The organism is Paenibacillus sp. V4I5 (genome assembly GCF_030817255.1).
In the GTDB taxonomy this organism is placed as follows: domain Bacteria; phylum Bacillota; class Bacilli; order Paenibacillales; family NBRC-103111; genus Paenibacillus_E.
Genome location: NZ_JAUSZB010000002.1, coordinates 3460169 through 4267500, shown reverse-complemented (window position 1 = coordinate 4267500; position 807332 = coordinate 3460169). Strand labels below are relative to the sequence as shown.

At 44.2% G+C, this 807332-nt stretch carries 731 protein-coding genes, 20 tRNA genes, 6 rRNA genes, 12 pseudogenes, 5 riboswitches and 3 other annotated features (1 of these 777 cut by a window edge); of the genes and pseudogenes, 559 read left to right on the top strand and 210 right to left on the bottom strand.

Going from position 1 to position 807332, the window contains the following annotated elements; genetic code table 11:
* Nucleotides 1-83: 83 nt before the first annotated feature.
* The 12 genes and pseudogenes from QFZ78_RS21405 (at nucleotide 84) to pssA (ending at nucleotide 12994) form a co-directional block, all read left to right on the top strand.
* Nucleotides 84-160: transfer RNA gene (locus QFZ78_RS21405), tRNA-Ile, on the top strand.
* Between the two features lie 20 nt (nucleotides 161-180).
* Nucleotides 181-256 (top strand) — tRNA-Ala (locus QFZ78_RS21400).
* Nucleotides 257-510: 254 nt separating this feature from the next.
* Nucleotides 511-3428, top strand: a 23S ribosomal RNA gene (locus tag QFZ78_RS21395).
* Nucleotides 3429-3496: 68 nt separating this feature from the next.
* A 5S ribosomal RNA gene (gene rrf, locus QFZ78_RS21390) occupies nucleotides 3497-3613 on the top strand.
* Nucleotides 3614-3841: 228 nt separating this feature from the next.
* Nucleotides 3842-4303 (top strand): CtsR family transcriptional regulator, encoded by a 462-nt coding sequence (locus QFZ78_RS21385; RefSeq protein ID WP_029196492.1) that lies wholly within the window; start codon nucleotides 3842-3844, stop codon nucleotides 4301-4303.
* Nucleotides 4304-4316: 13 nt separating this feature from the next.
* Nucleotides 4317-4829, top strand: a complete 513-nt coding sequence (mcsA, locus tag QFZ78_RS21380; protein WP_029196491.1) for a protein-arginine kinase activator protein McsA — start codon at nucleotides 4317-4319, stop codon at nucleotides 4827-4829.
* 65 nt (nucleotides 4830-4894) lie between these two features.
* Entirely contained in the window at nucleotides 4895-5914 is a 1020-nt protein-coding gene (mcsB, locus tag QFZ78_RS21375; RefSeq protein WP_373460454.1) for a protein-arginine kinase McsB, read from the top strand.
* A 60-nt stretch (nucleotides 5915-5974) separates the two neighbouring features.
* Nucleotides 5975-8416, top strand: coding sequence for an ATP-dependent protease ATP-binding subunit ClpC (clpC, locus tag QFZ78_RS21370; protein ID WP_307550523.1), 2442 nt, complete (start codon nucleotides 5975-5977; stop codon nucleotides 8414-8416).
* A gap of 483 nt (nucleotides 8417-8899) precedes the next feature.
* Entirely contained in the window at nucleotides 8900-10330 is a 1431-nt protein-coding gene (radA, locus tag QFZ78_RS21365) for a DNA repair protein RadA (protein ID WP_047683235.1), read from the top strand.
* 487 nt (nucleotides 10331-10817) lie between these two features.
* Nucleotides 10818-11003 (top strand): annotated as a pseudogene (locus tag QFZ78_RS21360) (DNA repair protein RadA); the annotation flags it as partial.
* Nucleotides 11004-11043: 40 nt separating this feature from the next.
* Nucleotides 11044-12124 (top strand): annotated as a pseudogene (gene disA / locus QFZ78_RS21355) (DNA integrity scanning diadenylate cyclase DisA).
* Nucleotides 12125-12244: 120 nt separating this feature from the next.
* Nucleotides 12245-12994: a CDP-diacylglycerol--serine O-phosphatidyltransferase gene (gene pssA / locus QFZ78_RS21350; protein WP_029196485.1), complete on the top strand. Its 750-nt coding sequence runs from the start codon at nucleotides 12245-12247 to the stop codon at nucleotides 12992-12994.
* A gap of 75 nt (nucleotides 12995-13069) precedes the next feature.
* Here pssA and QFZ78_RS21345 read toward each other — a convergent pair whose 3' ends face one another.
* On the bottom strand, nucleotides 13070-13465 hold the full coding sequence (locus QFZ78_RS21345; protein WP_047683251.1) for a hypothetical protein: 396 nt from the start codon (nucleotides 13463-13465) through the stop codon (nucleotides 13070-13072).
* A 155-nt stretch (nucleotides 13466-13620) separates the two neighbouring features.
* Between QFZ78_RS21345 and QFZ78_RS21340 the strand changes: the two genes are divergently transcribed.
* From QFZ78_RS21340 to QFZ78_RS21030, 63 genes and pseudogenes are all read left to right on the top strand, one after another.
* Entirely contained in the window at nucleotides 13621-14688 is a 1068-nt protein-coding gene (locus QFZ78_RS21340) for a PIN/TRAM domain-containing protein (protein ID WP_373461051.1), read from the top strand.
* Between the two features lie 183 nt (nucleotides 14689-14871).
* Nucleotides 14872-15576 carry a 2-C-methyl-D-erythritol 4-phosphate cytidylyltransferase gene (gene ispD / locus QFZ78_RS21335; RefSeq protein WP_307550521.1) on the top strand — a complete coding sequence of 235 codons (705 nt, stop codon included), beginning with the start codon at nucleotides 14872-14874 and terminating at the stop codon, nucleotides 15574-15576.
* The gene (gene ispF / locus QFZ78_RS21330; RefSeq protein ID WP_171642867.1) at nucleotides 15573-16058 is read left to right on the top strand and encodes a 2-C-methyl-D-erythritol 2,4-cyclodiphosphate synthase; all 486 of its coding nucleotides are present in this window, start codon (nucleotides 15573-15575) and stop codon (nucleotides 16056-16058) included. The genes ispD and ispF overlap by 4 nt, the downstream gene beginning before the upstream one ends.
* 31 nt (nucleotides 16059-16089) lie before the next feature.
* Nucleotides 16090-17544, top strand: coding sequence for a glutamate--tRNA ligase (gltX, locus tag QFZ78_RS21325; protein WP_307550520.1), 1455 nt, complete (start codon nucleotides 16090-16092; stop codon nucleotides 17542-17544).
* 347 nt (nucleotides 17545-17891) lie between these two features.
* A complete protein-coding gene (gene cysE / locus QFZ78_RS21320) occupies nucleotides 17892-18563 on the top strand; it encodes a serine O-acetyltransferase (RefSeq protein ID WP_373460318.1) in 672 nt (223 codons plus the stop codon).
* Nucleotides 18544-19944, top strand: a complete 1401-nt coding sequence (gene cysS, locus QFZ78_RS21315) for a cysteine--tRNA ligase (RefSeq protein WP_307550518.1) — start codon at nucleotides 18544-18546, stop codon at nucleotides 19942-19944. Before cysE ends, cysS begins: the two co-directional genes overlap by 20 nt.
* Nucleotides 19941-20372: a Mini-ribonuclease 3 gene (locus QFZ78_RS21310; protein WP_307550517.1), complete on the top strand. Its 432-nt coding sequence runs from the start codon at nucleotides 19941-19943 to the stop codon at nucleotides 20370-20372. Before cysS ends, QFZ78_RS21310 begins: the two co-directional genes overlap by 4 nt.
* Nucleotides 20373-20413: 41 nt before the next feature.
* A complete protein-coding gene (gene rlmB, locus QFZ78_RS21305; RefSeq protein WP_057304275.1) occupies nucleotides 20414-21154 on the top strand; it encodes a 23S rRNA (guanosine(2251)-2'-O)-methyltransferase RlmB in 741 nt (246 codons plus the stop codon).
* 4 nt (nucleotides 21155-21158) lie between these two features.
* Complete coding sequence (locus tag QFZ78_RS21300) at nucleotides 21159-21671, top strand: NYN domain-containing protein (protein WP_307550516.1); 513 nt, start codon at nucleotides 21159-21161, stop codon at nucleotides 21669-21671.
* 119 nt (nucleotides 21672-21790) lie between these two features.
* Entirely contained in the window at nucleotides 21791-22435 is a 645-nt protein-coding gene (sigH, locus tag QFZ78_RS21295) for an RNA polymerase sporulation sigma factor SigH (protein WP_028557511.1), read from the top strand.
* A 225-nt stretch (nucleotides 22436-22660) separates the two neighbouring features.
* Complete coding sequence (gene rpmG, locus QFZ78_RS21290) at nucleotides 22661-22810, top strand: 50S ribosomal protein L33 (RefSeq protein ID WP_079418041.1); 150 nt, start codon at nucleotides 22661-22663, stop codon at nucleotides 22808-22810.
* Between the two features lie 19 nt (nucleotides 22811-22829).
* Nucleotides 22830-23042, top strand: coding sequence for a preprotein translocase subunit SecE (gene secE, locus QFZ78_RS21285; protein WP_047683213.1), 213 nt, complete (start codon nucleotides 22830-22832; stop codon nucleotides 23040-23042).
* 24 nt (nucleotides 23043-23066) lie between these two features.
* Nucleotides 23067-23600 (top strand): transcription termination/antitermination protein NusG, encoded by a 534-nt coding sequence (gene nusG, locus QFZ78_RS21280; protein WP_057304273.1) that lies wholly within the window; start codon nucleotides 23067-23069, stop codon nucleotides 23598-23600.
* 102 nt (nucleotides 23601-23702) lie between these two features.
* Nucleotides 23703-24128 (top strand): 50S ribosomal protein L11, encoded by a 426-nt coding sequence (rplK, locus tag QFZ78_RS21275; RefSeq protein ID WP_028557508.1) that lies wholly within the window; start codon nucleotides 23703-23705, stop codon nucleotides 24126-24128.
* A 121-nt stretch (nucleotides 24129-24249) separates the two neighbouring features.
* Nucleotides 24250-24942 carry a 50S ribosomal protein L1 gene (rplA, locus tag QFZ78_RS21270; RefSeq protein ID WP_307550515.1) on the top strand — a complete coding sequence of 231 codons (693 nt, stop codon included), beginning with the start codon at nucleotides 24250-24252 and terminating at the stop codon, nucleotides 24940-24942.
* Nucleotides 24943-24996: 54 nt separating this feature from the next.
* Nucleotides 24997-25151, top strand: a sequence feature (ribosomal protein L10 leader region).
* Nucleotides 25152-25217: 66 nt separating this feature from the next.
* Complete coding sequence (rplJ, locus tag QFZ78_RS21265) at nucleotides 25218-25727, top strand: 50S ribosomal protein L10 (protein ID WP_307550514.1); 510 nt, start codon at nucleotides 25218-25220, stop codon at nucleotides 25725-25727.
* Between the two features lie 54 nt (nucleotides 25728-25781).
* Nucleotides 25782-26147, top strand: a complete 366-nt coding sequence (gene rplL / locus QFZ78_RS21260; protein ID WP_029196469.1) for a 50S ribosomal protein L7/L12 — start codon at nucleotides 25782-25784, stop codon at nucleotides 26145-26147.
* Between the two features lie 145 nt (nucleotides 26148-26292).
* Nucleotides 26293-26889, top strand: coding sequence for a class I SAM-dependent methyltransferase (locus QFZ78_RS21255; protein ID WP_307550513.1), 597 nt, complete (start codon nucleotides 26293-26295; stop codon nucleotides 26887-26889).
* 382 nt (nucleotides 26890-27271) lie between these two features.
* Nucleotides 27272-30811, top strand: coding sequence for a DNA-directed RNA polymerase subunit beta (gene rpoB, locus QFZ78_RS21250; protein ID WP_307550512.1), 3540 nt, complete (start codon nucleotides 27272-27274; stop codon nucleotides 30809-30811).
* 69 nt (nucleotides 30812-30880) lie between these two features.
* The gene (gene rpoC, locus QFZ78_RS21245) at nucleotides 30881-34501 is read left to right on the top strand and encodes a DNA-directed RNA polymerase subunit beta' (RefSeq protein ID WP_307550511.1); all 3621 of its coding nucleotides are present in this window, start codon (nucleotides 30881-30883) and stop codon (nucleotides 34499-34501) included.
* A 189-nt stretch (nucleotides 34502-34690) separates the two neighbouring features.
* Nucleotides 34691-34942: a ribosomal L7Ae/L30e/S12e/Gadd45 family protein gene (locus tag QFZ78_RS21240; RefSeq protein WP_307550510.1), complete on the top strand. Its 252-nt coding sequence runs from the start codon at nucleotides 34691-34693 to the stop codon at nucleotides 34940-34942.
* A 161-nt stretch (nucleotides 34943-35103) separates the two neighbouring features.
* Nucleotides 35104-35523: a 30S ribosomal protein S12 gene (gene rpsL, locus QFZ78_RS21235; RefSeq protein WP_028557500.1), complete on the top strand. Its 420-nt coding sequence runs from the start codon at nucleotides 35104-35106 to the stop codon at nucleotides 35521-35523.
* Between the two features lie 44 nt (nucleotides 35524-35567).
* Nucleotides 35568-36038: a 30S ribosomal protein S7 gene (gene rpsG / locus QFZ78_RS21230; RefSeq protein ID WP_028557499.1), complete on the top strand. Its 471-nt coding sequence runs from the start codon at nucleotides 35568-35570 to the stop codon at nucleotides 36036-36038.
* A gap of 38 nt (nucleotides 36039-36076) precedes the next feature.
* Nucleotides 36077-38152, top strand: coding sequence for an elongation factor G (gene fusA, locus QFZ78_RS21225; protein WP_307550509.1), 2076 nt, complete (start codon nucleotides 36077-36079; stop codon nucleotides 38150-38152).
* Between the two features lie 39 nt (nucleotides 38153-38191).
* The gene (gene tuf / locus QFZ78_RS21220) at nucleotides 38192-39382 is read left to right on the top strand and encodes an elongation factor Tu (protein ID WP_047683193.1); all 1191 of its coding nucleotides are present in this window, start codon (nucleotides 38192-38194) and stop codon (nucleotides 39380-39382) included.
* 241 nt (nucleotides 39383-39623) lie between these two features.
* A complete protein-coding gene (gene rpsJ, locus QFZ78_RS21215) occupies nucleotides 39624-39932 on the top strand; it encodes a 30S ribosomal protein S10 (protein ID WP_028557496.1) in 309 nt (102 codons plus the stop codon).
* A gap of 45 nt (nucleotides 39933-39977) precedes the next feature.
* Complete coding sequence (gene rplC / locus QFZ78_RS21210; protein WP_028557495.1) at nucleotides 39978-40601, top strand: 50S ribosomal protein L3; 624 nt, start codon at nucleotides 39978-39980, stop codon at nucleotides 40599-40601.
* Nucleotides 40602-40617: 16 nt separating this feature from the next.
* Nucleotides 40618-41244, top strand: coding sequence for a 50S ribosomal protein L4 (gene rplD, locus QFZ78_RS21205; RefSeq protein WP_307550508.1), 627 nt, complete (start codon nucleotides 40618-40620; stop codon nucleotides 41242-41244).
* Nucleotides 41241-41531: a 50S ribosomal protein L23 gene (rplW, locus tag QFZ78_RS21200; RefSeq protein WP_028557493.1), complete on the top strand. Its 291-nt coding sequence runs from the start codon at nucleotides 41241-41243 to the stop codon at nucleotides 41529-41531. Before rplD ends, rplW begins: the two co-directional genes overlap by 4 nt.
* A gap of 30 nt (nucleotides 41532-41561) precedes the next feature.
* Nucleotides 41562-42392 carry a 50S ribosomal protein L2 gene (gene rplB, locus QFZ78_RS21195; RefSeq protein ID WP_028557492.1) on the top strand — a complete coding sequence of 277 codons (831 nt, stop codon included), beginning with the start codon at nucleotides 41562-41564 and terminating at the stop codon, nucleotides 42390-42392.
* 48 nt (nucleotides 42393-42440) lie between these two features.
* Nucleotides 42441-42719, top strand: coding sequence for a 30S ribosomal protein S19 (gene rpsS / locus QFZ78_RS21190; RefSeq protein ID WP_029196461.1), 279 nt, complete (start codon nucleotides 42441-42443; stop codon nucleotides 42717-42719).
* A gap of 30 nt (nucleotides 42720-42749) precedes the next feature.
* Nucleotides 42750-43083 (top strand): annotated as a pseudogene (gene rplV / locus QFZ78_RS21185) (50S ribosomal protein L22).
* A gap of 13 nt (nucleotides 43084-43096) precedes the next feature.
* Complete coding sequence (rpsC, locus tag QFZ78_RS21180) at nucleotides 43097-43759, top strand: 30S ribosomal protein S3 (protein ID WP_307550507.1); 663 nt, start codon at nucleotides 43097-43099, stop codon at nucleotides 43757-43759.
* 3 nt (nucleotides 43760-43762) lie between these two features.
* Complete coding sequence (rplP, locus tag QFZ78_RS21175) at nucleotides 43763-44197, top strand: 50S ribosomal protein L16 (RefSeq protein ID WP_029196459.1); 435 nt, start codon at nucleotides 43763-43765, stop codon at nucleotides 44195-44197.
* Entirely contained in the window at nucleotides 44187-44384 is a 198-nt protein-coding gene (rpmC, locus tag QFZ78_RS21170; protein WP_028557487.1) for a 50S ribosomal protein L29, read from the top strand. The genes rplP and rpmC overlap by 11 nt, the downstream gene beginning before the upstream one ends.
* 27 nt (nucleotides 44385-44411) lie before the next feature.
* Nucleotides 44412-44675 (top strand): 30S ribosomal protein S17, encoded by a 264-nt coding sequence (gene rpsQ, locus QFZ78_RS21165; RefSeq protein WP_090826701.1) that lies wholly within the window; start codon nucleotides 44412-44414, stop codon nucleotides 44673-44675.
* Between the two features lie 35 nt (nucleotides 44676-44710).
* On the top strand, nucleotides 44711-45079 hold the full coding sequence (gene rplN / locus QFZ78_RS21160; RefSeq protein ID WP_028557485.1) for a 50S ribosomal protein L14: 369 nt from the start codon (nucleotides 44711-44713) through the stop codon (nucleotides 45077-45079).
* 55 nt (nucleotides 45080-45134) lie between these two features.
* Nucleotides 45135-45488 carry a 50S ribosomal protein L24 gene (gene rplX, locus QFZ78_RS21155; protein ID WP_079418006.1) on the top strand — a complete coding sequence of 118 codons (354 nt, stop codon included), beginning with the start codon at nucleotides 45135-45137 and terminating at the stop codon, nucleotides 45486-45488.
* A 33-nt stretch (nucleotides 45489-45521) separates the two neighbouring features.
* Complete coding sequence (gene rplE / locus QFZ78_RS21150) at nucleotides 45522-46064, top strand: 50S ribosomal protein L5 (RefSeq protein WP_307550505.1); 543 nt, start codon at nucleotides 45522-45524, stop codon at nucleotides 46062-46064.
* A 36-nt stretch (nucleotides 46065-46100) separates the two neighbouring features.
* Nucleotides 46101-46286: a type Z 30S ribosomal protein S14 gene (locus QFZ78_RS21145; RefSeq protein ID WP_029196455.1), complete on the top strand. Its 186-nt coding sequence runs from the start codon at nucleotides 46101-46103 to the stop codon at nucleotides 46284-46286.
* A 33-nt stretch (nucleotides 46287-46319) separates the two neighbouring features.
* Nucleotides 46320-46718: a 30S ribosomal protein S8 gene (rpsH, locus tag QFZ78_RS21140; protein WP_029196454.1), complete on the top strand. Its 399-nt coding sequence runs from the start codon at nucleotides 46320-46322 to the stop codon at nucleotides 46716-46718.
* Nucleotides 46719-46747: 29 nt separating this feature from the next.
* On the top strand, nucleotides 46748-47290 hold the full coding sequence (gene rplF, locus QFZ78_RS21135) for a 50S ribosomal protein L6 (RefSeq protein WP_047683181.1): 543 nt from the start codon (nucleotides 46748-46750) through the stop codon (nucleotides 47288-47290).
* A 101-nt stretch (nucleotides 47291-47391) separates the two neighbouring features.
* The gene (gene rplR, locus QFZ78_RS21130) at nucleotides 47392-47760 is read left to right on the top strand and encodes a 50S ribosomal protein L18 (RefSeq protein ID WP_307550503.1); all 369 of its coding nucleotides are present in this window, start codon (nucleotides 47392-47394) and stop codon (nucleotides 47758-47760) included.
* Nucleotides 47761-47788: 28 nt separating this feature from the next.
* Nucleotides 47789-48286 carry a 30S ribosomal protein S5 gene (gene rpsE / locus QFZ78_RS21125; RefSeq protein ID WP_029196451.1) on the top strand — a complete coding sequence of 166 codons (498 nt, stop codon included), beginning with the start codon at nucleotides 47789-47791 and terminating at the stop codon, nucleotides 48284-48286.
* 11 nt (nucleotides 48287-48297) lie between these two features.
* Nucleotides 48298-48486 carry a 50S ribosomal protein L30 gene (gene rpmD, locus QFZ78_RS21120; protein WP_307437864.1) on the top strand — a complete coding sequence of 63 codons (189 nt, stop codon included), beginning with the start codon at nucleotides 48298-48300 and terminating at the stop codon, nucleotides 48484-48486.
* Nucleotides 48487-48522: 36 nt separating this feature from the next.
* Entirely contained in the window at nucleotides 48523-48963 is a 441-nt protein-coding gene (gene rplO, locus QFZ78_RS21115) for a 50S ribosomal protein L15 (protein ID WP_029196449.1), read from the top strand.
* Entirely contained in the window at nucleotides 48963-50267 is a 1305-nt protein-coding gene (gene secY / locus QFZ78_RS21110) for a preprotein translocase subunit SecY (protein ID WP_307550502.1), read from the top strand. The genes rplO and secY overlap by 1 nt, the downstream gene beginning before the upstream one ends.
* An 85-nt stretch (nucleotides 50268-50352) precedes the next feature.
* Nucleotides 50353-51003 (top strand): adenylate kinase, encoded by a 651-nt coding sequence (locus QFZ78_RS21105; protein ID WP_029196447.1) that lies wholly within the window; start codon nucleotides 50353-50355, stop codon nucleotides 51001-51003.
* The gene (gene map / locus QFZ78_RS21100) at nucleotides 51003-51755 is read left to right on the top strand and encodes a type I methionyl aminopeptidase (protein ID WP_047683173.1); all 753 of its coding nucleotides are present in this window, start codon (nucleotides 51003-51005) and stop codon (nucleotides 51753-51755) included. Before QFZ78_RS21105 ends, map begins: the two co-directional genes overlap by 1 nt.
* 10 nt (nucleotides 51756-51765) lie before the next feature.
* A complete protein-coding gene (locus tag QFZ78_RS21095; RefSeq protein WP_307550500.1) occupies nucleotides 51766-52059 on the top strand; it encodes a KOW domain-containing RNA-binding protein in 294 nt (97 codons plus the stop codon).
* 16 nt (nucleotides 52060-52075) lie between these two features.
* Nucleotides 52076-52294, top strand: coding sequence for a translation initiation factor IF-1 (infA, locus tag QFZ78_RS21090; protein ID WP_009676800.1), 219 nt, complete (start codon nucleotides 52076-52078; stop codon nucleotides 52292-52294).
* A 107-nt stretch (nucleotides 52295-52401) separates the two neighbouring features.
* On the top strand, nucleotides 52402-52515 hold the full coding sequence (rpmJ, locus tag QFZ78_RS21085; RefSeq protein ID WP_003333770.1) for a 50S ribosomal protein L36: 114 nt from the start codon (nucleotides 52402-52404) through the stop codon (nucleotides 52513-52515).
* Between the two features lie 19 nt (nucleotides 52516-52534).
* Nucleotides 52535-52903 (top strand): 30S ribosomal protein S13, encoded by a 369-nt coding sequence (gene rpsM / locus QFZ78_RS21080; RefSeq protein WP_028557471.1) that lies wholly within the window; start codon nucleotides 52535-52537, stop codon nucleotides 52901-52903.
* Between the two features lie 18 nt (nucleotides 52904-52921).
* Nucleotides 52922-53317 (top strand): 30S ribosomal protein S11, encoded by a 396-nt coding sequence (gene rpsK / locus QFZ78_RS21075; protein WP_028557470.1) that lies wholly within the window; start codon nucleotides 52922-52924, stop codon nucleotides 53315-53317.
* Nucleotides 53318-53443: 126 nt separating this feature from the next.
* A complete protein-coding gene (locus QFZ78_RS21070; protein ID WP_028557469.1) occupies nucleotides 53444-54388 on the top strand; it encodes a DNA-directed RNA polymerase subunit alpha in 945 nt (314 codons plus the stop codon).
* Nucleotides 54389-54412: 24 nt separating this feature from the next.
* Nucleotides 54413-54778: a 50S ribosomal protein L17 gene (rplQ, locus tag QFZ78_RS21065; RefSeq protein ID WP_029196442.1), complete on the top strand. Its 366-nt coding sequence runs from the start codon at nucleotides 54413-54415 to the stop codon at nucleotides 54776-54778.
* A gap of 138 nt (nucleotides 54779-54916) precedes the next feature.
* Complete coding sequence (truA, locus tag QFZ78_RS21060) at nucleotides 54917-55678, top strand: tRNA pseudouridine(38-40) synthase TruA (RefSeq protein WP_307550499.1); 762 nt, start codon at nucleotides 54917-54919, stop codon at nucleotides 55676-55678.
* 171 nt (nucleotides 55679-55849) lie between these two features.
* Nucleotides 55850-56287, top strand: a complete 438-nt coding sequence (gene rplM, locus QFZ78_RS21055; protein WP_029196440.1) for a 50S ribosomal protein L13 — start codon at nucleotides 55850-55852, stop codon at nucleotides 56285-56287.
* An 18-nt stretch (nucleotides 56288-56305) separates the two neighbouring features.
* Complete coding sequence (gene rpsI / locus QFZ78_RS21050; RefSeq protein ID WP_029196439.1) at nucleotides 56306-56698, top strand: 30S ribosomal protein S9; 393 nt, start codon at nucleotides 56306-56308, stop codon at nucleotides 56696-56698.
* Between the two features lie 222 nt (nucleotides 56699-56920).
* Complete coding sequence (locus QFZ78_RS21045) at nucleotides 56921-57613, top strand: phosphoadenylyl-sulfate reductase (protein WP_307550496.1); 693 nt, start codon at nucleotides 56921-56923, stop codon at nucleotides 57611-57613.
* 34 nt (nucleotides 57614-57647) lie between these two features.
* Nucleotides 57648-58820, top strand: coding sequence for a sulfate adenylyltransferase (gene sat, locus QFZ78_RS21040; protein ID WP_307550494.1), 1173 nt, complete (start codon nucleotides 57648-57650; stop codon nucleotides 58818-58820).
* Nucleotides 58821-58891: 71 nt separating this feature from the next.
* A complete protein-coding gene (gene cwlD / locus QFZ78_RS21035; protein ID WP_307550492.1) occupies nucleotides 58892-59647 on the top strand; it encodes an N-acetylmuramoyl-L-alanine amidase CwlD in 756 nt (251 codons plus the stop codon).
* A gap of 60 nt (nucleotides 59648-59707) precedes the next feature.
* Nucleotides 59708-60796, top strand: a complete 1089-nt coding sequence (locus QFZ78_RS21030; protein ID WP_307550490.1) for an Mrp/NBP35 family ATP-binding protein — start codon at nucleotides 59708-59710, stop codon at nucleotides 60794-60796.
* A gap of 72 nt (nucleotides 60797-60868) precedes the next feature.
* Here the strand turns inward: QFZ78_RS21030 and gerD are convergent, their stop codons facing one another.
* A complete protein-coding gene (gerD, locus tag QFZ78_RS21025; protein WP_307550488.1) occupies nucleotides 60869-61618 on the bottom strand; it encodes a spore germination lipoprotein GerD in 750 nt (249 codons plus the stop codon).
* A gap of 138 nt (nucleotides 61619-61756) precedes the next feature.
* Between gerD and QFZ78_RS21020 the strand changes: the two genes are divergently transcribed.
* Entirely contained in the window at nucleotides 61757-62353 is a 597-nt protein-coding gene (locus QFZ78_RS21020) for a KinB-signaling pathway activation protein (protein WP_307550486.1), read from the top strand.
* Between the two features lie 36 nt (nucleotides 62354-62389).
* Here the strand turns inward: QFZ78_RS21020 and pdaB are convergent, their stop codons facing one another.
* A complete protein-coding gene (gene pdaB, locus QFZ78_RS21015; protein WP_307550483.1) occupies nucleotides 62390-63172 on the bottom strand; it encodes a polysaccharide deacetylase family sporulation protein PdaB in 783 nt (260 codons plus the stop codon).
* A 113-nt stretch (nucleotides 63173-63285) separates the two neighbouring features.
* On the opposite strand from pdaB, the gene QFZ78_RS21010 reads away from it, so the two are divergent.
* From QFZ78_RS21010 to QFZ78_RS20870, 29 genes are all read left to right on the top strand, one after another.
* Nucleotides 63286-63897: a stage II sporulation protein M gene (locus QFZ78_RS21010; RefSeq protein WP_307550481.1), complete on the top strand. Its 612-nt coding sequence runs from the start codon at nucleotides 63286-63288 to the stop codon at nucleotides 63895-63897.
* Nucleotides 63898-64048: 151 nt separating this feature from the next.
* On the top strand, nucleotides 64049-64279 hold the full coding sequence (locus tag QFZ78_RS21005; RefSeq protein WP_029196431.1) for a regulator of G-protein signaling domain-containing protein: 231 nt from the start codon (nucleotides 64049-64051) through the stop codon (nucleotides 64277-64279).
* A gap of 309 nt (nucleotides 64280-64588) precedes the next feature.
* A 16S ribosomal RNA gene (locus tag QFZ78_RS21000) occupies nucleotides 64589-66130 on the top strand.
* Between the two features lie 125 nt (nucleotides 66131-66255).
* Nucleotides 66256-66372, top strand: a 5S ribosomal RNA gene (gene rrf / locus QFZ78_RS20995).
* Between the two features lie 91 nt (nucleotides 66373-66463).
* A tRNA-Ile gene (locus QFZ78_RS20990) sits at nucleotides 66464-66540 on the top strand.
* 20 nt (nucleotides 66541-66560) lie between these two features.
* Nucleotides 66561-66636 (top strand) — tRNA-Ala (locus QFZ78_RS20985).
* A 258-nt stretch (nucleotides 66637-66894) separates the two neighbouring features.
* Nucleotides 66895-69819, top strand: a 23S ribosomal RNA gene (locus QFZ78_RS20980).
* A gap of 68 nt (nucleotides 69820-69887) precedes the next feature.
* A 5S ribosomal RNA gene (rrf, locus tag QFZ78_RS20975) occupies nucleotides 69888-70004 on the top strand.
* Together the 16S, 23S and 5S rRNA genes with 14 tRNA genes alongside form the textbook arrangement of a ribosomal RNA operon.
* A 5-nt stretch (nucleotides 70005-70009) precedes the next feature.
* Nucleotides 70010-70085 (top strand) — tRNA-Asn (locus QFZ78_RS20970).
* Nucleotides 70086-70087: 2 nt separating this feature from the next.
* A tRNA-Thr gene (locus QFZ78_RS20965) sits at nucleotides 70088-70163 on the top strand.
* A 17-nt stretch (nucleotides 70164-70180) separates the two neighbouring features.
* Nucleotides 70181-70255: transfer RNA gene (locus QFZ78_RS20960), tRNA-Glu, on the top strand.
* Nucleotides 70256-70273: 18 nt separating this feature from the next.
* Nucleotides 70274-70349 (top strand) — tRNA-Val (locus QFZ78_RS20955).
* Nucleotides 70350-70361: 12 nt separating this feature from the next.
* Nucleotides 70362-70434 (top strand) — tRNA-Thr (locus tag QFZ78_RS20950).
* A gap of 8 nt (nucleotides 70435-70442) precedes the next feature.
* Nucleotides 70443-70514, top strand: a tRNA-Gln gene (locus tag QFZ78_RS20945).
* A gap of 10 nt (nucleotides 70515-70524) precedes the next feature.
* Nucleotides 70525-70597 (top strand) — tRNA-Lys (locus QFZ78_RS20940).
* A gap of 19 nt (nucleotides 70598-70616) precedes the next feature.
* Nucleotides 70617-70696: transfer RNA gene (locus QFZ78_RS20935), tRNA-Leu, on the top strand.
* A 39-nt stretch (nucleotides 70697-70735) separates the two neighbouring features.
* A tRNA-Gly gene (locus tag QFZ78_RS20930) sits at nucleotides 70736-70810 on the top strand.
* Between the two features lie 9 nt (nucleotides 70811-70819).
* Nucleotides 70820-70896 (top strand) — tRNA-Arg (locus tag QFZ78_RS20925).
* Between the two features lie 23 nt (nucleotides 70897-70919).
* Nucleotides 70920-70993 (top strand) — tRNA-Pro (locus tag QFZ78_RS20920).
* Nucleotides 70994-71000: 7 nt separating this feature from the next.
* Nucleotides 71001-71071 (top strand) — tRNA-Gly (locus QFZ78_RS20915).
* Between the two features lie 289 nt (nucleotides 71072-71360).
* Nucleotides 71361-74147 (top strand): phosphoenolpyruvate carboxylase, encoded by a 2787-nt coding sequence (ppc, locus tag QFZ78_RS20910; protein ID WP_307550479.1) that lies wholly within the window; start codon nucleotides 71361-71363, stop codon nucleotides 74145-74147.
* A 121-nt stretch (nucleotides 74148-74268) separates the two neighbouring features.
* On the top strand, nucleotides 74269-75138 hold the full coding sequence (locus tag QFZ78_RS20905) for a DMT family transporter (RefSeq protein ID WP_307550477.1): 870 nt from the start codon (nucleotides 74269-74271) through the stop codon (nucleotides 75136-75138).
* 92 nt (nucleotides 75139-75230) lie between these two features.
* On the top strand, nucleotides 75231-75827 hold the full coding sequence (gene sigW, locus QFZ78_RS20900) for an RNA polymerase sigma factor SigW (protein WP_307550476.1): 597 nt from the start codon (nucleotides 75231-75233) through the stop codon (nucleotides 75825-75827).
* 69 nt (nucleotides 75828-75896) lie between these two features.
* Nucleotides 75897-76502, top strand: a complete 606-nt coding sequence (locus QFZ78_RS20895; protein ID WP_307550474.1) for a zf-HC2 domain-containing protein — start codon at nucleotides 75897-75899, stop codon at nucleotides 76500-76502.
* A gap of 187 nt (nucleotides 76503-76689) precedes the next feature.
* Nucleotides 76690-77505: a diadenylate cyclase CdaA gene (gene cdaA / locus QFZ78_RS20890; protein ID WP_307550472.1), complete on the top strand. Its 816-nt coding sequence runs from the start codon at nucleotides 76690-76692 to the stop codon at nucleotides 77503-77505.
* Nucleotides 77498-78742: a CdaR family protein gene (locus QFZ78_RS20885; protein ID WP_307550470.1), complete on the top strand. Its 1245-nt coding sequence runs from the start codon at nucleotides 77498-77500 to the stop codon at nucleotides 78740-78742. The genes cdaA and QFZ78_RS20885 overlap by 8 nt, the downstream gene beginning before the upstream one ends.
* A gap of 30 nt (nucleotides 78743-78772) precedes the next feature.
* On the top strand, nucleotides 78773-80113 hold the full coding sequence (glmM, locus tag QFZ78_RS20880) for a phosphoglucosamine mutase (protein ID WP_173193434.1): 1341 nt from the start codon (nucleotides 78773-78775) through the stop codon (nucleotides 80111-80113).
* Between the two features lie 472 nt (nucleotides 80114-80585).
* Nucleotides 80586-82415 (top strand): glutamine--fructose-6-phosphate transaminase (isomerizing), encoded by a 1830-nt coding sequence (glmS, locus tag QFZ78_RS20875; protein ID WP_307550468.1) that lies wholly within the window; start codon nucleotides 80586-80588, stop codon nucleotides 82413-82415.
* 205 nt (nucleotides 82416-82620) lie between these two features.
* Nucleotides 82621-82986, top strand: a complete 366-nt coding sequence (locus QFZ78_RS20870) for a helix-turn-helix domain-containing protein (RefSeq protein ID WP_307550466.1) — start codon at nucleotides 82621-82623, stop codon at nucleotides 82984-82986.
* A 227-nt stretch (nucleotides 82987-83213) separates the two neighbouring features.
* Here the strand turns inward: QFZ78_RS20870 and QFZ78_RS38620 are convergent, their stop codons facing one another.
* Complete coding sequence (locus QFZ78_RS38620) at nucleotides 83214-83330, bottom strand: IS3 family transposase (RefSeq protein ID WP_307437938.1); 117 nt, start codon at nucleotides 83328-83330, stop codon at nucleotides 83214-83216.
* Between the two features lie 164 nt (nucleotides 83331-83494).
* Here QFZ78_RS38620 and QFZ78_RS20865 point away from each other — a divergent pair, with 164 nt between their 5' ends.
* From QFZ78_RS20865 to QFZ78_RS20845, 6 genes are all read left to right on the top strand, one after another.
* Nucleotides 83495-83677, top strand: a complete 183-nt coding sequence (locus tag QFZ78_RS20865; protein ID WP_307550465.1) for a hypothetical protein — start codon at nucleotides 83495-83497, stop codon at nucleotides 83675-83677.
* Nucleotides 83678-83685: 8 nt separating this feature from the next.
* On the top strand, nucleotides 83686-83793 hold the full coding sequence (locus QFZ78_RS38615; RefSeq protein WP_373460320.1) for a hypothetical protein: 108 nt from the start codon (nucleotides 83686-83688) through the stop codon (nucleotides 83791-83793).
* 215 nt (nucleotides 83794-84008) lie between these two features.
* Nucleotides 84009-84890: a LysR family transcriptional regulator gene (locus QFZ78_RS20860; protein ID WP_307550463.1), complete on the top strand. Its 882-nt coding sequence runs from the start codon at nucleotides 84009-84011 to the stop codon at nucleotides 84888-84890.
* A gap of 7 nt (nucleotides 84891-84897) precedes the next feature.
* A complete protein-coding gene (locus QFZ78_RS20855) occupies nucleotides 84898-85242 on the top strand; it encodes a hypothetical protein (protein ID WP_307550461.1) in 345 nt (114 codons plus the stop codon).
* A gap of 144 nt (nucleotides 85243-85386) precedes the next feature.
* Nucleotides 85387-86262, top strand: a complete 876-nt coding sequence (locus tag QFZ78_RS20850) for a LysR family transcriptional regulator (protein ID WP_307550459.1) — start codon at nucleotides 85387-85389, stop codon at nucleotides 86260-86262.
* A gap of 105 nt (nucleotides 86263-86367) precedes the next feature.
* The gene (locus QFZ78_RS20845; protein WP_307550457.1) at nucleotides 86368-86700 is read left to right on the top strand and encodes a hypothetical protein; all 333 of its coding nucleotides are present in this window, start codon (nucleotides 86368-86370) and stop codon (nucleotides 86698-86700) included.
* A gap of 795 nt (nucleotides 86701-87495) precedes the next feature.
* Here QFZ78_RS20845 and QFZ78_RS20840 read toward each other — a convergent pair.
* The 5 genes from QFZ78_RS20840 to QFZ78_RS20820 form a co-directional block, all read right to left on the bottom strand.
* The gene (locus QFZ78_RS20840) at nucleotides 87496-88302 is read right to left on the bottom strand and encodes an SDR family oxidoreductase (RefSeq protein ID WP_307550455.1); all 807 of its coding nucleotides are present in this window, start codon (nucleotides 88300-88302) and stop codon (nucleotides 87496-87498) included.
* A gap of 94 nt (nucleotides 88303-88396) precedes the next feature.
* Nucleotides 88397-89203 carry an SDR family oxidoreductase gene (locus tag QFZ78_RS20835; RefSeq protein ID WP_307550453.1) on the bottom strand — a complete coding sequence of 269 codons (807 nt, stop codon included), beginning with the start codon at nucleotides 89201-89203 and terminating at the stop codon, nucleotides 88397-88399.
* Nucleotides 89204-89258: 55 nt separating this feature from the next.
* Complete coding sequence (locus tag QFZ78_RS20830) at nucleotides 89259-89660, bottom strand: GlcG/HbpS family heme-binding protein (protein WP_307437955.1); 402 nt, start codon at nucleotides 89658-89660, stop codon at nucleotides 89259-89261.
* 421 nt (nucleotides 89661-90081) lie between these two features.
* A complete protein-coding gene (locus tag QFZ78_RS20825; RefSeq protein WP_307550451.1) occupies nucleotides 90082-90471 on the bottom strand; it encodes a hypothetical protein in 390 nt (129 codons plus the stop codon).
* 238 nt (nucleotides 90472-90709) lie between these two features.
* Nucleotides 90710-91342, bottom strand: coding sequence for an acetate uptake transporter family protein (locus QFZ78_RS20820; RefSeq protein ID WP_307437957.1), 633 nt, complete (start codon nucleotides 91340-91342; stop codon nucleotides 90710-90712).
* A gap of 964 nt (nucleotides 91343-92306) precedes the next feature.
* Between QFZ78_RS20820 and QFZ78_RS20815 the strand changes: the two genes are divergently transcribed.
* The 4 genes from QFZ78_RS20815 (at nucleotide 92307) to QFZ78_RS20800 (ending at nucleotide 96596) form a co-directional block, all read left to right on the top strand.
* Nucleotides 92307-93209 (top strand): DMT family transporter, encoded by a 903-nt coding sequence (locus tag QFZ78_RS20815; RefSeq protein ID WP_307550449.1) that lies wholly within the window; start codon nucleotides 92307-92309, stop codon nucleotides 93207-93209.
* A gap of 730 nt (nucleotides 93210-93939) precedes the next feature.
* A complete protein-coding gene (locus QFZ78_RS20810) occupies nucleotides 93940-94488 on the top strand; it encodes an NAD(P)H-dependent oxidoreductase (protein WP_307550447.1) in 549 nt (182 codons plus the stop codon).
* A gap of 39 nt (nucleotides 94489-94527) precedes the next feature.
* Entirely contained in the window at nucleotides 94528-95373 is an 846-nt protein-coding gene (locus tag QFZ78_RS20805) for an oxidoreductase (RefSeq protein WP_307550445.1), read from the top strand.
* A gap of 305 nt (nucleotides 95374-95678) precedes the next feature.
* Nucleotides 95679-96596, top strand: a complete 918-nt coding sequence (locus tag QFZ78_RS20800; protein WP_307550442.1) for an AraC family transcriptional regulator — start codon at nucleotides 95679-95681, stop codon at nucleotides 96594-96596.
* Nucleotides 96597-96865: 269 nt separating this feature from the next.
* Here QFZ78_RS20800 and QFZ78_RS20795 read toward each other — a convergent pair whose 3' ends face one another.
* Both QFZ78_RS20795 and QFZ78_RS20790 read right to left on the bottom strand, forming a co-directional pair.
* The gene (locus tag QFZ78_RS20795) at nucleotides 96866-97561 is read right to left on the bottom strand and encodes a response regulator transcription factor (RefSeq protein ID WP_307550440.1); all 696 of its coding nucleotides are present in this window, start codon (nucleotides 97559-97561) and stop codon (nucleotides 96866-96868) included.
* A 43-nt stretch (nucleotides 97562-97604) separates the two neighbouring features.
* A complete protein-coding gene (locus QFZ78_RS20790) occupies nucleotides 97605-98753 on the bottom strand; it encodes a low temperature requirement protein A (RefSeq protein ID WP_307550439.1) in 1149 nt (382 codons plus the stop codon).
* A gap of 326 nt (nucleotides 98754-99079) precedes the next feature.
* Between QFZ78_RS20790 and QFZ78_RS20785 the strand changes: the two genes are divergently transcribed.
* The 5 genes from QFZ78_RS20785 to QFZ78_RS20765 all read left to right on the top strand — a co-directional run bounded on the left by QFZ78_RS20785 (nucleotide 99080) and on the right by QFZ78_RS20765 (nucleotide 102330).
* Nucleotides 99080-99334, top strand: coding sequence for a hypothetical protein (locus QFZ78_RS20785; RefSeq protein ID WP_307550436.1), 255 nt, complete (start codon nucleotides 99080-99082; stop codon nucleotides 99332-99334).
* 460 nt (nucleotides 99335-99794) lie between these two features.
* Entirely contained in the window at nucleotides 99795-100526 is a 732-nt protein-coding gene (locus tag QFZ78_RS20780) for an AraC family transcriptional regulator (RefSeq protein ID WP_307550434.1), read from the top strand.
* Between the two features lie 185 nt (nucleotides 100527-100711).
* On the top strand, nucleotides 100712-101566 hold the full coding sequence (locus QFZ78_RS20775; protein ID WP_307437980.1) for an oxidoreductase: 855 nt from the start codon (nucleotides 100712-100714) through the stop codon (nucleotides 101564-101566).
* Between the two features lie 287 nt (nucleotides 101567-101853).
* The gene (locus QFZ78_RS20770) at nucleotides 101854-101973 is read left to right on the top strand and encodes a sigma 54-interacting transcriptional regulator (protein WP_307555822.1); all 120 of its coding nucleotides are present in this window, start codon (nucleotides 101854-101856) and stop codon (nucleotides 101971-101973) included.
* A 75-nt stretch (nucleotides 101974-102048) separates the two neighbouring features.
* Entirely contained in the window at nucleotides 102049-102330 is a 282-nt protein-coding gene (locus tag QFZ78_RS20765) for an aspartyl-phosphate phosphatase Spo0E family protein (protein WP_307550432.1), read from the top strand.
* A 4-nt stretch (nucleotides 102331-102334) separates the two neighbouring features.
* Here the strand turns inward: QFZ78_RS20765 and QFZ78_RS20760 are convergent, their stop codons facing one another.
* From QFZ78_RS20760 to QFZ78_RS20745, 4 genes are read right to left on the bottom strand one after another with little or no spacing between them, the layout of a single operon-like run.
* Nucleotides 102335-102538, bottom strand: a complete 204-nt coding sequence (locus QFZ78_RS20760; RefSeq protein WP_307550430.1) for a hypothetical protein — start codon at nucleotides 102536-102538, stop codon at nucleotides 102335-102337.
* Complete coding sequence (locus QFZ78_RS20755; protein ID WP_307550427.1) at nucleotides 102535-103629, bottom strand: GerAB/ArcD/ProY family transporter; 1095 nt, start codon at nucleotides 103627-103629, stop codon at nucleotides 102535-102537. The genes QFZ78_RS20760 and QFZ78_RS20755 overlap by 4 nt, the downstream gene beginning before the upstream one ends.
* Nucleotides 103630-103632: 3 nt before the next feature.
* Nucleotides 103633-104766 carry a Ger(x)C family spore germination protein gene (locus QFZ78_RS20750; RefSeq protein ID WP_307550426.1) on the bottom strand — a complete coding sequence of 378 codons (1134 nt, stop codon included), beginning with the start codon at nucleotides 104764-104766 and terminating at the stop codon, nucleotides 103633-103635.
* Nucleotides 104767-104781: 15 nt separating this feature from the next.
* Nucleotides 104782-106224, bottom strand: coding sequence for a spore germination protein (locus QFZ78_RS20745; protein WP_307550424.1), 1443 nt, complete (start codon nucleotides 106222-106224; stop codon nucleotides 104782-104784).
* 515 nt (nucleotides 106225-106739) lie between these two features.
* Here QFZ78_RS20745 and QFZ78_RS20740 point away from each other — a divergent pair.
* The 4 genes from QFZ78_RS20740 (at nucleotide 106740) to QFZ78_RS20725 (ending at nucleotide 110610) form a co-directional block, all read left to right on the top strand.
* Nucleotides 106740-107189 (top strand): Dps family protein, encoded by a 450-nt coding sequence (locus QFZ78_RS20740; RefSeq protein ID WP_307437992.1) that lies wholly within the window; start codon nucleotides 106740-106742, stop codon nucleotides 107187-107189.
* Nucleotides 107190-107843: 654 nt separating this feature from the next.
* Complete coding sequence (locus tag QFZ78_RS20735; protein ID WP_307550422.1) at nucleotides 107844-108515, top strand: NPP1 family protein; 672 nt, start codon at nucleotides 107844-107846, stop codon at nucleotides 108513-108515.
* Nucleotides 108516-108817: 302 nt separating this feature from the next.
* Complete coding sequence (locus QFZ78_RS20730; protein WP_307550420.1) at nucleotides 108818-109204, top strand: DUF6597 domain-containing transcriptional factor; 387 nt, start codon at nucleotides 108818-108820, stop codon at nucleotides 109202-109204.
* Nucleotides 109205-110136: 932 nt separating this feature from the next.
* Complete coding sequence (locus tag QFZ78_RS20725) at nucleotides 110137-110610, top strand: NUDIX domain-containing protein (protein WP_307550418.1); 474 nt, start codon at nucleotides 110137-110139, stop codon at nucleotides 110608-110610.
* 563 nt (nucleotides 110611-111173) lie between these two features.
* Here QFZ78_RS20725 and QFZ78_RS20720 read toward each other — a convergent pair.
* Nucleotides 111174-112212: pseudogene (locus QFZ78_RS20720) on the bottom strand (DUF3231 family protein).
* A gap of 631 nt (nucleotides 112213-112843) precedes the next feature.
* Between QFZ78_RS20720 and QFZ78_RS20715 the strand changes: the two are divergent.
* The 5 genes from QFZ78_RS20715 (at nucleotide 112844) to QFZ78_RS20695 (ending at nucleotide 117173) form a co-directional block, all read left to right on the top strand.
* A complete protein-coding gene (locus QFZ78_RS20715; RefSeq protein WP_307550416.1) occupies nucleotides 112844-114085 on the top strand; it encodes a TolB family protein in 1242 nt (413 codons plus the stop codon).
* A 142-nt stretch (nucleotides 114086-114227) separates the two neighbouring features.
* Nucleotides 114228-114569, top strand: coding sequence for a hypothetical protein (locus QFZ78_RS20710; RefSeq protein ID WP_307550415.1), 342 nt, complete (start codon nucleotides 114228-114230; stop codon nucleotides 114567-114569).
* Nucleotides 114570-114809: 240 nt separating this feature from the next.
* The gene (locus QFZ78_RS20705) at nucleotides 114810-115382 is read left to right on the top strand and encodes a hypothetical protein (RefSeq protein ID WP_307550413.1); all 573 of its coding nucleotides are present in this window, start codon (nucleotides 114810-114812) and stop codon (nucleotides 115380-115382) included.
* Nucleotides 115383-115657: 275 nt separating this feature from the next.
* A complete protein-coding gene (locus tag QFZ78_RS20700) occupies nucleotides 115658-116188 on the top strand; it encodes a hypothetical protein (protein WP_307550412.1) in 531 nt (176 codons plus the stop codon).
* Between the two features lie 319 nt (nucleotides 116189-116507).
* Nucleotides 116508-117173, top strand: coding sequence for a hypothetical protein (locus QFZ78_RS20695; RefSeq protein ID WP_307550410.1), 666 nt, complete (start codon nucleotides 116508-116510; stop codon nucleotides 117171-117173).
* 23 nt (nucleotides 117174-117196) lie between these two features.
* Here QFZ78_RS20695 and QFZ78_RS20690 read toward each other — a convergent pair whose 3' ends face one another.
* The 3 genes from QFZ78_RS20690 to QFZ78_RS20680 all read right to left on the bottom strand — a co-directional run bounded on the left by QFZ78_RS20690 (nucleotide 117197) and on the right by QFZ78_RS20680 (nucleotide 119682).
* Nucleotides 117197-117487: a hypothetical protein gene (locus QFZ78_RS20690; RefSeq protein ID WP_307550408.1), complete on the bottom strand. Its 291-nt coding sequence runs from the start codon at nucleotides 117485-117487 to the stop codon at nucleotides 117197-117199.
* An 18-nt stretch (nucleotides 117488-117505) separates the two neighbouring features.
* On the bottom strand, nucleotides 117506-118822 hold the full coding sequence (locus tag QFZ78_RS20685) for an ArsB/NhaD family transporter (RefSeq protein ID WP_307555820.1): 1317 nt from the start codon (nucleotides 118820-118822) through the stop codon (nucleotides 117506-117508).
* 287 nt (nucleotides 118823-119109) lie between these two features.
* The gene (locus tag QFZ78_RS20680) at nucleotides 119110-119682 is read right to left on the bottom strand and encodes a GbsR/MarR family transcriptional regulator (RefSeq protein ID WP_307550406.1); all 573 of its coding nucleotides are present in this window, start codon (nucleotides 119680-119682) and stop codon (nucleotides 119110-119112) included.
* 232 nt (nucleotides 119683-119914) lie between these two features.
* Here QFZ78_RS20680 and QFZ78_RS20675 point away from each other — a divergent pair, with 232 nt between their 5' ends.
* The 8 genes from QFZ78_RS20675 to QFZ78_RS20640 all read left to right on the top strand — a co-directional run bounded on the left by QFZ78_RS20675 (nucleotide 119915) and on the right by QFZ78_RS20640 (nucleotide 128102).
* Nucleotides 119915-121138, top strand: coding sequence for a quaternary amine ABC transporter ATP-binding protein (locus QFZ78_RS20675; RefSeq protein ID WP_307550405.1), 1224 nt, complete (start codon nucleotides 119915-119917; stop codon nucleotides 121136-121138).
* Nucleotides 121116-121946, top strand: a complete 831-nt coding sequence (locus tag QFZ78_RS20670; RefSeq protein ID WP_307555818.1) for an ABC transporter permease — start codon at nucleotides 121116-121118, stop codon at nucleotides 121944-121946. Before QFZ78_RS20675 ends, QFZ78_RS20670 begins: the two co-directional genes overlap by 23 nt.
* A 5-nt stretch (nucleotides 121947-121951) precedes the next feature.
* On the top strand, nucleotides 121952-122839 hold the full coding sequence (locus QFZ78_RS20665) for a glycine betaine ABC transporter substrate-binding protein (RefSeq protein ID WP_373461133.1): 888 nt from the start codon (nucleotides 121952-121954) through the stop codon (nucleotides 122837-122839).
* Nucleotides 122840-123096: 257 nt separating this feature from the next.
* Complete coding sequence (locus tag QFZ78_RS20660) at nucleotides 123097-123666, top strand: CBO0543 family protein (RefSeq protein WP_307550404.1); 570 nt, start codon at nucleotides 123097-123099, stop codon at nucleotides 123664-123666.
* A gap of 173 nt (nucleotides 123667-123839) precedes the next feature.
* Entirely contained in the window at nucleotides 123840-125120 is a 1281-nt protein-coding gene (locus QFZ78_RS20655) for an ArsB/NhaD family transporter (RefSeq protein WP_307550403.1), read from the top strand.
* Between the two features lie 20 nt (nucleotides 125121-125140).
* On the top strand, nucleotides 125141-125419 hold the full coding sequence (locus tag QFZ78_RS20650) for a hypothetical protein (protein ID WP_307550402.1): 279 nt from the start codon (nucleotides 125141-125143) through the stop codon (nucleotides 125417-125419).
* Nucleotides 125420-125894: 475 nt separating this feature from the next.
* Nucleotides 125895-127046 (top strand): glycerate kinase, encoded by a 1152-nt coding sequence (locus QFZ78_RS20645; protein WP_307550401.1) that lies wholly within the window; start codon nucleotides 125895-125897, stop codon nucleotides 127044-127046.
* A 78-nt stretch (nucleotides 127047-127124) separates the two neighbouring features.
* Entirely contained in the window at nucleotides 127125-128102 is a 978-nt protein-coding gene (locus tag QFZ78_RS20640; RefSeq protein WP_307550400.1) for a 2-hydroxyacid dehydrogenase, read from the top strand.
* 132 nt (nucleotides 128103-128234) lie between these two features.
* Here QFZ78_RS20640 and QFZ78_RS20635 read toward each other — a convergent pair whose 3' ends face one another.
* The 4 genes from QFZ78_RS20635 to QFZ78_RS38610 form a co-directional block, all read right to left on the bottom strand.
* Nucleotides 128235-129185, bottom strand: a complete 951-nt coding sequence (locus QFZ78_RS20635) for an MBL fold metallo-hydrolase (RefSeq protein ID WP_307550399.1) — start codon at nucleotides 129183-129185, stop codon at nucleotides 128235-128237.
* Nucleotides 129186-129432: 247 nt separating this feature from the next.
* A complete protein-coding gene (locus QFZ78_RS20630) occupies nucleotides 129433-130095 on the bottom strand; it encodes a response regulator (RefSeq protein ID WP_307550398.1) in 663 nt (220 codons plus the stop codon).
* The gene (locus tag QFZ78_RS20625; protein WP_307550397.1) at nucleotides 130092-130970 is read right to left on the bottom strand and encodes a sensor histidine kinase; all 879 of its coding nucleotides are present in this window, start codon (nucleotides 130968-130970) and stop codon (nucleotides 130092-130094) included. Before QFZ78_RS20625 ends, QFZ78_RS20630 begins: the two co-directional genes overlap by 4 nt.
* A 412-nt stretch (nucleotides 130971-131382) precedes the next feature.
* A complete protein-coding gene (locus tag QFZ78_RS38610; RefSeq protein WP_373461132.1) occupies nucleotides 131383-131457 on the bottom strand; it encodes a hypothetical protein in 75 nt (24 codons plus the stop codon).
* A 249-nt stretch (nucleotides 131458-131706) separates the two neighbouring features.
* Between QFZ78_RS38610 and QFZ78_RS20615 the strand changes: the two genes are divergently transcribed.
* From QFZ78_RS20615 to QFZ78_RS20605, 3 genes are all read left to right on the top strand, one after another.
* A complete protein-coding gene (locus QFZ78_RS20615; RefSeq protein ID WP_307550395.1) occupies nucleotides 131707-132552 on the top strand; it encodes a sugar phosphate isomerase/epimerase family protein in 846 nt (281 codons plus the stop codon).
* Nucleotides 132553-132666: 114 nt separating this feature from the next.
* The gene (locus tag QFZ78_RS20610) at nucleotides 132667-133614 is read left to right on the top strand and encodes an acetylxylan esterase (protein WP_307550394.1); all 948 of its coding nucleotides are present in this window, start codon (nucleotides 132667-132669) and stop codon (nucleotides 133612-133614) included.
* Between the two features lie 264 nt (nucleotides 133615-133878).
* Nucleotides 133879-135273: an MFS transporter gene (locus QFZ78_RS20605; protein WP_307550393.1), complete on the top strand. Its 1395-nt coding sequence runs from the start codon at nucleotides 133879-133881 to the stop codon at nucleotides 135271-135273.
* Nucleotides 135274-135320: 47 nt separating this feature from the next.
* On the opposite strand, the gene QFZ78_RS20600 is transcribed toward QFZ78_RS20605, so the two are convergent.
* Complete coding sequence (locus tag QFZ78_RS20600) at nucleotides 135321-136553, bottom strand: MFS transporter (protein WP_307550391.1); 1233 nt, start codon at nucleotides 136551-136553, stop codon at nucleotides 135321-135323.
* A gap of 183 nt (nucleotides 136554-136736) precedes the next feature.
* Here QFZ78_RS20600 and QFZ78_RS20595 point away from each other — a divergent pair, with 183 nt between their 5' ends.
* Entirely contained in the window at nucleotides 136737-138404 is a 1668-nt protein-coding gene (locus tag QFZ78_RS20595; RefSeq protein WP_307550387.1) for a ribonuclease J, read from the top strand.
* A gap of 228 nt (nucleotides 138405-138632) precedes the next feature.
* On the opposite strand, the gene QFZ78_RS20590 is transcribed toward QFZ78_RS20595, so the two are convergent.
* The 5 genes from QFZ78_RS20590 to QFZ78_RS20570 form a co-directional block, all read right to left on the bottom strand.
* Complete coding sequence (locus QFZ78_RS20590; RefSeq protein WP_307550385.1) at nucleotides 138633-139076, bottom strand: DoxX family protein; 444 nt, start codon at nucleotides 139074-139076, stop codon at nucleotides 138633-138635.
* 20 nt (nucleotides 139077-139096) lie between these two features.
* Nucleotides 139097-139699, bottom strand: coding sequence for a TetR/AcrR family transcriptional regulator (locus tag QFZ78_RS20585; RefSeq protein WP_307550383.1), 603 nt, complete (start codon nucleotides 139697-139699; stop codon nucleotides 139097-139099).
* Nucleotides 139700-140086: 387 nt separating this feature from the next.
* Complete coding sequence (locus QFZ78_RS20580; protein WP_307550381.1) at nucleotides 140087-141079, bottom strand: zinc-binding dehydrogenase; 993 nt, start codon at nucleotides 141077-141079, stop codon at nucleotides 140087-140089.
* A 77-nt stretch (nucleotides 141080-141156) separates the two neighbouring features.
* A complete protein-coding gene (locus QFZ78_RS20575) occupies nucleotides 141157-141987 on the bottom strand; it encodes a Ppx/GppA phosphatase family protein (protein WP_307550379.1) in 831 nt (276 codons plus the stop codon).
* A 342-nt stretch (nucleotides 141988-142329) separates the two neighbouring features.
* A complete protein-coding gene (locus tag QFZ78_RS20570; protein WP_307550378.1) occupies nucleotides 142330-143034 on the bottom strand; it encodes a response regulator transcription factor in 705 nt (234 codons plus the stop codon).
* A 270-nt stretch (nucleotides 143035-143304) separates the two neighbouring features.
* Here QFZ78_RS20570 and QFZ78_RS20565 point away from each other — a divergent pair, with 270 nt between their 5' ends.
* The 5 genes from QFZ78_RS20565 (at nucleotide 143305) to QFZ78_RS20545 (ending at nucleotide 149473) form a co-directional block, all read left to right on the top strand.
* Nucleotides 143305-144618 carry a GGDEF/EAL domain-containing response regulator gene (locus QFZ78_RS20565; protein ID WP_307550377.1) on the top strand — a complete coding sequence of 438 codons (1314 nt, stop codon included), beginning with the start codon at nucleotides 143305-143307 and terminating at the stop codon, nucleotides 144616-144618.
* 4 nt (nucleotides 144619-144622) lie between these two features.
* Nucleotides 144623-147889 (top strand): response regulator, encoded by a 3267-nt coding sequence (locus QFZ78_RS20560; RefSeq protein ID WP_307550376.1) that lies wholly within the window; start codon nucleotides 144623-144625, stop codon nucleotides 147887-147889.
* A gap of 83 nt (nucleotides 147890-147972) precedes the next feature.
* A complete protein-coding gene (locus QFZ78_RS20555; protein ID WP_307550374.1) occupies nucleotides 147973-148230 on the top strand; it encodes a hypothetical protein in 258 nt (85 codons plus the stop codon).
* Between the two features lie 20 nt (nucleotides 148231-148250).
* On the top strand, nucleotides 148251-149144 hold the full coding sequence (locus QFZ78_RS20550) for a PhzF family phenazine biosynthesis protein (RefSeq protein ID WP_307550371.1): 894 nt from the start codon (nucleotides 148251-148253) through the stop codon (nucleotides 149142-149144).
* Between the two features lie 131 nt (nucleotides 149145-149275).
* Nucleotides 149276-149473: a hypothetical protein gene (locus tag QFZ78_RS20545; protein ID WP_307550369.1), complete on the top strand. Its 198-nt coding sequence runs from the start codon at nucleotides 149276-149278 to the stop codon at nucleotides 149471-149473.
* A gap of 91 nt (nucleotides 149474-149564) precedes the next feature.
* Here the strand turns inward: QFZ78_RS20545 and QFZ78_RS20540 are convergent, their stop codons facing one another.
* Nucleotides 149565-149909 carry a winged helix-turn-helix transcriptional regulator gene (locus QFZ78_RS20540; protein ID WP_307550367.1) on the bottom strand — a complete coding sequence of 115 codons (345 nt, stop codon included), beginning with the start codon at nucleotides 149907-149909 and terminating at the stop codon, nucleotides 149565-149567.
* Nucleotides 149910-150168: 259 nt separating this feature from the next.
* On the opposite strand from QFZ78_RS20540, the gene QFZ78_RS20535 reads away from it, so the two are divergent.
* Nucleotides 150169-151377, top strand: a complete 1209-nt coding sequence (locus tag QFZ78_RS20535) for a stalk domain-containing protein (protein WP_307550365.1) — start codon at nucleotides 150169-150171, stop codon at nucleotides 151375-151377.
* Nucleotides 151378-151407: 30 nt separating this feature from the next.
* Nucleotides 151408-152280 carry an SDR family oxidoreductase gene (locus QFZ78_RS20530; protein ID WP_307550362.1) on the top strand — a complete coding sequence of 291 codons (873 nt, stop codon included), beginning with the start codon at nucleotides 151408-151410 and terminating at the stop codon, nucleotides 152278-152280.
* A gap of 81 nt (nucleotides 152281-152361) precedes the next feature.
* On the opposite strand, the gene QFZ78_RS20525 is transcribed toward QFZ78_RS20530, so the two are convergent.
* Nucleotides 152362-153114, bottom strand: a complete 753-nt coding sequence (locus QFZ78_RS20525; RefSeq protein ID WP_307550360.1) for an alpha/beta fold hydrolase — start codon at nucleotides 153112-153114, stop codon at nucleotides 152362-152364.
* A gap of 128 nt (nucleotides 153115-153242) precedes the next feature.
* On the opposite strand from QFZ78_RS20525, the gene QFZ78_RS20520 reads away from it, so the two are divergent.
* Entirely contained in the window at nucleotides 153243-154196 is a 954-nt protein-coding gene (locus tag QFZ78_RS20520) for a helix-turn-helix transcriptional regulator (RefSeq protein WP_307550358.1), read from the top strand.
* Here the strand turns inward: QFZ78_RS20520 and QFZ78_RS20515 are convergent.
* From QFZ78_RS20515 to modA, 3 genes are all read right to left on the bottom strand, one after another.
* The gene (locus QFZ78_RS20515) at nucleotides 154193-154525 is read right to left on the bottom strand and encodes a DUF5658 family protein (RefSeq protein ID WP_307550356.1); all 333 of its coding nucleotides are present in this window, start codon (nucleotides 154523-154525) and stop codon (nucleotides 154193-154195) included. The two genes, QFZ78_RS20520 and QFZ78_RS20515, sit on opposite strands and share 4 nt — an antisense overlap.
* Before the next feature lie 116 nt (nucleotides 154526-154641).
* On the bottom strand, nucleotides 154642-155313 hold the full coding sequence (gene modB, locus QFZ78_RS20510; RefSeq protein WP_307555814.1) for a molybdate ABC transporter permease subunit: 672 nt from the start codon (nucleotides 155311-155313) through the stop codon (nucleotides 154642-154644).
* A 2-nt stretch (nucleotides 155314-155315) separates the two neighbouring features.
* Nucleotides 155316-156134 carry a molybdate ABC transporter substrate-binding protein gene (modA, locus tag QFZ78_RS20505; RefSeq protein WP_307550354.1) on the bottom strand — a complete coding sequence of 273 codons (819 nt, stop codon included), beginning with the start codon at nucleotides 156132-156134 and terminating at the stop codon, nucleotides 155316-155318.
* A gap of 167 nt (nucleotides 156135-156301) precedes the next feature.
* On the opposite strand from modA, the gene QFZ78_RS20500 reads away from it, so the two are divergent.
* Nucleotides 156302-157255: a helix-turn-helix transcriptional regulator gene (locus QFZ78_RS20500; protein WP_307550352.1), complete on the top strand. Its 954-nt coding sequence runs from the start codon at nucleotides 156302-156304 to the stop codon at nucleotides 157253-157255.
* A gap of 110 nt (nucleotides 157256-157365) precedes the next feature.
* Here QFZ78_RS20500 and QFZ78_RS20495 read toward each other — a convergent pair whose 3' ends face one another.
* Together QFZ78_RS20495 and QFZ78_RS20490 are read right to left on the bottom strand one after the other, a co-directional pair.
* A complete protein-coding gene (locus tag QFZ78_RS20495) occupies nucleotides 157366-158922 on the bottom strand; it encodes an ABC-F family ATP-binding cassette domain-containing protein (protein ID WP_307550349.1) in 1557 nt (518 codons plus the stop codon).
* Between the two features lie 191 nt (nucleotides 158923-159113).
* Nucleotides 159114-159863, bottom strand: a complete 750-nt coding sequence (locus tag QFZ78_RS20490; RefSeq protein WP_307550347.1) for a spermidine synthase — start codon at nucleotides 159861-159863, stop codon at nucleotides 159114-159116.
* 172 nt (nucleotides 159864-160035) lie between these two features.
* On the opposite strand from QFZ78_RS20490, the gene QFZ78_RS20485 reads away from it, so the two are divergent.
* Entirely contained in the window at nucleotides 160036-160419 is a 384-nt protein-coding gene (locus QFZ78_RS20485; protein ID WP_307550345.1) for a GyrI-like domain-containing protein, read from the top strand.
* Between the two features lie 65 nt (nucleotides 160420-160484).
* Here the strand turns inward: QFZ78_RS20485 and QFZ78_RS20480 are convergent, their stop codons facing one another.
* Together QFZ78_RS20480 and QFZ78_RS20475 are read right to left on the bottom strand one after the other, a co-directional pair.
* Nucleotides 160485-160748, bottom strand: coding sequence for a hypothetical protein (locus QFZ78_RS20480; RefSeq protein WP_307550343.1), 264 nt, complete (start codon nucleotides 160746-160748; stop codon nucleotides 160485-160487).
* Nucleotides 160749-160994: 246 nt separating this feature from the next.
* Nucleotides 160995-161891 carry an AraC family transcriptional regulator gene (locus tag QFZ78_RS20475; protein ID WP_307550341.1) on the bottom strand — a complete coding sequence of 299 codons (897 nt, stop codon included), beginning with the start codon at nucleotides 161889-161891 and terminating at the stop codon, nucleotides 160995-160997.
* 122 nt (nucleotides 161892-162013) lie between these two features.
* On the opposite strand from QFZ78_RS20475, the gene QFZ78_RS20470 reads away from it, so the two are divergent.
* The 9 genes from QFZ78_RS20470 to QFZ78_RS20430 all read left to right on the top strand — a co-directional run bounded on the left by QFZ78_RS20470 (nucleotide 162014) and on the right by QFZ78_RS20430 (nucleotide 172178).
* A complete protein-coding gene (locus tag QFZ78_RS20470) occupies nucleotides 162014-163090 on the top strand; it encodes a Gfo/Idh/MocA family protein (RefSeq protein ID WP_307550340.1) in 1077 nt (358 codons plus the stop codon).
* 22 nt (nucleotides 163091-163112) lie between these two features.
* Nucleotides 163113-163949, top strand: a complete 837-nt coding sequence (locus tag QFZ78_RS20465) for a sugar phosphate isomerase/epimerase family protein (RefSeq protein ID WP_307550338.1) — start codon at nucleotides 163113-163115, stop codon at nucleotides 163947-163949.
* Nucleotides 163950-164038: 89 nt separating this feature from the next.
* Nucleotides 164039-165829 carry a sensor histidine kinase gene (locus tag QFZ78_RS20460; protein ID WP_307550337.1) on the top strand — a complete coding sequence of 597 codons (1791 nt, stop codon included), beginning with the start codon at nucleotides 164039-164041 and terminating at the stop codon, nucleotides 165827-165829.
* Complete coding sequence (locus tag QFZ78_RS20455; protein ID WP_307550336.1) at nucleotides 165822-167372, top strand: response regulator transcription factor; 1551 nt, start codon at nucleotides 165822-165824, stop codon at nucleotides 167370-167372. The genes QFZ78_RS20460 and QFZ78_RS20455 overlap by 8 nt, the downstream gene beginning before the upstream one ends.
* Nucleotides 167373-167518: 146 nt before the next feature.
* Nucleotides 167519-168475, top strand: coding sequence for an ABC transporter permease (locus tag QFZ78_RS20450; protein WP_307550335.1), 957 nt, complete (start codon nucleotides 167519-167521; stop codon nucleotides 168473-168475).
* 75 nt (nucleotides 168476-168550) lie between these two features.
* Complete coding sequence (locus QFZ78_RS20445; RefSeq protein WP_307555812.1) at nucleotides 168551-169390, top strand: carbohydrate ABC transporter permease; 840 nt, start codon at nucleotides 168551-168553, stop codon at nucleotides 169388-169390.
* Between the two features lie 86 nt (nucleotides 169391-169476).
* A complete protein-coding gene (locus QFZ78_RS20440) occupies nucleotides 169477-171159 on the top strand; it encodes an ABC transporter substrate-binding protein (protein ID WP_307550333.1) in 1683 nt (560 codons plus the stop codon).
* A gap of 226 nt (nucleotides 171160-171385) precedes the next feature.
* On the top strand, nucleotides 171386-171868 hold the full coding sequence (locus QFZ78_RS20435; RefSeq protein ID WP_307550331.1) for a hypothetical protein: 483 nt from the start codon (nucleotides 171386-171388) through the stop codon (nucleotides 171866-171868).
* Between the two features lie 25 nt (nucleotides 171869-171893).
* On the top strand, nucleotides 171894-172178 hold the full coding sequence (locus QFZ78_RS20430; RefSeq protein WP_307550329.1) for a hypothetical protein: 285 nt from the start codon (nucleotides 171894-171896) through the stop codon (nucleotides 172176-172178).
* 45 nt (nucleotides 172179-172223) lie between these two features.
* Here the strand turns inward: QFZ78_RS20430 and QFZ78_RS20425 are convergent, their stop codons facing one another.
* Nucleotides 172224-174545: an AraC family transcriptional regulator gene (locus QFZ78_RS20425; protein ID WP_307550328.1), complete on the bottom strand. Its 2322-nt coding sequence runs from the start codon at nucleotides 174543-174545 to the stop codon at nucleotides 172224-172226.
* Nucleotides 174546-174700: 155 nt separating this feature from the next.
* On the opposite strand from QFZ78_RS20425, the gene QFZ78_RS20420 reads away from it, so the two are divergent.
* From QFZ78_RS20420 to QFZ78_RS20395, 6 genes are all read left to right on the top strand, one after another.
* Nucleotides 174701-176224 (top strand): extracellular solute-binding protein, encoded by a 1524-nt coding sequence (locus QFZ78_RS20420; protein WP_307550326.1) that lies wholly within the window; start codon nucleotides 174701-174703, stop codon nucleotides 176222-176224.
* The gene (locus QFZ78_RS20415; RefSeq protein WP_307550325.1) at nucleotides 176208-176363 is read left to right on the top strand and encodes a hypothetical protein; all 156 of its coding nucleotides are present in this window, start codon (nucleotides 176208-176210) and stop codon (nucleotides 176361-176363) included. Before QFZ78_RS20420 ends, QFZ78_RS20415 begins: the two co-directional genes overlap by 17 nt.
* 213 nt (nucleotides 176364-176576) lie before the next feature.
* Nucleotides 176577-178106, top strand: coding sequence for an extracellular solute-binding protein (locus tag QFZ78_RS20410; RefSeq protein WP_307550324.1), 1530 nt, complete (start codon nucleotides 176577-176579; stop codon nucleotides 178104-178106).
* A 103-nt stretch (nucleotides 178107-178209) separates the two neighbouring features.
* On the top strand, nucleotides 178210-179160 hold the full coding sequence (locus QFZ78_RS20405; protein ID WP_307550323.1) for an ABC transporter permease: 951 nt from the start codon (nucleotides 178210-178212) through the stop codon (nucleotides 179158-179160).
* Between the two features lie 23 nt (nucleotides 179161-179183).
* A complete protein-coding gene (locus QFZ78_RS20400) occupies nucleotides 179184-180059 on the top strand; it encodes a carbohydrate ABC transporter permease (RefSeq protein ID WP_307550321.1) in 876 nt (291 codons plus the stop codon).
* A 54-nt stretch (nucleotides 180060-180113) separates the two neighbouring features.
* Nucleotides 180114-181208 (top strand): glycoside hydrolase family 88/105 protein, encoded by a 1095-nt coding sequence (locus QFZ78_RS20395; RefSeq protein WP_307550319.1) that lies wholly within the window; start codon nucleotides 180114-180116, stop codon nucleotides 181206-181208.
* 88 nt (nucleotides 181209-181296) lie between these two features.
* On the opposite strand, the gene QFZ78_RS20390 is transcribed toward QFZ78_RS20395, so the two are convergent.
* Nucleotides 181297-182421 (bottom strand): GerAB/ArcD/ProY family transporter, encoded by a 1125-nt coding sequence (locus QFZ78_RS20390; RefSeq protein WP_307550317.1) that lies wholly within the window; start codon nucleotides 182419-182421, stop codon nucleotides 181297-181299.
* A gap of 171 nt (nucleotides 182422-182592) precedes the next feature.
* On the opposite strand from QFZ78_RS20390, the gene QFZ78_RS20385 reads away from it, so the two are divergent.
* From QFZ78_RS20385 to QFZ78_RS20340, 10 genes are all read left to right on the top strand, one after another.
* The gene (locus QFZ78_RS20385; RefSeq protein WP_307550315.1) at nucleotides 182593-182820 is read left to right on the top strand and encodes a hypothetical protein; all 228 of its coding nucleotides are present in this window, start codon (nucleotides 182593-182595) and stop codon (nucleotides 182818-182820) included.
* A 26-nt stretch (nucleotides 182821-182846) separates the two neighbouring features.
* Nucleotides 182847-184463 (top strand): spore germination protein, encoded by a 1617-nt coding sequence (locus QFZ78_RS20380; protein WP_307550312.1) that lies wholly within the window; start codon nucleotides 182847-182849, stop codon nucleotides 184461-184463.
* A 26-nt stretch (nucleotides 184464-184489) separates the two neighbouring features.
* Nucleotides 184490-185716, top strand: a complete 1227-nt coding sequence (locus QFZ78_RS20375; protein WP_307550310.1) for a Ger(x)C family spore germination protein — start codon at nucleotides 184490-184492, stop codon at nucleotides 185714-185716.
* Nucleotides 185716-185898 (top strand): hypothetical protein, encoded by a 183-nt coding sequence (locus QFZ78_RS20370; RefSeq protein WP_307550308.1) that lies wholly within the window; start codon nucleotides 185716-185718, stop codon nucleotides 185896-185898. The genes QFZ78_RS20375 and QFZ78_RS20370 overlap by 1 nt, the downstream gene beginning before the upstream one ends.
* 215 nt (nucleotides 185899-186113) lie before the next feature.
* Entirely contained in the window at nucleotides 186114-186824 is a 711-nt protein-coding gene (locus tag QFZ78_RS20365) for a metallophosphoesterase family protein (protein ID WP_307550306.1), read from the top strand.
* 99 nt (nucleotides 186825-186923) lie between these two features.
* Nucleotides 186924-187865, top strand: coding sequence for an AraC family transcriptional regulator (locus QFZ78_RS20360; RefSeq protein WP_307550304.1), 942 nt, complete (start codon nucleotides 186924-186926; stop codon nucleotides 187863-187865).
* A 484-nt stretch (nucleotides 187866-188349) separates the two neighbouring features.
* A complete protein-coding gene (locus QFZ78_RS20355) occupies nucleotides 188350-189327 on the top strand; it encodes an ABC transporter permease (RefSeq protein ID WP_373460322.1) in 978 nt (325 codons plus the stop codon).
* 3 nt (nucleotides 189328-189330) lie between these two features.
* Nucleotides 189331-190227, top strand: coding sequence for a carbohydrate ABC transporter permease (locus QFZ78_RS20350; RefSeq protein WP_307550301.1), 897 nt, complete (start codon nucleotides 189331-189333; stop codon nucleotides 190225-190227).
* Between the two features lie 64 nt (nucleotides 190228-190291).
* Nucleotides 190292-191890, top strand: coding sequence for an extracellular solute-binding protein (locus QFZ78_RS20345; protein ID WP_307555807.1), 1599 nt, complete (start codon nucleotides 190292-190294; stop codon nucleotides 191888-191890).
* A gap of 111 nt (nucleotides 191891-192001) precedes the next feature.
* The gene (locus QFZ78_RS20340) at nucleotides 192002-193765 is read left to right on the top strand and encodes a hypothetical protein (protein ID WP_307550299.1); all 1764 of its coding nucleotides are present in this window, start codon (nucleotides 192002-192004) and stop codon (nucleotides 193763-193765) included.
* Between the two features lie 27 nt (nucleotides 193766-193792).
* On the opposite strand, the gene QFZ78_RS20335 is transcribed toward QFZ78_RS20340, so the two are convergent.
* Nucleotides 193793-194860: a glycoside hydrolase family 88/105 protein gene (locus QFZ78_RS20335; protein ID WP_307550297.1), complete on the bottom strand. Its 1068-nt coding sequence runs from the start codon at nucleotides 194858-194860 to the stop codon at nucleotides 193793-193795.
* A gap of 130 nt (nucleotides 194861-194990) precedes the next feature.
* On the opposite strand from QFZ78_RS20335, the gene QFZ78_RS20330 reads away from it, so the two are divergent.
* From QFZ78_RS20330 to QFZ78_RS20315, 4 genes are all read left to right on the top strand, one after another.
* Nucleotides 194991-195917, top strand: coding sequence for an AraC family transcriptional regulator (locus QFZ78_RS20330; RefSeq protein ID WP_307550295.1), 927 nt, complete (start codon nucleotides 194991-194993; stop codon nucleotides 195915-195917).
* Nucleotides 195918-196251: 334 nt separating this feature from the next.
* A complete protein-coding gene (locus tag QFZ78_RS20325; RefSeq protein ID WP_307550293.1) occupies nucleotides 196252-200820 on the top strand; it encodes an Ig-like domain-containing protein in 4569 nt (1522 codons plus the stop codon).
* Nucleotides 200817-203552, top strand: a complete 2736-nt coding sequence (locus QFZ78_RS20320) for a discoidin domain-containing protein (RefSeq protein ID WP_307550291.1) — start codon at nucleotides 200817-200819, stop codon at nucleotides 203550-203552. The genes QFZ78_RS20325 and QFZ78_RS20320 overlap by 4 nt, the downstream gene beginning before the upstream one ends.
* Before the next feature lie 84 nt (nucleotides 203553-203636).
* Nucleotides 203637-205940, top strand: coding sequence for a helix-turn-helix domain-containing protein (locus QFZ78_RS20315; RefSeq protein ID WP_307550289.1), 2304 nt, complete (start codon nucleotides 203637-203639; stop codon nucleotides 205938-205940).
* A gap of 49 nt (nucleotides 205941-205989) precedes the next feature.
* On the opposite strand, the gene QFZ78_RS20310 is transcribed toward QFZ78_RS20315, so the two are convergent.
* Nucleotides 205990-206346, bottom strand: coding sequence for a DoxX family protein (locus QFZ78_RS20310; protein WP_307550287.1), 357 nt, complete (start codon nucleotides 206344-206346; stop codon nucleotides 205990-205992).
* A 1-nt stretch (nucleotide 206347) separates the two neighbouring features.
* Nucleotides 206348-207115, bottom strand: coding sequence for a DODA-type extradiol aromatic ring-opening family dioxygenase (locus tag QFZ78_RS20305; RefSeq protein WP_307550285.1), 768 nt, complete (start codon nucleotides 207113-207115; stop codon nucleotides 206348-206350).
* A 165-nt stretch (nucleotides 207116-207280) separates the two neighbouring features.
* On the opposite strand from QFZ78_RS20305, the gene catR reads away from it, so the two are divergent.
* Complete coding sequence (gene catR, locus QFZ78_RS20300; protein ID WP_307550282.1) at nucleotides 207281-207610, top strand: catDE operon transcriptional regulator CatR; 330 nt, start codon at nucleotides 207281-207283, stop codon at nucleotides 207608-207610.
* Nucleotides 207611-207709: 99 nt separating this feature from the next.
* Here the strand turns inward: catR and QFZ78_RS20295 are convergent, their stop codons facing one another.
* Genes QFZ78_RS20295 through QFZ78_RS20285 form a run of 3 tightly spaced genes read right to left on the bottom strand, consistent with a single transcriptional unit; the run spans nucleotide 207710 to nucleotide 208927 of the window.
* Entirely contained in the window at nucleotides 207710-208090 is a 381-nt protein-coding gene (locus QFZ78_RS20295) for an ArsR/SmtB family transcription factor (protein ID WP_171646032.1), read from the bottom strand.
* Nucleotide 208091: 1 nt separating this feature from the next.
* A complete protein-coding gene (locus QFZ78_RS20290; protein ID WP_307550279.1) occupies nucleotides 208092-208517 on the bottom strand; it encodes an SRPBCC family protein in 426 nt (141 codons plus the stop codon).
* A gap of 29 nt (nucleotides 208518-208546) precedes the next feature.
* Complete coding sequence (locus QFZ78_RS20285; protein WP_307550277.1) at nucleotides 208547-208927, bottom strand: hypothetical protein; 381 nt, start codon at nucleotides 208925-208927, stop codon at nucleotides 208547-208549.
* A 236-nt stretch (nucleotides 208928-209163) separates the two neighbouring features.
* Here QFZ78_RS20285 and QFZ78_RS20280 point away from each other — a divergent pair, with 236 nt between their 5' ends.
* Complete coding sequence (locus tag QFZ78_RS20280) at nucleotides 209164-210165, top strand: Gfo/Idh/MocA family protein (protein ID WP_307550275.1); 1002 nt, start codon at nucleotides 209164-209166, stop codon at nucleotides 210163-210165.
* Between the two features lie 928 nt (nucleotides 210166-211093).
* On the opposite strand, the gene QFZ78_RS20275 is transcribed toward QFZ78_RS20280, so the two are convergent.
* The 4 genes and pseudogenes from QFZ78_RS20275 to QFZ78_RS20260 form a co-directional block, all read right to left on the bottom strand.
* Nucleotides 211094-212749 (bottom strand): GMC oxidoreductase, encoded by a 1656-nt coding sequence (locus QFZ78_RS20275; RefSeq protein ID WP_307550273.1) that lies wholly within the window; start codon nucleotides 212747-212749, stop codon nucleotides 211094-211096.
* A gap of 93 nt (nucleotides 212750-212842) precedes the next feature.
* Nucleotides 212843-213553, bottom strand: coding sequence for a ThuA domain-containing protein (locus tag QFZ78_RS20270; RefSeq protein WP_307550271.1), 711 nt, complete (start codon nucleotides 213551-213553; stop codon nucleotides 212843-212845).
* A gap of 59 nt (nucleotides 213554-213612) precedes the next feature.
* Nucleotides 213613-213708: pseudogene (locus QFZ78_RS20265) on the bottom strand (NAD(P)-dependent oxidoreductase); the annotation flags it as partial.
* A gap of 530 nt (nucleotides 213709-214238) precedes the next feature.
* Nucleotides 214239-215588 (bottom strand): APC family permease, encoded by a 1350-nt coding sequence (locus QFZ78_RS20260; protein ID WP_307550268.1) that lies wholly within the window; start codon nucleotides 215586-215588, stop codon nucleotides 214239-214241.
* An 87-nt stretch (nucleotides 215589-215675) separates the two neighbouring features.
* Nucleotides 215676-215778: riboswitch (guanidine-I (ykkC/yxkD leader) on the bottom strand.
* A 191-nt stretch (nucleotides 215779-215969) separates the two neighbouring features.
* Nucleotides 215970-216068, top strand: a riboswitch (guanidine-I (ykkC/yxkD leader).
* A 72-nt stretch (nucleotides 216069-216140) separates the two neighbouring features.
* Between QFZ78_RS20260 and QFZ78_RS20255 the strand changes: the two genes are divergently transcribed.
* The 5 genes from QFZ78_RS20255 to QFZ78_RS20235 all read left to right on the top strand — a co-directional run bounded on the left by QFZ78_RS20255 (nucleotide 216141) and on the right by QFZ78_RS20235 (nucleotide 224309).
* A complete protein-coding gene (locus QFZ78_RS20255) occupies nucleotides 216141-216863 on the top strand; it encodes an urea amidolyase associated protein UAAP1 (RefSeq protein ID WP_307550266.1) in 723 nt (240 codons plus the stop codon).
* Nucleotides 216864-217517, top strand: coding sequence for an urea amidolyase associated protein UAAP2 (locus QFZ78_RS20250; RefSeq protein ID WP_307550264.1), 654 nt, complete (start codon nucleotides 216864-216866; stop codon nucleotides 217515-217517). It begins immediately after the preceding gene.
* A 57-nt stretch (nucleotides 217518-217574) separates the two neighbouring features.
* Complete coding sequence (gene uca / locus QFZ78_RS20245; protein WP_307555805.1) at nucleotides 217575-221195, top strand: urea carboxylase; 3621 nt, start codon at nucleotides 217575-217577, stop codon at nucleotides 221193-221195.
* 69 nt (nucleotides 221196-221264) lie between these two features.
* Nucleotides 221265-223115: an allophanate hydrolase gene (atzF, locus tag QFZ78_RS20240; RefSeq protein ID WP_307555803.1), complete on the top strand. Its 1851-nt coding sequence runs from the start codon at nucleotides 221265-221267 to the stop codon at nucleotides 223113-223115.
* A 264-nt stretch (nucleotides 223116-223379) separates the two neighbouring features.
* Nucleotides 223380-224309, top strand: a complete 930-nt coding sequence (locus QFZ78_RS20235) for a nucleoside hydrolase (RefSeq protein ID WP_307550262.1) — start codon at nucleotides 223380-223382, stop codon at nucleotides 224307-224309.
* Nucleotides 224310-224375: 66 nt separating this feature from the next.
* Here the strand turns inward: QFZ78_RS20235 and QFZ78_RS20230 are convergent, their stop codons facing one another.
* Both QFZ78_RS20230 and QFZ78_RS20225 read right to left on the bottom strand, forming a co-directional pair.
* Complete coding sequence (locus QFZ78_RS20230; protein ID WP_307550260.1) at nucleotides 224376-225572, bottom strand: MFS transporter; 1197 nt, start codon at nucleotides 225570-225572, stop codon at nucleotides 224376-224378.
* Nucleotides 225573-225703: 131 nt separating this feature from the next.
* A complete protein-coding gene (locus QFZ78_RS20225) occupies nucleotides 225704-225985 on the bottom strand; it encodes an ArsR/SmtB family transcription factor (RefSeq protein ID WP_307438165.1) in 282 nt (93 codons plus the stop codon).
* Nucleotides 225986-226543: 558 nt separating this feature from the next.
* Between QFZ78_RS20225 and QFZ78_RS20220 the strand changes: the two genes are divergently transcribed.
* The 4 genes from QFZ78_RS20220 to QFZ78_RS20205 all read left to right on the top strand — a co-directional run bounded on the left by QFZ78_RS20220 (nucleotide 226544) and on the right by QFZ78_RS20205 (nucleotide 231960).
* A complete protein-coding gene (locus QFZ78_RS20220) occupies nucleotides 226544-229219 on the top strand; it encodes a YhgE/Pip domain-containing protein (protein ID WP_307550258.1) in 2676 nt (891 codons plus the stop codon).
* 131 nt (nucleotides 229220-229350) lie between these two features.
* The gene (locus tag QFZ78_RS20215) at nucleotides 229351-229899 is read left to right on the top strand and encodes a hypothetical protein (protein WP_307550256.1); all 549 of its coding nucleotides are present in this window, start codon (nucleotides 229351-229353) and stop codon (nucleotides 229897-229899) included.
* Between the two features lie 208 nt (nucleotides 229900-230107).
* Entirely contained in the window at nucleotides 230108-230782 is a 675-nt protein-coding gene (locus tag QFZ78_RS20210; RefSeq protein ID WP_307550255.1) for a phosphatase PAP2 family protein, read from the top strand.
* Nucleotides 230779-231960 carry an MGDG synthase family glycosyltransferase gene (locus QFZ78_RS20205; RefSeq protein WP_307550253.1) on the top strand — a complete coding sequence of 394 codons (1182 nt, stop codon included), beginning with the start codon at nucleotides 230779-230781 and terminating at the stop codon, nucleotides 231958-231960. Before QFZ78_RS20210 ends, QFZ78_RS20205 begins: the two co-directional genes overlap by 4 nt.
* A gap of 240 nt (nucleotides 231961-232200) precedes the next feature.
* Here QFZ78_RS20205 and QFZ78_RS20200 read toward each other — a convergent pair whose 3' ends face one another.
* From QFZ78_RS20200 to QFZ78_RS20185, 4 genes and pseudogenes are all read right to left on the bottom strand, one after another.
* Nucleotides 232201-233109: an ArsR/SmtB family transcription factor gene (locus QFZ78_RS20200; protein WP_307550251.1), complete on the bottom strand. Its 909-nt coding sequence runs from the start codon at nucleotides 233107-233109 to the stop codon at nucleotides 232201-232203.
* Nucleotides 233110-233197: 88 nt separating this feature from the next.
* A pseudogene (locus tag QFZ78_RS20195) lies at nucleotides 233198-233632 on the bottom strand (hypothetical protein); the annotation flags it as partial.
* A gap of 123 nt (nucleotides 233633-233755) precedes the next feature.
* A complete protein-coding gene (locus QFZ78_RS20190) occupies nucleotides 233756-234769 on the bottom strand; it encodes a LacI family DNA-binding transcriptional regulator (protein ID WP_307550250.1) in 1014 nt (337 codons plus the stop codon).
* Between the two features lie 127 nt (nucleotides 234770-234896).
* Nucleotides 234897-235487: a P-loop nucleotide/nucleoside kinase family protein gene (locus tag QFZ78_RS20185; RefSeq protein ID WP_307550249.1), complete on the bottom strand. Its 591-nt coding sequence runs from the start codon at nucleotides 235485-235487 to the stop codon at nucleotides 234897-234899.
* Nucleotides 235488-235685: 198 nt separating this feature from the next.
* Between QFZ78_RS20185 and QFZ78_RS20180 the strand changes: the two genes are divergently transcribed.
* On the top strand, nucleotides 235686-236912 hold the full coding sequence (locus tag QFZ78_RS20180) for a serine hydrolase domain-containing protein (protein WP_307550248.1): 1227 nt from the start codon (nucleotides 235686-235688) through the stop codon (nucleotides 236910-236912).
* Between the two features lie 73 nt (nucleotides 236913-236985).
* On the opposite strand, the gene QFZ78_RS20175 is transcribed toward QFZ78_RS20180, so the two are convergent.
* Nucleotides 236986-237729: a GDSL-type esterase/lipase family protein gene (locus QFZ78_RS20175; protein WP_307550247.1), complete on the bottom strand. Its 744-nt coding sequence runs from the start codon at nucleotides 237727-237729 to the stop codon at nucleotides 236986-236988.
* Nucleotides 237730-237875: 146 nt separating this feature from the next.
* Here QFZ78_RS20175 and QFZ78_RS20170 point away from each other — a divergent pair, with 146 nt between their 5' ends.
* From QFZ78_RS20170 to QFZ78_RS20145, 6 genes are all read left to right on the top strand, one after another.
* Complete coding sequence (locus QFZ78_RS20170; protein ID WP_307550246.1) at nucleotides 237876-238157, top strand: DUF3024 domain-containing protein; 282 nt, start codon at nucleotides 237876-237878, stop codon at nucleotides 238155-238157.
* A 55-nt stretch (nucleotides 238158-238212) separates the two neighbouring features.
* The gene (locus QFZ78_RS20165; protein WP_307550245.1) at nucleotides 238213-238665 is read left to right on the top strand and encodes a DUF4362 domain-containing protein; all 453 of its coding nucleotides are present in this window, start codon (nucleotides 238213-238215) and stop codon (nucleotides 238663-238665) included.
* 108 nt (nucleotides 238666-238773) lie between these two features.
* Nucleotides 238774-240219: a DEAD/DEAH box helicase gene (locus QFZ78_RS20160; RefSeq protein ID WP_307550244.1), complete on the top strand. Its 1446-nt coding sequence runs from the start codon at nucleotides 238774-238776 to the stop codon at nucleotides 240217-240219.
* Between the two features lie 564 nt (nucleotides 240220-240783).
* Nucleotides 240784-244356, top strand: a complete 3573-nt coding sequence (locus tag QFZ78_RS20155; RefSeq protein ID WP_307550243.1) for an OmpL47-type beta-barrel domain-containing protein — start codon at nucleotides 240784-240786, stop codon at nucleotides 244354-244356.
* Between the two features lie 619 nt (nucleotides 244357-244975).
* Nucleotides 244976-245140: a hypothetical protein gene (locus tag QFZ78_RS20150; protein ID WP_307550242.1), complete on the top strand. Its 165-nt coding sequence runs from the start codon at nucleotides 244976-244978 to the stop codon at nucleotides 245138-245140.
* 277 nt (nucleotides 245141-245417) lie between these two features.
* Nucleotides 245418-246641 carry a multidrug effflux MFS transporter gene (locus QFZ78_RS20145; RefSeq protein ID WP_307550241.1) on the top strand — a complete coding sequence of 408 codons (1224 nt, stop codon included), beginning with the start codon at nucleotides 245418-245420 and terminating at the stop codon, nucleotides 246639-246641.
* Between the two features lie 121 nt (nucleotides 246642-246762).
* On the opposite strand, the gene QFZ78_RS20140 is transcribed toward QFZ78_RS20145, so the two are convergent.
* Both QFZ78_RS20140 and QFZ78_RS20135 read right to left on the bottom strand, forming a co-directional pair.
* Nucleotides 246763-247389, bottom strand: coding sequence for a DedA family protein (locus tag QFZ78_RS20140; protein WP_307550240.1), 627 nt, complete (start codon nucleotides 247387-247389; stop codon nucleotides 246763-246765).
* 203 nt (nucleotides 247390-247592) lie between these two features.
* Nucleotides 247593-248543: a DNA-3-methyladenine glycosylase family protein gene (locus QFZ78_RS20135; RefSeq protein ID WP_307550239.1), complete on the bottom strand. Its 951-nt coding sequence runs from the start codon at nucleotides 248541-248543 to the stop codon at nucleotides 247593-247595.
* Between the two features lie 155 nt (nucleotides 248544-248698).
* On the opposite strand from QFZ78_RS20135, the gene QFZ78_RS20130 reads away from it, so the two are divergent.
* From QFZ78_RS20130 to QFZ78_RS20120, 3 genes are all read left to right on the top strand, one after another.
* The gene (locus QFZ78_RS20130; protein ID WP_307550238.1) at nucleotides 248699-249241 is read left to right on the top strand and encodes a bifunctional transcriptional activator/DNA repair enzyme AdaA; all 543 of its coding nucleotides are present in this window, start codon (nucleotides 248699-248701) and stop codon (nucleotides 249239-249241) included.
* A gap of 23 nt (nucleotides 249242-249264) precedes the next feature.
* The gene (locus tag QFZ78_RS20125; protein WP_307550237.1) at nucleotides 249265-249945 is read left to right on the top strand and encodes a methylated-DNA--[protein]-cysteine S-methyltransferase; all 681 of its coding nucleotides are present in this window, start codon (nucleotides 249265-249267) and stop codon (nucleotides 249943-249945) included.
* A 111-nt stretch (nucleotides 249946-250056) separates the two neighbouring features.
* Nucleotides 250057-250875, top strand: coding sequence for an SPL family radical SAM protein (locus QFZ78_RS20120; protein WP_307550236.1), 819 nt, complete (start codon nucleotides 250057-250059; stop codon nucleotides 250873-250875).
* Between the two features lie 54 nt (nucleotides 250876-250929).
* Here the strand turns inward: QFZ78_RS20120 and QFZ78_RS20115 are convergent, their stop codons facing one another.
* The gene (locus QFZ78_RS20115; RefSeq protein WP_307550235.1) at nucleotides 250930-251871 is read right to left on the bottom strand and encodes a helix-turn-helix domain-containing protein; all 942 of its coding nucleotides are present in this window, start codon (nucleotides 251869-251871) and stop codon (nucleotides 250930-250932) included.
* 209 nt (nucleotides 251872-252080) lie between these two features.
* On the opposite strand from QFZ78_RS20115, the gene QFZ78_RS20110 reads away from it, so the two are divergent.
* Nucleotides 252081-252818: a ThuA domain-containing protein gene (locus QFZ78_RS20110; RefSeq protein ID WP_047678043.1), complete on the top strand. Its 738-nt coding sequence runs from the start codon at nucleotides 252081-252083 to the stop codon at nucleotides 252816-252818.
* 169 nt (nucleotides 252819-252987) lie between these two features.
* On the opposite strand, the gene QFZ78_RS20105 is transcribed toward QFZ78_RS20110, so the two are convergent.
* Entirely contained in the window at nucleotides 252988-254019 is a 1032-nt protein-coding gene (locus QFZ78_RS20105) for an ATP-binding protein (protein ID WP_307550234.1), read from the bottom strand.
* Nucleotides 254016-254687 carry a response regulator transcription factor gene (locus QFZ78_RS20100; RefSeq protein ID WP_307550233.1) on the bottom strand — a complete coding sequence of 224 codons (672 nt, stop codon included), beginning with the start codon at nucleotides 254685-254687 and terminating at the stop codon, nucleotides 254016-254018. Before QFZ78_RS20100 ends, QFZ78_RS20105 begins: the two co-directional genes overlap by 4 nt.
* A gap of 175 nt (nucleotides 254688-254862) precedes the next feature.
* On the opposite strand from QFZ78_RS20100, the gene QFZ78_RS20095 reads away from it, so the two are divergent.
* Both QFZ78_RS20095 and QFZ78_RS20090 read left to right on the top strand, forming a co-directional pair.
* Nucleotides 254863-255630, top strand: a complete 768-nt coding sequence (locus QFZ78_RS20095; protein WP_307550232.1) for an ABC transporter ATP-binding protein — start codon at nucleotides 254863-254865, stop codon at nucleotides 255628-255630.
* Nucleotides 255617-257542 (top strand): ABC transporter permease, encoded by a 1926-nt coding sequence (locus QFZ78_RS20090; RefSeq protein WP_307550231.1) that lies wholly within the window; start codon nucleotides 255617-255619, stop codon nucleotides 257540-257542. The genes QFZ78_RS20095 and QFZ78_RS20090 overlap by 14 nt, the downstream gene beginning before the upstream one ends.
* Before the next feature lie 68 nt (nucleotides 257543-257610).
* Here QFZ78_RS20090 and QFZ78_RS20085 read toward each other — a convergent pair whose 3' ends face one another.
* From QFZ78_RS20085 to QFZ78_RS20065, 5 genes are all read right to left on the bottom strand, one after another.
* Complete coding sequence (locus QFZ78_RS20085; RefSeq protein ID WP_307556132.1) at nucleotides 257611-257769, bottom strand: hypothetical protein; 159 nt, start codon at nucleotides 257767-257769, stop codon at nucleotides 257611-257613.
* Nucleotides 257770-257824: 55 nt separating this feature from the next.
* On the bottom strand, nucleotides 257825-258157 hold the full coding sequence (locus QFZ78_RS20080; protein ID WP_307438239.1) for a winged helix-turn-helix transcriptional regulator: 333 nt from the start codon (nucleotides 258155-258157) through the stop codon (nucleotides 257825-257827).
* Nucleotides 258158-258378: 221 nt separating this feature from the next.
* Nucleotides 258379-259941 carry a HAMP domain-containing sensor histidine kinase gene (locus QFZ78_RS20075; protein ID WP_307550230.1) on the bottom strand — a complete coding sequence of 521 codons (1563 nt, stop codon included), beginning with the start codon at nucleotides 259939-259941 and terminating at the stop codon, nucleotides 258379-258381.
* Complete coding sequence (locus QFZ78_RS20070) at nucleotides 259938-260633, bottom strand: response regulator transcription factor (RefSeq protein WP_307550229.1); 696 nt, start codon at nucleotides 260631-260633, stop codon at nucleotides 259938-259940. Before QFZ78_RS20070 ends, QFZ78_RS20075 begins: the two co-directional genes overlap by 4 nt.
* Nucleotides 260634-260731: 98 nt before the next feature.
* Nucleotides 260732-261490: a hypothetical protein gene (locus QFZ78_RS20065; RefSeq protein WP_307550228.1), complete on the bottom strand. Its 759-nt coding sequence runs from the start codon at nucleotides 261488-261490 to the stop codon at nucleotides 260732-260734.
* A 183-nt stretch (nucleotides 261491-261673) separates the two neighbouring features.
* Here QFZ78_RS20065 and QFZ78_RS20060 point away from each other — a divergent pair, with 183 nt between their 5' ends.
* A complete protein-coding gene (locus QFZ78_RS20060) occupies nucleotides 261674-261970 on the top strand; it encodes a Rieske (2Fe-2S) protein (protein ID WP_307550227.1) in 297 nt (98 codons plus the stop codon).
* A gap of 7 nt (nucleotides 261971-261977) precedes the next feature.
* Here QFZ78_RS20060 and QFZ78_RS20055 read toward each other — a convergent pair whose 3' ends face one another.
* The gene (locus QFZ78_RS20055) at nucleotides 261978-262319 is read right to left on the bottom strand and encodes a YrdB family protein (RefSeq protein WP_307550226.1); all 342 of its coding nucleotides are present in this window, start codon (nucleotides 262317-262319) and stop codon (nucleotides 261978-261980) included.
* Between the two features lie 401 nt (nucleotides 262320-262720).
* Here QFZ78_RS20055 and QFZ78_RS20050 point away from each other — a divergent pair, with 401 nt between their 5' ends.
* Both QFZ78_RS20050 and QFZ78_RS20045 read left to right on the top strand, forming a co-directional pair.
* The gene (locus tag QFZ78_RS20050; protein WP_307550225.1) at nucleotides 262721-264937 is read left to right on the top strand and encodes an ATP-binding protein; all 2217 of its coding nucleotides are present in this window, start codon (nucleotides 262721-262723) and stop codon (nucleotides 264935-264937) included.
* 2 nt (nucleotides 264938-264939) lie between these two features.
* On the top strand, nucleotides 264940-265635 hold the full coding sequence (locus tag QFZ78_RS20045; protein WP_307550224.1) for a response regulator transcription factor: 696 nt from the start codon (nucleotides 264940-264942) through the stop codon (nucleotides 265633-265635).
* Between the two features lie 775 nt (nucleotides 265636-266410).
* On the opposite strand, the gene QFZ78_RS20040 is transcribed toward QFZ78_RS20045, so the two are convergent.
* The 3 genes from QFZ78_RS20040 to QFZ78_RS20030 form a co-directional block, all read right to left on the bottom strand.
* On the bottom strand, nucleotides 266411-267565 hold the full coding sequence (locus QFZ78_RS20040; RefSeq protein ID WP_307550223.1) for a YncE family protein: 1155 nt from the start codon (nucleotides 267563-267565) through the stop codon (nucleotides 266411-266413).
* Nucleotides 267566-267661: 96 nt separating this feature from the next.
* Entirely contained in the window at nucleotides 267662-269137 is a 1476-nt protein-coding gene (locus tag QFZ78_RS20035) for an S-layer homology domain-containing protein (RefSeq protein ID WP_307550222.1), read from the bottom strand.
* 249 nt (nucleotides 269138-269386) lie between these two features.
* On the bottom strand, nucleotides 269387-269998 hold the full coding sequence (locus QFZ78_RS20030) for a biotin transporter BioY (RefSeq protein ID WP_307550221.1): 612 nt from the start codon (nucleotides 269996-269998) through the stop codon (nucleotides 269387-269389).
* A 117-nt stretch (nucleotides 269999-270115) separates the two neighbouring features.
* Here QFZ78_RS20030 and QFZ78_RS20025 point away from each other — a divergent pair, with 117 nt between their 5' ends.
* From QFZ78_RS20025 to QFZ78_RS20010, 4 genes are all read left to right on the top strand, one after another.
* Nucleotides 270116-270955, top strand: a complete 840-nt coding sequence (locus QFZ78_RS20025) for an ATP-binding cassette domain-containing protein (RefSeq protein WP_307550220.1) — start codon at nucleotides 270116-270118, stop codon at nucleotides 270953-270955.
* On the top strand, nucleotides 270946-272619 hold the full coding sequence (locus QFZ78_RS20020; protein ID WP_307550219.1) for an ATP-binding cassette domain-containing protein: 1674 nt from the start codon (nucleotides 270946-270948) through the stop codon (nucleotides 272617-272619). Before QFZ78_RS20025 ends, QFZ78_RS20020 begins: the two co-directional genes overlap by 10 nt.
* Before the next feature lie 468 nt (nucleotides 272620-273087).
* Nucleotides 273088-273861, top strand: a complete 774-nt coding sequence (locus QFZ78_RS20015; RefSeq protein ID WP_307550218.1) for an EcsC family protein — start codon at nucleotides 273088-273090, stop codon at nucleotides 273859-273861.
* Nucleotides 273862-274025: 164 nt separating this feature from the next.
* Nucleotides 274026-275255 (top strand): NAD(P)/FAD-dependent oxidoreductase, encoded by a 1230-nt coding sequence (locus QFZ78_RS20010; protein ID WP_307550217.1) that lies wholly within the window; start codon nucleotides 274026-274028, stop codon nucleotides 275253-275255.
* A 73-nt stretch (nucleotides 275256-275328) separates the two neighbouring features.
* On the opposite strand, the gene QFZ78_RS20005 is transcribed toward QFZ78_RS20010, so the two are convergent.
* Nucleotides 275329-275868 (bottom strand): NAD(P)H-dependent oxidoreductase, encoded by a 540-nt coding sequence (locus QFZ78_RS20005; RefSeq protein ID WP_307550216.1) that lies wholly within the window; start codon nucleotides 275866-275868, stop codon nucleotides 275329-275331.
* A gap of 252 nt (nucleotides 275869-276120) precedes the next feature.
* On the opposite strand from QFZ78_RS20005, the gene QFZ78_RS20000 reads away from it, so the two are divergent.
* On the top strand, nucleotides 276121-276516 hold the full coding sequence (locus QFZ78_RS20000; protein WP_307550215.1) for a winged helix-turn-helix transcriptional regulator: 396 nt from the start codon (nucleotides 276121-276123) through the stop codon (nucleotides 276514-276516).
* Here QFZ78_RS20000 and QFZ78_RS19995 read toward each other — a convergent pair.
* Nucleotides 276513-276695, bottom strand: a complete 183-nt coding sequence (locus QFZ78_RS19995) for a helix-turn-helix domain-containing protein (RefSeq protein ID WP_307550214.1) — start codon at nucleotides 276693-276695, stop codon at nucleotides 276513-276515. The genes QFZ78_RS20000 and QFZ78_RS19995 overlap by 4 nt on opposite strands.
* Nucleotides 276696-276976: 281 nt before the next feature.
* Here QFZ78_RS19995 and QFZ78_RS19990 point away from each other — a divergent pair, with 281 nt between their 5' ends.
* Entirely contained in the window at nucleotides 276977-277114 is a 138-nt protein-coding gene (locus tag QFZ78_RS19990; RefSeq protein WP_307550213.1) for a hypothetical protein, read from the top strand.
* 66 nt (nucleotides 277115-277180) lie between these two features.
* Here the strand turns inward: QFZ78_RS19990 and QFZ78_RS19985 are convergent, their stop codons facing one another.
* From QFZ78_RS19985 to QFZ78_RS19975, 3 genes are read right to left on the bottom strand one after another with little or no spacing between them, the layout of a single operon-like run.
* Entirely contained in the window at nucleotides 277181-278257 is a 1077-nt protein-coding gene (locus tag QFZ78_RS19985) for a Ger(x)C family spore germination protein (protein ID WP_307550212.1), read from the bottom strand.
* Nucleotides 278254-279333, bottom strand: a complete 1080-nt coding sequence (locus QFZ78_RS19980) for a GerAB/ArcD/ProY family transporter (RefSeq protein ID WP_307550211.1) — start codon at nucleotides 279331-279333, stop codon at nucleotides 278254-278256. Before QFZ78_RS19980 ends, QFZ78_RS19985 begins: the two co-directional genes overlap by 4 nt.
* Complete coding sequence (locus QFZ78_RS19975) at nucleotides 279326-280663, bottom strand: spore germination protein (protein ID WP_307550210.1); 1338 nt, start codon at nucleotides 280661-280663, stop codon at nucleotides 279326-279328. The genes QFZ78_RS19980 and QFZ78_RS19975 overlap by 8 nt, the downstream gene beginning before the upstream one ends.
* A gap of 299 nt (nucleotides 280664-280962) precedes the next feature.
* A riboswitch (cyclic di-AMP (ydaO/yuaA leader) is annotated at nucleotides 280963-281114 on the top strand.
* A gap of 97 nt (nucleotides 281115-281211) precedes the next feature.
* On the opposite strand from QFZ78_RS19975, the gene QFZ78_RS19970 reads away from it, so the two are divergent.
* Genes QFZ78_RS19970 through QFZ78_RS19960 form a run of 3 tightly spaced genes read left to right on the top strand, consistent with a single transcriptional unit; the run spans nucleotide 281212 to nucleotide 283842 of the window.
* Nucleotides 281212-283047 carry an APC family permease gene (locus QFZ78_RS19970; RefSeq protein ID WP_307550209.1) on the top strand — a complete coding sequence of 612 codons (1836 nt, stop codon included), beginning with the start codon at nucleotides 281212-281214 and terminating at the stop codon, nucleotides 283045-283047.
* A gap of 44 nt (nucleotides 283048-283091) precedes the next feature.
* Nucleotides 283092-283352, top strand: a complete 261-nt coding sequence (locus QFZ78_RS19965; RefSeq protein WP_307550207.1) for a YqkE family protein — start codon at nucleotides 283092-283094, stop codon at nucleotides 283350-283352.
* A gap of 13 nt (nucleotides 283353-283365) precedes the next feature.
* Entirely contained in the window at nucleotides 283366-283842 is a 477-nt protein-coding gene (locus QFZ78_RS19960) for a polysaccharide deacetylase family protein (protein ID WP_307550206.1), read from the top strand.
* A gap of 16 nt (nucleotides 283843-283858) precedes the next feature.
* Here the strand turns inward: QFZ78_RS19960 and QFZ78_RS19955 are convergent, their stop codons facing one another.
* Complete coding sequence (locus QFZ78_RS19955) at nucleotides 283859-284074, bottom strand: hypothetical protein (protein ID WP_057304084.1); 216 nt, start codon at nucleotides 284072-284074, stop codon at nucleotides 283859-283861.
* Between the two features lie 148 nt (nucleotides 284075-284222).
* Here QFZ78_RS19955 and QFZ78_RS19950 point away from each other — a divergent pair, with 148 nt between their 5' ends.
* The 3 genes from QFZ78_RS19950 to QFZ78_RS19940 all read left to right on the top strand — a co-directional run bounded on the left by QFZ78_RS19950 (nucleotide 284223) and on the right by QFZ78_RS19940 (nucleotide 286946).
* Nucleotides 284223-285635 (top strand): hypothetical protein, encoded by a 1413-nt coding sequence (locus tag QFZ78_RS19950; RefSeq protein WP_307550205.1) that lies wholly within the window; start codon nucleotides 284223-284225, stop codon nucleotides 285633-285635.
* Nucleotides 285636-285945: 310 nt separating this feature from the next.
* Complete coding sequence (locus tag QFZ78_RS19945) at nucleotides 285946-286518, top strand: NUDIX domain-containing protein (RefSeq protein WP_307550203.1); 573 nt, start codon at nucleotides 285946-285948, stop codon at nucleotides 286516-286518.
* A 56-nt stretch (nucleotides 286519-286574) separates the two neighbouring features.
* The gene (locus QFZ78_RS19940) at nucleotides 286575-286946 is read left to right on the top strand and encodes a DUF1284 domain-containing protein (RefSeq protein WP_307550201.1); all 372 of its coding nucleotides are present in this window, start codon (nucleotides 286575-286577) and stop codon (nucleotides 286944-286946) included.
* A gap of 33 nt (nucleotides 286947-286979) precedes the next feature.
* On the opposite strand, the gene QFZ78_RS19935 is transcribed toward QFZ78_RS19940, so the two are convergent.
* Both QFZ78_RS19935 and QFZ78_RS19930 read right to left on the bottom strand, forming a co-directional pair.
* Nucleotides 286980-287627 carry an SOS response-associated peptidase gene (locus QFZ78_RS19935; protein WP_307550199.1) on the bottom strand — a complete coding sequence of 216 codons (648 nt, stop codon included), beginning with the start codon at nucleotides 287625-287627 and terminating at the stop codon, nucleotides 286980-286982.
* A gap of 341 nt (nucleotides 287628-287968) precedes the next feature.
* Entirely contained in the window at nucleotides 287969-289060 is a 1092-nt protein-coding gene (locus tag QFZ78_RS19930; protein WP_307550197.1) for a GGDEF domain-containing protein, read from the bottom strand.
* 161 nt (nucleotides 289061-289221) lie between these two features.
* Here QFZ78_RS19930 and QFZ78_RS19925 point away from each other — a divergent pair, with 161 nt between their 5' ends.
* The 18 genes from QFZ78_RS19925 (at nucleotide 289222) to QFZ78_RS19840 (ending at nucleotide 313419) form a co-directional block, all read left to right on the top strand.
* The gene (locus tag QFZ78_RS19925) at nucleotides 289222-290604 is read left to right on the top strand and encodes a hypothetical protein (protein WP_307550196.1); all 1383 of its coding nucleotides are present in this window, start codon (nucleotides 289222-289224) and stop codon (nucleotides 290602-290604) included.
* Entirely contained in the window at nucleotides 290564-291445 is an 882-nt protein-coding gene (locus QFZ78_RS19920) for an ATP-binding protein (RefSeq protein WP_307550194.1), read from the top strand. Before QFZ78_RS19925 ends, QFZ78_RS19920 begins: the two co-directional genes overlap by 41 nt.
* 186 nt (nucleotides 291446-291631) lie before the next feature.
* On the top strand, nucleotides 291632-292210 hold the full coding sequence (locus QFZ78_RS19915) for a Pvc16 family protein (protein ID WP_307550192.1): 579 nt from the start codon (nucleotides 291632-291634) through the stop codon (nucleotides 292208-292210).
* Nucleotides 292211-292222: 12 nt separating this feature from the next.
* Nucleotides 292223-293026 carry a beta-sandwich domain-containing protein gene (locus QFZ78_RS19910; RefSeq protein ID WP_307550190.1) on the top strand — a complete coding sequence of 268 codons (804 nt, stop codon included), beginning with the start codon at nucleotides 292223-292225 and terminating at the stop codon, nucleotides 293024-293026.
* A gap of 126 nt (nucleotides 293027-293152) precedes the next feature.
* The gene (locus QFZ78_RS19905; protein WP_307550189.1) at nucleotides 293153-294886 is read left to right on the top strand and encodes a phage tail sheath family protein; all 1734 of its coding nucleotides are present in this window, start codon (nucleotides 293153-293155) and stop codon (nucleotides 294884-294886) included.
* Between the two features lie 42 nt (nucleotides 294887-294928).
* Nucleotides 294929-295363, top strand: a complete 435-nt coding sequence (locus QFZ78_RS19900; RefSeq protein ID WP_057304094.1) for a phage tail protein — start codon at nucleotides 294929-294931, stop codon at nucleotides 295361-295363.
* 123 nt (nucleotides 295364-295486) lie between these two features.
* Nucleotides 295487-295864, top strand: coding sequence for a hypothetical protein (locus QFZ78_RS19895; protein WP_057304095.1), 378 nt, complete (start codon nucleotides 295487-295489; stop codon nucleotides 295862-295864).
* The gene (locus tag QFZ78_RS19890; RefSeq protein ID WP_079410461.1) at nucleotides 295861-296064 is read left to right on the top strand and encodes a DUF6760 family protein; all 204 of its coding nucleotides are present in this window, start codon (nucleotides 295861-295863) and stop codon (nucleotides 296062-296064) included. The genes QFZ78_RS19895 and QFZ78_RS19890 overlap by 4 nt, the downstream gene beginning before the upstream one ends.
* Before the next feature lie 7 nt (nucleotides 296065-296071).
* Nucleotides 296072-296527, top strand: coding sequence for a phage tail protein (locus QFZ78_RS19885; protein ID WP_171642337.1), 456 nt, complete (start codon nucleotides 296072-296074; stop codon nucleotides 296525-296527).
* A gap of 23 nt (nucleotides 296528-296550) precedes the next feature.
* Nucleotides 296551-300954 carry a hypothetical protein gene (locus QFZ78_RS19880; protein WP_307550187.1) on the top strand — a complete coding sequence of 1468 codons (4404 nt, stop codon included), beginning with the start codon at nucleotides 296551-296553 and terminating at the stop codon, nucleotides 300952-300954.
* Nucleotides 300955-301017: 63 nt separating this feature from the next.
* Complete coding sequence (locus tag QFZ78_RS19875) at nucleotides 301018-301644, top strand: CIS tube protein (RefSeq protein WP_307550186.1); 627 nt, start codon at nucleotides 301018-301020, stop codon at nucleotides 301642-301644.
* 4 nt (nucleotides 301645-301648) lie between these two features.
* Nucleotides 301649-302737, top strand: a complete 1089-nt coding sequence (locus QFZ78_RS19870; protein ID WP_307550185.1) for a phage late control D family protein — start codon at nucleotides 301649-301651, stop codon at nucleotides 302735-302737.
* The gene (locus QFZ78_RS19865; protein WP_307550184.1) at nucleotides 302737-303462 is read left to right on the top strand and encodes a phage baseplate assembly protein V; all 726 of its coding nucleotides are present in this window, start codon (nucleotides 302737-302739) and stop codon (nucleotides 303460-303462) included. The genes QFZ78_RS19870 and QFZ78_RS19865 overlap by 1 nt, the downstream gene beginning before the upstream one ends.
* A gap of 18 nt (nucleotides 303463-303480) precedes the next feature.
* A complete protein-coding gene (locus QFZ78_RS19860; protein WP_307550182.1) occupies nucleotides 303481-303882 on the top strand; it encodes a GPW/gp25 family protein in 402 nt (133 codons plus the stop codon).
* Nucleotides 303883-303935: 53 nt separating this feature from the next.
* Nucleotides 303936-307010, top strand: a complete 3075-nt coding sequence (locus QFZ78_RS19855; RefSeq protein WP_307550181.1) for a baseplate J/gp47 family protein — start codon at nucleotides 303936-303938, stop codon at nucleotides 307008-307010.
* A 302-nt stretch (nucleotides 307011-307312) separates the two neighbouring features.
* A complete protein-coding gene (locus QFZ78_RS19850; RefSeq protein WP_307550180.1) occupies nucleotides 307313-309547 on the top strand; it encodes a putative baseplate assembly protein in 2235 nt (744 codons plus the stop codon).
* A 29-nt stretch (nucleotides 309548-309576) separates the two neighbouring features.
* Nucleotides 309577-311694: a phage tail protein gene (locus QFZ78_RS19845; RefSeq protein WP_307550178.1), complete on the top strand. Its 2118-nt coding sequence runs from the start codon at nucleotides 309577-309579 to the stop codon at nucleotides 311692-311694.
* A 33-nt stretch (nucleotides 311695-311727) separates the two neighbouring features.
* Complete coding sequence (locus QFZ78_RS19840) at nucleotides 311728-313419, top strand: hypothetical protein (protein WP_307550177.1); 1692 nt, start codon at nucleotides 311728-311730, stop codon at nucleotides 313417-313419.
* 175 nt (nucleotides 313420-313594) lie between these two features.
* Here the strand turns inward: QFZ78_RS19840 and QFZ78_RS19835 are convergent, their stop codons facing one another.
* The gene (locus QFZ78_RS19835; protein WP_307550176.1) at nucleotides 313595-314473 is read right to left on the bottom strand and encodes a LysR family transcriptional regulator; all 879 of its coding nucleotides are present in this window, start codon (nucleotides 314471-314473) and stop codon (nucleotides 313595-313597) included.
* Between the two features lie 110 nt (nucleotides 314474-314583).
* On the opposite strand from QFZ78_RS19835, the gene QFZ78_RS19830 reads away from it, so the two are divergent.
* Together QFZ78_RS19830 and QFZ78_RS19825 are read left to right on the top strand one after the other, a co-directional pair.
* The gene (locus QFZ78_RS19830; protein ID WP_307550174.1) at nucleotides 314584-314994 is read left to right on the top strand and encodes a tautomerase family protein; all 411 of its coding nucleotides are present in this window, start codon (nucleotides 314584-314586) and stop codon (nucleotides 314992-314994) included.
* A 2-nt stretch (nucleotides 314995-314996) separates the two neighbouring features.
* The gene (locus tag QFZ78_RS19825; protein WP_307550172.1) at nucleotides 314997-315326 is read left to right on the top strand and encodes a carboxymuconolactone decarboxylase family protein; all 330 of its coding nucleotides are present in this window, start codon (nucleotides 314997-314999) and stop codon (nucleotides 315324-315326) included.
* A 265-nt stretch (nucleotides 315327-315591) separates the two neighbouring features.
* On the opposite strand, the gene QFZ78_RS19820 is transcribed toward QFZ78_RS19825, so the two are convergent.
* Nucleotides 315592-316251: a TetR/AcrR family transcriptional regulator gene (locus QFZ78_RS19820; protein WP_373460459.1), complete on the bottom strand. Its 660-nt coding sequence runs from the start codon at nucleotides 316249-316251 to the stop codon at nucleotides 315592-315594.
* A 277-nt stretch (nucleotides 316252-316528) separates the two neighbouring features.
* Here QFZ78_RS19820 and QFZ78_RS19815 point away from each other — a divergent pair, with 277 nt between their 5' ends.
* The 3 genes from QFZ78_RS19815 to QFZ78_RS19805 are packed head-to-tail and all read left to right on the top strand — an operon-like array spanning nucleotide 316529 to nucleotide 319579.
* The gene (locus QFZ78_RS19815; RefSeq protein ID WP_307550168.1) at nucleotides 316529-317380 is read left to right on the top strand and encodes an SDR family NAD(P)-dependent oxidoreductase; all 852 of its coding nucleotides are present in this window, start codon (nucleotides 316529-316531) and stop codon (nucleotides 317378-317380) included.
* On the top strand, nucleotides 317377-318387 hold the full coding sequence (locus tag QFZ78_RS19810; RefSeq protein WP_307550166.1) for a zinc-dependent alcohol dehydrogenase family protein: 1011 nt from the start codon (nucleotides 317377-317379) through the stop codon (nucleotides 318385-318387). Before QFZ78_RS19815 ends, QFZ78_RS19810 begins: the two co-directional genes overlap by 4 nt.
* Nucleotides 318388-318418: 31 nt before the next feature.
* Nucleotides 318419-319579 (top strand): SMP-30/gluconolactonase/LRE family protein, encoded by a 1161-nt coding sequence (locus QFZ78_RS19805; RefSeq protein ID WP_307550164.1) that lies wholly within the window; start codon nucleotides 318419-318421, stop codon nucleotides 319577-319579.
* Between the two features lie 254 nt (nucleotides 319580-319833).
* Here the strand turns inward: QFZ78_RS19805 and QFZ78_RS19800 are convergent, their stop codons facing one another.
* From QFZ78_RS19800 to QFZ78_RS19780, 5 genes are all read right to left on the bottom strand, one after another.
* The gene (locus tag QFZ78_RS19800; RefSeq protein ID WP_307550162.1) at nucleotides 319834-320100 is read right to left on the bottom strand and encodes a hypothetical protein; all 267 of its coding nucleotides are present in this window, start codon (nucleotides 320098-320100) and stop codon (nucleotides 319834-319836) included.
* Between the two features lie 287 nt (nucleotides 320101-320387).
* Nucleotides 320388-321812 carry an MFS transporter gene (locus tag QFZ78_RS19795; RefSeq protein WP_307550160.1) on the bottom strand — a complete coding sequence of 475 codons (1425 nt, stop codon included), beginning with the start codon at nucleotides 321810-321812 and terminating at the stop codon, nucleotides 320388-320390.
* A 65-nt stretch (nucleotides 321813-321877) separates the two neighbouring features.
* Nucleotides 321878-322465: a TetR/AcrR family transcriptional regulator gene (locus tag QFZ78_RS19790; RefSeq protein WP_307550158.1), complete on the bottom strand. Its 588-nt coding sequence runs from the start codon at nucleotides 322463-322465 to the stop codon at nucleotides 321878-321880.
* A 112-nt stretch (nucleotides 322466-322577) separates the two neighbouring features.
* Nucleotides 322578-323429 carry a DMT family transporter gene (locus tag QFZ78_RS19785; RefSeq protein WP_307550156.1) on the bottom strand — a complete coding sequence of 284 codons (852 nt, stop codon included), beginning with the start codon at nucleotides 323427-323429 and terminating at the stop codon, nucleotides 322578-322580.
* Between the two features lie 27 nt (nucleotides 323430-323456).
* Complete coding sequence (locus tag QFZ78_RS19780) at nucleotides 323457-324407, bottom strand: metallophosphoesterase family protein (protein ID WP_307550155.1); 951 nt, start codon at nucleotides 324405-324407, stop codon at nucleotides 323457-323459.
* Nucleotides 324408-324697: 290 nt separating this feature from the next.
* Here QFZ78_RS19780 and QFZ78_RS19775 point away from each other — a divergent pair, with 290 nt between their 5' ends.
* The 7 genes from QFZ78_RS19775 to QFZ78_RS19745 all read left to right on the top strand — a co-directional run bounded on the left by QFZ78_RS19775 (nucleotide 324698) and on the right by QFZ78_RS19745 (nucleotide 334690).
* On the top strand, nucleotides 324698-326353 hold the full coding sequence (locus QFZ78_RS19775; RefSeq protein ID WP_307550153.1) for a DUF4091 domain-containing protein: 1656 nt from the start codon (nucleotides 324698-324700) through the stop codon (nucleotides 326351-326353).
* A gap of 139 nt (nucleotides 326354-326492) precedes the next feature.
* Nucleotides 326493-327263, top strand: coding sequence for a DeoR/GlpR family DNA-binding transcription regulator (locus QFZ78_RS19770; RefSeq protein ID WP_307550151.1), 771 nt, complete (start codon nucleotides 326493-326495; stop codon nucleotides 327261-327263).
* A gap of 240 nt (nucleotides 327264-327503) precedes the next feature.
* Nucleotides 327504-329144 (top strand): type 2 periplasmic-binding domain-containing protein, encoded by a 1641-nt coding sequence (locus QFZ78_RS19765; RefSeq protein ID WP_307550149.1) that lies wholly within the window; start codon nucleotides 327504-327506, stop codon nucleotides 329142-329144.
* A 210-nt stretch (nucleotides 329145-329354) separates the two neighbouring features.
* The gene (locus QFZ78_RS19760) at nucleotides 329355-330272 is read left to right on the top strand and encodes an ABC transporter permease (protein WP_307550148.1); all 918 of its coding nucleotides are present in this window, start codon (nucleotides 329355-329357) and stop codon (nucleotides 330270-330272) included.
* A 12-nt stretch (nucleotides 330273-330284) separates the two neighbouring features.
* On the top strand, nucleotides 330285-331163 hold the full coding sequence (locus tag QFZ78_RS19755) for a carbohydrate ABC transporter permease (protein ID WP_307550147.1): 879 nt from the start codon (nucleotides 330285-330287) through the stop codon (nucleotides 331161-331163).
* A 173-nt stretch (nucleotides 331164-331336) separates the two neighbouring features.
* The gene (locus QFZ78_RS19750) at nucleotides 331337-333616 is read left to right on the top strand and encodes a helix-turn-helix domain-containing protein (RefSeq protein WP_307550145.1); all 2280 of its coding nucleotides are present in this window, start codon (nucleotides 331337-331339) and stop codon (nucleotides 333614-333616) included.
* Nucleotides 333617-333727: 111 nt separating this feature from the next.
* A complete protein-coding gene (locus QFZ78_RS19745) occupies nucleotides 333728-334690 on the top strand; it encodes a stalk domain-containing protein (RefSeq protein WP_307550143.1) in 963 nt (320 codons plus the stop codon).
* A 103-nt stretch (nucleotides 334691-334793) separates the two neighbouring features.
* Here the strand turns inward: QFZ78_RS19745 and QFZ78_RS19740 are convergent, their stop codons facing one another.
* A complete protein-coding gene (locus QFZ78_RS19740) occupies nucleotides 334794-335708 on the bottom strand; it encodes an AraC family transcriptional regulator (protein ID WP_307550142.1) in 915 nt (304 codons plus the stop codon).
* Between the two features lie 162 nt (nucleotides 335709-335870).
* Here QFZ78_RS19740 and QFZ78_RS19735 point away from each other — a divergent pair, with 162 nt between their 5' ends.
* The 3 genes from QFZ78_RS19735 to QFZ78_RS19725 all read left to right on the top strand — a co-directional run bounded on the left by QFZ78_RS19735 (nucleotide 335871) and on the right by QFZ78_RS19725 (nucleotide 339657).
* On the top strand, nucleotides 335871-337631 hold the full coding sequence (locus tag QFZ78_RS19735) for a glycoside hydrolase family 35 protein (protein WP_307550140.1): 1761 nt from the start codon (nucleotides 335871-335873) through the stop codon (nucleotides 337629-337631).
* A gap of 22 nt (nucleotides 337632-337653) precedes the next feature.
* Nucleotides 337654-338493 (top strand): alkaline phosphatase family protein, encoded by an 840-nt coding sequence (locus tag QFZ78_RS19730; protein ID WP_307550138.1) that lies wholly within the window; start codon nucleotides 337654-337656, stop codon nucleotides 338491-338493.
* A gap of 195 nt (nucleotides 338494-338688) precedes the next feature.
* A complete protein-coding gene (locus tag QFZ78_RS19725) occupies nucleotides 338689-339657 on the top strand; it encodes a CapA family protein (protein WP_307555801.1) in 969 nt (322 codons plus the stop codon).
* A 103-nt stretch (nucleotides 339658-339760) separates the two neighbouring features.
* Here QFZ78_RS19725 and QFZ78_RS19720 read toward each other — a convergent pair whose 3' ends face one another.
* From QFZ78_RS19720 to QFZ78_RS19710, 3 genes are read right to left on the bottom strand one after another with little or no spacing between them, the layout of a single operon-like run.
* Nucleotides 339761-340795 (bottom strand): NAD(P)-dependent oxidoreductase, encoded by a 1035-nt coding sequence (locus QFZ78_RS19720; RefSeq protein WP_307550137.1) that lies wholly within the window; start codon nucleotides 340793-340795, stop codon nucleotides 339761-339763.
* 8 nt (nucleotides 340796-340803) lie between these two features.
* Nucleotides 340804-341661: a DUF6807 domain-containing protein gene (locus QFZ78_RS19715; protein ID WP_307550135.1), complete on the bottom strand. Its 858-nt coding sequence runs from the start codon at nucleotides 341659-341661 to the stop codon at nucleotides 340804-340806.
* Nucleotides 341662-341681: 20 nt separating this feature from the next.
* Nucleotides 341682-342785: a Gfo/Idh/MocA family protein gene (locus QFZ78_RS19710; RefSeq protein WP_307550134.1), complete on the bottom strand. Its 1104-nt coding sequence runs from the start codon at nucleotides 342783-342785 to the stop codon at nucleotides 341682-341684.
* 172 nt (nucleotides 342786-342957) lie between these two features.
* Between QFZ78_RS19710 and QFZ78_RS19705 the strand changes: the two genes are divergently transcribed.
* Nucleotides 342958-344172 (top strand): DNA-binding transcriptional regulator, encoded by a 1215-nt coding sequence (locus QFZ78_RS19705; protein ID WP_307550133.1) that lies wholly within the window; start codon nucleotides 342958-342960, stop codon nucleotides 344170-344172.
* Between the two features lie 67 nt (nucleotides 344173-344239).
* Here QFZ78_RS19705 and QFZ78_RS19700 read toward each other — a convergent pair whose 3' ends face one another.
* The 3 genes from QFZ78_RS19700 to QFZ78_RS19690 all read right to left on the bottom strand — a co-directional run bounded on the left by QFZ78_RS19700 (nucleotide 344240) and on the right by QFZ78_RS19690 (nucleotide 347258).
* Complete coding sequence (locus QFZ78_RS19700; protein ID WP_307550131.1) at nucleotides 344240-345289, bottom strand: Gfo/Idh/MocA family protein; 1050 nt, start codon at nucleotides 345287-345289, stop codon at nucleotides 344240-344242.
* Nucleotides 345286-346299: a zinc-binding dehydrogenase gene (locus tag QFZ78_RS19695; protein ID WP_307550128.1), complete on the bottom strand. Its 1014-nt coding sequence runs from the start codon at nucleotides 346297-346299 to the stop codon at nucleotides 345286-345288. The genes QFZ78_RS19700 and QFZ78_RS19695 overlap by 4 nt, the downstream gene beginning before the upstream one ends.
* A gap of 125 nt (nucleotides 346300-346424) precedes the next feature.
* The gene (locus tag QFZ78_RS19690; protein ID WP_307550126.1) at nucleotides 346425-347258 is read right to left on the bottom strand and encodes a helix-turn-helix domain-containing protein; all 834 of its coding nucleotides are present in this window, start codon (nucleotides 347256-347258) and stop codon (nucleotides 346425-346427) included.
* Nucleotides 347259-347448: 190 nt separating this feature from the next.
* Here QFZ78_RS19690 and QFZ78_RS19685 point away from each other — a divergent pair, with 190 nt between their 5' ends.
* Nucleotides 347449-348513 (top strand): zinc-dependent alcohol dehydrogenase, encoded by a 1065-nt coding sequence (locus QFZ78_RS19685; protein WP_307550123.1) that lies wholly within the window; start codon nucleotides 347449-347451, stop codon nucleotides 348511-348513.
* A 316-nt stretch (nucleotides 348514-348829) separates the two neighbouring features.
* A complete protein-coding gene (locus tag QFZ78_RS19680) occupies nucleotides 348830-353188 on the top strand; it encodes a hypothetical protein (RefSeq protein WP_307550121.1) in 4359 nt (1452 codons plus the stop codon).
* Between the two features lie 156 nt (nucleotides 353189-353344).
* Here the strand turns inward: QFZ78_RS19680 and QFZ78_RS19675 are convergent, their stop codons facing one another.
* Nucleotides 353345-354721 (bottom strand): extracellular solute-binding protein, encoded by a 1377-nt coding sequence (locus QFZ78_RS19675; protein WP_307550117.1) that lies wholly within the window; start codon nucleotides 354719-354721, stop codon nucleotides 353345-353347.
* Between the two features lie 229 nt (nucleotides 354722-354950).
* Between QFZ78_RS19675 and QFZ78_RS19670 the strand changes: the two genes are divergently transcribed.
* The 9 genes and pseudogenes from QFZ78_RS19670 to abc-f form a co-directional block, all read left to right on the top strand.
* Entirely contained in the window at nucleotides 354951-355679 is a 729-nt protein-coding gene (locus QFZ78_RS19670) for an amino acid ABC transporter ATP-binding protein (protein ID WP_307550115.1), read from the top strand.
* Nucleotides 355680-355698: 19 nt separating this feature from the next.
* Nucleotides 355699-356571: a glutamate ABC transporter substrate-binding protein gene (locus QFZ78_RS19665; RefSeq protein WP_373460328.1), complete on the top strand. Its 873-nt coding sequence runs from the start codon at nucleotides 355699-355701 to the stop codon at nucleotides 356569-356571.
* 69 nt (nucleotides 356572-356640) lie between these two features.
* Entirely contained in the window at nucleotides 356641-357294 is a 654-nt protein-coding gene (locus QFZ78_RS19660) for an amino acid ABC transporter permease (RefSeq protein WP_307550113.1), read from the top strand.
* Between the two features lie 20 nt (nucleotides 357295-357314).
* On the top strand, nucleotides 357315-357965 hold the full coding sequence (locus tag QFZ78_RS19655; RefSeq protein WP_307550111.1) for an amino acid ABC transporter permease: 651 nt from the start codon (nucleotides 357315-357317) through the stop codon (nucleotides 357963-357965).
* A gap of 32 nt (nucleotides 357966-357997) precedes the next feature.
* Complete coding sequence (locus QFZ78_RS19650; protein ID WP_307550109.1) at nucleotides 357998-358759, top strand: TSUP family transporter; 762 nt, start codon at nucleotides 357998-358000, stop codon at nucleotides 358757-358759.
* Nucleotides 358744-360054 carry a sensor histidine kinase gene (locus QFZ78_RS19645; protein WP_307438398.1) on the top strand — a complete coding sequence of 437 codons (1311 nt, stop codon included), beginning with the start codon at nucleotides 358744-358746 and terminating at the stop codon, nucleotides 360052-360054. The genes QFZ78_RS19650 and QFZ78_RS19645 overlap by 16 nt, the downstream gene beginning before the upstream one ends.
* Before the next feature lie 5 nt (nucleotides 360055-360059).
* Nucleotides 360060-360962 (top strand): response regulator, encoded by a 903-nt coding sequence (locus tag QFZ78_RS19640; protein WP_307550107.1) that lies wholly within the window; start codon nucleotides 360060-360062, stop codon nucleotides 360960-360962.
* A 97-nt stretch (nucleotides 360963-361059) separates the two neighbouring features.
* Nucleotides 361060-361203, top strand: coding sequence for a hypothetical protein (locus QFZ78_RS19635; RefSeq protein WP_307550105.1), 144 nt, complete (start codon nucleotides 361060-361062; stop codon nucleotides 361201-361203).
* Between the two features lie 106 nt (nucleotides 361204-361309).
* A pseudogene (abc-f, locus tag QFZ78_RS19630) lies at nucleotides 361310-362942 on the top strand (ribosomal protection-like ABC-F family protein); the annotation flags it as partial.
* A gap of 309 nt (nucleotides 362943-363251) precedes the next feature.
* On the opposite strand, the gene QFZ78_RS19625 reads toward abc-f, so the two are convergent.
* Complete coding sequence (locus QFZ78_RS19625; protein ID WP_307550103.1) at nucleotides 363252-364190, bottom strand: ArsR/SmtB family transcription factor; 939 nt, start codon at nucleotides 364188-364190, stop codon at nucleotides 363252-363254.
* Between the two features lie 247 nt (nucleotides 364191-364437).
* Here QFZ78_RS19625 and QFZ78_RS19620 point away from each other — a divergent pair, with 247 nt between their 5' ends.
* The 9 genes from QFZ78_RS19620 to rarD all read left to right on the top strand — a co-directional run bounded on the left by QFZ78_RS19620 (nucleotide 364438) and on the right by rarD (nucleotide 373837).
* The gene (locus QFZ78_RS19620; protein WP_307550100.1) at nucleotides 364438-365421 is read left to right on the top strand and encodes a glycoside hydrolase family 43 protein; all 984 of its coding nucleotides are present in this window, start codon (nucleotides 364438-364440) and stop codon (nucleotides 365419-365421) included.
* A gap of 214 nt (nucleotides 365422-365635) precedes the next feature.
* A complete protein-coding gene (locus QFZ78_RS19615; RefSeq protein WP_307550099.1) occupies nucleotides 365636-367027 on the top strand; it encodes an ABC transporter substrate-binding protein in 1392 nt (463 codons plus the stop codon).
* A gap of 108 nt (nucleotides 367028-367135) precedes the next feature.
* Nucleotides 367136-368026: a carbohydrate ABC transporter permease gene (locus tag QFZ78_RS19610; protein ID WP_307550097.1), complete on the top strand. Its 891-nt coding sequence runs from the start codon at nucleotides 367136-367138 to the stop codon at nucleotides 368024-368026.
* 30 nt (nucleotides 368027-368056) lie between these two features.
* On the top strand, nucleotides 368057-368899 hold the full coding sequence (locus QFZ78_RS19605; RefSeq protein WP_307550095.1) for a carbohydrate ABC transporter permease: 843 nt from the start codon (nucleotides 368057-368059) through the stop codon (nucleotides 368897-368899).
* A 47-nt stretch (nucleotides 368900-368946) separates the two neighbouring features.
* Nucleotides 368947-370353, top strand: a complete 1407-nt coding sequence (locus tag QFZ78_RS19600) for an arabinan endo-1,5-alpha-L-arabinosidase (protein WP_307555797.1) — start codon at nucleotides 368947-368949, stop codon at nucleotides 370351-370353.
* Nucleotides 370354-370570: 217 nt separating this feature from the next.
* Nucleotides 370571-371269 carry a pirin family protein gene (locus QFZ78_RS19595; RefSeq protein ID WP_307550094.1) on the top strand — a complete coding sequence of 233 codons (699 nt, stop codon included), beginning with the start codon at nucleotides 370571-370573 and terminating at the stop codon, nucleotides 371267-371269.
* Nucleotides 371270-371294: 25 nt separating this feature from the next.
* On the top strand, nucleotides 371295-371627 hold the full coding sequence (locus QFZ78_RS19590; protein WP_307438416.1) for a hypothetical protein: 333 nt from the start codon (nucleotides 371295-371297) through the stop codon (nucleotides 371625-371627).
* A 72-nt stretch (nucleotides 371628-371699) separates the two neighbouring features.
* Entirely contained in the window at nucleotides 371700-372785 is a 1086-nt protein-coding gene (locus QFZ78_RS19585) for a nitric oxide synthase oxygenase (RefSeq protein WP_307550093.1), read from the top strand.
* Nucleotides 372786-372949: 164 nt separating this feature from the next.
* Nucleotides 372950-373837, top strand: a complete 888-nt coding sequence (rarD, locus tag QFZ78_RS19580) for an EamA family transporter RarD (RefSeq protein ID WP_307550092.1) — start codon at nucleotides 372950-372952, stop codon at nucleotides 373835-373837.
* 423 nt (nucleotides 373838-374260) lie between these two features.
* On the opposite strand, the gene QFZ78_RS19575 is transcribed toward rarD, so the two are convergent.
* Together QFZ78_RS19575 and QFZ78_RS19570 are read right to left on the bottom strand one after the other, a co-directional pair.
* Nucleotides 374261-375925: an MORN repeat-containing protein gene (locus tag QFZ78_RS19575; protein WP_307550091.1), complete on the bottom strand. Its 1665-nt coding sequence runs from the start codon at nucleotides 375923-375925 to the stop codon at nucleotides 374261-374263.
* A gap of 57 nt (nucleotides 375926-375982) precedes the next feature.
* A complete protein-coding gene (locus QFZ78_RS19570) occupies nucleotides 375983-376369 on the bottom strand; it encodes a DUF4280 domain-containing protein (protein WP_060645930.1) in 387 nt (128 codons plus the stop codon).
* A 343-nt stretch (nucleotides 376370-376712) separates the two neighbouring features.
* Here QFZ78_RS19570 and QFZ78_RS19565 point away from each other — a divergent pair, with 343 nt between their 5' ends.
* The 10 genes from QFZ78_RS19565 to QFZ78_RS19520 all read left to right on the top strand — a co-directional run bounded on the left by QFZ78_RS19565 (nucleotide 376713) and on the right by QFZ78_RS19520 (nucleotide 392155).
* On the top strand, nucleotides 376713-380015 hold the full coding sequence (locus QFZ78_RS19565) for a stalk domain-containing protein (protein WP_307550089.1): 3303 nt from the start codon (nucleotides 376713-376715) through the stop codon (nucleotides 380013-380015).
* Between the two features lie 17 nt (nucleotides 380016-380032).
* Nucleotides 380033-382798, top strand: coding sequence for an adenylate/guanylate cyclase domain-containing protein (locus QFZ78_RS19560; RefSeq protein WP_307550086.1), 2766 nt, complete (start codon nucleotides 380033-380035; stop codon nucleotides 382796-382798).
* Nucleotides 382799-382819: 21 nt separating this feature from the next.
* Nucleotides 382820-383314 carry a GNAT family N-acetyltransferase gene (locus QFZ78_RS19555; RefSeq protein WP_307550084.1) on the top strand — a complete coding sequence of 165 codons (495 nt, stop codon included), beginning with the start codon at nucleotides 382820-382822 and terminating at the stop codon, nucleotides 383312-383314.
* Between the two features lie 47 nt (nucleotides 383315-383361).
* Nucleotides 383362-386394 carry a cyclic nucleotide-binding domain-containing protein gene (locus QFZ78_RS19550; protein WP_307550083.1) on the top strand — a complete coding sequence of 1011 codons (3033 nt, stop codon included), beginning with the start codon at nucleotides 383362-383364 and terminating at the stop codon, nucleotides 386392-386394.
* A gap of 74 nt (nucleotides 386395-386468) precedes the next feature.
* Nucleotides 386469-386885, top strand: coding sequence for an ATP-binding protein (locus QFZ78_RS19545; RefSeq protein WP_307550081.1), 417 nt, complete (start codon nucleotides 386469-386471; stop codon nucleotides 386883-386885).
* Complete coding sequence (locus tag QFZ78_RS19540) at nucleotides 386882-387217, top strand: STAS domain-containing protein (RefSeq protein WP_307550079.1); 336 nt, start codon at nucleotides 386882-386884, stop codon at nucleotides 387215-387217. The genes QFZ78_RS19545 and QFZ78_RS19540 overlap by 4 nt, the downstream gene beginning before the upstream one ends.
* 21 nt (nucleotides 387218-387238) lie before the next feature.
* Nucleotides 387239-388687 carry a PP2C family protein-serine/threonine phosphatase gene (locus tag QFZ78_RS19535; RefSeq protein ID WP_307550078.1) on the top strand — a complete coding sequence of 483 codons (1449 nt, stop codon included), beginning with the start codon at nucleotides 387239-387241 and terminating at the stop codon, nucleotides 388685-388687.
* A gap of 133 nt (nucleotides 388688-388820) precedes the next feature.
* A complete protein-coding gene (locus QFZ78_RS19530) occupies nucleotides 388821-389678 on the top strand; it encodes an eCIS core domain-containing protein (protein ID WP_307550076.1) in 858 nt (285 codons plus the stop codon).
* An 84-nt stretch (nucleotides 389679-389762) separates the two neighbouring features.
* Nucleotides 389763-391622 (top strand): hypothetical protein, encoded by a 1860-nt coding sequence (locus QFZ78_RS19525; RefSeq protein WP_307550074.1) that lies wholly within the window; start codon nucleotides 389763-389765, stop codon nucleotides 391620-391622.
* Between the two features lie 14 nt (nucleotides 391623-391636).
* The gene (locus tag QFZ78_RS19520) at nucleotides 391637-392155 is read left to right on the top strand and encodes a YbjN domain-containing protein (protein ID WP_307550072.1); all 519 of its coding nucleotides are present in this window, start codon (nucleotides 391637-391639) and stop codon (nucleotides 392153-392155) included.
* Nucleotides 392156-392214: 59 nt separating this feature from the next.
* Here QFZ78_RS19520 and QFZ78_RS19515 read toward each other — a convergent pair whose 3' ends face one another.
* The gene (locus tag QFZ78_RS19515; protein ID WP_307550070.1) at nucleotides 392215-392853 is read right to left on the bottom strand and encodes a hypothetical protein; all 639 of its coding nucleotides are present in this window, start codon (nucleotides 392851-392853) and stop codon (nucleotides 392215-392217) included.
* A gap of 224 nt (nucleotides 392854-393077) precedes the next feature.
* On the opposite strand from QFZ78_RS19515, the gene QFZ78_RS19510 reads away from it, so the two are divergent.
* A complete protein-coding gene (locus QFZ78_RS19510) occupies nucleotides 393078-393698 on the top strand; it encodes an NUDIX hydrolase (protein ID WP_307550068.1) in 621 nt (206 codons plus the stop codon).
* 49 nt (nucleotides 393699-393747) lie between these two features.
* Here QFZ78_RS19510 and QFZ78_RS19505 read toward each other — a convergent pair whose 3' ends face one another.
* A complete protein-coding gene (locus QFZ78_RS19505; protein ID WP_307550066.1) occupies nucleotides 393748-394719 on the bottom strand; it encodes a bile acid:sodium symporter family protein in 972 nt (323 codons plus the stop codon).
* A 151-nt stretch (nucleotides 394720-394870) separates the two neighbouring features.
* Nucleotides 394871-394969: riboswitch (TPP riboswitch) on the top strand.
* A 351-nt stretch (nucleotides 394970-395320) separates the two neighbouring features.
* Between QFZ78_RS19505 and QFZ78_RS19500 the strand changes: the two genes are divergently transcribed.
* The 9 genes and pseudogenes from QFZ78_RS19500 (at nucleotide 395321) to QFZ78_RS19460 (ending at nucleotide 404133) form a co-directional block, all read left to right on the top strand.
* Nucleotides 395321-395941: a thiamine phosphate synthase gene (locus QFZ78_RS19500; RefSeq protein WP_307550065.1), complete on the top strand. Its 621-nt coding sequence runs from the start codon at nucleotides 395321-395323 to the stop codon at nucleotides 395939-395941.
* On the top strand, nucleotides 395942-397315 hold the full coding sequence (gene thiO, locus QFZ78_RS19495) for a glycine oxidase ThiO (RefSeq protein ID WP_307550064.1): 1374 nt from the start codon (nucleotides 395942-395944) through the stop codon (nucleotides 397313-397315).
* On the top strand, nucleotides 397299-397502 hold the full coding sequence (gene thiS, locus QFZ78_RS19490) for a sulfur carrier protein ThiS (protein ID WP_307550061.1): 204 nt from the start codon (nucleotides 397299-397301) through the stop codon (nucleotides 397500-397502). Before thiO ends, thiS begins: the two co-directional genes overlap by 17 nt.
* 5 nt (nucleotides 397503-397507) lie before the next feature.
* Nucleotides 397508-398275 carry a thiazole synthase gene (locus QFZ78_RS19485; protein ID WP_057304179.1) on the top strand — a complete coding sequence of 256 codons (768 nt, stop codon included), beginning with the start codon at nucleotides 397508-397510 and terminating at the stop codon, nucleotides 398273-398275.
* A 459-nt stretch (nucleotides 398276-398734) separates the two neighbouring features.
* Nucleotides 398735-399523 (top strand): annotated as a pseudogene (gene thiD, locus QFZ78_RS19480) (bifunctional hydroxymethylpyrimidine kinase/phosphomethylpyrimidine kinase); the annotation flags it as partial.
* A gap of 161 nt (nucleotides 399524-399684) precedes the next feature.
* Nucleotides 399685-400329, top strand: coding sequence for a thiamine phosphate synthase (thiE, locus tag QFZ78_RS19475; protein WP_307550059.1), 645 nt, complete (start codon nucleotides 399685-399687; stop codon nucleotides 400327-400329).
* 13 nt (nucleotides 400330-400342) lie between these two features.
* On the top strand, nucleotides 400343-402127 hold the full coding sequence (gene thiC / locus QFZ78_RS19470; protein ID WP_307550057.1) for a phosphomethylpyrimidine synthase ThiC: 1785 nt from the start codon (nucleotides 400343-400345) through the stop codon (nucleotides 402125-402127).
* A gap of 281 nt (nucleotides 402128-402408) precedes the next feature.
* Nucleotides 402409-403014 carry an ArsR/SmtB family transcription factor gene (locus QFZ78_RS19465; protein WP_307550055.1) on the top strand — a complete coding sequence of 202 codons (606 nt, stop codon included), beginning with the start codon at nucleotides 402409-402411 and terminating at the stop codon, nucleotides 403012-403014.
* Between the two features lie 3 nt (nucleotides 403015-403017).
* Nucleotides 403018-404133 (top strand): aminopeptidase, encoded by a 1116-nt coding sequence (locus QFZ78_RS19460; protein WP_307550053.1) that lies wholly within the window; start codon nucleotides 403018-403020, stop codon nucleotides 404131-404133.
* Nucleotides 404134-404449: 316 nt separating this feature from the next.
* Here the strand turns inward: QFZ78_RS19460 and QFZ78_RS19455 are convergent, their stop codons facing one another.
* Nucleotides 404450-405301, bottom strand: coding sequence for an AraC family transcriptional regulator (locus QFZ78_RS19455; RefSeq protein ID WP_307550052.1), 852 nt, complete (start codon nucleotides 405299-405301; stop codon nucleotides 404450-404452).
* Between the two features lie 249 nt (nucleotides 405302-405550).
* Here QFZ78_RS19455 and QFZ78_RS19450 point away from each other — a divergent pair, with 249 nt between their 5' ends.
* From QFZ78_RS19450 to QFZ78_RS19425, 6 genes are all read left to right on the top strand, one after another.
* Nucleotides 405551-406402 carry a sugar phosphate isomerase/epimerase family protein gene (locus QFZ78_RS19450; protein WP_307550050.1) on the top strand — a complete coding sequence of 284 codons (852 nt, stop codon included), beginning with the start codon at nucleotides 405551-405553 and terminating at the stop codon, nucleotides 406400-406402.
* Between the two features lie 141 nt (nucleotides 406403-406543).
* A complete protein-coding gene (locus QFZ78_RS19445; RefSeq protein WP_307550048.1) occupies nucleotides 406544-407209 on the top strand; it encodes a TVP38/TMEM64 family protein in 666 nt (221 codons plus the stop codon).
* 36 nt (nucleotides 407210-407245) lie between these two features.
* Nucleotides 407246-407929, top strand: a complete 684-nt coding sequence (locus QFZ78_RS19440) for a phosphatase PAP2 family protein (RefSeq protein WP_307550046.1) — start codon at nucleotides 407246-407248, stop codon at nucleotides 407927-407929.
* A 558-nt stretch (nucleotides 407930-408487) separates the two neighbouring features.
* Nucleotides 408488-409429 (top strand): aldo/keto reductase, encoded by a 942-nt coding sequence (locus QFZ78_RS19435; RefSeq protein ID WP_307550044.1) that lies wholly within the window; start codon nucleotides 408488-408490, stop codon nucleotides 409427-409429.
* Nucleotides 409426-410181 (top strand): sugar phosphate isomerase/epimerase family protein, encoded by a 756-nt coding sequence (locus QFZ78_RS19430; RefSeq protein WP_307550042.1) that lies wholly within the window; start codon nucleotides 409426-409428, stop codon nucleotides 410179-410181. Before QFZ78_RS19435 ends, QFZ78_RS19430 begins: the two co-directional genes overlap by 4 nt.
* 441 nt (nucleotides 410182-410622) lie before the next feature.
* Nucleotides 410623-411651, top strand: coding sequence for an LLM class flavin-dependent oxidoreductase (locus tag QFZ78_RS19425; RefSeq protein WP_307550040.1), 1029 nt, complete (start codon nucleotides 410623-410625; stop codon nucleotides 411649-411651).
* An 8-nt stretch (nucleotides 411652-411659) separates the two neighbouring features.
* On the opposite strand, the gene QFZ78_RS19420 is transcribed toward QFZ78_RS19425, so the two are convergent.
* Complete coding sequence (locus QFZ78_RS19420; RefSeq protein ID WP_307550038.1) at nucleotides 411660-411968, bottom strand: hypothetical protein; 309 nt, start codon at nucleotides 411966-411968, stop codon at nucleotides 411660-411662.
* Between the two features lie 76 nt (nucleotides 411969-412044).
* Here QFZ78_RS19420 and infC (QFZ78_RS19415) point away from each other — a divergent pair, with 76 nt between their 5' ends.
* The 5 genes from infC (QFZ78_RS19415) (at nucleotide 412045) to hflC (ending at nucleotide 416684) form a co-directional block, all read left to right on the top strand.
* Nucleotides 412045-412530: a translation initiation factor IF-3 gene (infC, locus tag QFZ78_RS19415; protein WP_307550036.1), complete on the top strand. Its 486-nt coding sequence runs from the start codon at nucleotides 412045-412047 to the stop codon at nucleotides 412528-412530.
* A gap of 361 nt (nucleotides 412531-412891) precedes the next feature.
* Nucleotides 412892-413386 carry a hypothetical protein gene (locus QFZ78_RS19410; protein WP_307550034.1) on the top strand — a complete coding sequence of 165 codons (495 nt, stop codon included), beginning with the start codon at nucleotides 412892-412894 and terminating at the stop codon, nucleotides 413384-413386.
* A gap of 71 nt (nucleotides 413387-413457) precedes the next feature.
* Nucleotides 413458-414705 (top strand): M48 family metallopeptidase, encoded by a 1248-nt coding sequence (locus QFZ78_RS19405; RefSeq protein ID WP_307550032.1) that lies wholly within the window; start codon nucleotides 413458-413460, stop codon nucleotides 414703-414705.
* Between the two features lie 108 nt (nucleotides 414706-414813).
* Complete coding sequence (gene hflK, locus QFZ78_RS19400; RefSeq protein WP_307550030.1) at nucleotides 414814-415815, top strand: FtsH protease activity modulator HflK; 1002 nt, start codon at nucleotides 414814-414816, stop codon at nucleotides 415813-415815.
* A complete protein-coding gene (gene hflC / locus QFZ78_RS19395) occupies nucleotides 415812-416684 on the top strand; it encodes a protease modulator HflC (RefSeq protein WP_307550028.1) in 873 nt (290 codons plus the stop codon). The genes hflK and hflC overlap by 4 nt, the downstream gene beginning before the upstream one ends.
* A gap of 203 nt (nucleotides 416685-416887) precedes the next feature.
* On the opposite strand, the gene QFZ78_RS19390 is transcribed toward hflC, so the two are convergent.
* The 4 genes from QFZ78_RS19390 to QFZ78_RS19375 all read right to left on the bottom strand — a co-directional run bounded on the left by QFZ78_RS19390 (nucleotide 416888) and on the right by QFZ78_RS19375 (nucleotide 421814).
* On the bottom strand, nucleotides 416888-418033 hold the full coding sequence (locus tag QFZ78_RS19390; protein ID WP_307550026.1) for a conserved virulence factor C family protein: 1146 nt from the start codon (nucleotides 418031-418033) through the stop codon (nucleotides 416888-416890).
* Nucleotides 418034-418131: 98 nt separating this feature from the next.
* The gene (locus tag QFZ78_RS19385) at nucleotides 418132-418719 is read right to left on the bottom strand and encodes a guanylate kinase (RefSeq protein ID WP_307550024.1); all 588 of its coding nucleotides are present in this window, start codon (nucleotides 418717-418719) and stop codon (nucleotides 418132-418134) included.
* 157 nt (nucleotides 418720-418876) lie between these two features.
* A complete protein-coding gene (locus QFZ78_RS19380; RefSeq protein ID WP_307550022.1) occupies nucleotides 418877-420928 on the bottom strand; it encodes a DEAD/DEAH box helicase in 2052 nt (683 codons plus the stop codon).
* A 199-nt stretch (nucleotides 420929-421127) separates the two neighbouring features.
* Entirely contained in the window at nucleotides 421128-421814 is a 687-nt protein-coding gene (locus QFZ78_RS19375) for a YhcN/YlaJ family sporulation lipoprotein (RefSeq protein ID WP_307550020.1), read from the bottom strand.
* A gap of 277 nt (nucleotides 421815-422091) precedes the next feature.
* Between QFZ78_RS19375 and coxB the strand changes: the two genes are divergently transcribed.
* The 11 genes and pseudogenes from coxB (at nucleotide 422092) to QFZ78_RS19320 (ending at nucleotide 433206) form a co-directional block, all read left to right on the top strand.
* The gene (gene coxB, locus QFZ78_RS19370) at nucleotides 422092-423108 is read left to right on the top strand and encodes a cytochrome c oxidase subunit II (protein ID WP_307550018.1); all 1017 of its coding nucleotides are present in this window, start codon (nucleotides 422092-422094) and stop codon (nucleotides 423106-423108) included.
* A gap of 27 nt (nucleotides 423109-423135) precedes the next feature.
* Complete coding sequence (ctaD, locus tag QFZ78_RS19365) at nucleotides 423136-425007, top strand: cytochrome c oxidase subunit I (protein WP_307550017.1); 1872 nt, start codon at nucleotides 423136-423138, stop codon at nucleotides 425005-425007.
* Nucleotides 425004-425618, top strand: a complete 615-nt coding sequence (locus QFZ78_RS19360; protein WP_307550015.1) for a cytochrome (ubi)quinol oxidase subunit III — start codon at nucleotides 425004-425006, stop codon at nucleotides 425616-425618. The genes ctaD and QFZ78_RS19360 overlap by 4 nt, the downstream gene beginning before the upstream one ends.
* Before the next feature lies 1 nt (nucleotide 425619).
* Nucleotides 425620-425937, top strand: a complete 318-nt coding sequence (locus QFZ78_RS19355; protein WP_307550013.1) for a cytochrome C oxidase subunit IV family protein — start codon at nucleotides 425620-425622, stop codon at nucleotides 425935-425937.
* A 75-nt stretch (nucleotides 425938-426012) separates the two neighbouring features.
* Nucleotides 426013-426870: a cytochrome c oxidase assembly protein gene (locus QFZ78_RS19350; protein WP_307550011.1), complete on the top strand. Its 858-nt coding sequence runs from the start codon at nucleotides 426013-426015 to the stop codon at nucleotides 426868-426870.
* A 9-nt stretch (nucleotides 426871-426879) separates the two neighbouring features.
* A complete protein-coding gene (locus QFZ78_RS19345) occupies nucleotides 426880-427341 on the top strand; it encodes a DUF420 domain-containing protein (protein ID WP_307550009.1) in 462 nt (153 codons plus the stop codon).
* A 122-nt stretch (nucleotides 427342-427463) separates the two neighbouring features.
* Nucleotides 427464-428368, top strand: a pseudogene (locus tag QFZ78_RS19340) (ABC transporter ATP-binding protein).
* The gene (locus QFZ78_RS19335; protein ID WP_307550007.1) at nucleotides 428361-429647 is read left to right on the top strand and encodes an ABC transporter permease; all 1287 of its coding nucleotides are present in this window, start codon (nucleotides 428361-428363) and stop codon (nucleotides 429645-429647) included. Before QFZ78_RS19340 ends, QFZ78_RS19335 begins: the two are co-directional and overlap by 8 nt.
* Nucleotides 429648-430079: 432 nt before the next feature.
* Nucleotides 430080-431672: an ATP-binding protein gene (locus tag QFZ78_RS19330; RefSeq protein WP_307550005.1), complete on the top strand. Its 1593-nt coding sequence runs from the start codon at nucleotides 430080-430082 to the stop codon at nucleotides 431670-431672.
* Between the two features lie 482 nt (nucleotides 431673-432154).
* On the top strand, nucleotides 432155-432334 hold the full coding sequence (locus QFZ78_RS19325; RefSeq protein ID WP_307550004.1) for a hypothetical protein: 180 nt from the start codon (nucleotides 432155-432157) through the stop codon (nucleotides 432332-432334).
* A gap of 425 nt (nucleotides 432335-432759) precedes the next feature.
* Nucleotides 432760-433206, top strand: coding sequence for a hypothetical protein (locus tag QFZ78_RS19320; protein WP_307550002.1), 447 nt, complete (start codon nucleotides 432760-432762; stop codon nucleotides 433204-433206).
* Between the two features lie 179 nt (nucleotides 433207-433385).
* On the opposite strand, the gene QFZ78_RS19315 is transcribed toward QFZ78_RS19320, so the two are convergent.
* The 3 genes from QFZ78_RS19315 to QFZ78_RS19305 form a co-directional block, all read right to left on the bottom strand.
* Entirely contained in the window at nucleotides 433386-433556 is a 171-nt protein-coding gene (locus tag QFZ78_RS19315; protein WP_307550000.1) for a hypothetical protein, read from the bottom strand.
* A 277-nt stretch (nucleotides 433557-433833) separates the two neighbouring features.
* The gene (locus QFZ78_RS19310; RefSeq protein ID WP_307549999.1) at nucleotides 433834-434340 is read right to left on the bottom strand and encodes a hypothetical protein; all 507 of its coding nucleotides are present in this window, start codon (nucleotides 434338-434340) and stop codon (nucleotides 433834-433836) included.
* Entirely contained in the window at nucleotides 434312-434815 is a 504-nt protein-coding gene (locus tag QFZ78_RS19305) for a hypothetical protein (protein WP_307549997.1), read from the bottom strand. The genes QFZ78_RS19310 and QFZ78_RS19305 overlap by 29 nt, the downstream gene beginning before the upstream one ends.
* Nucleotides 434816-434952: 137 nt before the next feature.
* On the opposite strand from QFZ78_RS19305, the gene QFZ78_RS38605 reads away from it, so the two are divergent.
* Complete coding sequence (locus tag QFZ78_RS38605; protein ID WP_373460463.1) at nucleotides 434953-435036, top strand: DUF3502 domain-containing protein; 84 nt, start codon at nucleotides 434953-434955, stop codon at nucleotides 435034-435036.
* Nucleotides 435037-435047: 11 nt separating this feature from the next.
* Here QFZ78_RS38605 and QFZ78_RS19300 read toward each other — a convergent pair whose 3' ends face one another.
* Nucleotides 435048-435938 carry a LysR family transcriptional regulator gene (locus tag QFZ78_RS19300; RefSeq protein ID WP_307549996.1) on the bottom strand — a complete coding sequence of 297 codons (891 nt, stop codon included), beginning with the start codon at nucleotides 435936-435938 and terminating at the stop codon, nucleotides 435048-435050.
* A gap of 174 nt (nucleotides 435939-436112) precedes the next feature.
* Between QFZ78_RS19300 and QFZ78_RS19295 the strand changes: the two genes are divergently transcribed.
* The 5 genes from QFZ78_RS19295 to QFZ78_RS19275 are packed head-to-tail and all read left to right on the top strand — an operon-like array spanning nucleotide 436113 to nucleotide 440905.
* On the top strand, nucleotides 436113-437492 hold the full coding sequence (locus QFZ78_RS19295) for a GntP family permease (protein ID WP_307549994.1): 1380 nt from the start codon (nucleotides 436113-436115) through the stop codon (nucleotides 437490-437492).
* A 24-nt stretch (nucleotides 437493-437516) separates the two neighbouring features.
* Nucleotides 437517-438302, top strand: coding sequence for a 3-hydroxybutyrate dehydrogenase (locus QFZ78_RS19290; protein WP_307549993.1), 786 nt, complete (start codon nucleotides 437517-437519; stop codon nucleotides 438300-438302).
* A gap of 41 nt (nucleotides 438303-438343) precedes the next feature.
* Nucleotides 438344-439051 carry a CoA transferase subunit A gene (locus QFZ78_RS19285; RefSeq protein ID WP_307549991.1) on the top strand — a complete coding sequence of 236 codons (708 nt, stop codon included), beginning with the start codon at nucleotides 438344-438346 and terminating at the stop codon, nucleotides 439049-439051.
* Complete coding sequence (locus QFZ78_RS19280) at nucleotides 439048-439728, top strand: 3-oxoacid CoA-transferase subunit B (protein WP_307549989.1); 681 nt, start codon at nucleotides 439048-439050, stop codon at nucleotides 439726-439728. Before QFZ78_RS19285 ends, QFZ78_RS19280 begins: the two co-directional genes overlap by 4 nt.
* The gene (locus QFZ78_RS19275; RefSeq protein ID WP_307549987.1) at nucleotides 439721-440905 is read left to right on the top strand and encodes an acetyl-CoA C-acetyltransferase; all 1185 of its coding nucleotides are present in this window, start codon (nucleotides 439721-439723) and stop codon (nucleotides 440903-440905) included. The genes QFZ78_RS19280 and QFZ78_RS19275 overlap by 8 nt, the downstream gene beginning before the upstream one ends.
* A gap of 83 nt (nucleotides 440906-440988) precedes the next feature.
* Here QFZ78_RS19275 and QFZ78_RS19270 read toward each other — a convergent pair whose 3' ends face one another.
* The 8 genes from QFZ78_RS19270 to QFZ78_RS19235 all read right to left on the bottom strand — a co-directional run bounded on the left by QFZ78_RS19270 (nucleotide 440989) and on the right by QFZ78_RS19235 (nucleotide 447350).
* Nucleotides 440989-441888 carry a fumarylacetoacetate hydrolase family protein gene (locus QFZ78_RS19270; RefSeq protein WP_307549985.1) on the bottom strand — a complete coding sequence of 300 codons (900 nt, stop codon included), beginning with the start codon at nucleotides 441886-441888 and terminating at the stop codon, nucleotides 440989-440991.
* A 71-nt stretch (nucleotides 441889-441959) separates the two neighbouring features.
* A complete protein-coding gene (locus tag QFZ78_RS19265; RefSeq protein ID WP_307549983.1) occupies nucleotides 441960-442733 on the bottom strand; it encodes an SDR family NAD(P)-dependent oxidoreductase in 774 nt (257 codons plus the stop codon).
* Nucleotides 442734-442747: 14 nt separating this feature from the next.
* Nucleotides 442748-443497: an IclR family transcriptional regulator gene (locus tag QFZ78_RS19260; RefSeq protein WP_307549981.1), complete on the bottom strand. Its 750-nt coding sequence runs from the start codon at nucleotides 443495-443497 to the stop codon at nucleotides 442748-442750.
* Between the two features lie 1263 nt (nucleotides 443498-444760).
* Entirely contained in the window at nucleotides 444761-445441 is a 681-nt protein-coding gene (locus QFZ78_RS19255) for a TIGR00266 family protein (protein WP_307549979.1), read from the bottom strand.
* Nucleotides 445442-445502: 61 nt separating this feature from the next.
* Complete coding sequence (locus QFZ78_RS19250; RefSeq protein WP_307549978.1) at nucleotides 445503-445778, bottom strand: hypothetical protein; 276 nt, start codon at nucleotides 445776-445778, stop codon at nucleotides 445503-445505.
* Complete coding sequence (locus tag QFZ78_RS19245) at nucleotides 445757-446050, bottom strand: MFS transporter (protein ID WP_307549976.1); 294 nt, start codon at nucleotides 446048-446050, stop codon at nucleotides 445757-445759. Before QFZ78_RS19245 ends, QFZ78_RS19250 begins: the two co-directional genes overlap by 22 nt.
* 97 nt (nucleotides 446051-446147) lie before the next feature.
* Complete coding sequence (locus tag QFZ78_RS19240) at nucleotides 446148-446390, bottom strand: hypothetical protein (protein WP_307549974.1); 243 nt, start codon at nucleotides 446388-446390, stop codon at nucleotides 446148-446150.
* A gap of 81 nt (nucleotides 446391-446471) precedes the next feature.
* Complete coding sequence (locus QFZ78_RS19235; protein WP_307549972.1) at nucleotides 446472-447350, bottom strand: helix-turn-helix transcriptional regulator; 879 nt, start codon at nucleotides 447348-447350, stop codon at nucleotides 446472-446474.
* 155 nt (nucleotides 447351-447505) lie between these two features.
* On the opposite strand from QFZ78_RS19235, the gene QFZ78_RS19230 reads away from it, so the two are divergent.
* From QFZ78_RS19230 to QFZ78_RS19220, 4 genes are all read left to right on the top strand, one after another.
* Entirely contained in the window at nucleotides 447506-448900 is a 1395-nt protein-coding gene (locus QFZ78_RS19230) for an MATE family efflux transporter (protein WP_307549971.1), read from the top strand.
* A 59-nt stretch (nucleotides 448901-448959) separates the two neighbouring features.
* The gene (locus QFZ78_RS19225; RefSeq protein WP_307549969.1) at nucleotides 448960-449268 is read left to right on the top strand and encodes an ArsR/SmtB family transcription factor; all 309 of its coding nucleotides are present in this window, start codon (nucleotides 448960-448962) and stop codon (nucleotides 449266-449268) included.
* A gap of 88 nt (nucleotides 449269-449356) precedes the next feature.
* Nucleotides 449357-449701 (top strand): SRPBCC domain-containing protein, encoded by a 345-nt coding sequence (locus QFZ78_RS38600; RefSeq protein ID WP_373461130.1) that lies wholly within the window; start codon nucleotides 449357-449359, stop codon nucleotides 449699-449701.
* A gap of 35 nt (nucleotides 449702-449736) precedes the next feature.
* On the top strand, nucleotides 449737-450171 hold the full coding sequence (locus QFZ78_RS19220) for an SRPBCC family protein (protein ID WP_307555795.1): 435 nt from the start codon (nucleotides 449737-449739) through the stop codon (nucleotides 450169-450171).
* Nucleotides 450172-450349: 178 nt separating this feature from the next.
* Here QFZ78_RS19220 and QFZ78_RS19215 read toward each other — a convergent pair whose 3' ends face one another.
* The gene (locus tag QFZ78_RS19215) at nucleotides 450350-451255 is read right to left on the bottom strand and encodes an ArsR/SmtB family transcription factor (RefSeq protein ID WP_307549967.1); all 906 of its coding nucleotides are present in this window, start codon (nucleotides 451253-451255) and stop codon (nucleotides 450350-450352) included.
* A gap of 164 nt (nucleotides 451256-451419) precedes the next feature.
* On the opposite strand from QFZ78_RS19215, the gene arfA reads away from it, so the two are divergent.
* From arfA to helD, 7 genes are all read left to right on the top strand, one after another.
* The gene (arfA, locus tag QFZ78_RS19210) at nucleotides 451420-452931 is read left to right on the top strand and encodes an arabinosylfuranosidase ArfA (RefSeq protein WP_307549965.1); all 1512 of its coding nucleotides are present in this window, start codon (nucleotides 451420-451422) and stop codon (nucleotides 452929-452931) included.
* 267 nt (nucleotides 452932-453198) lie between these two features.
* Nucleotides 453199-453513 (top strand): c-type cytochrome, encoded by a 315-nt coding sequence (locus tag QFZ78_RS19205; protein ID WP_047687147.1) that lies wholly within the window; start codon nucleotides 453199-453201, stop codon nucleotides 453511-453513.
* 97 nt (nucleotides 453514-453610) lie between these two features.
* Nucleotides 453611-455629: an LTA synthase family protein gene (locus QFZ78_RS19200; RefSeq protein WP_307549962.1), complete on the top strand. Its 2019-nt coding sequence runs from the start codon at nucleotides 453611-453613 to the stop codon at nucleotides 455627-455629.
* Nucleotides 455630-455822: 193 nt separating this feature from the next.
* Entirely contained in the window at nucleotides 455823-456599 is a 777-nt protein-coding gene (locus QFZ78_RS19195; protein ID WP_307549960.1) for an ABC transporter permease, read from the top strand.
* Nucleotides 456596-457387 (top strand): ABC transporter permease, encoded by a 792-nt coding sequence (locus QFZ78_RS19190; protein ID WP_307549959.1) that lies wholly within the window; start codon nucleotides 456596-456598, stop codon nucleotides 457385-457387. Before QFZ78_RS19195 ends, QFZ78_RS19190 begins: the two co-directional genes overlap by 4 nt.
* 34 nt (nucleotides 457388-457421) lie before the next feature.
* Entirely contained in the window at nucleotides 457422-458393 is a 972-nt protein-coding gene (locus QFZ78_RS19185) for an ABC transporter ATP-binding protein (RefSeq protein ID WP_307549958.1), read from the top strand.
* 21 nt (nucleotides 458394-458414) lie between these two features.
* Nucleotides 458415-460715, top strand: coding sequence for an RNA polymerase recycling motor HelD (gene helD, locus QFZ78_RS19180; protein WP_307549957.1), 2301 nt, complete (start codon nucleotides 458415-458417; stop codon nucleotides 460713-460715).
* Between the two features lie 230 nt (nucleotides 460716-460945).
* Here helD and bluB read toward each other — a convergent pair whose 3' ends face one another.
* Nucleotides 460946-461593 (bottom strand): 5,6-dimethylbenzimidazole synthase, encoded by a 648-nt coding sequence (bluB, locus tag QFZ78_RS19175; RefSeq protein ID WP_307549956.1) that lies wholly within the window; start codon nucleotides 461591-461593, stop codon nucleotides 460946-460948.
* A gap of 204 nt (nucleotides 461594-461797) precedes the next feature.
* Here bluB and QFZ78_RS19170 point away from each other — a divergent pair, with 204 nt between their 5' ends.
* The 11 genes from QFZ78_RS19170 (at nucleotide 461798) to QFZ78_RS19120 (ending at nucleotide 473049) form a co-directional block, all read left to right on the top strand.
* Nucleotides 461798-462889: an endospore germination permease gene (locus tag QFZ78_RS19170; RefSeq protein WP_307549953.1), complete on the top strand. Its 1092-nt coding sequence runs from the start codon at nucleotides 461798-461800 to the stop codon at nucleotides 462887-462889.
* A complete protein-coding gene (locus QFZ78_RS19165; RefSeq protein WP_307549952.1) occupies nucleotides 462889-464340 on the top strand; it encodes a spore germination protein in 1452 nt (483 codons plus the stop codon). Before QFZ78_RS19170 ends, QFZ78_RS19165 begins: the two co-directional genes overlap by 1 nt.
* Nucleotides 464337-465500: a Ger(x)C family spore germination protein gene (locus QFZ78_RS19160; protein ID WP_307549951.1), complete on the top strand. Its 1164-nt coding sequence runs from the start codon at nucleotides 464337-464339 to the stop codon at nucleotides 465498-465500. Before QFZ78_RS19165 ends, QFZ78_RS19160 begins: the two co-directional genes overlap by 4 nt.
* A 202-nt stretch (nucleotides 465501-465702) precedes the next feature.
* A complete protein-coding gene (locus QFZ78_RS19155; protein WP_307549950.1) occupies nucleotides 465703-466635 on the top strand; it encodes a hypothetical protein in 933 nt (310 codons plus the stop codon).
* Nucleotides 466636-466702: 67 nt separating this feature from the next.
* Entirely contained in the window at nucleotides 466703-467440 is a 738-nt protein-coding gene (locus QFZ78_RS19150) for an ABC transporter ATP-binding protein (RefSeq protein ID WP_307549948.1), read from the top strand.
* Nucleotides 467433-468182: an ABC transporter permease gene (locus QFZ78_RS19145; RefSeq protein WP_307549946.1), complete on the top strand. Its 750-nt coding sequence runs from the start codon at nucleotides 467433-467435 to the stop codon at nucleotides 468180-468182. The genes QFZ78_RS19150 and QFZ78_RS19145 overlap by 8 nt, the downstream gene beginning before the upstream one ends.
* A gap of 5 nt (nucleotides 468183-468187) precedes the next feature.
* Nucleotides 468188-469663: a sensor histidine kinase gene (locus QFZ78_RS19140; RefSeq protein WP_307549944.1), complete on the top strand. Its 1476-nt coding sequence runs from the start codon at nucleotides 468188-468190 to the stop codon at nucleotides 469661-469663.
* A complete protein-coding gene (locus tag QFZ78_RS19135) occupies nucleotides 469660-470349 on the top strand; it encodes a response regulator transcription factor (protein ID WP_047687167.1) in 690 nt (229 codons plus the stop codon). The genes QFZ78_RS19140 and QFZ78_RS19135 overlap by 4 nt, the downstream gene beginning before the upstream one ends.
* A 241-nt stretch (nucleotides 470350-470590) precedes the next feature.
* On the top strand, nucleotides 470591-471274 hold the full coding sequence (locus QFZ78_RS19130; RefSeq protein WP_373460465.1) for an MgtC/SapB family protein: 684 nt from the start codon (nucleotides 470591-470593) through the stop codon (nucleotides 471272-471274).
* A gap of 195 nt (nucleotides 471275-471469) precedes the next feature.
* On the top strand, nucleotides 471470-472372 hold the full coding sequence (locus QFZ78_RS19125) for a TrmB family transcriptional regulator (protein WP_307549942.1): 903 nt from the start codon (nucleotides 471470-471472) through the stop codon (nucleotides 472370-472372).
* Nucleotides 472369-473049: an HD domain-containing protein gene (locus QFZ78_RS19120; RefSeq protein WP_307549940.1), complete on the top strand. Its 681-nt coding sequence runs from the start codon at nucleotides 472369-472371 to the stop codon at nucleotides 473047-473049. The genes QFZ78_RS19125 and QFZ78_RS19120 overlap by 4 nt, the downstream gene beginning before the upstream one ends.
* 197 nt (nucleotides 473050-473246) lie before the next feature.
* On the opposite strand, the gene QFZ78_RS19115 is transcribed toward QFZ78_RS19120, so the two are convergent.
* On the bottom strand, nucleotides 473247-474074 hold the full coding sequence (locus QFZ78_RS19115; RefSeq protein WP_307549938.1) for a DUF2935 domain-containing protein: 828 nt from the start codon (nucleotides 474072-474074) through the stop codon (nucleotides 473247-473249).
* A gap of 166 nt (nucleotides 474075-474240) precedes the next feature.
* Here QFZ78_RS19115 and QFZ78_RS19110 point away from each other — a divergent pair, with 166 nt between their 5' ends.
* From QFZ78_RS19110 to QFZ78_RS19050, 13 genes are all read left to right on the top strand, one after another.
* On the top strand, nucleotides 474241-475494 hold the full coding sequence (locus QFZ78_RS19110) for a DUF445 domain-containing protein (protein ID WP_307549937.1): 1254 nt from the start codon (nucleotides 474241-474243) through the stop codon (nucleotides 475492-475494).
* Nucleotides 475495-475534: 40 nt separating this feature from the next.
* On the top strand, nucleotides 475535-476374 hold the full coding sequence (locus QFZ78_RS19105) for an ABC transporter ATP-binding protein (RefSeq protein ID WP_047687171.1): 840 nt from the start codon (nucleotides 475535-475537) through the stop codon (nucleotides 476372-476374).
* Nucleotides 476307-477071, top strand: a complete 765-nt coding sequence (locus QFZ78_RS19100) for an ABC transporter permease (protein ID WP_307549935.1) — start codon at nucleotides 476307-476309, stop codon at nucleotides 477069-477071. The genes QFZ78_RS19105 and QFZ78_RS19100 overlap by 68 nt, the downstream gene beginning before the upstream one ends.
* A 19-nt stretch (nucleotides 477072-477090) precedes the next feature.
* A complete protein-coding gene (locus tag QFZ78_RS19095) occupies nucleotides 477091-478116 on the top strand; it encodes an ABC transporter substrate-binding protein (protein WP_307549933.1) in 1026 nt (341 codons plus the stop codon).
* A gap of 374 nt (nucleotides 478117-478490) precedes the next feature.
* The gene (locus tag QFZ78_RS19090) at nucleotides 478491-479351 is read left to right on the top strand and encodes an ABC transporter permease (protein ID WP_373460466.1); all 861 of its coding nucleotides are present in this window, start codon (nucleotides 478491-478493) and stop codon (nucleotides 479349-479351) included.
* 83 nt (nucleotides 479352-479434) lie between these two features.
* On the top strand, nucleotides 479435-481165 hold the full coding sequence (locus tag QFZ78_RS19085; RefSeq protein WP_307549930.1) for an extracellular solute-binding protein: 1731 nt from the start codon (nucleotides 479435-479437) through the stop codon (nucleotides 481163-481165).
* A 77-nt stretch (nucleotides 481166-481242) separates the two neighbouring features.
* Nucleotides 481243-482154 (top strand): carbohydrate ABC transporter permease, encoded by a 912-nt coding sequence (locus QFZ78_RS19080; RefSeq protein WP_307549929.1) that lies wholly within the window; start codon nucleotides 481243-481245, stop codon nucleotides 482152-482154.
* Nucleotides 482155-482177: 23 nt separating this feature from the next.
* On the top strand, nucleotides 482178-483065 hold the full coding sequence (locus tag QFZ78_RS19075; protein WP_307549928.1) for a CehA/McbA family metallohydrolase domain-containing protein: 888 nt from the start codon (nucleotides 482178-482180) through the stop codon (nucleotides 483063-483065).
* Between the two features lie 43 nt (nucleotides 483066-483108).
* Complete coding sequence (locus tag QFZ78_RS19070) at nucleotides 483109-484128, top strand: LacI family DNA-binding transcriptional regulator (RefSeq protein WP_307549926.1); 1020 nt, start codon at nucleotides 483109-483111, stop codon at nucleotides 484126-484128.
* Between the two features lie 31 nt (nucleotides 484129-484159).
* Nucleotides 484160-485116 carry a carbohydrate kinase family protein gene (locus QFZ78_RS19065; protein WP_307549924.1) on the top strand — a complete coding sequence of 319 codons (957 nt, stop codon included), beginning with the start codon at nucleotides 484160-484162 and terminating at the stop codon, nucleotides 485114-485116.
* A 175-nt stretch (nucleotides 485117-485291) separates the two neighbouring features.
* On the top strand, nucleotides 485292-486191 hold the full coding sequence (locus QFZ78_RS19060; RefSeq protein ID WP_307549922.1) for a metallophosphoesterase family protein: 900 nt from the start codon (nucleotides 485292-485294) through the stop codon (nucleotides 486189-486191).
* Nucleotides 486188-486559 (top strand): M17 family peptidase N-terminal domain-containing protein, encoded by a 372-nt coding sequence (locus QFZ78_RS19055; RefSeq protein WP_307549920.1) that lies wholly within the window; start codon nucleotides 486188-486190, stop codon nucleotides 486557-486559. The genes QFZ78_RS19060 and QFZ78_RS19055 overlap by 4 nt, the downstream gene beginning before the upstream one ends.
* 2 nt (nucleotides 486560-486561) lie before the next feature.
* Nucleotides 486562-487611 (top strand): M17 family metallopeptidase, encoded by a 1050-nt coding sequence (locus tag QFZ78_RS19050; protein ID WP_307549919.1) that lies wholly within the window; start codon nucleotides 486562-486564, stop codon nucleotides 487609-487611.
* A gap of 469 nt (nucleotides 487612-488080) precedes the next feature.
* Here QFZ78_RS19050 and QFZ78_RS19045 read toward each other — a convergent pair whose 3' ends face one another.
* Together QFZ78_RS19045 and QFZ78_RS19040 are read right to left on the bottom strand one after the other, a co-directional pair.
* Complete coding sequence (locus QFZ78_RS19045; protein WP_307549917.1) at nucleotides 488081-488446, bottom strand: polymer-forming cytoskeletal protein; 366 nt, start codon at nucleotides 488444-488446, stop codon at nucleotides 488081-488083.
* Between the two features lie 94 nt (nucleotides 488447-488540).
* Nucleotides 488541-489545 (bottom strand): M23 family metallopeptidase, encoded by a 1005-nt coding sequence (locus QFZ78_RS19040; RefSeq protein ID WP_307549914.1) that lies wholly within the window; start codon nucleotides 489543-489545, stop codon nucleotides 488541-488543.
* 255 nt (nucleotides 489546-489800) lie between these two features.
* Between QFZ78_RS19040 and QFZ78_RS19035 the strand changes: the two genes are divergently transcribed.
* On the top strand, nucleotides 489801-490997 hold the full coding sequence (locus QFZ78_RS19035) for a WD40/YVTN/BNR-like repeat-containing protein (RefSeq protein WP_307549912.1): 1197 nt from the start codon (nucleotides 489801-489803) through the stop codon (nucleotides 490995-490997).
* 110 nt (nucleotides 490998-491107) lie between these two features.
* Nucleotides 491108-491308: a C40 family peptidase gene (locus tag QFZ78_RS19030; protein ID WP_307549910.1), complete on the top strand. Its 201-nt coding sequence runs from the start codon at nucleotides 491108-491110 to the stop codon at nucleotides 491306-491308.
* Nucleotides 491309-491327: 19 nt separating this feature from the next.
* On the opposite strand, the gene QFZ78_RS19025 is transcribed toward QFZ78_RS19030, so the two are convergent.
* From QFZ78_RS19025 to QFZ78_RS19000, 6 genes are all read right to left on the bottom strand, one after another.
* Entirely contained in the window at nucleotides 491328-492254 is a 927-nt protein-coding gene (locus tag QFZ78_RS19025) for a polysaccharide deacetylase family protein (protein WP_307549908.1), read from the bottom strand.
* A gap of 49 nt (nucleotides 492255-492303) precedes the next feature.
* Nucleotides 492304-493029 carry a polysaccharide deacetylase family protein gene (locus QFZ78_RS19020; RefSeq protein ID WP_307549907.1) on the bottom strand — a complete coding sequence of 242 codons (726 nt, stop codon included), beginning with the start codon at nucleotides 493027-493029 and terminating at the stop codon, nucleotides 492304-492306.
* 153 nt (nucleotides 493030-493182) lie between these two features.
* Nucleotides 493183-493680 (bottom strand): hypothetical protein, encoded by a 498-nt coding sequence (locus tag QFZ78_RS19015; protein ID WP_307549906.1) that lies wholly within the window; start codon nucleotides 493678-493680, stop codon nucleotides 493183-493185.
* Between the two features lie 25 nt (nucleotides 493681-493705).
* The gene (locus QFZ78_RS19010) at nucleotides 493706-494887 is read right to left on the bottom strand and encodes an MGDG synthase family glycosyltransferase (RefSeq protein WP_307549905.1); all 1182 of its coding nucleotides are present in this window, start codon (nucleotides 494885-494887) and stop codon (nucleotides 493706-493708) included.
* 57 nt (nucleotides 494888-494944) lie between these two features.
* The gene (locus tag QFZ78_RS19005; protein WP_307549903.1) at nucleotides 494945-495520 is read right to left on the bottom strand and encodes a thymidine kinase; all 576 of its coding nucleotides are present in this window, start codon (nucleotides 495518-495520) and stop codon (nucleotides 494945-494947) included.
* A gap of 34 nt (nucleotides 495521-495554) precedes the next feature.
* On the bottom strand, nucleotides 495555-496532 hold the full coding sequence (locus QFZ78_RS19000; RefSeq protein ID WP_307549902.1) for an HD domain-containing protein: 978 nt from the start codon (nucleotides 496530-496532) through the stop codon (nucleotides 495555-495557).
* A gap of 99 nt (nucleotides 496533-496631) precedes the next feature.
* Here QFZ78_RS19000 and QFZ78_RS18995 point away from each other — a divergent pair, with 99 nt between their 5' ends.
* The 3 genes from QFZ78_RS18995 (at nucleotide 496632) to QFZ78_RS18985 (ending at nucleotide 503634) form a co-directional block, all read left to right on the top strand.
* Nucleotides 496632-497234 (top strand): YdcF family protein, encoded by a 603-nt coding sequence (locus QFZ78_RS18995; protein WP_307549900.1) that lies wholly within the window; start codon nucleotides 496632-496634, stop codon nucleotides 497232-497234.
* A gap of 216 nt (nucleotides 497235-497450) precedes the next feature.
* Nucleotides 497451-502043, top strand: a complete 4593-nt coding sequence (gltB, locus tag QFZ78_RS18990; protein WP_307549898.1) for a glutamate synthase large subunit — start codon at nucleotides 497451-497453, stop codon at nucleotides 502041-502043.
* Between the two features lie 106 nt (nucleotides 502044-502149).
* Nucleotides 502150-503634 carry a glutamate synthase subunit beta gene (locus tag QFZ78_RS18985; protein WP_307549896.1) on the top strand — a complete coding sequence of 495 codons (1485 nt, stop codon included), beginning with the start codon at nucleotides 502150-502152 and terminating at the stop codon, nucleotides 503632-503634.
* 193 nt (nucleotides 503635-503827) lie between these two features.
* Here the strand turns inward: QFZ78_RS18985 and QFZ78_RS18980 are convergent, their stop codons facing one another.
* Complete coding sequence (locus QFZ78_RS18980) at nucleotides 503828-504010, bottom strand: hypothetical protein (RefSeq protein ID WP_307549894.1); 183 nt, start codon at nucleotides 504008-504010, stop codon at nucleotides 503828-503830.
* Entirely contained in the window at nucleotides 503988-504266 is a 279-nt protein-coding gene (locus QFZ78_RS18975; RefSeq protein WP_373461048.1) for an MFS transporter, read from the bottom strand. Before QFZ78_RS18975 ends, QFZ78_RS18980 begins: the two co-directional genes overlap by 23 nt.
* Before the next feature lie 125 nt (nucleotides 504267-504391).
* Between QFZ78_RS18975 and QFZ78_RS18970 the strand changes: the two genes are divergently transcribed.
* Complete coding sequence (locus QFZ78_RS18970; protein ID WP_307549891.1) at nucleotides 504392-504850, top strand: hypothetical protein; 459 nt, start codon at nucleotides 504392-504394, stop codon at nucleotides 504848-504850.
* Nucleotides 504851-504919: 69 nt separating this feature from the next.
* On the opposite strand, the gene QFZ78_RS18965 is transcribed toward QFZ78_RS18970, so the two are convergent.
* Both QFZ78_RS18965 and QFZ78_RS18960 read right to left on the bottom strand, forming a co-directional pair.
* Nucleotides 504920-505606: a response regulator gene (locus QFZ78_RS18965; protein ID WP_307549889.1), complete on the bottom strand. Its 687-nt coding sequence runs from the start codon at nucleotides 505604-505606 to the stop codon at nucleotides 504920-504922.
* A gap of 143 nt (nucleotides 505607-505749) precedes the next feature.
* Nucleotides 505750-506949: a sensor histidine kinase gene (locus QFZ78_RS18960; protein WP_307549887.1), complete on the bottom strand. Its 1200-nt coding sequence runs from the start codon at nucleotides 506947-506949 to the stop codon at nucleotides 505750-505752.
* Between the two features lie 203 nt (nucleotides 506950-507152).
* Between QFZ78_RS18960 and QFZ78_RS18955 the strand changes: the two genes are divergently transcribed.
* Together QFZ78_RS18955 and QFZ78_RS18950 are read left to right on the top strand one after the other, a co-directional pair.
* Nucleotides 507153-508088, top strand: coding sequence for an ABC transporter ATP-binding protein (locus QFZ78_RS18955; RefSeq protein ID WP_307549886.1), 936 nt, complete (start codon nucleotides 507153-507155; stop codon nucleotides 508086-508088).
* Complete coding sequence (locus tag QFZ78_RS18950) at nucleotides 508072-509016, top strand: ABC transporter permease (protein ID WP_307549883.1); 945 nt, start codon at nucleotides 508072-508074, stop codon at nucleotides 509014-509016. Before QFZ78_RS18955 ends, QFZ78_RS18950 begins: the two co-directional genes overlap by 17 nt.
* Before the next feature lie 77 nt (nucleotides 509017-509093).
* On the opposite strand, the gene QFZ78_RS18945 is transcribed toward QFZ78_RS18950, so the two are convergent.
* The 3 genes from QFZ78_RS18945 to QFZ78_RS18935 all read right to left on the bottom strand — a co-directional run bounded on the left by QFZ78_RS18945 (nucleotide 509094) and on the right by QFZ78_RS18935 (nucleotide 511397).
* Entirely contained in the window at nucleotides 509094-509828 is a 735-nt protein-coding gene (locus QFZ78_RS18945) for an HAD family hydrolase (RefSeq protein WP_307549882.1), read from the bottom strand.
* 79 nt (nucleotides 509829-509907) lie between these two features.
* Nucleotides 509908-510360 carry a bactofilin family protein gene (locus tag QFZ78_RS18940; RefSeq protein WP_307549880.1) on the bottom strand — a complete coding sequence of 151 codons (453 nt, stop codon included), beginning with the start codon at nucleotides 510358-510360 and terminating at the stop codon, nucleotides 509908-509910.
* 5 nt (nucleotides 510361-510365) lie between these two features.
* Nucleotides 510366-511397, bottom strand: coding sequence for a peptidoglycan DD-metalloendopeptidase family protein (locus QFZ78_RS18935; RefSeq protein ID WP_307549879.1), 1032 nt, complete (start codon nucleotides 511395-511397; stop codon nucleotides 510366-510368).
* Nucleotides 511398-511597: 200 nt separating this feature from the next.
* Here QFZ78_RS18935 and QFZ78_RS18930 point away from each other — a divergent pair, with 200 nt between their 5' ends.
* Nucleotides 511598-512689 (top strand): ParM/StbA family protein, encoded by a 1092-nt coding sequence (locus QFZ78_RS18930; protein WP_307549877.1) that lies wholly within the window; start codon nucleotides 511598-511600, stop codon nucleotides 512687-512689.
* A gap of 55 nt (nucleotides 512690-512744) precedes the next feature.
* Here the strand turns inward: QFZ78_RS18930 and QFZ78_RS18925 are convergent, their stop codons facing one another.
* The 4 genes from QFZ78_RS18925 to QFZ78_RS18910 are packed head-to-tail and all read right to left on the bottom strand — an operon-like array spanning nucleotide 512745 to nucleotide 517203.
* Nucleotides 512745-514115 carry a GerAB/ArcD/ProY family transporter gene (locus QFZ78_RS18925; RefSeq protein ID WP_307549874.1) on the bottom strand — a complete coding sequence of 457 codons (1371 nt, stop codon included), beginning with the start codon at nucleotides 514113-514115 and terminating at the stop codon, nucleotides 512745-512747.
* Between the two features lie 15 nt (nucleotides 514116-514130).
* On the bottom strand, nucleotides 514131-514364 hold the full coding sequence (locus QFZ78_RS18920) for a hypothetical protein (protein WP_307549872.1): 234 nt from the start codon (nucleotides 514362-514364) through the stop codon (nucleotides 514131-514133).
* A 3-nt stretch (nucleotides 514365-514367) separates the two neighbouring features.
* Nucleotides 514368-515540 (bottom strand): Ger(x)C family spore germination protein, encoded by a 1173-nt coding sequence (locus QFZ78_RS18915; protein WP_307549870.1) that lies wholly within the window; start codon nucleotides 515538-515540, stop codon nucleotides 514368-514370.
* Nucleotides 515527-517203 (bottom strand): spore germination protein, encoded by a 1677-nt coding sequence (locus QFZ78_RS18910; protein WP_373460335.1) that lies wholly within the window; start codon nucleotides 517201-517203, stop codon nucleotides 515527-515529. Before QFZ78_RS18910 ends, QFZ78_RS18915 begins: the two co-directional genes overlap by 14 nt.
* A 256-nt stretch (nucleotides 517204-517459) precedes the next feature.
* On the opposite strand from QFZ78_RS18910, the gene cls reads away from it, so the two are divergent.
* Complete coding sequence (cls, locus tag QFZ78_RS18905; RefSeq protein WP_307549868.1) at nucleotides 517460-518887, top strand: cardiolipin synthase; 1428 nt, start codon at nucleotides 517460-517462, stop codon at nucleotides 518885-518887.
* 28 nt (nucleotides 518888-518915) lie between these two features.
* On the opposite strand, the gene ligD is transcribed toward cls, so the two are convergent.
* Nucleotides 518916-519800 carry a non-homologous end-joining DNA ligase gene (gene ligD, locus QFZ78_RS18900; RefSeq protein ID WP_307549866.1) on the bottom strand — a complete coding sequence of 295 codons (885 nt, stop codon included), beginning with the start codon at nucleotides 519798-519800 and terminating at the stop codon, nucleotides 518916-518918.
* Nucleotides 519801-520034: 234 nt separating this feature from the next.
* Here ligD and QFZ78_RS18895 point away from each other — a divergent pair, with 234 nt between their 5' ends.
* The 7 genes from QFZ78_RS18895 (at nucleotide 520035) to mnmH (ending at nucleotide 527863) form a co-directional block, all read left to right on the top strand.
* Nucleotides 520035-520634 carry a nitroreductase family protein gene (locus tag QFZ78_RS18895; RefSeq protein WP_307549865.1) on the top strand — a complete coding sequence of 200 codons (600 nt, stop codon included), beginning with the start codon at nucleotides 520035-520037 and terminating at the stop codon, nucleotides 520632-520634.
* Nucleotides 520635-521420: 786 nt separating this feature from the next.
* Nucleotides 521421-523103, top strand: coding sequence for a hypothetical protein (locus QFZ78_RS18890; RefSeq protein WP_307549863.1), 1683 nt, complete (start codon nucleotides 521421-521423; stop codon nucleotides 523101-523103).
* 180 nt (nucleotides 523104-523283) lie between these two features.
* Nucleotides 523284-523850 carry a sigma-70 family RNA polymerase sigma factor gene (locus QFZ78_RS18885; RefSeq protein WP_057304934.1) on the top strand — a complete coding sequence of 189 codons (567 nt, stop codon included), beginning with the start codon at nucleotides 523284-523286 and terminating at the stop codon, nucleotides 523848-523850.
* A gap of 4 nt (nucleotides 523851-523854) precedes the next feature.
* Entirely contained in the window at nucleotides 523855-524580 is a 726-nt protein-coding gene (locus QFZ78_RS18880) for an anti-sigma factor (RefSeq protein ID WP_307549861.1), read from the top strand.
* An 82-nt stretch (nucleotides 524581-524662) separates the two neighbouring features.
* A complete protein-coding gene (locus QFZ78_RS18875) occupies nucleotides 524663-525631 on the top strand; it encodes a ring-cleaving dioxygenase (RefSeq protein ID WP_307549859.1) in 969 nt (322 codons plus the stop codon).
* Between the two features lie 135 nt (nucleotides 525632-525766).
* The gene (selD, locus tag QFZ78_RS18870) at nucleotides 525767-526816 is read left to right on the top strand and encodes a selenide, water dikinase SelD (RefSeq protein WP_307549857.1); all 1050 of its coding nucleotides are present in this window, start codon (nucleotides 525767-525769) and stop codon (nucleotides 526814-526816) included.
* Between the two features lie 15 nt (nucleotides 526817-526831).
* Nucleotides 526832-527863: a tRNA 2-selenouridine(34) synthase MnmH gene (mnmH, locus tag QFZ78_RS18865; RefSeq protein ID WP_307549856.1), complete on the top strand. Its 1032-nt coding sequence runs from the start codon at nucleotides 526832-526834 to the stop codon at nucleotides 527861-527863.
* Nucleotides 527864-527916: 53 nt separating this feature from the next.
* Here the strand turns inward: mnmH and QFZ78_RS18860 are convergent, their stop codons facing one another.
* On the bottom strand, nucleotides 527917-528801 hold the full coding sequence (locus QFZ78_RS18860; RefSeq protein WP_307549855.1) for a LysR family transcriptional regulator: 885 nt from the start codon (nucleotides 528799-528801) through the stop codon (nucleotides 527917-527919).
* Between the two features lie 126 nt (nucleotides 528802-528927).
* Between QFZ78_RS18860 and QFZ78_RS18855 the strand changes: the two genes are divergently transcribed.
* On the top strand, nucleotides 528928-530205 hold the full coding sequence (locus QFZ78_RS18855) for an adenylosuccinate synthase (RefSeq protein WP_307549853.1): 1278 nt from the start codon (nucleotides 528928-528930) through the stop codon (nucleotides 530203-530205).
* 73 nt (nucleotides 530206-530278) lie between these two features.
* Here the strand turns inward: QFZ78_RS18855 and QFZ78_RS18850 are convergent, their stop codons facing one another.
* Genes QFZ78_RS18850 through QFZ78_RS18830 form a run of 5 tightly spaced genes read right to left on the bottom strand, consistent with a single transcriptional unit; the run spans nucleotide 530279 to nucleotide 533249 of the window.
* Entirely contained in the window at nucleotides 530279-530713 is a 435-nt protein-coding gene (locus QFZ78_RS18850) for a protein-tyrosine phosphatase family protein (protein WP_307549851.1), read from the bottom strand.
* A gap of 13 nt (nucleotides 530714-530726) precedes the next feature.
* Nucleotides 530727-531200 carry an ArsI/CadI family heavy metal resistance metalloenzyme gene (locus QFZ78_RS18845; RefSeq protein ID WP_307549849.1) on the bottom strand — a complete coding sequence of 158 codons (474 nt, stop codon included), beginning with the start codon at nucleotides 531198-531200 and terminating at the stop codon, nucleotides 530727-530729.
* 1 nt (nucleotide 531201) lies between these two features.
* Nucleotides 531202-531624 (bottom strand): arsenate reductase (thioredoxin), encoded by a 423-nt coding sequence (gene arsC, locus QFZ78_RS18840; protein WP_307549847.1) that lies wholly within the window; start codon nucleotides 531622-531624, stop codon nucleotides 531202-531204.
* Between the two features lie 24 nt (nucleotides 531625-531648).
* Nucleotides 531649-532941 carry an arsenic transporter gene (locus QFZ78_RS18835; RefSeq protein ID WP_307549845.1) on the bottom strand — a complete coding sequence of 431 codons (1293 nt, stop codon included), beginning with the start codon at nucleotides 532939-532941 and terminating at the stop codon, nucleotides 531649-531651.
* Between the two features lie 35 nt (nucleotides 532942-532976).
* A complete protein-coding gene (locus tag QFZ78_RS18830) occupies nucleotides 532977-533249 on the bottom strand; it encodes an ArsR/SmtB family transcription factor (RefSeq protein ID WP_373461129.1) in 273 nt (90 codons plus the stop codon).
* A gap of 550 nt (nucleotides 533250-533799) precedes the next feature.
* Here QFZ78_RS18830 and QFZ78_RS18825 point away from each other — a divergent pair.
* A complete protein-coding gene (locus QFZ78_RS18825) occupies nucleotides 533800-534747 on the top strand; it encodes an ATP-dependent DNA ligase (RefSeq protein ID WP_307549841.1) in 948 nt (315 codons plus the stop codon).
* A 77-nt stretch (nucleotides 534748-534824) separates the two neighbouring features.
* Here the strand turns inward: QFZ78_RS18825 and ku are convergent, their stop codons facing one another.
* On the bottom strand, nucleotides 534825-535694 hold the full coding sequence (gene ku / locus QFZ78_RS18820) for a non-homologous end joining protein Ku (protein WP_307549839.1): 870 nt from the start codon (nucleotides 535692-535694) through the stop codon (nucleotides 534825-534827).
* A gap of 160 nt (nucleotides 535695-535854) precedes the next feature.
* Here ku and QFZ78_RS18815 point away from each other — a divergent pair, with 160 nt between their 5' ends.
* The 8 genes from QFZ78_RS18815 to QFZ78_RS18780 all read left to right on the top strand — a co-directional run bounded on the left by QFZ78_RS18815 (nucleotide 535855) and on the right by QFZ78_RS18780 (nucleotide 544428).
* Complete coding sequence (locus tag QFZ78_RS18815; RefSeq protein ID WP_307549837.1) at nucleotides 535855-536040, top strand: hypothetical protein; 186 nt, start codon at nucleotides 535855-535857, stop codon at nucleotides 536038-536040.
* On the top strand, nucleotides 536037-536219 hold the full coding sequence (locus QFZ78_RS18810) for an H-type small acid-soluble spore protein (RefSeq protein WP_307549835.1): 183 nt from the start codon (nucleotides 536037-536039) through the stop codon (nucleotides 536217-536219). The genes QFZ78_RS18815 and QFZ78_RS18810 overlap by 4 nt, the downstream gene beginning before the upstream one ends.
* A gap of 137 nt (nucleotides 536220-536356) precedes the next feature.
* The gene (gene tsaE / locus QFZ78_RS18805; protein WP_307555789.1) at nucleotides 536357-536839 is read left to right on the top strand and encodes a tRNA (adenosine(37)-N6)-threonylcarbamoyltransferase complex ATPase subunit type 1 TsaE; all 483 of its coding nucleotides are present in this window, start codon (nucleotides 536357-536359) and stop codon (nucleotides 536837-536839) included.
* Nucleotides 536836-537657: a tRNA (adenosine(37)-N6)-threonylcarbamoyltransferase complex dimerization subunit type 1 TsaB gene (gene tsaB / locus QFZ78_RS18800; protein WP_307549833.1), complete on the top strand. Its 822-nt coding sequence runs from the start codon at nucleotides 536836-536838 to the stop codon at nucleotides 537655-537657. The genes tsaE and tsaB overlap by 4 nt, the downstream gene beginning before the upstream one ends.
* A complete protein-coding gene (rimI, locus tag QFZ78_RS18795) occupies nucleotides 537657-538163 on the top strand; it encodes a ribosomal protein S18-alanine N-acetyltransferase (protein ID WP_373460336.1) in 507 nt (168 codons plus the stop codon). The genes tsaB and rimI overlap by 1 nt, the downstream gene beginning before the upstream one ends.
* 13 nt (nucleotides 538164-538176) lie before the next feature.
* Nucleotides 538177-539232 (top strand): tRNA (adenosine(37)-N6)-threonylcarbamoyltransferase complex transferase subunit TsaD, encoded by a 1056-nt coding sequence (gene tsaD / locus QFZ78_RS18790; RefSeq protein ID WP_373461047.1) that lies wholly within the window; start codon nucleotides 538177-538179, stop codon nucleotides 539230-539232.
* 74 nt (nucleotides 539233-539306) lie between these two features.
* Nucleotides 539307-539557: a binding site (T-box leader), on the top strand.
* 80 nt (nucleotides 539558-539637) lie between these two features.
* Nucleotides 539638-539909, top strand: a binding site (T-box leader).
* Nucleotides 539910-540155: 246 nt separating this feature from the next.
* Nucleotides 540156-541727 carry a 2-isopropylmalate synthase gene (locus QFZ78_RS18785; RefSeq protein ID WP_307549829.1) on the top strand — a complete coding sequence of 524 codons (1572 nt, stop codon included), beginning with the start codon at nucleotides 540156-540158 and terminating at the stop codon, nucleotides 541725-541727.
* A 367-nt stretch (nucleotides 541728-542094) separates the two neighbouring features.
* A complete protein-coding gene (locus tag QFZ78_RS18780) occupies nucleotides 542095-544428 on the top strand; it encodes a hypothetical protein (RefSeq protein ID WP_307549827.1) in 2334 nt (777 codons plus the stop codon).
* Between the two features lie 232 nt (nucleotides 544429-544660).
* Here the strand turns inward: QFZ78_RS18780 and QFZ78_RS18775 are convergent, their stop codons facing one another.
* Nucleotides 544661-546610: an ABC-F family ATP-binding cassette domain-containing protein gene (locus QFZ78_RS18775; RefSeq protein WP_307549825.1), complete on the bottom strand. Its 1950-nt coding sequence runs from the start codon at nucleotides 546608-546610 to the stop codon at nucleotides 544661-544663.
* A gap of 151 nt (nucleotides 546611-546761) precedes the next feature.
* Between QFZ78_RS18775 and QFZ78_RS18770 the strand changes: the two genes are divergently transcribed.
* The 9 genes from QFZ78_RS18770 to groL all read left to right on the top strand — a co-directional run bounded on the left by QFZ78_RS18770 (nucleotide 546762) and on the right by groL (nucleotide 554364).
* Nucleotides 546762-547601, top strand: a complete 840-nt coding sequence (locus tag QFZ78_RS18770; protein ID WP_307549823.1) for an endonuclease/exonuclease/phosphatase family protein — start codon at nucleotides 546762-546764, stop codon at nucleotides 547599-547601.
* A gap of 65 nt (nucleotides 547602-547666) precedes the next feature.
* A complete protein-coding gene (locus QFZ78_RS18765) occupies nucleotides 547667-548296 on the top strand; it encodes a 5-formyltetrahydrofolate cyclo-ligase (protein ID WP_307549822.1) in 630 nt (209 codons plus the stop codon).
* A gap of 16 nt (nucleotides 548297-548312) precedes the next feature.
* On the top strand, nucleotides 548313-548801 hold the full coding sequence (moaC, locus tag QFZ78_RS18760) for a cyclic pyranopterin monophosphate synthase MoaC (RefSeq protein WP_281365723.1): 489 nt from the start codon (nucleotides 548313-548315) through the stop codon (nucleotides 548799-548801).
* Between the two features lie 111 nt (nucleotides 548802-548912).
* Complete coding sequence (locus tag QFZ78_RS18755) at nucleotides 548913-549404, top strand: MogA/MoaB family molybdenum cofactor biosynthesis protein (RefSeq protein WP_029197035.1); 492 nt, start codon at nucleotides 548913-548915, stop codon at nucleotides 549402-549404.
* A 14-nt stretch (nucleotides 549405-549418) separates the two neighbouring features.
* Complete coding sequence (locus QFZ78_RS18750) at nucleotides 549419-550414, top strand: molybdopterin-binding protein (RefSeq protein ID WP_307555784.1); 996 nt, start codon at nucleotides 549419-549421, stop codon at nucleotides 550412-550414.
* Nucleotides 550415-550693: 279 nt separating this feature from the next.
* A complete protein-coding gene (locus tag QFZ78_RS18745) occupies nucleotides 550694-551302 on the top strand; it encodes a twin-arginine translocase TatA/TatE family subunit (protein ID WP_307549819.1) in 609 nt (202 codons plus the stop codon).
* A gap of 70 nt (nucleotides 551303-551372) precedes the next feature.
* Entirely contained in the window at nucleotides 551373-552131 is a 759-nt protein-coding gene (tatC, locus tag QFZ78_RS18740) for a twin-arginine translocase subunit TatC (RefSeq protein ID WP_307549817.1), read from the top strand.
* Between the two features lie 227 nt (nucleotides 552132-552358).
* Nucleotides 552359-552640, top strand: a complete 282-nt coding sequence (gene groES, locus QFZ78_RS18735; RefSeq protein ID WP_028553854.1) for a co-chaperone GroES — start codon at nucleotides 552359-552361, stop codon at nucleotides 552638-552640.
* A gap of 95 nt (nucleotides 552641-552735) precedes the next feature.
* Complete coding sequence (groL, locus tag QFZ78_RS18730; RefSeq protein ID WP_307549816.1) at nucleotides 552736-554364, top strand: chaperonin GroEL; 1629 nt, start codon at nucleotides 552736-552738, stop codon at nucleotides 554362-554364.
* A 97-nt stretch (nucleotides 554365-554461) separates the two neighbouring features.
* On the opposite strand, the gene QFZ78_RS38595 is transcribed toward groL, so the two are convergent.
* Complete coding sequence (locus QFZ78_RS38595) at nucleotides 554462-554641, bottom strand: diguanylate cyclase domain-containing protein (RefSeq protein WP_373461128.1); 180 nt, start codon at nucleotides 554639-554641, stop codon at nucleotides 554462-554464.
* 403 nt (nucleotides 554642-555044) lie between these two features.
* Between QFZ78_RS38595 and QFZ78_RS18725 the strand changes: the two genes are divergently transcribed.
* Nucleotides 555045-555362, top strand: coding sequence for a hypothetical protein (locus tag QFZ78_RS18725; RefSeq protein ID WP_307549814.1), 318 nt, complete (start codon nucleotides 555045-555047; stop codon nucleotides 555360-555362).
* Nucleotides 555363-555533: 171 nt separating this feature from the next.
* On the opposite strand, the gene QFZ78_RS18720 is transcribed toward QFZ78_RS18725, so the two are convergent.
* The gene (locus QFZ78_RS18720) at nucleotides 555534-558053 is read right to left on the bottom strand and encodes an O-antigen ligase family protein (protein WP_307549812.1); all 2520 of its coding nucleotides are present in this window, start codon (nucleotides 558051-558053) and stop codon (nucleotides 555534-555536) included.
* Nucleotides 558054-558224: 171 nt separating this feature from the next.
* Between QFZ78_RS18720 and rfbA the strand changes: the two genes are divergently transcribed.
* From rfbA to QFZ78_RS18570, 30 genes are all read left to right on the top strand, one after another.
* Nucleotides 558225-559136: a glucose-1-phosphate thymidylyltransferase RfbA gene (gene rfbA / locus QFZ78_RS18715; RefSeq protein ID WP_307549811.1), complete on the top strand. Its 912-nt coding sequence runs from the start codon at nucleotides 558225-558227 to the stop codon at nucleotides 559134-559136.
* Nucleotides 559137-559206: 70 nt separating this feature from the next.
* Nucleotides 559207-559995 (top strand): ABC transporter permease, encoded by a 789-nt coding sequence (locus QFZ78_RS18710; protein WP_307549810.1) that lies wholly within the window; start codon nucleotides 559207-559209, stop codon nucleotides 559993-559995.
* Between the two features lie 12 nt (nucleotides 559996-560007).
* Nucleotides 560008-561348 carry an ABC transporter ATP-binding protein gene (locus QFZ78_RS18705; RefSeq protein ID WP_307549809.1) on the top strand — a complete coding sequence of 447 codons (1341 nt, stop codon included), beginning with the start codon at nucleotides 560008-560010 and terminating at the stop codon, nucleotides 561346-561348.
* 12 nt (nucleotides 561349-561360) lie between these two features.
* Nucleotides 561361-562473: a class I SAM-dependent methyltransferase gene (locus tag QFZ78_RS18700; protein WP_307549808.1), complete on the top strand. Its 1113-nt coding sequence runs from the start codon at nucleotides 561361-561363 to the stop codon at nucleotides 562471-562473.
* Between the two features lies 1 nt (nucleotide 562474).
* Nucleotides 562475-564154, top strand: a complete 1680-nt coding sequence (locus QFZ78_RS18695; RefSeq protein WP_307549807.1) for a glycosyltransferase family 4 protein — start codon at nucleotides 562475-562477, stop codon at nucleotides 564152-564154.
* Nucleotides 564154-566349, top strand: a complete 2196-nt coding sequence (locus QFZ78_RS18690) for a glycosyltransferase (protein WP_307549806.1) — start codon at nucleotides 564154-564156, stop codon at nucleotides 566347-566349. Before QFZ78_RS18695 ends, QFZ78_RS18690 begins: the two co-directional genes overlap by 1 nt.
* A gap of 71 nt (nucleotides 566350-566420) precedes the next feature.
* Nucleotides 566421-567323, top strand: a complete 903-nt coding sequence (locus tag QFZ78_RS18685; protein ID WP_307555782.1) for an NAD-dependent epimerase/dehydratase family protein — start codon at nucleotides 566421-566423, stop codon at nucleotides 567321-567323.
* Nucleotides 567324-567368: 45 nt separating this feature from the next.
* Nucleotides 567369-569519 (top strand): glycosyltransferase family protein, encoded by a 2151-nt coding sequence (locus tag QFZ78_RS18680; protein WP_307549805.1) that lies wholly within the window; start codon nucleotides 567369-567371, stop codon nucleotides 569517-569519.
* A 455-nt stretch (nucleotides 569520-569974) separates the two neighbouring features.
* A complete protein-coding gene (locus QFZ78_RS18675) occupies nucleotides 569975-570382 on the top strand; it encodes a sugar 3,4-ketoisomerase (RefSeq protein WP_307549804.1) in 408 nt (135 codons plus the stop codon).
* Nucleotides 570379-570933, top strand: a complete 555-nt coding sequence (locus tag QFZ78_RS18670) for an acyltransferase (RefSeq protein ID WP_307549803.1) — start codon at nucleotides 570379-570381, stop codon at nucleotides 570931-570933. The genes QFZ78_RS18675 and QFZ78_RS18670 overlap by 4 nt, the downstream gene beginning before the upstream one ends.
* A complete protein-coding gene (locus QFZ78_RS18665; RefSeq protein WP_307549802.1) occupies nucleotides 570930-572021 on the top strand; it encodes a DegT/DnrJ/EryC1/StrS family aminotransferase in 1092 nt (363 codons plus the stop codon). The genes QFZ78_RS18670 and QFZ78_RS18665 overlap by 4 nt, the downstream gene beginning before the upstream one ends.
* Nucleotides 572008-572943, top strand: coding sequence for a glycosyltransferase family 2 protein (locus QFZ78_RS18660; protein ID WP_307549801.1), 936 nt, complete (start codon nucleotides 572008-572010; stop codon nucleotides 572941-572943). The genes QFZ78_RS18665 and QFZ78_RS18660 overlap by 14 nt, the downstream gene beginning before the upstream one ends.
* Nucleotides 572894-573301 carry a GtrA family protein gene (locus QFZ78_RS18655; protein ID WP_307549800.1) on the top strand — a complete coding sequence of 136 codons (408 nt, stop codon included), beginning with the start codon at nucleotides 572894-572896 and terminating at the stop codon, nucleotides 573299-573301. Before QFZ78_RS18660 ends, QFZ78_RS18655 begins: the two co-directional genes overlap by 50 nt.
* A 60-nt stretch (nucleotides 573302-573361) precedes the next feature.
* Nucleotides 573362-573910, top strand: coding sequence for a dTDP-4-dehydrorhamnose 3,5-epimerase (gene rfbC / locus QFZ78_RS18650; protein WP_307549799.1), 549 nt, complete (start codon nucleotides 573362-573364; stop codon nucleotides 573908-573910).
* Nucleotides 573911-573922: 12 nt separating this feature from the next.
* Nucleotides 573923-574939 carry a dTDP-glucose 4,6-dehydratase gene (rfbB, locus tag QFZ78_RS18645; protein WP_307549798.1) on the top strand — a complete coding sequence of 339 codons (1017 nt, stop codon included), beginning with the start codon at nucleotides 573923-573925 and terminating at the stop codon, nucleotides 574937-574939.
* A gap of 242 nt (nucleotides 574940-575181) precedes the next feature.
* The gene (locus tag QFZ78_RS18640) at nucleotides 575182-576102 is read left to right on the top strand and encodes an NAD-dependent epimerase/dehydratase family protein (protein WP_307555780.1); all 921 of its coding nucleotides are present in this window, start codon (nucleotides 575182-575184) and stop codon (nucleotides 576100-576102) included.
* Between the two features lie 315 nt (nucleotides 576103-576417).
* Nucleotides 576418-577281, top strand: coding sequence for a dTDP-4-dehydrorhamnose reductase (gene rfbD / locus QFZ78_RS18635; RefSeq protein ID WP_307549797.1), 864 nt, complete (start codon nucleotides 576418-576420; stop codon nucleotides 577279-577281).
* On the top strand, nucleotides 577268-578218 hold the full coding sequence (locus QFZ78_RS18630; protein WP_307549796.1) for a glycosyltransferase family 2 protein: 951 nt from the start codon (nucleotides 577268-577270) through the stop codon (nucleotides 578216-578218). Before rfbD ends, QFZ78_RS18630 begins: the two co-directional genes overlap by 14 nt.
* 104 nt (nucleotides 578219-578322) lie before the next feature.
* Nucleotides 578323-579189 (top strand): glycosyltransferase family 2 protein, encoded by an 867-nt coding sequence (locus QFZ78_RS18625; RefSeq protein ID WP_307549794.1) that lies wholly within the window; start codon nucleotides 578323-578325, stop codon nucleotides 579187-579189.
* 6 nt (nucleotides 579190-579195) lie between these two features.
* A complete protein-coding gene (locus QFZ78_RS18620) occupies nucleotides 579196-580602 on the top strand; it encodes an undecaprenyl-phosphate glucose phosphotransferase (protein ID WP_307549792.1) in 1407 nt (468 codons plus the stop codon).
* A gap of 82 nt (nucleotides 580603-580684) precedes the next feature.
* A complete protein-coding gene (locus QFZ78_RS18615) occupies nucleotides 580685-580810 on the top strand; it encodes a hypothetical protein (RefSeq protein WP_261302619.1) in 126 nt (41 codons plus the stop codon).
* Nucleotides 580811-580991: 181 nt separating this feature from the next.
* Nucleotides 580992-581537, top strand: a complete 546-nt coding sequence (gene rfbC, locus QFZ78_RS18610) for a dTDP-4-dehydrorhamnose 3,5-epimerase (RefSeq protein ID WP_307549789.1) — start codon at nucleotides 580992-580994, stop codon at nucleotides 581535-581537.
* Nucleotides 581538-581691: 154 nt separating this feature from the next.
* Nucleotides 581692-582879, top strand: coding sequence for a LolA family protein (locus QFZ78_RS18605; RefSeq protein ID WP_307549786.1), 1188 nt, complete (start codon nucleotides 581692-581694; stop codon nucleotides 582877-582879).
* A 116-nt stretch (nucleotides 582880-582995) separates the two neighbouring features.
* Nucleotides 582996-583526, top strand: coding sequence for a DUF6036 family nucleotidyltransferase (locus tag QFZ78_RS18600; RefSeq protein ID WP_307549784.1), 531 nt, complete (start codon nucleotides 582996-582998; stop codon nucleotides 583524-583526).
* 11 nt (nucleotides 583527-583537) lie between these two features.
* A complete protein-coding gene (locus tag QFZ78_RS18595) occupies nucleotides 583538-583996 on the top strand; it encodes a hypothetical protein (protein WP_307549783.1) in 459 nt (152 codons plus the stop codon).
* 86 nt (nucleotides 583997-584082) lie between these two features.
* Nucleotides 584083-585447 (top strand): YecA family protein, encoded by a 1365-nt coding sequence (locus tag QFZ78_RS18590; protein ID WP_307549781.1) that lies wholly within the window; start codon nucleotides 584083-584085, stop codon nucleotides 585445-585447.
* Between the two features lie 81 nt (nucleotides 585448-585528).
* Nucleotides 585529-586719, top strand: coding sequence for an alanine racemase (gene alr / locus QFZ78_RS18585; RefSeq protein WP_307549779.1), 1191 nt, complete (start codon nucleotides 585529-585531; stop codon nucleotides 586717-586719).
* Between the two features lie 206 nt (nucleotides 586720-586925).
* Nucleotides 586926-587207: a CopG family ribbon-helix-helix protein gene (locus QFZ78_RS18580; RefSeq protein WP_028553892.1), complete on the top strand. Its 282-nt coding sequence runs from the start codon at nucleotides 586926-586928 to the stop codon at nucleotides 587205-587207.
* A gap of 3 nt (nucleotides 587208-587210) precedes the next feature.
* Nucleotides 587211-587561, top strand: a complete 351-nt coding sequence (locus QFZ78_RS18575; RefSeq protein ID WP_028553893.1) for a type II toxin-antitoxin system PemK/MazF family toxin — start codon at nucleotides 587211-587213, stop codon at nucleotides 587559-587561.
* A gap of 135 nt (nucleotides 587562-587696) precedes the next feature.
* Nucleotides 587697-589955 carry a Tex family protein gene (locus QFZ78_RS18570; RefSeq protein WP_307555778.1) on the top strand — a complete coding sequence of 753 codons (2259 nt, stop codon included), beginning with the start codon at nucleotides 587697-587699 and terminating at the stop codon, nucleotides 589953-589955.
* Nucleotides 589956-591050: 1095 nt separating this feature from the next.
* On the opposite strand, the gene QFZ78_RS18565 is transcribed toward QFZ78_RS18570, so the two are convergent.
* From QFZ78_RS18565 to QFZ78_RS18555, 3 genes are all read right to left on the bottom strand, one after another.
* The gene (locus QFZ78_RS18565; RefSeq protein WP_307549777.1) at nucleotides 591051-591587 is read right to left on the bottom strand and encodes a hypothetical protein; all 537 of its coding nucleotides are present in this window, start codon (nucleotides 591585-591587) and stop codon (nucleotides 591051-591053) included.
* Between the two features lie 326 nt (nucleotides 591588-591913).
* Complete coding sequence (cmpA, locus tag QFZ78_RS18560; RefSeq protein WP_090818813.1) at nucleotides 591914-592078, bottom strand: cortex morphogenetic protein CmpA; 165 nt, start codon at nucleotides 592076-592078, stop codon at nucleotides 591914-591916.
* Nucleotides 592079-592197: 119 nt separating this feature from the next.
* On the bottom strand, nucleotides 592198-592551 hold the full coding sequence (locus QFZ78_RS18555) for a hydrolase/acyltransferase (RefSeq protein WP_307549775.1): 354 nt from the start codon (nucleotides 592549-592551) through the stop codon (nucleotides 592198-592200).
* A 114-nt stretch (nucleotides 592552-592665) separates the two neighbouring features.
* Between QFZ78_RS18555 and QFZ78_RS18550 the strand changes: the two genes are divergently transcribed.
* The 6 genes from QFZ78_RS18550 to QFZ78_RS18525 all read left to right on the top strand — a co-directional run bounded on the left by QFZ78_RS18550 (nucleotide 592666) and on the right by QFZ78_RS18525 (nucleotide 595558).
* Complete coding sequence (locus tag QFZ78_RS18550) at nucleotides 592666-593139, top strand: SprT family protein (protein WP_307549773.1); 474 nt, start codon at nucleotides 592666-592668, stop codon at nucleotides 593137-593139.
* A 19-nt stretch (nucleotides 593140-593158) separates the two neighbouring features.
* Nucleotides 593159-593234 (top strand) — tRNA-Asn (locus tag QFZ78_RS18545).
* Between the two features lie 7 nt (nucleotides 593235-593241).
* Nucleotides 593242-593330 (top strand) — tRNA-Ser (locus QFZ78_RS18540).
* 153 nt (nucleotides 593331-593483) lie between these two features.
* A complete protein-coding gene (locus tag QFZ78_RS18535; RefSeq protein WP_307549771.1) occupies nucleotides 593484-595226 on the top strand; it encodes a methyl-accepting chemotaxis protein in 1743 nt (580 codons plus the stop codon).
* A 160-nt stretch (nucleotides 595227-595386) separates the two neighbouring features.
* Nucleotides 595387-595458 (top strand) — tRNA-Glu (locus QFZ78_RS18530).
* A gap of 18 nt (nucleotides 595459-595476) precedes the next feature.
* Nucleotides 595477-595558, top strand: a tRNA-Leu gene (locus QFZ78_RS18525).
* 110 nt (nucleotides 595559-595668) lie between these two features.
* Here QFZ78_RS18525 and QFZ78_RS18520 read toward each other — a convergent pair.
* The 5 genes from QFZ78_RS18520 to QFZ78_RS18500 all read right to left on the bottom strand — a co-directional run bounded on the left by QFZ78_RS18520 (nucleotide 595669) and on the right by QFZ78_RS18500 (nucleotide 600172).
* Entirely contained in the window at nucleotides 595669-596838 is a 1170-nt protein-coding gene (locus QFZ78_RS18520) for a tyrosine-type recombinase/integrase (protein WP_307549769.1), read from the bottom strand.
* A 134-nt stretch (nucleotides 596839-596972) separates the two neighbouring features.
* Entirely contained in the window at nucleotides 596973-597491 is a 519-nt protein-coding gene (locus tag QFZ78_RS18515) for a hypothetical protein (protein ID WP_307549767.1), read from the bottom strand.
* A gap of 1 nt (nucleotide 597492) precedes the next feature.
* Entirely contained in the window at nucleotides 597493-598389 is an 897-nt protein-coding gene (locus tag QFZ78_RS18510) for a gamma-glutamylcyclotransferase family protein (RefSeq protein ID WP_307549766.1), read from the bottom strand.
* Nucleotides 598390-598444: 55 nt separating this feature from the next.
* A complete protein-coding gene (locus tag QFZ78_RS18505; protein ID WP_307549765.1) occupies nucleotides 598445-599395 on the bottom strand; it encodes a hypothetical protein in 951 nt (316 codons plus the stop codon).
* An 18-nt stretch (nucleotides 599396-599413) separates the two neighbouring features.
* Nucleotides 599414-600172 carry a hypothetical protein gene (locus QFZ78_RS18500; protein WP_307549764.1) on the bottom strand — a complete coding sequence of 253 codons (759 nt, stop codon included), beginning with the start codon at nucleotides 600170-600172 and terminating at the stop codon, nucleotides 599414-599416.
* 426 nt (nucleotides 600173-600598) lie between these two features.
* Here QFZ78_RS18500 and QFZ78_RS18495 point away from each other — a divergent pair, with 426 nt between their 5' ends.
* From QFZ78_RS18495 to QFZ78_RS18480, 4 genes are all read left to right on the top strand, one after another.
* Nucleotides 600599-601843: a vWA domain-containing protein gene (locus QFZ78_RS18495; protein WP_307549762.1), complete on the top strand. Its 1245-nt coding sequence runs from the start codon at nucleotides 600599-600601 to the stop codon at nucleotides 601841-601843.
* Nucleotides 601844-601923: 80 nt separating this feature from the next.
* Nucleotides 601924-602889, top strand: coding sequence for a helix-turn-helix transcriptional regulator (locus QFZ78_RS18490; protein ID WP_307549761.1), 966 nt, complete (start codon nucleotides 601924-601926; stop codon nucleotides 602887-602889).
* A 16-nt stretch (nucleotides 602890-602905) separates the two neighbouring features.
* Entirely contained in the window at nucleotides 602906-605812 is a 2907-nt protein-coding gene (locus tag QFZ78_RS18485; protein WP_307549760.1) for a PD-(D/E)XK nuclease family protein, read from the top strand.
* Nucleotides 605805-609107 (top strand): UvrD-helicase domain-containing protein, encoded by a 3303-nt coding sequence (locus tag QFZ78_RS18480; protein WP_307549759.1) that lies wholly within the window; start codon nucleotides 605805-605807, stop codon nucleotides 609105-609107. Before QFZ78_RS18485 ends, QFZ78_RS18480 begins: the two co-directional genes overlap by 8 nt.
* 73 nt (nucleotides 609108-609180) lie before the next feature.
* Here QFZ78_RS18480 and QFZ78_RS18475 read toward each other — a convergent pair whose 3' ends face one another.
* Nucleotides 609181-609840, bottom strand: coding sequence for a 3'-5' exonuclease (locus QFZ78_RS18475; protein WP_307549758.1), 660 nt, complete (start codon nucleotides 609838-609840; stop codon nucleotides 609181-609183).
* A gap of 666 nt (nucleotides 609841-610506) precedes the next feature.
* On the opposite strand from QFZ78_RS18475, the gene QFZ78_RS18470 reads away from it, so the two are divergent.
* From QFZ78_RS18470 to QFZ78_RS38775, 19 genes and pseudogenes are all read left to right on the top strand, one after another.
* A complete protein-coding gene (locus QFZ78_RS18470) occupies nucleotides 610507-611100 on the top strand; it encodes a DUF1819 family protein (protein ID WP_307549756.1) in 594 nt (197 codons plus the stop codon).
* 1 nt (nucleotide 611101) lies between these two features.
* Nucleotides 611102-611668 carry a DUF1788 domain-containing protein gene (locus QFZ78_RS18465; protein WP_307549754.1) on the top strand — a complete coding sequence of 189 codons (567 nt, stop codon included), beginning with the start codon at nucleotides 611102-611104 and terminating at the stop codon, nucleotides 611666-611668.
* Between the two features lie 18 nt (nucleotides 611669-611686).
* Nucleotides 611687-615250 (top strand): BREX system P-loop protein BrxC, encoded by a 3564-nt coding sequence (brxC, locus tag QFZ78_RS18460; RefSeq protein WP_307549752.1) that lies wholly within the window; start codon nucleotides 611687-611689, stop codon nucleotides 615248-615250.
* Nucleotides 615251-615331: 81 nt separating this feature from the next.
* Complete coding sequence (pglX, locus tag QFZ78_RS18455; protein WP_307549751.1) at nucleotides 615332-618862, top strand: BREX-1 system adenine-specific DNA-methyltransferase PglX; 3531 nt, start codon at nucleotides 615332-615334, stop codon at nucleotides 618860-618862.
* 84 nt (nucleotides 618863-618946) lie between these two features.
* Nucleotides 618947-621499, top strand: coding sequence for a BREX-1 system phosphatase PglZ type A (gene pglZ, locus QFZ78_RS18450; RefSeq protein ID WP_307555776.1), 2553 nt, complete (start codon nucleotides 618947-618949; stop codon nucleotides 621497-621499).
* Between the two features lie 18 nt (nucleotides 621500-621517).
* On the top strand, nucleotides 621518-623572 hold the full coding sequence (gene brxL, locus QFZ78_RS18445; protein ID WP_307549750.1) for a protease Lon-related BREX system protein BrxL: 2055 nt from the start codon (nucleotides 621518-621520) through the stop codon (nucleotides 623570-623572).
* A 166-nt stretch (nucleotides 623573-623738) separates the two neighbouring features.
* Nucleotides 623739-624977, top strand: a complete 1239-nt coding sequence (locus QFZ78_RS18440; RefSeq protein ID WP_307549748.1) for a hypothetical protein — start codon at nucleotides 623739-623741, stop codon at nucleotides 624975-624977.
* A gap of 222 nt (nucleotides 624978-625199) precedes the next feature.
* Nucleotides 625200-626396 (top strand): exonuclease SbcCD subunit D, encoded by a 1197-nt coding sequence (locus QFZ78_RS18435; RefSeq protein WP_307549747.1) that lies wholly within the window; start codon nucleotides 625200-625202, stop codon nucleotides 626394-626396.
* Nucleotides 626353-629445, top strand: a complete 3093-nt coding sequence (locus QFZ78_RS18430; protein ID WP_307549745.1) for an AAA family ATPase — start codon at nucleotides 626353-626355, stop codon at nucleotides 629443-629445. Before QFZ78_RS18435 ends, QFZ78_RS18430 begins: the two co-directional genes overlap by 44 nt.
* A 133-nt stretch (nucleotides 629446-629578) precedes the next feature.
* Nucleotides 629579-631417: an SIR2 family NAD-dependent protein deacylase gene (locus tag QFZ78_RS18425; RefSeq protein WP_307549743.1), complete on the top strand. Its 1839-nt coding sequence runs from the start codon at nucleotides 629579-629581 to the stop codon at nucleotides 631415-631417.
* An 88-nt stretch (nucleotides 631418-631505) separates the two neighbouring features.
* On the top strand, nucleotides 631506-631853 hold the full coding sequence (locus tag QFZ78_RS18420) for a hypothetical protein (RefSeq protein ID WP_307549741.1): 348 nt from the start codon (nucleotides 631506-631508) through the stop codon (nucleotides 631851-631853).
* A 364-nt stretch (nucleotides 631854-632217) separates the two neighbouring features.
* The gene (locus tag QFZ78_RS18415) at nucleotides 632218-633591 is read left to right on the top strand and encodes a kinetochore Spc7 family protein (protein ID WP_307549739.1); all 1374 of its coding nucleotides are present in this window, start codon (nucleotides 632218-632220) and stop codon (nucleotides 633589-633591) included.
* Nucleotides 633566-635578, top strand: coding sequence for an McrB family protein (locus tag QFZ78_RS18410; RefSeq protein ID WP_307549737.1), 2013 nt, complete (start codon nucleotides 633566-633568; stop codon nucleotides 635576-635578). The genes QFZ78_RS18415 and QFZ78_RS18410 overlap by 26 nt, the downstream gene beginning before the upstream one ends.
* On the top strand, nucleotides 635562-637382 hold the full coding sequence (locus tag QFZ78_RS18405) for a hypothetical protein (RefSeq protein WP_307549735.1): 1821 nt from the start codon (nucleotides 635562-635564) through the stop codon (nucleotides 637380-637382). The genes QFZ78_RS18410 and QFZ78_RS18405 overlap by 17 nt, the downstream gene beginning before the upstream one ends.
* Nucleotides 637383-637402: 20 nt before the next feature.
* Nucleotides 637403-637987 (top strand): hypothetical protein, encoded by a 585-nt coding sequence (locus QFZ78_RS18400; RefSeq protein ID WP_307549733.1) that lies wholly within the window; start codon nucleotides 637403-637405, stop codon nucleotides 637985-637987.
* A gap of 10 nt (nucleotides 637988-637997) precedes the next feature.
* Nucleotides 637998-638558 carry a hypothetical protein gene (locus QFZ78_RS18395; protein ID WP_307549731.1) on the top strand — a complete coding sequence of 187 codons (561 nt, stop codon included), beginning with the start codon at nucleotides 637998-638000 and terminating at the stop codon, nucleotides 638556-638558.
* 10 nt (nucleotides 638559-638568) lie between these two features.
* On the top strand, nucleotides 638569-640236 hold the full coding sequence (locus tag QFZ78_RS18390; protein ID WP_307549729.1) for a hypothetical protein: 1668 nt from the start codon (nucleotides 638569-638571) through the stop codon (nucleotides 640234-640236).
* The gene (locus tag QFZ78_RS18385; protein WP_307549727.1) at nucleotides 640233-641720 is read left to right on the top strand and encodes an Hsp70 family protein; all 1488 of its coding nucleotides are present in this window, start codon (nucleotides 640233-640235) and stop codon (nucleotides 641718-641720) included. The genes QFZ78_RS18390 and QFZ78_RS18385 overlap by 4 nt, the downstream gene beginning before the upstream one ends.
* A 352-nt stretch (nucleotides 641721-642072) precedes the next feature.
* A pseudogene (locus QFZ78_RS38775) lies at nucleotides 642073-643356 on the top strand (IS1182 family transposase); the annotation flags it as partial.
* Between the two features lie 124 nt (nucleotides 643357-643480).
* Here QFZ78_RS38775 and QFZ78_RS18370 read toward each other — a convergent pair.
* The 4 genes from QFZ78_RS18370 to QFZ78_RS18355 all read right to left on the bottom strand — a co-directional run bounded on the left by QFZ78_RS18370 (nucleotide 643481) and on the right by QFZ78_RS18355 (nucleotide 648634).
* On the bottom strand, nucleotides 643481-644419 hold the full coding sequence (locus QFZ78_RS18370; RefSeq protein WP_307549723.1) for a tyrosine-type recombinase/integrase: 939 nt from the start codon (nucleotides 644417-644419) through the stop codon (nucleotides 643481-643483).
* A 13-nt stretch (nucleotides 644420-644432) separates the two neighbouring features.
* Nucleotides 644433-645533 (bottom strand): tyrosine-type recombinase/integrase, encoded by a 1101-nt coding sequence (locus tag QFZ78_RS18365; protein ID WP_307549721.1) that lies wholly within the window; start codon nucleotides 645531-645533, stop codon nucleotides 644433-644435.
* A gap of 3 nt (nucleotides 645534-645536) precedes the next feature.
* On the bottom strand, nucleotides 645537-647069 hold the full coding sequence (locus tag QFZ78_RS18360; protein ID WP_307549719.1) for a tyrosine-type recombinase/integrase: 1533 nt from the start codon (nucleotides 647067-647069) through the stop codon (nucleotides 645537-645539).
* Nucleotides 647070-647248: 179 nt separating this feature from the next.
* The gene (locus QFZ78_RS18355; RefSeq protein WP_307549718.1) at nucleotides 647249-648634 is read right to left on the bottom strand and encodes a hypothetical protein; all 1386 of its coding nucleotides are present in this window, start codon (nucleotides 648632-648634) and stop codon (nucleotides 647249-647251) included.
* A 199-nt stretch (nucleotides 648635-648833) separates the two neighbouring features.
* Here QFZ78_RS18355 and QFZ78_RS18350 point away from each other — a divergent pair, with 199 nt between their 5' ends.
* Both QFZ78_RS18350 and QFZ78_RS18345 read left to right on the top strand, forming a co-directional pair.
* Nucleotides 648834-649715, top strand: coding sequence for a hypothetical protein (locus QFZ78_RS18350; RefSeq protein WP_307549716.1), 882 nt, complete (start codon nucleotides 648834-648836; stop codon nucleotides 649713-649715).
* Between the two features lie 73 nt (nucleotides 649716-649788).
* Nucleotides 649789-649968 (top strand): helix-turn-helix domain-containing protein, encoded by a 180-nt coding sequence (locus QFZ78_RS18345; protein ID WP_307549715.1) that lies wholly within the window; start codon nucleotides 649789-649791, stop codon nucleotides 649966-649968.
* A gap of 108 nt (nucleotides 649969-650076) precedes the next feature.
* On the opposite strand, the gene QFZ78_RS18340 is transcribed toward QFZ78_RS18345, so the two are convergent.
* The 4 genes from QFZ78_RS18340 to QFZ78_RS18325 all read right to left on the bottom strand — a co-directional run bounded on the left by QFZ78_RS18340 (nucleotide 650077) and on the right by QFZ78_RS18325 (nucleotide 657484).
* Nucleotides 650077-650430, bottom strand: a complete 354-nt coding sequence (locus QFZ78_RS18340; protein ID WP_307549713.1) for a hypothetical protein — start codon at nucleotides 650428-650430, stop codon at nucleotides 650077-650079.
* Between the two features lie 191 nt (nucleotides 650431-650621).
* Nucleotides 650622-653003, bottom strand: a complete 2382-nt coding sequence (locus QFZ78_RS18335) for an RNaseH domain-containing protein (RefSeq protein WP_307549711.1) — start codon at nucleotides 653001-653003, stop codon at nucleotides 650622-650624.
* 10 nt (nucleotides 653004-653013) lie between these two features.
* Complete coding sequence (locus tag QFZ78_RS18330) at nucleotides 653014-656337, bottom strand: hypothetical protein (protein ID WP_307549709.1); 3324 nt, start codon at nucleotides 656335-656337, stop codon at nucleotides 653014-653016.
* Complete coding sequence (locus tag QFZ78_RS18325; RefSeq protein WP_307549707.1) at nucleotides 656330-657484, bottom strand: restriction endonuclease-related protein; 1155 nt, start codon at nucleotides 657482-657484, stop codon at nucleotides 656330-656332. Before QFZ78_RS18325 ends, QFZ78_RS18330 begins: the two co-directional genes overlap by 8 nt.
* Before the next feature lie 292 nt (nucleotides 657485-657776).
* Here QFZ78_RS18325 and QFZ78_RS18320 point away from each other — a divergent pair, with 292 nt between their 5' ends.
* From QFZ78_RS18320 to QFZ78_RS18290, 7 genes are all read left to right on the top strand, one after another.
* Nucleotides 657777-658151, top strand: coding sequence for an alpha/beta hydrolase (locus tag QFZ78_RS18320; protein ID WP_307549705.1), 375 nt, complete (start codon nucleotides 657777-657779; stop codon nucleotides 658149-658151).
* Nucleotides 658152-658470: 319 nt separating this feature from the next.
* The gene (locus QFZ78_RS18315; protein ID WP_307549702.1) at nucleotides 658471-658692 is read left to right on the top strand and encodes a hypothetical protein; all 222 of its coding nucleotides are present in this window, start codon (nucleotides 658471-658473) and stop codon (nucleotides 658690-658692) included.
* A 15-nt stretch (nucleotides 658693-658707) separates the two neighbouring features.
* Nucleotides 658708-658923 carry a hypothetical protein gene (locus QFZ78_RS18310; protein ID WP_307549701.1) on the top strand — a complete coding sequence of 72 codons (216 nt, stop codon included), beginning with the start codon at nucleotides 658708-658710 and terminating at the stop codon, nucleotides 658921-658923.
* A gap of 4 nt (nucleotides 658924-658927) precedes the next feature.
* The gene (locus tag QFZ78_RS18305; protein WP_307549699.1) at nucleotides 658928-659092 is read left to right on the top strand and encodes a hypothetical protein; all 165 of its coding nucleotides are present in this window, start codon (nucleotides 658928-658930) and stop codon (nucleotides 659090-659092) included.
* Between the two features lie 11 nt (nucleotides 659093-659103).
* Nucleotides 659104-659331: an HNH endonuclease gene (locus QFZ78_RS18300; RefSeq protein WP_307549696.1), complete on the top strand. Its 228-nt coding sequence runs from the start codon at nucleotides 659104-659106 to the stop codon at nucleotides 659329-659331.
* 446 nt (nucleotides 659332-659777) lie between these two features.
* Nucleotides 659778-661079, top strand: a complete 1302-nt coding sequence (locus QFZ78_RS18295; protein ID WP_307549694.1) for a DUF262 domain-containing protein — start codon at nucleotides 659778-659780, stop codon at nucleotides 661077-661079.
* Between the two features lie 3 nt (nucleotides 661080-661082).
* On the top strand, nucleotides 661083-662870 hold the full coding sequence (locus QFZ78_RS18290) for a DUF262 domain-containing protein (protein WP_307549692.1): 1788 nt from the start codon (nucleotides 661083-661085) through the stop codon (nucleotides 662868-662870).
* A 1226-nt stretch (nucleotides 662871-664096) separates the two neighbouring features.
* On the opposite strand, the gene QFZ78_RS18285 is transcribed toward QFZ78_RS18290, so the two are convergent.
* Together QFZ78_RS18285 and QFZ78_RS38590 are read right to left on the bottom strand one after the other, a co-directional pair.
* Complete coding sequence (locus QFZ78_RS18285) at nucleotides 664097-664282, bottom strand: hypothetical protein (protein ID WP_307549689.1); 186 nt, start codon at nucleotides 664280-664282, stop codon at nucleotides 664097-664099.
* On the bottom strand, nucleotides 664269-664595 hold the full coding sequence (locus QFZ78_RS38590; protein ID WP_373461046.1) for an ATP-binding protein: 327 nt from the start codon (nucleotides 664593-664595) through the stop codon (nucleotides 664269-664271). Before QFZ78_RS38590 ends, QFZ78_RS18285 begins: the two co-directional genes overlap by 14 nt.
* 266 nt (nucleotides 664596-664861) lie before the next feature.
* Between QFZ78_RS38590 and QFZ78_RS18280 the strand changes: the two genes are divergently transcribed.
* The 3 genes from QFZ78_RS18280 to QFZ78_RS18270 are packed head-to-tail and all read left to right on the top strand — an operon-like array spanning nucleotide 664862 to nucleotide 671675.
* Entirely contained in the window at nucleotides 664862-669667 is a 4806-nt protein-coding gene (locus QFZ78_RS18280) for a fibronectin type III domain-containing protein (protein ID WP_307549687.1), read from the top strand.
* A gap of 46 nt (nucleotides 669668-669713) precedes the next feature.
* Entirely contained in the window at nucleotides 669714-671354 is a 1641-nt protein-coding gene (locus QFZ78_RS18275; RefSeq protein ID WP_307549686.1) for an S-layer homology domain-containing protein, read from the top strand.
* 6 nt (nucleotides 671355-671360) lie between these two features.
* Nucleotides 671361-671675 (top strand): hypothetical protein, encoded by a 315-nt coding sequence (locus QFZ78_RS18270; protein WP_307549684.1) that lies wholly within the window; start codon nucleotides 671361-671363, stop codon nucleotides 671673-671675.
* A 71-nt stretch (nucleotides 671676-671746) separates the two neighbouring features.
* Here the strand turns inward: QFZ78_RS18270 and QFZ78_RS18265 are convergent, their stop codons facing one another.
* Entirely contained in the window at nucleotides 671747-672115 is a 369-nt protein-coding gene (locus QFZ78_RS18265) for a YhjD family protein (RefSeq protein WP_483874831.1), read from the bottom strand.
* Nucleotides 672116-674170: 2055 nt separating this feature from the next.
* On the opposite strand from QFZ78_RS18265, the gene QFZ78_RS18260 reads away from it, so the two are divergent.
* The 8 genes from QFZ78_RS18260 to QFZ78_RS18230 all read left to right on the top strand — a co-directional run bounded on the left by QFZ78_RS18260 (nucleotide 674171) and on the right by QFZ78_RS18230 (nucleotide 685852).
* A complete protein-coding gene (locus tag QFZ78_RS18260; protein WP_307549680.1) occupies nucleotides 674171-675997 on the top strand; it encodes an APC family permease in 1827 nt (608 codons plus the stop codon).
* Nucleotides 675998-676224: 227 nt separating this feature from the next.
* Nucleotides 676225-676396, top strand: a riboswitch (cyclic di-AMP (ydaO/yuaA leader).
* A 417-nt stretch (nucleotides 676397-676813) separates the two neighbouring features.
* A complete protein-coding gene (locus tag QFZ78_RS38585) occupies nucleotides 676814-676891 on the top strand; it encodes a potassium-transporting ATPase subunit F (RefSeq protein ID WP_373460468.1) in 78 nt (25 codons plus the stop codon).
* A gap of 47 nt (nucleotides 676892-676938) precedes the next feature.
* Nucleotides 676939-678609, top strand: coding sequence for a potassium-transporting ATPase subunit KdpA (kdpA, locus tag QFZ78_RS18255; RefSeq protein WP_307555774.1), 1671 nt, complete (start codon nucleotides 676939-676941; stop codon nucleotides 678607-678609).
* Between the two features lie 67 nt (nucleotides 678610-678676).
* Nucleotides 678677-680719 (top strand): potassium-transporting ATPase subunit KdpB, encoded by a 2043-nt coding sequence (gene kdpB, locus QFZ78_RS18250; RefSeq protein WP_307549679.1) that lies wholly within the window; start codon nucleotides 678677-678679, stop codon nucleotides 680717-680719.
* Between the two features lie 28 nt (nucleotides 680720-680747).
* Nucleotides 680748-681311 carry a potassium-transporting ATPase subunit KdpC gene (kdpC, locus tag QFZ78_RS18245; protein WP_307549676.1) on the top strand — a complete coding sequence of 188 codons (564 nt, stop codon included), beginning with the start codon at nucleotides 680748-680750 and terminating at the stop codon, nucleotides 681309-681311.
* 9 nt (nucleotides 681312-681320) lie between these two features.
* Complete coding sequence (locus QFZ78_RS18240) at nucleotides 681321-683621, top strand: histidine kinase (RefSeq protein WP_307549674.1); 2301 nt, start codon at nucleotides 681321-681323, stop codon at nucleotides 683619-683621.
* 4 nt (nucleotides 683622-683625) lie between these two features.
* Nucleotides 683626-685188 carry an ATP-binding protein gene (locus QFZ78_RS18235; protein WP_307549672.1) on the top strand — a complete coding sequence of 521 codons (1563 nt, stop codon included), beginning with the start codon at nucleotides 683626-683628 and terminating at the stop codon, nucleotides 685186-685188.
* Nucleotides 685154-685852: a response regulator gene (locus QFZ78_RS18230; RefSeq protein ID WP_307549670.1), complete on the top strand. Its 699-nt coding sequence runs from the start codon at nucleotides 685154-685156 to the stop codon at nucleotides 685850-685852. The genes QFZ78_RS18235 and QFZ78_RS18230 overlap by 35 nt, the downstream gene beginning before the upstream one ends.
* Before the next feature lie 322 nt (nucleotides 685853-686174).
* Here QFZ78_RS18230 and QFZ78_RS18225 read toward each other — a convergent pair whose 3' ends face one another.
* The gene (locus QFZ78_RS18225) at nucleotides 686175-686693 is read right to left on the bottom strand and encodes a collagen-like protein (protein ID WP_307555772.1); all 519 of its coding nucleotides are present in this window, start codon (nucleotides 686691-686693) and stop codon (nucleotides 686175-686177) included.
* Nucleotides 686694-687148: 455 nt separating this feature from the next.
* On the opposite strand from QFZ78_RS18225, the gene QFZ78_RS18220 reads away from it, so the two are divergent.
* From QFZ78_RS18220 to QFZ78_RS18095, 26 genes are all read left to right on the top strand, one after another.
* A complete protein-coding gene (locus tag QFZ78_RS18220) occupies nucleotides 687149-688174 on the top strand; it encodes an HD-GYP domain-containing protein (protein ID WP_307549668.1) in 1026 nt (341 codons plus the stop codon).
* Nucleotides 688175-688222: 48 nt separating this feature from the next.
* Nucleotides 688223-688561, top strand: a complete 339-nt coding sequence (locus QFZ78_RS18215; protein WP_307549666.1) for a response regulator transcription factor — start codon at nucleotides 688223-688225, stop codon at nucleotides 688559-688561.
* A gap of 207 nt (nucleotides 688562-688768) precedes the next feature.
* The gene (locus QFZ78_RS18210; protein ID WP_307549664.1) at nucleotides 688769-689527 is read left to right on the top strand and encodes a YveK family protein; all 759 of its coding nucleotides are present in this window, start codon (nucleotides 688769-688771) and stop codon (nucleotides 689525-689527) included.
* Nucleotides 689511-690176 carry a CpsD/CapB family tyrosine-protein kinase gene (locus QFZ78_RS18205; RefSeq protein WP_307549662.1) on the top strand — a complete coding sequence of 222 codons (666 nt, stop codon included), beginning with the start codon at nucleotides 689511-689513 and terminating at the stop codon, nucleotides 690174-690176. The genes QFZ78_RS18210 and QFZ78_RS18205 overlap by 17 nt, the downstream gene beginning before the upstream one ends.
* Before the next feature lie 45 nt (nucleotides 690177-690221).
* Complete coding sequence (locus tag QFZ78_RS18200; protein ID WP_307549660.1) at nucleotides 690222-691505, top strand: efflux RND transporter periplasmic adaptor subunit; 1284 nt, start codon at nucleotides 690222-690224, stop codon at nucleotides 691503-691505.
* Between the two features lie 22 nt (nucleotides 691506-691527).
* Nucleotides 691528-693249 (top strand): hypothetical protein, encoded by a 1722-nt coding sequence (locus QFZ78_RS18195; protein WP_307549659.1) that lies wholly within the window; start codon nucleotides 691528-691530, stop codon nucleotides 693247-693249.
* A gap of 12 nt (nucleotides 693250-693261) precedes the next feature.
* Nucleotides 693262-693474 (top strand): hypothetical protein, encoded by a 213-nt coding sequence (locus QFZ78_RS18190; RefSeq protein ID WP_307549658.1) that lies wholly within the window; start codon nucleotides 693262-693264, stop codon nucleotides 693472-693474.
* Between the two features lie 70 nt (nucleotides 693475-693544).
* On the top strand, nucleotides 693545-694330 hold the full coding sequence (locus QFZ78_RS18185; RefSeq protein ID WP_307549657.1) for a hypothetical protein: 786 nt from the start codon (nucleotides 693545-693547) through the stop codon (nucleotides 694328-694330).
* Complete coding sequence (locus QFZ78_RS18180; protein ID WP_171641716.1) at nucleotides 694330-694599, top strand: PqqD family protein; 270 nt, start codon at nucleotides 694330-694332, stop codon at nucleotides 694597-694599. Before QFZ78_RS18185 ends, QFZ78_RS18180 begins: the two co-directional genes overlap by 1 nt.
* Nucleotides 694600-694672: 73 nt before the next feature.
* Nucleotides 694673-695041: a signal peptidase I gene (locus QFZ78_RS18175; protein ID WP_307549654.1), complete on the top strand. Its 369-nt coding sequence runs from the start codon at nucleotides 694673-694675 to the stop codon at nucleotides 695039-695041.
* Between the two features lie 20 nt (nucleotides 695042-695061).
* Nucleotides 695062-696885, top strand: a complete 1824-nt coding sequence (locus QFZ78_RS18170; RefSeq protein WP_307549652.1) for an ABC transporter ATP-binding protein — start codon at nucleotides 695062-695064, stop codon at nucleotides 696883-696885.
* Nucleotides 696854-697894 (top strand): nucleotidyltransferase domain-containing protein, encoded by a 1041-nt coding sequence (locus QFZ78_RS18165; RefSeq protein WP_307549650.1) that lies wholly within the window; start codon nucleotides 696854-696856, stop codon nucleotides 697892-697894. The genes QFZ78_RS18170 and QFZ78_RS18165 overlap by 32 nt, the downstream gene beginning before the upstream one ends.
* A gap of 178 nt (nucleotides 697895-698072) precedes the next feature.
* Entirely contained in the window at nucleotides 698073-700013 is a 1941-nt protein-coding gene (locus QFZ78_RS18160) for an asparagine synthase-related protein (protein WP_307549649.1), read from the top strand.
* A gap of 14 nt (nucleotides 700014-700027) precedes the next feature.
* Nucleotides 700028-700165, top strand: coding sequence for a paeninodin family lasso peptide (locus QFZ78_RS18155; RefSeq protein WP_307549646.1), 138 nt, complete (start codon nucleotides 700028-700030; stop codon nucleotides 700163-700165).
* Nucleotides 700166-700269: 104 nt separating this feature from the next.
* Nucleotides 700270-701196: a phosphoenolpyruvate carboxykinase (ATP) gene (locus tag QFZ78_RS18150; RefSeq protein WP_307549644.1), complete on the top strand. Its 927-nt coding sequence runs from the start codon at nucleotides 700270-700272 to the stop codon at nucleotides 701194-701196.
* Entirely contained in the window at nucleotides 701193-701486 is a 294-nt protein-coding gene (locus tag QFZ78_RS18145; RefSeq protein WP_373460469.1) for a lasso peptide biosynthesis PqqD family chaperone, read from the top strand. The genes QFZ78_RS18150 and QFZ78_RS18145 overlap by 4 nt, the downstream gene beginning before the upstream one ends.
* Nucleotides 701487-701528: 42 nt before the next feature.
* A complete protein-coding gene (locus tag QFZ78_RS18140) occupies nucleotides 701529-701990 on the top strand; it encodes a lasso peptide biosynthesis B2 protein (RefSeq protein WP_307549640.1) in 462 nt (153 codons plus the stop codon).
* A gap of 12 nt (nucleotides 701991-702002) precedes the next feature.
* Nucleotides 702003-703190, top strand: coding sequence for a nucleotidyltransferase domain-containing protein (locus tag QFZ78_RS18135; RefSeq protein ID WP_307549639.1), 1188 nt, complete (start codon nucleotides 702003-702005; stop codon nucleotides 703188-703190).
* Between the two features lie 11 nt (nucleotides 703191-703201).
* Nucleotides 703202-705010 (top strand): ABC transporter ATP-binding protein, encoded by a 1809-nt coding sequence (locus tag QFZ78_RS18130; RefSeq protein ID WP_307549638.1) that lies wholly within the window; start codon nucleotides 703202-703204, stop codon nucleotides 705008-705010.
* 175 nt (nucleotides 705011-705185) lie between these two features.
* Nucleotides 705186-705908 carry a glycosyltransferase family 32 protein gene (locus QFZ78_RS18125; RefSeq protein ID WP_307549637.1) on the top strand — a complete coding sequence of 241 codons (723 nt, stop codon included), beginning with the start codon at nucleotides 705186-705188 and terminating at the stop codon, nucleotides 705906-705908.
* Nucleotides 705905-706507, top strand: a complete 603-nt coding sequence (locus QFZ78_RS18120) for an acyltransferase (RefSeq protein ID WP_307549636.1) — start codon at nucleotides 705905-705907, stop codon at nucleotides 706505-706507. Before QFZ78_RS18125 ends, QFZ78_RS18120 begins: the two co-directional genes overlap by 4 nt.
* A complete protein-coding gene (locus tag QFZ78_RS18115; protein ID WP_307549635.1) occupies nucleotides 706500-707699 on the top strand; it encodes a glycosyltransferase in 1200 nt (399 codons plus the stop codon). The genes QFZ78_RS18120 and QFZ78_RS18115 overlap by 8 nt, the downstream gene beginning before the upstream one ends.
* Before the next feature lie 14 nt (nucleotides 707700-707713).
* Nucleotides 707714-708682, top strand: coding sequence for a polysaccharide pyruvyl transferase family protein (locus QFZ78_RS18110; protein ID WP_307549634.1), 969 nt, complete (start codon nucleotides 707714-707716; stop codon nucleotides 708680-708682).
* A gap of 16 nt (nucleotides 708683-708698) precedes the next feature.
* Nucleotides 708699-709967: a peptidase gene (locus QFZ78_RS18105; RefSeq protein ID WP_307549632.1), complete on the top strand. Its 1269-nt coding sequence runs from the start codon at nucleotides 708699-708701 to the stop codon at nucleotides 709965-709967.
* Nucleotides 709968-709977: 10 nt separating this feature from the next.
* Nucleotides 709978-711528: a lipopolysaccharide biosynthesis protein gene (locus tag QFZ78_RS18100; RefSeq protein WP_307549630.1), complete on the top strand. Its 1551-nt coding sequence runs from the start codon at nucleotides 709978-709980 to the stop codon at nucleotides 711526-711528.
* Between the two features lie 79 nt (nucleotides 711529-711607).
* A complete protein-coding gene (locus QFZ78_RS18095; protein ID WP_307549628.1) occupies nucleotides 711608-713689 on the top strand; it encodes a right-handed parallel beta-helix repeat-containing protein in 2082 nt (693 codons plus the stop codon).
* A 157-nt stretch (nucleotides 713690-713846) separates the two neighbouring features.
* On the opposite strand, the gene QFZ78_RS18090 is transcribed toward QFZ78_RS18095, so the two are convergent.
* Nucleotides 713847-716003: a right-handed parallel beta-helix repeat-containing protein gene (locus QFZ78_RS18090; protein ID WP_307549627.1), complete on the bottom strand. Its 2157-nt coding sequence runs from the start codon at nucleotides 716001-716003 to the stop codon at nucleotides 713847-713849.
* 434 nt (nucleotides 716004-716437) lie between these two features.
* Here QFZ78_RS18090 and QFZ78_RS38580 point away from each other — a divergent pair, with 434 nt between their 5' ends.
* The gene (locus tag QFZ78_RS38580; protein WP_373461044.1) at nucleotides 716438-716869 is read left to right on the top strand and encodes an acyltransferase family protein; all 432 of its coding nucleotides are present in this window, start codon (nucleotides 716438-716440) and stop codon (nucleotides 716867-716869) included.
* A 750-nt stretch (nucleotides 716870-717619) separates the two neighbouring features.
* Here the strand turns inward: QFZ78_RS38580 and QFZ78_RS18085 are convergent.
* The 3 genes from QFZ78_RS18085 to QFZ78_RS18075 are packed head-to-tail and all read right to left on the bottom strand — an operon-like array spanning nucleotide 717620 to nucleotide 721059.
* A complete protein-coding gene (locus tag QFZ78_RS18085; RefSeq protein ID WP_307549626.1) occupies nucleotides 717620-718918 on the bottom strand; it encodes a protoporphyrinogen/coproporphyrinogen oxidase in 1299 nt (432 codons plus the stop codon).
* A gap of 7 nt (nucleotides 718919-718925) precedes the next feature.
* A complete protein-coding gene (locus QFZ78_RS18080) occupies nucleotides 718926-720038 on the bottom strand; it encodes a glycosyltransferase family 4 protein (RefSeq protein ID WP_307549624.1) in 1113 nt (370 codons plus the stop codon).
* Between the two features lie 10 nt (nucleotides 720039-720048).
* Nucleotides 720049-721059 carry an MraY family glycosyltransferase gene (locus QFZ78_RS18075; protein WP_307549622.1) on the bottom strand — a complete coding sequence of 337 codons (1011 nt, stop codon included), beginning with the start codon at nucleotides 721057-721059 and terminating at the stop codon, nucleotides 720049-720051.
* Nucleotides 721060-721740: 681 nt separating this feature from the next.
* Here QFZ78_RS18075 and QFZ78_RS18070 point away from each other — a divergent pair.
* The 16 genes from QFZ78_RS18070 (at nucleotide 721741) to QFZ78_RS17995 (ending at nucleotide 736562) form a co-directional block, all read left to right on the top strand.
* Nucleotides 721741-723570, top strand: a complete 1830-nt coding sequence (locus QFZ78_RS18070) for a polysaccharide biosynthesis protein (RefSeq protein WP_307549620.1) — start codon at nucleotides 721741-721743, stop codon at nucleotides 723568-723570.
* A 15-nt stretch (nucleotides 723571-723585) separates the two neighbouring features.
* Nucleotides 723586-724461 (top strand): UTP--glucose-1-phosphate uridylyltransferase GalU, encoded by an 876-nt coding sequence (galU, locus tag QFZ78_RS18065; protein ID WP_307549618.1) that lies wholly within the window; start codon nucleotides 723586-723588, stop codon nucleotides 724459-724461.
* A 9-nt stretch (nucleotides 724462-724470) separates the two neighbouring features.
* Nucleotides 724471-725625 carry a glycosyltransferase family 4 protein gene (locus QFZ78_RS18060; RefSeq protein ID WP_307549615.1) on the top strand — a complete coding sequence of 385 codons (1155 nt, stop codon included), beginning with the start codon at nucleotides 724471-724473 and terminating at the stop codon, nucleotides 725623-725625.
* Entirely contained in the window at nucleotides 725610-726719 is a 1110-nt protein-coding gene (locus QFZ78_RS18055; protein WP_307549614.1) for a glycosyltransferase family 1 protein, read from the top strand. The genes QFZ78_RS18060 and QFZ78_RS18055 overlap by 16 nt, the downstream gene beginning before the upstream one ends.
* Nucleotides 726720-726722: 3 nt before the next feature.
* Nucleotides 726723-727607, top strand: coding sequence for a glycosyltransferase family 2 protein (locus QFZ78_RS18050; protein WP_307549613.1), 885 nt, complete (start codon nucleotides 726723-726725; stop codon nucleotides 727605-727607).
* A 21-nt stretch (nucleotides 727608-727628) separates the two neighbouring features.
* Nucleotides 727629-728702, top strand: coding sequence for an EpsG family protein (locus QFZ78_RS18045; RefSeq protein WP_307549611.1), 1074 nt, complete (start codon nucleotides 727629-727631; stop codon nucleotides 728700-728702).
* A gap of 23 nt (nucleotides 728703-728725) precedes the next feature.
* On the top strand, nucleotides 728726-729772 hold the full coding sequence (gene galE, locus QFZ78_RS18040) for a UDP-glucose 4-epimerase GalE (protein ID WP_307555770.1): 1047 nt from the start codon (nucleotides 728726-728728) through the stop codon (nucleotides 729770-729772).
* Nucleotides 729773-729830: 58 nt separating this feature from the next.
* Nucleotides 729831-730019, top strand: coding sequence for a YwzD family small protein (locus QFZ78_RS18035; protein ID WP_307549610.1), 189 nt, complete (start codon nucleotides 729831-729833; stop codon nucleotides 730017-730019).
* A gap of 13 nt (nucleotides 730020-730032) precedes the next feature.
* Nucleotides 730033-730638, top strand: a complete 606-nt coding sequence (locus QFZ78_RS18030) for a sugar transferase (RefSeq protein WP_307549608.1) — start codon at nucleotides 730033-730035, stop codon at nucleotides 730636-730638.
* Nucleotides 730625-731614 (top strand): ATP-grasp domain-containing protein, encoded by a 990-nt coding sequence (locus QFZ78_RS18025; RefSeq protein WP_307549606.1) that lies wholly within the window; start codon nucleotides 730625-730627, stop codon nucleotides 731612-731614. Before QFZ78_RS18030 ends, QFZ78_RS18025 begins: the two co-directional genes overlap by 14 nt.
* Nucleotides 731604-732296 carry an HAD family hydrolase gene (locus QFZ78_RS18020; RefSeq protein ID WP_307549604.1) on the top strand — a complete coding sequence of 231 codons (693 nt, stop codon included), beginning with the start codon at nucleotides 731604-731606 and terminating at the stop codon, nucleotides 732294-732296. Before QFZ78_RS18025 ends, QFZ78_RS18020 begins: the two co-directional genes overlap by 11 nt.
* 56 nt (nucleotides 732297-732352) lie before the next feature.
* Complete coding sequence (locus QFZ78_RS18015) at nucleotides 732353-733528, top strand: DegT/DnrJ/EryC1/StrS family aminotransferase (protein WP_307549603.1); 1176 nt, start codon at nucleotides 732353-732355, stop codon at nucleotides 733526-733528.
* 15 nt (nucleotides 733529-733543) lie between these two features.
* The gene (gene glmS, locus QFZ78_RS18010; RefSeq protein WP_307549600.1) at nucleotides 733544-735346 is read left to right on the top strand and encodes a glutamine--fructose-6-phosphate transaminase (isomerizing); all 1803 of its coding nucleotides are present in this window, start codon (nucleotides 733544-733546) and stop codon (nucleotides 735344-735346) included.
* On the top strand, nucleotides 735346-735696 hold the full coding sequence (locus QFZ78_RS18005) for a helix-turn-helix domain-containing protein (protein WP_307555768.1): 351 nt from the start codon (nucleotides 735346-735348) through the stop codon (nucleotides 735694-735696). The genes glmS (QFZ78_RS18010) and QFZ78_RS18005 overlap by 1 nt, the downstream gene beginning before the upstream one ends.
* The gene (locus tag QFZ78_RS18000; protein ID WP_307549598.1) at nucleotides 735680-736087 is read left to right on the top strand and encodes a VanZ family protein; all 408 of its coding nucleotides are present in this window, start codon (nucleotides 735680-735682) and stop codon (nucleotides 736085-736087) included. The genes QFZ78_RS18005 and QFZ78_RS18000 overlap by 17 nt, the downstream gene beginning before the upstream one ends.
* A gap of 133 nt (nucleotides 736088-736220) precedes the next feature.
* Nucleotides 736221-736562: a helix-turn-helix domain-containing protein gene (locus tag QFZ78_RS17995; protein ID WP_261302561.1), complete on the top strand. Its 342-nt coding sequence runs from the start codon at nucleotides 736221-736223 to the stop codon at nucleotides 736560-736562.
* 2 nt (nucleotides 736563-736564) lie between these two features.
* On the opposite strand, the gene QFZ78_RS17990 is transcribed toward QFZ78_RS17995, so the two are convergent.
* Nucleotides 736565-736765, bottom strand: a complete 201-nt coding sequence (locus QFZ78_RS17990; protein ID WP_307549594.1) for an anti-repressor SinI family protein — start codon at nucleotides 736763-736765, stop codon at nucleotides 736565-736567.
* 196 nt (nucleotides 736766-736961) lie between these two features.
* Between QFZ78_RS17990 and QFZ78_RS17985 the strand changes: the two genes are divergently transcribed.
* Complete coding sequence (locus tag QFZ78_RS17985; RefSeq protein ID WP_307549592.1) at nucleotides 736962-737828, top strand: metallophosphoesterase; 867 nt, start codon at nucleotides 736962-736964, stop codon at nucleotides 737826-737828.
* 47 nt (nucleotides 737829-737875) lie between these two features.
* Here the strand turns inward: QFZ78_RS17985 and QFZ78_RS17980 are convergent, their stop codons facing one another.
* Nucleotides 737876-738271: a hypothetical protein gene (locus tag QFZ78_RS17980; protein ID WP_307549590.1), complete on the bottom strand. Its 396-nt coding sequence runs from the start codon at nucleotides 738269-738271 to the stop codon at nucleotides 737876-737878.
* 241 nt (nucleotides 738272-738512) lie between these two features.
* Here QFZ78_RS17980 and QFZ78_RS17975 point away from each other — a divergent pair, with 241 nt between their 5' ends.
* The gene (locus QFZ78_RS17975) at nucleotides 738513-739019 is read left to right on the top strand and encodes a tyrosine-type recombinase/integrase (protein ID WP_261302557.1); all 507 of its coding nucleotides are present in this window, start codon (nucleotides 738513-738515) and stop codon (nucleotides 739017-739019) included.
* Between the two features lie 233 nt (nucleotides 739020-739252).
* On the opposite strand, the gene QFZ78_RS17970 is transcribed toward QFZ78_RS17975, so the two are convergent.
* Nucleotides 739253-739621, bottom strand: a complete 369-nt coding sequence (locus QFZ78_RS17970) for a helix-turn-helix domain-containing protein (RefSeq protein ID WP_029196339.1) — start codon at nucleotides 739619-739621, stop codon at nucleotides 739253-739255.
* A 138-nt stretch (nucleotides 739622-739759) separates the two neighbouring features.
* Here QFZ78_RS17970 and QFZ78_RS17965 point away from each other — a divergent pair, with 138 nt between their 5' ends.
* Nucleotides 739760-740188: a hypothetical protein gene (locus QFZ78_RS17965; protein ID WP_307549588.1), complete on the top strand. Its 429-nt coding sequence runs from the start codon at nucleotides 739760-739762 to the stop codon at nucleotides 740186-740188.
* Between the two features lie 550 nt (nucleotides 740189-740738).
* On the opposite strand, the gene QFZ78_RS17960 is transcribed toward QFZ78_RS17965, so the two are convergent.
* On the bottom strand, nucleotides 740739-741167 hold the full coding sequence (locus tag QFZ78_RS17960; protein WP_057305039.1) for a DUF2621 domain-containing protein: 429 nt from the start codon (nucleotides 741165-741167) through the stop codon (nucleotides 740739-740741).
* Nucleotides 741168-741333: 166 nt separating this feature from the next.
* Between QFZ78_RS17960 and QFZ78_RS17955 the strand changes: the two genes are divergently transcribed.
* The 4 genes from QFZ78_RS17955 to ppnP all read left to right on the top strand — a co-directional run bounded on the left by QFZ78_RS17955 (nucleotide 741334) and on the right by ppnP (nucleotide 746027).
* Nucleotides 741334-742461, top strand: coding sequence for a deoxyribonuclease IV (locus QFZ78_RS17955; protein WP_307549586.1), 1128 nt, complete (start codon nucleotides 741334-741336; stop codon nucleotides 742459-742461).
* Between the two features lie 65 nt (nucleotides 742462-742526).
* Nucleotides 742527-743426, top strand: coding sequence for a formyltetrahydrofolate deformylase (purU, locus tag QFZ78_RS17950; RefSeq protein WP_307549585.1), 900 nt, complete (start codon nucleotides 742527-742529; stop codon nucleotides 743424-743426).
* 183 nt (nucleotides 743427-743609) lie between these two features.
* Nucleotides 743610-745631, top strand: coding sequence for a transketolase (gene tkt, locus QFZ78_RS17945; RefSeq protein WP_307549582.1), 2022 nt, complete (start codon nucleotides 743610-743612; stop codon nucleotides 745629-745631).
* Between the two features lie 78 nt (nucleotides 745632-745709).
* Nucleotides 745710-746027: a pyrimidine/purine nucleoside phosphorylase gene (ppnP, locus tag QFZ78_RS17940; RefSeq protein WP_307549580.1), complete on the top strand. Its 318-nt coding sequence runs from the start codon at nucleotides 745710-745712 to the stop codon at nucleotides 746025-746027.
* 89 nt (nucleotides 746028-746116) lie between these two features.
* Here ppnP and QFZ78_RS17935 read toward each other — a convergent pair whose 3' ends face one another.
* The 3 genes from QFZ78_RS17935 to QFZ78_RS17925 form a co-directional block, all read right to left on the bottom strand.
* On the bottom strand, nucleotides 746117-746494 hold the full coding sequence (locus QFZ78_RS17935) for a hypothetical protein (RefSeq protein WP_307549578.1): 378 nt from the start codon (nucleotides 746492-746494) through the stop codon (nucleotides 746117-746119).
* Nucleotides 746487-747002, bottom strand: coding sequence for an ImmA/IrrE family metallo-endopeptidase (locus QFZ78_RS17930; RefSeq protein WP_307549576.1), 516 nt, complete (start codon nucleotides 747000-747002; stop codon nucleotides 746487-746489). Before QFZ78_RS17930 ends, QFZ78_RS17935 begins: the two co-directional genes overlap by 8 nt.
* A 209-nt stretch (nucleotides 747003-747211) precedes the next feature.
* The gene (locus QFZ78_RS17925; protein WP_307549574.1) at nucleotides 747212-747619 is read right to left on the bottom strand and encodes a helix-turn-helix transcriptional regulator; all 408 of its coding nucleotides are present in this window, start codon (nucleotides 747617-747619) and stop codon (nucleotides 747212-747214) included.
* 163 nt (nucleotides 747620-747782) lie between these two features.
* Between QFZ78_RS17925 and QFZ78_RS17920 the strand changes: the two genes are divergently transcribed.
* From QFZ78_RS17920 to QFZ78_RS17905, 4 genes are all read left to right on the top strand, one after another.
* Nucleotides 747783-748202 carry an ArpU family phage packaging/lysis transcriptional regulator gene (locus QFZ78_RS17920; RefSeq protein WP_307549572.1) on the top strand — a complete coding sequence of 140 codons (420 nt, stop codon included), beginning with the start codon at nucleotides 747783-747785 and terminating at the stop codon, nucleotides 748200-748202.
* Between the two features lie 521 nt (nucleotides 748203-748723).
* Nucleotides 748724-749536: a minor capsid protein gene (locus QFZ78_RS17915; RefSeq protein ID WP_307549570.1), complete on the top strand. Its 813-nt coding sequence runs from the start codon at nucleotides 748724-748726 to the stop codon at nucleotides 749534-749536.
* A 182-nt stretch (nucleotides 749537-749718) separates the two neighbouring features.
* Nucleotides 749719-750117, top strand: a complete 399-nt coding sequence (locus tag QFZ78_RS17910) for a phage holin family protein (protein WP_307549569.1) — start codon at nucleotides 749719-749721, stop codon at nucleotides 750115-750117.
* Nucleotides 750114-750695 (top strand): glycoside hydrolase family 73 protein, encoded by a 582-nt coding sequence (locus tag QFZ78_RS17905; RefSeq protein ID WP_307549567.1) that lies wholly within the window; start codon nucleotides 750114-750116, stop codon nucleotides 750693-750695. Before QFZ78_RS17910 ends, QFZ78_RS17905 begins: the two co-directional genes overlap by 4 nt.
* 314 nt (nucleotides 750696-751009) lie before the next feature.
* Here QFZ78_RS17905 and QFZ78_RS17900 read toward each other — a convergent pair whose 3' ends face one another.
* The 4 genes and pseudogenes from QFZ78_RS17900 to QFZ78_RS17885 all read right to left on the bottom strand — a co-directional run.
* Nucleotides 751010-751369: a hypothetical protein gene (locus tag QFZ78_RS17900; protein WP_307549565.1), complete on the bottom strand. Its 360-nt coding sequence runs from the start codon at nucleotides 751367-751369 to the stop codon at nucleotides 751010-751012.
* Complete coding sequence (locus tag QFZ78_RS17895) at nucleotides 751369-751581, bottom strand: hypothetical protein (protein WP_307549563.1); 213 nt, start codon at nucleotides 751579-751581, stop codon at nucleotides 751369-751371. Before QFZ78_RS17895 ends, QFZ78_RS17900 begins: the two co-directional genes overlap by 1 nt.
* A gap of 187 nt (nucleotides 751582-751768) precedes the next feature.
* A complete protein-coding gene (locus tag QFZ78_RS17890; RefSeq protein ID WP_307555765.1) occupies nucleotides 751769-752188 on the bottom strand; it encodes a PilZ domain-containing protein in 420 nt (139 codons plus the stop codon).
* A pseudogene (locus QFZ78_RS17885) lies at nucleotides 752174-753053 on the bottom strand (NAD(P)-dependent oxidoreductase); the annotation flags it as partial. The gene QFZ78_RS17890 and the pseudogene QFZ78_RS17885, both read right to left, overlap by 15 nt.
* Nucleotides 753054-753255: 202 nt before the next feature.
* Between QFZ78_RS17885 and QFZ78_RS17880 the strand changes: the two are divergent.
* The 7 genes from QFZ78_RS17880 to QFZ78_RS17850 all read left to right on the top strand — a co-directional run bounded on the left by QFZ78_RS17880 (nucleotide 753256) and on the right by QFZ78_RS17850 (nucleotide 757679).
* On the top strand, nucleotides 753256-754611 hold the full coding sequence (locus QFZ78_RS17880; RefSeq protein ID WP_057305052.1) for a glucose-6-phosphate isomerase: 1356 nt from the start codon (nucleotides 753256-753258) through the stop codon (nucleotides 754609-754611).
* Between the two features lie 169 nt (nucleotides 754612-754780).
* Nucleotides 754781-755422, top strand: coding sequence for a YigZ family protein (locus QFZ78_RS17875; RefSeq protein ID WP_307549561.1), 642 nt, complete (start codon nucleotides 754781-754783; stop codon nucleotides 755420-755422).
* A 64-nt stretch (nucleotides 755423-755486) separates the two neighbouring features.
* Entirely contained in the window at nucleotides 755487-756143 is a 657-nt protein-coding gene (locus tag QFZ78_RS17870) for a TetR/AcrR family transcriptional regulator (protein WP_307549560.1), read from the top strand.
* A 130-nt stretch (nucleotides 756144-756273) separates the two neighbouring features.
* Nucleotides 756274-756498, top strand: coding sequence for a DUF1128 domain-containing protein (locus QFZ78_RS17865; protein WP_307549558.1), 225 nt, complete (start codon nucleotides 756274-756276; stop codon nucleotides 756496-756498).
* Nucleotides 756499-756689: 191 nt separating this feature from the next.
* Entirely contained in the window at nucleotides 756690-757004 is a 315-nt protein-coding gene (locus QFZ78_RS17860; RefSeq protein WP_307549556.1) for a hypothetical protein, read from the top strand.
* Between the two features lie 151 nt (nucleotides 757005-757155).
* Nucleotides 757156-757398, top strand: a complete 243-nt coding sequence (locus QFZ78_RS17855) for a spore germination protein (RefSeq protein ID WP_307549555.1) — start codon at nucleotides 757156-757158, stop codon at nucleotides 757396-757398.
* 20 nt (nucleotides 757399-757418) lie between these two features.
* Nucleotides 757419-757679: a hypothetical protein gene (locus QFZ78_RS17850; protein ID WP_307549554.1), complete on the top strand. Its 261-nt coding sequence runs from the start codon at nucleotides 757419-757421 to the stop codon at nucleotides 757677-757679.
* Between the two features lie 22 nt (nucleotides 757680-757701).
* On the opposite strand, the gene QFZ78_RS17845 is transcribed toward QFZ78_RS17850, so the two are convergent.
* From QFZ78_RS17845 to QFZ78_RS17815, 7 genes are all read right to left on the bottom strand, one after another.
* Entirely contained in the window at nucleotides 757702-758037 is a 336-nt protein-coding gene (locus QFZ78_RS17845; RefSeq protein WP_307549552.1) for a hypothetical protein, read from the bottom strand.
* Between the two features lie 26 nt (nucleotides 758038-758063).
* Nucleotides 758064-758609, bottom strand: coding sequence for a hypothetical protein (locus QFZ78_RS17840; protein ID WP_307549551.1), 546 nt, complete (start codon nucleotides 758607-758609; stop codon nucleotides 758064-758066).
* Nucleotides 758610-758617: 8 nt separating this feature from the next.
* On the bottom strand, nucleotides 758618-758836 hold the full coding sequence (locus QFZ78_RS17835) for a hypothetical protein (RefSeq protein ID WP_307549550.1): 219 nt from the start codon (nucleotides 758834-758836) through the stop codon (nucleotides 758618-758620).
* Nucleotides 758837-759082: 246 nt separating this feature from the next.
* Nucleotides 759083-759526 carry an Hsp20/alpha crystallin family protein gene (locus QFZ78_RS17830; RefSeq protein WP_307549549.1) on the bottom strand — a complete coding sequence of 148 codons (444 nt, stop codon included), beginning with the start codon at nucleotides 759524-759526 and terminating at the stop codon, nucleotides 759083-759085.
* Nucleotides 759527-759626: 100 nt separating this feature from the next.
* Nucleotides 759627-759920 (bottom strand): alpha/beta-type small acid-soluble spore protein, encoded by a 294-nt coding sequence (locus tag QFZ78_RS17825; RefSeq protein WP_029199178.1) that lies wholly within the window; start codon nucleotides 759918-759920, stop codon nucleotides 759627-759629.
* Between the two features lie 20 nt (nucleotides 759921-759940).
* Nucleotides 759941-760387, bottom strand: coding sequence for a GtrA family protein (locus QFZ78_RS17820; protein WP_307549547.1), 447 nt, complete (start codon nucleotides 760385-760387; stop codon nucleotides 759941-759943).
* Nucleotides 760388-760394: 7 nt separating this feature from the next.
* A complete protein-coding gene (locus QFZ78_RS17815) occupies nucleotides 760395-761417 on the bottom strand; it encodes a glycosyltransferase family 2 protein (RefSeq protein ID WP_307549545.1) in 1023 nt (340 codons plus the stop codon).
* Between the two features lie 205 nt (nucleotides 761418-761622).
* Here QFZ78_RS17815 and QFZ78_RS17810 point away from each other — a divergent pair, with 205 nt between their 5' ends.
* The 3 genes from QFZ78_RS17810 to QFZ78_RS17800 all read left to right on the top strand — a co-directional run bounded on the left by QFZ78_RS17810 (nucleotide 761623) and on the right by QFZ78_RS17800 (nucleotide 763542).
* Nucleotides 761623-762888 (top strand): mannosyltransferase family protein, encoded by a 1266-nt coding sequence (locus QFZ78_RS17810; protein ID WP_307549543.1) that lies wholly within the window; start codon nucleotides 761623-761625, stop codon nucleotides 762886-762888.
* Complete coding sequence (locus QFZ78_RS17805) at nucleotides 762878-763108, top strand: helix-turn-helix domain-containing protein (RefSeq protein ID WP_307549542.1); 231 nt, start codon at nucleotides 762878-762880, stop codon at nucleotides 763106-763108. The genes QFZ78_RS17810 and QFZ78_RS17805 overlap by 11 nt, the downstream gene beginning before the upstream one ends.
* A gap of 71 nt (nucleotides 763109-763179) precedes the next feature.
* Nucleotides 763180-763542, top strand: a complete 363-nt coding sequence (locus QFZ78_RS17800) for a VOC family protein (protein WP_307549539.1) — start codon at nucleotides 763180-763182, stop codon at nucleotides 763540-763542.
* Nucleotides 763543-763619: 77 nt separating this feature from the next.
* Here the strand turns inward: QFZ78_RS17800 and QFZ78_RS17795 are convergent, their stop codons facing one another.
* Nucleotides 763620-764225, bottom strand: coding sequence for a DUF2087 domain-containing protein (locus QFZ78_RS17795; RefSeq protein ID WP_307549537.1), 606 nt, complete (start codon nucleotides 764223-764225; stop codon nucleotides 763620-763622).
* 199 nt (nucleotides 764226-764424) lie between these two features.
* Here QFZ78_RS17795 and QFZ78_RS17790 point away from each other — a divergent pair, with 199 nt between their 5' ends.
* Both QFZ78_RS17790 and QFZ78_RS17785 read left to right on the top strand, forming a co-directional pair.
* The gene (locus QFZ78_RS17790; RefSeq protein ID WP_307549535.1) at nucleotides 764425-765063 is read left to right on the top strand and encodes a futalosine hydrolase; all 639 of its coding nucleotides are present in this window, start codon (nucleotides 764425-764427) and stop codon (nucleotides 765061-765063) included.
* 1 nt (nucleotide 765064) lies between these two features.
* Nucleotides 765065-765940, top strand: coding sequence for a 1,4-dihydroxy-6-naphtoate synthase (locus QFZ78_RS17785; RefSeq protein ID WP_307549533.1), 876 nt, complete (start codon nucleotides 765065-765067; stop codon nucleotides 765938-765940).
* Between the two features lie 221 nt (nucleotides 765941-766161).
* Here QFZ78_RS17785 and QFZ78_RS17780 read toward each other — a convergent pair whose 3' ends face one another.
* From QFZ78_RS17780 to QFZ78_RS17770, 3 genes are all read right to left on the bottom strand, one after another.
* A complete protein-coding gene (locus QFZ78_RS17780) occupies nucleotides 766162-767118 on the bottom strand; it encodes a D-2-hydroxyacid dehydrogenase (protein ID WP_307549532.1) in 957 nt (318 codons plus the stop codon).
* A 22-nt stretch (nucleotides 767119-767140) separates the two neighbouring features.
* A complete protein-coding gene (locus tag QFZ78_RS17775) occupies nucleotides 767141-768151 on the bottom strand; it encodes an RluA family pseudouridine synthase (protein ID WP_373459989.1) in 1011 nt (336 codons plus the stop codon).
* A 141-nt stretch (nucleotides 768152-768292) separates the two neighbouring features.
* Nucleotides 768293-769339 (bottom strand): LacI family DNA-binding transcriptional regulator, encoded by a 1047-nt coding sequence (locus QFZ78_RS17770; protein ID WP_307549530.1) that lies wholly within the window; start codon nucleotides 769337-769339, stop codon nucleotides 768293-768295.
* A gap of 141 nt (nucleotides 769340-769480) precedes the next feature.
* Between QFZ78_RS17770 and QFZ78_RS17765 the strand changes: the two genes are divergently transcribed.
* The 5 genes from QFZ78_RS17765 (at nucleotide 769481) to QFZ78_RS17745 (ending at nucleotide 775241) form a co-directional block, all read left to right on the top strand.
* Nucleotides 769481-770824: an FAD-dependent oxidoreductase gene (locus QFZ78_RS17765; protein WP_307549528.1), complete on the top strand. Its 1344-nt coding sequence runs from the start codon at nucleotides 769481-769483 to the stop codon at nucleotides 770822-770824.
* Nucleotides 770825-770978: 154 nt separating this feature from the next.
* Nucleotides 770979-771203: a hypothetical protein gene (locus tag QFZ78_RS17760; RefSeq protein ID WP_307549526.1), complete on the top strand. Its 225-nt coding sequence runs from the start codon at nucleotides 770979-770981 to the stop codon at nucleotides 771201-771203.
* Nucleotides 771204-771294: 91 nt separating this feature from the next.
* Nucleotides 771295-773058 carry a B12-binding domain-containing radical SAM protein gene (locus tag QFZ78_RS17755; RefSeq protein WP_307549524.1) on the top strand — a complete coding sequence of 588 codons (1764 nt, stop codon included), beginning with the start codon at nucleotides 771295-771297 and terminating at the stop codon, nucleotides 773056-773058.
* Nucleotides 773059-773193: 135 nt separating this feature from the next.
* The gene (locus QFZ78_RS17750; RefSeq protein ID WP_307549521.1) at nucleotides 773194-773412 is read left to right on the top strand and encodes a pyridoxamine 5'-phosphate oxidase family protein; all 219 of its coding nucleotides are present in this window, start codon (nucleotides 773194-773196) and stop codon (nucleotides 773410-773412) included.
* A gap of 326 nt (nucleotides 773413-773738) precedes the next feature.
* Nucleotides 773739-775241: an IMP dehydrogenase gene (locus tag QFZ78_RS17745; protein WP_307549519.1), complete on the top strand. Its 1503-nt coding sequence runs from the start codon at nucleotides 773739-773741 to the stop codon at nucleotides 775239-775241.
* 694 nt (nucleotides 775242-775935) lie between these two features.
* Here QFZ78_RS17745 and QFZ78_RS17740 read toward each other — a convergent pair.
* The 4 genes from QFZ78_RS17740 to mnmL form a co-directional block, all read right to left on the bottom strand.
* Nucleotides 775936-776901 (bottom strand): type I phosphomannose isomerase catalytic subunit, encoded by a 966-nt coding sequence (locus QFZ78_RS17740; protein WP_307549517.1) that lies wholly within the window; start codon nucleotides 776899-776901, stop codon nucleotides 775936-775938.
* Nucleotides 776902-776976: 75 nt separating this feature from the next.
* The gene (gene mnmM / locus QFZ78_RS17735) at nucleotides 776977-777555 is read right to left on the bottom strand and encodes a tRNA 5-(aminomethyl)-2-thiouridylate-methyltransferase MnmM (protein WP_307549515.1); all 579 of its coding nucleotides are present in this window, start codon (nucleotides 777553-777555) and stop codon (nucleotides 776977-776979) included.
* A 31-nt stretch (nucleotides 777556-777586) separates the two neighbouring features.
* Nucleotides 777587-778168, bottom strand: a complete 582-nt coding sequence (locus QFZ78_RS17730) for a c-type cytochrome (protein ID WP_307549513.1) — start codon at nucleotides 778166-778168, stop codon at nucleotides 777587-777589.
* Nucleotides 778169-778257: 89 nt separating this feature from the next.
* On the bottom strand, nucleotides 778258-779223 hold the full coding sequence (gene mnmL / locus QFZ78_RS17725) for a tRNA modification radical SAM protein MnmL/YtqA (protein WP_307549511.1): 966 nt from the start codon (nucleotides 779221-779223) through the stop codon (nucleotides 778258-778260).
* Between the two features lie 149 nt (nucleotides 779224-779372).
* Here mnmL and QFZ78_RS17720 point away from each other — a divergent pair, with 149 nt between their 5' ends.
* The 3 genes from QFZ78_RS17720 to trmB all read left to right on the top strand — a co-directional run bounded on the left by QFZ78_RS17720 (nucleotide 779373) and on the right by trmB (nucleotide 780967).
* Nucleotides 779373-779825: a WGxxGxxG family protein gene (locus tag QFZ78_RS17720; RefSeq protein WP_307549509.1), complete on the top strand. Its 453-nt coding sequence runs from the start codon at nucleotides 779373-779375 to the stop codon at nucleotides 779823-779825.
* Nucleotides 779826-779959: 134 nt separating this feature from the next.
* Nucleotides 779960-780160, top strand: a complete 201-nt coding sequence (locus QFZ78_RS17715) for a hypothetical protein (protein WP_373459990.1) — start codon at nucleotides 779960-779962, stop codon at nucleotides 780158-780160.
* A 75-nt stretch (nucleotides 780161-780235) separates the two neighbouring features.
* Entirely contained in the window at nucleotides 780236-780967 is a 732-nt protein-coding gene (gene trmB, locus QFZ78_RS17710) for a tRNA (guanosine(46)-N7)-methyltransferase TrmB (RefSeq protein ID WP_307549507.1), read from the top strand.
* A gap of 70 nt (nucleotides 780968-781037) precedes the next feature.
* Here trmB and QFZ78_RS17705 read toward each other — a convergent pair whose 3' ends face one another.
* On the bottom strand, nucleotides 781038-782168 hold the full coding sequence (locus tag QFZ78_RS17705) for an MGDG synthase family glycosyltransferase (RefSeq protein WP_307549505.1): 1131 nt from the start codon (nucleotides 782166-782168) through the stop codon (nucleotides 781038-781040).
* Nucleotides 782169-782172: 4 nt separating this feature from the next.
* Nucleotides 782173-782700 carry a phosphatase PAP2 family protein gene (locus tag QFZ78_RS17700; RefSeq protein WP_307549504.1) on the bottom strand — a complete coding sequence of 176 codons (528 nt, stop codon included), beginning with the start codon at nucleotides 782698-782700 and terminating at the stop codon, nucleotides 782173-782175.
* A gap of 197 nt (nucleotides 782701-782897) precedes the next feature.
* Here QFZ78_RS17700 and QFZ78_RS17695 point away from each other — a divergent pair, with 197 nt between their 5' ends.
* The 5 genes from QFZ78_RS17695 (at nucleotide 782898) to rplT (ending at nucleotide 787030) form a co-directional block, all read left to right on the top strand.
* On the top strand, nucleotides 782898-784076 hold the full coding sequence (locus QFZ78_RS17695; RefSeq protein WP_307549503.1) for a glycosyltransferase family 4 protein: 1179 nt from the start codon (nucleotides 782898-782900) through the stop codon (nucleotides 784074-784076).
* A gap of 355 nt (nucleotides 784077-784431) precedes the next feature.
* Nucleotides 784432-785667: a glycosyltransferase family 2 protein gene (locus QFZ78_RS17690; RefSeq protein ID WP_307549501.1), complete on the top strand. Its 1236-nt coding sequence runs from the start codon at nucleotides 784432-784434 to the stop codon at nucleotides 785665-785667.
* Between the two features lie 226 nt (nucleotides 785668-785893).
* Nucleotides 785894-786394, top strand: a complete 501-nt coding sequence (infC, locus tag QFZ78_RS17685) for a translation initiation factor IF-3 (RefSeq protein WP_047681158.1) — start codon at nucleotides 785894-785896, stop codon at nucleotides 786392-786394.
* A gap of 32 nt (nucleotides 786395-786426) precedes the next feature.
* A complete protein-coding gene (rpmI, locus tag QFZ78_RS17680; protein WP_029199203.1) occupies nucleotides 786427-786630 on the top strand; it encodes a 50S ribosomal protein L35 in 204 nt (67 codons plus the stop codon).
* A 40-nt stretch (nucleotides 786631-786670) separates the two neighbouring features.
* Nucleotides 786671-787030, top strand: a complete 360-nt coding sequence (gene rplT, locus QFZ78_RS17675) for a 50S ribosomal protein L20 (RefSeq protein ID WP_028553998.1) — start codon at nucleotides 786671-786673, stop codon at nucleotides 787028-787030.
* A 263-nt stretch (nucleotides 787031-787293) separates the two neighbouring features.
* Here the strand turns inward: rplT and QFZ78_RS17670 are convergent.
* Nucleotides 787294-787952, bottom strand: a pseudogene (locus QFZ78_RS17670) (spore germination protein).
* Between the two features lie 542 nt (nucleotides 787953-788494).
* Here QFZ78_RS17670 and ilvB point away from each other — a divergent pair.
* From ilvB to QFZ78_RS17645, 5 genes are all read left to right on the top strand, one after another.
* Nucleotides 788495-790240, top strand: a complete 1746-nt coding sequence (gene ilvB / locus QFZ78_RS17665; RefSeq protein ID WP_307549498.1) for a biosynthetic-type acetolactate synthase large subunit — start codon at nucleotides 788495-788497, stop codon at nucleotides 790238-790240.
* On the top strand, nucleotides 790237-790725 hold the full coding sequence (gene ilvN, locus QFZ78_RS17660; protein ID WP_057305082.1) for an acetolactate synthase small subunit: 489 nt from the start codon (nucleotides 790237-790239) through the stop codon (nucleotides 790723-790725). Before ilvB ends, ilvN begins: the two co-directional genes overlap by 4 nt.
* A gap of 151 nt (nucleotides 790726-790876) precedes the next feature.
* Complete coding sequence (gene ilvC / locus QFZ78_RS17655) at nucleotides 790877-791869, top strand: ketol-acid reductoisomerase (RefSeq protein ID WP_307549497.1); 993 nt, start codon at nucleotides 790877-790879, stop codon at nucleotides 791867-791869.
* Nucleotides 791870-792192: 323 nt separating this feature from the next.
* Complete coding sequence (locus QFZ78_RS17650; protein ID WP_307555759.1) at nucleotides 792193-793740, top strand: 2-isopropylmalate synthase; 1548 nt, start codon at nucleotides 792193-792195, stop codon at nucleotides 793738-793740.
* 96 nt (nucleotides 793741-793836) lie between these two features.
* Nucleotides 793837-795033, top strand: a complete 1197-nt coding sequence (locus QFZ78_RS17645) for an aminotransferase-like domain-containing protein (RefSeq protein WP_307549496.1) — start codon at nucleotides 793837-793839, stop codon at nucleotides 795031-795033.
* 306 nt (nucleotides 795034-795339) lie between these two features.
* Here QFZ78_RS17645 and QFZ78_RS17640 read toward each other — a convergent pair whose 3' ends face one another.
* The 6 genes from QFZ78_RS17640 to QFZ78_RS17615 form a co-directional block, all read right to left on the bottom strand.
* A complete protein-coding gene (locus QFZ78_RS17640) occupies nucleotides 795340-797862 on the bottom strand; it encodes a beta-mannosidase (protein ID WP_307549494.1) in 2523 nt (840 codons plus the stop codon).
* 28 nt (nucleotides 797863-797890) lie between these two features.
* Nucleotides 797891-799471 (bottom strand): response regulator, encoded by a 1581-nt coding sequence (locus tag QFZ78_RS17635; RefSeq protein ID WP_307549492.1) that lies wholly within the window; start codon nucleotides 799469-799471, stop codon nucleotides 797891-797893.
* A complete protein-coding gene (locus tag QFZ78_RS17630; RefSeq protein WP_307549491.1) occupies nucleotides 799452-801218 on the bottom strand; it encodes a sensor histidine kinase in 1767 nt (588 codons plus the stop codon). The genes QFZ78_RS17635 and QFZ78_RS17630 overlap by 20 nt, the downstream gene beginning before the upstream one ends.
* Nucleotides 801219-801257: 39 nt before the next feature.
* Nucleotides 801258-802136 (bottom strand): carbohydrate ABC transporter permease, encoded by an 879-nt coding sequence (locus tag QFZ78_RS17625; protein WP_307549489.1) that lies wholly within the window; start codon nucleotides 802134-802136, stop codon nucleotides 801258-801260.
* An 18-nt stretch (nucleotides 802137-802154) separates the two neighbouring features.
* Nucleotides 802155-803030: a carbohydrate ABC transporter permease gene (locus tag QFZ78_RS17620; protein ID WP_307549487.1), complete on the bottom strand. Its 876-nt coding sequence runs from the start codon at nucleotides 803028-803030 to the stop codon at nucleotides 802155-802157.
* An 80-nt stretch (nucleotides 803031-803110) separates the two neighbouring features.
* Nucleotides 803111-804442, bottom strand: a complete 1332-nt coding sequence (locus tag QFZ78_RS17615; protein ID WP_307549486.1) for an extracellular solute-binding protein — start codon at nucleotides 804440-804442, stop codon at nucleotides 803111-803113.
* A 161-nt stretch (nucleotides 804443-804603) separates the two neighbouring features.
* Between QFZ78_RS17615 and QFZ78_RS17610 the strand changes: the two genes are divergently transcribed.
* The 3 genes from QFZ78_RS17610 to QFZ78_RS17600 form a co-directional block, all read left to right on the top strand.
* Nucleotides 804604-804873, top strand: a complete 270-nt coding sequence (locus QFZ78_RS17610) for a hypothetical protein (RefSeq protein ID WP_307549484.1) — start codon at nucleotides 804604-804606, stop codon at nucleotides 804871-804873.
* 100 nt (nucleotides 804874-804973) lie between these two features.
* Entirely contained in the window at nucleotides 804974-805798 is an 825-nt protein-coding gene (locus tag QFZ78_RS17605; protein ID WP_307549483.1) for a VanW family protein, read from the top strand.
* A 146-nt stretch (nucleotides 805799-805944) separates the two neighbouring features.
* Nucleotides 805945-807332 carry the 5' portion of a spore germination protein gene (locus QFZ78_RS17600; RefSeq protein WP_307549482.1) on the top strand. Its footprint extends 148 nt past the window's final position, so only the first 1388 of its 1536 coding nucleotides appear in the window; it begins with the start codon at nucleotides 805945-805947; its stop codon lies beyond the right edge, outside the window.

The window sequence follows — 807332 nt, the reverse complement described above, 5'->3', positions numbered from 1 at the left end:
GTCAAGCTTTCGAAGAAAGCTTTCTTCGAAAGCTCGTAGGTGGGTTTTTATTTTGGGAAGTTTCCCGAAAATGTATCATTTATGGGCCCTTAGCTCAGCTGGTTAGAGCGCACCCCTGATAAGGGTGAGGTCGGTGGTTCGAGTCCACTAGGGCCCACCATATAAGTTTAATCCCAATTTGGGGCCATAGCTCAGCTGGGAGAGCGCCTGCCTTGCAAGCAGGAGGTCAGCGGTTCGATCCCGCTTGGCTCCACCAAAACCACATTTTAAGACAGAAATTTCCAAGAAATTTCGACTTGAAATGAAGTAATAAGATGTGATAAGATAACTTTCGCCGCTGAAATAGGGCAAAGATAAACGAATCACAGATATACGTTGTTCCTTGAAAACTAGATAACGAAACAAAACGTAAAGTAAGAACTTAGGTTGTGTTAACCTTCGGGTTACACAAAAATCTTTAACTCTTTCAATAGGAGACACTTTTGCTTAGCGCAAAAGATCCCTATAAATGGTTAAGCTAGAAAGAGCACACGGAGGATGCCTAGGCACTAGGAGCCGAAGAAGGACGTGGCGAACGACGAAATGCCTCGGGGAGCCGTAAGCAGGCTTTGATCCGGGGATGTCCGAATGGGGGAACCCAGCTGTGGTAATGCGCAGTTACTCTATTGTGAATACATAGCAATAGTAGAGGCATACCCAGGGAACTGAAACATCTAAGTACCTGGAGGAAAAGAAAACAAAAGTGATTCCGTCAGTAGCGGCGAGCGAAAGCGGAATAGCCCAAACCAAGGAGCTTGCTCCTTGGGGTTGTAGGACCTCGTTATGGGGTTAGTTCGGTAGGCGAAGTGATCTGGAAAGGTCCGGCATAGAAGGTAAAAGCCCCGTAGCCAAAATCGAACGAAACCCCTAGAGGTATCCTGAGTACGGCGGGTCACGTGAAACCCCGTCGGAATCCGGCAGGACCATCTGCCAAGGCTAAATACTCCCTAGTGACCGATAGTGAAGCAGTACCGTGAGGGAAAGGTGAAAAGCACCGCGGAAGCGGAGTGAAAAAGAACCTGAAACCGTGTGCTTACAAGAAGTCAGAGCCCTCTATATGGGTGATGGCGTGCCTTTTGTAGAATGAACCGGCGAGTTACGTTCCCGTGCGAGGTTAAGTTGAAAAGACGGAGCCGCAGCGAAAGCGAGTCTGAATAGGGCGCTTTAGTACGTGGACGTAGACCCGAAACCGTGTGATCTACCCCTGTCCAGGGTGAAGGTGAGGTAACACTCACTGGAGGCCCGAACCCACGCATGTTGAAAAATGCGGGGATGAGGTGGGGGTAGCGGAGAAATTCCAATCGAACTCGGAGATAGCTGGTTCTCCCCGAAATAGCTTTAGGGCTAGCCTCGGATGTTGAGTTGTGGAGGTAAAGCACTGATTGGGTGCGGGGCCCGCCAAGGGTTACCAAGTCCAGTCAAACTCTGAATGCCACAAACTTAAATCCGGGAGTCAGACAGTGAGTGCTAAGATCCATTGTCAAAAGGGAAACAGCCCAGACCATCAGCTAAGGTCCCCAAGTGTGTGTTAAGTGGGAAAGGATGTGGAGTTGCACAGACAACCAGGATGTTGGCTTAGAAGCAGCCACCATTGAAAGAGTGCGTAATAGCTCACTGGTCGAGTGACTCTGCGCCGAAAATGTAACGGGGCTAAACACGCCACCGAAGCTATGGCTTGCACTTTAGTGCATGGGTAGGGGAGCGTTGTATGTACGTAGAATTCTGACCGTAAGGACAGGTGGAGCGCATACAAGTGAGAATGCCGGTATAAGTAACGAAAAGATCAGTGAGAATCTGATCCGCCGAAAACCTAAGGGTTCCTGAGGAAGGCTCGTCCGCTCAGGGTAAGTCGGGACCTAAGGCGAGGCCGAAAGGCGTAGTCGATGGACAACAGGTGGAAATTCCTGTACCACCGTAGCCGTTATGAGCAATGGAGTGACGCAGAAGGATAGTGACGCGAGCTGATGGATGCTCGTCCAAGCAGTGAGGCTGATGTGTAGGCAAATCCGCACATCGTTAAGGCTGGGCTGTGATGGGGAGGGAAATTTAAGTACCGAAGGTCATGAGTTCACACTGCCAAGAAAAGCTTCTAGCCAGGCGAAGGTGCCCGTACCGCAAACCGACACAGGTGGGTGAGAAGAGAATTCTAAGGCGCGCGGAAGAACTCTCGTTAAGGAACTCGGCAAAATGACCCCGTAACTTCGGGAGAAGGGGTGCCTCGGTAGGGTGAATAGCCCGAGGGGGCCGCAGTGAAAAGGCCCAAGCGACTGTTTAGCAAAAACACAGGTCTGTGCGAAGCCGCAAGGCGAAGTATACGGGCTGACGCCTGCCCGGTGCTGGAAGGTTAAGAGGAGTGGTTAGGGCGCAAGCCCGAAGCTATGAATTGAAGCCCCAGTAAACGGCGGCCGTAACTATAACGGTCCTAAGGTAGCGAAATTCCTTGTCAGGTAAATTCTGACCCGCACGAATGGCGTAACGACTTGGGCGCTGTCTCAACGAGAGATCCGGTGAAATTTTAATACCTGTGAAGATGCAGGTTACCCGCGACAAGACGGAAAGACCCCATGGAGCTTTACTGCAGCTTGATATTGGACTTTGGTACGATCTGTACAGGATAGGTGGGAGCCTTTGAAGCCTGAGCGCCAGCTTGGGTGGAGGCATCGTTGGGATACCACCCTGATCGTATCGGAGTTCTAACCTAGTACCGTGATCCGGTATGGGGACAGTGTCAGGTGGGCAGTTTGACTGGGGCGGTCGCCTCCTAAAATGTAACGGAGGCGTTTAAAGGTTCCCTCAGAATGGTTGGAAATCATTCGCAGAGTGCAAAGGCATAAGGGAGCTTGACTGCGAGACCTACAAGTCGAGCAGGGACGAAAGTCGGACTTAGTGATCCGGTGGTACCGAATGGAAGGGCCATCGCTCAACGGATAAAAGCTACCCTGGGGATAACAGGCTTATCTCCCCCAAGAGTCCACATCGACGGGGAGGTTTGGCACCTCGATGTCGGCTCATCGCATCCTGGGGCTGAAGTAGGTCCCAAGGGTTGGGCTGTTCGCCCATTAAAGCGGTACGCGAGCTGGGTTCAGAACGTCGTGAGACAGTTCGGTCCCTATCTGTCGCGGGCGTAGGAAATTTGAGAGGAGCTGTCCTTAGTACGAGAGGACCGGGATGGACGTACCGCTGGTGTACCAGTTGTCTCGCCAGAGGCATCGCTGGGTAGCTATGTACGGAGGGGATAAGCGCTGAAAGCATCTAAGCGCGAAGCCCCCCTCAAGATGAGATTTCCCAGTATGTAAGACCCCTTGTAGACGACGAGGTTGATAGGTTCGAGGTGGAAGTGCAGCAATGCATGCAGCTGACGAATACTAATCGGTCGAGGGCTTAACCAATAAACCTAAAATTCTAACTTTACGCAAGTTTCGTATCTAGTTTTCAAGGCGCAAACACGCTTTGACTGTTTGGTGATGATGGCGGAGGGGACCCACGCGTTCCCATCTCGAACACGACCGTTAAGCCCTCCAGCGTCGATGGTACTTGAACCGCAGGGTTCTGGGAGAGTAGAACGTTGCCAAGCACAAGATAAAGCCTTTTTGAGAGAAATCTCAAGAAGGCTTTTTTGTTTTTATTTCGAATAAAACTGTAGGTAAGGTCAACAATAGTAAGGTTCACTTTTGGTTGTCGGATCATTAAGGATTGGATTTGAGAGCAGTACTTGTCAAAAAGAAAGGAAATGATTATAATCTAGTTAAGGTCAAAGAAAGTCAAAGTCAATTTACTTCTGGCAATCTGGGAGGACGAATTGATGCGCAACGTATCAGAAATTATTGAACAGTATTTAAAACATGTCCTGCAGCAGAGTTCCGAAGGGGCCATTGAGATTCAACGCAATGATTTAGCTGATCAGTTCCAATGTGTGCCTTCCCAAATCAATTATGTGATCAGTACAAGGTTTACCTTGGAAAAAGGTTACATTGTGGAAAGCAAGCGCGGCGGTGGTGGATACATTCGTATCCAAAAAATCGAGCTCAAGAGTCACGGGTCCATTTTAGACCACATTTTCCGCACGATTCATACACACATTGATCAAGTTACTTCAGAAGGACTAGTATACCAACTGCAGGAAGGCCACTATATTTCAACACGAGAAGCTAACCTGATTCGGGCAGCAATTTCGAGAGATGTGTTGACCTTCAAGCTCCCGCTGCGCGATGAAATTCGGGCCAAGATTCTTAAAGCAATGCTGATATCCTTGCTTAGCAGATGAGGAGGCATATGAAATGATTTGTCAGGAATGCGGTAAACGACCGGCGACTCTTCATTTTACAAAGATTGTGAATGGAGACAAGAACGAGTTCCACATTTGTGAGAATTGCGCTCGTGAGAAGGGTGAAATGATTCCCGGAACTTCCAACGGATTTTCGATTCACAATCTGTTATCAGGATTACTTGATTTCGAACCGTCATCTCTATCCGCTGCAAAGTCTCAGGCGATCCGTTGTGAGAGCTGTGGCCTTACGTATTCTCAATTTAGTAAATTAGGACGTTTTGGTTGCGGATCATGCTATCAAAGCTTTTCAGAAAAATTAGATCCTCTCTTTAAAAGGGTGCATGGAAATATCGTTCACGTTGGGAAAGTGCCTAAGCGAAGTGGCGGCATCATCCAATGTAAGCGGGAAATTGATACGCTCAAGAAGGATATGATGACTTGTATCGAACAAGAAGAGTTCGAACAGGCTGCAAAGATTCGTGATCAAATTCGTGAAATTGAGAAGAAAATTGCGGGTATGTGAGTTTGTAAGGAGGTGTGAATCCAGTGACATTACAGCGGTTTACAGCAGATGCATTGAGCGAGTGGATGAAAGGTGAAGGACCTGAGTCGGATATCGTCATCAGTAGTCGGATCCGCATTGCTCGTAACCTTAGGGACTACCCCTATCCAATGCTAGCGACTAATCAACAATCACAAGAAGTACTGGAACATTTGTCCGGTGTGCTTGAAAATGATGAGTTGGAGACGATAAGCAATTTTTCACTCATTCCTCTATCGGATTTGAATGAGCTTGAGCGAATGGTTCTGGTAGAAAAGCATTTAATTAGTCCTAATTTAGCTAACGAGTCCAGAAATGGCGCCGTTATTTTAAGCGAAAATGAATCCATCAGTATTATGATCAACGAAGAGGATCATCTTCGCATACAATGTTTATGTCCGGGTTTTCAGATTAAAGAAGTATGGGATTTGGCGAACCAAATCGATGATATCTTTGAAACACAGCTGGATTACGGGTATGACGAAAAGAGGGGCTACTTAACAAGCTGCCCTACGAATGTCGGTACCGGGATCCGCGCTTCGGTGATGATGCATTTACCGGCGCTAGTGCTAAGCCAACAAATCAATCGGATTTTATCAGCTGTTACGCAAGTTGGGTTGACGGTTAGAGGATTATACGGGGAAGGCAGCGAAGCATTAGGAAATCTGTTTCAAATATCGAATCAAATTACGCTGGGCCAGTCCGAAGATGAGATTATTGATAATTTACACAGTGTTGCAAGGCAAATTATAGAGCATGAACGTGCTGCGAGACATAAGCTGATTCAAGAGTCCCGAATGCGGATAATAGATCGTGTGAACCGTTCATTAGGTATTCTGTCTTATGCAGGAATCATGGATTCGAAAGAAGCCGCGCAGCGTTTATCAGATGTGAGACTTGGTATTGACCTTGGAATTATCAACAACGTTTCATCGAATGTTTTGAATGAACTGTTGGTGATGACGCAGCCTGGTTTTCTTCAACAATATGCCGGTGAGAAATTAAATGCCGAAGAGCGAGATATACGCAGGGCTGAGTTGATTCGCGAAAGATTTGGTAGGGTTTAAGAAAGATAAGATTCATCCTTTAGGATTTCTATAGATATACTAATTTTGGAGGTGTTCTCTATGATGTTTGGAAGATTTACGGAACGTGCGCAAAAGGTGCTCTCTCTTGCTCAAGAGGAAGCTGTTCGTTTAGGGCATAACAATATTGGTACGGAGCACATTTTACTTGGTCTTATTCGTGAAGGAGAAGGTATTGCCGCTAAAGCGCTCGTTGCTTTGGGCTTAGGTCTTGAGAAAATCCAAGACGAAGTTGAGTCGTTGATTGGCAGAGGACAAGAACAGCCTACCAACATTGCGTATACACCTAGAGCGAAGAAGGTTATTGAACTTTCGATGGATGAAGCGAGAAAATTAGGTCACACGTATGTGGGGACTGAACATATTCTACTCGGGCTTATTCGCGAAGGAGAAGGTGTTGCTGCAAGAGTCCTTAATAACTTAGGTGTCTCTTTGAATAAAGCACGTCAACAAGTCCTTCAATTGCTTGGAAGCAGCGAAACTGTGTCACCAAGCCATGGTAGTAATCCGAATGTGAACACACCTACTTTGGATGGTTTAGCGAGAGATTTGACGGCGTATGCCAAAGAGGGTCATCTGGATCCTGTGATTGGTCGCAGCAAAGAAATTGAGCGTGTCATTCAAGTGTTAAGCCGCAGAACGAAAAACAATCCGGTGCTGATCGGTGAACCAGGCGTTGGTAAAACAGCGATTGCTGAAGGCCTCGCACAGAAAATTATTAACAATGAAATTCCGGAAACGTTGAAGGATAAAAGGGTAATGACGCTCGATATGGGCTCTGTTGTAGCAGGTACCAAATATCGCGGTGAGTTCGAAGATCGTCTCAAAAAGATCATGGACGAAATTCGTCAAGCGGGCAACATCGTACTATTCATTGATGAGCTTCACACCTTGATTGGCGCTGGCGGAGCGGAAGGTGCAATTGATGCCTCCAACATCCTGAAACCGGCGCTTGCTAGAGGCGAGCTGCAATGTATTGGTGCTACAACGTTGGATGAATATCGCAAGTATATTGAAAAAGATGCGGCTTTAGAGCGTCGTTTCCAACCAATCACAGTAGATCAACCATCTCCTGAAGAAGCTATTCAAATCCTTTATGGGTTGCGTGATCGTTATGAAGCTCATCACCGTGTGAAAATTACGGATGCTGCGATCCAAGAAGCTGTAAAACTTTCCGATCGTTACATTACGGACCGTTTCTTACCGGATAAAGCAATCGATTTGATCGATGAGGCAAGCTCCAAAGTAAGACTACGTTCTTACACAACACCGCCTTCATTGAAACAGCTTGAGAGCAAGCTAGATAACATCCGTAAGGAGAAAGATGCAGCGGTTCAAAGTCAAGAATTCGAGAAAGCAGCTGGACTTCGTGATACGGAGCAGAAGCTTCGCGAAGAGCTGGATACAACGAAGAATGATTGGAAAGAGAAGCAAGGTCGTTTGGACACAGAAGTAACGCCAGATGATATCGCACAAATTGTGGCGAGCTGGACAGGAATTCCGGTAAGTAAACTTGCTGAAGAAGAAACAGAGCGTCTGCTCAAAATGGAAGATATTCTTCATGAGCGTGTCATTGGCCAAGAAGAAGCTGTTAAAGCGGTAAGCCGTGCCATTCGCCGCGCTAGAGCAGGTCTGAAAGATCCGAAGCGTCCAATGGGCTCCTTCATATTCCTCGGACCAACGGGTGTTGGTAAAACCGAATTAGCACGCGCATTAGCAGAATCACTATTCGGTGATGATAATGCGGTAGTCCGAATTGATATGTCGGAATACATGGAGAAGCACTCGACTTCTAGATTAGTAGGGGCGCCTCCGGGTTACGTTGGATACGAAGAGGGTGGTCAACTCACGGAGAAAGTACGCCGTAAGCCATACTCGGTTGTACTGCTCGATGAGATCGAGAAAGCACATCCAGAAGTGTTCAATATTCTATTGCAAGTGCTGGAAGATGGTCGATTAACTGATTCCAAAGGACGCACAGTAGATTTCCGTAACACATTGATTATTATGACATCCAATGTTGGCGCGGATATGATTAAGAAAAATTCTTCGCTTGGCTTTACTGCTGCTGTTGATGCAGGTAGAGATTACACCAATATGAAGGATAAAGTAATGGGCGAGCTCAAGAAAAGCTTCCGTCCTGAGTTTCTTAACCGTATTGATGAAATTATCGTGTTCCACTCCTTGGATGAAGCACATATTGCCCAAATTGTCACCCTGATGGCCGATGATCTTCGCAAACGTCTGAAGGAGCAAGAGGTTGATTTCTTGTTAACAGACAAAGCAAAGATGTTCCTTGCCAAAGAAGGATTCGATCCGACTTACGGAGCGAGACCGCTGCGCAGAGCCATCCAGAAGCATATTGAGGATCGCTTATCGGAGGAACTGCTCAGAGGCAACATTGCCAAAGGCGACTCCTTAACCATTGATGAGAAAGATGGCGAACTTGTTGTCCTGAAGGGCGAAGGCGTAACCGTAAAATAATGAAAGCAAAGAAGCATTTTGCTCCATCCTACCTAGGATGTAGCAAAATGCTTTTTATTTATCACAGCCCTCATCAATTGAGCTGTTTGACATTATTCATAAATATTTTGAATCTGATAAGAGACTAAATGGGAAAATATCTTTTACAGAACTTGCCGTTTTGCCAAAGAAGAGCGGTCTATCGACGGCATTGAATATGTAGCAGATAATAGCTCTTTTTCTACTTTGAACGTAATAAAGTTTGTTAAAATAAATAATGTATCTCAAACGGTATTAACCATGTTGATAAATATGTTAGAAATGAATAAAAAAATGTATGATAGAACTTGGATGCAGAAATAAACAAACAGTTATCACCTAGTTGGCTGAGTATAAAAGTAAGAATAAAGAACATAGAGAAAAGAATGAAACCTTTGGAAAAAAATTAATTTATTGGAAGAGTTTATAAAACTATTTGATTAATTGGGGAAGTGAATCTTAACTATGAAAAAGAAAACCATATATAAATGTACCAGTTGTGGTCAAGAGCATCCAAAATGGCAAGGTTCGTGCAGTAGTTGTCGTGAGTGGAATACCCTTGAAGAAGATGATGTTATAAACGCTCCTAGTGGTGGTCAGAAGGGCATAAACAAAAAGAAGAATGTTATCATAAACCGTCTTACAGATACCGTATCCCAAAACAGTGATAGGATTGTTACCAAGTACAATGAATTTAATCGTGTAATGGGAGGGGGAATCGTTAAAGATTCTGTTACGATTATTACGGCTGTTCCAGGTGCTGGAAAATCCACACTCTTATTGCAAATATCAGATGATGTGGCAAAGCAAGGATTGAAAGTGCTGTATGCTTCAGGTGAAGAAAGTGATAGTCAGATAAAGAGAAGAGCAGAACGAGTCTTGCAAGATATTCATAAAAACGTTTGGGTTTATTCTGATAATAGTTTGAATAATGTCTTAGGTTGTATTGACCAAGTAGACCCTGACCTCATTATTATTGATAGTATTCAAACTTTTGTATTAGAAGAATATCCGCAAAGACCTGGTTCACCCACGCAGACGATGGAATGCGCGAATACTCTCTTAAAGGTCGCAAAAGATGCACAAAGACCAAGAGCCATTATAATGGTTGGGCAGATGACCAAAGATAACGAATTAGCTGGATTAAGAGCATTAGAACACTTGGTAGATGCTGTTCTTGTTCTCGAGGGGGAGGAAGGCGAGGAGCTAAAACAGCTATTTTCGACTAAAAATCGCTACGCCAGCACAGGAGAGCTTGGATTTTTCACAATGGGTGAGCAAGGATTGACACCTATTGATAATCCCTCAGAGTTCTTTATGACACAAAGAGACGAGAATGATGTAGTTAGTGGAAGTGCATTGACAGTCGTTAAAGAAGGCACAAGACCTATCATTTTGGAAATAGAAAGTTTGGTATCAACCACGTTCATGCCATACCCAAGCCGGATTGCTGAGTGTTTAAAAAAGGACCATGTGAATACACTTATCAGCATCATGGAGCAAAGAGCCAATATCCCTCTTCATGATAAGAACGTGGTTGTTAAAACGACAGGCGGTATCCGTTTAAAAGAACAATCATCAAATTTAGCCGCGATAATGAGCATTGTATCTTCCTGCAAGAATCAAGGTATACCAAATGATACTGTATTTATCGCAGATATTGGATTAACGGGCGAATTAAAAAAAGTACCTACGTTAGAACTAAGAATTAGAGAACTTGAAAGAATGGGTTTCAAACGTGTCTATGTTGCGCTCAATGGATTGAAAAGCACAACTACGTTTTCTACAATAAAGGTAATCCCATGTAAGACATTGAGCCAAGTCATCCACTCTGTATTTGGCACTTCTTCTAAAGGCAAAGAGGAGAAAGCACCTTGGGATGAGGAAGATAATTAGTCAACGGCTATTGTTGAGCGTAAAAGACTTCAAGTTAAACGGTGAGTGACCTACATAAAGAAGTTACACAATCGACTCCTGCCAATTTGAACCATTAAATTGAATGATAAAGTTTCGAACTGCTATAAACTAAACTGGTTATTGTAAGAAAATTAGAACTATTCTTTCATTATTTACAACTTCTTTTAAAGGAATGAATTTTCCGTTATACTTAGTTGTAAGGATTTAGCAACTGGACTACATCCAGTAGTACAGTTCGGATTAAGAGTGTTAGGTTGGATCAAAGCAGCATGATTTTCGAATGTGAAATGTATTATATATGTAGAGGGATTGTTTTAAGAAGAATATTATAGACGGGACTCATTGGATATACTTCAAATGGTTTATTCAAATGTTATGAGCATTGGTTGGGATGCTGTCTAATCCAATCGTCTATTATATCGTGTAAAAGAATTTTTTTGAGAATTGGGCGTGCAGTCAAGAATCGATTTGGTTGACCGGAGAAGTAAGCGGTGTATCCCGGATTGATCAACGTGTGAAGGAAGCGGAAAAGCTCGGATTCCGTAGATTAATTATGCCGGAGAAAAGTTTGAAAGGATGGACTCATCCGTCCGGTATGGAGATTATCGGAGTGAACACGGTAGCAGAGGCATTGAAAGCGGCGCTGGGTTAACTCGTGGTCATTCAACCTGCAAGCCTTCAGGAGGAAAATGATGAGCAAAGAAGAGATAAAGCGAGACGTCATGAGCCAACTGCTGCAAATGGTAGCACCTGGTACACCGTTCCGTGATGGGTTAGAGAATGTCCTACGCGCCAAGACGGGTGGACTTATTGTTGTTGGATATAGTACAGAAGTAACGGAAATCGTGGATGGCGGTTTTTCCATAGATTGTGATTTTTCCCCCAATTATTTATATGAACTTGCCAAAATGGATGGCGCGATTATCCTCAGTGAGGACATCAAACGCATCCTATATGCGAACACGCAATTAATCCCAGATTCCTCTATCTCATCATCGGAGACGGGAATCAGGCATAGGACAGCCGAACGTGTTGCGAAGCAAACAAATAAGTTGGTTGTTTCGATTTCACAGCGGCGTAATGTCATAACACTTTACCAAGGTAATTTGCGTTACGCGCTGATAAGATATTGGTGTTATCCTGACTAAAGCGAATCAAGCGATCCAGACATTGGAGCGTTACAAAGTCGTACTGGATCAGTCGCTGACCAATCTAAGCGCATCCGAGTTTGAGGAATTGGTTACATTGCACGATGTTACCAATGTCATTGCAAGGTTTGAGATGGTACTGCGCATTAAGGCCGAGATTAATCGATACATTAATGAGTTAGGGAATGAAGGCCGCCTCATTAGCATGCAGCTTGAAGAACTTGTTGGGAATGCGGAACTTGAAGCGCGTTTGATCGTAAAAGATTATGTACGTGATTTATCGGAAGACCGCGTCAAAGAAATGCAAGCAGGCTTAAAGCGTTTATCCTCGGATGAACTGCTGGAGCCGCACCAAATCATCCGATTGCTTGGATATCCGCATACGAATTCTATTGCCGAAGAACCGGTGTCCCCTCGAGGGTTCCGAATTCTAGGGAAAATTCCGCGGCTGCCGTCTATCATTATTGCCAATCTGGTCGAAAAGTTTGGTTATCTGCCTCACATGATGATGGCGACTATTGAAGAATTGGATGAAGTTGACGGAATCGGAGAGGTGAGAGCCCGCGCCATTAAGGAAGGTCTCAAAAGAATTCAGGAACAAGTGTTCATTGACAGACATATTTAAACTAGATACAATCATAAAGTATCATTGTTGAGGTTTTGTTAAGGTGAGGCAGTTTTATGCAGTCGAGGTTTTATTAAGTCGAGATTAGGGTATAGTAAATCCAGAGGTGGACAAAAACATATGTTAACGAAATCAATTCCCAGTCTTTTTACAGTAGGGAACTTATTCCTAGGTGTACTGTCAATTATTCTCGCTTTCAGTGGTGAGCATGGAATTGCAGCAGTACTCGTCATTGTCGCTATGTTGCTTGATGGACTTGACGGACGTGTAGCCAGAGCTTTGAACGCACAAAGTGAGTTTGGTAAAGAGTTAGATTCGCTGTCCGATGTCATTTCGTTCGGTGTAGCACCAGCATTTATCATGTATGTGGTTGCATTTAATGATCCGAATGTGATTAGTCCTGCATTTGCTTGGATTGTTACCGCAATCTTCCCGATTTGTGGAGCTCTTCGTCTAGCTCGTTTCAATGTAGTTGCCGGTACGCCTGGTTATTTCATCGGTTTGCCAATTCCAGCTGCAGGCGGTGTACTTTGTACACTAGCATTGTTCGTGAATGAAATTAACGTGTATGTTCTGTTGGTCAGTACAATTCTATTGTCTTACTTAATGGTAAGTACAGTGAAGTATCCGAACTTCAAAAAAGCTGGAATTCCGAAAGCAGCGATCTGGATTACGCCAATTATCGTTGCTGTAGCTATTTTGATTGCTATCAAATGGCCGGAATCAATTTCTAAAATGATTTTCGTACCTCTATTAGCGTACGCGCTATATGGCCTAAAAAAAAACGTTGATGGGTTCTTCATCCGTCTCCGGAGAAAGAACAAAAGACGCGGCATGGACGACACGAATTCAGTGAAATCGGACGTTTAACACAGGTTTCGAAAATAAAAAGCATTTATTTTCTTCTGATGATTCAGAGAGAAAATAAATGCTTTTTTTTCGTCTTCATGACATGTTGAATAGTCCCAGTGTTGTGCATTTCTTCGATTCGTTCTCAACGACTTGCTCCAAATTAACGTCTAGGATGTTACTAAGTGCGGACATATAGAAGAGATTTCTACCCAGCTCCGTACTTACGACCTCAATGCATTGTTCACATAAGTGACCAGATACATGAGTACCGAGTACATCCTTGGCCTCATCCAAAGTCATCTCTGGATGATACTCTTGCTTGGCTGCATGAACCTGAATACATCCACATTCCGTAATAGATTTGACCACGGAACGATTAGTAGCTGCGCCAGACTGTTGAAACTTGGATAAGACGTCAAGCAGACTTCGGTGACGGAGTAACAATTCGGACACTTGATCCTGAAACTGCTTTAAAGTCAAGGAGCTCATTCCATCCACCTCGGGTGTGTTGGTAACTTCCAATTTCATTATAAAGGAAGCCCTCTAATATTTCAATTTTCCATGTAAAGAAGTGATTAACGTTGGAGAAATTGGAACATAATTGTAATAAGGCTTAAAACAAGTTTGATTTAGGGGGTGAATCTGTGATGAGGAAATGGGTACAAATCATTTTGGCCATCATGGGTGGTAGTTTAGGTTATAGTTGGAGTGATTCAATCCTTCGAAAGACAGCGTTAATGAGTGAAGCAGGACAAGTTATCTGGATTAATAGTTTATGCGCAGTAGGTATGTTCTTCCTTTCGTCATGGGTTGCTAGTCAGGGAATGAAGCTGCTTATGAGAGGCGAAAAGAATGTAGCGGATATCCCGGTATCCGATTTACTCTCAGGTACATTAGGATTAGTCATTGGACTGCTTATATCGGTATTGGTGTTCCCTGTTTTAGAGCAGGTGAAGTGGGCAGGTCCTTTTTTACCGTTCATTGTATCTGCCGTACTAGCTGTAATGGGGTTCCGTATCGGTTACAGCAAGCGGGAAGAGCTGGTTCAGATCATTGCAAAGAGCCGATCCACAGGGCCGGAGAAGCAGACACACCGTCCTTATGAGGAGCATAAGATTCTCGATACTAGTGTCATTATTGATGGCAGGATCGCTGATATTTGCAAAACAGGCTTTATCGAGGGAACCCTCGTTATTCCGGAATTTGTCTTGGAAGAGCTGCAGCACATTGCCGATTCATCGGATTTACTCAAGCGGAATCGCGGTCGACGCGGTCTGGACATTTTGAACAAAATCCAAAAGGAACTTGAAGTGAAAGTGCTCATTTACGAAGGAGATTTCGAGGAAATATCTGAAGTAGATAGCAAGCTAGTCCGGCTTGCAAAAGTACTGCAAGGCAAAGTGATTACGAATGATTTCAATCTAAACAAAGTATGTGAACTGCAAGGTGTTTCGGTGCTCAATATCAACGACCTCGCGAATGCAGTGAAGCCTGTTGTCCTGCCTGGTGAAGAAATCATAGTTCAAGTCATTAAGGATGGCAAGGAGCATGGACAAGGTGTAGCTTATCTGGACGACGGTACGATGATCGTGGTGGAAGGCGGGCGCGAATTCATTGGGATGACGCTCGAAGTGATGGTCACAAGTGTCCTTCAGACATCGGCGGGACGTATGATTTTCGCTAAACCGAAACTATTGGAAAAAGCACAGTAAAACCAGTATGATAAGGAGATGTAACATAGCTCTTACTAGTTGATGGGAAAGTATAAGTTTTATACTTTTGCTTTGCATCAACCTTGACAAACCGCTCGTCCTAAAAGGACGACGGAGTCGTTTATCCTTGGGCCTATGCTTACGAGAAAGCTTTCTATCAGAAAGCACTTAGTTGGAGGTCATATGGGGAAGCTAGGAGTTATCATCGTGGCAGCGGGCAAGGGCTCGCGAATGGGAACGGCTGAAAGTAAACAATACTTACAACTGGGACACAAGCCAATTCTGGTACATACCTTGCAATTATTTCAAAACATACATGAAGTGGATGAAATCATTCTCGTTGTTGGGGGAACTGATGTAGATCGCTGTAGAGGCTTTGTACAGGACCATGCTCTTTCCAAGGTCACTCATGTGCTAGCAGGAGGCGCCGAACGTCAAGATTCCGTTAGACGGGGGCTGGACTCCTTACAGAGGGATACAGCGTGGGTGCTCGTTCATGACGGTGTTAGGCCTTTCGCGAAAAAAGAACATGTGTTCGATTGCCTTGTGAAAGCGCAAGAACAGGATGCAGCTGTGCTGGCTGTTCCTGTTAAGGATACGATCAAAATCGTAGATACCGAGAAACGAATTCAATCTACACCTGATAGACGAAGCTTGTGGGCGATCCAAACGCCGCAAGCTTTTCGGTTTTCCCTTCTACAGGAAGCGCATGAACGGGCTCTTCAGGATGATTTCATGGGGACGGACGATGCGATGTTAGTGGAACGAATAGGAACGACGGTGCATGTGGTCGAAGGGGACTATTATAATATTAAGATTACGACACCGGAAGATTTGCCATGGGCAGAGTGGATACTACACAACGTAAGGGGAGAGGGACAGCTATGATTCGCGTAGGACAAGGATTTGATGTTCATCAGTTGGTGGAAGGCCGCAAGTGCATTATTGGAGGCGTGACAATTCCTTATGAAAAAGGGCTGCTCGGTCATTCCGATGCCGACGTACTGCTGCACGCTATTAGTGATGCTATTCTGGGCGCGCTAGGGTTAGGCGATATCGGAAAGCATTTCCCGGATACGGCTGCAGAGTTCAAGGATGCGGACAGTCTGGAATTGTTGAAGCAGGTTTGGCAGTTGGCTAAGGACAAAGGTTATCACCTTGGGAATACGGACTCTACCATCATTGCACAGAAGCCCAAAATGGCGCCGTACATCCCGCAGATGGTAGAAATTATTGCCGCTGCGCTAGATGCTAAGCCGGATCAAGTCAATGTGAAAGCTACGACGACGGAACAGCTTGGTTTCACGGGTCGAGGCGAAGGTATTGCTGCGCAATCGGTTGTTTGTTTAATTCGAGATGTGCTAGAATAGCAGGTATTATTGGGGAGAAGAGGGTACACACATGAATCAGCCTTTACGTGTGCGTTATGCACCTAGTCCGACTGGACATTTACATATTGGCGGTGCTCGTACAGCACTGTTTGATTATTTATTGGCGCGTCGTCATGGCGGTGCGTTCGTTGTTCGTTTTGAAGATACGGATCAAACGCGTCACAAAGAGTCGGGAATTGAAGATCAGCTGAATGGTCTAAGATGGCTTGGTTTAGAGTGGGATGAGAGCGTTGATATCGGGGGGCCGTACGGTCCTTATCGTCAGATGGAACGACTGGATATTTATAAGACGTATCTCGATCAATTGGTTCAGAGCGGCCATGCTTACCATTGCTATTGCTCGGAAGCGGATTTGGAGCAGGAGCGGGCAGAGCAAGAGGCGCGTGGTGAGATGGGTGGTTACTCTGGCAAATGCCGTAATTTGAGCGCTGAGCAGGTTTCTGCTTATCAAGCTGAGGGACGTATCCCTTCGACTCGTTTCCGTGTTCCGGAAGACCGGATTATCGGCTTTAAGGACAAGGTGCGTGAGTATGTTGAATTTGAATCCAATGGGATTGGCGATTTCATCATTGCGCGTGCCGATGGCATTCCAACCTATAATTTTGCTGTCATTGTCGATGATCATTTGATGAAAATCAATCTGGTTATTCGCGGTGAGGAACATCTGTCCAATACACCAAGACAAATTCTCATGTACGAAGCACTGGGACTTCCTGTACCTGACTTTGCTCATTTGGCGCTTATCTTGAATCCAGATCGCAAAAAAATGAGTAAACGCGATGAGTCCATCATCCAATTTATTGAACAGTACAGGGAGCTAGGCTATTTGCCGGAGGCTGTCGTTAACTTCATTGCCCTGCTCGGTTGGTCTCCTGGCGGCGAAGAAGAAATGTTCACGAAGGAAGAACTTATTGCCCAGTTTGATTTGGATCGAGTATCCAAAAGTCCGGCTGTGTTTGATATGGATAAATTGAATTGGATGAACAATGCTTATTTGAAAAAGGCCCCGCTCTCCCGTGTGGTCGAGCTAAGTGTGCCTCATCTGCAAAAAGCTGGATACATCCAAGGTGATTTGGATGCAGCAGGGCAAGAGTGGGTAACGGCACTCGTAGGCCTCAATCAAGAAAGAATGCGTTTCGCGGCAGAGATCGTCGAGCTATCGAGTATTTTCTTCAAAGAAGAGCTGGTTATCGATAAGGAAGCTTCTGCTGTATTGAAAGAGGAGCATGTGCCTGTTGTGCTAGCTAGCTTCCTGACGCAAGTCGAGCAAGCGGAAGCTTTCACCGTAGAAGCCATCCCTGGTTTGCTGAAACAAGTGCAGAAGGATACGGGCTTCAAAGGGAAACAACTGTTCATGTCGATTCGTTCTGCGCTAACGGGACAAGTACACGGACCAGACTTAAATGTGTCCCTTTACTTACTTGGCAAAGAAAAAGTCGCATCACGTCTAAGGAACTTATTGTAAAACGGGTTTCTTTTCGCTATACTTAGTTCAATATCGAATGCAATGATCAGGAGAGTACGTTTAACTAGGGATTTATCAGAGAGGATAATCGAAGCCGTGAGGCTTTGGCTGTGAGTTATCCAATTCCTGTAATCGGAAATGCACCTAGGAGCTGCCGCGCCGAATACTCACAAGAGTAAGGTAGGCGCAGCCGGAATACCCACGTTACGGGATCTTAAGTTGGGAGACTTCCGAGTCACCAAGCAGAGTGGAACCGCGATAACTACGCCTCTGCAGCCATATGGCTGCAGGGGCTTTTTTTAGTTGATAAGAATACTTGTATGATTTTCTACGAAGAAGGTGAGAACATGTGGGCAACGATCAAATCTGATATATCCGCCGTATTCGATAACGACCCGGCTGCACGCAGCTGGTTTGAGGTTGTTTTTACGTATTCTGGGCTTCATGCGATTTGGTCCCATCGAATCGGCCATTGGTTTTACAAGCGGAGGATGTATACCCTCGCTCGTATCGTTTCGCAGTGGAGCCGATTCATGACAGGGATTGAGATTCATCCGGGTGCAACGATAGGGAAAAGACTGTTTATTGATCATGGCATGGGTGTTGTTATCGGGGAAACCTGTGAGATTGGTGACGATGTCATCTTATACCAAGGCGTAACCTTAGGGGGTACGGGTAAAGAAAAAGGTAAGAGACATCCAACTATTGGCAATAATGTAGTTATTGGCTCGGGTGCCAAAATTCTCGGTTCTTTCCTTGTAGGCGAAAATTCACGTATTGGTTCTAATGCGGTAGTCATTCAGGAAGTTCCTTCAAATAGCACCGTCGTGACTATCCCTGCTAAACTTGTGAAGCGGGACGGGGTTCGTGTCAATCGCTTGGACCACGGGAACTTACCTGATCCCATTGTTGATATATTTCAGGAATTACAGCAGCAGATTAACAATTTAAAACAGCAACTTGAACAAGAACGCCTTAAGAATGGAGAAACGAGAGAACATGACACTCAGAGTGTATAATACGCTAACGCGGAAAAAAGAAGAATTCGTTCCAATTGAACCAGGCAAAGTGAAGATGTACGTTTGCGGGCCTACTGTGTATAACTATATTCATATTGGCAACGGCAGGCCGGTTATTTTCTTCGATGTAGTCCGTCGCTATTTGGAGACTCAGAAATATGAAGTGACCTATATTACGAACTTTACCGATGTGGATGATAAAATGATTCGTAAAGCCGAGGAGTTGGCTGTTACCGTTCCAGAGCTTGCAGAAACATTCATTCAAGCTTTTTTGGACGATGTCAAAACGCTAGGCGTTCACGATGCTACTTTGAATCCGCGTGTGACGGAGAACATCCAGGAAATTATCGATTTCATTGCTGCTCTCGTTGAGAAAGATTTCGCCTACGAGGCCCGCGGTGACGTTTATTATCGAACAAGCAAATTTGCAGAGTATGGCAAGTTATCCAATCAGAATCTGGAAGAGCTCCAATACGGTATTCGTATTGAAGTAGACGATCGTAAAGAGAGTCCTCAGGATTTTGTTCTGTGGAAAGCGGCTAAACCGGGAGAAATCTATTGGGATAGCCCATGGGGTCAAGGCCGTCCAGGCTGGCATATCGAATGCTCCGCCATGGTGCGCAAATATTTGGGTGAAACCATTGATATACACGGTGGGGGCCAAGATTTGACATTCCCGCATCATGAATGTGAAATCGCTCAGACGGAAGCTGTAACGGGGCATCCGATGGCTAATTATTGGCTGCACAATGCCTTCCTAAACATTGACAATGAGAAGATGTCCAAGTCACTTGGCAACGGGATACTTATTCGTGATCTAGTTAAACAAATCAAACCGCAAGTATTCCGTTTCTTCATGTTGTCAGCGCACTATCGCAATCCGCTGAATTTCAGCGATGAGAGTTTGAAACAAGCCTCCAATGCGTTAGAACGTATCCAGAATGCTTATGACAACTTGAAGCATCGACTTGCTACTGCTTCTGCGACTAGTGAAATAGAATCAGTATTAACAGATCGACTAGCTGCGATTGCGAACCAGTTTGATGACAAGATGAACGATGATTTCAATACTCCGGATGCTATTACGGCGGTATTTGACCTTGTTGCTGAAGCGAACCTGTACTTGCAACAGGAGCGGGTAAATGCTGTCGCGCTGCAGCTTTTCTTAGATCAACTGCAAGCGTTCGATCAAACCTTAGGGATTCTTTCGCAGCAAACGGATGAGCTGTTAGATGAAGAGATTGAGCAGCTAATTATCGAACGGACTGAATCGCGTAAGTCGAAGAACTGGGCCCGCGCGGATGAAATTCGTGACCTGCTCACAGAGAAAGGGATATTCCTTGAGGATACACCACAGGGAATACGCTGGCGCCGTAAATGAGCGAGTCCATCCATGATGCTGCCAACCTTTTTATTTTCCCGCCATCTAAAAGTCCCCATTTACTGAATCCGCTTGTATTGGCTTATATAGGGGATGCTGTATATGAAGTGTACATCAGGCAATATGTCATTTCAGGACTTAACCATCGGCCGAACCATTTGCACAAAGCATCGACGGGATACGTCTCAGCTAAAGCGCAATCCAAATTGTTGGAAGCTTTGATGCCGATGCTATCGGAAGAAGAAGTAGACATGGTAAAGCGGGGACGCAATGCCAAATCAGGTACTACAGCCAAAAACGCGGAAGTGCTGGAATACCGGCACAGCACCGCGTTTGAGTGCTTAATTGGATATTTGTACTATAAACAATCATTTGAAAGATTGAAGGAAATATTAGACTTTGCAATTGCTTACAAGCAGAACAAGTAGCTTTAACTAACGAGGATTGTATACTTTTAGGAGGAACAGGAATGGATGAAGAATATATCGGCGGGAAGCACTCCGTTCTGGAGGCGCTTCGTGCAGGTCGGACGATTAATAAAATATGGATCGCAGAGAGTGCTCAGAAGCAATTCGCAGGTCCTATTGTAGCGGAAGCCAAAAATGTAGGCATCATCGTTCAGTTTACGGACAAGCGCAAGCTGGACCAAATGGCTGAAGGACTACAACACCAAGGGGTTGTAGCGCAAGTTGCTGCCTATGAGTATGTCGAAGTAGAAGATATTCTAGCTAAGGCTAAAGAGCTTGGGCAAGAACCCTTTATTCTGATTCTTGATGAGATCGAGGATCCGCATAATCTAGGTTCGATCCTGCGAACAGCAGATTGCACAGGTGTCCATGGCGTCATTATCCCTAAGCGCCGTTCCGTTGGACTTACGGCTACGGTTTCGAAGACTTCAGCTGGCGCCGTTGAATATGTTCCCGTTGCACGAGTGACGAATATTGCGCAGACGATTGAGAAATTGAAAGAGCAAGGAGTTTGGGTCGCTGGAACGGATGTAACTGCTGCTCAAGATGTGTATAAAGCCAACTTTAGTATTCCAATAGCTCTTGTTATCGGGAATGAAGGTAAAGGTGTTGGTCGATTAATTAAAGAGAAATGTGACTTCTTAGTAAAGCTTCCGATGGCGGGACATGTGAATTCTTTGAATGCGTCCGTTGCCGCGGGTGTATTGATGTATGAAGTGGTTAGACAGCGAAATAAGAGTTAAATGCATGGAACAGTTTCTGATTGTTGATGGCTACAATATTATTGGCGCTTGGCCGGAGCTGAGTAAGCTGAAGGACACGGATCTGGAGGGCGCTCGGGATCAGTTGATTCATATGCTGGCGGAATATCAATCCTACTCGGGTATGAAGGTATACCTTGTTTTCGATGCCTATATGGTACCTGGACTTGGTAAGAAGTATGTGCAGAGCAAGCTAACTGTACTTTATACCAAAGAGAAGGAAACGGCAGATGAACGGATCGAACGCCTGGTCACGAATCTGATGGGAAGGCGCAAGCAAATTTACGTAGCCACCTCGGATATGATAGAGCAGCATGTCATTTTCGGTAAAGGAGCTCTTCGAATGCCCGCTGGTGAACTGCTAGTCAAAATCAAACAGAATCGCAAAGAAGTGCGAGAACGTATTCATCCTGAATCTTCATCTAAGCGTAATCCGTTCGAAGGTAAACTGAGCAATGAGCTCAAAGAGCAGTTTGAACGGTGGCGAAGAGGAGAGTGAATCCTCCAAATGCTAGAAATGGTGCGGTTCCCCGTTGACGTTGTGAGTTTTCTTCATGTATACTTAACCTAAACTTTTATTGTGAATCTGGGTAGTCCTGCAGGCCGGAGGGATTGTTGGTGAGTGTCGACCTCAAAGAACTGAGAATGTATGATTATGACCTCAAGCCAGATGAAGACATCGTCGAAGCAGTCCGTGAAGGCAGTAGCGAAGCGTTGGAATACCTTATCAATAAATATAAGAATTTCGTACGTGCCAAAGCACGTTCTTATTTTTTGATAGGTGCAGACCGAGAAGACATTGTGCAGGAAGGTATGATAGGTTTATATAAATCTATTCGCGACTTCCGAGGAGACAAGCTTGCTTCATTCAAAGCCTTTGCTGAACTGTGCATCACGCGACAGATCATCACGGCGATCAAAACAGCAACGCGTCAGAAGCACATTCCTCTTAATTCCTACGTGTCACTGGACAAGCCTATCTATGATGAAGATTCTGATCGTACGCTGCTTGACGTTATTAGCGGTTCCCGGGTTACAGATCCTGAGGAGCTTGTAATCAATCAAGAAGAGTTTACGGGCCTTGAAGATAAAATGGGAGAGATATTAAGTGACCTAGAGCGCAGGGTACTGATGCTCTATCTCGATGGCAGATCGTATCAAGAAATTGCCGTTGATCTCGATCGTCATGTGAAGTCTATTGATAATGCTCTTCAACGTGTTAAACGCAAGCTTGAACGTTATCTAGAAGTCCGAGATTTGTAGGAAGTACCCGCGCCGCTTAAGCTGTGCGGGTGTTTTTCTGTTGGGAGAATGTTTAACAATTGTCTAGAGAGTCTATACTGGTGATACTCTCGTATTTATGAGACTTCTGTCTTGACACCCTATTGCGGGTTGTGATAAAGTATTTCAGGTAGCCCTAAAAGTCGCTTTCTTTTTGACGCGCTTAGAAGGGCTTTAATTAGAAAGTGTCTGTAGGAGGTGTACATCATGCGGGTCATCATCACATTAGCGTGCACAAATTGCAAACAAAGAAACTATGCATCCACTAAAAATAAGCGCAACAATCCCGACCGTATTGAGTTGAAGAAATATTGCAAATTTTGCAATGAACATACTGCTCATCGCGAGACTAGGTAGTTCTTTGGAGGTGTAGTTTGTGGCGTTCTTGGCTAGAATGAGACAAAGCTTCGGATCCACTTTTTCCTTCTTCACCGACAGTTGGTCAGAACTCAAAAAGGTCAAGTGGCCAAGTCGCAAAGAGATGACTACCTATACGCTTGTCGTTATTGGTACCGTAACTTTTGTTGCCATCTATTTTTTTGTGCTGGATCTAGGAATTTCTGAGTTGCTGCGCCTTGTTTTTAAATAAACAGGACTATAGGTGAATTTATTCATGGAAAAAAGATGGTACGTCGTACATACCTATTCAGGGTATGAGAACAAAGTGAAAGCCAACCTAGAGAAACGTGTTGAATCTATGGAAATGACGGACAAGATCTTCCGTGTGCTTGTGCCTATGGAAGAAGAACTGGTAAACAAAGACGGCAAGAAAAAAGTCGTCATGCGTAAAGTTTATCCAGGTTATGTCCTCGTAGAAATGATTCAGACGGATGACTCTTGGTATGTCGTGCGTAATACGCCAGGAGTAACTGGATTCGTAGGTTCTACAGGATCCGGCTCTAAACCGACTGCATTATTACCTGAGGAAGTTGAATCTATCTTGAAGCATATGGGTATGGAAGAACCGAAGGAGAAAATCGACTTCGAACTCAAAGAAACCGTACGCGTCAAGGTGGGGCCTTTCGCAAACTTTGTCGGCTCTGTTGAAGAAATTATTGCTGACAAGGGTAAACTTAAGGTACATGTCAACATGTTTGGTAGAGAAACCCCGCTTGAGCTCGATTTCGACCAAGTGGAAAAGCTATAAAACAAGACAACCAAGGGTTTCTACCAGGTCTATTCCTCGGGATAGACCTTCGTTAGTGGGATGGCAAAGAGATCCCATATTAAAAGCAAGGAGGTGTCTATCATGGCAAAAAAGGTTATTAAAATCGTGAAGCTTCAAGTTCAAGCTGCGAAAGCAAATCCAGCACCACCGATCGGTCCAGCATTGGGTCAAGCAGGTGTGAACATCATGGCTTTCTGTAAAGAGTTTAACGCTCGTACTGCTGATCAAGTTGGTCTTATCATTCCGGTTGAAATCACAGTATTCGAGGATCGCTCTTTTACATTCATCACTAAAACGCCTCCGGCTGCAGTTCTTCTTCGCGTCGTTGCTGGTATCGAAAAAGGATCCGGTGAACCAAACAAAAAGAAAGTTGCAACTGTGAAACGCGCTAAAGTTCGCGAAATCGCTGAACAAAAAATGCCTGACTTAAATGCTGCATCCGTTGAGGCTGCAATGCGTATGGTTGAAGGTACTGCTCGCAGCATGGGAATCGTCATCGAAGATTAATTCCGCAAGGAATGCGGTTAAACGATAAGCGCAAGCTGTCGAAGTGGGTTTTCTTCGAGAAAACTCTTCAGCCGCTCGGTGGGAGGATTATCCGCTAATACCACTAAGGAGGATATTTAAAATGCCTAAACACGGTAAAAAATACCGCGAAGTATCTCAGCTTGTAAATGCTGAAGCTTTGTATGATCCGTCAGAAGCAATCGAGCTTGTTAAGAAAACAGCTACTGCTAAATTTGATGAAACTGTAGATGTTGCAGTTCGTCTGGGTGTTGACCCAAGAAAACAAGATCAGGCTGTTCGTGGTGTCGTTGTACTTCCACACGGAACTGGTAAAACGAAACGTGTACTTGTATTTGCTAAAGGCGAGAAAGCGAAAGAAGCTGAAGCAGCTGGTGCAGATTTTGTTGGTGATGCTGACATGATCAACAAAATTCAACAAGGTTGGTTCGAATTTGACGTTTGCGTAGCTACTCCGGACATGATGAGCGAAGTTGGTAAACTGGGTCGTATCCTCGGGGGTAAAGGTTTAATGCCAAACCCTAAAGCAGGAACAGTTACTTTCGACGTTACCAAAGCTGTTCAAGAGATCAAAGCAGGTAAAATCGAGTACCGTCTTGACAAAGCAGGCCAAATCCATGCTCCACTTGGCAAAGTATCTTTCGATGCTGATAAGTTGAACGAAAACTTCAAAGCATTGGTTGATGCACTTGTAAGAGCGAAACCAGCAGCTGCTAAAGGTGTTTACCTGAAAAACATTGCTGTATCCTCCACAATGGGTCCAAGCGTTCGTGTTAACCTGCAATCCTTTAGATAAGTAAAAGCTTCCAGTTGACTTCGGTTGCTGGGCGTGATACTCTATCAAAGGTCATAAAAATGAATATGCAAACCGTAGACAGTAGGTGCCAACGTGCTTAATTTCCTACCGAGGTGTTATGATATATATAGCGATTTCTTTGTACATCAGGGAAAAAGTGAACACATCATGCCTTCGTAGCGTCTACGAAGGCATTTCTTATTTTAGATAAGGAATGCTGATGCTCCTACTGTTTGCGATCTTGAAAGATAAATGCATAAGAAGTGAGGTGTACTATGGCAAACGCGAAAATTCTTGCACAGAAAGAACAGGCAGTAGCTGAAGTAACTGAAAAGTTTAAAGCTAGTGCTTCTACAATCATAGCAGACTACCGCGGTTTGAACGTAGCTCAAGTAACGCAGCTGCGCAAAACCTTGCGCGAAGCTGGTATTGAATTCGTAGTTCTCAAGAACTCGTTGGCTAGACGCGCATCGGCAAATGCTGATTTAAGCGCATTGGATGAGTACCTAACAGGTCCAACTGCTATTGCTTTCAGCAATGACGATCTAGTCGCTCCAGCGAAAATCTTGACTGAATTTGCGAAAAAGAATGAACAATTGAGCGTAAAAGGCGGCGTGGTCGAAGGCCGCGTAGTTGGATACGATCAAATCAAAGCACTTGCTGAACTTCCATCCAGAGATGGTCTTCTCTCCATGTTGCTTAGCGTTCTTCAAGCTCCAGTTCGTAACTTTGCACTTGCTGTTAAAGCAGTTGCTGAGAAAAAAGAAGCTGAAGGTCAAGCTTAATTTTGTTTTACAACAACAACCACAAAATATATGAATGATAATGGAGGTTTAACCATGAGCAACAATGCAACGATCCTAGAAGCAATCAAAGGCATGACAATCTTGGAATTGAACGACCTGGTTAAAGCAATTGAAGAAGAGTTTGGCGTAACAGCAGCAGCTCCAGTAGCAGCTGGCGGTGGCGCAGCAGTAGCAGTTGAAGAAGCTCAAACTGAGTTTGATGTTATCTTGACTAGCGCTGGCGCATCCAAAATCAACGTAATTAAAGTAGTTCGTGAAATCACAGGTCTTGGCCTGAAAGAAGCGAAAGACTTGGTTGATGGAGCTCCTAAAGCAGTTAAAGAAAAAGTTAGCTCCGAAGAAGCAGAAGCTGTTAAAGCTAAGCTTACTGAAGCTGGCGCTTCCGTAGAAGTTAAGTAATCTTTCAATAGGAAACCTCTTGAAGCTTGACTTCAAGAGGTTTTTTTAACCGTTATAAGTTTAGGTTTTTACCCTTAGGAAAGCCTTAGGAACGCTCTCGTTATTTGATTTTCCTAAAGGTAAAAGTGAAGGAGGAATTCATAACGTGTCAGAGCATTACTATACGGAGCGACCGACGGTTAAAAGAGATGTCCACACTACGCAGGAAGTGCTGCGTGGTAAAACATATACGTTCCTGACGGATGCGGGTGTCTTTTCAAAAAAAGGTGTCGATTATGGTAGTAAGCATTTAATTGAAACTATGGAGCTGCGCGAGGATGCTAAGGTTCTTGATGTAGGGTGTGGGTATGGTCCTATTGGGCTAAGCGCTGCTGTCATGTGTCCAAAAGGGCATGTGACAATGGTCGACATCAATGAGAGAGCAATCGAGCTTTCAGCTGATAATGCGAAGCGTAACGGAATTACGAATGTGACCATCCTCCAAAGTGATCTCTTGGAACAAGTGAAGGGGCAGCGATTTGACGCGATTTTAACCAATCCGCCGATTCGTGCCGGCAAGGAAGTCGTTCATCGCATCTTTACGGATGCTTATGATTGCTTAGTTGACGGCGGGTCTATCTGGGTTGTTATTCAGAAAAAGCAGGGTGCTCCATCGGCTATGAAAAAACTCGAGTCTTTGTACAGTGAAGTTACAGAGGTATCCAAAGATAAAGGGTACAAAATTCTCAAAGCCACGAAGTAATCGAAAGCTTATTGAAGTGGGATGAAGTCTTTGTTGACAATCGAGGGAATTTGTTTGACTTGACATTTCACATGTGGTATTATTAAAAAATGTCAGTATTAAGATGGGACACATGTCTTTAGTTAACAAAAATGTCAAGTGTTTTTTTCTTCCTGGATGAATAAAATTTGAACTTGTAACGTATAATGTTTGAATTTTAGGAAACTCTAACAGGATGGGAAGAAATATTTGGAAAAGTCTTATTGATTACAGGGAAAAACCTTCCTTCATACAGTCGCTTAATTCGGACGGGCTCCACTAACGGAGGCGTCCTGAGTGTACGTCGGTAGAAGTTTTTCTTCTTCTTTTTATTTATTGAGTAGAGTTGAGGGGTGAATGAAAGTTGGCGGGACATCTTGTTCAATTTGGACGACGTAAACGCAGGACTTATGCACGAATTAATGAGGTGCTGGGCATTCCAAACCTGATTGAAATCCAGCAAAAATCGTATGAGTGGTTTTTGGAAGAAGGACTTCGCGAGATGTTTCAGGATATCTCTCCGATCCAGGATTTTACAGGTAACCTAGTACTGGAGTTTATTGACTATAGCTTAGGAGAGCCTAAGTATTCAGTTGATGAATCCAAAGAACGCGACGTAACCTATGCGGCGCCGTTAAGAGTCAAAGTCCGTTTGATTAATAAGGAAACCGGTGAGGTCAAAGAACAAGAAGTGTTCATGGGGGATTTCCCTATCATGACTGACACGGGAACGTTCATTATTAACGGTGCGGAGCGTGTAATCGTCTCCCAGCTCGTTCGTTCACCCAGTGTTTATTATAGCACGAAAGTGGATAAAAACGGCAAAAAAACATATACCGCAACCGTCATTCCGAACCGTGGAGCCTGGTTGGAACTTGAGACTGATGCGAAAGATATCATCTATGTTCGTATCGATCGTACGCGTAAAATTCCAGTAACTGTCCTTCTTCGTTCATTAGGATTTGGTACAGATGCTGAGATTTTGGATTTGCTGGGTGACAATGAATACATCCGTAATACGCTCGATAAAGATAACACGGATTCTACGGAAAAAGCGTTAATCGAAATCTATGAGCGTCTTCGTCCGGGCGAGCCTCCTACACTAGATAATGCTAGAAGCTTGATCGTTGCTCGTTTCTTTGATCCGAAGCGTTACGATTTGGCCAATGTAGGTCGTTACAAAATTAACAAAAAACTTCACATCAAAAACAGATTGTTCAATCAACGTTTGGCTGAAACATTGGTAGACTCCGAGACTGGAGAAATCATTGCTGAAGCAGGGCAATTGCTTGATCGTCGTGTTTTAGATGAAATCCTTCCTTTTATTGAAAAAGGTGCAGGGTATAAAGAATTTACGATTCCTAAAGGTGTAACGGGCGCGGATACGATTCCAGTTCAGTGCATCAACGTTTATTCACCAACAGAAGAGGGCAAGGTCGTTAAAGTTATTTCTAACGGTGTTATTGATAAAACTGTCAAAAACATCACGCCTGCCGATATTATTTCATCCATTAACTATTTCATCAATTTGCTTCACGGTATCGGAAATACGGATGATATTGACCACTTAGGTAACCGTAGACTTCGTTCTGTAGGTGAATTGCTGCAAAATCAATTCCGTATTGGTCTTTCCCGTATGGAACGTGTTGTTCGTGAGCGTATGTCGATTCAAGACGCGAATGTGATAACGCCACAAGCGTTAATCAACATTCGACCTGTTATCGCATCGATCAAAGAGTTCTTCGGTAGCTCACAACTTTCTCAGTTTATGGACCAAACGAATCCACTTGCTGAATTGACGCACAAAAGACGTCTGTCTGCACTCGGACCCGGCGGTTTGACGAGAGAGCGCGCAGGTATGGAAGTTCGTGACGTGCATCACTCTCACTATGGCCGTATGTGTCCAATTGAGACGCCAGAGGGACCGAACATTGGTTTAATCAACTCCTTGTCTACGTTTGCTCGTATTAATGAGTATGGCTTCATTGAGGCGCCATATCGTTGGGTAGATCCGAAGTCAGGACTTGTAACTGACCAAATCGCTTACCTGACAGCAGACGAAGAGGATAACTATGTTATTGCTCAGGCGAATGCACAATTGACGGAAGATAATAGATTCGTTGAAGACGCAATTATCGTTCGTTATAAGGATGACAACTTAACACTTCCGGTTGAACGTGTCGATTACATGGACGTTTCTCCGAAGCAAGTTGTTTCCGTGGCAACGGCGTTAATTCCGTTCCTTGAAAATGATGACTCCAACCGTGCGCTTATGGGTTCAAACATGCAGCGTCAAGCGGTTCCGCTTTTGATCCCGAAAGCACCTCTTGTAGGAACAGGTATGGAGCATAAGGTCGCTAAAGACTCAGGAGTATGTATTGTCTCCAAATTCGATGGAATTATTGAGAAAGCTGCTGCGAATGAAATTTGGCTGCGTCGCCAAGAATTGGTCGATGGCAAGTTAGTTAGCGGCAACATCGTCAAATATAAACTTCACAAATTCATGCGTTCTAACCAAGGAACGTGCATCAATCAACGTCCGATTGTCAAAAAAGGCCAAATGGTTAAAGCGGGCGATATTCTTGCAGACGGACCTTCAACAGAACAAGGTGAATTGGCGCTTGGACGTAACGTTGTCGTAGCCTTCATGACTTGGGAAGGTTACAACTACGAGGATGCGATCTTGCTAAGCCAAAAGCTTGTGAAAGAAGATGTATACACTTCTATTCACATCGAGGAATACGAGTCCGAAGCTCGTGATACGAAGCTGGGACCTGAAGAAATCACACGTGATATCCCGAACGTTGGGGAAGATGCACTGAAAAATCTTGACGAGCGCGGTATTATCCGTGTCGGTGCCGAAATCGGCGCAGGCGATATCCTTGTTGGTAAAGTAACACCTAAAGGTGTAACAGAACTGACGGCGGAAGAAAGATTGCTGCATGCGATCTTCGGTGAGAAGGCTCGTGAGGTTCGTGATACATCCCTTCGCGTACCGCATGGTACAGACGGTATTGTTGTAGATGTGAAAGTATTTACTCGTGAGAATGGCGATGAGCTGCCTCCTGGTGTGAACCAACTCGTTCGTGTCTATATCGCACAAAAACGGAAAATTTCCGAAGGCGATAAAATGGCAGGACGTCACGGTAACAAAGGGGTAGTTGCACGTATTCTTCCGGAAGAAGATATGCCTTTCCTTCCAGATGGTACACCGGTTGAAGTTGTATTGAATCCACTAGGGGTTCCTTCACGGATGAACATCGGTCAAGTGCTTGAAGTTCACTTAGGTATGGCTTCCAAATACCTGGGTATCCATGCTGCAACGCCAGTATTCGATGGAGCGCGTGAGTATGACGTGTTCGATGCGATGGAAGAAGCAGGTATGCAGCGTAGCGGTAAAACGATTCTGTACGATGGTCGTACAGGCGAATCTTTCGAACGCGAAGTTACTGTAGGCGTCATGTACATGATTAAACTGGCGCACATGGTTGATGATAAAATCCATGCCCGTTCAACAGGACCTTACTCCCTTGTTACTCAGCAGCCGCTGGGTGGTAAAGCGCAGTTCGGTGGACAACGTTTCGGGGAGATGGAGGTATGGGCACTCGAGGCTTATGGAGCTGCTTATACACTGCAAGAAATTCTTACAGTGAAGTCCGATGACGTTGTAGGCCGTGTGAAAACATATGAGTCTATCGTTAAAGGCGAGAATGTTCCAGAGCCAGGTGTTCCTGAATCATTCAAAGTTTTGATCAAAGAGCTTCAAAGCTTAGGTATGGATGTTAAAATCCTGTCCGGCGACGAAGAAGAGATCGAAATGAGAGAAGCCGACGATGACGACGAAGTCACTAGCGATAAATTAAACCTAAACTTAGAGGGCTCTGAATTAGGAGTCAACGAATAAAGAATACCACAATAGATCGAGAACGATTCACTGCATAGTGGGTTTAAATTCTTAAAGGAGGGTTGCTCCTTGATGGACGTTAACAACTTCGAGTTTATGAAAATCGGCTTGGCATCACCCGATAAAATTCGCTCTTGGTCCCGTGGGGAAGTAAAGAAGCCGGAAACGATTAACTACAGAACCTTAAAGCCTGAGAAAGAAGGTCTTTTCTGCGAAAAGATCTTCGGGCCTACTAAAGATTGGGAATGTCATTGCGGTAAATACAAACGAGTTCGTTATAAAGGCGTTGTTTGTGACCGTTGTGGCGTTGAAGTAACACGTCAAAAGGTACGTCGTGAGCGCATGGGTCATATTGAACTTGCCGCTCCGGTATCTCACATTTGGTACTTCAAAGGCATTCCAAGCCGTATGGGGCTTGCACTAGATATGTCTCCAAGATCGTTGGAGGAAATTATCTACTTCGCTTCCTATGTGGTAACTGATCCAGGGGATACACCTTTGGAGAAGAAACAACTGCTTTCCGAGAAGGAATACCGGAGCTATCGCGAGAAGTACGGTTATGCTTTCCAAGCGGGTATGGGTGCGGAAGCCGTTAAAAAGCTTCTAATCGACATTGATATCGAGCGTGAAGTAGATACACTCAAAGAAGAACTCAAAACAGCGCAAGGTCAACGTCGTAATCGTGCGATTAAGCGTTTGGAAGTTATGGAAGCTTTCCGTAACTCGAAAAATTTACCGGGTTGGATGGTACTGGATGTACTTCCTGTCATCCCTCCGGAGCTTCGTCCGATGGTACAGCTTGATGGTGGCCGCTTCGCGACTTCTGACTTGAATGATCTGTATCGCCGCGTTATCAACCGTAACAACCGTTTAAAAAGATTGCTCGACCTGGGCGCTCCAGATATCATTGTTCAAAATGAGAAACGGATGCTGCAAGAGGCGGTTGATGCTCTTATCGACAACGGTCGTCGCGGTCGTCCGGTAACAGGCCCTGGTAACCGTCCTTTGAAATCCCTCAGCCACATGCTGAAAGGTAAACAAGGACGTTTTCGTCAAAACTTGCTCGGTAAACGTGTTGACTATTCCGGTCGTTCCGTTATCGTTGTAGGTCCTAACCTGAAGATGTACCAATGTGGTCTTCCGAAGGAAATGGCACTTGAGTTGTTCAAGCCTTTCGTGATGAAAGAGCTTGTAAATAAAGGTTTAGCCCATAACATCAAGAGTGCAAAGCGTAAAGTTGAGCGCGTAAGTCCAGATGTTTGGGATGTTCTTGAAGAAGTAATTAAGGAGCACCCGGTTCTTCTGAACCGTGCCCCTACGCTGCATAGACTTGGTATTCAAGCTTTTGAACCGATTCTGGTTGAAGGCCGCGCTATTAAGCTTCATCCGCTCGTTTGTACAGCTTACAACGCTGACTTCGACGGTGACCAAATGGCCGTTCACGTACCATTGTCTTCTGAAGCTCAAGCCGAAGCTCGCTTGCTCATGCTGGCGTCAGGTAACATCTTGAATCCGAAAGACGGTAAGCCTGTTGTTACGCCTTCACAGGATATGGTTCTGGGGAGCTTCTATTTAACAACAGACAACAAATTCGCTAAAGGTGCTGGTTCTATTATTAGAACAGTGCATGAAGCAGTTTCTTCCTACCAATCGGGCAAAATGGCCTTGCACGCACGGGTTGCTATTCCTGCAAAAGCATTGAACAAAGTTAGTTTCACTGAGAAACAGCAAAATGCAATTTTGATCACGACGATCGGTAAAATCATTATGAATGAGATTTTCCCTAGCGACTTCCCATTCATTAATGAACCAACGAAGACGAACCTATTGAGCGGAATTCCTGATGCTCACTTTGTTTTCGAAAAAGGTGCTGATCTTAGAGCTATTATGTTGGAACGTGAAGAGAACAAAGCGGTAGGTAAAGAATATCTCGGTTCGATCATTGCTGAGTGTTTCCGTAAATACCACACAACTCAAACGTCCATGATCCTTGATAAAATTAAAGAGCTTGGATTCACGTACTCCACCAAAGCGGGTATTACCGTAGCTGTCTCTGACGTTGTCGTTCCTACTGAAAAAGTAGCAATCCTCAAAGAATGTGAAGAGAAAGTACGTGTTGTTACGAACCAATATCGCCGTGGTTTGATTACAGATGAAGAGCGTTATGACCGTGTTATTGCGATCTGGAGTAAAGCGAAGGATGAAATCACAGATATTTTGATGAAATCCCTTGATAAATACAACTCTATTAGCATGATGGTTGAATCCAAAGCCCGGGGTAATAAATCTCAGATTACACAGCTTGGCGGTATGCGTGGTTTGATGGCGAATCCATCCGGTAAAATTATGGAGTTGCCAATTAAATCGAACTTCCGTGAAGGCTTGACAATCTTGGAGTACTTTATTTCCACGCACGGAGCGCGTAAAGGTCTTGCCGATACAGCGCTACGTACAGCTGACTCCGGTTACCTGACTCGTCGTCTCGTTGACGTTGCACAAGATGTTATTGTTCGCGAAGATGATTGTGGAACAGATAAAGGCTTCATGGTTAGCAAAATTCAAGATGGTAAAGAGGTTATTGAAGATCTCTATGACCGTATTGAAGGTCGTTATGCTTATGAAACCCTTCGTCATCCGAAAACTGGTGAAGTCATTGTTCAACGCAATGAACTTATCGAATCGGGTATTGCGGATACAATTATTGAAGCAGGTATCGAGAAACTTCAAATTCGTTCCGTTCTTAGCTGCCGCACCAATCATGGTGTTTGTAAGAAATGTTACGGTCGTAACTTAGCTACTGGCCAGTTTGTTGAGGTTGGTGAAGCAGTTGGTATTATCGCTGCTCAATCCATTGGTGAGCCAGGAACACAGTTGACGATGCGTACGTTCCATACCGGTGGTGTTGCCGGCGATGATATTACGCAAGGTTTGCCGCGTATTCAAGAGCTCTTTGAAGCTCGGAATCCGAAAGGTCAAGCGATCATTTCCGAAATTGATGGTACTGTCAAAGAAATCCGTGAAGCTAAGGACCGTCGTGAGATCGAAGTCCAAGGGGAAGCGGAATCCAAGGTTTATGCGGTTCCTTACGGATCACGTGTCCGTGTCTCACTGAATCAACAAGTCGAGGCTGGAGATGAGCTGACAGACGGATCTATCGATCCGAAAGAAATGCTCCGCATCAAAGGTATTCGCGGCGTGCAGAACTACATTCTGCAAGAAGTACAACGCGTATATCGTAACCAAGGGGTAGAAATTAACGATAAACATATCGAAGTTATGGTTCGCCAAATGTTGCGGAAAATCCGTATCGTTGACGCTGGAGATACAACGCTTCTTCCTGGTTCCTTCGTAGACATTCATGAATATGAAGCAGCCAACAGAGTTGCCTTGTTCGCTGGTAGCGAGCCTGCTGTTGCAAGACCTATCTTGCTCGGTATTACGAAAGCGTCCCTAGAGACTGATTCCTTCCTATCTGCAGCGTCTTTCCAAGAAACGACACGTGTCTTGACGGATGCAGCTATTAAAGGCAAGGTTGACCAATTACTTGGTCTTAAGGAGAACGTTATTATCGGTAAACTTATTCCTGCAGGTACGGGTATGCCTCGTTACCGGAATATCCGTATTACGGATCCGAACGAAGTGCTTGTACAAGATGAAGATCTTGAAAAAGAGACTGTCACTGTTGAATAGATTTGCTATGTAATCATGAGGGATAGCCACTTTATAATAAAGTGTGCTGTCCCTTTTGATATACTTTTACTATTCTAGTAAGAATAATAAAATATTAGAAGTTATTCCTTGACAGCAGAAGTTCAAAGTGCTAATATATCGGAGTGTGCCTAAGTTGATATTCTTTCCTTTCTTTGAAGGGGGTGCCTTATGTCTTATGATAAAGTCAAACAGGCAAAGAATATAAGTGTAGGTACGAAGAAAGTTACAAAAACAGTCGAACAAGGTAAGGCAGTCGAAGTTTTTGTTTCCAAAGATGCAGATCCGCGATTGACGATAAATCTGGTAACTCTCTGTACGCAGAAGGGTGTACCTGTTACCTATGTGGATTCTATGAAAATGCTAGGTAAAGCATGTGGAATTGAAGTTGGAGCTGCGGTAGCAGCTGTTGTAAATGAATAAGCGCTAAAGACGTTTTTGTTAGTGGTTATAGCCTAATCAGTTCTAGTGACTTTTGCAGCTATCCATGGCAAGGACTTTCTCTTTGCTCATTTATGACTCGCCTGGATCTGTGGGCTTGCAAGAAGAACATCATGTTATGAATGTAGGGAGGAGGTGGCGATATGCCAACAATTAACCAACTAGTACGTAAAGGTCGTCAAGCGAAGGTGGATAAGTCTAAATCACCAGCTTTGCAAAAAGGTTTTAACGCTTTGAAAAGAGAAGCAACGGATTTGAGTGCACCTCAAAAACGTGGTGTCTGCACGCGTGTAGGTACTATGACTCCTAAGAAGCCTAACTCCGCACTTCGTAAATATGCACGTGTTCGTTTAACGAACCGCGTAGAGGTGACAGCTTACATTCCAGGTATCGGTCACAACCTGCAAGAACACAGTGTTGTATTGATCCGTGGAGGTAGAATTAAAGATCTTCCAGGGGTACGTTATCACATCGTGCGTGGTGCGCTGGATACTTCCGGTGTTAACAACCGTAAGCAATCCCGTTCCAAATACGGTACTAAACGTCCGAAAGTTAAAAAATAAGAGATAATAATCAGGGATGATTCTTATAAGAAAGGGGGATAACTATGCCTCGTAAAGGTCCAGTTACTCGCAGAGACGTATTGCCAGATCCAATTTATAATAGCAAACTAGTTACTCGTCTTATCAATCGCATTATGGTTGATGGAAAAAGAGGGGTAGCACAAACCATTCTATACAACGCTTTTAACCTCGTGAAAGATCGTACAGGTAAAGAGCCGATGGAAGTGTTTGAAGCTGCTATCAAAAACATTATGCCAGTACTAGAAGTTAAAGCTCGCCGTGTTGGTGGAGCAAACTATCAAGTGCCTATCGAAGTAAGACCTGATCGTCGTTCGACATTAGGCTTGCGTTGGTTGGTTAACTACTCACGTCTACGCGGTGAGAAGACGATGGAAGAAAGATTGGCTTATGAAATCATCGATGCTAGCAACAGCACAGGCTCTTCCGTTAAGAAACGTGAAGATACACACAAAATGGCTGAAGCTAATAAAGCATTCGCTCACTATCGTTGGTAGAATTATAAATCAATTTCAGAAAGGAGACATAACGACCTATGGCTAGAGAGTTCTCCTTAAAAAACACACGTAATATCGGGATCATGGCTCATATCGATGCTGGTAAAACGACAACAACAGAGCGCATTCTGTACTATACAGGTAAAGTTCACAAAATCGGAGAAGTGCACGAAGGTGCAGCTACGATGGACTGGATGGAGCAGGAACAAGAGCGCGGAATCACGATTACTTCCGCCGCTACAACTGCGCAATGGGAAGGTCACCGCATCAATATTATTGATACCCCGGGACACGTTGACTTTACCGTTGAGGTAGAGCGTTCCCTTCGTGTGTTGGATGGAGCAGTTGGTGTATTTAGTGCGAAAGAGGGCGTTGAGCCTCAATCGGAAACAGTTTGGAGACAAGCTGATAAATACAACGTTCCACGTATTGCTTACGTAAACAAAATGGATATCATCGGTGCAGACTTCTTGCAAGTTGTTGAATCCATGCGTCAAAAGCTTGGTGCAAATGCAGTGGCTATTCAACTTCCAATCGGTGCTGAGAATGAATTCAAAGGCATCATCGACTTGGTTGATGAAGTTGCTTATATGTACAAAGACGACCTTGGTAAGGATATCGAGAAAATCGAGATTCCTGCTGAGTTCAAAGATCAAGTTGCAGAACTTCGTTTGGAATTGATTGAGAAAGTTGCTGAGCTCGATGAAGAGCTTACAATGAAGTATCTTGAAGGCGAAGAAATTTCTGTTGACGAAATCAAAGCAGCTCTGCGTAAAGGTGTCTGTGAAGTGAAAATCTTCCCAGTTATCGTAGGGTCTTCATACAGAAACAAAGGTGTTCAATTGATGTTGGATGCGGTAATTAGTTACCTGCCATCACCTCTTGATGTACCTGACATTAAAGGTGTACTTGACGATGGTACTGAAGTGGTTCGTAAGTCTGCTGATGATCAACCTTTCTCAGCGCTTGCATTTAAAATCATGACAGATCCTTTCGTTGGTCGTCTTACGTTCTTCCGTGTTTACTCTGGTACCTTGAACTCCGGTTCCTATGTGTCCAATGCGACTAAAGGAAAACGTGAGCGTGTTGGTCGTATCCTGCAAATGCATGCGAACAGCCGTCAAGAAATCAGCATTGTATACGCTGGTGACATTGCCGCGGCCGTTGGATTGAAAGATACAACGACTGGTGATACACTTTGTGATGAGAAAAATCCAGTTATTCTTGAGAGAATGGTCTTCCCTGAACCGGTTATCCAGCTTGCTGTTGAACCGAAGACGAAAGCCGACCAAGATAAAATGGGTATCGCATTGCAAAAACTTGCTGAAGAAGATCCGACTTTCCGTGCTTCCACAGACGAAGAAACAGGACAAACGATCATCGCAGGTATGGGTGAGCTTCACCTTGAGATCCTCGTTGACCGTATGCTTCGTGAGTTCAAAGTAGAAACCAATGTTGGTAAACCGCAAGTAGCTTATCGTGAAACGTTCCGTGCATCAGCTAAAGTTGAAGGTAAATTCGTTCGTCAATCCGGTGGTCGTGGTCAATACGGACATTGTTGGGTTGAGTTTGAACCTCAAGAAGCTGGTACAGGTTTCATTTTCGAAAGCAAAGTAGTGGGCGGATCTATTCCTAGAGAATATATCGCACCTATTCAAGCTGGTATCGAAGAGTCCATGAAGAATGGTGTAATCGCAGGATTCCCGCTCGTGGATATCAAAGCTACAGTTGTTGATGGATCTTACCATGATGTTGACTCCAATGAAATGGCGTTCAAAATCGCAGGTTCCATGGCACTTAAAGCAGCTAAAGAAAAATGTAAACCGGTTCTTCTTGAGCCAATCATGAAGGTTGAAGTTACTGTACCAGAAGAGTACATGGGCGATGTTATGGGTGACCTTAACTCCCGTCGTGGACGTATTGAAGGTATGGATAACCGTCATGGCGCGCAAATCATCCGTGCTAAGGTGCCTTTGTCCGAAATGTTTGGATATTCCACAACACTTCGTTCGAGAACACAAGGCCGTGGTGTTTACTCCATGGAACTTTCACATTATGAAGAAGTACCTAAGTCCATTGCAGAAGAAATTATTGCAAAAGGCAAAGGCGCTTAATATAAAACTATTAGTCACTCTAAGGAGGAATCGTTTAAAATGGCAAAGGCTAAATTTGAACGTAACAAACCGCATGTTAACATCGGTACTATCGGTCACGTCGATCATGGTAAAACAACTTTGACAGCTGCTATCACTACAGTACTGTCCAAAAGATACGGTGGAGCTGCAGTAGCATTCGACCAAATCGATAAAGCACCAGAAGAGCGCGAGCGCGGTATCACAATCTCCACAGCTCACGTTGAGTACGAAACACCTAACCGTCATTACGCACACGTTGACTGCCCAGGACATGCTGACTATGTTAAAAACATGATCACTGGTGCTGCTCAAATGGACGGAGCGATCCTGGTTGTATCCGCAGCTGACGGCCCTATGCCGCAAACTCGCGAGCACATCCTTCTTTCCCGTCAAGTAGGCGTACCTTACATCGTAGTATTCCTTAACAAATGTGATATGGTTGAAGACGAAGAGTTGCTTGAATTGGTTGAGATGGAAGTTCGCGACCTTCTTAACGAATATGAGTTCCCAGGCGATGATACTCCAATCATCCGTGGTGCAGCTCGTGAAGCTCTTGCTAACCCAGAAGGTCCTTGGGCTGACAAAATCATCGAGTTGTTCGAACAAGTTGATACTTATATCCCAACTCCTGAGCGTCAAACTGACAAGCCTTTCCTTATGCCAGTTGAGGATGTATTCTCAATCACTGGTCGTGGAACAGTTGCAACTGGTCGTGTTGAGCGTGGTACTGTTAAAGTACAAGAAGAAGTTGAAATCGTTGGTATCGCTGAAGAAACTCGTAAATGCATCGTAACTGGTGTAGAGATGTTCCGTAAATTGCTTGATTCCGCTCAAGCTGGTGACAACATTGGAGCTTTGCTTCGTGGTGTAGACCGTAAAGATATCGAGCGTGGACAAGTACTTGCGAAACCAGGTTCAGTTAAACCACACACGAACTTCACAGCACAAATTTACGTTCTAACTAAAGAAGAGGGTGGCCGTCATAAGCCTTTCTTCACAGGTTACCGTCCACAGTTCTACTTCCGTACAACTGACGTAACGGGTATCATCTCCCTTCCAGAAGGTACAGAGATGGTTATGCCTGGTGATAACATCACTGTTACTGTTGAACTGATCAACCCAATCGCAATCGAAGAAGGAACACGCTTCGCGATTCGTGAAGGCGGACGTACAGTTGGTGCGGGCGCGGTTGCAACAATTCAAAAGTAGTACCTATATATAGAAGAAACGTTCATCGTTTAAACGATGAACGTTTTTTTTATGCATATGCCTAAAATTTCGCTTGCTTTTCGTTTTCAAATTTTATATAATATAAAACGTTGGTCTGTGACGTTGCGATGATGCGAAAGGTTGCCGACACACCTGGCCCCTTTGCCATGGGGATGGTTGTTGGAGAATTTTCGCGGAGTATGTCCGATAATAAATTGGGCGATAGAAGGAGGGACTTATCATGGCAAAGCAAAAAATTCGTATCCGTTTGAAAGCTTATGATCACAGAATTATTGATCAATCAGCTGAGAAAATCGTGGAAACTGCCAAGCGTTCCGGTGCAGGTGTATCCGGTCCGATTCCGCTTCCGACAGAGAAGCAAATCATCACGATTCTTCGTGCGGTGCACAAGTACAAGGATTCGCGTGAGCAATTCGAAATGCGTACGCATAAGCGTCTTATCGATATTGTGAATCCAACACCACAAACAGTTGATGCTCTAATGCGTTTAGACTTACCGTCTGGCGTTGATATTGAGATCAAACTGTAAAACAACTATAGAATGAACGTTTAGGAAGGAAATGAGGTGTCAACGATGAAAGGTATCTTAGGAAAAAAACTTGGGATGACACAGTTGTTTACTCCGGAGGGTAATGTAGTTCCGGTAACTGTCATTCAAGCGGGACCATGTGTGGTACTGCAAAAGAAAGATGTGGATAACGACGGATATGAGTCGATCCAAATCGGTTTTGATGATGTTAAAGCTAGCAGAATCATTAAACCAGAGCTTGGCCATGCGAAAAAAGCAGGGGCAACGCCTAAGCGCTACGTTAAAGAAATTCGTGGCATTCAGTTGGGTGACTATGAAGTTGGTCAAGAACTGAAAGCAGATCTGTTTACAGAGGGCGAATTCGTTGATGTAACGGGTACTTCCAAAGGTAAAGGTTTCCAAGGTAACATCAAAAGACATAACCAATCCACAGGCCCTATGGCTCACGGATCACGTTATCACCGCGGACCAGGTTCCATGGGTTCCATTCAAGCAAACCGCGTTCCTAAAGGTAAGAAATTGCCAGGGCACATGGGTAACGAAACAGTAACTTTGCAAAACCTGCAAATCATTAAAGTAGATGCTGAGCGTAACGTGTTGCTAGTTAAAGGTTCCATTCCGGGTCCTAGAAACAGCTACGTTAGCGTGAAGTCTGCTGTGAAAAAGTAAGAAAGGAGGAAGACAGATGCCAAAAGTAGCTTTATATAATGTAACAGGTGCTCAGGTAGGAGAAGTTGAACTGTCTGACGTTGTTTTCGGAATTGAGCCTCACGTTCATGCGATCCACGAAGCTGTTCTTTTGCAACAAGCAGCTGTGCGTCAAGGAACACACAAAACAAAAGGTCGTTCGGAAGTTCGCGGCGGTGGTCGTAAACCTTGGAAACAAAAGGGTACAGGTCGTGCGCGTCAAGGTAGTATTCGTGCTCCACAGTGGAAAGGCGGCGGTACCGTATTCGGACCGACACCTCGTAGCTATGGTTTCAAATTGCCTAGAAAAGTTCGTCGCTTAGCGATCAAATCCGCTTTGTCCTCGAAACTTATCGATAACAACTTGATCGTATTGGATCAGCTTCAAATGAACGCTCCAAAAACGAAAGACTTCGTAGCTATTTTGAACAACCTGAAAGTAGATCGTAAAGTATTAGTTGTAGGCGTTGCTAACGACTCCAATGTTGCTTTATCTGCTCGTAATATCCCAGGTGTGAAATTTGTTGCTGCTGATGGAGTTAATGTTCTTGATGTCATGTTGTATGACAAATTGATCCTTACACAAGAAGCTGTACAGAAAGTTGAGGAGGTGCTTGCACAATGAAAAATCCACGCGACATTATCAAGCGCCCGATCATCACTGAGCGTACAAGCGACCTAATGGCTAACAAAAAGTATGTTTTCGAAGTGGATCTTCGCGCTAACAAAACAGAAATTAAACAAGCTATTGAAGCTATCTTCAAAGTAAAAGTTACAAATGTAAACACATTGAGAATGCCAGCTAAGCCTAAACGTTATGGCAAACACTCCGGTTACACTTCCATCTGGAAGAAAGCTATCGTGTCCCTAAGCGCAGAAAGCAAAGAATTGGAATTCTTTGAATCGGTATAACCCATTTCTTGAAGTAAGGAGGAAATCAGAGTGCCAATTAAAAAATACAAACCAACCTCACCAGCTCGACGTGCGATGTCGGTTTCTACTTTTGAAGAAATCACAACATCAACACCGGAGAAATCATTGCTTGCTCCTCTGTTCAAGCATGCTGGTCGTAACAACCAAGGTAAAATTACGGTTCGTCACCATGGTGGTGGACACAAGCGTAAATACCGTATCATCGATTTCAAACGTACTAAAGATGGAATACCAGGACGCGTTGCTACAGTTGAGTACGATCCTAACCGTTCCGCAAACATCGCATTGATTCATTATGCTGATGGCGAGAAAAAATACATCATCGCTCCTAAAGGTCTTAAAGTGGACGATCGTATCGTTTCTGGACCACAAGCAGATATCAAAGTGGGTAACGCTCTTCCATTGGAAAACATTCCAGTTGGTACAGTTATCCACAACATCGAGTTGAAGCCTGGTAAAGGTGCACAACTAGTGCGCGCTGCCGGTACAGAAGCTCAACTTCTTGGTAAAGAAGAAACTTACGTAACTATTCGTCTTTCATCCGGTGAAGTTCGTAAAGTCCTTAAAGTTTGCCGCGCAACAATCGGTTCTGTAGGTAACGAAGATCACGAGCTCGTGAAAATCGGTAAAGCAGGACGTAATCGTTGGAAAGGCAATCGTCCACAGGTTCGTGGGGTCGTAATGAACCCGAATGATCACCCACACGGTGGTGGTGAAGGACGTGCACCAATCGGACGTAAATCACCTATGTCACCATGGGGTAAACCGACGCTTGGTTTCAAAACTCGTAAAAAAGGTAAAGCATCCGATAAATACATTGTACGTCGCCGTACGAAGTAATCTAGGATATATGAATTTTCTTGAGGTTCAAGGAAGGGAGGAACACCCATGGGTCGCAGCTTAAAGAAGGGTCCATTTATTGATGGATACTTACTGAAAAAAGTAGAAGACTTGAACACTTCCAGCAAAAAACTGGTTATCAAAACGTGGTCCCGTCGTTCTACGATTTACCCGCAATTCGTTGGTCACACTTTCGGAGTATATGATGGAAGAAAACACGTGCCTGTGTATGTAACCGAAGATATGGTTGGACACAAGCTTGGTGAATTTGCACCAACTCGTACTTACAAAGGTCACGATGACGATAAGAAAACCGGAAAACGTTAATTTCATTTTTAACCGAGAGGAGGTACTACCATGCAAGCAAAAGCAATATTGAACCACGCTCGGATTGCTCCTCGTAAAGCAAAGCTAGTTGTTGACTTGATTCGGGGAAAAGCGGTAGGTGAAGCGATTGCGATTCTGCGTCACACGCCTAAAGCAGCTTCTCCAATTCTGGAGAAACTACTGAATTCCGCAATTGCCAATGCAGAGCATAACTATTCATTAGATCCTAATAAACTTGTGGTTTCTGAGACGTTTGTTTAACCAAGGACCTACAATGAAAAGATTCCAACAACGTGCAATGGGCCGCGCTAGCGCGATCAAAAAACGTACCAGCCACATTACAATCGTGGTATCTGAAAAATAAGGAGGGGTAACGTGTGGGTCAGAAGGTAAACCCGGTAGGCTTTAGAATTGGTATTATTCGTGATTGGGAGTCCAAATGGTTCGCAGAGAAAGATTTCGGAACTCTGTTGCTTGAAGACGTCAAAATCCGCGAATACTTAAAAAATAAACTTAAAGATGCTGCAGTTTCCCACATCGAAATCGAGCGCGCGGCTAACCGTGTGAACGTTACGATTCAAACTGCAAAACCAGGAATGGTTATTGGTAAAGGCGGAGCTGAAGTTGAAGTCATTCGCAACTACATCGCTGCTATGTCCAATAAAAAAGTTCACATTAATATTTCTGAAATCAAAAGCCCAGATCTTGATGCAATTCTCGTAGCTGAAGCTATTGCACTTCAATTGGAACGTCGCGTTTCATTCCGTCGTGCTATGAAACAAGCTATGCAAAGAACAATGAGATCCGGCGCTAAAGGTATCAAAGTAGCAACTAGCGGACGTCTTGGCGGTGCTGAGATTGCTCGTACGGAAGGATATAGCGAAGGAACAGTTCCACTTCATACGCTTCGTGCGGATATCGACTATGGTACTGCTGAAGCAGCCACTACTTATGGACGTATCGGTGTAAAAGTATGGATTTATCGTGGAGAAGTGCTTCCGCCAGCTAAGAAAAAGGCTCAGCCGGAAGGAGGAATTTAAATCATGTTAGTACCTAAACGTGTAAAACACCGTAAAGAACACCGCGGTAACATGAAAGGTCGCGCTAAAGGCGGAACGGAAGTTGCTTTTGGCGAATATGGTCTGCAAGCGGTAGAACCGGCTTGGGTATCCAACCGTCAAATCGAAGCAGCACGTATTGCCATGACACGTTACATCAAACGTGGCGGTAAAGTTTGGATTAAAATCTTCCCAGCTAAACCAGTTACACAAAAACCGCTTGAAGTCCGTATGGGTAGTGGTAAAGGTAACGTGGAGAAATGGGTAGCTGTAGTAAAACCGGGTAAAATTTTGTTTGAACTTGCTGGTGTTAGTGAAGAGGTCGCTCGTGAAGCGATGCGTCTTGCTGCTCACAAGCTTCCAATCAAAACGAAATTCGTGAAAAGAGAAGAAGTAGGCGGTGAAGCAAATGAAGGGTAGTGAATTCCGGAACTTAACCACTGCTGAAATTGAGCAAAAAGTTAATGGTTTTAAAGAAGAACTCTTTAACCTCCGTTTTCAACTAGCTACTGGTCAATTGGACAACCCGACTCAAATTCGTGATTTGCGTAAAGAGATCGCTCGTGCCAAGACTATTTTGCGTGAAAGAGAATTGGGGATTGGGTAACCAAATCTAGAAGGGAGGGTTCCTTAGATGGCTGAACGCAACGATCGTAAAGTGCAGGTCGGTAAAGTTGTCAGTGATAAAATGGATAAAACCATTGTTGTTGCTGTTGAAACTTACAAAAAACATGATCTCTATCACAAGAGAATCAAATATACGAAAAAGTTTAAAGCTCATGATGAAAACAACCAAGCTAAAATTGGTGACACTGTAAAAATCAGTGAAACTAGACCGTTATCCAAAGATAAAAGCTGGAGATTGGTTGAAATTATTGAAGTTGCTGTTGTTATCTAATAATCGAGACATGAACCCCGAAAGGAGGGAATACGATGATTCAACCATTTACTCGTTTGGCTGTCGCTGACAACTCAGGTGCGAAACAATTAATGTGTATCCGCGTTTTGGGTGGTACTGGTCGTCGCGTTGGTCACATTGGTGATTTGATCGTCTGTTCAGTAAAAGAAGCAACACCAGGTGGCGTTGTCAAAAAAGGTGACGTTGTTAAAGCAGTTATCGTTCGTACGAAGAGCGGTGCTCGCCGTAAAGACGGATCATATATCTCATTCGATGAGAATGCGGCTGTTATCGTGAAAGAAGATAAAAGTCCACGTGGTACACGTATCTTTGGACCAGTTGCACGCGAACTTCGTGACAGAGACTTCATGAAGATCGTATCCTTGGCTCCAGAAGTTATCTAAGAACAGTTACGATGTTTGTTTTCCTAACGGGAAACCTCAGGAGGTGTAGAAGCTAATGCCAAGATTAAAAAAGAGATTAGAATCTCATAACAATAAACTGCACGTGAAAAAAGACGATACGGTTTTTGTAATCACTGGTAAAGACAAAGGTAAGAAGGGTCGCGTTATCGCTGCTTATCCTCGTCAAAACCGTGTGCTAGTAGAAGGTGTAAACATGGTTAAGAAACATGCGAAACCATCTCAACAAAATCCACAAGGCGGTATCTTGAATCAAGAAGCTGCAATCCACGTTTCTAACGTGATGCTAATTGATCCTAAGAGCGGCAAACCTACTCGCGTAGGATACAAAGTATTGGATAACGGAACGAAAGTTCGTATCGCGAAAAAATCCGGCGAAGTTATCGATTAATACAAACAAGCATGGAAAGGAGGCAAATGAGTCATGACAGTAAGAATGAAAGATCGTTATTTGAACGAAATAACTCCAGCGTTAATTCAAAAGTTTAACTACTCAACAGTCATGCAAGTTCCTAAAGTCGAGAAAATCGTTATCAACATGGGTGTTGGTGAGGCTGTATCGAACTCCAAAGTACTTGACACTGCAGTAGAAGATCTTCAAAAGATCTCTGGTCAAAAACCAGTTGTAACAAAATCCAAAAAAGCGATCGCGGGTTTCAAACTTCGTGAAAATATGCCAATCGGCGTGAAAGTAACTCTTCGCGGCGAGCGCATGTATCATTTCTTGGATAAACTTTTCAACGTATCACTTCCACGTGTACGTGACTTCCGTGGTATTTCCAACAAGGCTTTTGACGGCCGTGGAAACTACACACTTGGTCTGAAAGAACAACTCATTTTCCCAGAAATTGAGTATGATAAAGTTGATAAAGTTCGTGGTATGGATATTGTTATCGTTACAACGGCTAAGTCCGACGAGGAAGCTCGCGAGCTTTTAACACAACTCGGAGCGCCTTTCGTTAAATAGGTTACCAGTCGTACCTATCAGGAGGTGTTATATTAAGTGGCAAAAACTTCGATGAAAGTCAAACAGCAACGTACCCCGAAGTTTAAAGTGCAAGCATACACACGTTGTGAGCGCTGCGGACGTCCGCATTCAGTGCTTCGCAAGTTCAAAATTTGTCGGATTTGTTTCCGCGAATTAGCACACAAAGGTCAGATTCCAGGCGTTAAAAAAGCAAGCTGGTAATCACCCTATTTTCGGGAAGGAGGTTTACACAAAATGGTCATGTCAGATCCAATTGCAGATATGCTAACTCGCATTCGTAATGCGAATATCGTACGTCATGAAACAGTTGAAATTCCTGCATCAAAAGTGAAGAGGGAAATCGCTGAAATCCTTAAAAAAGAGGGATTTATCCGTGATGCTGAGTACGTTGAAGATAGCAAACAAGGTATCATTCGTTTGTTCCTGAAATACGGTTCAAACAATGAGCGTGTTATCTCCGGTTTGAAAAGAATTTCCAAACCAGGTCTACGCGTTTACACTAAATCACAAGAAATCCCTCGTGTATTGGGCGGATTAGGGATTGCCATCATCTCCACATCTAAAGGAGTTATGACGGATAAAGATGCTCGTCAATCCAAAGCTGGCGGAGAGGTTATCTGCTACGTTTGGTAATACAATTGTAATTGAATGGAGGTGCAAACATGTCTCGTATTGGTCGTAAGCCAATCACCATTCCAAGTGGTGTAAATGTAACACTAGACAATACTCAAATCACGGTTAAAGGCCCTAAAGGTTCTTTGTCCCGTGAACTTCATAAAGATATGAAAGTAAATGTTCTAGAAAACGAGATTTCCGTTGAGCGTCCTTCCGATAACAAACTCCACCGTTCCCTGCATGGTACAACACGTAGTGTTGTTGCCAACATGGTAAGTGGCGTAACGGAAGGTTTCACGAAATCTTTGGATCTAGTTGGCGTTGGTTACCGTGCTAACAAGAGCGGCGACAAATTAGTTCTCAACGTTGGGTACTCCCATCCAGTTGAAATCACTCCTGAAAACGGCATTGAGTTCGATGTTCCTACGAACACGAAAATCATCGTTAAAGGTATTGATAAAGAATTAGTAGGCGCTATGGCAGCTAAAGTTCGTTCCGTACGTGAGCCAGAGCCGTATAAAGGTAAAGGTATCAAGTATGAAGGCGAACGTATTCTTCGTAAAGAAGGTAAAGCTGGTAAGAAGAAATAAGATCGTTAGATCGCGGGTAATAGCTAAGAGTTTTCGAATGAAAACTTGCTACGTAAGCATAAGCCTCGCATCATAAGATGATGAAAGGAGTGTAAGTATAGATGATTACTAAAAGCGATAAAAATAAAGCTCGTTTGAAAAGACATCTTCGTGTTCGTAAGAAAATCGAAGGTACAACTGTTCGTCCGCGCTTAAACATTTTCCGCTCTTCCAAACACATGTATGCTCAACTTATCGATGATACAACGGGTATTACAATCGTTGCTGCATCGACTCAAGATAAAGAACTGAAAAGTGAAATTGGTAATGGCGGTAACGTTGAAGCTGCTCGTAAAGTTGGCGCATTAATCGCTCAACGCGCGAAAGAAAAAGGTTTAGACAGAGTGGTATTTGACCGCGGTGGCTACCTTTATCATGGACGTGTTCAAGCATTAGCTGACGCAGCTCGTGAAGCTGGACTTGAATTCTAGGAAAAACATATATAAGGAGGTAAAAGACTTGCGTGTAGATCCTAATACTTTAGAGCTAACAGAAAAAGTTGTTAATATTAATCGCGTAGCTAAAGTAGTAAAAGGCGGACGTCGTTTCAGCTTCAGCGCACTTGTTGTCGTTGGCGATGGCAATGGCTGGGTTGGCGCAGGAATCGGTAAAGCTTCCGAAGTTCCTGATGCAATCCGCAAAGGCATTGAAGATGCGAAAAAGAACTTGATTCATGTTCCTATCGTAGGCACTTCGATTCCTCACCTTGTAACAGGTAAGTTTGGTGCAGGACGCGTTCTGTTAAAACCAGCTTCCCAAGGTACAGGAGTTATCGCTGGAGGACCAGTTCGTGCAGTACTTGAACTTGCTGGTATCGGCGATATCTTGACAAAATCCCTTGGTTCATCGAACTCCATGAACATGGTTAACGCAACGCTTGAAGGCTTAAGCCGCTTGAAAAAAGCGGAAGAAGTTGCAAAGCTTCGTGGTAAAACAGTTCAAGAGCTATTAGGTTAGGAGGGGTAAACATGGCGAAACAATTACAAATTACCCTAAAACGCAGCCTGATTGGCCGCCCTGAAACACAACGCATTACAGTGAAAACACTTGGTCTTCGCAAGATGCACCAAACTGTTCTTCATCAAGATAATGCTGCGATCAGAGGCATGGTTAATCAAGTGAGCCATTTGGTAGAAGTTAAAGAAATCGAAGCATAGTAGCAAGATATTAAGATCTAGAGGAGGTGTGCAACGATGAAGTTACATGAGCTAAGTTCTGCTACTGGTTCTCGTCACACTCGTAAACGTGTTGGCCGTGGTACAAGTAGCGGCATGGGTAAAACATCAACTCGCGGACATAAAGGTCAAAACGCACGTTCTGGTGGAGGCGTTCGTCCTGGATTCGAGGGTGGACAAAACCCGTTATACCGTCGTTTACCTAAACGTGGTTTCACGAATCGTTTCCGTACGGAATACGCAATCGTAAACCTTGAAGATTTGAACAATTTCGCAGCTGGTACCGAAGTTACTCCACAAGTATTAATGGAGACTGGTATTGTTAAAGCTCCTAAAGATGGTATCAAGATTTTAGGAAACGGTGAAATCACAGTAAAATTAACCGTTAAAGCGAATAAGTTCTCTCAATCAGCGATTGAGAAAATCCAAGCTGCCGGCGGTCAAACCGAGGTGATTTAATGTTCAATACCATAGCCAACATCTTCAAAGTAGAAGATTTACGCAGAAGAATTCTATTTACGCTCATCTTGCTAATCGTCTACCGCTTAGGTGCCTTTATTCCGGTACCTAACATTAATACGGATGTTCTGAAACTTCAAGACCAAGCGAATCAGAGTGATGTCTTTGGTTTGCTTAACACGTTTTCTGGCGGTGCGCTTTTCCAATTCTCCATCTTTGCGATGGGAATTATGCCTTACATCACGGCTTCTATCATTGTTCAGCTTTTGTCCATGGATGTAATTCCACGCTTTGCGCAATGGGCAAAAGAAGGCGATGTCGGACGAAAGAAAATGACACAAGTTACTCGTTACGGTACGATTATTCTAGGCGTGATTCAAGCTTTTGGTCTTTCCATTGGGTTTAACCGTTTGTATAGCGGACTCGTGATTGATCCAGGTGTCACAACCTTTGCTCTAATCGCTCTCGTACTGACTGCTGGTACAGCTTTCTTGATGTGGCTCGGTGAGCAAATTACGGAATATGGGATTGGAAACGGTATTTCCATTATCATCTTTGCAGGTATCGTCGCGGCGATTCCTACAACCATTCAACAAATTTACAAATCACTTTTTGCGACCGAAGGAGTTTTGTTCCTTAATATCGTGAAACTGATCATTATTGCTTTGGTTGTTATACTGATTATTGCCGGGGTCATATTCGTACAGCAAGGTGTTCGTAAGATACCTGTACAATATGCGAAACGGGTAGTTGGTCGTAAAATGTATGGTGGGCAAACCACTCACATTCCTCTTAAAGTGAATGCAGCTGGTGTAATCCCTGTAATCTTTGCACTTTCGTTATTGATGTTCCCTCCTACCATTGCTAGTTACTGGAGAGGTAATGTTGTTGCAGAATGGATCATAACTAATCTTAGTTTGAACCAAACCGCACCACTAGCGATTGTACTATACGTACTGCTGATTATTGGATTCACTTACTTTTACACCTTCGTACAAATTAATCCAGTTCAAATGGCTGACCAGATGAAGAAAAATGGTGGCTACATACCTGGTATTAGACCCGGTAAAACAACATCGACTTATCTGACTCGCGTAATGACTAGAATTACTCTTTCTGGAGCACTGTTTCTCTCAGCGATCTCAATTCTTCCAATGTTATTTGGAGGACTTGCCGGTTTGCCTAGTTCGGTTCAGATAGGTGGTACATCTTTACTTATCGTAGTAGGCGTTGGTCTTGAGACGATGAAACAGATCGAGAGCCAATTGATTAAGCGTCATTACAAAGGATTTATCAATAAATAGCTAATAGGTTCTGATGGGGCAATATCTGCGACATCGGCACCTATTGTGCTGTTCGTAATGCCGAGTGCGATGGGAGGTTTTAAGTGTGAACGTAATTTTTATGGGGCCTCCTGGTGCAGGCAAAGGTACGCAAGCTGAAAAGATCGTAAACGAATTTCAAATTCCTCATATATCGACTGGAGATGCTTTTCGTTTGGCGATGAGTCAAGGAACACCGCTTGGTGTTGAGGCCAAAGGTTATGTGGATAAGGGACTTCTGGTTCCTGATGAAATAACGAACGGTATTGTGAGAGAGCGTCTTGCCCAACCGGATTGCGATAAAGGGTTTTTGCTTGACGGGTTCCCTAGAACTGTTGCTCAAGCAGATGCGTTGTCTGAAATCGTAGATTCATTAGGTAAGAAGATTGAAGTAGTTATCAATCTTTCCGTTGATCGCAGTTTCTTGCTTGCAAGACTAACTGGCCGAAGAATTTGTAAATCCTGTGGTTCTACGTATCATGTAATCTTCAACCCACCAAAGCAAGAAGGCGTATGCGATAAATGTTCGGGTGAGTTGTACCAACGATCTGATGATACGGAAGAGAAAGTCGGAACTCGTTTGGATGAATACATCAATAAAACGGCTCCGCTGCTGGATTACTACCAAAAGAGGGAATTATTGCGTGAGGTTAACGGGGAACAAGACATTCATGCGGTAACCGAACAAATTAGCTCACTGCTACGAGGTCTAGCGTAATGATCATTTGTAAGTCCGAGGTTGAACTAGACCTAATGCGAGAAGCTGGTCGTATCGTAGCCGAAACGCACCGCTTATTGGCAAGGGCGATTCGTCCGAACATTACAACGAAAGAACTTGATCAGATCGCAGAGGAATTCATTCGCAGTCAGGGAGCGATTCCATCTTTTAAAGGTTACAACGGTTTTCCTGGAAGCATTTGTGCTTCAGTCAACGAAGAATTAGTTCATGGTATTCCTGGTCCAAGAAAGCTGACTGAGGGCGATATTATCAGTATAGATATTGGTGCTCAGTATAAAGGTTATCATGGAGATTCTGCTTGGACGTATCCTGTCGGTGAAATTTCTGAAACAGCTGGGCGTTTGTTAGCTGTGACAGAACAATCACTGTATCGAGGCATAGCAGAAGCTAAACCGGATGCTAGACTCTACACGTTGTCGCATGCAATCCAAACTTGTATTGAAGACGCAGGCTTCTCCGTGGTTATAGAGTATGTCGGTCACGGTATCGGAACGGATCTTCACGAAGAACCACAAATTCCGAATTATGGTGTACCTGATAAAGGTCCTCGTCTCAAACCAGGCATGGTCCTAGCCATTGAACCGATGGTGGTCGTTGGCGAAAGATTTGTCCAAACACTCGAAGACGATTGGACTGTTGTCACTGCGGATCGTACCCTATGTGCTCATTTTGAACATACGATTGCAATTACGGCAGCTGGTTATGAAATATTAACTTTGCCTAGATCGTAGGTGATGATGAATGGATAGCAAGATTCCAAAGGTGGGTCAAATCGTAAAGGTGCTTCGCGGTCGAGATCCCGGAGAATATGCGGTCGTAATTGGAATTGTCGATCATCGATTTGTCTGGCTTGCCGACGGTGATAATCGCAAATTCGATCAACCGAAGAAGAAGAACCTGAATCATCTTCAGTTACAAGAAACGATTAGCAGTGAAGTGGAGTCAAGCATTAGGGAAACAGGTCGTGTTACTAATGGAAAGTTGCGCTTCGCAATTGCCAAATTCGTTGAACTTATGCAAGATGAAGCACAATAGAGAAAGGAGAATGACTGTGGCCAAAGAAGATGTAATTGAAGTAGAAGGTACAGTGATTGAACCTCTTCCGAATGCAATGTTTAAGGTTGAATTGGAAAATGGTCATAAAATCCTAGCCCATGTATCCGGTAAGATCAGAATGCATTTTATCCGCATTTTGCCTGGAGATAAGGTTACCGTAGAATTATCGCCTTATGATTTAACGAGAGGCCGTATAACCTACCGTTTCAAATAAATGTTCGGCTTACATGTAAGTTACTCTCTCAAGGCGTATGCTTACGAAGCAAGTTTTCTAACAGAAAACGCAACATGGTTGCTTACGATGATAAGGAGGGCTTAAAAATGAAAGTTAGACCGTCGGTTAAACCGATTTGCGAGAAATGCAAAGTTATTCGCCGTAAAGGTAATGTAATGGTTATTTGTGAAAATCCTAAGCACAAACAAAAACAAGGTTAAAAGGAGGTGCAATCTGTAGATGGCACGTTTAGCTGGAGTTGACTTACCTCGTGACAAACGAGTTGTAATCGCGTTAACTTACATTTTCGGTATCGGCACTACAACTGCTCAGAAAATCATTGCTTCCACAGGTATCGACGCTAGTACTCGCGTTCGCGACTTGACTGAAGATGAAGTGAGCAAGATCCGTGATGTAATTGACAAAACCCTTAAAGTAGAAGGCGACCTTCGTCGCGAAATTTCTCTAAACATCAAACGTCTAATCGAAATCGGATCCTACCGTGGTCTTCGTCACCGCCGTGGTCTTCCTGTTCGTGGACAACGTACTAAAACTAATGCTCGTACACGTAAAGGTCCTCGTCGTACGGTAGCTAATAAGAAGAAATAATAAAGGGGGTTAGAGCTAATGGCAAAACCTAAAAAAGTAGTCCGTACGAAACGTCGTGACCGGAAAAATATTGAGAGCGGTGTAGCACACATCCGTTCAACATTTAACAACACGATCGTAACGATCACGGATCCGCATGGTAACGCAATTTCTTGGGCAAGTTCAGGAAACCTTGGATTCAAAGGTTCCCGTAAAAGCACACCTTTTGCGGCGCAAATGGCAGCTGAAAAAGCAGCTAAAGCAGCTATGGAGCATGGCTTGAAAACTGTTGAAGTAATGGTTAAAGGTCCAGGTGCTGGCCGTGAAGCAGCAATTCGTTCTTTGCAAGCAGCAGGTCTTGAAGTAAACCTGATTAAAGACGTGACTCCGGTTCCTCATAATGGCTGCCGTCCTCCAAAACGTCGTCGCGTATAATTCAGGATCACTTTGTAGTATAATTATCCTAAAATCGTGAATAATGGTTTGAAGGATAGGAATACTATGAAATTTTCAGGCGAAGTATCCAGAGGGAAACGACGTATTGAATGGAGGGTACATTTCATGATCGAAATCGAAAAGCCAAAAATAGAAACCGTAGCATTAAGTGAAGATGGCGCTTATGGTAGATTTATCATCGAGCCGTTGGAGCGTGGCTATGGTACAACCTTAGGTAACTCACTACGTCGTATCTTACTGTCCTCTTTACCGGGGGCAGCAGTAACCTCTGTCCAAATCGATGGCGTTTTACATGAGTTTTCAACGATTCCTGGCGTGCTTGAGGATGTAACGGAAATTATTCTCAACTTGAAAGGCCTATCGTTGAAAATTCACTCCGATGAGGAGAAAGTGCTTGAAATTGATGCAGAAGGGGAAGGTAATATTACTGCGGCAGATATTCGTGGTGATAGTGATGTGGAGATTCTTAACCCGGATCTGCATATCGCTACCTTATCTCCTGATGCGCGTCTTCATATGAGGATTCATGCGGGCAGAGGTCGCGGTTACGTCCAATCGGACAAAAATAAGCATGAAGAACAACCAATTGGTGTGATTCCAATTGATTCGATCTACACGCCTATTACCCGAGTAAACTATGCGATTGAGAATACTCGCGTCGGCCAAGTGACTAACTATGATAAGTTGACCCTCGAAGTGTGGACCGATGGAAGTATTCGACCAGAAGAAGCAGTGAGCTTGGGTGCCAAAATCTTAACAGAACATCTGAACTTGTTCGTCGGTTTGACGGATGAAGCGAAAGATGCAGAGATTATGGTAGAGAAAGAAGAAGATAAGAAAGAGAAAGTTCTGGAGATGACTATTGAGGAACTTGATCTATCTGTTCGTTCTTACAACTGTCTCAAGCGTGCAGGGATTAACACCGTACAAGAGCTGATTACCAAAACAGAAGAAGACATGATGAAAGTTCGGAACTTAGGACGCAAATCACTTGAAGAAGTTCAAGAGAAGCTCGAAGAGCTGGGTTTGGGACTACGTACTGAGGAATAATCTTGTCAGAAGGAGGTTAATTCAATGAACTACAGAAAGTTGAACCGCGATTCCAGTAATCGTAAAGCATTATTCCGTGATCTGGTAACAGATCTGTTCATACATGAACGCATCCAAACTACAGAAGCAAAAGCAAAAGAAATTCGTTCCATCGCTGAGAAGTTAATCACTCTTGCGAAGCGCGGAGATCTTCATGCACGCCGTCAGGTTGCTGCTTTTGTTCGTAGAGAAGCTGCAGACGAGAATCAAGATGCGATTCAAAAACTGTTCTCCGATTTGGCTACTCGTTACTCCGAGCGTCCAGGTGGATACACTCGTATCCTTAAACTGGGACCACGCCGCGGTGACGCAGCACCAATGGTTTACCTAGAGCTAGTAGATCGCGCATAAAGACGGTTGGGAAAGGGTGGACGGAATCGCTGATTCTGGTGAAGCCCTTTTTTTGCAGTCTTAGTACGCTCTCTAGAAGTGAATTTAGCTAAAGGCTAATCACTTAGATAGGAAGGATGACTCATGGAGGAACAAGCCTTGAGAAATCTACGCTTTACCATAAGTTATGATGGGACCGCTTATTCAGGTTTTCAGATTCAGCCGAAAGCTGACACGATTCAATACCGTTTAGAGCAGGCTGTTTTCATGTTGACTGGTGAGAAGGTAAAAGTCATCTCATCCGGGCGTACAGATGCCGGTGTACACGCGAAAGCACAAGTTATTAATTTTAGCACGAATTCAAAGATTCCAGTGGAACGTTGGTGTTTAGCTCTAAATGCTAGATTACCCAGAGATATCGTCGCTCATACCGTGGAAGAAGTCCTTCCTTCCTTTCATTCTCGCAAAGCCGCGAAACGCAAAACTTACTGCTTTTCAATTCGCTCGGCGCGCTTCCCTGATGTCTTTCACCGCAACTATGAATACCATCATCCTACGCATTTGAATGTGGAAGCCATGAGAGAGGCGCTCCCTTGCTTGCTAGGTGAGCATGATTTTACTTCGTTTTGTACGGTGAGAACAGATAAGGAAGTAAAGGTGAGAACCCTCTACGAGGTTCGTCTGGAGACGGAAGCTGACGAGTTGTCTACGACGGGGAAAATTGCCCGAATCCGATTAATCGTAACGGGTAATGGATTCCTTTATAACATGGTTAGGATCATCGCAGGAACGCTGATTCAGATTGGAGAAGGTAAGAGACCTAGCAGCGATATGCAGCGAATTCTTGAAGCTAGAGACCGATCTCAGGCAGGTCCTACGGCCGAAGCTATGGGTTTAACGTTATGGAGAGTCGACTATTAAAAAGCTTAAAACACTACTTGCTTCTTATCGATGTTTCGTGTAAAATATAACTTGGCGTTTCGTGATCGGCTACCCCACAGCCCCTGATCACAAATGGCCGTCAACCATCCATCATTTATGTAAATTAACAATAATAATTATGTAATAAGATATATTTTAGGAGGATTAAGCATGCGCACCACATATATGGCTAAGCCAAATGAAGTAGAGCGTAAATGGTACATTGTTGACGCTGCAGGCCAAACACTTGGCCGTCTTGCAAGTGAAGTTGCTAGCATTATCCGCGGTAAGCACAAACCGGAGTTCACTCCACACGTAGATACTGGCGATTTCGTTGTTGTTATCAATGCTTCCCAAATTAAGCTAACTGGTAAGAAAATGCAAAACAAAATGTACTACCGTCACTCTTTATACCAAGGTGGTTTAAAAGTGACTTCTGCTCAGGATTTGCTGAACAGCAAACCTGATCGCATGATCGAGTTTGCCGTACACGGTATGCTTCCTAAGAACCGTCTTGGCGACAGCTTGAAAACTAAGCTTAAAGTCTACGGTGGAGCAGAGCATCCACATCAAGCACAACTACCAGAAGTCTGGAATCTTCGCGGATAATATAAGGAGGACTGTTTCGTGGCACAAGTTCAATATTATGGAACGGGTCGTCGTAAACACTCGGTAGCGCGCGTGCGCTTAGTACCGGGTGAAGGACGCATCATTATCAATAAACGTGATCTAGACGAGTATTTCGGTCTAGAAACTTTGAAGCTGATCGTTAAACAACCTTTGACATTAACTGAGACTGTCGGTAAATACGATGTTCTAGTTCTTGCAAATGGTGGTGGAATCAGCGGACAAGCTGGAGCGATTCGTCACGGGATTTCCCGTGCATTGCTGAAAGCTGATCCGGAATACCGTGGATCCCTGAAAAAAGCAGGTTTCTTAACACGTGATTCCCGTATGAAAGAGCGTAAAAAATATGGATTGAAAGCCGCTCGTCGCGCTCCTCAATTCTCCAAACGTTAAGATTGTGCGCCTTTGGCGCTCAAGAGAAGCCTTTCCTGCATTTTGCTGGAAAGGCTTTTTATTTTTGTGTCATTGCAAGAGTTAGACCAATAAAATATATGGATTTTAACGAAGTTAATACCAAAATGATAAAAAGTAATTGACACAAAGAAGAACTCAGCTATAATTAAATATAAATCATACAATAACAGTCGGGATTATAAACTTTAGGAGGTATTTAATATGAATCTCTTTGAAAAAGAAGCTTTTGTAACGAAAGCCGCTGAAGAATTCGAAAATCAATCACCAGAAGCGATTTTGAAACTTGCCGTTGACACATTCTCAAGCTTAACACTTGCATGCAGTTTTGGTGCAGAAGATGTTGTGCTTGTTGATATGCTGCAAAAAATTAATCCGAATGTTGATATCTTTTACTTGGATACAAACGTTCATTTCGCTGAAACCTATGAGACAAGAGATCGCCTAGAACAGCATTATGGTACTAAATTTGTTCAGGTATTGCCAAAGCTTACACTTGATGAACAAGCTGATAAATTCGGCGATGAGCTATGGAAAAGCGATGCTAACCAATGCTGTAACATTCGAAAAGTTGATCCATTAACGGATATCCTTAAAAATTATGATGCTTGGATCACAGGAATTCGCCGCGACCAAGCCCCTACTCGTGCAAATGCTAAAAAAGTGGAATATGACGTGAAATTTGGATTGATCAAATTTAATCCTCTTGCTGGTTGGACTTCGGAAGATGTGTGGAATTACATTCGTGAAAATGATGTTATCTACAATCCTTTACATGATCGTAACTTCCCGAGTATCGGCTGTACACATTGTACGCGTCCTGTAGCTGAAGGTGAAGACCCACGTGCGGGTCGTTGGGCTAGTATTGAAAAAACAGAATGCGGACTTCATAAATAATAATTAGAAATAGATATTATGGAGGTGCTCCGTAATGACAACGATTAAACCTCATGGTGGGAAGTTAATTAACCGCTTGGTTCCAGCAGAACAAAGAGAAGAGCTTCTGAAACGTGCAGCATTATTGAAACAAATACGTGTCAATTCTTGGACTATTTCTGACCTGGATCTGATTGGGGTAGGTGCATTTTCACCATTAGTTGGATTCCTCGACGAGAAAAACTATACTTCAGTTGTGGAGACAATGCGCCTAACTGATGGAATCGTATGGAGCATTCCAGTTACCTTATCTATTGACCCTGAAGTTGCAGCTTCCATCACTATCGACGAGCAAGTAGCACTTGTTGGTGAAGATGATGATGTGATATATGCTATACTGGATGCGACTAGTATCTATAAAGTTGATCAAAAAAATGAAGCAATTAAGATCTTTAAAACAGATGACATGGCTCACCCTGGTGTAGATAAACTGTTCTCGCGTTCTTCTACGAATATCGGAGGACCTATTCAGCTGCTTAACCGTCCAAAGCCTAAGAAGTTTGAAGAATTTTACTTTGATCCATCTGAAACACGTCGCATTTTTGCGGAAAATGGTTGGAAAACAGTGGTTGGCTTCCAAACACGTAATCCCGTACACCGTGCTCACGAATACATTCAAAAGTCGGCAATGGAAATCGTAGATGCACTCTTCCTCAATCCTCTTGTAGGTGAGACCAAATCCGATGACATCTCTGCAGATGTTCGTATGAAGAGTTATCTGGTGTTGCTTGAAAACTACTTTCCGAAGGATCGTACTTTCTTAGGTGTATACCCAGCTGCTATGCGTTACGCAGGACCTCGTGAGGCGATTCTACACGCAATTGTGCGTAGAAACTATGGATGTACTCATTTCATCGTAGGACGCGATCACGCGGGTGTTGGCGATTACTACGGCACGTATGAAGCACAAGAGATTTTCAGTAATTTTACGGCTGAAGAAATTGGGATTACTCCGTTATTCTTTGAGCACAGCTTCTTCTGTACGAAATGTGGCAATATGGCATCTAGCAAAACTTGTCCGCATGATAAGTCCCACCATATGCACCTCTCCGGCACTAAGGTTCGTGGATTGCTTAGAGACGGTCAATGCCCGCCTCCGGAGTTCACACGTCCTGAGGTTGCCCAGGTTCTTATTGAGGGTCTAAGAGACCCTGAATATCAAGTTTAAGCAAGGTATATTTGTCCACCCTGTCCCATATAGATGTTACAGAGTCTATGGGGAACAGAGGTGGATTTTTTATGCGCAAAAGGAAGAAGAGGCTGGTCGTCTGGCTGACTTTTAACAGTAGTCTTAAGCTTGTTCTCTCGACCTTGCTGGTCGCACTTGTTGTTTTCATCTATGCCTATGAGCTGCCTGTAACGAAGACATGGTCGGATTGGAATTTACCTTTGTCAGGTAAAACAATTGCTCTGGATGCAGGTCATGGTGGACCTGATGGTGGTGCTGAGAGTAAGGAGGGAGTCGTTGAGAAAGATATCAATTTAGCGATTACGCTTCATCTAAGGGATTATTTGCAACAGGCGGGTGCGTTAGTCATTATGACAAGGGAAACGGATACAGATTTGGCTTTACCCGGCACGAAAGGATATAGTAAAAGAAAAACGCAAGATCTCCACAACCGTGCTGATCTCATTGATGAGAACAATGCGGATATGTTCCTTAGTGTGCACTTAAACAGTATACCTTCTCAGAAATGGAGAGGCGCACAAACGTTCTATTATCCCAATAATTTGAATAACTCTAATTTAGCCACGCTCATTCAATTGGAATTAAAGAAAAACTTAGAGAATACCGATCGTGTTGCCAAGCCGGCAGACAAGACCGTTTACTTATTGAAAACGTTGAAAATTCCTAGTGCTCTTGTAGAAGTGGGTTTCCTTTCAAATCCAGAAGAAGCAAGATTGCTTTCGAATGAAAAGTATCAGAAGAAGGTGGCAGCATCTGTCTATCAAGGTATTTTAAGATTTTATGCTGGGGAAAAAGTGGGTTCTTAATCAAAATGTGTTATAATTAAGGCCACAATTACAATGTCCGAATAAAGGTGTGGTGTGGCTATGATAAATAAGGATCAACTATTAGAAGTGTTACAACCTCTTGTGGAACCTCATTACAATAAAAGCGTTGTGGAACTTAATTTAGTTAGAGATGTTATGTTTAAAGAGGATAACGTATCTTTAAGCTTAATTGTCACGACCGAGGATGAGGCATTCAAGGAAAAAGCGAAGGTTTATATTCAGCAAACTTTAGGAAAATTGGGTGTAGCACAAGTACATATTCGTTTCAGACTCATGACTGATTATGAGCGTAATCAGATTAAAGATACGGTTCAACCGGCTGCCGAGAAGCAGACCCAACCCATCCAACCACCGATTCAACAACCTATATTGGGAGAAGCCTCGACAGTTGAGTTTATAGCCGTGGCAAGTGGCAAAGGTGGTGTGGGTAAATCAACTGTAACTGTTAACTTAGCCGTTGCCTTAGCTCGCCAAGGGAAAAAAGTTGGCATTATCGATGCTGATATATACGGCTTCAGTATACCTGATATGATGGGGATCGAAGAGCAACCGAAGCTTGTCGATAATGTTATTATGCCAGTTGAGAAATTTGGTGTAAAAGTAATTTCCATGGGCTTCTTTGTCCAAGATAATGCGCCTGTCGTTTGGCGTGGTCCTATGCTAGGGAAAATGCTGCGCAATTTCTTCAATGAAGTCAATTGGGGAGATGTTGAATACATCCTTCTGGATCTTCCTCCGGGAACAGGAGATGTAGCGCTAGATGTGCATCAGCTTATTCCGCAAAGTAAAGAAGTGATTGTGACAACACCGCATGCCACAGCAGCCTTTGTTGCCGCTAGAGCTGGAGCGATGGCCATTCAAACAAACCATGAAATTCTAGGTATTGTGGAGAACATGTCCTATTATGAATGCAAAGATGGCAGCATAGATTACGTATTCGGTAAGGGTGGTGGCGCTAAACTGGCGGAAGATTTGCACAGTGAATTATTAGCGCAGATTCCACTCGGAGCTCCCGATAATCATGTCTCGGAGATCGACTATTCGCCGTCTGTCTACAATTCAGATTCGAAAACTGGACAAATCTATTTAGACATGGCTGCGAATATCATTACAAAATTGGAAAAATAATAGAAAGGGCATACGGAGTCCGTATGCCTTTTTTCTTTCCTTATAAGATTCAGAGGAGCTGGAGTCATCCTTTTAACTGCCTTCCTTTTCTTCGCCTCCCTCATCTTTCTTTTTCTCTCCGCCGCCTCCCTCATCTTTCTTTTTCTCTCCGCCGCCACCTTCTTCTTTCTTTTTAGCATTCTTTGCCGTAGGCATTTCATCAGGTTTACTTTGTTGTTCTATGGCTGACTTAAGAAGATCAACCATATGTGCACGGAACAATGGACTCTGGATTGATTCTTCCATAACTGTATTCATTTGCTGGCGATAGGCTGCTGTTTTCATGACATCTAGCATCATTTTTTCATATTCCGGGTTTTTCATAACATCAACGAGTGATTTTTGATACTCTGGATCCTTTAGCAACTCTTTGAACATCTGTTTAGTCTCTTTTTGGATAGCCTTAGCAAAATCGCCGGCAAATTTAGGGTCTTTCATCATATCGGTGAGGAACATGTTATTCTCTTTTGCTGTCAGAACATCCTTGACTGCCATCTGCAGCTGCAAAGATTCATTCGCAGACAGAAGCTTGATTTGAGATTGACCAGCCACACCATTTGCCCCTACATCACCAGCCATTATACTGCGGTTTGCAGCACTAATCGCTTTCTTACCATCCTCTGACTTCAGAATATCAAGAATCATAGTCTTTTGCTCTTTATACGTGTTAGCTTGAGATTGACCTTGACCTTGTTGTGAATTATCTGCTCCACACGAGGCGAGAAGCAAAGCGATAGAAATCAGTGGTAGGACTTGCAGCTTTCTGAGCTTAGTTATTAACATAAAAGCATGCTCCCTTCCCTTACTTAATAGTTGTTAGTATGTGTGGTTCGGGATAGATTATAAGGGCCATTCATTGGCTTTTTATCGTAAACGTTGGTACAATTAACAATTAGAGTTGAAGTATGGAGGTAATTGATCTTGACGCTGCGGAAGTGGTTTCACTTATTTTGGACAACACTGTTATTAGGAATGATTGTATCTATAGTAATTGGACTCATCTTACAATATTCCGACAAAGAATTTTCGGTTATGGGGTTATCGGCAGTAGGATTTAATGTAGTAAATATGTTACTTGGTGGTGCGACCATAAGCGTTCTGAGTCAAATGGGCTTTTTTGCTTATCTGATTGTCAGGTTCATTGTTGCAGGTATCATTCGCTCCAAGACGGTATGGGATCTTATACAATTGTCTGTTGTCATTGTTGTCCTATTTGACCTCGTATATCTCAGGATGACTAATTTTGAGGGTACAGGATCCGTTTTAAGCTACTCCGTTTTACCTGCAATCATATTAGTGATTTCCATAGCAATTGCTTATTGGAAGGTAAAGATGACGAATCGGAACGCTTTTATCCCGACATTGTTCTTTATGTGCGCTGTATCTGTTCTTGAAGCCGTACCTGCATTAAAGCTAGATAACGCTGCATCAAGTCTATTTATGTTGGCTCCGTTGCTTGTTTGTAATGCATGGCAAATATTGATTCTACATAAAATATTGGATAACAAAAAGAGCTAATATAATTAGCTCTTTTTTGAATCTGAGCATAGCTCATTAATTAATTTGTTTCATTGCCTGGTCTTCAACTGGCTTCGTCTGCACTTGTGTTTGTTTGATTAGCTCACTAACCGTAACGAATTCGTATCCCTTAGCTCTTAACTGCTCAATGATAACTGGTAAGGCTTCATGTGTCTGCTGAGACGAATCGCTGGCGTGCAGTAACACAATATCTCCTGGATGCGCTTTGGATACTACACGGTTAATAATGGTATCAACACCTTTGTTTAACCAGTCTTGAGAGTCGGTATCCCATTGGATAACCGAATAACCTAAATCATCCGCAATTCGAAGCACGCGTTTGTCGAAGTCACCATTGGGAAGACGGATTAAGTTTGGTTCTTTACCAATCAATTCCGTTAAAATGCCATGTGCTGTAGTAATTTGTTTGCGTATTTCTTCATCACTTAGCGTACTATAATTATCGTGTTTGTTGCCATGGCTGCCAATTTCGAAACCATCCTTCTTGATATGTTCCACAATCTCTGGGTGGCTTTTGCTCCACGGAGAGGATAAGAAGAAGGTTGCATCCTTCACACCTTTTTCCTTAAGAATTTTTAAAATAGGTTCTGCACGCTTCTCGCCCCATGAAATATCAAAGGTCAAGGCAATAACCTTTCTTTCGGTCTGCACGCTATAAATAGCGGAGGGTTCTGCATTGGAAAAGACGGATACATTACTTTGTTCCGAATAAACAATAGCTGCTGCGAAGACGATGGCAAGTGCAATAAATACATATTGTTTGAACTTACGAGCATTTACAACGAAAAAGTAGTTCATGGCTAGCTTGTACCTCCTCTAAGCCTTACATACGGGCAAGGCTTGTATACTCTTTAGTAAATAATGTATGCTCGTACACAGTACTTATGCTTCGGAAATTGGAGGGAACGAAAATGAAATTTCGACCACTGTTCCAACATTTTAAAGAAATGAAACATTACTTCATTGTTGTCGTTTTAGTTTTTGGGTTTAGTTTATATTTAGGTTGGGCGAATTCAGAGCAATTTTCGAATTTCTTAGAAGGGCAGATGCAAGGGCTTAAATCTTTAAGTCAATCGCTTAGTAATAAGGATAATCCCCAACTATGGTTTTTTATTTTCATCTTTTTAAATAATGCTATTAAGTCTGTAGTCATTATCTTTCTTGGTCTTCTACTAGGTATTCTGCCACTCTTTATGTTGATCGCTAATGGGATGATACTCGGATATGTACTTTCCTTACAGACGCATGAAAGCACATTGTCTATTGTACTGAAGGGGATTCTTCCGCATGGTATCATAGAAATTCCGGTCATATTAATTGCCTGTGCATATGGACTTAAATTGGGTTTATTGGTCTGGAAATCCGGAGCACAGCTCTTTGTATCTGATAAAGACAAAACAGCGCGTGCGGAGCTGGTTAAAATACTCCATCTAACAAAGCCATTAATCGTATCCATTATTGTACTTTTACTCGTCGCGGCGGTTATTGAAAGTACACTTACATACTGGTTGGTGCATCTGTAAAATATTTTCAGAACTTCTGTCATAAAAATGGCAAAATCTGAGCATAACAGTAAAACGGTAAGAAGAGCGGGCCGAATAAGGGTCGGCTCTTCTTTCAATCAAACTGTAAGTGCCATAAATCTCTACAGTCGAGAGGGGTTTGGATGGATGTATGCTTGGATTTTTGTTCAATGATCGGGAATGCAGAGAGTTGGATTATGTACTTCGCAAAGAATTAGATGAAATGTTGTTCGATCTCAATGACAAAAGAATTGATCAAGAGATTAAAGGGGCCATAGAATCCAGATATAAAGTGATCTTCCGGATGTATGCTCGCATAGCGACGCCAAAAGAAATATCAAAGTATGCTAGAAATCGTAACTACCAAGCTCAAAAAAAATAGGGGGTAGGTGCTTGACTTACCTCCTCATCCTATGGTATTTTATAACTCGCCCCTTCGAAAAGAAGGACAACAAGTTGATTGAAGAAGATGACTTTTGTAATTCTTTGAAAAAATACTTGCAATCTTCTAGGTCGATGTGGTATATTAAAAAAGTCGCCGCTAAACGGATGGCGAAGAAACAAGAAAGAAATTGATCTTTGAAAACTGAACAACGAGTGAGTAAGCACGAACGAGAAATCGTTCAAAAAAGAGATTGCAAAATCTTGCTAGCAACGCAAATGAGCAATTAAGCTTTCAGATAGTTTTACTATTATGGAGAGTTTGATCCTGGCTCAGGACGAACGCTGGCGGCGTGCCTAATACATGCAAGTCGAGCGGATTTATCCTTCGGGATAAGTTAGCGGCGGACGGGTGAGTAACACGTAGGTAACCTGCCTATAAGATCGGGATAACTATCGGAAACGATAGCTAAGACCGGATAACTGGTTTTCTCGCATGAGAGAATTATGAAACACGGAGCAATCTGTGGCTTATAGATGGGCCTGCGGCGCATTAGCTAGTTGGTAGGGTAACGGCCTACCAAGGCGACGATGCGTAGCCGACCTGAGAGGGTGAACGGCCACACTGGGACTGAGACACGGCCCAGACTCCTACGGGAGGCAGCAGTAGGGAATCTTCCGCAATGGACGCAAGTCTGACGGAGCAACGCCGCGTGAGTGATGAAGGTTTTCGGATCGTAAAGCTCTGTTGCCCTAGACGAACAGCAAGAGGAGTAACTGCCTTTTGTGTGACGGTATAGGAGAAGAAAGCCCCGGCTAACTACGTGCCAGCAGCCGCGGTAATACGTAGGGGGCAAGCGTTGTCCGGAATTATTGGGCGTAAAGCGCGCGCAGGCGGTCAATTAAGTTGGGTGTTTAAGCCCGGGGCTCAACCCCGGTTCGCATCCAAAACTGGTTGACTTGAGTGTAGGAGAGGAAAGTGGAATTCCACGTGTAGCGGTGAAATGCGTAGAGATGTGGAGGAACACCAGTGGCGAAGGCGACTTTCTGGCCTATAACTGACGCTGAGGCGCGAAAGCGTGGGGAGCAAACAGGATTAGATACCCTGGTAGTCCACGCCGTAAACGATGCATACTAGGTGTTGGGGATTCGATTCCTCGGTGCCGAAGTTAACACAGTAAGTATGCCGCCTGGGGAGTACGCTCGCAAGAGTGAAACTCAAAGGAATTGACGGGGACCCGCACAAGCAGTGGAGTATGTGGTTTAATTCGAAGCAACGCGAAGAACCTTACCAGGTCTTGACATCCCGATGTAACGCCTAGAGATAGGCGCCCTCTTCGGAGCATTGGAGACAGGTGGTGCATGGTTGTCGTCAGCTCGTGTCGTGAGATGTTGGGTTAAGTCCCGCAACGAGCGCAACCCTTGATCTTAGTTGCCAGCACTTTGGGTGGGCACTCTAAGATGACTGCCGGTGACAAACCGGAGGAAGGTGGGGATGACGTCAAATCATCATGCCCCTTATGACCTGGGCTACACACGTACTACAATGGTCGGTACAACGGGAAGCGAAGCCGCGAGGTGGAGCCAATCCTTATAAGCCGATCTCAGTTCGGATTGCAGGCTGCAACTCGCCTGCATGAAGTCGGAATTGCTAGTAATCGCGGATCAGCATGCCGCGGTGAATACGTTCCCGGGTCTTGTACACACCGCCCGTCACACCACGAGAGTTTACAACACCCGAAGTCGGTGGGGTAACCCGCAAGGGAGCCAGCCGCCGAAGGTGGGGTAGATGATTGGGGTGAAGTCGTAACAAGGTAGCCGTATCGGAAGGTGCGGCTGGATCACCTCCTTTCTATGGAGACTCGGTCTTGATAAGACCAGTCAAGTGCGAAAGCACACAAATCGCTTACTCACTCGTGTTCAGTTTTGAAAGAGCAAGCCTCTTTCTGCAAGATGGTTAACACCATGTTGCACTCGTTTGGTGATGATGGCGGAGGGGACCCACGCGTTCCCATCTCGAATACGACCGTTAAGCCCTCCAGCGTCGATGGTACTTGAACCGCAGGGTTCTGGGAGAGTAGAACGTTGCCAAGCGAGCCCACGTCAAGCTTTCGAAGAAAGCTTTCTTCGAAAGCTCGTAGGTGGGTTTTTATTTTGGGAAGTTTCCCGAAAATGTATCATTTATGGGCCCTTAGCTCAGCTGGTTAGAGCGCACCCCTGATAAGGGTGAGGTCGGTGGTTCGAGTCCACTAGGGCCCACCATATAAGTTTAATCCCAATTTGGGGCCATAGCTCAGCTGGGAGAGCGCCTGCCTTGCAAGCAGGAGGTCAGCGGTTCGATCCCGCTTGGCTCCACCAAAACCACATTTTAAGACAGAAATTTCCAAGAAATTTCGACTTGAAATGAAGTAATAAGATGTGATAAGATAACTTTCGCCGCTGAAATAGGGCAAAGATAAACGAATCACAACCATACATTTGTTCCTTGAAAACTAGATAACGAAACAAAACGTAAAGTAAGAACTTAGGTTGCTTGATTCTAACGAATCTTGCAAAAATCTTTAACTCTTTCCAAATAGGAGAGACTTTTGCTTAGCGCAAAAGATCCCTATAAATGGTTAAGCTAGAAAGAGCACACGGAGGATGCCTAGGCACTAGGAGCCGAAGAAGGACGTGGCGAACGACGAAATGCCTCGGGGAGCCGTAAGCAGGCTTTGATCCGGGGATGTCCGAATGGGGGAACCCAGCTGTGGTAATGCGCAGTTACTCTATTGTGAATACATAGCAATAGTAGAGGCATACCCAGGGAACTGAAACATCTAAGTACCTGGAGGAAAAGAAAACAAAAGTGATTCCGTCAGTAGCGGCGAGCGAAAGCGGAATAGCCCAAACCAAGGAGCTTGCTCCTTGGGGTTGTAGGACCTCGTTATGGGGTTAGTTCGGTAGGCGAAGTGATCTGGAAAGGTCCGGCATAGAGGGTAAAAGCCCCGTAGCCAAAATCGAACGAAACCCCTAGAGGTATCCTGAGTACGGCGGGTCACGTGAAACCCCGTCGGAATCCGGCAGGACCATCTGCCAAGGCTAAATACTCCCTAGTGACCGATAGTGAAGCAGTACCGTGAGGGAAAGGTGAAAAGCACCGCGGAAGCGGAGTGAAAAAGAACCTGAAACCGTGTGCTTACAAGAAGTCAGAGCCCTCTATATGGGTGATGGCGTGCCTTTTGTAGAATGAACCGGCGAGTTACGTTCCCGTGCGAGGTTAAGTTGAAAAGACGGAGCCGCAGCGAAAGCGAGTCTGAATAGGGCGCTTTAGTACGTGGACGTAGACCCGAAACCGTGTGATCTACCCCTGTCCAGGGTGAAGGTGAGGTAACACTCACTGGAGGCCCGAACCCACGCATGTTGAAAAATGCGGGGATGAGGTGGGGGTAGCGGAGAAATTCCAATCGAACTCGGAGATAGCTGGTTCTCCCCGAAATAGCTTTAGGGCTAGCCTCGGATGTTGAGTTGTGGAGGTAAAGCACTGATTGGGTGCGGGGCCCGCCAAGGGTTACCAAGTCCAGTCAAACTCTGAATGCCACAAACTTAAATCCGGGAGTCAGACAGTGAGTGCTAAGATCCATTGTCAAAAGGGAAACAGCCCAGACCATCAGCTAAGGTCCCCAAGTGTGTGTTAAGTGGGAAAGGATGTGGAGTTGCACAGACAACCAGGATGTTGGCTTAGAAGCAGCCACCATTGAAAGAGTGCGTAATAGCTCACTGGTCGAGTGACTCTGCGCCGAAAATGTAACGGGGCTAAACACGCCACCGAAGCTATGGCTTGTGCAAACTAGATTTGCACTGGGGTAGGGGAGCGTTGTATGTACGTTGAATTCTGACCGTAAGGACAGGTGGAGCGCATACAAGTGAGAATGCCGGTATAAGTAACGAAAAGATCAGTGAGAATCTGATCCGCCGAAAACCTAAGGGTTCCTGAGGAAGGCTCGTCCGCTCAGGGTAAGTCGGGACCTAAGGCGAGGCCGAAAGGCGTAGTCGATGGACAACAGGTGGAAATTCCTGTACCACCGTAGCCGTTATGAGCAATGGAGTGACGCAGAAGGATAGTGACGCGAGCTGATGGATGCTCGTCCAAGCAGTGAGGCTGATGTGTAGGCAAATCCGCACATCGTTAAGGCTGGGCTGTGATGGGGAGGGAAATTTAAGTACCGAAGGTCATGAGTTCACACTGCCAAGAAAAGCTTCTAGCCAGGCGAAGGTGCCCGTACCGCAAACCGACACAGGTGGGTGAGAAGAGAATTCTAAGGCGCGCGGAAGAACTCTCGTTAAGGAACTCGGCAAAATGACCCCGTAACTTCGGGAGAAGGGGTGCCTCGGTAGGGTGAATAGCCCGAGGGGGCCGCAGTGAAAAGGCCCAAGCGACTGTTTAGCAAAAACACAGGTCTGTGCGAAGCCGCAAGGCGAAGTATACGGGCTGACGCCTGCCCGGTGCTGGAAGGTTAAGAGGAGTGGTTAGGGCGCAAGCCCGAAGCTATGAATTGAAGCCCCAGTAAACGGCGGCCGTAACTATAACGGTCCTAAGGTAGCGAAATTCCTTGTCAGGTAAATTCTGACCCGCACGAATGGCGTAACGACTTGGGCGCTGTCTCAACGAGAGATCCGGTGAAATTTTAATACCTGTGAAGATGCAGGTTACCCGCGACAAGACGGAAAGACCCCATGGAGCTTTACTGCAGCTTGATATTGGACTTTGGTACGATCTGTACAGGATAGGTGGGAGCCTTTGAAGCCTGAGCGCCAGCTTGGGTGGAGGCATCGTTGGGATACCACCCTGATCGTATCGGAGTTCTAACCTGGTACCGTGATCCGGTATGGGGACAGTGTCAGGTGGGCAGTTTGACTGGGGCGGTCGCCTCCTAAAATGTAACGGAGGCGTTTAAAGGTTCCCTCAGAATGGTTGGAAATCATTCGCAGAGTGCAAAGGCATAAGGGAGCTTGACTGCGAGACCTACAAGTCGAGCAGGGACGAAAGTCGGACTTAGTGATCCGGTGGTACCGAATGGAAGGGCCATCGCTCAACGGATAAAAGCTACCCTGGGGATAACAGGCTTATCTCCCCCAAGAGTCCACATCGACGGGGAGGTTTGGCACCTCGATGTCGGCTCATCGCATCCTGGGGCTGAAGTAGGTCCCAAGGGTTGGGCTGTTCGCCCATTAAAGCGGTACGCGAGCTGGGTTCAGAACGTCGTGAGACAGTTCGGTCCCTATCTGTCGCGGGCGTAGGAAATTTGAGAGGAGCTGTCCTTAGTACGAGAGGACCGGGATGGACGTACCGCTGGTGTACCAGTTGTCTCGCCAGAGGCATCGCTGGGTAGCTATGTACGGAGGGGATAAGCGCTGAAAGCATCTAAGCGCGAAGCCTCCCTCAAGATGAGATTTCCCAGTATGTAAGACCCCTTGTAGACGACGAGGTTGATAGGTTCGAGGTGGAAGTGCAGCAATGTATGCAGCTGACGAATACTAATCGGTCGAGGGCTTAACCAATAAACCTAAAATTCTAACTTTACGCAAGTTTCGTATCTAGTTTTCAAGGCGCAAACACGCTTTGACTGTTTGGTGATGATGGCGGAGGGGACCCACGCGTTCCCATCTCGAACACGACCGTTAAGCCCTCCAGCGTCGATGGTACTTGAACCGCAGGGTTCTGGGAGAGTAGAACGTTGCCAAGCAGTTTTCCCTGATAGCTCAGTTGGTAGAGCACTCGACTGTTAATCGAGTTGTCACAGGTTCGAGTCCTGTTCGGGGAGCCAATGCTTCCATAGCTCAGTCGGTAGAGTGCATCCATGGTAAGGATGAGGTCACCGGTTCGATTCCGGTTGGAAGCTCCAGTTAATTTTATGATTAAGGCCCGTTGGTCAAGTGGTTAAGACACCTCCCTTTCACGGAGGTAACAGGGGTTCGAGTCCCCTACGGGTCACCAATAATCTTCATATCCCATGGAGGCTTAGCTCAGCTGGGAGAGCATCTGCCTTACAAGCAGAGGGTCGGCGGTTCGATCCCGTCAGCCTCCACCATTAACTTCATACGCCGTTGTAGCTCAACTGGTAGAGCAACTGACTTGTAATCAGTAGGTTGGGGGTTCAAGTCCTCTCGACGGCATGTTCTGATGGGGATTAGCCAAGCGGTAAGGCAACGGACTTTGACTCCGTCATGCCAAGGTTCAAATCCTTGATCCCCAGTTCTTCACTTGAGTCATTAGCTCAGTTGGTAGAGCACCTGACTTTTAATCAGGGTGTCGTAGGTTCGAATCCTACATGACTCACTTGCCTTATTTACAGCATGCGCGTATGGCGGAATTGGCAGACGCACTAGACTTAGGATCTAGCGGGTGACCGTGGGGGTTCAAGTCCCTCTACGCGCATCAAATCCTCAGCAGTATTTATACTCCTGAGGTACCCATGCGGAAGTGGCTCAGCGGTAGAGCATCGCCTTGCCAAGGCGAGGGTCGCGGGTTCGATCCCCGTCTTCCGCTCCATTTAATTAAGCGCCCTTAGCTCAGCTGGATAGAGTATTTGACTACGAATCAAAAGGTCGGGAGTTCGAATCTCTCAGGGCGCGCCATCTTTCATATGTTATTACCTTATCGGGACGTAGCTCAGCTTGGTAGAGCACCTGCTTTGGGAGCAGGGGGTCGCATGTTCAAATCGTGTCGTCCCGATAGACACGCGGGCGTAGTTTAATGGTAGAACTTCAGCCTTCCAAGCTGATCGCGCGGGTTCGATTCCCGCCGCCCGCTTTCAGAAAAAAAGATCACCTTCGGGTGGTCTTTTTTCATTTGAATTGGAATATAAAGAACTCATCGAATTGGAATGAGGAGAACTAACAGGGGCTCGTTCTGTGAATTTGTATAGGTTGCAAATGACGTAATACATAAATTACCACGCTCTAGCGTGGCTTTTTTTTATTTTAATACTATGTGCCGAGGGCGGATTGTGGTAAAATATTCTGAAATGAGTTTTTATAGCATCTGGCTTTTGTAGAGAGAAGCATTAATGCAACATAGTGAATAGATGAGGTGGAGAGTTATGTTAGAGAATGATATTGTCCTTCAGAAGCAAGCAACGAATAACCTGCTGCGCAGGGACGTACGCTTCTTGGGCCACATACTAGGTGAAGTTCTGGTTCATCAAGGCGGGAATGATCTGCTTGATGTTGTCGAGAGAATTCGTGAGATGAGTAAGTCTTTAAGAGCACACTATGTAATTGAGATATATGATGAATTCAAGAAAACGATCTCTTCCTTGGATCCGGAAATTCGTCATCAAGTGATTCGCGCATTCGCTATTTACTTCCAACTTGTTAATATTGCTGAGCAGAACCACCGGATCCGTCGTAAAAGAGATTACGAGCGTTCCTCCGGTGAATCCGTGCAGCCAGGTTCCATAGAGAGTATTGTGCAAGAGTTAAAGAACAATCATATTCCATATGCAGAGGTTCAAGAAATTCTGAAAGCTATCTCTTTGGAACTAGTAATGACAGCACATCCGACAGAAGCTATGCGTAGAGCTGTGCTTGATATTAATCTGCGCATTTCCGAAGATATGATGAAACTCGATAACCCTATGCTGACTTATCGCGAGCGTGAGCAATTGCGTGAGAAGCTTCTTGGAGAGGTTCTTAATCTTTGGCAGACGGACGAGCTTCGTGATCGGAAACCAACGGTTATTGATGAAGTTCGTAATGGTATGTATTATTTTGACGAAACTTTATTTGATGTACTTCCAGAGATCTATCATGAGCTTGAGCGTTGTTTAAATAAATATTACCCACAAGACTCATGGCACGTGCCGTCATTCTTAAAATTCGGCTCATGGATTGGTGGAGACCGTGACGGTAACCCATCGGTCAGAGCGAATGTAACTTGGGAAACACTAGGTTTGCATCGTCAACTGGCTTTGCAGAAGTATGAAGAAGTTCTCAAAGAAACACTTGAGCATATGAGCTTTAGTAAAAGCATTGTGAACGTTAGTGACGATCTAATTGAATCTATTCAATGTGACCGTGAGGCTATGGGAAATATACAGGACGTTTGGCGTAATGAGAAGGAACCATATCGCATTAAGACGACTTATATGATTGAGAAGGTTCATAACACTGGCAATCCGAATGTTCCTACAAGCCAGAAATACAACAGTCCCGAAGAGTTTATTAGTGATTTGAAAATCATCGAGGTTAGCTTGAGGATGCATTTTGCCGACTATGTAGCTGATAAATATATTAAAAAGCTTATTCGTCAGGTTGAGCTGTTCGGCTTCCACTTGGCTGCACTGGATATCAGACAGCACAGTAAAGAACATGAGAACGCGATGACTGAGGTTTTGGCGAAAATGGGCATCACGAGTGATTACAGTAAGCTATCGGAAGAGGAGAAAATCAGTCTCTTAACGGATGTACTGAATGATCCAAGACCAATTACATCTACGTATTTAGATTACTCTGAAAGCACACAAGAGTGTATAGATGTTTATCGTACTGTGGGCAAAGCACAGAAGGAATTCGGTCGCAACTGTATTAATAGTTATCTCATCAGTATGACGCAAGGAGCAAGTGACCTCTTGGAGGTTGTAGTCTTTGCGAAAGAGGCTGGATTATATCGCAAAGAGAGCGATGGCAGCGTGACAAGTACGCTTCAGTCAGTACCTCTTTTTGAGACGATTGATGACCTGCATGCGGCTCCTGGCATTATGAGCACGTTGTTAGCGATCCCTGCTTACAAAGCTAGCCTTGACCCTGTGACACAGCTTCATGAGATTATGCTGGGTTACTCAGACAGTAATAAGGACGGCGGAGTGATTACAGCGAACTGGGAGCTTCGTATGGCGCTCCAGGATATTACGGAAGCTGCTAAACAATATGGCGTGAAGCTGAAGTTTTTCCATGGCCGTGGCGGAGCACTTGGTCGTGGCGGTATGCCGCTTAACCGCAGCATTCTGGCTCAGCCGGTTGAAACCCTTGGTGGCGGCATTAAGATTACGGAGCAAGGCGAAGTATTATCCTCCCGTTATTCCTTGCAAGGTATTGCTTACCGCAGCTTGGAGCAAGCAACTTTTGCCTTAATTACGGCATCCAAATTATCCCGTTCTCCGCAAAGAAATCCACTGGAAGACAAGTGGGAGAACATTATGCGTGGTATTTCGGAACAAGCTCAGACGAAGTATCAGGATCTCATTTTCCGAGACGAAGACTTCTTGACGTTCTTCAAAGAATCCACACCGCTACCAGAGATTGGCGAGCTGAATATCGGTTCACGACCATCCAAACGTAAAAACAGCGATAAATTCGAAGATTTGCGTGCGATTCCTTGGGTATTCTCTTGGACCCAAACTAGGTATTTGCTTCCGGCTTGGTACGCGGCAGGTTCGGGTCTCCAAAGCTTTTATCAAGGAAAAGCGGCGAACTTAGAAACTTTGAAAGAAATGTATGAGAATTGGTCGTTCTTCCAGACGATGATTGATAATTTGCAAATGGCTCTTGCCAAAGCAGACCTTCAAATTGCGAAGGAATACGGCAACCTGGTCAAAGAATCTGCAATCGCAGAGCGTATCTTCAATCTCATTAGGGAAGAATATGAACTGACTTCGTCTATTATTTTACAAATTACGGGTCAGCAAGAGATTTTGGATAATGTTCCTGTTATTCAGGAGTCCATTCGTCTGCGTAATCCCTATGTAGATCCGTTGAGCTATATGCAGGTAGAACTGCTTACTGAACTTCGTGCATTACGTGAGAATAACGAGGATGATGCTATCCTGCTTCGTGAAGTGCTGCTTACGATTAACGGAATAGCCGCTGGGCTTAGAAATACGGGCTGATAAAACTTAGAGCGTAAAAGTAAGATACAGGATGATAAAGTCGGGGGCCACGTATAACGTAGGCAGCTCGACTTTTCCTGTCCTTATACATATTGCCCATAGACGGGGGTTGTACATCAACATGGGGCGATGGTTAGCAATGGTCCTTGTCATTATTGGGGCGTCAAGCTATGGCTTGCTTTCCTCTTTTATCAAGAAGGCATATGATCAAGGATTTACAGAAGGGCAAATTACACCGGCACAAATGACTATGGGTACTTTGTTTGTATGGATGTTGATTCTTTTTCACAAAAAATCGTGGGTCAATCCCTTTAAGGGTCCTTGGATTAAGCTTGGTTTGATAGGTATTTTTGGATTGGCTTTAACGACGGTCTTTTTCAATATTGCTTTAAAAGAGTTGAATGCTTCTTTATCAATTATTCTTCTGTTTCAGTTCACTTGGATGACAATTGCCATGGATTGTATTGTGAAACGAAGGCTTCCAAAAAAGGCAGAAAGCATAGCGATTGTCTTAATTTTGGTGGGTACATTACTCGCCGTAAATGTGTTTGAGACGAACTGGGAACAATTTAGTTTCCTGGGAATTTTGTATGGATTGTTGTCGGCTTTGACGTACAGCATATTCCTCTTTTTTACTGGACAAGTGATTAGTGCCCTGCCTCCTCTTATGAATTCGGCTATTATGCTTACCGCGGCGATGCCTGTGATGTATATCCTGTATCCTCCGACGGTCTTTGTACATGAGAATGGAAGTACGCTGCTGTTATGGGGACTTTTGTTGGGCTTCTTGGGGCAGGTTGTACCTACGGTATCATTTAATATAGGAATTCCGCGAATCGGTAGTACTCTTTCCGCTATGCTTGGATCGGTTGAACTGCCAGTGGCCGTTATTGCTGCTCATCTACTTATAGGAGAGCCGGTAAATGGGTTACAATGGTTAGGGATGGGACTGATCATAGGAGGCATAATTATTTCTGAAAACAAATCATAATTTCTACGTATGTATAGCAGAGAGACTTTAATCCTACGATTAAAGGTCCCTATATTAAGATTCGAATTGTCGAGAAGCCGGAGGAAATAGAATTGAACTTTGTAGAAGCACGTCTGGCTAAGCTGGCCAGGAATGGGGATCGGAATGCTTTTGCAGAGCTTGTGGAGCTCTATAAGGACAAGATCTTTCATTTGGCTTACCGTATGCTGAATAATAAGCAAGAAGCCGAGGATGCTGTGCAGGAGACGTTCTTGCGGGTATATACCAATCTGCACCGATACGATGAGAATCAGAAGTTTTCGACTTGGATTTTCCGTATAGGGACGAATCTGTGTATCGATAAGCTGCGTCGAAGAAAGAACACTTACTCGCTTGATGCGGAGATGCCAGATGGAGAGGGCAATGATTATTATGCCATGCTCCCAAGTCATGAGGATACACCTGAGAAGCAAGTGATTGTGTCCGAAACACAGGAACAGATACGCCAGGCTATTGAAACGTTACCTGAAAAATATAAATCCGTTGTGATTCTGAGATATCTGCACGATATGTCTTTGCAGGAGATAAGCGACGTACTTGATATGCCAGTTACAACGATCAAAACACGTGTACACCGTGGGCGGGAGTACTTGCGTAAAAGGTTAGAGCAGGAGGATCAAGTTGGCTACACAAATCCTGTTCATATGTGAAACATATTTGAAATTCAAACGTATGGTATACCACAACATGCAAAAGTCTAAGAAAGGGGTGGCTGAATCATGAATTGTAAAGAAGCCCTCCCGCTCATACATGAATATCTCGACGGTGATTTGCAAGGATCCGATTCTCAGCGATTGAAGGAGCATTTGATATCCTGCCAAGCATGTCATGCGCTCTTCAGACAATTGGAGAAAACGGATGCGATGGTTAGAATGCTGCCTCCCGTTAGAGTATCTGAAACGTTAACTGCACAAATCATGAGCGGACTGCCTCCAGTGAAGAAGCGCAATTCCTGGATGGACTTCATTCGCAAGCATCCTGCTGTATCGGTAGCTGTTGTTTTCGCTACTGTCATGTTCGGAAGCTTCATGTCCATGTGGAATGATGATACGAATTTGATGGTGAAGGGAAGTAACCTTCAGGACGTTGTGATTGAGGGTAATACAGTTACTGTACCGCAAGGGCATACGGTGAAAGGTGATCTTGTTGTTCAGCGGGGGAAACTGAAAGTTGAAGGCGAAGTAACAGGAAACTTAATCGTTATTGATGGTTCTCTCAATCTAGCGTCAACCGCGCATATCTCTGGGCACGTCACGCAAGTCGATGAAGCATTGGGCTGGGTTTGGTATAAATTAGGCGAGTTCGTGGGAATGCTCTCGCATTAGCTTGAAACGTCTTCCAAATGGCTTTCTGCCAGAGGAGGACTTTTTTTGTCTTCCTATACGAATAAAATGAACCAAACTCGATTTGATAACGTCTTGTGAAGAGAGAAAAATAGAAGTATATCTGGGTTTATGTTATGATTCTATTATAGAGAGATCATTGTGTTCAGTCGCTGGGGGAGAATAATAAATGGACTTACTCACGAGCATCTCGGCTAAGGATATCGTTGATATTCTGATCGTTAGCTATGTGATTTATAAACTAATCCTGTTGGTGCGAGGGACAAGGGCTATTCAACTTATGAAGGGTATCCTTGTTGTCGTCATTACATGGGTATTTAGTATTTGGTTTCAGCTCAGTACGCTGCAATGGATGATGAACCAGACCTTTACGTTCGGGGTTCTTGGGGTCATTATTATTTTTCAACCGGAGCTAAGGCGGGCATTGGAGCAGTTGGGCCGGGGGAAACTATTCAGCCGATCTTCTACGGAAGAAGATCAAGATGTTAATAAGCGGATTAGTGAAGTGATACGTGCTGCGAATTATTTGGCCAAAAGAAAGATAGGGGCCTTGATTGTTTTCGAGAAAGAGACCGGTCTAACTGATTATGTCGAGTCCGGTATTGCGATAGAGAGTAAGATCAGCGCGGAACTGTTGATTAATATTTTCATACCGAATACGCCGCTTCACGATGGCGCTGTAATCATTCGACAAGGCCAATTAATGGCTGCTGGTTGTTATTTACCCTTGTCTGAGAATCCCTTTATCAGTAAAGAGCTTGGTACACGGCATCGTGCGGCCATTGGGATGAGTGAGGTTTCAGATGGGATGTGTATCATTGTTTCGGAAGAGACCGGGCAAATCTCGCTCACAATAAATGGTCATATCGTACGGGACATTAAAGAGGAATCTTTGATTGCCAAATTGTTCGAAGAACTGAAGCCGAAGGCGAAAACAAATGAGAAGAACCCTTTCTTGAAATGGAGGGGGCGTTCGAATGGATAAATGGTTACGCAATACGAATGTGGTGCGGATTGTTGCGCTTGTTATCGGTATTTTGCTATGGGTTGTTGTTCACATGGAAGAAACCAATCTATCCGGAAATTCTCCTCTTCGCGAGCGGGAGGAAACCATAAATAATGTAGCTATTACGACAAAATATGATGAAACTCATTACCACATTTCGTCCATGACTCCTGCCAACGTACAGGTTATTGTGAAAGGGAAGGAATCATCGGTTAAGAAAGTGACGACCAGCAATTCCTATCAAATTGAACTCGATTTGACGCAAGTGGGCAAGGGAGATCATCAAGTTACGCTTAAACCAGTTGGTTTTCCTTCAGACGTGGAAGTTCAAATTGTTCCTAGAACCGTGCATGTGATTATCGAAGAGCTGCAGATGAAAGAAGTGCCAGTCGTCATTAATGTCAAAGGAACACCGGCAGCCGGTCTCAAAGCTGGACAACCGATTATAAAGCCAGCCAAGGTGTATATTACAGCGCAGACTAGCAAGCTAGAGCAGATCGAGAATGTTCGCGGCGAGGTCTCGGTAGATAAGGCCCAGGCAGCAATTACGAAGCAAGTGAGACTGCAAGCTTTTGATAAAGATGGCAAAGAAGTCATACTAAATATCAATCCTTCTGTGGTCGATGTAGAAGTGCCAATCACGAGCCCGTTCCAAACCATACCACTGCAGATGAAGATTAGTGGAGAGCCGCCGAAAGGATTCGCGATAGCGATGGTTACCCAAAATCCGGACAAGGTAACCGTCTACGGTACACAAGATGTTGTAGATCGCCTAGAGTTTTATCAGGGTCCGCAGCTGAGTGTTCAGGATCTCAAGGAAACAAAGGAGTTTGCACTGGACATTCCCTTGAGGAATAAAGTAACTCAACTGGATCCTGCCAAAGTTACAGTTCGCGTGGAAATTGTTCCTTCCATTACGAAGGCTTTGGAAAATGTACCGATCACGATTATTGGTCAAAATGAAAGCTATGATACCAAAGTTACACTGCCGGAGACGGCTCAGCTAAACATTACGGTAGAGGGCGCTCCTGCACTTATTGATCAAATGAAAGTGCAGGATGTACAGGCGATCCTGGATGTTAGTAATTTGCCGCCAGGCAAGCATGAGCTGAAGGTGACATTAAATCTGCCTACCTATGTGAAGCTCGGTATGCCGCAAGAAGTCAAGGCAACTGTAGAAATCAGCGAGAAAGCACCTAAAGTAACAAATCCATAATGGGTTATAGAAAAAGAGGAGAATATAAACATGGGGAAATATTTTGGTACAGATGGTGTGCGAGGAGTCGCTAATGGCGAACTGACACCAGAATTAGCTTATAAAGTAGGCCGCTGTGGCGGATACGTATTAACGAGACAGGCTAAGCATCCGAAGGTCGTTATCGGGAGAGATACACGGATCTCGGGTCCAATGTTGGAAGCTTCACTCGTAGCAGGTTTGCTATCGATTGGCGTTGAGGTTATTCGCATCGGCGTCGTCAGCACACCGGCGGTAGCTTATTTAACGAAAAAGCTTGGAGCAGATGCAGGCGTTATGATTTCGGCTTCGCATAATCCGGTTGAGGATAACGGGATTAAGTTTTTTGGGGGCGACGGCTTCAAACTGCTAGACGAGACGGAGCTTGAAATTGAGCAGCTGCTTGACGCGGCTGTGGATGAATTACCTCGCCCAGTTGGTGGCGAGATTGGTACGGTTTCCGATGAGCCAGATGCGAAGTTCGCCTATCTGGCTTTCTTGAAGGAGACGGTATCCGAGTCTTTCGCCGGGTACAAGGTCGTTTTGGACTGCGCGAACGGCTCAGCCTTCGAGCTGGCTCCTACGGTCTTCCGCGAGCTAGGAGCGGAAGTTATCACCATCGGCGCTGAGCCGAACGGTCGCAATATCAACGATCATTGCGGCTCCACGCATCCTGAGAAGCTTCGCGCAGAAGTGGTGAAACATGGCGCAGCCATTGGTCTTGCTTTTGACGGCGACGCGGATCGTCTGATCGCGATCGATGAGACTGGTGAAGAAGTCGACGGCGACTTCATCCTTAGCATTCTGGGCGATGCGCTGAATCGCACAGGGAAGCTGAACCACGGCACGATTGTGACGACGGTGATGGCGAACATTGGCTTTTTCAAAGGGATTGAAAAAGCGGGTCTTAAAGCTCTGCAAACCGCAGTAGGCGATCGCTACGTGATGGAAGAGATGCGTAAAGGCGGTTATAACTTAGGCGGAGAGCAGTCGGGGCATGTTATCTTCCTCGATTACATCTCGACCGGAGATGGGATTCTGACGGCCTTACAGCTGGTGAACACCATTGTCCAATCGGGGCGCAAGCTTAGTGAGTTAAAAGGAATTATGCGTAAGTTCCCGCAGCTGTTGGTTAATATTCGCGTTGCGGATAAAAGCAAGCTCAAGGACAACGCTGTGATTGAGGAAGCCATTCGAAAAGTGGAGGAAGAACTCGGAGATAACGGCCGCGTGCTGGTGCGACCTTCGGGAACGGAATCGTTAATTCGTGTTATGGCTGAAGGTCCTGACAAAGAGCAAGTTGAAGCTTATGTTCATGATATTGCTAAGGTTATCCAAGAGCAATTAGTATAAAAGGCAGAGACAAGTGGATCCCCCTTTCGTGCTTATTGCTAATTGGGGGATTTTCCAAGAAAAAAGAAGTTGCGCGTTCGCGCTAAAATGAATATGATGTATTTGACTCAAGAAGGAAAGGCAGGATAGAGGTTAATTAAGCAACAAATAGCGCCAGAACTCGCAAGCGGGACGGAAATGTAGTGAGATTGCTACTACTACGCGCAGTGAGTTGACGAGGTGAAGGTGTTCGAAACATTCGGCGGGGACCTTCCGGCATGAGGAGTGCCGTTAAGTTGGAGAGCAAAAACGTTTGGGCGACCAGGCTGACAAGTATCCAACATCTATTTAATTAATAATATGAACGTAATGATCGTCCTATATATGTTTATTTGATTTGCCGTTTTTCTTGTCTAGCTAATTGTTTGTTGAACCAGGATCTTTGAAAAATAGCCCTTTTAGAAGAGGCTTATAAAACTATGGAGGTACTACTATGTGCGGAATTGTTGGTTATATTGGAAAGCGTAATTCTCAAGAAATTTTATTGGAAGGGCTCAAAAAGCTCGAATATAGAGGCTATGACTCTGCAGGTGTAGCTGTGTATACGGCTGATGGTTTACAAATTAAGAAGGCAAAAGGCCGCATCGCTAATCTTGAATCCAAGCTGGATGAGACTCCACTGAACGGAAGCGTTGGAATCGGACATACGCGTTGGGCAACACATGGTAAGCCTTCGGATGTGAACTCTCATCCTCATACGGATAATTCGATGAAATTTTCGGTTGTGCACAACGGCATTATCGAAAATTATATTAGTCTCAAAGAAGAGTTGACTGCGAAAGGTCATCAATTTGTATCTGAAACGGACACAGAAGTTATTTCTCACTTAATCGCTGATTTGTACGAAGGAGATATCCTAAAAGCTGTCCAAAAAGCGGTAAAGCATATGACAGGTGCATTTGCTCTAGGCGTACTGACAGAATATGAACCGGATCGCCTTGTAGCTGTGCGCCAGGCTAGTCCTTTGATCATCGGTATTGGCGAAGGCGAGAATTTCATTGGTTCGGATATCCCTGCTATTCTTGAATATACGCGAAATGTGTTTATTTTAAATGATGGCGAAATGGCGCTCTTGACGCGTGACGGTGTCGAATTAATGACTTTAGAGGGGAATTTTATTTCCAGGGAAATGTTTCATGTCGATTGGGATATTGTAACTGCTGAAAAAGCCGGATTTGATCACTTTATGTTGAAAGAAATCTATGACCAACCTAAAGCTTACCGCGACACAATGGGCAGCCGTATTTCCCCTGATGGTCTTAGCGTGACGTTGAACGAGCTTACGATTACAGCTGATGCGATTCGCAACATTAACCGTGTTCATATTGTTGCTTGTGGTACAGCCTTTCATGCGGGTATGGTTGGTAAGTATGTTATTGAGAAATTGGCGCGCATTCCGGTGGAAACGGATGTTGCCTCTGAATATCGTTATCGTTCACCGATTATTACGAAAGATACGCTTGTCATCGTAGTTAGCCAGTCTGGTGAGACTGCGGATACGCTTGCTGCGCTTCGTGAAGCTAAACGTTGTGGTGCGCATGTTCTGGCTATTACGAATGTGGTAGGAAGCTCAGTAGCACGTGAAGCAGATGATGTGATCACAACTTGGGCGGGACTAGAAATTGCAGTAGCATCTACGAAGGGTTATACATCACAGTTAATTGCTTTCTATTTGCTCGGCTTGCACCTAGCTCAAACGCTAGGAACGCAAACATCTGATGAAATTAAAGAAGCTATCACAGCCTTGAAAGAGCTGCCGGCTCAAGTGGAAGAAATTTTGGCGCAAGCGGAAGCCATTAAAGCAGTCGCTGAGGAGATGGCTAAACATGATAATCTCTTCTTCATCGGAAGAGGCTTGGATTATGCTGTGGCCATGGAAGGATCTTTGAAGCTGAAAGAGATTTCTTACATTCACTCAGAAGCTTATGCAGCAGGTGAATTAAAGCACGGTACACTAGCGCTAATCGAGGATGGTGTTCCGGTGATTGCGTTGGCTACTCAGCATGAGCTGCTTGAGAAAACCGTGAGCAATATCAAAGAAGTGAAAGCGCGCGGCGCTAATGTACTTGGGATTGCCGTAGAAGGTGAGCTGGAGCTGCAGAAGTCTGTAGACAGCACCTTCGTTATTCCGAAGACGCTGGATGTTCTATCACCAGCGTTGGCGGTAATACCGCTACAGCTGCTTTCGTATTACGCTTCGTTGGCGCGTGGTAATGATGTTGATAAGCCTCGTAATTTGGCGAAGAGTGTGACGGTGGAGTAGGTTTAAATTATTTTGAAACTGCTTGTCTGGTGAAATAAAAGTGTGGAACCAGTAACAAAAGTGTGGAACCAGTAACAAAAGTATGGAACTGGTAACAAAAGTGTGGAACCGCAATAATAACTTCTTGTTTAAACTAACAACTTTCATTCAAGTGGCCCGATCAATAAGATGTTCGGGCCACTATTATTTAATTGGATGTGAAATCATGATAAATATTGGTCCCAATATTCGTAGATTACGAAAATTAAATAATATGAATCAAGTGGAGTTTTCGAGTAGAATAGGCATCTCTCAAGGGAATCTAAGTGAGATTGAGCAAGGAAATTGCAATCCATCTTTTGATACCTTATTAGCAATAAAGAAACAATTTAATTGTAATATAGATGATTTAATAATAATTGAGAATGATTTAATTAAATCTAATGTTTCTTCTGTTCTATCAGAAGGAGAGTTAAGCATGATTTCTAACTATAGGTTGTTAGATGGGTTTGATCAAAAAGAAATCGATGAAATCATTAAAATAAAGATTTCTTTAAATAAAGGTAAAATCAGATCTGATATTAAGTCGTGAACACTTAGTTAGTCCCGGTGAGCTATTACAGCCATCGGGACTATTTTTTTTAAGTGTAGAATAACGAACTGTCTTTAAGCTTAACGGGAGACATTAGCTTAATACCAAACTCACGACGGCAGCCGGGCATGAACTGCACCCTCTCAAGTAGACAGTACAAAAAATAAAATCAATTAAGCGGCCTTAGTCCTGTTTTCCATCGGGCTGAGGCCGTTTTTCGCTTGTAATCATTCGTTGTTGTAAAAGCGGATATAGGCCTCAATGTCCCGCTTGAGCTCCTCAAAGGTATGGTACGTGTGTAAATAGTATTTCTCGCATTTTAGGGTCCCCCAGAAAGATTCCATGGACCGTTAGCGATGCACCGCCCAACTAGGGACATGCTCTGAGACAACGAAATGAACAACAAAAATGGACTTTACAACAAAGTAATGACAAGCAGATCGTGGTATCGTTTACGATAGAATCAAAATGATGATATCAAGACAAACTCAGATTGGAATTTGCTCTCTTGTTAAAGGTTATTCAGAGTATTAGCAGGCAACCAGAAACAGCCGAAGCGGCTGAGGAGACGATCTTCCAGCTTAAGCACCAAACTCTGAATTTCATATTGTTCTTCTATTCCGATCATTACGATTTTGAAGAGGTGTCGGTGCATCGTTTCATCATCACTTCCCGGATACGCAATGTATAGGGTACGTAATGGCGGGAGGAATCTCCAAAGAAGGATTTACCGATCGCAGTATCGTTGCCATCGGGCTATCCTCCCTAGATCTGCAATTAAATGTGGCTGTGATCGAGGAAATTTGAACGATTCCGATGCGGTACATGACGTGTTATTTCTTATAATGTTTACAAAGTCCAGCAATCACACGAAAAACAGCGAACCGGCCAAGCTGAGATTTCTTGAATAGGACCGGCCAGCCAGGCGAATATATAGGTGAAGTCAATTCTAAGGGGTGCACATTGCTCTCAATGAGGCAGTATTTTTTGTTTGAAATATCTTTGCAGCGGGGGGATACACTATGGAATTGCGCCAGCTTGAATATTTTATTCAAATATGCAAATCGGGAAGTTTCAGCAAAGCTAAAGAAGAATTAGGTGTGACTCAGCCTACACTAAGTCAGCAAATTCGGGTTTTGGAAGATGAGTATAATATTCCATTGTTTGATCGGGTAAGTAAGGGAGTTGAAGTAACGGAAGCGGGAAAAATTCTCTTGAATAAGGGAAACGCTATTATGAATCTTCTTGAAGAGGCGCGAAATGAAATATATGGCCGAAACAATATATCTGGAGAAACAACTTCTATTGGATGTTGTCCTGCTGAACTTGAATATCTTGCTCCTTATTTCATGAGATTTCGCGAGAAGTACCCGAATATTATATTAAAAATTATCGATGCAAAGGATGCAGAGAATAAAGTTTTGGAGCAAAGGGTAGACATTGGAATCACTGCAAATCCGATTTCTGATGCTTCGGTCATTTCGACTCATTTGTATAGACAAGATATGGCGCTATTGATTCACTCAGAACATCCTTTAGCCGATAAATCTTCGATTCCTTTTCGATCCTTGAAGCAAATGAATTCGGTCATGTTTCGTAAAGAAAACAAATCATTAATTGATATGTATTGTTTCTCTTGTGGGTTTACCTTGAAGTCGATAATAGAAACGTCCTCCACTTCAGCATTGATTCATTGGGTTCGTCATGGACTTGGAGCAGCTCTTATACCAACATCTTTGCTCGAAAGTCTAAGGGACGATTCTTTGCGTATTGTAAGATTAGAAGGCCATGTTCCTTGTTGGGATATATCTCTTGTATATCTTAAATCCGTTACTATGAGGTCTACTGCACGTATATTCATTAAAGAGATGAATTCATATGTCCAAGCGGTGAAATGCGTTTAACGAAGATGTGGCGGCTAAAACGAGGCAGCTGAGCGATTATACGGACGTCCGTCTGCAGTCTCCGCAAGAGATCGGTTTGATGCTGGGCGTTTCTGAGTACACTCGGAAGTATTTAGGCGAATATTTGACCAACTATGAGAAGCTCAAAGTTTCCAGTTTCGTCAACGGCATTAATGGGATAGCTTCTAGCCAGAGCCATGCGATCGCTGTCACCAAATATACGGATAATTATGTCATCTTGAATAATCGGACCGGGAACCTGGATTTTTTCCGATCGGAATTTTTCATGACGGAAGAGCTGCTGAATACGATCATCTCCCGCTTTAACGAAGATCGCAGCGAGCTGGTTTAGGTACATACCGTAAAGGATTTCGATCAAAAGAATCTGTATATCATTCCGCTGCACGCATATTCATTCAAGAGATGAATTCATATGTAAGTACAGGACGATCATATTAAACAGTACGATCTATTGGGAAAAGGAGGTAAATCTTTCGTGTTCAGGCAACTAGAATGTTACGTTCAAATTTGCAAAGAAGGAAGCTTTACTAAGGCTGCAGAAGTTTTAATGATCTCTCAATCTAATTTAAGTCAACAGATTCGATTTTTAGAGAGAGAAGTTGGAACTCCATTGTTCGCGAGAGTTGGTAGAGGGGTAAAGATTACAGCTGCTGGTGAAATACTTTACGAAAAAGCTCTTTTCATGATGAGGCTCATTGAAGAATCGAAGAAAGAAACTTACGAGTTACGCAATGCTCGAACAAATAATCTTTTAATAGGCATCTCGCCTATGGCCTTTTTTTGTTTAATACCCCGTTTTTTGGAATTCCATGAACAGTATCCTGATATCACATTAAATTTTACCAGTGCAGAGGATACATCACAGCAATTATTGAATAGTAGTATCGATATTGGCATTACCGACAAACATGAACCAAACAAAGAAATTCATATGATGCACCTATATAAAGAAGAACAAGCATTGGTCGTTTATGCGGATCACCCATGGGCAGATCGAACCGTTATTTCTTTTCACGAGCTAGAAGATTTAGAATCTGCCTTATTTGTTAATGATATAAGTTTAATCGAGCAACTTCATAAATTAAGCCATAAGATCGCCAAATCTTTGCAATCAAAGTTTAAGTCAACTTCCACGGAAATTCTTCTTTTTATGGTACTGCATAAGATGGGGGTAGCTATTTTACCTGCTTATTTAATTGAAAGCAGCCTTTTTGGTCAGCAATTAAAAATGATCCGACTCGTAGATCCAACGCCTGTTCGTGAGATCAAGCTTATTTTTAAAAAGCATCATTACAATAATCCTTCGGTTCAAACATGTATCGATTTCTTTTTAGAACAATCGAAAAAGTAAGCAGACTATGGCCATCGCAAATAGGGCAATTATGAAGCTTAAACGCTTCTTTCTTCGATTTACCCTTCAACCCATATTGAAAAAAAGACTAACTACTAGCTGTCGATGATCATCGACTGGTCGGGTGACCAATCGCTGGTGCTGTTCGGGCAGCTGGAGCAGCTGGACCTACCTTTACGATCCTGCCGCACGTACGAGGAGCTGCATCAGGCAGCTCTCGATACGTTGGCAGCGCTGGAACACTGGTTCTCCCAAGAGCGCGTGAAGTCGAACAACAGCCTGGCCGAGAATATGCTCTCCTTTATTCATGATAATAATAACAAGGACATCAGCCTGTTCAGCTTAGGCTTGTTCGTCCGCCACTCCGACCTGTTATCGAGCGAATATCAGCAGCGTATGGCAAGACGAGTTGAATGGGTAAATCGCGTTGGCGGTTAATTGAACTAACGTTCTCCGTCGTATTATGAGGTCAACCGGTTTTTACTGGTTGACCATTTTTGTCTTGGTCGTGTATTTCTTAGTAGCCAGGGCCGATCGGATGTTCACCTGAGTCTGTGACCCGTCGTTAAAACTATTAAGTCTCGCATAATAAGCAATGTTGCGGAACTATATGGAAGGCTTAGAGGTTTCGGCTAGTCAATAGGTTTTTATTAGAATTGATCATCTCAAACACAGAATCATTTTGACGTTCGAACATGTTACCGATCAACAACAAAAAACCCCGTAAATAAAATACGGGGCTGTTATTTTCACTTTACATCGGAAAAGCTTTCTTCATAAACACATACGCGGCTACGTCCCTGCTGCTTCAGTGGCAAGCCCGGTCCCCCTGCGTTATATCCGTAGGTATAACCGTGAATGCCTCACCGCCCTACCTAGTCATGCGATGCAATGTACGCGATATTCTAGCAAATTCAAATTTATTCTAAACATAGCACCCACTCGTAATTAGAGAATGGTTAACCGGAGCATAACCTGCTTCGAGACATTACTGCTTGTGTAACCAACGAGCGTCCCTCTTCACGAAACAACCCCCACATCGTTTATCGACAGAAGTCTTGTTTTGTTTCTCGATATCGGAAGAGGAGCGGGACTCGATCGCGATTAGGGCCAGCGCGGTCGCGGTGACGCTCAGTGCGGCGTTGTAGATAACCCTAGTGCAGGTCTTGAGCATGGAAAGCGGCAAGAACGGGCGGCACCCACTTGAGGCACCGCTCGGTGGCTAGGTTGAGATCAGATTCGGTTTTCCCAAGCGGCGAGCTGATGGTCCTTCAGCATGTCCTCGACCACCTGGGGGACGACGTTTCGGAACTTGCCTTCGTCGGCGGGGACGATGTCGATCATGCGATCGATCATCTCCTGCGCATCCATCTTGCCTTCAGGCGTGGCGAAGAAATCGTCGAAACCTTTGCGCAGATCGGCGCGCTTTGTGAAGTTGACCTGGTCGTCGAGCCAGCGGAACGGATTGTCTGCCATCGTCTCGTTATAACCCGTGTAATAGGCGCCCGGATTGATGGTCTGGACCTTGATCCCATACTGGGTCAGCTCTTGTTGCATGGCTTCGGCGAATGCCTCCAGCGCATGCTTGGTCGAAACATAGGTGCCCCAGTTGGCGGGGGTGAACAGGCCGCCCATGGACGAAGTGAAGACGACCTTGCCACGCTTGCCCTCGCGCACCCATTTCTGGACAACGCCCTGGGTGAGGGTCAGTGGCAGGAAGACGTTGACCTCGTAATTCTTGCGGACGAGATCGACGGGGATTTCCCAGACCGGGCCGGCTTCGCCCGTGCCCGCATTGTTCCAGAGTACGTCGAAGTCCCAGGACTGCGCCTGCTTGATATCATAAGGGTCGGTCAGGTCGAGCCGCTCGACGCGCAGGTTGGTAAGGCCGAGGGCTGTGGCTTCCTCGCGCAGAGGGGTCACCTGCGAGGATACGTGGACGGTGGCGATGATGTTGTGGCCATTCTTGGCCATGCCGATGGCCGCTGCCTTGCCGAAGCCCGAGCCAGCGCCGGTGATGAGGATGGTTTTAGTGGTCATGATATATACATTCCTTTCACATTCAGATGGGTTGATGGTTGTGCTTGGGTTGGTGGCACCCACTTGAGGCGCCCGTTCGGTGGCTAGGTTGAGATCAGATCCGGTTTTCCCAGGCGGCGAGCTGATGGTCCTTCAGCATGTCCTCGACCACCTGGGGGACGACGTTTCGGAACTTACCTTCGTCGGCGGGGACGATTTCGATCATGCGATCGATCATCTCCTGCGCATCCATCTTGCCTTCAGGCGTGGCGAAGAAATCGTCGAAACCTTTGCGCAGATCGGCGCGCTTTGTGAAGTTGACCTGGTCGTCGAGCCAGCGGAACGGATTGTCCGCCATCGTCTCGTTATAACCCGTGTAATAGGCGCCCGGATTGATGGTCTGGACCTTGATCCCATACTGGGTCAGCTCTTGTTGCATGGCTTCGGCGAATGCCTCCAGCGCATGCTTGGTCGAAACATAGGTGCCCCAGTTGGCGGGGGTGAACAGGCCGCCCATGGACGAAGTGAAGACGACCTTGCCACGCTTGCCCTCGCGAACCCATTTCTGGACAACACCCTGGGTGAGGGTCAGTGGCAGGAAGACGTTGACCTCGTAATTCTTGCGGACGAGATCGACGGGGATTTCCCAGACCGGGCCGGCTTCGCCCATGCCCGCATTGTTCCAGAGTACGTCGAAGTCCCAGGACTGCGCCTGTTTGATATCATAAGGGTCGGTCAGGTCGAGCCGCTCGACGCGCAGGTTGGTAAGGCCGAGTGCTGCGGCTTCCTCGCGCAGCGGGGTCACCTGCGAGGATACGTGGACGGTGGCGATGATGTTGTGGCCATTCTTGGCCATGCCGATGGCTGCTGCCTTGCCGAAGCCCGAGCCAGCGCCGGTGATGAGGATGGTTTTAGTGGTCATGATATATACATTCCTTTCACATTCAGATGGGTTGATGGTTTGCTTGGGTTAGTGTTCAGTTGCCGAGCGCCGCTGCCGCGGCTTGGGCGATGTCGAGGTCCTGAGCTACTGCGCCACCGGATACGCCGACTGCGCCGATCAGGATGCCGCTGGTGTCTAGCAGGGGGAGACCTCCTGCGAAGACCACCAGACCGCCATTGGTCTGCTCCAGGCCGGGCGAGGTGCCGCCGGGTTTGGAAAATTCACCGATAGCCTCGGTGGGCATGCCGAACAGCGCGGCTGTCCGGGCCTTGCCGAGAGCGATGTCGATGGAGCCCAGAAGGGCACCGTCCATCCGGCCAAAGGCCTTCAGGTTCACGCCAGCGTCCAGGACTGCAATATTGACCGGAACGCCTATTTCTGTGGCCCGCGCCTCGCCGGCGGCGATGATCTTGCGGGCTTGATCTGCTGTAATCATCTGTATTCTCCTACCTTTTAGAGTTTTACGATGGCATTCAAAATAACTAGTTATGAAGCCTCTCGCATGTCTTATAATACTAATACCGAAATATATCGATCAATTCTATATTTTCTATACATTCAATCTGTTTAAGCTATAGGGCCGTTCGACTAAATAATATAAGTACTCCCTATATGTTGTTTGATACTTTGTTTACTAATAGAATTAGTTCAAGGTAGGAGGCATATTTATGTGGCCTATATTTTTTCATTATTACTGAGAATGAAATGTTCAAGTTAGGCTGAATCAATCTTTAGAGAATTCCGAGAATGGGAGGGGTTATCGTGAAAACATTGGTACTCGTCGCTCATCCTAATTTGGACATACTCGAGTGAATAAGGTTTGTTTGAGGAAGTAATAAAAGCCCGTTACGCTGAGCTCAAAGGCGTGGTGATGTCGATGGAGCAGCTTCTTCAGTACCCGATCTACTGTTCTCACGGAACAGCCGGGTCCGGATGCCATCACGGAATTGTTCGAAATCGAGGTCGGCAGCGTCGACCTGTTGATCTAATTCGCGCGCAAGGGCCTCGGCGTTTCGTACGTGACCCGGGAATTCAGCTCCACGCAACATGCCATCGTCCCAGGTAGGATTCATGATCATGGGCAACATGCCGCTCTCCACCACAGCGCATAAGTTTATGGAATTGGTCAAATAGCGATGAGTACGCTGAAAAGGCCCGCGATGCGCAAGGATAATTGCAGAGTTTTCAGCCAAAAGGAGATCTGTCTTGCCGTCAGACGTTTCAAAAGTTTTATTAAGTTTTTGCATAAGCAATTCCTATGGCTGTTATAGAGAAAGCCTTATTACTAGTAAGAATACTGACTTTTAGACTTATAATTTGGGATATAGCTTGTTAAAACAATTGAAAGGATTGAGGAGATGAGTAAGTGAGGTATGGTAAATTATAGAATTTCATCCCAGGGGAGGGCCGCTATGTAAGAACATGTAAATCCGCGACATAGAAGATGAGAGCCCACCAGGAAATGGTGGGCTCGTTGTTTAGGTATTATTTGGGGTCTGCTACTGTTACCGTCTGCATCTTTACCCGTGCTAAGCGTGGCAATGGATAGACTACACGACCATACGCCTGATTTACAACCTGTGCTGAACAGAGGTACACTGCAACAACGCCTGAAGCAAGCAGCGCCCATGCAGAAATTTGTTCAAAGCCTTTTGCCAGCACACCAAGATCAGTCAGTGCAATAAACGGAAGGGCAACATCCAGTAATATTACTATAACAGAGAGCAGGCTGAATGATTTAAAAAATGCAGGCGTCCACAGCAACAATATAATTGCCAACACCGACCATGCATAACCGTCAATCCGAGAATCCAAAGGTATACCTGCTGTTATCGCGTCGTATTTGAGCAACATTTCCAGGCCACCCACCAACATGAAGAACGCACTGAAAAATAGAAATGTATTTCCTCCAGTATCATTTTGTCTCTTTAAATCCAAGATGCCGACGATCAACTGTACTACAAAGCCGCCTAGCAGCCAACAGGCGATAAGAGGCAGCGCAGAAGATTCCACGCGACCGGTCAGCAAAGCGAAAAAACATGCGCAGGCAACTGCCAGTGCCACTAGACCCGCGGGTGTAGGATTTGCCCATTCTTTACTTGTTTGATTATTCAGCATACTTTTTCCTCCTAAAATTAAATTGCAGAGTTTTCAGCCAATAGTAGATCTGTCTTGCCGTCAAACATTCAAAGATCCCAACTTTCCATATTTGATTGAACAGGTCCATAAAAATGGACATTCTGTGCTGCTGTCTCAGTCTAATGAAATTTAACTGTACAAACAATATTCTGTTTTCTATACAATGCTTTAAAAAAAACTATACCCTTTAAAAGTTTTATTAAGTTTTTGCATAAGCAATTCCTATGGCTGTTATAGACAAAGCCATATTGAAAAACTGACTTTTAGACTTATAAATAGGGACATTATTACCTCATATCTACTGGTAGTGCACCCCCTGGAATGGACGTTGGAGTAACCATCCTGGTTTATCCGATGAAATTTTTAATGGGTGCATTTTTCTTTTCTAAAAACGGGTATGAGCTAAATGAACAAATAGATCGGACCTTACAGAAAAGCGAAAAGCCCAAATATACGTTAAAGTTAATACATCCGGAATTCATATATGTACAAGGCAAATACGGAAGGAAGTAAAAATATGAATTCCGAAATAGGAGGGGTAATCGTGAAGACTTTGGTACTAGTCGCTCATCCTAATATGGGCAAATCTCGAGTGAACAAGGCACAAATACAATGCCCCATGTCCCTTTAGCTGAGTTTGGACGCTTAAGTAGACGTAACTTGTCAGTCAGCATACGTTCTCCTAAGTAAAGTATCCCTATGAGCAGTGAGAGATGATAGAACAATATAAAAATAACTAAATTATTAATATCGACTCATTTTCAACTTTATAAAATCAATAATTTCTTCCTGAACGGCAGCCTTTAATTTATTGAAATGCAACAATATGTTGGCCTCTTTTGCATTAATGTCCTTAATTCCAAAAGCCTTGCCTTCTGCACTCTTCATTGGATGGAAAATATATTGCTGACTTTATTCGTTTCGTAAGGGGGACAATTACATCATGAAGAAATCAACAGGTGTCCAAACGGCTTTATTGATCGCATACCTCGTCATCGTCTGGGGAGTCAACTGGCCCTTATCCAAATATGCTTTGGCTTACATGCCGCCAGTGCTGTTTTCCGGTATTCGAACCCTGCTGGGTGGACTATTGCTTTTGGGGGTTGCCATTCCGAGATTCAAGAACCTGCAATTCAGGCGAACTTGGCGCATCTATGCGGTTTCCGCCATCCTCAACGTCGTGCTGTATTACGGCTTGCAAACGATCGGACTAGGGTACCTGCCGTCAGGCTTGTTTTCGGCGATCGTCTTTCTTCAGCCGGTACTGGTCGGTTTGTTCTCGTGGTTGTGGCTGGGCGAATCGATGAACGGGCTAAAAATCATTGGTCTCGTTCTAGGATTTGCCGGTGTTGCCGTCATATGCAGCGGCGCGGGAGGTATCTCCGGCCATATCTCTGTCGCGGGGATATTGCTTGCCTTGGGATCAGCGCTCAGCTGGGCGCTTGGCGTCGTGTTCGTCAAAAAATCTAGCGCCGTCGTGGATCCGATATGGCTCGTGACGCTTCAACTGCTGATCGGGGGGGGATTCATGACGGTGCTCGGTACCTGCGTCGAGAACTGGTCCGACGTGGTTTGGAGCGCCGGCTTCATAGGGAGCCTGTTTTTCATATCTGTCTTCGTCATCGCCTTGGGCTGGCTCGTGTTCTATCGGTTGATTGGCTCCGGAGAGGCGAGCAAAGTAGCGTCGTTTACGTTCCTGATCCCTCTTGTGGCTATCCTCACAGGCTGCCTTATCTTCAGCGAACCGTTTACGGTTTCGCTGTTCGCGGGACTCGTTCTGATCCTGCTCAGCATCTATTTCGTGAGCCGGCAGCCATCTCGGCAAGCAGCCCGTATGGTTGCGTGATAAATGGCGGGGAAACAATAATACATTTGATAAAACGAACGGAAAACAATTAAGACACAACGGCAGCTGACAAAACGATCGGCTGCCGTTTCTCAATTAACGGGCAGATTACGCTGGTCGTGCAATAAACCCAATAACCAAAAGAAAATTGGGAGGGAGTGTGTTTGTTATCGAAGTTCCCCGAGCAAAAGCTTTCGATGTTGCCTACACAACGTTTCTTCAAATGAACTAAATCGTCTGTCTGAAAACCCAATCCCTGGAGGTAAAAAGATTGCTGGATGAAATTCAGCAATCACTCATGGAATATGGTTATTTGGCTTAACAACATCGTGGAGCAATAGGTTTCTCAACTCCCGCGGTATCCCCTTGCATACCTTCAAAACTTGAATGCAAACATAGTATGTTGGTTATTCCGGCTCTAGAAAAAAAGACTTAGCAATTGATTAAAAAAGGCGCATAGGATGAAATGGGAATATAACCTACTAGTAGTGCACCCCCTGGAATGGACGTTGGAGTAACCATCCTGGTTTATCCGATGAAATTCTAGTGGGTGCATTTTTCTTTTCTAAAAACGGGCATGAGCTAAATGAACAAATAGATCGGACCTTACAGAAAAGCGGAAAGCCCAAATATACGTTAAAGTTAATACATCCGGAATTCATAAACAATATGTACAAGGCAAATACTGAAGGAAGTAAAAATACGAATTCCAAGAATAGGAGGGGTAATCGTGAAGACTTTGGTACTAGTCGCTCATCCTAATATGGGCAAATCTCGAGTGAACAAGGCTTGGACGGAGGAAGTAAAGAAGTATTCGGAGAAGATTACCGTGCATGATTTATATGCATCCTATCCGGATTGGTGTATTGATGTTCAAAGAGAACAAGAACTCGCTGAAAAGCATGATCGGATCATTTTCCAGTTTCCGTTCTATTGGTATAGTTCACCTCCGCTTCTTAAGAAGTGGTTGGATGATGTCCTGACTTACGGTTGGGGCTATACGTCGAAAGGAGGAAAGCTGCGAGGGAAGGAACTTGGGTTGGCAATTTCTATGGGTGGCTCGGAAATTGATTATCGGCCTGGAGGCGGTGATCTTTATACGATTCATGAGCTCCTTAGTCCTTTCCATGCTACGAGTAATTTAATCGAAACCGAATTCTTGATGCCTTTCACGATCTTTGATACCGATGATAAAAGCGAGGAAGAATTAGTTTCGAGCTCTCGGCAATATGCAGAATATCTGCTTGCTGATGAGATTATTAGGTTTCCAAGCAGATAACGTACTACAACCAATAAGACAAAGGAAGAAGGCGGCAATATGACAAATCAAAAAGCTTGGTTTATCACCGGGGCAGCAAGAGGCATTGGTTTTGAGATCCTGAAGGCTGTATTGGAAACCGGGGATAATGTTATTGCAACGGTCCGGAGTTCGGCAGAGTCTTTAGCTGATAAATTAGGAAATCCGGAGAATCTTCAAGTTGTTCTTCTGGATATTACCGATGAACAACAGGCGATAGCGGCTGCGAATCAAGCCGTACAGAAATTCGGCAAAATTGATGTCCTTGTCAATAATGCAGGATTTGGATTGTTGAGTGCCGTTGAAGAAGCTACTGCTGAAGAGGTGAGGAGAAACTTCGAAACCAACGTTTTCGGCTTGTTGAATGTGACCCGGGCGGTCTTGCCCCATATGCGTCAAAGACGTTCTGGACATATCATCAATTTCTCGTCAGTTGGCGGATTGAGCGGTTATATCGGATGGGGCGTGTATGGTGCAACGAAGTTCGCTGTTGAAGGATTGACGGAGTCACTTGCATTGGAATTGGCCCCGCTTGGGATTCATGCGACCGTAGTGGCCCCGGGCTTCTTTCGTACGGAATTTCTGGATGCTGCGTCGCTAACGCGGTCAGGTAACATCATTCCGGATTATGCGGAAACGGTAGGAGAAATGAGAAAATTTGCTACCCAAGCAAATAAGAAACAACCGGGCGATCCCGTCAAGTTGGCCAAGGCAATCGTGCAGGTTGCAAACGCGGAGAAGCCGCCGGTCCACTTGCCGCTTGGCAAGGATTCGCTGCAAAGATACCGGGAAAAGACGGCTAATTTTGAAAAAGATATACAGGCATGGCATGACGTTATTACAGGCACAGATCATGATGATGTCTAATTTCTAAGTCGAATACATCCAATTGAACCGGGGGCGTTCGCACTCCGGTTTTTCAATTCCGATCGTTATACGCCGAGCAACTTCACCTGTGGATGATGCTTAAGATTGGTACCTTTCATTCTGCTTTCGCCTAGGGTTTATTCGATAGGTCTTTATTAATATGATCATCCTGGTCACATTTATTATGACTGTTTGTAGAGTGGAATTTTATAAATGCGGAGGCGGTAGGATCAAACTACTCGTAAGTATGGTCCTTGTTCCCATGGAGCTGTTCCTAGCAGTTGAACAATAAGGAGGAAATACAGTTGTTTTTGCGAGCCGAAAAAGTAATAAAGGTTCCTCACGGTCTGGCCAGAGAACCGCTTAATCAAGGGATCTTGAAGATGAAAGGACTTACAGTTGTCGAGTCTTGTACCTTTACAAAAGGTTTAAAGGGAACCATGTTTTTGGAGGATCATCTGCTTTTGTTTGTACTAGAGGGAACCTATAAGGTAATATTCGGCAGTCAGGAATATATCGTACGAAAGAATGAAATGGTTTTACTGCAGAAATCGATCAGGGTTGAATATGAGAAATCGGGAGAAGAAGGTTCTGACTATGTTTTGGACTATATGATGTTCTTTCTTAAAGAAGAGCTCCTCACTGAATTTATCAATATGGCATATCTCGAAAGTAACTATCCATCAGCGTTAGTACCGGTATCTGTCAAAGCGGTCAATGAACGATTAATTAAATATATCTATTCGTTGAAACCGTATTTCAAGGAAACCGATAACATTAGGGAGGGATTAATTAAAGTAAAATTGTTGGAATTATTGTTTGATGTTGCGGATGCTGACGAACAGTTTATATTCCAGTTTTTACAGCTCAAGCGTTCAGAGAGGAAGAGCATAACGGAGGTTGTGGAGCAGAATCTAACCAACCCTGTCTCGCTAAATGATCTTGCTTACTTATCAGGCAGAAGTTTATCAGCTTTTAAACGAGATTTCCAAGCGATCTATTATACAACATCACCTGTACGCTGGATCCGTAATCGCCGGTTGGATATCGCGAAAGAAATGCTGCTTCACACCTCTTTATCTGTTACGGATGTTTGTTTTTCGACAGGATTTGAGAGTGTGGCTCATTTTTCCAAGGTGTTTAAAGAGAGGTTTGGCGTGGCTCCATCCACATGCAAGCCCCCCCTGCAAAAGCCCAATCATAAGTCTCCCCTTAAAATCTGATTCAAATCTTTTTACGAAGAAGGAGCGGATGGCAATCACGGACTATCCGTTCTCCCCACCTTCCAAACTTTCCCACTTGGACAATACATTGTAAGATAATCTTTCGTTCTCCCAAATGAATGTCCCGAAAGATCGAAAGGGCTTAAGCCAACGCGTTCGGGGTGAAATCTAGAACACGTTGGAATCCATGCAAGAAAATTATCAGACCTCACATACATGGCAGAGTTTTGCAAGGATTGTGGGCAATTTTAAGGGTGTAAAGATGCAATTTAAGGTTTCGCAAATCGATAGCCTAGACCCCATACCGTTTGGATATATTTCGGCTTTTTGGGGTCTATCTCGATCCTCCTCCGTAGATTCGTAATATGAACGTCGATGGAACGATCATTAACATGGTAATTAATGCCTCGAATAATCGTAATTAATTCATCGCGTGTAAATACTCGATATGGATGTTCATAAAAAACCTTCAAGAGTTCGAATTCTGAAAATGTTGTCTCAACCATATCACCATTGACTGAGATATACCGACGAACCGGGTCCAATTGCAATTGCAGAAAATGTTCATCTGCGGGAATTTCCGGACTGTTTTCCGTAGAAGGTGGCTGTATTGATTTGCGGATCGCTATCATGATTCTTGCTTTCAATTCCTGCATACTAAAGGGTTTTGTTAAGAAATCGTCAGCCCCTGCAGTAAAAGCCTTGATGATTTCACTTGCTCTGGAATTGATAGAAACAACTATAATAGGTGTTTGCGTTTGCTGTCGCAAAGTTTTACACAACGTAATCTCGTCTACATCCGGAAGCGAGAGGTCGAGCAATACAACATCCGGTACAAAGGAATGAAATGTCCTGAGCCCGTCCCGAGCCGTTGAAGCGGTTTGAACAGTAAAGTCTTCTTCGGCAAGATACATTCGAACCATTTCGGCAAAGATGACATTATTATCAATGATCAAAACCTTCATGATTTGTCTACCCTCCTCCGGCTTTACTATGTAATCTTAGGATTTAATTAGATAATTTTTTGTACTTGTGTTGTTCGATTACAATCATTCCTACTAACACTAAAATCTGAATTGTCATCATTTGTAAAGTTCCCATCCAACTGAAGGCGTTGAACATAAGAATGAATAAAGATAGAGCGGCTGAACCAAGTCGCGTTCCAGCTGGTCCGATGCGAACCAGTCTTCTGAATATTGCGGTTCCGACAAGGTATAAGGCAATGCCGCCATTTAAATACCATGAAAAAGAGTGTACAGATTCGCCGTTAAGTTGTTTAATTGCTACTTCGATACCTGCAGCAGAGATGACAATGCCAGATATCATAATTAAATGAGCATGCCAATAAGCCTGCATAGCTAGTCGAGCACGTTTCTCAGGTGATGCCTGCAACATATAATCTTCAGCCAGTATCGTATCCTTGTCAAAATAGCTCCACCATAAAGTGATGACGATGGCCAATCCTAAAACTATAGACACAAATAGCTTGAAACTGAAATATAAATGGCTGGAACCTAAACCCATGGACAGAATGGTTTCGCCTAGCGCAATGAGCACAATCAAGCTGTGCCTTTCAACAAAATGCCGAGTGTTAATAACAAAAATATCGCCTTGATTTTTAAACGAAGCGGTCAGAATAACCAAGACAGCTGCAACCGTCAACCACCAGCTCCATGTATACCAGGTATTCAATATTCCGGAGGCAAGAACCAAAAGAGCTGCTGAAAGGTTAAAAGGAGCCAAGTATGTAATTGCCTTGATCGATGTTACATGTGGTGAACGTCTGAACAGAAGGATATGAATGACCGTAACCAGTAGAAAAGCGATGCCGAACGGAACTCCACCCGTCCCAAAAATAGATGGGATACTAATGGCCATACTAAGAAAACCGGCCATACCACAAAACATCAGCATCCTATAAAGCAATCGGTCAGTTCCAATATTATTTGCCAGCCAAGCATATCCGCTATACATCCACCAGGTTACGGTCAGAACCATTAAAGCTTTAAACACATCCAATACGGAGTGAGTATCGATGACTAAATGGGTTACCTGAGTAATGGTGAAAACAAATACCAAGTCAAAGAAAAGTTCAAGGTAGGATACTTTGGTTTTCGTATCAGCTTTTTCAGAGTCTCCGCGCCGCAATTGATGCATAGTGAGTCACCATCCGTTATTATTTTTGTTTGTTCCTGTCGATTGATAAGCTTACTATACCGAATTTTTACGGAGTTTACTTTCCCAGAAAGTTCTAACTTATTGTTCATTTAGCCCATGCCTGAAAATTAACATTGCAAAATTGTTGGAAAGTTAAACTAAAGGTATGGAAAACAGAAAAAATCACGGAATTGGCGCTGCGGCTCCTCTGGAAATGAGAAGAAAGGGGATTTAGGTATTTCCGTTTCTGACCGTATCAAATAAATCCTCAATCTGTATTAACTTTACCATTATAATTCTCCATTAGAGCGGTGCAATACCATCGCGTGATGGATTGGAAGACCTTATACGGGAAATCAAAAAGTGGTTACCTGATTAATTTGGTAATAAAATTTTTGAAATGCGATTTCGGCCGCCTGGGCGAGCCTGAAAATATTTCAAGAAAAATAGACGATCCTGATCATCTTTCTCAGGATCGTCTTATTTTATTTGTGGTGTTATTGACGCTTGGGGAAGCCGAATTGCCGCCTTTGGACGATCGAATGCAAGCTCCTTACGAGCAAATGAATGAAACATATTAGCACAGTAAATAAAGTTATAAGTTAACGGGAGGATAGTGGAGAAATATATTAAAATTCGATTTCTGCGGCTCGGCGGTGACGGGTAAATCCATCGCTTTAGGTTATAATGTATGTAAGAGTGTAATCCTTTGAAAAGACTAAGACCCGGATCGCTGGTAACGAATTCAAGGCCGCGTCAATAGTTATCCGTTAATGGGGGCAGCTATTACCGACCTACGGGTATTGATATATCGGTAAAGTATCATGTTTTAGATTTGTTAGAACATTAATTGAAAATCTTAAATAGAAAGGAGGAATCATATTGCTCATAAGGTCCAGTAAGGTTGTAAAGGCGCCTCTGGAATTGACAACTGCCCCATATAATCAAAGTATTTTAAAAATGAACGGGTTATCTGTCATAGAATCGTGTACGCATACGCAAAATAACACAGGAACCATGTTTCTTGAGGACCACTTGTTTTTGTTTGTACTCAAAGGTAAGTACACCGTTCGCTACGGGAACCAGTCATACACTGTAAAGAAGAATGAAATGGTTCTCTTGCAGAGGTCAATCACTGTCGAGTATGAGAAGTCGGGGGAGAAGGAAGAGGAATATTTACTCGACTATATGATGTTTTTTTTAAAGGATGATTTACTTAACGAGTTTGTCAAGATGGCCGATCTCAAGCCCTCCTACCCCGAGGCTCTTGTTCCAGTATCGGTTAAATCAGTAAATGACCGCCTTATTAGTTATATTGAATCTCTAAAGCCTTATTTTAATCAACCTGAGGAAGTAAGAAATGGGCTTATCAAGATTAAACTGCTTGAATTGCTATTTGATGTGGCAGACACCGATGGAAATTTTTTAATTCAGTTTTTGCAACTGAAACGGAAAGAAAGAAAAAGCATTACGGAGGTTATTGAAGAAAACATTTTTAATCCCTTATCTTTAAATGATCTCGCCTATTTGTCTGGGAGAAGCTTATCAACCTTCAAGCGGGAGTTTAAGGAAATTTATAATACTTCTCCTTTACACTACATACGTAATCGAAGATTGGAAAAGGCAAAAGAGCTGCTGACTCATACTTCACTATCTGTAACTGATGTCTGCTTTTCTACGGGATTCGAAAATATAGCTCACTTTTCAAAGGTATTTAAGGAGAGATTTGGTATTTCTCCATCACTGCTTAAAAAACCGCTAAGATTAACATAATAGATTTCTATCAGAGGCTCATGCAATTCGCATGGGCTTATTCTATTGTAACAAAACAAGAAATGAGCTAAATGAACAAATAGTTCGGACTTTGCAGAGAAGTGAAAGCTCCAAAAGTTCAGTATAGTTAACTTATCGGCCGGCAGGACATAATAACAATAATCATCAAAAGGATGGGATTATATATGGCAAAGCAAAAAATTTGGTTCATCACTGGGGCATCCAGAGGTATTGGATTTGAAATCGTAAAGGCAGTGCTGGATACAGGAGATAAAGTCGTTGCGACTGTCCGTAGCTCGGCGGAGTCATTATCTAATAAATTAGGAAACCCCGAGAATCTTAGTGTTGTTCTTTTGGATATCACGAATGAAAAACAGGCGGCTGAAGTCGCTAATCAAGTTGTTCAAAAACTCGGAAGAATCGATGTATTAGTCAATAATGCCGGATTCGGACTTCTGAGTGCAGTTGAGGAAGCCACTGCTGATGACGTGAAAAAGAATTTCGATACCAATGTGTTTGGTTTGCTCAATGTCACCCGGTCGGTACTGCCTTTTATGCGAAAAGAACATTCTGGACATATTATCAATATCTCATCCGTTGGAGGATTAAGCGGTAATATTGGGTGGGGAGTATACGGTTCTACTAAATTTGCTGTCGAAGGATTGACGGAATCTCTTGCATTGGAGTTGGCTCCGATTGGGATTCATGCGACCGTGGTAGCCCCAGGCTTCTTCCGTACGGAATTTCTGGATGCTGCGTCGTTAACGCGGTCAAGTAACATCATTCCGGATTATGCGGAAACAGTAGGAGAAATGAGAAAATTCGCTACTCAAGCGAATAAGAAACAACCGGGCGATCCCATCAAGTTGGCCAAGGCAATCGTGAAGGTTGCGGGCGCGGAGAAGCCGCCGGTTCACTTGCCGCTTGGTAAGGATTCGCTGCAAAGATACCGGGAAAAGACGGCTAATTTTGAAAAAGATATTGAGGCATGGTACGACGTTATTAGAGGTACAGATCATGAGGATGTTAGTGCTCAATAAAAGAGGAAAAGATAAATCTAAGCTTTTAAGGTAAAACCTAGTAACGGCAGATTCATATAATGAATTCTGCCGTTACATCATCTGACGTAAGATTAAATGGATTGCAAAGGCTTGAGTTCCCCCGTTGGCATAATTTTTGCTATGTAAAAAGATAGATCTCTTATTTTTATGTAAGCGCTTTTAGTAATAAGGGGGGGAGAAGAATGGAAGCTTCGCTTTCATTAGTTCAGCAACAAAATTTATCGCTTACTCCGCAGTTAAGACAATATTAGGTAGAAGTAGCGGACATCCGACAGATCGGTGACCTCGATTACGCGCTTCAAGGCAAATTGCTAAGGGTCCTTCAAGAAAATGAGTTTCGCCGGGTTGGCGGCAATGAGATGATCCGAACCAATGCCCCTTGCTAAAGGTGGCCTTGTTTTTTTTGAACAGAATATGAGCTAGATAGATAAATTCCTTGAGCTTATGAGAAAAGTAATATCATGATTCGTCTGGTATATTTAACGCATCGGCCGCTCAGAACAAATCAAATCTACACAGTGAGGAAATTGAAAAAAAGTTTAATAGATAATAGAATGGAAAAACTCATCCAAGAGCACGATTTATTCTTACTAATACAGAGAATAAAAAAAGAACTGGAAAACAAAGTCATTTCCTCTGGCTATGATTTACATCACCCTGAGGTCATATGCATCAGCCAGTGCTTAGATAGATTAATCGTTGAATATATGAAAAAAATAGGAGCTCCGAAAAATCAAACATGAAATCTTATTGCAACTCGTCAATAATCAATGCGATGAGCTTATTCAAATCAAGTGGATGATGTACAATGATGCTTCCCCAAAGAACTCCACCCACTGTTGTCACCCCGATGAAAATAAGTAATTCCTTTCTAATCAACTTTCGTACCCGGTTAAGAACCATCAAACCTCCGATGAGAAATATTGTGTACAGGATTAGCATACTGATCATGCCGTGGTTTCACTCCTCTGTTTGTTCCGCAGCCAGGAACCAATAATTAGAATGGCCGGAACGATGACGGCGTAAAGCATATAGTAGCTAAACAAATACTTTTGAACCCACTCAACGTTCTCTATAACGTTTGCGAATAAGAGGGAGTACGCGGAGATGATCCATACTAACGGATAGGCAACTACAGAGCGTCTGTCCACTTTGAACAGCTGGCATATCGCTGTTACCGCACAATAAAATAACAAACTTAATTTGATACAGACTAACAGGAAAATATTTATAGAAAGAATCGATTCTAAATGTTCTACGAAACCGGAAAACTTCATTTCACGAAAAATGGTGTAAACCGGGTATAGATGATGGGAGCCGCGCTCTAATCCTAAAATACCAATTGTCATATACATAGAAATAGAAAGGATAACCCCGGCTGAGCCGATTCCTAAAAGAAATGAAGTTTTTAAATTGCGTTTTACATATGGAAAAAGCATCATGAACATAACCGTCTCCATATAGGGAAATGCAAGCGCATATTTGGTTTGAAGAATTGTGGTCCAAAGCTGAAAATGATAGGGGTAACTGAACGCCCGCCAGTCCCAAACCTTAAGCATGACCGAGAAGGGAATCCAGAAAGCGACCACAATATACGGCGTAACAAGCTCACAAACCATTGCAATCGACTCAATCCCTTTCACAACAGCATAAGCGCACACGAGCAACACTACGATATTGAAAATAGAAATGGGAGTTCGCGGCATCAGATTGGCATGCATAAAGTCACCTAGATTACGTGTTACCCAAGCTGCAATTTGTATGAAATAAAGGATGTAAAGAGAAGTGACGATTCCTCCGGCCCATTTCCCCAGAACTTGTGTCGCAATTTGTACGATACTTTTCCCAGGGTAACGTTTGGATAAATACAGCCACAACACCGCCAGAACTAACCCGTACAATAACGACCACACACAAACGAGCCAACCGTACTGTTTTGCATCAGCGATAAGTTTTCCCGGTAACAAAAGAAACGTAGTACCGCAGACAAAGCAAAAAGTTAATGTGACCAATTGCCATCCGCTTAGCTGGGCATTTTCCATCTATCAATCACTCTTTTCTACCTTGTATGAAGATCCTGTATTCCCGATCGTTGTGACCTTGGAGTTTACGAGAACCAAGACCTTAAATTGATGCCATGCTGCAGGATCAACGCCTTTATCCTGAATGCCTAGCAGATCCCAGTCTTTGTTTTTACACAATTCATCGAAAGACTTTGCTTTCTGTTTTAGGGATTGATTAAATGCCGTTTCTATATCATGAAGATTCTGAACGGTCATTTCATTTTGTTTATTGCTTAATATCCGAAGATCAGCTCGGACCTGTATAGTAAGACGAGAGGAAGAGCGGTCATATTCCCTATGAACTCGAACATTCTGTGCTTCAACATCGACCTTTTCTCCATTAACTACAATGGGTTCTACAAATTTCTCGAGATTGCCATTCAAGATGTAGAATACCGTTTTTGTTTCCACACCCAAACGGCCAACCATGCGAGCATGGATAAACACAGCTCCATCATCAAAACTCATCGACTCTTTACTTGCATTGATGCTTTCTAATTTATCTGCCTTAGAAGCAGGTTGCTTGCTGCTGTATTCGAGAATGGGGATGATGGTCGGTTGGTGGAAATTGATACCTTTCGCTAAATCGTTTAACCGGCTAGGGAATACACTCATATGAAAATTACGCGCATGAAGTTCAAACAAAGAGCGAATATACCGGCCCGGTACTCTTTCCAGAGAGGTAAAGCTGTTCATGACAACGGATAACGGTGCGTCGGAAACGATAATATCCACATTTGTCCGATGTTCCGGATCTCGCTCCAGAAAATTAATTAAATCTAAAATACCTTGCCGGGCATACCGTTCCGAAACAATATAACACTGTATTTGAGGTGTATAAAACAACCTTGGCATTACCCTGCTTGTCTTATCCGCAAATCTCCCCGAACTATATTCCTTGAAATCATACGTATATACGGCTGCGCCTCCTGAGCCGCCTTTTTTCGTTGAGACACCTGAGGGATTAATGACTTGAAAATAAGCGGTGATCATACCCGTTTTCGGGTCTTTGTCGGCTGCAGCGATGTTGACAATCGCTAATTGATTAATTTCCTTCATATCCCAGCATCCTGAGCAGAACAGCAGAAGAAATAAGGCAAGACATGATTTTCTCACGATTCTCACTCCATTTTATTTCTTTGAATAAAACGCACGCGGAATTCGTTTCATTAAAAACCGGGGGACCCTAACCAAGGTGTCCTTCAAGTCGGAAAGCGCTACGGGAGCTAGTGGAGTCATATATTTGACACCGAACGAACGTATCGACACCAAATGAACCAGTAGAAAAAAAACGCCGGACATGATGCCGAATAATCCCAGTACCCCGGCCAATAGCATAAAAGAAAACTGAATGATTCTTTGAGTAATACCGAAACTGTAGTTAGGAGATGCGAAGTTCGAAATAGCTGTAAGGGATACAACAATAACCATCGCTGCCGAAACGAGCCCGGCTTCCACTGCGGCCTGGCCTAAAACGAGAGCGCCTACGATAGATATGGATTGGCCGGCAATACGCGGCATACGAAGTCCGGCTTCACGTAAGATCTCGAATGTTACCGTCATGATAATCGCTTCAATAAACACAGGAAACGGCACTTCTTCACGTTGAGCCGCCAAACTGATTAGGAGGGAGGTAGGCAATAATTCCTGGTGATAGCTTACCACCGCTATATAAAGAGAGGGTATGAATATGGATAACAAAAAAGCAAGCATACGCAACCAACGCGTAAGAGTGGCAATATCCGCTCGTTGGTAATAGTCTTCTGCCGATGAGAACATTTGAAAAAAAGTGACGGGCCCCAATAGAACGATCGGTGTTCCGTCTGTAATGACCGCGACTTGTCCCTCGAGTAATTTAGCGACAATGATGTCTGGTCGTTCTGAACTAACTAGTTGAGGAAACGGCGAGAATGTTTTATCTTGAATCCATTCTTCAATATATCCACTCTCCAAAATGCTATCGGTTTGAATGGCATGAAGACGACGGCGGAACTCATCAATAACTTGCACGGAGGCTACATTATTGAGATAAGTCAGGTATACTTTAGTCTTTGTTGCTGACCCGATCGTCATGGATTCAAACACTAGATGTTCGTTCTTCAGTCTTTTCCGGATTAAAGCGACATTCCGCGATATATCCTCAACGAAGCCCTCTCTTGGACCACGAACAGAAGCCTCCGATGTGGGTTCCGAAATAGTACGATATTCCCCTTTTGAGACATCATAACTTAGAATTGTATTTCCCCAGGTTGGAATGAGAAGACAATGACCTTCAAGAAGTTCGTTGATACCTTCTATGGATCCTGACAATTCCTTCCGCCCAATAAGCGGGATTCTATTTGTCAACCAGTGAACTGGATGATGTGTAGATGTTTCTATGCTTGGATTTCCTTCAAAAATGGGCTTCAATAGCATTTCATCGATCTGATTCGTCGTTACGATCGATGCAAGATAAATGCAGTAAAGGTTCAATTCTTCGTTGATTACCAGTTCTTTACAAATGAAGTCGGGAGATTGTCCAAGACGTTCCGTGATTTGTTCAACAATGAGACTAGTTGTGTCAGCCCTTAACATGGAAAATCCCCCACTTCCCACTAATACTAGCCATATTGTTTGCTGTGGTGGAATTTTTATACATATGCCAACAATCTGTGGAAAATCAACCTTACAAAATTTTAACCCTTTAATGAATAGAAAAATCAAATCACGGCTTTGGAAAGAAATATTGAAAAGCAACTTGCACGATTGAACTAAATGAACAAATAGTGCGGACTTTACAGCGAAGCGAAAGATCAACAAGTTCGGTATAGTTAACTCATCAGGCGGAAGGAACAAAAAAGTACCGGCTGCGATGATCTGACCTGTTGGAATCATGATGAAATAAGCTCAGATTCTTAACAGAATCGCAAACTATTTTGAAAAGGATGGGATTTAATATGGCAAAGCAAAAAGTTTGGTTCATTACTAGAGCATAGAAGAAGCTTTGGTTTGGAGATCGTAAAGGCAGTACTGGAATCTGGAGATAGAGGAAATATAGTTTATAGCTAAATATTTTATAGAAAAAATAAATTGAATTTTGGAGACGAGATATGATGAGTTCAACTACCGTAACACTGCAAGAAGTGTTGAATAAACAAATAGCAAACTTGAATGTGCTGTATACCAAGCTGCATAACTACCACTGGTATGTGAAAGGACATCAGTTTTTTACGCTTCATCTCAAATTTGAAGAGTTATACAACGAAGTTGCGCTTCACAGTGATGATTTAGCAGAACGGTTACTTGCAATTAAGGGGCTGCCGATGGCGAGAATGGTAGATTATTTAAATTATTCCTCAGTAAAAGAAGCAACCGGGACAGAAAATGCGGATCAAATGGTGAAAACCATCGCTCAAGATTTTGAAATTATGATTGTAGAATTAAGGGGCGGGATGGTATTAGCAGAATCTCTCAACGATGACACAACGGCAGATATGTTGCTGGCTATTCACACATCCTTGGAAAAGCATGTTTGGATGTTAAATTCATTTCTTGAGTAAGCGAAATCTTTGGCTTTATGTTTAATCACTTCTAATTGACGGTAATACAATTACGCAACTCTGTTACCGGACGTCGGTTGTTATATTCATCGACAATAAGTTTTGAAGTAACAATATAGAGTCTTGAAGTAATTAGGCGTTCGCTCTACTGGGTGAATGCTTTTTTTAGCAGGATGCTAGTTAGACGAACGAATCTTTGTCATTAGGTGGGGGATAAATTGATTGAGGGCCACTCCGGCGATTAAGCTAACGGGAGATTAGCTGAACAAATGTATGAAATTATAAAACATTCTGGGAATGATTCAATTTATTCAACATACAAGAGAGAGTAGGAATTTAATATGTTTTTTTACAGTTCAGATCTTAGAAATCTCGGTTTTAGCATCGTGGAGGGTAGTCTATATTATGTTGACAAAATCTCCAACGGGGATTTGCAACTTCTTGGTCTTGCCATCGTGGAGCGTGATGGATCTATAATGAATATCATACCTAAAAAAATGCGAAAATCGTGGCACCTTTTCTGATTTAACGCAGAGAGGCTCAACTAACGGAAACTAAAGTTGAATATACCTCATACCTGAAGCTGCAAGCTTAATCTGCAACTTGAAGTGTTAACAAGAGGATATTGTAATAAAAAATAAGGGGGAGCATCCTATGGATATGCAAACTATTCAGGTTTACGCGCCTTATCTGTACTTTGATAAAAATGAGCCCTTTTTTCCGGTTCGGGTCGGGGTAACGATTTTTGAACAGGAGGGGGTCTCCCCTTCCTTTCGAAGATCGTTTTCATTCAATGATCTACGTTTGAAGCAGATTATTGAATACGCAATTTATTGGGATTATGATATTCAGCATTTGTATGAATTGGAGCATGTATGGGTTTACATAGGCCATGATGGAAATGTCATCGATTGTGAAGCGAGCTTTCACGGCAAGTATTTGAAAGGGCTCCTGAAGGACCGAAGCAATTTGCTCGATGGGACGCATGTGCGGCTGTTTTCGCAGCCTGGGAAGCATGCATTTAGTCCAGTAGCTGAGTTTTTGGAGCTCGTTCCACACTTTATGACTGCAGTAAACGAAGATGCTGGTGTTGATGGTTTGACCATTCCTTATTTTCTGGAAGGAACGATTATGACGAATGAGGAGACGAACAAGCTGGTAGAGACTTATTTGAAATCTTGTGCGTTTACACCTGCCTTGGTATATAAGGAATACCGTTTGGACGAAGAACTTTTTGTGCCTTGGTTTAAGCTGTTAAAGGAGATTCCCGAGAGGATTATGACAAAAATTGCAGATCTAACGGAATTGTATGGGAAAAAGTCATGACTTCCGAGAGGTCAGGAATTTCATAGGACTAACGAGATACGATAGTTCAACACAAAACGGCTGCCGCAGGGCAGCCGTCATTGCGCTAACGACGGGCAGTTATATTCAATAAGTAAGATTTTGGCGTTAAGTTTTATGCAACGTTAGTGTGCTTGGATTGCTTATTTCATACCAATATCTTTGGAATTCCGCCCGTTCATGTCACTTAATATATTTGCATATGTTATATATGTTGACAATTTTTAGTTCGCTCATTAAAATAATGATTTAAAACCAATTGGATATTTGAGGGGGAGCAGGCGATGAATGAGTTCATGACGGATACGACCCATGGTTATGTCCCTTTGCAGCCTGAAATAGAGCGGCATACGGCTGATTATCAAGAATACAAAGCGCATGGCGACGCGCGCCACATCCCCGCTTTATTTTATCAATTTCGCTCCAAAAGCGTGGGATCTCCAGATTTCGTCGCGATTCCGGACGGTCATGTGGACATGTTATTCAGTTGTGACGCTAGTCAGCCTAACATCCAGGTGTACGGCTCCGTGCTTTCCAGACACACGATCACCTTGAAAAGAAATACCGTTTACTTCGGTGTTCGTTTTCTCTCCCTACATGTAACAGGTAGATCGAAGATTGATATGAAGGATTTGATTAATCAATCTTGTCCATTATCAGATTTCGCTTAATCCCTTCATGAAGACGCTCGTTCCATCTGCTACGTTCTTGAGCAAAAGTGTTGTAATCAACAAGTTGGAGACGCTCTAATTCATTTTCCTGTTGAAGAGTATCGTCAACCAACACAACAAACTCTCCACTTCAAAGGATGTAATCATTCCAACTACGGCGTCCTGTCATCCGGCGATGGCGGGTTTTAGTTTGACGAAAAAAGCGTTCATGATCGTTATTCGTTCTTGGGACATGTAAAACTAATTTGAGTTGGCTAATCCTCGGTGAGTCTGTTAAAGAAGAGAATAACGTACATACAATAGATTTGTTTCAAACAGTGATTAATGAAAAAGAACTGAAGTTAATTGAGCTATTCAACAAATTATCGGACAGTGATATGGATGAGATTATGCTTTTTATGGAGTTAAAGATTGGGAGATATCACAAATAACTCTTACTACATAAAGTTGAGTTACTCTAGCCGCTTGTGATTTCAAGTACCAACGAACTAACGCTAACATAATGTTGGCAGACAATAAAGTTTCGAAGCAATTAGGCGTTCACTTTACTGGGTGAACGCTTTTTTTAGCAACAGGAGGAAGTGATTATGCTAGATGAATGGAATCTATTGTTATTAGGATGGGGTTATAATGTGATGGCTCCCCCGGCGATTAAACTAACGGGCAGTTACGCTAATGCGAACGGAGGGATTTATGCTTGACTCTATAGCAATTTGGTGGGTATTATTACAATGTAATGTTGATTAAGGAGAATTGGTGATGTTTAATTTGACCTTAAAACAATCTCATCATCATGAAAAGCGTTAATTCATCCCTCAAAAAATAGGGATGGGTTAACGCTATTCGCGCTTCCCATCCTGCGATAAAAACGCGCAGGACTTAGGGTCTAGCGCGTTTTTTATTTTTGTTACAATAGAAAAGGAGGAATTAAAATGGCAATCATGACAGACTCAAGGGGTAATGTTTTTTTGGATTTTATAAGAATCGAGTATGATAAACTCAATGCAATTATACTGGATGCTCCCTTAACACATGCTCTAATCGTGGTGAGGTGCCAAGGTAAGTACCTTTTCTTGAACAATAAGTGGAGAAAGAACTGGGAACTGCCAGGAGGTGTCATTGAACCGGGAGAGAATGCTCAACAATGTGTAATTAGAGAATTACTTGAAGAAACCAATCAGAATATCAATATGGTTGAGTTCAAAGGTCTAATGAAGTTTAGACTTCAGCCAAGTTTTCATGGCCCTGAACGGACAGAATATGGGGCTTTGTTCATGGGGGAACTATGCCTACTTGAAGATTTTGTTGAAAACGATGAGGCTTCTTCAATTATCCTTTGGGATGGTACATCAGAGATTGGTGATATCGCTGAGATAGATAGAAAGTTAATTGAGTTCATTTTATGATTCAGCTATCGCAGAACGATAGCTGAATAGAATCAATCGGTAGCCAGACAGAACAAACGGCTGTTTTTTGTATTACGCTCCCTCGGCGAACTATAGCTTAATAGACGCGGCTGCCGGTATGAACGGTGGCCGCGTTGTGTTAACGGGCCTGGCTGTCCATAGAATATGCTCTAAACTATCGCAGAAAGGCTTCATGAACAGGGGACAGTTTGCCGTGGATCAACCGAAATTCACAATTAAATATTTGTTACATAATTGAAATCTTATTTTCATGTGGCATTAATCATTCAAGCTTATAATAAAAGTCGACCCCCTTTAAAATATAAACTTAGACCCTCAGCACGTAGCTGTGGGTCACTTTTTATTATTAAGCTAAATTGAAGTTTATCAAGAGGGGGGAATAAAGAGGAAGATGGTTCCTGCAACTGATTCAGACTAAGGATACATACGAGAACATGACCATCATATATAGTGAACTTAATATTGCCACAAATAAAGGGAAATGAAATATACATACTAAGGAACCAAGTCGCGGTTGGTTCTTTTCTCAATTACATTAACGATTATTTTTCAGACGCTAACTTATCTCTATTAACAGCAAAGGGTGGTTGTTCCATCCATCCGTTCTCAATCAAAATTTTCGCTGCATCTTCAACAAATGATGAGATTTTCATTAATGACTTTGCATAGAGGACTCCCATATCATGTCTTCCGTTTACAGCCGCAGAATTTCCAAACGCTCTAATTTTCATTGAAAACATGTCAATCTTATGAAATAACATTAACTTATCTGAAAATGGAGAAAACGTTGATGTTGTAACCAAATGGTCAAGAAATGATGGTGAAGGTAGATTTTCATTATGTAGTTTTTCCATATATTGTTCAATGCTTTTATGAGTCAGATCCTTACCTTCTATAAACAATTTTCGAATCTTTTCCGATTTTACTACTTGGCTAAATGCCATGATTAATGCTTTGCTTGTTGCATTATTTTCAATATTATCATACAAATGGGCAATTTCTAATGCGTGTAAAGGACGTACATGTCCCAAAAAACCATTTAAAAAACCTTGATGAACAAATTCCACTTTATCTGGAACTGGAATAATAGGTGGTTTGATGATTAATCCCTTATTCATTAATATATCGTTGATTTGTTCTATCAAAGCCATTGTGGAATCCATACAATAAATAAAAAACTCTTTTACATCCTTCCTATAAACAAGCGGTACGGCTACGTTATAAATACTCATTCCTGCTTTAGCTGCATATTTCAAGTAATGAACATAGTATTCATCTTCAAATAAACGAGGAGCACCAAGGTTAACGTCTTCTTCTGAAAAACCGTTAGGAATTGGGAAGTTTTTCTTTCTTAAAAATATCTTTCGTTGTTTTCATGAACTCTACGCTTAATTTTAATGCATTCTCTAATAAAGTTTTGATCTCTTCGTCTTCAACGTGTTGAAGGTAATAGCTTAATATACATTTTGACATGCTGTTTCCCATGTATGTTGCCCAAAGTTTACCCATTTCTGCTGATGTTAGTTTTTCACTGATATTCGATTTAGTTGAACCAAGCTGAATGGGTTTAATTATTTCCATGATAAAAACTCCCTAATTAATTTTTGATTAGTATTTTCCTCCATTCGAAATCATATTCCGAACGCAATATTGAGATTGGATTGGAAGTATTGCCTGAGAAAAGAGGCTGCCGAATTACAGGCATGCCTTGTCTTATCTTGCTGTTAACTGATCCGATAAAATAAAAAAGCCACTAAGTTATTTATCTTTATCCCAATGACCTCAAATGCATGCACCCTCTACATTTATACTAAATTGTCGGGTGACAAGAATATCGTCAGATTGCCGACAAAGTCACAAAATAAATATTCGAAGGACATCTAATCCCAATAATTGCTTTAGCAATTGTTCTATTGAGTATGTCAGGTAGAAATAAAAGATGAAGTTCATGTGGAAGGTAGCAACTTTGACACAGTTCAGAATTTCATTCGGTGGATAGACTCTGGCAATCAATGCCTTCGTTACGCTAACGGATAACGTTAGTTCAATAAACATAAGGGAGAAGGCTGCCGACAGCAATGGAACGGCAGCCTTCTCAGCTAACGGACAGCATGTAACTGACTTTATATTTGATTGAACATACTTAGACTGAGTAAATTCCCAAAATAATGGGTAGTGCTAATGGAAAATGATTTCCAGAAGGTGAATGCTTATGTTTTTTCGGAAATTCGTAGTAACGATTGTATTCTTAATTTCGGTATTTCAATTGGCAGATCCAGCTTTTGGTTCGAAGCAGGTGCCGGCGAAAGTTTCTTTTATGAGGGATGGCAACGTGTGGGTATTTGTGAATGGTACGGAGATTCAGGTATCGAAATCGGGAAAGGCGATGGGCCCGGAATGGTCAGTTGATGGAAAGTTACTCTCCTATGTTGAAGAAGATAAAGCGGACCCACCTCAGCAGAGCATTCATATCTATGATGTCACCGCCAAGAATACAATAAAAATTTATAAAAGAGGGTATTTTCCGAAGTGGTCTCCCCGCGGCGACATTCTTGCCTATAAAGATGGTACCACTCTAAATGTTTCTGACCTCAAGCAATTCAATAATGCTGCACTTGGAGTTGATGGATATGTCTGGACTCCTGACGGTAGCGGATTTATTTTATCGAAAAGTGGCGACCTTACGCCTGAGGGATGGACCGGAGCGACGCTTTATAAGAAAGTCCTGCCGCAAAATTGGGCGGAGGCGAGCTATTCGGTGAATGTTGAGAAATTTTTTAGCCTGCCTAATGAGATATCAAGTAACGGCTCAAAGATTATTGCGGTCTATCCAAGTGATTTTTCATACTCGCCGAGCGGCCGCTGGCTTTCTTTCGTTGTATCGCCTACGGCATCTTGGTCAATGGACAGTAATATGGTTTGTACGATCTCCGCGGCCGGCCGTCATTTTGATGTGTTGGATGAGATCATTCTACAAGTCGGAAAGCCCAAATGGGCGCCATCTAAAGACATATTAGCGTATATTGCAGGTGGGGGAAGACTTGTTTTTGGTTTTAAGGATAAAGATTTAAAAACGAAGGAGTTTCCTGCGTTCACAACCTATACGCCTGAGAACTACGCCGACTTGGATTTTGCTTGGAAGGATGACAATACGATCTTTGTCTCCCGAATTAAAGAAGCGGAATGGTCGAATGATTTTTCTAAGCATCCTCTTCCGGCTTTATTTGTTATAGACACCGTCTCGGGTAAACAAACCCAAATTACGAGTCCGCCGGAAGGATATGCCGATTATAGTCCGGATTACATACGTTCGGCCGATAAAATGATTTGGATACAACGAAAATATCATTATCAAGACGCTAATATATGGATTGCCGATCCTGACGGAACTAACGCATATCTATGGCTGAAAAATGCCGATTCACCGGTGATTTATTCTCCGAAGGACTCTTAACGATAGAATCGTTCGACTAACGAGAAACTTTAGCTGCATAGACTCAGACAAACAAAGCAGGCGCCTCCGCGAACTGCTTTGTTTATTATGGGACGGGCAGGATCGCTTAATAAAACGTAAGCTATGATGAAAGGGTGAGTATATGCTTGAACCTAAAAGAATGATGCAATTTACCATTGTTGATATTATTGAAAGGAAAATAAATTTCACAAAAACGAATAACATATTCGATAAATTAGAGTTTCAGTATAATGATGAAGGTGAGCTGCTTGCTTACAATGAAATGCTGGTTGATGTGAAACTAATGGACGAAAACGAATTTGTAAACAAGTATTTAGGCATTATTCGTATGCTGACAGTACAATTCGAAAACAAGGTAATTAGTGATGAAAGGGAAACAGAAAAAATGTCTGGATATAATAATGCAATTGTCTCCATTTTGAGGTGCATAAACCCTATATATGAGTTCGATATAAATGGTTAAAAAGTATTACTCAGGAATTCACACTTTATATTCAACTAACTGGGAACAATAGTTCAATCACGACATGACGGCAGCCGGCACACGATCGGCTGCCGTTGACCGTTGAAGTAACGGGCAGGAAAGTTCCAATATGTGGTAAAATTATAGTGAAGTTGTGATCTGAACCAACGTGGCAACCAATCGCAAATAACTAATTGAGCAAGTAGGAACAGCAAATGGGGGGGATTTAGGCTGAGCAAGTTGATTATTATCATATCTGTCGTCGCCTTAACGTTTCTAGGGGGCTATGAAGGGACAAAAATCGAAAAGCAACAAGCACAAGGAGAGGAGCAGATCGGGTCGAAGTCGGAGGTGACCGAAGGAGATTTTGTATATCGACTCATATCAGGAAAATCAACTTATTCACAAGGTGAGAAGGTGGATCTATACGCAGAATTGGAATACGTAGGTGAAGGTAAGGAAATCGAAATCGCCCACGCAGCTTCTCCGTTTTATTTTCCGATTACAGAAAAGACAAGAGGATTTGAGATCATCTATATGATGAACATGCCTCGCATTGTTACCCTTCTTAAGAAGGGAGAGCCTCTAAGAGAGCGCTACAGGGGTGGAGGCGGTTACAGGTCTGAAGATCCGAAGGAATACGTTGATTTTATTAAAGAAGTAGCTGAGTCTTACCGTGCAAGCGGTTCACTCCCTTGGGGCGAGTATGAAGTCTCCGGAGTAGCCCGGTTCACTCCACTACATGGATCGGCAAAGGAAGAGATGAAGGAAATACAGATAAAAGCAAAGGTTGCATTTAGAGTAGATAAGTGAGGGTCGATTAAACCGAGGGACGAAGAACTATAGTTCAATGAACAACGACAGAAGGCTGCCGATAGCAAATGATCGGCAGCCTTCTGTCAATTCATACAGTGGAATTTCAAGGGAAATGATTAAGAAAAGGTAGTTAACTTATGAAATTTAGTGATTTAATGGAGTTTAAGGGTATCCAGAAAGTATAAGTGACCCCAAGATTTTTTCGGATGAAACGAATAAATTTAGGAACCAGGAATAACACTACAAGAAAAATGATATGGGGTTCAAATGACATGAATGGGATTATTCTCTGGTCTTTACTGATATTACCTTGGGCGTCCTTGTTGTTTTTGAAAATGGATACTGTACGCAGGTATATGCCTGTCGCCTTGTTTATGACCGTCATCCATACCTTGGCTTATCAAGCGGCTTACCATTACGGATGGTGGGAAGAGACAGGTTCCAGTCTGTTCGGGTGGGATAAAGTCATCCCGGTTCCTTGGGTTTATGGAGCATATTTGGCTATTGTTATTTGGGTATTCCGCTTTACTTTCGGGAAATTGTGGTTATATTTGATTGTCAATGTCCTTTTGGATGGGCTATTTATGTACATCGTTTACCCGATATGGCAACGGATGGGGCTTGTTTCGAGTGAATCGACTTTGCCTACAATAGCTGTTATTGCGATGATGGTCGGTTTTGCGTTGATCATTTATCTGTATCAAATGTGGCAAGATGAAGTGTTCAAGGAGCCGAGAGCAAAACACAAAAATGACCAAGAATTGAATTGGCGTCCCCTACATCGGAGAAAGAAAGCGAGGTAACCGGAAACACGAAGATTTAGATTTCCTTTTGAGAAGAATACATCAAACTTAAACGGGTAACTATAGTTGAATGACGAAGCTGCCAGCACAATTGATTAGATCGCTACTAATATCAAGAGTCCTGCTCCGATCCAACCGGATACTTTCATACAAAAAGATATATCTTGTTTAATAAGCGGAACGAATACAATGATTATAGCAATTTAATCACCAACCACTAAAAGGTGACTTTAAAATCTTCGTGTTGATAAATTTAATTTCGCTTTTCCTTGAATAAAATCTCCTGAATAACCAGAAACTGTTGTTAGGAGATGATAGCATGTTTACAAAGATGATTCTAACCTTGTTAGTATCGTTCTCTAGTTTGATACCAATAACAGAGAACACAGAGATATCTAAACGTTCCCAGAGGGTACTTCAGAACATTCGTGCAGAGAGTGAAAATACCTTGCAAGTAAAATGGAATACCGTAACGCAAACGCCCGAATTGCTTTCTGGGAATTTAACCAAGCCCTCAGCTCATTCGCCGGGATGGATTACATACAATTACCTCGATAAGATCAAAACAATGTATGGTCTGAAGCATGTAAATAAAGACTTGAAAATAATATCAGTTGATAAAGGCACTACCTCCATAAAGGTTGTCTTGCAAAGGCAACTCTTCAAGAACTCTGTATGCGGTAATCAGTTAATTGTAGAGTTAGACTCCTCTGGAGTAGTAAAGCGTATAAATGGCACACTTCACGCGGACTTAGAAGAGAAACGCTTGGGTAGGCCTATGTACCCCGCGGTATCTGTCGAGGAGGCGAAACGAATAGCCTTAACCTACGACGATTCTCTTAAGGAAAGTAAATCAGTAAACGTAGAATCATGTTACCTGCCGATTAGAGAAGGTGTTCCTCTTGTTCATGTCCTCACCTACGAGAGAGAAGGGCGCCAAGTATCAATCATGATTCATTCACTTACCGGAAGAGTTATTGAATAGTATGCCATTACAGGAACTCCCTATTATGGGAGTTCCTCTTTCCATTCTACTTTTGTTAATAAACGACATTTCATGAGTTGAAGGATGAAGTCTCCGTAATAATCTTTACGGACAACGACACGATATTCGTGGTCAGAGTAGGTATAGACGAAAACATCGGTAATGACATCGTTCGTTTCAAAAATTTTCTGAATGTGCTTCATTGTAGTGAAGAACGAAGGTGAGAGAACTCGGATAGAGAACTCGATGTCATTCATAATCTCTATCTCCTGGATGTCTATAATATCAGGATTCCACTCATAGACTAATTTCACAGTTCATTCCTCCTGCATTTATATTAAATATCGGAAATAAATGTAGATATTAGCCAATACAACGGAGAGCAGCATAAGTGGAAAACCGTATTTCATAAACGTAACAAATTTAATCGGGTGTCCTTCTTTACCGGACATGCCAGCTACGATTAAGTTTGCGCTTGCCCCGATTAGCGTACCGTTACCGCCAAGACAAGCCCCTAATGCAAGACTCCACCACAGCGGCTCTAGATTCTCAACTCCCATATTCCCCATTTCCTGAATCATAGGGATCATCGTTGCGACAAAAGGTATGTTGTCCAGGAACGCAGACGCGATTGCACTGAGCCATAGAATCAACATGGACGTCGCAACGGGATTCCCGCCCGTAAGTTCAATGGCTTGTGCAGCTAATTTGGAGATGATGCCAGTTTCCACCAGACCGGAGACTAAGACGAACAGCCCGACAAAGAAGAAGATGGTGGTCCATTCGACCTTCGTGAAAGCTTCTTCCATGGCATGCTCGCCAGTCAGAAGCAGCAACAGGAATGCCCCTGCTAAGGCTACCGTTGCCGACTCAAGGTGAAACAGTTGGTGGAGAAAGAACCCGACAATCGTAAGTCCCAGAATGGAGAGGCTTTTGGTTAGCAATTTGCGGTCGGTGATTACTTCTTTCTCATCTATGCGCATAATGCTTTGTTTCAGCTCTGGAGTGGTCTGAATTTGCTTGCGGAATAAAAACACGAAGATCGGTATTGTGACGGCCATAATGACAACGACAACAGGAGCTAGATTGTTGATGAATGCCATAAAAGTCAATTCCTTGACAGCACTTCCGATCATGATGTTTGGCGGATCACCAATTAATGTCGCGGTGCCTCCGATATTAGATGCAATTATTTGAGTGATCAAAAAGGGGATCGGATTTACACGTAATTGCCGCGTAATGCTGAACGTAACAGGCACCATGAGCAGTACGGTTGTCACGTTATCAAGGAAGGCCGAACCAATCGCCGTGATAAGCACGAGTGACACTAGGATTCTGACGGGATCACCTTTTGCCTTTTTTGCCGCAATCAGTGCAATATACTTAAATAACCCGGTTTCAGCTGTAATACTAACAATAATCATCATTCCGATTAAAAGCCCTAAGGTATTAAAGTCAATGTGATGCATAGCCGATTCCTGATCAACAACGCCGAGAACGACCATGAGGACGCCACCGATCATAGCTACGATCGTGCGATGAATTTTTTCGGCGATGATCATGCCGTACGTGAGAAGAAAGATACCAATTGCCAAGATTGCTTGCTGTTCCATAGTTCCTCCTAGATTTTCATCATTTGTTAATACTATTCCCTATAAATGCAAATTGTTGTGTGCTCCTTTCTAGGCATAAAAAAAGAGCCCAACCAAGGGCTCCTATGTCGAAAAAAGAATAAAAGGAGCCCTTGGTGACAGGCTCCTCCAAAACGCAGCAATATTTAGTTAGTTTATTATTATGATCAAGCAAACCACCGTATACACTTGTAACTTAAATTTACAATGATCTTTCATTTATGTCAATACGCGAAGGCATTAAGAAAGAAAGAGCAAAAGCGAATAAAGAAGCTGGACGAGCTTCTGAGTCAACAAACGGAAAACTAGTCGTTGATTTTAGGCGGGTCTTTGGGTACTAAGCTAAAAATGTCGCCCGTTTCAAATGAATCAATGAGTCGGTCCAACCATGTATAATATCGAATAGCTTCATCAATTTTCTCGAGATCAACTTTAAGGACCTCTTGTAGTGAAATTTCATGAGGAAATTGATTGTAGAGATTCAAAAGCTCTACTTTTGATTTGCGAAGAGAACTAAGATTGATCTCTAATGCTTTACGCCACTTTAACCCGAAGTAATCCGCAAAGGTTTGAAACCAGTCCATTTCTACCTCGTAAAGATCTTTTCGTGAACCTTTTTCCCACACTTTATTGACCATCTTCAAATCAACCAGTGTACGCACGCCTGTGCTCATACTGGTTTTACTCATTTCCATGGCCTCTCCCATTTCGTCTAATGTCATTGGACTATTCTGGAAAAAAAGAAGTCCGTATAAATGACCGATTGACTGGGTGATGCCATAAAGATCCATATTTTTACCGATGGATTCAATGACACGTTTTCGAGCTTTTTGTATGATGACTTCTTGTTCTGAATTTATTCCTTGTATATGTTCCATAGCATCTATTCACCCTGCCTTTTTGTTTACATCGCTATTGTAAGAAACAATTTTAATAAAGTAAAGAAAGTCATTAAATAGGATGATAAAGCGTATAGGAGATAAACGACATTTTTGTACAGTTATTTCTGTATAAACGGTATAAACAGAATTTATTGTTGACATAACTGAATTTATTTCTTTACACTATAGAAGATAAAAGGGATTAACTCATACAGAAAGGAGTGAGCGTATGACTATAATTGATGTGCATCAGGTGACAAAAATTTTTGGGCCTGATCCCCATTCTGCTCTTTCGTTACTGACCCAAAAACAGTCAAAGGAGCAGATCTACAGGGAAACGAAGCATACAGTGGGTGTCAACGAAGTCAGCTTTTCGGTACAATCGGGTGAAATATTTGTCATCATGGGGCTGTCAGGCAGCGGGAAATCAACTTTGGTTCGACTGCTGAACAGATTAATTGAACCTACGAAAGGAAGCATATCCATTCATGGCAAAGATATTGTAGGTATGAAGGATGAAGAGCTTCGTCGTGTAAGAAGAGAAAGCATTAGTATGGTGTTCCAGAAATTTGCATTATTCCCGCATAGAACCGTTGCTCAAAATGTGGAATATGGATTAGAAATCCAGGGTATAGGGGTAAAGGAAAGACGTACAAAGGCGATTGAAGCTTTGGGGCTTGTTGGACTGCAGGATTGGGCAGACAGTATGCCTTCTCAATTAAGCGGCGGCATGCAGCAAAGAGTAGGTCTTGCCAGAGCGCTAGCTAATGACCCTGATATTCTCTTAATGGATGAAGCCTTTAGTGCCTTGGATCCACTAATTCGGAAGGATATGCAAGATGAGTTATTGGAACTTCAAGATAAGATGAAAAAAACGATTGTTTTCATCACGCACGATTTAGATGAAGCACTTCGCATTGGTGACCGAATCGCCCTTATGAAAGATGGAAGCATTGTCCAAATTGGGAAGCCGGAAGAGATTATGATGAACCCAGCCAATGAATATGTAGAGAGGTTTGTAGAAGATGTAGACTTGTCCAAAGTATTGACGGCATCCTCGGTCATGCGTAGGCCGGAAACGGTAGGAATTGACAGAGGTCCGAGGGTTGCTCTTCAGCTCATGAGTGAAAACGGTATTTCCAACTTGTTCGTCGTTGATCGCGGAAAAAAATTAATTGGCGTCATAACCGCAGAAGATGCATCTGGAGCCGTGCGATACGGAAAAAATCTGGAGGACATTGTTATCCGAGATGCGCCGACAGTTGCACCAGATCAAATGTTATATGAGTTGTTTGAGATATGTGGGACCTCCAAATACCCGATAGGTGTCGTCGACGAGAATAGGCGAATCTTAGGCGTTATTGTTCGTGGAGCTGTTCTTGGAGCGCTCGCTGGTCAACCGAATGCTAAAGAGGAGGTAAAAACGATTGATCCCAAAGATACCGTTAGATGAATGGGTCGAAAAAGGTGTGGATGTACTTGAATCAAACTGTGCTTTCTTATTTCAAATAATCTCAGATTGCATCGAAGGCAGTGTGAATGCTTTTTCTTCCTTTTTTCACTTTTTTCCAGCCCTTCTGTTTATTACATGGATTACGATATTGGCTAATTACTTGGGTAGGTGGCCGTTTGCCGTATTTTCTGCTACAGGTCTATTATTGGTCGATAACTTAGGCTATTGGAGCCATACAATGGACACACTGGCACTAGTTATGACTTCCTCTCTCATATCCATTCTCATTGGCATCCCACTTGGAGTCTGGTGTGCACAAAGTGAGAAGGTTCGGAATTTCGTTACTCCCTTAATGGACTTCATGCAAACAATGCCGGCATTTGTGTATTTGATCCCAGCAGTCACTTTCTTTGGTTTAGGCGTAGTACCTGGTGTGATCGCATCCGTCATTTTTGCCGTACCACCTACTATTCGACTTACTAACTTGGGGATTAGGCAGGTTTCCGAGGATTTAGTAGAAGCAGCTGATGCATTCGGTTCGACAGCAACTCAGAAATTGTTCAAGCTTCAATTCCCGCTAGCTATGCCTACGATTATGGCTGGAATAAATCAAACCATCATGCTTGCACTTTCAATGGTAGTTATTGCTTCTATGATTGGTGCCCAGGGTATTGGGGCGGATGTATATCGTGCTGTTACTCAAATTAAAACAGGTCAGGGTTTTGAAGCAGGCTTGTCTATTGTCGTATTGGCTATACTGCTTGATAGAATGATGCAGTACATACTGAAGAAAAAATGGAGTGTATAAATATGTTGAAAAATACAGCTAAATCTATCATGCTGGTGATTTTAACCTCACTACTAATCATTACTGGGTGTTCTAAAATAGCATCATCGGATGCTAGTATAGGAAATAAGGTTAAACATGAGATCGTAGGTATTGATCCTGGAGCAGGATTAATGAAGCAAACCGCGCAGGCATTGAATGATTATGACCTCAAGGATTGGAAGCTTGTGGAGGGCTCAAGTGCAGCGATGGCTGCAGCTCTGGACAAGGCTTACAAAGACAAGGAGCCTATTATTGTGACCGGGTGGACACCACACTGGATGTTCGCTAAATATGATCTGAAATATTTAAATGATCCCAAAGGTGTGTTCGGGAAAGACGAGCAAATACATACAATCGTGAGAAATGGCTTGAAAAAGGAAGCCCCTTCAGCATACACCATGCTAGACCGGTTTGAGTGGACACCCGAAGAGATGGCGGTCGTTATGTCGGCTATTATTAAAGGGGAAAGGCCGGAAGAAGCAGCCGGTGGGTGGGTAAAGAATAATGCGACCAAAGTTGATAGTTGGGTGAAGGATCTGCCCCAAGAAAAAGGAAAGAAGCTTAAACTGGCTTATGTCGCGTGGGATTCTGAAATCGCTAGTACCAATGTTGTGAAAGCTGTACTAGAAGAGAAGCTTGGTTACAAAGTTGAGATGCTGCAAGTCGAAGCGGGACCTATGTGGGCAGGAATCTCAGATGGAAGCGCGGATGCCATGGTTGCAGCTTGGCTTCCTACAACACATAAAGATTATTTTGATAAATATGCTGGGAAAATCGAGGATTTGGGAGCTAACTTGAACGGCACCAAATTGGGGCTGGTTGTTCCGAAATATATGAATATCGATTCGATTGAGGACTTGAAAACAAAATAATTAGCTTATATTCTAAAGGATGACCAATACAAATCATATAATACTTATTTCAGGAGGAGCCAGAAAGCTAAGGGCTCTTCTTTTTGTTTTAACTAATTTCAATTATTAAGGATTATCTCTTATTTAGAGGTTTTTTTTGTATATTGCGTATAAACTAAGCATTTTGGGGTATGAGGGAGGTTTTTCTTGGAAATGTCACCGGTCTGGATAAAAATTTTCAATTAGTGGAAATCTACAAAATATAAGGGGTGTTAGTTATGACGGACAAACAACAGGAAGCTCTCAGAGAATTAACGAACAGCATATCAACAGTAACAAATGACTGGACCATGTATTGGAAGACCTATTCAAATATAGGAACATGGCAATTTTGGGTTGTAATGGCGTTTTTTATAGTGCCTTTAATTATCTTAGTTTTGAAAATGGATAGAAAAAAAGCTTTTCGTCTTGGATTTTATGGTCTAGCCATTCATGTTATCGCAATTTATATAGATTCATATGGAACATCTCATAAAATGTGGGAATATCCATTTAAAATTTTTCCTTATCCTCCTGCAAGTTTCGGCTTGGATGCCTCTCTCATACCTGTTACATATATGCTCATGTACCAATGGACATTAAATCGTCATAAGAACTACTATGTATACCTTGGATTATTATCCATTGTATTTGCATTTGTGTTCAAGCCATTAATTTCTTGGTTGGAGTTGTTTCATTTGGTGGAATCAAGTTATGTTCAATTGTTTATTTTTTACGTTGTCGGTGGATTACTTGGTAAATGGCTGACAGACCTATTTCACCTTGCACAACATCGATCGGAAAGATAGGCGGATAGAGATAAAATTCTATTTGTTTAATGGCATATTGTTTACTTCGATATTAAAAACATGTATATTTGATTTTCGGAGGAGCCTGTCATCAAGGGCTCTTTTTGTCTTTTTCTACATAATAAGTACTATTTTGGGTGATTCTTAATTAAGAGAAGTGACTGGGAGGAATTATGGAGCATCAAGCAATCTGGGCAATTGGTATCTTTTTAATTATTTATGGCATTATTATTTCTGAGAAAATTCACCGTACGATCATTGCGATGATTGGTGCAGTCTTGATGATCGTTCTAGGCATTGTTGATCAAGAAACAGCGCTACATCATATTGATTTCAACACACTTGGTTTACTCATTGGCATGATGATTATTGTGGGTATTACGGCTGAAACAGGGCTTTTCAAGTATGTGGCTCTAAAAGCTGCAAAAGTAGCAAAAGGTAACCCAAAAAGGATTATGGTAGCATTAGTGATTATCACAGCTGTTTGCTCTGCATTTTTGGATAATGTAACCACTGTACTTCTCATGGTTCCGGTTACTTTCAGCATTACAAGACAACTACAAGTAAACCCAATCCCTTTCTTGATTACACAAATCATCGCTTCAAATGTAGGTGGCACAGCAACTTTGATTGGTGATCCTCCGAACATTATGATCGGTAGCGCAGTTGAAGAGCTTACGTTTATGGCTTTTATCACTAATTTAGCTCCAATTGCCATCATCATTATGTTGGCATATGTCCCTTTGTTTGTCCTCCTATTTAGGAAGCAGATCAAGTCAACGCCTGAACTGCAGCGAAGTATTATGGATATGGATGAGAGAGCCATGATTACAGATCATAAGCTTCTAAGGAAATGTCTGCTTGTTCTTGGCCTTACAATAATAGGTTTCTTCCTGCATCAGAGCTTACATTTAGAATCTGCTACGGTCGCATTAACAGGCGCTTTTTTGTTACTTCTTTTGACGGGGGAGCATATGCTGGAGCATGCATTCCATAGTATAGAATGGACAACGCTATTCTTCTTTGTAGGATTGTTTGTGCTTGTTTCTGGACTAGTAGAAACCGGAGTCATAGCTAAATTGGCTGCGCAAGCGATAGAATTAACAGGAGGCAATTTGTTGGCAACTTCGATGCTGATCCTATGGCTAAGTGCGATTGCTTCTGCATTTCTTGATAATATCCCTTTCGTTGCTACGATGATTCCAATGATTCATGAGATGGGTATTATGGGAGTAAGTAACTTGGAACCGTTGTGGTGGAGTCTTGCCTTAGGAGCATGTCTTGGTGGCAATGGTACACTGATTGGTGCAAGTGCTAATTTAATCGTTGCGGGATTGGCAGCTAAAGAGGGCTATCCAATTACCTTTATCAAGTACCTCAAAGTCGGGTTTCCTTTAATGATTCTTTCAATCATTCTCTCGAGCTTTTATATTTACTTTAGATATTTGATGTAGGGAAAGGGAAGGTGTTTAGCATGCTAACGTATACGTATAATGATAAAGAATTAGAAATTAGTGAAACAGCAAATGGCCAGGATGTTGAATTTCGCATTCGTGTTATTGGTGATGGGTCTTTAGATAATAGAATTAAGGAAATACAATATGATTTTGAACATAATCACGTTTTAACCGATGTATTATTTTACGCGTTTTTGAATCATGAATATCAATTTATTGTTAGACAAGACTACTACTCGGATTTCATCCTATCTCTCATGAAGCATCGCCTTTTAATTAGTGTGAAATGGACTTAAGCATACGCGAATATGAGAGAAATTGAGTTAACGTTAGAAAATAGGAGTAATTATGCCCATTGTTGATATTTTAAAAGAGAAAGAACTTCATGACGATATGTTGAAAGAGACTTCAGATTCTCGGTCTACATAATATTTCCATCACAAGAGACGACACAACCATGATTTATAAGAGGTAGTTCTTCCAGGATTAAAAGTTGGAGGAACTCCTATTTTTTTACGACGGAACAATTAACTAGTAGGATCTCCTTTCCTTGTTGAATACATAAGGTAAAATATCGAACATAAAAAAGAAGTTTAAAAATATCAGCACAGCGAGGCTTTAAGCTAGCACTGATTCTATTCAAAAAAGAACGTCTAAAAGATTATGAAAACATGCTGCTATGTGTGATGATCTGATTGAAGCTCATGGTGACTGGTTGTCAAAATTTGTGTAAACTAAAAGTAATGTGAACGGAATAGGGGGCCTAGCAAAATGAAGGTGGTCATAGCTATCGATTCTTTTAAGGGCAGCGTTTCATCGATGGAAGGAAGCAGAGAAATCGCTTTAGGCATTAAAGAGGTTTACCCTAATGCGGATATTGTAAGTTTCCCTATAGCCGATGGCGGTGAAGGAACGGTAGAAGCGCTTGTAAATGCAACAGGCGGACAACTTCAATCTGTTAAGGTTACAGGCCCCCTTATGGAGCCGGCTCAGGCAACCTATGGAATAACAGGTAACGGAAAAACCGCCGTGATTGAGGTGGCGGCAGCCTGTGGATTGCCGCTAGTGCCTGAGGCATTCAGGAATCCGATGCTTACGACAACTTATGGAGTCGGTGAGCTCATTGCACATGCGATGGGGCAAGGCTGCCGTGAATTTGTAATTGGTCTCGGCGGAAGTGCCACGAACGATGCGGGTGTGGGGATGCTGCAGGCTTTAGGCTACCGTTTCAAGGACCAAGAGGGCAATGATGTCGGTCCAGGCGGGAATGCCCTAAGCATGATTCGTCGTATTGATTCGAACCATGCCTGTCCAGAATTAAGACAATGTGAGTTTAAGATTGCCTGCGACGTCAACAATCCACTGTACGGACCTAACGGAGCGGCTTATGTGTTTGCCCCTCAAAAAGGAGCAAATCCCGCAATGGTGGAGGAGCTGGATCGTGGCTTATACCTGTTTGCCGGTGTCGCCGAGCGAGAGCTTGGTGTAAATCTTCAAGACATCCCCGGAGCGGGCGCGGCTGGTGGACTTGGAGCGGCATTTGCTGCTTTTTTAAAGGCTGAGATGCAATCTGGTGTTGGGCTGGTGCTGGACAAGATCGGATTAAAGGAAAGCATGGCGGGGGCTGATTTCGTGATAACAGGAGAAGGGAAGCTTGATGGACAAACGTCGATGGGCAAGGCTCCATTGGGAGTTGCTGCGCTTGCACAGGCACAAGGCATTCCGGTTATTGCGTTAGCGGGTGGAGTTACTAAAGAGGCCTCGGTACTGAATGATCTAGGCGTTACTTCTTTTCATTCCATCATCACCGCTCCTATGTCTCTTGAGCAAGCCATGGATCCTATTGAAACGGGATATCATCTAAGAAGTACAACCAAGCAATTATTCAGATTAATTCAAGCAGTGAAAGCTTCTGGAAAATAACGGAAAGTAAAATACCGATCTCTTCTGATCCGTGGAGGGGTTGGTATACTTGCATGATAGGAAGGGAAAAAAACCTTTATGACGAAATTTAAGGTGGTATTAACCAAAGAAACATGGCCTGCTGCCATGGAAAGAATTGAACAGCATTGTGAGGTGAAGTGTTGGAAAGAAGCGGAACCGATTCCACGCACAGTATTACTCGAATGGTTAAAGGATGCGGAGGGTTTATTCAGCACAGGTGATGTAAAGGTAGATGAAGATTTGTTGTCTAATGCTCCTCAATTAAGAGTCGTTGCACAATCATCGGTAGGGTATGACAATATAGATATCGATGCCTGCACGAGGAGGGAAATTCCCTTTGGAAATACACCTGGTGTGCTTGTTGAAACAACGGCAGATTTAACCTTTACCTTATTGCTGAGCGCAGCTCGCCGAATTCATGAATGTTGGGATTTTGTTAAATCAGGCAATTGGGCAAGTAATAACAATATTCCATACGGTGTAGATTTGTTTGGGAAAACTCTCGGTATCGTAGGTATGGGGGATATCGGCTGCGCTGTAGCTAGGAGAGCTAAGGCGTGCGGGCTGAACATTATTTACTATAACCGTACAAGGCGTATGGATGATCATGTACTCGAAGCGAGATATGTTGACTTTAGGGACTTGCTGCATGAGTCCGACTTTATCATTACCCTTGTTCCTTTATCGAATCAAAGCCGGGGCATGTTTGGAGCGGAGGAGTTTGCACAGATGAAGTCTTCAGCTTATTTTATCAATGCGGCACGCGGGTCTATTGTGAATACCGAGGCCCTCTACGAAGCATTGAAAAGTAAACAAATCGCATACGCCGCATTAGATGTAACCGATCCAGAACCGCTTGCGGGAGACCATCCATTACTCAGCCTTCCGAATATCTTAATAACCCCGCATGTAGGTAGTGCAACTTACGAAACGAGAAATCGCATGGCACATTTAGCTGTGGATAATTTATTGGCAGGTCTTGGTAGACTAGCGCTTCCAGCTTGTGTGAATCCAACCGTTAATTATCCGAAGTAAGTCCTTTAAATTTAGTTCTATTGGCTTCGCCCTTAATAAAAGGGCGAAGCTGGTTTGCATTGTTTCCCATGCATAACTAAGGAGAAAGTATGGATAACTGCCATGGCTAAGAGCAAGGCAGCTTTATTCTTGTCAGTCCACCAGTGTTTCCCCATGTTTCAGCAAGTTAAGACGGCTTGAGTCGAGCTCCCTTCTCCGCCAATCGGCCAACAACCGGTCAAGTGCTTCCTGCGGCGTATCATCGGCTAGGCGGAAAGCGCCATAATGCATCGGGATGAACGTCTTGGCCCCTACATCGAGGAACGCCTGAACCGCCTCCTCTGGCGTAACGTGCTGCATACCCATAAACCATTCCGGCTCGTAAGCACCGATCGGCATAAGCGCGTAACGGATACCCGGAAACCTCGCTCCGATGTCGCGGAAGCCTTGGAAATATCCGCTGTCTCCGGCAAAATAAATCGCATCGTTGTTCCCCGCGCCTTCCACTAATAACTCTGCTGATCGGTTGATCACCCAGCCTCCCCAAAGCGACTTGTTCGTATCCGTCAGCGTACGCCGAGTCCAATGCTGCGCTGGAACGAAATGAAACTCCAGCGGCCCGACCGTTGTCTTCCCCCACCAAGGCAGCTCGTGGACCTTATTCAGTCCAAGCCGCCGCATCATCCTGCCAAGTCCTTCAGGCACTAGTGCGACAGGTGAGCCTTTCAACTTGCGCAATGATCCGACGTGCAGGTGATCGTAATGCGAATGAGAGAGCAAGACGATATCAACCGGCGGTATTTCATCGAGTGTAAGCCCTGGCGCCTCTAATCTGCGGGCAAAGCCCATCCGGTTCGCCCATACCGGATCCGTAACAATCGTCAAGCCCGCCACCTGCAACAGGAAAGTTGAATGTCCAATCCAGGTGATCGTTGTTACGCTGCGGTTATTCCAAAGCAGTTCTTGCTGCTTATGCTCCGCTTCACCGATGCGTAAGCTGAGATCCTTGACTTTCCCTTTCCGTTCTTGCTGCCATCGGCGAATTTCCTTCCATGTTTTCACCTTTGCGGTTGGATCCGCATTGCTATAACGTTTTTGTGCCATAAATTGCTATCCCCCTCACAAAACCACCATAAGTCCTTTAAAATATATCTCCATATATATAAAGATGTAGATTCTTATCGGCTTTGTCAATGTTTAGCAGAATGATGGTTTCATTGTTAACATCAGTTGATGAGTGAATATATAGAACGCTTGAAGCATGGAGAAAATATCGGTCCTTACAGGCAGAACGTTTGATCGCTAAAGCATGATTAATCTCATGCTCTATGCCAAAAGTCATGCCTTGTAATTATATTTGATGCCGAACTGAGAATATGGCTGCTTGTGTTCGGTCGCGCAATCCTAGCTTAGCTATGACATTCGAAACGTGATTTTTCACTGTACCTTCCGTGATAACAAGCAAGCCTGCAATTTCTTTATTATTTAATCCTTGGCCCAATAAAGCTAATACCTCTTTCTCTCGTTCGGTCAGAAGCCTGAGCTGGGCAGGCTCATTTATGTGTAAAGGATGGGCGGTATCCGGGTTCCAATCTGACATTTTTTTAAACTCGTTAAGAAGTGTTGCCGTTATATCGGGTTGAAGTACGGTCCCGCCATTGTAAACCGTTTGAATCGCACTTACAATCGCCTCAGAGGGCATATCCTTCAATAAATAGCCATGGACACCTTTTTCCAAAACTTTTAATATTAACTCCGCGTCATCGAAGGTGGTCAGAATCAGTACCTTCGTCTCTGGTAAAGCCCTGAGAATCAATTCCGTTCCATCCACGCCATCCATGCCAGGCATCCGGATATCCATCAACACAACATCCGGCCGCCATTCGAGCGCCTTGGTATAGGCGTCTCTACCATCCACCGCTGTTCCAACGACTTCCATGCCTGATTCTAACCCGATGATGGTCGCAAGTCCCTCTCTCATGAGCCTCTGATCGTCTACTATGAGGATTCTCACTTATTTACACGCTCCATTTCCGTTAACGAATAAGGGAATTGCACTTCAACAGCAAAACCCTCTTGCGGGTCCATGCTAAAATGTACCTCTCCGTTCCACTCCTTGACTCTTTCTTGCAAATTGATTAAACCAAACCCCGGCTTCAGTTGGGCAGGAACCTCCCCGTCATTACGTATGCACAGAGAAAAATCGGTCTCCGAATAAGCTAACAAGATTTTCGCATTTTTCGCATGGCCGTGTTTATGAGCATTCGTCAGAGACTCCTGTACAATACGATAAGCAGTTAATTGGAGATCACCTGGCAGTGGGACAGGTATCCCATGTACTTCAAAAGTGGTTTGAACCTCAGCAAATTTAGTAAACTCCTCAGTTAGCTTCTCAAGGCTATCATTTAAGGAAGTGGACATAACAGGTTCATCCCGAATAGCCCTTACGGAAAGCCGTACCTCTTGCAAAGACGATCTAATTAGATCTTCACATGCCAGATAAGTTTGCTCACTACGTAAAGGATCCAACCTGCTTAGCTTGCGAGCCGCTTGCATTTGAACCAATAATGCCGTCAGTTTATGACCTACCGTATCATGAATTTCTCGTGCAATTCGCACTCTTTCCCTAGTTGCTGCCCACTCCTCCGTTTTGAGAGCATAGTCCTGAAGTCGTTCATGAGATTGCATCAATTGTGCATACAACTGCATCGTATCCCGACGTGCGCGTTGATAAAAATTGATTAGAGCGCTCACAATACCTGCGAAAACAATAAATGAACAAGTAATAAAGTAGCCAATTTCATTGAATCGTTTATATAAATACCATTCAATGCTTCCCATCGTAATAATATATATGACCAGCAGCAGCAAGCATGTAATGATTAGCATTCGGGTGTTCTTTAAAAACATTAAAATCGCTAAGGCTGTAATTCCTATAAATAGATGATTCGGGAAATCTCCGCCTATATATACATAACCATAAGAAGCGGATACCAAGAAATCTAAGATGAGGACGTGAAATAGCCAATTGTGTTTTTTTTGCATCTTTAGATAAAATAAATGAACTAAAAGAAAAACCACCAATGAAAAGACAACAAAACTTAGGCCCCAAAAAATCGTAATTGAATTTTTATAATAAAAAACACCGGTTAAAGCTAAATCAAAAGCAAGCTTTATACCAAAAAACAACCTCCATGAAAGGGGGTTCTTTCTTATTTTATCCGTCTCTTGGAGCATTCTCTTTACTCCCCTCATCTTTTGGTTCCATTCGAAGCTTCGAGCGATTCTGTTGCTCTTCTAATTAAGTTTGATGCCTACGATAGTCACCTGGCGTTACGCCAGCGTGCTTCTTGAACGTTCTATTGAAATGACTAATATGATTATAGCCGTTCGAACTTCGATTTTAAAAGGAAACTGCTCGTCGAGTAACCCTTTGTAGACATAAATCGGATAATCAGACAAATATGACCTCCACTAAATTCGTACGTAACTCATTAGCTAAAGATAATGGTACACAGATTCGGGGAATTGTGCAAAAGAAACGTGGAAAAGGGAAAGTTTCCCTGTAATAATAGAAGAAAATTAAGTTACCCACTAGATCTGGGAGGAAATGGGGAAAAGCAGTATGAAGCAACTGGCATTTAGCACGCTCCCCTGCGATGGCTGGTCTTTGGCTGAAATGATTATGTTTGCCAAGGAATGCGGTTTTAGCGGAGTGGAGCTAAGGGAAGGATCCAACTGGGGCATATCCGCCGAGATGGCGCAGGATGAGCGGAAAGAGGCGCTTCGGAAATTCGAGGAAGCGGGCATTCGAATCACCAATATTGGTTCAGGTGTATGTTTCACAGGCAAAAGAGGGGATGCCGAGCAATTCGATAATTTTAAAAAGGTCGTTTCGCTCGCTCGTGATTTGAAGGCCGGTGGAGTACGGATTTTCCTTGGTTACTTCAATAAACGCAGAGACAATCCGGTTCCTGCTATTCCTTATCCCGAAATTATAACCCAGATTAAGGAGGCTTGCGATTATGCGGCCACTTACGGTGTGCAGGTATGGATTGAGACGCATAATGAATTTGCCACCGGCCGCTCGCTTCGCAAGCTGCTGGATGATGTGGACAGACCGAACTGCGCGGTTATCTATGATATTATCCATCCGTTGGAAGAAGGAGAGCCGCCGGAAGAGACAATTGCGTTACTCGGCTCGCAATGCGTTCATGTACATGTAAAAGACGGCGTCCCTTTTGAAGATCTGCTGGAGTCGAACTGGATGTACACCAAGGTCGGCGAAGGGCAGGTGCCGATTGTTTCAATTGTAGACGAGCTTGAACAATCGGGCTACACCGGCTATTACTCTCTGGAGTGGGAAACCAAATGGCGCAGGGAACTGCAAATTCCCGGTATGGAGCCAGCAACAATTTTTCCTGCTTATGTTAAATTTATGCGTGAATTATTTCAAAGCCTAATGAAATGAGGATTTTGCTCGGCAGAGTTACGTTGGATCAGTACCGCAGGTTGAACCCGTGGTAGAGGTGTCTCGCAGAAAATTGTATAATTAAATAGTCAAATCTAAACGAGGAGTGTAGAGATGAACGCCATAGAAACGCGGATTCATACGTTGAAACAGTATGTGCCGGAATTAACGGCACCAACCGATCTTGCCGATTTTTGGGATCGTGTCTCCCGGGAAGCAGCAGAATCCGTGAGATATACGAGTGAGCCAGTCGTCTCCCCATTCTTACAGGCCAAAGTTTACAAAGTCGTATTGGAGGGTGCAGCTAATACGCAGGTTCACGCTTGGTATTTGCTACCTTCCGTCCAGCTGCGTCATCCACTTCCCTGTATCGTAACCTTTCACGGTTATTCCGGTTCCAAAGGTCAACCGGAGGATCACGCTGCTTGGCTGCTTATGGGGTATGCCGTGCTCGCTATCGATGTTCGGGGACAAGGAGGGGAGACAGGCAACGGGCTGCCGCAAAAATACGGCATGACCAAAGGGTGGATTACACAAGGGATTCTCGATCCTGAGGGCTCCTATTATCGGGCATTAGCTATCGATGGCATGCGTGCTGTACGGTGTGCGATGGCAATGCCGGAGATAGACCCCGAGAGGGTGTTTGTTTTTGGCGGCAGCCAAGGTGGCGGTTTGGCACTTCTTGTATCCGCCTTGGAGCCTAACCTAAGGGCTGTAATCGCACATGTACCGAACATGTGCCACATGGATCTGGGGATACTTCAATCGGTCAGTTCACTCACCGAAGCTGCGGAATTCGTAACTCGCTTCCCGAACCGCCTTGACGAGGTGCTGCGGACGCTTAGCTATTTCGACATCATGAATATGGCGCATCGAATCACGCTGCCCGTGCATGTGACGGTCGGACTGAAGGACACGACCTGCTTACCCGAGGCGATCTTTGCCGCATATAATCGGATCGCGTCTGTGGACAAATCGATCGAGGTTCACCCGTTCATGGGGCATGCGACGCCCCCGGGATTTCACGCAGCGGGACATGCCTTTTTCTCGCAGTGGCTTTAGGGTATGGCTTCCCCGGTTTATAATGTGTTCTTTTTTCATAGATAACACTTTCCTACTACGACTATTCTTTGCCTATCATAGGTATAAGGTAGTTGTTTTTGTCGTTGGAGGCTGTGATTTTTGTTATAGCTTATCTATTAGAAGTTAATTGACACGCGAATGTCGCCATGCTAAACTGTAACGAAATTGATTATAGATAATTCACTTCGGCCTATAGTTAAGTAACCTTCAGATAGATCATCTTGAGTGGGGAGGATTATTCGTATGTCAACCGATTTACCGCAAGCAGAGAAACCATTAGAACCAGAGGTGCCCGGTATTATGCGAGAACGGACGGTCTCCTGGTTACTTTGCACGACCATTATTCTTGTCGTAATGAACACGATGATGTTCAATTTGGCATTGCCCAAAATTGCTGTGCAATTCGCTCTCAGCCCCTCGACCGCGTCATGGATCGTGACGGGCTACTCCATCGTATTTGCCATCTCATCGATTACTTTCAGCCGATTGTCCGATTTCGTACCAATTCGAAGACTCTTCACGGTTGCGCTGCTCTCATTGGGCGGGGCATCCGTGATTGGCATGTTCAGCGACGGATTTGGGCTGCTGCTTATCACGAGGCTTATTCAGGCTGCAGGCGCTGGTGCCATTCCTTCGCTCGCGATCGTGCTAGTCACACGTTACATTCCGGTTTCCCGCAGGGGCATGGCCATGTCATTCATTTTGTCAGCCGCCTCACTTGGCCTAGGGCTTGGTCCTGTCGTCGGCGGATCAATCGTTCAATATCTGGGATGGCATTTCCTATTTGTGATCACCGGCCTAACACTGCTGCTGATCCCGGTTTTCCTGCTAATACTTCCCCGGGAAAAGGCGGCGCGCGGTTCGTTCGATTTCATTGGCGCCGTCCTGATCGGGATGGGGACAACGGGTTTGCTGCTCTTCCTCACATCCAAAAGCACGGCTGCACTCGTTGTGGGCATGATTGCCCTAGCATTGTTCGCGGTGCGCATCCGCAAAGCGACGAATCCATTCGTCCTGCCCGCTCTATTCGGCGACAGACTATATTTAGCCCTTGGTGCTATCGGCATTAGCGCCTACATGATCAGCTTCTCCTTCTTGTTCCTCGCCCCGCAAATGCTGGCCAAAGTCTTCGGTTTAACTCCGGCCGCATCGGGTCTTGTGCTCTTTCCAGGTGCGCTCCTTGCCATGCTGGTATCCAACCGGGTTGGCCGCCTCATCGACCGATACGGTAACGGCGCGCTCCTCCGCTACACGCCTTGGCTGCTGCTGGTTTCGACCGTTTTGCTCGCACTGACTGCCGTCCATTCCTTTTATGGGCTTGCCGCTGTCTATATACTGACAAGCATCAGCATCACTTCTATCTCCAGTGCGGTGTCAAACGAGCTATCACGGCAGTTGACGAAGGAGCGGCTCGGCTCTGGTATGGGCTTATTCCAGCTGCTGCAATTTTTCAGCGGGGCTTTCGCCGTAGCCATCTCGGGGAGTGCACTTGTCTGGCAGAAGTCACTGCCAACTGAGCGCGCGTTCGACAATCTTATCTGGGGCATGGTAGGAATCGCCATACTGACCATCGTCTTCGCCTTTATTTATCGCGGCTACGCCAGAAAGCGAACGAATGCCGCCCCTGCTCGAGCTTAATAAATACAAAGAGGATCCCATGCGGATCCTCTTTGTATTTATTACACCTAAGCTAAAGATTCCTTCTGTGGCAGCTTCTCGTCCTTCTTAGGCTTGATCGCGAATAAGGCGATTACGCTGGCCAAGGCACATATACCTGAAATGGTATAGAACATCGTGGCCGGCGATATTTTCAAAAGGATGGAAGCAAGAGGAGGTCCAATGGCAACCCCGATGAAGCGGGTAGAACTATAAATCGAGGTGATTATACCGCGCTGCTCCTTCTTGATCCCTCTTGTAATCATGACATCCAGACATGGCAACGCTGCGCCAATTCCAATCCCAGCCAAGCCAATCAAAGTAATGAGCCAATAAATCGACGCCACCATACCGCAAAGAAAAATACTTCCGGATAGTAAAATCAACCCCACGAAAATAATCCATTTCATGAGCCTCTCGTCCTTGCCAATTCCTTTACCCGTACCAAAAGAAGAGATACATAAGGCTGCAAGAGGAATCGCAAGAATACATCCTTTTATGACACCAAAAACGTTGAATTTTTCTTCTAATAAGTCTGATAAATAATATAAAGTTCCGAATATGACAAGCATACAGATACATCCGATAGCGAATATCGCATACAGCCAGCGGCCATTGTTTTTGAAAATGTTTCTGATATTGGAAAGGTAGCTTGCAAAAGACACCTTATCCGCTTGTTCCGATTTCTTTTGTGGGGATTTCACCAAAAAGAGCACGAGCAGCATCGAAATCAGACACAGTATGGGAATGAACATAAAGGGCAGGAACCAGATGACCATCGCAAGAGCGGATCCTAGAATGGGGCTGACCACTTTCCCGAATGTATTCGCTGTCTCTACAATGCCAAGACCGCTGCTGACATCACTTTCTTCTTTGAAGATATCACCAACTAATGGAATGACGATGGGAAAAGCTCCCGCCGCACCTATGCCTTGAATGAAGCGGCCAACTAAGATGATTGCATACGATTGATCCAACCACCACGCTGCTAATCCCGCAATCAAACCACCAATACCTGTGATAATTAAGCTGGGTATAATGACGATTTTTCGACCAAAGCGGTCGGATAAATAGCCGGCAACCGGTATTAAGATAATGGCCACAGCCGAGTAAACCGTAATGAGTAAACTTACTTGTAGAGAAGTGATGCCTAGTTTACTCCGAATGGCTGGTAACACAGGAATTAACATGGAATTTCCCAGAGTCATGATAAGTGGTATGGATGCTATAGAGAAAAGCTGCTTTTTATTCTCGATACTCATAGCTTAGTGCACCTTACACCTCTCAATCCATCATTTCATGTACATTAAATTAACCCAACACACGGAGCCCTATCCGCACTAAGCTTCGAATTCAGAAATTGGATATCTAGAGCAAATTGGAGTATAGGTTAACCCTTATGTGGAAAAATTAAAGCGTATATGTAAAAATGGGGGGGCTTTCAGGTGCATAAGACAGAAAATCAGTTATCTGTTTTCTCATTAGGTGGAATTAATGAAATTGGTAAAAATATGTATGTGGTGCAATATGGAGATGATATCATTGTCATTGATTGTGGCTCAAAGTTTCCGGATGAAAGCTTACTCGGCATTGACTTGATCGTGCCGGATATTACCTACTTGCTCGAAAATAGTGACAAAGTCCGCGCACTGATTATTACGCATGGGCATGAAGATCATATCGGGGGCATTCCGTATATACGAAGACAATTGAACATGCCGATTTATGCAACTCGGCTAACGCTCGGGCTAATTGAAGGTAAGCTGAGAGAGGCTGGACTGCTTGCAGATACGAAATTTATTGAAATTGACTCCGATTCGAGCATCGAGCTAGGGCAATTCACAACTACCTTTTTCAAAACAAATCATAGTATCCCTGATTGCTTGGGAGTCGTCTTTCATACACCTGAAGGAACGGTCGTACATACGGGAGATTTCAAATTTGATTTAACCCCAGTCAATAATCAGTATCCCGATATTCATAAGATGGCGGAGATTGGGAAGAATGGGATTCTACTTCTTTTATCGGAAAGCACGAATGCCGAGCGTCCTGGCTATACACCTTCAGAAAGTCTTGTAGGCAAACATATCGAAGATGCCTTTCATAAAGCGAAGCAAAAAGTGTTCATAGCCACCTTTGCCTCTAATGTTCATAGACTTCAGCAAGTCATTGATGCTGCTCAGGCAACGAACCGTAAATTAGCCTTACTTGGCCGTAGTATGGTCAACGTTGTGAGAATTGCTTCCGAACTTGGCTACCTAACAGTTCCTGAAGGGATGCTGGTGGAAGCGGGAGCAGTCAATCGTATGGTTCCAGATCAAATAGCGATCTTATGTACCGGTAGTCAAGGAGAACCGATGGCTGCATTATCGCGATTATCCCGTTCCAATTATCGTCAGGTTGAAATCATGCGTGGAGACACCGTTATTTTATCCTCGTCCCCGATTCCGGGAAATGAACGCAATGTGTCGCGGACTGTCGATCATTTATTTAGTCTAGGGGCTGAAGTCATTTATGGTTCGAGCTCATCTACAGGTATGCACGTATCTGGACACGGGAGCCAAGAAGAACTGAAGTTAATGCTCACGCTGATGAAGCCGAAGTACTTTATTCCGATTCATGGCGAGTTTAGAATGCTGCATCAGCACCGTATTTTGGCTGAAGGCGTCGGCGTGGAACCGGCTAACATCTACATTTTAAATAATGGGGATGTCGTGGATATCAAGAACGAGGTGGCAACTCAGAGCCGCAAAGTGTACGCGGGGAATACCCTTGTCGATGGATTAGGGGATGTTGGCAACATTGTTCTGCGTGACCGTAAACAACTGGCCGAGGATGGTATCTTGATCGTGGTCCTGCTGCTTAGTAAAAGTGACGGTAAAATTTTGTCCGGACCGGATATTATCTCCCGCGGGTTTGTCTATGTGCGAGAATCGGAAGACCTGATGGATCAAGCGAATATTCTTGCAACAGAAACGATAAACAGACTTCAAAAAGAAAACGTGAATCAATGGAATGTGCTTAAAACGAATGTAAAAGAAGTACTAGGAAGACTCTTTTATGAAAAGACGGGCAGAAGACCCGTTATTCTCACCATACTCACGGAAATCTAGCATAAACAAGCAACTCTAGCACACACAAACAGATCTAGTACAAACAAGCGGATCCCTTCGCTTTGAAGGCGACTCCGCTTTTTGCTTTTTAACGATCACTTGCGATGGATGAGAAAATATCTTGGGTGAGGAATCTCATAAGGATGTTTTTCATCCTTATGGCGGGTTTGCTCGGCTGTGGACGCGAGATAGCGGTCCGACCTTACTCTTAAGAAAATGGATTTTAGGTTAGCTAGCACTGCCCGCCAAGAGGACCGCGGCTAGAAACACTAGCTGCAGCAGCGTTCGAGCGAGCAGTTTAGGCGTAGGTCTTCCGCCGATTGTTAATCGCTCCAGGGCTGCCTTCACATTGGCTGGGAACATGGCTATTAGCAGTATCGCCAAGCAGATGGAAGCCACGCGGGAGGTAGCGGGGAGAAGAATGCCGACGGCTCCGGCAATTTCCAGCCAACCAGTGGCAGTAACCAGCAAACTTGGGCTCGGGAATGTGGGCGGAACCATCCGGATCAGGTCTTGTCGTTTTTTACCCCAGTGGGCGGAAGCGGTAACCAGCAGCATGGTGGCTACCGCTATTTGAAGCGGAGTTTGCCAACCGTCTAAATAAGACCAGCCGAACAGACCTAGAACCCTAAATAGCGTAAACGAAACAACAAGCACATAAAAAGGTATCATGGATAACCCTCCGTTAAAGTCTATTGGCTTGAATTGGTTTGTAACATATCTCTCATAAACAACGAATAATCTTGGGTATTAAAAGAAGTCCCAGCTAGTGGAATTGAAGAGCGCAAGCGTAAACCGAGTGAGATCAGAACGAATATCTCCGCTGTCTTATCCGTATCCACTGATTCCGGAATGACCCCATGATCTTGGCCAGTCTGTATCCATTGTTTGGATACAGACACAGACCGTTCATAATACTGCTTGAGCACATCCGCTACGAGAGGCTGATCCTCTTTTCCAAGTAGATACATCAGCACTTTGTTCGTGATGTCCTGACCGTCTTCCAAAGCTGAAAGACTTTCTGTAATCTTCTGCATAGGATTATCGAATGTTGAGCGGCCTTGATCTACTTCGTTCATGAAACGTTTGTTGGTCTCTTCAAGTCGTTCTTGCAATACCCAAGCAAAGATTTCGTCTTTACTCTTCACGTAATGGAAGATAGCCCCCTTTGACAATCCTGATTTCTCCATGATGTCTTTCATTGTGATCGAGTGACACCCTTTTTCCCGTATCAGTTCTTTGGTTGAATCCAGCAGCAGCTTCGTTGTTTGCTGCCTGCGTTCCTCTTGCTTCAAAGTAATCCCTCCGTGTACGTTTGTAACCTAATACGTCGATTATTTATATTTCTATGTATGCATTATACATACCGACCATTGGTTTGTAAATGGGTTAAAATTATTATTGGACGACAGAGGCTGTCGATTCATTGATTATTCCTCCTCATAAAGGGTAGGCATACCCATTTCTTGCGAAATGGCCTGATTAGGGGCTAATTGTTGTACATTATGCAACATCGAGGGGAGAGAGGCGGGATTTAAGCAGCAATTGTTGCATTTTCTACAACAGCATTCAACCGTGAATAAAGATTCATTCACCCATGAATAAATCGACGGTCTCCAACATACAAACAAGCGCATACCGCCTAAATGGCGGTATGCGCTTGTTTGTTATCAATTTCTGTTCTAGACAGGCAGAAGAAGTACTTTGCCTGAGGTCATATTCGCCATATACTGCTGGATGGCATCTACGGTTTGACTCATTGGGAAGTTTTGGCTAATCTCGGTTTGGATCTGTGATCCGATTGATTTTTTCATCGAGCCCTGCAGGGCGAGAAGTTCAAAGATCGATTGTGTTTTCACCCAATCGGATGCCCAGAAACCGGCGATACGTTTCCGGCGAAAAACAAGATCATCGGCGTTGATCGTTGTCGTTTTTCCTCCCAGAAGGCCGTATTGGAAAAGGGTCGCGCCATTAGGAAGCGCCGATAGCACGAGGCCCGTCAAGTCGCCTCCTACGGCATCAAAACACACGGTAGCTCCAAGCTCATGGGACTTCATCTTTAAGTCCTTCTCGAAGGTAGCTGAGCTGCTATTGACGATATGCTGTCCGCCTAATTCTCTCAGCAGCAGTTCTTGTTCTTCCTTGCGAACAATACTAATCACAGGAATGCCATGCTCTTTGCCGAGCTGTACTAGAATTCTGCCAAGTGCGCTAGCACCGGCTGTTTGAACGATCGCTTTGGATTTATGCTGCTTGGCTATCTTCACCATAGCCATGGCACTCGCTGGGTTGACGAAGAAGACAGCACCTTGCTCATCAGATACATGATCTGGGAGCACCATGCAGGTCATAGCACTAGCCTTGGTATAGGGTGCCCAGGAGCCGAAAACTTCGGATACGAAGGCGACACGCTTCCCTTTTAACATGCGTGCGACAAGGCTGCTGCCTGTCGCGATGACGGTTCCGCATCCTTCCATGCCGCCAACCGAAGGCAGTTCTCGTTGTATGCCGTAATGACCATGCAGAAATAATAAGTCGGCGGGATTAATGGAGGCAGCATGTACTTTAATCAGCACCTCGCCGCTATTTATTTCCGGAATGGCAGTCTCACTAAATTCAATACCTGAAATCCCTCCATACTCCTTGATCATAACGGCATTCATTATCTTCGTCATGCGAGTAGACCCACCCCATCTATTTGCGTATAATGTTCTCTACTGATTATATATGACTGCTGCAAAAGTGGGAATATTTATAACTGTCTGATAAATCCATGAGCGATATTGACATCCGACGGCATGAATTTGGTAGCGCCTGATTTGATCAAACCAGCAAGAACGACACAATTAGAGGCAATAGCCCCACGCATCCATTTGGGATCGAAGGGAGAGTTGGCTTCTAAGGTTTGGATGTCCTGCGCTGCCAATTGTCTGGTTAGTTGGGTGAAATCATTTCTATGGCAATACAGATCATCCTCAAGCTCGATCTGGAAATGGCTCAAATACGTTTTCTCGCCGCCCGTATACGCAAACTGCTCTAAGGAAGCCGGTAAACGGCAGGAGAGCCATTTGATACAAGTGGCAATCTGTCTTTGATCTGGAGGTCCAAGCAAGTTGAATTGTTGGTTAAGATCTGAGATGCCGAATGGAATCAGATAAGGAGCTTCACATTCACTTGTAATAATTTGGATGCTGCCTCCCCCGGCATTGATCACATCAAGATCACTGGGGATATCCGATTCGGCTATAGCTTTCTTCAGCAAATCAGCCTCCTCTTTCTGGCTAATGGTTCTGTAAGCAATCCTCAAATTCCTACAAACTTCCTGCATATGTTCGGACAATTGAGGTGATCTTCGCATCGCTTCTGTACCAATAGCTTCGATGTTTCCTTGACCAAGGCCTTCGATAAAGGAGCCCTGCGTAGAAAGCAAAGACTTTAAAGTACCTTCGATAGACGGCAGATCCACCCCGCTCTCCAGAAGCTCCCATGTTAGAACATCCACTTGCTCAATATGATCGTTTGATTTCTTGAACACTTTGGCACTATGACTTCCCAAATCCAAAATTAATTTGTTACTTTGCATAAGATCTCACCCGTTTGTTCCATAGTTTGGTTATCCCCTAGCATGGCTTCAGAAGTCCAATACTAAAGGATCAACGATTTCTATGTCAACCAATTTTTGCTAAAAATTAGTAAAAGTTTGTATAAAGATCTAGTTTCAACAAATTGCCTTGTTTTACGACAAAGAAAGCATCATTGCCGGATGTTTATGAGAAAACCTCTATCCAGGCCATTCAAAGATGAGCGACCGCGTTTAGATGTAGGTTTTATCGCCAATAAGAAAGCGGTTTTCGGGAACCGAAAACTTATACTTTCTTATGTGGTCAAAAAAGATGACCCAATCCTCGAAAGGATTGGGTCATCTTCACATGACAAATTTATAGCCTACGCCCCACACAGTTTTTATGTATTTCGGTTCTTTGGGATTAACTTCAATTTTTCTGCGCAAATTCGTAATATGGACATCAATAGCACGGTCGTTGATGTAGGAATCGAAACCACGCAGTGCATTTATGAGATCTTCTCTGCGGTAAACGCGTTCGGGGTGCTCGTACAGCAGCCGGATAAGCTCAAATTCGGAGAACGTCATTTCGATGGACTCGCCCCGGACGTAGAGCGTTCTTTTTTCCAAATTAATGTTTAAATCCATGGCAGGTACGGTAACTTTATGTTCTACATGAAGTCTTGGAGTCTCGGGAGGGTGTCCCAGTTTGAAACGACGTAAAAGGGCTTGTATTCTGGCTTTCATCTCATGCATGCTGAACGGTTTGCATAAGTAATCGTCAGCACCTACTGTGAATGCTTCAATCTTTTCGCTCACTCTGGAGTCGGATGAAATGATAATAATGGGCACAGGAGTTATGTTCCGAAGTGATGTACACAGCTCAGTTCCTTCAAAGTCAGGAAGATTGAGGTCGAGCAGAATGAGATCCGGTTCGAACTCACGCAATGCTGCAAGGCCTTCCTGACCATTGTGGGACCTTAGGACTAGGAAGTCTTCCTCTTTCAGATACATACAGATCATTTCTCCGATAATATCATCATCCTCAATTAGTAGAACTCTGTCCATTAGAAACTCCCCCAAACTAAGCTAAATTTTCCGATGCAAAATTGTGAAATGAACAGAGGGAATGCATGCGCTAACACTTTACTCATTAATTCTATTATACGGTGTCGAAATTTAAGAGTAAACCGCTATCATTGACATTTTAAGAGAAATTGTTAGTAAAATATTAGCGAAATTAGAAGGGGGAATTCGTACCATTTATGTAAGTAACCTAATATGTGGAAAGTATAATAGAGATAATGCGTAGTTATTGCTTGTAAGGGTGGTGGGGAAATGGGTCTTTTGGACGGGTATGGTGTTCTAATTGTAAGTGAATCAAGTGAATTAAGATCAGAAGTGGGGTCCTTAATCGAGAAGGATACACAGTTCGTAATGACAGGTATGGCGAAGCAAGGAAATACCGTACTTAGCTGCATTTTGGCTAGTAAACCGGATTTGGTCATTATTGATTTAGATATGGTTAACTCAGATGGACTACTTGCGCTTCATCTTATTATGAATCATAGTCCTATTCCTGTCATAGTACTTAGTACGCATACACCCGAAGGTTCTATGAAGACGATTCAAGCGATGCGGCTAGGTGCGGCAGATTATTTTCATAAAGAAATGTTATCCCAGGAATTTAAAAATAAGATTATGACCTCCTATTTTCTAGAACGATGCAAAATGGCCATTCAAAACGGGATTCAAGGCGTCTATGACACTCATTTTTATTCAAAAGGAATGGTAGAAACCGTTATTTCCGCCTCCCTGCCACATAGACAAGATCAGTTCCAAAGGCGCATGGACATCGAGTTTCACCTGCGAAGAGCGATTGACAATCAGGAATTTCATCTCGTTTATCAACCAGTCGTTGATGTATATTCGAATCGAATTGTAGGACTAGAGAGCCTGATTCGTTGGAATAACGCTACTTTGGGTCATGTACCTCCTTCTGATTTTATCCCTATAGCGGAAGAAAGCGGTCTTATTCATGAAATTGGGGAATGGGTACTGAAGGAAGCCTGCATGCAGAACAAGCGGTGGCAGGAGGCTGGCCTTTCCAAAGTGTTCGTGGCAGTTAATCTGTCCAGACGACAGTTTAATGATAGCCGACTTAGCCGGATGATTCAGACTATTTTGGAGGAAACAGGCTTACAGCCCAAGTACTTGGAGCTCGAAATTACCGAAAGCATGAGCATGGAAGTTGAGCTGGCCGCAGACGCACTTCGTCAGCTGAAGAAGCTGGGTGTTCGTGTCGCGATGGATGATTTTGGCACCGGATACAGCTCGCTCGGGTATCTCAGAGATTTTCCCATTGATAAAATGAAAATTGACCAATCCTTTATTAAGGGCTTGAAACATAAACAAGTGAATGCGGTTATCGTAAACACAATGGTTACGATGGCTAGAAATTTGAATCTTATGGTTGTTGCGGAAGGTGTAGAGACAGAGGAGGAGCTTCAAGTACTTCGGGAGTGCGGCTGCAGGCTGGTCCAAGGCTATTATTTCAGCCAGCCGGTCATGGCGAAACGTATCGAGGAAATGCTGCATCTAGAAACAAACAAACAGGATAGCGTGATTATCCTACATTCTAAGTCGATATAGGCTGGTGATTATTCTGTTTCACGCTTTGATTACCAATTTTGCTATTATAACGATTTTTGTATTATTCGTGGAACAGTTTTTCATTACGGCGAAACTAGATCAGAAGCCTACATGGCTCTATAAGATTTCCGTAGGACTTTCTCATGGCGTGTTGGTTGTTGTCCTCATACACTTTGGTGTCAACGTTGATGATCACGTTAGTATTAATTTTCGAGGAGTAGCCTTGCTGCTTGCTACTTATCTAGGAGGATTCACCTCCTTAAGTATTACATTTGCATGCTTATGGGTAGGGCGCTTCTTCCTTGAAGGTCACATTGAAATTTCGCAGCTAATATTTGGAACAGTAGCCGTCACTGGGGTAAGTCTTATATTTGCTAGAACACGTTCGTATTGGCTTAAATGGGTTTATGGAGGAGTCATTTTCTATCCGTCCTATTATGCGATGACGTGGCTTGTTTATCGAACGCCGCTTGATATCATTATCAGCTATATTGGCGTTCAGATGCTCTGTGTGTTTCTTGTTTCTTGTTTTCTGCGATATTTAGTCCGGGCTCGTGAATATAAGCAGCAGGTTTATCAAGTGGAGCAGGAACTTATCGATATGCTGCGGTTTCAAGCAGGGTTTACGTTTAAAATCCATAAACATCTGGATCAATACGTTTACATCTTATTTGAAGGACAGCTGGTCTATCAACTTGGTCTGAGGCCTAGTCAATTCATCGGCAAAGAATTGGACGAAATCCATGGATTAAGTGAAGAGTTTAAACAATTAACTAAGCATTATTATGATAAAGCTTGGCAGGGGGAGCGAGTCACGTTTGAATACGACTGGGGTGGTTATACAATACTTGTTAACCTACAGCCGATATATAAATATGGTTCCGTCAATGAAGTGATTGGATCTGCCGTGGATGTGACCGAGCACCGTGCAGCGCAAATCAAAGCGAGAGTCAGAGATGAGCAGTATCGGACGTTGGTGGAAAATTCGGAGGATTTTATTTTCAGATTTCGACTGGACGGAAGCATCTCCTCTACGAACTACAAAATGCATCAGACCTTTCAGCTAGAGCCAGAGCAAGTAAAGGGACAGCAATTAACGGACCTGGTCCAGATGGATGATCCCGAGAAGTGGGAGCGGACATTCGTACAAACGATTGAGAGAGGGAAAACGCAACAATTTGCAATCAATTTCCTGCTTCCGGATGGCAATCAGCATGCGTATAACGTCACTTTGTCCCCTTTATTCAATGAGGATAAAACAGAAATCACCGGCGTCACCGGCACGGTCCATGATATAACCGACTTGAAGAAGCGGGAAGAAGCAGATGAGTCCAACAGGGCGAAGAGTAAGTTTCTAGCTAGGATGAGTCATGAAATACGCACGCCCCTGAACGGTATTATTGGACTTTCTTTACTTTTACAACGAACCGAATTGACGGCGATTCAGAAGGATTATTTGGACAAAATTGATTGTTCCTCGAATGTCCTGCTTGCAACGATTAACGATATTCTTGATTTTTCGAAAATAGAGGCAGGGAAAATGACCTTAGAGATGGTGGATTTCTCACTAGAACTATCGCTCCAAAAGGTGGCCGATCTGGTCAGCGTATCTATAGGCAAGAAGCGAATCGAGATCATGCTGGATACTCCAGCAGATTTACCAGATATCGTTAGCGGGGATTCATTTCGATTAGAACAAGTGCTCATAAATTTATCTAATAATGCAATTAAATTTACCAAGCAAGGCTATATCCGATTGAAAGTACGGCTCGAGAAATATGTGGACGAAGGAGTCGTTGTTTCTTTTGCGATGGAAGACTCTGGAATTGGTATTTCTAAGGAGCAGCTATCGCAGCTATTCTTACCATTCTCGCAAGCGGATACATCTATAAGCCGCAGGTATGGAGGTACCGGATTAGGACTTGTCATTTGTCAGCATTTGGTGCAGTCTATGGGGGGCGTCTTGCAGGTGGATACAGTACTTGGGGAAGGCAGCCGCTTTTATTTTAGCCTGATGTTTGGTACAAAGGGCAATGTAGGGAAAGCGGCAAATCGGCTTCACAAGCACGTTGGGCTGCCGCAGGGGAATAACCGTGCGCTCTTAGCTGAAGATCATCTCGTTGTTGCGCAGCATATATCTGAGCTCCTAGGTTCCTTTCAGTTTCATGTGGATACGGTTACAACCTCATTCGATCTGTTTGCCTCATTTGAACATGATAGCGCGAACAAGTTGGCAAATGACTATATATTCTTGGATATGCAAATGGATCAAATGCAGCATCCCGCCACTTGGCGCCATGTCTTAGCTTCGATAGATCGCTCACAGACGAGAGTGATTGCGTTTACAACACTTGAAGGCAGAGAGGAAATGTCCGAATTGCCGTCAGAGCTGAAAGCGGATGCAGTTATTGTTAAGCCCGTCAGCAGGCTGACATTGCAGAACTGTTTACACGCTTTGAATCAACGTAGACTGGAGGCATTTCAAGCCTCTGAAAACAATTTCATGGATGTAAATAAATCGACTTCCATGTCCAAAGGCAGTATTTTAGTTGCTGAGGATAATGAAATTAATCAATTGGTGATTATTGGCCTGCTTGAACAATTAGGTTACCAAGCGGTTATTGCGCAGAATGGCTATGAAGTCCTCGAACTTGTTGATCAGCAGGAATGGAAACTGATTCTAATGGATATTCATATGCCTCAGATGGATGGTTATGAGGCAACACAGAGGCTGAGGAAGATCAAGCTGATGAATAGGATCCCGATTATTGCCCTCACGGCAGATGTCATGATGCAGGAACGGTCGGAAGTTCTTAAACTTGGGCTGAATGACATCTTGATTAAACCAGTAGATGAAAAGCAGCTTTCCGATATGCTTGAGAAATGGTTTAATCCGAGTTGGTTATTTGAAATCGAGGGTATAGACACCACACAAATAATGAGAAACATCGATCATAAAATACATATTTTTCAATATATGATGGAGAAATTCAAGCAGGATTACCGTAACTTCTCAGAGCAATTTTACCTACTTATCACCAATCAGGAGAATACGACTGCACGCAGGATGGTTCATACGCTTAAAGGTATTGCTGCCAATTTCTACGCGGAGCCGTTGTTAACGGCGGTTCTGGCTTTGGAAAAAGAGATGGTAAACGAAATAAATTTGGCTGTCTGTCATGAGGGGATTATACGTATTCAGAATGAGATTGATCGGATACTTGGCGTGAAGCAAGATGTCCTGCAAGCAAATTACTGGAGTGTTAGATGACTGGTTGTAAAGTTGGAAGCTGCCGCGGCGGCTTCTTTCTTTTTTTGAGGAAGAGAAAATTGAATGATAATCTGGAAGAGTAAATGAAACTTTTTCCTATTTCTGACGTTTTAGAAGATGTGGTACCTTATAACACTCCAGCATTTATCACCGTTACAATATGGTTCATACAATCTTTAATCGTTGCTCATCTTATTGGTTATTTCGTCAATAAATTATTGAATAGATATAAAATATCGGATATAGATTGGAAATTATCTGTACATCTTACTGTTGCTATTCTTCATATCGTTGTCATCAGTGTTCTGATCATTGTCTTTGCGGGATTTGAAGATTTATAGTGAAAAGGCAGGAGTCCTATATGAGAACAATAAAAGTTTATCATTACGATGCATTCAGTCATATTCCTAATATGGGTAACTCTGCGGGCGTCGTATTGGATGGCGAAACGCTTTCTGACGTTGACAAGCAAAAAATAGCAGAGAAAGTTGGTTTTAATGAAACGGCTTTCCCGCTTAAGTCCGAAATAGCTGATCTCAAGATTCGCTTTTTTACACCTGGTCATGAAATGAACCTCTGTGGCCATGCTACAATGGCAACCCTTTATGCCTTGAAAACTAAAGGGTTGCTTGGGGATCAAACCGATCTGACGATTGAAACAAAAGCAGGCGTGTTATCGATTAGACTTGACTCGCATCTGTATAAAGGGATTTACATAACGATGCAGCAAGCTCCTCCACAATTCCAAGAGTTTAATGGCTCATTAGAACAATTGGCATCTGTTATGGGGATTCAAGAAGAAGATATTGAAACCAATCTTCCAACATTGTATGGAAGCACAGGCATATGGACGTTGTTAGTTCCGATAAAAAACCTTAGTGCTTTCAAAGCAATGAAACCGAATAATAAGTACTTTCCAGAGGTATTAAAAGAAATGCCAAAGGCGTCTGTTCATCCTTTCTGCTTAGAAACATACGATGTATATTCGCACATGCATGCTCGTCATTTTTCATCTCCATTTTCCGGTACGATGGAGGATCCGGTTACTGGAACTGCTTCTGGAGTAATGGGTGCTTATTATGCCAAATATATAAACAAGGAAGCAGACTCTCCACTAAACCTTTTGATTGAGCAAGGTCATGAAATGGGCAGGGATGGCAGAATTCACGTAACAGTAACAACTAGCAACGGTCAGAATGAAATAGCGATTACGGGTACTGCTGTTCTTGTTAAAGATTTCGAGGTTTTCATATAAGCTTATATAGCCTGTTTTTTTATACTTTAACTTGGGGGAGTCCGGTGAAGAAGGGTCCAAGGTTTTGAATGAAATCCACTCCTTTGAGTAACACTAACGTGAAGTGTACTTAAGATAATGGAGGGATTTCTTTGGATCAAAATGAATTGCACAAGAAGCTTGAACGCCCTAGCTGGGCAAAAACCTCGAATCCGGAAGAGAATATGGATAACGTTATCTCGAATAATGTGGAAGATGAGGAAGCTCCGTCTAACTATCAAGCGATGGGTGAAAGCTACAGCGATACGACGAACTTTGAAGTTAATAAAGAGCCCGGCCGATTAAATTAAAATGAAAAAAGAGCCATGTTGAGAGTTTTCAACATGGCTTTCTTAATTAATGTAGATTCGCTCGTTACCTCTCTCTGCAATCTGTCCTTGTTTAAACGGACTCTTTATTTCTTGTATGCTCCATATAATCGACTCCCCAGTCTCCTAACAGCTGCAGGACAGGAATCAGTCTTTGACCGATTGGTGTAAGTGAATATTCGACTTTCGGTGGAACTTGGCGGTAAACCTCGCGATGGACTAATCCGTCGCTTTCTAGATCCCTGAGGGTATTTGTAAGCATCGACTGGGTTACTTCCGGTATCGCTTTATGAATCTCACTGAATCGTCTTGCCGTATCATGCAGCAACCACAGAATAATCACCTTCCATTTCCCTCCGATTAAACTTTGTGCAGTAAACATGGGACATTTTAAAAACTCTTCTCCGTACTTCTTCATTTATATTCCTCCAATACTATGGTTTTTGATAGTATCTATTAAAAATAACAGTACTTGTGATTCTTGTAGGTATCTATTATTCTACTATTGTAGCAAATGCAAAACAACAGTTCATTTTTTAAACTCGTTCCATTCACATGAAAGGGCTCTCGCTTTTAATCTTATTGAAGGGAGCACGTGGTACGAATTAATCTCGGCTTTTTGGCGACACGTTGTAACCAATTGAGTTACATCAAAATTACAAGGAGGATTTTTTACTATGAAAAAACGAATTGCTTCTTGCGTGGTAACCGGACTTTTTCTTATTTCGTCTTCGATGCCGGCTTTTGCTTCTGATGCAAAGGCAGATATCAAAATCATGATTGACGGGCAGCAGGAAACCTATACGGATGCCCCAATGATGCAAAATAATCAAGTGTTGCTGCCGTTAAGAGCGGTTGTAACGAAACTGGGATTTCAAGATGACAATGAACATATTGTTTGGAATGCGGCTGAAAAAAGTGTCACTCTTCATAAAGACAATACCAAAATTTATTTCCGTTTGGGCAGTCAAGAAGCGAATGTCGGCGATAATCTGATAAGCTTGCCGGCAGCATCAGTTTTATCTGAAAATGGAAAAACATACGTTCCTGCCGATTTTTTTAAACAAATCTTAGGTAAACAAGTAACGTGGGACGCGTCCTCCAAATCTGTGTCTATCACAACAAGCAAGAAAGAAAAAGCAACCCTGGTTTTGGAAAGTTTCGAAACCGGAGATCCGGCAGCTATGGAGAAATGGATCAGCCCGGATACATACATTCAGCATAATCTTGCTTTTCCAAGCGGCAGAGAGACTGTGATCGGGGCCATCAAGCAATTGAAAGGAGCCGGTGTGACGTATGATATCAAAAGGGTGATCGAAGACGGAGATTATGTAGCCGCTCATGCCGAGGTTAACCTATTCGGTTCCAAAAAAGCGGTATTCGACATCTTCAGATTTGAAAATGGAAAGATCGTCGAGCATTGGGACAATCTCCAGGATTTAGCCGCGCCCAATCCAAGCGGGCACTCGTTGGTAGACGGTGCGACCGAGGTTGCCGATCTGGATAAGACGGAGGCGAACAAAGCACTTATCAATCAGTTTTATAAGGATGTCTTTATGGGCGAAAATCCAGCGGCATTTCCGACCTACTACAACGGCGATAATTATACCCAGCATAATCCTATGATTGGCGATGGCGTGTCGACCGTGATGAAGGCTTTCGAGGAATTTGCCAAGCAGGGAGTCATTTCTGGTACTTCTACTATGCACAAGCTCATCGGTGAGGGCAACTTTGTTTTGGTCATTAGCGAATCGAATTTCGGCGGAAAGCCATCTGCCGTCTATGACCTTTTTCGGGTGGACAATGGTAAGATCGCAGAGCATTGGGATATTATTGAAGCCATTCCGCCGAAAGATCAATGGAAAAATGAAAACGGGAAGTTTTAAATTTTAAACGAAGGAAGGAAGGAATTTATCATGTCTATTGTAATTACAGGTGCTACAGGTCAACTTGGAGGTCTCGTTATTCAAAATCTTGTGGGCAAAAAGGTGCCCGCGAATCAAATTGTGGCTGTTGTTCGTAATGTGGAAAAAGCCTCCGCTCTTGCGGAACTTGGCATTGAATTGCGTCATGGGGATTATAATGATCAGGCATCGCTCGAAAAAGCATTTGCCGGAGCGTCCAAACTGCTCTTTATCCCGAGTCCGGATGCCCATGATGAAACGTTGCGTATGACTCAACATACCAATGTAGTAAATGCAGCTAAGACTGCACAAGTAGGACATATTTTATATTACGGATTTGCTTTTGGCGAGGAGTCCAAATTAGTTCTTGCTCCAACACATGTATCTACGGAAAATCTCATTCGTACCACGAATATCCCTTATACATTTCTACGCAATTCACTCTATTCAGATGTTTTCATTAACCCGCAGGCGATAGGTGCAGCCGTACAATTTGGAGCAGTGGTTACGAATGCCGGAGATGGAAGAGTCAATACGGTGACTCGCAGCGATCTTGCTTTGGCCGGCGCCGTGGTACTTACACAGGAAGGTCACGAAAATAAATCGTATAATCTTGTTGCGAGTGAAACGTGGAGTTTCGGCGAACTGGCGCAAGTAATCTCGGAGGTATCCGATAAGCAAGTTGTTTACCAGTCCGTTTCGTTTGATGAGCAGAAGGGCATTCTATTACAAGCAGGTCTTCCTGAGCCTTTAGCAATCCTGTTCGCAGGGATTTATCAAGCTATTTCCGAAGGAGAGACATCGAAGACTTCCGATGACCTGAAGAAACTCATTGGGACCCTAACACCTCTTAAAGAAATCGTCAAGCAAGCTTTGCAGGGTTAAGGACGGCACTGTTTTTGAAAGTAATTTAAAAGACGACTCAAATTCATTTCCTGAATTCTAGAGTCGTCTTTTTATTAATTGCTATAAGACTTTTGGAATATCGTTAACTTCCCTATTGGCTAGGAAGTTATGTAATATAAGCTTCAATCCATCCGGATCGCTAAGCATCGGTAAATGCCCGGTATCCAGACTTTGCACCGATTGTGGAGAAAGATTTGAGATCATTTTATTCTGTAAGGAGAGACTGAATTCTTTATCTTTAGTTAATTTCACATAAAGCTTTGGTACAGCCGGAACGGACACATCGATAGGGTCTGTATAAACACGAACGGACTCTGGAACGAATCCTTTTACAATATCCGAAGTCTGCTCCGGTGTAAGGTCATTGCATAATCCGGCTCGGATCGCAGACTCGGGTGGTTTCGTACCCATTTTCCGCAAAATGGTAGACATCAGGATCCTCTTGGGGAATGGCAGAACGGATAAAAATGACCCCCCATTCTTCGGAATTGCCGCTCCAACTGCGACAAAGCCTATCAAACGATCGGATAGTTCTGATGCAAGTCTAAGAGCGAGAACGCCTCCAAGTGAATGGGCAACAATAACAAACTTCGGAGTCTCCCATGCATCTACTTGCCTTTTCAAATGGCTCACATAATCCCCTAGAGTAAGCTCCTTCCTCGATTCAACAGAACCTTTCCTATTAGGGAAATCGATCTGTAAACAGGGATAATCAAGCCCCTCAATAACTTTGTCCCAGACGCCACTTTGCAAGCCTGCTCCATTAATAAATACGAAACCCGTCTTCTTATGTGTAAGTTCTTGTGTATTCATCTTTCATTTCCTCCTCGGATCATTGCTTATGATTGGTTTATAAGATGAGGATATCATATAAATAAGACAATTAATGTCTTATTTATATGATAAAATGAAATAAAATATCTCGAGAGCGGGGGATGCGGTTGCAAAAGTCACAGCGGCTAATCCAACTGATTATGATGGTTAACGCCAGAAAGTCCTTTACTGTTAAAGAGCTGGCTGGTGAATTCGGGTTATCTACTCGAACGATTACACGGGATTTACAGGAACTGAGTGAACTAGGCGTTCCCATCTATTCTATCCAGGGGAGAGGGGGCGGCTATAAGCTGCTGCAGGAGAGATTACTTCCCCCGATTAGCTTCTCCGAAAGCGAAGCGGTCGCCATGTTTTTCGCCTGCCAGTCCTTGGACTACTTCAGCTCCTTACCTTTTGGCGATGGGGCGGGCTCTGCGCTGCATAAGTTTTATCATTACTCACCTTCTGACGTAAGGGAGCAGATAGATCGTTTAAAGAATAGGGTTGCGATCTACAGCCCGTACCGGCTCATGTCTCCGGAAATTCTTCAAACCCTTCTGCAGGCGATTATGATTCGCAGTGTGGTAACGATAGATTACAGTTCTAGCAGCGGCGTGTTGAAACGTAACATTCAGCCTATCGGTTTGTATGCGAGTTCTGGTTATTGGTATTGTCCTGCCTATTGTTTTTTACGTGAAGAAATTAGGCAGTTCAGGGCGGATCGGTTCCTCTCCGCTTCTCTGAACGATTCGATCCCTTGTAGAGAAGACATCGAACAAAAAACCTTGCTGAATAAGCCTGAAAAAGACCATCTGGAACAGAAAGTGCTTCTACTGGAATTGACCAAAAAAGGCGTGTGGCAGCTCGAGTCCAATACTCGGTTTGCCTCTACTATACAACGCAACGAAGACGGTAGCGGGACTGCGGCTGTTCCAATTGCGGCTGAGGACGTGCATTTCTATGCGGATCTTGTCTGGCAACTGGGGGAAGAAGCCAGAATAATGGGGCCAATTGAAGCTATTGCATACATCGAGCAAAAAATTGAATCCATGCGACGATTATATAGCAGATTGAATGATTAGCCATTTGCAACGTAAGTCAATCCATAAGATAACCAGATGAAATGGTAGACATTGACGGCTCCGTAGATCAAGACGGTGAGGGTCAAACAGGGCTGGACCCAGACCCTTTTGGGAATACGGGGATAGATGGCCATTAGGATCAAAGGAAGTATCAGTTTAATAAAATAATATCCACCCACGTGCCACTCGTAAATGTGCCGGATAAGTGGATTTAATTCCTCGATGAATGCCAGTTGCAGGCCAATATCGGTGAAAAACGCATCGCTACAACATAAGAGAAGTAACCAAATAAGTGTTTTACTGATAAAAAATTGACGAAAGACATCCATAGGCGTCCTCACTTTTCAACGGCAAGAATGAAGTGGAAATGATAAGGTTATATACGGATGATACATAATGTAACTTTTGAAAGCAATAGGCCAAGTGTAAATAAAAGGACTTCCAACTAACTCTTGGTTTTGTGGTTAGCGAACAACAACAGTCCGAATGAGATCAGGATTATGGCTGCTGCCCAGCACCATGCGAGGGTTAGATCACCAGATTCAACAGCCATATATATGGCGGTAGGCAATGTTTGGGTTTTGTGAGGGATGTTGCCTGCTATCATAAGTGTTGCACCGAATTCCCCCAGCCCTCGAGCAAAGCCAAGAATGTAAGCTGTCGTAACAGAACGCCATGCCAAAGGTAACGTTATATATCGTAGAACTTGCCACTCGTTTGCTCCCGTTGATCTCCCTGCGTCCTCCAGATCTTTGTTGACCGAGGAAAATCCGGTTTTCATCGTTTGATAGACTAAAGGAAAAGCAACCACGATCGAGGCGATCACCGCAGCCCCCCATGTGAATATGATCGACTGATTGAAGAAGTTTTCCATGAGGTACCCAATCCAACTCCTTTTACCCAGTAAGACCAGCAAGATAAAGCCTACGACTGTCGGAGGCAGCACCAAAGGCAGTAGAAAGGTAGTTTCTAACAATGTTTTTCCGCGAAAGTTCCGCCGCGACATTCCCCATGCTGCTAATCCACCAATCAAAAGAACAAAAATGCTGGATACGACGGCAACCTTTAATGAAAGGATTATAGGATAAGCAAATTCTGCCCAGTTTATCTGTGTCATCATCATTTTGGAATAGAGAAACCGTATTTTACAAACACATCTTGGGCTTCTTTACTTTGAAGATATGTGTAAAAGTCAGCGGTTTCTTTGCTGTGTTTTGTTGCTTTTACAATTCCGGCAGGATATTCAATAGACGTATACGTTGTTGGATCAACACTAAAAGCTGCTTTCACATTTTTTGAAGTCAACGCATCAGTCTTATAAACAAAACCGGCTTCAGCATTCCCGGACTCTACGTAGGTAAGTACTTGGCGAACATCCTTGCCCTGTACGATTTTGGCTTGAAGTGTATCCCAAATTTTCGCGTTAGTCAATGCCTCTTTGGCATAGCTGCCAGCAGGGACAGTCTGCGGTTCTCCGACTGCTAAGTGCTTGATCGTTTCGTTTGTTAAATCTGCTATTTGTTGTACAGTCACTTTACCATCAGCTGGAACAACGAGAACTAATTCATTAATAAGCATGCTTTTTTGCTGTGATGGCTGAATCAATTGCTTATCGACTAGGGTTTTCATATTTTTAGTCGCAGCCGAAAAGAATAAATCTACAGGAGCTCCTTGTTCGATTTGCTGTTGCAGAGCCCCTGAAGCTCCAAAGTTAAAATTGAGTTTAATTTGTTTATTTTTGTTCTCGTAATTCGTTTGAATCTCCTTGAATGCATCGGTTAAGCTTGCGGCTGCGGAAATCGTTAATTCTACTTTCCCAGTGGGTATTGATGTTGAACTTGCAGCAGGTTGCTCCTTCTTGCTCGCACAACCTGTGATAATCATGGCAGTTATAACGAAACATAATGAAACATAACTAAACATTCTTATTTTTAACATCGTAAACCCTCCGAGTTTGAGTTTATATCTATTTGATAATAAATAAAATTGTATAATTAGTGATAATTATATAAAACCATATTTAATTAGTAAACAACGGGATTGAAATACCCTATTTGTCAGCTTATGATAGATGATAATGAAAAACATGCTTTTGGAGGTTTACAATGACAGCTGACATTTCCTATACAACGGAAGAAATATCTAAACTTTTGAAAATCTCCAAACTAACTGTCTATGATCTTATAAAAAAAGGGGATCTGCCTTCCTATCGTGTCGGTAAGCAAATGCGCGTAGACGCATCGGATCTCGAAGCATATAAAACACGTACGAAAGGAGGTATGGCCTCTATCCTCAAAAAGGATCTGGCCGAACCTCCTGCACAGCTGCAATTCCAAGCTGCCTCATCTTCGAAACAGTCTCTTGTTATAACTGGACAAGATGTTAGCTTGGACATTTTAGCCAAACATATCGAGAGACATGTAACCAATTACAGACCGCTTCGTTCTTACGTGGGAAGTCTGGATAGCTTAATTTCGATGTATAAGGGTGAATCTGATATTGTCAGCACTCATTTGCTGGATGGTGACACAGGTGAATATAACATTCCCTATATCCGGAAATTGCTGACGGGTTCTTCCTATCTGGTTATGAATCTCGTTTCTCGATCGGCCGGCTTATATGTTAAGCAAGGAAATCCCAAACAGATTTACGGCTGGGCGGATCTCAAGAAGCCTGGGCTTCAATTGGTCAATCGTGAAAAAGGTTCCGGAGCACGTGTTCTTCTTGATGAACAGCTCCGTCTTCATGGAATTCCTTATCAGCTGCTAAGCGGTTATGAGCAGGAGGAATCGAATCACATGGGTGTGGCTGGTAAAGTCGCCACGGGTGAAGCGGATTTCGGAGTTGGGATTGAAAAAGCAGCCTATATGGTTGGCGGCGTTGAGTTCATTCCGCTTATTCAAGAACGATATGACCTTGTCATGTTAAAAAAACCGGAAAATCTAGCATGGATTGAGAGAGTTAAGAAGGTCTTACAATCCGAATCCTTCCATAATGAGCTGCGTCCTATCCAAGGTTATGATTTATCGCAGACAGGACGCATTCTATTCGAGACTTAACTAGGTGACGCAGGGGAAGATGCCAGTTTGAAATATCATCATGCGACTTATACATGAATATAAAAAGCTTACCTAATCGCAAGCGATTAGGTAAGCTTTTTAGGTACAATTTAAAACACTTTGGTCGTCCAGGATTCACAGTTCCATGTATCAGTCACGATATCACGGTAAAATTCCGGTTCATGGGAAATCAGCAGGATGCTGCCTTTGTACACCTGGAGAGCACGCTTCAGTTCATCCTTCGCATCGACATCCAAGTGGTTCGTCGGCTCATCGAGCACGAGTAGGTTCGTCTCTCGGTTGATCAGCTTGCAAAGCCTAACCTTAGCTTTCTCACCACCGCTGAGTACCACAACTTTACTCTCGATATGCTTCGTTGTGAGACCGCATTTGGCTAACGCCGCGCGTACTTCGAATTGTGAGAATGAGGGGAATTCATTCCATACTTCCTCAATACAGGTGTTGTTATTGGAATCCTTGATCTCCTGTTGGAAGTAACCAATTTGGAGGTTATCTCCCTTTTGTACAGACCCGGATAACGACTTGATTTCACCCAAAATACTGCGCAGCAAGGTCGTTTTACCGATTCCGTTCGCCCCTACAAGCGCGATCTTCTGACCTCGTTCCATGCGAAGGTTGAGCGGTCTGGATAAGGGATCCTCGTAACCGATAACGAGATCGGTCGCTTCAAAAATCAGCTTACCAGCCGTTCTCCCCTCCTTGAAGTTAAACTGAGGCTTCGGTTTTTCTCTGCCCAGCTCGATGACTTCCATCTTGTCCAGCTTCTTTTGCCGGGACATCGCCATATTCCGCGTCGCGACACTCGCTTTGTTACGGGCAACGAAGTCCTTCAATTCAGAAATTTCCTGCTGTTGGCGCTTATACGCGGATTCAAGCTGTGATTTTCTCATTTCGTGAACCTGCTGGAAATGCTCGTAATCGCCAACATAGCGGTTTAAGGCTTGATTTTCCATGTGGTAAATCAGGTTGATAACGCTATTTAGGAACGGAATATCATGTGAGATAAGAATGAAGGCATTCTCATACTCTTGCAGGTAGCGTTTCAACCATTCGATATGCTGTTCATCCAGATAGTTCGTCGGCTCATCGAGGAGCAGAATATCTGGTTTTTCGAGCAGAAGCTTGGCAAGCAATACTTTTGTCCGCTGCCCACCGCTTAAATCATTGACGTCTTTATCCAGTCCAATATCGGTAAGGCCTAGTCCACGGGCGGTTTCTTCGATCTTGGCATCGATCATGTAGAAATCTTGATTCGTCAATGTATCCTGAATCGTTCCAACATCTTCAAGCATTTGCTCAAGCTCTTCTGGCGTTACGTCGCCCATCTTGGCGTACATATCGTTCATTTCCTGTTCCATATCGAACAGATATTGAAAGGCTCCCTTTAAAATGTCGCGGATCGAAAGGCCCTTGTTAAGTACAGCATGTTGATCCAGGTAACCAACACGCATACGCTTGGACCATTCAACCTTGCCGTCATCTGGCTGGAGCTTACCTGTAATGATGTTCATGAAGGTGGACTTCCCTTCACCGTTAGCGCCGATGAGTCCGATGTGCTCGCCCTTGAGTAAGCGGAAGGATACATCGTTGAAGATAGCGCGGTCTCCAAAGCCGTGACTTAGTCGTTCTACGTTTAATATGCTCATGAATGACACCTTTTCTTTTGAACTTTAATCTTATTTTATTATAAACGATAGGTAACGAACAACACCAAAAAAGACCATCAATTTAGAGCAGCTAGAAATCGCTATATTTGTTGTTATGGTTACATATTCCTTCATAGGTTTTACCTGGCATGGCGGTCACTCAACTTTGAATTGCCTCGATAGAGGTTTTCTCACTTTGGGCTGCTATCCCTAATGATATATCCTTGTCCAAGTTCAATCTGGGTGAAACCTGCCATATGGCGTGCTTGAAATCCGATTGGCTTGTTTCTGCCCATGATAATGATATTTAGTATGTCGGCGGCACTCTCAGATGGCAGGGCAAACGATTTGATATAAGCATATTCCTCGCTAAGAGTCGTATGAATGGCGTTAAGGAGCTGATCATTCTCGCCTTTACCCATCAGATTCATGATGATAGACCCTTGGGAATCGAGTTTCTCCCTAGTTATCCTGAAAAATTCCCTGGATGTTAAATGCAGAGGAGTCCCCTTCTCCGTGAAGGCGTCCAAAATAATATAATCGTAGGTCAGCGGTTCCTCACTCCCGAGAATCTGGCGTCCATCACCAACAATCACATTATCCTTGCGGTATCCAAAAAACCTCTTGCTTAACTCCACGACCTTATCATCGAGCTCCGCTACTTTAAATCGTTTCTCCGAATAATGCCCTGCTATCGTTCCAATTCCGTGTCCAATGACAAATGCATCCTCAAATGACGGGGTGTTGAAATCCATTAAATGGATAATAGCCCGCGGATATTCAAATAGGATTCGTTCGGGATTATTTAAATCCATCGCACCTTGTATAGCCTTATTGGAAAACTCCAATACTCGGAAATTCCCTTTCTCACCATACAACTCCGGCGTGTCGTATACAGATATCTCGTGATTATGGTTGACCTCTTTAAACAGTAAATCCAAGTCAAGTAGCTCCTTTTTAAAAAGAAAATGTATGCATGTAAAGATATTATCTCCATTATGATTTAAAAATGAATATATGGTTGCAGTTAAATTTATTTATAAAAGCTGACAGACAGTTGTCACAGTATGAATGTTATATTTTCTATATTAAAACTAGTAGGAGGAAATATACATGCATGCAGCAGTTACTGAAAAACAGATTTTTGGCAAAAGAATAAGAACAAATAATCAAAATACAGATAAAATACTTAGTCTGTGGGAAGAGTTTCTTCGTTTAAACATAAAAGGTGATATATATGCAGTTTATAATAATTATTCAAGTGATTTTACAGGTGATTATGATTTGCATATTGGTACTGAAGAGAAGTTTACGAATGAAAGTAGTGTCATAATTCCAGCAGGAAACTACCATGTTGTAGAAGTAGATAATACGGATCCACAAGGTGTCTATCATACTTGGGTGGAGATCTGGAATAGTGATATTAAAAGAGCATATAAAGCTGATTTTGAATGTTATTCCAAGGATGGCAGTATACAAATATTTCTATCCATTTAATAATGAATAGGAAAGAGAACCACAACCCGTTGTTGTGGTTCTCTTTTTGTCTTTTTAATAACAAATTATCGATTGCGTTGTAACACCAAATATCCGCTAAAACTTGAAGTTTTTTTCTGGAACACCACTTTAAAACCGATGTCATTGTCTAATAAGCAGTTTAATGCATTGATAAGCAATCCATTGGGTACCAACGTAAACCTACAAGGTTGAGCACTGCCAATAACACGAGCAGCTATAATCCTGCGTGCTGAACCAGGATTTAGAGGGTTCCTTGTCCAACTGATCAATACTAAATCAGGCTGTAAAACAGCTTTTGCACGAGCCATTCCGATCACCTCGTTTCTATATTAGATTCAATATATAAAATGCAAAGTAGATTTATAGTGTGCGAAACAAAAGGCGGAGTAATGAACATTGGCATTCATGAAAAAAAGACCTCTCAGCTGCCGATTAGGGCGTGTGAGGTCTGGGTTCAGGGCTGAGAAGGCCGTATCCGACTTCTCAGCGGGTTTTCGCTGATTGTGTCTTCTATTCATGATGGTTTGCGTCTATAAGGAAACCACAGGAGTCGTTTATCCTTGCGTCACTCGCCGACCATACTCGGCTTTGCGATAATCCTTCGGCACAATGCCTTTGCTTTCTCGAAAAATACGGGAAAATGTTTTGTACGAGCCATACCCAACCTCTAAAGCAATCTCCGTCACGCTCATGTCGGTGGATACTAGCAGGCTGCACGCATGGCGCAATCGCAGATCGTGCAGGAAATGAACGAACGTTTGGCCAGTCGTTTGTTTAATGACCTCGCTGATGCGGGATACACTCATCGTGAACCGTGAGGCGAGGTCAGACAAGGCCAGATCCTCCTGATAGTTCCGGTGGATGTAGTGGATGATTGGCCAAACCGAAGGACTCGTTTTCGCCCCTGAGAGCGGCAATATTTCTGCAGCTTCAGCCTGTCCCGCTTGTTTCCAACGATAACGATCGAACCGAACAAGAATTTCCTTCAGTCTCGCTTTCAGCAGCGTCTGCCTGTAGCGTTCGTTCGCGTTGTACTCTTTGTACATATCTTCAATGAGAGCACTCATTTGCTGTTGATCTTGCCCGCTCAGTTGGACGTAGCCTGGCAGGGTATTCGTATCATTAAACAAGCCGGACAAGCCTTGATCGTTCCCTGGCTCCATAAGCAGGTCCATACTGAAAGAGCAGTTAAACAGGACTAGATGCTCCCCCGGATCTGTGAAAATTTCATGCACCTGATAGGGCAGTACGAACGTAAAAGTGCCTGGTGTCATCGTATGTTTCACATCATTTATGGTTTCTGCTCCTCGGCCATTGACGACATAAGAAAACTCTAGGTAATCATGGCGATGTGCCCGAAAGCCTCGGTCGAGCGTATTCCTGCTGAAGTGGAATGGGAAAGATGAGTCCATATTGGGATACGTTTTTAGATAATCGGGAAAGTACGTCATAGTGAGGCTGATCTCCTTCGAAAAAATGGGACGTTTTCCGAAATTACGGTACGACTTCTTGCTGCACTTATTTTACCATAAAAGGAGATCGAACAGGATGTGCATATGAGGAGGAACGAACAGTGGGAAGCGTTAACAAAATTAGAGTAGGTATTATTGGAGCGGGGAATATTGGCGGGGTTCATATTCGTGAGTTTTCAAAGCTAGCCAATTTATGTGAAATTACGGCGATTACGGATGCCTATCTGCCACTCGCAGAAGCACGTGCGCAGGAACACGGTATTCTTTACGTGCCGGCAACCCCTGAAGAACTTATACAAAGTGCGAATGTAGACGCTGTAATTATCGGTGTGCCTAATATGCACCATGCTTCGCTTGCTGTACAAGCGATTGAAGCAGGCAAGCATGTGCTGATTGAGAAGCCAATGGGTATCAATGCGGAAGCGGCCAAACAAATTTACAAAGCCAGTCAAGCATCAGACAAAGTCGTCATGATCGGTCATCAAATGCGTTGGGAATCCGTACCCCTTCAAATCAAGGAGCAGGTGGATGCGGGTGAACTCGGCAAGATTTATACAGCGAAAACAGGTTGGTTCCGCCGCAAGGGTATTCCTGGTTGGGGCACCTGGTTTACGAAGATGGAGGAGTCAGGCGGGGGCCCGCTGATTGATATTGGCGTTCATATGTTGGATCTTGCCCTCTACTTGATGGGGAATCCGAAGCCAGTGTCGGTATCGGGCGCTACGTATGCTGAATTCGGGCCTCGTCGCAAAGGAATCGGAACTTGGGGTACACCGAACTGGAACGGTACGTACGACGTCGAAGATTTGGCCACTGCTTTGATTCGCATGGAAGATGGCAGCACGCTGACGCTGGAAGTGAGCTGGGCCGTGCATATGGATACGGACAATACACCGTTCGTTCACCTGATGGGAACAGAAGGCGGAGCGAGCTATCGCGGAGCTAACGGTAAGCTGTTAACGGAGAAGTTTAACAAAGCGATCGAGACCGATCTGAAGAAACCGGATGATGATGAGGGTGAACGTCTGCGCCTCAGCCTTCATTTCCTAGATTGCATTCGTGAAGGCAAACAACCGATAACATCGGCACTCTCCGGCTATACGAACAATTTAATTCTCGATGCCATTTACGAATCTTCACGAACAGGGAACGAAGTGAAGCTGAACTGGAACGAATAACATCACACTTGGAGGGATAAACATGCTTAGAGGATTAACGGGGGCTGGACTCGGCAAGCTTGAAAGTAATGAACAATTTATAGAGTTAGCGGCAAAATATGGCTTCGAGGCCGTCGATATCGACGCTCTTGGTTTAGTAGAGAGCTACAGTGTAGATGGGGCACGTGAGCTGCTTCATAAACATGGCCTTGTCATTGGTTCCATCGGTCTGCCGGTTGAATGGCGAGGAACGGAAGAGACTTTCCTTGCAGGCTTGCCGAAGTTGACACAAGCAGCAGCCGCTGCTGCAGCACTTGGATGTACGAGCTGCTGCACGTACGTGTTACCTTCAACAGATTTGGGCGCTGCGCATTTCATGGCGTTAGCTACACGCAGACTGCGTACTTGTGCTCAAATCCTAGGCGCCTACGGCATCCGTCTTGGACTAGAATTCGTTGGTCCGCATCATCTGCGTACCCGCTGGAAGCATCCGTTCATCTGGACGCTGGATGAGACGCTGGATTGGATCGACGCCATTGGCGAGAGCAATGTAGGCTTATTGTTCGACGCGTATCATTGGTACACGAACGGGCTAACGGTGACCGATATTGAGAAGCTTCGTGCCGAGCAGATTGTGCATGTCCACATCAACGACGCACCTGACGTTCCCGTGGATCAAGTACTGGATAACGGACGCTTGTATCCAGGTGAAGGCGTAATCGACTTGGCAGGCTTCCTGCAAGGGCTGCAGCGTATTGGTTATAAGGGGGCTATCTCTCAGGAAATATTGACGGCAACGCCGCCGACAGAGTCCCCCGAGAGCTTAGTTCAACGTTCCAAAGCCGGCTTTGATAAAGTGTATGCGGCAGCTGGGATTTGATTTTGTAACATAGAAGGTAATGGTTAAATAAGAGGGGCTCGCCTTGAGTAGGCTGGCCCTCTTTCTTTTTTATAGCATAGGAGGGCAGCATGGGAAATATCGCGCTAATCACAAACAATATTCAAATAAAGAAGAAGCTGATCCTATCTTATTTATTAGTCGTCTTTGTTCCTGTCTTAACGGTAGGGCTTCTGTTGACGGAATCTTTGAAGGACATGGCAATCGAACATGCCGTGCAGCAGTCTATCAACAATGTTGAGAAAATAAAAAAACAAGTGGAGGAGACACTCAAAATACTGACGGACATTTCTAATAAAGTCTACTTCGATAAACAATTAAAAGCTTTAGTAAGTAAAGAATATGAATCGAACCTTGAAGTATTTCGTGCGTATTCCGAGTATACCGATCTAACCGACTACATGCTTTTATACAAAGAGATTTCCGGAATCCGATTCTACACAATGAATGCAACCTTGCTTGAAAATTGGTCTATTTTTCACTTGAGTACGAGCATGCTTAAAGAACCTTGGTATATGGATGCCATTGAAAACCGCGGCAAAATTGGTTGGTACTATATACCTGATCAAACGAAGCAAGGGCTAAATTATGTAAGTCTTGTAAGGCCTATTTATTATAGCAATATGACCCTCTGCGGTATGTTGGTAATTACTATCAACCCGCAGAACTTGCACGCGACTATTAATCAAGAACCTTTCGAGACCATGATTCTTTCTGATCAAGATGAGGTTCTTGCCGCGAAAGACCAAACCCTTGTCGGCAGCTCGCTTAAGCAGCTCCAGCTAGTCGATTCTTTTGGCAGCCAAGCGATTAAAGTTGAGGATTCGAACTACCAAGGTAAACAAGTGAAAATCATTAATCAATCAATATTCCCAGAAAATAGTAATAATAGCCTTCGTATTATTAGTGTGATTCCATTAGAAACCATATTAAAGGAGTCTCAACACATTAGTTACATCGCGTATTGGATCATATTTAGCAGTCTGCTGTTATCCATATTTTTTATTCTCTTTTTTTCAAGTGCTATGACGAAGCGGATTGGTGTTTTGATCCGAGATATTCGAATGGTAGCCAGGGGGGATTTAACACATAGCTCGGTTGTTCAAGGCAAGGACGAGATCGGACAGCTCTCGCATCATTTTAATCATATGGTAACCAGCATTGATGATCTCATGAAACGGGTCGAGGAAGCTCAGCGAGAGCAGCATGCGCTTGAGCTCAAGCAAAGGGAGATTAAATTTAAAATGCTTGTTAACCAAGTGAATCCACATTTTCTGTTTAATGTACTAGAGACGATTCGAATGAAAGCCGTTTGTCAGGAGGAAGAGGAAATTGCCTACTCTGTTAAGGCGCTTGGAAAGCTTCTTCGTCATAATCTGGAAATTGGGCATGAAGCCGTTTCACTGTTATCCGAGATTGAAATGATACACATCTATTTAGAAATTCAGAAATTCCGATTTGGCGATAAGCTCAATTATGAATTGCCTAATCAGACGGAAGCTGGGGGAATTATGATACTTCCCATGCTTTTACAGCCTATTGTAGAGAATGCCATTATTCATGGTATCGAAAATAAGATCGGAAAAGGGACAGTAAGCGTCCAAATCCAATATGAGGGTTCTACGATTAAACTTAGTGTAAGCGATAACGGGATTGGCATAGAGGCGGATAAATGCAAGGAGATTATGGCTACCCTCCATAATCCAGAGGATGAACAAGGTCAGCGGATTGGTTTGCGCAACGTTCATCAGAGGATCAAACACTACTATGGGGCTGAATATGGATTAGATCTAAGCAGCCACCCCAAATTAGGAACGAGGATCAGTATCATCATACCTATTGGAGGGAAAGAAGATGTATAAACTAATCATAATTGATGATGAACCCATGATTCGTCAAGGATTGAGGAAAATTATTGACTGGAAGTCCTTCGATATTGAGATTTGCGGTGAAACGGATAACGGCTTGGATGGACTTCAGCTGTGTAAGGATATCAATCCTGATGTGGTGATCGTTGATATTAGAATGCCCGGTATGGACGGATTACGGCTTATCGAAGAGGCCAGGCTGCATGGACTACAGAGTGATTTCATCATTTTAAGTGGTTACTCCGAATTTTCCTACGCACAAAAAGCTACTGAATATGGTGTCCGTTGTTATTTACTGAAACCGATTGAGGAGACAGAGCTGCTTACTCGCATAAATGATTTATGTGAGATATGGAAAAAGCGGACCAGAGAACAGGAGCAGCTGCAATCTTCTACACAACTTATTATTCAACATAAGCTTCAACACTTGCTGTTCCGGGAGAGCGTTTCTGATGGAAATGATGAAGAACAAACTCTTTTATCGTCGCATCTCGGGCTTCCGTGGAACACCTACCAAATGATTTTGATCGAATCGGAGCTCCAACAATGGGAGCCTGAGGAGATGACATACCTATCTGAGCATTTAAACAGACATATGATCAAACACCATAGAGGTGTCGTTTTTCCCATTGGAAAGTACATGGGGATATTGTGCGAGGAAATAGATCCTTATTTGGAGCTTGATCTTTATTTATCTGAGGCTCAAGAGGCAATGGACTTGGAGCTAGTTGCTGCCATTGGGCCAAACGTGAACCACTTTAACCAGATAGGTAAGTCATATCAATATGCCTACGAATGGATGAAGAAGAAATTCCTTTCTGAGAGAAAGGGCAGCATTCTTACCCCTCTTCCTGTTCAGGTTCCTGTTATAACCATCGATCTCTCAGCTTTTTCAATTGGGAGTTTTGCCGATCATACCTCAAAAGCGATTGTTGCGGGTAATCAAGACCTGCTATTGGATATATTGACGGATGCTGAATCCGCAATGCTGCAGCTTGGATGGTATGAAAAACAAATCAAAGCCAGCTATATCTCCATGTACGTAGAATTGATAAAGCTCCTAACCGACATAGAGGAACGGATGAAAGCCCATTTGCCTACGTTAAATGAGATCGTTAAGTCTATTGATAATCAGAGAACTATGCAAGATTTACGAGCCTTAGTCGAAAAGGAGCTGCTTGGCATTTGCGAGCACTGGGCTAAAGAAAAAAGAAATAACAACTTCAATAGTATTCTCGATTATATCTCTACGCAATATTGCTCGGAGATCAACTTAGAAATGTTGGCGAAATTATTTCATTACAACAGCTCCTATTTAGGCAAATTGTTTAAAAGTCAGACAGGTGAATCGTTCAATACCTACTTGGATCGGATTCGAATGGATAAAGCCAAGCAGCTACTAATTGATGACTATAGAGTGTATGAAGTAGCTGAAATGGTAGGCTATGCGAATGTCGATTACTTTCACTTGAAATTTAAGAAAGCGATTGGAGAATCACCGACGATGTACCGGGAAAAATGGAAAACAAAAACGTGAACCTGTGTGAAGATAACGCGTTGAATTTCCATTCAATATCTAATTATCAAATGATTCATATCTATTTTTTCGGGTGTTGCAAGCGCTTTATTCCCGTTATATTTGTAGATGTAAGTACGAATATATGACTAAAGGAGCGCAATTAGATGGAAACCAGGAGTCAACCTCATATCGCTGCTTCAATTGGAAGGAAGAAATCAAAGTGGAACACCATCATTGAACAGCGGTATCTATTTCTCATGTCGCTGCCGTTTGCTATTTGGCTTTTCATTTTCAATTACGTTCCTATTTGGGGATGGACGATGGCCTTTCAGAAGTACAAACCTGGTAAATCGTTCAGCGAGCAAACCTGGGTTGGATTCGATAACTTTGTGCAGCTTTTTCAAGAGCCGCACTTCTACCTGGTCTTGCGGAATACGCTTGCTATGAGTTCTATGAGTTTGGTCGTAGGATATACGGTTCCCATTGTGTTCGCTATTTTACTTAATGAAATTCGTCTAATGGCGTTTAAGCGAACGATGCAAACGATCTCCTATTTACCGCATTTTGTATCATGGGTCGTTGTGGCTGGCATCGTAACGAAGATGTTATCAACAGACGGCGGTATCGTTAACGAAATTTTGGTTGGTCTTCATATTATCGATAAACCGATTCAGTTTATGGCGCAAGGACATATGTTCTGGGGCATAGTCACGTTGTCTGATCTCTGGAAAGAGATGGGGTGGAATTCAATTATATATTTAGCTGCAATAGCAGGCATTGATCCGGAGCAATATGAAGCCGCCAAGGTAGACGGAGCTGGGAGATTTCGACGTATGTGGCACATTACGCTCCCTGGGATTCGTCCTACCATTATGGTCATGATGGTACTCTCTATCGGGTGGTTAACCAGCATCGGTTTTGAGAAGCAATATTTGCTCGGTAACGCTATTGTACAAGATTACGCAGAAGTTCTTGATCTTTATGTACTGAACTACGGAATCAAGCTTGCGCGCTTTTCATTCGGTACAGCCGTGGGGATTGTCAATACTATCGTCGCGATTACACTGCTTCTGACGTCTAATTGGTTATTCAAGCGTTGGACAAAAGAAAGCGTTATATAGGAGGCGATAGCTTTGAAGGTTGGAACAGGAAATAAATTAGGGGATGTCACTTTCGAACTATGCTTGTATGTATCTATGGTTATGGTCGGTATCGTAACGATCTATCCGTTTTGGAACATTCTTGCGATCTCTTTCAATGAAGCGATGGATAGTGTTCGAGGTGGCATTTATCTTTGGCCTCGCGTATTCACATGGGAAAACTACAAGCAGATATTTATGTACAACAATCTGATTGTTGCTTTCCAGAATTCCGTGCTTCGCACAGTTATAGGAACCGTACTTGGTGTATTTAGCTCAGCGATGGTTGCTTACGTTTTAAGTCGTAAAGATTTTATTGCCAGAAAGCAAATGTCCTTGATCTTTGTACTTACCTTGTATTTCTCTGGGGGCATAATTCCTGTTTACATGTTAATGAGAGATCTGCATTTAATGAATTCGTTCTGGGTTTATATCTTACCGGGACTTGTCAGTGCATGGAATATATTCATCATCCGTTCTTTCATGGACGGGCTGCCGATCAGTTTACAGGAATCGGCAAAGCTAGAAGGTGCGAACGACATGACGATCTTTTTCAAAATCATATTGCCGCTTTGCAAACCTGTACTCGCGACCATAGCTTTATTTATCGCTGTTGGACAGTGGAATTCATGGTTCGATACATTCTTGTACAATAGTAACTCCGAGCACTTATCTACATTGCAATATGAATTAATGAAAATATTGGCGAACACGACAGCAGGTTCCAACAACGCTGATCTTGCACGAAGCTCAAATCCAGGGATCTCCGCTCAGGTATCACCGGAATCTATACGGGCTTCTATTACAATAGTCGCTACGCTGCCAATTTTGATTGTCTATCCGTTTCTCCAAAAATACTTTGTCAAAGGGTTAACTTTGGGGGCCGTTAAGGCGTGAGCTAGGTGTCATATAAGATTTATTCCATTCGGTATGAACAGGTCATTGATCTGTTACTACATAGGTACCAAATAAGGAGGGCTAAAATGAAGAAGAGCAGAAAAATGGTGGCGTTAACTATGGTTGCTGCATTGGCTTTGACAGGCTGTAGTATGATGAGTGAAAATTCAAAAGACACAGAGACAGTGGCGAATTCGGCCACCAAAGATGACAAGTCTCCAATCACAATAACCATGTTTAGTGCAGATCAAAACACGAACTATGAGAACATGCAAAGCCCGGTCGGCAAAAGGATTACAGAATTAACCGGCGTTACCCTCAAAATCGATTATCCGGTTGGGGATCCGAAACAAAAGGTAGCCCTAATGTCGGCAAGCGGGGAATATCCTGATCTGATTTTTGCGAAAAATGATTCAAATATTATCGCAGATGCTGGCGGGTTCGTTGATCTTGCTCCGCTGATTGATAAATATGGCCCCAATCTCAAAAAACTGTATGGCGATTACTTGAAGCGATTGAAGTGGAGTAAGGATGATAAAGCCATTTACTATCTAGGTACATTCGGTGTCAACGAACAGCAATGGGAGCCTAAAGATGGTTTTCAACTGCAGCATCAGGTTGTCAAAGAACTTGGTTATCCTAAACTAAAAACGCTGAACGATTATGAGAATGCCATTAAAGCCTTTAAAGAAAAACACCCTACAATTGATGGGAAACCGACGTTAGGACTATCGTTACTCGCTGATGATTGGCGGATAGCCCAATCGGTTACGAATCCAGCCGTATTCGCAACCGGAGGTTCTGACGACGGGGAATGGTACATCGATGAGAAAACACAAAAACCGGTGCTCCATTTAACGCGCCCTGAAGAAAAAGAATACTTCAAATGGCTCAATCACATGAATGATATTGGTCTTTTGGATCCAGAAAGCTTTGTTCAGAAATACGATCAATATAAAGCGAAAATTGCTTCCGGTCGTGTGCTCGCTATAATCGATTCCAAATGGCAGTATTCAGAGGCAGAAAAATCTTTGAAGCAAGCAGGAAAAAGTGAACTTACGTATGGCATGTATCCCATTACATTAAATGAAAGCTTTAAGAACAAAAACTTCCAAAGTGCAGGTTACTCAGCGGGTTGGGGTGTTGCCATTTCCAAATCTGCTAAAGATCCGGTGCGTATTATCAAATTCTTGGATTGGTTAGCTTCTGATGAAGCTCAAATTTTAAACAACTGGGGAATTGAAGGAGTTAACTACAAAATCGAGAATGGCAAACGAGTCATTCCGAAGGAAGAAATGGATCAACGTGTGAAGGACCCTCAATATGGGAAGAAAACGGGAATTGGCGTATATGGATATCCATTCTCGCAGCACGGGGATGGTGTGAAGGATCCTTCTGGCCAAACGTATACGATTAAAAGTGAGCAGCAAATTATTGACGGTTATACAACGGTAGAGAAAGAGGTCCTTGCCAAGTACAATGCGAAGATGTGGCAGGATCTTTACCCTAAAGCTTCTGAATTCCCAAGTAAACCTTGGGGGGCTGCTTGGCAAATCAATATTCCTCAAGACACTGATGGTGCAATTATCTTCCAAAAAGCTTTGGAGCTGTCTAGAAAGCGAATTCCGGAACTCATTATGGCGAGTCCGAAAAAGTTCGACGAGTTATGGGAATCGTTCCAAAAAGAACTGGAGCAAGCAGGGGTGAAGAAATTGGAAACGCAATTTGATGCTCTCCTCAAAGAGCGTATTAAGATGTGGAACGAATAGCTTGTAGTTATAGGATGAACGGAGGAGGCTGTCGCTATTGTCAAATAGACGACAGTCTTCTTATTTTGCAACAAAAAAGCGGACCAAATGGAGCCCATTTTCCATTCGACAAAGGTTCCTAAAATCCACCCCTATGGAATGACAACCTTTTTATCCATTTTCTTATAGTATTTTCTTGTCCATAGACACAACACATCATGATTTTAAAGGAGATATCAAAGGGGAAATGGAACAAGAAGACTATATCGCAGAGGCAACCTTCCGTGCTAACATTTCATACCTCATTCAAGCTCAAACGAAAAAGCAAGCCTTAGAACAGGTGGCATACGAATTAGACAAAACCAACATCCAGCTTAGTGAAATTACGCTAGAAAATGAATTAGGGGAATCCAACGTTTTTACGGTTCGAGAAATTGAAAAAATGGATTGGTATGATGTGGATCATACAGAGTGCTGTAACCAATTTAGGGTATTTGGGTGTATGCAGCTGCTTATTATCCTACGGAAACAGAGTGACACTATGAAAGATGTCGAACAAGTAACCTACCATATGTCTCAGTCACTTGTATACGGTAAACCAGTTTTGACGATATCAGAAGGCTATAAGCACATATTTTTAACCGTTTCACAACATAAAATGGAGTGGAAAACCAAGCTTCAGGAGACAGAAACGGAAACGGAAACAGTGCTTTTGAGTAAACTTGCCTAAAAAAAATGAAAGAGAGGATACGATCATGCAAATCAAAAAGAAAAACGACATTGGTGAGATTTTGGACAATTTTTCATCGTTTGCCAAATGGGACGCTTCAGGAGAGAAACTATACCTAGTGTTTGCTGACAACAAACGCGGAGGGCAATGGACTTTGATGAACTACTCGGATGATCGTTTCAGCGTTCATGGACTTGGCCAAGACTATGAAGATGAGAAAGAATCGTTCTTTGAAGAACGTAACAGCGTTGTATCGTTTCTATGGGATAATCGTGCTGCACTCAAAGCAGCGGTCAAACCGACAACCTAGCATTTGGTAGCTAGGATTAGGAGACAAGCAAAGAAGGCAAGGAACCTACCCACTAGGTGCCGAGCCTTCTTTCTTTTTGTCCCGATATTGGCCGGGGGTTAATCCTTCTTGCTTGCGGAACGAACGAATGAAGTTTTGCGAATTGTTATAGCGCAGCTTGGAAGAGATATCCTTGATCGGCATATCGGTTTCGGACAGCCATTTCTTAGCCATATTGAACCGGTAGGTCGACAAGTAGTCGCTGAAGGAACAGTTCGTTTCTTTGCGGAAAATACTGCTCAAATAATTCGCGTTATAATGCAGCCGGGAAGCGCACTCCTCAAGCGTCAGGTCGGTGTCGTAATAGTGCTGCACGAGATCAATAATCTTCTCGGAAATGTTGTGGTACTGGGCATCCTGCCGGTCGCGATAAATGCGAATCAGCGGGTGAATGACCTCTGTCCAGAACCAGTCCTCGATTTCGGCTGTCATATGCAAATTCAGGAGCTCCTCGAAGAGGGACCCTTTGTTCGGATGAATCTGATTCAAGCTGATTCCGGATTCCTGCATCACCATAAGCAGGTTGTTGAGCAGCCGTGCCAATGGAATTTGATATTCTTGCGGTGTTAGTGGAGCCGCGAATACCGCTTGCAGGAGCTGCTTCAGCAGCTCTTTGGACTTATCCTTCTCGGCAAGCTTGATCGCATCAATCAATTCATTTTCGATCGGCTTCGGATAGTTTAAATTCAAGTAATGCTTCCCTGAGTTAATATTTTCATATTGAATGATGATGCCCTCACCCAGCTTAATGCGATGCTTCAAAGCCTCCAGACCTTCCCGATAGGCAATCGACATCTGCGAGAAAGCTTGAATCGGGAGGCTCATCCCAATGCTAACGTGGAGATTCAGGAAGCTATAGATATGCTGCTGCATCTGCTCGGTTAGTGCATATACCGTATCGCGAAAGGCAGCTTCTTCGCTATCGGCACTTCCAATCAAGGTGACCACGGTCTGGTCAATAATGATGGGAGCGAGACGCTGGTGCGAAGGAATCAGTTCCTCGATCATATTGTGCACAGCGAAGAGCAGCAGCTCCATATCCCGTTTTTCGTAACGCGTATTGTCGATTGAATCGATCTGCATCGTGATCACAGACATCGTTTTCCACTCTTCAATGTGCTTGTTATAGCCGAACTGTGCCAACTTCTCCAGCAGCTCGCTCTGTTTGATATGCCCTTGAAAAGCCTTGATTAAGAAAAATGTCCGTACCTGGCCGATATGCTGGTGGACTTCTCTTTCCAGTTGGGACTTCGATTGGAACAAGGTATGGACATGCTCGCTGATCATTTGGAACTCGTTGGCCTTCCGCTTCTGATTCACGGTCACAAGCCCTCCGATTTGGTTCAAAAGGAGCTGGATCGGCGAATACATTTTGCGCGAGCCAATCCAAGCCAAGACCATGGAGAGTAGCAGCATCAGGACGCATACATAGATCGTATAGGTTCCGATTTTACTTGATTCCTTTGTCAGACTGTCGATGGAGGTTAAGGATAAATAGGTCCAGTTGTTGAGATTTGAACGCAGGAAGCTGACGGAATAAGGCTTCTCGTTAATATCCGCTGAGAACTGGCCCATTGGCGCCTCTAACTGCTTCAAATCTGTAAGCCCAGCTTCCGTAATGGATTTACCGATGAGGCTTGCATCCGGATGCATGAGAATCCGATTTTGTTCATCCATAATCAGGATGTCATCCAGATGCTCGGTATCATTTTTAATCAGATCCTGCAGGCTGCAGGCAGGAATGTTAGCCAGAGCCAAGCCATATTTCTCCAGGCCGGTGGTGGGCAGCTTTTTAACTAGAGAAATACTGTACTCACAGGTAACGCTTCGCGCATTTTCTTCCGTGAAAAACCACTTGGATGGATTAAGTGTCCATACACTGTTCTCCTGCGTGTTCATCAAGGTCATAAGCTTATCGTGATAAGGGTAGCTGTCATAACGGTACAAGCCCGAATTCTTGATCATCCAGTTTTCCCTGGCATTGATCAAGATGACATCTTCCAGCTTGGTATCAAAAGATTGCATATATCGAATTTCGCTGCGCAGATCATCATACATCATGAAATCGTTTACAGTTAGGGGCATATCCATCGCCTTTTTGAGCACGGTAGAGTTGATGACCTGATTAAGTGTATGGTTGACAGTCGTTAATTTCTGCTCTACATTGGAGTTGATTTGGGTGATCAGCTGCATTTTACCTTCGTTGACATTCTTTTGAATTTCGCTCGACGAGGTGACGAAGGCGAAAGCACCGATGAAGATAACGGGCAGCGTGCTGAGCAGGAACCCAAATATGGTCATTTTGCTAAGGAAACTTAAAGAGCGCATCGCGTCCAACACCTATCTATCTTGAGGATGATCATTCAGACTATCTATGTATTGTAGTCAAGACGGGCGTTAAGAGCAATAATCATCTGGGTGACGGATAATCATTTTCTCTGATTCTGACTACAAAACACTGCTGCTATAAGGGGGAAGCTCTCATGAGAACAAGTTTATATGGCAAGGGTTTCAAACTTTTTGGTCTCTTTTTGATAGGGCTGTTGATGGTTGCTTTGATCAGTGCTTGTCAGAAGAATAGCTCGAAAAAGACAGATGATGTAAACGGCAACCGTCCCGTTATATCAATCATGGCACCGCTTCATTTTCCGCATCCGCCCATCCCTGAACTCGTTCAGGAAATTGAGAGTCGCACACAAACGAAGCTGGAATTGAACTGGGTTCCGGACGGCATATATACCGATAAAATGAACACCGCGCTCACCACAAACTCTTTGAAAAAAGCAACCTATGTAAAATATACGGACTATATGCTGATGAAAAATTCGATCCGTTCCGGCGCGTTCTGGGATATTGGACCTTACTTGGCGGCGTATCCGAATCTGAAACAGCTGAACAAGGAAATTTTGGGACAGGCAGCTGTCGATGGCAAAATCTATGGCTTGTACACCGAGCGGCCCTCCTCTCGTCAGGGCATTATTATTCGTGAGGATTGGCTGAACAATCTGAAGCTGGCTAAGCCGACGAATCTGGATGAGCTGTATCAGGTATTAAAAGCTTTCACGTTCGGCGATCCTGATCTGAATGGCAAGGTAGATACCATCGGTCTGACGGACCGGAATGATTTGGTGTTTGGCGCGTTCAAAACGATCAGCTCTTATTTCGGTACTCCGAATAACTGGGGTACTGATGGCACTGGGAAGCTAGTACCTGAGTTCGAAACCCAGGCCTACGTGGACACGATGAGCTATATGAAGAAACTGTATGATGAGAAGCTGATTAATGCCGATTTCGCAGTCACCAGTAAGGAAGTTCAGCGCGATAAACTCATTCGCGGCATTGCGGGCGTCTATATTGGCAGCATGCAGGACGTGCAGCGTCTTTCAGATGAAGCTCAGCGCATGAATCCGAAGGTGAAACTCACGCTCGTGAACCATATCGAAGGCCCAATGGGTTTTAAAATTTGGTCGATTCCCAATTATAGTGCGCTTTACCTGTTCTCGAAAAAAGCGATTCGTACCGAAGCGGAATTGAAGCAGGTGCTGCAATTTTTCGATCGTTCGATGGATAAAGATGTCGCCAACTTGATGAAGTACGGGCTGGAGGGGCGTCATTACAAAGCCAAAGGGGATCAAGTTCAACTCTCGGAAGAGACCTCGAAACTCCGTGTGAATGAGGTGAATGCGCTATATGCACTCATGATTGCCGATCTGAACAATCCGAAGGTCATGCGCGTTTCGGAGAGCGAGTCTCTGTCACAGCTCGCGGACCGGCTGAGCTTGGACAACGAGAAAAACGTCGTCAAAGACCCGACCGTTGGTCTGGAGTCGAAGACCTACGACGAGCGAGGCGTCGAATTGTACAAAATTGTATCTGACGCTACGTACAATTACATCTTGGGGAAACTGGACAAAGCCGCATTCCAGCAAGAAATTGAGCGCTGGAAGCGAAATGGCGGCGGTCAGATGATAAGAGAGTACAACGAGGCTTATGGTAAGCGAGGTTGAGGTTGGAGTAGATGGGGAAGATGGGAAAACCGCTGGCGCTTGTGCGCGGCGGTTTTTTGCTTTTGGTGAGCTGCTGGAGGAGCAGTGCAGCTATGGGGGGAGGCCCGGGCTAGGCGGAGGCGATGTTTTTCATCGTTAAAGTAGCTTATGAGCGCGTATGAGTCAGTGTAACGATGAAAAAAATCGCTAAAGTAGCAGGAAGAATGCATAATCATCTCCCCGACCGATAATCATCATCTCACATCCCATGCCAAATAAGGTCTAAATGAGTAAATGATTATTTCGGCACCTCCCTGCGGCCGTGTAGTGTGGAATTTGTAGCACACAACAATTTCGCGGAGGTCTAATCAATATGAAGAGAAAATTAGTCTCGATTCCACTTAGCGTTCTGCTCGTTTCCAGCTTTGCGCTGGCTGCTTGCGCAGACGGGGGGAAGTCAACTCCCGCAGCTACGACTGGTGTGGTGGAGTCGCCTAAAGCAACGGCAGACAACAAACCGACGGCGATCACGATTATGGCACCGCTGAACACAGCGCAAACGCCGCCAGATACGATCATTAAAGAACTCGAAAAGTTAACGAACACAAAGTTAACGTATCAGTTTTTTCCGGCGGATACGTATGAGGAGAAGCTGAATACAACGTTTGCTACAGGCGCACTGCCGCAAGTCACTTACCTGAAAAACCAGGCGACATTTATTCAGATGAAATCGGCTATTCGTGACGGACAATTCTGGGAAATTGGTCCTCTGCTGAAGGACTTCCCGAACCTGAGTAAATTGAAATCCACGACCAATGATAATACGAAAGTGGATGGCAAGCTTTACACGCTATATCGCGGTGTAGACATTGCTCGTCAAGGTCTCATCTACCGGAAAGATTGGGCGGATAAGCTGGGACTGAAGCCACCTGCAACAACCGAGGATTTGTATGCCATGATGAAGGCGTTCACTGAAAATGATCCTAACGGAAACGGCAAAAAGGATACTATCGGCTTAACGGATCGTAATGATCTCATTTACGGATCATTCAAAACCGTTGCCACTTGGTTCGGCGTACCGAACAATTGGGGTCTTAAAGATGGCAAGCTGCAGCCTGAGTTCATGTTCCCCGAATATGTAGCGACAATGGATTACTACAAGAAGCTGCGTGATGGTGGACTTATCAACAAAGACTTCGCGGCTACAAGTAAAACGGATCAGCAAAAGCTGTTCACCAATGGTACAGCTGGTATGTACATCGGAGCGATGACGGATGTTTCGTCTCTAAACAAGGATTTAATTAAAAACGTGCCTACAGCAGTGGTAGATGTGCATAGTATGGTCGCTGGGCCAGGCGGTAAATTCGCAGCATGGGCACTTCCCGGATATGCGAACGTCGTTCTGTTCCCGAAATCCGCTACGAAAACAGAAGCTGAGTTAAAGAAGATCCTTGCATACTTTGACAAAATGATGACGCCCGAAGTTGCCAACGTTGCAAACTGGGGCATTAAAGATGCTAACTACAGCGTAATCGACAACAAAGCGAAGAAGCTGGATGAAGAAAAGTGGACACGTGAAGTTAAGCCTTTCACGGACGCGGCTATTGGTGATGAAGATACTTCCGGCAGATACTTGGGTATTCCTACGATTCCAGCTCAAGGTAAGGCAGACGAACTTAAGATTGCCAATTTGAAGTTTGCTGTGCAGGATCCGGTAGCTGCTCTGGATTCGAAAACGAACCAGGAGAAAGGCCCTCAACTGCAAGAAGTGATCAAAGATGCAACGAATAAATATATCTACGGCACGATCGATAAGGCTGGTTTTGATAAGGCTATTGAAGATTGGAAGAGTCGTGGAGGCAGCAAAATTATTGAGGAATACAACGCTGTTTATAAAAAATAATGTGATAGCAGTGAACATGCAGGTTGAAAAGCGGGAAAGGCTGCTGTGTCATCAGTAGCAGTCTTTTCTTTATGAATGAATCACCCGGAAAGGAAGAAGTCGTATGCAGGAAGTGAATGCAGCACAACGTGTGGTGGCTAGGAAACAAAGCAGTGAGATGGGTAGACGTATATGGAAAAATAAATGGATCTATGTCATGCTGCTGCCCGGAGTCTTATATTTTCTCGTTTTTAAATATATCCCTATGTACGGGCTTATCATTTCGTTTCAGAATTATAAACCGTTTAAAGGGATTAGCGGGAGTGAATGGGTAGGTTTCGAACATTTTCAGCGATTATTTACAGAGCCTGATTTCTTGAATATTTTAAGCAATACGTTAATTTTATTCGGCATGAATCTCTTGTTTTATTTCCCAGTTCCGATTCTTTTAGCGCTTATGCTGAATGAGGTCAAAGGGGATCTTTTCAAAAAAACGTTTCAAACGATTGTCTATTTGCCACACTTTATGTCCTGGGTGATTATCGTCTCGATCAGCTTCGTTATGCTGACCATGGACGGCGGTATTATTAATGATATTATTGAGTATTTTGGATTCGAAAAGATTAATTTCTTGTTGGCTCCGGAGTGGTTTAGACCCACTTATATTCTTCAAGTGATCTGGAGAGAAGCAGGCTGGGGTACGATTATTTATCTGGCGGCGATTGCTTCCATTGATCCTGGGCTGTATGAAGCTGCGCGTATGGATGGTGCAGGACGAATTCGACAAATGTGGCATATAACATTGCCTGCTATACGCAGTGTGATCATAGTCTTGTTAATATTGAAAATTGGCGATGTTCTCGAACTCGGTTTTGAACATGTCTACTTGCTGCTTAACTCAATGAACCGAAATGTTGCTGAGATCATTGATACTTATGTATATACGGCAGGGTTAAAACAAGGCCAGTTCAGTTACAGTGCTGCGATCGGATTGTTTAAATCGTTTATCGGACTTGCTTTGGTTATGATTGTTAATCGAATCGCGAAGAAGATGGGCGAGGAAGGCGTTTATTAAGGTAAGAACAGGAGGGAGACACCATGGTTGAAGATAAAACGTTAGGCGGCAGAATGTTTGGCATTATCAATTATTTGTTATTAACGATTATTGGCTTAATTACACTGATCCCTTTTGTCCACGTCGTGGCAGGTTCGTTTACGACAAGTGCGGAAATGGCAGCCAAGAAATTTGTCATCATTCCGACGGACTGGAGCATAGAAGCCTATCGATTTATTTTCTCGACAAACACGATTTTCAAAGCAATGGGCGTATCGATTGGCACCACACTTATGGGAACGATCATCAGTATGTTTATCACCGCTTTGATGGCGTACGGTTTGTCCCGTAAAGATGTGGATGGCAGAAAAGTCATTATGTTTCTGGTTGTATTTACAATGCTGTTTCACGGTGGTTTGGTTCCGACGTTCCTCGTTGTGAAGGAATTGGGCATGATCGACACATATGCTTCGTTGATTCTTCCAACTGCCATTAGTGCATTTAATTTAATCATTTTGAAAAATTTCTTTCAAAACATCCCAGAGGGACTCGAAGAGTCTGCCAAGATCGATGGATGCAGTGATTTTGGTATTTTGTTTCGCATTGTGCTGCCCTTATCAATGCCAGCAATCGCAACGATCTCCTTATTCTACGCCGTCACGTATTGGAACACGTATCTTAGCGCGATTCTTTACTTGAATGAGAGTGCAAAGTGGCCGATTCAGGTCCTCCTCAGACAAATTGTCGTGCTCGCCAGCGGGATGGATGTCAGTGCGGATTTGGATAGTGTCACACCGCCTCCTGCACAATCGATTAAGATGGCTGTTATCGTCGTTGCAACTCTACCGATCTTGTGTGTGTATCCGTTCTTGCAAAAGCACTTTGCTAAAGGGGCTATGATCGGTTCCATTAAGGGATAAGGAAGAATTTCCATTAATACAAAAATCAGTATAGGAATAGAGAGGGAAATTAAAATGACTCGAAATTCAATTAAATCACCGATCGAATGGGCACGAGCTGCCTGCGATTCAATTATGAGTACTTACACCCCTATGGAGCTCCCGCCTGCTGAGCGGTGGCATTACCACCAAGGTGTTTTCTTATGCGGCATGGAAATGTTGTGGGAGGTTGAACAAGATGATCGCTATGACGCCTACATTCAGGCGTATGTCGATGGTTTGATTGACGAAAACGGCAATCTATATTTCGCACGGGATGAGTTGGATGCGGTTCAAGCGGGACTTTTGTTGTTCCGATTGGAAAAGCAGACAGGACACAGCAAATACCGGATTGCTGCGGATAAGCTGAGAAACTTGCTGAACACGCTGAATCTCACCTCGGAGGGCGGTTACTGGCATAAAGATAAATATGCCTACAACATGTGGTTGGACGGTTTATATATGGCAGGTGTCTTCTCATTGAAATATGCGAATGCTTACGGAGATATCGCATTGCGCTCCACGGTGCTGCATCAAGAGAAGCTGATGCGCAAATATATGAAAGACGAAGAAACAGGGCTGCTGTACCATGCCTGGGACGAAAGTCGTAAGATGCCATGGGCGAATGCGGAAACCGGCTGTTCACCGGAATTTTGGGGCCGCTCACTCGGCTGGTATGGCCTAGCGGTTACACAATTCCTTGATGAGCTCCCAGCGGACGAACCAGGGCGCGAAGATCTAGTTAACTCGCTGCGTGATTTCGTTCATGCGTTGATTCGTTATCAGGATGCGGAGAGCGGATTGTGGTATCAAATCGTTGACAAGGGTGATCAGCCCGATAACTGGTTGGAGACATCCTGTACGAATCTGTTCGTATACACGATTGCCAAAGCAATTAAGCACGGGGTTGTCGGCCAAGAGTGTGTGAACGCAGCAGTGAAGGGATATGAAGGACTGATCCGAACCTTACAGTTCGACGAGCAGGAGCGGGTGATATTACCACTCATCTGTATCGGGACATCAGCTGGCGATTATGAGAACTATGTGACTCGTCCGACTAGTGAGAACGACCTGCATGGCGTTGGCGCATTCGTGATGGCGTGTGTAGAAATGGAGTCACTCATGAAGTGAGAATTCTAAAAGCTTAAATTGAGTTTTGTACTAAAAGGCTGGACACATATTTGTGTTCAGCCTTATTTTTAATAATTTTTGTAAATCGTTATTGGCTTTGTCGTAAATTAGGATCTTTGTGCGATATTGACTTTTGGTGAAAGTAAGCTGCTCCCAGTAACAAACTAGGTATTACAAATTGTAAGGGAATATGAACATAGGTCATGTTAAATTTAAAACCTATAGCTAGGTGATCGGCATATGTTTTGGTCATGATATGACCAAGAGGGGCAATAATCGCTGCAATCGGAATAAGAACGTAGCGGTAACTTTTCAAATGAAATAAATGAGCTGTTCCAACTGCGGCACCATAGATGAAAACACCAACTTTGAAAAATCCCCCTGCTACCATTAGCAGAATAACTACGGCATCGATCCGCTCGAGAAAATCAGCCACCGAGGCCATTCGTATCGTTGATAAAAGAGGATAATTTAACATACTGTACAACTGAGGTCCAAGAACGGAGATCATACCTACTATATTAAGGGATAATAAAACGCCTGCTGTCAAAACTGCAACCATCCCCACCTTTTTAAGCTTTGCATGATCTTTTAACGTCGGCCAAATCATCGTGAATACAACTAATTCCCCAAAAGGAAGACTGGTAAGGGCTGGGAATGATTCCTTCCATACGTTTTTTATTCCTGTACCGAGTACAGGTGTAAGCTGTTTCAGGTCAACTACTCCTGAAGCATAAACGATGATCCATGTGCTAAGGGATATGATCAGAACACCGGGAACCACCATTTCTGCCATACGTCCAAACACTTCGAAACCACCGCGGAGCGTATAAATAATTACGGCTACAAAACTGGCAAGAATAAAAATTTCTGGGGTTCCAACTAAAATTGTAGATATCATAAGATCTGAGAAATCTCGACTGATTCTTGCAGCTTGAGATGTGAAATAAATTATATAAGTGATACTGAGCGGATATCCAATGTACTTACCAGAAATTTTTTGAATGATTTGGATCAAGGACTCATTTGGATAATACCCAGATAATTTGGTATAGACGGACATTAAAATAAGCCCCAACACCATGCCTATTAATACGGCGAGCCAAGCATCTTGTTTAGCTTCCGCTCCTAACGCAAAAATGACAGCACTTCCTATTTCAAAAGCTAACATCATAAGAAAGAGTTGTTTGATACCTATTTTCTCTTGATTCATATCGCCCTCACCTTTTACCAAGTCATCCTATTTTGTTTGAATTAGATATCATTATTAGCGTTCGCTTTCTTTTTAAACGAAAGTGTTAGGAATTAGGTATTATTTACCTTCATTTGTCGAAAGATAATAGTTGGAAATTGCAAATAGAACAACTCGCTTGTTAGAGGAGAAATGATGAAGAATATTCGTAATTTATTTTTTCCCGCCGTGCTCATCACTTTTATTGGATGGTGTATGTATTTCTACTTACAGGAAATTACGTCGAAATTATTAGTTCATCTCCATTTGTATAGTTACACTATTTTGGAAATGCTGTTGGCCGCAATGGGAGCTTTCTACATGGTCATTATGATTGTTATGTTGATCGGTTATCTTTTCGTAATGGTGGTGAAAAAATAAAGGCTTAATAGTGAGGGGGATTTAGCATGGGAAAAGGGTCCTTAGGTTGGTTGAAAAGTTTAATGGCTTCTAAACGAATGCCCGCGAACTTTCTCGAACCATCATCTACAATCCTTACGGAACCATTGAAAAGTGATCCACTTAGCACGAATCTTTTACAGAATGTAGGACAATTGAAAACGATCTTTGATCGTTCTTCTGATATTGTGTTTAGGGATTTTCAATTGGGTGAGACGCAACAAGGGACGCTTCTTTTTTTGGACGGCCTTGTCAATATGAAATTGATTGATGATGATGTCATAAAACCTCTATTGGAATACGGGAAAAATAGTTTGACACAACCTATATTTCGTTCTGAGGAAATGGAAAATTTGATTCGGAATCAAGTTATTTCTGCTGCACAGGTAAGCAGCGGGACCAATTTTCAAGATGTGATAGATCATGTGCTGTCCGGGGATACCGCATTGATTATTGACGGTGCAGAACGGGCCTTATTCGTCAGTGCAAGAGAATGGGAGTCCCGTGCGGTTGAAGAACCAGCAACAGAAGCGGTGATCCGCGGTCCTAGGGACGGATTTACAGAAAACCTGCGGACCAATACCAGTCTCATTCGCAGGAGATTGAAAACCCCCCAGCTAAAAATGGAAGCGATGAAAGTAGGACGGTTATCAAGAACGGAGCTCGTCATTACTTACTTGGATCATATTGCTGATGAAGCTCTGGTGGCGGAAGTTCGTGAAAGAATCGGCAGGATTGACATCGATGCGATTCTCGAGAGCGGATATATCGAGGAATTAATTGAAGACACTCCGAGTTCCATTTTCCCTCAGGTGCAGAGTACGGAAAGACCGGATAAAGTCGTTGGAAATTTATTGGAAGGGAAAGTAGCGATTATCATCGATAATACGCCTTTCGCCCTGTATGTTCCGGTTACTTTTTATGAAATGATGCAGGCGAGTGAAGATTATTATGGGCGCTTTATGATTTCTACGGCGATCCGCTGGATACGCTTTTTGTTCTTGGTGATTGCCTTGTTTTTGCCATCTCTCTATATTGCTTTATTAACATTTCATCAGGAATTGGTTCCGTCAACCCTGTTATACAGTGTGGCTTCTTCCCGTGAAACGGTCCCCTTTCCAGCTATTGTCGAAGCCTTGCTAATGGAAGTAGCCTTTGAAGGATTGCGGGAAGCTGGTGTGCGTTTGCCTAGGCCGGTAGGACAGTCGGTGAGTATTGTCGGAGCTTTGGTCATTGGTCAGGCCGCTGTTCAGGCGGGCATTGTTTCCGCACCCATGGTTATTGTCGTATCCATCACCGGTATCGCTTCTTTTATCATTCCCAGCTTCAGCCAGGCGGTCGCGATCAGATTGCTGCGTTTTCCCATGATGTTTTTAGCGGGATCACTGGGATTATATGGCATACTATTAGGCATATTGTTTATCATGAGCCATATGTGCCGCCTTCGCTCATTCGGCATGCCCTATTTGTCACCTTTGGCCCCTTTACATTTTGGTGACTTTAAAGATGTGCTTGTACGGGCGCCTTGGTGGAGTATGACGAATCGACCGGAAGAAGGCGCAAAAAGAAACCCGCAGCGAATGAAAAGGTCCATGCGTCCCGGTCAGCCGAACCGCAAGGAGTAGGATTTTCTACGGAAGGGTAATGTTGGATGAAAACACGAATTTTATTGGGATTGATCCTTTTGACGATGCCGATTCTCTCGGGCTGCTGGAGCCGGATTGAGGTCAATGACCTTGCATTTGTAACCGCGGCAGGAATCGATAAGATGGAGGATGGCAAAATCCGTTTAGCGCTGCAAGTGGCTATTCCGAGAATGTTAGGTGCTGCGGGTCAAGGAGGCTTTGGCGGGGAAAAAGATATAGGAACTAAAGCTGTATGGATTGTTTCAGAAAAGGGAGAAACGATTCTGGATGCCTATCGGAGACTCCAGGAGAAACTGCCGCGCCGAATTTTCTTTTCCCACAGCGGTATTATTATTATTGGCGATCAAATGGCTCGAGGCGGTGTTTCACCGATACTCGATTTTTTTATAAGACAACGGGAAGCGCGTATGCGCAGTTACATCATATTCACAAAAGGGGAATCTTTAAATATTCTCAAGTTTATCCCCAAACTCGAAAAAATACCGGCTGAAATCATGAGAGAACAAGTGAAACAGCACATTGGTGTAAGGATAAATTTGAAGGATTTTGTCCATATGCTGGTGACAGAAGGTGTGGAACCGGTTGCTGCTGAAATGGAACTCGCTTCTTCGAACTTAGCAAATGAAGAGGATTCCAAGGCGCCATCTCCGTCAAATCTGGAAACCAACCTGTCGATCAAAGGATCAGCAATATTCAAGAAAGATAGATTAGTCGGTTGGATGAGTGATTTAGAGACACGAGGAGTTCTTTGGCTTCGCAAGGAAATGAAAACGGGTGTTGTCACCGTAAACATTCCGAAGGAAAAGGGAAATGGAAAAATAAGTGTTTATATATTGAAGGCCGAGACCCAAATCACTCCTATTCTTAGCGATGGTGAATTAAGTATGGAAGTGAAAGTAAGAGCTGAGAACGAACTTTATGAGAATAACTCGAAATTGGATGTCAGTGATCCTAAAGTGATTCATTTTGTGGAAAATGAGTTGGAAGAGGATCTCAAACAAAGAATCCAAATCGTACTCGATATGGCGCAAAAAAAATTCGAATCAGATATTTTCGGATTTGGCATTGAAGTGGAACGGAGATATCCAAAAGAGTGGAAGAATAAGTATAAAGAACATTGGGAAGAAGAATTTCCAAAGCTGAAAGTCAATATCATTGCTAATATGACAGTAAACCGTACAGGTTTAACGAATAAACCTTTAATTTTGAAAGAGAAGGAGTCCGAAAAATAATGAAAGTCATCCTGATTGTAGTTCTTTTTGGACTTCTTGCTTCTCGAGATGTGCCCGGATTGATTAAGAATAAAAAGTATCGTAAAGATCTGGTTGTATACAGTTTTTTGATGATGGTAGGGATGACCTTGAGTTTTCTTGCTGTTTTCCATGTTTACCTTCCGATCTGGCCGCATGGTTAAAAGGAGTATCGTACATCAATAGTAACAAGAAGTGGAAAGCGAGGACGTCCATCAGGACGTCCTTTTCGTGTTTCTTACGTTAGATGAATGATAATTAAGGAATCCCGAATAAACCAAACTATGGTAAAATAAAACCTAAATAATAGAAATACACATAGATTCAGAGTTTGCTAGGGAGCGGATTTGCCGGAGCGCGCCATCAGGAGGTACAGGATATGAAAAGAACGTTAGCCGTAAGCGATATACATGGCTGTGTGGATGAATTCAAGCAATTACTCGATAAAGTAAATTTTAATGCCGTAGAAGATCAGCTCGTGCTGCTTGGTGATTACGTGGATCGAGGGCCGCAAAGTCGGGAAACTGTGGAATTCGTTATGCATTTGGTGCGCGAAAAGGGAGCGATTGCGCTCAAAGGAAATCATGACCAACGTTTCGTGGATGTTCTGGGGGACGTAGATTCACTAACAGAAATGAAGTTTTTTGAGCATGGAGGTATCCAAACTTTTAAAAGCTTCTGCGGGACCGAGGCTCTTGACTTGAAGCAATCGAAAGAACGAATCCGGGCAAAATTTAGCGATCATATTTCATTTCTAAATAATCTTCCGTTCTATTACGAGGACGAGACGCACATTTATGTTCATGCTGGGCTTAACCCCGCATTTTTGGATTGGAAAACTCAGCCAGAAAGGGACTTTATGTGGATTCGAGCTCCTTTTGTCCAGCAGCGAACCGTCGTTAAAAAAACAGTCGTTTTTGGGCATACACCGGCTAAGGATATTCATGGGAAAGCAGATGTTTGGTTCGATCGTGATAAAATTGGCATTGATGGCGGCTGTGCTTACGGCTTGCAAATCAATTGCTTGGAAATCAAGGGCAGGAATCAATACAAGACCTATTCGGTTGCTTCCAAAGGGAGTTGGAGATAATCGATGTGACAGCATCGGGCTAGCCCTTTAGCAAGAAAGATCAAGAACCGTTATTTTAAATAGCTTACACTGTATTTAGAATGCTGGAGGGGGCAACCGATGGACACCGATTACTTTGTGCAGATTCAGAAGACCTTGGATTATATTGAAGATCACCTTTCTGAGCCTTTATCTGTTGCTTGTTTAGCTCAAGTCGCTTGTTTCTCTGAATTCCATTTTCATAGAGTCTTTCAAACCATGGTGGGAGAAGCTGTGATGGAGTATGTTCGGAAAAGAAGATTAGCGAGCGCGGCCTATCAGATCGCACATACGGAGAAGAAGTTAATCGATATTGCCCTCGACAATGGGTTCCAGTCCCACGAGAATTTCACTCGAGCATTTAAAAAAGTTTTTGAACGTACGCCGCTTGCTTACCGTAAACAAGGCATACTGACGCCTGTTTATGCGAAAGTGAATGTGCTGCAAAGAAAATTCAACCCAAAGAGGAGAGACTTTGAGCTACGCTCAAAGATCCCTATATTAGGAGGAATTCGAATGGAATATCAACTGAAGACGAAGCCTGCTTTTAAACTGATTGGCTATGAACTGAAAACGTCCTGCAAAGAGGGAAGAAACCATCGTGAAATCCCTGCATTCTGGGGCTCGTATCTACAAGAGGGCAAGGGGAATCGCATTCCCAATCGTGTACATGCAGATTCACAAGTTGAGTTGGGCATTTGTACGGATTTCAACATGGAGACTGGTGATTTAAGTTATATTATCGGAATGGAGGCCACAGGTTTTGAAGGTGTGTCTGCCGATCTGGTGAGCCGTGAATTTCCGGAGGCAAGGTATGCTGTGTTTACAACACCGAAGGTGACTCAGGATCAATTTTCTGCATCCATTCAGAGCACGTGGAAGTCCATTTTCGAAGAGTGGTTTCCTCACTCCGGCTATGAACATGCAGGTGGCGCGGAGTTCGAACTGTATGATGAGCGCTGTAACCCATCCAAAAATGAGCTCGTCCAAATGGACATTTATATTCCGATCAAGGAAAAATAGAGCAGCATTGCTTGTAACAAATAGGAATCATTTGTAACCAAAATGACATCTGGTTTTCATCTTCCTTTAAGGTTCGGAGCCTATAATGAAATTCGACCCCCTTTTTAAATATATATACTTGAAGACCCGCAGCCCGTTGCTGTGGGTCTCTTTTTTTGCGTTTGGGCTTGTGAGCTTGCGGTGAGTAGAGCGTAGAGTGGTAGCGCGATATCCGAGCCTATGTAGCCGCGACTCGCCCATCACTACGCTCGAACAAGCTCGTTTCCGCCGCCAAGGCACGGAAATCGAGGTAAACCGCCCTCGTTACCGTATTGCTTAGTAGCCGTCACCTTAGGAAAATGAACCTAGTTTAAGTAAGGTGACAGGGTAATTGTTAAGAAAAGACAGCAGAGCAAAACGTGTCTATTTGCAAGCAAGCAGTGGCAGGATACGATGATATCGCCGGCAGAACAGCAGGCTCACATTTGGAAAGGGTGAACACAACATGGAGGAAAGAGTGACCGGCTTAAATAAGAAGCTAAGCCAGCGGAAGCCAATTCCAACCAAGCCGATTCCGTCCACATTCCGAGGCCGCTTGATACGGGATCGACATTTGTATCTGATGCTTCTGCCTGTGATCGGATTTTATCTATTATTTAAATATGCTCCGATGATCGGCGAGATTATTGCCTTCAAGGACTACCGATTCGCCGACGGCATCTTCGGCAGCAAGTGGGTAGGGTTTAAACACTTCACAAGCTTGTTCCAAAGCATCGATTTCTGGAGAGTACTAAGAAATACGTTGCTGCTCAATGTGTACAGCCTTGTTTTTGGATTTCCGGTACCCATTCTACTCGCACTTCTGCTTAATGAGGTACGCAAGGAGTGGTACAAACGGACCGTTCAGAATCTGCTCTACTTACCTCATTTCATCTCATGGGTTGTTCTTGGGGGCATCTTCATTGCTATGCTTTCACCGAGCACGGGGGTTGTCAATTTGGTGCTAACGAAAGTGTTTGGCATCGAGCCTATATACTTCATGGCTAGCTCCAGCTGGTGGCCTGTTGCTTACACCTTATCAGGCATATGGCGGGAAGCGGGCTGGGGCACGATTCTTTATTTGGCTGCAATGGCCTCGATTGATCCGCAGCTGTATGAGGCCGCCAAGATGGACGGTGCTTCGAAACTGCGTCAGATTTGGCATATTACATTGCCCGGCATTCGCAGTACAATCGCTATCCTGCTCGTCCTACGCATGGGGCACATGATGGATGTGGGGCTTGAGCAGACACTGGTACTGCAGAATATGTCTGTCTTGGATGTTGCGGATGTAATTAGTACATACGTGTACCGTGTTGGTTTGCAGAATATGAATTACAGCTATACGACGGCTTTAGGCTTGTTCCAATCTGCAGTTGGGTTGATACTGGTCGTAGGCGTAAACAGATTGACTCGAGCGTTCGGAGAACGGGGGTTATGGTAAGCGATGCAAAGTTTATATAAAAAGCAATCCCTTTTATCCCGCTTTGGGACGTCAGCTAATTATGCGATTCTCGGCTTTCTTTCATTAATTGCCTTATACCCGTTCTGGTATGAGGTTGTATCGTCTTTCAGCAGCAGCAGGGCTATTACAGCGGGTGAGGTGACATTGTGGCCGGTCGAATTCAATACGGAGGCCTATAAGCGACTTTTCCAGGATGGGCAACTCTTTGTAGCGATGGGCAATACGGTGCTGGTAACCATTGTCGGCACCGTACTCAATATGACACTTACCTTACTGGCGGCTTATCCGCTTTCCAGACGAAGACTGATGGGACGTAACGGGCTGCTCATATTCATCACCTTCACCATGTTGTTCGTTTCGGGCGTAATCCCGAATTTTATACTAGTTAAATCATTAGGACTTATGGATACCTATTGGGCGCTTTGGCTTCCCTCATTAATCAGTACGTACAACATGTTTGTGATGAAAACGTTCATGGAAGGTTTACCGGAGGAAGTGGAGGAATCAGCGTCGATCGACGGCGCAGGGGATTGGCGAATTCTGATTCAAATCATTTTACCGCTATGCAAACCGATCATAGCTGCCATTTCACTCTTTTATGCCGTAGGCTGGTGGAACTCTTACTTCAATGTCTTACTGTACATTACCAAAACAACCAAGCAGACCTTGACGCTCAAGCTCTATCAAATGATCCTGCAGGTGGATCAGAATCTACTGGATCAAGGAGCCGGAAGCGAGGGTATTGCAGAGATAACGCTTACTCCCGAAGGGATTAAAGCGGCAGCGATTGTCATTGCAGTCACGCCAATTCTGGTCGTGTACCCGTTCTTGCAGAAGCATTTTGTCAAAGGCGTCTTGATTGGATCGGTCAAAGGCTGATATCTCGGGGCAATTAGTCCTTGATATATACCACACAATATTTAGGGGGATGGAACCATTGAAAATGACTAAACATGCGTGGAAACCAGTTCTTGCAGCAAGCTTGTCATTAGCAGTATTAGCCGCTTGCAGTTCTAATACGACCACAGAGGGTGGCAGTTCAGCAAAGCCTCAAGGAAGTGCAGCTGCGACGGCAACAGCGGCCGGTCCGAAGAAAGAAATCAGCATTTCTGCCTTTGATCGTGGAACAGTAGCCGCAGAGGAAGGCAGCTACGAGAGCAACCGTTGGACAAAGTGGATGAATGAGAATTCACCGGCTAAGGTAACCTGGGTGCCGGTACCTCGTGCGCAGGCTCAACAAAAGCTAAGTACCCTCGTGGCTTCCGGAAGCGCGCCTGATCTCATCTGGGAGTACGACCGCAACTATATTGCGCAATTGGCCAACCAAGGTGCCATACAACCAGTAGACGGTTTTATCGAGAAATATAGTACGACTTTGAAAAAGTATCTGCAGGAGCATCCTGAGCTCAAATCAGCAACGACGATTAACGGCAAAATGTATGCTATTACCAGCAGTCGAAGCATAGAAGGGCTTGCTAATCATGGAATGTGGATTCGTCAAGATTGGCTGGATAAGCTGGGCTTGAAAGCGCCGACGACAACAGAAGAACTGATCGAGGTGGCCAAGAAATTTAAGGAAGCGGACCCGGACGGTAACGGTAAAGCAGATACAGTACCAATTGCGTTTAATGGCAACGGTGTACAAATCATTAGAGCTCTCTTTTTCGTGAATGAGAATCAATGGTATTTGGAGGAGGGCAAGCTCAAGTTTGGCAGAACGTTGGATCGTTATAAGGATTCCGTTGCCTATCAGAAATCGTTGTTCGATCAAGGCTTGTTGGATAAAGAATATATCACGGATAGCAACTTCCAGCGCGCGCGTCAAATGTTGACTACTGGCAAGGCAGGTATTTATTTTGCTGGTTGGGATATTCAGAACGAATTCATGGATCTCAAGAAGAACGTACCGGACGCCAAGATGGTTCCATTGGAACCAGTAGCTAGTAAATATGGAAAAAACGGCTTGTATCAGGAGCTTCCGGCGAATATTCTGGTAGCCTTTAACAGTAAAATGAAAGAGGATAAAATCGAATCAGCCGTTAAATTCCTCGATTGGATGATGGAGAAAGGCGATATGTCGATGAAGTTCGGCGAGGAAAACGTCCATCACAAGCTAGTGGATGGTGTGATTCCGCAAAAAATCGACGCTGATAAATTCCGTAAGGAAGTTGGCTACGCTGCTGAGTATGCGATTGTAACTGATTTCAGCCTGAAAGCCGAGTGGTTCCCGACCATGGCTGCTCAGGATGCGCTCTCCCAGGAATATGCCAAATTGAAAACACAGTCGCTAGGTGTGGCACTCAAAAACAAATATCGCAGAGACATAGCCTTTAGCCCGGATATTCCGGAAGTAAGCCAATTGATCGCCACGTTCCATCCGATTGCTACGCAAATCGAGGTAAAAGCCGTAACTGGAGGCGGTGCATCAACCCCAGAGGCTGCAATGGAAGAGGCACGTAAAGAGTGGAAGCGTCTTGGTGGAGATAATGTTGAGAAGCTTGCACAAGAGTGGTATGAGAAGAATAAAGAGTTCTTGAAATAATCAGTGCACGCCCAATATATATAACTGAATTTGCGGGAAGGCGGCTTGCTTGAAGCGTAGGCTGACCTTCCCGTTGTTATTCAACAAACCCAATGGGAGGGATTGTTCAGCATGAGCGTAAATGAAACTATTCTTGATCACAAAGCACTTTTGATAAAAGCAATCAAAGCCAAAGAAAGTGAGTATGATTCTCAGGTTTGTATGCTTCGTCGTCCTTTTCATAGCTCGGGGTATCATACCACGCTTACGGCGAAGAATCACCCAACGACTCATCCAACTTATCAATCGCTGCTCTATGCGGTTGGCTTGCTAAATACGGAAATGAAGGAATATGAACAAAGGGCCTATGATATCATTGGCCTCCTATTATCCTTGCAGGATCGCAATCCGCTAAGTGATACTTACGGGATATGGCCTTGGTTTTATGAAGAGCCGCTTACACAGATGGCTCCTCCTGATTGGAACTGGGCGGACTTTTGCGGCAAGGAGCTGCTTCTTGCTGTACTGCGTCACGGTCATAAGATGCCTGAAGTGCTGAAAGATCAAATCCGAGAATCGGTAAGCTTTGCATGTGACGCGATTATCAAACGGAATGTAGGACCGCACTATACGAATATTGCGATTATGGGGGCATTTGTGACCTTGATTGCAGGTAGGGTGTATGATCGGAAGGATTATGCAGATTATGGGCTGGAACGATTGGAGAAGCTTCAGCACTATACAGCAAAACTAGGGACCTTTCAAGAATTTAATAGTCCTACCTATTCCGTCATTGCCATTGTGGAGCTTTCTAAAATTCACGAGTATTCCCTCAATTCTCGTGCTAAGGACATAGCCGCCGAATTGTTAGACATGGTCTGGCGAATGTTGGTCGAGCATTATCATCCGGTCACCCAGCAATGGGCTGGTCCGCACAGCCGCAGCTATAGTACCTTATTGACGAATAAGGCTAAGTCTTTCCTGCAAGTGACTACCGATAGTAGGCTGGTTTTCTTTGCCTCTGAGGATTTGGATTATGATGCAGAGTGGTATGGCAGCGGAATCCAATGTCCGAAACAGTACGTTGAGCAATTTGCCCGAGTAGAGGTGCGTGATCTTAGGCAGCCTTATTACCGCAATGAGGAGACCGGATTCGTGAAATGGGCGGAGACTTACATCACGCCGCAGTATGCGATCGGAGTGTTTAGGAAAGAGATCATGTGGAATCAAACAAGAGGGATGGTCGCTTATTTCGATAATGGCGGGCAGCCCACTTATTTGCAAATGCGCTGCTTACATGATGGATATGATTATTGCTCGGCTGTTCTCAGTGTTGCAGCGAGCCGCAACCAACTGCTGTTAGGCGTAAACTTTCTAACGAACGGTGGGGATACACATCCGAATTTGGATCGTATTCAAGGCCGTATAGAGGCGACTGATTTCCGGATTCGCATGGAATTTGGAGGTTGCTTGGAGCGAATGAGCATTGAGCAGGAAGGCGCTGTAGCACAAGTGCAGATCAATGGACTGCCTCTGCGTTTCGAAAGCTTATATGCTGCCTTTGAGGGTGATGGAGAGAACCAACTGGGCTACGGCGACAAAAACGTTTCCTCCGCTACAGCCGATTGGAACTGGGAATGGAGCAAACAGGGAGACATCTATGGACTAGATCTGGTTATTTACGCAGGCGAGCGGCAAATATTAGATTTCCAAGCTATGGACAAAGCTGCTTTTTTATTCACGTTAGCTATAGGTGACTCGGTGAAGGAATTGCCTCTGATTGTCATTGAAGAAGAAGCGGAGCACGTGACAGCAAGGCGAGATGATAATCGTGCGGGCGGTTCGCAGCAACAGCTGTCGATTTCCTTGAAGCCGAATGACAAGCATCCGAACTAGATGAAGCAAAAAAAAGGAGCTCGCCAATTAAATGGCGGTCTCCTTCCTTTTTTCAATCATTTCTGAGAGCAGCATTAGCACTAGCCCCTGTCCATAAAGCGTTGGATAACACGGGATTGTGTTATAAGCTTCAATCGTTGGCATAACAGGTGTTCCGCCTGATACGCCAATTACTTCCCCGTTTGGCAAAACCTTTGATAGAATAGATTCAGCGGCGCGATAGGCTGCCTCTTTGCTGGATGGATCCAGCAAACCGCGTTTCACGGCTAGTAGAATGCCGCAAGCGATACCGGCGCTGCCTGAAGTCTCCGGATAGTAATCAGGTTGATCCATGACAGTGGTCCATAGACCATCTGCTTGTTGATATCGGATAAGCCCATGCATCATAGCGCGGTAACGCTCTAAAGTTTCTTCGGGCACTTCGGTGAGGCCCTCGAGTTCTTGCAGGATCATCGGCGTTGCGATTGCGATCCATGCGTTAGCTCTCGTCCAGCGCGCAGCAGACATATGATCCTGCGCGATGCAGTTCCAACCGTGGAACAGCACACCTGATCTATCGTCCTGAAGCAGTCGTAAGTGGAGGTCAAGCTGATTGACAGCTTCCTGGGCATAGGCGGTTTCACCGGTAAGGCGGGCAAGACGCGCTAGGAATAGATCGGCCATGAAGATCGTGTCTGCCCATACCTGTTCGGGGAAGCTGGCATTTTCGGTGACGGTATGCTCAAACGCGCCTTCCCTTGTACGGGGAGCTTCAGTTAGCATCCACTTCCCGATGCGCTCGGCAGTTTCCAGAAAGACGGGGTCCTTCGTGTGACCGTAAAGAGCAGGGAATATGGCGAAGGGAGCCATGGAGTTAATGACCTTCAGATGCTCCGATTTATGCATGTTTTGGCGTGCCCATGAGGTCAAATGATTCAGGATCTCCTGTTTTTGCGTGCTTTCATAATAGGCTAATATCGATATGACGCCGACGCCGGGAACCCAGTCCCAGTGATGAATATCCAAGCCCCAATTTCCCGAATGATCAGATAGCATGTAATCATAGATCTGGCTCGCGGTTTGTTCGAGATGAGCAGATGTTAGTACAGTTGGCATTGTCGTATTCCTCCATGAAAGTGTAGTATCTACATTCACTATACTATGCAGGATGACCGTGAGGCTTGGCGTATGCTCTTATTGACTTGGGGTATTGTCTACGAAATATAACCGAAGGAAGTGAAGAGCTGTGAGCGGGGTGAAATCGGAAAACTTAGAACGGGTAGAGCAGCCTGATGCCAATGGAGCGGCGGCAATAGACGAGTGGACGAATCTGACACTCTCTGCCTTTCCCGTTCATTGTTTGTATCGAACGACGAGCTTGTACCAGCGCAACTTCCATTCGCACAGCGGATTCGAATTTTATTTATGTATACAAGGCAGCGGCAAATACATTGCTGGTGAACGGATTCATACATTAGGATCAGGAAGCTTCACGGTCGTAAGGCCTATGGCCATGCATAGATCGCGCCCGGATATGGAGGTTCCTTTTCATCGCTATGTCCTTGCCGTCGAGAAAGGCTATCTGGAAGGTTTGTACGAGCGTGATATGCAGATAGCTGCATGGATTGAGCAGTGGTTTCCAGGACCGGGCAGCGACTCCCTTCATGTCCAATTAAATGCCCGCCAATTGCTGGGCTTGCAGGAAACGCTTAGTCAGCTGGAGCGGGAAATCAGGGAACAGCAGCCGGGATATCCCCTTGCTGTGAAAGGGCTCCTGCTGCATATGTTTACTCAGTTAGGCCGTTATCAGACGGATATAAGCCTTGTTCAGCCGGGATCGGGAGAACGAAAGAGGGTTGTCGAAAACATATTGAGCTATATGATAGAGCACTACCAGGAATCTTTGCGTATAGAGGATTTGTGCGGACAGTTTCACCTTTCGCGATCGTATCTTTGTAAAATTTTCAAACAGGATACAGGGGTTTCCGTCAATGAGTTTCTAATTGCCTATCGTATCAACAAAGCAAAGGAGTACTTACAAGGGAGCGATCTGCCCATAACGGAGGTTGCAGCTTCTGTAGGATTTCAGGATATTTCCCACTTTTGTCATACGTTCAAAAGATTGACGGACTTGACGCCGAGTGGTTATCGGAACATGTACCTTTCAATTTAAATTCGTACATCAACTGGCATGCTGGGCAAGAGAGTTCTCTTGTCTCAGCATGCTTTTTTTCCATTCATGGAAGTGACCTAGGGGCGGATCAAGTTACATCTTTTAAGACGTTTTTATTGAGAGAGTTGAATTGCGCACATACAGCGTTGGATCGAAAGAAATGCGACGTCCGACAAAAACTGTCTATTGTGATTTCAACTGCATTTGATAAGGTTAGTCTCATCATACAATCGAACCCAAGATTTGGGTGGAGGTGAGAGGAAGCGTGACGTCATTGTAGGCAATCAAGCGAATATTTAAGTCAGGCTATTCATTAGGAGAAGGGAGTTCTGTAATGTTAAAAAAAATAGGTCCCATCATCTTAGCGATATTATTGTTTATTCAAACCATAGGTATGGCATCGACTGACGCACCTATCGCGCATGCGGCCGAGTCGGATGTGCCAAAGCTGCTAAGTGGTAATACAATAGGCCAGTTGTTTCCGGAAAATACACCGGTCATTGATACTGGAGCCGTATACAATTGGCAGCAGGAAGGGCTTTATGCGACGAATCCTGGGCTTTTGGCTGCAGATCCTGGCGATGCGGACCAAATGACAGACGGTTCTGTAAGCGTTGTCACATCAACCTACAGTCAATCAGGAGCAGCTCACGGAACGCTGGTCTATGACCTGCAAGCCGTATACCGGGTATCCGCCTTGCAGGTTTGGTCCGAATTCTCGGGAACAAGCGGTTTAAAGCAGGTTGAGATTTATGCAAGTTTCGACGGTGTGAATTACAACCGCGTTGCGGTTACTGAAAGTACATACGGGGATTTCGCAGGCATCGTTCCTGTAACCAGCAGCATCAAACCAGCCCCTTATGCCAGATATGTAAAGGTCATCCTGCACAAAAATCCGGCCAAGCTCATGATGAGCATAGGAGAAGTGGCGATATGGGGTGAAACTGCGGAAGCGCCGGCGATTCTAAGCAATAACCAGTTAAAAGCCGGTGGTCACTATGCCACAGGGATGCCAAAGCTGGATACAAAGGCAACCTATAAATGGAGCACCGAACAGCCTTTTGTGACGCAAGCTGGTTTAATGACGAGCGACAATGAAGCCGGCGCTAAGAATGATGGGAGCGTCAGCGGCTTGCCTGATCTAATTGACGGTTCGAGCACGGAGGAAACGGCAGATACGATAGCCAGTATGGCCGCAGGTTCCCAAGGAAAATACGGAACGGTAACTTTTACATTAAATGATATGTATCAGATCGGGAATATCGATGTGTGGTCCAAAGCGGAGAGCGGTAATTTCATGGACGGCTATGAGGTTTTGTTAAGCGTCGATAACGTTAATTATTTCTCAAGCGGATACACTGCGAATCCGAACAGCCGATATGAAAGTGGCATGGTCAATACGCCTTCCTACGGCACCCCCGGCAAGCATGCGAAATATGTAAGAATCGTCATGCATAATGCGAACGACTCCGACCGACTGATTGCGGGGGAGATCGCAATCTGGGGCTGGAAGCTGTATGATGCGACGCTTGCCAAGAAAGACAACCCGGATCAGGTCGAATTCACGACCTATGTGAAAAATTACAACACGCTATATCTGGATTGGTCTGCGTATAATTCCGTAGTCAACAAGGTTAATAAATACAGCATCTACATTCGGAAGAGCGACTTTACGACAACAAACGGACTACCCGCTCATGTGACGGCCGATAACGGATCGGTTGAACAGAAGGGGAGATTTCTGCTTGTTTCATCTTTGGAGCCAGAGACGACTTATTACATCGCAGTAACTCCGACGAGCACCGCCTCGGGCGAACGCAAGGATGTCAGCACGGTCAAAATCACGACACCTAGCGTTCTCGGCGGGGAGAAGGTCGGGGACATCTTCGCTATTAACGATACGCCTTATGGCGGAGGTAATTATGTGCAGCACGGGAGCAAAGAGGATGAGAACATCATCCGCAAGCTTATTCTGACGAGAGGCATCGAAGGGATTAACTTCAACCGTTGGTGGATTCATGATTCTTGGGTCAAAACGTTCTCCAATAAATACGGGGTTGGGTTCCATACGTTCTACCACGGGCCACAAGATGTTCCGATGGAAAACAAACAAGGAACCTGGTCCTTCTCCACGGTTAATGAGCCTGACTTAAAGGGCACAAATCCTTCTGCACTGGCCTTGCAATTTAAGCAAAACCACGAGAGCCTGAAGGCGGTGGATAGCCGAAATTTACTGGTCGAGCCTGCTCTTGGCGGAACTGAACCAGCAAGTATGACTTGGCTTGAGAACTTATATAAATCAGATGGGCAAAATGGGGCTTTAGTGAAAACCTATTTTGACGTGCTTGATGTACACCCCTATGTGAAAAACCATGAAGGCAGCTTGCCTGGACTCATTCCAGGTGCGCCGGAAATGCTGATTAAGAAAATTGAAGACATTCAGGCGCTGAAAGCCAAATATGGCGATCAGGAGAAGCCGATTATCTTCACGGAGCTAGGATGGAGCACCTATACGGGGAGCAGTTACCTTCGTCCGGTGAATCAGATCACACAGCGCAACTATTTGGCTAGAGCTTATATGCATGCGATTGCTGGCGGGATTAAGAGAATGCACTGGTACGATTTCCAAGATGACGGACTCGATGCGACCAATCTAGAGCATAATCTGGGACTCATCGACTGGAACGGCATTCCGAAGCCGAGCTATTATGCTTACTATATGATGTCTAAGGTATTGAAAGACGCCAAATACGTAAGAGCCCAGCCGAATGTCGAGCACCCGTACTATGGATATGAATATTGGCATGAAGGGAAAAATCAGTATATCACATCGCTCTGGGCGGCGGATGAATCTACCAAAACAGCAACCTTCAAAACGAAGGACGCCGGGCTTACCGTTGTGGGTATTGACGGTAGCTATACCTATTTGCCGGTCAGCGATGGTAGCGCAAGCTTAACGATTAATGGCGCACCTGTGTTTATTTACTCCAGCACGGGCGTGGAGATTTCGTCCATTGATGATTCCTTTGTGTTAAAGACTCCATCGGTGGATATTAGACGTGGAGAGGTTATCCACGCTGCGATCAACCGATTCGGGATGGGTGCGGAGCTGGATGGAAGGTTGGAGCTAATTGGTCCATCCGATGAATGGAAGCTGGAAGGTGACGTGAACTTTACAGCGGGAACGACGGCCATTCCGATTGCTATTCCCGTTCCGCTTAACGCGGAAGAGAGAATCCAGGAGCTTACGCTCCAAGTCATCTCGGGCACATCGCTTGTTGCGTCCATGAAATTAAAGGCTAATGTGCTGGAAACAATCAAAGTTCGCATGGTGCCTGAGATTGCTGTACTTGGGCAGTGGGATCAATGGAATGCGGCAATTTATCTGGAGAATGCGACTGAGGACAAAGAGCTTAACGGCACTATAAGCGTTACCGAGGCTGTATATTTGGTCTTAGGACAAAGCGGCCCAATTGCTTTCAATGGTCTCTTGCCCGGGGAAATCAAGAAAATAACGATTCCGATCATCGAGCTCCCGGAGCAAGCGAGAGCCAAGTTAAAGCTCACGGTGGAGCTGGATAGCGGATTTACGAAGCTCGTGGAGAGACCATTTAACTTTATTGCAGCTGTGAACGACCAGACGGCACCGATAATAGATGGCAACCTGTTAGAGGCAAGCTGGCATAATGGCATGCCTATCGTCATTAACCGAGCGGATCAAAATAAGAACATCGCCAATTGGGGCGGTGAGCAGGATTTAAGCGGCAAAGGCTATCTGAAGTGGGACCGCAGCCATCTCTACTTTGGTATGGAGGTAAAAGATAATATCCATCATCAAAAAGGCACTGGCGGCGACATGTGGCAGGGGGATAGCATACAATTCTCCGTGGATACTGGAAGAGTTAACGGCATCGGCAGCGCGGAAAACAACGAGTTCGGTATCGCACTAGGAGAACAAGGACCGATGGTCTGGAGATGGTTATCAGCTAACGGTAAACCGACAGGGGAGATGACGACTGTGCAAGCGGTAGTTAATCGCAGCGACATCGCCACCACCTATGAGCTCGCGATTCCGTGGTCGGAGCTGCTGCCTGAAGGCCAATCGCCACAGGACAAAGACATTTTCGGGTTTTCCATGCTGATTAATGAGAATGACGGCACTACCCGACGCGGTTGGCTTGAATACATGAGCGGGATTGGTTCCAGCAAAAATACGCAGTTGTTTGAAGATTTGATTTTAACCGAAATCGCTGCGCCCGAAGTGCGGGTAACAGGGGTTACGCTGGACCAAATGACGGCATCATTGAATCTGGGAGAAACGACCGTCCTGAATGCGACGCTCCTTCCTGGCGACTCAACTAACAAACAAGTTCGTTTTACATCGAGTGATCCAGCGGTGGCAAGCGTTGTGCAAGGGGTCTATGGTCTGCAAGCAACCGTCATTGGTATGTCAGCGGGTACGGCAACGATTACCGTGACGACAGACGATGGTGGCTATACGGCGAACAGTACGGTGACAATCAAGGCGCCTTCCGACGGCGAAGTGCAAGTAACAGGGGTTGCACTGAACCGCTCGACCGTAACATTGAAAGAGGGTCAAGCGATTGTCCTGAACGCAAAGGTCCAACCTAGCAATTCAAGCAACAAGCAGGTCCGCTTCGCATCGAGCAATCCGGCGGTTGTTAGTGTTACGCAAGAGGTCAACAAGCAGCATGCAATCATTACTGGAGTATCAGCAGGTACGGCAACGATTACCGTGACGACCGACGATGGCAGTTATACGGCGAGCAGTATAGTGACTGTCGAGGCACGTTCAAAAGGTGATGATATGCCTTCTGAAGCGGCCACCGACGAAGCTGTTCCGATCCTGTACGCCACATACCAGAGAGGAGCTTTGCCATGAGATTTATGAAAAAGAGCTGTGCTCTTGTAGTTGCATTGGCCTTTCTGCTCGGCTTGGTTTCCGCTGCTATTCCTTTGGAAAGTCAACCTGTTCAGGCGGCAAACGGCGAGAAGTTACTAAGCGGAAATGTGATCGGTGGGACACTCTTCCCTGAGGGTACAGCGGCTATGACTACAGGAGCGTCCTATACCTGGTTGACAGAAGGGATCCATGCGACGGATCCGGCGCTGATCGCTTCGGATGACATTGGTGGGCCGGATATGTCGGATGGCAGTAACGGCCCTGACGATAACACGGGCAGCACAACGGGGAGCGCGGAAGGCTCTGCCGCATATGGAACGCTTATATACGACTTGAAATCCGTCTATAAGGTATCATCGGTGAAGGTATGGACGGACACGGACAATAACAGTCATATGAGGAATTTCGAGGTGTATGCCAGCTTCGACGGAGTGACTTACAATCAGATTGGGACTGTGGACAATGCGAATCCACCAGGCTCAGGTTTTGCCCCGGTTACGCTTGCCGTCAAGCCTGCCGTTTATGCCCAATATATCAAAGTCATTATGCATAAGGATCCGGCAAAGCAAGTCATGAGGCTAGGAGAAGTGGCCGTATATGGCGATGCTCTGGAGCCGACGGCTATCTTGAGCAATAACCATTTAAGGTCTTCCGGCTATTTTTATAATACGTCCCTTCCTAAGATTGCAACAGGCGCATCCTACGAGTGGTTGACCGATCAACCGTTCGTTACAGATGGAGATTTAATCAAATATGATAACGATAGCTCCAAGAATGACACTGTAGGGGGAGCACCGGACTTAATTGACGGTTCCAGCAAAGAATCCGATGCGGCTTCTACGACCAACTCGATCTGGGGTTCGAAAGGGAAGTTCGGCTCGGTTGTCTTCAACTTGAACGATGTGTATCAAATCGGGAAAATCGATGTATGGACATTGGCATCGGGCGGCAACAAGTTCATGGACGGGTATGAGGTTCTCGTTAGTACTGACGGCGTGAACTATACGTCTCTCGGCTATACGCCTAATGCGAGCAGCCGCACAGCGAACGCCGTCGTGAATACGCCAAGTTACGGCGTTCCAGGCAAGCATGCGAAATATGTCAAAATGATTATGCATAATGCGAATAATTCGGAGATTTTAACGGTCGGAGAAGTGGCGATCTGGGGTTGGAAGCTGTACGACCCTGCGCTTCCGAAGAAGACGACGCCGGATCAAGTTGAGTTTACTGCAGCGCTCAAAAATTACAGCACGCTATATCTGGACTGGTCCAGCTATAACAGCGTCGTCAACAATGTAAACAAATACGGCGTATATATCGAGACCTCTACTTTTGCGAGTACAACAGGTTTGACGCCGAAGTTCGCGGCAGAGGCCAAGTCACTTGAGCAGGTCGGCAAATACTTATCGTATTTTGCCCTGAAGCCAGAGACCACCTATTATGTAGCCGTAACTCCCTTCCATTCAACCGGTGGAGAGAGGAAAGATGTTGAGACATTGAAAATGACTACGCCATCTGTTCTTGGCGGGGAGAAGGTCGGAGATATATTTGCCATCAACGATGCTCCTTACGGTGGAGGAAACTATGTGCACCATGGGGAGACGGAAGATGTGTTCCTGATGTCAAAATTGCGTCTTCTAAGAGATCTTGGAGGAATCAATAAGAACAGATGGTGGGATCACAGCAGCGCGATGAAGACGTTGTACGGCAAAAGCGGACTAAATTTCCACTACTTTTATCATGGTCCGGGCTATGTCCAGTCTGATAATAATGGAGGAGCCTATACGTTCTCTACTTACAATGAACCTGATCTTGCCAAAAGAGATCCGGCTGCTGTAGCGGCCGCTCTCAAGGCAAACCATGACAGTTTGAAAGCGGTCAGCAGCAAGAGCTTGCTTGTAGAGCCTGCTCTCGCCGGCTTGGATCGTTTAAAAGCGGATGAGGGCTTGAACTGGCTGGATGCCTTGTATAATTCTGATGGACAGAATGGCGCCTTGGTGAAAACGTATTTCGACGTCATGGATGTCCATCCTTACGTCAAATATGAATATCCTGCTGTTCCAGGGCTGGAACAAGGCGCACCTGAAAAGCTGCTCCAAACGTTCCAGGAATTGAAAACCGTCATGGCTAGCCATGGTGATGGAGAAAAGCCAATCGTAGTTACCGAGCTTGGCTGGAGCACCTATACAGGCGGAAGCTACTTAAAAACGGTGGATCGATCCACCCAAAGAAATTACTTGGCCAGAGCTTACATGCACGCCATCGCAAACGGAATCCGAACGATGCATTGGTATGATTTTGCTGATGATGGCACGGAGACTAACAATTTGGAGCATAACCTAGGACTGATCGACTGGAACGGTAAACCGAAAGAGAGCTATTACGGCTACTACACGTTGATTAGGGTGCTTAAGGACTCGAAATATCTGGGCGCTGTATCGAATGTGGCTAATCCTTATTATGGGTATCAATTCTGGGACGAGAATAAGAACAAGTACATCATATCTTTATGGGATGCGAGCTGGAAAACGACAAGCAGCACTTCCCGAACGGCCCAAATTGCGACATCTGATCCAGGTGTAACGATTGTTGGAATTGATGGGAGTTACAAATATATGGCTGCAGTATCAGGAGTTGTAAATGTACCTCTGACTGGAGCACCAGTGTTTATCTACTCTCTTGCCGGCGTTACTGTAAATTCCATCAACTGATAGGAAGACCAGATTTTCCCTCCCGGACAGCCGTGTTAATGGTACAATAGAAAACAAAACAATGCGCCGAAGCGGAGGTCCATCATGAGAACCAGCATATCCGGAAAAGCCATGATGATTTATGGTATCGTATTCCTTTTCATCATCGCCCTGACCTTCTGGTTGTCGTATACAGGCACTGTGGGCAGGCTGCAGAAGGACTTGCAGGATGCTAATCTTGCACTATTGAAACAGGTTGATTCCAAGATCGAGGCTGCCTTTCGCCAGACGGAGAAGGATCTGCTCTCCATGGCCGAGGGGCTGGAATTTGTTTATTTTATGAATAACAGCTACAGTGATGACGGACACAGATATAGCATTTACTATACATTGACAAACAGGTTAAGGGAATTCATTTCAAATAATCCAAATTATTCCTCTGTCTTTGCGTACTCTCATATCAGTGGAGACCTAATGACAGAGGAAACCTATTTAAAGCAAGCATCGTCAGAGTTCAATTGGTTGGCCCAGTACCTGGATATGCCTGAATATTTTAAGTGGCTATCGACTCAGAAGGTATGGGATGGCCATGAGACCCAAGATGTGATTACCTTGGTCCGCAGTTTTCCTAGCCTCAGCAGTCCTGGCTTCAGGAAGGGTCTAATGGCTATTAGCATCAAAGAGGCTCAGTTGTTTCAGATGATTAAAGAAATCTACGAGGATGGCCACGCTGGTCAATTTTTCATTCTGGATGCGGAAGGAAATGTCGTCACTCATGATGATAAGAACCAGCTTTACCGCAATATGAAGTCGCTGTCATATATTAAGACGATATTAAGCGATCCAGACAGCGGATCCTTCAACGTGAAGCTGGACGGAATTCAGGAGTCTGTCTTTTACCGGACGAGCGGATACACGGGCTGGAAATTTGTCAGCATAATGCCGGAATCCACCGTATTTGAACCAATCAAGGTTACACGCAACCTGCTGCTCACCTTTGCCGTCGTGATGTTCTTTTTGGCATTGGCTGCCTTATTTTATGTGAACCGCTGGACCTTTAAGCCGCTGGATCGATTGGCGGGTAAGCTGTCCGGCGTGAACAAGCGGAGAGGGCAGGGGGCAGAGAGTATAGGACTCAGAAACCTGGAGCATATTTTCGATGAGATGGTTACGGACCGCGAGCACTTGGAGCAGCATGTCAGGGATTCGAAGCCGATGCTCAAGTGGAAGATCATGATGGATGTATTGAACGGCAACCGTTCCGATTTCCATGCGATGTATCATCATTTAGAATTTTTGGGGATTCACATGTATGCGGAGCGCTTTATCGTGTGTACGGCTGAGATTGGCAAGGAAGGAGAACAGCTTGCTCCGCGGGACGAAACGTTATATACCTATATGTTCTGCAATGTTGCGGAGGAGCTGATTCGAACTGAGCATGCAGGCATGGCCATCGATCTAGGGGGCGGCCGGGCTGCTGTCCTTCTCAGCTTCGCAGAAGGCGATGCGGAGCAGAATCATTTGAGAACATTAGTCATACTTGAACTGATCCTTGATATCATGAAGAGGCAGTTTGGCTTAACGGTAACGGTCGGAGTCGGCAAATGCCGTATGGAGATGAAAGAGATACCGAACTCGTTTGATGAATCGCAGAAGGCGCTTCATTATAAAATGATCTTCGGCAAGCATTCGGTCATATCGGTAGATGACTTGCAGCCGCCGGACCGACAAGATTATTACAAGCTCAGCCGGATGATCGATCCGGTGATGGAAGCCATGAGGCAAACAGATCGCGTTAAGATGCTTACGTACTTATCGGATACATTCCGTGAAGCGGTTGGGAGCAACCTTCCTCCGGAATTGATTAGGCAGTTGTGTTATGACCTTGTGATGAAGTCTCTGCAAACCGTCAAAGCCATTGGGATTGAGCCGGAAATATCGATGGGTCCCCTAAGCAGCTTCTATGACCGGATTGGGAAATGTGAGAACTGGAAGGATGCAGAGCGGCTAGTCGGAGATATTCTCGAGGGCTTGGCTTCACAAATTGAGGAAAAGCGCAATCAACGTGGGAAAAATGAGACGATCGAGCGGATGCTGGACTATATCCGAGAGCATTATCAGGAGTATGATCTGTCCTTGGACCGGTTGGCCGAAATGTTTCATCTTACTCCGCCTTACATCAGCAGACTGTTTAAGGATCACACGGAAAGCAATTTTATCGATTATATGATCGAGATTCGCATTAAAGCGGCAATGGAACTTTTGAAAGATAAGTCCATTAAAGTTAATGACGTTTCGGGAGCGGTCGGATATGCAAATACGAGAAGCTTCCTGCGCACCTTCAAAAAATATACAGGCTTAACGCCAACGGAGTATCGGGAACACATGTCGAAGCCTATTCCGTCGTAAGTCGCAAATAACGGGTATCACCTGCCATTTGGCTGGGATACCCGTTTGTTTATGCACGTTTGGAACGTCTTAGCATAACAATTAATGCTAGGATGAGAAAGATAAGCGGTAATGCCGCGGTGCTCATACCTTGACCTGATCGGACATGGGTGAGCATAGCACCAGCCATTATAATTACAATAATGCCAGCGGAGAAGAAGGTAATACGCGGCTTCCAGAAGCCGATAATTAGCCCGATTCCAGCCAATAATTCAATAGCGCCAACAACATACATGGCATTTAGACCATACCCATAGGTTACTGTAAAAGCTTCCACCTGCATGGGAATAGTGGATAATTTCATAAAGCCAAACATTAAAAACGCGACTGCCAGCAAACCTTGAATGATGCGAGCCGTCCATTTCATGTTAAAAAGAGATCGAAAGATAGCTGAGCGAGCCGACTTCATAGCTGCGATGAATCACTTGAACGGGACGTTCTGGGTCGCCGCTGCCCATTGTAATAAAGAGCGGAATGAAATGCTCTGGTCTTGGCACAGCCATACGAGCATTCGGGGCTAAAGTGGCGTAGTCGAACAGCGCCTCCAGGTTCTGCGTTTGCATGTTCTGGATGAGCCATTCGTCGAACTCAACAGCCCAAGCGTCTGGCTCTTTGGCATCCCAATTGAGAGCTCGTAAGTTATGCACAGTAGCGCCGCTTCCGATAATCAGGATATCCTCCTGATCGAGGCCGCGCAGTGCTTCGCCAATGCGATACTGCTCTGCAGGCGGCAAGTACGGGTTGACGGACACTTGAATGACTGGGCATTCTGGTGTTGGAAACATCCGTAATAGCGGAACCCAAGAGCCGTGGTCAAGCCCGCGTTGGGAATCCAAGTTTACAGGGATGCCTTTCGCCGTGAATCGGTCAGAGATCATGCGAGCCAGCTCCACATCCCCTTTGGCAGGATATTTGATTTGAAACAGTTCATCCGGGAAGCCGCGGAAATCGTAGATGGTGTCATATACGTCATTGGTGGACGAAATAGTGAGTACCTCTGTTTCCCAATGAGCCGTAAAAATAACAATCGCTTTTGGGGAGAGCTGCTTGCCATAGTCGAGGAGGAATTGCGTGCAAGCTGTATCTTGAATAGCCATCATCGGAGATCCGTGTCCTACAAATATGGGCGAAATCACTGATAAAAACACTCCTTTATAAATTACTTAAATTCACTTAGTTACTTTATGTAACTGATATTACGTTAAAATGTTAGTTTCGTCAAGTAACTAAATTACTTTTTGTAACCTTGTATATCCGTGTCGACTTACTCTATAATAAATAGACATATAGAGGTGATAAACATGGAACGAAACCTATTGTGTCCTCGTTTCGAAAAAGCTGTAGAAATCCTCAGCAAGCGCTGGACATCGCTTATCGTTTTTCAATTACTATCAGGCCCGCAGCGGTTCATAAATATCGATCAGGCACTTCCGAATTTGAGCGGCAAGGTATTGTCGGAGCGGCTGAAGGAGCTTGAGCATGAAGGTATCGTTAAGAGGGTAGTATTCCCAGAAAGTCCTGTTCGTATCGAATATTCACTTACGGACAAGGGACTGGCATTGGCTCCGATTTTCGGTGAGATTGCAAAATGGTCACAAGAGTGGCTGCCTGTTCAGGAGCAGGTAGTGTAAAAAAGGTCATCTAACCTGTTGAAAACAGCAGGGTAGATGACCTTTTTTTGTTGAAGAAAAAAGCCGAGGGTTCGAAGAGCCGACGGCTAGTAGTATTTGTTATTCGTGTTTCGTAGGATCGACCAATTCCAAAGCGGATAAAGCATTTCCGCCTTCCTCATCGTCCGATTCCACGAACCGTTTGAGCACATTTAACTTGTTTTCCCAATAGCGTTCATAATAGGATAGCCAACGCTTCAACTCCATAAGCGGTTCCGCCTCCAGCCTGTATCGGGTCTCGCGGCCGACTTTGCGTTCTTTCACCAACCCGGCATCAGCCAAAATGCGAAGATGCTTGGACACCGCGGTGCGGCTCATCGGGAAATGTCCAGAGATAACCGTGACGGGCATCTCTTGCTCACCAAGCAGCTTCAACACCTGACGGCGGGTTGGATCGGCGATCGCTTGAAAAACGTCATGCTTCTGCGAGGGGACAGCCATCTTAAGCCTCGACGTAAGCAGTGAGTGCCTTCACTATGCCACCCCAGCCCATCGACATCGTCTCGCGAACAACCGCATGAGGTTGACCGAATTCCGTAACTTTATCCGCATCCCAACCAGAGTGGACGAGAGTGAACTCCGTTTTGCCTTCTAAATCGTTCAATTGGAAAGTCAGCGACCAATCCTTACCCCATTCGAAAGATAAACGGTTAGGCGGGTCAAGCTCGGTTACTTTACAAGGGGATTTGCCAAAAGGACCTGCTTCCAAGTGAAACTCATAGCCTACCTCTGGCTTGAAATCATTTGGCATGAGCCAAGCCGCGATGCCTTCAGAGGTTGCTACAGCATTCCAAACCTTTTGAATCGGTGCGTTAAAAACTAGTGTTTGCTTGATATCCGGCAATGTGCCTTGAGTCTGATTTTCCATAAATAAGAAGCCTCCAAATAATTAATTTTTTAGGATTTCGTTTTTACTTTACTCTTATGACGCAAGCGCAGGGCCGACCATGTATCGTCCACCGCGACATTGCTTACAAGACGATAGTCTGTTTTCTCATCCATCAACTTCCACAGAATGTCTCGGTTAATGTCGGTTTTCACCTTCGAGCTCTGTTTCGGATAGGTTATCCAGAACACAGCTTCATCGTTCAAATAGGTAATCGCTTTAGGTGCCCATTCAGCCACCTCGGCGGCATTGTTAACAAAAAGCTGAACGAAATTGTAAGTCCCATTCGGCTCCTCATTATCCTCAATGCCAAGCTTGTAGCCTTCCGGTGCCTGAAGAACGAGAGCTCGTCCTTGCTTGTAGCGCAGCTTCTTCAGCAATTCGTCCTGCATCGTAAGTCATTCCTTCCTGTATGTCCTTTTCGTATTGTGTCCAAAATATCAGGTTTTCCAAAGGCATTGCAATACGAAACCAAATGGTTACACAAAGGATTATACGAAACCTTTTGGTTTCATGTCAAGGGGGTTGTTAGATAACAATTCTGACTTAAAGTTTCTGTTCACTTTTTCAACAACTCTGAAATCATGGTATAGTTATGTAAAACAAGAGTGGAATAAAGGAGAACGAAATGATACGTTTTGCTGTTATAGGAACCAACTGGATTACAGAAGAATTCATACATGCTGCCCGCGAGACGGGGGAGTTCGACTTAACTGCCGTATACTCGCGTACGGAGGAAAAAGCTGCGGAATTCGCTCAGAAATTTGAGGTTTCTCATATCTATACAAGCCTAGAAACGTTTGCACAAAGTAAGGAATTTGATGCGGTTTATATCGCGAGTCCGAACTCGCTTCACGCTGAATATGCGATACTCTGTATGAATCATGGCAAGCATGTTATCTGCGAAAAGCCGGCGGCATCCAATACCGCTGAGCTCTCAGCGATGATTAGAGCTGCACAAACGAATAAAGTGGTGTTCATGGAAGCTCTCAAGTCCACGCTGCTTCCTAATTTCAAGGCGATACAAGACAATTTACATAAACTAGGGAAAATTCGTCGTTATTTTGCGAGCTATTGCCAATATTCCTCTAGATATGATGCTTATAAGCAGGGAACGGTACTGAATGCGTTCAATCCCATTTTTTCAAATGGCTCGATTATGGATCTAGGCGTTTATTGTATTTATCCGTTGGCGGTGCTTTTTGGTGCTCCTGAACGCGTACAAGCAAGCGGAGTGCTGCTGGAGTCGGGTGTAGATGGCGAGGGCAGCCTGCTTCTGAGCTATAAAGAGATGGACGCGGTTATCATGCACTCCAAAATATCGAGCTCCTATCTGCCTGCAGAAATTCAGGGTGAGCATGCGACAATGGTCATCGATAAAATCAACACGCCTGAAAAAGTTGAAATCCGTTACCGAGATGGTTCTGTCGAAAACCTGACGCGGGAGCAGGGTATAAGAACGATGCGCTATGAAGCGGAAGAATTTATTCGGCTTATCAAAAGCGGAGCATCGGAGTCACTGACGAACTCACATGCGAATTCCAGCATAGCAATGGCCATTATGGATAAGGCAAGAAAGCAGATGGGGCTTGTTTTCCCTGCGGATCGTAAGGTGGGTCAGTTCGAATAGGCGAAGGTAGTGAAGCGTTCTTGCAAATGAATCAAAGCTTGCCGCACATCATTCCATCAATAAACGAACGGTTTACGCCCGTCCTTTTGGGCAAGAGTAACTAAGGTTGTGTAAGTTCGATACTGGCAGGCGAAGTTGTACTTTGTACAACATTAAGCAAGATAATCGGCGTTATCGCGGCATTTGTTGCAGAAAATACAACATTTTCTCCCGAAAGTAGCTCAATTGGGTGAAATACGGAAAAAAAGTTGTACAATATACAACATCAGCAGCTTGTTGAGAAAAAAACGCCGAAATTGTTGCACGTTGTACAACTTTTGCCCGTTTAAGTCGGGGTATGACTGTCACTTAGAAAACAAAATCACTCACAGGGTGAAAATTTGCTTATTCGTAATCATAGCAATACCGAACCAACATCAGCACTAAAGCTAACACCTAGAACAAACCATTTCCCTACTCGCGGTAGCTTCACTTCTCCCTAATACCATTCTCTTATTTGTTTTGGGGTAAGCGATGCTTACCTTTATTTATTTGAGTGAGGAGAAAGGTCGAAATACCTGAGCTTGAGGGATTTGATTGGATTATATCCAATGATGTCTCATGACATCGGCGGTTGGGGTTAGTTTCATTGGATTTATACAGTGGAATATGTGGATATGGCTCTGAAGAGCTGGTTTTGGAGCATTCTGTTGGATTAACTCCAATGGAAACGTGCAAACAAAGTGAATGAGCTCGATTTGATTGTATTTTATCCAATGGTGTAAAGCATAACGCTGCTGCACCAGCTGATACGGTTGGTACAGGTGGAGCAGGTTTTATCATGTGATGCGGATAAATCGCGGGGAACCGTACCACAAGTAAGGCGAAATATTAGCCACTAAATAATGCTGTCATTACATCTTCGAAATGACTTCGATAGACGGTTTTCTCATAGTTTCTTAATAATGTAATCTGCAGTACGTATGGCAAGGGCTATTGTCGATAATGTCGGATTGGATGCTCCTAGGGGAGGGAGTACACTATTATCGGCCACAAATAAACCGGCCACGCCAAACACCTCTCCATAGCGGTTCGTTGCTCCATCGCGACTGTCATCACTCATCCGACAAGTTCCCGACGCATGATTATCTTGTCCTGGGGGCATCAGACAAAGATCAGACTTGCCGTTCTCAGAAATCAAAGGCGCTTTAATGACTTCGGAAACTTGTTTTACCGCTTGTGCAACTTGATCAATAATTTCTTTATCCTTTTCACTATAAGAGAAATCGATTTGTATCTTCGGCACCCCGTATTCATCCCGGATATTCGGATTCAAATAAACTTGATTTTCAAACCGTGATTCCACGATACCGAAACCCTCAAAACGAACCTCCAATTCCTTCTGCAAAGGCGGTTCTTCATAACTGTACCAAAAATTGTCTCCAGGTCCATAGAGTTGAATTTGAAAGGGCTGGTCGTTCGTTTGAGGGATTAAAATACCTAGCGTCCCTAACAGCTCGGAAAAATCCGCTCTGTCCAGCACTCCATGCGCCATGATAAAAGAATGATTGGTAAGATAATGACCGATTGCTCTTCCTTGAATCCCTGAATGAAGCAGAATTTGTGGAGTATCAAGAGCCCCTGCCGAAAAGACCACGTTCCTGGATTTAAGAAAAAACGATTTCTTGTCAGGGTTCTTCACTTCTACGCCGACAGCTTTCCCATTTTCGTGAAGCACCTTCACTGCTCGGGCATTCACAGCCAAATCAAAAGACCTGCGGTTTAATGAATACGCAAATAAATTCATGGCGCTGAAAAAAACATTGGAATGGATTCGTCCATATTTTGTCTGTGCTAAATCAACCGCTAGCGGAAAACCCGCCGCTTCGTTAAAACCACCTCCACGAAGCCGGTTCACAAGGACTTCCGTGATTGAAGAACCCTTGGTGTATTCCCGACTAACATTCATCACCTCTTCGGCAATATTGTAGTAATAGTTCATCTCTTTCAATGTGAGCGGCCACTTACTCAGCACTGAAGGATGCATTCGAGGAGAGACGCCAGACCAAAACAACGTTCTTCCCCCAAGCGCATAAAACAGCGTTGCCGCCGGAAAGTCCGGGATTCCCTTGCCAATCGGTATCGAAATTTTAGGGTTTGTAAATAATTGTACGTATCGCTTCACATTTAACGTAGGGAGGTTCTGTGCATGCATGGGTAATAAAAGATCGCCCGCTTCAATGATGCCGATCCGTTTGCCGCTCGCTCCCAACTGTTCGCATAGCCTCCAAAGAACGGCACTGCCTCCCGCCCCGGTGCCAATGATCAATACGTCATAATCGGTTTTCTCCATCTCCTCTATTGGAGTAAGTGGAATCCATTGATCCAGATAGTCTGTCGGAGGGGCAGGTGGACAAGTGGGGGGAATATACAATCGGCTCATGCCAGCCACGTTTAACGAGGGGAGCCTCACCGGCTTGCCGCTAATGTTCTGATCAGGCTTCTCAATGTTCGGATTCAGCGCCATAAGCTCAGTGACTGGAATCTGATGTTGATTTGCGATTTTCCGCAGGGTATACCCGTCATTTGCGATGTATATTCTCATGGGATCACTTCCTTTCGAACTGCTTCTATACCGTACGGCCGCTTCAGAGTATCCAGCCTGTTTCGTTTGCCCAATCTTGTCGGATTGGATCATTCATCGGGCAGCCCAAACCATTCCCCGTTTCATCATTGTCAAGACTTCAGGCATTGTTACAATGTTCAAGGAGTGTCCTAAAGCACAATAAAAAATCCGTCCTCTTCCGTATTTTTTTGTCCATACTACAGGCATGACGGTTTCTCTCCATACTTCCGGGGGATGAACCTTAAAAGTGGTGGTTGCAAGTACTTCATTAGCCGGATCAACAAGAAAGTAGTATTGTTCGGTAGTAACCGTAAAATCTCGAATTCCTGCCATTATAGGGTGATCACGATTGCTAATGTGGACTTGATAGGTTACTCCCGCCCCTCCAGGATGAGCGACAAAATGTCCGCCTACCATGAGCTGGTACTCGATTTCACAGCGAAACGCGTCTCCCATACCGCCATGCATCCCAGCCACTCCGGTTCCGTTGTTGACAGCTTCAAGGAAGGAACGCAATTGTTCTTGCGTAATCGTTCCCAGAGTCCAATCGGGAACGATCAAATCCGTCCGCATTAATTTCTCCCGGTCAAGCAACACGTCCAACGTATCCGAAATTTCTACCTCAAAGTTTTCTTGCCGCAATAATTCCGCCAGAATCACTGCAATTTCTTTTGGCCTATGGGGTTGATATCCTCCTTGAATAATTAACGCCTTTTTGTTCTTGCTATAACCATTTCGGGCTGGTTGCGAGTTTATATTTATAATTAAAGAATGATTTTTCATTAGGATTTTTTCCTCCGTCGTACAAAAACAAATTTGCGGTACTTTCACCGTTAGAGTGCTCATTGACTGAAGTACCTGCCGCCGTTTACATGGATCACTTGCCCGACCGCATAGGAGGAATCACTAGATGCCAAGTGTATATAAGCCGGTGTAAGCTACGCAGGCTCTGCACCCCGTTGCTGCAGAGGCTGATATTGCGGCGGTGGAAAATGGGTACTTCGTGGCATTTGGAGTAGCTTCCATATTTAGGTTTCAGTATATACAATCCCCTTTCGGGTGAACTCAATTTTCGTATTTGGAAGTTCGATACCATCAATATATGCCCAATTACATTTTTTGGTGATAGCCCAAGGCATGCAGAAAACCACCCAAAATCTACAGCATCTACGCGCCGTCCGAACACCTATATTGCGCCGTTCATAAGACTGCCGATGAGGCGGATCGCGAGGAATTGGCCGAACTGCTCGAAGACGATGACTGAACAAGTTGCTATCGTCAACTGAATAAAGGGCACCCGAATGGGTGCCCTTAAATTCGCCTTATTGATGTTACGCTGAACCTTACCATAAGTAAGGCAAATTGTTTGCATAAAATTATATCGAAACAAGGATATGAATATAAAATTGCAGGATGCGCGTTAAACCTAAAAAGGACCGTCAGGATGATCTGACGGTTTTTATTTATTCTATTCCAGAGACCCAGAGGGACGGCCGCTGCCCGTGATGATGGGCCTGTTTGAAGCAGTTAGCGTACGTGTGGAACGCTTTCGAATCAAATGATACACAATGCCCGCGAGGAGCCATACGCCTCCCATCCATAGGGCATCTTTGTCGAGCAGTGACAGTAGATAGCCAATGAATCCGGCTCCGATCACCGGGAGAATGAGATAGAGGAACGTCTGTTTCGGCGAGCGCTGCTTATCTCTGATGTATTTTTGAGCAATAACTGAGATGTTTACAAAGAAGAAGGCCGTCAATGCCCCAAAATTCACGAATTTCACCGCATTGTCTAGCGATATAACAAGAGCGAGCAGAGAGACGACGCTGACGATCACGATGTTGGTGACAGGTGTGTTGAACTTAGGATGAAGGGAACCGAACACCCGCTTAGGGAGAACGGAATCGCGCCCCATCACAAAGAGGAGACGAGAAACGCTAGTTACCGATGATAAGCCTTGGGTGAAAATGGCGAGTATAAGTACGGTGATGAACACGGAGCTAAGTGCGGCTCCACCGACGAGCTTCACGATCTCGAACCCAGCCGAGTCGATATGGATGAAGGTTAGCTGTGGATAAACCAACTGTGTCAGAAAAGACGGCACCAAGTAAAGAATACTGGCTGTAATGATGATAATCATGATGGCCCGAGGGATCGTTTTCTCGGAGTTTTTCGTTTCTTCCGACATGGTTGTGACCGTGTCAAAGCCTAGAAAAGAGAAGCAGATCATCGATGCTCCGGCAAGAATGGCGGAGAAGGGGACTTCGGTTTGCAGGAATGGCTGCAGCGGATGAACGTCTCCGGTGATATTTCGGAAAAGGAAAAGACAGAAGACCGCGATAAAAAGGATCTGAATCCAGACGAACAGCTTGCTGAGATTTGCCGAAAACTTAATGCCAATCATATTTACGATACCGAGAACGATATTGAGCCCAATGATCCAGACATACGCCGGAATGGACGGGAATTGTGCGTGAAGATAGATGCCGAAGGTAAGGCAGGCAATGATGGGGGAGAAAAAGTAGTCAAGGAGCAGTACCCAGCCGACCAGGAAGCCTAAGTAGGGATGGATGCTTTTCTTCGTATAAGTGTAAGCAGAACCTGATGTGGGAAAAGATTTGGACATGACACCATAGCTGTACGCGGTGAAAAAGATGGCAACGAAAGCAAGCAGGTAAGCTTGCGTCAGCATGCCATGTGCATTCTCATAAGCAATGCCATAGATGGAGAAATAAATCATAGGTGTCATCCATGCTAACCCCATATAAACGACTTGGGATAGGTTTAAAGATTTGCGTAGTGTGACTTCTGATTTCATGATGTTGACACTCCCTTATATTGTTTTCCCGGTGATCTAACGGAGCGTATATGCAAAAAAGCCAAGGAGATATCTATGAAACAGATATCCTCCCGGGCTTTTATCCCTCCGTGAACACAGGGTTAGCTGTGCGTTTTCTCTTGGTCCAGACCGAGCTGCTTGCACTCGCGGAACCCTAGAAAACCATGTATGTGATGAATCGTTACTTACCTATTAGCGATAATGGCAATTTACTTGCTTATGTTAGATATTGGCTATGTGTGTAAGTTAATATAACACATAGTTTAGCTTGTGAGAAGTATTTTAGATAAAATACGGAATTAATCTAGAAGTTATTGACACACATCATTAACGATGTTATGTTTAGTAACACAAACGAATACGATTGTTTACTAGGGTTCCGCCGGTTATGACCGGGCTGGTCCGAGAGTAAACCGCTCTTGAAGAAGAGCGCCACGGAAGGATAAAAACCTGGGAGATATCACCAAGACATTAGAGTCTTGTGGGATGTCTCCCTTTTTGTTTAACGAAATGGCGAAGGAGATGGGTAGCATGGATAACATTTGGAGCAAGACGATAGGACCGGGCGGCAAGTGGTCAGGAGCGATTGGTAGAGGGAAGTTGATTCGGTTTACGGCGCTGGAGGCCGGCGCAAATGTGTCTATACAAGTGTTCCACGCGAAGGATCTTACGGAGCGCTACAATATGCCGGATACGCTGAAAGCCCAACATACAGCTCATTTGACGCGAGGAAACGTGCTGATGAGTGACAATGGTCGAGCGTTAGTGAGCATCGTGGAGGACAGTATTGGTTGGCATGATCCGCTTAGTGGATACACAAGCCGTGCGGCTACGGATGCCAAGTACGGAACGACGAATTTCCAAGGGCAGCGGAATGATTGGCTGCGGAGCGGACAAGAGAACTTTACGGTAGAGTTGGTACGTAATGGCCTTAGCATGCGCGATATGATGCCGGTTGTGAATCTATTTTCCAAAGTGTTTTGTGATGACAATGGGGATATGCATTTTAGTGATACTCATTGTCCTGCGGGAGCCACGGTTACGCTGCGTACGGAATTAGATTCCTTGCTCATCTTATCGAACACGCCGAACCTGCTTGACCCAAGATCCACTTATCCATCTGTGCCAGTCAAAATTGAGGTGCTGGCTGCTGCTCCTGTGGGTGAAGATGATTATTGCTTGAATTATCGTCCGGAAAATCGCCGAGCTTTTGAAAATACATGGGAATATCACACGCTGTTAGGAGGAATTTAAATGGCTGTTTTTAATCGAGTGGAAAGCCCTCGCCTCGCCCGGGATGCCATCTATAGCGAAGTTATTCAAGCGGGAGACGGTTGGATGCGCGTTTTGAAGCCAGGGCAGGTGCTGCGCATTGTCGATCTGGAGGGGAATCAGGCGGCAGATACGCTGTTTTATGATGCGGAAAATCCAGAAGATCATTATAGTGCAGTCGCAACGATTGCTGGTCAAAGCAATATTTATCTCAGCACAGGCTCTATCCTTCGGGCGGAATCCGGTAAGGAATTGCTCAAAATCGTAGCCGACACCTGCGGGCGCCATGATACGGTCGGGGGTTCGTGCTCAGCTCAAAGCAACACAGTACGCTACGCGCACGATAAGCTGTCCATGCATAATTGTCGGGATACGTTTATGCTCCAGCTTGCTCAGCACGAAAGCGGAGCGTATACGAAGCGGGATTTGGCACCCAATATTAACTTCTTTATGAATGTACCCGTCACACCGGATGGTGGACTGAAGTTCGATGATGGAGTTTCCGCTCCAGGCTGTTATGTAGAGGTCCAGTCGCTAGGCAGCTCTATGGTGCTTATTAGTAACTGTCCGCAGCTTAATAATCCTTGTAATGCCTACAATCCTACACCGATTCAGGTTCTTATCTGGGAGAAGTAAGTTCCTTTGCTTAAGAGGAGATAGATGGTCTACGAAATTCGAAGGGGTGTGGATGCGATGTTTACTAAAGTGCTGATTGCTAATCGTGGCGCTATCGCTGTACGTATTGAGCGTACTTTGCGCAAGCTCGGGGTTGCGTCCGTTGCTGTATACACAGGGGCAGATCAAGATAGTTTACATGTGGATGGTGCGGATGAAGCTGTTCTGATCGGTGAAGGGCCTGCGAAGGAAAGCTATCTGAATACAGAGTTGATTTTGAAAACAGCACTGGAAACCGGTGCGCAAGCGATTCATCCAGGTTATGGCTTTTTAAGTGAAAATGCGGACTTTGCCCGCGCTTGCCGAGAGAATGGCATTGTGTTCATCGGACCTACGCCAGAGCAAATGGAAATGTTCGGACTCAAGCATTCTGCACGGGAAATCGCAGAAAGAGCCGGCGTACCGATGTTGCCGGGAACGCCGCTGATTACAGAGCTGGATGAGGCAATAGTTGAAGCTGCGCGTATTGGTTACCCTGTTATTCTTAAAAGCACAGCAGGCGGCGGCGGCATTGGGATGCGAGTCTGTGCAGATGAGGCAACACTGAGATCCGCTTATGATGGCGTACGTCATTTGGCAGAGACGAATTTCAAAAACGGCGGTATGTTTCTGGAAAAATATATCGCAAGAGCGCGTCACGTTGAGCTACAAATTTTCGGTAATGACTTCGGTGAAGTCGTTACACTAGGTGAGCGCGATTGTTCTATTCAGCGCCGTAACCAGAAGGTCATTGAAGAAAGCCCGGCTCCGAATCTGTCAGATAAAGTGCGTGAGGCGATGTTCGCCTCGGCGAAGCGTCTTGCTGCTGAAGTAGGCTATCGCAGTGCGGGTACGGTGGAGTATCTCTACGATCCGGAGACGTGTGAGTTTTACTTCCTTGAAGTCAATACCAGACTTCAGGTTGAGCATGGGGTAACGGAGGAAGTGTTGGGAGTTGACCTTGTTGAGTGGATGGTGCTTGAAGCAGCGAATGAGCTGAAGGATATTCAGTCTCTCATTCGTAAGCCAATAGGCCACAGCATTCAAGCGCGTATCTATGCGGAGGACTGCCTTCAGCAGTTCCGTCCGAGTGCAGGGCAGCTGGATCGTGCGGTATTTTCGGATAAAGCAAGGAATGAGACGTGGGTTCGGGATGGTCTTACGGTCACAACCCTTTACGATCCGATGCTGGCTAAAATCATTGTCCACGGTATAGATCGTTTGGACGCCATTCGTAAGCTGATCGAAGCGTTGGCGGAAACGCGCATGTACGGGATTACAACGAATCTGCAGTATTTGCAGGCTCTTCTGCAAGAGAAAGATTGCGTAGACGGGAACGTCTTCACGCAATTGTTGAATACGTTCGAGCCTGTGGAACGGGCTCTGGAAGTTGTAGACGGAGGTATCCAAACCACCGTTCAGGACTTCCCTGGACGCATCCGCCACTGGGATGTGGGTGTGCCGCCTTGCGGGCCGATGGATCCGCTATCGTTCCGTATCGGCAACAAGCTGCTTGGCAACGCTGACGATGCCTGCGGATTGGAAATGACGCTGCGCGGAGGTTCTTATAAGTTCCGCAGTGACATGTGGTTCTGCGTCACTGGTGCAGATATGCAAGCGGAGCTGGATAGAACGGCTATTGTAACGTATAAGCCGGTGTTTGCGGCTTGCGGTCAAGTGCTGAGCTTCGGCGAGGCCAAGGAAGGTATGCGTACTTATCTTCTTATCGGCGGCGGCTTGGATATGCCGAAAATTCTTGGCAGCTCCTCCACGTTTACGCTAGGCGGTTTCGGTGGTCATGGCGGTCGAGCGCTGCGTACGGGAGATGTGCTGGGTGTGAATGAAGGTGGAAGTCCCGTTCAAGAGACGGCAGAACTTGCTCTAGAGTATCGTCCTGTAATGACGCGAGAGTGGACGATCGGTGTGATACCTGGACCTCATTGTACAGGTGAGTTTTTACATGCGGAATACTTGGATCAATTGAGGGAAACGAGTTGGGAAGTCCATTTTAACTCCTCGAGGACGGGGGTTCGTTTGAAAGGACCTGCTCCGCTGTGGACACGTGAAGATGGCGGAGAAGCGGGGCTTCATCCATCCAATATTCACGATAATGCGTATGCTGTCGGTACGCTGGATTTGACGGGGGATATGCCTATTCTTCTTGGGCCTGATGGCCCGAGTCTTGGTGGTTTCGTGTGTCCGGTGACGACGGCTTCGGCTGAGTTTTGGAAGCTGGGCCAGCTTCATCCAGGTGATACGATTCGATTCCACTTGCTGACACTTCCGGAAGCAGAAGCCTTGCGCGATCTGCAGGAAAGCAACTTGCGTGCGATTGGTAAGGGGAATTTCGGGCGGCTGGCGCTTGTGCGGCTCCCTGCTGTCAATGAAGTGATTACACCGGAATACCCGCGTCTTTTCCATGAGACTGCTAATCGCAGATTTCCAATCACGATCCGCTGCTGTGGTGATCAGAATTTACTAGTTGAGTATGGTGAGCTTGAGCTGGATTTGCTGCTGCGATTCCAAGTGCAGGCTTTGATGCAAGCGATTGTGGAAAGCGGCTCGATTCCGGTAATGGATTTAACACCAGGGATTCGTTCTTTGCAAATTCACATCGACCCATCAGAAATAACGGTAAGTGAAGCTTGTAAGAAAATTGTTGAGATTGACGCAGCGCTGCCTCCATTAGAAGAGTTCCGCGTACCTTCGCGTATTGTTCGTTTGCCGCTTTCTTGGGATGACCCCGCGACACAGCTGGCGATTCAGCGTTATCAACAAGGGGTGCGTCCAGATGCGCCGTGGTGCCCTAGCAACCTGGAATTCATTCAACGCATGAATGGATTAGATACAATTGATGATGTTAAAAAGATTGTTTATGACGCTAATTATTTGGTGCTTGGATTAGGTGACGTGTATTTGGGGGCTCCAGTAGCCACACCTGTCGACCCGCGTCATCGCCTAGTCACAACGAAATATAACCCAGCACGAACATGGACACCGGAAAATGCTGTTGGCATCGGTGGTGCATATATGTGCGTGTATGGGATGGAAGGCCCGGGAGGTTATCAATTCGTAGGACGTACCATTCAAATGTGGAATCGTCTACGTTCAACGGAAAGTTTTCAGTCGGGTAAACCTTGGTTGTTAAGGTTCTTTGATCAAATCCAATTCTACGAGGTCAGCGCTGAGGAATTGCTTCAACTGCGGGAAGACTTCCCGAGAGGCAGATATGAAGCGGATATTCAAGAAACGACCTTTGATTTAGGTGAATATTTGCAATTTCTAAGCTCCATCGAAGACAGTACGGAAACTTTCCGTAAGCAGCAGCAAATTGCTTTTAAAGAAGAGCGGGAGAGCTGGAAGGCGAAGGGATTGGCTGAGTACGTATCCGAACAGGAGACTGTCAATGAAGGACCAGAGGATGAACTGCCGGCAGGGACTGTTGCTGTACGCGGAATTATGCCGGGAAGTGTGTGGAAACTTCTTGTATCTCAGGGTGAACAAGTGAAGAAGGGCGACCAACTGGCAATTCTCGAAAGTATGAAAATGGAGTTCCCGCAGCATGCACCTTGTGATGGATATGTTTCTATGATTGGGGTGAAGCCTGGAGATCAGGTTCATGCAGGACAGTTGATTCTCGGAATTGCACAATCTGCTTAAGGAGAGAGGTGTCTGTAAATGACTGAGGCTAACAAGGTGGAAAAGATCGAACAGAATGAGAAGAATGGAATGAATGAGAAGAGTGGAAAGATTAAGGTGAGTGAAGTGCCAGAGGAGTTAAGTGTCTCATGGCTCCGGGATAAGTATGAGAAACAAGAATTGACTCCACAAGAAGTGATAGCGGCCATTGTGCAGCGCTCTTCAGATGATGCAGCTATGAATATCTGGATTACTCCGCCTGCGATGGATATCATTCAGCCTTATTTGGATCGACTGGCTGAGATAAACCTTGTGGACGCGCCGCTGTGGGGAATTCCATTTGCGATCAAGGATAACATTGATCTGGCTGGGGTGCCGACGACAGCTGGCTGCGCGGAGTATGCGTATACGCCGACGGAACACTCAGGCGTCGTGGAAAGATTGATTGCCGCAGGAGCGATTCCGGTCGGCAAGACGAACTTGGATCAATTCGCGACAGGGCTTGTCGGCGCGAGAAGTCCTTACGGTGACGCGCATAACGCGCTTCGCCCGGAACTGATCAGCGGCGGCTCGAGCTCCGGCTCAGCCGTCTCGGTAGCCCGCGGCCAAGCGGCGTTCTCGCTTGGCACAGACACGGCAGGCTCGGGCCGCGTGCCTGCTGCACTCAACCGATTGGTTGGCTATAAGCCGAGTCTCGGCGCCTGGCCAACCAAAGGGGTAGTGCCTGCCTGTGCGAGTTTAGACTGTGTAACCGTCTTCGCGCACAGCTTGAATGACGCGCTCGCCGTAGACGGCGTAGTGCGCGGGCATCACGCGGATGACCCTTGGTCACGAAGTGTAACAAGGAAAGCGGCTAAGCTTCCGGCGAAAGTTTTTCTGCCGGAAGGTGAGTTAGGCTTCTATGGTCCTTACGCTTCAGAGTATCGCGCTGCGTGGAATAATGCTGTTGAGAAATTGAAGGGATTAAGTGTTAATTTGAACATCCCCGTTGAATATATCGATGTTACGTTGTTCGCCGAAGCGGCGGCGATTCTGTATGAGGGCCCATGGGTGGCCGAGCGATGGGCGGCCTTGGGCAGCTTTATTGAAGCCAATCCGGGCATTGCATACCCCGTCACGGAAAAGATCCTTCGCTCGGGCTCTGCGGCCGAGTACGATGCTGCATCTGTGTTCCATGCGATGCATAAGCTGCAGCAGTTCAAGCTGGAAGCTCGCAAACTGCTGAAAGATGCCGTGCTTGTCATGCCTACCTGCGGGGGGACATGGATGCGCGAACAAGTTCTTGCTGATCCGATTAGCACGAATCGGGATATGGGGCGCTACACGAATCATTGCAATCTGCTTGATTTGTGCGGAGTTGCTGTGCCGGCGGGCGATGCGGCGCCGCAGACGCCTTTTGGCATCACGTTCTTCGCGCTCGCTGAAGAGGAGAGCTTGATCTGCGGCGCAGCCGAGCTGTTCGTGGCGGGTGCTGTTGACGCCGAACTGGAATCGGCTGCTGAAGCGAATGCGCCACGTATCGCGGGCTCCGCAGCAGATGAGGCTGCCGTGGCAGCTGTGCCGACGACGCTGGTCGCGGTCTGTGGCTTACACATGCGCGGCTACCCGCTGGAGAAGCAAATGCTAGGCTGTGGAGCGCGGTTCATCCGTGAGGATGAGACCGCAGCGAAGTACAGCCTGGTGAAGCTGCCAACCACGCCGGCGAAGCCGGGGCTTGTGAAGCAGCAGCAGGGCGGCGCAGCCATCCTGCTGGAGGTTTGGGAAATGCCGCTGGAGGCATTCGGCGGCTTTGCAGCTGCGATCCCAGCTCCGCTGGGGATCGGGAAGGTTGAGCTTCGGGACGGTACGGAAGTCCCAGGCTTCGTTTGTGAGGCTTACGCGGCCGCAGGCGCGGAAGATGTAACAGCTTTGCGCACTTGGCGCAAAGTGGTTCCTTTATAGGAGGCAGAGTGCGCCTGCCTGCTGGGAAGCTTTTGTTTCAAGTCGGAGAGGCGCAGCCAACGAACCATATCGAAATAAAGAAGACCGGATAAAGCCTTCGCTTATCCGGTCTTCTCTTCGACTATAACGACCCGGAATGACCGACCGCTAATTCGGTTATTTTCCAACCTATTCTTTATGCAAGACCTCCCTACTGTTTATCGTATGATGTAATAACCGCGTTCATAAACATAGAAAGGAGTTATGAATCGAAAGGGGGATGAAATGGTAAATAACGTATTGTTTTTCTCCGACATGGGGATCGATGACGCTATCGCTCTTATGTACGCTAGTTTTACGAAAACAATCAACATTGTCGGAATTGTTTGCAGCTACGGCAATGTTCCAGTCGAGGATGCCGTCCAGAATGCCCACTTTCTTCTCGATTCATTAGGAATGAACGATGTGCCGGTCATCAAAGGAGCGGAACGGCCAATGACGAGTGAATCTCCGACTTATACGACCAAAGCCCACGGGACGCATGGACTCGGTTCGATCGTTCCCCCATTTGCATCGGAGGGGCAAAATTTTGGAATCGTGAAATCTATCCTCGAACGATATGGTGGCGATCTCATCATTGTCGATACCGGGCGACTGACTTCTCTTGCAATGGCAATTATGTTGTATGAGGAATTGCTAAAGAGGGTGAAGGGATATTATATCATGGGTGGTGCCTTTCTTGTTCCTGGCAACGTTACGCCAGTAGCTGAAGCAAATTTTGTTGGCGACCCATTCGCTGCTGATCTTGTCATGAGGCACGGCGGACCCATTGCCTTGTTTCCATTAAATGTGACCTATAAGGCGATTGTAACGCAAAATATGAGTGATTCAATCAATCGGGTAGGAAAAGCACCCCTCTTCAAATCAATGTTTGATTTTTATTACGATTTTTATAAGACTTCCATGCCCCGACTGCAAGGCGCCCCGATGCATGACTTGCTTCCAATGATGGCTCTTGTTAATCGACAAATGTTCCAGTGGAAGAGTCGACCGGTTCGTGTTGTTACCCAGGAAGGAATCGCGAAGGGGCAAAGCATTGCTGATTTCCGACCAAGCGCCACCGTTGAGCCGAACGCGATTAGGCTCGCGCTAGATTTGGATTACGGACAGTTTTATTGGAACTTCATGACTATCATGACAGATAAAAAAGGATAATCCATAACTCCACAAGAGCCGGACTATCCTTTATTTGCTTTTTCCAATGCCGCCTCTAGATATTACTTATGCTCTTTGCAACGGCTCAACGGAAGCTTCAACAGTAGCCTTGCTTCTTGCACTTGATCTTCTGAAAGATAAAATTGTAATGACCATAGCAATCCCAACACCGATCGCTCCGATCCAAGTAACGGACGCCAGAGATATCTGTCCAACTACAACGCCACCAACGCCGGCACCGGCAGCCATAGCAAGCTGCATAACGGAGCTGTTCAGACTGAGCATAATACCTGAAGATTCTGGAGCTAGTGTAACTAAATTATATTGCTGTGTAGGCCCTGACGACCAAGCGGCGAAGGACCACAAGATAAGCAATGGAAATACGACACTGGGTGAGTGTGCAGCTAAAGTTAACAAAATAAGCGTGATTACATGTAACAGCATACCTGAAGTTAGTGTTCGCTTAACTCCCCACCGATCCGTGCTATAGCCTCCGAGCTTGGAGCCGAGAAGGCTTGCTATACCGAATGCAAACAAGGCAGTGCTCAGCATTTTCTCACCCATACCGGTAATCGTTAAAAGATAAGGTGAAATGTACGTATAGGCAATTGAATAGCCACCTAGCCAAAAGAAACTAACCGACAGGGCCATAACCATTTTTGGATTTTTCAACAATGCTAATTGTTTACGCAGCGGTATAGCCGCTTCTCCTTGCAAGGATGGAATGGTTAGTGCGATAACTACGATCGCTACTAAGCCCAGGGCGCCGATTCCGCCAAACACCATTTTCCAATCGTATGAGGCAGCAATCATTCTACCTAGCGGGACCCCGACGATCAAGGAGGCAGTGAAGCCCATGATGACAGTTGCGATCGCACTGGCCTGTCTTCCTTGAGGAGCGATTATAGCTGCGATACTCAATGAGGTAACAACGACGACTCCGGCTCCAAGAGCCATCAAAACTCGAGCACTGACGAACAGTCCGAATCCCGGCATGACAAAAGCCAATCCATTAGCAATAACGAACAAACCAAGTGCATAGAGGAGCAGCTTACGACGATCCCAGCCTGAGGTGAATGCCATGATGATCGGAGTACCGATCGCATAGACGAGCGAGAAAACAGTAATCAGTTGGCCTGCAGCCACTAATGAAATATCCATTGAGCTAGATATTTTATCCAGAATTCCCGCTATGATGAACTCTGATGTTCCGACTAAAAAACTAAGGAGCGCTAAGATGTAAATTTTCCATGTTTTTGACATTTGATAACCTCTTTCGTTTATATTTTTATATTTCTAAATGTATTGGAATACAAAATAAAAATTATGCGTTGCGGCAGATGTATGAATATATTTCTATATTTCTAAATGTGTAGAAATATAAAGCAAAAAAATTAATCAAGCAAATAAGGTACGAATTTTTTGGCGTTTTCCCAATTTACGGTGAAGTATACGAACGTTCCTTTTTTCTGGGAGTCAAGCAGTCCGCAGTCTGTTAATTGTTTCAAATGATGAGACAGTGTGGATAGGGCCACTGATTCCAAGCGGTTTTCAAGTTCTGCGGGGCATAAATTACTTTCTTTGATCAGGATCTCAAAAATTTTGTAACGAGTAGGTTCGCCTAACGCTTTATGAACTTTCACCGCTTGCTTGGCTTCCATACTGACATCAACCATCGTAGTTTGCTCCTTTCTGTTGTTTCTATATTTATCGAAATAAGAATAGCATGCCTCTGCTTAAAAGTAAATACCTGCGCGTGTTGCCTTACAACCAGTGATGTGGACTTATACCACTGCATTCGATGCGATAGGGAAAAATGGGCTGAGAAGTCGTTTTCCAATACTACCGCCATCAAAAACTCATTCGTATAGAAATCCTTGACCGGGATGTCATGCTCCTCACCCTTCAACCTGCTTACTGACCTCTGTTCTTAGTCCCTCTTTTTACGACTCCAAGCTGCATATATTAGACTTATCCACAAATTTACCCACAGTATCAACATGTCCACAGAGCAGGCTGTGTACAATAAATCAGACATTCTATACACATATCCACAGGACAACTTATCCACAGACATGAAGGTTTCTAACAGTGATGAGAACTCCTTCTGATGGATTCCATGGGGGGGATCCTAGATATTATTTTGTATAGTCATCTCTTATATGGCAAATAAGTGTATGGTAACTTAGGTGCAAGGTAACATTAACCATATCGTTGAAAGTTGTGGAGGTATTATGAAGAAAATTTTGGGCATTTATTTAACGGATCTTAGGAACTTGTGGAAAGTGCCCACAGGTCTTTTTCTTATGATTGCACTAGCTATTTTACCGTCTGTGTATGCCTGGATTAATCTAGAAGCGATGTGGGATCCTTATGCCAATACGTCTGGTATCAAAATTGCTGTAACAAGCAATGACCAGGGGGCTGTTGTCGAGGATAAAGCCATTAATATCGGCAATGAAGTTGTGGATAATTTGAAAAATAATCATTCTCTGGGTTGGACGTTTGTGAACGAGCAGGAGGCTCTGGACGGTGTTGAGCGAGGGGATTATTACGCAAGTTTGATTATTCCGGCCGATTTTTCCCGAAAAATAACGAGTATTGTGGATGGATCGATGGTAAAGCCGGAGATTTTATATACGGTAAATGAGAAAATTAATGCGGTCGCTCCCAAAATTACGAGCAAGGGTGCTTCCAATGTGACTGCTCAAATCGGCGAAAATTTTATTAAAACGGTGAGCACGGCTATTTTGACGCGCTTGAAAGAGCTCGGTATCGATTTGGAGAAAGAGTTGCCGACAATTCGGAATATGGAGTCAAGGATCTTTGAGTTGGAAAAGCGCTTGCCGGAGATTACGGCTATGGGAGACAAAGCGCTGGAGATCGAGCAGAAGCTGCCGGACATCAAGGAAAAGGGGCAGAAAATCGTCGAGCTCGAGAAACGGATTCCCGAAATGGATCGGGCCGGTGATACGATTCTAAAGATTGAAGAGCGTTGGCCAAAGATTGAAGCAGCTGCGCAAGAGGTATTGGTTATTCAGCAAAAACTGCCGGAGATTCAGCGGGCCGCTAATCGCATCGCAGAACTGGATCAGAACTTCGGCAAGGTCGAAGAGGCACTAAACACAGCGATTGATAAATCTCGCAAGGCGGATGAAATTGTTACCGCTGCGTTAAATACTCTGCCAAAAGTAGAGGCCATTGCTGCGCAAGGTGGTGCGTTTGCAACCCAGTTGGCCAACTTTTTACAAAATAATGATGCGGCGTTCCAAGCGCTTATCCCTGTCGTGAAACAGAATTTGATATTGCTTCAGCAGACGACGGATGCGGTAACCCAGCTTACTGGCTTGCTCCAGGATGCTAATCTTGACCCGCAGAAAGCTTTGGCTGCTATAGGGCTGCTCACGGATCGCCTTACTGCGGGCATGGCGGTCATTGATCGAACAGTCGACCTGCTTACGCGTTTGAACACCTACTTACCCAATGGCCCGCTGACCGATTCCATTGACCGTTTGAACAGTGTCAAATCAAAGTTCAGTAACCAACTTGAAACGTTAAGTAAGATTCAGTCGGCCATTCAGCGCGGAGAGAAACCGGCGAAAGACCTTGTGGATAATTTGAATGCATTGTCCAAAGAAGCGAGCAGCGCATTAGGCAGTATTTTGTCGCGCTACGACTTGGAAATTGTCCCGAACATCACCAAGGCACTGGGTCAAATGAAGTCTATCGCCCAAAACTCAGCTGCTGATCTGCAGACACTTCAGTCCCAACTGCCGAACATCAAAGAGATCTTAGTGGATGCGCAGAGCGGCATTCATTTCGCGCAAGCTCAGCTCGATATGCTGCAAAAGGATCTGCCGAATATCCGCGCGAAGGTACATGAAGCGTCAACGACCCTTCAGACCAAAATGAACGAGTTCACCAACGCGATCAATGAAGCCGCGCCGTTCGTTCGCAATGATCTTCCCAAAGTCCGGCAAAAGCTGCATGAGGCAGCAGACTTTGTGCGCCATGATTTGCCGGCGGCTGAGGATGAAATTCGTAAATTATCCGACCTGTATCAGACGAAATTTCCAGAGGTAGAGAGTGCCGTTCATCTAGCGGCAAACCTGGTGCGCAATGATTTGCCAGAATTTGAGGCGGCTGTCCGCAAAGCGGCGGATCAAATCCGTAAGGTAGAAGGCGGGGGCAGTATCGAAGAAATTCTCCGACTGCTGCAAAATGATATTCAGAAGCAAAGCGATTTCCTCGCGAATCCTGTGCTGATTAAAGAGGATAGGCGTTTTCCCATTCCGAACTATGGGTCGGCGATGTCGCCCTTTTATACAACGCTATCCCTGTGGGTAGGTGCTATGCTGCTTGTTTCGCTGCTGAGAGTGGATGTAGATAACCCGGACGGCCTGCTAAAGACGCACCATATTTACTTTGGGCGTATGCTCATCTTCCTGACAGTTGGATGTCTCCAAGCCATTATCGTCACAATCGGCGATATGTACCTCTTGGGCACATATGTTGTGGATAAGTTCTGGTTCGTTATTTTTGCGATTCTCATCAGCATAGTGTTCATAACCATCACATACACATTAGTCTCCGTATTCGGGAACATAGGCAAAGGAATTGCGATCATCTTCCTTGTGCTTCAGTTTTCCAGCTCCGGCGGCACTTTTCCGGTTAGCACGGCATCGCCTTTTTTCCAAAAGCTTAACCCGCTCGTGCCGTTCACTTATGCGGTAGGTATCATGCGTGAGACGGTTGGTGGTATGCTGCTCTCCGTGGTGCTTAAAGATGTGTTCTTCCTCTGCTTATTCATTGTGATTTGCTACGTCATTGCTTTAGTGCTCAAAAAGCCGCTCAGCGGCTATACCCAGAAAGTTGCGGAGAAGGCGAAGCAGACGAAGCTAATTACTTGAAGAAGGTGATGTCGCTTGTACTAGGCGTAAGGGGAGGGGGAGTTTTTACTGACCGTTTGTAAAACGGATTTTTGCATAATTTTGCAACAATTACCAAACCAGTCCGTCTTATTTAAAAAGGCGGTGTTGGCATGAATAAACTAATCATGTGGATTGTTCTTCTTGTGTTTCTATTTCCCGCAAATACCTATGTGCTATCCTGTGCGCAAATGCCATCGATTGATCAGGCTTATGAACAATATGATGGTGTCATTATTGGTCTTGTTGAGGCTGTTGTTCGCAAAAAGGAGAGTAATCAAATTCAATTAACTGTCGTAAAAAGCTTTAAAGGTATTGAGGAACGTACAATAAAAGTGGGCGAGGACATCACATGGGGATCACTTAACGGGCCAAGTGAGAAAGGTGTGCATTATCTCCTTTTTCTAAAAAAGAAAGGGGACGAATGGGAAAATCCACTTTGTTCACCTTCTATGAAGTTAGCCGATGCATCCAAAGAGCTCGACTACTTGAAGGATAAAGAGGTCCCGTTGAAAGAGGCAAAAGCTGCAGCAGAATCTTTTACTACTATAGCAGACAATACGTCAAATCTTTGGATTATCATCGCCATCCTTGTTGGCTTGATAGGGGCTATCTTATTTAGAATTCTTCGTTATAAGAAGCGATCTAACAGAAATAAATAAGCATTTACTTACTTCACTAGCCGTTTAGACTTGTGCCTTGGTCACAGGTCTTTTCTCTGTATTTTCCATTTTCGCAAAAATAGAACTTAGACTTTGGTCTAGGTTTTTTCGCGACCTTTGGCTAACGAAAGACAGTACCTTAGTGCGTTAAGAACTTATTAGATCTCTTTTATAATGAAGATAACGTAAAGGAGAGCGAGGAATTAATGTGAAAAAAACTTCGTGGTGGTCGTATTTAATGGCTTGCAGCGGCTTGCTATTGATCCCCCTAGTGGGACTCATCTACATTCATCTAAATCAGGAGGACGGGGTGGCTTACAGCTTAGTTACTGATCTAGATCGGCAAATTCCGTTTATGAAGAGCTTCGTTATACCTTACCTGTCCTGGTATGGATTTCTGTTGGTTGGGTTCTTATATTTGGCTTATAAGGATCGCAGCATGTACTATAAAACACTTTTTCAGTTCATAATGGGTCTGCTCTTGTGCTATGGGGTATATGCTATATATCAGACGACTGTTCCTCGGCCGGAGCTAACCGGAAGCGATTGGCTGCTGCGGATGGTACAGTGGGTGTATCGCTCAGATCAACCGTTTAACTGTTTTCCAAGTACACATGTATTAACTTCGTATTTAATGATGAAAGCCTATTTAAGATCAACAACTATAGTCTGGCCCTATAAAATGGCCGTTACGAGCATGTCATTGCTCATTATTGTATCGACACTGTTCGTAAAACAGCATGTTCTTCTGGATATTGTGGGTGCCGTACTGGTTTCAGAGGGTGTTGTGTATGTCGTGGAACGTTTTAGAATGGGTTTGCTGAAAAATTCGGTGGCTGTGAATACACAGCAGCGAAAGTTCGAAGGGGGACTTAGAAGATGAAACGTAGGGACAAACTATTAATCCTGACAGGCAGCTTAGGGGACGGGCATAATAAAGCAGCGCAAGCGATTTTGGAAGCTGCACGGTTTTATAAGCCGGATGTGGACGTGAAAGTGGTTGATTTCCTGGAGTGGACGCATCCTTATCTGCATTCCGTGGGCAAATACTGCTATATGCAGTGGGTGAAAAGTCTGCCTTCGGTTTACGGGTATTTGTACCGCAAGACGCGAGAGGATAATACATTGTCTCATATGTTTAAAAAGATGAAATCGTTCAGCACTGACAGGATGCTGGAACTGCTTCATGAAGAGGAGCCGACAGAAGTGGTGTGCACCTTCCCGGGAGCGGCCGCGGCGATGTCGTACTTAAAATGTAACGGACTAACTACGGTGCCTACTGTGACAGTGATGACGGATTATACGGATCACAGTTACTGGGTTCATCCCGGTACGGATCGTTATCTCGTTGGCGCCGAGCATGTGAAGCAATCGCTTCTGCGTTACCGGATTCCGGAGCAGCGTATTATGGTGACAGGTATTCCGATTCGAAGGCCTTTCACACAAACGTATGATCGGAACGAGCTTCGTGATAAGCATGGTTTGCACCGTGATATGCCTACCGTACTAGTGATGGGTGGCGGGCATGGCTTGATCGGCAAACAGTTCAAGTCTGTACTGCAATCAGATGATCTGGCGGTGCCGGTGCAGTTTGTATTCGTATGCGGGCGCAATGAGAAGTTGAAGCAGCAGCTAGAGGAGGAGCTGGGCGGCGAGAAAACACGCCATCGCGTGATGGTCACAGGATTCGTGGATCACATCCACGAGCTGATGGCTTTATCCGATCTGATCGTGACGAAGCCGGGAGGACTTACCGTATCCGAGGCGCTCGCACTCGAGTTACCGATGATGCTGTACAAGCCGATACCTGGTCAAGAGCAAGATAATGCGGCATTTCTTGTTGGCCTTGGAGCGGCGATTGAAGTGAAGAATGCGGTGGAGCTGAAAAGACAATTGCTTGAGGTTATCGCCAACCGGTCTTTGCTGGTGAGACTTAAGAAGAATGCCAAGCTTAGTCAGCAGAACCAAGATGCTCTTCACACGCTGAATGCGATATTGGATACTCACCATCATTTCATCCCTGCACTTGATGGCCTGCAGCTAGCCTATGCAAATGTGTGATACGTTGGGTCATCAACATCAAATGTAAAGTTAGTTTTGTTTGGGAGCCCTTTCGTCCCTCTTTTTCCTCTTCAAAAAGCACCGTACTTTGGCTCAAATTGCACAGGTGCTTATTCTGTCAAGTTTGGTGTCAATGTGTGGGGGTTTCCAGATTGTCTCAAAATTAGATTTGTGAATCGGGGATCTGCTTGACATGTTATTATTGTCAACATGAATGAGGAACCCCGTGAAAATACGATCCTATTTATCCTCATGCATCGTAACCACGATGTCTTGCTCATAATTTCCGAATTGCTTGCCGAACAACGTAATTCCGCCGCAGTTTGTGGAATCTTCTAAGGATGCAATTCGAAAATGGATGTCTTTTGCGAAAGAAATATCTAAGTCTTGGATGGTGATGTCGGAAATCTTTGTTCCGTCCAAGAAAGAACCTTGCGGATTGACGGTGATGATTTTCAAAAGACCGTGCTGAGTGAAACCATTTCCCCACCAATCCGGGGATAGCACACCTCTTTGCTTTCCAAAATCACCAGGGCTCGTCCACTGACCTAGGGGAGTTTCGTTGATAAAGAAAGAAATATCGGATGGCCAATTCTCGTTAAACCCCGGGGCCTCGGAACAGATTTCAAAAGAAATTTCCATGGAGCGAAGCTTCTGATTGCTGTGAAAAAAGTTAGGGATTCTATATTCGACATAACCGCTCCCGAACCAGAGGATGCCGGCGTGCACATGCTGGGGATCCGCGAAATATCTGGGGTCATCAATGACGCCAATAATTTGCGTAGGTGAAGCAAGACCGCACGTAGGCCTCACCTCGAAAGATGAGTATTGGCCAACCGGAATTGAAATCGTATTCGTCGGTTGTTCATACGATTTCTTTGCTTTGAACTGAAGCATCGCTTGTTCGAGCTGCAGATAACATACCTTCTGAGTACCGCGAACACCTGTCATACTCTCGGACGTAACAATTCCTGCTTGTTCTAGCTTCTGTATATGCTTAGTCACAATAGCGGATGAAATCTCTAGCCGCTGTGATAATTGCTTGATATTCAAAGGTTCTTCGCCTAGCAGCTCAATGATTTTCACTCGGGTCTCCGAGGAGAAACATTCAAGGAAGTACATATTTTTGGTCGAAACCTCAATTTGCATAGTAAGACCTCATTCTAATGTTTTTATTCATTGTATAACTTGTAGGTTAATTAAACAATGTTAAGACAGAGATAGAATTGGCTGCTAGATTGCGGAGGAGATGAGGTCCGATGACCAATTGCAGCAGCATGCGGCATACCTCGGGCCGGTTCTGGATATCATCGAAGGAGAAATGAATCATTGTCCACCCCATTCCTGTGAGGAACGTATCTCGGTTCAGAGCGTAACTGAATTTCTCGCGATCCATATCTTTGATATGGCTTTGATAGCCGTCGCACTCAATTCCAAAACGACCAAATGGGGTGAGGAACGCGAAGTCGAGGAATTGCGACTTGCGATTCCAGTCGTAGATCTCATATTCCGGATGTAGGTTGTCAAAGTTTCCGAATAGTGGCCACCATACCTGTTGGAGCAGCAGCTTTTCTGCAAAGTTGTGCCCCCTGAGTAAACGTCCCTTTCTTTCACCAGTTCTGCGAGCATGACGGATTTCTATGAACGATTGATGTGCTTGTTCAAATGGCATTTGGCATACGCCTCCTTATAAGAGAATAAAAAAACGCCCTTGCGCCACAGGGCTCAAGGACGTTCTTCGTCTAATAAATATTATAACATTATCCGGTAGACAGAGGAATTCAAATGATTATTTCTATCCTAGCGCTTTACAGGAATCACGCTCGATGAGTTCTCCGTAAATGGAAATCTTCGCAGGACTTCCGCCGAAGTCGATTTTGCGAATGAGAAAATCTACGGCTTCAATGCCGAGCTGTTCACGCTGCACTTTGATCGTCGTTAAGTGAGGAGCGATCATTTGAGCTGCTTCAATGTCGCCAAACCCAACAACAGAGATATCCTTCGGTACCTTGTAGTCTTTGGAAATAAGGATTTGAATGAGGGAAATCGCAATGCGATCATCCGCACAAAACCAGGCTGTCGGCATAGAAGTCATCGCATCGAGATGATCGGTTAACTGGGCGGTGGTGGAATTTAGCGCCTCCAGTGGTGAGGGATTGACGATATTGTGATTCATGTCTATGGCTAGCCCTGCATCAGACATGGCATTTTGGTATCCGGACCAGCGTTCCTTGAAGCTCTTCGTCCTACTAATCGCACCGATAAAACCAATCTGCCGATGACCTTTGTCAATGAGATGAGTGACGATTTTGTAAGCCTCTTCGGCATTCGCTGTCACAATAGCGTCAAGCTGTAAGCTATCGTAATAATGATCCACCGTAACGAGGGGAATTCCCAAATCAACAAGCTTTCGAACATAATTAAGATGAAGGACGCCAACAAGTAATATGCCGTCAAATACAATTTCGTGATAAAGCTCCGGCAGGATGAGTTGATCCTCCATCGCTTGTGTGACACCGCAGATAATGGCGTTGTAGCCATTTTCTTTGGCTCTTTTTTCTATGGACCAGAACACTTCGTAGTAGAAGATTTGATCATTACGAATGTTCTCAGGGATTAAGACGAGCAGGTTGCCGCGTTTCTTTTTTGTCTTAGTATCTGTCCGATAGTTCAACTGATTAGCTGCTTCGAAAATACGAAAGCGCAATTCTTCGCTGACGCCAGCTTTATTATTAAGGGCTAAGGAAACGGCATTCTTGGAAATGCCCAATTTATCGGCGATGTCTTGCATGGAGGTTTTCGAATTCATTTATGTATTGCCCCTTGAGAAGTATGTAGATTCTATATGTATTCTATAATTACAGAAGTCTATTTGTAAAGTAAAATCAATTCACTTGTTACTTTACAAATAAATAATGTCAATGTTGTTGCCTGGATCATTTGCTTCTATAAATGAATTTCTCAAGTTCATATAGCTTTACAGATGAAAACGGTCCTGAATTATCGAAATAGAGAATTGAAGAGGGATCAATTAGCCATTTGATTTCCTTGCGAACGAGCGACTGGCTAAAATGCTTCCAGTTGTCCAGCTTCCAAACATCCAATACGGAGCCTCTAGTCCGTATACGTTCTTGGTAGGCATTCTCGCTTGGTAAATAGACAAAAACAGCCCTAACGCACACATCGCTAATCGTAGCACCAACGTTTGAAAGTTCCTTTTCCAGCCAAAGCGGATCTGCTAGTTCTTTGGTGAAAGGTCCGACAACAATGGCATCCAAGCCAAGCTCGAGATTCTCAAGTGCAGCGTCCATCGTTATGCGGTATCCCAAATCACGACAGTATGTCTTATATGTGGGGGAATCCCGGTCGTTCGGGTCTTGTCCGGCAAGGGTCATGATCGCTTCTGCCGCGGGTCGGAGCAGCGTATCCATGTCCAGAAAAGCTCCGCCGTGCTTGCGTGCCCATGCTTTGGCTAGTGTCGTTTTTCCGGCACCGGCAGGCCCTATAAAAAATATGAGTTTTCGCATGCCTAACCTCCGAATAAAGTTTCCTTTTAAAGGGATTTGTACGAATATTGTAACATATGTGGCGAAAATCATATGAAATTCAGCAAACGTTCAGCTAATATTAAGGTTCTATTAAGGATTAAGTCATATTTAGTTCACACTTATCATGTAAAATTCTTAGCACAGGGGGCTAAAACCATACTGGAAGGAAAGATAGAGATGAAAAACAAAAATAACCCACTTGTCGGAAGTGGAAATGGAACAAAAACCCTTTCTTTGACAGCGACTGGAACCCAAAATAAACAAGTTCATGTTTTGAACAAATCGATCCCTCAAGTGACCATCAATTCTGATAGTATTTCAGCAATAACAGATAATGATTGGCCTACACAAGGTTGGAAAACATCTACGCCAGAGGCGCAAGGGATGAACTCGGCTGGACTAGCCAAGATGCTCGAAGTTTTTCGTGACCAACAGGTACATAGTGCAGCTGTTATCCGTAACGGACATTTGGTTGCTGAAGCTTATAATGAGAGCACCCAAGCTGATTTACCACAAGATGTGAAGTCCGTAACCAAAAGCGTGACGTCAGCATTGATCGGTATTGCTTTATCGGAGCGTAAGCTGATAAGTTTGGATCAGAGGCTTGCTGCGTTTTTTCCCGAGCTAGAAAGTGATCCTTTGAAGTCAAAGATCATGTTAAAGCATTTGCTTAACATGACCTCGGGGCTATCGTGGAACAATGAAAACGAACAATCCTCAACGGAAATGATGTACTCACCGGACTGGGTGCAAAATGTTCTGGAACGCCCAGCTAAGAACCAGCCTGGTACAGTATTTAATTACAGCAATGGTGATGCACATCTTCTGTCTGCTGTCCTGCAAAAGGTAACAGGCGAGTCCATGTTTGACTATGCCAAATCCCGCTTATTCGAGCCGCTTGGTATTACAGATGTAAACTGGAATCATGATCCTGGGGGCTGCACGATTGGGGCTTGGGCTCTGGCATTAACGTTAAGGGACATCGCCAAAATTGGCTATCTGTATCTGAAGGAAGGCGAGTGGGAAGACAAGACCATTATTCCGAAGTCATGGATCCGGGAGTCGGTGACTAAGCGCGTATTCCTCAATTACAGTAACGGCACACAAGGTGGTTATGGCTATTATTGGTGGTCCAAGCCTTTGGCTCAGGGGCTAGTCAGAGGAAGCAAAAAGCAGCATGAAGTTTACTATGCATCTGGTTCAGGAGGAAGGCGCATATTTGTCGTCCCTGATCTACAATTAGTCGTTGCAGCTACAGCGCATTCGGCGGATGTGGACATGCCAGAACAACTGCTGAACCATGTGGTTCAAGCTATTAGATCGGATAAGCCTATTCAAGAGAATTCGGATGCTTTTGATGGATTGGGTCAGGCTATTGAGGCTTTTAAGCTGGGATTAGAGTAGTGGATAAGGATGGACATTGTGTTAAAAATTTTATAGAAAAAGTAAAAGGAGCTGCCGCAGCTCCTTTTACTTTTTAAATGATAATTCCTTTTTCAGACAAAGTTTTACGCAAAACATTTGCCATTATATTATAGCCGAGCACATTTGGATGAAGGGAGTCGTCCGACAATTCCGATCGCAACGTTTTGCCGTCCGGACCCACGAGACTGGCATGATAGTCAACATAGATAACTCCTTCATAATCTGCCATATGTTTGAGTGCTCGGTTTGAGAATGCAAGTAGTTCATTACGGACACCTGTGCTGTTGTTGGGACAACGAATCAACGGTTCGAAGGGGAAGCAAGGAATATCTCTACCAGTAGGCAGGTTCGAACCGACAATTGGTATTATGCCGCTGCTTTTGGACACTCGAACCATCGACGTGATATTGCTTAGAATCTCATGATTGATTTGTTCGGGTGTTCTTCGTTCGCGCATATCTACGGCATCAAGTCTCCATGTATTGTTCGTTCCCCCTAAAATATGTACATATATGGGCTTTAATTGAATAACATCGGCAGGAAAACGTCGAAGCATAATCGGTGTTATGTCTCCCGAAATCCCGCGGTTGACAATGAAATTACTGGATGAACTGAAATAGACTTGTAAATCCCAAAATTGTGTGATGGATTCACCGATGAAAACAAAATTAACTGCGATATGATGAAACAGGATTTGTTCGTTAAAGCCGTCGTAAGCGGCACGCAAACGGTCAGCGGCTGCATTGAATGAAAAGTTGCCTGGCTTGATGAATGGTACTCTTTGTCTAGCGGACAAAAAATCCCCTACTTTCCGAATAATTGATTCAAATTATATGTATAAGAAATTCTTGCATAAAAGAACAGGAACGAGAGAGGTTAAAACAAAATATTTTGATTTTTTGTAAGATGAGGTAGTTCAAGAAGCGCTTGAGTTAGGAATATATGGAGAAGAAAATTCCCAAGCATTTAAACAACCAGATTCGGATGGTGTATAAATTTAGAGGGAACAATGTGACACTCATCGAGGAAAGGGAACCTTTTAGGGGTACGGAATGGACCCAATTAGACATTGCACAGTTCAGATTAGAATCAAATGAATGGAAAGTCTATTGGAGAGACAGTAAGGATAAGTGGCACTGGGTTGATTATATCCATCCAGATAGTAATTTTGAAAAACAATTACAATTAGTTGATCAGGACAATACGGGAGTGTTTTGGGGATAAAGATTTCGAAAGTTTCAAGAACCGCGACAAGGCATATATAGAACCGAGGTAAACCATGAGGAGAATAGTTTGTCTTATTCTTTTTGTATTAGTACTATCAGCTTGTAATTCATACACTCTTCAAGACGCAAAGAATAATGGAGATATTATTGTAGGTCATCTAGGGCCAATGAACTTTGAAAAGATTGATTCTTTTATTACTGATTTTGAAAAGCAGAAAGCATCTAAACTCCGAATTACTAGTTACTCAGTGGAAGGGGATCCAATATTAAGCGATCTCTATTATGATGGGAAGCAAATTAACTATACATTTGATAACTCAAGAGATAAACATGGTGGAAACCAAAAAGGGAAAGATAAAACATCGTGCAATAAAATTGAGAAGAGAAGTGTAACGAGAGAGGACAGTACAAAGGGATTTGAATATATCTTAACGGATTGCAAAGAGATTATTGGTTTTCATTCTCCTGATAAAGATGAAATTTACTTAATGTTTAAAGCTCAGTAATTATTTCTTGGTCTGTATCCCATAAGCCCTCTTTTAGGGGCTTTTTTTTGTTCCCGAGGCAAGATGTAGTAATATAGGAAGAACAGAAAGAAGAAGGGGAGTTTATTCGTGAGTATAAGAAGTTTTACGGATTACAATTTGAGTGAAGATATCGTACGGGCGCTTCAAAGTTTAGGATATGAGCAGCCGACAGATGTGCAGAACGAAGTGATTCCTATCGCGCTGCAGGAGAAGGATCTCACGGTGAAGTCACGTACGGGAAGCGGGAAGACGGCGGCGTTCGGTATACCGATTTGTGAATTGGTGGAGTGGGAAGAGAACAGACCGCAGGCACTGATTTTGACACCGACGAGAGAGCTGGCCGACCAAGTAAAGCAGGATATCACGAATATCGGGAGATTCAAGCGGATTAAAGCGGTGGCTCTGTATGGGAAGCAGCCTTTCGCGAAGCAAAAGATTGAGCTGCACCAGAAGTGCCATGTTGTTGTTGGGACGCCGGGCCGCGTGCTGGATCATATTCAAAAAGGGACGCTGGACCTGGAGCGGCTGAAATATCTAGTCATCGATGAAGCGGATGAGATGCTGCGGATGGGCTTTATTGAGCAGGTAGGGGCGATTATAGATGAGCTGCCAACGGATCGCATGACGATGTTATTTTCGGCAACTCTTCCAAAAGACGTGGAACAATTATGCCATCGATATATGCGTAAACCTATTGATATTGAAATTCAAACGCCGGAGGCTTCCAAGGTTCAGATTGAGCATGCTATCATAACGGTTCGAGAAAACGATAAGTTTAATGTGCTTAAGGATGTCTTCGTGGTGGAGAATCCCGACAATTGCATCATTTTCTGTCGGACGCAAGAACATGTTGACTACTTATATAGACAGTTGGAGCAGCTAGACTATCCATGTGACAAAATCCACGGTGGCATGATACAGGACGATCGATTCCTAGTCATGAATGCTTTTAAAAGAGGGGAATTCCGTTTCTTAATTGCCACGGATGTCGCGGCGCGAGGGATTGATGTGGAGGATATCACACACGTCATTAACTACGATCTTCCGCTTGAAAAAGAAAGCTATGTCCACCGAATCGGAAGAACCGGTCGTGCGGGGAAGACGGGCAAGGCGATTACGTTTGTTACGCCAAATGAGGACAAGTTTCTAGCTGATATTGAAGGCTATCTGGGGTTCGAAATACCGAGAAAAGACGCTCCCACTGCGGAAGAGGTTACACTTGGTCAACCGGCTTTTGATCAGAAAATGCAGGCGACGCCTGTCATTAAGAGGGATAAAAGTGACCAATTGAACAAGGGAATCATGAAGCTCTATTTTAACGGCGGGAAAAAGAAAAAGATTCGGGCGGTAGACTTTGTGGGAACCCTGGCCAAAATTGAAGGTGTGACGGCTGACGATATCGGGATCATTACGATTCAGGACAATGTGTCGTATGTGGACATTTTAAATGGTAAGGGTCCGCTGGTGCTCAAAATGATGAAGAATACGACGATTAAAGGCAAGCTGCTGAAGGTGCATGAAGCGAATAAGTAAGATCAAGGATCCGATCAGCCGCTGAGGCTCATCGGATTTTTTGTTGTTTGAGGGAGAAGGGGGGGATTAGAGGCCAGCCTGACAGTGGAGCGAAAGTTGTACGTTATACAACAATTCAGCCTCGTTTCCTTCAAAAGAGGAGTCAATTAATTGACTTACCTATCCTTCTCCGCCAAGGTAGACTAGAGAAAACACGACATGGGGTGAATTTCATGGCTACCAAAATATATTCACAAGCAGGCACCATCCCCGTACAAGTGAAGCGGAAGCGGTTTAGGGGATGACCTTTCCGGTCTCAACTTGATCTTAGAAAATATTGAAAGCGGATACAAGTGAAGAAATGTGATATTCATGAACAATCCTGCTTGAGTGTTAGTGAAGTTTGCATAGGTAAGTATTTAAGTGATTGTACACTTGCACAAACTTCCTTATCTTTACAAAAAAATATCACTTTTTCTTTTTAAATCATGGTAAAATTTAGGAGCATTATTGGGCTTGTCTGTCCATAAAGCCTCTGCTTATGGAGAAATTTTTTGACTCAGCAAATGCTTAGGAGGAATTGTAATGAGTAGGCTATCGGGATGGAAAGCAAAACTTTTGAAAACAACACTTGCCTTAACAATCGCGTTACCGTTTCAAGTATTGGCCACAAGCAGCTGGCAAGCTGTTATGGCGGAAGGACCGACTGATCCGGCTCCATTCATTGAAGCCAAAGTTGTGAATGAAAATGCTGGCAAAAAGGTGCTTTTCGATAATACACATGAACAAACCGCTGGAGCGGCCGATTGGGTTATTGATGGCGCCTTTTCCGATTTCGCCAACGCTTTAGCGAATAATGGTTATTATGTGAAAGAGCTGCGCAAAACGACACCGATTACTTTGAGTGACTTGAGCGGTTACGATGTGTTCGTCGTTGCGGAGGCAAATGTTCCTTATAAGACAAGCGAGCAGGCTGCCATGGAGCAATACGTGCAGGGAGGCGGTAGTATCTTCTTCATCGGAGATCACTATAATGCAGACCGCAACAAGAACCGTTGGGACGGTTCGGAAGTATTCAATGGTTACCGCAGAGGGGCATGGACGAACCCAGCCAGTGGAATGAATACAGAAGAAATCGCTTCATCGGCGATGCAGGATGTAGCTAGTTCGGATTGGTTGGCTACTCAGTTCGGAGTGCGTTTCCGCTATAACGCATTGGGTGATATTACAGCGAATCAGATTGTAGCGCCAGAGCAAGCTTTTGGGATTACAAGCGGTGTCTCGACAGTGGCTATGCATGCAGGTTCAACACTTGCCATTCTTGACCCGGCAAAGGCGAAGGGGATTGTATACCTGCCTCAAACGAGCGATGCTTGGGCGAATGCAGTGGATCAAGGTGTATATAACGGAGGCGGTATTGCCGAAGGTCCTTATGTGGCTGTTGCCAAAGCGGGTGCAGGCAAGGCTGGATTTATCGGCGACTCCTCACCGGTTGAAGACGTGACACCAAAATATGTGCGTGAAGATACGGGTGCGAAGAAGACGACCTATGACGGCTTTAAAGAGCAGAATGATAGTGTGCTGCTTGTAAATATGGTGAACTGGCTCTCGAAGAAAGAAAGCTATACAGGCTTATCCCAGGTTAGCGGCTTGCAATTGGATCAACCGACGGCGCTGCTGCCTTTTGAAGATCCGGCTGCGTCAACGGAACCACAGCCAGAGCCTTGGGCTGCGCCAAACGCAGGCTACAAATGGTATGACCGCAGTACATTTAAACCGGGCTCATACGGCGGACCTGCAGCAACTGCTAGTGCAGCTTACAGCTTTGTGCATCAAGCAATACTCCCCAATGCAGTGGACTTCCCAGTGCGGGTAGTTGTGGATAACTTGCCGGCGTCTACGACTGTAGCGGGGTTCAGTGTGGGTATTTATTTGGTTAGCGGGGGCACTCAAATAGCCATGATTCAAAATGCAGACGGCACATGGCCTGCTGCATATGGGTACAGCTCTACGTTTAGCGTGACCTCAGATATTAACGGACATGCTACCAAAGATTTGAAAGTGCGAATTAAGCCAGGAACTACGGCTGCGGCCAACTTGAGGCTGCGTCAAAACGGAACAAACTTGAAGACCGAAGCTGTTACACTTGGGAATGTTCCGGCTGAACCGTTACCGGAAGAAGAGAATCCGATTCCGGCGAAGATAACGGTAGCGGAAGCTCGCAGTAAATCAGTGGGTACATTGGTCACTGTGGAAGGCGTTGTTACTACGGAGCCTGGATCTTTTGGCGGGCAATCTTTTTACTTGCAGGATGCTACCGGCGGCATGTACGTGTTCCAGAGCTTGAGTGGATTCCATCTTGGAGATACCGTGAAGGTGACGGCTTCGACAGCGCTATTTAACACAGAGTTCGAGTTGACGGATCCAGTGGAAATTGCCAAAACCGGGGTCGCTGCTGTGCCTGCACCTGTGGTTGTAACAGCAGTAACTTACGAGAATCAAGGTCAACTGGTTGAGCTCAGCAATGTAACTATCAATAATATCATTAGTGCTGCACCGACTGGCTCTTTTGAATTTGATGCGGTTAGCGGAGCGGTAAGCAATCATGTTCGGGTTGATGCACGGACTGGATTAACACAAAGTACGTTCCCGTACCAGGCAGGTCAAACCGTGAATATCAAAGGTGTCGCTGCCATTTTCAAAGGTGTATTCCAACTGAAACCAAGAGGATTGAGCGACTTCACCGTAGTGGCTGATACAGTAGTACCTGTGACGACTGCGGCATTGTCGGGTGCTCCAAATAGCGAGGGCTGGTATAAAGAAGATGTGACGGTTACCTTGACGGCTGTGGATGAATCAGCGGGTGCAGTAGGGACCGAATACAGTATCAATGGTGGGACTGCGGCTGCTTACGCTGCACCCATTGTCATTCAAAACGAAGGAACGAGTACGATCGGATATTTCTCTACAGATGCAGCAGGGAATGTAGAAGCGGCGAAATCTTTGCAGGTGAAATTAGATAAAACAGCACCTGTGGCTGTTTTGACGGAGTCCGGTCACACTGTGGCGGATGTGACAGATGCGGATACACTGAGATTTGATTTGAACAGTACAGATGCACACTCCGGTGTGGCTACGCAGACGTTGACTTTGGATGGCACTGAGATTACTAGCGGTCAAACCATTGCTGCGGGAAGTCTGGCACTAGGTGCACATACGGTGCAATACAGTGTAGTGGATGCAGCAGGCAATTTGGTGCAGTCGACACAAACATTCAACGTGAGTGAGAGTGTTACGTTCAGTCAAGCTACCCTTGCTGCGGACGTGGTGTCTCTGAAACCGGGTGAAACGACGGCTACTCACCTTACTGGTACATTAAGCAACGGAACGCCAGCTGATCTTAGTGGTGCTGTAGTTTCCTACAACACAAGCAATGGAGCGGTAGTTACCGTAGATGCACAAGGTAAAGTTAGCGCTTTGGCAGAAGGTACTGCACAAATTACAGCTGCCGTCACGCTGAATGGAATAACAGTACAAACCAACGCTATAACTATCACGGTTGTAAAGCCGTTATCAGTTGGGGTACCAGGTAAGCCAGTTTTGTCCGATAACAGCGGTCATGCGACTGGATTAAAAGATGGTAACTATACCGTCACGATGAACATGTGGTGGGGGAATAACGGCTTCTTGTTCAAGCTGTACGAAAATGGCGTACTCATTAGTACGCAAAAATTGACAGACGCGTCTCCAGCAGCGCAAGTGGTTAAAGTAGATGTGAAAGGCAAAGCGAACGGTACCTATACGTATACAAGTGAACTTATTAATTCTTTCGGAACGACAACCAGCAACCTACTTGTGGTCAATATTACAGACGCATCGCCAGGTAAACCGGTACTATCTCAAGATAATTGGGATGGAGATGGCAACTACAAGGTGACGATGAACATGTGGTGGGGCACCAACGCTACCGAGTATCGACTATACGAAAATGGTATATTGATCGAAACCAAGAGCTTAAATGCAGCTTCTCCAAGTGCTCAAAGCGCCGTGTCGACGATTGCTGGCAGAGCCATTGGCGTCTATGAATACCGCAGTGAATTGGTCAATGCGGGTGGTGTCACTTCGAGCGAGAAGATCACGGTGAAAGTAACGAAGTAAGTAACAAAGTAAGTAGCTAAGTAAGAGATGAAGTAAGTAACTAAGTTAGAGTTAAAGTAAGTAACGAAGTAAGAGATGACGTTCGGGAAAAAGGGCCTTTAACGACTCCGGTGGAGTTGTTGGAGGCTCTTTTTCGTCTGAGTTTGGTGGACGGGAGAGATTTCTTGATTCGGAGTGGCTCCTCATGTAGGCTGTACGCACTAGGGTGGCTTACCCCACTAGTTCGCAATTTAACGGTCGGCTGGATTTTTGTGTTCTATGTATAAAAATGCATAGAAGGTGGCATCATGGTCGTTATATGATGTATTGAACGGTGGTGTTAATGGGCATGGGAATAGGAATAGGAATAGGAATAGGAATAGGAATAGTAAATACGGTAATATGCTCTTACTGCGATCAACCAGCCACATTTCGAATCGGAAATGTTGCCTATGAACTGCATGCTTGTGACAAACATGAGGATGCCGCGCATAGCAAGTTTGATAGAGTGACTGGTGAAGATTCGTGGAGGATGATTTCAATGGCCTCACATGGCTTTCCTGAGCCTTGAAATTATTCACTGTATGTTCTGCGAAATGTTGGTACATAATATCAATATTATTCTTGAAGGAGGCATAAAATGGATATAGAAATGTTTGAAGAAAATCTAGAAACGACTGTTGAGGCATCGGATATTTTCTCTGTACCAGAAGGAGCAAAAGAGTTTGTCGATATAATTGGTGACGAAAAGCTCGATGGATACGGTAACCCAGCATCAAACTTTGATACACAACAAACTACATAAATCGAACTCCCCATGAAAATGGGGAGTTTTTTTATTAAAAGAAATGCCACTAGCGGGGGCTAGTGATTGGAGTTTCGAGAGGATTTAGATATTAAATAGTTCTATCAGAAAGTAAACTCAATGCCTGTTTAATATGAATGTTCTGCTCTATCTCATCTATTTCGAGCGAGGATGTCGACGTTCTTCGTCCGCACTCCTTTGTAAAAGTTACCTACTAGACAAAACCACATCTCGATGATAGCGTAAATTTACTACGAATGAAAGTTTGTGATACGTGATGTCTAATCCTATTGCTTCCCAAGCGAGACTATCTGTAAGTCGTTCAAACCGTTTATGGATCGTGCTCGTGCTCGGTGCACTGGCTTCTTTCGGCCCGCTCTCGCTCGATATGTACTTACCTGCGCTGCCTGTGCTCGCGAATGATCTTCATACCACCACCTCGCTGGCACAAATGAGTTTAACCGCCTGCATGCTCGGCCTATCGATCGGTCAGCTCATCGCCGGTTCGGTGAGCGATGTGCGCGGAAGGCGAATGCCACTGCTGATCGGACTCGTTATTTATGCGATTTCCTCGGTTCTATGCATGTTCTCGCCAACGATTTGGGTATTTCTGGGTCTGCGTTTCGTTCAAGGCATGGCTGGCGCAGCTGGCATCGTCATCTCCCGTGCGATTGTTCGTGATATGTATGAAGGTGTGGAGCTGACGAAATTTTTTGCACTTTTAATGTTGGTCAATGGGGCCGCACCTATACTTGCTCCAATCGTAGGTGGACAAATTTTGCAGTTCACCTCGTGGCGTGGCGTATTTCTTGTTTTGAGCCTGATCGGCGTGGTTATGCTCTTTGCAACGGTGTTGGGCTTGAAGGAAACGCACCCGCCCGAGCGTCGTTCCAAAGGTGGACTCACCAACACGCTGCGAACGTTCGGCGGCCTGCTCACGGACCGTATGTTCATGGGCTATGCGTTAACACAAGGACTCGTTTTTGCCGGCATGTTTGCCTATATATCGGGTTCCCCGTTCGTACTGCAGGATATTTTCGATGTTTCCCCGCAAATGTTCAGTCTTTGCTTCGCGATTAACGGTCTGGGAGTCATCATTGCCGGTCAAATCACGGGCAAACTGGCAGGCAAAGTAAGCAATCATCGATTGCTAGCTGGTGGACTGGCTATTGCCGCTTTCGGCGGTTTGTTACTTTTCATTTCTACCCTTATCGGGGCAGGGTTATATGCGATTTTGGCTGCTTTTTTCTTCATCGTTTCTAGCGTAGGACCTGTCTCTGTAGCAACCTCCTCCCTAGCTCTTCAAAATCAAGGGAAAACAGCAGGCAGCGCAGCAGCATTGTTAGGTTTGCTATCTTTTATCATAGGAGGCCTAGTTGCTCCACTGGTCGGTATTGGCGGCAGTCAAACCGCGGTTCCGTTAGGCATCATCATAGCTGTGATGGAATTAGGAGCGATCCTATGTTTTATTTTAATCACCCGTACAAAGGCAGCGGCATAATAAAATCAAATAAAGGTTGCCTCTTTCGATCTTACTAAGACCGAAGGGGCAACCTTTTTCGTATACATAGGCGAGTTCTGTTTGATATAAAAGGTGAAATATTACTTTTCTTTAGGCCGTTTCAACGTTGAGGCTTTTGCAGCCCCGTTTTCAAACGACTACGCCATTTGAGAAGGAGAAAAATAGCCACCGCAATGCACAACCCAATCAAGGTGTAAATCAAAAACTTTTCAACCCACAAAAAAATGATAAGCCACTGATCACCGAAAAGGTAACCAATTCCGAAAAATACAACCACCCATAGAGCTGAGCCTATGAAGGCGTATAAAGCAAAAATTCGGTATGGAACGCGGATGATGCCTACAAAATAAAAGATAAATTGTCTGATTCCCGGTATGAAATAACTGAAAAGCAGCAATTTGTTTCCGTACTTCGCGTAATATTCTTTAGATTTCTGCAGATGTGCGGGCTTCAAAAACAGAAGTTTTCCATAACGTTCGATCAGAGGCGTGCCCAGTCTATATCCGATCCAATAGGTAATCGTCATGCCTATCATCGTTCCGATCCAGGCCGCGACCATGGCTAAGAACCAATTAAGCACCCCTTTATAAGATAAAAAACCCGTATACGTCATCGTCGTATTTCCCGGAGGAATCGGAAGCGCAATAGCGTCTAATGGCAGACCGATCAACAATACCCAATAGCCAAATTGTGCAAATAACTGTTCAATTAGTCCCATAAACTTCATGACTTATGCTCTCCTTGTAACAAAAAAACGTATATTTTTTGTAGAAATTTACTTGAATATCTCTAATTTACGCAGGAAAGAACCTTCTTACACAACATTATACCTGTTTCAAGTAAAGCTATGAACCATCAGAAAGTCAAGTTTTGGTCAGGACCTTAGTCTAGTTATCCGTAGGGTAGTCTCATGTAATCGCATCATTTCGGTTAGTATAATTCACGCCATAAATAAAAAGTCGCATACGCTTCCCACCCATTCCATCCTTCAGCAAGCTGTCGAATATGAGGAATTGTCGGTTTCTGCTCTAAGCCAAGCACATGCTTCAGAGCATTGTGCAAGCCAACGTCGGCAAGAGGGAAAGCAGCAGGGTTCCGCAAGCAGCGCATCAGCACATAATTGGCCGTCCACGGACCGATGCCGCGAATACTTAACAACTCTTTCTCTATATCGACAAAATCGTTCCGCCTCAGCAGCTCCTCTTTAACAAGCAGCCCCTCCGCCATCAACTTGGCAACGCCGATTAAGTATTCAGCCTTTTTACCCGTGAACTGTAAGGTAGTCAAGGCATCAGGTGTGAGCTCGGCGATTCGCTCTGGAGTAGGAAATGCCCAGTATGTTCGTCCTTCCCAATCAAGCCGCGTGCCAAAGGCTTCAACAAGACGTCTTTTAAGCGTATAGGCAAAAGTCAGGTTGATTTGCTGTCCGATTATGCCCCAGCTCATCGCCTCGAATAGATCTGGAATCCCCATCAGGCGAAGCCCATAAAAGTTCTGAGTGACTTGCTTCAGCAGAGGATCGCGCTTGGCCAACTCGTAGAACGGCGTAAGCTCGGTGCCAAGGTCAAACCACTCCCACACATAACGAGCCACGTCTTCACGAATGGAGGGGGTGAGGGTACCGTTGAGACTATGGATTAGCTGAATGCTCAGCCGCGAGTTATCCTCACTGTTGACAGCGATTAGGACATGGTTATCCCCAAACGGAAGCAGCTTGTAAATAGCTAAGTTATCCACATGGAATAAGCATTCATTGGTTGATCGGGATAGGTAACCGAGATTTTGTTCATATCGAAAATGATCAGGAAGCGGCAGCGTGAGGGAGCTCGTCTGCTCGCACCATTTTAGGATAGAAGGGTCAAAAGGTTGAAGATGTGGCATGTTAAGTTCTCCTCTTATCTGATGAAGTTTCTTCCTCTATTATCGCTGAAGGCGGCTTTCGTAATCTTGCTTTCTCATTTCCGTTCCCTTACAAGAGCAGCATGGTTTGGGTATACTGAGCTAGTAGGGAAATGGAGCTGAGAGGAGCGGTAGTCATGCAAGAACGGTTTTGGAAAGCGATTGTTGCAAATGATGCGGCTTATGATGGTACGTTTTATTATGCGGTGACGACAACTGGGATCTTCTGCAGGCCGTCTTGCAAATCAAGGCTGCCCAAGAAGGAGAATGTCCGGATTTTTGGGAACCGCCAAGCGGCTTTCTTGGAAAATTATCGTCCCTGCAAAAGGTGCAGACCAGACGGCGTGAGATTGCCTGATGAAGAATGGGTATCGCTTATGGCGGCTCACATCGAAGAACATTATGCCGAGCCGCTGACGCTGACTATCCTGGCAGAACACTTTTATGCGAGCGTTTATCATCTGCAAAGGACTTTCAAACGCCTGCAGGGAATCACGCCTCTAACGTATCTTCAACAAGTTCGCATCGAAGCGGCCAAAAGGCTGTTACTCGAGACGAATGCTCCTGTGAATGCGATTGGTGTTCAAGTGGGGATCCCGAATGCGGCACATTTTGCCACCATGTTTCAAAAAAAGACCGGTTTTTCGCCAACGGAATTCCGTCAAATAAAATCAATCTAAACATAACCGAGGAGGGTTCGAAGATGCAAACTATGCGGGTGGCCGAGGTACAAACTACGCGGGGAATGTCAGAGGCGCAAACCATGCAGGCGAAGCCAGAGATGCAAGCCGAGCGAGCAATGTCAGAATCGCAAACAAAGCGGGCGAAGTCAGAGATGCAAGCCAAACCGACCAAGTCGATCTACTGGGGAGTCGTTCGTTTGCTGGAGAATAACTTTTTGATGGCGGCAACGGATGAGGGGCTTTGCTATTTACAATTTCATGAGGAAAATCCTGCAGGTGGAGTAGATGAGGGTGCGCGGTTGGAATTAGTGAAATGGGCTCGTTCGCAGCTGCCTGAGCCTAACTGGGTAAAGGATGCAGAGAAGCTGCAGCCCTATATCCTTCAATTAGAGGAGTACTTGAAAGGACTACGCACGGCATTTACATTGCCATTGGATCTGCGCGGTACTACGTTTCAACAGTCGGTGTGGCGTGTTCTCCATGAGATTCCGCATGGGGAAACGTTTAGTTATTCACAGGTAGCCCAAGAATTAGATAGAATAAGTGCAGTTAGAGCCGTAGGCACTGCCATTGGGGCTAACCCCGTGCTCATCGTGGTGCCGTGTCATCGTGTTGTCGGGAAGGATGGGTCGCTAACTGGCTACCGCGGTGGACTTCGGAATAAGGAGAAGCTGCTGTTGTTGGAGCGAGCAGGATTATGATCGGATATGGCTGCACATAAATGAGATGAAATGAAATGAAATGAAATAAGATGATACGATATCTTTGTTTACTAGGATATGTTCTAAGAAGGGAAAAGTGGAGGTGAGACTATGAAGGTTGACGTAAACCAGAAGACGGCGAAACAGCTGCTTACGAAAGCGAGCGGCTTTCTTAAGGGGTATACACACACGTTAAACCCCTACACCGGCTGCTCCTTCGCCTGTTCCTACTGTTACGTGCGGCAGATGCCGGTCGCATTATTCCGCAGCGATGCATGGGGCGGTTGGGTCGATGTAAAAGAAAATGCGGCCGCGCTTCTGGCGAAGGAGCTGGCCAAAGCGAAGAGCAAAGGGCCGGTTACGATCTTCATGTCATCGGCCACGGACCCCTACCAGCCGATCGAATACAAGGAGCGAATCACTCGTTCGCTCCTTGAGGTGATGTCCGCAAATCCGCCGGACTTCTTGTTCGTTCAGACCCGCAGCCCGCTTGTGACACGGGATGCGGATATATTAAAGTGGCTCGGCGAACGCGTAAGAGTCAGCATGACGGTCGAGACCGACCGCGAGGATATACGCCGAGCGTTCACGCCGTCCGCGCCGCCGATCCCGGCGCGGTTAAATGCCCTCCGCGAGCTCGCAGCTCACGGCATTCCGGTGCAGGCCACGATAGCGCCAGCGCTGCCGAGCTCGGAGCATTTCGCCGAGCTGCTTGCGGGCATCGTGGATCGGGTGTGCATCGACGATTACTTCATGGGCGATGGCAGTGGGGGCAAGCGCACGGAACGCATCGGCGTGCGCCATATCTATGACGCGCTGGAGCTGCCAGACTGGTACAGTCGGGATGCGTACGAGCGCGTGCGCGAACAGCTCCTGCGGCATTTCCCGCAGGAGCGTGTGTTTGTCAGCCAACAAGGCTTCCTGCCTTGATGGATATAACAAAGCCTCCAGCGGGATTCCCGTGGAGGCTATTTTGCAAGTGCGCTAGTCCGCTTGCGCCAGCAAAGGCGTCAACCCTGATTGACTGCGCATGCGTTGTTTGAATTCTTTGGGAGAGCATTGGTTATGACGCTTAAACAGCTTGTAGAACTGCGCCATATTCAGTATGCCTACTTCAAAGCTTACTTCCATAATGCTGAGGTCGCCTGTTAAAAGGAGACGCTCGGCTTTTTTGATCCGCTTGTAATTAACGTAATCGACGAAGGATATCCCCATCACCTTTTTGAAATACTTAATAAAGTAATGATAGCTCAAATTGAGTACACTGCACATGTCTTCGACCGAAATCCGTTCGCTCAGATGCTCGTCGATAAAGTCGAGCGCCGGACGCACGCGAGAAATGCCGGAGTCCTCGGCAAGAGCCGAGAAATCTCGGTTGTCATTACGCAGCATTAAAAGTAAGAGATTTTTGATCGCTGCACTGATTGCCAACTCGTACCCAATCTTGCGGGATTGCGACTCTTCGTAAATCTGCATGATGAGGTTGTAAGCAGCTTGTTTGACGGCAGCATTGCCTTGAAACAGCTCATTAAATTGCTCAAGTGGATGAGTCAGCTCCGAGAAGCAGTGCAGGTAGGGCATGGTGCTAAGGTCAAAATGCTGCTTTAGATCAATCTGAAAAACGATCTGTCGCAAGGCATCCGCAGAGTGCTTATACGTACGATGCGGCTGGGAAGAGCCTAAGACGATGACATCTCCAGGCGCCATCACCGTATAAACGTGCTTCGTTTGGATGCCGAGTTGCCCTTCTATGACCACAAGAAATTCAACTTGCATATGTGAATGCCAACGCCAAGGAGTAGGAGGCCCGAATTGCGGGGTGTCAGAACTCATTTCCCAAATTTTCAAAAAGAGCAAAGGGTTCTGGTAAATGACTTCTTCATTAATAATTTCGGTGAAGGTGCTAGAGCTATGTAAAGGGTCCATGGATATGTATACCTCACTACTGTGAAAGACATTTTTGAATACGTAAAAAGTGGTGAAATGTAAGGTTTATCAGTAATGAGTATAACATTGTTTGATTGGGAAGGACACTATTGAATAAGAACTAGGCAGGATCTTGCCTTTATTTTCGGCGAGGGAGTGACTATACTCAAAAGTATGAATGAATACGCTACCTTGGAGGGAATAAGAAGATGAGTCAGAAGCTTAGAGTAACGGTTTGGAACGAGTTCCGTCATGAAAAAGAAAATGAAGTCGTACGCGCAGCGTATCCAGATGGTATCCATACGGCAATTGGTGAAGGCTTGAGCGGAGCAGTTGATGTCACGTATGCAACATTAGATGATGCTGAACACGGCTTGTCCGAAGAAGTCTTGAATAACACAGATGTCCTCATCTGGTGGGGACATAAGGCGCATAACGAAGTGCAGGACGAGATCGTAGACCGCGTTCAAAAACGTGTATGGCAAGGCATGGGACTTATCGTGCTGCATTCCGGACACTTCTCCAAAGTGTTCAAAAAGCTGATGGGCACTTCTTGTGACCTCAAGTGGCGTGAAGCTGATGAGAAGGAACGTCTTTGGGTTGTTGCTCCGGGTCATCCAATCGTTGAAGGCATCGGCGAGTACATCGATCTTGAAGCAGAGGAAATGTACGGTGAGCACTTTGATATCCCTCAGCCGGACGAGCTGATCATGGTTTCTTGGTTCGAAGGCGGCGAAGTTTTCCGCAGTGGTTGCACATTCAACCGCGGCAATGGGAAGATTTTCTACTTCCGTCCTGGGCACGAGACTTACCGTACTTACTACAATGAGCAAATCCGCCGCGTTATCAGCAATGCGGTTCACTGGGCGGCTCCATCCACACGTGAGTATCCGAAATACGGTAACCACAAGCCGCTTGAAGAGATCAAAGCAAAAGTCAAAGCTTAAATGTGATGTGATAGGAATGCTCCCAGTTATCGGGGGCATTTTTTTGCTTTGCTATGTTTACACGTATCTACGAGGACTTCCACCATTAGGTGGAGGTCCTTTTTTGGCAGTGTTGTTCTTAACGGAACGACAGTCCGCTAAAGTGGATGAAATATGCCCTATCAGCGTTTCATCGCAAGTCATCATAATTCCGTACCTTCGGAAAATGAATGATTAAAGTCGTCCCTTGGCCCTCCGATGACTGAATGGATAGATCGTGCCCAAGCTTGAGCGCCATCTGCTTAGCCAGATATAGTCCCATCCCCGTGGATTTACTATGGGTTCTTCCTATTGAACCCGTAAATCCCTTATCGAATACGCGCCTAAGATCCGCTGACTTAATACCGATTCCCGTATCTTGGATAAGCAGGCGTTTCTCTTGTTCGTCTTCCTCTGATAGGAAGGTTATGCTGCCTCCATCCTCCGTATAGGTTAAGGAGTTTGCAACGACCTGGTTCACAATGTAGAAGAGCCACTTACTGTCGCTATTCACAGAGTGACTCAGCTCTTCCATATTCGGACGTATGCGTTTATTAATAAACAGCTTGGCAACTTTCTTAACGCTTTCCTTCACGATGATCGGCAGCGGAACGTCAGTAATGAAGTAATCCCTTGAGAACGAATCGATCCGTGAATAGTAGAGGGCTTGCTCGACGGAGCTATCGATTTTGCTAAGTTCGTCCTCAAGCTTATCGACGAGATACTCCGCTGTTTTCCCCGCACGATTCTCCATGATCAGACGGCTTGCTGCTATAGGCAGCTTTACTTCATGAATCCACGATAGAATAAAGTCCTGATGATCCTTGATTTCGCCTTGCAGCTTAAGAGTCCCATTGGATTGTTCGAGATATAGCTGATTCAGCAGATTGAGATAGAGTTCTTGCGTCGTGTTTTGAGGTTCAGGCATAGCGGCGATTGCCCAATCCTCTTGCTTGTTGCCAACTAATTCACTGAGTTCCTTGTAGAAGGACTTTCGGTAGAAGTAGCCAATCGTTACATATAAAGCAGCGAAAAAGAAACAACCTGTATTCGTATACGCGATATCATTGAGGGCATCCTGCCCATTCGCGCTTACGAACATGATCAGGGAGACGAACAGCATCATCACAACGTATACCGCGAAAAAGTATCGTTTATCCTTCAAGTATTGGACAAAGCTCATGGGATGATATACCCTTGCCCTTTCTTGGTTGTAATGAATTCGTCCCTGCCAAGCTCGGCGATCTTTTTACGCAGACGGGTAATATTAACGGTTAATGTATTATCATCGACGAAGCTTTCGTCCTCCCAGAGGCCGCGCATCATCTGTTCGCGACTGACAATCGTTCCTTGGTGCTGCATAAGGATGGTTAAGATTTTGAATTCGTTTCTAGTCAGCTCAGCTTTCCGATCTCCGTAAGCAATGTCTCCATCCTTCAAATTAAGGACAACGCCATCATGTTCCATCACATTAGCGCTAGTCTCCATGTAGGAGTAGGTTCTACGGAGCAGCGCATTGATTTTTGCTACTAGAACATCGGTATAGAACGGCTTCTGGATGAAATCGTCTCCTCCCATATTCATAGACATGACCATATCCATTGGTGTATTGCGGGAAGACAAGAATAGGATGGGTACGTTGGATAATTCCCTGATTTGGCGGCACCAATAGAAGCCGTCGAACGCTGGTAGATTTATATCCATTAATATGAGATGCGGATTTTCCTTGATGAAAAAGGGGAGTACCGTATCGAACTGCTCTACGATGACCGTCTCGAATCCCCACCGGCCCAACGCTTCAGCTACCATATCCCGTATCGTTCTATCGTCTTCTACGATCATGATTTTCACGGACGATTCCTCCAAACCCCTGATGATAGGAACATTTACCAGAAATGTTAGCACAATCGTGACAAAATTGTAAGGTAGCATATTGGAGATGTAAGCTTCTTCGATGGTTGGTCGGAACAAAGCGTAGTAGGATAAGAGTATCAAGATTACATCGCGCTTATTGGAGGAACCCCCTATGAAATTGATAGTTGAAGCGAAGCAAATCAAGAAAGTATATGGAGCCAAAGGAAATGTGTTTACCGCCCTGCAAGAGATCGATCTGACCGTTGTTGAAGGTGAGTTCGTGGGCATTATGGGGCCATCCGGCTCCGGCAAAACCACACTGCTCAATATGCTGGCAACAATCGACAAGCCGACTTCCGGAGATATCGTCGTTGACGGAATAAGCTTGATGAAGATGAATGAGGGACAGCTATCCGCCTTTCGCCGCGAGAAGCTAGGGTTCATCTTTCAGGATTTCAATCTACTGGATACACTTACTGTTAAGGAGAACATTTTGTTGCCACTCGCACTTGCGAAGACGAAAGTTGACGAACTGGAGCGCAGAGTAGACGTGATCAGCAAGAAGTTCGGCATTCATGCGATCGTTGACAAATATCCGTATCAAATCTCCGGTGGACAGAAGCAGCGCACAGCCGCTTGCCGTGCGATCGTATCTAACCCCAGCTTGGTATTGGCCGACGAGCCGACCGGATCGCTTGATTCGAAGTCGGCGACAGAGCTTCTGGAAAGCTTGCAGCAATTGAACGTTCAAGATAAATCCACCATTTTGATGGTTACGCACGATGCCTTCGCGGCCAGCTACTGCACTCGGGTACTCTTCATTAAGGATGGCAAAATGTTTACGGAGCTTGTGAAGGGATCATCTTCGCGAAAGGAGTTTTTCAACAAGGTTATGGATGTGTTATCGGTACTAGGGGGTGGGGCAAGTGACCTTATTTAGCCTAGCCAAAAGAAATGTCCTTGGTAATATTAAAAATTATTTGATTTATTTTATCTCCATGATCTTCAGCGTCGTCATTTACTACACGTTCGTTTCCTTACGGTATAGCGAAGAGATTGCAACTAATGTGCAAAAATGGGAAGGTATGCGTTCGGTATTTTCGCAGGCGTCCATTATTCTGATCTTATTCGCTACCATATTTATTTGGTACTCCAATTCCTTCTTCACCAAAAAACGCAAGAAAGAAGTGGGTTTGTACTCACTGCTAGGCGTGAGGAAAAGAACGATCGGGACCATGCTGTTTTACGAAAATATGTTAATGGGGGCAGGTGCCGTTGCCGTAGGTATCGTCCTTGGAACTTTATTATCCAAACTATTCGCGATGATGTTTCTGAAGCTGCTGGATTCGGCTGTCGAGGTGAGCTTTCGCATTTCTCCAGATGCCATCCTTAACACGGTCATTGTGTTTGCGGTTATTATATTCTTGACGTCCATTCATAGCTATCGCCTGATTTATCGGTTTCAGTTAGTTCAGTTGTTCCAAGCCGAGCAAGAAGGAGAGCACATGCCTAAACCATCAGCATTTACGGCGGTTATTGCTGTCCTACTGCTGGCATTCGGGTACTGGCTTGTGTTCCAACCCATGACAACGGGTACGCAGATGGGGAGAAACTTCTTACTCATACTCGGCAGTATTATCGTAGGCACGTATTTGCTATTCCGCTCTGCTATTGTCTATCTGCTCAAGCTAGTTCAGAAGACCAGGTCCCATTATTACAAGGGCATGAATATCATTAGCACTTCACAATTGCTCTACCGCATCCAAGGAAATACGCGCATGTTCACGATGATTGCCTTATTAAGCGCGCTAACGCTGTGCGCTGTCACCGTAGGTTCAGGCGCCTATTATACGCTTACGAAAGAAGCTGAAGAGGAAGCACCTTTCAGCTTCATGCATATCTCACAAGGTGAAAGCTTCGATAAGCAAATAAGCGAGATCCTTCATAAGGATCTAGAGCATCCTATAACTGAAAAGCTAGATGTTCCAATTATTCGGGTAACGGCGGATTTGACCGACTTCTATTATCATCCATCCAGCTATCAAGCGAACGCGGTCCCTATTAAGCTATTGTCGGCAAACACATATAACCAAACCTCAGAGGCTTTAAACCGAGAGGGTCAGATCCAGCTTAATGACAATGAGATTGCAGTAATTAAGCCTAAGTATGCTAGCTTTTCCGTATCCGATGTGGAAGGGGACCTTATTACTTTTGGGAATGGTGGGGGAAATGTATCATTACCTATTTCGAAGTTAATAGAGGGAAGAGTATTACCATGGGGCTTTCCTGACTTAAGCTTTATTGTCAGTGATAGCTTATATACCAAACTGCTCCAAGGCTCCGAATCCGTGACTTACAAAGCATATAAAGTGAATGATCAACAGACAACCAAAGAAACATCCAAAGCGCTCATAAAGCTGAAAACCGATAAGAACGAGATGTCCACCTACTATTATCAGTATCGTCAGGGTTTGGAATCGGCAGGTATGAATATATTCACGTTAGGATTCCTGGCGCTTGTGTTTCTTGCGGCTACAGGCTGTATGATTTATTTCAAGCAGTTGACCGATGCCCATGCGGACAAAAACCGATACGATATCTTACGCAAAATTGGCGTAAGCAGGAAAGAAATACGGGCTACCGTAGCCAAACAGACGTTATTCGTGTTTATGCTGCCTCTGATCCTCGGAGTTCTACACACTGTAATGATCCTAAAGGCACTAACCACTATCCAGCTGATCGGAGGCAATTTAATCGTTCCCATCCTGACTTCCATTATTGCTTATGCTGCCATCTATCTGAGCTATTATGTTTTGTGCGTTAGCTCCTTTCACAGGATTGTGAATAGGTAATCCATGAAGGCTAGAAACACTAAAAAGAAGACCACCCATTGGATGGTCTTCTTTTGCACCGTTATAAGTTATTTCTTTATAAGATTCAACTTAAGAGCCTGCTCCTCCGTTAAAATAAACACCTCCTGAGGCCATATCTCCTCATCTTTATCTCTCCCGAAGAGACGAAGTATCTCTGACCAGACCCCTTTTTCCATTGCTTCCGAAGCTGAAATCATGATCTTCAAAGCAAACACCTCCCGAGAATAGTTACTTGTAAACCATCTTAGCTCAGTGATCAAACTAATGAGTTAGTATTGGAGCCATATCTTTTTCTTTCATATGATGCTCCCCCCAGGCACACATGGCATCGAGAATGGGTTTAAAAGACCAACCATAATCAGTTAAGGAGTAGACCACTTTTGGTGGCACTTGATCATAACTTGTTCTTTTCACCATTCCGTCTTGTTCCAACTCGCGTAACTGTTGGGTAAGCATCTTCTGTGTAATGTCGGGCATTAACCTTTTTAACTCGCTTGTCCGTTTGTCCCCTTTGTCCAAATGACATAAGATGACGACCTTCCATTTACCACCGATCACATCAAGTGTGGCTTCAACTGGAACATTATAGGCCATAGTAGTAAACCTCCTTTTGAAAATAAGGGTACTTTATAGTACCTATATACCTTAAATGTATCTATACTACTTCAAAGCTCGTACTTATCAAAAAGTTCGTATACAAATATAATAGCACTCAGAGTCGAAATGTTAAAGTGTACGGCCCTTCACTTCAATTATAAACTAGGAGGATATCAGCGAGCAGGAATTGGTTTCCCTGTTGCTTGTGCTTTTTTGCCTCATGAAACTTTGGGAACGGTTGATTTGTTCGCTTGCTTCCCTGGCTCGATATAAAAGGATACGCCATCTCTCTGGTTCGCCGCGCGAACGGTCATGCCGTGATGATCCATAATTTGTTTCACGATGGCGAGGCCAAGTCCGAATTGGCCATCGCCGCCGGAGCGGAACGGCTCGAAAAGGCTGTCCGCGATGGTTTGATCAAGAAGCGGGCCATCATTACTTATGCAAAACTTAGATAAAGAGGGTTGCCCTTTTATCGCATTCGCATTGTCGAGTGACTGTGATTTGACCAGGATGCGAATGCAGCTTTTGGCATAGCGGAGTTGGTTGTCTAGCATGTTTTCCAAGGCTATTTTCCACTGTTCCTGATCACCGATTAGTGTGGTATGTGGAGCGAGATCCATCTCCCACTTGATTTCTGGACGACGATACCGCAGTCGCTCAACCACATCCTCGATGACAACATTGATCTCAAAAGGCTGAAAGGGCTTCTCTCGGGCCGTCAAATAGTTCAGCTTATTCAGCAGCAGCAAGTCGCGAATCCGTTTCTCCAGCCGCTCGCCCTCTTTCATAATAACGCCAACACTTTCATTGAGGGTTCCCTTCGGATAAACGCCGTCTTGTATGGATTGCGCATAGCTGCGAATTACCATCACAGGCGTCTTCAGCTCGTGAGACGTGTGCTGCAGGAAGAACTGCTGCGCCCGATCCTGGCGCACTAACCGCTGCCGCATGGATTCAATCGCTTTGGCCAGCCGGCCAATCTCATCCTTGCGGCTTGTTGTGATAGGCTCGTGCCAATCACGTTCGGCCATCCGCCCAACATGACGCTCCATCTGAACGAGTGGACGTGTGAAGTAGCGAGCTATTCCCAGACAGGGGAGCCAGCTAATGACAATAAGACCTACCATCAGCAGCATGAGCCGGCCAAACATCGTCATCACGAGATCGTTGCGATAGTTTCCCCAAGCATACGAGACGATGAAGTTGGGCTTAGTTAGATCACCTTCTTTGCGAATGACATAGAAGATACTCTTGTTCTCAATATTCCGCGTATATTTTTCTACGGGCAGCTGTTGTGCGAAGGCATCATGCTCCATAGCCTGCATGAATGGCTCGCTAATGGTAGCGCTCGAACCCCATGTTTGATCGCTGGCAGTGCCGCTTATCATGAAATGCTGAATCGCTGGTCCGCTAAATGTCCCTTGAATAGACGCAGTTGCCCGTGTCGCCAGAGATGAATTAGGAAGGATGTTGTTTACTTCATTGTCAATTTTCGGTACAACCAAAATGCGCTTGTCCATAGGTATACCCTGGACAAAACTAGAAACCGGGAGTTGAATGGTTGGCTCAGCAGGGATTGCAAAAGTCGCCGCTTTGCTGCTTTCCACACGAAGACCGCTCTGTGTATCGAGTAAAATATCATACAGCTGCTCAGTGAAAAATCCCTTCAGTGTCCAAGGAAGCAGGATAGCGAGCAGTGTGAAAATCAAAAGTGTTAAAGAGGCAAACGCCCCCCATAGCTTGACCGCAAGAGGCCAATTTCCCAGACGCATTCTCATGCTTTCACCATCCTATATCCGTAACCATACACGGTTTCAAGTCGCAATTCCGGCAGCTTCCGGCGTAATCTTCGCACCAAGTCGTCAACGACGCGATCCGTACCGAAGTAATCGATGCCCCAGACAGCGGTAAGCACCTGCTGACGTTCAAGCACCTGTCCATGGTGATTCACCAGGTAAAGCAGCAGTTCGAATTCCTTCGACGTAAGCTCCGGATTCGTTCCATCGGCGTCGGTCACGATGCGGCCTTGCTCATCGATCAGATAGGGTCCGACGGTCAGTTTCACGCGGCGTTCTTGGGCGGCTGTCAGGGATCCGCCGAGCCGTTCCCCATAGACGCGTTCAAGCAATTTACGTGTGCGAATCACGAGTTCCCGCGGTAAAAAAGGCTTGGCTAGATAATCATCACTTCCTAGCTCCAGTCCAATAATCCTATCAATATCTGCATCCCGTGCGGAGATAAAGATAACAGGCTGCATCGGTTGATACGCCTTGATTTCCCGCATCAATTGATAACCGTCCACGCCGGGCAGCATAATATCGAGGACCCACAAGTCCGGCCGCTCCGAGATTGCTTCTCGGGCTGAGGTTCCGTCAGGGAACGAGCGCACTTGCCACCCCTCTTTCTCTAAATATGCGGCCAGCACGCCTCTTAAATCCTCTTCATCTTCCACTAGATAGATATGATACATTTACAATCTCCTACTTTCCTAACTACATAGGGAAAAAGTGGAGCCGATCCGCTTAAAAATGCGACCGGTTCCACTAGATTCAAATAGCTAAACAATCTTTATTTCTCAGCGGGTGCTGGAATTTCTGTTTTCAATTTCTTCGTCAACTCGCGAAGCTCTTTGGTTTGCTTCACATAATCCTTCAACAATTCCGGCAATAGGCTTTTAATCGCCTCAGCATCATCAGCTTCCACAGCTTCCGTTAATTTCTGCTGGCGTTTGAAAGATTCGGGTAGCTCCGCTTTCATTATATCACCAGCTACAGCACCCTCAAGTGGAAGTGCTTGGGTAACCAGTTGTTTGATCACGATATCTTTGGTAGGCGGCGTTACAACACCATCTGAATTAATAGCAACAGAAGGAAGGGCAGGGGCGGCAGTAACGGAAGCTGGGAGCCCTTCTAATTGAAGCGCATCGTCTTCAGTCAGGACTTTCTCATCTGTTTTACCGGTTTCAGCATCTTTCTTAATGATCACTTTTTTAGAAAAAGTAGGCTTTGGAAACTCACTTTCTACCTGTTTGCGATCTTCTAACGCTTTCTTCCAGTCAGATAGAGTTTCTGGTGCATAGGTACTGGCAAGCAGCTTCCAGTAGTTTCGCTCATGAGTTGGCTGCATCAGTAAACCTGCGCTAGCGCTAGTTGTACGGAACATCATGACTGGTTTGCTGCCTTCAGGTTTTGAGATTTGAATCCCTTGGATCGATTTGGTTTCTTTGGTCGTGTCTGCTGCGGATGCACTTACGGCTCCGAAGGCGATAGTTGCGATTACGGCTAGCAAGCTAGTTTGAGCTGCGCGTTTTTTCCATTGTGTGTTCATTTTAAAAACTCCTCTCGATATATGTAGCTTGTAGGGAATGTTATTCATTTCCCTTACACCCTTACTGTACCGAAAGATTATGGACATCCTATCGTAACATTGTGGGAAATTATGTGTAGAAGCATGCGGATTGCGATAAACTAATAAGACGGTAGTAATCAACATTTTGCTAGGAGGATTAGGATGAAAGAAATTGAACTGGGTCCCGAACAACGTTTCACAGATCTACCCGTAGAAGTTGAGATTGAAAGCCAAAAGTACTGGATTTTGAAAAACGACGAACCTAATAGCTATCGTTTAGTGTCGCGCAAATGTCCGCATGCTGGGGGTTTGGTAGAAGAGGAAGGTGGGGAGCTGGTATGTCCCTTACATGGTTGGGAATTCGATTCTCATACAGGCGTTTGTCTGAACGTGCCTTCGAAAGGTCTAACCGCGTATACCGTTGTTGTAAAAGATGGGCTGCTTGTCGCCAAGATGTAAAGGCTATTTATTGTTCCCAGAGGAACATCAGAATGCGATGAAGGATGTAAAAAAGGGCGAAACAAATAGCGAGAAAATGCTTGCCAGTTACGTAAAGAGCAGTAATGGCAACAGCAAAAATAGCAAGTTCGATGAAAAATTGAAGAGGCTGAGAGACGGTTATTGAAGCTTTCGGGGAAACGAACATGCCCCATAGGATGGCTGCTAGCAGCGGAGTGCCAATGCCCAGAACGCCTTTGAGCAACGCTCCTTTGCCAACATGAAATCCCCAATAGCTAAGAGAAGCAAGGATGCAAAGTTCTAACAAAAAACGTAAGCCTAAATTGGCGGCTTTCATTATGATCATCATGATAACAACACTCCCCTTCAGGTAAAACTAATTATAATAATATATTAACTAATGATATTAGTTTGTGCAATCTTTTTCTACATTTAAAAATACCTCTGCAGAACGTGTTTACGTTCCGAAGTGGTATTTGTTTGATTTTTACTGATTCAAATGCAACTTACGTGTGTTGAGCATACCGTCCAGACCAGTGGGATCTTGACTCACGCTAACAAAAAAGTGACCCACAGCAACGGGCCGTGGGTCTAAGTTATATATTTTAAAGGGGGGTCGAACTTTATTATAGGCTTACTTCATTAAAATCAGATGAATATCAGATTTCATTTTCATTACATTTTTGCTAATGGTAAAATAGCTAATGAACACATCTAAGAATAGTGTTGTTAGAGCGGAGGAACCATGTTTTGAAACATTATTCTATGAGATCGCATTTGACCATAACTTTCGCTATTATGGCGATGATTCCGATTCTAATACTAGGCAGTTTTCAAGTTTCTCAAATTATCCATATTACGCAGGAGTCCAACCAGAATCAGCGGCAGACAACCTACCGACTGGGGGATGCTGTCCAAGATTACATGTACTATCATCGAAATGCGGTTGAAACATTAGCTGCCACAATTACGGCTTCGGACGCCACCTTCCGTACACGCGAAAGCTTAACGCTAAAGCTGCAATCGCTGCAAGAAAATTTGGCGGGCTTCACCGGCATCTACGTTGTAGATCAAAATGGGATCATCAAAGCGACTCATACTGCAGCGAATGCTTCACTTATTGGCGCCGACGTCAAGGAGCGAGATTACACCAAACGTGTGCAAACGGCACAAAAGACCATCATATCCTCGTTATTCCGGGGACCAGAAAGTTTGAATCAGTCGGCAGTCGCGATTGCTGTACCGGTTTATAAGGGAAATAGGCAGGCTGAAGGCTTCGTGCTCGCCGTGCTCGAATTGGCGCCCATTAAGGAACTTGTTACCAAATATGATTATGGCAAAGAAGCGTATCCAGTTGTTCTGGATCATGCGGGTAAACCCATCTATCATCCGAACGCAGCACTGACTGAATCCATGGCGGATTTATCGCAGGAGCCTGTTGCCGTAGATGCCCGAGCCCAGCGACAGGGGGAAGGAACTTACCAATTAAGCACATCGAAACATAAAGAGCTGATTACCTACAAAGCCATCCCCGAAGTCGATTGGATCGTGTGGGTAAGTAAGTCCAAAGCCGCAGTCAATGCTGCTTTCATCGAATCTCTCCGTATCACGATATTGCTGCTGGTTTTCACACTCATTTTGACTGTATTGCTGGGCAGTTTTCTGGCGAAACGGCTGAATGGAACCATTCACGCCTTGGTTGGTTACACGCAGCGTCTTGCTGGAGGCACCTTCGCCAAGCCGGATAACAAAGTCGTTCCTCAGGGTTCACCTTTAGAACTGCAATTGCTGGCAGATCATTTCTTCCGGATGGCTGAGCAAATTAAGGAAAATCAAGGAGCGCTGCTGCAGCTCAACAGCGAGCTTGAGAATCGTGTCGAGGAACGAACTCAGCGGCTGCAGGACGAGCATGCGACCTTGAACGCCGTTCTAGAAAGCATGTCCGATGCGATTGTCCTGATCGACGTAAAGCATAATGTTGTTTACGCTAATCATCGGATGGCCGAAATCTTCGCAATTCCGATGTCGGAGTTAGGGGCAATGAATGAGGCTGCGCTGTTTGAAAGGATTGCTCTTTTGCTGCCCGAACGTCAAGACGAGTTGCAAATGCTTACAGCTGAGCCGAGGGTGCAGGGTGCTTTTACGGTGAAATCCGAGCATGGCAAAGAGCGCTTTATGATGGTTTCGGCGTTTCAGGTGGCTAGAGAAGGGCGAGTTTTTGGTCGCGGCTATGTGTGGCGTGATATGACCAAGGAACATGAAATCGATGCGCTTAAGAATGATCTGATTTCCCTTGCATCCCATGAATTCAAAACACCAATCACTAGTATACGCGGGGGTGTGGAGACACTTCTTCGTGTGGATGCCCAGTGGGAAGAAAGCTTTAAGCAGGAGCTGCTGGAGGGGATTCATGAGGACATCGGGCGCATTCAGGATCTGATCGATGAGTGGTTGGATATCTCGAAGATCGAATCGGGTGCCATGCGGATCAATCCGCAGCCACTTCGGCTGGAAGCAGTTGTGGAAAGCGCCAAGAGAAGGCTGCCGCAGCAAGCGAACTACGAGCATACCCAATTCGAGGTGCATTTGGAGGGCGGTATTCCTTTGGTCTACGCGGACAAGCTGCGCATGGAGCAAGTTCTCGTGAACTTGTTCACGAACGCAGTTCGATATAATGTGCAGCATCCGATCATTCGAATTACCGCTAAAGCGGATGAGCGTTATGTTCATCTGGAAGTTCAAGATAATGGCATAGGGATCTCAGCAGAGCATGCGGATAAAATATTTGACCGCTTCTACCGAGTTGATGTGTCATCAAGCCGTCAAACGGGCGGGACTGGACTCGGTCTTGCGATCTGCAAGGGGATCATGCAAGCGCACGGTGGAGAGATCCGCGTAGCGAGCAAGCTTGGTGAGGGAAGTACATTTATCCTCTCCATACCAAGGTTCCAAGGGAAGGAGAGCTGAAAGTGAACAAGAAGAAGATTATGATCGTCGATGATGAGCCCAAAATCGTGCGTTTCGTTGCAGCGAACCTCAAATCGCTGGATTTCGAAACATTGGCCTGCCAGAGCGGCGCTGAAGCGCTTGAGAAGGTTGAGGGATTTGATCCGGATTTGATTTTACTTGATCTAATGATGCCGGGCATGGACGGATTTGACGTTCTCAAAAGGCTGCGCTCCTACTCCAGCGTTCCAGTCATCATGCTGACTGCGCGGAGTAATGGGGCGGATAAAGTGCAGGGACTCAACCTAGGAGCAGACGATTATTTGACGAAGCCGTTCTCGTTAGATGAGCTATTCGCTCGTGTGAACGCCGTGCTTCGCCGGATGGATGGCCGAATGGCGACGCCAGTCACAACGAGCGAAATCACGCTTGGACCTGTGACGGCAAATCTAGCTCAACGAAGAATATGGCTGGGGGATACTGAGGTTAAGTTTACGGAGACCGAGTATAACTTGTTTGCCTTGCTTTTGCAGCATGCAGGCAAAGTTATGACCCATGAACAGCTCCTGAGTGAAATCTGGGGGAGTGAATACCGCGATGAAGTTGAATATTTGCGGGTCACGATAGCGAGAATTCGCCAAAAGATTAAGAGCCTTGCAGAGGGGCAAGAGATTATTGTCACCTACCCTGGGGTGGGCTACATGGCGAAGCATGAATGAATGCATAAAAGAATGCTGAATAAAATGAATGCAGACCGAGTGAATGCATGTCGAAAGATTGAATGAATGCATACGGCCGTTCGCTAAGCGACTTTCCATAAAGCAAGATCCCATAGAAAAGCCCCTTGCCCTGTTTAATCAGGTAAGGGGCTTTTGGTTTTGCATCACAAGCAAAATAAGCTGAGAGAGCCGAAAAGGACTTCTCATCGCCGGAAAAGTAGCAAAATGTTGCTGAGAAGTCAGAAAAGTACTTCTCAGAGCTAGAAGGATGCCTGTTGACCACAAATGTATGCTGAGAGAGCCGAATTGGACTTCTCATCGCCGGAAAAGTAGCAAAATGTTGCTTAAAAGTCAGAAAAGTACTTCTCCGAGCTAGAAGGATGCTTGTTGACCGAAAAATGTATGCTGAGAGAGCCGAAATGGACTTCTCATCACCGGAAAAGTAGCAAAATGTTGCTTAGAAGTCAGAAAAGTACTTCTCGGAGCTAGAAGGATGCTTGTTGACCGACAAATGTATGCTGAGAGAGCCGAAATGGACTTCTCATCACCGGAAAAGTAGCAAAATGTTGTTGAGAAGTCATAAAAGGACTTCTCGGAGCTAGAGGGATTCCTTTTAACCGACAAATGTATGCTGAGAGAGCCGAATTGGACTTCTCATCGCCGGAAAAGTAGCAAAGTGTTGCTGAGAAGTCTGAAAAGGACTTCTCGGAGCCAGAAGGATGCTTGTTGACTGTCAAATGTACGCTGAGAGAGCTGAAATGGACTTCTCACTGTCTTACCGGCTCAGCAGCTGCACATCCAGAGGGTAATCTGGGATCTCGAAGTCGCGGACTGCGCCAGACTGCAAGTCAACAACGGTCATGCCGTTCCAACCGGTATCAGCATAAGTCACGCCGCCTGTGAGGTAGGCGTAACGACCGTCTGAGCTGCTGGAGACCATTTGGTGCATTCGAGTCAGAGGTATGATTTTCTCGGCATGAGCAGCGATGTCGAGTACTGTTAAGTTAGGCTTGCCGGTTGCGCTGCCGGCAGCGCCGATGCCGACGATGAGCAGCTGCTTGCCGTCAGGTGTGAGGGCAACGCCTTCCTGATGCGTGTTGCCGGTTAGCGGCTTCGTCTCATACTTGCCGCTCACAGGATCAAGAACGACGAGGCCGCGGCCTTGGTATGGCAAGAGTAGACGACCATCGGAACGAACAGCAGCGTAATGGGGCTTCTCGAAGCCGCCGCGACCATATGGCGCAACCTCAAGGGTGCGAGCTTTGTTACTGGCAAGATCGATAGCCGTCACGGAGTAAGAATCGTGATCGATGCTGTAAACTTCACGGCCATCGAGGCTGGTAACGACATCGAACGGTCGGATTCCGACGGAGACACTACCTGTCATGGTGAGATTGTCAGTGTCCATGATTTCTAGTTGGCTTTTGCTGCGACCAGGCAAGTAAACACCCACATAGACGAATCGGCCGTCAGGCGACACAGCGATGCCCATGCCACCGGGACGATATTCGCCAAATTGAGGCTTACCTACATCTGCTTGGTAGGGCACGAGGGCTACGCGTTTGCGCAGCTGGGTATCCACCACAGCGATACCTTCCGCTGTGGATACATAGGCACGATGATTAGGACCTTCCGCAATAGCGAAAGGAGATTGACCGACGATGAGTTTCTCGAGGCTCCCAGAAGCTGGGTTTAAGAAAGATATATAGTCACTCTTGGAATGTGTAACCATCAAAATGGTTTCGGAAGCATCGGGCGGAGAGGTATTTGTTGGTTTTGGACTATTGGCAGGTGTTGTTGAAGGTGCTGAAGGTGCTGACGTTGTAGGGACAGGTGCAGCCGCGTCAGGACGCGACCCGCAGCCTATTAATAGAAGAAGCAGCGTCAGTGGAGTCAATATTGTCAAGAATGAAAGGTTTTTACGTAACATGGGAATTCACCTCGGATTTGTGGGATAGGGATAAATAATAGAACGAGAGCACCTCATTCAAGGTACCCTCGGATCTCTTAGTCTTAAATGTGAAGATTATTTGGTTAAAGTCAAAGTGACGCCTGTTTCCGTAGACCATTTGCCCACTGGAGCAACGGTATAAGAAGTGCCTGGAACGAGCTGAGCGTTATTAAGTAGAGCGAAAGTCCCTACAGCGCCTTTACGTGAAGTTAGCGTGTATTCTGCAGTTAACACAGTACCGTCAGTTGCGGTAAGTGTAACTCGGCGAGAGACGAAAATTTCATCCTTAGGATCTTGCGAAAGTGTGACGGCGATCGTCTTCGTATCAACCGCGGCTGCGGATTGGATAGTAAGCGGTGCGATTTCTTTGGCTGTAAACGTTGGATTCGCGAGAGTAGCCCAGTCGGCCGAAACGGTATATTTGACACCGGCTTTGAACGTTTCGCCGTTAGGTAGAATAAACTTAGGTGCTTGACGGCCATCGGTTGCTTGTGTGAATGGCAAGTAGTTCGCTGTCATTGTCGCGCCACCCTCAGGGGTAATTTGCACTTGACGGCTGCGCATCGACGAAAGAATTTGATATGTTTTACCATTGTAGCTGTTGTTCTCATCAACGATGAATGATCCTGGGCGGCCTTTGCTGTATGCGGCAATGACATAACCGTAATCAGCAACACCATCAGCCAAATGGGATTCAACTTCAAACAAGTCACTCGCTACTTGCGCTGTGGATTTTAATGCAATTTTTTCCGTGCTCGCTGTGAAAGTTCCAGCTGGTTTACCTTTATAAGTTAGTGTGTAAGTTGTCCCGGCTTTTTGGGTAGGAACTGGAACGATGTAGGTGGATTTGGAGCCTGTTTTTAACCGTGGTACATTATTGATCGCTAGGCCATTGTCAAAAACAAAGTTTTTGGACGCTTGATCCAGTTCCAATTCTGCCGCCGGAATCGGTGCCGAGAAAGTAACCTGCAGTGTTATGGCATTCAAAGCTTGAAGCTTAGTCACTTGAATAGGCGCTAATTGCTGCGCTTCAAAAATAAGAAGAGCGGCTTGACCTCGCGTCACTTGACTGCCTGCGATAGATGCAAAGCTTGGCAGCTTTTCAACCGCTGCTTTATCAACTTTTAACACGTTCGCAATCACTTCTGCAAGTTGATCGGAAGAGATGGATTGACCTCCCCGGAATTGTCCGGAATTTTCTTTCATGACGCCTAAAGATTCAAGGGCAACCGCATAGGAATAGAACCAATCACCTTTCGTTACATCGTTAAAATGGTTAGCAGCGGCTGGGTCTACGTTCACATGAAGCGCTAATGCTACCATTTTTGCAATCTCTGCGCGAGTCACAGTCTGATTCGGTTTGAAGGTGTTATTCTCATATCCGGATACAACTTGCTGCTGAGCTAATTGTTCAATCGCTGTTTGAACTTGAGCTGAGTTGGCAGAATCCGTGAAAGGATTAGCTGCTAGTGCATTGAACGGAAGAATTGCTGATAAACCTACGGTTGCTGTGATCGTTAATGCGGCTAATGTTTTTTTACTATTTTTCATATATAACACTCCTATTCGATGATGTTTTGAATGCGCTGTTGTTTGCATCGTGCTGCTGTCTACAAGAACTAGCTTACACGTCAGGGCATTACAATCGAATAAAAATTCCGTGCTGCACATTACAAAATCGTAAAAAATGATATCCCCACTCGAAAAGCCATAAAAAAAACGGCCTTACAGCTGTAAAAGATTTGAGGTATGAAGCTCAGATCTTCTACGGCTGTAAGGCCGTTGTTCGTTATCAGAGTCTTAAATGCTAAGATCTGTAGGACTATTACGTTTAACAACGCTGTGTGAAGAGGAGCCCGTAAGTCTTTGCGGGGGGAATACCTGGCGAATAGGAGCAATGATGAGTGCTGCAACCACAGCTTTAATAGCATCTCCTAGTAAGAATGGATAGCATGCTGCTGCCATGGCTTTGGCGAACGTATAGGTAGGTACCTTGTACATTAACCAAGGAACTCCGGCCAGATATAGAATGAGAGAGCCGAATACTTCAAGGACAAGGAAGGCAGCGATGTAACCCATGATGCCATTCATCCGAATACGAGGTAAAATAAGACCGATAAGCATAGCCGAAATAGGCCAAATCATAATAAAGCCGCCAGTAGGTCCGAGGACGACGCCTAAACCGCCATTCCCATGAAGTAGGGGAAATCCGATGGCTGTGAGGACGACAACGAGTGCCATGCTAAGGAATCCATAGCGAGCTCCCAGGAGTCCGCCAGCTAGCATAACCGCCAGTGTTTGCAATGTAATAGGCACAGGTGTCAAAGGGAGAGAAATTTTCGCAAAGCTGAATAAAACGAGAATAGCGGCAAATAGTGCACTAAAAACAACGCCGCGGAGAGTGAGTTTCATATTGTTCATCGCTCCTGTTTCTGTTATTGTTGATGTATTGTCAACCAACTCGATCGACTTTGGTTGACAATCAGATGATAGCACATCTTTTGTGAAAGTGAAAGGAACATTTTACATATGGCAAACAGAGAGATTTTAGCTTCTTTGGAGAGAGCCTCCGTTATCTATCAAACAGAATCGGGAGAAGGAAGGCAAGTGTGGTCCGATGTCTCTATAGATATTCATCAGGGTGAGTGGATTGTCGTCATAGGACCCAATGGCAGCGGCAAAAGCACACTAGCCAGCGTATTATTGGGCTTAAGTCCGCTCTCCAGTGGGCAGTTCGTTCATAAACAAGACCTGCATGGGCTAACCCGAGGTGTGCTGCAAATACCGGATGCCCAGTTCATTGGAGATACGGTGCAGGAAGAGCTGGACTACCTGCCGAATGGGCAGAATTTAAGCACAGAAGCACGTGAAAAGTGGTACATTGAAACCTTGTCTGCTGTTGGATTGACGATCCCGATACAGCGAGCGCTTAACACGTTATCCGGTGGGCAAAAGCAGTTGGTGAATCTCGCAGCTGCGCTTGCTGCTCAGCCAAAGATTCTTGTATTAGATGAGCCGACCGCGATGCTGGACCCTGCGGCAAGGAAGGAAGTGCGTCAAGCGGTAAGTGAAGCGCATAAGCGTGGGACGACGATCGTGTGGATTACCCATCGTTTGGAAGAGTTGGCGGATGCTACGCGAGTCGTTGGTTTTGGTGAGGGACGGATTACCTTTGATGGGGAGCCGAGAGCGTTTTTTTATGGGGGAGGGGGAGAATTATTGGACATGACACCTTGTATGGAGTTAGGGTTTGATCCGCCTTTTGTGGTCAAGACAGCCATAGGTCTGCTGCAGCAAGGTTGTCAGCTTGATTTCCTCCCGATAGATGTGGAAGAGCTGGCCAAGGCGGTGACAAACATATGCCCATAGTTCTGCAGGACATTCGGGTAGATGCTCCGGATGACCCTAATAATCAACTGCTGAAGGATATCAACTTCAACTTGTCGGATGGATCGCTGACTTTGTTGATTGGTCATACGGGTTCAGGGAAATCAACATTGCTGCAGGTTATGGCGGGAATTCTAGAACCAACCTTAGGAACGATTACCCTTGATGAGCAGCCATTATGGCACAAACGGAAAGTAGACCAAGCCCATCTCCTGCGTCTAGGTTTGATCTTTCAATTCCCTGAGCAGCAGCTGTTCGCGCGCAGTGTACGCCAGGAATTCGCGTACTCCTTGCGTCCTTACCGGCTCGGGCCGGACGAACGCGAGCGCCGCATTCACGCCGCTTGCGCCGACCTCGATCCACGTGGCGTCATCGCCATGGATCGGTCGCCTTTTTCGCTGAGCGGTGGCGAGCAGCGCCGGCTCGCGCTGGCCACAACCTTCGCCACTTCGCCGGATTGGCTCCTCATGGATGAGCCAACTGCCGGCTTAGAGGCGGCAGCCGTCCACGAATTGCTGCGCATCATTCGCGCGCGCGAACGTGGCGGCTTCGTCATCGCCACGCACGACCTGGACACGTTCTTTCCGCTAGCGGACCGTGTCCTCGTTCTAGACCGCGGCGCGCTCGTCTTCGACGGCTCGCCGGCAGAACTTTGCCGCGCGCCGGAGGTGCTCACGCGCGCCGGCGTCGGCCTCCCGAGCTGCGTGGAGGCCGCGGTAGAGCTGGCGCGCTATGGCATTGCCATCGCGCCGGACCGGCTCACGCCAGCGCTTGCCGCGCCGGCGATCGCAGAGGCGCTGCGCGAACGCGCCAGCGCCAGCACTAGGCCGGCGCCGCAAGCGGCAGCGCCGAGCCCACAGGCCACGCGCGAAGCTGGCGTGGCCCCGAAGCCGCCGCAGGCCGTCTGGCTGCGGCTCGACCCGCGCGCGAAGTGGCTGCTCTACCTGCTGCTCGTCATCGGGACGATGCAGCAGCAGCGGTGGAGCGGCCTCGCGGCATCCATGCTGCTCCTCAGCCTCGCGTTTCTCGGCCTCCCGCGCTCCGTCCTTCGCGGCAGCATGAAGATCGCCTTGCCATTCCTGATCTTCATGTTCATTTCGATCCTTCTGGCAGGGCTGGACTGGTCAACCGCCGAAGGGCAGTTTCCGCTTGGTTTCTCGGCGGAGCGCGGCTTAAGCACGGCACTCACGTTGACACGTTTGTTTCTCGTCCTCATGGCTGGCTATTGGCTAGCCGTCACGACGCCTTATGGTCAGCTCGTGCAAGGGCTCAATTGGGCCTTGAAATATTTCCGCAAAGTTAAGCTGCCGGTTGAATCCTTTTCCTTGGCCGTCTCCTTGATTTTCCGCTTCATTCCGCTCATCCTGCGGGAGTGGCAGCGGTTCTCAGCCATTGTAAGAGCCAGAGGCAAAGCATCAATCCGCCCGGGTGCTGTTCGCACACGGGATATCCCGGCGCTGGTCGTCCCCTTGCTGCTCGCTATGTTTCATAAGGCAGAGCAAATGACCATTGCAATGGAACTGAAAAAAATCGACGGCAAACAGCTGCTGCTGAAGAAAAACACTTTACAGTGGCGAGGTATGGACACTATTCTCGTGGTCACGGGCATTCTTTGTTTTTCATTGCTAATGTACATGCAATTATAAATTTCCGGGGGGCTGTCCCAAATGTAGATAAATCTACTTGAGGACAGGCCCTTAAGGCCTATTGACCTTCTGGAACATTCAAATCGGTTTTCAGAACGAAATTCATACTTCCATTGGATTTTTCCAATGGAATCTACTCTGAGGCTTCGAAATTCGTACTTCTATTGGAATAATCCAATGGAATTGACTTTTAGGCCGCCCAATCCCTACTTCCATTGGATAAATCCAATGGAAGTAGCAAGCAGGCTTCGAAATTCACAAAGTGGGAGCTAAATTTTCCAAACATAACTTTGGGAAAGCCCATTGTTCTTTGTGCTCTTGTTTGTGCTCTTCTTTGTGCTCTTCTTTATTCTCTTCATACCACTCTTCCCGCCACTCTCCACATTCTCCTCTTCCCACCACGTCATGTTGAGACCAATCGTTCCGTATACTATACTTAAATGAAGAACAGGGATGGCGGTGACGAGAATGGAAACAGCGTACACAATTTACGAGCAGCAGATGTTAAAAAAGCTGAAACGCTGGGAAATCCGGCAGCAGAAGGCTCCCAACCTAATGGAGAGAGCCTCCAAATCTGTTCAAACCAGCATCAACAACTTGATCCCCGACAAGGTTCATAAGACAATAACCGCAACCGTCAAAGGAATCGTACAAACGACCCTATTCAGTATGAATTACATTCCTAAAAACGACCCGTTATATGGCGTCTCCTTAGCAGATAGCGATGCCAAAGCTGAGGAATTATTGTCCCTATATAAAAAGATTGCCGCAGCAGAAGGAGCAGGTGCGGGAGCGGGTGGGATCCTGCTAGGACTTGCGGATTTCCCAATTCTGATCGGCATTAAGTTGAAATTCCTATTTGAACTGGCGCATGCGTACGGCTACTCGACCAAAGATTATCGAGAGCGGTTATTTATTCTCTATGTGTTTCAGCTAGCCTTTTCCAGTCCGAATAAGAAACCGGATCTTCTTCACACCATTAAGAATTGGCATAGCATTTCGCATTCTTTTCCACCGGCTGAGGACTACATGAACCAAGTGGATTGGCAGCAGCTGCAGCAGGAATACCGGGATACGATTGATTTTCGTAAAATGCTTCAGCTCGTCCCCGGCATAGGGGCGGTCGTGGGCGCTTGGGCGAACTTTGGTTTGCTGGAGGAGCTCGGCGTGGCAGGGATGAACTGTTTTCGCTTACGCAGATTACATGATAAAGCAGAGAGCGACGGATTCGAATCGAAATAAAATCCTTAGCGATCATACAAACTGGTCAAATTTATAGTGATTTTCGATGAGAAATAGCATATGATAAAAGAAAGAGTCGTCAACCGACTCGTCTTGTGAAAGTATGTGATATTTTTCACAAGTATATATGTGATTTATTTCACAAATCGGAGGAGAGGATTTCAATGAGCAAACCGAAAGTCGTTATTCTTGGCGCAGGTTACGGTGGTCTGGTTACAGCCATTAGACTTCAGAAGCAGATGAAAGCAAGTGAGATGGATGTTACCTTGGTGAACAAACATGATTATCACTACATGACGACGCATCTGCATATGCCGGCTGCCGGTACCGATCATCACGATAATGCCCGTGTGGCGATTGCGGATTTGATTGATGAGCGTAAGATTCATTTTGTGAAATCAACGGTAAGTCAGATTTTTCCTGAGGAAAAGAAGGTTGTGCTTGGCGATAGGGACCTCTCCTACGATTATCTGGTTATTGGGCTGGGGAGTGAGACGGAGACATTCGGCATTCCTGGGATGAATGAATATGCGATGTCGATTAAGAGCATTAACAGCGTGCGCTTTATTCGCCAGCATATTGAATATATGTTTGCCAAGTCAAAAATGGAGCCAAAGAGGACAGAATACCTCACCTTTGTGGTTGGGGGCGCAGGCTTCACTGGAACAGAGTTTGTGGGCGAATTGGCGGATCGGATCCCTGTGCTGAGCAGGACCTATGACGTAGACCCGTCCGATGTGAAAATCATCAATATCGAAGCCTCCCCATCGGCGCTGCCTCCCGGTCTACCTGAAGATCTTGTCGAATATGGCATGGAAGTCATGCGCCGCAAGGGTGTTCAGTATAAACTATCTGCACCAATTAAGGAGTGCACGCCAGATGGCGTTATGTTGGGCAATGGCGAGTTCATTCGTGCAGGCACCGTTGTTTGGTCGGGAGGCATTCGCGGAAATTCCTTACTACAGCAAGCGGGATTTGATGTACAGAGGGGGAGGGTCAAAGTGGACGAGTGCTTGCGCTCTTACCAGTATCCCGATGTATTTATTACAGGTGATTGCTCCATTGTGATGAGCCCTCAGGGGACACCTTATCCGGCGAATGCCCAGATTGCCGTTCAGCAAGGCTACAACGTAGCGAGAAATCTCCTATATGCCGTTCGCGGCCGCGAACTTAAGCCGTTCGCATACGATTTCAAAGGGACTGTGGCATCCTTAGGCCGAGGAGAGGCAGTAGGTCTACTCAAAGTGAAGAAAGTCAAAGGCAAATTCGCCGCTCTCCTGAAAAAAGTCATCGATGCTCGCTATCTATACCTCATTGGCGGCATCCCGCTCATATGGAAAAAAATGATTTTCAAACAAAAAACAACAGCCCGCAATTATCATGTGCCGAATTGAATGAAATGATAGGCAACAAACTGGATAGAGAAATCAGAAATGAATCTGAAGTTCTCTATCCAGTTTATTTTATTCAATGAACGAGCACACGCATGGAAGTTTGGATATGATCCGTGTACTTTTTTGCCTCTTGTGCAAGTTGTATATCTGTGGCTTCATTCGCATTATAGGTGACAAAAGCGGGAAGATAGTTGCCGTTGCATCTGGTGATGGTGCTTTGTATTGGTCTTAATAATTCGCTGATCGTGAACCAGTTGTTACCCCCCGAACGGTATCCGCTTTCCGTCCCCCCTGTTGTCGTTGCAACAATGAACTCTTTGCCTTTCAAATGATCACCTCCGGGTCCGAAAGCCCAGCCATACGTTAAAACATCATCGAACCATTTTTTTAAAAGAGGTGGGGAGCTATACCAATAAAAGGGGAACTGGAATACTACCCGGTCATATTGGAGCAGCAATTGTTGTTCCCTCTCTCTATCGATTTTCCAATCGGGGTACTCTTGATAAAGATCTCGGACATCAATGTTGGCGTGTTTCTTCAGCTCAAGTATCCAAGTCTGATTGGCACGGGAGTGATTCAGCTGGGGATGAGCGATAATAACCATTATATTCAAAGTAAACATCCTCTCTCTTTTTGCGTAGATTAGCGAGTTACATCCCCATTATTGTGGGGAATTTCATTTTTGAAAAGTACGCTTTTTATTCATACTATGTCAGCTAAAACGTACCATGGGTGGTACTTGATTCCGACAGATAGTACTAAAAATCGTACTAAGTACGATAAAACATCGTACTATTTTATTTTCGGATACTTTGATAAAGTAACAACTATGAAGGTCATAATCTTGGGATCGGGAGTTGGGAACATGCGGGAGGAAAATCGCGATTTCAATACGAAGCAGGGGATATTGGCTACTCTGCAGGTGATCGGAGGGAAATGGAAGCCGCTCATTTTATTTATTTTGCTGAATGAAGGCACTAAGCGCTTCGGGGAGCTGAGACGTCATCTTCCGAGTGTCACGCAAGGTATGCTCACCAATCAACTTCGTGAGATGGAGCGAGATGGACTCGTGGTACGCCGTGTGTATCAAGAAATTCCGCCCAAGGTTGAGTACTTTTTGTCCGATCACGGAAGAACATTAAGTTCGGTTTTAGCCCATATGTGCGGTTGGGGATTTAGCCATATCGAATTTTTGAAGAATGCAAATGTAAATGGCGGAACAGAGAATAATGATAATCAGGAAGACGTTAATACCGTTTAATAAATCCTCTGGTTCAATAAATCCATCCTATACTGCCTTGGTGTTATCCCTGTCCACTTCTTAAAAGCACTTTGAAAGGCACTTGGCTCTGAGAAGTGAAGAAGGTAAGCGACCTCTCCTATTTTATATTCCGGTTTAGCCAAATAACCAACAGCAAGCTCTTTTCGAGCTCGATTCATGAGTGAAATGCACCTCTTTTAAAGAAATATTTCTGCAGCTTAGCCTTATCATCAAATGATACAAAGAACTAGCCATATCCTCTATGCAGTGTCGGGACGCTTGCTTGTGAGAATGATTGTAGGACAGTCCGATGATAACGTCATTCTCCTCTATTTGCCAATTGATGTTGTATCCACTGCATACGATCACATTATATTTTTGAAAAGCCGCTAAGCCTTGACCGATGGACACACCTTCCTGGTACTACCGATGGGTGTACAAACAAGCAGGGCATCATGTCATGAAGCGTGGGACCTTGCAATTCAGTGGAGTCAATCCCGTCAAGATTACAGAAATAACTCCCGTTAAGTCCTCAACGGATAAGCAGCGTGATAAGTGGCTAGCAGATGTTGAGAAGTTAGGTTTGAAGCGTTCATAGAAATGGAAAAAGACTAAAAAAATGCAGCTTGGAAGCTGTGTTTTTCAGTCGTTTCTGCCCTTATGTTCACGAATCAATCGTATTAAATTTCAAATTCCCACTATTTCTAATTCTTACTTTCACATTTAATGTCACTTTCAGCTGAGGATACCAGTTTTTTCTCCATTCCTTTAATTGCGCATGAGAAAGATCATTACGGAAATATTGTCCATATCCAAACAAATCAGACTGATTTTCCTGCAGTTTGGCAATCATCGCCTTAGCCCGCTTACTCAACAAGTTTTTGAGTTCCTCCTTTATCTGTTCTTTACTGGGATTGCCCTTCGTCTCCAGAAGCATGACAATAACCTTCATTTCCGTTTCCACTTGAGGTGTATTGCTCTTAAAATGATGACGGTGCTTAAAATCAACGTCGACTAGAAGCACGTTGGCATGCTCCATTACTTCTACATTAGCCCCCTGAAAATTACCTTTCATAATGTTGTAGATTAGCGTATCATCCGAAGAAATTGTTCCTACCATGAATCCCCGGCTCATGATGGCGGAACCATCTAACTGAAACATCGTACGCTCTCCAGGTTTAATTATAGGAAGAGCAAAATCTTCCGTATGCGAATAAACCCCTCGAAACGCTTCCCATAAATACACAATAGAAGTAGTGGGTGTCCAACCAGCCAACTTGTTGAAATAATCATAGCTCGCAGTGCCACCTTCCGCTCCGCCTTGCTCTTTTTTGTTTAACATTTCGATAAAATCACCTCTATACACAGAAACCAGCGCTTTAGGTGCAATGTCATGAGACCTAATGGCATATTCAAGCACTTCTTTTATACCAAGCTTAGCGGTTTTTTCATCAATCATCAGAAGTTTGAGATGCAGTAAATCAATACTGCTTTCTACATTTCCTCGCATCCGATCCAAGGCTTCACTGATTGTTGAGGCTTCCCCAGTTATGATTCGTGGCATCATATTCTTGGCATTATTGGGAGGTATTCGAAGCCCTACCTTATACGTTTTTGCATCTGTTAGACTAATAGCCATTGCTACAGGCAGTATCCTTTTATTAATATCCTTATTGTCCCAACAGCCCGATAACAGGGAGATAGTTAGGAGTGCAAAGACTAAACGAAGTATGTATTTCATCCTTGGTTAATTCGCCTCCTTTGCAGCGCGCCAATAATCCCAATTACAACTGGAAAGATAAAGATACTATAAGCTCGGAGCCCAGTATCCAGCCAAATTAATTGTTCAGTTTCAGACCAACCTGGAACCAGTGAACTAAGAAAGTAGGCAATGAGTGTAATAATTACACTTAACCACTTATTGGATAAGGGAAAAACGATGCTCCGAAACATTTCAGCTATGATCCAAATTAAAACCGCACTATAGACAATTAGAAAAGCAATCATAGAAGTTGTGTAAAAAAGGGTCATTCTCTCGAATATGGACCAGCTCATATCGATCGTATCCATTCCTGTGTGAAGAGGAAATTGGAATTGAATGACAGTCTCTTGCCCGAAAATGAGAAGGGGTATATAAACGGATGCCAAATATAGAGGGCTCAAGCCAACAACCAAAAGGATGAATACCTTGCGGCTGCGCGCGACATTTTGAAAAAAAGGGTGAATCATACCCAAAAATAAAAACCCAGAAAAAGCAAAAAAACTGGAATAATAAGCAGGATGCCTCAAAAAATCAAAGGTAGTGTTCCAAATGGGGAAGGCATTACGTATATCGAAATTTGACATGGAGCTGCTGAGTGCTGCAGAAATCCAAGGTATGAACAAAACGGAGATAATGACACTAGTTCTGAGCACTGTTCCAATGCCATGCCAAGCTGCAAACAAGCCCAAAAAGATAAAGCAGAGTAAGGCCCATATCGGCGTTTTTGGTAAAAATACGATGGTCATCATTTCAGAATATACTCTAGAGATTAATACTAGAGTCGCTAGGAAATATAACATGATTGGAATTAGAAGGATTCTTGATAGCCAGGGTCCCAAAGCTTGTTTACAAATCTGAACGATCGTCATATTAGGGAAAGATGACAGGCCTCTCAGATAGATCCACATCACAATTACTTCAAATAGGCAGCCAATCAGTATCGCTTCCCAATGGCCCTTACTTGTCGATTCAAATATTTTCTCAGGATATACAAAAAAAATCAGTCCGAAATGGACAGTAATGAATGTCAGATAGACGGATATTTTATTAACCATCCTGGGGACCTTCCTTTACATTTACATTGATATAAGCGACATCCAATGTCGTGATAGAGGCCATATAGATGGACAGCCAAATGAGTCCGCCAATTGTTCCAAGAACACCAAAAATGGCACTAAGCACGATCAGAACATATTTAGCCATTCGAATAAACAAGCCATTTTGTACACCGTTCAATGTAAAATTCGCTAAAGCGGAAGCGGCCAAAACAATAATGAATAGATTACTTACCAATTTAGCGCTTACAACGGCTTGCCCAAGAATAATTCCACCCACTGTTGTTATCGAGGGACCGATACTCTTGGGAAGGCGAACACTGGCTTCAATCAGCATCTCTAGAATAATTAACATAAATATGACTTCCAAAAAGGCAGGATAGGGTACCCCTTCACGGCTCTGAGCAACAGACAAAGCTAGTTGTATTCTCAAAACCTCTGGATTCACGGAGACCAAAGATACATAGAGAGCAGGTAAGACTAAAGCGATAAACAAGCCGATAATCCGAAGCGTACGCAATGAAATCATTGTGACCTTGGGGAAGTTACGATCTGAGTTCACACACCAGAGATCTGTAATGATAACGGGCATAACAAAAGCAAACGGAAGCCCTTCGATAAACAGGATAACACGACCATTTTTCAGGTGGTCTGCCGCTTCTGCCGGTCGCTCAGAAGTTAAACAAGGGGACATAAGACTGAAATTCCCTTTTCCTAAAACTTTAATAATTTCTTGCAAATGATGAAATTCTTTTGCTTTATTTGCCTCGAGCTTCTTCATTAAGGATGTAAGCAAATTATGATTTACAGAGTCTGATAAATAAGTTACGGTGGTTCTTTTTGGTTGTTTTGTCCCCATAATCAAGGTTTTCATGGTTAGTGTAGGGGATCTTAGCTCGTCGCGGATCAACGCCATATTGGTGTCCAAATCCTCATTAAATGCTACAAAAGAAGAATCAATGACGTTTTCATTTTGTGGAACATTTAGCGTTCTTCTAATCGTTGACGGAACGGGCTTGATAACAAAATTTCTTATAGGGTTATCGAGTAAGTATATAACTAAATTACCTTCCATTAAGCTGCTCATCTGCAAGTCGTAAGAAGCGTTTAATTTGCCATTCAATAGGCTTATTTGTTGCAGCCAATCACTGATTGGACTGGACTCCATCCAAGATAATAATTGATTCGTTTGTGAAAGGTTAACGAAGGGGCGAAAATAACAAAATACAACTTCCTTATCCAAAAGTTGTTTTCGTTCCATAACAAAATCGCTATTTGACTCAAATTGAAGTTTAAGTCTGGCTATATCCGTTGTTTCTGTCAGATTCATGTCATCACCTGAGAATAGGTTTCCTTGGAAAACGGAAATTTATTCCTTACCCACTTGTACAGGAGTTAGAGCTACCATCATAATCCAATATTTCCCTTTACTTTGCTCCAGTAATAACTCAACTCATGATCAAATGTTTAAAAAACCACGATGTAATAAGAAAACAGAAGAAAATCAATGAATCGTATGATTGTAAGCGAATTATTGAGTGAAAGTGGTGGTTGGAGTTATCTTTTTAAGTTTTTTCGATCCTTTACTATGCTGCAAGAAGAGAGTAGTATTCAACTCGTACGTTACAGTTGAATATTTCGCTTAATTTTCTTATTTAGAAAAGCGGGGGAACCATAAGATTCATGGGGTGAGTAAAGGTGCTTCAGTAGGGTACCTTTTAGGGCAGATTCTCGCGGCCCGAACCCGACAGCTAACCTCGTAAGCGACCGTGGGAAGGAGAACATGTGTATAAACACAAGGTCTATCCTTGTGTTTTTTTGCGTCCTAAAACGCAGTTTTCAGTCAGAGACTAGGTTTAATTGGAGGAAATAACACGAATGACAAGCGATTCATTAAAAAAAATTATGTTTGGCAAACCGCTCAAATCCAGCGAAATTGAATCAGAAAAATTGCCGGTTTGGAAAGGACTGCCGATTCTATCCTCGGATGCCTTATCGTCGGTCTCCTACGGGACAGAGCAGATTCTTTTAGAACTCGCGACCGTTGGGATTGCCGCTTTTGCGTTCTCTTTGCCCATTGCGATATCCATTATCGCTTTGATTATGCTTCTTGTTTTGAGCTACCGACAGGTGATTGAGGCGTATCCGCAAGGCGGCGGAGCCTATATGGTTACCAAAGAAAATCTAGGAATGGCATGGGGAAGATTGACAGGAGTTTCGCTGCTTATCGACTACACACTTACCGTTGCCGTTTCAATCTCTGCCGGCGTGCAGGCGATTACGTCAGCTTTTCCATCGGCGGTGCCGTATATTGTTCCGATTACTTTAGTTCTTGTTTGGATCATGGTTTGGCTTAATCTGCGAGGAACTTCGGAATCAGGTACGATTTTCGCTATTCCAACGTACTTTTTTATTCTTTGTATATTACTGCTAGTGGGCAAAGGCATATACGATATGCTGACAGGATCATTGAATACGCATCCCATAGCGTTTGCTCCGAGTTCAATGACGAGCTCATTAACGTTATTCGTCCTTTTAAAAGCATTTTCCTCCGGGTGTTCAGCCGTGACAGGGATCGAGGCCATCTCCGATGCCGTGCCGCACTTCCGCACACCGTCCGTAAAAAACGCGAAGCGTACGTTAGTATCCTTAGGGACACTTTTGGCTATCGTGTTTGGAGGAGTAACGATCTTAGCTTTGGGATATGGCATTGCACCTGATCCTAATGGTCATACATCCGTATTATCGATGGTGACAGAGCATGCTTTTGGTCGTGGGGTGATGTACTACGCAACTCAAATCGGTACCATGCTCATTCTGGTTTTGGCTGCCAATACTAGCTTCAACGGGTTTCCAATCTTAGCATCCATTATGGCACAGGATAAAAACTTCCCGCGTATGTTCTCATTCCGAGGAGACCGACTTTCGTTTCATTATGGTATTATCACACTCGGCGTACTGGCCAGTATTCTTCTTATTGGTTTCAAAGGTAAGACAGATGCACTCATTCCTCTATATGCGATAGGCGTGTTTTTATCTTTTACACTTGCGCAAGGCGGCTTGGTTCGTAAATGGTTGAAAGAGCGTGTGAAAGGCTGGATCGGAAAGCTGCTCATCAATGGTTTAGGCGGGATCGTATCTCTTGCTGTTTTACTCATATTTTCTGTAACTAAATTTTCCGAAGGTGCGTGGATTGTTATTATCATAACCCCACTGCTGCTTTGGTTAATTACGAAAATTAGTCATCACTACGATGATGTAGCGAATCAATTGCGTATTGATATAACGATTGAGCGGGTTTACACGAAGGAACCATTGATTATTGTGCCTGTGGCGGGCATTCATCGGGTTGTAGCACATTCCTTGAGCTATGCGAAATCGTTGTCGCCAAACGTAATTGCCTTCTACGTATCATTCTCAGATGAAGATGAAGAATTGATGCAGGAGAAGTGGGAGAAGTGGGATCCGGGCGTTCGATTGGTTGTTTTTAAATCACGTTATCGGACGATCCTGAAGCCGCTGGCTGAATTTATTGAGAGAATTGACACGCATGTTTCGGAAAAACAAAACATTATGGTCATTTTACCGCAATTTATGCCGAAAAAATGGTGGCATCGACTGCTCCATAACCAATCTGCTGCACGCATTCGTACGAAGCTTCAAGCTGATAAAGATATCGTCGTGGCGACGGTACCGTATCATTTGCACGAGTAGAAGTGTACAATAATAGGGAGAAACTGAACTGAGGTGAACCCGTTATGGCTAAGAAAAAATGGTCGTCTACTCCTGCTGTTACCAGCGTGCAAGATAAACCTGCAACACTTAAGGATTTACTGCGCCCTGAAATACTTGAGGGACTCAAAGCGCAGGCTGATGCCATGAAAGTAGAGGAACAAGCGAAGAAAGATGCAGAGAGAGCGAAGGCGGAAGCTGCTCGCAAAGCAGAAGAAAAGCGGCTTGAGAATGATTTTGGACATCTGCTGAGTAAGAGCAGTCTGGATTGGCGTAAGCACAAATGAGGGAGCGCACGTTGTGCCTCCTTTTCTTTCTTTTTGTAATGACAGCGCTATCATCAGAGACGCTAAACCAAAGAAATGGGGCGAAAATGTCCCTGGTGTTCGGACACATCTAACTACGGAGGAACAAGTGATTGCGCTGACCTTTGACGCATGTGGGGGGAAGGAAGGCAGTGGTTACGATGAGAAGCTGACTGGACGGCGTCCATTATTTTTTCGTTCGGGCACAGCCTATTATATTGATATTGCAGCAGGAGTCGTTCAGGATTTGGGCTTTGAGGTGGCAGGTTACAATGCACTCGGCGATGCTGGAGCGACTTATAACACGGAGCAGGTATACAAAGCGCTTTTAAAAGCCCGAAGCGGTTCTATCGTATTAGCTCATATGAACCACCCGGAGAAAGATACCGCAGAAGGTATCATGAAAGCTATTCCTGAGCTTCAAAAAGCGGGCTACCGCTTCGTTCTTTTAACTTCCTATACATTAAACTAAGCGATAGCCGCAGCAGCTATCGTTTTTTCATTTCAAAAAATTCACAAGCCTCTCGATCATAGTACGTCAAATCACTAACACGAGTTTGTACAACAACCGTTTTTTCACTGAAACGCAATACAACTGCATTCGAATCTACAATGTGATCATCTTTGAAAACACGGACGACAGCCTGTCTTTCAACAGCATCTTGAAAATCCGTATCCGTTACTAAGCGTTGATTTCTAGCCATCCTCGGCATTTCCCCTTACTTGGTTAAAATAGTTCTTCTATTGTACCACAAGGTGTCGCTCAACCCGAATTCACACGAACTCCTCCGCCTAGCCTAGCATACAATGTAGCACCAAATGCTGTATGGGCAGAGAGGATGCGTGATCCCGATGGACATTCAATTATTGCCGATTCATTGGGTCTATTTCGTATTTATCGGTTTTATTCTTACCCTTTTAATCAAGCGTAGAGATACGACGATGATTTGTGTGGTTGGTATTTTCACGCTTGGCTTGCTGGCAACGGAAACGTTGAGCGGATCCGTTTCTGGTATTTTCAACAGCTTCATTTATGCAACCAAAGAGCTGATGGGTACCATCATGATCATCTCCATAATTGTAGCAATGAGCCGCGTGCTCATTCGAACAGGGATTAATGAAACCATGGTCGCACCGCTAACCCGTTTTCTGCGAACGCCTGCTTTAGCTTTCTGGGGCATTGGTATCATTATGATGGTGACGTCATGGTTCTTCTGGCCATCTCCCGGTGTAGCGCTCATTGGTGCTGTTCTTTTGCCGGTTGCCGTCCGCGTTGGTCTGCCAGCGCTAGGTGCAGCTATGGCGATGAATTTATTCGGACATGGGATTGCGCTTTCGGGGGATTACATTATACAGGGAGCTCCTAAATTAACAGCAGATGCAGCTGGATTACCGGTGACTGCCGTCATGGAGGCAAGCATTCCGCTGGTTATCGTGATGGGGCTTGTCACGACGATCACCGCTTTTTGGATGATGCGGAGGGATATGAAGAACGGAACGTGGCGGAATGGCCTCGTGGCGAGTGGTCCTGGGGATAGCGGTTCCCTCATTTCGGCTACTTGGCAGGCCAAGGTCAATTTATCCACGAATTTGAAGAAAACGTTGGCGATTATGATTCCTCTGCTCTTCGCCTTAGACGTAATTGCGATGTTCGTGCTTAATCTGCAAGGGGGAGATGCGACAGCGCTCGTTGGGGGCACCGCCGTATTCATTCTCATTGCGGTGACGCTGCTCGCGCATCGGAATCAAGGACTAGAACAAACGACCTCCTACCTCATCGAAGGATTTGTATTCGGTTTCAAAGTATTCGGCCCCGTGATCCCTATCGCCGCTTTCTTCTATCTAGGCGACTCCGCCTTCACGGAGCTGTTCGGTAAAGTACTTCCGCAAGGTTCGCACGGGATCGTGAACGATCTGGGTGTGGCACTCGCGGGGCAAGTGCCGCTGAACGGAGCGGTTGGTGCTGTGACGCTTACCGTCGTAGGCGCCATAACGGGCCTCGACGGCTCCGGCTTCTCCGGCATCTCCCTCGTGGGCTCGATTGCGCAGCTATTCGCTGCCGCCATTGGCTCCGGCGCGGCTGTGCTCACAGCGCTCGGGCAAGTGGCCGCCATCTGGGTCGGCGGCGGCACGTTGATTCCGTGGGCGCTGATTCCAGCAGCGGCCATCTGCGGCGTGAGTCCGTTCGAGCTGGCGCGACGGAATCTGCTGCCTGTGCTCATCGGCCTCGCGGTGACGACGGTCGTAGCGATGTTTTTGGTGTAGGTGTAACATTTAACCCGTTACCCCCGTGGGAGTCTCAACGGGTGTGGCGGGTTTATATGTTTTGGGAGGGACCCAAACCACCCAAACCACTACAGATGCTATTGGCACAATGTTGGTATTGGTGTTTCGCAGTTTCTAAATTCAGCGATATCGCAAGACAAGTGCAGGAAGTATCTCCAATTTCCCATACAATGAACGGAAAACGCACGGGATCGGAGTTGCCTATTTTCCACCTTAAGCATTAAGCTTACATACAGTGAACTCGAATGGAAGTTGGAATTTAGACTATTGGAAGTTGGAGATGAGAGAGATGGAAGCCAAGTTTTGTATGACCTGCGGAGCCGCTATGGAGTCGCGCGATGTGGATGGCACGATAAGAAGAGCTTGTACGGAGTGCAGCTTCGTTCATTGGGGTAATTATAGCATCGGTGTAGGGGCACTCGTGATGAAGGATGAGAAGATGCTGCTTGTGCGCAGGGCTCAGGAGCCAGGGAAAGGCCGATGGACCAACCCGGGCGGTTATATTGAGCAGCATGAGCTGATCCAAGATACGATTGAGCGCGAAGTGTTGGAGGAAAGCGGAGTCAAAGCAGTTGTCACTGGTCTAGCAGCTGTGCGCGATTTGCCTAGAAGCATACATAATGTATACATTGCTTTTGAAATGGATTACATAAGCGGTGAGCCTCAGCCAGACGGCGTGGAGGTCGATGCAGCAGGATTTTATAGCTTGGCCGAGATGGAAACGATGAATGTGGCGGATTTTACACGCTGGCTCATTGATGTTGCCCTACATTCCAAAACGACGGGTCTCGTAGAAGATAAAGATCCAATCATCAAAATGGATGGATACGGATTGTACCGTGTCCCTAAAATTACGATATGACCAATGCGATTCAGCTGAGGGGACATCACTTACTTTGTCTGTTGGGATACAGAGGAATGGGTTATTCGAAAGAGTTTTGCGAAAACATGACGACTGTCTACGAAGAATTGCGTCAAAAGCCCGAAACGATGATCCGCATAGTCCTTGGACCTGATGATCTATGCGCAGCTTACCCGAAGGATCAAGAAGCGCATTGTGAAAATAGGACGGTTTATCAACGCGATGCAGAAATCGTCACCAAGCTTGGCCTACAAGTGGAGATGGAGCTGAGCTGGTCGGAGATTTGTGGGCAAGTGGCTGACCGTGTGAAACCGGACGACATTGGTCACCTATGTGCCACATGCCGTTGGGAGCCTTACGGTGTTTGTGCGGAAGGCGTACGATTAATCGGGGAAGGTGGCGTCCTGCCGCCTGTCATTACCAAATAAGAGGGCTTGCGTGTAGACGCAGCCCTCTTTTTTTCATACAAAAACACTGATATCCGAACCGCTTTCCAGCTTCTCTTCAGGGGAAGACAATACATTTGCAACCATGAGCAGATCATCTACAGGTCGAAGGATGGATCTGAGAAGTCTGCTGTCTTTCATCTCTGGCTGCAGCCACATCTCGGCCTGATCTTGGTCGAGTATCGCCGGCATTCTGCGTTGATAAGGAGAGACGAGTGAGTTCGCTTCTGTCATCAGCATCATACACGTACGAAGTTCCTCTTCACCAGATGGAGCCCGCCAGACATCATACAGCCCCGCGATGCCGAAGGTACCGCTGCGCATTTTGAACTTAATCCACTCTGTCTCTTTTCCTTCCGTGACACTAATATAAAATCCACTGCAAGGAATGATACAGCGCTGCTTTCTGACGATACGCTCGAAGACGACATTGGTGAAGATCGAATCGCGGTCCCCGCATACGGCATCTTTAGCCCAGAACGGCATCAGACCCCAACGGAATTCATCAAGGATACGTTCTCCCTTTTTGTTCATCATCACAGCGGAAACAGACTCTGTCGGCCGCACCTCATAACGATTGGAGCTATACGATAGCAGCCGATCAATGCGGAATTGTTTAACAAGTTCGTTGACATCAGCAAGAATAGATATGGAATGACACATATGTTTACCACCTCATTTGGTTTTGGTTATTATTTGCCTAATCAACCAAATACATGTATGAGTCATATCGTTTTATTAACCCTGCTTCCTCACCTACACAATCAGCAGCTTCAGCATGGTTTCCTTCAACTTATGTTCATGGAAAGGCTTAGAAAATACCTCTAAGGCTTTGGACCGGATCAACAACGAGAATCTTAGGCTTCATGGTGTCTACCTCCCTGTGTATAGATATGAGTTCGGAAAAGGCGATTCCTTTCATGAGGGTTCGTGATTGGTAAGTAATGACATGGTAATCGGAAGTAAAAAAAACTAGAAGCTTAGGGCTCCTAGCTGAAGAACATCTATTCAGAAATATGAGAATGAATGCGGTTTTTCCCATTTCTTTTGGCGGTATACAAACATTCATCAACAAGCTGGAACCAGGCTTTTTTCATTGTGTTGCGATTATAGCTAGCGAGCCCGATACTCATCGTTAACGGTTGATCCGGCATCTCAGGAATTTCGGTACTCCGGATGATTTCCATTAATTTTTCGCAAATATGTAAAACTTCCTCGTGTGATTTACCTACAAACAGAACCGCGAATTCCTCACCACCATATCGAAAAGACATTTCGTCAGGGCCGAGCACGTCTTTCAGAATGGAGCCGATCGTTTTGAGAACCATGTCACCGACCCAATGCCCGTAAGTATCATTAATCGTTTTGAAATTATCGATATCGATAAGAGCAAGCTCAAGCGACGTATCATGGGGCATATGCGAAATCAGATGATCGGTATGTTCTTGAAAAGAACGATGATTAAATAACTCGGTGAGCGCATCCACTTTGGAAAGTCGATCAATCATCACATTTCGAATAAGGAGATCCTGTTCGCGGACGACCGAATCTTTTAACTCTGTGATGAGAACTAGTCCTTTACTCATGATTGCAAAGCACACAAGTGCCGTTAAGGTGAGGACTGCAATAGACACGACCAGATCAGAGGGGATTAGAGCATGCCCTTGATATACCTGGCAAACTAGTAATGAAATTAAATATACAATGCCTAAACTATAAGCGAAAAAAATATATTTCTTTTGGAAATAGATAGAGGCTAAAATAATAGGGATACTAATTAATTCGTAGCTGCTCATCAGCTCAGGAATACGAATAATAAAGATACTAACCATGGTCATGGTCCATATAATCATGATAAAATCGCTGTATTGTTTCAGAAAGTGAATAGCCAAATAACCGGCTCCCATTAAGATGAGCAGTAGGCAAGCCGTAATGATTTGAACTTGCATGAAGCTGTTAAACCATTGCGGCGGCTGATCATACAAATTATAGAAGAATCCAAAGATAGCAACTATTTCATAGATTAATAGGATCCACCATAAAATATGTATAAGTTTTCGATTCCATATATGATCATTAGCCGGAAGTTGTTCCATGTAGAGGAGGCCACTTTCCTTTCGGGTTAGCAATTATTGGAAAAACATTTTGTGCCTTATCAAATCATTGTAAAGAATAACCACCCGTTTAGGCAAGCTGTTTACTAAGGGGATGGATTGTATTTTTTTGTAAATATAGATCAGGGTTATCAGGAGGGGCTATGGCAGCTCAAGGTTACATACATGCATGGGAACATTATAAGGATGAGCTTACCTTGTTGGATAAAAAGCTTGAGCTTTTATATAAGCGTCGTCAAAAGCTAACGCCCGACCCACAAACGGATTCGTTTCGCGGGATGTTCGTGTCCGAAGACGAGTTCATCCGCCTCATAGGCGGACCAAGTGGAGATGAGGAACATGATGGGGAAGAACTCGAGCTGCTGGCTAGTATTCAGAATTCGGAGGCGTTCATTGCCCTGAGACGTGAAGAAAGCCGTAAGGCAGGCGTTTTCTTGCCTCTGTCGTATGTATCTGCTGTGTTTGGGTTATCGCCCGTAGAAGAGCGGTTCGTTATGCTAGGGCTCGCAGTCGAACTGGATCGTAAATATGAACGCATCTTCGGCTTTTTACAAGATGATCTGACCAGCAAAACACCTAATATTAGTCTGGCACTCCAAATCGCTTGCGGCACCCCAGAGGACATGCGGGCAGCACGAACGACATTCATGGCGCCCGAGGGTAAACTGGCGCGCTATGTGCTTCACCGCGAGGCGCAGGAAAGTAGCGGCCAGACGTTATTGTCTAGGCCGCTGCTTCTGGATAAACGAATCATCTCATTCATGCTGGATTCCGGTGAAATGGACCCGAAGCTGAAACCGGCCGTCCGGATGGTTTATCCGGATGACGAGCTGGCGCCTCTGCTGGTCCATGAGGATTTTCAGCAGCGGCTGCAGGGCTTCATCCAAATAGCGTTCCAGGCACCGGCGGCTGAGCGCAAACGGCTCGCCTTCCACCTCTGGGGGAATGCGGGCGCAGGCAAGAAGCTTCAGGTGGAGCATCTCAGCAGCCACTTCAATAAGCCGCTGCTGCTTGCCGACCTCGCGGATGTGCTTCTGCACGCAGCGAGCTTTGAAGATCAGCTGAGCGCGATTGTTCGCGAAGCGATCCTGCACCAAGCCGTGCTGTGCTTCACACGGCTGGAGGCACTCTATCCGGAGGAGCCGGATCTTGCGGCGCAGCGGCGACTCGGGTGGTTTCACGAGCTGCTGGACGGCTACGGCGGCATGGTGTTTCTGCTGGCCGGGCGGTTCAACCGGCTAACGTGGAAGCCCAAGGAGCGGCTGCTCCTTGAGCACGAACTGCAAGTGCCGGACGAAGGCGGGCGTGAGCGCCTTTGGACGGCATTCGCGCGCGAGCTCGGTGTGAGCGCGGACGTGGACTGGCGGGTGATGAGCGGGAAATTCCGCTTCACCCCCGGGGCAAATTCGCCGCGCGCTGACGCTGGCGCGCGGGTATTCCGCCTGGCAGCGCGAGGCGCAGGCCGCTGTGGAGGGATCCGGCGACGTGGCTGCGCCGTACGCGCTGCGAGCCGATGCGCTCTATAAGGCTTGCTACCAGCAGGTGCAGCACAAGCTCGAGCGCAAGGCGACGCGCATTGAGCCTCGCTATGGGTGGGGGGATGTCATACTCCCGCCTGAGCAGAAGGATCAGCTCCGCAATGCGTGCAATCAAGTGAAATACCGTGGCGTTGTCTACGGCGACTGGGGGTTCGAGAAGAAGCTGGCCTACGGCAAGGGGCTGAGCATGCTGTTCGCCGGTCCACCGGGCACGGGGAAGACGATGTCTGCACAGGTTGTCGCCGGTGAACTCCAGCTGGAGCTATACAAGGTCGACCTCTCGCAGGTGATCAGTAAATATATAGGCGAGACCGAGAAGAATTTGCATGAGATCTTTGAGGAAGCGCAGCTCAGCAATGCGGTATTATTCTTCGATGAAACCGATGCGCTATTCGGAAAACGTTCGGAAGTGAAAGATTCGCATGATAAATATGCGAACATTGAAACGGCCTACCTGCTTCAGAAAATGGAGGAGTATCAAGGAATCACGGTGCTGGCAACGAATCTATTAAATAATATTGATGAAGCCTTCCTGAGGCGAATCAATTACGTCATTAAATTTCCTTTTCCGGATAGTGAATATCGTGAAAAGATTTGGCACGCTATGTTTCCCCCTGCAGCGCCTCTTAGCGATGATGTCGATTTTAAATATCTAGCGCAGCGCTATGAGATAGCCGGTGGGAATATTAAGAACGTAGTCCTTTCTTCGGCCTTCCTAGCTGCTGAGGCTGGCGAACCCATAAGGATGCAGCATATTATCAAATCGATTCGGCATGAGCTGCAGAAATCAGGCAAAATCCTTGCCCGCCAGGAGTGGGAAGAGTACTAAATATAGAAGGTGGGGGCGCGCAGCTGTACTCTTCTTTCGCCCAAATCTTTTTAAAAGCAGAATTACAAATAAATAAATTAATTCCTATAGTCAACCTAGTAAATTGCAATTATAATAGAAAAAGGTACACAATATGACATAATCCTTACCATTTACATTACATAACTAGGTATTTTGAGGCAGGAAGTGATTCCTATTGGCGATTATTCTGTAATTGCAGATGTAAGCGCATCTTTAATCAAGCTTCTCAGAGAAAACATGACTCCTGATCCCATTCCTCAACCAGAGATGATTGGGCTTGCTTCGCCTGTCGATAAAGGGGATTTCTACTTATCTCTTTATTTGTACAACGTCCGCGAAAGCGGCGATAATCGTCGCACTCACATGATTGCTAGAGGGACAAATGAAATTCAGTATCCGCCTATGGTTGTAGATCTTAGCTACATGCTAACGGTACAATCACCAGCAGAGCTGCAGTCCAGAGCGTTGGACGAGCATCGGATACTAGGAAGAGCGATGCAAGTGCTCTACGATCATTCTATACTTCGAGGTTCTATGACCCTCGGAACACTAGCCGAGCAAGATGAAGAAGTTCGCATTGTCATGGATCCTATTACAGGAGACAGCATGCTGAATATGTGGAATTTCGCTGATACCCCTTACAGACTCTCTGTTTGCTATTCAGTTGGGCCTGTAAATATCGATTCAACCCGCATCAAGACAACCAAAAGAGTTTCGGAAACCGATTTTCGTATACAGGGTTAGGGGGCATAGGTTGTGGACCATATTCGCGTATCGCAATTGAAAACCCGCGTATCCTTGGTTGTATGCGTCATTGATGCAATTACCTCAAAAACTCCTCTTGGCAACACCACCACCGTATATCTAGAAGGCACCCGTTCGAAAGCAATTCATAAAACGAATGGTTCCTATATATTCAATGATTTACCGCCCGGTGATTACCGTCTTAAGGTAAGCAATGAGCACTATTTTCAGGAGCAAACTCTCATCACAGTAGGAACCGACAATTTTATAGAGGTTGTTCAGTTAAAGCCGCTTCCTTCTTATCCTTTTTCGCAAGGAACAGGACTTATCCGAGTCATGCTGCAGCATGCAGACGGGGCTCCTTTGAAGGATGCCAAGCTGCAGGCGATGATATTATCGGAGGAGTGTGCCCGTGCTCGAATTATGGTAGACCAAGTCGACAAGGGAGCACTCGAAGTAACACTGGGTTCGTTTACAGGTGTTATTGCAGTTGGAGATTCTTACTTGCTTCGAGGACGAGGTCCTAAATCTGCCGAAGAGCAAATTCGAATTGCCCAGGTATTGGAGCATCAAAAGCGTTTTCGTCTAGAGAAAAAGCTGACTAAAGTATTCACTCGAGGTGCACTGCTGCTGCCCATCCAAGAAAGCCGCGTTACAGAAAAAGGAGAGGCCGTTATTGCTTTTCGCGGCAATCGGATTCCGTCCTTTCAGACAGAGTTGGCTATTACATACGGCGAAGATCGGCGGCATATTATGAAGGAAGTAATAGTAGCAGAAGGAATAACGACGAACCTCGGCGTTATTCGGCTCACGTAACCCTAATTAGTAGAATGGACACGTCCATCTTCTATACAAAAATGACAAGCAGAAAGGAGAGAACTGGTTTCATGTCTGTGGCCGTATTGATTTGCAAGAAGTGCCATCTGACTGAACTGGGGAACAATGGCTGACTATTTATCACCTGGAGTCTATGTGGAAGAGTTTGACAGCGGGGCGCAACCGCTTGAAGGTGCAAGCACAAGTACGGCCGGGTTTATAGGGCTTGCGCAAAGAGGGGAAATTGAAGGTGTCCCTCAACTGGTTACGAGCGTAGCTGATTTCCATCGTTTATTCGGCAGTTACTTGTCCGAGAATGAATTCGGTGAGTATCGTTTCCTTTCTTATGCAGTTGAGCATTTCTATTTAAATGGAGGTTCTCGCTGTTATGTCATGCGCGTAGCGCCAACTGACGCTAAGGTAGCAACGAACAAAGCGGCAACGAACAAAGAATCCGCGATTCTGGAGATTGCTTCCAAGAACCCAGGGACATGGGGGAACCAAGTTCGTATCGTGGTTGTTCCGTCCAGTAAAGCTAAGACGCAAATCTATGAAGTGCTGAGCGAGACCCAATATCGCGTGAAAAATAATGCTGGCTTTAATGTCGGCGATGTAGTTGCCTTCGAAGCCGCTGGCCAGAAGCAGTACAACAAAGTCGTTTCTTCCCAAGACAACATTATTGAGCTTGCTGAAGCGCTTGATGGGGATGTTGTGGATAGCGGTCTGCTTCCATCCAAAGTGTTAACAACTAGCGAATTCACGTTGCATGTATTTTACGGCGATGAAGCAGAGACTTATGAGAAAGTGTCCCTAAACATCTCTGCGGCGAACCACATTGAGAAAATTGTTTCCCGTTCGAACATCATTACGGTGAAAGATTTGACAGATGGTAAGGATCTGGGTGCTGTTGCTCCTTTCGAAGTGCTCTCTGGTGAGAATGAGACGGTGGGCAAATTCCAGATCGCATTGTCTGGCGGAAGCAACGGTTCCATCGCGCAAGTGACTCCTGATATCTTCATGGGTGTAGATCGTGGACCTGGTAAACGTACAGGTATCCAGTCTTTCATCGACAACGATGTTGTGAGCATCATCGCGATTCCGGGTGTAACTGAGCCTACGGTTCAATTATCTCTCGTAGCGCATTGCGAAAACCTGGGCAGCCGTTTTGCCGTTCTCGACATTCCGCGTGAGAAGACAAAAGTAGCCGATGTGATGACGCACCGTAACATCTTTGACAGCAGTTACGCAGCGATGTACAATCCTTGGCTTCAAGTGTTCGATCCATTAGACAAAAGAAATATATACATACCGCCATCTGGCTCTGTTATTGGTATCTACTCCCGTTCCGACCAAACGCGTGGTGTTCAAAAAGCGCCTGCTAATGAAGTCGTTCGTGGCGCAGTGGGTCTTGATTGCCAATATAACAAGGGCGAGCAAGATATCCTGAACCCACAAGGCGTAAACTTGATTCGTGCTTTTGCCGGACAAGGTATTCGTGTATGGGGTGCTCGTACAACGTCGTCGAACGGTTTATGGAAATATGTGAACGTGAGACGTTTGTTCATCTTCATTGAAGAGTCCATCAAGAACGGCACGAACTGGGTCGTATTCGAACCGAATGATGAACAGCTTTGGGCTCGTGTACAACGAACCATTGATGCGTTCTTAACTCGTGTCTGGAGAGACGGTGCCTTAATGGGCGGAAGTCCTTCCGAGGCGTTCTATATCAACATCGGACGCAGCACAATGACGCAGGATGATATCGACAACGGTCGATTGATCTGTGTGATCGGGGTTGCTCCGGTCAAACCTGCCGAGTTTGTAATCTTCCGCATTACTCAGAAAACAAGAGAAGAATAGTCGAAACGTTAGATATTTCTCATATTAGGAAAGGGGTATTATATGGCTGGCGAACGTAGGGATCCATACCGCAATTTTAGATTTAGAATTGAAGTAGAAGGTATTCAGCAAGCTGGTTTCAGCGAAATCTCTGGATTTGACGCATCCTTGTCGGTAATTGAATACCGCGAAGGAAACGAAACCATTACGCCTCGGAAGCTTCCGGGACTTGCTAAATACGGCAACATCTCACTAAAGTGGGGTGTTACTGACTCCATGGACATGTATAACTGGATGTCTGAGTCGATTCAGGGGAAAGTTTCCCGCAAAACGGTCACGATCATCGCAATCAACGAAGAAGGCGCAGACGTAGCGACTTGGCAGGTTATTGAAGCATGGCCGTCCAAGTACTCTGCTCCAAGCTTCAAAGGTACAGGCAATGAAATTGCCATTGAGAGCCTAGAGCTTGCCCACGAAGGCATGACACGCACGAAGTAATGCAGCGCTAGAGTAGGCGCCGGAGCACGAAGTCTCCGGCTCCTAACTCTTCTTTTTTTCAGGCGCTAAGCTAGTTTGCTTACGCAGTAAGTTTTCTTTGATAATGCTAAGAGGGGTAACATCATGGCTTTCAAAACGGAATATGAGTTCGAGTTGCCTAGAGGATATGTGGATGACAACGGTACGCTGCACAAGAGAGGCGTTATGCGGTTAGCAACAGCTGCAGATGAAATCCTACCCATGCGTGACCAGCGCGTCCAGCAAAATCCGGGCTATTTAACGATTATCCTACTTACACGAGTGATTACCAATCTTGGTGATTTGCGTGCAATAGATACCCGAGTGGTAGAGAAGTTCTTCACGGCCGATCTCGCGTTCCTACAAAACTTTTATCGTCAAATCAATGAAATGGAAGTGCCGAGAGTACACACAAGCTGTCCGAAATGTGAGCATGAGTTTGATGTGGACGTGTCTTTTTTGGACGAGATGGCGGGGGCATAACGGGTTATCCCATTGACAAGATCTATGAGGAAGCGGGCTTTATTGCTTACTACTTTCATTGGACGCATGATGAAATCATGTCAATGGAGCACCGGGAGCGCCGAACGTGGTGTGAGGAAATATCCCGCATCAACCGCAATCTGAATGACGATGGTAAAAAGCAGCCTGACAATCCGTTTGATGTGTTCGGTAAGAGGTGAGTAACAAGTGAAACAGTCCAAAAACGAGTCCAAATTGCATAACGTAGGCGGCGCATTCCGGTTCGAGGTAGAGCTTGACGGACTCATTGTCGGCGGTTTTTCTGAAGTAACAGGCATGAAGTCTGAAACGGAAGTTAAGCCCTTGTGGGAAGGCGGCGTGAATACGCACCCCCACTATATGATCGAACATACGAAGTATCCCAATATTGTGCTAAAAAGAGGCATCACCACTTCCAGCGAGCTCTGGGAATGGTACAATGGTGTCGCCCAAGGCAAAATAAAGCGTAAAAATGGCTCCATTATTCTACATAATCAAGCAGGCACGGAGATGTGCCGATGGAATTTTTTTAGTGCTTTTCCGGTGAAATGGAACGGACCTGATTTGAATGCCAGCAGCGGTAATGTAGCTATCGAGTCGATCGAGCTGGTACATGCCGGTTTGAAAACTATTTTCAAAAAATAAGTGTGCTCTTAGGGGGATTGTTTATGAAATCTCGACAATCGCATATACCCCGAGTGAAGAGAACCAAGGGCATATTGCAGATTTCTGCCGCTAGCAGTAGCTCTGCGGGACGTGCAGCCATGCAGTCCAAACAGTTTGCATCTGGCATTATGGGCAAATACGGATTTTGGCGTAATAACTATTTAGGTTTGTTAGCTCTTATTTTTAAACAAAAAGGAATTCTCACGGATAAGGAATTATCAGCCTTAACGGATACGAATGACCAGTCTTGGGTTATCCAGCTGCAACTGCAGCTGCAAAGCTTGCAGCATCCTGAATCCGCACCGCTTATTACGAAAAAGCAAACGATTCGTCAGCTACAGCAGCTGATTGCGAATAGTGGTTACAGGCTTCCTTCAAAGACGACTGTTGATCATTTGTCGAGCCAAACGTCTGTACAATCGTCTCACCAACAGATGCAAGTGCTTGCTGACAAGCAAAGCAAGAAAAAAGGACGAAAAAGCAAAAAGAATGCGGAACTATCCGTAAATCAATTGAATCATCAAGCTGCTGCTCATGAGATTTTGGGTGAGAAGCAGGCGATGCCGCCAAAGAAATCAATTTCATTTAACTACGTTAACAAAGGGAATTCACCGTTAATTCAGCGCTCTATTCGGCAGATTTCGGCTTCAATTGGGATGCTTTCACATGCCCAAATCAGTAACCCGAATCAACACGCGCAATCGGTGAATGGACCTCAACATACGAAATTACATACACAGCGCTCAAACGTGCATAGAGCTGCACCTAAGAATAATCATGTGCAAGTAGTCAAACATGTGGATGCTATCCGGCATACATCGCAATGGATAGAGCAGTTCCAAGAGGGGAAGCCAAGCATTGGTTTGCCTGATGCCAAGGTAGATCATTCTGCTATTGCTCCTTCTGTGGTATCTACATTTGGGATGGAGCCTTCTTACCTGCATGCGGCCAAGCTTTATTTAAATGGTGTGGACCAAACACAAACACTGCAGCAGGGAATACAAAGACTTCCGCAGTTATTGCCAAAGCTTGGTGAGGGGCCCTTCTCGAAATCGGAAGCACCTGCTTCTGTACATTTTATTAGAAGCTTACTTGTCAAAAATATGGCTAATGTCAGTGATGAGGAGAATGTTTCGCCAACTGCCCTATTGTCGCCTATAGGTGAATGGAAGAGCGATGGGAAACTAAATCGCAAGGGAGAAGCTTCAACGGCTAGAGGTTTTCTCGCTGCTAGTCAGCAACCATTAGCTATTAATGCGGCGCGATTGACTTCAACTTTGCCTTTTGCTATGCATGCTTCCATATCAAGGGGAGCCCAGCAAAGTGTGCAACAGGTTTGGCATAAACGGAATGAACAGGTAGAAGGTTTTGGACAAGAGCGACTAACAGCTCAAGTGGTGCATCAAGATGATGCTTTGACTTCGGTGCAAAAACGAGCTCAGGATCAAATACAGAATCAACCGAATCAAGTACAGGATCAGGTACCGAATCGAAATCAAGATCAAGTACTGATTCATGTGCCGCAAGACGAGCATACACACCAACCAGTGCAGCTAGAGATTAACTCTTCTGCCGGTCAAAAGCTTGATATGGGGACTGGGCAGCAGCCGATTTCGGAAGCAACCTCATATGAAAATTGGAAAACTCGTTCAAGCTCGCGTGAAGGTAACAAGAGAAATCGGGGCTCCTCCATGATGGAACGCCTCATCAAGCTAGTTACTAAGCAAGTGACTGAGCAAGGTATTGAAGCATCTCCATATGTAGAGGCTGCTTATCCTTCCCAGATACATAGAAAACCTAGTGTGATGGACAATGGACTAGAATCTGTTGTGAAAATTCAAAGCAACGAGAAATTGCTAAAGCAGCTGGTCCAACGACAAAAACAAAGACAAAATTCTTCTAATGATTCATTTGTTGGGAGTATACATACAGTTCCACAAAATAAATTACAGGTGATCTCCGATCATCTAACCATGACTACTCATATTCCGCGGATTATGCGCAGGGAGAATATTGTGCAAAGTAAAGCTGATAATCCCCTAGCCATCGCAAGATCGGTTGCGAATCCGAATGTGGAATTGATGATGCAGTCACGCTCTGAGGCATTGCTACTACAACCAAATAGGAGTACAAGAGCAGTTGTCAAAGCACAAAGGAAAGAGGGTAGTAAACAACTATCTTTCAACTCTAGCTCCAATAGAGTGACACTCCAACCAGGAATTCCTCGTGAGGGATACCTGGCCAGTCTGCAAGCCAGTTCATTTTTGCGTGATTCACAGCGTGTTTTACGAACGGCTTCGAAACCTGAAGAACAAGATGAAACAAGCTTGAAAATAGGCCGAAATATCCCAACATCTGCGAGGTCGGCGATACTTAGGGACCAAACATCAGATGCGCTGGGTGCTATGAAGCCGCTTGAGGGATATCGAGCTAGCATGCAAGCCAGCTCGCGTATACAGCTGCAAGAGGTAGGGCGTGTATTTCGTAAAGTGGCAGGAACCGAAACAAATAGTGAGTTGAGCAAGCAACAACATGTGTTACAACAAGAAGATAGATCAGCTGCTGCACGAAGCGTACTACCTTCTCAAACTTTAGCTATTGAACTAGCTGCGAAAATGGCCAAATCCAGTGTCATGAAAATAGGAACAAGCCTGAACTTGGCAGCAGAAGTTAAAAGGAACGCTGGTTCTGAGAATCGACTTGATGGTTTTCAAACTAGCCGACAAGCTAGACCTGGATCTCCTAAGCCGGAGGCTCGACGGATTTTTCTTACGCCAGTTGAGTCAGCAGGTTCGAGACAGTTAGAAGAGAGCAGACAACAACGTGCAAGGATGAACGAAGACAGATTTGGGACTAAGTCGCAGGGTGTCATCCCCTCCTCCCAAAGTTTAGCTTCTGAGATAGCTACAAAAGTAGTTGAAAACAGTTTGAAAAAGATTGGTCCTAGTCTTACAGTGGATGCAGATCAAATAGGCGTACAGCGCAGCTTCTCCCGTAATACTGAGCTATCAGAGTCAGCTTCCGTTCGTGCCATTTGGAGGCAAGCTGAAAAAGGGGCGATAGGTGAGACAGCACCGAATATAGAGGCAGTAAGTGGAACCAACCGAGAAAGAGCCAGTGAAAAGGTTGGTAACACAGCTAGCAGCAAACTTAGGAATGACAGTACAAGTAATGAAGTAGTAAACCACCCACTGGAACTTGTTAGAGGCACTATAAATCAGGCACCCGTGGACATGGTAAGAAGAACAGGCGGGCCGACGGGAATCGATCGAGTAAGAGAACAGCAAGCAGTGATACAAAGAAAAATCGATACCGAGGTAATGACATCAATTCGGCCAGAGATTGGCGGGGCTAGACAATCGATGACTCAAACTGGGACGGGTGAAGCAATGACCCGACAGGTGAAGAGTCGAACAAGTCAAGGAGAAGCCGGGCAACCAGCAGATATTCGCACGGGTGCAAGAAAAACCAGTCTAACGATGGATTATCGAGCAGTAAGCGAAGGGATGGCTGGGCAAACGACGAGTCAGACCGGCCAAGCAGTTTGGCGCAGGGCGCAAGTCGAGCATGTTCAGAGACAAGTTATTGTCGATAACAGCGAGCGCGAGCTGCAGGCAGGGAATGGTTCGGAGAATCGACTGGAAGCCGGCGGCTTCCAGTCAGATTCAACGGAGCGAACCATTCGGGCTAGAGTGAGTGCGCTGGAAGAGGAGCGCGCTCAGGGGGTTGAGCTTGCTGCCGCTTCGCTAGCAGCAGGTAATGCCGGCGGCGCGCGTGCTGCGCGTGCGCCGATAGCTCGCCAGCCCGTGAGCATGACACCGCGTGTCATGCCGCTGCTGGCGAGCAGCGCAGGAGCGCTTCGCGCTGCTCCTGCGGGTCTCACCCAGGCGGCTGCCATCGGCAGCGCCGCCTGGGCAACTACAGCTGGCGCTCAGCGCAGCGCCAGCATGACCCACAGCAGCAGCGTAAGCTTGGCTGCTGCTGCAAACAAGCCGCTGCCCACGCAGGTGCAGCGGCAGGCTCTAGCCGGCGGCGTGCCGAGCGTCGGCGCTCCAAACCAAAGCGCGCCGATGAACAGCGGCACGCCAAACGCGAGGCAAGATTACTTAGCCTCGCAGCAGCAACAGCAACCCACGCTGGAGCATAAGCAAACTCCAGCCGCAGAGATCAGCAGCGCGCTAGCGGAAACGCCGCTGGAGATGGACTGGCTGCGCACTAAAGCAAGCGCAGACGAAGCACCAACCCCAGCTGCGCCGGTTCCTCAGACGGCGCCGGAGCTAAGTGCCGAGCAGCTGCAGGAGCTGATGAAACAGCTCCCGCAGCTGGACATAGCCAAAATTGCGGACAAAGTTTACCGCGAAATTGAGAAAAAGATGAAGTTCGAGCGGCAGCGTCGAGGCATCTAATTATTTTCATCATGAATCGTTAATAACGTTAAGTATAGATAAAAGCAGAAAGGACAGACACCTATGGCACTCAAGAAAGCAATGATTATCGTTCACAAGGGAAGCAAAACAGAAAATGTTCAAGTGATGTTCAATCCGGGTGAGTATACCCTGGACACGAATAACAGCTATTCTTGGAAAACAGTGCCGGGTCTGTCCATGCCCATCGCTCAATTCGTTAGCGGAGGGACAACGACGCTGTCCATGGATTTTTTCTTTGATACTTATGAGAAAGGGACGGACGTCCGTCTGCTTACGAAGAAAATCTCAGGCCTCTTGGATGTCGAGAAGGAGATTCATGCACCGCCGCTTTGCCGGTTTGTATGGGGTTCTCTGGACTTCAAGGGAGTAGTTGTGGCGGTTAATCAGCACTTCACGATGTTTCTGGAAACCGGAGTTCCGGTTCGTGCCAAGCTGAAAGTGACCTTTAAATCTACGCTGAGCAAGAAAGACCAGCTTAAGCAGATACCTCGCCATTCGGCCGACAGGACGAAGCTGAAGATGCTGAATCAAGGGGAACAGCTTTGGATGATTGCAGCAACTGAATATGAGGATCCAACCTTATGGCGGGAAATCGCCAAAGCCAACCAGATTGATAATCCAATGAAAGTCGCAACGGGACGCCGCATTTCAGTTCCGAGGCTGGATTAAGCCGATGCCCTTAGAATTAGAAACAAGCTCCTTTCCCTATGACGACTTGGCCAAAAAGTACAAAGATTTTTATGCGCCTTCCTATCTAATTAGCGTAGATGGAACGAAAATATCGGACACGATCGCCATTGATATTCTTCGCGTTGAAACGTCTATCGATGGAACCGCAGACTCCTTTTCATTTCGGATTGCGAATGCGTACGATATTACAAATAATGAGTTCCAGTGGCTGTCTACGTTCTCTTTAGGCAAAGCCATTGAGATCAGTTTAGGGTATGTAGACAAAATGACCGCTGTATTTTCGGGACATATTACATCCGTTGTTGTTGATTTCCCGGAAGAGGGTGCTCCTGGCCTCGTCGTGCGGGGGATGGACATATCTTATCTCATGATGAAAGGTGCCAAATCTCGTTCGTGGAATAAGAAGAAATATAGTGATGTTGTTGAGGAAATCGCCAAAACGTATGGCTTCAAAACACATATTGATGCAACGACGACGGAATTTCCTGCGCTTTCGCAGAGTCAGATTAATGACTATCACTTTATTCAAAATTTAGCTAACTTGGTTAACTATGATTTCTTTGTTGTGGGGAAGAATTTATATTTCCGTAAGCCGCTCACGGCGATGACAGCAGTGATGACGCTGGAAATGGGAAAAACGCTCCGCAGTCTAATGATTGATATGAACTTAGCCGAGCAAATTACGGGTGTAACCGTTCGTGCCTGGGATAATAAAGAGCTGAAAGTAATTGAAGGTAAATCGGCCAGCGTTACGAAGCTCGGTTCCAACAGCAAGACAGGCAAGGATATCTTGGCATCTAAAGGTGATTTCATCGAGCATATGTATACGAATGTGTCCTCTGTGGAAGAAGCGAAAAGCTATGCAAATGCGATTCTGAATCGCCGGGCCATGAAGTTGATTAGCGGTAACGGGGAATGTATCGGGATTCCTGAAATTCGCGCCGGGCGCTATATCAAACTCAGTGGTGTTGGGAAAACATTCGACCAGACTTACTATATTACCGGGGCTATACACATTTTTGACGATGAAGGCTATACAACTCGGTTTCAGCTGGGGGGAAATGCGGTCTAATGTTCAAAACTCCCGATATTACGATAGGTGGCGTGTCCGATTTTGCCAGTCAGAAATTTGGTGGCGTTATGGTTGCCATTGTAACGAATAATACCGATCCTGATAAAATGGGGCGAGTGAAGCTCAAGCTGTCCATGCAGGAAACAGAGACCGAAACGGACTGGGTTCGCATCGCGACGTTAATGGGCGGCAATAATATGGGCAGTCTTTTTATCCCGGAAGTGAATGATGAGGTTTTAGTTGCTTTCCATCTGGGAGAACTCCGCCAGCCCTACGTCATAGGAATGCTGTGGAATCCGAAGAATAAGCCGCCTGCGCCCGCGGAGAAAAATGATCTGCGCATGATTAAAACACGCTCTGGCCATGAATTATCGTTCAATGATAAAAGCGGTGATGAGAGCATTACGATTAAGACGAAAAAGGGCCAAATTATTGAATTGAAGGATAAAGATGATAGTATTTCGATCGCGGATTCAAGTGGGAATAACAAGATTTTGATCAAAGGCGGATCTGCGAATGAAATTTCGGTTGTCAGCCAAACTTCGAAGATCACCTTGAACGCCAAAGGCGAGGTCAGTATGGAGAGCACGAAGGAAATCAAAATCAAATCCACCCAAATTAGCATAGAAGCTTCTGCCACGATGGCTCTGAAGGCTGGGGCAACACTGGATCTGAAGTCCGACGGCATCATTAATATTAAAGGCAGTATGGTCAAAATCAATTAACGAGAGGAGCGTGGCGAGGTGTCGGAGGCATTTTTGGGACGAGGCTGGAAATTCCCCATTCAGGTCGATCCTGCAACAGGTCGAATCCGCATGTCTGAGTATGAGGAAGACATCGCCGAAGCGATCCGCGTTATTCTGGGGACCACACAAGGGGAGCGGGTTATGCGCCCGAGTTTTGGATGCGGAGTTCAGGAATTTATTTTCGGATTAACGGACGATACAACGCTTCATTTGCTTCAAAGCAATATTCAAGAAGCCATTCGGAACTGGGAACCTAGGGTTCACGAAGTTGATGTACAAGCCATTCCGGAAGCAGATGACCCTGCTAAGGTGATGATTCATATTTCTTATTTGGTACGTACGACGAATAACTTATTTAACCAAGTCTATCCGTTTTATTTATTTGAAGGATCGAAATAGAGAGAGGCTGGCTGCGGAAGCGATGACGACACGTACAGAGAGGAGGTGGAGCTGTGCAACCTCCCAAAATTGATTCTAGAGATTTACTCGATTTGATCGCGCAAATGAAGGAAATGGCACCATACTATACGCCCGAGTGGCGGTTTACGCCTGACAATCCGGACCCGGGTTCTGCGTTGTTCTTGATGTTTGCTGATATGTTTCATGACAATATCAAACGGTTGAACCGAGTGCCCACGAAAAATTTGATATCGTTCCTCAATATGTTCGATGTTACGCTGCTTCCAGCACGTCCTGCCCGAAGTTACTTGACGTTTGCGCTGAACGAGGGTACGAAGGAATCCGTGTTCATCTCGGCAGGCACACAAGTTGCCGCTGCAGCAGAGGAAGGCAGCATCCTGTATGAGACCGCTCGTAGCGCGTTATTGACTCCTGCGCTGCTTACGGATGTGTACATGACGAGCCGGAAACAGGATATGATTATTCGTGTATCCGATGAGTTCGTCACGGCATCCCGGCAAGGATACGCAGCGCCGACGGCGCTTTTCCGTTTGCAGGATGGCGACAATTTACAGGAGCATGCCATTTATTTGGAGCACAGCTCTCTTTTCACCGTGTATAATACGGCACGTATCGAAATCGAATTCCGTAACTCGAAGCGGCGTTTTGATGAACTTTCGATGTCCAGCCAACTAGCGGATTCCGAGCTAACCGAGTGGCTGTATGCCACAGAGGAAGGCTGGAGGGCTTTTGACCACGTAGAGGCTAGAGGTAATAGGGTTATTTTATTGAAAGCAGTCGCGGGTGAGATAGCACTCCAAGCAGTGAACGGGGCATCCGGACGCTGGATACAATGCCGTTTAATGCCGCTCGTAAGCGGAGGTAAAACGCTGGCTGACAGCAGGATGTCCATGGACCATATTTCATTTAAAACCGATTATGTCGATACACTGGAAACAGGTGGCGTTCGGCCTGATCAGATGTTTTACAATGATATTGGCGCGGACCCATCGGGGTTTTATCCGTTTGGTGATCAGTTTGCACTTTATGGTTCTTTTTACATCGGAAGTCAGGAAGTATTTTCGAAAAAAGACGGCGATATTAAGCTGGGCTTTGGGCTGCAAGCGATTCAGAATCGGTTTCAGCCGGAGCTGACGGAACAAGTCGATTGGAAAATGGTGATGAAAAAATCCAAGTTCGATAAGCCGCCAGTTACTCACGTCACCGTTCTGGAGGTTGCTTGGGAGTATTGGAATGGAGCAACTTGGTTACGGCTGGATGTGGGGAAGGAAGCAGAGAAGCTGTTTTATTATCCGCAGGAGCAGAAGGTACGCAAAGAAATTCACTTTCGCTGTCCGGATGATCTAGAAGCGACATATGTGAACGGCAACGAAAACCGCTGGATCCGAGCGAGGATTTTACATATTGAGAATGCATATGTGGCACAAGCGATCTATCTTTCACCTTGGGTGGATGATGTATCCTTAACCTATCAGTATGAAGATCGTCTGTATCCAGCCGAACGTTGCTTAGCTCTGAATAATACGGTGTTTGAGGATCGGACTCGGCATAGCCGTCAGTTGGAGGGCGGATTTGAGCTCTTTCAACCATTGGAGGGCCGTCATCCTGCCTTGCATCTTTCTTTTGATACACCGCCTGTAAAAGGCCCGATAGCGATGTTCGTCTCAGTGAAACAACAGCGGTTCTCGGAGCAGGACATGCCATTACTAGAATGGGAGTATTTGCGAGCTAGTTTGATGCCGGGAAGTCTTCCCGAATGGGCTGCACTCAAAGTTATTGATGATACGAACGGTTTGACCCAGAGCGGTACCGTGCAATTCGTAGGTCCATCTGATTTTACTGGAGCGTCATTGTTTGGCAAAGAAGGCTACTGGATTCGTGCTGTTAATCGTGATGATAAATATGATGATAGTTCCGGTCGGATACAAATTCCTACCATTCAGGGTCTGTACATGAATACGGTTCAAGTGCTTCAGCAGGAGACGATTATCGGGGAAATTCCCGATTCCAAAGGGCTTGAAGAAACGGAATACCAGCTCAGCAGAAGCGGGATTGTCTCCGAAGAGGTATGGGTGGATGAGACGGAGTTTGTGACAGAAGAGGAAATCGCTGAGTACGAACGTACGGGAGTGCCTCTTATGGAAATAAGTCGAGATTCCGAAGGAAACTTACTTCAACTTTGGGTTCGTTGGACAGCGGTTCGCCAGATGGCGGATTCCGGCAACCGGGATCGTCATTATATGATCGATCGTACGTTTGGACGCATTCGTGTAGGCGATGGTATCCATGGCATGCGACCGCCAAAGGGTGGGCTGGAGCAGCTGAAGGTAACTTACCAAGTTACGTCCGGACAAATCGGAAACGTAGGGGCTCGGCAAATTAACCAGATGCAGGACTCTATTGCGTTTGTCGGTGAGGTTTTTAACCCAGAACCAGCGTCAGGCGGCTGCCAAGCTGAAAAGCTGGAGTCGGCCTTGCAGCGCGGTCCAGAATTGCTGAAGCATCGGGACCGGGCAGTATCGTCCAAAGATTACGAGTGGCTGGCGCGTGAGGCTTATCCGAACATTGCCAAAGTCACTTGCATCCCGAATCGGAACGCCTATATGCACAAAGAAATCGGGGCTATGACTTTAGTGGTACTGCCAAAAGAAGGGCAGAAGGGAAGCTCCGCGTTTCCAGAGCTGAAGAAGCAGGTGGAGAGGTATATTCTACAACGGGCTTCCAGCCTGATTGCTTTCCCGGAACGATTGCAAGTGATTGAGCCGGTCTATATGGAAATTTCCGTTTCGGCGATCGTGGCCGTTGAGGGAATGGAGGCTGTAGTAGCTACCGAAATTCAGGCGATTGAGAAGCTGAACCGTTTCCTCGATCCGCTAACCGGCAATTTCGACGGCAAAGGCTGGCAAATCGGCCAGCAAATCCACCCCTCCGTGTTCTACGCGTTGTTGAAATCAATTCGAGTGATCAGTCATGTAGAGAAGCTTTACATGACCGTATACAAGATTGAGGACGGCGAGCGTACGGAACTTGACGTGAACCGCCTTCCGGCGCTCCCGCACGGGATCATTGTGAGCGGTAAGCACAAGGTTGTTGTGAACGCGTTGTAGTGAGGAGAGACTCCGTACCCTTACTCCCACCAGCATCAAGTGAGTTAGTCTTGTTGATGAGGGGTTTTCGGCAAATAAGAGTCTTTAAAGACTGCTATTTTTGTTTTTAACCTAGATTTGCTGTAATAGAAGCCTCTAGAGACTCTTATTTCAGCAATATCATATAAAAAGATGGGATTTAACAGAAATAAGGGTCCTTAGAGACTGCTAATCAGTAGCTCCAACGGAAAATAGCGATAATAGGAGCCTTTAGAGACTTCTATTTGGTGGGGGTTAGTAATAATCGAAGGAGGTGAGCACAAGTGCTGCCAATACCTAATTTGGATGATCGTATGTTTGAACAGATGGTGCTGGAGGCTCGGAAGTCGATACCGAAGCTTTTTCCGGAGTGGACGGATGAGAATGAACATGACCCGGGGATTACGCTGCTGGAATTGATGTCATGGATGACGGAGATGCAGCAGTATTACTTAAACCGGGTGACGGAGCGCAGTGAGCGGAAGTTTCTGAAACTGCTTGGGATTAGCCCTCGTGAAGCTGTATCCGCGGTTTGTGAGGTGGCGTTTGCTGGATTACAGCAGCAGCTTGTGCTCCCCAAGGGGACACCGCTACAAGCGATGGACCAGCTGTTCGAGACACTAGACACGGTGAATCTTGTACCTTCCGAGCTTGAAAAAGTGCTGGTCCGTACGGAAACGGCGGCTGGTGATTTTACATCCAATAATCATGCTAAGATTGCTTATTATGCTTTTGGACCTGAAGCGCGTAAGGGCGCGCATTTGTATCTCGGTTTCGATAGAGCGCTGCCTGAGCAAACGGAGATATCAATCTTTTTTAAGTTATTTGACCGCTATCCGGTAACCGTGGGTAACCGTGAAGATGGGACAACGCCGATGATTTCTTCTGCAAAGGTGGCTTGGACGTTCGCGGGGGCTGAGCAGCAGAGGCAAAGCGAAAGCTGGCTGCCGATCGAGCAGATAAGCGACTCAACGGTTCATCTGTCGCAGAGCGGCGAGCTCCGTTTTCGGATCACGTCGGAGATGAAGCCGATTGCTCTTTACCCTGCGGATGATCGCAGCCGGTTCTGGATTTGCTGTACACTCGAGGAGGACGGCTATGAGCTGTCTCCGAAGATTGAGAAGGTTAGCCTCAATGCGGTGAAAGCGGCTGAGCAGGAAACCTTCAGCGAAGTTACTGCTTTCAACAGCTCTGGAGAGCCTGATCAGAGCTTCGAGGTAAGCTCGTACCTCGCTTACAACGGCTTGCACACTGTGCAGGTGCAGGACGAGCAAGGGCACTGGCGCGACTGGCACATCGTCGCGGAGCTTGAGGATTGCGAGCCGGATGATCTCTGCTGCCAGCTGCAGCAGGACTCGGCTCTTCGCATCACCCGTCTGCGCTTTGGCGACGGGGTGAACGGGAGTATCCCGCCTCAGGGTCCGCAGCGGGTACGGCTCATTGCCTATACGGCCGAGTTCGACTATGGCCGTTTTGTCGGGGGCAGCAGAGGTCTGCCCGGGCAGACCTTTGAAATCAGCCGTGGCCGGATGTATAAGCCCAGCAGCATGCTGCTGCAGGTTGGCTATCGGCCACGTGGAGAGACTGACGTCGTTTGGGACGACTGGCAGTCCGTGGATGACTTCGATAATTCGAAGTCCACGGACAGGCATTACGTCTACGACGCTGCGGCAGGGACGATCCGCTTCGGCAATAACGAAGCGGGTCTCACTCCGCCCAAGTCCGTGGAACCGAACATTCGGTTCCTGGCGCTGCAAGCGGGCGGGGGTGTGCGAGGCAACGTGAAGGATGGCCTCGTGACCGGCTTCACGAATACCAAAGGCGTGCGTGTGACGAATCCGTTCCCGGCGCGAGGCGGCCTCGAAGCGGAGACGCTCACGCAGGCGAAGCTTCGCGTGCGGCGTGAGCTCGACACGCCGACGCGGGCCGTGACTGGCGAGGACTACGAGGCGATCACGAAGGCGACGCCGGGTCTGCGTGTCGCGCGTGTGAAGGCAATCCCGTTATACAAGCTAGGCATGCGGGATTATCCGAAGGTCAAAGCGCCCGCTCAGATGACCGTCGTGGTCGTGCCTTACAGCGAGAGCGATAAGCCGAAAGCAGGCAAGGGTTTCTTGCAAACGATCAAGCAGCATCTAGATCGGCATCGTCTTTTGACCACAGAACTACATGTAATTCCCGCCGAATATATTAAAATAACGGTTCACGCTGTTGTGGTGATGGAGCCCAAGCACAAAGATGAACAGCGCCGAATTATGCAAGAGCTCAGACTATTACTACAGCCGATGGATCATGGGCAAGGCTCGGAAGGCTGGCGTTTTGGCCGGACTGTCTATAAAGGCGATATTTATGGCGTTATTTCACGGATTAAAGGGGTTGTCTATGTGCAGGACATTTGGATAGATGCCGAGGGCACAGGCTTCCACAAGGATGGCGCTGGCGACATTCATATTCCGCCTTATGCCTTGGTCTATTCCGGTGATCATGAAGTGGAAACCATTAGCCAGACGGATTTATAATCCTTATTTAGGAAAAGAGGTGTCGAACGATGCAGGATGGACAAACGTTTTTCTCACTTAACAAACCGCTTGACTGGGAACAGGGATATGAAGCCAATATTCATATGCAGAGCGAAGGATTTTCGATTCAACAGACGGAAAAATACAGCATTCATCGCATCGTTCGCACAGATGAGTTGGAAGGCATTCATCCTATTCAAGAGATAACGGTTGGGCCAGGTCGGAAGCTATTTTTGCTAGACGAGGCTTCGAATGTATGGATTTATGATGATGAAAGTCGTCATCGGGAGTCGTTATTTCGCCAGGGTCATCAGTTGTTTAGCCAACAAGCGATGCTGGCTTCTATGTCAGATCTTTTGGTGATAGCAGATGCCCACGTTGAAAGCGAGAGAAGACTTGCGGTTTATTCGATTTCCAATGGACAGACCATGTGGGCTATCCATGATTGGGAGGGGCTTGAATTATTCCCTCTCGCGGTTAATACGAGATTAACAACGGCGAATTGTCTTTACGTGGCGGTCCCTTTGGACATTGCGATTGGTATGAATGGAAGTCCCGAAGTCCCTAAGGGCGGCCGGATTGGCATTATACAGTGGAACGCGGCAGGCGAAGTGGTACATGTGTATGAGCATGAAATACACCGTCTGGAAGAAGCGGCTGAAATTACTGCACTTCGAGGGCGTTATTACACCGCTGCTGCGGGTGGTACATTAGTTCTATTGGATGCACTGCTCAGAACGGTAACGGTATTCCATGAAGATGGTAGGGAGCCGTTTCATTTTAAGCTGGAGCAGGAAGGGCGCTTTGCCGGTATTTCCATTGATACGAATCATAATATCTATATAGGGGACAGCGGATACGCACAGCAAGAAGGAGTAACGGAGCGGTTTATTCTAAAGTTTCGTGGAAATGGTGAGCAGTTTGATAAAGTGACTAGCTTTCGAGGGCGAACGGATAAATTGCTGCACGATGGGCGCAACCGGTTGTATGTCTTTGATCGGATAAGTGGTCAGATTAGCCTGCTTGATCTTCGTGCACGTACGATGCTGCTGGAGGGGACTCAGCTTCCGGAGGCCATCTATTTCTCGGCTGAGCTGGATACAACAGAGACGGAGACACAGTGGCATAAGATTCGTTTAGATGCCGATATTCCGGAGGAAACGCAGGTTCGTTTTTCCTATTTTACATCAGATGAAAGTGAAGGATTCATTGATGGCGAATACGTAAATTATACGGGCTATTTGACGGATCCAGGCATTTCGATTCGAGATAAGCTGGCTGCGACGCGTGACTTATGGTCGGAGTCCATTCTGAATCCGAAGGATGCTCTTCTGATGAATGCCAGAGGCCGTTATCTATGGTTCAAAATCGAGCTGGTAGGCAGCGAGCAAAAATCACCTTACATCCGAAAGCTTCGGGTCTACTTCCCGAGAACGTCACTGATTGCCTATTTGCCGCCGATTTACCAACAGGACGAGGATCATAGCCCTTTTCTGGAAAGATTTCTAGCGATGTTCAGCACGTTCTTTGACGATATGGAGGATAAAATAGACCGTATTTCCTCTCATTTCGATCCGGATGCGGTATCCGGCACTTATCTGGAATGGTTAGGTCGCTGGCTGGCTATCACGGATCATGAGGCATGGGGCGAGACGAAGCTAAGATTGCTGATCAAACAGGCCCCTGAGCTTTACAAATTGCGGGGAACTCGCGAGGGCTTGATGAACATGCTTAAGATTTACACAGGGTCTGAACCGTTTTTGCTGGAATATTTTCAGTTTAAACAAATGCAGGAGACGTCGGAGCTGCGCCAGCTTTTTGCCCAGTTATATGGGGATAATCCTTATTGCTTCTGCATCATGTTGAAGCCTGAATTCGTACAGACAGATGCACAACGGCTAACGATCGAGCAAATCATCGAAGACCAAAAACCAGCCTATACCGAAGGCAAATTAATTGTTCTACAACCGTGGATGTACGCGGACATGCATACCTATCTGGGCATAAATACTTACTTATCAGAGCCAACCTTGTTAACACTCGATCAGCGTTCGTCGATGCCTTACAATACGGTTCTGATTGACGTAGATCGCGATAAACGAATGGACATACATACGCGCTTGGAATTGGATTCCGAAATCGAATAAATGAAATGAGCCTTGGAAGGTGAGGGGATACTTATGAAAAAAACACGCTATTACCCGTTCGAGCGCAATCGGTATTTCTATGGAAAGCTGCTGACGGTAAGGGATTTCGAGTCTGAGCAAAAGTATTTCAACGATAAGCGCAGGATGATGAACCGCTTGCTGCATGGTTCTGGCGTACTTACAGGTCTGCAGGTTGTCGCGGTCGATGAAAAGTCCGTTTCTGTAGAGATGGGAGCTGCGATTGACGCACTTGGCCGGGAAATTGTCGTGCCTTCTCCAATGACATTGAAGCTATCGATGATGGACGGTTTCAGCAATAACCAGTATGCCAAGAACGTATACCTATGTATTGCCTATGACGAAAAGGAAAAAGAACCCGTTCACGCGGTGGCTAATTCTTCTGTTCGTTCTGACGAAATTAATGACTATAATCGCGTTTTGGAAAGCTACCGCCTGTTTATCCGAGAAGATGCACCTGATCCAGCGTCATTGCCTTTGGCAAATCTGTCCGATCAGACGGTCGTACTTTATCAAGATTCTGGGGTGCGCGTGCTTCAAACAACACCTCGTTATGTGAATCCAGGTCAACTTTTCGAAATGAAGCTGCGCTTCGAGAAGACTCTTAATGCTGGCAGACTGTCCTTTCAATATGAGCTGGCTGCTGAGCGCGTAGAGGCGATTGATGGAACAACGATTGTGTTCCAAGAGCCGCAGGATGGGCAAGAGAGCGAATATGAAATGAAGGTGCTTTTACGAGCGGATAGTACAGCTTCCGTGAAGGGCACGATTGGTGTGCAGGTGAGCACGGCTGTTTTGAAGCTGGATGACAGGCAGTTGGAGCTGCAAACTCAAGCTATTGGCGAAGTGCAGATTATTGGCGAGGCCGTGCGGGAACGGTTGATGTCGGATTTCGTGAAACAATCGTTGGAGGCTTCTTTAGAAGCTCCTACCGAGCCTTGTATTTATTTGGCTAAAATATGCCTTGTTCAAGTGGGACCAACCTATGTTATTGAAAGTGTCGAGCAAGTGCCATTTGGCGAATACGTGTACAATTCCTCGGTTATGTACAGGCTTGCTCAAGCGAACGAGTACCGCGAGGAAACATCCGGTCAGTTCGTAACGAAGTCCAAAGTGAAAACCTTGGCGCCAGGACAGCCTCCGGAATTCAAGGTTAACTTCAATAAAGCGATTAGCGAGCTTTCATTTGATTTAAGCATTCCAGCAGGCGGTGGCAGCGGCATTGCGGGTATGCTGAGCGGTGTCGTGGACATTCCGATAGAGCCTTTCACGAAGATTGCTGTGTCCCCATTCGGGAGAGCGACCAAAAGCTTCTTCTCCGGCGAAATCGCACATGGACTTGGCGAGGGCAACGTGCTGATCATCACTAGCTTGGAAGAGAGCAGTGGTGAAGCTTTCTCCGAAATGCTATCCAGCGGTGACCGCGTATACGGCGGAGCCTCCGATGTGTTCAAAGGCAGCGAGTTTGAACCCGATGCACCTGAAGTGAAGATTGGCACGATTGCCTATCCACAAAAAGGCACGTTCCGCATTGGTGTGAAGGTACAGCAAACTTCTGAGCCGGGGAATGTACGTGTACGTTGGTGGGCGTATAGCGCTGAAATGGCAAGTACTGCGAGAAGCGGCGCAAACAGTGGAGTCGATTCACTAGACGAAGCGCTTTCCGCGATGAGAGAAGCGGCCTCTGCGGGCAGCGGGGCTGAGTAGTTCTAGTGTACTCTCTCCTATAGGACAAAGGATGAGTTTTTCGTAATATGAACGATTCGGTCGGCTAAAAGGATCCACAAAAAAACACGCCCAGTGGGGCGTGTTTTTTTGTGTTTGGTGGAGTCTCTGTAGGAAGCGAAACCCGGAGTTTTCCAAAAGCTTAAGATCAATACGCTTAGTTACGCCGCAGTTCTTCTTTTACATATTGCATTAAAAGATTTTTTGATGACGAAGGATACTCAGTGTTACGTAATTGCAGCAGGCCGACCGGGATGGATGAATCCTTCAGTTCGACGTGTATTCCCACGATATTAGGGGGTAACGCCGTGGAACCGAGAACGGCTCCTACGGAAGGAATTCGCTGAACGAACCCGGGAATAGCCGAGATTTGGCTCACTGTATATAGAAAAGGAGTTTCGGTGTAATGGGAATATTGCTTAGATAACCTCAGATAATACAAGCAGGTATTTCCCCCAACGATCATCGGATAGTTAAGTAGTTCTTCAAAGGGGATTATTCCGTTTCTTTCGGCCAAGGGATGGTTGTTCGCTACAATAAAGGAGATATTTTCGCTATATAACGGTTCGAAGTGAAAAGAAGAAAGATCGGCAGGCTCTCCACATATGGCAAAGTCCAATTGATTCTGGAGTACCGCGCGTGACAGGGAGTCGGTGTTTCCATTGACAAAGTGACACGATACTTTTGGTTTATGTTCCCAGAATCGTCGCAGAGAGTTGGGTAGCACATGCTCAATCAACGATTCTAGCCCTCCGACGCGCAGGGAGCCGATCTCCTCTCTTTGCAAAGCTTTCGCCTGCTCAGTTACATGGTTCCAGTGTTGAATGAGCTTCTCAATTTCCGCGGCAAAAATTTGTCCAGAAGCCGTTAACTCTGCATCCCATCCTCGCTTGAATAGCTGGATGCCCAATTCCCTCTCCAGCCGCTGGACTTGATTTGTAATCGTAGACTGAGCGTAATTCAATTTCACTGCCGCTTTGGTGAAATTTCCTTCTTGAATAATGGTTTGAAACGTAGTTAGCTCCTTTAAGTCCATGGCACATCTCTCCATCGAATAAATTGAATTAAAATATGATTTTATTCAATTATACAAATAAAGAAGTGGGAAGTACAATTAGGGTATCTTGCTGAAGGAGTGATATTAAAATGCCATTCATCAGAGTAAGCTATATGGAAAATCAATATGGGACACAGCAACTGCCCTTCATAAGCCAAGCGATTATGAGAGCTCTAATCCAGCATTTCAATGTGCCGGAAGACGATTACTTTCAAGTGTTCCACTCGCACAAAGCAAGCGAGTTTTATTATAGTCGGAATTACTTAAACATAGAGCGAAGTGACAGGCTGCTCTATATTCAAATCACGCTCAAATCCGGAAGAAGCACCGAGCAGAAAATAAGCTTTTACGGAAAGTTAGCCGAACTATTATCAAATACACTTAACATGAGGAAAGAAGACGTATTCGTCGTGCTGGTCGACACGGAATTCGAGGACTGGACATTCGGTAACGGCGCTGCGCAAATGATCGAACGTCCGGACAACAAGGGAGAGGCATAAGAATGAAGCATCGAAAAATTGTATCAAACGCTCGTGACTCGTTTGGGGATATTGCCCCTACTTTCGTGCGCTATTCGGAAGAAGTACTCTTCGAGGACGTTTGGAGAAGAGAACAATTATCGCTTCGGGAACGTAGTCTCCTTACGATATCAGTGCTAGTCACCGGAGGACTTACAGGGCAGCTTCCTTATCATCTTCGCTTAGCAAAAGAGAACGGTTTGACCGAAGAAGAACTGATCGAAGCCTTGACCCATCTCGCGTTTTACGCCGGATGGCCGCGCGCCGCATCTGCGATTCAAGTTGCGAAGGATGTATTCGAGGAGAACTCATAAAGACGGGATAAGGGGTGTGTAACTAACCACTGCGGGAGCTCGCATCACTGGCAGTGATGCGTCAGGAGTTCAGCCCTCGCGGACTGAAGAATGTAACAAGTGAGCTATCACTATAAAATAACTTCTAATACAAAATAGAACTCTGTAAACGTCAAAAAGCCCCTATCTTTTCAAGTTGGGGGCTATTTGACGTTTACGGAGGAGCATGGTATCATGCCATATTTTTGTATAGTGTGAGACTTGTCAACCTGATCAGGATCCCGTATTAAGTGCTGTGACTTGGCAGCAACGAGCTGACTATCATTGATAGCGTTTGCCTGTATACGGAATGGGCCGATTGTACATCTCCCAAATGTCCACCCATGTAAAGATGAATAACGCCATGGAGCGAGGCCCAGACTATTCGTACAACGGATTCCGTGTCGTACTGGCCAGGAATCAGCCCTTGCTCTTTCGCATTGCTGATCACGGTCAATAATTGCCGCATGGCTGTTACGGTGCCTTGCATGCTCTCCTCGTCCGGTTTGAAATTTCCGAAGGCTCCTCCGAACATCAGCTTATAATAACCGGAGTAACGCTGCCCGAATTGCCAAAAGGTTTCACCTAAATTCAGAAAATACTGTACTGGATTAGCTGCTTGCGGTGTCGCCTCGAATTCGTAAGCTAGAAGTTTACACCCTTCTAGATACAACTGCTGAGCCAAACCCTCTTTATTGACAAACAAGCTATAAATGATTTTTGTCGAGCAATCCATTTTCTGCGCTACTTTACGTACGGTAACGGCTTCCGGGCCCTCTTCTTGCAAGAGCGTTGCCGCAGCATCAACAACGAGCTTACGGAGATTTTCATTGTTTTGCAAACGAGCTTCTTGGTAGGTTTTCAACACACGTGTGTTCGCAGTGGAGGAAATATCTTGGTCGCTCATCATCTTCACCTTCGGTTATCGTGTTTTCGTCAGGAAACAAGGTTTCTGACTCTCTTACCAGAAATTTTATATAGTTGTTAGGTGGTTGTCAATGTGACGTTGGATGTTCAAAGATCATATTGACTTTCTAAAAATGTGTGGTTACAATGAATTCAATTAGAAACACTGTTACCGAGACTGAAGATTCTTAACTTTCTTCGGAATTGGGGAATACTTCTAAGCATTCAGTAACATTGTTTCTTAACTAAAACATCGTATCTAAAAGGAGAATAACACTATGACATTTCAAGGGAAATGGTCGCTCGTCACTGGAGCTTCTTCAGGTATTGGAGAGCAATTCGCGAGACAACTAGCCAAACAAGGCAGCCATTTGGTACTCGTGGCCCGATCGAAGAGCAAGCTTGAGAGCTTGGCATCAGAGCTCAGAATGAATTATGGCATCAATGCCGAGGTTATCGCGATGGATCTTGCGAAAGAGGGCTCGCCCAGCGAGTTATATCGGCAATGTCAACTTTTGAAAGTGGATATCGAACTGCTGATTAACAATGCAGGCTTTGCTACACATGGTTTGTTCGAACAAGTGTCAGGTGAGCGTCAGCATGAAGAAGTGATGCTCAATGTCGCCGCTGTTGTAGATATGACCCACTTGTTCTTGCCGGACATGTTGCGCAAAAGCTCAGGTGCAGTTATCAATGTTGCATCAACCGCCGGATTTCAACCACTTCCCTATATGGCCGTATATGGAGCAACGAAAGCTTTCGTCTTGTCGTTTACTCAAGCGTTATGGTGGGAAAATCGAAACCGCGGAGTGAAATTCTTTGCACTTTGTCCAGGTTCGACGGACACCAGTTTCTTTAATGTCGTAGGAACGGAAGAAGCATCCGTCGGAAAGAAAGATACGCCGGAAAGAGTCGTAGAGGTTGCACTTCGCGCGTTGAAGGAAGGAAAAATATACGTCGTTCCGGGTGTGCAGAATTATATCGGGGCGCAGTTATCGCGATTCATAACACGCAAACAAGGTCTTCGTCTTGTTGGAGGCATGCTTCGTCCACGCGGAGGATCCGGCAATAATAATATTTATAAGAATACAGATAATCAATCTGATCTTGCAGGGAGGACAATTCGATGAAAGCTATACAACTGACAAACGGCTTCGGCTTTGAGGAATTAAACTTAACGGAACTCGACATACCAACGCCAGGCCCCCGTGAGGTGCTGATCCGCATGAAGGCAGCTTCTCTCAATTACCGGGATCTAGTGATCCTCAGTGGATTAATGCCAATTGAAATCAAATTCCCCTTCATTCCATTATCAGACGGAGCGGGAGAAATTGTAGCCGTTGGCCAAGAAGTAACAAGGTTTCAGGTCGGACACCGAGTAGCGGGTAATTTGCAACAGCGATTTTTTGCCGGCAACCCAAGACCGGGGGTATTAGAAGACAGTCTGGGAGGTCCGTTGAACGGAGTAGCGGCTGAATATGTCGTTCTACATGAAGACGGAATTGTCCATATTCCCGATCACCTCACTTGGGAGGAGGCTGCCACCTTGCCGATCGCGGCATTAACCGCATGGAGCATGCTAATCGAATACGGTGGTTTGCAAGCGGGGGATACCGTGCTGCTGCAAGGAACAGGCGGGGTTTCTATCTTCGGGCTTCAATTCGCTCTTATGGTTGGAGCACGAGCGATCATCACATCGAGCAGCAACGACAAGCTGGAACGAGCAAAAGCTCTCGGTGCATGGCAAACGATCAATTATTCGGAAGTTCCCGATTGGGATAAAGCAGTGTTAGAACGGACTGGCGGCGTCGATCATGTTCTAGATGTTGGAGGAGCGGCAACGATGTCCAAATCCATAAATGCGCTTCGCATTGGAGGGACCTTGAGTATGGTCGGATTCTTATCGGGCTTGACGATTCCGGAATATGATGTCACGGGCATCTTGCAGAAAGCCACAACGGTTCGCGGCAGTCAAGTCGGCAACCGGGATCACTTTGAAAAGATGAATCGAGCGATTGCCCATCATCGTTTACATCCCGTCGTCGACCGTGTATTCCCTCTGGATCGAATTAGCGAAGCATTCGCGCTCTTGGCTGAAGGAAAGCAATATTTCGGAAAAATCGTAGTCCAAATTTAAATCTCACTTAAAAGACATAGGAGGCACTCTAATGCCAAATCCACAAGTTCGTTCCGTTAAATCTCCAGAGGGCGTGAATCGCCCTAAACGCTCACCACGTAAAGTGCGCAGTTTGGGGCTATCGCTGCTTGCTGTGCTCATTCTTGGAGTCATCGTTTTCTTACTAGTTCCTTCACCTATCGAACCGGTAAAATGGCTGGCACCGACGGCTCCCTCTTTTCAGGAAGCGGGCCCTTGGAAACAGAACAACAAACTCAGCTCTGCTCAGCTTGTTACAGATGCCCCACAATTCCCGGAATTCATTACATTCGATAAAAACGGCCAGTTATATACAGGAGATTCGGACGGAAAAATTTACAAGGTTCCTTTCGATGCAGAGGGCAATCCGCAAAAAGCCCAAGTGTTTGCAGACACCAAAGGAACGCCTAATGGACTTAAATTCGATGCCAAAGGCGATTTGATCGTTACGGATATCAAGAGGGGACTGCTGTCTATTAACCCATCGGGGAGCATAGAGGTATTGGCCAATCAAGTAGACGGCAAGCCGATCTATTTAGCTAACGAGCTTGATATTGCCCGGGACGGCTCCATATATTTTTCCGATACCTCGAACTATGGACGTGTGACATTCAGAGAAATTGCCGAGAACAAGCCGCATGGACGCTTGCTGAAGTACGATCCAATGACCAAACAGACGACCGTCCTGTTAGAAGGCCTCTATTTTGCGAACGGGGTTGCCTTGTCTGCGGATGAAGATTTCGTGCTTGTGGCGGAATCGTATCATTATCAGTTGACCAGATACTGGCTCAAGGGTCCAAAGAAGGGGACATCTGATATTTTTGCGGACAATCTCGCAGGCTTTCCAGATAACATTACGCGTGATGAACAGGGTCATTTCTGGGTCGGGATCTTTACGACTCGCCTTTCTTTTGCAGATCAGATGCATCGCAGCCCGTGGTTGGCTGGTATCATGGCCAAAGTACCAGAGTCGCTGCTTAGCGGCGCAAGTGCACCAGCGAAGCATGGGCTTGCTGCGGAGTTCGGCCCGCAAGGGGAACTTATCGGAAGCTGGCATGATCCGGAAGGCTCATTGTTTGGCGTAACTACGGCTGCAAGCCATAACGGATATTTATATATAGGAACGGCACCTGGAGGCAGTAGAGGCGTTCATCGCGTGCTTTTAACAAAATAATGTTGGAATCCGGGAGGGAACGAATCATTTTACATACTTAGCTGCAAATTTAGTGATTAATAGGGATGGCAGAAATAAAGCTATTATAAAAATAAGCAGCAATACATTAATAAAAGGTGATATCCCTCCATCGAAAAAGAAAGTATATGCCCACTTAAAACCGGTGAACAACAGAAAATATGTGAATAAAAAGAAAATGGTTAATAGGATTTTCCTCATGTTTCTTAAGACCACCCTTTTGTTTGCTGCTTAATTCAAAGCTGTTCCATTTGATAATCAACGGTATTTTCATTTAAGTACATTTCAATTTTTTCGGGCTGGGTATCTAAAGTAATTATGAAAAGTGACTCATTTTTCAAGTACTGCTCGTCAGCGGCCATTTTATCTTTTAAATAGATAGAAAGAGTCCCATCTTTCTCATCAAATTTAATTGTTCTGTAGTCGTAGCTAAGGTCTTTTTTGGAGTAAATAAGGTAACGAATCTTCTCTGTTTGATCCTTATTTTCATTCATTTTTCTCAAATAAATACCATTTTCTTTTGATTTTGATTGCACCTATGTTCGTAGATTTGTATCAAGATCAGAACGTTCAATGTTCTTGGGAGTTATTTGTTCATCTGAACATCCAATCAATAGAAAGAAACAAATGAAGCAGAATATTCTGATCAAAATAGTCATTGTTTCTCCCGTATGTTAGTCATAACTTAACAGTTTTTGCTTTGTGTTCTAGCATATTGTTATACCCAGAATTTGTCAATTAAATCAAGTGGACCCATGCGCAGTTGCATGGGTCCACTTGATTTTGTCGTTTAGTTATAACTACTTGATAAAGCAGCTGCCTCAGACTCCTTCAAGACCACAACCTTCTTTTGCTTCTTTTTGCCAAATGAAAAATAGTAAATCGCTAGAATAACCAGTTGCAATGCGGCTATAACTAAGCAGATATTGCTAAAAATAAAGCCAGATAAATAGCTGTAAAAGGGGTTCCAGTTTGGAATGCTTTGTGATCCAAGATCAACGATTTTACTGTATATGCCGATCGCGATCCCTTGCGAAATGAAATTGACCATTGCCAGCATGCCCATCCCGACACCAACCTGTTCCTTTGGCAAAGTTCTTGAAACTGAGTTGGATAACGCAATGACAATGAAAGATTGCCCGACGTTGCCGAGAACCAGAAAAACAGCAATGAGAAAGGGAGAACCTCCGGTAAAAGTGGAGAGTAACATAAAACAAGCTAGCAGTAAGCTTGAAGCCACATAAACGACAAATGAGTTGCCTTTTACATCCGCGAGTTTACCGCCTCTACGACCAAATACAGCCGAAGCGACTGCTGCAGGAACCATCGCGAAGCCGATCCAAACGGAAGGTAACTTCTGAATATCTGCTAATAGAAGCGGGCTAAGTACATAGAGTGAGCAGCAAGTACCGCTGATGAGGAATGAAATAGTCAGTCCGAGTGTGTACTTTTTATTTCGAAAGAGTTTTGGGGCAATAAAGGGCTCCCCAGCCGTGCAAATTCGAGCAATGAATAACCCTAAAGCGAGTAAGCCACCTAACAAAAGCCAGATTCCCTTCGTAACACTCAGCAGAAATAAGGCTATTGTGATGGCCAACAGACTGCCACCAATCCAGTCAAATTTCCCTGTTGTCCCAGGCTGTTCATTTCCTAAATACTTGCGGTAAAAAGGGAGGTTAGCCAAAATAAGCAAAGGTACAGCGAATAACCAGCGCCAGTGTACCGTGCTAACGATTAAAGCAGCGACAACAGGCCCAAGTGCATTACCGAAAGCTAAACCTACTGCGGTCATGCCAAGAGCTGCGCCTCTTCGCTCTGGAGCGAAATAACGTAAGGGTATGATCATCGCAATCGCGGGAATAACCGCAGCTCCGGATGCTTGCAGACATCTGCCGACTAGCGCCATCCCGAATGTTTGTGAAGTCAGCCCGATAAGAGAACCGGCCGTAAATAATAGGAGTCCGAAGGTTACTAAATTTTTCAGCTTATAGCGGTCTGCCAGCTTTCCGTAGGTGACTGCGCCAATGGCGTAGATCAGAATGTAGGCAGAAGAGAGCCAGCTGACCTGGGCAATTGTAAGGGAGAAGTCTTCACTAATCTTGGGCAAGACGATGTTGAACATGATGCCGCTCATCATGGATATAGTCAGGGTGAACATCAAAATACGCATTAATTTGTCGCCGGCTTGCTGCAGTTCTTGGGTTTGGGTAGTCATACGTTACCACATCCTTCTTTAAAATTTGACTGTCAGTACTGACTGACATACGATCTATAAAAAAACTAGGGTTGTAAGGCCCTAGCAAAAATCTTTACGCTCTCTTGAATAAATGGCTCCAACGAAATGGTTGAATAATTTTTATGGCTATCGAGATCGTTCATGAACGCCCCGAAATTCATCATCATAAAGGAGAAGGCGTGCATCTCCGGATACGTGGGAATCATTTTGCCTTTCTCAGACATCTCGATGAAATAATTCGTTAAAATTTCCAGCAATTGCAGAGGATGCTTATGTGTACGCTCGCGGAATCCGGGCAGTTGGCCTTCTTCTTTGAGACTGATCTGGATCAATTTGCGATTACGGTTCATAATCTCATGATAGGTTTTACTGACCAGAAGCAGATCCTTCTCCAGATCCCACACGAGCTTTTCACTAAACAGCTTCTTCATCTCTTCGGCATAATGATAGCGGTCAAATGCGGCTTCGAGAAGCTTCTGCTTACTGCCGAATTGGCGAAACAATGTCTTCTCACTAAGACCTGCTTCCGTGGCAATTTCAAGGGTGGTTACCCCATTGTAGCCTTTAGCTGCTATCAAATTGAGCGCCGCCAAGAGAAGTCTATCGCTGCTTCCCAGCTTGCTGCTGTCCATGTTATTATCCCTCTTCCGAAAAGATGTCAGTACTCACTGACATTATAATATGCTGGATATGGAATAAAGTCAATGTAGATATATCCTACTTTTTAAAAATTTTCCGGCCTTTTTAGCCAAAAAAACTAATGATCAAAATGCCGATCAAGATAAGAATCGAGCAAATAATTCGTAGTGTGCCTTGCTTTTCTTTAAGCACAACAATGCCCAGAATCGTAGCAAAGACAGTGCCAATCTCACGAATTGGTGAGATATGGCCAACAGGAGCATATTTCATGGCGATCAAAAATAACAAATAAGATCCGGGGTTGAGGATCGCACCCAGTAAAATGATCTTGGCGTTAAGCTTCCATTCGACGCGAAGTTGTTTAGAAGCCAGTACAATGGGCGTCAGTGCAGCCATGAACCCGATATTCGTAACCTCCAATAAAGAGATAGCTGAGACATGCTGAAGGTTGATGCGATCAACAAAAACGTAACATGTCGTACATAGGCCGACACTAAGGGCCATAAGGAATGGCTTAACCGTTCCGGCGGATGCTTGTTTACGGGTGAAAATACCGCTAAGCCAAATGAAACCAAAGACCATGCAGAGCAGACCTATCCAACCGTATATCGATAAGGATTCACGAAGGAACAAGACGCTGCCAATGGGAATGAAGAGCGTGCTGGTGCCTCGCATAATCGGATATACCTGGGAGAGGTCGCCCATATTGTAGGTGCGTGCCAACAACAGGGAGTAGACGCTTTGCAAACACGCAGATAAAAGTAAGAATCCGTAGGCTTGTAGGGATAAAGGGGTAAGCCAGAGTTCTCTGATTAAATATGGAAGAAGTCCGATTGTGGTTACCATCATGATGGACCATAGAAAGACGCTTTTATTCTGGCTTCTTTTGGTGAATAAGCTCCAGACCGCGTGCGTAAGACCTGAAGCTACGACTAGTAAAATTGAAACGATAAACAAGCGATCATCTCCAAACCTTGAGAGAAGTTAAACGTTGGGGTTGTGTTCGGGTTGATCCATGATTACCGTGCCGTCAGCCAGTCGCAGCCAGGATTCGAAAGAACGCTCGCCTTCGCGGAGTCGAATCATCCTGGCACCACGAGGGAAGCCGTCTTTGCCATAGGTATTGTAACCTGTTGCTCTTCCGTAGCAGAGACGTACTCCGTGAAGCTCGCCCCAATAATCGTTGACGTGGTCGTGGCCGCAGAAAGTTCCGATGACATCGCCCATTTCTACCATGGCAGTAAATAGTCCTGAGTTAACGGGGGAGCAGCAGACGTTCTCAAACTTGTCGCCGTAGCAAGTCTCATTGTCCCAAACTTGTTTATACTCCTGAAGCGGGATGTGAAAGAAAGCCAAGGCAGGGTATGCCTGCGATCCGATACTCGATTGGAGCTTTCGCGATTCCTCTCTGTACCAGTCGATCTGATTGCTGCGAATCCAATCATAACCTTGGATATGCGGCAGCACAGAGCGATCCCCGGAATCAAAGAAGTACAAAGCGGCAGCGGTCTGACCATTGGGACCGGAAATGGACAATGTATAGTTGCCAACACCGTTAATTTCTTCTGGTCCACGCTGGGTAACTGTATGGGAATGCTCCAGCACTGTTTTCATGAGCTCATCTCTAGTGATGGTAGTTTCTGTATCGTGGTTACCGAACACAACAGCCCATGGAATACCACGAGATTCGGCCGTGTGAACGGCATCGCGAAACGCTTGGTGCGGATGCTTGCAAACAGATTCACCGGATGCCCCGTACCCTGTGTAAATGACGTCGCCCGTAAATACAACAAGGTCAGGATGCTCAGCGTCTAGCACTTCTTCCATTAGACGACGTGTTTGCTGATCTTCATCCTCACCATTTTCCCAATGTAAATCAGTGAACTGGGCAATCGTAAAAGTGCGATCTTCGCGAAAGGCAAGCTGATGCTGCACAATAAATGTCCCCCTATAAGTTGTATTTTGTAGTAATCATGTTGTTTCTTTATAATATATTGTTGTTTGTTGGCTATTGTATCGCTGGTTTGATATACTGTCAATGAGGAATTTTTTAAATAAAATGAGTGAATGCAAGAATGAAACCGTTTCCGAGAGTATGGATCGTGGGGACGGTTTTTTCTCAAAAAAAAGCGATTAAGCAAAAAATGCCGATATACTGTACGGAGTAACAACCGTATCTTTGTAATCAATAACCATATTAATTGTAAGTAAGAGGAGACTACATCATGTCTGATAAAAAGGTTGAATTACGATGTTTGAATTCTTTGGCTAAAGTAATCGCTCATCATGAACTCGATTCCCGTTATTTCCTTGAACGAGCAACAACATTCAGCAACGAAATTTACTCGTTTCAGGTAGCGTATCGCTCGGAGCAGCTTATTAAAGGCATACGCATCGAAATCGAATCACCACTAGCCGAGTGTATGACGGTACGAAAAGTTGGATTGGCGCCAAGTGAATTAGCATGTTATGGCGATCATGATGATTATATAATCAGTGATCATCCGGGTCTGTATCCCGATCCGTTGATGCCTATGGATGCAAATGGCGAGGTTGCTTTACCTGGGAGCTGGAGCTCTCTATGGATAACGGTGGATCTCAAAAATCAACATCCAGAAGGAGTGTACCCAATTGATGTGATATTGCTATCTACTGATGGCAATCGGATGGGTTCAGAGCGCATCGATTTGCAAGTATTAAGCGGTTCTTTGCCCAAGCAAAGGTTGATTCGAACCGAATGGTTTCATACGGATTGTTTGGCCAATCATTACAATGTGAATGTCTTCAGCGAAGAGCATTGGAGACTTATAGAGCAATATGTTCAAACTGCGGTCAAACAAGGGATCAATATGATTTTAACACCATTATTCACGCCTCCATTGGATACAGAAGTTGGCGGTGAGCGGACTACTGTGCAGTTAGTAGAGGTAGAGCGTGATGAGAATGGGTACCGATTTGATTTTCGCTTACTGGAGAGATGGATAGCACTTGGAGAACGCTGCGGGGTTGAATATTATGAGTTTTCTCATTTATTTACGCAATGGGGGGCACAGTTTGCGCCCAAAATCATGGCTGCGGAAAAGGGGCAGCTGAAGCGAATATTTGGTTGGGAAACAGATGCAACTGGAGAAGAATATGGCCAGTTCCTAGAGGCACTTTTACCTAAATTGGATCAGTTTATCAAAAAGCAGGGCATTCAGGATCGCGTGTTTTTCCACGTTTCGGACGAACCGACCTTGGACAATTTGGAGTCATATCGAGCAGCAAGTAGCCGGTTGAGCCAGTTCCTTCAAGGCTATCCTACGTTCGACGCACTTTCGGACTATGAATTTTACGCACATGGCCTTGTGAACACACCAGTGGTTGCCAACAATCATATTGATTCCTTTATTAGCCGCGGCGTGGATAACCTTTGGACTTATTATTGCTGTGCGCAGTACAAAAAAGTATCAAATCGATTCTTTGTATTTCCTTCGGAGAGAAATCGGATCATTGGATTCCAGTTATATAAATTTGATATACGAGGATTTTTACATTGGGGGTATAACTTCTGGTATTCACAATATGCACGTAAAATGGTGAATCCATTTGTCCAAACGGATGCAGATCGAGCTTTTCCTTCTGGGGATGCCTTCCTTGTATATCCAGGAGAAACGGGACCTATCGAATCCATTCGAATGGTTGTATTTTATGAAGCTTTGCAAGATGTAAGGGCGCTTGAAATGTTAGAAGGTTTGATTGGTCGCGAGAGAACTATTGCCATCATTGAAGAAGATCTTGCTGTGCCATTAACATTCAGCGATTATCCGCATGAACCCGACTGGATTATTAAGAAGCGTGAGCAGATCAATCAACTTATTGCTTCGCTGGCTAAAGGATGAAGCCGATCCGTTGACATCGTAAGCGCCACCTTATAAACTGGATGAAAACAACAGGAAACATCACCATGTGGATATCATCGGTCAATAGCTGATGCTGACGATGCCAGTTTTCCTTACGGAAAACTTTTAGGAGGCCATTATGTCATTAACATACGAAGATCGCAGGATGACCATCCTGAACCATTTGGAGATGGAAGGGAAAGTACAGGTGCATCACCTGTCTGAGATGCTTAACGTCTCGACGGAAACGGTGCGGCGGGACTTAGATCGGCTAGAGAAGGAAGGCAAGCTTCGCAAAGTGTACGGAGGCGCTGTCAAAATGCGCATGGAGCTTGTTGAGCCTCCCTTTCTCAAGAGGACCCAAATGATGAAGTCAGAGAAAACAGCGATCGGCAAGCTGGCTGCCTCTTTAGTCCAAGACGGCGAAACGATCATGCTGGATAACGGCACAACGACGATTGAAATTTTGCCTTACTTGAAGGATCGAACGAATGTAACCTTGATCACCCATTCTGTGCCGATTCTCAATTTGGCCATGGAAACGTTCCGGGGAAGAATTATCTTCGCAGGCGGGGAAGTGAACGTCGAGTATCAAGCTGCAACAGGCTCCCTGACGGATCAGATGCTGGATCAATTTAAAGTGAACAAAGCGTTTATCTCCGTAGGAGGCATCTCACTCGCGGACGGCATTACTGACTTCCATTTAGCTGAAGCCATTATTTCGCGAAAAATGATGCAGCGAGCCGAGGAATCCATTCTGGTAGCGGATCATTCCAAATTCGGTATGTCTACGTTCGCTAGAGTGTCAAAGCTCGAGGAAATCTCGATGCTCATTACCGATTCAGGCTGTTCGAAGGAATGGATCGATACGATTGAGGCGCTCGGCATTGAAGTGCTGATCAGCGACTAACACGCAAATCGCCATAGAACCGGCTCCCATAGCGGTGAAAGGGCGATTTTTTCTTTGCAAATAAGGGAATTCTCAAATAATGAGGATGTTACAAAAAGAAGCGACGTCTATTCCTAAGAAAACAATACGATTGAATAATCGACGATATACGACATGATGAGGCGTGAGATATGCTTCTTCCACAGGGCTAATCCGCTTCACGGCGTTAGTGCCGGACTACGATATAAGGGGAGTGTTTCCATGAAAAGAAGATCTCAACTAAAAGTATTGCCTATTGCGGCAACCATTCTAGCTCTAACGCTTGCAACTGCTTGCGGAAACGCTGGATCTACAAAAGATAAGGGCAGCACAGCGCCAACCGCAACTGCTGATTCTAAAGAACCTGTGAAGGTGACATTATGGACACCGATGAATCCGAATGCGAAAGCAGTCGTCAAAAGCTTAAACGAGCTGCCTATGGTGAAAGAGTGGGCCAAGAAGACAAATGTAACATTTGACTTCCAACATTCATCTGGAAACACACCGCAAGATGATGTTCAGCAATACGGTGTCATGGTTGCTTCTAATAATTTGCCGGATTCGATGCTCTGGAACTGGAACAGTGTACAGGGCGGAACATCCAAAATGTTCAAAGACGGCACGATTATTAAACTGAATGATTTAATTGAAAAGAATGCGCCGAATTTGAAAAAAATTATGGACGCAAATCCTCAAATCGCCAAACAAATCAAGGCGGATAACGGTGATATTTACGCAATGCCTCACCTGAAGGTTGGTCAATACGGCCAGTACAAAACGTTCAGCGGCATGGTCATTCGTCAGGATTGGCTGGATGAGCTCGGATTGAAAACGCCGGAAACGATTGATGAGTGGGAAACGGTGCTAAAAGCGTTTAAAGAGAAGAAAGGCGCTATTCCTTTCACATTGAACAAATCCTACCCGATGTCATTTGCTGACTTCGCAGGCGCATACGGTGTTACGGGCATGTCTACGATTGCCAACGCGAACAGCTTCTATATCGATAATGGAAAAGTGAAATTCGGGCCTGCACAACCAGAGTTCAAGCAATATTTGACGACGATGCAAAAATGGTACAAGGAAGGTCTGATCGATCCAGACTTCGCTTCCAATGACACCAAAACGATGGATGCGAAAGTAACTTCCGGCAAAGCGGGAGCATTCTACGGTTTCATCGGCGGAAGCATCGGTACGTATACGCCAGCGCTGCAGAAGACAGACCCGAAAGCGAAGCTCTCTGCTGTCCAATATCCAGTTTTGAAAAAGGGTGACGAGCCTAAATTTGTGCAAGCGTCATGGGAATACGACAACATCGGAACGGTCATTACAAGTGCGAATAAGCATGCGGCAGAAACGGTAAAAGCCTTGGACTATCTGTATAGCGAAGAAGGCGCGATGCTCAAAAACTTCGGTATCGAAGGTCAAACGTACACGAAAGTAGACGGTCAACCGAAATACACGGACCTGATTTTGAAAAATCCAGACAACCTGCCGATCAGTCAAGCGATGGCTAAATATTTTATTGCCAACTACGGCTTCTCTGGTTTGGATGATGACCGTTACAACGATCAGTATTATCAATTGCCAGCACAAAAAGATGCCGTGAAACTATACGCTAAATATGCGAATAATGCCTATAAAGTGATACTGCCGCCTGTGGTTCTGTCTACGGATGAAGCTAAGGAGTCAGCGAAAATTTTGAACGACGTGAGTACGCTGTTGACGGAGCAAATTACTAAAATTGTAATGGGTGCCGCAAAGGTTGAAGATTACGATAAAACGATAGAACAAGTGAAAAAGATGAATATGGACCGTGCTGTGGAGATCTACCAAGCGGCAACAGATCGTTACAACAAACGCTAAAAAGCTCGTGGGGAGCCAGCCTCCCCTTCTGAATTAATAATTCTGGGGCTCCCCGCAAAGTATTGTATAAACTCTTATCGAAGTAATCCGAAGAAGCTTGACCGCATTAAGCGGAAAGTTTAGACGCCGACCGAGCTAGCACTCGGTGCGGACGGAATAAGCTTCGAAGGTTTCACGTCACTTTGTGGGGGTCCGTAAGGAAGTGAGAACATGGCCAATTCCATTCGGGTTTTACTAGATGACATAAGAAAAAATCGCGCGATCTACCTGATGGTACTGCCGGTTGTGCTGTACTTCTTCATTTTTAAATATTTCCCGATGTATGGCGCAGTTATCGCCTTCAAGGATTTTAGTCCTGCGAAAGGCATTTGGGGCAGCGATTGGGTAGGTTTTCAACATTTCAAAGATTTCTTTCAAAGCTATTATTTTATCCGCGTGCTGCGCAATACGTTTCTGATCAGCTTTTATAACTTGATATTCGGCTTCCCAGCACCGATTATTCTTGCGATCCTTTTGAATGAGCTACGCCAGAAGCTTTTCAAATCAATTGTGCAGACGGTTTCCTACTTGCCGCATTTCATCTCGATTGTGGTCATTTCTGGGTTAATTATTGACTTCACGAACCGCGGAGGTATTGTAAACTCCATCATTATGTTCTTCGGCGGGCAAGATTCTGCCCTCATGAATAATGCAGAGAATTTCCGTACCATTTTCGTCAGCACGTCTGTTTGGCAAGAACTCGGTTGGTCATCCATCATTTATTTGGCCGCGCTTAGCGGGATAAACCCCGAGTTGTACGAAGCTGTTCGCGTTGATGGGGCAGGAAGGTTCCGGCAAATCTGGAGTGTAACGCTTCCGGGACTCATTCCAACGATTATGATTTTGCTCATTCTTCGAATTGGCGGATTGATGGAGGTCGGCTTCGAGAAGGTCGTTCTGCTTTATAATCCAAATACGTATGAAACTGCGGATGTGATTTCGTCCTTTGTTTATCGCGAAGGGCTTGCACAAGGGAATGATTATAGCTATACAACGGCCGTGGGGCTATTTCAATCCATGATCAACTTCATTTTACTTATTAGCGCTAACAGCTTATTCCGCCGATTCTCCGGCAACCGGTTGTGGTAGGAGGAACTCACGATGAAATTAAGCGCAACTGAGCGTCTATTCGATATCGGTAATGCGATTCTGATGATATTGCTTATCGTCTGTACGTTGTACCCGTTCTACTATGTTTTCATGGCTTCCATCAGTGATTCCAATTTGCTAATCCAGCACTCCGGCTTGTTGTTGAAACCACTGGGGTTTAACCTCGACGCTTTTCAGAAAGTGATTGCAAATCCCAACATTTTGACGGGGTATGGGAATACTTTGCTCATCTTGATTGTGGGTACGGCGGTTAATCTGTTTTTTACGACGATCGGAGCGTACGCACTGTCCAGGAAGTTCATGATGCGAAAGTTCTTGATGATCTGTATCGTGTTTACGATGTATTTCAGCGGCGGATTGATTCCGACATATTTGTTAATCAACAACTATCTGCACATGGGAAATAGCTACCTTGCCCTCATCTTACCTGTGGCGATCAGCACGTGGAACTTGATTATTATGCGAACTTCGTTCGAAGCCATCCCAGAGGGCTTGTTGGAATCAGCTAAGATCGACGGGGCAGGCGAATACCGCATTTTGTTTCAGATTGTAGTGCCTCTGTCCATGCCTGTTATTGCCGTAATGGTGCTTTACTATGGCGTAGCCCACTGGAATTCCTGGTTTAATGCCATGCTGTTTCTGCACGATAGGGAGATGTTCCCGCTGCAGCTGATTCTTCGAGAAATTCTGGTGCAAAACAGCACGGATTCGATGACCACTGGAACGGGGAATGCGAACGACACGCAAGCGATTGGGGAAAGTATTAAATACGCAACGATCATGGTGGCTACATTGCCTATTCTGATTGCCTATCCTTTTTTACAGAAATATTTTGTGAAAGGCGTCATGGTTGGAGCGCTCAAAGAATAATGACCAGGCCTGTTCTCTTTTTGGATCTTCAAAAAGAGGGCGGGATATTTGGTTTTTTCCACTTTCTGTGAGGGAATCACTAAAAATGATGATGATACAAAAATCGTAGATGTACTTGAGCTGATGAAGATGGGATAATACTGCATACAGCATGAGTAAGGGAGGACTTCTTTGTGAAGCGAAGCGTATTTTTATTCTGGCTTTACTCGAACTTAACCATTCTATGTATTCCCATCGTCATCACGATGTTGGTTCTTTTTCAGTCGCAGCATTTATTGAACTCGGAGGTCATTCGATCCAACAAAGCGCTGCTTAACCAGGTGAAGCAATCGCTAGACAATCAGTTCAAAGATATTAAGCGAATGGGTCTCCAGCTTTCCCTGGATCCTAAAGTCATTAAGTATGTTAATCAAGCTGATTTCAACAATTCGCAAGTCAAGATTGATACACTGGATCTGATCACTTCGCTTCGTTCGTATGCCGCCTCGAATGGGGATATTAACGATTTATATGTATATATGAAAAAAGATCATTTCGGAGTCACGACATCGACAATGAATCAAGATGAGCTCCTTTTCCAATTGCTTCACGCAAAGAATAAAGGCATCACCATGAAGCAGTGGAGCGACAGTATGGAGAAAATCTACTATGGAAATTTCCTGCAATTCGCTGACAATGACATGGTGTACATGCAGTCACTGCCGATTCAGAATGCCAGCGAAGCGCCGGCAACACTTGTTGTCATGCTGAATGCAGAACGGTTGAAAGCAGCCATCTCGAATATTCAGATTGCCCAAGCTGGCAGTGTGTTAATACTCGATTCCACCAATAAGCTGCTGATGACCGCTGGCGATTCAGATCATGTATCCGATATTGATTTCGAACAGATCCAATCAGCGGAAGGCTCATTTAGTCAAAAATGGGGCAAGGAAGAGGTAACGGTTTCTTACGTTTCTTCCGTTGAAAATGAATGGAAGTATGTATCCATCGTTCCTACGAAAATTTATTCAGCGAAAGTAAGTCAATTGCGAAGCTGGATTTATGCGGGCTTATTTATGTGTATTTTTGTCGGTGGTCCGATGTCCATCTGGCTGACGCGAAGACATTATATGCCGATCCGCCGTATGGTGGATTTGGTTTCTCCGAAGGTGAAGTCCAATCTCGAAGGTATTGGGAATGAATTCTCACTGCTTCAGTCCTTCATGTCGGAGAATGAAGCTTTGCAGGTTACGGCGAACCGAACCATCCAGAAACAGCAAGACGTGCTGCGCAGCCATTTTCTAGCACGACTGCTCAAAGGCAGAGTCGAGAGCGGTTCTGCACTCGCGCAATCGATGGAATCGTTTGACCTGCGGTTCGAGACGAACCGTTTTGCCGTCTTGCTGTTTCATATCGGCGATTATGCGGCTTTGTTTGCTGACAGCGGGACACGAGATGCGGAGTCCAAATTGCAGTATGTTTATTATATCGTGACGAACATTACGGAAGAGCTGATTGGTCGAAAACATACGGTTTTCACGACCGAAGTGGACGGTATGATTGCTTTTCTGGTTAATATTCAGAATGAAGATGAAGTTCGGACGAAACAGGAATTGATTGAGATTGCGCAAGAGGCGCAGACGATTATTCAGGGGAAATTTTATATTCAGCTAACCATAGGAATCAGTGATATCCATCCACTTTTGACCGGAATACCACAAGGATTTGACGAGGCGCTGGAGGCGCTTGAATATAAATTCGTCATTGGACCGAGCCAGATTATACCTTTTGATCGGATCAAACGACCGAAGAATGAGCTGTATTATCCGTTGGATATGGAGCGGCAGTTGATCAATCATATTAGAACGGGACAATACGAGGAGGCCATGGAGGCCGTCAGCGAACTGATCGTAACCAATGTGTCTGATGGCACGCTATCGCTGCAGCTCGGCAAGCTTCTCATGTTTGAACTGATCGGCACGATCTTGAAGGCTATCGAGCATCTGGATCAGGGACCTAATGAACTGGCGGTAGAGAAGCATGAACTCATTAAACAATTGACCCAGTGCGAATCCTTCGTGGAAATTGAAGATGAAATTTATAAGTTTTTGAAAACCGTTTGTGACTACGTCGATTCCAAGAAGAAAAGTCACAACACGAATCTGAAAGATCAAGTGCTGAGCTATATTGATGAGCATTTGGCGGATATGGATTTGAGCCTGACCTCACTGTCTTTGAAGTTTGAAGTCAATGCGCCTTATTTATCACGCTTCATCAAAGAGCAATCTGGTGAAACGTTTATTGATTATGTCAATAAACAGCGTGTCCAGCTGGCTAAGCAGTTGATGTCGGAGACCGATGATACGATTACGGATATTACGCAAAAGGTTGGCTTTTCGAACAGTAATACCTTCATCAGAGTGTTTAAACGCTATGAGGGGATTACACCAGGACAGTTCAGGAAAGGCGAATAGTGCAAAAATGAAAGTCCATTTTGTGTGCTGTGATACAGAATGTTGTCTGTTTGTGAGGTATAATGAGTGAACTAACAAAAAACGACAAATTATTCTGGGAGCGTGTAAAGCATGAAATGGAAACTTAACATTGTGGTTTCGTTAGCAGTTCTGGGTACTTTATTAAGTTCTGCGGCATATGCAGAGCCTAAGCATGATAAAGGTTCGAATCAATCTAGTTCGAGTACAAGTTCGAGTACAAGTACAAGTACAAGTACAAGTACAAGTACAAGTACAAGTACAAGTACAAGTACAAGTTCTAAATCAAGTTCTAACGATCAAGTGGATGTCAAGCTGAAGGAGAAAAAGGAAAAGAAGGAAAAGAAGGTTTCCGGAGAAAAAGAAACGGTGACTTCATCTACCTACGGCTCTCATGGACATAAGGGGTATAAAGGTTTACAGAACGCGTACGAAAATGTCAAAGACCGTCCTGCCGGTGCCATCATTTCCAAATTGTTGGAAAAGTATAATTTGCAGTTAAATGATACGGCAGATATTGGTTCAATTCTCGCGGACTCGGTTATTGAAGCTGAGAATAACGGGGATTTGGACATAGCTGCAGAGATTCAAACAGAAGTGATTAAATCAGATTCAACGAACCTGACTGTATACAAAAAGCTTGGAGCACTGAATAGCAAGAGAGGCAAGCTTGGTGTCAAAGCTTACGTTAATGGCCTTGAACCTAACTTTGAAGTCCCGCCAATGATTAAAGATGGGAACACGTTAGTTCCTTTCCGAGCGATTGCTGAAGCCTTGCAGGCTACCGTTACTTGGAATCCAGAAGATAACTCGGTTACCGTAGTGAAAGATGGTGTCACAGTGAAGCTTGTAATAGGTGTTCGTAAAGCCTTTGTGAATGGACAAGCCGTTGATCTAGAAGTGGCCGGAGAAGTCTATAATGGGTCCACGATGGTGCCAGCTCGCTTCATTAGTGAAGCGCTGAAAGCCGATGTACAGTGGGAACCAGAATCACAAAGCGTCGTGATTAACGAGGTTGAAGAACAAACACCGGACATAGACGCATCACAGGAGTAAAATCGCGAGAACGCCCGTAAACCGGGACACAGGAGTAAAATACGCAAACCACCCGCAAACTTCATAGTTTGTGGGCGTTTTTGTTTGTAATATCGTAGTTCCGCTAAAGTACGAGCGGCTGCTGCGTGGCATGATGCTTCGGCTTGAATTCACTTGGCGACTGGCCGGTCCAGCGCCGGAATTGTCGTGAGAAGTGGCTGGCCGAGTGGAAGCCGAGCTTCTCCGCAATGTCCGTCATTGGCAAATTGGTTGTGACGAGCAGCTCTTTGGCTAGATTCAGCTTTTGCCGGCTGACATACTGACGCGGCGATAGCCCGTACACCTTGGAGAAGAGCTTGCTGCATTGACTGCGGCTCAGGTTCAGTTCTTTCGCAACCCCCGCGACGGACGCCTCCTCACAGAGACCGAGCGATAGCTTCTCTTCAATCGCATGGGCGACATCTGCGGTGAACAAGGAGGCGTCTTTGTCCTTCGTTGGCACATGTCTACTTAGTGAGTCGTGTTCACGTATTAAATTTAGCACGTCATGAATGATGAGCAATGTATATGAGTGCAGCAGCAGCTTATCCTCGAAGCGCAAATAGGGTTGCTGCTCTTGCTTGGCGGTATCCTTCGACTGATTGCGATGCATGACGGCCTCTAGTTCGCTCAAGTAGAACTGAAGCTTGCTTTGCTCTGCATCTTGATGATGGATGTGCCGATAAGGAGTCGTCGATAGCAGGCTGCGTATTTCGGTATCATCTAGATCGAAATGCACATTAAAGTAGCCGTAATCTACGGAAGCCAAATTCGAAGATTGATGCCTGATGCCGGATTTGATCAGCAGCCAGTCTCCTTGCCGCATCGTAATCGATTCGCGGTTCATTTCTTGCACAACTTCACCCTCCGAGCAGTAAAGCAGCTCAAACAAATGATGATGATGCCGAGGGTAGTGCCATCCCGGGGGCTTCAAGCCAAAATGGCATCCTACTACTTGTAAGGTATTGATCATATTCGGAAAACGGTACAAATCTTCCATGAAGGGCTCCCTCCGTATGTCATCGCTGTACGTTCCATCATATCATTGAACTGGCACATTTGGTATAGAAAATGCTCCATTTGGAGATTGAGGATTGACCGACTTTTCAGCGATGATTAGATCATTAATACACTATCGCATTCATTAGTCGGAGGGATAACCGTGGCCATTTTACAAGCCCAAAATAAGCAGTTTCTTTTAGATGGGAAGCCTATTCAACTTATATCTGGAGCCATCCATTATTTTCGCGTCGTGCCTGATTATTGGGAAGATCGTTTATTGAAGCTCAAAGCCTGCGGGTTTAATGCCGTAGAGACGTATATGCCTTGGAATTTGCATGAACCGGAGGAAAATGTTTTTAATTTCGCTGGCATTGCGGACGTGGAGCGATTCATTCGGAAGGCTGGCGAGCTAGGGCTGCATGTGATCTTGCGACCGAGCCCTTATATCTGTGCGGAGTGGGAGTTTGGCGGATTACCGGCATGGCTGTTGAAATATACGGATATGCGGCTTCGCTGCATGGATCGGGCTTATCTGGAAAAAGTAGACCGTTACTATGACACGCTGATCCCTCTATTGGTCCCGCTGCTTAGCACAAATGGTGGACCCATCATCGCGATGCAGATTGAAAATGAATATGGCAGTTACGGCAATGATACGGCGTATTTAACGTATTTGCGGGATGGGTTCATCAAGCGCGGCGTAGATGTTATGCTGTTTACGTCTGACGGTCCAGAGGACGGCATGCTGCAGGGCGGGACAGTTCCAGGTACGCTTGCCACGGTGAACTTCGGTTCTAAACCGGAGGAAGCTTTTGATAAGTTTCGTGAATACCGTGTTGATGAGCCACTCTTTTGCATGGAGTACTGGAACGGTTGGTTTGATCACTGGTTAAAGCCTCACCATACGCGTGATGCGGGCGATGTTGCGGACGTATTCGACCGTATGCTTCGCGCTGGCGCCTCAGTGAATTTCTACATGTTCCACGGCGGGACGAACTTCGGCTTCTACAACGGAGCGAACTATCATGATAAATATGAGGCGACAATCACTAGCTACGACTATGATTCGCCTTTGTCCGAATGCGGAGATGAGACCGAGAAATATAGAGCTGTCCGCAGCGTGATTGCTAGCTATCTAGGAAAAGATGTTAAGGATTTTCCAGAATGGCCTGCACCTATTCAGAAGAAAAGCTATGGTCGTATCGCTTTGACTGAAAAAGCAGATATGCTTGACCATTTGACACAACTCACGAAGCCGGTACTGAGCACCTATCCAGAGCCGATGGAAAAGCTGGGCCAAAGCTATGGATTCATCGTGTATTCCACGCATGTGTCCGGGCCGCGTACGGGTGAAAAGCTGCACCTGCAGGAGGTACATGACCGTGCGCAAGTCTTCTTGGACGGTGTCTACCAAGGCACGGTGGAAAGATGGGACTCGCGTCCACTCCCGATGGATATTCCCGCTCAAGGTGTGAAGCTGGACATTGTGGTCGAGAACATGGGGCGCGTCAACTACGGTCCGAAATTAAAGGACTATAAAGGTATAACAGAGGGTGTACGGATGAACAATCAGTTCTTGTTTGATTGGACAATATATCCACTCCCGCTGGACAATTTGACGACGGTTCCATTTGGACGCTCTGCTGAGGTGAGTGAAAGGAATGATCGTCCTGCCTTTTATCGAGGAGAATTCACCGTGGAAGAAGCGGGGGACACGTTCGTTCGTTTAGATAGCTGGTCGAAAGGCATAGTCTGGATTAATGGGTTTAATTTGGGACGTTACTGGGAGAAAGGGTCGCAGCAAACGTTGTATCTACCGGCGCCATTACTGCGAATTGGACGCAATGAAATTATCGTATTTGAATTACATCATACGGATACGTCGGTCATTGAACTGACGGATACGCCGGATTTGGGATAACTTGTAGTCGGAGGGATTGACAATGGCATCATCAATGGCGGTCAAAAGAGTCATCATTCTTGGTATTGATGGAGCAGGGGCGTTCGTCAGCGAAGCTGATACGCCGTATATCGATGTACTCCTCCTGGGCGGAGCCAAAACGAATCATGCCCAGACCGTATTTCCCTCCAATAGCGGGGAATGCTGGGGTTCTCTGCTGCATGGTGTAGTGCCTGAGAGGCATGAGTCCCATTTGAATATTAAAATGGAACGGAACTACCCAATAGCCTCGGCTGCGCCTTCCTTATTTCAAATCATAAGCGAAGCCAAACCTAACAGCCAAATGGCATCCTTCGTCTCATGGAAACCGATCCAGACCGGAATCATTGAAGAGAACGACGCGGTATATAAATACGCTGCACCGGATGAAGAGTTGGTTCCTGCCATTGCCGCGTATATCCGTAAAAACAATCCGGATTTTGAACTGCTGTTCGTTCAGTTGGATGATGTGGATGCTGCTGGCCATCAGCATGGGTATGGCTCCGAGGAGTACTTAAAGGCAATTTCGCGCGCAGACAGTCAAATTGGTGAGATCAGTAAAGCCATTCTAGAGGCAGGAATGCTGGAAGATAGTCTGATTATCGTAACGACGGACCATGGTGGCGGAGGCTTGGATGCTTTCAATCATGGCAGCGATCATCCGAAAGACATGACGATTTTCTGGGGCTGCCGTGGCCCAGGCGTTCAATCAGAGGCTGATTTGGCTGGCCTGACTATCATGGACACGGCTGCCGTCGTGCTGTCTGCGCTGGGCCTACCAGTCCCGGGTAATTGGGATGCCAAGCTTCCGAACGGGTTGCTGGTGAAAACGGGGCAGCGCTAAGGATTACGCACAGCGGCTGGAGCTAGCCATACGTCGTATGGGCTCAGCACAAGGAGTCAGTCACGAATTTTCGTAAAGGAACCTCCAAATCCACCTGAAGTGGGAATGGAGGTTCTTCTTCCAAAGCTCAGCCTATTTTGCAATCAACACCCCCTTTCATCGAATAATGTGCTCATGAGAGGAGTGAAAGCATTGGTGCAAATAACGATTGCCGCTGTGGGAGATTTGTTGATGAAAAGTGAAATCATTGACTCTGCTAAACAAGGAGACGGATATTCGTTTGACTCTATTTTTGAACCCATTAAACCTTATCTAATGAACCACGATCTTTCGATTGGTAATCTAGAGACGACCTTCTCCGGGAACAGGAAATTAGGCGCGATGGGAATCCGACCCAAATGCAATTGTCCAATGGAACGAAGAAATCCGAGAACAGGGTATCCCGTATTCAATTGCCCGGATGCATTAGCAGCAACGCTAAAAAACGTAGGGTTTCATGTATTAACAACTTCCAATAACCATTGTATGGATGGTGGTGCAGTTGGCTTAAAGCGAACATTGAAGATCCTCGATCAACATGGGCTCAAACATACGGGGACTTCTCGTACCCTTAATGAAGCTAATCAGCATCTGATCATGCGTGTAAAAGGGGTGAATATTGGCATTTTGGCCTATACCAAAGGGACGAATGCCATACCTGTTCCTCATCGATGGATGGTTAATCCATTTGATCGAAAAAAAATGATTGCAGATATCCGCCAATTGAAAAACAAAACCGATTTCATCATAGTATGCTTACATTTTGGGAAAGAGTATCAGACGTACCCGAGCAGAGATCAGAAACAATTGATACAGTTCCTCTTTAAACAAGGCGTTAACGTAATCTTAGGTTCACATCCTCATGTGCTGCACCCGTTAACTCAGACCGTAGTGAAAGACAACGATGGTAAGGTTCGTAATCGAGTCGCTGCTTCCTCCTTAGGCAACTTCGTATCGTCGAAGCTGACGAGAAGTGAGAATACGATTCGGGGAATGATTTTGTCGTTGACTCTAACTAAAAATGAAAGTGGCGTCATAGATGTTATTAAAATTGACCGAATTCCCACGATAGTGGAGAAGAAGAAAGCGGATAAGACTACGTTTACTGTTGTTCCGGCTAGATAACACAATAGGGGGATTTTCCAAAATCCATACGATGGCATATCGAACATAAAAAAGTGCCTCTCTACATGTAATCACATGAGAGGGGCACTTTTGATTTATTTTTTTATTCATATTGTGAAATCGGAAGGAACTGTTCGACTAGTTTTTCGGCCCAACGTTGATTCGCCTGCACAGTTCGTCCAGCGTTATGTGGGGTGTGAACAACATTGTGTCTTCCTAACAGCGAGTCCTGCAATGGTAAGGGCTCGATATCAAATACATCTGCTGCAAGGCTAATCTCATCTTTAAGAACACGCTCACGAATTGCCTGCATATCGCAAATTTCCGCTCTTGTTACCAGTACCACTAAACATCCTTTAGGCAGTGAATGAATATGTTCCGATGTAAGTAGTCCTCTTGTTTGCTCTGTTAATGGCACCATGGGTACGAAAATCTCAGCATCATGGATGAGTTGACTCAAATGCCATTCTTTTCTAGCTCCTGCACGGTGAAATGAAGGTTCCGTAGCGAAGGGATCCCACGCCGCAACGTCTGCCCCAAGCATGCTGACAAAGCTTGCATAACGGGAAGCAATATTGCCTGCCCCAACAATACGGACTCGTTTACCTTCAACGGTTCCATTCGTAAAGTTGGGATCGTCACAAAACTGTTCTCCTCTTTTTTTCGGTGTGCCTACACCATTCTCAGGTTCATAATTCCAGGGCTGCAAGCTTGAAATGATGTCATGATGCGTTTGAGGAATTCTACGTAAACCACATAAGGTTAGCGCCAGACCAAATTCGGATACCGATTGTCCCCAATAACCTTCGCTTGGATGCGTGTACATGTTAACCCCTGCATCTTTCAAAATGGCCATTTGTTCTTCCGTTATAGGACTCCCATAGGAGCAGGTTGTAATAACGGCTTCTTTTAAACTACTGAAAGCATGTAAGCAATCGGATGTTACAGCTACATTTAAAGAAATCAAACGGGTAACGCTGCCGGGTTCGGGAACAAGCTCGCCAAGCGTTTTTAACTCATTAGGGGCCAGTCGAATAAAATCAGTTGATCCTTGGGCTTTCCAAAGTGTGTGAAAGTGGTCCGCGGTCCACGGCCAGGTCGCATCGAAACTAGGATGGACGATAATAACGCTTCTCATAATAGGATTCACTCCTTGTAAATTGATATTTTTGACGCAAAATTTCGCCAGTTGTTATTCACATGGGATGGATCCATATCACCACAAAATACGAGTATCCGATATTGATGGATTTGTGTTTCTCCTTTACCAAGAATCCACTGACCTGCAATACACCGGCTTGGTGAAATACCTAATTGTCCATCAACACGCCATGGCACAGGATGTTCAGCATTGTTCGGATGATCCATAAGCACAAAGCCAGCGTTATCAGTTCGGCCTTCAATCGGCATTCTGCAGGAAACCCAACGGGCACGTTTTCCCTCTGCTTCACCATTTATTTGAACTTCACTATTGAGCGCTTCGCCTCCTAGTTCATGACGATAAGGCATACGAAGGAAAAGACCGCCGTAATCGTAACGTCCGAAAGTTAGCTTGATTTCTGCTCGTAAGGACCATTGGAAATCAAGCTCATATGTACTCCCCAGATCATGCAGACTCCATTGCTGCCGTTCTGTTATCATGTGGTTTCCTTCTGGATCGCGCCACCATGTTTCAATCTCCCATGAAGCATGGTGTAGATTAATAACCGCAGGCTTGAGCGGCAGAGGGTGAAAGCTGCCGTCCTTTGGATGATGATTAATGCCTTCCTCCCAAAATCCAATGCCATTTACATCATTCAAACCGATATAAATGCCATGCTGCCAGGGGTGATGAGGCGGAGCATTTTCAGTTAACACACCATTTCCATCCGGAGCAAGGATGGGGTGAATAAAGGGACGTTGATGTGTTTGTGCATTCTGTACAAGAATCGGATCTGGATGATTACCACGATAAATACGTATGCTTTGTTCATCATTTTCAGCTCTTAAATAAGGAATATCCATGGGGATGACCTCCATATGATTTAACGGAATATTGGCAGCTTCACTTGCGCACCATTGTTCATGGCGGATTCATGTGCGCATATGCCGGCACAAGTCCAATTGGCAGACGTATAGCTATTTGGGAAAGACTCACGCTTCTCAACTATGCTCATGATAAATTCATGTGCCAAATGCGGATGGGAGCCACCATGCCCGTTTCCTTGTTTAAAGGATAAATGTACGTTATCTGCCGAATCGTAGACACCCTGCATCGTATATTTACGTATGCCTTCTGGGAGCAAGTTTGCATAATCTGGAATTGTAACCCGCTGGGCGTTCTCTCCGGTGAAGATAATAGGTTCTTCTCCTTCTAACTGCTGCCATTCAAAGCTCATTTGATCCGCATAAACGTCGAAGCTTTCAACATATTCACGGGATGTTTCAAATAGAGAACGCGTAACCTCCATGGCAAGATTAGAGTCACGAAGTCGGAATAACGCGGATTCGACTGCAAAAGGTGACCCATATTTTGCAGCAAGATTGTCAGCTATTTGTCCAGAACCTAGGCACGAAACGAATTCTGCTTCCTTGTCGGCAAGTGCGAGCAATGGACTTACCGCGTGCGTCGCATAATGCATGGGTGGGAGCCCTTCCCAATATCCAGGCCAGCCTGACATCTCTTGTTGATGAGCTCCGCGCAGGAACTGAATCCTCCCAAGTTGGCCGCTGTCCCGCAATGCTTTCACATATAGAAACTCGCGGGTGTAAACGCAGGTTTCCATCATCATATAATTCTTCCCAGACAGCTGCCCAGCTTCGACTATTCGCCTACAATCTTCAACTGTCGTTGCCATAGGGACTGTACAAGCTACATGCTTGCCTGCCATCAATGCCGCAATGCTTTGCTCGGCATGGTTTGGAATTGGTGAATTAATATGTATGGCATCAATGTTGTCGTCCTTCAGCATGTCATCAAAACTGGAATATCTAACTTGGATACCGAAATGGTCACCTATTTGATTCAATTTATCCGTTGTTCTTTGACAGATGGCGTACATGTCCACATGGGGATGATTTTGATAGATTGGAATAAATTCTGCTCCAAAGCCTAAACCAACAATGGCGACTCGTATTTTTGAAGACACAGGTGGATCCTCCTATCATATTCCGTTTATAAATTGACTTTAGACCAAACAACAAAGGAAGTCGATGAGATTATTTGCTTTTTAAAATGAGATTTTTCACCTGTCTTTTATAGTTGTAAATAGTAGAATATAACCATATATTAGTTAGTAGTGCGTAAAGGGGTGTTTGCGAATGAGTTTATTCACATCAAGATTCAACGAAAACGTATCCATAACGAATCCACAGCAAAAACAGGTTGCTCTTTTAATTGAAACTTCGAATGGGTACGCTCGTGGACTTCTTAGTGGGATAAACACCTATTTGCGCGAAAACCGTCCTTGGTCGATATTTCTCAGTGAATATAGCCGAAATAACACCGATTTGAGTTGGCTTCGTGAGTGGCAGGGTGATGGTATTATCGCCCGTATAGAAAACGAGCAAACCGCGCGGTTTATTAAGGACGCGTGTCTTCCAACAGTGGACCTCAGTGCCTCAAGAATGATTCCGAGCCTTCCTTATGTAGAGACCAATGACCAATCCATTGCTCAATTGGCTGCAGAGCATTTTCTCGAACGAGGTTTTAAACATATAGGATTTTACGGGGACTCTCGTTTTCGATGGTCTAAATTACGATGCACCTATTTGGAGGTCTATCTTGCGGAGAGAGGCTATCATTGCCATGCTTTTGAAGCCTCTGAAAATCTATTAGGTGAAAAATCATGGAAGACAGAAAAAGACAAGCTGGTCCAATGGTTGTATGACCTACCCAAGCCAATAGGGATAATGGCGTGCTATGACATTTGCGGCCAACAGCTTCTCGAGGCTTGTCGCATTGCTCGGATTCCCGTTCCTGATGAAGTGGCTGTCTTGGGTGTGGATAACGATGAGCTCTTGTGCGAATTATCCAATCCCCCCTTATCCAGCATCCAAACGAATGCCGTCAAAACAGGCTACCAAGCAGCGGAGTTACTCGAACGTATGATGTCAGGTGAAGTAATAGGGGGACAAATGCACTTGATTGAACCCTTAAATGTTCAAGTCCGATTGTCAACAGATGTTCTTGCCGTAGAGGATAAAATGGTATCTGATGCCGTGCGATTTATTCGCAATCATGCTTATGATGACATTCAAGTTCAAGATATTCTTGATCAACTTAAGGTTTCGCGTCGTATATTGGAAAGCCGATTTCAGAAAGTATTGGGTCGCACACCACATGATGAAATCATAAATGTAAAACTTAAGCTTGTAAAAAAACTACTTCTTGATACAAAACTTTCATTAGCCGTCATCGCCGAACGCATCGGCTTTAAGCATACAGAATATATGAGTGTAGTCTTTAAGAGAGCGACTGGAATCAGACCTGGGGAGTTTCGTCAGCAGAATAAACATCGAATGCAAGATTTGTAGACAAAAGTGCCACTCTCATTGCAATCGCGTGGGAGGGGCACTTTTTACATTTTATTGTAGAAAAGAATTAGTTAATTACCACCAGCTCCGGAATAACGACGACTTTCTTCAATTGCTGAGATTCCATACCCGCAAGTATGGTCTGAAGTGCTCTGTACCCATCCACTCCGGTAATTTCATGGCCGCTTCCAGACAGAATACCTTCGACAAAATGATGAATAACACCCGAATTATGCTGCTCCCCAGCCTTATTGGTTTGCAATGCCCCGACTTCATGGTAATCCCTCATACCGTCTGAGTATTCAACGATCACTCCGAAACGGTCATCGGTTCCGATTTTTAGTGTACCTTTTTCGCAGTATAAAATAGTGGCGTTTATTTCATTCGCGTAATTGGTCCAACTGGCTGTTAGCGAGCCAACGGTTCCGCTCGCTGTTTTCAATAATATCATCGAGTGATCGTCCACGTTCGTAGGTTTATGCAGCGTCGAGCAAAATGCCGTGACTTCCATGAAACTGTCTTCCAACAGCCAGTGGATCAAATCCGCTTTATGGATGCCTAAATCCCCTAATGCCCCGGAAAAGGCGTGCTCCTGGTTGAAAAACCAGCTGTTTTTGCCATCTATGCTCCAATGTTCGGGTCCAGAATGACCAAATACCGTACTAAAGCTTAACACCTTGCCTAATTTTCCGGATTGTAAAATGTCTTTCGCTTTGCGATGTGCCGGCATAAACCTTTGATTGTGGCCGACCATCAAAAACACATTCTGTTCTTTGGCCGTGCGAATCATAGCTTCCGCTTCTTTCAGAGAGGTGGCCATCGGCTTTTCGACCAGTACGTGAATGCCCAATTCCATGGCTTCAATGGACACCGAGCTGTGAAGATGATTCGGGGTACAGACGGAAACAGCGTCAATGCCGCCACTCTGCAGCAATTGTTGATGTGTTTGGTATGCATTCGGTATACCAAACTGTCTAGCGACTTCTTGTGCGCGTTCCAAATTAGGATCACATACAGCTACAATGACTACATCCTTATGTGCAAGGTACTCAGGCAAATGGCGGCGCTGTAAAATGGCCCCGCATCCAATTAGTCCTACCCTCAATTGTGATTTCACAATTCGCTTCCTCCCATTAATTTCGTCCAATCAAACAGAACGCCCATGGCAGAACTACGGTTTTGCACCAATGAATCGTACACCTGCGGGGCTTCTGATGGCGAATAATGATGGGTAATCAAAGGTAACACGTCCATTCGTCCCTGCGCGATATAACTTAAAAATAAAGCGGCCATTTCGGGATGATTCCAACCGTTGTAATTCATTTGGGCGTGAATGCCCAGAATGGAAACAGAATTGGACACTACATTGCGGCCCATCCCCTGCTCAGAAGGTGTGGCTGTATCTCCCAGCAAAATAACACGTCCCAAAGGCTTGACGAGCCGAGTGGCTTGGGCTAAAACAGCCGGATGTCCAGTAATATCGAAGATAACATCCAGCATCCGACCATCTGTTTTATGCTTGATTTCCTCATGTGCTTTTCCCGCATCCATGGGAAGCAGATGAATGCCCGGTCGTTCTTGAACCAGCTGTAAACGGCTCTCAGCAGGATCGATGGCGAAAATCTCTTTCACCCCAGACAGATATAAATATTGAGTAACCAGCTGTCCGAGAAGTCCGAGACCGATGACGCCTACCGTTTCTCCTAGCTGCAGCTCTGCTCTTCTTACACCAAGTTGTGTTGTTTTGGAAAGATTGATCCATGCGCCTTGCTCGGCGCTGATATTCTGTGGAAGAAGATAGGCATGCTTGGCATCTGTTTTAAAATATTGCGTATGCGAATTCTCGACAAACACGCGATCACCTTTTTGTATCCCCTTAACTTCAGGGCCAACTTCAAGTACTTCAGCCACCATGCAATAACCAGGATAGAAAGGATACTTCACCCAGTCCGACCAGTTGGTATCGGGGTCAAATATACCTCGAAGGCATTGAAGCTCTGTCCCTGTACTAATCAGGGAGCATAGAGCGGCACATAAAATTTCGGTCTGGCCGATTGTAGGATCGAATGTTTCCTTTCGGACCTCAACCTTTTGCTTTTCTGTGAAAACGATACGCAGTGTTTCCATTTCCCTACCTCCTCGAACGGGTTCATTGACCCTCGAGATTAGTGTATAGGTATCGGATTTACAAAAATAGAGCACAACTTTGCTGAAGTTTAACACTTATACAGGTCGTGCAGCTGGAAGCATTTTTAAATATTTTTATCAAACAAACGCTTGTATTGAGCAGGGGAAATGCCCGTGTATTTCTTGAAAAGGCGGGTAAAGGTTTGGAGGTCATTAAATCCGAGGGTACTGCTGATCTCGGTAATGTTCAATTCTTGCATTTCCAAAAGCGATTTCGCTTTTGCGATTTTCATTTCCCGATGCAGAAGGATCGGCGATTTGCCGAACATCGCTTTGAAGTGGTTGCTTACGTAGGTTGGATTCATATGTAATTCCTTGGCTAAATCCGCTAATGAAAGCGAAGCCTCGGGCTGGGTTACAATTTTCAATAAAATGGACAAAAAGCTGTGAGACTGCTGTCTCAAATCCGAGGTATTCATACTTCCCAAAGCGTTGTCCAATAACAAGTAAAGCAATTCAAGAGATTTTGCTTTTTGCAAAATGATGTTAGGGATATGGCCTTCCCTTGTGGTGGATAGTACGAATTCGTCGAATACGGCCTCGAATTTTTTGTGATTTTTCAGCGGATAGATATAAGGGATCTGTAAAAACGGCAGCACATCGATCACATTCTGAATCTTGTAAGTGAAATGCCACCAGAGAAACTCGGTTTCCTCATCACTATCTTTATATTGGTCGTGTTCCAGAAAAGTAGGGATAAAAATGACGGATCCCGGTTCAATCACATAGATGTTGTCCTGAACCTTGAGTTTGGCCGAGCCTTTTCTCACATAGGTCATCATGTAATACTCTTGAAATACACGGTTCCGGTAGTTCATCTCGCGACGGCGATGGATATCAAACTTTAACACTTTTAGCTCGGCTGTTTCCAGCAGAGAAGAGAGCATATCATTCTTCATGCTAGTTCCCCCCCCCCCATCTTAAAGTTGATTATATCATAATCACTGGTTCTTATTTGATTCTTATCTAAATCTATTTGCAGAAGAAAAGGACGAAATGCCTATGAAAAAAGGTTTGACAGTCCTTTTACTATCGCTTAACATGAATTATATGATCCAGATAAATACCAATGACGAAAGGAGGAAAGAGATGAAAGCCGTCATTTCCTTGAAAGGCAAGGTTGAAGTCTTAGACATTGAAGAACCTTCCATTGAAACGAACCATGTACGTGTTGAAACCTGCTACTCTGCAATTAGTTCAGGCACAGAGCTTTTGCTGAAAAACCTGATGACCGATACTCCCATTCAACTTGGTTACAGTGCGATGGGAATCGTGCGGGAAATCGGTGAAGGCGTCTCCCATGTGAAGGTAGGGCAGAGAGTCGCTTGTTACGGTTCTCCTTATGTTAAGCATGCGGAATTCTTAGTGGTGCCTAAGCTTTTGGTTGTTCCGCTTCCGGAGGAATGCAGTTCGAAAGAAGCGTCCTTCGTCGGACTCGGTGCGATCGCTATTCATGCGCTGCGTCAAGCGGATTTGCGTTTTGGAGAATCGGTTGTCGTGGTTGGACTAGGTATTCTGGGACAAATCGTATGTCGGATTACAGACGTTTCCGGCAGTAGGGTAATCGGGCTTGATTTGTTGGCAGAACGCTGCGCCAAGCTTTCGGAAGCCGGTGCCGTACAAGTGTGTGACAATGTACAGGATGTCAACCGTACCATCGATTCACTACATCAGCATGAAGGTGTTGATGCGGTTATCATCTGTGCCAATGGTGCCAATTCCGGCATTATTGATCAGGCTCTACGCTGGATTCGCGACAGGGGGAAAATCGTCATCGTCGGCGATGTGAAGATGGACTTCGATCGGGAGTTGATGTTTGCCAAAGAGGCGCAGGTGCTTATCTCGCGCGCTGGTGGTCCTGGGCGGTATCATGACAGCTACGAAAGCAAGGGCGTTGACTATCCGATCGGTTACGTACGTTGGACAGAAGGTCGCAACATGGCGGAATTTATCCGTTTACTTTCTGAACGACGGATTTCCATCCAAGCACTTATCACGCATGAGATGGCTTTATCATCTATGACAGTGGCTTACGAATTACTTCGCAAATCTCCACGAGACGTATTAGGCGTTCTCATTGATTATGGGAAGGAGCAAGAAGTAGAAGCTGAAAAACAAGTAAGTGCTGTACCTGTATCTTTTGAAATGTTGTAGTTACTGCTATTTGTATACGATCCCCAAAGAAACGCTCAAAGCCAATATTGTACAAGTGTTCAATGCCATTCATTGTTGATGCGTACCTCGTTTTCCTTCATCAAATCCTACCAGTCCATGAGAGTATTATAGATATTTCTAGCCATTTTCATTTAAAAATAGCGTTGTCATGCTCCATGACTGGTCAGGTTACAACTTTTTCTCATTAGTTCGTTTATACACGATATGTAAGCGGTTTCACAAAAGCATTACATCAATCTCGCCTATCACCACACACACTGCCGATCGGGTAGAATTTTGAAAAAGGATGATGAGAATGGCTATATCAATGGTTGGAAGAAGCACGTTATCCAAATGGTTGTTGGGATTGTTGGCTTTACTGTGCTTAGCTTTTTACTTGCCCTCCAACGTACGAGCCGCTGAGGCGGCGGAGATCATTCCGGTGCCCAACTCCGGATTCGAACAAGATTTGGTATCAGGCAAAATTCCGGGCTGGGGTTATTTTTCTGCCGGTATACCTTCAGGGCTCTCTTTGTCAGAAACGATCAAATTCGCAGGCAATAGAAGCTTGAAGATGGAGAGAACTGGGGCAGTGGCAGGGGCGCTTGGAGCGGAAAGCGTAAAGCTGGCTGTAACGTCCGGAAAATCTTTTGAGGCAGCAGTCAAGTTGTATATCGAAAACTTTACAGGAACTCCTGCTCTTTGGATTCGCTGGCACGACGCAGCGGGGAAACCTTTGAACAAACAGGCGACTTATAATCTCACCGCTTCTCCGTTAAACAAATGGCTGGACATTCGAGCCCAAGGTATTGCTCCGGCGGATGCAGCCTTTGCGACGGTCTTCGTGTATGCTTCATCGGGTACTACCATGACGGCATATGTGGACGAGGCCCAGTTTTACCGCGTGGCCGATACGATTGCCGTGCTCAATCCCGGATTTGAAGATCCTGCTTCGGGATCAACTATTCCTGGTTGGGGGTTGTTCACGGGTACGCCTGCGGGCTCTGTGTCGATAAGTAAGACGGAGCAGAACAGCGGGTTGTCTAGTCTTCTCCTTGATGACACCTATACGGATAAATCCGTTGGGCTGAGCACTCAAGCGATCAGTGTGAAAGAAGACGGCATATATGAAGCGAAAGCCAGCGTTTACTTAGTATCCGGAGGAGGCGTAAGCATTTATATCAAATTTTATAATGAATCAGGCAAAGAAATTGGAACATCCTCCGTTTCACATGGCACACCGCTGAATACATGGAAGCAAATCAAAATAGAGGGGATAGCTCCGGATAAAGCAGAAACAGCGAAGGTTTTATTGTATTCCGGGGTAGGGGGGATCAGCAAAGCACACTTTGATGATGTTTCATTTACTTATAAGGGCGACGCGCTTAAATTACCATTTAAGTATGGCAATCCCGTCAACTTGGGCAAAGCAACGCTCACGGCGACAACCATGGGGGGAGCGATAGGGAATGGCGAGCTCTATTTCGTGGCCAACGGCAATCCAGGGACGTTCTATGCCGTTGATGCTGCTTCAGGAAGTATTAACTTCTCGGAGGCAGTCCCTGGTACGACAGAAACTTGGGCGGTGACGGTGGGGGCGGATAAGAACGTCTATTTTGCCGCTACAGCCAATCGTAAGTTCTGGAAATACGATCCGTTACTCCGAAAGATCACAGAAGTAGGGAATAATCCTTCCAATAATTTCGTATGGGATTTGGATGCAAGTTCTAATGGCCTCATATACGGCTCTACGTATCCGAATGCCAAGGTCTTTAGTTACGATACCAACACAGGCTTGTTTGCCGATCTAGGCAGCATGCATCCAGTTGAACAATATGCTCGAGGAGCCGGGGTTACCGATCAGTACTTGTATGTCGGGATCGGCTCCAAAGAGCATTTGATGCGAATCGACCGGGTAAGTGGAGAAAAGATTGAGATTCAAATGCCGTTTACGGGTGTGGATGGTTTCGTGCACAATATTTCTCCTTACAACGGACTTCTTTACCTTGCACGTGGTACATCGCTTGCCATCTTGGATGAACAGACGTTTGAAGTTAAGAAACGATTTGCCTATACAGATCCGGAGGCATTTGATGGCAAAATCTCACCTCCGTCTCCTTATGACGCCAATCTGCTTTATTACCGGAATAAATTTTCGAGCAATCTGTGGACATATAATGTCTCAACCAATACGGTGCAGGCCGTAATGCCGGAGGTTGGACTCCCTGAGACTGGGAGTAGAGCGTTTGATTGGATCACTTTGCCTAATGGCGTTCAAGTGTTGGCTACCTTGTACGAGAACGGCAAGTACACGCTGTATAACCCGTTGGATCATTCGATACAGACTATCCAGGTGCCTATGGCAAGGGATGGTGTCAATATACAAAGCCTCGCAGCAGGGTCGGACGGCAAGCTATATCTCGGTGGTTTCCTGGATGGATTAAGTGTATTTGATCAGTCAACGCAAAAATATGAAGCTCAAATTTCTTCTCCGTTCTCTCCCCATCAAGTTGAGGAGATCGGCTTTTTGAATGGCAAGACCTATTTCGGCGCTTATAGCGGAGCACGCGTTTACCGTTATGATGCAAGCCTGCCCTACAATTACGGATCAACGCCATCGCATAATCCAGGGCTCGTTTACACGGTTCCCGATGCTCAAGATCGGCCTTATGCGTTTGCTTCCGGCGATAACAAGCTGTTTATCGGAACGATTCCTTTCTACGGCAAAATGGGCGGCAGTTTAACCATTTACAATGAAACAACGAATAACTGGACGTCAACCCGTAACGTTGTAGAAGATCAAAGTATCATTGCGCTTGCCTATAAAGATGGCATTGTCTACGGTGGTACCTCCATCGACGGAGGTCTCGGCACAACGACGCCACCCACGGCGGTGGCCAAACTGTTCAAATGGGATGTTGCGACAAGTACCAAGCTGGGTGAGTTTGTACCTGTCATTCCTGGCCTGACGTCCCCTAAATTACTCGGCGGTTTGTCTTTCGGTCCTGACGGACTGTTATGGGGCGGCGCATGGGGGAAGGGTGATCAAGGGGGGGACATTTATGCTATCTATGCGATGGATCCCAGCACTAATGCGGTTGTGAAAAGTAAGCTGATTTACCCGAATGCAAGTGGTGGTAGCCCATGGCGTTCCTTTTATTTACGCTGGGGGCAAGATGGCTTGCTGTATACGACTATTGCTCGCAACGTAACCGTATTCGATCCTGTGACTCTGAAATACCGTAAACTTACGGAAACGCAATCGAATCTGTTGGACTTGGGTGTAGACGGAAGCATTTACTATACTTCGGGACCGACGCTGTTTAAACTACAAGCTCCTTTGGCTCAAGCTTCAATATCAATGGCCAAGGTTACGCTGGATCAGGGGCAAAGTGAGCCGATTATCAGTTCCGGCGTTCTGGAGAACGGACTGCCGGCCATCTTGGCAGGGGGCACGACTTCCTTCACAAGCAGCGACCCGACTGTTCTGTCCGTTGTGTATGGAGAGGTTAAAGCGCTCAAGGCGGGAACGGCGAACGTTTATGCCGATATCACTTTAGGTGAATCGACGATCAGAACGAATACGATCAATGTTACCGTTTATCAAGGCACTTCATTGACTGTTAATACAGTAACGGAAGCCACTTATAGCGATACGGCGACTTTAAGCGCGACGTTGACAGATCTTCAAGACCAGCCACTTGCAAACCGTTCCGTACAATTCTCAGTGAATGGGGGGACGATAGGAAGTGCCTCGACGAATGCACAAGGCGTGGCGGTGTTGTCATATGTAGTGACACAAAGCGTACCGGCCAATATGGAGGAGGCTGTTTATGAAGTGCGGGCTGTCTTCGAGCGGGATGACATCACGCATACTGGAGCGAGCGAAGGAAAAGGCGGCATAACTGTACAGCGTGAAACAGCGTCAGTCGCCTACACAGGCACTACTACCGCTTTGGTTGGGATGGTGAAACTAGCAGCTCAGGTTTCTCAGCAGGAAGATGGAGAATTGGGAGCTATAGCTGGGCTGCCGATCCAATTTACGATTTCACAGATGAATCCGGATGGAACACTCACGGCATATGCCGCTCCGGAGCTACAGGTTGTATATCAGACAGATGTCACAGGAAGTGTTTATTTGAATCAGCAGCTTCCAGCAGGATTATATCAGGTGAAGACAGAGTTGTTGATGAATAGCGGGTATGCGAAAGCGGAGTCGAACGTGACTCTTGCTGTATACGGCTCCAGCGCAGAAGAGGTGGAAGCTGAGGGATGGTTTGCCATTACCGAGGGAAATACGGCGATTGGCAGCAAGGCTAAGAAAGTACACATTGAAGCCGAATGGGAAATGGATGAAAAAGCAAATCTTCCAAAAGGGAAATTGAAGATTCATGCAGAGCCAAAAGGGTTAAAGCTGGAAATGAAAACGTCTCAATGGTTGGTTGTAACATCGAGTAGTGCCTATATACAGGGTCAGGCAACGGACGAGGATGGAGTATCCTATACGGTCAGGCTTATGATGGGAAAACAACAGCAAGTCGTTTCACTGCAAATATGGCAGGGTCTGAATGCTCAAGGTGCTCCGTTCTATCAGGCACTGGGGCAAAATGGTCTGGCAATATCAACTAAGAATGGAGAGCTTTATTATAACCAAACGAGGCTGTCCCAAACGTAAAGATATTCACTTAGGGGCATAGAAAACAAAAAAAAGAGGTGGCAAGGTTATTCTTGCCATCTCATTTTTTTGTTTTTGTTTTCTGTCGATTGCAAGGCAAAAGTCACCCGACCTCTAGTTAGTGGAACGTTGATACGTTATTTTGGGAAATCTCTCTTAAAGGCTATCCTCCAGCCTTCGGCAAACCGTCTCGAAATCGTCGAGCCGTGCCCAGTAAAGCTTGAGAATGTGGCGCATGGTTTCCAGTTCGTGGAAAGTTACATTCATGTCTTTATAGAAACTAAATGTCGGGATGATGTCCCGGTACATGAAGAACCGGGAAGGACGCGCCAACGTTTCTTCCCCGATCCACTCCGCCGCCGTTTTGACACTAGGAATGGTAAGGGTGGTTTTGCGAATATGCAGCTGCGCTTCGTTCGAAACGAGAAAATCGAGCATAGTTTGGGCTGCTTCCTTTTGTTTGCTTGACTTAATGACCGCAAGACCAATGATTAAGAGCTGAGTCTTCGCTACCAACGAATAGGGAAGCGGTGCGATGTCATATGCGAATTCAGCATTACGCAAATGGTTCAAGCTGTAATAGCTGGTCACAATCATGGACGTTTTTTGCTGCAAGAAAAACCGTTCGGCATCAGAGTCATTCTCCGACATATAGACGGTGTCGGGGTTCATTCCTTCAAACAGCCCAAGGCTGGTTTGCATGGCTTTCCGAAAATTATCGTTGTTGAAAATCAGCTTACCATGCTGATCTCGTTCAAAAACGACCTTGTTTTGCAGTAAAAAGAGCGGCCATCGATTGATGGATTGCAGGTGAAACAAGATGCCGATTCGGTCCTGCTTTTGCGTTAAGGCTAGCGCTGCTTTCTGGACATCGTTCCAACTCCAACTGCTATCCGGCTCTGGCAATGCTGCTTCCTTGAAATGATCTCGGTTGTAACACAAGACGATCGGTGAAAAAATAAACGGCTGCACATACAAATGACTGTCTTTGGTGAAAGGTCCTGACAGAAAGGTATACGTGCCATTCTTTCGTTCAAGCGGCTCTAGGATATCCGAGACGGCTCCAGTTTCAGCAACCGTTTCGTAGTTTTGGGTATTTAAAGTGATAAGGTCGAGCGCGTCTCTCTCCATGGCTTCCTTCGTGTTCTGAGAAAAGTACGAATGCGAAAGAGGAATCATTTGGACGACAATATGCGGATGCTGCTGTTGAAACTTTTCGACCAGCTCCAATAAATTAGCTTCAAGGGAAAGAGTGGAGTAATAACCGAATTTCAATGTAAGCTTTTCGTTCCGACCTGTCCCAACAACGCGCGTCCCGATTCGCGGCGCTTTTTCGATCATTTCCTGATCGAGTAGTGCTTCCAGTCCTTTGCGAACCGAATTTTTACTAAGCTGAAACTGTTCAGCAAGTGTTAATTCGGAAGGTAAAAAGTCACCGGGCTGAAGTTTTCCAGTTACGATGTCGCTGCGTAATGTCGTGACCATATCTTCCAGTCGGGTTCGGAAGGTTGATCGTTTGGGTTTACCCGCCATTTATTCTAGAACCTCCGGGCCATTCAATGTTGGTATCTATCTGGGTTATATTATAGTATGCCAAGCTGATTGGACACAAGGTTCGTATCTTGCTGTCATCATTTTTTTTAATTAAATGTCGGATTGCATAAGATTTCATAGTTTTTTCCTTATCATTTAAATACATCAAGTGTTAATTTACATAACAAACAGTTTACATCAATGATGATTCATCGAAGGGGGGGTTCCATTGATCTCATTTCGTCAAGTAGAGAAGCATTACGGCGATTTCCATGTGCTCAAAGGAATTAATCTTCAGATCAAGCAGGGGGAAGTCGTTGTCGTTGTAGGTCCGTCAGGTTCAGGCAAGAGTACGCTGCTAAGGTGTATCAACCGACTGGAAACCATCACAAGCGGTGAGCTTATCGTGAATGAGTTCAAGGTCAGCGATAAGAAGATGGATATGAACAAGCTGCGTCGAGATATCGGCATGGTATTCCAGCATTTCAATCTATATCCACATAAGAAAGTGATCGATAACATTACGCTTGCTCCGATGAAGGTGCATGGTATGGCTAAGAAAGAAGCCGACGAGATCGCGATGTATTTTCTGGATAAGGTTGGTATTCAGGATAAGGCGTACAGTTTTCCTTCACAGTTATCAGGTGGACAGCAGCAGCGTGTGGCCATTGCGAGGGGACTGGCGATGAAGCCGAAAATTATGTTGTTTGATGAGCCCACATCAGCCTTGGATCCGGAGATGGTCGGAGAGGTTCTTGATGTCATGAAGGCGCTTGCAAATGAAGGAATGACGATGGTTGTGGTTACGCACGAGATGGGCTTTGCCCGTGAAGTGGCCGATCGTGTTGTTTTTATGGACAAAGGTCAGATTGTAGAAGAGTCACCTCCCGAGGAATTCTTCGTCAACCCTCGTGAAGAAAGAGCGAAATTATTTCTGAATCGGGTACTTAACCATTAATAAGGAGATGAACAAAACCATGATGTCAAAAAAGTGGAATTTCATGTTTATGTTAATTACGATATTTGCATTGGCGGGGTGTGCCTCTAACGGCACAAAAGGGGGCGCATCAAGCGCTCCGGCTAGCTCTCCGGCAGCAAGCAGCGCTCCAAGCACTGCAAAGCCGGCAGGTGGAGCGACCGTTCTGGATGAGATCAAAAGCAGAGGCAAAGTTGTCGTTGGTGTGAAGTTTGATACCAAGCTATTCGGTTTGAAAAACCCGACTGGCGGCGAAGTTGAAGGCTTCGACATCGACATTGCGAAAGCATTAGCGAAAGAAATTCTCGGCGATGAGAAGAAAATTGAGTTAAAAGAAGTAACGTCCAAGACACGCATTCCGATGCTCGATAACAAAGAGATTGACATGATTGTTGCGACGATGACGATTACCGAAGAGCGGAAGAAACAAGTTGAGTTTTCTGATGTTTATTTTAAAGCAGGACAATCTTTGCTCGTCAAGAAAGGCAGCCCTATTAAGAGTGTAGCGGATGTTAAAAAAGGAACGAAAGTGTTGGCTGTGAAAGGCGCTACTTCCGTTGCGAATATTAAAGCGAAATCCCCAGATGCCACCATACTTGAATTTGATAATTACCAAGATGCTTTCAGCGCCCTGAAAGCGGGTCAAGGGGACACGTTGACTACAGATAATGCCATCCTCTATGGCATGATGGAGCAAGATAAGAACTTCGAAGTGGTTGGCGAACCGTTCACGGATGAGCCTTATGGTATCGCGATTAAAAAAGGTGAAACAACGCTTCAAGCCGCGGTGAATGATGCATTGAAGAAGTTGGAGTCAAGCGGTCAATACACGAAAATCTATGAGAAATGGATTGGCAAAGCGCCAACCAAATAAGAGTAACAAGAATAAAAGAAGAGATGGGTGGCAGCTGCTGCCCATCTTCTGTCTATGAGGGGGGAGCGCATGCCGGATTTCTCGATTTTTACCGATTATTTTGATATCTACATGAAGGGCTTCTTCAACACGATCATTGCCAGCGTTATTGCGTTAATTGGCAGCTTTGTGCTGGGTACGGTCATTGCTATTTTTCGTATCGGATCGGTGAAACCACTGCAATGGATAGGTACGGCCTATGTAGAATTCATTCGAAACATACCGCTCTTGCTTGTTGTTTTCGTGTTCTTCTATGGGCTGCCGTCCATCGGCATTACCCTTAGCGGATTCGTATGCGGGACCTTAGGTCTTACGGTGTACACGGCAGCTTTTATTGCAGAAGCGATCCGTGCTGGTATTATGTCGGTGCCCAAAGGACAGTCTGAAGCGGGACAATCCTCAGGACTGACCTATCTCCAGACGATGTGGCATATCGTCCTTCCGCAAGCAATCAAAATTGTCATACCGCCGCTTAGCAACCAATTTATTAACCTCGTTAAGAACTCGTCCGTACTTGGCGTGTTCGCAGGTTTTGACCTCATGTATTTCGGTGATCAAGTCGCAAGTGAGACTTATGCTACTTTCGATACCTATATCTTCGTTGCAATGCTTTATCTGATACTCACGCTGCCGCTAAGTTACATGGCCTTACGCCTAGAACGTAAATTAGCTCGTACGGACTGACTTTAGGGGGAGGTGAACGAATGGATATCATGCAGGCTTTCACAGCTGATAATGTAAGGTTTGTATTTGAAGGTTTCTATATAACGTTAAAGGTCGCTGCTATTTCTATTGTTTTAAGCTTTATTGTAGGTTGTATCGTCGGTACTATTCGGTATACGAAGCTTCCAGTGTTATCACCTATACTTGCCGTATTGGTCGAACTTATCCGCAATTTACCATTGTTGTTAATCATGTTTTTCTCGAGATTCGCTTTACCAGATATCGGGATTAAACTCGGACCCATGAATGCAACGATCTTGGCATTAACGTTATTTGAAGGTGCGATGATTGCTGAGATTGTGCGAAGCGGCCTGAATTCCATCGATAAAGGACAGATTGAAGCCGCTCGATCTTCAGGACTAGGCTATGTGCAAACCCTTTGGCATATTGTACTACCTCAGGGGCTGCGCCGAATGATGCCGCCACTAGTGAGTCAATTTATTTCCTTGTTAAAAGATACTTCTCTTGCGATTGTTATTTCCTTGCCTGAACTGATGCACCATGCGAAAATAGTAATTGGACAAAACTACAGTTATACCATGCCCATTCTATTTTTAGTGGCTATTCTGTATTTCGCTGTGAATTATGCCTTGTCATTAGCAGCCCGCAGAATGGAATCAAGATTGGTATAGAGGAATTTAACACACAGAAGGAGTATTGCATCATGTTACAAATAAGTTGGGAAATGATGATATTCATCATCATCGGTGGTTTTCTAGCGGCTTATGTAGATTCTGTCGTTGGTGGAGGGGGACTGATCGCTCTTCCGGTTCTGCTGGCAACGGGATTACCTCCGGCTGTTGCGCTAGGAACGAACAAATTGGCGGGGACCATGTCTTCTCTGACGAGTACGATTTCATTCATGCGTTCTGGGAATGTCGATCTGAAAGCAGTACGCGGTTTATTCATTTTGTCTCTCTTAGGAGCAGTATGCGGAACGATGGTGCTGCGGCAAATTCCATCTGATTTCTTAAAGCCGCTGGTTGTCGTTATGCTTATATTGATCACCATCTACACGATTTTTCGCAAAAATTGGGGGGATCTTTCTACCTTTCGCCAATTCTCAACGAAAACAGCGATGTTAATGGGATTTGCTGCATTCGGTTTGGGCTTTTATGATGGTTTCTTCGGACCGGGGACCGGTTCCTTTCTTATTTTCGTTTTTCTGATGTTAGGATTCGATTTCGTCAAAGCGGCCGGTAATGCCAAGGTACTAAATTTCGGTAGCAACGTGGCTAGTTTGGCTACTTTCATGGTTATGGGGTCCATTAATTATGGGATAGGCATTCCGATGGGAATAGCCATGGTTTGTGGATCTTTGCTGGGCTCACGCATGGCGATCCGCAAAGGCTCAGCGTATGTTCGACCGCTATTTCTTACCGTTTGTATAATCCTCATTGGTAAGCAGATATGGGATATCTTGTAGGGGGTGAAAGGCTGGGACGCTTAAAGAACGAAGGGCTGCAAATGATTCTCGTCGCTATTGTGACGGCAATTGCCGGAGAGTTTAAGATCACACCTTTCATTGGGGAAATGTTTCGGATTGGTCTTGGCAGCAGCGCCTTTCTACTCTGTTTGCTTTTGATGAAGCATCTGCCTTATATCTATACAGGTATCGTTACCGGAATCACTGTTCTGCTATTTCGGACGTTGGAAGATGGTATCCTATTACATGGGGCCATGTCTTTCAGCGCGAGCGCGCAAACGCATTTATCAGCCGCATTTTATTATATGGCCTTTGCGATTGCCATGAGCTTCATTAAACGGAATTGGGACCAATTCCACCCTTTTGTTCTTGGGTTGTTCTTATCGGTTATTGATCTTATGTCCAATGAGATTGAATTGTTGGCTCGCAGCTTGATTTTCCATTCACCGCATATGTTTTCAGAGCAGTTAGTGTATATCACAGTTACCGCTGTCGTGCGGAGCTACTTCGTGGTCGGTATCTACAACAGTGTGACCATTAATCAGATGCGAGTCCTGCATAATGAGCAGCAGAAGCGTATGGAACAAATGTTAAATACGAATAGCGGTTTATATGGCGAAGTATTTTACTTACGGAAGTCGATGGATACGATTGAGCAAATAACAGCCAAGAGCCACAATTTATATGAAAAAATTAATGGCGCGGGGTTAAAAAGCTACTCTCGCACCATTTTGGAAATTACCCAGCAAATTCATGAAGTCAAAAAAGATTCGCAACGCATCCTAGCCGGGTTGTTAAAGCTGTTCGATCGCGATTTCGCTTCCGAAATGAGGCTGGCCGAAGTCGTGGAGTTCGCCATCAAGTCCAACCTGGGTTATAGTTCGATGATTGGAAAAAAGATTCAATTCAAAAGCGACATTCAAACGGACTATTGTTCGAATCAATACCTACCCCTTTTAACCGTAATCAATAATCTCGTTTCTAATGCTGTGGAAGCAATTGAAGATCAAGGATCGATTCTCGTAAGTGCTTATGAGCAAGGTGCTGAGACCATCATCATCGTTGCCGACACTGGTGTTGGCATTTCAGAGCAGGATAGAGATATGATTTTTGCACCCGGATTTACGACCAAATTCAATCAAGAGGGCTTTGCCGCGACAGGGATTGGACTCTCTCATGTTCGAGATATTGTTCATTCATTAGGTGGAGACATTCATTTACGCTCTGACGAGCCGGGTTTTCAGACCACTTTTGTGATTACTATATTGACCGATACGTTGAAAAAAGGAGCGTAGAGATCATGCTGTCATTCGGGATTGTTGACGATGATGCGGTAAGTAGACTGATGCTTCAAAAGATCATTGAAAAAGGCGGATTAGGCGAAGTCGTAGGTACGGCTGGCAGCGGGAGCGAAGGAGAAAAAGTTCTTCTGGAAACCACACCGGATGTCGTGGTCATTGATTTATTGATGCCGGACCAGGATGGAATTGAGACCATCATTCGATTGAAGGAGCAAGGTTATCAAGGGAAATACGTGATGATTTCGCAAATTGAAAATAAAGAAATGATTGGCAAAGCTTATCAAGCTGGTGTCGAATTCTATATTCAAAAGCCAATTAATAAAATTGAAGTGGAAGCGGTGCTGTCCAAGGTTAACGAGCAGTGGAACATTAGCCGCTCCTTGCAGGAGATTAAAGAATCATTAACCAAGCTGAGTTTACTGCACACAGGTACTGAGAGTATTCGCAAAAAGCGCGGTGTCCGCGAAATTATGCAGCCTATTCTCATGGATATGGGGATCGTGGGGGACACCGGCAGTCGCGACCTGATGGACATTATGGAACATCTCACTCGTCATCATAAAGCGGAAGGAATTCCGCCGCTCAAGGAGCTTTATGAAACTGTGTCCAGATGTCACAAGGTAAAAGAAGCGGATGTTGAAAAAGAAGGTAAAGCTGTCGAACAGCGGATTCGCCGCACGATAATGACCGCGTTGACCCATATCGCCAGTATTGGCTTGACGGATTACAGCAATCCCAAATTTGAGCATTATGCGCCTCTGTATTTTGAATTCCAGGATGTGCGTATGAAGATGAAAGAAATCGATGAGAACTGTAAGCCGGAGAAGGGCAAGGTCAATATTAAGAAATTTCTCCAAGTTCTCTATCTTGAAGTTACGGATAAGATGCGCAGTGAATATTAAGAATAGGGCGAATGAAATTAGGCCGTTTCTGGTTGCGAATTGACCGGTGGTTATGGTATTATTTTGAATTAGTGATAGAGAAGGAGGTGAAGGTAGGATGAATCGAGAGTTCGTGAACAACCGTGTGAGCCAGTTACCCATCGCGATGGCTGGCATCGTTCATGCAGCAGGCAAAGACGCGAGAAGTCTGTCCATTTATACTCATACGGAATTACAACTCACGAAAAGACACCTACCTTAACCCTCAACGGATCAATCCGAAAGGTCGTAGGAATTTTCCTGCGGCCTTTTTTTGTACGTTGGTTGCGATGGATAGGGTCTTTCATAAACTAGGAGGATCCTTCATTATGTTAATAGTTAATGGTCAAAATATAAAGAAATACCATGGTGCGCAGCTGGTGCTCGAAGATGTTACTTTTGAAATTCATCAGGGAGAACGAATAGGACTTGTGGGACGCAATGGCAGTGGTAAATCGACATTGTTGCGCCTTATATCCAAGATGGAGAAGCCTGTATGAAGGACAATTAACGGTACGAAAAGATACGCGGATCGGCTATTTAGCACAAATCCCAACGGAATGGGAGAGAGGTACGGTGTATGATGTGCTAGCCGCGAGCTTTCAAGAGGTACTTGAATGCCGCGCTAACATGACGGAGCTGGAGCAGCGAATGTCGAGCCCGGACGTCATGAGCGATGAGAAGCAACTAGATCAGCTGCTTAAGCGGTACGCACAGCTGCAAGAACGTTTTGAACGGGAAGGCGGCTACGAGCTGGATGCAAGAATCGACCAAGTAGCGAACGGCCTTCGTATTGCACGGGAGTTTTACGAACGGAGATTTACCTCGTTGTCTGGAGGGGAAAAGACGAAGATTGCTCTCGCTTCCCAGCTGATCGGCAAACCTGACTTGCTGCTGCTGGATGAGCCGACGAATCATCTGGATTTGTTTGGCGTGGAGTGGTTGGAGGAATATCTCACCCATTATGATGGTGCGTGTTTCATTGTTTCTCATGATCGCTACTTTCTGGATCGGGTAGTTACGAAGATCGTTGAACTGGAAGATGGTGAATCCACGACCTATCTGACTTCATACTCGGGATATGTGAAGGAGAAGGAAGTCAGATTACTTCAGCAGTTTGCTGATTATCAGGAGCAGCAGAAGGTCATCAAAAAGATGAAAGAGACGATTAAGCAGCTGACGGAGTGGGGCCGAGTAGGAGGGAATGAGAAATTTTTCCGCCGGGCAGCTTCTATGCAGAAAGCGCTGGATCGGATGGAGAAGCTCAAACGGCCTGTTCTCGATCCGAAGGCAGCTGAATTCGGGTTGAAGCTGGACGACCGCTCAGGTCGGAGAGTGATTCGCTTCGATGATGTGAATAAGCAATACGGAGATAAAGTGCTGCTGAAGCGGGCAAGTGGATTGCTGGAATATGGCGAGAAAGTGATGCTCGTCGGGCATAATGGTTCGGGTAAAACAACCCTTTTGAAGATGATTCTGGGTGAAGAGCAGCCTGACCAAGGGGAGCTCGAGCTTGGAGCGCGGGTCGATATTGGTTATCTGGCTCAACAAGAGTATCCAGAGGATCATAAGAAATCGGTGCTGACTTACTTCTGTGAGGAAGCGAAGCTGGAAGAAGGAGAGGCTAGGGGCCGGCTTGCTGCTTATTTATTTTATGGAGCAGATGTTTTCAAGTCGGTTAGTTCTCTCTCGGGAGGTGAGTGGACCAGATTGCGACTAGCACTGCTTGTGCTGCGTAAGCCAAATTTACTCATTCTTGATGAGCCCACGAATCATATGGATATTGCTTCTAGGGAAGCGTTGGAAGAGGCGCTTGAAGAGTTTCCAGGAACCGTGCTGGCTGTGACGCATGATCGTTATTTTATGAATCGGCTGTCCCGGAAAATATGGGAGCTGGATCAAGGGCGTATTACCGTTTACTTGGGTAACTTTGACGATTATAAAGAGAAGAGCCGGCAGCTGCGCGAAGATCAAATACGTGAAACCATTGTTATTGGGGTGCCAAAGTCGGTTGCTGCACATGCGGCGTCACGGGGAAAGTCTAAATACTCGTCCGTGTTCACTAGGGACAATCTGGAAAAGCAGATTGCTAATGAAGAAGCGCGTCTGAAGAATTTAGACCAACGAATAGAGAACCTGGCGGCAGATGAACTCAGCAAGCTATGGATAGAGAGAGAAGCGGTACAGGACCTATTGGATGGGCTCTATGAGCACTGGATGCAGATGGAGGAGCAAGAATAGAAAGAGGGGGTGCGAAAGCACTCCCTCTTTTCAATTCCCTTTTGTTCCATTTGTATCCTGTGCAGATTTAGAAAAATAGAGCTTGAAGCTTAAATCTTGATTGTAGTTGCCAAAGCCGGACCCGAATAAGGTGACGCCTCCAATATGCTCGGCATCCTCTAAGATGGCAACTCGGAAGGACCAGTGAGGATTACGAATGTCGATTTGGTCAATCGTGACGTCGGACAGCTTCAAGCCGTCCATGAACGTTCCTTCTTTTTTAATAAAGATCCGCTTTAGTAGACCAAATTGATTCACATCTTCAAACCACCATGCAGGATTAAGTCTACCCTTGCCGCCAAAGTCACCTGGGCTAGTCCACATTCCTAGCTTAAGTCCATTGAAGAAGAACGTAATATCAGAAGGCCAGTCGCTGTTTGTTAAAGGGGCTTCAGAAGATATCTCCATCGATATTTCCAATTCCTCTGGTTCCTCGCTGTTCATTAAGAAATTTGGAATCTTATACTCGACATATCCCTGCGCGAACCAAAGAATCTTAGCGTTCAATCGTTCCGGATCAAGGAAATAACGGGGATCATCGAAAATACCGATGACTTTAGACACCGTACAAATACCGCAAGTTGGAATGATGTTTAAATCCGTATAGTGGCCGACAGATACATCGGTTCTTCTTGAATAACGAGGGGTGACATTGCGCTGCGGAAAAGCAATCTCAAGATGATCCATGTGAAGTGAGCACATCTTCTGGGCTGCGCCGCCTTTGCCGGGCATCATTTCGGATCGGATCACATCGGCTTTCTCTAATTTTTTGACATGCATCGTCATAATTGCGCTGCTAAGACCAAGGGCCTCCGCCAATTCACGGATATTCATGGGCTTCTGGGAGAGCAAGTGGACGATTTGAATGCGAACGTTACTTGAAAGTGCTTCAAATAGAGGTAAATTATCTTCCGATAAATCAATTCTCAAACAAATTCCCCCTGTATAATAAAAGATTAATATTTATGTGAATGATTCCTTATATGTAATATACATTTTTCTTAAATCTTTAACAACATTAAAAGTTTAACAAGATGATTCATATAAAACTAAACATTAATATAAATGTGTATTATTAATAAATATATTGACAATAGGATGGGGCTGGCATTACTATTTACTCAATATGAAGTTATTCATATTTGTGAAAATCATTAAAAGGATAGGGGTTTTGAACATGTTGAGTAACGAGAAGGCAATAGAACAGGAATATTCGAATCCCATTATCCCACAGCGCGCAGATCCTTGGGTGTATAAGCATACCGATGGATATTATTACTTTACCGCTTCTGTACCGGAATTTGATCGAATCGAAGTAAGAAGAGCAGTTACGATTCAGGGGCTCGGTTTCGCCGAACCGGTAGTCGTATGGAACAAATATGCGGAAGGCCCGATGAGTGCTAATATTTGGGCACCGGAAATCCATTATTTGAATAACAAATGGTACATCTATTTTGCGGCTGCTCGCACTACTGATACCGTGGAGGGATTGTTTGATCACCGAATGTTTGTTCTGGAGAATGAATCACCGAATCCACTGGAAGGACAATGGGTAGAGAAGGGTCAGATCAAACCGAATTGGGAGTCATTCTCGCTCGATGCAACTACCTTTCAACATGAAGGTAATCTCTATTTAGTATGGGCGCAGAAGGATTTGAACATAGTAGGAAACTCCAATCTGTATATTGCGCTGATGAGCGATCCATGGACAATTAGCGGTCAACAGGTCATGATTGCACAGCCGGACTATGAGTGGGAAAAAATTGGTTTTTTGGTCAATGAAGGTCCAGCCGTATTGAAACGTAATGGGAAAATTTACATTACCTATTCTGCTAGTGCTACAGACTATAATTATTGTATGGGATTATTGACGGCAGATGAGTCGAGTGATCTGTTAAACCCGGATTCATGGAGTAAGACACCTCACCCCGTATTTCAAACTAATGAGACTACTGGTCAATATGGACCTGGTCACAATAGCTTTACGGTTTGTCCGAAAGGTAAGGATGTGATCGTGTACCATTCCCGCAATTACAAATTTATTGAGGGTGACCCTCTATATGATCCAAATCGCCATACACGAGCACAAATATTTGGTTGGCACAGTGACGGGACACCTGATTTTGGCATTCCGGTTGCAGATGCTCTAACTCAGAAATAAAAATGAACTTGAAAAATTGCAAAATAACATAGTGTTGACAGTGAAAGCGCTTTGATTTATTATAAGTTTAACATATATATTAATAATTAATATAAACGCTTACGTTTGTAAGGCAATCGCTTTAAAGGTTGAACTTACATTATTAATTGAATATATGTATGCGGTTCCATTTCATCAGATTTTTTATTATTTACTACAATTAGGAGGGGTTTAAATGAAAAAGAGTCTAGTATCAGTAGCAGCGCTTTCCTTGTCGTTAGTAATTGTACTTGCAGGTTGTGGTGGGAACAACACGGGAAGCGGTAGTGGGGATACGGCGAAAAAAGAAGAAAGCAAAAGCACAGAGGCAGCAAAAACAGAAACAAAAGAACTAACATTTATGTTCCGCGGCGGCCCCGACGAGCAAAAGGCATACGAAAATACGATTAAGAAGTTCGAAACGGAGCACCCGGGTGTTAAAGTTAAAATCATCACAACAACAGCTGACCAATATGCAACAAAAATTAAGGCAGCTATTACAGGTAAAAGCTTACCCGATGTATTCTACTTTGAACCAGGTGATTTGAGAGCTTATGTAAATGGAGGCGTTCTCCTGGATCTGACAGCTAACATTAAAGGTGATAAAAATGTTGATCTGAACAACATCTGGAAATACGGCGTTGACTTTTATCGTTATGACGGTTCCACTGTTGGGAAAGGCAATATTTACGGTCTTCCAAAGGATGTTGGCCCATTTGCACTCGGCTATAACAAAACAATGTTTGAAAAAGCTGGAGTACCACTTCCTGACAAAGATAAGCCTTATACGTGGGATGAATTTATTAAAGTCAACAAACAACTGACCAAAGATAACAACGGTGACGGCAAGATGGATCAGTTCGGTACTGGTTTCAATGTTAACTGGTCCTTGCAATCATTTGTATGGAGCAATGGTGCAGATTGGCTAGATGCAACAAAAACAAAAGTTACGATTGATGAACCTAAATTTGCTGAAGCTTTGCAATATTTTGCTGATATGCAAAATAAGCATAAGATCACTCCATCAATTGAAGATGCGCAAACGTTAGATACTTACCAGCGTTGGATGAAGGGCGAAATGGGCTTCTTCCCGGTAGGACCTTGGGATCTAAGTACCTATGAAAAATTGCCGTTTGAATACGATCTGATTCCTTACCCAGCTGGATCGACAGGTAAATCTGCAACATGGTTAGGTTCCTTGGGAATTGGTGTTTCCAGCAAAACGAAACACCCTCAGGAGGCTACTGCTTTGGTAACTTACTTAACAGCTTCGCGTGAAGGACAGCAAGCCCTGGTAGATGCTAAAGTACAAATCCCGAACTTGATCGATATGGCTGACAAGTGGGCTGCAGACACATCCATTAAACCGGCAAACAAGAAAGAATTTTTGGAAATAGTTAAAGATTACGGCAGAGCTATTCCAAATACGTTGACTTACAATGCAGAATGGCACCAGCTCTTCTTCACGGATATTCAGCCAGTTATTGATGGTAAAGTAACTGCAGCTGATTATGTGAAGGGTCAACAGCCGAAAATGCAAAAGCTTCTTGATAAGGCAATTGAACAAGAACAAAAATCTAAAAAATAACAAGTTAATGAAAGACTATTTTTAGTACAGTTGAAAATGATGTTAGTTGCTGAAGTGTAATAACAAAGAACTAACATCATTTTCTTCTAACTAAATCAGGGGTGAATTATGAAATCCAAATCTAATCTCTATCGGAAAGAGAAATATTACGGGTTTTTATTTATACTTGCACCCGTTCTTGGTCTAATTCTATTTACATTGTACCCAGTTTTATATTCTTTCTACGGTTCCTTCACAGATTGGGATGGATTGGGCCAGATGAGCTTTATCGGGCTGGATAATTATATAGACATATTTCAAGATGAGCAATTTTACAAAGCTATGTACAACACTCTATTTCTAATGCTTGGCATTCCAATTGGTTTGATTTTGGCTTTACTGTTGGCGCTTGGTCTCAATAGAGGAATTTTTGGAACTACTACTTTCCGAGTCATATACTACATTCCGGTCATTTCTTCGTTGGCAGCGATCTCCATTTTGTGGCAATGGGCTTATAACGGTGATTATGGTTTAGTTAACCAGTTTTTGGATCTATTCGGAATTGAAGGACCTAACTGGTTAGCTAATAAAAATACGGTTAAACCTGCAATTATGATTATGGCAATCTGGAAAGGCTTAGGATACTCGATGCTCTTGTATTTGGCGGCGCTGCAAAGCGTATCCAGATCTTATTATGAAGCGGCAGAGATCGATGGGGCAAATGCTTTACAGTCTTTTTGGAATATTACATGGCCAATGGTGAAGCCGGTTACATTCTTTATCGTTGTGACAAGCATCATCGGCGGTTCGCAAATTTTTACCGAGATTAACATTATGACTTCAACAGGTGGTCCTGAGTATAGTTCTGCTTCAGTCGTCTTTTATGTGTGGCAGAAAGCATTCGGCAACCTCCAAATGGGATATGCATCAGCAATGGCTGTTGTGCTGGGTCTGTTTATATTTATCGTTACGCTTATCCAATTTAAAATGAATGAAAAATCATCCTATGATGTGGATTAGTACATCAATCGGGAAGGAGCGGGTAATCCTATGATAATTACCAAACAACAAAAAATAATGAGCATCGTTATTTTTCTCATATTAGCAATCGGCGCTATTGTCATGGTAGCTCCCTTATTGTGGATGGTATCGACTTCCTTCAAAGAAAAGAAGGATGTGTTCGCACTGCCTCCTCAGTGGATACCCGAGACGTTTTTATTTATTAAATACAGTGAAATTTGGGAAAAGGGACCTTTGCTTTCGGGTATTAAAAACAGTGTCTTCATTGCTGTTTCTGTAACAATTATCGGAACCTTTACTTCCAGCTTAGCTGCTTTTTCGTTTGCAAAGCTTAGGTTCCCAGGTAAGGACAAGATTTTTTTACTGCTGCTTTCAGCCTTAATGATTCCTTATCCAGTTGTTATGATACCGCAGTTCATTTTATTCTCAGAGTTGGGCTGGGTAGATACATTGCTGCCGTTAATTGTCCCAGGCTTTTTCGGAAATATTGTGATGATCTTTTTCCTTCGCCAGTATTTAACAAGCGTGCCGAATGCAATAATTGAAGCTGCGAAGATTGATGGAACCTCCTACTTTGGAATTTTCTACAGGATCATATTTCCTCTTATTAAACCTGCAGTAGCTGCACAGCTTATTTTATGGTTTATGGCCATTTGGAACGATTATTTAGCACCAATCATTTACTTGAATTCACCTGAGAAACAAACGCTGCAGCTAGTAATTGCTAACTTCAATGCAACTTATGCCATTCAAACGGACTACCCGTTAATTATGGCAGCATCTGTTATCGCGTTATTACCGATGTTAATCGTTTTTCTCATATTTCAAAAGCAAATCATTGAATCGGTTGCAATTTCAGGTGTTAAAGGATGATCAAATCAACTGGAAGCCTAAGGAGACGAAATGCCTTTGTAAGCATCATGACAGTTGCTGTTCTCCTTCTCGCAGGTTGTTCCATTGGAGGAGGAAGTTTGCAGTCGAAGTTAAAGTATCCAGATGCGCCTCCAAGCTATCCAATGTTTGATACGGATAACCTTCATAACGAATCGGCATGGAATACGAACAATACACATGATCCCGCAATTATAAAAGAAGGCGATACCTATTATGTTTTTTCAACGGATGCTAAAGTCGGCGGTAAGGCTAAGCCTGGTATTATGGTTAGGAAATCAAAGGATCTCATTCAATGGGACTGGGTCGGATACGCTTTTGATGGAGTACCCAAGCAAGCGGCGGAATGGACAGGGGCTCAAGGTTTATGGGCACCTGATGTTAAGAAATTCGGCGATACGTTCTATTTATATTATTCGGCATCGACCTTCGGTTCGAACCAATCATTCATTGGCGTAGCGACAAGTTCTTCCTTAGAGGGACCTTGGACTGACCAAGGAGAAGTAATAAAGACGGGTGTCGGCGATAAGCCGAATGCGATTGATCCGAACATTGTATTGGATGCGTCGGGAGATCCATGGTTTGTATTCGGTTCTTTCTTCGGGGGGATTTATACCTCTCCGCTAGATCCGAAAACAGGCAAGTTGAAAGAGCCTGGTTTTGGTACAAAGATTGCGACCAGGGATCATAAAACGGAATCCGGAGCGGTAGAAGGCCCTTATATTGTTTATCATTCGGAGCTGAAGAAATATTACCTATTTGTTTCCTTTGATTCGTTGTCACAGGATTACAATGTGCGGGTAGGTAGATCGGACTCCATGACAGGTCCATATTTGGATGTGAATGGAAGAGATCTTATGGACGATAAGTATGAAGCCCAGTTTGAGATCGGCAACAAAATATTGGGTGGCTATAAGTTCCAAGAAGGCGATGGATGGATTGCGCCTGGACATAATTCCGTGCTGCAGGATGGGGATCATACTTATATCGTCCATCATGCTCGTCCGCAGCAGGATATGAACTGGATGTATCTCCACGTTAGAAAAATATTGTGGACCCAAGACGGCTGGCCGGTCGTATCACCGGAAAGATATACTGGAGAGACCGTTCAAGATATCCCTAAGGCGAGCATAGCAGGCGATTGGGAACGAATCGTGATGGATAAAATGATCGACGGCCAAGTTGAATCGGACGAGTTAAAGCTTTTAAAAGGCGGGAAAATCAACAATTCTGATTCCAAGGACTACTGGGAATTCGATGGAAAGCATACCCTAACGCTTTATTGGTACGATGGTGAGGAGCTGGCATCTCAGGAAATAGTTATGATGCTGCCGTCATGGGATTGGGAGCTTAATCGTTCAACGCTTGTCTTTACAGGCATGAATAATCGAGGTACGGCTATATGGGGGAAACAGCTTCCACAAGCAGCTAAGTAAGATAAATGATAGTATCCTATCGGCAATTGAATTACTATTTCTGGCCAATGTCCGTTCTGTTCTTGAATGATGGTGAATTCATACATAACCTCTACCTCACTATAAAAGTCGAGATGAGGTTTTTTGTCTTGCTTGCGTATTTCCGCCACCGTTCCGACATAGAAGTCGATAGTCCATATATGATAAGCTATACGTATTAAAAAAGGAGGCGATTGCTGTGATTCAAGTTTTCCCTGCGCATACGCGTAATACAACCGATCTGGGCTGGCTTAAGAGCCATAAGAATTTCTCATTCGGCGATTATTTTGATGAGGATAATGTAGGTTTCGGGGTTATGCGTGTTTGTAATGACGATGATATTGCTGCCGGTCGAGGCTTCGGTCCACACCCCCATAGCGATATGGAGATTGTCAGCATCGTTCTCAGCGGAGCCATTAAACACGAAGATAGCTTGGGGCATGTTGCGGTAACGGGTGTGAATGGCGTGCAGCGAATGTCAGCTGGAAGCGGCGTTATACATGCCGAGTATAATGCGTCGGATACGGAACCAATGAGCCTATTTCAACTTTGGTTCATGCCTTCTAAGCGGGGCTTGGAGCCGTCCTTTGAGAATGTCACTTATGAACCTGAAGCATTGATAAACACGCTGCTGCCGGTAGTTACACCCGAGGGAGGCGAGCATGCAGCCAAGATACACCAAGATATGAGTATTTACCTCAGCAAGTTGGAAGCGGGCAAAGAGCTTGTGTTTAAACAAGGAGAGAATCGCCGTATTTTTCTTATGCTTATCAGCGGGAAGTTATCTGCTAATGATGCTGTATTGGAAACTAAGGATAGCGCGCGTATGGAAGCTGAACAAACGGTTGAGATTCGTGCGATAGAAGATACACATTTCATGCTAATCGATCTGCCATAATGGATGATGAAGGAGGGCTATGCGGATGAAGGAAGTCTTTTTAATTAAACATGCAGTGGGCGGTCGAGCGTTCGTAGATACGGGTAAACATCCGATCCCCTACACATGGGAGCAGGTTGGTGACCAATGGATTTTTACCGTGCAGATAGAGAAGAAGGAAGATATTGCTGAGCTTTTGAAATGGAAAGAGGAACTCAACGTATTCTTATTTCAGGAATATGAAAATGAGCCAACAAAGAAATTATGGTTTTATGTAGGCGATGATTCCGTTCACTATTCCGAGGAAAAAGGCGAGTTAACCATCGTAGCAAAGTCTCAAATCGTATACATTCCTGATCAGTTTAGTGCGCAATTGTAACTCAACATAGGGAGAGCTGTGCAGGTGTCAAATGCTTGTAGGGCTCCCCTTTATCGGATTGGAGCAGCACCTATGAAAGTGCAGGATCAATTGCTAGAGAAAGCAATACCTTTTATCAAGGAATGTTATAGTGAACTAGGCCAAGGCTCGGGCGAAATCGATGCTCGTCTTACTGAAATTACCGAAGCCATTAGGTATAAAGGTTACTACGAACATACCCTTCAAGAGCTTGAGCATGGGGCCAAAATGGCATGGCGCAACAGCAACCGTTGTATCGGGCGATTGTTCTGGGAAACACTGACGGTACACGATGCTCGTTATATAGAAACCGAAGAACAGATGGCTGAGGCACTCTTTCGTCATATAGAAACGGCGACCAATGGCGGCAAAATCCGTCCAGTGATTACGATTTTCCCACCTACGAATGATTCGGCTCAGGGAGCCTTTATTCATAATGACCAACTTGTCCGTTACGCGGGTTATGAAACTGACAATGGGATTCTCGGTGACCCAGCTTCTATTCAAATAACTGCGTTATGCCAATCGCTTGGATGGCAGGGGGCTGGGACGCCTTACGACGTGCTGCCGCTTGTTGTTCAAATGGGAGATCGGAAACCGAAGCTGTTCGATATTCCTACCGATCTCGTCCTGGAAGTGGATATTACACATCCGGACATAGCAGCGTTCGATGATTTGCATCTCAAATGGTATGCCGTACCGATCGTCTCGAATATGTACCTTGAAATCGGAGGGATTCATTTCCCCGCTGCGCCATTCAATGGTTGGTACATGGGCACCGAGATCGGGGCGCGAAACTTTGCAGACCAAGCGAGATATGACATGCTGCCGCGTGTAGCGTCTATCATGGGTCTGGATACTCGGCGCGATGCCTCTCTTTGGAAAGATAGGACGCTTGTTGAGTTAAATGTGGCTGTGCTGCATTCGTTTCAACAGCAGGGAGTAGCTATTGTAGATCATCATATGGCGGCAAGGCAATTTAAGAGTTTTGAAGAGAAAGAGCAGAAGGTCGGTCGTGATGTCACGGGTGATTGGTCGTGGTTGATCCCGCCGCTATCTCCGGCGACAACGCATATTTTCCATCAGCATTATTCAAATGAAGTGAAGCTGCCTAACTTTTTTTATCGGCATGAGGGCTGAGCAATCACATGGTAGAAGGGATTGCGTCTTCGTTAAAGGATAGCACAAACAATCGTGTAGTTTGATCCCCGTATATCGGGGATTTATTTAATTGAAAATTGACCTAGGGACAAATTGCAAGATTCATAGAATTGTGTTACTAGAATTGAAAAGAGGATTTTACTATGAAAAAAGGGCTTTGGTACGCCATTCTTGCCTATACCGCATGGGGCTTGCTGCCTATTTATTGGAGATCTTTTAACTCTTTGCTTGCTGGTGAAATATTGTCTCACCGAGTCATCTGGTCATTTGTTTTCATGGCCATTCTCTTACTGATAGGGAAAAGTGGATGGACTGAATTTCGTAAGATGGTTACGAACGGGAAAATGCTGCTCCAGATCGGAGTCAGCAGCATTTTAATCAGCTCCAATTGGCTGATATTCATTTGGGCCGTCAATAACGGCCATGTCATCGAGACGAGTCTGGGGTATTATATTACTCCCCTAATTAATATCATGCTGGCGGTCCTGTTTTTGCGTGAAAAACCAAGCCGTAGTCAGTGGGTGGCCGTTGCTTTGGCAGGTGCCGGCGTTTTGCTGGCAACCATCGATTATGGCAGATTTCCATGGGTTTCTCTCTCACTAGCGTTTTCCTTCGGTCTGTACAGTCTTGTGAAAAAGAGAGTTTCCTACGATGCCTCTATCGGGTTAGCAGGTGAAACCGTCATTGTCTTCCCCATAGCAGTAGCGTATATTGCCTACTTACACTTTGCGCATCATGATTCCGCATGGACGTTACCGCCTATCTCTTTAGCATTGCTATTATTGTCAGGTGTTGCAACCGCTTTGCCTCTATTATGGTTTGCTAAGGCGGCTGCTCGGCTGCCTCTTTCCATGCTGGGATTCATTCAGTACATTGGTCCTTCCATTACGCTGCTTTTAAGTGTGTTCGTATTTAAAGAGAAATTCTCTCCCGTGCTTCTCATCAGTTTCTCCTTGATCTGGACGGCACTGATCGTTTACGCATTTGCGTCGATGCGGGTGGCGAGAACGAGAACTTCTATAGCGAAGTAGATATACACAGAAAAAACCGTTCGAGCAAATAGCTTCGAACGGTTTTTTAGCATGCTCGTTCCATTAGCGAATAGCGTGCTGCCAATACCACCTATTAGAGGAACGACGATCCGCTATTTGGTGAAATATGTGTTAAAAATGAAAATTGCGGAACGTGAGTGCCTTATTTAATAGAATAAGCACGATTTGGAGGCAAAACAACGAAATAACGTATCGTCGTTCCGTTTGTCCCGGAATTCGAGCTTTTTCACCCAAATAGCAGAACGACGTTCCGTCAAGGGCGGAGAACGCTATTGTCAGGTCTGAGCTTTACGCCTAACTACCCTTTCCGTGTGCAAAAGGAACTCGTTTAGCATACGAAGGACATGAGGCAGCTTCATCTGCAAAAGGAACCCGTAAACACACAAGGGGCAACAGCCCCTCTTATTTGGTAGAGCTGACCTGAAGCAGGTGAGCTTCTTTGGTTTTGTTGAAATGCGTGAAGGTGAAGATGAAATCACCTTTGTAATAGCTGTTCGTGTAAGTGCCAGCCCCGGCACCCACCCCGAGTTCCATGACGATGTAGCCGGCATCACCCAGTTCGCCGCGCTTTTTGATGGTCTCGATGGCTGGCTGCAGCAGCGCCAAAGGCTTCGAGCCCCAAATGCTGAGGGAGGTGACAACGGCCTCCTTCGGGTTGCCCTTGGACGGCTCTACCAGCAGCGACAGCTGGTAGGCCGGATAGTTCAGCAGGAGCTTAACGCCTCCTGCTGATGCCGGATCGGCCGCGCCAGCGTCAGCGGCCGGAGGTTCCACGGCGGCGTCGCCCGCAGCCGCCGTCTCCGCGGAGGCAACCTGCGGTGCCTCCTGGCCCGCGAGCATGACGCTGGCATCCTGCAGCGTCACCTCGTCCGGTTTGCCCAGCAAGTCTTCGACTTTCTTGCTGGACAAACCGATGAAACTCTGCAGGCTGGCCTGGCCGCCTGCAAAGAAGCTCCGCAGCAGCGGCGCGCCGTCTGCGTCAAACAACGTGCCAAGGCCGTCATAGACGCCGGCCTTGAAATCGCCCTTGTAGACGAGTTTACCTAACTCGTCATACGCTTCCCCGGCGCCGCTAAGGACGCCGCTCTGGAACGTGCCTTTGAAGCGCGGCACGCCCTTCTCATCGAAGGCGGTGCCTTCACCGCCATACGCGCCAGCGAGGAATTGGCCTTTATATTTGATCAGGCCATTCGTATAAAACTCGGTGCCATCTCCGGAATAGCTGCCGTTCTTAAAGCCGCCTTCATAAATAAGAAGTCCCTTCGCATCAAAAAACTTACCAGCCCCGTTATATTGACCGGCTGCAAATTCACCCTCATATTGGGCGATACCGCCCGATGAGAACAGCTTTCCAGTCCCATTGTATAGGCCGCCGTTAAACAAGCCTTCATACAAAAGATCTCCGCTTGGCGCGAATAATTTCCCAGCTCCGCCGTATTTTCCATTTTGAAATTCGCCGATATACTGCACGTTCTGCTGGGGATCGTATTGGGTTCCAGCTCCGTTAAAGACATCTCCGGCAAATGCTCCTTTATATTGCAGGGTGCCATTTTCGTCGTACAAGGAGCCGTTGCCTGATTTTTGCCCCTTTTCAAAATCACCTTCATAAGCGGGCTTGCCGTTGCTGTGGAAAAGTTTACCTTTTCCGGCATATTTGCCGTCAACCAGATCCCCCACATAGAGAGAATCCTTCTGGGTACCCACGACTTTGCCATTGCCTGAAAAGCTCGTAAGTTTAGGGGTATCTTTCTGAAGAACAGGAACGCGATTCAACCACTTATTCACGATTGCAGGAGGGCGGATGAAAATAAAAAAGACCAAAACGAGTAGGAACAAAGTGAGGAAAAGAAGCAATCTTTTGGAGATATAATAGGAGCCGATCAAAACGTAGTTTTTCAGCGACGTTTCGCGCGTCTGCAGCATGACCCTAAGGAGCTGTTGAATCTTAATGATCGCTAGTTTGGGCAGCCTTCCGACTGTTAAGATGGCTTTCATGATATGCCCAATGAATGGTGCAACGACAGGCCTTAGCACTTTTTCAAGGGTTTTGACCGGCTGGATCTCCAAATCTTCTCACTCCTAGATGGAATTATTAAATGGTTTTTTTTAAAATGAGTTAAAATTTTAAGGCACCTGAATGGTCATTTGCCCTGGTTGCTGTATTTGAATGACACCGCCCCAGTTGCACATGCATTTGGACGTATTGTTCAGAGCGGGCATGTTCGCGACAAGCACGGTCGGTGACCCAGGAGCCCAGGGTGCAGCTGTTACAGGTACGCAGGGCATGGGAGTCAGAACTCCAAGTGCAGCCGCCGTTGCCGCAGCAACCATCGGATTCGCCATAGAATTACACATCCCAAACGGCATTATGTTCACCATCGGCTTATTATCCATAATGTTGGCAATGGGCATAGCGGTCATCACCATGTTCGCCGGAAGCACCATTAACGTACCAGGCGCTGCACCGAACGAGCACTGCAGCATCGCTCCGCCGCAAACGAGGTTTCCCATGTGAATCTCTCCTTCCTTGTGCAAAACTTGCCGCCGAGCTTCCAGAGATGAACATTTAGCATGTTTTCAGCGTTAAAGTAACGAAATTAGCAGTCATCCTGCGTTTAAGGTTGTTTTATATCGTTAAAGTAGCTTTGAATGGGGGAAATGAGCTGTACCCAATTAGGACTGCGTAATCCCTACAAAAATCCGCTGTTTCCATTACTTTTATACTACTAGATAAGTATATGAGCAGTCTATTACTATATTCGATCGTTTTCACTATTTTTCTCCAAAAGATGGGTGCGGGAGTGGGGGTAGATATTGTACTATAAGAGGAGATGGTTGAGCGGAGGGATTCATAGTGATAGGGGTAAAAGTGAAGTTGGGACTTGTGCTGCTGCTAGGAGCCACGTCGATTGTGGCAGCGGGTTCGGGAGCCGAAGCTGCGACGGTGAAGTCTTTAACCATGCGGGAAGCTATCGATCAGGGTTTGAAAATAAGTCCGCAATTGCGGGATGCCAAGACCGATATTTTGAAGAAAAAGATAGAGCTGGAGCAAGCGCAGCATGCGGTTAAAAATGAGGAAGCTAAGGCTTCCGGACTATTTGCCAAACCTCGCAATTTAGGTCAGGAATTATCGACTCGTTTGAAGGTGCCTGAAGCACGCAAGCAGCTTTATATCGCGCAGGAAACATTGCGGCAGACGACGAATACTGCCCGATTTGATGTGCAAAAAGCTTATTTAGCAGCTTATCAAGATGCAGTGGCAGAAGAAAATGCACGGAAGAAAACGGAAGAAGCTAAGACAGCAGTGGAAACGGTGAAAAAGAAGCGGAAATTCGGTCTTGCAGATAGTACTGAACAAGAGAAGGCAGATAAGGCGCTGGAGAAGTCGCTATCTGAATATAAACAAGCGCAGCTAACGGCCAAATCTAGTCGTCTAGCACTGGGCAAGCTGCTGAATTTAGAAATGGAAAATAAAGTTCAGCTTTCGTTTGAGCCGGATTACGCGGATTTGAATCAGAAGCAACTGCCTGCCTATATCGCAAGGGCTCAAAAGTCAACGCTAAGTTTGCTTAAGGACACGGAGGATCGGCGGTTAGCAGATGAGAAGCTGAATACGACGCGTGATTTGTACAGCTCTAAGTTTGGTTCGGCGCGAATGAAGGTCATGGACGGCATGTATAAAGCCAAAGATGTGGATATGGAGCTGTTCCTAGCTAGTTATGAAACGACACTTTCACAAGTGAAGAAGGATTGGGAAGGCTTTTTCATGCTGCTTGGATTCATTCCTATTCCTAAATCGCTGCTTCAAGGGGAGTTTGACGGGCTGCGCTATTTGGACGATCTCAGGGATGCGCTTCCGATCGCGACTATGGAGCAAAATAAAGCACTGCTTCAGGAGAAGGAAAGCCGGAATGCAGTCATTGCTGCGGTGCGGCAGTCATTTTTGGAAGCAAAAGGGGCCGAAGAAGGCTATGCGCAGGCTTTGCGTGATAAAGACAATGCGGTAGCCAATCTGGATAAAGCGAACCAGAAACTGAAGTTAAGTCTGATGAAAACGGATGAGCTGCAGGCTTATAAGGACACTGTCATTCAAGCTGATCAACAAATTCTATCTGCACAAATGGGTTATAAAATGGCGCTCGGTAAGCTGGATATAGATACCGGAGGAGCGGTCGAAAGAACGTTAAAGAAAGGTATCTTGCCTTATCGTGACCTTGATGATGGACTTGCTGCGGTTAAGCCCCAAAAGCCAAAGGCTCCCTTAGGAACCTGGAAGCTGAAGCCTGCAGTAGGCCCTCTGCTTAGCGACTTCAGTGTCACCGTAAATAAAAAGCTGGGCGCTACGGAGTACGCGGTGTTTACGAAAGAAGGCCGTGCTATTGGGAAGCGGACGAAGATAAATAAGCCTGTACGTAATTTATCGCTGAAGTTTAGTTCAATTGATCAGCTGAAGGTTGTGCTATATCAAAAAGGGAAAAAGATCGATGAACTACCTCTGGAAGGAAAAGGGAATTCAGGGCAATTAGTAGCTGCAACTGCCGATGATGGAACGGCTGGTGACTCAGGCAGCCAATCTGGTGGCGGCACAGGTGAAAATGCCTTAGGTTCAGCTGAAGAAGAAAAAGGGCTGGGAACCGTCATCATCGGTTCCTACAAAGTACAGCTAGACGCGCTAACCCCAGCAGCCTATAACGCAGCAGCAGCCACGATGACGAAGTCGGGGCAAGGGATTTTTTATAAATCGGAGGAACCTGGGGCGGTTTGGATTGGCATGGATAATGCCCTAGACCCTAGCGCGCTAACCGATCCAAGCAGTTCTGCTGTGCTGACGAAGGAAGCAAAGGCTGCTTTGAAGGTTACCGTCGAGATCATGAAGCCGGGAGCTATTGCTTCCTTGGAAACACCCGCACAGCTGCAGCAGCAGATCGATACGCTGAAGAAAGATATCGTGAAGCTGGAAGCGGCCAAAGAAGCGGCCGTAACGGACTTGAAGCTGAACGAGATCGCCGATCTAGCCGTTCAGCTGAAGGATGCAGAGGCCCAGCTCGGGATGCTGGAAGCGCTGCTGAAAGGCGACAGCCAGGCAGCTCTCAAGCAGATGGAGCTGGTGAACAACCCGGATGCGCTGATCGCAGCGCTGTCCGAAGAAGCCGCACCGCCGGTCGAACCGGGCGGTGAAGGCACTCCCGGCGGCGCAGAGCCGGACGCCGGGAACGAGGCCAGCGAGGATCAGCTGGCCGAACAAGCCGAGCTCCAGCAGCAGAAGCTGGAGCAAGCCCTCGCCGCCGGCGAGCCGAAAGCGGCAGCAGCTCAGCTGCAGCCGCTTCTGGCGACGCAGGCGCAGCTCGCGGATGCGCAAACTGGCGCATCCGAAGGCTTGGCTTCGCTCAAAGAAGCGAAGCTGAAGCTCCAAGCTGCGCTTAGCGCAGCGCAGCAGGATCCTGAGCGGGTCGCGACGCTGACCCGCTCACTACAAGCCGTCGACGAAGCGATGCAGTCGCTGCAGAAGGACGCGCTGTTCGCGCAGCTTGACGCTGTGCAGGAGCTGCTGGCAGCGCTGCCGCCAGCTTCAGCCGTGCAGCAGCAGCTGGAACAGCAAATAACCAAGCTGCTGGAGCAGCTCCAGCAGCAAGAGAAAGCCAAATACACGCCAGAGGAGCTGCAAGCTCTGGCTGAAATCTCAACCACCTTGGCTGACATCACAGAGGTAGACACAAGCTCTGGTTCTGACGGTTCAGTTGGTTCTGTGCCGTCTGGATCCGACTCTGACCCAGATTCCAGCCTAGTTCCTGTCACGATTCAACCCATTTCGGCAGAAAACGTACTTTCTCCCAATATTTTCATCAAATTCGACGTTCCGCCTGTTATAATAAACGGGCAGGCCTATTTACCTATAAGATCCGTATCCGAATCGTTCGGTGCGGCCGTTGATTGGGACCAAGAAAGCCTTACCGTAACGGTAAGCACGGAATATGCGACCATCACTAGCCGTATTAATAGTACTACGGCTTACATAGATGGTGAGCCCGCCGAAATCGATGGACCTTCTTTGCTGCTCGCAGGAAGGACCTATGTTCCACTAAGGTTCATTTCCGAGTCCCTAGGACTTCAGGTCGACTGGCATGCACCAACTCAAATCATTCAGATTTCTAATTAAGAGGAGATTAAAGAGCGATGAAGAAATCAATTGCGGCATTGCTGCTCGTACTGCTGCTTCTGGGTGCTGCCGGTACTTATCTTAGTCTAAACCGGGATAGCTTCACGCTATGGCCCTTTAACAAAAGCATGCCCTTTGATGGTTTATCGAAGGCTGTCTCTGATCATCAAAACAATTTGTTCGTGATCGATAATGCCAAAAAAACCATTCACAAGCTGAACAGCCAAGGTGTTCTACAATTCTCCATCACAAGTGAGACGGGGAAGAACGGGGAAGTGTATCGCTTTAATGATATGGCTGTCGATGACCAAGGCTACCTCTATACCATTCGTACACTGCTTGATCCTTACGGCATTGCGGTCAAATCCGAGCAGATTGTTCGTTATAAGCCTAACGGACAGTTTGATCGCAGCTTGTTTACAGAAGAATATGATTCACAAACGAAACGATACAGACTTGGATCCTTACGAAATATCCAGGTTCGTGAAGGTATGGTGTACTTTTTCAACGACGAGGTTCAGCAATTAACCTTATATCAGGCCCCTGTAGGAGAAGCTTCATCCTCAGAGCCCAAGTCCATTTACACGATTAAGCTTCCGGAGAATAAATATGTGTCCGAGGCAGATGGTTATAAGCCTGGAGAGATTTACTATTCAACACGCAGCGGAGAAATTTATCGTGCTTTTACTGATGGACGCTCCGAGTTGGTTTATCCGCTTCCGGGTCTTGATCGAACAAGACGTAATTTTCCAGAGAGCATGCATCTGGATAATCAAGGACGGCTGATTTTTATCGATTTCAACAGCAAATCAATCTCCAGACTTGATCCCAAGCAGCCCTACATCATCGAAGGTCTTGTGAATGAGGATAAAGCCAAAGCTAGCGGCGTGGAGCTTGCCTTCGATGCAACGAATAGCAGTATCGCTCAAGATGGCAGCCTCATTATTGTAGAATCAGCTCAAATTAATCGCCGTCTTTCGGATGGAACCATTACCCCCTCCCTCGTAGAGGCGTTGTATAGCGAATCCACGAAAACAAAGGCCATTATTCTTTGGTCTATCGCTATAGCAGGAATTCTACTTCTGCTGTTTGCAATCAAAATCGTTTTCTTTAACTTGCTGCAGCGTCGTCTCCCTCTCATGATGAAACAAATTTTTATTTTAGTACCGGTTATTGCGGTTTCGATGATTCTTCTCTCTACTGTCATTTACACTAGCTTCTCGAAGAAAATGGAAGAAGAAACCTTCAGTGAGCTTCTCTTACTGGCTAAAAACGGTCAAAACCTGATTGATGGCGATAAGCTAGAGAGTCTTACTTCACCTCTGGATTACAATGGGACTATTTATCAATCGTTCCGTAAAAAGATTCAATCTGTCTTTGACAATAATGAGCAAGATGATAATCAAGGCTTTTACAAAGCGGTTTATAAATACGAGAACGGCGTCATTTATCGTATTTTGGAAGATGATGACGGGATGCATATGTTCAATCCTTTTCTACAAACACCCGAGAATCAGCAGGTCGTGCTTCAAGGGAAGCCAGCCAAAGGCCAATGGCAGGATTTCTCCGGTGAGTGGAGATATGCGATTGCCCCTATTTTTAACTCAGCGGGTAAAATTGTCGGTGTTTTCGAAACAAGTAAAAACTTGGACGGCATCCTCAAGCATCGCCAAACGGTACTCCAATCGATCATTCGCAACATTGCTTTTATTTCGATAGGCTTACTGCTCGTTCTCTTTCTGATGACTTATGTGCTGCTCTCTTCGATTCGTAAGCTTCGCAATAGCGTTGGGGAGATTGCCAAGGGCAACTGGGATGCGGTTGTTACGATAAACACAAGGGACGAAGTGTCAGACCTAGGCGACAGTGTCAATACGATGGCTGCTCGCATTCGGGATTATATCACCAAAGTAGAAAACTTCAGCCAATCCTACTACCGCTTCGTGCCGCAGCAATTTCTGCGTTTTTTGAACAAAGAAAGCATACTGGATGTCGAGCTTGGCGATCAGGTGGAGCAAAATATGTCCATCTTAATTTTCAATATCCGAGGCTTTTATCAACTGTCCAAAAGGCTTTCGCCGGAAGAGAACTTCAACTTTGTGAACTCATTTCTTAAAAGATTCGGACCTTATGTGCGCAATCATCAAGGTCTCATGAATAAGTACTTAGGAGCGGGCTTCATGGCGTTATTCCCGAATCAAGCAGATGAAGCGCTGCGAGCCTCTATTGAGATGCGTAAAGAACTGGACATCTACAATTCTCATCGAGCCAAAGTTGGTTATAAGCCTGTTGATTTCGGCATTGGTTTGCATAAAGGACCGCTTCGACTAGGGATCATTGGTGAGGAGCAGCGTTTGGAAGGCAATGTGATTTCCGACGGGGTTAATTTGGCAACCATGCTGGAGAAAATGACGGAACCGCTAGGGGCATCGATTCTCATTACCGATTATGTGGTTCAATCGTTGGAGCAGCCTGCCGGCTTCCACTATCGCAATTTGGGATTGATTCAGGTTGAAGGGGTGAAAGAGCCGCTTCATCTGTTCGATGTGTACCAGGGTGATCCGGATACGATTCGAGCTCTGAAGGATAAAACCAAAGCTTTGTTCGAGCAAGCCGTAACGTATTACCAGGTAGGCCGTTTCTATGATGCTCGTGAAGCGTTCTTAATGGTTATTAAGCAAAATCGCCAAGATAAAGCAGCACAGCTGTATTTCTATATTTGTGATGAATACTTCCAAAACGGTACAACAGCAGAGTGGAATGGTACATTATCTGTTTCTTAATGTGAAAGAGGCGATCTTGGCATGCATGTACAAGAATTAGTAATGGAAAAGGACGCATTGCGAATTACAGATTTCTATTTGTCTTCGGATTCTTTTGATGACCAGCGGCATACACCGGGAGAGCTTGATCATTTCCGCAATGCTCCCCTGCTAAGCTTAACGCAGCGCAATCATCGTCATTGGTTTATTGAGAACGAATCAGGTGAGATTATTGCGGTTACCAGCTGCAAGGAAAATGAACATCAATCCGGAGGATTTCTGTGGGATTACTTAGCTGTACACCGCGAGTACCGCAGACATGGCTTTGCGAAGATATTATTCCAAGCGTTAGAGACGTTCGCTAGGTCAGCGGAGGGACGATATATACTTACCTATACCTGTGATTTGCCAGAGTATCAACCCATCCAAAAAATGTTTACAGCGAATGGTTTTGAATTAATCGGCACTTATCCGAACTACTATTATGAAGGTGAAGCCAGGCTGGCTTTTTACAAACCACTGTTAAACAACAAATGAAATAATAGATTGGACCTGATGATATGCAAGGAAGCTTAACTAGATGGATGGGACTGCGCACAGAAGATATTCGGAAGCTATGGATGATGCTACCGATCTTTTATTTTAGCGGGATTGCTGAATCCTTGAACTATACCGCGTTCATGGCGCTTTTTAACCAAAGATTCGGTGTGCAGTATTTACCTTATATCTATATCGTAGAAGCGGCAATCATGCCTCTAGAGGGCTGGCTCTTAGCGAAGCTGGCGAATCGTCTGCCCAAGGCCAAAATGATGACTACGCTCTACCTAATCATGATGGGATTGCTGCTCCTCAATGGTGCGGTGCTGCTTGGATTTAAGCTTGGCGGCATTGATTTCAGGTATTACTACCCGATTCTGTTCTTGTCTTCCAACTTTGTCGTGAGGCAGTTGACGCTGCTGCTTTGGAGTACGGCCTTTGATCTATGTCCTACTCAGCAGGCCAAAAGGTTAATGCCGGTGTTCATCGCTTCGACGACGACCGGCGGTATTACGGCAGGCTTGATCGCCCACCAAATTGGTAAACTGCTAGGTACCGAAGCGGTGTATGCGCTTGCTCCAGTGTTGATGGTGTTCGGCTTCATCTTTTTCCGCAAAGCGTTGGCACGGTATTTGGTGCCCTTGACTTTGAAAGAAGACAAACGATTGAAGGACCTTGGAACTTCTGGAGCGGGTGGAGAGGCACAGCAGCCTGCTGGCTATTATGCGAAACAGATGCTGCGCAGCCCGTTCCTGCTTTGCGCCATTGCTTTGATGACACTTATGCCTGCGGTTTATTTTATGATCGAGTATCAGTACTTCACGGTTGCTGAGAGCAAGTTCCCCAAGGAAGGCGATCTAACCTCATTTTATGGATTAATTACCGCTATTCAGTTCACGATCTGCTTGCTTCTACAAACCGTGTCTACCCGCTTAATGAACTGGCTGGGCGCGAGCAATATGCTGCTGGCGATTACGGTTATCTTTCTTGGCGGCTTTGGACTTACTGCTTTGTTTTTAAATCAATCGCTGGGGCTCGTGATGGTATCCGGCTCTTATGCCATTTTTTATATTCTGCTGTATTACATTGCGGAGCCGTGCTATCAGCTCTTTTTTAAAATGATGCCTATCGGAAAACGCGACGGCTATCGTTATTTTGCTCAGGGTGTGGCTGCTTCGGGCGGGATCTTAATCGGTTCGCTGCTATCCTTACTGCATTCGTTTGGTCTCATTCAGCTGTCCCCTCTTGCCTGGGTAGGTGTAGTTGCAGCGGCTATTCTCGTCGTTGTGGCTTGGTACGGAAGGAATCTGTACATACGTGAGTTGGTCAAAAGTGTGCAGTCCTTGCATGCGGATCTATCGGATATTGCTGGCTCCTTTATCGGGGGCATTCGCAGCTCCAAAGCTTTGGCCTCCATGCTCGGCTATCTGAAGCATCCGAATGATTATGTGCGAGAGTTGGCGCTCGAAGTGATTGGTAAAGCGAAAGATTCCGCTTTCCTGCCGCAGTTGATCGGAATGATTGGTGAAGAAAGCTCAAGAATCCGCATTGCTGTGCTGCGGGCGATGAATTTGCAAGGGGCAACGATCCAGGATCTCGTGCAGGTGGCTTCATTCTTGGAGGACGAGGACCCTGAGGTACGTGCTGAGAGTGTGAAGTTGATTTCAAAGGCAACGCATCTCAAAAGCCAATCGCATTTCTTCATTCGTGTTAAGCTGCTAGATAACCATCCGAAGGTTGTACACGAAGGCGTTAAGGCACTTTATGCGCTGGAAAGTGAAGAAAGCTATCAAGCCTGTGACGAGGCGATTATTAAAATGCTCGATAACGGTGGTGAATGGGCCGTTTATGGCTGTCATACCGTCGCTGATCTGAAGCTTGATTCCTATTCAGCATGGGTGTTATCGCTGCTCGACGATCATCGTCCTGCTGTCAAAGTTGCGGCTGCGCACTGTATGGGTAAGCTTCAGCAGGTGGATGCAATTCCCCGCCTCTTGTCGATGGTGCCACTCGCAGATCAAGAGCTGCGCAAGGCCATTCTCGAGGCTTTCGTAGATATGGGGGCTAAGGCCCTGCCAGCATTGCTGAACGGCGTGAATCATGTGAATCCGTTTATATGGAATTCGGCGGTTACAGCGCTTGCTGAGCTGCTGGATGAAAGTAAATTACGTTCAGAGTTAGTTGACCGCTGCGTTAGTCGAATGCTTGCTTCCACGCAGGAACGCGCTCTACCGGCTGCTCTTCAAGAGCTGGGGATGCAGGGGCTTGCTGAGCTTGCTAATCAGCGCTGCGGGGAGCTTCATAATGCGCTGGTAGGCGGTGCGTGGGCTGTAATGGCCAAGTTCGTAGATGAACGTGTGGTGACGACACTCCGCGAAGCGACTCAGGACGAGAGTGATGAGGTTCGTGATAACGCTTTGGAAGTTCTTGCTGAGGGACTCGGCGATCGCAGATTGGCCCTGGCACTGTTGGAATTATTAAAGAAAGAGACTGTGAGAAGCAGTGTAGCAAGAACGGAGCCGCTTCTCATTTTGCAAGAAGCTAAGTTTTGGTCGGATGATTGGCTTCGAGATATTGCTGTTTATGCACTAAGTTCACTGGAGCGTGCCGATATGAAGGAAGATCGTAAGTTTTTAACGATGCTGGATAAAGTTATTTTCTTGAAGCAGGTCTCCCTATTCGCGGACCTGTCCGTGGATGAACTAGGTTTAATTGCAGGGATTGCAACGGAAGAAGTACATGAGGATCTTACTTATTTATTGCGCCGTGGTGAGCGGAATGCAGCCATGTATCTCATTATTGAAGGCAATGTTGAACTGAGCAATGAGACAGGTATTGGGGAGACTGTAACGATTGGTGTACTAGGACCGAAGCAAGCGTTCGGCGAAACGACGGCATTAGACGGATCGCCTTCCTCGATTACAGCGCAAGTGATTTTCGATGAGGTGCGTGTGCTCACTTTGCAAGGGGAAAGCTTGTCTCGGTTAGTGAGATTATATCCAGAGATCGGGATTGGGCTGCTTCATGCTTCTAGTGCCAGAGTGCGGCTGCTCGAAAATATGCTTTTGAAAATGGCTTAAAGCAGTTGGTCGGCTAGTGGCTTCAGTAATCAGCGTCTGAGAGGGTGAATGTCGTGTCATTGGAGTCTATCGTTTTGAGCAATGATCTGAAGGAACTGGAACGGCTAGGTGTATTCTTACGAGACTTGTCGGAGACGATGGGCATGGATGACCATACGCTATACCAAGTGAATTTAGTCTGCGACGAGCTTGTGACGAACATCATTCTCTATGGCTATCCGCCTGGTGAAACCCGTATGCATACGATCCGAATTGATGTGGGGCGTGTCCCTGGTGGTTGGGAGCTTCGAATGACAGACCGCGGAGTGCCATTCAACCCTCTGTTGAAGTCAAGTCCGACTGTGGATCAGAGCTTGGATGATCGAGGGATTGGCGGTCTCGGTATCTACTTTGTGAAGCAGGTTATGGATGATATTGTGTATGAACGCTTGAACGAGGAAAATGTTCTAATGATGAAAAAATGGCGAATCAAGGAGGAGGGAATATCATGATAATAACCGAGCAAATGCAAGGTGAAATCACGCTGCTGAGCTTAAACGGCCGACTGGATGCGAATACATCCGCGAGCTTGGAATCGGCTTTTGCCAAACTAGTCGAGCAGGGGAAGGGCAAGTTCGTGTTTGATCTTCAAGGTCTTGACTATGTCAGCAGTGCAGGGCTCAGAAGCTTACTTTCAGCAGCCAAAATGATTAAGGTAATTCAAGGCAAGCTGGCGCTGGCACGAATGAATGAGCATGTGAAGGATGTTTTCGACATGTCGGGATTTAGCCGTATTTTCTCGATTTATGAGACAGAAGCGGATGCCATCCATGCGATTTCTTAGTTGGAAGGGGAGGCGCGCTAAATGAATATCGTTGTTGGTGTGCTTCTCATCGTTTGTCTTATGGTTATCATTTTGTGGAAGCTGAGTGAGCGGAAACGAAGATTTGCAGAGTTGGAGCTTCAACGGACAATGCAACTATTCGATGTGAGCCTGGAAGTGAATTCGACGATCCGCAAGCAGGATTTGCTTGTGAAAATCATGGAAACCTCTTCCCGGATTATGAATGCCGAGGCTTCATCGGTTATTTTGGTCGATGAGGAAAAAGGGGAGCTGTTCTTTGACCTCGCGCTTGGTGAAAAAGGCGATGAAGTTCGTGAAATTCGCCTCAAAATAGGTGAAGGCATTGCAGGCTGGGTCGCCCAAACCGGCAAATCGGTCAAAATCGACGATGCTGCGAAGGATGAACGCTGGTCGTCAAAGGTGGCCAAACGGGTCGATTACCCGACACGCAGTATGCTCTGTGTCCCTCTTGTTAGCAAAGGGAAAATTATCGGTGTGCTGCAGGTGCTCAACAAACGAGATGACGCTCATTTCACGGATCGCGATTTGCAGCTTCTCGAGTCCATCGCTTCGCCAACAGCTGTTTCTTTGGAAAATGCCATGTTGTATGACGCGCTGGAGAAGTCGATTCATGCATTGAAAATGACGACGGCTGCTAAGGAACGGATGGAGAGCGAGCTGCGCATTGCTACAGACATCCAGATGGGCTTCCTGCCTCACGGGAGTTTGTGTTTAAGCAGTGGCGGCGTTGAGGGTGATATGAGCAGCTCATCTGAAGCGGGAGGTCTTGAAAGTAGTGACGTAGCCGTCGTGGAGACACAGGCCATTATTCGTCCTGCTCGTGAAGTCGGCGGGGACTTCTACGACTACTTCTGTATCGGGGCGGATCGCTTGTTCTTCGTGCTTGGCGATGTATCTGACAAGGGAATACCGGCTGCTTTGTTCATGGCGGTAACCATGACGTTGTTGAAAGGGAAGATGACCTCAGAGATGACTCCTGGAGAGCTGTTGACGGCAGTCAATCAAGAGCTTTATAAGGATGACTCAACGATGTTTGCAACGATTTTCTGCGGTTTACTAGATGTTCGATCAGGGCAGTTAATTTATAGCGATGGTGGGCATTGTCCCCCTTACATCATGCGGGGAAGCGGAAACGTGGAGCAGTTGAAAGGGAAGAAAGGGCTTCCGCTTGGCGTTATGGATGATATGCTTTATATGGATAATGAAATGACATTAGGTCTTGGTGAACGAATTATACTGTATACCGATGGGATTACAGAGGCGGAGGATCTGCTGCAGGAGCAATATGGCTTCTCCCGACTAAGTGAACTATTGAAGAAGGAGCAAGCAAGTAATCAAACGAGCTTGCTTGAGCGGATGGTTGAGGACGTAGATTTCTTCACGAATGGCGCTGTCCAGTCTGATGATATTGCTGTGCTCGTTATAGACAGAAATACAACCAAAATGTAATCTCAAAGCCATATAGTTGTGATATAGTGAATTTATACGACTTTATGCGTTCAGACACGGATAATTAGGGGATGCAAGCCATCAGCGGATGGGAAATAAGACTGGGAAATACCACAATAGGGGGTTCATGCCAATGCAACAGTCACGACTAAACAGGCAACCAGATACTTCTTTGCAAACGAATCAACGTACCAAAAGCAGTACGCAAGGACAGTCTGCGGGAGCAGATCTGATGAATATTCAGCGCACGATTGGCAACAAAGCTGTTGGCAGCATGCTGACTGTTCAGACGAAGCTTACTGTTGGACCCGTGGGTGATTCTTATGAACAAGAGGCCGATCAAGTCGGTAAAGAAGTAGCTGATCATATCGCAGCATCGGAAAGTGGCGGGGCATCTAAGACTGACGTTCAGCGTACGGAGAGTGAAGGTGCAGGTTCGGAAGACGAAGAACTTCAGATGAAGCCAGCGGAGACGATCCAGCGTATGGAGGAAGAGGAAGAGCTGCAAATGAAGCCAGCAACCGAAACGATCCAGCGTATGGAAGAAGAGGAAGAGCTACAAATGAAGCCAGCAGCAGACTCGATCCAGCGTATGGAGGAAGAAGAGGAGCTTCAGATGAAGCCAGAGGCAGACTCGATTCAGCGTATGGAGGAAGAAGAGGAACTGCAGATGAAGCCGTCGGCGGACGGAAGCTTTGATGCAGGGGCTTCTATCGAATCCAAGATCAAATCGCAGCAAGGCAGCGGAAGTAAGATGGATGATAGCATTCAAGCGAAGATGGAATCGGCTTTCAAAGCTGATTTTAGCAACGTTAATATTCATAATAATGCGGAGTCTTCCAAGCTTAATGCGGCGTTGGGAGCGGAAGCATTCGCAACAGGAAATGATATCTTTTTCCGTGAAGGCAGATATAACCCAGAAAGTCATCAAGGTCAAGAACTCCTGGGGCATGAATTAACGCATGTAATCCAGCAACGAGGCGGCAAATAAACTTAAATCTACGGCAACAAGGAATACTTATTCGCTTGTTGCCTTTTTGTATGGATAACATAACGCACAAAGGAGTCAGGCTCTGTGGCAAAAGGTTACCAAATTCAAACCAAGTCGATTGCATCTGTACACCAGAATTCAAATCAATCGCAAACATCTCAGACCAGTAGTAGCGCACCTCAGGCATCTCCACTGGCTCGGGACTTTTTTATGCAAATGCAGCGCACAGCGGGTAATCGGGCAACACAAGCTTATGCGAATCAACTTATTCAGAGAAATCCTACGGCTACCCAGCCGCAAGTGGTTCCTTTGCCAACGGCAACAACAGCGCCATCCGTGGCAACGCCTGCGCCACTTTCCACTGTAGCAACACCAGCTACAACAGTAGCGACCCCGCAGAGTGACGGGACTAAAGAAAGTGCGGACATGGGATCTGGCGTTGTTTCAACATTCAGTGACAGTTTCGGGATGAGATCGGAGGACTTGGATGAGTCCTTCAAAAAATCGAATAATGCGGGTGAAGAAGAACTATCGAATAGCACGGGAGCTGTTGCTTCAACAGCGGATCTCATTGGCGGACCGTTCCAAATTTTGAGTACGATCAGAGAAATGCTAGCCATTTCTGAAGATGACCGAACAAAATTAGACTACACGTCAGCAGGTTTATCCATAACCGAAGCAGGAGCCAAAATGGTCAGTGGATCGGTAGGCTTGATAGATAAATCAGCTAAATCCACAGGTCATGAAGATGGCGTGGGTGCTTCCTCCTCCGTCAGTGACTATTCCGGAACGGTTGCTGAAGCGATAACTTCTGTTAAGAGCGCCATTTTGACGGTTAAGGCGATTTATGATTTGTACAGTAAGCATGCTGAAAATGGCGGTCTGGACAAGGGCGAAAAGTCCAAAGGCGCTATTGAAATTATTAGCAATGCCATTCAGACTGCGCAATCCGGTCTCAAAGTGGCCAAAGGCATCATGAAGCTTATGGAAACAAGCACAGCCAGCTTAACATCCGTAATACCAGGTGTCAGCATTGCTGTAAGCGGTGTGAAGATTGCTATTAAAACAGTTGATGTCATTAAAGCTGGCTTAAATCGCTCAGCCATGACAACGTTGAAACGTGACTTTAAAGGGAAGCACACGGGTGCGGACTTCATTATTGCTAAGCGTTGGTTCCGCAATGCTGGTGTGGATAAAGCAAAGCTTGCAGCGCATAAAGCGGAGCTTGAACGGAAGAAGGCACTAGGAGTTGCAGGTGCCGCAGAGCAGCTTGAAGAAATCGCTGAGTATGAATTAGCGAAAGAAATGAAAAATATTAACGTGAAGCGTACAACACGCGGTGGCTTGCAAATCGGGTTAGAGTTAACTAAAATAGCTGCAGACATTGCAACGTTGACTGGGGTCGGAGCGCAAGTCGGAACGCCGCTCAAAATTGTCGCTTCCGGCGTAAGCGCCGCGATACCGATTGCGAGGAATTTGAAACAAGCGGGCCGCGATCGCGCCTCCAAAGCCGGCGCATGGGGAATTACCAAAGCGGTCTTTGATGCTGATAAGTCGACTGATAAGAAGCGGGAACAACGCGGACGGGATGCGGATTTAATTCTGAATTTGATCAGGAATCTTCCTAAGCTATACGAGCCAGCACCAGCACCGGTGACTGCTGCGCCAACACCAACATCGGCATCAGCACCTGCAACATCAGGACAGGCTCCTGCAACAGCAGCACAGCCACCAGTATCTGCGACACCTGCACCAGCGCCTGCACCGATAGCTATACCTGTAGCAGCAGCTATGCCTACAGATCCAGTTATTCTTGCTCGATATGAGCATGTACGCAGTTATGTAGAAGCGGCAGGAGTAAGTTTACCAGCCCTTAAGACGGTTGAGAACGATCGAACTAAATTGAGAAAAAGCTTGATTGAAGCCATGGCCCAAAGAGAGTAGGAGAGTGTACATACATGTTGCCAGATAAAATACATGCGCGTCATTTGGCGCAACTAGGGCTTCTGAAGGAAATTTTAGATGAGACAGGCCTAGCAACCAATTTATTGGAAAAATCCGAAGCGATTCCGCTTCACGTCCTTATGGCGGGGTTTCAAGAGGACAAAAAAGGCAGGGAACGTTTCCTTCACTTTAGCTTTTTACCGCTGAATGATGATGAAATTGGTGCGATTCAGCTGTTGCAAATTTACAGCACGCTACCTTTTCATCTGCAAGAAGGATCGCGCGATGCCGTGGCTTCTGTCCTGCTGGAAATTAACACAAGATTGCCGATCGGTCATTTTGGCATCAATGAACAGAATGAGCTTCACTATCGGTATGTGTATAGTATTTCAGCGTCCAGCACTTTTGAGAGCGAAGAAGTGTTGGAGATTCTCAGCTTGTTCGTCTACATGTGCGATATGTTTGCTGAGCATGTTGAATTAGTAGCGAGTGGCGAAGCCTCTGCCGTGCAAGTTGTTCAGTCTTTGAGATAATTGAAGTAAACCGAAAAACCGATTCCTTCTTTAGTAGGAGATCGGTTTTTTGGCTGGTACTATTTGATTTTTGTCTGCAGCAGTTCGATAAGCTGCTTACCGGGATCTCTCATTTCGCCGCCAGCAGGACGATTTCCATTGCCATTCTTGCCGCCAGTTCGATCGGGTGCATTGGCGTTTGGTTGTGCGGAAGCATCTGGTTTATTTGCTGTATTTCCAGATTCACCATTTCGATTACCCTTGCCATTGCTGGTGTTTCCGTTATTCCCAGGTCCATTTGCAGCGCCGTTTCCTTGATTGCTCATACGCCCAGCTGAGTCTTCTATAAATTTCTTCTGGGCATCCGTTAGCTTTTCAATCAGCTTGGTCTTGTTTGCATCACTAAGCTCAGCTTTTGTAACGATTTCTTGGGCAACGGGCAGCATAGCTTGAGCTTGTTCCTTCGTAATGGTAAGTCCATCTGCTTTGTCTAGCATGAGCAGCGTCTGAAACGTACTGAACATTTGTCTTTGCGCAGCATTCATGACAGGTCGGTCTTGAGCATTTTGCTTGTCGTCTGCCTGTGATTGTCCATTTTGTTGTTGTTGCGGTTGTGCTGAGCTTGCTGCAGCAGGTTGTGAAGTTGAGGGATTCCCACAAGCGCTTAATAATACCGGGATAAGGATGCATAAGCCCGCTATTTTTGTCATTTTTATCATGCAATGTATCACTCCTATCAATCATCTTCTTCACAATCCTACATGGCAATTATGAAAAATCTGAGAAGAGAAGCTGAATGATACCTAAATGTTAGCTTAATTTGTGCTGAGGGATATCACACAAATGATGTCGTAATCGAAATGATTGCGCCACGACACCCATAGACTAGTGATAAGGGCATCCAGCTAATGGGTGCCCGATTGCAACCGGGGAGGTACTGTTTATGCAGGAGCTTGTTGGGGAATGCAAGGCATGTAAAAAGCCGATTTTCTGCAATGATGGATTTATTAACGGCGTAGTGTTAGACGATAACACCTTAATATGCTTTGAATGCTTCAAAGGAGAGAGCGAAATCGAGAAGTGGCACCGACACTTGGGTGCATATGGAATTTGCTTGCATGAAGGAAGCCTTTTGGTAATCCGAAAGAGTAATGGTCCATATATCGGGAGGTTCGACCTTCCGGGAGGCACAATTGAACCTAACGAAACTTTAGCGGAGGCAGTGCGAAGGGAAATTAAGGAAGAGGCTGGAATAGAGATTCAAATTAAAAAGAATATCGGCGTGTGTGATTTTATTGTTCCATATTTACTTCCTAAGAGAGGAACTTCTCATATTCATCATGTGGCTATATTTTATTCAGTTGAATATATGGGTGGAAATTTATCATCTAATCCTAAAATGTTTGAGGGGCAAGATTCTTTAGGAGCATTATGGGTTCCAGTGAGTGAGTTATATTCAGAAAATTCATCGCCTCTTGTCCTTCAAGCAATTGAATGGTTAAGATCAGGTGAATTGCCGATTAACATTCAGCGTTTGGATGAGTGGGTCGTAAAGAAGCTTTAAAAACTAACAAAAAAGAAGCTGCTCGGGCAGCTCCTCAACTAAACTTGTTTCACACTTTCACGGTTAAGCTGGGAATATCACTTTTCAAAGCGTAGCGTCTGTTCAACAGATAGCCGAAAAGAGAAGCCAGCGATTGCTGGAACAGCATGCCTAGTACAACGGGGATAGCTACCGGAGGCGGGAAGTAGGCAACTGCGAGTACCGCGCCAGCACTAATATTGCGCATTCCACTGTTAAACGTAAGTGCTACGACGACGTCTTGATCCCAACGCATAAGCTTGGCGACAAGCCATCCTAGGATATAACCAAGTGAGGCTATGAAGAGTACAAATGCGGCTAAACCTAGTAATTTAGCATCAAAATCACGTAAATAAGGGGCGATTACGGAACTGTTGATAGCGACAACGATGCCCATAGTTATTTTCGAAAAAGGACCTAGGCGCCCACTCCATTGTTCTTTAATTTTGCCGCGTGTCCATTGATTCAGCAGCATGCCAATGATGGAGGGTAGAACGATCATCAGGAACAGACCTTTCATCATCGCGAAGGTGTCCATCTGCACTTTGGTGCCAATTAAAGCAGATAAAGTGTAGGGTACGACAAAGGGCGAAAGTATGGTGTCCATGAGAATAATCGATAACGTGAGCATGATATTTCCGCGATAAATAGCTACCCAGACGAAGCTTGAAATGCCAGTAGGTATTGCTGCTGCTAAGATGAGCCCAGTTATGGTCATGGGCTCATGGCTGTAAACGACATGCCCGAGAACCAGCGCAATCAGCGGCATCGCGACATGTAGAATTAACAATGTGGTTATAAGTGGAAGAGGCTGAACGACGACTTTGACGAATTCTTTGAAGCTGGAGCTTATGCTGCCCGCGAAAGTCATAAAGGCAAACAACCAAGGGGATAAATAGGTGAATCCGGATAAATGACTGCCTAGCAATACACCGATGAGCACACTGACTGGTGTAATTAGCGGCAAGATTTTTTCTAAATGACGATTCAATTGAGACAGCATTTAGGTGAACATCCTTCCTTTAAACTTCTTAGGCAGCTTTGTCTCCCTATTATATGAGTTGAAAGGGGTGGTGACTAGATTAAGATGCGGAGAAATTTTTTTGTTTCCAAGCAATGGATGACGTGCTATGATATTTAACAATTACATACGAATGAATCCCTAGGGGCGCCGCAAGGCTGAGACAGAGCAATCTGAACCCTTTGAACCTGAACTGGGTCATACCAGCGGAGGAAAGTGGAACGATCATTGGAGCCCCATCTTTGTATATTTATTAGGCGGCGCAACCTACAACCACTTTTCTTTGGAAAAGTGGTTTTTTTCATGCCTGAAATTAAGCTTTTAGGGGAATTGATTTAATTCTTACATATTGGGCGGGTCCTAGGAGTTGCAATTTTATATGGATTATAGTGATGTTTTTGATCGCTAAAGTTGGAATATATGAGTTAAGTGGGTTAGTGATGTTTTTCAGCGTTAAAGTAGCTGGTGCGGTGAAAAACATTCTTAAAACCAGAAGATGAAGCTGAATAAGGAAAATTCTTGTTTTTAGTCTTGTTTGTTTTTTATGAATTAATAAAGCCCAGGAAGGGAGTTGAGCCTCAATATGTCAGCATATGAACTGCATGTCATTTCCAATGGTAAGTTATCTTGGACGGAGTTGGCGGCGATTGCAGCTCAGATTCACCCCCATGTTACAGCCATTCATATACGTGAAAAAACGAAATCATTAGACGAGATCTTCCTAGGTGTGCAGTTTCTGCTCGAAACAGGTGTTCCTGCGAAAAGCCTATATATCAATGGTTACCCATCTATTGTCACGGCTGCAGCTTTAGGTGGTTTACAACTCCAAGGCAGCACCCCGCCGCTTTCAACCCTGAGAGAATTCTGTCAGGGAGTGCAGAGGACTGGCGTATCGATACATAGTGCGGAGGAAGCTAAGCAGCGAGAGCGGGAGGGTGCGGATTATGTGATGTTTGGTCATATCTTTGCTTCGAATTCTAAGGTGGGTATCCCGCCTAGGGGGTTGGGGCCGCTCAGAGATGTGGCAGCCCAGGTGTCAATTCCGATTATTGCGATCGGAGGCATGAGACCTGAACGGGTAAGTTCAGTTTTGGAAGCGGGGGCTTCCGGTATAGCTGTGATGAGTGGGATATGGGAAGCGGAAGATCCGTTGGAGGCTGTGAGATCTTACGCCAAGGAGCTAGAGCGAAAGGAGGCGGGATAAATGAAACATATGAACGATGTGATCATCGTCGGCGGCGGGGTCATTGGCTCCTCAATCGCCTATAACTTGGCAAAGCGAGGCCAGTCCGTCATGCTCCTCGAGCGCGGGAGGCTAGGCATGGAGGCCTCGGCGGCGGCGGCGGGCATGCTCGGAGCACAATCCGAGATGGAGGATACGGGACCGCTTTTCCAGTGGGCCCGGCAAAGCCGAGCGATGTTCCCTCAGCTGAGCGAGGAACTGAAAGCTCTCACGGGCATCGACATCGGTCTCGTCCGTGAAGGGCTGCTGAACGTGGCGCTCAATGACGTTCAAGAGCAAGAGCTGCGCGCGAGGGAGAAGCTCCAACGCGCAGCGGGCGAGCAGGCGGAGTGGCTGAGCGCAGCTGCAGCCGCTAAGCTCGAGCCCGCCTTGAGCATTGCGACGCGCGGAGCCTTATACCTGCCGGGGGATGGGCAGGTAGAGGCTCCGCTGTTGGCGGCGGCGTTCGCGCAGGCAGCCCGAGTACTGGGGGCGAAGGTGCAAGAATTCGCCCAGGTACAAGGGCTGCTGACGGAGCGAGGCCGAGCCGTCGGGGTTATGACGAGCGAAGGTCCGCTCTATAGCGACCACGTCGTTGTGACAGCTGGTACGTGGAGCGGGCAGCTAATGGCAGGTATCGGCGTCGACCTGCCGGTGTATCCCGTGAAGGGCGAGTGCTTCTCTGTCCTTACGACGAAGCCGCTACCCAGGAAGACCCTGTTCACGACAGGGTGTTATATCGTCCCGAAAGCCGGAGGACGACTGCTGGTCGGGGCGACGGTAGTGCCGAACAGCTACGACCGCAAGGTGTCGCTGGCTGGGCTGGCTGAGCTGATGGATCGCGCGAGGCTGCTCATGCCCACGCTTGGCGAAGCAGAGTGGGAGAAAGCTTGGTCGGGTCTGCGACCGCAGACGATAGACGGGCTGCCGTACATCGGCAAAGTGCCGGCGTACGAGGGTTTATATGCCGCTTGCGGGCATTACCGCAATGGGATTTTGCTCAGTCCGATCACCGGCAAGGTGATCGCGGATCTCGTTTTAGGCGGGGGAGAGGACTCCTTCCAGCCTGAGCTTGAGCTGGGATTGGAGATAGGATCAGTGACAACTGAGGCAAGTTCAGGGGCAAGATCAGGGAAAGGATCCGGGATAGGATCTGAGACTGGATCAGAGACTGGATCAGAGACAAGATCCGAGGCAAGAACACAGACAGGAACACTGACCTTTTCGGCTATGGGATCGTTGCTCGATGCTTTTAGTCCTGATCTATCGGGGCAATCCAAGCGGATTGGGCGGCGTGAAGGGAACCTATTTTCAGCCACAGGAAAGGAGTTGTACAGCATTGAAGCTGCACATTAATGGACAAAGCATAGACATTCCAGATTCGATCCGAACCATTGAAGAGCTGCTCGCGCATTTTGAGTTGAGTGAGAAGATGCTCGTCGTGGAACATAATGAAAACATTTTACAAAAAGAAGATCACGTGAAAGTCGAGCTTTCTGAAGGACATAAAATCGAAATCGTTCATTTTGTTGGAGGGGGATAATTCTTATGTTAAAAATCGGTCCTTACGAGTTTCGTTCACGACTATTGCTAGGCACGGGGAAGTTCCCGGATTTCAATATTCAGAAGCAGGCGGTTGAGGTTAGTGAGTCTCAGATTTTGACGTTTGCCGTGCGACGTATGAATATTTTTGAAGCGAGTCAGCCTAATTTCTTGTCGATGCTGGATGTGTCGAATTTCACTTTACTGCCGAATACGGCAGGCGCCAAAACAGCCGAAGAAGCTGTACGCATCGCGAGACTAGCGAAGGCTTCCGGACTTTGCGACATGATCAAAGTGGAAGTTATAGGAGACGAGATGACGCTGCTGCCTGATCCGGTTGAAACGTTGAAAGCCTCGGAAATGCTGCTAGAGGAGGGCTTCATCGTACTGCCATACACATCGGATGATGTACTTTTAGCCAAACGTTTGCAAGCCCTCGGAGTTCATGCCATTATGCCTGGCGCATCGCCAATCGGAACAGGTCAAGGCATCATTAATCCGCTGAACCTGAGCTTCATTATTGAGCAAGCGACCGTACCTGTAATCGTCGATGCTGGCATTGGCGCTCCTTCAGACGCGGCGCTTGCTATGGAGATGGGAGCCGATGGTGTGCTGCTCAACACCGCTGTGTCGGGTGCTAAGGATCCTGTCAAAATGGCTTACGCCATGAAATTGGCAATTGAAGCCGGACGTGCCGGATTCGAAGCGGGTCGTATTCCGAAGAAGCGGTATGCCTCGGCTAGCAGTCCAATGGAGGGCTTTAGTCGAGTTTAGTTGGAGAAGAGCAAAAGCGTGGGTCTGGGAGGTCCAAAACGGACGACTCGGGAGAGGGAACGTAGATAATCCATGGTGAGCGGTCGATAAAGGTCCTCTCGGGTGGTGTGAGTGGGTTGAGAGTAAGAATGTGGGACTGAGAGGGCCCAAATGGACGTCTCGGTAGAGGGATAGTAAATATTTCCTGGTGAGCGGTCGATAAAGGTCTTCTCGGGTGGTGTGAGTGGGTTGAGAGTAAGAATGTGGGACTGAGAGGGCCGAAATGGACGTCTCGGTAGAGGGAACGTAGATATTCCACGATGAGCGGTCGATAAAGATCTTCTCGGTAGAGGGATAGTGAATATTCCACGGTGAGCGGTCAGAAAATGCTTTCTCGGATGTAGATGTTACCGCGCTGAAGCAAGAGTATGGGTCTGAGAGGGCGGACATGTAGAGGTTGAAGCTGAAAGGGGGAGTAAGATGTCTGTTTACAAAGCATTAACGATCGCGGGCTCGGATAGCGGAGGTGGTGCGGGGATTCAAGCAGACTTGAAGACGTTCCAAGAGCTGGGCGTTTATGGGATGTCAGCCATTACCGCTGTGACTGCGCAGAATACGCTTGGTGTTCAAGGGGTTTATCCAATGAGTACCGAGGCGATCGAGCAGCAGTTGGCCTCTATTGGTGAGGATTTAACTCCTAATGCGCTCAAAACAGGGATGTTATTCAGTGGTGAGATTATTCGAATCGTAGCGTCCGCGATACAAACCTACAAGTGGGAGCGGATCGTGGTTGACCCAGTGATGATAGCCAAAGGCGGGGCCTCCTTGCTTCAGCAAGAGGCTGTTGAGGCGATGATTCACTCTCTATTGCCGCTGGCCGATGTGGTTACACCGAACATACCTGAAGCTGAGGTGCTTAGCGGCTTGCAAATAACGGACAGTGAGTCGCGTCAACAGGCTGCGAAGCGGATTCATCTTTACGGCTGCAAAAATGTGATGATTAAAGGCGGACATGAAGTGAATACGGAGTACGCAACTGATTTGCTTTATGACGGGAAGACTTTCACGGAGTTTTCGTCCAGACGCTTGGTTACCAAGCATACGCATGGTACAGGTTGCACGTTTGCTGCTGCGGTCACTTCAGGACTTGCGCAGGGGTTAACGACGAAAGAAGCCATCCAATTGGCAAAAATATTCATCCAAGCTGCAATCGCAGAGCCGTTACACATAGGCAGCGGTCATGGTCCAACGAACCATTGGGCTTATCAACGTGGAGTTAGAGTGAGCAATGCACGTACGGTGGCGAATGAGCTTGATAGGACGTCAGCTGGCAGGCAGCAAAAGAGTGATATGGCTGTGAACGTTGAAGTCAATGCCCCTGACTTAGATGACATTATCGTCAACGAAGATGTTCTCACACGGGGTGTGCGATGAATAGCGAGCAGCTGCGCAAAGCGCTGCGTTTGTATTTGGTCTTGGGCAGCCCTAACTGTGGAGGGGCTGACCCGGCAGCGGTGCTGGAGGCCGCGATTGCCGGCGGCATCACGATGTTTCAGTTCCGCGAGAAGGGCGCCGGAGCCCTGCAGGGGGCGGCGAAGCTCGAGCTGGGAGCGCGGCTGCGCCGCCTGTGCGCGCAGCATGCGATCCCTTTCATCGTCAACGATGATGAAGGGCTCGCTCTAGAGCTTGCGGCCGATGGTATTCACATCGGCCAAGAAGACGCCCCAACCGCCGCCGTGCGGCAGCGGTTGAACAAAATGATCGTAGGCGTCTCCGCCCACGATCTTGGCGAAGCCCAGTCGGCGCTCGCCGAAGGCGCCGACTATCTAGGCGTAGGCCCCCAATACGTCACGCGCACCAAGCTGGATGCGCGTGAGGTCCAGGGGCCAGCCGTCATCCAGCGGATTCGCGCAGGCGGCATCAGGCTGCCGCTCGTTGGCATCGGAGGTATCGATGCCACGAATGCATCCCACGTTATCCGCGCAGGGGCGGATGGCGTAGCCGTAGTCAGCGCGATTGCAAGTGCGCACTCACCACGTGAAGCAGCAGCTGAGCTGCTTAGAAACATCAAATAGAGGAGGAATTCGTATGACAACAACTAATAGTAGTTCCGTTAAAGACGTCCAAATTTCCACATTTCCAGGTAGTAAAAAGGTATATGTACAAGGCTCAAGACCAGATATTCAAGTGCCAATGAGGGAAATATCTTTGGGAACCTCCACAAATATTCAAGGAGAAGAAGTGACGAATGAGCCTGTGCAGGTTTATGACACAAGTGGTGTTTATACCGATACAGAACTGAAAACGGATATCCGTCAAGGTCTTCCCGCTAATCGCTTAACATGGATCGAAGAGCGTGGTGACGTTGAATCTTACGTTGGACGTGAAGTGAAGCCGGAGGATAATGGACTTGTATCTCCTGATGCAAGAGGTGCCGCCGAAATATTCCCAGGCTTACACCGCAGACCGCTCCGAGCTAAGCAAGGCTGTAACGTGACACAGATGCATTATGCACGCCAAGGCATCGTGACACCGGAAATGGAGTACATTGCAATTCGAGAGAATCTCGATGCTGAATTCGTTCGTAAAGAGGTCGCTATTGGCCGTGCCATCATTCCTTCCAATATTAATCATCCCGAAAGCGAGCCGATGATCATCGGACGCAACTTCCTTGTGAAAATTAATGCCAATATCGGAAATTCCGCCGTTGCTTCTTCCATTGAGGAAGAGGTCGAGAAGATGACATGGGCAACCCGTTGGGGTGCTGACACGATTATGGATTTATCGACAGGTAAAAACATACATACAACACGCGAATGGATCATCCGTAACTCCCCTGTTCCTGTAGGAACAGTACCACTGTATCAAGCGCTCGAAAAAGTGAACGGCAAAGCGGAGGACCTCACTTGGGAAGTGTACCGTGATACGCTGATTGAGCAAGCCGAACAGGGTGTAAGTTACTTTACGATCCATGCGGGCGTACTGCTGCGTTACATCCCTATGACAGCTCAGCGCGTAACGGGTATTGTCTCCCGCGGTGGATCCATCATGGCTGCATGGTGCCTAGCTCACCACCAAGAGAACTTTCTCTATACGCATTTCGAAGATATTTGCGAAATTATGAAAGCTTACGACGTCGCCTTCTCCCTCGGTGACGGACTGCGCCCTGGATCGATCGCAGACGCGAACGATGAAGCCCAGTTCGCCGAATTGGAAACACTTGGCGAGTTGACGCAAATCGCTTGGAAGCACGACGTCCAAGTGATGGTTGAAGGACCAGGCCACGTGCCGATGCATCTGGTTAAAGAAAATATGGACCGTCAGCTGGAAGTTTGCCAAGAAGCGCCATTTTACACGCTTGGACCGCTGACGACCGACATTGCGCCAGGCTATGACCATATCACCTCTGCCATTGGGGCAGCGATGATCGGCTGGTTCGGCACGGCGATGCTGTGCTATGTGACGCCGAAGGAGCATCTCGGCCTGCCGAATAAGGAAGACGTACGTGTTGGAGTTATCACGTACAAGATCGCTGCGCACGCCGCCGATCTGGCTAAAGGCCATCCGGGAGCTCAAATTCGCGACAACGCGCTGTCCAAGGCGCGCTTCGAATTTCGCTGGCGAGATCAGTTCAATCTCTCGCTCGATCCGGAACGCGCCATCGAGTACCACGATGAGACGCTGCCGGCCGAAGGCGCGAAGACGGCGCACTTCTGCTCCATGTGTGGACCGAAGTTTTGCAGTATGCGCATTACGCAGGATATAAGGCAGTACGCACACGCACAAGGGCTTGATGAAGAGTCCGCGCGAAACAGCGGCATGGAGGAGAAGTCCAAAGAATTCCGTGAAGCTGGAAGCCATATTTATCGATAATAAATCGAGGGACGTTTCCACCTTTAATGGGTGACAGAAACGTCCCTTTTTGCTACCATAGAGGAAAGCTTAACTTCGTTAATTCGTTAAAGCGTTGAAATGGTCAGAAATGAGGACATTCATGCTTGCCGAGACTGCAATTGACATGAAATCCTTTTCGCATTATGATACGGTTAAAAAGATTTGACCGTCGTTTAATTAATCTCATTAAGAGATTAAGAGTTGACCAAAAACGCATGTTTAAGGGCTAGATTGGTACAATAGAGGGAGGTCGAGTCCATATGAAGCTGCAACCGGTTTATATTATTGAGGAACTTGAGCAATTAAAAACGATAAGTGATCCACTTCGCGCTAAGGTGTTGCTTTATCTTATAGAGAAAGCTTACACCGGTCAGCAATTGGCTAAACTGCTGGGAATGGCACGTGCGAAAGTGCATTATCATTTGAATGAGCTTGAGAAGCATGGCTTGATTTCGGTCGTTCGTACGGAACTAAAGAATGGTATTTTGCAAAAGTTTTATCGTGCAGTAGCCCGCGGCTTCGTCCCTAGTGAAAAACTGCTGCCTTACGTCTCAGAGGTTGAGAATTACTATCGCGAGAGGACGCTTAGCGTACTTGGACGTGCTAGACGCAGAGCGATTAATGCCCCCGAAGAGGCGTTCCAAATTCCATCTCCTGATCGTACACAATGGCCGATTATTATGACGCAGGTCGAAGTCAAAATGAGCAAAGAGAAATATGCAGAATGGCTGAGAAAGTTTCGTGCTCTTATCTTTGAGCTCGATTCGTCACAGGAAGAAAATGGGGAGTGGTTTTATTTGACTACGGTCGGCTTTCAAACGAATGAGCCGTCTTTTGACCCTGTTGAAGAAGAAGAGGAGAGATAAAGTATGCTGGATCCAAGACTAACGAAACTCGCTGATGTCCTTGTGAATTATTCGGTTAAGGCACAGCCTGGCGAAAATATTTTGATAGAAGCGTATGGCATTGATTCTGCTCTTGTAAAAGAGATCGTGAAAAAGGTTCACGCAGCTGGCGCGCATCCTTTCGTCAATGTAAGAGATCATGTGATTATGCGCCAACTCATCATGAATGGTACAGAAGCTCAAATGCAAACATGGGCAGATGCCGATGCTTTCCAAATGAAACAAATGCAAGGATACATAGGTGTACGCGGCGGAGCCAATATTTATGAACTGTCGGATATTCCGGCAGATCGAATGAAGCTGTACAATTCAATTTATTATCAACAGGTTCATTTTGATATCCGCGTGAAGGATACGAGATGGGTCGTTCTTCGTTACCCGACGTCTTCCATGGCGCAGCTTGCCAGCATGAGTACGGATGAGTTCGAGGAGTTCTACTTCAACGTATGTACGATGGATTATGGCAAAATGTCCAAAGCAATGGATGCTTTGAAAGACCTCATGGATCGCACGGATAAAGTGCGCCTAGTCGGTCCAGGCACGGATTTGACATTCTCCATTAAAGGTATCGGCGGCGTTAAATGCGATGGGGAGCTCAACATCCCGGATGGCGAAGTTTACTCCGCACCAGTTCGTGAGTCGGTGAATGGTATCATTTCCTACAATACACCAACGCCTCATGATGGTTTCATTTTCGAGAATATCGTACTTGAATTCGAAAATGGTAAAATCATAAAAGCAACAGCTAACGATACAGACCGAATTAATGAAATTTTTGATATGGATGAAGGTGCGCGTTATGTAGGTGAATTCGCAATTGGTGTGAATCCTTACATTCAAGAGCCGATGAAAGATACGCTTTTCGATGAGAAAATCGACGGCAGCTTCCACTTCACACCAGGAAATTGCTACGATGATGCTTATAACGGCAACAAATCCTCCTTGCACTGGGATATCGTGAATATCCAACGTCCAGAATACGGCGGCGGCGAAATTTGGTTTGACGATGTGCTGATTCGTAAGGACGGTATTTTCGTACTGCCTGAGCTTCTGCAGCTGAATCCGGAAAACTTGAAGTAGAGCAGACATGGTGTTCGGTAATCAGGTAGCTGGTTTTTGAGGTATCTCTTCTAGTACATAGATGTATTTTGTGCAGCAATTTTGGCTCTAAAGCTCCTATAGGCATGAGCTGCCTGTTCTGATTACCCTCCGTAGCTCCAACAAAAAAAAGGTTGTCCAAAGTCAGAAGACTTGGGCGACCTTTTTCTGTTTAACGACCATTTTCAATTGTTGTCTAGCGACCTTTTCAATGGCACTTCTTCATTGCTGTCTAGCGCCTTTCTCAAAGCACTTTTTCATTCCTGTCTACCAACCTGTTTAACTAACAGTTCCACAATCATACCCGCCGCTGCTGGGCCTGGTACTGCCGAGGAGGAAGGCCGACAGCTTTCTTAAACGTTCGGATAAAGTTAGAGTAATCGTTGAAGCCTGCTAGCTGGCACGTATCTGTGACTGTAGAGCCCTCGCGCAGCAGCTGTTTCGCTTTGGCGATGCGCTTGAACAAGATATGCTCATGAATGGTGCTGCCTGTGTGTTTTTTGAACAGTCTGCATAGGTAGGAACGATTCATGAACACGACGTGTTCCAGTACCTCGAGCGACAGATCTTGATCTAAATTTTCATCAATGTAGGTGAATAGGGAGGAAAGCTTGTCGGGAATCATGACCTGTTCTTCTTGTTTGCCTTGATTTTGAAAAATTCGATTGATAAACACGAGCAGCTCGATAAAGGCTGAAACAAACAGAATTTCCGATCCTGGGAGCGCTTGAGGCCGCTTATGCATCTCCATACGTTCATACAGCTTCATAATGTCATCAATTTGCGGTGGAGTCAGCCGCATCCGGTTTTGCTCACCAAATATACGGTTATTGAAGCAATCAAGCAAGTTAAACTGAGGGGAATTAAAGTTCTCCACCAGAGTAGGATTAAAATGGATCACCACGTTCTCATAACGCTGCTTTTTGGATTGGAAATTAGGTCTGTGCAATTCATTACTGTGCATGATCAGCAGATCCCCGTACTGCAGGGGGTAAACCTGTTTTTCGATGAAGTAGTGAACGTCCCCAGTAAGGAAAAAATAAATTTCATATTGGTCCTGGTGCTGATGGAAATCCAATGGAATCGGATCATGGGTCACGGCATGTCTAAAATTGATCATGCGATGTAGATTCTGGTAAAGTTCCTGCATGTGAGGCTCTCCTCTATTTAGCTGGAGTCAATATTAGCAAACTTTTGCCCAATTAATGCAATGAATACGTTTTTATTATACTGCAAAATAAAGAATAGATAAACAATCAACCTGCTCTTGTTTGAGCGGAGAGACTTTAAGCTACGCTCAAAGATCCCTGAGCAGAGAGACTTTGATCTACGCTCAAAGATCCCTATATTATCCCACAAAGTGACGCCAAGCTCTGATGAAATTAGGAGGCATATTCAAATGAAATTATCCGTGTTTACTGTAGCAACACCTGACCTGACCCCAGAAGAACTAGCAAAGGCGGCCATTGCTGCCGGGATTGAAGGCATTGAATGGCGTTTCAAAGATATTCCAGCTGACGCGGTAAATGAGAAGCCATCTTTCTGGAGAAATAATCTTTGTTCCATTGATCCGAATGGTTCAGACGAAGAATTGGAACGTTTCCGACTTGCTGCTGTTAACAATAACTTAGTGAACTTGAGTATCACCCCTTACTTAAATGCTTGTAATGTTGCAGAGACCGAGCATGTTTTCAAAACGGCTCAGAAAATAGGAGCTTCCTTCATTCGTGTTGGTGTTCCTGGCTATGACAAGAGTAAGAATTATAATGACTTATATGCAACGGCTGTGGACTATTTACATCATGTGCAGGAATTTGCTCAGCAGTATGGCATTAAAGCCTTAACTGAAATCCACCATAATACGATCACACCAAGTGCTGGATTGGCACACCGACTGGTTTCCAACTTCAATTCAGATTACATTGGGGTTCTGCATGATGCCGGCAACATGGTGCATGAAGGATACGAGAATTTCCGCATGGGCCTTGAGCTGCTCGGACCTTATCTAGCGCATGTTCATGTTAAAAATGCAAGATGGTTGCCAACCGGCGAAGAGCAAGAGGGTATCAAGCTCTGGAAAAGCGAGTGGGCACCACTAAATGAAGGGATCGTCAATTGGAAGCAGCTGCTGAATGACTTAAAAGAGGTCGGCTACGATGGTTACCTTGGCATTGAAGATTTCAGCGGTCAATATGGCTCGCAAGAGATGCTGAACAATTTTGCATCGAAAGTGAAACAATGGTTGGCATAAATAATGGTATGGTTATAGGAGTCTCACTCGTCTTCAGCGAGTGGGGCTTTTTTCAGTTGAATGCCCATGGTTGATTAGTAGCCCTTGCTTTGTGTAAGATGGAACTCAGGAATACTGGGCATTGCATAAAGGAGGGGAACCATGGCGCGCTCGAAGTCGCTCTGGTTACTATTGTTATGGTTTATAATCGCTGTCGCCGGTCTGCTCGTTTTGAAATGGACTGGTGTATGGGAGCGCTTGGATCTAGATTGGCTGACTGATTGGCTCCGTGACTTAGGTCCACTTGGCGGGCTGCTATATATTATTGTTTACACGCTTCGTCCATTGGTGTTATTTCCGGCGACACCGTTGACCCTATATGGGGGCTATGTGTTTGGCGCTTTCTGGGGAACGATCTATGATATCATTGGGGCTGGCGCTGGGGCGTTGCTTTCTTTCTATATTACGCGCAAATGGGGCCGCAACAGCTTTCAGCGAATTTTGCGAAATAAGAAGCTGCAGTCTTTCGACCAGAAGGCAGAAGAAAAAGGGTTTGTGGTCGTCCTTTATATGCGTCTAATGCCTTTCTTTCCTTTCGATGGCGTAAGTTATGGGGCAGGACTGTCCAAAATTCGTTTTTGGGACTATACGTGGGGAACGTTGATTGGTATAATTCCTGGTGCCGTTGTTTATAACGTTTTTGGTGCATCACTGCAAGACATTGGGTCGGGTAAGTTTTATGCCGCAGTGGGGATGTACATCGCTTTTGCGTTAATACCGCTGCTCTTAAAAAAGACACAGGCTATAAGAACTCGCGACCGGGCATAGCATAAAGAAAAGATCATTGTGGGGGAGAATGGGGTCATGCAGGGGAAATCGTTGTACAAAGATTTATTTTGGGGGTTTGGGGCAGCGTGCGTGTTGTTAATCGGTTTCGTTCTATTTTCTCAAAGCTTGTCATCCAGCTGGTTAAAGGAATTTGACGAGAATATAGGTAGTGCTGTACGTTCACTGAGGAGTGACGCTGTAACACCGGTTGCTTTATTTTTTACGATAATGGGAAAAGCGATAACAGAATTCATTGTATTCGTTGTTGTAGCCCTCATCCTGCTGATCAAATTTAAGCACAAATGGGAGACACTTGTACTGCTCATTGGTGTATTGACAGCATGGGGGTTGAATCAACTTCTTAAAGATCTATTTCAGCGTGACCGCCCTGCGGGAATGCGATTGATTGAGGAAAACAGCTTCAGCTTCCCAAGTGGACATGCGATGGTATCCATCCTGTTCTATGGACTGATCGGCTACTTATTATGGGTCAACGTGCGTAAAATATGGAAGGCAGCCTGGCTAATCCCGGTTGTTACTATTGTTGTTGTCGTATGTATCGGGCTAAGCCGGATTTATCTAGGTGTTCATTATCCAAGTGATGTACTGGCAGGGTTTGCAGCTGGCGGTGCCGGACTCATTGGATGTATCATGGCGATTCACCGTATCAGAACGAGAAAGATACGAAGCATACTTAGATCGGAACAGCTGCGCGGCTGAGTTTAACTCGTTAGAAAGCATACATCGATTGAGGTAAACACAAAAGGCCGTCAGGATTATCCTGACGGCCTTTTTCAACCTTCTCTTCCAACTTGATCTGTACGGAGACATCCTCTAAAGTCAGCACATCTTCGATGAGTGGGTATCTCCCTGAAGATGGGGACGGCATAGAGCAAAAACTTTATGAATAGATGAGATTCGTTAGGTGAAAATTTTAACTGTTTCTAAATGTATACCATTGTCAAAAGAAGATAATCGATTTATACTATGAACCAGAAGCACAGTCAATTTTCTGGTAGCGATACCAGAAAGTGCATTGTTTATTCAAATACAACATGTAACGCTGATTCTGGAATCGATACCAGAAAAGAAGATGAATACTTCGACATAAAAACCATCTGCGACTAATTCTAATAAAAATGGAAGCGCTTCATCAAAGCGTAAAAGTGGCAGATACCTGTTGGCGGTCGATGTGACCCATTTTACGCCAGAGGATTTGAATAGAGCGGCCATACTCACATCTGATTGAAGCGGTTTGAGTTTGAAGGAGGATTCAGGATGAGATATATGAATATCAAGGGCGTAGACAAACCCATTTCCCGGTTGTTCATGGGAACGGGAGATTTAAGAAAATTGGAAGAGCCAGAACGGATGATGCTGGATGGTTACATTCACGCTGGCGGCAATGCCTTCGATACTGCCCATCAATATCGCGGGAAAGAACTAGTTCTCGGCCAATGGCTTGCGGAGCAGATGAACCGGGAAAAGGTAGTCATTCTAACAAAGGGTGCTCATCATGATGACGGCAGTCCGGGTCCACGGGTAAATCCGGAAGCCATCCGTAAGGATTTAACGGAGAGTCTGGAGCGGCTAGGAACGGAGTATGTCGATCTCTATGCGCTGCACCGAGATGATCCGGAGGTAGCGGTCGGACCGATCATCGAAGAGCTGAATGCACACCTTGAAGCCAAGCGAATCCGAGCTATTGGAGCATCTAATTGGTCGTATAAGCGAATTCAGGAAGCGAATGAGTACGCGGATGACCATAAACTCATAGGTTTTTCATTCAGCAGTCCGAATCTTAGTCTTGCTAAGCCAAACGTTCCCCGATGGGAGGGCTGTGTTTCGGCAGATGAGAAGACCTGCGGTTGGCATTCGGTCAATCAGCTGCCATTGTTGGCATGGTCCGCCCAAGCTGGTGGATTTTTCTCAGGAAATTTCACACCAGACAATCGTGCGGATGAGGAAATGGTACGCGTGTACTACAGTGAAAACAACTGGGAACGTTATCGTCGTGCCGCGAAGCTGGCGGAAGAAAAGCAGGTTTCACCGATTCAAATTGCCTTATCATACGTTCTTAATCAGTCATTCCCGACCTGTGCAATCATTGGGCCTCGAAACCCGGAGGAGCTAGATTCCTCTATACAAGCTATGAATCTGCCTTTAACTAAGCAAGAGGTCGAATGGTTGGATTTGAAAAGGGAGGAGATTGCGGAATGATTAAACATAAATTGGCTGCGCAATTATATACCTTGAGAAACGAATTGAAAAAAGATTTCCCAAGCGTGCTGAAAGAGGTCAAAAAGATGGGATGGGCGGCCGTCCAAATCGATGGGTTACATGGAAACCCCGCGAAAGATATTGCTGCGGTTATGAAGGAAATCGGATTGCAAACGGCTGGCATGCATGTCGGTTTGGATCGATTGAAGAACGATATGGACGCCGTATTGGAGGAGGCTCGCCTTTTCGATACGAAGGATCTGATCTGCCATTCCCTCCCGGATGGGCTGCAGAATCCAGAAGGGTATGGTAGTGTGCGTCGCGATTTGCAGCAGGCAGCTTCCAAAGTCAGTGGCTTGGGATACCGCGTAGGTTATCATAATCACGATTTTGAATTTCATACGACAATCGATGGGAAATTTGCTTTGGAATATTTGCTTGATGATCCGGCTATTTATGCAGAGATTGACACCTACTGGGTAAAAAAAGCGGAACAAGATCCGCTATCCTTCATCCAAAATTATGCTTTTCGTATGCCGATCCTCCATCTGAAGGACATTACGGCAGACGAAAGAAAATATTTCGCTGAAATCGGAACTGGATTGATTGATTTCGCACCGATCCTGAAGTGGGGATTGCAAAATGGGGTAGAATGGTTCGCTGTTGAGCAAGATTATTGCCCTGGAAACCCGATGGATAGTTTGGCGTTAAGTTATACCAATTTGCTCAAGATAGAGAAATTGATTCACTGAAATCGATAGGAGGAGAGATTCGATATGTTTTTACAGAATCGAAGCTGGAAGCGAGGGTGCGAGAATTAAGCGAAACCCGGTATCGCGATGAGGTGCCTTTGGAGCGGTTTTCAGCTGCGGAAGACGATCAGTTGCAGTTTGTACAACATCATTCAACCGAGAATAGGGATTCATTCATCCAGCAACCTCATGTGAGCCTATATGATGATGGATTCCGATAACACTCAATTAAAGAAAAAAGTGCATTGAAAAATTATTGTTTGGCAAAAAGACCGGCATAAAATTTCCCCGTAACCATACACTTTTAGTAAGTAAGAGGAATTGAGATGTTAAAATTCACAATCGGGGACAACGCCATTAGGGGTTTGTCCTTTTTCTTTTGTTGGTCGGACGTTGTATAATCAAGATCATCGGCAGATGACTCAGAAAGAAGGGATGACAATGCTGAAGCTAAGTATTCTTGATCAGTCACCGGTATCATCCGGGTTTACGCATAGCGAGGCGTTACAGCAAACAATTGGGTTGGCTCAGGTGGCCGACCGTCTCGGTTACACCCGATTCTGGGTGTCAGAGCATCATAACTCGGCAGGCCTTGCAGGCTCCTCGCCAGAGGTGCTTCTCTCCACACTGGCTGCCCGCACTAGTCGTATTCGACTCGGCTCCGGCGGCGTATTACTGCCCCATTACAGCCCCTACAAGGTCGCTGAGAATTTCCGTATGCTCGAGGCGCTCTACCCGGGGCGCATCGACCTTGGCATCGGGCGTGCGCCCGGAGGCACGCCGCATACGGCCAAAGCGCTGCGAGGCATCAGCGCTGATATGTTCGAAGGACTTGAGCGGTTTCCAGCACAAGTCACAGATCTACTAGGGTTCCTCGCCGACTCGGTGGAACCCGGGCATGTGTTCGAGGGCATCCGCGCCACCCCTTTGGTGGACTCGATGCCCCAGGTGTGGCTGCTCGGCTCCACCGGGCAGAGCGGGGTGTATGCCTCGCAAGCAGGCGCAGCGTTCTGCTTCGCGCACTTCATCAACGGAGCGGGAGGACAGCATGCGGTGCGCAGCTACCGCAGCTCGTTCCGACCGTCCGCGCTGAATGTCGTGCCGCAGGCGACGGTGTGCATCTACGTGCTGTGCGCTGAGACGCAGGCGGAGGCCGAGGGGCTTGCGGCTTCGATTGATTTGCGCATTCTGCAAATGGAAAAAGGCGAATTCACAGGAGTGAAATCGCCCGAAGAAGCGGCTAATTATGTATACTCAGATTGGGACCATACAAGGGTAAGGGACAATCGATCCCGTATGATCATTGGTGATCCGAACCAAGTAAGGGAGCAGGTGCTGAACCTAGCCGAAAGCTACCAAGTTGACGAAGTGATGGTGGTGGCCGGCGGCTATCGTTTTGAGACGAGAATGCAAACAATTAAATTGTTGGCAGAAGCTTTTAATCTTGAGATGAAGCAGCATGCATTTTAAGGAAACGATTAACGGCTTGTACTCGGCCGCTTATCGATTTCTTGTGTGACAATGAAGGCTAGCTCCTCATTGCCGAATAATGATAGTACGCCTAGTACAGTGTCATCAGGGACTTCACCGGCTTCATCTTTGGGAACCGTTAAATCAAGGGCTTGCTGCAGCGATTCGTTATTAGGCTGGTCGGGATAGGCGCTATGATAAAGCGCAGCAGGATCCAAATCATGGTTGATACACCATTGTGCAAAAACGAGGATCATCATATGCTCTTCACGTTTGTAATTCTCGATCATTTGCTCTTCTAATTGTTTATTATTCATATTTGTATAGACATCTCCTTAAACAACCTCTTCCTGTTGATGGGTTCATTATAGCGAAAGATTAGGTGTAATCACAATGATTAAGAATGAGAAAATCAAAGCATCCGAGGTTCATGTTACGGGATTACTTGGCGAAGATTTGGGCGTAATGTCCACGAAGGAAGCATTGCTGCTAGCGAAGCAGCTGAAAGTGGATTTAATCTGTACCTCGCTCATGAGCAGTCCTCCTCCTTGTAAGCTCATTGGTGCTGGGCAAGCGAAGCAAGAAGCACTGCAGGAAAAGCAGCAGGCCCGCAAGCGGGAGCAAGCACCGAAGGTCAAGGAGCTCCGCTTAACACCTCACATCGAAGATCATGACTTGGAGACGAAGAGGCAGCAGGCAGAGCGCATTCTGCATGGCGGTGACGCTGTGCTGCTGGTCGTGAAGATCTCAGGCAAAGAAGGCGCGAAGGCGAAAGAACTGCTTGAGATGCTGACCAAAGATTTGAGCTCGCATGGGCGTAAGCACACAGGCATTCAGCTTAGCGGTAAGCAAGCGGCTGTGCAGCTGGATCCATTATAAGCGGTGGTTGGCGATATCGTGAGCGGTGGGGAAGGTTGTCCAATCATACATTAGGTGCACCGGAGTACAGCAGCAGCAACTCCCCATACAAGAAGTGTGGTTTGCAAGTCGGATCGTCTTGCCAAGGTGTGTTCGAGTAAAATCAAAGGGCCGTCAGGATGAAAAACTTCCATGACGGTTTTTTTGCGAGTTAAAACCAGTGAACTTTGTGATACTCGGATGGCATTAGTTCGTTTTTGGCAAAGATCACACGTATACTGAGGAAATGCAATGCTTGGTGCATGACCATGTGGGGAATAAACTCATATAATACGGTAGAATGATAAACATTAAACCTGATTAATGGATATGAGGGAGACTTATGAATAAAAACGAGGCTGAGAAAAAGGCGATGGAACTAACAGCCATTGACATATTTATAGAGTTGTACAATAGGAATAATAATATATCTTTGCGCATGTTAAGGCAGCAAGAGAAGCCTGATGCTTTGTTGGAGGATATAAGGCAGAATCGTACAGGTCTAGAAGTGACCCATCTGTTCTACGATACCGAAGAGGCACGGCTGATGTTGTCGCGCTCCGAACTTACAAAGCCTGGAGCTGAAGTGTTGGATACATTCATTAATGTCATTAATGACCGAATAAGAAATAAAGAAGAGAAATTCAAGGGGTATTCTCATGAACACCCTTGCATGCTCCTAATTCGTAATGTATCCCTGCTTTTTGGAATGTCAGATGTATTAGGAAAAAAACATAAGCTGGTCCTTCCGCGAGGTCAGTTTACAGATGTTTGGCTGCTATCCAGAGATTTCACGCCTGATTGGCTGTTGATTAATTTATATGAAATCGAGGGGTAAATTCAAGTTGAACCCATATATTAAATAACAAGGAGGATATTAGCAATTAACATAAGGCCTGGAGGAGTTTAATGAAGCGTTTTTACACAATACTCATTATCGTATTTGGTGTGTATGCATGTGCCATGAGTTTATACTTGCTGAAGGGAGACTTGTTTCAAATTCCGCATACACTCACCGGAACAATAGCTGATCCACATACCTTCATGACTAATCAGGAAATCGAAAAGTCCGAGTCCTTGTCACGTATTCGTTCGCTGGCCTTTTTCGTAAGTTCACCTATGCAAATGGGATTGCTAGTTGTTCTACTTGGCAGCGCCGTTCGGATTCGAAATGGGACGGAGAGATGGTTTCACCGCTCTTGGCTGCAAACGATTGCTTTTTTGCTGATTTTTACCTTACTAATGGACGTGCTGTTTCTGCCAATTGATTTCTTTTTATTTCGAGTGGACCATGCTTATGGCATATCGAATGAGACTCTGGCCATGTTCTGGGGCGATCATGGCAAAGATTTTTTGATTAACGGATTAGGAACGATCGTGATGGTTGGGCTATTCAGGTGGGTAATAAGACGCAGTCCAGGAAGTTGGTGGCTCTGGTTTTGGTTGGCTTCCATCCCACTTATTTTGTTTGTTACGTTTATCCAACCCGTCGTGCTTGATCCGCTTTACAATGACTTTAAACCTCTTCAGAATCAAGAACTTAAAGCTCAAATTCTTCATCTCGCAGCCCAGTCGCATATTCCAACTGATCAGGTTTACGAGGTCAACATGTCAGAGCGGACGAATGCCATCAATGCTTATGTGAATGGAATCGGAGGCAACGCGCGAATTGTTCTATGGGATACGATTCTGAAGAAGCTGCAGTCAAGGGAAATTTTGACAGTAATGGCTCACGAAATGGGACATTATATCGAGAAGCATATTTACTGGGGGATCGCTTATGGCGTCTTACTCAGCTTTGTTGGCCTCTGGCTTACTTTTCATGCTTATCGTTTCTTTATCACACGTTGGGGTTCGCTTTGGGGAATCCGCGGAGAACGAGATTTGGCTGCTTTGCCTGTACTGCTTCTGATTGTAACATGGATGAATTTCGCCTCTGCACCTGTGCAGAATGTGTTCTCACGAATTCTTGAACATCGAGCAGACATCTATTCGATGAAAATGACAGGAGACGGCAACTCGGCCATCCAAGCTTTTCAAAAGATTGCCAAAGAAAATTTGAGCCCCGTTACACAACCGAAGCTCGTACAATGGTTTCGAGGTTCACATCCTACCATTATTCAAAGGATTGAGTATTTTAAACAATTTTCAAAATGAACTGGAGAGGTTATCGGAATCAACTGCCTGTGTGTCACATGTTCTTGAAACCCTTCACAGCTAATCCCGTATCACTTAGAAGGACGAAAATTGTAAAGGGGTGTTACTTTGGAAGTTTTTGAAGGTAGAAGTGTACCTAACCGGCCCGGAGGGCTGCCTCCGGGCGTGGTATCGAAGATTGTTGCCGGAATTGTCATCGTCATAGTTTTAATGGTTGGAATGTCTATGTTTTATACCGTCCAGGAACATGAAAAGGCGGCTATTTTAACCTTTGGGAAATATAGTGGTGAAACGGAAGCTGGGCTTCATTTTAAGCTGCCTTATCCGATCCAGCAGGTTATCGTATTGCCGGCGAAGAAGACGCAGCGTATCCAGATTGGCTTTAGAGAAACGAATGGCAAAGTCAATCCCGTTGAAGAAGAATCGTTGATGATCACGGGCGACGAGAACATTTTATCTGCGGATGCGGTGGTGGAGTGGAATATCAGCAATATGCAAAACTATTTATACAATATCGATGAAGCCGAACTGTTCCTGCGTAACTCTGCAAGTGCGGCGATTCGCTCGGTCATCGGCTCGACATCACTTGATTTTGCGATTACGGAAGGAAAAACGGAAGTGCAGGGCAAGGTAAAAGAGCGGCTGATTGAGATGCAGGCCAAATATGAAACAGGGATCCATATACTCGACCTGAAGTTCCAGGATATTGAACCGCCGGCGGGGGATGTTCAGACTGCCTTTAAGGATGTTACAAACGCTCGGGAAGAGAAAAGTACGAAAATTAACGTAGCCATGAAGTACGAGAATGATATCCTTCCGAGGGAGAGAGGGAACGCGCAGGCACTAATTGAAAACGCTGAAGCACAGAAGAAGTCCAGGATTTTGAATGCACAAGGGGATGTTGCAAAGTTTAATGCCATCCATACGGAGTATGTAAATAATAAATCTGTTACTGAAAGCAGACTTGTGATAGAGACTTTAGAGAAGATTTTACCGTCTGCGAAAATTTTTATAAGCGATAGCTCGGGAGAAACAGTAAAATATTTACCGATCAATGAGCTGCTGCGTAATCCTGCGTCCGGACAGACACAAGGGGGGGCGGCGAAATGAGCAAAGAGAGAAAATGGATTTTACCGCTCATTGTGACAGGAGTTATAGCCTTTTTTTCCTTGATTTCGCTCTTTATTGTGAAGGAAGGGGAATATAAGGTGGTTTTAAAGTTCGGAGAAGCGGTTCGCATTAAATCAGAGCCGGGCATTCATATCAAAATTCCTTTTATAGAATCCGTAAAGACGCTTCCGAAATATCAAATGGTATATGACAGCAAACCGACCTCTATTTTGACAAAGGATAAGAAGCCAATCGAGGTGGATAACTATACCGTATGGAGAATTGTCGATGCACAGCAGTTCCTGCGTACCATTCAGTCTATAACGGGCGGTGAAGAGCGCATTGACGCGGCTGTCTATAATACTGTAAGGCGGAAATTATCAGAAATAGATTACAGTAATATTATTAGCGAAAACACACAGCGCGGAAATTTAAACGATGAGATAACTAAGGAAGTATCCGAACTGATGGAACGCGATAACTACGGTATTAAGATTGTCGACGTGCGTATTAAACGTACGGACCTTCCTGAATCTAACAAGATGAGCGTTTACAAGCGAATGATTTCCGATCGCCAATCCATTGCTGCCAAGTACTTGTCCGAAGGGGACGAGGAATCGAAGAAAATCACATCCAAGGCAGACCGACAAGCCCGTGAGCTTATAGCTCAAGCGGAAGCGGACGCGAAAAAAATTGTTGCCGAGGGGGAGCAGCAGGCTGCGCAAATTTATAACGAAGCTTACGGCAAGGATCCCTACTTTTATAATTTTTATCGTACGCTGGATAGCTACTTAGTTTCTTTTAAAGGGGAGCCTGTTATAATGCTGCCGATCGATTCACCGTACACGAAAATTTTGCTTGGTAAATAAAAGAATCATGCACAAAGAAAACCATCAAAAAAGCACAAAAGGGCATCCAATAAATTTGGATACCTTTTTGTGCTTTTTTGACCACATAAGAAAGTATAAGTTTTCGGTTCCCGAAAACCGCTTTCTTATTGGCGATAAAACCTACATCTAAACGCGGTCGCTCATCTTTGAATGGCCTCGATAGAGGTTTTCTCATAAGCCATCTATTCGTTTCTTCTTGTCATTTGCTGCCAAACCGAGCCTTCGGCTGCATGGCCGCCTTCAATGCGCTCCAAAGCGATTTTCACCTGCATGCGGACCTCGAACTCGGAGTCGTCTGCGGCCGCATGCAAAGCGTCCAGTACGGATTGGTCGCCGACTTCGTACAAGAAGCGAGCCGCGCGCCAGCGGACAAGCTTGTTGCGGTCTTTGAGCGCCTTAGCCATGGCCGGGGTAGCGGCAGGGTCGCCGATGTCGGACAGTGTATCGCCTGCAGTCCGCCGAACGGAAGGTGTATCGTCCTCGAGGGCACGATACAGAAAAGGCAGTACCTCGGGTTCCTTGATATCCCCGAGGTATACAGTTGCCAGTCGCCGGATCGACGTGTTCTCGTCCTGCAGGGCATGGACGAGAAGCGGCAGCGTCTCAAGCGACGGCTGGATCTTTTGAAGCGCTGCGTAGCGCAGCTTCCAATCGCTGTGGCGCAGCTGCGCTCGGGCTGCACCGGCGTCTTCAGCCCCTGCGGATTCCTCCGTAGCAAGGATCGAAGTCTCCTGCATCGCGAGGGAGAGCAAGCTTTCGACGCGGGCGTCGTCGTAAGAAGCGTCCAGCTCCTGGACGACTTCGCCCGCGATGTCTCCGAGCTCGCCGTAGCGTACGCCGAGCTCCTCGAGCTTCCGCTCCTTAATCAGGTTCGGCGATGCCGTTCCTGCGCGAACTGCCGCCTGAGTGAAGCGCTCCGGCATTCCTACGCGAACTTCCTCTTCGCCAGCGCGTACCCTCACCTGGAGCGGGATACCGCGAAACATCTGCACGAGGACTTGTGCCTCACCGAATGCGGCTTCAGCCGTGGGCTGCTGTTCCGGAGGCAGGCCTCCGTCTGCAGATGGCTGGGCTTCACCGAAAATCTCACGGGCTCTGGCCAGTATGAACTGCCAGTCCCCCTTAGAGGTCCGGTCTACGGCAATGAAGTCCGCTGCGTGGAACACACTAATCACACCTTGAATAGCCAGCAATTGCCCAATGCTTTCAGGTGCGTGCATGCTGTTTTCTTTTGTATAGGTTTTTCGTACACCAGCAGGAAGAGACTCATCCATATTGAGCTTCATCGAATTGGGGCTGGGTGTAGGTTCAATAGATATAATTTTCAAGTGGACAACTCCTTTATAAAGCATCGTAGCCGCTAACTGTTACGTGAAAAGACCCGGACGAAGTTCCGTCCAGGCCTGTTATAGGCAGTTACTGCCGTTTAATCTAAATCAACTAAATTGCGATTTAAGTACTGATCCAACGTTTTCGTTAAATCAAACACGGTATGCGCTAAATCAACATTCTCAAACACATGATCACATTGATCACGGAAAGCTAATTCATCTTCGTAATAAGAGAGATACTTCGAAATGATTTCCTCAGAGTCTCCACTTTCTTTCATCCGTTTTTCAAGTTTATCACGCCCGGCATGAATGAAGATAAGGACTACGTGATCTCCATAAATCTTTTTGAGGGTTTCGGCGCCAAAGCGGTTCAAGATTAAATAAATGCTGCCGCTAAGCCCGAACATGTGTTCAATATCTGCACTTTTGATGCCGTACAAATGGTCATTAACCGTACTAATCTCAATGAATTCACCGCCAGCTTGCGCTTTAGCAAACTCGGCAGGAGAGATAAAGTGATAATCTTGACCATCTTCTTCGGTAGCCTTCGGAGGTCTGGTGGTGTAAGAGATGACCTGCTTCATGCCCAAAGTAGAGCCTGACATTTCTGCGACCGTCTTACGACCAGCACCGTGAGGACCGGTGAATACAAAAATCATTTCCTTGTCCTTTAATGCGTACATGGAACATACCTCCTTAATGGGAATTGTGGGGGGTAAATCCTACGTGCGTGCAACGGTATGAAACGATTTTTGATGAGTAGGATCACTTGCAGCCGTATTTATATTTTACAACGTTCGGGTTATTCGGTAAAGCCTTGCGTAGAAAGCGCTTCTTTTCTTAGCGCTTTCCGCCACGACCACCACCGCGTGGTGCGCTGCCGCGGGATCCGCCTGATTGCCCACCGCGAGGCGAGCTGGATCTGTCGCCACGCGGCGCTCCGCCGCGTGCTCCAAAGCTGTCACCGCGTGGTGCGCTACTGCGTGCTCCACGCTCGGCACTGTCGCCGCGTCCGCGTGCCTGGCCGCTGCGTTCGCCGCCAGCTTGACCGCCGCGAGGCGCGCTCGGTCTGTCTCCACGCGGCGCTCCACCGCGAGTCCCAAAGCCTTCGCCGCGCGGTGCTCCACCGCGAGCTCCAAAGCCCTCGCCACGAGGCGTTGCTGCACCTCGTGCTCCGCGCTCCGCACTGTCGCCACGGCCTTTGCCGCCGCGAATCGTGCGTGATGCACTTGCAGCGTCGTCACGCCCCGTGCCGGCATACTTGTTATATGGCGAATAAGACTTATCGCCATGTGGAGCAGAACGTCTGCGCTCTGTACCATCACCGCGACCTGCTGTACGAGGCGCGCGTTCGGCTTCTTCTCCGCCACTCCATGACTTGGTGACGCGTGCTTTAGCTGCATTCATGTTGTCGCCGCGACCTGGTCCGGCATTCGTTGCTGCTGGGCGCTCCTTATTCTCAGCACGTCCCCATGTATTCGGATTGCGTTCCGAGTTGACCTTCGCAGGACGTGGGCCAGTACGTGCACTTCCAGGTGCAGCGGTTCGAGCACCGAACTTATCGCCTCTAGAGGATGAACTTTTCGTTCCATACTGAACGTTGTCTCGACCGCCGCGGCTAGCTTCGCGCGCGCCGGATCTTCCACTGCGTCCGCCGCGCTGTTCCGCTGCGCCGTTTCTTTCATTGCGGCCTCCGCGTGATTGCCCACCGCTGCTTCTGCGTGCGGAACCTCTGCCATCCGTGTCAACATATTCCTCAGAGTTGGAACGAACACGTCTTTGCTGTTGTTCCGGACTTCTCAAAGACATACGAATCCCTTTTTCGATCAATTCAATGGTAGGCATATCTCGCTGCGTAGCAAAAGTAACAGCTACACCTGATTCTCCAGCACGGCCAGTTCGGCCAATACGGTGAATGTAGCTCTCGGCATCTTGCGGGACATCATAATTGAAAATATGAGTGACGCCTTCAACATCTAAGCCACGAGCTGCGATATCTGTTGCTACCAAAAGTTCGATTCGCCCGTCTCTGAAACGCTTCATGACCTGTTCGCGCTTCGCTTGAGACAAATCACCATGAAGCTCATCTGACATTAAGCCGATTTCCTGCAAAACCTCATTGAGCGCGATAGCCTTAGCTTTCGTACGACAGAAAATCATCGCTAAATAGGGCTTATATTCTTTAATAGCTGCTATCAATGCATCTTGTTTGTCTCGATCTGTCGTTGGAACTAGGACTTGTTTAATCTCAGTCAAAGTCACTTGTTTACTTTGAATTTTAATTTCCTTAGCTTCTTTCATATAAGCTTTGGATAGGTTTACGACCTGCTCAGGCATAGTTGCAGAGAAGAGCAGCGTTTGACGATAAGGGGATGTTTGGGCAATGATATCCTTCACTTCATGAAGGAAGCCCATATGCAGCATTTGATCGGCTTCATCTAATACAAGTATTTTCAATTTATAGAAGTTGATTGAACCGCGGCGAAGGTGATCGAGCAATCTTCCCGGTGTTCCTACTACTATATGTATGTTACCTTGTAGCTTTCTAAGCTGTTTTTCTACATCTTGCCCGCCATATGCGGCCAAAACCTTTGCTCCTGTAACAGGGACAAGGTTTTTCAGCTCATTGCTTATTTGAATAGCTAATTCACGTGTCGGTGTCAATATAAGTGCTTGGACATCTGGGCTTTCTACATCAATTGTTTCTAATATAGGAAGTACAAAGGCAAGGGTTTTACCTGTACCTGTTTGTGCTTGTGCGATAACATCTGTACCTTTTAATAAAACAGGAATCGCTTCTTTTTGAATGGGGGTCGGATCTACGACTCCTCCAGATTGTAATACGTGTACAAGACTTTCTCTAATACCTAATGAGGCAAATCCATTTGACATGGTTAATTGGCCAGCTCCCTTTTTTCTACTACTTAATATAGGGATCTTTGGTCATAGACCAAAGTCTCTCCTTGTTAAAGACGATCCCCTCATTGTACAGGAATGCCAGACAAATGAAAACAGGAGCCGACCAACAAGGAGTAATTACTACATTATATATAGAAGAAATTTTGCTTAATTCATGAAATGTGCTGCGACATTAGTCTTCAGGCAACACTTGCGCTGTACCGAAAATACGAGTAACTATTTGATTGAAATCAGTTAATAACGGCATGAGCGAATGGCCTTTCCAGCTTTCTTGGGCATAGTTGTTCATTTTATTAAGGAAATCACGGTTTGCCGAAATATATACATCCATGATGTTCGGTTGCAGCGTACGAATTTTCTCGGCCATGGCTTGCTTGAATCGGTGAGAAAGCATATCATGATGCACGGCGGTTTCATAATTATTGTAGCCATTGTTCAGATCGTTGGATGGCAGGTAATCATTGAATGGCGCATTATCATTATAAAAACCTTTGCTAGTACCCTGATTATTCGTCTCTCTGGTGGTACCCTTGGTACCTACAGCACTGCTATCAATCATTAGAGCTACGTAGGCATTCTGATCTGTAGTCATAACGATGGCAGTATTAACCCCATTCATGGCATGTAATTGATTAGAAAGAAATTGACTGTATTCGAGCTTCGTATTGTTGTGTGTAACAGGCCCATAGAGCTGTTGGGTTTGGTAAGATCGCTCTGTTTCCTCCGTTTTTTCGACAGGGGCGCCAAAATTCGTGTGATCGGGACTTTTTCCATATTCTCTTCCTTTCTCTGCACAACCGCTAATTGTCAGCAGGAGGAATATCATTCCACAAATCGGAAAACCTAACTTCCTGAGCATCAAAAGAGACCTCCCATATTCGTTGTAATGTTTATAGGATGGGATGTTTCTGCGCTTTTATTCGTGTTCACAAATAAAGGCTTTTATGCATAAAGAGGCGGGTGTATGGAAATAACCATGGAGGGAAAATATATCGCTACAGTGCGGTTTAAGAACAATTTGTGAACTTCCCTCCAGCGATTGACAAAAACTTTTCACGAATTTATAGTTAATAAAGTGAATTGACATGGGCATGGCCTTCGTGGTAAAAATATTGTTTTAAAGTGGGGTTGATACAATGAGTCGATTGAAAAAGTTATGGCGTCTGGTGCCTCTATTAGCGGCAATGACGTTCTTGCTAACCGGGTGTGGAGACCCAACCTTGTCTGCTTTAGTGCCAAAAGGACCTGTTGCATCCGAGCAGCTTTATTTAATGAAATTAAGTCTCTTTATCATGGTTTTTGTCGTAATTGTCGTATTTGCAATTTATGTGTATGTGTTAATTCGCTTTCGTAAGCGTGAAGGTGATAATAGCGTACCTAAGCAAGTTGAAGGTAGCCATGTGCTTGAGATTATTTGGACAGTCGTTCCGATCCTCCTTCTGTTAGTACTTGCGGTACCAACGGTGACCTACACATTTAAGCATTCAACGAATTACAATAAGGACAAAGAAGCGGTTCATGTCAAAGTAACTGCGCATCAATTCTGGTGGCAGTTTGAATATCCCGATCTAGGCATCGCTACAGCTCAAGAGCTTGTCGTACCTAAGGATAAAATCATTGCATTTGAACTTGTTTCGGCTGACGTAGCTCATGCTTTCTGGGTACCGTCCCTGGGCGGTAAAGTAGATACAAATCCTGGAATCACGAATACGCTTTACTTGCAAGCAGATGAAATCGCTACGTTCCAAGGTAGATGTACAGAGCTTTGCGGAGCCTCGCATGCCTTAATGAACTTTACAGTCGAATCGAAGACGGAAGCTGATTTCAACGCATGGGTAGCGAAAATGAAAGCTCCTGTTACTGTGCCGGCAACTGCACAAAAAGGGGAAGAGCTTTTCAAAGAAAATTGCATGTCTTGTCACGCTGTTAATGCTAATGGTCCTGGAGTTGCTCCTAACCTCAAAGGTTTCGCAGATCGCGATACACTTGCTGGGATTCTGGAACACACGCCAGAAAAAATGGCAGAGTGGATCAAAAATCCGCAAGATCTAAAACCAGGCAACAAAATGCCGGCTTTTGGTAAAGAAGCGAATGGCAAGCTTGATGATGCTCAAATTAATGATATTGTACAGTACTTACAGACTTTGAAATAAGCTTCTCAGGTAAAGGAGGTTAATACGTTGGCTCACTCTCATCCAGTAAAAAAATACAGCGGTTTGATGGATTGGCTCACTACAGTCGATCACAAGAAAATCGGTATTCTGTACTTAATAGCGGGCGGCTTCTTCTTCCTCGTAGGAGGACTTGAGGCCATCTTGATCCGGATTCAACTTGCATATCCTGATCAACAAATTTTTATCGGCGATACATTTAACCAATTAACAACGATGCACGGAACAACGATGATTTTCTTTGCGGCTATGCCGATTATCTTCGCATTCATGAATGCCATCGTTCCTCTACAAATTGGTGCAAGGGACGTTGCGTTCCCTTTCGTTAACTCACTTGGTCTCTGGTTGTTCATAGCAGGTGGCGTCCTAATGAACACGAGTTGGTTCTTGGGTGGCGCACCAGATGCCGGTTGGACAGGATACGCTCCATTGTCCTCGATAACAGATAGCGGTTGGGGAGCAACAATCGAAAACAATTTGCAAGGTACTGATTTCTATGTACTCGGCTTACAAATTGCCGGTATTGGTACACTAATCGGTGGGATTAACTTCCTCGTTACCATCATTAACATGCGTGCACCAGGTATGACGTATATGCGTATGCCGATGTTCACGTGGTCTGCTTTCGTTACTTCTGGGTTGATTGTTCTTGCTTTCCCTGCGATTACGGTTGCCCTTGTGCTACTTATGTTTGACCGCATTTTTGGCGGAGCATTCTTCGATGCAGCCAGAGGCGGTAATAACGTACTATGGGAGCATTTATTCTGGATTTTCGGGCATCCTGAAGTTTACATTTTGATTCTTCCAGCTTTCGGTATCATTTCTGAGATCGTTTCAACTTTCTCGAAGAAACGTCTTTTCGGATATAGCTCCATGGTTTTTGCAACAGTATTAATTGGTTTCCTCGGTTTCATGGTTTGGGTTCACCATATGTTTACATCTGGTTTAGGTCCAGTTGCTAACTCCATTTTCGCGATTGCTACAATGGCGATTGCAGTTCCAACTGGTGTGAAAATCTTTAACTGGTTGTTCACGCTCTGGGGTGGACAAATTCGCTTCACAACAGCGAATATTTTCGCAACAGCTTTTATTCCGACCTTCGTAATGGGTGGAACAACTGGGGTTATGCTTGCCATTCCGGCAGCAGATTTCCAGTATCATGATACGTATTTCGTTGTCGCACACTTTCACTATGTTATCGTCGGTGGTCTAATACTTGGTTTGTTCGCGGGTCTTTACTACTGGTGGCCTAAAATGTTTGGACGTATGTTGAATGAAGGAATGGGTAAACTGCATTTCTGGTTGTTCTTCATCGGCTTCCATTTGACATTCTTCCCGCAGCATTTCTTGGGACTTATGGGAATGCCGCGTCGTGTCTTTACGTACCAACCGGGATATGATCTTGAAGTAGGTAACTTGGTTTCAACCGTAGGTGCCTTCTTGATGGGTATTGGTACATTAGTATTCCTTATCAACATCATTGCAACAGCAAGAAAACCAGTGTCGGCTCCGGCAGATCCATGGGATGGTCGTACATTAGAGTGGGCGATTCCTTCACCTGCACCTGAGTATAACTTCAAACAAACGCCGCTTGTTCGCGGTTTAGACGCACTTTGGAAAGAAAAAATGGCTGGTAATAAAGAGATGACTCCGGCAGAACCTGTAGGTTCGATTCATATGCCTTCCGCATCGATATTACCGCTTGTTATGTCCATTGGGTTATTCATTTCAGGCTTTGGCTTTATGTACAAAAACTATTGGGTAGCTGGCGCAGGTATCGTAGTTACATTTATCGCAATGTTCTTACGTTCGGTATATGACGATCATGGTTGGCATATTGAAAAAGAAGAGCTTGAAGATGACAAGGGGGTAAAGGCATGAGTACTCATCATACGGGCACACTGCCTGCTAATCCGGAAACGGCTACCCTCGAAGGGAAAAATAAAGTCCTAGGTTTTTGGTTATTCCTAGGTGCAGAGGTTGTATTGTTTGGTTGTTTATTCGCAACTTACATTGCGCTTCGGAACTCTGTTCCGGACGGTCCTACTGCGGATGAAATTTTTAACCTGAGTATCGTTGGGTTGTCTACATTCATTCTCTTAACAAGCAGCTTAACGAGTGTATTCGCGATTATCGCCATGCACAAACATAAGCTTGGTCAATTGTTATTCTGGTTAGGAGTTACGGTGTTGTTTGGTCTTGCATTCTTGGGGCTGGAGATCTATGAGTTCGTTGAGTATGTGCACGAAGGTCATAAGTTCACGACAAGTGCTTTTGCAACCTCTTTCTATACGTTAGTTGGGTTCCACGGGGCACACGTAGCATTCGGAATTTGTTGGATTACTCTGTTGATTCTACAGGGATTCAAAAAAGGTCTTACGGTTGTTACTGCACCTAAGTTTTATGTAGCAGCCTTGTATTGGCACTTTATTGACTTGGTCTGGGTATTTATCTTCACAGTCGTTTATCTGATGGGGAAGGTGGGTCACTAAGATGAGCAGCAATTCTCATGATACACACGCACCTAGCAAACGAGTTAAGCATGAATCACCTTTAAACCACTACTTGTCTTACATTATCTCGATTCTTCTCACGATGTTGGCATTCGCGGTTGTTCTTTATGGAGACTTGGATCGTTCCTTTATTTTAATCTTCATCGTTTCCTTGGGTATTGTGCAAGCAGTTATCCAGCTTCTGTTCTGGATGCATGCCAAAGAAAGAGGACACTTATTCCCGCTCATTTTTATCGGGGCAGGAGCGTTTGTAGCTTTAACAGGAGTTGTTACAGCGGTATATTGGATGTGGTGGTAAGAAAGCAGGAAGAGGCAACTTTGTCTAGACAAAGTGCCTCCTCTTTTTTTAGTTGAAAGGAGATAGAGATTAGCTATGAACCAAATTGGTGGATTTTTCGAGTTGTGGAATCCTGTTATACTGTTGGTGGTCGTCGTTGTCGGATATGTGTATAGTCGATTTGTCGCTAAGGGGAATGGGAATTTCGCAGATGCCGAGCCAGTTTCGGATAAACAGAAGCTATATTTCTATATGGGGCTTGCTCTGTTCTACATTGGACAAGGGAGTCCGATTAACTACATCGGTCATCATTATTTGTTTAGTGTGCATATGCTTCAGCAAACTATTCTCTATTTAATAGTTCCTATATTTATTTGGTTAGGAACACCTGCCTGGTTGCTCCGACTTTTCATGAAAAATCCAGTCTTCCGCAGCCTACTTTCCTTTTTCACGCGGCCTTTGATCGCACTGTTTTTGTTCAACATGCTCTTCTCCATCTATCATATGCCTTTTATTATGGACGGTTTGATGAAGAATGATGTGTTACTTTTTGGTTATCATACGATGCTTCTGTTTACTGCGCTCATGATGTGGTTCCCTGTATTTTGTCCACTTCCGGAGCTGAATCGCTTGAATGACCTGAAGAAATTGGCGTATATTTTCGGCAATGGTATGTTGTTGACACCTGCTTGTGCGCTAATCATTTTTGCGGATTCGGTCATTTATGATATGTATTCGAATGTCACTGTGCCTTTCGCACATTTATCACCTCTCGATGATCAGCAGCTCGGTGGTGTTATCATGAAAATCATCCAAGAAATCGTCTATGGAGCTACACTTGCCTATATTTTCTTTAGATGGTACCGTAGAGAGCGTAAAGAAGATGACGATATGGATCGTATTGAGGCACAAGAGAGCATGAATAAACAAGGCGGGAATTGGAATCGCGCTTAGAAAGGATTTATGGAGATGCACATTTTACCAACTATTTCTACGATGTTTATCGTTATCAGTGCCATATTTGTTGGTTTCGGCTGGTATCATATTGTGAGAGGGAATCGAGAAACACATCAAAAGCTGATGGTTCTTGGAGCAATCTTCGCAGTGGCGTTTTTCATCATTTACATGTCCCGTACCTTGTTTGAAGGAAACACGGCATTTGGCGGGCCTGAGAGTTTGAAGCTGCCGTACCATTTATTCTTGTTCTTCCATATTACGCTGGCAACGCTGGGTGGAGTTCTAGGTCTAATCACATTATGGTTTGCTTACAAAAATAAATTTCTAAAACATAAAAAAATCGGACGAGTCGCCGCGATTGTATGGCTGCTTACGGCGCCTACAGGCGTCATGGTATATGTTTTGCTGTATTTGATGTATCCAGGTGGAACAACGAAGCCAATGATTGATGCAATTTTTGGCTTGTAAGGAGAAGCTGAATGTGTGAGTTTTGCTCACATCATTCGGCTTTTTTTGTTCCGTTTTTTTCCAAATATTATGGTAAACTAATTCATGTACAAATCCTGTTTTCTAAGGAAGGTGGTTAATTGGTGACATATCCTTTGATCGTTGATCATGTTACGAAGCAATACGGGGAAAAAGCGGCAGTGAATGACATCCAGCTTCGCGTAAAGCAGGGAGAGATATATGGGTTGCTTGGGGCAAATGGAGCAGGGAAGACAACGACGATGCGGATGGTATTGGGTCTCATATATCCGGATCATGGAAGCATAAAGTGGAATGGTCAAGGCTATCGGGAAGAGCTGAGACAGCTGATGGGCTATTTGCCAGAGGAACGAGGTTTATATCCGAAGGTCAAAGTTAGCGAGCAGATCATCTATTTAGCGGAGCTTCGTGGTCTTTCCCGTAAACAAGCCGATGCAAGTTTGAAGCTGTGGTTGGAGCGATTTGATGTCCCCGAATACTACAACATGAAGGTGGAGGAGCTATCCAAGGGAAACCAACAGAAGATCCAATTCATCGCTGCGGTCATACATAACCCGGAAATACTAATTCTGGATGAAGCCTTTAGTGGACTCGATCCGGTGAATGTGGAGCTGCTGAAAACAACAGTGAAAAGCTTACGTGACGAGGGAAAGACGATTCTCTTTTCCAGTCATCGCATGGATCATGTGGAGGAGCTGTGCGAGCATATTTGCATTCTGCATCGTTCCAATACGCTTGTGCAAGGCAGCTTGAAAGATATCAAAGCAACGTTTCCTAAAGAAAGAATCATACTCGAAACCGAGGAATCGATTGAAGGTTTAGAGCAGCTCCAAGGCGTTACTGCAGTTGAAAAACATCTAACCGGTATGAGATACGCATTAATGATGCTGCTGCGGCGCAGTATATTCTCAGACATGCCATGGCACAGTCAAACGTATATCGGTTTCAGTTGATGGAGCCAACGTTAAATGAAATCTTTATTCAGAAGGTGGGGAGCGCACATGAATAGGATCATGACCGTAATTCAATTCACTTTCATGACCCGTTTTCGGTCCAAATCGTTTCGTGTGATGAGTGTGATTCTGATTGTACTATTATCCATTATGATTCATTTACCTGCACTTATTGATAAACTTTCCTCCCATGAAGCGACGAAGATTGGTGTCTTTGGAGGCAAACAAACAGAGCTTGCTGGTAAGCTAGCGGCATTTTATAAAAATCAACCGAATCCGGATATTGCCATTATTCCACTTCAGGATGCGGGCAATGCTGCAGCGAATGAAGCTTTAGGCAAGCAGCAAATTGCTGATAAGAAGATCAAAGGCTATTTGGAATTTACAGATGCAATTGCAGCTGGTTTTCCGAAAATCGTATATAAATCCGAAGGCACGATGGAATTTTCGTTAAAGGGCAAGCTTCAGACAGCTCTTCAGCTTATTAAAACAGACTCGGCCCTACAAGGAGCAGGTCTCGCGGCTGAACAAAAGGCTAATATTCAAGCGCCGGTTTCCTTAGAGACCGTGCAAATCTCTACGAATGACACGGCATCGTCTGGTAAAACAGAATCCCAAATGGTGATGTCCTACGCGCTTGTATATGCGATGCTATTTATGCTTTACATGGGGGTAATCGGCTTTGGCAACATGGTTGCGATGGAAATTACAGCAGAGAAAAGCTCTCGTGTAATGGAATTGCTTATCACTAGCGTATCACCACTCAAGCAGATGTTCGGTAAAATCATCGGGATCTGTCTGCTGGCTTTATCGCAAGTAGCTCTGCTGATTGCCGTAATAGCTATCAATATAAGTCTCTCTGGCAGCAGTAAACTAATTACGGAGCTGCACCTTAATTGGTCCGATCTACAAATATCGCTGATCGTATATTTCTTAATCTTTTACCTCTTGGGGTTCTTCGTATACGCAACTGTTTTTGCAGCTGTAGGTTCACTTGTTAGCCGTACGGAAGATGTGGGGCAGGCCATTATGCCAGTCACCCTGCTCATCGTGGCAGCCTTCATGATTGCCATGTTTGGACTGAACAACCCGAATGCCGGATTCGTTGTTACGATGTCATTCATACCGTTCTTCTCGCCACTTATCATGTTCCTGCGAATAGGGATGAGTAGTCCCTCTATTTGGCAAATATGGCTCTCCATCGCCATTCAATTGGCATCTATCGGTGCTATGGCTTGGCTTGCTGCTAAGATCTATCGCACAGGCGTGTTGATGTACGGCAAACGTCCTTCGTGGCGAGAGCTGCGGAAGGCGATGCGGGCCTATAAGGTGTAGAGAGATATCGTCTGCAGCAGCAGCAGCAGATTCAGTCAACGAAAAGTAGTTCAGGCGAGAAGTTTTAGCGTAAATTCCGATTCAACAGATTTAAATACATCAGCAAAAGGAACGGTATTTATCAAGGGAGATGAAGGAATTCCTGATCATGTACAGATTGTGCTTTGATTGAGATCGACCCTAATGATTGGGGTGGTGTTGCTTTCTATATCCCTGACAAATGGTATATTTCAAGCATCATAAGAAGTTATCCCGAAAATGAAACGCAATCCATAGTCCATTAGAAGTTGGAAGAGGAAGAGATCGCTATAAATCAACGGGAGGCGGTACAGGAACTGTTGTGATTGACATAGTTTCAGCCCTTCGGAAAACGAGGGGCTTTAGCATGCAAGTCTGCTAAATTCAAGTTGTTATTAAATTGAGGAGAATCATATGAATAAATGGATCGTAAATTCCCGTCAAAGGTGTTTGGAACAGGGGATGGACCCCAAGAAAATACCTAAGCCGGGCTTTAAGTTGTCAACATTACAACTTCATGAAGAGAAGGATAAATATAGGGATATCCTTGCTGTCACCAAATATTTTGCAGAAAAAATATTAGCATTCTTGTCGGGGACGCCTCATCTAATAGTTGTCAGTAATGACACTGGCTACATTTTAGATAACTATGGTGACAAGTCGATGAAGTCGATGATAAATCAATTAGGCATCCAAGATGGCATTAAGTTCGATGAAGAATTTATGGGGACAAACGTGGTAGCTCTGGCACTTCAAGAACAAAAGCCTATTCAAATTATAGGTGCCGAACACTACCATACGATGTTGGAGAATGCAGCTTGTTACTGCGTCCCGTTCCATTTCACAAATTACCACAACCTCTCAGGTGCTATTTCAATCATGACTTCTGTTGAGCATCATAATCATACTTATTTAGCACTGCTTGCAAATATGGTGGACTCTATTGAGCGAGAATTGTCACTACGCCTCACCAATCATAATCAAAACCTCATACAGCAGCTTGTAGTCGATAATATGCGAAATGGTATCATCATGACGGATGAGAGAGGAATCATTACAGAATTTAATGCTTACGCAGAAAAAATAACGGGAAGAAATCGTTTGAGTGTTACAGGGACACCGGTTTTTCCATTTGAACATTTTGGAGGTTATTTCTATCAAGCACTCAAATATCGTAAGCAGTGTGAAAATATCGAGCTCACTTTTCGTTATTCATTAGATCAAGAAAATGTGTGTCTCTTTGATGTGCTGCCAATCTTAAATGAACGTGGTGAATTGCTTGGTGCATTCGCTCAGTTTCGTGACATCACAGATCGAGTAATCTTGGAAAAGCAAATTATTAACTCGGAAAAATTCTCGGCAATAGGGAAAATGGCAGCTGGATTAGCTCATGAGATTCGGAATCCATTAACCTCTATTATTGGTTTCTTCCAACTCTTACAGCAGTCTAATGATCAACAAAAATTTCAGAAATACGTTGATTTAATTAATACGGAACTTCAAAGTATGAAACAGTTGGTCTCCGATTTTGTAGTTATGGCGAAGCCTAGTACTCCAGAGAGAAGAGCAATTGATATGAAAGAATTATTGAAAGACACCATACGCTTTATGGATAGTCAAGCCATTTTAAAAAACACTTCAATTACAGCTATCTATGATGACGAATTAACGATAGCGATGATTGACCCTTCTCAGATTAAACAAGTACTAGTTAACCTTCTTCAGAACGCAATCGAATCCATTGAAAAAAATGGATTTATTAAACTATGTACTGAGTTAGTTCCTGATAATCAAGAATTTAAGATCATCATTGAAGATAATGGCGTGGGAATGACGAAGCAAGAACTTGATCAAATCGTTAATCCATTTTTTACAACAAAAGAAAATGGTGTAGGTCTTGGATTATCTATTTGTTACCGTATCATTGAAAATCATAAGGGAAATATGACAGCTACCTCTCGTAAAGGATATGGAACTCGGTTCGAGGTTACATTACCGCTTGCATAGTAAAGAAAGCAGAGGAGGGGAGCTTTTATTAATCAATGAAATAATATTTCGTTGATTGATTAATCGAATAACGTTTCAAAAGATGACGAACAATTTAGTAGACGGGATCCGTCTTCTTTTTTTGTTTAATTCTAGGCTGCCTCGATATGTACTACGTTGCACGGGATGTGCGGGATGCTAAGGCGAATCTAGCAGCCACTACGTTTGCTTGACCCAGTAAACATTGAGCAAACGCAGAACAATAGCAATTAAATAGTGGAAGCGGCAGTCTAGACACTTTATTTCACTCCTAGCCCGCCGCTGTTTCATTTATCGTCTCAGTCTTTTTGTAGGCTTCTGATTATCTAATTTAAAAAGCCGCGAAGGTTTTACAATTTCAGTCTGGGGTCAGCTAAAACAAATAAATTATTTGCATAAAGGATTGAGATATCGGAATAATAGTATCGTGTTTTTAAACACTAGCAGGTACAAAGGAGTCAAAAATGGAAAAAAGCGGGCACAAAACGGTTATCCATACTAAGGATCGAAACGAAATGAATGGTGATGAAGCAGCGATAATTCTGGATGGACAGGCAACTGAAAAGATTCCAAGTGAGCCAAGTCTAAAGGAACGAACAAAAGAGGTAATGGAGAACATAGGAACCACGATAAACAGTATTTGAGTTGAGGCAGGTCGTTAACGTAAGTTGAATCAATTGGATAACTTTAAAAAGGATTAATAACCCTAAGCACCCGTTGCGGTGCTTTTTCCTTTGCTTAGATTTATGGGCGGCCGTAACGACGTTGGCCTTTTTAAGCTAATAGGCAGTAAAGGGCAGAAATTGAAAAAATCATTCTTCTATTGACCGCATGTTTGATTAAATTTAGATGTAGTTACAAAGGATTGATTTTATGGTAATTGTAAGACTATTGGAACAGCAGGAATCAAAGTTCTCTCATCGCCCGTTTCATTATGCTTTACACAAGTATTCCATGATGACATCCCCCCTAAATAATATATTCCTCTAAACTTAAATTTCAAGGTATAACTTCAGCCTCTTTTATTAATTATATTGAAGGGTACACCCGAATAAAGGAGGCGAATAAATTGGACAACCAAAATAATATTCAAGATAAGACTAAACAAGTCGTTGACGCGGCAGCTCAAGCAGCATCGAATGCTGTAACACAAGCTGCAAACCAAGCATCGTCTTCTATCCAAGCACAAGCTTTAACTTCTCAAGCAACAGCTCAAACCGTAAAAACATTGAACCCTCATCAAACAGCTCAACAAGTTGAGCAACAAGCTCAGCAAACTATTCAACAATCTCAGCAATTGAATCAACAGGTACAACAACAATCTCAGCAAGTGACCCAACAAGCAACCCAAGCCCTTCAAACTGCGGTTCAAGCGGACCAATTGGCACAACAGGCTCATCAGCTCGCTGCAACTAGTGCACAACAACTACAACAAGCAGAACAAACCCTTCAACAAGCACAAAAAACTTTACAGCAAGAACAGTCCACTGCCACAACAATACAAAATCTTCAATAAAAAAGAATTTCCCTTCCTAAACTGGAGGCCACTGAAAAAGTCCCTCTTAAATGCAAAAGGTACAGAACCTCAAATTTTTGAGGTTCTGTACCTTTTTTCTATATAATTAAAGTATCAAATCGATTAGGTGAATGAGATGCTTCAACAACAATCAATGACAGGTGAAAAAAAGTCATTCATTACTCTTGATTCCCATCCGCTTCGGGGTAAAACGCGTGCTCAATATTGTCCATAATACCCTTGACCATTTCACTAATTTTATCTGTTGCTGCAATATTTTCTTGATCGGATGGAGTAGGAATACCTGCTGTCTCAAAAGCTGTTTGTTCAGTAATGTTTTTATCAGTCACGTTGAAACCTCCTTTTGAATTGATTTATCTATCCGTATAGTCCCCATCTATATACAAAATTACACACTGGATACAGACCTTGGTAACTTGGTAATAAATCTCGCATATCCATCCTTACTTTTGAGTAAATTCATACTGTTATACCTGGGCAAGTGCAATAAATCCTCTAGTATAAACGGGTATAGTTCATCCTTAAGTTCATCAAAGTTCTTCTTATCGCAACCTCGGGATGAGCGCTATGCAAGTGTCAACGAATTTTACGAGGACTGGCGGCGAGTTACTTTTTCCGTTCCGGCACGTAACGCTGCACAAAGCGAAATACCAGAAGGTTCAAGGCAAAAATGATCAAATAGATCGGACCCGAGTACCACAGCTTCCAGCCCTTATAGGTAAAGGCGTGAAACCAATAGGTTGAGATTCCTTCGAGCCCAACCGTTAATAGGCTGAATAAGAAAATATATCCGAAGAGACGCCATCCCGCAGGCATCCATTTTTTATAAAAGTGCAGCATGAAAAAAGGTGTAGGCGGATAGGTAAACAGATAGAGAATGATATCGAACCACTCGAATTCTGGCCGATCGCCGAAATCGTAAAGATCGAATGGCTTGACGCCGATGGAAAAATCGGCTGTAAATGCCAGCAATCCGTTAAACAGCCAAATGATAAATATGCTGACGAGAGACAGGCGGTTCGGCAGCAGCAAGAAAATACCCCACGAAAACACGGATATGATCAGGATGAACCATTCGTTTGCATCAAAGCGAATCGGAGGATACAGGATCATCGGACACCTCCTGCCATCGTAAAAATTTTCGCAATAACGCGAGAAACATAATGTAAATGGCAAGTAACGCAACATCTCTGATCCATACGTATTCCCATTTCCATTTAACAAATTGAACGGTGCCGCTTAGATGATACAAATACTGCACGCCCCAAAGGAGAACAACGGTGACTGCCAATGCTATCGCTTTAAGAAAAGGCTTTCCTGATTTGGAAAAGAGCACAAATAAACCAAACAGAATAAGGAGTGGAGCGAGGATAATCTGTTCCAGCTTCAATGCAATAAATTCGAACGGATTGTCACTCACATTCAACAGCCGCAGGTTCACGGTCAGTATGGCATAGGAGAACTGCTCTAGGGAAGCTACTAATAAGCCGCACGACAATATTTCCAGCGGATGCAGCGTCTTCCGTAGAACAGGAATCAATGCGATGCCGATCATGCTGATAAAAAAAGCGATAAGGAGAGTCGGCATTACAGGGTCCCCTTTCAGGTTGCGATTATCTTCTTACCATGCTCCAATTAATGGGGAAATATGTAACTTCGCGGTGTAGAGAGCTCAGGGTGCTTTTGGTTTTTGTAGGTTTTGTCGGGTGACAAGAACATAGTCCGATGAAGTTTAAATCGGCTGGTATGGATAAAGTTATCCAAGAAGCTCAGAAACAGTATAATGAATGGAAGAAGTCGAATAAATAAGGCTAGATACGTCAGGTTTCTGTCTCCGACAGCTCTTGGCTAAACGAAATAAACTCACGCATAGCATATGAGACGTAGTGATCCTTCGGCCAAATAATAACTAGATTCCAGGGAATAGAAGGCTCTGTTAAAGGTAACGTAAGTACTTCGGGACAAGTGATTTTACTGCAAATCGTCTCGGGTATGATGGAGATACCTGCATTCGAAGCAACCATTTCAGCCAAAAGGTCCCACTGCGAGCTTTCGTAGACAACGGAAGGATCGAATCCAACGGATCGACAGGCATGAATGACATGGTTTCGAACGGCATAGCCGCTTGGGAACAGGATAAAGGGTTCATTTCTAAGCTGCAAAAGAGATACGCTGGATTGCTCAGCTAGTGGATGAGAACGATGGATGATGAGCGCTAATTTTTGAAAGAGAAAAGGCAAGGTTTCAAAGTTAGACGTGTCTACAGGCCCAACCACAACTCCGAGATCAAGCTTTCGATTTTGCACAAGGTTTTCTACATTTTTAGCGCCTTCTTCGACAAGTTGGAAATGGATATTCGGATGTTTAATTTGGAACTTTGCGATAACTCGTGTAAAGAAAACGGAACCAACTACTGGGGGCAACCCGATGGTAATGGTTCCTTTTTTTAGGTTGGAGACATCATCTAATAGGTGATGAAGATCTTGGACAGCCTGAACGATGACTTGAATTTGTTGAACGGCGATCTCTCCCGAGTCGGTCAATTGGACATACTTACCTGAACGATCAAATAAAGTAGCGCCTAGTTCTTCTTCTATATTTTTCACCATTTTACTCAGTGTTGGTTGTGTGAGGTGAAGGGCTTCGGCCGCTTTGGTAAAATTCATATGTTTAGCAATTTCAAGCAGATAAGTTAACTGGCGTAAATCCAAAGGATCATCCCTCCCCGACCTATAACATTTTTTCATGATGGTCATTCCAAATATGAATTTTACCTCTTGAGAATCAGCATGTAAACTGAAATTAATCCAAATGTAATTTAAACGGTTTATTCATACCAGACAAGTTGGAAGCGCTTTACAAATGACATTAAAGGAGAACAAAACATGTTTATTGAGATTGTAGCGATTGTGTTATCCTTGGGCCTTCTAATGTTTTTTGCTTACAGAGGCTACCCAGTCATCGTGTTCGCACCTATTTTCACCTTGCTGGCTGTATTGATTTCGGGAATTGCTTTAATGCCAAGCTATACAGAAGTGTATATGGTGAACGCAGCGAATTATGTGAAAAACTTTTTCCCGATTTTCCTATTGGGAGCTGTGTTCGGTAAAGTGATGGAATTGAACGGTGCAGCATCCTCCATTGCGCAATCGTTAGTGAAGGCATTGGGATCCAAAAGAGCGATGCTTTCCGTAGTTCTTGCGTGTGGTATCTTAACGTACGGTGGTGTTTCTTTATTTGTGGTAGCGTTTGCAGTGTATCCTTTCGCTGTTTCGATCTTCCGAGAAGCCAATATTCCAAAAAGATTGATTCCCGGTACGATTGCTTTAGGAGCATTTACTTTTACAATGGATGCGCTTCCAGGTTCACCGCAAATTCAGAATATTATTCCTACAACTTATTTCGGAACGGATTCTTACGCGGCTCCAATCCTTGGTATTATCGGCGGCCTTATCGTATTTGGCTTAGGGCTGTTCTGGTTGGAACGCAGACGTAAACAAGCAGAAGCTGCTGGTGAAGGCTATGGTTTAGGACATAAGAATGAGCCTGAGGGGCTAGAGAATCAGAAGTATCCTAAGCTTTGGGTGTCCATCATTCCGTTAGTACTGGTCTTGGTATTTAACTATTTGCTGAGCAGAGGTTTCTTAACAGTAAACAACTGGTATTCAGCAGAACTTTTGAAAACGTTTAATATTGCCAACGTAAAAACGGTGTCGTCTTCCTGGGCGCTAATTGTGGCCTTATGCATTGGTATCCTGTCTGCGATATGCATTAATGCGCGTGTTGTTCAAAGTAAATTGGCAGCAGGCTTGACTGCTGCAGCAATGGGAGCGCTGCTTGCAATATTCAATACAGCATCAGAGGTTGGTTTCGGTAATGTTGTAAAAACCCTACCCGGATTCAAAGCTATCCAAGGTTGGATTCTAGGCTTAAGTTCTCATCCGCTTATCTCGGAAGCTATTTCTGTTAATGTGTTGGCAGGTGTAACGGGCTCAGCATCAGGAGGTCTATCCATCGCCTTGGAAGTCATGGGGAAACAATATTTGGCGGCAGCAAGCGCAGCAGGAATTAGCCCCGAATTGTTACACCGAATTGCTTCGATGGCTTCAGGAGGGATGGATACGCTCCCTCATAATGGTGCAGTTATCACACTCCTTGCCATTACAGGTCTCACACATCGACAATCGTACAAGGATATCTTCGCAATTACGGTTATCAAAACAGCAGCGGTTCTAGTGCTCGCGATCATTTTATCGATTTTTTAAAAGTTAAAGATGGAGGTATGCGCAATGACTAGGTTCTTGGAAAATAGAGTTGCTTTGATAACGGGAGCTGCAAGCGGTATCGGTCTTGAAATTGCTCGTACTTATGCACGGGAAGGGGCCAAGGTGGTCATTTCCGACATAAATGGAGAACAAGCGAATTTGGCTGCACAGAAGTTGCAGCAAGAAGGCTTTGAAGCTATAGGTGTCAAATGCGATGTAACGCAGGAGCAGCAATTTGTCGAAGCCATTGAAACCGTGGTTCAAACCTATAAGAGACTTGACATCCTCGTTAATAATGCAGGATTACAGCATGTTGCACCCATTGAGGATTTCCCTGTAGAAAAGTTTGAATTCATGATAAAGGTGATGCTGACAGGTGCTTTTATCGGCATCAAGCATGCGTTCCCTATCATGAAGGAACAAGGCTTTGGCCGGATCATTAATATGGCTTCGATCAACGGAGTCATTGGATTTGCAGGCAAAGCTGCCTATAACAGCGCAAAGCATGGGCTGATTGGTTTGACGAAAGTAGCAGCACTCGAAGGTGCTCCCCACGGCATCACAGTGAACGCACTGTGCCCGGGTTATGTAGATACACCGCTCGTTAGAGGGCAGTTACAGGACTTGGCGAAAACGCGCAATGTTCCTTTAGAAAGTGTCCTTGAAGAAGTTATTTACCCTTTGGTTCCACAAAGACGCCTCTTAGCTGTTGAGGAAATTGCTGACTATGCGATGTTAATTGCAAGCGATAAATTACGAGGTGTAACGGGAGCTTCCCTATTAATCGACGGGGGTTACACGGCACAGTAGAGATAGAACAACCTAGGGATAGGAATAGGAGATGAATCATCATGAACAAGATATGTTCTTCCATAGAGGAAGCTGTAGCGGATTTTCGTGACGGAGTTACGTTAATTGTTGGCGGTTTCGGGCTTTGCGGGATTCCTGAAAACTTGATTGCTGCGCTTAAAGCGCAAGGGACCAAGGATTTATGCGTAGTTAGCAATAACTGCGGGGTTGATGATTGTGGACTAGGACTATTGCTGGCCAATAAACAAATCAAGAAAATGATTTCCTCCTATGTGGGAGAAAACAAAACGTTTGAGCAGCAGTTTTTAAGCGGGGAGCTCGAAGTGGAGCTGGTTCCACAAGGAACGCTTGCCGAACGAATTCGCGCAGGCGGAGCCGGCATCCCAGGGTTTTATACAGCTTCAGGCGTAGGCACTTTAGTTGCTGAAGGCAAAGAGCACAAAACGTTTGAAGGACGCACCTATTTGTTGGAAAAAGGGATTGTCGGTGATTTTGCCTTGGTCAAAGCTTGGAAAGCTGACCCGCTGGGCAATCTAGTTTTCCGCAAAACATCGCGTAACTTTAATCCGTTGGCAGCAGCAGCGGGAAAAGTGACGATCGTTGAGGTTGAAGAAATTGTGCAAGTAGGCGAGTTGAGCCCAGACGATATTCATACGCCAGGTATTTATGTGCAGCGGATTGTAAAGGGTGCATCCTATGAAAAACGGATTGAGCGTCTCACCGTTCGAAGTAAGGAGGTATCGGCATGAAAAATGACCGTTTAGCGATTATTAAGTGCGCCGTTGAGGAAATTAAAGAGGGCATGTATGTCAATTTAGGCATTGGCTTGCCTACACTCGTCGCCAATTATATACCACCAGAAATGACGGTTATGCTGCAATCGGAAAATGGGCTTCTGGGCATCGGTGCCTACCCTTACGTAGGGGAAGAAGATCCGGATTTGATTAATGCAGGCAAAGAAACGGTAACCGCTGTGGCGGGCGCTTCTTTTTTTGATAGTGCAGAATCTTTCGCTATGATCCGAGGCGGTCATATTGACTTGGCCATTCTTGGCGGTATGGAGGTAGCGGAGAATGGTGACCTTGCCAATTGGATGATTCCTGGAAAAATGGTGAAAGGGATGGGCGGCGCTATGGATTTGGTCAACGGCGCCAAACGGATCATTGTTATTATGGAACATGTGAATAAAGCAGGTGAGTCAAAGGTTAAAAAGGCATGTACCCTGCCATTGACAGGCAAGAGTGTAGTGAATCGTCTGATCACGGACTTAGCCGTGTTTGATTTTACAGAAGAGGGCATAGTGTTATCCAGCCTACAGCCAGGAGTAACGATGGAAGAGGTTCTCGCCAACACGGAAGCGCGTTTTATAATTAGTCCTCTTCTCCAAAATGTACCTCAGATGAGCAAAGGAGATCATTATGAGTAGAGAGGTCGTTATTGTTAGTGCAGTCCGCACAGCTGTTGGCAGCTTTCAGGGAGCGTTGGCGGATATATCGGCTCCGCAGCTCGGCAGTACAGTTATCCAAGAGGCTCTGAAGAGAGCTAATCTGACTGACAGCCAAGTAGACGAAGTTATCATGGGTAACGTGCTTCAGGCTGGACTTGGGCAAAACCCTGCCCGGCAAGCTTGGCTGAAGGCGGGGTATTCGCATTTCGTTCCAGCGATGACCATTAATAAGGTGTGCGGTTCGGGCCTGAAATCCGTCATGCTGGCGGCACAGTCTGTGAGTCTTGGAGATGCGGATATCGTGGTGGCAGGCGGCATGGAAAATATGACGCAGGCGCCTTATCTGCTGCCCGGGGCTCGTTCGGGCCTGCGGCTCGGTGACAGCACCATGGTGGATTCGATGATTCGGGATGGATTATGGTGTGCGATGTGCGACATCCATATGGGCATCACGGCCGAGAATATAGCGGAGCATCATCGTGTTACACGTGCAGAGCAGGATGAGTTTGCTGCGTGGAGCCAACTGAAGGCGGAGCAAGCGATTGCATCCGGCAGATTCAAGGATGAGATCGTGCCTGTTGCCATCCCGCAAAGAAAAGGCGATCCAGTCTTATTCGCGCAAGATGAGTTTCCTCGGGCAGGTACAACAGCTGAAGTTCTGGGCAAGCTCCGTCCTGCTTTCAAAAAAGAGGGAACAGTTACGGCTGGCAACGCTTCTGGCATTAATGACGGAGCCGCTGCGCTGGTTGTTATGTCTGCGGATAAAGCTAAGGAGCTTGGGCTTGAGCCCTTAGCTCGCATCAAAGGCTATGCGAACGCTGCCTTAGAACCATCCATGATGGGAATGGGGCCCGTTGATGCTGTTCATAAATTGCTCCGTAAAACGGAGATCCGACTCGATAGCGTTGATTTATTTGAGCTGAATGAAGCCTTTGCTTCGCAGTCTTTAGCTGTTGGCCGCGAACTGGGCATCCCACGGGAGAAATTAAATGTCAATGGAGGGTCGATTGCCATTGGACACCCGATTGGTGCAAGCGGAGCCCGCATTCTGGTTACGCTGCTGCATGAGCTGGAGAAGAGAGATGGCAAGCTGGGTGTGGCTGCTTTATGTATTGGCGGCGGACAAGGCGTTGCGATGTTGGTCGAGCGTGGATAAATGGAAGAAGCAAGCCGCTCCTGCGGCTTGCTCTTTTGCTGTAAAGATGAGCTTTTGGATTCCGTTAAAAAAACGAAAGCTAGTTACTCGCTAACCATGCGATTAGTCAGACTGCCTAATTTCTCAATAGAAATAGTCACCACATCACCAGCTTGCAAGTATACCCTCTTATCCACAGGATCCCCGAGCACGACCCCTTCAGGTGTACCTGTTAGAATGATATCTCCCGGATACAGCGTCATATGCTGAGAGATATAGCTGACAATTTCGTCACAGTGGAAAATCATATCCGCCGTGTTTGAGTTTTGACGTACTTTGCCGTTGACTGTGGTGCTAATCTGAAGGTCATTCGGGTTGCCGACTTCATCCGCAGTCACTAGATAAGGACCGAGTGGACTGAAGTCATCGCACGATTTGCCAAGCAGCCATTGCTGGGTCCGCATCTGTAAATCACGCGCAGAAAGGTCATTCACACAGCAATAACCGTATACGTGCTCCAAAGCTTGTTCTTTGGAGATATACTTAGCCTGCTTACCAATTACGATAACTAGCTCGCATTCGTAATCGACCTCCTTGGTTACACGAGGTAGTGCAATGTCATGTCCGTGTCCGGTAAGCGTATTATTAAATTTGTTGAAAAGAATCGGGTATTGCGGGATCGGGGCATTCGTTTCTTCGGCATGCTTGCGATAGTTCAGCCCTACGCAAATGATTTTGTTGGGATGCGTAACGCAAGGGCCGTAAATCATTGTCTCTTCGCTGAGCAACAAGGAAGCACGGTCTTCGCGCTCTAGGACTAGATGAACAAGTTTATGTAACGCATCGTTAGCTGATGCCCCGCCATTAATAGCTTCGTGAACAGTGGTAGGAACTGTGAATGCTGGCGACAGCTGCTTGACAGCTTGAACGACATCCAGCACACCAAATTCGGTTTGGACGCCTAGGTTTAACTCATCATTTTTCTTAAAAGTAAGCAGTTTCATTAGTAAAACCTCCTGAATGAATTGTATGAGTGAATGAATAAATGAATAAATGCAGATTGCGGGCCGTCTACTTAAGCGTTCTTGCCGAAAGTCACGCCTCCGTCAATATATAACGGTGAACCCATCATGAATTTGGAATCGTCTGAAGCGAGGAACAATGCCGCTAGCGCGACGTCTTCCGGACGGCCCATTTCGTTGCTTAACTGCCTGGATTTCAAAGAGGCGATGGCTGCTTCAGGATCGTCGTAGGAAGTGCGTAGATAGTTTTCTACGAACGGTGTTAAAATGGTCCCCGGCAGCAGCGCATTTACCCGGATGCCATAGGCGGCATAATCCACTTGCATGGATTTCGTTAATGCGAGAACAGCGCCTTTGGTTGCTGCGTAAGAAGCCCGGCGGGCCAGACCTATTTCAGCGATACAGGAAGACATGTTAATAATAGAACCGGATTTGCGTTCCATCATATGTGGCACGACATACTTAGAAGGTAAGAATACACCTTTGACATTAACGCTCATGATGCGGTCCCAGGCGTCAGGTTCTAGCTCATGAAGCGCGCCTACACCGCTAATTCCTGCATTGTTGAAAAGTACGTCTATACGGCCATGTGCCCGTATGATTTGCTCTACCATCTGACTGACGGAGTCTGCTTGGGTAACGTCCGCTTGTATATACGCAGCAGCTCCGCCAGACCCGATAATTTCATCCGCCGTCTCCTGCCCTTTGACGATGTCGAGATCGTTCACGATGACTTGCGCACCTTCTTGTCCAAATAAGAGAGCAGTACTTTTGCCGATTCCTGATCCTGCACCTGTGATGAGAATGACTTTGTCTCGTAATCGCATGCGAATTCTCCTTTTTATTCGGATAGTTTATGAGCGAGCTTGCAAATTTCTTCTATACAGGACTGCTTCTTCTGCTCCCATTGAGGCAGCATCATGGAGCAGCTGACAGCGGCGATGACTTTTCCCACGGCATTACGAATCGGAGCAGCTGCGCAGCTAAATCCAAGCACGGCTTCCTCCAAATCAAGCGCATAGCCTTGCTTGCGAATTTGATCCAAGTCCATTATTAAAGCTTGTGAAGAGGTAATGGTATGGACGGTAAGCTGCTGAAACGGTTCTTGGTTAGTTGGATAGAATGAAATTAGTTCATCCTTGCTGAGATCGGCCAGCATCGCCTTACCGAGTGCGGTGGCATGAGCAGGTAATCGCATGCCTGGTTCAGATGCTAATCTAACAGGCGTAAGCGCTTCCTCTTTGGCGATATATAGGACTTCCTTGCCATCTAGAACGGCAAGTTGGAACGATTCGCCCAGCCTCAGCTTGGACAAGGAAGCTTCCTTGTGGAAGGACTCATTCAAGTCTCGCTGCTGCATGGCAGCATGGCCGAAACGAGACAATTCTCTTCCTAACCGGTAGGTTTCTCTGGTTTCCTTTTCGATCCACCCCAAGTTCTCCATGGTTAATAACAATGAGTACATCGAGCTTTTGTTAATAGCGAGCGTTCGTGACAAGTCGATAAGTTTCATCTCACCGGGATGCTGAGAGATTTCTTTGAGAATCAGGTGTGCACGTTCGATGGCCGGAACGCGGTATTTATCATCCAAGTAAGGGCCTCCTTGATCGTAAAGCGATTGTTTAAATACTTGAGTTTTTCACTGTTTGGTTTTGTATATAAAACCAAGTTTATATGATAGAACCATTTTATCATATAAGCAGAAAAAAAACGAGAACCCCCGTGAGGAATTCTCGTTTTTTTTCAGTTGATCCGGGCGCGCGCGAATTCTGGGTGCGCGTGTAGCGTCGTATAGTGGCGGTCAAACCCTCTTACTTCACATCAACCTTGGCAAACGCTCTCATCCGTATAGGACGACGGGGTCGTTTATTCTTGAAAGATATGAATTTATAAGTTTTCTGAGGTATGAGAGATCTCCTGTTGGCAAGGTTCGTCAACGTCAGTATTGGAAAACTACTACAGCAGATCTCTTCATTTGAGCCACTTTAGGAGCCTTCTATTGGAATTTATCCATCAGAAAAGTAGTAAAATTTCTTGTTACGAAATGGTTTCGAGGTGATTCCATTGCACATAATCCAATCTGCACCTCAAAATGATATACCCATTCCTTAGATTACTGCACATTTTCCAATGGGAGTGGATGTAGCCAATTCATGTTCAAATTGTTGCAAAGCGTGCAATAACCTACAGCCAATGCAAAAGCTGTAAAGATATTTTTCATCGTTACAGATGCGAAGGGATGTGAAATCGTGTCTCTAAAGATGTTTTGTATTCTTACAAACGAGAAAAAAGCAGCTTTATGCGTTGAGTGAGGCTGTAAAGATATTTTTCATCATTACAGAAGCGAGGGGATGTGGAATCGTGTCTGTAACGATATATTTCATCTTTACAGACGAGAAGATGGCGGATTGGTATCTAAAACGAGCGAGTGATAGCAAAGAGAAGTTCGTTCCCCATGCTCAAACGTAAGCTGTAGACAAGAACCTGGCCATCGGCCAGGTTTTATTTAGTAGAGAGGGTAGATTAGGTTACTTGAACTGCATGTTGTACAACGTACAACAATTTCCTTCGTTTCATCCCTCCAAGCTGGAGATGTTGTATCTAGTACAACAATTTTGCAGGATTTCCTGCTAAACGGTTACTTTTAGGCAGAATTGTTGTATGTTCTGCAACATTTGGACTGGCTAGCACGGATTTGCTTGCGTAAAGTTGTAGAAAATACAACATTGCCAATGAAGCTGCTCCAAATGAAGGCTCCAAATTGTATTCAAACTATTTAATGTCATTAATGAAGTTACTCCATCACATTTAGCTCGCAAATCACCCACGGTACAGTACCGGGTTCCATCACTACTTATCTGCCGCCTGGAATAAATCGTTTAATCCAACCGCCAAAGCTTTGCGGGTTCCTCGTTTGAATAAGCACGACACCTTCGCCGCGGAATCGGCAGACAACGCCCTCGCCGCTCGTCAAGCTGGATAACCAGCCTTTGGCCGCTTTTTCAATCGTATACTGCGTATAATCCGGCCAAGCAACGAGATGCCCGTTATCAATGATCACTTCTTGCCCTGGAGCTAGATTAATGGCATGAATAGCGCCGTAAGAGGAAAGGAAGACGGTGCCTTTTCCGCTTATCTCAACGATAAAAAAGCCCTCGCCTGACATAAAGCCACTCATCAGGTTTTGCATTTTCGTATTCACCTGAATGCCGGATGTTCCTGCAAGAAAGCCGTCTTTTTGCACATACAGCTTATAGGAGCCGTCTAATTCTACGGCTTCAATGTCACCAATGACAGCAGGTGACAATAATACCTCCCCCGATCCTCTTGTAGGGGTTAATTCTTGGAAGAAGAATTTCTCGCCGCTCAGCATTCTTCCTAAACCCTTCATAATGCCGCCGTCGACGGTTCCCTTGAGTTCGATATTAGGGGACATAGAGACCATGGCTCCAGCTTCCGCCTTGATATTCTCGCCCGCCTGAAGTTCTACCTTCAACATAGGAAATGCGCCTTTATATAAAATTTCGTGTTTCATAGTCATCCTCCAATTTTAAATGAAATGGTTGTGTTAAGCCGTTTTTGAATGATTATGACTGTCAAAGCTGCGATTCGTATAGACGAATCCAGCACAGAGCAGTAAAATGCCCATCGTGACATAGAAGACGGACGTGAAACCGTACGCTGCAGCAAGATGGCTGCCAATAAAAGGACCAATCAAATTGCCTAGGAACGGCGATGAGGAGAAGCATGGTGATGCTAGTGGCGAAAGCCTGCGGGATGAAGGCAAGTGCCGCCATCGATAAGGCGATCACAAGTGTTTTGCGCTGACCGATACGGTCGCCGAGTCTCCCTAAGGATGGAGCACCGAACAAGTTCGCATCCCGAACCCGGTGCGAAGCAGCATGATTTTACGTCCGCGTCGATCCGCAATTGCTCCCCAGAGCGGCTGAGTGAGAAACGATGTGATGAACTGTGCTGCGACAATCCAGCCTGTCCAACGTACAATTTCGCTAAGATCTTGAACTCCGAGTTCTTCGATGTAGAGCGGTAGAAACGGAAGAACGAGTTTCATGCCGCACATAACAGAGAAATTAGCGCCCAATAGTATCCATAGTGACTTTTTCCAATGTAAGGGGGAGGGCATGTTCGTAGACTCCTTATCATTTTTTTCCAGTATAACATAAAAAGAGCTATCCCCAAGCGGTTACGGCCGCATGGAGGATAGCTGTACGGAGAAGGTTTTATTGATTCATATTCGACATCATTGCGCCGAAGAAGAGTACAAAGAAAATAATGTAGAGACCGATTCCGATGAGAGCCCAGATTAAGCTTGCTTTGGCATAATTAGATTTCGTAGGGTTTTCTCCTTTACTGAATGCCCACACGAATAACATCACAATATTCACAAGTGGAATCGCAAGGAGCAGGATGGTAATCATCCAATCTTTTACGCTTAGGACAGGTGCATTTTGTTGTTCTTCCAAATCAAGTCAACTCCCTCATAAGTTATATAAGTTAACTGTATTTTGAAGTTAGCCTATATATGTCTTTGAGTTGTTCGTTCATTACCCACGCGAGAACCGCTGCCTGTACTTGCGAGGAGAGATACCTTCCATTTTGGTGAAGCAGGTGGCAAAATAGGCAGGCTGCTCAAAACCAACCTCTTCCGCTATGTGCGCAACGGGAAGATCGGTTTGAAGCAGCAGCAGCTTAGCCTGCTGGATCCTTAACCGTAGTAGGTATTCCGTCGGGGAACAGCCATATTCCTTTTGCATGCAGCGTGCAATGTAAACAGGGTGGAAGTTAACGTGATCGCCGAGTTCTTTGGCTGAAACAGACGCTTTGTAATGCTGCCTTAAATAGGAGGCCGCTTTTTCCGCGCAGGCCTTGGAAGGTGATGGATGATCGCTGTCCATGGTAGCGGAAAGCTGGCGCAGTAGCTCATGAAAAAGCTGCTGCTGCGCAAAACGGACACTGCTCATATGAGCACTCGGTTGCAGCTGCTGAAGCTGTTCGAACAGGTCATAGGTTTTTTCTGGCTGCAGAAGTGTTGTATATTGAGGGATCCGAATCGTAAAGGGTTCTACAGCAAATGGTTCAATTGGGGTAAGTAAAGGGTCTTCCAGAGGTATAGGTTGGACCGTATGGTCTACCATAGCCCATGGTCCACCTACGTGGAAATGCATCCAATAAGTACCCGTCAGTTCGGAACAGACTTCAGTAGCGAAATGATAGCTGTCCGGCCTTAAAATAACGGCTTGTCCAGCTGCTACCTCGAACCTAGCATCCTCCTCGCCTATATAGAAGCAGCCCGATGTGGTGATTAGTAAATCAAATACTTGGATATTGCGTCTGCTCGGATGTTTGCTGCCTTTGGATATCGTGCTGAAACCGCTTGTAATATAGTGCGGCAGCGGAGGGACAGTCATTTCGATAAAAGACATCGGAGTCACCTTTTCATCTCTTGAGTGGAGGTTGGAATTTTGAAACTTTAAGTTGCAATACTCATACTTGGAATCAACTATAGCATCTATAATTTGAGCAGACAACAAAGTTTCATTTATACAAAAAGAGAGATGATAATCGGATGGTGAAAAACATGGGCAAAGAGAAAAATAAGTTTACTCTATGGCTGCTAGCTTGGCCTATTTTCGTCGAATTGCTTCTGCAATTGCTTTTAGGAGCCGTCGATACCTTAATGGTGAGCCGTGTATCAGATGATGCGGTGGCGGTGGTCGGCTTAGCGAACCAACTGTTCCAAGCGATGATGATCTTATTTATAACGGTTTCGAGTGGCGCCGGGATTTTGATTGCTCAGAAAATAGGAGCCAAGCAGAATGAATCTGCGCGCACCGTGGCCATTATGGCCGTAACCGTCAGCGCAGTGATAGGCAGTGTGCTGAGTGTGATTCTTTATATGGAGGCACGCCCTCTGGCGAGACTGTTCCACTTGGAGGAGCGGCTGCTTCCTATGGCTGAAACCTACATCTCGATTGTGGGGAGCGGGATGGTTTTAACGGCTTTGACGGCGGCGCTTAGCACCGTGATTCGGAATACAGGGAACACCAAGGGGCCGATGATTACGGCTATTGGTATGAATGTTATACACATCGTGTTTAACTATGGATTTATATATGGCGAGCTCGGATTTCCTCAACTGGGTTTAACAGGTGTGGCCATTTCGACACTCGTGAGCCGATTGTTGGCAACGTGTTTGCTGCTGTTTATGTTCGTTTCTGCGTTCGAACGGAGGATGGAGTGGCGGGATCTTATCGTATTCAATCGAAAGCTATTTGGTGATATTTTGAAAATAGGTTGGCCGCTTGGCGTGAACATGTCTTCCTGGGTATTGACCCAGTTGACGATCTACACGTTCCTAGCCACGATGGGAGCTAAGGAATTGGCCGCGAGAACGTATATGAACACGCTCGAGTCGATTTGTTTTATGTTAGGCTATTCCATTGCCTTAGCCGTTCAAATTCAGATTGCTCATCTGTATGGAGCCGGAAATATCAAAGAAGCTTATAAGAGTGGATATCGAGGTACATGGATTGGACTCGGTTTGGTTGGATTCAACAGCATCATTCTCTTTGTCATCGGCAAAAGCTTTCTCGGCTTCTTCACCTCAGATGCGGATATTATCAAGCTGGGACTCTCCTGTTTGGTGCTGACTCTTATCCTGCAGCCAGGGAGAATGCTCAATATGGGCTTCGGTAATGCGCTGAGCGCGGTAGGCGATACCCGTTATAATATGATCATATCACTGTTCTCGATGTGGGGAGTGGCTGCGGGCCTTTCCTATGTATTGGGCTTGCACATGGGCTGGGGGCTGGCGGGTATTTATGTCGCTATGATTTTCGACGAATATTTGCGCGGCATTCTCGTTGTCATCCGTTGGCGCCAGCAGAAGTATTTGCGCCGGGCGGAGGCGCATGATAAGAGTGCTGCTGCTTCAGGGACTGGCGAGGGTGCTGGTATGAGTATGCATGAATAACAGGGGTATGGCGGGTTCCAAACTTGACATGCAGACAAATGGTTGCATAAAATGATGGCATGGATAAAGTATTTAAAGCTCTCGCTGATTCAAGCCGAAGACGACTCCTTGACGAGCTCTTCAAGAAAAATGGCCAGACATTGAATGAACTATGTGATCATCTTGATATGACCCGTCAATCCGTAACGAAACACTTGCTTATATTGGAGGAAGCGAATCTTATTCATATTGATTGGCAAGGCCGAAATAAAATTCATTATCTAAATGTGGAACCCATCGGAGAGATTTATGACCGCTGGATCAGCAAATATGATCGTGATCGCATCGAAGCATTGCGTGATCTTAAAAAACAGCTTGAAGCGGAGTGACCTTGAGCAAGCTCAAAGATCCCTATAGCAGAATTGGGAAGCTTTTACAAGCAGCGATTTTACCGAAAAATACTTCTTCGGAAGCAAAATTCAATCAGACTGGCAGGAAGGCTCTAACGTTACCTATTCGCGGAATGGACAAGTCACCGATCACGGAATCATACTAAAGTGCGAGCCGCATCGTTTACTTTCTTTTACATGGAACATGATAGGAGATGAAACTTCTCGTAAGCAGCCATCACGGGTCACTTTTGAGTTGAAAGCATTAGATTCGACGGTCAAACTGATACTTAAGCACGATAATCTAGCATCGACTGACATCGTGGATAGAGAAGATACGTTTGAGGGATTAAATAATGGATGGCCAGCTATTCTGAGCAACTTGAAGAGTTTACTCGAAACTGGGAACACTTTGCCACCTATTTCTATTTAGCCAATCACAATTACATCGAAAGAGAGTTGAAAAGTATGAACAACCTTACGAAATTTAAAATAGTTAAGCCCGTTAATGAAGTATTTGAGGCACTTATAGATCCTGAGAAAATGTCCAATTATTGGTTTTCTTCAGGTTCTGGAAGATTGGAGCAAGGCGAGACGATTACTTGGAGATATGATGAATATGATGCACAAGTGGATATAAAAGTATTGGAAATCGAGGTAAATAAGAAAATCGTTTTCCAGTGGGATGCAACGGATGAGGGGAATGTTGTTACGATTACGCTGAAAGAGCTCGATGATTCGAGTACCGTTATTGAAGTTAATGAAGAAGGGTTTAACGAAAATGATGAGGACCTAACCAGTCAATTGATAGATAATAAAGAAGGTTGGGTTTATATGTTGACCTGTTTAAAGGGATATTTGGAATTTGGTGTTAATCGATTAAGAGCAGCAATTGTGAGGTAACTTTCCAAGATGATCTCATGTAGGTTAAAAAAGAAGTTCAAAAAGTTCAAAAGAGCCTAGGGGCTCTTTTTTATTTTATCACTTTCTAAATGATGAGGAACGTGAGTACATAGAGAGGCTGACATTCCTAAAATAGTCTTGGGACAGCCCCCTTTCGTGCGTGGACACAAATCGCCCCCTACCTACGGTAGGTGCGAAACAAAATGTCACGGTTGTAGTTGCCAAACCCCTCACCGTATAAGGTCAAACCGCCGACATGCGCAGCGTGGTTCGGCACCTCGAGCCGCAGTGTCCACTCGTTGCGGGACATAGGGATATCCTTGATCAAGACAGCTGAGAGCCGCTGTCCGTCAAGAAATGTTCCCTGCTCCGTGACTCGGATGATCTTCAACCAACCATATTGGTTGATCGTGTCCGGCCACCAGGCAGGGGTGAGTTGGCCGCGGCCTTGCCCCGAATCACCGGGACTCGTCCAATAGCCGAGCAGCGTATCATTGACATAAAAATGAATGTCGGAAGGCCAATTCGCTTCAATTCCTGGTGCTTCGGAGCCAATTTCTAGCGAAATCTCGATTTCCTCAAGTGTCTGACCGGGCAGCACATAGTTCGGAATGCAATACTCCACGAAGCCGCTGCCGAACCAAAGAATCTTCGCATGCATCCGCTCCGGCTCGAAGAAGAAGCGCGGATCATCATACTGACCAATCACATGATCTGCCGTAGCCAAACCGCAGGTTGGATGTACATCGAAACGTGTGTAGTGGCCAACCGGAATCGCAACTTCATCGAACACTCGCTGCTGCTCCGTTAGCTGTGGGAGTCGCATGTCGATGTGAGAGATGGCCAATTTACACATTTTGTGCGTGCCGCCTTGCTTGCGAACTAATGCTGTTTGAATAAGACCTCCAGCTTCGAGCTTTTTTACATGCATAGTTACGATGGCGCTGCTTAATTCGAGCATATGAGCTAATTCCTTGACATTCATCTCTTTCTCAGCAAGCAGCTCCAGTATCTTAAGCCGCACATCGCTTGCCAGCGCTTCATACAGCGGCAGCCATTTGCGGTCTGTTGTCGTTTGGATCATCGGACAATCTCCTCTTAGTAGACTAATTAATGAAAATATGAATTCAAAAGAAGGCAGATAAAAAGCTTGAAATCATCTTCTAATTATTGTTTAATATAGTCAATAGAGTTATAAATATATTAACCGATTCATATTTTTATTAATTATACTACGAGGTGAACGCAATGTCCATGAAAGCAAGTATGATTATCGACAAGGATTTTAAAATCGGAGAAGTAGATTCTCGTATTTATGGCTCATTTATTGAGCATTTGGGACGCGCGGTCTATGGCGGAATTTATGAACCGGGACATCCGCAAGCGGATGAGCAGGGCTTTCGAGCAGACGTATTGGAGCTGGTAAAAGGTTTGGATGTTCCGATTGTTCGTTATCCGGGTGGCAATTTTGTATCCGGTTACAACTGGGAGGATGCCATTGGACCGTTAGAAGAGCGCAAGAAAAGACTTGATCTGGCTTGGCGCACTATTGAACCTAACTTGGTTGGACTGAACGAATTCATGGATTGGTGCCGCAAAGCAAATACAGAAGCAATGATGGCCGTTAATCTGGGGACTCGCGGTCCTGATCAGGCAAGAGATATCATTGAATATTCGAATATCAAAGGCGGTACCTACTGGAGTGATTTACGGATTAGTCATGGGTACAAGGCACCTCATAATATCAAAACCTGGTGTCTAGGCAATGAAATGGATGGCCCTTGGCAAATAGGCAGCAAAACAGCCGCGGAATACGGACGCACAGCCTGTGAAACGGCCAAAGTCATGAAGTGGGTCGATCCGTCGATCGAGCTTGTTGCTTGCGGCAGCTCCAGTCTGACTATGCCGACTTTCCCTGACTGGGAAGCGACTGTACTTGAGCATACGTATGATCACGTTGATTATATTTCCCTGCATCAATATTATGGTAATCGCGATAAGGATTCTGCGAATTTCCTCGCACAATCAATGGGCATGGATCGGTTCATCAATACAGTGATCTCGACGGCGGATTACATTCAAGCCAAAAAGCGTGGAAAGAAGAAAATCAACTTATCCTTCGACGAATGGAATGTCTGGTATCACTCCAACGATGCGGACCGGCGAATTGAGCCTTGGTCCATCGCGCCGCCGCAGCTTGAAGACATCTACAACCATGAAGATGCCTTGTTAGTAGGTTGTATGCTTATCTCCATGTTGAAGCGTGCGGATCGTGTGAAGATGGCTTGTATGGCACAACTCGTTAACGTCATTGCACCGATCATGACAGCGAATGGGGGAGCGGCCTGGAAGCAAACGATCTACTATCCTTACATGCATGCAAGTGTGTTTGGACGCGGGACTGTTCTTGTGCCGCTGATCAAATCACCGAAATACGACGCGAAGGATTATACGGATGTACCTTACTTAGAAGCAGTTGCCGTTCATAACGAAGACAAGTCCGAAGTAACGATCTTCGCAGTCAACCGGCATTTAGAAGAAGCACTCCCGCTGGAGTTGGATCTTCGCAGTTTTGGTGAATGCCGAGTTATTGAGCATATCGTTCTGGAGAACGATGATCTGAAAGCCTCGAATACCATTGATGCCCAGGATCGGGTGAAGCCTCACACAGGAGGTAATGCGGCCATATCGTCAAACAGCCAGATTCAGGCGATACTTGGCAAAGCATCGTGGAATGTCATTCGGTTGAAATTAGCTTAAAGAGACGAGTAGACGATATTACTATATAAATAGGACATGGCCTGGGACTATCGCCCCTACCATGTCTTTTTATTTTACCCAGACCGCATCATCAATTTGCGTTAGGATTTTCCAGATGTCAGATCCGATAAATAGTCTCATTAAATAACATAATAACGGTGAATTGCGCGATAGGTATCACAATTGAATCTGGAGAACTCCTTTATTTTACAATCTATGCTCTGGTATGATGAGAGAAATACAACAGATTGAAGGAGTTTCGTGCGTATGAAATTAAAGCTGTTTGGTGTAATCGTTCTGGCTCTCGGCTTATCTGCCTGTGGAAATAAACAAAATGAAACGCAGTCGGCGGCGGTAAAAGTGGACGTTCCTAAGATTTATCAAAATTTCTGCATCTCGTGTCATGGTAATCAATTACAAGGTGGACAAGGCCCTAATATCCAAAAAGTGGGAGAACGGTTAGATGAAGCGGAGATCATAAAGCGTATTCAAAAGGGTGGTGGCGGGATGCCGCCGTTTCAAGTGGCACTGAAAGAGGAAGAATTGAAGGCGTTGGCGTCATGGTTGGCAGGACTCAAATAATGGATTTTTATGGTAAAACTAAGGTTCCTTTAAGGTTAGCTACATAATTTCTTCACAATTGGTGTTTATAATAGGGGCTAGAGGAGAGTGATGCAATATGCACTTGAATTTGAAGCCCCGGAACCATCTTCCTAAGAAGATGAGACCAAACCGTCTGGGAGCGACGATTTCGCTTTTATTATTTATGATTTGCTTACCTATACTTTCTGTAGCCGGAATGGAACTTCTCGAACGCGGTACTTTGCATGAAACGGCCCAATGGATAACATCTAACCGATCACTTTTTCTATTAAATGTAGGAGTATCCTTCTGTTTATTAGCTTTCATTTATGCTGTTGTAGGATCATTAGCTATTTCCGGATCCATCTCAACCTTATTGCTTGGCCTTATGGCTCTGATCTCTTATATGAAGGTGAAAATGATTGGGGAGCCATTCTTCCCGTGGGATATTTTACTGAACAAAGAAAGTATGGATATAGCTTCGCTTGTAACAGGGAAAGCCGCACTTCTCCGAATCGGAGCTGTGGTCATCGCGGTCATCCTTGTATTTTTATTAAAATGGGTACTCCCGCGTGTATCTTTATCTATTATCAGTCGAATTGGTTTAGGGCTGTTCTCGCTCTATGCCTTGTATGCATTTGCAATCAAAACACCGTTAGCTGGCAAAATTCTTGACCATATAGGTGTAAACGAGATTGTATGGAATCAGAAAGAGAACTATGCGAATAATGGACTAGCGCTAGCTTTTACCCTCAATGTCAAAAATTCGATCGTTCAAAAGCCAGAAACGTATAGTGATCAGAGTATTGCCACCGTTGCAGCTAATCTCCAAGAGGTAGGCATGCAAAAGGCAGGACTGAAAAGGTCCGTAGATGCTGATTCTCTAAAAGGGAAGAAGCCGAACGTGATTTTCATTATGAGTGAAGCTTTTTGGGATCCAACTTTGCTAACGAATGTGAAGTTCAGTGAAGATCCGGTACCCACTCTCCACCGTTTACAGAAGGAGTCGACATCCGGATACCTGTTGTCCCCCCAATTCGGTGGCGGTACCAGCAATGTGGAATTCGAAGTGTTGACGGGGAACTCGATGAGCCTCCTGCCAGGAGGGTCCATTCCGTATCAACAATATATAACGAAACCTGTACCGAGCTTGGCGAGTTATTTTGCCGATCAGGGTTACAAAAGTATGGGTATTCACTCCTATGAAGGCTGGTTCTGGAACCGCAATTCGGTGTATAAGGAATTAGGTTTCGAAAGCTTTAAGAGCAGTGAACATTTCGAGAATCCGGAAATGAAGGGTTACTTTATCTCAGATGCCGAAGTGTCTAGGAGCATTATAGATGAAGTAGATAAAACCGATGATCCGATGTTTATGTACAACGTAACCATGCAAAATCATGGACCTTATGATGAACCTCGGTACGGAGAAAATCAGTTCAAAGCGGAAGGTGACTTGACGCCTGAAGCAAAAACGATTCTTGAGACATACGCGCAGGGTGCGCATGATGCGGATCAAAGCTTACAAATGCTGATCGATCATTTCCAGGAATCGGATGAACCGACGATGATCGTATTCTATGGGGACCATTTGCCGATGCTGGGACTAGATTATCAAGTATATAAAGAAGCAGGTTTCATCCAAACCAGTAACGCGAATGATTGGTCGCTGGAAGAAGTGAAGAAGATGCACAGCATCCCGCTGGTTACTTGGTCGAATTTCGATATGCCGAAGCAGGATATCCCACTGCTTAGTGATTCCTTCCTTGGTGCCCACGTGCTGGATATGCTGCATATGGAGAAACCAGCTAATTTTAAGTTGAATGCCGAATTGGCGGCGCAAGTGCCAGGACTACTGAGTAATCTGGTTGTTGATGCGAACCAAGAACTTCATACTGAAGTCCCCGAATCCGCGCAAGCACTCCGTGATGACTACAGGAATGTGCAGTACGATTTACTATTCGGCAAGCAGTACTTGGCTGAACATATCGATCATGACTATTTGACGAAAACCATTCAGGATAGCTATAACGTAGAATTTGATGAAGAAAATATTCATCCACAATCTCAGGGAGTGAGCAGCAATACGCCCACTGCAAAGCCGGTGAGCGCGCAATAAGAGAAGTCCCCATTTTGTTGCTTTGAGCGACGAGATGGGGACTTTTTTGATTTTGTTGGAGGCGTTATCACTAACTAAAAAATAATCATTGCCATGGTTAGGGGAATTTTGGTAATATAGACTTCCGTCTCTACGCGGCGGCTGCAAAAAAAAGCTAGTTGATAAAGGATCAAAACAGCTCAGGAGGTGTTTTATGCTTTTCGCGGTTTTGGCGCGCAAGGCGTATGCGAGGAATTTGCAGTATCGCGGTTCGCATCTGCTCCACAATGCAGTGAGTGCGGTGTTTGGCTTCATTTATGCGAGCATTTGGACCGGTTTGGGGAGCGACGCGTCACTTGGCGAATACGGTGCGAAAGGGATTGTAGGTTATATAGCTTTTAACCAAGCAATTCTTTGGATTACGCAGTTCACGACGAATGGACTCGGGCTCGAGCAATCGGTGCGCACCGGGCAAATTGCGGTCGATCTCATGCGGCCTGTACACTTATTCTATCAGGCAATGAGCCGAGAATGGGGTCAGGTATATTATCAGTTTCTTTATAAATTTATCCCGATTTATGCCCTCTACTACTTTATTTTCTCCTTACAGCTCCCACATCACGCTTCGGTTTATGGCTGGACAGCGATCGCGCTCGTCCTGGCAGCATATATCTCCATTTGCACGAATTATTTGATAGGCGTTGCAGCTTTGTGGACGACAGAGTCACGCTGGTTTTACTGGGTCAATTATTCGTTCAGTACGCTGCTCTCTGGTTTTTTCATTCCTTTAGAATGGTTGCCGAATTGGCTCCGCACGATTAGCTTTTACACACCATATCCCTATCTACTCTATTATCCCACTCGTATCTACATGCAGCTTGAACAAGGAACTGTTGTGCTCGGCTCTCTCTTATGGGGCATCGGGTTTACTTGTGTCTGTCTGGCGGTTACGCAGGGGGTACGCAGAAAGCTGGAGGTGCAGGGCGGATGATGACGATGAGGCTCTATATGCTGCTGATTAGGGCGAGCTTGCGAAGCCGGATGCAGTATAAGTTTAATTTCTTTTTCTCGACCGTGATGGCTTCTTTTGTACATATCTCAGAATTTCTAATGGTGGCGCTGGTGATGATGCGTTTCGGCAACATCAAAGGCTGGACGCTATATGAGGTTTGCTATTTGTATGGGGTCATGATGATATCCAAAGCGATTTATCGCACGCTGGCTTCCGATGTACATCATCTAGAGAAATATCTCGTTTCCGGTGATCTGGATGCGCTTCTCACACGGCCAGTCCCCGTGCTGCTGGCGCTGATGACACAAAATTCCCGGCTCTTATTTGCCGAAGTTGGGCAAGGCATCATTTTATTGTTTATTGCTATGAAAGCTTTAATGGCTGATGGACAAATCGGATGGTCAGCCGTTCCTTTAACGGTGTTAATTATCCTAACGGGTGCCATTATTTTATTCGCTATCGGTCTAGCGACAGCAGCAGCCGGCTTCTGGCTGACACGGATCGAATCCTTGCAAAATATGACCGAGGACGCTTCCCAAACCGCGGCGCGCTATCCGCTTTCCTTGTATCCAAAGTGGCTGCAGGGTGCGCTATTGGTGCTCGTTCCGGTAGGCTTCGTCAATTACATTCCTACCTTATATTTGCTGAGACATCAAGGTGGCATAGGGATGCTGATAGGCACCATTGCTGTTTCATTCGCTGCGCTCTGGCTGGCTATGCGCTTCTGGAAGCTAGGACTATCTCGCTATCAAAGCACAGGAAGTTAACCGAGGGCTTATACAAGGAGGGAACATAAGAAACATGATAACCGTAACGAATTTGCGCAAAACCTTTCAAACCCCGATAGTCAAAGAAGGCAAGTTCTCAGGTATTCGAACTTTGTTCTCACGAGCCTATAAAGAGAAGGAAGCGGTACGCGATGTAAGCTTCGAGATTGAATCTGGCGAGTTCGTCGGGTATATTGGACCTAATGGAGCGGGAAAGTCGACGACGATCAAAATGCTTACAGGCATTCTTCACCCAACCTCCGGCGAAGTGCTCATACACGGCTATAGTCCTCAGAAGCATCGAAGACGAGTCGTAAAGCAGCTTGGCGTTGTATTCGGTCAGCGCAGCCAGCTGTGGTGGGATCTGCCGGTCAAGGATTCCTATGAGATCCTTACGGCCATGTATCGCGTGGAGGAAAGCACCGCCCGCCGCAGATTAGGCGAATTGACTGAGCTTCTTGAACTGAAGGAGCTGATGGACACGCCTGTCCGGAAGCTTTCCCTTGGGCAGCGGATGCGGGCCGATTTGGCGGCTTCGATGCTGCATGATCCGGATATTTTGTTTCTGGATGAGCCGACCATCGGATTGGATGTTGTCGCCAAGCGGAACATTCGCGGCTTTCTTCAGACATTAAATCGGGATTTCGGTAAGACGATTCTGCTTACTACGCATGATATGGATGATATCGAACAACTGTGTAAACGAGTCATCGTGATCAACCATGGGCAAATCGGCTATGACGGCTCGATTGATGAGCTTCGGGATCGCATTGGCTTACCTACGATGATGAAGGTCACTTATCGAGGTGATATCCAAGTCCCAGCCAGCTGGGAGCTTCCGTTTCGTGTGGTGGAGCAAGAAGCGAATAGGCTCACGATTGCGTGTAACCGCCAAGAGCTGAAAGCGATGGATGTGCTGCGTATCGTCAGCAGCTGGGGCGATATGGACGATGTACATATGGAAGAGCCTGAGTTTGAAGAGGTGATCCACGGGGTATATAAATAGATAGAAGTGGAGTGAGACCGTATGCCTATAGAGAACGAAGAACGGGAGAGGGAGACGCAGCGCGTTGCCTCTGTACGAGCTAATATACAGCAGCGAATTGAAGAGCTGCGCCAAACGGTGGATGAGCGCCGATCGGAAGCGACAGCGATTGGCCGCAGCTTCTGGGATGATATCTCCGTGAATGCGGATAATGCGGATGATTTGATTGAGACGGCAGCGAGTATGGCCCAACAGGAGCATGTGCTGCAGGGCCAAGAACGCAGCTATCGCTTGGCGCAGGATGCGCTGCGTAAGCTGCAGCGTGTCGTCGATGCGCCGTATTTCAGCCGTATTGATTTCAAGGAGCGCGGGGAGCAGGAGCGCGAGAAGATTTACATCGGATTGACATCTTTTATTGATGCCAAGACGGATGAAATTCTTATCTACGACTGGCGTGCGCCCATAGCCAGCTTATTCTATGACTATCCGCCGGGTCCAGCGACGTATCGGACACCGGAGATGGATGTCAGCGGTCAGCTGATGCTCAAGCGCCAGTACATTATCAAAGCCGGCGTGCTGCAGGATGTGTTCGATACGGGGATCTCCATCGGTGACGAGATGCTCCAGCAGATGCTGAGCCGCAGCGCCGACGAGAAGATGCACAGTATCGTCACGACGATCCAGCGCGAGCAGAACCAGATCATCCGCGATGATCGGCACAAGGTGCTGGTTGTGCAAGGGGCGGCCGGCAGCGGCAAAACCTCCGTCGCGCTGCAGCGCATCGCGTATCTGCTCTACAAATATCGGACGACGCTAAGCGCCGATAATATGATTCTATTTTCTCCGAACTCCTTGTTCAGCGACTACGTCTCTCATGTACTGCCGGAGCTAGGTGAAGCTACCATGCAGCAGACGACATTCCAAGACTATTTAACACATAAATTAAGCGACACGGGTCTGACGTTAGAAGATCCCTACGACCAATTGGAGTTCATCCTTACGGGGACGGATCAAGATCCCGCTTACGCAGCGCGGCTGCAAAGCATTCATTACAAAACGTCCGCAGCCTTTCTGAGTGTGATTGAGGCATATGGAGAGAAACTGAAAAATGGCGGAATCCGTTTCCTCGATTTATCGGTAGGTAAGAAAGTGTTGATTACTGCCGATGAGCTTAGCGAACGATTTTACAGCAAATCCTCCATTCTTGCGCTGGGTGAACGGATGGAACAATTATCGGAGTGGATGCTGGAGAAGCTGGATGAGTTTCAAGCGGATGTACAGAAGAGGTTTTATCGCAAAATGGTGCGGGAGCCGAAATATCTCGGCACCGAGCCAGAGATGAAAAAGATGAGCAAGGTCAAAGCGCATAAAGCGATTTCTCCACTTAAGGAGAAGGCGCGCAAGCTCGCTTATGTGGACGTGCTCGGGATGTACCAAGATCTTTATACGGATAGTGAACTGCATCAAGAGCTTATGCACCATTCGGAGCAGCGTCTACCTGCAGCTTGGGATACGATCAGCACGTTCACGGCCGATGCACTTGCTGGTGGAATGCTGCATTACGAAGATGCGACACCTCTTGTCTATTTGAAGGGCCTTGTTGAGGGCCAACTGCGCGTAGGTACCATCCGTTATTGTCTGGTGGATGAGGCGCAGGATTACTCGCCGTTTCACTATGCCTACTTGAAGAAGCTGTTCCCACGTGCTCGGTTTACCCTACTCGGGGACTGGAATCAAGGGATCTTCACGCACGCGAACGCGAGCAGTAGTACGGACAGCGAGGGGCAAAAGAGCGAATACAGCTCCATTAGCGAGCTGATGAAGGAAGAGGAGACGGAGACAATCCGCCTCGTTAAGAGTTACCGCTCGACGCGCGAAATCGTCGACTTCGCTAGTCGCGTGCTGCCTGGCGGCGAGCCGATCGAGCCGTTCAGCCGCAGCGGCGAGACGCCGCGTGTTCTGCGCGCGGCGGACGAGACCGAGCTCAGCCGCCTCGTGGCTGAGGCGGCACTAGCAAGGCGCGACGGCGGCGCAAGCTCCGTCGCGATCATTTGCAAGACCGAGCGCGAGACGCGAGGCGCGCATGCCAGCCTTAAGCCGCTGCTGCCGGGACTCGCACGGATCACCAAAGAGACGCTGCACTATGAGGCAGGCGTCATGATCCTGCCGGCGTACCTCGCCAAAGGGCTCGAGTTCGACGCCGTTATTCTCTACGATGCCGGGGCGGCTGTCTACGCGGAAGCGAAGGAACGCAAGCTGTTTTACACCGCTTGTACCCGTGCACTTCATCACTTAGACGTGTTCTATCTAGGTGAATTAACACCTTTTCTCCAGAACAAATAGACATACGTCCATACCTATCTGCCCTGCCCGACATAGGATATATCGAGCAACAACAAAGAAAAGGTTCAGCAGGCAGAAGGGAGGAATCACCATGTCAGGCGTTGGATATTCTAGCACAGCGATCGTATTGGTACTGTACATTCTGTTGGTCATCATTCTTGCAACATTCTAATATAAAAATAGGATGCAGAAAACCGCCCTCCAATTGATCGGAGGGCGGTTTTCGTTTGTCAACTTTTTGAATGTCCCCAAGTCTCGCTGAATATTAGATTATTCAGGCTCCTGCGTTTTTCCCAATTGGCTGTCTCCAAAATAGGCTTCTCTGGATAATTTTCTGTGAATCCAATAGATAGCAAAGCTACTGGATCAATATGAGGAGGTATCCTTAGTATATCTCGCACATCATTTTTCTTATAGAAGCTTACCCAGCCCATAGCTAATCCCTCTGCACATGCTGCTAACCACATGTTTTGAATCGCACATGCAACGGACATGATATCAGTTTCTGGGATAGAATTTCTGCCTAGCACATGAGAACCGCCGCGTGTTGGGTCACAAGTGACGCAAATCGTGATAGGGGCCTGCTTGATCCCCTCGATCTTGAGATTTAGAAATTCGTCTTGGCGTGTATCTTCATAATGAATGGCTAAAGCACGTCTCTCTTTATCTGCTGCCCATGCCAAACGTTCTTTCACTTTATCCGTAGAAATTAATATAAAATTCCAGGGTTGCATAAATCCTACGGAAGGACCGTGATGCGCGGCATTGAGCAATCTCATTATCGTTTCTTCCGGGACAGGATCCGATAAAAATGTTCGTACATCTCGTCTTGTATAAATGCTCTTGTACAAACCTTGCTTTTCTTCTTCCGTAAACATCCTTTCACCCCGCCCCTTCACCAAGCTCACGTACGATGTAATTATTAATTAAATTTACACCCTCACTTCTCTTTTTGCAATCGATTGAAGACCTAATTTCGTTAGGCGTCTAAATCTAATTTGTCGTACCGCATAAATCCACATGAATAGGAAATCTTAACTTATAAAAAGTTTCCACCTAATACCAATGTGGGAGATTAGCTTATGTCTGGAACCAAGAAAATTACCGCGCTTCAATTATATTTTGTCTTAATCCTCTCCATTGGCATTACGAACCATGTCTTACTAATTCCAGTGCTGCTGCATTGGGGTAAACGTGATTCCTGGTTCGGCGCAGCAGTCGCCCTGATTCCTTTGCTCATATGGGTATGTCTGCTTTATATCGTTGTTAAACGTACGAAACAGCAGTATATGATGGAATGGATCAAACGGAAATTTGGTAAAATAGCCGTTGTTCCATTCAAAGTAGGTCTCATTGCCATTTGTTTTGTGAATGCAATTATAACTATAAAAGATATGGTGACATGGACACATGTAACCTATTTACCTCGGACACCGCCATTCATGATCAGTCTTCTGTTTATGATCTTTTGCTTCTTCGCAGCGAGATCAGGGTTGCGAGCGATTGCGATCACCGCAGGTATTCTTCTGCCGATTGTCGTTTTGCTTGGGTATTTTGTGATGGGAGCTAATTTTCAATATAAAGACTACAGTCTGCTTACACCTTTATTTACACACGGTTATGGACCTACACTTACATCCATCATGCTTACTTGCGGCGCCTCCTTCGAACTGCTAGCTATCGTATTCCTCCAGCATCATGTGGATACGCGAATCCGACTGTCAGCTTTATTAATTCTCGCAGTATGTGTGATTGGACTTACCATAGGGCCGTTAACGGGTTCCATTGCCATATTTGGCCCCTTTGAAGCCGCGGATTTAAGATATCCAGCTTTTGAACAATGGCGTATGGTTACCTTGGGGAAATATATTTCCCACTTGGATTTCTTGTCTATTTTCCAATGGATATCAGGGGCTTGTGTCCGAACGTCGATGCTCATGTTTCTTAGTGTGGATCTTCTTGGTATTCAAAAGAAGCGCACACGGACTCTAATCCTGCTAGGGATTAGCCTGTTGTTCCTGACAGTGAGCTTGTACCCAGTTACAGACAACGAGATGGTGCATCTGATTCAAAATAGATATTATCCCCTTATGTTTGGAATAGGCTTAAGCTTGCTTCTTGTCTTGCTTGTGATGTCTATCCTGCCGGGGAAACGAAAGGAGAAGAATGCCTAATGAATGAGCAGGATTTACGGGATTGGTTTGCGTTGTCTGATGATGTCATCGTGAAATCTTACCGATTATCGGATGCTCATTCGAAGGGGCGAGTGTTGCTCATGTACTGTGAAGGTATGACCAATATGGATCATATTGAGAATCTCGTACTGCCTAAACTTGAAAGTCTATTCAAAAATGAAGTTGATGTTAACGCCTCTAAGCTAGATGTGAATACGATGCTTCAATTGATTGAAATTACGGGTTCTAATGCTATAGAGTCGATGACGGTTTCGTTGTATGCAGGATCGCTGATCTTATTTTTCGAAGAGACGCAATTGCTGTATGCTCTGGATATTTCTTCACCGCCCAACCGCTCACCGGAGGAATCAAGTACAGAGACGTCCATCAAAGGTCCAAGAGATGCCTTTACAGAAAGCATCATTATGAATATTGCACTTGTTCGCAAACGCTTGCTGACACGCAGTCTTTGCTGTGAAAAGATGCAAATCGGTACGAGAAGTAAAACCTCTGTAGCACTTCTTTATATAAACGATGTAATAAATACTAATGTGCTCCAGGAAGCAAAGCAGCGGCTTCAAGCTATTAACGTTGATGCTCTGATTAGCAGCTCGCAATTAGAAGAAGTGATGTGTGGGAGAAAATACCCATTCTTCCCCCTTTTGGATTATACGGGAAGACCTGATTATGTAGCGGACAGCTTGCTGCGAGGACGATTCGCGGTCATGGTCGATGGTTCCCCGATGGTTCTTACTGCGCCAGCGAATCTGATGTATATACTGAAATCTCCCGAAGATGTGCATACCCCCTACTATTATGTAGCATTCGAACGTATTTTGCGCTTGGGCGGGTTGGTCGTTTCATCCTTACTACCTGGCTTTTGGATTTCACTTTCCGCTTTTAATCTAGATCAAATCCCGTATCCGTTAGTAGCCACCATCTCCACCTCTAGGCTGGGATTACCCTTGTCAGGTCCGATGGATTTTATTATCATGCTGCTGCTGTTCGAATTGTTCCGTGAAGCGGGAGCGCGGCTGCCCAAGGTGGTAGGTCAAACCGTCACTGTCGTTGGTGGGCTAATTGTTGGGGACGCCGCGATACGCGCGGGAATCACGAGCCCTACAACATTAGTGGTGACCTCCATTTCGACGATATCGATGTACACCCTAGTGAATCAATCACTTGCGGGAACAATTACCGTGCTGCGGATCATGATTTTGATGATATCCACGATTTTCGGTATTTACGGATTTATGGTATCCCTCATGGGGCTCATTTTGTATTTATCAACACTGGAATCATTCGGTATTCCTTACTTGTCTCCCATGTCGCCGCCTCAGTTCAGGGATATCATACCTTCCTTACTGGCTAAGCCGTGGAACAAAATAAAGCGAAGACCGAAGGCATTAAATACGAAGGATGGCACACGCCAGGGCGGGGAGTCCTCATGATTACGAAAGGTTTAGGACGACTGGTCATCGGAATGCTGCTTCTGGTTAGTCAGACAGGCTGTTGGGATATAAAGACGATCCAAGATACGAATTACATTACTGCGATAGGCTTCGATTATCAAAAAGGTCGCTATGTGGTGTATTGTCAAATGTTGGATTTCTCTAGCGTGGCTAAACAGGAGGGCAGTAAAGGAGGGCAACCCCCGATGATTTGGGTCGGACAAGAGGAAGGGGACACGGTTAATGCTGCTTTCGCCAGTCTGTACAGAACAACGCAGCAACGAGTCTTTTGGGGGCATGTGGGTGCTTATGTTTTTACAAAAGAGGCTTTAAAGCAAGGAGTAGGAAAATTTACTGACAGTTCAGTACGCTACGGTGAAACAAGGTTTACCCCATGGGTTTATAGTACGGATGAGTCGATAGAGACGATTTTTTCGGTCATCCCTTTTTTCAATGTCTCCCCTTTGGCGTCTATTCTTATGCAGCCTGAAGAAAATTACCTACAACGATCTTATATTCGTCCGCTTAAATTGTACAGAGCTGCTGCCCTAGCTAGAGAGCCTGGTAATACGGTGATGATGCCCTCCTTGGCCATTCGTAAGGACGTATGGGTGAAAAATGAAAAGCCAGATCCTAAATTAGAAGTAAGCGGTGTCTATGCGATAGCTAAAAAAAATCATGTGGAATGGTTGTCAGAGGATCAATTCAAAGGTGCGCGTTGGTTAGAAAAAAGCACCGTCCGTACACCTATGATCGTTTATATAAATGGGAAGGCAGAACTATCTGTTGCAATTCAGAAGCCTAAAGCCCGTACTACCCCTCGAATGAAAGGAGATCAACCCCTATTCGATATTCATATCGAAGCCAAGGCCGTCGTTGCCGAATTGCTTGAGAACGTTGATGAAGATACACTGCAAAAACAGATCGTTAAACAAATCGCAGAGGAAATCGAGCAAACGTTTAAGCAGGGAAAAAAGCAAGATACGGATGTTTTTCAGCTCGAACATGCGTTATATAAACAAGCTTTTCCCGAGTGGTCTAAGCTTACATCTAACGGAGAGAAACCGCTGGAAGACTATGAATTAGGGGATATCAAAGTAGATATCCGCCTGTCCCACTCAGGGATGCTTAAGATGAAAGAAAAGGAACAGCAGTATTAGTCAGTAACCCATATTTGAAGCCTTCATCTCCGCAGATATCGCGGTTTTGGAGGCTTTTTTTAATAAAGTTTTAAGAATTGTTTTAGGCACGGTTAATAGGTGATTTAGAGGCAGTTAATGCAGAGGGGATAAGATGAATACATGGAAGCGAGGAACGCGTCCAAATTAGATAAAGCGTATGAATACGCGGAGGAAATAAGATATGAATAAGAAGTTAGCGATGTTGGGATTAGGCGTTGCGGTAGGCAGCATGATGCTAGTGACCTCGGTATATGCAGGTGTGGGAGATGCTCCCGGGTATGAGACATTCAAATCAGCATTCAAACAGACAGCAGCAGTGGAGAATGTGACTCGTCAGGTGAATGTGTCCCTTCAAGACAATGGAGCTTCATTACTCAATGTGAAATCAACGATTAAGAGCACTGGTGTCGATCACGCTGGCAGCGCTGTAGTCACAGTGAAAAGTGGAACGGATGAGCAAACCATTCACTTCTACAGCCAAGATGGGAAGCAAATTGTAAAAACAGAAGATTCCGAGGTGTATAAAGTACTGGAAGGCGACGGCATGCCGGGCAAATTCAAAGGGCATGAACGCGGAAACCATACACCTGACCCACAAGTGATTAGTGAAGTGGAAAATGTGGTCGATGCATTGGTTGGTAACCTGAAAAACTATGTAACTATGAGTGAAGCGCCTGGTAACGTGAAGGACATTCATTTCAAACTGTCCGGAAGTCAGATTTCACCTGTTGTGAACACAATTGGCTCGCTGGTTATTAAACATGGCACTGTAGAGAACAGTCACCGTCCACTACCAGCTAAAGCGGATACCCTTGGTGTAGATGTAACAACACTCAAAAACAGCCTGCCTCAGCTTGTAACGGACATCAAAATGGATGAGGTCGAAGTGAACGCTAGCGTGGATGCGGATAACCACATTACGAATCAAACGGCACAAATTCATATTTCCGGTAAGGATGCTCAGGGTGCAGCGCATGATGTGGTGTTGAGTGTAGATATGACATTATCTAGTCTGAACTCGACAACGCCAGATACGGTTGATCTGAACGGAAAGCAAGTAGAAAATGTGAAATTTGATGAGAATTCCCGCAAAAACTGGGGAGAGAAGCATTAAATAGAAAGACAAGAGGAGGATTCAACGATCGTTGACCTCCTCATTCATCCTGAAAGGCGGCCCGTTCATGAAACCCGTAGTAGAAATTAAGAACCTCACGAAAACTTACAAAAATTTGCGCGGCATCCATCAAGTGAATATGACGGTGCAGCAAGGCGATATCTATGGGTTCTTCGGACCCAATGGAGCCGGTAAAACTTCGGTTATGAAGATCATGACTGGTTTAACTAGAGCACAGCAAGGCGAAGTAAAGCTGTTCGGCCATGATGTGTCTACGCATTATGAGCAGGCAATGGCGAAGGTTGGCGTGTTGATTGAAACAGCGGAAGCGTATACCTATATGAGCGGCAAGCGGAATCTGGAGCTAGCGGCGCGCTTTTATCCTGGGATCGGCAAGCAGCGAGTGGACGAAGTGCTAGAGATCGTCGGACTCACCCCTTTTCAGCACGAAAAGGTTGCGGGCTACTCACTTGGCATGAAGCAGCGGCTCGGACTAGCGGCAGCGATGCTTTCGAAGCCTGAACTGCTAATTCTCGATGAACCGACGAATGGACTCGATATTGAAGGGATGGTTCATATTCGTGAAATCATCATGCACTTAGCGCGTGAAGAGCGAATTACCTTCCTCATCTCCAGCCATCTCATTCATGAAATGGAGCTGATGTGCAATCGCATGGGCATCATTCATCAAGGGCGGCTTGTTCGCGAGGGACTCGTATCTGAATTAGCCAAAGGCAGCGCGACGCTGGAAGAAGCGTACTTGCGCGAAATCAATGAAGTCAGGAGGCTCGCTGCTCATGCATAGCTTAACCGCCAACGTCTGGAACGAAACGATCAAACTCGCATTGAAGAAGAAAACCATTTTCTTCCTAGCTGTTACGCTGCTTCTTCCGGTTATTGCAGGCTTATTGCTTGCACGCTTTCAAAGCGGCATCGGCATCGGAGCCATTGCATCGGGTGACTTCCCTATCGTCATGCTCGGTTTGTTTACGAGTATATTCCTGCCTTTGTTCGTGTTCATGGGAGCCGCGGATGTATTCGCTGGTGAAATGGGTGAACGAACGATGAAGAACACGCTCACGCGGCCGATCACTCGCTTCAAGGTTTTCGCATCCAAGCAAATTGCGCTGGGCGTGTACATTGCACTCTATTTAATCGCTGCTTTGCTGGCTTCGATCCTATCAGCCCTATTTTTTCAAGACTTCGGAGGCGTAAGTACAGTACTTACTTGGTTCCTCGCCTATGGTTCGGCCTTCATTCCTCTGCTTGTGCTCAGTATTGCAGCCGTGCTTCTCGCGCAGTTCTTCTCCAGCAGCAGCTCCGCATTGACCGTTAGCATTCTTCTTTATTTGGCGTTTAAAGTAGCTGCTTTCTTCATTCCGCAAATTGCAACCTACTCGCCAACAGCTTACACAGATTGGCATATGCTCTGGATTGGAAGCTCGATGGCCATTGGTAAGATGAGCAGCATCTTTATGTTTTTGACGGCGTGTAGTATATTGTTTTTTACAGCAGGATTTTATTTGTTTGATAAAAAGGAGATTTGATCCGGATGTCGATTCGTTTACGGCTGGTACTTTCCTATATAGCCATGCTGCTTGTACCGCTTGTGCTCTCCGTGCTAGCCGTGATCTTAATCAGCGTCGCAACGTTTGGGAATCTGAAGTCCGTCTTTCAGGTTGATTTCTCCCAAGGCAACCCGATCAAGCGTGTTGTTGATCAAGAACTAGAAAATGTCGCTTATATGAAAGCGAAGACAGATACGGAACCGGATGCTTTTCTGGATCCTGCATTCGTAAAGGATCTTGAGGAGAAATTCCATAAAATTAATATGGGCATCATTATCCGGAAGGATAAAGAGATTACGTATATATCACCGTATTTAAAGCAAGGAGAGGCGGAGAATACATCTAAATTGCCTTCTTTTGGCACATCCTCGGGTCAATTTCAGCGCAATCATGGTTCCCTGTGGATAACTAGGCAGCAGGACTTTTTATTTTCGGATAAAAGTAAGGGCTCTGTATTTGTTTTTCTGGACGGCGGTCCCTTTCAAAAATATCTTCACCAGTTTTCCAAATCCGTAATTGTTACGTTTATTCTCATTCTCGTATTAACGAATGGTGTACTGACTTACTTCGTTTCTCGCAGTATTATTAAACCTCTTAAAGCACTCAAACGAGCGGCGGTGGAGATCAAAGAGGGCAATCTCGACTTTGAGATTGTACCGCATTCCGATGATGAAATCGGTGAGCTTAGTACGGCATTTGAAGAAATGCGTCGTAAGCTCAAGAAGTCCGTGGAGATTCAGCTTCAATATGAAGAGAACCGTAAGGAGCTTATTTCAAATATTTCCCACGATCTCAAGACGCCGGTTACGGCGATTAAAGGATATGTCGAGGGGATTATGGACGGTGTATCGAATTCCCCAGATAAGCTGGATCGGTACATTCGAACCATCTATAACAAAGCAGCTGATATGGATCGGCTCATTGATGAATTATTTCTGTTCTCCAAGCTGGATTTGGGCAAAGTGCCATTTCAATTCGAGAAGGTTGATCTCGGACAATACGTGTTGGATTGCGCGCAGGAATTGCAGTTTGATATGGAGAAAAAAGGGGTTCAGTTCGCGCTCACCGAGCTGCCGAAGTCACCGCTGTATGTAACAGCAGATCGTGACAAGCTCAGACGTGTCCTGCTGAACATTATCGAAAATGCGATAAAATATAGTGAAGAAGGCAAATGCCACATTACCTTAACGTTGAGAGAGATAGACGGCAATGCCGTCATTCAAATAAAAGATAGAGGTCAAGGCATATCGGAGGAGTCGCTTCCTCATATTTTTGATCGGTTTTACCGGGCAGATCCTTCACGTAACACGGCTACCGGAGGAAGCGGGCTTGGACTGGCAATAGCCAAACAAATTATGGAAGAGCACGGCGGGAGAATCAGCGCATCCAGTATCATTGGACGGGGGACGACCGTGTACATGGCATTACCGCTTAGTCGGCAGGGGGAGAGTGAAGGATGAGTCGAATCTTAATTATTGAAGACGAGCAAAGTATAGCAGAGCTGGAGCGGGATTATTTGGAGATCAGCGGCTATGAAGTTGATATCGAGAATAGCGGGGACAAGGGGCTCCAGCGAGCCCTTTCTACGGACTACGATCTCATTATTCTCGACCTGATGCTGCCGAAGGTGGACGGCTTCGAAATCTGCCGGCGTATTCGCAGTGAGAAGGACATTCCCATCGTGATGGTTTCCGCTAAAAAGGAAGACATCGATAAAATTCGCGGCCTCGGCCTTGGCGCTGACGATTACATGATCAAGCCCTTCAGCCCCAGCGAGCTGGTGGCCAGAGTGAAAGCCCATTTAGCACGCTACGAACGGCTGATGGGACGGCGCGAAACGCGGAATGATGAAGTCCGCATTCGCGGTTTGATGATTGATAAAACAGCGCGCCGTGTGTTTGTAAACGAGAAAGAAGTCGTCTTCACGACGAAAGAATTCGATCTGCTCACTCATTTGGCGATGAATCCGAATCGGGTGTACAGCAAAGAGCAGCTTTTTGACCTTCTATGGGGCATGGACGCCATGGGGGAAATCGCGACAGTGACGGTACATATTCGCAAGCTGCGCGAGAAAATCGAGCAAGATCCGTCCAACCCGCAATACATCGAAACCATCTGGGGAGCGGGATACCGCTTTAGGATTTGATAGGAAAGCCTGGGAAGAGTGCATGACTCTTCTTGGGCTTTTTGTTTTGTGGGGTTGTCTTGCTTCGCTCGGCGAGGGCTCAGAAACGGACTTCTTAGGCTCTATATTCTGGCCACCGTCTGACATAAGCTCACTTTTCCGAGCCAGTATGATGATTTTGTAATTAACAAATGGTCATTTACTCCTATGAAATGTTAAGATATTGTAAAGGTAATTTACACAGAGGAGAATACTTACAATGATGCTATCCGTGGATGTAAACATTTTAATGAGATTAGGGATTTCCGCTATTTTCGGTTTAATTATTGGTTTGGAACGGGAAATCAGGAATAAACCGCTGGGTCTGAAAACTTCTTTAGTCATTTGCTTAAGCAGTTGTTTGTTGACGATTGTTTCAATCGAATCAGCAAATAAATATGCGGTCATGGGACTTCATGTCATGGATCCTATGCGGCTTGCTGCGCAAGTAGTCAGCGGGATTGGTTTCCTCGGGGCCGGGGTGATTCTTCGCAAGCATAATGATGTCATAGTCGGGTTAACGACGGCTGCAATGATATGGGGAGCTGCTGGACTTGGCATCGCGGTTGGGGCAGGTTTCTTTGTAGAAGCCTTTTTTGGACTCGTATTAATCATGATTAGCGTCGTTCTCTTGCCTTATTTTATTAAGAAAATGGGTCCAAGACCGCTGATTATGAAGGACTTGCGCGTGAGGCTCGTCGTCTCCCATGACGGCAACTTAACAACGATTATTAAAGCGATCATTGCCAAAGGCTACAAGATGAAAAGCGTACATATTAAAGAGCTGAATCAGGAGCAGCAAGAGCTGCATTTCATCGTGTATATTGATAGAAAATATGCTTCGGAAGTGTATGATGAGTTGAAAAGTATGGATTACATTGAGATTGCGGAAGTTGAGACCTTGTAGGGGACAAAAGAAGTAATAGGATCGGATTGTGGTTTTTGACGCAATTTGGTCCTTTTTATAATTAGCTCGCATTACCTGATGCAGCTGCGAATCTTGTACCGAGTTCAGCTAAAGTACTAGATAAGGAGCGGAAGTCTATTCAACTTGTAGTGAAAAATCATGTTACAATATTGATCAAGAAATCATAACGGGTTAATGAAAAGGGGAGCTGGCATGGAGGATGTTCATCTGCATTTAAAAAACCTTGGCTTCACGGACCTAGAAGCCAAGTGCCTGCACGTGCTCGCCGAAAGCGGCACACAGACGGGCTACGAAATCGCCAAGCAGCTTGGCGTTTCGCGCTCAAATGTCTACTCCGCGCTGCAGAAGCTCGCGGAGAAGGGGGCTGTGCTCACTAGTCACGGTGAGCCCACGCATTATCAGAGCGTGCCGATCGAAGAGATCGGCGAGCGGATTGAAGCGGAGCTGCAAGCCTCGATCCGCTATGTGAAAGCGCATATGCCGAAGCTGGATGCGCACCGCTCGGAGTACTTCAGCTTGGAGGGAGACGCTAAGGTCATCGAGCGTATACGAACTGAGCTGAAAAAGGCGAAGGAAGAGGCGCTCTGTGAGCTATGGTCGGAAGAAGCGCAGCTGCTGAAAGAAGTTCTTCGGCTAATGCCAGCGCAAGGCGTGCGCTTGCTGGTATCGACGATTGGCGAAGCAGAGCTGCCAAGCGGGGTTCATCAATTCCGGCACGGACGCGAAGAGAGCTGGCAGAAGCGCAATGGGCGGAAATTTACGCTGCTGATCGACCGTAAGCTGGCAATTGTTGGCACGCGAGGCGGCGATGAGCCGGCTCTGGCGATGATGACAGAGCATCCAGCGATGGTGGAGCTGCTGCTGAATAATTTTTTCCGTGATGTGGTGATCCACGAATTGCTGCAGGATATGGGCACGAAGCTGGAGGATAAATACGGCAAGAACTTCAAGAAAATTATCCAGAAGTACACAGAGGCAAAAGAGAAGGATATGATGCCAGCGGGTGTAGGAAAGTCTCTGGAAGGCAAGTTTAATGAAGGAAAGTCTCCCGAAGGAAAGAGGAAGAAGAAGAAATGATGCAGCGTGACGGGGAACATCTGAATACAGAAGAGAAAGAGAGCATCCTACTCGCAGCAGAAGCCCTCGTGAAGGAGAAGCTGGAGCGCGATAGCAGCGGCCACGACTGGTGGCACATTTATCGTGTCGTGCAGACGACGAAGCGCATTGCTGCCCAGGAGGGCGCCGACGGCTTCGTCTGCGAGCTTGCGGCGCTGCTTCACGACGTCGTCGACGAGAAGCTGAACGCCGATCCAGCCGCTGCGCAGCGCGAACTGGAGGCTTGGCTAGCTGCCAGCGGTACGCCAGCGGAGCAAGTGCAGCACGTGCTGGAGATCATCAGCACGATGTCGTTCAAGGGCGGCGCGCGTCCGCCTATGCGTACGCTAGAAGGCCAGGTCGTGCAGGATGCCGACCGTTTGGATGCGATAGGCGCGGTAGGCATCTCGCGCGTATTCGCTTATTCGGGCTGGAAAGGCCGCCCGATTCACGATCCTTCCGTCACGGCGCGTGAGCACATGACGGAGGCGGAGTATCGCGCTGGGAAAGATACCGCGATTAATCACTTCTACGAGAAGCTCCTGAAATTGAAGGAGCTTATGAACACAGACTACGCCCGGCAGCTGGCAGAGGAGCGGCATCGCTTCATGGAGCAGTACCTCGAACAGTTTTATGCGGAGTGGGAAGGCGAGCGATAACAAACGAAAAAGAGCCAATGATGGCTCTTTTTTTGGTGAGATAGGGCGGTCTTTTTCGCTTTTGCAGATAAGATTGTTGTACGCTGTGCAACAATTTGTTCTAATTTGCTTCAAAGATGCCCGATTTGAGAGAAATTCTTGCACTTTGTACAACTCCGGAGTGGATATTTTCGCCCTCAGGGCATTTCCCAAAGCTGTTATTCAAAAGAAGGCTTCGTCAACGGACAATTCGGAAGAGCCAGAATTTCCACATTATAGGCCGCCAGCTTGCGCAGGAAATAGCACGACTCGGGTATATGATGCTCAAGGAACCGCAGTGTCAACCGGCTGAGCAGTTCGGTTTCTTGATAATCGCGAATAACACCCTCGACGACATGGTAAAAACGGATGACGGTTTCGGCCACTTGCCGGGCAAACTTTTGCTGAACGGGGAAATTAGGCGCTGTGAAGCGGAGGAAGCCGCGGATTGCTGTGTTTGTAACGATGTGAGCACTGAATTGTTGAGCGAATAGTTGTGTGGTTTTGATCAGCTCCAATTCCGTAGGGTCCAAATGATTGCCTAGAAGAACAGCATGACCGAGTTGATCCTCCAGCCACATTTCCACCAGCGTAACAAGCGGAAGGGGCTCATAAGGAGTACCGTTCATCCAATAATGTAAAATCCGTATATATTCACCATTTTCCAAAAGGGTTCCATTGAAATAGACGGGAGTTAAGGAGACAACGATTTTATTTTGGATGCGAAGATGCTGCAAATAGCCCTCGAATTGATAATAACCTTGAACAACAGGGTAAATATCTTTAGAGAGCTGAATCATCGTTTCTGAGGAGACAGGCAGTCTTGGATCAGTTTTCAAAATGCGGTTCCGCAGCTCTGTGAAAGCACCAATGTAACGCTTGGCAATCGTAATCCATTGCACCTCTTCATTCGCGAGCGCCTCGTCCACAAAGATGGCATGATCCTGTAAAATTTCGACCCAGAATAAATGCTCCTGCCATGGTGTTATTGTCTCATTTAGGCTCATGAAAAATCTCCTCCTATAACTAAAACTTTACGCCATGCCCATTCATTTATTACGTATCAACGAAGTGTATTCAACAAAAAAAGGTTCGAGAACGGTATTCGTCGCATTTTGTGATAAAATAGAAGGAATGATTAATTAACTTCGAGCAGAAAGAGATGTTATGACAATGAAAAGAGAAGCAAAGTATATAGCGACGGTTTCCTTAGGGGTTATGGGAGCAGGCTTTTTGGCCACGTTGCCCACACCGGTATCTTCAACAATATGGGGAACCTTTTTGCAAGGTGGTTTTGAGGCTGGAGTTGTAGGCGGTTTGGCTGACTGGTTTGCGGTTAGTGCCCTGTTCCGTCACCCTCTGGGCATTCCGATTCCGCATACGGCATTATTGCCGAAAAATCGTGAGAAGATTACGAAAGCGCTTGTCTCGACTGTTGAAAATGAACTGCTTTCCAAAGAAACCATTCGTGTTCGTTTGCAGCAAATTCGTTTCCTAGAACATGGGCTTGAGCTGGCGGAAAGCCATTTGGATAATGTGGCGCTTCACAAGGGTCTCTCGACACTAGCCAAACAGGCTCTAAATGCGATTGATCTGGACAAATTGACGCCGCTTTTAGCGGAGGAAATTCATAAGGCTCTACAAGAAGTAGACACGAGTCGACTCGTTAGTACGATTGTGGACAGCATTGTTGATGGCGGTTATGACGGCAAAACGTTTGATTTTGTTATCGATAAAGTGGAAGCATGGGCCGTTAAGTCGGATACGCGCGATCAGTTGGGTGCAATGGCGCTCAAAGCGTTCGAGGGCCTGCAGTCGAATGGCTTCATGGCATTTGCCGTTAATGCCTTCATCGGTATGGTGAATGAAGAGAAGATCGGGGGCATTATCCAGAACTTCGTTCTTTCCTACATTGAGCAAATGCGAACGAAGAATCATCCGCGCAGGGAAGCGGTTCTTACCTTTATTCGGAATGAACTGAACAAGCTTGAGCGGAATCCACAGCTTTTGGCTGAGCTAGAAGGCTTGAAAGCGAAGCTGCCGGGCCTATTTGATCTCGATGAGAAATTATCGGGGCTGTTAGAGCGGTTGAAGGCGAAGGCAGAGGATTTCGTGGATCAGCCGGATTTTGTGCCTCAGCATGTGGTTCCGGTGGTTCGTAAAATGCTGATTTCAGTGAAAGAAAACGAGGATATGCTGCAGCGCGGCGAGAGCTGGATTCAAGAGCAAATCGCTGCTTATTTGGAGAAAAATCATAGCAAAATCGGTCAACTCGTCAAAGAAAATCTGGATAAGCTGACGAACGATAAGCTGACCCAGTTAATGGAAGATAAGCTCGGCAATGATTTGCAGTGGATTCGTGTCAACGGTGCGATATGCGGTTTTATTATCGGACTTGGCTTGGCAGGATTAAAAATGTTGTTTTAGGTGAAAAACGACGGGGCATGCCCGAGTGGAGGTAGGCATTTTGATCGAGATTAAAGGAGTTAGTAAGACGTTTGTTCAGCGATTAGGCGGCAGCTATCAGGCGCTGGATAATATCACTTTAACGATTGAAAAAGGGGAGTTCGTCTCCCTGCTGGGCCCGTCCGGATGCGGGAAATCGACCGTGTTGAATTTGGTCGCAGGCTTCGATACGCAGAGTGAAGGCGTTATTCAGGTGAATGGGAAAAAGGTGACCGGCGCTGGAGCAGACCGTGTCGTCGTGTTCCAGGAGCATGGTCTATTCCCATGGTTGACGGTGCTGGACAATGTAGCCTTCGGTCTCAAGCAGAAGGGTATTGGTAAAAAAGAGCGTTACGAGCTGGCGATGGAACAGATCAAAGCTGTGCATCTCAGCCGTTTTACGGATCGTTATCCGCATGAGCTTTCGGGCGGGATGAAGCAGCGGGCCGCCATCGCCCGGGCGCTTGCCATGGACCCAGAGATATTGCTGATGGATGAGCCTTTTGCCGCTTTGGATGAGCAAACGCGCCTTATTTTGCATAAAGAACTGGAAGAAATCTGGATGCGTACGCGAAAAACGATCCTCTTCATCACCCATAACATTCGTGAAGCCGTGATCCTCTCGGACCGTGTATTCGTGATGTCCACGCGTCCCGGGACCATTAAGAAGGAGTTCGCCGTGAAAGCGGCGAGACCTCGGGATAGTGCAGACACCGTGCTCCATCATGTGGAGAATTCGATCATGGACGCGTTGGCAGACGAGCTGGAGAAAGTGGTAAGGGAGGAGACTGGCGATGAGTACAGCATCAAGAAGAACGATTTTTCTGGTACTGCTTCTGATAGCTTGGGAGGCGGGATTTAGATTATTCGGATGGGGATGGAAGTTCCCTTCGCCTACCCAAACCTTGCAAGCCTTCTACGATGGGTTGGTGCATGGTGAACTGCTCCAAGCGACATTTGCAAGTATGGCGAGGTTGGTGGTTTCCTTTGCTTTGTCTTTGCTAATAGGCACAACACTTGGGTTCTTATTCGCACGTTACAGAATGCTGGATGATACACTTGGATTTCTGGTGGTTTCTTTGCAGACCATTCCGAGTATTGCTTGGCTGCCTTTTGCTATTATTTGGTTTGGTCTTAACGAATCATCTGTTATTTTCATTACGACACTCGGAGCAACCTGGACGATGGCCTTGGCCAGCCGCACAGGGATCAAAAACATCCCCCCCATTTATTTACGCGCCGCGCAAACGATGGGAACGGGCAATGGGTTTAATTTATTCGTGCAGGTCATGATTCCTGCCGCTTTCCCGCATTTGATCAATGGTGTTCGCACGGCTTGGGCTTTCGCATGGCGCGCGCTTGTTGCCGGTGAGCTTATTGCCAAAGGGGCTGGTCTAGGCCAGCTATTGCAGGACGGAAGAAATCTTGGCGATACATCACTGATGCTGTGTATTGTCATTATTATCGCGGTACTGGGCACGGTATCTGATCACTTCTGCTTTAAGAAACTTGAAGACAAAGTGCTAGAGCGATACGGCCTCGCTGGCTCGAAGTCTTGAGTAGGGGGCGGCGGGTCGGATGAGAAAACGTGCATGGCTGATGCTTCTGCTTCTGGTCGTGGTTGTGATGGTAAGTGCTTGTGGTGAGAAGCTGACTCCTACAGGCAAAGCACAAGTGGTACGAGTCGGTGTATTCAAAAATGTCACACATGCCGCAGCCTATATCGCGCTGGAAAAAGGTTATTTCGTTCGGGAATGGGGCAACGAAGTTAAGATTGAGGTTACAGCCTTCGATAACGGCTCTGACCTATCTATCGCTATGGCGACAGGGGATATCGATATCGGATTCGTTGGTCCTGGACCTGCGACAACTTTCTTTTTGAAAAGTGAGAATTACCGGGTCGTATCCGGTTCGAATAATGGCGGCGCGGTGCTTGTGGCTCGGAATGGCACAGGAATTAATAGCGTTAAAGATTTAGTAGATAAAACAATTGCGATTCCTTCCAAAGGGAACACGAACGAAATCTCACTCCGTCTGCTGCTTGAGCAAGAGGGAGTGGGCTTGGGTCGAGGTGCGGACAACGCCCACCTCATCGTGCGCTCCCCGTCGGATGCGCTGATCTCCTTCCGTCAGAAGGAGATCGATGCGACGCTCGTCCCCGAGCCATGGGGGACACAGATCGAGAAGGCCGGACTTGGCAAAGTCGTCGTCGACTGGAAGGCGATCCCGCCGAACAACGGCGATTATCCGACGGTCATCATGGTCGCGAGCGACAAGTACATTGCGCGGCACCGGGATATGGTGAAAGGCGCGATCAAGGCGAATAGGGATGGCATCGCGTTCATCCAGAACAGTCCGGAGCAAGCCTATGATCTCATCAACAACCAGCTGAAGCAATACAGCGGTAAAGGAATGGACATAGACCTGATCAAAGCCTCACTGAGCCGTTTGAAACTCACCACTGACGTTGACGTCAAGGTGATGGAGGAGATGGCAAAGGTATCCATCGATGCTCTCTATATTAAGGGCATTAACAAAGAGGAGCTCAACCTTAGTAAATTCGTCGATTTGTCGATGCTCGAAGAAGTAAAGAGCGAGAAGTAAGGGAAGAAGCCTGTTTCGATCCGAATCTTGGATGGAGCTGGCTTCTTTTTCATTCCTACAGGATGAAGAATTATTTTACAGAAAATTTAAAAAATATGAACTCAAAAAAGTATTGTCAAACGAAACCACTTTCATTATACTGGAAATAGTTCCAGTATGAAAGCGATTCCATAGAACGCTTACTTGTTTAATTCTTATCTCGATTCTTTTATTTTAGGTAATATGGAATCGATACCAGACAAGTTTGCAGAAACCAATAGGAAGGTGGTTATAACATGGAAACGAATCTGCCGCAAGCAAGAGTTGGCGCTGCGGCGAAGAAGAAAAATGCGGATCTGGGGAAAAGAATTCTTGGGCACAAGCATTTATATCTCATGCTCCTTCCCTGTATTGTATTTTTCGTTATTTTTTCGTATATCCCGATGGGTGGACTCATGCTAGCCTTTAAGAATTACCAGTTTAACAAGGGAATCCTTGGCAGTCCTTGGGTGGGGTTAACGTATTTCAAAGCCTTTTTTAACGATTATCAAAGCGCAAAGTTGATTAAAAACACACTTATTATCAGCAGTATCAAAGTATTTCTGGGGCTGCCTTTTCCGATTCTGCTTGCGCTGATGTTCAATGAGGTCAGAAGCCGAAGATTTCGCGGAATCACACAGAGCATATCCTATTTGCCGCATTTTCTTTCCTGGGTTATCGTCATTGGCCTTATGCAGCGAGTGCTTGCTCCCGAAACAGGGCTGCTGAACGAGGCAATTCGATTCTTCGGCGGAGACGGAAGTACTTTTTTCATGATGGAGAGCAAGTACTTTTATCCACTCATGTTTGGAAGCCATATTTGGCAAAGCATAGGATGGGATTCCATCATTTATTTGGCCGCTATTGCCAGCATTAATCCTGAGCTGCATGAAGCCGCCAAAATTGATGGTGCTAATAAATGGCATGAAATCTGGCACGTTACCTTGCCGGGCATTCGATTAACGATTTCGATCCTGTTTATTTTGTCGCTGGGCAGCATTCTACAGGCGGGATTTGATCAAATTTATCTCATGAGAACACCTGGAAATATGGAGTTAGCCGATATTCTTGACACCTATATCATTCGTGTAGGGCTTCAAAATGGACAATACGGCTATGCGACTGCTGTTGGTTTAATGCAGGGTGTTATTGGACTGATTCTTGTTGTAGCTGCTAATCGTGCTTCCAAAAAGTTTTTTGACGAATCAATATGGTAACGTTACCATGATTCCGCTTTTCAACTGTTGAAGGACGCCTTCGGGTGTTGTTCATAAAAATTGAAAGATAAGGGGAGTATTGTATGAGCAAAAAATGGGTCAAGTGGGTTACCATGCCTTTGGCAGCAAGTTTGCTGCTTGCCGGTTGTGAAAGTTCCAATCAACCAGCAAGTGGAGGGGACAACGCTAGTTCAACACCGTCAACGACAGCCAGCAGCGGCAAGCCCGCAACTTGGATTGCAGACAGAACAATCAAGGGGCTTCTGTTTATTGACAGCGATGATATAACGAAAGACATCAATCCGGAGATTGCCAAGAAGCTGAAAGAAATGACAGGGATTACTTTGCAAATGGAGGGTGTGAACTCGCAGCATGCGATTGACGGTCTGATTGCAGGGCTGGCTTCCAATGATTTACCGGACTTCATCGTTTATTATCTGAATAACAGCGGTCGCCAAGAAATGCCAGTCATTCTGAAAGCAGCCAAAGAAGACATGTTTACAGACCTGACTCCTCTTATAAAAGGAACCAAGGTGTACAGCAAGTACCTGGATGATAAATATTTGCCGCTTGATACGAAGAACGCTGTTATGTTCCGTCCGGAATTTAATGGCTCCAGTTACTTTGTCCATATGAACGTTCAAAGAGAGGGCGGCTACGAAGAGCGCAAGTATGTCGGAGGTCCTTTTATACGTAAAGATATCGCCGAAGCGCTGAAGGTTGATCCTCGAACGATTAAAACAACGGATCAAGTATATGAATTGGCCCAGAAAATCAAAGACGGCAATTTCAAAGATAAAAACGGAAAAGCGGTTACCCCCCTGGGACCTAGATATTGGGGCAATAGCAATCACGAGAATGGACCTCTATTCAATGATATGACCTGGGGAGCGGTTGACCAACGCTTCGAAAAGAACAAGGAAGGTAAAATTGTTCACGAAAGCAAGACGGAATATCCGCTGAAACGCATTGAGTTTGTTCAAAAATTGCTGAAGGAAAAATTAATGGTTCCGGATTATTACGCGATGCAGGAAAACAAAGCAACGGAAGGAGCTATTAACGGCTCATTTGGCATCATCGGCGATATGCATAGTTATTTGGACTTCAATAAAGACATGAGCTATCTTCCGCTCGGACCTATTAATTCTTTGGATGGAAGCTACCGGATGTCGGTTGACTATAAGAGCGGGTATATGGCCTGGTCGATTCCGAAAACAACGAAAAATCCGCAAGATATCGTCAAATTCGCCGATTTCCTGGCCAGTCGTGAAGGCAAGCTGCTCTGGCAGTACGGTCTAGAGGGAAGAGATTTTACGCTAGATGCCAAAGGCAATCCTTTGGTTAAAAAAGAAGTATTAGAGCTGCGGAACAAAGATCCTAAAGCAGCTAAGGAGCTGGGCTTCGAGGGAGTAGGGAACGGCTGGGGAAGCTATCTCGGCAGTACGGATATCAACAGACTGGGCGATTTCGGCGAAATGCAGTATGGCGATGCCATTTCACCGGAAGCCAATGCGACACCGCTGAAAATTGCCGAGTACTGGGGCTATGACGAGAAGAAGAAAAACGCAATCATCAACGATGGCTATCGTCCCCTTTCATTTATTAACGAGCATGCGACAGGCAATGAATTAAAAACAGCCTTAACGAACTACAATGAAAGCGTCATTCGTGCGTTCTATGCAAAGAGTATGGATGAAGCGCAAAAAATTCTAGATGCATCGAAAAAGCAACTGCAGGCAGCTGGCTTGGACAAATTCGAAGAACTGCTTCAGAAGAAAGACAGCGATCCGAAAACGAAGGTTATTCTCAAATAATGAATGGATGAGCAGGGAAGCGGGCGCTCCCCCAGATCATGGCGGGAGCGCACTTCTTAGTACGGGGAGAGATTAACGTGGGAAATGAATTTTATAAGCTCTCAGCAGGTGAAAAAATATTCAAGTTTGTTAATTATGCACTCATTATTCTCCTGTGCCTATCCATCATATTGCCTTTTCTGAATATACTGGCACTTTCCTTTAATGCAGGTAAGGATGCGGAAAGAGGAGGCATCTATTTCTGGCCCCGCGTTTGGACGCTAGAAAATTATCGGGAAGTGTTTACATCGGCTAATATCGGCAAAGCATTTGCCATTTCCATATTTCGTACGGCTCTAGGTACCATTGTAGGCGTGTTTTTATCAGCTATGGCCGCCTATACGCTAAAAAGCAAGACGATGCCGGGCGTGCGATTTTTTACACTTATGGTCTTTTTTACGATGCTGTTCTCTGGCGGTATTATTCCTTATTATATGCTGCTCAAAAGTCTGCATTTGACCAATACGATCTGGGTCTATGTCCTTCCGGGACTATATAGTGCGTGGAACTTGATTATCTTGCGGACGTTTTTCCAGCAAATTAGCATCAGTCTGGAGGAATCGGCGAAGCTGGATGGCTGCAGCGATTTTGGCATTTTTATGCGGATTATCATGCCGCTCAGCAAGCCTGTGCTGGCAACTATATCTTTGTTTACAGCAGTGAGTCATTGGAATGATTGGTTCACAGGTGCATTTTATGTTCGAACCGCTTCGCTCAGACCTTTATCTACCCTGCTGCAGGAGATGTTAACCAAACAGGATGCGATTCGGGATTCACTGATGCAGGCCGCCGGTACGACGCAATTTCAAATGCTTGAACGCATGCAGCTTACGGGAGATTCCCTGAAGATGGCGACGATCATCGTGGTTGTGGCACCGATTATTGCTGCCTACCCCTTTATTCAAAAGTATTTTGCTAAGGGTGCGATGATTGGATCGGTCAAAGAATAGACGCCTAAGAGGAGAGGTTGTAAGTGACAGTAATATCAAATCCCTATGACAGACAAGGTATATGGCTGCGAGGCAGCTTTCATAACCATACGACGGCCAGTGACGGGCATCATCCGCTTTGGGTGGTGTACCGCATGTATCATGATTATGACTTTCTAGGCATATCCGATCATGATCTGATTACCGAGCATGAGGGTGAGCACACGATTGGGACTGTATTTGAAGCCATTGAGGTGAGCAGTTCGCAAACGCACATGCTGCTTGTCCACCCTCCGAGATCTCTCATGGACGGCTACTCCAATGAATTTACCATTGCCAATTATCAGAAGCTTTCCGATATATGTGTAGAGAACGGGGGCCTATCTATACTGGCTCATCCGAACCGTTTTTTCTCCCATTATTGGCGGCATGAGGATATGCTCAGCATGCAGCGGTACAATGGCGTTGAGGTTGTGAATGGGGATGGAAATCCGGAATACGACATCGCTTTCGATAAATGGGATTATCTATTATCTGCAGGACGCAGGGTATGGGGCTTCGGAAATGATGACTCACACGTCTACGGGCAGGAGAAACGAGCCTGGAATATGGTGCTAACAGAAGAAAATACGAATGGAGCTATTCTTACCGCGATTCGTGAGGGCAGCTTTTATGTTTCTACAGGTTATGGATTTGATGGAATTCGGGTAGAAGACGGTCAAATTATTTATGATCTTCGGTCAAGCCCATTGTATGATAAAATGTATAAATATGTGACATTGATCGGTAAAGAAGGCCGAATACTTCATGAGGAAACAGGAAGAATTAAACAGGTGAAGTATAAGGTCAAAGGCGATGAAGGTTATATCCGCATCGCTGTCTACTTGGAAGGTGGATTCGGGGCTTTCTCTCAGCCATTATTTGTCGAATAATAGAGAAAAATGTGCATGCTGCCAGTAAGAAAGGATGATAATCATGGCGCCAAAAATTAAAGATGTAGCCAAGAAAGCGGGAGTATCCGTAACAACAGTTTCCAGAGTGTTAAACGGAGAAAAATACGTGAAGGACGATCTGAAGGCCAAAGTAAAACGAGCGATTGACGAGCTTGGTTATGCGCCGAGCCACATTGCGAGGAGTTTGGTGCGGAAGAAAACGAACCTGATTGGCGTCATTGTTCCCGATCTGACATCCAGCTTCTATTCCACCATATTGAGCAGCATCGAGGAAACGGCGAGCTTGAATGATTATAACCTTCTGGTCTGCAACATTATCGAGGATACGGATAAAGAGCTGAAATATTTGAATGTGTTTAAAGAGATGCGTGTAGACGGCATTATTATTATGCATGAAAAATTAAGCGAGGACATTCGGAGTTTTATTAATAAATTAGATATTCCTGTTATCTTTTCAAGTGTAAGACCTCTAGATCATAAGTTCGTTTCTGTCATTATCGATGATTACGAAGCGGCCTATGATGCGACCCGATATTTAATTGAGCTCGGACATGAGCGAATTGCCTTTATTGGCGGGGATATGAGAGACATCACTTCAGGGCAGAACCGTTATGTAGGCTATCGCAATGCACTCAAAGATCAGGGGGTAAGGATTGTGAATGACTATATCCGGTTCGGAGACTATAAGACGCAGAGCGGATACAATCTGATGAAGGAACTGCTTGCCTGTGAGCCTCGTCCTACGGCTTTATTTGCGGTAAGTGACGATATGGCGGTTGGAGCTATGAACTGCATCCATGACCATCAGCTAAAAGTTCCCGATGACATATCCATTATCGGATTTGATGGAAGCCAACTGACGGAGCTCGTTCGTCCGCGCTTGTCCTCTATGGAGCAGCCTATTGAGGATATGGGGAAAATTACGGTGGATACGCTGATTGAATTAATTTCAGATCCTACATTCAGTCCGAGGGAAGATTTGATATTAGGACATAAGCTTGTCGTGCGCGACAGCTGCAAAGCCTATCAAACTGAAGGATAGACAGAGAACGGAGCGGGAGAGGGAGTGCGGAATGAACAAATTTGATGCGGTTGTCATCGGCGATGCCAATATTGATTTAGTAGTGGTGGGCTGTAATCAGATTCCTCTGCCGGGACAGGAAATTTTTGTTGAAGATATGTTGATGCATGTAGGCGGAGGTGCGGCACTATTTACGATTTCATTAGCCAAGTTAGGGCTGCATGTAGCATTTAACGGTGTTCTTGGAGATGATGGCTATGGCCGTTATATCCGGGAACAATTTGGACAATATGGTATCGATACCAGTCTGATCCTGACTAGCCAAACGAGTCGTACAGGCATAACGATAGCGATTAATCCTGAGCAGGATCGTTCTTTCATTACATATGCAGGATCAAACGCGGAGCTGCAAGTAAGCGATCTGGATTTAACTCATGTAACGTTAGGCAGACATGTCCACGTAACCGGTTATCGAGGACGACGCAACCATGGCGAATTCGTCGCTATGGCCAAGAAGTTGAAAGAGATGGGAGTCACCCTTTCTTGCGATGTAGGGTGGGATGATACCGGAGAATGGTATTCCGGGGTGTTTGAATTGATGCGTTATGTAGATGTCTTTCTGATGAACGAAACCGAGGCGCACCACTATACGGGCTTCGAACACATAGATGACTGCTTGAGCTATATGTCGGGCTTCTGTAAGCATGTTGTAGTCAAGCTCGGCCCCAAAGGAGCCGTAGCGATGAAAGACGGTTTGCAAACGTCTCGCCCCGGATTCTCCGTCAAAGCCTTAGATACGACAGGAGCAGGAGATTCGTTTAATGCGGGTTACATGTATGGGTTCTTAACAGGGCTGAATGTCGAGACTTGCCTGTTATATGGCAACGTTTGCGGAGCCATGTCAGTTGAAGCTTATGGCGGCAGCAACGGTACTCCGGATCGGGAAGGGCTGGAAGCTTTTATCAGGCAAAATAAAGAACAGACATCCGACCATTCTGAGGTCATATAACGAGGATATGTCGATGAAATCTAAGTTTGGAATAGAAGATATGCGAGGCTTATCTTCTATTCAGCTTGATTAGCTATGCATTATGCTGGGCATAACTCCAAAAGATTTTAGAGTCGTTCAGCAGCTTTGCGAGGGTAGATGGGGCAATCGCGGCACAAGAAAGGGGCACTGACAAATGGCTAACGATCTGAGGTTCCGGGAGGACGGAACATTTACCATTGTGCAATTCACGGACTTGCATATTGGAGGCGACAGGGACAATGAAGCGGATTTGCGGACGCTCGCTTTAGTCAGAGCAGTGCTAGCGGCGGAGAAGCCGGATCTCATCGTGTATACGGGCGACCTGATTTCAAGCTATGGCGTATCTGACCCTTCCGCATCCTTTCGTAGAGCTATTGCTCCTGCAGTTGAATCTAGCATACCCTGGACGCACGTATTCGGTAATCACGATGCCGAGGAAAATGTGACTCGTGAGGAACTGATGGCGATTGCGCTGACACATAAGACTTGCTACTCGCAAGCAGGACCAGCCGATCTCAGCGGCGTTGGCAATTACATGCTCACAATTCAAAGCGTGGAATCCGAGAATCCGGCTGCTGTGCTTTATTGTCTCGATTCGGGTGCGATGGCGCCAGAATCGGTCGGTGGTTACGCGTGGATTGCCGCTGATCAGGTGCATTGGTATAAGCAACAATCGCTTGCTCTCCGCGAACGGAGCGGGGCAATACGGCCTGGTCTCGCGTTTTTCCATATCCCGCTTCCTGAATACAACGATGTATGGAAACTGGGGAAAGTGAGCGGTATCAAGCACGAAGAGGTATGTTGTCCCAAACTCAACAGCGGGTTATTTGCTGCAATGGTGGAAATGGGCGATGTGATGGGAACCTTTGTCGGACATGATCATGACAATGATTACTGTGGTACGCTGCATGATATTCGGTTATGTTTTGGCCGCGTAACAGGCTATAACACCTACGGAGGCTTACCTCGGGGCGCTCGCGTCATTCGTCTGCAAGAAGGAAGATATTCCTTTGATACATGGCAGCGTCTAGAAGATGGAGGTGTCTTAAGATGACCTTTACAGTTGGGGGAGAAAATGCGGCCCAGACTCTTATTATTCCCATCTGCTCAGACGACATCGAAGAGATGGGAGCGACTCGCCTTCCTTCGTGGCTGCAAGCCTATTCACTTCTGCCTCATATGGGAGAACGAGGGGAGCTGACTTGGCTTCATGGCCGTATTGGAGAGCGGGACGCGCTGCTGGTAGGTTGTGGAGAGGCCTCGCGCCTAGATACGGAACGAATCCGCGAGGCAGCGGGGAATGCAGGACGAGCGGTTAACAAGCACAAGAAAGAGCGAGCAGCCATTAACTTGGGCGAGCTGCTGAAGCGCTGTGAGCATTCGAGGTATATCGAACGAAACAGACCAAGCATGCGGAAGTAAGCTTGCAGTTTCTCACCGATGCAGACTTCGAAGAGGAAGCAAGCGATACATTGAATGAAGCGGTACGATGGGGACGCCTCTATGCAGAGGGGGCGATTCTAGCCCGCAATCTCGCGAATGAGCCCCCCAATATGCTGCGTCCGAAGACCCTCATCGAGAAGACGATGGTACATTTTGCCTGTACGAAGGTTGAGGCTGTCGTTTATGAAGGGGAGCGTCTGGAGCAGTTAGGGATGGTCGGCTTGATCGCCGTGGGCAAAAGCAGCAAGTATCCTCCAGCGCTTCTGGAGCTGCGCTATTGTACGGATGAGACATTGCCGCTTACAGCACTTATTGGCAAAGGCATTACTTTTGATACAGGCGGTATCAGTCTAAAGAAGGACTTCGATATCAGCGATATGCGAATGGATATGGCTGGGGCGGCAGCCGTGATAGGCGCCCTTGATATTCTTGCTGCTGGGGACGTGCAGGCGAACGTCGTTGTGCTTATTGCTGCTGCCGAAAATATGCCAGACGGGGAGGCATTGCTGCCTGGCGAGCTGCTGCAATATCCGAACGGCGTATCGGTTCAAGTGGGCAATACGGATTCGGAAGGCCGCTTGGTACTAGCCGACACTTTGATTCATGCTCAGCGCCTTGGGGCAGTGGAAGCCGTTGATATTGCGACCTTGACCTATTTTTGCGGAGCCGCACTAGGTTCCAAGTATGCTGGAATCTGGGGGCATGACGCAATGGTGGCGGAGATCGTACAAGCGGGGAAGCAAGTTAGCGAAAAAGTATGGCAGCTCCCGCTTGTCGATGAATATGAGGCTTACCTGCACAGTGATTATGCGGATATATGCAACATCAGCGGGGTAGGAGAAGCTGGGGCTACGACGGCAGCTTTATTTTTGCGTAAGTTCGTCCAGCCATCGCTGCGTTGGGCTCATATCGATATGGCGTCTTTAAAGGATGTCTCGTCTGCTCAAGGCTGGCATTCGGCAGGCGCGACCGGTTACGGAGCCCGTTTGCTCGCGCAATTTGTGCGCAATCGGAATTCCCGGGATGAGTAGCAGAAGGCAATACGCTTGAAACGACTCATCATAGAGATGGCAACCTGGTCCACGGTGAATCTGCAGGCGATCCTGAGGGATCTAACGGAGAGCTGAAACCTACTTCCGTTGGATTAATCCAATGGAAGTAGGGATTTGGTGGCCTGCAAGTCAATTCCATTGGACAATTCCAATGAAAGTATGAATTTCGTTTCCACCCCGCACACCTTTCCATCACCTACTGAATAAATTTGGTAACAGGTCATTTACCCTCAAGTGAAAAGAATTTCTATACACGTGCTTGAAGCAACCATTGCAGTACTCGTGGGAATTCAGTCTGCCGGTTTGGAACTCAGAGTTGCCCTACCCCAAAGAAATGGCCTGTGACCTGCAGTTCCAGTATGGAACGTACAGATTCACAGGCCATGTACATTTTCATTCATGGTGGTGGCCGTTAGGCCATGTTAGTTTGGGGCAGCCTCTTTTGATTTTAGTTCCCGCCAGAGGCAGCCTGTTGCTCATTTTTCTGCTGTTTATGTGCTTTAGCATCGATGACTTTGCCGTTTCCGCTGCCTTTTTCATTCACAGCTGCGAGGTTCATCGCACTGCTTCCTTGAAAAATGCCGCCTTCCTGAATAATGAAGGAGCGGACATCGATATTGCCAACAAGCACGCCGGAGCTGGTCACGATGAGTTTGCCTTTGGTGTGAATATTGCCTTTCACTTTGCCGGCAACGATGACATCGCGTGCCTGGATGTTGGACTGCACAACAGCGTTCTCACCAATGGTGATGTCGCCCGCACACTCAATGTCGCCGTTCATCTGGCCTTCGATGCGTAGGCTGGCTTCGGACATGATTTTACCTTCACAAATGGTACTGCCCCCCAATCAATGTGTCGGTTGTTTTAGTATCAATTTGCTTCGTTCTGGAGCTTCCAAGCATTAGGATTCATTCCTTTCTATTGGCAATAAGATAAGGGGAGGGGTTAATCTGGACGCCGTTCTTATGAACTTCATAATGCAGATGGGAGCCCGTGCTTCGTCCTGTGGAGCCGAGTAGGCCGATCTTTTGGCCTTTCGTTACTGATTCTCCGCGTTTGACGAGGATTTTATTCAGATGCATATACTTGGTTCGAAGCCCGCGGGAATGATCGACAACAACATAATTGCCAAGTTCGTTGTCAAAACCGGCCTCTATGACCTTACCCGCCGCAGTTGCAAATACAGAGTCATTGATCTCTCCGTCGAGGTCCAGCCCTGCATGCATGGTCGGTTTAAGTGTAAAAGGATCTCTACGAATGCCGAATCCCGATGTAATGCTGTGAGTGACCGTTGGCCAGATCGTTGGTGTGATGCTTCGCAGGCGCTCTGCTTCTTTCAGCTTGGCTTCCGACTCATTCAGATTCACAAGTAGGGCGTTAATATCTCCAACTAACGTAGAAAGCCCTTGTTTGGTGCTGCTGACCAGATGAGAAACATCTTCCGATGAAACCGGGATCTCGCTGCCCCCGACGTCAGAGCTGGCATCATCCAGCGGCTCTGGGTTTCGTATAGACAGCTTTTTGCTTGTCCCTTTCGTTCCCTCCGGCTCACTCATTAACTGAATGACATGATCGAGTTTCTTAATTTCTTCTAACTTCACCTTAAATTCATTCGCTTGCTGGGATAAGTCAATCAAATTGGTTTGAAGCTGTTCCAGTTCGCTATTTTTAAGTGTAATTTGATTAACCAGTTGGCGTTCTTGTCCATCGAACGTTTGCTGCATGCTGGTTCTCGTTTGATGGGAGTAGATATTCATTAAGTAAATCGTGACAAAAAATCCAATCAACACGAGCAGGATCAAGCTTGGCACAATATACAGACTACTATGCGGAAGCTTGAATCTTACGGTTCGGTGGTTGGCGCCCGGAATGATCATTAAGGTGAGTTCTTTTTTACCCCAGATGAATTTCAACCGATCCTCTTCCTTTCCGTAACAATGTCCCCCTCCTTGATTCGATTGTATTCGTCAATAGGATGAGTCATGCCTAATTTATTATTTTGCTAGAAAGAGGATGTCGGTCATTCGTATTGCCAACATAAGCACTATATGCTATGGGACATACTAAATTTGCCAATCATCCAATCTGTCTTGATCTCAACTTTTCCAATGAAAGTTACGTCTATAAGGTAGATCGATGAGCGATTAGAAGTGAAGGGAGTTATCATAATGTTGAGAAAAACAATTACGCTTTTGGCAATAACGCTATTTGCACTTACAGGGTGTGAATCATCCGGAACAACAAGCGGGCCAGTGAATACTTCAAATTCACCGACACCTAGTTCAGCTATCACGCCACAACCGACAGCTTCGGCTGAAACGCCAGCTCCTAGTTCGACAGCTGTTCCCAATAAAGGTAATGAAACACCGTCGAAGGTATCGATGAACGGGGTAACAGCGGTAAGGCTGGCTGATGCCAAATCCGGCTGGATCGGCGGCAAAGGTTGGATCGCACGGACAGACGATGGCGGCGTAAAATGGAAGGTTCAATACGAGGGGACAGGCGACATTAAGCAGTTGTTTGCACTGAATAGTCAAGATGCTTGGGCGGTTATCGGTGATGAAGGTAAACTGATAAGTACGAAGGATGGAGGTCAGCACTGGACTTCTGTTGGTAAAGTACCGAACCAGGCATTCCTTCATTTTGTAACGAAGCAGGAAGCATTTAGCGGAAATGCACACACGGTGGATGGAGGCGTGAAATGGACTTCCTTGCAAGTACCCGAGGGCACGAAGGGGGACGCCTATTTCCATGATAAAAATAATGGATGGGCTGTTAGACAAGTTAAAGATCATATAGAAGTCCAGCGAACACAGGATGGCGGCAAGACATGGAATAAGGTGATGTCGCGTGTAAGAGCAGCCTCATTAACCGGTGTCGTTATTCGTTCAGCGGGTGCAAACGATGCGTGGGTTGAGCTAATTGGGGAATCAGGAATGACCCAAACCTCGTATTCGTTGTTTCACACGAAAGACGGAGGGAAGAACTGGCTGACGGTTCTGGCAAACAGCACCGCCGGAGGTGGTCCAGCCCCTGGTTTGCCTGCGGGTGAGACATCGGGGCCGAAGAACACGGGTGCAAGGCCCGGACCTCTCTACGTCGTGAGTCCAGACGTAGCTTTTATGGGGGGCCAGTGCCCGAGCTGCGACAAGCCGAACTCCGTCGGGTGGACCAAGGACGGCGGCAAGACATGGGTGAACGGCAAGGAGTCGTTCACAGGTTATGGTGAGCTGCTGTTGGCTATGGCAGACATCAATCAAGGCTGGCTCATCACGAATGACAATGAGCAGCCAAGCGTGATGTACACCACCGCTAACGGTGGTGTACATTGGAACAAGGTGCATACGTTTGATGCACTGAAATGAAGAAGAAGCCTTTCTGGAAGCAGAGCACTGCTGACAGAAAGGCTTCTTTGCAGTTTTATCACCCATGAAATCCCATCCTCTATACCCCCTGACCTTGTCATCGGCGTAGAATGGTACGTGTAGGTGAGCTCGTGTTTTTCACCACTCCCAAAAGAAAAAATAAAATTGGCATCGACCGTATCGGACATGGTGCGGTGTACTTAGGTAACGGCCTTATGCTGCATACCTTCCGCAAGGGCATTGGAGTCACGATATCTGAATTGAATAGTTCTTGGAAAGAGCGCTTTGTCCAGGCTAAGCGCGTTCTGTAACTCCTTCAAAAGTTCCACGTCATTCTGTCCCGAAGTACTCTTCACCAACTGGAACCCGTTTTGTAGACAATACTTCACTTACAGTCCCTACGTGCAATCCTTTATTCTTGACAGCGGTAATCATGCCATCCAAGGCTGAACTTGCTGATCGAGTAGGATGCATGAGTATTAAGAAACCATTGTCCGCTTTTGTATTTATTTTATGAATAATGGATTGTGGGCTTGGATTTCTCCAATCTATCGTATCTAACGTCCACAACACCGTATTCAGCTTCATACTTTGAGCAACTTCTACAGTCTCTTTATCGAAATCACCCGACGGGGGAGCAAACCATCGGTTTTTTACTTGTAGTTCTTGAGAAAGCAGTTTCTCGGTTTTCGAGATTTCTTGGTAAGCTTGGCTATTGCTTAATTGGCTCATGTTTTTATGAGAATAAGCATGATTGGATAATTCATGACCGCGGTTCAGGATTTGTTTGGCCGTTGTCACATTTTTTTTAAGCCAAGAACCGTCAAGAAAGAAAGTTGTTTTCACATGATGCTTGTCCAGGGTATCGAGAATAACAGGGATATATTCATTTCCCCATGCGACATTGATCATGAAAGAAACCATTGGTTTTTGGGGGTTACCGCGATAAATCGGGGCTGCTCCCAACTGAGTAAGATGAATCTCCGCTGGTATTTCCTTATAAACATAATGAATAGATCTGCCGCCAAGGTTATTCTTGTTCATTTCGTATGTCTTTTGAATATCGACTTCCAGACCATTGTAACCAGGGATAGCACCCTCAACACGATCTATTCTGGCGGAAATAGGTAAGATCCGCTTTTTTGGAGCTTCATTCATAATCTCTGTCATGATGGAATCGCCAGCGGATGCTGTGAATCCGAATAAAACAGGCAGCGTACAAAGGATCAAACAATATCGCAGCTTAACATGTGCCATCGCAAAGCACTCCATTTCATGTCTCTTTTAGGTTTAGGCTTCTCTATGTCTAATCAATTTTTACAGGGACAGCCTTGTTATAGTTTAGAAGTTGCGAAACGGTAACCAGCTGATAACCCCTACTTTTTAATTCCGGCAAGATGATCTTCAAGGCTGCTATGGTCTGTGTAGGACCTTCAATATAGTCATGAAATAATACAATATTTCCGTTTTTCGCATTCTTTAATACGCGATTTACAATTGTGTTGACCCCTGGTGTACTCCAATCCTTTGTATCCAATTGCCAACTCCACATAATCATCTTATAGCCTTCTGCTCGAACAGCAGCGACAAGTCGTTCGTTATAAAACCCTCCAGGTGGACGAAACAATAGGCAACGTCTTCCTGTTGTATCATAGATAAGTTCTTCAGTTTGATTAATTTCTTTTTTGATGTTGTTTTTTTTGCTTAGATAGGCGTGGCTATATGTATGATTAGCTATCTCATGACCCTCACGTAGGGTTTGATTTAGAACGTCAGGAAACCGTTTTACTTTATTACCAACAACGAAAAAAGTGGCTCTAGCCTCGTACTGTTTTAGCAGTTTCAGAATCTGAGCTGTGTACTCAGGATGAGGACCATCGTCGAACGTTAGTGCAATGACTTTTTCATCGGTGGTTATTTCCCAAACGATTTCTCCGCGTGTCTCATAATAAGCTCGATCTTTCTTAGGAGCGGCACTAGCAGTTGGCTGCATCAAAAATAGACAACTACACAAAATAATAAATATTTTCATGGTGTTCTCCTTTATACAAGTGAGTGACAAAATTATAGTCTCCAATTAATCGAATCCAATTCAATATAAATTTGGATTGTTTTAGTTCTTAAGGTGATTTTGAGCAAAAAAAAGACAGGTTGCGGCCGCAACCTGTCTTTTTGCACCATCGTATTAGTTCTTCGGCTGGTCACCGCCATTACTGCTGTTTCCGGAATTGTTCCCATTCCCGTTTCCATTAAAAAATGTAATCGTCAATGCACGAATCTTCTCCATGAATTTCCCGTACCCATATCCGGTAAGAAATGCCACACTGATACGAGCGGCCATCGAGTCCCCGACCTGCAGCAGCAGAATACCGCTCTCGAATAAGACGATGGTAATGATCGCTGATCCAAAGCATAATATCGGGCGCATCAGGTACCAGTACACCCACTGTGTAGTGAGGTCGTGGTAATGCTCATGAAACATGCGCAGTCCATACAGCGCTCCACCTAAAGCTCCCGCAAATCCAAAGCACGCATACTCGTGATACAGATTTACGTCGACACCGAGCAGTTTCCCCTGAACAGAACCGCTGCCCAGCACAGCCATCATCCAGAGGCTGCCGACGAACCAGATAAGCAAATAAGAGAAGATAAACTGCTTGCCGAATCGGTGAAGGGGATCCATAAATAAAACACCGCCCTATACATGGTTAATACCATTGTATGAGCGGTGTTGTTGTTGATGCCTGCATATAGGGACGCTTCTCCGATAACTTTAAGTATTGCATGATGGCTGTGGAGCAGTCTTGCGCCGTATATTTTTGATGGTTGCGGATATCTGTTCTACGTTTCACAAGCTCGGGATACTGTTCAAGCAGTAATTTAAACCAGTGATCTATCATCTCTAGTGAAATGATTTTCTGTCCATAACCCTGTTCCTGAAAATAGTCGCAGTTCTTCTCTTCTTGACCTGGAATTGGACTGTAAAACAGCATCGGAATGCCTTTGGCCATCGCTTCTGTACAAGTCATCCCGCCCGGCTTCGTAATGAGCAGATCGGAGATGTCCATCAGCTTGTTAATCTCGCTTGTATAACCGATTAGATGTACGTTAGGCTGCCGGAACACGTCTTCCTCGAGTAGTTGTTGACGCGCTTTTTCATTCGTTCCTAGGCAGATTAGAAGCTGGATATCCTTGCTCCAACTTGCCAAGTATGTCAGCAGTTCTTCCTTTTCTTCCTTTTTAAATACACCCCAACCGCCGCCCATAACCATAACCGTGGGCATTGCTTTTAGACCAAATTCTTGGCGAATCTGCTCTTTGCTATGTTCCAAACGGAAATTAGGATGCACAGGAATCCCCGTGACTTCAACATGCGATTCCGGCACGCCGCGTCCTATTAAGCGTTCTCTCACCATGGGGGTTGAAACCAAATATTTGTCTACTGCCGGATCAATCCATGTGCCGTGAACGTCGTAATCGGTGATGACGGTGAAGAGTGGAACATCAAGTCCAGCTCTTTTGAGACGAGAGACGATAATGCTCGGAAAAGGATGCGTGCAAACGATGATATCTGGTCTTAGCTGCTTGATGATTGCTTTCGTTTGGGAATAGAAAATACGATGTAGAACAAGCGCCGCAACACGACTTGGCGACTTTTCGTACTGATTACGGTAAAGCATACCATAGAGTTTGGGTTGTGATGTAACCGTGCGGCGGTATGCCGAAAAGATCCAAGGTGCTAAGGTAGGGTGTAAAAAAGCGCCAAGCTCGATCACACGTGTAATAATCTCAGATGAGCTCTGCCTAAGCTCCACTGAAAGCGCGTGAGCCGCTTGCGTATGACCTTTCCCGAAGCCCTCGGATAAGAGCAAAACCCGTTTTTTTCGCAAGGAACTCACCTTTCTTAGTAAACCATTTCTTTGTGACCTATTTATAGGGTATAGCCTTTAAATTTGTGAAGACTTTCGCTTAGATGCATAACATTTACGACACACAGGTACATAGCTTTCATTACCGCCAATTTGAATCTGTTCACCGTGAAAGATCGGCTCCCCGTCTTTGCAGCGCATATTCATAATCGCTTTTTTGTCGCAGTACCAGCAAACGGTTTTGATCTCCTCAATCGTGTCAGCGACAGCTAGTAAGGCATCACTTCCTTCGAATAATTGCCCCATGAAATCAGCCCTGAGCCCATAAGCAATAACGGGAATATCCAATTCGTCCACAATTTCAATTAATTGAGCAACCTGCTCTTTATTCAAAAACTGCGCTTCGTCAACCAAAATGCAGTTTGGGCGTTCTGTACTCGCGAGTGCAATCATATCCAAGTTCTTGTCGACGACGATAGCGACCTTTTGCATGCCGATTCTGGAGACGACTTTGCCAACTCCGAAACGGTCATCTACGACGGGCGTGAGAAGCAGGACTTTCTTTCCTTGTTCTTCATAATTATGTGCAACACGTAAAACTTCAATTGATTTACCACTGTTCATTGTGCCATAACGGAAATACAATTTTGCCAAGCTGGGCCATTCCCCTCTACGGATGTAATAAATGTTATATGGTGAAAAAGTAAGTAGCGGTCATACTATCGAGCTCTGCCAGTTTAACGGCGGATTGAAAGCTTGCTTCTGAGGCGGGCTTATCGCCGATCAGAGGCTGTTTCTTGTAAGGCTTTCGAATTTTGACTTCTATACTGCCTGGAACAGGCTCCCCATTGATTTGAATCCGTTGGGGCTCGTACATCAGCACATGGATGATTTCCCTGGAAGTCGCATTATTACTCTGCAAAAGCTCCTGGATCAATTCGTGATCCATAAGGGAAGGAATGCGTTCCTTCATACCAGGGTTCGACTCGCAGTGATGAGCAGCGGCCTTGGCCAGCAGAGCATCCATCGCAAGAAACTGTGGGTTCAGAAAGAGTCGGTGGTCCTCGACAACCGCATGAACGAGCGCAGCAGCCGTATCTTCGTCAGCTTCCACATAATGACCGCGCAAGCGAAGCCCTTTGACAATCTCAGAGGGTGGACGTACTTGTTGTCCGGCATAATAAGTATCTCTTAGAAAGCTATCCAGATGATCGAGCCCGAGCAGCGTAGTTTTATTCGTAAGAGGGCTATCTTGATGCAAAATATCCACAATCGACGGTGGCGAAATGCCATGCTTGATGAGAATATCAGCAACGACGCCGCGCCTAATCAATTGCTCCGTCTGCTGATGATGATCGTACCCAAGTGTTCTCTCAACCGCATGGGAGAAAGGCAAGTGTCCAATATCATGAAGAAGCGCAGCAATACGCAGATGAGGTTCATCTGGGCAAAAGTGAGCCATCAATGACCAGACGCCTACGGTATGTTCAAAACGGGAATGTGTCATCGGTGAAAAAAGCGCAGATGCCCCGAAGTGATGCAGAAACTTCAGACGGCGAACCGGCTGCGACCGGAAAAGCTCAACTTCAATCGGATGGGCATTCATTTGCCATTGATAGAGAGGCTCCCAGATCGTTCCGGTTGAAAAAGTATGCTGTATACTCAAAACAGAGTTCCTCCTAGGCTGTGGAATCTGGATGTATGTTCATTGCAGCGGTATAAGCTATCATAGCATGAAACATAGAAAGTTTGCTATCATGGTCCTATGAAAAAGAAACTCAAAACTTGGCTTTGGATACTCGTCGCTTTGTTCCTAATCATCCTGTTTTACTTTTCTTTCATGAGTTGGAAAGTTAACTATACTTGGAAACATTCCCATGGAACTCCTAGTGATTGTATCATTATTCTAGGCGCTGCGGTATGGGATGGCAAGCCGAGTCCGGCTTTACGTGAGCGATTGGATATTGCGGTGGAGGCTTACAGCAGCGGATTAGCTCCGAATATTATTGCCAGTGGGGGGATAGGCGGCAGTGAACCCTCTGAAGCTGTAACGATGAAACGTTATTTAATGGAGAAAGGAGTACCGGAGCGGGCCATCCTTTTAGAGGAGAGGTCACGAAGCACCATGGAGAATTTACAGAACAGTCAGGCGATTATGATGGAAAAAGGATATCGGACAGCGGTGATTGTAACGCATGGCTTCCATGCTTATCGGGCATCTCTGATGGCGAGAAGCCTGGGAATGACATCGACGGTCGAGCCGGTTCAGATTCGTCCGCTTTCATTGACGTACTATACGTTAAGGGAGTGTGCAGGCATTGCTATCTTTACACTGGAATCTATTATAATGAAACCCTTTTCATATTAATTATTTTTGAATTGAACTATAGGATATCAAGTGTTAATATAATATAAAAAATATTGAGAATATTTCATCTAATTAATTGGCTTGGTTTAGGTGGAATAGACATTCGCGTGTCATCACTTTTTAGCGCTTTAACGCGTGCGTCCAAGGGTAAACGACTCCATCGTCCAACAAGGACGAAGAGTACAACCAAAAACGAGGGAAGAAAGGTTGCACAACATGACTAAAATTGGATTACCTCCCAAACAGGGATTGTACGATCCGGGGTTTGAGCATGATGCGTGCGGTATTGGCTTTGTTGCCAATATCAAAGGTGTCAAATCACATGAAATCGTCAAGCAGGCGCTTCGTGTCCTTTGTAATTTAGAGCATCGCGGTGGTCAAGGCAGTGAATCGAATACGGGTGACGGGGCAGGTTTATTGATGCAAATCCCGGATACGTATCTTCAGTCCGCTTGTGAAGAGGAGAATATAAAGCTCCCTGCTGCTGGCAGCTATGGTGTCGGTATGGTCTATTTACCTCAGGATTTAGAGGCACGCCAAGCATGTGAGAGTATAATTGAGCGAATTGTTAAACAAGAAGGGCAGCAATTCCTCGGATGGAGAACCGTTCCAACGGACAACAGTTCTTTGGGAGATTCCGCTAAGTCAGCAGAACCGTTTGTACGCCAAGTCTTTATCGGTCAAAGTGAAGATGTTTCGAGCAACTTGGATTTTGAGCGTAAGCTATATATTATTCGTAAGTTATCTGAGAACGCTATCAAATTATCTCATCGTGAATCGCAATTTTACTATTCTAGCTTGTCTAGCAGAACGATTGTATATAAAGGAATGTTAACGCCTGAGCAAGTTGACGCTTATTATATTGAATTGCAAGATGAGAAAGTAGACTCCGCACTCGCACTCGTTCACTCTCGCTTTAGTACGAACACATTCCCGAGCTGGGAACGTGCACATCCGTACCGCTATTTGATTCATAATGGTGAAATTAATACCCTGCGCGGCAATGTGAACTGGATGCATGCCCGTCAGGCTATGTGCGAAACCGAATTATTCGGCGAAGATTTCAAACGCATTCTTCCTGTTATTGATACCGATGGCTCCGATTCACAAATGTTTGATAATACATTAGAATTCCTCATGCTTTCTGGACGTTCGCTGCCGCATGCAGCGATGATGATGGTGCCAGAACCTTGGTCCAAACACGAAACGATGGACGATGAGAAGAAGGCTTTCTATGAGTACCACAGTACACTGATGGAGCCGTGGGATGGTCCAGCAGCCATTGCTTTCACAGATGGCAGTCAAATTGGAGCCATCCTTGACCGTAATGGCTTGCGTCCAGCGCGTTACTATGTAACGACCGATGATTTCATTGTTCTGGCTTCTGAAGTAGGTGTCTTGGATATTGAGCCGGAGCGTATTTTGTACAAAGATCGTCTCAGACCTGGACGTATGCTGCTTGTTGATACGATCGAAGGCCGCATCGTAACCGATGAGGAAATCAAAAGCCGCATCGCTGGCGAACAGCCTTACCGTGATTGGTTGAACGAGCACCTCGTTTCCCTTGAAGACTTAGAAGATGCGCCAATCGTGCTCGGTTCCGACCATGACACGGTACTTCAGCGTCAGCATGCATTTGGTTATACCTTCGAACAACTGCGTAAGACACTGGAGCCAATGGCCAAAACGGGTGTAGACCCCATTGGTTCAATGGGTACGGATGCACCGCTTGCCGTGCTTTCCGATCGACCGCAGCTGCTATATAACTACTTTAAGCAATTGTTTGCGCAGGTTACCAACCCGCCGATCGATGCGAATTTCGAAGAAATTATTACAGCTCAAGGCACTACAATCGGTCCTGAGCGTAACCTGATTAACCCTGAACCCGAGAGCTGTCGACAAATACGTTTGCAATCGCCATTCCTCTCCAATGAAGAGCTGGCGAAGCTGCGTCATATTAAGCGCAATGGCTTCAAAACGGTTACTTTGCCTACGTTATTCGAGGCAGCCGAAGGCACAGAGGGTCTGGAAAGTGCGATGCAAGCCCTTTATGCAGCGGCTGATCAAGCCATTGTGGAAGGCGCTTCGCTGATCATTCTTTCGGACCGTGGTGTAGATAGCCGTAAGGCCCCTATTCCGGCGCTGCTTGCGACTTCGGGTCTCCATCACCATTTGATTCGCCAAGGCACACGGACCAAAGTTAGTTTGCTTGTAGAGTCGGGCGAACCGCGTGAAGTGCACCATTTTGCTTTGCTGCTCGGTTATGGCGCAGGGGCTATTAACCCATATCTCGCGTTGGAAACGTTAGACGACATGATAGGGCGCAAGCAGCTTGTTGGCGTTGATCTTGAGAAAGCAACGTATAACTACATTAAAGCTGTAACGAAGGGCGTTGTTAAAGTCCTGGCGAAAATGGGTATTTCCACGATCCAGAGTTATCGTGGGGCGCAAATTTTCGAAGCGATTGGACTTAGCCAAGAACTCATCGATTCGTATTTTACATGGACCTACACCCCTATTGGCGGGATTGGTATCGATATTGTGGCTAAGGAAGCTTTGATCCGCCACAACCGCGCTTTCTCCGAGCAAGAGGGACGCGATAAGGTGCTCGATACCGGTGGTGATCTGCAATGGCGCAGAGACGGTGAAGACCATCTCTATACACCGGAAACGGTGCATGCCTTACAATCAGCCGTTCGTACGAACAACTACGCGATATATAAGAATTTCTCGAAGCTCATCCAACGTGAGGATGAGAAATATATGGCTTTGCGCGGGCTTCTGAGCTTCAAGGAAGGCCGACAACCGATTCCGATCGAAGAAGTGGAGCCGATCGAGTCGATCTTTAAGCGCTTCAAGACAGGAGCCATGTCCTATGGCTCCATCAGTAAAGAAGCGCATGAAACGATTGCGATTGCGATGAACCGCATCGGCGGCAAGAGCAACACCGGCGAGGGCGGCGAGCATCCTGAGCGCTTCACGCCAGATGCGAACGGCGATCTTCGCCGCAGCGCAATCAAGCAGGTGGCGTCCGGCCGCTTCGGCGTCACAAGCCATTATCTCGTCAATGCGGACGAGATTCAGATCAAGATGGCGCAGGGCGCGAAGCCCGGCGAGGGCGGTCAGCTCCCGGGAACCAAGGTGTACCCTTGGGTTGCCGAGGTTCGCGGTGTTACGCCAGGCGTAGGCTTAATCTCGCCGCCGCCGCATCACGATATTTATTCGATCGAGGATCTAGCTGAGCTGATCCACGATCTCAAGAATGCCAACCCGCGGGCACGGATCAGCGTGAAGCTGGTATCCGAAGTTGGTGTTGGCACCATCGCTGCCGGTGTAGCCAAAGGGAAAGCGGACGTTGTCCTGATCTCCGGCTACGACGGAGGAACAGGCGCGTCGCCGCAGACGAGTATTCGCCATGCGGGACTGCCGTGGGAGCTCGGTCTAGCGGAGACGCATCAGACGCTCGTGCTCAACAACCTGCGCAGCCGTATCGTCGTCGAGACAGACGGCAAGCTGATGACGGGGCGCGACGTTGTCGTAGCTGCCCTGCTCGGGGCTGAGGAGTTCGGCTTCGCTACAACTCCGCTCATTACCATTGGCTGCGTGATGATGCGCGTGTGCCATCTGGATACCTGTCCGGTTGGGGTTGCTACGCAAAATCCGGAGCTTCGCAAGAAATTTGCCGGGGATCCGCAGCATGTGGTCAATTTCATGACCTTCATCGCGCAGGATGTGCGTGAGATGATGGCTGAGCTTGGCTTCCGCACCATTGAAGAGATGGTCGGCCGCACAGATGTGCTTGAGTCTAAGCAAGCTGTCGAGCATTGGAAAGCTAAGGGCGTCGACTTATCGCCGCTTCTGCACCAACCAGAGATGGGCGAGGATGTGGGCCGATTCTGCCAAATGGCGCAGGATCATGGCTTGGATCGCTCACTGGACGTAACGAAGCTGCTTGCTATTTGTGAGCCTGCTATTGAGCGCAAGGAGCATGTGCACGCCATCCTGCCAATTACGAACGTCAACCGTGTTGTCGGAACGATTGTCGGTAGTGAAGTTACACGTCGTCATGGCGTGGACGGCTTGCCGCACGATACGATCCGCCTCCACTTTAATGGTTCTGCTGGTCAAAGCTTCGGTGCTTTCGTACCGAAAGGGATCACGCTTTCGCTGGAAGGCGATGCCAATGATTACGTTGGTAAAGGATTATCAGGTGGTAAACTGGCAATCTTCCCTTCCAGTCAATCGCACTTTGTTCCCGAAGACAACGTGATTATTGGAAATACCGCATTCTATGGCGCAACCGACGGGGATGCTTACATCCGTGGTATTGCAGGCGAGCGTTTCTGCGTAAGAAACAGCGGTGTACGAGCAGTTGTTGAAGGTGTTGGAGACCATGGTTGTGAATACATGACTGGCGGCCGTGTTGTTGTCCTTGGTTCTACGGGCCGCAACTTCGCAGCAGGTATGTCAGGCGGTATCGCGTATGTGCTGGATGAGAAGGGTGACTTCTCAAGTAAGGTGAACAAAGAAATGGTTTACCTAGAACAGTTGGAAGAAACGTATGAAATGAACGAACTGAAAACGATGATACAGCATCATGCCACATTTACGGATAGCAGCGTTGCCCACCAAGTTATTAAGCACTGGGATGAGTACGTTTGGAAGTTCGTGAAGGTTATACCGAAGGACTACAAACGGATGTTTGATGCCATCGAAAAGGTAAAACGCTCTGGACTAAGCCAACAAGAAGCCGTTATGGTTGCTTTCGAGGCGAATATGAGGGATGTTTCACGTGTCGGTGGAAACTAACGAATCAGATCAGATGCTGACGAAGTAAGTTTTGCATAAGCAAAACATGTGATGCTTCCGATGCCAGTTTTTCTGGCGAAAAACTCTTGGGAGGGATTAAACGTAAATGGGTAAACCAACTGGTTTTATAGAACATCGTCGTGAAGTGGCATCTGAAGCTGCTCCCCTAGTCCGGATTGGACATTGGAAGGAGTTTGCGACGCCGCTGACTGAAGATAAATTGCAGACGCAAGGGTCTAGATGTATGGACTGTGGGATTCCATTCTGTCACACAGGGGCGTTGATCAGCGGCATGGCCGCTGGTTGCCCGGTTAATAACCTCATTCCGGAATGGAATGATCTGGTGTATCGCGGTCAATGGAGAGAGGCTCTGGACCGTTTACACAAGACGAACAATTTCCCTGAGTTCACGGGACGCGTTTGTCCGGCGCCATGTGAAGGTTCGTGTACGGTAGGTCTGAAGGATACACCGGTTACAATCAAAAGCATCGAGAAAGCCATTATTGATAAAGGCTTCGATGAAGGCTGGATTACACCTGAGCCTCCGGAAGTGCGCACAGGTAAGAAGGTAGCTGTCGTAGGCTCGGGTCCATCCGGACTCGCTGCAGCAGCGCAGTTGAACAAAGCCGGACACTGGGTTACCGTGTTCGAACGTGCAGACCGCGTGGGCGGACTGCTCATGTACGGCATTCCGAACATGAAGCTGGATAAGAAGTACGTCCAACGTCGTGTGGATCTGCTGGAAGCCGAGGGCATCACGTTCGTTACCGGCGCTCATGTCGGTGTGAACTATCCGATTGAGAAGCTGCAAGAGGAGTTTGATGCCATCGTTCTGTGCGGCGGGGCAACGAAAGGCCGCGATCTTCCGATCGAGGGTCGTGAGCTAGGCGGCGTCCACTTAGCCATGGAATTCCTGAGCAAGAACACGAAGAGCTTGCTGGATTCCGAGCACGCCGACGGCGCGTTTATTTCCGCCGAAGGTAAGGATGTTATCGTCATTGGCGGCGGCGACACGGGAACAGACTGCGTGGGCACATCTTTGCGTCACAAAGCGAAGAGTGTTACGCAATTTGAGATTATGCCCAAGTCGCCGGACACACGTCCTGCGAACAATCCTTGGCCAGAATGGCCAAAAGTCCACAAAGTGGACTACGGTCAACAAGAAGCGGCAGCGGTGCAAGGTGAAGATCCGCGCCAATACTTAATCAACACGAAGAAATTCGTGGGGGATGAGAATGGCAACTTGAAGGAACTGCACACGGTGCTCATCGAGTGGCAGAAGAACGAGAAGGGTCAATTCGTTCCTCTGGAAGTTCCAGGCAGCGAGAAAGTATACCCAGCTCAGCTGGTACTGATCGCGATGGGCTTTACAGGACCGGAGAACACGGTGCTGGATCAACTCGGCGTCGTCAAAGACGAGCGCTCCAACGCGAAAGCGGACTACGGTAAGTTTGCGACGAGCGTGGACGGTGTCTTCGCTGCCGGTGACATGCGTCGTGGGCAAAGCCTCGTAGTTTGGGCAATCAACGAAGGTCGCGCAGCGGCTCGTGAAGTTGATCGTTACTTGATGGGATCGTCGAATTTACCATAATATGCGGAAAAAGGAAGGAACCCTTGGTTTGGGTTTCTTCCTTTTTGTTTGCAAATCTTTTTTTACCGCATTTGGTGGAAATAAAAGCAGTTGTGCCGAGCTTAAAGTATTTGAAAACCGCAACGAGGCTGGAAAAGTAGGTTGAGAAGCCGTTTTCCGAAAGGCAATAGCTGTATGGAAGCTTTTCAAACCGCTACTGAAACCGACGAATAGCCGGTACGCATAGCACACTAGCAACAATGGCGATGCCAATCGAAGCGAATATCGTTATGGTTGTTATCCCGCCAATCCCATCTGCAATTAAGCCAATGAGGAAATAACTCACAGGCAGCAGGGCGAAAGAACCTAATAGATCAAGATATTTTAACGCGATCATAGCGATCGACGATCCAGCCGGAAAAGGGGAGCATGATTACGTAAGGGAGCATATATGCAGCCATTACGATGCCCATCATCGTGGTTGAGCCTGTTAGGGAATAAACAACCATGGGTAAAATAACAGTAGTAACAGAACCGCCGAGCATGGAGATGAGTTGGCTAAGCCACATAGGAAAGGAACGTGATTGTACGAAAGGCATTAGGAAATTATCTAGTACTCGCTGTTTCTTTTTAAGATGGGATTCTATTTGCATGTTTGATTTACTCCTAACTCACAGAATCAAAAGGTGAACAATTCATATACATCATGTACAATAGAGGGAGCAGGTAAACGCGCGATGCTGCGAAAGCCTAGTATGCACGGATTGGAGGGGAGCACATGAAGAAAGAGAATCTCATCACGCCGGCGGAACTGCATGCACTGCTAACTGAGAATGGGGAGGACCTTCAGGAATTTGAAATCGACGAACCCATCGGTACACAGCATCTTCATTCTCTGCAAAAAGCAATTGTGCTCCTCTCCCAGCAGGTTGCGGATCTTCAAACGCAGCTTCATGAGCATTTTATACGCCAGAACAAACAACAAGAACAACTGCTCCGGCAATTTGAATATCAAATTGAACATAAGCTCCATGAACAGTTGGCAAATGGGATCGTGGTACTGCAGCAGCCGACGGACATGGATGTCGAAGTTTTAAATAAGGAGTCCCAACAATTGACGCTCTATTCAGCTGAATTGCCTGACCCGGTTGATGAAGAGCCGACATATTCCAGGGTGAAAAGCTACAGAAAGATTCGGAAACGAAAGAAGTCGTTACTGGAGAAGCTTTTCGGATAGTTGAAAAGACAAAAGACCGCATCTTCCTAATCGAAGAGCGGTCTTTCCGTGTCTTAGTACAGCTGGATGCTATAGCATCCCTTCCTCATGAGCCTTCTTGGATGCTTGCACGCGGTCTCGGACGTCCATTTTCGAGTATATGCTGGAAATATAGTTCTTCACAGTGCCTTCGGACAAGAAAAGCTTTTCGGCAATTTCTCGGTTATTGAGGCCATCTGCGATACAATGCAGTACTTGCAACTCGCGCTCGCTCAGTCCATAAGTGTCGGTTCTAGTCTGCTCTTCTACAGCTTTGACTCCAGCACTCTGCGATGTGTGATCAGAAGCGCCTCTCGCTTCCTGGACGAGCATTCTGGCGATATCTTGCGGGATGAGTGTACCGCCTTGATGCACCCATTTGATACCGGCCGCCAGATCCTTCGGATGAATGGCTTTGAGCAAATAGCCTTCGGCACCCGCTCCTAGGGCATCAACGACATAGCTGATTTCCTGGAAGGTAGTCAGGATGATGACGCGAATCTGAGGCCATGTTGCCTTGATTTGGCGGGTCGCTTCGACGCCATCCATGACAGGCATATGAATGTCCATGAGTACAACGTCAGGCTGCTGTTCTTCGCACTGCTTTAGGGCTATGTGACCATTCTCAGCCAAACCAACGACATGAATATCCGGATCCATATCAAGTACGATGTGCAGGCTTTCTCTAATTAAATCCTGATCATCGACCAGGAGAAGTTTAAGCGGGGTCGTGTTCATGCTTGATCCTCCTCAGAGTTTTTCGCCAGAAAAACTGGCATCGAAAGCGTTACTTGAGTTTTTCGCCAGAAAAACTGGCATCGAAAGCGCTGCTTAAGTGTGTATCCACATTGTACCACCCGGTGCTTCCAACGGGAAAGGATTTAGAATGATGGCAAGCGTTTGGCGGGAATGGAACAATGGACGACAGTACCTTGACCTAATGTGGAACTCACCTGAAGTGTACCTTGCAGAGCAAATATGCGTTCCTGCATGGCGTTGATACCAAAGCCAACTTTCAGCTGCTCCGTACCGATGCCATCGTCCTCAATGCGAATGTCGACTAAATCATCGGAGTAAGTGAGTGTAACTTCTACGGTGGAAGCCCGGCCATGCCGTTTGGCATTGGTTAGTGATTCCTGCAGGCAGCGAATGAGTGAAAGTTTGGTTTGTTTCGGAATGTCGAATTCCTCGCCTACGGTCGTGAATCGGATTTGGGTCCCGGTATGAAGGGCAAATTCGTTGGCCAGTCTCGTCAATTGCTGGGAGAGCAGCATATCGCCCTCGGGGACCATCTGATGAATGCTGCGGCGTACTTCTTCGAGTCCATTGCGGGTTACACTACGCAGGACATCCAGCTTTTCTTTGGCTTTGTCTGGTGCTGTTTCGATCAGGTAGGACACAGCGTCCATCCCCATGATGACGGAAGTAAACGTATGCCCCACTGTATCATGTAATTCACGAGCCATCCGGTTGCGCTCCTCAAGCAGTGTAAGCTGTTCGATTTGGTTGGCGTACTGCTCTAATGCGTTATTTTGCTCATGGATTAAACGATACTGACGTTGGTTCTCGGCTAAAAGCTTTTCGGTCTTCTCATTCGAAGTCACAACCCGTTGTAAGCTAAGGCCAATGGCAAAGAACAGCACAGCATTTAAGATAATGCTAAATAATTGACCAACCCCCATCCCGCTATGCAGGATGAAAAAATACTCTAAAGGCATAGCCACCATAAATATGGGAGCGGTCCACCAAGCATTTTTTCGGTCGGTGAGGAATCCAATAACCATTAATGGGCAATTAATAGTAAGGTACGCATCCTGCTGCATCCATGAAAGATAGATTTGTAGAGGGATACCTGTCAGCAGCACGGCAATCGGATAGAAAGTTGAGTTGATGTAGTTCGGTCTCCAGAATAGAAATGGAACGCCATAGGACAGGAGGATGGCCAATATCGTTTGGATGGTGGCAGTTAGTTCATGCTCATGCATATGGAGAAGCGCATAAAGTAAGCCAAGCAGCGTAGAACCAGTCAAGACGATAAACAGGGACCACTCCACACCGTGCCAAGGTCTTCTTTGAATCATAAAAGGACTCCTTTACACAAGATCTTATAAGATCATTGTACATAAAAACAGGAAAAAGCCATAGTGAGTGCAGTCATATAGGTTAGGTGATGGTTTGTGACCTTACTCTATGACTATACTATTCTTAGGAGGATTACTAGGCAAAGCGGTTCAGGTAGGGTAGCATTGGGTTATATTGGTTAAAAGTTAGGGGAGTGTTAAGGATGACGGCAACAACAGATGCCATTACACCGATAGTAAAAATCGATCAAATTACAAAACGAATCGGTTCTAAGACGATTATTGATAAATTAAGCTTTGAGGTGCCGCGGGGCGAGGTGTTTGGGTTTCTCGGACCGAACGGAGCGGGAAAAACGACAACCATCCGGATGATGGTCGGACTCATGTCGATCACGGAAGGGGATATACGGATTGGCGGGTATTCGATACGTACCCATTTTGAGCAAGCGATTCGTCATGTTGGCGCTATTGTGGAAAATCCGGAAATGTACAAGTTTCTGAGCGGTTATCATAATTTGGTTCATTACGCGAGAATGTTCCCGGGCATTGAGGAAGACCGAATTCATGAGGTCATTGATCTTGTTGGTATGGAAAATAGAATCCATGACAAGGTCAAAACGTACTCCCTCGGTATGCGCCAAAGGCTTGGAATTGCCCAAGCCTTGCTGCATAAGCCGTCGGTACTAATCCTCGACGAGCCTACCAACGGGCTGGATCCAGCTGGTATTCGAGAACTGCGTGATCATTTGCGGAAGCTTACCCGGGAGGATGGAATCTCAGTCATCGTGTCCAGTCACTTACTTTCGGAGATGGAGTTGATGTGCGATCGTGTCGCCATTATTCAGAACGGGAAGCTGGTGGACGTCAGACTGATTAAAGAGTTTGGTCAGGCGGATGGCAAGCAGCAGGTGGCTTTTGAGGTGGCATCGATGGATCAAGCTTTGACATTAGCAGCAGAACACGGAGCACAAGTGAATGTAGCTGGGGATGACCTTATCATGAATCTCGATAAACAAGAAACCGCTGCGTGGAACAAAAGGTTCGTAGAGGCAGGGATTGCGGTCTACGGCATCCGAGCGGCTACCAAATCCCTGGAAGATCAATTTTTAGAGATGACGGGAAGTGATCCGATTGCTTAATCTAATTCGAAATGAACATATGAAAATTTATCGTAGGCTGCGAACTTGGATTCTAGGTGGATTATTGATTGCTATTGTCGTATTAGCTGCGCTGTTTTCACATTCGGGCTATAAAGCAAATGAAGACTGGAAGACCAGAGCAACGGAATCGATTGAGCACAATCAGAAAGAACTGGAAAATCAGGATGTGCCGGCCAAATTTAGAGAGCAGATGAGGGAGGACATAGCACTCCAGCAGTACATGTTGGATCATAATTACCCTCCGACAGATAACACGTTATGGGGTGGCACCTTAAGTGCAGCGGGATTAATCATCATGGTTACATTATTTACCGTAATCATTGCCGGAGATATGGTCGCTGGTGAGTTTACATGGGGGACGATCAAACTGCTGCTCATTCGTCCTGCCAATCGAGCGAAGATTCTCTTATCAAAGTATCTAACAACGCTTCTGTTTGCAGCTACTCTGCTGATTGTGATGTTTATTACTTCTTTGATTGTGAACGGGTTCCTCTACGGATTTCAGAGTCTAAGCCTTCCACACCTAACTGTAAATGCAGCAGGACAAGTTCAGGAAGAGAGTATGCTGGTGTATGTGTTTGCAACCTATGGACTAAAGTTAATCGAACTCGTCATGATCGTGACGATGGCCTTTATGATCTCGACCGTATTTCGCAGCTCTTCCCTAGCCATTGGACTTAGTATTTTCATCATGTTCGCGGGGCAAATTATTACGATATTGCTGCTGAGATACAGCTGGGGCAAATATTTTTTATTCGCCAATACCGATCTCACTCCCTACTTAGTGGGGCAGCCGCTGGCGGAAGGGATGACGCTTGGTTTCTCTATAACCGTGCTGCTCTTCTATTTCTTATTGTTTAATGTACTCTCATGGGAAATATTCCGTAGACGTGATGTAGCCGCCTGATTATCGGGTGGTCCAGAGACTAACGGATACCAAAAAGGACGACTCCTAGGTAATGAACCTTTGGAATCGTCCTTTTCTCATTTTTGAATATACGCGTGGATGGTATCAGGAACTTCCTTCAAGGAGTTCAACTGGTAGAACGCCCCTTTAGGAGTGATGTCAATGGTTCCTGTGTTGTACTCCCAGTCCTGCTGTACAGGAATGTGTATCGAGTGGATACCTGCATGCAGCGCAGGCAGTACATCCGTCTTGATCGAGTTGCCGATCATCCATGTGTGGTTGCGATCAAAACGCTGTTCGTTCATGATTGTTTCCATATATTCTCTTGTCTTATGCACCGTAACAAAGATGCGATCATCAAAATAGGTGTCTAAGCTCAAATCTTTCACTTTTTTCATTTGGATAGATGCATCGCCACCTGTATATAGGAACAGTCGATGTCCGGCTTGCTTAAGATGATCGAGTGTTTCGTTCATAAGCGGATAAGGCTCTGCCGTGTATTCATAAACAGTGTGGCCTAATTGCAACAACCATGATTCTTCTTTTACATTAGTTGGACGGTTATACTGTGAGGCGAACCATTGGTACGTCTCAACAAATGATTTGGGAAAACGATCCGGCATAAAGCCATGAATGTGAATGCCAGCGAGATCGATTTGAAGCTGCTTCTGCTTGATGTCCTGCGCGTTAAGTCCGTGCCCGGAATACCAAGTAAGCATAAGATCGATAAATTGGTCAATCACGAAGTCAAAATATCTATTACAATGCACCAACGTATCATCAAGATCAAAAAGTATCGTCTGTTCTCTCATAGGCCCTATCTCCTGTATCAGTTAGAAATGAATTTCCAACTATTATATCATGCGCCTTGCCCCAAGCCTAGGAATGACCTTACATAGCCACTGTATTCCCCTTAAATGCTCCATTTGCGGATGAGGCAGGTTTATTCCCATTCTCTTGCTCACCGTTTTGCAGAGGAGCAGCTGTTGGTGTTTTCGAGTCCATTTTACTGTTTCCTTGGAATAGACCACCTTCTTCAATGATAAAGGAAGCCGCGCTGATATTGCCTTGAAGGGAACCCGTAGAAGTAATCGTCAGCTTGCCCTTGGTTATGATGTTACCCTGCACACTTCCGGCCAGTACAACGTCTCTTGCAGAAATATTGGATTTTACAACGCCATTTTCTCCTATGATAACATCTCCTGCGCATTCGATATCACCTGTAATGCTGCCTTCGATGCGAATGCTTGCTTCTGACTTGATACGGCCTTCAAAGGTTGTTCCTTCTCCAATCAAAGTATCGGTTGTATTCGGATTCATGAAGTCTTTCTTTTTCTTAAACATGGTGGTTATTCATCCTTTCGAATTGCTTTGAGATAAGGTTTGGGATCGATGCTTTCCCCATTTTTGAGTACTTCATAGTGCAGATGAGGTCCAGTACTGCGTCCCGTGGAGCCGACTAGGCCTATAGAACTACCTTTTTCCACAGAATCTCCCTTATTCACTAAAATTTTATTTAAATGCATGTACCAAGTGCGCAATCCCTTGGAATGCTCGATGACGATATTGTTGCCGTGGAACATATCCTTCCCCGTACTGATGACTTTGCCATCTGCGGTTGCATAGACAGGATCATTCTCACGGGCACCGAAATCAATGCCGGAATGAAAGCTGGGACGATGCGTAAAAGGATCCCTACGGTAACCGAACGTTGATGTGACGACCTTTGTGGTTGTCGGCCACAGGGTTGGGGTAATGCGAAGCAAATGCTGTTTATCGGCAACCTTTTGCTTCGTTGCGGTTAAGTTGGTTTGCAGTTCTTTCACTTCGCTGTTAAGTGCCGTGAAGGAAGCTAATGTCTTCTCACCAAGCTTTATAATGTCTTCCTGGGAAGCTGGATTAGGACTTCCGCCAATGCCGCTATCAAGGGTAGGGAGCTTTGCATCTGCATCCGCAGGTTTATCCTGTTTGCTGGATGACGTGCTGGCAACAGCTGTGCCGGTTGTGTTGGCGTCGATCCCGGCAATCGCTTTGAGATCATTTTCGAATTTCTTCATCTCTTCGACTTGTGTTTTCATTTGTTCGGCTTGCTGAGACAGTTGAATAACCTCATTCTGTAATTGTTCGATGGCCTTGTCCTTGGAATTTAATGCAGCACTCCATTGCTGGTTAGCTCCTGTTAGCTTAGTTTGCAAAGCGCTAGCCTTTTTCAAGGTATTTGCATGCATCACATACGTGATTATAGAAATAAGCAATAGCACCGAAAGGCATGCTGCAGCGATATAAGCGAATAAATGGGGAATACGAAACCTGACGACCGATTGATTGGCATCTGGAATGATGACTAGCGTCAGTTTTTTGGGTTTCCAGTTGAGCTTCATAAAGGCTTAATTGTCTCCTGTCGTGGTTGAATTTGGTAAAGTTCATATTCCTGTACTTCATTCGTCATATTCTGATAAAAACCTTCCTAATACCTGCTGGTCCTATAAAAAATGAGTCGAAAGTAGGAAGGAATACTGTCGGATTTAATCGAATGTACTTAACAAATACAGGAAGTTGTAGATATGGAGTGTAGCCACTAATGATAAAGCTTGCAGGTATCGATATAGGGAACGATAGTATTAAACTGGTGCTGGATGGTTCTAGAGAACCGTTAGTGATCCCGAATATCATTGCGCCGGGATACGAAAGACATATCTTGCAGGAAGAGGATACACCGTTGAAAGCGCTGGACGTGATGATTTACAGCCCATCCCTTTCACAAAGAAATCAACGTTATTTCGTCGGACAACTTGCTTTGGAACACGAAGATAACCTAGAGCTTGAAGACACAGATAATAAGGCGATATCGGATCAATCCCTTATTGTTGCGCTTACTGCATTAGCTTATCAAGGTCTCACCAACCAAGCATTTAATGCTGGGTACGGAAATGCAGACGAAGTCGAATATACGCTTGGAACCGGTTTGCCTGTGCGTGCGTTTGCGAAGTTCAACCAGCAATTCGAGCAGAGACTTCTTGGTGAGCATGAAGTGACATTTCTATCCACTCCACAATTCCAAAATCGCAAGATTAAAGTAGCGGTTCGCAAGGTTGCAGTCTCCATTGAAGGGGCGGCAGCAATGTTCCATTTGGCTACGCACGACAGCTTGCAAGTCAAGGATGAGGAGATTTACAACGGCTGCATCGGCGTTTGCGAAATCGGTGCGCTGACAACTGATTTTCCTGTTATCAAACGGATGGCCATTGACAATCACTTCAGCCATGGCGAGCAAATTGGTATCGCTACCTATTTGGATGCCGTCATTCGCGATGTCGAAGATGCTTACGGCTACGTCTTTCCAAGCCGTGCGAAGCTGGTGCAGCGAGTGAAGAATCGTGAATTTACGATTCAACTCCTTGGCGAAGGGCAGGTCGATATTCGACCGATCGTGGATCAGCATTTCCGCCGCGCGGCTTTGCGTATGATCGAGATGATCAAAAAACGCTGGCGCAAATATCCCGATATTCAATGCTTCTATGTGATTGGTGGAGGGGCATCAGCCCTGAAACCTTATATCCAAGAAGCCGCAGGGTCGTTAAAATTGCGATTCGCGAACGAAAGCGAATATCTAAATATGTATGGCTACTTGAAAGTGGCCAAAAGTCGGTTAAGCCAGTCAGTTCCTGTTTAATCCTCACAAGCACCTGCTAATATGCGGTGCTTTTTTTCGTGCTTTTATGCCAAAGTCATTTGCTGGCTTCTGCTTGCTTCAACAGGCTCACCTCCATGTAAGTTGTCCAGGCTGTCAAGAACAGACAACAGCCAAAGCATATCGCGCAGATCGTTCCAATAATCGGCTTATACGGGCTGAACATGAGTCCGATAAGCACAAAAATAGCCGAGAAGACCATCAGTATATTCCCTCCCCAGAGCCAATGATTATAAGTTAAGCGTTGGCTTACTTTAGACACTTTCCGAGAGGGGTTCATCTCTGGGTCTGTCCCGCCAGAGGAAGGAGAACGGTTGGAAGGATTTTTTCTCTGCTTCCTCCATGCGGCGAAGACAAGAATTCCCATGACCAAAGGTTGATAGCCAAGAACGATAACGGGAGAGCTGTAGTTCGAGAACGATAGAAGTTCTGTTATGCTTTTGAACGATAAGTAGGTGGTCATGGCCATGAGTAGAGCGACTGGCTTGTTAATGGTCGGATAGTTTCGTTCATTACGGAACGAACTGATTCCTAAGAGGAGTGCCAAATAGATCACAACGAATTTGCAAGTGACTGTTGGGAACCAGATCATTAGCATAATGATATCTACTCGATCGAGAAAGTCGGTGACATGAATCGTTTGGACTAAATTGTAAGATGGATATAAGAAATTTCCCGGCATCTTTGGCCCGAGTACGACGAGTATGGAGAAGATGACAAGTGTGAGAAGGAAAACACCAAGCAGTGATCCATGACGAATAGAGGATCGGACTTGATTGGCGTTGTACACCGTATGAAGAAAGGCGCCAAGAATGAAAATATCGCCAACACTCCCGATCGTCAGCAAGTTACTAGCGGCCACATGCTGCAGCGGCGCCGTCAGGACAGGCGTTACGAGACGAAGATAAAATTCGTTAGATAGCAGCAGAGGCATGCTCAGAATGGTAATGACGAAAAGTGGGTAGAACAGATCATTCACGCGAGCAATGACTTCTATGCTGGTTTTTCCGAAGTAAATAAGTAAGAAACAAGTCAGTAAAATTAAAATCTCCACTGGTGTGTAATGAAGAAGAAGTGTAGTACTGAATCGTGAAACGGCAGAAATGTCACGAATAACGATCTGCCAGAAGTGAAACAAGATGAACAGATTGACAACGGTGCCTCCCCACCTGCCAAGTGCCTCTTTGGAAATCTCAAAAATATTTTTCTGGGGATAGATTCTCGTCATGAAACCAAAAAAGCTAGCAATCCCGAATAAATAGAATACAGCTAGTAAGTAACTGAACCAGGCATCCATCTGGCTGATACGGACAAGTACATTTTGCAAGGTGAGGATGCCTCCGCTTGTGATAATAGAAGAAGCTATCCATGAAAGCTGACGCTGGTTAATCACTTGCTTACTATCCATGGTGAGACCACCTTTTCATTTGATACCCAAGACACGGACTAGCCAGGGGGAGACTGTATGAATGAAGAAACGTGAAGGCATCGGTATGTTCCAATGCAAGTGTTTACTGATAAAGAGACCCACGATGAGAAAAGTAATGAGTCCATAGGTCATCTTTACAGCGTTTTTTTCTTGCTTCAGCATCCTACGATCGATAATTAGGGAGACAGCCAGCGTGAAAAGAAAACTGAGCATGAAGATGCCATTCATGGTTTACATCCCTTCTTGAACCACATTTTGGTTGATAAGACCGGTTTCCGGTATGGAGGCATTAACCATAATACGGAATTCCGCATCCTTAAAATAATCCTCCCAGTTGGCTTCAAATCGGGTTTTCCAAGCATGAGGATGTTTTCGCCAAACGATTAAACCGAGTTGGGCGGAATCCGTCCCTTCTTTTTGCATCTGATTAATAGTAGCTAGTATGGACTTCTTAACTTGCACCGAAAACTTCCTTTCAATCTTATGAATTAACTCTGATTTGTTAAGATCAAGCTTGGATAAATCCTCGCGAACCGCTCCAACAGCATCTACAACAAGCTCGAAAACAACCTTGTCATCTTGCAGCTTAGGCTTAATTTTGGTGTGTCCTTCCGTCACTAAAATGGAAATATCTTTACCTGGTTCCATAGGGAAGGTGAGTAGATGCTCCTTTACTTGGTCTCGGAGCCACATAAGTCCATCTGCTTCTTGCTTCGTATAAATGCCAACCAAGCGGTCGCCCTTAAACTGAGCATAGCCAAACGCCTGAATTTCTTGTGAAGGCTCTTTGGCGACTTGTCCCTCTTTAGGTTCGAAATAATTCATGATGGGGTCGCTATTAAAGCTTAAGGCTATGCCAATATCCTTTGTTGAGGTGGCCATAGACTGGCGTGACTTCGTTAGTTCACGAATCGTCTCAGCAGGAAAGCGTTCGAACTTAGGATCCGTGTTTAATAGGTCATAGCCTTTGCCTTTGGTCAAGACAAGGTAGGTGGTCAAACGGCTCTCCGGCGACCGGGGGACAACATCGAATAAAGTATCAATGCCTTTCTTGGCAAACTTCTCACCTATGACAATCGTTCGCCGATGGGAGAGAAATATTCTGCGGGACATGCGCATCTGCAGTTTACTTGTGGCTTCGCGCAGCGTTGATCCTACTTCCGAATCAATGTAATAGCTTTTGCCTCCAGACGTCCCTCCTCCACCGCCGCTGGCACCACCCATTGAACCAGGGAGCGGTAACATATAGGCAATACGATATTTGCCGTTATCCTCCAAATCCACGGATGAGGATAACACAAAAGCAATATCGTTGGTCTCTGTTCGATCCCAACATCCAGTTAGGTATGTCAAGATAAGGGGCATCGTCATCACGAGCTTGAATAGATGCTTATGATGTGCCATTAGGCTTGCCCTCCTCACTTGCTTTATGCTCGTGTTCAATGTTACTGCCGTCTATGCCTCCGTCCTTCTTGATTTGTTGAGGCAGCTTGCTGTCCATACGTTGTGTATCTTGGACACTCATGAATTCGGGACGTTTCTCCATCTGCCACAAAGGAGCGCGAATGAGCACATCCTTCAAATCCGTAGCGGATAAAGGTCCAAGCGGTGATAAGTAAGGAACTCCGAAGGAGCGCAGATTCGCCATATGGCCAATTAAAATCATCAAAGAGAAGAAGATGCCATAGAAGCCGAACAGGGACCCAGCCATGAGAATAGGAAAGCGCATCATACGAACAGCAATAGCTCCGTTAAAACGCGGGATCGTGAAGGACGCAATGCCTGTAATCGATACGACGATAACCATGGGAGCCGAAACGATCCCTGCTTGAACAGCAGCTTGTCCTACGACGAGGGCACCTAAGATAGAGACGGCGGAACCGACAGCCTTGGGTAAGCGGACGCCAGCTTCCCGTAAAGCCTCAAATGTGATCTCCATAATTAAGGCTTCAACAACGGCTGGAAACGGGATTGCCTCTCTGGAGGCAGCAACGCTTAGCATCAAAGCAGTTGGTAGTAGTTCTTGATGGTACGTCGTTATGGCAACGTACAGTGCTGGTGTCGTGAGTGAGAGGAAAAGAAAAACGTAACGGAGCATCCGTAAGAACGCACCGATTTGAAATCGTTCATAATAATCCTCACTCGTTTGCATAACCTGTATGAATACGAAGGGAACGATAAGCACAAAGGGGGTTCCATCAGTGAGGATGGCCACCCGTCCTTGCAGCAAAGCAGCGGCCACGACATCTGGGCGCTCCGTATATTGAATTTGCGGAAAGGGAGAATAGACATTGTCTTGAATCAGCTCCTCGATCATGCCCGATTCCAAAATAGCATCGATCTTGATTTGCTCAATCCGCTTGACTACTTCCTCAATAAGGGAGGGCATTGCCAAGTCGTCGAGATAGCAAATGACAAGAGCAGTATTGCTCTCTTTGCCGACGCTCATGGATTTCATCTTCAATCTGGGCGTCTTTAATTTGCGGCGGATCATAGAGGTGTTCGTGCGAATGCTCTCCACGAACCCTTCTTTCGGTCCGCGTACGACCGTTTCCGTCTCCGGCTCGCCAACGGAGCGCTTCTCTGTACCGCGAATACCAAGCAGAATGGCTTTCGCGTTGCCTTCCACGAGCAGGGCGGTGTCCCCGCCCAAAACAGAAACGAGCAGGTCCCCGTAATTATCGGAGATCTGTGTCTGAGACACCGGCAGTATCGTACCTACGATGCGGTCAATCGCTGTTTGGCCGCCACCCAGAATCATTAACGATTTCATTGTTTCGTTGAGCAGTTGGGTGTTGGTGAGCCCATCCACGAAGAGAAGCATTGCCGGAATGTTCGGCTCAATCTCGAATTCACGGACGACAACATCAGAGCAGTCCTGAAACATGGCTTTAATAAATTTATGATTTTCATGTAATAGAAGTGATATTTTAGTCTGCTTAAGCTCTTCGATGAAGTGATAGTCTAACGAATCACTAAGCTCAGAATGTTCATCATTCTCACCCGTCCTGTCTGATGGGCGTTTACGCAGGATACTTTTCATCAATTGTTTGGATGCTTTAACCATGCGAGGGCCCTCCTGCCGCGATCTGGATGAAGATTATAGGAATGCGTTTCCTATTTTTCTCGAAATGAAAGGATTTTATTACGAAAGTTGGAAAATTTTATTCAGTCGAGCCCAGACTGTTGGAGGGGTATAGATGAGAAGCCCTTGGCAAAAGATATCAGGATAAGAAATTGCGGGGAAATTTTCGCGCAAATATGACGCTCGTTCTTAACGGTGACGTAAATCGTTTATCTTTTTGGTAGAGGAGATGGAGCTTTTGTTGTGGGTTGTCATACTACTACTGCTATTCATCTTTCAGACCGCAACGATTTTGATCGGCGAATATAAACGACCAGCTAAAACAGTAGCCTGGCTGCTCGTTTTGTTTATTTTTCCAATCATCGGATTTATCATGTACTATTTCTTAGCTAAGGAATATACCCAAAGGAAAATGGTTCGGCGCAAAGGACGTCGTAAGATGGATGAAATTAAACATCAATGGATGTATAAGGAATCGGCTGCGATTGCGAACAATGCGGGGAAATATCAGCTGTTCGATGAGCCGCGTCTTTGTGGACTGCTTCATAACATTCCGGGTTCTCCCATTACTCAGAAGAATCGAGTTGAAGTGTTGACCAATGGGGAAGTCACTTACGAGGCCATGATAAAGGCGATTGAACAGGCGAAAAGTCATATACATTTTGAGTTTTATACCATCAAACATGATGAAACCGGTTTGAGATTTCAAGAAGTTCTGATCCGTAAGGCGAAGGATGGTGTCAAGGTTAGAGTTATTTATGATGGGGTAGGGAGCTATACGCTTTCTACGGCTTACATAAATAAGTTTAAGCAAGCTGGGGTTGAAGTGCATCCTTTTTTGCGGCCGCTCATTGCCTTCTTCGATAAACGAATGAACTATCGCAATCATCGGAAAATTATTGTTGTTGACGGCTTGGTGGGGTTCGTTGGCGGTATTAATATTGCCGATGAGTACTTGGGGAAAGATCGAGAGCTAGGTTTCTGGCGGGATACCCATCTGATGCTGCATGGTGATTCGGTGTATTACTTGCAGCAGACTTTTATGACAGACTGGATGTTCGTTAGCGGGGAGCGATTGGCTGAAGAATCGTTATTTCCTGAGCATAATGAACCGCAAGCCTCGTTGGCCCAGGTTATTTCGAGCGGTCCAGATGCCCACTGGGATGCTATTCAGGAGATGTTCTTCGCAGGTATTATAGCAGCTAAGAAGCGAATTTACATGACAACGCCATACTTTATTCCGGATCCCAGTATCACTATGGCACTCAAAACAGCTGTAATCAGCGGTGTCGATGTCCGTATTATTCTCCCTTATAAGTCAGATTCCCAAATTGTTCAGTACGCATCGCGATCCTATCTGCTTGAGCTGATGCAGGCGGGGGTTCAGTTCTATTTATATCGCAAAGGTTTCATGCACGCCAAGGTCATGATTATTGACCACTTAATGTCTACAGTAGGTACGGCGAACGTGGATATGCGCAGCTTTTTCAGCAACTTTGAATTGAATGCCGTGATGTTTAATAAGGATGTTATTGAGCGTTTAGAGACTGACTTTTTAATGGATTTGAAGGACAGTGTTGAATTGAAATTAGCCGAATTTGAGATGAGGTCTCGGATGGAGAAGGGGAAGGAAGTTATTGCCCGTTTGTTATCCCCTTTGTTCTGATAGCGTAATTCTGTCAAAGGCTACTATATTATTTAAGACGCTCTAAGATGGCGTTCAAATTTTGTAGGGGAACCTTCTCAATCAGGTCACCATACGTTCTCAATCGGTTCATCACCGTATGTAGGTTGAAATCACGAATATTAGGACGAAGCTCAACCTCTTTCCATAACAGGGGGGTGGAAACGGAGGCGTCCTTTCTGGCGCGCGGTGTATAAGGTGCGGATAATGTTTTTCCATACCAGTGCTGCAGGTAGTCTACGTAGATTTTATCGCCGCGATTTTTCTTGAACCTTTCGATGGTAAAAAGATTGGGATACTTCTTCACGACAAAGGCGCCAATAAAATGACCGATACGGCGAAGCTGTTCAAATGTGTAGCCATGCTGAATCGGGATGTAGATCTGAACACCTGTAGCGCCTGAGGTTTTGGGAACCGACTGTATATGCAGGGAATCTAACACTTCTCCAATGATGTAGGCAGCCTCCATAATACGCGGCTCTTCCTCTAGTGAAGGATCGATATCGATCACCCATTCTGCTGGCAGCGTCTCGCCAATACGGTGGAAGGATGGATGAAACTCCAAGCAAGCCAAATTGCCCAGCCAAATTAGGGTGGGTAACGAGTCTAGATTGATGTAATTAATGCCATCCAGCGGCGCCAGCTTCACGAAGCTAGGTACCGGATCGGGGGCATTTTTTTGATAAAAGGACTTTTCATTATACCCGTTAGGGAAACGAATGGTTGTTAAGTGGCGATTACGGCAATAGCGCAGCAGGAAAGGAGACAACTCCGTTAATTTAGCGAGATAATCGGCCTTGGTAATGCCCGTTTCAGCCCATAAAAGCTTGTTTGGGTTCGTAATAGTCAGCTCATGCCCTTCCACGAGCAGTGTTCCTTTGGTTGTGACCGCCATGTAAATTCGTCCCTCCTAATATGGATTTACATCCGATTATTCCCTGTGGGGAGGGATCTCAAACTTAAACGGCTTGTTGAAAGGTAATGAAATTATGCTTGACAAAAAGTTGGATTAACATGATAATAATAAAAGTAAATAACATTTAGTAAGTAACGTATGAAGTAGAAGGTAATTCCTATTTGTATATAAAACTTAATTCTATCAGATGATAGAAACGGAGGAGAGATAAATTTGAGTAACTCATTTTTAGCTGCAGTAAAGGAAAGACGTACGTACTATGGACTGAGTAAAGAAGTGGTCGTTTCGAATGAACGCATCCAAGAGATTGTGAACGAGGCTGTGAAACATACACCGTCCTCTTTTAACTCACAAAGCGCAAGAGTTGTTGTCTTATTCGGCGAGCAATCCGATAAATTGTGGAACATTACGAAGGAAACACTGAGAAAGATCGTACCTGCTGACAGCTTCGCGCCAACAGAGGAACGTATCGATAGTTTCAAAAGCGGGTATGGAACTGTATTGTTCTTTGAAGATGAGACGACAGTCGAGAATCTGCAAAAGCAATTTGCTGCTTATGCTGACAATTTCCCGATCTGGTCCAACCAATCCTCAGGCATGCTGCAATTTGTAGTCTGGACGGCACTGGAGCAAGAAGGTCTTGGCGCATCGCTGCAGCACTACAATCCATTGATCAACGAGGAAGTTACACAAACGTGGAACCTTCCAAGCAAGTGGAAGCTGATTGCCCAAATGCCGTTCGGTAAACCAACCTTTACACCGGGAGATAAAGAGTTTCAACCGCTTGAAGACCGCGTGAAATTTTTCCAATAAGAGTAGGTTCAACCATCCTATTCTTTCTTAAAAAGCCATCCCATTCGTCCTTTGACGGTGGGGTGGTTTTTTGCGCAAAAGAACAAAACCTGACAGTTGAGTTTTATATGAGCTTAATATAGTGAGAACCGTGACGAGGTGGGCGTTTGGAGGTTGAGAAGTCCATTTGGGCTCTCTCGGCATACATTTGTGGGGTAAGAAGCATCATTCTGGCTTCGAGAAGTCGTTTTCGGACTTCTCAGCAACACTTAGTTACTTTTGCGACGGTGAGAAGTCCATTTCGGCTCTCTCGGCATACATTTGTGGGGTAAGAAGCATCATTCTGGCTTCGAGAAGTCGTTTTCGGACTTCTCAGCAACACTTAGTTACTTTTGCGACGGTGAGAAGTCCATTTCGGCTCTCTCGGCATACATTTGTAGTTAACAAGCATCCTTCTACCTTCGAGAAGTCATTTTCGGACTTCTCAGCAAAGGTGAGAACTCGAAAACCGAGCTTTCGCTGAGTAGTGACTGACATTGGACTCGGAAAACGTGCCAAAAAGTAGATAGAACGTGGAAGGTTGTCATTTGAAGGTTGAGAAGTCGATATTCGAGCATTCAGCTGAGGTGGAGGGTGTGGCGTAGGTGTGAAAGCTCGAAAACCAAGCCTTCATCACATGCAGCACTTTTCTTGGTACCGTTTTGTCGCTTAAAAATAAATAAATGTCCACCTCTTCACAAACGGTAAAACCGCTTGCAGCTCCTCGTCGTTACCTTAGATAGAAAATTTAAGGAGGAGTAATCGAGCATGGGTAATTTTAAAAAAGTATGGGTATCTTCCCTAGTGTTACTAGGTCTTATGGCGGGAGTGACGGCTCTATCAGCTGTCGCGGCTGAGCCTCTGAAGGTCAAATCCGAAACGGATATAGCTGGGGATATTGGTATCCTCCAAGGAGAGGGCAATGGGTTAACGGCTGATTACTTAAACAAGCCAACTACAAGGCTGCAAGCCGCGGTGATGTCCCTAAGATTAAAAGGATTGGAAGCCGAAGCGTTAGCTTTCACCGGAACGACTAGCTTTAAGGATGCTAGCGGCGTTTCCAAAGAGAACCAAGCAATTCTAGGTTATTTGAAAGCGAATCCAGGGCTAGGCTGGCAAGGAACTGGAGACGATAAATTCGAACCGCTCGCCGGAATTACTGCGCAGCAGTATTATAAGGTGCTGTTGGAATCACTAGGTTACACACAAGGCACGGATTTCGAGTATGCGAACGTATTTACCTTTGCCGGGAAAAATGGCTTATCGAAGATAACTAATGTGAAGCAATTCAAAAACTTACATATCGCTACAGCAACTATCGAAGCACTGAAGGTGCCAATCAAAGGAACTACGAAAACGCTAGGTGCCGATTTGACGGATAAAGGTAAAATCAGTGCGACTAAGCTAGAAGTGCTGGGGAACGCAGAACTCAGCTTGAAGCAAAGCGATACGTTGGGTAGCTATCTAACGGATTCCAAAGGAATGACGCTTTACTATTTTACCAAGGATGCAGCAGATGTTAACTCTTGTGTGGGTCAATGTTTGACCAACTGGCCGATCTTTAACGGCAATAATTTCACGGTTCCTGCTGAGTTTAGCGCAGCGGATTTCAAAGTGTTCGTGCGTGCTGACGGCAAAGAACAACTGACCTATAAGGGTTGGCCTTTATACTACTTCGTCAAGGATCAAAAAGCCGGAGATACCACAGGAGATAACGTTGGTAAGGTCTGGTTCGTTATTAAACCCTCGAACGGCGGGTTGGCGCTAGGCACCAAAACCGATCTTGGCAATTATTTGACAGATGCAAACGGTATGGCACTCTACTACTATGATAAAGATACGAAGGGCGTCAGCAATTGCTCCGGCAAATGCTTGGAGAAATGGCCATTATTCTACGCACCGAATATTGCGCCTCCAACGGGAGTTAATTCTGCAGATTTCGGCACTCTCATTCGTGCAGATGGCAAACTGCAAACAACGTACAAAGGTTTCCCTCTGTACTATTGGGTGGATGATAAGAAAATGGGGGACACGTTAGGTCAGGATGTTGGTAAAGTCTGGTACGTGATTGATCCTGCGAAATTCAGTGGCACCAAGACGGCGAATACATCTGTAAAAACAAGTAAATCGGATGCTCTTGGCACATATTTGGTGGATGCAAATGGTATGGCTTTGTACTTGTTTACGAAAGATAAAGCGGACCCTAACTCTTGTGTAGGCCAATGTTTGGTTAACTGGCCGATCTTCTATGATGCGAACCTTACGGTTTCCTCGGATCTAGCTAGCAGCGATTTCGGTACCCTTACTCGAAACGATGGCACGAAACAAAGCACCTATAAAGGCTGGCCGCTTTACTACTGGATCAAAGATCACAACCCCGGTGAAACAACGGGGCAAAATGTAGGAAAGGTCTGGTTCGTCCTCGATCCAGCTCAAACCACAGCAAGATAACTTTCCTTGTCAACCCTGTAGGTTTATTACGTCGACCCTGTAGGTTTATTGCGCTCCAACATGCTGGCAGATTCAGCGACGTTGGGGCGCTATTTTTCTATAAAGCTATTGCCAAGAAGTCTAGCTGGCGATAAGGTAGAAAGATAATAAACTTCATTTCGACTCGGGGTGTACCGAATTATGCGAAATCGAACAGATGGTGAGCTCATGAAGCTGGTGATGGCTAAGCATCATCCTGCCTTAGAAGAGCTATACGATCGCTATGCGAAGCTGGTGTATTCATTTGCGCTGAAATCCATGAAGGAAGAGCAAGCGGCCAGAGAAATTGTTCAGCTTGTTTTCACACGTCTATGGACCACAGAAAAGGGCTTTGACGCAAGCAAAGGTGCATTCGTCAATTGGGTGATCACGGTTACTCGTAATATCACCATCGATTGCTTGCGCAAGAAGCGCAGACTCGATCAAGTGATCCAATTTGAGCCCAGAGAATGGGAACATACGCTCATTTCGAGCGATCCTGATCCAGAATCGGTTATGTCACGTAAATGGATAGGAGAGCAAATTCAAGAGGCTTATGTGCATTTGTCGGATAGCCAAATTCAATTGATCGACATGATGTACTGGCAGGGCTATTCTCTAAGCGAAATTGCAACTCAAACGAATGAGCCGCTTGGTACGATAAAAAGCCGTTTGCATCAAGGTTTAAAAATACTTCGGAAGCATCTGACATCATTGAGGGAGGGATGACGTAATGAAAGAACAGGAGACTGTGGAATGCAGTTATCTTGTCAATTATTTGACAGGTGACTGCACGGAGTGGGAACGCGCTGCTTTCGAACGGCATCTGCGAACTTGTGTCACATGCCGGGAAGAATTAAGCGAGCTGCAGGAGGTCTGGCAGGCACTTCCTTTTGAGATGGAGGAAGTAGAAGTCCCCTCGGATTTGAAGCAACAGGTTATGCAGTCTATTATCCCAACCCAATTGAAGGCCATCAAGAAAAAGAAGAAGAAACGTTCGTTCAAATGGGTGTATGGCGGGGCTGCTGCCATTATCTTAGGCCTCGTTGTAGGCGTATGGTGGAACAATCAACAACCTAAAAACTTTTCAGCCAACCCCATCTTAAATCAACCTGCGGAAATCGTGCATACGTTTCAATTGAAATCCGTCGAAAGTACAATGCCAACAGCTTCCGGCACAGCTTATGTGCTGCAAAATGGCGATATCCACAATGTGGTCATTAATTTGCAAGGTCTCAAGAAAACCCAAGGGGATTGGGCCTATCAGGTGTGGTATAACCGAAGCGGGAAGCGATACAATTGCGGAACGCTCCGTGTAGACGAGAAGGGTACTGGTGTGCTGACATACAGCATCCCTGTGAAGGTGAAGGATTTCCAAATTGATTCCTTTGGCGTTACGTTAGAACCGGATCCGAATGGTTTGCAGCCGCGCGGGAAGAAGATACTGGGCACTTCGTAGCTCATACTACGAATAGGTTAAGGTTAAACTACCAGTTGTGTTTGATCAGAGGTCTATGCTTTTTTAGAGAGGACGGAAAGATTTGAACGTAAAAGGTATTCATCATGTAACCGCGATGACAGGGAATGCAGCAGCGAATTTTCAGTTCTACACCGAGGTGCTTGGCATGCGGCTTGTCAAGAAAACAGTCAATCAAGATGATACAACGGCTTATCATTTATTTTATGGGGATGAAAAGGGAAATCCGGGAACAGAGCTCACCTTCTTTGATTTTCCGGGAGTTGGGCCTAATGTCTTAGGAGTAGGCAGTATTTCAGGTACATCTCTTCGTGTAGCAAATGACGACGCGCTTTCGTATTGGGTAGAGCGATTCAAGGAACACGGGGTAAAATACTCCCCTGTGGAGGATTTTGCGGGACGTAAAGTCGTTTTTTTCGAGGATCCGGAAGGTCAGCAGCTAGCCATCGTTTCCGATGAAAATAATACTGGTGTTAAAGGCGGAACGCCGTGGGAAAAAAGTCCGGTTCCGGTCTCATACGGTATTACCGGACTAGGCCCAGTGCTGCTGACCGTGCGGAAACCGGAATCCACACTGACAGCGCTTCGATTACTAGGCTTCACAGAGAAAGAACGCATTCCGGCACTGACTAAAGGACAGGAAGATATCATTGTCATGCAAGTAGGCGAAGGTGGGTCAGGGGCCGAAGTCCAAGTCGAGCCGCGCAGCGATTTGCCGGTTACAAGTCAAGGCAGCGGCGGCGTTCATCACGTTGCTTTCCGTATTGAAGACAAGGAAGAACTGCTGGCTTGGGTTGAAATCCTTAACAAAGCTGGATTACCTAACTCTGGCTTTGTAGAACGATTTTACTTCCGTTCTTTGTACTTCCGCGAGCCGAATGGTATTCTCTTTGAACTAGCGACCGATGGTCCGGGCTTTGCTACGGATGAACCCCTTGAGACACTGGGTGAATCGCTTTCCCTTCCGCCATTTTTAGAGAACCAACGTGCGTCTATTGAAGCGAACTTGAAGTCGCTGCATACGAAACGTTGATGGCGAAAAACGAACATTTCTGCTCTGTGATTCAGCTCACGGATTAGAGATGTTCGTTTTTATTTTATGATTGGCGTTAAATCGGTTATCATGGATACATACATAGCGTGAAAATGATGAAGGGATAGATGCCAGATGACAACAGGGGATAAAATCAAACTAACGTCTTACTCCACGAAAGGTGGATGCGGATGCAAAATCGGTCCGGGAGATCTTTCTCAAGTGATAAAATCTTTGCCGACTACAGTTGCCAACCCAAATCTTCTTGTTGGGATAGATACTAGCGATGATGCAGGGGTTTATAAATTAAGTGAAGAGCTTGCACTCGTTCAAACCGTAGATTTCTTCACTCCGATCGTTGACGACCCCTATTCATTCGGACAAGTGGCTGCTGCGAATGCCATCAGTGATATTTATGCGATGGGCGGTAAGCCATTAACGGCATTAAACATTGTTGCTTTTCCGATTAAAACGCTTCCCAAGCAAGTGCTTGCCGATATTTTGCGTGGCGCTGGGGATAAAATGCAGGAAGCAGGAATTACACTAGTAGGTGGTCATTCCATTGATGATAACGAGCCGAAATTTGGACTTGCCGTCACGGGATTAGTGCACCCAGGGAAAATTCGCACCAATGCAGGGGCTAAGCCTGGAGATAAATTGATCTTAACGAAGCCGATTGGCGTTGGCATTCTGACAACCTCGATCAAAAAAGATCGACTGAATGAGGAAGAAATTGAGCGAGTCACGCAGGTGATGGCAACGCTGAATAAGGTCGCAGCGGAAACGATGGAGCCTTATAACGTTCATGCCTGCACAGATGTGACGGGCTTTGGTTTGATGGGACATTCTCTGGAGATGGCCAAAGGCAGCGGCGTAGGTATTCGCATTACTGCGGAAGATGTACCTGTATTGCCGCGAGTGCGAGAGCTTGCCGAAGAAGGATTCGTTCCTGGGGGCACCAAGAATAACTTCGCTCATGTACAGGAATCGATCACATTTGCTGAATCTTTGGATCAAATTAGCCAATGGATTTTATGCGACGCAGTCACCTCAGGCGGACTCCTCATCTCTGTCGATGGAGAGCAGGCGGATGAATTGCTTAGCAAACTGAAGGATGCAGGCGTAGAAGCGAGCTTGATTGGCGATATCACGACAGAACATCCCGGACGCATTGTTGTACGTTAAAGGAGCGAAAATCCATTGTTTCAAGACATCACCATCGAAGAATTACTAACCCTGCAGCATAAAAAAGAGATCACTACGATCGATGTCCGTTCCTCATCCGAATTTGAAGATGGCACGTTCCCCGGCAGCTTGAATATTCCCATATTTGAGGATGCAGAGCGCGCCGAGATAGGTACCCTATATAAGCAAGTGAGCGTACAAGCAGCTAAGGATAGAGGGCTGGAGATCGTTTCTGCGAAGCTGCCCGCTTATGTGAAGACTTTCGAGCAAATCAAGGAACCGAAGGTCGTTTTCTGTTGGCGCGGCGGAATGAGAAGTAGAACAACAGCAACCGTTTTGTCGCTGATGGGCATTCGGGTTTACCGGTTGACCGGAGGTATCCGGGCTTATCGGAAGTGGGTTGTAAGTACACTAGAGCAGCTTGGAGATTTTAAGCCTCCTGCACATGTTATTCTGGGAAACACGGGAACGGGGAAAACAGCTATTTTGCGCAGTCTTCTGGAAGAGGGCTATCCTGTCTTGGATTTTGAAGGGATGGCGGGCCACAGAGGCTCCATTTTTGGAGAAATTGGTTTGAAATCTCATAACCAAAAAACATTCGAATCCTTACTCGTCAGACAACTGCTGAAGCTTGAATCAGCGCCTTACGTTTTAATAGAGGGAGAAAGCAAGCGAATAGGCAAAGTTGTTCTTCCTGAGTTTATCGTTCAAAAAAAAGAAGCTGCCACGCAGATTTTTATAGAAATACCTATCGAAGAACGTGTTCAGCATATTATCGAGGATTATAAACCTTTCGAAAATCAGCCGGATATTCTACATGCGTTTAAGCATATTAAAAACCGCATCCATACACCCATAGCCAAAGAAATTGAGACCAATCTTCAAGAACAGCACTATGAGAACGCCGTCAGGCTGCTTCTGACGCATTACTATGACCCGCGCTATGAGCATGCGATGAAGCGATATGAACAAGACCGAGTCGTTATCAGGGCTGGAAATAGGAAAGAAGCTGTCGAAGCTGTGAAAAACTATTTGTCGGAGCTTTAGCAGTCAGCTATGGCATAAAAAGAAAGTGCTAACTGCAATAAGTTAGCACTTTTTCACATTTGTCTTAAAGTATCATACACATGAGTGGCTGCAGCAGAAAGGGGTGTGCTCTTTAATTTAATAATACCCACTTTTCTGGCTGGGATAGGCGTTGTTAACTGAATTTCATACAATGTTTCGTCCAATAGTTCTTGATTGACAAACTCTTTAATTCCGCAAGCTATACCAAAGCCATTTCTAGCAAATTCGATTAGTAAATCAACACTTCCAAGCTCAATCTCTGGCTTCATGGACAAACCATACCCTTCTGCAAAATGATCTAAGTAGGCACGAGTGCTGCTGCCCTTTTCAAGTAGGATAATCGGATGCTCGAGCAACTTCTGAAGTGAAATGGGGGTTTCTGCAAGCTGCTTGTACGCTGCCCCTGTTAAGAAACAGTCGTGAATGACTATGCTTTCTTGAATTGAAATATGAGGGTCGGAAATAGGGAGATTGACGATACCTAGGTCAATTTTCCCCTCTTTTAGCAGAGTAATCGTCTCAGTTGTGGTTCTGTTTGTTACTTGTATCTTTACTTTAGGGAACGATTCGTGGAACTGTTTAAGATGCGGCAATAGAAAATGTTTACAAAGCGTATCACCGGCTCCAATTTTCACCTCTCCGTGCGTAAGCTGATGCATCTCCGTAATCTTTCTTTCACCATTCAGAATAAAATGATAAGCCTGCTCAATATAGGTGAAAAGCTCGCGGCCCTCCGTTGTTAATGTCACTCCTCGGGATGTGCGGAAAAATAATTGCCCACCCAATTTTGCCTCCAATTGCTTAATCGAATGCGTAACAGCTGGTTGTGTAACAAATAGTTCATCAGCTGCCTTGGACAGACTTCCCGCTTTTGCCGTGATATAGAAGACTTGATATAGTTCCATATTGTGAATCATCGTTCGTTCAACTCCATGACATTAATACTGTTAATATCTAATATTAGTAATATTAATTTTTTTAATATTAATATTGTCATTATACTTAGTTGTATGGAGTTATTTCAATGGGAGGCTGATCTTAAGATGACGATTACAGCTATTGTAGGAGCGAATTGGGGCGACGAAGGCAAGGGGAAGTTAACAGATGTGCTTGCTGTTCATTCCCAGTTTGTAGTTAGATACCAAGGAGGGAGCAATGCGGGGCATACGATCATTAACGACTATGGCAAATTTGCTTTGCATATGCTGCCTTCCGGAGTTTTCTATCCTGGAACCACGAACGTCATTGGACCAGGTGTTGCCTTAAATATGAGTAAGCTCCAAAGTGAATTTCAAGAATTAGTGAAGCGGGGCGTACCTGAGCCAAAGATATGTATTTCTGAACGCGCGCAAGTCGTGCTTCCTTATCACATTCTTTTCGATGAATTAGAGGAGGAACGTTTAGGGGATAGGAAGTTTGGGTCAACCAAGCAAGGGATCTCGCCATTCTATGCGGATAAATATGCGAAGCTGGGCATACAAGTATCCGAATTATTTGATGAAAGTCATTTAAGATCAAAGTTAAATAGGGCATTAGAGTCCAAAAATATACTTCTCACTCATTTATATAAAAAGGCTCCCCTGGATGTAGATCAGCTTGTTGATGAAGTGCAGAAGCAAGCGGCATTCATTGAGCCATTTGTATGCAATACGACAGCATTGCTGCAAGAGGCATTAGCAAAAGGACAATCGGTATTAGTTGAGGGACAATTAGGAGCGTTGCGAGATCCAGACCATGGTATTTATCCTTATACGACATCTTCATCCACATTGGCTGGATACGCTGCTGTTGGCGCAGGAGTTCCTCCATACGCCATCAAGAAAGTTGTCGCTGTAACGAAGGCCTATTCAAGCTGTGTCGGCGAAGGGCCATTTGTATCTGAAATTCACGCAGAGGCCGCTCATGAGTTACGCACGCGTGGCGGGGATGCGGGAGAATTCGGTGCAACAACCGGTAGGCCAAGGCGTGTGGGATGGTTCGATGCTGTTGCGACTAAGTATGGCTGTGGTCTGCAGGGAGCAACCGAGGTCGCCCTAACCAATCTAGATGTGCTGGGCTATCTGGAGGAGATTCCAATATGCAGCGCTTATCGCATTGAAAATGAGATTTGCATGGATTTCCCGCATACCTCACAATTACAGCAAGCAGAGCCAGTCTATGAAAAGCTGCCGGGTTGGAAATGTGACATTTCACATATTCGCACCTTTAGTGATCTCCCTATTGAAGCTCAAAATTATGTAATTCACATTGAGAAAATGATTGGTGTACCTATTCGCTGGGTCTCCATTGGACCGAAACGCGAGCAAATTATTGAAAGATAAACGGCGTTAAGGAATAGCAAAAAACCAGACCTCTAAGCAATTATTAATTGCTCAGGGGTCTGGTTTTTATGGTTTATTTATTAAATATTTTCTCTAGAGCCTCACGTTGAGGGGCCCTAACATTCACGACAGGGCGAATGCTTTGAGCGATTTTCTCCGCTTCTTCGATAGATTGGCTTTTGCCCAGTGTAATCAAAGTCCCAATGGCTACTGCGCCGGTACGGCCTTTGCCGCCGCCACAGTGAAAGCCAACCTTTTTGCCGCTTTTATAAGCTTCTACAACATGATCGATTGCTTGCTGGAAAAGCTGATCCTGTGGTCCTTCTGCGTTGTCTCCAAGGGGTACTTGAATCCATTCGACGTTACCAGCTGGGAAAGCACACTCCGTAGCTTCTCCACGTAGATCAACAATCACTTCAACGTTCTCATTCTTGACCATGTCCTCAACGTCAGAGGCACCGCCAAAGAAGATTTTATCCTCGATTAAGGCTTGATAATTTTTCGGCATAGATAAGCCCTCCTTATTTTTTCTTAAATGGCATGAATTCTATAGTTGCCTTTACAGGTGCGGACGGTGGTGCGCAGCATAATGAGGCATCCAAAGGCTCTCCCGCGGATTCAAATTCGGAATCTTCCTTGGTATAAAAGATTTCCCAAGCGTTGCCGTCGGGATCATATACCCAAACCTTATCTTGAACGGCATAACAGCAGGTCGTGTTCATTTCGTCGGTGAGCAGAAGGCCGCTTTGTCTCAAACGCTCACCCATCTGCAGGACGACTTCCGTGTTATCCACTTGGAATCCCAAATGATTGAGCACGCCGTTTTTCTCGAACGGTCTGACATTCAAAGAGAAGTGAAGAGCGGGACTCTCAAGCTCGAATTTCGCGTAGTTGTCTTTGACTTTCGTCGGTTCAGCGCCGAAGAAAGCACGGTAAAAATCTAACGATTTATGAAGATCGGAACAATTCACCGCGACGTGCATTCGTTTGATCATCTTAGTTACCTTCTTTTACAAACTGCGTAATACGAGCTTTAATGGCATCGCGAACCTCGCGGAATTTGGCTGTAATTTCTTCTTCGGTTCCCGTTGCTTTGGCCGGGTCATCGAAGCCCCAATGCCATCTTTCGGCTTTATCATTACGCACAACAGGGCAGTTGTCATTGGCATGACCGCACAATGTAATGATGTAATCCGCTTGACTCAAAATTTCGGGGTCGATCACATCAGAAGTATGATTAGAGATATCAATGCCGTCCTCTTTCATCGTGGCAATCGCTCTTGGGTTTAGGCCGTGGGCTTCTAGTCCGGCACTCTTCACTTCATATTTGTCGCTGCCCAGAGCTTTCAAATAACCATCTGCGATTTGACTCCGGCAAGAATTTCCCGTGCATAGAAAATATACGATTTTTTTGTCCATCGTGAACATCTCCTTATAGGTTGATTATGATACTACGTTTAACCATAGGTACAGACCAATTAACGTGATTAACAAAGTTGGAATCGTAAGGATGATGCCTATTTTAAAATAGTACCCCCAGGTGATTTTCACACCTTTTTTGGATAGGACATGGAGCCATAATAAAGTCGCCAGCGAGCCGATTGGGGTAATTTTAGGCCCTAAATCGGAACCGATGACATTGGCATAGATGAGAGCTTCACGAATGATTCCCTCTGTTTGAGTGCCCTGGATCGCTAGCGCATCAATCAGAACTGTCGGTAAGTTGTTCATAACCGAGGAAAGGATAGCGGCCAGGAAGCCCATCCCAATAGTGGCTGCAAATAAGCCTTGTCCAGAAATGGTTTCAATCAGTTCTCCAAGAGCATCCGTTAAGCCAGCATTTTTCAATCCATAAACAACCACGTACATGCCGATTGAAAAAATCACGACAGCCCATGGCGCGTCTTTGATGATCTTTTTGGTTTCAATCACTTTGCTTGATCGGGCAATCACTATGAAGTTAAGTGCAGCGGCACCAACAATGATGGAAACGGGGATTTTAATGAATCCACTGATTAAGTAAGCAACCAACAGGATGCCGAGAATCAGCCAAGATAAACGGAATAGCTTAATATCTTTAATCGCTTCGGATGGACGTTTAAGTTGAGTGACATCATAGTTTTGAGGAATGTCTTTTCTAAAATAGAGAAACAGTACAAGCAAACTTGCACCTAATGCGAAAAGACTTGTAACAAACATTCGACTAGTATAAGTGACAAAATCAATACCGAAAAAGTCAGCCGATACGATGTTCACCAAGTTGCTCACAACAAAGGGAAGGGATGTCGTGTCCGCGATAAAACCACTGGCCATAACGAACGGCAGAATCATTTTATCCGGGAATTTCAAGGCGCGAACCATGGCCAGAACGATTGGCGTTAGAATCAGCGCGGCGCCGTCATTGGCGAAAAATGCGGCAACAGCGGCACCGAGCAGGATGACATAGATGAACATGACCTTCCCGTTCCCTTTGGCAATGCGTGCCATATGTAGAGCCGACCATTCGAAGAATCCAATGTTGTCCAAAATGAGAGAGATCAGAATAATCGCGACAAAAGCCAACGTCGCATTCCAAACAATGCCTGTTACAGTGACGACGTCATTCAGAGAAACAACCTGAAAGAGCAGCGCAAGAATGGCACCTGCTGATGCGGACCAGCCAATATTCAGCCCTCTAGGCTGCCAAATGACGAAGGTCAGCGTAAGTAAAAAGATGATAACTGCTAAATAAACCATGGATCCTCCTAAACCTCCTAATTAGTAAACATCTACTAGTCGCAGCATTTGGGCTGCTCGCAAGACATGAGATCTACCTTTTCTTTTTGATAAGGCAAATGTTGAAATAATTCGTGCAAATAAGGCTTATCGTCAATGTTTAACGAGTAATATACCCATTGCCCTCTCTTAGCTTCCTTAACCAAGCCGCCGTCCTTTAATTTCCGCATATGTTGGCTCACATTAGGCTGGCTGGTATGCATGATTTCCACGATTTCGCACACGCAAAGCTCGCGTTCCTTAAGAAGCGAAAGAATCGTGAGCCGCATTTTATCCCCCAACAGCTTGCAAACGTCCGCGATTTTATCTATTTCAACCAAAGATGCACGCTCCTTCGTAAGGCGTAAAGTACAAGAAATTTCATTGTCATTTTCTCAATTACCTATTCATTTGTCAATGCTTATATAATTACCTAATTATATGATGGATGAGGGTTTGCTGTTTATTTGAAGGTAGAAGGATGATTAGGATGCTTGTGAGTCTAGCTTTTATCGGCGTATTAAGAGCGAAAGTTGTACAGTGTACAACCATTTCTTTCGTTTCTTCTCATCAAGCTGTAGATGTTGTATTTTGTACAACAATTCTATAAAGCCATATTCCATGCTATGGGGCTACTTTTAGCAGTAAATGGTGTATTTTATGCAACAATTCTGAGAATAACGCGGATTTGCTTGCTTATTGTTGTACAAAGTACAACATGTTTTTTTAGCGAACTTGGCTTGAAGTAAATATTGATCACCTTGGCAGCTAGTATTTTTGGTTTGTTCTATTTCAATAATGGCAACAATGAAGAGAACATATCAAACATGGGAGAACCACATGGAACTTAAGCCTGTATTTCCTTTCGAGCCGATCAGCACGGAAAAGATTCCAACATCAAGTAGCTGGGTGGCCCAGATAAAATGGGACGGCGTCAGAATGTTAACTTATTATGATGGAAATGAAGTTCGTTTAGTGAATCGCAGATGTAATGACCGTACCAAACAGTACCCCGAGCTGCTAGAAATAAAAACATATTGTTCGGCTTCTTCCGTCATTTTAGACGGGGAAATCATTGCATTTGATCAAAAGAAACCTGCCTTTCATGAGATTATGAAGAGGGAATCTTTACGAAAAAGCCAAAGTATTGATAGAGCCGTCACGCAGACGCCCATTACTTATATGATTTTTGATATCCTCATGTACAATGACAATTGGATCGTGGATAAGCCATTATCAGAGAGACAGAAGATCCTCCATGAAGTGATTACCCCCTTGCCCCAATTTCAACTTACGCAAAACATTGTTGATGGCAACAAACTCTTCGATGTTATGAAGGAGCACGGCATGGAGGGGGTTGTGTGCAAGGATCTCAACAGTGCTTATGCCATTGGGGGAAAAGACAGCCGTTGGATGAAGAAGAAGATTTTTCGCGACCTATTTGCTGTGATTGGCGGGGTAACGACGAGGGCGGGAGTTGTCAATGCGATATTGCTGGGGTTATACGATAAAGAAGGCCGTTTTATTTATATAGGTCACGCCGGTACAGGGAAACTAAGCAGGGAAGATTGGCGTCAATTGACGAAGCTCGTTGAACCGATGACGACGTCACAAAAGCCATTTATAAACGAGCCTGAACGGAGCAAAGAAGCCATTTGGATCCAACCCAAGTTAACGGCAAAAATCCAATTTCTTGAATGGACTCCCCACGGAACGATGAGGCATCCCAGCATTCAAGCTTTCGTTCAAATGGATCTAGCGGATTGCACCTTCGCACAGAATATGTAGATGATACAACAGAACAAAGCAAAAGCGCTAATCCTTGAATATCAAGAATCAGCGCTTTATTTGCGTCCTATTCACATTCACGTTACCGGTTCTTTGACTTTTTTGGCTCTCGGTTTCGCTTTCGGCTTCTTGACCTCAGTGACACTGGCGTCCTCACCTAATGCTACTTTTCCATCCGTCGGTTTCGTGGCGTCGAGACTCGCCTGCAGCGCGGCCATGAGATCAATAACGCTCGTTTTCTGCAGCGTAGGGGCAGCTTGTACTTCTTCTCCAGCCACTTTATGCTCGATTGCTTCCAACAAACGGCCGCGGTACTCATCTTTATACTTTTCAGGTTCAAAAGGTGTCGATAGCTGGCTGATGAGCATCTTTGCCATTTCCATTTCACGCTCGTTCACGGTGACTTTCTCAGGAAGGTTGGGAACTTGAGAAATCGGACGAATCTCATCCGGGTAAAAAATAGTTTCCATAGCGAGGCAATTCTCAATAACCCGAATGGCGGCCAGTGAGCTTTTGGAACGGATCGAGACTTTGGCGATGCCGATTTTGCCGGTTTGACGCATGGAATCCAGCAGCAAATGATAGGCGCCAGCCCCTGTATCTCCAGGCCCTAGATAGTAAGTCTTTTGAAAATAAACCGGATCAATATCTGTCAAGTTGACGAAATCCAGAATCTTGATCTCCTTATTCGCTTCACCCGAGATCGTTTCCAATTCATCCTTCTCAAAAATAACGAAACGTCCTGGTTCATACTCGTATCCTTTGGAAATTTCCTCCCACTCTACTTCCTTCTCACAAGTCTGGCATTTACGTACATAGGAGAGTGGTGTAATACAAGTTTTATGTATATAACGCATGGAGATATCCTTATCTTCCGTAGCCGAAAACATTTTCACAGGCACATGAACAAGTCCGAAGCTAATAGCACCTTTCCAAACCGTATGCATCTCGTGATTCCTCCTGGGTAATCGTGATTGTACTAGTATTCTCTTGATTTAATTCCTTTATACGGTAGGGATTTAAGAGAATGGATTGCCCCCTGAGTGGGTACGTTAAAAGCGAAAGTTGATTACCATGAAGCTAATCTAAGCTAAGGAGGGATTACGGATGGCACAAGATTCAAATGCATCCCAAGATACGATCAGTGAAGGCAAAGATGATCATTTCATGGACATTGATCGCATGATTAATGAAGGCTTGGGAGGCGGTAACGTCACCATGCACAATGGATTGATCGAATCCTCGACAACGGATACGATGGATCATCCGGAATCCGTATTGGATGAGCCATGAACATTCATCGCGCTCAAGAAATTTTAGCCGCAGATGAGAAGATTCACGTTGAGTTAAATGGCCTCCCTGTCTGGATCGACAGTGTGGATTCCGGCAAAGCAGTTGCCAAAGTTCATGCAGAAGAAAACCCGGCAGATTCTCGGGTCGTGGCGGTTCAAGAGTTAGAAGAGGTTCTGTAGTGGATGTGAATGAACAGCAAAGCCTGCTCCGAGTTATCTTGGGGCGGGCTTTTTCAATTACAGAGTTGATGTTCCCTACTAGCGAGGACTATAATAGGAGCAGCACGCGCAAACGGAAAGAAAGGGATGAGATCTACTTGCCTCAATCCACATTTACGTATAACTCCCAGCATGAGGAAGATACCGATAAACTAGGGAGATTGCTGGCCGCCTATTTGCAGCCTGGCACCGTCTTTACACTAGATGGCGATCTGGGTGCGGGAAAAACGAGGTTTTCGCAAGGCTTTGCCAGAGCGATGGGAATTACCGAAACCGTCAACTCGCCTACATTTACCATTATCAAAGAATACGAGGGAGCCGAGCTTCCTTTCTACCATATGGATATGTACCGCATTTCCCAAGAGGAAGCAGATGAACTAGGACTGGGCGATTATTTTTATGGAACCGGTGTTACGCTGATCGAATGGTCAAGCTTAATTGAAGATCTTTTGCCGCTAGAGAGATTAGCGATCACGATTGCCCAGAAGGATGATCAAACCAGAGTATTTCACCTGACTCCGCACGGAGCCCCGTATCAGAGCTGGTGTTTACAAATGAAGGAGAACGGACATTTACAATGACAGAACGGACAATGAATGTAGGACGATGCTTAGCCATCGATACCTCAACATCTGCAATGACAGTTGCTATTTTGGAAAATGGAAACATGTTGGGCGAGGTCAGCTCCTACGCTGAACGGAATCACTCGATCGGGCTTCTTCCCCATATTCAAGAATTGCTTGCGAGTTTACATCTCAAACCCAAGGACCTTCAATCGGTCGCTGTTGGCCAGGGCCCCGGCTCTTATACAGGGGTTCGTATTGCTGTGTCTGTTGCCAAAACTTTCGCATGGTCGTTAAGTCTGGATCTCATTGGTGTGTCCAGCTTAGAAGCAATGGCACTTGGCGGTGCTATGAAAGAGCAGAGCGCGACCGGAAATGGGTCGACTTGGGTGGTTCCGCTCATGGATGGCAGGCGTAAGCAGGCTTTCACAGCCGTCTATGCCTATGAGGGGGCATCTCCGATAACAGCTAGTGGAGAGCTAGGGGCAAGCTGGCAAGAAGTTCTGCCTGATGGCATTCGAATCATTGGAACTTGGACGGAGCAAATCATTCATTTAGCAGCATCTTCGCAAGGACAAAGGCCCCAAGAGATTCTGTTTGTGGGTGAAACCGAGGGCTTCAAGGCAGAGCTTGAACAATTCGCACAGGATTGGGACGGAGTCGTTCGTATACGTTCCTATGGCATTGAGGCCGAATATATCGGGAGACTAGCCTATCCGAGGCTGGCTAAAGGGGAGAAGGCAGATGTACATACGTTTGTCCCTAATTACACCAGACTTCCGGAGGCCGAAGCAAATTTACTTGCCGGGATTAAGACGAAGAAAGGGGATCATTAATGATGGAGCAGCGACAACCGCAAACAACCGAAAACTCGTTGGTGTTCCGTTCCATGCAAATGGAAGACATCCCTTTTATTTGTGAAATCGAGCAAGAAGCGTTCACGACGCCTTGGACAAAAGGTGCTTTTGAGAATGAATTAACGAACAATCAGTTCGCTCATTATATGATTATGGATATCGAAGGTGAGGTCGCCGGGTATGGCGGCATGTGGCTCATCATGGAGGAAGCGCATGTCACGAATGTGGCAGTTCGGAATACGTATAGAGGACGTAAATTGGGGGAACGTTTACTTCGGGAGCTGATGAAAACTGCTGCTTTCTTAGGGGCTATTCGGATGACACTTGAGGTTCGGGCCTCGAACAACGTTGCGCAAAATTTGTACGAAAAAGTCGGATTCCGCTCTGTTGGCGTACGTAGAGGATATTACACGGATAATCGCGAGGATGCTGTCATTATGTGGGCGGACTTGCCTAAGAGAAGAAAGGATAGTCTCGGGGATTGAGGCTTTCGGATAGGTGACGAATTTGACTAGAGAAGTAGGGCAAGAGCAAAAGAGTGAAAAGCCGGTTTATATTTTGGCCATTGAAACGAGCTGTGACGAAACCTCTGTAGCCATTGTCGAAAATGGTAAAATCATTCGGTCCAATGTGATTTCCAGCCAGATCGAAACGCACCAACGCTATGGCGGTGTGGTGCCGGAGGTGGCTTCCCGTAAGCATGTGGAGTCGATCACATGGATGCTGGAGGAAGCCGTCGAGAAAGCGGGCGTAACGCTGCAGGAGCTGTCCGCGATAGCCGTAACCGAAGGACCCGGATTAATCGGGGCCCTGTTAGTGGGCGTCGTTGCGGGCAAAGCGCTAGCCTGTGCCTTAGACCTGCCGCTGATTGGTGTTCACCATATTGCGGGGCATATTTATGCGAATCAACTTGTGCATGAGCTCGAGTATCCGTTGATCTCGCTCGTTGTGTCCGGCGGACACACGGAGTTGATTCTCATGGAGGGGCCGGGCCAATTCCGCATCATCGGGCGAACGCGCGATGATGCGGCTGGCGAGGCCTACGACAAAATCGCGCGGGCGATGGGCCTGCCTTACCCGGGCGGACCGCACGTAGATCGGCTTGCGCAGGAAGCCGAGTCTGAGATTAAGATGCCTCGCTCGTGGCTCGAGGCAGACTCTTACGACTTCAGCTTCAGCGGATTGAAATCCGCTGTGCTGAACGTCGTCAACCAAAGCAAGATGCGCGGCGAGGCCGTTCAAGTCGCACAGATTGCCAAGGGCTTCCAAGCCTCCGTCATCGACGTGCTTGTGGAGAAGGCTGACCGCGCCGTGCGTGAATACGGTGCGAAGCAGCTTTTGCTCGCGGGCGGTGTCGCCGCAAACAAAGGGCTGCGCAGCAGGCTCGCCGAGCGCTGCGAGCAGCTAAATGTGCCGCTGCTCGTGCCACCGCTCGGCCTCTGCACAGACAACGCTGCGATGATAGGCGCAGCCGCTTTCCTCAAGTGGGATAAGCAGGAATTCGACTCCATGGAACTGAAAGCAGAGCCTCAGCTCAAGCTTGAAGAGTGGTAAAGTCAATAAAATAAATTTTCTGACAACTGTATTGACTTTGCCAAAGCTGCATATTATAATCACAATCAATACTTTCAAACGCAACGAACGGGATTAGTAAGGAACAGTAGTTTCGCTCAGAGAGCTGTGCGCTTGGTGAAAGCACAGACGAAACGGTACCTGAACTCGCCCGGGAGCGGTAAGACTGATAAGGATGCCAAGGATCCAGCACCCAAGTAGGTCTTGACGGTTGACCCCCGTGATCAGGTACATGAGTGGTTTCGAGTGTAACAGCTCGGATCAATTAGAGTGGTACCGCGGAAGGTTCAAGCCTGTCGTCTCTTTTATAGAGATGGCAGGCTTTTTTGGTTGTTCTGAAACTTGAAGCGAACATGAACAAATGCGATGAAGGAACATGAACATATAACAAACGCGATGAACAAGAGTAGTAAGGGCTCACTTGTACGGTACAGAAAGCTGCGGGTTGATGCGACGCAGACCGTGAATGCCCCGAACTCGCTTGGAAGCGGTCATCCTGATCAGCCAGTCATAATGCTGTTAGGGATGAACGGATGACCTCCGTGATCTGGTGACATAGAGCAGCAGCTAGCTTTGCTGCACTATGTCTGAGGTGGGCTCCGTTGAATTGGAGCCAACAAGAGTGGTACCGCGCTGGGTGAAGACCCGTCGTCTCTTATGTGGAGATGACGGGTCTTTTTGTTGTTTTTTTGCGGTGGCTTAATAAATTATCTCAGCAAGCCTCTGTAACGATGAAAAACATCGCTAACGTCTCAAGAAAAGCCTTGCCGCTTACATTAGCGATGAAAAACAGCACTAAAGTAACGTGGAGACACATAAGTCAGTCGTAGCACGATTCATTTTCATTTTTAAACCATAAAAGAACATTGCCAGCAGGTCTGGCCTAACCTTGAGGAGGAATAACCATGGAAATCAACAACAATAACACAAATCGACGTATTCGCATTTTTGACACGACACTAAGAGATGGTGAACAGGCGCCAGGAGCCTCACTATATCCGGAAGAAAAGATTCGTATCGCAAGGCAGCTCGCGAAAATGGGTGTGGATACGATCGAGCCGGGCTTCCCGATATCAAGTCCTGGCGATTTTCAGGCGGTGCAGCAAATTTCACGTGAACTGCAGAGCATAGAGATTTGCGGCTTCGCCCGCGCCGTTAAGGCGGATATTGACTCGGCAGTGAAAGCCACACAGGATGCTGCTTCAAGACGCATTCACATGTTCCTCTCCTCATCGGATATCCATCTGGATTTCCAACTTCGCAAATCCCGTCAACAGGTGGTAGAGATGGCTCGCTCCATGGTCGCCTATACGAAGCAATTCGTTGATCGGATCGAATTCTCACCGATGGACGCAACGCGAACAGGGGACGAATTCCTGTTTGAAGTGCTCGAGGCGGTCATTGCTGAGGGAGCAACCATACTTAACATTCCTGACACAGTAGGCTACGCGCTGCCGGAAGAATACGGAGCAATGTTCCGTAGAGTGCGTCAAAGTGTTAGAGGCGGTGACACCGTGGAATACAGCGCGCATTGCCATAATGATTTGGGTCTTGCTGTTGCAAATAGCCTTGCGGCTATTGCTGCAGGAGTCACACATGTGGAAGTAACCGTTAATGGTGTAGGGGAACGCGCAGGCAACTGTTCTCTAGAGGAACTCGTTATGGCCATTGAGACTCGTAAGCAAACCATGGGTGTGGAAACAGGGATCGTATCTAGTGAAATTTTCAACACATCCAAAATGGTCAGCCGCATCATGGGCTTCCCCATTGCGTACAATAAGCCGATTGTCGGCCGTAATGCTTTCCAGCACGAAGCGGGTATCCATCAAGATGGGCTGCTGAAAAATCGCAATACGTACGAAATTATGGATCCGGAAAAGCTGGGCATTCCACGGTCCATGATCATCCTTGGTAAGCATTCAGGACGTCACGCGCTTAAACATCGCGCCCTACAATTTGGCATTGAGCTTACGGGCGAAGAACTGGATACACTGTATACCAGATTCAAAGAAAAAGCAGATGACCAGAAAATGGTGACTGACGATCAACTCATGGAACTTGTAGGCTCAACCGTTGATGGGCAAATGGAGCCATTTACTCTGACACATATGCAAGTCGTTTCCAGCAGTGATCGCAATCGGGTCGCATCCGTGTCGGTAAAGAACAATCAAACAGGTGTTGAAAATGTGTACTCGGGAACAGGTGAAGGACCGATTGAAGCAATCGTACAGTGCCTTCGACAAGCAATTCCGATGGCTGTGGATTTCTCCGATCTGGAGCTTCATTCGTTATCCACAGGTGAAAAAGCAACTGGAGAAGCTGAAGTCACTATCTCAGTGGGCGGCCAAACTTACAAAAATACAGGCATTGACCAGGATGTGCTTGTTGCGGTAGCGAAAGCTTTTATCTCAGCCTGCAACCAAGCCATTCGTATGCAAAATAGCGCAGCGGCTCCAACCGAAGCCACGACGGCGTGATAAACGACTAAACAATATCAAATTGTAAGAAAACTTAGATATATACACAGCTTGTGTGCAAAGTTATTCACATACCCTGTGTACAATGTGCATAACTAGAGCAAACCCACGGTTACCAACGCTTTTAAAAGAATACGGAGAAGAATAACTTTTTCACATTTTTTTTGTGGACAATGTGGATAAGATTGTGGAAAACGAAGGATTAGCGCAGAGGGAGGCGGATTTTGCCTCTCTTTTTTTGTGGATAACGATGTGGATAAGTTATTGGGCGAAAATCATCCCACTTTAAATTATCGGAACAATCCGGCAGTGGATAGCTTTTCACTTGGATGAAAATGCTAAGAGAAAAAACTGTGGGTGAATACACATGAAACTAAAAATAGCAGGCATAGTTGTGGGTATCTTAACGTTATGGTTAGAGTTGTCCACAAGCGCGGAGGGAATACAAGCTGGAATCGACCCATCCATCCACAACGAAGTAAAGTCCAAGCAGGTAACGGTGGTTTCGATACCGGGTTTATCATTTTTGGAGCTCCGGCCAGATCAACTAGTGGAACTGCCCCATTTACGGAAGCTGACGGAGTTAAGTGCAATTGGAGCTATGAATATTCGTACATTGAGCAGAACGATGAGAGACGTATATGTCTCTTTGGGAGCAGGAGCACCTTCCGTAGGAATCGCAGAAGTGCAGGCTTTTGCAGCAAAAGAAACCAGGCAAGGAATTCATTTTTCCGAACTTATGAATCGTTACATAGGCCGCTATGGGGAAGTTAAACCGATTGAGGCTGACGCTGTGCTCGTGCCTGACATCACGATGCTGCAGCGGGCTAATGAGAACCAAGCTTATGAACCAGGCACCCTAGGGGAATTTTTGAAGGAGTATGGTGTTTTTCGTTCCGTGCTGGGGAGCAGTGATTTGGGGAAGAGATCAGGCATTGAAGAAAAGAAATTGCGGCGCTTCAGCCCGCTTATGCTCATGGATTCCAATGGTTTTGTGGACAAAGGTGCAATCGGAGATGACGTGATAACTGTGGTTGTGGATAGGCCGTACGGTGTTAGTACCAATTATGCACAATTGCGTTCTTTGTGGGAAAAAAGGATGCTGCCCGGCATTACACTAATTGAATTAGGTGATTTGTACAGACTTTACATGGATAAAGAGCATTACAACGAGGAACGTTTCACGCAATTGAAAGGGCAAATATTGAGGGAAATGGATCAATGGTTAGGGCAAGTTGCGGCAGGAATGACGGAAGAGGAAAGCTTGTGGATTTTCTCTCCAGAGGTAAATAGTGAGGCGGCTAGAGCTAAAGCCTATTTATCTCCTCTCCTTCATTACACGACCGACAGCAGAGGAGCAATATTAGTTTCGGAATCTACTCGCAGGCAAGGTGTAGTCACGGCGCCAGATTTCACAAGTTCGCTGTTAAAAGAGTTCAACATCCCGGTCCCGAGTGAGCTGATGGGCATTCCTTTATCCTATATGGAGAAAAATGACGTTCTTGCTGGGCTTGTCAGTGAACAGAGCAGTATCCAGATGATTTACCGCAGTAGGCCGCTGCTGCTATACCCGTTTGTTACTTATGAAATGCTCGTTCTGTTAATAAGTTTGATCTATGGCTTATGGATAAAAAGGAGAGCAGCAGACCATGGGTATTTGGAAGGGGCAGTGCCTTGGCGCAGGAGTGTGCGTACGCTGCTTTTCTCGTTGCTCACGGCGCCTGCTGTCATGCTGTTGATGGGCTGGTTGGTTGTTCCTCTGACAACAAGAATAGGGATAGAAGGAACGATGCGGGTGCTGATTGCCTTTTTTATTGTGTCCACGCTGCTTATTTCTGTTGTTATGGAAAAATGCCGCCTATCCACAGCCATGATCTGGCTCGGCCTAGGGAGCGCTTTGATCATAACCCTGGATACCTGTACAGGAGCCTATGCCATGAAGTATTCCATTCTGGGTTATGATCCGATGATCGGCGCCCGCTACTACGGCATCGGGAATGAATACATGGGCGTCTTGATCGGCGCCCTCGTACTTGGCGTGACGGCAGCCTTGCAGCGCCGTCATGGGGGTGGGAAGCCCGCGCTGCTCGCGTGCGGGGCGTTCTTGCTCGTGGCAGGGTGCCTGGCGGCACCGTCACTCGGCGCGAACGCGGGCGGCGCCTTGAGCGCCGCGGTCGCCTTCGGCGTAGCCGGCGCGCATTGCTTCGCCGGCGAACGTTGGCGCGAGCTGCGCCTAGGCAGGGGCGCAGCCCTGCTGTCGGCGCTGCTCGCGCTGGGGCTTGGGGCGCTGTGGCTGCTCAACAGCGCCGATTCTCCCGCGGCATTCGCGCGGGAGAGCCATGTCGGGCGCGCGTTTCACGCGCTGCACGCCGGGCACTTCGATCAGATCGGACAGCTGATCGAGCGCAAGCTGCGGATGAACGTGCACTTGCTTCGTGCATCCGCATGGAGCAAAGTGCTCATCACCAGCCTCTTCGTGATGACTGTACTTGTGCTCCGTCCCCGCGGCCGACTCCGCTTGTGGCAGCACAAATACCCGTACTGGATGTACGGGTTCTCGGCCAATATGATCGGAGCCATCGCAGCGCTGCTGCTTAACGACTCCGGCATTGTTGCAGCAGCGACGTTGATCATTTTCGTCGCTGTACCAATGCAGCTCCTTCGATTGCAGGAGCTGGAAACAGAAAATCCCCGCTCATAGGGACATGAATCCGCTGAGAGGTCGATTTAGATCCTCTCAGGCTGCCTCACGAGCGGAAATGCGTCTGAGAGGTCGAAATCATCGCTCTCAGCTCAGAAAAACCCCGCCACTGAGGCATTGACCAGCTGAGAGGTCGTTTTAGATCCTCTCAGGCTACCTCACGGTCCAAATTCGCACGCTCAGTCCAACAAATTCTCGCTTCCGAGGCATTGATCCACTGAGTGATAACCTATCAAGCCAACAAAAGCTCCCACTCCTCATAACAAGCAGCGAGCGCAATCTTCCGCTCATCAACAGCAGCGGTCTTCTCTTGAACGAGCACGTAGTTGTTATACACAGCTGGATCAGCAAGCTCCGCCTCCAAGGCGGACACTTCATCTTCCAACCGAGCGATGTCGAGCTCGAGCTGTTCCAGCTTGCGCTGGCGGCTGCGTTCTTCGCGCTTCGCAAGCTTGTCTGCTTCATACCCACCGCCACTCACAGGTTCACTTTTCCCAGCCGAACCGCTGCCTCCAGCAGCCTTCTTCTCCGCTTCTTTAGCCAGACGCTTCGCTTCCATCTCGGCGAGCTCGGCCTTTTTCTCCACGTAATCGTCGTAGTTGCCAAGATAGCTCGTTAGCCCATCCTTCTGCAGATCGAGCATGCTCTCAGCCATCTTGTTCAGAAAGTAACGGTCATGAGAGATGAAGAGGAGAGTGCCCTCGTAGTCCATCAATGCCGATTCCAAAACCTCTTTACTGTACAAATCCAAATGGTTGGTAGGCTCATCGAGGATCAAAACATTCGCTTTTTGCAGCATCAGCTTAGCTAGGGCTACGCGGGCCTTTTCCCCGCCGCTTAAGGCAGCAACCTTTTTGAAAACATCTTCGCCGCTAAAAAGAAAGCTCCCGAGCACAGTCCGAATGCGTGCTTCTTCCAGATGCGGATACGTATTCCACACTTCTTCCAGCACATTGTTGGTAGGGGTCAGTCCTGTTTGCTCCTGATCGTAATAGCCAATTGTGACGCCAGCGCCCCACTTGAAGGTGCCTGCGTCTTGTTTGTGCTGACCAATTAATGTTTTGAGCAAGGTGGATTTACCCACACCGTTGGGTCCAATGAGTGCAGCGGTTTCCGAACGACGAAGCTGGAAGGAGACGCCATCGAGCAATCGGTTCTTGCCATCATAGGAAAGCGCCAAACGATCAACCTGCAGCACTTCCTTACCGGAGGTTTGCTCGATTTCAAAAGAAAACGATGCCCGCTTCAAATCCCCCATCGGCTTATCGAGTCGATCCATTTTTTCCAGCTGCTTGCGGCGGCTCTGCGCTCTCTTCGTCGTGGAAGCACGCACAATGTTGCGCTGAACAAAATCCTCCAGCTTCGCAATTTCATCCTGCTGCTTCTCGAACTGCTTCATTTCGATCTCATAATTAGCTTCTTTAATCTCGATGAATCGGGAGTAGTTCCCGGTATATCGTTTGGAAGCATTTCGCTCAATTTCATAAATAGATGTCACCAAAGCATCCAGGAAAAAACGGTCATGAGACACGACCAGAATAGCGCCCGGATAGCCGCGTAAATAACCTTCCAGCCAAGTTAGCGTTGGAATGTCCAAATGGTTCGTCGGCTCATCGAGCATCAGAAGATCGGGTTCTTCGAGCAGCATTTTGGCAAGTGCAAGCCTTGTTTTCTGACCGCCGCTAAGCGTTTTGACTAACGTATCCGGAGGAAACTGACCGAAGCCCATCCCGTGTAAAATGCCGCGGATTTTGGCTTCAATTTCATAGCCCCCATGTTCACGGAACCATTCGGAGCGCAAAGCGTAACGATTCATCGTAGTTTCGTACTTTTTTTCGTCCGAGATCAAATTAGGGTCTGCCATTAACGCTTCAAGCTCACGAAGCTCTCGCTCTGTCTCTAGCAAGGAACTAAACACGCTGAGCAGCTCGTTCCAGATAGACTTGTCCGTTTGCAGTCCGCTGTTTTGCTTCAAATAGCCGATTTTCGTTTCCTTCGCCTTAAATAAGTCACCGCTGTCATAGGACATTTCGCCGGCAATAATTTGGAGCAGCGTCGATTTACCGGCGCCATTCACGCCAACTAAACCGATCCGTTCCCTGTTTTCGATTTGAAGCGTTATATTGGAGAGTACGGAACGTACCCCATAGCTTTTTGAAATGTTAGAAACCTGTAATAGCATCTGCTGCTACCTCCTGCTTATTAATGAAAGGACCTGTCCAAGCCCGCCCTTTCGTTGGCTTATAAATCCCATCAATTCACTAGTATACACCATGAACGAGGGCATCGTATGCTTAATTTTGCATAAATCAGCATGGGTGGGGGATGGGTAAATGGTACTTTTGAGGCATGCTAAGCATATAAGCTATACGTTCTTGCCCCTGCTTCTGTTGATATTTCTATGTCAAGGAGTAACAAGCTCATCAGACATTGGGAGGCAGGTCATATCTGCCGTTCACGCGTCTAGTTCAACCACTTCCCCAGCAGCATTCACGATTATGACGTTTAATATCCACCACGGTGAAGGTTTAGATGGTAGAGTAAATATAAAACGTATTGCTGATCTCATTCAAAATGAAAAAGCCGACGTCGTCGCTTTGCAAGAAGTGGATCGTTACCGCTGGCGCAGCGGGTATGTGGATCAAGCGAAGGAACTGGCCGAGCTTCTTGGGATGGATATGCGTTTTGCACCTAGTTTAACCTATACAGCCGGTCAATATGGCAATGCGATTCTGAGCCGTTATCCGATTGAGGACAGCAGCTATACGCTCCTTCCTGGTCATAAGGAAACTAGAAGTCTGTTAGAGGTAACAATCAAGGTTGATTCTGAACCTGTTCGAATAGCCACCACGCATTTGGGACTGTCCAAAGAGGATCGAAGCCTTCAACTTGCTCGTATTTCAGAAATGGTAACAAACTACGATGACCCACTTGTTGTCGCGGGAGATTTTAATATGGAATTAGACTCCTTTCCGTTCAAAATAGACACAGATCAGCTTACCTATGTGCCATTAGGGGCGGGTGTGAATTCGACATTTGTGGATGGAAAAAGGATCGATCACATCTTCACAAATAGGAACAATGTCCAATCTTCATGGGCGATTCCGACGATATTCTCGGACCATTTTCCCGTAATAACGCGCATTCGACTGGGGTCCCCAGTGCAAGTATAGTTTTTTTCCTTGTTTATGTTAAAATGGGGGAAACCACTCCTCGTTAGGGAAGGGCTGAAGCTAGTATGAACATCCGAGAGCGGAAAATCGAATTACGTAAAGAAATGGAAGAACTGCGCTCCTCCATCATGTCTGAAGAACGTGAAGAGAAGCAGCAACGCATAAATGAGAGATTAAAAAAACTATGCAGCGATAGGCTTCTTGGACATGGACAGAATGAAACGTCCGCTCCGCCTACGATCATGAGTTATATGCCTTTTCGGTCTGAGCCGGATGTTGCCCCTCTGATGGAATGGTGTTGGCAGCAGGGAATTCGTGTGCTTGTGCCGAAGGTTGTAGCAGATACGAAAACAATGAATTTACATGTCATAAGCAGCTATGAAGATGTGGAAAGCGGGGCATGGGGCATCAGAGAACCTCGCGCCGAGGTGCAGATTGAACACGATTTGTCCACCCTATCTATGATCTTAGTGCCAGGGCTTGCTTTTGATTTGGATTTTGGAAGACTGGGCTATGGGGGCGGTTTTTATGATCGCTTCATGCAGTTATTTGCTGCTCGTGGGCTTAAAAGACCATTTGCGCTTGCAGCCGCTTTTGATAATCAATTGATTCCTGCGGTCCCTTCTTCCTGGCATGATTTCCGAGTTGACGGAATCGTCACCGAGAGCAAAATGGTCTTCAAATCAGAAACCTAAAATAGAGGTGAGTGCTTTGCCCGATTCTTCCCCATTAACCCATTTTAATGAGCAGGGACGAGCACGAATGGTCGACATTTCGGACAAAACAGAGACGAAACGTACGGCTACCGCGCGTTCCACATTAATGATGAAGAGCGAGACGCTCGATTTAATTAAGCAGGGTAAAATGAAAAAAGGCGACGTCCTCGCCGTTGCGCAAGTGGCAGGCATCATGGCCGCCAAAAAAACGTCAGACTGGATTCCCATGTGCCATCCAATTGCGCTCACGGGCATTGATATTCAGTTTGCTGATAATGGCAACAATGAACTATACATAGAAGCAACTGTCCGGACGACGGGTCCGACTGGCGTTGAGATGGAGGCTTTAACTGCCGTATCCGCCGCCGCACTAACCGTCTACGATATGTGCAAAGCAGTAGAGAAGGATATGATTATCAGCTCCACGCTGCTTGTCCTCAAAACAGGCGGCAAAAATGGGGATTTTCACAGACAAGATAGTTGACCGTGACGCGACTAGACAGATTAAGCAGTTTTTTTCATAGAAATGAAAGTCGACGATCACTCAGGTTAGTGGGGTTATCTCATTCAGTTAACAAGGGAGAGGTGACGAAGGATGCACTGGAAAGTTGCGATTTTGACAGCCAGTGACCGCGGTTACCGAGGAGAACGAGAAGACACTAGCGCTCAGGTAATCCGCGAGCTGATTGAAGAGGAAATTCAAGGCGAGATCATCGAATACCGGGTCGTTCCGGATGAGATGGATGAAATCATGGCTTCATTAATAGAAATGACGGATTATTATCAGGCAGATTTGATTTTAACGACTGGCGGCACGGGACTAGCTCCCCGAGATGTGACACCGGAAGCAACGCTCAACGTGATTGACCGGGTAGCGCCTGGTTTTGCAGAAGCCATGCGAATGATTTCGATGCAAAAAACACGGAAAGCGATGCTTTCCAGAGCGGTATCCGGCATTCGCGGGCGCACGCTGATCATTAATTTGCCGGGCAGCCCCAAGGGTGTGCAGGAGAATCTGATGGCGATTATCGATCAGCTTCCGCATGCACTGGGGATTCTGACGGGTAAAGAAGGTGACCATGGGTGAGCAAACATGAATCCATGCTGCGCGAGGTTAAAGTCGAAGATGCCATCGGTATGATTTTGCCTCATGATCTGACTCAGATTTTGCCTGGCGAGTTCAAAGGGCGCCTGTTTCGCAAAGGCCATCAGGTGACTGAGGCCGATATTCCTGCGCTTCTGAGCATCGGCAAAGAGCATATTTATGTGATGGAGCTGCAGCCTGGCTACCTGCATGAGGATGAAGCTGCGCTGCGCATGGCAAACGCGATAGCTGGAGAGCTCCTCACGCTGACAGAGCCGCATGAGGGCAAAGTGAACGTGAAATCGGCGATTCACGGCTTGGTCAAGATCGATAAGGCGTTCGTGGACAGTGTGAACGCTATTGATGAGGTCGTGTTGTCGACGATTCGCAGCAACACGGTTGTTCAGGCAGGCGCTTCACTGGTCGGCACGCGGGTGATCCCGCTGATTGTGGACGAAGCGAAGGTTGCAGAGGTCGAGCGCCTAGCTGCCGCTCGACGTGAGGAGGGCTTCACCTTGCTTGAGGTGAAGCCGTTTCGCAAGCTCCGCGTCGGCGTTATTACGACGGGCAGCGAGGTCTTCAAGGGCCGAATCAAGGATAAATTCGGCCCGGTTGTGAAGGAGAAGCTCGCGCAGCTCGGCTCCGAGGTTGTAGACCAGCGCTTCGTGTCGGACGACAGCGAAGCGATTGTGGGTGAGATCCACGCGCTGCTAGCGCTGGGCGTGGATCTGGTCTTGGTCACGGGCGGCATGTCCGTGGACCCGGACGATCGCACACCGGGTGCGATCAAGCAGGCCGGCGCCCGCGTGGTCAGCTACGGCACGCCGATGCTGCCGGGCTCGATGCTGATGATCGCCTATCTGGGCGATGTGCCGATCATGGGCTTGCCGGGTTGCGTGATGCATGACCCGTACACGTCCTTTGATGTGCTGCTCCCGCGGATTTGCGCGGGCGAGACTATCGTGCGCAGCGACATCACGGAGATGGGGTACGGTGGGTTTTATCAGTGTTAGCTAGTGGCTACTGCTAGCGTTAGCAGTAGCTTTTTGCAGTAGTTGATGAGAGCTTGCAAGATATGTATGTTTGATTTTGCTGTGTGAGTTGTTAAAGGGTTACTCTGCTGATTTGTTTTTTTAGCACATTCGGACATTTTGCTGCATTTTGTGCAGGTAATTTGGATGAATTTGTTTCGTATCACCACCCACTAGGAGATTTCGTTGCTGATTTGTGTGTTTGCCCATTTATTTATACGGTTTAGTCGAAGTCGCAACAAAAAAATGGAGATGAAGTCCATGTTCCAAAATATCGGTTTCACCGAGCTCTTATTAATAGCCATTGTTGCTCTTGTCATATTTGGACCGCAGAAGCTGCCCGAAATTGGTCGCGTGCTGGGACGTACGATCAGCGATTTTAAGAAAGGCGCTCACGCTCTGCTGAATGATGAGCCTGAAGAAGCGGCGGCGCAGGTCAAACCAGCTCCGCAGGTTTCGACTCAAGGCGGAGCGGCCACGTCAAACGCTGTCGAAGCAGGTACTCCTTCCGAGAGAGCGGCAGTGGCGTTTGTATCGGCAGCTCCCGCAGTAGTTGAGTCGGCTGTCGAACCGAGTGCAGCCACACCTGAAGTAGCGGAGTCAGTCTCTTCCGCAACTGCAGAACCCAAGATTGTCCATGCGGTTGTCCAGCCCGTTGACGCTTCTTTAGCACAATCGGGTTCGTCTACTGCAACTGAACCATCTGCCTCTCAGACAGCAGTCTCCGCTGTGGAAGCACCGTCGGTCACACCGACAGCACCTGCTCAGACGGAAGCAGCATCTGCCCCCACGGCAGCACCCGCACCGACGAGCGCACCCAAGGCCGCGCCTATCGCGCCGCCAAGCAACACGCGGCGTCTACCGGACTAGCCGCTTTCTTTTCAGCATAACAAGTGCCTCAGCCTTAAAGGTTTGATCCACTAGATCAGGTTGGTGAAATATGACAACGAACGAAGAAATGTCACTCGTAGAGCACCTTGGTGAGCTGCGCAAACGTATCATGTGGGTACTGGTCGTCCTGGTCATAGGGATGGTAGGCGGACTAATCTGTGCGAAGCCGATCATTCGCTACCTCAAAAACATTCCGCCCGCCGACAGCATCGGTTGGAACGTTTTTTCCCCGTGGGATGCCCTGCGCTTGTATATGAATTTTGGTTTGGCCGTAGGTATTCTTATTACCCTGCCGGTTATTCTTTATCATATATGGGCGTTTGTTAAGCCTGGCTTGCGCGAGTCTGAGCAGAAGGCATCGATTATTTATATTCCTTATGCGTTTTTGCTTTTTTTAGGAGGTCTTTCCTTCGGTTATTGGGTTGTTTTTCCAATGGCTTTTTACTTTACTTCCTCCATTAGCCAGAGTCTCGAGATCACGGAGATGTATGGCGCAGCGCAGTATTTTACATTCATGTTCAACATTATTCTTCCACTGGCCATTGTGTTTGAGATGCCGATTGTCGTGATGTTCCTCACGAAGATTCGCCTTTTGAATCCGAATCGTCTGCACAAGTTTAGAAGATATGCGTACATGCTGCTTGTTATTTTGTCTACGGTTATCACGCCGCCGGATGCGATATCGGCTATCTTAGTGGCATTGCCGCTCATTGTTTTGTATGAGTTTAGCGTATTTATGTCGGGATTCATCTATCGTAAACAGTTGGCGAAGGATGCTGAATGGGAGCGGGAGTTCGGTCCTAAATGATAAAACAGTCTGCGTTTCGTGCAGGCTGTTTTTCTTTTTTGAGAGGGAATATTTGTTTTTCATTTGGGTAGAATGAGGGGGGTGTCCGAAAGAATGAAAAATGTGTAAAAGGACTTGCAAATTACTCCCAGAATGAGTATCATAAGAATTGTTGTTAGCACTAAACACATTCGAGTGCTAATAATCGACAAACCCATTACCAATTTTCTAAAGGAGGCTATTTTTCCATGATCAGACCGTTAGGTGATCGAGTAATCATTGAAGCCGTTGCGAAAGAGGAGACTACTGCAAGTGGCATCGTGCTGCCAGATACAGCTAAAGAAAAACCACAAGAAGGTAAAGTTGTAGCCGTAGGCGCAGGCGCGTTGAAAGATGGCGTACGTGTTCCGCTTGAAGTAAGCGAAGGCGACCGCATCATTTTCTCCAAATACGCTGGAACTGAAGTGAAATACGAAGGCCGCGAACTGTTGATCTTGCGCGAAAGCGACATTCTCGCAGTATTAGCCTAATTTTAGCAGGATATAGATCGGCAGTACGTATACTTAGTTTTTACGTTTTACTACTTACTATGTACAGGTTCTAAATTAGAGGAGGTTTCCTATTCATGGCAAAAGAAATTAAGTTCAGTGAAGACGCACGCCGCGCGATGCTTCGTGGGGTAGATGCTTTGGCTAATGCTGTAAAAGTAACCCTCGGTCCTAAAGGCCGTAACGTTGTACTTGAGAAAAAATTTGGCAGTCCGTTGATCACAAATGACGGTGTTACGATTGCAAAAGAAATCGAGCTTGAAGATGCTTTCGAAAACATGGGAGCACAACTTGTTAAAGAAGTTGCTACCAAAACAAACGATGTTGCTGGTGACGGTACAACAACTGCAACGGTTCTAGCACAAGCTATGATCCGTGAAGGTCTGAAAAACGTAACTGCAGGCGCTAACCCAATGGTTATCCGCAAAGGTATCGAGAAAGCTGTTAAAGCAGCTGTTGAAGAGCTTCAAAAAATTGCAAAACCAATCGAAGGCAAACAATCCATCGCACAAGTAGCGGCAATCTCTGCTGCTGACGAAGAAGTAGGCGAATTGATCGCTGAAGCTATGGAAAAAGTAGGTAAAGACGGTGTTATCACTGTTGAAGAATCCAAAGGATTCCTTACTGAGCTAGAAGTTGTAGAAGGTATGCAATTCGACCGTGGTTACACTTCCCCATACATGATCACTGATACGGATAAAATGGAAGCTGTCCTTGACAACCCATACATCCTGATCACTGACAAAAAAATCTCGAACATCCAAGAAATCTTGCCTGTTCTTGAAAAAGTGGTTCAATCCGGCAAACAACTTCTGATCATTGCTGAAGATGTTGAAGGCGAAGCACAAGCAACGCTTGTTGTAAACAGACTTCGTGGCACATTCACTTGCGTAGCTGTTAAAGCTCCAGGTTTCGGTGACCGTCGTAAAGCTATGCTTGGCGATATCGCTGCACTAACTGGTGGTCAAGTGATTACAGAAGAGCTTGGATTGGATCTGAAATCCACGACTCCTGACCAATTGGGTAGCGCGCGTCAAATTCGCGTAACCAAAGAGAACACCATCATCGTTGATGGCGCTGGCGACAAAAAAGACATCGGCGCACGTGTTACTCAAATTCGCGCACAATTGGAAGAAACAACTTCCGATTTCGATAAAGAAAAACTGCAAGAGCGTTTGGCTAAACTTTCTGGCGGCGTAGCTGTTATCAAAGTTGGCGCAGCAACTGAAACTGAGCTGAAAGAGCGCAAGCTTCGTATCGAAGATGCTCTTAACGCAACTCGTGCAGCTGTTGAAGAAGGTATCGTTTCTGGTGGTGGTACAGCCCTAGTTAACGTGTACAACGCAGTAGCTAAAGTAATAGCTGTTGGCGACGAGCAAACAGGCGTAAACATCATCCTGCGCTCCCTAGAAGAGCCAGTTCGCACAATCGCAGCTAACGCTGGTCAAGAAGGCTCCGTAATCGTTGAGCGCCTCAAGAACGAAAAAGTAGGTATCGGCTACAACGCAGCAACTGGCCAATGGGTGAACATGTTCGAAGCAGGTATCGTTGACCCTGCTAAAGTAACTCGTTCCGCACTGCAAAACGCAGCGTCCGTAGCAGCTATGTTCCTAACAACAGAAGCTGTTATCGCTGACAAACCGGAAAAAGACAAACCAGGCATGCCTGACATGGGCGGCATGGGTGGAATGGGCGGCATGATGTAATAAGGGTTAACCCCCTTATGCATCAAGCTTTCCCAGATAGTAACAAAAAAGAGACCCTTCACAAGTTCGCTTGTGAAGGGTCTCTTTTTGCATGATTTCAATTCAAATCCCAAGCCGCAACAACCTTATTCTTCCCCGTCTGCTTCGCAGTAATCTCCGCCGTATCGGCCTGTTCAATCAATTCCTCTATCGAAGTTGGACTACAAAGCTCTAGAGAAGATACGCCCACACTGACGGTGATTTGGTAAGGGCGCCCGAAGGCAAATTCTCTCTCAATTTCGCCTCGCAGCTGATGGGCAATCTATTCCAAAGCTTATGATGAAGATGCATCTCCGAATAATCAGGGGCATGAGAGTATGTTAAATGCCGAAAGTCGGAATTCGTGTTTTGAGTTGTATGATTCATCATTCTCCCTCCTCCTTCTAAGGTATGGGAATTCAAGACGTAGGGGATGGGATGATACCATCAAATCAATGTCATCTCTCAATTGTAACAAATATATGAAGCAAAAGGGAGAGGTATCATGGTGCTAGTAGCCTGCAATTTTCGAGTCTGCTTGGACATTTAACCTGCTTGGCCCATAAAATCCGCCTATTTATTGGATAAATAGGCATTGGTACATTCATTGGACTAGGGATAAACGTATACTAACATAAACCTATAGAGGAGTTGACCCGTCAATGGATCATTACAAACCTAACCAACTCAGCCCGCTTAGTCAACCGTTCCAACCTAGCCAACTCAGCCCACTTAGCCAACCTAGTCAACCTGGCCCAGGCAAGCCATATCAATGTCCACCTACTGACCCGATCATGACAAGTCCAGAAAGAATCGTAAGAGACTTCTACCACCCACAGAAAGTTCAAGTTATTCATCCAATTCAAATCGTTAACCGCCACCACTGTGTTCCAGTCTATGAGCATGTGTACACTTGTTCAGAGGAAGATGAGTATTGCGGCACTCACCCGCATCCCCATCAGGGGATGCTGCGCGACTAGTCGACAAGGAAACCTCCGAAAGGAATCGTTGATTCTTTTCGGGGGTTTCTTTATGTGGGGGACCGTACAAAGGGAATAGATACAAAAGAACATCGATTTTGATCCATGTTAATGGATAGGTTGTTAGTTCTTTGAGTACAAAAAAAGCGCCACATCACTGTGGCACTTCTTTTATTTCGTTGGGAAATTCGTAGCAACAATTGCCTCAATGGCCTGCTTTTCAGTCGGATCTTTGGCAATCAGTTTATCGTAAAGGGCTTGATCTTTGGTACCTTGTTTCTGTAAAACAGCTAAATACCATCTGACCAGAAGCCGATTAACTTGGTCATCTAGATTTTCAGTAATGTGCGGTTGAATGGTGGCAGCTGCACCTGCATAATCACCGCGCATATAGCTTATTTGCCCTGCATTTAAAGCCATGCTCGGTGTTACTACAAATGGTCGGCCTTGCAATTGTTCTTTAGGCAGGTTCTTCAGAGAATCAACGCGCGCAAGTACGTCCTTATAAGTGGCGAGAGCATTATCGAGTCTAGTATTGTATTCTTGCATATTATTCTTTTCTCTAGCTTGATTCGCAAGATCAATGCCTAGAGACATACTCTTTTCATACATTTCAATATACCATGGATAATTAGGAATCTGAGCGTTGGACCAGTCTAGCGCTTCTTGTTTGTTTCCTTTGATGAGAAGCATATTGAGCTGCTGCATCGCCACCATGCGGTTATGCGGTTCTTTTTTCAACAACTGGTTAAGAAGGTCTTGGGCCTGATTGAAAAAAGTTTCGCTTTTCGTAGGATCTTCCTTTTGCATCTGATTGTACACTTGAAGCAGAATTCCGATCCTGCTTACCTGTCCTGTTAACAAATAGTCCGGATGAGCAGGGTGCAGAGAAATCGCTTTGTCCAGTGGAGTTACGATTTGGTTGTAATCCTGACTCTTTTTAACAATCTCAAGTGTCTGCTTATATGAACCATTCGCCGAGACTAGTTGAGCCGAGATATAGAACATTACGATCGACAAGACTGCTAGGACCGCCGGGAACATTTTGTGAAGCGCAAGTGAATCAGACTTTAATCGTATCGGAGCCGATGTACTATTACTCAACATCCCACCTAGTGCAAGGAACAAAATAGCACCTAAATACACATAACTCAAATCAAAGTCAATCATACTGTGAACCAAGAGAGAAATCGTTACAATGAAAAATAGGAAGTGCAGATCTCGTTTTTCTTGTGAACTTTTGATGTAGCTTCGTATATAAAATACCATGACAGCAAGTACGAAACCAATAAAGGCAAGGAATCCGAGTACACCGGTCTCAACCAAGTATTGAAGAGCGAAGTTATGAGCCTGACGACTTGTGTAAGGGTTGTTTTGATACTTTTCATATAAAGAAGCCCAAGCGCCACCACCTGCTCCAATGATCGGATAATCTGACCAGAGCTTCACAGCATCTTTGTAAAAAGTTCCTCGCTCCAAAACGCTGTGCTGTTGGAAGTTAATATTTTCGACACGTGTTTTCACATTGTCTGGAAGAATGTTTTTAAAACCAGTGTCACTTAGGATAAGGATGGCTCCCAGCACACCAACTATAATTGCCGCAACAGGAAGAATGAAAGTAGCAAATTTCTTAGCATCGAAACGAGCCGTTACGCGCTCCAACCAAGGAGCAACGAAGTGTTGAATAACGACAGCTAGGACGGCGAAAACTACAGAAGCAATCAGCAGGATTAACCAACCGTTCCAAGATTCTGATGCACTAGGTTGTTTTTGCAATCCAATCCCTATATTTGTTACTTTCTCTAGAATTGCCAGAGACACTGCGAATGCTAGACCAAATTGTATGAGTGCTAGAATCTGTCTACTAATTGAAAAGAAGAAAAGCATAATTAAGAAAACAACCGGAATTACCACAATCGCACCACGAGAAAGAGTCAACCAAAAAGATATAATGATGGGTACCAACATGATCGCATGAGGCAATACGACGTACCATTTACGTGACTTCACTATGCAGAACAAAGCCCCAAGGGATAACGTAATCAAAAAGGCAGCATACGTATTCGCATATTGGAAAACAGAGGTTAAACGTAAACCGTTAGAGTCTGTCATAATTGCATCGCGGTACAAGTAAGGATTAGCTGCATCCATCAGAGCGAACCATCCTACCAAGTGCCCAGCGAAGTTTCCGTTACCTAACCAGTACAAAAGTCCGAAGAGGACAATGAAATAACCGGAAATAATTAGCAAACTGGCAAGAATCGACGTGCCAAGCTTGTTTTTTGTCAGAAATACACCTAAAATGAAGAAGGTTGCATACAGCATTTGGATGTAAACCATATTCGTTGCCAAATAATGAGAGGCTGCATTCGAGAGCGAGATCACGTAAGTCAGCGGCATCAGCAAGACGAGAATGGTCAATACATCTTTCTGTTCTTTAAGCTTGAATACAAAGAAAGCAAGTATAGCAATTAGTAGCAAGATGATAGAGGACCATACCGAAGCCGAGTAGATTGTTCTCTCAAAATCATAAGTTCCACCATTGAACAACGCCCGTTGAAACGGCGCCCAGAACATAAACAAGCCCGTAAACACAACTAAAATCCAAAAAATAACAGAGCTCTTCTCTGTCGTTATCGTTCCATTCGCTTTTGCACGTGAAGCCGCGTAGGCATTCTTACTTGCACTCATGACAAAACAGTCTCCTTCTTCGCTAAAGTTCGACTTTATTTTAGCATACTGGAAGAGGGTTTCCAAATGGAGATTTACTGAGTTGGGTTGTATCTGATCCTTTATTTAGCATTGAACAAAGATTTGAAAGAAATTGTATTATTCTCGCTTGTTCATATATAGGAGGTAGTTATGAAAGGTATAATTCTAGCAGGGGGTTCAGGTACGAGGTTATACCCTGTGACCAAAGCAACATCAAAACAGATGGTACCTATTTATGATAAACCAATGATTTATTATCCATTATCTGTATTGATGCTTGCAGGTATAAGAGAAGTACTTATTATCTCTACTGAACGTGATTTGTCAGGTTTTAAAGAACTATTAGGTGACGGTTCTGATCTAGGAATGCAATTCGAGTATTTAGTACAATGCGCTCCAAATGGACTAGCAGAGGCATTTATTATCGGAGAGCATTTCATTGGTGAGGACCAAGTGGCCATGGTGCTTGGTGATAATATTTTCTGGGGACATGGATTTACAAATCAATTGAAAATATCAGGATCTTTAATAGATGGAGCATGTGTATTTGGGTATTACGTACAAGACCCAAAGGCTTATGGGGTAGTGGAATTTGATCAAGAAGGTAATGTCCTTTCTATAGAAGAAAAGCCACTACAACCAAAGTCTAACTATGCAATTCCAGGACTATACTTCTATGATAATACAGTGATAGAAAAAGCTAAGAGCTTAGAAATGTCTGCACGTGGAGAAATTGAGATTACTGATTTAAATCGTTTGTACATGAAAGACGGGAATTTAAAGGTTACAATATTAGGTAGAGGTATGGCCTGGCTAGATACAGGAACTCATGATTCAATGTTAGATGCCTCTAATTTTGTTGCGGCAGTACAAAAGCGTCAAGGAACATATATTGCATGTATTGAAGAAATTGCTTATCGCAATGGATGGATTAACAAAGATAAAATGAAAAAGCTTGCACAACCACTATTGAAAACACATTATGGTCAATACCTAATGAGATTGTTACAAGAAAAGAATGAGAATTCATATATGGATTCTTCTCGAGAAGTTGTTAGGTGAGAATCAATAATTAAATAACGCATAAATTAATTGTAAGGTAGTCTTTAACCAATGGACTGATGGAGGAACAATGAGTTTATTCAAAGAGTTGTATCAATTTAAAAATACTATAATTAGTTTAGCGAAAAATGATTTTAAAAATAAATATGCAGGATCATATTTAGGAATTACATGGGCGTTCATCCAGCCACTATTGACGATTGTAATTTATTGGTTTGTATTTCAAGTAGGATTTAAAACGACACCCGTAGACGATGTTCCTTTTATTATTTGGTTTATTTGCGGGATTATTCCTTGGTTTTATTTTTCAGAATCGTTGATTGGGGGGACGATGAGCGTTGTTGAATATAGTTACATAGTTAAAAAAGTAATGTTTAATATAAATATATTGCCCCTAATAAAAATTATTGTATCAACATTCATACATTTGTTTTTTGTTGTATTGGTCTTAATCATTTGTTTTTTAGTGAATTTACCTATAACTATTCATAGTATACAGATCGTTTACTACTCTTTTTGTATATTTATACTAGCACTAGGATTGTCATATTTGACATCGTCGTTAGTACCGTTCTCGAAAGATGTAGGACAAATCGTTACAATTATATTACAATTTGGTTTTTGGTTGACACCGATTGTTTGGAATCAAAATATTTTATCTGCAAAGTGGCTATTTTTCTTTAAAGTGAATCCTTCATATTATATTGTACAAGGCTATAGAGATGCATTAGTAAATAAGATTTGGTTTTGGGAAAGACCGATGAGTACTGTTTATTTCTGGATTGCAACAGGTGTTATCTTCTTTTTAGGGAGGATGATATTTAAAAAATTGAAGCCTCATTTTGCTGATGTATTATAAGAAGGGGGAACTATGAGTAACGAAATTATAAGAGTCAGTAATGTATCCAAAAAATATAAAATGTATAAACATCCTACTGATAGATTAAAAGAAGCATTAAGCTTTAGGAATAAAAGTTATCATAGAGATTTCCGTGCACTTGATAATATTAATTTCTCCATTTCAAGAGGAGAAAATGTTGGTATTATAGGGAAAAATGGGTCAGGAAAATCAACATTATTAAAAATAATTACAGGCATAGTTCAGCCAAGCACAGGAAATGTACAAGTATATGGGAGGGTTTCCGCTATCTTAGAATTAGGAGCGGGGTTTAATCCTGAATATAGTGGTATTGAAAATATTTATACGTATGGCATGATTATGGGAATTACCAAAAGAGAAATGCAAACAAAAATAGATGAAATCATTGAGTTTGCAGATTTGGGGAGTTTCATAAATCAGCCCGTGAAAACTTATTCCAGTGGCATGTACGCAAGGCTTGCTTTTTCAGTTGCAATAAACATAGACCCCGATCTATTGATTGTGGACGAAGCCTTATCTGTGGGGGATATGGGATTTCAACACAAGTGTATGAATAAAATGAAGGAACTGATAGATCGGGGAGTTACTGTCATTTTTGTTAGTCATGATACATTCGCTGTAAAAAGCCTATGTAGTCGTTGTATCTACCTTGAGCATGGAAATATAAAGGCTGATGGAAGTGCGATTGAGGTTACCGATATATATTTAATGGACACAAGAAAAAAAATATATACGGTAGAGTCCAAAGAAATCACATCTATGAATAAGTTAGCTTTACATAATCTTGAAACAGGTGAAATAAGTGGGACTATGGAAGCTGATATTATAAAACAAGAAGAGGAAGCAAAAGAAGACGATACAAATAAATATGAGCAATTGCGTTATGGTACAGGAGATGTTCGTATAAAAAAAGTGTCGATGATAAATGAACAAGGAAAAGTAGCTGACCATTTCGAATTTGGTGAAATGATGAGTATTGAGATTGATTTGCAAGCTTATAAGCAAATTGATAATCTAAATTGCTGTATTCGAATTCGCGATAAAAATGGTATTGACGTAACGGGAACGACTACAATTGAAGAAAACATTACATTTCCGACGATCAATGAAAGAGAAAAGATAAAGGTATTATTCAAGGCTCCGAATTTATTGAAACATGACATGACCTTTAGTTTAGGCGCAACTATAAATGATACGAAAAATATTGCCGATCAAACCATTCTAGATCACGTTGACTTAGCCTATACCTTCAAAAGCGTTTATAATCCAAAACGTCCTGTTTGGTATATGTACTATCAGGAATATGATATTAAATACGATATTTCAAAGTAAGGGGTAAAAAGTATGGGAACGTCGAATTGGCAAAATGTATCTTATTGTATAGAGATGATTAGAAGAATAAAGCCAGAATCGATCCTGGATGTGGGTGTAGGTTTTGGAAGATGGGGAATCATCTGCAGAGAGTTTTTAGACGTATGGAATGGAAAGGTAGAAAGGGGAACATGGGATACAAGAATTGAGGGGATAGAGGCATTTTCAGCAAATATTGATGAATATCATAAGAATTTTTACACAAAAATATGGGAAATAGATGCCAGTGATTATTTTAGTTCATGTAAAGAAAAATACAATTTAATCATTTTTGGAGATGTTTTAGAACACTTCTACAAAGATGAAGGAAATAAGTTGCTAAATATGGCACTGGAAATGTCAGATTATGTGATGATAAATATTCCACTCGGTGAGAACTGGGAACAAGGGGATTTATACGGAAATAAATACGAAGAACATAAAAGCGAATGGTATGTAGAGGATTTCGAAAAATACCCTATTATTCGAAAAAGGCTTTTCAGAGATTATATAGGTCGAGAATTTGCAACCATTCTTCTTTCGAAAAATTCCATAATATCTAATCAATTGTTGAAACAAACCCAAATTGATAATGAGATGCATATGATTCAGCAAGAGATGAATGAGATTACTGAATATTATAATTTATTAAAAAAGAAAAAAACAGAAAGCGAACATACGTTGGAAACTATTTTAACTGAGGGTGAAAATAAGATATTGAATGCAGCCGCTAATGAAAAGGTATTAATAAAAGTGAGAATAGGCAATAATATAAATAAAAATTCTAATGGAAACGAAGTATGGATTTACCATATTACGTCTGATGAGATTCCGGCCATAGATTTGAATAAAATAAAAAGAGATGATAAATGGATAACAAGAATGGATCAAAGCGCACCTACTGGTACTTGTTTAATTGCAAGTGAAATTGGAGCTGAATTACAATTTGAGATTGTCGGAGAAACGCTTAAATTAAAATGCTTATCCCATCCATGGAGCGGCAATATTGAAATCGTAAAAAATGATGAAGTCGTTCTAAAAGTCGATTTATACAGTGCCAATCAAAAAAAAATTGATATTATTATCAATTTAAAGGGTGTAGATTAATGTGAATATATGCTTAGTCTCTAGAGAGTTATATCCCTTTCAAAAAGCGGGCATTGGAGTATATATCTATAACTTAACTAAATCATTTAATATGAACGGCCATAATGTGTATATTATTACCTCAAAAGAAAATGAGATGGAACATATTAGGCGGTTGGATAATAACACAAATGTTACAGTAATAGGCGTAGATTTAGGGGAAGAAGCGCTTTTATTTGAAGATTTTAATTATGCCTATTCATATGGCGTGTACAATAAATTAAAACAACTTGTAAATCATTATGAAATTGATTTAATTGAATTTGCTGATTTCTTTGGAGAAGCCTTTTTTTCAATTTTATATAAAAAAGTACGAGGCGAATTCGCTCACATCCCATTTGTCGTTAAGTTGCATACACCAACTTATGAATGTAATTTGGCGAACCAAATTGAAGAGCCAGAAACAAATTTAACTTTACAAGAAGACTATACAATAATTAATGTAGACTATGTTTGTGCTATTAGTTATTTTATGAAAGATACGATAGCAAATCGATTACAAAGGTCTGACATACACGTTATATATAACATGATCGACAACCCTGATATCAACTCCTCCGAAATAAATGTAAAGCAAATCTTACATAAGAATTACGTACTATATGTTGGGCGATTAGAGGAACGAAAAGGTATAGATTTATTTGTAAAAGCAGCAATTAAATATTTGGAAAATCATAAAAACGATATTTATTTTGTAGTTATAGGACAAGATGTACTTAACCTTAGAAGTAATAAAATGGTGAAGGATGAGTTGATTGAACTAATCCCCAAGGATCTACACGATAATTTTGTGTGGAAGATGCCTATGCTGCAAGAAGACTTATTTCATTATTATCGGCATGCCTATGTGAGTGTTTTTCCTTCCAGATTTGAAGGCTTCGGAAATGTATGCGTGGAAGCCATGACAATGGGGTCTCCCGTAATTGTTAGTAATAATACGGCGATGATGGAAATTATTGATGTTGATGATAATTATGGTATTTCATTCTCTAATGATGATTACTTTGATTTATATATAAAATTGACGGAGTTATTAAATGATGAGCAACAACGGAATCACTTGAGTTCCTTGTCGAAACAACGTGCAGAAGATTTTGCTTTATCCAATATTTATCCAGCTCAAATACAATACTATAAAAGCGTAATAGAGCAATATAAAGCTGGAGACGTAAAAAGACAAGAAGACATATTAGAACATATTTTGCTGAAAAATGTGGATCGCGTTCAATATTTCATCAAAGAAAATAAAAGGTTGACCGAAGAATGGAGTCATTTAGCAAAAATTAATGAACAGCGAAATGACGATATTAATAAGTTTAGTGAAGAAAACAAAAGGATTCTTGGAGAATGGGAATATAGCACTAAGATTAATGAAGAATTGAATAAGCAAATTTATAATTTAAATCTAGAAAATCAGCGTATTTTAAATGAATGGGAAATAATGGTATCGAAACATAGCAAAATACTAGCGCAATTAGAAGAGCAAGACCGTGAAATTAAAAATCTATTTGCTCTAACAGAAGACGGTAAAGGAAAGTTGGAGCAAAAAACAATAGAATTAAAAGAAGTTACTGAACTATTACAGAATAAAAAGTTCCTAGTGAAGCAGTTAATAACTGGGAAGAGAGGGAAGAAAACATAATGAAGATATGGTATTTAACAAGTGAATATCCTCCAGATTTTGGTGGAGGAATTTCTATGTATATAGAGCAAGCGGCTTCAATGTTTTCACATAAAGATCATGAAGTAACAGTTATTGTTAGAGATTCAAAAGGATATACAATGGAATACCCTAAGAAAAATCTTAGAGTTATACGTTTTCTACACATGGTAGGAGCCCAGTATCAATGTTTAGGATATTGGGCTGCATTAGCATATCAATATGCCGAAGAAACGTTGGAATTAATAGATAAAGATGGCGCATCTCCTGATGTAATAGAAGTTCAAGATTATAATGCAATCGGATACTATTTATTACAAAAAAAATACTTAAAGGATCCAAGGCTGGCTAATACAAAAATTGTAGTTCACTTGCATACTCCGACATTTGAATTAGCAAGGATTAATCAATTGCCTAGATATGAATATCCAACTTATTGGATCGGTCAAATGGAAAAATACTGCATAAATGCTGCGGATGCAGTTGTGACACAAAGTGAATTTCTAAAAAATAAAATTCAGCCTTACGCTCCGCAACAAGAAATAAAAGTTATTCCATTACCCTATGTTGTTGTAGAAGCAGTATGGGATTCTAAATATACCCATAAAACGGATGTATTATATTTGGGCAGAAGTGAGTATAGAAAAGGTGTGATTCAATTAATAAAAGGTATGGAGAAATTATGGCTTCAGGGTCATCCTTATACCTTAACTATGCTGGGTGGCGATACCTATTTTCATCCTAGAGCAACTAAGTTGGGTGAATGGTTAAAGAAGAAATATGATCGTTGGATTAAGGAAGGGAAATTAATTTTCAAAGAATCTGTGCCCCCCCAACAATTAAATAATGAAATTAAAAATGCTAGAGTTGCAGTTATCCCATCTTTATATGAGAATTATCCATATAATTGTATCATTGCAATGAGTTCAGGAATTCCCGTTATAGTATCGCGAAGTGGTGGACAGTCTGAAATGATAGAAAACCACGGCGAAAATGGCTACATCTTTGATTGGGAACAGGAAAATGATTTTGAATCGAAAATGTTAGAACTACTACAACGGGGAAATGACGATTTAGAGAAAATAGGACAGCATGGGTTTGAGCGGATTAAGGATTTGTGTAATTTAGAAACTAATTATGAAAAACGTATAAATTTATATTATCAAGTAATTAAACAAGGAAACAAGAACTTATATCCAGTAAGTCACTCAATTCCACCAAAATCACAAGTTATAAAAACAATAAACAGTGAAAAAGGGTTATTATCTATCGTTATTCCTTTCTATAATTTAGCAGATTATATATTAGAAACTCTAAATAGTGGACTTAATACCACTTATAAGAATTATGAAGTTGTTATAATCAATGACGGATCAACTGATCAAAAAGCAATACAAGTATTGAATGAAATTAGGAAATCAGATAATCCTCGAATTCGTATTGTAGACATAGAAAACGGCGGCCTTGCCAATGCAAGAAATGTTGGTGCAACTCATGCAAAAGGAGAGTATGTAGCTTTTTTAGATGCCGATGATCTAATACAACCAGAATTCTACGGAAAAGCAATTGATTTATTAGAAACTTATCCAAATGTATCATTCGTTTATAGCTGGGTAGAATTTTTTGGTGCAAGAACGGGAATATGGCCTACATTTAATACTGAATTTCCATATTTACTCGGTATGAATATGCTGACGGCTTTTGTAGTTGTAAGGAGGGAAGACTTCATTAACTTCGGATGGAACCGGACCGTTATGGAATATGGATTGGAAGACTATGAGGGTTGGTTAACAATGTGCGAAAATGGTTGTTCGGGGATTAGTATTCCAGAAGCGCTAGTACAATATCGAGTGAGACCAGAATCGATGTCGAGACAGTTTAATCGCGAAATGGTTACTTATTTATTAGATCAATTATCCTTACATCATCCCCAATTATACGAGAAGTTTGGTTTGGAGATATATAATTTATTAGTGGCGAATGGACCAGGTTATTTATGGAATAATCCTACATTTTCTCATCCAACAGTAGAATACTCATCAGGTCAGCAACCAGTAGGAGACGTTCATAATGACAATGTAGTTAAATATGAGCTCATGAGGGTTGCAAATTCTAAATGGGGAAATCGATTGATTAAAACTTTTTTCAAGATCAAGCTGAATAAAATATTTAAATAAGGTTGACGTTCCCTTAAAATATTTAGAGGTATTATCAAACTACTTTCAAAAAGAGGGCGAATATATTGAATGTGTTAATTTTAGGGGGAACTGGTTTTATTGGTTCTAATTTGTGCCAAAAGCTTTTGGAGCAAGGATGCAAGGTAAGAATCATGGATCGTACAATGAAGAAGATAGATTTCAATAGTTCGGGAATAGAATTTATTGAAGCTGATTTTACACAAGTACGTGATTTTAAGCCATTTCTGCAAGGCATAGATATTTTGTACCATTTTATTAGTACAACTGTTCCTGCAACTTCTAATGTTAATAAAGTCTTTGATATTAGTTCAAATGTATGTTCTACACTGCGTTTACTTGATGACATCATCCAAACTAACGTGAAAAAAATTATATTTTTATCATCAGGGGGAACTGTTTATGGTCAAACAGAGATGAATCCTATACCTGAAGAATATCCAACGAATCCAATTTGTTCCTATGGAATACAAAAACTTACTATAGAGAAGTATTTATTTTACTATTATCATGAATACGGATTAGACTATCAAATTATAAGGTTAGCTAATCCCTATGGTAGAGGACAAAACGGCAAGAATGGACAAGGGGTTATCCCAATTTTTATTCATAAAATATTGCAAGATGAAGAAATTCATATATGGGGAGATGGTTTAACTACAAGAGATTATATATATATCGATGATGTAATAAATGCTTTATCCTTACTTCCCAAATATTCTGGAAGCAATAAAATACTAAACTTAGGTTCAGGACAAGGCTCCACCTTAATTGACATAGTTAATGTTATCGCTGAAGAGTTAAATAAAAAACCTGAAATTAAATTTTTAGATGCTAGAAGTATTGATGTAAAGACTAATGTGTTAGATATTTCAAAGATCACGCAGGCATTAAGTTGGAGACCTGAAAAAAGCTTGAGAGATGGAATTAAACTAATGTTAGAGCGGGAAGGATAGGTTAATGATGGTGGCAAATTTGTCATTCAATATGGAGGAAATACTGTGTTTTTTAAAAGCCGGGTTAAGGTAATTTTGTTTTTGACAATAATACTATCTTTGTATTCAATGGTCATTTATTTTAGTAATGGTTTTTCTAAGTATATAAAATCAACGGTCGAAGCAGATGTGAAAATAGATCATGCCGATTTTATAAAATTATATTACAGCAAGGACAACAATTTTACGGAAGAAAAATCTTTAAGTCTGCCTGTTGAGTATGAAAAAAAAGAGATGTTACATAATATTTCCATACAAAGTGTATCGGAGAAAAACCCAAGCTCCAAAGGAACCGAGATTTGGATCTTTAGTATAAAGATTGATGATAAAGAAGTTCCATTAAGTCAATTGCAGTTAAAGGGGCAATGGGAGTTAAGAAATTTGGGAAATAATCGCCAAGCTCTAATTTCTTATGCTCAAACAGAATTATCCACAGCCTCAATTGATTTGTTTTATAAGAACAAACTAAACATCACTTTCTTGAAGCACGATTATTCCGGTTTTGTAAATATCGATATGGATGGTCAAGATGAAAAATTTGATTTGTATAACCCAACTTCTGTGCAGTTTAATCAAGAATTCAAACCTAAAATAGCTATAAATCATCCTTATTATTTTTATCTCCCTGAGGAAAAAATCAATTATATAAAAATTGTACCCAATATTGAAATTTCTAATTTAGGGCTATCCACTAATAAAAATATGTATAGAGTGGAAGCAAATAATGATTATTACAAAATTATGGACGAAGAATTTAACTATCGACAAATTTCTAATATACTGGTTAACATGGTAATAAGAATAATCATTTCTGCTTTGATTTGCTTTTTTATTTTCCAAATAATAACCAAAACAAAGCAAGTTAAGATGAGTGATTATGGATTTCTATTTTATCTATTAGTTTTTTTAGGTATTGGTGTCAGGTTTGTTTTTCATCTTGATTTCCCATTTGCCTTTTTCTTTAATGATAGTGGTGGGTATCTTCATACTGCTATGGCTCTCACTAAAGATGCTTTGTTTACAACGAATCTCGAAAGAACACCTGGATACGCACTGTTTATCTACTTAATTAATATTTACTTTCCTTATAAGTCTATTTATTTAGTAATCATACAAAATTTAATAGGGATTTATATTTCAATCCTAGTGTATAATTTAATTCGAAGATTTGTTAATAAATTTTTTGCTTATTTAGGCATGACGCTATTATTATTTTCGCCGCATTTACTAATTTATGAGCATACTGTTCTAACGGAAATTTTGTTTACTTTTGTCTTAATGTTATATGTTAAGGATTTAATAACTTCCGTGGGGAACGACAAAATTGAAATAAAAGATGTTTTCCGTTGGGGGATTTTTGTTGCTCTACTTGTAATGATTAGACCAGCGGGTTATTATTTGATACCAATCTCTTTAATCATTATATGGATAATAAGTAAACTAAATAAAAATTCATTTAAAATGATTTTGAAGAAAGCTTTTATTTATATATCTCCAATTATTTTGATAATTACCTTATGGAATAGTTGGAACTGGTATAAATTTGACTATTTCGGTACTACAGCCATCAATGGTTTAGGATTAGCGTTAACGGCAGGAAATTTAGTCGATTTCACTTCACCGAACTATCAAGAATATAAAGATCTTATTAAAGAACCAGTACAACATGTAAACACTGAATATAATGGCGAATTGATAAGTCTCGCTAAATTTATGGGGTATAGTCCAGATGGAATATTAATGAGAATTGTCAAGCATACCCCGAATTTAAATGTCGGTGAAAGAGATAAGCTTGCTTATGATATTTTTAAAGAGGGCGTATTTTCTCATCCGCTAACGTATGGATATCATTTTTTTCATGAATTTAAGAAAATTTATCTTCATGATATGTCTAATAATTATTATACGGATCTTAGAGGATCTTATGTGAACTATAATCCAGAAAACAACAATATTTTTTTGATCGATAAAAAAACAATCGTCGAAAATTCTTCGATTAGGGCAGAGCACAATTATTTTGGATATCAATCGCTTGACGAAAAAATACGATTTAATAATATTCTTCCTTATTTGCCTAGCACTATTAAATTCTATTTTTTTACTCTGATTGCTATTTTTTGGGGGGATATATATCCCCTTAGCAAACACTTCTCTTAAAAACAAGCTAACAGCTTTTATTTTTATCATTATTAATTTATCACATGTTATTTTCAATAGTTTGGCTAATTTTGCTGTTGATAGATATATGCTCCCTGTCTTACCTTACCTAGTTATATTTGGAATGATAGGTGTCGGTTATCTTTATAAAGATATTAGAGAACTTAACATGCAACATATAAAATCAAGATTAATCATTTATTTAGGTACTCTATCAACAGTAGTTATACTGACAGGGCTATACTATATATTTATATTCAGAAATGTTTCTTTGGGTATATATATCGATAAACCTATCTTAGGGTTATCTGAAGAATGGTTCAAATATCATCAGGATTACACAATACACTGTATTCTTTTATTTTTAATTGTAACTATTTTTTACAGCGTTTCTATATTTATTTGTAGAAAATTATTGTCTTCGAAGAGGCAGATCATATAATTGGAGGATGGTTATGAGAAGTCAAGAAAGTGAGTTAATTAATATCGGTGAATTGGGAGACGAAAGAGGCCTTCTATCTGTTATAGAGTCCAGTAAGACGATCCCTTTTGAAATAAATAGAGTATTTTATATATATGAAACTAAAACTAGTGTAAGAAGGGGATTTCATGCTCATTATAAAACGAGACAAGCATTAATCTGCGTTTCAGGAAATTGTAAGGTATACTTGGATAATTTAATTCGAAAGAAGGATATAACATTAGATTCGCCAACCAAGATTTTACTTTTGGAGCCGAACGATTGGCATGAGATGTATGATTTCTCCCCGGATTGTGTTTTATTAGTATTAGCATCGCATTTATATGACTCGGAGGACTATATCAGAGATTATAAATTATTTGTTGAGGTGTATGGATCATGAGTTACTTTAAGCATCCCAATGCAATAGTAGAGTCATCTAAGATTGGCGAAAACACTAGAATATGGGCATTCTCTCATGTGCTTCCAGAGGCTGTAATAGGCAGTAATTGTAACGTTAATGATCATACATTTATTGAGAACGATGTTCTAATTGGAAACAACGTCACTGTTAAATCAGGAGTTTACATTTGGGATGGAGTTCGGATAGCAGATAATGTTTTTATCGGACCTAATGTGACATTTACTAATGATTTAAAGCCTAGATCTAAACAATATCCAGAAAAATTTGAAAAAACTATAATAGAAGAGTGGGCTTCGATAGGTGCAAATGCAACAATTATTGCTGGACTAACAATAGGAAAATATGCAATGGTTGGTGCAGGTTCAGTTGTAACAAAAGATGTTCCTAATAATACTTTGTGGTTCGGAAATCCTGCGAAATTCAAAAAATATATTTGCAACTGCGGTGAAAATCTAAATGATAAATTAATTTGCATAAAATGCCGGAAACAATATGAAATTATAAATAATATAATAGGTGAAAAATTATGATTCCTTTTCTAGATTTAAAACAAATTAATCTACGTCATGAAAATGAATTGCTCGAAAGTGTACAAAAGGTTCTTAATTCGGGTTGGTACATTTTAGGCAAAGAGGTAGAGGCTTTCGAGAACGAGTTTGCTAATTACTGCGGAACAAAGCATTGTATCGGTACTGCCAATGCATTGGATGCCTTAGAATTAATTATAAGAGGATATGGTATTGGTGAAGGAGATGAAGTTATAGTTCCTTCTAATACTTATATTGCATCTTTATTAGCAATCTCCGCAAATAATGCAACTCCGGTATTAGTTGAACCTGATTTGTTAACTTATAATATTGATCCATCAAAAATTGAAGAGAAAATAAACTCACGAACAAAGGCTATTCTAGTTGTTCATTTATATGGGCAAGCTTGCAACATGGCGCCAATTAACGAAATAGCTCAAAAACATAACCTGAAGGTTATCGAGGATTGCGCTCAATCTCATGGAGCCATATACGCTTCAAGGCGTGTCGGGAATATATCTGATGCCGGAGCTTTTAGTTTTTATCCGGGAAAAAATTTAGGTGCTTTAGGCGACGGTGGAGCAATTACAACTAATGACGATACATTAGCGAATGTCATAAGGGCTCTTAGAAACTATGGTTCTCACAAAAAATATGAAAATTTATATAAAGGTGTTAATAGTCGCTTAGATGAATTACATGCTGCCGTTTTAAGAACTAAGCTTAAATATTTAGACGATGATAACTGTATAAGAAGGAGTATTGCAGAGTATTATTTGGCAAATATTAATAATGAAAAATTGACACTGCCATTTGTTGAGGAAAACGAGTTATCTCATGTTTGGCACGTATTTGTAATTCGTACTAATGAAAGAAATAAGCTTCAACAATATTTATTGGAAAGAGGAATACAAACCTTAATCCATTACCCAATTCCTCCACATAAGCAAGCAGCATATAAAGAATGGGCCAATGAAAGCTATCCACTGTCTGAGAAGATTCACCGAGAAATTTTGAGTATTCCTATAAGCCCGGTTATGCCATTAGTTGATGCTGCAGCTGTCGTGGAGGCGCTAAATGACTTCCGATAAAGAGAAATTTTCAATAGTTGTTCCTGTTTATTACAATGAACTTAATATACCGAATACGATTCCTAGATTACAAAATCTACAAGATATATTACCGGATTTTGAACTTGAATTTATTTTTGTTGATGATGGATCGCGTGATAAATCCTTTGAACTATTATTGCAACATAAGAAAAAAGATTCTAGAATAAAAATAATTAAGTTAAGTAAAAACTTTGGTTCAATGTCAGCTATCCAAGCAGGTTTAACAATCGCTAGTGGGGATTGTATCGGAATAATAGCTTCTGATTTGCAAGATCCTCCTGAACTATTTGTTGAAATGATTGATAAGTGGAAACAAGGGAAGAAAGTAGTCATGGCTACTCGTTCAGACCGTGAAGAGTCAGTTTCCCAAAAGCTATTTTCTAATTTTTACTATTACCTAATGGAAAAATTTGCACTTAAGGATTACCCGAGCGGCGGATTTGATTTTGTTTTACTAGATAAACAAATAGTCGAAGAGTTAACTCAAATACATGAGAAAAACACAAATATTATGAGTTTAATTTTTTGGCTTGGACACGATCGAGAAAGTATTCCTTATGTAAGACAAGAAAGAAAGCTGGGGAAATCAAGATGGACATTATCGAAGAAAATCAAACTTTTTATAGACTCATTTGTTAGTTTCTCCTATGCTCCTATAAGATTTATGTCTTTGATTGGAGTAATAACTGCATTAATGAGCTTTCTTTATGGTATTTTTGTTATAACAAACGCTTTATTTGGGACAATCGAACTGCAAGGTTGGAGTTCGCTAATAGCAATTATTACCTTTTTGTTGGGAATTATAATGATTATGCTGGGGATAATTGGTGAATACTTATGGAGGATTCTAGATGAGAGTAGAAAGAGACCTGCATACATTATTGACGAGATTTTTGAATAAAGAATTTTTAAAATTTTTAATAATTGGCGCTTTGAATTTTCTATTAACCTATATCATATATTTATTAATGTTAATGCATTTTGATTATCTAATTTCCTATGGCTTCGCTTATTTACTAGGTATTATTTTTTCATATTTTATGAATACTTATTATGTTTTTAGTGAAAAAGTATCTATAAAAAAAGCGATGAGCTTCCCTTTTATTTATATTGTTCAGTTTTTAATAAGTGAAGGTGTTTTGTATTTTTTAGTAGAACATATAAATAATAAAATTATATCATTTGCACCAATAATTGTTATTATTTTTACAATACCTATCACATTTCTTCTTAGTAAATATATTATTAAGGGAAAATAACAAATAATCAATAATGGGGGGAAGTTCGTTAAACTGAAGCTTTGAGGGGAGGAAAAATTTGTGGAAATTATGAAAACAAAGTTGGATGGGGTTTTGATTATTAAAACTTCGTTTTCTGAAGACAATCGCGGTTTTTTCATGGAAAGCTATAATGAATCTATATTTCAAAAGTTTAATATCGACAATAAATTTGTGCAAGATAATCATTCCCTCTCTATATCAAAAGGTGTTATACGAGGGTTGCACTACCAGCTTAATCCTAAAGCACAAACAAAGTTGATCAGAGTTATTGCAGGCTCTATTTTTGATGTTGTTGTTGATATTCGAAAAACTTCAGTTACATTCGGTAACTGGGTTGGAACCATACTAAGCAAAGAAAACAAGCATCAACTGTTAGTTCCAAAGGGATTTGCCCATGGCTTCTGTACCCTTGAACCTAATACTGAAGTTTTGTATAAAGTTGACGAATTCTACTCTTCCGAACATGATTATGGTATAAAATGGGATGACCCAGCGATAGGAATTGAATGGCCAACATCTACTCCTCTTTTATCGGACAGAGATAAATTACACCCACTGCTAAAAGATGCAGTAATCCATTTTGACTAAGGAGAAATCAAATTGAAGGTTCTTGTAACTGGCTGCGCAGGATTTATAGGTAGTAACTTTTTATTATATATGGTGGGTAAATATCCCGAATATGAATTTATAAACATCGATGCTTTAACTTATGCGGGTAACTTGGAAAACTTGAAACAAATTGAAGCTGTACCTAACTATCAATTTATTAAAGGTGACATTACTGATAGACCATTAATCGAAAAAGTAGTCTCGGATGACATTGATGCTATAATTAATTTCGCTGCGGAATCCCATGTAGATAGAAGTATCCTGGAGCCGGAAGTTTTTGTAAAGACGAATGTCCTTGGTACACAAGTGTTATTGGATGCCGCTAAAAAGTTTGGCGTTAAAAAGTTTGTTCACGTTTCCACGGATGAAGTTTATGGATCTTTGGGTGAGACTGGTCTATTCACCGAGGAGACGCCCATTGCTCCGAACAGCCCTTATTCCGCAAGTAAAGCAGGTTCCGATCTTCTTGTTCGCGCCTACCATGAGACGTTCGGACTCCCAGTTAACATTACGCGTTGCTCGAATAACTATGGGCCTTATCAGTTTCCTGAAAAACTGATTCCGCTAATTATTGCAAATGCTCTAAATAACAAGCCTCTTCCGATATACGGAGATGGATTGAATATTAGAGACTGGTTGTATGTTGAAGATCACTGTAGCGCAATTGATCTGGTGTTACATAAGGGCGTAAACGGTGAAGTTTACAACATTGGCGGTAACAATGAAAGAACAAACATACACATTGTACAAACGATTCTCCGTGAGCTTGGGAAACCAGAGTCTCTCATTCAGTATGTAAAGGATCGCCCTGGACATGACCGTCGTTACGGTATAGATGCAACGAAGATTAGTACCGAGCTAGGGTGGAAGCCTTTTCATAATTTTGAGACAGGCATTCATGAAACGATACGTTGGTATTTAGATAATCAGGCTTGGTGGAAACGGATCCAATCTGGAGAGTATCAACAATACTTCGCCCAACAATATGGGTCGCGTCTAGGTGTATGAGTATAATTATGTTTTTTGATGGTACTGGTTTTAAGCTTTACAGGAGAGTTAGATAATTAAAAGAACTTAAAGTGAATAATTCAAAATGAGCAGGAGAGCAGTCTCTTAATCACTTTTCGATAGATTATCATCGCATTTTGATGTCATCTCAAGACTAATATCATCTTAAGAACGTTGTTAAGATCTTAGTAATAATATGCCCATTAATTTATAGATTTTACATTGGGGGAACTATATTGAAGGTGCTAGTTACTGGAGGGGCGGGTTTTATTGCTTCCCATATTGTTGATTTATTAATTGAACAAGGAAATCACGTTGCAATATTAGATAATTTCTCCACAGGACGAGAGGAATTTGTTAACTCACAAGCGGTTGTATACAAAGAAGATATTTTGGATGATCAGCTAACTAACATCTTATTAGATTTTAACCCAGAAGTTATCATTCATCATGCTGCTCAAATCGATGTTCAAACCTCCATTAAAAGACCTGCTTTTGATGCACAAATTAATGTTGTTGGAACAATAAAGTTGCTAGAAGCTTGCAAAGCTGCAAGGGTTCGTAAAATTATTTATGCTTCGTCAGCTGCTGTTTATGGTAATCCTATCTATTTACCAGTGGATGAAAGGCATCCCATTGCTCCATTGTCATTTTATGGGGTATCAAAACATACACCTGAGCATTATTTAGAAGTATTTTCTCAACAGTTCGATCTTGACTATACAATACTTAGATATGCAAATGTTTATGGTGTAAGACAAGATCCTAAGGGAGAAGGTGGAGTTGTCTCTATGTTTATTGACAAAATCTTAGGTTTACAGCAGCCAATTATTTATGGTGATGGTAAACAAACGAGAGATTTTATTTACGTCAAAGATGTAGCAAATGCTAATATTGCAGCCCTTAATTCAGGTAGCAAAGGGACTTATAATATTAGCTGTAACCTTCAAACTACAGTCAATGATTTATTACTTACGATTTCATTATTATATAATCACAAAGGCACTCCCATTTATAAAGAGATGAGATCCGCGGATATCATTCACAGTTGCTTGGATAATTCAGCAGCACGCAGGGACTTACGCTGGGAGCCGCTTTATACGTTAAAAGATGGCTTAAAAGAAACATGCGAATATTATTCCCATCATTATGCTAATGGTTGACACAATCATATTTTAATCATAGAACTCTTGCTGTCAGCCATATTCGTTTATATACTAACATAGTTGCTGTTTTTCCTCAGCTTTCAGTCGCCGGTAATAATCGCTTGGGATTGTTCCAGTGTGCTTGCAAAAATAGCATTTAATGGAGCAGTATAATCCAAGAAGGTGAAAATAGTTCTTTATGTTTAGAAACAGGAGCCTTGCGAGTATTAAACTAAAGTACATGGATAATCAAGACTAATAGAAACGAATTTAGACGGGTAAGTATCGAAAATATTTTGCTGAGCAATACGGCTCACGGTTGGGTGCTAAATAATGAGAATCGTAGTGACCGGGGCAAATGGCCTATTTGGGCAAGATATTGTTAAGTTGCTAGGAGCTAAGCACCACGAGGTTCACGGTCTTGGGAGAGAGCAGCTAGATATTACAAATGAAAGTCAATGTCTAGAGGTTCTGAGAGCCTTGAAACCAGATGTTATCATTCATAGTGCTGCGTACACGGCAGTTGATCTTGCTGAGACGGAAGAAGAAATGGCTTATCGTATTAATGCCGATGGAACAAGAAATCTTGCAGTTGTAGCAGAGAATATTGGGGCGAAATTTTGCTACATTAGCACGGATTACGTATTTGATGGTACGGCTACGAGTGCTTACAGAGAAGATGATGAAACCAATCCTCAAAGTGTTTATGGAAAGTCCAAAAGAGCTGGAGAAAAGCATGTCGAATCGCTATCATCTAAACATTTCATTGTGAGAACCTCTTGGGTCTATGGGATTTATGGCGCCAATTTCGTGAAAACTATGTTGAATTTGGCCAAATCTAGAGATTCTTTAAAGGTTGTAAGTGATCAATTCGGTTCACCGACCTATACTGTGGATCTTGCCTTATTTCTTGAAATACTGATACAGACTGAACGTTATGGCATTTATCATGCTTCTAATTCGGGTGTTTGTTCGTGGTATGAATTTGCTTGTGCCATATTTGAAGAAAGTGGTGTAAAGATAAGGGTAGATCCTTGTACGACAGAAGAATTTCCGCGACCTGCTCCAAGACCACGAAATTCTGCTATGGAACATGAAGCAATCCGTGCTAATGGTTTTGAAGATTTACGACCTTGGCGTGAGGGGCTTAGAGCATTTTTGAAGGAGCTAGGAGAGAGTAAGGATGAAAACCGTTAGTGTTCACATTGTTACTTACAATAGTTCTGAACATATCGATAATTGTTTGGAAGCTGTTCTTAGGCAATCCCATCCGATTGAACGGATAGTAATTATTGATAATGCTTCAAAGGACAATACACTAGAGAAATTAGGAAAATGGTCGGAGAAGTGCAGTTTTATTAAGAATTCCATGAACAACGGATTCGCTGGAGGACATAATCAGGCAATACGGATGGCAGACACAGATTATTGTCTTATTCTGAATCCTGATGTAGTTCTTGAGCCAGATTATGTACTTAATACTGTTAAATCATTTAATAATCATACTCAAGCAGGCAGTGCAACAGGAAAACTGCTGTTCAAAACAGATCCTAGTCACATTGATAGTACGGGGCTAGTGATTAACAAGGCACGCAGAGCCTTTGACCGCGGTGCACATCAGACAAGCGAACAGTTCGAGCATGCTGAAGAGGTTTTTGGTGTTTCTGGTGCAGCTGCTATGTACTCGCGTGAAATGATTAATGACATTAGCTTAAATGGCGAATTTTTTGATGAGGATTTTTTTGCGTATAAAGAAGATGTGGATGTGGCTTGGCGGGCGCAGTTACTAGGCTGGAAGGCTTACTATGAGCCATCAGCTATTGCATATCATGAACGAGGTTGGAAGGAAGGCGCTAGGAGCAGTAAGCCGCTTTTTATCAGGAGATTATCGTACATTAATCGATACAAAATGATGGTGAAGAATGATCGTACCACGATGATTCTAAAGCATATCATTCCTCTTGTTGTATATGAGTGCCTTAGCATTGTTTACGCTATTGTACGGGAACCGAAGCTGTTAGGGGCTTGGGGTGATTTTTTTCGTAAGTATTCAGAGCTAAGGAGAAAGAGAAGCATCATTCAAAGTAAGCAAAAAGTAGCGACTTTTGAAATCAACAGATGGTTTATAAAATAACCTAAGTGAGATTAGCTAAATGAAGCTAGTCTTTTTTTTAATCTAAAATTTATAAACCCATGTTATAATCAAAGTAACGAAATCAATAAAAATGAGGTTTTCAAGTGGATTTAAGTATTATTGTACTAAATTATAAAACACGCGACCTGACGTTAGCTTGTTTACAATCTGTTTTTTCGTCAGCTACACATTACAATTATGAGGTTATCTTAATCGACAATGCTTCAAATGACGGCATCATCCCTGCGGCAACTGAGCAATTCCCGCAAGTCATCTGCATCGCAAACACCAACAACGTTGGCTTCTCCAAAGCCAATAACCAAGGTATCGGCATCGCCCAAGGACGTTATGTTCTACTTTTGAACTCCGACACCATCGTTCAATCTGATACATTGGATGTCATGCTCCGTTTCATGGACGAGAACACTAACGTGGGAACCAGTGGCTGCAAAATCGTGCTTCCAGACGGTTCACTCGACAAAGCCTGTAAGCGGGGCTTTCCAACGCCTTCAGCGTCCTTTTACTATGCGTTTGGTTTTTCGAAGTTATTCCCTAAGATCCCGCGCTTCAACCAATATCAGTTAGGATACTTAAGTCCTGATGATGAATATCCCATCGACTCGCTCGTCGGTGCCTTCATGTTAATCCGCCGCGAGGCTATCGAGCAAGTGGGGATGCTTGATGAGGAATTTTTTATGTATGGTGAGGATATAGATTGGTGTTATAGAATTAAGGAAGCGGGCTGGGTAAATTATTATTACCCTCGCACTCAAATTGTCCATCACAAAGGCGCAAGCAGTCGTAGGAAGCCTTTTAAGATCATATATGAGTTCCACAGGGCTATGATTTTGTTTCATAATAAGCATTATCGTAAGAAGTATTCCTGGTTAACGAACGCGATGGTATATGCAGGTGTAAGCTTGAAATTCATACTCTCCTTAGTAAGAAATAAACTACGTCCAGCGAGGTGATTTACATTGATTCGACAGAGTCAGGGGTTCCTAACACAACTTTATGCACTGGCCGACTTCATATGTATTCAGCTTGTTTTCTTACTATCATGGTGGCTGAAATTTAGAAGCGGTTGGATTCCATTCGATTCTCCTCTTCCATTCAAGCATTACATAATGTGGAGTGTCTGTTATGCAATAATAGCAATTATACTCAGTTATATGATGAACTTTTATACACCTAAGCGAAGGAAGCAATTCTCTTATGAGGTATTTAAAATTATTCAAGTTCATTCATTTAGTTTGTTGCTGTTGTTAAGCGTCTTGTTCATTTTAAAAGAAGTCGACGTCTCACGTTCTTATCTCTTATTATTCTTAGTCAACAATATCCTTTTCATCAGTTTTTATCGTTATATGATTAAAATCTCGCTAAAGCGAGTCCGGCAAAAGGGTTATAATAAGCAGTTCATTTTAATTCTCGGTGCAGGCACACTAGGTCGCCAGTTCTACACGAAGCTGAGACAACACCCAGAGCTAGGGTATGAAGTAGTTGGTTTCCTTGATGATTATCAAGAGAAACACGAAATCACATACCAGAGCTATAAGCCAATTATCGGGAAGATAGACGATCTGGAGTCAATTCTGAACGACCTCATCATTGATGAAGTTATCATCGCACTACCACTAGATGCACATAGAAAGTTCGGCAGTATTATCAATGTCTGTGAAAAAATTGGCGTCAAAACACTTATTATACCGGACTTTTATGATTTCTTGCCTTCCCGTCCTTATTTCGATAATTTTGCTGATATGCCGCTGATTAACGTTCGTGATATCCCGCTGGATGAGTTCCGGAATCGACTTTTCAAGCGAGCTTTCGATATTGTTTTCGCCAGTGTGGCTATTCTTATTACGTTGCCCGTTATGATTGCATCCGTAATTGCCATTAAGTTAACTTCTCCAGGTCCGATCATTTTCAAGCAAGAGCGCGTAGGTCTGAACCGTAGAAGGTTTATGATGTATAAGTTCCGCAGTATGAATGTTTTGGCAGAGAGTGCCTCAAATACGGAGTGGACGGTTGAAAATGATCCGCGGCGAACGAAGGTCGGAACCTTTCTCCGCAAAACGAGTCTTGATGAGCTGCCTCAGTTTTTTAATGTGCTTTTTGGGCATATGAGTGTCGTCGGTCCAAGGCCGGAGCGTCCTTATTTCGTGGAACAATTCAAGGAAGAAGTTCCAAAGTATATGGTGAAGCATCATATCCGTCCTGGTATTACTGGCTGGGCACAGAGCAATGGTTTACGAGGCGATACCTCTATCGAGGAACGCATCAAGCACGACATTTTCTACATTGAAAATTGGACTTTTCTATTCGATATTAAAATTATTTGGAGAACGATTATTAACGGTTTTATTAATAAAAATGCATACTAAAAATTTTTTCACATTAACCGCATGATTCGTCAACATCTTCCCCATACTATGCATATACTTAGTATGCGGGGAGGTTATTTTTATGATCGATCATGAAGACGCTTACCAGGATGATCATTTGTCAGTTGGCAAAGGATTAATTGTTGGTGTTGTGTTCGGCTCCCTGATCTGGGCGGCCATTATTGCCGGTGTAGTGTATATGTGGTAGACGTATCTCATAAATGAAGAGACTGCTGAGGCTAATAATAGCTCAAAGCAGTCTCTTTTTTTGTTTTGAAAATGTCGGAACCTGGAGGATAAAGAGGCTGCAGGCGCATATCCATTGATGGCAAGAGCAGAGACAATTCCAAATAATCATGCATACGTTAGTTACAGAGGTGATCTAGCTGATGAATGTTATTGCCACAAAACTGCCAGGATTATTTATTATTGAACCTGATGTCTATGAGGATCATCGGGGCTTTTTTATGGAGAGTTATCATCGTGCGAAATTGGCGGAGCATGGAATAGATATTCCTTTTGTTCAAGACAATCATTCTCTATCCGTAGAAATTGGAGTTTTGCGGGGGCTTCATTATCAGTTGAATCCAAAAGCACAAACGAAGCTTGTTAGGGTTGTTTCAGGTGCTATTTATGATGTGGCAGTTGATATACGTAAAAACTCGTCTACTTTCGGTGAATGGGTAGGCGTTACGCTCAGTGCGGCTAATAAGCGCCAGCTTCTTGTTCCTCAAGGATTTGCTCATGGGTTTTGTACGACGGAGCCCCAAACTCAAGTGTTATACAAGGTGGATGAGTATTACTCTCCTATACATGACAGGGGAATATTATGGAGCGACCCGGCTATTGGCATTGATTGGCCGACAGCTAATCCCATTTTATCGGATAAGGATCAGAAGCACCCGTCGCTTAAAGATGCGGAGATCAATTTTTAGCAGCATTCAAAATAGTTCATTAATGGCTATTCCATTTGGAGTGGCCATTTTTTTTGCTTTATTTAGCCAAGCCCCAACTCGTCTGCATAATCGGCCAAGTCCCCTCATATGCATGTACTATGTTGATGTTAATCATGAGTGAGGGGATGATCGAATGCGCCGGGTCACATGGGTAGTAGCAGTGGTGATGTGCTTAGCATTGGTTCTCGCAGGATGCGGGATGGGCAAAAAGGATGCAGGATCTATTGTAAAGGATTTGGATCATGTGATCAGCAAGTCGGGCAGCTATCAGGCTTCAGGAAGCATGATTTTGAACACAGGGCAGCAGCCGCAGGAGTATCAGGTGGAGGTGGCTTACTCGCCGGATCATTTCTATCGTATTTCGCTTACGAATGCGGGGAAGGACGTGACGCAGATTGTGCTGCGTAATGAGGAGGGCGTGTTCGTGCTGACGCCGCATCTCAAGAAGAGCTTCCGCTTCCAAAGCGATTGGCCGGAGAATCAGGGGCAGGTGTACTTGTTCCAGTCTCTTGCGAAGAGCATAATTGCCGATAAGGATCGCCAATTTACGACGGATAATGATGCGTATGTGTTCGATGTTGCAGCCAATTATCAAAATGAGCAGCTGTCACGCCAGAAAATTTGGCTGAATAAGAAGACACTGGCGCCTAAGCAGGTTCAGGTGTCGGATGTGAATAAGAATGTGTTGGTTCAGGTGAATTTTACGAATTTTGAATTCGATGCTAAGTTCGACAAGGACTATTTCCAAATGGAGCGCAATATGACCAGCTGGAATTTGCAGACACTCCCTACAATGGCTGACGTTAGCGTGACAGATGCCGATCACCCAGCAACGGGTGGTAAGTCTGTAACAGATAAGAATCTGTCTGCAACAGGCGGACAATCCGATCAAACGGCAGGCCAAGCCCAAAGTGGGCAAAAGGCTACAGCGACTAAATCAGGTTTGGATACGACGAAGTCGACTGCCGCGGCAAGCAAAGCGCAGAGTATCGGTATCATCGAGCCATCCTACCTGCCGAAAGATGTGGTGAAGCAGGATATCACGGATATGAAGCTTGGTGAGGACGCAGCAGTTCTTTTGAGATACAAAGGGAAGTACAACTTCAGTCTCATCGAGGTAAGACCACAGGCTAAATCAGTTTCCTTGCAACCAGGCGACATTGTGGACCTTGGATTCACGATCGGCGTGCTCACGGGGGATGAGAAAAAGACGCTCACTTGGACGAATGACGGCGTAGAGTTCAGATTGTCGACTGGCGATTTGCCTACGAATGAAATGATCAAAGTCGCTATGGCGACTGAGGGGCAGTCTGGTAAATAAGAATGAATTTATAAAATGCGAAAAAAGGGAAGCCCTGCGTGATATAGGCAGGTGTCTTTCCTTATTTTCATTACCATTTTTGTCGGGTATAATGAGTATCAAGAGGTGATGGTAGAATGGACTTAATCAATCTATTTGACAAGGATGATGGTCTAACGAAAGAGGATATTTTGAGCAGATTAGAGATGTTTGCCAAAGAACTTCATCAAGGTACGACCATCATTGTTATTGGCGCTGCTTCCATTCTTCTCACAATCGATTCCGAAAGGAAAACTACGGATGTCGATATTTTAAATACCACTCGGGTGGCGAGTTACTCAAAGTACGATATTCAAATTGTTAATGAAGGTATACTTTTTCTCTGTGAAGATTATCGAGATCGGTTGATATTAAAAGCGGATTTTAATGGTATTCTAGTGTACACGTTAGGGTTGTTGGATGTTGCCTTAGTTAAGCTTGGTCGAGGTTTAGATAAGGATGTCGAGGATATAAAAGAAATATTAAAATCGGGTGCTGTCTCAATAGAACAGTTTAAATCCAAATATAAAGAGTTTCGTTACGGTTATGGGGGCAGCTTTGAAATTTTAGATAATAATTATTGGGCAGTTGTTGGTGAGCAATACATATCGAATGATAGGATGTTTTGAGGAGGCTAACCATGGATGAATTGGTATATTTGGATTATCTTCGTCAATATCTGAGCAGCTATGTGAAACGAATGTTTGACATGGAGCTATCCATAGAGAACCTAGATAAACTCTTTGATTTCAAGGGAAATGAACGTCATCAATATCCATTATATTTCATTTGGATGTTGCCTGAGTATACGGATTGGTACATACAGCATGATAAACACTCTTACATACTGTTAGGCGACAATTTTGCTAAACATATGAAGGATTTATTTCCATATAATTCGTTTGTTTTGACGGACTTATTGAAAATAGTACGATTTCCGGAACAAATTCGTTCCGAACAAAAACTGCTTCAAGCCAAGCAATCATTAGGTTCAAAAGTCGTACATATTCTGGAAGGAAGTCAGAAATTCCTTTGGAGTTTTATCTCTAAGTTAGAAGCTGTTAAAAATGAAATAGGTGCAACATTAGCAAATTCTTGAACAAGAAGATTTAACCAACTCCCCCGAAAGGGAGTTTTTTTTGGTATAATGCAACTTTGGAGTAAATAGATAATGGAGTGTCTTTGATGAAAACAACTGGTGAGTTAACAATGGAAGATCGACAACAATACTGGGAAAATGAGATTGTCTTGTTCGGTAAGTATCTTACGGAGGAAGGCAAATTAAAAACAGAGACCGTAGCAAAGTATGTTTATAGCATACGATTTGTGACGACGGAGTATTTTGTTCGTTACGGGTTGGATTATGAACAGCTGCAGGGCGAAACGATAGTTGATTTTCTAGGTTATTTCTATATTAGCAAGATGCTGAATAGTTCGAAGTCTGATATCGATTTGTATCTTCCGGCGATCATCAAGTGGACGCAATATCTTCTGCAAACAGGCAAGATTTTGTCTCTGCAGGGTATTCAGGTATTAGCTGTGTGTCATTATAAGGAGTTTTTTGCTGACCGGTTTGATCAATATGCGAATGCGAAAAGTGATAAAGCCATGGAGAAGTGGTTTTACTCCAATGATATCGAAGTTTACTTGGCTCAGCAAAAGCCTAAATCTGCATCTGTAAAACTGAATGCTATTGTGGTTGATAACAATCTGCTTGAACAATGGATGGATGAAAAGACAGCTGTACCTCAAATCGTTGCAGATTTTCAAATGTTTCTGGCTTCCTTGCAGGATGCCAAGAATATTAAATTGACCCCGGCCAGACAGCATTTGCCACGGAAGTTTTGGAAAGAGCTCGACGAGAAGCTGCAATGGAATCTTTTTCGCAAACCGACATTGAACCAGGATCAAGAACCCTTGTTTCAGTTCTTTTTCTATTCAGCGGAAGCATTAGGGTTGATAGCAGAGCGCAAGCAGCAGTGTGAAGTTACGAATCAGGCCGTAAGATTTCTCGCTTTATCAGATAAGGAACAGGCAGTCGTCCTATTAGATGCGCTCTGGAATAAAGTTGAATGGGGAAATTTGCAGGAATTGGGCGAAGGCGGTTATCCTGAAGCGATCCAGGTCTTAAGAGAGCCAATTGCGAGTGTGCTAGCAAGTTGGGTTGTTGGTCACGAGCATGATGTGCAAAGAGAATGGAAGAAGAATAGGCAATCTGGGAAGCTGCTTGACACGAGTGCAGATGTTTTTCTTCATTCGGTTGTATCTGTATTGATACGTTTTGATCTGGTCAGTGCGCAGTATTTGCCGGAGTCTGAAATCAAGTATGCTTTTCAAAGAACGCCACGTATTATGACGGTAAAAGATTCGGGTATGCGCGTTTTCCGCTATTTTGCTAATGAAAATGTTCAACCTAAGTTGAAGCCGGAGGTAGTGCGTGTCATCCATTCTACGAATGATCTAAAGGCTGTTTCTGGTAAAAGTAAAATCGGACGCAATGATCCTTGCCTATGCGGGAGCGGGAAGAAATATAAAAAATGTTGTTTGTAGGCCTGCAAAAGTAAGGTTGACAGTTTTTCGTGATTAGGATTAACATAGGTTTACTGCAATGGATAAAAGAGGTGAGCACTGGTGGATGCTTTTTATCGTCCCACGTGGGTAGAAATTTCGTTAGATGCACTGCGAAGCAACATTGAAGGTTTTCAGAAGGTACTGCCGGCAGGAATGAAACAAATGGCAGTCGTTAAAGCTGATGCGTACGGACACGGGGCTGTTGAAGTATCCAAAGAGGCTCTCGCCGCGGGTGTGGATTACTTGGGTGTGGCGTTTTTTGATGAAGCGTTGGAGCTAAGGAATGCAGGGATCACCGCACCTATTCTGGTACTTGGCTATACGCCTCCAGAAGGGGTTGATAGAGCGCGTGAACTCGATGTGACGATTGCTGTCTATAGTAGAGATGTTCTCGAAAAGCTTTGTTTTCAGGGGCAGATGAAAGATGGGGCGCTTCAAAAGAAGCTAAAGATCCATATCAAGCTGGATACTGGCATGGGGCGACTTGGTTTGCACACGGAAGAGGATGCTATTCCATTTATTGAAGAAGCTCTGACGCTGCCGAATGTGGAAGTTGAGGGTTTATTCACGCATTACGCGAATGCAGACGAAGTAGATAAGAGCTATACGATGGAGCAGTATCACCGTTTTGAGCGAATTGTGAGCTATTTTACGGATAAAGGTGTTAAGTTTCCATATATACATGCAGGCAATAGCGCGGCGGCCATAGATTTGCCAGGTTTGACGTATTCAATGGTACGGTTGGGGATTTCGATGTATGGCTTGTATCCTTCCGAGGATGTAGATCAAGCGAAAATAGAGTTAAAGCCGGTACTAAGTCTCAAAACAGGGATTGTTCATCTTAAAACGCTGCCTCCAGGCTCTGGAGTTAGCTATGGCACGATTTATCACACTAAGGGCCACGAACAAATTGGGACACTGCCGATTGGGTATGCGGATGGGTATTCTCGGATGCTATCGGGTAAAGCTGAGGTTCTTGTTCGGGGCAAAAGAGTGCCGATCGTCGGTAAAATCTGTATGGATCAATGTATGATCAATGTATCGGATGTACCAGATGTTCAGTCTCTGGACGAGGTTGTGGTGATCGGAGAGCAAGACGGAGAGCACATTACGGCTGAAGATGTAGCTCGTCAGTTAGGTACTGTTAACTATGAAATTATTTGTATGATTTCACATCGTGTTGCGCGTGTGTATGTGCGTGACGGCAAACGTATAGATGCAATTAATCCTCTCATGCGGCATCGCTACTAAAAGTAACAGATTAATTTACCATTTATTTTTGTGCTAGATGGAGAGGATTTTCCGAATAGGCTATCGAATACTATGTAAGTAGGAATCTTATATCCAAGTGTGTAACATATTTGATATACTGAATGCATATATCTATTGTATAAATTGGTTTTTGGAAAGACATACTGGTAATATTGTCTTTGTATCGTTTCTGGGGGTGCGAGAGTGTGAGCAATGCGCATAATACGAAAAGGATCATGATTAGCTTGCCTGACAATCTGTTGCAAGAAGTGGACGGTATTGTCGAGAAGGAGAATTCCAATCGCAGCGAATTTATTCGCCAGGCAATGAAGCTGTATTTAATTGAACGTAAAAAGCGCAGTCTACGCGAATCCATGCAGCGTGGGTATATGGAGATGGCGAAAATAAATCTCAGCATGGCATCTGAAGCTTTTCAAGCGGAGGAAGAAGCGGACGGTACGCTTGATCGCTTAGTAAGCGGGGTGTAAGCAGTGATTGTCAAACGTGGTGATGTTTTTTTCGCAGATCTTTCGCCGGTTGTAGGGTCGGAGCAGGGAGGGGTTCGTCCTGTTCTAGTGATCCAAAATGATATCGGCAACCGCTTTAGCCCAACCGTGATTGTTGCAGCGATTACAGCTCAAATCCAGAAGGCGAAGCTTCCCACGCATGTGGAAATCGATGCGGAAACGCATGGTTTCGACAGAGATTCGGTGATTCTGCTTGAACAAATCAGAACAATCGATAAGCAACGGCTTACGGACAAAATTACGCATTTGGATGAAGAAACGATGCGCAAAGTTGACGATGCTTTGCAAATTAGTGTGGGACTGATAGAGTTTTGAATAGGATCAGGAACGGACGAGGGTGCAAGGTTCCCTCGTTTTTTGGTTTGTATACATACATTGGAATAGAAATGAATAGAAGTGGGGGAACTGGTTGTGGCAAATGCGGAAGAGCTGAAAATTAAGGCTAGTGAAATGGAAGAGCAAAAGTTGAGCGAGACAGAGGGAAAGAAGACAAAGGCTAGTGAGTATGAAGAGCCAAGGGAGAAAGTACAGATCTCCGAAGAAAAGAAAGCAGAGATCCAGGAGCGTATCCTGAAACAGATCTCTGCTGAATTGCAGCTGCCGGCTGGCAAAGTGAAGACAACGATGGGGCTGCTTGATGAGGGCAACACGATTCCGTTCATCGCACGTTACCGCAAAGAGATGACAGGCGAGCTGGATGAGAACCAGCTGCGAGATATCGAGGATCGGTTGCAGTACTTGCGCAACCTTGAGGATCGTAAGATCGAGGTTGTTCGTTTAATTGATGAGCAGGGCAAACTAACCGATGAGCTGCGCAAGTCGATTGAAGGCGCTGCGAAGCTGCAGGAAATCGAGGATTTGTACAGACCGTTCCGTCAAAAGCGCAAGACGAGAGCAAGCGTTGCTAAAGAGCGCGGTCTGGAGCCGCTAGCGGAATGGATTTGGAAGCAGCCTCGTCAAGGCTCGCTGGAACAAGAAGCAGCGCGTTATGTGAACGCGGACAAGCAGGTAGGAAGCGCCGCTGATGCGATTCAAGGCGCAATGGATATTCTTGCAGAGAATATCGCGGACGATGCTAAGATTCGAGCTTGGGTGCGTAGATATACGCATGATCAGGGGATTTTGCGTACGGAGGCCAAAGATGCAAAGGCTGAATCCGTCTATGAGATGTACTATGCCTATCAAGAGCCTGTTAAACGCTTGCCGCCTCACCGTATTCTCGCAATTAATCGTGGGGAGCGGGAGGACATCCTAAAGGTTGGCTTGGATGTTGCCGTTGATAAAATTCACGATTATATGGTTAGACAAGTCGTGAAAGGTGATTCCGTTGTTCGCGACGTGCTTCGCTCCGTTGTAGAGGATGCTTATAAAAGATTACTTGCGCCTTCTATTGAGCGCGAAGTGCGCGGTGAAATGACTGAGATGGGCGAGGAGCAAGCGATTAAGATTTTCGCGGAAAATCTACGGAATCTGCTGCTCCAAGCCCCAGTCAAAGGGCACGTGGTGCTGGGTGTCGATCCAGCTTACCGAACAGGCTGTAAGCTGGCCGTCATTGACGACACCGGTAAAATGCTTGAAATCGCCGTCACCTACCCGACGCCACCGAATAATAAGGTGGCGGAAGCGAAGGCGAAGTTCAAGCAGTTGATCAGCAAGCACGGCGTCGAGCTGATCGTTATCGGTAATGGGACGGCTTCCCGTGAAACGGAGCAGTTTGTTGCGGAGCTGATTGCCGAGATCAAGGAGCAGAAGCTCAAGTACTTGATCGTAAGCGAAGCAGGGGCGAGCGTGTACTCCGCGTCAAAGCTGGCGCAGACGGAGTTCCCGGAGCTCGACGTAGCCGAGCGCAGCGCGATCTCGATCGCGCGGAGGCTGCAGGACCCGCTCGCGGAGCTTGTGAAGATCGAGCCGAAGGCTATCGGCGTCGGGCAGTACCAGCATGACGTATCGCAGAAACGTCTGGACGAGAACTTGAAGGCCGTCGTAGAGTCGGCCGTTAACCATGTCGGCGTGGATTTGAACACGGCGTCCCCGTCCCTGCTCTCGTACGTGTCGGGCGTGAACGCGACACTGGCAAAGAACATCGTCAAGTATCGCGAGGAGAACGGCAAGTTCAGCTCCCGACAGGAGCTGTCGAAGGTTCCGCGCCTTGGCGCGAAAACCTTCGAGCAGTGTGTCGGGTTCATGCGGATTCCGGGCGGCCGGAACCCGCTCGACAACACCCCGATCCATCCGGAGTCTTACGACGTGGTGGATCGGCTGTTCAAGGAGCTGCGCCTGGAGTTGGCGCAGCTTGGCTCACAGCAGCTGCTAGCGCTGCTGCAGACGCTGGAGCCAGAGGAACTGGCTCCTAAGCTGGGCGTGGGTGTCCCGACGATGCGGGACATCCTAGACAGCCTGCAGCGGCCTGGGCGAGATCCGCGGGACGAAGTCCCTGCGCCGATCTTCCGCACCGATGTGCTGCAGCTTGAAGACCTTGTGCCGGGCATGGAATTGACCGGCACGGTGCGCAACGTTATCGACTTCGGTGCCTTCGTCGATATCGGCATTAAGAACGATGGGCTGGTGCACATCTCCCAGCTCAAGAACGGCTTCGTGAAACACCCTATGGATGTGGTGTCCGTTGGGGACATCGTCCAAGTATGGGTGCTTAACGTAGACGAGAAAAAAGGTCGCGTCGGCTTGACCATGAAAAAGCCTCAGCAATAGATTGATTAAGCAGTTGGCAGCGTTATGCTCCCAGCTGCTTTTTTTGTAGGCTGATCGCTGGCTAATTAGAGCCTCCAAAGGCTGCTATTCTTCCTATGTTATGCCATATTCGATAAATAGAAGCTCCTAGGGACTCTTATTCTGATATAAATAAGAATTTTAATAATGAAATTTACAAATAAGAGCCTGTAGAGACTTCTATTTCAATATTTTTGGCCGAAATTGCTCAAATAACAGCCTTTAGGGACTCCTAATTTAGGACACGGTGGCTGAGAGTATATCCAACCAAGATAGCTACATAGCTACCTGAGATCCATTAAACTCCTTAAGTTACTCGTACGCCCAACCAAGAGGCGTTACCGACATCAGCCAACCTCCACATCATCCTTCCTTAAGTTACTTGTACGCCCACCCAAGAGGCGATACCGAGATCAGCCAATCCCCACATCATCCTTCCTTAAGTTACTTGTACGCCAAACCAAGAGGCGTTACCAACATCAATCAATCTCCACATCATCCTTCCTTAACGTAATCGTACGCTCAACCAAAAGGCGTTACCAACATCAGCCAAACTCCACATTATCCTTCCTTAAGGTACTCGTACGCCCAACCAAAAGGCGATACCGACATCAGCCAAAATGCACATCATCCTTCCTTAAGTTACTCGTACGCCCACCCAAGAGGCGATACCGACATCAGCCAAGCTCTACATCATCCTTCCTTAAGTTACTCGTTACGCCAAACCAAGAGGCGATACCGACATCAGCCAACCTCCACATCATCCTTCCTTAAGTTACTCGTACGCCCACCCAAGAGGCGATACCGACATCAGCCAAGCTCTACATCATCCTTCCTTAAGTTACTCGTTACGCCCGACCAAGAGACGTTACCGTCATCAACCAAACTCCACATCATCCTTCCTTTAGTTACTCGTACTCCTAACTAAGAGGCGTTACCGTCATAAACCAGTCTCCACATCCTCCTCCCCAAAGTTACTCTAAACGCCCACCTGCGAGCGTCATCTCCATCACCTACCCGACATCATCCTCTCCAACAAGTATAATCAATACTCCCCAGCATGGGAGGTTAGTGGGTCTATTTATGAACGGGCCCCACTTCCTTCAAAGAGTAAACCATTACATTCCGCTGACCAGCGACAAGAGAGATCATCCCTTCCAGGGATAAGCGTTTTAGCCATTCTGCAGCGATACGAATATTTACATTGCATTCTGCAGCGACATCCCGCAGTCTAACTTTGCCACTGCGTCGCTTGGCAATTTGAATGACAAGCTGCTTCCTTAACTCCCACTTATCGATTTCTAGGCTGGCGATGGGGGAGAGAGGCGATATTTGAGTAGTTGACTTCCTAGGAATCAGAACATAAACATTATTTTTCTGAACTACACTCATCTTGCCTTGTACTAGTCCTTTTTGCTCATGAAAAGCATTCATCTTGCCCTGCACAAATTTTGGTTTCTCTTGAGCTGAATTTCTCTCACCGAAACTCTCCAGCCCCTGCCCAAAACCACGCTGAGCCATCAATTCAGCGCCACTCATCCAACCAACAAACCCATGCCTCCCCAATCCAAGTTCACGCATTTTTCTTAACCAACCTCTTGTTTTACGTGGCATAATAATCGACTCCCCTTTTTTATGTACGAAAAAAAGCACACCCGAACCGCAGAATCATTCTGCAAGATCGAGTGTGCTTCACTCCGATAATCTATTACATTTATTTACAGTATAGAGGGCACATTTCAGATATGCAACCTTTTTTTTAACAAATGTTTACTTTTCTCTGCAAGTAGTAAGTTGCTTTGCTCTTTTCTCTGCAACTAGTAAGTTCCTTTGGTTTAAATTCACTTTTCTCCGCATGCCGTACTTTGCTCTGATTTCACTATGTAAATCTGCATGGCAAAAAAGCCAGCACCCGCTCCGCGCAAGTACTAGCTCTTTTATCAAAATTTACGCTTGCCCGGTCCGTCTGTCGATTGGGTATCAGGCCACTCCTCTTGTGAGCGGCGGGTGCGGTAAAAGTACCAGCTATCATTCAGCAATCGGATTTGTCTGCGGTTTTTGTTCTGGAAGGCCCGCATTAATTGATTACAGAGCCATTGCGGCATATGCCCATCCCCTTCTTCGCCATGTAATAATAGCATATGAAGGATTGCTTCGATGGGTGCAGGTCCTTTTGATTTACGTTACTTTTTTGCTAAGTGTTTTTTAATCGATCTCATTAAAATTAACCCTCAAATTCCTCTTCATACCACTGTTCCAGTTGGGCTTGAAGCGCGCGAATTTCAGTCAATAAAGAAATAAGCGGATACGACTTTTCCTGGATGCCAGCGAAGGTCTTTTCCAAACGATTGATGTAATCTAAACCTTGAATTAGGGTATGTGCTGTGCCAATCAACTCTAAGTCGTCGCATTCTGCAATAACCCGTGGAAGTTGAGGGACTTGATCAGCGGTCAATTTCTCTAATTCTTTGTGCAATCTTTGATTCAGAGCTGTCAATTGATAAGAGTAGGAAGATGGCATTTCAACGAATTCTAATTGTTGTTCGAACTTAAGAATGACATATCGCATTTGTGGCATAAGGGTTGTTCAAATCCTTTCTTTAGAAAGCTTTCGATCTTCTTTTCTACTTGACAGTATAGCCGTACATACGGTACAAATTCAAGTGAGAACTTGTCAAAGGAGCGAATGGGGATGGAGGATCGGGAGCTGCAGCAATGGATCGAGCAGATCTCTATGGCATCGTTTGGGAGGCCTTTTGTACATCAGGCGCGATTTAACCGGAGGTTAAGGTCGACGGGCGGGCGCTATTTTACCAAATCCCATGATATCGAAATTAGTTGGATGCAGTGGGAGACATTTGGACGAGATGAGATTGAGAAAATCATTAAGCACGAACTTTGTCATTATCATTTGCATATATTAAAGCGTGGCTACCAGCACCGCGACAATGATTTCAAAACCTTGCTGGCTGAGGTCGGAGGTACCCGGTTCTGTCGTTCGCTGCCGCGGGCTTCCCAGAAACAGTCCTATAAATACAGGTTGGAATGCGTTAATTGCAAAACCGAATACTTCCGCAAACGCAAAATGGACGTCAGGAAATATGCATGTGGAAAATGTAGGGGAAAATTGAAATCGTATACACTTGACTTAGGGGCGCCTTCATAATAAAATAATAGTTGTTCATTCCCTGATAGCTCAGTTGGTAGAGCACTCGACTGTTAATCGAGTTGTCACAGGTTCGAGTCCTGTTCGGGGAGCCAGATATTTGGAGAGGTACCCAAGTGGCTATAAGGGGACCCTCTGCTAAGGGGTTAGACTGCGTAAGCGGTGCGAGGGTTCGAATCCCTCTCTCTCCGTATAAGAATTAGCTGGAAATAAGCTCAATGGCGTTCATGCCGTTGGGCTTATTTTGTTAGCTAATTACATTCATTTTTAACAGTTTTCTAACATCTATTAAACGATTTTCCGTTATAGTGATCAAAAATAGATCAATGACGGGGGTAAATTTTGTGGCAAAATTATTATCTATTCGTGTAAGACTCCTTTTATTGCTATTAGTTCCTTCCATGCTGTATCTAGGCACAAGTGTTTTTTTACTGCAGCAAAGTAAGTCCAATACGGAAGTATTAGCTTCATCCCTTTATGAAACCACGAATAAAAGCACTTCGCTTATCTTGAATGCCGATCGTGATATGTATCAGGCGTTGACGGCTTACCAGCTGTTGGTTTCGGGAACGTTGACTGCGGAAGAGAAGACAAAGCAGCTTAAAGCTTTGAAAGACAACATCGATCAAACGAATACAAGGGTTGGACAAGCAGCTGATATTATAAATACTAAACAGTTGTTACAAACAGCGCATACAGAGACAAAGCTGTCCATTGAGCAGAACGTGGCTAATTTCCATACGTCTTTTGACCAATGGGCGAAAGAAGCGAATGCTGTTGTTCAGTCCTCGAATACAGGAAAAGGGATTATTAATGACGCTAAATTATTAGCAACGTTCGAAAAAGGCCGCGAGGGTATGAATCAAATCGGTGAAATTTTGGATGCCTATGCGAAAACAAGTATTGAAGAGATCAAGGCACAAAATGATAAAACGGCAAAAACGATCTACATATCTGTTGCAACTATTATCATTTTGCTCATGACAGCAGGATGGATGGTTATTAGTAAAATAATGAAAACGGTCAGTAGAATCGTGAAGGTTACCGGACAAGTAGCTGCAGGAGATCTTACTCACGAGCCTCAGCAAACGTACGCCAAAGACGAGCTTGGCAAAATTACAGAATCAGTAGATATTATGGTTTCGAAAATTAAAAGTTTGATCGGTACGATCGCTCACAATACGCAGTTCGTGCATGATGCTTCTATTGAGCTTTCAGATAGTTCCAAGGAATCGGCAACGGCCTCTGAGCATGTCGCTATCAGTATTCAAGACATGACGCAGGACGTCGAGGTGCAGGTAAGAAGCAGCGTAGAAACAAGTAGAGCGATTGAAGAAATGGCGATTGGGATTCAAAGAGTGGCTGAAAATTCTGGCGTTATGGCAGAGCATTCTTCCCTAACTTCTCAACATGCCGAACTTGGCAATGTCTTGCTTGGGAAGCTGCAGCAGCAAATCGTGAACATGTTGAAATCGGTCGAGCAGCTCTCACAAACCGTACAATCCTTAACACGTAAATCCGATGAGATTGGTCTTATTGCATCGAGCATTACAACGTTTGCGAATCAAACGAATCTGTTGTCGCTGAATGCTTCCATCGAGGCGGCTAGAGCGGGTGAGCACGGCAAAGGGTTTAACGTTGTTGCAAATGAAATTCGTAAGCTTGCCTCGCAATCTATCGAGTCAGCCGAGGGAATTAATCAGTTAATTCATGAGACGAGAGTTGAGATCGCCAGTGTTTCTAATTCCATGAATGCAACCAAGCAGGAAGCTAGTGCGGGATCGAGCATGATGCAGGAAGTGAACCAAAGCTTTCATACCATCATGCAATCGGTGACACACATTGTGACTCAAATACATGAGACTTCAGCAATTACCCAGCAAATGTCGGCAAGCTCCGAGGAGATTTCTGCGACAATGGACCAATCAGCATCGAGTTCAACGCATATTTTGAACAAATCCCAAGGGGTTGCTGCGGCAACTGAGGAGCAGTTAGCGATGATGCAGAATATTGCGGCTGCCTCCGAACAGCTTAGGTCCGTAGTAGATACTTTGAATGAATCTGTCTCTTATTTTAAAATAAAGTAGTGTTAGTTGTAAAAGGCACCCCTGTGATTGGTTTACAGTGGAGTGCCTTTTTGTCTTAAACCTCGTTAATTATTCCATAATTTTTGCTTGTCAACTTGAATGGAATCCTTTATAATAACATTTATCGTCCTAAAGGACTTTAATGTTTTATGACGATTATGGCCCGTTGGTCAAGTGGTTAAGACACCTCCCTTTCACGGAGGTAACAGGGGTTCGAGTCCCCTACGGGTCATTCTTTCTTTTATACCTCGCGGTCGTGGTGGAACGGCAGACACACCATCTTGAGGGGGTGGCGCTCACAAGGCGTGAGGGTTCAAATCCCTCCGACCGCATCCCTAGAAAAACCCTTGATAATCAAGGGTTTTTCTTAATTTTCATTTGCTTATCCTGATTTTTTCATGTGTTGTATTTAAGCGCTTGGGGACGATTTGGGGACGAAATTTCATATTATTATTGATGGGTTCAGGCTATCGAATTTATTAGCAGCTTCGCGGCTGATTTTCCGAGTAACATGAGTGTAGATATTTGCGGTCGTTGTGAAATTAGCATGGCGGAGTCGTTCTTGAATTGTTTTCATATCCGTTTGTTTCTCGAGCAAAATGGTTGCTGTTGTATGTCTTAAACCATGGAGCGAAATCCGTTTTAGATTATGTCTTTCAGTAAACCTTCGCCACCATTCGGAGGGATACGTAAAATACAATGGTTTGCCAAAACCTCCGTGAAACAGATAGCTATGTCCTGCTCCGATCCATAAATCATTTACAGCTCTTTTATTTTCCTCCCATTCAATTTGATAAAGCTTCAATAAATCCATAAACCATTTTGGCATATCCACTTTCCCAATAGAACTTTTGCTCTTGGGTTCTCCCAGGATGGCTTGACCATTCTCTGTAAGTGAAATGCTCTTGTTTATCCAGATTGATGCATCCTCAAAATTAACATCAGACCATTCTAGAGCAACCAATTCACCTCTTCTGAAACCTCCGATTAAAGCAGCAGTGCAATACACTCTCCACATTATTGATTCCTGGCTTAATGCCCTAATGACCTCTTGTGCTTCTGCTTCTGAATAGTATTCAATATCACTCGAAACGACCTTAGGTTTTTTAATACCTGCCATTGGGTGTGTTTTTAATAGTTTCCATTGGGTTGCCTGATTGAATATATTTTTGATTACTCTGTATATGTATTGAATTGTTCCGCTTGATAAGAATTGACCTCTACCATCTTTCCGTGCACCCGTTTTTCCGAGATCTTCAAGTAAGGACAGAATGTGCATTGGTTGAATCTGATCTATTTGTTTATGGCCAAGGACAGGCAGAATGTGATTCTTCAAGTGAACGGAATAATTTTTTAATGTTTTAGGTGCAAGTTCCTTCGAAGCGTATTTGATCTTCCATTCTTCTACAAAGTAACCAAAAGACATTTTCTGTGGTGCGATGTATTCACCGATTTCAATCTCAGTGACAAACTTGGCGAGCGCTTTTTCAGCTTCACGTTTTGTCATATTAGAAACAGTTTTCCTTTTTCTTATTCGTTTACCGTTTGTATCAAAACCAAGTTCGACTGTAAGTCTCCATGAATCCGGCCCTCGTTTTTCTAAAGTTGCCAATACAAACCCTCCATATTTTTTAGTTGGGTGTTAGTATTAACATTTAATTTGAAATAAAGACTACATGATTCCAAATAATTCCTATTTTATTAAATGTAAAGAGGCCCTCATCGGGTAGATGAGGGTTCTTAAGTTTATTCATTTAATGTACCGGCAGAAACCATCGTTTGTGTCCAAACATTCCAATTTCGGTTATAGGTCGGTATGCAAACCTCTACCTCAAAGGGATAACGGAGTAGAACATCCAATTGTCGCTTAATACTTGAACCTTTCAAAACAGTAATGACAAGTTTCCTACCCTGGAGAATAGAACGGCACCTCTCGTGTAGCCGATACCGATCCTGATCGGAAATCACACTCTCAGTCAGCATTTCCACTTGGTTAACGGGCTGTTGAAACGCCTTATCTGCAAACTGCAGCAGCATTTCATCCTTCCATACATGTAAACCTAGAAGCAGTAGACCGTCTTCGAGCATCGTTTCCGGGTCAGGAATCCAACTATGACATGAGAATTGTTCCGCATGCCCCCAGGGAATCAACGACCATCGAGCTACTCCATTCTCAGATAGTAACAACGTACCTTCTAGATTAACGAGACCTCCTTCATATGGATGGCTTTGTCCAATAAGGATCTGAGTAGTAATAGCTCCCATCTTACATGCCCCCTTTCAAAGAGGCAGTAACCGAAGCGGTATTCTGCAACTCCTCTATGTGTTTCTGTAAGATCTCAGCGTACTTGAGCGATAGCACCTTTGCGCCTTCCATAATGATATCCGCATAATCGCGATGCGGCGGGACCTCCTGTGCCAACTTGTTGGTCACCTCATAGGTGATCGCTGGGAAGAACAATCCATCGCACACAATGGGGACGGGAATTCGCCGATAACATAATGGCGCACCCTCCCTCTGGTCAAGTGTTTCCATCTGATCCTGAGGAATTAAGTAAAGAATTCCCTCAGCAACTTCACGAATCGCTGGGATCAAATCGGCTACACCACCAGACCGACTATTGGAATATCGGGTGAAGGCAACACGATAGCCCGGAATTTCCACCCGGCCAACAATCTGATACCCTGCTACCGTATTGGCGAAGGAAGCCTCACTCATGCAGCTACCATATGCAACGTAAGGCACTCGATCTTGACCGGAGCCCTGTGGCCATAGGCCCGCAGGTAATAACTCGTCTAGCGACAGTTCTTCTTTTCGCCCATTCGGAAACCGGTACATTTCACACGAGGCAGATTCACCATCCATGGTAACCGCCATTGTAGTGATCCGTTCATACAAGCCAGACGTGGGCCTCGCATGATTTACTCCCTCTAACTGGTCCATTGACTGGAACGCGTCTTCTTCAAATTCCGGAAGAAATTCCACAAGCTCTCCGTATACCCAACCGCAACCTTCCACAACTCCAGGGTATGGCCCCATGTTATAAAGCCACCCGCGAACCGCCGCCGGGGTCACACTTGCAATGTACGGCTCAATTAGTTGATGGTTGCTTTGGCCCCTTTTTAACGTACCGTAAACAAACACGAATCTCTTCTGTACCATTGTCGTTTCCTCCTCAGTATTTGATAGCGAATCAACACTATCAGGATACCAAAGGTCATCTGACACGATCTGACTCTTTCCATTGAAGATCCAAGTCATGTTCCAAGCTTTCAGGGGAGAGTAGGCAATACGTCGTACCAGGAGCTAGGGAATACCTTACAAAGGACAGAGCTTTGGCTGAAAGCAATTTGCGCAACCTGCCGAAATATTGATCGATTCGACTCCGGGGGGTACGCTCTCCCTGGGGGAATTTCTCCCCATATCTGGCTAAATAAATATTTGCAATGCTGCATTCCGAGCCTTTCAGTATCATCATTGCCAGTACGTTCGCGTCAACTCGATTCAACTCTGTCAGTTTTCCAAACAAATAATATTGTTCCTGCACGAAGTCAATAAAAATGTCATATTGCTCCGGCCTGTGCCTCTGTCTCCAAAGTAGTTCTTGCCGGCCGCTAAGAAATGATTGACGGTGTCTTCTTTCGGAAGTAAAAGCGATCAATTCAGTCGCGTCGTTATCAACATTCTCATCGACATTTTCTTCTTCATAAATTGCGGTAAGGTCAACTTGTTCCTGGAGCTGCTTGGCAGTCGGATCGGTGCTGGCAATTAAGCGTTCAAACAGCGGTTGGAATTCTTTGTGTCTAATGAAATCCAAAAAGTAAGCCAAAATGTATCCGCAAGAACGATCCCGAATATAATCTTCCACATCCGCAGAACGAATTAGTTCCATAAAGATTGGATGCGCCTCAGACTTCCTGCGGAGCGCATATAACAGCACAGCTTTTCGATACCGCTGCAAAGGCCTCAACTCTGCAACACGTTCCAGTAAGGTCAATTTATGAAAGGCATTATCCCTCAGATGCATAAAACGTTTCTCATGTTCGACCTGCTGATCTGTCCATCGAATGAGAGCGGCTAGATCATCTTCTTCCCTAGATTCGTCATACTTTTTTTGCAATGCGTGGTAATGATTATAAAACTCTTCCTCAGAAACCCCGAAAAACATACCGTATCACCACCCCAATTAATCGCTGTTGTAATCCTTCCACCGTTTGGTAGCATCACTATGTATGAAGCGTCCGGTTCTATCAAAACTTGAATTGACTGAATGCTGTCTGACCGGTGATTTCCTGGTAACTGCTTTAGTATCCCTTTCGATCATCTTCGATTTGGGTAATTTTATCTGTGGCTTGGCCGGTTTAGGTTGATTCGAACCTGTTATTGATATTGTTGTTTTGACTGGGATTATATAAGTTTTATATTTGTTTTTGATCGTTGTGTATGAATCTTTCGTCAGAAACCATTTGGAGCATGCAGAACAAAAAAATGCCCGCGTTCTTTCTTCCAATTCCCTTTGACCATCATAGTTTTTTATCATAAATATAATTTTTTTCTTTAAAAGCCCCCTATTGCAGGTTATGCATTCAGCACCTTTAGAAAGAATGCCCTGAATCTCATGTACCACAATCCGGTTATCATTTGGGATTTTCGGGGCAAGTATAGCAGCAGGGGATGGGGGCTTAATAACCTTAGCAGGGGCAGCAGGCTCAAGAGCAATCCATAGTTTCCCGTGCTGGTCTGTCGTTATCCTGAAAGCTTCCAAAAGATAACCCCGAGAACACCTTTCGCAAAACAACACATCCGTCAAAAGGTTTGTGGTAATTTTGCTGTTATCTATATTTCGGTAAGTGGCATCTAGTTTGTAGGCTTTTAAAGGAAAAGAGCAGTCGGTACATGATGAGATTATATTTTTGATAAAATGAATTTTCTGTATTTTCATCATAATCCTTCTCCCTCAGGTATTCTTAGCTATGACTTGTGTCCTAATCTATTTCGACTAATTCTTTTTTCTTCCTGCACTATTTATCAGGTTACTACCTTAAAATGGTAATGGGAACGTAAGGTCTGATAAATCGAAAGTAATTCCAATTCCATTTTGATGTATCATTCTTTAAGCGCGAGGGATTGCGGCGGTGATACATATCACAATTAATGGCGTTGGTTTAAAGAACTTATGGCCTTCTTCAAGGATATTAACGAGCTACAATTACTAAAAGGTAAAATGAATACAGGGTACTATCGTAACAAGGAGACGTGTGACTTTTTCGGTCCACGTCTTTTGTAATGCGAACGAATATTCTCTGACATCATGTTGACCAAAGCATATGCTACATTCTTATCAGAAACTAGACGAGAGAGGATGTTGCACGTGAGTTCACCAATTCAAATGACCCATGCATGGAATAACGAGTTTTGGCCAATGGGAGGAGCAGAAAAAGCATTCTTGGTCCTCGAGTTAAAAGGGAATGCTGGCTCTCGCTCTGACCGAGCGCCAATGAATATATCGCTTGTGATGGATCGCAGCGGTTCTATGTCTGGGGCACCTCTTGCGTATAGTAAGAAGGCTTGCCAGTTCGTAACCGATCAAATGGGACCAGAGGATCAACTGAGTATGGTTGCTTTTGATAATGAGGTAACTACTGTGTTTGCACCACAGAATCTGACTCACAAGGATGTTATGAAACAAAAGATAGAGATTATTCAAGATGGTGGAAGTACCAATTTGAGCGGGGGAATGCTGCAGGGGATTCAGTATGTGGTGCAGGGAAAAGTAGACGGTAGTGTTAACAGGGTTCTATTATTGTCCGACGGACATGCGAATGAAGGCATCATAGATAAGGCGAAGCTGCAGTCTATTGCGAAGGAATTCCATAGCATGGGAATCGGCGTAACAACAATGGGGGTTGGAGATGGTTTCGATGAAGAACTTATGGAAGGCATTGCGGACCATGGCGGCGGAAACTTCTATTTTATTGAGAAGCCAGAAGACATACCAGATATATTCTCCAAAGAGCTGGATGGTCTATTATCTGTTGTAGCCCAAAATGTACAGTTGACGATACAACCTTCAGAAACAACAAGCATTATCCGTATCTATGGTTATAAAGTTGAAGATGACAATACTGGACTGAGGCTGTCTATGGGGGATATTTTCGACCAAGAGGTTAAGTCTATCTTGCTAGAAATCTTGTTCTTCCCTCATACCGCTGGTAAACAAGAAGTTCTTAATATCCAATGGGACTACGTAGATGTGACGAAAGGCGCAAAGTTGTGCACGATCCAATACAAGATCGAAGCCAATTTTACGAACGATCTTAATTTGATCATGAATTCGTCTAACCCTCATGTTGAAAAACAGGTTAAAATCACGGAATCGGCCGTGGCTATTGAACATGCGATAATCGCTTTCGACCAAGGTGATGAGGAAATGGGAAAAATGCTTCTACAACAACAAGCGGATGAGATGTTGGTAGCTGCTGTTAAATCGGAAGATGCAGAGCTCCGTGAGGAAGCACAATTGCTATACAGTCAGTTAGAAAATTTCACTTTTTCAAACAAAACAAGAAAGACACTACACGAGCAGAAGTACAGGCAGATGAAAAGAAAAAAATAGGCAGGACTCTCCTAACCATAGGTCGAATTTACTATATCTAGTAGGTTGGAACTGAAGCATCATAGGGGAGAGAAATCAACGTGAAAGAGCGCTTAATTCGACTAATGCGAATGATTAATTTGATACAATCCAAACCGGGCATTTTGGCAAGGGAGTTAGCAGATCGCTGCGAAACAACGGAAAGGACCATATATCGCGATCTTGAAGCGCTTCATGCGATGAATATCCCAATTTCGAATTACGGACATGGCAAAGGCTATGCATTTATCAGTAATTTCTCCATGTATCCATTAGATTGGACAGAGCAGGAAGCATTGTCATTCTCGATGTTACCATCTGTACTGGAACAAATGAAGTCATTACTGCCGGAAGGCTTTGACTCTGCCTTAGAAAAGGTCATGGGCGTTCATAAGAAAGAGAAATCGAAGCGAGCCGATATTTTGCAGCATGTGACGGATGTTATTCAAATGGGTACACCCGCTTATCGCGAGGAGGATGGGAGTGCTTCTTTCCTTTACGATATTATTCAAGCCAGGTTATCACAGCAAACGATAAGAACAGTATATTACACACAGAGTCGCAACGAAGAGTCTCAAAGAGACATTGATCCTTATTATTTAGTTCCTCGAGACCACCGTTTTTATTTAATTGGTTATTGTCATTCTGCAGGCGATATTCGTACATTTCGGATCAGTCGGTTTCGGGATGTGAAGCTGCTTAGTGATACCTTCGATAAAGGTGATTTTAATTTGAAAACCTATATGAAGAACACATGGTCCATTGAGCGAGGTGCAGACCAAATTCGTTTTAAAGTAAAATTCCATGCCAATATCGCTCGGTATGTGAAGGAAGAAGAACTTTTTGTGAAACCGAAATTGACACCTCAGAAGGATGGAAGTTTACTTTTTGAAGTGACGGTGAATCACGAACGTGAATTTATGAATTGGTTAAGTCAATATGGTCCGGAAGCAGAGATACTAGAGCCTAAGGCGTATCGGGATGTCATGAAGCACAAATTAGATCGATGGAGAAGTCTATACGAGTAAAAAGGAGCGGAATGGCATGGTATCAGCTTTTATTCGTAACTTACATGAGAGCTTTCAGACATTTCCTTTAACTAAAAAAGTGCTTATTGCACCTCGGTTCGCTGATGGACAGATGTGGCTGCATCAAGTATGTCGAACCTATGGACACGTTTTGAATGTTGAGGTACAAACGATAGAAAGTCTGGCTATGAAACAGGCTGCGTTTAAGCTTTTTCAGGAAAAGAAAACAGTTATACGCCCCCAGCAATCATTCTGGATCATTCAGCAGATCATGATGGAACTGGCCAAAGGTGGAGATTCCTATCTATCCGAGGCAATGATCACACCAGGTATGGTTTCTTGTTTTCATCGATCTTTAGAAGACTTACGGCAAGCCTTTGTCCATGCCAAAGACTTAGAACTGTCTCAGTTTATTGACCATCGAAAGGGAGGATATTTACGGGAAGTTCTTCTGCGATACGAGAAGGTACTGCACGCGCATAATTTCGTGGATCTATTGCTGCTATCCCAACTAGTATATGTTGAACTGGATGGTACGATGTTTATCATGCCTGAGAATAGTTTACTTACCAAAGTACAGCAAACGATCCTTCAGACGATAACTGGAGAGCGCTTAGTGAAGCCGATGTTTGGCTTGCCGTTTACAGCAACCGAATCTGATTTTCCTGCTGACAAGGCTCAATTGTTCCATGCAACGGGTACATTGGCTGAGGTTCGCGAAGTAATGAGAAGGGTATTACTCAATGAGAATCCACTTGATCAGGTGGAAGTCATTGCATCGAACTATGTGGCATACGCAAGTGCGATTCATACTCTGAGCGCTGAGTTGGATATATCTTGTACGTATGGGGGCGGGTTGCCGCTTCAATACGCTAGAATGGGACGCACCTTACTGAAGCTGCTTCATTGGCTCGAAAATGAATTTCCCATTGCTGATTTCATTGCTTTGCTGCGTGATGGAGGATTATCGTTTCGGAATGTGGATGAAAGCATTCGATCATCGGAGTGGATCCGTTCATTAGAGAATCTCCATATTGGTTGGGGCAAAGAACGGTATGTAGATTTACTCGAATCGATTGAAGAGGGGGTACCTCCAGAAGAGAAGCCTCTGCTAGTCAATCTTAGAAAAGTATTTCAGGGTATATTCGCAAAATGGCCGAGCGACGATGCGTGGAGTCCTACTTTTATCATGACATGGTTACAGCAGATCATTACAAAGTACGGAGCGATTCAGAACGAAGACGATGCGCTAATTGTCAAAGAAATGGATGAGCTGGTGGCCTCATTAACTTCTGTGAATGCGATTTCATCATCAGGCATGAAAAAAGAAGTTGCTCTGCAATATGTCGCGCAGCTTCTATCAGGAATTCGCGTGAAAGTTGCTTCAACTCCCTCCCCTGGTGCTATTCACATTTCTTCCCTGCCGGGTGGTGGCTTAACGGGAAGGCCATTTACCTATCTGGTCGGCATGGATGAGCATAACTGGTCTGTATCGCCTCGTCAGGATCCGATTCTGCTGGATGAAGAAAGGCAAAGCATTAGTGCTAATCTTACACTGACATCAGAGCGCGGCAGAAACTTGAAAATAGATCAACATAGAAGGTTAGGGAGCATTACAGGGAATTTGACGTTAAGCTATTCCTCTTATCAATTAGCAGAAGGAAAGCAAGCTAGTCCTGCTTTTGAACTTCTGCAGATATTCCGAAACAAGCATCAATTGTCGAATGCAGATTACAGTGTTATGGGAGATGCGCTAGGCATGCCTGTCAGTTATTTATCCCATAAGGCGGTTCATGAGGAGGATTTACTCCCGGTGGATAGATCCGATCTATGGATGGTCGCGTTGAAGGATGAGCAAGGTCGCTTGCGTGACGGACGAGTTAAGTTGAGTGTGGAATACCCTCATATGAAAAAGGGAAGTCAAGCTGTATTGAATCGCATTTCAAACACGATTACTGCGCATGATGGGTTTATACAATCAGACACGTTAGTCGCTGAATTAGGGCAGCGCGCTTTTAGTGCAAGTCAGCTGGAACGCTATGCCGAATGTCCAATGAGGTTCTACTTCGGTTATGTATTAGGGATATGGTCAAAAGATGAATCTGTCTATAACCGAAAGCGTTGGTTAGAACCCATGGATCGCGGGAACTTATTACATCTTATTTTCTATGAATATCTTAAACAAATTACGGCAGGTGGCTCATTGCCAGCGAATCATGACAGAAGCATTATGCAGTCCATAACAGAAGAGCAATTGGTTGCATACATGCGGTTGGTTCCCGCACCGAGTCAGCATATCCTGCAAAAAGAATCTGACGAGATCCGTCAAGATGTGGAATGGTTCTATCACGAAGAATTGACAAAGTCTTCAAGGCCTGTCTATTTTGAGCAAGAGCTTACGATTGATGGTGAACCTATGCAGTTAAAGCTGACAGACGGTTCCATTCTTACAATAAAAGGATTTATTGACCGTATAGATCAAATTGAACCGCATTGTTACCGAATCATCGACTATAAGACGGGGGGGCCGGGGAAATATCGGGACAATGCGTATTTTGCAGGTGGAACACAGCTTCAACATGCGCTATATGCGCTAGCGGCGGAGCAGTGGTTGAAGAATACAGGCAGAGATAGGGATGCTCAAGTTACGGAGTCAGCTTACTATTTCCCGACAGCGAGAGGTGTCGGTCGGGAAGTAGTGCGGTTGCAAGATAAGCGTGAGTTGCTGACTGGAGTTGTGAGAAGTCTGCTGACCTCTATGGAACAGGGTGTGTACATACCGACAGAGGATGCGAAGCGTTGCCGATATTGTGATTATGCGACTGTTTGTTTAAATCATGCTTCCTTTATGGGGGATAAAAAGGGAGATCCAGACAATGCGGTGAAGCTGAAAGTGCTCTTGGAGGTGGAATTCGTTGACTAGACCAAACGATTGGGTAGCTAGAAATCGTATAGAAGATGATCTACAGACCAACTTATTAGTTGAAGCAGGAGCGGGTTCTGGCAAAACCACGAGTCTCGTAGGTAGAATGATCTCTCTGATTCGAACAGGGAACGCACAGGTTAAGAGCATTGTAGCGATTACTTTTACGAATAAAGCGGCAGATGAACTTCGGGAGCGTTTCAGGTTAGCTTTGGAAAAGTCGCTGAGTAACGCACTAGATCCGGGGGAAAAGCAACGTTATGCTGCAGCGATGGAGGGGCTCGATCAAATTTTCATAGGTACGATCCATGCTTTTTGTGGCATGCTGCTGCGTGAACGCCCGGTTGAGGCGGGATTGGACCCTGCCTTCAAGGAGTTAGATGAGCAAGCGAGTGAGGAATTCCAAAATCGCTGTTGGGATGATTATTTGCTGCAGCTTGAAGAGATTGGACGGGTAAACGAGTTGGAGGAGCTTCAGGGGTATGGCATCAATGTGAACACACTGAAAGCTGTGTATGATCGTGTTTCTCTGTTTAGTGATGTGCAAATCGAAGTTCCTGAAGTGCCGCGTCCTGATTTCGACTTGATTCGATTATCTTTGCCACGGTTGATAGCAGAGGCATGGCCTTATTTGCCGACATATGAGCCTGAGAGAGGTTGGGATACGCTGCAAAGGGTTCTACGCTTAATTAAACAAAAGGAGCGTAACTGGAGCTGGGAGAACGATTTTCATGTGTTGTCCATGGCGATGGAGTTCGATAAGAAGTTGGAGGTAACGCAAAATCGCTGGACGGAGAAGGCAAAGGCGAAGGAAATACGGGATCGATTCCAAGACTGGCAGATAACCGTTCTTGTTCCCTTCATTAGAGCTTGGCGAGAGTATTTGTATCCGAAGTTCATTCATTTTGTCATGCCAGCCGTTGCCTATACGCAGCAGAAAAGAACGGAGTCAGGAGTTGTCAGCTTTCAGGATTTACTCGAGAAGGCAACAACTATGCTGCGGGAATCCTCCGCTGTTCGGGGCTATTTTGCTGACAGGTTCCAGCGGTTGTTGGTTGACGAATTCCAAGATACCGATCCGATTCAAGCGGAGATGATGTTTCTTTTGACTGGAACGGGAGAGCACGAAGGGGAAAAAGATTGGCGTAAGCTGCAACCGCGTTCGGGTTCCTTATTCATCGTTGGTGATCCGAAACAATCGATTTATCGTTTCCGTCGTGCAGATATTTCCATTTATAATGAAGTTAAGCGCAGAATCACAGAGACTGGCGATGTGCTGCAGCTTCATGCTAATTTCAGATCTGTGCAGGCGATTGGTGACTACGTGAACTATCAGTTTGATTCGAAATTTCCGAAGGTAGCAAGTGAGGAGCAGGCTGCTTTCGTACAGATGCAGACGCAGTCTCCGAATCCTTACGCGAAGAAAAAGGCCACGTATGGCATCCACACCTTGACGTATCCGAAAATTCCAGGGGGCAAGGCGGCCGTTGCAAACGAAGATGCCAGACAAGTATCGGCTTATATCGCATGGGCTTGTGGCAAGAATGGGCTGAACATCCAGGAGCGAGATACGAATGGAGAATATCAGGTGCGAAGAGCCGTGCCGAATGATTTTCTAATTTTGCTTAAAACAAGAGAATTCATCAGTCTGTATGCGGAAGCACTGGATCGCTGCGGAATTCCAGCAGATACGGCTGGCAGCGCGGCTATTTATCCGGAAATGTTAAGTTTGGCGCAGTTAGTTGTCAGTTTAGCAGATCCTTCGAATAAAATTGCACTTCTATCCGTGCTGAGAGGCGAGTTGTTCGGAATCAGTGATCAGGAGCTGTATGACTATAAAAAGGCGGGCCATTCCTACCACTATCTAGCTATACCCGATGATGGCGTAGAAATACCGGAAGCAACGCCTGTATATGTTGTGCTGGAGAAACTGCGCATCTACTATGCTTGGACACGTAAGCTGCCTGCAGTTACCGCGCTAACTCGTATCATGGAGGATATGGGTTTGCTCGTCCATGCCTCACAGAAAGAAGCAGGATCGACACGCGCGGGGACGCTGATCAAGCTATTACAGCAGTTACAGGATGAAATCAACAGCGCGGCGGGTTGGGGGGCATTGACCGACACACTCGCGGAATGGTGCCAGGGTAGAGGTGTAGAAACTTCCAGCTTATACGCGGGACGGAACCAGTCCGTGCGTATTATGAATCTACATAAGGCTAAAGGGCTAGAAGCACCTGTTGTCTTCCTCGCTTGCCCTTGCGGCGAATCGGATCACGATGCAACAGAATATATCGACCGGACCGTTGATCCAGCAGTTGGCTATTTTACCATCTCGCAGCAAAAGTCTGAGTTTGTGAAAGAAACCTTGGCCTGGCCCGCAGGTTGGGAGGCGATGAACCTCAGAGAGCGAGAGTTTATGAACGCTGAAAAAAATCGTTTGTTATATGTGGCGGCTACACGCGCGAAGCAAATGCTAGTCATAAGTCAGTATCCGGAGCAGCCAGCCAAAAGTCCTTGGAGCCCACTCTTACTGGGGATGCAGATAGTTCCGGAGCTTGAGGTGCCTGCCTTTGAGGCAGAGGAACGTGCGGAGTATAGAGGGCAGCTAGATGTGACTGCGTTCATGGCAGAACGCACTCAGAAAGTGGTGCAGCTGGGACAGTCTACTTATGCGCGAACATCTGTCACTGGTCTTACCAAGAGTTCGGGGGGAATACCAGAATGGTCTTCAGAGGGCCGCGGCATGGCTTATGGAAGCCTTGTGCATATGGGCATTGAAGCGGTTGGGAAAGGCAAGGAAGGTGAGCAGCTTACGGCCTATGTGGAAATGCTGGCAGATCAGCTCGAGGTGAAGGATGATTTCGTAGCAGAAGCCGTTTTTGCCGTGGTTGCTTTCACAAACAGTGAGCTCTGGCAGCGAGCGCTTCGAGCGAAAACACGTCTGCATGAAGTCAGGCTTTTATTTATGAAGAGTTCCGAGGAGGTAGCTGGTGATGCCGTGTCCGCCCCTGAAGTGGCGGTTTCAATTGAAGAAGGGACATCAGCAGACACTGTGCGTGCTGTCTATGTCGAGGGCGTTATCGACTTCTTGTTTGAAGAAGAGGACGGTTGGGTGATCGTTGATTTTAAGACGGACCACTTCGAGGATGGTAAAGAAGAAGCGTTTGTTCGCTTCTATCGGCCGCAGGTGATGACCTATGCGCGGGAGTGGCAGCAGACTTTTGGGTATAGGGTGAAGGAAGCGGGGCTTTATTTTGTTGGGCTTGAGAAGTATGTAGATTTGAATAAATAATAAAATGATGAAGTGAACTTCGATACCTTAAAAACCAAGGACTGCATTCAGACGGCAGTCCTTGGTTTTATTTTCATATAGCCATACCCAGCAATTCAGCTAGTTGGCAAAACGGCTTACTCATCTCATCACCGGTTGAATAAACAACCGATGTAGAATAACGCAGCTCATTAGCAGCATTATTCTCCTCAAGTGATAGTTGAGGGAATATCATTTTAAAAAGCTTTGCAGTATTAAATGCATCATCTAATGCGTTATGTTGACTGCCGAGGAATTCAATCTCTGTAGCAGTTAGTGCCTTTTTGAGTCCATATCGCTGACCGTGGTCACCACCTTGCAATCGAGTGAACATGAGTTGTATATCGTTATAATTTTGTATCCATTCTAATTCAACCTTATGTAATGCACAGTGCCTTACCAATTGTTGCTTGTCATCCGGTCCCCATGCACACATGTAATAGGGGGAGTCTCCTAGCCAACACTTGAAATTCGATACAACCTCTTTGAAAGTAGGTGCGCTGTTCACCTGTTCTTGAGTGATCCCCGTAAAATCTGTAGTTTGGTTAGTGATCGTTTTGTAATTATTCGGACGGACATATGTGTGAAAAAGATCAATCATGGAAAGATGACCGCCTTCATCAATTAACTTAATAGCACCAATTTCTAAAATATCAGCCATGTACTGATTTTTCCGCAGAACAGTAAATTCCATATCGAAAATGATGTAACTCATGAAAACTTCACCCTTTCGTCTGCTAATAATTATAGAGTAGCATAGGAGTCTGACACTTTATTGTCATGGAACGTATGTTTCTGTTTTGAAAGAAAATGTAATGTTTTAGTAACCGTAGGGGATGGAAGGAAAAATAGGTCCTTTTGTCGAATTTATCATACCTTGGACCTAAATGGATTTAGCTGGAGGATATCAATGAAAGTAATCCCCTTATCACAAAATCTACAAGAGAAAATACTACAAGGCGGGCACCTTTGGAGCACTTAAGGCTTAAGGCTTAATTTGTAGGCAATATGCGAACAACAAGGGTTGAAGCCAAATAAATTAGAGTTTTGTGAAAAAGGAAACCGTATGTATTTGTTGGGTAATGGCTTGCTTTTTAAGTTATTCCTGCTCATTTATAACAAACTAGATGAGAAAGTAGTTAAACAAATCAGTTATGGCATATTTAATAAACGCAAAAAATAGTCAGAACAAGCGTTTCCTGACATGTTGGTGTCTTTAAGTTATGGTACGCTTCTTTTGCAGTGCAGAATTATTAATTGCAGATGAAGAGCATTTAACTTTGACTTACAAAAAAATGCCTCCTATTATGCTACAATTAGGATTATAAGTGATTGTTTGTTATTTAAATTGACAATCCTTTACCTAAGGGGGTTATTTCAGATGCAACAAGAATATTCTGCAACTCTAACCGGTGCAGCATTTATGTTATATGAATTAAAACAAGTATTAAAAATTAAATGGGCTGGTTTCAATGATGAAGAGATTAGAGAAAAAGTTTTAAATGATAATTTATTTCAGTACCAAATTAAGTCGAGTTTACAACGAGGTTTACCTTCTATATTGCGTAGAGTTAATGTTCTCGATGATACTTTAGGAAGCACGTTATTAGAGCAATCACTCGAATCCGCTAAAATTATTAACCTTTATGCGATTATGAAAACGGACAGACTATTTTTTGAGTTCATGAATGAAGTTATTCGTGAGAAACTCGAATCGAATAATTCTTTTTTGGAGAAGAAGGATATTAATCTATATTTTGCTTCAAAAGCGGAACAAGACCAAGGTGTAGCAGGATGGACAGAACAAACCGTAACGAAGCTAAAAAATGTCATCAAACGGATTTTACTTGAGTCAGGCATATTGAAGGACAAGAAAACAGGTGAGCTAAGTCGAATCCTGATGGATGACCATTTAAAGCAATATTTGATTCAAATCGGAGACATTGCTTACGTACGGGCAATGGGTGAGGTATAGTATGGCGAATTTGAATAGTAGACTCGATAAGATCATACCTAAGATCAAGGAAGATAAGTTTATTGAGGGCAGAGGTCTGGGAAACGAAATCAGCTTCTATGTGTTCGATTATGAGCCTGAGAATGAACTGGTGGTGCGGGACTACATCCCGCATATTTTTAAGGAATTCAGTCATGAGGGTTCAGGTCGTCGGCTCATTGAATTTGATTTGTACAAAATGCTCATCGAAATTGCTAAAGAGAAACGCATCTTTGATCGTATACCTCAGATGGAGGAGAAGCAGGGAAAAGATGCCTTGTTTAAAGCCATGGCTAACTTTGCGAAGCCTGAAATATTTCTTCAGAAGATCAAAGAGAAACTGGGAGATCATAATGTCGTATTAATTACAGGAGTAGGCAAAGTATATCCTTTTGTGCGTTCCCATAACATCTTGAACAATCTTCAAGAAGTATTGGATAAAACACCTGTCATTATGTTCTTTCCAGGTAAGTACGATGGATTATCATTACGCTTATTTGATCGTTTCAAGGATGACAACTATTATAGAGCATTTCGTTTAGTGGATTAACTCTGAGGGGGAAAACTTGTGCTAATCAAAGACATGTTTATAAAAGATATTGAACGTAGCATTAAAGGCGTAATCAAGGTCGCTCAGACCGATGAGGATAACATTTATCAGGAGCTTGATGAATATGTCGTGACAAGAGAATTGAATAAGCACTTATCTAAATTTTACGAGAACTACCAGCAGGGTATTGATGGGAAAACCGATAAAATGGGCGTTTGGATCTCAGGCTTTTTTGGATCAGGTAAATCTCACTTTTTGAAGATCCTTGCCTATTTGCTTGAAAACAAGAAAGCGAAGGATAAACGAGCTGTTGATTTCTTCGCTGGCAAAATTCAAGATCCAATAGTTCTCGCCAACATGAAGAGAACATCCAACGTAGATACCGAAGTTATCCTATTTAATATTGATTCGAAAAGCTCTTTGGACAACAAGTCTAAAGAAGATGCCATCCTTCGAGTATTCACCAAAGTCTTCTACGAGCACCAGGGCTTCTATGGCGACATACCTGGTGTTGCTGAGATGGAGAAGTATCTGACTAAAGAAGGCGTGTATGAGGACTTTAAACGTGAGTTTAGAGCGGCGGCAGGAGAAGACTGGGTTGACCGCAGAAACACGTTCTATTTTGATGCCGATTATGTTATTGGAGCTTTGACGAAAGTTACATCGATGTCCGAGGAAACGGCAAGAAACTGGTTCGAAAACGGTGTTAATAACTTTGAAATCAGTATTGAGAAGTTCTCGAAAGATGTAAAGGAGTACATCGCTCAAAAAGGTAATAACTTTCATCTCATATTTTTGGTCGATGAGATTGGGCAATACATAGGTGACAGCCGTCAATTAATGCTTAACCTGCAAACGCTAGCCGAAGATCTCGGGACACATTGTTCAGGAAAAGTATGGATTATGGTCACTTCGCAGGAAAGTATCGATAGTATTGTGAAAGTAAAAGGCGATGACTTTTCTCGAATCCAAGGAAGATTCGACACGAGATTATCCCTATCTTCCATATCGGTTGATGAGGTTATTAAGAAGCGGATCCTTGAAAAGAAAGAACATGTTACCGATAAATTGAAACTCCTCCACCATGAGAAGAGTGCAACGCTCAAAAACCTGATGAGTTTTAAGGATAGCACTGCGGATCTAAGAGGGTATGAGAACGATCTGGAGTTTGCGGACGTGTATCCGTTTCTTCCTTATCAATTCAAACTCTTACAAAACGTGTTTGAACAAGTTCGTAAACACGGTAGTTCTGGTAAGCACTTATCAGAAGGCGAGCGTTCCATGCTTTCTGCATTCAAAGAAGCTGGATTGCGTTACAAGGATACGGAAGAAGGTACATTAATTCCTTTTTATGCATTCTACGATACAATTAAAGAGTTCTTAACCCCTTCCATTGCAAGGGTAATTGAGGGTGCATATGAGAATCCAGCATTACGTGATGATGAATTCAATTTGGAATTGCTTAAAGTGCTATTCATGATCAAGTACATCAAAGAGCTTCCAGCGAATGTAGACAATATTGCTACGCTTATGGTCACACAGATCGATGAAGATAAATTGGCGTTGAAGGAAAAAATCAAGGTTTCACTTCGGAAGCTGATTTCACAAACGCTGATTCAGAAGAACGGTGAATTCTACCTTTTCTTGACGGATGACGAGCAGGATATTAACCGTGAGATCAAGGCTATGAAGATTGAAGAGGATGTCATTAAGCGTGAGCTTGCTAACTACATCTATCAAGACCTGTATGATGATAAGAGATACCGTTATTCTGGACAATACCAATTCCCATACAATCAAAAAATGGATGAGAAGAACATAGGTAATCAAACATCGAGTATCGGAATCAATATTCTCTCGCCGCTGTCTGATCACTACACTAAATCTGACCAAGAGTTAATGCTCATGTCTTCAGGTACAGGGGAGATGTTACTAAAACTTGGTGCGAATGAGGCTTATGTAGATGAGATGGAAGAGGTTCTCAAGATTGAGGAGTATCGAAAGAAGAAAAATCCGACCCAACAACCAGAGAACATACAAAACATCTTGAATAATAAGCAAGCTGAGGCAAGGGATCGTAAACGTCGAGTACGGGATATGCTGGAAGAAGCCATTAAAGGTGGCACATTCTTTATCAACGGGAATAAGGCGGAAATTAAAGGTGCGACAGTTAAAGAAAGAATCAATGCGGGATTCCTTTCATTGGTTGAGAATGTGTATACGAAACTTGGTTATGTGAAGACCTTCCTGGAATCGGAAAATGATTTAAGAGCCATTTTAAGAAGAAGCACCGAGCAATTGACCATTGATGGAATTTCGAAAATTGCAAACGAGTTGGCTGTAAAGGAAGTCATGGATTTCATTACCTTGCAGGATAGCATTCAAAAGCAAGTACGAGTAAAAATGTTATTGGATCGCTACAAGGATAAGCCCTATGGCTGGAAAGACCTCGACATATCAGGTTTGATTGCGGAGTTAATGAAGGAACAACGAATTCGACTGCGGATTAACTCTGAACATTTGGAACCTGAAGATGGTAATACCGTTAATGCATTGACCAAGGCAAGTGAGGTCGAAAAAGCTATTGTTGTAAAACGGGTTATCGTTGACGAATCCTTATTGAAAGTCGCCAAAAACATATGTAAGCAAGTATTCAATAAAACAGATGTAGCAGACGACGAGGATGGTCTGATTAAGGATGTTCGTCATCTTATCGATCAGCAAGTGGTCGAGATTAAAGCTCTCAAAAACCGCTACGAAGGCAGGAAATATCCAGGTGGCAGTCTATTGGATAAAGGTCTTGAATATTTCGGGGAATTTACGAAGGGATTAGATAACGTCTCGTTCTTTACGAAACTTCGTGATCTGGAGGATAACCTGTTAGATTGGGAAGAAGATGTTACGTATGTAAAGAGCTTCTTCGCATCTCAAAAAGACATCTTTGATAAAGGGCTACGTGCAATTGAGAAGTTCAAAGAGAACGATGTTTATTTATCGGGCAATGAAGTTAAAAATTCTGCTGAAAAGCTACAAGAGATTTTAACAGAAGTACAGCCGTATCGAAGAATCAAAGACATTCCTGAGCTTGTGAATAAAATTGATGAGCAAATTCAGGGTGTACTCGAAGAGAAGAAGATAGTGGCAAAGAGTGTTATTCAATTGGATCTTGATCATCTTACATTACGTGCTAATGAGGATGGTGTTTCCGAGGAGACAAAACAGCGTACTAAAGTCCATTACCTGAACTTATTTAGTAACATGAATGACCTTAACGATATATTTAAGGTGGATGCAACAATAAATCAAAGCACAACTTTTAGAGAAAAGCAAGAAATCATTATTAATCGTGAGATACATGAGTTTGAGAATAAACCTGTGGATCCGCCAGTTATAGTAGGCGGGAGAGACAACCCAACAGTAATAGTAAAGCCCGTTCCTCAGAGAGAACAAGTTAGGGTGAAAAACTTACTTGCCACTAAAACTTTGCGTACAGAAGAAGAAGTAGATATGTTGATGAACACGTTGTCGGCAAAATTGAAGCAGATTATAAAGAGTAACAAACAAATCGAGTTTATTGATTAAACAAAAGTGCCGTGGCTCTTTGGCTACGGCACTCTGTCTATTGTATGAACAAATTCCAGTATGGGTTGGTGAACAGCACGCATGAATAAGACAGCGTTGAAAAACTTTGCGACGAATGCCCGTAAACAGATAATTGAGAAGGTTAAAGCGAAGGCTTTTAGAATAGGGATTACTGAAGAGAGCATTAAGAAAGCTCAATTTGAAAGCTCGGATGCAATCTATATTGATGGTAAACAGCTTTCTGCAACGGAGAGGAATCAACGAGAGAAGCTTATCTCCCGAATTAAAGAGATAGGGTATAAGCAGGTTGTAGAGGAAGTAGCCTATACTTGGTTTAATCGTTTTACTGCACTGCGCTACATGGAGGTAAATAACTATCTCCCTACAAAGGTAAGGGTACTTTCCTCCAGCAACTCCGACAGCTCTGAGCCTGATATTATCAAAGAGGCTTTGACGATTGATTTGGATATTGATAAAGAACTGGTTTATGAACTGAAGTTAAACAATAAAACAGAAGAACTACTCAAGTATTTAGTCATCAAGCAGTGTAACGACTTGAATAAAGCTCTTCCCTTTATGTTTGAGACTATTGATGATTATAAAGAAATTCTTTTTCCTGAAGGACTACTGGCAAAGGAATCCTTTCTTCGTGAAATGATCGATGTGGCCATTATTCCAGAATCCGACTGGGAACAAGTTGAGATCATCGGTTGGCTTTATCAATATTATATTTCCGACGAAAAGGATAGGGTTTTTAAAGATAAGGCGAAGTTCAAAGCTGAAGAAATCCCCTATGCAACACAACTCTTTACACCTGATTGGATTGTCCGTTATATGGTTCAAAATTCTCTTGGACGTTATTGGATTGAGGCACATTCTGAACATAAGAGTTTAACAAAAAATTGGGAATTGTATCTTGAAGACCAAAATCGAGAATCTAATTTTGAGGAGAAACTCGCTCCATACATCAACAAAGAATTAAATGTTGAAGACATTAAATGTTTCGATCCTGCAATGGGAAGTGGACACATTCTTGTTTATATGTTTGATGTGCTATTCGAGATTTATAGTAAATGTGGTTATATGGAGCGTGAAATACCAAAGCTTATTATTGAAAACAACTTGTATGGACTCGATATAGATGATCGAGCGTATCAACTGGCATGTTTTTCGGTTGTTATGAAGGCAATGGAATATAACAAGCGTTTCTTTAGAAGTATTGAAAAAGAAGGATTAAAGCTCAATTTAGCTTCAATTCAAGAATCAAATAAGTTAACTGACGAACATATTGCCTATATTGCTGGAAACAGTGTAGGAACGGATTTTGAAACAATTAAAGGATTCTGTGAGCAATTTAAAGAAGCCAAGACTATTGGTTCTCTGATAAAGGTGGAAACGTTTCCGCAAGTTTTTTTAGAGAAGAAATTAGAAGTCATCAAGGAACAGGCAGTTGATGACTTGTTTAAAATAGATACAAGAGAGAAATCAATTAGTCTCTTATTACAACTAATTAGACAAGCAAAAATCATGCATAATCAATATGATGTTCTTGTTACGAACCCTCCATATATGGGATCTAAAAATATGAACTCAGTATTGAATAATTTTTTAGGCAAGTATTACCCTGATTCGAAAGGAGATCTCTTTGCATCTTTTATGGAGATTGACCATTATTTAAAATCATACAGTTATTATGGATGTATTAATCAACATTCATGGATGTTTTTATCAAGTTATGAGAATCTTAGGCTGAAGATAATTAGTAATAAATTGATAGACTCGATGTTACATTTAGGATCAAGAACATTTGAGGAAATAGGAGGAGAGGTGGTTCAATCTTCAGCATTTATAATAAGAAATGAATTCGTTCCGAATCGAAAAGGTATTTATATACGACTTATCGATGAAAATACAGCAAAAGAAAAGAAAGATAAAACATTGGATGCTGTCCAGAACCCAAATGTTTTATATCGTTACATGTTTGATCAAAAACGTTTTGTGGATATTCCTGGGGGGCCGATTGCGTATTGGGTGAGTGAAGAATTGGTTGAGAATTTCAATAAAGGAGAGCCTATTAGTGAGATTGCAAGTCCAAGAATAGGACTTCAAACAAGTGATAATAATCGATTTACTCGGTTCTGGTATGAAGTATGTATTGACAAATTGTTATTTGATGCAGAAAATATTACCTCTGCAAAGGAGTCAAATAAAAAATGGTTTCCATTTAGTAAAGGTGGCGAGTACAGAAAATGGTATGGGAATAATGATTTTGTTGTAAATTGGGAGAATGATGGAGAAGAGATTAAATCGTATGCGGCAAGTCTATATAAAAACTATACTCGAACTGTTAAGAACATTAAATATTATTTTAAGAATGCAATAACGTGGTCAAAAATATCCACTGGAGATATAGCATTTAGATATAAACCAAATGGACACATATTCGCCGATGCAGGACCCAGTATTTTCTCCGATGACTATTTGGATTATTTGCATGGATTTTGTAATAGTATTGTTGCTTTAAAAATTGCGAATACATTGTCGCCAACTCTTAATTATGAAGTTGGTCATATAGCCAGTTTTCCGATATTAAGATCTACAATAAAAAAAGAGTTAATAGAATCAATAGTTAAGATGAATATTGATATTTCAAAAATAGACTGGAATTTTTCTGAAATATCATGGGATTTTGATCGTCATCCGTTTCTTACCTTTTCTTCACCAACCATAAAAACAGCATTTAATAAATTTGAATGCTTTACTAATTCACAATTTGAGAAACTTCGGAGAAATGAAGAAGAACTTAACAGCATCTTTATTGAAATTTATGGACTACAGAATGAAATTTCACCAATAGTTAACGACAATAACGTTACGATTCGAAAAGCAAATTTAATTTATGATATCAAATCTTTTATTTCCTATGCATTAGGTTGTTCTTTGGGTCGTTATTCTTTAGATGAAAATGGTCTAATCAATGCTGGCGGAGAATTTTCTCCTACAAGATACAAAATGTTTCCTGCGGTGGAGGATAATATTATTCCAATTCTGTCCGATGTTTATTTTGAGGATGATATTGTCACAGGATTCGTCGAATTTATTAAGATAACTTTTGGTCAAGAAACAATGAGGGAAAATTTGGAGTTTATAGCTGGGGCTATTGGTCGTAAAGATAATGAAACAGCTATTGATACAATACGCCGTTATTTCATGAATGATTTTTATAAGGACCATTTGCAGATCTATAAAAAACGTCCTATTTACTGGTTGTTCACATCAGGCAAACAAAAAGCATTTAACTGCTTAATTTACATGCACCGTTACGATAAATCCACTTTGTCAAGAATCAGAACGGATTACCTGCATGAACTCCAGATTCGGATGGATGCAGAGAAGAAAACTCTGCTTGATGTTATTAATGGAGATGGAATTGCTAAGGAAATAGCCAATGCAAAAAAAGAGTTGAAGTCACTTGATCTGAAGATTGAAGAGCTGCGTGCATACGATGAAAAGCTCCATCACATGGCAGATATGCAGATTGAGATTGATCTGGATGATGGTGTCGCTGTGAACTATGCCAAATTCGAAGGGTTGCTCGCTCCAATCAAATAAATTGGGTACAATGGGGATATGCCAGTTAATGTTGGTGTATCCCTGTTTTTAGCCAGATTGTAAAGGTGTTGATAAATCGTGAATATGGATGAAGTTACAAAAGCACTACAAGAAGCCTTTTTGCAACCACTCAATGAAGGTGAGCAACGGAAGGTAATCTTCTGGTTCGATAAGGACCAGGAATTTGCTGATTACATACATGAGATTTCTATTGAGAAAGTCAAAGTACATAAATTGACAGAGGTCAACAGCTTTTTTACCAAGTATCTTCTCGAAGAAGAGGATCAAGCCTCTCACTACTTAATCTATTCTAATTCGGGAATGCGCATGGAAGACAACTGGCTGTTAGATACGATTCTGTACTCAAAGACGTTCTATGCGGATAAATTATCTCTTATCATGAATGAGCTGAATATTGATCCATCTCTCCGAAGTTCGGTGAAGAAGTACGAGAAGTTTTTTGGGAGTAAAGACAGGGTTAGGAAGTTTAAAGGGTTTGAGGTTTTGAATTTCACTCAAGAAACTCTCGAACTCGTCATGATGAGTACGTTGTGCAATCTCAAAATGCCTGATTTCGAGGATGTCCTGAAAGTCGTTATTATGGATACACTTGATGACAGCCAGAACAAATACTTGGATCAGATTGCAAAGTACATTGGGATAGAAGTGTTTTGGAATGCAATTGCCGATCGGTATGCCTTTAATCAAACCTCCAAGTCGCTCAAGACATTGTTCATCCATTTGACTGTTAATGCACTGAGTCATACGGTTAATGAAGAACGTCTTTCACTGGTCAAGAACTACATTGCTACTCGAAACAAGTCTAATTCTTTGGTGTTTATCGATCATTGGATGCATCATAAAACAGATTATCCTATCTATGATCAATATGCTGAAATCGCCGAAAGAGAAATTAAATTATCGGATATTGTGAACCCACTCCCTGTTGAAGAGTTCAAGGAGTCAGATACGTTCCCCTATTTCGATAAAGCCATCATTATCTATATCGCAAACAGTCTGGAAGAGCGGCTGGAGGATTATGAAACATATACGAAGTTGATTAACCTGCGTAGAGCAAAGCATTACTATGAGCGGTATCAATCTATATATGAAGCCCTCTACTACACCGTTAAGATGTTTGAATTCCATAAAAAATACAGCATGGGCATTCCTAAGACACAAGCGGTGGATATGTACCGAGCATATGTAAATGACTATCACCAAATCGACATGTTCTATCGAAAGTTCTATGTCGCATATGACAATGACTCCAATAGTGAAATATTGAAAAAGCTCAAAGTGATGGTCGAAAACCTGTATACCAATTGGTATATGAGCGAATTAAGTTCGAACTGGTCTGCCGCTGTGCAAGATGAGATGAAATCAGGCTGGGTACTCCCAGGTATCCAAAGTCAGAAGGACTTTTATAGAAGTTTTGTTGCCTCAAAAATCAATAATGGTGATCGGGTATTCGTAATCATTTCTGATGCACTACGTTATGAGATAGCGGCGGAGTTAACGGACAAGCTTAACTCGGAAACGAGAGGAGCCTGTGATATTCAGCCATTATTAGGGGTCGTTCCTTCCGTTACGAAAATGGGGATGGCTTCACTTTTACCGCATAAAGAGTTGGAAATTGACCTAAGCGGTAAAGTGTGGGTTAACGGTAAATCCTCAAGCGGGATGGACAATCGAATCAATATATTGCAAGCCGTAGTACCCGATAGCACGGCGGTTCATTTTCAAGATTTGAAAAATATGAATAAGGCTGGTCGCAGAGAAGCCTTCAAAGGTAAGAAGCTGGTTTACATCTACCATGACAGCATCGATGCCACAGGTGACAAAGCATCAACAGAGATCTATACGTTCACAGCGGCGGAAAGAGCAATCGATGAATTATACGACATCGTAAAGATCATTAGAGATGATCTGAGCGGTACGAATATCTTTATTACTGCTGACCACGGCTTCGTTTATCAGCGTGATGCATTAGAAGAGAGCGACAAGATTGAAAAAGAGGGCATTCAAGTCTTAGAGATCAAGCGTAGACACCTTCTTTCACAGGAAAAAGGAGAGCGTATCGGACTTCTAAATATAAACATGGACAGCCTGATCAAGAATGAACATCGCATCACGACATATGTTCCGAAGGCAACGATTCGCTTCAAAATACAGGGAGCTGGGGCTAACTTCGTGCATGGTGGAGCCAGCCTTCAGGAGATTGTCGTTCCGCTCATTCAATTTAAGAATATCCGAAGTGGGCAAAAGAACAGCCGTGAGATCGAGAAAGTCGATATAAAGCTAACGAATACTACCAGGAAAATTACGAACAGCCTGTTCCACCTTAACTTCTTTCAAACGGAAAAGGTGGAGGATAAGCGGGTTCCACGGACAGTGAAGATCTATATGGTAGATGATGCAGAAAACGTAATTAGCAATGAGGAAATGCTGATCTGTGACCGTACCTCAGAAAAACCCGATGAGCGTACATTTAAGCTTCGCTTTGCGTTAAAATCGATTCCGTATGACAAGAATAGTAACTATTATCTCGTTTCGAAAGATGTTGAAACGAATATCGTTGTCGAGAAAACACCATTCAATATAAATTTGGGGATCGTAAGTGATTTTGATTTTTAGGGGAGGGGAGGAAGCCGAATGGAGCAAATAAGTGAAGATCAGACACTCGATTTAGATCGCAAGCTGAACGATGTATTTTCCGGCAGGGTCGTTCGGAAAGATCTAACGAAATTGATGAAAGAAGGAGCCAATGTCCCTGTATACGTTCTTGAATACCTGCTGGGGATGTACGCAGCGACAGATGATGAGGATAACATCCGAGAAGGAATCGAGCGTGTTAAGAAGATCCTCTCAGAGAACTTTGTAAGACCTGATGAAGCGGAAAAGGTCAAATCGAGAATTCGGGAGCTGGGTCAGTATTCGGTAATCGATAAGATCACGGTGACACTTAATGAGAAAATTGATACATATGTAGCGGAATTTTCAAATTTGGGACTAAAGGGTGTTCCTATCTCGCCGAGCTATGTCAAAGAGTTCGACAAACTCCTTGCTGGCGGGATCTGGTGCATGCTCAAGATGGAGTATTTCTTCGATGAAGAAGTGAAGAACAGTAATCCATTTAGTATCAGTAGCTTGAAGCCGATTCAAATGCCGAATATGGATCTGAACGAGGTGTTTGAGGGCAGGAAGAGTTTCACGAAAGAGGAATGGATTGATGTACTCATACGCTCGACAGGTATGGAGCCGACACAGCTAAAGGATCGGGTAAAGTGGCATCTTTTGCTGAGACTTGTACCGCTTGTTGAAAATAACTATAACATGTGTGAACTTGGTCCAAGAGGCACGGGTAAGTCGCATGTTTACAAGGAGATCTCACCAAACTCGATCTTAGTCTCAGGTGGCCAATCTACTGTAGCCAATCTCTTTTATAATATGTCTTCGAAGAAAGTCGGGCTTGTGGGATTATGGGACACAGTGGCTTTCGACGAGGTGGCTGGCATAACGTTCAAGGATAAAGATGGAATTCAGATCATGAAGGACTATATGGCTTCAGGGTCGTTTGCAAGAGGGAGAGAAGAGAAGGCCGCATCTGCTTCTATGGTTTTCGTTGGTAATATCAATCAGAGCCTCGATTCGCTCATAAAGACTTCGCATCTGTTTGCGCCGTTTCCAGAAGCAATGGCTAATGATTCTGCATTCTTTGATCGGATGCACTATTATCTGCCTGGCTGGGAAGTACCGAAGATGCGTCCTGACTTCTTTACGGATAAGTACGGCTTCATCGTTGATTACATGGCTGAATACTTTAGGGAAATGCGGAAACGTTCGTTTGCGGATGCCCTTGATAAATATTTTAAGCTTGGTAACAACCTGAACCAGCGTGATGTTATTGCTGTCCGAAAAACCGTTTCTGGATTCATCAAGCTCCTTTACCCGAATGGAGAGTTTACACGGGAAGACGTAGAAGAGATCCTGAAATACGCCCTAGAAGGTAGAAGAAGGGTAAAGGAACAGCTTAAAAAGATTGGCGGCATGGAGTTTTACGATGTTCATTTCTCCTATATTGACAGGGAGACGTTAAGTGAAGAGTATGTATCCGTGCCAGAGCAAGGTGGCGGCAAGCTAATTCCTGAAGGTCTGGGGAAGCCAGGTCATGTGTATACGGTTGGTCATGGCGATTCGGGAATGATCGGGGTTTTCAAGCTGGAAAACCAGGTCGTTTCAGGGACAGGAAAGTTTGAGAAGTCGGGTGTTGGAACTAATCGAGGTGCAAAAGAGAGCTTGGATACAGCATTTCGATACTTTACATCAAATAGCAAAAGTATCAGTGGCTCAATAAGCACCAAGACGAAGGACTATCTCATGCATATTAGCGATTTGCAAGGGATAGGTTTGACGGACGAACTCGCTATCGCTGAGCTGATTGGATTATGTTCAGGGGCATTGGAAAGACCTGTTCAAGAGAGTATGGTTGTGCTTGGAAACATGACGGTTGGTGGTACAATTGCAAAGGTTGAAGAGTTTGCTAATACCCTTCAAGTTTGTGTTGACGCTGGAGCTAAGAAAGTTTTGATACCGGCTGCATCTGTTGTGGATTTTCAGACAGTTCCGCCAGATTTGCTGATAAAGGTACAGCCCGTATTCTATTCTGATCCAACTGATGCCGTATATAAGGCATTGGGAGTTAGCTGAAGAAAGAGTGATTTTTGACGACTATCTGTTGATGGTCGTCTTTATTTTGCACAATTACATAGTTCTAAAGAAATATTTAACATGCTTCCAAATTATGACAACATATTTAACTAAATAAATTTAAAGTAACGATATGTAAGAATTGCGGTAGTTGGGAGGAATAAATGTGCATACAACCTTTGGTAGCCTAAATTCAAACATGATGGGTTCACTTATTCAAAATGCAAAGAAAAGGATTGTTTATTTGGCTCCAAGCATATCAAAAGATTTAGCAGAAGCAATTGTTGCAAGAAAGTCTAATGTTGCAGTAATTGAAGTAATAATCGATTCTGATCCTGAGGTTTTTCGATTGGGCTATGGTGAGATTGAAGGTATTGAAACGCTCGTAAAAGGTGGTATGACTATAAGAAAAACATCACCATTGCGGATAGGGATATTGATTGTTGACTATCAAGCTTGGATATTTTCCTCTACTGCGTTGATAATTGAAGAAGCACCAAAGGAAAATACGCTAAACTCAATAGCTGTTAATCCTTCTCAGGTTCAAGCATTAATAAATTCAGTCCTATCAGAGAATAAAAGAGACGACTTTATTCAACTTTCTATACTCGAAGATGAACCAGAAATATCTCAGGAAAAATTTACAACACAGGATTTATTCAAAACTAAGAAAGACCTAAATAATCGTCCAGCGAAGCAATTTGATAAAGAACGGGAAGTGCGTGTGTATAGTAGTTATTTTCAATTTGTAGAACTAAAAGTGAGCGGAATTCAAATAAACCGAAGAACTGTAAAAATACCAACAAAGTTAATTAATGCTCAAAATAATAAAGCCATTGAAGATAAATTGAGAACGACTTATCGTTTGATTGATCAGGATAGTAAACTTCCAAGTGGAAAAATTGAAGATAGAATCAAAGAATTAAGGAAAAAATACATAAAGTCATTGGGAGACGGACAAGGGACAATAATATTGATGAATTTGAAACAGGAGTTTCAAGAGGAAGTTGATAAATTGAAGAAAGAGATAGAAAAGCTTATGAAAGAATCAAAGAACAAGTTAGGCAAATATCTTGAGAAAACTAAAAAAGATTTAATTGAATTGTTATTACCAACAGTAATTAGTAGCCCTCCAGAGGATCTGCGAACGGGAATTACAACTAGAAAGCCTACTAAGGAGCAAGCGAAAAAGTATTTGGATGATGAGCTTGATTATGTAATCCCAAACGTAGAGGAATTCTTAGAGGAAATGGATATTCAATGTGACTTTAAGGATGTAACTTATGAGATGTTAAACAATACAGATTTTCAAAATAAACTAAAAGCACTGTACCCTTATGTTGACTGGCCAAAACCTTATAGTGAGATCAATACAATTCAGGAGAAAGTATTTTCAAGAAAATAAAAAGAAAATTGAGTAGAAAAGCAATTCAATTCCGAATTAAACTATGCCCCGAACAGAAGTTCCCTGACAATCTAATGTCAGGGAACTTCTTCTATAATTTAGGTATGACTCAATACGGCATCTCATTGCATTCATTGACTTACATAATAAGCCATAGTATTAAGAGTGACCTGAGAATTGTCCAAGGATTATTATTTTTTCGAGAGGGGATTGATGTGAAAAATGAAATTTTTCCACACAGCCGACTGGCACCTAGGAAAATTAGTTCAAGGCGTTTACATGACAGAAGACCAGCAATACGTTCTCAATCAATTCATTAAAGACATAGAAAAGGAGAAGCCGGATGCCGTCATTATTGCCGGTGATCTATACGACCGCGCGGTCCCACCTACCGAAGCGGTACAATTGCTTGACAATGTACTAGAAACTATCGTTCTTAAATTACAAATTCCTGTATTGGCTCTCGCGGGTAATCACGACAGTCCCAGCCGCCTCGACTTCGCAAGCAGCATCATGAAATCAGCTGGGTTCCATATCGCAGGTGAACTTACATATCCATTTGAACCAGTTGTTTTACATGATGAGCACGGTGAAGTTCATTTTCATCTGATCCCTTATGCCGAACCAGGGAAGGTTCGACATTTGCTAAGTGATGACGAGATCAAAACGCATAATGACGCTATGGTGAAATTAACAGAAACCATTAAGTCAACCATGGATCCCAATGCACGACACGTGATTGTTGGTCATGCTTTTGTTACACCTGGGGGAGAAGCACTGGACAATACTAGCGACTCGGAACGGCCGCTATCTATCGGCGGGGCTGAGCATGTAAGCGCCAAACTATTTGACGGATTCGCCTATACGGCTCTCGGACATTTACATCAGGCGCACAACGTTGGAAACGAGGTGGTTAGATATGCGGGCTCTCCGCTCAAATATTCCATTTCGGAGGAACATCATAAAAAAGGCTATTTAGTTGTGGAGTTAGATCAACATGGAAAGGTCACAATCGAGAAAAGAGAACTGACTCCAATCCGTGACATGCGAACTGTGGAAGGACTTATGGCTGACATAGAGCGGCATTCGATTAATGAAGACTACGTATTTGTTCGTTTACTTGACGAAGCACCAGTACTGTCACCAATGGAACGGGTTCGGTCGGTTTATCCGAATGCCATGCACGTTGAACGGAAGTCGTTAATACCCAAGTTGACGGGTGAATCTACCGCAATCGACGGGCGGGCTAAGATGGACGATCTTTCGTTATTTAAAGCATTTTATAAAGAAGTGAGAGGGACGGAGCTTTCGCAGGAAACAGAAAAGTTGTTTATTGAAACACTGCAGGAGATCAGTAAGGAAGAAGGTGAGCGCCATGAGACCGTTGAAGCTAACGATGACGGCATTCGGGCCGTATAAGGATCAAGAAGTCATTGATTTCTCCGAGCTAAAGGGCAACCGTTTGTTTGTCGTGTCAGGAAATACGGGAGCTGGGAAGACTTCTATTTTTGACGCTATTTGTTTTGCTTTGTATGGTGAAGCAAGTGGGGAAGACCGCAACGATAGCAAGATGCTCCGCAGTCATTTTGCTGATGATCATATATACACTTCGGTAGATTTTGAATTCGAGTTGAAAGGTCGCGTATACCGTGTCTTCAGGCAGTTGGCGCATATTAAGGCTGGTAACAAAGGCACATCTGGTGATAGGTATGAGCTGTATGGAGTGGCTAATGGAGCGGAAAAGCCTCTAACGGACCGGTTTATTGTATCTCAGGTTGATCAGAAGCTCCAGGAAATCCTCGGTCTCACGAAAGAGCAGTTCAGCCAGATTGTTATGCTGCCGCAAGGGGAGTTTCGGAAGTTGTTGACCTCTGAGACCGAAAACAAAGAGGAGATTCTTCGACGTATTTTTAAGACTAGCTTATATAAAACTGTGGCTGATCACTTAAATGAAAAACGGAAGCAAGTACAGCGGATTTGCGAGGCTCATGAGAGCGTTCGGATCATACATATTAATAATGTCATGTCCTCCTTAGCTGGGCGCGAAGGCTCTGACCTTTATAACGTTTTTGGGCAGGAGCATTATAATACTTACCAAGTCCTTGAGGCGTTGGATAAAGAGTTGGACTATTATAGTGAGCAAATCAAGCAATTAAGAGATTCACAGCAAGTTGAAACGGTGAAATTTCAAGAGAAAACGGCGATTTTTCATCAGGCACTCAGTGTGAATGAACAATTTGAACTCCTGGACCAAAAAGTTGCTATCCAACAACAGCTAGTGAGTCAAGAGCAGGAATTTAAGGAGAAAACGAGGCAGTTTACTCTGGCTGAACAAGCCGTCCATCTCCAAGTTTACGAACGACATGAGAATGAGATGTTGGAAGAGCTCACTCGTAAGACGAAGATTCTTGAGGGAGCCCTTTCCGAATATCTGCAAGCAGAGACGGCTTTGCATCAAGCTAAGGTACATTATGAGATAGAAGAAAGCAAAGCGGAGATAAGAGAGCAGACGGTGCGCGATTTAGAGCGGCTGCAAGGCTTTTTGCCGACCGTAATGGACATGGATAGGAAACAGAAGTTGGTGAAAGAACTGGAGACAGATGTCGCGGCTTTTTCAAAGCAATTACAGGATGTTGAGGCGGAACTCGTTAGCAAGCAATCCGAACGTGTGTCGAAAGCGGCTCATGTTAAAGAGCTGGAAGGGAAAGATGGCCAGTTGGCGGAGTTAACAGAAAAGCTTAACCTTCAAAGGCAACAGGCTGTACTACTTCAAGATTATTTTAGACTAGTGAAAAAGTCTGAAGAAGAACAGTTGGAAGAAACACAGCATAGAGAGGCATTCGAGAAAGGAGATAAGTCTTATACACAACTAGAGAATCGCTGGTTTGAAGGGCAGGCCGGTGTACTTGCTAGTCAATTGCACGATGGTGATTCTTGCCCAGTGTGCGGAGGTGTCGATCATCCGAAGAAGGCAGCGATGACAGATGACATCCCATCAAAAGAAGAGATTGACCGATTGAGAGTAGAGAAGTCCGCACTAGAAAAGAAATATCACCAAGCGAAGGCAACGCTCGAAGCAACAGGACACCAGATACAAGAAAAGCAGCGACAAGTGGTTGATCAGGAATTTTCCATTGAAGGAATTCAAGAAATTTACCAGACATTGGTGGAAGATGGAAAAGAGCTAGCTAAAGAGGTAAAGCGGTTAAAGGATGATCATTCTACGCTTATAAAGCTCAAGCAGGAGTTAGATCTACTGGATATAAAGCTGGAAAAGGATCGCTATCAAAAGGAAGAATCGACCAGCCAACTTAACGGCAAGAAAACGGCCTATGCAACGGAGACAGCGCTTTTCGAACAATCGATATCGGTTATTCCCGAAGATGTAAGAGATCTTGAGAAGTTGAAACAACAGATCAGCGTAATAGAAGAATATAAGAAACAATTGGATAGAGAATGGAAGAATGCACAGAGGCAATATCAGGATGGGAACGAAAGAAACGTGAAAGCAGTGGCTGGCCGCGACAATGCACAGGGTCAAGAGAAAGAGGCAATGGACAATAAGGAGAAGGCACGCCAAAACTTTATCGAGGCATTGGAGCAAGCTGGATTTGAGAATGAAGAAGCCTATAAAAATGCGAAGATGAACGATGCGGTACGGGCGGCTCTAAAAAAACAAATTGATGATTACCATACGTCCCTAACAACATTGAGTCATCAAATCAAAGAGTTGTCTGCGAAGCTGGAGGGTAAAGAACGTCTGGATCTGGCCAATCTGAAACAAGAACTAAATGAATTGGAGCTTCAGATCGAGACTATTCGGAACCTATGTATCAAGGTCCAGAATAACTTTGATAAAGGAAGCGAAAGCAGAGTGAATATTCTTGAAGCTGAGGAAAATTGCAATGAGGCCGAACGGCAGTTTCAGCTTGTCAAAGATTTGTATGATGTCGTAAAAGGGGATAACGTTAAAAAGATGTCTTTTGAGCGATATCTGCAAATTGAATTTCTTGAAAAGATCATTCACACAGCGAATCAGCGTCTTCAGCTTATGTCGAACGGGCAATATTATCTGATTCGAAGTGAACGTCTGGAGAAGCGGGGCAAGCAGAGCGGTCTCGGGTTTGATGTCTATGACAATTATACCGGTCAATTGAGGGACGTAAAGACCTTGTCAGGCGGTGAAAAGTTTAACGCCTCACTCTGCTTGGCGCTTGGGATGGCGGATGTTATTCAATCCTATGAAGGCGGCATTTCACTAGAAACCATGTTTATTGATGAGGGCTTCGGCTCTCTTGACGAGGAATCGTTGAACAAAGCGATTGAAACGTTGATCGATTTGCAGCAATCTGGTCGAATGATCGGAGTTATCTCGCATGTTCAAGAATTGAAGCAAGCAATTCCGGCTATTTTGGAAGTGAAGAAATCCAAAGAGGGGCATAGTTATACCAATTTCTGTGTAAGTTAACTTTCAATGATATGAGATGAAGTTCATGATGAAGCCTCAAGCAATCAAATGATTACTTGGGGCTTTTTTGAGGTCGAGAAAAAATATAACAATATTTAGTATCATGGCCGCACTTAATATTGGAGGTGGTTGAATGGAGACGATCCTAAAGGTTGGAGCAGAAGGTGGGAGTCTTACACTTTTGGGAGAGAGGACTAATGATGAGAAATGGATATTTTATCATGAGACTCAGGAACACGCACTGGCTGAATTAATTAATGATGATGATGAGGATAGCGATCTTCTAGCTTTGTTAAATCAGAAATCTAAACTAATTGAATCGGACATAAAGGAAGCCTTAAAAAGATTGGGACAGAATTGGAGTAAACTGTATCCAGTGGAAGTACACTCGGATTTCGCATGGCTTATCTATAAACAAGTTCTAGAGGATTCTGTATCAGTTAGTAATAGAAACCTTCATCATTGGCAGAGATTATGTTTAGAGCAATATCCTTTATTCGAACTGGCTCAAAGGTTGTATTCTTCCAACTATACTGTTGTGCTTAGCGGGGCAGGGATGAGTACGGAATCTGGACTTCCAGATTTTCGATCCAAAGATGGTTGGTGGAGAAAAATCGATCCCCATCTAGTTGCAAACATAGAGACACTAGAGGACAACTACGAGCTATTCAGAGAATTTTATACGTACCGAATAGAGACTGTTGAACAATATTCTCCCCATATTGGTCACCAAGTTCTTTCCAAGTGGGAAAAGGAAGGCTTACTTCATGGTATTGCAACACAAAATGTTGACGGATTTCATATGGCTGCAGGGAATAGACATGTTTCAGAACTTCATGGAAATCTCCGCTCCATTAGATGCAATCAATGTGGCCGTGAGGCGGAAGTCTCTAGATTCTTATCCAAAGAGAGTTGCATGGTCTGTCAGGGGAAATTAAGACCAAACATTGTCCTTTTCGGTGAAAGACTTCCTGAAGTTGCATTGGCCCAAGCTATGGAGTGGTTTAAAACCGCGGAGCTCGTTATTGTCATTGGTACTAGTCTTCAAGTTGCTCCAGCAAATCAGTTACCTCATCTTACTTCAGGAAGAATCGCATATATTAACATGGAAGTATCTAACGAATTAATCGGGTTTGATATAACTATCCAAGGCAAAGCCCAAAAGTTGCTGGTGCAACTGGATGAAATGACCCAATACATCAGCACACAGGAGAGAGGTCGCTCCACACAAGGGGAAAGACATATGTACAAAAAGAGTGAGATTATTAAAGAAATTGGATTTCAGGTCGAAAATATAAATCAAATGTATAAAAGTGGGCACTTAAATTATATTGGCAAAACCGGCGATACCAAGGAATTATTTACGGAGGTAATTTCCTGCGAATTATTACGGCTACAAATAAAAAATAGGCTGAATAGCATACCTGAAGTTGTCAGAGCAAGAGGATACCGGATCGCAACACATAATGGGGAAGTTACTACTAATTACTCCGAAATAGCCTCCAACCGAGGGGAAGAAAGATTTGCCATAGACCTTTTTAATTTAAGCAAAAACGGCAAAGATTTTGAGCATATTGGAAAGATATTGGATTATCAGATCCCACTTAAAAATAGTAAACAAGATAAAGGGTTAGGCAAGATCGACTTAATCTCTGTGAAAGATGATAAAATTTTTCTTATTGAATTAAAGATTAAGGAAAACAAAGAAAACATATTAAGAGGCATACTTGAAATAGCAACGTATTACCAAGTTTTGTCGAAGTCTAAGTTTTTAGAAAGCTATCATGAATTTGAACACTTTACCACAAAGAGTATACAAAAAGCGATAATGATTGTTAAGGGCTCAAGGCAGCACCAGGAGATGATAGAACTTCGAAACGGCGAAAGGCAAGCGCTAAAAAAGCTTATGAATGAGCTGGAAGCGCAAGTATATTGTATAGATCCTGAAAGTATGGATGTTCAAAAATTATAAAATCAATATTATTGTAAGTTAATTCATGTAAGCTTGTCCTAAAATGACACTCTCAGCATATATATGTAACATAGAGGAGCGTGAACTAATGGACAAGAAATTGAAACGATACTATCAACTAAAACAAAAGCAAAAAGAGATAGAGCAAGAATTGACAGAGTTGCGTAATGATATTATAACTTATCTATCAGAGCAAAACGTTACTGAGCTTGAGATCGGTCGTCACAAGGCGAAAATCATTCTTCAAGATCGAAAGGAATATGACGACAACAAGCTCTATGAAGCACTCCCCGATGCGGGAGTATGGCGGATGCTTTCTAAATCGGATTCGTCCAAGATTACGAGTTTGCTTAAACTGAATGTTATTTCTGAGGAAAAGATTAAAGATACGTATTCAGTAAAAACTGTGTCTTTGCTTCAGGTAGACAAAAAATGAATATTATATTATTAGCCCCGCAAGCCTTGCGGGGTTATTTTTTTATTAATTGCTGATGAATTTATTGAAGGTATACTTACTTTAAAGATAGTTCTATATTAATTGTACAATTAGAACGTATGTTGCTGGTAACCGTGTGTCAATTGAATAAGATATATTTCGAAATAACACAACCAAAAGGAGCAATATATACTGAAATCAATTGAGTTAACTGGTCTATAATCGTATCAAGATAAACTTTAATGAAGGAACAATCTAATCAATGTCGAATTTTGTATGTATAGGAAAAATACCCTAACATGTAGATTCTATAGAAGTAAATTCCTTTAAATAGCATATAGTAAAATCAAGTAAGGAGTCCTAGATGAGAACAAAACAAAAAGAGAAGCCTGATCAAACCGTAGAACTTCTAGAAACCGAGTCGTCATTAATTGTTGTGTTAAAGAAATACTGTCAAATTATATTTGGAACGTTTACGGATCAAGAATTATTCAACATAGCACAAATATTAAAACCAAAAATAGATGGTTTTGGACCAAAGACACTTAGTAAGGCACCTAAGCAGATACTACGTAAAAAAACAATTGAAAAGCTGAATGTAATGACTGATTTTGAAAAATTTATTAGAACGTTTTATTCACCTTATCTCTCTAAGTATAAAGATGTAAAAGATACAACAGAGATGATCTGGAAAATGACTTTAGATCAAGTTCCCAACGCAGGTAAATTTGTTGTTTTAGCGGAACATGAACCTGAGTTTTTTTTAGCTCATCAATCGATGATTAGCGAAAATATCAATAAAAATATTGATCCTTTTGAAGGCATAGTTAAAAAACCAGCATTTTCAAAAGCAGCTGAAATGGTATTTAGTCCTCACTTCGATGAAGAGCTTCTCAATAAAATGAAAATAGCGTTCCATGATCTATATGAAAACGAAAAGGATTTATTTGAGGAGTTTCAATCTGGTAAAAGAGTTCTACTTGATTTTTTGATTGGAAATCTAAACATTATTAATGAAACAGGAAAGTATTTGCTTCTTGCATCAACGACTGTAAATCAATGGCAAATGTGGGATGTAGAAAGTAAATTAGCCCTTCTAGGCTTAGTTCATTATGATGCGATCAAACTTATTATGGAGCAATCAAACGAAGTAAATAACTTGCGAATTTTATTAACTAAAAATGAAAAAACGATTCAAAAGATTAGTGAACAACGAGATAAAGATAAGAGCGGATGGGATAAACAGGAAGAGGAATTCCAAAAAGAGATTAAAGATCTTCAAAACATATCTAATCAGCTAAAAATATTTGAAGATATAAACAAAGAATTGAAACTAGAGATCGAACAAAAAAGCCAACAGGTAATTCATTTTGAAAAGAATAAGAATATTAGTATGGTTAATGAGACTTTAATTAATGATGATAATATTAGGATTGTTACCTTTCAGAAATCTCGCGGCTTCGAAAAATATGTTCCTTTAGAACATATTCATTATATACAAAATGATGAGGATTTTAATAAATTATTGCTGAGCTATGGAGAACTGAAGAATAATATTCTTTGGTTTGTAGATTTAGAAGGATGTCCTACTAAAGATTCTTTCAAATTTGAGGATACACTTCGAAAACATCAAGCAGTATATCGAATTGTTAGTGGAGATACTACAAAATTGATTAGAAAAATAATATATTACATCGAAGGAGAAATGGAATATGAAACTCATACAAGAAATAGATAAGATGACAGAAGCTAAATTAAAAAAAGCTGTATTTGTAGGAAGACTTGTAACAGAGGATGAACTAGCTAATACCTTAATCGAATCACCCGTAATGTTTCAAGATGAATCTAATGAATTTATTATATTTAATATTAGATGTTTGTCGGATTTACCTGACGATTTATCGAAATACTTCTTATATCATAATAAAATCTTTCGTGGTAGCACACGAAGTCATGTTAATATGCAAAAAATTAAATCACTAATTCCTAATTTTGAGCGACTACTTCCAATTGATCGAAAGAAGCGATTAGGTGAAATACTTGAAAATAAAATTGTTATGTTCAGCTTAAGCCAAATGAACATGTATGTTTATTTAGATATTGTAAAAATTGAAAATATTGAACCCAAGGAAAGTTACTATCTTATTCCTCAACCAAATCTTCCTATGAATCAATCAAGGGAGGATTTAGAAAAAAGGATTATTGAAGGTCAACCTATTTCTTTGGATCTTTATCCAAACATATTTCAAGATCCTGAATTTATATATTTTGACGGCTATCTGTACTCGAATATTAGTTTTAAACATGCAAATGTACCAACGACATATTATGTTAGTAATCCTGAAGCGGTTCGACGGATTCAAGTATCACATACTTTTTTTGAGAATATAGATTCACGGATCGATAGTAATTTACTTATTGCTGATGGAAGGCAGATACTTGATTTGCGAGATGAATTAGAAGAAGAGGGACGTAATCTATGGGACGTTTTTCAGACTGAGAAGGAACAAGCTTTAAGTAAATCTAAAAATTCAACTCCTATTGAGGAAGTAAAGCCTTTAAAAAATCATGTGGAACAATCAGTTAAAGAATATGGTTTTCATGAAAATGAAATATTTTTTTTGGAACAACTAGAGCAGAATGCACAAACACGAGGTTTATACTATGACTCTAACGATTTGTACAATTTTCATATAAGTACCAAAACAAATCTTCTAACTATAATAGGAGGGATGACAGGAACTGGGAAGTCACAGCTAGCACGATTATTTGGGGAAACGCTAGGACTTACATTAGGGAAGAATATGATTATGATACCAATATCACCAGCTTACCATGAACCAAATGATATTCTAGGCTATTTAAACACGACAAATGGTGTATATCATGAGAGTGAGACGGGGCTAGTAAGTCTCTTAATCGAAGCAAGTAAAAATCCGAATGATATATACATGGTCATTTTTGATGAAATGAACTTATCCCAAGTGGAACACTGGTTTAGTCCATTCATTTCCTTACTTGAAGTAGAAAGTAATAAACGAGAACTTTCTTTGTATAACTCAAGTAGCTATTGTGTAAATGAAAAATACAAGTCTTCTGTTCATGTTGGAGACAATATAATCTTTGTTGGAACAGTCAATTTTGATGAAACGACAAAAAGCTTCTCAGATCGTCTATTGGATCGAGCTAATATTATTGTGCCGCGAAAGCTTTCATTTAAAGAAGTTCGTGAACGTCAAGTGATAAACGATATAACTATTCCCATACAACCATTTACGATCGATACTCTTACCTTCCGAGAGGAATGGATCATAACAAAGCAAGGTGAACTTGAACATCTAACTTTGCCTGAGATTGATCTTTTGGATATGATTCATGACTTAATGCAGATACATGATCCACAAAGAGGAATATCCTTCCGTGTCGCTCGGAATATTGCAAAATTTGTGGCTAACATACCTATACAGAATAATGGGAAGGCAATAATACCCCGAGAGACAGCATTTGATTTACAACTTAAGCAGAGAATATTAACAAAAATTTCTGGTTCTGAAACCGTTCTTAGTGGACTGGTGGGGAGTTATTTGGGAGATCAGTATCAAGCAGGAGAGATAGTAAATGTACTCCAGTCAGCTGAGGCTCAGCAGGTTTCAAACTTTAAGCATTCGATTGAGACAATCAAACAAAAAGCAAAAGAGCTGATGGCACATGGATATACAAACTAATATTATCGATGAGAGATTTTCTCTAAATGTTTGTGTTGGTGAAGGTGCGAATTATTATAAAGTTCCCCTTCTTAACTTTGTTAACGGAACTTACGAGATAAGAAATAAAGTGCTCATTACAGAACATCAAAATATCATTGTCGAGCTTGTAACGTCAGACCCAATGCTACAAGTGGAACTTATTTGGGAGAACATATTACTAATGGATGAAGAAAGTAACTACGAGCCCTGTGTACTTACATCTTCTACTCCCCAATCGGTAGTTTACAAATGTGGTGAAGGTAAAGATTATCCTTGGAGATGTGGTAACTATCAGTATGAAGTTAGAATAGATAGTCGCTCTTATTTCGGTTCCTATCAAATTTCGCCTAAAAACGTTTCAGAAGAAGGCCTCCAGTATATACACGAGCTTATTAATGAGCATGTTCAAGGACTTATGCATGATTATACTGCATCCAAACGTAACGGTGGGGACGATACTGAACTTGAACAAATTGTTTATTGGCAGTATTTCACTTGGTATAAAAAGTATGAGAAGCAGCTACTAAGTGCAATTAGTTATATTGAAAATGATCATGAACAATCATTAAGAGAGATCTATATTGTAGAAACTCAACCGAGACGACAAACATTACGAAGTATCCAATGGGCGCATAGTTCCCGGGGGGTGATTTATAAGAATACCCATTACCTCAATCGGCGAATGGAGCCAGAGGATGATACAGCAGTTAATCAAATTGTAAAGTGGCGCTTACAACAAATGCTACTTCAGATGCAACAGGCAATGACTTCACTTCGTGGTGTATATGCAAGCTATGAATTTGTTCAGGACCGATTATCACATGAGGTTACTGAGCTAAAAGAGAGATTGATCCAAATTGAAAAACAAAAGACTGTCGCTAGGCAAGATAAAGACAATTTACTGACTACTCTAAAAATAAAACAGTCAGATAAATTGAAATTTGATGGCCGAATCCGATCGCTTCAACAGTTAGAAGAACAATATACTAAACATCAAGTATCCCTTCAAAAAGTGATTCAATCTTCGTTTTGGAGTCGAGTAAAAAGTCGACTCTCTAAGAAGTTTACAGCTGGTTCAAATTGGGGATATAAGGCTATTGATAGAATTTGGTTGGAATCAAAAGAATGGAGAAGCAAGCCTCGTGATTTTAATAAACATGCAGTTCCTGTAATGCGTCCTACTCCTGTATTATATGAATACTATGTTTTTTTTAAGACAATCGAAACATTAATGGATATTGGATATTGTATTATTGAAGATTCAATTTATTCTAAAATTGATAAGTTGGTAACTTTGGAAGGACTAGAAGAAGGTGCTTATGTTCTATTAAGTAAAAATTTTAGTCATATTAAAGTTACATATGATGAATTAATAGAATCTCATGCAACAAGCGCTAAACAAAAAAATACGAATTTTTACAGTAGCGAAGTTAAACGTAAGCCAGATGTAAGATTGGATCATTACGAGAGTACAGGGAAGTATGTGAGTTCGATAATCTTAGAGGTGAAATATCGTCCATTTCAAAACATATACAATGAGATGGGGAATACAGAAGCAATGATCCAAATGGGTAAATATTGGGCCATTGGATATGTAGACAAAAATGGTAGATATACACGTAATCCAATAAAACAAGTAGTATGTATTTATCCGGGCGATGAACAAAAAAATGTTATCGAAGAGGCACAACAAGGGCTGTTTTTACAACTTTATCCGGAAAGTAATCAGGAAACTATTGGTGGCAAGGAGCTTCTTTTAATTATCGATGATTGGCTTAAGTAATTTCCTAGGAGGAATTTGTTTTGGGCATATTTATGGATACAATAGAGGATAATTTTGAAAGGATAGGCATTTATTCTGATAAAAATTGGGAGTGGAATGGCACTCAAATAATCTCTCGATTGCATTATTGTCCTATATGTAGTGCAGCATGTGCTAGCGAGTTTGAAGTACAAGACCATATGTTTCGTAATCACCGGCATTACCAGGCTTACGTTAAAGTAAACGGCAAAGTAATAACAAAAGATTCATTTATCAACGAACCGATAAATCGAATCGAAATTCACTATGTTGGATTGCAATATATTGAAGGTAGCTGGAAAAATGGTGAAACAAAAGGTTCATTTATTGCAAAAAGTGATGAGCCTTTTCTCCTTTATCCGTCTCAAAAGCTTCCTGTTATTTCAGATGTAATCGAGATTACTCTGGGTCAGGGGAGGCAAAATATGATATTTTCCATTGTTCAAACACATAATTCTAGTTTGCAATATGAACAAATGGAATATTTGTTTTTTGAATATCAAGATACGTATTTAAGAAGTCGTGATAAGTTTTTATGGTCATCATTTCGAAATGCATTCCAACATTTGAGCAAAAATTCCATATGAGCTGCAGTATATGTCAGGCTTGTTTGATTACTTATTTGGTATCCATATGGAGGAGCAAGATCCTAGTAATAAGCAGTCGTTAAAGTTTCTTGAACGCGCCTATACCCAACTTGCTCCATTTCCGACTATCCTGGCTCATACGGTTAAAACTACATTATCTTTCAAGTTAAATTGGTTTAGTCGTTTGAGGAACCTGCCTGAACAATCAATCTTTTATCAGCTAGGTTATTTTCTGAATAACTATTACGAGGATAATGCAACGAGGAACTTTGCTAGGGGATCATTTGCAGGCCCTCTTTATGGTGTCTATGTCGACGATTTTCACTTTTTGTATCATGAAGCGGTTATTTTATTATTCGCTAAAGAAGCGGAAGAACTAGGCAAGAAATTGAGTGCTATTCGAGGTGTATACAACAAAAAAAGTGTAACTAACAAAGAAAAACTTGAGCTTCTGGAAGGTCGCTATTACCAGCTGATAGGAGATAATAAAAGAGCAGTCATGGCATATGGTTCGATGAGTTATCATCCTATTTTCTCAAAAGAAGTAGATTTAATAAAAATGAAGATGTAGGGGGAGCTTTATGAGCGAGAATGGAAGTTCATCGATTAATCCGCCGCGAGTTGAAGGAGCTATAAGAATTAGCCAAATAAATATAGACTCTAATAAAAACGGAGCGGAAGATACAAAGTTAGATCAATCAAAAAAGAATAAACAACAGCAAGAGAATAAACAGCAAAAAAGTAATAATAAAGGGTATAAACAACAGCAAGAAATTAAAAAAGATGTCAATAATCAAATGTGGAATAAGCAACCAGGTAATAAACAACAAGTAAATAAACAGCAATGGAATAAACATCAAGATAATATAAATAAACCACAAATGATTACACAAGAAAAGGCTAAGCAAGATGAGAAAAAACAGCAAGTGACCGTAGAAGAAGAGCGCAAACAAGAAGAGAAAAAGCAGCAAGTGATTGTAGAAGAAGAGGACAAGCAAGAAGAGAAAGAAAAGCAATTGATTGTTGGAGAAGAGGGGAAGCGAGAAGAAAAAAAACAACTGGTGAGTTTAGAAGAAGAAACTAAACTACAAGTGATTGCACAAGAAGGGAGAAAGAAACAAGAGAAAAAACAATCAAAGAACATACAAAAAGAGAGTAAACAACAAGAAAAAATAATAATTAATACTTCTTCTCAACTTTTTGATAAATTGGATGAGCTACTAAAACAAAATTCATATCTTAAGGTTAAACAAGTTTACGCTTTATTAGTTAGTCCGTATGTATTTCAAATAACTAATGATGACACTTTAAGATTAAAAGGGATGCTTAAACGCCTTACATTAGAAGAGAAATCTCGACTACTTATCGATTTTAAAGTATTTACTATAACTAAAGGTACAACTCAAAGATATATTCAAGATATTACGGATGCACTGGATACAAATCAACGATTATCTTTTAATGAGGATCTTATTAACGATCACATGGGTCAAAAATTTTATGATTGGCTTGAAAATTTCTATTTCTCTCTATATTCTATTGAGCCTCCAAAATCGGATGATCTGTTTATTTTTTCCCGAAATGTGTTAGCGCAGCTCATTGATCCTGTTTATGCACCGTACTTTTCGAATGCTTGTGTGCAGTTAATGCATTTTGTTTCTAAGTGCTATCATGCAGCTAAAGAAGGGAAATTACCTGCAAATAAAGGTAAGAGACAGTTAGCGGATACGGGAGAGCATCAAAAAAATAGTGCAAAACTAATGAAAGAATTACTCGAATCAAAATCGGAAATTGGTCCCATTCAGGAAATTCTAAGTCTTATTCGCACATACGAAGGTCAAGCTTCCATTCATACTCAAAATAAGAATGAACTAAACAAGCAAATAGATATACTGCACGAACAATTGACGGATGTAAGGCAACTTCAAACCAAAACTCAGATGGAACTTTATGACCAAAAACAACGAGTATCTGAATTAAGTATATTAATGAATGAAAAGGATCGAAAAATGAAAGAGATCGATTCCCAATTACAATCGGAATTGATTCGTAACCAACAAAAGGAACAATTTTTAGAGGTCCGACTCAATAATGAGAAATCAGGTACATTGTCTAAGATGAAGAGTAAAATTGCTTTTGAACTTAGTGAGATGCAAGAGGTGCTAAGTAATTCAAAAGATGAAGATAACAAGAAATTCCTAGAATATTTTATTGGAAATATCAAGAAAATATTAGAGAAGGCTGAGTGAGTGAAGTGCGAAAAAACGTATTCGGTATTGATTTCGGAACAACGAACTCTGTAGTAGCTGTTTATGATTTGTATAATAAAGAGATCCAACCAATGCTATACGAAGATCTTCCTCATCCATCAATAGTTTGGTACAACGGGGAAGATGTTGTAGTAGGTCGTGAAGCCAAAAGAAATTACAATAAATATATAGATCAGGCAGGGCATTCCTTTATAACTTCAATTAAGAGTAAACTAGGTCATGATGATGAGCTTGTGGTTCTTGGAGAAGCAATACCTGCTTATGAGGTTGCTTCTAAAATTTTTTATCATTTAAAACAGCATACAGAGAAAAATTTACCAGCAGGTGGAATGTTAGATGAAGCAGTAGTAACAGTACCGGTTAAATTTGATGGCCTGCAAAGAGCGGATATTCGTAGAGCAGCTCAAATGGCAGGTATCCATGTGAAAACATTTGTTCATGAACCTTTTGCGGGAATTGTTGGATATTTATTTGGAGAAGAAAATCAGAACTCGCATAAGCTCGAGGGGAAAAACATCTTGGTATTTGACTGGGGTGGCGGGACATTAGATATAACAGTTGTACGATATGAAGAAGGGAAATTATTTGAAATGGGTACAGGTGGTATTTCAAATAAAGCAGGGGACTATTTTGATAAGCTCATTGAAAATCGTATAACTGATAAATTCATCTCAAACATGGGTTTAAATCCATTGGCTGTCCAGATACAACCTCGAATCAAAGACCGTTTGATGGAGCGCTCCGAATCAAACAAAATCGAATTATCAGATAGTGAAGAAGTATCCTTTAGTGTACCTTATTTTTTTGAGTTTGACGGAGAAGTTTTTCATTTACAAGAAGATATGAAAAGAAATGAGTTCAGACATTTGATCGATCCCACAGTATCTGAAGCTTTACGTGAAATTGATCTTACTTTAGAACAAGCTGGGTTAAGCTATGATCAAATAGGGCTGGCGTTGTTAATTGGTGGAACTTCTAAAGTGCCATTCGTTGTTCAAGAAATTGAGAAGCTATTTGGCTCAAGGACGTACGAAGTTGAAAACTCGAACACTATCATTGCTGAAGGTGCGTCCATCATTGCAAAAAATGAATGGAAACCATATTTGGTCCATCCTATTTGTATTCAACTATCCGACAATTCGTATTATACCGTGTTTGAGAAAGGTACTTTATTAATATCTGGCGGAACCAAAAAAGAAGTTACATTCTTTATTACGGATAACCGTGGAGGTGAAGGATTTCTTGTTATTACGGAAAAACGTAATGGAAATCAGCAAGTAGTCAAAGAATTACTTAGTATTCCAATATCTGAAAAATTAGATAAACATTTAGTCGAAAGAGTAACAGTTAATTTTTGGATTGACCATGATTTGGTGCTAAATATTCAAGCTTTTGGTCAAGTGAAAAACGTAAAAGTAAAGACTTTTATTCATGATATATGCTATGGGTTACGTATTGAATAACAGGAAGGTGGAACATGGGAACATGGGATCAAATCTTCAAATACAATCTAATCTAATGATAACGGATGTTATCAAAGGGGAAACACTGTATCGAAACTTTTTCCCGGGTGATTACTTCGGAGTTCTTTTACCCGAGTATGCAGACGAACGAAATATTGATCGATATATGACATTGAAACAAAAAGCTGAATATCATCAGTATAAGGTATGCCGTCTTTGCCGGCGGGCATGCGCTGGAACTTGTACTACAAACAAAACGTAGTCACTTTAATTGCATCATATATTTGTAGTAAACTTAAATAAGAACGAGTGATCCCTGACAAATTGCTGTCAGGGAATTATTTTATAATTAGATGTCTTGTTCGTATGGATTGCCGGCAGACAACGCCCAGACTTCCGTACTATCAATCGCTTTCGTTCCGAACGGATGAAAGATGTGATGGAGACCGACTTACGGGCGTACTTTAATTTATTGCCGAGGAAAAGTATGTGAAACTCGAACATTACTTCGTTGACAGCACGAAGATCAAAGCAAACGCCAATCGGTACACATTTGTTTGGGGCAAGGCAGTCGTGAAACAGAAGGCGAAATTGCAAGAGAAAGTACAGATGCTGTTTGCAACCATCGAAGAGGCCGAGAAGCAAGAACAACGCAAGGGAGCAGACCAAGACCTTTCTGAGCTCGGTGAAATGTCTGCTCTAACCACTGAAAAGCTAGATATGCTGTCGCTCAGCAATTGGAAGCAAAACTGCAATCGCAGGCCAAGAATAAATCTTTGAAATAAAGCGGTATGTGCGCTGCGTAAAGATTTGATCCCTCACGTAAAAAATACGAGATCAAGCAAGAGATTCTGGCAGATCGGAACAGTTTTAGTAAGACCGATCCCGAAGCTACATTCATGTGGATGAATGAAGAGCACATGCGTAACGGTCAACTCAAGCCTAGTTACAATGTGCAAATCGGAACGGAAAATCAATTTATTATCGGCTACAGTTTACATAAACGTCCAGCAGATACTTGCTGCCTTAAATCTCATTTGGAGAAGGTCAAGGCCGCTCTCGGAAAACTGCCCCATACTGTAATCGCGGACGCAGGATACGGTTGGGGAAGAGAATTACGTGTACTTGGAAGAAGAGCAACTTGAAGCATTGGTGAAATACAACACGTACCACACGGAAAAGTCGAAAAAGTGGCAGCAAGATATCGTTAAGCTGGACAAATGGTAGTAAGACGAGGCTGATACATGGACATGTACGGCTGGACATAGACTGCTGTTTCGCTATGAAAGTAAGGAAACAATGGAAAGCGGATATGAAATACTGAAGCGACACTAGCGAAGTGAAGGCTGCGAAGGTTGTCCGCTCAGAGAAGCCTATACAAAAGCTACAGGTCGCGAAATCAGCGTGAGTATGAAGTACTTGCGTTACAAGCAGCAAGCGCGTGAAAAGGCTCAGAAGCAAGGAAGGATACGCGCTGTCGGTTCGAAGAATGATTGAACTGGAGAGTGTATTCGGTCAAATGAAGAACAATCGAGGATTCAGTCGTATTCTACTTCGAGGCTTGCCGAAAGTGAGCTTAGAGGTCGGGTGGCTTTCACTCGCCCACAATTTGCTCAAGAAGGCGGCAATTGACCAAAGCCAGAAAAGGCGGTGCAAGGATAACCTCCCTTGCACCGCTTTTTCAATTTTTGACACCAAATTTCACCTGGGCGAACTACTTTTGGGCAGCCCCCTTGATAATATTATTGTGCTACCTTTTTTCATTTAATTTCTGTATCCATCAAAATTCTTGCTAACTCGCCAAGAGGTGGAACGTATCTCAATGTTGTGGACAGTATTTTATGACCAAGTTGCCGTTGAATTTCAACGATATGCATGCCGCTTGTTTGCATCAGGTATCCAGCTGTACGTCTAAGATCATGAGGGGTAACTGTACGTGATAATCCAGCTTCGATGCATAATTGTTTTATTTTTTGTCGCAGTTGAATAGCCGACAAGGGCTTATTCTTATGGAAGAATAAAGTTGGGTTTTCATTATTTTTAGTCCAGGACTCATATAGGGGGTGCCCAATATAACGTTGCAATTCAACGGCTAATGCTTCCGTAATACCTGTAGAACGTGCTGTACCTTTCTGTCCTCGATTGAGGATAACCATTCTTGTACTTAAATTGATGTTCTCATACGGAAGAAGTCTTACTTCTGAATTTCTAACACCTGTTACAAGCATAAACCAAACCAATATGAAATCTTGCCGGAAGAATGGATCCTTCTTCATGGCTGCATAAAGCAAGGCAAGACATTCATCTATGGACAAAGCGGTGTTTTTTACTGGTCGATGATAAAACGGATTTCTATAGTTTTCCATAGGGTTTGTTTCGATCAGCTCCATCTCATAAAGAAATCGGAAAAAATTCTTCAAAGAGGTGATTGCGTTATATAGTACGTATTTCGAAGAATTTTTTTCTGTTTTAAGATACTCAACAAACTTGTCAATGAATTTTTCTTGAATAGGTAAAAACACATTTGAACGACGCAGGCTGCCATGAAAACGGTTGAAATCGAGTTCGCCTTCATACCCCATAACATGCAAGAATTCATCGAATTTCTTCAATTCTTGAATAACATGCTGTTTAGATGTTAATTCGACGTGTTTAAACCATGTTTGGAAATACTTCGAATTTAGCAAAATTCTTTCCATTTTTTCGCCTCCATTAGAAGAAGTCATTTGGATTCAAATTGCCGAGAGGATGTTGATTAATAGCCTTCAATAACATGTCGTCAAAAAGCTTGAGATACACATTTGTGGAACTTAGCCACTCGTGCCCTAGCATATCTTTAATGGCATATATATTTACGCCGGACTGTAACAAATATAATGCAAAGGAATGACGCAGTGAGTGCACTGATAGCTGATACTTCCGTTTGTCATCCTCTGAGATCGTTTGTGCCTCTTTTATAATATTTCCAAACGTTTTTTGTATTGTGCTTTTATGAAGAGGTGTTATACCCTTATCATCAGAAAAAATGTATCTCTCACGATAATCATTTTGATTCTGCAAAGAACCATATCTAAATTTAATATATTTGGATAACACACTCAATGAGAATGTAGTGATTTTACGTGCAACTTTGTTCTCTTTATTACCTTTTGCACGAACCGATATTTCCTGTAACTGCGGCTTTACATCCTCAATTTGAAGAGAACACAGTTCGCTTAATCGAATTCCAGTCCCCAAAAAAACCCACAAGATCGTGAAATAACGAAGAGGTTCATGACCTAGCCGTACTAAATTGGTGATTTCCTCTATTTGTTCACTTGTAAATGCACGGGGCAGACGATTTTTGTCAATTTTAACACGTAGTGTACTTTTCAACGAATCAATTTTCTGATCAAAAAACTCTCCGAAAGTTGCTTTAAAAAAACTACGAAGAAATGCACTCTTCTTACTTATTGTGGCTGGCTTCTTTTTCAAAGAATCTAAATACTCTTTCAAAAAAAGGGCCGTAGATACATCCTTTAGGAGAGGCTCTGCTCCTTTCAGTTTGCAACAGTGATTCAAATACAGATTGGTTTCATAGCGATATGCTTGTTGGGACGATGGTTTCAGTTTATTAAAGTCATCACAATTGTAATAAAAAGCAATTGCTTCGCTAAGGAGGACATTTTTTCTTACTGTTTTTTGTTCCTCCTCATTTAAGAGCTCCATACGCCTTAATACCCGTTGAAATTCAAGAAAACCATGTTTCTCCATTAATGATTCTAGTTCACCGTCTAGGCAGTCAAAATCCCATTCTTCATGTTTGAGAGCCATAATTTAGTTAACCTCCTTCGTATAGTTCAGCTTATTTATCTCCTTATTTAACCAAGTGCTTTGGTGATTGATATGCGTATAAAGACTAACGGTATCCAGTCTTTCTACTCGCGACAATTCTTTCAAGGCCTGAGGGAGGACGTTTTGTTTGGACAGGTTGGTAATAAATAGATGGCGGAATAAATGAAGCGCGCCCTTAAACTCCCACCCAGCAATTAAACAATACAACTTATAGTTATCTTGGAGACTTTTCAAATTCTTATTAATGCTGTTTCCAAGTAGATACATTGAAGGGTTTTGGGACTGTTGATCTATCATTTTGAGATCTTCATAAAGTTGTCCCACGAGAGGCAGGAAATCATAACGATTCCCTTTGCCATGGATACGAATGGTTTTGATTCCTAAGTTGATATCATTCCATGATAAGCGAGCAACTTCGATGGATCGAAGCCCGAGGGAAAACATCAACCGAAAAGCAGCACGTTCTAATGCGGGATGATCAGAGTACTGATTGATCACTTTTAGAAAGTATGTGATTTGCTCGTTGGTAGGTAGATCCCTATATTTATAACGCGGTGCTTTAATAGACTTCAACTTACTAGCGGGGTTAGGAAATCCATATTTTTTGTTTAAAAATTGGAAGAATTGAATCACGGAATATAAGCATTCAGCTACGGTTACTCGTGCGTATTCTCCGTGTTTCACCTTTTTTAACAAATATGAACGAAATTCTTGAAGGTGCATTTCTTTTATTCTTAATATTGGAATTGTGTGTGTTACATAGCACTTAAGATCCTCCAGATTTTGTGAAAGCCAGGGAAGTAACATATTCATATGTCTTAAAAAGTTGCGTTGGGTACCGACGGCTTTCCCCTCCTGTTCCATCCATGTTAAAAATTCAATCACTTTAGGATGCAAGTTCTTATATTTAGCTTTTCTATCAGATCTGTTACCGAGGGAATTAATAGATACATGATCCTGGGGAATAATTTGTTGCGCTTTTTTATAAAGAGTTGTAACCAATTTTTTTTTCTGTATATTTTCAGAAAAAGTTTCTTGTAAGAATTCCAAAGTTGGTTCATCAAATATTTCTACATCGCTAACCTCTTCGATGGGGATCTGTCGAAATATCGCTACTTGTTGTGACAGTTCAGAAACGAGTTTATAATGACGATAGAAGTTCATGGCATCTATTTTTTTCTTGCCATGAAGGTAGGACTTTAGGAATGTTGATGGAATATCGGTCATCACTTTGTTCTTCCAAATCCATTCAACAATACCTTTCTTGCCAATAGTTATAAACTCTTGCGGTGTTTCTATTGACTGTACATCAGCAGTTACAATCATATTCTCAACCTTCTTTCGGTCAATTGTCCTAATATCATGTTCGACATTTAAGGTTGAGAATAAACGCTCATTTTGAAGATTTTTTTCGTCAAAAGAAGCATTCTGTCGAAAAAAATCGTCTGCACCCATTTCAGTATTTAATTGTGTTTGTGGTTTATTTTTTTGTTTTGAAGTATCAGTTTGAGTCATTAATGAAGCCTCCTTATTTCAATATTGGTACTAATTTGAACAACAAAGAGGTAATTTAACGCAAATACATTTTTTTGTATCCTTTTGTGAGTTAAACCAGTTGAAAATCAAGAAAAAAATTTAATCTATACGATTTAAATACAAAAAAATGTAGCTTAAGAATAATCAAAAGCCCTTGCTCACAATGTTGTGGGCAAGGGCTTATTTAAATTCGTTTTTTCAATTTTTTTTCGTGCTGTTGCTAATTCGTAAATTGAATCTTGAGAATCATACGGATACCAATATTGTGTAGCATATCGTGGGTTCTTATCGATATTATACATTTCAAAAATTATTTTTGTAAGCGAAGTTAGACTATACAGTTCATCGTCTTTTTCCCAGCAAACTTTGACCATCGAATTATCAATGAAAATATGAGCTACGAAATCATCAGAAACATTCAGCTCGTTTTCGATTTTGAGAATAATTTTATCGTAATGTTTAAGATATCCGCGTATAACAAGGAAAGTCAGTGAGTTTAGTTTAAGATCCTGTTTCAGGTTCGGATCTATCTGATAAATCTTTGTGACTATTTGATTAGTTGGTTGATTTATTTCTGGTTTGATAAAATTCGCATCGTTTGACTGAAAAAAATACTTGTTTATATTATAGATTGCTGTATCCGAAATAGCGTTTATATTCTTTACACGTTCTCGGAAGTTTGAAGTAAGTTCCGGTATTCTAATTACTTTTTCGGTGAATATCGAATTCCAACTGAATAGGATAGATTCCTCATTTTCACTATGTAAAGTTAAATGTGGATGATGGCATGAAAAAAAATTGGATGAGATATCATCCAGTATAGAAATTAGCAACCGGGGTTTCTTCGCACTCGAAATAAGTTTTTTCGCGAAAAGCCATATACTTACGATATCATCATATTTCTTCTTTCCAGAGCCAAAACTCTTATTTGATAGATGTTTCTTGAAAAAACGGATTGTACCTCGGAATACTTCTTCATTATCATAAATGAATAATAAATTACAGATCCAGTCATGATCCGTATCTAATTTAATACGGTCATAGTTAGCTGAAGAAATGGTTTCCCATTTTACATTCCATTTCTCATGTTTTTGCAGGATATTGAGCAAGCTTTGAATCAAAAAAGGCAATTGTTCCTTCTCTGATTCTTCCATATCATTATCATGTAACTCTTCTGTACTTTTATCTAGAAATTCTAATACTTCTCCAAGGTCAGATACACGATAAGACTGTATAATATTTTGTTCTAACTCCTTATCCACAATCCCCATAATTTCTTTTTCTGCTTTTTCCGTCATTAAAACCCAAGGAGGAACCCCAAGTAAGTCACCATAATCTCGTAACTTTGAATACTTATGTTTAGTAGCTTTGCTTCCTCTTGCAATGCCCCGATCTTCATCATCACCCATAATTTTTATTAAATCTGCTTGTCTTAATCTAGTTTTCTCAATAAGTGATGAGAGTAATTGTTTATCCCAACTTATGGTTTGATCCTGCAGCTCTGAATTCCAATTCTCTGGGTTGTTACTGAGCTTAATATTCATTTTTACTCCTTCACACTAAAATGCTATTTTTACACACTGTTTTTTTTGAAGAGGTATGATATTTTTGTTTTGTATCTTTTTTAAGAATATATGATCTAACTATTTGAAACAAGATGGCAGTTTTAAAAAGTTGATACAAAAAAATGTGGTCGGAACATGAGTTTGAATCTTTATGCTACGCTAAAGTAGGTGATGTTTAATGAGGGATCAGGAAGAAGATAAAGAAACTAGATATGACTTTGAGTTATGGCTCAATCATTGGAGTGATATTCCATGGGTAAGAAATAAAAACCATAATTTATATGAAAAACTATTTTATGATTTCAAATTAATAAATAATTATATTGAATTAGATAAGTTTATTAATACACATGGTTGGAAAATAGAAGATTGGGAGGAAGCCGCGTATTTAATACGTGACATCGAGTTTTTAGATGCGTTACTTTTAATTCTTCCATTCAAGGTTCGAAGAAGCCTCTTGGCGGCTATTCATCATTATAGTAAAAAGGAATTAGCAAAACTAATGGGTTGTGCTGAAAGTTTGATGACAATAATTTTCGATTACCAAAAAATCAATGATTCGAAGGAAGATAAATTATTACAACTAGCAAAATTGTTGGATGTACCTTATTGGCAACTAAAACTGGATTACAGTAGTGAAATTACAGATAATTTTGTGGAATTTTATGATGTTAAATCTATAACCTTAACAGAATTTAAAAAACAAGTGAAGTTTGTACCTGAGACTAGAAAATATTTAAAGGTTAATGTAGACCAAAAATATTATATTAAAAATAAATTTATCTATACCCAAGTCATTCATTATAAAGATTTTAGTATTATTGAAACTATGCGACTTCAATATGAGACGGATGAAATTTATGATTTTAGTAATTATTGTTTTAGTGCTAATGTGCGATACATTATTGTAACTCCAGCCATACTTCGGAGAGATAAAAAAGTAATCTATTTGTTAATACATACCAATGCAGAGTCTAAAGAAGTAATAACTTATATATCAAAAATGAAAAAAAGAAAATTCACCAAGATCATTGAATTGAATAATGGAAGTTATCTATAAAAGTCTTGAATGGGATATTTGTTTTATTATAATTTCTAATAGTTCTCGAATTTGTTTGTAGGGAGGTTTTGTCGTGAAGATTACACTCTCTGTTAGTGAACTTTCGGAAATGTTGGGTGTGTCATCTGATTCTATTTACGCATTAGTTCGCGAAGGACAGATACCCTACATTAGGATAAGAAGAAGAATTTTATTTCATAAAGAAACAATTGATGAATGGTTAATCCAGAAAAGCCTTAAATCTAAAAATTAACGATTAAAACTTAACTTTACGATTCCATTGTTATGTTGTTAACTTCAAGATGTAGCCTCATCAAGGGGATTTCTCTACAGATATATCGTCCGCGGGTTTGATTTAGTTTTATAACTGAAACAAAATGCCACTGCAATCGATATTTATTTGATAGTGGAAGTGTTTATCGACTTGATAAAGATCAGTTAAACTCCATCTTTTTTGTAATTCGAATGGTTCAATCCGTAGAAGAAGAGAACTCAAGTACCTTGATGTGAGGTTTATATTGTCTGGAAAACTAATAGCTCTTCCCGCTTTTCTCCAACGCTTGGCAGACTCTTTTAGACGTTGGATTCCAATTACGTTTACATTACCCGTTAGCTTCAAAGCTTTCTCTAGTGAGCTTCCTGCCATATATTGATCGATGAACAACTGCATAAATTCATCCGCATAGGTTATTGCTTTATCGCTAATTCTGATCACGTATTTATTCTTCGATAAGCTTATTTAGTCTTTTTCGCTAAAGATTTTCTTAGACATGATGTAATCCCCTCCGGCGTTTACTCTATATACAAAAAAAGTACCCGTAGTCTGAACACTTTTTCAAAGTGTCCAGACTACGGGTACCAGTGTATTGCTTATCTAGCAAGAGGTGAGTCTTATTTTATTGAAAATTAATTATATGCATCTAGTGTTTCCTGCAAATATCTAGAAAGATGAATAGGATAAGGGTGATTTGTCGCAGGATCGAAGGTAAGTGTTATATGACGCATTAAGTGAATTACATAAGCTAAAGTGTCTCGTTCATGTTCGTTCTCGATTCCGTGAAATTGTATTTCGAAAGTAGCACGTCTTCTGTATTGCTCATTTTTTTCATCCCTAGTACCGAGGGAAGGCGTTTTTGCTATGCGGGTTCCAATCGAATAATATGTACCACAATGCTCAAAGAGTAAATTCCCCGCGGAGGGTCCTTTAGTGCGCTTACTTATTTTATAGGCGATCGGTACCTTATCTGAACCCACAGTGTAAGATATTAGCCGATAGCTTTCTAGATTTCTTACTTCCCATAAATATTCTGATGGGGTCAGTATCAATCCATTGGCTTCTATACTAGAGCGAATTAATCCACCTAAACCATCTCGCGAAGGCTTGGATATCTTGCGAAGAACGGATTCTTTTCCGAGTAAAAGTACTGCTTCGTGAAGATCCATCCAGCCTTCACCTGGTAATGAAACTTTTATAAATCCATTTTTAAAAGCAACAAGAGTAGGTATATATTCTTTTTTGTGCTTTTGAGGGTATAAATAGAACGGTAAATAAATAGGTTCATTCGGCCATATTTCACTAAATTCGTTGGCTAAATGGCCTGTTGCACCAACCCTAACAAATAAATCATATAATGATTTTAATAATCTGTTGTGGAACGCACCATTTTCTTCTTTATGAAAACATTGAGTATGGTATCCGATAGAACGTAGGCAGGATACAATGGTGGATTTCGGGTCTCTTGCTTTTTCATCGTTTTTCTTCGATTCATGCCAAGGGTCAATTTCAATAAGTGCGAACCCATCACTGGTCGTTTGAAATGAATTGAGTATCTGTTGTTTCCTCTCATATATGCTCTTTTCTATTGTGCTAGAGGATGTAGGCAAGATTCCAAACAATTCTTCTTTCCACTCTTTTATTTTAAATTCCACCGAGAAATGAAGTATTCCATCTTCATCAATATATTGATATGAATTTGGGGAAGATTCAAAAATCGTGTATTTAGGATAGCTATAGGGCATTTTTTGTGTATATTTTTCGGGTGGTACGGTATCGTGGATTACGTCACGTAAAAAAGAAGCTATGGATTCATTTCTTGAAAAGACTTCAATGATCATTTTTGGGATTGTAACGGTATTGAATACTGGATACTGAACCCCATCTCCTCCAAGTGACTCTTTCTTTTTAATGGAAGATTGAGGTTCAACTATTTTAAGATTAGTTACTCTAACTAGTTCCTCATATTCGTCCATGTAAGTTTTATAAATATCTAGTTCTTCATATGACACGCCGTTTTTTAGTACATGTTCTCTTCTTGTAGCATCTTCAGGCAAATAAGGTATTACAGCCAGTAGATTTGAACGATTAGGATAAAATAAAGATGGATCCTCTAAAATTTTGTCTACCGGAATTGAAATGTCGATTTCCTCTAAGTTTTTCAAAATGTTACTTTGTACAATTCTTGATTTATTAGTCGAACCTTTAATTTTCTCAATTGTAACAGCGAAAAAGCGCTCAGTTATTGGTGAATATATCCAGAGACTTCTATTGTTTTGACGTGGGAATGCGTTATAAACGAATTCATTTTTATCAATATTTAGTAATGGACTAAGGATATAGCGAGAATAGGATGGGGATACAAGCAGGGTCTCCCGATCAGTTTCATAAAAATTAATGTACAACGAGCCATGCTGATTAGAGTAGATGTCTCCTTTACCATTAAATGTACTCGGTACCATTGGGATTTGCATTGTTTTGTACATAGAGTCAGTACCACATCCACGTACCCAAATTGACTTATTATTCCCTTCCTGGGACTTCTCGTTCAACTTTTGTGAGAAAGAGTAGGCATAATAAGCTGAAAGTAGCCCTCTGAGCTTCCGACTCTCCCATAAAGTGGTTTGCTCAATCTTTAATGATTCCGAGTCAAAATCTGGAAGTATCAAATTCAAGCCTTCGCCAGCAAAAAAAGCAAACTTGCGAATGAAGACTTCTTTTATATAATTTGGTAACCCGGGTGAAAAATAAGCGAATGGCCGTGTACCAAGTAGAGAGTCCCGAGCGAAGGAAATAAAAATAACATCTGAATAACATGCTTCTGTAAGAAGTCTGAAATCAGCCAACGTTTTAAACCAAGGTCCATTAACTGAAACAATAGGGTTTAAAACAGCGATTAACCAGTCAGGAAGATAGATCGCTTCAAGAATAATTTCTTCCATTTTATCTGGATTTAGAGCATATTCCATTAATATTGGTGTATCCGAACTTTTTGTTTTTACATCAGATATCATGAACGGCCTCCTATAAAATTAAAGCATTTGTTGGTTGTGGAACTAAAGACTTATGAAAATCATTAAAGAATGTCCCATACAAAGTATCAGAAATACTATCATTTGGGAAAAGCTTCAACCATTCAGCTAATAAACAACTGGAGGATACTTTTCCATTAAGTTCATCTTCTTCTGTATTAAATAGAAAACGAGCATCCATGTAATGAATACGAGCATTTGCTTCACCGCGGAGTAAGCGTCCAATCATTTGCCATATATTAATAAATGTATACCAAGCTATCTCTTTTTTTAGATCCGGGTCGAGATTAGCCCAACCATTTTCGGCCATTAATATATCACGGAATATAGTGTTTGCCTTTTTACGGATCGCTTTATATCCATCGCCAAACTTACTTATAGTGCCATCAGTAATTTCACGTTTAAAACGCGCACGTAACGCATTTACAGCAATTAGAGCATATTCAGTGTCATTTACAGATTGGAACGGGCGAATCATTAGCATTATACTCCCAAACAAAGCATCGTTTGTTTGAGGTCTTATTATATTATATCCGCGATTCATAACAGTCCAAGGAGCAATAAATATTCGTGCATTCCCTGCTAGTCTAGTCATAGTCGAAATTGTAACGCTCCCATCTTCATTCCCCTTCTTACTTAAATATTTAATTTTATCATGGAAATAAGGACGGAGTATGTTGTATACAATTTTAGCTTGTTGATAACTATTAACAGAAATAATAATACCTCGGGGATGTAATTCATTTTTTGAAGAAGCATCATTCTCCCAATATAACAGTTCTCGTTGAATAAGTGGTACAGCAGAACGGGATAATTGTTCTAATCGTTGCTCTTTATAATCCTCGGGAGCACCTGAAACAGAAATATATTTTCCGAATTGATCTGTAATACAATGGCTGAAATGTTGAATAGTTTGATGATCTGAATTATCTAAATGCATTGTCCAATATCTTGCGTATTCCATATTCAGATGGTAGTATGCAGAACCTGGTGCATAACTTGTGCCTGATAGCATTATAACAGCAGGCCCAATCTCTCCTACATGCTGAAACAATTTGTGATAGTTAACAAGAACATCTCTTCCAGAAGCTTGATGAACAATCCTGAAAAATGAACCTATTTTTCCTTTTTTGTGGCTGTTTTCGTCTATTTGGTATTTATAAAAACGTTCTCTGCCTGTAAGTGGTGGTGCTAAGAATGGTAATAATAATTTGGCTCCAGAGGTTCGGTGATTATCCGCGGTGTCGTTGTAAATACCGTGTAGACTATCTACAATCGCAGGTTCCAAATTTTCAGCAGTCAATAAATGTTTTTGGAATAATGCCAAATAAATATAAGACACGAATCGGTGGAAAACCCCTAAGTAACGTTCCTCCTCTTTTTTGTTTTTGGGCATCCATAGTTCTGAGCCCATAGAAACTGATATTTGATCAACTAATTGTTTAAAAATTTTTAATTCTTCACTAAATGATTTATCAGGTTCAATCGAATAGGTACTACGGCTTTTCAGTTCACGAACAGACCTTACGGCCGTTAATATTGCATCAGTCTCAGGGGTATCATCAAATTGGTCTTCAGATATGTAATAAAGAGTCCGGAACCATTTTTCCTCTTCTTGATGTTCTAATGAAGGCCATAATCTATACATAAGATTTTTGAGTTCTTGAGATAAAGAAAAAGTACTATACCTTTTATAGTGGCTTCTCAAAATATCGCTAGATAATAATAAATCCCGTAACCACATTTGATATTCACTAGCTTGATCAAGTTCTTTTTTCATTTGATATACTACAACGGGGTAATGTCCTTCGGATTGGCGAATACTTTTGTTAAATTCCTGAGTGATTTGTTCAAACCGCCCAAACTCATTAAATAATAAAGGTTCATCAAGTAGAAATTGTTTGTCTAACTGGTTCTGCAAAGCATCAACTTCATCAAAAAATACGACATCAGCCCAGCCATAAATCCATTCTGCATAGCTCTTATTTTCTGGGTCAGTATGAATACTTAGCTTTACACTCATGAAGGCGGGAATTGTAAGGAGCACGACCTCAGCATCATGGAGTTCTTTCTCAACAGTAAACTGACCACAATTAGAAGAAAGAGGGCATAGAAGTAAAGAACCTTGATCATCAAAAGAACGGATATTCGTACATGGATGTTCACCTTTATGATCCCGATCGTTTACTACTTCAATAATGCAATCACCTCGGTATTGAGGTAATACATGATCATCTTTGGCCAAGGCGAACATATCTTGGTCTGTATAGTCGGCTGTATTCGACAGATCACTAAAATGCTGTGCTTCATGTTCTTCTTCTTTTCCACGCCCCCGTATAGAAACTGCTTTTACACCGAGGGAATTAAAAGTATTTGCTAAGTCACGAGATTCTGTAGTCTTAGAAGTTATGATAACAACTCTCTTTTTTTGGTCTCTTGCAAGACGAAGTGTTTCCAAAATAACAAATGTTGATTTACCTTTTCCAAGCATACCGTAAATAACATTTGGTTCATCAAACTGTAAAGATTCTATCGAATGATTATGTGATTGAAAGGTGAGCTTACTCCATTGAGTAGAATAGTAAGTTGTTTTAAGTTTTTGATCAATTTCTTTAGCTAGTATTCCATACTGATCATGGTTAAAAGGTATAAAAAAGTTGGTTTGATTTCTGTCACTAGGGGCTGGCTGTTTTATTGTTCCTTCAGTTAAAAAATTTGGGAATTGACCGTTGGGGGTAACCTTGGCCATTTCCTTTTTATTGTTATCGTTTATTTGATGATAAAAATAAAAAGATGATGAATTTTCTCCTGCATATTTAGATGTCATCATTTTTCTTTGGGCATTTTTAGGGTTAAGGATCTCTGTAATATGGGCTATACGTTGGCTTAGGAACGGCGAGATATTTTCTGGAGATTTACGCGTAAATGCATCTTTTTCGGTTACTCTACTATACATTTTATAATCATCGATTACCTGATCATAGAACCTTATTCTGGAGCGGAAATGGGAGTTCTTTTTACGGTTTTCAAAGAGGATGCGTAGTGTTTGTAGTAGTGAAGGAGTAGAGATAGGATCAAGTAATTCATCCATGTTTATCATAATGGAGAACAAGTTCTCATACGTCTTAGGCTCTAGAGGGAACAGTGTATCAAAAGTATACAAAATACACTCTGTTTCAAGAACTACTTGTGTAGCATGTTCAGGAGCTAAAAGTAGATTCCTTTCCTTCTCAGGGTAATTGGCGAGAAGTTGCTCATATACCTTTTTCTCTTTGCTTCGTTGTGTTCTGCTTGCTTCTGCAAAACTTTTACGCATAATTTTGTTCCTCCGAAGAGATCGTATTTGGATTTGACATTCGTTCTATTAAATAGCTATTCAGGTTTTTTTCTAGAACTATACTGATTTCTCCGGTAAATGGAAAGTATTGATGAAGTTTTTCAATGTAATATTTATTATTAGCAATACGAGAAGGCACCACTATGATTTGTTTACTTAGAATTAGATTATCTCGATTATCATTTAACCACTCAGCCAATTTTCTTGGAGTTCTATAACTTTTTACGTCGATGTAGAATGTCTGATTACGTTTTATTACTTCTATGTCTCCCTTAGACTCAACCCCTGGATATAATCGAACTTTATATCCGTATTTTTCGAGTTTCTCAAATAAGTTACGTTCATCGAACGAAGTTAATGAAACATAGTATTGAATACCCGGCTTGGTTCGTAGTTTTCCTGTTTTTACTACAGTTTTAAGTTTGGCTTGGTTATTTTCCTTGCAATAGGGATTTACACATTGAACTTTTCTGCCATTTAGTAGGCGGGCTCCCCATCCACATCCCTTGCCAGGGCATACAACAAAGTTGCCTGTTGGAAATTCTTCGTAAGCATTACGTAGAAGAGGACCAAGTGCAGGGATGATCTGGGAAATGGATTTTACTTGTTCATTTAATAACGACTCATCAACAATGGGATTCTTAGAAAAAAACTGTCTGAATTTAGAATAGAGATCTGTAGCAATCTGTTCACTTAAGAAGCGGGAGCGAACGGCTTGACGGAAGTGATGTAGAGCATGTTCTAATACTTTGGTATCTAGTTCCTCGATATTACCCATCTCATATATCCATTCTTGTGCTAAATTGCTAAGACCCGAATGTTCTTCGAGTAAGACTAAATCACTAAATCCATTCTCATCGAGATACTGGATGCTTTCTTCGTCTATAATGCTCCATTGGTTTAAGGGTTTGTACAATAATTGCAAAAAATAGTAGTTGTTTATTGGAATGTTTTGATTTGTGAGAGGTTGATTATTGGATATATTGGTAAACCACAGTTGTACTAACTTTTTTCGAAATGCCTCAACTTCGTGATTGAAGAAAAAGACATTCATATCACCTTTTTTTATGGCATGCTCTAGTGTTTGAGCGATGAATAAGATTTGTCTTAATAGGTTGGTTAGCAATCTTTTCTCTCCTTATAAAAACAATGTGTTTTTAAAATAAATTGCTTTTCTTTCAGTGAATGGAAATCGTAATAATATGGTACTATTTTAATAAAGCGAGGAAAATATTACAAAAATTTATGTTTAGACGACTTTTAGTATCTATATACTCGTATACTAGATAAGAGGGGCGTAGTAGATTGTGATTCAGTATTTCCAGCAGAGAAAAGGTAAGAAACTAGTGTTATGTTACATGGGTTTATTGGCAGTACTGAAACATGGCAAAATGTAAATGGAGGATCATTACCCGGAAATGCTAGTAAGTGATCCAGATATAGGTGCTCAGTTTGATGTTGCGTACTTTAATTATACGACAAAATTGGTGGATTTTTCCCCGAAAAAGAAGATGTTTTTCACAAAAATTATTTTGCGGTTAGGAAGAAAAATTGAAAAAAATATAGATATTGGAGATATAGCTAAGATCCTAGAAACTGATATTGAAGTACAGTGTTCATATTATGAGAATATAACTATTATTGCTCATAGCATGGGAGGACTTATTGATAAAGCTTATATACTAAGAAAGTTAAAAAAAGATAAAGAACTGAGGGTGAAGCTGTTTATATCTCTTGCTGTTCCGCATCTATCCAGGAATTCCCAATACGGTATATTTTGTTGGAATGAATGATGATATTGTAGAGCGCCCTAGTGCAGTAGGAAATCAATGGAGCTCATCTAGTTTATCAAAATTTCTCGAAGTTACAAACTTTTCAAACTTATTTCTATCGGGGACAGGGGCTCGACTCCCCTCGGGAAATCGAACCCTTGTCCATACAGAACCACAACTGTTAATGCTGGACAGGGGTTCATCATAGTTTCATTTTCTTTTGCAGTCCGTTATTGACGTGATGAAACCATAGTTTACTATTCGGTAAAAATTGTGGTAAAATATGTTATCAACATTGTTGATTTTCAAGTCACCACCTTAGTTCAATGGAGGGCTAATCATGGATATTATTAAATTCAAAATATTACAAGATGGGGATTCAGTGGAACGTGTTGAAAACAACGAGGTTCATGTGAGAAGGAAAAACGGTGACTATGTAGTATATAAGCTGAAGACTGAAGAGAATGAAATAGTCATGTATAGTTTTGATGCTCTCATCATTACTAAAGGACATGGAATATTTAAGGTTATTCAGGATGCAGATCTTGACGACCTTAAGTAATGAGTGGGGGCTATTATGAGTAACTTACCAAATCAGCAGAACAACAACGAAGTTGTTAAGAGAGAGCGGCAAATACACGGTGGATTAGTATATAGAAACCTGTCAGATGAAGAAGCAGCAAAGCTTGATGAGATTGCTGAAAAGGTTGGAGAAGAGAATAATTTACTGGTAAATATTTTTACTAAGAAAACATTTATTAAGGGGAAAAATCAGAAAGAGTTAGAGGAGTAATATTATGCCAAAGGACAAATTTGTAAACTATATAGGATCGGAGAAAAAGGTAAAGGCCGCAATGGAGCAAATCCAAGAAAAGGCATTGAAAGAGATTGGAAAATTACCTAGCCAGGAGAATTTAAAAATGAATCCAGATAAGAGAAAGAGTCTTAAGGAAGGTAGCTAGGGGGTATTAAGTTGGCTAATCGTCCTTCAGAGCATCAACGAGCAATAAGGCATGCAAAAGAACGGGAAAATCATACTTGCCAGCTTTGCGGAAGCAAAGAAAATGTTCAAGGACATCACCTTATTGATTATGGTTTTGGTGGTGAGGCCTCTCCTGATAATATTGTTGCAGTCTGTGGTGATTGCCACGGGAAGATACATCGAGGAGAAATAACTGTTAAAGTACATGACTATCGGTAATGGTTAAGCTACCTCCCCAAACAACCTAAGCATAACGCGGCGGCGAATTGTGGATTTATACAACCACGGCTCACCTCCATAGTGCAAATCCACAACCTTGAGGTTGTGGATTTTACTTTTCCTCGACGTTTTAGATTCAGAATAAGCTCCAAATGCTCCTTATAGATGATTACCTGATGTTTCGGTCCATTACATGGTCTTAAAAGCAACTATAAGCTGTTTCAAGGAATGCTCAGAAAAATCACCGTTAGCGCTTTGCACTGATACATAATAATTTGTTTTATGAACGATGTGACACCTTCTACTAAGATAGTTAAAACCCTTTCGACAGTGCTAAACTTGAATACATGAGTGCTAATGAGGTATCCGGCTATCTGCGAATAAGTAAACGCAGATGGATTTATTCTAGTATAATAGAGTTAATAGGGAACATGAGGGGAAGAATAATGGCACTAATTCAAGATGAATTAAAAATAACTAAATTAAAAGACTTGCTTGATATAAATTTAGCCTTACCATCATATCAGCGACCATATAGCTGGAGCGTGAAATCAACCAATACCTTATTTATTGATACATATGAGGCGTTCAAAGATGGAATCAACGAATATCGTCTTGGATCGGTAATCTTACACAAAGAACGCTCTGGGAAATATAATATTGTTGATGGGCAACAAAGGCTTACTACATTATCAATTCTGCTTTATTGTTTAGGCGATGACAAACAAAGTCTATTGAAAGAAAAATACAGTAAACTATCGAATGATAGTATTGTCACGAATTTTGGTGTCCTTTCTAAAAGAGCTAACGAACTAACATATGATGAACGGAAAAAATATAAAAATTATCTCTTGAATCAATGCACGACGGTTCAAATTGTCACAGACAGTGAGCAAGAGGCATTTCAATTCTTCGATTCACAAAATTCTCGTGGTAAAGAGTTAGCGCCACATGATTTGTTGAAATCATACCATTTGCGAGAAATGAATAGTGAAGATGAAAACCAAAAAGTTAAAATCATAAATCATTGGGAAAACATGAATCAAGACGATCTAGACGATTTATTTAAAAGCTACTTGTACCCACTGACTCAATGGTATAAAAGAAAAGAAGGTTTAGGTTATTCTTTAAGTAAAATTGATTCTTTCAAAGGAATTAAGGGAACAACTATCTACAATTATGCAATTTACCATAAAGCTAGTAATTTGTATATAGAACAATTCAATGCTAATGGTAGTAATGAATTGCTTGCCACAAAATCTTTGAATCAATTCCAATTGACTCAACCCTTGATAGCCGGGAAAAGATTCTTTAATTACACCCTTCATTACGGAAAATTATTAGAAAAAATACAAAGTCAAATTAATCGCTTTCACGACCAAGATAAAGTTCCAAGCAAGCGTTCTGGCGATATTTATATTAAGCAGTTGTATGAATGCTCGTTATTATTTTTTGCCGATAGGTTTGGTTTTGAGAGCTTAACCCAATCTGTAATGCAGCAACTTTATTCATGGAGTTATTCATTGCGATTGACAATGAATGCGGTGTATCCGCAGACCATCAATAAGTATGCAAAAGGTCAGCATGAGCGAGCAAATTATGGAATCGATATGTTTTCTGCAATTAGCGAAATGGCGGATCCAGAAGGATTGAAGTTACTTGTGCTTAAACAGCCAGATATTGATGACAATAATAAAGAAAAATACAAAGCAGTGTATGAATTGCTTTGTGAGTGGAATAGGTGGTAGGAGATGACTAATGATTTAAAAATAATACGGGTATCAGATGTTTTTGCTAACATCAATTACCTAGTACCGATTTATCAACGTAATTATGCTTGGAGTGAAACGCAAATAGAACAATTGATTGAAGATATTGAAAGCTCTATTGACGGTACTAATAAATTATACTTTTTAGGAAATTTGATTGTTAATCAAACGGATAACAATGTTTACGAAGTGATTGATGGGCAGCAGCGATTAACGACTTTATATCTTCTTGAGAAGTATTTAGGGATTGTATTTGCGAAAGAAGCGTTGCGTTTTGAGGCTCGTGAAAAATCAAATCGCACCCTTTCTTATGTCTGCGATAGTAGTAATCAGGAATTAATTGAAGAATTATCATCACCTGAAATCTTGAATGGTTTTCAAATCGTTGATAACTACTTCAAGAATAAAAATATCGACAAAAGCAGCTTAGTTCAAAAGTTGAAACGAGTTTTTCTTATTCGAGTTCAAGTTCCGCAGAATATTGATTTAAACCATTACTTCGAAATTATGAATACCCGTGGAGAACAATTGGAACTTCATGAAATTGCTAAAGCTAAGTTGTTAGAAGTGCTTGAAAGCGACCACGACAAAAATATAGCAGCGCTGATTTGGGAAAAATGTTCTGATATGAATTCGTATGTTCAGATGAGTTTTGATGTGAAATCCCGAAGAAGTATCTTTACGGAGAACTGGAGCAGTCTATGTCAATCAATTACGGATTTTGATTCAATAAAAAGTAAAATCTCGACATCGAATGAATCAATAGATAAAAAAACTTTGATTGATATTTTGAGAGATAATAAAATGCTTAATGTGTCAACCACTCAATCCGATGATGAGAATGAACGTTTTGAATCAACTATTTCATTTCCAAACTTCTTATTGCAAGTTAATGCTGTCATGAGAAAACTAGGAGAAGAAGATGTAAGCCTTGATGATAAATACTTCCTTAATAATCTATGTTGGGCATGGTCAACACCTGATAAAGCAAAGGATTTCTTATTCCATCTATTGAAGTGTCGAGTGCTATTTGACAAGTATGTGTTAAAACGTGAATTTGCTAGAGATTACAAAGAAACGGGTAAATGGTCCCTGCAACGGTTAGAAAAATATCGAGATAGCAAGAATAATAGCGATAAACCTAAATACGTTGGTACATTCGGTGATGAAGGTAATGATAATAAGAAGCTAAGAACACTTCAATCTTGTTTACGTATTACTTATACATCGCCAAAAACTATGCACTGGATTTCGGTGATTTTATCTAACTTGTTAGAAAACGAGGCAACTGACATTATTCTCTTGTTAGAAAACTATTGTAAGAAGAAGGTTGTAGATTCCGATTACCAAAACAGGAATGGTTTTGGAGTTGAACGAATTGTATTTTCTTATCTTGATTACTTAATTTATCGAGATGGTTATTCATATGATGGAAAAGAAATCATATCAAGATTTCAAGATGATTGGCACTTCCAGTTTAGAAGTTCCATCGAGCATTTCCAACCACAACATCCGGTCGAAGGAGAATGTTGGGAGCAAGACGACTTGAACGGATTCGGTAATCTAGCTTTAATAACGGTTTCGGGGAACTCTAAGTTTTCTAACTTGCCACCTGCTGGAAAAATCAATTCATATCCAAGTATCATCGATCAAAGTTTAAAATTAAAAATCATGAATAAAATGACAAGCCTTGGCGATGGGAAGTGGACAGAAGAAAAGGCAAGTAAACATAAAGATGAAATGTTCGAAATTTTGAAAAATAAAGGGTAGGGCACTTCAAATCATTAGATATAATAGATTTCCCCCTATTTTTTAAGAATTATACTGACATCAAGGGGATAATAGGGGTGGAATTTAGAATTATTGAAATATTTCGACAGGCGTGCACATTGTATCATTGATAGTAGAGTAGCCATGAATAACCCGACTGCATGAGGTCGGTTTTTATCGCTTGCGTCTTGGTGGCGCTTTTGACGTACTAATGCTTTCTTTGGTTGTTACAGGTAAGATCCATTTTTTATCGATGTCATCGTTATTGATTGATTTATTGGAGGCATTTGTTCTTAAGCCCATTGTGGATTCAGCGGACTATAAAAGTCTCAATAAAACTACGAGACAATGCAAGTAAGCGGCGATTTCATCGCCGCGGCACAATAATCCTTGATAATTCAAGGTTTTTCAAATCTTTTAATCAAAACCTCAACCAGATCAAGTTCCAACTTCGATCTCATTTTGGATGTTCCTCAATTGTTTTGCCCAATCACTTCCCTACATTAACCTAGATCTTTTGTCATTAACGACACTTCACAGATTATGGGAATAGCAATGCTGCAAAAATTTGTTTCAATAATGGATGCTGTGCGATTTGTAGCAAGAGTGTAATGATTGAGTAAAAGGTGAAATGTGGATTTGAGGGTTGTTTTAGCAGGAATTATTAAGTAAAAGCATTGGGGACGTATTGGGGACGAAATTCATCATAAGACATCATAAACACTCAGAAAAGAACGGAACTCGAACTCTTGAAATCTTTATAAATCAAGGGTTAAACGGATTCCACCAGTCTTTATCATAAAGCACACACCATCTTGAGGGGGTGGCGCTCACAAGGCGTGAGGGTTCAAATCCCTCCGACCGCATCCCAGCTTTACAAGCATGAAACCCTTGTTGTATAAGGGTTTTTTCTGTTTTATAACAGTCAAAGAAAATGCAGTAGTACAGCTTCATAAATTACCCTTGTTGACGAACTGTTGACGAATTATTTAAACGAGGGTTGAGTTTCTCTAATTTATCCGCGGCTGCTCTACTTACTGATTGGGCGACATGAGCGTATAGGTCGGCAGTGGTTTAGTTATATTTAAAATACAACACCAGATGTGATCACAAATTTATAATATGGAGGGATTTCAGTAAAATGTTATTTGTAAATATGTGTACACATGACTGATTGTATTTAAAATAATAAAGGAACTGAGGAGAACCTCAGTTCCTTTATTATTTTAAATGAGTAAGCTTTTCTGCGTGACTCTCTGCGTTGTGCCAGCCAATACAAAGACGGATCGGCGTAAGGTGGAGAAGACGGTTGAAGCGGTATGACAGCCAACGTATTCTGTAGCAGAAATAACGGAGGCCACCGGCGTAACGAAGGCAATCTTTTGTTGTTTAAAATATTCACGAAAATTCACCCTCTATCACATGGAAGCTTTTTGTCGTTGGATGGTTTATATGGTTCCATGATCTGCTGGCAATTGAACCGCGTCCGTTACACTTTAAATATACAAACTTCCACCTGGTCCTATGCAATTCTTGGCATATAGATAAACCAAGACCAGTTCTATCCTCTTTTGTGCTATAGAAAGGTTGAAATTTTTTAGCCTGTTCAATTAATGATATTCCTTGGCCGGTTTCCTCTATTTCAATAACGGCGATCTCATCTTCCCTTTTAGCCCGAATGTAAATAAATAATCCCTTTACAAAAACAATTTTGTAAACAGTCAATAATACTTTAAATGTAGATACATATGGAATCTACGTGTGATACAATACGTATCAAAAGTGTTTGAGGAGGGTTATAAATGAAATTCTATTATTAATTGATGCGGAGCAATACTTAAGGTGTAACAAACAAATAAATATTTGGTAAACCAACCAAACTCCTGACAAAATCGCAATAAAGCCTTAATAAGCCAGGGGAACGGCTAAGTACAACGCCAGAATAGAGCCACAAAAACGGCCGAGCGAGATCCGAATTAGGAGGAATTACAATGCGAAGGCAAAGATTTCATTTAAGCCTACTTGCAAGTATATTATCGGTATCTATCTTTATTGCGAATTGTCTCGTGTATAATGCGGCGGAAGCAGTCGCCTCTAATGGTGAGTCTCCGGGAGGTGTGTCCTCTATGGATCCAAGTATGACGGGAAAACCCTATGTCGTTAGTACGAGGACCGATAGCGGACCGGGAAGCCTCAGACAGGCCATTTTGGATGCAAATGGCCATCCTGGAAAGGATATCATTGTTTTTGCGTTAGATCCGGGTTCGGTCATTACGTTGTCATCGGAGCTACAGATTATGGATGACGTAGTCATTGTAGGGGATCGCGACGCTAATTCGGCAACACGGGACATCACTATCAGCGGTGGAGATTCGACACGTATTTTTAACATCGCTTCCTATGTCTCTGTTACTCTGAATAATTTGATTCTTTCGCATGGGCGAGCAGTAGGTGAAAAAGGACCTGCAGGCGCGGCAGGAAAACAGGGAGCGACCCTATCATATGAGGACGACGATGGCGGATCGGGTGGAGCAGGGGGAGCAGGGGGCCGAGGCTCTGACGGAAAAGGCGGAGGAATCCTGAATGCCGGTAATTTATATCTCGACTATTGTACTCTTTCTTCTAATATAGCCCAAGGCGGTCCGGGCGGCGATGGAGGAGTTGGCGGCGGCGGCGCTGCCGGATTAAGTGATATTTATAACCGACATGATCCTGTTGTGTGGCCGGGAGCGAATGGCGGAAACGGTGGACAAGGGGCAGACGGCTTCGGGGGAGCTATTTATAATAGCGGTTCCGTCAACACCAATGATACCCTCTTCGAGAACAATTCCGCATTGCCGGGTATAGGCGGAAACGGTGGAGGCGGAGGCGGAGGCGGAGGCGGAGCTCCTCTTGGTTCAAGTGCTCCAGCTGAAAATGGACATTCCGGGAGCGGCATGACCGGTGGTACAGGAGGGAAAGCCAGCGACTATGGAACGAACCCTTATCGGAACTTAGGTGGCGACGGGGGGAACGGCGGTAATGGGGGAGCTGGGGCAACTGCCGTCCAACCGGTTGCGTCAGGATCCAGTGGCAGTCCTGGGCAAAGCGGAATTTATAGTGGGTTTCGATATAATTACGATGGCGGCACGGGAGGAAATGGGGGTAATGGCGGCTCATTGGGAGGTTCCTCCTATCCCGATGTCGAAACGTCAACGGGGACTTTCGATACGAATTATGCCGGTGAGCTTTCTTTGCATCTCAGACCAAGATTAATCGGCATGGAGGATTCCGGCGTCCCGGCTGCTGATATTCTGATCCAAAATACAAATTTAACCTATTCCTTTACTGGGAGTGGGGAACAAGGAAGTACGATTAACCTTTACTTAGGTTCGACATTTATTGGTTCGACACAGCCCGACAATTCCGGGGTCTGGACCTTCACATCGTCGAGTCTGATTCCTGAAGGTTCATTCTTTCTCACAGCGGTAGGTACGGACAGGAACCGCCATATCAATAGTATTTCGGTTGTAAAATCGATTGAAGTCGATCATACGGCTCCAAGTGCTCCGGCCAATCTAAATGTCACATCATCGACAGATATCCGAGTCAATCTTACTTGGCGAGCATCCACGGATAACATAGGGGTCACGGAGTATGGCGTTTACCGTGACGGCACCCAGGTGGGTACCACGACAACTACAGCTTTTTCAGATAACGGAGTGGTGAAAGGAACGACTTATTCCTACGCGGTAAAGGCGAAAGATGCGGCAGGAAATATGTCTGATCCCAGCAACAGCACGAGCGTTACCGTTGGCGTACTTTTATATGGGTTATTGGATCGACAGGGCTGGACAGCAGCAGCTTCCTCCAGTTATCCGCAATCCGAGCCAGATAAGACAATCGATGGGAAATCTTCAACATACTGGAAATATAATTATGACGATTATTATCCCTGGATAAGTATTGATTTGGGATGGGTACAAATGGCCAGCAGGATTCAAATAACAAGTAATTATTTCTCGACGAGTAGTTATATATCTCTTGATTATTCACCGGATGGATCAAATTGGTCTCGCAACACTTTGTTTCCAACAAACAACAGCGGCACGAACGTTCAATCTCTAACGGTGGATTTTCCGGCGAAATCCGTCAGATATCTGTATCTGCGGATTTCTTTGTCAAATTATTCTTATAATACTTCAGCCATCAGTGAGATTAACGTTTACAATTTGGCGCCACCAACCAATCTCAACGCTTCAACAATAACGGATACCTCAGTTTCGTTTTCTTGGACTACTCCTGTAGGGACGGGTTTGGTGGGCTACGATATTTATCGGGGGAAGGATAAAATTGGATCTTCAACCGATACCTTTTATACCGATAGCAATTTGATGATGGGAACGGCTTACAGCTATACCGTTAGAGCTAAAGATTCACACGGGAATACCTCTCTTGACAGCGGCAGCTTAAATGTAAAAACAAAGGATACCCAAGCCCCTTCTGTCCCGACGAATCTTACGGTATCTTCCAAAACGGATACGACGGTAACACTTGCGTGGACAGCCGCGACCGATAACGTTGGTGTGACAGGCTATTATGTATTCCGCGATGCGAAGGTAGTCGCAACCGTCACCAATAAAACCTATACGGACAAAGGTCTGACTCAGGGGACAAATTATTCCTATACCGTATCGGCCTTCGACGCGGCGGGGAATGAATCGAATCCAAGCCCCGATGTAAGTGTATTGACGGTAGATACGGAGGCCCCAATGTCGCCGGCTAATCTCAAGATCATCCAAACCTCGGATTTCACGACATTGCTCAAATGGGATGCGTCCACAGACAATGTTGGTGTGGCCGGTTATCATATTTACAGTAACCTGAAGAAAATAGCAACGGTTACGGGAACGACGTCTTATACGGTGTCCAATGCGAACAATGGCGCAACTTCCCTTTATAACGTAACCGCTTTTGATGAGGCCGGTAACGAATCTCCATTAAGCGGCAATGCGGATCATGCGCCTGACGGGAGCGGAACGATAACGGTGTCCACGGGATCCGTCATCACGGATCAGCTGTCCACGATCGTATTCCGTTACACGGCGCCCTCAGGCGGACTTCATAACGGTTCTGTTTCCATCGATGTGCCTGCAGGCTGGACCGTGCCGAATGCCGTTTATGGAAGCAGGGGGTATGCAACAGCCAGCACCGGGGTTTTATCCATATCCGGGCAGACCCTGACGGTAACAGGAATTACGCTGCCTGATGGAGGCGAAATGACCATAACTTACAGCGATGTAACGTCACCCGGTACATCAGGTACTTATACTTTCAATGCCAAAAGCAAAATGACGGTTAGCGGAACCTTGACGGGGATCGCGGCATCGCCGCAGGTAATGGTTGCGTCGGATTCAACGCAGCCAACCTGGGACGCAAATGGGGTCTTATCATTTTCTAACCTGTCTACCAATGGCCTTACGGTTTCTTGGCCTGCGGCGTCCGATCAAATCGGTATAACCAAATATGAAATATGGCGTAACGGATATCTTCTCTCTACAGTAACGGGAAATGTGTATTCGTATCATGACGGCGGACTTTCTGCAGGAGAGCTTTACACGTACCTTTTAAAGGCTTATGACGCGGCAGGAAATGCAGCCGACGGTCCTAGCACTGGTGTGAATACCAATACTTGGATGACCATAAATGCCGGCAGCATCCCCTCCGGAACAAGAGGTATTCCTTATAAAACTTCCTTATCTGCCGCTGGGGGGACATCCCCTTATACTTGGAGTGTGATTGGATTGCCATCAGGGCTCACCTTTGATTCATCAAAAGGGGTGATTGCCGGAATCCCCTTGTCGGAAGGAATAAGCAGTGTAACGGCAAGTGTGTATGATCGTTTGGGTCAAAGGATCGGCCTGAGCTTCGATATTACGGTAAATCCGCCGGCCATGAACATTGTTTCAACAAGCCTTGCTACAGGAACTCTCGGAATGCCATATCAGGAATTGCTTACGGCAAGCGGGGGCAGCTCCGACTATACTTGGAATGTGGAAGGATTGCCTGCAGGCATTATTCTGGACACGAGCACCGGTAAGCTTAGCGGAGTGCCTTCTGCCGCGGGAACCTATCTGCTCAATGTTTCCGTGTCAGACCGCTCTAGCCCTGGATTGCATGCAAGCCATTCTTTGTCGCTGGTGATCAATTATCAAGTTCTCTCCATTACAACCACTGTCCTGCCCATCGGCATAACTGGTACAGCTTATAGCGCGGCGCTGGCAACTACAGGCGGTACACCGCTTCACGTTTGGAATGCAGCGGGGCTCCCAGCAGGGCTTTCCATCAATTCGGCTACCGGGGTGATTAGCGGCATCCCTGCAGCTGCCGGCGTATACAGTGTGACCGTTACTTTAACGGACAACAATGGTTCAAATGCTAATGTCGGCCTTTCGTTATTGGTAAACCCGGCATCAAGCACAGGCAAGTACACGGTTACCCCGCAAACTGATCCGTCGTATACCGTGGGAGCAACCGCGGATGGTATCGCTGTAATGACGGTCAACAATGGTGTTTCAGGCTTTACTTACTTTACGGTTAACATAAGCCCTGTAGAGGCCCACTCCGGAAATGAAACGGCAGTGTTTGTACTTATACGAAACGGAGTCCAATTAAGCATTAACGCGACAGAGGCGGATTTTGATAGCGTGAACCGTGGACGAGCGGGCTTTAATGTCCAGGTGGGGGATGTTGTCAAATCGTTTCTTGTAGACAACCTGAGCAATTCTCCCGGATTCAACCCAACACTGCTGAAATAGCCCATGAGAATAATTGATCGGTCAATTGAGAAAAAGGGAGCTTACTATGAAAAAACGGTGGATTATTGCTGTAATTGCGGTTGTTACTACCGCATTGGTCTTGCCAGTTCGGGGATCTGCGTCAGCGATGACGCTGGTTCCCAGCTCAAGCCATGCTTCACCGGGTGACATGATCACGTTGACAGGCAGTGCAGGCTCGAATGCTTGGGTAACGATTAGAACATTGGATAATTATGGAAACATTGTTTTTTTCGATGCAGTAAAAGCCGATGCATTGGGAGCCTATACAGATTCGTTTAAAGTACCTGATACGAAGTCGGGAATTCTTTATTTCACAGCCGGTAACGGGAGTAACCTTGCGGTCAAAAATGTATCCGTATATTCGGATGGGGCTACTTATCGGAAGCCTACGCCTGTAGTCTCCGCTACGGTTGCGGTGGCAACCGACGGGTCCAATAAGTCTCTGGGCATAACAACCGAGACCTTGGCTGTATCCGCTCCGATTTCCATTGATGTTCCAGGTAATATAACTGACGCTACCTTAAACGTATCGGAGCTGCTAAGCGCCCCTATCGCAGGAACGCTTACAACAGGTATTCTTCCTACCATCTCTGTATCTGCGGTAACATCCATCAGTACCAAACCGGTGCTTTTGTCGATGCCTAATGGATTAACAATTAGCGCGCCGACTTCTGGAAACTGGGACGGAACCGTCAATGTGCCGACAGTCAAGTCCGCAAATACGGTCACTTTAACTTCGGATGTCGGCACTACGGCTTCTGTCAGTACGGTCATTGAAGTAGGCTTCGGGGACGTTCCTCTAACGCTAAATAAAGCGGTAAGGCTGCTCATCCCTAATCAGGCAGGCAAGCAAGCAGCTTATTACAGAGGCACCACATTTCATAAGATAACCGCAAAATTAAATGAAGACACACAGAATGCGGCGGATCAGCAGCTGAACGCCGGAGCAGATGCCTTCATCGAGGTTGGGCAAGACTTAGTTATTTGGACCAAGCATTTCACAAGGTTTGTTACTTACACGCAGACGGTAATATCAAATGACAGCAATTCATCCACAGGAGGCACGGGTCAGACTTCAGCACCACCACAAACACCAACACCAACGGCTACACCATCACCATCGTCGTCATCCGCTAGTCCATCCGTGCACCTTAATGATATTCAAGAGCACTGGGCTAAAGGCAGTATAAGCAAGCTGGTGGATCTAGGAGCGATTGATGGATATCCGGACAGCAGCTTCAAGCCAGATCGCCCTATCACTCGAGCCGAGTTCACAACTGTCCTGGTAAAGGCATTTAAGCTCGCTCCACACAAAGGAAAAATATTTAAAGATACTGCGGGATATTGGGCGGAAAGCTACATTATGACGGCATCCAACTACGGGATTGTCGACGGGTACAGCGATGGGAGCTTTGATCCGGATGCCTCGATTACCAGAGAACAGATGACCGTTATGACCGTGAGAGCGGCCAAGTTAAGTTCAGCTCCACGTGAAATCCCTTTTACGGATAGTCTGGAAATATCCGAATGGGCTAAAGATGCGGTAGCCAACGCCGTTAAAAACGGGATTGTCAATGGATTGCCTGGAAACGTGTTTAAACCGAGGGGTATAGCATCAAGAGCGGAAGCAGTCACTGTGATTGCGAAGTCATTAAATCTGCAGTAACAATGGGTGGAACAAATAGCTGCAGAGGATAAGCTAGCTGATATAGTCCTTATTTTTATCGTTTCAGGAATTATATTTGCACCATGGGTCACTGTAAGCTTTGCGGAACACAGAGCTATAAACACGTTTGAGGGACAATGGAAAAACGTATCGGATGGATGTGGTTTCAACTGCGAAGATTGTGGTGTTAAAACCTCAGAAAAAGTTCTGTTCGGTCGGAAAGTGGTTATAGAGTATGCATGTGGTTTGTTACCTTTTGATTCCCCTGAATTTCATCAGAAGAAAGAACTGTTTGTATCATTTTTAGGAACTGTTCATTAAACTCCCTCGGTACGATTCAGAATTAATCGCCTAATGTTTAGGCGGTTTTTCTTTTGGTCAGAAATCAATAATCAAGGATTACAGAGCCTTTTCATTAACTCCACTCCCACGTTCCGTATATAACCTGATAACCACTCACCAATTTCCTTCCTGGCGTCATCCTTCGTGAGTTCAACGTTACCAATTTGGCCGCTGAAGATAACATGGTAAGCCACGCTTGTTTCGTTAACACTTTCGCGATCCACACGAATGTACTCAGAAGAAAGCGCAGTGTTAATAGATTGGATGTCCGCTTTAATCCGCTGAATAATCACCTTCACGCAGCCAACGTATAGCTCACTGAGTGGCCTGTTAACCAACGGTTTATTCCCATAGAGCTCCTGCAATCCTCGTTCAGCAAACGTTAATACTGACGGTAACAATATAGATTTCCGGATCAACCTCCGATTTTTTCGAATGTATGTTCGTATTATACAGAGGAAAGAAGGCTGGCGCAAGCGGTATGGCGCCTAAGATTTTTGAACTCGGGCGCTAATTCTACGAGTATAGGAATAGGATTCAGGCTTTACCTCGGTCATAGCCGAGCGAGAATTTTACTATATAGGATTGGCTAATCCACTTGTTTCAGCGACTATAAACGAAAAATCACTGTCTACATCAATGACTAAATCAGCACCAAACTGTCTGATGTTTATTCTAAATATGGCAGAATCACCAAAAGTGGCCATTGTCACCACTGCGATAGTGGGAACAAAACCTTGGGGAGTTACTGTTATTACCGGAGGATTTTTAAATGTACCCTTCGGAAATGTTATTTCATAATGGCCGACATTAAGTTTTAGAACTGTATATTCAGTTCCTGTAAATGGAATCCCGGGGCCTTGAGTTCCAGCAGCACCAGTGTCGCCCTTAGGCCCTTGAGGGCCTTGCGCTCCAACAGCACCAGTTTCGCCTTTAAGCCAAATGTTTTTACAGGTATGTATTGCATTCGATCAGCGGACATTCAAAATGGATATTTAGATCTTAATTCAACTTTACAGGTTGATATTGAAACATTCAACCAACGTAATGTGAGACATATTTCGTCTTATAATGATATTGTTTTTACAAGAGAAGGAGGCAGGTTGGGTAATTGTGCGAGAGTGCCACATGACGTAAATATTTGTCTTGGTCAAAGAATTATGCTTTTTACAGTTGACTGTAACATTGCAACAAGTGAATTTCTTTGGGAACTTTGAATACAAGTTCGCTACAACGATGCATAAATAATTTAGCAGGCGGTGGAGCGGCACCACGAGTAAACATAAAGGATCTTATAAATATTAAATGTTTTTGTCCACCACTCCCACTCCAAAACAAATTCGCAGCGATAGTAAGAAAAGTTGAATCTATCAAAGCAAAATATACCCAAAGTCTCACTGAACTAGAAAACCTATACGGTTCGCTCAGTCAACGGGCATTTAAGGGGGAATTGGATTTGAACAAGGTCATGGTAAAAACAGAAAACGAAATTTTAGAATTTCATTTAGGAAGTGAAGGAGTTTTGTTAAGTTAGTAAGAGCGCCTGATTCAGGCGCTCTTTATTATCACCCCTCCAAGCTGATAGTCTGTGTCGTGGTGTTGACGGATTGTTGACAAACTCCGTCAACAAGTGACTAACTCCAGCCAAATAGAACAATATGCGAACGGTTAAAGCCTTTTTAAATCAAGGTTTTAACCCACTATAACAGAACCTAACAAACACATCCCATCACTTTGAGGGGGTGGCGCTCACAAGGCGTGAGGGTTCAAATCCCTCCGACCGCATCCCAGTTTTTCAAGCAGGAAACCCTTACTAGTTAAGGGTTTTTTTGTTTTAATCGCGAAATAAAAAAGCCCCGAAGGGCTTACGTTAACTGAATGCAGTCATATTCATGCTGCCATGACTTCTACTCATGAATCACATACCATGTGCCGTGAAGCCGGATGTACCCCGTTACATTCACTGGCTTCGGTCTTTTGAACCAACAGATAATCCATTTCAAGGCTGCACAACCTTTCGTGTGAGCGCTATGCGCTCTAGTCTGTTAATGGCCCAGTCTATTAAGTGATGAGCTAAGAACGCATCCCAAGGGAGTTGCTGTTTTAAAAATTTATCTAATCAAATAAAGTGATACGACGCCCAGTATTGGAACCACAAAGAGCATGATCCCGAGTCGAATTGAAATTAAATCTTCGTGTGAGTACACAGAGCCACGACCTTTCTTTGTATAGTAAGATATTTATTCAATTTGAGTCTTGTCGAATCCTTTGATGAAAAAACACTACTTTTGTCGGTTAACCAACCTACCAATCATTACTTGGGCAGAAGTATCCCATGTGGATTTACTGCTCGTTAACTACTCGAAGTGACGGCGGTCGCGGGAAGACGTTGAAAGCCCCTTATTTATGATTCCTTTTTAACAAAATTGGGTAAAATGAAATGAACCTTAATAAAACCATGGCGGGTGTAAATCATGTTTTCTGTCATTAAACGATTTTTAATCGGTCAGCCATTAAAGTCAAACGAACTAGGGGAACAAAAGCTTAATAAAAAGAAAGCTTTAGCTATCCTCTCTTCCGACGCTTTATCATCCGTTGCCTATGGGCCTGAGCAGATTCTACTAGTATTGATTACCGTAAGTGCTGCAGCTTATTGGTACACAATCCCTATAGCCATAGGCGTTCTGTTTCTTCTATTAGCACTTATTTTGTCATATCAACAAATCATATATGCCTATCCACATGGTGGCGGGGCCTATGTCGTATCGAAGGAAAATCTCGGGATGAACGCGGGTTTATTTGCAGGAGGATCCCTTTTAGTTGATTACATACTAACGGTGGCGGTCAGTATCTCTGCAGGTACGGATGCCATTACTTCTGCTTTTCCGCACTTACATCCTTATAATGTAGTTATTGCCATCCTACTAGTTATTTTCATTACGATTTTAAATCTCAGGGGTATAACGGAGTCGGCTTCTATTTTAGCTTATCCTGTGTATCTATTTGTGCTGGCTTTGTTTATCTTAATTGGAGTCGGATTATTCAACATTGTAACTGGGAATGTCTCAGCTGAATTGCATGCTCCAATTGGCACGCCCGTTGCAGGTATTTCCTTCTTTTTATTACTAAGAGCATTTTCATCGGGGAGTTCTGCTTTAACAGGGGTAGAAGCGATCTCTAATGCAATCCCAAACTTCAAGGATCCAGCTCCAAAAAATGCATCCAAAACACTGATGGCTATGGGCTTATTACTTGCCATTTTATTTGCGGGAGTCGTTTATCTAGCGTATTACTATGGGATATCACCCAAAGAAGAGGAAACGGTTGTCTCACAAATAGCTGCTGAAACGTTCGGTAGAAATTTCATGTATTACGTCATCCAAGGTACAACCGCTATGATTCTAGTTCTCGCTGCGAATACGGGATATTCGGCTTTCCCCTTACTGGCTGTTAATTTGGCCAAGGATAAATTTATAGCAAGGATGTTTACGATTAGAGGAGATCGATTAGGGTATTCAAACGGAATCATTTTCCTGGCGGTTACATCGATCTTGTTAATCCTTCTTTTCAAAGGGCAAACGGAGCAATTAATTCCTCTGTATGCAGTCGGAGTATTCATTCCATTTACCTTAGCTCAGACAGGGATGTTGGTGAAATGGTTTCGTGAGAAACCGAAAGGCTGGATGGTTAAATTAACGATTAATTTAGTTGGAGCATTCATGAGCTTTACGGTCATGATGATCTTCTTTATTACTAAGTTTGGGCAGGTATGGTCTGTTCTCATCTTTTTGCCACTAATTGTTTTTATTTTTCACCAAATCAAGAAACACTATGAGGCCGTAGGCGAACAATTAAGAATAACAACTTGCGAACCAGCGATTCCTATTGAAGGAAATGTGATCATTGTGCCTGTGGCGGGCATTACGCATGTGGTAGAGAACTCCTTGAATTATGCCAAATCCCTTTCGCCAAATCAGATCATCGCCGTTTATGTGGCTTTCGAAAGAGACGTCGAGAAACAATTTGAGGAGAAATGGAATACGTGGCAGCCCGAGATAAGGCTGGTAACTTTACATTCCCAATATCGGAGCATTGTTCAACCATTGATGAAATTTATTGATACGGTCGAGCATAAGGCAGCTGAATCAAATTTTCGGGTAACCGTCCTAATCCCACAGTTTATTCCTAAGAAAAGCTGGCAGAATATTCTCCATAACCAATCCAGTCTACTTATCCGTGCTTTCTTGCTGTATAGAAGAGACCTTATCGTAACGACAGTGCCGTATCATTTAAAAAAATAAGTAGGGTGGCCTTACTTCATTGTAAGGCTGCCTTTTTTTATAGTCCATTTGCGACAAAATGACAATAACGGTAGAAAAACGAAGCATTTCTATCGATAATGAACGTGTTATCAATTTGGATGCGCTTTTATTTGCCTAATATGCCCTAAATTACGGGATAGCGTCTCTCCACAGCGTTTTACAATAATGGCTAAGAGGCGTAGCATTCTTTTCAACAACTTCACAACAAGTTTCAAACGCTGAGTCCCCGCAAGGGGAGCGGGGGAACCAGCCAGAAGCCGAATGTATGTAAATTGCGGTTTCTCGGGGTGAATCCAAAACAAGCGCAGCTTGCCAAGGTAGGGCACTTCCAAGCCCGAATCCGACAGCTAACCTCGTAAGCGTATTGGGAGAGAACCACTTTCTATCGTGCTTTCACAGCCCGTTTATTAACGCTGCTAAGAAGCCCGAGAGTAGAGATTCTCTGCTCTTAGGCTTCTTTTTGTTGTTCGAAATTTGGAGGAGAGTGAATCTATTATCGTATTTGTTTGAGCATTCTGGGGATCTCTTTCAAGACAAGATTTTTATGCTTTTTTTATACGGATGCTATAGATTCTTTACCTCATTTTTATACGGTTCGGCGTTACACTATTTCAAGAAAGCATTAGAGTCGGTTAAATTACAGGAGGTGTGTTATGTACAACGACGTAACGATGATCTTATTAATGGCCGTAACATTCTTAGGATTTTGGGCTTTTTTAAAATATTGTGAAAAAGCATGAGCTTAAGCTTAGCTTTCGATAAGCGTTTTGGAAAAAACTTGTAGGAGGCACTCATATGATTGTTATCGGTGTTATTGGATTTGCCATTATGGTGTATCTCGGTTTTGTTTTAGTGAAGCCGGAGAAATTTTAATTGTAGAATAAGAACTTAAGTAAGCAAGGGGAGAACCTACTATGGGTATGGGATTGTTACAGGTAGTCATCACACTGGGTATTATTATTCTTTTAGTGAAGCCTGTGGGTAGTTACTTGGTGAAAGTTTTTGGGTATGAAAAGAGTGGACTTGATCGTGTATTTGCTCCTTTTGAGCGGGTCTCCTATCGCATTATGGGTGTTAATGAAGATGAAGCGATGGGGTGGAAAAAGTATTTAGGGTCCGTACTATTAGTTAATTTTGTCATGATGCTTCTGATTTATGCGGTATTTCGGCTTCAAAAATATCTACCATTGAATCCTGACGATATTGGTAATATGCCTCCGGCATTAGCTTTTAACACGGCTGTTTCATTTATTACTAATACGAACTGGCAAGCATACAGCGGTGAAAATACACTTTCGTATTTCTCTCAAATGGTAGCCATTACGTTCCCGATGTTTACATCGGCTGCAACAGGTTTCGCTGTGGCGGTAGCTTTTATACGCGGTTTAGTTGGCCGTCAAGATAATCTCGGTAACTTTTACGTGGATATGACCAGAGCGATTACACGCGTATTTTTACCACTGAGCTTCATTGTTGCTTTAGTTTTAGTTTTTCAGGGTATTCCGCAAACACTACTGGGAGCTGTGCAAGCTACAACAATTGAAGGGGCCACACAAACGATTACTCGCGGGTTAGTGGCTTCACTGGAATCGATTAAACATATCGGTACAAACGGTGGCGGGTGGTTCGGTACGAATGCAGCGCATCCTTTTGAAAATCCGACACCGGTGTCCAATTTGATCCATATTATTTGTATGATGCTGCTGCCTACATCTCTGGTGTATGCATTCGGTCTGATGATTAAGAACAAAAAGCAAGGTTGGACCATCTTTGCTGCTATGGGGATCATCTTTATCGTGATGTTGTGGGCGGTATTCTACGCCGAGTATCGAGGCATAACTGCCGTAGATGCATTAGGTGTACATGGCAACATGGAAGGCAAGGAAGTAAGGTTCGGGATTGCTGAAACTGCTCTATTCACAGCGGTAACTACAGCTGCCACTACAGGTAGCGTAAACGCAATGCATGAATCGCTCACACCGCTCGGAAGTATCGTTCCTTTCGCGGAAATGATGCTGAACAATGTGTTCGGCGGTAAAGGGGTCGGCTTGTTAAACGGCTTGCTCTACCTCATTTTGTCGGTGTTCATCTGTGGACTTATGGTTGGTCGTACGCCAGAGTTTTTAGGTAAAAAAATTGAGGGCAAAGAGGTGAAGTTGGCGGCCATCGCCATTCTGATCCATCCGCTTATCATTTTGGCACCGACAGCTTGGGCACTTATTCGTCCTGAATCCATTACCTCGATATCCAATCAGGGGATGCATGGGTTGGCTGAAGTGCTGTATGCTTTCACGTCAGGTGCTGCTAATAACGGCTCCGCTTTTGGTGGACTAAGCGCCAATACGAACTTTTACAACTTGAGTATCGGTATGGTCATGCTGTTTGGGCGTTTCGTTTCCATGATCGCGATGTTAGCTATTGCCGGCTCTCTGGCTACGAAGCGTGTCGTTCCTGTTACGACAGGCACACTACGTACAAATACACCTTTATTTATGGGGATTTTAATCATGATTATTCTAGTTATCGGTGCTCTAACGTTCTTCCCGGCGCTGGCATTGGGGCCGATTGCTGAACATTTGGCGGTGCGTTAAGGGTAGTCTCTGAGCGGAGAGACTTTGAGCTACGCCCAAAGATCCCTATATTAGGAGGACAACATATATGGCTGTGGAACGTAAAAAAACAATGACAAAAGAAATCATGAATCAAGCTATCGTTGATTCATTTAAAAAATTAAATCCTTGGGTGATGATCAAAAATCCGGTTATGTTTGTAGTTGAGATCGGTACGGTCATTACGCTCCTGCTTTCACTCGCACCAGATCTTTTTGGTACCACAGAAGTAGGGCGGGGTTATAACATCGCTGTGTTTTTGATCCTGCTTTTCACCTTGCTTTTCGCTAACTTCGCTGAAGCTTTGGCCGAAGGGCGGGGCAAGGCACAGGCGGATTCCCTACGGAAGACGAAATCCGATACGAAGGCTCGTCTGGTTCAAAAGGATGGCTCTTATAAGGAAGTGTCTTCAACTTCTCTCCATAAAGGAGATGTGGTCCGCATTGAAATCGGGGAGATTATCCCATCCGACGGCGAGATCATTGAAGGATTAGCTTCGATTGATGAGTCAGCTATTACAGGTGAATCGGCTCCTGTTATTAAGGAAGCTGGAGGCGACTTCTCATCGGTTACAGGTGGTACACGGGTAGCTTCCGACTATATTGTTGTCAAAGTGACGACCGATCCGGGCGAATCGTTCTTGGATCGCATGATTGCACTGGTGGAAGGCGCCAAACGGCAGAAAACGCCGAATGAAATTGCCTTAACGACACTGCTTGCCGTATTGACACTTATTTTCTTAATTGTCATTATGACCATGGTTCCGATGGCGCAGTATTTGGATGTGAATTTGAAGATTTCCACATTGATTGCTCTGCTGGTCTGTCTCATTCCGACGACAATCGGCGGACTCTTGTCAGCTATCGGTATCGCCGGTATGGACCGCGTGACCCAGTTTAACGTGCTTGCCATGTCAGGCAAGGCGGTAGAGGCAGCTGGAGACATCGATACAATGATTCTTGATAAAACGGGGACGATCACCTTCGGGAATCGGATGGCTTCGGAGTTTGTACCTGTGAGTGGCGTACTTGCTAAAGACATCATCCTTACTGCCCTGCAAGCATCTGTGAAAGACGAAACACCAGAAGGACGCTCCATTGTGGAGCTTGCGTATAAGCTTGGGGAGACTTGGCAAGCAGATAGCTATCAAGGTGCAGAAGTGGTAGAGTTTACCGCTGAAACACGGATGTCGGGACTTAATTTAGCTGATGGTAAACAAGTCCGTAAGGGCGCCGTTGACGCGATTAAGAAATATGTAGCAGCTATGGGCGGAAAAATTCCTAGTGATTTAGAAGCAATTACGAACCGAATCGCCAAAGCCGGGGGCACTCCGCTGGCAGTCGCGGTTAACGAGCGGATTTATGGCGTTATTTACCTTAAGGACACGGTAAAACCGGGCTTGAAGGAACGATTTGCAGAGCTACGCGCAATGGGCATCAAAACAGTAATGTGTACAGGGGATAATCCCCTTACAGCTGCGACGATTGCGCTTGAAGCCGGAGTAGATGAATTTATTGCTGAGGCGAAGCCGGAAGATAAAATTGCCGCGATTAAAAAAGAGCAGCAAGAAGGCAAGCTGGTAGCGATGACAGGGGACGGAACGAATGACGCTCCTGCGCTTGCTCAGGCCGATGTAGGTCTTGCGATGAATTCAGGCACAATGGCTGCGAAAGAAGCTGCTAACATGATCGATCTTGATTCGGATCCGACGAAGCTGCTTTCGGTGATTTCCATTGGTAAACAACTGCTGATCACTCGTGGAGCCTTAACGACGTTCTCTATTGCCAACGATATTGCTAAATATTTTGCGATCATTCCAGCGATGTTTATTCTCGCCATGCCACAGCTGCAGGGGTTGAATATCATGAATCTGGCTTCGCCGGAATCGGCTATTTTATCGGCATTAATATTCAATGCCATCATCATTCCCCTGCTGATTCCAATTGCGATGAAGGGTGTTAAGTATCGGGCGATGTCGGCAGATAAATTGTTGTCACGTAATATTTTGCTGTACGGTATCGGCGGTGTGATAGTCCCTTTCATTGGTATTAAAATCATTGATATGGTGCTTCATGGATTAAACATCGTTTAAAGAGAAAGAGAAACGAGGAGATAGCGTTATGAAATCGGTTTTGATAGCTGTTCGTGTGTCTTTATTGTTCATGATCGTCTGTGGGCTCATCTATCCACTCGCAACGACAGGTGTGGCGCAGGTCCTATTCCCTAAACAAGCGAATGGAAGTCTTATTGAATCGAATGGTGTCGTGATTGGATCGGAATTGCTAGCTCAAAGTTTCGAGTTACCGAGGCTCTTCCATCCAAGAGCATCGGCAGCCCAATATGATCCGACCGCTTCATCTGGCTCCAATATGGCGGTAGCTTCAAGCGATTATGCTGCAGCCATGGCAGAGAAGATCGACGCCTTGAAAAAGGAAAATCCCAATTTAACGGATATCCCGGCGGATTTAGTAACCGTATCAGGCTCCGGTTTCGATCCGGATTTATCACCGGAAGGAGCCAAAGCTCAAGTGCCGAGAATCAGCAAGGAAACAGGGATCTCTGAGAAAAGTCTCAATGACCTCGTTGACCAGCTTACAAAAACGCGCCAACTCGGAATTTTCGGTGAGCCTAGGGTCAATGTGATCGAATTAAATATGGAACTGCTAAAGCAAGTGAAGGGATAATGATGCCATTTGGAAGGCTTCAAAAGAAAAACACCGGAAGAAATCCTATTATCCATCTCTAAACTGCACCGCGGCAGTTTTAAAATATATATCGGCGCAGTCAGCGGCTCTGGGAAAACCTATCACATGCTGCGTGAAGGGCAGAATCTTAAGCAGCAAGGGATTGATGTGGTCATTTGCGCCGTATCGACGCTCCAAAGACCGGAAACCGTGGAACAATTGGGGGATTTGGAAAGGGTCCCGAGCATTCATTGGATCAAGGACGGTGTCGAGCAAAAAGATCTTAATTTGGATGCGTTACTCGAAAGAAACCCGGAGGTCGTCCTTGTAGACGGGTTAGCCCACTGTAATCGAGCAGATGCTTGCTTTCCATCTCGGTTAGATGATATTAAGTTTTTACTTTCAAATGACATTAGTGTTATTACCACGGTGAATGTATATGAGCTGGAAGAGGCGATGGAGGTTGCTCATAAACTAACAGGTGTTGAGGTGGGGCACTGTGTTCCTTCCGATACCTTAGAACTCGCTGATGAGGTTCGATTAATCGACGCGACGCCGGAAACGATATTAAATCGATTAGAAGAAGGGCATTTAAAGGGAAATAAAGATACATCGTTATTCAAACGCGGTAATTTGGGCGTGCTGCGTGAACTGGCTCTTCGACTTGTTGCTGAGGATGTTAACGATTCTCTGGAAGAACATCGCGAACAAATGGGGTTTCTGGGTCCATCAGGAGCGACAGAGCGCATACTCGTAACGACACAGTATCATTGGAACGGTTCTATCTATGTCCGCAGAGGACAACAGATTGCTAAGCGTTTGAATGGTGATCTTCATGTGGTTACGCTGCGTAATTTCAATAAACCGCTCATCAAAGAAGCGGCCACTTTTCGCAGGTCCATTATGAAGCTTGTCCAAAAAGTAGGCGGCAAATTTGAAGAACTGCCTCTTCGGAACCGTCGCAGCATCCCTCAGATATTGGTGGACTATGCGATCTCCCATAACGTTACACGTATTGTATTGGGTCATTCTAGGCAAACCAAATGGCAAACTTTCATACAAGGCTCCGTCATCAATGGTGTATTAAAAAGAACTAAAAATATCGATGTGTTCTTGATTGCTGATCGTGCTTCACACGAGGGTGAGCGCATTCTCCCTGCCCATATCCATTCGCTGAAGGAGCCCTACAAATATAAACGTTTGAGCAAACAAGAAGTAGAGGCGAAAATCGGACAAATCAAACGCGGGAGATTTAAAGTCTATATTGGAGCAGCCCCTGGAGTTGGTAAAACGTATACGATGCTGCGGGAAGGTAACAATTTGCTCAAAAAGGGGATTGATGTGAAGATTGGATTACTCGAAACCCATGGAAGAAAAGAGACCATTGCACAGATTGGCGAACTTGACATCATACCGCGGGCAGAAATTCAGTATCAAGGTGTAAAGCTGGAGGAGATGGATACAGAAAGTATCATACGACTGGGACCTGAAGTGGTTTTGGTTGATGAATTAGCTCATTCGAATGTACCCCGCACTAAGAATAAAAAACGGTATGAAGATGTGCTAGAAATTCTAGAAGCGGGCATATCGGTCATAGCTACCGTTAATGTGCAGCACTTGGAAAGCTTAAATGATGCCGTGGAACAAATTACAGGTATTCGGGTTCGGGAAACGGTTCCAGATCATATTCTTCGCATGGCGGATGAAGTGCAGTTAATCGACGTTGCCCCTGGGGCCTTACAGCTTCGCATGAGAGAAGGTAAGATTTATGCGATGGTAAAGGTAGATCAAGCGTTGAACAATTTCTTTAAAACGGGAAATCTGATCGCTTTACGAGAACTCGCGCTTCGCGAAATCGCTGATGATGTAGATGAACGTTTAGAATCTATGGAGCGTAAGAGCTCACTTCGTGGCCCATGGCGAAGAAGAGAAGTCATTTACGTGTGTGTCACGGAAATCTCACAAGCCGATCGCTTAATTCGTCGCGGTTTTCGGATTGCGTATCGACTTAAAGCAACTTGGCATGTAAGCTTTATTGCGATGGGAAGCGCAGAGGAGTGGAAGCAGAAGCTAGAGTCATTAGAGAGGCTGACCATTAGGTTCGGAGGCGAGTTTTCGTATCAAGAGGTGGCTAACCGTAACCAAATCCCGCAGGTGTTTGCTTCCAAAGCAAGTGAGGCGGGAGCGACTCAAATTATTGTGTGGAAAGACGCCATTGTCAAAAAGCTTCTGCCGCTTGCTAGTACAATGGATGTCCTGATTGTTGCCGACTATGATACGTGGCAAACTTGGGGAAATAAGGTAAAATGAAAACATGGTGAAAAAAACAAATGATTTTATAAACTGGAAATCTTACTTTATAATCGCAATTTATATTACAGTATCGACCATATTTCTAAGAGTTTTTGGTCTTTTTCTAGATTTAGTTAACATTGCGCTTCTCTATTTATTTCCTGTTCTTTTTAGTGCTGTGAGATGGGGAAGGGGACCTTCCTTTTTTACAGCGGGAATGGGGGTTTTGGCGTTTGATTTCTTTTTTGTGCCTCCCGTTTTTAGTCTTACGGTTGCAGATTTGCGTTATTTAATCTCTTTTATCGTATTCTTATCTGTTGCAGCTCTTACAGCAAATTTGGCTTCTAAACTGCGTAGTCAAATTCATCAAGCGCAGCAAAGAGAAGCAAGTACGGCTGCTCTGTACGCATTAAGTCATAAGATTACCGCCATTTCAGACTTAGATATACTACTGAATCAGATTGTTCAGCATGTTTCCGATACGCTAGATGCTAAGGCTGCTATCATTCTGCCAAATCAGTTGGGTGAACAGCAGTTGGAAGCCTACTCCAAGGATGGAGGAGATTGGGCCCGTGATGAATCCCATCTGTCTATCGCAGCATGGGTGAATAATCATAATTCCATCGCGGGTCGAGGGACTCTTACTTTGGGGGAATCATCGGATCTGCATGTCCCTTTAGCTACGGATCAGCAGGTACATGGCGTGCTTGCTGTTCATGTGGGTGATAGAAATATGTCAGATATGCCGGAACTTATTCGGATTATCGAAGCGCTATCTGATCTTGTAGCCGTTGCGATATCTCGCGTTAAACTCGCGAATGATGCCAAGGTGGCGCAATTGACGGCAGAATCGGAGAAGCTGCGGACCGCGCTGCTGGACTCGCTTTCACATGAATTGCGAACACCTCTGGCAACCATCATCGGTTCCGTAACCGGACTTCTAGAAGGGGAAGACGTCTTCGGTCCTGAAGATCGACGAGAGTTATTATTAACGACTCGTGAGGGAGCTACCCGGATGAACAGGTTAGTAGGCAATTTACTGGGTATGGTTCGGATTGAGAGCGGCATGCTGCGTTTAAATAAACAGTGGTGCGGGGTAGAGGATATTGTAGGCGTTGCGCTTACGCAATTGAACGACGCTTTGCTTCACAGAAAAGTTAACATACGTCTTACACCAGATCTTCCGTCGGTACCTCTTGACGAAGTTCTTATTGAACAGGTGTTGATTAATGTGATTAGTAATGCCATTAAGTATTCGCCTGATGGAAGCAAGATTGTGATTGAAGCAGATCACAACCAAGACATGCTTGATTTGACCATCAAAGATGAGGGTGAGGGCATTGCTTCAGCTGATATGGAGCGGGTGTTTGAGAAATTTTATAGAGGCCATTTAACCAAACATATCCCAGGAACAGGGCTAGGGCTTGCGATCTGTAAAAGTATTGTGGAAGCACATGGCGGCCATATTGCAGCGATGATGAATGGGAATCGAGGAACGGCTATTCGGATAAGCTTGCCTTTACAATTCGCTGAGAAAGACGGGGATGGGAATGACAACCACAGGGGCGAAGATCTTAATCATTGATGATGAACCACAAATACGGAAATTATTGCTCGTGACTCTAACCGCACACGGCTTTGAAGCAGCCGAAGCTTCTACCGGTCAAGAAGGCTTGCTGCAGGCAACAATGGTTCGTCCAGATCTTATTGTCTTAGATCTTGGATTGCCTGATATGACAGGCATGGAAGTGCTGGCGCATATCCGTGAGTGGTCGCAGGTGCCTATCATTATTCTTACGGCTCAAGACCAGGAACAAGATAAAGTTGCTGCTTTGGATCGCGGCGCTGACGATTATGTAACGAAGCCGTTTGGCATGGGCGAATTTATGGCCCGTATGCGAGTTGCCTTACGGCATATCGCCAAGACGCAAGATGAACCCGTGTTGAAACTGGGTCATTTAGTTATTGATATATCGCAACGTAGTGTAGAGCTAAATGAGGAGAAACTCAAACTAACACCGACCGAATACGATTTGTTGAAAGTACTTGCTTTAAATGCCGGACGAGTGATGACACATAAACAATTGCTTAAACAAGTTTGGGGCGGTCAGCAGTATGAATCTGACAGCCAATATCTCAGAGTATACGTTGGTCATTTGAGGAAAAAGATTGAAGTGGACCCGACAAGACCGAAGTATATCCTTACGGAGCCTGGGATCGGATACCGCTTTGCTTGGCAGGAGGGTTGAAAAGAAAGAAGGCTGTTATTCTCTTGATGAGAATGACAGCCTTTTTCACAGATAAAAATTTATATTATTTGGGGTTAGGGGTAAGCAATTTATCCTTTTTATAGGCTATAAAGCTACTTTAGACTGAAAGTGTTGTATTTTTTGCAACATTCGGTTGGATTACGCGGATTAGCTTGCTTAAAGTTGTACAACGTACAACTTTACACGGATAAGTGTGCGAATGTTTCAGCATTACGTCACTTGGGCGTAGATTGCTTTGCTGCAACCTTTTTAAACTCTCAACCCAGGACGGCGCAAGCCGTTTTTTTATTATCCCATTATTCTAACAAGTAAATGAGTCAATGAAGCGCAAATCGATACCGAAATACATCCAAGAGTACCCAGTCCAACGGAAGCCTGCGATCGAATTACGTCCTACAAAAATAGGGTAATACCAGAACTGTTGACCGTTGCTGAGCCAGACATAAGTGAAATGAAACAAGCAGCGGGAAATACCACCCGGGTCTACGGCATAAGCAGAGGCACCTGCCGCTTTAAACGGCTTTTGCGGTGTATAAGCTGGCGGTGCAGATGTGGGAGGTTGCTGTCCGCCTCCTTGCGGTGGGAAGCCAGGCTGCCCAGGGAAGCCAGGCTGCCCAGGGAAGCCGGGTTGCCCAGGAAAGCCGGGTTGCCCAGGGAAGCCGGGTTGCCCAGGGAAGCCGGGTTGCCCAGGAAAGCCAGGTTGCCCGGGAAAGCCGGGTTGCCCAGGGAAGCCGGGTTGCCCAGGAAAGCCGGGTTGCCCAGGAAAGCCAGGTTGCCCCGGACTTCCGGGTTGCCCAGGGAAACCCGGAAGTCCGAACAAGCCGCCTAAGCCCCGCGGATCGTAAGCGGGCACCCAAGCATAAGCTTGCGGTACAGCATAGCTGTACGGATAAGGAACGGTTTGAGGATATGAAGTAGGATAAGGATAGGACTGTTCTGTAGTTTCAGGCTGTAATAATTCAGTTTCCAATTCACGAAGCTCTTGTTTGTTGTTGTTGTTGTCTGAAGCCATTGCGTAATTTCCTCCTTAGGTAGAAGCGGATTAGTCGATACTTACTCTATGCAGCAGGGTAGACGGATGTCACGATGTGGATTAACTTCAATTGAAGGCAATAAGCAGACCAATAGTCCTACTTTTGACGGTTTCAAGAAATGACATAGGTTATTTAACCTACATTTTCCAAAAAAATACGGGATTCTGACCCATAGATTGTAGTAATTTTGTCGTATATAATTGAAATTGGTTATATTTTGAAATAATTGGAGCGAGCTTTATTGAGAGAACTATTGGGTAAGATGTTGAAATACGATGTGACAACAAGCCATGGACTTGTGTTAGTACCAAGTCAATCGGTTCTCAATCAAGAGCATTTGGATTTGTTTCGGCAGCATCGCATTGACTTTATGGGTATCATTACGACAACCATGCATGAGCGTAAGCTTGATTCGGTATCCCCACCAGATTCTTCAGAGCTTCTTGTCCAAAAAGCTTCTCAATATGCCAAGGACTTATTCGAGCGTATTCAATCGCGGAAGAAGATTCCGCTGCTGGAAATCAAGAATGATTTGATTCCTATCGTTCAGCAGGCTGCTGAGAACCCCGATTTATTTCAATTGTTTCAAGCTGTTAAAGCGAAAGATGAGTATACCCATCAGCACAATATTGGTGTAGGCATACTCTCAACGCTGATTGGTAAATGGTTAAATTTGGCCGACAGTGAAGTGGCGTTATTATCGCTGGCCGCTACGATGCATGATGTTGGTAAGATCAAGATTTCACAAGAGATTCTATCGAAGCCGGGGAAATTAACGACAGAAGAGTACGACGAAATAAAGCGACATACAATTCTAGGCTATAATATGCTTAAGGAAACGGTTGGGATTAACTACCGAGTAGCTCTAGTTGCCTTGCAGCATCATGAGCGGGCAGATGGCACTGGATACCCATTGCAATTAAAGGATAGCCAGTTGGATCGAATGAGCCGAATTGTTGCCGTTGCCGATGTCTTTCACACGATGTCATCGAAGAGGCCTTATCACGAAATGATGCCCTTTTATGAGGTTGTACGTCGGATGAGGAAGGGCTTTTTTGGAGAATTGGACCCCCACATTGTGTCCGTATTTATTACCAATATTATACAGAATTTGATTGGCAGGACAGTAAAGCTAACCGATGGACGCTGGGGAGAGGTCGTTTATATTAATCCTACGGATGATACGAACCCGCTTGTTAAGATTGAACAGACATTTCTAGATCTAAGTCGGGAAAGAAATATCCATATAAGTGAAGTTGTTATATGAGAGATCGTTTGACAATCAATTAGATATATATATAAAGGAAGTTATCGGATGATAAATAGGTTGATTACGGAACATGAAAGTTGCGTAAATGTAGAGCAAACCAAGGAACCAGAGCTGGTTTTCCATCAGTTTTTTGCGAATTACGGCCTTACACAGCGTGAATCGGAAATTCTTTCTCTACTTGTAACCCATGGATATACCAACCGTGAGATTGCTGAAAGTTGTTACATCAGTGAGAAAACGGTGAAAATACATCTGGCTAATATTATGAGCAAAATTGGTATAGGCTCGATGCGAAAGCTGCTTGCGATGCTTCTGCAGCAGGCTTTAACACTTTCAAATCGAACGAGTGAATCCAGTAGAATAACGACAATAGGGATGAGCTAAGACCCAAGAGAAGACTCCTAAAACAGGGATTCTTCTCTTTTTTTATGAGGATTTTCCTTGATACAATTTGGAACCTAAATAGCAATAATTATATTGACATGATACAAAAAGTATCTTAAAGTAATACTTAACATTATGATACAAATAGTATCAAAGGATGCGTTATTTTCTACCAAATGTAAAGTAGACTTTCTACGGAGGGGAATCATGGAAATCAATTTTAAAGAATATCTACTGATTATAAAGAAACGCTTGTGGCTCATCATTTTTTGCGTACTGGTGACAACCATTTTAACAGCGTGGTATACCTCATCCAATTATCAGCCTATTTACCAAGCTTCGACCAAGTTGATCGTCAATAAAACCTTTGAACAGGATCAATCAGGCACGGAACAAATCGATTATGGGGCGATCGGTGTGAATATGGCCCTCATTAATACCTATAAAGAAATCATCAGGACCCCAGCTATTATGGATAAAGTCGTTCAACGATACCCCGATTTAAATGTATCCACAGACCAACTAATTTCAATCGTCAATGTTTCCAATCTCAATGAAACACAAGTCATGTCGATCGTTGCACGGCATTTTTCCCATGAAAGAGCAGTGAGAATCGCGAACGCCGTTTCGGATGTCTTTCAATCCGAAATCCCCAAGATTATGAAAGTTGATAATATAACCATTTTAAATAGAGCCAAAGTACAGGACAATCCCATACCCATTAATAAAAAATCTAATCAATACATCATTTTAAGCTTTGTAGCCTCCCTAGCAGTAATGGTCGGTCTTACCTTCCTGCTAGATGCATTAGACGATACGTTAAAAACAGATGAAGATATTCGCGAGGTATTTGAAGTATCGACAATAGGGTACATACCTAAAGTGAAAAACAAAGAATTGCGAACCAAGCAAAAAAATAAATTTAGAAAAAAAGCAGGGGAACCGTCATATGCCAAAACCATCTAATAATTCTACAATTATGATGCAAGTTCATCCGGATTCCTCCACCTCCGAAGCTTATCGTTCTTTAAGATTTAATATTGAATGCTCCGTCTTCGGACGTGAGGCGAAGACGATTACGATTACTTCATCTGGGCGAGGTGAAGGGAAAACGACGACAGCCGTTAATTTGGCAGTGGCTTATGCTCAGATCGGAAAAAAAGTGATTCTGCTTGATGCGGATTTGCGTAATCCTTCTATCCATCTTGCATTTGGTGAAGATAATGGCATTGGATTGACGAATTATTTGGTACATCAGAACGCATTGGATGGGATCATACGAGAAACAATCATTGAAAATCTGTCTATTTTGACCACAGGACCTGTGCAACAGAATCCGTCCAGTTTATTGGCATCGAAATCTATGGATGACCTCTTGGTAGAACTAAGAGCGAAATACGACATGGTTATTGTGGATACAACATCGGTCTTAACATTAACTGACGCCAAAATAATGGCGAGTAAATGCGATGGGGTGCTTCTCATTGTGGAATATGGCAAGGTGAAGCGTGGCGCAGCCAAGAAGGTGAAAGAGGAGCTAATGCTCGCGAAAGCCAAGTTGATTGGGGTGGTTATGAACGAAATAAAAGACCATCATGCGGCAACTTATCTGTAAGCTTTGTCTGAAAAAATTGTAGTAAGGGGAGCGAGTTTATAGCTAATGAGACAAAAAAGACGAAAGCCGCATCGGCGAGCCGTGAGAACCGCCTGTATCCTGACGCTGAGCTTTGGCATTCTGGCCGGATGCTCAGATACAGCCCCGTTAAATCCGGATGCTAATTCTGTCTATCAGGAGCAAGCGTTAAAAAGTGTTAAAGTATTTAAGGTCATAAATCAAAAAATTGGAGATCCGCTCGAACGTGCAGCGGAAGTTCATTCCTCCGTTCAATTTGATGTTACAGCCAAGGTTGCTGGGGACATTGACCAAATCCTGAAAAAGCGCGGGGATATGCTTCAAGAAGGAGACGTCATCGTCAAATTGAAGTCAAGCGAGGCCTCAGCCCAGCGAGAAGCAGCGGATGCGGCTGTCAAAACGGCCCAGGAAGCCATAGAAAAAGCGAAAATTAGAGCAAAAAAAGAAATGGAAAGCCAGAAGTTGGAAATGAGCAACACCATTCAAAAAATGGAGTTAGGCATGACGACCTTACTGCGGAATTACAATAAAATGAAAAACGACTATGATATTGGTCTGGTTACGAAAGCCCAGCTGTATCAGATGGAAAACCAAATGATGAATGCCCGCATGGATCTGGATCAGCTCAAACATAAACTAAGCATTTTGGAACCGATTGATGCTACTTCCGAATTGGAAGATCAGCTCAAAAATGCCCGAATTACTTTGCAGCAGATAGACCAATCCATGAAAAGCCTTGAAGTGAAAGCCCCTGTGAGTGGCCTATTGACGGAGATGCCGCTCGAAGGTTGGATGTCCTTGCAACCGGGTGCTACGATCGGTGTTATTCAGAGACTGGATCCGATTAAAATTAAAGCGCAGCTAACGGAAGAAGAAACGAAACGCTTAAGTGACAAGACAGAGCTGTCCTACTTCATAGCAGGAACCAAACAGAAGTACAAAGGGAGGATCAGTTATCTCTCCAAGGTTATCGATCCGGAAACGAAAGCCTATGAAATCAACCTAGAAGTGCCTAACAAAGATTTGGCCTTGAAGCCTGGCATGAAGCTAAGGATTCAAATGACAGAAGAGAAAGACCAAATCGTTCCCACAGTGCCAACGTATAGTATCGTTAAAGAGGGTGATGATGCCTTCGTATTCGTACTTACGGGAGATATTGTCGAGAAGCGCAGCGTACAGCTTGGAAGACTAAATGAACCTAACCAAGAAGTGCTTTCCGGTGTCAAAGAAGGGGAATTGGTTGTGAAATCCAATCCTAATCAGTTAAGAGACAAAGAAAAAGTCCAGATGACAGCAATTGAAGAGCAATAATGAAAAAATGGAGTGACTTGAATTGAAAATAAATTGGAAACAAACGATGGTCATGTTCATCTTATCCGTCTCCCTAGTGATTCCATCCGCGTCTTTTCATGCTTCAGCAGATGAGAAATATACGCAGTCATCTAGTCTGACTAGCTATCAGCTTACCGATGCGATCAAGGTGGAAGTTAAAAGCATTTTAAATGAATCAACCTCTGAAGGAACTAGAATTGCCGCTGTTGTACGTATCTATAACAATGGAGATCGCTTGACTGGGGTCCCGGAATATGAGGTTCGTGTCAAGACGCAAGAAGGCTTGGAATATATCATGCGTCCGAGTCAAGCTAATGTCAAAAATATTCAACCTAGAGAGACTGCTGAGCTTAGTTATATGAATGTAGTGGATCGTTATGATAATTTTTCATTGACCGAACTTTCTTGGCTGGATGTGGATGAATTCGTCTATCCCAAACAAGAAAAGAGAATCATATCCATCCCAGTATCAGCCATAGAATGGAAAGGGGAGAAGGCTGTCCTTTCTGATCCCGCTGTGATGAAGAAATGGGAAGATACGTTTACGATTCCAGTGTTATCAAGCACGGTAGAATACAAACCGATTAGCCTTAATGAACAGAATACACCAGATGGCCCCATGACGATTGTTGGTTTGCTTGCAACGAATAAGGGGGATAAGAAAACAACGATACCCGATTTTCGAATAAATGGAGTATCCGACAAAAAGGTATATACCGGCAAAAGGCTGGAACAAGATAAGCTGTTACTCGACCCAGGCGAGCAGCATTATGTCCACTATGCCATTCCAGTTAGGGATAGGATGGAGCTGAAGAGCTTATCTATCCTGACGCCCGAAGACTTCGCGGTTGACGACAAAACGCATAACAATTATTTAATAGGCAGATTGATGATTACACTGCCAGGTGCTGATAGTAATCTGCGGTTTTTAAATCAACTAGTACAGTATGAATGGAATAAGCCTATTAAGTTTGATCCGTTATACAAGTTGATAAGACCTGAAGTGGATGTTTCCATGGTGGATTTACAATTGCATGAAAGCGCCGGCGGGGGCTTTAAAGCAGCAGTTGCTAAGTTCAAGCTGCTCAATCATAGCGCAAATCCGTTGCAGGTTCCTCATTTCCAGGCGGAGCTGTCGAGCGTTAGCGGTAATAAATACTTAGGCACCAGACAAAGTACGCTAGTAGAAACGCTTATTCCGAATATAAGCTATGTGATCTACTATTCATTCATCATACCGAGCACGGAAACTGGTGAGCAGCTGGCCATGCAGATTTTGGATACTAAAAGCGTTGAGCCTTACAGCATTCCGCTCGCTGCTTTCAAGACAAAGGTAATGGAAGAAACAAGCGATAAGTCGCTTGCCTTCTACCCCTTTCAAGTTACTTTGAATGATTGGTCGACAGGGGCCAACTATAATATGGCATCGGGAAGTTTACCTTACTCGTATAAGCTGAATTTGGATTTTAATATCAAGCTGCAGGACGAAGTCGTCGTCGATCAAAGCTTCTCCAAGATGAGGCTCGAATTGGCCGATGCCAAAAACAGAATTATGGTAACGAAGGTTCTTTCGTTTACTGGCGAGAACAAGTTGGTTAGCGGGACTCAGACCATCAATTTTGATTTAGATCGATTTGAAACAACGGTATATCTTCGTATATACGAAATTATTGATACACCCTTCGGGGAAGCAAGACGACTTATCCAAACTTTGAAACGATAGGAGAGTGAAACAATGGAAGAAAATGCGAAGAGGGAACAAAAATTGTATGCGCGGCCCATGGTTTTAAGTCAACAACCGGTTCGTTTTGAGACAGCTCAAAGCTGGAATAAAGGCCACGGTAACCTGAATCACCCGGGTACAGGGAATGGCGGCATTCATTATCCGAACCCTCCGTACACCGGACCGCATAACGGTAACGGAGGCGGCAACGGTAACGGTAAGTAAGTTTGTCCAAGGAGGTCAATGGTGATAGGCTATTGACCTCGAATTTCAATTCGACCCCAGGGGATGAAGCATGGAACTCTTTTATACACAAATTGGTGAGCATGTCATTCATTTGATTTGTCAATCTGAAGCATTAATGGGCATCATACGTAAGAACTTCCAAGCTGCGGATCCGATCGTAAGTAAACCCGATCTCGTTATTTATATCAAAGGGGGATATGGGATTCCCTTTGTTGATTATTACGTCGAAATTACCAAAGAAGTCGATAGCATCTCCTTCCGCAGGGCTGATTATTTGATCGAAGCAGAATTGGACTATCGTTACGCTGTTATTTCCGTAAACAATGAATTGGCTTTAAAGCATGCCTTAATGAATATGTACAGCTCCTATGTGGTTCATCACAAGTGGGGACTGTTAATTCATTCTTCCTGCGTCATGGATAAGGGAAGAGCGTATCTGTTTGCAGGCCATTCCGGTGCTGGTAAATCTACCGCAGCTAAACTGTCAATGCCTCGTAACCTTCTTTCCGATGAAGCAACTGTTGTCAAAATTACGCCGGATAAGGTGACCATCTTTAACTCCCCATTTCGAAGTGAGCTGGACAGAACAACAGGCGCTGAAGAAAATAGTCCGCTAGCCGGGATTTATTTATTGAATCAGGCCGTCGATAATCACATCGTTCCGCTTAGCAAGTCGAGTGGATTCCTTCATCTCATGGATAAAGTGTTTTATTGGTCTCACAGCCCTGAAGAAATCAGGGATATCCTTCAATTGTTGCAGCAATTGGTCAACTCGGTCTCGATTTGCGAGCTGCATTTTCAAAAAAACGATACATTTTGGGAGTTGATTTCGTAATGACCCAGTACCTTCGGATGAATGATTATGAGTCTATTCAACTGGATATGGAATGGATTATTTTGAACACAGATGAGTATAACTTAACGAAGTTAAATGGAGTGGGCGGATTTTGCTGGTCATTGCTTGGTGCAGCTCAGACGGTAAGCTCCCTCAGCGAAGCAATTCGGAAGGAGTATGAATCCGTCGACGAAACGGTTGAAGAAGATATTGAAGCGTTCTTGAACGATATGATTGGACGCGGCTTGGTTCAATATGCAGTTTCGTAAGGAATTCCTACAGCTTATTACTCATGTAATGGAAAAGAGAGGATGGATCGAGCTTCCGGCTCGAGGAACGAGTATGTATCCTTTTATCAAGAAGGGGGATATTTGCCGTTTTGTATCCACTGAGGCTGCAAACATAAAGAAAGGCGATATCATCTTATTTCATACACCTCATGGTAACTTAGTCGCCCATCGTTTTTGCCGATTGGTAACTAGGAACGAGCGGTTGCATTACCTTTGTAAGGGAGATACCAACTTAGCGCATGATGAGGCTATTGCATTGGATCAGCTGATTGGCAAGATGATCTGGATTAGGCGAAATGAGCGGATCATCCATGTAACGAATCTAGCCGCTTATGTTTGGGGCCAAACCGTCCTCTCATTCCCCGTGATATCGCTAATGTTAAGAGTTTATTTAAATCGAAGAGAAAGCACGCAAGTGTAGACTTTCTGTGGAGTGTCCATATGACAGGAATAATTCGAAGGTACCTACTTGCCGTTAGAGAATATATAACTTTCAAAGACATTAAGAAAACTTACACCTTACTGACTCCATATATGCTGCAGCATTGGAAGGCGTATGCAATTCTCTTTTTCTTGTTATTCGTTGATATCACCCTAACGTTGGCCTATTCGTGGTTCTTTGGAAACCTAACGGACGCTGCTATTCAAAGTAACTTCGCACGTATGAAATGGTTAATTCCCATTGGAGTTAGCTTTGTTATCCTTAGTATTTCTTCGACTTATCTGAATACTGTTTTTGAAACCATTGCAACAAATGCTGTGAAGAGGGATTTTTCCGTACACTTATTTAAACATATATTGCTTTTATCTGGAAAGGATATTTCCAACCACCATTCTGGTGAGCTCATGTCTCACTTTTCCAATGATATTCATAGCATTAACGGTGTTATTGGCAGAAGCCTAATTGACCTTATAAGACTCCCCTTTATTTATCTAGCTGTTTTGATTTATTTGATGCAAATTAGTTGGAAATTAGCGCTCATATGCGTACTAGTCGCTCCGATTGCTATGCTATTTAGTGTTATCTTTGGTTTATTACTCCGTAACAATGGCAGATTGGTTCATAACCTGATAGGACATATTAGTTCCCTTCTAAATGAAACATTTCATGGGTTGCAAGTCATTCGATCTTTTACCATGGAGAAATCAATATTTGCGAAATATGTTAGTAAAAATCAAGAACTCTATACCCTAGAGTTAAGGAATGCAAAACTGCGTGGATGGTTTTATGTAGGTGGTCACGCTGTTTCTACGATAACTTTTCTTGTAAGCCTCTGCATGGGTTCGTATTACGTCTCATTAGGTTTAATATCAGTAGGTTCCTTGCTAATTTTTGTTAATCTGGTTAACCATTTGGTTTATCCAATGACAGAGCTCGCTGGGCAATGGGCAGGCTTTCAAAGATCTGCTTCAGCTATGGAAAGAATACTCAAAATCTTGGAGCAGCCAACAGAATCAACTGATTTACCGTTAGCCGTCCAGTCTAGGCCATTGGTGAAGTCTATTCAGTTTCAGGACATAACGTTTAGCTATGATGGACATACCAACATTTTTGACCATTTAAATTTGCAGATTCCGGCCGGAAAGGTCGTTGCCATAGTCGGTTTGAGCGGGGCAGGGAAAACGACATTATTTAATCTGCTCTTAGCATTCTACAAACCGCAATTAGGTAAGATCTTCATTGATGATCGTTCTAGTGAAGCATTCTCGCCTTCCGAATTAAGGAGTTTATTTGCCCATGTTTCTCAAGAAACCTTTCTATTTGGCGGTACGATAAGGGAAAACCTGCTATTAGCTCGAGAGGGTATTACGGATGCAGAGATGATGCAGGCTGCAACGATTGCCAACATCCATCCTTACATCATATCTCTTCCTCATGGCTATGACACTGAAATTGGGGAGAGAGGGGTAAGGCTGTCCGGTGGACAAAAACAGCGCATGGCTATTGCCCGCGCAGTGTTAAAAAATGCTCCGATCCTCTTGCTGGATGAGGCTACCTCCGCCTTGGACAATGAGACTGAGCATCAAGTAAAGGAGGCCCTGCATCGATTAATGGTTGGCCGAACAACGCTTATCATTGCCCATCGATTATCGACTGTTCAGAACGCTGATTTAATCATTGTCATGGACAAAGGGAAAATCGTCCAAACAGGACGTCATAACGATTTATTGCTGGAGAATGGACTGTATAACAGTTTATATCGGAAGGGATTTCAGAAAGGGGGAGAGATCGTTGATCATTACTATGATACAAGCGTTATATGATCCACGAATTTCTATGCCCCAGGAGATGGAGTTCTATGAAAAAGCACTTGAGGATATTGAATTTTTTGATATATCCCCGCAGATTTATTGGTTATTAAATCAGCGGGGACAATTGGTGCAAATGCCGTCGTTTTTTCAGGAAAGGTTAAAACAAAAATATAATGGTGCCTTATATCAAAATATGTTTATCCGAAGTCAAACGAAAATAATATTAGAAAAACTTGAAGACGCTGGGATTCAGACTATCCCCCTTAAAGGTACAATATTTGCTGAAAAGTATTTTGGACACTTAGGAGCTAGATGTACGTCCGATATAGATCTTTTAGTGCATCCTTTTGAACTGGAAAGAGCCGTAAGTTGTGTGAAATCACTGGGGTATATAGAGCAGGAACGGATCCCTTCTCATTTCCACTGGAGCTTCAGTAAGGAAATACCTAGCAGCGCTGTTCCTCTGACCATTGAGCTTCACTGGGATTTACTGAAGGAAAAAACATCGGATTTAAATATTGATGAGTTCTGGGAGCAAGCCACAGCCATGGGATCATACCGGTATATCAAGGAATTATCAGATTACCATACGTTTTATATGATTTGTTTGCATGGTTGGAGGCATAATTTATGTTCTCTTAAATATTTTTTGGATATCATCCAGTTGATACATATCCTGCAGGACAATATTGACTACACCCGTTTACTGAAGGACGCTGCTGCCCACAAAACCCTGAGAAGGACCGTCAGGACATTAGCGATTGTCTACCATCATTTTCCTCATCTAGCAGAAAGTAAAGAGCTGCCAGGTGAATGGAAGGTTCGTCTATGGTGGGAGTACAGCTCTTTTAGAGTTAATAAGAGGTCTTTTAAGAGTTATGTGAATTGGATTTATTATCATATTTTTGATTTTGACACGGTCAGACATACTTTGACAGCACTATTTGATTTTACCTATAGCGTAACGAATAGGACGTATTCGGGTAAAATTAAAAAGATGCAAGAGGCAGTTGACAGTTAAGATATTAGATGATATTCTGAGGTTGTTCTCGATAAAGAACGAAGTCGGAGAATGTAAATGAAGTGTTTACATGAGGATGTAAATAAATAGTAGTAAATTAATGAATATTAACGTTCTTTAATGAGAACAGTAAAAGGGTGAGATTCCCTTTTATCAGATAGAAATGTGGAGGAAACGTATGAGTGCAATAGCCGGAATCTTTCACCTAGATCAAGAGCCTGTGCATGCTGAACATGGCCATATATTGATGCAAGGATTTGCAAAGTATCCTTCAGATGATGTTCAGACATGGCAGCAAGGCAAAGTTTTCCTGGGCTGCTATGCACAGTGGATTACACCCGAATCGGTCGGTGAACGAAATCCTTATTATGATTCTGAAAGACGGCTGGCCATTACAGCAGACGCTATCATCGATAATCGTGATGAATTGTTCCAGCTGCTTCAAATAGATCGAGACCAGAAAGTAACGATCAAGGATAGTGAGTTGATTTTACTTGCTTATGTGAAATGGGGAGTGGATGCCCCGAAGTATCTAATAGGTGACTTCGCCTTTATGATTTGGGATGAACGTAAGCAGTCACTTTTTGGAGCTAGGGACTTTTCAGGAACTAGAACGTTATATTTTCACAAATCAGCAGATCGATTTGCCTTTAGCACAATTATTGAGCCCTTACTTGCTTTGCCTGAAATCGCAAAAAAACTCAATGAAGATTGGATTGCACAGTTTCTGGCCATTCCTTTGACAGTTGATGCGATAGATTGCTCAGCAACTGTATATGAAAATATAGAGCAAGTACCGCCATCTCATTCAATATCTGTAATAGATGGAAGGGTAACGTTCTCTAAGTACAACACATCTGTTGCAGGGGAGACTTTGAAGCTTAAATCAAACGAAGAGTACGAAGAAGCATTTCGTGATGTTTTTCAAAAAGCAGTAACGTCTAGACTGCGTACTCATCGACAGGTGGGTGCTCATCTAAGTGGGGGGCTTGATTCTGGTTCTGTTGCAAGCTTTGCCGCTAAAGCCCTGCGGAATGAGAATAAATTATTACATACCTACAGTTATATACCTGTTGACGATTTTAAGGATGATTGGACACCTAGGAGTAGATTTGCTGATGAAAGACCTTATATTCGCTCTACGGTTGAACATGTCGGCAATATCAAGGATAACTATCTGGATTTCAAAGGACTTAGTCCCTTATCGGAAATTGATAACTGGCTTGAAACGATGGAGATGCCCTATAAATTTTTTGAGAATTCCTTTTGGCTAAAGGGGATCTATGAGAAAGCCCAGGAGCAGGGTATTGGTGTTCTTTTAAATGGTCAGAGAGGGAATTGGACCATATCTTGGGGACCGGCCATAGACTATCAAGCTATTCTAATGAAAAAGTTGAAATGGATCCAACTGTACAAAGAAGTAAAGCATTTTAGTGTGAATATGGGTGTAGGTAGGAAAAGAATTCTATCCCTAGTAGGAAAGAAAGCATTCCCAAATTTAATGCGAAATTCTCCTTCCAAGGACAATGAAGTATTTCCAAAGTTAATTAACCCCCAATTTGCCAAAAAGACAAATATTGATGAATTGATAGAGAAGCATGGGTTTAATCGGACCGATTACTCAAGCCAAAGCGCCTATGATATAAGAAATAATCAGTTCGAGCAGCTTTACTATTGGGGTTTAAACGGTACCATAGGAACCAAATTATCATTACGTTATTCCTTATGGGAACGTGACCCAACCAATGATTTAAGAGTTGCTCGCTTCTGCTTGTCTGTGCCAGACGAACAATTTGTTCAAAACGGCGTAGACAGATCTTTAATAAGAAGGGCAACAGTTAACCATTTACCCGATAAGGTTAGATTAAATCAACAATCCAGAGGTGTTCAAGGCGCTGATGGTGTTCACCGGATGGCTCCTTCATGGCCTGCTTTTATTCATGAAATCGAGCAGAATATCAAGGACCCAAGGATAGCGGAATACCTGAATATGGAAGAGATCAAGTCAGCGCTTTCCAAAATTAAGGAAGCTGCGAAACCGGAGTATGTTTACGAATTTGGTTTTAGAATATTAATGCGCAGCATCATTTTTTCTCGCTTTATAAAAAACTTTAATTGAGAGGGGGTGAGAAAATGCAAAATCAAGCTAAAAAAGAATGGAATATCCCGACTTTAGAAGTACTTGATGTGAAAATGACTATGGCTGGACCAGGAATTGCAATTCCGGATGGCGTTCAACCGGACCCGACAGAGGTAATTCATCACAGCTAGTTTTTACATAATTTAGTACTGCCTACCTACTGCCCTTATACTGTTACAGGTATAAGGGCTTTCATTAGAATTATTCATGTATCTCAGTATATGGAGTGAAAATAATGACTCAAACAATAAATAGGGTTATATACCGAGCTTTCGGTTTAAATATTGTTAGTGAATTTAAACTGTCGGAATTAACGATAAATAACAATCAGAATGAGTGTATAGATGTTGTAATAAATAAAGCAGACTTATCAGAGCGATGGAATCAACTGGCGAAAGCCGATGATCTGTATGTGACTAGTAAAAATTTATTTATGTTCCATATCAAAGATACAGCCATTTTCTGTGTGCAAGATGGGGGAATCATAACGGTTTCACCTGTGCATGGTGCAGATGAGGCTAAGATTCGCTTATTTGTACTGGGTACATGTATGGGCAGCCTATTAATGCAGCGAAAGGTACTTCCTCTGCATGGCAGCGCTATTGCTATTGATGGGAAAGTTTATGCTTTCGTAGGTCATTCCGGAGCAGGGAAATCGACTCTTGCTTCAGCCTTCATTGGCCAAGATTATCGACTGCTTAGCGATGATGTCATTGCTGTAACGTTCTCTCCAGATCATATACCTATGGTGATGCCTGCCTATCCACAACAAAAGCTGTGGCAGGAAAGCTTAACGGAATTCGGAATGGAGACAAGCCGCTACCGATCCATATTCGACAGAGAAACAAAGTACCTTGTTCCGGTTTCTGATCATTTCGTAACGAAGCCGTTGCCTCTAGCAGGCGTGTTCGAACTAAGTAAGACGGATGGCAGCGATACCGAGATTGTACCAATGAAAGGTCTTGCGCGGCTGCATGCTTTATTTTGCCATACATTCCGGAGTTCTCTTCTAGGGAGATTTGAATTAATGGATTGGCACTTTAAAACAACGGTGAGCATTTCGGATCAGATTGAGATGTATCAATTACGTCGGCCGAGCTCTGGGTTTACGGCTCCCCAGCTAGTGTCCCTGGTTCTGAATACTTTAAAAAAGGAGAAATAATCATGTTAAAGAATACCATTCCGTTAGATGTACAGATTGTTCAAGGCGAAGGAAACATTGTTAGTGATATGGACGGGGAAAAAGTCATGCTGAACATTGCCAACGGGAAGTACTACAATCTTGGTCAGATTGGTGGTTATATATGGGAGTTAATGAGTGCTCCTATCTCGGTGGAGCAATTGGTGACAGCTTTAATGAAAGAATTTGATGTCGAACAAGATGTGTGTGAAGAACAGACCAAGTTATTCTTAAATCATTTATTAGATGAGAAGATCATTCATCTCTGTTAAGTACTTTAGTTGCGGGTTCAAGCTTTGAGTCGTGGGAGGATAGTGAGTGCCATGAATAAGTTGAAAGTTTTTTTCTCATTAGATATAAGAACCATATTGTTACTAGCAGAGGCTTTGTTCTTCTTAGGATGGGCACGTATTCTTGTCTATCTGCCATTCTCTAAAGTGGCTCCCTCGTTAGGAATTCCCATGCAAGAAACCTCCATTACGGAAGTAGAGAGGAATCGGATAGTTCTCAAGCATATAGCAAGTGCGATTGATATTATGAGTAGACATACGCTCTGGGAAAGCAAATGCCTAGTTAGGGCGATAGCTGGTATGAAGATGCTCAAACGACGTGATATCGAGAGTACGTTGTATCTGGGAACCTCTAAGGATAAGTTGACCAAAATGATTGCACACGCATGGCTACGTAGTGGCCATTTTTATGTTACAGGGAAGGAAGGGATGGATCGATTTACCGTTGTTGCCAAATTCGCCAAACAAATAAACGCCAATAGATAAGGGAGTTAAGCAATGAACAAAGAACTAAGCTTAGATGCAACCGTCTTGCCCAAGGAATTGAATATAATCCTGTCGTTCATCAAAAGCGAGAGTGAAGGAAGCTTATGTTCTTTTGATGCTGACGTTTTTACCGGAATAAATTGGAGTTTATTCTTGGAATTAATTCGACATCACCGGATAAATCCATACATCTATAAACAAATAAAACGAATAGATAAAGCCTATATTCCAGTCTATGTATCAGAAGAATTACGACGCGATTATCAACAAAATACATTTCGTATGCTGCGCTTAAGTGCAGAGATGGAGCAGCTTAGTAAATTACTTTCAAATCACAATATCGAAGTACTGTTCTTGAAAGGACCTGCACTTGCTGCAGACCTTTATGGTGATATATCGAAGCGTACCTGCAGTGATTTAGATATTCTTATATCTATAGATAACTTAGATAGAGCCCATGATCTCTTAGTTGCACTTGATTATGTCAAAGATGATTATTTCTCAACCGTATTGAATGACTGGAAATGGAGACATCACCATGTCACATACATGCATTCTCAGAAAAATACAAAAATCGAAATACATTGGAAACTGAACCCAGGCCTTTCTTACGAGCCAACTTTTGCAGAATTGTGGGAGAGAAGAAAGAAGAGCTCAATAGCCAGCTTTCCCGTGTACATGTTAGGATATGAGGATTTGTTTATGTTTCTAGCTTCCCATGGTGCGCGTCACGGCTGGTCAAGACTACGCTGGCTAGTAGATATCGACCGTATCGTAAGGCATCCTATGAACTGGGAGAAGGAAATCGTTTGCTTAAAAAAATATCAAATGGCCCACGTTGGGGGGCAAGCTCTTGTCTTAGCCTCTAATTTATTAGCTACTCCATTGACCAAAGAAATGAATACACTGATCGAGGGGAAGCGCCCTGTTCATTTAGCACATGCAGCGTTATTTTATATGAAACAAATGATTCACTTGCACAGAGAGCCTCTACCTGATGATGTAGCAAGGTATCACAAACGTCACTTATTTTCCTTAATGTCTAATCAGCTAAAAGTGTTACATATATTAAGCTTTCTGTATCCTTACCCCATGGATGTAGAGTTACTACCCTTACCAAAGAACCTCCATTTCTTGTATTTTCCCTTAAGGCCTTTTATGTGGCTTTGGAGAAAAACTAGGAGGCACTCATGGTCATAGGAGGAATTTAAATGGAGCAAATTCTGCACTTTACTAAAAAGCTATATGCTTTTTCGGGGAAAATATTGGTTGTTAACATTCTTGGCATGGTATTTATTAGTTTAATTGAAGGTGTGGGCGTTCTTTTAGTACTTCCGATCCTTAGCGTAAGCGGCATTGCTAATTTTGAGACAGGAATTCCACTGGTTTCGGTGATGATTAAGTATCTTCAAGATTTACCAAAGGCACTAAGCTTACCGCTCGTTCTATGTTTATTCGTTATTTTAGCAATAGGTCAAAACTGGCTGCTGCGAACTTTAACGATTCGAGATACCATCATCCAACAGAAATTCGTTCGACACTTACGACTGGAAACCTATACGAATTTGCTGCAGTCAAATTGGAGTTTTTTCGTAAACCATAGAAAATCAGATCTCATTAATTTACTAACTTCCGAACTAACAAGAGTGGGTTTTGGAACAACCTTAGTGCTGCAACTAGTAGCCTCTCTGATTTTCACGCTAATCCAGATAGGTATAGCATTCTGGCTATCCCCAGTCATGACAACTTTTGTATTAACGTTTGGCATCATTCTAACTTTGTTTTCACGTAAATTTATTAAAAGAGCGAAATCGCTTGGCGGCCAAACCTCACAGTTATCCCAAAACTTTCTTGCGGGTATATCCGATCAAATGGCCGGTATGAAAGATATTAAAAGTAATTCATTGGAAGAATCATGGCTGCGTTGGTATCGATCGTTAACCCAAAATTTAGTGAACGAACAAGTCGAATACATCAAGCTAAGGTCATCTTCCCAGCTTTTTTATAAAGTTGCTTCTTCAGTATTAATCGCTGTTTTTGTTTATCTTTCCGTCACCATCTTTCAGAGTAAAGTGGAGCAGCTGTTACTAATCTTCGTTATATTTTCCCGATTGTGGCCTCGCTTTACAGGCATACAGACGCACATGGAGCAAATCGCTTCAACCATTCCTGCCTTTAAGGCAATCATCAAATTGCAGCAAGAATGCGTACGTCTGAAGGAATTTTATACGGAGAACAATCAAGAGAACAAGACCTATCAACCGATTGAAATTAAAACGCACATTGAGTGCAGGAACGTATCCTTTCGATATAATCAAAATGAACAGAACTATGCACTTAAAGACATAAATATCCATATACCATCTAGGAAGATGACAGCAATAGTGGGGCGTTCTGGAGCAGGGAAAAGCACATTAATTGATGTTATTATGGGTCTTATTGAACCCCAAAAGGGTCAGATTTGTATTGATGGGCAGCCTATTTCAAACGAAAAGGTATATGCACTAAGGCAATCCATTAGTTATGTACCACAAGATCCATTTCTTTTCAATGGCAGTATAAAAGATAACCTTCTGATGATTGATCCTAACGCAACCGAGGAACAAATCTGGGAAGCCCTGGAGTTTGCCGCATCCGCGGAATTCGTTAGCAAGCTGCCTGAGGGCCTCGACACATTGATTGGTGATAGAGGAATCCGGTTATCTGGTGGAGAACGGCAGCGTCTCGTGTTGGCCCGAGCCATATTGCGTAAACCATCTATCCTCATATTGGATGAGGCGACGAGCGCACTAGATAGGGAGAATGAAGCGAAAATCCAAGAGGCGTTGGAGCGATTGCAGGGTAGGTTGACCATGATCGTCATTGCCCATCGCATGTCGACCATTCGCAAGGCTGACCAAGTCATTGTCATCGATCAAGGGCAGATTATTCAAAAGGGAGAATATGACCAGTTAGCTGAAGAGCGCGAGGGACTATTTTCTAATTTGTTAGGCAATCAAATAGGTGCTGTAAATTCATAGTATCTGAAGCTGGTGTGGTGTAAAAGGATATGGATTGTGTAAACGTTCTCTATTGACGCACAATCATGTTGACATGTTCTTTATAAAGAACTATTATTAAGGATAGATAGATGTTCTTAATAAAGAATTTTGAATTTATTTGAGATGTGCGTCATCGGGCGAGGGAGATCATGAAATGAAAATTCCTAAGATCATTCACTATTGCTGGTTTGGCGGGAAAGAAAAGCCCGACATCGTGAAGCGATGTATAGCAAGCTGGCATAACCATCTAACTGGCTATCAATTCATAGAGTGGAATGAAAACAACTTTGATATCAGCAGTAATTCATATGTAAAAGAGGCGTACGGAGCGGGCAAATTTGCGTTCGTCAGCGACTATGCGAGAGTGTACGCGCTCTATCACTATGGTGGTATTTATTTAGACACCGATGTGGAAGTGTTCAAAGCCTTTGATGATTTGTTACATCACGAATCATTCTGGGGATTTGAGCAAGAGAACTATATCGCGACCAGTACGATCGGAGCCGCGAAAGAAAATAAGCTGATCAAGGTATTTATGGATTCCTATCATACAAAGAGCTTCATCCTTGCTGATGGAACTTTTGATTCGCTAACCAATGTTGCGATGATAACGAAGATATTAGGCGATTGGGGGGTTACCCCCAATGGCAGCTATCAAGACATAGAGGGTGTTGGAACCTTTTATCCGCAAACGTATTTCTCCCCTTATGACTACATTAACTGCCGAACATTTAGGACAGAAAATACGTATGCTATGCATCATTTTTATAAGAGTTGGTTGCCACCTAAGGCGCGATGGAAAGGGCAGATGAAGTTGCTGCTGGCAAGGGTCATTGGTGGACATAATATAGCAAGAATAAGAGGGTTCTTGAGATGAAACTATTAAGAAAAGTCATGTCTACGCTTATTGCGGAAAGCCGCGGCAGGGGAATCTATCATACGATAATTATGAATATTTCACATGTAATAGGAATCATGAGAGCTTGTATGAATAAGCTTATTTACTTTAATAATATTGAATCCTCGATCTTCTTTCTTCAAGCAAACAGCAGAATAGAAGCATTTAATAAGCATGCCAAAATCCATATTGGGAAGTTTGTGTTTATCAGGAAAAATGCGAGTATTAGAGTCGATCATTACGGCAAACTCCATATTGGCGATAAAGTGTTTATAAATGATAACTGTAACATTAATTGTGTACATAAGATTTCTATTGGTAAATACACCAAAATAGCTCCGAATGTAAGCATCAATGACCATGATCATAATTTCAAGCATTCAACAGATGATCACCTTATTAAGGGAGAAGTCATGATAGGGGAAAATGTGTGGATCGGCTCTAATGTTGTCATTTTAAGAGATACGTTCATCGGGGATAACGCTGTAATCGCAGCAGGAAGCGTTGTGAAGGGGAATGTTCCCGCTAATACTTTATTCTTAAATAAAAGGGAAAAGAGCTATATTCAATATGCATAAAAATAAAATCTTGATTACGGTTTTCGATATGGAAATTGGCGGGATTGAAAGAAGCTTAATCAACATGCTCGAGAGTTTCGACTATGATAAATATGATGTAGATTTATTCATTTGTCATCATTCTGGTGACTTCTTAAGCTTAATCCCTGAGAAAGTTAACCTTCTTCCACAAATACCTGCGTATACCGTATTCCGTAAATCCATGCGCCAATGTTTACAGGAAGGGCAAGTCTCAGCAGTCTTGATTCGAATATTGGCTAAAGTCATTTCCCGTGTGAAGGCGAAATCAAGACAACTGAAAGAGGGATCGGGCTATATCCAAATGCAGCTTGTGCCTAAATACATGTCGTATGTGTTGCCGAACTGGGAGAAGAAGTACGATTTAGCAATCAGTTATGCGTGGCCGCATGATCTTGTAGCGAGTAAAGTGAGCGCGCGTAAGAAGATCGCTTGGATTCATACCGATTACAGCGAATTAGAGATTGATAATGAGATCGACTTGGCTGTCTGGAAAAAGTATGATGTGATCGCCTCGATTTCTGATGCAGTAACGGATGCCTTTATCCAAACGTATCCCACCCTAGCAAACAAGATCCAGCTCATCGAGAATATTACTTCGCCGGCGTTCATTCGAAAAATGGCAAACAATGATATTCAGATAAATGAAAGATATCAGGATGCCTTTACCATTGTGTCTGTTGGAAGACTGTCTTATGTTAAGGGTTTTGATATGGCTGTCAAGGCGTTGAGGTTGTTACATAATAAAGGATTCACCCAAATAAAGTGGTTAGTCGTAGGATATGGCGGTTACGAGGATGAACTTAAACAGTTAATTACAGATAACAAGTTAGAAGACAGCTTTATTTTACTAGGTAAAAAGATAAATCCATATCCTTATATAAAGGCATGCGACTTATATGTCCAGCCCTCTAGGTATGAAGGCAAAGCAGTTACAGTAACAGAGGCGAAAATATTAGGTAAGCCGATATTAATTACCAATTATCCAACTGCGAGCAGTCAGATTGAAGATGGGATTGAGGGTTTAATTTGCGGATTGAGTGTTGAAGGCATAGCAGATGGGATAGAGAGGTTCTATAAGAATTCTGAGCTTAGGGAAGAGTTGGCAGTTACCTGTGATAATACAGACTATAACAACAGTTATGAATTAACCAAATTATATAGGATTATATAGGAGGAATTATATTTATGGAAAATGTATTGCTGCTAGACACATCGGTAGGATCTCTGAATAAGGGTGATGAAATCATCATGAAGTGCGCACGACGTCAGTTATCAGAAATAAATAAAAACAACTTTGTTATGACTTTACCGACACATGTTCCCGCTTTTCATTGGTATCAAGTTGTTAGAAGATCATATGCTCAAAATTTTTATAAAGATGCTAAGTATAAATTTGTTTGTGGTACTAATTTGTTGACAATGGACATGTTTAATCGTTTCCCTCAGTGGAATATCAATTTATTTAACTGTGAGCCTTTACGTAATAGTATTTTGGTTGGCGTTGGTGCGGGTAGAGGAGAGCAGATTAGTAATTATACGAAGAAGCTTTACAAAAAAGTTTTATCCCATAAGTATATTCATAGTGTTAGAGATGAAAGAACAAAACGATTCATGGAAGATATGGGCTTCAAAGTACTCAACACAGGCTGTCCGACAATGTGGTCTTTGACACCAGAATTGTGCAAAGAAATTCCAACAGGAAAATCAGAGTCAGTAATATTTACACTTACAGACTATTCAAGGGATATTGAAAGGGATCAAAAGTTAATCAATATTCTTAACGCAAATTATAAAAATGTTTATTTCTGGCTGCAAGGCTCTGGAGACTATAAATATTTCAAGACCTTAGACAACATTCAAAGAATTAATATCATACCTCCTTCAGTAGAAGCGTATGAAAATATGTTATCAATGGATATTGATTACGTGGGAACACGCTTGCACGCTGGTATATTCGCGATGGGACATAAGAAACGTTCAATCATTATTTCAATCGATGAAAGGGCACGCGGGATGGACGAAACTTACAACTTGAATGTATTAGAAAGAAAAGATATTAATAAACTTGAAGAAATGATCCACTCTAAAATTATTACTAATGTAAATGTGAATTATGAAGTCGTTAATAAGTGGTTGGCACAATTTCAAGTTTGAAATGGGGGTTAAACAAATGAAAAAGATAATCCTTAATAAAATTGTCGTAAATCAAAATAGAGTAGACTACTTCTTTACCATCGAGGGGAATCTTCAGAAATATTTTAACAGAAAAAATCATATGTTTCTTGAATACAATTATGATATATCAGAGATTCCAAATGCCATCTTAACCATTCCATTTGTTGCAAATGTTATGCCCCTAATGTGGATTACAGATTCAACATTAATTGTAGACCATTTGGACAAGTCATTTTATGTTTGTTTAATCGATGTGAAAGATGCTTATCAAAAGATGTTCCCGAATATAGCACTCAAAGGTCAACTGATTGTAGATAAAATTGAGGAACATATCTACACTCCAGTGCGTGAAGCTGCTTCACTATTTAGTGGAGGACTTGACGCTGTAACTACTTTTATACGTATAAAAGATAAAAAACCGTTATTAATTACTGAGTACGGTTGGCATGGTGATGAGATACAAGAAAGCGAAGTTTGGAATGCTGACAAAGAAAATGCAATTTCTTTTGCAGAACAATATGGATTGGAAAACATTCTTATTCAATCCAATTATGGAACATTTATTCATGCACAAGCAATTGATTATGACTATCATAAAAGATTGGGAGACAGCTGGTGGCATGGGTTACACCATGGCTTGGCCATAATTTCTGCTGGAATTCCCATAGCCTTTAAACTTAAAATTGAATGCATTTACATAGCAAGTTCAAATTCTCCACTGTTCCAAGTTGCTTGTGCATCAGATCCTACTGTCGATAACCAAATAAGATATGCCTCCGGGAAGGTTAACCATGATGGTTATGAACTGACTAGGCAGGATAAGGTTAAGGTTTTGGTTGATTATTATTATGCAGCTAAAGAACCTGTCCAAATAAGGGTCTGTTTTAAAAATAAAGAAAATTGCTGTAGTTGTGAGAAATGCCTAAGAACCATTTTAAGTATAGTGGCTGAAGGCAAAGATCCCAATGACTTTGGATTTAATGTACCAGATAATTTATCTGTACATGTTAAATCATTCTTGGAAAAAGAAGTTAAATATTTTACACATACTATTATTACGATTTATTGGAAAATCATCCAAAATACAATGAGAGAAAATAAAAACAGAATTGAACATAAGGATCTGCTGGATTGGTTCATGGATTACGATTTTGCAACAGAACGTAAGAAAGCTTTATTAAGATATCGGTTAACCCAATTTGTGCCCATAATTAACCGGAGAATTTCAACAAAAATTAATCGAATTTTTGCAAAAACAAATTGAAAGAGAACTTATGAGAATAAAAAACTCCCTGAGAAATATGATATTTGGTCTTTCGGGCCAGATCATTAGCGCCATTATGGGCTTCGTTGTAAGGACAGTCTTTATTTCAACACTTGGAATCGAATATTTGGGTGTTAACGGTCTTTTCACAAATATATTACTTCTTCTTTCAGTTGCAAATTTGGGATTTGATACAGCAATCATCTATAACCTTTATAAACCGTTGGCAGAAGGAGATCAACGAAAAATTCAAGGTTTCATGAATTTGTACGAAAAGGCTTATAGAATAATAGGTTTAGTTATTTTAGTAGTAGGTTTATCTTTGATGCCCTTTCTTCCTTATTTAATGAACGGGGACACGACCATCCGTGAAATTAATCTTATATATATCTTATTCTTATTAAACTCAGTTTCATCTTATTTTCTAGTATACAAGCATTCTATTATCGTTGCTGATCAGCATAATCATATTATTTCGAAAATCCATACTAGCTTTACTATAATATCTAATCTTGCTCAATTACTTTTATTAGTGTCTACAAAAAACTTTATTTTGGTACTTTGCACACAAATTATAATCGGTATTTTGAAAAATATTTACATTGCTCGTAAAGCCAATCAATTATATCCCTATATCAGAACAAAAAATAACGTGAAGTTAACTGTTGAAGAAAAACAAAGTTTTTTTAAGAATATTTATTCTCTAATGTTATACAAAATTAGCGGTGTAGTGATAAATGGTACGGATAATGTCATTATCTCTACATTATTTGGGATATATTGGGTTGGTGTTTATTCCAATTATTTGCTAATTATAGCTACGATTAATACTTTTTTGAACCACATATTCTATTCTCTTACGGCAAGTGTAGGTAATTTAGTAGTAAAAGAAAATGAGGAACGAAAATACTTCATTTTCCGTGTCATGCAATTTTCGAATTTTTGGATATATGGTTTCTGTTCAATTTGCCTATGGAATTTGATTAACCCTACTATAATGTTGTGGCTGGGCGAACAGTTTGTAATGAATAAATTAATTGTTTTTGCAATCCTATTGGATTTTTATACAAGCGGGATGCAAAATACGACCACAACGTTCAGAGAAACAACTGGCTTATTTCAGAAAGGGAAATACCGTCCGGTTTTTGCGGCCATTATTAACATTGTAGTTTCAATCTTTCTGGCAAATAAAATTGGGATTGCCGGTGTTTTATTAGGTACAGTAATTAGTAGGTTGTGTACATATTTCTGGTATGACCCTTTTGTTATATTTAAATATGCATTTCACAAGCCATTGAAAATTTACTTTATAAGATATTGTGGTTTTGGGATCCTAGTATTAAGTATTGGATTTGTTATCAATTATATTGGTAATATAATGGAGGTTTATGGGCAAATTCACTTGATAATTAGGGTGATATTATGCCTTCTGGTTCCTAATATTTTATTCTTCTTCTTGTTTAGAAAGTTAGAAGAATTTGAGTATTTGTTTAAAATAGCTAACTCATTTTCGATTAGATTGCCTAACAAGCGATCTCAAAAGGAAGTAGGGCCTCAATAATAAAAATTCAAAAGCGAATAAAGAGTACAATCAATTCTATCTTATTTACATAGTATGTAAATAGTAGGAGGTGGGATTGATGGCAGGTTATGTTTTGGAATTAAGTCGATGGAATGTGAAAAACAATGGTACAGATGCAATAAATACTTCAAAGGGTATCAACGCAGCTATCATTTGGGCATCTCAACAAGGGTATGCAGAGATTGTGCTGCCTGGTGGGATCTATTTGATAGATGAGAATAATCCGGTCCAACCTCAAAGTTTTATGACGTTGAATTTGGGAGGCTCTACATTAAGAATTCAGGATAATGGTTTACAGAAATATTCGATCGTGAGTTATCAAAGTAATCAACAGTACTCTAAACTTACTAATGGCAAGATTGTAGGTGATAAGGATACACATGATTATACAACTATCCCCGGAACACATGAGGGAGGGTATGGAGTTGGAGTAGGAAGTTTTACACCAAAGGGTGGCGGCAGTAACATCCAATATATTTCTATGGATCATCTAGAAATTTTTAATTGTACTGGCGATGGCATCATTTTTGCAAGTACCTTTGGGCAAATTTCCCCAGTCCCTTTACAGTTCGCGGCTTCATTTGAACAAGGGGGAATTAATACTTCTAATGGTACTTTCACAGTAGATAGTAAAAGAATTCGATCTACTTTAAAGATCGATTTGGGGCAGTCTTTAATTAAGAAATACGGATATTTCGGGTTATATGGTAATGGTTACGGAGCGCTAGGATCTGAAATTACTACTAATCATTATGATGTCATTTTCTATAGAAGTGATAATACATTTCTGTATGCAGCAAATACAGTTCAATTTTTTGATGAGGTGGACGTACCTGTGGGAGCAGCTTATGCCAGGGTAGTTCTCCATCAAAGCGCAGTACCTTCTAGTAATGGAGTTTCCATAAATCTAAGAGTCCCGGAGTTTCCGAAGCATTGCCGTGTAGAACAATGCCAGATTCATCATTGTAGAAGACAGGGCATATCTATTTGTGGAGGTAAGCATCTCTATATCAACGAATGTGAAATCCATCATATTGCTGGTACGGATCCGCAAGGTGGAATTGACATTGAAGATGGATATGATTTAAACCAATTCATTCATATTGATGGAAATGATTTTCATGACAATACGGGTTATGATGTTGTAGTCGTTAATGGGAAATATATTTATATAACTAACAATCGAATAAATACGACTACAAAATATGCCTCACTTGGGCTGAACAGGGGAGTAGATAAGGCTATAGTAACAGGGAATACGATTTATAATGCTTTAGTTAGTCTTGAAGGAGAAGTGTTATTTACCAACAATCAATTATATGGTTCTCATTTGAGACTTGCAGGAGACACACAGTTACCTAGAGAGCTCAATGTTAGCCAGTGTATGTTTAATAATTGTTTGTTGACACTTGATAAAAGTACTCCATATCAAATCAAAATTGATGGCTGCAATTTCTTTAACGATATTCAAAAGACTAATTCATTTTATAATGCCAAATGGTGCAGTGTAACTTTCAGAAATCAGCCCCAGATTTTCTCTAATTGCGAATTTAGCGGGGATGATTATTACTATTTAAATTATATTATTAATGGTACTAACGGTGGCTGGATCTACGACAATGTTACATTCAAAAATATAAGTAAGCCTTTGAGTTTGCCTGGGGGAACTTATACGAACTGCAAATTTTATGGTAGCGGAGCTTTGTCACTAAATGGATCAAGTGTAAGTAGCTGGGAATACACCTTCAAGGAGTGTATGTTTAACGCTAACGTCACAGTGAATAATGTCAAAACCTTCAAACTATTGAATTGCTTTCTACAACAACAAGCTGGGACGGCAGTAAAGATTCAAAATGTCTCTGATCATGCGATTGTTAAAGGAAATATAATAAATTATCTGAATGCTACAACAGTAAATTCCATGATAAAAATAGAAGCCACGTTTACAGGTAGTTGGGTCGTAATTGAAGATAATATTATTTCATCCTTCATTAACCAAACGGGTATTGAGAATTTACTTTCTAGTAGCCAGCAAACTCAAATCATTATCAGAAATAACACATTGAAACATGCAATTCTTAAACTTAATGGCAGTGAACTTAATCGCTTTAACGTTATTGACGGAGTAATGAATCCATGAGATTGACCCCAAAAGCTATCTTTTGGGGTCAATTGTTTTATATGGTTGTAGTCCGCTCACAGAGTCGCGAGCGTTTTTTTGTTGCGTGTAAGTGGTTCCCAGCCCCTGCTGTGAGAAGGACTTAAGGTCATTGCAGCCGATAACTCGGTTTTTATTATTACTGCGTTAATTCTTTATTATCTATATTAATATCGTTAGACTTTAACTTTAATTTTGCTACTACGAGAATATTGTTGGAAATCGTATAGGCAGGTGCACCTGTTCCTGCGTCAATGGAGTGAATTCCATCTAAATCTTTATTTGTTTTTATTGTGCTATTTTTGATTGTAAAGGATTTAACTTGGGCTGGTTTGGTTGAGCCTCCAGGTGGTCCTATTTTGATAAATGGTTTACTTTTTAGTGTAAGATTGTTAGCAGTGAAGGTGCTGTTTAGAAATGATAACTGTTTTGCTCCTTGGATATAAATTGCAGCTGCGTAACCAATATCTTTTGAAATAGTAAAGTTAGAATTGTTGAAATTTGCATCTGGTTCTCCATACAAACTATCTAGTGTAAATATCTTACTTAAAGCATTAAAAGCGCAATTATTAAAAGTATATTTACCTGGTTGATTAAATACTAACCCAACAGTTTCAGTTGTTGTGGATGAAAAATTGCAATTATTATAAGTTCCTGCGGGGAATACTGTTCCATTGTAAGCATTAAAATCTTGAACAATTAAGTTATCATATATATTTTTATCATTTCCTTTGCCTCCAAGTGTCGAGAGTTTTGTCAATCCTTTTATTGTAATATTTGAGAGGTGAACAGGATTTTGGCCAACATTCAAAGATCTGTAAGAAGTTGTGTTGGTGTTGGTAATTGTAATATTGTCTACTTTTGATCCGAATGGCTCAGTGTTGTTCAAATTTAAAGTGCTATTAACTAAAGCCGCATTTGTGAATGTGTTACTTGTTGCACTCAGATCAACTTGCGAGTTACTGAATTTGTTCTGATCTGCAACTCCTGTTCCACCCATAGTAAAGTCAGCATTTTTAAATGTATTATATTTAATCGTTGTATTTGGGAATGCCTTCCAGATATGAAAACCCCTTTTACTTTCAAATAAATTATCAGTAATTGAAGCAGTGTCTCCATCAGCAAAAACGATATCTCCACCTGTATTATTGTAAAAGTGATTATTTTTTATAATAAGATTATTATTGGGGTAAAATCCTGCAGCTTCTGAGTCAATTCCAAATTGGGGAGCAGTCCCTTTGATATCATGAAATTTACTATTGCTAATTTCGATTCCATCTACTCCAAAAATTGAAATTCCTTGCCTTCTATTGAATGCTGATTCTGAGTTTTTTATTATTACGTTTCTAGATACATCATTACTAAAAAATTTAACGAAAAAATTATTAAGGTCATTAGAACTAAAAACAGGGTAAAATGTGTCAGCGCCTACTGGGATTTGAACTAGGTCAACTCCAAATCTGACTTGTTTAACTGAAGACAAATATTTACCATTACTATAATAATAAACATCATATTTATTACTATTAACACCTAGTGGTTGCTCAAAAGCAAAGTATTTTCGTCCTTCAAATTTTGGACTTGTAAAGTCTAGGGCAATCTTACTTCTAACTTTTGATGTGGAATTAATAAAGTTGCCCATATTATCGATATCTCCATAAACATAGCTTTTACCATCGAAGTTAGCTATTCCACGGTTAGAGCCACTAATTGTAATGCCATCTCCAGTGAAATCGACTGTTCTAACGCCATCTATCGTTAAATTGTATGCACCCTCTGAGATTATTCCCATACCGAATTCATGGGTTCCATAGCTATAAGATTGGTCTTTCCCACTGAAATTATGTGATTGTTTATCCCCTTGATAAGTTCCACCTTTTAGAGTTACATTATTTACTCCATAGCCAATGTAAATTGTATGATAACCCTCAAACCCATTAGTTTCTTTTTGAATAATCGTTGATTCATCAAGTAAGAATGTCATATTGCTTACCATGTTTATTTGCGCTTGAGGATCATTTGGTCTATTTCCTTTACTAATTAAATATTTGCCAGTAGGCACTTTAAAGATTCGATATCCTTGACTATGAGCCCATTGCAATGCTTTGTTTATTCCATTTGTCGTTTCGATTGGATGTGTTCCGTCACTATAAATATTCCAGCGAGAAAGTTCTAAGTTGTAAGTTGTGGGCACTGCTGTTTGTGTTGAAGCTTCTTCAGAGGGAGCTGCCCCAACATGTAAAGATTGAAAAGTAAGTATGAAAAATATTAGTATTCCGAATGCTTTTGAAGTCATTTTCTTACCATCCTTTTGGCAGTTATTTATATTCTTGTAACATTGTACACTAAAAATAGGGAAATATATTGAAAGAAGTCATAAAATGGATTATAAAAAATATTGATATTCTATTTCTTGAATGTTTTAAAAAGAGAAGGGTAGATTTGTCTATAAAATAGGCGATTAAAGCCTATGATAATTCACGAATAAGTTCTTTAACTCTCCACACGAGGCGAGTGCTTATTTTATAGCCCATCAAACCGCATTTAAAGGGTGAAATGACCCTTTGCGCAGAGGTTGAGGAAACAGGGGGGGGGGGAGACCTGATGGTCTGTCCTTATCGTTTCACTTTTTAAGTGCGGTTTAAAACTCTCCATGAGTGATTCCATTGAACAAACCTAAACGCGAGAAGAAGCCCAAGCAGCTCCGTGCAGCAGAGAAGGCAATATTCGTTGTTCTTTATACGAAAAACTTTGTTCTTGAGTAAACTATCCTTAAACTTAGTTAAGAATGATAGTCAGGCATCGCGGGTTTTAGATTTATTAAGATTTTTGTCTGACCTAATTGTATTCCTTTTCCACTTCTATGTTCCTTTACCCGGTTCTCAAGCTGTTATGGTATTCTTTGTATTAAGTGGGTACTTTATTTCTTCGAGTATTTTAAAAGCAATTTCAGAAAACAGGTGGAGCTGGTCTGACTATTTATTAAGAAGAGTAACAAGACTATGGATAGTTCTTTTACCAGCCCTGCTACTCACATATGTCATTGCAAAAATACAACTTGGACTATTCGGAGAAGAATTAAGTCCGCCAAACCTAAAGATTTCTAACTTTATAAACCCGGAGTTGTTTTTTGGAATTTTTTTTTTATGCAAGGAATTTTAGTGAAAGTACCATTTGGTTTAAATGGACCACTTTGGAGTTTAACGTATGAATTTTGGTACTACATGTTATTCCCTTGTCTAGTTTTAATATTTCGTTCGAGAAAAAAAGCAAAAAAATAATTTATCTTCTTTTATCAATCGCCATTTCAATGGCTTCCTCCTTTAATGTGTTCCACGCACCTTCATTCCTATAACCTTCGTTTCTGCTAATCTAAATTGCCCAAAAGATGACGGTATTGACTGCCCCAAGATTGCCAGATATAATGACCGAGACGTTATGTCTAAGAAAGGTGAGATCCATTGCAAGCAGCTTTCGGCGTAAAACACACAGGCTAAAAAGTAACGTAGCAGGCTGGCTGAACAGAGCTGTCCGCCTCATCATCAATGTAAACCTTTGGATGACAGACCCGTTCTGCATTCATGACTGCGATCATCTGAAATACGAGTCGGGACAGAGGAATACCAAAATCTATGTGAGCAAACAGGGATATCCGAGCGCACTTTGCGCAGCTACCTGGCTCATTATAGTAAAGGACAATTTAGTACATAAAATTTGAAAGTATCAAATTTTACTAACTGGGATATATTCTTAGGCAATTATTTTTTTGAAAGGTATATTGACAGAAAAACGCCTGTTTGAGCAAATGCCCAAGCAGGCTGCTAAATTTATTATCACGATTCAACATCCACCCAATCATCCATTCAACAAAGCTGTTCAAGCTCGCTTAATATGAGGTCTTTCAGCCACCACTCAGTTTACTTTTGCGACTAAGGATTGCGACAATTCTCTTGTATTAGTTAAGTCACGCAAATTTAGTTTATTTGCTAAATCCCATGCCTGCTGCATATCCTCATGTTGGCTTGACCAATGCCAGCTCCCATATCTTCCAATACTATAGATTCCAACGCTCTCTAAATAATGATGAATTATTGTAGTCTTTGAAGTATCAGGAAGGCAATAATTTTGATCAAGATAAATGACTTTACTAGTCACTATCTCATCTGTATTACGGATAAATCCTATGTCAATGAGTTCCTTAATTACTTTGGGCACTATTGCTAATGCTTCCTCTTTATTACTAAAAAATAATGGTGAGCACTCAACATACATAGAACAATATCCCATAGGTGCTAGGGAAGGTTCAACATTACTATAGAAACCCACACGATAAAAATGTAAATTTGTATCGGGAAAATAAACCCAACTCTTATCACCTTGCAGTTGAGTTTTTTTAACCCCAAGATTCAAAATCATACCTTTGCTAGTTTTTAATTGTTGCGATAAGTCTAAAATATTGTCATCTGCATCAGTAATGATGCCAATTAATGAAGTTAATGGCATGGTTGACACAATGGTGTCCCATGAATTTTCTTCATTATTAATGATCATAGTCTTATTTTTTAAATTGATAGAATTGACCTTTTTTTTATAGTTAATTTTTAAATTATCAGCTAAAAAAGCTGGAATGCCCCTCGCGCCTATATCTCCCTTGGGATATAGAAAATCACCGTTATACCCAGTGATGTTTGTAGAGGTTCGAACATTACGGATTGTTTCAAATTTTCCAACACCAATCTCAGATAGATCGTTGACACCGTACATTTTTGAATTGTAATTTTTAAAGAATGATTGATATAATGTCAAACCATAGGAATGCAGCATTTCATCGTAGTTGTTGTATTCATGGTAAAAATTTACATTCTGAAGTTCCTGTTTTACATTATTTACGAATTTTTTATCGGAGTGCCCAATATAACTCTGCTGAATAGGGAATTCGAAAAAATGTTCGTGTAAGTAAACAAACGCCTTACGAGTATGCGCTTGTACCTCTAGACCTTTTAAGATGCTTAAAACTGCAGGTGTACTTTTATAATGGAACCAGTGACCACCTATATCAAATCCAAAAGTTCCAACGTTTGTTTCCACTTTATAAGATAGAGCCTTCCCTCCCAGACTCTCGCATGATTCAAGTATGTTTACTTCTTCACTGAATGCCTTTGCAAATGATAATCCAGTCACTCCTGCTCCAATAACATGAATAGTCATCATTCCCACCCTATTCTAAGCCTATATTTTTTTTGATGAAATGGTTTACCTTGCGGACATCGTATTTTCTAACAGCGATTTCTCGACTCTTTATTCCCATAATCGGAATAATACTAGGGTTAATAATAAATTTCTCCATTGCCATAGCAAGTGCTTCACAATCTTTTGCAGGAATCAAAAAACCATTTACGTTATTTTGAACCGTTTCCCTACAACCTGGGCAATCAGTAGTGACGACCGGTAATCCCATTGCCATTGCTTCTAATGTGGATTTAGGTGTGCCTTCACGATAAGAGGGTAAAACAAACACACTTGAATCAGCAATAAATGGACGCACATCTGTTGTTTCACCCAGATATTCTATTACTCCTTGATTTACCCATTCATGTATGATTTCTTTTTTTATTGAACTTGGATTTTTAACAAATGGACCGAGAATTTTAAATTTAATTTGAGGATATTTTTGCTTAAGTATCTTAGCAGCTTCTATAAATTCAAGGATCCCCTTGTCAAATATAATCCTTGAAATAACTAGGAATGATATCGGATTTACTTTAGGGGGCGAGTATGTAAATTTATTTATATCTACGCCAGACCCATTTACAATTACTGCTTCATTTTCCTTGCCAAGTAATCGAAGGGATTTAAATAAAGATAGGTCATCAGGGTTTTCAAAAAATACTTTGTTACTATATTTTAATGAAAACTTGTATAGTATTTTCACAATAGTTAGAAGAATTTTATGTAAAAACGTATTCCCAATAAAAACGTACCCTATTCCTGTTACGAACGAGAACGTACTTTTTACTTTTGCCAACCGTGAGGCATATGTCCCATAAAGGATGGGCTTTAATGAGTAACACATGACTAAATGAGGTTCTATACTCTTTAGTCTTTTAACCAACATGTATAAAGAGTAAATATCATAAAATATATTTAACCCAGTGTTATTGAGCGGGGTTTTTATTAATTTGACTCCAATAGCAGCAAGTTCCTCATGAAAACTATCATCCGGCGCTAAAGCTGTTATTTCATTACCTTCATTTATTAAGCTTTTTAGTAGGTCCCAACTAAAATTAATATAGTACTTAGAATATGGAACAATAAATACAATTTTGGCCATAATTCCTCCACTAAGAATGTTGTGTGTCGGTAATATCAACTTTACTTAAGATCCATCCGATCAGGGTTAAAATTACAGTAATTAGAAAGAAACAATACAGTATGGGGCTGCGTGAATAAAAGAAGATCAACGAAATAGATCCTAGAAACACACAAAATAAGTAGGTTAAAATTACCGTACTCTTTACCGAGAAACCTAATTTAACTAACCGCAGTGCGAAATGATCTTTAGTGCCTTTCCATGGTGGAATCCCAGACTTTATACGTAATAAAGATATGAATATCGTCTCAAAGATTGGTATTCCAAGAATAATAACTGGAAGTACTTCCAGACTATATTCTTTGTATTGGAACATTTGTGTTGTTGAACATGCGATTAAGAATCCTAAAAATAAACTTCCGGTGTCCCCCATAAAAATCTGAGCAGGATTAAAGTTGAATTTTAGAAAGCCGAAACATGCTCCCGCTATAGATAAAAGCAACAAACCATTCATTATATCTCCTAGTTCTAGACAGATTAATGAAAGAAAAAAGGATGAAATAGCAGCCACACCGGAGGCCAAGCCGTCCATAATATCAATCAGATTAAAAGCATTAGAAAGGCTCACTATCCATGTAATCGTTAAAATAATATCAAGCTGTTCTAACCCGGTTAGGGTGATTCTAATTCCTGCTGTCCATGCCAAAGAAGCTGCTATGATTTGAAAGGATATTTTAGTTAGAGGGCGGAGTTTATAAATATCATCAGTGAAACCGAGTGCAATTATAATAAAACACGAAGTAAGTAATCCGTATACGACAAAAGGAATCATAATCTTATACAGAAAAATGATGAAGGTTGATGCAATCAAAACAGAAACAAAGATGGATAACCCACCTAAATAGGGTGTATTTATTTTATGTGTTTTTAGGTTTGTGTTTGATACATCAAGTATCATAAATCTTAAAGCAATATTTTTCGCGATTGGAGTAAATAATAGACTCAATAAAAAAGAAGTCAATAAAGAAGCAACAATAAACATATTTTTCTTGTCCTCCAGAACACTAGTAATTAAACCTTATTGATACATATCGTATCATCACTATTGTGTTAAGTAAATTGTTTAATTTCTAAAGATTTTTCCGTAATAGCCCCTCTTAAGCGCAAAATGCCGAGTTACTCGCATTGTGATGTTGATGTTCGAAGTCATCGGGTTATACGATATTTGAAAGAATACCAGAGTTAACCTTTTACGATTAGAACAGGAGACTTAGGAGACTTAGATGATAATTCCATATTGACCATTACTGGAAGACTAGGCAAATCAACCAATAATTTTGTGTTGACACGTTCTTTATAAAGAACTACAATGAAATAAACCACTACGAACTAGAGAACGGATATTTTTTTACATTTAATGTTCTTTATAAAGAATTAAAATACAACATATGTTCTTTATAATAGGTTTATTACCGAACTTTATAGTCTTGTTCTTTATAAAGAACGACGAAGAAGGTTCCTAAATACGCTCCGGTGATGCCTCCTTACCGTTATCAATGGAAGCACTCGACCATGCTGTGGGTTGAATAGACCTTAGACGCGAGTCGTCAAAAGTGTGGTGCGAGGAAGGGTTAGATGCCCTAGAAAGTATTAAAGGATTTAATTATATGGTCTTTCTCCAAAGGCCTTATACTTAAGAACTTTAGTGAGAGGGTGGATTTATTTGTCATACCGACAAAGGTTTTCGTTATTATTTTTCATAGACTCTTTTATTGTATTAACTTCCATTTTTTTTAGCCGATTTTTATTGAGTGCGGATCTAAACGTCATAACGTTGCCTTTGGTCGTTAGTTCAATTACGTTGCTGCTTAGTCATCATGCATTTTCCTTTATGTATAAGCTTTATAAGAAAGCGTGGGAACATGCGAATATCGATGAATTATTATTTATTGTAAAGGCTATAACGTTTTCTATTGTTACTGTGGCGTTTGTTCAACAAGTCTTTGTTCAGGATATTTACTTCCGATTACTTGCTGTGACATGGATGCTACATATCTTGTTGATAGGAGGCTCGCGATTCTGCTGGCGACTCCTTCGGAATAGGTATATCAAGAATCCAGTGAATAAGAAACGTACACTGATCGTTGGTGCTGGTTCGGCAGGGATGATGGTTGCCAGGCAATTGATTAACAATAATGATGCAGAATTAGAGCCTATTGCATTTATTGATGATAACTCAAAAATACATAATTTAGATATTTTAGGAATACCCGTCGTTGGCGGCGTTAATCGCATGGAAATGACGGTTAAAGAACTACAAATCGACAATATTATCATTGCTATTCCTTCCCTAGGTAAAAAGGACCTCAACGTCATATTCCAAGAATGTGTGAAGACGACTGCGAAAACCCAAACATTGCCTAAGCTAGAGGATCTAGTAACGGGTAAGCTTTCAGTTAATCAATTCTTGGACGTTCAGGTTGAAGATTTATTAGGACGCGAACCGATAGAACTCGATATTGAAAGTATTTCCGAATTTATTACGGACAAAGTGGTACTGGTAACTGGTGCTGGAGGCTCAATTGGTTCGGAAATTTGTCGTCAGGTCACGAAGTTTCATCCTCAAAAGCTCATTCTCTTAGGACATGGGGAGAACAGTATTTATTCGATTGAAATGGAATTAAAGGACATTTGTGTACATACAGAGATTGAATTCATTACGGAAATTGCCGATATTCAGGACTCCTGGAAGATGATGTCGATCATGAACAGACATCGGCCGGATGTTGTGTACCACGCAGCTGCCCATAAACATGTACCACTCATGGAGCGAAACCCGGAAGAAGCGTTAAAGAACAATGTAATCGGCACGATGAATGTTGCCAAAGCGGCTAGCAAGTTCGAAGTAGGAACATTTGTCATGATATCAACGGATAAAGCGGTGAATCCAACCAGCGTCATGGGGGCCACCAAAAGAATGGCTGAGATGATTATTCAGGATATGGATAGAAACAGCAATACCAAATTCGTTGCCGTTCGTTTCGGTAATGTATTAGGGAGCAGGGGGAGTGTTATTCCCAGGTTCAAGCATCAGATTGAAAAAGGCGGGCCGGTTTCAGTCACTCACCCCGACATGATTCGCTACTTTATGACGATTCCCGAAGCATCCAGATTGGTCATCCAAGCCGGAGCATTAGCGAAAGGCGGAGAAATCTTTATCCTAGATATGGGAGAGCCTGTGAAAATCGTGGATCTGGCGAAAAACCTCATTAAGCTATCCGGCAACTCGCTCGAAGACATCGGCATTGAATTTACCGGAATGAGACCGGGTGAGAAGCTTTATGAAGAGCTGCTGAAAGCTGACGAAATCGACGAACAGCAAGTATATCCAAAGATTTATATAGGTAAAACGGCGGATCTTTACGTGGAAGAAATTAAAGAGATGATTTCCATTTACGCCTCTCTTGATAAAGAGAGCTTAAGGGAATATCTCGTAAATTTAGGGAATAGCAATATAATTCCGTTACCTAAGAAACTAGTCTCAATTGGCTAAAAGGAGCAAACATCTATGAAAGTAAGAAAAGCCATTATTCCGGCCGCTGGCTTGGGTACAAGATTCCTACCCGCAACCAAAGCTATGCCCAAAGAAATGCTACCCATTGTCGATAAACCAACTATTCAATATATCGTCGAAGAGGCTGTAGAGTCTGGGATTGAAGATATTATTATCGTGACGGGTAAAGGGAAAAGGGCGATCGAGGATCATTTCGATAATTCCTTTGAGCTTGAGCAAAATTTATTGGAAAAGCAAAAGTTCGACTTATTAACCGAAGTCCAGAAGTCGTCCAAAGTAGAAATTCATTATATTCGCCAGAAGGAACCCAATGGTCTGGGACATGCCATTTGGTGTGCTCGCAAGTTCATTGGGAATGAACCCTTCGCTGTGCTGCTAGGTGATGACATCGTTCGGGCGGATACGCCTTGTCTGAAGCAGATGATGGATCAATATGAATCTAGCTTTGCTTCCATCATTGGAGTGAAGCACGTGTCTGATGAAGAAGTGTCCAGGTATGGAATTGTTGACGGTAATGAAATTGAGAAGCGTTTATATAGCATCAATCATCTAGTGGAAAAGCCTAAGAAAGAGGAAGCGCCGTCGAATCTTGCGATTATGGGCCGCTATATCCTAACTCCAAGGATTTTCGATATTCTCAATAACCAAAAGCCAGGAGCCGGAGGGGAAATTCAACTTACCGATGCCATTGCGGAATTGAATCTAATCGAATCAGTGTATGCTTACGAATTTGAAGGACAGCGATTCGATGTAGGCGAGAAGTTAGGTTTTATACAAACGACGATTGATTTCGCGCTGCAGCGTGAGGATTTAAGATACGAATTGCTAAAATATCTTTCTTCCATCTTGGAGAAGGAATTAATTAAGTAGGGGATGCAGATGCCTAAGAAAGTGCTATTATGTGCTACGGTTGATTATCACTTCAAAGCTTTTCATTTGCCCTACATGAAGTGGTTTAAAGAGCAGGGGTGGGAGGTCCATATTGCCGCTAACGGGGATATGGACCTTCCTTATGTCGACGCGAAGTTTAACATTCCGATCCAAAGGTCACCTTTTAAACTAATCAACATGAAGGCTTATACGGAGTTAAAGTCAATTATTGACGAAAATAAATATGATATTATCCACTGTCATACCCCAATGGGGGGCGTATTGGCTCGTTTAGCAGCGCGGGATGCACGTAAGAGTGGGACTAAGGTCATATATACCGCACATGGTTTTCACTTTTGCCAAGGAGCACCGATCGTTCCTTGGTTGGTTTATTATCCTCTAGAGAAAATTCTTTCCTATTTCACGGATTGTTTGATTACCATCAATGAGGAAGACTACCAACTAGCCGTTAAGCGTCGATTCAGAGCAAGTCGAATTGAGCACGTACATGGCGTAGGTGTGAATACAGAAAGATTCAGACCCGCCTACGATTCGCATAAGCGTGAATTAAAGCTGACAACCGGCTATCACCCGGATGATATCCTCTTGTTCTATGCAGCTGAATTTAATCAGAACAAAAATCAGCAATTGCTCCTGCACGCACTAGCTTCTGTCAAAGATGGCGTTCCTAATGTCAAACTCCTGCTTGCTGGTGAGGGGCCGTTGAAAGAACAATGTCAAGATTTAGCCAAGAAGCTGGGTATAGAGGATCAGGTTGATTTTCTGGGTTATCGAAATGACATAGATCGCTTATTACCGATGTGTGATATCGCCGTTGCCTCCAGTCTTCGTGAAGGGCTGCCTGTGAATATCATGGAAGCTATGGCTTGTGGCCTTCCCATCATTGCTAGTGAGAACAGAGGGCACAGAGAATTGGTTCAGAATGAACATAATGGTTGGATTACAGCGCCTAATGATCGTGAAGCAATGGCGGAGAAGATCAAGCTTTTAGTTCAGAACAAGGAATTAAGAGAGAGGCTTGGCACGTGTGGCAGAGAGATAGTTGAAAGAAGATACGCCATCCAGCAGGTATTAAATGAGAAGAGTACGATATATTCATTATATATGGGAGAAAAGGTGGAGGTCATGTGGGCGATCCAATAAGAATTTTACACGTAGTAGTCAATATGAATCGAGGTGGAGCGGAAACTCTCCTCATGAATTTATATCGCAATGTGGATTGTTCCAAGGTTCAATTCGACTTTCTTACGAGTAAAGCGGGAGCCTTTGATGCCGAGATTATGGAAATGGGCGGAACCATCCATCGGATCCCCTATGTATCGGAAATTGGTCATACCAAATACATCCAAGCTTTGGATCAATTCTTTATGGAAAATCCGAATTACAAAATTGTGCATGCTCATATGGATAAAATGAGTGGATTCGTATTGCGTTCTGCAAAAAAAGCGGGAGCACCCATACGAATTGCACACAGTCATAACACGAGCAGTGAGGGCGGAATTGCGGCCAAAACATATAAGTGGGTAGCCGGAACATTTATAACATCCTGTGCAACTCACTTTTTGGCATGCTCGAGTAAAGCAGCCCAGTGGTTATTTGCAAACAAGGGAAGTAAAGTCGTGATTTTAAAGAATGGGATTGAAAGTGATAAATTTGCGTTCTCACCCGAGGTCAGAGAGCAAGTAAGGCAGGAGCTGAAGCTCTCACCTGAATGCTATGTCGTAGGGCATGTGGGGAGATTTGCTCATCAGAAGAATCATTCCTTTCTCATTGATATTTTTGCGCAATTGAACCGAGATCAGCCGGATACGGTGCTTGTCTTAGCAGGGGATGGACCGCTGCGTCCAGAGATTGAGAAGAAAGTGAAAGCTCTGCAGCTACAAAGTAAGGTAAGGTTCCTTGGCGTCAGGAGTGACATTACGCGACTGCTTCAAGCTTTTGATATGTTCGTATTTCCCTCCTTACATGAAGGACTGCCTGTTACGCTAATAGAGGCACAGGGTGCTGGACTGCCTTGTCTCATATCAGATGAAATTACCCAAGAAGTGGATATGGATATTCATTTAGTAGAGCGGTTATCGCTCGGTGACAAACAGGTTTGGGTAGACCGGATGAAGCATGTAATTGCAAGAAATTCGCCAAGGTATATTCCGGCGTTCTCTTTATCGAACAAGGGCTACGATATCAAGAATACAGCGGCATGGACAGAGGGTTTTTATTTAGGTATATCGAGGTGAACTATGAAGAAGCTTACTGTATTTACACCGACTTATAATAGAGCTTATTGTCTTCACGTTTGTTACGAGAGTTTGAAGCGGCAAACATCCAGAGATTTCATTTGGTTAATTATAGATGATGGCTCTACGGACGAAACTGGTGAATTGGTTGCTGGCTGGATGGCAGAGAATGAAATCCCTATACGTTATCATCGGCAGGACAATCAGGGTATGCATGGAGCTCATAATACGGCTTACAGGCTAATCGATACGGAATTGAATGTATGTATTGACTCTGACGACTATATGCCGGATGGCGCCGTGGAACAAATAAATGCCTTTTGGGAATTACACGGCAGCGAACATGTAAGTGGCATCATCGGTCTTGATGCTTTTACAGATGGCCGCATCATTGGCTCAAGGTTGCCAGAAGATCTTAGGAGTTCAACACTTTTTGAGTTGTATAGTAAACATCGTGTGACTGGTGATAAAAAGCTGGTTTATCGAACAGAATTAACCCGACGGTATCCTTACCCCATTTTCGAAAATGAAAAGTATGTAGGTCTGGCCTACAAGTACTACATGCTGGATCAGCAGTATGAAATGCTGCTCATGAATGAAGTGCTTTGCTGTGTGGAATATTTACCGGATGGTTCCTCGATGAACATGCTGAAACAGTACCGCAAGAATCCGAACGGCTTTGCCTTTTACCGTAAAGAGCTTATGAAACTACCCTTTGCTAGCTTATTTTTTAAATTCAGACAATCAATCCATTATGTATCCAGCAGCATGACATCAGGTAATCGTGAGTTTATGCGGGAAACACCTGCCAAAATCCTCACTTTTCTCGCTATTCCTCTTGGAATCATGCTCTATTGGTATGTAATTAGAAAAACAAGAATCTCTTAGGTACTCGAAAGGAAATCAAAAATGGCCATACTATGGGTTAATCTGGTTGTCGTCTATATCGCATCAATATTCTCAAGGTATTTGGCCACACCAGTGACAATCGGTCCTGGTCCTCTCTCGTTTAAGCCCAATAAATGGATGACTGCAATCGTGATGGCAACATTCGTATTAATAGCCGGTCTTCGTAAAAATATTGGTGATACCTTCTTTTATATGCATGCCTACACGATAAGTGATTTTACGTGGGAAGAGGTTAAAGCTGAGAAGGATATTGGCTTCGGAATCTTACAAATGATATTGAAATCTTTCACCGATGATCCACAGTTATTGATATTTTTAACGGCGTTAGTGACCAATGTGCTTATCGTCTATGTGTTATACAAGTATTCGAGATTGTTTGAAATGAGCATCTATGTCTACATAACGTCAGGGCTATACATTGTCTCGATGAACGGCGTCAGGCAATTTTTGGCTTCAGCAATTGTCTTCGCTGCGACCAAATACTTATTTGAAGGTAAATGGCTTAAGTATTTTCTCGTAGTTGCCTTCGCCTCAACATTTCATGGGAGTGCCCTTATCCTCATTCCTATTTATTTCATTGTGAGAAGGAAGGCGTGGACGTCATCCACTTTTGTTCTTCTATTTCTTGCAGTGATGTTGATTCTGGGATATAACGTAATATCTGATGCAATCTTCGCAGCTATCGCGGATACGCACTATAGCGAATATAAGGAATTCCAAGAAGGCGGAGCTAATATCATTAGGGTAGCTATTGGGGCAGTTCCTTTGGTATTTGCTTACCTGGGAAGAAACAAACTTAGGGAGATATTTCCTCACGGTGACTACGTAGTAAACATGTCGATATTGAATTTTATTGTCATGGCCGTCGCAACACAGAATTGGATTTTTGCCAGGTTTACAATCTATTTTGGTTTATATAATGTCATTCTCATGTCATGGGTCATCAGTTTATTCGTAAAAAAACAGCAGAAATTCATTTACTACGCAATCCTGGGTTTTTATTTGATTTATTTTTACTACGAAAACATGGTTATCTTAAACATTATTTATAGAAGTGATTACTTGAAATTCTGACCAACATTTAGGGGGTATAAATGATGGCAATCCTCGTAACGGGTGGAGCTGGTTATATCGGAAGTCACACCTGCGTGGAATTATTAAATGCCGGATATGAGATTGTAGTTGTTGATAATCTTGCCACCAGCAGCTCGGAATCGTTAAGAAGGGTAAGAGAATTATCAGGTAAAGACTTCAAATTCTATCAGATTGATCTGTTAAATCGGGAGGATTTAGAGATCGTTTTTAAGCAAAATAAGATTGAAGCGGTGATTCATTTCGCAGGGCTCAAAGCCGTAGGTGAGTCTGTTCGTTTACCGCTTCGCTATTACCATAATAATATCACGGGGACGCTCGTGCTCTGTGAGCTTATGCAGGAATACGGGGTAAAAAGAATCGTATTCAGTTCATCAGCAACTGTATATGGCATATCCGAGCATGTACCTATCTCCGAAGATGCTCCACTTGGCGCTACGAACGCCTATGGGCGTACGAAGCTAATGATTGAAGAAATCATGCAGGATATGTATGTTTCCGATCCAATATGGAGCATCGCGATCCTGCGTTATTTCAACCCTATTGGTGCCCATAGTAGTGGAAGAATAGGCGAAGATCCGAACGGCATACCTAATAATCTGATGCCCTATATCACGCAGGTGGCGGCAGGGGGATTAAAGGAACTTCAGATTTATGGGAATGACTATCCGACCTTGGATGGCACAGGTGTGAGGGACTATATCCATGTAGTGGATTTAGCTCAAGGGCACTTGAAGGCGCTGGAGAAGGTTATGTCGACTACAGGTGTGGAAGCTTACAACCTTGGGACGGGACAGGGATACAGCGTTGTGGAGATGGTTGCTGCTTTCGAAAGGGTAACCGGCAGGCGCATTCCGTATAAAATGACGGATCGGAGACCTGGGGACATTGGGATTTGCTATTCGAACCCGACCAAGGCTGAACGGGAGCTGGGATGGATCGCCGAGAAAGGCATTGATGAGATGTGTCTGGATGCATGGAGATGGCAATCGAATAATCCGCACGGCTTTCAAGAAGAGGATAATTTGCTAGTTGAATCTAACATTTCATAACACGTGTGCACGCACAACGTAAATAACCAATAACTAATTGTATAATGAGGTCTTATTCATGGATATATCGGCATTGACGGAGCAACAAATGAAGAATATTGTGTTTCATGCTTACAAAGTAGGGAATGAGTCGGAACATCTCAAGGCAAAAGAACTGATTGAAGAAATTAAACAACAGATCATTTCCGTCCTGAGAGGGAATGAGTTTGACGTATTAAATCAAAGCTTTTTCAGCCCAGAACAATAGGAGTAGATCATTCATGAAACGACTTTGTGACTTGTTGATATCCATTCCCTTATTCATACTATTTCTTCCGATTATGGGGATTGTCGCTGTATTGGTTAGGTTAAAGTTAGGATCTCCCGTCATATTTATGCAGCAAAGGCCGGGATTACATGGGAAACCTATCCAAATTTATAAATTTCGGACCATGACGGAAGCTAGAGACTATGAAGGAAATTTATTGCCCGATTCGATAAGATTAACCCCATTTGGTATGTTTCTTAGAAAATATAGCCTAGATGAATTGCTGCAATTGGTTAATGTCATCCAGGGAGTTTTAAGTTTAGTCGGGCCTAGGCCTCTGTTAATGGATTATTTGGCTTTATACACTGAAGAACAGGCTAAACGTCATCAAGTTCGACCCGGAATTACTGGATGGGCTCAAGTCAACGGCAGGAATGCAATCTCATGGGAAGATAAATTCAAATTGGATATCTGGTACGTGGAAAATCAAAACTTACTCCTTGATATTAAGATTTTAGCTTTAACTTTTATTAAAGTGTTGAAACCGCAAGGGATCCAAAATGGCAATCATGCAACAATGCCAATATTTGAAGGGAGTATGAAAAATGTTGAACAGTAAGATAAATATTTTGTTTACTAGCTCCGGTAGGAGATTGTCTTTATTGCAGCAATTTAGGAAAGTGCTCGTTCAACATAACCTAAACGGGAGTATTATGACCGCGGATTTAAAACAAACTGCACCCACTGCTTTTTTTAGCGATAAGCATTTTATTGTACCGAGAGTAACGGATCCTAATTACATACCGAAATTACTTCAAATATGTCAAAAGGAAAAGATTGATATTATCATCCCGCTTATCGATACGGAATTGGTTATTCTTTCAGAAAATCGACATGCTTTTGAAGAAATTGGTGTGAAATTATTAGTTTCAAGTAATGAATTAAACGAAATCTCATGTGATAAAACCAAAGCATATAAATATTTCCAAGATAGGAATATCTCTACTCCAAAAGTATTTAGCGATGATGAAATTAATAATAAACAGTATCAATTTCCGCTATTGATCAAGCCTCTTAACGGAAGCTCAAGTGTAGGGGTTACCAAAATCAACAATGAAAAAGAATTGTACTTTTTTAAGGATTACATCCCCAATGCTATGGTTCAGGAATTTGTTACAGGTACAGAATATACGGTTGATGTGATGGTTGACTTTAATGGAAATATAAAAACAGTCGTTCCAAGATTAAGGTTAGAAACCAGGGCAGGAGAAGTCAGTAAAGGGGTTACTAAGAAAGATAGTGATATCATTACTGCAGTAAAACAAGTGGTCAAATCTTTGCCTGGTCCAGTTGGGTGTATCACATTGCAATGCTTTAAAAAAGAAAATGGAGAGATTACTTTCATTGAAATTAACCCGCGCTTTGGCGGAGGAATTCCGCTTTCCATTGAAGCAGGTGCAGATTTTCCATTGTGGGTCCTCCAAATGTGCAGTGGCGAATCCTTCTCCGAAGAGGATTATAATTGGCGTGAAAATCTAACGATGCTTAGATATGATGAGGCAGTCTTTACAGAGAGTATCCAACATGACCATTAATGCTTTGGTTTTCGATATGGATGATACCTTATACCAAGAAAAGGATTATGTGCAAAGCGGCTTTAAAGCGATTGATCGTTGGATGAACAAAGAGTTCAAGATCACGGGTTTTTATGAAACAGCACTAGATCTATTTCTCTCAGGAAAAACAAAGCTTATATTCAATGAAACGCTCGAGAAACTAAATATTTTTTATGATAATACGATGATTAAGAATATGGTCGATTATTATCGATCTCATGAACCTGATATTCATTTGTTAGAGGATGCCAAGTGGATTCTTGAGAATTTAAGGGATACTGTTAAAATTGGTTTAATATCGGATGGATATTTAGTTGCTCAGGAAAAGAAAGTTAATGCATTAAAACTTCAAGAAAAATTTCACTCAGTTATTCTCACAGACAGATTGGGCAGAGAGCATTGGAAACCCAGTCATGTTCCCTATGAACAAGCAAGTCGGGAATTACAGCTTCCGCATGATCAGTGTGTTTATATCGGAGATAATATTAATAAAGATTTTATAACAGCCAAGAGACTTGGGTGGATAACAATCCAAATAGATCGAAAAGATGGGTTATACTCAGGGATTGCAGCTGATCAAGAATATAAGGCTCATTTTTCAATCGATAATTTGAGGGATCTATCTGATTTACCTATGCTAAAACATATGTTTGTCTATTAGCGCCGAATGGCGCTTTTTGTGTTTAATTAATCTTGGAAAGGCTGTGAAGGCGGCGAATGACTACACCTAACAAAAGAATTTATCTTTCCCCTCCACATATGAGCGGGAATGAAATGAGCTATATCCAGGATGCCTTTGATACGAATTGGATCGCCCCTCTAGGTCCGCATGTGGATGCATTTGAGAAAGAGCTTGCGTCTTTTGTTGGATCTAATGCCGCTGCGGCAGTTAGCTCGGGGACCGCGGCAATCCATCTGGCATTGCGGCTGATAGGTGTCAATGAAGGGGACAGCGTATTCTGCTCAAGTCTTACCTTCGTGGCCAGCGCAAATCCGATTGTTTATTGTGGAGCGAGGCCGGTATTTATTGATTCTGAGCCCGAGACATGGAACATGTCCCCTAGGGCATTGGAATTCGCTTTGCAAGATGCTGCTCTAGAGGGGAAATTGCCTAAGGCCGTTATTGTTGTAAATCTCTATGGTCAAAGTGCAAAAATGGACGAAATTATGTCGTTATGTGAATCCTATGATGTCCCCGTCATTGAGGACGCAGCGGAATCGCTCGGATCTATGTATAAAGGAAGAGCAAGCGGGTCATTCGGCAAGTATGGCGTATATTCATTCAATGGGAATAAGATTATATCTACTTCAGGCGGGGGAATGCTGGTTTCCGATGATGTAGAGGCATTAAAGCAAGCTCGTTTCTTAGCTACACAAGCACGGGATCAAGCCGTCCATTATCAACATAGTCAATTAGGATTCAATTATCGAATGAGCAATGTGTTAGCTGGAATAGGCAGAGCGCAGCTTGAGGTTTTGAAAGAGCGAGTCAATGCGAGAAGAGCTGTTTTTAACCGTTATGATGAAGCCTTATCCCATTTGCCAGGCATTCAATTCATGCCAGAACTAGCAAATACGCGCTCGAATCGGTGGCTCACCGTATTAACGATAGAGGAGAAAGAAGCTGGGGTAACCGCTCAGGAAGTGTTAGAAGCATTGACAGAATTAAACATCGAAGCCCGTCCAGTCTGGAAACCGCTGCATCTGCAGCCGCTTTTTGAAGGAGCTCGGTACTATCCACATAGCAATAACGAGAGTGTATCAGAACGATTGTTTCAAACAGGAATTTGCTTACCGTCGGGGTCACAATTAGAGGAAGATGAACAACAGAGTGTGATCACTTGTATCAAGAAAGCTGTTATGCAAACTATGCCATTCAAGGTCGTTATTTAAAAGGAGGAAGTAATCATGTGTGGAATTGTCGGTTACATCGGAAATCAGGAAGCGAAGGATATCCTGATCAAAGGATTAGAAAAACTAGAATACAGAGGGTATGATTCTTCCGGAATAGCCTTATTAAATGACAGAGGCGTGCATGTTTATAAAGAGCAGGGCCGGATTGCAGAGCTTCGCGAAGTCATTAACCACGAGGAAATGGCGAGGGTTGGAATTGGTCACACGAGATGGGCTACACATGGCAAGCCAAGCCGCAGGAATGCGCATCCTCATCAAAGTAACAATGGTCGGTTCACGATTGTACATAACGGGGTTATAGAGAACTTCGAAGAAATGAAGCATCAATATTTGCTTGAAGTATCCTTCACCAGCGACACGGATACGGAAGTCATCGTACAGATGATGGAGAAATTAGTGGAAAGCGGGTTGCAGGTGGAGGAAGCTTTCCGACAATTGCTTATGACAATCAAAGGTTCTTATGCCGTAGCGTTATTAGATAATCAGGATCTGGAAACGATTTATGTTGGCAAAAATAAGAGTCCCTTACTCATCGGGCTCGGAGATGATTTTCATGTGATCGCAAGCGATGCTATGGCGATGCTGCAGCTTACGAGTCAGTTCGTTGAGTTGATGGATGAGGAGATGGTCATACTTCGCCAAAAGACCAAAACCATTAAAAACCTGAGCGGAAACCTTATTCAGCGGCGGCCATTTCAAGTTAAACTGGATGCCAGAGATATTGAGAAGGGACCCTATCCGCATTATATGCTGAAAGAAATTGATGAACAGCCCGTCGTCATCCGCAAAGTCATTTCCAAGTATCAAGCCGGTAATGGGGACTTGATGATAGACGATAACATTCGTGAGAGCATGAAGCAAGCAGATCGCATCTACATCATTGCATGCGGTACAAGTTATCACGCCGGATTAGTCGGAAAGCATTTGCTTGAAAAGATTGCGGACATCCCGGTTGAAACACATATCGCAAGTGAATTTTTGTATAACAGACCCATTCTGTCCCGTAACCCCTTATTTATCTGTATTTCTCAAAGTGGGGAGACAGCAGATAGCAGGGGGGTATTGGTAGCCGTCAAACAAATGGGCTATTCAGCATTGACAATTACCAACGTTCCAGGTTCAACCTTATCCCGTGAATCGGACTATACCTTATACACGCATGCCGGACCAGAAATTGCTGTAGCATCAACGAAAGCCTATACGGCACAAATTGCGGTGTTAGCGATACTTGCGTTCGATAGTGCAAGAAATAAGGGCAAATTAGGCGATGTGAATCCTATTCATGAATTAAGTATAGCGGCCAATGCGATGGAAATTATGATTAACAAAAAAGAAATGATGGAAGAAATGGTGTGGAAGTATTTAAATGCTTCACGTAATTGCTTCTTTATTGGTCGTGGTGTGGACTATTACGCATGTTTGGAAGGCGCATTAAAGCTTAAGGAAATTTCTTATATTCAAGCGGAAGGATTCGCTGGCGGGGAATTAAAGCATGGAACGATTGCATTAATTGAGGAAGGAACGCCTGTTATCGCGCTTCTCACACAACCTCATATTAGAGCAAATATTCGAAGCAATGTGCAAGAGGTTATAGCACGTGGCGCTAATGTGTGTATGATTAGCATTGAAGGGATAGAGGAGAAGAACGATCAAATCGTTTTACCTGCGGTTCATGAGTTTCTTACTCCGCTTGTTTCCGTCATTCCGTTACAATTAATAGCGTATTATGCAGCTGTATATCGAGGTTGCGATGTAGACAAACCAAGAAATCTAGCCAAAAGTGTCACTGTGGAGTGATGATAACGATGATCGGTCAAAACATATCAAGTATCCGGAAACAAAGGGGGTATACGTTGTCCGAGCTGTCAGAGCGGACCGGTATTTCCAAGTCCTATTTAAGTAACATAGAACGAAATCTCAAACAGAACCCTTCGATTCATGTCATGGAAAAAATAGCTTTGGTTCTTAAAGTAGACTTGAAAATGCTGTTAAAAATTGCTGCTGATGTGGAAACAAGCCAACAGCTTGATCAGGAGTGGATGGATTTTATTAATGATTTGAAGCAGTCCGGCATAGATAAGGAACGTATTCATGAATTAAAAATTTTGATTGAGTTTATGAAGTGGAACAATGATAAAATTAAGTAGAATGAAGCAGTTGTTATGCTTGATCGTATTGACTATAATCATTGGAACTATATTTGTTTTCACTGCTCTTCAGACCTTTACCGGTGAGAATACCAAAGAGCAAATCCAGCAAATAACAGGTATGAATGAACATAATGCTTATGTAACCAATGCGATTATTCGTAAATCCGCACATGTCCTTATGTTTGGCTTGCTCAGTATCTTTTTCTACATAGTGATTCGTAGGCAGTCGATATGGTTCGCTTGGGTTTGCACGACCTTGATGGCCATTGTTGATGAATGGCATCAGTCATATGTACCGGGAAGGTCCGCATTAGTCCAGGATGTGCTGCTGGATTCACTAGCAGCGCTGATATTTCTTAGAATTATTATTTATATAAGAAAACGATAATAGTGAAGTAACTCAAAATAGCCCCTTCTTGGGGCTTTATTGTTCGTTATATGAAACAAATTTGTTCGTTAGAAGAAATTCTGATATAATAACATCAAGAGCAACATTACTTCATTATAAGGGAAGATCCGAAATGATTGGAAAACGAGTTCAACAATTGAGGAAAGAAAAGGGTCTGTCTCTTACAGAACTGGCGGAACGTGCAGGGGTTGCTAAATCTTATATTAGCAGCTTGGAGCGGGACATTCAGAAGAACCCTTCGATTCAGTTTCTTGAGAAAATTGCAGCTGTTCTGAAAGTGCCTGTCGATAGGCTAATTGATGACCAAGAAGAGATGGCTGCTAATGACCGTGAGCTCGATCCGGAATGGTATGAGATCATTAAAGAAGCCATGACTTCTGGGGTTGACAAGCAGCAGTTTCGAGAGTTTCTGGATTTCAATAAATGGAGAATGAAACGTCCAAACGACGAATAGTTCTAGGACGATTGTTGAATGAATCCCTTTGAGGACATGAAGCGATCGTTTTCCGTTGAAAGTGAAATTGTCGTGGGTTGGAAGGGGCTTCTTAGGAATGCGCGGATATCTTCCATCGTAAGACCCATCTTACGCGCGCTCATAATAAGATTGACCCACTCCTTATCAAACTCTTCGGTATCCACCTGGTTTATCTGATTCACAAACGACCCCTCCAAATCATCTATCGCGATACAATTTGTATCTGTTGATTTATTATCGCACGTTTTTTCTGTGAAATCAATCCCGATTACATTAAAATTATACAAATTGTATCGCTGTTCAAGTGGGTTCCCTCGACATAAATCGCGTAAATATGCAGTCGGCTCAAAACATAAGGAGAGGGTAGGGAAACCTAAAGTGAAGAATATTCGCCTAAATCGCAGGACGTTTCTCAAAAAAAGTCTGATTGCGGTTGAATCCTTAGCCATATTAACGGGAGTTAGTGGATTATATGGCATCTTCGGAGAGCGGTATTGGATTCAGTCGACAACGGTTCGTCTTTCGTACCGTCGGTATCCTGCATCGTTTGCGGGCGTGCGTATTGTCCAATTCAGTGATACGCATATCGGCAAGTATTACAGTCTAGAACAGATGAACAAAGTGGTTGATCTGCTGCAGCGGCAAGAGCCTGACATCATCTGTTTTACAGGAGATTTATTTGATTCCAGATTCGGTGAAGTAAGTGACGAAGTGATTCCGATCTTATCGCGACTCCAAGCAGGAATGGGCAAATTCGCTGTGCTCGGTAATCATGATATGCGGCTAAATTCCAGTCGTGTAAGGGATGTACTTGAGCGATCCGGCTTTACCGTCTTAGTCAACGAAAGCCGATCTATTGAACGTGGGAATGGACGACTACAGGTCGTTGGTATAGATGAAATGCTCCACGGTAAACCGGATTTGCCATTCGCCTTGCAAGGTGTAAAGCAGGATGATTTCGTGCTTCTACTTGCGCATGAGCCAGATATCGCAGACACGTCGCTAAACTATCCAGTCGATCTGCAGCTCTCTGGACACAGCCATGGCGGACAGATTAGGATTCCATTGTACGGCAGTATATTTACGCCGGAACTAGGACAAAAGTACCCTATTGGCTTGTACACCTTTGAAGGAAGCGAGTTTCACGTCTACACGAACCGTGGAATTGGTACGACTTTGTTCCCGATTCGGTTCAATTGTAGGCCTGAAATAACAGTGTTTGTCCTAGAAACGAAGCTGTCATAAGCACATAAAAACTCCGTTAGCCGAAGCCAACGGAGTATATGTATTCATCAGTAGCAAAACCACTTTTTCCAAATATCAAAGGAATCCATACTATCAATATCATCCCATTTGATATCGTCCCAGTCTTTGTCGTCCCATTTAATGTCGTTCCAGTGATGGTTATTGTTATTGTTATTGTTATTGTTATGGTTATGGTTATTATTATTATTATTATTATTATTATTATTATTATTATTATTATTATTATTGCTGTTGTTGTTATTTTTACTATTATTGCTGTTATTACTATTCCAATTATTATCTGAAAAAATTGAAGCAAACTTAGAAAGAATGCTGTTTTTCTGAGAACTTCCTGATTCGTTACCTGAAGCTGAAGCATATGCAGGGAAGATGATTGCACTAAAGAGTAAAATCAGACAAGATATTCGAACGATTTTTAACACTGTACATAACCTCCAATCCTAAGAATTGCTGCACGCAATCGTTCTTTATTAAGAATTATACAGCAATAATTAGGTTTTGAGAACTATAAAAGGCATAGATCATTTATTAAATTTATGATACAATATGTAACATAATATAAGTAGGGGGAATGATAGAGTAAAATAAGAGTTTTCTTGCTGTAATAAGATACAATTCGTAACATACAAACGGAACTGATTAAATTCATGCGAGGTGCAACTCATGCAGGTTGTTCAACCTATTAGAGAACAAGAGAAAATTGAACAGATACAGGCTGTTTTGAAAGAACAGTCGATTCGAGACTGGCTTCTTTTCACCATTGGGATTAATTCGGGACTTCATCTAAGCGATCTATTGTCTTTGAAAGTGAGCGATGTGAAGGATCGAAGTGTAGTCAGCATCAAGGAAGAGAAAACGGGGAAAGCAAAGACGTTTCAACTTTCTCCACAGCTTAAAACTTATATTGAAGAATATATCCAATATATGGATGGAGATGCCTATTTATTCCCATCCCAACGAACGGGCAATCCGATCAAAAGAATCCGAGTTTATCGTATTTTAAATGAAGCAGCCAAGCAAGTTGGACTAAACGACATAGGTACACACACACTTCGAAAAACATACGGCTATCATTATTACCTAAGAACGAAAAATGTTTCGGTCCTCAGAGACTTATTTAATCAATCGGCTCCATCAGTGACATTAAAGTATATTGGCGTGAAGGAATAGAAAATCAACTTAAGTTGATTTTTGTTGAAAGTAGTGGCTCGGGATAGATACATAATGTATCATGGCGATTAGTAATATTGTAATTCTTTTTAAAGTTAATAGCTGAGCGTTGGGAGTGGAGTTTCTTATGAAACAAGAAGAAAAGATTTCAGTAGAAATTCATCATGTTCTTCAGCAGTTAGGGATCGACCAGCAGAAGTTTCAGAATCAAGTTATGATGTCTTCCTCACAAGCTACTCCAAGGAACGCTCAGCTCTTACAAAAGCGATGAATCGTTTTGCTTCCTCTGGGGTCAGAACTCGACCATCCACGGTTAATGAAAACTTTTTCAAAATGCTCTCATCCGTTAAATCGAGATGCTCTACGAACTCTCTAACATCATGATCTAGAACCGTTTGTGGCTGATCAGTCCGGCCAAGTAAATAATCAACGGTAACATTAAAAAAATTGGCGATCTTATTAATGGTTTCGTAGTCCGGCTCACGTCGATTTGTTTCGTAATGAGAAAGAGCGGCTCTAGATATTCCAATTTTATTAGAAAGTTCCTCTTGAGTTAATCCTCTTTTTTCGCGTAAAAGGGCAATGCGATCTCCATATTTCAGCGTGATCATTCCTCACTGTTTAATTATTCTTTAACATTATAACCACTGTTTTTCTCGCTATATACCAGAGAACTATTATAACAAAGCAAAGATTCATTGACTAGATACAAGATGTAACAAAAAGGAGGGATGAGGCAAATGGCGTTGGAGAAAAAAAGTAAATTATCATTAGTCGTACCACTGGATGGAAAGTTGAATATTATTCGAATTCGAAATCAACTCATTAATAGCAAACATGCACTAATCGAAATTATAGCACTTGAAAAGTCCCAATTCACATTTGCTAGTCCCTTATGTTTGCCAACCAGCCATCAAGTCACCTATGGTTTTGAATTTACAATTTTCGGTCAATTATTTCAAGTTAATGGTAGCATAGAACTAGAAAGTAATAACGATAATGAATACATCTATAAAGCGGTTATTCAATCTGAAGACCATGTTGTTTCCGAAATGCTCTATGCCATCAATCAACTTGCGGTCACACAGAATACGGAATACGTTAAGCTTTCAAAAAGCTACACGCCAGAACATTCATCAGCTGTTAGTACAGTTGATTTGATATGTTGAGTGAGAAATAAAGCCGCTCAGCTTGTGCTAATCCGTTTGTTGCTCTCATAAGGTTAGTATAAAAACCAATGAATGTCGAATTAAAATGTTCGAATACATAATTTCTATATCCATACACGGAAAAATGAATCCAGCCCCTTGCAATGTTACAAAACGTATCTTATAATCAAGATATATACAGAATGTAACAACATACGACATTTTGAGCATTCAAAGGGGAGAAATATCATGAATTCGGATATTGTCTATTGTATTCAATGTAGTTCGATTATAGGTAGAGGTCATTCAGATCAGATATTTAAGACGGGTTTCTATCATACAACGATTCCACTTTGTCTCTGCAAAACGTGCGTTTCCACGGAGGAGAATAGGTTAAGTATAGAAATTATAAGCAATTCCCATAAGTGCTATTCCGATTTTGCTTTGCCCTTGTCTATCTAGCGGGAGGGTGGTGTAAGACCGGTTTTTTTCGTTATATTGGTAAGCGCTTTCAAAACATAGGAAAGAAAAGCCTTCCTCTTACGTAAAAAGCGGAATGGCTTTTTTTATTTTATTGGAGTAAATGCTTATGCGCACTATAGTCAATCTGCTGCTTTTCGAGGAAGCTAGTCAAGCTTTTATAGTCGCGCCGTGGTGTTGCGAGAATGTAACCTTGAATACAGTGGTCACGCGTTACTTCACTTGCATGCGCCTCCAAGGCAACCTGTCCAATGCGTGCTGCGATGGAATGCTTGGCAATATCTCTAAAAGCTGTCGGCACAGGTGATACCAATTGATCGAGAAATGTTTTGGAGTCTTCTGTCCATAAGTGCCGCGAGCTATCCACGTAGTGATTTTGCCAATCCAGTTTCGACTTACCGTCTTCTTTGGGCAGCACCTTGAGGAACTTCCGAAACATGAAATACCCGCCAATAGACATGAACAAAAGCAGGACACATACCCAGAAAATGATGAACCACATGAAAAAATCATTAGCCATTTATTTGTCACCTCACTAGCCTACATCAATATATCTTAAGAATTATACCTTATTTCTAGATTTCTTGCGACAATCCTAGTAAAATAGGAAGGTAGTAGACGTAACTACTTTGGTCTTCCATACCTAAGTAGTTGCGTAGTAGACACACAAAAAGGAGTTAACCATTATGCCCAAAATTGGCTCACACGTTTCGTTCTCAGATAAAGGCTTGTTAAATGCAGCAGAAGAGGCAGTCACATACGGTTCTTCCACATTTATGATATACACGGGTGCCCCACAAAATACGCGCCGTAAACCGATTGAGGATCAATTTGTCGAAGAAGGTAAAGCAGTCATGGAGAAGCATGCGATGAACGAAATTGTCGTACACGCTCCCTACATTATTAATCTAGGTTCTTATAAAGAAGATACCTTTGAGTTAGCCGTGCGTTTCCTTCAGGAAGAAATTCGTCGGACAGACTACATTGGCGTTCGCAATATCGTTCTTCATCCCGGGGCTTACACGGACAAGGATGCGGAGTATGGCATTGCCAGAATAGCGGAAGGTCTGAACGAAGTACTTGCAGGGGTTAAAGATACGAATGTGAACATCGCACTGGAAACAATGGCTGGCAAAGGGACGGAAATTGGCCGCAGCTTTGAGGAATTAGCTGAAATTATGGAGCAAGTAGAGTTTAATAACAAATTATCCGTTTGTTTGGACACTTGCCATATTCATGACGCTGGGTATGATATTGTGAACGACCTCGATGGCGTTCTGCATCATTTTGACAAAGTAATCGGTCTAGAAAAGCTTGGTGTTATTCACTTGAATGATAGTAAGAATCCTCGCGGAGCCAGCAAGGACCGCCACGCGCCGCTTGGTTCAGGTTGGATTGGCTTTGAAGCTATGAATAATGTTGCCAACCATGAGAAGCTGCAGCATTTGCCGATGATTCTTGAAACTCCTTGGATTGGTAAAGAAGATAAAACGCAGCGTCCGATGTACGAAGCAGAAATCGCGCTGCTCTCTGGTAACCTCAGTGGACGTTTTGGCGGCGAATTCTTGGATCATGTAGAGCGAATTGACTTTTTGTTAGGCAAAAAAGAGATTCATTTCCGTGATTTCGTTCTGAATACATGGGAACTATTGAAAAATGATGCCAAGGCTAAGAAAGCGGACGGACGTGAGCCGCTGGAGCGTTTGTATGATATTCTACATGAAGAAAATCTTTTCTCTGACCTTAGCGAGGAGCAGATTAATCAACGATTAATTGTTTGGCTCGCAGGTAAAGAGATACTTAAGAAAGTTTAAAATAGATTTCAGCAAACTAAAAAGAAAGCTTTCTTACAGAAAGTTAAAGCTATTAGGGGGATAACATGGAACAGGGAAGTATGAGTAACTCATTGCGCAGGGAAAGCGTAATGGTGAATAGGGCAAGAATGTTGATCTCTTGTCCAGATCAGCCGGGAATCGTCGCGGCGGTTTCACAATTTTTGTTTGAATATGGCGCGAATATCGTGCAATCCGATCAATACACAATGGATCCTGAGGGCGGCATGTTTTTCATCCGGATCGAGTTCGATTTAATAGAGCTTGGGAGTCGGGTTAACCAGTTGAGAAAAGATTTCTCTGTCGTTGCGGACAAGTTCTCCATGGATTGGAGCCTTTCTCTTGCCAGTCAGAAAAAGCGCATCGCTATCTTCGTATCGAAGGAAGATCATGCACTGCTTGAGCTGCTTTGGCACTGGCGCGCGGGTGATCTTAACGCAGATATCGCGATGGTCATTAGTAACCACCCGGACATGCAGTCGCTCGTCGAACCTTTTGGAATTCCGTATCACCATATTCCGGTTACCGCGGATACGAAGGCAGAAGCCGAGCGTCGTCAGCTTGAAGTCGTTGGAGACAATGTTGATGCGATCGTATTGGCTCGCTATATGCAGATCGTTTCGCCTTCTTTTATTAAACACTACGCTAACCGTATTATTAATATCCATCATTCCTTCTTGCCTGCCTTTGTCGGCGGAAAGCCTTATGCGCAAGCCCATAACCGTGGGGTGAAAATTATTGGCGCTACTGCACATTATGTGACGGATGAACTGGATGGTGGACCTATTATTGAGCAGGACGTTCAAAGGGTAAGTCACCGTGATAACGTCGAAGATTTGAAAAGAATCGGTCGACATATTGAACGGATCGTCCTTGCTAGAGCGGTAGCTTGGCATGTAGAAGATCGAATTATTGTGCATAATAACAAGACAGTTGTATTTAATTAAGCTAGATTAGGCTGTGTCCATTGCTGGATGCAGTCTTTTTGCTAGTGAAGGTAGATGATGTTTTAGCGGCTTATTGTGGCAAAGCATTAAAGCAAATGGTACAATAATGCAAGCGAGAAAAGTCACTTGTATGTACAAGTCATTGATTGACGAAAATACAGAAATATAGGAGGGAATTTTCGAATGACAGTAACAAAAAAAACAATTGAACAATTAGCGGTTGACACGATCCGTACTTTGGGTATCGATGCCGTTGAGAAAGCCAAATCAGGTCACCCAGGTATGGTCATGGGGGCTGCGCCAATGGCTTATGTGCTGTGGAAACAGCATATGAAGCACAATCCATCTAATCCAAAATGGGTCAATCGTGATCGTTTCGTGCTTTCTGCGGGCCATGGGTCCATGCTGCTATACAGCCTACTTCACCTTTGTGGATACGATTTGCCAATGGAAGAGATCAAAAACTTCCGCCAATGGGGAAGCAAAACGCCAGGACATCCGGAATACGGTCATACAGCAGGTGTTGACGCAACGACGGGTCCACTTGGACAAGGTATTGGTATGGCAGTTGGTATGGCTATGGCTGAAGCTCATTTGAGAGAGACTTACAATAAAGAGAATTTCCCTGTAATCGACCACTATACATACGCAATCTGTGGTGATGGCGACATGATGGAAGGCGTTTCATCTGAAGCGGTTTCCTTGGCAGCTCACCTAAAATTGGGCAAATTAATCATGTTGTACGATTCCAATGATATCTCGCTGGATGGCGAGCTTAATATGGCATTTTCCGAGAACGTTGAGAAGCGTTTTGAAGCTTACGGTTGGCAAGTGCTGCGTGTAGAAGAGCAAAATGATCTTGCGGCGATTTCCAAAGCAATTGCTGAAGCAAAAGCTGATACAACGCGCCCAACTCTGATTGAAGTGAAAACGACAATCGGTTTCGGCAGCCCGAACAAAGGCGGCAAAGGCGGCCACGTTGGACCACATGGATCTCCGCTAGGCGGCGATGAAGTGAAGCTGACGAAGCAAGCTTACGGCTGGCCGGAAGAGCCGGACTTCTTAGTTCCGGACGAAGTTAGAGCGCACTATGCAGAAATTCAAAAAGAAGGCGCTGCAGCTGAACAAGCTTGGAGCAACCTGTTGAATGACTACATTAAGGCATATCCAGAACTCGGCAACCAGTTCAGTGCGGCAGTGAGCGATGAATTGCCAGCAGGCTGGGACGCAGATCTTCCGGTTTACAGCACATCAGACAAGCCTATGGCTACTCGTGTTGCTTCCGGTAATGCGATTAATGCGATTGCACCTAAGTTGCCGCAATTGATCGGTGGTTCCGCGGATCTGGCTAGCTCTAACAACACCATGATCAAAGGCGAATCCAACTACAGCGCAAGCAACTATGCAGGCCGCAATGTATGGTTTGGTGTTCGTGAATTCGGTATGGGTACAGCAATGAACGGTATGGCTCTGCATGGTGGCGTTAAGATATACGGGGCTACATTCTTTGTATTCTCTGATTACCTGCGTGCATCGATTCGTCTGGCGGCTCTTATGCAGCTTCCAGTTATCTACGTTCTAACACATGACAGTATTGCTGTTGGTGAAGATGGACCGACGCATGAACCAGTTGAACAATTGCCAGCGCTTCGTGTCATTCCGGGCATCACCGTTATTCGCCCAGCTGATGGTAACGAAACATCTGAAGCATGGCGCTATGCGATTTCCCAAGCTAAGGGGCCAGTTGCACTCGTATTGACTCGCCAAAACCTGCCGATCCTTGAAGGAACAGTCCAAGGCGCGAAAGAAAACCTAAGCAAAGGCGGATACGTGGTATCCGATGCTACAAATGGCAAGCCAGTTGCTCAAATTCTGGCAACAGGCTCTGAAGTACAATTGGCTGTCGCGGCGCAAAAGCTTCTTGAAGCCGAAGGCATTAACGTTCGTGTCGTCAGCTTGCCAAGCTTGGAGCTGTTCGAGAAACAGTCCAAAGAATATAAAGACTCTGTCATTCTGCCAGAAGTGAAGAAGCGTCTAGCCGTTGAGATGGCTTACCCGCTTGGTTGGGAACGTTACGTTGGCGACCAAGGATCCATCCTCGGTATCTCTACATTTGGAGCATCCGCACCAGGAGATTTGGTTCTCAAAGAATACGGATTCTACCCAGAGAACGTAGCAGCTAGAGTGAAAGCTCTATTGTCTTAATTAGTTGAAAGCAGCCATAGCCCACCCCGCGTGGGCTTGGCATCATTTTTAGTCATTTTAAAGGGGGAACCAATCACCATGTCTAGCTTTGAAAATGTAACGGTATTAACAAAAGCCAACGTTTATTTCGACGGTAAAGTAACTAGCCGCACCGTTCAATTCGCCGATGGAACCAAAAAAACACTCGGCATTTTACTCCCGGGTGAGTACGAATTCGGAACAGATGTTAAAGAAATCATGGAAATTCAAGCTGGTGAGCTGAACGTATTGCTTCCAGGCAGCAGCGAATGGATTACCATCAGTGGCCAAGGTGAATTCACAGTTCCCGCCAATGCAAAATTCAAGCTCGAAGTGAAAACAGTAAGCGATTATATTTGCTCTTATATTAATGAGTAATTAAATAGGGAAGAGACATCCCTTCAGATCCCATACTTCATCGGACAAATTGCCCGAAGATGTATGGGATCTTTTTGTCTTGAGAGGATTTAATTGGAAGACCAAGGGTAGAGGGAGCGGGTATCCATCTGCAGTACTTCTTCGATGTCGCTCATGCGTATCCATAGCTGTTGGATGCTTTGTAGAGCATCAGGTGAAAGCGCCATATGTCGCTGTTTAATCCTGGAGAGGCTGACGCCGATGCATTGGGGGTGTCCTGGATTAATGACGAGGTCATCCAGCAGGACGGTTATTCCTGCCTCTAAGTCTGGGATTTCTTCCATCTTTAGCTGCTGAAACGGAGCAATTAATGGCACGTACATCGAAGTTTTGTTCCAATCTAGCTCGTGTTGCCGAAAACGCAGCGCCATGAGAAAGGGCTGGATGCGCTCTTCATGGAAGTCATAAAAAACAGTCAGCTTAGCCATCAGAGGGCTCCCCTTTTTGCTTCAGATGCTCCAGCTTGTCCATGATGAGGCGAGTTGCATCGGACCAATTGGCTGGATTGTATTTGCTAGCTTGGCTATGTGTAAATAGCTGGTATTCATGATCCATAATGCCTTGCAGGACACGTCGCTGAATTTGCTCTATGCGTGCTGCTGCAAGCCGATGGGTTACTTGAAATTCTTCGGAGAGAAGGGCAATCATTTCGTTCTTTTGCTCGGGCAGCGGCAATTTCTTAAGCATGGATATCGGTATTGCCGCGTAGAGCTGGAAGGCTGATGCATCCTGCTCCTGCCAATCGACATAGCGATCAGGCATGATCATTTGGTTGCCGGAATGGCGAAGCACATGACAAAGCTCGTGAAGGAAGTCTTCCCACTGCTCTTTGGCAGATAATCGACGGTCAACGTTGATGCTGAATTGCCCGTTATTTTCAACAGCCATGCTGTTCATATCCATCGCATAAACCCAAATATCCAGTTTAGCAGCCAAATGGGTCATGCTAAGCTGAGCAGGCTCTGTGATATCATGTTGGAGATATAAAGCTTCGACCCATTGTTCCAGAGGGGTGGTTTGGTAGTGAGTGAACAGGACAAACACCTCGCTATAGGAATGTATGTTCGTTTATTTAGGGTAAAGAAAAGCCCGTTTGGGCTTGGCTTTATTGTAATAAGTTTATCAAGATGGCGCTTAAGCCACTGTTACTGCTGGCTATCTGGTTTGCGGGTCATCTGCTGCTCTTTGATGAAGTTCCAGAAGCGGAGCATTTCGTCTCGCTTTTCTTTAGGAGCATTCTGGAAATCTTTAAAAAATAAGCTAACCTCGGGGTCATCGATTTCTGTAGCTTGGATCGGGTCAGAGGGGCTTTCGAGGGCCTCTTCTTCTGTCGGAGCAAACCCGGCAAGCAGTAGAAGTTCATCCTTCTCCGAGCTGGTAAGTGCATCGGCTAAGGCGATAACCGTTTCTCTGGATGGATTGAAGCGGTTATTTTCTATGGAGTTTATAAATGAATAACTGACACCGGATCGTTCCCCCAGCTCTCTAAGTGAGAAATGGTTCATCTTGCGCAGATCCCGAATTCGAATGCCAAATTGCACCATATCTTTCATCGCTTCATCACCTTTCCCTATTGTAAATGGTTGTGGATATAAAAAACAAGAGGAACAAATAAAATTGTTTAGAATTTAAAAACATTTGTGTTGAATTTTAAAACAAAAAAGGCTATGATTTGTTTAGAATTTCAAAACACTAACTTTTAGGAGATGATAACAGATGGTGGAACGTATTTTACACATAGAGCAAGAACAAATTGATCGGCGGGCAACGCGCAAGCGGGTGGAAGATGTGCTCGAAACGGTTCGTATGTACCGGTTGATCGGGTATGTGCGGAGAGAGAGGGGAGCGATTTCGGACTCGAATCAGGTATTCAAGGTGGAGGAGCAGGCAGCTGTGTACCTGGTAGATACAGAGGAACAACTGGTTGTTTTATGCGCTGAGGTAGAGCAGGCGTTGTTGCTGCTTGATGAACTTGAACAGGAAATGATCAACAAACGTTATTTACAAAGGGACAAGTTGTTCGATTTCTTACTGTTCCATGAGCTGAATTTGAGTGAGCGCACGTACCGCCGGGTGAAGGCTAAGGCGATAGCTAAGCTGGCTTACATGCTGCGGCTAGAGGTGATTCTTTCTTAAGGAGCAATGTTTGTATGACGTTTGGGCGATAGGAGGTACAGTTATATAAAAGACATATAACCGGCTAGGGCAGTATGACCGTAAGTTGGCCGCCTGTTGGCAGTTCGTTAGATTGGCACCGTGGTAAGATCGTTGTGTAGAGTAGTGAGGGAGGTGATTAGGCTGAACAGGACGCAAGTGATAATGTCCAGATCCAGCAGATATGTGAGGGCTGCTTACGGGACGAATGGAAGGAGTGAAACGAGTGATAGTAGGGTCATTTAGGCAGTGACTGTTTTGAAAAGAAAAAAATGTTTTGAATTTCAAAACATTCGACACAAACACTCGATTGTTAACACTTTGTGGTAAGGGAGAACGGTTGGAGTGAAGTGCTGTAACGATGTTTTGGATCGTTACAGAGGGCCTCAGCGGTGAGAATGTCACTGAGACGATGTAAAACATGCTTACAGATGAGACAAAGAGGCGGAAACAGATGGTGTGCTGTAACGATGTTTTACACAGAAAGGAGGTGAGAGAAGCGAATGATTAACATGGCAATTCAACTAGCGCTATATCTTCAATGCAAAAGTATGGGAGCACTCGGGAGAGACATGTTCGTGGACGGTGTTCCACAGACCCCCAATGAGGCCATCTGGCTCAGCCACGTTGGTGGCAGCGCAGAGTTCAAGCTGGACGCGCCGGATAGCTGGCGCAAGCTGAGTTTGAACGTGAGAAGCACAACGCCGGCGGGGGCGCAGGATCGTATTTGGAGCGCTATTAAGAAGCTGCTCGATCCTGATGACGGTGTCATCAAGGTGGACGGGCAATCCTACACGGTGCAAATTACTGCGTTGCCTGCTATGCAGGACAAGGATGCTGCAGGCAGATGCCTCATAAAATCTGTCCTGATCCTTCGGCAAGTAAAGCCTGTACTAGAAACTTGGCTGAAAGCTATATCCGTATTTACGGAAGCTGCTTTAGGCTCGCAGTGGCGCGTATACCGTGGATTCAACGGTACGTGTCGACCTAGCGTCTCATGGCATTGTTTGAGCGTACTGAGTTCGTCAGCGTTAAGAGGTACTAGCCAGCTTACAAAACAATTCGTTGGGCAGATTGCTGCGAGGTCAGCAAATGAGTATCAGTTGGCCGTACAATTATTACTGCTGGAACTAGCTGAACAAGCTAAATTGCCAATGGGAGGCGTTGGAGGCAGGTGGTTAACGGTGATTAATTCCAGCGCAACGATGCGCTCAGGGGATTTGTCCACGGGGATTTTGACCGTTACTGTAACGGTCGCCGCTGCAGCTCCACAAGGCACGTTACCTCTCATCGCTGGCGTTCAGACAGCAACATAAATTCATAATTAAGGTTAATCGAAACAGGCATCAATAGAGTGATGGCTAAGCCAGTGAAGGCGAACTATCAGTACGGAAAATATCGCATTCATAACATGGTGAGTGGGTTCGAAAGATTGTCAAGAAGCCAAAAATCCCGACAGCCTCCCCCAACCAATCTCAACAGAAAGGAGCAAAAACGAATGAACCAAATCGGTTTTAACCTGATTTCTGCCATGTTCGGCGGGTTCGCAACCTATGCCTTCGGTGGGTGGAACGAGCTACTTAGCCTATTTCTCATGGCGATACTAGTCGATTATGTAACTGGCATTGCCGCCTCGATGAGGGAGCAGCGTGGCCTTAATAGCCAAGTCGGCTATTGGGGGCTTACCCGCAAAGGGCTGATGTTGCTCGTGATTATGCTAGCTCATCGCATGGATATTCTGATGGATACAGATCTGATGATGACAGGAGCGATTTATTTTTACTTGGCGAATGAGTTTATTTCCATTACTGAAAATTACGGACGATTAGGGCTGCCACTGCCAAGCTTTTTGAAGCAGATGATTCAAGTGCTGCGAGGCAAGGAGGAAGGGTTATGAGCAAAGAAAGCTTTATTGATCAATTAGCTCCAGCGGTACAAGCGGATATACGGGAGTTTGGTATTTTAGCTAGTGTCACGATCGCTCAGGCTATTTTGGAAAGTGGCTGGGGTCGCTCAGCTCCTGGTAACAATTTGTTTGGAATCAAAGGGAGCGGGCAGCAGCTAGTTACGCAGGAGTTCATAAATGGCAAGTGGATGCAAATTGTAGATGGCTTTCGAGTATACGACAGCTGGTCCGATAGTGTTCGTGATCATTCGCTGTTGCTTGCTCACAATCCCAGATACGCGAATGTGTTACTTGAAAGTGACTACAGGTGTGCTAGTCAGGAGCTGCAGCGCGCAGGATATGCAACAGATCCGCAGTATGCGGACAAGCTGATTCGGATAATTGAAGGGAGCGAGCTAACTCGATGTGATCAGATAGAGAAGGAAAGGGGGAATATGATGAGTTCTGATGATGAGAATAAGATTATTAACTTCTTATCCACTGCTTTGATAAGCACAGAGGATGTAGACGCTAGAGTGGAGTTTCACCGTTTGGCTGATGAGCTTCGGAAAGCATCTGGACAACAGTAAGCTGCTGATTTCTCAACAACGATCCGAAAATCATCAGGCTGTCGGCGTAACGCTAGTAATTCTTCAGCTCGAACCTAAATAAGAGTCTCTAGGGACTCTTATTTAGGCATTTACTCTGAACTTAAGGTAAATAGAAGCCTCCAAAGACTCTTATTTGCACAGATATTCCAACTTGGTGCATCTTTTTTAACAAATAGAAGTCTCTAGAAGCTTCTATTTTCAACTTAAACCCATGGATTGGCATAAATAGAAGCCTCTAAAGGCTTCTATTTTGAGGTACGAGCTATTTTGGCCATCACTGCCTCTATATAAGCCTAAACAAACAAGTTTCTTCCCTTTGGATCCAGAATGTAAGAGCGAATTCTCTGTTCCCCACTGGCCGGCTTTACTATCCCTTTCCTGTGCAGGCTGTGAAGCCACTTTCGTGCGTGCTCAACTCGAATGCCAAGATGGTCAGCTACTATATTCGGTTTAAGCGGATCTATGGTACTTGCTGCCAACCGGGCGATTTCTTTTTCTCGATGTGTGAGTGATATAAGTTGAGTTTGATCGCCATACCATCGCGCCATGATGTTGAGGACGACTTGTTGACAACGTCGTGGATGCTGGGTGATATCATCGAGTGAGAACCGAAAAACCTTCCATTCGTCCAAAACCAACTGATTCTGCCGCATCAGGTTATCCCCGAAACGAGAGCGGTCAACATCTCGAGCATGCGGACCGTAACCGTCGATCTCGAAACAAATCCGATGTGGCGGACGGAGATATACAAAGTCGACAAATCTGGTGTTGTCCTGAAAATCCCTGACTTCATATTCCGGATGAAGATGGCGAAAATGCCCAATGAGCGGTCACCAGATTTGCTGCATAAATTGTTTTTCAGCAAAACCATGTCCCTCCTTTAACCGGCGCAGTCGCTCTCCTGTCCGTCGATCTTCATGGTATCTAACAAAATTTTCGTGTTCTCTAAGAAAATCCATTAGCCAACCTCCCTGGAAATAAAAACTACCGCCTCTCCCAAAAGGGAAAGACGGCATGTTCTTCACGCGTCGTTTTATGTAAATTAATATGCCCTACATAGCATACGCAATATGATCCTCAATGTACTGCTCCAACTTGATCCGCACATAAGGCGGCAAGGCGGAGAGCATGCAGCCATAACGGAAGTTGCGGCCGTCAGGCTCGATGCGAATCACGCGAGCGGTGATTGGCGGCAGCTCCGCTTCCTGCGGGAAGTGGATGACGATGAACATGTCCGGCGCAAGCGGGGCGGCAGATGTAATCTGCAGTCCGCTCTCGGACAAGTCGAAGAGGGTGCCGTCGATGTTTTGGCCGGAGAAGGAACCCTCCTGCTCCCATTGGTAAATGGATAGCTTCAGGCTGATGTCCAGCTTCACGCGCGTGTTCCGGCGGCGTTCACGGCCAGAAAGCGGGGATGCCGGTTCCTCTGCAGCAACGACAGGCTCGCTATGTCTGACAACCTGCTGCCCCATCCATTCTTCATAACACTGAATGACGGAGCTCAAATCTTCCTCACCTAGGCCTTTACTTAGGCCGATTTGGAATAAGTTGGTAGCTGACTGCAGCATAGGCGTCGGCAGCTGGAACTTGCCCGTAATCTCCTGTGCAAGCTGCAAATCCTTCAGCATCAGCTTCAGAGAGAATTGATTGCTGAAATCGCGATCGATAATCTTATCGCCTTTCAGCTCCACCATCTTGCTGTTCGCTCCGCCGGAGCGAACAATCTCTAAAAATTGAGCAGGCTTCACCCCTGCCTTAACCGCTATGGATAAACCTTCGGCTAAGCCGGCTAAATTAATGCCCACCATCGTGTTGTGGGCAAGCTTCGCGTAAGAGCCGGAGCCGCTCGGCCCGAGGTAAAGTGCTTTAGTGCCAAGTGCGAGGAATACATCGTGCTGCTCGTCGAACACTTCTTGGTTGCCGCCGACCATGAAAGTAAGCGTTCCTGCTTCGGCAGCAGGTTTACTGCCAGTGACAGGCGCGTCGAGGAAGTCAACGAAATGCGCTGCGAGTTCCTCAGCCAGCTTTTGACTTGTTTGCGGGGAAACGGTACTGGAGTCTATAATCGTGAGTGCCGGATGAACGCCACTTAGAATGCCCTGCTCACTGTAGAATGTTTCTAATAGTGATGCATCATTGCTAAGCATTGTAATCAGAACATCCGAACTGCGAGTTACTTCAGCAGGGGTCAAACCCACCTCAGCACCAAGATGGGCCAGCTCGTCCGCTTTTTCAGCAGTTCGATTATATACAGTTACCATTAAAACCTTTTTGAATAAGGTTAGCTGCCATGGGTTTGCCCATAGTGCCAAGTCCAATAAAGCCGATACGTTTCATGATCCTTCACCTCTAGATTCATTTTATCATGGTAATTATAACCTGTGAATTTTTTTATAGGGATCTTTGGTCGGAGACCAAAGTCTCTCCACTTAAGCGATCACTCATTGAATGTCATTCAATATATGATCGCTTACTTGCTTTTGGACAGGCAAATAAGTATGCTAGGAAAAGGAAAAAAATAGAGATGGAGGCGAGCATAGTGAGTAAGAAACTACAATTTGATTACAGTAAAGCACTATCCTTTTTATCCCAGCATGAGGTTGATTATTTGGCGGCTCAAGTAGAGCTAGCACATGAACAGCTGCATAACAAAACGGGTGCAGGTTCCGATTATTTAGGATGGGTTGATCTTCCTGAGAATTATAATCGTGAGGAATTTGCTCGTATTCAGGCTTCCGCTAAACAAATTCAATCCGACTCCGAGGCGCTTGTTGTAATCGGTATTGGTGGTTCCTATTTAGGCGCACGCGCGGCGCTAGAGATGTTGTCTCATTCTTTCTATAATATTTTGCCAAAAGATAAACGTAAGACACCTGAGATTTATTTCGTAGGAAATAACATCAGCTCTACATATGTTACGCATTTGCTTCAACTGCTTGAAGGCAAAGATTTCTCTGTGAACGTGATCTCGAAGTCCGGTACGACAACAGAGCCGGCGATTGCTTTCCGTATTTTCCGTGAGTTGTTAGAGAAGAAATATGGTAAAGAAGCTGCGCGCAAACGTATTTATGCTACAACGGATCAAGAGAAGGGTGCGCTCAAAACACTCGCTACAGCAGAAGGTTACGAAACCTTTGTCATTCCAGATGATGTAGGCGGACGATATTCGGTATTAACAGCTGTAGGTTTATTGCCAATCGCGACAGCGGGCATTGATGTGGAAGCGATTATGAAAGGCGCGGCAGATGCGCAGCATGAGTTCTCCAATCCGAAGCTGAGTGAAAATCAAGCTTATCAATACGCTGCTGTTCGAAATTCACTGTACCGTAAAGGGAAAACGATCGAAATTCTCGTCAACTACGAGCCTTCCCTGCATTTCGTTTCGGAATGGTGGAAGCAGCTGTTTGGTGAAAGTGAAGGAAAAGATTACAAAGGTATTTATCCAGCATCGGTAGACTTTTCGACGGATTTGCACTCCATGGGTCAGTTCGTTCAAGATGGCAACCGGATTCTGTTTGAAACGGTCATTCAAGTTGATCAAGTGGCTGACCATATTACAATTGGCACAGATCCCGATGATTTGGACGGACTCAACTTCCTTAGCGGGAAAACGATGGATTTCGTGAATAAGAAAGCTTTCCAAGGCACGATGCTTGCTCACACGGACGGTAACGTACCGAACCTGATCGTAACGCTTCCGGATATGACGCCTTACTCCTTCGGATATATGGTGTATTTCTTCGAAAAAGCATGCGGTATCAGTGGTTATCTGATGGGTGTAAATCCTTTTGACCAACCAGGCGTTGAAGCGTATAAAAAGAATATGTTTGCCCTCTTAGGCAAACCGGGTTATGAGAAGGAAAAAGCCGAGTTGGAAGCACGCTTGCAGAATTAATTCATGAATGCCAAGCAGAGAAACGATCAATCCTATCGGATTGGTCGTTTTTTCCATTGAATAATTACCATTATTTATGTGGTAAATTTTCTTTCTATATTGTCGAAGTCAAAGGATGTGTGTAGAATATAATGAAACAGATGTTTCCTTCTACCAAGAAAGGTCGGCTATGCTAGCACATTTCAAAACTATCCAATCGCACGGATCGTCGGAAATCATCATCAAGAAGTCGCGTTTCATCGGTCATGCCAAACCGGTAGAGTCTGAAGAAGAAGCTATCCTATTTATTGAAGCTATCAAGAAGGAACACAGGTCGGCCACACATAACTGCAGCGCCTATGTCATCGGAGAAAGGGATCAGATTCAGAAGCAATCTGATGATGGGGAACCGAGTGGTACAGCAGGAAAGCCGATTCTGGAAGTGATTAAGCATCAAGGACTTAAGAATATCGTTATCGTCGTTACCCGTTATTTCGGCGGCATCATGCTTGGCGCGGGCGGACTCATTCGGGCTTATACGGATGGAGCCGTGGTAGGTATTGAAGCAGGACAGCCAATTTATAAAGTCAATCATCAGCAAGTGCTGATTGAGGTGGATTATACGTGGTATGGCAAACTCGAGAACGAGCTGAGAAGTCAGGGGATGCTCCTAGGGGATATTCAGTTTACGGATAAAGTGACTGTAGCCTGTTATCCTTTGGCAGCTGCAGCGGAAGCTTTTATCAACTGGGCAACAGATTTTACACAAGGTCAAAGCGTTGTTATCGCAGGAGAGAACGAATACATGGTGCATAATAGCTTGCCGGAATAGGCAGGCTCGGGACTTTGAGAGGCACAACTAATTTCATAGAAGCTAAGGATGCGGAGGGATAGGAATGGCTAGGAAAGCAGTCGCGCAAGAGCTTAGCAGAGAACGAATACTTGCAGAAGCGCGGGAATTATTCGCTACTTTCGGCTATCGCGCTTTAACGATGCGCAGCATCGCTAAAGCAATGGGGTACAGCCATGGTGCGCTATATTACCATTTTAACGAGAAAGCTGAACTGTTTTATGCGTTAATTAAGGAAGATTTCTCCGAATTAGTACAGCGTCAGCGGGAAATGATAGTTCGTGAGCAAGGGTTTAGCGTGAATCTGCTTCAAAAGCTGATGATGGAGTTCGTTAGGTTTGGTTTGAATAATCCGCATCATTACGAAATGATGTTCATGATTAACGAGCCAGAACTGCAGCAATATTCGCGTACCGAGCAAGCACAATCCTTGGAAATGTTTGCTATTGTTATCCGTAAAGTAATGGCCGATCAACCGGGAGCCGAGAGCAGGAAGTTTACACTTCCGTGGAATTTGTTTATGTCCTTACATGGCCTCATCTCCTACTGCATTCAGTTCAAACAATCCTATGAGGATGCGCGAAAACTGGCTGAAGAGCATATCCGTCTCATCTGTGTTAGCTTGGATTTGGATTCCTATGAACTGCAGCGTCCGCTTGTTAAAATGGTTAGCCCGAATCTACCAAAATCGATTGTCATATAGAAGGAATCAAGGAAGTGAGACGAGGGTCTTTCTTCCCTTTTTTTTTGTTAGCGACAAGCTTGTATTTTACATTAACCAGCCTGTGCTTTAGAATAATGAAAAGAGAAGCAAGGAAGGATGAACAGTTCACATGGATTTGAACAATTGGTCGGAAGAAAACGTGGAATTTATGTTTGAAGAAATTAAGAGAAAGCTGCGCATGGCTACCGGTGGGTCGATTAAAGCCTCGAACGTCAAGCAGGAAGTATACGAGGACTTGAAGGACTTATACGATTTGGTCGTCAGCAAAAATAATTTCAGCATTAGCGAAATCGATGCGATTACCACAGAGCTCGGTAAGATTCGTAAAGCATAAGCATTTTTTTATCAAAAAAATTGTCGTATTCTTGGCCTTAAGGCTGGAGATACGGCATTTTTTTGCGTTGAACGGAGCGGGGACAACCGCGTATTTTTACCGAAGAATGGACAGCTATCCAAGCGATGTTACCTACACAGCCGTACACTGTAGAGCAATGTATCTCTGGTAGCTGAAGGAGGTGGACGTTCGTGGCATCCAAAATTCGTAAAGACGACGTTCGGAAATTGGTCGGGAAAAATATCGTGGCTCTTAAGAAAGACGGAACTCAAGTAACTGGTAAATTGGTGCGGATCAGCGGTAACACATTGATTGTTGCTCCACAAAACGGCAAAAAGGTTCAAGTAAAAGCCATTATTCCTTTGGTTTTGTTTGATCTGTTAGCGATTGGTACAGCACCTTATGCTTATGGTGGTGGATTTGGCTATGGCGGTGGCTTTGGTGGTTACCCATATGGCGGTAACTTCTATGGCGGCGGCTTCGGTGGTCCAGGATTCTTCTGGTAAAGGAGGACTCTTTCCCAATTAGGGAAAGGGCCTTTTTTTTTTGGTACCATTTCGGCTCTGGATGAATAGGCTAACATACAAGTCTCCGGCCAAAGTCCCTCAAGCTGGGCAGAAGAAGCTGGAAGTTAGCCAAGTATAGGGAGTGAGCAGTGTGCCGAGTTCCATCGTTTTTAACATGATTAATATTAATAATCAAAATACGAATGCAACCATCGGGATCGGTGAGAATGCGCAATCCAGCTGGGATTCTCACAGCAAAAACAATTACGGAACCGGTGAATTTATCGGCAATTCCGTCTCCGCCAATATCGTTAATTTCATCTATGACAACGACTTTATCGACTCGCCGATTAATGATCAGGATTTTAAACCAGCTGTCAATAACCAAGCCTAGTTGAATGGTGGGTGAAAGCCATGCTGAAATTACCGTGTCCACAAGAGCCGCCGCTCATTGAATTTGATGCTATCCATGTGAATTCCATAACCGATGGATCCGGTATTTTTATTGGCACCAATACACAAGTGAATTGGTCTACAAGTGGGAAAGGGAACAATGGCCTTGGAGAAATAAACGGTGACCATAATTACGTGCTTTATAATATCAATACGGTTTACGATAATGACATCATCGATGCGCCTTATACCAAAGGGGACTTGATCATTGGCCGTGTATAAAAAAGCATGCTCCGCAGCTGCTTCAATCAGCAGTTTGCGGAGCATTTGTTGTTTGTTCAGCCTGTGAGTTGGTGGGAGCAGGGGTAAAGCCGGAAGTCTGAGCCTGATTGGCAATCATGTCATGCAGCCATTCGGGCGTTTCGTTATCGCCGATATTGAGCATATCAAGGAAATCAGAGTCGTTGAGCATCGAACGAGTTCCAACTAGCTGATTGTTGTCGCCTTCAACAGCGCCAAAGCCTTGGACCGTTTTCTGATTGCTTTGAAAATCGGTCGGCCAATTGTTGCCCATATTGATGCAGGATGCGCTTTCTACCGATCCGATGCGGATTGAGCCGATAATAAACGTTGGGGACATGAAGGAGGACACCTTATATCACCTCTTTACGATTTGGAATGTGGTGGTGTGTATTTATAACCGGTAGAGGTTCGCTCTGTTTTGGATGCGGCAGCAGCTTGAGAATCAACGTCTACACCTTCACCAGTTGTACGAGAGCCGGCGGCCTTGCTTTCTTTTGACACATGAGCACGTTTAAAAGCTTCATCAACGGGTACACTTTTCTCACTTGGCTTGGCACCGAAATTGTTACCTAAATTCAAAGAACCGCTCAGTTCCTTGATATCGAGTTGATCCAGCCGAAAGGTTAAGTTTTCTAAGACAGGTTGGTGGATATGCAGGGTATCTATATGTATCTTCGGGTGTTTGGCAGTAAGATCAGCTAATTCTTCTTCCAATTTACGTAGACGCCGTTCTAATTGCTGAACATGTTGGTCGTGAATGGGAGACATGGCTCCAGTTTTAAATTCCGATCTAGCTTCAGAACGAATTCCAGAACTAGCTGGGGGTGACACTTTAGCTTTAGCCGTTGATGTTGTTGTCGTTGGCTGCGTTTTGAGTGGGGACGATTTCTTCTTTTTTTGAAACCACATGGGCAATCTCAGCTCTTTCGTATAGATGGTTTAACATCAAAGGTGTCGCCATCTTGGACAACATGCTTGCCACCCATAATAACATTTTGCTCCCCGCTTATCTCCCCTAGCCCCTGATTAACCTTCAAGGAATGGCGCCTTCCGATGATCCGATTCGAGCCCTTATTCACACTGGATGTTTCTGCGATTCCATCAATATGAATAGATTGAAATTGTATGCGTACCATAATAATCCCTCCAATCCTGCATTTCCGAACGATCTCTTTTATTTATATGGGGACAAAGGGAGATTCATTTCTCTTTTTGGTAAAGATTCATTTTTGGATATGAAAAAGATTACCAACCAATCGGCCAAAAAGGCCGGTTAGAAGGTAATCTTTATTTGGTTCGTTCACCATCAACCTTGATGAATGTGGCTTAACTTTGAAGGATTGCGGAGTCATTTATCAAACGGCTACTCCAGAGTTGGTTCATTACGTGAACTGTATAGGGATAACCTTCTCTCCATCCGGAGGAGCAAGCGGGATTCGAATGATGAGTAAACCGTTGTGATACTGCGCCCGCATTTGGTCGGTCATAGCGTTACCGGGTAGGCGGAAAACTCTCTCGAATGCACCAAAAAATCGCTCGGACAACCGCATTTGCTCATCGAGTACTTGGTAGGGCCGAACGAGCATCCCACGCATAAGCAGCGATTGGTCACGGAAAGAAAGCTGAATCTGCTCGGGCGAAGACAATCCGGGAACTTCAGCCACAACAACGAGTTCCTGTGGTGTCTCATACATATCGACTCTTGGCCCGGTTAGCGGGATGATACTGGCAATGTCCTGCCAGAATTCGGGGCCCAGCACATCGCCAGCTTGCGCCGACAGCCCTTTCCAATCGGGCTTAGGCGTTCGGTTGCCTGGGGGATTCATCGGCCATCATCACCTGACTTCTACATAGAAAGTAGCGCTGCGAGCAGCTTGCTACTAGTTTATGTTCACCAGCGGCGGAATATGGCTGTCTGTCATGAACCTATCGCTGCGGTGGCCGCTGATTCGCGAGCTGCTGCTGCGCCATGCGCACAAGCTCACGCACCATGGCCCCACCAATCGGACCGCCGACCTTGCCCGCGTCTTCCGAGCTAAGCTGCCCGTTGTAGCCCTGTTGAAGGGGGACGCCAAGCGTTCGGGCTACTTCATATTTTACGAGATCAGGTCGTTCTGGGTTGACATTATACCCCTGATTCTTCATGACCTGCGCCTTGAGAAGTCCCAAGCCGTGTTCCGATCCGGGCACGATGGCCCGGTTGCTTCTTCTTCGTGCCATTAGGCATCACCTCTTGGTGATTAGGATGCCCTGGGGTTGTCCATACCATGAGTACGGAATGTAAAATATTTATGTCCCAAATAATTTCCAATCGTATACAAGCCATTCCCAATCAAAATGGCAGCATTGTGCAGCCAATCTGTCCGTACGGATGGCATGACCGAGCTTGCTGCTTCTGCAAGAAGCCAACTTAAGCCATAAGAGACGCCATAACAGCTCAAAATAACAACAGCAAATTTCCACCAACTGCTGCCGACGCTGACATTGGAACGAAACGTAAATGTACGATTCAACGTGTAGCTAACTATAGCGCCTAGGGTATTTCCTGCGAAAGTGGATATCCAATAATTCAGGTGCAGCAGATTAAAGAAAGCAAAGCTGGCTGACAGGCCAACCAACGTATTAAACAGTCCGACAAGTAAGAAGCGAGCGAAGCTGCTAGTCAACAAAGCTTTTATCCAGTTCATCGTAGGATCACCGTGTGGAACTTACTTGAGTGGATGGAGGATGGACCGTTTCCTGTTCTTGTCCAGTGGCTGTCAAATCTTTCTCAATGACGAAAAGCGGTCGCTGCTTCACTTCTTTATATATTTTACCTATGTATTCACCAATTAAGCCGAGAGCGAGAAGCTGAACGCCCCCAATAAACCAAACCGAAAGAATAAGCGATGTCCAACCGGTAACGTTCGCTCCGAGGATTTTGCCTACAATTGCGTATAAACCGGCAACGACACTCAACGCGAATAAGAGGAAACCCATCAAGGTGACGAAGCGAATAGGAGTTACACTGAACGACGTGATGCCATCCAAGGCGAATGCGAGCATTTTGCGAAGCGGATATTTGGATTCTCCGGCAAAGCGTTCTTTACGGTCGTAATAGACCTGAGTGGATGGGAAGCCGAGCAAAGGCACCATGCCGCGAAGAAATAAATTGACCTCTTGAAACTTCTCCAAATTTTCGAGAGTACGCTTGCTCATTAAGCGGAAATCTGCGTGATTATAATGAATTTTCACACCAAGCGATGTCATTAGCTTATAAAAGCCTTGGGCCGTGGCTCTCTTGAAGAACGTATCCGCTGAGCGATCCTGTCGGATCCCGTAAACGATATCGTATCCTTCGTGAAATTTGACGATAAATTCGCGAATGACATTCGTATCATCTTGCAGATCAGCATCGATGGAAACGACGCAGTCCGAATAGGTCTTGGCTTTCATAAGCCCGGCAAGCAAAGCGCTTTGATGGCCGGCATTTTTCGCAAGCTTAAGCCCAGTCATAAAGGGACTGGAAGCGTGGAAGCGTTCAATAAGCGTCCAAGTTGCATCCTTGCTGCCATCATCGACAAACAGTACTGAGCTTGTTGTGGCAATTAGCTTATCAGAGATGAGAGTTTGTAACACATTAGTAAGTTGGAATACCGTTTCAGGAAGTACTTCTTCTTCGTTATAGCAGGGGACCACAATGGTCAAAACGGGATAAACCACAATTCTCGTCTCCATTCTGAAAAGGGGATTAAAGGATGATATATGGCTTTCATTATATCGTAATGTATGTAAAATATTAATTTTTAACGAAAATTAAACATTTTTAACAAATGAACGTCCTTATTAATAGGCTCTTTACGAATCCTTAACTTGGTAAAAGAGGAGGAATCAGGTAAATTTACAGAAAAGATAAATGATGCTTGGATAGGAGAGATGGAGGATGGAACAACGGATAGAGAAAGTGCCAAAAAGAGGGAAGGCCAATGTGATACTGTCGATTGTCTTGCTTGTGATTATTTCTCGTGCACTCCTGTTATTTACTGGATATATCGGGATGAATTTGTTCAGTAAATCTTCTCAGGTACCGGTTTATATGCAGAATGTACCAGGTACCTTGTCCAAGTGGACGCTGAAGCTTCCTGGAGAACTAGCTTCTACGGAAAAGCTGAAATTAGAGGATTTTATCAAGTTTGACACGTATTCCTATTTAAAAATAGCGACACAAGGTTATGATAAATTTCGGATGGACGAACCACATACAGCAGCAAATTGGGTTTTCTTTCCATTATTCCCGCTGCTGATTTTCTTACTTGGTAAAATATTTTGGTTCGAGCCTGCGATAGTCGGTATGATCGTTTCGAATCTATGTTTGCTTGGAGCTCTTATTTATATCTATTTTATTGCCTTGCAGCGGGGACTCAGTGAACGTCAGGCGGGAACCGTACTATTACTAATTGTGATATACCCATCGTCGCTTTACTATACCCTACCGTATACAGAGAGTCTATTTCTGCTGCTCTCGGCAGCCTCCATCTATTATGCAGGCAGCAAAAAGTATGCACTCGCTTTTATAGCTGCTAGCTTATCCACTGTAACAAGGGTGCCTGGGTTTATCAACCTTGCTTTTGTCATGGGTACCGTGTTTATGGACGAAGGGTTCAAATGGACCTGGCGTTACCTGAAATGGTCGTTGTACAGCATTTTATCCCTTATCCCAATGGGTATTTATCTCCTACATATGAAAATCGTCACCGGTGATTTCTTGGCACCTTTCCATGAACAGAGCTTGCACTGGTTCCGGTATACTACCGCCCCGTTTGTCAATTATTTTGGTTATTTGAAAAAGCCTTACTTCTCCACGCCTGATGGCTGGGATAACGGCTTCATTGCTTTTACCGTATCGACGGCTGTGTTACTTGTTTTCTTAAGTTATTTGATAGTCCATGTAAAAAAGCTGCTGATAAATAAGCACGAGCTGCTATTTTTCGTTTATGGCTTGCTGTTAATCGTCATCCCATTTTCAAGTCAACCCTTATTTCTCGTAAGCGTCGTACGCTATATGATGGTGAGTATACCGCTTTATTTCTACTTAGTGAGGTTAACCGAAAAGTGGGAAAATGCCCGGATTTTCTATATGATGCTGTTTATGATTCTACAGGTTTTCGTGACGATTGGCTTTTTTAATGGGTATTATTTTGTTATCTAAAACAGGGTTGAATGACGAAAAGCGGCCGGAACATGAATCATTGCCCCAGCCGCTTATGCATACCTGTATGACGGAATATGGCTACTATGATTATGCGCACTTCTCCAAAGATTTCAAGAAATCTCTAGGCATAACACCAGCTGAATACAAAAAGTGGATACTGCGTGCTTTCGAGCAAAGGAAGCAATCGAAGAATGTCGTATTTTTACAAGACGAATAAGAAACATTAATGCTATGATTCCAACTGAGACAAGCGTTAAATCAACGAACACAAACAGGGAGGAATCATTCATGATTCAGAAAATAGCAACAGTTGGCATTTATGTGGAAGATCAGCAAAAGGCCAAAACGTTTTGGACCGAAAAAGTTGGATTTGAAGTCGTTCGTGAAACGCCAATGGGTCCTAATTCTTTCTGGTTAGAGGTAGCGCCGCAAGGAGCGGAGTCCGCACTAGTCATTTATCCGAAAAGCATGATGCCAAATTATGCCGAACTTAAGCCTTCTGTGGTCTTTGTTACGGATGATATTCAGACGACCTACGCGAACATGAAGTCCAAAGGCGTTGAATTCGAAGGGGAACTATCCAAGATGCAGTGGGGAACTTTTGCCACATTTAAGGATGAGGATGGTAATACGTTTCTTTTAAAAGGGTAAGGATATGAAGGCAAGGACGAGTTCTTAGGTCGTGTAATCGACTGGGAACCGTCCTTTTTTTATGAATCCAATCTGAATTAGGATAAATTCTCCCATTTGGCCCACATCTCCACGGGATTGAGTTCATAGATCTCGTTCTCGCGAAACATGAACTGGTGCATAATGAATTCTCGTCGAATCGTTGCGAAATCAGGGTGGTAGTTCTTAATAAATGCATTCAGTTCCTTCTCTGTGTAGGTGCGTCCTTTTTCAAGCTGTTCTACAAGATGTTCTAGGACGATAAGCTTTTTCTTGAGCTGAGCAGGGATATGCTTGAGTTTGCCATCTAAGGTTATAAAGTTTCGAATGACAGATTGCTTGAGATTCTGATTACGATCTTCATCCTTCATAGATTCTGTACCTCCTTTCTTATTTTTGAAAATGAGATCAGCCGTCGCGGCGGCATTACTGTGAATGAAATATTCATTTAAAGTGAAGTAAATGGTGTTCTTGTCTCTACGCTCATTGATGAGGCTGGCCTCGCGAAGCTTGGCTGCGTGATGGGTAATAGTTGCTGGGGTAACACCCAATTTCTCGGCAAGTACTTGACCATTCAGCTCTCCATCGGCTAGTAAAATGAGCATGCGAATTCGAGTTGCATCGGCTAGAGCCTTGTGATAGGTAATGATTTTATCTAATTGCATGGCGGTTGCACCTCCTTAAACGAGTATCTAATTTGACTAGTATCTAATTAGATAATAATTAAATTAGATGAAATTGTCAACACAATGGAATCGATCGAGAAGTTGGGCATTCCTCGAAAAGTTTCCTATTTGATCATGGTCATGTAAAATAATCGTATATAAGAATGGTTATTGATCATAAAAGGGGATTGGAACAACGATGCGTGTACTTGTAATGACAGCTGTAGCTCCTGAAAGAGATGCAGTCCAGCGCGGCCTTGGCCATGACAGCAGGTTTGAATTTGCACTAGCTGGCGTTGGACTTGCTGCGGCAGCAGTGAACGGAGCGATAGAGCTTGCGAAAGCTGAATATGACTTGGTTGTAATCGCCGGTATTGCCGGCGGATTTGTAGGTCAAGCGGAGATAGGCTCGCTTGTTGTGGCGAGCGAGATCATCGCCGCGGACCTTGGCGTGGAGCTGCTGGATGGCTTCAGCAGCTTGGATGAACTTGGCTTCGGCTCGACGCGCGTTGGTGTTCCCGCGGATGTGGCCGAGCGATTGACAGCGGCGTTGTTAGCCGCTGGTCTGCAGGCGCAAATGGCGCCAGTACTCACGGTGGCAACAGCCACCGGGACGGCAGCAACAGCAGCTGCGCTGGCTGCGCGCGTGCCTGGAGCCGCTGCCGAAGCCATGGAAGGCTTCGGCATTGCGACAGCTGCGCAGCAGCGCGGCGTGCCTGTGCTGGAGATCCGCGCGATCTCCAATGCGGTTGGTCCTCGTGACCGAGACGCTTGGCGTATCGGTGATGCCTTTAAGGCTTTAGAAGCAGCAAGTTCAGTCCTAGCGGAGGTGCTTTAATATGAAGATTGCGTATTCACCTTGTCCAAATGATACATTTGTTTTCCATGCTTGGGCGCATGGGTTAATCCCAGGTGCCCCCGAGCTGGATGTCTTATATGCTGACATCGACATTACGAACAAGCTAGCTGCTGAAGGCAGCGGGCCGGATGTCCTCAAGATTTCTTACGCAGCACTGCCTTGGGTGCTGAAGGACTATGCTCTGCTGCCTTGCGGCGGCGCCTTGGGCAGAGGTTGCGGACCGCTGGTGCTGATGAAGCACAGCGGCATAGCTGGAGCAGCGGGGAAAACGGGAACAGCGGGAACAGTGCCAGACCCGGCCATGCTCAGCGGCCGCCGGGTCGCTGTGCCGAGCGAGCGCTCGACCGCGTACTTACTGTTCCGCCTCTGGGCGGCACAGAACGTTCCGGGCGGCGTTGGCGAAATCGTGGTCATGCCGTTCCACGAGATCATGCCCGCCGTGCGGGACGGCCTCATCGATGCCGGCCTTGTCATTCATGAAGCGCGCTTCACTTACCCGTCGTACGGGTTAGCGCTTCTCACAGATCTGGGCAGTTGGTGGGAGTCGGACACCAACCTGCCGATCCCGCTGGGCGCCATCATTGCGCGGCGCTCCATGGATCTTGAGGCGCTTGCGGGCTGGGCCCGCGCCTCGGTCGAATACGCGTGGGCGCATCCGGAAGCATCGCGCGACTACGTCATGGAGCACGCGCAGGAGATGGACCCTCAGGTCGCAGGGGCGCACATCGACCTGTATGTGAATGAGTTTACCGCTGATCTGGGTGAGAGCGGCTATGGCGCCGTCTTGACCTTGCTCCAGCGGGCAGCAGAGGAAGGGCTTGTGCCGCAGATGGATTATGCAGCATTGTTGAAATAACAACAAAAAACCGCTTAAGTGCGCGAACACTTAAGCGGTCTAAATAACGAGGCTATGCATACCCGCAGCCCGCATGGTTTTGTACATAGAGAAGACCACCGTTTAGGGAGCGAACCCTATCATGGTGGTTTTTTCGTCCCTATGGCTGATTTCGTTCATGTCTGCGGGGCAAGAGAGCAGGCTAGATCAGCTGGTTGGATTACCTATTCAAGTCTTCGTAGCTACCCAACCACATTCACCGGACGCCCATCTAGATAAGCACGTACATTACCAATCGCCGTGTTCATCAGTCTAGCTCGTGCTTCTCTTGTTGCCCACGCGATATGCGGGGTAATGATCACATTTTTCGCATGCAGCAAGGGATTGTCTGGCCGAGGCGGTTCTACGGTCAGCACATCGAGACCGGCTCCTGCCAATCTGCCTTCGTTGAGCGCATGAGCGACATCCTCCTCATTGAGAAGGCTGCCTCGTGCTGTATTAATTAAAATAGCCGTCGGTTTCATCTGAGCTATCCGTTTAGCATCTATCAGTTGATTCGTTGCCGGTGTCAACGGACAGTGGAGACTAATGACATCAGAGCGCTGCAGCAGCTCGTCGAGCAGCACCCACTCGATACCCTCAACAGGTTGAGGGACATTTCTTCCGCTGCCAGTCGCGATAACTTTCATCCCCATCGCCTGTGCGATCAACGCGGTTTGTTTGCCGATTTGCCCTAAGCCAATCAGTCCCATGGTTTGACCGCTTAACTCCACGAGCGTAGATCGGCTGTAGCAGAAATCAATAGACCCAGACCAATCCCCATTAAGCACGCTGTCACTATGCTGCTGCACCCGATGGCAAAACTCCAATAACAAAGCAAAGACCAGTTGAGCAACAGAATGCGAGCTGTAAGCAGGAACGTTAGTGACAATAATGCCATTCTCCTTTGCAGCTTGAATATCAACGATATTGTACCCGGTCGCAAGTACGCCGATATAGCGAAGCTTGGGCAGCTGCTGAAGCATTTGAGCGGAAAGCGGCGTTTTATTCGTCAGCACAATCTCCGCGTGAGCAGCGCGCTCAACGATCTGCGATTCAGCAGTTCGATCATAGACAACAAGCTCACCAAGGGAATCTAATCCGCTCCAGTTCAGATCACCAGGATTTAGTGTGTAGCCATCAAGCACAACGATTTGCATCTCTTATCGCTCCCCAAGCCATTTATTTCTTCGCAGGTAACTCTTTAAACGGATTCAAAAACAGCTTCGGAATATGCGTCTCAAATCGCAGTAGCTGACCCGTTGTCGGATGCAAAAATGCAAGCACACGCGCATGCAGTCCAAGGCGGCCGATTTCCTTCGTTTTTGAACCGTATTTCTTATCGCCAACAACGGGGTGGCCGATGTCCTGCATATGAACGCGGATTTGATTTTTGCGGCCGGTTTCGAGATTTACCTCTAACAGTGAAAAGCTCCGGTTCGCTTGTAACGTTTTAAAATGAGTAACTGCGTGCTGTCCATCATTTGGATACGGTGTCGAAAACATTTTAAGCGACTTCGTATGCTCTTTGAGCCATGAGGAAATGGTCCCTTCAGGCTTCTTCACCATACCTTCAACCAGGGCAACGTACGTGCGTTCTTTGACACTCTCCTGCCAAGTGTTCTGTAGGTGCTGCTGAGCCTCCTCGTTTTTGGCAAACATCATCACGCCGGATGTATCTCGATCCAGTCTATGTACAACGAAAATCCGAGCCTTCGGATCGTGGTTCCGAACATGTGCCGTGAGCTGCCGATAGGCTGTAATCTCATTTTCTTTCGTATTTGTAGCGATCGATAATAGCCCGGCATCCTTTTGAATGACAATCACATCTTCATCTTCATGCAAAATCGTCATGCCAGCAAGCGGGATATCTTCGACGATTTTATCCTTGTTAATGGTCACCGTTTGCTCTGGCTGCAATGGATAATTGTAAGCTGTTACGGCTTTTCCATTTACGGCGACTTGTCCACGGGCAAGTATGGCTTTAACCGAATTTCGGCCCAAGCTCGAAAGCTTTTCTATTAAAAAAGGCAGAAGCTCAGAGGACTCCTTGACGGTGTACTGGCGAGTGCTCATCTCTTGGTTACCTTTAGACGGAGTAGGATTCTGGCTCTGACTCTTATTTTGCTTGAATTTGGGATTCTGGTTCTGGTTTTTGTTTGGACTTTGAAACTTACCTTGCTTCTTTTGCATACAAAAGACCTCCTATTGCGATCGCTTACCTTCCGGTCAGATCATTCACCTTACAATATACCACGTTCGCAAAAGCAAAAGAAACGCTATGAGGGAAGATCCTATATAGCGCGCGACTTACATGGTACATGTCACGGGAATTTACTTATCTGCTACCTGTCCCGCCAGCTTCTGAATCGTGCTTCCCGCGAAAAAGTCTCCCTGTAACCGCACATGTTCAAACGGTAAATGAGGATTCGCAATTCGCCAAAGCATCCGATCCGCTGCGCGATAGCCGGTTTCTCGAATCGGCAGCTGCGGGCGCGAGCACAGGGGAAGCGTGTCACTTTGTTCATTGAGCAGTGCGACTAACGAGCATTGCTGCGGAACAGCAACCCCTAGGCGGCGCAGCGTGTGATACACAGGCGCAGCTTCCTCATCGATACCGCAAATAACGGCCGTGGGCTTATGCGTCCTATAGAGCACTCCGAAATTCTGCAGCCATCGATCTGTGCCGTCTCGCTCCGTTGCATGTTCTTGCGGATCCACCGAAAACCCGGCTTCTTTCATCGCCTCGCGAAAGGCCTGCCACCGGATAACGAAGCCACGTTGATCCAACGCATCTCCGACGTACATAATCTTCCGATGCCCCATTCGCACAAGTCTTCGAACCGCTTGGAAAACAGCCTCGTATACATCCCAGATCACACTGTCCACCTTAGTTTCCGGTGGTGGGAAGTTCAGCAGAATGCGAGGGAGCGGAAGCTCCAACAATTTCAGCTCCAGAAGATCCAAATTCATCCGCGGTGCTATGAACACACCTTCCGCATACATCAGCTCTTGCTCATCCGCCCATGCTTCAAATTGTGAGGGCTTTAGCTGTGGAGGGATGAGGAGAGGCTGTACCGTGTGGCCGAATTCCATGAATCTTTCGTGCAGTCCTTGCAGTAATAGTCGATTGAAGTTTAAAGACTGTTTATTTTGGACCAGCACAAACCGGCGCTTTACAACAGGGTAGGGTGAAATATGATCCAGCTGCAGCGTTTGTTTCTGATCTTTGGTCATATAGCCAAGCTCGCGTGCCAGCCGGAACACTTCACTTCGTGTTTGTTCGGACATGCCGGGGAGTCCACGCAGCGCTTTAGACACCGTTTGTATCGTAAGACCGAGCTCAGCGGCCAAATCGTGAAGCGTAATTCGTTTGCGCATATGTCGGTGAATTCCCCTTTTCAATGAAATGAATGAACTGTAATTTTAAACTAAATTTAAACTAAAAAGAAGGTTAAATTTAAACTACACTAAGAAGAAAGCAAGTAAGTAAGATAACATAAAAAAAGGGAGCGAGTACAGATGAACAAAATCATAGAAGCAGATATCGTCGTTGTAGGGGGAGGTCCAGCTGGTGTGAACGCGGCCATTGCGGCAGGACGAAGTGGGGCCAAGACGGTTTTAATAGAGAAATACGGTTTTATTGGCGGGATGTCAACCGCTGCGCTTGTTTATCCATGGATGACCTTTCATACTACTGATGGCAAGCAAGTCATTAAAGGACTTGCGCAAGAGATCATCGACCGCCTCATGGCAATGAATGCATCCCCCGGCCATCTTCGGGACACCGTAGGCTTTGTGAATACAATTACGCCATACCACCCTGAGATTTATAAAGTGCTTGCTGTTGATATGTTGAAAGAAGCGGGTGTTAAGCTGCTATTCCATAGCTTTGTTGATCATGTAGAGACCGTAAACAACCGAATCCAGTCCGTACAACTAACGTCCAAGTCGGGTAGAATTGATGTGAAGGGCAAAGTATTTATCGATACAACAGGAGATGCGGATCTTGCTTATTTATCTGGGGCGCCTTGCTTGCAGGGGCGTGACGGAGATAAACTCACACAACCAATGACGATGAAGTTCCGGATGCGCGGTGTGGATTTGGCCGTTGTCAAACAGTACATGATTGACAATCCAGATGAATTTTATAAAAAGACACCGATTGATGAGCTTGCTGATCTGCCTTTGTCTGGTGTTTTGGGTTATTACAAGCACTGGAAGGAAGCGAACCTGCCGATTAATCGAGATCAAGTGCTCTTCTTCACAGGTCCTGAAGCCGACGAAGTACTGGTCAACACTACGCGTGTACAAGGGCTTGATGGTACCGATGTAGAAGATTTGACGGAGGCCGAGGAGCTAGGTCGTAAGCAGGTGCTGATGGTAGCAGAGTTCATGAAAAATAATCTTCCAGGCTTTGAAAAAGCCTCGATTTCATCGGTAGGCGCTCAAATCGGTATCCGCGAAACGCGCCGTATTGATGGCCAGTATGCGCTGCAGGTTGCCGATGTCGTGCAAGGACGCCATTTTGAAGATGTTATCGCACGCAGCGGTTACCCGATCGACATTCACGATCCATCCGGCAAAGGTGTGACCGCTGCTTGGGTCGAAGGTGACGGAGCTTACGACATCCCATACCGCTGCCTGCTGCCGCAAAAAATCGAGAACCTGCTGACCGCAGGGCGCTGTATCTCAACGACGCACGAAGCACTCGCGACAACGCGTCTCACTCCAAGCTGTATGGCAACAGGGCAAGCAGCCGGATCAGCAGCAGGACTTGCAGTTAAGCATGGAATTCAACCTGCGAAAATTGATATTGCGGAGCTTCAAGCTGTCCTTGTACGAGATGGAGCAGTGTTGAAGTAGCAAAATGCTTCTCAGCGAAAGCCCAGTAGCCTCCCCGCCGAATAGGGGCGGAAAGGGCGCTTAAAAGCCAACATCTGTATGCCCACCTCCAAATAAGGGAACACTTCTACTTACATGCTGCAACACTAAGTATGAGAAAAGGTGGGAATTCCTTATGCTTTTATATCAGTTAACGCAATGGTTCGAAGAGCGCACCACCCTGCAAAAGGCTTTGTACAGTGGCCCCGCTGAAAATACCGGTGAATTGCAACAAAGAATGCAAGAAGTCGAAGATCAGCTGTATTCCCATGCCGAACGCTGGAAAAATGCGATTCAGGAAGCCTCCTATTTGCAGTTCCCTTATGAGAATCCTCAGTTGGATGACGATATGGTTCTTTAGCTTCTTTGGGAGGGCTTACCTTTGTATTTCCTCGGTTTTCGTGTAGAATTAGATTGTACGATAAACGAGAACAGAACGAGGTTTTTTGATAATGAAAGTACTTGTATCCACACTTAATGCTAAATTCATTCATACCTCCTTGGCTTTACGCTATCTGAAAGCGTTCTGCGAGAAGGATTTTGACGTTGAAATTACAGAATATACGATTAAAGACCCCGTCATGAACGTCGTTTCGGACATTTACCAAAAGGCCCCGGATGTATTGGGTTTTTCTTGTTATATTTGGAACATTGAAGAAACGATAACAATTATTAAAATGATCAAAAAGATTCGGCCAGATCTCCTGATCATGCTTGGCGGCCCTGAAGTCTCCTATGATACCGAGTACTGGATGAATCGCATTCCTGAGGTCGATTTCATTGTGATGGGCGAAGGGGAAGAGACCTTTCACCAACTGCTGACGGAAATTTCAACGACTCGCAAATATCATTTTGTTTATGGACTGGCTTATCGCAAAGGTGAGGAAATCGTACTAATGCCGGGCAGACCTAAGCTGAAACTGGATGATATCCCGTCACCGCACCGTTTTGCAGAAGATGTGCCGAGTCTGGCTAATCGTGTTGTGTATTTTGAGACGAGCCGTGGCTGCCCTTTCTCCTGCCAATTCTGCTTGTCGAGTATTGAGGTCGGTGTGCGGTATTTTGATATGGAACGTACCAAGTCAGACCTGCTGTACTTAATCGACTCCGGCGCGAAGCTAATCAAGTTCGTGGATCGGACATTTAATATTAAGCGTGATTATGCGATGGAGATCTTTGAATTCCTCATTGCGAACCATCGCGGCACCGTGTTCCAATTTGAGATTACTGCGGATATCATGCGCCCAGAGGTACTCGATTACCTAGCAGAGAATGCCCCTCCGGGTACATTCCGCTTCGAGATCGGGGTTCAATCTACGAATGACACAACGAATGATTTGGTGCAGCGCAGGCAGAACTTCTTCAAGCTGAGTCGTACCGTATCTAAGGTGAAAAATAGCTTGAAAATCGATCAGCATCTCGATCTTATTGCCGGCTTGCCAGAAGAGGATTATAACTCGTTCCGCAAAACGTTTAACGATGTCTTTGAACTAGGTCCGGAAGAGCTGCAGCTCGGATTCCTGAAAATGCTGCGCGGTACAGGTATGCGCAATGACGCGCATAAATACGGCTACATCTACATGGATCATGCGCCATATGAGATTCTCGGAAATGACATTCTGCCGTTCACTGATTTGATTCGCATCAAACGGGTGGAGGATGTGTTGGAGAAATATTGGAACGCGCACCGTATGGATCATACGGTCAAATATTTAATCGCCAAAGAATTCGCCTCTGCGTTTGATTTCTTTCAAGAGTTCGGCGATTTCTGGGAAGGCCGTGGTTGGCAGAAAATTGGGCATCAGCTCGAGGATCTGTTTACCCGTTTGCGCGACTTCCTGATACATCGTGAAACGAAAAACATGCACGTCATTGAAGGCTTGATGAAGTTGGATTATTTCCTGGGCCATAAATATAAGCCGCGTAAAATCTGGTGGGAATTCACCTTGGAGAAGTCTGAGCAGAACGCGTACCTGAGGCTTCTGGCTGAGCAGCCTGAGCTCGTCAGCGGGGACTTCCGGAGCCTCCGCATCAATGAAAAAGATCTCCACAAGCACGCGATGCTTGAGGTGCTCCCTTTCGCTTTGCAGACGTATCTGCAGAGCGGAGAGATCGACGAAAGCAGCAAAGAGCTGCTTGTTGTGCACTTCCCGCCGGATGCGCAGCAGCCGGCTAGCTACTACACTATGCCGCTGCAGCAAGTGGCAGCCGTATAATCGAAGCCTCGCTCCCCATGCGAATAGGGAGTGGGGCTTTTTTTTAGCCCAGATAATATGATTTAATCAGGTCTTTTCAGGGTAATCTATGGTAGTTGAAACACCTGCCAATTGATACTTGAGAGAGAGCAACACATGATTGAAACCAAGAATAAGCAGCTGGAAGAACAGATCGAGAAGGTACTGCATGCTAACCAGATATGCTCCTTTGCTACAGTAGACAACGGCAAGCCCAAAGTGCGTTACATGGCCTTGTTCCACGATGGATTGACCATTAACCTTGCGACGAACAAAAAGACGGATAAAGTGGACGAGCTAAAGGACAATCCATATACACATTCTAGTAGGCTATGACGGCAAGACTTCCTCCGAAATTTTGCAGGTCCAAGCAACGGCTACTATTACTGCAAATAATGCGCTTCGTGAGAAGTTATGGAACGACTCCATGAAGCAATGGTTCAATGGACCCGCATGATCCGAACTACGTGGTGCTCGAAACTACGCCTTCCTATATCGAATATATGAATGGAAATTCCGAACCTCAGGTTTGGACGAAATAGCTTCATAAACCTTTTTACATCCCATAAAAGAATTTCCCTGAAAAACCCATTGACCACAGGTAAGGTTAAGTGATAAGATTGAAAAAATTTACCTATGGATACAAAGGAGGAAATCGTAAAGTGGCTACGTATTACTTAGAACCATCCCGTACGTTTAGTGAGTTTTTGTTGATTCCTAATCTTACAACGAAGGAATGTACACCGGCGAATGTGAAGCTTAAGACACCGTTAGTTAAATTCAATAAAGGCGAGGAGCCTGCGATCTCGCTCAATATCCCGTTTTCATCTGCTGTCATGCAGGCCGTATCCGATCATGGAATGGCGATTGCTTTGGCGCGGAGTGGCGGGATTTCGTTTATTTTTGGCTCGCAATCCATTGAAGAAGAAGCTTTGATGGTGCGTAAAGTAAAAGGGTACAAGGCAGGATTTGTAGTTAGCCGTTCCAACTTAACTCCCCAGCATACACTAAGTGATGTATTGGCGTTGAAAGAAGAAACAGGTCATTCTACGGTTGCCATTACCGACGATGGTACAGCGAATGGCAAATTGCTTGGTATTGTAACGGGGCGTGATTACCGGACAAGTCGTGACCCTCTGGATCGCCAAATCCAGCATTTTATGACGCCTTTCGATAAATTGATTTACGGCAAATCAGGAATTACTTTATCGGAAGCAAACAATTTAATTTGGGATCACAAGCTGAATTGTTTACCGATTGTGGATGAGCATCAGAAACTCGATACCCTCGTTTTCCGTAAGGATTATGATGAGCATAAAGAAAATCCGATGGAGCTGTTGGACGCTAACAAAAGCTATATTGTTGGTGCGGGGATTAATACGAAGGATTACAAAGAGAGAGTGCCTGCGCTTGTTGAAGCGGGAGTAGACATTCTAGTCATCGATTCTTCAGATGGTTACAGTGAATGGCAGCGGGAAACGGTTCAGTATGTGAAAGAGAATTTCAATGTGAAGATCGGTGCAGGTAACGTTGTAGACCGTGAAGGGTTCCTTTATCTGGTGGAATCAGGAGCGGATTTCATTAAAGTCGGCATCGGCGGCGGGTCTATCTGTATCACTCGGGAGCAAAAAGGGATTGGTCGCGGACAAGCCTCTTCCATCATGGAAGTTGTTGAAGCCAGAGATCAATACTTCAAAGAAACAGGTACCTACATTCCAATCTGTTCCGATGGTGGTATCGTACATGACTACCATATTACATTAGCCTTAGCCATGGGCGCTGATTTTGTTATGTTGGGCCGATATTTCGCGCGTTTCGATGAGAGCCCGACCAGAAAGCTGAAAGTTGGCAACAACTTCGTGAAAGAATACTGGGGAGAAGGCTCCAATCGTGCCCGCAACTGGCAGCGTTATGATACGGGTGGCAAAAACAAGCTCTTGTTTGAGGAAGGCGTCGATTCGTATGTTCCATATGCTGGAGGCCTGCAGGAGAACCTGGACAAGACGCTTGGTAAAATAAAGTCCACGATGTGCAACTGTGGATCATTAAGCTTGGACGAGCTGAAAAGCAAAGCGAGAATTGCGCTCGTTTCCGCAACCAGCCTTGTTGAAGGCGGAGCGCACGACGTTATTTTAAAAGAAAGCAGCTTATCGGAAGAATCTTAGCTGGGAATAGAACTAGACAGTGCTTCTAAATGAAATAAGCCTCCAAAACCACGGTGAAAGTGGTTTTGGAGGCTTATTTTCATTTCGAGCATGGTTTTCAGCTTTGCTAAGAAATGCTTAATTAACTTAACTTTGCTATGCGAGACTACTGTGACTTAACTGAGCTAAGAAAAACTTCACTATAGCTCAACTTTACTGAGAGATAATTCATAGTAACTCAACTTACTGAAAGAGACTTAGTATTTATTTCGAATTCTGAGTTGTACATTTTACAACATTATCCCGTCCTAAACCGATAAAATCGCAGTAAAGTTGCATTTTGTACAACAGTTTCGACTGATTTCCTTGGAAATCAACATATTTAAGAGGAATTGTTGTACTTTTTACAACACTCCCTACTCACAAGTAAATATTTAGCTCCAATTGTTGTATTTTTTACAACAATTGGAGCTAAAGGGGCGAGGGCAAGGGCAAGGGCAAGGGAGGGGCAAAGTTAAAGCGGAGTCAGAGTCAAAGCAAAGTTAAAGTCAAAGCAAAAGCAAAGCAGAGTCAGAGCAAAGTCAAAGTAAAAGTAAAAAGTAAAAGTAAAAGTAAAAGTAAAAGTAAAAGTAGGTAAAGGTAAAAAAGACAAACTCAAAATCAAACTCAAAAGTGCATTGCTTATGAGCAATAGTGATTATCGCAATAATTACAATTAAGGCAAGTAGCTGCGAATAACCGTCATGCTGCCTTCTAGTGCATAGCTGCCAAGATTGGCAGGAAGCAGGAAGCAGTCGCCTGGCTTCGTGGAGATGCTGCCATCTGCCCACTGGAGGGTTCCGTTCCCGTCTGCAATAACGAGGATGACGAAGCTTTCAGGAGAAGTGCTTAGCTCCCATTTCGGTCCTACTAGGCCTTTTTCTACGGTGAAGAAAGGGGACTCGGCAAGCGTTAACCAAGTACCGGCTTCATTCAAATCTGTTTTCATCCGAGTGGAACCGGAGCCTTCATACGCGATAACGTTGAGAGAATCTTCTATATGAAGATCACGTGGTTTACCATCCAATCCAGGACGATTATAATCGTACAAACGATAGGTCGTATCGGAATTTTGCTGAATCTCGGCAACTAGAACGCCAGCACCAAGGGCATGGACCGTTCCTGCTGGGATGTAGAAGGAATCACCGGCTTCAACAGGCACTTCCTGCAAGCAGTCCAAAATGCGGTTCTCTGCTATGGCTTGAGCTAAGCTTTCACGTGTAACGCCTTCTTGCATGCCATATATAATTTTGGCGCCGGGCTTGGCATCAAGGATGTACCACATCTCTGTTTTGCCGAGCTCGCCGGCAGCCAAATTCTTGTAATGATCGTTCGGATGTACTTGTACGGAAAGGTCGTCTTCGCAATCCAATAACTTGATGAGTAGTGGGAAACGGCCGTTTTTCTCGGAAAATCCTTTGGTGCCGAATAATGTTTTGCCGTAATTCTCGCGAATTTCGTCTAGACCAAGGCCTGCTAATTCGCCATTAATAACCTTCGTCGTTCCATTCGGGTGATCGCCAATCATCCAGCCTTCGCCAATGGCGCCTTCTGGAAGCTGAAAACCAAACTTTTCTAGGGCTCTTCCACCCCAGACACGTTCTTTCATTTCAGGTTGAAATTGAAGCGGGTATGATTTCACAAACTATCCCTACTTTCTTCTCTAATTTCTCCTACAAAAGAATGCTATTGCACTCTCTAGCATTATATCATGCGTCTATCTTTTTTCTAGAGCTAGGAGATAGGGAGCATGCGGGCTGGTATTCATGAATTGGTAACGCAGCACCTGAAAGGCTGCGAGCGGAAGGCGCTGGGCCCAGCTTTCGACGGCTGCAGCTTCTTCCGAGCCTCCATCGTGCCCGCTATAGAGCACGATGGTCGCGATACCGCCTTTGCGGAGAAGGCGGAGGGCAGCCTCGAGAGCAGGAATCGTGGATTCCTGCTTCGTAATCGTTGCCGGATCGGCGCCGGGCAGGTAGCCGAGATTGAACGTGACCGCAGCGACCTTGCCGTGGCGGTCCTGCGGCACAGCCGCCTCCATGAGCGCATGACTGCATAGGCTCATGTGTACACATGAAGATGCGTCTGGAAGTTCTTTCTCCAGACGCATCTTTGTTTGATCCAGCGCTTGCTGCTGGATATCGAAGCCGTAAACGCTGCCGCGGGTGCCAACCAGCTTCGCTAAGAACACAGCATCCACGCCATTGCCAAGGGTCCCGTCGATGACGGTATCGCCCGGCTGAGCCCGCTGATTAATTAGTTGATGAGCAAAACTTAGTACCGAAACAAAACCCATGCGATGAAAGCCCTCCATGCTGCTTATACGATCATTTTTTGTCTGCTAGCCATGCGGCTAGCACTTCGATTTCTTCGGATTTCAGTGCGCTTTTGAAAGGTGGCATATCGCCTTTACCTCCGAGGATTTGCGCAGCGATCTCATCCTTGGTTTTGTGCGAACCGACCTTCGTCAGGTTCGGACCGAAGTCGCCTGCAAGCCCTGCCCCGTGGCAGGACATGCAGTTGTCCTTGTACAGCACCTGCGCCTGCGCTGCGGTACTCGTGCCGCCATCCGCAGGCTTAGCGGATGGGGATGGCGCCGCGCTTGCAGGTGCTGGCGTTGCAGTCGGCGTCGGCTTCGCCGCAGCCGCTTCTTTCACTGCTGGCGTCGCGGCCGCAGCTGTCGGCTTCGCTGTCGCTGCTGCGCTCGGCTGCGGAGTACTGCTTGCCGCTGGCTGCACCGTAGCGGCTGCGGGTGCTGCCGTCGCTACAGCAACCGGCGACGCACTTACTACCGCCGTCGGTGACGTTGACGGCGCCACGGTACTCACTGGTGTCGCCGGCTCACTTCCACATCCAGAAACAACTAGCATCATTCCAATTATGGCTGCTTGAGCCCGTTTTATCATCATGATCATCCATCTCCTTTAGTCGTTCTACCTATATAAAGGAAACGGATAATAATCTATTTTGGTTTTATGTGTTTATGTTTTCGTTAGATTTATCCTTGGTCGACTTTACCCTTCCAAAGTTTACCCTGCCAAGTATTTCTTTCTTTCAAAAGGGTGTCAAAAGCATTCAGCACTTCCCACTTTTTAAGGCTCCACATCGGGCCAATCAGTAGATCGCGGGGCGCATCTCCAGTAAGGCGATGGACAATCATTTCCGGTGGCAGAAATTCGAGCGTATCTACGATAAGCTTCACGTACTCGTCTTTTTCCAGGAACTGAAGCAAGCCAGCTTCGTATTGTTTCACCATAGGCGTTTTACGCATTAAATGAAGTAAATGGATTTTAATGCCCTGAACATCCATCTGAGCGACGGCTCGTCCGGTGTCCAGCATCATTTCGTGGGTCTCCCCAGGTAATCCATAAATAATGTGTGCACAGGAACGGATATTATGCTTTCGAAGCTTGGCAACCGCATCCAAATAGCATTGTGTGTCATGAGCACGATTGATGAGTTCAGAGGTTGATTCGTGTACGGTTTGAAGACCCATTTCGACCCATAGGTAGGTTCGTTCATTCAACTCCGCCAAGTATTCGATCACATCATCTGGTAAACAATCCGGTCTGGTCGCAATGGATAAACCAACGACGCCTGGCTGCTTTAAAATAACTTCATAATATTCCCGCAGCTCCTCAACGGGTGCATACGTATTCGTATAGGCCTGAAAGTAGCCGATGTATTGGGCATCCGGCCATTTCTGATGTTGGAGATCACGAATCTTATTAAATTGGGTAACCAGATCATCGCGGCGGCTTCCCGCAAAATCACCTGATCCCCGTGCGCTGCAAAATGTGCAGCCGCCAGTTGCAATATTGCCATCACGATTGGGACAAGTAAAACCTGCATCCAGCATGACTTTAAAAACCTTCCCGCCGAAAGCTTCACGCATTTCATAATTCCATGTATGGAAACGTTTGTCCCCCCATAGTTGAGGCGACTCCTGAGTAATTATAGACATATGGTTGCTCCTTTCTTTCCAACCTATTGTAGCGAAATTGAAGCATGAAAGCGACCCCTGCCTTTCCAAGATGTTCCCCGTTAAAAAGGAGCGATACGGAGCATGCTAACTTTGCATAACTATTACATGCCGAAAGGGGATTTGAACAAGTGAAAAAGTTTCGTACAATTACTTTGGCGGTAGCTTTGACAACGGCATTAAGTTTTGGGGCAACTGGTGCACTGGCTACTGGAACTACAGGAACTACTGGAACTACTGGAACAACGGGGACAGGAACTACGACAACATCGGGATATACAGGAAGTAATTATGACGCTACTGTAGGTACTGGTACTACAGGTACTACAACTACAGGTACTACAGGTACTACTACTGGTGGTACTGGCACCGACGTTATGGGTCAAATCAATGGTTACGGCACAAATATGATGGACCGAATGAATACTACAGGTATGAACAATAATTATGACACTTCGTCCTATCGTGCCACTGCGACTACTGGGGCAGACGATGATATGGACTGGGGATGGCTTGGTCTGGTAGGTTTGTTGGGCTTAGTTGGTCTTAGAGGAAGAGATAAACGAAGAGATGAAATTAGGTAAATAGATACTATCTAGAATGCGCCCTCCAATTGGAGGGCGTTTTTCTATGTCGTTAGAATGATCTGCCATTCATAAAGAACATCATCATAACGAAAGCTATCATTAATGAAACAAAAGGAAAGCAGGTGAATGAGTTGGTTAAGATGCCCCCAGCTATCGATACGTTATCCGTCGAGTTGACCATTAAAGAAGCATTCGCTTTGAGCAGTGGCGTGAAATACGCTGCAGACCCGAGCATATCGAAGGACGCAAGACGAAAAATACTGCGGTCTTTGGATCAAAAACTGTTTCCAGCCACATCGAATACCATTGATTATCATGCCCTGGAAGTGTAATTCCCTTTGATTTTTTTCCTCGAATCGTCTATGATTTGTATTCGATAGCTTGTACGTGTAGGAGGCAAAAAGTAGATGCGTTTACGGGGAAGAAAAGGAATTCGAGAAGATATAGAACGTCAAAAGGAACTCGTTGTTTTAAATGCCAAGGAATATAAAGGCAAATGGGCCGAGTTATTCGGTAACAACAACCCGATTCATGCCGAGCTTGGGATGGGCAAAGGGCGCTTCATTAGTGAAATGAGTAAGAAATATCCGAACATTAATTTCATTGGTGTTGATATGTATGACGAATTGATTCGCAAAGCAAGTGAGAAAGCAAAGAATGCTCATGAAATCAAGACGGATGATGAGGCGGAGTCTGCGCTAAGCATACCGAACTTGAAGCTAATGCTTTTCAATATCGAACATATTGAGGAAGCTTTTGCTGAAGGTGAATTAGAGCGGGTTTATTTGAATTTCAGTGATCCATGGCCGAAGAAAAAGCATGCTCGTAGACGTTTAACGCATCCGGGCTTTGTTGAGAAATATCAGCAAATATTAAATGCGAACGGCGAGATTCACTTGAAAACCGATTCGCAATCATTGTTCGAATTCTCCCTCAATTCTTTTGCAGATATGGGACTGAGAATGCGAAATATTTCCTTAAACCTGCATGTGGATGGGATTCATCCTAACCATGTTATGACTGAATACGAAACGAAGTTCGCCGGGCAAGGTATGAACATTCATCGCTGTGAAGTGGTTATTGGCGAAAAAGTGCTTGCTTCTCATCTGGAGCAGTTGAACAAAGCCAAATCGGAATAGGTTTATACACAAAAAAAGCTAATCTTCTACTGCATAAACTGCGGTAAGAGATTAGCTTTTTTTACTTGAATCACCCAAGCAATTGCATAATGACCTCTGAACAATCAGTTGAGGGAAGATACATCTTCTTTTTATGATAATTAGAAGCGCGCTTAGCCTCTACATCCGTATACCTGCTAGCCAACATCGATAACCAGTTCGCAATTGTATCTGCAGATCGGATCGGTTCGCCAAAGCCAAGCTGTGTAAAATAGTGGACATTCTCTTCTTCCTGACCCGGTATCGGATCATAAAAAAGCATGGGGATCGACTTTGCAAGCCCTTCTGAGCAGGTCATACCCCCGGGCTTCGTTACAAGCAAATCGGAAGCTTCCATTAACTTGCCGATTTCTTGGGTAAACCCAAGCAAATGGATATTGGGATGCTGATATCGGGCGTCCATCGCCAGCTTTGCTAATGCTTTCTCATTATTGCCTAAGCAAAATATGAATTGGATTCGATCTCTCCATGTTATCAAGTGCTCACTGAGTGAATCGCCGCCGATTAATCCCCAGCCACCTCCCATAACTAGTACGGTAGGCAGAGATGCCAGCTGGAATTGCTGTCGAATCAGGGCTTTATCGTGGGCAACACGAAAGCTTGGATGAACGGGAATTCCTGTGATTTCGACTTGGGCTGCCGTGATACCGCGGCCCAGCAGTTTATTTTTGACGTCTTCTGTCGAAACCATATATTTATTTACTTCTCTACTGACCCAAGTCCCATGGACATCGTAGTCTGTAATGACCGTACATAGCGGGATGTCTAATCCAGCTCTTTTCAGTCTAGATACGACAACACTGGGAAAAGGGTGTGTGCAGACAATAGCTTGAGGAGCCCACTGCTGGATAATCGCCGCTGTCTGTGCATAAAAAATGCGATGTAAGGCTAATTGCGTCAAGCGGTTGAGCGATTTCTTGTATTGAGAGCGGTACAATCGGCCGTACAGCTTGGGCTGAGAGGTTAGTGTCTTTTTGTAAGCATGGATGATCCAAGGTGCTAAGGTCGGGTGCAGGAATGAGCCTAATTCTAATACACGTGTCTCGATTGTAGAACAACGCTGTTCTAAGTTTACGGCAAGTGCATAAGCCGCTTGCGTATGTCCGGCTCCGAAGCCTTCAGAAAGAATGAGAACCCGTTTTTTACCATGCAAGACATCCATTCGTTTACCCCCAGAAAGCTACTGTCACTAGAGAAGCCGTCGTTCCAATTAAACATCCAACGATACAATCGGAAGGATAGTGCAGCCCTAGGTAGATACGTGATAGACCAACGATTAATGCGAGCGGTATGAGAATAAGTCCAAGTATAGGCACGGCTGTAACAAAAGGGAAAATGATTGAGAAGATAGCGGTTGTATGCCCGGAAGGAAAGGAATGATCCGTCAGCGGGTTTTTATAAGTAATGGTTTGAGGGTGTACCAGGTAAGGTCTAAGTCTTGGGTATTTCTTTTTGATAAAAGCAACTGGGATATGACTGATGGTTAAGGCAAGAAGAGCTTGAATGCCTGCTGTACGCAGTGGGCCTTGACCGAACAATGCAAAGCATAAGGATATCGCAATGGAGGCTGTGGCCCCGCCTAAATGTGTGATTTTATTAAAGAAATGATCAAGGAAGAAGTGCTGGATACGTTGATTCACAAAGTGGAATACGCGTGTTTCATGATGCTGAAGCCAGTGTACGACCCTGCTCATGAGTAGTAGCCTCCTTCGCTGCTGGGGTTACTTTCTTAAGTCTTATTGTAAAGAACATTTATTAAAGGAAGATTAACGCAGTAATAAATTTTAAGAAATTCAATTTAACGTTCATCTGATCTCCCGAAAACAATCCTGTGCTAGCATGATGTGAAATAAGGGGATTGAAGGTAAATAGTAAAAAGGGGCTGATGAGGTTGAGAGTTGCCTTATTTACAGATACATTCCTGCCAGATGTAAATGGAGTTGCCAAGACACTTGGCAGATGGACGCGGTTTTTGGAATCCAAAGATGTGGCTTGCAAAGTGTTTGCTCCTACTAGTATGACAGAAGGTGACAACGATCCGTTCCGTGTAGAACGTTTTTACAGTATTCCCTTTTTATTGTACCCCGAATGTCGCTTAGCTATCCCAAATCCTCTCAATGTTCGCAAATCCCTCCATGCCTTTCAGCCTACACTCATTCATTGTGCAACCCCTTTCAATTTGGGACTTTTTGGTTTGCACCATGCTCGCAAACACAAAACGCCATTAGTTGCGTCCTACCATACTCACTTCGACCAATACTTGAGTCATTATAAAATACCTTGGGTGGAGACTACGCTGTGGAAATACATGCAATGGTTTCACCAAAGCTGTCAGAAGGTGTATGTGCCTTCGATGTCTACCTTGCAGCATCTGCAAGCCAAAGGGTTAAGTCATTTAGAGATTTGGAGCCGCGGTGTCGATGCGGAACGTTTCCAGCCGATTGTCGACCGAAAGTCAGTACTCGGGACATATGGCGTAGATCCTGCAAAGTTCGTTATGCTTTATGTCGGGCGTTTAGCCCCTGAGAAAAGTGTAGAGGTCGCACTAGACAGTTTTACTGCACTGCCTGCTGCGATCAGAGATGATAGTCATCTAATTATTGCTGGTGACGGACCGTCTGCCGCAGTGTTGCGCGAATGTTATGGAGGGGCTCCAGGAGTTACTTTTACCGGATTCGTTCAGGGGACACAGCTCGCTGAGCTTTATGCAGCTGCAGATGTGTTTCTTTTTCCTTCAGCTACAGAGACTTTCGGCAATGTTGTTCTGGAGTCCATGGCTTCTGGGACAACGGTGATTGGAGCTGCTGCTGGCGGGGTACAGGATAATATTGAGCATGAAGTAACGGGTTTACTCTGTCCATCTGGCGAGGTTGCTGCTTTCACACAAGCAATCATAAGATTGTATGAATCACAAGAGACTCGTCACAGACTTGCCATTGCGGGTAGGGAGTTTGCCCTGCGCCAATCTTGGGATCACATCTTTAACCAATTGTTGGCCAGCTATGAGGAAGTGGCCTATAGGACAGCTGTAAATCAGTCCCACTTACATTCAAAACGTATGATTCAATAATAGGGGCAGCCAAGCAAAAGTTGTCAGGGAGAGCTTAGGTGAATTATAATAAACCCCGTATCACATGGGGGCGGCTTGATCGTGTTCGTCTAAATGGTGAACTTTTGGTACACAATAAAATGAAAAACGTTGAAAACAGGACTTTAACGATCTGATTTCAAGCACATGCTGCATAGACTGTGCGCGTTCCGCTCAAATCTCAGAGAAATGGCTTATTTACGTCATTGTGAACTTTGACAAATGAGTGGAAAGAGAGGAAAATCAAGAACGGTTATTCACATGGTACATAAAACTGCGCATACGCGTATAAAAAGATAGCTTGTGTGCATAAACAAAAAAAGGGGGACTTTGCTTCATGCTAGACAAGATTATGCTTACCTTTCAAATTGGCTTAGCCTTGGTCGGTGCGTATCAGTTATTTTTAACTTTCTTCGGATGGTACCGTCCCAGAAACAAACAGAAATTTGCTCCGCAGAAATCGTTTGCTGTTTTGGTTGCTGCTCATAATGAGGAGCAAGTCGTTGGCGCATTGATCGAGAATCTGAAGGCCTTGGATTACCCCAAAGAGCTCTATGACATCTTCGTGATTTGTGATAACTGTACAGACAATACAGCGGATATTGCACGCAGTCATGGTGTTAACGCCATGGAACGCCATAACCCGAACCTGAGAGGGAAAGGTTACGCGATCGAATGGATGCTGAAAGAGCTTTGGAAGCGGGAGCGTCAGTACGACGCCGTTGTCATGTTTGATGCCGACAATCTTTCCAGTCCGGATTACTTAATACACATGAACAATGATCTTTGCTCCGGTTCCAGAGTTATTCAAGCCTACCTAGACAGCAAGAACCCAAACGATTCCTGGGTTACTGGCTCCTACGCAATCTCGTATTACTTTGCAAACCGCTTCTGGCAAATGCCCCGTACAAACTTAGGGCTTGCTAACTACTTGGGAGGTACAGGAATGTGCTTTGAATCCAAGCTGCTTAAACAGATCGGATGGGGAGCAACCAGCCTTGTTGAAGATTTGGAGTTCTCCATGCGCTGCATTAAGCTCGGTATTCGACCTACTTACAACTACGAGGCGATTGTTTATGATGAGAAGCCACTGACGTTTAAAGTATCCGCCAAACAGCGCTTGCGCTGGATGCAAGGACACTTTGATGTGGCCAAGCGTTATTTCTTCCCCCTATTGTGGCAAGGTATCAAAGAGGGCAGCTGGACGAAGATTGACGCGGCTATCTACTCGGCTAACGTATATAACTTCTTTTTCGGCGCGATTATCACTGTATTGCTATGGATTAAATCCTTCACTCCGGGTTGGTCGGACGCGCCAATGCTTGCTGATATCAATCCCGTGTTCTTTAACTCAGTCAGCTTAGCCATTTACGTGCTTCTGCCAATCTCCATGTTCATTGAGAAGGCTCCTGGCAAAGTATATAAATATTTAATTCTATATCCGATATTTATGCTTTCTTGGTGGCCGATTACGTTCTATGCGTTCTTCACGCAAAACAACAAACAATGGAGCCATACGGAGCATACACGTGTTATTCGTCTAGACGAAATGAAAAGTAAACAAGTGAGTTGACTTTCTCTGCCTGAGATGATATTATATTTCAAGTAAAAGCAGAAGCGCCCGCTTCTCACCTGACCGACACAGTTGGCTGGTTTGAATGAATCGTCATGAATGTACAATAGGTTTGCATGAACCTGTTATTGATGAAGATGTGGGCCACTGCGCCCGCATCTTTTTTATATTGTTAGAGAGAGCGTTACATACTTTTTGGAGGTGGAATACTATTAGCAAAGACCATATGATTAATGACGAGATTCGTGTGAAGGAAGTACGCCTGATTGGGGCGGACGGAGAACAACTCGGCATCACGCCGATTCGCGAAGCTCTTCAAATCGCACTTGACGCGAATTTGGATTTGGTAAATGTGGCACCGACGGCTAAGCCGCCAGTATGCCGCATTATGGATTACGGTAAATTCCGTTATGAAACACAGAAGAAAGAAAAAGAAGCTCGTAAGAACCAGAAGATTGTGGACATCAAAGAAATTCGCTTAAGCGCGACAATCGATGAACACGACTTCCAAACAAAGCTTCGCAATGCCGTTAAGTTTCTTGGCGAAGGCGATAAAGTGAAAGCCAGCGTCCGATTCCGTGGTCGTGAAATAGCGCACTCGGAGATTGGCCGTAGAGTACTTGAACGTTTAGCTACTGAAACAGCTGACATTTCCTCACAGGAGCGCGCTCCTAAGCTTGAGGGAAGAAGCATGATCATGATCTTAACGCCGAAAGTCACTACCTAGGCGTTATACTAAATTAGGAGGAACAAAACACCATGCCGAAAATGAAAACACACAGCAGCTTGAAAGGCCGTTTCAAAATTACTGGCACAGGCAAAGTGATGAGATACAAACAAGGTAAAAATCACTTGCTTTCCGGTAAATCTTCACGTACTAAACGTGTTCTTGCAACAAACCCAGTTATGGCTCCAGGCGATGTACGTCGTCTGAAACAACAACTTTCTAACATTAAAGGTTAATATTCGAACATTATTTATACATCCCAGGAGGTAGTTAACAATGGCAAGAGTCAAGGGCGGATTTATTCGCGCTCACCGTCGTAAGAAAATTTTGAAACTAGCAAAAGGTTATTTCGGTTCCAAACATCGCTTATTTAAAACAGCTAAAGAACAAGTAATGAAATCTTTAGTGTATGCATACCGTGACCGTCGTCAAACGAAACGTAACTTCCGCAGACTGTGGATTACACGTATCAATGCAGGCGCTCGTCAAAACGGCCTTAGCTACAGCAAATTGATGCATGGCCTGAAATTGGCTGGTATCGAAGTTAACCGTAAAATCTTGGCTGATCTAGCTGTGAATGATTCCAAAGCGTTCAACGATTTGGCAACAGCTGCAAAAGCAAAAGTAAACGCGTAATAGCGTTCTTAGAAGCCTGTCCCCTTAAGGGAGCAGGCTTCTTTTTGCATAAAATGGACGAAGTTTAAACGTTGGATGGTGTTTCTGATCGATGATGGTTTCGAAAAAGTACAACCAAGTACATCAACAGGGGAATAACGACTTGAAAGATAGGGAAAAACTTCAAACTAACATTCAAGCCAAGCCACACGTGATAAGTATAGTTCGGTTCTATAAAAGATGTCGTGAATATAATAAAACCCACATAGAAAATCCACAGGTGCCTACTTGTTGCACGCGATAATTGGGTACATGCATAGACGGCTCCCCAGAAGAAAGCAGTCATTTTCACAAATAAACCCAGAAATAAAAGCAAGGTGACCATCACGTCGGACGAAAGTAGCAATATCAAAGCGTTGAAAATAATCTTCACTCGATTGTAGAAATCTAAAAAAGGTTACTGGAGCAAGCAGGGCGAAAGGAGTTCCATCGACGATTATGCCAACTTGTCCTTCAAGAAGGCCGGCTGCAACGGCATCTGGCCTCTCTGAGTTCATAATGGTAGGAAATGGGGTATAGGTTCTATCTCGATGAATTCTTCAATGTACCCGCTCTCTAGGATGCTGTCGACGTCAATCCTGTCTAGGCGACTCTTGACTTCTTGAACGACGTGATCCTCAGCAATCCCATCCAAATAGGTGATGACGACTTCGGTTTGCGTATATCGACCTATTCGCAGGCTAATAAACCGAAGATCGGGTGATTTAATTTTCCTCCGCAGCAGGGAGGTATTCGTTCGCAAGTCTTCTGTAAAGCTTTCTTTCGGACCTCTTACAACCGTTTGTGTTTGAGGCTCCTCTATGGCACGCTTGTCCCACCCTGTTGTACCGGCAATTAATGCTTCATGGTAGCCGTTAGCAAGAATGGCAGTGTTACCGTCCAAGAGAGCTCGGCAGGGACGATTTCATTACTAGCCCCCTAAATTTCCTGGATTGGTATTATCTTCTCTCGCTTGATTTTGTTTTATTCAGTTTGACTATTGACTATTCTTCAGGGGATGCATATAATAATCTCTAAATCATATTATATATGGTGATCTACACTAACGAATCGGCTATGAAGAGGAAGAAGTAATAAGGGCACTTATGCGCAGAGAGCGTTGGACTTGCTGAAACCATCGCCTTAATCCCTTACGTACGAAGTCACCTCGGAGCTGTTTTCCTGAAACTTGCGGCACAGCCGTAGGCAATAGGGGAAATCGGAAGAGCACACGTTATCGTGCTGAGGGTATTGTTCTTCATGAGCATACCTGCTAAGGCTATGTGCTGTGAGGCGCGTAGCAAACTTGGGTGGTACCACGGAAGCTTGAACCCCTTTCGTCCCGTTTACACGTTACGTGCGTGTATGGGATGAATAGGGGTTTTTCTTATTGTCTAAGAAAGCTCGATGATTCACATGAACTTACTTTTTGAGAGGAGGATCACAATGAATGTTCAAACTGAACCAAAGAGGTCAAAAGAAGAATTAATTGAGAAGCTTATGAAGCCGGACCTGATTACAGGCTCCGAAATTCTGCTAAGAAGCTTATTGCTGGAGGGTGTGGACTGCGTCTTTGGATATCCGGGCGGCGCTGTTTTGTACATCTACGATGCGATGCATGGTTTTGATGATTTTAACCACTTATTGACTAGACATGAGCAAGGCGCCATTCACGCAGCTGATGGATACGCACGTTCCACAGGTAAAGTTGGCGTATGTATCGCAACTTCCGGACCGGGGGCAACGAACCTCGTCACAGGAATTGCTACAGCATATATGGATTCCGTTCCGTTAGTCGTCATTACAGGAAACGTGGCTACAAACTTCATTGGTACGGATGCTTTCCAAGAGGCTGATATTACCGGTATTACAATGCCGATTACGAAGCACAGCTACTTGGTTAGAGACGTAAACGATCTACCACGCATCATTCATGAAGCGTTCCATATTGCGAACTCAGGTCGTAAAGGTCCGGTTCTCATTGACATACCAAAGGATGTCTCCGCTCATAAAGCGATATTTAAACCCGTGTCGGATGTAAGCATCCGCGGTTATAACCCAACGGTGCAACCGAACAAACTGCAAGTGGATAAGCTGATCAAAGCTATCGAAGAAGCAGAACGTCCAGTCATTATTGCAGGCGGCGGTGTTGTATACGCAGACGCATCCAATGAATTAATCGAGTTTGTTAATAAAACACAGATTCCGGTTGCAACGACCTTGCTCGGATTAAGCGGCTTCCCAAGCGCGCATGAGCTATGGCTCGGAATGCCTGGGATGCACGGGACGTTTACAGCGAACACAGCCATTCAGAATGCGGATCTTTTGATTTCTATCGGTTCCCGATTCGATGACCGCGTAACGATGAATTTGAACGGTTTTGCTCCAAAAGTGAAGAAAATCGCTCACATTGACGTTGATCCTGCAGAAATCGGCAAGAACGTGAAGACCGATATCCCATGTGTTGGCGATGTGAAAGCTGTTCTGGAATATGCGAACACCAAAGCAAAGCCTGCGAAGAGCGGAGCGTGGATTGCTGAGCTTCAGGAAAGCAAAGAGAAGTTCCCTCTGAAATACGGCAATACCGAGACGGAATTGAAACCACAATTCGTTATCGAAATGATTAGTGAGACGACGAAAGGCGAAGCGATCATAACGACAGACGTTGGACAGCATCAGATGTGGGCTGCTCAATTCTATCGCTTCAAAAACCCGCGTTCCTTGGTTACATCCGGTGGTCTTGGCACGATGGGCTTCGGATTCCCATCAGCGATTGGTGCTCAAATGGGTAACCCGGATAAACTCGTTGTATCCATTAATGGTGACGGCGGCGTTCAAATGTGTGCGCAAGAGCTTGCGATCTGTGCGATTAACAACATTCCGGTGAAGGTTGTTATTATTAACAACCAAGTGCTTGGCATGGTTCGTCAATGGCAGGAGATCATTTATGATAACCGCTATAGCCACATTGACCTGGCTGGCAGCCCTGATTTCGTGAAACTGGCAGAAGCTTACGGCGTAAAAGGCTTGCGTGCCACGACGAAAGAAGAAGCAAGAAGAGCATGGCAGGAAGCACTCGATACACCGGGTCCTGTCGTTATTGATTTCGTCGTGCCAAAAGGAGAGAATGTGTTCCCAATGGTTAAAGCAGGCGATACAATTAGTGACATGTTAATGGGGGATTCGGAATGACAACAAAACATACAGTTTCCGTACTCGTAAACAATCAGCCTGGTGTCCTGCAGCGTGTATCCGGTTTGTTCGGACGCAGAGGCTTCAATATTGAAAGCATCACCGTAGGGGAGTCCGAAGAACTCGGACTTTCCCGAATGGTTATCGTTACCACAGGGGACGACAACACGCTTGAGCAAATTTCCAAGCAATTGTACAAGTTGATTGATGTTATTAAAGTCATCGACCTAAGCTCGAATCCAATGGTTGCCAGAGAACTGGCACTCATTAAAGTAAATGCAGAACCGATTATGCGTCCGGAAATACTCGGTATTGTAGAGACATTCCGCGCCGCAGTTGTAGATATTGGGCCAGCCTCAATTATCGTGCAAGTTGTTGGAGATTCAGATAAAATAGATGCTATGGTCGAATTACTTCGTCCTTATGGCATCCGCGAGCTTTCCCGCACGGGAGTCACAGCGATGATTCGCGGTTCAGTTAAATAAGTAATAAGGCAGTTTGGGTAAAGAGGTAAAGCCTCCTTGAGTGGGGCTTTCAGCGGTGTACTCTTTAGCGCTTGAAAAGGGTAAATCGTTGAAACACCCACTCAAGGGGTAGACAATACGGATTCATCATATCAAAGGAGGATTTATTCGAATGGCAGTTACTACTTACTATGAAAAAGATGCAGACTTAGCGGTACTTAAAGGTAAAACGATTGCAGTTGTTGGTTATGGTTCCCAAGGGCACGCACAAGCACAAAACTTGCGTGACAGCGGATTGAACGTTATTATCGGACTTCGTGAAGGTCGTTCATGGAACTCTGCAAAAAATGATGGTTTCGAAGTTGTATCCGTTGAAGAAGCAGCAAGACGCGCTGACGTGATCCAAATCTTGATGCCGGATGAAACACAAGCTCGCGTTTACCGTGAGTCCATTCAACCGAACATGAAAAAAGGCGCAGCAATCATGTTCTCCCATGGTTTCAACATCCATTTCGGACAAATCGTAGCTCCTGAAGGTACAGATGTATTCTTAGTAGCTCCTAAATCCCCAGGCCACATGGTACGTCGTACTTATGTTGAAGGCTTTGGCGTTCCTGGCTTGATCGCAATCGAGAAAGACGCTACTGGCAACGCAAAAGCAATCGGTCTTGCTTATGCAAAAGGTATCGGCTGTACACGTGCGGGCGTTATCGAAACTTCTTTCCGTGAAGAAACAGAAACTGATTTGTTCGGTGAGCAAGCTGTTCTTTGTGGCGGTGCTTCTGAATTGGTTAAAGCAGGTTTCGAAACATTGGTTGAAGCTGGTTATGCACCAGAAATGGCTTACTTCGAGTGTCTGCACGAGCTGAAGTTGATCGTTGATATGATGTATGAAGGCGGACTTGCTTCCATGCGCAGCTCCATCTCCAACACAGCTGAATACGGTGACTATGTAACTGGACCTCGTATTATCACAGCTGAAACGAAAAAAGCAATGAAAGCTGTTCTTACTGATATTCAACAAGGTAAATTCGCTCGCGACTTCATCTTGGAAAACCAATCCAACTTTGCTTTCATGAACGCAACTCGCCGCAATGAAGCACAGCACCCAATCGAAGTGGTTGGTAAAGAACTGCGCGAAATGATGCACTGGATCAAAAAGTAATTATAAGTACTAATTTATAGCAATACCTTCCACAGGGAGTGATTGAGGAGAATTTCCCAATCACTCCCTGTGAATACTATAAAGACGAGTAAAAATTTATATCTAAATCTTTAAATCCTTCTTCGAAATGCCCAGTGGAGGGCTCAGTGTTTGTCGGAGAAGCGTAGCGTTCGTATTTGAAAACGTGTCCCTACCTTTTGTTTATTCAGATGAGGGGGACACGTTTTCAAGAAACGATCGGAGACAAATGCTGAAGAACGGAACGGTCAGCAGTTAGAATTAGGTTTAATCAATTTAATAGAAATCTCTTAGGAGGTGACATGGTGCGCAAAATCTACATCTTTGATACAACGCTTAGAGACGGAGAGCAATCGCCAGGTGTGAACCTGAACACGCAGGAGAAAGTCGAGATCGCGCTGCAGCTAGAGAAGCTTGGCGTTGATCGTATGGAGGCTGGTTTCCCAGCCGCATCGCCTGGTGACTTGGCCGGCGTGAATGCCGTAGCTAGAGCCGTCAAGAATGCCTCTGTCATCGGTTTGTCCCGTTCGAGGGAGAATGATATCGAGGCTGTCCGTGAAGCGCTCCAGGGCGCTCAGGACCCGTGTATTCATCTATTCCTAGCGACGTCCCCGATTCATCGGCAGCATAAGCTGCGGATGGAGAAGCATCAAGTGCTGGAAACAGCCGAAGCAGCGATTAAATATGCGAAGAAGTATTTCAGCAAAATCGAGTTTTCACTCGAAGATGCAGGGCGTACTGAGCTGGATTTCATCGCGGAAGTAACAGCAATGGCTATTCGCGCTGGCGCTTCCGTCGTGAATATTCCGGATACAGTCGGCTTTATGACACCGTACGACTACGGCAATATTTTCAAAATGCTGAAGGAGACCGTGCCAGGCATTGAGAAGATTCAACTGAGCGCGCACTGCCATGACGACCTCGGAATGGCTACGGCTAACGCGCTAGCTGCTGTACTAAATGGTGCTGATCAAATCGAAGGCACCATCAACGGGATCGGCGAGCGAGCAGGCAACACCTCGATCGAGGAAGTTGTGATGGCGCTCGAGACGCGCCAGGACTTCTACCAAGCGAAAACTTCGCTTGTGCTGAAAGAGATTTATCGCACCAGCCGTTTGGTCAGCAAGCTGACCGGCATGGTGGTGCCAGGCAATAAGGCGATCGTCGGGGCTAACGCGTTCGCCCATGAGTCCGGCATCCATCAGGATGGGATGCTCAAAGAAAAAACGACGTACGAGATTATTTCCCCTGAGACCATCGGGGTCAAGGAAAGTAAGCTCGTGATGGGTAAACACTCCGGACGCCATGCGTTCCGTGAGAAGCTCATTGATCTTGGGTATGACCTCGGAGACGAGCAAGTGAATACGGCTTTCGCCAAGTTCAAAGATTTGGCAGATCGCAAGAAGCAGGTTGAAGACGAAGATATCCGTGCACTGATCGAAGAGAAACTGATCGAGACGCCGGAAATTTTTGCGCTAGGCACGCTTCAGGTTGCTTATGGCAACCAGATGACACCAACGGCAACGGTTCATGTTCGCTTCCAGGACGGCACCGAAGTGGCGGAAAGCGCAGTCGGGAACGGCTCGGTTGATGCGATATATAATGCGATTGATAAAGCAACGAAGGAAGATGTCGAACTTGACGACTACTCCATCAAATCCGTATCCCACGGAAAAGATGCATTAGGCGAAGTTCACGTTGTTCTTAAACAGAACGATGTATCCGTTCAAGGCCGCGGTATTTCTACGGATATTCTGGAAGCAAGCGCCAAAGCGTATTTGGACGCTGTGAACAGGCTCATTGAAAAACGCAAAACCCCAACAAGCAACAGAAGCAACGTCACGTTGATTTAAGAACCTTGAGTCCACGGCACCACCCAGATAAGCACCTCACCTCCAAGCATCGCGAGGAGGGGTGTTTTCTACAAATGCGAAAGGATGCGTCCATTTATGAAATATCGATTTTCTAAATCGCTTGAAGGTTTCTCATCCTCGGCGGTAAGAGAAATTCTCAAGCTGACACAAGGCAGTTCGATTATTTCTTTTGCCGGCGGATTGCCTGCTGAAGAGTTTTTTCCTTTGGACGCGGTTGCTGATGCGTTTCAAAGAGTGATCGGCGGCGGGAAGTCAGCGCTGCAATATGGTTTGACCGAGGGCTACAAGCCACTTCGTGAATCCTTATGCAAACGGATGGCTGCTAAGAATATGCAAGTAACACCTGATGAGATGCTGCTGACGACGGGTTCTCAGCAAGCGATTGATCTTCTTACGCGTGTTTATATTGATGAAGGCGATGTCATTCTTGTTGAAAGCCCAACGTATTTGGCGGCGATTCAAGTATTTCAAGCCAAAGGCGCTAAGATTTATTCGGTTGATAGCGATAATAACGGTATGATTCTTGAAGATCTATCGGCCAAAATTGCGAAGCACAATCCGAAGATGGTTTATGTCATTCCGACCTTCTCCAACCCGGCAGGCCGTGCATGGAGCTTGGAACGCCGTCAAGGCTTACTGGATATTTGCCGCGGCGCGGAAGTGCTTATTCTGGAAGATGATCCGTATGGAGAAATCCAATTTGACGAAAGCGAAACCTACCCATCCATCTTCTCTTTGGGAGGGAAAGCCGAAGGAGGGAATGTTGTTTACACCAGCACCTTCTCCAAAACCGTCGCGCCTGCCTTCCGAGCAGGATGGGTAATGGGCGACGAAACCATTATTCGCCAAATTGCCCGTTTTAAGCAATCTGCGGATCTGCACTCCAGCACGATTGATCAGCAAACGCTGTATCATTTGCTTGAGCACTTTGATCTCGACGCACATATCTCCTTAATTCGTGAGCAATATCTGGATCGGATGAAATTCATGTCAGGCCTATTGAAAGATTTAAACTGGCCTGGACTGAAGTGGGAAGAACCGAAGGGCGGCATGTTCATCTGGGTGGAGCTGCCAGCGCATATTCGTGCAGAGGATCTGCTGAAAATCGCGGTAAAAGAAGGCGTAGCCTTTGTTCCAGGATCTACATTTTACGCTGAAAATCCACAATACAACACGATGCGCCTGAATTACACACATACGGATCGTGCGAACACGATTCTCGGTATGCAGAAATTAGCTAAGGCTATGGAATCATATCTACAAAATGCATAGAAGATAGCGCACCCTCATGCAAATTGGTCGTCCAAGACCATTAGCATGAGGGTACTTTTTTTGAGTGCCATATTGGAAATACAGAATAGAAAGAGCCGCCTAACCCCAGGATCTTCAACTGGTATTTGGCGGCTTATCTTATTTGTTTAACAAGTATGGAAGGTAATGTTGTTGTATAAAATGCAAGATTTTATCTAGGTTTTTTCTATAATTTGTTAAATGTTGTATCACATCACACGCCACAGGATAGAGTTCCTTAGAAGTAGTAGCACAGAGTAGAGTTCCATAGAAGTGGCACCTACCAGCCTACAAGTTCATTGCACTCACGTTCAGCTCTTTCAATGATACTTTACTTCCAGCGGAATCACTAATGTGCACGGTGACTTGTTCACCAGCCAGCAAGTCGAAGAAATTATCGCTGAAGCGGATATTGCCTTGTGGTAGATCGATCTTCACCATTCGCGCGTGGGCGCCGGATGCAGTGATTTGAACGGTTTGCGCAGCTTCATCCACATTCACGCTTAACGTGGTAGTAGGGAGCTTGAGATCCTTTTGGTCGCGCAGGTAGATTAGGTTGTCCGGTGCATCCCAGTCGGTTGTGCTAAGCTTCACAACGACCTGATTCGGCGAAGCGCCCTGCAAAATATTCGTTTCATCCAAGCTTCCAAGAAGCAATGCTGCATTCGGCCTCACCTGAGCATCGAAAGCATGGCTGAACAGCAGCTCACCTGAGAAGTTAAACACAGACAGCAATACTTGCCCTTGCAGAGAGCTCAGCGTATCGTTCACTGCCCAGACATGCAGCGGCTGGCCCGGTTCATGATCGATGGAAAGCAGCAGCGGATGATAGAACTTTTTCGCATAGTAAAAGGATGCTTTCGGAAGCAGTTCATAGTCGATCAGTGACCAACTGGTTCCTGGCCAGCTATCATTGAGCTGCCAAACGAGCGATCCGCTTGTGCGGTGCTTATTGCGGCGATAATGCTCAATACCATACTTCAAGCCCTCGGCTTGGGTCAGCATAGAGAAGTTCATGTACTCTTCAATGTTGGCCGGAATGCCGGTATAGCCTTCCATGAGCAGGATGCCCTTCTGATGGTTCGTATCCTTATTGCGGTATGCCATCTCTACACTATTCCAGTAAAATTGGCCGTCAGGGATATTTTTCTCGAGTGTATAGCGATTGGCCGAAGCATGCATACCGAATTCGCTGCTGAACAGGGTGAAGTCTTTTTTGTAATTTTTGAATGTGACGCCTTCGATGCTGTAATCTAACAAAGGCTTATCGCCGAATTGGCGAGGGTACACGGAGCCGTGCCACACCTGCCAGTTATGGCGGTCGCCGACATCCGGATCGTTCGCGTCACTGCCGCCGAAGGGGGAAGAAGGCCAGTAAGCTCGACTGTCGTCGAGGAGCTCAAGTGCTTCTGGAATGAGTTCATGGTAGATGACTTCACCGTAGAACGGGCATGTAATATCGCCACCGGCGGATTTCATATCATACAGCCAGTCGATTTCGTTGTTTCCGCACCACAAGGCAAGGGATGTATAATTCCGTAAACGCTTAATGTTATAAATGACTTCCTTGCGAACATTATCCATAAAATCTCGGTTAAAATCAGGGAAGAGTGCATTGGCGAAGGCAAAGTCCTGCCAGACGAGCACACCGCGCTTGTCGCATTCCTCGAAAAACACATCTTTCTCATAAATACCGCCAGCCCAAATGCGCAGCATGTTCATATTCGAGTTGACGGAGAGATCAATCAGATCGCGATATCGCTGATCAGGAATGCTTCCGATGAAGTGATCGGCCGGAATCCAGTTGGCACCTTTGGCAAATATTTTGACGCCATTTAGAATAAAAGCAAACGCATGTTGACCGTGTTCATCTTTGAGTTCGAGCTCAATCGTCCTTATGCCAAATGGCTTCTTATAGAGATCGACAAGCTCTCCATCCGCATACAGAAGCACTTCTAATTCGTACAAATAAGGCTTGCCCAAGTCATGCGTCCACCATAGTTGAGGGTTCGCTACATCCATTGTAAATATGCTTGTTGTCGATCTGCCTGTTTGCTCATTTACCATCCCATGTAAGGAAGTAACGACAAGGCCATCTTCCGCTTTTAAACGTACTTCGCACTCAAGCTCTACATTTTTTCGGAAAGCAATGACATCGACATCGAGCTTAATGGAAGCAGCAGTCTCATTAACAGCTGCCGTCCTTGCAAAGACACTATCCAGCTTAGCGAGGCGCTTACGCTCAATATAAACCTTTCCCCAGATGCCAACCGTAACCATCCGTGGGCCCCAGTCCCAGCCAAAATTCATTGCGGCTTTACGCAGCCAAGGGCGCTCCTTGGTATAGGAAGACCATTGGAACAGCTCTTTATCCCGATTGTGCAAATAAAGCGGATCAAATTTGACCGCTATCGTATTTTTCCCATCGACAAGGACTCGGGTGATATCGAACGTGTGGCCCATTAGCATATTGTTGGTGGTGCCAATTTCCTTACCATTGACATAGATGGTGGCGAATGTATCGAGGCCATCAAAGGTCAACTCATGCTTCACTTCAGGTTCTTCATCCAGAGCATAATTGAACGCGTAGCGATACCACCATTCCTTCTGCTCGATCCAGCGGCTTTTCGCGTCATTATGACCGAAATAGGGATTATCGATGAGGCCTCGCTCTATTAAAGCTGAATGCACGTCACCAGGCACTTGTGCAGTAATCCAGAATCGGTCGTCAAGTCCAGCAGCCGCTACTTCCAGCGGTCTGGCCTGCCCAACCTCGAATTGTTGAAGTCTCCATAAACCTGATAGTTCCATTTAATTCTCTCCCTTGGCTTCATGCACCTTACGGTTTCGGTATCTGTCCCAGATGCTGGGCAGCTTCTTCTCTGAACTCGCTTGGTGTTTTTCCTGTGAATTTCTTGAATACTTGACTGAAATATTTAATATCCTCAAAACCGACTACACCTGCGATTTCAGCAATTTTGGCAGGGGAAACGGTGAGGATTTCCATGGCACGGCCTATTTTCTGTCTCGTCACATAATCACCGAATGTCATACCGGCTTCTTTTTTAAATACTTCACTTAAATGATTAGGATGCAGGTGGACGAATTTCGCCACTTGCTGCAAGCCCACGTCATTGCCTAGATTTTGCTGAATATAAGCCATGGCTTTCTGGGTATGTGTAGCTTGGCCTCCCGCAAGGCGATGGTGGTAAAGTTCCATGAGGGCAAGCAAATGCTGAAACAACACATCCTTAAGTACAGCGCCGCGGTTGATGACCAGCGGACTGAGCTGTTCGTCGATATTTCCGGCACGGCCTGTAGCGGTTAACACGCGTTCCAGCCATCGATGGGCAGAGAGCGCGGCCGAGCGAATCATTGACTCCAACGATTCAATCGTCATCTGGGGATCATCGAGCTCAGGCTGCATATATCTTTGAACCCAGCCTTTCAACGCAATAGAATCATCCTCGAGTAAGATAGCAGAGAGCTCTCGTTCTTCTTCATGCGTACAAACCGTTTTGCCGCCTTTGCGTAGGGCGATATCCGAGTAATGAAGTATCGATTGCTCCAATATAGGTTTATAGCTAAAGGCATAATCAGCTGTGGCATACGATTTATGCAAGTCTTCTCCCTGATGAACAAGCTCTCCGAGGGACAACCAAACTTTGCATTTCAGTAATTGTTCAATTTTGTTTAGAGCTGTGGAAGGATATATGTCGAGCTCGGCACCTTGTTCTTTGCGTGTAGCAACGACAATTCGTTGTTTATAAATCAATGTCTCACACTTTAGGAGTTCATGAAGCATGTTATCCACAGCGAATAAAAGAAGAGACGTCGTAGAAGTTGATTCACCCCAACCTTCAGCGGCGATAACGTAAATTTGAAGCTTAATTTCACCAGCATTCTTTGGAGGAAACAAGAGAGGCAAGTACTCGGTCAGTAAGGCAGAATCAACGGCGGTGGTTTCACCTTCAATAATCCATTGTTCAAATAGACGGTTGCGAATCTCTTTATTTTTGTACTGATCTTGATTGTGATGTTTCCACTTTTCTTCGATTCTTTGCTTGACCTGCAGGACTGTCTTCATAATTTCTTCGGGACGGCTTGTTTTCAACAAATAATCACGGACCCCTTGTCGGATCGCCTGCTGCATAAAGACGAAATCATCATATCCCGAGAGAATGATGGTTTCGATTTCAGGTATGATTTCTTTGGCCTTCTCCGCAAGCTGCAGGCCGTTCATATGCTTCATGCGAATGTCCGTCAACAAAATATGAGGATGCTCTTCCGGTAAACGCCGAAGTGCTTCTTCCGCAGAAGCTGCCGGTTGAAGAAGTTCGATGCCAATTTCTTTCCACTTGATGACTTTCGCCAAACCCGTACGAATAATGACTTCATCGTCAACGATCATGATTCTCATGGAAATCCTCCAATATTGGAATGGAAAAAGAAACACAAGTGCCAGCATATAACCGGCTCTCGATGATAAGCCCAGATTCCGGTCCGTAATGCAGCTGCAGCCGTTCATGTACATTGCGCATGCCGTAGCTGGCATCGGAGGCAGGTAGGCCCTTCTGAGGATTTAAACTTTCCCTCACCGTTTTTAGTTGATCCTCGGACATGCCGATTCCATCATCCATGACCTTGAAGCTCATTAAACTGCCTTTTTGCTCGGCATAGATAGAGATGATGCCTTTCGCTTCTTTTTTCTGTATGCCATGAATCATCGCATTCTCAACAAGGGGTTGGAGTAATAGCTTCAGCATATACGTGTCATTCAACCTTTCATCGATCGTAAAGTCGACTTCGAATTCATCGGGGAAACGAATGGCTTGGACCTGCACATAGTTACGGATATGCGCGAGTTCTTGAGAGACGGTGCAATATTCCTTGCCTTTGTTTAAACTGAAACGAAGGAAATCACTCAGGGCACCGACCATTTCGGCGATGCGATTTTCTTCGGTCAGAAGTGCAATCCAATGAATGGATGAAAGTGTGTTGTACAGGAAATGTGGATTAATTTGAGCTTGCAGCGCCCGCATGTCGGCTTCTTTCTTACGTGTTTCATCATGAATGAGCTGTGTTTTGAGTGCCTCGATATGCGTGCCCAACATGTTGTAGCTTTGAGCCAGTCGACCAATTTCATCCCTAGAATCAGCCGGATATTGCGGCAAGGGCTCACTTGGATTGATTTTGGTTAGCAGACGGGCTAAAGCACGAAGCGGATTGGTAACCCTTTGGATCACAAACAAGGTAAGTACAATGTTAGTTAGCACAGCTAGTACAACAGCTACGCCAGTTAATTGCAGAATGTACCGATTCTGAGCACTATATAATTCCGAGGGGATAACACCGATTAAGGTCCAGCCGGTCGAAGGCTCCCGATAGTAAAGAATATTCTGCTTATCGTTCCCCTTACCAAAGGTCCATTCGCCAGAAGTTCCGGTTTTGATGTGCTCATTCACGCTTGGAAACAACGTTTCAATAGGCCCAGTGAGCCAGCTTTTATCCGTGGCTGACATAATCTCATTCCGACTATTCAACAGGGCAACTTGTCCATGTCCCTCGGCTAGCTGCGGTTCGGACCATATTCGGGAAAGTACTTGTTCATCTAATGTAATCGAAAGCCAGCCGAGTGTCTGATAGTTATTGTAGCTTCGCAAAGGGCGTATGAAGGAAAAGACTTGCCGATCACCCAAATAAGTTTCGATGTGATAGAGGTTTGTCCACATTTTATCCGTAATCTGTTCAATATCTATTTGCTGGCTGAAATCCGTTTTATAGATGGTTGATGTGGCCAGAGGTTCGCTGGCACTCGCATTTTTTGGAAATATCGTAATATTGGAAATGTAATCTTTGGAGTAAACAAGATTGGTCATGAGGCCGAGAATTTGGGCTCGTGTCTCATCGGGTTTCTTCATATAAGCTTGAACATCACTTTGCCCAATTAAAAAGAGGGAGATATTCTCAACGTCTCTCAAAATAAAACGGAATTTGGCATCCATCTGAGCGAGTGTGTCCAGACCTGCCTGTTGGGCTTTCTCTTCCGTAATGTTGGAAGAAATGGTGAAGGCGAACGTACCAAGAAACAACAAGGGGATTAATGTCGTAACGAGCATAATCACAGATAGCTTGCGCCTTAATGAGTAGCCAAACCATTTGATCATCTCAAGATCTCCCCCTTCGTTGTCTTCTTAGTCGTAAGATTAACCTTTCACAGCTCCGGCTGTCATGCCCTTCATAACTTGTTCTTGGAAGGCCAAGTACACAGCAATGGTAGGGATAACGGCAATGGTCATGGCAGCTAAGGTTAAACCGTAATCCGTTTGATAGCCGTCAGCAAAGTTCGCGATACTGAGAGGCAATGTTTTTAAGCTGCTTTTGCTAATAAAAACAAGGGCGAACGAGAAATCGTTCCAGAAGTGCAGAAAGCTTAGAATAATGACGGTCGATAAGGCGGGTAAGGAAATTGGCAGCATAATACGCCAAAACACACCCCAAAGCCGTGTACCATCTATATAAGCAGCTTCCTCAATTTCTTTGGGTACAGAAGCCAAGTAGGCTGTCAGTACGAAAATGGCCGTCGGCAAAGCAAAGGCTGTGTAAGGCAGAATGAGTGCCCAATACGAGTTCAGTAGGCCCACTTGCTTCATAAGTATGAATAGGGGAACCAAAGTGCTGTGGATAGGGATCAGCATGCCGATGACGAAGAACGTTAATATAATAGCTTTGAAACGAAACTTAATTCTGGCCAGCACATAGGCGGCTAGTGAGCTAACGAATAGCGTAAGAGCGAGTGAAACCAAGGAAACGATAACAGAGTTAAGGAAGGCAGTCCCCATTTTGGAAGATTTCCAAGCGGTAACGTAGTTTGAGAATTGCCAAGAAGCTGGCAGTCCGAACGGGCTGTTGAAGAATTCAGCGTTCGTTTTGAATGAGGATAACACCAACCAGAACAGCGGATATAACGTTAAAATAGCATAAAGTGTCAAGAACGTCCAAAGTACGCCTTGTTTCCATGCTCCAAATGAAAAGTTTCGTCTAGATGATCTTGCTTGTGTCGGTTGTGCAGCAAGGGGTTGCATGCTCACATTCCTCCCTTCTTATGCTTTCGTTTTACGACTGGTGATCCACTGGCTTAAACCAATAAAGATGAGACTGATCAGGACGATGGAAGTCGAAATGGCACTCCCGAATCCGTAACGGTAAGAGGAGAAGGTCGAGTTATACATATACGTAGCGAGTAATTCGGTTCCATGCGCCGGGCCGCCCTTCGTCATGACATAGACCAAATCAAAGGATTTCAAGCTGCCGGAAATACATAAAATGATCGCGATTTGCACCGTCGTCCAGATCATCGGAAGTGTAATGGAGATGAGCTTACGCGTACCTTCTGCGCCATCAATCTGGGCGGCATCGTGAATCTCGCCGGGAATATTTTGAAAGGCTGAAATGAAAATAATGAGATACAGACCTACGAAGCTCCAGATCAGTGGAGGCGCAAGTGCGAAGATGGCAATTTTCGTATCGGATAACCATTGCAGTTTCCAGCTTTCTAGACCAAGCTTATCGAGTAGGAAATTAAGAATCCCGATCTGCGGATGATAAATATATTGCCAGATCATCCCGATGACGACGGAAGACAGCACCATAGGAACAAACACGGCTGAGCGGATGAATCGTTGAAGCGCATTACTTTTATGAAGCAGGATGGCGAGCACGAGAGCGATTGGTAGTTGACCGAATACGGAAACAACCAAGAAAATAAGGTTGTTCTTCATGGCTCTCCAAAAGATGGTGTCATGGATAATCTCCACATAATTTTTCAGACCAATATATTTTGCTGCGCCGATCCCTTTCCAATCAAAGAAACTGTAGTACGTAGACCAGATGACAGGTACAAAAACAAATAAAGCATAGACCAGAATAGCAGGCAGAAGACTTAGTACAACGAACCTGCGGACATAAGATGCATTCATTATTCTCACTTCCTTTACTAGTGAAAGTATCTAGCCCTGCCACACATGTGGAGGGCTGGATACAGGTATTGTAGGATGTCTTATTTGCCGAGTGAGGCTGCTTGTGCATCTTGAAGCTTTTTGGCAATAGCCTCTGGATTTCCGCCCATGAGCAGTTCTTGCAGGCCGTTGTTAATAACCTCTACAGCTGCGGAGCTTAATTTGGCATCGTACACTGGCGTGATTTTCGTTTTCTTCATCAAATCATTCAATTCAACGAAGAGCGGATGCGCTTTGCTTGGATCGAGATCAATTTTGTAACTAACTAATGTAGAACTGTTAAGCGTTGCTTGTTGACCTTCAGGTCCGGATAAAGCGTACAATAATTTGAGTGCAGCTTCTTTCTTCGCACCTGTTACTTTTTTGCTAACGCCAAGGCCGGTTCCAACAACGCCGGATGTGGATTGAGCTTCGCCTTTACCGCCTGCAACGGGAGGCAGCAGCGTTACGTGCGTGTTAGCCAAGACGTCTTTTGGTGTATTTTGAACAACGTCAGCCATCGCCCAACCGCCGTCAATAAACATCGCTGCTTTACCTTGGAAATAGAGCTGTCTCATTTGGTTTTGATCAATGCTGTTAAATCCATCTTGGAAAGCTTTGGCATCACCAAGAGCCTTTAATGTTTTCAAAGATTGAATAAATTCAGGATCTGTGAACTTCGCTCCATTTTGACTCGCAGCCTTGAGGAACCATTCGCTCCCTGTTGTCCGATCAGCAATCGCACTGAACATGGTGGACTGTACAGCCCAGTTTGCTTTATTACCGAGAGCAATGGGGATGATTTTATTATCGTTAAACGTTTTGATCGCCGCGTTCAGCTCGTCCCACGTTTTGGGAACTTGTACGTTATGTTGATCAAAAAGAGCCTTGTTGTAATAAATGAAGGAAGTCGGCGATAAGTTCATAGGTACGGAATAGATTTTTCCGTCAACTGTATAGCCATCGAGCGCGTTCGGAATGAAATTGCCTTTCCACTCAGGCTTGCTGTCTAGAAATTCATTGATCGGTTGCAAAAGGTCGCCGCTAACAAATTCCTTCGTCATCGCATCTGGCCACATGACGAACAAATCCGGCATTTCATTGGCCGCGGCTACGGTCTTCAACCGTGTTTTGAGGCCGTCTGTTGGAAGCCCTTCAATTTCAAGCTCGATATCAGCGTTTTGTGCTTTGAAATCATCGAGAATTTTACGCATAGCTAGTGCTTTAGCGTCTTGTCCTGACCAGTTGTGCCAGATAGCGAGCTTAACTTTTTCCTTGGAGCCGTTTGCTGCTGTTGCATCTGGCTTATCTGCTGGTTTTTCACCACCGCCACATCCGGCTAGCAGCACTGTACTTGCTAATAATACAGTAGAAATTTGAGTGAATTTTTTCATGATAGACCTCCTGATTGTGTATCTATTATATATTTTACGGATTTTGATTGATTTAGTAAGGTGAACAGGATAAGGAACAGGGTAGAAAATCATCGGATCATTGACGTGGAATATATTTCAAATTATGATAAAAGGAGGACAATGAAAGGATTGGTGACTTCATGTTGATACAGATTTCCAATTATTTGTTCATGGGTTCTTTATTATTGCTTATTGTAACTTGTATTGCAAAAGGTGCATTGAGCCAGGGATTTACTAGTGTAACTGGTTTGGGTGGCAATAGCGGATCAGTCACTGATTTGAATATGGAACATAATCAAAAGAAGCATTTTCAATTTCAAGATTCATTGATTGGCAGGATCGTAAAGTCTTATTTCTTTTGGATTTCAGTTTCTGGTATTATCATTTCCATGGTTATTTCAAAGCTCTAAGATTATAAAAAGCCGCCAAGTCAGTGAGCTACTACTGGCATTGGCGGCTTATTGCTTAAAATGATCGAAGAAACTGTCTGTTGTTGAAGGAGGCTTTTCTTTGCTTAAACCAATCCACCGAAGCCGAGCAAGAATATTTGTTGGTAAAAAAGTGTATCGACTTAAAAGGTATCTTCAGTGGTATTTGGATGCTAAGACATATGCCACGGCGAAGCAAGCGGAGCCTCTCCCTTATCTCCTATTTTCACATAAAACTCCACTCCTTAGGCAGCTAAAGGATGTAGATATGTGGCTTCAACATAATAAAGTGGTTAATCTAAGGATCGCAGCCAAGCAGTTAAACGGTGTCATTGTGAAGCCAGGTGAAACATTCTCCTATTGGCGGTTAATTGGCAGCACGACACGGCGTAAGGGCTATCTGGACGGCATGGTGCTTTTTCATGGGCAAGTACAGGCGGGCGTCGGAGGCGGGTTATGTCAGCTTTCGAATTTAATCTACTGGATGACACTGCATACATCACTTTCCGTAACGGAAAGGTATCGGCACAGCTATGACGTATTTCCGGATGCAGGTAGAAGTCAGCCTTTTGGAAGCGGAGCAACTTGTTTCTATAATTATTTAGACTTGCAAATTCTTAATGAGACGACGGAGGAATTTCAACTCGTTATCCGAGTCACGGATACGCATTTGGTTGGGGAGTGGCGTGCTGTTAGGCCAGCAATGCATACCTATGAAATATATGAGAGCAAGCATTGGATTACGCGTGAATACTGGGGCGGCTATGTCAGACATAATGAAATTTACCGAAGGGTACTGAACGTGGAACGGGAAGTATTGCGTGATGAATGGGTGACAGAGAATCATGCGATTATGATGTATGAGCCATTGTTGACAGAAGGAACTACTGTAGAAGGAAAAATTTGATGAGAACTTGGAGTAGGCCCTGTAGCCATCTGGATGATAGATCCAGATGGCTTTTTTTCATTTGTTTGAATGACGTTGCTTTGCGAATAATTTTACCTAAATGTGGGAAACTTTTGATTACATGATTTAGGAACGGTGGTGCAGGGATGGGGACGATCCGGAGATGGTTAAATGGCATAAGATCAGCGCCAATCAAGGATTTATCTGATGAACTTAATCAACCGATTTCAAGGACCCTGAATAATAACTTAATTACTCTAAACTCAATATTCAGCCACGCTCCAGATCTTGTTATTCGTCATTTTCAATTAAGAACAGGGGACAATGCTGTACTTGTGTATTTGGAAGGGCTCATTGATAAATCAGCGATTAATAATAACATCTTAAAACCGCTCATGTATGAAATCAATTCGGTTAACGATTTTTGGGACTCTTCTACGACGATTGCAAAAACAGAAGTTGTAACCTTATGGTCCCATATTGAAAAAGCAATTTTCCAAGGCCAAAGCATCCTCTTTATTGATGGGCAAGATCGTTCGCTTGTTTTATGTACGCAAGGCTGGCCTCAGAGAGCGATTAAAGAGCCACAAATCGAATCGACGCTAAAGGGATCACATCAAGGATTTGTCGAGACATCGGGGCAGAATATTGCCTTGATCAGGCGCTATCTTCCTAATCGTGAACTGAAAATAAAAGAATTTAACGTCGGCTCTCGGGGAAATACGAGGGTTTCTATCATGTATCTCGATGACGTTATAAATCCAGATTTCGTGAAAGAAATGGAAGACCGACTGCTGCAAATTAATGTGGATGCCATTTTAAACACGGGAGAATTGGCAGAGTTTATTGAAGATCATCCAATAAGTCTGTTTCCACAGTTAATCATGACGGAACGTCCGGATTCTGCTGCTGCCCATATATTGCAAGGGAGAATCGTCGTCGTTGTCGACCATTCTCCCAGTGTGATTGTTGCACCTGTAACCTTTTCGGCATTCTTTCAGAGTGTGGATGATTACAGCAATCGCTGGATCATAGCCACTTTTCTACGATTATTACGCTATCTAGCCTTAATTACGACGATCTCTTTATCGGCTGTATATATAGCTATTGTTTCGTTTCATTATGAAGTACTTCCTTTGGATTTATTGGTATCGATTGGGGAATCCAGAGAAAAGGTACCGTTTCCCCCGATCGTAGAGGCATTTCTAATGGAGATAGCCCTAGAGATGTTAAGGGAAGCCGGTTTACGTCTTCCCGGTCCTATTGGACAAACAATAGGTGTCGTAGGGGGTATTGTCATCGGCCAGGCGGCCGTGCAAGCAGGAATTGTGAGTAACATTATGGTTATTATCGTTGCCATCACGGCAATTTCCTCTTTTATTATCCCTGATTATGATATGTCCTCCTCGCTGCGGTTGCTTCGCTTTCCAATGATGCTTCTCGCTGCTGTGTTCGGTATGGTAGGCATTGTGATTGGGCTGATGATTATTGGAGCTCACATGATATCCATGGAATCGTTTGGAATATCCTATGG

What these genes read in the sequence shown, in the direction of transcription:
- QFZ78_RS19465 (WP_307550055.1), top strand. Translation starts at nt 402,409, where the DNA reads ATGAAGCTGCAACCGGTTTATATTATTGAGGAACTTGAGCAATTAAAA.
- QFZ78_RS17700 (WP_307549504.1), bottom strand. Translation starts at nt 782,700, where the DNA reads ATGAGCAGGGTCGTACACTGGCTTCAGCATCATGAAACACGCGTATTC.
- QFZ78_RS19135 (WP_047687167.1), top strand. Translation starts at nt 469,660, where the DNA reads ATGAGTCGAATCTTAATTATTGAAGACGAGCAAAGTATAGCAGAGCTG.
- QFZ78_RS18770 (WP_307549823.1), top strand. Translation starts at nt 546,762, where the DNA reads ATGGTACTTTTGAGGCATGCTAAGCATATAAGCTATACGTTCTTGCCC.
- QFZ78_RS19825 (WP_307550172.1), top strand. Translation starts at nt 314,997, where the DNA reads ATGAAGCATCGAAAAATTGTATCAAACGCTCGTGACTCGTTTGGGGAT.
- QFZ78_RS20310 (WP_307550287.1), bottom strand. Translation starts at nt 206,346, where the DNA reads ATGAAATGGACGGCTCGCATCATTCAAGGTTTGCTGGCAGTCGCGTTT.
- QFZ78_RS19810 (WP_307550166.1), top strand. Translation starts at nt 317,377, where the DNA reads ATGAAAGCTATACAACTGACAAACGGCTTCGGCTTTGAGGAATTAAAC.
- QFZ78_RS20765 (WP_307550432.1), top strand. Translation starts at nt 102,049, where the DNA reads ATGATTCGTCTGGTATATTTAACGCATCGGCCGCTCAGAACAAATCAA.
- QFZ78_RS17995 (WP_261302561.1), top strand. Translation starts at nt 736,221, where the DNA reads ATGATTGGAAAACGAGTTCAACAATTGAGGAAAGAAAAGGGTCTGTCT.
- QFZ78_RS18080 (WP_307549624.1), bottom strand. Translation starts at nt 720,038, where the DNA reads ATGGCCAAAATTGTATTTATTGTTCCATATTCTAAGTACTATATTAAT.
- QFZ78_RS18590 (WP_307549781.1), top strand. Translation starts at nt 584,083, where the DNA reads ATGAAAACAACTGGTGAGTTAACAATGGAAGATCGACAACAATACTGG.
- QFZ78_RS18975 (WP_373461048.1), bottom strand. Translation starts at nt 504,266, where the DNA reads ATGCAAATAGAATCCCATCTTAAAAAGAAACAGCGAGTACTAGATAAT.
- glmM (WP_173193434.1), top strand. Translation starts at nt 78,773, where the DNA reads ATGGGGAAATATTTTGGTACAGATGGTGTGCGAGGAGTCGCTAATGGC.
- QFZ78_RS20285 (WP_307550277.1), bottom strand. Translation starts at nt 208,927, where the DNA reads ATGCAGGACGAATTGCTGAAGAAGCTGCGCTACAAGCAAGGACGAGCT.
- QFZ78_RS20190 (WP_307550250.1), bottom strand. Translation starts at nt 234,769, where the DNA reads ATGAATTCGAAAACCTCCATGCAAGACATCGCCGATAAATTGGGCATT.
- QFZ78_RS18390 (WP_307549729.1), top strand. Translation starts at nt 638,569, where the DNA reads ATGAGCGAGAATGGAAGTTCATCGATTAATCCGCCGCGAGTTGAAGGA.
- QFZ78_RS18605 (WP_307549786.1), top strand. Translation starts at nt 581,692, where the DNA reads ATGCGCCGGGTCACATGGGTAGTAGCAGTGGTGATGTGCTTAGCATTG.
- QFZ78_RS18205 (WP_307549662.1), top strand. Translation starts at nt 689,511, where the DNA reads ATGCCAAAACCATCTAATAATTCTACAATTATGATGCAAGTTCATCCG.
- QFZ78_RS20345 (WP_307555807.1), top strand. Translation starts at nt 190,292, where the DNA reads ATGACTAAACATGCGTGGAAACCAGTTCTTGCAGCAAGCTTGTCATTA.
- rplT (WP_028553998.1), top strand. Translation starts at nt 786,671, where the DNA reads ATGGCAAGAGTCAAGGGCGGATTTATTCGCGCTCACCGTCGTAAGAAA.
- galE (WP_307555770.1), top strand. Translation starts at nt 728,726, where the DNA reads ATGGCAATCCTCGTAACGGGTGGAGCTGGTTATATCGGAAGTCACACC.
- QFZ78_RS19535 (WP_307550078.1), top strand. Translation starts at nt 387,239, where the DNA reads ATGAATATCGTTGTTGGTGTGCTTCTCATCGTTTGTCTTATGGTTATC.
- QFZ78_RS20155 (WP_307550243.1), top strand. Translation starts at nt 240,784, where the DNA reads ATGAGTAGGCTATCGGGATGGAAAGCAAAACTTTTGAAAACAACACTT.
- QFZ78_RS18090 (WP_307549627.1), bottom strand. Translation starts at nt 716,003, where the DNA reads ATGACTTCAAAAGCATTCGGAATACTAATATTTTTCATACTTACTTTT.
- QFZ78_RS20105 (WP_307550234.1), bottom strand. Translation starts at nt 254,019, where the DNA reads ATGAGCTTTGTCCAATACTTGAAGGATAAACGATACTTTTTCGCGGTA.
- QFZ78_RS19420 (WP_307550038.1), bottom strand. Translation starts at nt 411,968, where the DNA reads ATGAATAATAAACAATTAGAAGAGCAAATGATCGAGAATTACAAACGT.
- QFZ78_RS19900 (WP_057304094.1), top strand. Translation starts at nt 294,929, where the DNA reads ATGGCTGGCGAACGTAGGGATCCATACCGCAATTTTAGATTTAGAATT.
- QFZ78_RS17925 (WP_307549574.1), bottom strand. Translation starts at nt 747,619, where the DNA reads ATGAAAGATATGGTGCAATTTGGCATTCGAATTCGGGATCTGCGCAAG.
- QFZ78_RS17820 (WP_307549547.1), bottom strand. Translation starts at nt 760,387, where the DNA reads ATGAACTGGATAAAAGCTTTGTTGACTAGCAGCTTCGCTCGCTTCTTA.
- rplJ (WP_307550514.1), top strand. Translation starts at nt 25,218, where the DNA reads ATGGCAAACGCGAAAATTCTTGCACAGAAAGAACAGGCAGTAGCTGAA.
- QFZ78_RS20570 (WP_307550378.1), bottom strand. Translation starts at nt 143,034, where the DNA reads ATGGACAGAGTTCTACTAATTGAGGATGATGATATTATCGGAGAAATG.
- QFZ78_RS20645 (WP_307550401.1), top strand. Translation starts at nt 125,895, where the DNA reads ATGAAGGTGGTCATAGCTATCGATTCTTTTAAGGGCAGCGTTTCATCG.
- QFZ78_RS18100 (WP_307549630.1), top strand. Translation starts at nt 709,978, where the DNA reads ATGAGAATAAAAAACTCCCTGAGAAATATGATATTTGGTCTTTCGGGC.
- QFZ78_RS21010 (WP_307550481.1), top strand. Translation starts at nt 63,286, where the DNA reads ATGAAATTTCGACCACTGTTCCAACATTTTAAAGAAATGAAACATTAC.
- QFZ78_RS19715 (WP_307550135.1), bottom strand. Translation starts at nt 341,661, where the DNA reads ATGGATATTCCTTATTTAAGAGCTGAAAATGATGAACAAAGCATACGT.
- rplO (WP_029196449.1), top strand. Translation starts at nt 48,523, where the DNA reads ATGAAGTTACATGAGCTAAGTTCTGCTACTGGTTCTCGTCACACTCGT.
- QFZ78_RS18020 (WP_307549604.1), top strand. Translation starts at nt 731,604, where the DNA reads ATGACCATTAATGCTTTGGTTTTCGATATGGATGATACCTTATACCAA.
- QFZ78_RS19925 (WP_307550196.1), top strand. Translation starts at nt 289,222, where the DNA reads ATGGCAGCTCAAGGTTACATACATGCATGGGAACATTATAAGGATGAG.
- bluB (WP_307549956.1), bottom strand. Translation starts at nt 461,593, where the DNA reads ATGTTTACGGAAGAAGAAAAGCAAGGTTTGTACAAGAGCATTTATACA.
- rpmI (WP_029199203.1), top strand. Translation starts at nt 786,427, where the DNA reads ATGCCGAAAATGAAAACACACAGCAGCTTGAAAGGCCGTTTCAAAATT.
- rplF (WP_047683181.1), top strand. Translation starts at nt 46,748, where the DNA reads ATGTCTCGTATTGGTCGTAAGCCAATCACCATTCCAAGTGGTGTAAAT.
- QFZ78_RS20010 (WP_307550217.1), top strand. Translation starts at nt 274,026, where the DNA reads ATGAGCAAACCGAAAGTCGTTATTCTTGGCGCAGGTTACGGTGGTCTG.
- QFZ78_RS19165 (WP_307549952.1), top strand. Translation starts at nt 462,889, where the DNA reads ATGAATGAGCAGGATTTACGGGATTGGTTTGCGTTGTCTGATGATGTC.
- QFZ78_RS17905 (WP_307549567.1), top strand. Translation starts at nt 750,114, where the DNA reads ATGAGCAAAGAAAGCTTTATTGATCAATTAGCTCCAGCGGTACAAGCG.
- QFZ78_RS20220 (WP_307550258.1), top strand. Translation starts at nt 226,544, where the DNA reads ATGAAGAAAATTTTGGGCATTTATTTAACGGATCTTAGGAACTTGTGG.
- QFZ78_RS18600 (WP_307549784.1), top strand. Translation starts at nt 582,996, where the DNA reads ATGGACTTAATCAATCTATTTGACAAGGATGATGGTCTAACGAAAGAG.
- thiE (WP_307550059.1), top strand. Translation starts at nt 399,685, where the DNA reads ATGAATAGCGAGCAGCTGCGCAAAGCGCTGCGTTTGTATTTGGTCTTG.
- QFZ78_RS19150 (WP_307549948.1), top strand. Translation starts at nt 466,703, where the DNA reads ATGAAACCCGTAGTAGAAATTAAGAACCTCACGAAAACTTACAAAAAT.
- QFZ78_RS19055 (WP_307549920.1), top strand. Translation starts at nt 486,188, where the DNA reads ATGACCTTTACAGTTGGGGGAGAAAATGCGGCCCAGACTCTTATTATT.
- rplW (WP_028557493.1), top strand. Translation starts at nt 41,241, where the DNA reads ATGAAAAATCCACGCGACATTATCAAGCGCCCGATCATCACTGAGCGT.
- QFZ78_RS19990 (WP_307550213.1), top strand. Translation starts at nt 276,977, where the DNA reads ATGAAGCGTGGGACCTTGCAATTCAGTGGAGTCAATCCCGTCAAGATT.
- rplQ (WP_029196442.1), top strand. Translation starts at nt 54,413, where the DNA reads ATGAACTACAGAAAGTTGAACCGCGATTCCAGTAATCGTAAAGCATTA.
- QFZ78_RS20260 (WP_307550268.1), bottom strand. Translation starts at nt 215,588, where the DNA reads ATGAAATCAGAAGTCACACTACGCAAATCTTTAAACCTATCCCAAGTC.
- kdpB (WP_307549679.1), top strand. Translation starts at nt 678,677, where the DNA reads ATGGCTGTGGAACGTAAAAAAACAATGACAAAAGAAATCATGAATCAA.
- QFZ78_RS18655 (WP_307549800.1), top strand. Translation starts at nt 572,894, where the DNA reads ATGAGAGTAGAAAGAGACCTGCATACATTATTGACGAGATTTTTGAAT.
- QFZ78_RS20200 (WP_307550251.1), bottom strand. Translation starts at nt 233,109, where the DNA reads ATGCAAATTGAGGTTTCGACCAAAAATATGTACTTCCTTGAATGTTTC.
- QFZ78_RS19985 (WP_307550212.1), bottom strand. Translation starts at nt 278,257, where the DNA reads ATGAAATACATACTTCGTTTAGTCTTTGCACTCCTAACTATCTCCCTG.
- QFZ78_RS19025 (WP_307549908.1), bottom strand. Translation starts at nt 492,254, where the DNA reads ATGGCACATGTTAAGCTGCGATATTGTTTGATCCTTTGTACGCTGCCT.
- QFZ78_RS19375 (WP_307550020.1), bottom strand. Translation starts at nt 421,814, where the DNA reads ATGCTCAGGAAGTTAGGTTTTCCGATTTGTGGAATGATATTCCTCCTG.
- QFZ78_RS20065 (WP_307550228.1), bottom strand. Translation starts at nt 261,490, where the DNA reads ATGAACACACAATGGAAAAAACGCGCAGCTCAAACTAGCTTGCTAGCC.
- QFZ78_RS19845 (WP_307550178.1), top strand. Translation starts at nt 309,577, where the DNA reads ATGCAGGATGGACAAACGTTTTTCTCACTTAACAAACCGCTTGACTGG.
- QFZ78_RS18855 (WP_307549853.1), top strand. Translation starts at nt 528,928, where the DNA reads ATGACGATTACAGCTATTGTAGGAGCGAATTGGGGCGACGAAGGCAAG.
- QFZ78_RS19600 (WP_307555797.1), top strand. Translation starts at nt 368,947, where the DNA reads ATGACAGTTGCTGTTCTCCTTCTCGCAGGTTGTTCCATTGGAGGAGGA.
- QFZ78_RS18960 (WP_307549887.1), bottom strand. Translation starts at nt 506,949, where the DNA reads ATGATTCAAAGAAGACCTTGGCACGGTGTGGAGTGGTCCCTGTTTATC.
- QFZ78_RS19840 (WP_307550177.1), top strand. Translation starts at nt 311,728, where the DNA reads ATGAAAAAAACACGCTATTACCCGTTCGAGCGCAATCGGTATTTCTAT.
- nusG (WP_057304273.1), top strand. Translation starts at nt 23,067, where the DNA reads ATGGAAAAAAGATGGTACGTCGTACATACCTATTCAGGGTATGAGAAC.
- QFZ78_RS20555 (WP_307550374.1), top strand. Translation starts at nt 147,973, where the DNA reads ATGAAACTTTTTCCTATTTCTGACGTTTTAGAAGATGTGGTACCTTAT.
- QFZ78_RS18745 (WP_307549819.1), top strand. Translation starts at nt 550,694, where the DNA reads ATGTTCCAAAATATCGGTTTCACCGAGCTCTTATTAATAGCCATTGTT.
- QFZ78_RS18835 (WP_307549845.1), bottom strand. Translation starts at nt 532,941, where the DNA reads ATGGTTTATTTAGCAGTTATCATCTTTTTACTTACGCTGACCTTCGTC.
- QFZ78_RS18765 (WP_307549822.1), top strand. Translation starts at nt 547,667, where the DNA reads ATGAACATCCGAGAGCGGAAAATCGAATTACGTAAAGAAATGGAAGAA.
- QFZ78_RS17770 (WP_307549530.1), bottom strand. Translation starts at nt 769,339, where the DNA reads ATGCGCAAACGAATTACGCTTCACGATTTGGCCGCTGAGCTCGGTCTT.
- QFZ78_RS20525 (WP_307550360.1), bottom strand. Translation starts at nt 153,114, where the DNA reads ATGAATACACAAGAACTTACACATAAGAAGACGGGTTTCGTATTTATT.
- QFZ78_RS18710 (WP_307549810.1), top strand. Translation starts at nt 559,207, where the DNA reads ATGAGTTTATTCAAAGAGTTGTATCAATTTAAAAATACTATAATTAGT.
- QFZ78_RS19215 (WP_307549967.1), bottom strand. Translation starts at nt 451,255, where the DNA reads ATGATCCAAACGACAACAGACCGCAAATGGCTGCCGCTGTATGAAGCG.
- QFZ78_RS17840 (WP_307549551.1), bottom strand. Translation starts at nt 758,609, where the DNA reads ATGTGGTTTCAAAAAAAGAAGAAATCGTCCCCACTCAAAACGCAGCCA.
- QFZ78_RS20290 (WP_307550279.1), bottom strand. Translation starts at nt 208,517, where the DNA reads ATGGAAAATCAGACTCAAGGCACATTGCCGGATATCAAGCAAACACTA.
- QFZ78_RS19505 (WP_307550066.1), bottom strand. Translation starts at nt 394,719, where the DNA reads ATGCTGTCTCAATTGAATCGTCATTTAGAAAAAATCTTGCCGCTAATT.
- QFZ78_RS19235 (WP_307549972.1), bottom strand. Translation starts at nt 447,350, where the DNA reads ATGTCTTTTATCGAAATGACTGTCCCTCCGCTGCCGCACTATATTACA.
- QFZ78_RS17965 (WP_307549588.1), top strand. Translation starts at nt 739,760, where the DNA reads ATGGCGTTGGAGAAAAAAAGTAAATTATCATTAGTCGTACCACTGGAT.
- brxL (WP_307549750.1), top strand. Translation starts at nt 621,518, where the DNA reads ATGGAGCAAATAAGTGAAGATCAGACACTCGATTTAGATCGCAAGCTG.
- QFZ78_RS19995 (WP_307550214.1), bottom strand. Translation starts at nt 276,695, where the DNA reads ATGAATCGAGCTCGAAAAGAGCTTGCTGTTGGTTATTTGGCTAAACCG.
- QFZ78_RS17630 (WP_307549491.1), bottom strand. Translation starts at nt 801,218, where the DNA reads ATGATCAAATGGTTTGGCTACTCATTAAGGCGCAAGCTATCTGTGATT.
- QFZ78_RS18755 (WP_029197035.1), top strand. Translation starts at nt 548,913, where the DNA reads ATGCACTGGAAAGTTGCGATTTTGACAGCCAGTGACCGCGGTTACCGA.
- QFZ78_RS21345 (WP_047683251.1), bottom strand. Translation starts at nt 13,465, where the DNA reads ATGAGCTCCTTGACTTTAAAGCAGTTTCAGGATCAAGTGTCCGAATTG.
- QFZ78_RS20025 (WP_307550220.1), top strand. Translation starts at nt 270,116, where the DNA reads ATGGCAAACAGAGAGATTTTAGCTTCTTTGGAGAGAGCCTCCGTTATC.
- QFZ78_RS19680 (WP_307550121.1), top strand. Translation starts at nt 348,830, where the DNA reads ATGGCTATATCAATGGTTGGAAGAAGCACGTTATCCAAATGGTTGTTG.
- rpsL (WP_028557500.1), top strand. Translation starts at nt 35,104, where the DNA reads ATGCCAACAATTAACCAACTAGTACGTAAAGGTCGTCAAGCGAAGGTG.
- QFZ78_RS18515 (WP_307549767.1), bottom strand. Translation starts at nt 597,491, where the DNA reads ATGGGAGCTATTACTACTCAGATCCTTATTGGACAAAGCCATCCATAT.
- pglX (WP_307549751.1), top strand. Translation starts at nt 615,332, where the DNA reads ATGAATAAGACAGCGTTGAAAAACTTTGCGACGAATGCCCGTAAACAG.
- QFZ78_RS19940 (WP_307550201.1), top strand. Translation starts at nt 286,575, where the DNA reads ATGGGTTATTCGAAAGAGTTTTGCGAAAACATGACGACTGTCTACGAA.
- QFZ78_RS20400 (WP_307550321.1), top strand. Translation starts at nt 179,184, where the DNA reads ATGGTTGAAGATAAAACGTTAGGCGGCAGAATGTTTGGCATTATCAAT.
- QFZ78_RS19205 (WP_047687147.1), top strand. Translation starts at nt 453,199, where the DNA reads ATGAAATTAAAGCTGTTTGGTGTAATCGTTCTGGCTCTCGGCTTATCT.
- QFZ78_RS17755 (WP_307549524.1), top strand. Translation starts at nt 771,295, where the DNA reads ATGAAAGTACTTGTATCCACACTTAATGCTAAATTCATTCATACCTCC.
- QFZ78_RS18085 (WP_307549626.1), bottom strand. Translation starts at nt 718,918, where the DNA reads ATGATGACTATTCATGTTATTGGAGCAGGAGTGACTGGATTATCATTT.
- QFZ78_RS18125 (WP_307549637.1), top strand. Translation starts at nt 705,186, where the DNA reads ATGAAAATTCCTAAGATCATTCACTATTGCTGGTTTGGCGGGAAAGAA.
- QFZ78_RS19220 (WP_307555795.1), top strand. Translation starts at nt 449,737, where the DNA reads ATGAACAACCTTACGAAATTTAAAATAGTTAAGCCCGTTAATGAAGTA.
- QFZ78_RS18940 (WP_307549880.1), bottom strand. Translation starts at nt 510,360, where the DNA reads ATGTTTAAGAAAAAGAAAGACTTCATGAATCCGAATACAACCGATACT.
- QFZ78_RS19945 (WP_307550203.1), top strand. Translation starts at nt 285,946, where the DNA reads ATGGAAGCCAAGTTTTGTATGACCTGCGGAGCCGCTATGGAGTCGCGC.
- QFZ78_RS18215 (WP_307549666.1), top strand. Translation starts at nt 688,223, where the DNA reads ATGATAAATAGGTTGATTACGGAACATGAAAGTTGCGTAAATGTAGAG.
- QFZ78_RS18365 (WP_307549721.1), bottom strand. Translation starts at nt 645,533, where the DNA reads ATGGCTCTCAAACATGAAGAATGGGATTTTGACTGCCTAGACGGTGAA.
- QFZ78_RS19435 (WP_307550044.1), top strand. Translation starts at nt 408,488, where the DNA reads ATGAGATATATGAATATCAAGGGCGTAGACAAACCCATTTCCCGGTTG.
- QFZ78_RS19140 (WP_307549944.1), top strand. Translation starts at nt 468,188, where the DNA reads ATGTCGATTCGTTTACGGCTGGTACTTTCCTATATAGCCATGCTGCTT.
- QFZ78_RS19045 (WP_307549917.1), bottom strand. Translation starts at nt 488,446, where the DNA reads ATGTCCGAAGCCAGCCTACGCATCGAAGGCCAGATGAACGGCGACATT.
- secY (WP_307550502.1), top strand. Translation starts at nt 48,963, where the DNA reads ATGTTCAATACCATAGCCAACATCTTCAAAGTAGAAGATTTACGCAGA.
- QFZ78_RS20250 (WP_307550264.1), top strand. Translation starts at nt 216,864, where the DNA reads ATGGCTGTTTTTAATCGAGTGGAAAGCCCTCGCCTCGCCCGGGATGCC.
- QFZ78_RS19880 (WP_307550187.1), top strand. Translation starts at nt 296,551, where the DNA reads ATGAAATCTCGACAATCGCATATACCCCGAGTGAAGAGAACCAAGGGC.
- QFZ78_RS18025 (WP_307549606.1), top strand. Translation starts at nt 730,625, where the DNA reads ATGTTGAACAGTAAGATAAATATTTTGTTTACTAGCTCCGGTAGGAGA.
- QFZ78_RS18320 (WP_307549705.1), top strand. Translation starts at nt 657,777, where the DNA reads ATGCTAGTAAGTGATCCAGATATAGGTGCTCAGTTTGATGTTGCGTAC.
- QFZ78_RS19230 (WP_307549971.1), top strand. Translation starts at nt 447,506, where the DNA reads ATGGGCAAAGAGAAAAATAAGTTTACTCTATGGCTGCTAGCTTGGCCT.
- QFZ78_RS17825 (WP_029199178.1), bottom strand. Translation starts at nt 759,920, where the DNA reads ATGGCACGAAGAAGAAGCAACCGGGCCATCGTGCCCGGATCGGAACAC.
- QFZ78_RS17915 (WP_307549570.1), top strand. Translation starts at nt 748,724, where the DNA reads ATGATTAACATGGCAATTCAACTAGCGCTATATCTTCAATGCAAAAGT.
- QFZ78_RS20640 (WP_307550400.1), top strand. Translation starts at nt 127,125, where the DNA reads ATGACGAAATTTAAGGTGGTATTAACCAAAGAAACATGGCCTGCTGCC.
- tuf (WP_047683193.1), top strand. Translation starts at nt 38,192, where the DNA reads ATGGCAAAGGCTAAATTTGAACGTAACAAACCGCATGTTAACATCGGT.
- QFZ78_RS18465 (WP_307549754.1), top strand. Translation starts at nt 611,102, where the DNA reads ATGGCGAATTTGAATAGTAGACTCGATAAGATCATACCTAAGATCAAG.
- QFZ78_RS20660 (WP_307550404.1), top strand. Translation starts at nt 123,097, where the DNA reads ATGACGGACAAACAACAGGAAGCTCTCAGAGAATTAACGAACAGCATA.
- QFZ78_RS20815 (WP_307550449.1), top strand. Translation starts at nt 92,307, where the DNA reads ATGAAGAAATCAACAGGTGTCCAAACGGCTTTATTGATCGCATACCTC.
- QFZ78_RS20590 (WP_307550385.1), bottom strand. Translation starts at nt 139,076, where the DNA reads ATGATACCTTTTTATGTGCTTGTTGTTTCGTTTACGCTATTTAGGGTT.
- QFZ78_RS18190 (WP_307549658.1), top strand. Translation starts at nt 693,262, where the DNA reads ATGGAAGAAAATGCGAAGAGGGAACAAAAATTGTATGCGCGGCCCATG.
- QFZ78_RS19500 (WP_307550065.1), top strand. Translation starts at nt 395,321, where the DNA reads ATGTCAGCATATGAACTGCATGTCATTTCCAATGGTAAGTTATCTTGG.
- QFZ78_RS19775 (WP_307550153.1), top strand. Translation starts at nt 324,698, where the DNA reads ATGTCTGATAAAAAGGTTGAATTACGATGTTTGAATTCTTTGGCTAAA.
- QFZ78_RS20360 (WP_307550304.1), top strand. Translation starts at nt 186,924, where the DNA reads ATGGACACCGATTACTTTGTGCAGATTCAGAAGACCTTGGATTATATT.
- QFZ78_RS17875 (WP_307549561.1), top strand. Translation starts at nt 754,781, where the DNA reads ATGCTAGCACATTTCAAAACTATCCAATCGCACGGATCGTCGGAAATC.
- QFZ78_RS21005 (WP_029196431.1), top strand. Translation starts at nt 64,049, where the DNA reads ATGCTTGGATTTTTGTTCAATGATCGGGAATGCAGAGAGTTGGATTAT.
- QFZ78_RS20860 (WP_307550463.1), top strand. Translation starts at nt 84,009, where the DNA reads ATGGAATTGCGCCAGCTTGAATATTTTATTCAAATATGCAAATCGGGA.
- QFZ78_RS17800 (WP_307549539.1), top strand. Translation starts at nt 763,180, where the DNA reads ATGATTCAGAAAATAGCAACAGTTGGCATTTATGTGGAAGATCAGCAA.
- QFZ78_RS18170 (WP_307549652.1), top strand. Translation starts at nt 695,062, where the DNA reads ATGACAGGAATAATTCGAAGGTACCTACTTGCCGTTAGAGAATATATA.
- QFZ78_RS18370 (WP_307549723.1), bottom strand. Translation starts at nt 644,419, where the DNA reads ATGGAAAGAATTTTGCTAAATTCGAAGTATTTCCAAACATGGTTTAAA.
- cdaA (WP_307550472.1), top strand. Translation starts at nt 76,690, where the DNA reads ATGGACTTACTCACGAGCATCTCGGCTAAGGATATCGTTGATATTCTG.
- QFZ78_RS20695 (WP_307550410.1), top strand. Translation starts at nt 116,508, where the DNA reads ATGTTTACAAAGATGATTCTAACCTTGTTAGTATCGTTCTCTAGTTTG.
- QFZ78_RS19760 (WP_307550148.1), top strand. Translation starts at nt 329,355, where the DNA reads ATGGCCAATTCCATTCGGGTTTTACTAGATGACATAAGAAAAAATCGC.
- QFZ78_RS19095 (WP_307549933.1), top strand. Translation starts at nt 477,091, where the DNA reads ATGAGAAAACGTGCATGGCTGATGCTTCTGCTTCTGGTCGTGGTTGTG.
- QFZ78_RS38620 (WP_307437938.1), bottom strand. Translation starts at nt 83,330, where the DNA reads ATGGAATCTTTCTGGGGGACCCTAAAATGCGAGAAATACTATTTACAC.
- QFZ78_RS17850 (WP_307549554.1), top strand. Translation starts at nt 757,419, where the DNA reads ATGCTGAAATTACCGTGTCCACAAGAGCCGCCGCTCATTGAATTTGAT.
- QFZ78_RS18815 (WP_307549837.1), top strand. Translation starts at nt 535,855, where the DNA reads ATGGCACAAGATTCAAATGCATCCCAAGATACGATCAGTGAAGGCAAA.
- QFZ78_RS20395 (WP_307550319.1), top strand. Translation starts at nt 180,114, where the DNA reads ATGACTCGAAATTCAATTAAATCACCGATCGAATGGGCACGAGCTGCC.
- QFZ78_RS17775 (WP_373459989.1), bottom strand. Translation starts at nt 768,151, where the DNA reads ATGCAAAAGAAGCAAGGTAAGTTTCAAAGTCCAAACAAAAACCAGAAC.
- purU (WP_307549585.1), top strand. Translation starts at nt 742,527, where the DNA reads ATGGAACAGGGAAGTATGAGTAACTCATTGCGCAGGGAAAGCGTAATG.
- QFZ78_RS20905 (WP_307550477.1), top strand. Translation starts at nt 74,269, where the DNA reads ATGGGGCGATGGTTAGCAATGGTCCTTGTCATTATTGGGGCGTCAAGC.
- QFZ78_RS19660 (WP_307550113.1), top strand. Translation starts at nt 356,641, where the DNA reads ATGCCGGATTTCTCGATTTTTACCGATTATTTTGATATCTACATGAAG.
- QFZ78_RS19130 (WP_373460465.1), top strand. Translation starts at nt 470,591, where the DNA reads ATGCTATCCGTGGATGTAAACATTTTAATGAGATTAGGGATTTCCGCT.
- thiC (WP_307550057.1), top strand. Translation starts at nt 400,343, where the DNA reads ATGACAACAACTAATAGTAGTTCCGTTAAAGACGTCCAAATTTCCACA.
- QFZ78_RS20340 (WP_307550299.1), top strand. Translation starts at nt 192,002, where the DNA reads ATGAGCGTAAATGAAACTATTCTTGATCACAAAGCACTTTTGATAAAA.
- ilvN (WP_057305082.1), top strand. Translation starts at nt 790,237, where the DNA reads ATGACAACAAAACATACAGTTTCCGTACTCGTAAACAATCAGCCTGGT.
- QFZ78_RS19110 (WP_307549937.1), top strand. Translation starts at nt 474,241, where the DNA reads ATGAAAAGAGAAGCAAAGTATATAGCGACGGTTTCCTTAGGGGTTATG.
- QFZ78_RS20375 (WP_307550310.1), top strand. Translation starts at nt 184,490, where the DNA reads ATGAAAACACGAATTTTATTGGGATTGATCCTTTTGACGATGCCGATT.
- QFZ78_RS17910 (WP_307549569.1), top strand. Translation starts at nt 749,719, where the DNA reads ATGAACCAAATCGGTTTTAACCTGATTTCTGCCATGTTCGGCGGGTTC.
- QFZ78_RS38585 (WP_373460468.1), top strand. Translation starts at nt 676,814, where the DNA reads ATGATTGTTATCGGTGTTATTGGATTTGCCATTATGGTGTATCTCGGT.
- QFZ78_RS18860 (WP_307549855.1), bottom strand. Translation starts at nt 528,801, where the DNA reads ATGATTCACAATATGGAACTATATCAAGTCTTCTATATCACGGCAAAA.
- ku (WP_307549839.1), bottom strand. Translation starts at nt 535,694, where the DNA reads ATGCATACGGTTTGGAAAGGTGCTATTAGCTTCGGACTTGTTCATGTG.
- QFZ78_RS20040 (WP_307550223.1), bottom strand. Translation starts at nt 267,565, where the DNA reads ATGTTACGTAAAAACCTTTCATTCTTGACAATATTGACTCCACTGACG.
- QFZ78_RS19155 (WP_307549950.1), top strand. Translation starts at nt 465,703, where the DNA reads ATGAATAAGAAGTTAGCGATGTTGGGATTAGGCGTTGCGGTAGGCAGC.
- QFZ78_RS18830 (WP_373461129.1), bottom strand. Translation starts at nt 533,249, where the DNA reads ATGCGGCTCACGATTCTTTCGCTTCTTAAGGAACGCGAGCTTTGCGTG.
- QFZ78_RS20015 (WP_307550218.1), top strand. Translation starts at nt 273,088, where the DNA reads ATGGAAACAGCGTACACAATTTACGAGCAGCAGATGTTAAAAAAGCTG.
- QFZ78_RS20730 (WP_307550420.1), top strand. Translation starts at nt 108,818, where the DNA reads ATGAATGAGTTCATGACGGATACGACCCATGGTTATGTCCCTTTGCAG.
- QFZ78_RS18935 (WP_307549879.1), bottom strand. Translation starts at nt 511,397, where the DNA reads ATGAAGCTCAACTGGAAACCCAAAAAACTGACGCTAGTCATCATTCCA.
- QFZ78_RS17785 (WP_307549533.1), top strand. Translation starts at nt 765,065, where the DNA reads ATGAAGATTGCGTATTCACCTTGTCCAAATGATACATTTGTTTTCCAT.
- rplM (WP_029196440.1), top strand. Translation starts at nt 55,850, where the DNA reads ATGCGCACCACATATATGGCTAAGCCAAATGAAGTAGAGCGTAAATGG.
- QFZ78_RS20835 (WP_307550453.1), bottom strand. Translation starts at nt 89,203, where the DNA reads ATGACCACTAAAACCATCCTCATCACCGGCGCTGGCTCGGGCTTCGGC.
- galU (WP_307549618.1), top strand. Translation starts at nt 723,586, where the DNA reads ATGAAAGTAAGAAAAGCCATTATTCCGGCCGCTGGCTTGGGTACAAGA.
- QFZ78_RS20580 (WP_307550381.1), bottom strand. Translation starts at nt 141,079, where the DNA reads ATGACGAAGATAATGAATGCCGTTATGATCAAGGAGTATGGAGGGATT.
- cwlD (WP_307550492.1), top strand. Translation starts at nt 58,892, where the DNA reads ATGCGCAAAAGGAAGAAGAGGCTGGTCGTCTGGCTGACTTTTAACAGT.
- QFZ78_RS18315 (WP_307549702.1), top strand. Translation starts at nt 658,471, where the DNA reads ATGGATATTATTAAATTCAAAATATTACAAGATGGGGATTCAGTGGAA.
- QFZ78_RS18595 (WP_307549783.1), top strand. Translation starts at nt 583,538, where the DNA reads ATGGATGAATTGGTATATTTGGATTATCTTCGTCAATATCTGAGCAGC.
- rplN (WP_028557485.1), top strand. Translation starts at nt 44,711, where the DNA reads ATGATTCAACCATTTACTCGTTTGGCTGTCGCTGACAACTCAGGTGCG.
- QFZ78_RS19360 (WP_307550015.1), top strand. Translation starts at nt 425,004, where the DNA reads ATGAGTACTCATCATACGGGCACACTGCCTGCTAATCCGGAAACGGCT.
- rpsQ (WP_090826701.1), top strand. Translation starts at nt 44,412, where the DNA reads ATGGCTGAACGCAACGATCGTAAAGTGCAGGTCGGTAAAGTTGTCAGT.
- QFZ78_RS19270 (WP_307549985.1), bottom strand. Translation starts at nt 441,888, where the DNA reads ATGAAACTGCTTACTTTTAAGAAAAATGATGAGTTAAACCTAGGCGTC.
- QFZ78_RS18630 (WP_307549796.1), top strand. Translation starts at nt 577,268, where the DNA reads ATGAAAACCGTTAGTGTTCACATTGTTACTTACAATAGTTCTGAACAT.
- QFZ78_RS18785 (WP_307549829.1), top strand. Translation starts at nt 540,156, where the DNA reads ATGGAAATCAACAACAATAACACAAATCGACGTATTCGCATTTTTGAC.
- QFZ78_RS20275 (WP_307550273.1), bottom strand. Translation starts at nt 212,749, where the DNA reads ATGAGAATATACATCGCAAATGACGGGTATACCCTGCGGAAAATCGCA.
- QFZ78_RS17635 (WP_307549492.1), bottom strand. Translation starts at nt 799,471, where the DNA reads ATGAGAATCATGATCGTTGACGATGAAGTCATTATTCGTACGGGTTTG.
- QFZ78_RS18670 (WP_307549803.1), top strand. Translation starts at nt 570,379, where the DNA reads ATGAGTTACTTTAAGCATCCCAATGCAATAGTAGAGTCATCTAAGATT.
- infC (WP_307550036.1), top strand. Translation starts at nt 412,045, where the DNA reads ATGATTAAGAATGAGAAAATCAAAGCATCCGAGGTTCATGTTACGGGA.
- QFZ78_RS21045 (WP_307550496.1), top strand. Translation starts at nt 56,921, where the DNA reads ATGAATCTCTTTGAAAAAGAAGCTTTTGTAACGAAAGCCGCTGAAGAA.
- QFZ78_RS18000 (WP_307549598.1), top strand. Translation starts at nt 735,680, where the DNA reads ATGATAAAATTAAGTAGAATGAAGCAGTTGTTATGCTTGATCGTATTG.
- QFZ78_RS18295 (WP_307549694.1), top strand. Translation starts at nt 659,778, where the DNA reads ATGGCACTAATTCAAGATGAATTAAAAATAACTAAATTAAAAGACTTG.
- QFZ78_RS19935 (WP_307550199.1), bottom strand. Translation starts at nt 287,627, where the DNA reads ATGTGTCATTCCATATCTATTCTTGCTGATGTCAACGAACTTGTTAAA.
- QFZ78_RS20165 (WP_307550245.1), top strand. Translation starts at nt 238,213, where the DNA reads ATGAGGAGAATAGTTTGTCTTATTCTTTTTGTATTAGTACTATCAGCT.
- QFZ78_RS18505 (WP_307549765.1), bottom strand. Translation starts at nt 599,395, where the DNA reads ATGTTTTTCGGGGTTTCTGAGGAAGAGTTTTATAATCATTACCACGCA.
- ligD (WP_307549866.1), bottom strand. Translation starts at nt 519,800, where the DNA reads ATGGCGGTCACAACCAAAGGAACACTGCTCGTGGAAGGGCATGAGCTG.
- QFZ78_RS20350 (WP_307550301.1), top strand. Translation starts at nt 189,331, where the DNA reads ATGCAAAGTTTATATAAAAAGCAATCCCTTTTATCCCGCTTTGGGACG.
- gltB (WP_307549898.1), top strand. Translation starts at nt 497,451, where the DNA reads ATGACTAAAATTGGATTACCTCCCAAACAGGGATTGTACGATCCGGGG.
- QFZ78_RS19275 (WP_307549987.1), top strand. Translation starts at nt 439,721, where the DNA reads ATGAGTAGAGAGGTCGTTATTGTTAGTGCAGTCCGCACAGCTGTTGGC.
- catR (WP_307550282.1), top strand. Translation starts at nt 207,281, where the DNA reads ATGGAACGAAACCTATTGTGTCCTCGTTTCGAAAAAGCTGTAGAAATC.
- cysE (WP_373460318.1), top strand. Translation starts at nt 17,892, where the DNA reads ATGTGGGCAACGATCAAATCTGATATATCCGCCGTATTCGATAACGAC.
- QFZ78_RS19620 (WP_307550100.1), top strand. Translation starts at nt 364,438, where the DNA reads ATGTTGAGTAACGAGAAGGCAATAGAACAGGAATATTCGAATCCCATT.
- fusA (WP_307550509.1), top strand. Translation starts at nt 36,077, where the DNA reads ATGGCTAGAGAGTTCTCCTTAAAAAACACACGTAATATCGGGATCATG.
- QFZ78_RS21095 (WP_307550500.1), top strand. Translation starts at nt 51,766, where the DNA reads ATGGATAGCAAGATTCCAAAGGTGGGTCAAATCGTAAAGGTGCTTCGC.
- QFZ78_RS17780 (WP_307549532.1), bottom strand. Translation starts at nt 767,118, where the DNA reads ATGCAAATCGTTGTGCTTGATGGCTACACACTAAATCCTGGTGATCTG.
- modB (WP_307555814.1), bottom strand. Translation starts at nt 155,313, where the DNA reads ATGACACAGATAAACTGGGCAGAATTTGCTTATCCTATAATCCTTTCA.
- QFZ78_RS38605 (WP_373460463.1), top strand. Translation starts at nt 434,953, where the DNA reads ATGAAGTTTAAATCGGCTGGTATGGATAAAGTTATCCAAGAAGCTCAG.
- QFZ78_RS20140 (WP_307550240.1), bottom strand. Translation starts at nt 247,389, where the DNA reads ATGAAGTTTATGGGACTAATTGAACAGTTATTTGCACAATTTGGCTAT.
- QFZ78_RS18275 (WP_307549686.1), top strand. Translation starts at nt 669,714, where the DNA reads ATGAAAAAACGGTGGATTATTGCTGTAATTGCGGTTGTTACTACCGCA.
- rplC (WP_028557495.1), top strand. Translation starts at nt 39,978, where the DNA reads ATGAAAGGTATCTTAGGAAAAAAACTTGGGATGACACAGTTGTTTACT.
- QFZ78_RS18885 (WP_057304934.1), top strand. Translation starts at nt 523,284, where the DNA reads ATGCGAAATCGAACAGATGGTGAGCTCATGAAGCTGGTGATGGCTAAG.
- QFZ78_RS19555 (WP_307550084.1), top strand. Translation starts at nt 382,820, where the DNA reads ATGCATGTACAAGAATTAGTAATGGAAAAGGACGCATTGCGAATTACA.
- QFZ78_RS19380 (WP_307550022.1), bottom strand. Translation starts at nt 420,928, where the DNA reads ATGTCAAATGGATTTGCCTCATTAGGTATTAGAGAAAGTCTTGTACAC.
- kdpC (WP_307549676.1), top strand. Translation starts at nt 680,748, where the DNA reads ATGAAATCGGTTTTGATAGCTGTTCGTGTGTCTTTATTGTTCATGATC.
- QFZ78_RS20625 (WP_307550397.1), bottom strand. Translation starts at nt 130,970, where the DNA reads ATGCTAATCATTACATGCTTGCTGCTGCTGGTCATATATATTATTACG.
- QFZ78_RS19665 (WP_373460328.1), top strand. Translation starts at nt 355,699, where the DNA reads ATGATGTCAAAAAAGTGGAATTTCATGTTTATGTTAATTACGATATTT.
- QFZ78_RS18925 (WP_307549874.1), bottom strand. Translation starts at nt 514,115, where the DNA reads ATGGATAGTAAGCAAGTGATTAACCAGCGTCAGCTTTCATGGATAGCT.
- QFZ78_RS19695 (WP_307550128.1), bottom strand. Translation starts at nt 346,299, where the DNA reads ATGGAAACACTGCGTATCGTTTTCACAGAAAAGCAAAAGGTTGAGGTC.
- rpsG (WP_028557499.1), top strand. Translation starts at nt 35,568, where the DNA reads ATGCCTCGTAAAGGTCCAGTTACTCGCAGAGACGTATTGCCAGATCCA.
- QFZ78_RS20565 (WP_307550377.1), top strand. Translation starts at nt 143,305, where the DNA reads ATGGGTCTTTTGGACGGGTATGGTGTTCTAATTGTAAGTGAATCAAGT.
- QFZ78_RS20480 (WP_307550343.1), bottom strand. Translation starts at nt 160,748, where the DNA reads ATGGCTCGTGCAAAAGCTGTTTTACAGCCTGATTTAGTATTGATCAGT.
- QFZ78_RS19425 (WP_307550040.1), top strand. Translation starts at nt 410,623, where the DNA reads ATGCTGAAGCTAAGTATTCTTGATCAGTCACCGGTATCATCCGGGTTT.
- QFZ78_RS18015 (WP_307549603.1), top strand. Translation starts at nt 732,353, where the DNA reads ATGACTACACCTAACAAAAGAATTTATCTTTCCCCTCCACATATGAGC.
- QFZ78_RS18260 (WP_307549680.1), top strand. Translation starts at nt 674,171, where the DNA reads ATGTTTTCTGTCATTAAACGATTTTTAATCGGTCAGCCATTAAAGTCA.
- QFZ78_RS18970 (WP_307549891.1), top strand. Translation starts at nt 504,392, where the DNA reads ATGAAGAAAGAGAATCTCATCACGCCGGCGGAACTGCATGCACTGCTA.
- QFZ78_RS18155 (WP_307549646.1), top strand. Translation starts at nt 700,028, where the DNA reads ATGCAAAATCAAGCTAAAAAAGAATGGAATATCCCGACTTTAGAAGTA.
- QFZ78_RS20680 (WP_307550406.1), bottom strand. Translation starts at nt 119,682, where the DNA reads ATGGAACATATACAAGGAATAAATTCAGAACAAGAAGTCATCATACAA.
- QFZ78_RS20610 (WP_307550394.1), top strand. Translation starts at nt 132,667, where the DNA reads ATGAACGCCATAGAAACGCGGATTCATACGTTGAAACAGTATGTGCCG.
- QFZ78_RS19285 (WP_307549991.1), top strand. Translation starts at nt 438,344, where the DNA reads ATGAACAAGATATGTTCTTCCATAGAGGAAGCTGTAGCGGATTTTCGT.
- QFZ78_RS20150 (WP_307550242.1), top strand. Translation starts at nt 244,976, where the DNA reads ATGGATATAGAAATGTTTGAAGAAAATCTAGAAACGACTGTTGAGGCA.
- QFZ78_RS20135 (WP_307550239.1), bottom strand. Translation starts at nt 248,543, where the DNA reads ATGCCACATCTTCAACCTTTTGACCCTTCTATCCTAAAATGGTGCGAG.
- tatC (WP_307549817.1), top strand. Translation starts at nt 551,373, where the DNA reads ATGACAACGAACGAAGAAATGTCACTCGTAGAGCACCTTGGTGAGCTG.
- QFZ78_RS19120 (WP_307549940.1), top strand. Translation starts at nt 472,369, where the DNA reads ATGATGCAGCGTGACGGGGAACATCTGAATACAGAAGAGAAAGAGAGC.
- QFZ78_RS18995 (WP_307549900.1), top strand. Translation starts at nt 496,632, where the DNA reads ATGAAAAAGAAACTCAAAACTTGGCTTTGGATACTCGTCGCTTTGTTC.
- ilvB (WP_307549498.1), top strand. Translation starts at nt 788,495, where the DNA reads ATGAATGTTCAAACTGAACCAAAGAGGTCAAAAGAAGAATTAATTGAG.
- rpmJ (WP_003333770.1), top strand. Translation starts at nt 52,402, where the DNA reads ATGAAAGTTAGACCGTCGGTTAAACCGATTTGCGAGAAATGCAAAGTT.
- infC (WP_047681158.1), top strand. Translation starts at nt 785,894, where the DNA reads ATGATTAATGACGAGATTCGTGTGAAGGAAGTACGCCTGATTGGGGCG.
- QFZ78_RS20380 (WP_307550312.1), top strand. Translation starts at nt 182,847, where the DNA reads ATGGGAAAAGGGTCCTTAGGTTGGTTGAAAAGTTTAATGGCTTCTAAA.
- QFZ78_RS19795 (WP_307550160.1), bottom strand. Translation starts at nt 321,812, where the DNA reads ATGACTACCCAAACCCAAGAACTGCAGCAAGCCGGCGACAAATTAATG.
- tsaB (WP_307549833.1), top strand. Translation starts at nt 536,836, where the DNA reads ATGACAGAACGGACAATGAATGTAGGACGATGCTTAGCCATCGATACC.
- rarD (WP_307550092.1), top strand. Translation starts at nt 372,950, where the DNA reads ATGAAAAAAGGGCTTTGGTACGCCATTCTTGCCTATACCGCATGGGGC.
- QFZ78_RS20420 (WP_307550326.1), top strand. Translation starts at nt 174,701, where the DNA reads ATGAGAACAAGTTTATATGGCAAGGGTTTCAAACTTTTTGGTCTCTTT.
- pssA (WP_029196485.1), top strand. Translation starts at nt 12,245, where the DNA reads ATGTTAACGAAATCAATTCCCAGTCTTTTTACAGTAGGGAACTTATTC.
- QFZ78_RS17620 (WP_307549487.1), bottom strand. Translation starts at nt 803,030, where the DNA reads ATGAATGCATCTTATGTCCGCAGGTTCGTTGTACTAAGTCTTCTGCCT.
- QFZ78_RS20145 (WP_307550241.1), top strand. Translation starts at nt 245,418, where the DNA reads ATGTCTAATCCTATTGCTTCCCAAGCGAGACTATCTGTAAGTCGTTCA.
- QFZ78_RS20575 (WP_307550379.1), bottom strand. Translation starts at nt 141,987, where the DNA reads ATGCAAAGTAACAAATTAATTTTGGATTTGGGAAGTCATAGTGCCAAA.
- QFZ78_RS20455 (WP_307550336.1), top strand. Translation starts at nt 165,822, where the DNA reads ATGTATAAACTAATCATAATTGATGATGAACCCATGATTCGTCAAGGA.
- QFZ78_RS20465 (WP_307550338.1), top strand. Translation starts at nt 163,113, where the DNA reads ATGCTTAGAGGATTAACGGGGGCTGGACTCGGCAAGCTTGAAAGTAAT.
- QFZ78_RS19805 (WP_307550164.1), top strand. Translation starts at nt 318,419, where the DNA reads ATGCCAAATCCACAAGTTCGTTCCGTTAAATCTCCAGAGGGCGTGAAT.
- QFZ78_RS17810 (WP_307549543.1), top strand. Translation starts at nt 761,623, where the DNA reads ATGGAACAACGGATAGAGAAAGTGCCAAAAAGAGGGAAGGCCAATGTG.
- QFZ78_RS19875 (WP_307550186.1), top strand. Translation starts at nt 301,018, where the DNA reads ATGGCACTCAAGAAAGCAATGATTATCGTTCACAAGGGAAGCAAAACA.
- QFZ78_RS19430 (WP_307550042.1), top strand. Translation starts at nt 409,426, where the DNA reads ATGATTAAACATAAATTGGCTGCGCAATTATATACCTTGAGAAACGAA.
- QFZ78_RS20715 (WP_307550416.1), top strand. Translation starts at nt 112,844, where the DNA reads ATGTTTTTTCGGAAATTCGTAGTAACGATTGTATTCTTAATTTCGGTA.
- QFZ78_RS20185 (WP_307550249.1), bottom strand. Translation starts at nt 235,487, where the DNA reads ATGCGAAAACTCATATTTTTTATAGGGCCTGCCGGTGCCGGAAAAACG.
- QFZ78_RS20180 (WP_307550248.1), top strand. Translation starts at nt 235,686, where the DNA reads ATGAAAAACAAAAATAACCCACTTGTCGGAAGTGGAAATGGAACAAAA.
- QFZ78_RS17790 (WP_307549535.1), top strand. Translation starts at nt 764,425, where the DNA reads ATGCGTGTACTTGTAATGACAGCTGTAGCTCCTGAAAGAGATGCAGTC.
- map (WP_047683173.1), top strand. Translation starts at nt 51,003, where the DNA reads ATGATCATTTGTAAGTCCGAGGTTGAACTAGACCTAATGCGAGAAGCT.
- rplL (WP_029196469.1), top strand. Translation starts at nt 25,782, where the DNA reads ATGAGCAACAATGCAACGATCCTAGAAGCAATCAAAGGCATGACAATC.
- QFZ78_RS20535 (WP_307550365.1), top strand. Translation starts at nt 150,169, where the DNA reads ATGAAAAAACGAATTGCTTCTTGCGTGGTAACCGGACTTTTTCTTATT.
- QFZ78_RS19065 (WP_307549924.1), top strand. Translation starts at nt 484,160, where the DNA reads ATGAACAAATTTGATGCGGTTGTCATCGGCGATGCCAATATTGATTTA.
- QFZ78_RS20840 (WP_307550455.1), bottom strand. Translation starts at nt 88,302, where the DNA reads ATGACCACTAAAACCATCCTCATCACCGGCGCTGGCTCGGGCTTCGGC.
- QFZ78_RS20060 (WP_307550227.1), top strand. Translation starts at nt 261,674, where the DNA reads ATGAAAGAAATTGAACTGGGTCCCGAACAACGTTTCACAGATCTACCC.
- coxB (WP_307550018.1), top strand. Translation starts at nt 422,092, where the DNA reads ATGAGTCGATTGAAAAAGTTATGGCGTCTGGTGCCTCTATTAGCGGCA.
- QFZ78_RS18880 (WP_307549861.1), top strand. Translation starts at nt 523,855, where the DNA reads ATGAAAGAACAGGAGACTGTGGAATGCAGTTATCTTGTCAATTATTTG.
- QFZ78_RS19190 (WP_307549959.1), top strand. Translation starts at nt 456,596, where the DNA reads ATGATGACGATGAGGCTCTATATGCTGCTGATTAGGGCGAGCTTGCGA.
- cmpA (WP_090818813.1), bottom strand. Translation starts at nt 592,078, where the DNA reads ATGCCGCAATGGCTCTGTAATCAATTAATGCGGGCCTTCCAGAACAAA.
- tkt (WP_307549582.1), top strand. Translation starts at nt 743,610, where the DNA reads ATGACAGTAACAAAAAAAACAATTGAACAATTAGCGGTTGACACGATC.
- QFZ78_RS20095 (WP_307550232.1), top strand. Translation starts at nt 254,863, where the DNA reads ATGAAATTGATAGTTGAAGCGAAGCAAATCAAGAAAGTATATGGAGCC.
- QFZ78_RS19265 (WP_307549983.1), bottom strand. Translation starts at nt 442,733, where the DNA reads ATGCGATTACGAGACAAAGTCATTCTCATCACAGGTGCAGGATCAGGA.
- QFZ78_RS19530 (WP_307550076.1), top strand. Translation starts at nt 388,821, where the DNA reads ATGCAACAGTCACGACTAAACAGGCAACCAGATACTTCTTTGCAAACG.
- QFZ78_RS20540 (WP_307550367.1), bottom strand. Translation starts at nt 149,909, where the DNA reads ATGAAGAAGTACGGAGAAGAGTTTTTAAAATGTCCCATGTTTACTGCA.
- QFZ78_RS20115 (WP_307550235.1), bottom strand. Translation starts at nt 251,871, where the DNA reads ATGGACCCTTTACATAGCTCTAGCACCTTCACCGAAATTATTAATGAA.
- QFZ78_RS19895 (WP_057304095.1), top strand. Translation starts at nt 295,487, where the DNA reads ATGGCTTTCAAAACGGAATATGAGTTCGAGTTGCCTAGAGGATATGTG.
- QFZ78_RS20325 (WP_307550293.1), top strand. Translation starts at nt 196,252, where the DNA reads ATGTTAAAAAAAATAGGTCCCATCATCTTAGCGATATTATTGTTTATT.
- QFZ78_RS18235 (WP_307549672.1), top strand. Translation starts at nt 683,626, where the DNA reads ATGGTGAAAAAAACAAATGATTTTATAAACTGGAAATCTTACTTTATA.
- QFZ78_RS18420 (WP_307549741.1), top strand. Translation starts at nt 631,506, where the DNA reads ATGGACAAGAAATTGAAACGATACTATCAACTAAAACAAAAGCAAAAA.
- QFZ78_RS19100 (WP_307549935.1), top strand. Translation starts at nt 476,307, where the DNA reads ATGAGTACAGCATCAAGAAGAACGATTTTTCTGGTACTGCTTCTGATA.
- QFZ78_RS20120 (WP_307550236.1), top strand. Translation starts at nt 250,057, where the DNA reads ATGAAGGTTGACGTAAACCAGAAGACGGCGAAACAGCTGCTTACGAAA.
- QFZ78_RS20725 (WP_307550418.1), top strand. Translation starts at nt 110,137, where the DNA reads ATGGCAATCATGACAGACTCAAGGGGTAATGTTTTTTTGGATTTTATA.
- QFZ78_RS18120 (WP_307549636.1), top strand. Translation starts at nt 705,905, where the DNA reads ATGAAACTATTAAGAAAAGTCATGTCTACGCTTATTGCGGAAAGCCGC.
- rpsH (WP_029196454.1), top strand. Translation starts at nt 46,320, where the DNA reads ATGGTCATGTCAGATCCAATTGCAGATATGCTAACTCGCATTCGTAAT.
- QFZ78_RS17705 (WP_307549505.1), bottom strand. Translation starts at nt 782,168, where the DNA reads ATGGATGTCTTGCATGGTAAAAAACGGGTTCTCATTCTTTCTGAAGGC.
- QFZ78_RS18965 (WP_307549889.1), bottom strand. Translation starts at nt 505,606, where the DNA reads ATGAACACGACCCCGCTTAAACTTCTCCTGGTCGATGATCAGGATTTA.
- QFZ78_RS20335 (WP_307550297.1), bottom strand. Translation starts at nt 194,860, where the DNA reads ATGCCAACTGTACTAACATCTGCTCATCTCGAACAAACCGCGAGCCAG.
- QFZ78_RS18035 (WP_307549610.1), top strand. Translation starts at nt 729,831, where the DNA reads ATGGATATATCGGCATTGACGGAGCAACAAATGAAGAATATTGTGTTT.
- QFZ78_RS20635 (WP_307550399.1), bottom strand. Translation starts at nt 129,185, where the DNA reads ATGGCACAAAAACGTTATAGCAATGCGGATCCAACCGCAAAGGTGAAA.
- QFZ78_RS19295 (WP_307549994.1), top strand. Translation starts at nt 436,113, where the DNA reads ATGTTTATTGAGATTGTAGCGATTGTGTTATCCTTGGGCCTTCTAATG.
- QFZ78_RS19815 (WP_307550168.1), top strand. Translation starts at nt 316,529, where the DNA reads ATGACATTTCAAGGGAAATGGTCGCTCGTCACTGGAGCTTCTTCAGGT.
- QFZ78_RS18425 (WP_307549743.1), top strand. Translation starts at nt 629,579, where the DNA reads ATGGAGACGATCCTAAAGGTTGGAGCAGAAGGTGGGAGTCTTACACTT.
- QFZ78_RS17900 (WP_307549565.1), bottom strand. Translation starts at nt 751,369, where the DNA reads ATGCGGCAGAATCAGTTGGTTTTGGACGAATGGAAGGTTTTTCGGTTC.
- ilvC (WP_307549497.1), top strand. Translation starts at nt 790,877, where the DNA reads ATGGCAGTTACTACTTACTATGAAAAAGATGCAGACTTAGCGGTACTT.
- hflC (WP_307550028.1), top strand. Translation starts at nt 415,812, where the DNA reads ATGAGCAAAGAGAGAAAATGGATTTTACCGCTCATTGTGACAGGAGTT.
- QFZ78_RS20495 (WP_307550349.1), bottom strand. Translation starts at nt 158,922, where the DNA reads ATGAGCATATTAAACGTAGAACGACTAAGTCACGGCTTTGGAGACCGC.
- QFZ78_RS20295 (WP_171646032.1), bottom strand. Translation starts at nt 208,090, where the DNA reads ATGGCTGTCCCCTCGCAGAAGCATGACGTTTTTCAAGCGATCGCCGAT.
- QFZ78_RS18985 (WP_307549896.1), top strand. Translation starts at nt 502,150, where the DNA reads ATGGGTAAACCAACTGGTTTTATAGAACATCGTCGTGAAGTGGCATCT.
- QFZ78_RS17760 (WP_307549526.1), top strand. Translation starts at nt 770,979, where the DNA reads ATGCTTTTATATCAGTTAACGCAATGGTTCGAAGAGCGCACCACCCTG.
- QFZ78_RS20365 (WP_307550306.1), top strand. Translation starts at nt 186,114, where the DNA reads ATGAAAAGAACGTTAGCCGTAAGCGATATACATGGCTGTGTGGATGAA.
- QFZ78_RS19355 (WP_307550013.1), top strand. Translation starts at nt 425,620, where the DNA reads ATGAGCAGCAATTCTCATGATACACACGCACCTAGCAAACGAGTTAAG.
- QFZ78_RS38615 (WP_373460320.1), top strand. Translation starts at nt 83,686, where the DNA reads ATGGCGGGAGGAATCTCCAAAGAAGGATTTACCGATCGCAGTATCGTT.
- QFZ78_RS17935 (WP_307549578.1), bottom strand. Translation starts at nt 746,494, where the DNA reads ATGGCTAAGCTGACTGTTTTTTATGACTTCCATGAAGAGCGCATCCAG.
- QFZ78_RS19405 (WP_307550032.1), top strand. Translation starts at nt 413,458, where the DNA reads ATGAAGCGTTTTTACACAATACTCATTATCGTATTTGGTGTGTATGCA.
- QFZ78_RS21240 (WP_307550510.1), top strand. Translation starts at nt 34,691, where the DNA reads ATGTCTTATGATAAAGTCAAACAGGCAAAGAATATAAGTGTAGGTACG.
- clpC (WP_307550523.1), top strand. Translation starts at nt 5,975, where the DNA reads ATGATGTTTGGAAGATTTACGGAACGTGCGCAAAAGGTGCTCTCTCTT.
- QFZ78_RS18050 (WP_307549613.1), top strand. Translation starts at nt 726,723, where the DNA reads ATGAAGAAGCTTACTGTATTTACACCGACTTATAATAGAGCTTATTGT.
- QFZ78_RS18355 (WP_307549718.1), bottom strand. Translation starts at nt 648,634, where the DNA reads ATGAATATTAAGCTCAGTAACAACCCAGAGAATTGGAATTCAGAGCTG.
- rfbC (WP_307549789.1), top strand. Translation starts at nt 580,992, where the DNA reads ATGAATGTTATTGCCACAAAACTGCCAGGATTATTTATTATTGAACCT.
- mcsA (WP_029196491.1), top strand. Translation starts at nt 4,317, where the DNA reads ATGATTTGTCAGGAATGCGGTAAACGACCGGCGACTCTTCATTTTACA.
- QFZ78_RS18750 (WP_307555784.1), top strand. Translation starts at nt 549,419, where the DNA reads ATGCTGCGCGAGGTTAAAGTCGAAGATGCCATCGGTATGATTTTGCCT.
- arsC (WP_307549847.1), bottom strand. Translation starts at nt 531,624, where the DNA reads ATGGACAAAAAAATCGTATATTTTCTATGCACGGGAAATTCTTGCCGG.
- QFZ78_RS18310 (WP_307549701.1), top strand. Translation starts at nt 658,708, where the DNA reads ATGAGTAACTTACCAAATCAGCAGAACAACAACGAAGTTGTTAAGAGA.
- gerD (WP_307550488.1), bottom strand. Translation starts at nt 61,618, where the DNA reads ATGTTAATAACTAAGCTCAGAAAGCTGCAAGTCCTACCACTGATTTCT.
- QFZ78_RS18185 (WP_307549657.1), top strand. Translation starts at nt 693,545, where the DNA reads ATGGAACTCTTTTATACACAAATTGGTGAGCATGTCATTCATTTGATT.
- cysS (WP_307550518.1), top strand. Translation starts at nt 18,544, where the DNA reads ATGACACTCAGAGTGTATAATACGCTAACGCGGAAAAAAGAAGAATTC.
- QFZ78_RS19305 (WP_307549997.1), bottom strand. Translation starts at nt 434,815, where the DNA reads ATGCCGACTCTCCTTATCGCTTTTTTTATCAGCATGATCGGCATCGCA.
- rpsJ (WP_028557496.1), top strand. Translation starts at nt 39,624, where the DNA reads ATGGCAAAGCAAAAAATTCGTATCCGTTTGAAAGCTTATGATCACAGA.
- radA (WP_047683235.1), top strand. Translation starts at nt 8,900, where the DNA reads ATGAAAAAGAAAACCATATATAAATGTACCAGTTGTGGTCAAGAGCAT.
- QFZ78_RS17870 (WP_307549560.1), top strand. Translation starts at nt 755,487, where the DNA reads ATGGCTAGGAAAGCAGTCGCGCAAGAGCTTAGCAGAGAACGAATACTT.
- QFZ78_RS18550 (WP_307549773.1), top strand. Translation starts at nt 592,666, where the DNA reads ATGGAGGATCGGGAGCTGCAGCAATGGATCGAGCAGATCTCTATGGCA.
- QFZ78_RS19015 (WP_307549906.1), bottom strand. Translation starts at nt 493,680, where the DNA reads ATGGATCCCCTTCACCGATTCGGCAAGCAGTTTATCTTCTCTTATTTG.
- QFZ78_RS18305 (WP_307549699.1), top strand. Translation starts at nt 658,928, where the DNA reads ATGCCAAAGGACAAATTTGTAAACTATATAGGATCGGAGAAAAAGGTA.
- QFZ78_RS18135 (WP_307549639.1), top strand. Translation starts at nt 702,003, where the DNA reads ATGAACAAAGAACTAAGCTTAGATGCAACCGTCTTGCCCAAGGAATTG.
- rpsK (WP_028557470.1), top strand. Translation starts at nt 52,922, where the DNA reads ATGGCAAAACCTAAAAAAGTAGTCCGTACGAAACGTCGTGACCGGAAA.
- QFZ78_RS17890 (WP_307555765.1), bottom strand. Translation starts at nt 752,188, where the DNA reads ATGGGGCAGCAGGTTGTCAGACATAGCGAGCCTGTCGTTGCTGCAGAG.
- QFZ78_RS18845 (WP_307549849.1), bottom strand. Translation starts at nt 531,200, where the DNA reads ATGATCAAACGAATGCACGTCGCGGTGAATTGTTCCGATCTTCATAAA.
- QFZ78_RS21300 (WP_307550516.1), top strand. Translation starts at nt 21,159, where the DNA reads ATGGAACAGTTTCTGATTGTTGATGGCTACAATATTATTGGCGCTTGG.
- rplE (WP_307550505.1), top strand. Translation starts at nt 45,522, where the DNA reads ATGACAGTAAGAATGAAAGATCGTTATTTGAACGAAATAACTCCAGCG.
- glmS (WP_307549600.1), top strand. Translation starts at nt 733,544, where the DNA reads ATGTGTGGAATTGTCGGTTACATCGGAAATCAGGAAGCGAAGGATATC.
- QFZ78_RS19200 (WP_307549962.1), top strand. Translation starts at nt 453,611, where the DNA reads ATGCACTTGAATTTGAAGCCCCGGAACCATCTTCCTAAGAAGATGAGA.
- QFZ78_RS18180 (WP_171641716.1), top strand. Translation starts at nt 694,330, where the DNA reads ATGACCCAGTACCTTCGGATGAATGATTATGAGTCTATTCAACTGGAT.
- QFZ78_RS19965 (WP_307550207.1), top strand. Translation starts at nt 283,092, where the DNA reads ATGGCTAAGAAAAAATGGTCGTCTACTCCTGCTGTTACCAGCGTGCAA.
- QFZ78_RS19690 (WP_307550126.1), bottom strand. Translation starts at nt 347,258, where the DNA reads ATGAAGAATGATATGCTCTCTTCTCTGCTGGAAACAGCCGAGCTAAAA.
- QFZ78_RS18075 (WP_307549622.1), bottom strand. Translation starts at nt 721,059, where the DNA reads ATGTTTATTGTTGCTTCTTTATTGACTTCTTTTTTATTGAGTCTATTA.
- QFZ78_RS20615 (WP_307550395.1), top strand. Translation starts at nt 131,707, where the DNA reads ATGAAGCAACTGGCATTTAGCACGCTCCCCTGCGATGGCTGGTCTTTG.
- glmS (WP_307550468.1), top strand. Translation starts at nt 80,586, where the DNA reads ATGTGCGGAATTGTTGGTTATATTGGAAAGCGTAATTCTCAAGAAATT.
- QFZ78_RS20515 (WP_307550356.1), bottom strand. Translation starts at nt 154,525, where the DNA reads ATGGATGTCTTTCGTCAATTTTTTATCAGTAAAACACTTATTTGGTTA.
- QFZ78_RS18570 (WP_307555778.1), top strand. Translation starts at nt 587,697, where the DNA reads ATGGAAGAGCAAAAGTTGAGCGAGACAGAGGGAAAGAAGACAAAGGCT.
- rplX (WP_079418006.1), top strand. Translation starts at nt 45,135, where the DNA reads ATGCCAAGATTAAAAAAGAGATTAGAATCTCATAACAATAAACTGCAC.
- QFZ78_RS19070 (WP_307549926.1), top strand. Translation starts at nt 483,109, where the DNA reads ATGGCGCCAAAAATTAAAGATGTAGCCAAGAAAGCGGGAGTATCCGTA.
- rimI (WP_373460336.1), top strand. Translation starts at nt 537,657, where the DNA reads ATGATGGAGCAGCGACAACCGCAAACAACCGAAAACTCGTTGGTGTTC.
- QFZ78_RS20315 (WP_307550289.1), top strand. Translation starts at nt 203,637, where the DNA reads ATGAGAACCAGCATATCCGGAAAAGCCATGATGATTTATGGTATCGTA.
- rplK (WP_028557508.1), top strand. Translation starts at nt 23,703, where the DNA reads ATGGCAAAAAAGGTTATTAAAATCGTGAAGCTTCAAGTTCAAGCTGCG.
- QFZ78_RS19585 (WP_307550093.1), top strand. Translation starts at nt 371,700, where the DNA reads ATGAAAGTGCAGGATCAATTGCTAGAGAAAGCAATACCTTTTATCAAG.
- QFZ78_RS20500 (WP_307550352.1), top strand. Translation starts at nt 156,302, where the DNA reads ATGACAGCTGACATTTCCTATACAACGGAAGAAATATCTAAACTTTTG.
- QFZ78_RS18230 (WP_307549670.1), top strand. Translation starts at nt 685,154, where the DNA reads ATGACAACCACAGGGGCGAAGATCTTAATCATTGATGATGAACCACAA.
- sat (WP_307550494.1), top strand. Translation starts at nt 57,648, where the DNA reads ATGACAACGATTAAACCTCATGGTGGGAAGTTAATTAACCGCTTGGTT.
- gltX (WP_307550520.1), top strand. Translation starts at nt 16,090, where the DNA reads ATGAATCAGCCTTTACGTGTGCGTTATGCACCTAGTCCGACTGGACAT.
- arfA (WP_307549965.1), top strand. Translation starts at nt 451,420, where the DNA reads ATGTCCATGAAAGCAAGTATGATTATCGACAAGGATTTTAAAATCGGA.
- QFZ78_RS20080 (WP_307438239.1), bottom strand. Translation starts at nt 258,157, where the DNA reads ATGGCCTATAATGTTCCAGTTGAAGCCACACTTGATGTGATCGGTGGT.
- QFZ78_RS17625 (WP_307549489.1), bottom strand. Translation starts at nt 802,136, where the DNA reads ATGCAACCCCTTGCTGCACAACCGACACAAGCAAGATCATCTAGACGA.
- QFZ78_RS19705 (WP_307550133.1), top strand. Translation starts at nt 342,958, where the DNA reads ATGAGTTTATTCACATCAAGATTCAACGAAAACGTATCCATAACGAAT.
- QFZ78_RS19030 (WP_307549910.1), top strand. Translation starts at nt 491,108, where the DNA reads ATGGTACGTGTAGGTGAGCTCGTGTTTTTCACCACTCCCAAAAGAAAA.
- QFZ78_RS18555 (WP_307549775.1), bottom strand. Translation starts at nt 592,551, where the DNA reads ATGCCACAAATGCGATATGTCATTCTTAAGTTCGAACAACAATTAGAA.
- QFZ78_RS20600 (WP_307550391.1), bottom strand. Translation starts at nt 136,553, where the DNA reads ATGAGTATCGAGAATAAAAAGCAGCTTTTCTCTATAGCATCCATACCA.
- QFZ78_RS19645 (WP_307438398.1), top strand. Translation starts at nt 358,744, where the DNA reads ATGGGATATCTTGTAGGGGGTGAAAGGCTGGGACGCTTAAAGAACGAA.
- QFZ78_RS20255 (WP_307550266.1), top strand. Translation starts at nt 216,141, where the DNA reads ATGGATAACATTTGGAGCAAGACGATAGGACCGGGCGGCAAGTGGTCA.
- QFZ78_RS18095 (WP_307549628.1), top strand. Translation starts at nt 711,608, where the DNA reads ATGGCAGGTTATGTTTTGGAATTAAGTCGATGGAATGTGAAAAACAAT.
- QFZ78_RS20370 (WP_307550308.1), top strand. Translation starts at nt 185,716, where the DNA reads ATGAAAGTCATCCTGATTGTAGTTCTTTTTGGACTTCTTGCTTCTCGA.
- rpsM (WP_028557471.1), top strand. Translation starts at nt 52,535, where the DNA reads ATGGCACGTTTAGCTGGAGTTGACTTACCTCGTGACAAACGAGTTGTA.
- QFZ78_RS17765 (WP_307549528.1), top strand. Translation starts at nt 769,481, where the DNA reads ATGAACAAAATCATAGAAGCAGATATCGTCGTTGTAGGGGGAGGTCCA.
- QFZ78_RS18665 (WP_307549802.1), top strand. Translation starts at nt 570,930, where the DNA reads ATGATTCCTTTTCTAGATTTAAAACAAATTAATCTACGTCATGAAAAT.
- rpmG (WP_079418041.1), top strand. Translation starts at nt 22,661, where the DNA reads ATGCGGGTCATCATCACATTAGCGTGCACAAATTGCAAACAAAGAAAC.
- QFZ78_RS20320 (WP_307550291.1), top strand. Translation starts at nt 200,817, where the DNA reads ATGAGATTTATGAAAAAGAGCTGTGCTCTTGTAGTTGCATTGGCCTTT.
- QFZ78_RS19830 (WP_307550174.1), top strand. Translation starts at nt 314,584, where the DNA reads ATGCCATTCATCAGAGTAAGCTATATGGAAAATCAATATGGGACACAG.
- QFZ78_RS20415 (WP_307550325.1), top strand. Translation starts at nt 176,208, where the DNA reads ATGGTAAGCGAGGTTGAGGTTGGAGTAGATGGGGAAGATGGGAAAACC.
- QFZ78_RS19655 (WP_307550111.1), top strand. Translation starts at nt 357,315, where the DNA reads ATGGATATCATGCAGGCTTTCACAGCTGATAATGTAAGGTTTGTATTT.
- QFZ78_RS19345 (WP_307550009.1), top strand. Translation starts at nt 426,880, where the DNA reads ATGGAGATGCACATTTTACCAACTATTTCTACGATGTTTATCGTTATC.
- selD (WP_307549857.1), top strand. Translation starts at nt 525,767, where the DNA reads ATGACAACAGGGGATAAAATCAAACTAACGTCTTACTCCACGAAAGGT.
- QFZ78_RS19325 (WP_307550004.1), top strand. Translation starts at nt 432,155, where the DNA reads ATGGAAAAAAGCGGGCACAAAACGGTTATCCATACTAAGGATCGAAAC.
- groES (WP_028553854.1), top strand. Translation starts at nt 552,359, where the DNA reads ATGATCAGACCGTTAGGTGATCGAGTAATCATTGAAGCCGTTGCGAAA.
- rpmD (WP_307437864.1), top strand. Translation starts at nt 48,298, where the DNA reads ATGGCGAAACAATTACAAATTACCCTAAAACGCAGCCTGATTGGCCGC.
- groL (WP_307549816.1), top strand. Translation starts at nt 552,736, where the DNA reads ATGGCAAAAGAAATTAAGTTCAGTGAAGACGCACGCCGCGCGATGCTT.
- QFZ78_RS19755 (WP_307550147.1), top strand. Translation starts at nt 330,285, where the DNA reads ATGAAATTAAGCGCAACTGAGCGTCTATTCGATATCGGTAATGCGATT.
- atzF (WP_307555803.1), top strand. Translation starts at nt 221,265, where the DNA reads ATGAATGAGAAGAGTGGAAAGATTAAGGTGAGTGAAGTGCCAGAGGAG.
- QFZ78_RS18660 (WP_307549801.1), top strand. Translation starts at nt 572,008, where the DNA reads ATGACTTCCGATAAAGAGAAATTTTCAATAGTTGTTCCTGTTTATTAC.
- QFZ78_RS18200 (WP_307549660.1), top strand. Translation starts at nt 690,222, where the DNA reads ATGAGACAAAAAAGACGAAAGCCGCATCGGCGAGCCGTGAGAACCGCC.
- QFZ78_RS18725 (WP_307549814.1), top strand. Translation starts at nt 555,045, where the DNA reads ATGGATCATTACAAACCTAACCAACTCAGCCCGCTTAGTCAACCGTTC.
- QFZ78_RS19980 (WP_307550211.1), bottom strand. Translation starts at nt 279,333, where the DNA reads ATGGTTAATAAAATATCCGTCTATCTGACATTCATTACTGTCCATTTC.
- QFZ78_RS19085 (WP_307549930.1), top strand. Translation starts at nt 479,435, where the DNA reads ATGAGCAAAAAATGGGTCAAGTGGGTTACCATGCCTTTGGCAGCAAGT.
- rpsS (WP_029196461.1), top strand. Translation starts at nt 42,441, where the DNA reads ATGGGTCGCAGCTTAAAGAAGGGTCCATTTATTGATGGATACTTACTG.
- QFZ78_RS19280 (WP_307549989.1), top strand. Translation starts at nt 439,048, where the DNA reads ATGAAAAATGACCGTTTAGCGATTATTAAGTGCGCCGTTGAGGAAATT.
- rplP (WP_029196459.1), top strand. Translation starts at nt 43,763, where the DNA reads ATGTTAGTACCTAAACGTGTAAAACACCGTAAAGAACACCGCGGTAAC.
- QFZ78_RS18915 (WP_307549870.1), bottom strand. Translation starts at nt 515,540, where the DNA reads ATGGCACATCATAAGCATCTATTCAAGCTCGTGATGACGATGCCCCTT.
- QFZ78_RS19930 (WP_307550197.1), bottom strand. Translation starts at nt 289,060, where the DNA reads ATGGAACAACTTCCGGCTAATGATCATATATGGAATCGAAAACTTATA.
- QFZ78_RS19515 (WP_307550070.1), bottom strand. Translation starts at nt 392,853, where the DNA reads ATGATAAAAATGACAAAAATAGCGGGCTTATGCATCCTTATCCCGGTA.
- QFZ78_RS18150 (WP_307549644.1), top strand. Translation starts at nt 700,270, where the DNA reads ATGACTCAAACAATAAATAGGGTTATATACCGAGCTTTCGGTTTAAAT.
- QFZ78_RS20820 (WP_307437957.1), bottom strand. Translation starts at nt 91,342, where the DNA reads ATGCTGAATAATCAAACAAGTAAAGAATGGGCAAATCCTACACCCGCG.
- QFZ78_RS19975 (WP_307550210.1), bottom strand. Translation starts at nt 280,663, where the DNA reads ATGAATCTGACAGAAACAACGGATATAGCCAGACTTAAACTTCAATTT.
- QFZ78_RS17795 (WP_307549537.1), bottom strand. Translation starts at nt 764,225, where the DNA reads ATGCAATTAGATAAAATCATTACCTATCACAAGGCTCTAGCCGATGCA.
- thiO (WP_307550064.1), top strand. Translation starts at nt 395,942, where the DNA reads ATGAAACATATGAACGATGTGATCATCGTCGGCGGCGGGGTCATTGGC.
- QFZ78_RS19385 (WP_307550024.1), bottom strand. Translation starts at nt 418,719, where the DNA reads ATGTACGCATTAAAGGACAAGGAAATGATTTTTGTATTCACCGGTCCT.
- QFZ78_RS20405 (WP_307550323.1), top strand. Translation starts at nt 178,210, where the DNA reads ATGCAGGAAGTGAATGCAGCACAACGTGTGGTGGCTAGGAAACAAAGC.
- QFZ78_RS19020 (WP_307549907.1), bottom strand. Translation starts at nt 493,029, where the DNA reads ATGAAAATATTTATTATTTTGTGTAGTTGTCTATTTTTGATGCAGCCA.
- QFZ78_RS19650 (WP_307550109.1), top strand. Translation starts at nt 357,998, where the DNA reads ATGTTACAAATAAGTTGGGAAATGATGATATTCATCATCATCGGTGGT.
- QFZ78_RS19560 (WP_307550086.1), top strand. Translation starts at nt 380,033, where the DNA reads ATGAAGAAATCAATTGCGGCATTGCTGCTCGTACTGCTGCTTCTGGGT.
- QFZ78_RS19865 (WP_307550184.1), top strand. Translation starts at nt 302,737, where the DNA reads ATGTTCAAAACTCCCGATATTACGATAGGTGGCGTGTCCGATTTTGCC.
- QFZ78_RS20795 (WP_307550440.1), bottom strand. Translation starts at nt 97,561, where the DNA reads ATGAAGGTTTTGATCATTGATAATAATGTCATCTTTGCCGAAATGGTT.
- QFZ78_RS19605 (WP_307550095.1), top strand. Translation starts at nt 368,057, where the DNA reads ATGATAATTACCAAACAACAAAAAATAATGAGCATCGTTATTTTTCTC.
- QFZ78_RS19185 (WP_307549958.1), top strand. Translation starts at nt 457,422, where the DNA reads ATGATAACCGTAACGAATTTGCGCAAAACCTTTCAAACCCCGATAGTC.
- QFZ78_RS18395 (WP_307549731.1), top strand. Translation starts at nt 637,998, where the DNA reads ATGTCAGGCTTGTTTGATTACTTATTTGGTATCCATATGGAGGAGCAA.
- QFZ78_RS20735 (WP_307550422.1), top strand. Translation starts at nt 107,844, where the DNA reads ATGGATATGCAAACTATTCAGGTTTACGCGCCTTATCTGTACTTTGAT.
- QFZ78_RS19950 (WP_307550205.1), top strand. Translation starts at nt 284,223, where the DNA reads ATGGACATTCAATTATTGCCGATTCATTGGGTCTATTTCGTATTTATC.
- QFZ78_RS21385 (WP_029196492.1), top strand. Translation starts at nt 3,842, where the DNA reads ATGCGCAACGTATCAGAAATTATTGAACAGTATTTAAAACATGTCCTG.
- QFZ78_RS19615 (WP_307550099.1), top strand. Translation starts at nt 365,636, where the DNA reads ATGAAAAAGAGTCTAGTATCAGTAGCAGCGCTTTCCTTGTCGTTAGTA.
- QFZ78_RS18415 (WP_307549739.1), top strand. Translation starts at nt 632,218, where the DNA reads ATGAGAACAAAACAAAAAGAGAAGCCTGATCAAACCGTAGAACTTCTA.
- QFZ78_RS17690 (WP_307549501.1), top strand. Translation starts at nt 784,432, where the DNA reads ATGCTAGACAAGATTATGCTTACCTTTCAAATTGGCTTAGCCTTGGTC.
- QFZ78_RS20745 (WP_307550424.1), bottom strand. Translation starts at nt 106,224, where the DNA reads ATGTTAAGGGCTGACACAACTAGTCTCATTGTTGAACAAATCACGGAA.
- rplA (WP_307550515.1), top strand. Translation starts at nt 24,250, where the DNA reads ATGCCTAAACACGGTAAAAAATACCGCGAAGTATCTCAGCTTGTAAAT.
- QFZ78_RS20110 (WP_047678043.1), top strand. Translation starts at nt 252,081, where the DNA reads ATGAGTCAGAAGCTTAGAGTAACGGTTTGGAACGAGTTCCGTCATGAA.
- QFZ78_RS18110 (WP_307549634.1), top strand. Translation starts at nt 707,714, where the DNA reads ATGGAAAATGTATTGCTGCTAGACACATCGGTAGGATCTCTGAATAAG.
- QFZ78_RS18910 (WP_373460335.1), bottom strand. Translation starts at nt 517,203, where the DNA reads ATGGTTAAAGCATCCAAACAATTGATGAAAAGTATCCTGCGTAAACGC.
- QFZ78_RS19060 (WP_307549922.1), top strand. Translation starts at nt 485,292, where the DNA reads ATGGCTAACGATCTGAGGTTCCGGGAGGACGGAACATTTACCATTGTG.
- QFZ78_RS20885 (WP_307550470.1), top strand. Translation starts at nt 77,498, where the DNA reads ATGGATAAATGGTTACGCAATACGAATGTGGTGCGGATTGTTGCGCTT.
- QFZ78_RS20475 (WP_307550341.1), bottom strand. Translation starts at nt 161,891, where the DNA reads ATGACGTACTTTCCCGATTATCTAAAAACGTATCCCAATATGGACTCA.
- QFZ78_RS17865 (WP_307549558.1), top strand. Translation starts at nt 756,274, where the DNA reads ATGGATTTGAACAATTGGTCGGAAGAAAACGTGGAATTTATGTTTGAA.
- trmB (WP_307549507.1), top strand. Translation starts at nt 780,236, where the DNA reads ATGCGTTTACGGGGAAGAAAAGGAATTCGAGAAGATATAGAACGTCAA.
- QFZ78_RS19685 (WP_307550123.1), top strand. Translation starts at nt 347,449, where the DNA reads ATGAAAGCCGTCATTTCCTTGAAAGGCAAGGTTGAAGTCTTAGACATT.
- QFZ78_RS21070 (WP_028557469.1), top strand. Translation starts at nt 53,444, where the DNA reads ATGATCGAAATCGAAAAGCCAAAAATAGAAACCGTAGCATTAAGTGAA.
- QFZ78_RS17830 (WP_307549549.1), bottom strand. Translation starts at nt 759,526, where the DNA reads ATGAATCCCCCAGGCAACCGAACGCCTAAGCCCGATTGGAAAGGGCTG.
- QFZ78_RS18825 (WP_307549841.1), top strand. Translation starts at nt 533,800, where the DNA reads ATGGAACTTAAGCCTGTATTTCCTTTCGAGCCGATCAGCACGGAAAAG.
- QFZ78_RS20230 (WP_307550260.1), bottom strand. Translation starts at nt 225,572, where the DNA reads ATGTCAAAAACATGGAAAATTTACATCTTAGCGCTCCTTAGTTTTTTA.
- QFZ78_RS20440 (WP_307550333.1), top strand. Translation starts at nt 169,477, where the DNA reads ATGAAGAAGAGCAGAAAAATGGTGGCGTTAACTATGGTTGCTGCATTG.
- QFZ78_RS19740 (WP_307550142.1), bottom strand. Translation starts at nt 335,708, where the DNA reads ATGGAAGATTTGTACCGTTTTCCGAATATGATCAATACCTTACAAGTA.
- QFZ78_RS20530 (WP_307550362.1), top strand. Translation starts at nt 151,408, where the DNA reads ATGTCTATTGTAATTACAGGTGCTACAGGTCAACTTGGAGGTCTCGTT.
- QFZ78_RS18060 (WP_307549615.1), top strand. Translation starts at nt 724,471, where the DNA reads ATGCCTAAGAAAGTGCTATTATGTGCTACGGTTGATTATCACTTCAAA.
- helD (WP_307549957.1), top strand. Translation starts at nt 458,415, where the DNA reads ATGCCTATAGAGAACGAAGAACGGGAGAGGGAGACGCAGCGCGTTGCC.
- QFZ78_RS18675 (WP_307549804.1), top strand. Translation starts at nt 569,975, where the DNA reads ATGAGAAGTCAAGAAAGTGAGTTAATTAATATCGGTGAATTGGGAGAC.
- QFZ78_RS19440 (WP_307550046.1), top strand. Translation starts at nt 407,246, where the DNA reads ATGCAGGGGAAATCGTTGTACAAAGATTTATTTTGGGGGTTTGGGGCA.
- QFZ78_RS18430 (WP_307549745.1), top strand. Translation starts at nt 626,353, where the DNA reads ATGAGACCGTTGAAGCTAACGATGACGGCATTCGGGCCGTATAAGGAT.
- QFZ78_RS20760 (WP_307550430.1), bottom strand. Translation starts at nt 102,538, where the DNA reads ATGATCAGTATGCTAATCCTGTACACAATATTTCTCATCGGAGGTTTG.
- QFZ78_RS18360 (WP_307549719.1), bottom strand. Translation starts at nt 647,069, where the DNA reads ATGACTCAAACTGATACTTCAAAACAAAAAAATAAACCACAAACACAA.
- QFZ78_RS18160 (WP_307549649.1), top strand. Translation starts at nt 698,073, where the DNA reads ATGAGTGCAATAGCCGGAATCTTTCACCTAGATCAAGAGCCTGTGCAT.
- QFZ78_RS19510 (WP_307550068.1), top strand. Translation starts at nt 393,078, where the DNA reads ATGCAGGAGCTTGTTGGGGAATGCAAGGCATGTAAAAAGCCGATTTTC.
- QFZ78_RS20825 (WP_307550451.1), bottom strand. Translation starts at nt 90,471, where the DNA reads ATGCAAAAACTTAATAAAACTTTTGAAACGTCTGACGGCAAGACAGAT.
- QFZ78_RS20655 (WP_307550403.1), top strand. Translation starts at nt 123,840, where the DNA reads ATGGAGCATCAAGCAATCTGGGCAATTGGTATCTTTTTAATTATTTAT.
- QFZ78_RS17845 (WP_307549552.1), bottom strand. Translation starts at nt 758,037, where the DNA reads ATGTCCCCAACGTTTATTATCGGCTCAATCCGCATCGGATCGGTAGAA.
- QFZ78_RS19675 (WP_307550117.1), bottom strand. Translation starts at nt 354,721, where the DNA reads ATGGCGGGTAAACCCAAACGATCAACCTTCCGAACCCGACTGGAAGAT.
- QFZ78_RS20845 (WP_307550457.1), top strand. Translation starts at nt 86,368, where the DNA reads ATGATCATCGACTGGTCGGGTGACCAATCGCTGGTGCTGTTCGGGCAG.
- QFZ78_RS17835 (WP_307549550.1), bottom strand. Translation starts at nt 758,836, where the DNA reads ATGGTACGCATACAATTTCAATCTATTCATATTGATGGAATCGCAGAA.
- QFZ78_RS20430 (WP_307550329.1), top strand. Translation starts at nt 171,894, where the DNA reads ATGCAAATCAAAAAGAAAAACGACATTGGTGAGATTTTGGACAATTTT.
- QFZ78_RS19035 (WP_307549912.1), top strand. Translation starts at nt 489,801, where the DNA reads ATGTTGAGAAAAACAATTACGCTTTTGGCAATAACGCTATTTGCACTT.
- QFZ78_RS19125 (WP_307549942.1), top strand. Translation starts at nt 471,470, where the DNA reads ATGAAAAGGGGAGCTGGCATGGAGGATGTTCATCTGCATTTAAAAAAC.
- QFZ78_RS17610 (WP_307549484.1), top strand. Translation starts at nt 804,604, where the DNA reads ATGTTGATACAGATTTCCAATTATTTGTTCATGGGTTCTTTATTATTG.
- ppnP (WP_307549580.1), top strand. Translation starts at nt 745,710, where the DNA reads ATGTCTAGCTTTGAAAATGTAACGGTATTAACAAAAGCCAACGTTTAT.
- QFZ78_RS19115 (WP_307549938.1), bottom strand. Translation starts at nt 474,074, where the DNA reads ATGAGCCTAAATGAGACAATAACACCATGGCAGGAGCATTTATTCTGG.
- rfbA (WP_307549811.1), top strand. Translation starts at nt 558,225, where the DNA reads ATGAAAGGTATAATTCTAGCAGGGGGTTCAGGTACGAGGTTATACCCT.
- QFZ78_RS20385 (WP_307550315.1), top strand. Translation starts at nt 182,593, where the DNA reads ATGATGAAGAATATTCGTAATTTATTTTTTCCCGCCGTGCTCATCACT.
- QFZ78_RS19955 (WP_057304084.1), bottom strand. Translation starts at nt 284,074, where the DNA reads ATGGCTAGAAATCAACGCTTAGTAACGGATACGGATTTTCAAGATGCT.
- QFZ78_RS19335 (WP_307550007.1), top strand. Translation starts at nt 428,361, where the DNA reads ATGAATAGGATCATGACCGTAATTCAATTCACTTTCATGACCCGTTTT.
- QFZ78_RS20435 (WP_307550331.1), top strand. Translation starts at nt 171,386, where the DNA reads ATGGAACAAGAAGACTATATCGCAGAGGCAACCTTCCGTGCTAACATT.
- QFZ78_RS19770 (WP_307550151.1), top strand. Translation starts at nt 326,493, where the DNA reads ATGTCATTAACATACGAAGATCGCAGGATGACCATCCTGAACCATTTG.
- QFZ78_RS18565 (WP_307549777.1), bottom strand. Translation starts at nt 591,587, where the DNA reads ATGCCACGTAAAACAAGAGGTTGGTTAAGAAAAATGCGTGAACTTGGA.
- QFZ78_RS20125 (WP_307550237.1), top strand. Translation starts at nt 249,265, where the DNA reads ATGCAAACTATGCGGGTGGCCGAGGTACAAACTACGCGGGGAATGTCA.
- QFZ78_RS20650 (WP_307550402.1), top strand. Translation starts at nt 125,141, where the DNA reads ATGCTAACGTATACGTATAATGATAAAGAATTAGAAATTAGTGAAACA.
- QFZ78_RS21030 (WP_307550490.1), top strand. Translation starts at nt 59,708, where the DNA reads ATGATAAATAAGGATCAACTATTAGAAGTGTTACAACCTCTTGTGGAA.
- QFZ78_RS17750 (WP_307549521.1), top strand. Translation starts at nt 773,194, where the DNA reads ATGATTGAAACCAAGAATAAGCAGCTGGAAGAACAGATCGAGAAGGTA.
- QFZ78_RS18105 (WP_307549632.1), top strand. Translation starts at nt 708,699, where the DNA reads ATGAAAAAGATAATCCTTAATAAAATTGTCGTAAATCAAAATAGAGTA.
- QFZ78_RS19970 (WP_307550209.1), top strand. Translation starts at nt 281,212, where the DNA reads ATGACAAGCGATTCATTAAAAAAAATTATGTTTGGCAAACCGCTCAAA.
- QFZ78_RS18030 (WP_307549608.1), top strand. Translation starts at nt 730,033, where the DNA reads ATGAAACGACTTTGTGACTTGTTGATATCCATTCCCTTATTCATACTA.
- pdaB (WP_307550483.1), bottom strand. Translation starts at nt 63,172, where the DNA reads ATGAACTACTTTTTCGTTGTAAATGCTCGTAAGTTCAAACAATATGTA.
- QFZ78_RS18930 (WP_307549877.1), top strand. Translation starts at nt 511,598, where the DNA reads ATGATAAAGCTTGCAGGTATCGATATAGGGAACGATAGTATTAAACTG.
- QFZ78_RS20870 (WP_307550466.1), top strand. Translation starts at nt 82,621, where the DNA reads ATGATAAATATTGGTCCCAATATTCGTAGATTACGAAAATTAAATAAT.
- QFZ78_RS20030 (WP_307550221.1), bottom strand. Translation starts at nt 269,998, where the DNA reads ATGAAACTCACTCTCCGCGGCGTTGTTTTTAGTGCACTATTTGCCGCT.
- QFZ78_RS18405 (WP_307549735.1), top strand. Translation starts at nt 635,562, where the DNA reads ATGGATATACAAACTAATATTATCGATGAGAGATTTTCTCTAAATGTT.
- modA (WP_307550354.1), bottom strand. Translation starts at nt 156,134, where the DNA reads ATGTTAAAAATAAGAATGTTTAGTTATGTTTCATTATGTTTCGTTATA.
- QFZ78_RS19820 (WP_373460459.1), bottom strand. Translation starts at nt 316,251, where the DNA reads ATGAGCGACCAAGATATTTCCTCCACTGCGAACACACGTGTGTTGAAA.
- QFZ78_RS19550 (WP_307550083.1), top strand. Translation starts at nt 383,362, where the DNA reads ATGGGACTGCGCACAGAAGATATTCGGAAGCTATGGATGATGCTACCG.
- QFZ78_RS19350 (WP_307550011.1), top strand. Translation starts at nt 426,013, where the DNA reads ATGAACCAAATTGGTGGATTTTTCGAGTTGTGGAATCCTGTTATACTG.
- QFZ78_RS20000 (WP_307550215.1), top strand. Translation starts at nt 276,121, where the DNA reads ATGCGGGAGGAAAATCGCGATTTCAATACGAAGCAGGGGATATTGGCT.
- QFZ78_RS19460 (WP_307550053.1), top strand. Translation starts at nt 403,018, where the DNA reads ATGCTGGATCCAAGACTAACGAAACTCGCTGATGTCCTTGTGAATTAT.
- QFZ78_RS20550 (WP_307550371.1), top strand. Translation starts at nt 148,251, where the DNA reads ATGAGAACAATAAAAGTTTATCATTACGATGCATTCAGTCATATTCCT.
- mcsB (WP_373460454.1), top strand. Translation starts at nt 4,895, where the DNA reads ATGAAAGGTGAAGGACCTGAGTCGGATATCGTCATCAGTAGTCGGATC.
- QFZ78_RS19745 (WP_307550143.1), top strand. Translation starts at nt 333,728, where the DNA reads ATGAAATGGAAACTTAACATTGTGGTTTCGTTAGCAGTTCTGGGTACT.
- QFZ78_RS20035 (WP_307550222.1), bottom strand. Translation starts at nt 269,137, where the DNA reads ATGAAAAATAGTAAAAAAACATTAGCCGCATTAACGATCACAGCAACC.
- QFZ78_RS18045 (WP_307549611.1), top strand. Translation starts at nt 727,629, where the DNA reads ATGGCCATACTATGGGTTAATCTGGTTGTCGTCTATATCGCATCAATA.
- QFZ78_RS19195 (WP_307549960.1), top strand. Translation starts at nt 455,823, where the DNA reads ATGCTTTTCGCGGTTTTGGCGCGCAAGGCGTATGCGAGGAATTTGCAG.
- QFZ78_RS20390 (WP_307550317.1), bottom strand. Translation starts at nt 182,421, where the DNA reads ATGAATCAAGAGAAAATAGGTATCAAACAACTCTTTCTTATGATGTTA.
- QFZ78_RS19090 (WP_373460466.1), top strand. Translation starts at nt 478,491, where the DNA reads ATGCTCCTTCCCTGTATTGTATTTTTCGTTATTTTTTCGTATATCCCG.
- QFZ78_RS18335 (WP_307549711.1), bottom strand. Translation starts at nt 653,003, where the DNA reads ATGATATCTGATGTAAAAACAAAAAGTTCGGATACACCAATATTAATG.
- QFZ78_RS18920 (WP_307549872.1), bottom strand. Translation starts at nt 514,364, where the DNA reads ATGAATGGCATCTTCATGCTCAGTTTTCTTTTCACGCTGGCTGTCTCC.
- QFZ78_RS17815 (WP_307549545.1), bottom strand. Translation starts at nt 761,417, where the DNA reads ATGGAGACGAGAATTGTGGTTTATCCCGTTTTGACCATTGTGGTCCCC.
- QFZ78_RS17615 (WP_307549486.1), bottom strand. Translation starts at nt 804,442, where the DNA reads ATGAAAAAATTCACTCAAATTTCTACTGTATTATTAGCAAGTACAGTG.
- QFZ78_RS18700 (WP_307549808.1), top strand. Translation starts at nt 561,361, where the DNA reads ATGGGAACGTCGAATTGGCAAAATGTATCTTATTGTATAGAGATGATT.
- QFZ78_RS19790 (WP_307550158.1), bottom strand. Translation starts at nt 322,465, where the DNA reads ATGGACAGCAGCAAGCTGGGAAGCAGCGATAGACTTCTCTTGGCGGCG.
- QFZ78_RS19835 (WP_307550176.1), bottom strand. Translation starts at nt 314,473, where the DNA reads ATGGACTTAAAGGAGCTAACTACGTTTCAAACCATTATTCAAGAAGGA.
- QFZ78_RS20130 (WP_307550238.1), top strand. Translation starts at nt 248,699, where the DNA reads ATGCAAGAACGGTTTTGGAAAGCGATTGTTGCAAATGATGCGGCTTAT.
- QFZ78_RS20215 (WP_307550256.1), top strand. Translation starts at nt 229,351, where the DNA reads ATGAATAAACTAATCATGTGGATTGTTCTTCTTGTGTTTCTATTTCCC.
- QFZ78_RS18175 (WP_307549654.1), top strand. Translation starts at nt 694,673, where the DNA reads ATGTATCCTTTTATCAAGAAGGGGGATATTTGCCGTTTTGTATCCACT.
- QFZ78_RS18945 (WP_307549882.1), bottom strand. Translation starts at nt 509,828, where the DNA reads ATGAGAGAACAGACGATACTTTTTGATCTTGATGATACGTTGGTGCAT.
- QFZ78_RS19245 (WP_307549976.1), bottom strand. Translation starts at nt 446,050, where the DNA reads ATGCCCTCCCCCTTACATTGGAAAAAGTCACTATGGATACTATTGGGC.
- QFZ78_RS20740 (WP_307437992.1), top strand. Translation starts at nt 106,740, where the DNA reads ATGATGAGTTCAACTACCGTAACACTGCAAGAAGTGTTGAATAAACAA.
- mnmM (WP_307549515.1), bottom strand. Translation starts at nt 777,555, where the DNA reads ATGGGTTTTGTTTCGGTACTAAGTTTTGCTCATCAACTAATTAATCAG.
- QFZ78_RS18705 (WP_307549809.1), top strand. Translation starts at nt 560,008, where the DNA reads ATGAGTAACGAAATTATAAGAGTCAGTAATGTATCCAAAAAATATAAA.
- QFZ78_RS18500 (WP_307549764.1), bottom strand. Translation starts at nt 600,172, where the DNA reads ATGATGAAAATACAGAAAATTCATTTTATCAAAAATATAATCTCATCA.
- QFZ78_RS17955 (WP_307549586.1), top strand. Translation starts at nt 741,334, where the DNA reads ATGCCCAAAATTGGCTCACACGTTTCGTTCTCAGATAAAGGCTTGTTA.
- QFZ78_RS18980 (WP_307549894.1), bottom strand. Translation starts at nt 504,010, where the DNA reads ATGATCGCGTTAAAATATCTTGATCTATTAGGTTCTTTCGCCCTGCTG.
- QFZ78_RS19570 (WP_060645930.1), bottom strand. Translation starts at nt 376,369, where the DNA reads ATGGGAAACCTCGTTTGCGGCGGAGCGATGCTGCAGTGCTCGTTCGGT.
- QFZ78_RS17960 (WP_057305039.1), bottom strand. Translation starts at nt 741,167, where the DNA reads ATGGCTAATGATTTTTTCATGTGGTTCATCATTTTCTGGGTATGTGTC.
- QFZ78_RS19410 (WP_307550034.1), top strand. Translation starts at nt 412,892, where the DNA reads ATGAATAAAAACGAGGCTGAGAAAAAGGCGATGGAACTAACAGCCATT.
- QFZ78_RS20270 (WP_307550271.1), bottom strand. Translation starts at nt 213,553, where the DNA reads ATGAAAAATCATTCTTTAATTATAAATATAAACTCGCAACCAGCCCGA.
- ispD (WP_307550521.1), top strand. Translation starts at nt 14,872, where the DNA reads ATGGGGAAGCTAGGAGTTATCATCGTGGCAGCGGGCAAGGGCTCGCGA.
- uca (WP_307555805.1), top strand. Translation starts at nt 217,575, where the DNA reads ATGTTTACTAAAGTGCTGATTGCTAATCGTGGCGCTATCGCTGTACGT.
- QFZ78_RS20790 (WP_307550439.1), bottom strand. Translation starts at nt 98,753, where the DNA reads ATGCATCAATTGCGGCGCGGAGACTCTGAAAAAGCTGATACGAAAACC.
- QFZ78_RS18130 (WP_307549638.1), top strand. Translation starts at nt 703,202, where the DNA reads ATGGAGCAAATTCTGCACTTTACTAAAAAGCTATATGCTTTTTCGGGG.
- QFZ78_RS20020 (WP_307550219.1), top strand. Translation starts at nt 270,946, where the DNA reads ATGCCCATAGTTCTGCAGGACATTCGGGTAGATGCTCCGGATGACCCT.
- QFZ78_RS19450 (WP_307550050.1), top strand. Translation starts at nt 405,551, where the DNA reads ATGAAATTATCCGTGTTTACTGTAGCAACACCTGACCTGACCCCAGAA.
- QFZ78_RS19290 (WP_307549993.1), top strand. Translation starts at nt 437,517, where the DNA reads ATGACTAGGTTCTTGGAAAATAGAGTTGCTTTGATAACGGGAGCTGCA.
- QFZ78_RS18290 (WP_307549692.1), top strand. Translation starts at nt 661,083, where the DNA reads ATGACTAATGATTTAAAAATAATACGGGTATCAGATGTTTTTGCTAAC.
- QFZ78_RS20410 (WP_307550324.1), top strand. Translation starts at nt 176,577, where the DNA reads ATGAAGAGAAAATTAGTCTCGATTCCACTTAGCGTTCTGCTCGTTTCC.
- QFZ78_RS18510 (WP_307549766.1), bottom strand. Translation starts at nt 598,389, where the DNA reads ATGGTACAGAAGAGATTCGTGTTTGTTTACGGTACGTTAAAAAGGGGC.
- QFZ78_RS17920 (WP_307549572.1), top strand. Translation starts at nt 747,783, where the DNA reads ATGGTGGAACGTATTTTACACATAGAGCAAGAACAAATTGATCGGCGG.
- rplR (WP_307550503.1), top strand. Translation starts at nt 47,392, where the DNA reads ATGATTACTAAAAGCGATAAAAATAAAGCTCGTTTGAAAAGACATCTT.
- QFZ78_RS18850 (WP_307549851.1), bottom strand. Translation starts at nt 530,713, where the DNA reads ATGCCGAAAAATTATCAAGCCTTAATCGAGGATAAAATCTTCTTTGGC.
- QFZ78_RS18435 (WP_307549747.1), top strand. Translation starts at nt 625,200, where the DNA reads ATGAAATTTTTCCACACAGCCGACTGGCACCTAGGAAAATTAGTTCAA.
- QFZ78_RS18350 (WP_307549716.1), top strand. Translation starts at nt 648,834, where the DNA reads ATGAGGGATCAGGAAGAAGATAAAGAAACTAGATATGACTTTGAGTTA.
- QFZ78_RS18330 (WP_307549709.1), bottom strand. Translation starts at nt 656,337, where the DNA reads ATGCGTAAAAGTTTTGCAGAAGCAAGCAGAACACAACGAAGCAAAGAG.
- QFZ78_RS19520 (WP_307550072.1), top strand. Translation starts at nt 391,637, where the DNA reads ATGTTGCCAGATAAAATACATGCGCGTCATTTGGCGCAACTAGGGCTT.
- QFZ78_RS19590 (WP_307438416.1), top strand. Translation starts at nt 371,295, where the DNA reads ATGAAGGAAGTCTTTTTAATTAAACATGCAGTGGGCGGTCGAGCGTTC.
- QFZ78_RS18615 (WP_261302619.1), top strand. Translation starts at nt 580,685, where the DNA reads ATGATCGATCATGAAGACGCTTACCAGGATGATCATTTGTCAGTTGGC.
- rfbD (WP_307549797.1), top strand. Translation starts at nt 576,418, where the DNA reads ATGAGAATCGTAGTGACCGGGGCAAATGGCCTATTTGGGCAAGATATT.
- QFZ78_RS18690 (WP_307549806.1), top strand. Translation starts at nt 564,154, where the DNA reads ATGAAGATATGGTATTTAACAAGTGAATATCCTCCAGATTTTGGTGGA.
- QFZ78_RS17730 (WP_307549513.1), bottom strand. Translation starts at nt 778,168, where the DNA reads ATGATGATAAAACGGGCTCAAGCAGCCATAATTGGAATGATGCTAGTT.
- QFZ78_RS20445 (WP_307555812.1), top strand. Translation starts at nt 168,551, where the DNA reads ATGGTTATGGTCGGTATCGTAACGATCTATCCGTTTTGGAACATTCTT.
- QFZ78_RS20225 (WP_307438165.1), bottom strand. Translation starts at nt 225,985, where the DNA reads ATGGTTGATGTCAGTATGGAAGCCAAGCAAGCGGTGAAAGTTCATAAA.
- QFZ78_RS19330 (WP_307550005.1), top strand. Translation starts at nt 430,080, where the DNA reads ATGAATAAATGGATCGTAAATTCCCGTCAAAGGTGTTTGGAACAGGGG.
- QFZ78_RS19485 (WP_057304179.1), top strand. Translation starts at nt 397,508, where the DNA reads ATGTTAAAAATCGGTCCTTACGAGTTTCGTTCACGACTATTGCTAGGC.
- QFZ78_RS19445 (WP_307550048.1), top strand. Translation starts at nt 406,544, where the DNA reads ATGGCGCGCTCGAAGTCGCTCTGGTTACTATTGTTATGGTTTATAATC.
- QFZ78_RS18210 (WP_307549664.1), top strand. Translation starts at nt 688,769, where the DNA reads ATGGAAATCAATTTTAAAGAATATCTACTGATTATAAAGAAACGCTTG.
- QFZ78_RS19225 (WP_307549969.1), top strand. Translation starts at nt 448,960, where the DNA reads ATGGATAAAGTATTTAAAGCTCTCGCTGATTCAAGCCGAAGACGACTC.
- QFZ78_RS19160 (WP_307549951.1), top strand. Translation starts at nt 464,337, where the DNA reads ATGATTACGAAAGGTTTAGGACGACTGGTCATCGGAATGCTGCTTCTG.
- QFZ78_RS20355 (WP_373460322.1), top strand. Translation starts at nt 188,350, where the DNA reads ATGGAGGAAAGAGTGACCGGCTTAAATAAGAAGCTAAGCCAGCGGAAG.
- QFZ78_RS20460 (WP_307550337.1), top strand. Translation starts at nt 164,039, where the DNA reads ATGGGAAATATCGCGCTAATCACAAACAATATTCAAATAAAGAAGAAG.
- QFZ78_RS20700 (WP_307550412.1), top strand. Translation starts at nt 115,658, where the DNA reads ATGAATGGGATTATTCTCTGGTCTTTACTGATATTACCTTGGGCGTCC.
- QFZ78_RS19145 (WP_307549946.1), top strand. Translation starts at nt 467,433, where the DNA reads ATGCATAGCTTAACCGCCAACGTCTGGAACGAAACGATCAAACTCGCA.
- QFZ78_RS17645 (WP_307549496.1), top strand. Translation starts at nt 793,837, where the DNA reads ATGAAATATCGATTTTCTAAATCGCTTGAAGGTTTCTCATCCTCGGCG.
- QFZ78_RS20755 (WP_307550427.1), bottom strand. Translation starts at nt 103,629, where the DNA reads ATGGAAAATGCCCAGCTAAGCGGATGGCAATTGGTCACATTAACTTTT.
- QFZ78_RS20235 (WP_307550262.1), top strand. Translation starts at nt 223,380, where the DNA reads ATGGTAAATAACGTATTGTTTTTCTCCGACATGGGGATCGATGACGCT.
- kdpA (WP_307555774.1), top strand. Translation starts at nt 676,939, where the DNA reads ATGGGATTGTTACAGGTAGTCATCACACTGGGTATTATTATTCTTTTA.
- QFZ78_RS19730 (WP_307550138.1), top strand. Translation starts at nt 337,654, where the DNA reads ATGGCATCATCAATGGCGGTCAAAAGAGTCATCATTCTTGGTATTGAT.
- ppc (WP_307550479.1), top strand. Translation starts at nt 71,361, where the DNA reads ATGTTAGAGAATGATATTGTCCTTCAGAAGCAAGCAACGAATAACCTG.
- QFZ78_RS20895 (WP_307550474.1), top strand. Translation starts at nt 75,897, where the DNA reads ATGAATTGTAAAGAAGCCCTCCCGCTCATACATGAATATCTCGACGGT.
- QFZ78_RS20775 (WP_307437980.1), top strand. Translation starts at nt 100,712, where the DNA reads ATGGCAAAGCAAAAAATTTGGTTCATCACTGGGGCATCCAGAGGTATT.
- QFZ78_RS18470 (WP_307549756.1), top strand. Translation starts at nt 610,507, where the DNA reads ATGCAACAAGAATATTCTGCAACTCTAACCGGTGCAGCATTTATGTTA.
- QFZ78_RS20675 (WP_307550405.1), top strand. Translation starts at nt 119,915, where the DNA reads ATGACTATAATTGATGTGCATCAGGTGACAAAAATTTTTGGGCCTGAT.
- QFZ78_RS18775 (WP_307549825.1), bottom strand. Translation starts at nt 546,610, where the DNA reads ATGCTATTACAGGTTTCTAACATTTCAAAAAGCTATGGGGTACGTTCC.
- QFZ78_RS19255 (WP_307549979.1), bottom strand. Translation starts at nt 445,441, where the DNA reads ATGAAACACGAAATTTTATATAAAGGCGCATTTCCTATGTTGAAGGTA.
- QFZ78_RS21310 (WP_307550517.1), top strand. Translation starts at nt 19,941, where the DNA reads ATGAGCGAGTCCATCCATGATGCTGCCAACCTTTTTATTTTCCCGCCA.
- QFZ78_RS18810 (WP_307549835.1), top strand. Translation starts at nt 536,037, where the DNA reads ATGAACATTCATCGCGCTCAAGAAATTTTAGCCGCAGATGAGAAGATT.
- rlmB (WP_057304275.1), top strand. Translation starts at nt 20,414, where the DNA reads ATGGATGAAGAATATATCGGCGGGAAGCACTCCGTTCTGGAGGCGCTT.
- QFZ78_RS20055 (WP_307550226.1), bottom strand. Translation starts at nt 262,319, where the DNA reads ATGATGATCATAATGAAAGCCGCCAATTTAGGCTTACGTTTTTTGTTA.
- ispF (WP_171642867.1), top strand. Translation starts at nt 15,573, where the DNA reads ATGATTCGCGTAGGACAAGGATTTGATGTTCATCAGTTGGTGGAAGGC.
- QFZ78_RS20485 (WP_307550345.1), top strand. Translation starts at nt 160,036, where the DNA reads ATGCATGCAGCAGTTACTGAAAAACAGATTTTTGGCAAAAGAATAAGA.
- QFZ78_RS20605 (WP_307550393.1), top strand. Translation starts at nt 133,879, where the DNA reads ATGTCAACCGATTTACCGCAAGCAGAGAAACCATTAGAACCAGAGGTG.
- QFZ78_RS20710 (WP_307550415.1), top strand. Translation starts at nt 114,228, where the DNA reads ATGCTTGAACCTAAAAGAATGATGCAATTTACCATTGTTGATATTATT.
- pglZ (WP_307555776.1), top strand. Translation starts at nt 618,947, where the DNA reads ATGGATGAAGTTACAAAAGCACTACAAGAAGCCTTTTTGCAACCACTC.
- rplD (WP_307550508.1), top strand. Translation starts at nt 40,618, where the DNA reads ATGCCAAAAGTAGCTTTATATAATGTAACAGGTGCTCAGGTAGGAGAA.
- QFZ78_RS20070 (WP_307550229.1), bottom strand. Translation starts at nt 260,633, where the DNA reads ATGTATCATATCTATCTAGTGGAAGATGAAGAGGATTTAAGAGGCGTG.
- QFZ78_RS19870 (WP_307550185.1), top strand. Translation starts at nt 301,649, where the DNA reads ATGCCCTTAGAATTAGAAACAAGCTCCTTTCCCTATGACGACTTGGCC.
- QFZ78_RS19635 (WP_307550105.1), top strand. Translation starts at nt 361,060, where the DNA reads ATGAATCGAGAGTTCGTGAACAACCGTGTGAGCCAGTTACCCATCGCG.
- QFZ78_RS18475 (WP_307549758.1), bottom strand. Translation starts at nt 609,840, where the DNA reads ATGAGTTACATCATTTTCGATATGGAATTTACTGTTCTGCGGAAAAAT.
- QFZ78_RS19310 (WP_307549999.1), bottom strand. Translation starts at nt 434,340, where the DNA reads ATGATCCTGTATCCTCCGATTCGCTTTGATGCAAACGAATGGTTCATC.
- QFZ78_RS19455 (WP_307550052.1), bottom strand. Translation starts at nt 405,301, where the DNA reads ATGCAGGAACTTTACCAGAATCTACATCGCATGATCAATTTTAGACAT.
- QFZ78_RS18410 (WP_307549737.1), top strand. Translation starts at nt 633,566, where the DNA reads ATGAAACTCATACAAGAAATAGATAAGATGACAGAAGCTAAATTAAAA.
- QFZ78_RS18780 (WP_307549827.1), top strand. Translation starts at nt 542,095, where the DNA reads ATGAAACTAAAAATAGCAGGCATAGTTGTGGGTATCTTAACGTTATGG.
- QFZ78_RS20075 (WP_307550230.1), bottom strand. Translation starts at nt 259,941, where the DNA reads ATGAGAATGCGTCTGGGAAATTGGCCTCTTGCGGTCAAGCTATGGGGG.
- QFZ78_RS17975 (WP_261302557.1), top strand. Translation starts at nt 738,513, where the DNA reads ATGCAGGTTGTTCAACCTATTAGAGAACAAGAGAAAATTGAACAGATA.
- QFZ78_RS20170 (WP_307550246.1), top strand. Translation starts at nt 237,876, where the DNA reads ATGGAGAAGAAAATTCCCAAGCATTTAAACAACCAGATTCGGATGGTG.
- QFZ78_RS17640 (WP_307549494.1), bottom strand. Translation starts at nt 797,862, where the DNA reads ATGGAACTATCAGGTTTATGGAGACTTCAACAATTCGAGGTTGGGCAG.
- rpmC (WP_028557487.1), top strand. Translation starts at nt 44,187, where the DNA reads ATGAAGGGTAGTGAATTCCGGAACTTAACCACTGCTGAAATTGAGCAA.
- QFZ78_RS18890 (WP_307549863.1), top strand. Translation starts at nt 521,421, where the DNA reads ATGGGTAATTTTAAAAAAGTATGGGTATCTTCCCTAGTGTTACTAGGT.
- QFZ78_RS19610 (WP_307550097.1), top strand. Translation starts at nt 367,136, where the DNA reads ATGAAATCCAAATCTAATCTCTATCGGAAAGAGAAATATTACGGGTTT.
- QFZ78_RS20805 (WP_307550445.1), top strand. Translation starts at nt 94,528, where the DNA reads ATGACAAATCAAAAAGCTTGGTTTATCACCGGGGCAGCAAGAGGCATT.
- QFZ78_RS19640 (WP_307550107.1), top strand. Translation starts at nt 360,060, where the DNA reads ATGCTGTCATTCGGGATTGTTGACGATGATGCGGTAAGTAGACTGATG.
- QFZ78_RS18955 (WP_307549886.1), top strand. Translation starts at nt 507,153, where the DNA reads ATGACGGCAACAACAGATGCCATTACACCGATAGTAAAAATCGATCAA.
- QFZ78_RS20425 (WP_307550328.1), bottom strand. Translation starts at nt 174,545, where the DNA reads ATGCGCTCTTTAAGTTTCCTTAGCAAAATGACCATATTTGGGTTCCTG.
- QFZ78_RS19540 (WP_307550079.1), top strand. Translation starts at nt 386,882, where the DNA reads ATGATAATAACCGAGCAAATGCAAGGTGAAATCACGCTGCTGAGCTTA.
- QFZ78_RS20280 (WP_307550275.1), top strand. Translation starts at nt 209,164, where the DNA reads ATGATACGTTTTGCTGTTATAGGAACCAACTGGATTACAGAAGAATTC.
- QFZ78_RS18005 (WP_307555768.1), top strand. Translation starts at nt 735,346, where the DNA reads ATGATAACGATGATCGGTCAAAACATATCAAGTATCCGGAAACAAAGG.
- QFZ78_RS19765 (WP_307550149.1), top strand. Translation starts at nt 327,504, where the DNA reads ATGAAAAGAAGATCTCAACTAAAAGTATTGCCTATTGCGGCAACCATT.
- QFZ78_RS19720 (WP_307550137.1), bottom strand. Translation starts at nt 340,795, where the DNA reads ATGAGAAGCGTTATTATCGTCCATCCTAGTTTCGATGCGACCTGGCCG.
- QFZ78_RS18485 (WP_307549760.1), top strand. Translation starts at nt 602,906, where the DNA reads ATGGTATCAGCTTTTATTCGTAACTTACATGAGAGCTTTCAGACATTT.
- QFZ78_RS20830 (WP_307437955.1), bottom strand. Translation starts at nt 89,660, where the DNA reads ATGATTACAGCAGATCAAGCCCGCAAGATCATCGCCGCCGGCGAGGCG.
- QFZ78_RS20205 (WP_307550253.1), top strand. Translation starts at nt 230,779, where the DNA reads ATGAAACGTAGGGACAAACTATTAATCCTGACAGGCAGCTTAGGGGAC.
- QFZ78_RS18720 (WP_307549812.1), bottom strand. Translation starts at nt 558,053, where the DNA reads ATGAGTGCAAGTAAGAATGCCTACGCGGCTTCACGTGCAAAAGCGAAT.
- QFZ78_RS19170 (WP_307549953.1), top strand. Translation starts at nt 461,798, where the DNA reads ATGTCTGGAACCAAGAAAATTACCGCGCTTCAATTATATTTTGTCTTA.
- mnmL (WP_307549511.1), bottom strand. Translation starts at nt 779,223, where the DNA reads ATGTCTATAATTACTCAGGAGTCGCCTCAACTATGGGGGGACAAACGT.
- QFZ78_RS20450 (WP_307550335.1), top strand. Translation starts at nt 167,519, where the DNA reads ATGGAAACCAGGAGTCAACCTCATATCGCTGCTTCAATTGGAAGGAAG.
- QFZ78_RS18280 (WP_307549687.1), top strand. Translation starts at nt 664,862, where the DNA reads ATGCGAAGGCAAAGATTTCATTTAAGCCTACTTGCAAGTATATTATCG.
- QFZ78_RS18115 (WP_307549635.1), top strand. Translation starts at nt 706,500, where the DNA reads ATGCATAAAAATAAAATCTTGATTACGGTTTTCGATATGGAAATTGGC.
- QFZ78_RS19905 (WP_307550189.1), top strand. Translation starts at nt 293,153, where the DNA reads ATGGCTGACTATTTATCACCTGGAGTCTATGTGGAAGAGTTTGACAGC.